Origin of the sequence: Paraburkholderia dioscoreae, assembly GCF_902459535.1 — a bacterium.
Taxonomy (GTDB): Bacteria; Pseudomonadota; Gammaproteobacteria; order Burkholderiales; family Burkholderiaceae; genus Paraburkholderia; species Paraburkholderia dioscoreae.
Genome location: NZ_LR699554.1, coordinates 1369892 through 2286908, shown reverse-complemented (window position 1 = coordinate 2286908; position 917017 = coordinate 1369892). Strand labels below are relative to the sequence as shown.

Annotated in this window: 809 protein-coding genes, 2 tRNA genes, 3 rRNA genes, 13 pseudogenes and 6 riboswitches (2 of these 833 cut by a window edge); of the genes and pseudogenes, 437 read left to right on the top strand and 390 right to left on the bottom strand. The window is 63.1% G+C overall.

Features of this window, described 5'->3' with window-relative positions:
- Positions 1-1250: the 5' portion of a putative bifunctional diguanylate cyclase/phosphodiesterase gene (locus PDMSB3_RS30445; protein ID WP_007177764.1), read on the bottom strand. Its footprint begins 724 nt before the window's first position; only the first 1250 of its 1974 coding nucleotides appear in the window; the start codon lies at positions 1248-1250; the stop codon falls past the left edge of the window.
- A gap of 181 nt (positions 1251-1431) precedes the next feature.
- Positions 1432-1815, bottom strand: a complete 384-nt coding sequence (locus PDMSB3_RS30440) for a hypothetical protein (RefSeq protein ID WP_197740291.1) — start codon at positions 1813-1815, stop codon at positions 1432-1434.
- Positions 1816-2165: 350 nt separating this feature from the next.
- Here PDMSB3_RS30440 and PDMSB3_RS30435 point away from each other — a divergent pair, with 350 nt between their 5' ends.
- On the top strand, positions 2166-2444 hold the full coding sequence (locus PDMSB3_RS30435) for an HU family DNA-binding protein (protein ID WP_006049832.1): 279 nt from the start codon (positions 2166-2168) through the stop codon (positions 2442-2444).
- 204 nt (positions 2445-2648) lie between these two features.
- Here PDMSB3_RS30435 and PDMSB3_RS30430 read toward each other — a convergent pair whose 3' ends face one another.
- The 3 genes from PDMSB3_RS30430 to PDMSB3_RS30420 form a co-directional block, all read right to left on the bottom strand.
- Positions 2649-3767, bottom strand: coding sequence for a 3-deoxy-7-phosphoheptulonate synthase (locus tag PDMSB3_RS30430; protein WP_007177762.1), 1119 nt, complete (start codon positions 3765-3767; stop codon positions 2649-2651).
- A gap of 128 nt (positions 3768-3895) precedes the next feature.
- Positions 3896-4726, bottom strand: a complete 831-nt coding sequence (locus PDMSB3_RS30425) for a DUF72 domain-containing protein (RefSeq protein WP_007177761.1) — start codon at positions 4724-4726, stop codon at positions 3896-3898.
- Positions 4727-4824: 98 nt separating this feature from the next.
- Positions 4825-5571, bottom strand: a complete 747-nt coding sequence (locus tag PDMSB3_RS30420) for a TetR/AcrR family transcriptional regulator (protein ID WP_007177760.1) — start codon at positions 5569-5571, stop codon at positions 4825-4827.
- A gap of 297 nt (positions 5572-5868) precedes the next feature.
- Between PDMSB3_RS30420 and PDMSB3_RS30415 the strand changes: the two genes are divergently transcribed.
- The 4 genes from PDMSB3_RS30415 (at position 5869) to PDMSB3_RS30400 (ending at position 11610) form a co-directional block, all read left to right on the top strand.
- Complete coding sequence (locus PDMSB3_RS30415; RefSeq protein ID WP_007177759.1) at positions 5869-7050, top strand: isovaleryl-CoA dehydrogenase; 1182 nt, start codon at positions 5869-5871, stop codon at positions 7048-7050.
- 14 nt (positions 7051-7064) lie between these two features.
- Positions 7065-8672 (top strand): carboxyl transferase domain-containing protein, encoded by a 1608-nt coding sequence (locus PDMSB3_RS30410; RefSeq protein WP_007177758.1) that lies wholly within the window; start codon positions 7065-7067, stop codon positions 8670-8672.
- A gap of 31 nt (positions 8673-8703) precedes the next feature.
- Entirely contained in the window at positions 8704-9489 is a 786-nt protein-coding gene (locus PDMSB3_RS30405) for an enoyl-CoA hydratase/isomerase family protein (RefSeq protein ID WP_007177757.1), read from the top strand.
- Between the two features lie 81 nt (positions 9490-9570).
- Positions 9571-11610 (top strand): acetyl/propionyl/methylcrotonyl-CoA carboxylase subunit alpha, encoded by a 2040-nt coding sequence (locus tag PDMSB3_RS30400; protein ID WP_007177756.1) that lies wholly within the window; start codon positions 9571-9573, stop codon positions 11608-11610.
- 15 nt (positions 11611-11625) lie between these two features.
- On the opposite strand, the gene PDMSB3_RS30395 is transcribed toward PDMSB3_RS30400, so the two are convergent.
- From PDMSB3_RS30395 to PDMSB3_RS30380, 4 genes are all read right to left on the bottom strand, one after another.
- On the bottom strand, positions 11626-12417 hold the full coding sequence (locus PDMSB3_RS30395) for a phosphate/phosphite/phosphonate ABC transporter substrate-binding protein (RefSeq protein WP_007177755.1): 792 nt from the start codon (positions 12415-12417) through the stop codon (positions 11626-11628).
- 25 nt (positions 12418-12442) lie between these two features.
- Positions 12443-12721, bottom strand: coding sequence for a DUF1488 family protein (locus PDMSB3_RS30390; protein WP_011492294.1), 279 nt, complete (start codon positions 12719-12721; stop codon positions 12443-12445).
- Positions 12722-12913: 192 nt separating this feature from the next.
- Positions 12914-16093 carry a bifunctional diguanylate cyclase/phosphodiesterase gene (locus tag PDMSB3_RS30385; protein ID WP_165188670.1) on the bottom strand — a complete coding sequence of 1060 codons (3180 nt, stop codon included), beginning with the start codon at positions 16091-16093 and terminating at the stop codon, positions 12914-12916.
- Between the two features lie 227 nt (positions 16094-16320).
- Positions 16321-17121, bottom strand: a complete 801-nt coding sequence (locus PDMSB3_RS30380; protein ID WP_011492292.1) for an N-acyl homoserine lactonase family protein — start codon at positions 17119-17121, stop codon at positions 16321-16323.
- 183 nt (positions 17122-17304) lie between these two features.
- On the opposite strand from PDMSB3_RS30380, the gene PDMSB3_RS30375 reads away from it, so the two are divergent.
- From PDMSB3_RS30375 to PDMSB3_RS30300, 16 genes are all read left to right on the top strand, one after another.
- A complete protein-coding gene (locus tag PDMSB3_RS30375) occupies positions 17305-18444 on the top strand; it encodes a LacI family DNA-binding transcriptional regulator (RefSeq protein ID WP_232064362.1) in 1140 nt (379 codons plus the stop codon).
- A gap of 278 nt (positions 18445-18722) precedes the next feature.
- Entirely contained in the window at positions 18723-19502 is a 780-nt protein-coding gene (locus tag PDMSB3_RS30370) for a 3-hydroxybutyrate dehydrogenase (protein ID WP_011492290.1), read from the top strand.
- Between the two features lie 352 nt (positions 19503-19854).
- Positions 19855-21267, top strand: coding sequence for an MFS transporter (locus PDMSB3_RS30365; protein WP_165188668.1), 1413 nt, complete (start codon positions 19855-19857; stop codon positions 21265-21267).
- Between the two features lie 81 nt (positions 21268-21348).
- Positions 21349-22764, top strand: coding sequence for an MmgE/PrpD family protein (locus tag PDMSB3_RS30360; protein ID WP_165188666.1), 1416 nt, complete (start codon positions 21349-21351; stop codon positions 22762-22764).
- On the top strand, positions 22761-23717 hold the full coding sequence (locus PDMSB3_RS30355) for an NAD(P)-dependent oxidoreductase (protein WP_268738030.1): 957 nt from the start codon (positions 22761-22763) through the stop codon (positions 23715-23717). Before PDMSB3_RS30360 ends, PDMSB3_RS30355 begins: the two co-directional genes overlap by 4 nt.
- Before the next feature lie 90 nt (positions 23718-23807).
- Positions 23808-24134, top strand: a complete 327-nt coding sequence (locus tag PDMSB3_RS30350; RefSeq protein ID WP_007177746.1) for an NIPSNAP family protein — start codon at positions 23808-23810, stop codon at positions 24132-24134.
- A 12-nt stretch (positions 24135-24146) separates the two neighbouring features.
- Positions 24147-25037 (top strand): NAD(P)-dependent oxidoreductase, encoded by an 891-nt coding sequence (locus PDMSB3_RS30345; protein ID WP_007177745.1) that lies wholly within the window; start codon positions 24147-24149, stop codon positions 25035-25037.
- 35 nt (positions 25038-25072) lie between these two features.
- Positions 25073-26503 (top strand): aldehyde dehydrogenase family protein, encoded by a 1431-nt coding sequence (locus PDMSB3_RS30340; protein ID WP_007177744.1) that lies wholly within the window; start codon positions 25073-25075, stop codon positions 26501-26503.
- Positions 26504-26621: 118 nt separating this feature from the next.
- The gene (locus PDMSB3_RS30335; RefSeq protein ID WP_007177743.1) at positions 26622-27017 is read left to right on the top strand and encodes a carboxymuconolactone decarboxylase family protein; all 396 of its coding nucleotides are present in this window, start codon (positions 26622-26624) and stop codon (positions 27015-27017) included.
- 98 nt (positions 27018-27115) lie between these two features.
- Positions 27116-28465: an MFS transporter gene (locus PDMSB3_RS30330; protein ID WP_165188663.1), complete on the top strand. Its 1350-nt coding sequence runs from the start codon at positions 27116-27118 to the stop codon at positions 28463-28465.
- A gap of 21 nt (positions 28466-28486) precedes the next feature.
- Positions 28487-29401 (top strand): NAD(P)-dependent oxidoreductase, encoded by a 915-nt coding sequence (locus PDMSB3_RS30325; protein WP_007177741.1) that lies wholly within the window; start codon positions 28487-28489, stop codon positions 29399-29401.
- On the top strand, positions 29398-29790 hold the full coding sequence (locus PDMSB3_RS30320; RefSeq protein ID WP_007177740.1) for a cupin domain-containing protein: 393 nt from the start codon (positions 29398-29400) through the stop codon (positions 29788-29790). Before PDMSB3_RS30325 ends, PDMSB3_RS30320 begins: the two co-directional genes overlap by 4 nt.
- Positions 29791-29885: 95 nt before the next feature.
- Entirely contained in the window at positions 29886-30674 is a 789-nt protein-coding gene (locus PDMSB3_RS30315) for a carboxymuconolactone decarboxylase family protein (RefSeq protein ID WP_035517296.1), read from the top strand.
- A gap of 29 nt (positions 30675-30703) precedes the next feature.
- The gene (locus tag PDMSB3_RS30310) at positions 30704-30901 is read left to right on the top strand and encodes a hypothetical protein (RefSeq protein WP_165188661.1); all 198 of its coding nucleotides are present in this window, start codon (positions 30704-30706) and stop codon (positions 30899-30901) included.
- Between the two features lie 14 nt (positions 30902-30915).
- Positions 30916-31638 carry a 2,3-bisphosphoglycerate-dependent phosphoglycerate mutase gene (locus tag PDMSB3_RS30305; RefSeq protein ID WP_165188659.1) on the top strand — a complete coding sequence of 241 codons (723 nt, stop codon included), beginning with the start codon at positions 30916-30918 and terminating at the stop codon, positions 31636-31638.
- Positions 31639-31746: 108 nt separating this feature from the next.
- Positions 31747-32415 (top strand): GntR family transcriptional regulator, encoded by a 669-nt coding sequence (locus PDMSB3_RS30300; RefSeq protein ID WP_007177736.1) that lies wholly within the window; start codon positions 31747-31749, stop codon positions 32413-32415.
- Between the two features lie 17 nt (positions 32416-32432).
- Here the strand turns inward: PDMSB3_RS30300 and PDMSB3_RS30295 are convergent, their stop codons facing one another.
- From PDMSB3_RS30295 to PDMSB3_RS30260, 8 genes are all read right to left on the bottom strand, one after another.
- Positions 32433-33404, bottom strand: coding sequence for a D-2-hydroxyacid dehydrogenase (locus PDMSB3_RS30295; RefSeq protein ID WP_007177735.1), 972 nt, complete (start codon positions 33402-33404; stop codon positions 32433-32435).
- 31 nt (positions 33405-33435) lie between these two features.
- A complete protein-coding gene (locus PDMSB3_RS30290) occupies positions 33436-33798 on the bottom strand; it encodes a DUF4387 domain-containing protein (protein ID WP_007177734.1) in 363 nt (120 codons plus the stop codon).
- A 4-nt stretch (positions 33799-33802) separates the two neighbouring features.
- Positions 33803-35161: an acyclic terpene utilization AtuA family protein gene (locus PDMSB3_RS30285; protein WP_007177733.1), complete on the bottom strand. Its 1359-nt coding sequence runs from the start codon at positions 35159-35161 to the stop codon at positions 33803-33805.
- 44 nt (positions 35162-35205) lie between these two features.
- On the bottom strand, positions 35206-36021 hold the full coding sequence (locus PDMSB3_RS30280) for an N-acyl homoserine lactonase family protein (protein WP_007177732.1): 816 nt from the start codon (positions 36019-36021) through the stop codon (positions 35206-35208).
- The gene (locus PDMSB3_RS30275; RefSeq protein WP_232064361.1) at positions 36022-37386 is read right to left on the bottom strand and encodes an MFS transporter; all 1365 of its coding nucleotides are present in this window, start codon (positions 37384-37386) and stop codon (positions 36022-36024) included.
- A 99-nt stretch (positions 37387-37485) separates the two neighbouring features.
- Positions 37486-38418 (bottom strand): LysR family transcriptional regulator, encoded by a 933-nt coding sequence (locus tag PDMSB3_RS30270; RefSeq protein ID WP_011492274.1) that lies wholly within the window; start codon positions 38416-38418, stop codon positions 37486-37488.
- A 61-nt stretch (positions 38419-38479) separates the two neighbouring features.
- Positions 38480-39304 carry an HpcH/HpaI aldolase/citrate lyase family protein gene (locus tag PDMSB3_RS30265; protein ID WP_007177729.1) on the bottom strand — a complete coding sequence of 275 codons (825 nt, stop codon included), beginning with the start codon at positions 39302-39304 and terminating at the stop codon, positions 38480-38482.
- A 36-nt stretch (positions 39305-39340) separates the two neighbouring features.
- Positions 39341-40531: a CaiB/BaiF CoA transferase family protein gene (locus tag PDMSB3_RS30260; RefSeq protein ID WP_007177728.1), complete on the bottom strand. Its 1191-nt coding sequence runs from the start codon at positions 40529-40531 to the stop codon at positions 39341-39343.
- A gap of 336 nt (positions 40532-40867) precedes the next feature.
- Between PDMSB3_RS30260 and PDMSB3_RS30255 the strand changes: the two genes are divergently transcribed.
- Both PDMSB3_RS30255 and PDMSB3_RS30250 read left to right on the top strand, forming a co-directional pair.
- The gene (locus tag PDMSB3_RS30255) at positions 40868-41644 is read left to right on the top strand and encodes a carboxymuconolactone decarboxylase family protein (protein ID WP_232064360.1); all 777 of its coding nucleotides are present in this window, start codon (positions 40868-40870) and stop codon (positions 41642-41644) included.
- A gap of 49 nt (positions 41645-41693) precedes the next feature.
- Entirely contained in the window at positions 41694-42983 is a 1290-nt protein-coding gene (locus PDMSB3_RS30250; protein WP_007177726.1) for an MFS transporter, read from the top strand.
- 71 nt (positions 42984-43054) lie between these two features.
- Here PDMSB3_RS30250 and PDMSB3_RS30245 read toward each other — a convergent pair whose 3' ends face one another.
- A complete protein-coding gene (locus tag PDMSB3_RS30245; protein WP_007177725.1) occupies positions 43055-44377 on the bottom strand; it encodes an MFS transporter in 1323 nt (440 codons plus the stop codon).
- A 94-nt stretch (positions 44378-44471) separates the two neighbouring features.
- The gene (locus tag PDMSB3_RS30240) at positions 44472-45650 is read right to left on the bottom strand and encodes a mandelate racemase/muconate lactonizing enzyme family protein (RefSeq protein ID WP_165188653.1); all 1179 of its coding nucleotides are present in this window, start codon (positions 45648-45650) and stop codon (positions 44472-44474) included.
- Positions 45651-45856: 206 nt separating this feature from the next.
- Between PDMSB3_RS30240 and PDMSB3_RS30235 the strand changes: the two genes are divergently transcribed.
- Positions 45857-46609, top strand: a complete 753-nt coding sequence (locus tag PDMSB3_RS30235; protein ID WP_007177723.1) for a GntR family transcriptional regulator — start codon at positions 45857-45859, stop codon at positions 46607-46609.
- A gap of 69 nt (positions 46610-46678) precedes the next feature.
- Here the strand turns inward: PDMSB3_RS30235 and PDMSB3_RS30230 are convergent, their stop codons facing one another.
- Genes PDMSB3_RS30230 through PDMSB3_RS30220 form a run of 3 tightly spaced genes read right to left on the bottom strand, consistent with a single transcriptional unit; the run spans position 46679 to position 49681 of the window.
- Positions 46679-47458: a class II aldolase/adducin family protein gene (locus PDMSB3_RS30230; RefSeq protein WP_007177722.1), complete on the bottom strand. Its 780-nt coding sequence runs from the start codon at positions 47456-47458 to the stop codon at positions 46679-46681.
- A gap of 50 nt (positions 47459-47508) precedes the next feature.
- Positions 47509-48372: an amidohydrolase family protein gene (locus PDMSB3_RS30225; RefSeq protein WP_007177721.1), complete on the bottom strand. Its 864-nt coding sequence runs from the start codon at positions 48370-48372 to the stop codon at positions 47509-47511.
- A gap of 19 nt (positions 48373-48391) precedes the next feature.
- The gene (locus tag PDMSB3_RS30220; protein WP_165188651.1) at positions 48392-49681 is read right to left on the bottom strand and encodes an MFS transporter; all 1290 of its coding nucleotides are present in this window, start codon (positions 49679-49681) and stop codon (positions 48392-48394) included.
- 362 nt (positions 49682-50043) lie between these two features.
- On the opposite strand from PDMSB3_RS30220, the gene PDMSB3_RS30215 reads away from it, so the two are divergent.
- From PDMSB3_RS30215 to PDMSB3_RS30175, 9 genes are all read left to right on the top strand, one after another.
- Complete coding sequence (locus PDMSB3_RS30215; protein ID WP_007177719.1) at positions 50044-50775, top strand: IclR family transcriptional regulator; 732 nt, start codon at positions 50044-50046, stop codon at positions 50773-50775.
- Between the two features lie 22 nt (positions 50776-50797).
- Positions 50798-51634 (top strand): enoyl-CoA hydratase/isomerase family protein, encoded by an 837-nt coding sequence (locus PDMSB3_RS30210; RefSeq protein WP_165188649.1) that lies wholly within the window; start codon positions 50798-50800, stop codon positions 51632-51634.
- Between the two features lie 67 nt (positions 51635-51701).
- Positions 51702-53327: an acyl-CoA mutase large subunit family protein gene (locus PDMSB3_RS30205; RefSeq protein WP_007177717.1), complete on the top strand. Its 1626-nt coding sequence runs from the start codon at positions 51702-51704 to the stop codon at positions 53325-53327.
- Positions 53324-53782: a cobalamin B12-binding domain-containing protein gene (locus PDMSB3_RS30200; protein WP_007177716.1), complete on the top strand. Its 459-nt coding sequence runs from the start codon at positions 53324-53326 to the stop codon at positions 53780-53782. The genes PDMSB3_RS30205 and PDMSB3_RS30200 overlap by 4 nt, the downstream gene beginning before the upstream one ends.
- Positions 53779-54954, top strand: a complete 1176-nt coding sequence (locus PDMSB3_RS30195; protein ID WP_165188647.1) for a CaiB/BaiF CoA transferase family protein — start codon at positions 53779-53781, stop codon at positions 54952-54954. The genes PDMSB3_RS30200 and PDMSB3_RS30195 overlap by 4 nt, the downstream gene beginning before the upstream one ends.
- A 104-nt stretch (positions 54955-55058) precedes the next feature.
- On the top strand, positions 55059-55886 hold the full coding sequence (locus PDMSB3_RS30190) for an ArgK/MeaB family GTPase (protein ID WP_232064359.1): 828 nt from the start codon (positions 55059-55061) through the stop codon (positions 55884-55886).
- Positions 55887-55944: 58 nt separating this feature from the next.
- On the top strand, positions 55945-56961 hold the full coding sequence (dctP, locus tag PDMSB3_RS30185; RefSeq protein ID WP_007177713.1) for a TRAP transporter substrate-binding protein DctP: 1017 nt from the start codon (positions 55945-55947) through the stop codon (positions 56959-56961).
- Positions 56962-56975: 14 nt separating this feature from the next.
- Positions 56976-57524: a TRAP transporter small permease gene (locus PDMSB3_RS30180; protein WP_007177712.1), complete on the top strand. Its 549-nt coding sequence runs from the start codon at positions 56976-56978 to the stop codon at positions 57522-57524.
- Positions 57521-58828, top strand: a complete 1308-nt coding sequence (locus tag PDMSB3_RS30175) for a TRAP transporter large permease (protein WP_007177711.1) — start codon at positions 57521-57523, stop codon at positions 58826-58828. Before PDMSB3_RS30180 ends, PDMSB3_RS30175 begins: the two co-directional genes overlap by 4 nt.
- A gap of 98 nt (positions 58829-58926) precedes the next feature.
- Here the strand turns inward: PDMSB3_RS30175 and PDMSB3_RS30170 are convergent, their stop codons facing one another.
- Positions 58927-59859: an AraC family transcriptional regulator gene (locus PDMSB3_RS30170; protein WP_007177710.1), complete on the bottom strand. Its 933-nt coding sequence runs from the start codon at positions 59857-59859 to the stop codon at positions 58927-58929.
- Between the two features lie 86 nt (positions 59860-59945).
- On the opposite strand from PDMSB3_RS30170, the gene PDMSB3_RS30165 reads away from it, so the two are divergent.
- Positions 59946-60935, top strand: a complete 990-nt coding sequence (locus PDMSB3_RS30165; RefSeq protein WP_007177709.1) for an SDR family NAD(P)-dependent oxidoreductase — start codon at positions 59946-59948, stop codon at positions 60933-60935.
- A gap of 164 nt (positions 60936-61099) precedes the next feature.
- Positions 61100-61336: pseudogene (locus PDMSB3_RS30160) on the top strand (autotransporter outer membrane beta-barrel domain-containing protein); the annotation flags it as partial.
- Positions 61337-61489: 153 nt separating this feature from the next.
- On the opposite strand, the gene PDMSB3_RS30155 reads toward PDMSB3_RS30160, so the two are convergent.
- The 15 genes and pseudogenes from PDMSB3_RS30155 to PDMSB3_RS30090 form a co-directional block, all read right to left on the bottom strand.
- On the bottom strand, positions 61490-62509 hold the full coding sequence (locus PDMSB3_RS30155; protein WP_007177708.1) for a response regulator: 1020 nt from the start codon (positions 62507-62509) through the stop codon (positions 61490-61492).
- Positions 62506-62694, bottom strand: a complete 189-nt coding sequence (locus PDMSB3_RS38475; protein ID WP_007177707.1) for an ATP-binding protein — start codon at positions 62692-62694, stop codon at positions 62506-62508. The genes PDMSB3_RS30155 and PDMSB3_RS38475 overlap by 4 nt, the downstream gene beginning before the upstream one ends.
- Positions 62695-62723: 29 nt before the next feature.
- A pseudogene (locus PDMSB3_RS30150) lies at positions 62724-63098 on the bottom strand (response regulator); the annotation flags it as partial.
- A gap of 7 nt (positions 63099-63105) precedes the next feature.
- The gene (locus PDMSB3_RS30145) at positions 63106-64443 is read right to left on the bottom strand and encodes a sensor histidine kinase (protein ID WP_007177705.1); all 1338 of its coding nucleotides are present in this window, start codon (positions 64441-64443) and stop codon (positions 63106-63108) included.
- A 1-nt stretch (position 64444) separates the two neighbouring features.
- On the bottom strand, positions 64445-65851 hold the full coding sequence (locus PDMSB3_RS30140) for a class I SAM-dependent methyltransferase (protein WP_035516709.1): 1407 nt from the start codon (positions 65849-65851) through the stop codon (positions 64445-64447).
- Positions 65852-66510: 659 nt separating this feature from the next.
- The gene (locus PDMSB3_RS30135) at positions 66511-67287 is read right to left on the bottom strand and encodes an amino acid ABC transporter ATP-binding protein (RefSeq protein WP_007177703.1); all 777 of its coding nucleotides are present in this window, start codon (positions 67285-67287) and stop codon (positions 66511-66513) included.
- A gap of 1 nt (position 67288) precedes the next feature.
- On the bottom strand, positions 67289-68284 hold the full coding sequence (locus tag PDMSB3_RS30130; RefSeq protein ID WP_007177702.1) for an amino acid ABC transporter permease: 996 nt from the start codon (positions 68282-68284) through the stop codon (positions 67289-67291).
- Positions 68277-69545: an aspartate aminotransferase family protein gene (locus PDMSB3_RS30125; RefSeq protein WP_165188643.1), complete on the bottom strand. Its 1269-nt coding sequence runs from the start codon at positions 69543-69545 to the stop codon at positions 68277-68279. The genes PDMSB3_RS30130 and PDMSB3_RS30125 overlap by 8 nt, the downstream gene beginning before the upstream one ends.
- A gap of 35 nt (positions 69546-69580) precedes the next feature.
- Positions 69581-70492, bottom strand: a complete 912-nt coding sequence (locus PDMSB3_RS30120; RefSeq protein ID WP_165188641.1) for an ABC transporter substrate-binding protein — start codon at positions 70490-70492, stop codon at positions 69581-69583.
- Between the two features lie 94 nt (positions 70493-70586).
- Positions 70587-71417, bottom strand: a complete 831-nt coding sequence (locus PDMSB3_RS30115; protein ID WP_007177699.1) for an ABC transporter permease — start codon at positions 71415-71417, stop codon at positions 70587-70589.
- Complete coding sequence (locus tag PDMSB3_RS30110) at positions 71414-72304, bottom strand: ABC transporter permease (RefSeq protein WP_007177698.1); 891 nt, start codon at positions 72302-72304, stop codon at positions 71414-71416. Before PDMSB3_RS30110 ends, PDMSB3_RS30115 begins: the two co-directional genes overlap by 4 nt.
- Positions 72301-73491: an ABC transporter ATP-binding protein gene (locus tag PDMSB3_RS30105; protein WP_232064358.1), complete on the bottom strand. Its 1191-nt coding sequence runs from the start codon at positions 73489-73491 to the stop codon at positions 72301-72303. The genes PDMSB3_RS30110 and PDMSB3_RS30105 overlap by 4 nt, the downstream gene beginning before the upstream one ends.
- Before the next feature lie 107 nt (positions 73492-73598).
- Positions 73599-75614, bottom strand: coding sequence for a hydantoinase B/oxoprolinase family protein (locus tag PDMSB3_RS30100; RefSeq protein ID WP_165188639.1), 2016 nt, complete (start codon positions 75612-75614; stop codon positions 73599-73601).
- A gap of 20 nt (positions 75615-75634) precedes the next feature.
- Positions 75635-77674, bottom strand: a complete 2040-nt coding sequence (locus PDMSB3_RS30095; protein WP_007177695.1) for a hydantoinase/oxoprolinase family protein — start codon at positions 77672-77674, stop codon at positions 75635-75637.
- Between the two features lie 63 nt (positions 77675-77737).
- Positions 77738-78787: an extracellular solute-binding protein gene (locus PDMSB3_RS30090; RefSeq protein WP_165188637.1), complete on the bottom strand. Its 1050-nt coding sequence runs from the start codon at positions 78785-78787 to the stop codon at positions 77738-77740.
- A 172-nt stretch (positions 78788-78959) separates the two neighbouring features.
- Between PDMSB3_RS30090 and PDMSB3_RS30085 the strand changes: the two genes are divergently transcribed.
- Positions 78960-79706 (top strand): IclR family transcriptional regulator, encoded by a 747-nt coding sequence (locus PDMSB3_RS30085; protein ID WP_007177693.1) that lies wholly within the window; start codon positions 78960-78962, stop codon positions 79704-79706.
- Here PDMSB3_RS30085 and PDMSB3_RS30080 read toward each other — a convergent pair.
- Entirely contained in the window at positions 79681-81099 is a 1419-nt protein-coding gene (locus PDMSB3_RS30080; protein WP_165188635.1) for an MmgE/PrpD family protein, read from the bottom strand. The two genes, PDMSB3_RS30085 and PDMSB3_RS30080, sit on opposite strands and share 26 nt — an antisense overlap.
- A gap of 132 nt (positions 81100-81231) precedes the next feature.
- Complete coding sequence (locus PDMSB3_RS30075) at positions 81232-82116, bottom strand: LysR substrate-binding domain-containing protein (RefSeq protein ID WP_007177691.1); 885 nt, start codon at positions 82114-82116, stop codon at positions 81232-81234.
- Between the two features lie 125 nt (positions 82117-82241).
- On the opposite strand from PDMSB3_RS30075, the gene PDMSB3_RS30070 reads away from it, so the two are divergent.
- From PDMSB3_RS30070 to PDMSB3_RS30045, 6 genes are all read left to right on the top strand, one after another.
- Positions 82242-83711, top strand: coding sequence for an aldehyde dehydrogenase family protein (locus PDMSB3_RS30070; protein WP_165188633.1), 1470 nt, complete (start codon positions 82242-82244; stop codon positions 83709-83711).
- A 56-nt stretch (positions 83712-83767) separates the two neighbouring features.
- The gene (locus PDMSB3_RS30065) at positions 83768-84436 is read left to right on the top strand and encodes a haloacid dehalogenase type II (RefSeq protein WP_007177689.1); all 669 of its coding nucleotides are present in this window, start codon (positions 83768-83770) and stop codon (positions 84434-84436) included.
- Positions 84433-85707 (top strand): NAD(P)/FAD-dependent oxidoreductase, encoded by a 1275-nt coding sequence (locus PDMSB3_RS30060; RefSeq protein WP_007177688.1) that lies wholly within the window; start codon positions 84433-84435, stop codon positions 85705-85707. The genes PDMSB3_RS30065 and PDMSB3_RS30060 overlap by 4 nt, the downstream gene beginning before the upstream one ends.
- Before the next feature lie 70 nt (positions 85708-85777).
- Entirely contained in the window at positions 85778-86728 is a 951-nt protein-coding gene (locus tag PDMSB3_RS30055) for an ABC transporter permease (RefSeq protein WP_007177687.1), read from the top strand.
- A gap of 3 nt (positions 86729-86731) precedes the next feature.
- Entirely contained in the window at positions 86732-87589 is an 858-nt protein-coding gene (locus PDMSB3_RS30050; RefSeq protein WP_165188631.1) for an ABC transporter permease, read from the top strand.
- Between the two features lie 8 nt (positions 87590-87597).
- Entirely contained in the window at positions 87598-89244 is a 1647-nt protein-coding gene (locus tag PDMSB3_RS30045; protein ID WP_007177685.1) for an ABC transporter ATP-binding protein, read from the top strand.
- 69 nt (positions 89245-89313) lie between these two features.
- Here the strand turns inward: PDMSB3_RS30045 and PDMSB3_RS30040 are convergent, their stop codons facing one another.
- The gene (locus PDMSB3_RS30040) at positions 89314-90846 is read right to left on the bottom strand and encodes an ABC transporter substrate-binding protein (protein ID WP_007177684.1); all 1533 of its coding nucleotides are present in this window, start codon (positions 90844-90846) and stop codon (positions 89314-89316) included.
- 368 nt (positions 90847-91214) lie between these two features.
- Between PDMSB3_RS30040 and PDMSB3_RS30035 the strand changes: the two genes are divergently transcribed.
- From PDMSB3_RS30035 to PDMSB3_RS29985, 13 genes are all read left to right on the top strand, one after another.
- Positions 91215-92546, top strand: a complete 1332-nt coding sequence (locus PDMSB3_RS30035) for an NAD(P)/FAD-dependent oxidoreductase (protein ID WP_007177683.1) — start codon at positions 91215-91217, stop codon at positions 92544-92546.
- Positions 92547-92559: 13 nt separating this feature from the next.
- The gene (locus tag PDMSB3_RS38240) at positions 92560-92691 is read left to right on the top strand and encodes a hypothetical protein (RefSeq protein WP_268738022.1); all 132 of its coding nucleotides are present in this window, start codon (positions 92560-92562) and stop codon (positions 92689-92691) included.
- Between the two features lie 16 nt (positions 92692-92707).
- Positions 92708-94072, top strand: coding sequence for an aminotransferase (locus tag PDMSB3_RS30030; RefSeq protein WP_165188629.1), 1365 nt, complete (start codon positions 92708-92710; stop codon positions 94070-94072).
- Between the two features lie 185 nt (positions 94073-94257).
- A complete protein-coding gene (locus PDMSB3_RS30025; protein ID WP_007177681.1) occupies positions 94258-95100 on the top strand; it encodes an aldo/keto reductase in 843 nt (280 codons plus the stop codon).
- A 278-nt stretch (positions 95101-95378) separates the two neighbouring features.
- Positions 95379-95507, top strand: coding sequence for a hypothetical protein (locus PDMSB3_RS38235; protein WP_268738021.1), 129 nt, complete (start codon positions 95379-95381; stop codon positions 95505-95507).
- Positions 95508-96057: 550 nt separating this feature from the next.
- Entirely contained in the window at positions 96058-97716 is a 1659-nt protein-coding gene (gene mdcA / locus PDMSB3_RS30020) for a malonate decarboxylase subunit alpha (protein WP_197740289.1), read from the top strand.
- A gap of 35 nt (positions 97717-97751) precedes the next feature.
- Positions 97752-98690, top strand: coding sequence for a triphosphoribosyl-dephospho-CoA synthase (locus PDMSB3_RS30015; protein ID WP_232064356.1), 939 nt, complete (start codon positions 97752-97754; stop codon positions 98688-98690).
- A 3-nt stretch (positions 98691-98693) separates the two neighbouring features.
- The gene (locus PDMSB3_RS30010) at positions 98694-98987 is read left to right on the top strand and encodes a malonate decarboxylase subunit delta (protein WP_007177678.1); all 294 of its coding nucleotides are present in this window, start codon (positions 98694-98696) and stop codon (positions 98985-98987) included.
- The gene (locus PDMSB3_RS30005; protein ID WP_165188627.1) at positions 98984-99850 is read left to right on the top strand and encodes a biotin-independent malonate decarboxylase subunit beta; all 867 of its coding nucleotides are present in this window, start codon (positions 98984-98986) and stop codon (positions 99848-99850) included. The genes PDMSB3_RS30010 and PDMSB3_RS30005 overlap by 4 nt, the downstream gene beginning before the upstream one ends.
- Positions 99847-100692, top strand: a complete 846-nt coding sequence (mdcE, locus tag PDMSB3_RS30000) for a biotin-independent malonate decarboxylase subunit gamma (protein ID WP_165188626.1) — start codon at positions 99847-99849, stop codon at positions 100690-100692. Before PDMSB3_RS30005 ends, mdcE begins: the two co-directional genes overlap by 4 nt.
- Positions 100693-100894: 202 nt before the next feature.
- The gene (locus tag PDMSB3_RS29995) at positions 100895-101851 is read left to right on the top strand and encodes an AEC family transporter (RefSeq protein WP_007177676.1); all 957 of its coding nucleotides are present in this window, start codon (positions 100895-100897) and stop codon (positions 101849-101851) included.
- A 77-nt stretch (positions 101852-101928) separates the two neighbouring features.
- On the top strand, positions 101929-102864 hold the full coding sequence (mdcH, locus tag PDMSB3_RS29990; protein WP_197740287.1) for a malonate decarboxylase subunit epsilon: 936 nt from the start codon (positions 101929-101931) through the stop codon (positions 102862-102864).
- A 76-nt stretch (positions 102865-102940) separates the two neighbouring features.
- A complete protein-coding gene (locus PDMSB3_RS29985; RefSeq protein WP_007177674.1) occupies positions 102941-103633 on the top strand; it encodes a malonate decarboxylase holo-ACP synthase in 693 nt (230 codons plus the stop codon).
- A gap of 132 nt (positions 103634-103765) precedes the next feature.
- On the opposite strand, the gene PDMSB3_RS38470 is transcribed toward PDMSB3_RS29985, so the two are convergent.
- From PDMSB3_RS38470 to PDMSB3_RS29950, 7 genes are all read right to left on the bottom strand, one after another.
- Positions 103766-104014: an Arm DNA-binding domain-containing protein gene (locus tag PDMSB3_RS38470; RefSeq protein WP_405044795.1), complete on the bottom strand. Its 249-nt coding sequence runs from the start codon at positions 104012-104014 to the stop codon at positions 103766-103768.
- A 19-nt stretch (positions 104015-104033) separates the two neighbouring features.
- Positions 104034-105122: a fatty acid desaturase gene (locus PDMSB3_RS29975; protein WP_007177673.1), complete on the bottom strand. Its 1089-nt coding sequence runs from the start codon at positions 105120-105122 to the stop codon at positions 104034-104036.
- A gap of 160 nt (positions 105123-105282) precedes the next feature.
- Complete coding sequence (locus tag PDMSB3_RS29970) at positions 105283-106071, bottom strand: CDP-diacylglycerol diphosphatase (protein WP_035516707.1); 789 nt, start codon at positions 106069-106071, stop codon at positions 105283-105285.
- Between the two features lie 48 nt (positions 106072-106119).
- A complete protein-coding gene (gene iaaH, locus PDMSB3_RS29965; protein WP_165188624.1) occupies positions 106120-107574 on the bottom strand; it encodes an indoleacetamide hydrolase in 1455 nt (484 codons plus the stop codon).
- Entirely contained in the window at positions 107555-108508 is a 954-nt protein-coding gene (locus tag PDMSB3_RS29960) for a hypothetical protein (RefSeq protein ID WP_007177670.1), read from the bottom strand. The genes iaaH and PDMSB3_RS29960 overlap by 20 nt, the downstream gene beginning before the upstream one ends.
- A 139-nt stretch (positions 108509-108647) precedes the next feature.
- A complete protein-coding gene (locus PDMSB3_RS29955; RefSeq protein WP_007177669.1) occupies positions 108648-108863 on the bottom strand; it encodes a hypothetical protein in 216 nt (71 codons plus the stop codon).
- A gap of 323 nt (positions 108864-109186) precedes the next feature.
- The gene (locus tag PDMSB3_RS29950; protein ID WP_007177668.1) at positions 109187-109846 is read right to left on the bottom strand and encodes an NADPH-dependent FMN reductase; all 660 of its coding nucleotides are present in this window, start codon (positions 109844-109846) and stop codon (positions 109187-109189) included.
- A gap of 436 nt (positions 109847-110282) precedes the next feature.
- On the opposite strand from PDMSB3_RS29950, the gene PDMSB3_RS29945 reads away from it, so the two are divergent.
- The 3 genes from PDMSB3_RS29945 (at position 110283) to PDMSB3_RS29935 (ending at position 112313) form a co-directional block, all read left to right on the top strand.
- Positions 110283-110990 (top strand): J domain-containing protein, encoded by a 708-nt coding sequence (locus PDMSB3_RS29945; protein WP_165188622.1) that lies wholly within the window; start codon positions 110283-110285, stop codon positions 110988-110990.
- Positions 110991-111318: 328 nt separating this feature from the next.
- On the top strand, positions 111319-111519 hold the full coding sequence (locus tag PDMSB3_RS29940) for a hypothetical protein (RefSeq protein WP_007177666.1): 201 nt from the start codon (positions 111319-111321) through the stop codon (positions 111517-111519).
- A 269-nt stretch (positions 111520-111788) separates the two neighbouring features.
- Entirely contained in the window at positions 111789-112313 is a 525-nt protein-coding gene (locus PDMSB3_RS29935) for an arsenate reductase/protein-tyrosine-phosphatase family protein (protein ID WP_035516705.1), read from the top strand.
- Between the two features lie 40 nt (positions 112314-112353).
- Here the strand turns inward: PDMSB3_RS29935 and PDMSB3_RS29930 are convergent, their stop codons facing one another.
- On the bottom strand, positions 112354-112686 hold the full coding sequence (locus PDMSB3_RS29930; RefSeq protein ID WP_007177663.1) for an H-NS histone family protein: 333 nt from the start codon (positions 112684-112686) through the stop codon (positions 112354-112356).
- Positions 112687-112786: 100 nt separating this feature from the next.
- Here PDMSB3_RS29930 and PDMSB3_RS29925 point away from each other — a divergent pair, with 100 nt between their 5' ends.
- Entirely contained in the window at positions 112787-113155 is a 369-nt protein-coding gene (locus tag PDMSB3_RS29925) for a hypothetical protein (protein ID WP_165188620.1), read from the top strand.
- 290 nt (positions 113156-113445) lie between these two features.
- A complete protein-coding gene (locus PDMSB3_RS29920) occupies positions 113446-113766 on the top strand; it encodes a hypothetical protein (protein ID WP_007177662.1) in 321 nt (106 codons plus the stop codon).
- Positions 113767-113857: 91 nt separating this feature from the next.
- Here PDMSB3_RS29920 and PDMSB3_RS29915 read toward each other — a convergent pair whose 3' ends face one another.
- Positions 113858-114130 carry a hypothetical protein gene (locus tag PDMSB3_RS29915; RefSeq protein WP_165188618.1) on the bottom strand — a complete coding sequence of 91 codons (273 nt, stop codon included), beginning with the start codon at positions 114128-114130 and terminating at the stop codon, positions 113858-113860.
- A 384-nt stretch (positions 114131-114514) separates the two neighbouring features.
- Between PDMSB3_RS29915 and PDMSB3_RS29910 the strand changes: the two genes are divergently transcribed.
- The 4 genes from PDMSB3_RS29910 to lhpH all read left to right on the top strand — a co-directional run bounded on the left by PDMSB3_RS29910 (position 114515) and on the right by lhpH (position 119060).
- Positions 114515-115762: an MFS transporter gene (locus PDMSB3_RS29910; RefSeq protein ID WP_007177660.1), complete on the top strand. Its 1248-nt coding sequence runs from the start codon at positions 114515-114517 to the stop codon at positions 115760-115762.
- 249 nt (positions 115763-116011) lie between these two features.
- Positions 116012-116722, top strand: coding sequence for a lysophospholipid acyltransferase family protein (locus PDMSB3_RS29905; RefSeq protein ID WP_007177659.1), 711 nt, complete (start codon positions 116012-116014; stop codon positions 116720-116722).
- 165 nt (positions 116723-116887) lie between these two features.
- On the top strand, positions 116888-118009 hold the full coding sequence (locus PDMSB3_RS29900; protein ID WP_007177658.1) for a branched-chain amino acid ABC transporter substrate-binding protein: 1122 nt from the start codon (positions 116888-116890) through the stop codon (positions 118007-118009).
- Between the two features lie 43 nt (positions 118010-118052).
- On the top strand, positions 118053-119060 hold the full coding sequence (gene lhpH / locus PDMSB3_RS29895) for a trans-3-hydroxy-L-proline dehydratase (protein WP_007177657.1): 1008 nt from the start codon (positions 118053-118055) through the stop codon (positions 119058-119060).
- A 127-nt stretch (positions 119061-119187) separates the two neighbouring features.
- On the opposite strand, the gene PDMSB3_RS29890 is transcribed toward lhpH, so the two are convergent.
- Positions 119188-119397: a hypothetical protein gene (locus tag PDMSB3_RS29890; protein WP_007177656.1), complete on the bottom strand. Its 210-nt coding sequence runs from the start codon at positions 119395-119397 to the stop codon at positions 119188-119190.
- A gap of 339 nt (positions 119398-119736) precedes the next feature.
- Between PDMSB3_RS29890 and PDMSB3_RS29885 the strand changes: the two genes are divergently transcribed.
- From PDMSB3_RS29885 to PDMSB3_RS29855, 7 genes are all read left to right on the top strand, one after another.
- Positions 119737-120054, top strand: a complete 318-nt coding sequence (locus PDMSB3_RS29885) for an ArsR/SmtB family transcription factor (RefSeq protein ID WP_007177655.1) — start codon at positions 119737-119739, stop codon at positions 120052-120054.
- Between the two features lie 15 nt (positions 120055-120069).
- Positions 120070-120504 (top strand): YeeE/YedE family protein, encoded by a 435-nt coding sequence (locus PDMSB3_RS29880; protein ID WP_165188616.1) that lies wholly within the window; start codon positions 120070-120072, stop codon positions 120502-120504.
- Between the two features lies 1 nt (position 120505).
- Positions 120506-120937 (top strand): YeeE/YedE family protein, encoded by a 432-nt coding sequence (locus tag PDMSB3_RS29875; RefSeq protein ID WP_011492236.1) that lies wholly within the window; start codon positions 120506-120508, stop codon positions 120935-120937.
- 197 nt (positions 120938-121134) lie between these two features.
- Positions 121135-121887, top strand: coding sequence for an SDR family NAD(P)-dependent oxidoreductase (locus PDMSB3_RS29870; RefSeq protein WP_007177652.1), 753 nt, complete (start codon positions 121135-121137; stop codon positions 121885-121887).
- A gap of 94 nt (positions 121888-121981) precedes the next feature.
- The gene (locus tag PDMSB3_RS29865) at positions 121982-123310 is read left to right on the top strand and encodes an MFS transporter (protein WP_165188614.1); all 1329 of its coding nucleotides are present in this window, start codon (positions 121982-121984) and stop codon (positions 123308-123310) included.
- 36 nt (positions 123311-123346) lie between these two features.
- A complete protein-coding gene (rhmD, locus tag PDMSB3_RS29860) occupies positions 123347-124525 on the top strand; it encodes an L-rhamnonate dehydratase (protein ID WP_007177650.1) in 1179 nt (392 codons plus the stop codon).
- Between the two features lie 84 nt (positions 124526-124609).
- On the top strand, positions 124610-125392 hold the full coding sequence (locus tag PDMSB3_RS29855) for an SDR family NAD(P)-dependent oxidoreductase (RefSeq protein ID WP_007177649.1): 783 nt from the start codon (positions 124610-124612) through the stop codon (positions 125390-125392).
- A 15-nt stretch (positions 125393-125407) separates the two neighbouring features.
- Here the strand turns inward: PDMSB3_RS29855 and PDMSB3_RS29850 are convergent, their stop codons facing one another.
- On the bottom strand, positions 125408-126409 hold the full coding sequence (locus tag PDMSB3_RS29850) for a LysR family transcriptional regulator (protein ID WP_007177648.1): 1002 nt from the start codon (positions 126407-126409) through the stop codon (positions 125408-125410).
- A gap of 130 nt (positions 126410-126539) precedes the next feature.
- On the opposite strand from PDMSB3_RS29850, the gene rhaM reads away from it, so the two are divergent.
- The 6 genes from rhaM to rhaS all read left to right on the top strand — a co-directional run bounded on the left by rhaM (position 126540) and on the right by rhaS (position 132570).
- Positions 126540-126863, top strand: a complete 324-nt coding sequence (gene rhaM / locus PDMSB3_RS29845) for an L-rhamnose mutarotase (RefSeq protein WP_007177647.1) — start codon at positions 126540-126542, stop codon at positions 126861-126863.
- Positions 126864-126898: 35 nt separating this feature from the next.
- The gene (locus tag PDMSB3_RS29840) at positions 126899-127792 is read left to right on the top strand and encodes an amidohydrolase family protein (RefSeq protein ID WP_007177646.1); all 894 of its coding nucleotides are present in this window, start codon (positions 126899-126901) and stop codon (positions 127790-127792) included.
- Positions 127793-127827: 35 nt separating this feature from the next.
- Entirely contained in the window at positions 127828-129396 is a 1569-nt protein-coding gene (locus tag PDMSB3_RS29835; protein ID WP_165188612.1) for a sugar ABC transporter ATP-binding protein, read from the top strand.
- Entirely contained in the window at positions 129393-130451 is a 1059-nt protein-coding gene (locus PDMSB3_RS29830; RefSeq protein ID WP_007177644.1) for an ABC transporter permease, read from the top strand. Before PDMSB3_RS29835 ends, PDMSB3_RS29830 begins: the two co-directional genes overlap by 4 nt.
- Positions 130444-131460, top strand: a complete 1017-nt coding sequence (locus tag PDMSB3_RS29825) for an ABC transporter permease (RefSeq protein ID WP_007177643.1) — start codon at positions 130444-130446, stop codon at positions 131458-131460. The genes PDMSB3_RS29830 and PDMSB3_RS29825 overlap by 8 nt, the downstream gene beginning before the upstream one ends.
- A gap of 102 nt (positions 131461-131562) precedes the next feature.
- Positions 131563-132570, top strand: coding sequence for a rhamnose ABC transporter substrate-binding protein (gene rhaS, locus PDMSB3_RS29820; protein WP_007177642.1), 1008 nt, complete (start codon positions 131563-131565; stop codon positions 132568-132570).
- Between the two features lie 75 nt (positions 132571-132645).
- Here rhaS and PDMSB3_RS38325 read toward each other — a convergent pair.
- The 5 genes and pseudogenes from PDMSB3_RS38325 to PDMSB3_RS29800 form a co-directional block, all read right to left on the bottom strand.
- Positions 132646-132861: pseudogene (locus PDMSB3_RS38325) on the bottom strand (STY0301 family protein); the annotation flags it as partial.
- A pseudogene (locus PDMSB3_RS29815) lies at positions 132830-133907 on the bottom strand (porin). The pseudogenes PDMSB3_RS38325 and PDMSB3_RS29815, both read right to left, overlap by 32 nt.
- Before the next feature lie 54 nt (positions 133908-133961).
- Positions 133962-135029 carry an ABC transporter ATP-binding protein gene (locus PDMSB3_RS29810; RefSeq protein ID WP_165188609.1) on the bottom strand — a complete coding sequence of 356 codons (1068 nt, stop codon included), beginning with the start codon at positions 135027-135029 and terminating at the stop codon, positions 133962-133964.
- On the bottom strand, positions 135022-136791 hold the full coding sequence (locus PDMSB3_RS29805; protein WP_007177638.1) for an ABC transporter permease: 1770 nt from the start codon (positions 136789-136791) through the stop codon (positions 135022-135024). Before PDMSB3_RS29805 ends, PDMSB3_RS29810 begins: the two co-directional genes overlap by 8 nt.
- Before the next feature lie 103 nt (positions 136792-136894).
- Positions 136895-137983 (bottom strand): ABC transporter substrate-binding protein, encoded by a 1089-nt coding sequence (locus tag PDMSB3_RS29800; RefSeq protein WP_007177637.1) that lies wholly within the window; start codon positions 137981-137983, stop codon positions 136895-136897.
- Between the two features lie 139 nt (positions 137984-138122).
- Between PDMSB3_RS29800 and PDMSB3_RS29795 the strand changes: the two genes are divergently transcribed.
- On the top strand, positions 138123-138794 hold the full coding sequence (locus PDMSB3_RS29795) for a response regulator (RefSeq protein ID WP_007177636.1): 672 nt from the start codon (positions 138123-138125) through the stop codon (positions 138792-138794).
- Positions 138791-140209 (top strand): sensor histidine kinase, encoded by a 1419-nt coding sequence (locus tag PDMSB3_RS29790; protein ID WP_007177635.1) that lies wholly within the window; start codon positions 138791-138793, stop codon positions 140207-140209. The genes PDMSB3_RS29795 and PDMSB3_RS29790 overlap by 4 nt, the downstream gene beginning before the upstream one ends.
- Positions 140210-140227: 18 nt before the next feature.
- Here the strand turns inward: PDMSB3_RS29790 and PDMSB3_RS29785 are convergent, their stop codons facing one another.
- From PDMSB3_RS29785 to PDMSB3_RS29775, 3 genes are all read right to left on the bottom strand, one after another.
- Positions 140228-141385, bottom strand: coding sequence for a CmpA/NrtA family ABC transporter substrate-binding protein (locus tag PDMSB3_RS29785; RefSeq protein ID WP_007177634.1), 1158 nt, complete (start codon positions 141383-141385; stop codon positions 140228-140230).
- A gap of 10 nt (positions 141386-141395) precedes the next feature.
- On the bottom strand, positions 141396-141971 hold the full coding sequence (locus tag PDMSB3_RS29780) for an ANTAR domain-containing response regulator (protein WP_007177633.1): 576 nt from the start codon (positions 141969-141971) through the stop codon (positions 141396-141398).
- Between the two features lie 179 nt (positions 141972-142150).
- Complete coding sequence (locus PDMSB3_RS29775; protein WP_035516700.1) at positions 142151-143392, bottom strand: cyanate transporter; 1242 nt, start codon at positions 143390-143392, stop codon at positions 142151-142153.
- Between the two features lie 391 nt (positions 143393-143783).
- Here PDMSB3_RS29775 and PDMSB3_RS29770 point away from each other — a divergent pair, with 391 nt between their 5' ends.
- The gene (locus PDMSB3_RS29770; RefSeq protein ID WP_232064355.1) at positions 143784-145952 is read left to right on the top strand and encodes a TonB-dependent siderophore receptor; all 2169 of its coding nucleotides are present in this window, start codon (positions 143784-143786) and stop codon (positions 145950-145952) included.
- 28 nt (positions 145953-145980) lie between these two features.
- Positions 145981-146679: a PepSY-associated TM helix domain-containing protein gene (locus tag PDMSB3_RS29765; protein WP_165188604.1), complete on the top strand. Its 699-nt coding sequence runs from the start codon at positions 145981-145983 to the stop codon at positions 146677-146679.
- A gap of 208 nt (positions 146680-146887) precedes the next feature.
- On the opposite strand, the gene oxlT is transcribed toward PDMSB3_RS29765, so the two are convergent.
- The 3 genes from oxlT to PDMSB3_RS29750 all read right to left on the bottom strand — a co-directional run bounded on the left by oxlT (position 146888) and on the right by PDMSB3_RS29750 (position 150575).
- The gene (oxlT, locus tag PDMSB3_RS29760; RefSeq protein ID WP_165188602.1) at positions 146888-148168 is read right to left on the bottom strand and encodes an oxalate/formate MFS antiporter; all 1281 of its coding nucleotides are present in this window, start codon (positions 148166-148168) and stop codon (positions 146888-146890) included.
- 32 nt (positions 148169-148200) lie between these two features.
- Positions 148201-149829 carry a gamma-glutamyltransferase family protein gene (locus PDMSB3_RS29755; protein ID WP_007177628.1) on the bottom strand — a complete coding sequence of 543 codons (1629 nt, stop codon included), beginning with the start codon at positions 149827-149829 and terminating at the stop codon, positions 148201-148203.
- Positions 149830-150008: 179 nt separating this feature from the next.
- Positions 150009-150575 carry a MarR family winged helix-turn-helix transcriptional regulator gene (locus PDMSB3_RS29750; RefSeq protein WP_007177627.1) on the bottom strand — a complete coding sequence of 189 codons (567 nt, stop codon included), beginning with the start codon at positions 150573-150575 and terminating at the stop codon, positions 150009-150011.
- A gap of 360 nt (positions 150576-150935) precedes the next feature.
- On the opposite strand from PDMSB3_RS29750, the gene PDMSB3_RS29745 reads away from it, so the two are divergent.
- The 9 genes from PDMSB3_RS29745 to PDMSB3_RS29705 all read left to right on the top strand — a co-directional run bounded on the left by PDMSB3_RS29745 (position 150936) and on the right by PDMSB3_RS29705 (position 160437).
- Positions 150936-152198, top strand: a complete 1263-nt coding sequence (locus tag PDMSB3_RS29745) for an amidohydrolase/deacetylase family metallohydrolase (RefSeq protein WP_007177626.1) — start codon at positions 150936-150938, stop codon at positions 152196-152198.
- A gap of 20 nt (positions 152199-152218) precedes the next feature.
- A complete protein-coding gene (locus PDMSB3_RS29740; RefSeq protein WP_165188600.1) occupies positions 152219-154627 on the top strand; it encodes a xanthine dehydrogenase family protein molybdopterin-binding subunit in 2409 nt (802 codons plus the stop codon).
- The gene (locus PDMSB3_RS29735) at positions 154624-155460 is read left to right on the top strand and encodes an FAD binding domain-containing protein (RefSeq protein WP_165188598.1); all 837 of its coding nucleotides are present in this window, start codon (positions 154624-154626) and stop codon (positions 155458-155460) included. The genes PDMSB3_RS29740 and PDMSB3_RS29735 overlap by 4 nt, the downstream gene beginning before the upstream one ends.
- Entirely contained in the window at positions 155457-155978 is a 522-nt protein-coding gene (locus PDMSB3_RS29730) for a (2Fe-2S)-binding protein (RefSeq protein WP_165188596.1), read from the top strand. Before PDMSB3_RS29735 ends, PDMSB3_RS29730 begins: the two co-directional genes overlap by 4 nt.
- Before the next feature lie 25 nt (positions 155979-156003).
- Positions 156004-156729, top strand: a complete 726-nt coding sequence (locus PDMSB3_RS29725) for an SRPBCC family protein (protein ID WP_165188593.1) — start codon at positions 156004-156006, stop codon at positions 156727-156729.
- A 3-nt stretch (positions 156730-156732) separates the two neighbouring features.
- Positions 156733-157932, top strand: coding sequence for a YlbE family protein (locus PDMSB3_RS29720; protein WP_165188591.1), 1200 nt, complete (start codon positions 156733-156735; stop codon positions 157930-157932).
- On the top strand, positions 157929-158318 hold the full coding sequence (gene hpxZ, locus PDMSB3_RS29715; protein WP_007177620.1) for an oxalurate catabolism protein HpxZ: 390 nt from the start codon (positions 157929-157931) through the stop codon (positions 158316-158318). The genes PDMSB3_RS29720 and hpxZ (PDMSB3_RS29715) overlap by 4 nt, the downstream gene beginning before the upstream one ends.
- Positions 158315-159532: an amidase gene (locus tag PDMSB3_RS29710; protein WP_007177619.1), complete on the top strand. Its 1218-nt coding sequence runs from the start codon at positions 158315-158317 to the stop codon at positions 159530-159532. The genes hpxZ (PDMSB3_RS29715) and PDMSB3_RS29710 overlap by 4 nt, the downstream gene beginning before the upstream one ends.
- Positions 159533-159606: 74 nt before the next feature.
- Positions 159607-160437, top strand: coding sequence for a phytanoyl-CoA dioxygenase family protein (locus PDMSB3_RS29705; protein WP_165188588.1), 831 nt, complete (start codon positions 159607-159609; stop codon positions 160435-160437).
- Between the two features lie 116 nt (positions 160438-160553).
- Here PDMSB3_RS29705 and PDMSB3_RS29700 read toward each other — a convergent pair whose 3' ends face one another.
- Genes PDMSB3_RS29700 through PDMSB3_RS29685 form a run of 4 tightly spaced genes read right to left on the bottom strand, consistent with a single transcriptional unit; the run spans position 160554 to position 163644 of the window.
- Positions 160554-161456: an amino acid ABC transporter ATP-binding protein gene (locus PDMSB3_RS29700; protein ID WP_007177617.1), complete on the bottom strand. Its 903-nt coding sequence runs from the start codon at positions 161454-161456 to the stop codon at positions 160554-160556.
- Positions 161453-162112: an amino acid ABC transporter permease gene (locus tag PDMSB3_RS29695; RefSeq protein WP_007177616.1), complete on the bottom strand. Its 660-nt coding sequence runs from the start codon at positions 162110-162112 to the stop codon at positions 161453-161455. The genes PDMSB3_RS29700 and PDMSB3_RS29695 overlap by 4 nt, the downstream gene beginning before the upstream one ends.
- Positions 162109-162753, bottom strand: coding sequence for an amino acid ABC transporter permease (locus PDMSB3_RS29690; RefSeq protein WP_007177615.1), 645 nt, complete (start codon positions 162751-162753; stop codon positions 162109-162111). Before PDMSB3_RS29690 ends, PDMSB3_RS29695 begins: the two co-directional genes overlap by 4 nt.
- Before the next feature lie 21 nt (positions 162754-162774).
- Positions 162775-163644, bottom strand: coding sequence for a transporter substrate-binding domain-containing protein (locus PDMSB3_RS29685; protein ID WP_007177614.1), 870 nt, complete (start codon positions 163642-163644; stop codon positions 162775-162777).
- A gap of 432 nt (positions 163645-164076) precedes the next feature.
- Between PDMSB3_RS29685 and PDMSB3_RS29680 the strand changes: the two genes are divergently transcribed.
- The 3 genes from PDMSB3_RS29680 (at position 164077) to PDMSB3_RS29670 (ending at position 166878) form a co-directional block, all read left to right on the top strand.
- Positions 164077-164646, top strand: a complete 570-nt coding sequence (locus PDMSB3_RS29680; RefSeq protein ID WP_007177613.1) for a MarR family winged helix-turn-helix transcriptional regulator — start codon at positions 164077-164079, stop codon at positions 164644-164646.
- Positions 164647-164938: 292 nt separating this feature from the next.
- A complete protein-coding gene (locus tag PDMSB3_RS29675; RefSeq protein ID WP_007177612.1) occupies positions 164939-165958 on the top strand; it encodes an alcohol dehydrogenase in 1020 nt (339 codons plus the stop codon).
- Between the two features lie 164 nt (positions 165959-166122).
- Positions 166123-166878 (top strand): GntR family transcriptional regulator, encoded by a 756-nt coding sequence (locus PDMSB3_RS29670; protein WP_197740286.1) that lies wholly within the window; start codon positions 166123-166125, stop codon positions 166876-166878.
- 222 nt (positions 166879-167100) lie between these two features.
- On the opposite strand, the gene infA is transcribed toward PDMSB3_RS29670, so the two are convergent.
- The 3 genes from infA to PDMSB3_RS29655 form a co-directional block, all read right to left on the bottom strand.
- Positions 167101-167373: a translation initiation factor IF-1 gene (infA, locus tag PDMSB3_RS29665; RefSeq protein WP_007177610.1), complete on the bottom strand. Its 273-nt coding sequence runs from the start codon at positions 167371-167373 to the stop codon at positions 167101-167103.
- Between the two features lie 131 nt (positions 167374-167504).
- Positions 167505-167786 (bottom strand): hypothetical protein, encoded by a 282-nt coding sequence (locus tag PDMSB3_RS29660; protein ID WP_007177609.1) that lies wholly within the window; start codon positions 167784-167786, stop codon positions 167505-167507.
- Positions 167787-168385: 599 nt separating this feature from the next.
- Positions 168386-168604 (bottom strand): hypothetical protein, encoded by a 219-nt coding sequence (locus tag PDMSB3_RS29655; RefSeq protein WP_007177608.1) that lies wholly within the window; start codon positions 168602-168604, stop codon positions 168386-168388.
- 199 nt (positions 168605-168803) lie between these two features.
- Here PDMSB3_RS29655 and PDMSB3_RS29650 point away from each other — a divergent pair, with 199 nt between their 5' ends.
- Genes PDMSB3_RS29650 through PDMSB3_RS29640 form a run of 3 tightly spaced genes read left to right on the top strand, consistent with a single transcriptional unit; the run spans position 168804 to position 169916 of the window.
- On the top strand, positions 168804-169448 hold the full coding sequence (locus PDMSB3_RS29650) for a helix-turn-helix transcriptional regulator (RefSeq protein WP_007177607.1): 645 nt from the start codon (positions 168804-168806) through the stop codon (positions 169446-169448).
- 54 nt (positions 169449-169502) lie between these two features.
- Positions 169503-169721 carry a DUF1653 domain-containing protein gene (locus PDMSB3_RS29645; RefSeq protein WP_007177606.1) on the top strand — a complete coding sequence of 73 codons (219 nt, stop codon included), beginning with the start codon at positions 169503-169505 and terminating at the stop codon, positions 169719-169721.
- Entirely contained in the window at positions 169722-169916 is a 195-nt protein-coding gene (locus tag PDMSB3_RS29640) for a YqaE/Pmp3 family membrane protein (protein WP_007177605.1), read from the top strand.
- 63 nt (positions 169917-169979) lie between these two features.
- On the opposite strand, the gene PDMSB3_RS29635 is transcribed toward PDMSB3_RS29640, so the two are convergent.
- Both PDMSB3_RS29635 and PDMSB3_RS29630 read right to left on the bottom strand, forming a co-directional pair.
- Positions 169980-170291 carry a 2Fe-2S iron-sulfur cluster-binding protein gene (locus PDMSB3_RS29635; RefSeq protein ID WP_007177604.1) on the bottom strand — a complete coding sequence of 104 codons (312 nt, stop codon included), beginning with the start codon at positions 170289-170291 and terminating at the stop codon, positions 169980-169982.
- Positions 170292-170337: 46 nt separating this feature from the next.
- Entirely contained in the window at positions 170338-172350 is a 2013-nt protein-coding gene (locus tag PDMSB3_RS29630) for a sigma-54-dependent Fis family transcriptional regulator (RefSeq protein ID WP_007177603.1), read from the bottom strand.
- Positions 172351-172750: 400 nt separating this feature from the next.
- On the opposite strand from PDMSB3_RS29630, the gene PDMSB3_RS29625 reads away from it, so the two are divergent.
- The gene (locus PDMSB3_RS29625) at positions 172751-173041 is read left to right on the top strand and encodes a DUF1488 family protein (RefSeq protein ID WP_007177602.1); all 291 of its coding nucleotides are present in this window, start codon (positions 172751-172753) and stop codon (positions 173039-173041) included.
- A 176-nt stretch (positions 173042-173217) separates the two neighbouring features.
- Here the strand turns inward: PDMSB3_RS29625 and PDMSB3_RS29620 are convergent, their stop codons facing one another.
- From PDMSB3_RS29620 to PDMSB3_RS29595, 6 genes are all read right to left on the bottom strand, one after another.
- Positions 173218-173748: a cytochrome b gene (locus tag PDMSB3_RS29620; RefSeq protein WP_165188586.1), complete on the bottom strand. Its 531-nt coding sequence runs from the start codon at positions 173746-173748 to the stop codon at positions 173218-173220.
- A gap of 148 nt (positions 173749-173896) precedes the next feature.
- Positions 173897-175198, bottom strand: a complete 1302-nt coding sequence (locus tag PDMSB3_RS29615; RefSeq protein ID WP_165188584.1) for an NCS2 family permease — start codon at positions 175196-175198, stop codon at positions 173897-173899.
- 439 nt (positions 175199-175637) lie between these two features.
- Positions 175638-175898 carry a DUF4148 domain-containing protein gene (locus PDMSB3_RS29610; protein ID WP_007177599.1) on the bottom strand — a complete coding sequence of 87 codons (261 nt, stop codon included), beginning with the start codon at positions 175896-175898 and terminating at the stop codon, positions 175638-175640.
- 128 nt (positions 175899-176026) lie between these two features.
- Positions 176027-176800, bottom strand: a complete 774-nt coding sequence (locus PDMSB3_RS29605) for a slipin family protein (protein WP_007177598.1) — start codon at positions 176798-176800, stop codon at positions 176027-176029.
- Complete coding sequence (locus PDMSB3_RS29600) at positions 176797-178401, bottom strand: NfeD family protein (RefSeq protein WP_165188582.1); 1605 nt, start codon at positions 178399-178401, stop codon at positions 176797-176799. The genes PDMSB3_RS29605 and PDMSB3_RS29600 overlap by 4 nt, the downstream gene beginning before the upstream one ends.
- Positions 178402-178484: 83 nt before the next feature.
- Positions 178485-179522 (bottom strand): AraC family transcriptional regulator, encoded by a 1038-nt coding sequence (locus PDMSB3_RS29595; protein WP_165188580.1) that lies wholly within the window; start codon positions 179520-179522, stop codon positions 178485-178487.
- Between the two features lie 270 nt (positions 179523-179792).
- On the opposite strand from PDMSB3_RS29595, the gene PDMSB3_RS29590 reads away from it, so the two are divergent.
- The 6 genes from PDMSB3_RS29590 to PDMSB3_RS29565 all read left to right on the top strand — a co-directional run bounded on the left by PDMSB3_RS29590 (position 179793) and on the right by PDMSB3_RS29565 (position 187193).
- Positions 179793-180926 carry an acyl-CoA dehydrogenase gene (locus PDMSB3_RS29590; protein ID WP_007177595.1) on the top strand — a complete coding sequence of 378 codons (1134 nt, stop codon included), beginning with the start codon at positions 179793-179795 and terminating at the stop codon, positions 180924-180926.
- 110 nt (positions 180927-181036) lie between these two features.
- The gene (locus PDMSB3_RS29585) at positions 181037-182728 is read left to right on the top strand and encodes an AMP-binding protein (protein ID WP_165188578.1); all 1692 of its coding nucleotides are present in this window, start codon (positions 181037-181039) and stop codon (positions 182726-182728) included.
- Between the two features lie 59 nt (positions 182729-182787).
- Positions 182788-184299: a CoA-acylating methylmalonate-semialdehyde dehydrogenase gene (locus PDMSB3_RS29580; RefSeq protein WP_007177593.1), complete on the top strand. Its 1512-nt coding sequence runs from the start codon at positions 182788-182790 to the stop codon at positions 184297-184299.
- Between the two features lie 37 nt (positions 184300-184336).
- On the top strand, positions 184337-185242 hold the full coding sequence (gene mmsB, locus PDMSB3_RS29575) for a 3-hydroxyisobutyrate dehydrogenase (RefSeq protein WP_007177592.1): 906 nt from the start codon (positions 184337-184339) through the stop codon (positions 185240-185242).
- Positions 185239-186045, top strand: coding sequence for an enoyl-CoA hydratase (locus PDMSB3_RS29570; protein ID WP_165188576.1), 807 nt, complete (start codon positions 185239-185241; stop codon positions 186043-186045). The genes mmsB and PDMSB3_RS29570 overlap by 4 nt, the downstream gene beginning before the upstream one ends.
- On the top strand, positions 186045-187193 hold the full coding sequence (locus PDMSB3_RS29565) for an enoyl-CoA hydratase/isomerase family protein (protein ID WP_165188574.1): 1149 nt from the start codon (positions 186045-186047) through the stop codon (positions 187191-187193). Before PDMSB3_RS29570 ends, PDMSB3_RS29565 begins: the two co-directional genes overlap by 1 nt.
- A 202-nt stretch (positions 187194-187395) precedes the next feature.
- On the opposite strand, the gene PDMSB3_RS29560 is transcribed toward PDMSB3_RS29565, so the two are convergent.
- From PDMSB3_RS29560 to PDMSB3_RS29510, 11 genes are all read right to left on the bottom strand, one after another.
- Positions 187396-188652, bottom strand: a complete 1257-nt coding sequence (locus PDMSB3_RS29560) for an MFS transporter (protein ID WP_007177589.1) — start codon at positions 188650-188652, stop codon at positions 187396-187398.
- Positions 188653-188754: 102 nt separating this feature from the next.
- Entirely contained in the window at positions 188755-189582 is an 828-nt protein-coding gene (locus PDMSB3_RS29555; protein ID WP_007177588.1) for a siderophore-interacting protein, read from the bottom strand.
- An 89-nt stretch (positions 189583-189671) separates the two neighbouring features.
- Positions 189672-190514, bottom strand: a complete 843-nt coding sequence (locus PDMSB3_RS29550) for a PadR family transcriptional regulator (protein ID WP_007177587.1) — start codon at positions 190512-190514, stop codon at positions 189672-189674.
- A 633-nt stretch (positions 190515-191147) separates the two neighbouring features.
- Positions 191148-191480, bottom strand: a complete 333-nt coding sequence (locus PDMSB3_RS29545) for a hypothetical protein (protein WP_007177586.1) — start codon at positions 191478-191480, stop codon at positions 191148-191150.
- A gap of 387 nt (positions 191481-191867) precedes the next feature.
- Positions 191868-193022, bottom strand: a complete 1155-nt coding sequence (argE, locus tag PDMSB3_RS29540; RefSeq protein ID WP_007177585.1) for an acetylornithine deacetylase — start codon at positions 193020-193022, stop codon at positions 191868-191870.
- Positions 193023-193024: 2 nt separating this feature from the next.
- Entirely contained in the window at positions 193025-193441 is a 417-nt protein-coding gene (locus PDMSB3_RS29535; RefSeq protein ID WP_007177584.1) for a RidA family protein, read from the bottom strand.
- A gap of 21 nt (positions 193442-193462) precedes the next feature.
- Positions 193463-194209, bottom strand: coding sequence for an amino acid ABC transporter ATP-binding protein (locus PDMSB3_RS29530; RefSeq protein ID WP_165188572.1), 747 nt, complete (start codon positions 194207-194209; stop codon positions 193463-193465).
- A complete protein-coding gene (locus tag PDMSB3_RS29525) occupies positions 194206-195165 on the bottom strand; it encodes an agmatinase (RefSeq protein ID WP_165188570.1) in 960 nt (319 codons plus the stop codon). Before PDMSB3_RS29525 ends, PDMSB3_RS29530 begins: the two co-directional genes overlap by 4 nt.
- Before the next feature lie 33 nt (positions 195166-195198).
- The gene (locus PDMSB3_RS29520; protein ID WP_007177581.1) at positions 195199-195861 is read right to left on the bottom strand and encodes an amino acid ABC transporter permease; all 663 of its coding nucleotides are present in this window, start codon (positions 195859-195861) and stop codon (positions 195199-195201) included.
- Positions 195851-196531: an amino acid ABC transporter permease gene (locus PDMSB3_RS29515; protein ID WP_007177580.1), complete on the bottom strand. Its 681-nt coding sequence runs from the start codon at positions 196529-196531 to the stop codon at positions 195851-195853. The genes PDMSB3_RS29520 and PDMSB3_RS29515 overlap by 11 nt, the downstream gene beginning before the upstream one ends.
- 9 nt (positions 196532-196540) lie before the next feature.
- Positions 196541-197392 (bottom strand): transporter substrate-binding domain-containing protein, encoded by an 852-nt coding sequence (locus PDMSB3_RS29510; RefSeq protein WP_165188568.1) that lies wholly within the window; start codon positions 197390-197392, stop codon positions 196541-196543.
- 206 nt (positions 197393-197598) lie between these two features.
- Between PDMSB3_RS29510 and PDMSB3_RS29505 the strand changes: the two genes are divergently transcribed.
- A complete protein-coding gene (locus tag PDMSB3_RS29505; RefSeq protein ID WP_007177578.1) occupies positions 197599-198471 on the top strand; it encodes a LysR family transcriptional regulator in 873 nt (290 codons plus the stop codon).
- Between the two features lie 70 nt (positions 198472-198541).
- On the opposite strand, the gene PDMSB3_RS29500 is transcribed toward PDMSB3_RS29505, so the two are convergent.
- Positions 198542-199477, bottom strand: coding sequence for a LysR family transcriptional regulator (locus PDMSB3_RS29500; RefSeq protein ID WP_165188566.1), 936 nt, complete (start codon positions 199475-199477; stop codon positions 198542-198544).
- A 174-nt stretch (positions 199478-199651) separates the two neighbouring features.
- Here PDMSB3_RS29500 and PDMSB3_RS29495 point away from each other — a divergent pair, with 174 nt between their 5' ends.
- The 9 genes from PDMSB3_RS29495 (at position 199652) to PDMSB3_RS29455 (ending at position 210153) form a co-directional block, all read left to right on the top strand.
- On the top strand, positions 199652-201694 hold the full coding sequence (locus PDMSB3_RS29495; RefSeq protein ID WP_165188563.1) for a hydantoinase/oxoprolinase family protein: 2043 nt from the start codon (positions 199652-199654) through the stop codon (positions 201692-201694).
- Positions 201695-201720: 26 nt separating this feature from the next.
- Positions 201721-203448, top strand: a complete 1728-nt coding sequence (locus PDMSB3_RS29490) for a hydantoinase B/oxoprolinase family protein (protein ID WP_007177575.1) — start codon at positions 201721-201723, stop codon at positions 203446-203448.
- Positions 203445-204584, top strand: a complete 1140-nt coding sequence (locus PDMSB3_RS29485; RefSeq protein WP_007177574.1) for an NAD(P)/FAD-dependent oxidoreductase — start codon at positions 203445-203447, stop codon at positions 204582-204584. The genes PDMSB3_RS29490 and PDMSB3_RS29485 overlap by 4 nt, the downstream gene beginning before the upstream one ends.
- Positions 204571-204915: a (2Fe-2S)-binding protein gene (locus tag PDMSB3_RS29480; protein WP_007177573.1), complete on the top strand. Its 345-nt coding sequence runs from the start codon at positions 204571-204573 to the stop codon at positions 204913-204915. The genes PDMSB3_RS29485 and PDMSB3_RS29480 overlap by 14 nt, the downstream gene beginning before the upstream one ends.
- Entirely contained in the window at positions 204905-206341 is a 1437-nt protein-coding gene (locus PDMSB3_RS29475) for an NAD(P)/FAD-dependent oxidoreductase (RefSeq protein WP_007177572.1), read from the top strand. Before PDMSB3_RS29480 ends, PDMSB3_RS29475 begins: the two co-directional genes overlap by 11 nt.
- Positions 206342-206446: 105 nt before the next feature.
- Positions 206447-207211 (top strand): DUF969 domain-containing protein, encoded by a 765-nt coding sequence (locus tag PDMSB3_RS29470; protein WP_007177571.1) that lies wholly within the window; start codon positions 206447-206449, stop codon positions 207209-207211.
- A gap of 1 nt (position 207212) precedes the next feature.
- Positions 207213-208163 (top strand): DUF979 domain-containing protein, encoded by a 951-nt coding sequence (locus PDMSB3_RS29465; RefSeq protein ID WP_007177570.1) that lies wholly within the window; start codon positions 207213-207215, stop codon positions 208161-208163.
- 156 nt (positions 208164-208319) lie between these two features.
- On the top strand, positions 208320-209525 hold the full coding sequence (locus PDMSB3_RS29460) for a porin (protein WP_165188561.1): 1206 nt from the start codon (positions 208320-208322) through the stop codon (positions 209523-209525).
- A 220-nt stretch (positions 209526-209745) separates the two neighbouring features.
- Positions 209746-210153 (top strand): GFA family protein, encoded by a 408-nt coding sequence (locus PDMSB3_RS29455; protein WP_007177568.1) that lies wholly within the window; start codon positions 209746-209748, stop codon positions 210151-210153.
- 65 nt (positions 210154-210218) lie between these two features.
- On the opposite strand, the gene PDMSB3_RS29450 is transcribed toward PDMSB3_RS29455, so the two are convergent.
- Complete coding sequence (locus PDMSB3_RS29450; protein ID WP_007177567.1) at positions 210219-211004, bottom strand: GntR family transcriptional regulator; 786 nt, start codon at positions 211002-211004, stop codon at positions 210219-210221.
- A gap of 164 nt (positions 211005-211168) precedes the next feature.
- Here PDMSB3_RS29450 and PDMSB3_RS29445 point away from each other — a divergent pair, with 164 nt between their 5' ends.
- From PDMSB3_RS29445 to PDMSB3_RS29405, 9 genes are read left to right on the top strand one after another with little or no spacing between them, the layout of a single operon-like run.
- Positions 211169-212014: an alpha/beta fold hydrolase gene (locus tag PDMSB3_RS29445; protein ID WP_007177566.1), complete on the top strand. Its 846-nt coding sequence runs from the start codon at positions 211169-211171 to the stop codon at positions 212012-212014.
- Between the two features lie 15 nt (positions 212015-212029).
- Positions 212030-213388 (top strand): metal-dependent hydrolase family protein, encoded by a 1359-nt coding sequence (locus PDMSB3_RS29440; protein ID WP_007177565.1) that lies wholly within the window; start codon positions 212030-212032, stop codon positions 213386-213388.
- Positions 213389-213428: 40 nt separating this feature from the next.
- The gene (locus PDMSB3_RS29435) at positions 213429-214511 is read left to right on the top strand and encodes a substrate-binding domain-containing protein (protein ID WP_007177564.1); all 1083 of its coding nucleotides are present in this window, start codon (positions 213429-213431) and stop codon (positions 214509-214511) included.
- Positions 214512-214554: 43 nt separating this feature from the next.
- Complete coding sequence (locus tag PDMSB3_RS29430; RefSeq protein WP_007177563.1) at positions 214555-216105, top strand: sugar ABC transporter ATP-binding protein; 1551 nt, start codon at positions 214555-214557, stop codon at positions 216103-216105.
- 15 nt (positions 216106-216120) lie between these two features.
- The gene (locus PDMSB3_RS29425) at positions 216121-217104 is read left to right on the top strand and encodes an ABC transporter permease (protein WP_007177562.1); all 984 of its coding nucleotides are present in this window, start codon (positions 216121-216123) and stop codon (positions 217102-217104) included.
- A 30-nt stretch (positions 217105-217134) separates the two neighbouring features.
- The gene (locus PDMSB3_RS29420; RefSeq protein WP_007177561.1) at positions 217135-218301 is read left to right on the top strand and encodes an FAD-dependent oxidoreductase; all 1167 of its coding nucleotides are present in this window, start codon (positions 217135-217137) and stop codon (positions 218299-218301) included.
- A 27-nt stretch (positions 218302-218328) separates the two neighbouring features.
- Positions 218329-218769 carry a RidA family protein gene (locus PDMSB3_RS29415; protein WP_007177560.1) on the top strand — a complete coding sequence of 147 codons (441 nt, stop codon included), beginning with the start codon at positions 218329-218331 and terminating at the stop codon, positions 218767-218769.
- On the top strand, positions 218766-219647 hold the full coding sequence (locus PDMSB3_RS29410) for a fumarylacetoacetate hydrolase family protein (protein WP_007177559.1): 882 nt from the start codon (positions 218766-218768) through the stop codon (positions 219645-219647). The genes PDMSB3_RS29415 and PDMSB3_RS29410 overlap by 4 nt, the downstream gene beginning before the upstream one ends.
- A 12-nt stretch (positions 219648-219659) precedes the next feature.
- Positions 219660-220067 carry a hypothetical protein gene (locus PDMSB3_RS29405; protein ID WP_165188560.1) on the top strand — a complete coding sequence of 136 codons (408 nt, stop codon included), beginning with the start codon at positions 219660-219662 and terminating at the stop codon, positions 220065-220067.
- Positions 220068-220089: 22 nt separating this feature from the next.
- Here PDMSB3_RS29405 and PDMSB3_RS29400 read toward each other — a convergent pair whose 3' ends face one another.
- Positions 220090-221076: a LysR substrate-binding domain-containing protein gene (locus tag PDMSB3_RS29400; protein WP_007177557.1), complete on the bottom strand. Its 987-nt coding sequence runs from the start codon at positions 221074-221076 to the stop codon at positions 220090-220092.
- Positions 221077-221315: 239 nt separating this feature from the next.
- Here PDMSB3_RS29400 and PDMSB3_RS29395 point away from each other — a divergent pair, with 239 nt between their 5' ends.
- The 3 genes from PDMSB3_RS29395 to PDMSB3_RS29385 all read left to right on the top strand — a co-directional run bounded on the left by PDMSB3_RS29395 (position 221316) and on the right by PDMSB3_RS29385 (position 224581).
- On the top strand, positions 221316-222596 hold the full coding sequence (locus PDMSB3_RS29395) for an aromatic ring-hydroxylating oxygenase subunit alpha (protein WP_007177556.1): 1281 nt from the start codon (positions 221316-221318) through the stop codon (positions 222594-222596).
- A gap of 17 nt (positions 222597-222613) precedes the next feature.
- On the top strand, positions 222614-223135 hold the full coding sequence (locus PDMSB3_RS29390; protein WP_165188558.1) for an aromatic-ring-hydroxylating dioxygenase subunit beta: 522 nt from the start codon (positions 222614-222616) through the stop codon (positions 223133-223135).
- 87 nt (positions 223136-223222) lie between these two features.
- A complete protein-coding gene (locus PDMSB3_RS29385; protein ID WP_165188556.1) occupies positions 223223-224581 on the top strand; it encodes an MFS transporter in 1359 nt (452 codons plus the stop codon).
- Positions 224582-224857: 276 nt separating this feature from the next.
- Here PDMSB3_RS29385 and PDMSB3_RS29380 read toward each other — a convergent pair.
- The 3 genes and pseudogenes from PDMSB3_RS29380 to PDMSB3_RS29370 all read right to left on the bottom strand — a co-directional run.
- Positions 224858-225017: pseudogene (locus tag PDMSB3_RS29380) on the bottom strand (transposase domain-containing protein); the annotation flags it as partial.
- A 94-nt stretch (positions 225018-225111) separates the two neighbouring features.
- On the bottom strand, positions 225112-226293 hold the full coding sequence (locus PDMSB3_RS29375) for a porin (protein WP_007177553.1): 1182 nt from the start codon (positions 226291-226293) through the stop codon (positions 225112-225114).
- 549 nt (positions 226294-226842) lie between these two features.
- Positions 226843-227487 (bottom strand): HAF repeat-containing protein, encoded by a 645-nt coding sequence (locus tag PDMSB3_RS29370; protein WP_007177552.1) that lies wholly within the window; start codon positions 227485-227487, stop codon positions 226843-226845.
- Between the two features lie 347 nt (positions 227488-227834).
- On the opposite strand from PDMSB3_RS29370, the gene PDMSB3_RS38230 reads away from it, so the two are divergent.
- On the top strand, positions 227835-228890 hold the full coding sequence (locus tag PDMSB3_RS38230; RefSeq protein ID WP_007177551.1) for a cache domain-containing protein: 1056 nt from the start codon (positions 227835-227837) through the stop codon (positions 228888-228890).
- Positions 228891-229105: 215 nt separating this feature from the next.
- Here PDMSB3_RS38230 and PDMSB3_RS38465 read toward each other — a convergent pair whose 3' ends face one another.
- Together PDMSB3_RS38465 and PDMSB3_RS38460 are read right to left on the bottom strand one after the other, a co-directional pair.
- Positions 229106-230248, bottom strand: coding sequence for a thiamine pyrophosphate-dependent enzyme (locus PDMSB3_RS38465; RefSeq protein WP_407670657.1), 1143 nt, complete (start codon positions 230246-230248; stop codon positions 229106-229108).
- A gap of 204 nt (positions 230249-230452) precedes the next feature.
- Positions 230453-230611 (bottom strand): annotated as a pseudogene (locus tag PDMSB3_RS38460) (thiamine pyrophosphate-binding protein); the annotation flags it as partial.
- On the opposite strand from PDMSB3_RS38460, the gene PDMSB3_RS29355 reads away from it, so the two are divergent.
- Positions 230570-230980 (top strand): LysR substrate-binding domain-containing protein, encoded by a 411-nt coding sequence (locus PDMSB3_RS29355; protein ID WP_268738020.1) that lies wholly within the window; start codon positions 230570-230572, stop codon positions 230978-230980. The pseudogene PDMSB3_RS38460 and the gene PDMSB3_RS29355 sit on opposite strands and share 42 nt — an antisense overlap.
- Before the next feature lie 205 nt (positions 230981-231185).
- Here the strand turns inward: PDMSB3_RS29355 and PDMSB3_RS29350 are convergent, their stop codons facing one another.
- On the bottom strand, positions 231186-232100 hold the full coding sequence (locus tag PDMSB3_RS29350; RefSeq protein ID WP_007177549.1) for a glutaminase: 915 nt from the start codon (positions 232098-232100) through the stop codon (positions 231186-231188).
- 183 nt (positions 232101-232283) lie between these two features.
- Between PDMSB3_RS29350 and PDMSB3_RS29345 the strand changes: the two genes are divergently transcribed.
- A complete protein-coding gene (locus tag PDMSB3_RS29345) occupies positions 232284-233036 on the top strand; it encodes an AraC family transcriptional regulator (RefSeq protein WP_165188552.1) in 753 nt (250 codons plus the stop codon).
- A gap of 22 nt (positions 233037-233058) precedes the next feature.
- Here the strand turns inward: PDMSB3_RS29345 and PDMSB3_RS29340 are convergent, their stop codons facing one another.
- Positions 233059-234636 (bottom strand): DHA2 family efflux MFS transporter permease subunit, encoded by a 1578-nt coding sequence (locus tag PDMSB3_RS29340; protein WP_165188550.1) that lies wholly within the window; start codon positions 234634-234636, stop codon positions 233059-233061.
- A 237-nt stretch (positions 234637-234873) separates the two neighbouring features.
- Between PDMSB3_RS29340 and PDMSB3_RS29335 the strand changes: the two genes are divergently transcribed.
- The 3 genes from PDMSB3_RS29335 to PDMSB3_RS29325 all read left to right on the top strand — a co-directional run bounded on the left by PDMSB3_RS29335 (position 234874) and on the right by PDMSB3_RS29325 (position 237860).
- Entirely contained in the window at positions 234874-235533 is a 660-nt protein-coding gene (locus PDMSB3_RS29335; RefSeq protein WP_165188549.1) for an alpha/beta hydrolase, read from the top strand.
- A 215-nt stretch (positions 235534-235748) separates the two neighbouring features.
- Entirely contained in the window at positions 235749-236801 is a 1053-nt protein-coding gene (mreB, locus tag PDMSB3_RS29330; protein WP_165188547.1) for a rod shape-determining protein, read from the top strand.
- Between the two features lie 273 nt (positions 236802-237074).
- A complete protein-coding gene (locus tag PDMSB3_RS29325; protein ID WP_165188545.1) occupies positions 237075-237860 on the top strand; it encodes an alpha/beta fold hydrolase in 786 nt (261 codons plus the stop codon).
- A gap of 124 nt (positions 237861-237984) precedes the next feature.
- Here the strand turns inward: PDMSB3_RS29325 and PDMSB3_RS29320 are convergent, their stop codons facing one another.
- Complete coding sequence (locus PDMSB3_RS29320) at positions 237985-238386, bottom strand: hypothetical protein (protein ID WP_007177543.1); 402 nt, start codon at positions 238384-238386, stop codon at positions 237985-237987.
- Positions 238387-238819: 433 nt separating this feature from the next.
- Between PDMSB3_RS29320 and gltA the strand changes: the two genes are divergently transcribed.
- The 5 genes from gltA (at position 238820) to PDMSB3_RS29295 (ending at position 245794) form a co-directional block, all read left to right on the top strand.
- Positions 238820-240118 (top strand): citrate synthase, encoded by a 1299-nt coding sequence (gene gltA / locus PDMSB3_RS29315; RefSeq protein ID WP_165188543.1) that lies wholly within the window; start codon positions 238820-238822, stop codon positions 240116-240118.
- 221 nt (positions 240119-240339) lie between these two features.
- Positions 240340-242613 (top strand): amylo-alpha-1,6-glucosidase, encoded by a 2274-nt coding sequence (locus PDMSB3_RS29310; RefSeq protein WP_007177541.1) that lies wholly within the window; start codon positions 240340-240342, stop codon positions 242611-242613.
- Between the two features lie 95 nt (positions 242614-242708).
- Positions 242709-243563 carry a MurR/RpiR family transcriptional regulator gene (locus PDMSB3_RS29305; RefSeq protein WP_007177540.1) on the top strand — a complete coding sequence of 285 codons (855 nt, stop codon included), beginning with the start codon at positions 242709-242711 and terminating at the stop codon, positions 243561-243563.
- 312 nt (positions 243564-243875) lie between these two features.
- Positions 243876-245204, top strand: coding sequence for an aspartate aminotransferase family protein (locus PDMSB3_RS29300; protein ID WP_165188541.1), 1329 nt, complete (start codon positions 243876-243878; stop codon positions 245202-245204).
- A gap of 35 nt (positions 245205-245239) precedes the next feature.
- Complete coding sequence (locus PDMSB3_RS29295; RefSeq protein ID WP_007177538.1) at positions 245240-245794, top strand: carboxymuconolactone decarboxylase family protein; 555 nt, start codon at positions 245240-245242, stop codon at positions 245792-245794.
- 250 nt (positions 245795-246044) lie between these two features.
- Here the strand turns inward: PDMSB3_RS29295 and PDMSB3_RS29290 are convergent, their stop codons facing one another.
- Entirely contained in the window at positions 246045-246353 is a 309-nt protein-coding gene (locus PDMSB3_RS29290) for a DUF4148 domain-containing protein (protein ID WP_007177537.1), read from the bottom strand.
- Between the two features lie 351 nt (positions 246354-246704).
- Here PDMSB3_RS29290 and PDMSB3_RS29285 point away from each other — a divergent pair, with 351 nt between their 5' ends.
- From PDMSB3_RS29285 to PDMSB3_RS29270, 4 genes are all read left to right on the top strand, one after another.
- Positions 246705-247130 carry an OsmC family protein gene (locus PDMSB3_RS29285; protein WP_132377422.1) on the top strand — a complete coding sequence of 142 codons (426 nt, stop codon included), beginning with the start codon at positions 246705-246707 and terminating at the stop codon, positions 247128-247130.
- A 163-nt stretch (positions 247131-247293) separates the two neighbouring features.
- Entirely contained in the window at positions 247294-247932 is a 639-nt protein-coding gene (locus tag PDMSB3_RS29280; protein ID WP_165188539.1) for a TetR/AcrR family transcriptional regulator, read from the top strand.
- A 31-nt stretch (positions 247933-247963) separates the two neighbouring features.
- Positions 247964-249514 (top strand): MFS transporter, encoded by a 1551-nt coding sequence (locus PDMSB3_RS29275; protein ID WP_165188537.1) that lies wholly within the window; start codon positions 247964-247966, stop codon positions 249512-249514.
- 493 nt (positions 249515-250007) lie between these two features.
- Positions 250008-250280 (top strand): YodC family protein, encoded by a 273-nt coding sequence (locus PDMSB3_RS29270; RefSeq protein WP_007177533.1) that lies wholly within the window; start codon positions 250008-250010, stop codon positions 250278-250280.
- Positions 250281-250430: 150 nt separating this feature from the next.
- Here the strand turns inward: PDMSB3_RS29270 and PDMSB3_RS29265 are convergent, their stop codons facing one another.
- Positions 250431-250739 carry a superinfection immunity protein gene (locus tag PDMSB3_RS29265; protein WP_165188535.1) on the bottom strand — a complete coding sequence of 103 codons (309 nt, stop codon included), beginning with the start codon at positions 250737-250739 and terminating at the stop codon, positions 250431-250433.
- A 228-nt stretch (positions 250740-250967) separates the two neighbouring features.
- On the opposite strand from PDMSB3_RS29265, the gene PDMSB3_RS29260 reads away from it, so the two are divergent.
- Both PDMSB3_RS29260 and PDMSB3_RS29255 read left to right on the top strand, forming a co-directional pair.
- Positions 250968-252431 (top strand): M20 family metallopeptidase, encoded by a 1464-nt coding sequence (locus tag PDMSB3_RS29260; protein WP_007177531.1) that lies wholly within the window; start codon positions 250968-250970, stop codon positions 252429-252431.
- A gap of 512 nt (positions 252432-252943) precedes the next feature.
- Positions 252944-253831, top strand: a complete 888-nt coding sequence (locus PDMSB3_RS29255) for a crotonase/enoyl-CoA hydratase family protein (RefSeq protein WP_007177530.1) — start codon at positions 252944-252946, stop codon at positions 253829-253831.
- Positions 253832-253907: 76 nt separating this feature from the next.
- Here the strand turns inward: PDMSB3_RS29255 and pdeR are convergent, their stop codons facing one another.
- Together pdeR and PDMSB3_RS29245 are read right to left on the bottom strand one after the other, a co-directional pair.
- Positions 253908-255911 (bottom strand): cyclic di-GMP phosphodiesterase, encoded by a 2004-nt coding sequence (pdeR, locus tag PDMSB3_RS29250; RefSeq protein ID WP_007177529.1) that lies wholly within the window; start codon positions 255909-255911, stop codon positions 253908-253910.
- A 205-nt stretch (positions 255912-256116) separates the two neighbouring features.
- Positions 256117-260634 (bottom strand): DEAD/DEAH box helicase, encoded by a 4518-nt coding sequence (locus PDMSB3_RS29245; RefSeq protein ID WP_197740285.1) that lies wholly within the window; start codon positions 260632-260634, stop codon positions 256117-256119.
- 338 nt (positions 260635-260972) lie between these two features.
- Here PDMSB3_RS29245 and PDMSB3_RS29240 point away from each other — a divergent pair, with 338 nt between their 5' ends.
- Complete coding sequence (locus tag PDMSB3_RS29240; RefSeq protein WP_007177527.1) at positions 260973-262022, top strand: aldo/keto reductase; 1050 nt, start codon at positions 260973-260975, stop codon at positions 262020-262022.
- Positions 262023-262156: 134 nt separating this feature from the next.
- Here PDMSB3_RS29240 and PDMSB3_RS29235 read toward each other — a convergent pair whose 3' ends face one another.
- Positions 262157-262525 carry a carboxymuconolactone decarboxylase family protein gene (locus tag PDMSB3_RS29235; protein WP_007177526.1) on the bottom strand — a complete coding sequence of 123 codons (369 nt, stop codon included), beginning with the start codon at positions 262523-262525 and terminating at the stop codon, positions 262157-262159.
- 116 nt (positions 262526-262641) lie between these two features.
- On the opposite strand from PDMSB3_RS29235, the gene PDMSB3_RS29230 reads away from it, so the two are divergent.
- Positions 262642-263592 carry an AraC family transcriptional regulator gene (locus PDMSB3_RS29230; protein WP_165188531.1) on the top strand — a complete coding sequence of 317 codons (951 nt, stop codon included), beginning with the start codon at positions 262642-262644 and terminating at the stop codon, positions 263590-263592.
- On the opposite strand, the gene PDMSB3_RS29225 is transcribed toward PDMSB3_RS29230, so the two are convergent.
- From PDMSB3_RS29225 to PDMSB3_RS29210, 4 genes are all read right to left on the bottom strand, one after another.
- Positions 263593-264162 carry an FUSC family protein gene (locus PDMSB3_RS29225; protein ID WP_007177524.1) on the bottom strand — a complete coding sequence of 190 codons (570 nt, stop codon included), beginning with the start codon at positions 264160-264162 and terminating at the stop codon, positions 263593-263595.
- Between the two features lie 132 nt (positions 264163-264294).
- The gene (locus PDMSB3_RS29220; protein ID WP_007177523.1) at positions 264295-265614 is read right to left on the bottom strand and encodes a cation:proton antiporter; all 1320 of its coding nucleotides are present in this window, start codon (positions 265612-265614) and stop codon (positions 264295-264297) included.
- Positions 265615-265701: 87 nt separating this feature from the next.
- Positions 265702-266091, bottom strand: a complete 390-nt coding sequence (locus PDMSB3_RS29215; protein ID WP_007177522.1) for a DUF3175 domain-containing protein — start codon at positions 266089-266091, stop codon at positions 265702-265704.
- A 174-nt stretch (positions 266092-266265) separates the two neighbouring features.
- Positions 266266-266793 carry a PRC-barrel domain-containing protein gene (locus PDMSB3_RS29210; protein ID WP_007177521.1) on the bottom strand — a complete coding sequence of 176 codons (528 nt, stop codon included), beginning with the start codon at positions 266791-266793 and terminating at the stop codon, positions 266266-266268.
- Between the two features lie 304 nt (positions 266794-267097).
- Between PDMSB3_RS29210 and PDMSB3_RS29205 the strand changes: the two genes are divergently transcribed.
- Positions 267098-267385, top strand: coding sequence for a hypothetical protein (locus PDMSB3_RS29205; protein ID WP_007177520.1), 288 nt, complete (start codon positions 267098-267100; stop codon positions 267383-267385).
- Between the two features lie 182 nt (positions 267386-267567).
- Here PDMSB3_RS29205 and PDMSB3_RS29200 read toward each other — a convergent pair whose 3' ends face one another.
- A complete protein-coding gene (locus tag PDMSB3_RS29200) occupies positions 267568-268830 on the bottom strand; it encodes a DNA topoisomerase IB (protein ID WP_007177519.1) in 1263 nt (420 codons plus the stop codon).
- A gap of 213 nt (positions 268831-269043) precedes the next feature.
- On the opposite strand from PDMSB3_RS29200, the gene PDMSB3_RS29195 reads away from it, so the two are divergent.
- The 5 genes from PDMSB3_RS29195 (at position 269044) to PDMSB3_RS29175 (ending at position 271795) form a co-directional block, all read left to right on the top strand.
- Positions 269044-269385: a hypothetical protein gene (locus PDMSB3_RS29195; RefSeq protein ID WP_007177518.1), complete on the top strand. Its 342-nt coding sequence runs from the start codon at positions 269044-269046 to the stop codon at positions 269383-269385.
- A 182-nt stretch (positions 269386-269567) separates the two neighbouring features.
- Positions 269568-270119, top strand: a complete 552-nt coding sequence (locus tag PDMSB3_RS29190) for a type 1 glutamine amidotransferase domain-containing protein (protein ID WP_007177517.1) — start codon at positions 269568-269570, stop codon at positions 270117-270119.
- Positions 270120-270214: 95 nt separating this feature from the next.
- Positions 270215-270778 carry a DUF4142 domain-containing protein gene (locus PDMSB3_RS29185; protein ID WP_007177516.1) on the top strand — a complete coding sequence of 188 codons (564 nt, stop codon included), beginning with the start codon at positions 270215-270217 and terminating at the stop codon, positions 270776-270778.
- The gene (locus tag PDMSB3_RS29180; RefSeq protein ID WP_007177515.1) at positions 270775-271119 is read left to right on the top strand and encodes a DUF1488 family protein; all 345 of its coding nucleotides are present in this window, start codon (positions 270775-270777) and stop codon (positions 271117-271119) included. Before PDMSB3_RS29185 ends, PDMSB3_RS29180 begins: the two co-directional genes overlap by 4 nt.
- Before the next feature lie 94 nt (positions 271120-271213).
- A complete protein-coding gene (locus PDMSB3_RS29175) occupies positions 271214-271795 on the top strand; it encodes a glycine zipper domain-containing protein (protein WP_007177514.1) in 582 nt (193 codons plus the stop codon).
- A gap of 154 nt (positions 271796-271949) precedes the next feature.
- Here the strand turns inward: PDMSB3_RS29175 and PDMSB3_RS29170 are convergent, their stop codons facing one another.
- Complete coding sequence (locus tag PDMSB3_RS29170; RefSeq protein WP_165188529.1) at positions 271950-272189, bottom strand: hypothetical protein; 240 nt, start codon at positions 272187-272189, stop codon at positions 271950-271952.
- 363 nt (positions 272190-272552) lie between these two features.
- Here PDMSB3_RS29170 and PDMSB3_RS29165 point away from each other — a divergent pair, with 363 nt between their 5' ends.
- On the top strand, positions 272553-273005 hold the full coding sequence (locus PDMSB3_RS29165; protein WP_007177511.1) for a PA2169 family four-helix-bundle protein: 453 nt from the start codon (positions 272553-272555) through the stop codon (positions 273003-273005).
- 209 nt (positions 273006-273214) lie between these two features.
- On the opposite strand, the gene PDMSB3_RS29160 is transcribed toward PDMSB3_RS29165, so the two are convergent.
- Entirely contained in the window at positions 273215-273553 is a 339-nt protein-coding gene (locus tag PDMSB3_RS29160) for a BON domain-containing protein (protein ID WP_007177510.1), read from the bottom strand.
- 500 nt (positions 273554-274053) lie between these two features.
- Here PDMSB3_RS29160 and PDMSB3_RS29155 point away from each other — a divergent pair, with 500 nt between their 5' ends.
- The 9 genes from PDMSB3_RS29155 to PDMSB3_RS29115 all read left to right on the top strand — a co-directional run bounded on the left by PDMSB3_RS29155 (position 274054) and on the right by PDMSB3_RS29115 (position 287060).
- On the top strand, positions 274054-275547 hold the full coding sequence (locus PDMSB3_RS29155; RefSeq protein ID WP_007177509.1) for an RNA polymerase factor sigma-54: 1494 nt from the start codon (positions 274054-274056) through the stop codon (positions 275545-275547).
- A 135-nt stretch (positions 275548-275682) separates the two neighbouring features.
- Entirely contained in the window at positions 275683-276861 is a 1179-nt protein-coding gene (locus tag PDMSB3_RS29150) for a pyridoxal phosphate-dependent aminotransferase (protein WP_007177508.1), read from the top strand.
- A gap of 190 nt (positions 276862-277051) precedes the next feature.
- The gene (locus PDMSB3_RS29145; protein ID WP_165188527.1) at positions 277052-278824 is read left to right on the top strand and encodes a S10 family peptidase; all 1773 of its coding nucleotides are present in this window, start codon (positions 277052-277054) and stop codon (positions 278822-278824) included.
- 190 nt (positions 278825-279014) lie between these two features.
- Complete coding sequence (locus tag PDMSB3_RS29140; RefSeq protein WP_007177506.1) at positions 279015-279761, top strand: FadR/GntR family transcriptional regulator; 747 nt, start codon at positions 279015-279017, stop codon at positions 279759-279761.
- A 199-nt stretch (positions 279762-279960) separates the two neighbouring features.
- A complete protein-coding gene (locus tag PDMSB3_RS29135) occupies positions 279961-280704 on the top strand; it encodes a (Fe-S)-binding protein (protein WP_007177505.1) in 744 nt (247 codons plus the stop codon).
- Positions 280701-282095 carry a lactate utilization protein B gene (locus PDMSB3_RS29130; RefSeq protein ID WP_165188525.1) on the top strand — a complete coding sequence of 465 codons (1395 nt, stop codon included), beginning with the start codon at positions 280701-280703 and terminating at the stop codon, positions 282093-282095. The genes PDMSB3_RS29135 and PDMSB3_RS29130 overlap by 4 nt, the downstream gene beginning before the upstream one ends.
- Positions 282082-282669 carry a LutC/YkgG family protein gene (locus PDMSB3_RS29125; protein ID WP_007177503.1) on the top strand — a complete coding sequence of 196 codons (588 nt, stop codon included), beginning with the start codon at positions 282082-282084 and terminating at the stop codon, positions 282667-282669. Before PDMSB3_RS29130 ends, PDMSB3_RS29125 begins: the two co-directional genes overlap by 14 nt.
- 114 nt (positions 282670-282783) lie before the next feature.
- A complete protein-coding gene (locus tag PDMSB3_RS29120; RefSeq protein ID WP_232064352.1) occupies positions 282784-284799 on the top strand; it encodes a VRR-NUC domain-containing protein in 2016 nt (671 codons plus the stop codon).
- Complete coding sequence (locus PDMSB3_RS29115) at positions 284796-287060, top strand: ATP-dependent DNA helicase (protein WP_165188523.1); 2265 nt, start codon at positions 284796-284798, stop codon at positions 287058-287060. Before PDMSB3_RS29120 ends, PDMSB3_RS29115 begins: the two co-directional genes overlap by 4 nt.
- 164 nt (positions 287061-287224) lie before the next feature.
- Here PDMSB3_RS29115 and PDMSB3_RS29110 read toward each other — a convergent pair whose 3' ends face one another.
- Complete coding sequence (locus PDMSB3_RS29110; protein WP_165188521.1) at positions 287225-289897, bottom strand: mechanosensitive ion channel family protein; 2673 nt, start codon at positions 289895-289897, stop codon at positions 287225-287227.
- Between the two features lie 563 nt (positions 289898-290460).
- Positions 290461-291900, bottom strand: coding sequence for a sigma-54-dependent transcriptional regulator (locus tag PDMSB3_RS29105; RefSeq protein ID WP_007177499.1), 1440 nt, complete (start codon positions 291898-291900; stop codon positions 290461-290463).
- A gap of 1465 nt (positions 291901-293365) precedes the next feature.
- On the opposite strand from PDMSB3_RS29105, the gene PDMSB3_RS38455 reads away from it, so the two are divergent.
- The 3 genes from PDMSB3_RS38455 to PDMSB3_RS29090 all read left to right on the top strand — a co-directional run bounded on the left by PDMSB3_RS38455 (position 293366) and on the right by PDMSB3_RS29090 (position 296354).
- Positions 293366-293518: a hypothetical protein gene (locus tag PDMSB3_RS38455; RefSeq protein ID WP_405044909.1), complete on the top strand. Its 153-nt coding sequence runs from the start codon at positions 293366-293368 to the stop codon at positions 293516-293518.
- Positions 293519-293585: 67 nt separating this feature from the next.
- On the top strand, positions 293586-294788 hold the full coding sequence (locus PDMSB3_RS29095; RefSeq protein ID WP_165188518.1) for an AAA family ATPase: 1203 nt from the start codon (positions 293586-293588) through the stop codon (positions 294786-294788).
- Between the two features lie 123 nt (positions 294789-294911).
- The gene (locus PDMSB3_RS29090) at positions 294912-296354 is read left to right on the top strand and encodes a nicotinate phosphoribosyltransferase (protein WP_165188516.1); all 1443 of its coding nucleotides are present in this window, start codon (positions 294912-294914) and stop codon (positions 296352-296354) included.
- Here PDMSB3_RS29090 and PDMSB3_RS29085 read toward each other — a convergent pair.
- The 3 genes from PDMSB3_RS29085 to PDMSB3_RS29075 form a co-directional block, all read right to left on the bottom strand.
- The gene (locus PDMSB3_RS29085; protein WP_007177495.1) at positions 296336-298198 is read right to left on the bottom strand and encodes an ABC transporter ATP-binding protein/permease; all 1863 of its coding nucleotides are present in this window, start codon (positions 298196-298198) and stop codon (positions 296336-296338) included. The genes PDMSB3_RS29090 and PDMSB3_RS29085 overlap by 19 nt on opposite strands.
- Before the next feature lie 5 nt (positions 298199-298203).
- Complete coding sequence (locus PDMSB3_RS29080) at positions 298204-299094, bottom strand: extracellular solute-binding protein (protein WP_197740284.1); 891 nt, start codon at positions 299092-299094, stop codon at positions 298204-298206.
- A gap of 80 nt (positions 299095-299174) precedes the next feature.
- Positions 299175-300101, bottom strand: a complete 927-nt coding sequence (locus PDMSB3_RS29075) for an NHL repeat-containing protein (protein WP_165188514.1) — start codon at positions 300099-300101, stop codon at positions 299175-299177.
- 224 nt (positions 300102-300325) lie between these two features.
- Between PDMSB3_RS29075 and PDMSB3_RS29070 the strand changes: the two genes are divergently transcribed.
- The gene (locus PDMSB3_RS29070; RefSeq protein ID WP_007177492.1) at positions 300326-300820 is read left to right on the top strand and encodes a molybdopterin-dependent oxidoreductase; all 495 of its coding nucleotides are present in this window, start codon (positions 300326-300328) and stop codon (positions 300818-300820) included.
- 115 nt (positions 300821-300935) lie between these two features.
- Positions 300936-301337 (top strand): winged helix-turn-helix domain-containing protein, encoded by a 402-nt coding sequence (locus tag PDMSB3_RS29065; RefSeq protein WP_007177491.1) that lies wholly within the window; start codon positions 300936-300938, stop codon positions 301335-301337.
- A gap of 23 nt (positions 301338-301360) precedes the next feature.
- Here PDMSB3_RS29065 and PDMSB3_RS29060 read toward each other — a convergent pair whose 3' ends face one another.
- From PDMSB3_RS29060 to PDMSB3_RS29050, 3 genes are all read right to left on the bottom strand, one after another.
- The gene (locus PDMSB3_RS29060; protein WP_165188512.1) at positions 301361-302713 is read right to left on the bottom strand and encodes a DUF2325 domain-containing protein; all 1353 of its coding nucleotides are present in this window, start codon (positions 302711-302713) and stop codon (positions 301361-301363) included.
- Between the two features lie 162 nt (positions 302714-302875).
- Complete coding sequence (locus tag PDMSB3_RS29055) at positions 302876-303424, bottom strand: hypothetical protein (protein WP_232064351.1); 549 nt, start codon at positions 303422-303424, stop codon at positions 302876-302878.
- A gap of 238 nt (positions 303425-303662) precedes the next feature.
- Entirely contained in the window at positions 303663-304538 is an 876-nt protein-coding gene (locus tag PDMSB3_RS29050; protein ID WP_007177488.1) for a LysR family transcriptional regulator, read from the bottom strand.
- A 107-nt stretch (positions 304539-304645) separates the two neighbouring features.
- On the opposite strand from PDMSB3_RS29050, the gene PDMSB3_RS29045 reads away from it, so the two are divergent.
- The 3 genes from PDMSB3_RS29045 to PDMSB3_RS29035 all read left to right on the top strand — a co-directional run bounded on the left by PDMSB3_RS29045 (position 304646) and on the right by PDMSB3_RS29035 (position 307830).
- Positions 304646-306235, top strand: coding sequence for an MFS transporter (locus PDMSB3_RS29045; protein WP_007177487.1), 1590 nt, complete (start codon positions 304646-304648; stop codon positions 306233-306235).
- 123 nt (positions 306236-306358) lie between these two features.
- A complete protein-coding gene (locus tag PDMSB3_RS29040; RefSeq protein ID WP_165188510.1) occupies positions 306359-306838 on the top strand; it encodes a nuclear transport factor 2 family protein in 480 nt (159 codons plus the stop codon).
- Between the two features lie 113 nt (positions 306839-306951).
- Entirely contained in the window at positions 306952-307830 is an 879-nt protein-coding gene (locus PDMSB3_RS29035) for a 2OG-Fe(II) oxygenase (RefSeq protein WP_165188508.1), read from the top strand.
- 19 nt (positions 307831-307849) lie between these two features.
- Here the strand turns inward: PDMSB3_RS29035 and PDMSB3_RS29030 are convergent, their stop codons facing one another.
- The 4 genes from PDMSB3_RS29030 to PDMSB3_RS29015 form a co-directional block, all read right to left on the bottom strand.
- Positions 307850-308506 carry a cation diffusion facilitator family transporter gene (locus tag PDMSB3_RS29030; RefSeq protein ID WP_007177484.1) on the bottom strand — a complete coding sequence of 219 codons (657 nt, stop codon included), beginning with the start codon at positions 308504-308506 and terminating at the stop codon, positions 307850-307852.
- A 154-nt stretch (positions 308507-308660) separates the two neighbouring features.
- Positions 308661-309095 (bottom strand): GNAT family N-acetyltransferase, encoded by a 435-nt coding sequence (locus tag PDMSB3_RS29025; RefSeq protein ID WP_007177483.1) that lies wholly within the window; start codon positions 309093-309095, stop codon positions 308661-308663.
- A gap of 39 nt (positions 309096-309134) precedes the next feature.
- Positions 309135-310574 carry an MFS transporter gene (locus PDMSB3_RS29020; RefSeq protein ID WP_165188506.1) on the bottom strand — a complete coding sequence of 480 codons (1440 nt, stop codon included), beginning with the start codon at positions 310572-310574 and terminating at the stop codon, positions 309135-309137.
- 387 nt (positions 310575-310961) lie between these two features.
- Positions 310962-311843, bottom strand: a complete 882-nt coding sequence (locus PDMSB3_RS29015) for an isocitrate lyase/PEP mutase family protein (RefSeq protein ID WP_007177481.1) — start codon at positions 311841-311843, stop codon at positions 310962-310964.
- A 168-nt stretch (positions 311844-312011) separates the two neighbouring features.
- Here PDMSB3_RS29015 and prpR point away from each other — a divergent pair, with 168 nt between their 5' ends.
- The 4 genes from prpR to PDMSB3_RS28995 all read left to right on the top strand — a co-directional run bounded on the left by prpR (position 312012) and on the right by PDMSB3_RS28995 (position 318151).
- Entirely contained in the window at positions 312012-314048 is a 2037-nt protein-coding gene (prpR, locus tag PDMSB3_RS29010; protein ID WP_007177480.1) for a propionate catabolism operon regulatory protein PrpR, read from the top strand.
- Positions 314049-314172: 124 nt separating this feature from the next.
- A complete protein-coding gene (gene ahpC, locus PDMSB3_RS29005) occupies positions 314173-314736 on the top strand; it encodes an alkyl hydroperoxide reductase subunit C (RefSeq protein WP_007177479.1) in 564 nt (187 codons plus the stop codon).
- Positions 314737-314888: 152 nt separating this feature from the next.
- Positions 314889-316481: an alkyl hydroperoxide reductase subunit F gene (ahpF, locus tag PDMSB3_RS29000; protein WP_007177478.1), complete on the top strand. Its 1593-nt coding sequence runs from the start codon at positions 314889-314891 to the stop codon at positions 316479-316481.
- A 515-nt stretch (positions 316482-316996) separates the two neighbouring features.
- The gene (locus PDMSB3_RS28995) at positions 316997-318151 is read left to right on the top strand and encodes an alkane 1-monooxygenase (RefSeq protein WP_007177477.1); all 1155 of its coding nucleotides are present in this window, start codon (positions 316997-316999) and stop codon (positions 318149-318151) included.
- An 81-nt stretch (positions 318152-318232) separates the two neighbouring features.
- On the opposite strand, the gene PDMSB3_RS28990 is transcribed toward PDMSB3_RS28995, so the two are convergent.
- Both PDMSB3_RS28990 and PDMSB3_RS28985 read right to left on the bottom strand, forming a co-directional pair.
- Positions 318233-318646, bottom strand: coding sequence for a DoxX family protein (locus PDMSB3_RS28990; RefSeq protein ID WP_165188504.1), 414 nt, complete (start codon positions 318644-318646; stop codon positions 318233-318235).
- A gap of 135 nt (positions 318647-318781) precedes the next feature.
- Positions 318782-319507, bottom strand: coding sequence for a pirin family protein (locus PDMSB3_RS28985; protein ID WP_165188502.1), 726 nt, complete (start codon positions 319505-319507; stop codon positions 318782-318784).
- Positions 319508-319637: 130 nt separating this feature from the next.
- Between PDMSB3_RS28985 and PDMSB3_RS28980 the strand changes: the two genes are divergently transcribed.
- Entirely contained in the window at positions 319638-320528 is an 891-nt protein-coding gene (locus PDMSB3_RS28980) for a LysR family transcriptional regulator (RefSeq protein ID WP_007177474.1), read from the top strand.
- Positions 320529-320644: 116 nt separating this feature from the next.
- Here PDMSB3_RS28980 and PDMSB3_RS28975 read toward each other — a convergent pair whose 3' ends face one another.
- A complete protein-coding gene (locus PDMSB3_RS28975; RefSeq protein WP_007177473.1) occupies positions 320645-321661 on the bottom strand; it encodes a 1-aminocyclopropane-1-carboxylate deaminase in 1017 nt (338 codons plus the stop codon).
- A gap of 163 nt (positions 321662-321824) precedes the next feature.
- Here PDMSB3_RS28975 and PDMSB3_RS28970 point away from each other — a divergent pair, with 163 nt between their 5' ends.
- From PDMSB3_RS28970 to katE, 3 genes are all read left to right on the top strand, one after another.
- Positions 321825-322355: an Lrp/AsnC family transcriptional regulator gene (locus tag PDMSB3_RS28970; protein WP_197740283.1), complete on the top strand. Its 531-nt coding sequence runs from the start codon at positions 321825-321827 to the stop codon at positions 322353-322355.
- 407 nt (positions 322356-322762) lie between these two features.
- Positions 322763-323659 (top strand): MipA/OmpV family protein, encoded by an 897-nt coding sequence (locus PDMSB3_RS28965; RefSeq protein ID WP_165188500.1) that lies wholly within the window; start codon positions 322763-322765, stop codon positions 323657-323659.
- A 192-nt stretch (positions 323660-323851) separates the two neighbouring features.
- Entirely contained in the window at positions 323852-325975 is a 2124-nt protein-coding gene (katE, locus tag PDMSB3_RS28960; protein WP_007177470.1) for a catalase HPII, read from the top strand.
- 61 nt (positions 325976-326036) lie between these two features.
- Here the strand turns inward: katE and treF are convergent, their stop codons facing one another.
- Positions 326037-327851, bottom strand: coding sequence for an alpha,alpha-trehalase TreF (gene treF / locus PDMSB3_RS28955; protein ID WP_165188498.1), 1815 nt, complete (start codon positions 327849-327851; stop codon positions 326037-326039).
- A 262-nt stretch (positions 327852-328113) separates the two neighbouring features.
- Between treF and PDMSB3_RS28950 the strand changes: the two genes are divergently transcribed.
- From PDMSB3_RS28950 to PDMSB3_RS28930, 5 genes are all read left to right on the top strand, one after another.
- Entirely contained in the window at positions 328114-331680 is a 3567-nt protein-coding gene (locus PDMSB3_RS28950; RefSeq protein ID WP_007177468.1) for a response regulator, read from the top strand.
- Positions 331681-331710: 30 nt separating this feature from the next.
- Positions 331711-332556, top strand: coding sequence for a CheR family methyltransferase (locus PDMSB3_RS28945; protein ID WP_165188496.1), 846 nt, complete (start codon positions 331711-331713; stop codon positions 332554-332556).
- 10 nt (positions 332557-332566) lie between these two features.
- A complete protein-coding gene (locus PDMSB3_RS28940) occupies positions 332567-333193 on the top strand; it encodes a chemotaxis protein CheB (RefSeq protein WP_165188495.1) in 627 nt (208 codons plus the stop codon).
- 9 nt (positions 333194-333202) lie between these two features.
- Positions 333203-334330 (top strand): hybrid sensor histidine kinase/response regulator, encoded by a 1128-nt coding sequence (locus PDMSB3_RS28935; RefSeq protein ID WP_007177465.1) that lies wholly within the window; start codon positions 333203-333205, stop codon positions 334328-334330.
- Positions 334331-334473: 143 nt separating this feature from the next.
- Positions 334474-335292 (top strand): helix-turn-helix transcriptional regulator, encoded by an 819-nt coding sequence (locus tag PDMSB3_RS28930; RefSeq protein ID WP_007177464.1) that lies wholly within the window; start codon positions 334474-334476, stop codon positions 335290-335292.
- Between the two features lie 24 nt (positions 335293-335316).
- On the opposite strand, the gene PDMSB3_RS28925 is transcribed toward PDMSB3_RS28930, so the two are convergent.
- Complete coding sequence (locus PDMSB3_RS28925) at positions 335317-336258, bottom strand: LysR family transcriptional regulator (protein WP_007177463.1); 942 nt, start codon at positions 336256-336258, stop codon at positions 335317-335319.
- Positions 336259-336496: 238 nt separating this feature from the next.
- Between PDMSB3_RS28925 and PDMSB3_RS28920 the strand changes: the two genes are divergently transcribed.
- The 3 genes from PDMSB3_RS28920 to PDMSB3_RS28910 are packed head-to-tail and all read left to right on the top strand — an operon-like array spanning position 336497 to position 339517.
- Positions 336497-337696, top strand: coding sequence for an amino acid aminotransferase (locus PDMSB3_RS28920; protein WP_165188493.1), 1200 nt, complete (start codon positions 336497-336499; stop codon positions 337694-337696).
- 41 nt (positions 337697-337737) lie between these two features.
- A complete protein-coding gene (locus tag PDMSB3_RS28915; RefSeq protein WP_165188491.1) occupies positions 337738-338529 on the top strand; it encodes a class II aldolase/adducin family protein in 792 nt (263 codons plus the stop codon).
- Positions 338530-338533: 4 nt separating this feature from the next.
- Positions 338534-339517, top strand: a complete 984-nt coding sequence (locus PDMSB3_RS28910) for a 2-dehydropantoate 2-reductase (RefSeq protein WP_007177460.1) — start codon at positions 338534-338536, stop codon at positions 339515-339517.
- Positions 339518-339577: 60 nt separating this feature from the next.
- Here the strand turns inward: PDMSB3_RS28910 and PDMSB3_RS28905 are convergent, their stop codons facing one another.
- From PDMSB3_RS28905 to PDMSB3_RS28895, 3 genes are all read right to left on the bottom strand, one after another.
- Positions 339578-339769 (bottom strand): hypothetical protein, encoded by a 192-nt coding sequence (locus PDMSB3_RS28905; RefSeq protein ID WP_007177459.1) that lies wholly within the window; start codon positions 339767-339769, stop codon positions 339578-339580.
- Between the two features lie 18 nt (positions 339770-339787).
- Positions 339788-341533 (bottom strand): FAD-dependent oxidoreductase, encoded by a 1746-nt coding sequence (locus PDMSB3_RS28900; protein ID WP_007177458.1) that lies wholly within the window; start codon positions 341531-341533, stop codon positions 339788-339790.
- A gap of 233 nt (positions 341534-341766) precedes the next feature.
- The gene (locus PDMSB3_RS28895; protein ID WP_268738028.1) at positions 341767-342684 is read right to left on the bottom strand and encodes a LysR family transcriptional regulator; all 918 of its coding nucleotides are present in this window, start codon (positions 342682-342684) and stop codon (positions 341767-341769) included.
- Between the two features lie 487 nt (positions 342685-343171).
- On the opposite strand from PDMSB3_RS28895, the gene PDMSB3_RS28890 reads away from it, so the two are divergent.
- From PDMSB3_RS28890 to PDMSB3_RS28870, 5 genes are all read left to right on the top strand, one after another.
- A complete protein-coding gene (locus tag PDMSB3_RS28890) occupies positions 343172-344335 on the top strand; it encodes a porin (protein ID WP_007177456.1) in 1164 nt (387 codons plus the stop codon).
- Between the two features lie 183 nt (positions 344336-344518).
- Positions 344519-345796, top strand: a complete 1278-nt coding sequence (locus PDMSB3_RS28885; protein ID WP_007177455.1) for an efflux RND transporter periplasmic adaptor subunit — start codon at positions 344519-344521, stop codon at positions 345794-345796.
- Positions 345797-345820: 24 nt separating this feature from the next.
- The gene (locus PDMSB3_RS28880; protein WP_007177454.1) at positions 345821-349051 is read left to right on the top strand and encodes an efflux RND transporter permease subunit; all 3231 of its coding nucleotides are present in this window, start codon (positions 345821-345823) and stop codon (positions 349049-349051) included.
- 1 nt (position 349052) lies between these two features.
- Entirely contained in the window at positions 349053-350513 is a 1461-nt protein-coding gene (locus PDMSB3_RS28875) for an efflux transporter outer membrane subunit (protein ID WP_007177453.1), read from the top strand.
- A gap of 101 nt (positions 350514-350614) precedes the next feature.
- Positions 350615-353014, top strand: a complete 2400-nt coding sequence (locus tag PDMSB3_RS28870) for a carbohydrate-binding family V/XII (RefSeq protein WP_165188489.1) — start codon at positions 350615-350617, stop codon at positions 353012-353014.
- Positions 353015-353132: 118 nt separating this feature from the next.
- Here the strand turns inward: PDMSB3_RS28870 and PDMSB3_RS28865 are convergent, their stop codons facing one another.
- Positions 353133-355085, bottom strand: coding sequence for an AI-2E family transporter (locus PDMSB3_RS28865; protein WP_007177451.1), 1953 nt, complete (start codon positions 355083-355085; stop codon positions 353133-353135).
- 137 nt (positions 355086-355222) lie between these two features.
- Positions 355223-356512, bottom strand: a complete 1290-nt coding sequence (locus PDMSB3_RS28860) for a DUF445 domain-containing protein (RefSeq protein ID WP_165188487.1) — start codon at positions 356510-356512, stop codon at positions 355223-355225.
- 211 nt (positions 356513-356723) lie between these two features.
- Between PDMSB3_RS28860 and PDMSB3_RS28855 the strand changes: the two genes are divergently transcribed.
- The 6 genes from PDMSB3_RS28855 (at position 356724) to PDMSB3_RS28830 (ending at position 362993) form a co-directional block, all read left to right on the top strand.
- Positions 356724-357866 (top strand): metallophosphoesterase family protein, encoded by a 1143-nt coding sequence (locus PDMSB3_RS28855; RefSeq protein WP_007177449.1) that lies wholly within the window; start codon positions 356724-356726, stop codon positions 357864-357866.
- A complete protein-coding gene (locus tag PDMSB3_RS28850; RefSeq protein WP_165188485.1) occupies positions 357863-360487 on the top strand; it encodes an AAA family ATPase in 2625 nt (874 codons plus the stop codon). Before PDMSB3_RS28855 ends, PDMSB3_RS28850 begins: the two co-directional genes overlap by 4 nt.
- Before the next feature lie 276 nt (positions 360488-360763).
- Positions 360764-361240 (top strand): Hcp family type VI secretion system effector, encoded by a 477-nt coding sequence (locus PDMSB3_RS28845; protein ID WP_007177447.1) that lies wholly within the window; start codon positions 360764-360766, stop codon positions 361238-361240.
- A 19-nt stretch (positions 361241-361259) separates the two neighbouring features.
- Positions 361260-361742 (top strand): DUF2778 domain-containing protein, encoded by a 483-nt coding sequence (locus PDMSB3_RS28840; protein ID WP_007177446.1) that lies wholly within the window; start codon positions 361260-361262, stop codon positions 361740-361742.
- Complete coding sequence (locus tag PDMSB3_RS28835; protein WP_007177445.1) at positions 361739-362356, top strand: hypothetical protein; 618 nt, start codon at positions 361739-361741, stop codon at positions 362354-362356. Before PDMSB3_RS28840 ends, PDMSB3_RS28835 begins: the two co-directional genes overlap by 4 nt.
- 25 nt (positions 362357-362381) lie before the next feature.
- On the top strand, positions 362382-362993 hold the full coding sequence (locus PDMSB3_RS28830) for a hypothetical protein (protein WP_007177444.1): 612 nt from the start codon (positions 362382-362384) through the stop codon (positions 362991-362993).
- A gap of 11 nt (positions 362994-363004) precedes the next feature.
- On the opposite strand, the gene cobJ is transcribed toward PDMSB3_RS28830, so the two are convergent.
- The 4 genes from cobJ to cobG are packed head-to-tail and all read right to left on the bottom strand — an operon-like array spanning position 363005 to position 367615.
- Positions 363005-364786, bottom strand: a complete 1782-nt coding sequence (gene cobJ, locus PDMSB3_RS28825) for a precorrin-3B C(17)-methyltransferase (RefSeq protein WP_197740309.1) — start codon at positions 364784-364786, stop codon at positions 363005-363007.
- Positions 364783-365514 carry a precorrin-2 C(20)-methyltransferase gene (locus PDMSB3_RS28820; RefSeq protein WP_165188481.1) on the bottom strand — a complete coding sequence of 244 codons (732 nt, stop codon included), beginning with the start codon at positions 365512-365514 and terminating at the stop codon, positions 364783-364785. The genes cobJ and PDMSB3_RS28820 overlap by 4 nt, the downstream gene beginning before the upstream one ends.
- Complete coding sequence (locus tag PDMSB3_RS28815; protein WP_165188479.1) at positions 365515-366141, bottom strand: precorrin-8X methylmutase; 627 nt, start codon at positions 366139-366141, stop codon at positions 365515-365517.
- Positions 366134-367615, bottom strand: coding sequence for a precorrin-3B synthase (cobG, locus tag PDMSB3_RS28810; RefSeq protein ID WP_407670656.1), 1482 nt, complete (start codon positions 367613-367615; stop codon positions 366134-366136). The genes PDMSB3_RS28815 and cobG overlap by 8 nt, the downstream gene beginning before the upstream one ends.
- A 53-nt stretch (positions 367616-367668) precedes the next feature.
- Positions 367669-367847, bottom strand: a riboswitch (cobalamin riboswitch).
- 84 nt (positions 367848-367931) lie between these two features.
- Between cobG and PDMSB3_RS28805 the strand changes: the two genes are divergently transcribed.
- Genes PDMSB3_RS28805 through cobM form a run of 4 tightly spaced genes read left to right on the top strand, consistent with a single transcriptional unit; the run spans position 367932 to position 371863 of the window.
- Complete coding sequence (locus tag PDMSB3_RS28805) at positions 367932-369248, top strand: bifunctional cobalt-precorrin-7 (C(5))-methyltransferase/cobalt-precorrin-6B (C(15))-methyltransferase (protein ID WP_007177439.1); 1317 nt, start codon at positions 367932-367934, stop codon at positions 369246-369248.
- Complete coding sequence (locus PDMSB3_RS28800) at positions 369248-370354, top strand: cobalt-precorrin-5B (C(1))-methyltransferase (RefSeq protein WP_007177438.1); 1107 nt, start codon at positions 369248-369250, stop codon at positions 370352-370354. Before PDMSB3_RS28805 ends, PDMSB3_RS28800 begins: the two co-directional genes overlap by 1 nt.
- Before the next feature lie 2 nt (positions 370355-370356).
- A complete protein-coding gene (locus tag PDMSB3_RS28795) occupies positions 370357-371079 on the top strand; it encodes a cobalt-precorrin-6A reductase (RefSeq protein WP_197740308.1) in 723 nt (240 codons plus the stop codon).
- Between the two features lie 58 nt (positions 371080-371137).
- Positions 371138-371863 (top strand): precorrin-4 C(11)-methyltransferase, encoded by a 726-nt coding sequence (cobM, locus tag PDMSB3_RS28790; RefSeq protein ID WP_007177436.1) that lies wholly within the window; start codon positions 371138-371140, stop codon positions 371861-371863.
- Positions 371864-371969: 106 nt separating this feature from the next.
- Here cobM and metE read toward each other — a convergent pair whose 3' ends face one another.
- Positions 371970-374264, bottom strand: a complete 2295-nt coding sequence (gene metE, locus PDMSB3_RS28785; protein ID WP_007177435.1) for a 5-methyltetrahydropteroyltriglutamate--homocysteine S-methyltransferase — start codon at positions 374262-374264, stop codon at positions 371970-371972.
- Positions 374265-374399: 135 nt separating this feature from the next.
- Here metE and PDMSB3_RS28780 point away from each other — a divergent pair, with 135 nt between their 5' ends.
- Positions 374400-375332 (top strand): LysR family transcriptional regulator, encoded by a 933-nt coding sequence (locus tag PDMSB3_RS28780; protein WP_007177434.1) that lies wholly within the window; start codon positions 374400-374402, stop codon positions 375330-375332.
- 89 nt (positions 375333-375421) lie between these two features.
- Here PDMSB3_RS28780 and PDMSB3_RS28775 read toward each other — a convergent pair whose 3' ends face one another.
- Positions 375422-376915, bottom strand: coding sequence for an MDR family MFS transporter (locus PDMSB3_RS28775; protein ID WP_165188475.1), 1494 nt, complete (start codon positions 376913-376915; stop codon positions 375422-375424).
- Between the two features lie 216 nt (positions 376916-377131).
- Here PDMSB3_RS28775 and PDMSB3_RS28770 point away from each other — a divergent pair, with 216 nt between their 5' ends.
- The 5 genes from PDMSB3_RS28770 (at position 377132) to PDMSB3_RS28750 (ending at position 381810) form a co-directional block, all read left to right on the top strand.
- Positions 377132-377392, top strand: coding sequence for a DUF1488 family protein (locus tag PDMSB3_RS28770; protein WP_007177432.1), 261 nt, complete (start codon positions 377132-377134; stop codon positions 377390-377392).
- 360 nt (positions 377393-377752) lie between these two features.
- Positions 377753-378904, top strand: coding sequence for a porin (locus PDMSB3_RS28765; RefSeq protein ID WP_007177431.1), 1152 nt, complete (start codon positions 377753-377755; stop codon positions 378902-378904).
- 204 nt (positions 378905-379108) lie between these two features.
- Entirely contained in the window at positions 379109-379417 is a 309-nt protein-coding gene (locus PDMSB3_RS28760) for a DUF4148 domain-containing protein (protein ID WP_007177430.1), read from the top strand.
- A gap of 443 nt (positions 379418-379860) precedes the next feature.
- Entirely contained in the window at positions 379861-380496 is a 636-nt protein-coding gene (locus PDMSB3_RS28755) for a carbonic anhydrase (protein WP_035517221.1), read from the top strand.
- 198 nt (positions 380497-380694) lie between these two features.
- Complete coding sequence (locus PDMSB3_RS28750; protein ID WP_007177428.1) at positions 380695-381810, top strand: alkene reductase; 1116 nt, start codon at positions 380695-380697, stop codon at positions 381808-381810.
- A gap of 18 nt (positions 381811-381828) precedes the next feature.
- Here the strand turns inward: PDMSB3_RS28750 and PDMSB3_RS28745 are convergent, their stop codons facing one another.
- The gene (locus PDMSB3_RS28745; protein WP_007177427.1) at positions 381829-382410 is read right to left on the bottom strand and encodes an alpha-ketoglutarate-dependent dioxygenase AlkB; all 582 of its coding nucleotides are present in this window, start codon (positions 382408-382410) and stop codon (positions 381829-381831) included.
- A gap of 272 nt (positions 382411-382682) precedes the next feature.
- Here PDMSB3_RS28745 and PDMSB3_RS28740 point away from each other — a divergent pair, with 272 nt between their 5' ends.
- From PDMSB3_RS28740 to PDMSB3_RS28730, 3 genes are all read left to right on the top strand, one after another.
- Positions 382683-383582, top strand: coding sequence for a DMT family transporter (locus tag PDMSB3_RS28740; RefSeq protein WP_007177426.1), 900 nt, complete (start codon positions 382683-382685; stop codon positions 383580-383582).
- A gap of 349 nt (positions 383583-383931) precedes the next feature.
- The gene (locus PDMSB3_RS28735) at positions 383932-385089 is read left to right on the top strand and encodes an epoxide hydrolase family protein (RefSeq protein WP_007177425.1); all 1158 of its coding nucleotides are present in this window, start codon (positions 383932-383934) and stop codon (positions 385087-385089) included.
- Between the two features lie 406 nt (positions 385090-385495).
- Complete coding sequence (locus PDMSB3_RS28730; protein WP_007177424.1) at positions 385496-386470, top strand: hypothetical protein; 975 nt, start codon at positions 385496-385498, stop codon at positions 386468-386470.
- Between the two features lie 45 nt (positions 386471-386515).
- Here the strand turns inward: PDMSB3_RS28730 and PDMSB3_RS28725 are convergent, their stop codons facing one another.
- Positions 386516-387601, bottom strand: coding sequence for a TIGR03118 family protein (locus tag PDMSB3_RS28725; protein WP_165188473.1), 1086 nt, complete (start codon positions 387599-387601; stop codon positions 386516-386518).
- A 226-nt stretch (positions 387602-387827) separates the two neighbouring features.
- On the opposite strand from PDMSB3_RS28725, the gene PDMSB3_RS28720 reads away from it, so the two are divergent.
- From PDMSB3_RS28720 to PDMSB3_RS28710, 3 genes are all read left to right on the top strand, one after another.
- Positions 387828-388442 (top strand): HAD family hydrolase, encoded by a 615-nt coding sequence (locus tag PDMSB3_RS28720; protein ID WP_007177422.1) that lies wholly within the window; start codon positions 387828-387830, stop codon positions 388440-388442.
- Positions 388443-388475: 33 nt separating this feature from the next.
- A complete protein-coding gene (locus PDMSB3_RS28715) occupies positions 388476-389465 on the top strand; it encodes an aldo/keto reductase (protein WP_165188471.1) in 990 nt (329 codons plus the stop codon).
- Between the two features lie 593 nt (positions 389466-390058).
- Positions 390059-392236, top strand: coding sequence for a M1 family metallopeptidase (locus PDMSB3_RS28710; RefSeq protein WP_165188469.1), 2178 nt, complete (start codon positions 390059-390061; stop codon positions 392234-392236).
- Positions 392237-392344: 108 nt separating this feature from the next.
- Here PDMSB3_RS28710 and PDMSB3_RS28705 read toward each other — a convergent pair whose 3' ends face one another.
- Entirely contained in the window at positions 392345-392992 is a 648-nt protein-coding gene (locus PDMSB3_RS28705; protein WP_007177419.1) for a glutathione S-transferase family protein, read from the bottom strand.
- A 74-nt stretch (positions 392993-393066) separates the two neighbouring features.
- The gene (locus PDMSB3_RS28700; protein ID WP_007177418.1) at positions 393067-393813 is read right to left on the bottom strand and encodes an SDR family NAD(P)-dependent oxidoreductase; all 747 of its coding nucleotides are present in this window, start codon (positions 393811-393813) and stop codon (positions 393067-393069) included.
- A 313-nt stretch (positions 393814-394126) separates the two neighbouring features.
- Here PDMSB3_RS28700 and PDMSB3_RS28695 point away from each other — a divergent pair, with 313 nt between their 5' ends.
- Both PDMSB3_RS28695 and PDMSB3_RS28690 read left to right on the top strand, forming a co-directional pair.
- Entirely contained in the window at positions 394127-395071 is a 945-nt protein-coding gene (locus tag PDMSB3_RS28695; RefSeq protein WP_007177417.1) for a metallophosphoesterase family protein, read from the top strand.
- 27 nt (positions 395072-395098) lie between these two features.
- Positions 395099-395443 carry a cupredoxin domain-containing protein gene (locus PDMSB3_RS28690; RefSeq protein ID WP_007177416.1) on the top strand — a complete coding sequence of 115 codons (345 nt, stop codon included), beginning with the start codon at positions 395099-395101 and terminating at the stop codon, positions 395441-395443.
- 18 nt (positions 395444-395461) lie between these two features.
- On the opposite strand, the gene PDMSB3_RS28685 is transcribed toward PDMSB3_RS28690, so the two are convergent.
- Positions 395462-395635 (bottom strand): hypothetical protein, encoded by a 174-nt coding sequence (locus PDMSB3_RS28685; protein WP_165188467.1) that lies wholly within the window; start codon positions 395633-395635, stop codon positions 395462-395464.
- Here PDMSB3_RS28685 and PDMSB3_RS28680 point away from each other — a divergent pair.
- Both PDMSB3_RS28680 and PDMSB3_RS38450 read left to right on the top strand, forming a co-directional pair.
- Positions 395634-396305 (top strand): LysR family transcriptional regulator, encoded by a 672-nt coding sequence (locus PDMSB3_RS28680; protein WP_407670591.1) that lies wholly within the window; start codon positions 395634-395636, stop codon positions 396303-396305. The genes PDMSB3_RS28685 and PDMSB3_RS28680 overlap by 2 nt on opposite strands.
- Complete coding sequence (locus tag PDMSB3_RS38450) at positions 396200-396502, top strand: LysR substrate-binding domain-containing protein (RefSeq protein ID WP_407670590.1); 303 nt, start codon at positions 396200-396202, stop codon at positions 396500-396502. Before PDMSB3_RS28680 ends, PDMSB3_RS38450 begins: the two co-directional genes overlap by 106 nt.
- Here PDMSB3_RS38450 and PDMSB3_RS28675 read toward each other — a convergent pair.
- The 3 genes from PDMSB3_RS28675 to PDMSB3_RS28665 form a co-directional block, all read right to left on the bottom strand.
- On the bottom strand, positions 396499-397488 hold the full coding sequence (locus PDMSB3_RS28675; protein ID WP_007177414.1) for a zinc-dependent alcohol dehydrogenase family protein: 990 nt from the start codon (positions 397486-397488) through the stop codon (positions 396499-396501). The two genes, PDMSB3_RS38450 and PDMSB3_RS28675, sit on opposite strands and share 4 nt — an antisense overlap.
- 68 nt (positions 397489-397556) lie before the next feature.
- The gene (locus PDMSB3_RS28670) at positions 397557-398684 is read right to left on the bottom strand and encodes an alkene reductase (RefSeq protein ID WP_007177413.1); all 1128 of its coding nucleotides are present in this window, start codon (positions 398682-398684) and stop codon (positions 397557-397559) included.
- A gap of 113 nt (positions 398685-398797) precedes the next feature.
- A complete protein-coding gene (locus PDMSB3_RS28665; RefSeq protein WP_157187707.1) occupies positions 398798-399007 on the bottom strand; it encodes a hypothetical protein in 210 nt (69 codons plus the stop codon).
- 337 nt (positions 399008-399344) lie between these two features.
- Between PDMSB3_RS28665 and PDMSB3_RS28660 the strand changes: the two genes are divergently transcribed.
- Both PDMSB3_RS28660 and PDMSB3_RS28655 read left to right on the top strand, forming a co-directional pair.
- Positions 399345-400052, top strand: a complete 708-nt coding sequence (locus tag PDMSB3_RS28660; protein WP_165188465.1) for a hypothetical protein — start codon at positions 399345-399347, stop codon at positions 400050-400052.
- 40 nt (positions 400053-400092) lie between these two features.
- Complete coding sequence (locus PDMSB3_RS28655) at positions 400093-401157, top strand: GGDEF domain-containing protein (protein WP_165188463.1); 1065 nt, start codon at positions 400093-400095, stop codon at positions 401155-401157.
- 53 nt (positions 401158-401210) lie between these two features.
- Here PDMSB3_RS28655 and PDMSB3_RS28650 read toward each other — a convergent pair whose 3' ends face one another.
- Positions 401211-401378 (bottom strand): hypothetical protein, encoded by a 168-nt coding sequence (locus tag PDMSB3_RS28650; RefSeq protein ID WP_157187706.1) that lies wholly within the window; start codon positions 401376-401378, stop codon positions 401211-401213.
- Between PDMSB3_RS28650 and PDMSB3_RS28645 the strand changes: the two genes are divergently transcribed.
- Complete coding sequence (locus PDMSB3_RS28645; protein ID WP_007177410.1) at positions 401377-402258, top strand: phytochelatin synthase family protein; 882 nt, start codon at positions 401377-401379, stop codon at positions 402256-402258. The two genes, PDMSB3_RS28650 and PDMSB3_RS28645, sit on opposite strands and share 2 nt — an antisense overlap.
- Before the next feature lie 74 nt (positions 402259-402332).
- Here PDMSB3_RS28645 and PDMSB3_RS28640 read toward each other — a convergent pair whose 3' ends face one another.
- A complete protein-coding gene (locus PDMSB3_RS28640; RefSeq protein ID WP_007177409.1) occupies positions 402333-402722 on the bottom strand; it encodes a VOC family protein in 390 nt (129 codons plus the stop codon).
- 94 nt (positions 402723-402816) lie between these two features.
- Positions 402817-404403: a glycogen synthase GlgA gene (gene glgA / locus PDMSB3_RS28635; protein WP_165188461.1), complete on the bottom strand. Its 1587-nt coding sequence runs from the start codon at positions 404401-404403 to the stop codon at positions 402817-402819.
- A gap of 264 nt (positions 404404-404667) precedes the next feature.
- Here glgA and PDMSB3_RS28630 point away from each other — a divergent pair, with 264 nt between their 5' ends.
- The gene (locus PDMSB3_RS28630) at positions 404668-404850 is read left to right on the top strand and encodes a PAAR domain-containing protein (RefSeq protein WP_084747671.1); all 183 of its coding nucleotides are present in this window, start codon (positions 404668-404670) and stop codon (positions 404848-404850) included.
- 213 nt (positions 404851-405063) lie between these two features.
- Here PDMSB3_RS28630 and PDMSB3_RS28625 read toward each other — a convergent pair whose 3' ends face one another.
- Both PDMSB3_RS28625 and PDMSB3_RS28620 read right to left on the bottom strand, forming a co-directional pair.
- Positions 405064-406536 (bottom strand): sodium:solute symporter family protein, encoded by a 1473-nt coding sequence (locus tag PDMSB3_RS28625; RefSeq protein WP_165188459.1) that lies wholly within the window; start codon positions 406534-406536, stop codon positions 405064-405066.
- Positions 406533-406748 carry a DUF3311 domain-containing protein gene (locus PDMSB3_RS28620; RefSeq protein ID WP_007177406.1) on the bottom strand — a complete coding sequence of 72 codons (216 nt, stop codon included), beginning with the start codon at positions 406746-406748 and terminating at the stop codon, positions 406533-406535. Before PDMSB3_RS28620 ends, PDMSB3_RS28625 begins: the two co-directional genes overlap by 4 nt.
- A 373-nt stretch (positions 406749-407121) precedes the next feature.
- Between PDMSB3_RS28620 and PDMSB3_RS28615 the strand changes: the two genes are divergently transcribed.
- From PDMSB3_RS28615 to PDMSB3_RS28605, 3 genes are all read left to right on the top strand, one after another.
- On the top strand, positions 407122-407799 hold the full coding sequence (locus tag PDMSB3_RS28615) for a MarC family protein (protein WP_035517217.1): 678 nt from the start codon (positions 407122-407124) through the stop codon (positions 407797-407799).
- Between the two features lie 70 nt (positions 407800-407869).
- Positions 407870-408703: a class II glutamine amidotransferase gene (locus tag PDMSB3_RS28610; protein ID WP_007177404.1), complete on the top strand. Its 834-nt coding sequence runs from the start codon at positions 407870-407872 to the stop codon at positions 408701-408703.
- Between the two features lie 15 nt (positions 408704-408718).
- Positions 408719-409579, top strand: a complete 861-nt coding sequence (locus tag PDMSB3_RS28605) for an MBL fold metallo-hydrolase (RefSeq protein WP_007177403.1) — start codon at positions 408719-408721, stop codon at positions 409577-409579.
- 18 nt (positions 409580-409597) lie between these two features.
- Here PDMSB3_RS28605 and PDMSB3_RS28600 read toward each other — a convergent pair whose 3' ends face one another.
- Together PDMSB3_RS28600 and PDMSB3_RS28595 are read right to left on the bottom strand one after the other, a co-directional pair.
- Positions 409598-411352: a cobaltochelatase CobT-related protein gene (locus PDMSB3_RS28600; RefSeq protein ID WP_165189655.1), complete on the bottom strand. Its 1755-nt coding sequence runs from the start codon at positions 411350-411352 to the stop codon at positions 409598-409600.
- Positions 411353-411357: 5 nt separating this feature from the next.
- The gene (locus PDMSB3_RS28595; RefSeq protein WP_165188457.1) at positions 411358-412587 is read right to left on the bottom strand and encodes an AAA family ATPase; all 1230 of its coding nucleotides are present in this window, start codon (positions 412585-412587) and stop codon (positions 411358-411360) included.
- Positions 412588-412983: 396 nt separating this feature from the next.
- Between PDMSB3_RS28595 and PDMSB3_RS28590 the strand changes: the two genes are divergently transcribed.
- Complete coding sequence (locus PDMSB3_RS28590) at positions 412984-414069, top strand: porin (protein ID WP_165188454.1); 1086 nt, start codon at positions 412984-412986, stop codon at positions 414067-414069.
- Between the two features lie 18 nt (positions 414070-414087).
- Here PDMSB3_RS28590 and PDMSB3_RS28585 read toward each other — a convergent pair whose 3' ends face one another.
- Positions 414088-416448, bottom strand: a complete 2361-nt coding sequence (locus PDMSB3_RS28585) for an FdhF/YdeP family oxidoreductase (RefSeq protein WP_007177399.1) — start codon at positions 416446-416448, stop codon at positions 414088-414090.
- Positions 416449-416979: 531 nt separating this feature from the next.
- Here PDMSB3_RS28585 and PDMSB3_RS28580 point away from each other — a divergent pair.
- Entirely contained in the window at positions 416980-417225 is a 246-nt protein-coding gene (locus PDMSB3_RS28580) for a DUF6723 family protein (protein WP_007177397.1), read from the top strand.
- A gap of 40 nt (positions 417226-417265) precedes the next feature.
- Here PDMSB3_RS28580 and PDMSB3_RS28575 read toward each other — a convergent pair whose 3' ends face one another.
- Entirely contained in the window at positions 417266-417502 is a 237-nt protein-coding gene (locus PDMSB3_RS28575) for a hypothetical protein (RefSeq protein ID WP_007177396.1), read from the bottom strand.
- A gap of 154 nt (positions 417503-417656) precedes the next feature.
- On the opposite strand from PDMSB3_RS28575, the gene PDMSB3_RS28570 reads away from it, so the two are divergent.
- From PDMSB3_RS28570 to tkt, 4 genes are all read left to right on the top strand, one after another.
- Positions 417657-417917, top strand: coding sequence for a hypothetical protein (locus tag PDMSB3_RS28570; protein WP_007177395.1), 261 nt, complete (start codon positions 417657-417659; stop codon positions 417915-417917).
- Between the two features lie 46 nt (positions 417918-417963).
- Entirely contained in the window at positions 417964-418134 is a 171-nt protein-coding gene (locus PDMSB3_RS28565; protein ID WP_007177394.1) for a hypothetical protein, read from the top strand.
- 278 nt (positions 418135-418412) lie between these two features.
- A complete protein-coding gene (locus PDMSB3_RS28560; RefSeq protein WP_007177393.1) occupies positions 418413-418958 on the top strand; it encodes a cupin domain-containing protein in 546 nt (181 codons plus the stop codon).
- A gap of 260 nt (positions 418959-419218) precedes the next feature.
- Entirely contained in the window at positions 419219-421303 is a 2085-nt protein-coding gene (gene tkt / locus PDMSB3_RS28555) for a transketolase (protein WP_165188452.1), read from the top strand.
- A gap of 162 nt (positions 421304-421465) precedes the next feature.
- Here the strand turns inward: tkt and PDMSB3_RS28550 are convergent, their stop codons facing one another.
- The 4 genes from PDMSB3_RS28550 to PDMSB3_RS28535 form a co-directional block, all read right to left on the bottom strand.
- Positions 421466-422551: a hypothetical protein gene (locus tag PDMSB3_RS28550; RefSeq protein WP_007177391.1), complete on the bottom strand. Its 1086-nt coding sequence runs from the start codon at positions 422549-422551 to the stop codon at positions 421466-421468.
- Between the two features lie 256 nt (positions 422552-422807).
- On the bottom strand, positions 422808-425138 hold the full coding sequence (locus tag PDMSB3_RS28545) for a hybrid sensor histidine kinase/response regulator (protein ID WP_007177390.1): 2331 nt from the start codon (positions 425136-425138) through the stop codon (positions 422808-422810).
- A gap of 4 nt (positions 425139-425142) precedes the next feature.
- Positions 425143-425373: an alpha/beta fold hydrolase gene (locus PDMSB3_RS28540; RefSeq protein ID WP_007177389.1), complete on the bottom strand. Its 231-nt coding sequence runs from the start codon at positions 425371-425373 to the stop codon at positions 425143-425145.
- A 304-nt stretch (positions 425374-425677) separates the two neighbouring features.
- Positions 425678-426580 carry a YihY/virulence factor BrkB family protein gene (locus tag PDMSB3_RS28535; RefSeq protein ID WP_165188450.1) on the bottom strand — a complete coding sequence of 301 codons (903 nt, stop codon included), beginning with the start codon at positions 426578-426580 and terminating at the stop codon, positions 425678-425680.
- 193 nt (positions 426581-426773) lie between these two features.
- Here PDMSB3_RS28535 and PDMSB3_RS28530 point away from each other — a divergent pair, with 193 nt between their 5' ends.
- The 7 genes from PDMSB3_RS28530 (at position 426774) to PDMSB3_RS28500 (ending at position 435472) form a co-directional block, all read left to right on the top strand.
- Complete coding sequence (locus PDMSB3_RS28530) at positions 426774-427925, top strand: ligase-associated DNA damage response exonuclease (RefSeq protein WP_165188448.1); 1152 nt, start codon at positions 426774-426776, stop codon at positions 427923-427925.
- Positions 427922-429598 (top strand): ATP-dependent DNA ligase, encoded by a 1677-nt coding sequence (locus PDMSB3_RS28525; RefSeq protein WP_165188446.1) that lies wholly within the window; start codon positions 427922-427924, stop codon positions 429596-429598. The genes PDMSB3_RS28530 and PDMSB3_RS28525 overlap by 4 nt, the downstream gene beginning before the upstream one ends.
- A gap of 349 nt (positions 429599-429947) precedes the next feature.
- A complete protein-coding gene (locus PDMSB3_RS28520) occupies positions 429948-430406 on the top strand; it encodes a response regulator (protein ID WP_007177385.1) in 459 nt (152 codons plus the stop codon).
- 224 nt (positions 430407-430630) lie between these two features.
- Positions 430631-431497, top strand: coding sequence for an SDR family oxidoreductase (locus PDMSB3_RS28515; protein WP_165188444.1), 867 nt, complete (start codon positions 430631-430633; stop codon positions 431495-431497).
- 179 nt (positions 431498-431676) lie between these two features.
- Positions 431677-432225 (top strand): (2Fe-2S)-binding protein, encoded by a 549-nt coding sequence (locus PDMSB3_RS28510; RefSeq protein ID WP_007177383.1) that lies wholly within the window; start codon positions 431677-431679, stop codon positions 432223-432225.
- A complete protein-coding gene (locus PDMSB3_RS28505; protein ID WP_165188442.1) occupies positions 432222-433226 on the top strand; it encodes an FAD binding domain-containing protein in 1005 nt (334 codons plus the stop codon). Before PDMSB3_RS28510 ends, PDMSB3_RS28505 begins: the two co-directional genes overlap by 4 nt.
- On the top strand, positions 433223-435472 hold the full coding sequence (locus PDMSB3_RS28500) for a xanthine dehydrogenase family protein molybdopterin-binding subunit (protein ID WP_007177381.1): 2250 nt from the start codon (positions 433223-433225) through the stop codon (positions 435470-435472). The genes PDMSB3_RS28505 and PDMSB3_RS28500 overlap by 4 nt, the downstream gene beginning before the upstream one ends.
- Before the next feature lie 51 nt (positions 435473-435523).
- Here the strand turns inward: PDMSB3_RS28500 and PDMSB3_RS28495 are convergent, their stop codons facing one another.
- A complete protein-coding gene (locus tag PDMSB3_RS28495; RefSeq protein ID WP_035517214.1) occupies positions 435524-435928 on the bottom strand; it encodes a PRC-barrel domain-containing protein in 405 nt (134 codons plus the stop codon).
- 212 nt (positions 435929-436140) lie between these two features.
- Between PDMSB3_RS28495 and glgX the strand changes: the two genes are divergently transcribed.
- The 3 genes from glgX to PDMSB3_RS28480 all read left to right on the top strand — a co-directional run bounded on the left by glgX (position 436141) and on the right by PDMSB3_RS28480 (position 440926).
- A complete protein-coding gene (gene glgX / locus PDMSB3_RS28490) occupies positions 436141-438357 on the top strand; it encodes a glycogen debranching protein GlgX (RefSeq protein WP_007177379.1) in 2217 nt (738 codons plus the stop codon).
- Positions 438358-438504: 147 nt separating this feature from the next.
- A complete protein-coding gene (locus tag PDMSB3_RS28485; RefSeq protein ID WP_007177378.1) occupies positions 438505-438684 on the top strand; it encodes a DUF2934 domain-containing protein in 180 nt (59 codons plus the stop codon).
- 205 nt (positions 438685-438889) lie between these two features.
- Entirely contained in the window at positions 438890-440926 is a 2037-nt protein-coding gene (locus PDMSB3_RS28480) for an AI-2E family transporter (RefSeq protein WP_007177377.1), read from the top strand.
- Between the two features lie 29 nt (positions 440927-440955).
- Here PDMSB3_RS28480 and PDMSB3_RS28475 read toward each other — a convergent pair whose 3' ends face one another.
- The 5 genes from PDMSB3_RS28475 to PDMSB3_RS28455 all read right to left on the bottom strand — a co-directional run bounded on the left by PDMSB3_RS28475 (position 440956) and on the right by PDMSB3_RS28455 (position 447425).
- On the bottom strand, positions 440956-442599 hold the full coding sequence (locus tag PDMSB3_RS28475; RefSeq protein WP_007177376.1) for an efflux transporter outer membrane subunit: 1644 nt from the start codon (positions 442597-442599) through the stop codon (positions 440956-440958).
- A gap of 1 nt (position 442600) precedes the next feature.
- On the bottom strand, positions 442601-444190 hold the full coding sequence (locus PDMSB3_RS28470; protein ID WP_165188440.1) for a DHA2 family efflux MFS transporter permease subunit: 1590 nt from the start codon (positions 444188-444190) through the stop codon (positions 442601-442603).
- 67 nt (positions 444191-444257) lie between these two features.
- Entirely contained in the window at positions 444258-445439 is a 1182-nt protein-coding gene (locus PDMSB3_RS28465; protein ID WP_007177374.1) for an HlyD family secretion protein, read from the bottom strand.
- Positions 445440-445541: 102 nt separating this feature from the next.
- On the bottom strand, positions 445542-445724 hold the full coding sequence (locus PDMSB3_RS28460; RefSeq protein ID WP_007177373.1) for a hypothetical protein: 183 nt from the start codon (positions 445722-445724) through the stop codon (positions 445542-445544).
- A 135-nt stretch (positions 445725-445859) separates the two neighbouring features.
- Positions 445860-447425, bottom strand: a complete 1566-nt coding sequence (locus PDMSB3_RS28455; protein WP_165188438.1) for an FAD-dependent oxidoreductase — start codon at positions 447423-447425, stop codon at positions 445860-445862.
- Between the two features lie 299 nt (positions 447426-447724).
- Here PDMSB3_RS28455 and PDMSB3_RS28450 point away from each other — a divergent pair, with 299 nt between their 5' ends.
- The 5 genes from PDMSB3_RS28450 to PDMSB3_RS28430 all read left to right on the top strand — a co-directional run bounded on the left by PDMSB3_RS28450 (position 447725) and on the right by PDMSB3_RS28430 (position 454932).
- Positions 447725-449878 (top strand): hybrid sensor histidine kinase/response regulator, encoded by a 2154-nt coding sequence (locus tag PDMSB3_RS28450; protein WP_007177371.1) that lies wholly within the window; start codon positions 447725-447727, stop codon positions 449876-449878.
- A 149-nt stretch (positions 449879-450027) separates the two neighbouring features.
- Positions 450028-450327: a hypothetical protein gene (locus tag PDMSB3_RS28445; protein ID WP_165188436.1), complete on the top strand. Its 300-nt coding sequence runs from the start codon at positions 450028-450030 to the stop codon at positions 450325-450327.
- 432 nt (positions 450328-450759) lie between these two features.
- Entirely contained in the window at positions 450760-452655 is a 1896-nt protein-coding gene (gene tssF / locus PDMSB3_RS28440) for a type VI secretion system baseplate subunit TssF (RefSeq protein ID WP_165188434.1), read from the top strand.
- The gene (gene tssG / locus PDMSB3_RS28435; RefSeq protein WP_407670655.1) at positions 452655-453743 is read left to right on the top strand and encodes a type VI secretion system baseplate subunit TssG; all 1089 of its coding nucleotides are present in this window, start codon (positions 452655-452657) and stop codon (positions 453741-453743) included. The genes tssF and tssG overlap by 1 nt, the downstream gene beginning before the upstream one ends.
- Before the next feature lie 166 nt (positions 453744-453909).
- Positions 453910-454932: an alpha/beta hydrolase gene (locus PDMSB3_RS28430; RefSeq protein WP_165188429.1), complete on the top strand. Its 1023-nt coding sequence runs from the start codon at positions 453910-453912 to the stop codon at positions 454930-454932.
- Between the two features lie 65 nt (positions 454933-454997).
- Here PDMSB3_RS28430 and PDMSB3_RS28425 read toward each other — a convergent pair whose 3' ends face one another.
- The 3 genes from PDMSB3_RS28425 to PDMSB3_RS28415 form a co-directional block, all read right to left on the bottom strand.
- A complete protein-coding gene (locus PDMSB3_RS28425; RefSeq protein ID WP_007177366.1) occupies positions 454998-456017 on the bottom strand; it encodes a class I fructose-bisphosphate aldolase in 1020 nt (339 codons plus the stop codon).
- Between the two features lie 97 nt (positions 456018-456114).
- Positions 456115-456534, bottom strand: a complete 420-nt coding sequence (locus tag PDMSB3_RS28420) for a secondary thiamine-phosphate synthase enzyme YjbQ (protein WP_007177365.1) — start codon at positions 456532-456534, stop codon at positions 456115-456117.
- A gap of 113 nt (positions 456535-456647) precedes the next feature.
- Positions 456648-456968 (bottom strand): thioredoxin family protein, encoded by a 321-nt coding sequence (locus PDMSB3_RS28415; protein ID WP_007177364.1) that lies wholly within the window; start codon positions 456966-456968, stop codon positions 456648-456650.
- A 244-nt stretch (positions 456969-457212) separates the two neighbouring features.
- Between PDMSB3_RS28415 and PDMSB3_RS28410 the strand changes: the two genes are divergently transcribed.
- From PDMSB3_RS28410 to PDMSB3_RS28390, 5 genes are all read left to right on the top strand, one after another.
- A complete protein-coding gene (locus PDMSB3_RS28410) occupies positions 457213-457509 on the top strand; it encodes a DUF2628 domain-containing protein (RefSeq protein WP_007177363.1) in 297 nt (98 codons plus the stop codon).
- Between the two features lie 146 nt (positions 457510-457655).
- Positions 457656-458261, top strand: coding sequence for a hypothetical protein (locus PDMSB3_RS37990; protein ID WP_165188426.1), 606 nt, complete (start codon positions 457656-457658; stop codon positions 458259-458261).
- Between the two features lie 172 nt (positions 458262-458433).
- Positions 458434-459756, top strand: coding sequence for a sugar efflux transporter (locus tag PDMSB3_RS28400; RefSeq protein ID WP_007177361.1), 1323 nt, complete (start codon positions 458434-458436; stop codon positions 459754-459756).
- A 347-nt stretch (positions 459757-460103) separates the two neighbouring features.
- Positions 460104-461201, top strand: a complete 1098-nt coding sequence (gnd, locus tag PDMSB3_RS28395) for a phosphogluconate dehydrogenase (NAD(+)-dependent, decarboxylating) (RefSeq protein ID WP_268738027.1) — start codon at positions 460104-460106, stop codon at positions 461199-461201.
- Positions 461202-461215: 14 nt separating this feature from the next.
- Positions 461216-461908, top strand: coding sequence for an HAD family hydrolase (locus tag PDMSB3_RS28390; protein WP_007177359.1), 693 nt, complete (start codon positions 461216-461218; stop codon positions 461906-461908).
- A 46-nt stretch (positions 461909-461954) separates the two neighbouring features.
- Here PDMSB3_RS28390 and PDMSB3_RS28385 read toward each other — a convergent pair whose 3' ends face one another.
- Together PDMSB3_RS28385 and PDMSB3_RS38215 are read right to left on the bottom strand one after the other, a co-directional pair.
- Complete coding sequence (locus tag PDMSB3_RS28385) at positions 461955-462491, bottom strand: ankyrin repeat domain-containing protein (RefSeq protein ID WP_007177358.1); 537 nt, start codon at positions 462489-462491, stop codon at positions 461955-461957.
- A 124-nt stretch (positions 462492-462615) separates the two neighbouring features.
- Positions 462616-462741, bottom strand: coding sequence for a hypothetical protein (locus PDMSB3_RS38215; protein WP_007177357.1), 126 nt, complete (start codon positions 462739-462741; stop codon positions 462616-462618).
- A gap of 401 nt (positions 462742-463142) precedes the next feature.
- On the opposite strand from PDMSB3_RS38215, the gene PDMSB3_RS28380 reads away from it, so the two are divergent.
- Positions 463143-465536 carry a phosphoketolase family protein gene (locus tag PDMSB3_RS28380; protein WP_007177356.1) on the top strand — a complete coding sequence of 798 codons (2394 nt, stop codon included), beginning with the start codon at positions 463143-463145 and terminating at the stop codon, positions 465534-465536.
- 13 nt (positions 465537-465549) lie between these two features.
- Positions 465550-466710: an acetate/propionate family kinase gene (locus PDMSB3_RS28375; protein ID WP_165188424.1), complete on the top strand. Its 1161-nt coding sequence runs from the start codon at positions 465550-465552 to the stop codon at positions 466708-466710.
- A gap of 2 nt (positions 466711-466712) precedes the next feature.
- Here the strand turns inward: PDMSB3_RS28375 and PDMSB3_RS28370 are convergent, their stop codons facing one another.
- Together PDMSB3_RS28370 and PDMSB3_RS28365 are read right to left on the bottom strand one after the other, a co-directional pair.
- Positions 466713-466973 carry a BON domain-containing protein gene (locus PDMSB3_RS28370; protein WP_165188422.1) on the bottom strand — a complete coding sequence of 87 codons (261 nt, stop codon included), beginning with the start codon at positions 466971-466973 and terminating at the stop codon, positions 466713-466715.
- A gap of 126 nt (positions 466974-467099) precedes the next feature.
- Positions 467100-468311: a D-amino acid dehydrogenase gene (locus tag PDMSB3_RS28365; protein WP_165188420.1), complete on the bottom strand. Its 1212-nt coding sequence runs from the start codon at positions 468309-468311 to the stop codon at positions 467100-467102.
- 183 nt (positions 468312-468494) lie between these two features.
- Positions 468495-468588: riboswitch (glycine riboswitch) on the bottom strand.
- Between the two features lie 209 nt (positions 468589-468797).
- Between PDMSB3_RS28365 and PDMSB3_RS28360 the strand changes: the two genes are divergently transcribed.
- Positions 468798-469430 (top strand): LysE family translocator, encoded by a 633-nt coding sequence (locus tag PDMSB3_RS28360; protein ID WP_165188418.1) that lies wholly within the window; start codon positions 468798-468800, stop codon positions 469428-469430.
- Positions 469431-469444: 14 nt separating this feature from the next.
- On the opposite strand, the gene PDMSB3_RS28355 is transcribed toward PDMSB3_RS28360, so the two are convergent.
- From PDMSB3_RS28355 to PDMSB3_RS28340, 4 genes are all read right to left on the bottom strand, one after another.
- Entirely contained in the window at positions 469445-470701 is a 1257-nt protein-coding gene (locus PDMSB3_RS28355; RefSeq protein ID WP_007177351.1) for an MFS transporter, read from the bottom strand.
- 263 nt (positions 470702-470964) lie between these two features.
- Complete coding sequence (locus PDMSB3_RS28350) at positions 470965-471492, bottom strand: GNAT family N-acetyltransferase (RefSeq protein WP_007177350.1); 528 nt, start codon at positions 471490-471492, stop codon at positions 470965-470967.
- 6 nt (positions 471493-471498) lie between these two features.
- Positions 471499-472071 (bottom strand): helix-turn-helix domain-containing protein, encoded by a 573-nt coding sequence (locus PDMSB3_RS28345; protein ID WP_007177349.1) that lies wholly within the window; start codon positions 472069-472071, stop codon positions 471499-471501.
- 102 nt (positions 472072-472173) lie between these two features.
- On the bottom strand, positions 472174-472746 hold the full coding sequence (locus PDMSB3_RS28340; protein ID WP_007177348.1) for a lipocalin family protein: 573 nt from the start codon (positions 472744-472746) through the stop codon (positions 472174-472176).
- A gap of 215 nt (positions 472747-472961) precedes the next feature.
- On the opposite strand from PDMSB3_RS28340, the gene PDMSB3_RS28335 reads away from it, so the two are divergent.
- Positions 472962-473672: a YceH family protein gene (locus tag PDMSB3_RS28335; RefSeq protein ID WP_007177347.1), complete on the top strand. Its 711-nt coding sequence runs from the start codon at positions 472962-472964 to the stop codon at positions 473670-473672.
- On the opposite strand, the gene PDMSB3_RS28330 is transcribed toward PDMSB3_RS28335, so the two are convergent.
- From PDMSB3_RS28330 to PDMSB3_RS28305, 6 genes are all read right to left on the bottom strand, one after another.
- Entirely contained in the window at positions 473669-474187 is a 519-nt protein-coding gene (locus tag PDMSB3_RS28330) for an SLATT domain-containing protein (RefSeq protein ID WP_007177346.1), read from the bottom strand. The two genes, PDMSB3_RS28335 and PDMSB3_RS28330, sit on opposite strands and share 4 nt — an antisense overlap.
- A gap of 115 nt (positions 474188-474302) precedes the next feature.
- Positions 474303-475583 carry an acyl-CoA dehydrogenase family protein gene (locus tag PDMSB3_RS28325; RefSeq protein ID WP_007177345.1) on the bottom strand — a complete coding sequence of 427 codons (1281 nt, stop codon included), beginning with the start codon at positions 475581-475583 and terminating at the stop codon, positions 474303-474305.
- A gap of 151 nt (positions 475584-475734) precedes the next feature.
- Complete coding sequence (locus PDMSB3_RS28320) at positions 475735-476640, bottom strand: ABC transporter permease (protein ID WP_165188416.1); 906 nt, start codon at positions 476638-476640, stop codon at positions 475735-475737.
- Between the two features lie 2 nt (positions 476641-476642).
- The gene (locus PDMSB3_RS28315; protein ID WP_007177343.1) at positions 476643-477557 is read right to left on the bottom strand and encodes an ABC transporter permease; all 915 of its coding nucleotides are present in this window, start codon (positions 477555-477557) and stop codon (positions 476643-476645) included.
- A gap of 115 nt (positions 477558-477672) precedes the next feature.
- Positions 477673-478968: an ABC transporter substrate-binding protein gene (locus PDMSB3_RS28310; RefSeq protein ID WP_007177342.1), complete on the bottom strand. Its 1296-nt coding sequence runs from the start codon at positions 478966-478968 to the stop codon at positions 477673-477675.
- 105 nt (positions 478969-479073) lie between these two features.
- Complete coding sequence (locus PDMSB3_RS28305) at positions 479074-480132, bottom strand: ABC transporter ATP-binding protein (RefSeq protein WP_007177341.1); 1059 nt, start codon at positions 480130-480132, stop codon at positions 479074-479076.
- Between the two features lie 315 nt (positions 480133-480447).
- On the opposite strand from PDMSB3_RS28305, the gene PDMSB3_RS28300 reads away from it, so the two are divergent.
- Genes PDMSB3_RS28300 through PDMSB3_RS28290 form a run of 3 tightly spaced genes read left to right on the top strand, consistent with a single transcriptional unit; the run spans position 480448 to position 482744 of the window.
- Entirely contained in the window at positions 480448-481413 is a 966-nt protein-coding gene (locus tag PDMSB3_RS28300) for a polysaccharide deacetylase family protein (RefSeq protein WP_007177340.1), read from the top strand.
- Positions 481410-482144 carry a GntR family transcriptional regulator gene (locus PDMSB3_RS28295; protein WP_007177339.1) on the top strand — a complete coding sequence of 245 codons (735 nt, stop codon included), beginning with the start codon at positions 481410-481412 and terminating at the stop codon, positions 482142-482144. Before PDMSB3_RS28300 ends, PDMSB3_RS28295 begins: the two co-directional genes overlap by 4 nt.
- A gap of 9 nt (positions 482145-482153) precedes the next feature.
- Positions 482154-482744 (top strand): flavin reductase family protein, encoded by a 591-nt coding sequence (locus PDMSB3_RS28290; protein ID WP_007177338.1) that lies wholly within the window; start codon positions 482154-482156, stop codon positions 482742-482744.
- 34 nt (positions 482745-482778) lie between these two features.
- Here the strand turns inward: PDMSB3_RS28290 and PDMSB3_RS28285 are convergent, their stop codons facing one another.
- The 3 genes from PDMSB3_RS28285 to PDMSB3_RS28275 are packed head-to-tail and all read right to left on the bottom strand — an operon-like array spanning position 482779 to position 486372.
- Entirely contained in the window at positions 482779-484365 is a 1587-nt protein-coding gene (locus tag PDMSB3_RS28285; RefSeq protein WP_007177337.1) for a gamma-glutamyltransferase family protein, read from the bottom strand.
- A gap of 10 nt (positions 484366-484375) precedes the next feature.
- On the bottom strand, positions 484376-485575 hold the full coding sequence (locus tag PDMSB3_RS28280; RefSeq protein ID WP_007177336.1) for an amidase: 1200 nt from the start codon (positions 485573-485575) through the stop codon (positions 484376-484378).
- Positions 485572-486372, bottom strand: a complete 801-nt coding sequence (locus PDMSB3_RS28275; protein ID WP_007177335.1) for a cysteine hydrolase — start codon at positions 486370-486372, stop codon at positions 485572-485574. The genes PDMSB3_RS28280 and PDMSB3_RS28275 overlap by 4 nt, the downstream gene beginning before the upstream one ends.
- A gap of 208 nt (positions 486373-486580) precedes the next feature.
- Here PDMSB3_RS28275 and PDMSB3_RS28270 point away from each other — a divergent pair, with 208 nt between their 5' ends.
- From PDMSB3_RS28270 to PDMSB3_RS28205, 14 genes are all read left to right on the top strand, one after another.
- Entirely contained in the window at positions 486581-487558 is a 978-nt protein-coding gene (locus tag PDMSB3_RS28270; RefSeq protein WP_165188413.1) for a BMP family protein, read from the top strand.
- A gap of 1 nt (position 487559) precedes the next feature.
- Positions 487560-489200 (top strand): ABC transporter ATP-binding protein, encoded by a 1641-nt coding sequence (locus tag PDMSB3_RS28265; protein ID WP_232064348.1) that lies wholly within the window; start codon positions 487560-487562, stop codon positions 489198-489200.
- Positions 489197-490297: an ABC transporter permease gene (locus PDMSB3_RS28260; protein ID WP_007177332.1), complete on the top strand. Its 1101-nt coding sequence runs from the start codon at positions 489197-489199 to the stop codon at positions 490295-490297. Before PDMSB3_RS28265 ends, PDMSB3_RS28260 begins: the two co-directional genes overlap by 4 nt.
- Positions 490294-491211, top strand: coding sequence for an ABC transporter permease (locus PDMSB3_RS28255; protein WP_165188411.1), 918 nt, complete (start codon positions 490294-490296; stop codon positions 491209-491211). Before PDMSB3_RS28260 ends, PDMSB3_RS28255 begins: the two co-directional genes overlap by 4 nt.
- 81 nt (positions 491212-491292) lie before the next feature.
- Positions 491293-492036, top strand: coding sequence for a TetR/AcrR family transcriptional regulator (locus PDMSB3_RS28250; protein WP_007177330.1), 744 nt, complete (start codon positions 491293-491295; stop codon positions 492034-492036).
- Positions 492037-492254: 218 nt separating this feature from the next.
- Positions 492255-494186: an allophanate hydrolase gene (gene atzF / locus PDMSB3_RS28245; protein WP_007177329.1), complete on the top strand. Its 1932-nt coding sequence runs from the start codon at positions 492255-492257 to the stop codon at positions 494184-494186.
- Positions 494187-494209: 23 nt separating this feature from the next.
- Positions 494210-495307, top strand: a complete 1098-nt coding sequence (locus tag PDMSB3_RS28240; protein ID WP_007177328.1) for a BMP family ABC transporter substrate-binding protein — start codon at positions 494210-494212, stop codon at positions 495305-495307.
- 48 nt (positions 495308-495355) lie between these two features.
- Positions 495356-496471, top strand: a complete 1116-nt coding sequence (locus PDMSB3_RS28235) for an ABC transporter permease (protein WP_007177327.1) — start codon at positions 495356-495358, stop codon at positions 496469-496471.
- A complete protein-coding gene (locus PDMSB3_RS28230) occupies positions 496464-497390 on the top strand; it encodes an ABC transporter permease (RefSeq protein WP_007177326.1) in 927 nt (308 codons plus the stop codon). The genes PDMSB3_RS28235 and PDMSB3_RS28230 overlap by 8 nt, the downstream gene beginning before the upstream one ends.
- A gap of 78 nt (positions 497391-497468) precedes the next feature.
- Positions 497469-498161 carry a biuret amidohydrolase gene (biuH, locus tag PDMSB3_RS28225; protein ID WP_007177325.1) on the top strand — a complete coding sequence of 231 codons (693 nt, stop codon included), beginning with the start codon at positions 497469-497471 and terminating at the stop codon, positions 498159-498161.
- Between the two features lie 2 nt (positions 498162-498163).
- The gene (locus tag PDMSB3_RS28220) at positions 498164-499777 is read left to right on the top strand and encodes an ABC transporter ATP-binding protein (RefSeq protein WP_007177324.1); all 1614 of its coding nucleotides are present in this window, start codon (positions 498164-498166) and stop codon (positions 499775-499777) included.
- Positions 499774-500469, top strand: coding sequence for a cysteine hydrolase family protein (locus tag PDMSB3_RS28215; RefSeq protein ID WP_007177323.1), 696 nt, complete (start codon positions 499774-499776; stop codon positions 500467-500469). The genes PDMSB3_RS28220 and PDMSB3_RS28215 overlap by 4 nt, the downstream gene beginning before the upstream one ends.
- A complete protein-coding gene (hpxZ, locus tag PDMSB3_RS28210; RefSeq protein ID WP_165188409.1) occupies positions 500460-500846 on the top strand; it encodes an oxalurate catabolism protein HpxZ in 387 nt (128 codons plus the stop codon). The genes PDMSB3_RS28215 and hpxZ (PDMSB3_RS28210) overlap by 10 nt, the downstream gene beginning before the upstream one ends.
- 33 nt (positions 500847-500879) lie before the next feature.
- The gene (locus PDMSB3_RS28205; RefSeq protein ID WP_007177321.1) at positions 500880-501638 is read left to right on the top strand and encodes a GntR family transcriptional regulator; all 759 of its coding nucleotides are present in this window, start codon (positions 500880-500882) and stop codon (positions 501636-501638) included.
- A 57-nt stretch (positions 501639-501695) separates the two neighbouring features.
- Here PDMSB3_RS28205 and PDMSB3_RS28200 read toward each other — a convergent pair whose 3' ends face one another.
- The 3 genes from PDMSB3_RS28200 to PDMSB3_RS28190 all read right to left on the bottom strand — a co-directional run bounded on the left by PDMSB3_RS28200 (position 501696) and on the right by PDMSB3_RS28190 (position 504737).
- Positions 501696-502739, bottom strand: a complete 1044-nt coding sequence (locus PDMSB3_RS28200; RefSeq protein WP_007177320.1) for a rod shape-determining protein — start codon at positions 502737-502739, stop codon at positions 501696-501698.
- Between the two features lie 159 nt (positions 502740-502898).
- On the bottom strand, positions 502899-503963 hold the full coding sequence (locus PDMSB3_RS28195; RefSeq protein ID WP_007177319.1) for an ABC transporter substrate-binding protein: 1065 nt from the start codon (positions 503961-503963) through the stop codon (positions 502899-502901).
- Positions 503964-504157: 194 nt separating this feature from the next.
- Positions 504158-504284, bottom strand: a riboswitch (guanidine-I (ykkC/yxkD leader).
- An 84-nt stretch (positions 504285-504368) separates the two neighbouring features.
- Positions 504369-504737, bottom strand: a complete 369-nt coding sequence (locus tag PDMSB3_RS28190) for a helix-turn-helix domain-containing protein (protein ID WP_007177318.1) — start codon at positions 504735-504737, stop codon at positions 504369-504371.
- A 157-nt stretch (positions 504738-504894) separates the two neighbouring features.
- Here PDMSB3_RS28190 and PDMSB3_RS28185 point away from each other — a divergent pair, with 157 nt between their 5' ends.
- The 11 genes from PDMSB3_RS28185 (at position 504895) to PDMSB3_RS28135 (ending at position 519584) form a co-directional block, all read left to right on the top strand.
- Entirely contained in the window at positions 504895-505800 is a 906-nt protein-coding gene (locus PDMSB3_RS28185; RefSeq protein WP_007177317.1) for a sugar phosphate isomerase/epimerase family protein, read from the top strand.
- Complete coding sequence (locus PDMSB3_RS28180) at positions 505797-506858, top strand: isopenicillin N synthase family dioxygenase (protein ID WP_007177316.1); 1062 nt, start codon at positions 505797-505799, stop codon at positions 506856-506858. The genes PDMSB3_RS28185 and PDMSB3_RS28180 overlap by 4 nt, the downstream gene beginning before the upstream one ends.
- Positions 506859-507314: 456 nt before the next feature.
- Positions 507315-507447: riboswitch (guanidine-I (ykkC/yxkD leader) on the top strand.
- 57 nt (positions 507448-507504) lie between these two features.
- Positions 507505-508260, top strand: coding sequence for an urea amidolyase associated protein UAAP1 (locus PDMSB3_RS28175; protein WP_007177315.1), 756 nt, complete (start codon positions 507505-507507; stop codon positions 508258-508260).
- An 11-nt stretch (positions 508261-508271) separates the two neighbouring features.
- Positions 508272-508928 (top strand): urea amidolyase associated protein UAAP2, encoded by a 657-nt coding sequence (locus PDMSB3_RS28170; RefSeq protein WP_007177314.1) that lies wholly within the window; start codon positions 508272-508274, stop codon positions 508926-508928.
- Positions 508925-512542 carry an urea carboxylase gene (gene uca, locus PDMSB3_RS28165; protein ID WP_165188407.1) on the top strand — a complete coding sequence of 1206 codons (3618 nt, stop codon included), beginning with the start codon at positions 508925-508927 and terminating at the stop codon, positions 512540-512542. The genes PDMSB3_RS28170 and uca overlap by 4 nt, the downstream gene beginning before the upstream one ends.
- On the top strand, positions 512533-513993 hold the full coding sequence (gene atzF, locus PDMSB3_RS28160) for an allophanate hydrolase (RefSeq protein ID WP_007177312.1): 1461 nt from the start codon (positions 512533-512535) through the stop codon (positions 513991-513993). The genes uca and atzF (PDMSB3_RS28160) overlap by 10 nt, the downstream gene beginning before the upstream one ends.
- Positions 513980-514951, top strand: a complete 972-nt coding sequence (locus PDMSB3_RS28155) for an ABC transporter permease (protein WP_007177311.1) — start codon at positions 513980-513982, stop codon at positions 514949-514951. The genes atzF (PDMSB3_RS28160) and PDMSB3_RS28155 overlap by 14 nt, the downstream gene beginning before the upstream one ends.
- Positions 514952-515010: 59 nt before the next feature.
- Complete coding sequence (locus PDMSB3_RS28150; RefSeq protein WP_007177310.1) at positions 515011-515925, top strand: ABC transporter ATP-binding protein; 915 nt, start codon at positions 515011-515013, stop codon at positions 515923-515925.
- 232 nt (positions 515926-516157) lie between these two features.
- Positions 516158-517363, top strand: a complete 1206-nt coding sequence (locus tag PDMSB3_RS28145; RefSeq protein WP_007177309.1) for a GNAT family N-acetyltransferase — start codon at positions 516158-516160, stop codon at positions 517361-517363.
- 83 nt (positions 517364-517446) lie between these two features.
- Positions 517447-518124, top strand: a complete 678-nt coding sequence (locus PDMSB3_RS28140; RefSeq protein WP_007177308.1) for a heavy metal response regulator transcription factor — start codon at positions 517447-517449, stop codon at positions 518122-518124.
- Positions 518124-519584, top strand: a complete 1461-nt coding sequence (locus tag PDMSB3_RS28135) for a heavy metal sensor histidine kinase (protein WP_165188405.1) — start codon at positions 518124-518126, stop codon at positions 519582-519584. The genes PDMSB3_RS28140 and PDMSB3_RS28135 overlap by 1 nt, the downstream gene beginning before the upstream one ends.
- Before the next feature lie 47 nt (positions 519585-519631).
- Here the strand turns inward: PDMSB3_RS28135 and PDMSB3_RS28130 are convergent, their stop codons facing one another.
- Genes PDMSB3_RS28130 through PDMSB3_RS28120 form a run of 3 tightly spaced genes read right to left on the bottom strand, consistent with a single transcriptional unit; the run spans position 519632 to position 525641 of the window.
- Positions 519632-521089: an efflux transporter outer membrane subunit gene (locus tag PDMSB3_RS28130; RefSeq protein WP_197740282.1), complete on the bottom strand. Its 1458-nt coding sequence runs from the start codon at positions 521087-521089 to the stop codon at positions 519632-519634.
- Between the two features lie 27 nt (positions 521090-521116).
- Positions 521117-522376, bottom strand: a complete 1260-nt coding sequence (locus PDMSB3_RS28125) for an efflux RND transporter periplasmic adaptor subunit (protein WP_007177305.1) — start codon at positions 522374-522376, stop codon at positions 521117-521119.
- A gap of 19 nt (positions 522377-522395) precedes the next feature.
- On the bottom strand, positions 522396-525641 hold the full coding sequence (locus tag PDMSB3_RS28120; protein WP_165188403.1) for an efflux RND transporter permease subunit: 3246 nt from the start codon (positions 525639-525641) through the stop codon (positions 522396-522398).
- A 311-nt stretch (positions 525642-525952) separates the two neighbouring features.
- Here PDMSB3_RS28120 and PDMSB3_RS28115 point away from each other — a divergent pair, with 311 nt between their 5' ends.
- Positions 525953-526225, top strand: coding sequence for a DUF4148 domain-containing protein (locus PDMSB3_RS28115; protein ID WP_007177303.1), 273 nt, complete (start codon positions 525953-525955; stop codon positions 526223-526225).
- Here the strand turns inward: PDMSB3_RS28115 and PDMSB3_RS28110 are convergent.
- The 4 genes from PDMSB3_RS28110 to PDMSB3_RS28095 all read right to left on the bottom strand — a co-directional run bounded on the left by PDMSB3_RS28110 (position 526220) and on the right by PDMSB3_RS28095 (position 530362).
- A complete protein-coding gene (locus PDMSB3_RS28110; protein ID WP_007177302.1) occupies positions 526220-526390 on the bottom strand; it encodes a hypothetical protein in 171 nt (56 codons plus the stop codon). The genes PDMSB3_RS28115 and PDMSB3_RS28110 overlap by 6 nt on opposite strands.
- Before the next feature lie 130 nt (positions 526391-526520).
- Positions 526521-527666, bottom strand: coding sequence for a substrate-binding domain-containing protein (locus PDMSB3_RS28105; protein WP_007177301.1), 1146 nt, complete (start codon positions 527664-527666; stop codon positions 526521-526523).
- A gap of 78 nt (positions 527667-527744) precedes the next feature.
- A complete protein-coding gene (locus PDMSB3_RS28100; RefSeq protein ID WP_007177300.1) occupies positions 527745-528746 on the bottom strand; it encodes an ABC transporter permease in 1002 nt (333 codons plus the stop codon).
- Entirely contained in the window at positions 528743-530362 is a 1620-nt protein-coding gene (locus tag PDMSB3_RS28095) for a sugar ABC transporter ATP-binding protein (protein ID WP_007177299.1), read from the bottom strand. Before PDMSB3_RS28095 ends, PDMSB3_RS28100 begins: the two co-directional genes overlap by 4 nt.
- Positions 530363-530613: 251 nt before the next feature.
- On the opposite strand from PDMSB3_RS28095, the gene deoC reads away from it, so the two are divergent.
- From deoC to PDMSB3_RS28060, 7 genes are all read left to right on the top strand, one after another.
- Positions 530614-531624 (top strand): deoxyribose-phosphate aldolase, encoded by a 1011-nt coding sequence (gene deoC / locus PDMSB3_RS28090; RefSeq protein WP_007177298.1) that lies wholly within the window; start codon positions 530614-530616, stop codon positions 531622-531624.
- A gap of 16 nt (positions 531625-531640) precedes the next feature.
- A complete protein-coding gene (locus PDMSB3_RS28085; RefSeq protein ID WP_007177297.1) occupies positions 531641-534031 on the top strand; it encodes an aldehyde dehydrogenase family protein in 2391 nt (796 codons plus the stop codon).
- A 196-nt stretch (positions 534032-534227) separates the two neighbouring features.
- Positions 534228-535199, top strand: a complete 972-nt coding sequence (rbsK, locus tag PDMSB3_RS28080; RefSeq protein ID WP_165188401.1) for a ribokinase — start codon at positions 534228-534230, stop codon at positions 535197-535199.
- 34 nt (positions 535200-535233) lie between these two features.
- Positions 535234-536280: an ABC transporter permease gene (locus PDMSB3_RS28075; RefSeq protein ID WP_007177295.1), complete on the top strand. Its 1047-nt coding sequence runs from the start codon at positions 535234-535236 to the stop codon at positions 536278-536280.
- Positions 536281-536376: 96 nt separating this feature from the next.
- Complete coding sequence (locus tag PDMSB3_RS28070; protein WP_007177294.1) at positions 536377-537381, top strand: autoinducer 2 ABC transporter substrate-binding protein; 1005 nt, start codon at positions 536377-536379, stop codon at positions 537379-537381.
- Positions 537382-537467: 86 nt separating this feature from the next.
- Positions 537468-539036 (top strand): sugar ABC transporter ATP-binding protein, encoded by a 1569-nt coding sequence (locus tag PDMSB3_RS28065; RefSeq protein ID WP_051058917.1) that lies wholly within the window; start codon positions 537468-537470, stop codon positions 539034-539036.
- 15 nt (positions 539037-539051) lie between these two features.
- A complete protein-coding gene (locus PDMSB3_RS28060; protein ID WP_007177292.1) occupies positions 539052-540110 on the top strand; it encodes an ABC transporter permease in 1059 nt (352 codons plus the stop codon).
- 81 nt (positions 540111-540191) lie between these two features.
- On the opposite strand, the gene PDMSB3_RS28055 is transcribed toward PDMSB3_RS28060, so the two are convergent.
- The 3 genes from PDMSB3_RS28055 to PDMSB3_RS28045 form a co-directional block, all read right to left on the bottom strand.
- Positions 540192-540917 carry a DeoR/GlpR family DNA-binding transcription regulator gene (locus PDMSB3_RS28055; RefSeq protein ID WP_007177291.1) on the bottom strand — a complete coding sequence of 242 codons (726 nt, stop codon included), beginning with the start codon at positions 540915-540917 and terminating at the stop codon, positions 540192-540194.
- A gap of 146 nt (positions 540918-541063) precedes the next feature.
- Positions 541064-542044 carry a hypothetical protein gene (locus tag PDMSB3_RS28050; RefSeq protein WP_007177290.1) on the bottom strand — a complete coding sequence of 327 codons (981 nt, stop codon included), beginning with the start codon at positions 542042-542044 and terminating at the stop codon, positions 541064-541066.
- A gap of 153 nt (positions 542045-542197) precedes the next feature.
- The gene (locus PDMSB3_RS28045; RefSeq protein WP_007177289.1) at positions 542198-543373 is read right to left on the bottom strand and encodes a serine hydrolase domain-containing protein; all 1176 of its coding nucleotides are present in this window, start codon (positions 543371-543373) and stop codon (positions 542198-542200) included.
- Positions 543374-543711: 338 nt separating this feature from the next.
- On the opposite strand from PDMSB3_RS28045, the gene PDMSB3_RS28040 reads away from it, so the two are divergent.
- Together PDMSB3_RS28040 and PDMSB3_RS28035 are read left to right on the top strand one after the other, a co-directional pair.
- Complete coding sequence (locus PDMSB3_RS28040) at positions 543712-544485, top strand: SDR family oxidoreductase (protein ID WP_007177287.1); 774 nt, start codon at positions 543712-543714, stop codon at positions 544483-544485.
- A 112-nt stretch (positions 544486-544597) separates the two neighbouring features.
- A complete protein-coding gene (locus tag PDMSB3_RS28035) occupies positions 544598-545503 on the top strand; it encodes a LysR family transcriptional regulator (RefSeq protein WP_007177286.1) in 906 nt (301 codons plus the stop codon).
- Here the strand turns inward: PDMSB3_RS28035 and PDMSB3_RS28030 are convergent.
- On the bottom strand, positions 545469-547472 hold the full coding sequence (locus PDMSB3_RS28030) for a putative bifunctional diguanylate cyclase/phosphodiesterase (RefSeq protein ID WP_007177285.1): 2004 nt from the start codon (positions 547470-547472) through the stop codon (positions 545469-545471). The two genes, PDMSB3_RS28035 and PDMSB3_RS28030, sit on opposite strands and share 35 nt — an antisense overlap.
- A 567-nt stretch (positions 547473-548039) precedes the next feature.
- Here PDMSB3_RS28030 and PDMSB3_RS28025 point away from each other — a divergent pair.
- The 9 genes from PDMSB3_RS28025 (at position 548040) to PDMSB3_RS27985 (ending at position 558665) form a co-directional block, all read left to right on the top strand.
- Positions 548040-549179, top strand: coding sequence for a porin (locus PDMSB3_RS28025; protein WP_007177284.1), 1140 nt, complete (start codon positions 548040-548042; stop codon positions 549177-549179).
- A 201-nt stretch (positions 549180-549380) separates the two neighbouring features.
- Positions 549381-550787: an MFS transporter gene (locus PDMSB3_RS28020; RefSeq protein ID WP_007177283.1), complete on the top strand. Its 1407-nt coding sequence runs from the start codon at positions 549381-549383 to the stop codon at positions 550785-550787.
- A gap of 14 nt (positions 550788-550801) precedes the next feature.
- Positions 550802-551347, top strand: a complete 546-nt coding sequence (locus PDMSB3_RS28015; RefSeq protein WP_165188399.1) for a GAF domain-containing protein — start codon at positions 550802-550804, stop codon at positions 551345-551347.
- A 260-nt stretch (positions 551348-551607) separates the two neighbouring features.
- The gene (locus PDMSB3_RS28010; protein WP_407670654.1) at positions 551608-552876 is read left to right on the top strand and encodes an NAD(P)/FAD-dependent oxidoreductase; all 1269 of its coding nucleotides are present in this window, start codon (positions 551608-551610) and stop codon (positions 552874-552876) included.
- A gap of 74 nt (positions 552877-552950) precedes the next feature.
- Positions 552951-553853, top strand: a complete 903-nt coding sequence (locus PDMSB3_RS28005) for a dihydrodipicolinate synthase family protein (RefSeq protein WP_007177280.1) — start codon at positions 552951-552953, stop codon at positions 553851-553853.
- Between the two features lie 185 nt (positions 553854-554038).
- On the top strand, positions 554039-555472 hold the full coding sequence (locus PDMSB3_RS28000; RefSeq protein ID WP_007177279.1) for an aldehyde dehydrogenase family protein: 1434 nt from the start codon (positions 554039-554041) through the stop codon (positions 555470-555472).
- Between the two features lie 31 nt (positions 555473-555503).
- Positions 555504-556553: a 4-hydroxyproline epimerase gene (locus PDMSB3_RS27995; protein WP_232064346.1), complete on the top strand. Its 1050-nt coding sequence runs from the start codon at positions 555504-555506 to the stop codon at positions 556551-556553.
- Positions 556554-556605: 52 nt separating this feature from the next.
- Positions 556606-557841 carry a metal-dependent hydrolase family protein gene (locus PDMSB3_RS27990; RefSeq protein ID WP_165188397.1) on the top strand — a complete coding sequence of 412 codons (1236 nt, stop codon included), beginning with the start codon at positions 556606-556608 and terminating at the stop codon, positions 557839-557841.
- A gap of 98 nt (positions 557842-557939) precedes the next feature.
- On the top strand, positions 557940-558665 hold the full coding sequence (locus PDMSB3_RS27985) for a GntR family transcriptional regulator (protein WP_007177276.1): 726 nt from the start codon (positions 557940-557942) through the stop codon (positions 558663-558665).
- An 81-nt stretch (positions 558666-558746) separates the two neighbouring features.
- Here the strand turns inward: PDMSB3_RS27985 and PDMSB3_RS27980 are convergent, their stop codons facing one another.
- From PDMSB3_RS27980 to PDMSB3_RS27955, 6 genes are all read right to left on the bottom strand, one after another.
- Positions 558747-559538 carry a pyrroline-5-carboxylate reductase gene (locus PDMSB3_RS27980; protein WP_165188395.1) on the bottom strand — a complete coding sequence of 264 codons (792 nt, stop codon included), beginning with the start codon at positions 559536-559538 and terminating at the stop codon, positions 558747-558749.
- Entirely contained in the window at positions 559535-559987 is a 453-nt protein-coding gene (locus PDMSB3_RS27975) for an aconitase X swivel domain-containing protein (RefSeq protein ID WP_405044809.1), read from the bottom strand. The genes PDMSB3_RS27980 and PDMSB3_RS27975 overlap by 4 nt, the downstream gene beginning before the upstream one ends.
- Positions 559988-560018: 31 nt before the next feature.
- Complete coding sequence (locus PDMSB3_RS27970; protein ID WP_007177273.1) at positions 560019-561275, bottom strand: aconitase X; 1257 nt, start codon at positions 561273-561275, stop codon at positions 560019-560021.
- Between the two features lie 211 nt (positions 561276-561486).
- Positions 561487-561918: a cupin domain-containing protein gene (locus PDMSB3_RS27965; RefSeq protein WP_165188390.1), complete on the bottom strand. Its 432-nt coding sequence runs from the start codon at positions 561916-561918 to the stop codon at positions 561487-561489.
- Between the two features lie 77 nt (positions 561919-561995).
- The gene (locus tag PDMSB3_RS27960) at positions 561996-562667 is read right to left on the bottom strand and encodes an FMN-dependent NADH-azoreductase (RefSeq protein ID WP_007177271.1); all 672 of its coding nucleotides are present in this window, start codon (positions 562665-562667) and stop codon (positions 561996-561998) included.
- A gap of 60 nt (positions 562668-562727) precedes the next feature.
- Positions 562728-563165: a carboxymuconolactone decarboxylase family protein gene (locus tag PDMSB3_RS27955; RefSeq protein ID WP_007177270.1), complete on the bottom strand. Its 438-nt coding sequence runs from the start codon at positions 563163-563165 to the stop codon at positions 562728-562730.
- 239 nt (positions 563166-563404) lie between these two features.
- Between PDMSB3_RS27955 and PDMSB3_RS27950 the strand changes: the two genes are divergently transcribed.
- The 4 genes from PDMSB3_RS27950 (at position 563405) to PDMSB3_RS27935 (ending at position 567219) form a co-directional block, all read left to right on the top strand.
- Positions 563405-564160 (top strand): SDR family NAD(P)-dependent oxidoreductase, encoded by a 756-nt coding sequence (locus tag PDMSB3_RS27950; RefSeq protein WP_007177269.1) that lies wholly within the window; start codon positions 563405-563407, stop codon positions 564158-564160.
- A gap of 18 nt (positions 564161-564178) precedes the next feature.
- Positions 564179-565018 carry a CmcJ/NvfI family oxidoreductase gene (locus PDMSB3_RS27945; protein ID WP_007177268.1) on the top strand — a complete coding sequence of 280 codons (840 nt, stop codon included), beginning with the start codon at positions 564179-564181 and terminating at the stop codon, positions 565016-565018.
- Between the two features lie 201 nt (positions 565019-565219).
- A complete protein-coding gene (locus PDMSB3_RS27940; protein WP_165188387.1) occupies positions 565220-566230 on the top strand; it encodes a zinc-dependent alcohol dehydrogenase family protein in 1011 nt (336 codons plus the stop codon).
- Between the two features lie 17 nt (positions 566231-566247).
- Positions 566248-567219 (top strand): D-2-hydroxyacid dehydrogenase family protein, encoded by a 972-nt coding sequence (locus tag PDMSB3_RS27935; RefSeq protein ID WP_007177266.1) that lies wholly within the window; start codon positions 566248-566250, stop codon positions 567217-567219.
- A 57-nt stretch (positions 567220-567276) separates the two neighbouring features.
- Here PDMSB3_RS27935 and PDMSB3_RS27930 read toward each other — a convergent pair whose 3' ends face one another.
- The 15 genes from PDMSB3_RS27930 to PDMSB3_RS27860 all read right to left on the bottom strand — a co-directional run bounded on the left by PDMSB3_RS27930 (position 567277) and on the right by PDMSB3_RS27860 (position 578561).
- Positions 567277-567756, bottom strand: a complete 480-nt coding sequence (locus tag PDMSB3_RS27930) for a hypothetical protein (protein ID WP_007177265.1) — start codon at positions 567754-567756, stop codon at positions 567277-567279.
- Positions 567753-568079, bottom strand: a complete 327-nt coding sequence (locus PDMSB3_RS27925) for a (2Fe-2S) ferredoxin domain-containing protein (RefSeq protein ID WP_007177264.1) — start codon at positions 568077-568079, stop codon at positions 567753-567755. The genes PDMSB3_RS27930 and PDMSB3_RS27925 overlap by 4 nt, the downstream gene beginning before the upstream one ends.
- Before the next feature lie 10 nt (positions 568080-568089).
- The gene (locus PDMSB3_RS27920; protein WP_007177263.1) at positions 568090-568389 is read right to left on the bottom strand and encodes a ferredoxin family protein; all 300 of its coding nucleotides are present in this window, start codon (positions 568387-568389) and stop codon (positions 568090-568092) included.
- Entirely contained in the window at positions 568386-569696 is a 1311-nt protein-coding gene (locus PDMSB3_RS27915) for an FAD-dependent monooxygenase (protein WP_007177262.1), read from the bottom strand. Before PDMSB3_RS27915 ends, PDMSB3_RS27920 begins: the two co-directional genes overlap by 4 nt.
- A gap of 11 nt (positions 569697-569707) precedes the next feature.
- Positions 569708-570811: an electron transfer flavoprotein subunit alpha/FixB family protein gene (locus PDMSB3_RS27910; RefSeq protein WP_007177261.1), complete on the bottom strand. Its 1104-nt coding sequence runs from the start codon at positions 570809-570811 to the stop codon at positions 569708-569710.
- Positions 570808-571656 (bottom strand): electron transfer flavoprotein subunit beta/FixA family protein, encoded by an 849-nt coding sequence (locus PDMSB3_RS27905; protein WP_007177260.1) that lies wholly within the window; start codon positions 571654-571656, stop codon positions 570808-570810. The genes PDMSB3_RS27910 and PDMSB3_RS27905 overlap by 4 nt, the downstream gene beginning before the upstream one ends.
- A gap of 16 nt (positions 571657-571672) precedes the next feature.
- A complete protein-coding gene (nifW, locus tag PDMSB3_RS27900; protein ID WP_007177259.1) occupies positions 571673-572011 on the bottom strand; it encodes a nitrogenase stabilizing/protective protein NifW in 339 nt (112 codons plus the stop codon).
- An 82-nt stretch (positions 572012-572093) separates the two neighbouring features.
- The gene (nifV, locus tag PDMSB3_RS27895; protein ID WP_007177258.1) at positions 572094-573230 is read right to left on the bottom strand and encodes a homocitrate synthase; all 1137 of its coding nucleotides are present in this window, start codon (positions 573228-573230) and stop codon (positions 572094-572096) included.
- A 225-nt stretch (positions 573231-573455) separates the two neighbouring features.
- Positions 573456-573788: a 2Fe-2S iron-sulfur cluster-binding protein gene (locus PDMSB3_RS27890; protein WP_007177257.1), complete on the bottom strand. Its 333-nt coding sequence runs from the start codon at positions 573786-573788 to the stop codon at positions 573456-573458.
- A gap of 57 nt (positions 573789-573845) precedes the next feature.
- On the bottom strand, positions 573846-575720 hold the full coding sequence (hscA, locus tag PDMSB3_RS27885) for a Fe-S protein assembly chaperone HscA (RefSeq protein ID WP_007177256.1): 1875 nt from the start codon (positions 575718-575720) through the stop codon (positions 573846-573848).
- Between the two features lie 23 nt (positions 575721-575743).
- Entirely contained in the window at positions 575744-576067 is a 324-nt protein-coding gene (gene iscA, locus PDMSB3_RS27880; RefSeq protein ID WP_007177255.1) for an iron-sulfur cluster assembly protein IscA, read from the bottom strand.
- 7 nt (positions 576068-576074) lie between these two features.
- The gene (gene erpA, locus PDMSB3_RS27875) at positions 576075-576449 is read right to left on the bottom strand and encodes an iron-sulfur cluster insertion protein ErpA (RefSeq protein WP_007177254.1); all 375 of its coding nucleotides are present in this window, start codon (positions 576447-576449) and stop codon (positions 576075-576077) included.
- Between the two features lie 27 nt (positions 576450-576476).
- On the bottom strand, positions 576477-576923 hold the full coding sequence (gene iscU / locus PDMSB3_RS27870) for a Fe-S cluster assembly scaffold IscU (RefSeq protein ID WP_007177253.1): 447 nt from the start codon (positions 576921-576923) through the stop codon (positions 576477-576479).
- A 62-nt stretch (positions 576924-576985) separates the two neighbouring features.
- Positions 576986-578239 carry an IscS subfamily cysteine desulfurase gene (locus tag PDMSB3_RS27865; RefSeq protein WP_165188385.1) on the bottom strand — a complete coding sequence of 418 codons (1254 nt, stop codon included), beginning with the start codon at positions 578237-578239 and terminating at the stop codon, positions 576986-576988.
- A 34-nt stretch (positions 578240-578273) separates the two neighbouring features.
- Positions 578274-578561, bottom strand: coding sequence for a hypothetical protein (locus tag PDMSB3_RS27860; RefSeq protein WP_157187703.1), 288 nt, complete (start codon positions 578559-578561; stop codon positions 578274-578276).
- Between PDMSB3_RS27860 and nifA the strand changes: the two genes are divergently transcribed.
- The 15 genes from nifA to PDMSB3_RS27785 all read left to right on the top strand — a co-directional run bounded on the left by nifA (position 578551) and on the right by PDMSB3_RS27785 (position 589351).
- Complete coding sequence (nifA, locus tag PDMSB3_RS27855; protein ID WP_007177251.1) at positions 578551-580263, top strand: nif-specific transcriptional activator NifA; 1713 nt, start codon at positions 578551-578553, stop codon at positions 580261-580263. The two genes, PDMSB3_RS27860 and nifA, sit on opposite strands and share 11 nt — an antisense overlap.
- Before the next feature lie 292 nt (positions 580264-580555).
- Positions 580556-582151 carry a nitrogenase cofactor biosynthesis protein NifB gene (gene nifB, locus PDMSB3_RS27850; protein WP_007177250.1) on the top strand — a complete coding sequence of 532 codons (1596 nt, stop codon included), beginning with the start codon at positions 580556-580558 and terminating at the stop codon, positions 582149-582151.
- Between the two features lie 40 nt (positions 582152-582191).
- Positions 582192-582386, top strand: coding sequence for a 4Fe-4S binding protein (locus PDMSB3_RS27845; protein WP_007177249.1), 195 nt, complete (start codon positions 582192-582194; stop codon positions 582384-582386).
- Between the two features lie 50 nt (positions 582387-582436).
- Positions 582437-582844 (top strand): HesB/IscA family protein, encoded by a 408-nt coding sequence (locus tag PDMSB3_RS27840; RefSeq protein WP_095422916.1) that lies wholly within the window; start codon positions 582437-582439, stop codon positions 582842-582844.
- Between the two features lie 15 nt (positions 582845-582859).
- Positions 582860-583435, top strand: coding sequence for a hypothetical protein (locus PDMSB3_RS27835; RefSeq protein WP_007177247.1), 576 nt, complete (start codon positions 582860-582862; stop codon positions 583433-583435).
- Positions 583432-584265 carry a 4Fe4S-binding leucine-rich repeat protein gene (locus PDMSB3_RS27830; RefSeq protein WP_007177246.1) on the top strand — a complete coding sequence of 278 codons (834 nt, stop codon included), beginning with the start codon at positions 583432-583434 and terminating at the stop codon, positions 584263-584265. Before PDMSB3_RS27835 ends, PDMSB3_RS27830 begins: the two co-directional genes overlap by 4 nt.
- Positions 584258-584638, top strand: coding sequence for a nitrogen fixation protein NifZ (locus tag PDMSB3_RS27825; RefSeq protein WP_165188383.1), 381 nt, complete (start codon positions 584258-584260; stop codon positions 584636-584638). Before PDMSB3_RS27830 ends, PDMSB3_RS27825 begins: the two co-directional genes overlap by 8 nt.
- Positions 584635-584910, top strand: coding sequence for a nitrogen fixation protein NifZ (locus PDMSB3_RS27820; protein WP_007177244.1), 276 nt, complete (start codon positions 584635-584637; stop codon positions 584908-584910). Before PDMSB3_RS27825 ends, PDMSB3_RS27820 begins: the two co-directional genes overlap by 4 nt.
- A complete protein-coding gene (locus PDMSB3_RS27815) occupies positions 584907-585278 on the top strand; it encodes a DUF3024 domain-containing protein (protein WP_007177243.1) in 372 nt (123 codons plus the stop codon). The genes PDMSB3_RS27820 and PDMSB3_RS27815 overlap by 4 nt, the downstream gene beginning before the upstream one ends.
- Before the next feature lie 22 nt (positions 585279-585300).
- The gene (locus PDMSB3_RS27810; RefSeq protein ID WP_165188381.1) at positions 585301-586446 is read left to right on the top strand and encodes a cysteine desulfurase family protein; all 1146 of its coding nucleotides are present in this window, start codon (positions 585301-585303) and stop codon (positions 586444-586446) included.
- Positions 586447-586487: 41 nt separating this feature from the next.
- The gene (nifT, locus tag PDMSB3_RS27805) at positions 586488-586706 is read left to right on the top strand and encodes a putative nitrogen fixation protein NifT (protein ID WP_007177241.1); all 219 of its coding nucleotides are present in this window, start codon (positions 586488-586490) and stop codon (positions 586704-586706) included.
- 1 nt (position 586707) lies between these two features.
- Entirely contained in the window at positions 586708-586986 is a 279-nt protein-coding gene (locus tag PDMSB3_RS27800) for a hypothetical protein (RefSeq protein ID WP_007177240.1), read from the top strand.
- Positions 586973-588136, top strand: coding sequence for a DegT/DnrJ/EryC1/StrS family aminotransferase (locus PDMSB3_RS27795; RefSeq protein WP_165188379.1), 1164 nt, complete (start codon positions 586973-586975; stop codon positions 588134-588136). Before PDMSB3_RS27800 ends, PDMSB3_RS27795 begins: the two co-directional genes overlap by 14 nt.
- Positions 588137-588146: 10 nt before the next feature.
- A complete protein-coding gene (locus tag PDMSB3_RS27790; protein WP_165188378.1) occupies positions 588147-588998 on the top strand; it encodes an SIR2 family protein in 852 nt (283 codons plus the stop codon).
- 56 nt (positions 588999-589054) lie between these two features.
- Entirely contained in the window at positions 589055-589351 is a 297-nt protein-coding gene (locus PDMSB3_RS27785) for a 2Fe-2S iron-sulfur cluster-binding protein (protein WP_007177237.1), read from the top strand.
- Between the two features lie 67 nt (positions 589352-589418).
- Here the strand turns inward: PDMSB3_RS27785 and PDMSB3_RS27780 are convergent, their stop codons facing one another.
- The 6 genes from PDMSB3_RS27780 to PDMSB3_RS27755 form a co-directional block, all read right to left on the bottom strand.
- Positions 589419-589655, bottom strand: coding sequence for an FmdB family zinc ribbon protein (locus PDMSB3_RS27780; protein WP_007177236.1), 237 nt, complete (start codon positions 589653-589655; stop codon positions 589419-589421).
- 18 nt (positions 589656-589673) lie between these two features.
- Positions 589674-590147 (bottom strand): ArsC/Spx/MgsR family protein, encoded by a 474-nt coding sequence (locus PDMSB3_RS27775; RefSeq protein WP_007177235.1) that lies wholly within the window; start codon positions 590145-590147, stop codon positions 589674-589676.
- Positions 590148-590149: 2 nt separating this feature from the next.
- A complete protein-coding gene (locus PDMSB3_RS27770; RefSeq protein WP_007177234.1) occupies positions 590150-590926 on the bottom strand; it encodes an ankyrin repeat domain-containing protein in 777 nt (258 codons plus the stop codon).
- A 75-nt stretch (positions 590927-591001) separates the two neighbouring features.
- Positions 591002-591583 carry an ankyrin repeat domain-containing protein gene (locus tag PDMSB3_RS27765; protein ID WP_165188376.1) on the bottom strand — a complete coding sequence of 194 codons (582 nt, stop codon included), beginning with the start codon at positions 591581-591583 and terminating at the stop codon, positions 591002-591004.
- Positions 591584-591658: 75 nt separating this feature from the next.
- Positions 591659-592267 carry a hypothetical protein gene (locus PDMSB3_RS27760; RefSeq protein WP_007177232.1) on the bottom strand — a complete coding sequence of 203 codons (609 nt, stop codon included), beginning with the start codon at positions 592265-592267 and terminating at the stop codon, positions 591659-591661.
- 42 nt (positions 592268-592309) lie between these two features.
- Complete coding sequence (locus PDMSB3_RS27755) at positions 592310-592723, bottom strand: group II truncated hemoglobin (protein WP_051058916.1); 414 nt, start codon at positions 592721-592723, stop codon at positions 592310-592312.
- A gap of 435 nt (positions 592724-593158) precedes the next feature.
- Here PDMSB3_RS27755 and nifH point away from each other — a divergent pair, with 435 nt between their 5' ends.
- The 18 genes from nifH (at position 593159) to PDMSB3_RS27665 (ending at position 608521) form a co-directional block, all read left to right on the top strand.
- Positions 593159-594040 (top strand): nitrogenase iron protein, encoded by an 882-nt coding sequence (gene nifH / locus PDMSB3_RS27750; protein WP_007177230.1) that lies wholly within the window; start codon positions 593159-593161, stop codon positions 594038-594040.
- A gap of 102 nt (positions 594041-594142) precedes the next feature.
- On the top strand, positions 594143-595606 hold the full coding sequence (gene nifD, locus PDMSB3_RS27745; RefSeq protein WP_007177229.1) for a nitrogenase molybdenum-iron protein alpha chain: 1464 nt from the start codon (positions 594143-594145) through the stop codon (positions 595604-595606).
- 55 nt (positions 595607-595661) lie between these two features.
- Positions 595662-597221: a nitrogenase molybdenum-iron protein subunit beta gene (nifK, locus tag PDMSB3_RS27740; RefSeq protein ID WP_165188374.1), complete on the top strand. Its 1560-nt coding sequence runs from the start codon at positions 595662-595664 to the stop codon at positions 597219-597221.
- Positions 597222-597236: 15 nt separating this feature from the next.
- The gene (locus PDMSB3_RS27735) at positions 597237-597584 is read left to right on the top strand and encodes a hypothetical protein (protein WP_007177227.1); all 348 of its coding nucleotides are present in this window, start codon (positions 597237-597239) and stop codon (positions 597582-597584) included.
- 55 nt (positions 597585-597639) lie between these two features.
- Complete coding sequence (locus PDMSB3_RS27730) at positions 597640-598152, top strand: hypothetical protein (RefSeq protein ID WP_232064344.1); 513 nt, start codon at positions 597640-597642, stop codon at positions 598150-598152.
- Between the two features lie 275 nt (positions 598153-598427).
- Entirely contained in the window at positions 598428-599909 is a 1482-nt protein-coding gene (nifE, locus tag PDMSB3_RS27725; protein WP_007177225.1) for a nitrogenase iron-molybdenum cofactor biosynthesis protein NifE, read from the top strand.
- A gap of 22 nt (positions 599910-599931) precedes the next feature.
- Positions 599932-601323 (top strand): nitrogenase iron-molybdenum cofactor biosynthesis protein NifN, encoded by a 1392-nt coding sequence (gene nifN, locus PDMSB3_RS27720; RefSeq protein WP_007177224.1) that lies wholly within the window; start codon positions 599932-599934, stop codon positions 601321-601323.
- A gap of 22 nt (positions 601324-601345) precedes the next feature.
- The gene (gene nifX, locus PDMSB3_RS27715) at positions 601346-601759 is read left to right on the top strand and encodes a nitrogen fixation protein NifX (protein WP_007177223.1); all 414 of its coding nucleotides are present in this window, start codon (positions 601346-601348) and stop codon (positions 601757-601759) included.
- Complete coding sequence (locus PDMSB3_RS27710; RefSeq protein WP_007177222.1) at positions 601752-602249, top strand: NifX-associated nitrogen fixation protein; 498 nt, start codon at positions 601752-601754, stop codon at positions 602247-602249. Before nifX ends, PDMSB3_RS27710 begins: the two co-directional genes overlap by 8 nt.
- Positions 602250-602273: 24 nt before the next feature.
- On the top strand, positions 602274-602501 hold the full coding sequence (locus PDMSB3_RS27705) for a CCE_0567 family metalloprotein (RefSeq protein ID WP_165188372.1): 228 nt from the start codon (positions 602274-602276) through the stop codon (positions 602499-602501).
- Positions 602502-602526: 25 nt separating this feature from the next.
- Positions 602527-602832, top strand: a complete 306-nt coding sequence (gene fdxB, locus PDMSB3_RS27700; protein ID WP_007177220.1) for a ferredoxin III, nif-specific — start codon at positions 602527-602529, stop codon at positions 602830-602832.
- Positions 602833-602843: 11 nt separating this feature from the next.
- Positions 602844-603422, top strand: coding sequence for a nitrogen fixation protein NifQ (locus tag PDMSB3_RS27695; RefSeq protein ID WP_007177219.1), 579 nt, complete (start codon positions 602844-602846; stop codon positions 603420-603422).
- 220 nt (positions 603423-603642) lie between these two features.
- Positions 603643-604272 carry a globin family protein gene (locus PDMSB3_RS27690; RefSeq protein WP_197740281.1) on the top strand — a complete coding sequence of 210 codons (630 nt, stop codon included), beginning with the start codon at positions 603643-603645 and terminating at the stop codon, positions 604270-604272.
- Positions 604273-604381: 109 nt separating this feature from the next.
- Entirely contained in the window at positions 604382-605374 is a 993-nt protein-coding gene (locus PDMSB3_RS27685; protein WP_165188370.1) for an LLM class flavin-dependent oxidoreductase, read from the top strand.
- A gap of 88 nt (positions 605375-605462) precedes the next feature.
- On the top strand, positions 605463-606137 hold the full coding sequence (gene modB, locus PDMSB3_RS27680) for a molybdate ABC transporter permease subunit (RefSeq protein WP_007177216.1): 675 nt from the start codon (positions 605463-605465) through the stop codon (positions 606135-606137).
- A 19-nt stretch (positions 606138-606156) separates the two neighbouring features.
- Positions 606157-606906 (top strand): molybdate ABC transporter substrate-binding protein, encoded by a 750-nt coding sequence (gene modA, locus PDMSB3_RS27675; protein ID WP_007177215.1) that lies wholly within the window; start codon positions 606157-606159, stop codon positions 606904-606906.
- Between the two features lie 12 nt (positions 606907-606918).
- Positions 606919-607710: an ATP-binding cassette domain-containing protein gene (locus PDMSB3_RS27670; RefSeq protein WP_165188368.1), complete on the top strand. Its 792-nt coding sequence runs from the start codon at positions 606919-606921 to the stop codon at positions 607708-607710.
- A 16-nt stretch (positions 607711-607726) separates the two neighbouring features.
- Positions 607727-608521, top strand: a complete 795-nt coding sequence (locus PDMSB3_RS27665; RefSeq protein WP_007177213.1) for a TOBE domain-containing protein — start codon at positions 607727-607729, stop codon at positions 608519-608521.
- Between the two features lie 126 nt (positions 608522-608647).
- On the opposite strand, the gene PDMSB3_RS27660 is transcribed toward PDMSB3_RS27665, so the two are convergent.
- The gene (locus PDMSB3_RS27660) at positions 608648-610120 is read right to left on the bottom strand and encodes an NAD-dependent succinate-semialdehyde dehydrogenase (protein ID WP_007177211.1); all 1473 of its coding nucleotides are present in this window, start codon (positions 610118-610120) and stop codon (positions 608648-608650) included.
- An 18-nt stretch (positions 610121-610138) separates the two neighbouring features.
- A complete protein-coding gene (locus PDMSB3_RS27655; protein WP_007177210.1) occupies positions 610139-611221 on the bottom strand; it encodes a tartrate dehydrogenase in 1083 nt (360 codons plus the stop codon).
- Between the two features lie 123 nt (positions 611222-611344).
- Here PDMSB3_RS27655 and PDMSB3_RS27650 point away from each other — a divergent pair, with 123 nt between their 5' ends.
- Positions 611345-612301, top strand: coding sequence for a LysR substrate-binding domain-containing protein (locus PDMSB3_RS27650; protein ID WP_165188366.1), 957 nt, complete (start codon positions 611345-611347; stop codon positions 612299-612301).
- A 46-nt stretch (positions 612302-612347) separates the two neighbouring features.
- Here the strand turns inward: PDMSB3_RS27650 and PDMSB3_RS27645 are convergent, their stop codons facing one another.
- The 4 genes from PDMSB3_RS27645 to PDMSB3_RS27630 all read right to left on the bottom strand — a co-directional run bounded on the left by PDMSB3_RS27645 (position 612348) and on the right by PDMSB3_RS27630 (position 616301).
- The gene (locus PDMSB3_RS27645; RefSeq protein WP_035517188.1) at positions 612348-612845 is read right to left on the bottom strand and encodes an Lrp/AsnC family transcriptional regulator; all 498 of its coding nucleotides are present in this window, start codon (positions 612843-612845) and stop codon (positions 612348-612350) included.
- A gap of 51 nt (positions 612846-612896) precedes the next feature.
- Positions 612897-614294 (bottom strand): aspartate aminotransferase family protein, encoded by a 1398-nt coding sequence (locus PDMSB3_RS27640; RefSeq protein WP_007177207.1) that lies wholly within the window; start codon positions 614292-614294, stop codon positions 612897-612899.
- A 202-nt stretch (positions 614295-614496) separates the two neighbouring features.
- Positions 614497-615423 carry a 2-hydroxyacid dehydrogenase gene (locus tag PDMSB3_RS27635; RefSeq protein WP_007177206.1) on the bottom strand — a complete coding sequence of 309 codons (927 nt, stop codon included), beginning with the start codon at positions 615421-615423 and terminating at the stop codon, positions 614497-614499.
- A 5-nt stretch (positions 615424-615428) separates the two neighbouring features.
- Positions 615429-616301: a GNAT family N-acetyltransferase gene (locus PDMSB3_RS27630; protein ID WP_165188364.1), complete on the bottom strand. Its 873-nt coding sequence runs from the start codon at positions 616299-616301 to the stop codon at positions 615429-615431.
- A 212-nt stretch (positions 616302-616513) separates the two neighbouring features.
- Here PDMSB3_RS27630 and PDMSB3_RS37985 point away from each other — a divergent pair, with 212 nt between their 5' ends.
- The 6 genes from PDMSB3_RS37985 (at position 616514) to PDMSB3_RS27605 (ending at position 621817) form a co-directional block, all read left to right on the top strand.
- A complete protein-coding gene (locus PDMSB3_RS37985) occupies positions 616514-616684 on the top strand; it encodes a hypothetical protein (RefSeq protein ID WP_157187702.1) in 171 nt (56 codons plus the stop codon).
- Entirely contained in the window at positions 616681-617073 is a 393-nt protein-coding gene (locus PDMSB3_RS27625) for a helix-turn-helix domain-containing protein (RefSeq protein WP_007177203.1), read from the top strand. The genes PDMSB3_RS37985 and PDMSB3_RS27625 overlap by 4 nt, the downstream gene beginning before the upstream one ends.
- Before the next feature lie 121 nt (positions 617074-617194).
- Positions 617195-618253, top strand: coding sequence for an ABC transporter substrate-binding protein (locus PDMSB3_RS27620; protein ID WP_197740280.1), 1059 nt, complete (start codon positions 617195-617197; stop codon positions 618251-618253).
- 117 nt (positions 618254-618370) lie between these two features.
- On the top strand, positions 618371-620068 hold the full coding sequence (locus tag PDMSB3_RS27615; RefSeq protein WP_165188362.1) for a GMC family oxidoreductase: 1698 nt from the start codon (positions 618371-618373) through the stop codon (positions 620066-620068).
- 133 nt (positions 620069-620201) lie between these two features.
- Entirely contained in the window at positions 620202-620465 is a 264-nt protein-coding gene (locus PDMSB3_RS27610) for a helix-turn-helix domain-containing protein (RefSeq protein ID WP_007177200.1), read from the top strand.
- Positions 620466-620467: 2 nt separating this feature from the next.
- On the top strand, positions 620468-621817 hold the full coding sequence (locus PDMSB3_RS27605) for a type II toxin-antitoxin system HipA family toxin (protein ID WP_007177199.1): 1350 nt from the start codon (positions 620468-620470) through the stop codon (positions 621815-621817).
- An 86-nt stretch (positions 621818-621903) separates the two neighbouring features.
- Here PDMSB3_RS27605 and PDMSB3_RS27600 read toward each other — a convergent pair whose 3' ends face one another.
- From PDMSB3_RS27600 to PDMSB3_RS27580, 5 genes are all read right to left on the bottom strand, one after another.
- Complete coding sequence (locus PDMSB3_RS27600) at positions 621904-622698, bottom strand: ABC transporter permease (protein WP_007177198.1); 795 nt, start codon at positions 622696-622698, stop codon at positions 621904-621906.
- The gene (locus PDMSB3_RS27595) at positions 622695-623600 is read right to left on the bottom strand and encodes an ABC transporter permease (RefSeq protein WP_007177197.1); all 906 of its coding nucleotides are present in this window, start codon (positions 623598-623600) and stop codon (positions 622695-622697) included. Before PDMSB3_RS27595 ends, PDMSB3_RS27600 begins: the two co-directional genes overlap by 4 nt.
- The gene (locus tag PDMSB3_RS27590; protein WP_007177196.1) at positions 623600-624937 is read right to left on the bottom strand and encodes an NAD(P)/FAD-dependent oxidoreductase; all 1338 of its coding nucleotides are present in this window, start codon (positions 624935-624937) and stop codon (positions 623600-623602) included. The genes PDMSB3_RS27595 and PDMSB3_RS27590 overlap by 1 nt, the downstream gene beginning before the upstream one ends.
- A gap of 4 nt (positions 624938-624941) precedes the next feature.
- A complete protein-coding gene (locus tag PDMSB3_RS27585; RefSeq protein ID WP_007177195.1) occupies positions 624942-625655 on the bottom strand; it encodes an HAD-IA family hydrolase in 714 nt (237 codons plus the stop codon).
- An 83-nt stretch (positions 625656-625738) separates the two neighbouring features.
- On the bottom strand, positions 625739-626815 hold the full coding sequence (locus PDMSB3_RS27580) for an ABC transporter ATP-binding protein (protein ID WP_007177194.1): 1077 nt from the start codon (positions 626813-626815) through the stop codon (positions 625739-625741).
- A gap of 101 nt (positions 626816-626916) precedes the next feature.
- Here PDMSB3_RS27580 and PDMSB3_RS27575 point away from each other — a divergent pair, with 101 nt between their 5' ends.
- Positions 626917-627948 (top strand): LysR family transcriptional regulator, encoded by a 1032-nt coding sequence (locus tag PDMSB3_RS27575; protein WP_007177193.1) that lies wholly within the window; start codon positions 626917-626919, stop codon positions 627946-627948.
- Between the two features lie 113 nt (positions 627949-628061).
- Here PDMSB3_RS27575 and PDMSB3_RS27570 read toward each other — a convergent pair whose 3' ends face one another.
- Positions 628062-630740 (bottom strand): bifunctional acetate--CoA ligase family protein/GNAT family N-acetyltransferase, encoded by a 2679-nt coding sequence (locus PDMSB3_RS27570; RefSeq protein ID WP_007177192.1) that lies wholly within the window; start codon positions 630738-630740, stop codon positions 628062-628064.
- A gap of 9 nt (positions 630741-630749) precedes the next feature.
- Complete coding sequence (locus tag PDMSB3_RS27565; protein WP_007177191.1) at positions 630750-631679, bottom strand: histone deacetylase family protein; 930 nt, start codon at positions 631677-631679, stop codon at positions 630750-630752.
- Positions 631680-631835: 156 nt separating this feature from the next.
- Here PDMSB3_RS27565 and PDMSB3_RS38210 point away from each other — a divergent pair, with 156 nt between their 5' ends.
- Both PDMSB3_RS38210 and PDMSB3_RS27560 read left to right on the top strand, forming a co-directional pair.
- Positions 631836-631970, top strand: a complete 135-nt coding sequence (locus tag PDMSB3_RS38210; RefSeq protein ID WP_268738019.1) for a hypothetical protein — start codon at positions 631836-631838, stop codon at positions 631968-631970.
- Between the two features lie 150 nt (positions 631971-632120).
- On the top strand, positions 632121-634472 hold the full coding sequence (locus PDMSB3_RS27560) for an HAD-IC family P-type ATPase (RefSeq protein WP_165188359.1): 2352 nt from the start codon (positions 632121-632123) through the stop codon (positions 634470-634472).
- Positions 634473-634554: 82 nt separating this feature from the next.
- On the opposite strand, the gene PDMSB3_RS27555 is transcribed toward PDMSB3_RS27560, so the two are convergent.
- The 5 genes from PDMSB3_RS27555 to PDMSB3_RS27535 all read right to left on the bottom strand — a co-directional run bounded on the left by PDMSB3_RS27555 (position 634555) and on the right by PDMSB3_RS27535 (position 648449).
- Positions 634555-636288 carry a Na+/H+ antiporter gene (locus tag PDMSB3_RS27555; RefSeq protein ID WP_007177189.1) on the bottom strand — a complete coding sequence of 578 codons (1734 nt, stop codon included), beginning with the start codon at positions 636286-636288 and terminating at the stop codon, positions 634555-634557.
- A gap of 173 nt (positions 636289-636461) precedes the next feature.
- Positions 636462-645167 carry a GH36-type glycosyl hydrolase domain-containing protein gene (locus PDMSB3_RS27550; protein WP_165188357.1) on the bottom strand — a complete coding sequence of 2902 codons (8706 nt, stop codon included), beginning with the start codon at positions 645165-645167 and terminating at the stop codon, positions 636462-636464.
- Positions 645168-645237: 70 nt separating this feature from the next.
- The gene (locus PDMSB3_RS27545) at positions 645238-645393 is read right to left on the bottom strand and encodes a hypothetical protein (protein WP_007177187.1); all 156 of its coding nucleotides are present in this window, start codon (positions 645391-645393) and stop codon (positions 645238-645240) included.
- Positions 645394-645620: 227 nt separating this feature from the next.
- A complete protein-coding gene (gene pgm / locus PDMSB3_RS27540) occupies positions 645621-647279 on the bottom strand; it encodes a phosphoglucomutase (alpha-D-glucose-1,6-bisphosphate-dependent) (RefSeq protein WP_007177186.1) in 1659 nt (552 codons plus the stop codon).
- Between the two features lie 450 nt (positions 647280-647729).
- Entirely contained in the window at positions 647730-648449 is a 720-nt protein-coding gene (locus tag PDMSB3_RS27535) for a Crp/Fnr family transcriptional regulator (RefSeq protein WP_007177184.1), read from the bottom strand.
- A gap of 262 nt (positions 648450-648711) precedes the next feature.
- On the opposite strand from PDMSB3_RS27535, the gene PDMSB3_RS27530 reads away from it, so the two are divergent.
- Positions 648712-652746, top strand: a complete 4035-nt coding sequence (locus PDMSB3_RS27530; protein ID WP_165188355.1) for a chemotaxis protein CheB — start codon at positions 648712-648714, stop codon at positions 652744-652746.
- A gap of 397 nt (positions 652747-653143) precedes the next feature.
- Here PDMSB3_RS27530 and PDMSB3_RS27525 read toward each other — a convergent pair whose 3' ends face one another.
- The 5 genes from PDMSB3_RS27525 to PDMSB3_RS27505 all read right to left on the bottom strand — a co-directional run bounded on the left by PDMSB3_RS27525 (position 653144) and on the right by PDMSB3_RS27505 (position 659469).
- Entirely contained in the window at positions 653144-654460 is a 1317-nt protein-coding gene (locus tag PDMSB3_RS27525; RefSeq protein ID WP_007177181.1) for an MFS transporter, read from the bottom strand.
- A gap of 90 nt (positions 654461-654550) precedes the next feature.
- Positions 654551-655444: an NAD(P)-dependent oxidoreductase gene (locus PDMSB3_RS27520; RefSeq protein ID WP_007177180.1), complete on the bottom strand. Its 894-nt coding sequence runs from the start codon at positions 655442-655444 to the stop codon at positions 654551-654553.
- Entirely contained in the window at positions 655441-657207 is a 1767-nt protein-coding gene (gene ilvD / locus PDMSB3_RS27515; RefSeq protein WP_165188353.1) for a dihydroxy-acid dehydratase, read from the bottom strand. Before ilvD ends, PDMSB3_RS27520 begins: the two co-directional genes overlap by 4 nt.
- A 103-nt stretch (positions 657208-657310) precedes the next feature.
- Positions 657311-658111 (bottom strand): SDR family NAD(P)-dependent oxidoreductase, encoded by an 801-nt coding sequence (locus PDMSB3_RS27510; protein ID WP_165188351.1) that lies wholly within the window; start codon positions 658109-658111, stop codon positions 657311-657313.
- Positions 658112-658113: 2 nt separating this feature from the next.
- On the bottom strand, positions 658114-659469 hold the full coding sequence (locus tag PDMSB3_RS27505; protein ID WP_165188349.1) for an MFS transporter: 1356 nt from the start codon (positions 659467-659469) through the stop codon (positions 658114-658116).
- 189 nt (positions 659470-659658) lie between these two features.
- On the opposite strand from PDMSB3_RS27505, the gene PDMSB3_RS27500 reads away from it, so the two are divergent.
- Complete coding sequence (locus tag PDMSB3_RS27500) at positions 659659-660639, top strand: LysR family transcriptional regulator (RefSeq protein WP_007177176.1); 981 nt, start codon at positions 659659-659661, stop codon at positions 660637-660639.
- 51 nt (positions 660640-660690) lie between these two features.
- Here PDMSB3_RS27500 and PDMSB3_RS27495 read toward each other — a convergent pair whose 3' ends face one another.
- Positions 660691-661347, bottom strand: a complete 657-nt coding sequence (locus PDMSB3_RS27495; RefSeq protein WP_165188347.1) for a hypothetical protein — start codon at positions 661345-661347, stop codon at positions 660691-660693.
- A gap of 135 nt (positions 661348-661482) precedes the next feature.
- Here PDMSB3_RS27495 and PDMSB3_RS27490 point away from each other — a divergent pair, with 135 nt between their 5' ends.
- The 3 genes from PDMSB3_RS27490 (at position 661483) to PDMSB3_RS27475 (ending at position 663015) form a co-directional block, all read left to right on the top strand.
- On the top strand, positions 661483-661755 hold the full coding sequence (locus PDMSB3_RS27490; RefSeq protein ID WP_007177174.1) for a hypothetical protein: 273 nt from the start codon (positions 661483-661485) through the stop codon (positions 661753-661755).
- Positions 661756-661837: 82 nt separating this feature from the next.
- Complete coding sequence (locus tag PDMSB3_RS27485) at positions 661838-662236, top strand: RcnB family protein (RefSeq protein ID WP_007177173.1); 399 nt, start codon at positions 661838-661840, stop codon at positions 662234-662236.
- A gap of 344 nt (positions 662237-662580) precedes the next feature.
- Positions 662581-663015, top strand: coding sequence for a hypothetical protein (locus PDMSB3_RS27475; protein ID WP_165187525.1), 435 nt, complete (start codon positions 662581-662583; stop codon positions 663013-663015).
- A 488-nt stretch (positions 663016-663503) separates the two neighbouring features.
- Here PDMSB3_RS27475 and PDMSB3_RS27470 read toward each other — a convergent pair whose 3' ends face one another.
- Positions 663504-663953: a ribonuclease gene (locus PDMSB3_RS27470; protein WP_007177171.1), complete on the bottom strand. Its 450-nt coding sequence runs from the start codon at positions 663951-663953 to the stop codon at positions 663504-663506.
- Positions 663954-664209: 256 nt separating this feature from the next.
- Here PDMSB3_RS27470 and acnB point away from each other — a divergent pair, with 256 nt between their 5' ends.
- A complete protein-coding gene (acnB, locus tag PDMSB3_RS27465) occupies positions 664210-666795 on the top strand; it encodes a bifunctional aconitate hydratase 2/2-methylisocitrate dehydratase (RefSeq protein ID WP_007177170.1) in 2586 nt (861 codons plus the stop codon).
- A gap of 388 nt (positions 666796-667183) precedes the next feature.
- Here the strand turns inward: acnB and PDMSB3_RS27460 are convergent, their stop codons facing one another.
- Positions 667184-667771 carry a TetR/AcrR family transcriptional regulator gene (locus tag PDMSB3_RS27460; RefSeq protein ID WP_007177169.1) on the bottom strand — a complete coding sequence of 196 codons (588 nt, stop codon included), beginning with the start codon at positions 667769-667771 and terminating at the stop codon, positions 667184-667186.
- A gap of 349 nt (positions 667772-668120) precedes the next feature.
- Between PDMSB3_RS27460 and PDMSB3_RS27455 the strand changes: the two genes are divergently transcribed.
- From PDMSB3_RS27455 to PDMSB3_RS27395, 13 genes are all read left to right on the top strand, one after another.
- A complete protein-coding gene (locus PDMSB3_RS27455) occupies positions 668121-668975 on the top strand; it encodes a type 1 glutamine amidotransferase domain-containing protein (RefSeq protein WP_007177168.1) in 855 nt (284 codons plus the stop codon).
- A gap of 47 nt (positions 668976-669022) precedes the next feature.
- On the top strand, positions 669023-669916 hold the full coding sequence (locus PDMSB3_RS27450; RefSeq protein ID WP_007177167.1) for an alpha/beta fold hydrolase: 894 nt from the start codon (positions 669023-669025) through the stop codon (positions 669914-669916).
- A 46-nt stretch (positions 669917-669962) separates the two neighbouring features.
- Positions 669963-670835 carry an SDR family oxidoreductase gene (locus PDMSB3_RS27445; protein WP_007177166.1) on the top strand — a complete coding sequence of 291 codons (873 nt, stop codon included), beginning with the start codon at positions 669963-669965 and terminating at the stop codon, positions 670833-670835.
- 372 nt (positions 670836-671207) lie between these two features.
- A complete protein-coding gene (locus PDMSB3_RS27440; protein WP_165188345.1) occupies positions 671208-672521 on the top strand; it encodes a sensor histidine kinase in 1314 nt (437 codons plus the stop codon).
- Between the two features lie 81 nt (positions 672522-672602).
- Positions 672603-673886, top strand: a complete 1284-nt coding sequence (locus PDMSB3_RS27435; protein ID WP_007177164.1) for an MFS transporter — start codon at positions 672603-672605, stop codon at positions 673884-673886.
- Positions 673887-674202: 316 nt separating this feature from the next.
- Positions 674203-675234, top strand: coding sequence for a DUF4331 family protein (locus PDMSB3_RS27430; protein WP_007177163.1), 1032 nt, complete (start codon positions 674203-674205; stop codon positions 675232-675234).
- A gap of 96 nt (positions 675235-675330) precedes the next feature.
- Positions 675331-676470: a Nickel transporter NicT gene (gene nicT / locus PDMSB3_RS27425; protein WP_197740279.1), complete on the top strand. Its 1140-nt coding sequence runs from the start codon at positions 675331-675333 to the stop codon at positions 676468-676470.
- Between the two features lie 182 nt (positions 676471-676652).
- Positions 676653-677036, top strand: coding sequence for a response regulator transcription factor (locus tag PDMSB3_RS27420; protein ID WP_007177161.1), 384 nt, complete (start codon positions 676653-676655; stop codon positions 677034-677036).
- Between the two features lie 220 nt (positions 677037-677256).
- Entirely contained in the window at positions 677257-679458 is a 2202-nt protein-coding gene (locus PDMSB3_RS27415; protein ID WP_165188343.1) for a PAS domain-containing sensor histidine kinase, read from the top strand.
- Positions 679433-680122 (top strand): response regulator transcription factor, encoded by a 690-nt coding sequence (locus tag PDMSB3_RS27410; RefSeq protein ID WP_405044805.1) that lies wholly within the window; start codon positions 679433-679435, stop codon positions 680120-680122. Before PDMSB3_RS27415 ends, PDMSB3_RS27410 begins: the two co-directional genes overlap by 26 nt.
- 288 nt (positions 680123-680410) lie before the next feature.
- Positions 680411-681367 (top strand): helix-turn-helix domain-containing protein, encoded by a 957-nt coding sequence (locus tag PDMSB3_RS27405; RefSeq protein WP_007177158.1) that lies wholly within the window; start codon positions 680411-680413, stop codon positions 681365-681367.
- Entirely contained in the window at positions 681354-681521 is a 168-nt protein-coding gene (locus tag PDMSB3_RS27400; protein ID WP_007177157.1) for a hypothetical protein, read from the top strand. Before PDMSB3_RS27405 ends, PDMSB3_RS27400 begins: the two co-directional genes overlap by 14 nt.
- Before the next feature lie 51 nt (positions 681522-681572).
- Positions 681573-681965: a DUF3331 domain-containing protein gene (locus PDMSB3_RS27395; RefSeq protein WP_007177156.1), complete on the top strand. Its 393-nt coding sequence runs from the start codon at positions 681573-681575 to the stop codon at positions 681963-681965.
- A 280-nt stretch (positions 681966-682245) separates the two neighbouring features.
- Here the strand turns inward: PDMSB3_RS27395 and PDMSB3_RS27390 are convergent, their stop codons facing one another.
- Positions 682246-683343 (bottom strand): alpha/beta hydrolase, encoded by a 1098-nt coding sequence (locus PDMSB3_RS27390; protein ID WP_157187699.1) that lies wholly within the window; start codon positions 683341-683343, stop codon positions 682246-682248.
- 337 nt (positions 683344-683680) lie between these two features.
- On the opposite strand from PDMSB3_RS27390, the gene PDMSB3_RS27385 reads away from it, so the two are divergent.
- A complete protein-coding gene (locus PDMSB3_RS27385) occupies positions 683681-683881 on the top strand; it encodes a hypothetical protein (protein ID WP_007177154.1) in 201 nt (66 codons plus the stop codon).
- Between the two features lie 229 nt (positions 683882-684110).
- On the opposite strand, the gene PDMSB3_RS27380 is transcribed toward PDMSB3_RS27385, so the two are convergent.
- The 5 genes from PDMSB3_RS27380 to PDMSB3_RS27360 all read right to left on the bottom strand — a co-directional run bounded on the left by PDMSB3_RS27380 (position 684111) and on the right by PDMSB3_RS27360 (position 690386).
- On the bottom strand, positions 684111-684611 hold the full coding sequence (locus PDMSB3_RS27380; RefSeq protein WP_165185985.1) for a hypothetical protein: 501 nt from the start codon (positions 684609-684611) through the stop codon (positions 684111-684113).
- A gap of 98 nt (positions 684612-684709) precedes the next feature.
- Positions 684710-685198: a hypothetical protein gene (locus tag PDMSB3_RS27375; protein WP_165185987.1), complete on the bottom strand. Its 489-nt coding sequence runs from the start codon at positions 685196-685198 to the stop codon at positions 684710-684712.
- Entirely contained in the window at positions 685191-687515 is a 2325-nt protein-coding gene (locus tag PDMSB3_RS27370) for a hypothetical protein (RefSeq protein WP_165185990.1), read from the bottom strand. The genes PDMSB3_RS27375 and PDMSB3_RS27370 overlap by 8 nt, the downstream gene beginning before the upstream one ends.
- Positions 687512-689059, bottom strand: a complete 1548-nt coding sequence (locus PDMSB3_RS27365; protein WP_165185992.1) for a site-specific integrase — start codon at positions 689057-689059, stop codon at positions 687512-687514. Before PDMSB3_RS27365 ends, PDMSB3_RS27370 begins: the two co-directional genes overlap by 4 nt.
- Position 689060: 1 nt before the next feature.
- The gene (locus PDMSB3_RS27360) at positions 689061-690386 is read right to left on the bottom strand and encodes a site-specific integrase (protein ID WP_232064159.1); all 1326 of its coding nucleotides are present in this window, start codon (positions 690384-690386) and stop codon (positions 689061-689063) included.
- Between the two features lie 167 nt (positions 690387-690553).
- Between PDMSB3_RS27360 and PDMSB3_RS27355 the strand changes: the two genes are divergently transcribed.
- The 6 genes from PDMSB3_RS27355 (at position 690554) to PDMSB3_RS27330 (ending at position 696196) form a co-directional block, all read left to right on the top strand.
- Complete coding sequence (locus tag PDMSB3_RS27355; RefSeq protein WP_035517178.1) at positions 690554-691573, top strand: AraC family transcriptional regulator; 1020 nt, start codon at positions 690554-690556, stop codon at positions 691571-691573.
- A 124-nt stretch (positions 691574-691697) separates the two neighbouring features.
- On the top strand, positions 691698-692267 hold the full coding sequence (locus PDMSB3_RS27350) for a carboxymuconolactone decarboxylase family protein (protein ID WP_007177152.1): 570 nt from the start codon (positions 691698-691700) through the stop codon (positions 692265-692267).
- Positions 692264-693367: an acyl-CoA dehydrogenase family protein gene (locus PDMSB3_RS27345; RefSeq protein WP_165188341.1), complete on the top strand. Its 1104-nt coding sequence runs from the start codon at positions 692264-692266 to the stop codon at positions 693365-693367. The genes PDMSB3_RS27350 and PDMSB3_RS27345 overlap by 4 nt, the downstream gene beginning before the upstream one ends.
- Entirely contained in the window at positions 693364-694158 is a 795-nt protein-coding gene (locus PDMSB3_RS27340) for an ABC transporter ATP-binding protein (protein ID WP_007177150.1), read from the top strand. The genes PDMSB3_RS27345 and PDMSB3_RS27340 overlap by 4 nt, the downstream gene beginning before the upstream one ends.
- Positions 694159-694176: 18 nt before the next feature.
- Positions 694177-695367: an ABC transporter substrate-binding protein gene (locus PDMSB3_RS27335; protein WP_007177149.1), complete on the top strand. Its 1191-nt coding sequence runs from the start codon at positions 694177-694179 to the stop codon at positions 695365-695367.
- A complete protein-coding gene (locus tag PDMSB3_RS27330) occupies positions 695360-696196 on the top strand; it encodes an ABC transporter permease (protein ID WP_007177148.1) in 837 nt (278 codons plus the stop codon). Before PDMSB3_RS27335 ends, PDMSB3_RS27330 begins: the two co-directional genes overlap by 8 nt.
- A gap of 167 nt (positions 696197-696363) precedes the next feature.
- Here PDMSB3_RS27330 and ssuD read toward each other — a convergent pair whose 3' ends face one another.
- From ssuD to PDMSB3_RS27290, 8 genes are all read right to left on the bottom strand, one after another.
- Positions 696364-697527 carry an FMNH2-dependent alkanesulfonate monooxygenase gene (ssuD, locus tag PDMSB3_RS27325; protein WP_007177147.1) on the bottom strand — a complete coding sequence of 388 codons (1164 nt, stop codon included), beginning with the start codon at positions 697525-697527 and terminating at the stop codon, positions 696364-696366.
- Between the two features lie 49 nt (positions 697528-697576).
- Positions 697577-698947 carry an LLM class flavin-dependent oxidoreductase gene (locus tag PDMSB3_RS27320; protein ID WP_007177146.1) on the bottom strand — a complete coding sequence of 457 codons (1371 nt, stop codon included), beginning with the start codon at positions 698945-698947 and terminating at the stop codon, positions 697577-697579.
- Positions 698947-700209 (bottom strand): SfnB family sulfur acquisition oxidoreductase, encoded by a 1263-nt coding sequence (locus tag PDMSB3_RS27315; RefSeq protein WP_165188339.1) that lies wholly within the window; start codon positions 700207-700209, stop codon positions 698947-698949. Before PDMSB3_RS27315 ends, PDMSB3_RS27320 begins: the two co-directional genes overlap by 1 nt.
- A 3-nt stretch (positions 700210-700212) precedes the next feature.
- The gene (locus tag PDMSB3_RS27310) at positions 700213-701463 is read right to left on the bottom strand and encodes an SfnB family sulfur acquisition oxidoreductase (RefSeq protein WP_007177144.1); all 1251 of its coding nucleotides are present in this window, start codon (positions 701461-701463) and stop codon (positions 700213-700215) included.
- Between the two features lie 204 nt (positions 701464-701667).
- The gene (locus PDMSB3_RS27305) at positions 701668-702411 is read right to left on the bottom strand and encodes an amino acid ABC transporter permease (protein WP_007177143.1); all 744 of its coding nucleotides are present in this window, start codon (positions 702409-702411) and stop codon (positions 701668-701670) included.
- Positions 702408-703148: an amino acid ABC transporter permease gene (locus tag PDMSB3_RS27300; protein WP_197740278.1), complete on the bottom strand. Its 741-nt coding sequence runs from the start codon at positions 703146-703148 to the stop codon at positions 702408-702410. Before PDMSB3_RS27300 ends, PDMSB3_RS27305 begins: the two co-directional genes overlap by 4 nt.
- A gap of 94 nt (positions 703149-703242) precedes the next feature.
- The gene (locus tag PDMSB3_RS27295) at positions 703243-704061 is read right to left on the bottom strand and encodes an ABC transporter substrate-binding protein (protein ID WP_165188335.1); all 819 of its coding nucleotides are present in this window, start codon (positions 704059-704061) and stop codon (positions 703243-703245) included.
- Positions 704062-704220: 159 nt separating this feature from the next.
- Positions 704221-704532 (bottom strand): hypothetical protein, encoded by a 312-nt coding sequence (locus PDMSB3_RS27290; protein ID WP_232064341.1) that lies wholly within the window; start codon positions 704530-704532, stop codon positions 704221-704223.
- Positions 704533-704869: 337 nt separating this feature from the next.
- Between PDMSB3_RS27290 and PDMSB3_RS27285 the strand changes: the two genes are divergently transcribed.
- On the top strand, positions 704870-706225 hold the full coding sequence (locus PDMSB3_RS27285) for an LLM class flavin-dependent oxidoreductase (protein WP_007177139.1): 1356 nt from the start codon (positions 704870-704872) through the stop codon (positions 706223-706225).
- A 155-nt stretch (positions 706226-706380) separates the two neighbouring features.
- Here PDMSB3_RS27285 and PDMSB3_RS27280 read toward each other — a convergent pair whose 3' ends face one another.
- From PDMSB3_RS27280 to PDMSB3_RS27250, 7 genes are all read right to left on the bottom strand, one after another.
- On the bottom strand, positions 706381-707205 hold the full coding sequence (locus tag PDMSB3_RS27280; RefSeq protein ID WP_007177138.1) for a MetQ/NlpA family ABC transporter substrate-binding protein: 825 nt from the start codon (positions 707203-707205) through the stop codon (positions 706381-706383).
- Between the two features lie 216 nt (positions 707206-707421).
- Entirely contained in the window at positions 707422-709500 is a 2079-nt protein-coding gene (locus PDMSB3_RS27275) for a family 2A encapsulin nanocompartment cargo protein cysteine desulfurase (RefSeq protein ID WP_165188333.1), read from the bottom strand.
- Positions 709475-710407, bottom strand: a complete 933-nt coding sequence (locus PDMSB3_RS27270; RefSeq protein WP_007177136.1) for a family 2A encapsulin nanocompartment shell protein — start codon at positions 710405-710407, stop codon at positions 709475-709477. The genes PDMSB3_RS27275 and PDMSB3_RS27270 overlap by 26 nt, the downstream gene beginning before the upstream one ends.
- A gap of 107 nt (positions 710408-710514) precedes the next feature.
- The gene (locus tag PDMSB3_RS27265) at positions 710515-710790 is read right to left on the bottom strand and encodes a helix-turn-helix domain-containing protein (protein WP_007177135.1); all 276 of its coding nucleotides are present in this window, start codon (positions 710788-710790) and stop codon (positions 710515-710517) included.
- Positions 710787-711773, bottom strand: coding sequence for a serine O-acetyltransferase EpsC (gene epsC, locus PDMSB3_RS27260; protein ID WP_007177134.1), 987 nt, complete (start codon positions 711771-711773; stop codon positions 710787-710789). The genes PDMSB3_RS27265 and epsC overlap by 4 nt, the downstream gene beginning before the upstream one ends.
- Positions 711774-711815: 42 nt before the next feature.
- Positions 711816-712283, bottom strand: a complete 468-nt coding sequence (locus PDMSB3_RS27255) for a rhodanese-like domain-containing protein (RefSeq protein WP_165188331.1) — start codon at positions 712281-712283, stop codon at positions 711816-711818.
- 231 nt (positions 712284-712514) lie between these two features.
- On the bottom strand, positions 712515-712763 hold the full coding sequence (locus tag PDMSB3_RS27250) for a hypothetical protein (RefSeq protein WP_007177132.1): 249 nt from the start codon (positions 712761-712763) through the stop codon (positions 712515-712517).
- 254 nt (positions 712764-713017) lie between these two features.
- Here PDMSB3_RS27250 and PDMSB3_RS27245 point away from each other — a divergent pair, with 254 nt between their 5' ends.
- Positions 713018-713614, top strand: coding sequence for a nitroreductase family protein (locus tag PDMSB3_RS27245; RefSeq protein ID WP_165188329.1), 597 nt, complete (start codon positions 713018-713020; stop codon positions 713612-713614).
- Between the two features lie 70 nt (positions 713615-713684).
- Here PDMSB3_RS27245 and PDMSB3_RS37975 read toward each other — a convergent pair whose 3' ends face one another.
- Positions 713685-713933: a hypothetical protein gene (locus PDMSB3_RS37975; RefSeq protein WP_035516613.1), complete on the bottom strand. Its 249-nt coding sequence runs from the start codon at positions 713931-713933 to the stop codon at positions 713685-713687.
- A 37-nt stretch (positions 713934-713970) separates the two neighbouring features.
- Between PDMSB3_RS37975 and PDMSB3_RS27235 the strand changes: the two genes are divergently transcribed.
- Entirely contained in the window at positions 713971-714237 is a 267-nt protein-coding gene (locus PDMSB3_RS27235) for a hypothetical protein (protein ID WP_035516612.1), read from the top strand.
- Positions 714238-714275: 38 nt separating this feature from the next.
- Positions 714276-715150, top strand: a pseudogene (locus PDMSB3_RS27230) (MetQ/NlpA family ABC transporter substrate-binding protein).
- Between the two features lie 53 nt (positions 715151-715203).
- On the opposite strand, the gene PDMSB3_RS27225 reads toward PDMSB3_RS27230, so the two are convergent.
- From PDMSB3_RS27225 to PDMSB3_RS27200, 6 genes are all read right to left on the bottom strand, one after another.
- The gene (locus tag PDMSB3_RS27225; RefSeq protein ID WP_007177129.1) at positions 715204-716919 is read right to left on the bottom strand and encodes an ABC transporter ATP-binding protein; all 1716 of its coding nucleotides are present in this window, start codon (positions 716917-716919) and stop codon (positions 715204-715206) included.
- 60 nt (positions 716920-716979) lie between these two features.
- Positions 716980-717951, bottom strand: a complete 972-nt coding sequence (locus PDMSB3_RS27220; RefSeq protein ID WP_007177128.1) for an ABC transporter permease — start codon at positions 717949-717951, stop codon at positions 716980-716982.
- A gap of 41 nt (positions 717952-717992) precedes the next feature.
- The gene (locus PDMSB3_RS27215; RefSeq protein WP_007177127.1) at positions 717993-718973 is read right to left on the bottom strand and encodes an ABC transporter permease; all 981 of its coding nucleotides are present in this window, start codon (positions 718971-718973) and stop codon (positions 717993-717995) included.
- A 13-nt stretch (positions 718974-718986) separates the two neighbouring features.
- Positions 718987-720591 (bottom strand): ABC transporter substrate-binding protein, encoded by a 1605-nt coding sequence (locus PDMSB3_RS27210; protein WP_165188327.1) that lies wholly within the window; start codon positions 720589-720591, stop codon positions 718987-718989.
- 311 nt (positions 720592-720902) lie between these two features.
- Complete coding sequence (locus tag PDMSB3_RS27205; RefSeq protein WP_007177125.1) at positions 720903-721247, bottom strand: DUF3088 domain-containing protein; 345 nt, start codon at positions 721245-721247, stop codon at positions 720903-720905.
- A 41-nt stretch (positions 721248-721288) separates the two neighbouring features.
- Positions 721289-722506 carry an acyl-CoA dehydrogenase family protein gene (locus PDMSB3_RS27200; protein WP_007177124.1) on the bottom strand — a complete coding sequence of 406 codons (1218 nt, stop codon included), beginning with the start codon at positions 722504-722506 and terminating at the stop codon, positions 721289-721291.
- A gap of 289 nt (positions 722507-722795) precedes the next feature.
- Between PDMSB3_RS27200 and PDMSB3_RS27195 the strand changes: the two genes are divergently transcribed.
- The 3 genes from PDMSB3_RS27195 (at position 722796) to PDMSB3_RS27185 (ending at position 725242) form a co-directional block, all read left to right on the top strand.
- A complete protein-coding gene (locus tag PDMSB3_RS27195; RefSeq protein ID WP_007177123.1) occupies positions 722796-723086 on the top strand; it encodes a co-chaperone GroES in 291 nt (96 codons plus the stop codon).
- An 18-nt stretch (positions 723087-723104) separates the two neighbouring features.
- Positions 723105-724745 carry a chaperonin GroEL gene (gene groL / locus PDMSB3_RS27190; protein ID WP_165188325.1) on the top strand — a complete coding sequence of 547 codons (1641 nt, stop codon included), beginning with the start codon at positions 723105-723107 and terminating at the stop codon, positions 724743-724745.
- A 260-nt stretch (positions 724746-725005) separates the two neighbouring features.
- Positions 725006-725242 carry a hypothetical protein gene (locus PDMSB3_RS27185; RefSeq protein ID WP_007177121.1) on the top strand — a complete coding sequence of 79 codons (237 nt, stop codon included), beginning with the start codon at positions 725006-725008 and terminating at the stop codon, positions 725240-725242.
- A gap of 105 nt (positions 725243-725347) precedes the next feature.
- On the opposite strand, the pseudogene PDMSB3_RS38445 reads toward PDMSB3_RS27185, so the two are convergent.
- The 4 genes and pseudogenes from PDMSB3_RS38445 to betC all read right to left on the bottom strand — a co-directional run.
- Positions 725348-725563 (bottom strand): annotated as a pseudogene (locus PDMSB3_RS38445) (pyridoxamine 5'-phosphate oxidase family protein); the annotation flags it as partial.
- A gap of 135 nt (positions 725564-725698) precedes the next feature.
- Positions 725699-726847: a porin gene (locus PDMSB3_RS27180; protein WP_007177120.1), complete on the bottom strand. Its 1149-nt coding sequence runs from the start codon at positions 726845-726847 to the stop codon at positions 725699-725701.
- Between the two features lie 267 nt (positions 726848-727114).
- On the bottom strand, positions 727115-728065 hold the full coding sequence (locus PDMSB3_RS27175; protein WP_007177119.1) for a choline ABC transporter substrate-binding protein: 951 nt from the start codon (positions 728063-728065) through the stop codon (positions 727115-727117).
- Positions 728066-728116: 51 nt separating this feature from the next.
- Positions 728117-729655, bottom strand: a complete 1539-nt coding sequence (gene betC / locus PDMSB3_RS27170) for a choline-sulfatase (RefSeq protein ID WP_007177118.1) — start codon at positions 729653-729655, stop codon at positions 728117-728119.
- 164 nt (positions 729656-729819) lie between these two features.
- On the opposite strand from betC, the gene PDMSB3_RS27165 reads away from it, so the two are divergent.
- Entirely contained in the window at positions 729820-730734 is a 915-nt protein-coding gene (locus PDMSB3_RS27165) for a choline sulfate utilization transcriptional regulator (protein WP_007177117.1), read from the top strand.
- A gap of 138 nt (positions 730735-730872) precedes the next feature.
- Positions 730873-731748, top strand: a complete 876-nt coding sequence (purU, locus tag PDMSB3_RS27160; protein ID WP_007177116.1) for a formyltetrahydrofolate deformylase — start codon at positions 730873-730875, stop codon at positions 731746-731748.
- Between the two features lie 84 nt (positions 731749-731832).
- On the opposite strand, the gene PDMSB3_RS27155 is transcribed toward purU, so the two are convergent.
- The 10 genes from PDMSB3_RS27155 to PDMSB3_RS27110 form a co-directional block, all read right to left on the bottom strand.
- The gene (locus PDMSB3_RS27155) at positions 731833-732690 is read right to left on the bottom strand and encodes a glycine betaine ABC transporter substrate-binding protein (protein WP_165188323.1); all 858 of its coding nucleotides are present in this window, start codon (positions 732688-732690) and stop codon (positions 731833-731835) included.
- A 135-nt stretch (positions 732691-732825) separates the two neighbouring features.
- Entirely contained in the window at positions 732826-734085 is a 1260-nt protein-coding gene (locus PDMSB3_RS27150) for a hybrid-cluster NAD(P)-dependent oxidoreductase (RefSeq protein ID WP_035516610.1), read from the bottom strand.
- Between the two features lie 32 nt (positions 734086-734117).
- Positions 734118-735431, bottom strand: coding sequence for an aromatic ring-hydroxylating oxygenase subunit alpha (locus PDMSB3_RS27145; RefSeq protein WP_007177113.1), 1314 nt, complete (start codon positions 735429-735431; stop codon positions 734118-734120).
- Between the two features lie 73 nt (positions 735432-735504).
- Positions 735505-736281 (bottom strand): drug:proton antiporter, encoded by a 777-nt coding sequence (locus PDMSB3_RS27140; protein ID WP_007177112.1) that lies wholly within the window; start codon positions 736279-736281, stop codon positions 735505-735507.
- Positions 736278-737450, bottom strand: a complete 1173-nt coding sequence (locus tag PDMSB3_RS27135; RefSeq protein WP_007177111.1) for an electron transfer flavoprotein subunit alpha/FixB family protein — start codon at positions 737448-737450, stop codon at positions 736278-736280. The genes PDMSB3_RS27140 and PDMSB3_RS27135 overlap by 4 nt, the downstream gene beginning before the upstream one ends.
- Before the next feature lie 4 nt (positions 737451-737454).
- On the bottom strand, positions 737455-739368 hold the full coding sequence (locus PDMSB3_RS27130) for a (Fe-S)-binding protein (protein ID WP_165188321.1): 1914 nt from the start codon (positions 739366-739368) through the stop codon (positions 737455-737457).
- Positions 739369-739370: 2 nt separating this feature from the next.
- The gene (locus PDMSB3_RS27125; RefSeq protein WP_165188319.1) at positions 739371-741434 is read right to left on the bottom strand and encodes an NADH:flavin oxidoreductase; all 2064 of its coding nucleotides are present in this window, start codon (positions 741432-741434) and stop codon (positions 739371-739373) included.
- A gap of 73 nt (positions 741435-741507) precedes the next feature.
- Positions 741508-742044 (bottom strand): DUF5943 domain-containing protein, encoded by a 537-nt coding sequence (locus PDMSB3_RS27120; RefSeq protein WP_007177108.1) that lies wholly within the window; start codon positions 742042-742044, stop codon positions 741508-741510.
- A 51-nt stretch (positions 742045-742095) separates the two neighbouring features.
- Positions 742096-743067 (bottom strand): dipeptidase, encoded by a 972-nt coding sequence (locus PDMSB3_RS27115; RefSeq protein WP_007177107.1) that lies wholly within the window; start codon positions 743065-743067, stop codon positions 742096-742098.
- Between the two features lie 18 nt (positions 743068-743085).
- Positions 743086-744360 (bottom strand): serine hydroxymethyltransferase, encoded by a 1275-nt coding sequence (locus PDMSB3_RS27110; protein WP_007177106.1) that lies wholly within the window; start codon positions 744358-744360, stop codon positions 743086-743088.
- Between the two features lie 442 nt (positions 744361-744802).
- On the opposite strand from PDMSB3_RS27110, the gene PDMSB3_RS27105 reads away from it, so the two are divergent.
- Positions 744803-745798 (top strand): GlxA family transcriptional regulator, encoded by a 996-nt coding sequence (locus PDMSB3_RS27105; protein ID WP_165188317.1) that lies wholly within the window; start codon positions 744803-744805, stop codon positions 745796-745798.
- Between the two features lie 177 nt (positions 745799-745975).
- Here PDMSB3_RS27105 and fdhA read toward each other — a convergent pair whose 3' ends face one another.
- Positions 745976-747175 carry a formaldehyde dehydrogenase, glutathione-independent gene (fdhA, locus tag PDMSB3_RS27100; RefSeq protein WP_165188314.1) on the bottom strand — a complete coding sequence of 400 codons (1200 nt, stop codon included), beginning with the start codon at positions 747173-747175 and terminating at the stop codon, positions 745976-745978.
- Between the two features lie 291 nt (positions 747176-747466).
- On the opposite strand from fdhA, the gene betI reads away from it, so the two are divergent.
- From betI to PDMSB3_RS27075, 5 genes are all read left to right on the top strand, one after another.
- Positions 747467-748054: a transcriptional regulator BetI gene (gene betI, locus PDMSB3_RS27095; protein WP_165188312.1), complete on the top strand. Its 588-nt coding sequence runs from the start codon at positions 747467-747469 to the stop codon at positions 748052-748054.
- A gap of 63 nt (positions 748055-748117) precedes the next feature.
- Complete coding sequence (betB, locus tag PDMSB3_RS27090; RefSeq protein WP_007177102.1) at positions 748118-749587, top strand: betaine-aldehyde dehydrogenase; 1470 nt, start codon at positions 748118-748120, stop codon at positions 749585-749587.
- 12 nt (positions 749588-749599) lie between these two features.
- The gene (gene betA, locus PDMSB3_RS27085; protein ID WP_007177101.1) at positions 749600-751285 is read left to right on the top strand and encodes a choline dehydrogenase; all 1686 of its coding nucleotides are present in this window, start codon (positions 749600-749602) and stop codon (positions 751283-751285) included.
- Positions 751286-751407: 122 nt separating this feature from the next.
- Complete coding sequence (ampC, locus tag PDMSB3_RS27080; protein WP_165188310.1) at positions 751408-752580, top strand: class C beta-lactamase; 1173 nt, start codon at positions 751408-751410, stop codon at positions 752578-752580.
- A gap of 196 nt (positions 752581-752776) precedes the next feature.
- Positions 752777-753220, top strand: coding sequence for a hypothetical protein (locus PDMSB3_RS27075; protein WP_007177099.1), 444 nt, complete (start codon positions 752777-752779; stop codon positions 753218-753220).
- A 4-nt stretch (positions 753221-753224) separates the two neighbouring features.
- Here PDMSB3_RS27075 and PDMSB3_RS27070 read toward each other — a convergent pair whose 3' ends face one another.
- The 7 genes from PDMSB3_RS27070 to PDMSB3_RS27040 form a co-directional block, all read right to left on the bottom strand.
- Positions 753225-754643, bottom strand: a complete 1419-nt coding sequence (locus PDMSB3_RS27070; RefSeq protein WP_007177098.1) for an MFS transporter — start codon at positions 754641-754643, stop codon at positions 753225-753227.
- A gap of 142 nt (positions 754644-754785) precedes the next feature.
- Positions 754786-755049 carry a hypothetical protein gene (locus PDMSB3_RS27065; protein ID WP_035516607.1) on the bottom strand — a complete coding sequence of 88 codons (264 nt, stop codon included), beginning with the start codon at positions 755047-755049 and terminating at the stop codon, positions 754786-754788.
- Positions 755050-755110: 61 nt separating this feature from the next.
- Positions 755111-755767, bottom strand: a complete 657-nt coding sequence (locus PDMSB3_RS27060) for a sarcosine oxidase subunit gamma (RefSeq protein WP_007177096.1) — start codon at positions 755765-755767, stop codon at positions 755111-755113.
- A complete protein-coding gene (locus PDMSB3_RS27055; RefSeq protein WP_165188308.1) occupies positions 755757-758759 on the bottom strand; it encodes a sarcosine oxidase subunit alpha family protein in 3003 nt (1000 codons plus the stop codon). Before PDMSB3_RS27055 ends, PDMSB3_RS27060 begins: the two co-directional genes overlap by 11 nt.
- Positions 758756-759130, bottom strand: coding sequence for a sarcosine oxidase subunit delta (locus tag PDMSB3_RS27050; RefSeq protein ID WP_165188306.1), 375 nt, complete (start codon positions 759128-759130; stop codon positions 758756-758758). The genes PDMSB3_RS27055 and PDMSB3_RS27050 overlap by 4 nt, the downstream gene beginning before the upstream one ends.
- A gap of 21 nt (positions 759131-759151) precedes the next feature.
- The gene (locus PDMSB3_RS27045; protein ID WP_165188304.1) at positions 759152-760396 is read right to left on the bottom strand and encodes a sarcosine oxidase subunit beta family protein; all 1245 of its coding nucleotides are present in this window, start codon (positions 760394-760396) and stop codon (positions 759152-759154) included.
- A gap of 43 nt (positions 760397-760439) precedes the next feature.
- Positions 760440-761834, bottom strand: coding sequence for an L-serine ammonia-lyase (locus PDMSB3_RS27040; RefSeq protein WP_165188302.1), 1395 nt, complete (start codon positions 761832-761834; stop codon positions 760440-760442).
- A gap of 283 nt (positions 761835-762117) precedes the next feature.
- On the opposite strand from PDMSB3_RS27040, the gene PDMSB3_RS27035 reads away from it, so the two are divergent.
- On the top strand, positions 762118-763200 hold the full coding sequence (locus tag PDMSB3_RS27035) for a GlxA family transcriptional regulator (RefSeq protein WP_007177091.1): 1083 nt from the start codon (positions 762118-762120) through the stop codon (positions 763198-763200).
- Positions 763201-763620: 420 nt separating this feature from the next.
- On the opposite strand, the gene PDMSB3_RS27030 is transcribed toward PDMSB3_RS27035, so the two are convergent.
- From PDMSB3_RS27030 to PDMSB3_RS26985, 10 genes are all read right to left on the bottom strand, one after another.
- The gene (locus PDMSB3_RS27030; RefSeq protein ID WP_165188300.1) at positions 763621-764556 is read right to left on the bottom strand and encodes a choline ABC transporter substrate-binding protein; all 936 of its coding nucleotides are present in this window, start codon (positions 764554-764556) and stop codon (positions 763621-763623) included.
- A 103-nt stretch (positions 764557-764659) separates the two neighbouring features.
- A complete protein-coding gene (locus PDMSB3_RS27025) occupies positions 764660-765658 on the bottom strand; it encodes a GlxA family transcriptional regulator (protein ID WP_165188298.1) in 999 nt (332 codons plus the stop codon).
- A gap of 7 nt (positions 765659-765665) precedes the next feature.
- The gene (gene choW / locus PDMSB3_RS27020; protein ID WP_165188296.1) at positions 765666-766568 is read right to left on the bottom strand and encodes a choline ABC transporter permease subunit; all 903 of its coding nucleotides are present in this window, start codon (positions 766566-766568) and stop codon (positions 765666-765668) included.
- Positions 766561-767739 carry a quaternary amine ABC transporter ATP-binding protein gene (locus PDMSB3_RS27015; RefSeq protein WP_165188294.1) on the bottom strand — a complete coding sequence of 393 codons (1179 nt, stop codon included), beginning with the start codon at positions 767737-767739 and terminating at the stop codon, positions 766561-766563. The genes choW and PDMSB3_RS27015 overlap by 8 nt, the downstream gene beginning before the upstream one ends.
- 506 nt (positions 767740-768245) lie before the next feature.
- Positions 768246-768566 (bottom strand): hypothetical protein, encoded by a 321-nt coding sequence (locus PDMSB3_RS27010; protein ID WP_165188292.1) that lies wholly within the window; start codon positions 768564-768566, stop codon positions 768246-768248.
- A 46-nt stretch (positions 768567-768612) separates the two neighbouring features.
- Positions 768613-769509 carry an aspartyl/asparaginyl beta-hydroxylase domain-containing protein gene (locus PDMSB3_RS27005; protein WP_165188290.1) on the bottom strand — a complete coding sequence of 299 codons (897 nt, stop codon included), beginning with the start codon at positions 769507-769509 and terminating at the stop codon, positions 768613-768615.
- 113 nt (positions 769510-769622) lie between these two features.
- Positions 769623-770861: a benzoate/H(+) symporter BenE family transporter gene (locus PDMSB3_RS27000; protein ID WP_232064336.1), complete on the bottom strand. Its 1239-nt coding sequence runs from the start codon at positions 770859-770861 to the stop codon at positions 769623-769625.
- 310 nt (positions 770862-771171) lie between these two features.
- Positions 771172-772299 (bottom strand): VIT1/CCC1 transporter family protein, encoded by a 1128-nt coding sequence (locus PDMSB3_RS26995; RefSeq protein ID WP_165188288.1) that lies wholly within the window; start codon positions 772297-772299, stop codon positions 771172-771174.
- 142 nt (positions 772300-772441) lie between these two features.
- Positions 772442-773737 (bottom strand): MFS transporter, encoded by a 1296-nt coding sequence (locus PDMSB3_RS26990; protein ID WP_165188287.1) that lies wholly within the window; start codon positions 773735-773737, stop codon positions 772442-772444.
- Positions 773738-773837: 100 nt separating this feature from the next.
- Positions 773838-774944 carry a tartrate dehydrogenase gene (locus PDMSB3_RS26985; RefSeq protein WP_007177077.1) on the bottom strand — a complete coding sequence of 369 codons (1107 nt, stop codon included), beginning with the start codon at positions 774942-774944 and terminating at the stop codon, positions 773838-773840.
- Between the two features lie 115 nt (positions 774945-775059).
- Between PDMSB3_RS26985 and PDMSB3_RS26980 the strand changes: the two genes are divergently transcribed.
- Positions 775060-775971 carry a LysR family transcriptional regulator gene (locus PDMSB3_RS26980; RefSeq protein WP_007177076.1) on the top strand — a complete coding sequence of 304 codons (912 nt, stop codon included), beginning with the start codon at positions 775060-775062 and terminating at the stop codon, positions 775969-775971.
- A 112-nt stretch (positions 775972-776083) separates the two neighbouring features.
- Here the strand turns inward: PDMSB3_RS26980 and PDMSB3_RS26975 are convergent, their stop codons facing one another.
- The 3 genes and pseudogenes from PDMSB3_RS26975 to PDMSB3_RS26965 form a co-directional block, all read right to left on the bottom strand.
- Positions 776084-776398 carry a DUF4148 domain-containing protein gene (locus PDMSB3_RS26975; protein WP_007177075.1) on the bottom strand — a complete coding sequence of 105 codons (315 nt, stop codon included), beginning with the start codon at positions 776396-776398 and terminating at the stop codon, positions 776084-776086.
- A gap of 179 nt (positions 776399-776577) precedes the next feature.
- Positions 776578-776961: pseudogene (locus PDMSB3_RS26970) on the bottom strand (AMP-binding enzyme); the annotation flags it as partial.
- Between the two features lie 101 nt (positions 776962-777062).
- Entirely contained in the window at positions 777063-777836 is a 774-nt protein-coding gene (locus PDMSB3_RS26965) for an SDR family oxidoreductase (protein WP_165188285.1), read from the bottom strand.
- Between the two features lie 561 nt (positions 777837-778397).
- Here PDMSB3_RS26965 and PDMSB3_RS26960 point away from each other — a divergent pair.
- The gene (locus PDMSB3_RS26960) at positions 778398-778757 is read left to right on the top strand and encodes a BON domain-containing protein (protein ID WP_165188283.1); all 360 of its coding nucleotides are present in this window, start codon (positions 778398-778400) and stop codon (positions 778755-778757) included.
- Between the two features lie 269 nt (positions 778758-779026).
- On the opposite strand, the gene PDMSB3_RS26955 is transcribed toward PDMSB3_RS26960, so the two are convergent.
- Positions 779027-779350: a YXWGXW repeat-containing protein gene (locus PDMSB3_RS26955; protein WP_165188281.1), complete on the bottom strand. Its 324-nt coding sequence runs from the start codon at positions 779348-779350 to the stop codon at positions 779027-779029.
- Here PDMSB3_RS26955 and PDMSB3_RS26950 point away from each other — a divergent pair.
- Together PDMSB3_RS26950 and PDMSB3_RS26945 are read left to right on the top strand one after the other, a co-directional pair.
- Complete coding sequence (locus PDMSB3_RS26950; RefSeq protein WP_035516596.1) at positions 779349-779558, top strand: hypothetical protein; 210 nt, start codon at positions 779349-779351, stop codon at positions 779556-779558. The two genes, PDMSB3_RS26955 and PDMSB3_RS26950, sit on opposite strands and share 2 nt — an antisense overlap.
- Before the next feature lie 106 nt (positions 779559-779664).
- Positions 779665-780357, top strand: coding sequence for an HAD family hydrolase (locus tag PDMSB3_RS26945; RefSeq protein WP_007177071.1), 693 nt, complete (start codon positions 779665-779667; stop codon positions 780355-780357).
- Between the two features lie 23 nt (positions 780358-780380).
- Here PDMSB3_RS26945 and PDMSB3_RS26940 read toward each other — a convergent pair whose 3' ends face one another.
- Positions 780381-780773: a carboxymuconolactone decarboxylase family protein gene (locus PDMSB3_RS26940; RefSeq protein ID WP_007177070.1), complete on the bottom strand. Its 393-nt coding sequence runs from the start codon at positions 780771-780773 to the stop codon at positions 780381-780383.
- A gap of 308 nt (positions 780774-781081) precedes the next feature.
- On the opposite strand from PDMSB3_RS26940, the gene PDMSB3_RS26935 reads away from it, so the two are divergent.
- Positions 781082-781330 carry a hypothetical protein gene (locus PDMSB3_RS26935; RefSeq protein ID WP_007177069.1) on the top strand — a complete coding sequence of 83 codons (249 nt, stop codon included), beginning with the start codon at positions 781082-781084 and terminating at the stop codon, positions 781328-781330.
- A gap of 84 nt (positions 781331-781414) precedes the next feature.
- On the opposite strand, the gene cyoD is transcribed toward PDMSB3_RS26935, so the two are convergent.
- The 5 genes from cyoD to PDMSB3_RS26910 form a co-directional block, all read right to left on the bottom strand.
- Positions 781415-781747 (bottom strand): cytochrome o ubiquinol oxidase subunit IV, encoded by a 333-nt coding sequence (gene cyoD / locus PDMSB3_RS26930; protein WP_007177068.1) that lies wholly within the window; start codon positions 781745-781747, stop codon positions 781415-781417.
- Positions 781748-782353, bottom strand: a complete 606-nt coding sequence (cyoC, locus tag PDMSB3_RS26925; RefSeq protein WP_007177067.1) for a cytochrome o ubiquinol oxidase subunit III — start codon at positions 782351-782353, stop codon at positions 781748-781750.
- Positions 782353-784341, bottom strand: coding sequence for a cytochrome o ubiquinol oxidase subunit I (gene cyoB, locus PDMSB3_RS26920; protein WP_007177066.1), 1989 nt, complete (start codon positions 784339-784341; stop codon positions 782353-782355). Before cyoB ends, cyoC begins: the two co-directional genes overlap by 1 nt.
- Positions 784342-784344: 3 nt before the next feature.
- Entirely contained in the window at positions 784345-785238 is an 894-nt protein-coding gene (cyoA, locus tag PDMSB3_RS26915; RefSeq protein ID WP_007177065.1) for a ubiquinol oxidase subunit II, read from the bottom strand.
- 370 nt (positions 785239-785608) lie between these two features.
- The gene (locus tag PDMSB3_RS26910; protein ID WP_007177064.1) at positions 785609-787165 is read right to left on the bottom strand and encodes an NADH-quinone oxidoreductase subunit M; all 1557 of its coding nucleotides are present in this window, start codon (positions 787163-787165) and stop codon (positions 785609-785611) included.
- Between the two features lie 686 nt (positions 787166-787851).
- Between PDMSB3_RS26910 and PDMSB3_RS26905 the strand changes: the two genes are divergently transcribed.
- The 3 genes from PDMSB3_RS26905 (at position 787852) to PDMSB3_RS26895 (ending at position 792486) form a co-directional block, all read left to right on the top strand.
- Positions 787852-788589, top strand: coding sequence for an ABC transporter ATP-binding protein (locus PDMSB3_RS26905; RefSeq protein WP_007177063.1), 738 nt, complete (start codon positions 787852-787854; stop codon positions 788587-788589).
- Positions 788579-791149, top strand: a complete 2571-nt coding sequence (locus PDMSB3_RS26900) for an FtsX-like permease family protein (RefSeq protein WP_165188279.1) — start codon at positions 788579-788581, stop codon at positions 791147-791149. Before PDMSB3_RS26905 ends, PDMSB3_RS26900 begins: the two co-directional genes overlap by 11 nt.
- A 167-nt stretch (positions 791150-791316) precedes the next feature.
- Positions 791317-792486: a lipocalin-like domain-containing protein gene (locus PDMSB3_RS26895; RefSeq protein WP_035517166.1), complete on the top strand. Its 1170-nt coding sequence runs from the start codon at positions 791317-791319 to the stop codon at positions 792484-792486.
- 129 nt (positions 792487-792615) lie between these two features.
- Here the strand turns inward: PDMSB3_RS26895 and rrf are convergent.
- The 5 genes from rrf to PDMSB3_RS26870 form a co-directional block, all read right to left on the bottom strand.
- A 5S ribosomal RNA gene (gene rrf, locus PDMSB3_RS26890) occupies positions 792616-792729 on the bottom strand.
- Between the two features lie 211 nt (positions 792730-792940).
- Positions 792941-795822 (bottom strand): 23S ribosomal RNA (locus PDMSB3_RS26885).
- 300 nt (positions 795823-796122) lie between these two features.
- Positions 796123-796198, bottom strand: a tRNA-Ala gene (locus tag PDMSB3_RS26880).
- A 65-nt stretch (positions 796199-796263) separates the two neighbouring features.
- Positions 796264-796340: transfer RNA gene (locus PDMSB3_RS26875), tRNA-Ile, on the bottom strand.
- 78 nt (positions 796341-796418) lie between these two features.
- Positions 796419-797949, bottom strand: a 16S ribosomal RNA gene (locus PDMSB3_RS26870).
- The 16S, 23S and 5S rRNA genes sit together here with 2 tRNA genes alongside, the layout of an rRNA operon.
- 643 nt (positions 797950-798592) lie before the next feature.
- On the opposite strand from PDMSB3_RS26870, the gene PDMSB3_RS26865 reads away from it, so the two are divergent.
- Positions 798593-799525, top strand: coding sequence for a flagellar brake protein (locus PDMSB3_RS26865; RefSeq protein WP_007177060.1), 933 nt, complete (start codon positions 798593-798595; stop codon positions 799523-799525).
- A gap of 39 nt (positions 799526-799564) precedes the next feature.
- Here PDMSB3_RS26865 and PDMSB3_RS26860 read toward each other — a convergent pair whose 3' ends face one another.
- The 4 genes from PDMSB3_RS26860 to cobW all read right to left on the bottom strand — a co-directional run bounded on the left by PDMSB3_RS26860 (position 799565) and on the right by cobW (position 806201).
- Positions 799565-800155, bottom strand: coding sequence for a vWA domain-containing protein (locus tag PDMSB3_RS26860; protein ID WP_007177059.1), 591 nt, complete (start codon positions 800153-800155; stop codon positions 799565-799567).
- 80 nt (positions 800156-800235) lie between these two features.
- Positions 800236-801303, bottom strand: coding sequence for an ATP-binding protein (locus PDMSB3_RS26855; protein WP_007177058.1), 1068 nt, complete (start codon positions 801301-801303; stop codon positions 800236-800238).
- Positions 801300-805103, bottom strand: a complete 3804-nt coding sequence (gene cobN / locus PDMSB3_RS26850) for a cobaltochelatase subunit CobN (protein ID WP_165188277.1) — start codon at positions 805101-805103, stop codon at positions 801300-801302. The genes PDMSB3_RS26855 and cobN overlap by 4 nt, the downstream gene beginning before the upstream one ends.
- A gap of 6 nt (positions 805104-805109) precedes the next feature.
- Positions 805110-806201, bottom strand: a complete 1092-nt coding sequence (cobW, locus tag PDMSB3_RS26845; protein WP_310699855.1) for a cobalamin biosynthesis protein CobW — start codon at positions 806199-806201, stop codon at positions 805110-805112.
- Between the two features lie 193 nt (positions 806202-806394).
- Positions 806395-806675: riboswitch (cobalamin riboswitch) on the bottom strand.
- A gap of 67 nt (positions 806676-806742) precedes the next feature.
- Positions 806743-806995, top strand: a riboswitch (cobalamin riboswitch).
- Between the two features lie 236 nt (positions 806996-807231).
- Between cobW and cobA the strand changes: the two genes are divergently transcribed.
- The 5 genes from cobA to bluB are packed head-to-tail and all read left to right on the top strand — an operon-like array spanning position 807232 to position 811067.
- Positions 807232-808002, top strand: a complete 771-nt coding sequence (gene cobA, locus PDMSB3_RS26840) for a uroporphyrinogen-III C-methyltransferase (protein ID WP_035517164.1) — start codon at positions 807232-807234, stop codon at positions 808000-808002.
- Positions 807999-808457: a cobalamin biosynthesis protein gene (locus tag PDMSB3_RS26835; protein ID WP_007177054.1), complete on the top strand. Its 459-nt coding sequence runs from the start codon at positions 807999-808001 to the stop codon at positions 808455-808457. The genes cobA and PDMSB3_RS26835 overlap by 4 nt, the downstream gene beginning before the upstream one ends.
- Complete coding sequence (gene cobO, locus PDMSB3_RS26830; protein WP_007177053.1) at positions 808454-809056, top strand: cob(I)yrinic acid a,c-diamide adenosyltransferase; 603 nt, start codon at positions 808454-808456, stop codon at positions 809054-809056. Before PDMSB3_RS26835 ends, cobO begins: the two co-directional genes overlap by 4 nt.
- A 3-nt stretch (positions 809057-809059) precedes the next feature.
- Positions 809060-810412, top strand: coding sequence for a cobyrinate a,c-diamide synthase (locus PDMSB3_RS26825; protein WP_165188276.1), 1353 nt, complete (start codon positions 809060-809062; stop codon positions 810410-810412).
- On the top strand, positions 810396-811067 hold the full coding sequence (bluB, locus tag PDMSB3_RS26820; RefSeq protein WP_007177051.1) for a 5,6-dimethylbenzimidazole synthase: 672 nt from the start codon (positions 810396-810398) through the stop codon (positions 811065-811067). Before PDMSB3_RS26825 ends, bluB begins: the two co-directional genes overlap by 17 nt.
- Positions 811068-811077: 10 nt before the next feature.
- Here the strand turns inward: bluB and PDMSB3_RS26815 are convergent, their stop codons facing one another.
- From PDMSB3_RS26815 to PDMSB3_RS26785, 7 genes are all read right to left on the bottom strand, one after another.
- Positions 811078-811722 carry a DUF4136 domain-containing protein gene (locus PDMSB3_RS26815; protein ID WP_007177050.1) on the bottom strand — a complete coding sequence of 215 codons (645 nt, stop codon included), beginning with the start codon at positions 811720-811722 and terminating at the stop codon, positions 811078-811080.
- Positions 811719-814211: a CHASE2 domain-containing protein gene (locus PDMSB3_RS26810; RefSeq protein ID WP_007177049.1), complete on the bottom strand. Its 2493-nt coding sequence runs from the start codon at positions 814209-814211 to the stop codon at positions 811719-811721. The genes PDMSB3_RS26815 and PDMSB3_RS26810 overlap by 4 nt, the downstream gene beginning before the upstream one ends.
- A 66-nt stretch (positions 814212-814277) precedes the next feature.
- The gene (locus tag PDMSB3_RS26805) at positions 814278-815732 is read right to left on the bottom strand and encodes a FecR domain-containing protein (protein WP_007177048.1); all 1455 of its coding nucleotides are present in this window, start codon (positions 815730-815732) and stop codon (positions 814278-814280) included.
- The gene (locus PDMSB3_RS26800; protein ID WP_007177047.1) at positions 815729-816466 is read right to left on the bottom strand and encodes a response regulator transcription factor; all 738 of its coding nucleotides are present in this window, start codon (positions 816464-816466) and stop codon (positions 815729-815731) included. Before PDMSB3_RS26800 ends, PDMSB3_RS26805 begins: the two co-directional genes overlap by 4 nt.
- A 961-nt stretch (positions 816467-817427) precedes the next feature.
- A complete protein-coding gene (locus tag PDMSB3_RS26795; RefSeq protein ID WP_007177046.1) occupies positions 817428-818216 on the bottom strand; it encodes a peptidoglycan DD-metalloendopeptidase family protein in 789 nt (262 codons plus the stop codon).
- A gap of 347 nt (positions 818217-818563) precedes the next feature.
- Positions 818564-822016: a DEAD/DEAH box helicase gene (locus PDMSB3_RS26790; RefSeq protein ID WP_165188274.1), complete on the bottom strand. Its 3453-nt coding sequence runs from the start codon at positions 822014-822016 to the stop codon at positions 818564-818566.
- Positions 822017-822142: 126 nt separating this feature from the next.
- A complete protein-coding gene (locus PDMSB3_RS26785; protein WP_007177044.1) occupies positions 822143-822925 on the bottom strand; it encodes a DeoR/GlpR family DNA-binding transcription regulator in 783 nt (260 codons plus the stop codon).
- 283 nt (positions 822926-823208) lie between these two features.
- On the opposite strand from PDMSB3_RS26785, the gene PDMSB3_RS26780 reads away from it, so the two are divergent.
- Positions 823209-825704 (top strand): GcvT family protein, encoded by a 2496-nt coding sequence (locus tag PDMSB3_RS26780; RefSeq protein WP_007177043.1) that lies wholly within the window; start codon positions 823209-823211, stop codon positions 825702-825704.
- A 26-nt stretch (positions 825705-825730) separates the two neighbouring features.
- Here PDMSB3_RS26780 and PDMSB3_RS26775 read toward each other — a convergent pair whose 3' ends face one another.
- The 3 genes from PDMSB3_RS26775 to PDMSB3_RS26765 form a co-directional block, all read right to left on the bottom strand.
- Complete coding sequence (locus PDMSB3_RS26775) at positions 825731-826270, bottom strand: cytochrome b (protein ID WP_007177042.1); 540 nt, start codon at positions 826268-826270, stop codon at positions 825731-825733.
- Positions 826267-827358: a catalase family peroxidase gene (locus tag PDMSB3_RS26770; protein ID WP_007177041.1), complete on the bottom strand. Its 1092-nt coding sequence runs from the start codon at positions 827356-827358 to the stop codon at positions 826267-826269. Before PDMSB3_RS26770 ends, PDMSB3_RS26775 begins: the two co-directional genes overlap by 4 nt.
- A 121-nt stretch (positions 827359-827479) precedes the next feature.
- On the bottom strand, positions 827480-827749 hold the full coding sequence (locus tag PDMSB3_RS26765; protein WP_007177040.1) for a DUF4148 domain-containing protein: 270 nt from the start codon (positions 827747-827749) through the stop codon (positions 827480-827482).
- A gap of 278 nt (positions 827750-828027) precedes the next feature.
- On the opposite strand from PDMSB3_RS26765, the gene PDMSB3_RS26760 reads away from it, so the two are divergent.
- From PDMSB3_RS26760 to PDMSB3_RS26750, 3 genes are all read left to right on the top strand, one after another.
- Positions 828028-828750, top strand: a complete 723-nt coding sequence (locus PDMSB3_RS26760; RefSeq protein ID WP_007177039.1) for an anti-sigma factor family protein — start codon at positions 828028-828030, stop codon at positions 828748-828750.
- Between the two features lie 137 nt (positions 828751-828887).
- A complete protein-coding gene (locus PDMSB3_RS26755) occupies positions 828888-829406 on the top strand; it encodes a sigma-70 family RNA polymerase sigma factor (RefSeq protein ID WP_007177038.1) in 519 nt (172 codons plus the stop codon).
- The gene (locus tag PDMSB3_RS26750; protein WP_007177037.1) at positions 829403-830230 is read left to right on the top strand and encodes an anti-sigma factor family protein; all 828 of its coding nucleotides are present in this window, start codon (positions 829403-829405) and stop codon (positions 830228-830230) included. Before PDMSB3_RS26755 ends, PDMSB3_RS26750 begins: the two co-directional genes overlap by 4 nt.
- A 19-nt stretch (positions 830231-830249) precedes the next feature.
- On the opposite strand, the gene PDMSB3_RS26745 is transcribed toward PDMSB3_RS26750, so the two are convergent.
- Positions 830250-831191: an AraC family transcriptional regulator gene (locus PDMSB3_RS26745; RefSeq protein ID WP_165188272.1), complete on the bottom strand. Its 942-nt coding sequence runs from the start codon at positions 831189-831191 to the stop codon at positions 830250-830252.
- A gap of 205 nt (positions 831192-831396) precedes the next feature.
- Between PDMSB3_RS26745 and PDMSB3_RS26740 the strand changes: the two genes are divergently transcribed.
- Positions 831397-832296: an NmrA family NAD(P)-binding protein gene (locus PDMSB3_RS26740; RefSeq protein ID WP_035517160.1), complete on the top strand. Its 900-nt coding sequence runs from the start codon at positions 831397-831399 to the stop codon at positions 832294-832296.
- A gap of 26 nt (positions 832297-832322) precedes the next feature.
- Positions 832323-832547, top strand: a complete 225-nt coding sequence (locus tag PDMSB3_RS26735) for a hypothetical protein (protein WP_007177034.1) — start codon at positions 832323-832325, stop codon at positions 832545-832547.
- A 146-nt stretch (positions 832548-832693) separates the two neighbouring features.
- On the opposite strand, the gene ribA is transcribed toward PDMSB3_RS26735, so the two are convergent.
- The gene (ribA, locus tag PDMSB3_RS26730) at positions 832694-833344 is read right to left on the bottom strand and encodes a GTP cyclohydrolase II (protein WP_035516591.1); all 651 of its coding nucleotides are present in this window, start codon (positions 833342-833344) and stop codon (positions 832694-832696) included.
- Between the two features lie 295 nt (positions 833345-833639).
- Between ribA and PDMSB3_RS26725 the strand changes: the two genes are divergently transcribed.
- On the top strand, positions 833640-834083 hold the full coding sequence (locus PDMSB3_RS26725) for a CBS domain-containing protein (RefSeq protein ID WP_007177032.1): 444 nt from the start codon (positions 833640-833642) through the stop codon (positions 834081-834083).
- A gap of 386 nt (positions 834084-834469) precedes the next feature.
- Here PDMSB3_RS26725 and PDMSB3_RS26720 read toward each other — a convergent pair whose 3' ends face one another.
- Positions 834470-834814, bottom strand: a complete 345-nt coding sequence (locus tag PDMSB3_RS26720) for a DUF4148 domain-containing protein (protein WP_165188270.1) — start codon at positions 834812-834814, stop codon at positions 834470-834472.
- A gap of 281 nt (positions 834815-835095) precedes the next feature.
- Entirely contained in the window at positions 835096-835755 is a 660-nt protein-coding gene (locus PDMSB3_RS26715; RefSeq protein ID WP_007177030.1) for a DNA-3-methyladenine glycosylase, read from the bottom strand.
- A gap of 419 nt (positions 835756-836174) precedes the next feature.
- On the opposite strand from PDMSB3_RS26715, the gene PDMSB3_RS26710 reads away from it, so the two are divergent.
- On the top strand, positions 836175-836531 hold the full coding sequence (locus tag PDMSB3_RS26710; RefSeq protein WP_007177029.1) for a BON domain-containing protein: 357 nt from the start codon (positions 836175-836177) through the stop codon (positions 836529-836531).
- A 466-nt stretch (positions 836532-836997) separates the two neighbouring features.
- The gene (locus PDMSB3_RS26705) at positions 836998-838080 is read left to right on the top strand and encodes a calcium:proton antiporter (protein ID WP_007177028.1); all 1083 of its coding nucleotides are present in this window, start codon (positions 836998-837000) and stop codon (positions 838078-838080) included.
- A gap of 9 nt (positions 838081-838089) precedes the next feature.
- On the opposite strand, the gene PDMSB3_RS26700 is transcribed toward PDMSB3_RS26705, so the two are convergent.
- Positions 838090-838983, bottom strand: coding sequence for a LysR substrate-binding domain-containing protein (locus tag PDMSB3_RS26700; protein WP_007177027.1), 894 nt, complete (start codon positions 838981-838983; stop codon positions 838090-838092).
- 525 nt (positions 838984-839508) lie between these two features.
- Here PDMSB3_RS26700 and PDMSB3_RS26695 point away from each other — a divergent pair.
- The 7 genes from PDMSB3_RS26695 to PDMSB3_RS26665 all read left to right on the top strand — a co-directional run bounded on the left by PDMSB3_RS26695 (position 839509) and on the right by PDMSB3_RS26665 (position 845936).
- Complete coding sequence (locus PDMSB3_RS26695) at positions 839509-840603, top strand: ABC transporter substrate-binding protein (RefSeq protein ID WP_007177026.1); 1095 nt, start codon at positions 839509-839511, stop codon at positions 840601-840603.
- A gap of 5 nt (positions 840604-840608) precedes the next feature.
- Positions 840609-841538: an ABC transporter permease gene (locus PDMSB3_RS26690; protein WP_407670652.1), complete on the top strand. Its 930-nt coding sequence runs from the start codon at positions 840609-840611 to the stop codon at positions 841536-841538.
- Positions 841535-842437, top strand: a complete 903-nt coding sequence (locus PDMSB3_RS26685) for an ABC transporter permease (protein ID WP_007177024.1) — start codon at positions 841535-841537, stop codon at positions 842435-842437. Before PDMSB3_RS26690 ends, PDMSB3_RS26685 begins: the two co-directional genes overlap by 4 nt.
- A 51-nt stretch (positions 842438-842488) precedes the next feature.
- Positions 842489-843562, top strand: a complete 1074-nt coding sequence (locus PDMSB3_RS26680) for an ABC transporter ATP-binding protein (protein WP_007177023.1) — start codon at positions 842489-842491, stop codon at positions 843560-843562.
- A gap of 76 nt (positions 843563-843638) precedes the next feature.
- Positions 843639-844463 carry a transporter substrate-binding domain-containing protein gene (locus tag PDMSB3_RS26675; RefSeq protein WP_007177022.1) on the top strand — a complete coding sequence of 275 codons (825 nt, stop codon included), beginning with the start codon at positions 843639-843641 and terminating at the stop codon, positions 844461-844463.
- Between the two features lie 67 nt (positions 844464-844530).
- Entirely contained in the window at positions 844531-845277 is a 747-nt protein-coding gene (locus PDMSB3_RS26670; RefSeq protein WP_007177021.1) for an amino acid ABC transporter permease, read from the top strand.
- Between the two features lie 2 nt (positions 845278-845279).
- Entirely contained in the window at positions 845280-845936 is a 657-nt protein-coding gene (locus PDMSB3_RS26665) for an amino acid ABC transporter permease (RefSeq protein WP_007177020.1), read from the top strand.
- A 90-nt stretch (positions 845937-846026) separates the two neighbouring features.
- On the opposite strand, the gene PDMSB3_RS26660 is transcribed toward PDMSB3_RS26665, so the two are convergent.
- From PDMSB3_RS26660 to PDMSB3_RS26650, 3 genes are read right to left on the bottom strand one after another with little or no spacing between them, the layout of a single operon-like run.
- On the bottom strand, positions 846027-847319 hold the full coding sequence (locus tag PDMSB3_RS26660; RefSeq protein WP_007177019.1) for a c-type cytochrome: 1293 nt from the start codon (positions 847317-847319) through the stop codon (positions 846027-846029).
- Positions 847320-847330: 11 nt separating this feature from the next.
- Positions 847331-849583, bottom strand: a complete 2253-nt coding sequence (locus PDMSB3_RS26655) for a xanthine dehydrogenase family protein molybdopterin-binding subunit (protein ID WP_007177018.1) — start codon at positions 849581-849583, stop codon at positions 847331-847333.
- 1 nt (position 849584) lies between these two features.
- Complete coding sequence (locus PDMSB3_RS26650) at positions 849585-850040, bottom strand: (2Fe-2S)-binding protein (protein ID WP_007177017.1); 456 nt, start codon at positions 850038-850040, stop codon at positions 849585-849587.
- A 404-nt stretch (positions 850041-850444) separates the two neighbouring features.
- On the opposite strand from PDMSB3_RS26650, the gene PDMSB3_RS26645 reads away from it, so the two are divergent.
- Both PDMSB3_RS26645 and PDMSB3_RS26640 read left to right on the top strand, forming a co-directional pair.
- Positions 850445-850843: a hypothetical protein gene (locus PDMSB3_RS26645; RefSeq protein WP_007177016.1), complete on the top strand. Its 399-nt coding sequence runs from the start codon at positions 850445-850447 to the stop codon at positions 850841-850843.
- A 375-nt stretch (positions 850844-851218) separates the two neighbouring features.
- Positions 851219-852039: pseudogene (locus PDMSB3_RS26640) on the top strand (alpha/beta fold hydrolase).
- 10 nt (positions 852040-852049) lie between these two features.
- On the opposite strand, the gene PDMSB3_RS26635 reads toward PDMSB3_RS26640, so the two are convergent.
- Positions 852050-853012: a M23 family metallopeptidase gene (locus PDMSB3_RS26635; protein ID WP_165188264.1), complete on the bottom strand. Its 963-nt coding sequence runs from the start codon at positions 853010-853012 to the stop codon at positions 852050-852052.
- A gap of 628 nt (positions 853013-853640) precedes the next feature.
- Positions 853641-854057 (bottom strand): hypothetical protein, encoded by a 417-nt coding sequence (locus tag PDMSB3_RS26630; RefSeq protein WP_007177013.1) that lies wholly within the window; start codon positions 854055-854057, stop codon positions 853641-853643.
- 644 nt (positions 854058-854701) lie between these two features.
- On the opposite strand from PDMSB3_RS26630, the gene PDMSB3_RS26625 reads away from it, so the two are divergent.
- Positions 854702-855001, top strand: coding sequence for a hypothetical protein (locus PDMSB3_RS26625; protein ID WP_007177011.1), 300 nt, complete (start codon positions 854702-854704; stop codon positions 854999-855001).
- Between the two features lie 108 nt (positions 855002-855109).
- Here the strand turns inward: PDMSB3_RS26625 and PDMSB3_RS26620 are convergent, their stop codons facing one another.
- Complete coding sequence (locus PDMSB3_RS26620; protein WP_165188262.1) at positions 855110-856270, bottom strand: porin; 1161 nt, start codon at positions 856268-856270, stop codon at positions 855110-855112.
- A gap of 544 nt (positions 856271-856814) precedes the next feature.
- Between PDMSB3_RS26620 and PDMSB3_RS26615 the strand changes: the two genes are divergently transcribed.
- Both PDMSB3_RS26615 and PDMSB3_RS26610 read left to right on the top strand, forming a co-directional pair.
- Positions 856815-857924, top strand: a complete 1110-nt coding sequence (locus tag PDMSB3_RS26615; RefSeq protein ID WP_165188260.1) for an OpgC domain-containing protein — start codon at positions 856815-856817, stop codon at positions 857922-857924.
- Positions 857925-858018: 94 nt separating this feature from the next.
- Complete coding sequence (locus tag PDMSB3_RS26610; protein ID WP_007177008.1) at positions 858019-858894, top strand: alpha/beta hydrolase; 876 nt, start codon at positions 858019-858021, stop codon at positions 858892-858894.
- A gap of 80 nt (positions 858895-858974) precedes the next feature.
- On the opposite strand, the gene PDMSB3_RS26605 is transcribed toward PDMSB3_RS26610, so the two are convergent.
- The gene (locus PDMSB3_RS26605) at positions 858975-860057 is read right to left on the bottom strand and encodes an AI-2E family transporter (RefSeq protein ID WP_165188258.1); all 1083 of its coding nucleotides are present in this window, start codon (positions 860055-860057) and stop codon (positions 858975-858977) included.
- Positions 860058-860430: 373 nt separating this feature from the next.
- Between PDMSB3_RS26605 and PDMSB3_RS26600 the strand changes: the two genes are divergently transcribed.
- Both PDMSB3_RS26600 and PDMSB3_RS26595 read left to right on the top strand, forming a co-directional pair.
- On the top strand, positions 860431-860712 hold the full coding sequence (locus PDMSB3_RS26600; RefSeq protein ID WP_007177006.1) for a DUF3331 domain-containing protein: 282 nt from the start codon (positions 860431-860433) through the stop codon (positions 860710-860712).
- Positions 860713-860975: 263 nt separating this feature from the next.
- Positions 860976-863552 carry an adenosylcobalamin-dependent ribonucleoside-diphosphate reductase gene (locus PDMSB3_RS26595; RefSeq protein ID WP_007177005.1) on the top strand — a complete coding sequence of 859 codons (2577 nt, stop codon included), beginning with the start codon at positions 860976-860978 and terminating at the stop codon, positions 863550-863552.
- A 19-nt stretch (positions 863553-863571) separates the two neighbouring features.
- Here the strand turns inward: PDMSB3_RS26595 and PDMSB3_RS26590 are convergent, their stop codons facing one another.
- From PDMSB3_RS26590 to urtA, 7 genes are all read right to left on the bottom strand, one after another.
- Positions 863572-863901, bottom strand: a complete 330-nt coding sequence (locus tag PDMSB3_RS26590) for a zinc ribbon domain-containing protein (RefSeq protein ID WP_165188256.1) — start codon at positions 863899-863901, stop codon at positions 863572-863574.
- A gap of 118 nt (positions 863902-864019) precedes the next feature.
- Complete coding sequence (gene fmdA / locus PDMSB3_RS26585; RefSeq protein WP_007177003.1) at positions 864020-865252, bottom strand: formamidase; 1233 nt, start codon at positions 865250-865252, stop codon at positions 864020-864022.
- 36 nt (positions 865253-865288) lie between these two features.
- On the bottom strand, positions 865289-865978 hold the full coding sequence (urtE, locus tag PDMSB3_RS26580) for an urea ABC transporter ATP-binding subunit UrtE (protein WP_007177002.1): 690 nt from the start codon (positions 865976-865978) through the stop codon (positions 865289-865291).
- Positions 865979-866051: 73 nt separating this feature from the next.
- The gene (gene urtD, locus PDMSB3_RS26575; RefSeq protein ID WP_007177001.1) at positions 866052-866795 is read right to left on the bottom strand and encodes an urea ABC transporter ATP-binding protein UrtD; all 744 of its coding nucleotides are present in this window, start codon (positions 866793-866795) and stop codon (positions 866052-866054) included.
- A complete protein-coding gene (gene urtC / locus PDMSB3_RS26570) occupies positions 866792-867955 on the bottom strand; it encodes an urea ABC transporter permease subunit UrtC (protein ID WP_007177000.1) in 1164 nt (387 codons plus the stop codon). Before urtC ends, urtD begins: the two co-directional genes overlap by 4 nt.
- Positions 867956-868015: 60 nt before the next feature.
- On the bottom strand, positions 868016-868933 hold the full coding sequence (gene urtB, locus PDMSB3_RS26565) for an urea ABC transporter permease subunit UrtB (protein WP_007176999.1): 918 nt from the start codon (positions 868931-868933) through the stop codon (positions 868016-868018).
- 74 nt (positions 868934-869007) lie between these two features.
- Positions 869008-870273, bottom strand: coding sequence for an urea ABC transporter substrate-binding protein (gene urtA, locus PDMSB3_RS26560; protein ID WP_007176998.1), 1266 nt, complete (start codon positions 870271-870273; stop codon positions 869008-869010).
- Positions 870274-870525: 252 nt separating this feature from the next.
- Between urtA and PDMSB3_RS26555 the strand changes: the two genes are divergently transcribed.
- From PDMSB3_RS26555 to PDMSB3_RS26545, 3 genes and pseudogenes are all read left to right on the top strand, one after another.
- The gene (locus tag PDMSB3_RS26555; RefSeq protein WP_407670582.1) at positions 870526-873990 is read left to right on the top strand and encodes a hybrid sensor histidine kinase/response regulator; all 3465 of its coding nucleotides are present in this window, start codon (positions 870526-870528) and stop codon (positions 873988-873990) included.
- A complete protein-coding gene (locus PDMSB3_RS26550; protein WP_165188254.1) occupies positions 873983-875077 on the top strand; it encodes a response regulator transcription factor in 1095 nt (364 codons plus the stop codon). The genes PDMSB3_RS26555 and PDMSB3_RS26550 overlap by 8 nt, the downstream gene beginning before the upstream one ends.
- 282 nt (positions 875078-875359) lie before the next feature.
- A pseudogene (locus PDMSB3_RS26545) lies at positions 875360-875577 on the top strand (DDE-type integrase/transposase/recombinase); the annotation flags it as partial.
- Between the two features lie 217 nt (positions 875578-875794).
- Here the strand turns inward: PDMSB3_RS26545 and PDMSB3_RS26540 are convergent.
- Positions 875795-876070 carry a porin family protein gene (locus PDMSB3_RS26540; RefSeq protein WP_165188252.1) on the bottom strand — a complete coding sequence of 92 codons (276 nt, stop codon included), beginning with the start codon at positions 876068-876070 and terminating at the stop codon, positions 875795-875797.
- On the bottom strand, positions 876070-876552 hold the full coding sequence (locus PDMSB3_RS26535) for a GDP-mannose mannosyl hydrolase (protein WP_165188250.1): 483 nt from the start codon (positions 876550-876552) through the stop codon (positions 876070-876072). Before PDMSB3_RS26535 ends, PDMSB3_RS26540 begins: the two co-directional genes overlap by 1 nt.
- 335 nt (positions 876553-876887) lie before the next feature.
- Between PDMSB3_RS26535 and PDMSB3_RS26530 the strand changes: the two genes are divergently transcribed.
- A complete protein-coding gene (locus PDMSB3_RS26530; protein ID WP_165188248.1) occupies positions 876888-878261 on the top strand; it encodes a UDP-glucose dehydrogenase family protein in 1374 nt (457 codons plus the stop codon).
- 861 nt (positions 878262-879122) lie between these two features.
- Positions 879123-880364 carry a hypothetical protein gene (locus PDMSB3_RS26525; RefSeq protein ID WP_165188246.1) on the top strand — a complete coding sequence of 414 codons (1242 nt, stop codon included), beginning with the start codon at positions 879123-879125 and terminating at the stop codon, positions 880362-880364.
- Here the strand turns inward: PDMSB3_RS26525 and PDMSB3_RS26520 are convergent.
- From PDMSB3_RS26520 to PDMSB3_RS26445, 16 genes are all read right to left on the bottom strand, one after another.
- A complete protein-coding gene (locus tag PDMSB3_RS26520) occupies positions 880354-881607 on the bottom strand; it encodes a hypothetical protein (protein ID WP_165188244.1) in 1254 nt (417 codons plus the stop codon). The genes PDMSB3_RS26525 and PDMSB3_RS26520 overlap by 11 nt on opposite strands.
- 174 nt (positions 881608-881781) lie before the next feature.
- Entirely contained in the window at positions 881782-883083 is a 1302-nt protein-coding gene (locus tag PDMSB3_RS26515; RefSeq protein ID WP_165188242.1) for a glycosyltransferase WbuB, read from the bottom strand.
- Positions 883080-883910, bottom strand: coding sequence for a glycosyltransferase family 2 protein (locus PDMSB3_RS26510; protein WP_165188240.1), 831 nt, complete (start codon positions 883908-883910; stop codon positions 883080-883082). Before PDMSB3_RS26510 ends, PDMSB3_RS26515 begins: the two co-directional genes overlap by 4 nt.
- The gene (locus tag PDMSB3_RS26505) at positions 883907-884470 is read right to left on the bottom strand and encodes an LbetaH domain-containing protein (protein ID WP_165188238.1); all 564 of its coding nucleotides are present in this window, start codon (positions 884468-884470) and stop codon (positions 883907-883909) included. Before PDMSB3_RS26505 ends, PDMSB3_RS26510 begins: the two co-directional genes overlap by 4 nt.
- Positions 884471-884473: 3 nt before the next feature.
- Positions 884474-885031, bottom strand: coding sequence for an acyltransferase (locus tag PDMSB3_RS26500; protein ID WP_232064332.1), 558 nt, complete (start codon positions 885029-885031; stop codon positions 884474-884476).
- Entirely contained in the window at positions 885015-886271 is a 1257-nt protein-coding gene (locus tag PDMSB3_RS26495; protein WP_165188236.1) for a glycosyltransferase, read from the bottom strand. Before PDMSB3_RS26495 ends, PDMSB3_RS26500 begins: the two co-directional genes overlap by 17 nt.
- Positions 886258-887502, bottom strand: coding sequence for a glycosyltransferase (locus tag PDMSB3_RS26490; RefSeq protein WP_165188234.1), 1245 nt, complete (start codon positions 887500-887502; stop codon positions 886258-886260). Before PDMSB3_RS26490 ends, PDMSB3_RS26495 begins: the two co-directional genes overlap by 14 nt.
- Before the next feature lies 1 nt (position 887503).
- Positions 887504-888652 (bottom strand): glycosyltransferase, encoded by a 1149-nt coding sequence (locus PDMSB3_RS26485; protein WP_165188232.1) that lies wholly within the window; start codon positions 888650-888652, stop codon positions 887504-887506.
- Between the two features lie 12 nt (positions 888653-888664).
- On the bottom strand, positions 888665-890068 hold the full coding sequence (locus tag PDMSB3_RS26480; protein WP_165188230.1) for an oligosaccharide flippase family protein: 1404 nt from the start codon (positions 890066-890068) through the stop codon (positions 888665-888667).
- Positions 890069-890084: 16 nt separating this feature from the next.
- Complete coding sequence (locus tag PDMSB3_RS26475) at positions 890085-891035, bottom strand: GDP-L-fucose synthase family protein (RefSeq protein WP_165188227.1); 951 nt, start codon at positions 891033-891035, stop codon at positions 890085-890087.
- Positions 891036-891040: 5 nt separating this feature from the next.
- On the bottom strand, positions 891041-892159 hold the full coding sequence (gene gmd, locus PDMSB3_RS26470; RefSeq protein ID WP_165188224.1) for a GDP-mannose 4,6-dehydratase: 1119 nt from the start codon (positions 892157-892159) through the stop codon (positions 891041-891043).
- A 66-nt stretch (positions 892160-892225) separates the two neighbouring features.
- Positions 892226-894430 carry a polysaccharide biosynthesis tyrosine autokinase gene (locus PDMSB3_RS26465; RefSeq protein ID WP_165188222.1) on the bottom strand — a complete coding sequence of 735 codons (2205 nt, stop codon included), beginning with the start codon at positions 894428-894430 and terminating at the stop codon, positions 892226-892228.
- A 3-nt stretch (positions 894431-894433) separates the two neighbouring features.
- Complete coding sequence (locus tag PDMSB3_RS26460; protein ID WP_165188221.1) at positions 894434-894874, bottom strand: low molecular weight protein-tyrosine-phosphatase; 441 nt, start codon at positions 894872-894874, stop codon at positions 894434-894436.
- Positions 894871-896040 carry a polysaccharide biosynthesis/export family protein gene (locus PDMSB3_RS26455; RefSeq protein WP_456093772.1) on the bottom strand — a complete coding sequence of 390 codons (1170 nt, stop codon included), beginning with the start codon at positions 896038-896040 and terminating at the stop codon, positions 894871-894873. The genes PDMSB3_RS26460 and PDMSB3_RS26455 overlap by 4 nt, the downstream gene beginning before the upstream one ends.
- Before the next feature lie 93 nt (positions 896041-896133).
- The gene (locus tag PDMSB3_RS26450) at positions 896134-897513 is read right to left on the bottom strand and encodes an undecaprenyl-phosphate glucose phosphotransferase (protein ID WP_165189633.1); all 1380 of its coding nucleotides are present in this window, start codon (positions 897511-897513) and stop codon (positions 896134-896136) included.
- 43 nt (positions 897514-897556) lie between these two features.
- Entirely contained in the window at positions 897557-899083 is a 1527-nt protein-coding gene (locus PDMSB3_RS26445; RefSeq protein ID WP_165188219.1) for a mannose-1-phosphate guanylyltransferase/mannose-6-phosphate isomerase, read from the bottom strand.
- Positions 899084-899727: 644 nt separating this feature from the next.
- Here PDMSB3_RS26445 and PDMSB3_RS26440 point away from each other — a divergent pair.
- Positions 899728-900227 (top strand): annotated as a pseudogene (locus PDMSB3_RS26440) (transposase); the annotation flags it as partial.
- Between the two features lie 633 nt (positions 900228-900860).
- A pseudogene (locus tag PDMSB3_RS26435) lies at positions 900861-901093 on the top strand (IS256 family transposase); the annotation flags it as partial.
- Between the two features lie 344 nt (positions 901094-901437).
- On the opposite strand, the gene PDMSB3_RS26430 reads toward PDMSB3_RS26435, so the two are convergent.
- Positions 901438-901815, bottom strand: coding sequence for a hypothetical protein (locus tag PDMSB3_RS26430; protein WP_165188217.1), 378 nt, complete (start codon positions 901813-901815; stop codon positions 901438-901440).
- 415 nt (positions 901816-902230) lie between these two features.
- On the opposite strand from PDMSB3_RS26430, the gene rfbC reads away from it, so the two are divergent.
- Positions 902231-902779 carry a dTDP-4-dehydrorhamnose 3,5-epimerase gene (gene rfbC / locus PDMSB3_RS26425; protein WP_165188215.1) on the top strand — a complete coding sequence of 183 codons (549 nt, stop codon included), beginning with the start codon at positions 902231-902233 and terminating at the stop codon, positions 902777-902779.
- An 88-nt stretch (positions 902780-902867) separates the two neighbouring features.
- On the opposite strand, the gene PDMSB3_RS26420 is transcribed toward rfbC, so the two are convergent.
- The 3 genes from PDMSB3_RS26420 to PDMSB3_RS26410 all read right to left on the bottom strand — a co-directional run bounded on the left by PDMSB3_RS26420 (position 902868) and on the right by PDMSB3_RS26410 (position 906673).
- A complete protein-coding gene (locus PDMSB3_RS26420) occupies positions 902868-903869 on the bottom strand; it encodes a GlxA family transcriptional regulator (RefSeq protein WP_165188213.1) in 1002 nt (333 codons plus the stop codon).
- Between the two features lie 248 nt (positions 903870-904117).
- Positions 904118-904999: a UTP--glucose-1-phosphate uridylyltransferase GalU gene (gene galU, locus PDMSB3_RS26415; protein ID WP_165188210.1), complete on the bottom strand. Its 882-nt coding sequence runs from the start codon at positions 904997-904999 to the stop codon at positions 904118-904120.
- Between the two features lie 684 nt (positions 905000-905683).
- Positions 905684-906673, bottom strand: a complete 990-nt coding sequence (locus tag PDMSB3_RS26410; RefSeq protein WP_165188208.1) for a GlxA family transcriptional regulator — start codon at positions 906671-906673, stop codon at positions 905684-905686.
- Positions 906674-906772: 99 nt separating this feature from the next.
- Here PDMSB3_RS26410 and PDMSB3_RS26405 point away from each other — a divergent pair, with 99 nt between their 5' ends.
- On the top strand, positions 906773-906916 hold the full coding sequence (locus PDMSB3_RS26405; protein ID WP_165188206.1) for a hypothetical protein: 144 nt from the start codon (positions 906773-906775) through the stop codon (positions 906914-906916).
- 1014 nt (positions 906917-907930) lie between these two features.
- Entirely contained in the window at positions 907931-908158 is a 228-nt protein-coding gene (locus tag PDMSB3_RS26400) for a hypothetical protein (RefSeq protein ID WP_007176971.1), read from the top strand.
- A 138-nt stretch (positions 908159-908296) separates the two neighbouring features.
- Here the strand turns inward: PDMSB3_RS26400 and PDMSB3_RS26395 are convergent, their stop codons facing one another.
- The 4 genes from PDMSB3_RS26395 to PDMSB3_RS26380 form a co-directional block, all read right to left on the bottom strand.
- Positions 908297-909247: a dimethyl sulfoxide reductase anchor subunit family protein gene (locus tag PDMSB3_RS26395; RefSeq protein ID WP_165188203.1), complete on the bottom strand. Its 951-nt coding sequence runs from the start codon at positions 909245-909247 to the stop codon at positions 908297-908299.
- Between the two features lie 18 nt (positions 909248-909265).
- On the bottom strand, positions 909266-910021 hold the full coding sequence (locus PDMSB3_RS26390) for a 4Fe-4S dicluster domain-containing protein (protein WP_007176969.1): 756 nt from the start codon (positions 910019-910021) through the stop codon (positions 909266-909268).
- A gap of 25 nt (positions 910022-910046) precedes the next feature.
- Complete coding sequence (locus PDMSB3_RS26385; protein ID WP_165188201.1) at positions 910047-912971, bottom strand: molybdopterin-dependent oxidoreductase; 2925 nt, start codon at positions 912969-912971, stop codon at positions 910047-910049.
- A gap of 267 nt (positions 912972-913238) precedes the next feature.
- Positions 913239-914171, bottom strand: coding sequence for a 2-hydroxyacid dehydrogenase (locus PDMSB3_RS26380; protein ID WP_007176967.1), 933 nt, complete (start codon positions 914169-914171; stop codon positions 913239-913241).
- A 278-nt stretch (positions 914172-914449) separates the two neighbouring features.
- Between PDMSB3_RS26380 and PDMSB3_RS26375 the strand changes: the two genes are divergently transcribed.
- The gene (locus PDMSB3_RS26375) at positions 914450-915937 is read left to right on the top strand and encodes a sensor domain-containing diguanylate cyclase (protein WP_007176966.1); all 1488 of its coding nucleotides are present in this window, start codon (positions 914450-914452) and stop codon (positions 915935-915937) included.
- Positions 915938-915964: 27 nt separating this feature from the next.
- Here the strand turns inward: PDMSB3_RS26375 and PDMSB3_RS26370 are convergent, their stop codons facing one another.
- A complete protein-coding gene (locus PDMSB3_RS26370; protein ID WP_007176965.1) occupies positions 915965-916267 on the bottom strand; it encodes a putative quinol monooxygenase in 303 nt (100 codons plus the stop codon).
- 268 nt (positions 916268-916535) lie between these two features.
- On the opposite strand from PDMSB3_RS26370, the gene PDMSB3_RS26365 reads away from it, so the two are divergent.
- Positions 916536-916877, top strand: a complete 342-nt coding sequence (locus PDMSB3_RS26365; RefSeq protein ID WP_007176964.1) for a zinc ribbon domain-containing protein YjdM — start codon at positions 916536-916538, stop codon at positions 916875-916877.
- A gap of 27 nt (positions 916878-916904) precedes the next feature.
- Here the strand turns inward: PDMSB3_RS26365 and PDMSB3_RS26360 are convergent, their stop codons facing one another.
- Positions 916905-917017 carry the 3' end of a heavy metal sensor histidine kinase gene (locus PDMSB3_RS26360; RefSeq protein ID WP_007176963.1) on the bottom strand. The gene runs 1288 nt beyond the window's last position, so only the last 113 of its 1401 coding nucleotides appear in the window; the start codon falls outside the window, past its right edge — the gene reads right to left on this strand; it ends in the stop codon at positions 916905-916907.

Genomic DNA, 917017 nt, shown 5'->3' with positions numbered 1-917017 from the left:
AACTCCAGGAACAGTTCCGACTCGAGGTCCGCATGGCGAAGCTCCTGAGTCACGAGACTCGAACGTCGGATCCGCGTTTCATGTTCGGTCGAGAAGATGACCGGCGTGCCGCGCCGGCTTTCCTTGCCGACATACAACGCCGTGTCGGCGCGTTCGAACACTTGCGCCATCGTCGTGCCGGCCTCGGGGAACGCGGCCCAGCCGATCGTGCCCGACAACTCGGCGATATTGCCCGCTACCCGGTAGGGCTGACTGAGCGCGCCGCAAATACGTTGGCCCAATTCGACGAGCGTCTCGTTCGCCAGTTGGTGCTGCGCGAGCACGCCGAATTCATCGCCGCCGAGGCGCGCGAAGAAAATGCCGGGCTCCGCAAGCGACAGCAGGCGCGAGCCGACCTCCTGAAGAACGAGATCGCCACTCGCATGGCCGTAGATATCGTTGACCTGTTTGAATCCATCGAGATCGATCAGTCCGACATTGAAGCCGCCGCCGCTGCTGAGCGCCTGTTCGGACAGCGCGCGCAACGAGGCGAAGAAACTGCGCCGGTTGGGCAGATCGGTCAGACTGTCGATGCTCGCGAGCCTGAAGTTGTCGTCGCTCAGGCGCTGCGTTTTCTGCTGGCTTGCCTGCAACTCGCGCTGCGCGTGCACCACGTCGGCGAAAGTCCGGCAATACAGCTGAATGATGAAGGCGAGCGCGACGCCGACCAGTGTCATGTCGACGGCCATCGCGATGAAGACCGGATAGCCGGTGAAAACCAGGAAGGTCGAAAAGCTTAGGATGACGATCGACAGCAGCAACATGGCTGCCGCACGCAGGTGCATCAGGCAGAACACGCAGCCGACAACCGTGGTCGCCATATAAAACGCGACTTGCGTCTGTTCGTACGCGGTACCGTACGGGAACAGCAACAGCGACCAGCTGCTGAATGCGATGGCGAAGAGGCCGGCAAGCCAGGTCAGCTTGCGCAGTTCGGGCACGGCCTGGTTGTCGGTCAGCACGCGGTGCCGGAGTTGCCACCATCTTACGCAGCGGACGACGCACAGGGCGCACAGCGCGGCCGGAAAGTAGATCGACAACCATGCCGGCGCGCAATTCACGTGCGTGATCGCGACGGCCGCCGTGTTGACCAGCAGGATGAAATAGAGAAGGGGAACCTGGTGGCCAAACGCATCGAGCTGCGAACGCACGAGTTCGGGGTCGCGTTCCGCGACCGACAGTGCATCCCTCAATTTGGCTATCAGAACCATTCCCTTCCCTTTAAGCGTTCGCGCTGCACACGCAGCTATATATCGGCAGCACGGGAGGGATCTTGAGGAGGCCTTAAGCAGAAGTCGATTCGGGGCGCGCAGGCGGTAAGTACGACCGGCCAGTGCAGCCGTGTATGTCATTTATGCCGTGTCGGGGCGACACGGATCACAGGTGGCCGTATCAAAGCGCCGGACATGAAAGCACGCGCTGAGGCTCCATGCTCGTGCCGGGCTGGCCGTTCTGTGCCGGTGTGCCTTGCGGTGGGGCGGAGATGAGGCGCACGGCATTCACGCCGGCATTCGCCAGCACATATTTTTCGGGGCTGTTGTCAGGCTGCCAGTAAGCCCGGAAAACACCGCTGTCGCCGAAAACCAGCAGTTTGCCGTGGATGGTTCGAGCGCCGCTAACCAAGTCGACGGGTTCGCCCTCACGCACCTGAAAGCCCTGGGAAGGCGTTGAATGTGTCGTGCCGACCAGGGTGGCGCAGGCATTTTCGTCGGCTGCGAGAGCAGTACAGGACATCGCGGCGAGCAGCGCGCATGTTGCAATATGGCGAAATTTCATTTTTTTATTCCTCCCGGGTTGCTGATTGCGGACGCCGCGGCCTAACAATTTCCGGAACTCTCCAATCCACCATAACATAGTAAAAAAGCCCTTCCGTCATGGTTTGCGCTGCGCTAAACCACTGAAATTGCAACGGATTGTGATAGCGCGAGAACACGTATCGAGCGGAAGAAACGCCTAAGCGCGCGATTCTTATGGCACTTTGCAGGAAAAAATCGTCAAATTCCCTGTGGGCGGGTGATACAAGCCTTACACCCAAGGTTTGCGTGAACCGGCGCCTATGCGTTAGTGTGTCGGTCCCGGCGCAACGGATGTGGCGCCGGTTCCATGATTACCATACGGGAAGTGCTATGAACAAACAGGAACTGATTGATGCAGTCGCCGCAGCGACGGGCGAAAGCAAAGCGGCCACCGGCCAAACCATCGACGCGATCGTCGAAGCGGTGACCAAGGCCGTGGTGGGTGGCGATACGGTGCAACTGGTCGGTTTCGGTTCTTTCTCGACCGGCGCGCGCGCAGCACGCGTGGGCCGCAATCCGTCGACGGGTGCCGAGATCCAGATCGCGGCTGCCAAGACGGTGAAGTTCACTGCCGGCAAGGCGTTCAAGGAAGCCGTCAACGCGTCGTAATGCAACGCGCTTCGCGCCGGAACATCCACGCGCGCTGCGTTGGCGCGCGGCGAGCGATGCATCGGGCGTGAGGAATCACGCGCTGCCCAACCCCGGTAAGACGGATCCATCGGCGGCTGGTGCGGCGCGTGTGTTTTTCGTGCTGTCCCCAACGGGACTTCCTGCAGGGCGTGCTCGACGTAGTGCCGGCAGCCCGGCGCGTGCTCAGCCCGCGCGGCGTTTGCGGGTGGCCTCGGCGAGTGTTTCGAGCACCGGCTCGGTCTGTGCCCAACTGACGCAGGCATCCGTGATCGATACGCCGTGACGCAACGGCACACCAGGCTTCAGATCCTGGCGGCCTTCTTCCAGATGACTTTCCAGCATGACGCCGATAATGCGGCGCTCGTGCTGCGACAATTGCTGCGCGATATCCTGCACCACTTCGAGTTGACGCAAATGCGATTTGCCCGAGTTCGCATGCGAACAGTCGATCATGACCTGCTCGCGCAGTCCCGCTGATTTCAGCGCGGCGCAAGTCGCCTCCACCGACGCGCTATCGTAGTTCGGCCCTTTCTTGCCGCCGCGCAGGATCACGTGCGCGTCGTCGTTGCCGCGCGTTTCGAAGATCGCGGCCAGGCCCATTTTCGTCATGCCCATGAACGCGTGGCTCGCGCGCGCGGCGACGATCGCGTCCGCGGCGATCTGTACGCCGCCGTCCGTGCCGTTCTTGAAACCGATCGGGCAGCTCAATCCCGAAGCGAGTTGACGATGGCTCTGGCTCTCCGTCGTGCGCGCGCCGATGGCGCCCCACGCGATCAGATCGGCGATGTACTGCGGGCTTAGCAGGTCGAGAAACTCGGTGGCCGTGGACAGGCCGAGACCGTTGATGTCGAGCAGCAGTTGCCGTGCAAGACGCAGACCTTCATTGATGCGGAAACTGCCGTCGAGACGCGGGTCGTTGATATAGCCTTTCCAGCCGACGGTAGTGCGCGGCTTCTCGAAGTAGACCCGCATCACGATCAGCAGATCGTCCCTGTAGGTGTCGGCGGCGACTTTCAGCTTGCGCGCATATTCGATCGCCTGGTCGCGGTCGTGAATCGAACACGGTCCGACGATCATCACGAGCCGGTCGTCGCGGCCATGCAGAATGTCGGCGATTTCCGCGCGGGTCTTCTCGACCAGCGTCTGCACCGAAGGCGGCGTGGGCAACTCGTCCTGCAATAGCGCAGGGGAAATCAGCGGACGTACCGCACCGATCCGAACGTCGTCGATGCGCGTGGTGTCCTGGGTGGCGTCGGCCGAGCCGACTTCCTGATCGTGCAAAGGATTGTCGATGGCGTTCAAAATGTTCTCCCGGACCTTGGTGATGAAGCGGCCTCGCGGCCTGACTGCGTGAGTGTGGGTGCGTTGATCGTGGCTGTCTTCGCTGCCGGGATTATGACACTCGCGTGCTTCGGCCGGGATGGCGCAGGTCAGAGACGTTTGATCAGCGCCATCGCGGCGGCCGGATTGCGCTCCTTGAAACCGCTGATGACGTACAGATAGACGTCGCGCGCGGCCGCTTTGGCAGGCGCTTGCGCAGAGGTCTCCAGGTCGGCCGGAGTCGTACCTGCCGCCAGTTGCCGCGCGCGTTCGGCCCATGCGTCGAGCGCTTTGGTCGAATAGCCGTTGGCCTGTTTATCCGTTGTGCCCATGATGCGGGCATAGACGAAGGGCGCCGTGATATCCGCGATCTGCGGGTAATCGCTGTCGCCGGCCAATACGACAGCGACTTTGTATTTGCGGGCGAGCGCGACGAATTCCGGCGTTTTGAAGGTGTCGTTGCGAACCTCGATCGCATGTCTGAGCTTCTGGCCTTCGATACTGGGCGGCAGCAATTTCAGAAAGGCTTCGAAGTCTTCGCTATCGAATTTCTTGGTGGGCGCGAACTGCCAGTTGATCGGACCGAGTTTCTGTTTGAGCAGCAGCACACCGCTTCCGAAGAAGCGTTCGATTGTTTCACCCGCGTCGGCGAGGACTTTTCTATTGGTCGAATAACGCGGCGCTTTCAGTGAAAAGACGAAATCGTCCGGGGTTTCCTGATACCACTTCTCGTAGCTCGCCGGTTTCTGCAAACCGTAAAACGTGCCGTTGATTTCAATCGACGTGAGGTTCCTGCTCGCGTATTCGAGTTCGCGGCTTTGCGTGAGGTCGGAGGGGTAGAAGGTGCCGCGCCAGGGCGCATAGGTCCAGCCGCCGATACCGATGCGGATGTTCGTCGTTCCGGCGGCCTTTGCGGTTTTCGCAGCGGGTTCTTTCGGCACTTGGGCTCTCCATCGGGCTTCGCAGGGAAGCTGTAGATTAGCCGTTTTTTCGCCCGACGACCCAACCTCGAAGAACCGGAAAAGCGGACCTGTGTCTGTTATTCGCCGCCGCGAGGCGTACCTGCCCCATGACGCGCGGCCTCTTCAAATCGCCGGTTCGCCTCCGCCACTTCGACTCTGAACTGTTGCAGGGCGCTCACCGCCAGGTCCGGCGGCGTGAGCGCGGCCCACAGCACGTCGATGAGCCGGTCCGCGGTCGCATCGATATCGATGTGCCGGTTCGCGAGCGTCGCATCCCATAGCACGTGCTCCATCGGCCCGAACACCATCGATCGCAACAGGCGCAAGGGCATGTCGCCGCGAATCTGCCCGCTCTCCTGGCCTTGCGCAAGCACGCGCATCAACGGGGCGGTATAGCGGCGCTGCAACTCCGTGAGTGCTTCGCTCAACTCGTGGTGGCGGGCCCGCCCTTCGGATAACACCAGTGCGCATAGATCGGTGCCGTTCACGAGCATCAGCCGCAAATGCGTGCGAACGATGAACGCGAACTGCTGCCGCACATTGCCGTCGCGCGGCAAGCCGGATTCGATCGCTTCGATAATCTCGTCGTACCAGTCGCCGATCACCCGCGCGCAGAGCTCGCGTTTGCCGCGGAAATAGCTGAACACGGTCGCCTCGGAAATGCCGAGACGCTGCGCGATCTCGGCGGTCGTCGCGCGCTCGTAGCCCTTTTCGGAGAACACGTCGCGCCCCGCCTGAAGGATCTCCTTCACACGTTGCTGCGACTTGCGCCCGGCCGGCTGGCGGCGCGAGGCGGGTAACTCGGCCTTCGTGGCAACCGTCATATGAGTCCAGTTCAGATTTGTTGGTTGGATTCGGTATGAAAGCGTGCCGAATGAACCCTTGATGACAATCCTATCACGTCATGGACGCTCTTTACACACTTGGACCAGTTTCTGAGTGACACTCAAAAATACCTATTGACGCTTACGTAAATCTGGCGTGAAATGCGGCTTGAACGTTGCGCCTCGGGTGGGACGACAGAGGTGGGTCAACAGTTCCGCCACCGTCCGCCGGGCCGCATTCGGACCAGTCGGCGCCTATATTCAGGCCGGCCGCCAACGAACTCTGGAGACACAGCAATGAGCAACCTGCCCGGTTTGCAATTCCCGCTCGGCGAAGAAATCGAAATGCTGCGCGACAGCATCGCGGGATTCGCTGCCAAAGAAATCGCTCCGCGCGCCGCGGAAATCGATCGCACGGATCAGTTTCCGATGGACCTGTGGCGCAAGTTCGGCGATCTGGGCGTGCTGGGCATGACGGTCTCGGAGGAATACGGCGGCGCGAACATGGGCTACACGGCGCACATGATCGCCATGGAAGAAATCTCGCGCGCGTCGGCATCGGTCGGTCTCTCGTACGGCGCGCATTCGAATCTGTGCGTCAACCAGATTCATCGCAACGGCACGGAAGCGCAAAAGCAGAAGTATTTGCCCAAGCTCGTGTCCGGCGAACACATCGGCGCGCTTGCCATGAGCGAGCCGAACGCGGGTTCGGACGTGGTCAGCATGAAGCTGCGCGCGGAGAAGAACGGCGATCACTATGTGCTCAACGGCACGAAGATGTGGATCACCAACGGCCCGGATTGCGACACGCTGGTCGTCTACGCCAAAACCGATCCCGAAGCGAGTTCACGCGGCATTACCGCGTTTATCGTCGAGAAGGGCATGAAGGGTTTCTCGGTTGCGCAGAAGCTCGACAAGCTCGGCATGCGCGGCTCGCATACCGGCGAACTGGTGTTCCAGGACGTGGAAGTGCCGGAAGAAAACATTCTCGGCCAGCTGAACGGCGGCGCGAAGGTGCTGATGAGCGGTCTCGACTACGAACGCGCCGTGCTCGCGGGCGGGCCCACGGGCATCATGGTCGCGGTCATGGACGCGGTCGTGCCGTATATCCACGACCGCAAGCAGTTCGGTCAGCCGATCGGCGAGTTCCAGCTCATTCAGGGCAAGGTGGCCGATCTCTACACCACATTGCAGGCATGCCGCGCGTATCTGTACGCGGTGGGCCGGCAACTCGATACGCTCGGCAAGGAACACGTGCGCCAGGTGCGCAAAGACTGCGCGGGCGTGATTCTCTACACCGCGGAAAAAGCCACGTGGATGGCGGGCGAGGCGATCCAGATTCTCGGCGGCAATGGCTATATCAACGAGTATCCGGTCGGCCGTTTGTGGCGCGACGCGAAGCTCTATGAAATCGGCGCCGGCACGAGCGAAATCCGGCGCATGCTGATCGGCCGCGAACTGTTCGCAGAGACGGTCTGAAGGAGAAGCCCGCCATGCCGATCATCGAATCAAAGCTCAATCCGCGCTCGGACGACTTCCGCGCCAACGCAGCCGCGCTCGAAGCGCTGGTCGCCGATCTTCGCGCGAAGATCGAAAAGCTCGCGCTGGGCGGCGGTCAGGCGGCGCGCGACAAACACACGGGCCGCGGCAAACTGCTGCCGCGCGACCGGATCGCGCAACTGCTCGATCCGGGCACGCCGTTTCTCGAGTTCTCGCAACTCGCGGCCTACGGCATGTATCACAACGATGCGCCCGGCGCGGGCGTCATCACCGGGATTGGCCGGATCGCGGGGCACGAGTGCGTGATCGTCTGCAACGATGCAACCGTCAAGGGCGGCACCTACTACCCGGTCACCGTGAAAAAGCACGTGCGGGCGCAGGAAATCGCCGCTGAAAATCACTTGCCGTGCGTCTATCTGGTCGACTCGGGCGGCGCGAATCTGCCGAATCAGGACGACGTGTTTCCGGACCGCGATCACTTCGGCCGCATCTTCTACAACCAGGCGAATCTGTCCGCCGCGGGTATTCCCCAGATCGCCGTCGTGATGGGTTCGTGTACCGCGGGCGGCGCGTATGTGCCGGCCATGAGCGACGAGTCGATCATCGTCAAGAATCAGGGGACGATTTTTCTCGGCGGCCCGCCTTTGGTGAAAGCCGCGACTGGCGAAGTGGTGAGCGCGGAAGACCTCGGCGGCGGCGACGTGCATACGCGTTTGTCCGGCGTGGTCGATCATCTCGCGCAGAACGATGCGCATGCGTTGGGGATTGCGCGCAGCATCGTCGGCAATCTGAATCGCAGCAAGCAGGTGCCGGTCGCGTTGCAGGAACCGAAGCCGCCGCGCTACGACGTAAAGAGCATGTACGGCGTGATTCCGGTGGATACCCGCAAGCCTTTCGATATCCGCGAGGTGATCGCGCGGATCGTCGACGACTCCGCGTTCGATGAATTCAAGGCGCGCTACGGCACCACGCTCGTCACCGGCTTTGCGCATATCTGGGGGCATCCGGTCGGCATCATCGCGAACAACGGCATTCTGTTTTCGGAGTCCGCGCTCAAGGGCGCGCACTTTATCGAGTTGTGCTGCCAGCGCAAGATTCCGCTGGTGTTCCTGCAGAACATCACCGGCTTCATGGTGGGCCGCAAATACGAGAACGAAGGCATCGCACGCAACGGCGCGAAGATGGTAACGGCGGTGGCCACGGCCAAGGTGCCGAAGTTCACGGTGATCATCGGCGGCTCGTTCGGCGCGGGCAACTACGGCATGTGCGGCCGTGCCTATTCGCCGCGCTTTCTGTGGATGTGGCCGAACGCGCGCATCTCGGTGATGGGCGGCGAGCAGGCGGCGTCGGTGCTGGCCACGGTGAAGCGCGACGGCATCGAAGGCAAGGGCGGCACGTGGAGCGCCGAAGAAGAAGAGGCGTTCAAGCAGCCGATCCGCGATCAATACGAACATCAGGGCCATCCGTACTATGCGAGCGCGCGGCTGTGGGACGACGGCGTGATCGATCCGGCGCAAACGCGCGACGTGCTCGGTCTCGGTTTGTCAGCCGCGATGAATGCGCCGATCGAAGACACGCGTTTCGGCGTGTTCAGAATGTGACGATGCGCGACGAAGCGCGGGAGCTGCGACGATGCAATACGAAACATTGACTGTCGAATTCGCCGGACAGATCGCCACGGTCACATTGAATCGCCCGGACGTGCGCAACGCGTTCAACGAAACGATGATCGCCGAAGTGACCTCTGCCTTCACGGCGCTCAACGATCGCGACGACGTGCGCGCGGTAGTGCTTGCCGCGAATGGCAAGGCCTTCTGCGCAGGCGCCGATCTGAACTGGATGAAGAAAATGGCTGGTTACTCGGACGACGAGAACCGGGCCGACGCGATGCTGCTGGCGAACATGCTGTCGTCGATCTATCGCTGCAACAAGCCGGTAGTCGCGCGCGTGAACGGCGACGCGTACGCTGGCGGCATGGGTTTGATCTCGGCGTGCGACATCGTGGTGGCCGTTGAAAGCGCGCGTTTCTGTCTTTCGGAGGCACGCCTCGGCCTGATTCCCGCCACCATCGCGCCATACGTGATTCGTGCGCTGGGCGAGCAGGCGTCGCGCCGCTATTTCATCACCGCCGAGCAGTTCGACTGTGCGACGGCGCTGCGTCTCGGGCTCGTCAGCGAAGCGGTGAGCATGGAGCAACTCGACGCCACTGTGCGGCAGATTGCGGAGACGCTCTGCGCAAACGGTCCGCTAGCCGTGCGCGCGTGCAAGCAGCTCGTGCAGGATATCGCGGGCCACGAGTTGAACGAGGCCTTGATCGCTGACACGGCGGCGCGCATCGCACGCACGCGTGCCGGCGCGGAAGGTCGCGAAGGCGTCGCGTCGTTCCTCGAAAAACGCGCGCCCGCCTGGCGCGACTGATGCATCACATTCCGGGGCGCTTGCCGCGCCCTGACCAGAACAACAGCCCCGATAAAACGGCACACTTCATCGAGACACTTCATGTTCAACAAGATCCTGATTGCCAACCGGGGCGAGATTGCGTGCCGCGTCGCCGCAACCTGCAAGCGGCTCGGCATCGCGAGCGTGGCCGTCTATTCCGATGCGGACGCCAACGCGAAACACGTGGCTGCCTGCGACGAGGCGGTGCATATCGGCGGGGCGAGCGCGGCGGAAAGTTATCTGCGCGTCGAACGCATTATCGAGGCCGCTCGCGCCACCGGCGCGCAAGCGGTACATCCGGGCTACGGCTTTCTGTCGGAGAACGAAGATTTCGCGCAAGCGTGCGAGGCGGCCGGCATCGTCTTTATCGGACCGCCGGTCGAAGCCATTGCGGCAATGGGTTCGAAGGCCGCCGCAAAGGCTTTGATGCATGCGGCCGCCGTGCCGCTCGTGCCGGGTTATCACGGCGACGATCAGGACGCGCAACTGCTGCACCGCGAGGCGAATGCGATCGGTTATCCGGTGCTGCTCAAAGCCAGTGCCGGCGGCGGCGGCAAGGGCATGCGCGTGGTGGAGCGCAGTGAGGATTTCGCGGCGGCGCTCGCTTCGTGCAAGCGGGAAGCCGCGAGCAGCTTCGGCAATGATCGCGTGCTGATCGAAAAGTACCTGACGCGGCCGCGTCACGTGGAAGTGCAGGTGTTCGCGGATCGTCACGGCGGTGCGGTCTATCTGTTCGACCGCGATTGTTCGGTGCAGCGGCGTCATCAGAAAGTGCTGGAAGAAGCGCCGGCGCCCGGATTGTCCGCTGAAATCAAGCGCGAAATGGGCGAGGCGGCCGTGGCCGCGGCGCGCGCGGTGAATTACGTCGGTGCGGGCACGGTCGAGTTCATCATGACCAGCACGGGCGAGTTCTACTTCATGGAAATGAACACGCGCCTGCAGGTCGAGCATCCGGTCACGGAAATGGTGACCGGCCAGGACCTGGTGGAATGGCAACTGCGCGTGGCCGCTGATCAACCGCTGCCGCTCACGCAGGAACAGTTGAAGATCGACGGGCACGCAATCGAAGCACGTATCTACGCAGAGCATCCGGCGCGCGGCTTCCTGCCGTCGACAGGCACGCTCAAACATCTGCGCATGCCGGAAGGCGTGGAATTCACGATCGATGCGTCGGGTCTCGGCGAGCCGGGACGTAAAGCGCCGGTGCGTATCGACAGCGGCGTGCGTGAAGGCGACACCATCACGCCGTTTTACGATCCGATGATCGCCAAGCTGATCGTGCACGGTGCCACGCGCGAAGAGGCGCTCGCGCGCCTGAGCCGCGCGCTGCATGCGTGCGAGGTGGTCGGCCCGCATACCAACGTCGAGTTTCTGCAGAGCATTGTTGCGAGCGAGCCGTTTGCAACGGGCGATCTCGACACGGGCCTGATCGAGCGCCATCACGACGCCCTGTTCGCGCCGCGCAAGAAGCCGTACAAGGAAGCGCTGGCGCTCGCCTGCGCGGCGCTGCTCACGCGCGAGGGCGGCACGGCGCACGGCGCGTCGCCGTGGGATGCGTTGTCGCACTGGCGTCTGAATGGCGGCTATACGCAGACGCTCGGCTGGCGCGACATAGACAGCGGCGGCGAGAGCGCCCGCCTGTTCACGGTCACGTTCGCGCGCGACGGCGGCACGCAAACGCTCGAACACGATGGCGTGCGTGAGGACTTCAAATGGTCGGACGGCAGCGGCCCGCATGAATTCCGCGCGACGATCGGCGACGCGCGCGCAACGGGCCGTGTGTTCGTCGACGGCGATACGTTCCATGTGTTCTGCCTCGGCGAAGCGCTGGCGTTCGAATGGCAAAACCTGCTAGCACACGCAGCGGACACCGAAGGCGGCGAAGGCCGTTTGACTGCGCCGATGCCGGGCAAGGTGATCGCCGTGCTGGTGGAACCGGGCACCGTGGTGGAGAAGGGCACGCCGCTCATCGTGATGGAAGCGATGAAAATGGAGCACACCATTGGTGCGCCGGCGGCGGGCACGGTCTCGGAGGTGCTGTATGCGGTTGGCGATCAGGTGGCCGACGGCGCGCAGCTTCTGGTGCTGGACGTGCAGTAGCCGTCAAGCCGCAGTTCAGGCGAGGCGCGTATAGCCGACGGCGCGCGCTTCGTTTTCGAGTTCCTCGATGCGCTCGTAGTCCGAGCTCGGCAACACGGAAAACCCCTGCAAACGCAGGCGTTTCGCACGTTCTGGCTGGGCGGCGAGCACCTCGTTCAACGCTTCGCGCAAGGCTTCGACCGTTGCCGGGGGCACCGTGCCGGAGGCGATCAGCGGCAGCCCCGGCGATGGCGCCGTCGTGCCGATCCGGCGAACCTGCCGCGCCAGTTCCGGCATTTCGTCGCACACGAAAGCGAAGGTCACGCAATCGATCGCCGCGATATCCGCGCGATTTTCCGCCACCGCGCGCAACGAGCCGAGATGCGAGCCGGTTCGCAACACCGCGCTGAAAAACAGGCCGGCGCGCGCGAGCGGCGCCACGGCGTGGCGAAACACGTTCATGCCGCTATTCGAATCGTCCTGGTTGTAGGCGGCACGTGCGCCGCGGCACGCCGCGAGCGTGTCGAACGGCGCATCCGCGCGCGTCACCAGTACGCTCGAATAATGTGCGCCCTCGCAACCGGGCGCGTCGAAGCGCGGCGTGGCGATCAACTGCACCTGTTCGTGCAGGCCGTGCATGAACGGGTAGCCGCAGGTCTGCGAGATCAGCAGATTGGGCCGCCGCCAGAAGCCATGCAATTCCTCGTCCGGTTCGACAATGCGGCACGCGGGCTTGACCATGCGCAGTACGTCGGCGAGCCACTCGCGCCACTCGAAGTCGAGCGCGGGCGTGACGTTATACATGGGCAGGGCGGCGATCCAGGTCATGGCGCTATTCTGGCATGCCTGCCGTCTAATGTCTGACCATACGGAATTCGTCGAGGCCGAGACGCACCGGCTCCGTCGGTCTGAATGTCCACTTCTGCGCGGCTACCGAAAGGATTTCCAGTTGCGCATCTTCGAATGCGACGAGCAGATCCTGTTTTCGCTTGCTCGCCGCACCGCAATAAGTCACGAGTGCTTCGGCGCTGACCTCGAAGATCTGCGCGCGATCGTCACAGCACACCCGGAACGCGACCGTCGCGCATTCCGTCACACAGGGCCTGAACCCTTCATCCACATAGACCGACATGGCAATCTCCCGCCGCACGTCCGAGTCATCAGGATGACAAGTCGTAAGCTGGCGGTATGTGGGAAAACCGGCATTTGCAGCGAAATGGGCGAGACTTTATCCGGTCGGGAGAGCGCGAGCGTTGGGCCCGCCGCCGTCACGCGTCTGCGCCGGCAGAAACAGCGCACGACCGTGAGAAAGGTGCCGTGCCGCTCACGCCACCTTGCGCGCGTTCGTCCATGACCACAAATCGGCCGGCGACAACGCTTTCGAGAACAGGAAGCCCTGCAGTTCGTCGCAACCGATCGTGCGCAGGATGCGCGCCTGATGTTCGCTCTCGACACCCTCGGCGACCACCCGCAGACCCAGTTCATGCCCCAGTTCGATGATCGCGCGGACGATGGCGAGGTCCGCGCGGGCATCGAGCATGTCGAGCACGAACGCCCGATCGATCTTGAGCCGGTCGAGGGGAAAACGGTTCAGATAGCTGAGGCTCGAGTAGCCGATGCCGAAATCGTCGAGCGAGAGCTTGACCCCGAGCGCGCGGATCGCGTTGATCATGGTGAGATAGTTCTCCGCGTTGTCCATCAGCACGGTTTCGGTGATCTCGAGTTCGAGCCGCCACGGGGCGACGCCATGCCGCGCGAGACTGTCCGCGAGCGTGCCGATCAGGTCCGGATCGCGCAACTGGATCGCCGACAGGTTGATCGAAACACGTAGCGGCGTCAGACCTTCGGCGTCCCACGCGGCGATCTGCTGGCAGGCTTCGTCTATCACCCACGCGCCGATCGGAATGATGAGGCGCGTATCTTCCGCGACCGGAATGAACTGCGCGGGCGAGACGATGCCGATCTGCGGGCTGTTCCAGCGCAGCAGGCCTTCTACGGCGACCAGTTCGCCCGTATGCGCATCGACGCACGGCTGGTATTCGAGCCGGAACTCGTGCATGGTGATCGCGCTGCGCAGGCAGGCTTCGAGCGTCAGCCGGTAGCGGGTGCGCTCGGCGATGTCGGGCGCGAAGAACTTGACGAGGTTGCGCCCGGCGCCCTTCGCCTGGTACATCGCGGCGTCGGCGTTCTGCATCAGCGTCTCGATGTCCTCGCCGTCGTCGGGGAACAGCGCCACGCCCACACTGCACGACACCTGCAGCGTGACGCCGCCGACCTCGTGCGGCTGGCGCACGAGCGGCAGCAAACGCTCCTCGATCGTGCGCGTGACGTCCGCCGCGTTGCTGACGCTGTTCAGGATCACCGTGAATTCGTCGCCGCCGAGCCGGCTTACGGTGTCGTTGGTGCGCACGGCCTGCAACAGGCGTCGCGAGACCGAGCGCAGAAGGCTGTCGCCGATGTGATGGCCCAGCGAATCGTTGATGTTCTTGAAGCGGTCGAGGTCGATGAACAGCACCGCGACGCGCTGCCCCGTGCGGCGCGCGTTGCCGAGCACGACGCCCAGTCGCTTCACGAACAGCTCGCGGTTCGGCAACTCCGTCAGCACGTCGTGTTCGGCGAGGAACTGGATGCGCGCCTCGCTCTTCTTGCGGTCCGTGATGTCGATCAGCGTGCAGATGTAGTGCGACAGGTTCGCGCGCCGGTCGCGCACCGCGCTCACCATCAGCCACGCCGGATAGTCGCTGCCCGCGCGCCGCCGTACGTGCGCTTCGCCATGCCATACGCTCAGGCGGTCGACGGAATCGATCACGGCCGGAAGAATGTCGTCGTGGTCCTGCGTGCCGAACAGGAAAGCGGGTTCCTTGCCCGTCACGTTGTCGGCGCGATAGCCGGTCGCGCGATAGAACGATGCGTTTGCGGTCACGAGCCGCCGTTGCGCGTCGAGAATCAGAATGGCTTCGGACGATGCCTCGAACACCTTGCCCCACAATTCGAGGCGCTGCTCCATCAGCTTGATCTGGTTGATCGGTGTGAAGGCGGTCAGCACGGCGTCGCGCCCCTGGAAGTCGAGACGCCGCGCCGACAGCATTGCCCAGGTGGATTCTTTGGCGGCCTTCCAGTGCACCTCGAATTCGTCGACCGCCTCGCGGTCGGAGAGCTGCTGGAAGAAGCGCGCGCGCACCTCCGAGTCGAGGCCGACGGCCCACGGATCGACCGTGCAGCCATTCAGCCAGTAAAGCGCGGGCTTGTTCGCGTGCAGCACTTCATGCCCCGGGATCGCCGTGACGACCATCGGCACCGGAGTCGCCTCGACCAGTGCGTACTGCGCGGCCGAGGCGCGCGCTGTCGCCGCGAGTTCCTTCTGCACGTCGCGCTCGCGATCGAGTTGCGCGAGCATGTCGTTGAAGCCTCGCACGAGCTGGCCGATCTCGTCCTGGCTATGCCACCTGGCGCGCAGCGAATGGTCGCCCGTACGCCGCACCGTGTCCATCACGCGCGCGAGCTGGCGCAGTGGCCGCGAAATCTGCTGCGCGACGAAATACACCATGCTGAGGATCGCGCACAGCAGGAACAACGCGGTGCCGAGGTGCAGCCACATCCGCTCGAAGAGGCCGCGCACGCGTTCATGCAACAGTCTTTCGAGCTGATTGCCGGTCGCGCTCCACGCGTCGCTCACGCTCATCACCACGCCCTGCTGCGCGGCATCGAGCGCCGTGAGCGTGGCGGCATCCGAGCCGGCATCGACCGCGGCGCCGGCCACGCGGCGATACGCGTCGATCGCGGCGAGCATATGCGTGATCGGTGGACCGATGGTTCTGGTCAGCGTGGCGTTGGTGGCCGCGGCTTCCGCATAGTCGGAGCGCAGCCCCTGCAATACCGCGTCGAGCTGTCCTTCCAGCACGAGGTAGCGGGTCCGCATCTCGTCGTGGCTCATCCGTGCGGTGCGAAGACTCGCGCCGGCATCGTGCAGATGGCGGCCGATCCGGTTGACGTCGCTGAGCAGCTCCGGATAGCGCAGGATCGACAGCGACATCGAGTAGTAGCTGTCGAGGTCCGGGTCCAGAATCAGGTTCGACTGGTTGCCGACCCGCGTCACCAGTTCGCGGGTTGCTTCGAGGCCGCCGTCCACGGTCGCGGCGCTCGCATGGGGCGCGGCGCTGGCCGTGAGGGCCGCTAGCACGCGCGCGTTGATTTCGGCGCTCTGCATGTTTGCGCCATAGCGGCGCTCCGCGTCGGCGAGCCAGCTCGCCGTGCGTTGCAATTGGGCCGGCGTCTGCGGTTTTCCGGCCCCGGCGAGCGCAAAGTCGACGAGCGCGTCGTGCACGGCCGCGACGTAGGCGTTGCCGACCAGCTCCTTGTCGGAGAAGTCGATCGCAATGTATTTCTCGTGGATCAGGATGCCGCTGATATACAGCACCGCGCTCAGGTCGAGCAGATAGATCAGCAGCAGCTTGCGGCCGACGCGCAGGCGCCCGAGAAACCGGAAGAACAGGTTGCGTTTCATGGGCGCCGCTCGAGCGCGGAGGCTTCACCGCGGGCGCCATAAGCCAGACGTTTCACTGCGTTTCTCCATGCGGGGAACGCCGGACCTGGGTCAGGTCCGGAAGCGGGAAAAACCCCTAATCATGGTATCGACCAGTTGGCGAACTTCTTTAGCCTTCGCTTAAAACTCACCAGGACGGTGCGGGAAACGCTGCATGACGGTGCGGATATCGGCCCGGCTGCACCCTCTCAACGCGGCGCCGCGTCGAGCCGCACGATCCAGCCTTCCGTTTCCCTGCTCTCGGCCGGGTAGCGCGTCAGCACGGCCGGGTCATGGCCGGGCACGACGTGTTGCGCGGAGTCCGCCAGTTCGTGCGCGCGACGATAGCCTTCGATCATGTCGCCCACGTTGTACACGGCGGGGAACGGGCGGTTCTGTTCCATGTTCGCGTACAGGTGCGATGCATCGGAAGCGAGCACCACCCAGCCACGCTCAGTATGCACACGCACCACCTGCAGGCCGTCGGTATGGCCGCCGACGCGGTGCACACTCAGTCCCGCGGTGAGGTTCGACGCGCCGTCGTGAAACGCCACCCGGCCGTCGAAAACGCGGCCGACCATGGATTTGACGTCTTCCGGATCGAACGGGTGGTTCAGTGCGCCATGACACATGCAGCGGCCCGTGCAATACGCCATTTCGCGGTCCTGCACGTGATAGCGCGCCTTCGGGAAGAGCGAACGGTTGCCGGCGTGGTCGTAGTGCATGTGCGTGATGATCACGTCTTCGACCGTGTCGGGGCGAATGCCGATCGCGCCGAGTCCCGCTTCGACGGAGTGCGTGATGGTGCGGCGGCGTTTCGTACCGCCTTCGACGTCGAAACCCGTGTCGACGAGGAAGGTGCGGCTCTCGCCGACCACCGCCCACACGAAATAGTCGAGCGGCATGTTCACATCGTGCGGATCGCCGCCAAGGAAGTTGTCGCGGGCGGGACGGTCGTGATGCGCATACTTGATGGCGTAAATCTTGTAGTTTTCCGGTGCGGCTGTCATGGCAGCTGTCTCCTGTTTCCCATATATGAGAGCGCTATCATAACAAGCAGCCGGCGGCTTGTGTTGTGTCGTTGCGGGCGCGGTTCGAGCGGTGCCCGGCTTGATCAGTCACGGCCAACCCGCGCGGAACGGCCCCTGGCATACGATACAATCGGCTATCAGATCAAAGAGCCGGATGGGCGAGTGAAAAAGCGTGTGACGGCCGTCGAGGACGGGAAGATCAGGTTGGCAGGCGGGCCGGGCGGGGAAGTGAAAACCGCATCGAAAGCCGCGCGAAAAACGGGCAAAAGCGCGGGCACGACCGCGGCCAGGACACGCCCGGGCGGGCAGGCGGTGCGCATGATCGACGTTGCGAAGGCGGCGAACGTGTCCCTGATGACAGTGTCGCGCGCGCTCAACGAACCTGAACGGCTCTCCAAGGAAACCCGCAAGCTGGTGCTCGATACGGTGCGCCGCATAGGCTATGTTCCGAATCACATCGCCTCGAATCTCGCGTCGGCGCGCTCGAATGTGGTCGGCCAGATTGTCCCGAGCATCCAGAATTCGCTGTACTCGCATAGCATCAAGGGTTGTGCCGACGTGTTGCGCTCCGCCGGCATGCAATTGTTGCTGGCCGACAGCGGCTACTCGCTCGAAGAAGAAGAGGCGCTGATCGACGCGTTCATCGCCCAGCGCGTGTCCGGGCTCGTGCTGCACGACACCGTGCATACGCCGCGCGCCGTCCAGTTGATCCGCGCCGCCGGCATTCCCATTGTCGAAACGGGCGACCTCGCGCGCACGCCGCTCGACATGGCCGTCAGCTACTCGAATTTCAACGCGGCCAAGGAAATGACGCTGTATCTGGCGGGGCGCGGCTACAAGTCGATCGGGTTCGTCTGCCTCACCACGAAGAACAACATGCGCGCCCGCGAGCGTCTGAAGGGCTACTACGCGGCGCTCGAGGCGCTCGGCCGCGAGCGCAACCCCGGGCTCGTGCGCGAAGTGGAGGGCGGCCTGACCTCCGGCGCACATGCGATGGTGGACATGATGCAGCGCGTGCCCGAAGTGGACGCGATCTTCTTCGCCGGCGACGTGCTCGCGGTCGGCGCGCTGTTCGAAGCGCAGCGGCGTAACTGGAAAGTGCCGGAGCGCGTCGCGATTGCCGGTTTCGACGATCTCGACATCTTGCGCCACACGGTGCCGCGCCTGACCTGTCTGAACCTGCCTCGTCTGGAGATCGGCCGGCGCAGCGCCGAAGCGCTGCTGCAAAGAATGCGCAACGAACCGATCGTGCCGGCCAGGCTCGATCTCGGTTTCGAAATTATCCAGCGCGAAAGCACCTGAAGCGGCGGTTTCATTGCTAGTGAACCTGGGGCGCACAATGCGCCCCTTTTCTTTTTGTGCCGTTCGAAAGGCTTGCTGCGTTGCCTTGTCATGCCCGTCCGCCGCTGCCGCGCCCGGTTCCGTCGTGCTCTCTTTTATCTGCTCCCGGGCAATTCCCCAGGTTGCAGCGCTGCGCCTTTTCGGTTAAGTTAGCGCTATCATTAAGAGATGGCGAACGTTTGTGTTTCGCCTGCGGCCTGGCAACGGCCATGCTTTCGACAGACAGGGAAAATCGCGGAATGAAGGGGAGAACTGCACTCGTAACAGGCTCGTCGCATGGGCTGGGTCTGGCTATGGCCGACGCACTGGCCGGCGCCGGCTGCCGGGTCGTGCTGCACGGCGTGGAAACGCCTGAGCAGGTCGAGCCCGCGCGCGCGGCCTTCGAGCAGAAACACGGTTATCGCGCGGATTATCTGCAGGTGGACCTCGGCGATGCGCGGGCCGTCGAGCGGATGATGTTCGAGACGATCGAGCGCGTCGGCGCGATCGACGTGCTGATCAACAATGCGGTGGTGCGCCATTTCGCGCCGATCGAAGCGTTTCCGGTCGACAAATGGGAGCAGGCGCTCTCCGTGAATCTGAGCGCGGCGTTTCACACCATCCGTCTGGCGCTGCCCGGCATGCGCGAGCGCGGTTGGGGCCGCATCTTCAATATGACCTCGGTGTACGGCATGCGCGGCACGGCCAATCGTGTCGATTACGTGACCACCAAATCCGCGCTGCTCGGTCTGACGCGCGCGGTGGCCGCCGAAACAATGGGGCAGGGCATTACCTGCAATGCGGTCTGTCCGGGCGCCGTGCATACGCCGACCAGCGAGAACCGCATTCAGGCGCTAATGGAAGAAGAGAGACTCGACCGCGAAACGGCAATCGAGCGCTTTCTGACCGGCAAACAGCCGACCGGCCATTTCGTGCAGGCGTCGCATGTCGCGGATCTGGTGGTGTTCATGTGCAGCGACGCGGCGGCGGAGATGACGGGCGCGATGCTGCCCGTAGATGGCGGCTGGCTGGCGACATAACCTGCCTATTCATGTGTTAGCGCTATCCGGAATTGTCCGGTCAGCGAGGATGCGCGAACCGGCCGCGCCGACGCAAAAATAGCGTTGGCAGCCTGTACGCCGCAGCCAGGCCCGATCAAGGCCAAACCCGGCTTAGCGGTGGGAAGACATGCCTGATCGTCATGCACTGCAACACAAAAAGAAGCTGCGGAACAGCCAATATCGCCTTGACCGATTGTATGACAGGAATATAATCCACTTTGATGTTACCGCTCACATCCGGCGATGAGAGCTACGACGAAAGCAGCGGCGCAAGGCAAGCGGTGTTGGAAGCTACGGAACCAGAACAAAGACATTCACGGAGACAGCATCCATGCAGAACGAAGCAACGATTGGATACCGGCTGGACAGCCTGCCGCTATCCGGTTATCACTGGCGGTTGCTCGGGCTGATTGCCGCGGGCATGTACTTCGACTCATTCGATATCTATATCGCCGGCACCGTGCTTGCCGCGATGATCCACAGCGGCGAATCCACGCTGAAGCTCAATGCGATGTTCGTGTCGGTCACGTTCGTCGGCATGATGTCGGGCGCCTGGCTTTCGGGCGTGCTCGGCGATCGCTTCGGCCGGCGCTTCTGCTACCAGTTCAACCTCGGCATCTACGGCTTCGCGTCGATCGCCGCGGCGCTCGCGCCTTCCATGTACTGGCTGATCTTCTTCCGCCTCGTGATGGGAATCGGCATGGGCGCGGAAATCGTGGTCGGCTACGGCACATTGAGCGAATTCATTCCGGCCGCGTGGCGTGGCCGCTTCGGCACGATCCTCAATCTGATCATCAACACCTCGCTGTTCCTGTCCACCTTCCTCGGCTGGCTGATCGTGCCGCATTACGGCTGGCGCTGGATGTTCGCGATCGCCGGTTGCGGTGCGCTTTTCGTGTGGTTCCTGCGCAAGTCGATGCCGGAGTCGCCGCGCTGGCTGGCTTCGCGCAACCGCACGGATGAAGCGGACCAGGTGGTGTCCACCATCGAAAAAGCCTGCGGCGTCGATTCCGCCACGGCGATCGCGGCGGCCGCCCAGCAGCCGCGTCGCGCGGCGCCGGGTAACGGCCGTCTCGGTGATCTGTTCACGCGCCGTCTGCTGACGCGCACCATTACCGGCATCACCGTGCTGGTCGCGCTCTTTATCGTCAACTACGCGTTCGTCAGCTGGATTCCGACCTTCCTCGTCAAGCAGGGCCACAGCGTGTCGAATTCGCTCGGCCTGACGAGCGTGATGTTCGCGGGCGGTCCGGTCGGCTCCCTGATCGCCTTTGCGCTCGCCGAGCGTGTCGGCCGTAAATGGGGCATCGTACTGTTTTCGCTGATCTGCGCGGCGTTCGGCGCGGCTTACCCGTTCGCGCAGTCGGAAGTGATGATTACCGCGCTCGGTTTTGCGATTACCTGCTGTATTTACGTGCTGTCGTCGTTCAGCGTCGCGACCTACGTGCCGGAACTGTTCCCGACCGAACTGCGTCTGCGCGGCTCGGGCGTGTCGAATACCGCCGGGCGCGCGGTCAGCATCGCCGTGCCGTACGTTGTAGCGTGGGCTTTCACGGGCTTCGGCATTGCCGGCGTCCTGACACTGATCGTCGGCACGTTGCTCGTGCAGGCATTGATCGTGGGTGTGCTCGGCACCGAGACCAGGAAGCGTTCGCTCGAATCGATCGCCGCCGAAGTCAGCGACACGACCGACGCGTCAGGCCAGTCGGTCAACGCCCGCGCGGCGTCGGCCACCGAACCGTAAGCGCGTCCTCGCGTGCGGTGAGTCCGCACGAGGCGTCGCAGTGAATCAAGAGAGACATCCGGTAGAGGACAACCTTTGCACATGGCAGCACAGTCAGACAGCAGTTCAGGCCAGGCCAGCACGAACAGTGACGCCGGTCACGTGACGCAGCGCGTCGCGCAGTGGGTGGCGGACACGACGTGGCAAGACGTGCCGGCCGCCGTGCGCCACGAAGCCAGGCGCTCGCTCGTCAACTATCTGGCGGTTGCGCTGGCCGGCTGCTCCGACCCGACGCTCGGCAAAGCCGTGCGCACCTATCAGCGCTTTAGCGCGGGCGAAGGTTCGAGTGTGATCGGGCGGCGCGAACGTTTCGACATGCTGAACGCCGCCGCGCTCAACGCCATGAGCGCGAACGTGTTCGACTTCGACGACACGCATATTCCGACCATCATCCATCCGACTGCACCTGTCGCCGCCGCGCTGTTCGCCTTCGCCGAGTCGCTTGCGGACTTTGCGCCTGGCGCCCGCCCGCTGACTGGCGAAGCGCTGCTGCTCGCATTCGTTGTCGGCGTGGAAGTGGAATGCCGGATCGGCAATGCGGTTTCGCCCGAGCACTATCGGCGTGGCTGGCATATCACGTCGACCTGCGGCGTGTTCGGCGCGGCTGCGGCGATCGCCAAAGCGCAAGGCCTGAGCGCGCAACAGATCGGGTGGGCACTGGGCAATGCGTCGGCACAGGCCGGCGGCCTGGTGGAGACGCTCGGCACCATGTCGAAGAGCATCAGCGTCGGTAACGCGGCGCGCAACGGCCTGCTATCCGCGCTGCTCGCCGCCGACGATTTCTCCGGTCCCGATGCGCCGCTCGAAGGCACGCGCGGTTTCCTGCGCGTCGCCGCAACGGAGCCGGATGTCGAGGCGTTGACGCGTGAACTCGGTCACGAATGGGCGCTGCTGTCGAACACCTATAAACCGTACCCGTGCGGCGTGGTGCTGAACCCCGTGATCGAAGCGTGTCTCGATCTGCGCCGCGATGCGAGCTGGACCGTGGACGACGTCGAGCGCGTCGAACTGACCGGGCACCCGTTGCTGCGCGAGCGCACCGACCGGCCGAACGTGCGCACCGGCCGCGAATCGCAGGTTAGCGCGCAACATGCGGTAGCGGTCGCGCTGGCTACGGGCAAAGCGGGCCTCGCCGAGTTCAGCGACAGCGCGGTCGCCACTCCGTCGCTGCGTGCGTTCGGCGCGCGTCTGCGTTTTATCGACGACGCATCGTGGCCGGTGGAGTCCGCCCAGGTGGCCGTCGTGCTGCGCTCGGGCGAAACCGTGTCGCGGCGTATTCATGCGGCGCGCGGCAGTCTCGCGGCGCCGCTCGCCGATGTCGAACTCGCGGCCAAACTGCGCGATCTCGCCGCATACGGCGGCTCGGGCGTAGCGCCGCAACCGCTGATCGATGCGCTGTGGCGTTTCGACAGCGAACCGGATGCCGCGTCGCTCATGCGGCTCGCGCGTGCGGCCTGAGCCGCGCAACGAAAACAGCTTCCCAACAGATGAGGACAGTCATGTCGAGCAGTGATCAAGGCAGCAACACGATCGGTTTTGTCGGAGTAGGCGTGATGGGGCGGCCTATGGCGCGCCGTCTCATCGAGGCGGGCCATACGCTCGTCGTGTTCGATCGCGATGAGCAGGCGGTCGCGGAATTGACGGCGATCGGCGCGCGCGCGGCGAAGTCCGTGAAGGATGTGGCGGACTCCGCGCGCATCGTATTCACGAGCCTGCCCACGCCGGCCATCTTCAGGCAGGTCGCGCTCGGCGAAGGCGGACTGATCGACGGCAGCGCGGTGAAGATTCTCGTCGATCTGTCCACGGTCGGATCGCGCATGGAAAAGGAAGTGGCGGACGGCCTGCTCGTGAAGGGCATCGATACCGTCGATGCGCCGGTGAGCGGAGGCGCCGCCGGAGCGAAGAAGGGCACGCTCGCGATCATGCTGGCCGGCAAGCCGGCTGTACTCGACCAGGTGCGCGGACTGTTCGAAGTGCTCGGCAAGGTGTTCGTGGTCGGCGACCAGCCGGGCCAGGGGCAGTTGCTCAAGCTGCTGAACAACATGCTGTCCTCCACCGCGTTTGCGATCACGTCGGAGGCGTTTGTCGCGGGCGTGCGCGGCGGCCTCGATCCGGAAGTGATGATGTCGGTGATCAATTCGGGCAGCGGCAAGAACGGCGCGACGATGGACAAGTTCCCGAAGCATGTGCTGCCGGGCAGCTTCGATTTCGGCTTTCCGGTCGGCAGTGTGTGCAAGGACATCGGCCTCGCGGTCGACGAATGCCAGGCGCTCGGCGTGCCGATGTGGGTCGGCAGCGTCGCCCGTCAGGTATGGAATTACGCGGCCATGCAGGACGGCTCGAAACGCGACATGACCGAACTGGTCAGGTATGTCGAACGCTGGTCGTCCGGCGAGGGACTGGCGGACTGAATCGGCCGCGAGCAAAACTCATTGGCTTTGGCTTTGGCTTTGGCTTTGGCTTTGGCTGCGGCCATCTGATCATCCCACAAGGAGATGTACATGATCGTTGAAATGCGTATCTACCACTGTGCGCCGACGCGCCTGCCGGCGTTGCTCGATCGCTTCACGTCGACCACGCTCGGCTTTTTCGAAAAGTACGGTATCGAACAGATCGGTTTCTGGACCACGCTGATCGGTCCGAGCAATCACGCGCTGACCTATATGCTGAAGTGGGAAAGCCTCGCGGAGCGCGAGCAGAAGTGGAACGCGTTCCAGGCCGACCCCGAGTGGATGGCCAAACGTGCGGCGACGGAAGCCGACAAGCCGATCGTCGAGCGCATCGAGAACCACTTCCTCGCGCCGACCGCCTTCTCGGCGCTGCGCTAGGAGAGCTTTCTCATGACACAAGCCAAACGGGTCGGTTTCATCGGCCTCGGCATGATGGGCGCGCCGATGGTGCAATGCCTTCGCAAGGCAGGCTTCGAACTGTTCATCGACGATGCCGACGCCGCACGCGCCGACGCGCTGGCAGAACAGAGCGGCTCGCACCGCCTGAACGCGGACAACGCGGCCTCGCTCGATGCGCTGATCACCATGCTGCCCAACTCGGCGATCGTCGAGGCCGTGGTGCTCGGCGACGGGAACAACAAGGGCTGGGCCGCGCGGCTCGCGAAAGGCGCCGTGGTTATCGACATGAGTTCGTCGGAACCGGAGCGTTCGCGCGAGCTCGGCAAGACGCTCGAAGCACAGGGGCTCGCGTATCTGGATGCGCCCGTGTCGGGCGGCGTCAAGCGCGCGAAGGAAGGCACGCTGGCGATTCTGGTCGGCGGCCATGCGGACGTGCTCGCGCGCTGCAAGCCGCTGCTCGACGCGATGGGCACGAACGTGCTGCATATCGGCACAGCGGGCGCCGGGCATGCGGCGAAGGCGCTCAATAACTACGTGTCGGCGGCGAGCGTGGCGGCCACGGTCGAGGCGCTGCAGATCGCAAGCCGCTTCGGTATCGACCCGCAGGTGATGACGGACGTGCTCAATGCGTCCACGGGCCGCAGCAATACGTCGGAAAACAAGGCTAAGCAGTTCATGCTGAGCGGCACTTTCGCTTCCGGCTTCGCGCTGCAGTTGATGAACAAGGATCTGAAGATCGCCCGAGCGCTCGCCCAGGCCGTGGGGCATCCCATGACGTTCGGCGCCACCTGTGTCGAGGTATGGGACGAAGCGGCGCAGCGCTCCACGCCCGCCACCGATCACACCGAGCTATACCGGCTCCTGCCCGGAGCCGCATCCTGAACCTGCATTCCGATTCATTGATTCCGGAGCCTGTCATGTCTCACGCAGCCCAGTTCTATATCGACGGACGTTGGGTCGAACCCGCGTCCGCCGTCTGGTTCGATATCGTCGATCCGTCGACGGAAACGCCCTTTGAAAAGCTCGCGTTGGGCAACGCGGAAGATGTCGATCGCGCCGTCGCCGCCGCGCGCCGCGCGTTTGCGACTTGGTCGGCGACGAGCGTGGCCGAACGCGTCGCGTTGCTCAAGCGCGTTCTCAGTATCTACGAGCGACGCTATGACGAATTCGCCGAGTTGATGCGCCGCGAGATGGGCGCACCGATCACGTTCGCGCGCAACGGTCAGGCGGCACGCGGTCCCGCGCATCTGAATGCGTTGATCGACGTGCTCGAACGCTTCGAATTCGAGGAACAGCGCGGCAGTACGCGCATCGTGCTCGAACCGATCGGCGTGTGCGGTCTGATCACGCCGTGGAACTGGCCGGTCAACCAGATCGTCGTCAAGATCGCGCCGGCACTCGCGGCCGGTTGCACGATGGTGCTCAAGCCGAGCGAGTATTCGCCGCTGAGCGCGCTGCTGTTTGCCGACGTGCTCGATGAAGCCGGCGTGCCGGCGGGCGTGTTCAATCTCGTCAACGGCGACGGGCCGGGCGTCGGTTCGGCAATCGCGAGCCATCCGGATATCGACATGGTGTCGTTCACCGGTTCGACCCGCGCCGGCGTGCTGGTCGCGCAGTCCGCTGCGGAAACGGTCAAACGCGTCGCTCAGGAACTGGGCGGCAAGTCGGCCAACATCCTGCTCGACGACGTCGATCTGGATCAGGCGGTGACGCGCGGCGTTGCCGCCTGCTTCACGAACTCGGGTCAGTCGTGCTCGATTCCGACCCGCATGCTGGTGCCGCGTCATCTGATGAACGACGCCGCGCAGATCGCGAAGCGTGCCGCGCAAGCATATCGGCTCGGACCGACCGACGACCCGGCCACGCAACTCGGCCCGCTCGTCAACGCGAACCAGTTCAAGCGGGTGCAGGCGTTGATCCAGATCGGCATCGACGAAGGCGCGCGTCTCGTCACGGGCGGCACGGGGCGGCCGGACGGCATCGACACGGGCTATTACGCACGCCCCACCGTATTCGCCGATGTCACGCCGCAAATGACGATCGCCCGCGAAGAAATTTTCGGACCGGTGCTGTCGATGATTCCGTACGACTCGGAAGAGCAGGCGATCGACATTGCCAACGGCACCGACTACGGCCTCGCGGCCTACGTGCAATCCGCAGACCTCGCACGGGCTCGCAAGGTCGGCCGCGCGTTGCGTGCGGGCGGCGTGCATCTGAACTACCCGCCTGCCGATTTCGGCGCGCCGTTCGGCGGCTACAAGCGTTCGGGCAATGGCCGCGAATGGGGCGAAGCGGGCCTGCGCGAGTATCTGGAAACCAAGGCGCTGGTCGGCTACGGCGTGGATTGACGCACGACGTAGCGCACGGGGGTTCGCGCGCTACGTCGAAAAAAATTTGTTCACCTGGCTTGTCGGACAATCATCCGGGCAGGCAATACGAATCCGTTTGAACTACAGAGGAAATACGATGGATACCAACGACCGCTTCAACAAGGGTTTTGAAAATCGCAAGGAAGTACTGGGTGCGGCTCACGTCGAAAAGTCGTGGGCCAATGCCGACGACTTCAACCGGCCGATGCAGAAGTTCGTCACCGAAAGTTGCTGGGGCGACATCTGGGGCGACCCGACGTTGCCGTTCAAGACGCGCAGCATGCTGAACCTCGGCATGCTCACGGCGATGAGCCAGCACCACGAATTGTCGGTGCACGTGAAGGGCGCGTTGCGCAACGGCGTGACCAGGGAAGAAATCCGCGCGGTGCTGATGCAGGCCGCCGTGTATTGCGGCGCGCCGCTCGCGCTCGCGGCTTTCCGCGTTGCGAGCGAGGCGATCAAGGCATACGAAGCGGAAACAGCGGCCGCCTGACGCGGCAAAACACCCGGACGGCCAGGGGCTGACAGCACACGGGGAAGCGCAAGGAGAATCGCACCGCCACACGGTGCGAATAACGAATGGAGACAGAGATGAAAGCGTTGACTGGGAATGACGTTGTAATGTCGGAGGGCGAGCAGTCGATCGAAACGAAGAGGCGCAACGCGATCAAGGGCGCGTTCTTCTCCGAGTTCATCGACATGTTCGACATCTATCTGCCGGTGGTGGTGCTCTCGCCGGTACTTGGATATTTCCAGCCGCCGCATCTGTCTACCGGCATGGAAACGATTCTTGCGTCGCTGGTATTCATCACGACGCTGCTGGGCCGTCCGGTCGGCTCGTTGCTGTTCGGCATGATTGCGGACCGCATTGGCCGGCGCATGGCGTCGATCTGGTCGGTATCGGGCTTCGGCGTGGTGACGCTGCTGATCGCGCTGCTGCCCGGCTATGAAAGCATCGGCATCGTGTCGTATTGGCTGCTGGTGCTGCTGCGCTTCGTCGACGGGATTTTTCTGGGCGGCGGCTACACAGGTGCGATGCCGCTCGCGATCGAGTACTCGAAGAAAGAGCAGCGCGGGTGTGTCGGCGGCTTCATCATTTCCGGCTTTCCGGCCGCATACGTGACGATCAACCTCGTCGCGATGCTCATGTTCGTGCTCTTTCCGCTGAACGGCATGCATTCGCCGTACGCGCAATGGGGCTGGCGCATTCCGTTCGTGCTCGGCGCGGCGCTCGCCGGCCTGCTGACCCTGTACTACGTGCGCAAGGTCGCCGAATCGGAGATCTGGAAGAGCGAAACCGCCGACAAGGCGGCCGTCGCCGAAAAGCTGCCGCTCTCCGACCTGCTGCGCGGCAAGAGCGGGCGCAACCTGCTGCAGGTGCTTCTGATGATGACGGGCTTCTGGCTCACGCAAAACATCATCACGATCTATCTGCCGACCGGCCTGCTGGTGAAGACGCTGCATCTGAGCGGCTTCCAGATGACCGCGACGCTCATGCTCACGTACTTCGTGCTGTTTTTCAGCTACATCGGCTCGGGACTGATCGCGCAGCGCATTGGCCGGCGCCGTTTCTTCGTGATCGTCGGCCCGCTGATCGCCACGGTTGGCGCGGCGCTGCTGTACGTGCTGGCGAACGTCGACGGACTGTCGCTGCCGGCCATCATGGCGCTGGTGTGTGTGCTCGCGGTGCTCGTCACGTCGCCGTGGGGCGTGATCGTTACGTACATCAACGAGCGCTTCGTGACGGATGTGCGCGCAACCGGCTTCGGCGTCGGCTTCAGTCTGTCGGTGATTATCCCTTCGTTCTACGCGTTCTATATGAACTGGCTCGGCGCGTTCATGCCGCTGCGGCTGACCTCGGTCGTGCTGCTGTGCGTGGGCGGCCTGATCGGCATGATCGGCGCGCTGATGGGCCCGGAAACGAAGGATGTCGATTTCTGATTTGAAGGAGGAGTGGAATTCATGAACAAGGAACGGGTCGGCTTTATCGGTCTCGGCAACATGGGCGGACGCATGACGCGGCGCCTCGTCGACGCGGGCATCGCGGTGCTCGGCTACGACACCGCGCGCGAACGTGTCGACGCGGCGGGCGCGAAGGCGGCGGGCACGGTGGGCGAAGTGCTCGCGTTCGCGGACGTCGTGATGATGTCGCTGCCGGACAGCAAGGTGGTCGAAGCGGTGGTGGAAGGCGAGGACGGCGTGCTCGCGCACTGCCGCGAAGGACAGATCGTGGTCGATCTGAGCACGGCGGCCGCCAGTTCGACGATCCGCCTCGCGAAACGCTTCGCCGAGCGCGGCGTGCGTTATGTCGATGCGGGTATTTCGGGTGGCGCCGCGGCCGCGGAGAAGGGCTCGCTGACGCTGATGGTGGGCGGTGCCGCCGATGCGGTCGCCGCGCTGCAATGGGCGTTCGCGCCGATCAGCTCGAAGGTCGCATACATGGGAGAGAGCGGCGCGGGCCACACCACCAAGCTGCTCAACAATTTTCTGAACGCCGTGAGCCTTGCCGCCAGCGCCGAAGTGATGGTGGCGGGCAAGAAGGCGGGGCTCGACCTGCATCTGCTGCTCGACGTGCTGAACAGCAGCAGCGGCGTCAACTTCGCCACGCTCAACCGGTTCCCGAAGATCGTCGACGGCGACTATCTGGAAGGCGGCCTGACCGGCAAGCTGATGACCAAGGACGTCGTGCTGTACGTCGACCGCATTCGCGAACTCGGCGTGATCTCGCTGAATTCGGCCGGCCCGCTGGCGAGCTTCGGCCTCGGCACCGCACTGGGTTATGGCGATGTGATCAGCAACCGTGTCGTCGATGCGATCGGCGACGTGTCGGGCGGCGTGCGGCTGTTCGACGGAGCAAACAAGGAGAAAAACGCATGAAGGTCTTTCACGGCAGAGCAGCAGGCGCGGTGTCCGAGCGCCGTAGCGACACGTTTACCGGCACCGTCTGGGCCGATCCGGTGATGCCGGCTACCAATGGCGTCACCATCAACACGGTGTTCTTCGCACCGGGCGGACGCACCTACTGGCACACGCACGAGTACGGCCAGGTCTTGCAGGTCACGGCCGGGCAGGGCTGGATCTGTCTGGACGGCGAAGAGCCGCAGCCGATCCGCCAGGGCGATATCGTATTCATCGGCCCGAACGAGCGGCACTGGCACGGTGCGAGCGAAGGCAGCTACATGGTCCACATTGCGACGTCGATCGGTAAGGGCACGTGGCAGGAAGAGGTTGCGGAGCAGGATTATCCGGCAACCGCCGCGCGCTAGCGCGAAGCAGTGACCGCGCGTGCGGGGCGTTCGCAGCAAACGCCTCGCACGCGCCGATGAATCACGCGCTGTATTGCAATGAGGGAATTCAGATCATGACCCAGACCACACCGCAGCCCGATTCGTCCCGTCTGCGTGACGAACTCGTCAGGCTGCACGGCAAGGCAAGTCCCGAGTGGGACAGCCTCGTGCGCCTCGATCCGCGTTTCGTCGACGCATACCTGAAATTCGCGGGCGTGCCGCAGCGCAGGAATCATCTCGACGACAAGACGCGCGCGTTCATCGCGCTCGCCGCCGATGCCTGCGCGACGCAGCTCTATGCGCCGGGTGTTGCGCGTCATATCGAACGGGCGCTGTCTTTCGGCGCGACGCGCGAAGAGCTGATCGAAGTGCTGGAGTTGATCAGCACGATTGGTATTCACACCAGCAACGTCGGCGTGCCGGTACTGCTCGAAGTGCTGGAGGAAGAGGGCTTGCGCAAGGGCGCGCCGCCGCTCGACGAACGCAGGCAGAAGCTGAAAGCCGAGTTCGAGACGAATCGCGGCTACTGGCATCCCACATGGGAAGGTCTGCTCGAACTCGACCCCGACCTGTTCGAAGCGTATGTCGAGTTTTCGTCGGTGCCGTGGCGCACCGGCGTGCTGAGCCCGAAAATCAAGGAATTCATGTACTGCGCGTTCGACGCCTCGGCCACGCACCTCTATGTGCCGGGCCTTAAGCTGCACATCCGCAACGCGCTGCGCTACGGCGCGACCGCCGAAGAACTGATGGAGTTGCTGGAGATCGTCAGCGTGACGGGGATCCACGGAGCGGAGCTAGGCGCGCCGCTGCTCGAAGCCGCGTTGAAACGCAGTGGCGCTGCAACGGGAGAGCCGCATGCGTAATCCGGCCGTGCGTGACATGCGTGACGTGCGTGAGCCCGTTTTTTTCCGTGGGGCCGGCGCCGCGCGAGCGAGGTGTGCCGCGTGTGTCGTCTTTGCCGGCCAACGCGAAGTCCGGGCCGGACTGGTCGGCATGGCGGGCAATGCAGAAGCCGCCGCTTTCGGTGCTCGCGTCGAACAGCAGCGAGCATGCGCACGTGTTGGCCGTCGCGATTCTCGGCTACAACTGAAGCCGGGCATCGAGATGACTCTTCAAACGGGCACTCTGGTCGTGCTGCGTCATGGCCAGTCGATATGGAATCGCGCCAACCGCTTTACCGGCTGGAGCGACGTCGGTCTGTCCGTGCAGGGCGTGGCCGATGCGCAGCGCGTCGGCGAACGGCTGCGCGAGGCGGGCTTTCGCTTCGATCTGGCGGTGACCTCGGCGTTGCTGCGCGCCACCGATACACTCGCGCACGTGCTGCGAACCCTCGATCAGCCGCCGCCCAGAACCGTGCGCTCGTGGCGGCTGAACGATCGCCACTACGGCATGCTGACAGGCATGGAAAAAGATGAGGCCGCGCTCGCCTATGGCGCGGAGCGGGTGCGGCAATGGCGGCGCGGTTTCGACCTGGCGCCGCCGGCGCTCGATACGGACCTGCACGCGGCACTGGTGCGCGCCTTGCACGACGACGCGATGCCCGAGGCCGCCGCGCTGCCCCGCACCGAAAGCCTGCGCGACACGTTGCGGCGCGTGCTGCCGCTGTGGGACGAATGCGTGGCACCCGCCCTGACGCGTGGGCAGTCGGTGCTGATGGTGGGACATGGCAACTCGTTGCGCGCGCTTTTCAAGCAACTCGACAACATCGGCGACGACGCGATCGCTTCGGTCGAGGTCGCGCATGCGGAACCGTTGGTCATGAAATTCGATGCGACGCTCTCGGTGATTTCGCGCACACCGCTCGCCGCGCTGGCAGTCAGCCGCTGAAACGCACGCCGACTTGCTGTTTTTCTGGCCTTTGCGCATCAAAGGCTGCCGGTGACGAAGCCGCTCACGTATCATGGAGGCTGAATCTTGTCGGACGGGAATACAATAATGTCAACGGACATGGGCTTGGTCAGACCCGAGACGCTGCGGCATCACGTAGAGAACGTGCTGCGCCAGGCAATCGTGAGCGGACGTTTCGCGCCGGGTGCGCGGCTGATTGAACGCGAACTGTGCGAATCGCTAGGCGTGAGCCGCACATCCGTGCGCGAGGCGCTGCGCAGGCTCGAGGCGGAGAAACTGGTGCGCAGCGTGCCGCACAAGGGCCCCATCGTTGCGGTGATGTCGAAAGAGGAGGCCGTCGAGCTATACGCGCTGCGCGGGCTGCTCGAAGGTTTCGCCGCCCACGAATTCGCACGCCTTGCAAACGACGACGCCATTGCGCGCTTTGGTGAAGTGGCGAAGGAACTGCGCGTCGAAGCCGCTGCGCAAAACCAGGCCGGCGTTCTGCGGGCCAAGACCGCGCTTTACGATCTGCTGCTGGAGAACTGCGGCAACGCGCTGGTGCGGGAAATCCTCAACAGTCTCTATTCGCGCATCAATCTGCTGCGCACCACCTCGCTAATGCATCCGGAGCGGCTGCCGGACAGCCTGCGCGAAATCGACCGGCTATACAAGGCATTGAAAGCGCGCGACGGCGAGGCCGCGCAGGAGATCGCGCGGCTGCACGTCGCCAATGCCGAGAAAGCCGCGCTGCGGATGCTGGAAAGCGCGGAATAAAGACCCGCGCGCTACATTCAGGCGCGGCCTGCTTGCCCCACCACATTGCGCGGCTTGCCCGCGACAAAAGCATCCACGTTATCGAGCAACTGATCGGTGAGTGCCTGGATTGCTTCATCGCTTGCCCAGGCGACGTGCGGTGTCAGCAGGAAATTGGGCATTCGGATCAGCTTCTGCCACGGATGCGACGCGGGCATGGGCTCTTCGGTCACGACGTCGAAGCCCGCGCCGGCAATCTGTCCGCTTTGCAATGCGGCGCCCAGCGCGCTCTCGCTGACGAGACCGCCGCGCGCGGTGTTGATCAGAAGCGGGCGCTTCGCCATCTTCGCGAACTCGGGCGTATCGATCATATTGCGCGTGGCCGGCGTCAGCGGGCAGTGCAGCGTGATGACGTCACTTTCGGCGAGCATTGTCTCGAACGGCGTGTAGAGCGGTCCCATGCCGTCGACACCCTTGTAGGCCGACATCAGCACGCGCATGCCGAGCGCGGTGCCGATGCGTGCCACCTCGCGGCCGAGCACGCCGTCGCCGATCACGCCCAGTGTCGAGCCCGACAGGTCGCGGATCGGATGATCGAAGAAGCAGAACTGTCCCGCTTCCTCCCAACGTCCCGCCAGCACCGATTCACGATACGCAACCAGCGAGCGCCGCAACGCGAAAATCAGCGCGAAGGTATGCTCGGGCACCGTATGCAGCGCGTAATTGCGGATATTCGACACGACGATGCCGCGCGCGTCGCAGGTCGCGATATCGATAACGTCGGTGCCGGTCGCGGCGACCGCGATCAGCTTCACGCGCGGCGCGTCGGCGAGTGCGGTCGCGTCGATCTTCACCTTGTTGGTGATGACGATGTCCGCGTCGGCAATGCGCGTGGCGACCTCGGCGGGCGAGGTCGAATCGAAGGTGACCAGTTCGTGTTCGAACGCGAGCGAGCGGAGTCGCGTGCGCGGCGAGATCGTGCCGCGGTCGAGAAAGACGATACGCTTCATGTCGTAACGGGCCCGCAAAAGGTGATGGACATCAGCGCGAACTCGCGGCCGGCGGAATGCGGATGCCGATCAGCGGTTCGTGCTGCTGCGCGCCGTACACGTCGCGGTCGCCGGGTGCGCCGGACGTGGGCCCGGTGCGCGGAATCGTGATCTTGATCGCGTTGGCCGCGTCGAACGCAACGATGCTGACATCGCTCTGCTCGACATGGTACAGCGCGCTCACCAGTTCCGGGGTCAGCACGCGGCTGTCGAGTACACGGCGGTACGCGGCGGCGTCCGGAAAGATCATGTCGAACGTCAGGTACAACGGGCCCGCGTTCTTGCTGCGCATCACTTCGGCGAGGTCGTAGAGGGTGTCGCCGCGGGAGGGGTCGAATACGTCGGACAGGTTCATTGCATCACCCGATCTGGGTCGTGGTTACGGGAAAGAGCGCGGCTGCGTCGGGAACCTGCATCACGTGATAGATCGTGAACTCGTACACCGGCCCGCCGACCAGGTCCGACGGCGAGAACGGAAACGCGAGATTGCCGGCGGTCGCCTTGCGGCCCTTGAAATAGCCGTGCAGGAACGAACTGCGCGCGAGCGAGAGCGCCATGTTCGCCAGCTCCTGGGTCGGCGCGATTGCCTCGATCACCATGCCGATCTCGTGCGCGAGATGCGGCACCCGCTGATCGACGCGCACGCCGTTGCGGCCGTAGTAGATGAAATTGAGCTCGTACTCGCCGGGCTTCATGTCGTGCGCGGTCAGGCGTGCCACGTCGTCGCGCACGCGAGCTTCGACCTGATCGACCGCCGCGAGCAGACGCGGATCGGTCATGCCGGCTATCGTGATGGTGCGGTAGCCGCGCAGCTTCACGCCTTCGAGCTTGATGCTCGGCGGCATCTCGACGAGCTTGCTGCCGCTCACCCGCACGCGCCGGTCGTCGAGTTTTTCGATGTGCGTGTGTTCGAGGTCCACGAGCCCTTCGGGTTCGTAGAAGTGATGGGGGTCGGGCTGCTCGTACATCATATGCGCGGCCACTGAAACCGGCGTCACGCCGCGCTCGGGGTTCATCGGTTCCAGTTCGAAATGATCGCGCCTTAGCGTGCCGAGCAGGCAGTCGTTCGCGGCGAGCGGCACCGCGCATTGCGCCCCGCATTCGAGGAGCTTTGCCATATGGAACGCGAGCCCCATATCGAAGCCGCGCCATGCAGCGAGGCTTGCATAGATCGCGGTATCGCACGCGCGGCCCGCGATGATCACATCGGCGCCCGATTCGAGCGCATTGACGAACGGATCGGTGCCCATCTGCGCGACGATGCGCGTTGCGTCGTCGACGTCCTGTTCGGTGAGTTCGGGCAGCACGCCCATCGACTTCACGCGGCCTTCGCGAATGGCCTGCTTGATCACGTTCCTGTCGATGTCGGCGGGGATCGTCGCGAGCTTGTAGCGCAGGCCGTCGCGGCGCGTGACTTCGTCGAGCACGTCGAGGAATTCTTCCAGATGCGGCTGGGCGCCGGCGGTGCCCGCCGTGCCGATCACGTAGGGCACGCCCGCATCGCGCGCGGCTTTCAGCGAGAGCCCCAGATCGCGGCGCAACTGCTCGCGCTTGATCAGCGACTTGCCGCTGCCGAGGTAATAAGGTCCCGGATCGGACGAGCCGTTGTCCGCGCCCACCAGATGCGGTTTGCGCGCGATACCGTTACGCAGCGATGCTTCGGGAAAGCCGTAACCGAGATTGCCGGCCACGGCCATGATGCGCAATTCGTCTTCCATAGCGAGTTATCTTCCTGGTCTAATGATGTTTCTTCAGGCGGGGTTCATTCGGCATGGCTGACTGGCGCCACGTCGAGCCGCGCGACGATCCCTTCGAGTTCGCGGGTCGGCGCCGGATAACGTTCCAGGACTTGCGGATCGTGGCCGGGAATCACGTGCTGCTTCGAATCGGCGAGCAGGTAGACGGTGTCGAACGCGTCGAGCATCTTGCACACGTCGCAGGCATTCGAAAAGGGCCGGCGTTTCTCGATGTTGTCGTAGAAGTGCGACGCATCCGATGCGACCACGACCCAGCCGCGCGCCGTTTTCACGCGCACGATCTGCAAACCGGGCGTGTGTCCGCCGACCGGTTGCAACTGGATGCCGGGCGCAAGTTCGGCGGGGCCGTTGTGCATCACCACGCGTTGCGCAAAGTTCATCTTCACCATCGCGGCAACATCTTCGGGCTCATAGTGATGGGCGAAATGCGCGTCCTTCATATGGCGCCCGGTCGCGAAATGCATCTCCGGTTCCTGCAGATGAAAACGCGCCGAAGGCAATAGCGTGAAGTTGCCGACGTGGTCGTAATGCAGATGCGTGATCACGGCGTCGCTGACAGAATCGGGATCGATACCGACGAGCCTTAACGAATCGATCGGACAGCGCAGCACGCCGCGCCCGCGTTTTGCCGCGACTTCGGCGTTGAAACCCGTGTCGATCAGCACCGCGCGTTCGCTATTGCGCGCGACCCACACGTAGTAGTCGAGCGGCATCGCACTACTGTGATCGTCGTCGCCGCCGATGAAGTTGTCGCTGCGCCAGCCGTCGCGGCGCGCGTACTTGATCGCAAAGAGTTCATAGGTGTCTGAAGCGCCTGTCATTTACATGCCTCCAATATTGAGGGGTTTCTTTACGTCGATGCCCGAGTCGGCGCCCGGCTGTGCCTGCACTTCCTCGAGTGTGCGTTGTTTGGTTTCGACGCCGAGCGTGATGAGAATCACGACGAGCAAGGCGAACAGCGCGGCGATGAACGACACCACGCCGAGCAGTCCCGCGAGTGCATACACGGCTGCCACCACGTACGGCACGCCGACGTTGACCGCGCGTCCCGCCGCGTTCGCGAGGCCGACACCGCGCAGCCGCAGCCGGGTTGGGAACAGCTCGGTCACGTAACACGCCACGCCGAGCGCGGAGGTGACATAGATGCACGTCGTCACGCCGAAGCCGACCAGCGCGATCGTCACCGCATGCGTGACGTACGGATACGCCATGCCGATCACCGCGCCGAGCGCGGAGAAGATCACAAGCCCCCATTTGCGGCCGATCCTGTCGGCGATCGCCATACTGATCAGCGAACCGGCAGGCCCGCCCGCGAACATGGCCGACGTGATCAGCAGGGAATGGGTAATGTCGAAGCCCTGCTTGACGAGAAAGGTCGGCACCCAGGCGACGAACGCATACATCGCCGTAAAGGAAATACAGATCACCGAGATGCCGACCAGCGTGCGCGATAGCTGCCGCGCGGCGAACAGATCGCGCAGACGGCCGGGCTCTTCTTCCTGCGGCGCGACCGGCAACGGCGCGTCGCGGCGCACGCTTTGCGCTTCGATCTTCTCGACCACTTCGCGCGCTTCCTGATGGCGTCCTACCGCCGCAAGCCAGCGGGGCGACTCCGGCATCTTCTTGCGCAGATACCAGATCACGAGGGCGCCGATACCGGGAATCGCGAACATCCAGCGCCACCCGAAATGCGGAATGATCAGGAAGCCGCACGCCGCCGAGACCAGTACCGACGAGTTGGTGATCAGGTTCAGCAGCGAAGCAAAGCGACCTCGCGCATGCGCGGGCATGAACTCGTTGAGCGTGCTATAGCCGACCACGATCTCCGCGCCGAGGCCGATGCCCATGATGAAGCGCAGCACGATCAGCCATGTCATGGACGGCGCGAAGGCGGCCGCGATCGAGGTGAGGCCAAAGATCAGCAGATTGAACTGATACGAAAAGCGCCGCCCGAAGCGATCGCCGATCACCCCCGCGCCCCATGCGCCAAGCGTCAGACCGGCAAAGCTCATCGAAATGAATAGCGCGTTCATGTGCATGTCCGACAGACCCTGCTGCACGAGCGCGCCGAGCACGCTGCCGGCAAGGAAATTGTCGAATGCGTCGAAGAACATGCCGCCGCCGATCAGGCCGAGCAGCCGCCAATGAAACGGTCCGGTCTCGAGCGAATCGAGCCGCTGTGCCACGTTTGCTCCATAAGCCGACATTGTCTGTCTCCCATGTTGTTGTCGTCGCAAGCACCTTTGGCTTCAAAGGCGCGGAACCGTGCATGCCGCGGAAGGCGTTCAGGAAAACGCCATTTGCGCGGCAAAAAACATTGCTTCGATCAACGGCTCTTCGCGGCGCCGCGCAAGGCTGATGAACGACAGCGGAATTTCGATCGGCACTTCGCGCGAGATCGCGGCGCCGTATTTCTGCGCTTCGTCGATCGCGACCGTCTCGCGCGCCAGCGACAAACCCACACCCGCACGCACCAGTTCGATCATCGAGGCTTCCAGATCGACCTCGGCCGCGACTCGCGGCTTCGCGCCGACCGATTCGAATGCGTGCGTCAGCAGCCGGTGATGCATCGACGTAGGCGGCGTCCAGATCCACGGCAACTCGGCCAGTTCCGCCCAGCCGCGTCCGTTGATACGTTCCTGCCAGCCTTTGGGTGCGATCACGTAATAGGTGATCGGCATCAAGGCAATGGCATGCAATTCGATGCCGTCGCTTTCCGCTGGCGTGCCGAGAAAGAAGCCAACGTCGAGCGCACCGCTCGCAAGCTGTTCGAGTATCTGCCCCGTCATTGAGTGACGCAGGCGCGTTCGCACTTCCGGATAGTGGTTCGCCATGTATTGCAGCACTGCGCCCAGCCGAATCGTCTGCGGATTGAGGATCGTGCCGATCGAGACGGTGCCCGACAGAATGCTGACGAGGTTGTCGGCGGCGACGTCGAAATTGCCGATCGCGTCGAGAATCTGTTCGGCGTAGGGCAATAGCTTGAGACCGTCGGCGGTCAGCGTGAGACCGCGCGGCGAGCGCGTCAGCAAACGCAGCTTCAGTTGATCCTGCAGGTTCTTCAGTTGCACGCTGACAGCGGGCTGCGTGAGATTGAGCAACCTGGCCGCCTTGGTCAGACTGCCCTCGCGCGCGACCGCGACGAACGCGCGAATGTGCTGCAGATCGTTGATGCTCCGGCTTGACGGTTTGCCGGAAAAGAGCTTCGAGAGAGTCATTGGCAGGGACGCGAATGGCCGCAAACGCGGCGCGGTCAACGCGCCAAGACCTGTCGGCAGCTCACGCATGGCCGGCCGCCGCGAGAATGCGGCGCGCTTGCGCGAGCACCGGCGCATCGACGAGCTTGCCGTCCACCGCGATCGCGGCACCGCTCCCCGCGACTTCGCATACGCGCGTCGCCCACTGCAGTTCGCGCGGCGTCGGGCCGAGCCCTGCCGTAACCGGCGCGATCTGCTTGGGGTGCACGCACAGCTTGGCGCCGAAACCGAAGGCTCGCGCGCGCCGCACTTCGTCGTCGAGCGCCGCGGGGTCGTCGAGCGTCGTGCAGACGCCGTCGACGGCCGGCAGCAATCCCGCCAGGCGCGTAAACAGCAGGATCTGCGAGCGATAGTAATGCAACGGCTCGCCGATTTCATTCGCGCCGATGTCGAGCGCGAGATCGACCGTGCCTAACATCAGACGTTCGACGTGCGGCGCACGCGCGAGCGCCGCCAGATTCGCGAACCCGGCTGCGGTTTCCATCAGCAGATGCAGCGCCCAGGCCGGCTTCAAAGACGCGATGCGCACGATTTCGTCCACATGCTCGGCTTTGGGAATCACGATGCCGTCAATGTCGAGCGCGGCGCAGGCGTCGAGATCCGCGTCGTACCACGGCGAGCCGTGGCTGTTGATGCGCACCAGCAGTTGCACGTTCAATGCGCGCGCGGTGGGGGCGAGGGCAGGCAGCGTGGTCGACAGCGAAGCGCGTGCGTGGTCCTTGCGTGCGTGTTCGACCGCGTCTTCGAGATCGACGATCACCGCGTCGGCACCGGCGCGCGCGGCCTTCTCGAAGCGCTCGGGGCGCGTTGCGGGTGCGAACAGATAAGTGCGTGGCGAAAGTGACATGGACGATGGTTAGAAATGGATAGTGATGTCGGTGGCTCAGATCACGCCTGCCGCGCGCAGCGCGGCGAGATCCGAACCGCTGCAGCCGAGCAGTTCGCCGAATACCTCCTCGTTGTGGCTGCCGAGCGTCGGTCCGAGCCATTCGATCGCGCCAGGCGTTTCCGACAGACGCGGAATCACGTTCGGCACCGCGACGTCGCCCGCGCGCGACGGCATGGTGCGGATATTGCCGCGCGCCTCATATTGCGGATCGTCGAAGATGTCGGCGACGCTGTACAGCAGGCTGGCGGGGACCGAGCCTTCGTCGCACAGACGCAGTACTTCGTCGTGGTCGCGCGCACCGATCCAGTCCTGCACCAAAGCGTTGACCGCGTCGATGGCGGCGATCCGCACGGATGCGCGACCCCACTGATCGTCGTCTGCCAGCTCGGGGCGTTGCATGACGTGCGCGAAGCGGCGGAATATCTTGTCGTTGGTGCAGGCGATCGCGATCCAGCGCTCGTCGCGAGTGCGGTAATGCGCATGCGGCGCGACGTTCACCGCGTTCGCGCCCATCCGTTCGCGCACCTTGCCGAACATGTGATAAGCCGGAACCATCTCGTCGAGCACGCGGAACATGGGCTCATAGAGCGCGAGATCGACGCATTGGCCGTGGCCGGTACGCTCGCGGGCCTGCAACGCGATCAGCGCACCGATCGTCGCGTACATGCCCGAACCATAATCCGCGAGCGAGGTGGAACCCGGCGTGACCGGCACGCGGCCGGGCTCGCCCGCGAGATAGGCAAGCCCCGAAAACGCGTGCGCAACGCGCGCAAAGCCCGGTTTGCCGCGATTCGGGCCATTCTGCCCATACGCGGAAATGCGGACGAGGATCGTGCGCGGATTGAGCTTGTGCAACGACTCGAAGTCGAGGCCCCATTTCTCGATCACGCCCGGCCGGAAATTTTCGACCACGATGTCGCAACTCGCTGCGAGATCGCGCAGCATCTGGCGGCCACGTTCGTGGGCGAGATTGAGCGTCACACATTTCTTGTTGCGGCTTTCGGTGAGCCACATCAGCGTGTCGCCGCATTCGGTCTCGGTGCCGAAGCGGCGCAGCGAATCCCCCGTTTGCGGCGGCTCCACCTTGATGACTTCCGCGCCGAACTCGGCGAAGATCGTCGTACAGAACGGACCGGCCACGAAGGTTCCCAGGTCGAGCACTCGCAAGCCTTCCAGCGCTTTCATGCGGATTCCTGTTGCAGTTGTCATGAGGGAGATGCTCGGCGCGACGAGCGCGAGCGTCCATTGAAATGTGCGAAAGGTCGATATAAGCAACGCTAAATAATGCGCTGCGTCACGCACGCACCCCCTCCCCGGAACCCTTTGTACATAGCGCATGAGGGCGTTTCGCGGCGCATGCGGCTGCTGCGGAGCAACAACGCGCCTCGCTGGGCATATCGGTTTGCGGTTTCGTAAGGTCGCTCATAAGATAAGTGTCACTCCCTCCGCGCGGTTCGCCGGTCGTTGGTTTGCATGCGAGGCAGCGCGCTTTCACTCCTGACTTGTCACTTTGGATGCCTAATGACTTCACTTACGCTCAAGGGCCGGATTTCGTCGTTCGTTGCTGCCGGCGGCTCGTGGCCCGCCTCGCTCGATCCGCTGATCGCGATTAGCCCGGAATTCGTCGAGGCTTACCTCGCATTCGCGGGATGCGCATATCGCAACGGTCCGCTCGAACCGAAGGTGAAGGCACTCGTGAGCTTCGCGCTCGAAGCGTCGGTCACACATCTCAATGCGGTTGCCGTGCGCCGCCATTGCCGCGAAGCGCTGCGCCTGGGCGCCACGCGCGACGAACTGCTCGAGACGCTCGAACTGATCAGCGTGATCGGCGTGCATGCTTGTGTGATCGGCATGCCGGTGCTCGAAGAGAAGGTTGCGAACGACCCGCGCAACGCGATCGACACAAGCCACGCCGATGCGCGCCGTCAGGCGATCAAGAGCGAATTTACGGAAAAGCGCGGCTACTGGAGCACGATCTGGGACGGCACGCTCGCGCTCGATCCTGACTTCTTCGAAGCGTTTACGACGTTCTCATCCGTGCCGTGGGTGCACGGCAAACTGCCGCCGAAAGTGAAAGAGTTCATGTACATCGCCGTGGACGTATCGGTCACGCATCAATACGTGCCCGGCACGCACGTGCATATCGAGAACGCGCTGAAGTACGGCGCAACGCCGGCGGAGATTCTCGAAGTCATGCAACTGGCAAGCACGATGGGGATAGCCAGCTTCGAGCTGGCGCTGCCTATCGTGCTCGACGAGATCGCCGCGCGCGAAGCGCAAGCGCTGGTCACTCCGTAATCTGCGCCAGCCGAGCGCCCATAACATCGAAAACGAAGGGAGACACGCAATGGACACCGCATACGACACGCAACGGATCGGCAAATCACGCTGGCTGCGGGTAGGTCTGATCGTTTTTGTCAGCTACCTCGTCGCGTTTGCCGATCGCACCAACATCGGCGTCGCGGCACCGCAGATGGCGCACGATCTGCAACTCGGCACGACGATCACCGGCGCGCTGCTGGGCGCATTCTTCTGGGGATATCTGGTCACCCAGATTCCCGGCGGCTGGATCTCGACGCGCATCGGGCCGCGCCGCGTGATCGCCGTCTCGATGTTCATCACCGGCTTGATGGCGTGCCTGACCGGCATGGTGCACACGCTGCCCGCACTGATCGCGGTGCGTGTGGTGATGGGACTCGCTGAAGGCGTGATCTGGCCGTCGTTTTCGGTGATCTTCGTGCGCTGGTTTCCGGCCCGCGAGCGTGCGCGCGGCATTGCGTTCGCGCAATATGCGCTGCCGTTGTCCTCAGTGCTGATGGCGCCGCTTGCGGGCTGGATGATCGACGTATTCCACTGGAAGACGATGTTCGTGCTGCAAGGCCTGCCTGCGATCTTCATGGCCGTGCTCGTGTGGATGTTCGTTTCCGACGATCCGACCACCGACCGCTGGCTGTCCAGCGCGGAGCGCGACTTCATCACGCAGCAGCGTCTCGCGGGAACCGGTGCGGACGGCAGCTTCGGCAGCGTGCTGAAGCGCTCGACGGTGTGGCTTCTCGCGATCGTCGCGCTGTCGTGGATCATGGTGATTTTCAGCTTCGGCCTGTGGATGCCGAGCCTCATCAAACAATATTTCCCGCACGGTTACGCCGCGGTCGGCTGGTTGACGGCGCTACCTTCGCTGTTTGGCGCATTGTCGATGTTCGTGAACTCGTGGCTGTCGGACAAGCCGTCTACCATTTCACGCGGCTGGTTCGTCGCCGTGCCGCTGGTGGTGGCCGGTGCGGCGCTGCTCGCGCAGCACTATATCGAAGGCGGCGTTGTGTTTACGATGGTGATGTTCTGTATCGCCGGCGCTGGGCTGTTTTCGCCGGCCGGCACGTGGTGGGCGTGGGTGATCAGCAAGGTGCCGCGCAATCAGGCGGCGCCGTCGGTCGCGATGATCAACATGTTTGCCAGCTTCGGCGGCGTGGTCGGGCCGCTGATCGTTGGCTTCTATGCGCGCGGCGGCAATCTGTCGAGCAGCTTCTACATTCTCGGCTACTTCCTCTTCGGCGCGGCCGCCGTGATTGCACTTCTGATTCATCGTACGCAGCAGCGGGATATCGAAGCGCCTACAGTACCGCTTGCGCTGCATTGAGATTTTCTAGCGCAGTTCACCCGCGATGTCCGCAGGACGGGGGGCGTAGGCCCCCCCGGCGCGACGTAGTTCTACTTCATCACCTCGGCATTACGCACCGCGTTGCGAGCCGTTCCAGACCGTTCGGCGGCCGACTTCGACAACGCGATCGCCACACCGCCCAGCAGCGCAGACGCGCCCAGTGCGAGCAGCGAGAGCTTGTAGTCGGACGAAGCCGCACGTACATAGCCAACCATCAGCGGCCCGAGGAACTGTCCGATCAGATTGCCCACACCGCTCACGAACGCTACGGCAGGCATGGCCTTCCTCATCGGCAGGATCTCGGTGAGCCGGGCGAAGACCAGCGGCATCAACATCTTCAGCGTGAAGCCGAGCGCAATGAACAGCGCAATCTGCAAATAGAACAGCGGAGCAGGGACGAACGCGGCCATTATCATTAGCACGCCGGTGAGCATGGTCGGAATCGCCGCATGCCAGCGGCGCTCCTGGCCATGCCGGTCCGAGCGGCGACTGATGTAGTAGATGCCGAACATCGACATCACGAATGGCGCGCCGGACAGAAAGCCGATCGTCGTTTCGCTCAGCTGTCCGTAGGACTTCATCACCGAAGGCAGCCATAGCGTCGTGCCGTACAGCAGGATCGTATTGAGCCCGAAGCCGAGCGTCAGCAGCCAGACGGCGGGTTCGTTGAAGATCGTCCACCACGGGTCGTGCTCGGGCTTCGTGTAGCCCGACTGTTCCGTGGCGAGATCGCGGCGCAGCACGTCACGGTCGGCGGCTGAGAGCCAGCCTGCCAGGTCGAGGCTTTGCGGGATTGCCTTGAACCACACAAGGCAGAAGATCCATGCGGGCAGGCCTTCGGCGATCAGCATCACACGCCAGTCGAAATGGGCGATCAGCGCACCGGAAATCGGGCCAGCAAGGAAACCGCCGAGCGGTGCGCCCAAATTCCAGATACCGAAGGCGCGCCCGCGTTCGGGCCTCGTGAACCATTGTGCGAGAAGCATCGAGGTCGCCGCGTAGATCGGACCTTCGGCGCAGCCGAGCAGAATGCGCACCGCGACGATCTGCCAGAAAGTCGTCGCCACGCCGGTCAGCATCGCCGCGCCGCCGAACAGCAGCAGACAGATCGCGACGAGCCGGCGCGGCCCGAACTTCAGCGACATATAACCGCCGAGCAGCTGCGTGAAAGCATAGCCCCACGCGAACGCGCCGCCGATCCAGCCTCCCTGCACGGACGTGAGGCCCAGCGCCTTCGTCATGTGCGGCAATGCCATCGCGATGTTCACGCGATCGAAATAGGACAGCATGTAGACCGCGAAAACGATCGGCAATACGATCGTCCATCGGCCGCGGCCGACGCCTTTGAAATTGTCCGGATCGGATGGGGTCACGGTAGTCTCCTTGTATGTTGTTCTGGTGATGCATCGCGCGAAGCGTGTTTGTGTTGATCGGGACGCTTCGCGTTGTCGCGTCCCGATGCCTGCTTCATTGATCGAGCGGTGCGCCGTCGATCGTGCTGCGCATCGACACCGGCCGGTGCAACGGCGCACGGCGATGCCCCACGTCGTCCACCAGTTCGACGCCGATACCCGGCGCGTCCGGCACCGTGATGAAGCCTTCCTTCGGCACCGGATGGTTCTTGACGAGATCCGAGCCGAGCAGATTCTGCCCGGACTTGAGCACGAGGTTCTCGAAGCCGGTCGGGTACTCCTGGATCGCGAAGTTGGGCACTGAAGCCGCCACCTGCATGCACGCCGCGAGGCTGATCGGCGACAAGGGGTTATGCGGCGCGATGTCGACGTTCTGCGCTTCCGCGAGTGCGGCGATCTTCTTCGCGCCGGTGATCCCGCCGCACACGCAGACCGACGTGCGCGCATAACGCACCCCGCCGCCCGCCAGTTGCAGATGGAATTCGGCCGGCGTGCTGAAGCGTTCGCCGGTCGCGACGGGCACGCGGATCGCGTGACCGACGGTCGTCATCTGCGTGTAGAACTCGGGGCGCAGCGGGTCTTCGAGCCACATCGGCGTGAGCGGTTCCAGCACCTGGCCGATCGCGATCGCTTCGGCGGGATTCAGACGACGGTGCATTTCGATCAGCAGATCGACGTCCGGTCCCACTGCCTCGCGAAAGGCCATTACCCGCTCCTTCGCGTCGCGCACCTTGCCGGCAAAGGAGCGGAAATAAACATCGCCTTCCGGCTCGTCGAGGAACGGGTTGATATGGCCTATGGCGGTGAAACCTTCGGCGCGCAGGCGTCGGCAATCCGCGAGCACTTCGTCGAGCGTTTCCGCGTAGACATGGCCATATACGCGCAACTTGTCGCGGTATGCGCCGCCGAGCAGTTGCCACACGGGCACCTGCAGCCGCTTGCCGAGCAGATCCCAGAGTGCGATGTCGATCGCCGACACGGCCGCGTTGACCGCGGTGCCGCGAAAATGCGAGAAGCGCTGCATCACGTTCCAGTGCCGTTCGATCTGATTGGCGTCCTTGCCGACCAGATATTCGCCGAACTTTTCGAGCGCGGCTTTCGCAGCCTCGATGTGTCCCCACGAGCCCGCCTCGCCGAAACCGGTTAGCCCGGCTTCCGTGCGGATGCGAGCGTAGAGAAACTGGCCGACGTGTAGCGCTTCGACAGAGGTGATGCGGTGAATACTCGATTTCATGGGTGGATCCAGCCAGCGGCCTTGATGAGGTAATGGGAAGTCGTTGTGCATGCACCGATACCGCGCCGGTCAATCGACGCAGGTGGACGTGGTGCCGGGTCGCAGCCCGTTGGCAGCGACACTCGTCAAGGCTTAACTCTAGGTAGCTGCCGATGCGTTGGGAATCAAATTCTGTAGTGTTATTTCTATATTCTCTATAGAATTAAATGATGACCCAACTTGATCTGAGTCCCGCTTTCGTCCGGCTTGCGCGCCACATGCGCGAACGGATCGTCGGCGGCGAATGGATGCCCGGACAGTTGCTGCCGGGCGAAGAAGCGCTTGCCAAAGAGCTAAAGGTGAGCGTCGGCACCGTGCGCAAAGCGTTCGACGTGTTGAGCGGCCAGGGCCTCGTCGTCCGTCAGCGAGGGCGGGGCACGTTTGTCGCGAGAGCCACCAATGAGCGCGCGTTCACGAGCTTCTACCGTCTCGTCGACCGGCGTGACGACATGCGCCGCCTGCCGGTCGATACGATTCTGCTGCGCGAGCGGGCCGCCGCCCGTGAGGACGAGCGTGCCGCGCTGCGTCTGGAACCAGGGGACCTCGTTTATCGGCTGCGCAGGCTCCGTTCGCTCGGCGAGACACCGCTGGTGCTGGAGTCGATCGCGTTCCCGTATGCACGGGTGGGCGGCAAGGAGTGGGGAAGCGACGATGCGCCCGCTCACCTCGTGTATTCGTTTCTCGAGCAGCAGTGCGGCGTGTCGGTGAGCCGGGTCGAAGATCGCCTGCAGGCCTGTGCGCTCCCCGAAGATATCGCCGTAGATTTCGGTCTTCCGGCTGGGCAGCCGGTGCTGTTGAGCATTCGCGTGGCGTTCGACCTGCAAGGCGCGCCGGTCGAGTTCCGGCGGTCATGGGCGTCGACTCAAACTCATGACTACCTGAGTGAATTACGCTGGATTGGTGCTAATGAGGATGCCTGAGGTTTTTGGCGGGACCGTACTCGATCCACGGTACGTAACAATGACAACGCGAAGTGCACAATCACGCGGCTAGGTACGGAACGACGGATCGCGCCGGTCCAGAAACCGCAGCATGGCCGGCCATTCCATTTCGCCGTACGGGCGGCGGGTTTCCGGCTTGTAGAGATGATTGGTCCTGTCGATCACCTCCTGCGGCGGGATTTTCAGGTCCGTGTTGCAGGCCATCGCGTCCACTTGCACGCGGCACGCGTTTTCGAGCCAGTAAATCGCATTGAACGCCTGCGCGATCGAAGCGCTCGCTACCAGTAGACCGTGATTGCGCAGGATCATGACCTCGGCATTGCCGAGATCTTCCGCTAGCGTCTTGCGTTCGTCGAGGTCGATCGCTACGCCCTGATAGTCGTGATAGGCGACCGGATGAAAGCGCATCGCCGTCTGCGTGAGCGGCAGCAGTCCGCATGCAAGCGCCGACACCGCCATGCCGCCGCGGCTATGCGTGTGAATCACGCACTTCACGTCGTGGCGCGCCGCATGCACCGCGCTATGAATCACGTAGCCCGCAGCATTCACGCCGTACGTGCCTTCATTCGGATTGAACAGCACATTTCCGTCGATATCGATCGTAATCAGGCTCGACGCCGTGACCTCCTCGTACATGAAGCCGTACGGGTTGATCAGGAGGCGCGTTTCGTCACCGGGAATACGGGCGGTAATGTGGTTGTAGACGAGGTCGCTCAGCCCGAAGTGAGGCATCAGGCGATAGCAGGCGGCGAGATCGACGCGCGTTTGCCACTCCGCGTCGGACACCATCGATTTCACGTGCGAAGGCTTTTGCTGTTCCATCAACATGGTCGTCTCCTGTTAGCTGACGCACGCTGCGAGCGGTCGTCACTGATTCATCATGCAAAGCCGTAGAGTCGGGCAGGGTTGTCCACCAGTATGCGTTGCTGCAACGCCGAAGTGGGCGCCCAGCGCATCAACGCATCCAACAGTTCGCCGTCATCAGGCAGGGTGGATTCAAAAGACGGATGCGGCCAGTCGGTTCCCCATATGCAGCGCTCGGGCGCGGCGTTCACCAGCCGCGTGGCGAGCGGGTCGACATCGGCGAACGGATAACCCGCGCTGGACGAGCGGTAGCCGCACAGCTTGACCCACGTGCGGCCGTTGTCGAGCAACGCGCACAGCGTGTCCACCGCCGGATGATCGACGCCCCAAGCGGTCGGAATATGCCCCATGTGGTCGATCACGACTTCCGTGGGCAGCCTGTGTAGAAGCAGCGCCAGTTCCGCCAGTTGCTCACCGTCCACATAGACCTGCGTATGCCAGCCAAGCGGCGCGATGCGCTCGGCCATTTTCGTCAGATGATCGACCGGAGGGCCACCGGCCGTCACGAGGTTGATGCGCACGCCGCGTATACCGGCCTCGTGCATGTTCTGAAGTTCTGCATCGCTAACCGTCGGCTCGATCACCGCGATGCCGCGGCTGCGCTGTAGTCCGAAATGCTTGAGCGCGTCGAGCGTGCAACGGTTGTCTGTGCCATAGAAGCTGGGCTGTACGATCACGACGCGCTCGGTGCCGAGTATCGTCTGAACGTGCTCGTACTGGCTGAGCGACGCTTCGGCCGGCGTGTACGCGCGCTGTTCGCTCAACGGGTAATGCTCGACCGGTCCGACGATGTGGATATGGCAGTCGCAGGCGTCTGGCGGCGCTTTTTTCTTCGGCGGGTGTACCGTCGTGCGGGCCGGCTGGCAGCGTTCGGGCATCGGTAGCGCTCTTCAGGATTTATGACGGAGTGTAGCCACTCGCGGCTGTGCCGTCGGGTAGCGTGGAGCGTTCGGTTTCTTCCTCGGGCAACGGCCGGCCGAGCGTTTCAGGCAGCAGCAGGACGGCGAGCAGCATGAGCGCGTAGGCGGCGATGCCGAATGTCGCGATCGCATTGCCGAGGCCCATTACGGCGGTCAGCTTGCCGACCATCGCAGGAAAAAGTGCGCCGATGCCGCGGCCGAAGTTGTAGCAGAAGCCCTGTCCCGCGCCGCGAATGCGCGTGGGGAACAGTTCGGTCATGTAAGGGCCCATCGGCGAAAACATCATGAACGCGCAAAGGCCGAGGGGAAAACCCAGAATGAGCATGGCCTGATTACTGATCGGCACCAGCATGTAGATGCCGAGCAGCGCCGCGGAGCCAAACGCACTGACCGCGAACGTCTTTTTGCGGCCAATGGCGTCGGCCAGATAGGCGCCAAGAATAAAGCCGACAAACGCGCCGAGAATCATCACGGTGGTGTAGCCGGTCGTGCCGATCACCGAGAGTCCCCGTGCACGTTTGAGGTAAGTGGGCAGCCAGATGAGGAACGTGTACGAGCCGCCGATCGAGCCCATTGCCAGCGCCGAAACCTTGAGTGTGGTGGCCAGATAATCGGCATGGAAGATTCCACCCAATTGACGCATCACGCCCGCAGCATGCCGTTCGCGCCGGACTTTCCTGAACACGCTGGACTCGGGCACGTGCCGGCGCACCCAGAATACCAGCAAGGCGGGGGCGAGCCCGATCCAGAAGAGGGCTCGCCATGCGAGATGCTCGGGCATGATCGAGAAGAAGAGGCCGAATAGCAGCGCGGCCAGTCCCCACCCCACCGCCCAGCCGCTTTGCACGACGCCTACCGCGCGCCCGCGGTAGGCGTCGCGAACGGTCTCGCCGATCAGCACCGCGCCGGCCGCCCATTCGCCGCCGAAACCGAAACCCTGCAGCGCGCGGCAGATGAACAGCTGCTCGTAGTTTTGCGTGAAGCCGCTCGCGAACGTGAACAGTGCGTACCAGAGGATCGTGGCTTGCAGCACGGCGACGCGCCCGTAGCGGTCGGCGGCGATGCCGCTCAACCAGCCGCCCACCGCCGACGCCAGCAAGGTCACGGTGCCGAGCATGCCCGCCTCGGTCGCGGAGATGCGCCAGCCGACCAGCAGCGTGGGAATCACGAAGCTGTACACCTGCACGTCCAGCGCGTCGAGCGTCCAGCCGAGGAAACAGCCGGCCATGGTGCGCCGCTCAGTCTTGTCGAGCTCCGTCATCCACATGTTTGTCTCCTGCCGCCCCGGTTATTCATGCAACGGAGCTTTCTTGACGTTTTGGTATCCGAACTGTCTGAATGAAACATCGTCGCGTCAAAACACGCGTCCGGATGGTCGGCGCGCTGCCAAGCCTGATGGGTCGGCTACTTTTCGCTATTTCGAAAAGATTTTCGAAAATGATGGATCGAATATAGGAGCCGTGTTTTGGCGTGTCAAGAATGCAATCGCGGGATCGCCCGCTCAGTCCCTTTCGACGGGCTTGTGGGCCTTCCTGGGGCTTTCCACTAGCTGAAACGCCTTGGATCCAGCGGTCTTTCTCGCCTAGACTGATTTCGAAATCGCAAATCAATTTTCGAAATGGCGAAAACATGAAACCGACAGATCGTGCCTTGGGTATCTTCGAAGCCTTCGAAACCGTTGGCCGTCCCATGACCCTCAGCGAGCTGGCCGAGGCCGCGGGGCTGCCGGTGAGTACGAGCCACGGCATCGTGCGCGTGCTGATGGAGCGCGGCTATCTCTATCTGACGAGCCGGCGCAAAGACCTCTTTCCCACGCGCCGTCTTTACGACATGGCGGCGAAGATCATCGCGAACGATCCGTATATCGAACGGCTCGAACCGTATCTGGGGGCGCTGCGCGATGCGACGCAGGAAACCGTGATCGTCGGCAAGCGGCAGCAGAACGAGATCATTTATCTGAGCGTGCTCGAAGGGCCGCAGACCATTCGTTACAGCGCGGCGGCGGGCGCGCTCAAGCCGCTTCACTCCACGTCGATCGGCAAGGCGATGCTGAGCCGCGCCGAAGCCGGCGAGTTGCGCCGTCTTCTTGCCGAATCGGCACTTGCTTCCGTGACGGATCACACGTTGACCTCGGCGCAGGCGCTTTTCGACGATATCGCGCAATCACGCGAGCGGGGCTATTTCGTCACGCGCGGCGAAAGCGTAAGCGATGTGTTCGCGGTGGCGGTGCCCGTCGACGTGAACCGCGACACACTCGGCATTGCCATTGCGGGTCCGCGTCACAGAATGGACGGGCAGATCGAGCGCATCGCAGCCGTGCTGCTCGATGCAAAGCGCGCGATCGAACAGTCGAAGCCATGAGCTTCATGCGGAAAGTCCATTCATGAGCCAACCGTCCAACCTTCCAACGAACGCCGCGGATAGCGCCGCTTCCGTATTGAGTGAAGCGCGCGACGGCATGCTGCATGTGACGATCAATCGCCCGGACAAGCGCAATGCGCTGAACCGCGCCACGCTCGACATGCTGCGCGGCGTGTTCAGCGATGCCGCACGCGACACGACGCTGCATGCCGTCGTGCTGACAGGCGCGGGCGACCGCAGCTTCGCGGCGGGTGGCGATCTGCGCGAGTTCGACGCGTTGCGCAGCGAGGCGGACGCGGGCGCGGGCGCGTTGTTCGATCATGCGGCCGCCACGCTCGATGCGATCCGGGCCACGCCGGTGCCAGTAATCGCGGCATTGAACGGCACGGCGCTCGGCGGCGGCGCTGAACTTGCGATTGCCTGTGATTACCGGCTTGCGGCGCCTCACGCCTGCTTCGGTTTCGTGCAGGCGACGCTGGCGATCACCACGGGTTTTAGCGGCGGCGCCGATCTGGTCGCGCTGCTCGGTCCCGCCCGCGCGATGCGCGTACTCGCGCAAGCCGCGGTGTTGGGCGCGCAAGAGGCGCGCGCGCTTGGTCTGGTCGACGGCGTGTGTGCCGACGGGCAATCGCTCGGCGAATACGTGGCGCAGTTCGCGCAACCGTTTGTCGACCGGCCGGCGCATGTCGTGCGCGCGGTGAAGCGGATCGCGGCGGCGCACCGCCGCGCTGCCGCGGCATCCACGCGTGACGAGGAGCGAGCGGCATTCGTTGCGACATGGACCGCGCCCGAGCACTGGGCGGAAGCGCAAAAGTTTCTGGACCGCCGACGCGCCGATACGCAGGCGCCGTCGAGTTGAACGACATCGGCGCACAACCAGGCCATACGCACACCGTACGCATACGCACCACAGGGAGCAATTGAGCATGAAGGCAAGTGCAGTCGAACTCGACGAAGCGATCAGCATGCCGCATCCGGACAGTACGCCGTCGGGACTGCATGTGCCGGTCGTGGTGGGCCCCGACGCTGCGCGAGGCGCCGAGGGCGTCGGCGCACCGGGCCAGTTTCCGTTCACGCGCGGTATTTTCGCGGATGGCTATCGCGGCCGGTTGTGGACGATGCGGCAATACTCCGGCTTCGGCACTGCGGAAGAATCGAACGAACGGTATCGTTTTCTGCTCGATCAGGGCCAGACGGGTCTTTCCGTCGCGCTCGATCTGCCCACCCAATGCGGGCTTGATCCGGACGATCCGATGGCGCGCTCGGAGATCGGCAAAGTGGGCGTTTCGCTGTCGAATCTCTCGGAGATGGAACTGCTTTTCCGGGGTATCGACCTTGGCAGGATTTCGACGTCGTTCACGATCAACGGCACGGCAGCGATGATCTACGCGATGTACGTGGCCTGCGCCGACAAACAGGGTGTGCCGCGCGACCGCCTCACCGGCACGATCCAGAACGATATTCTCAAGGAGTACGTGGCGCGCGGCACATGGATCTTTCCGGTGCGGCCCTCCATGCGGCTGATCGCCGACTCGATTCTCTACTCGAACGAAGTGTCGCCGCGCTTCAATCCGATTTCGATAGCGGGCGCGCATATGCGCGATGCCGGCTGTACCGCGGTCGAGGAAATGGCTTACACGCTCGCCAACGGTCTAGCATATGTGGACGCCGTGGTCGCGCGTGGCGGCGATGTGGCGAAGTTCGCACGGCGCCTGAGCTTTTTCTTCTACGTCCATATGGACCTGTTCGAAGAGGTCGCCAAATTCCGCGCGGGGCGGCGCGTATGGGCGCGCCTCATCAAGGAACGCTATGGCGTGGACGACGAAAAAGCGCAGATGTTCCGTTTCGGCGTGGTGTGCGGCGGCTCGTCGCTGACTTCGGCGCAACCGTATAACAACGTCGTGCGCGTCGCGATAGAAACCTGTGCGGCAGTGATGGGCGGTGCCCAGTCCGTCTTTACCTGCGCGTACGACGAGGCTTTTCAGATTCCCACGGAGTTCTCCGCGGAGCTCGCGCTGCGGACTCAACAGATCATCGGTTACGAAAGCGGCATTGCGCGCACGGTCGATCCGTTGGGCGGCTCGTACTTCGTCGAAGATCTGACCGACCGCACTGAAGCGCGGATCCGTGAGCTGATGACCGAGATCGACGCATACGGCGGCGCGGTTAAGGCGATTGAAGACGGCTGGCTGCAGTTGCGTATCGCAAAGAGCGCTTTGCAGCGCAAGCGTGATACCGACGGCCAGGAGCGGCTCGTCGTGGGGCAGAACTGTTTCCGGCGCGAGAACCAGACCGAGCAGCCGGGCGAACTGTTTCGTCTGAATCCGCAGGCAAGCGCGACGGTCGCCGAGCGCTTCGAGCGCCTGCGCGACACGCGAAATCAGTTAGACGTCCAGAAGTCGCTCGACGCATTGGGCGTCGCCGCCGCGCGTGACGAGGGCAACCTGATGCCGTATCTGGTCGACTGCTGTCATGCATATGCGACGGTCGGTGAAATGGTTGCGCGGCTAAAAGCGCAGTGGGGAGAATTCGAGGAGCCGGTCCATCTATGAACAGCTCAACGCAAATGGCTGACAGCACGTCCGCAAGCCCGGCGAGTCCAGCGTCCGGTACGCCGCTCAAGGGCAAGCGGATTCTCGTTGCGAAACCCGGTCTCGACGGTCACGACATCGGCGCCAAGGTGATCGCGCTGGCGCTGCGCGACGCCGGCGCGAGTGTGATCTACACGGGCCTGCGCAAGAGCCCGGAGTACATCGCGCGCATTGCGATCGACGAGGACGTCGACGCCGTCGGCCTGTCGATTCTTTCCGGCAGCCATAACGAACTGGTCGCGCGCACCGTGGCCTTGCTGGCGGAGCAGGGCGCGGGCGACATTCCGGTTTTCGTCGGCGGGACGATTCCGGCCGACGATCGCGCCGCGTTTCTCGCGGCCGGCATTCGCGGCGTTTTCACGAGCGACATGCCGCTCGATCATGTGATCGATGCCGTGGCCAGGGTGCTCGGATGAAAACGCCCTTCAGCGCCGAGGCAAGCGGTCCGTCAGCGGGTTCGTCGTCGGGCCCGTTGAGCGGCATCCGTGTGATCGAAATCGGCCACATGCTGATGGGGCCTTACTGCGGCATGCTGCTCGCCGATCTCGGCGCCGAGGTGATCAAGATCGAGCCGCCCGAGGGCGATATCGGCCGGTCGATCAGCCCGCACATGATCGGCCCGCACAATGCCTATTTCGCGAGCCTGAATCGCAGCAAGCAGAGCGTGGTGCTGGATCTCGCCAGCGAAGCGGGACGCCACGCGCTGGCGGCGCTGGTGCGCGACTCCCATGCGCTGATTACGAATCTGCGGCCGTCCGCGATTCAGAAACTCGGTCTCACGTACAACCGGTTGCGCGTGCATAACGAACGGATCGTCTGCGTCGCGATGACGGGTTTCGGGCTCGACAGCCCGCATGCTGAATTGCCCGCCTACGACTATGTGATCCAGGCGCTCACCGGCATCATGAACCTGACGGGCGATCCGGACGGCCCGCCGACCAAGGCGGGCTATTCCGCCGTCGACAACTCGACGGGCATGATGGGCGCCGTCGGCCTGCTCGCGAAAATCGTCGAAGGCCGTGGTGGCCAGGTGGATATCGCAATGTTCGACGTGATGGTGTCGCAACTGAACTACCTGGCGGGGGCCGCGCTGAACGGCGGTGAAACGGCCCGGCGCCATGCGCTCTCTTCGCATCCGTACATCGTGCCCGCGCAATTGTTCAGGACGCGCGACGACTGGTTGATGATCTTCATCACGCACGACAACTTCTGGCGTATTTTCGCGCAACGTGTCGGTCATCCCGAATGGATCACGCAGCCTGGCTTCGCGACGATGGCCGAGCGCCGCGTGCAACGCGCGATCGTGATCGACGCGCTGTCGGCCATGTTTGCGAGCGAGACCACGCAGCATTGGCTCGATCTGCTGGCGTCGTCCGGTGTCGTGGTGTCGCGGCTCGCTTCGATCGAGGAAGCGCTGGCGAGCGCCCAGGTGCAGGCGCGCGAGATGGTGGTGGAAATCCAGTCGGAGGCGGGACCGCTGAAAGTGGTCGGCAATCCGATTCGTATCGACGGTGTGCGCACGCGCTACGACGTGCCGCCGCTGCTCGGCGAGCACACGGCCGCATGGTGCAGCGAGGTGCCGACATGAGCGTTGCTGGCGAAACCAGTACACGTGACCCGGCTGATTCGCGCGTGGCCGCCTCGGCGCGCGGTGATCTGGCGCGCAGACTATCGCGAATTTCACGCGCGACGGTGTCTGAATCGCTTCGGGTGCTGCGCACGCAAGCCGAAGCGAGCGCACGCCGCATCGGCTTCACGGGACCACCGGGCGCAGGCAAGAGTACCTTGATCGCCCGCCTCGCGAAAGCGCGCGCTGCGCGCGGCGAGTCGCTCGCCATCATCGCGATCGATCCGAGCAGCCCGAAAACGTCCGGCGCGCTGCTCGGCGATCGCGTCAGGATGGACGCATTGCTGGCGGACACCGACGTCTATATCCGTTCGCTGCCGAGCGGCCGTTCCGCCGACGGACTTTCCGACAATCTCGCGGACGTGCTCGCCGCCGTGGAGGCCGAAGGCTTCGCGGAGATTCTCGTGGAGACGGTCGGCGTGGGGCAGGTGGAGTACGGCGCACGCACGCTCGTCGACACGCTGGTGCTGACAATGGGCCCGCATTCGGGCGATCAGGTGCAGGCGATGAAAGCGGGCGTGCTGGAAACCGCGGACATCGTCGTCGTCAATAAGGCCGATTTGCCGGGTGCGGAGCGCATGGCGCAGGACATCGGCAGTGTGCTCGAACGCAACCGGGCGAATGGACGTCGCGTCGCGCCCGTGTTGCTGGCCGCGGCGAACGACGCCGAATCAGTTGAGAGGTTGTCGCGTGCTATCGACGAGCACACTCAGTGGCGCGAACAGCACGTGAGCAGGCAGGAAACCGGTGAGGCGCGTGCGCTCTTTCACACACGCAGCCTGTTGAACCGGCGCATTGGGGAATTGATCGAAACGCTGCCCTCCAACACGCGCGGCGCTCCGGTCGCCGACATTTATTCCCACGTCGTGCGGCTGCTGAACGAGAGCGGGTGAGGTAGGCACGTGGGCGACATTCCGGAATAACAACAACGTGAGATGCAAGGAGACCCGGATGAAGATTCGTTATCTGTTGGCCGCGCTAGGTGCGGCTGTGGCCTGTTCGCTGGGAAGCGTGAGTATCGCGCAGGCGGACGACACGATCACGCTGAAAATGGCGCACCAGTGGCCCGACGATCCGAACGACTACGTGGTGTCGACCGGCAAGAAGTTCGCGCAGGAGGTGATGCAGCGCTCCGGCGGCAAGATCCACATCGACATCTTTCCGGCGGAGTCGCTCGTCAAGGCGCTGAATATGCACACCGCGCTGCGCAGCGGCAACGTCGACCTGGCGATTTATCCGTACATCTATGCAGCGGGCGCGATTCCGCAGATGAACCTGATTCTTCTGCCGGGACTCTGGAAAACACCGGACGACGTCTACCGTTTCCGCACCTCGGCGCCGTGGCGCGAACTCGAAGCAAAGATGGAAGCCTACGGCTTCAAGACGCTGTGCTGGATCCAGATCTCCGGCGGTATGGCGTCAAAGTCCAAACCGATCAATGTGCCCGGCGACCTCGCGAAACAGAAGGTGCGGGGCGCCGGCAAGATGATGGAGGCCGCATTGCAGAGCGCGGGCGCGAGCACGGTGTCGATGGCTTCGTCTGAAACCTATAGCGCGATGCAACTGGGGCTGCTCGACGGTTTGTGGACCTCGTCGGGCACGTTCGGCTCGTATCGCCTCTACGAGGTTGCCAGGTACTACAACTCGCCGGAACAGTACAGCATCTATTACACGATCGAGCCGATCGCGATCAGCATGAAGACGTGGAATCGCCTTACGCCCGCCCAGCAGAAGATCATGACCGACGTTGGCCAAAGTCTCGAACAGAGCGCGTTTGAAGGCGCGAAAGCGGATGACCGGCGCGTCGCGCAACTGTTCGCGAGTCACGGCGTGCAGATTCACAAGATGACGCTCGATGAATGGACACAATGGCAAAAGCTCTTCCAGCAAGTGAGCTTTCCCAAGTTCCGCAACGAGGTGCCTGACGGCGCGCATCTGCTCGATGAAAGCACGGCGTTATACAAGTAAGCAAGGAGGCGCTCATGCGGCAGCCACTCGATCGTTTCGCGCGGGGTCTCGACGTTTTCTGCAAGGGCGTCGCGCTATCGGTCGGCGTCGCGGTGATCGCGACGGTCGCGGTCATTTCGTACGGTGTGCTGGCGCGTGAAGCGCTGCATCTGTCCGATGTGTGGGTCACCGAGGTCACGACCTATCTGATGGCCTATATGACCTTCGTCGGCATGGCGGCGCTTGCGTGGCAATCCCGCCATCTGAAAGTCGACGTGTTGAGCCATCATCTCGGCGAACGCGGCAAGCGTGCGCTGGCCGTCGTTTCCACGCTGATCGTCACCGCCGTGGCCCTGGCGATCGCCGTGCTCGCCGTGCAATTCTGGTGGGACGCCTACACGAGCGGCGAGCGTTCATGGGGCATGTTTTCACTGCCGCTGTGGATTCCGTATTCCTGTCTCGCGGCCGGCGCGCTGATGCTCGCCTTCGTGCAACTGGTGAGGCTCGCCGTCATTGTGTGCGCGCGGCGTGAAGTGCTGCACGAGGTTTCCGTCGACGAACTGGTGCTGGGGAGAGACAAGTGAATCAGCTCTTTATCGGCGCCGGCATGTTCGGCGGGCTGCTGGCCGTACTGTCGCTCGGCGTGCCGATTGCGTTCGCGCTGCTGTTCGTCGCGCTCGCTTCGCTGTTTCTGACCGGCGGCGGCTGGGACGCGCTGAATCTCATTCCGAGCACCTACTGGGGATCGGTGGCGACGTTTACGCTGACCTCCGTGCCGATGTTCATGTTCATGGGCGCGATCGTGTCCGCGTCCGGTATGGGCGCACGTCTCTATGCCGCGCTCGCCACCATTCTCGACGGCGTGCCCGGCGGGCTGGCGGTCGCCACGACCCTGGCTTGCGGCGTGATGGCCGCGGTGTCGGGTTCGAGCGTGGCGACTGCGGCGGCGATCGGCGGCTTTGCAGTCTCCGAGATGCGCCGGCACGGTGTGCCGGCGGGGCAGGCATGCGGTTCCGTGGCGGCGGGCGGCACACTCGGCATTCTGCTGCCGCCGAGCATCCCGCTCATTGTGTATAGCGTGATCGCAGAGCAATCCATCGGCCGGCTGTTCGCGGCGACGCTCGTGCCGGGTGCGATCATGGCCGCCGCGTTTGCCGTCTTCCAGATGGGGCTCGCGTTGCGTCGGCGAGCGCAGGGCGAACGCCGCACACGGCCGCTGGCGTCGCTGAGGGCGCGCGTTTTCGCACTGAAGGATATCGGGCCGTTTGCGCTCCTGATCCTGATCATTCTGGGCTCGCTGTATCGCGGTCTGGCGACTCCGCAGGAGGCGGCATCGCTGGGTATCGTGGCGAGTCTGGTTCTTGCCGGCGCGGTGTACCGGGAACTGAACTGGCACAGCTTCCGCGAAATTCTCGTCAACGCGGCACAAAGCAGTGTGATGATCCTCGCCGTCATTTCATCGGCCATCGTGTTCGGCTACGTGATGACGACGAGCCAGGTGGCCGCTTCGCTCACGCAAACTGTCGCGCGCGCGCATCTCGAACCGTGGGTGCTGTTCATCAGCATCAATCTGTTGCTGATCTTTCTCGGCTGCTTCATGGAGACGATTGCGATCATCGTCGTCACGATGCCGGTGCTGGTGCCGGTCGTGCAGGCGTATCACTGGAACCTGATCTGGTTCGGTGTCGTGGTCGTGATCAATATGGAAATGGCGCTGATTCATCCGCCCGTGGGGCTGAACCTGTTTGTCGTTCAAAGCGTCGCGCCCGATGTGCCGTTGCGGCGCATCGTGCTGGGCACGCTGCCCTATGTGTTCATCATGGCGATGGTGCTGGGGTTGATCGGCGTTTTTCCGCAACTGACTACGATGCTGTTGGGGGCGTCATGACGAAGGCGGATCGGTTATCTGTCGATACGTGCATGCGCCATTTACAGCGGCGCCAGTTAACCGGGCGGACGATCCTTCGAATCCAGTGCCTCCGCGCTTCAAGCCGCCCACCCCGTCCGCCTGTATTCGCTCGGCGACACACTGGACATCCGCTTGAACGCGCTGCTGAATGCGCTTTCGGATGAGTAACCCAACCTTGCCGCGAGAACGGCAATCGGTATTTTCTCGTCGATCAACGCCTGCCTTGCCATACGCATGCGCCACTGCGTGAGCCATGTGAGCGGAGCCATGCCCGCGACAGACCTGAAATGCACGCAGAACGACGTGCGCGACATGGCCGCTGCGCTCGCGAGTTCGTCGAGCCGCCACGCCCGGCCGGGATCGGCATGCATCAGTCTTAGCGCGGGCGCAAGCCGTTTGTCGCCAATCGCGCGCAGCCATCCGTTGGGGATTTCCGCGCCGGAGTCGAGATGGACGCGCAGCATTTCGACGAACATCAGTTGCGCAAGGTACGTCGAAGCGAGGCCGCTGCCCGGCAAACCCGACGCGAATTCCTTGACGAGGCGGGCCAGCAGCCATTGAAGGACGGCCGCCTGCTCGCAGTCCGCACGGATGTGTATCAGCGACGGCAGGGCGTCGACCAGCAGCGTGTCGTTGGACGGCGCGAGTCTGACGTGTCCTCCGATCTGCGTGCAACCGTTGCCGTCGCCGATCGTCGCGCTCCGGGCCGCGTTGCCGGAGAATAGGGTGGCCGCGTCGACCGGTGCCGCGTCCGGGTCGCTCGCGAGGACAAAGGAGCGTTCGCCGGTCAGCAGAAACACGTCGCCTTCGCCGACCGCGACCGGCCCCGTTTGCGCGTCGACGGAAAGCCAGCAACTGCCCTTGACCAGCGCGAAGAACTTGATCTTTTTCGGTTGCGGAAAGCGGATCGCCCATGTGCCGCCGGCGGAGAAACCGCCTGCCACGACGGGCTGGGCACCGAGCAGCCGGAGGAAATCCGAAAGCGGGTCATCCTCGATTTTTGAACTCATGCGACAGTATTCCGGATTCTGGATTATTCATCGTACCGGAATTCACGCTCACACTGCGTACATCATTCTTCGTCTAGGGAAACGCCATGATGACGCCGCAAAAGCCGCTCGGTTCAGGTTTCGGAGCCGCCACCACCGCCGACGAGGTGATTGCCGGCATCGATCTTTCCGGCAAGACAGCGATCGTGACCGGGGGCTACTCCGGCCTCGGGCGCGAAACCGCGCGGGTGCTTCGCGCCGCCGGCGCGCGCGTGATCGTTCCCGCCCGCGACATGCACCGCGCCCGCGAGGCGCTGGTCGGCATCGACGTGGAAATCGCGCCGATGGACCTGCTCGATCCGGCTTCGATCGACGCTTTCGCAGCGTCGTTTCTCGAATCGACGCCGGTGCTGCACATGCTGATCAATAGCGCCGCCATCATGGCCGTGCCGGAATTGACGCGCGACCCGCGAGGGTACGAGTATCAGTTCGCGACCAACCATCTCGGCCACTTTCAGCTGACCATGCGGCTCCTGTCTGCGCTGCGCAATGCGGGGGGCGCTCGCGTGGTGTCGGTGTCGTCGATCGGTCATCGCTATTCGCCGGTGGTGTTCGACGATCCGAATTTCGAGCGTCGCCAGTACACGCCGTGGGCAGGGTATGGACAGTCGAAGACGGCCAACATCCTCTTTGCCGTCGCGCTCGACCAGCGCGAGAAGGCCCACGGGATCCGCGCGTTTTCGCTGCATCCGGGCGCTATTGCCGATACCGGCTTGGGGAAACACATTCCGCGCGAACAGCTGATCGCGGCAGGTGTCCTCGATGAACAAGGCAAGCCAGTGCGCGATCCGGCAAGGCATCTCAAGACCATCGGGCAGGGCGCGGCCACTCAGGTCTGGTGTGCGACGAGCCCGCAATTGAACGGCTTGGGCGGTGTGTATTGCGAAAACGTCGACGTGGCCGCGGTCATGGCGCAGCAGCCGGAAAAAATGGATATGGCGGATGCGATGAGGCTTACGGGCGTAGTGCCCTATGCCATCGACCCTGCATTCGCCGATGAGCTTTGGGGGCTCAGCGAGCGCCTTCTCAACTTCTAGTGGAAGCCGCTACTTGCCCGATTTCGGCGGCTGCGAAATTTACCGCCCGTTCGCCATAGAAGGCTGGATCTTTTTGTCAGAAGGGATGGCTGCCCGCGTGGCGCGCATAGGCGCTATACGGCAGTCGCGGCTTGGGACCGTTGAACCTGGGAGCAACGTTGGGCGTGGGGCTGGACTTCCTGTCCCGGAAGCGGCCGTTCGGATCGACGGGCACGGCCGAAGGTGATCACATGGGGCAGGAATTCAACCTGGGCGGCGAGGCATGCCTCCCGATGCTGTTCGGCGAAATGAGCGTCACGCCGCGTATCGGCCTGCGCTACGCGTACTTTCATGCGAACGGCTTCGGCGAAAGTGGCGCGGGCGGGCAGGATCTGAACCTCGGCACGGATAACGTGCGCAGTCTGCAGCCGTACGTGGGCGTGACGATCGACAGGGCATTCGGCGATGCACTGAAGCCTGTAAATGCGGAGCTTCGCATCCGGTTATGCGCCGTACGCGCAAGCTGGTCGAGCGCTTCTTCAATCGCATCAAGCATCACCCGTTTTGCGGATCGTCTACTTCGCCTGCTCGAACGCCGGCTCCGAGAAGCGCTCGATCCAGACTGCCAGGCGGTCGGCCGCAAAACTGGCTGCGCGTGTGCCGGCGCGGCAGACGATGGTGTCACCTTCACGCACAAACTGCAGCGCGCCGCCGGCTTCTTCCAGCCACAGTAGGCCAGCCAGCCAGCCAGCGTGCTCGGCCGATACGGCCTGCCCCACCGGCCGGGCAAGGAACTCGCTCAGCGTGGCCGGCGAAGTCCAGATCAGCGCATCGCCATCGCCGCGTACTGCGGCGCCGAGGACTTCAGTGAGAACCTGCACCGCATCAGCAGCGCTGCGCCCCGCATTCTGCGCACGCAGCTCCGCGAGGCGCGTGCCGACCGCGTGTCCGAAGCTGCCGCTGCATTCGCTCTCGGCATGCACCAGGTCGGCGTAGTCCATACGCTGCCAGTCAGGTTCCACATTGCGGGCACCCGCCAGTTCGGTGCCGGCCAGATAAGTTTCCACCGGCTGGAAGCGGCCGGGGCCGATCAGGCTGGCGCACAGCGTGTGCACTGTGCCAATGCGGGTGGCCACGGTCTGCGTCTGCAGCACCCCCAGCTTCTCGCGCACGAGTTGGTCGCGTTCCTTGCGCAGTCCCGCCAGCTCCAGCGCCTGCTTCATCTCCATGCGCAGCGCGCTGATGTCCCACGGCTTCTTGATATAGCGATGTATCTGGCCTTGATTGACGGCCTCGACGGTCTGGTCCAGCTCCGAATAGGCCGTCGTCAGGATCCGGACGATATGGGGATAGCGCTCGCGCGCGTAGCGCAGAAGTTCGTTGCCATATTCGCCCGGCATGCGCTGGTCGGACACCAGCACGGCCAGGCTGGCGGCGTGAGCATCCAGCATGGCCTTGCCTTCCTCCACGGAGGCGCCCGTCACCACCGGCGCGATCGCGCCGATGGCGCGTTCGAAGTATTTGGCCGCGGTGGCCTCGTCATCAACGAACAGAATCGCCGGGAGCGGTGTCTGGTTGGCAATCGTATTGCTCATTGGTAACTCCTGTGCATTCGATCCTTGAAATTTGGGAATTCCAGCGTCGCGGTCATGCCGGCGCCGGACGCGGATGAGATCCTGATACTGCCGCGAAAGAACTGCGTGACGCGGTTGCAGAAAATCATGCCGAAACCGCTAACGCCGGCGTGCGTGATGACCAGGGCAGCCAGCAAGCTCTGCATCACTTCGGGCGCAATACGGCGGCCGTGGTCGCTGATGCCAGCACCTCGCGGACCCTGCCGACGCCTAGCGGTTTCTCCAGGATTTGAAACACCTCGCCAGAATTGACGGCTTCCAGCAGCGCGTTTTTGTCCGCGTAGGCTGTCACCAGGATACGCACGATATGCGGATACTCCTGCGAGACCAGCCGCAGCAGGTCGCCGCCGTGCCGGCCCGGCATGCGGAAGTCGGTCACCAGGACCACCACCCGTGCACCTTCGCAGCGCAGGATCGTCATGGCCTCGTCCGCGCCGTCGGCGAGCAGCACTTCATAGTCGCTGCCGGCTGCGCGTGCAAAGTACTTGCGGGCCAGCTCCTCATCGTCCACATAGACGACAGTGTGCCGCGCTTGCTGGGTTTCTTTCATCTCGACATCACTCGACACGCGGCAGGTCAAAATTGAACGCGGTCCACTGGCCCAACTGGCTTTCCGCAAACAGTGTGCCGCCGTGCCGTTCGACCACTGCATAGCTGATGGACAGGCCGAGGCCAAGGCCCTGGCCGACGTCGCGGGTAGTAAAGAATGGTTCGAACACCCGCGCCAGATTCTCGGCGGCGATCCCCGGCCCGTTGTCGCGCACGGTCACGTGCAGCCGGTCATCGCGCCATTGCGCCGTGACATGGACCTGCGGCGAGACGGTGCCGGCCTTGTGCATGGCCAGAGCGGCATTCGAGAACAGGTTGATGAGCACGCCGATGATGGCGGCTTCGTCGCCCAGCACGAGCGTGTCGGTGGACAGCTCGCGCGTGACCTTCACGCCGCGCAGTTCATGCGCGCTCAGCCGGATCGATGCGTCAAGCGCCTTCTCGAACAGGAACGGCACGTTCTCTGCCGTCGCACCGGGTTTGCGGTAGGCAAAGGTCTTCAGGTCCGACACGATATGCTGTATGCGGAGCATGCCCTGCTTGACGTCCGTCAGGCACTCCTGCAGCGACGGGCTGTCCTTGGCCTGCGGTTCTTCCATCGCCACTTCGATGGCCATCAGGCAGAAGTTCACCGGGTTGTTGACCTCGTGGAGCAGCCCCGCGGACAACGTACCGATTGCAGCCATCTTCTCCTGCTGCAGCAACTGGCCCTTGATCTGCGCGAGGCTGTCATTGGTGCGCGCGAGCTGGTCGTTTTTGTGCGCCACCTCATCTTTTAGCCGGAAAAGCTGGAAGCGGCCCTTCTCGTTGAAGTAGGTGTAAATGGAGCTGGCCAGCGCGCAGAAGAAAATCAGGATTAGCTGGAATTGAAACTTGCTTGGGTTCTGTATGCCGCCCGGGTGTGCGGCGCAGGCAATGTAGTAGAGCAGAACCGTAACCAGGCCGAATGCCAGCGTCTGCCAGTAGCCCGAGGGAAACAGGATCCCGACCGCAAAGATTGTCAGCGTGAGCCCGGCATAGAACAGCGACTCCCCGCCCTGCGTGACATAAATCATCCAGGAGATCATTGCCTGCGGCAGCAGCAGCCAGAAAAAGGTGATGACCTGCACGTGGCGTTTGCCTGCTTCAGTGCAAAGCGAGAGCAAGGCGAGGCCGATGGCTGCGCTGGTCAGCACCCGAACGATAGCAAAGCGCTTCTGCTCGGCCGGATACACGACATAGTCCAGCGCCACGCCCATCAGCACCAGCACGATTACGGTCAGGCCGCCCGCCTTGCTGCACAGCAACCGGTAGTCGCGCAGCTCTTCACGATAGTTCGAATGCAGCCCAGCCAGGGACGTTGTCATCTCAGGCTACTTGCTGCTGGCCGATCATCACCTCGGCAAACACATTGACGCCGGTCGAGTCCGTGTACAGGCGCGGCTCGCCGCAACTGTCCGGCATGATTTCAGCCATCTGTGCCTCGTTGCGATAGATCAGGTACCACTCCAGCACGTGCTCCATGCTGAAGCGCTCCGGGTTGTCGGCGTGGACATTGGTCACCAGCAGACGGCCGCCCCGTCTGGTGCGGCTGGCGAAATGCTGGTTCAGCCGGGCACAGACCTTGTCCGACAGGTAGTCGAACAGGCCGGCGCAATAGACCGCGTCGAACTCGCGGACATCTGCTGCGTCGGCATCCATCCGGCGCTTGAGCAGGTGATGGACCGAATCATGCGTATAGCTGATGGTCATGCGCCTGCCCGTTTTCTGTGCGATGGATCCCAGGCGGTCGCGCGTCCAGTCCAGTGTCTCCTGGCTGAAGTCGAGCAGTTCGAACGTCAGCCACTCTGGTTCGTCGTATTCGTGCATGAAGCGCTGGATCTCCTGAGCGGGGCCGCAACCCACGTTCAGCACCCGGAACGGCCGCTGCGCGGCGCGCGCTTCATTGGCCAGCCGGGTCAGGTAGTCCACCAGCAGTTCGACGCGATTGCGGTGCGCGCGTGCCACGGCCGTCTGCAGGAAGGCCGCGTTGACGATCTGGAAATACGTGCTCGGACCCTGGCGGGGATCGTCGAGCATCTGGTTGACCATCTGGTAGTCACCGGCATAGCCCAGCGGCTTCGTGAAGGTGCGGAAGACGAAGGGCGAGCGCAGCAGCAGGGGATGTAGCGCGGCCTGGGCAAAGGCACGGTGTGCCGGCGCGAGTTCTTCGTCGACCAGCCGCGCCTCGCCTTCGAATTCGTCGAAGTAGACCTTGGTCCTTTCCATCAGCGGCGATGCCAGTTCGAGGAAGAAGTCCTGGCGCAGGGTTTTGCCTTCCTTCGGCATGGTGTCGACCAGGTCGGCCTGCTCGACCCAGCGCGACATGTCTGAGAGAAAAGCCCGGATCTGGTTGACCGCGATCTGGTAGTCGCGGCGGATCTTGAAACGCTCGGACCAGTCCTGCACGAACCGGCGGGCTTCTTCCCCCACCGCGGGGGCTTCCAGCGCGCCGCCGCTCAGTTCCAGCCACTCGGCGATCAGCGTCACGGAGACAATGGCGGTCAGGCCGGTATTGACCATGCTGATTACGACCGCCTTACCCGAATAGGCGTGTTCCGTGCCCATCTTGACCGACAGGTCGCTCAGCACCTCGCTGACCTGGACAATCGAGTACGGGTTATAGATCTCCATCACCAGGGACTTTCGCTGGAGATTGATGATCGTGCCCCGCACCTGCTCGCCCTGCGAGTTGCGGAAGCTCACTATCGGATCAATTTGTGTTTTGGAATACACAGTATTTCGGCTAGGTAAGTACCACGACAAGTTGGTTTGAAATCTGGTGCCATACCCGGGCCGGTAGGTCGGCCAGTTCAGCGTCGATGGGTTCCCCGGTGCAGGTGACGAAGCGTCGTCAACGGTATTCCAGTTGTCGCCACAGCAACCCGTTCTTTCCGGGCGGCATACCATTTCCTCCCGAACTGTATCGGCCAGACAGGTCATGCACTTGACTTAACCCCGTCATCTCGCGGCAGCACCTGTGCTAATGGCATCACGGTCTTAACGGGACTCCTTTAGCCTGCCGGGCCTGAAGACCGGTTCTGGAACAATCCGGACCTTTGCGATTGCAGCATTCTACTGATAAAAAATGAATGCTGTCGTTTCGCGCGAATTTCAGCAGTGAAACTGCCTGGAGTCACTCGACGAACGGGCACCAAAGAATGACGAGGGCTTGCCCGCTGAGCGCAGGTTCAATCGAGTTCTTTGATGTTGCAATGTGCAATGCCGCTCCCGTGCGTGCGAGGTGCACCGCCGTCCCGCATGGATCAGGCGCGCGAGGATGCCGATCAGGTTAAAGCGATGATGCCGCGCAAGCGGGTCGCCTTCCGACCACCACTTTCGGTAAGGCGCAATCCTCGCACATGATGGAGGCGCGAGCCGAGCGCTGGCGCCGGCTACTTGAGTAGTTTGCGGAAAAACTCCTGCGCCCGCAACGTTCCCGCGCGATCGATCACGTCAGCGGGCGCGCCGCTTTCGACGATCGCGCCGCGATCCATGAATACGAGCGTATCGGCGACTTCACGCGCGAAGCCGATTTCGTGCGTGACGATGATCATCGTTTGCCCTTCGCGAGCAAGCGTCTGCATCACGTCGAGCACCTCGCCGACGAGCTCGGGGTCGAGCGCGGAAGTCGGCTCGTCGAACAGCAGCAGCTTTGGGCGCATCGCGAGCGCACGCGCGATTGCCACGCGCTGCTTCTGGCCGCCCGACAGCTCGCGCGGATACGCCTGCAGCTTGTCGGCGAGGCTGATCCGCGTGAGCAGAGCGCGCGCATGGGCCTCCGCTTCCTTGCGCGACTCGCCGCGCACGTGCATCGGCGCTTCGATCAGGTTCTCCAGCACCGTCATGTGCGGGAACAGATTGAAGTGCTGGAACACCATTGCTGTGTCCGCGCGCGAGCGTCCGGCTTCGCGTTCGCTCAGTTCGTGCAGGCGTCCGTTGCGCAGACGGTAGCCGACGAGCTGACCGTTCACGCGAATGCTGCCGCCATCGATTTTCTCGAGATAGTTGATGCAGCGGATCAGCGTGCTCTTGCCCGCGCCGGACGGTCCGACGATGCAGCATACTTCGCCGGCGGCGACGTTCAGCGTGACGTCCGACAGCACCTCGTGCGCGCCGAAGCGCTTGCACACGGCGTCCATCTGCACCATCGGCTGGCTTGCCATGTCCATGTCATGCGCTCCGTGCCGAACGTGCGGAATCGCCGCGGCGTAGCAGAAACTGCGGTTTGAGCGTGGCGACGACGCGGCTCAGGCCGTCGGTAGGCGGCGCGGAATGCACGCGGCGCAGTTTGCGTTCAAGCGTCATCTGCAGCGCCGTCAGCAATGTCGATGCGAGCAGATACCAGAGACTCGCGACGATCAGAAGCGGAATCGTTTCAAACGTGCGGCTATAGATGCCCTGCGCCGAATACAGCAGATCGCCGATCGCGAGCGTGCTGACCAGCGACGTCGCCTTCAGCATTCCGACGATCTCGTTCCCGGTCGGCGGAACGATTACGCGTAGTGCCTGCGGAAGGATGATGCGGCGGATCGTGCGCGCCGGCGACAGCCCGAGTGAATACGCGGCTTCGCGCTGCCCCGGATCGACCGAAAGCAGCCCGCTGCGCACGATCTCGGCCATATACGCGCCTTCGTTAAGCCCGAGGCCGAGCAGCGCCGCGACGATCGGCGTGACGATCGAATTGGTCTGCAAACTCGCGATTGGCGCGAAGAACGGCAAGCCCAGGTCGATCTGCGGATATAGCGCGGCGAGGTTGTACCAGAAGATCAGTTGGACCAGCAGCGGCGTGCCACGAAAGATCCAGATGTACAGCGCGGCGAATGCGGACACGATCGGATTCGACGATTGCCGCATCAGCGCCGCGATTACGCCGAGAATCATGCCGATTGCCATCGACGCGGCGGTCAAACCGAGCGTCCACAGAAAGCCGGTGAGGATCGTCTGGAACGTCAGGTACTTCCACACGACCGGCCATCCGTAACCGGGATTGGTTGCGACCGAATGGCCGAACCATGCGAGGATCAGCACGCTGACCACCGCCAGCGCCCAGCGCCCCCGATGCCGCGCCTTGACGATCGGCAGCGCGGGCGTCAAGGCTTCGGCGTTCGCGCGAGTGTCATGCGCGTGGCTCAACGGATCCGGAAGGGCGCCGTGCGACTTAGCCATGTCGTTCTCCGTAGACTTCGTCGACGGATGCATTCCAGATTTCGAGCGCCTTGTCGATCTCGTCGCGGTTGATCGTCAACGCGGGGATCATCCGCACGATGTGTCCTTGCGGGCCGCAGGTCAGCAGGATCATTGCGCGGCGCAGCGCAGCGGCGACGACCGCTTTCGACGCGGCCGGGTCGGGCGCGCCGTCGGCGGTGACGAATTCACTCGCCTGCATGAGACCCAGACCGCGCACATTGCCGATGCCTGCATGACGCGACGCCGTGCGCTCCAGCCCGTCGCGCAGCCGTTGACCCATTTCGCGGGCGTTGGCGACGAGGCCTTCTTTTTCGATCACGTCGAGCGTTGCGACCGCCGCGGCGCACGCCACCGCGTTCGCCGAAAACGTGCCGCCCTGCGATCCCGGCGCGGCCTTCTGCATCAGTTCGCGGCACGCGGCGATGCCCGACAGCGGAAAGCCGCTCGCTATGCCCTTCGCGAACACGACGATATCCGGGCGCACGTCGAAGTGCTCGTGCGCCCAGAATTTGCCGGTGCGCGCGACGCCCGCCTGAACTTCGTCGGTGATGAGCAGGATGCCGTGCTCGTCGGCGCGTTTGCGCAGTCCCGCGAAGAATTCCGCCGACGCCGGCTGATAACCGGCTTCGCCTTGCACCGGCTCGATCAGGATCGCGGCGATCTCCGTCGGAGCGGAAAGCGTCGCAAGGATGTGATCGAGTTCGCGCAGACAGAAACGGTTAGTCGCCGCGAGATCCCAGCCGTAACGATACGGCGTCGGAAACGGCGCGACGACGACGCCTGGCGGCAACGGCCCCGACGCCGCCGCGCGAAATCGGGCGCCCGAGGTCGTCAACGCGGCCGCGCCAATCGTGCGCCCATGAAACGAGCCCTGAAATACCAGTACGTTCTGTCGTCCAGTGGCGTTGCGAGCGAGCCGCACCGATGCCTCGACTGCTTCGGCGCCGGAGTTCGCGAAGAAGAAGGCGTCCATGTCCGACGGCATGCGCGCGCCCAGCTTCTCCATCAATTCGAGCAGCGGCTCGTGTTTGACGATGCCGTATTGCCCGTGGATCAGCGTCTCCACCTGCTTGCGCGCGGCGGCGACGATGTCCGGATGACAATGTCCCGTCGAGGTCACGCCGATGCCGGATGTCAGATCGAGGTACGCGCGGCCATCGCGATCGTAAAGATAGAGCCCCTGGCCGCGCGTCGCGACGATCGGCGTAGCCTGGACGAGGGCGGGTGAGAGTTGTGCCATACCGCAAATGCCTCGCAAAAAAAAGAAGAAGCGCGTTACTGCTTGAGCGGCTGGTTTTTCAACGGTGCGTTGAGAGCGCCATCGCCGAGGCCGTATTTGTTCAGGATCTGCAGATAGACGCCCGAATCCATCACAACCTTCATCGCCTTCATCAGCGGATCGACGAGCGGCGAATTCTTCGGCACCGCGATGCCGTAATACGGGCGGTCGCCGTATACGGTCTGACCGCCGTTGACGATTTTCAGCGACGGATTGCTCGCCGAATAACCATTGGTCGCCGAATCGCCGGAGACAGACTGGATGCGCCCGGAGGTGAGCGCGAGAATCGCCGCGCTTTGCGTCGGATACGCGTTCACCGTGACAGCGGGCTTGCCGTGTAACGTGCAGTAGTCGCTCGTCGATTTCGCCTGCGTTTCCGACGACGTGCCCTTCAGCACGCCGACTATCGTGCCGCACACGTCGTCCATGCTCTTCGGGCCTTTGGCGCCCTGCTTCGTGAGGAAGGACGTGCCGCCCTGGTAGTAGTCGACGAAATCCATCGTCGACTCGCGCGACGTGTAATCACCGATCGACGAGATGCCGACGTCGAAACGTCCGGCCTGAATGCCCGGGATGATCGCGGAGAAGTCGGTGTTGACGTTCCTGATCGGCACGCCGAGCACCTGGCCGAGCGCGTGAGATAGTTCGATGTCGGCGCCGGTCAACTGGTTCTTGTCGTCGAGGAAATCGAACGGCGGGTAATCGGATTCGGTCGCGGCGTTGACGACGCCCGCGTCCTTGATCTTTTGCGGCAACGACGCGTAAATCGCGTCGTCTTTCTTCAATTTCGAAAAATCGATCGTGGCCGTTGCCGCGTGCGCGGATGTGGCGGTGAATGCAGCGGTGATCAGCGCGAGCTTGATCGATCGCGCGTGCTGCTTCAGGTGGTGAGATGCTAGCGTGTTCATGTTGGTTGTTCTCCGTATGACGTGCAATCGAAAAGCGACGAACTCAAAATAGCACCGCAAAAACACCAGCAAAATCATTTCGACGACCGATGTTTCAATTGTTGATCGCGCGTAGCCCGTAAATCTTTTCGACAACGACGAGCAGCACGATCGCGATCAGCATCTGCACGGTGCTGATTGCCGCGATCGACGGATCGAACTGGTTTTGCAGGTACGAAAGCATCACGACCGGCAGCGTCGTCGTGGTTGCGCTCCCGAAGAAATACGACACGCCGAGGTTGTCGAGCGATATCAGCACGGAGAACAGCGCGCCCGCGAAAACGCCCGGCGAGATCAGCGGCAACGTGACGTGCGCAAAGCGCTGCCATGCGCTCGCGCCGAGCACCGACGCCGCCTCGCCGAAGCGCGGATCGAGGTTGCGGCACGCGGCGATCGTCGTGCGTAGTACGTACGGCACCGACACGCATGTGTGCGTGATCAGCAGCGCGACGAACGAGTTACCGATGCCGAGTTCCGACAGGTAATACAGCGACGACAGCCCGACGACGAGCGGCGGCACCGCGATCGGCGAGAGCAGGAATGACGTGACCGCGTTGGCGAGGCGCGAGCGCGACGTCGCGATGCCGAGCGCCGCCGGCACGGCGAACAGGATCGCGAACACCGTCGCGAGCGCGGCGATCATGAGCGACGTGATCAGCGAATCGGTGAACGGCCGGTACTCGAGAAAGCGCCGATACCAGCGCAGCGACATGCCATCGAGCGACACGGCGACGGTCTCGCCCGGCGTGAACGATGTCATCACGACGATCACGATCGGCGCCAGCAGAAAGATCACGAAGAGCGCGATATAGACGGCGAGTGCGGCGTCGCTCACCCGTTCCGCCAGACGCGAGCCGCCTTCGGGCTCGTTGACGAGCGTGCTCATGCGCGTGTCTCCGCGTGGTGGCCGGTGAGGCGGCCTTGCACATACAGACAGATCAGCACGACGATCAGGAGCAGATTGCCCATCGCGCTCGCGAAGCCCATGTCCTGTGCCTGACTGAACTGCTGGAAGATCAGCAGCGGCAACGTGACGACGCTGCCGCCGCCGAGCAGCAGCGCGCCGATGAAACTGCCGTTGATGATCATGAACACGATCAGACAGCCGGTGATGATCCCATCGACTGACAGCGGCAAGGTCACCAGCAGGAACGCGCGCAATGCGCCCGCGCCGAGCGCGCGCGCCGATTCTTCGAGCCGTGGATCGACCGAGCGCAGCACCGGAATGATCGACAGCACCATGAACGACACCATCACGTGAACGTTGCCGACATAGACGATCGCCGGGCCTTGCGTCATGCGCAGCGGCTGTTCGATCGCGCCGAGCAGCATCAGCGCATTGTTGACGAGACCGTGACGGCCGAGCAGCACGCTCCAGCCGAACGTGCGCATGATGATCGATGTGAGGAGCGGCATGATGAGCACGAAGAGCAGCGGCCCGGCCATGCGTCCCGCGCGGCGCACCATGAAATACGCGACCGGATATCCGGCGATCAGACACCAGAACGTCGTCCAGATGCTCATTTTCAGCGTTTCGAAAATGATGCCGACGTAGTAGGGATCGGTGAACAGCTTGTGGTAGTACGAGAGCGTGAACGCCGAATGCGCGCCCGGGATCGCTGAAATGCCGACGCTGCGCAGCGCGTTCTCATACAGCGGCATGCCGAAGAACAGCGCCAGCACGATCAGCGCCGGTGCGCACAGCACGACGCGCGGCGAGATCCAGAAGCGCCGACGCGGCGCCGCGCGCAGCGGGTTCGCGAGCGTGTTCATCGCGTGGCTCCGTCGCGTTCGTTCGGCTCCGCTTCGAGTACGACCAGATCGTCCTGGCCGATCGACACGCTGACCGCGTGGCCGGGCTCGAAGGCCGCCGTCGAATTCGACTGTTCGTACACACTGAAGGTCTGCTTCAGCGACGGCACATCGACGCGGTACGCGTGCTGCGAGCCGCGAAACACACGCGCCTGGACCACGCCGTCGAATGCGATCTCGCCATCGCGTGGCGCGCCGAAGCGCAGTTTCTCCGGCCGGACCGCAAGCTCGCCCGACGCGCCCGCTCCGAGCGGCGCGGGCAGCGCATGCGCCACGCGGCAAGTCACGCGTGCGTCGCCATGAGGCGCACCGACCGCGATATCGAGCCAGCCCTGTTCGCCGCGCGCGACCGAAAACGGCAGGATGTTCGCCGCGCCGAGAAATTCCGCGACAAAGCGCGTGCGCGGCCGGTCGTAGACGTCGCGCGGGGTGCCCGATTGCAGGATGCGTCCTTGATTCATCACGACGACGCGATCGCTCATCGTCAGCGCTTCTTCCTGGTCGTGCGTCACCATCACGCTCGTGATGCCGAGCTTATGCTGCAGCGACTTCAACTCGAACTGCATGCCTTCGCGCAGATTCTTGTCGAGCGCGCCGAGCGGTTCGTCGAGCAGCAGCACAGACGGATTCGTGACGATCGCGCGCGCCAGCGCGACGCGCTGCTGCTGGCCGCCCGACATCTGCGCGATGCGGCGATCGCCGAAACCGGGCAGGCGGATCAGATCGAGCATGCGCGCCACGTGCGGTGCGCGGTCGCGCTTCGGCACGCCCGCCATGCGCAGCCCGAACGCGATGTTTTCCGCGACCGTCAGGTGCGGAAACAGGCTGTAGTTCTGGAATACCATGCCGAGCCCGCGCTTGTTCGACGGCACGTTCGTCACGTCGCGCCCGGCGATGCGGATCGCGCCGGTGTCGGGATAGTCGAATCCGGCGATCAGACGCAGCGTGGTGGTCTTGCCGCAACCCGACGGCCCGAGCAGCGCGACGAGTTCGCCGGCCCGCACGTCGAGCGACAGGCTTTCGAGCGCGGTGATGGTGCCGAAGCGTTTGCTGACGCCTTCGAGCGACAACGGTTGCGAGCGCAGCGGCGTGGCGGGCGCGTCGGCGCCGGCCGCCGCGCCGGAGATCGAATTCGCGGATTGGAACATCGCGTGCCTCTTCTTCCAGTTTGTGAGCTTGCCGAACTTCATTACCGATCCCACCGCGCCGACTTCAAATCGAGGCGCAGTGCTGGATGCCGTGCCTCGCGCCTTCGTCACGCGTGCGCCGCCCGCTGCGTATCGAGCAGCTGCGGATACTGCGTCACGACGGCATCGAAGATGTCGCGGATCGCTTTGCCGCCAGGCGCGAGGCGGTCTTCGGCTTCCCATGCGTCGAACGCATCGAAGATCTTGTGCTTCAGGAAGTGCCGCCACACCACCGGCGCATCGGTGAGAATCCGCGTCAGCACCTCATAGCGCTCGCGCGTCCAGCGCGCTTCGTACGCGGTGCGTGCGGCGCCGTAGTCGAAGTGCGGGGGGGGTGTGCCCGGTGCGTCGGCGCACAGTTCGGCACGCCGTACGCGGGTCGCGTTCACGTCGACTCCGCCATCGCGCAGCGCGACGCCGTACAGCGCGAGTGCATCGCTTTCGCTCAGGTAGCCGCGATGCACGTCGGTCGCGACCATCTGCGGATCGCGTTCGTACGGATTGCCATAGCCGCCGCCGCCGCAGCCTTCGAGACGGATCACGTCGCCGGGGCCGCAGACGACGAGATCGGTGACGCCGAGGTTTTCTTCGCTCGCCGTGCCCGGATTGCGCGTGAAGCGCGACACCGCGCCCGCCTTGCCGCCCAGCACGCCCCACGACGCGAAGCGCGAGCGGTCGCGGTTGCGCGCGGTGACGAGCGTCCCCGGCGAGAACACGCGGAACTCCATCACCGTGCCGAGGCCGCCGCGATAGCGACCGGCGCCCGCGCTGCCCGGCACCACGCCGTACTTGAGGATGCGGATCGGCACTTCGGCTTCGTTGATCTCGACCGGCGTGTTGCGCAGGAATGCGACGTTGGCGCCCGACGCGTCGGAGCCGTCGCCGTGCGGCATGCCGCCCGCACCGCCGCCGACCGGACCAATCGCCGCGATCACCGTGCGGCCGTCGCTATCGACGGTGCGCACGTTGAGGATCGACATGCCGCCGGCGGGACACGCGGGCAGGCGATCCGGACACACCATCGAGAACGCGCCGAACGTCACCATCTGCGCGACCTTGCACGTCAGGCTGCGCATGCCGACCGCTGCGGGCGGCACGCAGTTCATGATCGTGCCCTCGGGCAGAATGCAGCGCGCCACTTTCAGCATGCCGATGTTCAGCAGCAGATCGGGCTGCAGCGAATAGAGCACGTAGTTCAGCCCGACCAGCGCCAGCACGTGGCGCTCCTTGCCGCCGGTCGGCATGTTCAGCGACGAATTGAGCTGTGGATCGCTGCCGGTGAAATCGAGCACCAGCGATTCGCCTTCGACCTTCAGCGTCAGCGCGACGCGCAGCGGCTTGCCGTTGACTGAATCCTCGTCGGCGAATTCGGCGAAAAAATACTCGCCGTCGGGCATGCCCGCGACGATCGCGCGCGCCTGCTCTTCCGAGTAGTCAATCATCGCGTGCATGCCGGCCTTGAAGTCGTCGATGCCGAAGCGCTCGATGATCTCCAGCACACGGCGTTCGCCGGTCATCAGCATCGCGATCTGCGCTTTCAGGTCGCCGCGGTTCTGCTCGGCGGCGCGCACGTTGATCGCCATGTGATCGAGCAGCGCTTCGTCGAGCACGCCCGCGCGCACGATCTTGGTCGGCGCCCAGCGGATGCCTTCCTGATAGATCTCGGTCAACGAGCGCGACAGCGACGCCGGCACCGCGCCGCCCATGTCGGTGTTGTGAATGTGGCCGCCGACGTAGCAGACGATTTCGGTTTCGTAGAACACCGGCTTCCACATCATCACGTCGGGTGTGTGCGTGGCGACGTAGCCACTGTACGCGTCGTTGGTCATGCCGATGTCGCCGGGCTCGTAGTGATCGATCGCGCTGATCACCGAGCCGAAGTCGAGACCCGGATACCACGTGGCACCGAGTGTCTTCGGCGACGCGAACGTATGGCCCTCGGGCGTCATGATGGTGCAGGAGAAGTCTTCGGTTTCCTTCACGAACGCCGAATGGGCGGTGCGCACGAGCGTGTAGGCCATGCTCTCGGCGGCCGCGACACAGTAGTTCGCGAAGATTTGCAGAACGGATCGGTTGAAGCTCATGGATGCATGTCCTTGTGATGTCACTGCGCCGACAGCAGCAGGTTGCCGTATTCATCGACCACGGCTTCGAAGCCGGGCAGCACGCAGGTCGTCGTGTCGTCCTGCGTGACGATCGCCGGGCCGTCGAAACGCTGACCGGCCAGCAGCGCGACGCGGCGGTACATCGGCACGGTGCGCCAGGCGCCGTCCAGATACACGTCGATCATCGCCTCGACGGGCGGCGCGCCTTCGCCGCGTTCGATCTTCGGCATGTCGGGCTTCGGCGTCGGCAGACTGATGACCAGACGCAGGGCGACGACCTGCACGGACGAGCGCTCGTCGCTGTGCCCGTAAAGACGGTGATGCTCGCGATGGAACGCATCGGCGATCTTCGCGAGATCGCCCTGGAAAATCGATTGCGGGTCGAGCGGCGTGTCGACTTCGAACGACTGGCCGCGATAGCGCATGTCCGCGGACACCGTCATTTCCGCGCCCGTGTCCGAGCCGGTTTCGCTGACGATCCATTCGCGCGCCTGCTGTTCGAGCACCGACAGATCGCCTGCGAGCTTGGTGAGCGACGCGGCGTCGAGCGGGTAATACGTGGTGCGTACAAAATCGTTTTTCGTATCCGCGATCAAGCCGCCGAGCGCGCTCAGCACGCCCGGCGTCGTCGGCACGACGAGGTGCTTCATGTTCAGCGCGCGCGCGAGGAAGCCGCCGAGCATCGGCCCCGCGCCGCCGAACGGCATCAGCGAGAATGCGCGCGGATCGATGCCGAAGCGCGACACGATGCGGCTCACGCCACCGTACATGCCCGACACCGATACGTCGATGATCGCTGCCGCCGTCTGATGTACGTCCATGCCGAGGCGTTGCGCGAGCGGTTCGAGCGCACGGCGGCTCGCGTCCACGTCGACCTGCACCGCGTTGTAGCCGAGCGACGCGCGGCCGAGCACGCCGATCACCGCGAACGCATCGGTGATCGTCGGGCGCGTGCCGCCGCGGCCGTAGCACACCGGACCGGGATTCGAGCCCGCGCTTTCCGGGCCGACCTTCAACACGCCGAAATCGTCGACCCACGCGATCGAGCCGCCGCCGTCGCCGATCGACGAAACGGACACCGAAGGAATGTGGATCTGGAAGTCGCCGATATATTCGCCGGTCGCGTATTGCGGTTTGCCATCGACGATCAACGCGACGTCGGCGGTCGTGCCGCCGATGTCGAGGCTCATGCAGTCCTTGATGCCGCACATACCGGCGAGATACGACGCGCCGATCACACCCGCCGCCGTGCCCGACAGGATCATCTGTACGCAGTTGCTCTTGCCGTTTTCGGCGCTCATCACGCCGCCGTTCGACTTCGTCACCTTCAGGTCGGCGCCGACGCCGCTTTCGGCGAGCGCCGCCTGCAGGCGCGTCAGGTATTGCGACACGCGCGGCTGCACGTAACCGCCGATCGTCGCGGTCACGGTGCGTTCGTATTCGCGGATGATCGGCCACACTTCATGCGAACACGACACGAAGAAACCGGGCGCGGCTTTTTCGATGATCGCCTTGACGTGCTGTTCGTGCGCCGGGTTGCGATACGAATGCAGCAGCGAGATCACCACGCCTTCGCACTTCGCCGCCTGCAGCTCGCCGAGCGCGGCGAGTACGCTGGCTTCGTCGACCGGCGCTTCCTCGGTGCCGTCGGGACTCATGCGACCATCCACGCCGAACACGCGGTCGCGCGTGACGAGCGGTTCCGGGCGGCGCGACATCAGGTGATACATGTCGGGAATCTTAAGACGCGCTATGTCGAGCACATCCTCGAAGTTGCGCGTCGTGATCAGAGCGAGACGCAGCCCTTTGCGCTGCACGACCGAATTCACGCCGACCGTCGTGCCGTGCGTGAAATACACGACGTCGCGAGCATCGATGCCGAAGCGGTCGCGCAAGCCCTGCATCCCGTCGATCACTTCGCTGCCGGGGGAATCCGGCCGCGAAAATACCTTGAGTGTGCGGGTCGTCCGCGTCTCGTCGTCCAGCACGGCGAAGTCGGTGAACGACCCGCCGATATCCACTCCGATTCTCAGCCCCATTGCTTTTTTCCTGTCCGGTTGCGTCTGCGTTACTGCCGATCGGTCTTCAGTGCCTCACGGCGCTCACCGGCCGATCTGCTTGTTCCAGGCCTCGATCCACTGCGGCACGTACCTGCCGATGTCGTCGAAATTGACCCAGATCGATCCATCCACCGTCGCGATGCGTGGCTTCACTTTCGCGTTGTAGGCCACCTTCGTGTTCGACGCGGTGTACTGCATCGCGTTGGCGAAGCACGTCTGGCCTTCGCTCGACGCGAGCGTGTTGAGGAACTGCGTGCCTAGCGGCGAGCCGTTCTTTACTTTTACCGCCATGTTCGGAAAGGCGACCGAACCCGGCGACGGGTTGATCCACGCGATGTCCGGATTGGTCGTGTCGTGCTCGGCCCACGCGCGGCCGTCGTAATACATCGCGATGTCGATATCGCCGTTGCGCATCGCGTTGAGCGGCGCGTTCGGATCGCTGAAGAACGTCACGTTCTTGCTGTCGCGCATGCGCTTGACCTGGTCGAGCGCGGGCTGGATGTTGGTCGGCGAGCCGCCGTAGAGTTGATTGAACAGCGTGATCAGACCGGCCGGTGTCGCAACATAGTTGATGTCGGGAAGGCCCGCCTGATACTTGCCGGCGACCACGCCGTCGACGAATTCCTTCCATGACTTCGGCGGAATCTTCACGCGCTTGGTGCTGTACATCAGGCCGAAATCGCCGTACGTGATCGGAAAGCCGTAACCGTGACCGTACGCGACCAGACGCGGATCGAGTTGCGCGAGATTCGGCACTTCCTTCACAGTCACCGGATCGAGAAGCTTCCGTTCGATCGCGATATGCGTCGCCTCGGGTGTGCTCACCATCACGTCGATCGGCGGTCTGGCCGGATTCGCGGCAGCCTGATTCACCCATTGCAGCGGATTGCCGAGCGTCACATCGACGCTCTTGCCGGTCTGCTTCTCGAACGGTTCGACGAAGCATTTGCGATAGGCCTTTTCCCACGTGCCGCCGAACGCAGTCACAGTGAGATCGGCGGCATGCGCGGTGTGAGCGGCGCACAGCACGGAGAGCGTCAGGACGGCGGCGCGGCAGGACAGCGGAAAGCTTCGGGAGGCGAGTCGCTTCATTCTTTTCCTTTCGGTTGAACCATCGGAACACCGGACGCTGCCTTCCGGCAGCGCTGCCTGATCCACGAGTGCGGCTTGCGATCGTTCCTTATGTGTGCCACTATACGGAACGACGTGCTTCATCGTGGTACAAGGTAGCACGCGAGTTTTTTGATCGCAAGGCGCCAAAAAAATGAACAGTCTGCTAAAGAGCATTGAAATCATCGAAGCGGTGTCCGCGCATCAGCCCGTCGGCGTCGGCGAGTTGTCCAAGCTGTTGCAGATGCCCAAATCCAGCGTGCAGCGCGTGTTGCTGACCTTCCAGGAGGCCGGCTGGCTGCGTCAGGCGAGCGGCGAATTCACGCGTTGGGAAATCAGCCCGCGCGTGCTCGGCGTACGGCCGAACGCGTTGAAGGGCGGCGCGTTGCAACGCGCGGCGCGCGAGCCGATGCAGGACCTGTGCAACCTTGTCAACGAAACGGTTCATCTGTCGATTCCGGACGGCACCGATGCGATGGTTCTGGTCGAGGAAAGCGAGTGCAAACAGTTCGTACGCACCGCCTATTCGATCGGCAACGTGTCGCCGTTCCACGCTACCGCGAACGGACTCGCGCTGCTCGCGTTCATGAACGAACGGCAGATCGCGACGATCCTCGCGCGCGATCTGCCGAAGTACGGCGACCGCACCATCAACGATCCGGCGCTGATTCGCGAGGAAATCGCGCGCATTCGCGAGCGCGGCTACTCGATCAACCTCGGCCAGTACCGCCGCGCCATCTACGCGATCGGCGCGCCGATCTTCGACAGCAACGGCATTGCGGTCGCGAGCATCTGCATCTCGATGCCCGAGCAGCGCTTCACCGAAAGCCGTATCGACGAATGGGGGCGCGCGGTGATGGACACGGCGGCGCGAATCAGCACGGGCGGCGTTCAGGTGTAAGCGTTTCGGGCGAGGCGAACAGCGCGTTCATCAGATCGCGCGCCGGGTAAGTTTCGAGTTGCATGACGACGGCGAGAGCGCGTTCCGCCGCTGCCAAGCCGATCAACGGCGCGAGCGTGCTTCGATACTTCGAGACGGTGTCGTCGAACGTCGTTGGTTCCCGCCGTTGCGAACCCCGCGGCTCCGTGAGCACACGTTCTTGCGTCGAGCCGTCCTTCAGCATGACGGCGACGCGCGTCGGGATCGACATGTCTGCGCGGTGCTGCCGATCGAGCGCGGCGTCGTGATGAATGTCGATCTTCGCGAATAGCGCGCGGATGGCCGCGGATTCGAAATCGGGCGTGCGCAGCGCGGCGTTGAAGTCGTCGGCGACGCACGCCGACGCAATCAGAAAGCGCGCGTTGAACTGCGCATCGACGAGATTCGTCGGAAAGGGCGAATCGAGCGTACCGACGAACTCGCGGAACGAATGCACGTCGATGTGTTCGATCTGCGTGACGTCGAACGACGGCTTCATCTGCAGGATGGCTTCGAGCGCGGGATGGGCCCAGCGGCAGCACGCCCACGGCTTGAATTCGACGCGGCGGATCCACCAGTCGTCGCCGGGCATGGTTGAGAGACACTCGGGGCGCAGGCGATCGGAGCCGTAGGTTTTCCAGAAGCCGAAATTGCGCGAGAAGAAATGTTGATCGCCGATGAATCCCTCTTTCGCGAGACACGCCGACTGCACGCCCGCCGCGGCCGCCGCGCCGTAGCCGTTCTTCAGCCACGTGTAACCGCCGGCCGGATTCGCACGCACGATCGACGGCAGCGGCGCCTGCTGCGCGGCGAGTCCGAAGCCTTGCAGCCATTGGTCGCGGTTCAGACCGAAGAGTCGGCCCGCCGCGATGAATGCGCCGAACATCTGCCATGTCGCATAGCCGATGTCTTTCGACGGTGCCGCGTCGCTCGGGCACAGCATCGCGCCGATTCGCAGGGACGCCTCATATGCGATCACGACCGCGTGCAGCAGTTCGCATCCGCTGCGCGCGAGCAGATGCGCGCATGCGAGCGCCGGACCGATGATCGTCGCGCCAGGATGCGACGGCGCTTCTTCGCGGAAGCAGTCGTCGAAATCGAGGATGTTCGCGGCGTTTGCATACAGCGTCACCGCGTCGAAGAGGCCCGCCCGCCCGGCGTTGCCGACGGGAATCGGACGATCCCCCTGGCCGACGGAATTGACTGCGAGCACACGCGCAAAGGCGTCCATCTGTGCGGTCTGCAAACCCGCGCGGAAACACGCGATGCCGTCGAGCAGGCATTGCTTGCCTGCCTTCAGCGCATTGTCGGGAATGGCGTCGAAGCGGTGCGTGACCAGCCAGTCGACGAGACCGGTGAAGCCTTGAGCGGACATGATGTACAAGCGGGCGTGCCGATGAGGGCGCCCGGCGGATGTCACGGATGTCAAAGGCTAGGGGCGACGATATTGACCGTCAAATACGCTTTTGACTGACGGCGATTCGCTTTTGATATGCGGTGGTGCGAGTCAGTCCGTGCTTTCGCGCACCGCGTCGCCGAACGCCTTGGCCAGCATGTTCATCGGAAGATTGAGCGGATACACGAGATAGGTCGAGAACTCGATCTGCGGCAGGAACGGCAGGATCGCGAGCTCGCCGGCATATTCGCGCGCGACGACCGGATTCGATACGCTGACGCCCATGCCGCGCGACACCATCCGGCAGATCGCCGCGGCGAAATGCGATTCGTACGCGAGAATGCGTTTCTCCTCGCCGCCGATCTGGCAGGCGTCGTCAATGCGCTTGCGCATCACGTCGCTCGATTTCAGCGACAGGAAGCGCTCGCCGGCGAGATCGGCGGGCGTGACGGCGCCAGTGTGTTGCGCAAGCCGGTGATCGGGCGGCGTAATGCACACGCCGAGGCTGCGACGCGCGACCTCGTGCGCGACGCTCGTGCCGTTGAAAATTTCCGACGCGATGCCGACGTCCGCATAACCGGTGGCGAGCCACTGGCACACCGTCAGCGAATCGGCGACATGCAAGGTGACGTCGACATCCGGGAACCGCTTCGAGAAGAGATAGATCGCGTCCGGCACCGCGACGATCGCCATTGACGGCACTGCCGCGACCCGCAGCCGGCCGCTCCCCCGCTTGCGGATCTGATCCGCTTTTTCCTCGAGACCACGCAGGCTCGCGAACGTGTGCTCGACGTCCCGAAAGAACACCTGGCCTTCGAGCGTCGGCATCAGCTTGCCGATCTGCCGTTCGAACAGCTTGATGCCGATGCGCCGCTCAAGCTGCCCGATCACGCGGCTGATGTTCGACTGCGAAGTATGCAGATCCTTGGCCGCCTGCGTCATCGACCCCGACAGCATCACCGCGCGGAACGCCTGTACTTCACGAAAATTCAGCATCGGAGTCGGGACATATCAAAAAGGCATGGGCCACGATTATATGCGCATTTGTCAAAGAAATATGGCGTTCCTACACTCGCCGCAACCTGATCAATTGCTCGCTCACCCGTGCTCTGGAGCCCCCCATGCCGGACTTCGACCCGAAACAGATTGCCGCGCCGAGCGGCCACTTCATCGGTGGACGGCTCACGCCTGGAGAACCCGTGATCGACGTGTTGCGGCCGTCCGATTGTCAGCCGATGGGCGGCATTCCCGACGCGAGCGATGACCTCGTCGATCAGGCAGTCAACGACGCGCATAGCAGCTGGCGCGCGAGCGGCTGGGGCACGCGCTCGCCGCGCGAACGCGCGCGCGTGCTGCTGCGCTGGGCCGATCTGATCGATCGGCATGCCGACGAACTCGCGCGTCTCGAAGCGGTCAGTTCGACGCGTCCGATCAGCGAAGCGCGTACGTTCGACGTGCCGTTCACGTCCGACTGCATCCGCTTTTTCGCCGAATGCGCCGACAAGTTCGGCGGCGATGCGTTGCCGACGCGTCAGGACAGCCTCGGTTTCGTCGTGCCCGAGCCGTACGGCGTCGTCGCGGCAATCGCGCCGTGGAATTTCCCGCTGTCGATGGCGTCGTGGAAATGCGGGCCCGCGCTTGCGGCAGGCAACGCGCTGGTGCTTAAGCCGTCGGAGATGACGCCGTTCTCGATCCTGCGCGTCGCCGAACTGGCGATCGAAGCGGGCGTGCCCGCGGGCGTCTTCAACGTCGTGCAGGGACGTGGCCAGAGCGCGGGCGCGGCCCTCGTGCGGCATCCGCTGATCGGCAAAGTGTCGTTCACCGGCTCCACGCATACTGGCGCGGCGATCATGAGCAACGCGGCGCAGCATGGCACCAAGCCGGTCACTCTCGAACTCGGCGGCAAGAGCCCGCAAATCGTGTTCGACGATGCGGGCGACATCGACGCGCTCGCGCAACGGATCCTGCGCGGCTTCACGTCGAACGCGGGCCAGGCGTGCGTGTCGGGTACGCGGCTGATCGTGCAGCGCGGCATCGCCGATCGGCTGATCGATGCGGTGATCGCGAAGGCCGCCGCGCTCGAGCCGGGGCCGACGTGGCGCGAATCGACGCGCTTTGCGCCGATCATCAGCGAGGCGCAGGCGACGCGCATTGACGCGGCGGTGCAGGACAGCATCGCGAGCGGCGCGCATGCGCTTTGCGGCGGCGAGTACTTCGACACCGCGGGCAAGGGTTTCTATTATCGGCCTACGCTGCTCGCGGGAGTCGATCGCGACTCGCGCGCGGTGCGCGAGGAAATCTTCGGCCCGGTGCTGACCGTGCAGACCTTCGACGACGAAGACGAAGCGCTTTCCCTCGCCGATCACCCCACTTACGGTCTCGCCGCCGGCGTTCACACGCAGGACATTGGCCGCGCGTTGCGCGCGATGCGCCGCATTCAGGCCGGCACCGTGTGGATCAACCGTTTCGGCCGCACCTACGACTTCATCATCCCGACCGGCGGTTTCAAGGGCTCCGGCATCGGCAAGGATCTGGGCCGGGAGGCGTTCGAAGCGAACTTTCGCTACAAGGCGGTGCTGATCGATTTCTGAATCCGGGCGCACTTTTCAACCTGACGTGCCCATCTGCACATCACAAGGGACACACCATGTCGTTGTTCAAACCCAGGTACATCACCTTCGACTGCTACGGCACGCTGATCAATTTCGAAATGGCGAACGCCGCGCGCGCGCTTTACGCCGATCGCGTTGCCGCCGAAGACATGAAGGCGTTCACCGATGCGTTCGCCGCGTATCGGCTCGACGAAATCCTCGGCGCATGGAAGCCGTACGAGCAGGTCGTCGACAATGCGATTCGCCGCACCTGTAAGCGCTGCAACGTCGAATACCGGGAAGGCGACGGCAAGTCGATCTACGAACAGGTGCCGACATGGGGCCCGCACCCGGACACCAGCGCCGGCCTCGCGAAAGTCGCAAAGGAATTTCCGCTGGTCGGCCTGAGCAACGCGGCGACCGCGCAGATCCCCCACAACATCGAGCGCATCGGCGTGCCGTTCCATGCCGTCTACACCGCCGAACAGGCGCAGGCCTACAAGCCGCGCATGCAGGCGTTCGAATACATGCTCGATCAACTCGGCTGCGCGCCGCAGGACATTCTTCACGTGTCGTCGAGTTTCCGTTACGACCTGATGACCGCGCACGATCTCGGCATCAAGAACAAGGTGTGGGTCAACCGCGGTCACGAGCCGGCCAATCCGTACTATAACTACACCGAAATCAAGGACATCGGCGGCCTCGCGGCTGTCGTCGGGCTATGAAACTCGAACCGTTCTGGCTGGCCACCGCACCGGCGTTCACTGCGGGCATGAGCGGCGCATTGCCGGCGCGTGCGGACGTGGTCATCGTCGGCGGCGGGTTCACGGGGCTGTCGGCGGCGCTGTCGCTTGCGCGTAAGGGCGTCGACGTGGTGCTGGTCGAAGCGGGGCGCATTCACGGCGAGGCGTCGGGCCGCAATGGCGGGCACTGCAGTCCGGGCACGTCGCAGACGCTACCCGATCTGATCGAGCGTTACGGACTCGACGTCGCGAAGCGCCACTATCAGGTCTATACGGACGCGGTCGATTTTGTCGAAGAGCGGGTTCGCGCCGAACAGATCGATTGCGATTTCGAGCGGCGCGGCAAGCTGAAACTCGCGAGCAAGCCGACGCACGTCGCCGGCCTCCAGCGCAATTACGACGCGCTGAAGAAGCATCTGAGCGCCGACGTCGAGTTGCTGTCGGCGGCGGATGTGCGCAACGAGATCGCCTCGGATGCGTTTCATGGCGGTATGCTCGACGCGCGCGGCGGGCAGATGCACATGGGCAAGTTCGGCACCGGACTCGCGACGGCGGCGGCGCGCCGCGGTGCGCGCATCTTCGAACAGGCGGCGGTCACGCGGCTGACGAATCTCGGCGGCGACCGTCATCGCGTCAGCACCGCGAAAGGCGATATCGAAGCGGACCGCGTGCTGCTCGCGACCGGCTGCTCGAATCACGGACCGTTCGACTGGTGGCAACGGCGGATCGTGCCGGTCGGCAGTTTCGTGATCGTCACGGAGCCGATTCCCGCGCTGCTCGACAAGGCGTTGCCGAATCGCCGCAACTACGTGACAAGCCTGAACTTCGGCAACTACTTCCGCGCGACGGCCGATCACCGGCTCGTGTGGGGTGGCCGGGCGCGCTTCGCACGCAGCAATCCGGCTTCCGACCGGAAGAGCGGGCAGATCCTGAAGTCGATGCTCGACCAACTGATTCCGAGCCTGCGCGACGTGCGCATCGAGTACTGCTGGGGCGGGCTCGTCGAAGCGACGGCGGATCGCCTACCGGCGGCGGGCAAGCACGACGGGCTGTACTACTCGATGGCATACAGCGGCCACGGCACGCAGATGTCGACCTATATGGGCGACGTCATGGCGGATATCGTCACGGGCAACCCACGCGCGAATCCGTGGGCGCGCACCGACTGGAAATCGTTGCCGGGCTATGCGGGACGCGAATGGTTCCTGCCGGTAGTGGGCGCGTATTTCCGCTTCAAGGACGCGGTGTCCTGAGCGCTTCGCATCACGCGGTGCACGGCATTTGCATCAGGCATAGGAAGTTAGGCGAAAGCGAGGATTGCATATGAATCGCGTCGTTGTGCGCATGGTGGGACAGCGCGTCGCTAGCGGCGCGCTGACGCTGTTCCTGGTGTCGGCACTGGTGTTCTTCATGGCGAGCCTGTTGCCCGGCGACGCCGCGCAGATGGCGCTCGGCCAGTACGCGACGCCCGAAACCGTCGCGATGCTGAGAAAGCAGCTCGGCCTTGACGAACCGCTGGTGCTGCGCTTTTTCACGTGGCTCGGCAATCTGGTGAGCGGTGACTTCGGCGTGTCGTATGCGGCGAACGTGCCGGTCAGCAGCATCGTGCTGTCGCGCATTCCGAACACGCTGATGCTCGCGGCCGCCGCGACGGTGGCGTCGGTGCCGGTCGCGCTGGTGCTCGGCATCGTCGCGGCGATGGTGCGCGGCTCGCTGCTTGATCGCGTGATCGGCGTGCTGACGATGTCGGTGGTCGCAGTGCCGGAGTTTCTCCTCGCGACGCTCGCGGTGCTGCTGTTCGCCGTGAAGCTGCATTGGGTGTCGGCGGTGTCGGTGAATGCGGATACGTCGAGCGTCGGCGCGTTCCTGAAGTCGTACAGCCTGCCGGTGCTGGTGCTGTGCTGCGTGGTGGTCGCGCAGATGGCGCGCATGACGCGCGCCGCGCTGATCAACCAGCTCGACGCACCCTATGCGGAGATGGCGGTGCTCAAGGGCTTGCGGCCGTCGCGCACGGTGCTGCGTCACGCGTTGCCGAATGCGGTCGGCCCGATCGTCAACGCAATGGCGCTGAGCCTGTCGTATCTGCTGGGCGGCGTGATCATCGTCGAGGCGATTTTTTCCTATCCGGGCCTTGCGAGCACGCTCGTCGATGCGGTAAGCAATCGCGATCTGCCGATCGTGCAGTTCTGTGTGCTGTTTTTCAGCGCGTGCTACCTGCTGCTGCTCCTGGTCGCCGATATCGTGACGATCGTCTGCAATCCGAAACTGCGCTGATCTATGAAACACATTCTTTATTTTCTGCAGGCCGCCGTGCGATTCTTCGCGTCGCTGACCGTGCTCGGACGCATCGGCTTTTTCGTGTCGTTGCTGTGGATTCTCGTCGCGCTGTTCGGATCGTCGATAGCCCCGCACGCGATGACCGATATGAGCGCGAGCGGCAACGTGTTTGCGTCGGGCAGTCTCGCGTATCCGCTCGGCACCGATTTCCTCGGTCGCGATCTGCTGAGCCGCATTCTCTACGGCGCGCGCTACTCGATCGGCCTCGCGCTCGCCGCGACGCTGATCGCGAGCGTCGGCGGCACGCTGCTCGCGCTGGTGTCGACGGTGATCGGCACATGGTTCGACGAGATCGTGTGCCGCATCGTCGATGCGCTGCTCGTCACGCCGAGCAAGATTCTCGCGCTGCTGGTGATTGCGATCTACGGCTCGGATCTGCGCGTGCTGGTGCTGACTGCGGGCGTGATCTACATGCCGGGCGCGTTCCGCATAGCGCGTTCGCAGGCGGTCAATCTGAACGCGATGGAATACGTGACAGTCGCGCGGCTGAATGGCGAAAGCACGTTCCATATCGCGTGCCGCGAAATCCTGCCGAACATGATCCATCCGATGATGACCGACTTCGGGCTGCGCTTCGTCTACAACGTGCTGATGCTGAGCGGCCTGAGCTTTCTGGGCCTCGGCGTTCAGCCGCCATACGCGGATTGGGGCTCGCTCGTGCGCGAAAACCTGTCGGGGCTGTCGATGGGCGCGGCGGCGGTGATCATGCCGGCGCTCGCGATCGCCTCGCTGACGATCGGCGTGAATCTGCTGATCGACAGTCTTGCGATGCGCGGGCGCCCGCGCACCGGGAGGTAGCCGTGCAAATGAGACGTGTGGTGGAAGTATCGAATCTGAACGTGGTGGCACGCGGCGACGAAGGCGGCGAAGTGCCGATCGTCAAGGACGTCAGCTTCTCGATCGAACCCGGCGAAGTGCTCGCGTTGATCGGCGAATCCGGTTCGGGCAAGACGACGATCGCGCTGACGCTGCTCGGTTACGCGCGGCGCGGCTGCCGGATCGCGGGAGGCCGCGTGAGCGTCGGTGGAACGGACGTGCTGGCGGCATCGCCTGCGGCGTTGCGCGATCTGCGTGGGCGGCGCATCGCCTATGTCGCGCAGAGCGCATCGGCGTCGTTCAATCCTGCGCTGCGCATCATCGATCAGGTGATCGAAGGCGTCTGCGTGCGTCGGCTGATGAGCCGCAGGGACGCCCGCGCGAAGGCGCTCGGGCTGTTCCGTGCGCTCGCGCTGCCGGCGCCCGAGACGATCGGCGATCGCTATCCGCATCAGGTGTCGGGGGGGCAGTTGCAACGGCTGATGGCGGCGATGGCGCTCATGTCGGATCCGGAAGTGGTCGTGTTCGACGAACCGACCACCGCGCTCGACGTGACCACGCAGATCGAAGTGTTGCGCGCGTTCAAGCGCGCGATCAGCGAGTTCAACATCAGCGCGGTGTACGTGTCGCACGATCTCGCAGTGGTCGCGCAGATTGCGGATCGCGTGCTGGTGCTGCGTGACGGCGAGATGCAGGAAGAGGGTGCGCTTGCGCAGATCATCAGTGCGCCCGCGCATCCGTACACGAAGCGGTTGATGGTCGCCGCCGAGCCGGTCTCGCGCCTGACCGATCGCGACGCCGAACAGGCGCACCACCGGCCGCCGTTGCTCGAGATCAGCGATCTCACCGCCGGTTACGGCGACACCGGCCGCGACGGCATGCCCGCGACCCGTGTGCTCGAGGGCATCAATCTGGTGCTACGGCGCGGCACGACACTCGGCGTGATCGGCGAATCGGGGTCGGGCAAATCGACGCTCGCGTATGTGATCGCGGGCCTGCTCGCGCCGGCGCGCGGCAGCATCCGCTTCGCGGGCAAGCCGCTTGCGGGCGCACATGCGAAGCGCGATCGCGATCTGTACCGTCGCATCCAGTTGGTGTTCCAGAACGCTGACAAGGTGCTCAATCCCGCACACGACGTCCAGACCATCCTGTCGCGGCCGCTGAAGCTGTTCGCGCGCTGCGCGCCGAACGAAGTGCCCGCGCGGGTCGCGCGTCTGCTCGATCTCGTGAAGCTGCCGGCGTCGATCGCGCGGCGGCGTCCGCCGGAGCTGTCGGGCGGTCAGAAGCAGCGCATCAATCTCGCGCGCGCGCTCGCCGCTGAGCCGGAGCTGATCATCTGCGACGAAGTGACGTCGGCGCTCGATACAGTGGTCGGCGCGGCGATCCTCGATCTGCTCGTCGAACTGCGGCACGAACTCGATATGTCGTATCTGTTCATCAGCCACGATCTGTCTACCGTGCGAACGACCTGCGACGACATCGCCGTGCTGTTCAAAGGCCAGAAAGTCGATGCCTGCGATCGCGCCGCGCTGTTCAATCAGCCGCGCCACCCGTACACGTCGCTGCTGATCGATTCGGTGCCGGAGATGCGTGCGAACTGGCTGGAAGAGATGGCGTTGCGTCCGAAGGCGGATTGAAGCATTTCATGCGCAATAGGCGAAAAAACCACGATGCTCCGTGGTTTTTCTTGCGTGCGTCGATCGCGATCAGGCGCGCCAGACCGCTTCCGCGAAGCGATATCCCATATTCATGCCGGAAGGATTCGGCTTGTAGCCGCGTACGTTCTTCGACACGCCGTCGAGGATCACGTCGAACACCGGAACGATCGTGCCGGAACTGTCGTGTACGAGCGTCTGCATGTCGCCATAGATCGCCTTGCGCTTGTTGAAGTCGCCTTCCGCACGCGCCGATTCGAGCAACTGATCGAGCTTCGGATCTTTCCAGCGCGCTTCGTTGGTGGGCGACTTCGACGTGTAGAACAGCTCGAAGATCATGCCGACATTCGGCCGGTTCGAAATTGACCCATACGTGATCGGCCGCTTGGTCCAGTACGTCGACCAATAGCCGTCCGTCGGGACTTGCCGCACGACGAAATTGAAGCCCGCCTGCGCGCCGAAACTCTGCATGAACTGCGCGCCTTCGACGGATGTGGCGATGCCCGGCTGGCAAAAGATTTCGATCGACTGACCGGCGAGCCCGCTTTTCCTGACATGAAACTTCGCCTTGTCGAGATCGAATTCGCGTTGCGGCAGACCCGCGAGGAAGTATGGATCCCACGGCGCGACCGGATGATCGTTAGCGATCACGCCATACGTGCGCATCACGTCTTCGACCATGCGTTTGCGGTCCTGCATGTAGCGCACGGCGGCGACAAAATCCTTGTTGCCGGCGATCGGATTGTCCTGGCGCAGGATCAGGTCGGTGTAGATCGCGAGTTTGTTGACCACGAGCTGTACGTTTGCGTTGCCCTTTACCTGCGACGCGTAGGGGTGCTCGACCAGCGAACAGATGTCGACGTCGCCGGCCAGCACGGCGTTCACGCGCGCGGCGTTGTCCGGCACGCCGATGATTTCCACCGAGTCGAGATACGGCAGACCCGATTTCCAGTAGTTCGGATTGCGTTTCGCGGTGAACTTGCCGCCCGGCGTGAACGCACCGAGCATGAACGGGCCGGTGCCGATCGGTTTCAGGAAATCCTTCGCGCCGTTCTTCGTAATCAGGAAATAGCTGCTGCCAAGCACCGACGGCAAATCGAAGTTCGGTTTGTCGATCACGAGTGTCACTTCGTATTGGCCGTTTGCCTTGATTTCCTTGAAGCCGCTCGCGATCGCGAAGGCCTTCGACGTCGTCGCGGGATCCTTATGACGCGCGAGCGAATAGACGACGTCGTCGGCGACGAGTTCTGAGCCATCGTGAAAGTGCACGCCCCGGCGCACCGCGATGTGCCACGTGATGCCGTCGCTGCTCTCGAGCTTTTCCGCGAGCGCGGGGCTCGGCGACAACGAGTCGTTGAACTCCATCAGCGCGTTGAAGATGCAGAACTGCTTGGTCCAGTCGCCGGAATGCGCGCCCTTGGCCGGATCGAGCGTGTCGGATACCGAACCGTTCTGCACCGCCATGCGCACGCTGCCGCCTTTCTTCGGCGCCTCGTCCGCCAGCGCGACGCCCGGAAGGCCGCCAGCGAGGCCCGCTCCCGCGGCCGCGCACATCGAGAGGAAATCTCTTCTACTGGTTTTCATTACGTGTCCTCCGTTCTGTCTGTTGATCGGCGAGATGGCGCGCAGCGAAAAGGGTATCGACCTCGCACGATTCGCTGATGGTGCCGCTCGGCGATTCATTTTATTGACGCGCGTGCGTCCGACCTAATACGCCATTTTTGACTCCCAATCCGTTTTTGATATGAGGTGCGACAAAGCCGGAACGTGGCCAATGTATAGGCGGTTTCGCGCGGCCGGGCACCATATCAAAAAAGCATGTCCCCTCAATACTTGCGAATTTGTCAGCGCCTTTATTGCTTCCTACACTCCGACCTCACTTGCCTGGCCGAGCGGCCGGCGCCACGCGTTCTCATCCGCGTTCATTCTGTTTTCAATCTGGTAGCCCAAACGTGAGACATCCGCTACTCAAAATCGACACTGACGTGTTGCTGCCGACGCATCTCGACGTGGCGGTCATCGGCGGTGGCGCCGCGGGCGTGGCGACTGCCTACGAGCTGCATCGCTTAGGCAAGCGGGCCGCGGTGTTCGAGAAAGGTCGGGTCGCCGCTGAGCAGAGCAGCCGCAACTGGGGCTGGTGCCGCACACTCGGGCGCGATCTGCGCGAGCTCGGCATGGCGAAGCTGAGCGTCGAGAGATGGACGGCGATGTCGCAGGAAATCGGCGCGGATGTCGGCTTCCGTAAGACGGGGATCACGTTCGTCACGCGCAGCGAGGAAGAACTCGCGGGTTGGCAGGCGTGGTTCGACTTCGCGCGGCGTTCGGGCGTCGCGGCGGAAATGCTGTCGCGCGAACAGGCCAACGAGATCTACTCCGGGCAGGGCGCGCCGTGGATCGGCGGCGTGCGCACCGCCGACGATGGCTACGCCGATCCCTCCTGCGCGATTCCGCTGCTCGCGCGGCACGCCGCGTCGCAAGGCGTGCCGATCCTGCAGAACTGCGCAGTCAACGATCTGTACTTCGAAGCCGGCCGCTTCGCTGGCATCCAGACCGAGCGCGGCCTCGTGCGCGCCGACGCGGTGGTAATCGCGGCGGGCGCATGGTCGTCGCTGTTCTGTCTGAAGCAGAAGATCGTGCTGCCGACGCTGAACGTGTATTCGTCGGCGTCGAAAACGCGCAGTGAAATCCGCCTCACGTTCAGGGATCCGCTAAAAACGCCCGACTTCGCATTGCGCGAGCGCGCCGACGGCGGCTACACGCTCGCCAGGAGCGGGCGCGGCACCGTCCACGTGGTACCGAACAGTCTGCGCTACGGCATGCGTTTCAAGGGCCTGTACGCGAGCCGGCGCAACAGCATCAAGGTGCAATTCGGTGGCGAATTCTTCCGGCAGTGGTGGAGCGAATTCAGTTATCTGCATCTCGGGTGCTCGCCGTTCGAGCGCAATCGCATCCTCGATCCCGCGCCGGATCTGTCGCTCGTCCATTCTGCTTATGACGAAGCCGGTAAGATTTTTCCGGAGTTCGATCCATCGAAAGTGGATCTCGCGTGGGGCGGCGCGATCGACAATACGCCCGATGGCATTCCGGTCGTCTCCGAATGCAGTCAGCTGCCGGGCGTGTATCTGTGCACCGGCTTCAGCGGCCACGGTTTCAGCAGTTCGCTCGGCGCGGCACGCATGCTTGCCGAAGCGATCGCGACTGGCCGCACCTCGGACGATCTGAAGCATCTATCTCACCGGCGCTTCATGACCGGCGAAACACTGGCGCCGAACATCATCTATTGATTCGGGAAATGCCATGCAGCAAAGCGCCTTGATCGAAGTGGATCGTCAGCATCTGATCTATCCGGGAATCGGCTATCGCGCGCATGAAGCGTGCGGCGTGACGATCATCGAATCCGGTCATGGCGTGGACACGCCGCTGAAATGAGCAGGAGGATTGCACGATGACATTGCTGGAACAGTTGGATCGGCAGCACTTTTTTCATCCGGGCACGCATGCGTACGATCATGCGACCGGCACGCTGCCCGGCTTCATCATCGGCGAAGGACGTGGCATCCATCTGACCGACGTCGCCGGGCGTGAGTACATCGACGGTTTCTCTGGACTGTATTGCGTGAACGTCGGTTATGGCCGCGACGAAATCGCCGAACGCATGGCCGCGCAGTGCAAGCGGCTGTCGTATTACCACACGTATGTCGGCAGCGCAAACGAGCCTGTGATCGAACTGTCGCGACGGCTGATCGAGGACTGGGCGCCGCCGGGCATGGTGAAGGTGTTCTACGGCATGTCCGGCTCCGACGCGAACGAAACGCAGATCAAGCTCGTCTGGTACTACAACAACATTCTCGGCCGCAAGAACAAGAAGAAGATCATCGCGCGCGATCGCGCGTATCACGGCTCCGGCATCGTCACTGGCGCGCTGACCGGTCTGCCCGCGTATCACGCGAACTTCGATTCACCGTTCGATCGCGTGGTGCGCGCGATGTGTCCGGATTACTACCGGAACGCCGTGCCTGGCTCAAGCGAAGCGGACTTCACGGCGCACTGCGTCGCCGAACTCGAATCGCTGATCGAGCGCGAGGGCGCCGACACGATCGCCGCGTTCATTGCCGAACCGATGAACGGCACCGGCGGCATCGTTCCGCCGCCCGAAGGTTACTGGCCCGCGGTGCAGGCGCTGCTGCGCCGCCACGACATTCTGCTGATCGCCGACGAAGTCGTCTGCGGCTTTGGACGGCTTGGCGCGCGCACCGGTTGCGAGCGCTTCGGCATCGCGCCCGATCTGCTGACATTCGCCAAAGGGCTGACGAGCGCGTATGCGCCGCTGTCGGCGGTGGTGGTCGGCGAGGCGTTCTGGGACGTGCTGATGAGCGGATCGCGCGAGCACGGCGTGATGGGCCACGGCTGGACGTATTCGGGCCATCCGCTCGGCGCGATCGCCGGGCTCGCCAATCTCGACATCATGGAACGCGAGCGGCTCGTCGACAACGCGGACGACGTCGGTGGCTATCTGCTCGAACGGCTGCGCGCGGCGTTCGGCGCGCATCGCCTGGTCGGCGACATTCGCGGCGTCGGCATGCTGATGGCGATCCAACTGATGCAGGATCCGGCGACGCGCACGCCGTTCCCGCCCGAGCGCCGCATCAACGCGGGCGTGGTGGCGGCCGCGCGCGAGCACGGCTTGCTGATTCGCGCGCTCGGCGCCGACATTGTCGGATTCGCGCCGCCGCTGATCACGACGCGCGAACAGGCCGATGACATCGTCGCGCGTGTGCAGGCCGCTTTCGACGACGCGCTGTCGGGATGACTCTCGATCAGCCATCCGATCCATCGTGGCGGCACGGCGACGTAATTGCCCGCGAATATGCGACGCGGGCCGCGACGTATCCGCCGAGCCGGTCGCGAGGCCCGATGGACGTCTCGCGCGCGGGCGGCGGCGCCGCGAACCGCCGCGAACAATAGGTCTGCGCATCGGTACACGCTGAGGACATCATGAGTAAAACGTACAACGCGACGACGAAACCGCGACAACTCCATCTACCCGCGATCGGGCTGGGAACCTGGCAATCGCAGCACGATGACGGCGTACGCGCGGTGCGCACCGCGATCGAGCAGGGCTACCGGCACATCGACACGGCACCGCGCTATCAGAATGAAACGGCAGTGGGCGAGGGCATCCGCCAAAGCGGCATCGCACGCGACGCGCTGTTCGTGACGACGAAGGTCTGGTGGACTGAGCTACGTGCGCCCGCGTTCCGGCGATCGGTCGAGCGCAGCCTGTCCGACATGAAGCTCGACTACGTCGACCTGCTGCTGATTCACTGGCCAAACCCTGACATCCCTCTTGGAGAAACACTCGGCGCAATGGCGGATGCTCACCGGCAGGGCCTTGCGCGCAACATTGGCGTCGCCAACTTTCCGGTTGAGTGGCTGGAGTGTGCGGTTGCGTTGTCGCCGGTGCCGCTGTCGGTGAACCAATGCGAATACCATCCGTACCTGAACCAGCGGAAGGTGCTGGCGGCGTGCGCAAAGCACGGTCTGTCGTTCGTCGCCCATACGCCGCTTGGCAGCGGCCGGCTTCTCGCCGATCCATTGATCGCGCAGATCGCCGGACGGCACGGAAGGACGCCGTCGCAGGTCCTGTTGCGCTGGCTGATTCAGCAGCCAGGCGTCGCCGCCGTGCCGAAGTCGACCAACCCGCAACGGATAGGCGAGAACATCGACGTGTTCGATTTTTCACTGGATGACGAAGAGATGCGTCGCATCGCGGGGCTTGCAAGACCTGATGGGCGGATAAGCAGCGTCGCATGGGCCCCGGATTGGGATGCCGCGTAAGCGTTGCGATGGCAGCGCTCGAGCGGGATCGGATGCATCGCCCGTGCGTTTTCGGGTGACAAGCGCAGCGCACCCGGAGCTTCGCTTTGAACCTGATGACAGTATCCCCGCGGAAATCGCATCCAGATGCCCAGTTCATGCCGTCCCCGACCTCGACGTCGTGATGCACGGCCGGTCGCGCAAGTGATCACTGGACCGCCGGCTTCGCGGTTGACCAGCATCAACAGTAAGCAGGTACTCACGCCGCGTGCGGCGAAGGATGCAGTTCTTCGCTGCGGATGAGCCGGATCGGATTCTTTGGCGAGCTACGGCACGGCTGCCGCATCTATGCCATCGCCATCGCCATCGCCATCGCCATCGCCATCGCCATCGCCATCGCATGGCGTTCATTGCTAAAAATGAAATAAAAAAACACAAAATTAGAATGAATTAAATATCGAAGACGGCAGTGAAATTGTTTGCGAAAAAATAGAGATACAGATTGGGTCTTTATTGGTTTCCGGTAGAGCAGAGACTTCTCAATTTTTCTCGCGTTAGACGTCAAATTGACACGGAAGTCGGGGGAATTTCATGGGCAAGCCATGAGATTTCATTATGTAATCTGGTAATGGATTTCGATATTCATAACCTTTCTTTTCTTTCAATTATTGGGCTCGTAATAATTGAATTTCAAGAAAATATCCGGAATTGACTTGAGTCAATCTCCTGCGCGTCGGCGCGAATACATTCGTGACGAAGGGTGGAACGAAGTTGCACCTGTGTCGCCGGTGCCGACGACGGCAAGCCGGTCTGTTCGACTACAGGCAATCGCGTTTATTGCGCAACCCGCGGTACGGTTGCCGCAGCCGGGGCATCGTCCCCTGAACGTGCGCGTTGCCGGTGCGGCGCAACCGTTCTGTCCTGCACATCTCGCTGCGTGCCTTCGCGCCGGCGAAATCTCCCTTATGAGGATCGACAATGACGGCAAGTGAAGACTTATCCGCGCAGCCACATTCCTGGTTTAGGCTGAGGGACGGCAAGCTGGCTCGGCTCAAGGCGGCGCAGCCTTTCGCAAGTGGCAAGATGATCGATCGGAGCCGTATTGTCGAGGCCCTGCAAGCCATCATCAAACCCGGCGATCGCGTCGCCCTCGAAGGTGACAACCAGAAGCAGGCTGACTTTCTTTCCCGGGCGCTCGCCGAAGTGGATCCGTCGTTGATCCATGATATCCATCTGCTGATCTCGACCATTAGCCGTGCCGAGCATCTGGACATCTTCGAGAAGGGCATCGCACGCAAGCTCGACTTTTCATATGCAGGGCCGCAGAGCCTGCGCGTCGCGCAATTGCTGGAAGACGGCAAACTGGAGGTCGGCGCGATCTACACGTATATCGAACTCTATGCGCGGATGTTCGTTGATCTGACGCCGAACGTCGCACTCGTCTGCGCGGTCCAGGCCGATCACGAAGGCAATCTGTACACCGGGCCCAACACGGAGGACACACCGACGATCGTCGAGGCAGCCGCGTTCCGTCACGGCGTGGTGATCGCCCAGGTCAACGAGATCGTCGACACACTCCCGCGCGTCGACATCCCGGCGTCATGGGTCGATTTCGTCGTCGAGGCTGATCGGCCGTTCGCGATCGAACCGCTCTTCACGCGCGACCCACGGCATATCGACGAGCTGCAGATTCTGATGGCAATGATGGTGATTCGCGGAATCTACGAGCGGCACGGCGTGAGCGCATTGAATCACGGCATTGGCTTCGACACGGCCGCCGTCGAGCTTCTGTTGCCCACCTATGGAGAATCGCTCGGCCTGAAGGGAAAGATCTGCCGCAACTGGGCGCTCAATCCTCATCCGACGTTGATTCCCGCGATCGAAAGTGGCTGGGTTGAGAGCATCCATTCGTTTGGCAGCGAGGTCGGCATGGAGGAATACATTCGTGCCCGCTCCGATATCTACTTCGTGGGCCACGACGGCAGCCTGCGCTCGAACCGGGTGTTATGCCAGCTCGCCGGCCAGTACGGCGTAGACCTATTCATCGGCTCCACGCTGCAGATGGACGCCGACGCCAATTCGTCGACCGTCACGCTCGGGCGGCTTGCCGGGTTCGGCGGCGCGCCGAACATGGGACATGACCCCCACGGCCGACGTCATAGCAGCAAGCCGTGGCTCGACATGATCACCTCGCAGGCTCCGATCGTGCGCGGCCACAAGCTCGTCGTGCAGACGGTCGAAACGTTCAGACCCGGTGGAGTACCGTCGTTCGTCGAGCGCCTCGACGCGATCGAGGTGGGCAGGCGCAGCGGTATGGCCGTGGCGCCCGTGATGATCTACGGTGACGATGTTACGCATGTCGTGACCGAAGAGGGGATTGCTTACGTTTACAAGGTGCAGGGCGAGGAACGGCGCGCCGCCATCGCCGCCGTCGCCGGCGCGACGGATATCGGCCGCAGTGCCGAGCCGGGCCGCACTGCGGAGCTGCGCAGCCGCGGAATCGTCGCTTATCCGGAGGATCTCGGCGTCAGGCGCATTGATGCGAAGCGCTCGCTACTTGCCGCACGCAGCATCGAAGATCTGGTGGCCTGGTCCGGAGGGCTCTATGCTCCGCCCGCACGCTTTCGCAGCTGGTGATCGCCATGGACTTCGGCACTTACCAGCAGGAACCGATGACTGGCACCCACGCTTCAGGATACGAGGGACTTTCCGGTGCGGCGGGCCTTGCCCGCTTGCGGCGCCCACACGAGGAGGCGAATGTAGATCTGGCGTGTCAACTGGCCGATGCGGCCGTGCAGGCGCTGCTCGACGAAGCGGATCTGACACCCAAGCCAGCGCTCGTGGATCGCAGGGGCCGCGGCGCCCATGCCGACCTCGATCTCTCCGTCATGCGGCGCTCGGCTTGCTCGTTGCGCCCGGGCTTTACCGCAATGGCACACGCAGCGGCTTCGAGCCCGTCGAATCGCCATCTGCGTGAAACGCTCGGACGGATCGGCCGCGAGGCGGAACAGACGATGCTGACGGTCACGGACGGCAGCAATGCGCACCGCGGTGCGATCTGGGTGGTCGGGCTGCTAGTGGCGGGGACGGCGCGCGTGCGGGAGCGCAGTGCAGATGTCATTGCCGCGGAGGCTGCGGGCATCGCGCGCCATCGGGACCGTTTCGTGCCCGCAGTAGTGTCCAACGGCCAGCATGTCAGCCGCCGCTATGGCGTGCGAGGGGCGCGCGGCGAGGCCGAGGACGGTTTTCCGCACGTCGTTTCGGTCGCATTGCCGGCGCTTCGAGCAGCCCGGTGCGAGGGGCGCAGCGAAGACGCGGCGCGGCTCGATGCGCTCCTGTCGATCATGGCCTCGCTCGACGATACGTGCCTGTTGCATCGCGGCGGCATCGAGGCGCTGTCCGTCGCCAAGCGCGGTGCGAGTGAAGTCATGGCCGCTGGCGGCAGCGGAACGTCCGCCGGGCTGCGTCGGCTGGCGGCGCTCGATGCCGATCTGCTCACACGCAACGCGTCGCCTGGCGGAGCAGCCGATCTGCTCGCAGCCGCGCTGTTTCTTGACCATATCGAACGGGATGACCGCTTGTCAATTCCCGTTCAACCAAGGAGTCGATGATCAATGGAAACTCTTCGATATGAATATCCGGTTTCGAAGCCGGTCAAGCGTCGCGTCCACGTGGGCGTGGTCGGCTCGGGCGATCTTGAAGTGCTGATCGAGCCGGTAGACGGCGATACGGCGCAGGTGGTGATCAATACCAGCGTGGACGGATTCGGGCGGGTGTGGAAGACCGTCGTCGACCGTTTTTTCACGCGTTTTGATGGCCGTGTGGCGATTGAAATCAACGATTTCGGCGCGACACCGGGTGTCGTATTGCTGCGCCTGGAACAGGCTGTCGAGGAGTTGGGGCAATGAATGCACAGACTGATTGGAAAGGCTTTCTGGCGCGCAGAAGTTTCATCGAACTCGATGCGCGCGAGCGGACGATAGCGCTGCTGGACGCCGGCTCATTCCGGGAGATCGTCGGTCCGTTCGATCGGCTTAAATCGCCTTGGCTGCCGATGCAGGGCATCGTGGCACAGGCAGACGACGGCGTTGTGATTGCGCGCGGAACGATCGACGGCGAGCCGGCCGTGGTTGCCGCGATCGAGAGCGCATACCAGGGCGGCAGTATGGGCGAGGTGTCGGGCGCGAAGATCGCGGGGGCGCTGGAGCTGGCACTGCGCGATAACGAGAACGGCATCCGGACCCGTGCGGTGCTGCTGTTGGAAACCGGTGGCGTGCGTCTGCAGGAGGCCAACCTCGGACTTGCAGCCATCGCTGAAATTCACGCGGCGATCGTCGCGTTGCGGCGCCACGTGCCGGTGGTGGGCGTGATCGGCGGAATGGTCGGCTGTTTCGGCGGAATGTCGCTTGCCGCCGCGCTGTGCAGCTATCTGATCGTTACACGCGAGGCGCGTCTCGGCATGAACGGTCCCGAGGTGATCGAGCAGGAAGCGGGCATCGAGGAAATCGATTCGTCCGACAGGGCGTTGATCTGGAGTCTGATCGGCGGCGAGCAGCGGACTCGGCTCGGCATGGTCGATGCGCTCGTCGAAGACGATGCCACGCAGATAGCGAAGCAGGTCCGCACGACGTTCGCGTTAGGTATTCCCAAGGCGTATCGCTGCGAAGCACTGGATACCTACCTGACGCGCATCGGCGAAGTGGACACCAGCAAACAGCTTACAGGCGTCCAGCTTGCGACGCTTTGGGGAAACAAAGGAGATTCGAAATGAGCGATGCTCTCACGATACCCACCGGTCCTCATGCGAGCCGCGGGCGCGTATGGTTGCATGCGTTGACGGAGCGGGAGGGGCAGGGATTCGGCCAGAGCCAGTCGGTGTTGTTCGCCGATGCGCCGCTCGGCGATATTGACGCACGCTTTATCGCCGTGGTGCCTGACCCGGCTAACAGGTTTCCCCGTGCGCGCCAGGGTGAGGTCGGACTTGAGCAGGGCTGGGCGCTGGCAAACATCGTTCGGCAGACGATCGACGCGCATCGCGGCGGCGACGAGCGGCGCCGTCCCATCGTCGCAGTGGTCGATGTCGTCGGCCAGGCTTATGGGCGGCGTGAGGAACTGATGGGCATTCACCTGGCCTGTGCCGCGGCGGCCAACGCTTATGCGCAGGCCCGGCTGGCGGGTCACCCGGTCATCGCGCTGATTGTCGGGCACGCAATGTCGGGCGCCTTTCTCGCGCACGGCTACCAGGCGAACCGCATCGTCGCGCTGGATGCGCCCGACGTGCTGATCCACGCAATGGGACAGGCCGCTGCCGCGCGCATCACACGCCGCACGGTCGAACAGCTTGCCGAACTGGGTAATCGCATCCCGCCGATGTCGTACGACATCCGTAACTACGCGAAGCTTGGGCTGCTCGACAGCCTGATCGAGGGCGTCGATGCGGACGCGCCGGATGCTGCCGCTGTGCAACAGGTGCGCAAGGTGCTGGCCGGCACGCTTGACTCGATCCGGCAGGATGGCGTGCGCGATCTGTCGGCCCGCTACCGCTCGAAGGAGGCACAGACGACACGTGCGGCCTCGATCGAAGTACGCAAGCGCCTCGCGGAGCAATGGTAATGGCGACAAGGCAAGGACGCAGGCCAGGGGCCGGCTCGGGAGGCCGCAGGGGCGGCTTTTCCGCTTGAGCCCGGGTTTGCGGCCGGTTCCAGCCGATCAGCAATGCAGGCGTGGCCGGAGCACGAAGGTGGTGAGCGACGCCTGTCGGGGCATGCTGTTTTGAGTCTCGCCATATATAACCAGGATCCACCGAGAGAAGAGCATGTTCAACCTTATCGTTACCGCGCTGTTGCCGGTCTTTCTGGTACTCGCACTGGGCTATTTCGCCGGCAGGCGCAAGCTCGTCGACAACCAGAATGTGTCGAGTCTCAATGTCCTGCTCATGCAGTTCGCGTTGCCGCTCACCTTGTTCATCTCGATTGCGAAGACGCCGCAGTCGGTCATCATGCAGAATGGTCAACTGGCGCTTCTGCTCACGCTGGGCCTCGTCATCGTGTATGCGATCGTCGGGTGGATGCACCGGAAGATATTCGGCCTGTCGCTGTCCGACACGGCGGTGCAGACGCTGACGATCGCGTTCCCGAATTTCGCATCGATCGGCTTGCCGCTGGTGCTGCCCATCTTCGGGCAACAGGCGGCACTGTCGGTTGCAATCGCGATCGCAGTCGGCTCGGTCACCATTTCGCCAATGACGCTTGCGTTGCTCGATCTGGACAAGGCGCGCCAGACGGACGCTGGCCAGTCGGTATCTGCGGCACGCCAGTTCCTGATCGCGCTCGGGCATTCGGTGCGCAAGCCCATCTTCGTGGGGCCGATGCTGGGACTCATTGTCGCGCTGCTCGGTATCAAGCTCCCGGCGATCGTCGGCACGGCATTGGGGCCGATCACGGCGGCCACGGCCGGCATCGGCCTGTTCCTGACCGGCCTGATGCTGTCCGCCCAGGCGATCAAGATCGACGCCGATGTCACCTTCGGCACGGCGGTCAAGAACATCGTGCAGCCTCTGCTGGTTTTCGGACTGGCGAGACTCTTTCACTTTCCCGCAACGATTGCCGGTCAGGCAGCACTGTTGACCGCGATTCCGGCGGGATTCTTCGGACTGGTGTTCGGCGCGAGCAGTGGGGTCCGGCCGCCCGTCGCGGGCGCAACGTTGCTCGTTTCTTCGATCTCCAGCGTTGTCACGCTGTCGATTGCGATCTGGCTGCTTGCGCCGAAATAACCTTGAGGCATTCGTATGCAAGGGAACCCCCGGCAGGGATACTGGATGAGCAACGTCCGACCCAACAGGAACGAATCATGATGAACATTGCATTTCTCTTTCCTGGGCAAGGGGCGCAAACGCCGGGATTTCTGCACCGGTTGCCGACGCACCCCGCTATCGCAGCGACGCTTGACGAAGCAGGCGCCGTGCTCGGCATGGATGCGCGCACGCTGGATACCGAGGCGGCGCTCACTTCGACGGTCGCGGTTCAGCTGTCGGGGCTGATCTCGGGCATCGCGGTGATGCGTGCGCTGAATGCGGAGGGAGTCGAAGCCGATGCGGTCGCCGGGTTATCGAGCGGCGCCTACGCTGCTGCGGTCGCGTGCGGAGCGCTGGATTTCGCAACGGCGCTACCGCTTCTCAAGTTGCGAGCAGAATTGATGGAGAGCGCCTATCCGCATGGCTTCGGGCTGGCGGCACTGGTCGGGCTGGACGAAGCCCGCGTTGTACGCCTGATCGACGAAATCGACACCGGCGGACAGCCGCTCTATATCGCAAACCTGAATGCGCCGACACAGATCGTGCTGGCCGGCAGCGACGCGGCACTCGAAGTGGGTATCGAGGCGGCGAAGCACGCCGGGGCGAGAAAGGCCCAGAAAATGGCCGTCAGTGTGCCATCTCACTGCGCGCTGATGGACGATGTCGCGGCCAGGCTCAGCGAAGCGGTGGCCCGCGTCGAGATTGCGCGGCCGCGGATCCCCTACGTCGGGAATGTCGGTGCGCGCGTGTTGAGAGAGCCGCAGGACATCGGACGTGACCTGTCGACCAACGTGGCTCATACGGTGCGCTGGTACGATTCGATGACGGTTCTGTATGAAATGGGTGTGCGCTATTTCTTCGAATCGCCGCCGGGGACGGTGTTGACCGGGTTGATTCACGAGTCCTTCGACGACGTGAAGGCACGTAGCCTGACCGATACGCCCATCGAGACGATTGTCTATCTGGCAAGACGTGCCCGGTCGCAGGAATGATCGCAACCTTCCTCCCGAGACCGTATGACATTGGCATGATGGTACGCGGCGCCAGGCCGTCGGACAGAGCGTGGCAATGAGTAGATCCTTTCTCGTTCACGACCTCCTGCGGTTGCGTCTACCGGGGAAGTGGGAGGGGGCGCCGTCCTGGGTGGTGGAGTCTCTGGAACGGGCGCCATTTGCGGTCGTGCGTCGTGCATCACCGGAGGGCTGCAAGATACCGGTTGGGGTCCGGGGGCGCTCCCGCAACGAGCGTTATGCCATTTGGCTGGAGCACGATGCGATCATTGCGACGATCCGTCCAGAGTATCTTTTACGGGCTGCGCCGCTCGCGCGGATCACTTGCGTTCCTGCGTTCCAACTGCTCGACCGGCTCAAACCGGTTCTTGCTGGTCTGGGCCTGGATTGGGGGCCTACCGGCAGCGTGGGGTTCGAACTGGCAAGCGGCATCCCGACCGCGACAGCAAGTAGCGACCTTGACATCATGATTCGCAGCGACAGGCGATTACCCGTAGGGCTGGCGGTGGAGCTAGACCGTGCGATCGGGGAGCAGGCGCGCTGCGCGGGTTGTCGGATCGATGTCCTGGTCGAGGTTCCGCGCGGGGCGGTATCTCTCGCGGAATACGCGCGGCGCAAAGTCGTCATGTTACGAACTTCGGTCGGGCCGTGTCTGACACATGATCCGTGGGCGGTAACCATCGATGCCTGGTCCACCAGACCTCACCGAATGGTCGTCGGTCAGAATGAAATGAACGCGTCCCACCCGTGAACGAGCGAGCCGAGGACAGTGGATCCTCACGGGCCAACGGCATCGGTGTGCCAAGGTGGAAAATCACGTAGCGTGTAACGAACCGCGTGGCTTGACCGTGATAGCAGGCTGTCCACTTTGCGCGGTTGTCATTCAGCCATTCCTCACAGATAGGCCAAAGCGTGTTCTTGTGGTGGACGATGGTCTGTTGCTGGAGTTGTTTTTCATGCGCCCTCGGGTGGACTCCGACCTCACTAGCCTGGCGGCATTGCTTCGCAGTTCTCGTGCGTCATGAAGCGATAAGCCTGGGAAGCGCCCGAGAGTGTACGCACAGGTCTTGCCGTCAAGTCGGTAGTCGAATTTCCACGTCTTCGTACCCTTGATCGATACGAATAAATACATCGAATCGCGGTCGGTGAGCCTATAAGGCTTCGATTGCGGTTTCGCGTTCAGCAGGAGCGGATAGGTGAGCTTCATGGCGAGCTTCGTCACGGACAACTACCATGAAATTTACCTGCAATTTACCTGCAAAACCGACGGAAGCAGGCGGACTTTCCGGGAACTGGCCGGAGCCAGCATCGGCCGCCGGATGGGCAACAACAGCGATTCCATAGCGCCTGAACCATTCACCGTAACCCTTTACCAGAAAGCCTCCGGAGCGCTTGATGTATTGCTGGCGCGAGGTTACATAAACCTTCCGTAGTGCAAACCACGGGACATGAGGCAAGTCGTGATGAACGAGGTGATAGTTGTTGTTCAGAAACAGCAGGCGCCAGAACCACGCCGCTTCATTGATGACGCTGCGTTGCTCGTGCGCCTGCGCCGCGCGATGCTCCTGAAACGAGCGGACCGAACCCAGCGACAGCGAACCATAACCCACCCCGACAATAAAAACCCACGCCGGGATTGCGCAAACCTGTTGCAACCAGGCCGTAAGCGCGGCGAGTGCGGCAAAGTGCGCAAGCCACACCGGGACATCGCGCCAATTACCGTCTTTGATTCGACGCAGTGCATCCACTCCGGTCGCGGCAATCGCGAACGCCGGCCCGACCAGCAGGCGGCCCACAAACGTATTGCGGAAGATCAGCAGCGCGCGAATCGCCCAGCCCGCGCGTCGCCACGCGAACTCGCTGACGAAGTAACTCTCCGGGTCGCGCTCGGGATGCGTGAGATGCGGATCGTCGTGATGCTGAAGATGCGAATCGCGATAGACGCCGTACGGAAAGCACACGGCGAGCGGCGCGAAACCGAGCAGCGCGTTGATGAACGGCGAATGCGTAGGATGACCGTGCAGCAGTTCATGTTGCAGCGACATGTACCACGTCCCGAGCAAAGCCAGCAGAAGCATAGTGACGGGTAAACCCAGGCCGCGCGCATGCATCGCCACGCTGAACCATCCACCGTAGATCGCCGCTATTAGTGCCCAGGTTGGCCACTGCGTGCGCCATGTCCAGCTTGCGGCCAGGCGGGAGAGTGCGTTGCGTTGCGTGTCGTCGAGGTAAATCGCCATGAACGGGATCGGTCGGAATGCAGGTTCAGACCGATACTACGGACCCACGCGTCTTGCCAGAACCAATTTGTTCAGTAATGCATCTGCCAAAACGTGCATAGCCGGGCCAGCTTGCGCCGAAGCGCGGCGGCTGGCCTCGGCGGTCAGGCGTTCATTGTGCTCAATGTGTATCCGCCACGCGGCAGGCGTGATCGAGCAGGCCTTCTGCCGAGCCGCTGCCGTTGTCAACGTCGATCCCGCTGTTCACGACCAGCCAGCCGTCCTGTTCCGCTGACGGTCCCGCGCCCGTGACAAGAATAGTTTGCGTGGCCATTGTCCCTTCGCCCCGATTGTCCTGCGCGACGATGCGAAACGGATTGTCCGCCTGGGTGAGCGCGGTCACCCGCATGATGCGGTAACGGTTGCCGTCGAGCGTAGCCCAACGCCATTTGCCGGGTGTGTCTTTCGCGTGCTGCGCGAGTGCTTCACTGATATCGCCGCGCATGCAATCGATATGGATATGCAACTGGTTTTGCGAGCGGCGGTACTGCGAGTTGATCTCCAGGCCGAGTTGATTGTCCGGCAGCGTACGCTTGACCGATTTCTCGACGTAGGTCCGCGCGTTCCAGGCATCGACCCAGTAACCCTGCGCATGCGGTGCGAGCACGAGCGGGCTTTCGATTCCGGTGATGCGATCGGTCGGAATCAGCAGATGCTGCGACCGTCCGACGATATCCTTCAGGATAGCGTAGCGTTTATCGAGGTCGACGGTCGTGCATTGGCCCGGCGTGCCGGTGGCCTGTTGCGACGGCACACAGCGCAGGTCGACGATTTTCCACAGCGCATTCGAGTCGACCGTGGCGAGGCGCGCGCACGCACCGGCGGCCAACGCGATGGCTAACGTCACCGCGATTCGCGCGCCGCGACGCAGGAGGGCCCGCTGCGGGTAAGCGGGCATTGGTGTTTTCATCGGCGGCTGGGTTGGGTTTTTCAACGGAGTTATGAAGGCTGGCCGGTATCAGATCGAGGGTGCGGGCAGCGCGCCGAGGAGCTGCTCGAAGGCAACGCCGATTGCAAGAAGGCGCCGGTCTTCGCCGAGCGGGCCGTCCAGTTCCAGTCCGACCGGCAGGCCGCTTGCCGTCATGCCCGCCGGCAGCGAGAGCCCCGGAATGCCCGAGGTGCTGGCCGGATCGGTGTTGCGCAGGAACGCGTCCATTGTGTCGATCGGCTCCGAACCGTCGATGGAGACCGTCGACGAGCCGTTCACGTCGTCGATCGGCACGGCGGCAAGGCGCGTGGTTGGAAACAGCAGCGCGTCGAGGCGCTCGTCGGCGAACGTGGCGGCCATGTACCGCTGCAAGCGCGGCCGCCAATAATTCAGCGCCGCTTCGTAGCGCTCGCCGAGGATATCGTCGAGTACGCCGTCGTAGATCGCGCGTACGTCCGGGCTGGCGATACGGGCCGCCATCTCGACGACAGTTTTGACCGGCGCGTCGTTGGCGACGAGCCAGGCGAGTACGTCGTCGCGTGCCTCGTGGATCGCGATCGGGCCGCCCACCATGCCGTTCAGCTCGTCCAGTTCGTTCATCGCCACCGGTACGAGCACGACACCCGCCGCTTCGAGCGTCTTCAATGCGGCCTTCGTTACGTCCGCTACCTGCCGTTCGAGTCCTTCCCACAGCGGCGCGGGCAAGCCGATGCGCAAACCACGCAAGGTGATGGCGGGCAACGCGCCGGCGCCGGTAATCACGCCGTCGAGCAGCGCAATATCGGCGACGGTGCGCGCCATCGGCCCGACCGTGTCGCGCGTATGGCTGATCGGCACCACGGCGCCCGGATCGTGATAGCGCCGCTCGGCGCCGCCATTGCCGACCGACGGACGAAACCCCGCGGTGCCAGTCAATGCGGCAGGAATGCGGGTCGAGCCGCCGGTGTCGGTGCCCAGACCCGCCGGCGCGATGCGCGCGGCAATTGCCGCCGCCGTGCCGCCCGACGAGCCGCCTGGAATCAGAGTGGGATCGTAGGGATTGCGTACCGGTCCGGCGTGCGTGGCGAAGTTCGTACTCGTAATGCCGAATGCCAGTTCGTGCATATTGGCCTTGCCGAGCACGATCGCGCCGGCGTCGATGAGCCGCTGCACGGAGGGCGCATTGGTGTCGGGCACGAAGCCTTCGAGCGCCGGTGTGCCGGCTGAGGTTTGCAAGCCGGCCGTGTTGATGTTGTCCTTCACGACCACGGCGAGGCCGGCGAGCGGCAAGCGTGCCTTCTCGGCAGCGGGCAAGGCGTCGATACGCCGCGCGGCGGCGAGCGCACCGTCGAGGTCGAGCGTGGTGAGCGCATTGAGGCTAGCGAGCGCCGCCGCGCGCGCGAGCAGGGTGGCCACATAGTCGGCGGCGCTCAGGCGGCCCGACTGGATCGCGGCGACGGCTTGTGTGGCCGTCAACGCGAGCTGTTCATCGACGGTCCATGTCATGGCCGGCGTCTCCTTTTTCTGGTGTCGTTTTCCGGCGCGAGGGTTTCATGAAGCGTAGTGCGAAACGTGCCAGCGCAGGCACCAGCCTGGGACGCAACAGTCTTGCATCGTAGCCGCTCATACGCCGCTCGTTTTCCGCGAGGCACAGTGCGAACAGGTCGCGCGTATTCATGGCTTCACTGATTACACCACTGCTAGCGGGCAAAAAGTTCGAATCGTGCGCGACGCCTTCGGTGTCGATCCCTTTCGCGATCGCGAGGCGCTGCCAGACCAGCACCACCCAGATCGCGGCGACGCGCAGCGCATGCCACGGTCTGCGCCAGATCGGCATGGTGCGGCGATACCACGCGACCCAGTTGATGAAAAACAGAATGTGGCGCGCTTCTTCCTGAATCACCGGCTCGAAAGTCTCGACCAGCGCCTCGGGGAAAAAGCCCGACTGCTGCGCGGAGCGGAATAGCCCGAACGCAAAGAAACTGTCGATGCACTCGCTATAGCCCGTGCGCATCCATTCCCATTCGGCGTCGCGTGGCGCGGGATAGTCCGGCTCGGGCGCGATCTCGATACCGTATGCGGCGATCAGTTTGGAGAGCACGTGCTTGTGACGCGCTTCTTCGTCACCGTCCATGGTGATGGCTTCTCGCAACAGAGGATCGCTCAATTGCGCGGCATAGGTATGCACGGCGATCGACGCGCGGCCTTCGGTCTGCACGGCGATGTCCCAGATGGGCAGCGAACACAGCCGTTCGAGTGCATCTGGCGGCAACGCCGGCCATTCGATCACGGCCGGTTTATAGGGGTTGTGGGTTTCAAGCAGCATGCGGCAAAACATCTGCTTGTGCGCCTCGGAACCGATCTTCACGCGGGCGGGGCCGCGGAATGTCCAGTGGCGCAGGGTGCGGTCTTCGGCAACATCTGTCAGTGTGTCGGACATGGCAGCGTACAGAGGGCGAACTCGATGTGTCGCCTATTCTGGCACAACCGTTCAAATTCCGATGCCGGGCTGCACAAGTCCAGCGGCGCCGCGCGCTGGCGCGAATGGCGCGATTCAAGCGTATGACGCTTACTGCCGGTTACTGATGGTTATCGATCCACATGCGTCCCCAGCGGAATGCATAAGCCAGCGCGTGCTCTTCGTCGAAGAAGTAATCGAGCGCGTCGAATGAATAAGCCTGGCCGTGGTTCGCGGAAGTTTTCTCGATGGTCAGGTTGGCGGCGAACAGGCCGTTGGGCAACTGTTGTGCGGCCGGTGCAACTTCGTAACCCTTGTAGCGAATATGTGCGTTCATGATTTTTGGCAGTCAGTGTTCCCGCGTGCGGTGCAAAAGGCCGGCACGTCAGACGCAATCCGTAGCGTCACGCGGCCGGTAAATCAGCGGGCAGGGTCAAGCGTAGGCCGCGCTGCGCAGCGGGTGAACCAATCATTCGTCGAAAGCAAATCAGCGGGCAGGTGTACAGAAGCCCCGATCGGGTCATATGCGCTGTGTTCGAGCACACTATCCGGCGATGTGAATCACGGGTCTGTTATGTGCCGCACGGTTTGCACGAACGACACCACCGTGGGCCGCCCAGGCGGGTCCACGGTGGCGTAAGACGTATGGAGAGAGGGGAGTTAAACCGCGTGCAGCAGGCGAGCGGACGGCGAGTCCTTGAGCGCGCTGCCGAGCGGCGCCGCGTCCGGCGTGCGATGCGCGTTGAACGCCAGCGCGAATTGCGCGGCTTGCTGGCCGACCGTGGCGAGCTGATCGACCACCTTCGCGTCGGAACAGGTGTCGACGGTATCGAAGCGCGTTTCCAGCGTGTTGATTCCGGCACCGAAAGGCGTGGGCCAGCCGCGCAGCGCGTGAACGATCGAGCGCAACGAGGTCAGCACCGAGCCGGCGGCCTGCCAGCCATAGGCGGTGACGATACAGCCGACCGCGCGGCCGTCCAGATACGGGCGCTCGTCGGCGCGCAGTTCCTCGAGCGTGTCGAGCGCGTTCTTGACGAGACCGGATACGCCGCCGTGATAGCCGGGCGTGGCGATGATCAGGGCGTCCGCATGGCGCACGGCCTCGATCAGTTCGAGTTGCTCATCCGTGCGCTGCGGCTGTTCCGGGGCATAGTGAGGCAGGCTATGCAGGAAGGTGCCGCCGAACAGGCGGGTGTTCGCGCCCGCCGCTTGCGCGCCGCGCAGCGCGAAGCCGAGCGCGCGTTCGGTCGACGAAGCGGCGCGTGTCGTGCCGCCAATGCCGACGACGAGCGGCCGGCGAGGATGATCGAAACTGGTCAACGAAATGCTCCTTCGGTAGCGGCTCACGATGCGCCGGCGCGGGGCTGCGCGCAGCGGACCGGGGCGAACCGGACTTTGAAGTGTCATCTTAATGAGCGCCGGGCGCGGCACGAAGCGACTTTTTGTTCTAACGATATAACCGTGCAGGGTGTTGGCGACCGGCGGCGCCGAGTCGCATGGGCTGCAATGCACTTGAGACCGCGCCGGATAAGCATATGGCGAAGCATTGTTTGGGGGCGCGATAACCGGCGGCTATGATCGAATCGTCTCCTCCATGACATCTCCTTGACATGGGATTGGGCCTCGCCACGCTAGCGGCGAGGCCATTTTTTTGTCCGGCGAGCGAGCGTCGCAGGCGCGGGCCGCTTCACGATAAAGCCGTTTTTTGCATGCTACGATGGTCCGCGAAGCGAATCACGGCGAGGTCGAGCACGCAATGGCAACCCTTTATGACACCCTCGGCGTGCCCACGCACGCCACGGAAGAAGAGATCAAGCGCGCCTACCGGAAGGCCGCGATGAAGTGGCATCCCGACCGCAATGGCGGCGCCGAGGAAGTTGCGCGCGCCACCTTCCAGGAAATCAAGGACGCGTACGCGATTCTCTCCGACGCCGTGCAGCGCAAGGTGTACGACTCGGTCTATGCCGAGCAGATGCGCGGCTGGGAGGCGCAGCATGCGCGCCGGCAGCAGGCGCAAGCCGAGCGCGAAGCGGCCGCGCGTGCCACTGACGAGGCCGCGTATGCGGAGATGGTCTCGCTCGCCATGCGTTTCGCTGACGACGGCTACAACCGCGATGTGCTGTTCGGGGTGCTGCTTGGGCGTCGATGCGATGTGCGGCGAGCCGCGCAGATCGCCGATAGCGTGTCGGCGTTGCAGCCCGCGCGGCGTGAAGCCGCGAAGGCGGAAGCCGACGCAGCGAATGCTCACGATGCTTCCGATGCTCACGATGCTTCCGGTGTTCCAGATGCTTCGGCCGGGTCCGAAGCATCTTCAGTGAAACAGGACGCCGCCGTGCAGGACGTGCCGGCCAGACGCGCCAATCCGGAGAAGCAGGAGAAGCGTGCGGAACCCGCAGCCGCGACTCATCCGGCCGGCGCGCTCGAAGGTCTGTGGTTTCAGTTTCTCAACGGATTGCGGTTTTGACGTATCACACGCTGATTGGCCGGCGATTCACATCGGCCCGCAGGAGAGGCGACTCGCGAGTCGGCGGCGATCGTCGTGCTACAGACCGGATGCGCGATCACGGAATCTGCAGCCGTGTGAGGAATGGCGCCCTGGCCGGTAGACCATAGACGTAGACCGAATTGATATAGAGAGCGGACTTTAGCGCCGGAATCTACGCTTCTAGAATCAAACACATGGCTGTGACAAGCGTCGTTCGAACACGGCAAGCACGAGCGACGCCTGCTCAATGCCGCGCGAACCGCTTCGCTCGACTTCCACGCAATCGATTCCTGGAGGCTCGACGGCCATGTTCACTTTCATCGTAGTCGTTGCGGTGGCGGCGTTTATTCCCTACGTCGCGGCACCCGGCATTGCCAATGGCGTCAAGGCGATCAGCACACCGCCCGCGGCGATGCTGTTCGATACGCCCCCAGCGGCGGCGGCCGATAGAAGCGATGCGGCCAACCGGATCGTGTCAGGTCAACGCGAGACCGAAGCCTCTGTCTGAAGCTGAAACTGACGCGCCGTCCCTGGCCGAATCTCTCTCTTGTGAAGGCTTAATGAAAGCTTTGCGCTTGCGCTGATACACTTCGGGGCGAGCGTGAATGCACGACCAGGCGTACGGCCAGGCGCACCAACGTACCGCGTTTGCGAGCGAGAAACCCTGGTACAAATTCTCGTGGCGCAACAAATTTGATCATCGTAGTGTCACGAGGGCGCAAGACTGAGCCGGCAGAATGGCACACAGAAGCATAAAAACACGTGTACGGGGTAAGCGTGACCAGAAAATATAAGGTGCTGTTTCTCTGCCGCGAGAATTCAGCACGCAGCATCATTGCTGAAGCTTTATTGCGGGAACTGGCGGGACACCGGTTTGACGCGTTCAGCGCGGGGCCGGAGCCGGCCGCGCGGGTTCATCCATTTGCCGTCGCGCAATTGCGGCCCGGCATTTCGGATCTTGGCGTACTGAGCCCGAAAAGCTGGCTGGAATTTACCGGCGAATGGGCACCGCGCATGGACCTCGTGATCGCACTGGACGAATCCGTCGACGCACGGCATGCGCCCGCGTTTCCGGGCGAACCACCGTCGTGCGTCTGGAGCTTTGCCGATCCGCTCGCGGGGCACATGGCCGAGCCGGAGCGCGCACGCCTGTTCGATAAGGTGTTCTGGCAGATCGTGCGGCAGGTCAGCGCGTTTATCGAACTACCGCAATACGCCACGCCGGCAAGCACCACGGCAAGCGCGGCCGTGGTCTCCGCAGCCATTGCTTCGCCGCACCGCGCCACGACGTGCGACGCATGATCGCAGTCCGCACTTGCATGAGCCGCAATAGTGCGGCGGTCTAGCGGTTGTTCGAGCGTGCGAGCGGACTGCCTGCGAACGGGTCGTTTTGCCAGTCCACACGTTTCTTCTGCTGCGGGGCGGGCGCCGGCGCCGGTGCGGCCGACAACTCAAAGTGATCGATAGACTGGCCTGCGCTGATTGCCTGTTTCAGCCATTGGGGCATCTCACCCTGGCCATCCCAGCTATCTCCAGTTGCGCTACGGTAGCGTTCAGCCTTTTGCGCTGCCGGCTCGGACGCCAGCACTGCGGCAAGGTCTTCTGGTTTGATACCAAACTCTTCCATGCGGTGGCGGAGATACGCAATCATGCTATCTCGCTTCCTTTCGTCCATAAGATATTCGTCCTTCTAAAACGTCCAGCGTTCTGTCAATTACAGATTGCAAGGGAAAACCGCGTGAGCATCGAGCCCATGCAAATGGGGACGGCCCGCGGTGTGGTTATCGATTGAAGGAAATTCCAAAGGCAGCGTCAGAAAACGTCGTTCCTATATCGCGGCGCAGCATATCGCCGATCCGGCCGCCTATCAAACCAGGTTATCAATCAATGAATATTCAAGCGCTCCGCCGCGCGGCAGACAAGACCGGATAAGCCTCATGCCGACAAGGGAAAAAAACCGTATTGACGATGCATTGATTGCGGATGGCCGGTTTCATCTCCACGCTCCGTCTCTCGCCGGTGCCTCGCGCGGGGCCGATTATTTACGTTATGCCAGCATCATAACGCACTGTGTGGCCAAAGCACGCGCCGGTTCGGTTGATTTTGTTTCAAATGCCGTCTTTCGAACTTGCCGGCCGTGGTAAACCGGGCCGGGTGTTCAGCGATTGAATTCCTGAGTGGCCGAGCTATAAAGAAACAGCGGAGCCAAAATCCGCACCGCCAGCCTGTGGCGACTGATTCCGGCCAGTCGCGAGCACGCGTCCGACATCGGTTGCAGGTATGGCAAGTCTTTTGCCGTTTAGTTCGATGAATCGCCGCAGCAGTTCGCATCGACATCGACTCGTCCGTCAGCCCATCGCGCAGCCTGGCGTTTTTTCGCGGATCAATTGTTTGGAGGACGAGAACTGCTGCGCCGGATTCAAGGAGTCTGGACATGAAACTACGATTATTGATGGCGGTGGCCAGCGCCGTGCTCTTTCTCGCTCCGCGAACGGTGAGCGCGCAGGAGATCCAGGGCCAGCAGGGCGCCGGTGTGTCGGGCCACATGATGATGCAACAGAACGCGAACGAATCGGCGCAGGCCACGACCGATATGCCGTTCAGCGAATCGGGACAGGGCATGACGCCCGGCGCCCAGCCGGTACGGAGCGTGTCATATGGAGGCGTGGCAGCAGGGCAGTCGGACGCGGGAGGCCGGCAAAACCAGCCATGCACTTCTGCCGGCCCGTTATGCAGGATTTATTTCGGTCAGTGACAGATCTATCTTTGGGAGTGCGGCGCGCAATGCAGGCGCTGCATTCCCTTCACTTCCGCTGACTTTCCGCCGCGCCTTCCTTATGCCTGACTCATGCCAGCGCCATGCCGTGCTGTGAATGATCGGCGTGTTCGCCGAGATGCCCCATCATCGCGTCGAAATCGCGTCCTTGCACTGACGTGCGTTCAGTGAAACCACGGAATTCGTCCAGCAATGCGCGCCACGAGTCGTGCCAGCGCGTTTCCCGGATACACGTCCCCAACGGATCCGCAATGCGCAACACGCCGTTGTCCGGATAGAAGGTGACGGTGACCGGCATGCCGTCGATCACGCAAGTGGCGGTATAGGGGCGGGTGGTAAGCATGGGCGATGTCCTCGTTTTCGATAAGCGGTTGCCAGTGCGTTGAACGCTGAGGTGGGCTTTAGCAAACGCCGTGCCCAACTGACTCCTGCACTTGCCTGTGCCTTGCCGCGTCATTCTCACGCAGGGCTGCACGCGCGCGATCCGCATCGATAACCCTACCCCCGACCGCAATTTTTCGGACTCGTCAGCGGACGATCTATTACGATGTTATGGTGTAGTCCATTCGGGTTTTCACTCGCTAATTTCCAGACCGCACTCGCGTCGCTGCCGGCAAGCAGGCCAATATGGCCTGCTTTTTTAATCGTGCCTCGCGGTTTGCCAATGGATTAGCGCAGTGCGGCCGCTCCAATTCCATCTGTTGTTTAGAAACTCGCAAACAATACTATGTTGATCGAAGATAATCTCGCGGCGAGCAATGCCTCGCTGGACGACGGCACGCCGTCGTCCCTGCGGTCATGGCTCGCTGTTTTCGCGGTCGCCATCGGCGCTTTCGCTTTCGTGACGACGGAGTTTTTGCCGGTCGGACTCCTGCCGCGAGTCGCCGCGGATCTCGGCGTGTTGCCCGGCACGGCCGGATTGATGGTCACCGTGCCCGGCGTGATTGCGGCCATTTCCGCGCCGGGTCTGATGCTGGTGGCGGGGCGTATGGATCGGCGGCGGGTATTTCTTTTACTCACGGCTTTGCTGCTGGCTTCGAATCTGATTTCGGCCTTTGCGCCGAATTTTCTGGTTATGCTGCTCGGGCGCGCGCTGCTTGGCGCTGCATTGGGCGGCTTCTGGACGCTGGCTACGGCGGCGTCGGTGCGGCTCGTCAAGCCGAGAGATTCGGCGCGCGCGATGGCAACCATCCTCACCGGCGTGACGTGCGCCACGGTGATCGGCGTGCCGCTCGGCACGTTCATCGCCAGCTTCGCATCGTGGCGCCTGTCGTTCATGGCGACTGGCGTGCTGGTCGCTATCGCGCTGGTCGCGCAGTTTTTTTTCGTGCCGTCTTTGCCGTCGGACGCCGCGTTGCGCCTGCGCGATCTGGTGGCGTTGCTGCGCCGCCCGCATCCCCGCCGAAGCATGCTGATGGTCGGGCTCGTGTTCGGCGCGCATTTTTCGTCGTACACGTACATCACGCCTTTCCTGCTGCGCAATGCGAATCTGGACATGTCGACGATCACGTGGCTGCTGCTCGGATTCGGCGTAATCGGGTTCTTCTCGAACTTCGCCGTTTCGTCCACGGTGACGCGCAACCTGAAAGTCTCGGTAGCCGTCATGGTTTCGCTGCTGATGTTCGCGCTGGTTTCGCTGCCCCTGCTGCAGCATTCGACGGTCGGGGTCATGGCGCTGGTGCTCGCGTGGGGCATTTCGTTCGGCGCATTGCCGCTGTGCTTCAGCATCTGGATTCAGCGTGCTACGCCGGATTCGCCCGAAGCGGGTTCGGCCTTGTTCGTGAGCATCATTCAGGTGGCGATTGCGGTGGGGTCGCTGGTGGGCGGCGTGGTGGTCGACCATGTGGGTATTTCGGCCGACTTTCTGCTCGGCAGCGGTCTCGCGTTGCTGGGGCTCGCCGCGCTGGCGAGCTTCGGCCGCAGCGAGCAGCCTGTGGCGGCCGAGCCGTTGGCTTGCCCGGCATGCACGGATTAATGATCGGTTCAGAGGTTCAGCGACTCGGTGGTTCAGGTTCAGCCGGCGCTTCCGGCCATTCGATCAGAACCGTGAAGGACGATGCACCGACAACCCGATCACAGCGCGAACCTCGCTTGCAATGGGTGCTGTTTGCGAGTCTGGCCGGCCGCCGCCTTCGGGTTCGCGGCCTAACATAACACTCACGTCGCAGTCTCATAGGGTTACGGTGATATTCTTGCGCCGCTTACCAATCTGATCCAGGTCCCGATGCGCTCAACTTTCACCAAATGGCTGTTTATCGTCTACATGCTCGGTAGCGGGACGCTGTATTCCATCATCATTCTGCTTCTCTTTCCTTTTGTCGGACGGGCTGGACGATACTGGCTTGCGAAACAATGGTGCCGTGCGCTGGTTTTTGTCATGCGTTGGCTGCCCGGCGTGTCATGTTCGATAGACGGGCTTGAACACCTTCCTGACGGACCGGCGATCATTTTGTGCCGTCACGAATCGACCTGGGAAACGCTCGCTTTTCTAGCGCTTATTCCACGCCGAATCAGTTTTGTGTTCAAGGAAGATCTTCTGCGCATTCCGTTCTTTGGCTGGGTGCTGCGCGGACTCGATATGGTCAGCCTGAACCGCGGTTCCGCCCGGCAGGCTCACCAGGCTGTCACGAAGGAAAGCGCGGAGCGGCTGGCAAAGGGCGACGTCGTCGTCATTTTCCCGGAGGGAACCCGGGTGCGTCACGATGCCCCGTTGAGGATGACTTCGGGAGGCGTTCGGCTGGCGTGCGCGACCGGCGTGCCTGCCGTCCCGGTAGTCCTGAACGCGGGCAAGGTCTGGCCGACGAAAGGCTGGCCAGACCGCCCTGGGCATATTCGCGTGGTGGTCGGGCCGCCGTTTTCTCCTCGGGAGATGACACAGCAAGAGTTGAGTCATGCCGTTCACGAGTGGATGAAGAACGAACTGCAGCGGCTCTGACGCTTTTCGGGTTGACGCGCGACGAACCGGTACGCGCATGGTCGCGGTAGCATCCGGACGTTTCCCGCGACGTTATCCGGGGGCGGCCGCTGTTGTCGACGTTCGATTGAATTGGAGCCGAATTGAGCATAAGGTGTTTGCTCCCCAGTCCAATCGGAGTTCGGTATGCGACGTTTTGCAATGACTGCGGCCGCGTTGATGGCCGCCTGTTTCACCCTGTCCGCAACTGCCCAGGTCGTCGTCACCATCGGTCATTCGGCTCCGCTCACGGGCCCGCAGGCGCCCAACGGCAAGGACAACGAGAACGGGGCGCGGCTTGCCATCGACGAGCTGAACAAGGCGGGCGTTACCGTGGCGGGCCAAAAGGTCACGTTCAAACTGGACTCGGAAGACGACCAGGCCGATCCGAAGATCGGCGTGCAGGTTGCGCAGAAACTGGTCGATAGCGGCGTGGTCGCCGTTGTCGGACCATATAACTCTGGCGTGGCGATTCCCGCCTCGCGCGTCTACAACACCGGAAATGTGCCGATGCTGCCCGTCGCATCCAACCCGGCGCTGACCAAACAGGGCTTCAGGAACATCTTCCGTATTGGCGCGAGCGATGAACAGCTGGGCGGCACGATGGGACAATTCGCCGCGAAGACGTTGAAGGCCAAAACGGCCGCCGTTATCGACGATCGCACGGCATATGGTCAAGGCGTGGCGGAACAGTTCACGAAAGTCGCCAAGGCAAACGGCATTCAGATCATAGACCAGGAATTCACCAGCTCGTCGGCCACCGACTTCCTCGGCATTCTCACGAACATCAAGTCCAAAAATCCCGACGTGATCTTCTTTGGCGGCTACGCGGCGCAAGGCGCGCCGATGGCCAAACAGATGCGTCAGCGCGGGCTCAGAGCGAAACTGCTCGGCGGCGACGGCATCTGTTCGGCCGACATGGGCAAGGTTGCCGGCGACGCGGCATCGATCGTCTACTGCGCGCAGGGTGGTATTGCGCTCGAGAAAACAGCGGCCGGCCGCGAGTTCCTGGAAAAGTACAAGGCCGCGTACAACATCGATACCCAGGTCTACGCCGTGAGCTATTACGACGGTGTGAAGCTGCTCGCCGACGCAATGGTGAAAGCGGGCACGACAACGGACAAGGCAAAGCTGACCGCGCAACTCGCGAAGGAGAACTATAAGGGCGTTGCGGGCACCTATTCGTTCGACGAGTACGGCGACCTGAAGGGCGCCCCGACCACCGTGTACACCATCAAGAACGGCCTGCCGGTCCCCTACGGTCAGTAACTGTCACTAACGGCAGGCGACCCACCGACTTCACGAAGCAAACATGAAAATTTCACGCACTATCCAGACTGTCGAAGTCCACACCGGCGGAGAGGCATTCCGCATTGTCACCAGCGGTTTGCCGCGTCTGCCTGGCGACACGGTCGTCAAGCGGCGCGCGTGGCTGAAGGAAAACGCCGACGATATCCGCCGGGCTTTGATGTTCGAACCGCGCGGGCATGCCGATATGTACGGCGGGTATCTGACGGAACCGGTCACCCCGGGCGCCGATTTCGGCATCATCTTCCTTCACAACGAAGGTTATAGCGACCATTGCGGCCACGGCGTCATCGCGCTCGCGACGGCAGCGGTCGAACTGGGTTGGGTTCAGCGTGAGATACCCGAAACGCGCATCGGCATCGATGCGCCTTGCGGGTTCATCGAAGCATTCGTGAAGTGGGACGGCGAGCATGCCGGTAACGTTCGCTTCGTCAACGTGCCGTCGTTCATCTGGAAGCAGGACGTGACCGTGCAGACGCCGTCGTTCGGTTCGGTCACGGGCGATATCGCGTTCGGCGGCGCGTTCTACTTTTACACCGACGGAGCGCCGCACGGTCTCGAGGTGCGGGAATCGGCGGTGGAAGAACTCATCCGCTTCGGTGCCGAAGTGAAGGAGGCTGCAAACAGGGCGTTTCCTGTCGAGCATCCTTATATCCCCGAGATCAACCACATCTACGGCACCATCATTGCGAATGCACCGCGGCACGCGGAGTCGACGCAAGCCAACTGTTGCGTGTTTGCAGACCGCGAGGTGGACCGTTCACCGACCGGTTCCGGGACCGGCGGCCGGGTCGCGCAGCTTTATCTGCGCGGCAAGCTTGGCAAGGACGAGACCCTTGTGAACGAGTCCATTATCGGCACGGTGTTCAAAGGACGTGTCCTGAGCGAAACGACGGTGGGCGATTTCAAGGCCGTCATTCCGGAGGTCGAAGGCAACGCTTTTGTCTGCGGCTTCGCGACATGGCTAGTGGACGAGCGCGATCCGCTTACCTACGGGTTCCTTGTTCGATAGGGCCGACATTGTGCGGCCGGCGTGATTGGGCGAAGAAGTGAGCGGTCGAGGATCCGGCTGAATGCGAGGAACCGGACATTGCCGATAACGGTAGAGGTCTGTCCGGTCCGGACCGTTGCGCCGGTTCTCAATGTGCAGTTTCGATTACGCTCCAGATCCGTTCATCGGAGTCGCCCGTGAATTGTCTGGCGATAACCGCCCGGCATTTATCGCAGCGATAGTGTTCGAGGACGAGTGTGCCGTTGCATTCCGCCACACCGATCAGCGTGAGGTGTTCCTGCCGTTGAACATCGACAGGCCGGCCGTTGATGCCGGAGCATCCATCGCAGACTTCCATGGCGCCTCCCGACTTTTGCATCCATCGTTCAAAAGAAGCCCGCGCGGGGGCGGGCGAAGACTGATGCACCCGCTGAGGAGACAACGCGGGCCGGCTTAGTATCCGGCTCGACGGAGCATTTGTGCAAGTGCAAAAAAATAACGTGCAGCGTGTTGGGGCCGGTGTAGCGGACCGGCCGCACTGCGCAACCGCTCTCGCGCGCGTGAAGGGGGCAGACCAACGCCATCTTCCGAAGCCCGGCGGAAGCGAACGCCCTGAAACGGGGAGGATGTCGCTCATTCTATTCACAAACAATATATAAAAAAATATAATGTTGATCTGTGATGACAGGATGGTGTGATGCGAAAGAAATCCGCTCCAATCGACCTTTCGGTGATGCAGTCCTCGGCAGAGAAAGCCTGCGCGCTGCTGAAGGTGCTGGCAAATCCCGACCGGTTGCTGCTGATGTGTCAACTGTCGCAAGGCGAGGCGTGTGTGAGCGACCTGGAAGAACAGTTGGGCATACGTCAGCCCACGCTCTCCCAGCAACTCGGTGTGCTTCGCGATAACGAACTGGTCGAGACTCGCCGGGAAGGTAAGAGCATCTTTTATTCCGTCGCGAGCAAGGAAGCGATTGCGGTCATGACCGTGCTGTACGACCAGTTTTGCACCCAATGAAGATAAGGAGATGCGATGTCGATTGATCTCGCGAGTTTCACGCCCGGCCTGTCATTGACTGGCGGCCTGGTGATCGGGGCCGCGGCTGCCGCGCTTGTTTTGTTCAACGGACGTATAGCCGGCATCAGCGGCATAGTCGGCGGCCTGGTCGGCACGCCGCAGAAAGACGCGGGATGGCGTGTCGCTTTCCTTGCCGGGCTCATCGGAGCACCTGTGATGGCAGGCTTGCTGGGTAGCCGGATAGCGCCGGATATCGAGGCCGGGTGGGGCGAGATACTCGTCGCGGGCTTTCTGGTCGGCATCGGCACGCGTTACGCGGGCGGTTGCACGAGCGGCCACGGTGTTTGCGGCATCTCGCGAGGGTCCATCCGTTCGGTTGTTGCGACCGCAACGTTCATGGCAAGCGGCTTTCTGACCGTGTTCATTTCCAGACATCTGCTGGGAGGCTGAGATGAGTTTGCTCACCGCGTTACTTTCCGGGCTGCTGTTCGGCGTCGGTCTGATGGTGTCCGGCATGGCCAATCCGGCGAAGGTGCTGGGATTTCTGGACATCGCAGGGCGATGGGATCCGTCGCTGGCATTCGTTATGGCTGGTGCAATAGCCATCGGCTCTATCGCATTCCTGCTGGCAAAACGCCGCAAGCAATCCCTGCTGGGGTTGCCCATGCAACTTCCCGCCAGCACCCACATCACGCTGCGGCTCGTGCTGGGAAGCGCGGTATTCGGCGTGGGCTGGGGACTTGCCGGATTTTGTCCGGGCCCTGCGCTGGTCGCATTGGGCGCCGGTTTTCCCAAGGCCTGGGGATTCGTGGCCGCAATGCTCGCCGGCATGAGTGTGTTCGAGTTCTTCGAGCGCGCGAAACTGAGTCGGCAGCAGGCCTGAATGGCGGTGATGGGCCTGGACACCCTCGCAGGCAGCAAACCCTGTCGATACTCCCTTCGATCCACTTTTGTTATCACCCCCTCCAATACTCGAATTGTTAGCGCATCGCACCGCTCGTATATTGGCTGAACCAGCAGCACAGACAGCCGGATACAACACAAAGGCACGCCGCTCAGGCCTGCCACAGGAGCACAGCGATGAATCGGATCGATCTGGAGGGGCGCGTAGTCGCCATTACCGGCGGCGCGCGCGGCATCGGCTACGCGGTGGGGCAGCGGGCGTTGAACTCGGGCGCATCGGTCGCGCTATGGGACGTGGACGCCGAACGTCTCGCCCGCAGCCAGCGTGAGCTGAGCGAACTGGGCAAAGTCACGGCAGTCACCGTCGAGCTGACACAGGAAGCCGCCGTCGCGCAGGCCGTGGCGCAAACCGTCGCCGATCACGGTGCGATCGACGTGCTGATCAATTGCGCCGGCATCACCGGCGGCAACGGCACCACCTGGGAACTGGAACCCGATATCTGGCGTCGCGTGATCGACGTGAACCTGATCGGCCCCTATCTGACCTGCCGCGCGGTCGTGCCGCAAATGCTCAAGCAGGGCTATGGCCGGATCGTCAATATCGCGTCGGTGGCGGGCAAAGAGGGCAACCCGAACGCCTCGCACTACAGCGCCTCCAAGGCCGGCCTCATCGGCCTGACCAAATCGCTCGGAAAAGAACTCGCGACGAAGAACATTCTCGTCAATGCCGTCACACCCGCCGCGGCCAAAACCGAGATCTTCGATTCGATGTCGCAACAACACATCGACTACATGCTGTCGAAGATTCCCATGAACCGCTTCCTGTTACCCGAAGAAGCGGCATCGCTGATCCTGTGGCTCTCCTCTGAGGACTGCGCGTTCAGCACCGGTTCGGTTTTCGACCTGTCCGGCGGGCGCGCGACCTATTGAGTCGCCGCGCAATCACGCCGGCGTTACGTCTTTAGCGGTACATAAGACAGCAAAACGCAGAGCCGCCGCCCGCGCGCTTTGTGAAGGAGACGAGATGGACCCGCACGCGCCCGTTTCACTGGAGGCGATCAACAGCAAGGTAATGCGCCGGTTGCTGCCGTTTCTGCTGCTCATGTACGTGTTGGCGTTTCTCGATCGTGCCAACATCGGTTTCGCGCAAAAAGCCTTGCAGCACGATACGGGCTTGTCGAACGCGGCGTTTGCCTTCGGGGCGGGGGTGTTTTTCGTCGGCTATGCATTGTTCGAAGTCCCGAGCAATCTGCTGTTGCATCGGGTCGGTGCGCGCGCCTGGATGTGCCGGATCATGGTGACATGGGGGCTCGTCTCGGCCGCGATGTGCCTCGCGCATACGCCGACCGCGTTCTACACGTTGCGGTTTCTGCTCGGCGTCGCCGAGGCGGGTTTCTTTCCGGGCGTGATCTATTACCTTACGCGCTGGTTTCCGCAATCGGCCAGAGCGCGCGCGGTGGGCGTGTTTTATTTCGGCGCGCCGCTGGCGTTTATTTTCGGCAGTCCGTTGTCGGGTTCGCTGCTCGAATTGCACGGCGCGCTGGGTCTCGCCGGCTGGCAATGGCTCTTTCTGGTGGAAGGCGCGCTGGCTTCGGTGGTAGGCGTGTGGGCGTTCTGGTATCTCGACAATCGTCCCCAAGACGCGCGTTGGCTCGAACCGCAGGAGCGCGCGAGCTTGCGCAATGCGCTCGAAGACGACGCGCGTGCCGCGTCCGCGCACGGTCCGCATCGGATATTGGCCGCACTGGTGGATCGGCGCGTGCTGCTGCTGTCTGCGATCTATCTGCTGATCCAGATGAGCGTGTACGGCGTGATTTTCTATCTGCCGCAACAGGTGGCGGCTTTCCTTGGAACGACGGTCGGTTTGCGTGTGGGTCTGGTTGCCGCGCTGCCGTGGTTGTGCGCGCTCGCCGTGACCTGGTATGTGCCGCGCCGCGCGGATCGAACAGGCGGGCATCGGCGCTGGGCGGTGGCATTGCTGCTCGTCGCAGGCCTGGGCATCGGCTTGTCGGGACTCATGAATAGCCCCGCGATCGGCTTGCTTGCGCTGTGTTGTGCAGCGAGCGGTTTCATTGCCGCACAGCCGCTTTTCTGGACCTTTCCCACACGCCACCTCACAGGCGCCGCCGCGGCGGGCGGCATCGCGTTGATCAATTCGCTCGGCGGACTCGGCGGCTTCATTGCGCCGAGCTTGCGCACCGCGGCGGAACGCGCGTTTTCTTCGACGTCGGCAGGACTGGTCGTGCTGGGCGTGTCGAGTCTGCTCGCCGCGCTCATGATCGGCACGCTATTGCGCCGCGATCCCGCCCAGCCGGCCGCCGCTTTCGAAGCCTTACTGCATCGCGCCCGCTAGGCGCACGCTCGACGCACTCATAACGGAGTCCCATTCATGGCCATGCCTACCATCCGGCACGTGCGTGCCTTCATCGTCCGCGGCGGCGGTGCGGACTATCACGACCAACCCGGCGGACACTGGATCGACGATCACATTTCCACGCCGATGGCGCGTTATCCGGAGTACCGGCAGAGCCGCCAGTCGTTCGGTATCAATGTATTGGGCACGCTCGTGGTGGAGATCGAAGCAAGCGACGGCACCGTCGGATTCGCGGTGACGACGGGCGGCGAGATCGGTGCGTTCATCGTGGAGAAACATCTCGCGCGTTTTCTCGAAGGCCAGCTTGTCACCGACATCGAGAAAATGTGGGATCAGATGTACTTTTCCACGTTGTACTACGGTCGCAAAGGCGTGGTGCTGAATACGATTTCGGGCGTCGATCTCGCGTTGTGGGATCTGCTCGCGAAAGTGCGCAAGGAGCCGGTGTACCAACTATTGGGCGGTCCGGTGCGCGACGAACTCGTGTTCTACGCTACCGGCGCGCGGCCTGATCTGGCGAAGGAGATGGGTTTCATCGGCGGCAAGTTGCCGTTGCAGCATGGCCCGGCCGAAGGCGACGCCGGTCTCAGGCAGAATCTGGACAAGCTCGCGGAGATGCGCAGCCGCGTCGGCGACGACTTCTGGCTGATGTACGACTGCTGGATGAGCCTCGATGTGCCGTATGCCACACGGCTCGCGCAAGCGGCGCACGAATACGGCCTGAAATGGATCGAGGAATGTTTGCCGCCCGACGACTACTGGGGTTACGCCGAACTGCGCCGCAACGTGCCACGCGGCATGATGGTGTCGACCGGCGAACACGAAGCGACGCGCTGGGGCTTTCGCATGCTGCTGGAGATGCAATGCTGCGATCTGATTCAACCGGATGTCGGCTGGTGCGGCGGCATTACCGAATTGATCAAGATATCCGCGCTTGCCGATGCCCACAATGTGATGGTGGTGCCGCACGGTTCGTCGGTGTATAGCTATCACTTCGTGGTGACGCGGCACAACTCGCCGTTCGCCGAGTTTCTGATGATGGCGCCCAAGGCCGACGAGGTCGTGCCGATGTTCACGCCACTGCTGCTCGACGAGCCGGTGCCGGTGAGCGGACGCATGAAAGTGCCGGACGCGCCGGGCTTCGGCGTGAGGCTGAATCCGGAATGCGCACTGGTGCGGCCTTACGCGCGTTGATCATGCGCTGCGGTTCAGGCGCTTCTGGCGCCCGAACCTCGCAGTGTCGAACCAGGCAGTGTCGAATCAGGAAAGGAGAATGACGTGCTGCTCAAGGACAAGGTCGTGATCGTCACCGGCGGTTCGCGTGGCATCGGCCGCGCGATAGCCGTTGCGTGCGCAACCGAAGGCGCGGACGTGGCGATCAACTACTGGGGCGATAACGACGCATCGTACGGACGCCGTTCCGCCGTCGCTGAAGTGGTCGGCGAAATCGAGGCGCTGGGGCGGCGCGTGATTGCAATCGAAGGCAACGTCGCAGCGCGCGAAACCGGCCAGCAGTTGGTGCGCCATACGGTGGAAGCTTTCGGCAAAGTCGACGTGCTCGCCAGCAACGCGGGCATCTGCCCGTTCCATGCTTTTCTCGACATGCCGCCCGAAGTTCTGGAGTCGACAGTGGCGGTCAATCTGAATGGCGCGTTCTACGTGACGCAAGCCGCCGCGCAACAGATGAAAGCGCAAGGCACGGGCGGCGCGATCGTGGCGACGAGTTCGATCAGCGCGCTGGTGGGCGGCGGCATGCAGACGCATTACACACCGACCAAAGCGGGCGTGCATTCGCTGATGCAATCCTGCGCGGTCGCGTTGGGACCGTACGGCATTCGCTGCAACTCGGTCATGCCGGGCACCATCGCCACGGATCTGAACGCGGAGGATCTCGCCGACGAAGCCAAAAAAGCCTACTTCGAAAAACGTATTCCGCTCGGCAGGTTGGGTCGTCCGGAAGATGTAGCCGATTGCGTGACGTTCCTCGCCTCCGACCGCGCGCGCTATGTGACCGGCGCAGCGTTGCTGGTGGACGGCGGCCTCTTCGTCAACCTGCAGTAACGTGCAATGCCGATTTCAGTTCACCGGAACCGAAGCCGCGATCAGCGGACTGGATGCGGTCGCGGCCGTGTCGTCGCGCTTGAGCTTGTGCGAGAAACCGCGCAACAGATCGATGAAACGCAGCGCGGGTTCAGCCAGCGGTTCTTCCTTGCGCGTGAGAATGCCGAAGCCCGAAAGGCTCTTGCCGATTTCGAGCGGCAACGCAACCAGCAGTTTGCCGCGCAAATGATCGCGCACCACGGATTCGGGCAGCATTGCCACCGCATCGTAATTCTCGAGCAATTGCAGCGTTGCGAAGATCGACGCGCATTCGGTCAGGTTCACCGGCGTGGCCAGTCCCGCACGCGCGAGTTCCTCTTCGAAAAGCACACGCGCCGGACTGGTGACAGGCTGCGCCACCCACGGCCAGTCGATCAGCTCACGCAGGGTAAGGCGCGCGCGCTGCGCGAGCGGATGCACCGAACGCACGACCAGCAGCAGCGTCTCGCGTGCGAGCGGCTCGAAACTGAAATCGTTGTGTTGCAGCGGACTGGTGAGGCGCCCGAGCGCCAGATCGACTTCGCGGCGATGCAGCAATTGCACGACCTGATCGCTCGTTTCGCCCAGAATGCGCACATTCAGCAGCGGGCTTTCGGTTTTCAGCGCGGCGACTGCCATAGCCAGCAGATCGGGCGCGGCGCCCATGATCGCGCCGACCGTCAGTTGCCCGTGACCGCCGCGGCGCTTGACTTCGAGGTCTTCAGCGAAACGGGTCAGCTCGGCCAGCGCGCGCCGCGCGTAGGCCAGCGTGACGACGCCGAGCGGCGTGGGCGTCATACCGCGTGCGTTGCGCTCGAACAGCAGGAAGCCGAACGCTTCCTCGATATCGCCGAGCATGCGGCTCGCGCTCGGCTGGGCCACGTTGACGGCCTCGGCGGCCTGATGGAGATTGCGTGCGTCGTCGAGCGCGACGAGCAGCGCGAGGTGCTTGAACTTGAGCCGATTGACCAGTGCGATAGTTGCTGAATGTTGGCTCATGGGGCGGGTGCGATTCGGTTTGTGGATCGCCCAATCCCAACAACGGATTGAGATGCTATCGACGCAGGAATTATAGTCGCATCAGACGCTTCTCTGAGAAAGCGCCCGATACGACGGGAGACAGGCCGCAATGGAAACAATTGCTTTCCGGATGGTGCTCAACCCCGGCATGCGCGAGGAATACGAACGACGTCACGCGCAAATCTGGCCCGAACTGGTTGATGCATTGCACAACGCCGGCGTGCGCGATTACCGGATTTTCTTCGACCCGGACTCGCACCATCTATTCGCCATGCTGACGCGAAATAACCACCACACCATGAACGAGTTGCCGCAACTCGACGTAATGCGCAAATGGTGGGATTACATGGCCGACATCATGCGGACGGCACCGGATCACACGCCGCTTCAGCAGCCGCTCGAACCGGTCTTTCATCTGAATTCGCTGAGCTGACCTTGAAACGATCTTCACCGGACGGAGGGTGTCGCATGCAGGTGGTCGATTCGCATATCCATCTTTGGGATCTGAAAACGCATCGCTATCCATGGCTCGAAAACCCCGGCGTGTCGTTCGTGGGCGACGCGCGCGATCTGAAGCACGACTACCTGCTCGACGATCTGCTGGGCGAGGCGGGCGACATCGAGGTGCTGAAACTGGTGCACGTCGAAGCGAATCACGATCCTGCCGATCCGGTGGAAGAAACGCGCTGGCTGCAATCCATTGCGGATCGCAAGGAATCGGGCGGCATGCCGAACGCGCTTGTCGCCGCGGTGGATCTGTCCGCGCCGAATGCGCCGGCCGTGCTCGAAGCCCATGCGTCGCTCGCGAATACGCGCGGCATCCGGCAGATTCTGAACGTGCACGAGAACAGGCTGTTCGATTACGTCGGCCGTCATTTCATGCGCGAGCCGCAATGGCGCGAGCACTTCGCGCTGCTGCGCCGTTACGACATGTCGTTCGATCTTCAACTGTATCCGTCACAGATGGAAGAAGCGGCGGCGTTGGCGCGCTCGCATGGCGACACGCAGTTCGTGATCAACCACGCGGGCATGTTCGTGGATCGCAGCAGCGTGGCCGGTTATCGCGCATGGCGCGACGGCATGCGCCTGCTCGCGGGTTGCCCCAATGTCGCCGTGAAGATCAGCGGGCTCGCGATGTTCGATCACCGGTGGACCGTTGAAAGCCTGCGGCCGTACGTACTCGAAACGATCGATACGTTCGGTGTCGAGCGCGCGATGTTCGCCTCGAACTTTCCGGTCGACCGGCTGTTCGGCTCTTACGCGGATTTGTGGCATGCGTATGGATCGATCGTCGATGGCGCGAGCGTCGCCGAGAAAGAGGCGCTGTTTTGCCGGAATGCTGAACGTTGCTACCGCATCTGAAGTGCCCTGGAACGCGAAATAGAAGGAGACACGCAGTGCAGCAACCCACATCCCCGGTGCCGAGACTCGAATTGCGGCACGCGAGTAAATCATTCGGCCGGGTTCGCGCGCTATCCGACGGCGATCTCGCGCTATGGCCGGGCGAAGTGCATGCACTGCTCGGCGAAAACGGCGCGGGCAAATCGACGCTCGTGAAAATTCTCGCGGGCGTACATCAGCCGGACACCGGCGAGTTGCTGGTGGACGGCGTGGCGCGCCGCTTCGCGACACCCGCCGAGGCACGCGACGCCGGCCTCGCGGTTATCTATCAGGAACCGACGCTGTTCTTCGATCTGTCGATCGCGGAGAACATCTTCATGGGACGGCAGCCGGTCGACCGCATCGGCCGCATTCAGTACGACGTGATGCGCAGCGAGGTGGACGGCCTGCTGGCGTCGCTCGGCGTCGATCTGCGCGCCGATCAGCTGGTGCGCGGTTTGTCGATTGCCGATCAGCAGGTGATCGAAATTGCCAAGGCGCTGTCGCTGAATGCCAACGTACTCATCATGGACGAGCCCACCGCTGCATTGTCGCTACCCGAAGTGGAACGGCTCTTTGCGATCGTGCGCAAGCTGCGCGAGCGCGACGTGGCGATCCTGTTCATCACGCACCGGCTCGACGAAGTATTCGCGCTGACACAGCGCGTCACGATCATGCGCGACGGCGCAAAAGTTTTCGACGGTCTCACTGCCGATCTCAACACCGAATCGATCGTTGCAAAAATGGTTGGGCGCGATCTGGAAACCTTCTATCCCAAGGCCGAGCGGCCGCCGGGCGAAGTGCGCCTGTCGGTGCGCGGCCTCACGCGCATCGGCGTGTTCAAGGACATTTCCTTCGACGTGCGCGCGGGCGAGATCGTGGCGCTGGCAGGACTGGTCGGCGCGGGGCGCAGCGAAGTCGCGCGGGCGATCTTCGGCATCGATCCGCTCGACTCGGGCGAGATCTGGATTGCCGGCGAGCGTCTGACGGCGGGCCGGCCCGCCGCCGCAGTGCGTGCCGGACTGGCGCTGGTGCCGGAGGATCGCCGGCAGCAAGGGCTCGCACTGGAGTTGAGCATCGCGCGCAATGCGTCGATGACGGTGCTCGGGCGGCTGGTCAAACATGGCCTCATCTCGACGCGCAGCGAGACGCAGCTCGCCAGACAATGGGGCACGCGCCTGCACCTCAAGGCGGGCGATCCGAATGCACTGGTCGGCACGTTGTCGGGCGGCAATCAGCAGAAGGTCGTACTCGGCAAATGGCTGGCAACCGGGCCGAAAGTGCTGATCATCGACGAACCCACGCGTGGTATTGACGTGGGCGCCAAAGCGGAGGTGTATAGCGCGCTCGCAGAACTGGTGCGCGACGGCATGGCCGTGCTGATGATATCGAGCGAATTGCCGGAAGTGCTCGGCATGGCCGACCGCGTGCTGGTGATGCACGAGGGGCGTATCAGCGCGGATATAGCGCGTGCCGACGCCGACGAGGAACGCATCATGGCCGCCGCACTCGGCCAATCCGTCGGCTATCCAGGCCAACCTGGCCAACCCGGCCAAACGGTTCCACCATTGGGGCACGCCGCATGATGCGCCATTCTTCCACCCATCCCGCGCCGGTTCATGCACCGGTCGCGAAGCGCGCGGCGAGCTCGCCAGGCGGATTTGCCGCGAGCATCGCGAAGAGCCGCGAGACGACGCTCTTTGTCGTGCTGATTCTGCTGATCGTGGGTACAGGGCTCGCGAAACCCCAGTTTTTGAATCTGCAGAATCTGCGCGACGTGCTGCTGAACGTGTCGATCATCAGTCTGCTGACAGCCGGCATGACCGTGGTGATCCTGATGCGGCATATCGATCTCTCGGTCGGATCCACGGTCGGCGTCAGCGCGTATGCGGTCGGCGGTCTGTATGTCGCGTTTCCGCAGATGCCGGTGATCGTCGCATTGGCGGCGGGGCTCGCCATCGGGCTCGTGGCGGGCAGCATCAACGCGCTGCTCGTCGCGGTGGGGCGCGTACCGTCGCTCGTGGCGACGTTGTCCACGCTGTACATTTTTCGCGGCGCCGACTATGCATGGGTGCACGGCGGGCAGATCAATGCCACAAGTCTGCCCGATGCATTTTCACGCCTTGCCACCGGCACGCTGCTCGGCATTCCGACACTCGCGGTGATCGCCATCGTCGTGCTGGTCGGTCTCGCCGTCTATCTGAAGCAGTTTCGCGGTGGCCGTGAACACTACGCGATCGGCTCGAATCCAGAGGCCGCACGACTGGCCGGCGTGAACGTCGAGCGTCGCGTGATGTCGGGTTTTCTGCTGTCCGGCGCAATTGCCGGTTTTGCGGGTGCGTTGTGGCTGGCGCGCTTCGGCACCGTGGATGCCAGCACGGCGAAGGGCATCGAGTTGCAGGTGGTGGCTGCCGCCGTGGTGGGCAGTGTCGCGATCACAGGCGGCGTCGGCACCATTCTCGGCGCTACGCTCGGCGCGCTCGTGCTCGGCGTGATCAGCATTGCGCTGGTGGTGCTGCACGTGTCGCCCTTCTGGGAGCAGGCGATCGAAGGCGCGTTGATCGTCGCCGCGATTACCGCCGATACCTTGCTGGCCCGCTCCGTCGCCAAACGCATGATGAGGAAACGCGATCATGGCTAAACCCGATTCCGCGCTGCTCACGCGCAAACGCGAAACGCCGCTGCAATGGGAAGTGTTGCTGGTGATCGTACTGATTCTCTCGCTCGCGCTCGGCAGGTTGTTGTCGCCCGTGTTTCTCACCGGCGCGAATCTGAGCAACGTGCTGGCGGATCTGACCGAGATCGCCTTGATGGCGCTGCCGATGACGCTGATCATCGTTGCCGCCGAAATCGATCTGTCGGTGGCCTCGGTGCTCGGCGCATCCAGCGCGTTGATGGGCGTGCTGTGGCATATGGGCCTGCCGATGCCGGTCGTGATCGTGCTCGTGCTGATTGCCGGCGCGCTGGCCGGCCTGCTGAACGGCCTCGTGATCGTGAAGCTCAATCTGCCTTCGCTCGCGGTGACGATCGGCACGCTGGCGCTGTTTCGCGGTCTCGCCTATGTGCTGCTCGGCGACCAGGCGGTGGCGGATTTTCCGGCGGCTTATACGGCGTTTGGCATGAACACGCTAGGCGGGAGTTTCATCCCGTTGCCGTTTGTCATCGTGATTGTCGGCGCGGTGACATTCACTGTGCTGCTGCAATCCACGGCGTTCGGCCGCAGTCTCTACGCGATCGGCGCGAATCCGACCGCAGCGGCATTCTCGGGCATCGAAGTGGCGAAAATCCGCTTGCGTCTGTTCGTGCTGTCCGGCGCCATGAGCGCGCTGGCGGGCGTGGTCTATACGCTGCGCTTCACCAGCGCGCGCGGCGACAACGGCGAAGGTTTCGAGTTGTCGGTGATCGCGGCGGTGCTGTTCGGCGGCGTGAGTATTTTCGGCGGACGCGGTTCGATGATCGGTGTGCTGCTGTCGCTGCTGATTATCGGCGTGCTGAAAAACGCGCTGACGCTCGACGACGTGTCCAGCGAAACGCTCACCATCGTCACCGGCGTGCTGCTGCTGGCGTCGGTGCTGATACCGAATCTGGTTGCCCGCTGGCGCGCGGCGCGCGACCGGCGTTTCATCGCGAAGTCCACTGTTTCCCTGTAACGTTCTGGCAATGCCTGCGTCTCTCGAAGAGAAAGTCCAATAACCGATAACCCCGGATAACCCGGACAACACCACGTCCAACAACAAGGCAGGAGACACTTCATGTTTAAACCTCTACGTCACACCGGCACCGCTGCGCTGTGCGTCGCGTTGATAGCGATCAGTTGCGCCGCGTCCGCCGCAGGCCTGAAAAGCGGTCTGAAAATCGCCTTCGTGCCGAAGCAGATCAACAACCCCTATGAAGTGATCGCCGACGACGGCGGCATGGCCGCGATCAAGGAATTCGGCGGCGTGGGCAAAGCGGTGGGGCCGTCGGATGCAGGGGCTTCGTCGCAGGTGCAGTACATCAACACGCTGATCACGCAGCGGCAGGACGCTATCGTGATCGCCGCCAACGACGCCAATGCAGTGGTGCCATATCTGAAGAAAGCGATGTCGCAGGGCATCAAGGTTGTGACCTTCGACTCCGACACTGCGCCCGAGGGCCGTCAACTGTTCGTTAACCAGGCGAACGCGGAAGGGATCGGCCGTGGCCAGGTTCAACTGGTCGCGAAGCTGATGGGCGGCGAGGGCGAGTTCGCCGTGCTATCGGCCACGCCCAACGCGACTAATCAGAATACGTGGATCAAGTGGATGCAGGAGGAATTGAAGAAGCCCGAGTACTCGAAGATCAAGCTCGTGAAAATCGCCTACGGTAACGACGACGATCAGAAGTCGTTCACCGAAACGCAAGGCCTGTTGCAGGCATATCCGAACCTGAAGGCGATTGTCGCGCCGACCACGGTCGGCATTGCCGCAGCCGCGCGTTATATCTCGACTTCGTCGAGCAAGGGCAAAGTGGCGGTGACCGGTCTGGGCACGCCGAACCAGATGCGCGCGTTCGTGAAGAACGGCACTGTCAAGGCGTTCCAGTTGTGGGATCCGGGTCAACTCGGCTACCTGGCTGCTTATGCCGCGGCGGCGCTGGCGTCGGGCACGATCAGTGGTAAGGAAGGCGAGTCGTTCGATGCGGGCAAACTCGGCAAGCGCACCGTCGGACCGCAAGGCGAAATCATTCTCGGACCGCCGACTACGTTCGACTCGAGCAATATCGACAACTTCAATTTCTGAGCGGCAATGCAACGCCGCGCGACGTTGCGCGGCTGAGGCGTTCGGCAGTGCACGAAACGCGAGGCGCGTAATGGTCTTGGCTGTACCCTTGTATTTGCAGACGAGATACGGGTCAATCTTATCGGTGTCCCAGCGATCCACACGGCCGGCGGATACGGATGCAAGACCCACCATCCGGTCAGGCGGTCCGTCGTACAAAGCAGCGTTGTTCAAGAAGCGAGTCCGCCTCGTCGCCGAGCGACTCGCCGCGCAAAAAGCTTCAGAACCGATGCTGGATACCCGCCGTGACACCCGCTTGCGTATCCGCCGCGCCGGTCAGATCGCGTGACAGACTGACCGCATTGTCATGTTTGGCCATCGCATAACCGCCCGCCATATACAGCACCGTGCGCTTGGACAGTGCGTATTGCGCGCGCAGTGAGAACAGCGTCGGATCGGCGTCGCTCGCATCCTTGATGTCCTGATGGTAGACGGCCGCGAACAACGAGAAGAACGGCGTCACATCGTATTGGCCGCCGAGCCAGTACATGTCGCTGCGCTGCGTCGGCGCGGTGGTGTGGAACGTGCGCCGGTAGTTCCGATAACCGGCCATTGCCTTCACGGCGCCGAAGTCGTAGCTCACGCCGGCGTGAATGCCCTGAATATAGTTGGTGGTATCGGCGGGCGTGACGCTGTCGTTCGCGCCGTTCTGCCGGTCGAAGGTCGCGACCGCGGCGAACGGCCCGTTCTCGTAGCCGAAACCGAAGTCGTACTTGGAACTCGACTTCATGCTGCCGGGCACATTGCCGAAGCCATACATTGCGCCGAACTTGAAGCCGGAGAAGGTGCCGTCATAACGTACCGCGTTGGACGAGCGCGAGAACAGCCCGTCCTTGCGGCCGCCCGTCGCCGTGGATGACGTGGCCCACGAGTAGTTCGGCGCGTAACCCATCGGGTCGAACTGCAACATGTAGTCGTACGTGGTCGTGAAATTGCGGCCGAGCGTGATTTGCCCGAAGCGGTTTTTTCAGGCCAATGGTCGCACGGCGGTCGAAAATCGCGCCGGAGCTGTCGTCGAACTGGCCGTTGGCGATGTTGATGCCGCTTTCCAACTGGAACACCGCCTTCAGGCCGCCGCCGAGATCCTCCACGCCGCGCAAACCCCAGCGCGAGGTGTTCTTGCCGCCGGACACGAGGCGCGCGGCGCCGCCGTCCTTGCTTGCATGGTTCACGTATTCGACGCCCGCATCGACGATGCCGTACAAGGTCACGCTCGATTGCGCGTGCGCGCCCGCTGCAAAACCGGCGAGCCCGGCGCAAGTCACGCCGACGGTCGCCTTCTTCATGCTCAACTTCATCAACAGTCTCCTGTGGTTGGTCTTGTTACTTCGGTTGGGGATTGGGTGCGGTTCCTAGCTGGCCTGAGCGAAGGCCCAGCAGTCGTTGGCGGGGAATTCGATCCAGTGGCGGCCAGCCGCGCGCGGCACGTGGCCGAAGGCACGCAGGCGCAGTTCGCCGCAATGGAACAGGTATTCCCAGCGGTCGCCGAGATACATCGACGTGATGAGGTCGGCTTCGAGCCGGTTCGCGCCGGGACCGTCCGCGACCTGCACGCGCTCAAGCCGGATCACGGCTTGCGCGTGCTGTCCGGCGGTAAGCGCTTCGCGCGCTTGCGCCTGCAGTTGCCAGCCGTCACCGGCTAGCGTCACGCGTTCACCGTCGACCGCGGCAACGCGTGCGTCGATGCGGTTGTTGCTGCCCATGAATTCGGCGGTATAGAGCGAGCGCGGCGCGCCGTACAGCTCAGCGGGCGTGCCTTCCTGTTCGATGCGGCCGTTGCGCAGCAGCAGGATGCGGTCGGACATCGCCATCGCTTCGGTCTGGTCGTGCGTGACGCACAACGCGGAGAGGCCGAGTGACACGATCAGCTCGCGCAGCCAGGCGCGGGCTTCTTCGCGCAGCTTGGCGTCGAGATTCGAGAGCGGTTCGTCGAGCAGAATCACGGGCGGGTTATAGACCAGCGCCCGCGCAATCGCGACACGCTGTTGCTGGCCGCCGGAAAGCTGATACGGATAACGCGCGGCAAGGTGGCCGAGGCCGAGCTGATCGAGCGCGGCCTGTACCCTTTTTTTCAGCTCGGCGGGCGAGACGCGCCGCAGCTTCAATCCATAGCCGACGTTATCGGCCACCGTGCGATGCGGCCACAGCGCATACGACTGGAACACGAGCCCAAGCGAGCGCTGCTCGACCGGCAGATCGACCTGCGCGGCGCCGTCGAAAAACGTCTTGCCGTCCAGTTCGATGCGGCCCGACGACGGTTGTTCGAGACCGGCCACCGCGCGCAGCAGCGTGGTCTTGCCGCTGCCCGACGCGCCCAGCAGGCAGACTACTTCGCCGGGGTTCAGTTGGAACGACACGCCCTTGAGAATCGGGTTGTCGCCATAGCTGAGAAAGAGGTTGTCGACCGAAAGCTTATCCATGCAATTTCACTCCGAAGCGCAGCGCGACGCCGAGCCCGGCACCGACCATCGCGATGTTGATGACAGAAAGCGCCGCGACCTGATCGACCGCGCCGGTCGCCCACAGCGATACCAGCAGCGCGCCGATCACTTCCGTGCCGGGCGAAAGCAGATAGACGGCGGTCGAATACTCGCGCTCGAAAATCATGAAAATCAGCAGCCACGCCGCGAGCAAACCGAAGCGCACGAGCGGCAGCGTCACGTCGAGACTGACGCGCGAACGCGTGGCGCCGACGCTGCGTCCGGCTTCTTCGAGTTCGGGGCCGACCTGGAGCAGCGCGCTCTGAATCAGGCGCATGCCGTACGCGAGCCACACGACCGTGTAGGCGATCCAGATGCTCCACATGGAGTTCTTCAGTTCCTTCAGGCCGGGCACGAAGAGGAAGATCCACAGGAACGCGAGACCGGCGAGCAGCCCCGGCACCGCGCGCGGCAGCAACACGAGGTAATCGAGCAGACGCGTGGCCCAGTCGTTGCGGCGATGGCCGGCGAACGCCACCAGCGAATAGAAGCCCACCGCCAGCGCGCCGCCCAACACGCCGATACCGAGCGTGTTCAGAATCGCGCGCACCAGGTTGTCCTGCTCGAAGAGTTCGGTGAAGTTGGCGAGTGTGAGGACTTCGGCGAGATGCACGCCTTGCCCCCAGTTGGTGACGAACGCGCGCAGCGTGATGCCCGAAAGCGGCACGAATACCGTCAGCAGCAACCACAGCGCGACGATGCCGAGCGCGACCCAGCGCCACACGCCGAGCGGCAGCACGGTCTGACGTCCCGCCTTGCCCTTGACGGTGACGAAGCGGTTCGCGCTCTTCAGCAGCCCGCGTTGCAGCAGCACGAGCGGAAACGTAATCGCGACGATGCACATCGCGACCGCGGCCATCAGGTGATACGAGGGCACGCCGAGCTTGTTGGTGAGCTTGTAGAGATACGTGGCCAGTACCAGGTGTCCCTCGGGATCGCCGAGCACGAGCGGCAGGCCGAATACTTCGAAGCCGAGGAAGAACACCAGCACGCCGGCGAACAGCAACGCGGGCAGCGTCATCGGCAGGCTCACGTCGAGGGCGACGCGAAACGGCCGCGCGCCGGCCACACGCGCCGCTTCTTCGACGTCCGAGCCGAGATTGCGCAGCGCCGCCGACGAATACAGGTACACGTGCGGCACATGCGTGAGGCCGACGATCACCGTGATGGCGAACACCGAATAAACGGTCCACGGGGCTTCGGCGGTGCCGAACAGTTCCATCCACCAGACCGAGTAGAAACCCACCGGGCCGGCCGCGACTACATAGCCGAAGGCGAGCACCATCGGCGAAACGAACACGGGGGTGAGCAGCAGCGGTTCGAGCCAGCGGCGGCCGGGCAGATCGGTGCGCACCATCAGGAACGCGAGAATGCCGCCGAGCGGAATCGAGATGAACAGCATCCCCGCTGCGATGACGAACGAATTCTTTAGCGCGGACCAGAAGTCCGGGTCGCTGAAAATGAATTCGAAGCCGGCGAGGCCGAACGTGCGCTTCGCGTCGAAGAACGGCGCGTTCAGAACGCTCTGCAACAGGATGAAGCCGAGCGGCAGCGCGACCGCCACGGTCAGCACCGCGACGACGAGCCAGCGCAGCAGTCCCATGAACGGCTGCAGTCCGCCGCGCGGCAGCGCGCCGATCGAGCCGCCGTCTGCCGCGTGCGGCGATGCCGCGCGGCGTCCGGTTGCGCTAGTGGAAAGCATGAGTGTCCCCCTGCGGCATAAAAGCCGCATATCGACAGGTGTGGAAGGAAGGGCTGGCGGCCGCGTTTGTTAGTGCGGCCACCGGTGTGTCAAGCGCGAATGGCTAGCGCTTGATCGACTGTTGCCATTGCTTGAGGAATTCGAGGCGTTTGGACTGGTCCAGATAGACCAGCAGGCCTGCGCCGATCGGGATCGGTTTGAGCGAGTCGCCGAGCTGCTTCGTCAGACCTGCCATCGACGTTTCACCTTCCACGTCGCCGCGAATCGAGAACAGGCTCGCCTGATTGGCCAGCAAGGTCTGGCCGCGTTGCGAAAGCAGATAGTCGACCCACAGCCTGGCGGCGTTCGGGCTTTGTGCCTTCTTCGAAATCGTCACGAGCCGGCTTACCACCAATGTGTAGTCTTTTGGATAGACGTAGCCGATCGACGGATCTTTCTTCGCCTTGGTTAGCGCGTACGAGCCGAGAATGTTGTAGCCGATCAGGTTCTCGCCCGAGGAAATGCGCTCCATCATGGCGCCCGTACTCGATTGCAGCTTCGGTCCGGTGGCGCCCATCGCTTTCACCAGATCCCACGTGACCTGCGGGTTGACGCGCGCGTCCTGAGTCAGATAGTTGAAGCCGACGCCGGACTTTTCGATGTCGTAGGTCGTGACTTTGCCTTTGAACTGGTCGGGCTTGCCTTGCAGCAGTTTGATCAGATCGGCGCGCGTTTGCGGCACGTCGCCGGCCGGCACGAGGCGTTTGTTGTAGACGATCGCGAGCGGCTCATACGTGGTGCCGTAAGCCTGCTTCTGGTATTGCGCCCATTGCGGCAAGTGCCTCGCTTCCGGCGATTCGTAAGAGGCCATCAGGCCGTCGTTGACTAGCTTGACCTGCAGATCCATCGCCGAGCTCCACAGCACGTCGGCACTGGTGCTGCTCGCCGCGTTTTCGCTGATGTAGCGGTTGTACAGCTCGGTGCTGTTCATGTCGTTGTACTCGACCTTGACGCCGTACAGGCTTTCGAAGTCCTTGATGAGCGGGCGCACCAGCGCGGTGTCCGTGACCGAGTAGACAATCAGCTTGCCTTCCTTTCTAGCCCCGTCGACCGTGGCCTGGTAATCACCGGGATAACCGGCGGGAATGGCCGCCCATGCTGAATTTACGGCGAATGCGGCAGCTACTGCGAGTACCTTCAAAGCGTTTTGCACGTCTTCCTCCAGAAAACTTCGTGTTGGTTTTGTGTAGGCGAATGGTAAGAGGTCGACGCTTTCTGAATGCTTTCAATTTTCGAAGGAAATGCGTCACAATGGTCGAATTCGCCTCATGGATTTCCCTGGGATTCTGCTTATGCGCGTGCTGCTCGTCGAAGACAATCCAATCCTTTCCCGTTCGCTTACCGACGCGCTGACCAGCGCAAAACTCACGGTGGACTGCATGCACGACGGCGAGTCCGCCGACCACGTCTTACGCACTCAGGACTACGCACTGGTGATTCTCGATATCGGCTTGCCGAAGCTCGACGGCCTCGAAGTGCTGCGCCGTTTGCGCGCGCGCCGCAACGCCGTGCCGGTGCTGATGCTGACCGCGCACGGTTCGGTGGAGGAGCGCGTGCGCGGTCTCGATCTCGGCGCCGACGACTATCTCGCCAAGCCTTTCGCGCTCACCGAACTCGAAGCACGCGCGCGTGCGCTGTTACGCCGCAGTCACGGCCAGGAACCGCTCCATGCACAATGCGGCACGTTGCTTTACGACAGCGTGGATCGTGGCTTCACGCTCGACGGAGAAGCGCTCGCGCTGACGCCGCGCGAGCGTTCGGTGCTCGAAGTGCTGATTCTGCGTAACGGCCGCGCGATCAACAAAGACACGCTGTCGGAGAAAATCTTCGGGCTCGACGAATCGGTGAACGCGGACGCCATCGAAATCTATGTACACCGCTTGCGCAGGAAACTCGAACGCAGTTCGGTCGGCATCGTGACGCTGCGCGGGCTCGGCTATCTGCTGGAAGCAAAAAGCGCATGACGCAGCCGAACCTGCGCGTGCGGGTTGCGCTGTGGCTGCTAGTGCCGCTGCTTCTGCTGCTCGGGCTCGACGCGTGGCTCACGTATCAGCGCGCCATGAACGCGGCGCATGCGGCTTTTGACCGCACGCTCGAATTTTCGCTGCGCTCGATTCGCGACGGCATCCGCTTGCGCGACGGCGAGATCGAAGTCGATCTTCCCTATCTCGCGCTGGAGATGTTCGAATCGAACGGCGGCGGCAACATCTACTATCAGATTCGCGAGGAAGGCGGCCGTGTGGTGACCGGCTATCCTGACTTGCCGGACCCCGGAAAAATGCCGGGCGAGCCCTACAGCGTGCGTTTCTACGACGACGTGTTTCGCGGCCGTCCGCTGCGTATCGCCATGCTCAGGCTGCCCGTGCACGACGTGCCGAGCGCGCAGACGCGGGTGGTGCTGGTGAGGGTCGGCGAAACGATCGAGCAGCGTCAGGCGTTGGCGCGCGAGATTCTCACCGGCTCGCTGCAACAGGAAGGCCTGCTGGTGGTGCTCGCGCTCGGCATCGTGTGGCTGGGCGTGGCGCGCGGCTTGCGGCCGTTGAACCGTCTGTCGGCGAAAGTGGCGGCGCGCGCCGAGGACGATCCGACGCCGCTCGACACGGTCGGGCTGCCGAGCGAAGTGACGCCGCTGGTCGATTCGATCAATCAGTACATCGGCCGCACGCAACTGATGCAGTCATCGCGCAGGCGCTTTTTCAACGACGCCGCGCATCAGTTGAAAACACCGCTGGCGGTGATTCAGGCGGAGTCCGAACTGGCGCTGCGCGATATCGACGGTGTGGAGGAGAATTCGGGCGGGCATCGTCGGCAAGGGGTGCATTTGCGGCGGTTGAATCGCGCGGTGCAACACGCGGTGCATATTGTTCAGCAGTTGCTGTCGCTCTCGCGGCTCGATGCGCACAGTGGCTACACCGTCAAACATGCGGCACTGTCGTTGCATAAGGTGACGCGCAGCGTGACGCTCGACTGGTCGCCGGTGGCGCGCGCACGCGGCATCGATCTCGGCTTCGAACAGGACGCGCGTATCGACGTGATGGGGCAGGGCGATCTGCTCGCGGAGCTGGTCGGCAATCTGATCGACAACGCGATCCGTTATTCCGGCGACGGTGCGGTGATTACCGTGCGAGTTGCGCGCGAAGGGGCGCAGGCATTGCTGCAGGTGATCGACAATGGACCGGGCATTGCCGCGGGCGAACGCGAGGCGGTGTTCGAACGCTTCTATCGCAGCGAGGCGACGCAGGCGGTCGAGGGCAGTGGGCTGGGTTTGTCGATCGTGAGGGAAATCGCGCGCGTGCACGGTGCACTGGTTGCGCTCACCGATGCACACGGCGGCGGCTTAGTCGTCAGCGTGCTGTTTCCGCCGTTGAATACGGCGTGACCCGCGCGCGGCCGGGATCTAGCGGCGAATCGGAAAGCGCCGTGCATAACCGGTGGGCGACGTGCCGCTGCCCCATGTTTCGCCGTCGATCAATACCTGTGAAGCGCTTTCTTCCGGCACGGCCACGTTCATAGCGGCGGCTGCCTCGCGATACAACTGCGTCTGGTTGATCCGCGCGGCGATGTCCGCATAATCCGCGCGCGCGTCGATCATGCCCCAGCGCTCGAACTGCGTGAGAAACCATGCGCCTTCGAACGCCCGCGGATAATTCACCGCGCCGTTGTCGAAGAACCGCACGGGCAGGCCGCCCGGCGCGGAAGCCGCGATCGCGTTGCCGAGGCGCGCAGCAATCAACGTTGCATCGATGCCCACATAGTCTGGCCGCGCAAGCCAGCGCGCGATTTCCTCGCGATGTCCCGCGCCGTCGAGCCAGCGGCACGCTTCGAGCATGGTTTGCACCAGCGCGCGCGCGGCATTCGGATTCGCGCTGACAAAATCGCGCCGGCACGCCAGCACTTTCTCGGGATGATCGGGCCACACGTCGCTCGTATAAGCGATCGTTCTGCCCACGCCCTGCGCTTCGGCCTGCGTATTCCAGGGCTCGCCGACGCACAGGCCGTCGAGTTTGTCTTCGGCGAGCGCCGCGACCATTTGCGGCGGAGGGATCACCACGCTCTCGATATCGCGCAACGGATCCACACCTTGCGACGCCAGCCAGTAGTACAGCCACATGGCGTGCGTGCCGGTCGGGAAGGTCTGCGCGAAGACCGGCTTGCGGCCGAGCGTCGCGAGCGCCTTGGGCAGTGTGCCGTGCTTGGCGAGCGCATCGGCGAGACGGTTCGACAGCGTGATGGCCTGGCCGTTGCGGTTGAGTACCATCAGCACGGCCATATCCGTTTGTGGTCCGCCGAGACCCAACTGCACGCCGTAGACGAGTCCATAAAGGGCGTGCGCCGCGTCCAGATCGCCCGACAGCAGTTTGTCACGCACGGCGGCCCATGACGGCTGACGGCACAACTCCAGCGTCAGGCCGTGCGCGTGGCCGAATTCGAGCAGCTTGGCCGCGACGAGCGGCGCGGCATCCGAGAGCGCCACGAAACCGAGCCGCAAATGGGTCTTCTCGAGCTTTTCCAATGCGGACGACGCGGCGAGTGCGGTGGTGGTAGGAGAGTTCATGGACGGCGCTTCATTTGAGCGAGTCGGCCGACGCGAGAATGGCGCGCGCGACTTCGGCGAGTTTGACGCCCTGGTTCATCGCGCGTTTGCGCAGGTTGGCGTAGGCGGCGTGTTCGGTGATCTTTTGCTGATCCATCAGCAGACGTTTGGCGCGATCGATCAGCTTGCGCTCGGCGAGTTCGTTTTCGACTTGCGCGAGGCGTTCGCGCAATTGCGATTCCTGCGCAAAACGCGCGAGCGCGACTTCGAGAATCGGCGCGAGACGCTCGGTCGCCAGACCCTCGACGAGATAGGCCGTGACGCCCGCGCCGACGGCGTCGCGGATCAACTGCTGGTTGGCGTCGTGGCTGAACATTAGCACCGGGCGCGGCGCGGTGGCGTTCATCACGGCAAGCTGTTCGAGCGTATCGCGCGACGGCGATTCCGTATCGATGATGATGACATCGGGCCGTTCGCTCTGTACCACGCGATGTAATGCTTGCGGCGTGGCGGTGCCCGCCAGCATCTCGTAGCCGAGTCGGGCAAGGGCGTCGCGGAGATCGCCGATGGGCTTATCGGTGTCGGTTACGAGGAGAACACGCAGCATGGAGTGGGGCTTTATCGACGGCTGTGAGGAATAAAGCAACGGCTATGCCAGTCGATCCGTGCCGGCTTGAAACTAACGCAATCACGGACTTGCCGTTTGCGTGGGCCGCCGCCACTGCACCTGCGAGGGGCATGCGAGGTTCATGCACCGAAGCGGCGCATGACGGGCCGCTCAATCCTTCAGCGCCATTGGCCGCAACTGCGAGGCGAGAACAGAAAACTCAGCGCCATCATGGCTACGACGCAGCCGGCCAGCATGGTCCACGCGGCGTCGAAGCCGCCGCTCCAGCCGCGCACGAGGCCGGTGACGACCGGCGCGACGGCCGCTACGATGAAGCCCACGCCTTGGGTGAAGGCGACGAGTTCGCCGGCCACGCGGTGATCGGTTGAATGATCCAGGGCGGTGACGAGTGTCAGCGAGAAAGTCCCGCCCAGTCCTGCGCCTGCTACGGCGACCCACAGCAAGGGCGCGGCATCGGGCCAGGCAATCAAGCCAAGCAGTCCGAACAATTGCGCCGAGAGGCCGAGCATCAGCCACGGCCGGCGATCCCGGAACGACGCTGCGGCGAGCGGCAGCAGCAAGGCTGCCGTGGCCTGAAACACCGTCATGCCGGCCAGCAGCGAACCGCTCGCCGCCACGCTCGCGCCGCGCTGCTGGTAGAACGCCGGCAACCACGCGACAAGACTCGTATAGCCGCCGTTGACGATGCCGAAGTAAAGCCCGAGCGTCCACGCGCGGCGCGTGCGCCATAGGGAAAGAGTGGAGGCATGCGCCGGTGCAGGCTTTGCCGCGGCGCCGGTCCCGCAAGAGCGCCGCTGCAATGCCAACCAGCAGACCAGTGCGGCACAAGCCGGAATCGTCCATACCGCGAGCCCCGCTTGCCATGACTGCATCGCGTGGCTTACCCACGGGCTCAAACTGGCGCCCAGCCCGCCACCACCCATGATGGACGCGGAGAATACACCCATTGCGAGTGGCACGCGTGCATGGAAACGCTGCTTCATCACGGCGGGCAGCAATGCCTGGATCGCGGCGACGCCCGCGCCTGCCAGCAATGCCGTAGCCCATAGCGCCGCACCGCTCGATGCCGTCCACCGTGCCGCGCAGGCGAGCGCGATAGCCAGCAGGCCGAGCGCGACGCCGCGTGTCTCGCCGATTGTCCGCGCCAACGCGCCCGCACCGAATGCGCCGATGCCCATCGCGACGACCGGCAGACTGGTCAGCAACGACACGCCGTAGAAACTGAGGCCGGTTGCGTCGCGGATCGTCGTCATCAACGGGCTAATCGAGGTCAGCAGCGGGCGCAGGTTGATGCCGATCGCGATGATAGCGCCCAGCCACACGACGTCTTGCCACTTTAGCGCCACAGCGGCGTGGCGAGCGGAAGTGCGGGTCGGACTGGCGGTGGAGTGTGAATTCACAATGATCCTGGTCGCGAGAGGAAGGGGCGGTGAGTTGTAGGCGAACGCTGCTATGGAACGGGAGCGTGGCGACGGCATGGAAGGCGCGCGGTGTTTTGTATGGTCAACCATAATAACAAAAAATGGTTAACCATATCGGTAATGCCCGGTATAGCTCAGTGCCTGCAGAGAAAGACGTTCGTTCCTCCGGCAGACAGTTCAGCGAAAATCAACAAGAAAGCAAAATGTAATTTTAAAAAAGCCCTGCAAATGTGTCAGATTGACGAAAATTTGAATAAATGCAAACGGTAACGATTCGTATTACCATGCGCACTTTAAAAGACAACAGGCCGACACCCGGTGCCTCACCTTGATGGGTGAGAGGAGCGGTGTCCGCCTGATCGGGGGGTATATGTTTCGCCGCAGGAACGCGAGCAAGGTCGCTTTGCTCGACACAAGAAGTTTGCTGGTTAGCGCGCTGCTGGCCGCAGGGATCATCGGTGGCTCGCCAGCTTTTGCCGAGACCGCGGAAACGGGCGATACCGCCACCGACGCCTCCGCGGCATCCGATCCGCAGCAGCTCGCCCCGGTCCGCGTGACAGGCACGAAGGCGCAGGGCTTTGCTCCCACGACCGTGGAGACCGGCCCTTATCGCGGACTCGACGCACTCGATGTGCCGGCAACGGTGAACGTCGTCACGCGAGGCGTGATGGATGCGCAGGGCGACACCGGGCTTTACGACGCGCTGCGCAACGTTGCCGGTGTGACGCGTCAGCAGTTGAGCGGCCTCGCGTACGACAACATCTCGATCCGCGGCATTCCGCTCGATAACCGCTCGAGCTTCTACTTCAACGGCGTGCTTCCGATCGACAACAACATCTGGATGCCGATGGAGGACAAGGAGCGCGTCGAAGTATTGAAGGGTGCATCCGCGCTGTACTACGGCTTCACGGTTCCCGCCGGCATCGTCAACATGGTGACCAAACAGGCGGGCCCCGACCCCGTGACCAGCATTTCGCTTCTCGGCGATTCGCATGGATCGTATGGCGCTCACGCCGACATTGCGCGACGCTTCGGCCCGGACGACCAGTTCGGCATTCGCGTGAACGCAATGGACGAACACGTCGAGACGCCCATCGACGGTGACCACGGCTATCGCAAGTTCATCAGCGCGGCGTTCGACTGGCGCGTGAACAGCAAGCTCAAGTTCCAGTACGACTTCGAACATATCGAAACGAGCATCGTCGAGCAGGCGGGTATTGTTCCGCTGGCGCCGAAAAACGGCGTCATTTCGCTTCCGGCCCTGCCTGATCCGACAAAGCTCCTCGTCAGCGGCAGTCAGCCCACACTCGCGAGTGCCAATACGCAGCTGCTCCGCGCCGACTACGCGTTCTCCGATCACTGGAGCGCGACGTTTTCTCTCGGCCAGTCGATCACACGTCGCGACCGTTGGGCATGGGTCTTCCAGAAGTACAACGTCGCCACGGGGGCCGGCACTTTGCAGGCGAGCCAGCAGAATGGCCAGATGTACGAGAACAAGAATGTTCGGCTGGACGTCAACGGCGACTTCAAAACAGGATCGATCGGCCACACCCTGACAGTCGGCGTCACGCAGAACTGGCTGTTCCAGCCGGACTTCACGACGAATTTCTTCACGGCAAGCCAGAACCTCTACGATCCCGTTCCCGTAACGAAGCTCACGCCGAGCGGGACACCCAAGCAGTTTTTCGCGCAACATATCCGCAATAGCGGAGTGTACGCATTCGATCAGATCGACCTCACGTCGCGACTCCAGGTGGTGGCCGGCGTGCGTCGCTCGGAATACATCACGTCGCAGGCCGGTACGCCGAACTCGGACATCAGCCGGACTTCCCCTTCGGGCAGTGTGAGCTTCCGCCTGACGCCGAATACGAGCGTCTACGCGAGCTATGTCGAGGCGCTGGAATCGGCCGGCAGTGCGCCCGCCACGGCGAACAACGCCAACCAGATACTGCCGGCGGTCGTCAGCCGGCAGGAAGAGGTGGGCGTGCGCACGCGTCTTCCTGGCAATACGCTCGTATCTCTCGCGTTGTTCAATCTTCGGCAGCCCTCGGCGGAGGTCAACAGCGACAACGTCTATGTGATGGACGGTAACGCCCGCTATCGCGGTGTCGAGTTTTCTGTCCAGGGCGATGTGACACGGGACGTTTCATTGACTGCGTCCGCAGTGTATCTCGACGCCAAACAGGTCGATTCGTCCGACCCTACGCTGCTCGGCAAGACGCCAGAGAACACGCCGCACGTGACCGCCAGTCTCTTTGCCGAATACCGCGTTCCCGTGCTGGCCGGGCTGTCGGTCAACGCCGGTGTGTATTACATCGGTCCGCGACCGGTCAACAGTGCGGATCAGGCGAGCATTGGCGGCTACACGCTGTTGACGGCAGGCGCGCGCTATTCCACGCGCGTCTACGGCAAGCGTATCTCATTCCAGGCCAATCTCGAGAACGCCACGAACAAGCGGTACTGGAGCGCGGCCGGATCCAACCAGCTCGGTGTGGGACTCGGACGCACACTCGAATTGACGTCCACGCTCGATTTCTAGACTCCACCCATACAACGGCAACCCGACCATGAATAATCAGTTAACCGAAACAAACGAGGCACGCGCCTCAGCTACTGAGCCGCGCTCGCAACGCGGCAAGTCAGCGGGCCGTCGCGGTATCTTTCTCAAATGGTTGCGGCGGATTCACGGTTGGATAGGGCTGTGGGGTGCCGTTCTGGGCTTGCTCTTCGGCGTGACGGGTTTTCTGCAGAATCATCGCGCGACCATGAAGATTCGCGTTGGCGACGCGCCTGTCGTGTCGAAGATACACTTGCAGGTGCCCGATCCGGCTCCCCAGTCTCCTCGTGAGATGGCGAACTGGCTGCGCTCGGAACTCAAACTGGACCGTCCCGCGGAACGGGCGAATCGCGAACCCGCGCACGCCGTAACCTGGGGAGACCGGTCCGTGATGCAACCCGAGCGTTGGCAGATCCGGTTCATCGCGCCGAGCTACCTGCTCAGCGCCGAATACTGGAAGGGCGGCAACACAATCGACGTGGAACGCCGCGATCAAGGCATCATCAACACGCTGGAAGGTCTGCACCGGGCGGAAGGCGCGCGAGCAGGCTGGATACTGCTGGCGGATTCGATGGCGGGAAGCCTCGTGCTGCTTTCGCTCACGGGCGTGGTGCTCTGGACCGGGCTCAATCGTCGACGGACAAGCGGCGCGGCAATCTTTCTTATTGCGTTGGGTGCGGGCATCGTGCTCGCCTTGCAATCGCTTTGAGCAGGATAGGCGACCGCACTGGGTCGGGCGGGCGGCTTGTCGTGGAATGCTCTGCGCCGCCTTCTCCGTCGGTTTTCGACACGCTCGATCACGCGGGAGATGTCGCCGCTCGCGATCGGTCCGTATTACCAGCGTCATTTGCCGAAGACGCCGGTGCCTTAGCCGTATATGTCGACCGGCCGATCGACGTGCCGCTTCTCGACCATCGTTATCGAATCGCAGCCAGAAACCGCGCGCGCAGGGGCTTGAGCACGAGCAGCGCGAGTACGGCGGTAAGGATGTCGCACGCGATCGCTGCGCCGAACACCGGCGTCCAGCTGCCCGCGCGTTGATGCATGAGCGCGGCGAGCGGCCCGCCGAAGATCGACCCGATTCCTTGCGAGATATACAGCCAGCCGTAGTTCTCGGTGGCGTGGCGGGTGCCGAAAGTGTCGGTCAGTGTCGACGGAAACAGCGAGAAAATCTCGCCCCAGCCGAAGAACACGACGCCCGAGAGCAGCACGAACAGCACGGCGTTGTCGCGCGTGAGCAGCCATAGCGCCATCGCCACGCCTTCGAGCGCGAACGCGATGCACATCGTATTCTCGCGGCCGAACCGGTCCGACACCCAGCCGAACAGCGGACGCGTGACGCCGTTCGTGAAGCGGTCGATGGTCAGTGCGAGGGGCAGCGCCGCCATGCCGAACACGAGTATTTTCGTCACCCCGAAGTCGGCGGCGAAAGTCGCCATCTGCGAGGTCACCATGAGACCCGAGGTGGACATCATCGTCATCATCGCGAACATCAGCCAGAAGATCGGCGTCTTCAGAATCTGCGACGGGCGCAGGTTCGGCACGTGCGCGCGGCTCGATTCGCTCGACGCGGGCGCAACATTGCCCGGCGTGCGCAATCCTTGCGACGCGATGAAACCAACCACCGCAAAGGCGATGCCGAATATCCACAATGTGCCGTCGATGCCGCGCGTTGCGAGAGAAATCGAAATGGGGAACGTGGTCACGATCGCGCCCATGCCGTAGCCCGCCGCCACCGCGCCTGCCGCGAAGCCGCGCCGGTCGGGGAACCAGCGCACCATCAGACCGACCACGCCGACATAGACGATGCCCGTTCCCAGTCCGCCGACGAGGCCGTAGGTGAGATAGAGCATCGACGCGCTCGTCGCCATCGACGCAAGCACCCAGCTCAGGCCCGACATCACCGTTCCGAGCGAGATCAGCAGACGCGGACCGAAGCGGTCGATCAGCTTGCCCTGAAACGGCGAGAAGAACGTCTGCAGGATGATGAGCAGCGAGAACGTTATCTGCAATTCCGGCAGCGCAACGCCGAGCTTCGCCGCTAGCGGCCTGGTCAGGAGTGTCCACACGTATTGCGGGCTGGAGATCGCCATCATGCAGACGAGGCCGAGCACGAGCTGCAGCCAGCGGTTGTGCGCCGCGACGCTCGGGGCGCCTACGGTGGTCTCGTCGTGCAGCGTCTGTGTGCGTGTGTTCATGATCGGTCTCTCGAGTTTGAAAGGGGAACGCGTCACCAGCCCGCCGCTCCGCCGTCGCTGCGCGGGTCGCATCCGGCTTCGAGCAGGCCGTCGGCATGGCGGACGATCGCGCCGGCGTGACCCATCGCTTCGTCGTAGGCAGCGAGCACTTCGACGTCGTGGCCGAGCGCGCGCAATGCATCGATGGTCTGCGCGGAAAAGCGCGCTTCGAGCTTCAGCGAATCGGTCGACTGGCCCCAGGTGCGGCCGAGCAGCCAGCGCGGCGCGTCGATCGCGGCCTGCGGATTCCAGCCGAAGCGCGCGATGCGCGAGAACACCGCGCTCTGCGATTGCGGCTGACCGTCGCCGCCCATGTTTCCGTAGACCATCGTGCGGCCGTCGGCGAACTGGGCGAGCGCCGGGTTGAGCGTGTGGAACGGACGACGGCCCGGCATCAGCGGATTCGTCGCGGACGGATTCAGCGCGAAGCTGCATCCACGGTTCTGCCAGTTGACGCCCGATTCGCGCAGCACGATCCCGCTGCCGAACTCGTGATAGATGCTCTGAATGAAGCTGACCGCGACGCCATCCTTATCGATGACGCCCATCCACACGGTGTCGCCGGGGCCGCGTCCGTTGCCCCACGGCGCGGCTTGCGTCATCGAGATGCGTTGCGCCATTGCGTCGAGCGCCGCAGGTTCGAGCGTCGCTTGAGGATCGATGAGCATGTAGTCGGGATCGGTCACGTGCTCGTCGCGGATTCTGAACGCGAGCTTGGTCGACTCGACGCACGCATGCACGAACGCGGCGCCGAGCGGGTCCATGTCGCCGGTAAGCACACGGTCGAGTACGCCGAGAATCAGCAGCGATACCAGGCCCTGCGTCGGCGGCGGCATGTTGTAGACGGTGCCGAGCGAATGTTCGAGCGCGAGCGGCATGCGTTGGCGTGCACGATGACGTTCCAGGTCATCGAGCGTGAGCAGTGTTTCGAGCGACGCGAGATCGCTTGCGATACTGCGTGCGAGATCACCGCGATAGAAGTCGTCGAAGCCCGCGTCGGCGAGGCGTTGCAGCGTCGCGGCGAGGCGCGCGTTGACGAAGCGTTCGCCGGTTTGCGGCGAACGCTCGCCGGGAATGAATGTTTCCGCGAAACCCGGCACGTGCTCCAGCTCGCCGCGTTTTGCAGCGATGCATGCGGACTGGCTGCGCGTCACCGGAATGCCGTGCTTCGCGTAGTGAATGGCGTCTTCGAGTAGACGCGATACGGGTATGCGTCCACCGAGCGCGTCGTTGGAAAAGCGTCGCGCGAATTCCCAACCGGAGACGGTTCCCGCGACCGTGTTCGCCGCGAGCGGTCCGCGCGGCGGAATCGCGTCGTAGCCACGCGCGCGATAGGCGTCGATGCTCGCGCGCTGAGCCGCCGCGCCGCATGCCTCGATGCCGACCGGTGCATGGCCGGGCCGCGAGATCAGCCAGAAGCCGTCGCCGCCGATGCTGTTCATGTGCGGATAAACCACCGCGATGGTCGCGGCGGCGGCGATCATCGCCTCGACTGCGTTGCCGCCTTCGCGCAGCACGGCGAGCGCGCTTTGCGACGCGAGCGAATGAGGCGCCACGGCCATGCCGCGCGTCCCGCGTGAAGGGTTCAGCGGGTTGGCTACGGCGGAGAATTCAGATGGCATCGAACGGGTTCCAGGAATACGTGGAGGCGTTCAATGCGATATTCGTGCCAGTGTCCTTACGCCCGTTTCAAGCCGACCTCCGTGTCATACGGTGGTGCAATGCGTTCGATCTGGTGCGCCTGAAACCATCGATGGTGCACCATCTAAATTGGTTAGGCATCCGCAGCGAGGCGCCGATCTCAGGTTACATCGACCGAACTTTCGTCCTGCGCGAGCAACTGGCTGTCCGGCAGACGGAAGGGCACGAGGTTATCCGAGTTGTTCGCCTCGACGAGGCGGATCATTTGCAGCATGAACACATCGCGCTCGACGGGCGATAGATGCTCGATGGTGCGATCGTGCGCGCGCTGCACGGCCTGCGCCATTTTCTTCACGAGGCGCTTTCCTGCCGGCGTGAGCTTGACGAGCCTCAGTCGCTTGTCGTGCTCGGCCTGCGTACGGCTTACGAGACCGCGCGCTGTCAGGCGCGGAATCACTTCCGCGACGCTGGATCGCTCCAGCCCGACTTCGATCGCGAGTGTGTTCTGGTCCATCTCGCCCAACGAATCGAGCGCGGTGAGCAGGCTGTACTGCACGGGTGTGATGTTGAACTCGCTCGTTTCCTGCGCGAACAGAAAGGTGTGGATCTGATGCATGCGGCGAATGAGAAAACCCGGCCGCGAAAACAGAGGCGAGCGTGCCTGCCGTTCGGCGAGCTCTGCGCGGATACTTTGAATGTCGATATGTTCGGTAGTGGTGGTTCGCATATGAACGATCTCGGGTCAGAAAATAAACGAGCATGGGCGCGTGCGCGCATAACAATCGCGGCGCACTTTCTCTGCGCCATTCTAGGCCGAATCGATGACCCGTCGCAAATTAAGAGGTACACCAACAAATCACCATAACAAGGCATGATGGGTGTTCGAGGTGCGCGGCCTGGCGCCCGCTCTCCGAATTGGTGCGCATGCCTTTCTGGATTTGCGTGGTACGGCACGCATCGAGACAAAATCGAATTTGTAAATGGTTGTTCTAAAAAGGAAATTGTCTATTTGACCGGCTCGCCAAAAAACCGGCACACAATTTGCGGTACACCACGCATCTCCAACCGGACATTTATCGTACCGTATATGTCACAAGTTCTGCTCAAAGGGGGCCGCGTGATCGACCCCGCCCAGAAAATCGACGCAGCCCTCGACGTTCTCGTGGACAACGGCGTCATCGCCGCGATCGGCGCCGATCTCGCGAGCCTGGCGCCGCACGCCGAACAGATCGATTGCAGCGGCAAGCTGGTGCTGCCAGGCCTCATCGATACACATGGCCATGTGTATCAGTACGTCACCGGACGCTTTGGCCTGAACGCGGACCAGTGCGGCGTGCAGTCCGGCGTGACGACCATTGTCGATCAGGGCGGTCCAAGCTGCATCACGATTCCCGGGTTCCGGCACTACGTGGTGGAGCGCTCGGCCACGCGCGTGCTTGCTTATATCTCCGCTTATCTCGTCGGCGGTCTGGAAGGCCATTATTACCCGGACCTGTATCGTCCAGATTGCCTCGACGCCGACGCGACCATCAAGTCGATCCGCGCGAATCCCGATCTCGTGAAGGGCATCAAGGCGCATGCGGAAATCGGCGGCTTTGCGCGCTGGGGTCTCGACGTGATGAAGATCGCTGCGAAGATCGGCCGTGCGGCGGAATTGCCTTTGTATATCCACTTCGGCCAGTTGTGGCCAAAGCCCGAAAGCGGCGGCCTGCCTGTGCAAGCCGATTCGATCTTCAATCAGGTCGTGGAGACGCTCAAGCCCGGCGATATTCTCGCGCATCCGTTCAGCCGCCATCCGGGCGGTTTCGTCGAGGAGAACGGGAAACTGCATCCGCTGGTGCATGAAGCGGTTGCGCACGGTCTGAAGATCGACGTCGGTCACGGCTCGCACTTCAGCTTCAAAACGGCGCGCGTCGTGCTCGAAGAGGGCGTCGTGCCCGACACGCTCGGCGCCGACATGCACGGCTACAACACGCACGTTCCGGCACCCGCCGGCACGCCCGATAGCCATCCCGACGAGGAACATTCATTCCTCGGCCGCACCCAGTTCAGTCTCGTCAGCGCGATGACGAGCATGCTCGCGCTCGGCCTGCCGCTGAATCACGTCGTCGCGATGGCGACCTGTCATGCCGCGCAGATGGTCGGCATGGAGGACACCATCGGCACATTGCAGGTGGGACGCGGCGCCGACATCAGCGTGCTCGACGACCGGCGCGGCCGCTGGGTGCTGGAGGACAACGAAGGCACGCAAGTCATCACCGACCGCATGCTGTCGCCCCTGTTCTGCTTGCGAGACGGCGTGCGTCACGACGCCGTCTCGCCGACGCTGCCGCTCGCGCGCGCCGCGTGAATGACGCGAGGCCCAACACGATGATCAAACGTCCGCAGAAACGCAGCGACGTCAACAGGCCGCAAGGCATCGGCGCCTCGCTGGCGCGCAAGGAAGACGAGCGCTTCATGCACGGACGCGGCGAATACGTGCCCAACATCCGCATGGTCGGTATGGTCGATGTGGCGTTCGTGCGCAGCCCGATCGCGCATGGGCATATCGTCGGCATCGAGAAGCCGCAAGCGTTCGCAAACGCGATCTATACGCTCGCCGATCTCGAAGGCGTGCGGCCCATCGTCGCGAATTCGGGTCTGCCTGGCTTCAAGAGTTCGCAGCAGCCCGTGCTCGCGAGCGGCAAGGTGCGTCAGGTCGGCGAGCCGATCGCGATGTGCGTGGCCGCGACGCGCGCCGAAGCGGAAGACATCGCCGCGCAGGTGTTCGTCGATTTCGAGGAACTGCCCGCGGTGGTCGACATGCTCGATGCGCGCGGCAAAGGCTCCCCGCTGGTGCATGAACACTGGGGCGACAACGTCTTCCTGGAAACGTTCGTCGACGCGAAACCCGAGGTCGACCTCGAAGCGATTCGCCGCGATGCGCCGATCCGCGTGCATCGCAAGCTGCGCACCGCGCGTCAGAGCATGGCGCCGATGGAAGGGCGCGGCGTGGTCGCGCACTGGGATCGCAGGCTCTCGCAACTGATCGTGCACACGTCCGCGCAGATGCCGCACATTACGCGCACGGGTCTCGCGGAGTGTCTGGGCCTCGACGAAGGCCAGGTGCGCGTGATCGCGCCGGACGTCGGCGGCGGCTTCGGCTACAAGGGCATCCTGCTGCCCGAGGAAGTGTGCTGCGGCTGGCTCGCTATGCAACTGGAAAGGCCCGTGCGCTGGATCGAGGATCGGCGCGAGCAACTGACGGCGAACGCCAACTGCCGGGAACACGATTACGACATTGCCGGCTACGCGGATCGCGACGGCCGCCTGCTGGCGATCGATTGCGAGGCGCATGTGGATTCGGGCGCGTATTCGTCGTATCCGTTCTCCGCCTGTCTGGAGGCCGCGCAGGTCGGCAGCATTCTGCCGGGGCCGTACAAGATGGAGCGGTTTCGTTGCCGCACGTGGTCGGTCGCGACCAACAAGCCGCCGATCCTGCCGTATCGCGGCGTTGCGCGAACGGGCGTGTGCTATGCGATCGAAACCATCATGGACGCGATCGCGGTGGAAGCGGGCATCGAGCCATACGAAGTGCGCTTGCGCAGTCTCGTGGGGCCGCACGAAATGCCCTACGACAACATTACGAACAAGCACTTCGACAGCGGCGACTATCCCGAAGCGGTGCGCCGCGCAATGGCCGCGATCGATCTTCCCGCGGTGCGCGCGCGCCAGCGTCGCGGCGAGCCGGACGGACGGCGTGTCGGCTTCGGCATGTCGATTTTTTGCGAGCAGGGCGCGCACGGCACGTCGGTGTATCACGGCTGGGGCATTCCGATGGTGCCGGGCCATGAGCCCGCCGTGATTCGCCTCACGCCCGACGGCGTGCTCGAAGTACGTGCGGGCGTGCATTCGCACGGCCAGAGTATGGAGACGACGCTCGCGCAGATCGCGCACGAAGTGCTGGGCATCGATACGGACCGCGTGCGCATCGTGCTCGGCGATACGGGCATCACGCCGTATTCCACCGGCACGTGGGGCTCGCGTTCCATCGTGATGGCGGGCGGCGCGGTGGGCCGCGCGTCGAAAGAGCTGAAAGAGCGCCTGATGAAGATCGGCGCGCATCTGCTCGACGAGCCGTTGAACGAGGTGCGCTGGGAAAACGGCGCGGTCGTCGGCAAGGACGCGCGCCGCACGCTGAAGGAAATCGCGCGCACGTGGTATCTCGCGCCGCAACTGTTGCCGCACGATGTCGATCCGCGCGGGCTCGAAGTGTCGACGTCGTATCAGGCGAAACGCGATTCGGGCACCTTCAGCTACGCGTGTCACGCAGTGGTCGTCGCGGTCGATCCCGCGCTCGGTCAGACCGAGATTCTCGACTACGCGATCGTCGAGGACGGCGGCGTGCTGATCAATCCGATGGTTGTCGACGGTCAGGTGTATGGCGGCGCGGCGCAGGGCATCGGCACGGCGCTCTACGAGGCGATGCCGTATAGCGAGGACGGTCAGCCGCTCGCCTCGACGCTCGCGGACTACATTCTGCCCGGCGCGACCGAGGTGCCGGCAATCCGCATCGACCACATGGAAACGCCCGCGCCTTATACGGAGTTTGGGCAGAAGGGGATCGGCGAAAGCGGCGCGATCGGACCGCCCGCTGCGATCGCCAATGCCGTGAACGACGCGCTGCGTGGACTCGGCGTGCGCATCGATCAGTTGCCGATCACGCCGCGCCTGATTGTCGAAGCGCTCGCGAAGCAGCGTGAAACGCAAGCGAGCGCGCTCAAAGGAATGACCGCATGAAGGCCGCCACCTACGACTACGCAAAGCCGCTCGCCTGTGACGAAGCGATCGCGCTCGTCACGCCCAACGAGGGCATGGCCAAGTTCGTGTCCGGCAGCCAGTCGCTCGGGCCGATGATGAACCTGCGTCTCGCGCAGCCGGAGATGCTCGTGGATCTGCGCGGCATCGCGGCATTGCGCGCATGTGGGATCGAAGGCGATGTCGTCACGCTCGGCGCGTGCATCACGCACGCGGAAATCGAGGACGGCAAGATCGAAACCGGCACGCGCGGACTGATGCCATACGTCGCGCGCGGCATCGCGTATCGCGCGGTGCGCAATCGCGGCACGCTCGGCGGCAGTCTCGCGCATGCCGATCCCGCCGCCGACTGGATCAACACGATGCGCGCGCTCGATGCGGAGTTTCTTGTGGCGGGTGCGAACGGCGCGCGCGTCGTCGCCAGTCGCGATTGGATGTCGGGGGCGTTCACGACGTCGCTCGAACCCGACGAGATTCTCACCGGCGTGCGCTTCAAGCGTCTTTCGGCCAATGCGCGCTGGAGCTACTACAAGTTCAATCGCAAGCCGGGCGAGTTCGCGGAAGCGATCGCCGTGTTCGTCGACGACACGGCGCGAGGCGCGTGCCGCGCCGTGATCGGCGCAGTCGACGGGCCGCCGTATGCGATCGACGACGCCCGCGCGCTCATCGACGACGCCGATCCGGACACGCACGCCTACGACGCGCATCTCGAAGCAGCGGGCGTCGAAGCGGGGACTTACGAACATCAGGTGCATCGCGTCGCGCTCGTGCGCGCGGCGGCGATCATTCGCAATCAGGGCGGGAACGCATCATGAGCGACACATTCATCAAGACGATCGAATTGATCGTCAATCAATCGAAGGTCGTGGATCGCGTGGAGCCGCGCACGAGTCTCGCGGATTTTCTGCGCGAACAACGCATGCTGTGCGGGACCAACATTGGCTGCGAGCAGGGCGTGTGCGGCGCGTGCACGATCGACGTGGACGGCGTGCCGACGCGCTCGTGCACCACGTCCGCAATCAGTTGCGCGGGCAGCACGGTGCGCTCCATCGAAGGCTTCGACGACGACGCCACCATGAACGAGCTGCGCGCGGCCTTCACGGCGGAACACGCGCTGCAATGCGGCTACTGTACGCCGGGCATGCTGATGACGGCGCGCGACATCGTCACCCGCTTGCCCGATGCCGACGACGCGCGCGTGCGTCTCGAACTGTCCGGCAATCTGTGCCGTTGCACGGGCTATGTGGGCATCGTGCGCGCGATTCGACGCGTGCTCGATGCGCGACGCGCCCGTGCAACGGCGCCGCTCGCATCGGTTGCGGTGACGGCCTGAACCATCGAATACGGACCTATACGCAATGGAAGTCGAACAAAGTTTCGCCGTGCCGTATCCGCGCGACGCCGTGTGGGCGCGCTTTCACGATACGCCGGAGGTTGTCGCGTGCCTGCCGGGCGCGTCGCTCACGGCGCCGGTCGAGAACGGCCTGCTCAAGCTCGCCATGACGGTCAAGCTCGGGCCGATCGTCGCGTCCTTCGCGGGCGACGGCGAGATGAAGCTCGACGATGAGCAGTATCGCGGCAGCATTACGGGGACCGGTGTGGATCGCAAGAGTTCGTCGCGCGTGAAGGGCGTGGCATCGTTTTCGCTCGAAGCGGTGACGGCGAGCGAGACGCGCGTCGACGTGAAGGTGGATTACACGATTGGCGGCAGCCTCGCGCAATTCTCGCGCGGCGGCATCGTCAAGGAACTGGCGACGCGCATGACGGAAGCGTTCGCGGGGAATCTGCGGGCGAAGCTCGATGAAGCGTGGCCGGTGAGCGTCGCCGATACGGAACCGGCCGGGGCCGAGCCGACGCTTGAGCCTGCTGTCGCGACGCCGCCTGTCGTCGAAGTTGCGGCGGAATCCTTCGTGAGTAAGCAGCCTGTCGTCGAACCAGTGCCGACGCTCACGCCGCAGCCGCGCGTCGAACCGCGACCCGCGCTGCGTCCTCAACCGAAGAACGCACCGCTCGACGTGGGCAATCTGGTCTGGAAGATGCTGTGGTCGCGCTTGCGCGGCGTCTTCAGCTTCGGGAGCCGTTGAGCCATGCGCACGGATGCCAATGCGCGTGCGCTGAGCCGGATGCACGCGGTGCGTCCGCGATGGAGCGGCGTCGTCGCGGCGCGCGAAGCAGTGAAGCTGCCCGAATTCACGCTGCTTCATGCAGGACCGCCGTTCGACGATGCACGCGAGCCATCGGCGCCGGTGCTCTCGTCGGCGGTCTTGTGCTGCCTGTACGAAGGCTGGGCGAAAGATGAAGCGCACGCCGAACGTTTGATCGCGCAAGGCGAAGTGCGGCTCGAAAGCGCGCAATCGTACGGCGTGGTGACGCCGCTCGCCGCGGTGATCTCGCCGCGCACGATGCTGGTTGAAGTATCGGATGCGAGCGATCAAACGTCGCGCGCATGGTCGCTGCTCGGCAGCGGCGCGGGTCCGCAGATCCGCTTTGGCGGCCGCGATGGGCGCATCATCGAACGATTGAAGTGGCGTGACGAAGTGCTCGCGCCTGCTTTGAGCGGCGCGCTGGCGCAAGGCCCGATCGGACTCTTTCCACTGGCGCAAGCCGGCATCGAAGGCGGCGACGATTTGCATGCGCGCACGACGAGCGCAACCGCCGTGTTGCGCTCGTTGCTCGCGCCGCGAGTCGATCAGGCGGATATCGACGGGATGCTCGCGCAAACGCCGCTGTTCTTTCTTACGCTGTGGATGGCCGCTTGCAAGCTGATGCTTTCGGCGGCATCGGCATCGGCATCGGCATCGGCATCGGCATCGACGCTCGTGGTGGCGTTGGCGGGCAACGGCGAGCGCGTGGGCATCCGGCTTGCAGGTTCGCCTTCGCATTGGTTCACCGCTGAAGCAGACGCGCCACAAGGTCCGCGCCTCGATCCGCAACAGCATGCCATCGCAGCGCGGCTCACCGGCGACAGCGGTGTGATCGATGCGGCTGGCTTCGGCGCACAAGCGCTCGCATTCGCAGCGGAACCCGCGCAAGCCTTCGAAGCATATCTGCCCGCTGGCTGGCGCGAAAAGCAGCCGCGCATCCACACGGAACCGCATCCCTCATTTCAACGCTTGCCCGGTGTGCTCGATGCCGCGCGCGTCGTCGAGGAAGGCATTGCGCCGCTCGCCGCCATCGCGATGATCGGCGCCGACGGACGCACGGGCTTGCTCGGGCGCGGCCTTTACACTGCGCCGCGCGAACTGTTCGAGCGCGCGGTGAAGAATTTACCGGCCGACCCATCATGACTTCCGAAACGATCAACGATCCGGCGACGCTCGCTGCCGTCGAGGCCGGCTTCGACGAATACGAGCAGGCGCTCACGACCAACGACGTGCCCGTGCTCGACACGCTCTTCTGGAATAGCCCGCACACGCTGCGCTACGGCGCGACGGAAAATCTGCAAGGCTACGACGCGATCCGCGAGTTTCGCGCAATGCGTCCGGGCAAGGGCCTGATGCGCACGGTCATCGACCGCTCGGTGACGACGTTCGGCACGGACTTCGCCGTCGCCAACATCACATTCTCGCGCAAGGGTGAGGCGCGCGTCGGGCGTCAGTCGCAGACATGGGTGCGCCTCGACGGTCAATGGCGAGTCGTGGCCGCGCATGTGAGCTGGATGGACCCGTCATGACGAGAAACGGGTTGCTTCAACCGGGCCTGCACGGAGCATTCGTCGCCGACGGATTCGATGCGCTGCCCGCCGCCGCGTTGCCGCCGCGCACGGGCACAAAGCTCGTGGGCCGCAGCCTCGCCGTGAAGGATGTGTTCGATATCGCAGGGCTTCGCACAGGCAGCGGGAACCTCGCCTGGCGCGCCGCGCAGCCGGTTGCCGCGCGCACCGCGCTGGTGGTTCGGGCGTTGCTCGAAGAAGGCGTGCAATGGATCGGCAAGACGCTCACCGATGAACTGACCTACAGCCTCGCAGGCGTGAACGCGCATTACGGCACGCCCGTGAATCCCGCGGACGCGGCGCGCATTCCCGGAGGCTCGTCTTCTGGCTCGGCGGTGGCGGTCGCGGCGCAACACGCGGATATCGCGATGGGTACCGATTGCGGCGGCTCCGTGCGTTTGCCCGCGAGCTACTGCGGCATCTGGGGCATGCGCGCGACGCACGGCCGCATTGCGGGGGACGGCTGTCTCACGCTGGCGCACAGCTTCGATACGGTGGGCTGGTTTGCGCGCGATGCGCGCACGCTCGCAGACGTGTTCGAAGTTCTGGCGCGCAGTATCGTTACCTGGGATGGCGAACCGTTCACGCTGCACGTTCCGCGCAACCTGCTCGCGTGCGCTGATGCGGAAGTCGCGACGCGTTTCGAAGCATCGCTGCAAGCGCTCGGCGACAACGTGTCGTTCGTTTCGCCGGATGCGTCGCTCGCGCAATGGGCGCAAGCGTTTCGCGTGCTTCAGGCGGCGGAAATCGCGCAACGTTACGGACACTGGGCACGCGAGCATGCATCGAGCTTCGGCGCCGATGTGGGCGCGCGCTTCGCGGCGAGCCTGACCGTCACGCGCGAGCAGATCGCCGATGCGCAGCGCGTGCGGGTCGAAGCGAACCGCGCGATGGCCGAAGCGCTCGCGCCGGGTACCTACTGGCTCGTGCCGACGGTGCCCGGCGTCGCGCCGCGCGCCGATGCTTCGGCGCAAGCGGTCGATCACACGCGCGCCCGTTCGCAGCAGATGTTGTGTGTCGCGGGCCTCGCGGGTCTGCCGCAGGTGAGCATGCCGTGGACGACGTTCGACGGCGCGCCCGTCGGCATGTCGGTGATCGGCGGGCGCGGCACCGACGAAGGCGTGTTGCGCGTCGCGCGCATAGTGCATGAAGCGACGCGCAAGTCGCTTCGATGACGCGTTCGACGCGGCCTCATCAGGCGAATTGTTAGGAAACCACTCTCCGATCGAACCACTCCGAAGGAACGTTCATGACGAAGCACTTGACCGAAGACCAGGTAGCGCATTTCAAACAGCACGGCTACGTCTACCCGATGCGCGCGATCGACGCGGAGCAGGCGGCGGAGTATCGCCGCGTCATCGAGCACTATGAGGCGACCTCCGGCGAGGACGTCAACAGGACGCTGAAAATAAAGGGTCATCTCGCGTTGCCCGCGATCGTCGACCTTGGGCGCCATCCGGCCATTCTCGATGCGGTCGAGGATCTGATCGGACCGGACATCATGCTGTTCGGCGCGTCGATCTTCGCGAAGAACGGGCGCGATCCGCGCTATGTGTCGTGGCATCAGGACTCGACGTACTTCGGCCTCACGCCGCACGAGGAGGTGACCGTTTGGGTCGCGCTTACTCCCGCGAATTCGGTGAACGGCGTGCTGCGCGTGCTGCCCGGCTCGCACAGCGGCCCGGATCTCAAGCACGTGGAAACGTATGCGGCGGACAACATGCTCGCGAAGGGGCAGACGCTCGTGGGCATCGATGAGAACCTCGCGGTGGAAATGCCGCTGCAGCCCGGCGAATTCTCGATGCATCACGAACGCACCGCGCACAGTTCGCTGCCGAACCGTTCGGACGACCGGCGCATCGGCTTCGCGTTCTTCTATGTGCCGGCGCACGTCAAGTCGACCACGGGCCGCCGCCGCGCGACGCTGGTGCGCGGCGTCGACCGCTTCAATCACTGGGATCCGGACACGCTACCCGAATACGATTGCGATCCGCGCTCGATGAGCGAACTGGCGGCGACGTGGGGTAAGTATAAGGATGGCGAAGTAAAGCAGGCGGCGGACATGGTCGCGCCGCAATGAGAGACTATGCATGCGTCGGTTGCAGTGGCATGACGCATGAATCCTCCGAAAATCAGCCTGCATTGACGACGCCAGGAGGACGCTCATCAATGCGATGAGCGTCTTTGCCTCACGCGTCAATCGTGCAGCTTCGAAGCCTGATTCCACTCGTCGCCCGGCAGATGCGGTGCACGGAAGCGCGCGAGGAACTGCCGCGCGCGCGGAGTCTGCGGCGCGCTGAAGAACTGCTCGGGAGGTGCGGTCTCGATCACCTGGCCCGCATCCATGAATACGATGCGACTCGCCACCTGCCGCGCGAACTCCATTTCGTGCGTGACGATCACCATCGTCGCGCCTTCCTGGGCGAGCAGGCGCATCACGTTCAGCACTTCGCCGACGAGCATCGGATCGAGCGCGCTGGTCGGTTCGTCGAAGAGCAGGATATCCGGATTCATCGCGAGCGCGCGCGCAATGCCCACGCGCTGCTTCTGCCCGCCCGAGAGACGGGACGGAAACGCATCCATCTTGCCCGCCAGTCCGACGCGTTCGAGCAGACGCTCGGCTTGCGCGCGCACTTCGTCGCGCGGACGCTTCAGCACATACAACGGCGCTTCCATTACGTTCTGCAGCACGGTCAGATGCGGCCACAGCGCAAAGTGCTGAAACACCATGCCGATGCGCGCACGCGAACGGGCGAGCTCGGCATCGCGCAGCTTGATTGCCGAGCCTTCGCGCACGCCCATACGCTGATTCGACACGTAGACCGTGCCCGCATCGGGAATCTCGAGCCAGTTCACGCAGCGCAGGAGCGTGGACTTGCCGCAACCCGACGGCCCGAGCAGGCACACCGTTTCGCCCTTGTGCACCGTGAGCGACACATCGCGCAGCACGCAGTTCTCGCCGAACGACTTCGATATGCCGTTGAGTTGCAGGACGGTGTCCGCCGCGGAGCGCACCGCATTGCCGGCGACGCCGGCCGAAGGTGCGGCGGCATCGGCTGCGAGCCTGATGGCGGGCGGGACGTCATTCGAAAGATTCATGCTCTGCGTTCCTCGGCAAATCGCGACAGGAGTCCGCTTCCGCCTTCGATCACGAGGCAGATGGCCCAGTACAGCAGCACGGCCGTGGCGAACGCGGCGAACGGAATGAAATAGGTGGCCTGAATGCCGTTCATCTGATGCGTCAGTTCGCCGACCGCGATCACCGTGAGGAACGCGCTGTCCTTCACGATCTGCACGAGCTGGTTGCCGATCATCGGCAAGGCGACGGTAAAGACCTGCGGCAGGATGATGCGGCGAACCAGGCTGAACCCGTGAAAGCCGTAAGCGGACGCCGCTTCGATCATCGGCGTCGGCAAGCCGGCCCATGCGCCGCGTAACAACTCGGCCATGTAGGCGGTGTTGTAGAGAACCAGCGCGATTGCGCCGGCCCACCAGTTGGACAGGCGAATGCCAGCCGTGGGCAGGCCGAAGTAGATCAGATAAACGAACAGCAGAAACGGCGCACAGCGCATCGCATCGACATAAAGCGTTGCGATCCGCGCGATGGCGGGTCGCTTCGACATAAGCGCAGGCGCGAGCAATGCACCGAAGACGAGCGATGCGACGGCGGCGACCGCAAGCAGCCCGAGCGTGTCGAGCAGACCGGAAAGCACGTCCGCGCGTTGCTGCCAGACGATCGTAAAAGAGTCGATCATGGGCGTGCCTCCAGCGGCTGACGCCGTTCGATGATGCGCTGCGCCCGGATCAGCACGAACACGATCAGCCCATACAGTACGAGTGCGAAGATAAAAGGCGGCAGCGGATCATAGGTGCGCGCGCCGACGCGCAGCGCGGCACGCGTGATCTCGACAATGCCGATCACCGCGACGGCGGGCGTCGATTTGATCTGCAAGGTCATTTCGTTGACGAGCCCCGGCAGGCTCGCGCGCCAGATCTGCGGCAGCGCGATGCGGCGAAAGCGCAGCGCGCGCGGCATCGCGAAGGCGAGGGCGGCGTCGTATTGGTCGCGCGGAAAATTCATCAGCGCGGCACGCCAGATTTCGCAATTGAAGGCGGCGGTGCTGATGGTGAGCGCGAGAATCGCAGCGGGCGTCGGGTCCAGCGAGATGCCGAACTGCGGCAGTGCGAAGAAAATCAGCAAGGTGAGCGTCACCGCGGGACACGAGCGGATGAGGCTCACGTACGCGATCACGACACGGTTCAGAAACGGCACGCGCGCCCAGCGGATCAGCGCGAGGCCGAGGCCCAGCGGCACGCCGAGCACGATGCTGGAGACCGACAGAACCACGGTCGCCAGCGCGCCCTGAGTGATGCTCCAGTAATCGAAGGCGTTCATCGATGAGCGATCAGAAAGACATCAGTTGACCGACGGCGGCATGTCTTTGTAGGTCGCGCCCAGCCACTTCTGCTGGAGCTGGTACATCTCGCCGCTCTTACGCAGTTCGAGTAGCGCGGCATCGACCATTTTCAGCACGTCGCTGTTGCCCTTCTTTACCGCCCACGCGATATAGGTCGGTTTGCCGATTGCCTGGCCGACAACAAAGGTATCCGGCCGCGTCTTCACGAGCGAGTTCAGGCTGATCTGCGTGTTGGCCACGGCATCGACGCGTCCGAGACCCAGATCCTGATACGCCTCCGGATAAGACTGATACTCGACAATCTGCTTGAGGCCGTTGCCGCCATGCTTCTTCTTCAGTTCCTCGTTGAAGAGCTTGAGGTCCGCGAGCATCGCACTGCCGGTTTCCGCGCCGACCACCTTGCCGACGAGGTCGTCCGGACTCTTGATCGTCGAGCCCTTCTTCACCGCGTAGAACGTGACGGCTTCGCACGTCGGCGATGCGAAATCGAAAGTCTTCTTGCGTTCGTCCGTGACGAGCACGGCGGTCAGCGCCATGTCGTACTTGCCCGTCGTCACGCCGGGAAGAATGCCGGACCAGGGCATGACCTGCTGCTTCACGTCGACGCCGATTTTCTTGCGCACGAGCGCGAGCAGGTCGTTGTCGTAGCCGGTGTTCTTGCCGTCGGCGACGAATTCGAACGGGGTGTAGTCGTCCTCGGTCGCGACGCTCAGATAGCCGCGTGCCTTGATTTCCTCGGCGCTCGCCGCATGCGCGGCATGGCTTACGCTGACGGCGGCGACGAGCGCGAATGCGCACGTGCGCAGGAACGTGACGACGCCGCGCTGCTTCGACTGGCCCAAATCGCTGCGGTTGAGACGGACTGACATGAAAAGCCCCCCCTTCGTGGTGGTTACGTCGGCGCACAACGCTTCGAATGCGCGCGATCGATGGATGACGGTTGTCGAATCGAAAATTCGTTTGGGTACTGACGATTCGTCTTTCGAATACGCAAGGGGTATGCCAACGACCTGCGTGGTCGCAGGTCGTTGATTGATGGGAAGAGCAGAGCGCGGAATATCGGCGATAAAAAAGCGGGGTGCACCACATATGTTTTAAAAGCGATTGAATCGTGCATTGACGCACCGACTTGCGGCATACCTCGGAATTGTGCGCCGTGGCGATTGCCGGGTGCGTGGCCAGCGGGCCCGACCTTATTTCGGCGACGCTTCTAAGCGTCCGCATGAATACGCTGTATGCTGATGATCGTCGCGCGTGAGGCGTGAATCACCCGTATCTATCGCAAGAGGAACCCTTTGTTCATGGACGCGCCAACGACTCGCACAAGCGCAGACCAACCCGAACTCGTACCGGACCCGGTGCTCGCATGGCGCAACACAGCGCTCAATGAGCGGCCGGGTTTCCTCATACGGCGGTTGCATCAGATTCACGTTGCGCTGTTCATGGAGGAATGCGCACCCGAAGGCATCACGCCGGTGCAGTACAGCATTCTCACGGCGCTCGAACAACTGGGGCCTTCGGAGCAGGTTGTTCTTTCGCGGGCGGTGGGACTCGATCGCGCGAATACGGCCGACGTGATTACCCGTCTTGGGCAGCGGCGTTTTGTGCAGAGCCGCGTATCGCGCGCGGATCGGCGCAAGAAGGTCGCGGAATTGACGGAAGTCGGGCATGCGCTGCTGGGCCGTCTCGAATCGCGCGTGGCCCGTGCGCACGAACGAACCATTGCCGCGTTGCCGCCCGATGAGCGCGCGACATTCCTCCGGCATTTGCTGCTGCTGGTAGATACGAACAACGAACTCAGTCGCACTCCCGTAACGCGCACACTCAACGGTTCTGATGGAACGGTCAAGGACGGGGTGATTGAAGCGTAGGGTGGCCATCATCGCGAGCGCGTCATCGAAGGGTTCGATCATTGCGGCCATAGCGCGAAGCGGGTGGTAGGCCGGCCGCGCTGCCATGAGCGGCGTTGCAATGGCTTCAATGGATCGCGTGGGACCGTGCGCCGAAACAGAGTCGCCGTCCGTTGCCAGTTTGGCAGCCCGTCACATGCCATCAAAGAATATGGCGTAAGCTGAGCGCCTGACCGGTGGGTAGCGTGGGCGGCAAATCTGCGAACCGGGTTCGATCGACTCGCGTTCGTCTCTTTCACGGAGGAGCAAAGCAATGCGAACGATGAAGGCAGTGCAGGTGGCGCAGGCTGGCGGACCCCTGGAACTCGTCGAACGGGACGTGCCGGAACCGGGTGCCGGACAGGTGCTCATCAAGATCCAGGCGTGCGGTATCTGCCACAGTGACGTGTTGACAAAAGAAGGGCAGTGGCCGGGCCTGGAATATCCGCGGGTGCCCGGGCACGAAATTGCGGGCGTAATCGATACGGTCGGCGCGGGCGTCGAAGGATGGCAGGCGGGACAGCGCGTCGGCGTCGGCTGGCACGGCGGACATTGCGGGCACTGCGAGCATTGCCGCCGCGGCGATTTTGTTCTGTGCCAGCGCGCGCTCGTGCCCGGCATCAGCTACGACGGCGGCTATGCCGAGTTCATGCTGGCGCCCGTCGAAGCACTGGCGCGCATTCCCGACGATCTCGCCGATGTCGATGCCGCTCCGCTTCTATGCGCAGGCATCACGACATTCAACGCGCTGCGCAATAGCGGCGCGCGGGCCGGCGATGTGGTCGCCATTCTGGGCATTGGCGGGCTCGGCCATCTCGGCGTGCAGTTCGCGCGAAAGATGGGTTTCGTCACCGTAGCGATAGCGCGCGGGCAGGACAAGGCAAGTCTTGCGAAACAACTCGGCGCCCATCACTACATCGACAGCACGGCGGCGAACGTGGCGCAAGCGTTGCAGGCGCTCGGCGGCGCTCGCGTCATTCTCGCCACCGTCACCAGCGGCAAAGCGATGAGCGCCGTAGTGGGCGGCCTGGGGCTGAACGGCAAGCTGATCATGGTGGGACTCTCGGACGAGCCCGTCGAAGTGCCGATCGCGCAGTTCATCATGGGACGAAATTCGGTGCAGGGCTGGCCGTCGGGCACGTCGGCGGATTCTCAGGACACGCTCGCGTTCAGCGCGCTCTCGGGAATCAAACCGATGATCGAAGAATTCCCACTGACGAAAGCGGCCGAAGCCTACGACCGGATGATGAGCGGCGCCGCGCGGTTCAGGGTCGTGCTCAACACGGGGCGGTAAGAGTACGGCGGGCGACCGGACGGACCGAGGCCTTCACGTCGGCGCGCTCGACGCGCCGACTGTCCCGCGTCGTGTTGGAAAACCCGTGAGAAAGTCTGCGGCGAAGCGGGAAACATGCGGCTAGAATGCCTGCCGATACCGCTCCATTCCCGATTACCGAATCCATGTCCCCACGTCCCCGGCGTTCCTCGTCCCCTGCCTCCGAAACACCCATTCAACCCGCAAGCGAAGGCGATTCGATCAGCGTCGAAGAGCGTATCTATACGTCGATCACCACGGCGTTATTGCAGGGGCGGCTGCGGCCCGGCGCGCAACTGGTCGAGCGGGATCTCGCCGCCGCCTTCGGTTGCACGCGCGGCGCGCTGCGCAAGGTGCTGGCGCGGCTTGGCTTCGAAGGCAAGCTCGTGCTGGCGGCGAATCGCGGTGCGTTCGTGCCGTCGCCGTCGGAGGAGGACATTCGCCAGGTGTATCGCGCGCGGCAGATCGTCGAGGCGGGTATCGTCGCCGCCTTGTGCGGGGCGTTGAGCGCGCAGCACAAGCGGCGCCTGCGCGCGCACGTGCGCAGCGAAGAGAAGGCGTTAAGCGCGGGGGCGGTCGAAGATTCCGTGCGTCTTGCCGGCCAGTTTCATGTGCTGCTGACAGAGTTGGCGGGCGGCACGGAGTTGCTCGGGCTAGTCGGGCAACTGGTCGCCAAAACCGAGCTGTATAAAGCGTTGTTCGACCCGTCGAAGGGTTCCTCCTGCTCCGCGGACGAACACACGCATATCATCGACGCGCTGGACGCGGGCAACCTGGACGCGGCGTTGACGGCCATGCGTGAACATCTGGCGGAACTGGAGGAGCGGGTGGTCGAGCAGGTGCGCAAGAGCGCCGCCACAGAAGATCTCGGGGCGGTGTTCGGCCTTCATGCGCGTATGTAGAGGAAAACGAGAACGGCTGTGAAACGCCCGCCGGCAGCAGAAAGCGCCAGAGGCTGAAGAAAATGGGCAAAAACAGGCTGCAACGAAGCGACGCCGCAGCGCGCCGCTCAGGCTCGAGTCGACGAATCAAGCCGGAGAAGGCGCGCGAATGGCTTCGCGTACAACTCAATCGCAATGGAGCACGCCTCAACCGTGCGGAGCGCGGTCAGCGTGCCGCCGGCCTTAACGGCGGCGGAATTGCGAATTGCGAGCACCGCCGCCACCGGTGGCGCGCTCGTCTTTATGACGGAAATTGATCCGGCCTTTGGTCAGGTCGTAGACCGACAGTTCCAGCGTCACGCGGTCGCCCGCGAGAATACGGATATGGTTCTTGCGCATGCGCCCGGACGCGTAAGCGCCAACCACGACGCCGTTGTCGAGCGTCACGCGGTAACGGCTATCCGGAAGTACTTCGTCGACGATACCGTCAAGTTCAAGCAGTTCTTCTTTCGCCATGCATAACTCCTGGTCGATGGGATAAGGGGTGTTGGTCGCCCACGCCGGGCAGCACAACATCAGATTGGGGCGATAGCGGGTTTTTCGAGCCCACTGTCCTGCGGCATCAGCCTATGCGCTGATAGTACCGCTCAAAGATCGGCGACGGACTGGCCGTCTACACGGCCGTCGATCAATTGCTCGGCGTGGGCCATGCACGCAATGCGCGCCTTGCCCGTGCCGTCGAACGGAAACAGATACTGCAGGCGGAACACACGGCCGTCGGCGGCCGGATTGGCGCCCACGCGGCAGATGCGCACCGACGCGTCGTAGCCGGCGTCCGGATTGCGGCTCGTCTGACCGTCCGCCGGGCGGCGCGGATAGACGAGCGGGTGAATTTCGTAACCCTTGTACGTCTTGACAGCTGAATTCATGAAGCACGTGTCCTGTATTACGTGGCCGCCGTGTCACGCGTGTTACGCGCGGCAAGACGGGCCGGGTAGCGCAGCACCTTGGGGCGCGCCGCCATGGAAAAAGGTTGGCACAGGCCCGATGACAAGGACTTGAGCGCGGCCGCGTAAAATCGCGGATTCGATGGAGAGAAAACACGCTGACGTCGCGCGGACATCGGGCGGTAAATGAACCCTCAGCTGCACAACTCGCGACGGCGAATGCATGCGGCGCATTGCCGGAGTGACGGGACCGCCAACAGACGGCGGTCGAACAGCCGGGGGTGGTGCGAAGATGCCGGTTTGAGCCTGCCCGGTGTTACTTGCGGTTCTATCCGCAATGTTGCCTGATTGTTGCCCGGTAACGCCGGAACTACGAATGCGGGATACAGCTATTCCAATATGATGCACTAAATAGGGCTAATTGGATAGCAAAAAGTTCCGCGCAGGGCCGAACCGCCCAGCCGGCGGGGTTTCGCGCGCGACGCAGCGGTCGCGGACGGCGTGCCTCGCCACGAGCGGCACGCCGGGTGAGGGAGGGCGCCGTCGCGGCGCGGGCGCTGGACGATCAACCGGCTCGTGCTTCAGCGGGGCGTTTCGGCGACGCGCTTCTGCAACTCGCGCGATGCCGCGAGCGGAATGCGGGCGTCATCCCAGCCGGCCAGCCATTCGACTTCTTTCGACGTGAAAATCTGCCCGTGATTGCGCAGCGTGTACTGCAGCGAATCGATGATGTGATTGCGGATGATTTCGGGCGTGCCTTCGTCATCGAGCACGGCGCGAAACGCTTCGAGCGTAGCCATCTGTTGCTCCGTGAAATAGATGCTTCTTTTATCGCACGAAAAAAAATCTCTCGCCAAGCGGACAAAATTCGCCGTGCGATAAAGCGCCGGCGTGCGCCTATGGTTTTTTTGAGGGCGTGATCGGCGCCGTGATCGCCGCGGCCGGGCCGGGTGGCTACAATGGCGAGTTGCCGCGTCCTTCGATCACTGCGATTTCCCCATGCGCAACCCAAACGTGTCTCCCGTGAAAGACCTGCTGCTCGAGCGCTACGCTCCCATCGCCGACGGCATCGCGGCGCTGTTCTATCCGTGCGCCGAGGTGGTGATTCACGACCTGCGCGATCAAACCATCGCGTACCTCGTGAACAACCTGTCGAAGCTCGAAGTCGGCGGGCCGTCCGTGCTGGACGAAGTCCATTACGCGGCGCGCGGCCAGACCATCGGCCCGTACGAAAAGCTCAACTGGGACGGCCGGCGCATGCGTTGCGTGAGCAACATCCTGTTCGACGACGACGGCAAGCCGGCCGGCATGCTGTGCATCAACTTCAATATCGCGGTGTTCGAAGATGTGCGCTCCACACTCGATCTGTTCATCAAAGGCGGCAATCTGACGGACGCTCCCGCGGAGGATCTGTTCCGCGACGACTGGCAGGACCGCATCAATACGTATTTGCACACATGGCTGCGCGAACGGCAGATCGGCATCAATGCGCTCACGCGCGAACACAAGCGGGAGATCGTCGAGGCGCTGCACGCACAAGGCGCGTTTCGCGGCCGCAGTTCCGCGAACTACGTGGCCGCCGTGCTGACAATGGGACGCGCCACCGTCTACAAGATTTTGAAGCAGATGAAAGAGGGCGGTTGACGCTTCGACCGTTGCCGCGCGAAGGCACTGCGTTTTTCAATTCAGGGGATGCGAATGGTGCGCTACAGGCACTACAAAGGCGGGATTTACGAACTGGTTTGCGAGGCCACGCTCGAATCGGATCCGACCGTCACGATGATCGTGTACAAAGCCGGCAATGGTACGATCTGGACGCGTCCGGCTTCGGTGTTTTTCGAGCTGATCGAGGTGGACGGCGCCAAAGTGCCGCGCTTCGCACCGATCAACCAGGCACTACCAACAACAGGAATCTGAATGCGTCTACTGCTTGCCATCATTCTGCCGTGGTTTCAGTTTTTCACGATTGGCCGTCCGTTTGCCGGCATCATCTGCCTGATTCTGCAGATCACGCTGATCGGCTGGATTCCGGCCGCGATCTGGTCGGTGTACGCGCTGAGCCAGTACAACACCGACAGGAAAATCGCCCGGGCAATGGGTAACGGGCGTTAAGGCTCGCGATGAGCTGCGTGCGTGCGCCGTACGTGTGCCCCTGAGCCACGAGGGCGCCGCACTTCACATGGGCGGCGGCAGTTCGACCGCATCCGGTACTTCGATCACCACGTCGGATTCCGCGATCGCCACGCACGGCAGAATATAGCCTTCCTGTTTTTCTTCGCGGCTGAGCCCCGGCCACTCGATCGAGTAGCGCACGCGTCCCGCAGTCATTTTGCAGATACACGTGCGACACGTTCCATTACGGCACGAGCGCGGCAAGCGCAGATTCGCAAAGTCGGCGGCTTCGAGAATCGTGAGCGAATCGGGCGCTTCAAAGCTCCGGCCGAGTGGTTCGACGCGAACGAGAGGCGGGCGGATAGAGTCGGACATCGTGCAAGTCTGTGACGGGTTGCGCCACACTTTACACGTTGCCGCTTCAATGCGTCGTGCCGCCGCGTCGCAAGTACCGGTACACCGTGTTGCGCGCCAATCCCAACTCGCGCGCCGCCGCCGACACATTGCCGTCGAGTCGTTCGAGCGTTTGCGCAATCAACGTGGCCTGCCACGCCTCCATCTTGCCGGACGGCGGTTGCCCTTGCGGTTGCCTTGGAGTTTGCCCTTGCGTTTGGGCCGCGGCGCGGGTCTCGTCGTCCACTCCTGAACCTGCACGTGCCGACGGCGATTGCACGCTTTGCTCCGCCGCCGCGTCGACGCAATCCTGCAGGAAGTCGTCGGGTAAATCGTCGAGTTCGATCTGCTGCGCACCTTCGGCCATGATGCTCGCGGTGCGCAACACGTTGGCCAGCTGCCGCAGATTGCCCGGCCAGCGGCATTGCGCAAATCGTTCGAGCACCTCGGCCGATACGCGGCGCGGCAGTCGCTCGCCGTCGGGCTGCAATGCCAGCATGCGCGTGACGAGCGCGTGCAGATCGGTGCGCTCGCGCAGCGCCGGCAAGGTCACGACGAGTCCATTGATCCGGTAATACAGATCTTCGCGGAAGGTGCCGTCTTCGATCATCGCGCGCAGGTTGCGGTGGGTCGCGCAGACAATGCGCAGATCCACCGGGATCGCCCGGGTTGCGCCGAGCGGCACGACGGTGCGCTCCTGCAGAACGCGCATCAAACGCACCTGCTGGGCGAGCGGCATGTCGCCGATTTCGTCGAGGAACAGCGTGCCGCCGTCGGCTTGCACGATCTTGCCGACGCTGCCGCGTTTTTTTGCGCCGGTGAATGCGCCGTCTTCGTAACCGAACAACTCCGCTTCGATCAGCGTATCGGGCAACGAGGCGCAATTCAGCGCGATGAAAGGCGCGGCCCGTCGCGGCGAATCGTGATGGATGGCGCGCGCGAGCCACTCCTTGCCGGTGCCTGTCTTGCCGAGCACGAGAATCGGAATATCGCGGCCGCGCAGTTTGGCGACACGCCGCAGGATCGCGGCGACCTGCGCGTCGCCGGTGTCGAGCGTTTCAAGCGTGGCGAGCGGCGCAGGCTCGGCGGTGCGCGGCGTATGACGCGCGCCGCCCGACAGCGGCGCGCGCGACGTGTCGAGGCTTTCGGCCGGACCGACATATCGCGGCGCGGTGTATTCGCCGCGCGCCACCACGCGCACGCCGCTCGGCAGCGTCAGCAGAATGGTCTCGCCGGGCGCGCGCGCGATCTGCTGCAACACCTTGGCGAAGGCGATCCCGAACAGCGCATCGAAGGGTTGCCGTTGCAGTTCGGCCAGCGGCTGCCCGAATTGAAACAGCGCGCTGCGGTTGGCCGATAAAAACGTGCCGTCCGGCGCGAACGCCGCGAGCCCTTCGAACAGCGTGCCGATGAATTCGGAGCGCGCGTGAAAATGAACGCGAATCGCGTCGACGAATTGATTGGAGAACAGATGATTTTCGATCATCTGCGCCGACATCCTGACGAGCGCGAGCGTGTGCTTATGAAAGCCGCGCGTATCGCCGCTTACGTCGAGTGCGCCGACAGTGCGCCCGAACGGATCCGCAATTGGCGCGCACGAGCAGGTGAGAATACGGTTGGCGTGCAGGAAGTGTTCTCCCGCGTGCACGACGGTTGGCTGCCCGTCCACGAGCGCGGTGCCGATCGCGTTGGTGCCGCGATCCGCCTCGGCCCACGAAACGCCCGTACACAGCGCGACGCGATTGGCTTTTTCGACGAAGTCGCTGTCGCCGAGACTGTGCAGGATCACGCCGTGATTGTCGGTGAGCAGCACCATGCTTTGCGTATCGACGATCTGCGCATGCAGCGTTTCCATGACGGGAAGCGCATGCGTATAAAGCGACTGATTGCGATCGACGAGCTCACGCAGCGCGGGCCGGCGCAGCGGATGGAAGTCCGGCGTTTCCGACGCGCGCAGACCGAGCTCGAGCGAGCGGGCGTGAGCCTGCGCGATGACATCGGGCCGACCGACGGCGGGTGGCGTGGCAGAACGTTGGGTCAAGGCATGTCTCCGGTGAAACGGACACGGCGGGTACGTTGCCCTCCGCTCGATGCCGCAGCGCAACATGCGCGTACACGGCCAACACTGATATTACAGGACGAAACGCGCAGCGCACGGCAGGGAAAAAACGGAGGCGGCGCGCGCGGTGTGCCTCAAAAAACCGCGCAGGGCACCAAAATCAGGCAAACCAGAAGGAAAACTTGCGCCGCGCCCGAACTCGTCTAAAGTGAATCAAATCACCTCCGCGGGCTGCGAACTACAGCGTTGCCGCCGCGAGGTGACGAGCCCGCGTCGTCAGCATTGGACAAGGAGGTTGGCGCTAGAGACGCGACCAGACGCAACCGGCGTGCGCATTACCAGGCTACACCATGCGCAGCACCTACCTTCCAGGTGAACTCCCATGCAGATCCTTTTCCCGAATGAAACCCCTGAATATTCAGGTCGCGAACTTACCTTGGCGTTCCCGGCGATGGTCGATGGGCAGAGGGTGGAGTGCATGATCACCGCGGAGGCGCTGGAAGACCACTTCGGCGCCGCATCGCCGCGTCTGGAGGACATGGTGGGCGCATTCGATACCCACCGCGCCCGGATCGAAGCCGCCACGCGGCGTTTGCTATCGGAAACGCGGGCGCAATGTCTCGTGCTCAGAAGCGGCTATGTGCGCTTCTACGAGGCGAACTGGCGCAATTGACCGTGGGCGGGTCCGGCGCTAGCCAACGCCGGAGCAGGAAGCAGCAGGACTGCCGCGCAAGAATCAGAAACTGAGGAAACCCACGCGCGGCATCAATCGATCATTCAGACTGTCCGCGGCCATGCGTGCCGCAGGCGCAGAAACGCAAAACGCAAAGCGCGCGTATGCAGGCGCGCTCAAATCATCCGCTGCAGCGTCCGGTCCTTGAAGACCACGTGATGCGCGAGCGCCGCCAGCGCGTGCAGGCCGATCACCCAATAGAACGCATTGCCGAGCCATTCATGCGCGCTCTTGAGCAATGGCCGCGCGACTGGATCGGCGCCGACCAGCGTGTAATTGATGTTGGCCCACGCGAGCGTGACCGGATGGCCGCCGGTGTTGATCGTCAGGATGCCGAGCAACGGCTGCGCGAAGATGAAAACGTATAGGGCGAGATGCGCGGCGCGCGCGAGAAATGCGAGCAGCCGGTTGCCTTCGACTTCGGCGGGGGCGCCCGCCCACAATCGCCACAGCAGACGCAAACAGGCCAGCCCCAGCACCAGCGTGCCGCACCAGAAATGCACGCTACTCCAGAGCGCGCGGCTGTCGCTGCCTTTGGGCCCGCGAATCTCGATCGCCAGATAAGCGAGCGCGATCAGCAGAAAAATGGCCCAGTGGAAGAAAATGGCGGGCGGCGTGTAGCGCTCCGAGGCGCGGCTGTAAGGCATGTAGGGGGCTCCCGTGACCTGGTCGATCGTTTTTATCAATCGTCAGATGATAAACGGTGCCCGACCCGAATGGGCACCGTCAATAAATCGGGATTGATCCAGGGCCAGGCGCGTCCCATGAGCACCCGGCGCGGTGCCTCGCTGTGCCCTATTCGCTGCCGAGATAGAAATAGCGGAACAGGAAAATCGCCGCGATGATCCACACCACCAGCTTCACCTGGCGCGCCTGGCCGGTGAGCAGTTTCAGGCCCGCATATGAGATGAAGCCGAACGCGACGCCATTGGCAATCGAATAGGTAAAGGGCATCAGAAGCGCCGTAAGCGCGGCCGGCACCACTTCGGTGGCGTCGTCCCACGGCAGGTCGAGCATTTCGCGCAGCATCAGGCACGACACATACAGCAGCGCCGGTGCCGTCGCGTAGCCGGGCACCACGCCCGCCAGCGGCGCGAAAAAGAGCGCCGCGAGGAACAGCACGGCCACGGTGATGGCGGTCACGCCCGTGCGTCCGCCTGCCTGCACGCCCGACGCGCTTTCGATGTACGCGGTAGTCGACGAGGTTCCCAGCATCGAGCCGGCCAGAATGGCCGTGCTGTCGGCGAGCAGCGCGCGGTTCAGCCGGTGCATCTTGCCTTCCACCAGCAGTCCGGCGCGATGGGCCACGCCCATCAGCGTGCCGGTCGCGTCGAACAGTTCGACGAGGAAGAACACGAGGATCACGTTCAGCACACCGCCCGACAACGCGCCGCGAATGTCGAGCTGGAACAGCGTCGGCGCGATGGACGGCGGCGCGGAGACGATGCCGTGGAACTGATTGCCGCCGAAGAAAAAGCTCAGCACCGTTACGCCGACAATGCCGATCAGGATCGCGCCTCGCACCCGCAAATGGTCCAGCGTGACGATCGCGAAAAAGCCGATCACCGCGAGAACCACATGCGGGTTGTGCAGGTCGCCGAGCGTTACGAGCGTGGCCGGATTGCCGACCACCACGCCAGCCGACTTCAGCGAAATGATCGCGAGAAAAAGGCCGATACCGCCGGTGATGGCAATGCGTATCGAATGCGGAATGCCGTTGACGATCACTTCGCGCACGCGGAACAGCGTGACGATCAAAAACAGGCAGCCGGAGATGAACACCGCGCCGAGCGCGGCCTGCCAGGTGAAGCCCATGCCCTTGACGACGGTGTACGCGAAGTACGCGTTCAGGCCCATGCCCGGCGCGAGCGCGATCGGATAGTTCGCGTACAGGCCCATGATCAGCGAGGCCAGCGCGGCCACGATGCAGGTCGCGACGAACACCGCGTCCTTCGGCATGCCGGCGTCGCCCAGAATCGCCGGGTTGACGAAGATGATGTAAGCCATCGTCAGGAAGGTGGTCACCCCGGCGAGCACTTCGGTGCGCAGGTTGGTGCCGGCGGCTTCGAAGCCGAAGTAGCGTTTTATGGAGTCCATGAGGCGGGTCTCTCGTCGTTCAGAAAGCGTTCTTGTGGTTGGAGCGGTGCATGCGCCGCGTCGCCGGCGCTACGGCCGGATTGTAGTCAGGATTGGCGGTGGCGTGCCGCATTGTGTGGGCGAGCCGCTGCGTAAAGCTCATGCGACGGGCGGTTCGCCTGGGAGACTGTGGCGCCGGCGCATCAAACGGTGGCCATTGCCGCGCCGGCATGTCCTCGATCACGACCGGTCACGCGTCGGCGTCGAGCCGGGTTGGCGTGGTTCGGACGCCGGCTGCAGGGTTCATCGAATGAGCGGGACGACACCTTGCCAGCGCACGCGGTGGCGCAGCAAGCGAATTTACGAAGTGGGGGGCAAAGCGCGAAAGGCATGCGGGGCCAACCTCGCCCACGACCGTTGCAGTCGCGGGCGGCGCCGCATGCCGCGCGGCGGCTCGCGCTTACTGTGTCAGCGTGGCGCCCGACTGCTGCGCCCGCCGTGCCGCGACGATGCGGCCCGCATGCTGCGCATTGAACGGATAGTTGATCCAGTCGAGCGGATCGTAGCCGGCGGCACGCCATTCGGCCAGATCGGCCCTCACTTCGGCACGCGTTTTCGGCGCCGACGGGTCGTAAGGCCGCGCCGAAGTCTGCGCAAACGCGGTGCTCATGCTCACGGCGGCCAACAGCGCGCCAAGTCCAACTCTGGAAACGATTTTCATGACTGGCTCCTATGGAGCGGTTAAAAACGACCCCGGCATTCTAGTTTTCATATCTATTTCGAGTAAGGCTATTGAAGGCAATGCACCGTTTCGTCCGGTGAACCAAACTGAACCGGACGCCCTTCGGCTCAGGGCGCCGACGGCTTGCTGAAGCGGTCCAGCACGGCGCTCAGCAGGTCGATCGGTAGCGGGAAGACGATCGTCGAGTTCTTGTCGGCGGCAATCGTCGTGAGAGTTTGCAGGTAGCGCAACTGCATGGCCTGCGGCTGGCGCGACAACGTCTGCGCCGCTTCCAGCAAATGCTGCGAGGCCTGCAGTTCGCCCTCGGCGTGGATCACCTTGGCGCGCCGTTCGCGCTCGGCTTCGGCCTGACGGGCAATCGCGCGGATCATCGTTTCGTTGATATCCACATGCTTGATTTCCACGATCGACACCTTGATGCCCCACGCGTCGGTTTGCGCGTCCAGCACTTTCTGGATATCGGCGTTCAGTTGCTCGCGATCCGCCAGCAGTTCGTCGAGCTCGTGTTTGCCGAGCACCGCGCGCAAGGTCGTCTGCGAGAGCTGGCTGGTCGCCTCGAAGTAACGCGCCACCTGAATCACCGCTTTCTCCGGATCGACCACGCGGAAATACACCACGGCGTTGACCTTCACCGAGACGTTGTCGCGCGTGATCACGTCCTGCGGCGGCACGTCGAACACGACGGTGCGCAGATCCATGCGCACGGCCTGCTGCACGATCGGAATGATCAGCACGAGCCCCGGCCCCTTGACCTTCCAGAAGCGGCCGAGCATGAAGACGACGCCGCGTTCGTATTCCCGAAAAATCCGTATCGACGAAGCAACCAGCGCGGCCACCAGCAGAATCAGAATGCTGCTGAAGCCGAATGTGAAACCGATCATGAGCTTTCTCCTTGTTGTCGTGCTTCCGCGGGCACCACGGTCAACGTCAGGCCGCGCCGCGCGGTGACGCGCACCGCATGGCCGGCCGCGACCGGGGCCATGCTGGACACCCGCCAGCGTTCGCCGTGCACGCGCGCCCAGCCGGCCAGCGCGCCGTCTGCCGTGGCGTCAGAGGTGGCGTTCTCGGGCAGCAGGCCGCCGTCGAGCACCACGCCGACACTGCCGATCAGCGCTTCCGAGCCCGTTACCACCGGCTGGCGCCGCGCGCGCAGCGCGAGTCTCGACACGCCGAGCACGAACAGCACGCTGAAGACGGCCACGGCGGCGATCATCGGCAGGGGGATGCCGTAGCCGGGCACGTCGGTGTCGATCAGCATCAGCGCGCCGATCACGAACGCGACCACGCCGCCGAAGCCGAGCGAGCCGAAGGTCGGCAGAAACGCCTCGCCGATCAGAAACGCAATGCCGAGAAAGATCAGGCCGAGGCCGACGTAGTTGATGGGCATCATCTGCATGGCGAAGAGTCCGAGCAGCAGGCTGATCGCGCCGACCACGCCGGGCAGCACGAAGCCCGGATTGGCGAATTCGAAGAACAGGCCGTACATGCCGATCATCAGTAAAATCAGCGCGACGTTGGGATCGGTGATCACCGCGAGGAAATGGCTGCGCCAGTCGGCTTCGAGCGTGACGACGGGCACGTTGGCGGTGTTGAGGGTGACGTTGCCGGCGCTCGTGACGACCGTGCGGCCGTCCAGCTGGCGCAGCAGATCGGGCACGTCGCGCGCATTCAGATCGACGACGTGCTGCGCGAGCGCGTCCGCCGCCGACAGGCTCACGGCTTCGCGCACCGCGCGCTCGGCCCAGTCGGCATTGCGCCCGCGCATCTGCGCGAGGCCGCGGATATAGGCGGCCGCGTCGTGGACCTGCTTGCGCATTTCGGTCGATTGAGTGTCGAGCGGCAACGCGCTGGCGGAACCGGTAGACGCCGAGGCGGCTGAGGCCGAGGGCTTGGCCGGGCCGGCGCTGCCACCGCCACCACCGCCACCGCCACCAATACCCGGCAAGCCCGGCGCGCCGCCGCCCGCCGGCGGCTCGGCGCCGCCGATGCCCATCTGGATCGGCGTTGCCGCGCCGAGATTGGTGCCCGGCGCCATCGCCGCGATGTGGCTCGCATAAACGATATAAGTGCCGGCGCTTGCCGCGCGCGCGCCGCTCGGGGCGATGAAGGTGGCGACCGGCACGGGCGAGGCGAGAATCGCCTTGATGATCTGCCGCATCGACGTATCGAGTCCGCCCGGCGTGTCGAGTTGCAGCACGGCGAGTTGGGCACGCTCGTCGGCGGCACGCTGAAGACTGCGCACGATGAAGTCGGCACTCGCCGGACTGATTGCGCCATTCACCGGAATGACCACCACGCTGCTGGGCGCGACGGCGGCGCGAAGCGGGACATCGAGCCCAGTCGATTCGCACGACGCGAAGCCGAACGCCAAAAGCACGCCGAGCACGGTGATGCCGCGCATCAACCGGCCCACGACATCGCCACGGATAAGCGACATGCGCGAGCCAGACTGCCGGAACGGGAGACGCGGATACGTGCTCATCGCTGACGGCTGCCGCGCCGGCCGACGCGTATCGACCGGCGCGGGCCGATACCTCACAAGAAGGCTGGCCTGCTCCTTACAGCTTAGTCCGATTCCGCCCGGCGCGTGAAATCCGCGCGCGCCGGCCGGTAGTCGGTCGGCCGCATGCCGGTCCATTTGCGAAACGCGCGATGAAACGCACTCGGTTCGGCAAACCCCACTGAGGTGGCGATGTCGGCAATGGTGCGGTCGGTGTCCTGCAGTTCGCCGATCGCGATGTCGCGCCGCAGGTCGTCCTTGATCGACTGGTACGTATAGCCTTCCTGTTTCAAACGCCGCCGCATGGTTGCCTCGGCCACGTGCAGCCGTTCGGCCATCTGATCGGCGGCGGGCCAGCCGGCCATCGGCAGGGCGCGCAGCATCTTGCGTACACGCGCGGCGAGCGAGCCGGGATTGCGGTACTTGACGATGAAGCTGCCGGGCGCGTCGCGCAGGAAGGGCTTGACCGACTTCGTGGTCTGGACCACGGGGAGGTCGAGAAACACCGGTGCGAGATCGACGTACGACTCGGCCTGGTCGAAGCTCATGTGATCGCAGAACATCAGGCGGTATTCGTGCGCGGCGGGCGGCTCGGCGCAGCGAAAGCACGCTTCGAGCAACGGAATGCGCCGCCCGACCAGCCAGCACAACAGCCCGTACACGAGGATGAAGTAGGTTGCATACGCAAACATGGCCGGCGGCGGCGCGTTGGGGTTTTCCTCGAAGCGCAGCCTTACGTGCTGCGTGTCCGTTTCGATCTGCACGCCGAGATCGTCCAGCACGAGCCGCATGAAACCGATCGCGCGCGCCAGCGCCTGCGCGCCGTTGCGCGCGGTCAGCGCGGTTTGCGTCATGGCGATGAAGCTGCCGCTTTTCATGCGATGCGAATCCTGGCCGAAGAACTCGTCGTCCAGCGCGCGCGCAATCGCGGCCCACAGCGCGCCGTATTGCGCCGACGACACCCGGCTTTTCGGCGACGCCAGCATTGGCGCCGCGATGCCGGCGGCTTCGGCGAGCGGCAGCGCGTCGAGGCCGCGCGAGCGCGCCAGTGCGAGCGCTTCCTCGACCATGCTGACGGAAATCGTGCCTTTATCGTTCTTCATGCGTGTCCGGCTGATTGGCTCAAGCTGGCAAAAGCGCTCAGAATTTTGCCTGTGTCGATTCGCCAAGTCCTTGAGATTGCGGATGGAGTTGGCCTCGCATCGTACCAGTATGGCAAATGCGCTCAGTCAGAATGATCGGGCTGAGCATCGAACCTGTCCAGTGGCTTCCCTACACTGGGTCCGAACCGATCGCGCGCAGCTTGCCTTGGGAGACCCACTGCAAGGCGGCAAATCAGCCGCGATCAGACGTACAGGACAGGACCGCGCACTATGGACAGCTTCTACACCGACGAACAACGGATGATCCGCGACGCCGCGCGCGACTTTGCCACCGAGCGGCTTGCGCCCTACGCGGGTCAGTGGGACCGCGACGCGCAACTGCCCGCCGAGGTCGTCACGCAAATGGGCGAACTCGGTTTTCTCGGCATGATCGTGCCGGCGGAGTGGGGCGGCTCCTATACGGACTACGTGGCCTATGCGCTCGCGCTCGAAGAGATCGCCGCGGGCTGCGCCTCCTGCGCCACGCTGATGAGCGTGCATAACTCGGTCGGCTGCGGGCCGATCCTCAACTTCGGCAGCGACGCGCAAAAAGACCGCTATCTGCACGACCTCGCAACCGGCCGCAGCATCGGCGCGTTCTGCCTGACCGAGCCGCAGGCAGGCTCCGAGGCGAACAATCTGCGCACCCGTGCCGTGCTGCGCGACGGCAAGTGGATTCTCAACGGCAGCAAGCAGTTCGTGACCAACGGCGCTCGCGCCAATGTCGCGATCGTGTTCGCCGTCACCGATCCCGATCGCGGCAAGCGCGGTCTGTCGGCCTTCATCGTGCCTACCGATACGCCGGGCTTCAACGTCGGCAAGCCGGAACACAAGCTCGGCATTCGCGCGTCCGACACCTGCCCGATCTCGCTCGACGACTGCGCCGTGCCCGAAGCCAACCTGCTCGGCGAGCCGGGCGAGGGCTTGCGCATCGCGCTGTCGAATCTCGAAGGCGGCCGCATCGGCATTGCCGCGCAGGCGCTCGGCATTGCGCGGGCCGCGTTCGATGCCGCGCGGCTCTATGCGAACGAACGCATTCAGTTCGGCAAGGCGTTGAAGGAGCATCAGACCATCGCCAACATGCTCGCCGACATGGCCACGCGCCTGAACGCCGCGCGCCTGCTCGTGCATCACGCGGCGCGGCTGCGCACGGAAGGCAAGCCGTGTTTGTCGGAGGCTTCGCAGGCGAAGCTGTTCGCCTCGGAGCTGGCCGAGGAAATCTGCTCGAACGCGATTCAGATTCACGGCGGCTATGGCTACCTGGAAGACTACGCGGTGGAGCGCCACTACCGCGATGCGCGCATCACGCAGATTTACGAAGGAACCAGCGAGGTGCAACGCATGGTGATCGCGCGCCATGTGTAAATGCGAGCGAGGCTGCATTTGAGCGCAGAATAGCTTGCCCGGCGAGCAGAAAAGCAGTGCCGCAACGGACAAAAAGAGCGGAGAGCATACCGCGCTATAAGGAGACGACGATGACAGCAGCAAAAGCTTTTTTCGAAGCGCGCGACCTGCTATTGCGCCATCGAACCGACTACGACCGCGCGTACCGCGAATTCGCGTGGCCGGCACTGGGCGAGTTCAACTGGGCGCTCGACTACTTCGACGTGATCGCGCGTAATAACGACAATCCCGCGCTGTGGATCGTCGACGACCCCGCCGGCGACGGCCTGCGCCTGTCGTACGCGCAGATGTCGGAGCGTTCGGCGCGCATGGCGAATTTCCTGCGCGGTGTGGGCGTGGGCCGCGGCGACCGTCTGCTGCTGATGTTGCCGAACCGCGTCGAACTCTGGGACGTGATGCTCGCGGCCATGAAGCTCGGCGCGATCGTGCTGCCCGCCACCACCCAGCTTTCCGCCGACGACGTGCGCGACCGCGTGCAGATCGGCGGCGCGAAGTTCGTCGTGGTGGATAGCGCGGAGCTGGCTAAATTCGATACGCTCGAGACGCCGCTCACGCGTCTGTCGGTCGGCTCACCGCGCGAGGGCTGGATCGATCTGGCGGCGGCCTACGACGCGCCGCCGCAATTCACGCCGCAAGGCGTCACGCACGCCACCGACCCGATGCTGCTGTACTTCACGTCGGGTACGACCTCGAAGCCCAAACTCGTCGAACACACGCATCAAAGCTACCCGGTCGGCCATCTGTCGACGATGTACTGGATCGGCCTGCAACCGAACGACATTCATTGGAATATCAGCTCGCCGGGTTGGGCCAAGCACGCGTGGAGCTGTTTTTTCGCGCCGTGGAATGCACAGGCCTGCGTGTTCGTCTTCAACTTCCCGCGCTTCGTGGCGAAAGACACGCTGAACGTGCTGGTGCGTTGCAACGTCACCACGCTGTGCGCGCCGCCCACGGTGTGGCGCATGCTCGTGCAGGAGCATCTCACCGACTACCCGGTCAAGCTGCGCGAGATCGTCGGCGCTGGCGAGCCGTTGAATCCCGAGATCATCGAGCGGGTGAAACACGCGTGGGGCATTACGATTCGCGACGGCTTCGGTCAGACCGAGACCACCTGCCAGATCGGCAACTCGCCGGGGCAGCCTGTCGTGCCCGGTTCGATGGGACGTCCGCTGCCGGGCTACAGAATCGAGTTGCTCGATGCCGACGATCAGCCCGTTACCGAAGGCGAAATCGCGCTGCCGCTGGCCGAGCGGCCGCTCGGCCTGATGACCGGCTATGCGAACAATGCCAACGCCACCGCGCAGGCCATGCGCAACGGTTTCTACCGCACGTCCGACGTGGCGCTGCGCCGTGACGATGGCTATTACGTCTATGTGGGCCGCGCCGACGACGTGTTCAAGTCGTCTGATTACCGTCTGAGTCCGTTTGAACTCGAAAGCGTGCTGATCGAACACGAGGCGATCGGCGAAGCCGCCGTGGTGCCGAGCGCCGACGCGCTGCGTCTGTCGGTGCCCAAAGCGTTCGTCACCGTGCGCCAGGGCTACGAAGCCGGGCCCGAACTCGCGCGCGCCGTGTTCGCGTTTTCGCGCGAAAAACTCGCACCGTACAAGCGGATTCGCCGCCTGCAATTCAGCGAGCTGCCCAAGACCATCTCCGGCAAGATCCGCCGCGTCGAATTGCGGCGCCGCGAAATGGAGCGCGCGGCCGAACCCGCTCGCTTGCCCGGCGAGTATTGGGAAGAGGATTTCCCGGATCTGCGTTGATTCTTTTTATTACCCGTCACTGCCCGGCCGCCTCGCGGCCACTGCACAGGAGTTTCAGCATGAGCGCAACTGCGGCCATTGCCACTGTCAAACTGTTGATCAACGGCGAATTCGTCGAATCGAAGACTACCGAATGGCGCGATATCGTCAACCCCGCCACGCAGGAGGTCCTGGCGCGCGTACCGTTCGCCACCGCCGATGAGGTAAACGAAGCGATCCGTTCCGCGCACACCGCCTTCAAGACCTGGAAGGACACACCGATCGGCGCGCGCATGCGCATCATGCTGAAGTACCAGGCGTTGATTCGCGAGCATATGCCGCGGATCGCGAAGACCTTGAGTGCCGAGCAGGGCAAGACGATTCCCGACGCCGAAGGCGATATCTTCCGCGGCCTCGAAGTGGTCGAACATGCGTGTTCGATCGGCACGCTGCAGCAGGGCGAATTCGCCGAGAACGTGGCGGGCGGCGTGGACACGTACACGTTGCGTCAGCCGATCGGCGTGTGCGCCGGCATCACGCCGTTCAATTTCCCGGCGATGATCCCGCTGTGGATGTTCCCGATGGCGATCGTGTGCGGCAATACGTTCGTGCTCAAGCCTTCCGAGCAGGATCCGCTTTCGACCATGCAACTGGTCGAACTCGCGCTCGAAGCCGGTGTGCCCAAGGGCGTGCTGAACGTGGTGCACGGCGGCAAGGACGTGGTGGACGCGCTGTGCACGCACGAACTCGTCAAGGCCATTTCGTTCGTCGGCTCGACGGCGGTCGGCACGCATGTGTATCGCCTCGGCAGCGAACACGGCAAGCGCGTGCAATCGATGATGGGCGCGAAGAATCACGCGGTCGTGCTGCCCGATGCGAATCGTGAGCAGACGCTGAACGCTTTGGCCGGCGCGGGATTCGGTGCGGCCGGACAGCGCTGCATGGCGACTTCGGTGGTCGTGCTGGTGGGCGCCGCGCAGCAATGGTTGCCGGAGCTGGTGGTGAAGGCGAAGACGCTCAAGGTCAACGCGGGCAACGAACCGGGCACGGACATCGGCCCGGTCGTGTCGCGCGCGGCGAAGCAGCGCATTCTCGGTTTGATCGAAACGGGTGTGAAAGAAGGCGCCACGCTGGCGCTGGACGGCCGCGACGTGAAAGTGCCGGGCTACGAGCAAGGCAACTTCATCGGCCCGACGGTCTTTACCGACGTCACCACCGAAATGGAAATCTATCGCCAGGAAATCTTCGGCCCCGTGCTGCTGGTGTTGAGCGTCGCCACGCTCGACGACGCGATCGAACTCGTCAACCGCAATCCGTTCGGCAATGGCGTGGGCCTTTTCACGCAGAGCGGCGCGGCGGCGCGCAAGTTCCAGAGCGAGATCGATATCGGCCAGGTCGGCATCAACATTCCGATTCCGGTGCCGGTGCCGTTCTTCAGCTTCACCGGTTCGCGCGGCTCGAAGCTCGGCGACCTCGGCCCGTACGGTAAACAGGTCGTGCAGTTCTACACGCAGACCAAGACCGTCACCGCCCGCTGGTTCGACGACGACACCGTGAACGACGGTGTGAACACGACCATCAGCCTGCGCTGAGCGCGTGCCTGGCAAGCGGACACATGGAGACGACATCATGAAAATAGGCTTTATCGGACTCGGCAACATGGGTGCGCCAATGGCGCACAACCTGCTCAAGGCGGGTCACGCGGTCAACGTGTTCGACCTCAACGCGCAAGCCGTGCAGGCGCTCGTCGATGCCGGCGCGAAAGCCGCCGCTTCGCTGAAAGCGGCGGCGACCGACGTGGAATGCGTGATCACCATGCTGCCCGCCGCGGCGCATGTGCGCAGCGTGCTGACGGCAGACGACGGCATTTTTGCCGGCATCGCCAAAGGCGTGACCATCATCGATTCGAGCACGATCGATCCCGTGAGCGTCAAGGCGTTCGCCGAACTCGCGCAGCAGCACGGCAACAGTTTTGTCGATGCACCCGTCTCGGGCGGCACCGGCGGCGCTGCTGCGGGCACGCTGACCTTCATGGTCGGCGGCAGTGCGAGCGCGTATGAGCAGGTCAAGCCGGTGCTCTCCGCAATGGGCAAGAACATCGTGCATTGCGGTGATACCGGCACGGGCCAGGTCGCGAAGATCTGCAACAACCTCGTACTCGGTATCACGATGGCGGGCGTGGCGGAGGCGATGTCGCTCGGCGAGGCGCTCGGCATCGACGCAAAAGTGCTGGGCGGGATCATCAATACATCGACCGGGCGCTGCTGGAGTTCGGATACCTACAACCCGATGCCAGGCGTGATCGAGACGGCGCCCTCCACGCGCGGCTACACGGGCGGCTTCGGCACGGACCTGATGCTCAAGGATCTGGGCCTCGCCACCGACGCCGCGAAAGCCGCGCGTCAGCCGGTGTATCTCGGCGCGCTGGCGCAACAGCTTTACCAGACGATGAGCACGAAAGGTGCGGGACGTCTCGACTTTTCGGCGGTCATCAAGCTTTATCGGCAGGACGGCAAGGAAGGCGGCGCGTCATGATCGAACTCGACTATGCGCACGACGGCGCCGTTGCGCAACTCACGCTCAAGCGGCCGCCGGCCAACGCATTTACGCCGGAGGGCTTGTTGCAGTTGCAGCAGACCGTCGAGCGCCTGAACGGCGAAGCGCGCGTGCGGGCGATCGTGATTACCGGCGACGGCCCCAAGTTCTTCAGCGCGGGCGCCGACCTGAACACGTTCGCCGACGGCAACCGCGAAGTTGCGCGCACGGCGGCGGCGCGCTTCGGCGCGGCGTTCGAAACCTTGCAGAACGCGCGGCCCGTGGTGATCGCGGCGATCAACGGGTATGCGATGGGCGGCGGACTCGAATGCGCGCTGGCGTGCGATATCCGTATCGCGGAACAGCACGCATTGCTGGCGTTGCCCGAGACGGCGGTCGGCCTGCTGCCCTGCGGTTGCGGCACACAGACGCTGCCGTGGCTGGTCGGCGAAGGCTGGGCCAAGCGGATGATCCTCACCGGCGAGCGCGTCGACGCGGCGACGGCGCTGCGCATTGGTCTCGCCGAAGAAGTGGTGGAGAAGGGCGCGGCGCGCGAGGCCGCGCTGGCGATGGCCGCGCGTGTCGCTACGTTGAGCCCGCAGGCGGTCGGCTTCAGCAAGACGCTGATCCATCAGGCCCGCAACGGCGTGCCGCGCGCGGCGGCACTGGCGCTGGAACGCGAGCGCTTCGTCGATCTGTTCGACGGCGTCGATCAGCGTGAAGGCGTCAACGCGTTCCTCGAGAAACGCGCGCCGCGCTGGCAGGTGACACAGGCCGCGCCTGCCGACGAGGAGACGCATTGATGAGCGCCTTGCAAAGCGCCGTACCCGACACGAGTGTCGAAGCGGAACGCGAGATTCTGTTTCGCGTCGTCAACCGTGTGGCGATCATCACGCTGAACCGGCCGGCCGCGCTCAATGCGCTCTCGCACGCCATGGTGCGCGAGCTGGCCGTGCTGGTCGAACATTGCCGCACCAACGACGGTATCGTCGCGCTCGTGCTGAAAGGCGCGGGCACCAAGGGTTTCTGCGCCGGCGGCGACGTGCGCGAAGTGCAGCGGCTTGCAAAGAACGGCGACAGCCGGTGGCTCGCGTTCTTCGCCGACGAATACCGGCTCGACTACGCGCTGCATACGTTTCCGAAACCGGTGGTCGCGTTGCTCGACGGCATTGCGATGGGCGGCGGCATGGGGCTCGGGCAGGCGGCGCGGCTGCGCATCGTCACCGAGCGCAGCAAGATTGCCATGCCGGAGACGCGTATCGGCTTTCTGCCGGACGTCGGCGCGACGCGCTTTCTGAGCGTGATGCCGGCGGAGGTCGCGCTGTACGTCGGGCTGACCGGTGCAACCTTGTCCGGCGCCGATGCGTTGCGCCTGCAACTGGCGGACCTGTGCGTGCCGGCCGAATGGCTCGCCAGTTTCGAAGAGCGTTTGCAGCGCATGTCGTTCGAAGGCGATTTGATGGCCGCGTTGCGCGGGGTGTTCGAGCCGCCGTGCAATATCGTGCCGCACGCGGCGCTGGGGCCGTTTACGCAACTGATCTTGCGGCACTTCGACCGGCGCTCCAGTATCGAACGGATGGTCGCGACCGTGCGGCACGATCTGGAGCGCGAGCCGCCGCGTGAAGTGAAGCAATGGCTGCAGTCCAACTACGACGCGCTGACTGGGCATTCGCCCACCATGCTTTACGTCACGCGCGAGGCGCTTTTGCGCGGCCGGCAGATGAGCCTCGCGGAATGCTTCCGCATGGAGCTGGGCATCGTCAAACGTGTGATTGAAGAGGGCGACTTCTGTGAAGGCGTGCGGGCCCAGTTGATCGACAAGGATCGCAAAGCCAGGTGGGCGCCCGCCACGCTGGCCGAGGTGCGGCCCGAACGCGTCAGGCATTTCCTCGCTTCGCCGTGGAAGCGGGAGGCGCATCCGCTGGCCGCGTTGGGCGCGGGGCAGGAGTGATGAGGCGGAGGCAGTGAAGCAGCGGCGGTAAAGCAGCGACGGTGAAGCAGCGACGGTGAAGCAGCGACGGTGAAGCAGCGGCCGTGAAGCAGAAGCCGTGAAGCGCGGCACTGAAGCACCGCGAGCGTTCGCTCGCAAAACCGGCTGACGCGTGTGTCCGCACGGCGCCGCCATGCAAGCCAGCGCCGTGCGCGACACGCCATCAACTTTCGCCGATCGCCTCACCATGCAGCATTTCTGCCGAAGTCGTGTCGCCTTGCGCGCCGCATACCCGGGAAACCCAGAACACGCCGGCCAGCCCGACAGCAACCGAAACCCAGCCGACAGTCCCGTACCCCAGGATCTGCCCGTCAGGCGACGTGCTGAGCATCAAGCCACCGATCCACGCGCCGCATCCCGTGCCCAACGCCTGCAGCGCACTGTTCGCGCTGAGAAAAGCGCCGCGTCGGGCAGGTTCAGGGACTGTGGTTAGCAACGCCTGCATGGGCACCATGCGCGCGGACATCAGGACCATGAAGAACGGGAAAAACATCACCAGCGCGTAGAACGGCAGATTCGGCAGATGCGTGACGAACAGCACGGGCAGAAATGCGAGCACCGCCGCGATCCGGAATACGCGTCGCGTGCCGAACCGGTCCGCGAGCGCGCCCACGCGGCGCGACGTGAAGAACGTGGCCGCGCCGCCCGCCATATAGAGCCAGGATAGCTGCTCGGGCGCCACGCCGTGATTGGCGACCAGCACGGGCGAGATGAACGGAATCACCACCATGTGCGCGACCATCATCATGAAGGTCAGCGCAAACGCGTTCAGATGCCGCGGGTTGCGAAGGAGCCGCCACAAATCCGGCAGCACTTCCGCGAGCGGCGGCTGATGGCGGCTCAAATGTTCGGTCAGCGACGGCACCAGTTGCCAGCCCGCCGACCACACGAGCAACGACAGCGCCACCAGCAGGAAGAACGGTGCCGCCCAGCCGAAGTGCGCACCCAGCATCACCCCGGCCGGCACGCCCGCAATCGCCGCGAGGGAAAAGGCGGTCATGATCGTGCCCGTGGCGGCGCCGCGGCGTTGAACGGGGATCACGTCGCCGACGATCGCCATGATCACCGAGCCCAACACGCCGCCCGTGATGCCCGCGAAGGCACGCGCGGCCAGCAGCAGTGCGAAGCTGCCCGCCAGCGCGCACGCGAGGTTCGAGAGCGCGAACAGCGCATACATGGTCAGCAACAGACGGCGCCGGTCGAAGCGGTCGATATAGGTCGCTGCAAAGAGTCCCGACAGTCCCGAGCACCACGAGTACGCCGACACCGCCGTGGCAAACGCCGCCGGCGTGATGGCGAACGCGTGCATGATCTGCGGGCCGAGCGGCATCATCACCATGAAGTCCATGATGAGGGTGAACTGCGTCAGCGCGAGCAGCCACAGCAGGCGGCGTTCGTGCTTTTCGCTGATTGAGTACATCGATCGGTTCCTGGTGTTTGTTGTTGTTATTGGCGGCACGCCGCGGGTGCCGCTAAATTTGCCTGCGCCGGAGTATCGCGCGATGCCGCGGACGGCGCACGCTCAATCGTCGAGCGATTCGTGCACCGCCTCGGCCCCCTGTTTCCAATAGCTGGCCGCGCGAATGCGCGATTTGTCGACGCCGCGCTCCGTGCACAGGTGATAGCGCACCGCGCGCATGGTTGCGGATTCGCCGGCCGCCCACACGTAGCCTTCGCCGTCTTCTGGCAGGTAGAGATCGCGGACCGCTTGCAGCAAGGCTTCGCCGCGCATCCCACCGTCGTTGCGATAGCGCCAGACAAGGTGCAGTTCGGCCTGCGTCGCGAATTCGATCTGCGCCGACGGCTCGGCGACTTCGATCACCGCCGCGACGCGCGTGCCGGCCGGCAGTTCTTCCAGGCGGCGGGCGATGGCGGGCAGCGCGGTATCGTCGCCGATCAGCAGATGCCAGTCGAAGCCCCTGGGTATCACGAGCGAACCGCGCGGGCCGCCGATACCGAGGTACTGACCCACTTTGGCTTGCGCCGCCCATGTCGCCGCAGGGCCCGCTTCGTGCATGGCAAATTCGATGTCGAGCTCGCGCGCTTCGCGATCGAAGCGGCGCGGCGTGAAATCGCGGGCGACCGGGCGCGGCTGGCCGGCGGGAAACACCGGGCCGTCCGGGCCGGCTTGCGGCAGCGCCGGTCTGTCCGCGCCGGGTTCGGGGAAGAACACCTTGATGTGGTCGTCGAACGAAGCGGAGACGAAGTCGTGCAGCTCTTCGCCCGTGAAGGTGACGCGGATCAGGTGCGGCGTCAGCGCGCGCACCTGCTTGACCTGCAACAGACGGAACTTCAGCGGATGCCGCACGCGCTGGACTGCCAGATCGGTTTGTTTTTCTTTCATCAGCATAGGGGTGCTACTCCTGTTGGTTCGATGGACGTGCTCACGCGCTGGAGGCGCCGCCGTGCAAAGGCATGCGAGGCAAGGGCTGCCTGATCTCAAACAGCCGCTTCGCCGCCGTTGTCCGGTTTGACTTTGCCTTCAATTTCCTGGGCTGCGCGCATCAGAATTTCGGCGATGCGGCGCTGTTCGGCCGCTGGTGCGCTGTCGCGCAGCAGCAGCGCATGCTTCAACGCGCGGCGCGCTTCGTTCAGCTCGGGCAGCCAGCCGCCCTCGCTGATGTCGGCCGGCTCTTCGCCGGCAAACGCGCGGCGCACCGAATCCATCTTGCGGGCAATATGGCTGAGCTTGGCGAGCATCAATTCGACGCGCTCGCGGTTGACGGCCAGATAGTCGCGGCCCGTTTGCGACAATTCGTAGCGCTTACGGTTGCCTTCGAGTTGCACCGTCACGTAGCCGAGTTCTTCCAGATACGTGAGCGCCGGGTAGACCATGCCGGGACTCGGGCTGTAGAAGCCGTTCGAGCGCGTTTCCAGAGCCTTGATCAGCTCGTAGCCGTGGCTCGGTTGCGTGCCGATCATGGACAGGAGCAGCAGTTGCAGGTCGTCGGAGCTGAATTTGCGGCCGCGCGGAAAACCGTCGCCGTCGCCGCCGAAGCCGCCGGGGCCGCCGCCGAAGCGTCCGCCGCGACCGCCGCGATGCTCGTGATGACGGCCGATGGCGTGCCACAGCGCATGTAGCGAGAGGCGGTCGTAGCCGCGATCGCCCTGGCCGCGCGCGTCGCCGCGTCCGTCGCGTGCGCCGCGATTGTGATGATGATCGCGATACTCGTGATGGCGTGCGAATGCATGCCACAGCGAATGCAGCGATGGGCGTTCGTGGCCGATGGAGGGATTGTCGTCCGCCATGTGCGGGCGGGAAAAACGGTGGTGATGACGCATCTTGGGTACTCCCATTTATGTCTTAAGATGTGTCGTAAGATATATATCTAAAGATAGTTTGTCAAATTACTTTTTGCGGAGCTATTGGCGCACAACAAAGTCTGCTGGAACGTAAGGTTTGCCGTTCGGGTACAACAAAGTCTGCAGCATCGGGAAAACTCGGTGTGCGGCGCACAATTGCGAGTGCGTTATGGATCTCGTTGATGGGCTGTCAATAGTCGGCTGAGGCTGCTTGTTCCAACGTGGGCTGGCCGCCGTAAGCGCGAATTCCTTGCTTTGGCTCTGACCAACCCGGCCCGTTCAGGGGCATAGGGCGTCAAGGGACACGCCTAGGTGCGCGGACGTTCAGTTGTCGCTTTCGCCCGTTCTCTCGGACGTAGAAGTGTTGATTTGAGGTTGCCCGGTGGGGCTCAGCCCAGCTATGCGCCCCCCAACGGTGGCAACAAAACCTCCGGCGACCGGCACGGTCTCGACTTTGACGGGGCACGCGTGATTGAATGACGTTCCGTAGCACGTCCTGAAAGCGCTTGGCGTCCTCATCCGTGCTGTCGGCTGCCGGTCTGCATTCAAGAGCCCGGCGCTCGTCGTCTTCGTCGATGCCGTACACCGGATCGCCGCCAGATGCGGCGCGGTTCAGAGTCGGTCCGCCTTGACTAGCTCTGTCAGTTTTTCCCTTTCCGCAGCAACGTCTTCGTTGTCTCCCGATGGCCAGTCGAGAATAACTCCATCGTCGAGCGATTCCCGCACCAGCGACGAATAATCCCACTTGCTCAGCTTCCCCGATTGCAGCGCCTGTCCGATATCACGCCGGAGAGTCACCGGGAAGCTGGTATAAGCGCCCGACAGTGCCGCGTACTGTCGGGCGTCGATTTCGGCGGACGCGTGATGTAAGGCCCACGACACGACGGCGACGATCGCCATGAACGGCACAGCCGTGTAACGGAGAATGAACTTGAGGGGCGTCATTGCAGATTTTTTGAAAGACGCGCGAGCCGCGAATGTGCTCAGCCAACGTTGAGCTCGTGCGTGACATTGACAAGCCGCAGGCCGTGCGTCTGGTGTGCGTTGAGTTCACCGGGAACGATACCGGACGCCTGTCGAATATATCCGGCTTCGGTGAGGTCGGTCCACAGCACTTTGCCACAGAATCAGTTGATCTGCCCGGCTTCACAAAGTTGACTATCCTGAAAAGGCATCGCCCGGGCCGCGCGCCATTTGCCGGTTACTTCTTTTCCTGGCGTCGCTGCAGGAGAAGAACAATCAATGCGAAAGTTGCGACATTCGGTTGCGCGGCCACATTGGACTTCTATCTCGCTCCGGTCTTACATAGGTCGCGCGCCTGGAGATCGGGCACTACTGCAAGCAGTTCGTTAGCTGGGCCAGAAAGTTATCGCATGCATCAAGCTGCGCCAATGCGACGTATTCGTCCGGCTTGTGCGCGACGTCGATATCGCCCGGGCCGCACACGACGCTTGGCACGGACAGACGCGTCGAGAACAGTCCGCCTTCCGTGCCAAAAGCAACTTTGCGCTTCTGCGTATTCGGCGGTAGCAGCGTTTCGAGAAACTTTACGGCATGGCTCGCGACATGGGTGTCGAGACCGGGATAAGCGTTGACTTCCTCGACATCGGGCAGATGCGCTTTCCCTTGAAAAGCCGTGGCGCTTGCGATCGAGGCCCGCGAGCGGATGTCTCCGAGTATTGCGGCGGCGTTGTCGCTCGCGAGCGTGCGGATTTCGAATTCGAGCGTGCATTCGTTCGGCACGATGTTGAGCGCCTTGCCGCCGTGGATCGTCCCGACGTGAATCGTCGAATAGGGCACGTCGTAACCGTCGTCGTGCGCGCCGCTTTCGGCGAGATGCTGCTGCGCCGCGCGAATGCCCGCGATCCAGTCAGCGGCGACGTGGATTGCATTCAGATACTTCGGTGCGAGCGCCGAATGGCCTTCCTCTGCGCAACAGACCGCGCGATACGCAGCCTTGCCTTTGTGGCCGGTTGCGATCTGCATCATTGTCGGTTCGCCGATGATGCACAGTTCCGGCCGCACCGGGGCCGCCTCCAGCACATCGATCAACCGCCGCACGCCGACGCAGCCGATCTCCTCGTCATACGACAGCGCCAGTTGCAAGGGCTTCTTCAGTGTCCGCGCCGACGCATCGATCATTGCAACGACCGCGCAGGCGACGAAGCCCTTCATGTCGGCAGTACCACGTCCGTAAAGCCGCCCGTCACGTAGCGTGGCCTCGAAGGGCGGCATCGTCCACGGCTGTCCTTCGACAGGCACGACGTCCGTGTGTCCCGAGAGCATCACGCCGGGTACGTCCGCCGGCCCCGTGCTCGCGAACAGGTTCGCGCAGGTGCCGGCGTCGTTCCCGACAAGCGTGCTCCTGATGCCCGCCGCGCCCAGCAAACCGGCGACATGCTCGATCAGCGCGAGATTCGGCGTGCGCGAAATGGTTGGGAACGCGATCAGCGTTTTCAGCAGTTCGGCACTTCGACTGAGCGCCATGATTACGCGTCCGGTTTGACGGCGATGACGTCGATTTCGACTACCCATTCGGGGCGCGCCAACGCCTGCACGACGAGACCGGTCGACACCGGGAACACGCCCTTGAGCCAGTGGCCCATCACGTTGTAGACGGGTTCGCGATAGCGCGGGTCGATGATGTAGACCGTTACCTTGCAGATGTCCTCGAGCTTGCTTCCGCATTCGTCAAGCAACATCTTGATGTTCGACATGGCCTTTTCGGTTTGCGCGGCGACGTCGCCGATGCCGACCGATTCGCGCGTGTCGAGATCCTGGCCGATCTGGCCGCGCAGATACACCGTGTTGCCGGCTATCACCGCCTGGCACAGGTCGTTGTCCAGGCTCTGTTCCGGATATGTTTCGCGAGTGTTGAATTTGCGGATACGCGTATGAGTGGTCATGTCGTCGTGGGGTTCGAAAGTTCAGTGATGAAGGATCTTGGAAAGAAAGCGTTTTGCGGCGGCGCTGGCGGCGTTCTGGAAGAACACGTCGGTCGGACTGTCCTCGATGATCTCGCCGTCCTCCATGAAGACCACGCGATGCGCGACGCGCTTTGCGAAACCCATTTCGTGCGTGACCACCATCATGGTCATGCCTTCGCGCGCGAGTTCGACCATCACGTCGAGCACTTCGTTGACCATCTCCGGGTCGAGCGCAGAGGTCGGTTCGTCGAACAGCATCGCCAGTGGGTCCATCGACAACGCGCGCGCAATCGCCACGCGCTGTTGCTGGCCGCCCGACAACTGTGAGGGATACTTGTGCGCGTGCGCCGAGAGCCCGACGCGGTCGAGCAACTCACGCGCTTTCGTGCGTGCGCGGTCTTCGTCGCGGCCAAGCACGATGCGCTGCGCGAGGGTGAGATTGCGCATCAGGTCCAGATGCGCAAACAGTTCGAAGTGCTGGAACACCATGCCGACGCGACTGCGCAACCTCGACAGATTGGTCGACTTTGCGCCGAGCGACGTGCCGTCGACGACAATGTCGCCTTTCTGGAACGGCTCCAGCGCATTGACGGTCTTGATCAACGTCGATTTGCCCGACCCCGACGGACCGCACACGACGACGATTTCACCCTTGTTTACGTGCGTCGAGCATTGCTTGAGCACGTGATGACTGCCGTACCACTTGTGGACGCCTCGAATATCGATGACGGCTTGATCCGGGCTCATTTGTCGAAATATCCCGCGCGGATCGACGCGCCAATCAGGTTGAGAATCAGGCGCCCGGCGGTTATGCAGGAGATCAGATTCGCATCGTCCTTTTCCGGCTGGATTTCTACAATGTCCATGCCGACCACGCGGCCTTTCTTCACCAGCCCGTGGATCAGCTTGCGCGCTTGCAGGAAGGTCACGCCGCCTGGCGCCGGTCCCGCGACGGCCGGCATCACAGAAGGATCGAGGCCGTCGGCGTCGATCGTCAGATAGTAATTGCCGCCGTCGGGAATACGCGCGAGCACGGCGTCCATGCCGATGTCGTGCAGTTCGTATGCCGTAACGAGTTCCGAGCCATACGCGCGCGCGGCGACGAGTTCCTCGGGGCGCCCGCTGCCTTGCGCACGCAAACCGATCTGGATGATGCGATCGACGTGCGCCATTTCCGACGCGCGGCGGATCGGGCTCGACAGGCCTTCACGAACGCCATTGACTTCGTCGCGCCAGTCGAGATGTGCATCGATATGCACGAGCGTGATCGGGCCTTTGGCGTCGAGGCCGCGCAGGATCGGCGTCGTGATGCCGTGATCGCCGCCCAGTACGATCGGCATCGCGCCCCCGGCGACGATCCGGCGCACGGCCGCTTCGGCGCGCGCATAGTGCTCGCCAGGCCTCGTCAGATCGGGAATGATGTCGCCGCAATCGACGAAGCGCACATCGGTGCGACCTTGCAGCAGCGGGCCGTCGATATCGAAGTCGTAATGCCCCGGTTTGCGCACGACACGGTCGGTCGCCTGACGGATCGCCGACGGCGCGTTGGTCTGGTCATTGCTGAAATCGGACGGTGCGTACGGCGCGCCATACGGCATGCCGAGCACGGCGATATCGGCCTTCAGGTTGTCGATGTCGAGATCGAGTTCCGAGTAGAGCAGTGTCGGATGGCCGATGCGCGGCGCGACGGTGTATTGAGTCATGCGAGTATCTCCTGGGGAATGACGGGATCTGCGTCAGACGTGGCGCGCGCGTCGTCCGATCGCCGTTTCCAGACGGCGGCCGACGCTGGCCAGCAAAACACTGCAGATCCAGTAGATCAATGCCGTCGTGCCGAGCACTTCGACATACGCAAAGGTATTGGCGGTGAGCAGATTGCTCTGGTATGTCATCTCCGGCAGACTCATCACCGAGAAAATTGCCGAGTCCTTGAACATCATGATCACGAGGCTCGTGGTCGGCGGTGTGACGTACCCGAACAACTGCGGCGCGATCACGTGGCGCTGTGTCTGCCAGAACGTCATGCCGAGTGAAAGCGACGCCTGTGTCTGGCCACGCGGCACGCTGCGCAGCGCCGCGCGCAGGATTTCGCTGAAGTAGCCGCCCGTGTAAAAGACGGTGCAGCCAATCGCCACCGTCATTGCCGAAGCGCCTATGCCGAGCTTCGGCAGACCGAAGAACGACAGGTAGACGAGAATCAGATACGGAATGTTGCGCACCAGTTCGACGTAGGCGAGCGCGACCGGCTTGAGGAACGTGCGCGATTGCGCCGCGTACGCCGCGACGATTCCCGCCACGACACCGAGCGGAATGCCGATCGCGCTGACCAGTGCTGTGACGCGAAGGCCGTCGAGCAACACCGGCACCGCTTCGCGGACGATCGAAAAGTCAATGGCCATGGGGCAGCATCCTCGAGACGCGGCGCTCGCACACTCGCGAAACGGCCGAGATGCAGAACAGGATCAGGAAGTAGACCGCGGCGGTGATCGTGAAGACCTGCAGCGGCAAATCGGTTTGCAGCGTGGCGTTGCGAGCGACAGTCGCGAGTTCCGGCACCGCGATGATCGACATCAGCGAAGAGGCTTTCAGCAACAGCGTGAACTCGCTGGTGAGCGGCGGAATCGCACGATAGATCATCTGCGGCAGCAGCACGTGACGCCACACCTGTGCGGTACGCATACCCAATGCGTAACCTGCCGCGCGCTGTCCCCACGAGATCGTGCCGAGCGATCCGCGCAGGATTTCGACGATGTACGCACTGGTATTGCACGCGAGTGCGGCGATACCCGCGGTGACGGGCGAGATCGAAATGTTGAGCAGAGCCGGTACCATGTAGTACGCGATCAACATGTGAATCAGCGCCGGGGTGCCGCGAATCAGGCTCACCCACAGTACCACCAGCGCACGCAACGGACCGAACGGCGACATGCGTGCAAGCAGCAGAACGACGCCAAGCGCGAGTCCGATGACGAACGCACAGGCCGAAGCGGCCAGCGTCAGCGCTGTCCCCGACACGACCCCGTCGAGAAACGGCGCGATTACGCCGCCCTTGCCGAACCAGTTGAGCATGGCGGCGCGTCAGATGGCGCCGGCCGGCAGATAGTTCGCTCGCGGCGTGTCCATCGGCGTGCCGAACCACTTCGTCTGCAACGCGGCAAGCTTGCCGTTCGCGCGGAATTCTTCGAGCGAATCATTGATGAACTTGCGAATTTCGAGGTCGTTCGGATTTGCGACCCACGCGAGCAGCTTTGGCTGACCGATCGTGCCGGCAATGCGGAATGCGTTCGGCTGTCGCTTCATCTGCACGGCAGCGATGTTCGACGGCATCAACGCGACGTCGACGGTCCGGTTCGCCAGCGCGTTTGAAACGTCTGGATATGCCTGGAACAGCTTGGTGCCTGCGTAGCCCTTACCGGTCTTTTCCTTCAATTCCTTTTCGAACTCGTCGGCGACGGGTTGCGACGACGAACCCATCTGCGTGCCGATCGTCTTGCCGCCGATGTCGAGGTCGCGGTTGATCGATTTGTCGTCCGCGCGTACCAGCAGCACCGAGCGCACCACACCGACCGGCTCGCTGAACGCAAATCGCTTCGCGCGCTCCGGCGTGATGCCGACGCTGGTCGCGACGAAGTCGAACTTGTGCGTCATCAGGCCTGGAAGCAGGCCCTGAAACGGCAGATTCATCTGCTCGAGCTTCACGCCGAGCTTCGCCGCCATCAATTCCAGCACATCGTGACCGTACCCGACAATCTGGCCGTTTTCGACGAATTCGAACGGCTCGTACGCGGCTTCCGTGCCGACCGCCAGCTTGCCGCGCTGTTTGATGTCCGCAAGCGTGCCGCCTTCGGCCAGTGCGAGCTTCGGTAGTGCCAGTGCCACGCCCGAAGCGAGTGTGGTTTTCAGGAAGGATCGTCTGGTCAGTTGTTTCATTGCGCTCTCCGCGTGGTGGTCGTGTGGTCGTGTGGGTGACTGACCGGCACATTGCGGACTTCGCGATTTCGCGCAATTGGCCAGACGATTGAATGTATGCCGCCATAAAGAGAGTGAAAAATGATTTTTTTAGCGGTATGGTTCCAGAAAATGAAACCTTTCGGATGGGCCTGTTTGCCCATCTTCTCGACTTGGGAGTGGCTTGAGTGGCTAGATCCGATTTCACGGAGCGCGATTTGCGTTCGCTGCGCATTTTCTGCGCCGTCGCCCAGGCCAATGGCTTCGCCGCTGCGGAAAAGCAGTTGAATATGTCGAAGGCATCGATTAGCCGGCACATCCGCGAAGTCGAGGAGACGCTCGGCGCCCGGCTTTGCGAGCGAGGTCCTTCTGGATTCGAATTGACGCATGCGGGTAAGGTCGCACTCGATCTCGCACGCGACGCGCTTCGCTCGCTGGAGCGGATTCAGCCGGAAATCGACGCGCTGCGCGGCGTGCTGTCCGGCACGCTGTCGATCGGGATGGTCGAGCACATCACCGGCGACGATGGCTGTCATCTGCCTGAGGTGCTTGCCGCGCTGAAAGAACAGGCACCCGACGTAAGCGTCGAGTTGCGCGTCATGACCTTCAACGAACTCGACCTGGCGTTACGGGAGCGACGCGTGCAGGTTGCGATTCGGGGCATGTACCGGCGCGAGGCGGGTTTCCATTACCTCCCGCTTTTCATCGAGCGGCAGGCACTCTACGTGGCGCGCGGCAGGATGCGTGATGCGTCGACGCTGCCGCTCGTGTATCGCGAGCAGCCATTCGTGCACGAGGCGCTCCATATGTTGGGCATGGAGCGGGGACCGTCGGCGTCTGGGCTCGAGGCGGTCGCGATGCTGGTGCTGTCCGGGCACTACGCTGGTCTGCTGCCGCAGTTTTATGCGGCGTCGTTCGCGAAGCGGCACGCGCTCGCGAAAGTGTCGTCCGGCCCGGTCTATGAAAATACGATCAGCGCGATCATCGAAATTTCGCGGCCAAGAACTCGCGCTCTTGAGTTGTTCCTGGATATTCTTCAGCAACTCCATCACGTTGAATGAAGAGAGGGTTGCGAAGATGGGCGAAACGGTTGCGACGTAAGCTACGGTTTCAGAGCGCTCCGCACAAATTTCAGGAATCAGACATTCCTTCCTGGGCGTTTGGCGTCATTTCCTGCGCATGTCGCGTGACGTATTGACGAAACCACACGTGCCCGACGTCATGTTGATAGCGCTCGTGCCAATAGAGTGAAATCTGGATTGGCGGAATCGCAATGGGCACGGGCCTGAGAACGAAGCCCTGGCTGGCGAAATGCAGCGCTACCGTCCTCGGCAGATTCGCAATCAGATCTGAATGGGCGATAACGGAGGGCGCTGCGAGGTAGCTCGACATCGTCATACGCACACTGCGCTGCTTGCCCATCTGCCCCAGCCTTCGATCGAGCAGTTCACCCGCGTTGCGCGTGTGCGCGGCCAGATCGATATGGCCGTAATGCAACCACGCATCCAGATTCCAGTCCTGGTTGAGTGATGCATGTCCTTCGCGCACGATGCACACCACCTGATCCTCGAACAGCGGACGCGTGCGGAGCGTGCTGCCGGGCGTGGGGTAATAACCCGCGACAAACTCGACGTGATTCGATTCCAGCATCGCGAGTCCGTGATGCGGTTTGGCCGGCACCACGCTCAGTGCGATATTCGGCGCGTCTTCGGCGAGGGGCGCGGCGAGCGCCGGCAGGAGCGCGAACTGCACGTAGTCGCTCGCATACAGGGTGAAGATGCGCCGCGACTGCCTGGGATCGAACTGGCCACGCTCGAGCGTCACGTCCACCCATTGTTCGAGCAGCGGCTGGAACTGCGCGGCAAGCGCCATTGCGCGCTCGGTCAGCACGGCGGTATTGCCTTCGCGGATCAGCAGCGGGTCGTTGAAGACGCGGCGCAGACGTGACAGGGCTGCGCTCATCGCCGATTGCGTGATACCCAGATGCTCGGCCGCCCGTGAAACGTTGGCGCAGCGCACGAGCGCGTCTAGATGTAGCAGAAGGTTGAGGTCGGGAATTTTTTCCATTGTCTACAAATGCCGTCGATACCGGTATTTATGGCGTTTCTGCTGAGAGGATTCGTCCCGCCTTACCATCATTTCATCGTTTCAGCGGTGTGACAGCTTAGCGTAATCGCCAGGTTGTGACGTCTCTGACCATCCGCATGAACGACTTATTCCACGGCAAGGGCATCAAACACCATGTATCGAATCGGCATTGACGTCGGCGGCACCTTCACCGACTTTGTGATTACCGACGAACGCAACGGAGACACCTTCTTCCACAAGGTTCCGTCGACGCCGTCCGACCCATCTGAGGCGATCGGCAACGGCATCGAAGGACTTCTGACAATGCGCGGACTGTCGCCCGCCGATGTCTCGCACATCGGCCACGGCACGACTGTCGCGACCAATCTGATCATCGAGCGCAAGGGCGCGCTGACAGGGCTCATCACGACGGCGGGCTTTCGCGACGTGCTGGAGATTGGCCGCCAGACGCGTCCGCATCTCTACGACTACAGCGTCGGCAAGGCGCCGGCGCTCGTGGCACGCGAGCATCGCATCGAAGTGGCTGAGCGGATGGACGCGCAAGGCAACGTGCTCGTACCGCTGGACGAGGCCGCCGTGCGCGACGCGGCCCGCCGCCTGCGCGAAGCGGACATCAAGGCGGTGGCCATCTGTTTCCTGCATGCCTATCGCAACCCGATTCACGAGCGGCGTGCGCAAGAAATCGTCGCCGAAGAATTTCCGGAGGCGTATGTCAGCAGTTCGAGCGACGTACTGCCCGAATTCCGCGAATACGAGCGGCTGTCCACAACCGCGCTCAACGCGACGGTCGGCCCGAAGATGGCGCTCTATCTCGAACGCTTTCTTCGTCGCGTGAACGAGTTGGGCGTGGCGCGCGCGCCGTCAACGGTACATTCGAATGGCGGTCTGATGTCGATCGAAACCGTACGCCAGTTCCCGGTGCGCACGTGTCTGTCCGGCCCGGCAGCGGGCGTGGTGGGCGCGGCGGCCGTTGGACGCACGATCGGCTTTCGCAATCTCGTCACGTTCGACGTCGGCGGCACCAGCACCGACGTCTCGCTGATTCACGAGGGCGCGCCGCTCTTCACGTCGACGCGCGCAGTCGCCGGCTATCCCGTCAGGACGCCGATGGTCGATATCCACGTGATCGGCGCGGGCGGCGGCAGCATCGCCGCGATCGATGACGCCGGTTCGCTCAAAGTCGGGCCACACAGCGCGGGTGCGGTGCCGGGCCCCGTCGCGTACATGCGCGGCGGCGAACAGCCCACCATTACCGACGCCGAAGTCGCGCTGCAGCGGCTGAATCCCGTCGCGCTGCTCAAGGGCCGCATGCCCGTCGATGCCGACGGCGCGCGTCGGGTGATCGGCGAGCGCGTCGCAGCGCCGTTGAATCTGTCGGTCGAGGACGCGGCGGAGGGCATTATTCGCATCGCCAACGCCAACATGGCGCGCGCGATCCGGTCGGTGTCGACCGAGCGCGGCTACGACCTTGCAGAATTCGCGCTGTACGCATTCGGCGGCGCGGGTCCGCTGCATGCGCTGGAAGTGGCGCAGGAGTGCGGCATCGCGACCGTGATCGTGCCGCAGGAGCCGGGCACGATGTGCGCGCGCGGCATTCTGCTGTCGGACATTTCGTTCGACTTCGTGAAGAGCCAGATCGCGCTGATCGACGAGGCCGGCTGGGCCGCCATCGTCGATGCGTTTGCCGGTCTGCGCGAACAGGCCGACGCGTGGCTCGAACAGGAAGGCGTGTCAATGCCGCAGCGCAGCTACGTGTTGGCGATCGATGCCCGCTACGTCGGCCAGAACTTCGAGGTTCAGGTGGCGATGGATTCCGTTGCCGCGGGCGACTACGCCGCGTTCGAAGCGGGCTTCCGCGACGCGCATACGCGCGAATACGGATACGACGTGCCGGACCGCGCAATCGAAATCATCAACTGTCGGTTGAAGGCAGTGGGCGCCGTGCCCAAGGCACCGCTTTCGCCCGCGGCCGAAGGCGCCGATGCATCCGCCGCGCACGACGGCGAGCGCCGTGTCTATCACGGCAAGCAGCACGGCTGGCTGACGACGCCCGTCTACGACCGCGAGCGGCTCGCCGCCGGCGTCACGCTGCAGGGTCCGGCCGTCATCGAGGAAATGAGCTCGACCACCGTGCTCGCGCCGACGCACTCGCTGCGTGTGGATGCCTACGGCAACCTGATCGTGCGCGTCGCTTGAACAGTCAAGGAATACAAGGAACAACCATGAATGCCACCTGTCACGCAGCGCCCGACGACGTGCTCGCCGATCCCATCGAAATGGAAGTGTTCGCGAACCGGTTGCTGTCGATCAGCGAAGACATGAACAACACGCTAGTGCGCTCGTCGTTCTCGACCAACATCAAGGAGCGCAAGGACTGCTCGGTCGCGCTGTTCGATGCGCGCGGCCGTCTCGTCGTACAGGGCACACAGATTCCGCTGCATCTCGGTTCGCTGAACGGCGCGGTCGAATCGGTGCTGGCGCAGTATCCCGGCGATGCGATCTCGCCCGGCGACGTGTTCATCTGCAACGATCCGTATCTGTCGAACGGCAGCCATCTACCCGACATCAACATCGTCACGCCGGTGTTTTCCGATGGGGAGCTCGTGTTCTTCGCAGCGAATGTCGGCCATCACGCGGACGTCGGCGGCGCGGTGCCGGGTTCGATCGCTGGCGGTCTGCGCTCGATCTTCGAAGAAGGCATCCGCATTCCCGCCGTGCGCATTTCGCGTGGCGGCGCGCTCGACGAAGACATGCTGCGTCTACTGTGCAACAACACGCGCGATCCGGAAGAGCGCGCGCTTGATCTGCGCGTGCAGATCGCGACGAATGCGCGCGGCGCGCAGGCCGTCGAACATCTGATCGCGCAAATGGGCCTCGACGCGGTGCGCCGTTCTGTCGACGATGTGATCGGCTACACGCGCCGTCGTCTGCGTAATCGCATTGCGGAATTGCAGCAAGGCGAGTATCGCTTCGAGAGCTTTCTCGACGACGACGGCCTCGGCGGCGGCGAACCTGTGGCGATCGTGGTCGGCATCGAAGTGAAGGTGGGCACGCTGCATTTCGATTTCACCGGCTCGGGCAAGCAGGCGCGCGGCGCGATGAACCTGCCGTACAGCGCGCTCAAGGCCTGCGTCTACTACGCGGTGAAGGCGCTGCTCGATCCCGAACTGCCCGCCAACGCAGGCCTCTTCGAGCCCATCACCATTCACGCGCCGATCGGCACGATCACCAACCCGGCGCCGCCCGCTGCCGTCGGCGCGCGTTCCATCACGGCGCAGAAGGTTGCCGGTGCGATCTTCGGCGCGTTTCGCGGCGTGTTGCCCGACGAGCGGATCATGGCGTCGTCGAACGACTGCTGTCCCGCTATCGTGTTCTCGGGCCCGCTGCGCTCGCGCCCCGGCTCGTTTGTCTATCTCGAGACGCTCGGCGGCGGCAGCGGTGCGCGCTACGACGTCGACGGCATGGATGCCGTACATGTGCACATGACGAACACGTCCAACCTGCCCGTCGAAGCGCTGGAAAACGAATACCCGCTGCGCGTCGATGAATACGCGCTGATCGCGGATTCGGGCGGCGCGGGCCGCACACGCGGCGGTCTCGCCATCGCCAAGCAGATTTCGGCGCTGGGCGAGGGCATCGTTTTTTCGGCACGCTCGGACAGTCACGTGACGGGTGTGGCGGCGGGCGTCGCGGGCGGGCTCGACGGACGCCGCGCCCGGCTCGTGAAGGAAGCGGGCGGCGTCAGCACGGAGCTGTCGTCGAAGACGGCCAACATTGCGCTCGCCGACGGCGAGAGCGTGCGCCTCGAAACCTCAGGCGGCGGCGGCTACGGCGCGCCGCTCGAACGCCCGCGCGCGGCTATCGAGCGCGATCTGCGCGACGGCAAGGTGTCGGGCGCCGCGGCGCAGCAGGCGTACGCGTTCACGCGTGCGGCGCAGGAGGCGCGGTGAGCACCCCGCAGACCGCTCACACGCGCTTTGCCGTGATCGGCGGCGGGCTCGTCGGGTCGGCGATTGCCTATGGGCTGGCGCGGCAAAACGAGGAAGTTGCCGTGTTCGACGAGGGCGATCTCGCGTTCCGCGCCTCGCGGGCCAACTTCGGGCTGGTGTGGGTGCAGAGCAAAGGGCTCGGCATGCCTGAGTACGCTGAGTGGACGCTGCGTTCCGCAACCCTGTGGCGGGAGTTCGCCGCAGGGTTGATCGACAGCACGGGTGTCGATCCGCAACTCTCGCAGCCGGGTGGTTTGCACATTCTCCTGTCCGATGACGAGTGGGCACGCCGCAAGGCGTTCCTGGAAAAACTGCACGCGCAGCCGGGCTTTCCGAAGTATTCGTGGCGCCTGCTCGATCGCGTGGACCTGAAGTCGATGTATCCGGGCATCGGGCCGGAGGTGGTCGGCGCGAGTTTCACGCAGTACGACGGCCACGCCAATCCGCTGCGTTTGCTGCGCGCGCTGCACACTGCGTTCGCGCAGCAGGGCGTGGTGTATCGGCCACATCACGCGGTGGACCGCATCGAGCCGCTCGCGCAGGGCTTCGCGATTCACGCTGCGGGCAAGCGCTATACCTGCGAACGCGTGGTGATCGCCGCTGGACTCGCCAACGCACGGCTTGCGCCGATGGTCGGGCTGAACGTTCCCGTGCGTCCGCAGCGCGGCGAGATCATTGTGCTCGAACGGATGAAGCCGTTTCTGCGCCACCCGATCCTGACGCTGCGCCAGACGGGCGAGGGCACGGTGATGATCGCCGAAGCGAAGGTCGAAGCGGGTTTCGACAGGAGCACCGACATGGGCGTGCTGGGCGCGCTGGCGCGGCGCGCGGTGAAGACGTTTCCGGCGCTCGCCGAGGCGCGCGCGGTACGCATGTGGGGCGCGCTGCGGATTCTCTCGCCGGATGGCTTTCCGATCTATGCGCAGTCCGAACGACACCCCGGCGCGTTCGCTGCGACCTGTCACAGCGGCGTGACGCTGGCGGGCGCTCACGCGCTCGACCTCGCACCGCAACTCGCGGCGGCCGAACTCGATGCACGCATGCGGCCGTTTTCACCGCAGCGCTTCGTAGAAGGAGTGAACTATGTTCCGCATTAGTACGAAGGCGGTGGTGCCGCGCGAGCGTCGAACGCTGTCCTTCGTTTTCGAAAACACCACCGTCCGCGCATTCGAAGGACAAACCGTGGCGCAGGCGCTCGTCGCCGCCAACAGCGGACGCTGCCGCACGACACCGGTGAGCGGCAGCGCGCGCGCGCCGTATTGCCTGATGGGCGTGTGTTTCGATTGCCTCGTCGAGATCGACGGCAAGCAGAACCAGCAGAGTTGTCTCGTGCCTGTGCGCGAAGGCATGCAGGTCAAGGTTCAGCGCGGCGAGCGGCTGCTGTCGCCCGATGGCGTATCGGAATGGGAGAACGTCAGTGAAGACTGAACCGCACATCGAAACGCATTATGACGCGCTCGTCGTGGGCGCGGGGCCGGCCGGCATGAGCGCGGCGTCAGCACTCGCGGAGAACGGCCTGCGCGTCGGGGTGATCGACGAGCAGATCGCGCCGGGCGGGCAGATCTATCGCGCAGTTGGCGCGAGCCCGCTGCCGTCGCGCGCGATTCTCGGCGACGACTACTGGCATGGCGAAACACTGCTGCAGCGCTTTATCGCGAGCAAGGCCGGGTATCTCGCGCAGACGACGGTCTGGCAGATCGACCGCGTCGGCGAAAGCTGGCGCATGGCGGTGTCGGCGGCGGGCGAGTCGCGCTTGCTGTCGGCGGCGCATGTCGTCTTGGCGACAGGCGCGCAGGAGCGTCCCGTGCCCGTGCCCGGCTGGACGCTGCCGGGCGTCATGACGGTCGGCGCCACGCAGGTGCTGCTCAAGACGACGGGTGCCGTGCCGCAAGGCGCGACGGTGCTGGCAGGCTGCGGGCCGTTGCTGTGGCTCTATGCCGCGCAGGTGTTGCGCGCGGGAGGCCGGATCGACGCACTGCTCGACACGACGCCGCGCACGCAGCGCCGCGCGGCGATGAAGCATCTGTTCGATTTTCTGCGCAGCGACTACCTGGTGAAAGGCGTGTCGCTGCTGATGGAAGTGAAGCGCCGCATCAAGGTGATCAGCGGCGTGACGAGCTTTCGCGCGACGGGCATCGATGCGGCGGACGCCGTCGAATACACGCGAGATGACGGTACGCACGGCCGCCTGCCCGTCGATACCCTGCTGATCCATCAGGGCGTGGTGCCGAACGTGAATCTGTCGAACGCGCTGGGATGCGAGCACGAATGGAACGACGCGCAATGCTGCTGGCAGCCGAAGCTCGATGCATGGCTGCATTCGTCGCAGCCGGGCGTTTTCATCGCCGGGGACGGTAGCGGCATTGGCGGCGCGCGCGCCGCCGAGGCGCAGGGTGAACTGGCGGCATTGCAGATCGCCCATCTCGCGGGTGCGTCGGATGCGGCCGCGCGCGATGCCACCGCCAGCGCCGTGCGGGCCCGCATCGCGCGCGCGCTGCGGGGCCGCGCTTTCTTCGAAACGATGTACCGGCCCGCAGACGCCATGCGTATCCCAGGCGGTGACACGCTGGTGTGCCGATGCGAGGAAGTCACGGCACAGCAGATCGTCGATGCGGCGCAGCTCGGCTGCAGCGGGCCTAACCAGTTGAAGGCGTTCCTGCGCTGCGGCATGGGCCCGTGCCAGGGCCGCATGTGCGGGCTGACGGCCTGCGAACTGCTGGCACGGGAAAGCGGCACGCCGATGCGCGAGCTCGGCTACTACACGCTGCGTTTCCCGACCAAGCCGTTGACGCTTGCCGAGATCGCGGCGCTGCCCGCGACAGAGGAGGGCGAAAAGGCGATCGTCACCGCCTGACTTCTTCGTTGTGGTTGCGTTTTTTGTTTCATCCGGGCGACGGTACGCACGACGCCCGTTCTCATCAACCTGGTCGTCTCGAAGTGAATTGTTTGGGAGGTGCAGATGCACACAGCAGTGAATTTATGGCCGTTGGTGGGTGTCGCGGTCATCGTGATCGGATTTGCGTTGCGGATCAATCCGATGCTCGTCGTGGTGGGGGCGACGGTCGTGACAGGTGTGCTCGCTTCAATGCCGCTCATCGCCATCCTTACGCAGATAGGCACGGGCTTCGTCAAGACGCGCAATCTGCCGCTCATCATCATCCTGCCGCTGGCGGTGATCGGCCTGCTCGAACGATACGGCCTGCGCGAACAGGCACAGAACTGGATCTCCGGGGTGCGCGCCGCAACCGCGGGGCGTCTGCTGATCTGCTATCTGGCGGTGCGTGAGTTGTCGGCTGCGCTTGGGCTGGTGAGTCTGGGTGGACATGCGCAGATGGTTCGTCCTCTCATCGCTCCGATGGCCGAAGGCGCCGCGGTCAACCGCCACGGCCCGCTGTCCGACGAACTGCGCAACCGCGTGCGTGCCTTCGCGGCCGCCACCGACAACGTCGGCCTGTTTTTCGGCGAGGACATCTTCGTTGCGTTCGGCGGAATCATGCTGATGCACACGCTGCTCACGGAGATGAAAATCGACGTCTCACCCATCGCGATCGCGTTCTGGGGTTTGCCCACCGCGCTCGCCGCGTTCCTGATCCATGCGGTGCGGTTGTACCGTCTGGATGGTTACCTGGCCCGCGCGGTATCGCAGAGCCAGCCCACGACCAGGGCGGCCGCGCGCCTCGGCACACCGGTGACCACGACACCTTCCGAATCCAAGGGGCACTGAGATGATTTTGCGCAGCGAATACTTCTACTGGCTGGCCGGCGTCATCCTTGCGATCACGGGTGTGTTGATCCTGCTCGATCGCACACATACGCGGCGGCTCGGTAGCGGCATGTTCTGGCTGATCTTTTCGGCGCTGTTCCTGTTCAGCGACCGGCTTGCGCCGCCCGTGGTGGGTGCGGCGGTGGTGGTGGCCGCGCTGATCGCGGGCTTTGGCGGACTCGGGCGCGGCAAGCCTGCGCCGCTGCCCGATGCCGAGCGCAACGCGAGCGTGGCGCGCCTCGGCAACTGGCTATTCGTGCCCGCATTGCTGGTGCCGATCGGCACGCTGATCGGCTCGGTTGCGCTGCCGAAGCTCAAACTCGACGGACTGTTCGTGTTCGATCAGTCCAACCCGACGCTTGTCGCATTGGGCCTGAGCGTGATCGTCGCGGTGATGGTCGCGTGTCGCATCACGCGTGGGACGCCCGTCGAATCGATGAGGCAGTCGAGGCATCTGACGGAATCGCTTGGCTGGGCGTTGCTCCTGCCGCAGATGCTGGCGGTTCTCGGGCTGATGTTCGGCCGCGCGGGCGTCGGCGAGGCGGCGGCATGGCTCACGCATACTTATGTCAATACGGACTTCAAGCTGGTCGCGGTGATCGTCTACACGTTCGGCGCAGCGATCATGACGATGATCATGGGTGGCGCATTCGCGGCCTTCCCGGTGGCGATGATGGCTGTAGGCTTGCCCGTGTTGATCCATACGTATCACGGCAATCCTGCCGTGATCGCGGCGATCGGCATGTTCTCGGGCTATTGCGGCACGCTCGTCACGCCAATGGCGGCGCACTTCAACATCGTGCCCGCGGCGCTGCTCGAATTGCCCGACCGTTACGGCGTAATTCGCGTCCAGGCGATGACAGCGTTCCCATTGCTGCTCGCCAACGTGGTTCTGCTTTATCTGCTGATGTAACGCCCGGCTAGCGCTTCTCGCCGCTTCATCCGGCAATACATCCAGCTTTTCCCCCGCGCTCAACCAACCCATTGCACGGACGGCTCACCGTCTCGTGGCGGGTTTTGTCGCGCGTTTTTTTCGAAGTCTCACAACATCACACGTCGGGGTCTACTGATGAAAAAGCACATTTACGCGCAATCTTCGGCATTGGCATTCCTGCTCGCCGGAACGGGCGTGGCGCACGCGCAGAGCAGCGTCACGCTGTACGGCATCATCGATGAAGGGCTGAACTACATCAGCAATAGCGGCGGCGGCAAAGTGATCAGCGCGACGAGCGGCGTCATCCAGGGTAGCCGCTGGGGCATGCGCGGCACTGAGGATCTGGGCGGCGGCCTCAAGGCGGTCTTCGTCCTTGAAAACGGTTTTGATGCATCGAATGGCAAGCTTGGGCAGGGCGGGCTGGAATTCGGCCGACAGGCGTGGGTCGGTCTTTCGAGCGCACGGCTCGGCACGGTGACGCTCGGTCGCCAGTACGATCCCCGTGTCGACTTTGTCGGACCGCTGGTTTCCGCGACGCGCTGGAGCGGGGCGTTCGGTACGCATCCGGCCGATATCGACAACCTGAACAACTCGTTTCGCATCAACAACTCGGTGAAATACAGGAGCCCGTCTTTCGGCGGATTCGCGTTCAGCGCGCTGTATTCGATGGGTGGCGTGGCGGGCTCCGTGGGCCGCAACCAGATTTATAGCGTTGGCGGCGGCTACACATACGGGCCGTTCGTGCTCGGCGCGGCTTACCTGAACGCTCATAACCCGAACGTCTCGTACTTCGGCGCGACGGGCACGGTTGCCGCGACGACCAACGGCGTGCCGGGCTCGAACCTCGGCACAGCGCCGTCATTGTCTGGATTCGCATCAGCGTCGACGTATCAGTCAATTACGGCGGGCGGCGGGTTCCAGCTTGGCGCGGCGCACATTGGCGTCACGTACTCGAATACTGCGTTCAAGGGGCTGGGCGATACCACGTCGGGTCCGAATCCGAATGGCTTCATGGGCAGCACCCACTACAATAACGCGGAAATCAATGGCGAATATCGCGTCGGGCAGGCGCTGCTGCTCGGAGTCGCATACGATTATATGAAGGGCAGCAGCATCAGCTCGGCGCGCGGCAAGGTCGGTGGTGCAACGTATCATCAGATTTCGCTCGGCGCGGACTATTCGCTGTCCAAGCGCACGGATGTCTACCTGATGGGGATGTACCAGCACGCATCCGGAACTGACTCCACGGGCGGCGAGGCGCATGCCGCGATCTACACGATCACGCCATCAGACTCGGATCATCAAAGCCTCGTGCGAGTCGGCATTCGCCACCGCTTCTGATCATGATCGACGCGAGGACTATATTCGTAGTTCTCCAGAAACTCCCCCCGGCTGATTTGTGCGGCCGTGGGGAGTTTCGCTTATACCGAGGAGACGCCGGAGGCACGATACACCTGCTGGTTTCCGGTACTCACTTCCTCGACAAATAAAGTGGCATAAAATCAGTGCTCTGAAACGAGTTGTGCAGACCTTCCCTGGAAGGACAGTTCAGGAGAACAGGATGAAAGTCGAAGGCCGCTGCCACTGCGGTGCGATTGAATACGAAGCGGAGGTCGAGCCCGGGACGGTTTCGATCTGTCATTGCCAGGACTGTCAGACGCTTTCAGGGACGGTCTTTCGCGCGAACGTGCCCGCGTCGGCAGACCGGTTCCTCATCGTCAAAGGAAGTCCGCGGCAATACGTTAAAACGGGCACGAGCGGTGCGAAGCGGATTCATGCATTCTGCGAGAACTGCGGCGCTCCGGTCTATTCATGCGCGGCCGAGAATCCCGCAACCTACTCGCTGCGCATTGGCGCCTTGATGCAACGTTACGAACTGGGAAAACCGGTTCGCCAGATCTGGACAAAGCGCCGGTTCCCGTGGATGGATTGCCTTGATAGTGAAAAGGAGTTCGACGGTCAACCGTGAACGCTGAGCAGGCCGCCTGACTGACAGTGGCGGCTACCTGCGTGATTGACTGGCCGGCGTCGATCTTATTTTGCTACGGCGGCCTGTACCTTTCTTGAACCCGGAGGCCGTCCGCGGCGACGCTTTTCTTCAGGCGGCCGTACGTGGTCGGGCTCTGCGGCAATCTCCGTTGGAGCAAGTGTCTTCGCCAACATCGGCAGCATGAGGTCGCGCGTCTGCTCGAGATGTGTTGTCAGCACGCGTACTGCCAGGTCCGCATCACCCGCGAGTATGGCGTCGAGCAGCGCCGTGTGCTCGCTCTCCAACTCGCCTTCGGCGCTGACGGCCGGCAGCAGCGCGCGGTGATACATGGCACTGGCCTCGGCCAGTTGGCGCACGATCTGCACGAGCCGTGGACTGCCGCAAGCCTCCATCATGACGATGTTGAATTCCTCGTGGCGCGCGAGCCACTCCGGATTCACGCGCTCCGGCTCGGACTCGACGCCAACAGGCGTGCGGCTGAGCCGATGGTGTGCCGCGACGACTTTCGATTGCCATTCCACGTCGCCGCGCGCAATCGATTGACGCAGCGCAATTCCCTCGAAGATCGCCCGTTGACGCACGAGGTCGATCAGATCTTCCGCCGTTAGCGCGCGAACGCGAAAGCCGTGCTGCGGTTCGATCTCCACCCATTGTTCGCCGGCGAGGCGATTCAGCGCCTCCCGCACCACATTCAGACTGACGCCATGCGTCTGCGCCATCAGCGAGACCTTGAGCCGTTGTCCCGGCAGCAGCTTGCCCGTCAGTATTGCCTCCCGCAGCTGGTCGAACATTGCCGTATTCAACGTGCGGCCATCTTTTGTATTTCGCATGCCTTGCAGCCAATAGTCGTATCTGCGCGAGCATAGCACGGCATCCAAGCGAAAAACTATTCCGTACGTAGCAATCCATCAAAAAAATAATCATGGTTTTATTTTTGAAAAATGGATTGTGAGTCATAGAATTATTTCCACTGTACGGCTGCGAGGTTCCGACGATGTCCACGATCGAGATGCGCGAGGAGCAGTTCGCATTCGAAGATATGCCCGTGACGGTCTATCGCGGCGGCGCGGGCGCGCCGCTATTGATGATTCACGGCTCGGGGCCGGGCGCTTCCAGCATCGGCAACTGGCGCACGGTGCTGCCCGCGCTTGCTGCCCGGTACGACCTCTACGCGATGGACCTGATCGGCTTCGGCAAGAGTGCCCGCAAGCCGTCTGCGCCTTTTTTCGACTTCGACCTCTGGGTGCGTCAGGCAAAAGCGCTGCTCGAACGTGTACCCGGTGAGAAGGTCGGCGTGATTGGCCATTCGATCTCTGGCGCGATTGCGCTCACGCTTGCCGCCGCCTCGCCGCGCGTGGCGGCCGTGCTGACGACGGGCACGATGGGCGCGCCGTTCGAAGCGACCGACGCGACGCGCCGTTGCTGGCGTTGCCCGACTACCAGGGAAGAACTGGTGCTCGCGCTTCAGGGTTTGATTCACGACACCTCGGTTATCGACGAAGCGTATCTCGCCGCGCGCGAACCCGTGGTGTTCGCGCCGGGCTACGCCGAGTATTTCGACAGCATGTTCGCTGGCGAGCCATCGCAATACATCCGCGCCGCAACGCTCGACGACGCGACGCTCGCGCGCATTCTCTGTCCCGTTGCGCTGCTGCACGGTCGCGACGACATCGCCTTTGCGCCGTCCAGTTCGGTTCAGATCGCCCGGCGACTGCCGCATGCCGACCTCGCGCTGCTCTCCGACTGTTCGCACTCGGTCGCGTTCGAGCGCACCGACGTCTTTCTCGCCACGGCGCAGCGGCTCTTCGATGCGGCGCTCGGCTCCGTGAATCCGCAGTAAATGGATCTCTGTACCATGACAACTACCAACGGCTATCTGCTCAAAGGCAGGATCATCGATGGCACGCTGAACCCGCCAGTCGAGAACGGTGCGCTTGTAATCGAAGGCGAACGGATCGCGTGGCTCGGCGCGGCGCGCGATCTGCCTCCCCTCTATGCCGACCGTCGACTGGAAGTCATCGATCTGCCGGGGCGCACGCTAATGCCCGGCCTCGTCGATGGGCACACGCATATCTCGTTCGGCGAAGCGCGTTCGGAAGAAGAAAATGCCCTTTACACGCCCGTCGAATTCCGTACGGCGAAGGCGCTTTATTACGCGAAAAAGGTTTTGCAGGCGGGTGTGACCAGTGCATTCGATGCGGCCACGACGTACAACATCGCGCAGGCCGTACGGGACGCGATCGACACGGGCATGTTCGAGGGGCCGCGCTTCGCGGTTTCGGGTAAGCAGCTCACCAACCACCAGGGTCTCGAAGACTCGTTCCCGAACGAGATGCCGTTTCCCGTAGGGCAGAGCGCGGTGCTCGTGAAGACGCGCGAAGACCTGGTGGAGCAGATCCGTTTTCAGGTCAAGGACGAAATAGACGCGATCAAGGTGTCGGGCTCGAACGACAACCTGATTACGCCCGACGCGCTCGGCTCGTCGGCTTTCACGCTCGAGGAATTCCGCATCATTGCCGAAGAGACGCACCGGCTCGGCAAGCTCTGCAGCGTCCATGCGCGCTCGCGAGAGGCCGCGCTCTGGTCGGCGCAGGCAGGCTTCGACAATCTGTTCCACGCGTCCTACATCGATGACGAGGGCATTGAAGCCTGCCTGAAGAATCACTGCGTAATCACGCCGACGCTCACGCTGCTCGTCAATCTCGTCGAAGCGAAACAGGGCAACGCGGGTGCATCGGGTGCCGCGGCGTTCCGGGCGGAAATCGAAGCGGCGAGCGTCAATCTGCGGCGCGCTTACGAGGCCGGTGTGCCGCTCATCGCCGGCAGCGAGAGCGGTTGGTCACCCGTGCCGTATGGCCAATGGCATGCGCGCGAAATGGAGCTGTTCGTCGATCTGCTCGGGCTTACGCCGCTGCAGGCGATCCATGCGAACACGCTCGCCGCGACGCGTCTTTTGCATCGCTTCGGTCACGAGGTCGGCAAGCTCGAAGCGGGGCGTCTCGCGGACGTGCTGGTGGTACCCGGCAATCCTCTGGACGACATTCGCCTGCTGCAAAGGCCAAAGAGCTTCGACTACATTTTCAAGGGCGGACGGCCAGTCGATCGCACGCCGCCGCCGCCGCGGCAGCGCAAGTGGTACGAACGCACCAAGATCTTCCTGAACGGGCTGTACGAATACGATGAAACGAGCGGCAGCGGCCGGCTCGTGCAGTGATTCTTTCCACCACGCTACGAAGACCACGAAGAGGACTACCGTGCCGATTACCTCGTTCGCTCATAAGGCGCGCTGCACGTTGCGCAAATTGCCCACTGTCGTCGCGCTCGCCGCTCTGCTCGCGGCACCCGGCGCGCATGCCGAAACGGACCGTCTGCTCGGTCTCATCGCGCCGATGAAGGCGGCCACGCCGTTCAAGATCGGCGTGACTGTCGTTCATTTGAACGACGACTTCTACAAAGGCATTGTCTACGGTATCGAGGACGAAGCGAAACGATCGAACGTGCAGGTAGTGCAGGTGTCGATTGCGGGCGCGTATGGCAATGTCCGCGAGCAGTTCGCGCAACTCGACGCGTTCAAGACGCTCGGCGTGAACGTCGCTGTGTTGGCGCCCGCCGCTTACGACGGCTTCGATCCCATCATCCGTTCGTTGAAGAGTACTGGTATGAAGGTCGCGTCCGTCGGTATTCCCGTGAATAGCAAAAACGTCGATTTCGGCGTGCTGCAAGACGACAGCGCGATCGGCAAGGTGCTCGCCGACGCAGTGTGCAGGAGCGGCACCGGCGAAAAGACGGTCGTCTCCGTGCCGGGGCCCGCGGGCGCGGAATGGGTACGTTTGCGTTACGTGGGCTTCACCGACGAAGCGAAGAAATGCCCGTCGATGAAGGTGTTGCCCGGCGCGTTTGGCGGCGCGCTTGGTCTGCAGGAAGGTCTCGCGCAGACATCCGACCTGTTGCTGCGCAACCCCGATGCGAACTTCGTCTACACGCCGGAAGTCTCGCTGGGCATGGGTGCCGCGCAGGCGATCCGCCAGCAGAACCGCAAGGTTCAGGTCGTGACCAGTTCGATGGTGCGCGAAGCCGCACCGATGGTGAAAGATGGCCGCATGCTCGCCGTCGTGTCGGAGCCGGGCATCATCATGGGCCGTCTGATCGTCCAGTACGCGATTCGCGCAGAAGCGGGCCAGCCTTTGCCAAATCTGGCGCCGCCTTCGGCAAGCGGACTTGCCTATCCGCACTACGACGTGCCGTCCACCCTGATTACGAAGGCGAACGTCGATACGCATCCATTCGAGATCTACGAAATTCCGCCGAAGAACTGGCAGATGCCGGCCGTGCAATAGGCGGTTTCCCCCTTAACGAGTAAACGAGTAAAGGGCGGCCATCATGGCATCTGAACCGGTTTTGCAGGTGCGGGATCTGGGCAAGCGATTCGGTGCGACACGCGCACTTGCCGGTGTCACGCTCCAGTTCTGCGCGGGTGAGATTCACTGTGTGCTCGGCGAGAACGGCGCGGGCAAGTCCACGCTTGGCAAGATTGCGGGCGGCCTGTTTCCCGCGGACGAAGGCGAAGTCCTGCTGAACGGCAATTGCGTGCGTTTCGCGAGCCCGCGCGAAGCCCGTTCGGCGGGTGTCACGATGGTGTATCAGGAACTATCGCTCGCACCGCATCTTTCGGTTCGTGCCAATCTGTGGCTCGGTTTCGAAGGCAGGCGCTTTCCGTTGGCGCCCACGTTGCGCAAGGCCGAGCGTCAGCGTGCCGCGAGCGTGCTCTCGCAACTCGGGCTTGCGGGCATCGACATGGAGCAGCCGGTGAAGGCGTTGCCGGTTGCCGTCCAGCAGCTCATCGAAATAGGCAAGTCGCTGATGTTCAAGCCGAAGGCAGTGATCTTCGATGAACCGACCGCCATGCTTGGCGCCGTTGAAAAGGAGCGCTTTTTCGCGGTGCTGCGCACGTTGCGCGACAGCGGCATCGCCGCCGTCCTCGTGACGCACCATATTGAAGACGTGATGACCGTGGCGGACCGCGTCACCATCATGCGCAATGGCAGCGTGGTCGATTCATTTGCGCTGACGCCGGACATCGACGCGGACCAGGTGGTCGAGCGGCTGACGGGCAAACGGCAGCAGGCGGCCATGCGTCAAACCGGGCAGGGTTCCGCGCGCGCGCCCCTCGTCGATATTGAAGCCGTGCCTACTGCCGATGGTCCGCGCACGCTGACCATCGCGCGCGGCGAGATCGCCGGGTTTTACGGGGTGGTGGGCTGCGGCGCGGAGAAACTTGTTCGTGCCCTCACCGGGCAGGACGAGCCGGCGCATCCCGGCCCGCTCACATTGAGGCTCGACGGACGCCCGTATCGCCCGCGCGGCGCCGCGGACGCGTTGGCGCACGGCGTGGCCTGGCTACCCGCGGGGCGCGCGAGCCACGGTGTGCTGCCGGGCCGTTCGATCCGCGAAAACCTGCTGTTGACGCAACTGAAGGGGCTGTCGCGCTTTGGCTTCATCGGTCCCGCGCGCGAACGCACGCGTTGTGCCGAGTTGCTGGAGGCGTGCCAGGTGAAATTCGGCGACGCCGAGCACAGCATCATGACCTTGAGCGGCGGCAACCAGCAGAAGGTGCTGCTCGCGCGCGCGATGGCGGGTGCGAAGCGCGTGCTGGTGCTGGAAGAGCCGAGTGCGGGTGTCGACATCGACGCGAAGCGGCAGATCCATCAGCGTATCCGTGCGATTGCGCAAACCGGCATCGCCGTCGTCGTGCTGTCCAGCGATCTGCCCGAGACGCTGGCTTTGTGTGACACCGTCATCACGATGTATGCGGGCGCCGTCGCGAACATCTATCGACAGCCGACGGAAGCCGACCAACCGTCGATCATCGCCGACGTGCTGGGCCAGCACGAAGCGCAATCGGAAATTGCCGCCGCCGTGGCGGCCGTCTGACCGGAGAATCGCCCCATGAACACTAAATCCCTCAGCCCGGACACCGGCGACAGCATGCTCTCGCGGGGGCGGCGCGCGTCGTTTTCCGAGGCGATGCTGCCGCTGCTGATCGTCCTGATCGCGGTGGTCGCGGGCATCGTGCAGCCGCGCTTTTTCACCGCTGACAACATGCTGAACCTGGCGCGCCAGGCCGTTCCGCTGATGATTTTGTCGCTCGGCCAGGCCATTGCGATTCTGCGCGGCGGTCTCGACCTGTCGCTTGCATCCGTCATGTCGCTCGCCGGCGTCGCGGGCGTGCTGACGATGCAGCACATGGGCATCGGGCCGGGCCTCGCCGTGATGATTGCAACGGGCATCGTTACCGGGCTGGTGTCGGGTTTCATCATCGCGTGGTTCCGTACGACGCCCCTGGTCGTGACGCTCGGCATGCTGTCGGTCGCGCAGGCGATCGCGCTGATCCTGTCGGGAGGGGTGCCGATCTACGACGTGCCGGCCGACTACGCGCAGGCGGTCGGCTTTGGTAGCGCGTTCGGCGTGCCTGTCATGGTGTGGATCGCCGTTGTCCTGACGGCGGCGATGGCGGTGCTGCTGCGCTACACAGTGTTTGGCCGCTATGTCTACGCAATGGGCTCGAACCAGTCAGCGGCGGCAAAGTCCGGTGTGAATGTCCGCTTTTACACGATGCTTGTGTACGCAGTGAGTGGTTTTTGCGCATCCGTGGGCGCCGTTGTGCTGACCGCGTGGGTCAGTTCGGCACAGCCGATTGCCGCGCCGAACCTCACATTGCAATCGCTCGCGGCCGTGGTGCTGGGCGGCGTCGCGCTCACCGGCGGCGCGGGCGGCGTGCGTCAGGTGTTTCTCGGCGTACTGGTGCTCACGCTGCTCTCCAACGTGATGAACATGGTGGGTGTTTCGGCGTACTACCAGACGCTTGTGGTGGGCATCGTCATTATTCTCGCGGTGATCCTCGACCGGTATCGCCGCAAGGAACAGGATTGAACGTCACTGGATACATACAGGAAAGCCAACATGACGCAACGCACTGTCGAGATTATCGGCGCGGGCCTGGCAGGCCTCGTCGCTGCGAACCGCTTCGCGCAGCTTGGATGGAAGGTCCGGATCCACGAGCGCAACGCCGAATTGCGGATGTTCGGCGCCGGCATCTGGTTGTGGGAGAGCGGGCTGAAGACGCTGGAGACCATCTGCGCCTACGCGCAAGCCGTTGAACGCGCACGCGTGATCCGTGAGTGGCAGATCCGCGATCACCGGGGCTCGGTGCTGATGTCGCGCCTGGCGCACGCCGGCGACCGCCTGATGCTGCCGCCGCGTGCGGATCTCTATCAGGCGTTGATCGACCGCGCGGTGGCGCAGCGCGTCGAGATCTTCACCTCATCGCTCGCCGTTGCCGTGGCGCCTGACGGTACCACCACGTTCGAGAGTGGAGCGACAAGCCACGCCGATCTGGTGATCGTCGCTGACGGCGCCTACTCGCGCATTCGCGAATCGATTCTCGGAACGAAGTGGATCGACTTCGGCTCGGAAGTCGGCATCCGCATGCTCATCGACGAGGAACCGGGCGACATCCGCGACACGCTGATCGAATACTGGAACGGCCCGTGGCGCCTGCTTTACAACCCATGCACCGACGGGCGCAACTATATCTTCCTGAGCGCGCCTGTGGGCGACGAACGTGCCCGGAAGCTGCCCATCGACGTGGCCCTATGGACAGAAAAATTTCCGCATGCTGCTGATCTGATCCGGCGCTTCCAGGTCGACAGCCGCTGGGACCGGCTCGTCAACGTCAAATGCCGCAAGTGGTCCGAGGGACGCGTCGCAATCGTCGGCGACGCAGCGCACGCGATGCCGCCAAACCTCGGTCAGGCAGCCAACACGGCGTTCATCAACGTGATGGCGCTTGCCGAGCTGGCAAGCGGCCCGGCAGGCGAACACGATCTTCCCGCAACGCTGCGCGCGTGGGAAACACAGCAGCGCTCGATTACCGATCACGTGCAATGGTGGTCGTATCTGTATGGCTATGTGCTCGGCAAGTGGCCCGCGTCATTGCTTTCGTTACGCTCGGACGTGGTCCGCGCGATAGCGAAGACGGAATGGTTCGACGAAAGTCTGAATCGTGGTGCACGCCACGTGCCAGCAGGTTTCGAGCGGGCCGCGCCGCTTCCCATGTCTCTTTCCTGACTGATTCCAACCGAAAAGGATCCATTCATGAGCCAGTCCGTCAAGTATGTCAACCCTGAAGGCGCCTGCCCGGCGCAGGGCCTTTATTCCCATCTCGCGCGCGTCAAGGCGGGAGAGATGATCTTCGTTGCCGGACAGCTTGCGGTGGGAGCTGATGGCGGCGTTGTCGGCGTCGGCGACTTCGATGCGCAGTTCAAGCAGGTCTTCAAGAATCTCGGCGACGTGCTCAAAGGCGTCGGCTGCGACTTCAACGACGTTGCGAAGTTCACCACGTACCTCGTCGCGTCGCAGCACATTCCAGGCTTCATGCGCTGCCGGGCCGAGCTGTTCCCGTCGCTGTTCGCGACCGACATGTATGCACCCAACACGCTGCTTATCGTGGACCGACTCGTGAAAGAAGAGTTTCTGATCGAAGTCGAGGCGGTCGTGCGCGCCCGGGATCCGGATTCCGCTGGAGACAAGGCATGAAACTGGTCAGTTTTGAACACCGCGGCGAACGGCGGATTGGCGTATTGACGGGCGATGCCTGGGTCGTGGATGTCACCGGGGCCGTGGGCTCGTACGACATGAACGTGCTCATCGAACGATACGAAAGTCTGCGCGATGCGCTGGCGAGGGAAGTGGAGGCAGGTGCCGAACGTGTGCCTTTGTCCGACGTGACGCTGCTGGCGCCGATACCCGACGTACGCCGCAACATCTTTTGCGTGGGCAAGAACTACTATGATCACGCGCACGAGTTTGCCAATAGCGGCTTCGACTCGAGCGCCGCGCTTGGTGCCGTGCCGCCCGCGCCGATTATCTTTTCGAAGCCGCCGACCTCGGTCGTCGGCCCCGCCGCGGCCATAGACTCGTCGCTCGACCCCATGCAAAGCGTCGACTATGAAGCCGAACTCGCTGTCGTCATCGGCAAGGCGGGGCGTTGCGCGCAGACGGATGATCCGTGGTCGTTCGTCTTCGGCTACACGCTTCTGAACGATGTGACCTCGCGCGGATTGCAGAAGCATCACAGCCAGTGGCTGCTGGGCAAAGGCATCGATACCTTCTGCCCGATGGGCCCAGCCATCGTGACGGCCGATGCGGCAGGCGATGTCAACGCGTTCGAGATTCGCTGCGAAGTCAATGGCGAAGTGCGTCAGAAAGCACCGCTATCCGCGCTGATCTTCGATATCCCCACGCTGATTCGCACGATTGGCCGGTCGATTTCTTTCGTTCCCGGCGATGTCATTGCGACAGGCACGCCGGCGGGTGTCGGACTCGGCTTCAATCCGCCGCGCTATCTGAAACCGGGTGACAGCGTGCGTATTTCGGTCGCACAGATTGGCGCGCTCGAAAATCACGTTGCGTGAGGCGACATGGAGGTGCGCTGGATTTCTGTCCTTTACTGCATGCACCTCGCTTCGTTGGTCGTCGCGGTCGGAGTGTGCGCATGGCGCTTCGATACGGCCGGGACGATGCTGCTATGTGCCAGCGCATGGTTTCTGATTCTGGGTCGGGCAAGCGATCTCGGTGCGCCGTCCGATCCCGAAGCGGGCGGCCCGGAAACCCTCGCCCGTGACCTCGAAAAAGCGACGGCAACCCTCGTGTGTTTCGAGCGCCGCCAGGCGATGCTGAACGAACTGCTTGCCTATCCGGGGCTGACACGGCGCTGTGACGCGTTACACGAACTGCTGTTGATGTCATGGCGGCTGAACGCCGACGATCCGGACGTTGATCACGCCATCCATGACCTGCGCGAGCGTTTGCTCCAGAGTGAAACTCACGTGTAACCTGCGCGCGCCGCGCAGAGAGTCAGATGCTCTGTTCCGACAGTCGGGTCAGTGCATGTAGCTCGCGTTCGGCGCGCGCCTCCTCGAATGCCCACACCCGAAACGCTTCGACCGCCTCGCGTCGAGCCGCGACTTCATTTGAAATCAGGTCGTACCCATAGTGCAGTGGCACTTCGAGCGAAAACGGCTTAACGAGCTTACCGCTCGACAGCGCTTCGCGGGCGAGCGCGGGCGTGGTCACGGTTATACCGAGACCTTCGGCTGCGGCTTCGAGCGCCAGTATCGAATGCGAGAAATGCATGCCCGCCGCAGTGTCGATACCGGCGATCTGTTGCTCCCGCAGCCAGACATCCCAGTAAGAGTGGTGGTCGTACATCAAGCCGCGGTCATCGTGCAACAACGGAATACGCGCGAGTTCGGCGGGGCTCATGCCCGACGCGGGCACCTGCTGGGGCGCGCACAAGGGTGTAATGGTCACTGGAAATAGCGAGGTCACAGCAAATCCCGCGTAGTTTCCCGCGCCGAATGTAACCACGACGTCCAGTTCCTCGCACCACGACTGGAGCGTGCCTGAGTCGGTCGCGCGCGTTCCGCCGAGCGTGCGGTAGCCGAATTGGCGCATCCGGGTGGAGACGCGCACGTCGATATCGGGATGGCGGATCGCGAAGCGATGCAGGCGCGGCATCAGCCATCGCATCGCGAAAGACGGTGGCGCGAGCACCGTCAGCACGTCGCCCGCTCCCGCACTGCCGATCAGTTCGACAGCCTCCTTAAGCTTGCCGAAGCCGTCCTTCAGGCCAGGCAGCGCGACTTCGCCGGCACTCGTGAGCTCGAGGCCGCCCGGCAGCCGCCGGAACAGCTTCGTGCCGAGTGTCTCTTCCAGATTCTGAATCTGGTGGCTGACGGCTGTCGGCGTGACGTTCAATTCCTGAGCGGCACGCTTGAAGCTGAGCAGGCGTGCGGCAACCTCGAACGTCTTCAACGCAGTGAGCGGGACAGGGCGGCTCATGGCGGGGTGAATTTTTCTCAGTCAGTGGATGAAAAAACATCGGGTGACGCCATTTTATGGCGCCAATAATCTGGCGCTCAACAGTCGTCGCAGGCCATCGGAGGACGCATGCAGCCGTGTCACGAAGTCAGCCGCTCTGTGTCGTATGCATGACCCTTTTTCCGTGCATCCGGCATTGCGTCGACCCTGTTCTGCGCTTTCCCTCATAACTGGCGCCGTCCGCGCCAAAGGCACACCTGATGACCTACAGCAGTGACTACCTGCGTTCACTGGTACGGGAAGACCGCGTGCATCGCAAGATGTACGTCGATCCGGAAATCTTCGAACTGGAAAAGGAAAAAATCTTCAAGAAGGTCTGGATGTATGTCGGACATGAAAGCCTCGTCCCGGATCCCGGCGACTATTACTGCACGACGCTGGTCGGACAGGAAGTCGTATTGAGCCGCAGTCCGGACGGAAACATCAATGTCATTTTCAACCGCTGCGGTCATCGTGGCGCCAGGGTGTTGAACCGCAAGCGCGGCAACGCCAAGGTGTTCACGTGCATGTATCACGGCTGGGGGTTCAAACCCGACGGCACATTGGCCGGCGTTCCGATGAAGGCGGACTTCCCGGGCGGCGTGCTCGAAGAACGGGCGTCAGGTATGGTCGCGTTGCCGCGCGTGAAGAGCTATCGGGGTTTCGTGTTCGCATCGTTCAATGCGGATGTCGAGCCACTGGAAGAGTATCTCGGTGAAGCGCGCCGCGGCATTGACGAACTGACGGACCGGTCGCCCGTCGGCAAGATCGAGTTTGCCTTTGGCTGTCATCGCTACCACTTCGACGGCAACTGGAAGCTGCAACTCGAGAATCAGGCCGACATGTATCACCCGGCGGCATGTCATGCATCGACGGTCGGCCCCGACGGACGACAGTTCCAACGGCGCGCCGGCAAAGAGGGCGGGGACGCGGCATTCTTCACGGCCAACGGCGAAGCGGTTGTTGCGCAGACGGGTGTGCGGGGCTTTCTGAAGGGGCATAGCTCGGAAGCTTCGCTCTTCGACAAGGAACAGTCGGGCGGTGTCTGGGACGAATATCGGGCGATGATGGTCGATGCATACGGCGAAGAGCGCACCAGGGACATTCTGAAAAATCGCCGCCATTCGATGACATTGTTCCCGAGCGTCGACATCCTGATCGCGCAGACTTCGGTGCGGGTCATCCGCGCCGTCGCGGTGGACCGGACGGAGATCGAAATCTGGCCGGTCAGGCTCGTGGGTGCGCCGGATGTGATCTCCACGGATCTAGTCAAGTACGTGAACATCACGCATTCCGCTTCGTCGTTCATTCAGAGCGACGATCTGGAAGCATTTGAACGCTGCCAGGAAGGACTAAAGACGGAAGGGGCCGAGTGGTTCCTCGTGGCCAAGGGACTCGGCGACGAAGTCGACGAAGGCAAGGGCGTGCTGTTCGGGCCGAGGTCGAGTGAAGTGGGACAGCGCGCGCAGCATGTCGCATGGCGCGACCTGATGGGCGCATGAGAGGCGCAGGAGTCACTATGAAAAACGAAATCAGCACGCTTTCCAAAATGCACTTTCTGCATCCTCGCGCGGCGCATGTGCGCGCGTTCATCGAAGCCGAAGCGCAACTGCTCGACGATCGCGCATTCGACGAATGGTACAACCTGTTCGCGGACGAAGCGGTCTACTGGGTGCCCGCTGACCGCGCTCAGCAATCATGGCTCGATCATGTGTCGCTCTACTACGACGACAAACATACGCTGAAAACGCGCGTGCAGCGACTCAATCACACGATGACGCACTGTCAGGACCCTGAGTCGCGGTGTGTGCGTGTGGTGTCGAACGTCACCCTGCTCGACGTGCAGGAAGACGAGACATGCTTCTCCGTCCGCTCGAAGTTCATCATGCTGGAAGATCGCTACGGCAAGTCGCAGCGCGTTTTTGGCGGCACGTATTCGCACACGCTCAAGGTACAGGGGGAAAGCTTTCGGATCGTGCTTAAACGGGTGGACCTGACGAACAGCGACCAGAGCTTCCCGAATCTCACGCAGCCCTTTTAATTATCGAAGTGCGCCGGCATACGCAACGCCGGCTGCCAGCCCGGCGCCGGTGTTCGGCCCTGTCATCTTTCAATTACGGAGTGAACCATGCCATCTGTTGTGCAGGGAAATGCCGGCGACATAGCGCTAGTTAAACAAGGAATGGTTGCGGAACATGTCGAGACGGAATCTTTGTATCGCAAGCTGACGTTTCGCCTGATTCCTTTTCTTTTCGTCTGTTGGGTCATCAACTACATCGATCGTGTCAACATCGGTTTCGCGAAGATCCCGCTATCGAAGGATCTTGGTCTAAGCGACGCTGCATATGGTTTTGGCGTCGGAATTTTCTTTGTCGGCTATATTCTCTTCGAGGTTCCCAGTAATGTCCTGATGGAAAGGATTGGAGCCAGACAAACGATTACGCGGATCATGGTGCTTTGGGGCGTGATCTCATGCAGCCTGGCATTTATCACTTCGCCGATGCAGTTTTACATCGCCCGCATGCTTTTGGGGGCGGCCGAAGCCGGTTTCTACCCCGGCATCATTCTTTATCTGACTTACTGGTTTCCGTCAGGCCGACGGGCACGTATCACCTCGCGCTTCCTTCTCGCCATCGCCGTTTCCGGTATCGTCGGCGGTCCCGTTTCCGGGTGGATTCTCCACAACATGGTCGGCACTCTCGGGCTCAGAAACTGGCAATGGCTTTTCCTGCTCGAAGGCATGCCTGCCATCATCGCGGGAATCATTGCGTATTTCTATCTCGACAACGGGCCTGCGGATGCAAGGTGGCTAAGTGAGTACGAGCGTGAAATCATCACTCGTAATCTGATGATGGACGAGTCGGAAAAATCCCAAGGGCACGGACATCGCTTCGTTCACCTTTTGCGCGATCCTCGCGTGTACCTCGTGATCCTCGGATATACCACGGTCCCCTTGATTGGAACGGTTCTGAACTACTGGACAGCGACGATCATTCGCCAGTCTGGCATCGGAAACATATGGCATATCGGGCTTCTGTCCGCAATCCCGTTCGTCGTCGGCGCGACGGCAATGCTCATCAATGCGTGGCATTCGGACCGTACGCTGGAACGCAGATGGCATTATTTCTTCGCCACGTTTGTCGGTGCCGTGGGCTGCGTTCTGCTTACGTATTTCAGCGATCAGTGGGTTATGGCAATAGCGTGTTTATGCCTTATTGGAGTGGCGTATTTCTGCGGGACAGGTACATTCTGGACGATACCGCCCGCATACTTCAATGGGGCTGCCGCAGCAACCGGTATCGCGATGATCAGCAGCCTTGGACAATTTGGCTCGTTACTTGCGCCGATGCTACTCGGCTGGCTTAAGACACATACCAACAGTATCTCTGGGGGGCTGTATGTCATCGCAGCGATCAGCGTGCTTGGCGGCGCGGCTATTGCGCTGGGTGTCCCCAGGCATGCATTGAGAGAGCGCCGATTGGAATGAATGACGCGCTGACTCACGCGACGCGGCGCGCCAGGACATACTTCGAATGCTTTCAACAGGACCGGTACGCCGGAACCTGAAGGACGCAGCTTGCTCGCTATCATCACTTTAGCGGCGCCGAGGCTTGGAGTTGCCTGTTACGAGACAGCCTTCGTTGGCAACGAACTCGGGGAGTGATCCGTGAATGGTGGCGACCTCCGAGCAATCCACGCACACATAGACGTCGCGTACCGCGACGAATCGTAAGCGGCTAGGGAACGCGCCTTGACGGGTCTGCTAATCGTCGATCACAGCAGGTTGCCACGCGGTGTGGCAGTAGTGCCGCGATGTCACTGGCCTTGTGGGTCGGCACGCGCGTGAGGATGTCCTTCAGATAGGCATTCGGGTCGTGCCCGTTGAGTTGGGCCGAGCGTGTCAGGCTCATGATCGCGGCAGCGGCACCCGGCACGAGCTTTCGATTCGAACTGCCCGCATGAAAAAAAGCGGCACCGGAAAGGTGCCGCTTTGGAGCGCCCGCCGTTGCGCGCCGGCTAGAAACGGTGCCGCAAACCCAAAGCGGCGACGAACTGGTTTGCCCCGGATGCGCGCGAGAAGTTCGAGATCTGCGCACCCTGAATTCCGGTTCCTCCCAACTGGTTGGCGCGTTGATAGATGGCTTCCGCATAGACGTCGGTGCGGGGCGACAGGAAGTAGGTGTTGACGATGCCGGCCTGATGCCACTTTGGATAGCGCACGCCCGTCGGGGTGGCGAAGCGGCCGAGCGTGAACGTATAGCCTGCCGAAATATCCCACCGCGGGGTCACGGCGTAGCGCACGTTGACTTCGACGTTGTCGAAGCGCACGTCGTCGCCGGGAAGGCTGATGGCGGTATCAGCCACGTTGTTGATCGACGAAGCCTTGTCCAGCCGCGTTTCGCTCAGTATGAGACCGACCGCCACCTGGGTGAAGTGATAAAGGCCGCCCGCCGCCCAGGTGCGCTGCCGCGCCGCGTTGAACGGCGCGCCGGCCGGCTCGGCGCCGTTCGTATTGGCCGTCGCGAGGTTCGATGCGTTATTGAACTGGAAGTAGCCTGCGCCGAGGTCCAGATTGGTGTACTGATAGCCGAGACCGAAACTGTAGCCCCGGTTGTCCGCAAAGCCGCCCGCTTCGTTCGAGAAGCCGTACAGCGCCCCGAACTTTAGTCCGCCCAGCAGCGTCGGGCTCGTGTATTTGACTGAATTGTTCGTGCGTGTGTAGTTGTCGAGGTTGTCGTTGTCGAAAACGTGCGCGAAGGCTGTACCGCCGTATCGTGTTCCGCCCAGCGCGAATGGCTCGACGAACTGGACCACTTCGTCGAACTGACGACCGAATGTGAGCGTGCCTTTCGACTGGGAAGCAAGTCCCATCCACGACTGAAAACCAAACAGGCGGCCTTGTTGCGCGGCGGTGCCGTTCATCACGCTGAAACCGTTGGTCAGCGTGAAGACCGCGCTGAGATCGCTGGAGATCTGCTCGTTGCCCGACAAGGCCCAGCGGCTGATGTTGATGTCGCCGTTCTTCGCCTGCCAGGCACTTTGATGACCATTGGCGTTGCCGATGTCGCTGACGTAGGCGACGCCCGCGTCGATCGATCCTGACAGACGCACCGAGCTTTGTGCGTGCAGGGTCGGACTGATGAGCAAAAGCAAAACGGTTGTTGCCCGAATGTCTATTTTCAAATTTATTTTATTCATATATTAATATGAGGATTTGCGAGGGTTGCGATATATTTCGATGTGGCTACGCGGGGTTATTAATCCGAACATTCTATTTTATGGATTGCATTTTCTGTTTCCAGAAAATGCTTTCGTATATTTAGCTGCGGGCAGGATTTTGTGAGGTCTGGTCGTGTAAATGGCTGGTCGTCGGAATTGGGGACGTCCACGTTCCGGGGCAACGCATGACGTGGGCATATAGTCGACGTAGGCGCCGCGGCCGATAAAGCCTGTTTTCAGGAATAGTCTGTTATGGATTATTCAAATGCTGAGCCAGGCGCCCGGGCGTAGGGGGAATCGGTCTATCGCGGTAATCGCGATTACCAAATCGATATTTATTGGTTGACTGGTTTTTGCCGGATTGGTGCTGAAATAATAATTGAATTTCAATCCGCTGGATTGGAAAAACCGAAGTTGCGGCGCGCAATTAATATGCGATCACGTGAGGGCGTTGCCGATCGAAGAATGTGCGCGCGGGCGGCAGGAGCTTCGGTCATCAAGCGACCTGGGCTCTGACCGGCCAGGCCGTCACCGTTCTGGCCTCCAGAGAACAGCGTGCCACGGAGAGTAGGCTGTCGCGGAGTAACCGGCGATCTGACCGCGATTGTTGATCCCTTGAGCAATACTCTGGTTGCCGCCGGGGAGCATGCCGAGGTCTTTCATCACGCCGTGCTCGAACAGAAAGGCATGTGCGTACCCGCTCGCGGCAGTCGACGAGCCAACTATCTGGCCACGATCGTTGATCCCATAAGCGGCGCTGCTGCCACCGCCGGGGAGCGTACCCAGGTCTTTCATCACGCCGCGCTCGAACAGAAAGGCGTGCATGCTTCCGCTTGCGGTGGTCGACGAACCGACTATCTGGCCACGACTGTTGATCCCGTAAGCGGCGCCTACGGTGCCGCCGAGCGTACCCAGGTCGATTGCCTTGCCGTTCTCATACAGCGTGGCGTGCTGGTCGCCGCTCGCGAGGGTCGAATAACCGACAGCCTGGCCGCGCTCGTTGAGCGCGGGAGCCTGGCTGATATCGCCGCCTGGGAGCGTGCCGAGGTCGACGATGTGATGGCTTTGGGCTGCGGCCGGCTGGAATGCGGCGGCTGTAAACAGAGTGAAAACAGTTAGCGTGCGGCGAAGATGGTTTGCATTGCAAAATACATGGCGTATGGATCGGCTCATTGTCCGCTCCGCATGGTGGGAATGAAAACGTGCGCAGAAGTTGTTGATCAGTCTAGTCTAAGGAATGATTTGTTCAACGTTTATTAGTAAGGCAAATTAGTGACATGGAGGGCGGGGCAAGCTTTCGATATCGGGTGGCGGGGCTGCACGTCATGTCTCGGTCGGCACAATTGACGACAGAAAACGCACAGCATCGGTGCGCACGAAAATGGCGCATAAAATCTCCAGCTTATTAGTCTTTTTGTCCTTAAGAAATGCGTTTCGAATGCCGTTAATCCGGATTAACTCTCCGAACCGGCAGGGCAGCCACGAGCGCCCATGCCTCGCATGCAACTGGGATACATAAGATGTCCGTAGAGCAGGCCAAACCACGTCAATCGTCAGAAGGCGCGATCATCGCCGAACTGACCCGCGAAGTGCGCAAGATATCGAGGGATAAGATCGCCGATATCGACATGATCAACCGTGAGGCGACCTATCTGGCCATCAACGCCTTGATCGAAGCTGCTCGGGCCGGAGAAGCCGGGCGCGGCTTTGCGGTCGTCGCCAACCAGGTCAAGAACGTGTCCGGTCGGATCGGACAACTTACCGGCGAACTCGGTAAGGAATTGGCCGGCCTCAGTGAACGTATGGTGACGGAACTCGAGCGACAGCAGGGTCAACGCCTGACCGACCTTGCGTTGAACATGATAGACGTGATTGACCGCAACCTCTACGAACGCTCATGCGACGTGCGTTGGTGGGCAACCGATACAGCGGTTGTCGATTGCATGACAAGCGATTCGGAGTCGGCTGCCGCGCATGCGGCAGAGCGACTGTCGGTCATCCTGGATAGTTACACGGTTTACCTCGACATCTGGGTGTTGGATACCGAGGGTCGCGTCGTTGCAAACGGAAGACCTTCGCTATTTCCGGTCGTGGACACAGTGAACGCGGTCCAGCATGACTGGTTCGCTGCGGCGCTCGCCACGCGGTCCGGCGATGAGTACGCAACCGCCAACGTGGACATCGCCGCGGAATTGAGCGGCGCGCAGGTTGCCACCTACGCGACGGCGGTTCGGGAGGGCGGAGCGAGTAACGGAAAGGTCGTCGGCGTTCTGGCCGTGTTCTTCGATTGGGCCAAGCAGGCGTCGACTGTCGTCAATAGCGTCCGGTTGACCGCCGGGGAACGGGACCGGACGCGCTGCATGATCATTGACGCAAGCGGCCGGGTGATCGCTTCCTCCGCAACAGCGGGCCGCGAAAATATGCGTTTCGACCTGCCGCCGAATACCGCCGATATCGGAACTTACCGTACGGCTGCGGGATCGCTTGTCGGATATGCTCTGACGCCCGGCTATGAGACTTATCGCGGTATGGGCTGGTTTGGGGTAATCGAACAACGGCCGGATCAAACACTGTAACCATGTCGCCGGCATGAACGAACGCGGGGCAGGTCATCTGCGACGGCGGCCCGCGGCCAGTGTCCACTGCGGGCAAGTGCGAACTTCTGTTGAAGGCCGCTGCATGCCCATTCGATGACTTTCGGCGGGATGCGAAATTCGGCCGCTGCAGCCGATCGGTGTGACCGGCCGCGCTGGAAGGATCGTGCCGCAAGGGCAAAGTGCCATACTAAGCACTACGCGGAATAGAGCGTATCGACTGACTGGTGGAGCTTCATCGAAAGCGGCGACGCTTCATATCGGCCTGCGATTACCTCGATGTAGGCCCCGGTGCCGCATGATTCAGCCGTGGCGATAGCCTGATCGAGTTCTGCGCACGTTGTCACGCGTGCGGTGAACCAGCCATCACAACCCATTGCCTCCGGAAGTTTCGAGTAGTTCCATTGTGCCAGGTCGTTGTAGTACGACTCGGGGTTTTTGCAAAGCAGCTTCTCGACGAGGTAGCCATCGTTGTTCAATACAAAGATGATCGGTTTAAGACCGAATCGATGAAACTGGCTAACCTCTTGCGCGGTGAGTTGATGAGATCCTTCGCCGGTAATCAGAATGGTTCTGCGATGAGGGGCGGCGATCGCGGCGCCGAATGCCGCCGGCGTCGCCCACCCGATTGCACCCCATAGCGTCTGGTTCTGGAAGGTCGCTCCCTTGGGCATGTGAGCAAAACCGAGTCCCATCGATGTCGTTCCCGTCTCGGCGATCACAATATCGTTCGGCTTTAACATCTGTTGCCACCGCGGATAGAGATACCCGGCGGTGACCGGACCGTCAAGATTGCCGACGGGTGCTTCCAGTCCTTGCACTGCCGGCGCAGGCACCTCCTTGCGGGGAATTCTCCGGGCCAGTTCGGTCAGCACGTCTTCCATGCGCACATTGTCGTAGGACGCGTTGCCGACGCGAACCGCGCGGGGCATGATATTGATGCTCTTCGAGCGGTCGATCCGCGCGGTGAACGAACCGGAGTTGAAGTCGGTCAGCATGGCGCCGATGCCCATCACGCAATCGCATCCCTCCACAAAGGCGCACACCCGTTCGTTCATCAGCTTGCCGTCATACATGCCGATGTAGTTCGGGTGCGACTCGTCGAGGACGCATTTGTCCATGAACATCGTCGTGAAAGGGAGGTTGGAAGCGTTGACGACGGCCAGTGCCTTGTCTGCGAGTCCGGCCCGCGATACGAGAATCCCCGGGACAATGCACGCCGTCCTGCTTGAACCCAATGCATCGACGATCGCTGTAACCGCCGCATTCAGCAAGGCGGGATCGGTCGCGGGACTGGCCCGGTGATCGGCAGCGGGTACGACCGTATCGACGACCGGCATATTTGCGTAATCCGAAGGAAAGCCCAGGTAGACTGGTCGGCGCTCTTGCAGAGCGGCGGCGATCAGGCGCTCAGTTTCCGCGATACAGTTCTCGGGAGTCACAATGGCGCGCGCGCAAACAACCGGCGCGGCCATGTCATAGAAGATGTCGAATTCGCCGTTGCCCAGTGTATGGTGGACGAGTCGGCGCGCTTTCTGCACGTTGCTAGCCGGCATGCCGACCAGATGAAATACGGGCAGAAATTCTGCGAACGAGCCGGCGATTCCGTTGATTGCACTCAGTTCACCGACGCCGTAGGTGGTGCTGAGCGCCGCCACGCCGTGGATGCGCGCATATCCGTCCGCCGAATAAGCTGCGTTGAGTTCATTGCGGAATCATTTGTGACGTTCACGGAGGATTTCAGAATCAACGACCTGATCCGCAGCGCTTGCGGTGTTCATGGATTCGCACCAAGGACCGCAGGCCGCAGCAGTCACCTGGACCTCGTGATTGCAATGGTCCGCTCGGGGATGGGCGTGACTATCTTTCCACAAACGCTTTGGAACAGGATTGCGTCGTCGGAGCTGGTCGCGATCCCGCTCACCCATCCCAGGCTTTCCTACGAACTCGCACTCGTCCGGCGTTCCGGTAGCTACGTGAGTCGAAGCTGCCAGGCCTGGATCATGATCGCGTCGACGGCCCTCGGCTTCGATGTTGGCTCAGGCTTCATGAATCAGCCTGAATCGGCCTGAGATTGCGCGAGACCGCAACAGACGGCGTGCCGCCTGGCGGGATATTGCGTTCGCCAACGGCCTGCTGCACCATTGTGAATGGCCGTTGGCAAGACGACGCAATGAACGCCCTTATCAGATCGACTTCTGCCGCGGGAAAGATTCAGCGCCGGTTACCCCCGCGCCCGAGAGAAATAACCCGCGAAGCCGCCCGCATTGGCGGCAGTCAAAAAATCGACTGCCCCGTGCAGGTCGTCAACCACTCCAACGCCAGCACACCCGCCAGCGAATTACCATTGCCGTCCAGCCCCGGCGACCACACGCATACCGCCATCTCGCCCGGCAGCACGGCAACGATCCCGCCGCCCACGCCGCTCTTCGCCGGCAAGCCGACGCGGTAGACGAAATCGCCCGCCGCGTCATAGGTGCCGCAGGTCAGCATCAACGCGGAAAGACGCTTGGCCGAACTCGTGTCGAGAATCCGTTCTCCGGTGGCCGGTATCACGCCGTGATTGGTCAGGAACAGCGCCGCTTTCGCCAACTCGACACAGCTCATCGAGATCGCGCATTGACGGCAATAAGCGTCGACCACCACTTCCGGCGGCATCTCCATGTTGCCGAAGCTCGCCATGAAATGCGCCATTGCGCGGTTACGGTGCGCGTGCTGCAATTCAGATTGCGCGACGCGCGAGTCGTAGTCGATGCTTGCTTCGCCCGTGAGCCGTCGCATGAATTCGACCAGCGCCGTCTCCGCCTGCACGAAACGGCGGCACAGCACGTCGGTGACGACCAGCGCGCCCGCGTTGATGAACGGATTGCGCGGTTTGCCCTGTTCCGCCTCGAGCTGAACCAGCGAGTTGAAGGCATTGCCGGACGGCTCGCGCCCCACGCGCTGCCACAACGCGTCGCCGAGCAGGCGGAACGCCATCGTGCAGGCGAACAGCTTGGAAATGCTCTGAATGGAGAAGCGCGTGTCGGCCTCGCCGGTGCGGAACACCTCGCCCGATGCCGTGACGATCGCCATGCCGAAACTGTCGTCGGGCACTCTGGCGAGTTCGGGAATGTAATCGGCGACCTTGCCGGAGCCCAGATAAGGCTGGAGATCACCGTGGATCTGTTCGAGGATGGATGCGTAGTTCATTGAGGAGGCGCGGTCCGTTGAAGCCGGGATTTTAGCGGCAAGCCGAAGCGATTTGTTTATGCGCCACGTCGCAACGCGGCGTGTTCCGGCACGATCCTCCACGATCCGGTGCCCGGCCGGCGCCTCGTTCCGGCTATGCTAATCTTGCTGCCTTTCCGGCACCAACCGGGCAAAACGGACACCATGATGGAGACTGTCGATCCAGACGGCGTCGAGCAACCAGCCTTCGTGATCGGTGAGCACCACGAGACGCTGGACGAACCTTTGGGCGCCTATCGTCGCGCACGGCTGATCCACGCGAGCGCCGGCGTGCTGATCGTGCGCACGGAAACCGAGCGCTGGGTCGTGCCGCCGGGGCACGCGGTATGGATACCCGCCGGCACGCTGCACCGCTTGTCCGCAACCGGCCCCGTTCAGTTCTGCTCGCTTTATGCCGGCGTAGATGCCGTGCCGCTGCCGCTCCGCAGCATCGCCATCGTGCCGGATCGACTGGTGGCAGCTTTACTGAGCGCCGCGGCCGATCTGCCGCACGCCAAACCGTTCGGCGAACCGGCCGCGCGTCTCGTGCAGGTATTGCTGGACCGCCTGCCGGGTCTGCCTGTCGCGCCGCTAGGGCTGAACTGGCCGCGCGATCCGCGTGCCCTGCGCATCGCCGATGCGCTGAGCACGAACCCGCCGGACTCCGCAGTACTCGAAGACCTGGCTGCGGCCGCCGGCGTGACGGCTCGCACGGCGGCGCGCCTGTTCGTCAAGGAAACGGGACTCACCTTTGGGCAGTGGCGTCAGCAGCTTCGCCTGCTGGTCGCGGTGGAGCGCCTTGGAGCGGGCGCGAGCGTCACGCAGGTGGCGCCCGAGGTGGGATACAGCGACGTGTCTTCCTTTATCGCGGTGTTTCGGGACGCATTCGGCGACACGCCCGCCCGTTATTTCCGCTAACGCAATGCGATTGCCGCCGTTGTCAATGCGCGCCCGCTGCATCCGGGCCGCCGCCGCCCTTGGCCGGCCGCGTAATCCAGATAAGCGGAATGATCAGAATGAAGATGACCGCCGAGACGAAGAAAATATCGTTTAGACCCATCATGGCCGCCTGCGTGTTCACGGTGAAATCGAACAACGCATGTGCCGATTGCGGATTCAGATGCAGCAGCGACTGGGTCGAATCGATCTGCTGATTGAACGCGGGGTTGTTGATGGAGGCCTGCTCGGTGAGCCGTTCGTGATGCAGCACCGTGCGGTTGTTCCACTCGTTGCCGGCGATCGAGGTGCCCACCGCGCCGCAGAATACGCGGGCGAAATTGGACAGGCCCGCTGCGGCGGGAATCTTGCTCGGTGGCTGGCCGGACAAAATGATCGAAGTCAGCGGCACGAAGAACAGCGCCATCGGAATGCCTTGCAGCAGCGTGGGTAGCACCAGGTGCCACGTGTCGATTTCGATCACGTATTTCGAGCGCATGTAGAACACGATCGCAAAGCCGATGAACGCAAGCGTGGCGATCACGCGCGCATCCGAGCGCGGCAGCACGCGGCCCATGACCGGTGCGAGCAGCACCGCGAACACGCCGAGCGGCGCGGTCACGAGACCGGCATCGACGGAACGGTAGTTCAGGTACTCCTGCATCCATTGCGGCAGAAGCACGAGATTGCCGAAAAACACGCCATACGCGACTGAAATCGCAATCGTGCCGCCGAGAAAATTGCGCTGCTGGAAGAGCCGCAAGTCGACGATCGGATGTTCCTCGGTCAATTCCCACACGAGAAAGAACGAGAAGCTCACGAGCGCGGTGATGCCGAGAATCACGATCACAGGCGAGGCGAACCAGTCGAGGTCTTTGCCCTTGTCGAGCATGATCTGCAGCGAGGCGACCCACGTGATCAGCAGGCCGAGCCCGACCACGTCGATGGGCGGCTTGCGGGTTGGCGACTCGCGGGTGCGGTAGATCATCCATGTGACGCCGGCCGCGAAAATGCCGACGGGAATGTTGATGTAGAAGATCCACGACCAGCTGTAACTGTCGGTGATCCAGCCGCCGAGCGCCGGGCCCGCAATCGGGCCGACGGTTGCCGTCATCGCCCATAAGGCGAGCGCGGTGGAGGATTTTTCCTTCGGATACGAGCCGAGCAGAATGGCTTGCGACAGCGGAATCAGCGGGCCGGCCACGGCACCCTGGAAGATCCGCGCGAGCAGCAGGATCGGCAGTGTCGGCGCGATGCCGCATAACCAGGACGCCAGCACGAACATCAGAATCGCGCCGACAAAAAGCTTGATCTGGCCGATGCGTTGCGTGAGCCAGCCGGTGAGCGGAATCGACACGGCATTGGCCGCCGCGAATACCGTGATGACCCACGTGCCTTCGTCGACTGAAACGCCGAGGTTGCCCGAAATGGTTGGGATCGCAACGTTCGCGATCGACGTGTCGAGCACGTTCATGAAAGTGGCGAGCGCGACGGCAATCGTGGCCAGAACCAGTTGGCCGCCCTTCAGCGGCGGCGGTGGTGCGGGCGGCGCCGAAGCAGGCGCGGAGGTGGGCTGGCTCAAACGGTTCTCCGGATCGGTGTGCTGCGCATATGCTGCGTGGATGTTTATTCGCGCCCGCGCGATGCGTGCGGCCGCAGGTCCGATGAATGCTCGCAAAAGCATACCTGTATTCGCGTTTGGGCGTCATCGGTGCCGGTAAACCGCGGGGCGAAAACAAATCCGGCAGCGTATGCTCGCGGCTGAGGCCGCACGCAGGCGGAAATATCCACTACGAATCAACGAAGAGAAGGAAACGATATGGGTTGGGAACAATTCGAACACGGCTGGCGGCGCGCACCGGCGGCTGCGCCTGCCAAAGGTCTGGTGGTGCTGATGCACGGCGTCGGCAGCAATGCGCGCGATCTGATGCCGCTCGCGGACATCTGGAGCGAAAGCCTGCCGGACGTGGCGTTCACCTCGCTCGACGGCACCGATGCGTTCGACGGCGGCTTCGGCGGACGCCAGTGGTTCAGCCTGCGCGACGTCAACGAAGGCAATCGCGAGGCACGCGTGGCCGCGGCCTATCCGGCGTTGCGGCGCATGCTCGAAGTCGAGCTCGCGCACTGGCAGCTGCCTTTCGGGCGCCTTGCGCTGGTCGGTTTCTCGCAAGGTTCGATCATGGCGATGCACCACGCGGCGACCAGTGCGGAAGGCGCGGCCGGCGTGGTCGCGTACTCGGGGCGGCTTGCCTCGGTGATCGTCGCGCAGAACGGCACGCCGCTCACGCTGATCCACGGCGAAGACGACGAAGTGATTCCGGTGCAGGAACTCGAATACGCCGCCGACGCGTTCAGTAACGCGGGCTATACCGTGGACGCCTACGCACTGCCCGGCATTGGACATACCATCAACGCCGACGGCGTCGCACTCGGCCAGGAGGCGCTGGAACACGCGCTCGGCGCTTTGTCGCGCGGCTGACACGGCTCTGATTGAAAAGCGGCCCTAAAGAATTTGATCTGCTTGCCGTTAACTGCTCATTAGCATGAAAATCACCCCCGCCGCGCGGACCGCGCAGTGCCCGGCAGGCGTCCCAAGGGGACTGCCTGCGGGCGTGCCAAGCGGCTCGGGTGACCCGGGGGCGCATTTTCCAGACTGCCCGGTACGGGCGGATAACGACACATCAGAGCCTTCCTATGGCCAGACCGACGCCGTATTACCCGTTTTTCGATCGCTTGTTCCGCCAATCCGTGACGGTGGACCTCGGCACGGCCAATACGCTTATCTATACCGACGACGGCGGCATCGTGCTGAACCAGCCGTCCGTGGTGTGTTTCCAGAAAGAGGCCGCCGACCGGCCGAAGCGCGTCACGGCCGTGGGCACCCAGGCGCGCCAGCTTCTGGGCCGTGAGCCGGCCAACCTCGAAGCCGTGCGGCCCATGCGCCACGGCGTGATCGCCAACTTCTCCGCCGCCGAGCACATGATCCGGCAATTTGTCGACATGGCGCGGCCGCGGCCGTTCTTCAGCCGCCGCGCTGCGTTCACGTTGTGCGTGCCGGCGGGCGCGACCCAGGTCGAGCGTCGCGCGATCAAGGAAGCGGCCGTGGCGGCCGGCGCGTGGAAGGTGAGCCTGATCGGCGAGTCGCTGGCCTCGGCGGTCGGCGCGGGTCTGCCGGTGTCCGAGGCGATTGGTTCGATGGTGGTCGATATCGGCGGAGGCACGACGGAGGTCGGCGTGATCGCGCTCGGCGGCATGGCGTATAACGGCTCGATCCGCGTGGGCGGAGACAGCTTCGACATGGCGATTGTGAGCTACGTGCGCAATCTGTACGGCGTGCTGCTCGGCGAACAGACCGCTGAACACGTCAAGAAGAATATCGGCTCGGCCGTGCGCGACGTGCCGCGCGAGCATATGAACGCGACCGGCCGCAGCGTCGACGACGGTTTGCCGCGCACGGTTCAGCTGAGCAACCACGATATCGCCGATGCGATCGAAGGGCCGCTGCGCCAGGTGATCGGCGCGGTGAAGCGCGGGCTCGAGACGGCGCCGGCCGAACTGGTGACCGACATCGCCAATAACGGCATCGTGCTGACGGGAGGCGGTGCGCTGCTCGGCAACCTGAGCCGTCGCCTGACGAGCGAGATCGGCCTCGAAGTGGGCATTGCCGACGAACCGCTCACGTGCGCGGTGCGCGGCGCCGGCATGGCGGCCGCAGCCGGTCTGCTGGACGAACTCGCCTACGAATGATCCCGCGCGGGATCTGCCGCGCCGGTGCCACGGCAATGCACCGAGCCGGCCGTTGAACCGGGCGGCCACGCGGATCGAGCGGCTGTGTGACAATACGCCTCGCGTCCCAATCTTAGGGACGTTTGCGCACCTGTTTTCCCCATTTCATTTCGAGCCGGCGCCGCTGCAATCACGCGTTGCCGCGCTGTCCGTGAACCGTTCGTGAATCGATCCGTTTCCATTTCACCGCCGCCTTCATCATCGCGTTTCATTGAATTGCGAAGCGGCTTGCACATGCCCTACGTGGAAGCCGGCGAGGGCGAGCTGTTGCTGTTCGTGCATGGCTCGCTGTGCGACTACCGCTATTGGCAACCGCAACTCACGGGTTTGTCGAAGCATTACCGTTGTGTCGCTGTGAGTCTCACGCATTACTGGCCGGCGGCCGATACGGACTCCGGCTCGCCGTTCAGCTGGAGCGAGCATGCAGACGAAGTGGCTGAATTCATCGAGCGATTCGGCGCGGGACCGGCGCATGTAGTGGGGCACTCGCGCGGCGGTTGCGTGGCGTTTCATTTTGCGCGCCGCCATGCGCAACACGTGCGCACGTTGACGCTCGCCGATCCGGGCGGCCCGTTGCAGATTGCCGGCCGTCCGCCCGCGAGTCTGCCGGAGACGGTCAACGCGTTGCGCTCGAAAGCGGCGCAACTGATCGAAAGCGGCGAGGTGGAGGCCGGCCTGCAACTGTTCGTCGATTCGGTTAGCCGGCCCGGCTTCTGGGCAATGAGCACGCCGGGCTTTCGCAGAATGGCGACCGACAACGCGCACACGCTCGCGCGCCAGTTCCGCGATCCGTTGCCCGCGTATGTTCCCGAGGAAGCCGCCGAGGTGCGTTGCCCAGTTCTGCTGATCGATGGCGAAAAGAGTCCTGACATGTTTCGCCGTACCGCAGCCGCGCTGCAAACATGGCTGCCCGATGCGCGCCGCGAAACCGTGCGCGGTGCGTCGCACGGAATGAACCTCGCGCATCCGTCGGCGTTCAATCGCTACGTCGATGAGTTCATTCGCTCCGTGAGGGCGTAATGGCCGCGTAATGGCCGCGTAATGATCGTGCAATCACTGCACGATGAGTTTGTGCCAGGCGCCATGCGCTCGCGGCGATCTCCGCGCTCTGGCCCGGCACCGGCAACGAATCAGACGTTCGATCTCACGACTTGCGATGAGCGTCTTTGTCGAGCGCGTGTTCCGCCGCTTCGCCGACGAGGCCGTGGTAATACAGATGCACGCCGATCGCGAGCGAGTCGTTGCGAATTTCGTGGAAGGCTTTCCACGCTTTCACGGGGTCTTTGAACAGCAGATAGTGCGCTTCCTGCGCGATCAGATCCGCGACTTCATGCAGGCCGTGACCATGCAGCACGTTCACGAGCGTATCGAGGCTGCGGTGAGTGCGCGCGTCGGTACGCGGGTAGAGCATGTGCAATACCGCCACGTCTTGTGTTTTCAGCGCCGCCGACAGCGCGACGACGATATCCTGGTGATTCAACGCGGTGACGATGCTTTCGTCACTGTGGACGTGATCGGGAAATAGCGTTTCGAGAGAAGCGTTCATCAGGTCCTTCCGTTCTTCTGACTGATTAAAAAAGCCCGCCGCAGAGCGGCGGGCCAAAGACAGCGATGTGTTAGCAGGGGAAGCAAAACACGGATTCAGTATCGCAGATGCACCCACGACTTCGCAGCCCGGCTGCCGCAAAACATTGTTGCAGTAAGCGCTCCAGCTTTCATTTGGCTGGCGGGCTGCGAGCGGCGTGCGGCACATCGACTCGTACGACGTTTGGGCGCGTTTTGTGGCAACCTCTACCGCGTTCAGCGGGAAATCAGGCAACGAATGTTGCGTTGGTCGAGATGGATTGTTGCGGTCAATCGTCGCAATGCCGGGCTCTGTGGACTTTAAAATGCGGATCGGAGCCTGAGCATGCCAACACGTTCAACGACGATCGAGCATGCCGGCACGTGTGCGATGTGAAAGTAAAAGGAACAGTTAGATGAACTCGAAGACACACGCAACGCTGAGCTTTTCCGACAGCGACCAGACTATTGATCTGCCGATTTATCAGGGCACGCTCGGACCGGATGTGATCGACATCCGCAAGCTGTACGGCCAGACCGGCAAGTTCACGTACGACCCGGGTTTCATGTCCACGGCGGCATGCAATTCGGCGATCACCTATATCGACGGCGATAAGGGCGAACTGCTGTATCGCGGTTATCCGATCGACAACCTGGCACAGAACGCCGACTTTCTCGAAACCTGCTATCTGCTGCTCAAGGGCGAACTGCCGAACGCGCAGCAGAAGGAAGAGTTCGTCAAAACGGTCACGCAGCACACGATGGTGCACGACCAGATGCACTTCTTCTTCCGCGGTTTCCGTCGCGACGCGCACCCGATGGCGATTCTGGTTGCCGCAGTCGGCGCGTTGTCGGCGTTCTATCACGACTCGCTCGACATCAGCAATCCGGAGCACCGCGAAATTTCCGCGATCCGCATGATCGCGAAGCTGCCGACGCTGGTGGCGATGGCGTACAAGTACACCGTGGGTCAGCCGTTCGTTTATCCGAAGAACGACCTGTCGTACAGCGCGAATTTCATGCGCATGATGTTCGCCAATCCGACGGAAGAGTACAAGGTCAACGACGTGCTGGTGCGCGCGCTCGACCGCATCCTGATCCTGCACGCCGACCATGAACAGAATGCCTCGACCTCGACCGTGCGTCTCGCCGGTTCGTCGGGTGCCAATCCGTTCGCGTGTATCGCGGCCGGTATCGCGTGTCTGTGGGGTCCGGCGCACGGTGGCGCGAACGAAGCCGCACTGAACATGCTGGAAGAAATCGGCTCGGTCGACAACATTCCTGAGTTCATCGCGCAGGTGAAGGACAAGAATTCGGGCGTGAAGCTGATGGGCTTCGGTCACCGCGTCTACAAGAACTACGATCCGCGTGCGAAGCTGATGCGCGAAACCTGCCACGAAGTGCTGGAAGAACTGGGCCTGCACGACGACCCGCTGTTCAAGCTGGCAATGGCGCTGGAAAAGATCGCACTGGAAGACGAATACTTCGTGTCGCGCAAACTGTACCCGAACGTCGACTTCTACTCGGGCATCGTGCAGCGCGCACTGGGCATTCCGACCGCCATGTTCACGTGTATCTTCGCGATGGCACGTACGGTCGGCTGGATTGCACAGTGGAACGAAATGATCGCCGATCCGGAACAGAAGATCGGCCGTCCGCGTCAGCTCTTCGTGGGCGAGACGCAACGCGAAGCGAAGCCGCTCGCGAAGCGGTAAAGCGTCGCGGCTGACAGCCGCCTGACGCCCGCGCGGCGCTCTCACGAGGAGCGCCGCGCGATCCCCCTCTGCACGTCCTGTGCCACGGAAAAAACTGAAACTCCCATGTGATAAGTTCGTCTGACGCGGACAGACCCTCTACAATCGGAAGCGACCGGGCAGCACCCGCCACAACCGAATGTGACACTGAACGCAGAAGCGAACCCATAGGAGTGACACTGATGCAGCAGCCAGAAGCCCTCGGCGGCCTTTCGGGCGGAATCGACCACCGCGAACCCGAGCCGGACGGCGTATTCATCCCCACGGAAAACCTCAACGTCGCGAGCGCTACCCAGCACGTGCTGAAGTCGGGCGATACCTTCATCGTCAACGATCCGCTCGGCGATATCACCGGCCACGACGACGGCCTGTTCGTCAACGACACCCGTGTTCTCTCGCAACTGCGCCTCACCTTCGGCGGACGCGCGCCGTCGCTCCTGTCGGGCAGCGTCAGCAGCGACAACACCTCGTTCACCGCGCATCTGACCAATCGCCCGTTGCCGCCGCTCGGCGGCGACAGCACGCCCGAAGGCGTGATCCACGTCGAGCGTGTGCGGGTGCTGTCGGGCACCGTGCTCAACGAAGCCATCGAACTGACCAACTACGGCACGAGCGACGCGGTGGTGCCGCTCTCCATTTCGTTTGCCAGCGACTTTCGCGACATGTTCGAAGTGCGCGGCCTGAAGCGCGACAAGCAGGGCCGTGTCCAACCGGCGCGCGTCGAAAATCGGGAAGTACTGCTTGGCTATGTGGGCCTCGACGACGTGTCGCGCAATGTGCAGATCGCCTTCTCGCCGGAACCGGACAAACTCTTCGCCGACCGCGCCGACTACACCGTCAAGCTGCCGGCGCAGGCGTGCGTGTCGATTTATCTGTCGGTGTCCGTACAAGTGGTCGCGCGCGCGGACAACCCTGGCGCCGGTGTCTCGCAGCCCACGCATCCGTTGAGCGAAGCCCACCTGTCGCAGATCGACGCGGAGCGCCCGCGCGTCGGCCGCGCTGCCGTGCGCGCCGCGCTCGTCGACGCTCACCTGGTCATGCGCGAGCGCCGCCGCGCCACCGCGCGCGTGCGTTCGAGCAATCCGCTTTTCAATGCATGGATCGACCGCTCGCTCGCGGATCTGGGCCTGCTGACCACGGACCTCGTGACCGGCCCGTATCCCTACGCCGGCATTCCGTGGTTCTCGACGCCATTCGGCCGCGACGCGGTCATCACATCGCTGCAAACGCTGTGGTTGCAGCCGCAACTGGCGGCGGGCGTGTTGCGTTTTCTCGCGGAACATCAGGCGCGCGAGAACTCGCCGTTTCGCGACGCCGCGCCCGGCAAGATCATGCATGAGATGCGCAAGGGCGAAATGGCCGCCACCGGCGAGGTGCCGTTCGCGCTGTACTACGGCGGCGTCGACACCACGCCGCTGTTTATCGTGCTGGCCGGCGCGTATGCGGCACGTACGGGCGACAGCGCGTTGATCGACGAATTGTGGCCGGCGCTCGAGCGCGCGGCGCAGTGGGTTGCGGGCGTGTGCGACAAGAACCGCTACGGCCTGCTGGACTATCAGCGCGAGTCGGACGGCGGCCTGGCGAATCAAGGCTGGAAGGACAGCCACGATTCCGTATTCCACGCCGACGGCCGTTTCCCCGACGGCCCGATTGCGCTCGTCGAAGTGCAGGCCTATGCGAGCGCCGCTTTCGACACGATGGCTCACTTCGCGAAGGTGCGCGGCCTGCACGATTCGGCCGCGAAATACAGCGAGCGTGCGAAGAAGATCCGTCAGTGCGTCGAAGAAAAATACTGGATGCCTGAGTCCGGCTTCTACGGCATTGCGCTCGATGGCCACGGCGAACTGTGCCGCGTGATGGCTTCGAATGCCGGCCATCTGCTGGCGTTCGGGTTGCCCTCGCGCGAGCGCGGCGAATCGGTGGTGCGCGCGCTCGACTCCACGCTGTTCCACACCGGCTGGGGCGTGCGCACGCTGGCCGCGAGCCAGGCGCGCTTCAATCCGATGGCATATCACAACGGCTCGGTCTGGCCGCACGACAACGCGCTGTGCGCGCGCGGCCTGTCGCGTTACGGCGGCAAGGCCGCGGCGGTGCGGCTGCTGCAGGCGCTGTTCCAGGCGGCGGTCAACTTCGACATGCGTTTGCCTGAACTCTTCTGCGGGTTCCCGCGGCGGCGCGGCGAGCCGCCTACCGCCTATCCGGTCGCGTGTCTGCCGCAGGCGTGGGCCGCAGGTTCGCCGTTCATGATGCTCGAAGCGTGTCTCGGCATCACGATCGACGCCGAGCGGCGCGAAGTGCTGATCGAACAGCCGATGCTGCCCGAAGGCATCGACTGGCTCGAAGTGGGCGATATCCGGGTGGGAGACGCTTCGGTATCGATCACGTTCCGCCGGATCGGCGAGAAGGTTGTCGCCTCGGCGGAGCAGGGCGACGTGCGGGTGGTCGCGCTGCTTTGAGCATGCGGTAGCGCGCCGCAGCTCCTGCTGAACGCCATGTGCCGGGTGGTAACATTTGTTGTCATCCTTTCCGACCGCTCGCCCGGTACATCCGCATGCCAGACAGTTTCGACCAGCTCGCCGCCCTGATCCGGGCGCGCTTCTCAGAACTGAGTCCGCAGTTCCAGATGGGGGCGGCCTTCCTGCTCGATCATCCCGACGAGGTCGCGGTCTCGTCCATGCGCAAGGTGGCCGAACGGGCACAGGTGCAACCGGCCTCACTGGTGCGTCTGTCGCAGCAACTCGGCTTCCCCGGCTGGAACGAATTGCGCAACCTCTTCGTCGCGCGTGTGCGCACGCGGCCTGAGCCGCTCGCGAGCCGCGCCCGTTCGCTCGTCAAATCGAAAGACGCGCTGGCGAACGATCTGCTGGTCGCGCAACAGCACAATCTCGAGGTGACCGCCGCGCATAACGGCCGCGTGATCGTGGAAGCGGCGCGTCTGTTGCGGCGTGCGCCGCACGTGCATGTGGCCGGTTTCCGCTCCTGCTATGCGGTGGCGTTTGGCCTCGTCTACGGATACCGGCTGTTCCGTTCCTCGGTGTCCTTGCTCAACGGCGAGGCCGGAACGCTCGAGATGCAGTTGCGCACCGTCGAGCGCGATAGCGCCACCATCGTGATCAGCTTCGCGCCATATTCGGTGGAAGCCGCGCGCGTAGCCGAAGCCGCCCTGGAAAAGGGCAGCAAGCTGATCGCGATCACCGACAGCGCCGTGTCGCCGATCGCCTTGAATGCCGACAAGGTGCTGATCTTTTCACACGAAAGTCCTTCGTTTTTCCCTTCGCTGGTGGCGGCGACCGCGATCGCCGAATCGCTGGTCGCGCATCTGCTGGCGCTCGAGGGAGCGGGCGCGGTCGAACAGCTCGCCATTGCCGAGCAGTCGCTGCATGCGAAGGGCGCATACGTGCCTTGAATATTTCCTTCTGAATCGAGCCGGGGTCTTGTATGAAGCAGGACCGCTCCATCTGCATCGGCGTCGCGCTGTTTGACAACAATTGTTGTTGAGAGGTATAAATACATACCAATTGTTGAAGGGGCGCGAATGGTGGTGTCGAAGCAGGAGTTGGATCTGTTTTGCCACCGCGCTCTTCGAGATCGGCGGCGCGGGTGTGTCGATGAAGGTTCGCCGGCAAGGGCAGTGCGCATTCGGCGCTTTCATCGCCCGCATGGCTTGCGGACAGACCGGCGCCTGAACGGCTGCCGCAACCAACAGGAAACCGGATCCATGTCCACAGTGTTTCATCGTTCACCGAAGCAATTGCTGCCGGTAGCCGTCGCAGGCGAGGGCATCGAGATCATCGATTCCACGGGCAAGCGCTATATCGACGCATCCGGCGGCGCCGCCGTTTCGTGTCTCGGGCACAGCAACCAGCGCGTGATCGATGCGATCAAACGGCAGTCGCAGCAACTGCCGTATGCGCACACATCGTTCTTCACCACCGAGTCCGCCGAAGCGCTCGCCGACCGCCTGGTGGCGAGCGCCCCGCAAGGGCTCGAACATGTGTATTTCGTCTCGGGCGGTTCGGAGGCGATCGAGGCGGCGCTCAAACTCGCGCGCCAATATTTCGTGGAGAAGGGCGAACGGCAGCGGCGCCATTTCATCGCGCGTCGCCAGAGTTATCACGGCAACACGCTGGGTGCGCTGGCAATCGGCGGCAATGCGTGGCGCCGCGAGCCGTTCCTGCCGATCCTGATCGAGGCGCATCACGTGAGCCCGTGTTACGCGTATCGCGAGCAACGCGCGGACGAAACCGAAGAGGCCTTCGCGCAGCGTCTCGCCGACGAACTCGAGCGGAAGATTCTCGAACTCGGCGTGGACACGGTCGCCGCTTTCGTCGCCGAAACTGTGGTTGGCGCGACGGCCGGCGCCGTGCCGCCGGTGCGCGAGTACTTCCGCAAGATTCGCGCGGTGTGCGATCGCTACGGCGTGCTGCTGATTCTCGACGAGATCATGTCCGGCATGGGTCGCACCGGCTATCTTTACGCCTGCGAGGAAGACGGCGTGGCGCCCGATATCCTGACCATCGCCAAAGGGCTCGGCGCGGGTTATCAGCCGATCGGCGCGACGCTCGTGAGCGAGCGGATCTATCAGGCGATCGTCGGCGGATCGGGGTTCTTTCAGCATGGCCATACCTATATCGGCCATGCCACCGCCTGCGCCGGCGCGCTCGAAGTGCAACGCGTGATCGAGGAAGACAAACTGCTGCCCAATGTGCTGGCGCGCGGCGAACAGCTGCGCGGCCGGCTGCGCGAGCACTACGCGCAGCATCCGCATATCGGCGACGTGCGCGGACGCGGGCTGTTCGTCGGCGTAGAACTGGTCAGGGACCGCGCCGGCAAAACGCCGTTCGACGCCGGCCTCAAACTGCACGCGGCAATTCGGCGCGAAGCGTTCGCACGCGGTTTGATGGTGTATCCGATGGGCGGCACGGTCGACGGCAAGATCGGCGATCATGTGCTGCTGGCGCCGCCTTTTATCTGCACCGCGCGTGACATCGACGAAATCGTCAGCCGGCTTACCGATGCGATTAGCGGCGCGCTGGCCGCCGTCTGAAACCTTCTGCGCCACTACGACTTGCGAGAACGATGATGACCGAGCGTTTGCCTCACTTCGACCTGTCCGACGCCACGCCCGAACAGAAAGCGGTGCTGGACGAAATTCTGTCGGGCCCGCGCCGCAATCTGAACGGGCCGTTTCTCGGCTGGATTCATAGTCCGGAACTGGCGCAGCAGGCGCAGCGCCTGGGCGCGTTCTGCCGTTACCGGACCGGTTTGCCGCTGCGCCTCTCGGAACTGGCGATTCTGGTGACCGCGGCTCGCTGGCAGGCGCAGGCGGAGTGGTACATCCACCATCCGATCGCGCTGGAAGCCGGCGTGTGCGCAGCGGATGCCGAGGCGATTCGCGAGGGCCGGCGGCCGGATTTCGCGGAAGCCGACGACGCGTTGATTCACGATTTCGCGAGCGAACTGTATGACACCAAGCGCGTTTCGGACGCGACCTATGCGAAGGCTGTCGAGCGTTTCGGGCATCAGGTGGTGATCAACCTGGTGGGTCTGCTCGGCTACTACGCATTGGTCGCGATGACGCTGAACGTGTTCGGCATGCGTGCGGTCGGGCAGGATAGTTTGCCGTTCGCTGAGTAGCTGGAAGAGTACGGGCAAGGTAAAGTCGTCGGCAGACGCTTGGGCAGCGAGCCTTGCAGTGGCGATGGCCCACGCCCTCTATAACGTCATTGTTCAGCTTTTCCGACGCACAATGCAGAAGCGCCCCGGCTGCGAACTTCGCAACCGGGGCGCTTCCTTATTACCACTACGCCGTCCCCTGCCATGCACTCGCTATAACGCCAGCAACCGCATCGCGCGACCGCGCGGCTTGCCGACTGCCGCTTGCCGATTACTGGCCGCGATACGTCGAGAACAGGCGCTGCTGCACCGAGTTCGGCGCGCCTGCATCCGAGGAGCCTACCTTTGCGCCGCCGACGTCCTGCGAGCCCTGCGCAACGGCGGCCACTGCCGTACCGTTTTCCGGCACCGTCTTCGGATAGTCGACGTCGTTCTGATTCAGGAGGCCCGCTTTTTGCGCGGCCACCAGTTCGGCACGTACCTGCGCACGCGTCACCGGACCATTCTCCTGCTGGGCGAACGAGACAGCCGGAACGACGAGCGCGGATGCGATGACCACTGCGGAAATAAGCGATTTCATGATGACCTCCAGTATTCGATTGTTGGTGAGATCGGCTGAATGCTGTGTGCCAATCCATTGAATACAGTCTATTTCTTGCAGGGTCGGCGAAAAAGCGGCTTTCTGAGGAAAGATTATTGCGGTAATTGATACAGTTGTTGGGGCGGCTTCTGTTTTGACCGATTGTCGGCATCGTCACGACGCTGGCACACGGAAGCGCCTATGATGAAGTTCGGTCCCCGCCCGCGCCTGCAGCGCCGCGCGGCACTCGCGACCGATGCCGAAACCGCAGAACGTCCGGGCGGGGCCGTTGCGGCGGGCATCAGATTCGGTCGTGGAGCGCGCGAAGCAGGGCACAAACAGGAGAGAGCAATGAAGCGCAAGGCATCAGCAGTCTGGCAAGGCGGCCTGCAAGACGGCAAGGGCTCGATTTCCACCGACAGCGGCGTTCTCAAGGAGACTCAATACTCGTTTTCGACACGCTTCGCTGACGGCATCGGCACGAATCCGGAAGAGCTGATTGCGGCTGCGCATGCGGGATGTTTCTCGATGGCGCTGTCGGCGGAACTGGGCAAGGCCGGCATCACGCCCGAGCGTATCGGCACCACGGCGACCGTTACGCTCGACAAGGACGGTGGCGGTTTTGCCATAACCGCAGTCCATCTCGACGTGGCCGTGAAGATCCCCGGCGGCGACAAAGCGGCCTTTGAGAAGGCGACCGCCGACGCCAAAGCCGGTTGCCCAGTGTCGAAAGTGCTGAAGGCCACGATCACGATGGATGCGAAGCTCGAAACCTGAGTTCGCGTTTTTCTACGGTCGTCGCAGTCGTTCAAACGCGATGATGAAGCCGGTGCCCGGGCAAAACCGGGGCCGGTTTTTGTATGGTCTGACACCGGCTCCCTGCCGCACCCTACGGAAACTCGTCTTGCTTTCTTGAACGGTTAGTCATAATATCCGTTCCATGAAGCAATCTGCCGATTCGAAACATTCCGCGAAGAAAGCGGGCGAGGTCTGCCTGCGGGGCCGGCCGCGCGAATTCGACACGGACACCGTATTGGCGAGCGCGAGTCAGGTGTTCTGGAATCACGGCTACCACGCCACTTCGATCGACGACCTGTGCAAGGCCACCGGCCTGTTGCGCGGCAGTCTCTACGGCGTATTCGGCGACAAGCACGGCATCATGCTGGCCGCGCTCGATCACTACGCGGAAGGTTCGGTCGCGCGGCTCTCCGAGCGGCTCAACGCGCCGGTCCCGCCGGAAGAAGCGCTACGCAATGCCTTGCTGCACTATGCGCGGGTCGCGTGCGCGTTAACCGGCGGGCGCAGTTGCTTCATCACCAACACCACGCTGGAAATGCAGCCGGGTGACGAGGAACTGCGCACCCGCGTCGCCGCGATTCAGCGCCGCATGGCAACGCTGCTGGCGGCGTCGGTGATTCGCGGTCAGGCGAGCGGCGCCTTCAACTCCACGCTCGACGAAAAAGCCGTCGGCGATTTCCTGCTCTGCGTGATGCAAGGCTTGCGCGTGCTGGGGCGGGTCGCCCACAAAGAAGACGCGCTGACAGGAATAGTGGACGTCGCCATGCGCGCGCTCGTCTAAATTTTTTTGTCGAATTTTTGAATGATCAGTCATGAATAGCGAAGCGATCAAGTCCGCTCCGGCGGCATTCGTTGGATCCAGTGGCACGGGCGGCGCAGCCTGCGCGGCGACCTGTCCGGGCGCCGCGGCCGCGAGCGTGACGGCGTCCGTCGACAAGGCCCAGCCGCATTTTGAACGACAGGGGCTCGCGCTTGCCGTGCTGTTCGTCGGCGCCTTCCTCGCGCCGCTCGACTATTTCATCGTGAATCTCGCGCTGCCCTCAATCCACACCGGCCTGAACGCCGGCGACGCGCAATTGCAGCTCGTGGTCTCCGCCTATGCGTCGGCGTACGCGGTGCTGCTGATCACGGGCGGTCGGCTCGGCGACCTGTTCGGCCGCCGCCGCATGTTCATGACGGGCATGGCGGCGTTCGTGGTCGCTTCGGCGCTGTGCGGCTTTGCCACCAGCGGGCACATGCTGGTGATCTCGCGGATCGTGCAAGGCGTCGCCGCCGCCGTCATGGCGCCGCAAGTGCTTGCGACCATTCGCGCGGTCGTGCCGCTGCATCAGCAGACCAAAGTGATGAGCCTGTACGGCTTCGTGTTCGGGCTGTCGTCGATCGTCGGCCAGTTGGGCGGCGGCGCGCTGATTACGTATCACCCGTTCGGACTCGACTGGCGCATCATCTTTCTGATCAACATTCCGATCGGCATTGTGGCGTTTATCGGCACCTGGAAGTTCGTGCCGGAAAATCAGCCGGCCACGCGCACGGGCATCGACGTGAAGGGCGTGGCGCTGCTCTCCGCCGTGCTGTTGCTGGTCATTTACCCGATGACGCACGGCCGCGAAGCGGGCTGGCCGGCATGGACCTTCGCGATGTTCGCGCTTGCCGTGCCCGCGTTCGCGCTCTTCGTGGTGGCGGAGCGGCGCGTCGAGCGCGGCGGCGGCCATCCGCTGGTGGATCTGCAACTGTTCCGCAACCGGGCCTTCGCGTTGGGTCTCGTGCTCGCGTTCCTGTTCTACTGCAATAGCGCGTTTTTCCTGACCTACGGGATTTTCCTGCAAACCGGTTTGCACTGGACGCCGCTCGCCTCGGGCGTGGCGATCATGCCGTTCGCGATCGGTTTCGTGGTCGGGCCGCTGGCTTCGCCGGCTGTGGTCAGGCGCATAGGCGGCCATGTACTGACGCTCGGTTTTTCGATGATGACGCTCGGCTTCACGGTCACGGGCTGGTCCGCCACGCAGTCGGCGGCGCCGGATCTGCTGTTCTATTGCGGACTGGTGTGCGCGGGTGTCGGTCATGGCCTGCTGCTGCCGTCGATCATGCGCATCGTGTTGCTGGAGGTCGTGCCGGAGAAAGCCGGGCTCGCTTCGGGCGTGGTCTCGTCGACGTTGCAGATCGGCTCCGCGTTCGGCACGGCGGCCATCAGCGGCGCGTTCTTCGGCGCGATTGGTGGCCGCGCGGCTCCGGGTGCGTACGCGCACGCATTCCAGATCAGCCTCGCCATCAACGCGGTACTGATGTTCGTATGCATCGGTTTGAGCGTGCTGCTGGTGCGGCACCAGCAACTCGTACTGCGGCGTGCGGCGCAGCGGGTTTGAAAATCCGGCGGCCGCAACCGTTTTCAACAGAAGCGTCGGGAATTATTAGGTAATTTTTTAAACAATCCTATTTTAAGCATGCTGCATTTACCGATGACGTGATCGTTCACAGGTAATTGTGTTTTGCGCCAGATCAGAATAAACCCTGAATGTCCCGCAGCGCTTCATTACATATGACAAAACGGCTCCGCATTTTCTACTGCCTGTGCGAATCCGCCGCAGTAACACTTGCGATCGTGCAGCGCCGCATGGGCTCGCGGCCCGGCGGCGTATGGGATGGACATTGAAGGGTTTTCCCGGTTTTACCCAGGTATCGATCGGTACTGGAAGCCATTCCACTCCCGATGAAAACGGTATCAATAAAAAGCGCTTGCAGCGATTAATTTCGATTGTTAATCTTGGCAAACCTTTTAGAGTTTTCCTTCAGCAGGTCTAATGCCGAAAAATCCGCGCAACGATTTATTGCCGCTCAAAGGTTCCGTAGGGGGTAAATATGCTGACCGCTACCATTGACGCATTCCAGACACCGCCAGCCGCCCAGTTCAATGTCGGCGACGTGGTCACGCTGAAGGAAGGGGGTTCGCGCATGACAGTGACATATGCAGGGCCAGTGGCGCTCAATCCCGGCGACTGGCTGATTTGCGAATGGTTCGACGAACACGGCGAACTGCGCCGCGAGATGTTTGCACCCGCAAGCGTGCGGGCGGAGCCACGCTCTATTCCAGCCGGTTCCGTTCTGTGGAACCGCGTGGGCCGCGCGGCCTGAGCAAACCTGGCTGGGTTGGCCGGGGGCCGGTGTTTGGGCCGACCTGTGCTGCCTTACTTGCCTGACCTATTTGCCTGACTCGCTTTCCTGAGTCGCTTTCCTGAGTCGCTTTCCTAACTCGCTTTCCTAACCTACCAAGCCGCACCTGACTCAATTCTCAGAGCGATCCCGCGTGGTGCGACGTTGCACGCGCACCAGCAACGCGGACGAAAACGCTCGCATGCTCACGAGTTTGCGCGTCTCCACCACCTCGCCCGCGATGTTTTTCGGCGGGTTCGGTTGCAGCGCCCAATATAGCGCAAGCAGCCAGCCGAACACGGTCCAGCCGAGACAGGCATTGAAGAGCGCCAGCGTCAGCACGTCGTGCCGCTTGCGCCGGTCCGCCAGCACGGCCGGCAGAAAATAGAGCGCCAACGCCAGTACCGCGGCGATGGCCTGAACGAAGACATTGCCCGCCATGATCCGCCTCCCCACACGCGACGTATGTCTGATTGTCGCGCGATTGTTTTGTCCGCGTAAGCTCGCTGCAAACTGCTCGCGTTGCTAGCGAAACCGCCGGCGCGAACGGTGGCGGTCGTCACTCAGCCACCTCTAAGCAAGCCCGCTGCGCGACGAGGGGTTCAGCCGATCCCGCATCAGGACTATCATGGTCGTTTCGACTGAACAGACCCGCCACGGACAGCCATCATGATCTCCGACGACACGACCCAGCAGGCTCAACGCATCAACCCCGACACGCTACGTGAATTCGTGGAGCGCAAGTGGAACGACGAGATCGTGCCCGCGCTCACGGACTACATTGCGGTACCGGCCAAGAGTCCGGCGTTCGATCCCGAGTGGGTCAAGCACGGCTATCTGGAGCGCGTGATTACCGACGCCGCGCAATGGGCCGAACAGCAGGCGGTGCGCGGCCTGGAACTCGAAGTGATCCGCTTGCCGGGCCGCACGCCGGTGATCTTCTTCGAAACGCCGGCGACCCGTTCCGGCAGCGAAGAGACCATCGTGCTGTACGGCCACCTCGACAAGCAGCCCGAGTTCGACGGCTGGCGCAACGACCTCGGACCGTGGACGCCCAAGCTCGAGAACGACAGGCTGTACGGCCGCGGCGGCGCCGACGACGGCTATGCGATCTACGCGAGCATTACCGCACTCGCGGCGCTGGACGCGCAGGGCGTCGAACGTCCGCGTTGCGTCGGTCTGATCGAAACCTGCGAGGAGTCCGGCAGCTACGATCTGCTGCCGTATGTCGACGCGCTGCGCGAGCGGCTCGGCAAGGTCGGTCTCGTCGTGTGCCTGGATTCGGGCGCGGGCAACTACGATCAGTTGTGGCTCACCACGTCCTTGCGCGGACTGGTGGCGGGCGACCTCGAAGTGCAGGTGCTCGACGAAGGCATTCACTCGGGCGGCTACGGCGGAATCGCGCCGTCGAGCTTTCGCATCATGCGGCAACTGTTCGACCGTCTCGAAGACTCCGCCAACGGCACGTTGCTGCCAAAGGGTTTCCACGTCGAGATTCCGGCGGACCGTTTGCGTGAAGCGGAAGCCACCGCCCGGATTCTCGGCGACGACGTCTGGAAAAAGTTGCCGTGGGCGTGCGGCCAGGACGGCCGCCAGGTGCTGCCCACCACCACTGATCCCAAAGAGGCCTTGCTCAATTCGACGTGGCGTCCGTCGCTGTCCGTGACCGGCGCGGCCGGGCTGCCCGCGCTTGCCGATGCCGGCAACGTACTGCGTCCGCGCACGGCGTTCAAGCTGTCGCTGCGTCTGCCGCCGCTGATCGAGGCGGAAAAGGCCGTCGCCGAACTGAAGGCACTGCTCGAACTCGATCCGCCGTACAACGCCAAGGTGACTTTCAAGCCGGACGCGGGCGCGGCGAGCGGCTGGAGCGCGCCGGATCTCGCCCCGTGGCTTGCCACGGCGCTCAACGACGCGTCGCGTCGACACTACGGCGCCGATGTCGCCTACATGGGGCAGGGCGGCACCATTCCGCTCATGAACGTGCTGAAGGCGGGTTTCCCGAAATCGCAGTTCATGGTGTGCGGCGTGCTCGGGCCGAAATCGAACGCGCACGGACCGAACGAATTCCTGGACGTGCCGTACGGCAAGAAGCTCACGGCAGCGGTTGCGGAGGTGATCGCCGCCGCGCCTTGAACGTTCCAGGGCGCGCCGCCCGGTACGAACAACGCGGCCATCAATTGTATGAATGCGCGGCAAGCTTGTCTCTATGCCGCGCATCTGCGATAGAACCCAGATGAAAATGCGCGGACTGGGTGGCCGCGCGTTTGAATATGCGAAACGGATATTCCGTCTGTTATCCCGCACACCAGAAAAAATAAATTCGCCGCTGATATTTTCGATTGCATTTTCTAATCGAAGACTATTTCCTTATCTTTCCACTCCGGCAAGAAATTCAATCTCTGGCAGTCAGTAAATCGACAGGCGTCCCGCGCTTATTTATGGGCCATTTTCGCCCATCTTCGGTGCGCAAGCGTTTGCGTGCGCGCCACGCCTCACCGCATGTCCGTCTTTGCCCGAAACGCCTTCTGATGTGGCTTTGAACGCCGCTTGCATTCATCTGTTGGTTACCCCGCTCCCAACCGATTCCGGTCTGCTTTAGGCTCGCATTGCAATGCCAGTGTTTAACCTTAAAAGGACCGTTCAAAATGAATCTGCATAACCACCACGCCTGCCGCCCGTTCCTCGAAGCCGGCAATCTTTCGCAAATTTCCGCTTACTATGAAGAAGGCCGCAACGTCATGTGGATGATGTTGCGGGCGCAGCCGCGGCCCTGTTTCAATCTCGATCTGGTGCATGACATTCTGGAACTCGCACAGGCAGCGCGAGCGTCGGGATTGCCGATCGATTTCTGGGTCACCGGCTCGTTGATTCCGACCATGTACAACGTGGGCGGCGATCTGGATTTCTTCGCGGACGCGATCCGCAACGGCAAGCGTCAGGCGCTGATGGCGTACGCGCGGGCTTGTGTCGATTGTGTGCATGCGGCGTCGCGGGGGTTCGACACCGGGGCGATCTCGATTGCGATGGTGGAAGGCACGGCGCTCGGTGGGGGCTTCGAGGCCGCGCTCGCACATCATTTCCTGCTCGCGCAGAGCGACGCGCGCATGGGCTTCCCGGAGATCGCGTTCAATCTGTTCCCGGGCATGGGCGGTTATTCACTGGTGGCACGTAAAGTCGGCATGCGGCTCGCGGAGGAACTGATCGGCGTCGGAGAATCGCATACGGCCGAATGGCATTACGGCAAAGGTCTGGTCGATCAACTGTTCGAGCCGGGCGAGGCCTATATGGCGACCCGTACTTTCATCGACACGCTCAAACCGAAAATGAACGGCATCCGCGCGATGCTGCGGGCTCGCCAGCGCGTGCTGCAACTCTCGCGCGCCGAGCTGATGGAAATCACCGAGGATTGGGTCGAGGCCGCCTTCACGATCGAAGAAAAGGATCTGGCTTTCATGGAGCGGCTCGTGCAGTTGCAGAACCGTCGCACGGCGAACCTGCGTCAGACGGCGGCCAGCGCGGCTAATTTCGCCTGAACCAGCCCGGCTTCAAACACAAAAAGCCGCAAGGGGGGCGGCCCCCACGGGGACTTTACGTGGGGCGCACGGGAGCTCAGGCAATCAGTCTGAGCTTCTGTCTATCCTGCAACCAGCGCTCGAATTCAGCCGCCGGCATGGCCTGCCCGTACAGAAAACCCTGTACGTAATCGACGCCCAGGCCCTTCATGAACAATTCTTCCGACTCGGTTTCGATTCCTTCGGCAACCACCTTGAAGTTCAGCTCCTGCGCGACGACCACCATGGAGCGCACCAGCGCTTGCGCTTTGGGGTCGGCGTTGATCGAGCGCACGAAGCTGCGATCGAGCTTGATGACGTCGAGCGGAATACGGCCGAGTTGCGACAGCGACGAATAGCCCGTGCCGAAGTCATCCAGATGAACCTGCGCGCCGAGCTGCCGGAACTGCTTGATCAGATCGATCGCGGCCGTTTCGTCTTCGATCAGGCAGCTCTCGGTCAGTTCGAGATCGATCAGGCAGGGGTCGAGATTCGCGTGCTGGAGCGCCTCGCTGAAATGGCGGACCACCGCCGTATCCACCAGTTGCCGAGCGGACACGTTGATCGCGATGCGCAGGTTGTAGCCGTCCGCTTTCCATTTGGCGGCCTGTTTCGCGGCCGTTTCCATGACCCAGCGGCCCAGCACGCCGATCAGACCGGACTCTTCCGCATAACGGATGAACTCCGCCGGCATGATCTGCCCGCGCTCCGGCGAATTCCAGCGCACCAGTGCTTCGGCGCCCTGGACCGCTCCGGTGGCGAGCGATAGTTTCGGCTGGTAATGCAGTGTCAGCTGGCCTTCATCGATGCCGCGCCGCAGGTTGGTGTCGAGCCACATGTACTCGGCGACCTTGCGATTCATCTCCGGCGAGAACACGCGGTGCGTACGCTTGCCTTCGTCTTTGGCGACGTACATGGCGGTATCCGCTGAGCGGATCAGCGATTCGAGGCTATCGCCATGTTCCGGATACAGCGCGATGCCGATCGAGCAGCCCGTGTAGACCTCCACGAGCCCGAGGCTGAACGGCGTGCGCATGCGTTCGAGAATGCGCTGCGCGGTGACTTCGAGTTCATGCGCCGTGCCCTTGGCCGCGAGCACGATGAATTCGTCGCCGCCGAGTCGCGCGAGCGTATCGCCTTCGTTCAGACAGAGGCTGATGGCCGCCGATACGTCGCGAATCAGGCGGTCGCCGAAGACGTGGCCGTAGTGATCGTTGACCTTCTTGAAGTTGTCGAGGTCGAGGAACAGCACGCCGACCGCTTCGCCTGGCGCGGCGTCTTCAATGGCGGCGCGGATTCTGTCCTGGATCGCGTTGCGGTTCGCAAGGCCGGTGAGCGAGTCGGTGTTCGCGAGCTCGGTGAGGCGTTCCTGCGCGAGCCGTTCCTCGGTGATGTCCGTGCCCGAGCAGATCAGGAATTGTTCTTCGACGCCGCTGCCGCTGTGAACGAACTTGTTGCGAAACAGAAAGAGCCGTTCGCCGTGCACCGTTTTGACGCGCCGCTCGACTTCGTACGACACGCCGCGATTGAAGAAGCCCGCAATGTTCTGGCTGGATGCCGCGCCGTCTTCAGTAGACATGAACAGCGCCCACACGTTGCGGCCGATGATGTTCTCTTCCTTGACGCCGGTGAGCTCTTCCGCGAGCCGGTTGAAGCGCTGTATCCGGCCGTGCCGGTCGAGGATCACGACGACCGAATTCACTTCGGAGACAACCTGTTCGGCGAACGAAAGACCGTGGACCAGATCGCGCGCGACGGACTCGGTGTCGTCATAGGCCGAGGCGGTGCCGGCCCACGAGTTGCTGGTGAGCTTTTTACCGACCAGATGCAGACGCAACGGCTCGCCGAATAGCCGCACGTCGAGCACGAGATGCGAGGTGACGCCGGTGAGGCAGCGGATTTGCGAGGCTTGTTGAGGATTCAGCGGAATGGCGACATTGGCGGGCACGTCCCCGGTCACGGGCGTGAGTTCGAGCGCGTTGCTGTCGTTCGACAGACGCCAGCATGGGCTGCTTGTGCCGAACTGGGCATAAAGCACCTGGTCGTGTTGGTCGTCGTTCATGAGATCCCCGGGCGGTGTGTGCCGTTGGCCGCCTTGAAGGCGGAGTCGGCAAACAGTCTTCATCATACTTAAGACTGTCCCCATTGTAGCGAAGCGGCTGGCGTTCGGGCTTAGAAAGATTAACGGTAATCGCGACTGTCGCCTTTAGCGCTTTTTTGCATTGAAGTAGCAGCGATTTTCCAATAGTCGGCACGCACTTCAAGCCTCAAAACCGCCGCGCGAGCCATGCACGAGCCTGTTCCCTCGCGGAAGGAACCGCTTCCAGAGCAGGATCAAACCAGAAAGTCCCCGCCACGAGCGTGGCCACTACGATGCCGTCGCGATAGAGGATCCGGTTGCCCGCCACAGCGGGCACGCGTTCGCCGACGAGCAAAGTGCCCGCGAGATTTAACGGATCGGTGCCGGCGACACAAACAAAAGCACCATCGTTCGCATGTCGCCGCACTTCTCGCAGGACCGGAATCGCTTCGGGCAGTGCGAACTGTTCACCGGCGAGTCCGTTCACAAAACGACCGCCTCGAATCACTCCGCGCGCTTCGAGTCTTTGGAACACGCGCAGAAGATCTCGCCAGGGCGGCAGCCAATCCGCCTCGCGTTCGAGCAGACGCCAGAACACCACGCCATAACGGCGCAAGAGTGTCATCGCGACATGTTCCAGCACTTCGGGCGGCACTTGCCGGCGGCGCTCCGGCACAACTTCGGCTGCCGCAGTAGCGGGCCGGCTGACGAGTGCCCAGCGTCCCGCGTCGTCCATGCCGCCGATCAACGCACTCGAGCGCGCGCGCCGGCTGCCCGAAAACGCATTGCGCTTTGCAACCGGTTTCAGCAACGCACGCAAGCCCGCGAAACTGTCGGAATTCACGAGACCCGCGGCCACCAGTTCGCCTAATGCGTTCTCCAGTTCCATACGCAATACGCGAACCTCCGTCAGCAATTCGTCGAAGAACATCGCGCCGTGTTGCACCAGCGCGTCATACACGCTTTGCGCGCGCGCCGACAACTCCGGTTGCTTCGACGGATCGAGCAATGCGCTCCACACGCGTACCTGGGCGCGCGGCAGCAGCACGATCGGCGTACTGCGGACCGGTCCCGCGGTGCCACGCGGGCGCTCGGTCAGACGAGTCCAGACTATCTTGCCGGCCCGGCATAGTTCGTCGAGCGAAGTATTCGCATACGCTTTCACGCGTGCGGGCAGGATGTCTTCCTCCCACGCGCCCGCCGCGGCCTGGAAGCCTTCGAGTTGTTCGAGCACCGCGGCCAGCGCGTCGCGCCCCTCGCTGCGGGTGTCCGGCGTCAAGTGCTGCCACTCGAACAGAAAACGCATGAAGTCGTGCCGTTCCACCGGCTCGATTTCGCGTCGCAAGCGTTTCACGGTGTAACGGTGTATGCGGGCGAGAAGGTGGCGTTCGCACCACTCTTCTTCCGCGGCTTGCGGCGTAAAGCGCCCACGCATCACATAGCCTTCGGCTTCCAGGCGCGTGAGGGTCTGTTCGACCGATGTTGCCGGCAATTTCAGCGCCGCCGCGATCGCGCTGACCGGCAGCGGGCCGAAGCCCGTCAGACGCGCACGGAGCACGTCGAGCAGGGCGTCGTCGGCATTCCAGTTGCCCGTGTAGCCCTTCGGCGCGGCGAGCGGGGGTGAGAATTGGGCGTCGGGATAAAGCGACTCGAAGCAGGTGAGGCGCTCGATGGGCAGCCACATTCCGGCGTCGCCGGCGATCTGCAAGCGGGTGGCGCGGCCGGCTTCGGCCAGCGACGCGAGCCATGCCGGCCAGCCTTCGTGGTGGCGCGCTTCGGTATCGGTGATGCAGGCGAGGCCCGTCAGCGCTTCGTGCATTTCGTCGGCGTTGCACGCCTGCGGCCATGCTTCGTCGCGCACGCTTTCAATGGCGCCGGCATCCAGCGCGCCGAGATCGTCGGCACTCGACGGATCCGTCCAGCGGCGATTCAGCACGGCTTGCGTGCGGCGTTCCTCGATGGGGGCGTCGTCGAGATACGCGTACGGCTTTGCATTGAGGATTTCGGCGGCGAGCGGCGAGGGTGCCGGCAAATCGCGCGCGACCAGTTGCACGTCGCCCTGTTCGATACGACGCAGCAGCGCGAGCCAGCGTTCGCTGTCCATTGCCTCGTGCAGACAGTCGTCGACGGTTTGGTCCACTAACGGATGACGCGGCAGCTCGCGTTCGCCGACTACGTTCTCCAGGCACGCGGCCTGTTCGGGAAACACGCTCGCCAGCAGATCCTCGCTGCGCATACGCTGTAATTGCGGCGCGGTCTTGCGCCCGCCGGTATAACGCGGCAAGCCGAGCGCGGTGGTCGCGTTCCAGCGCCAGCGCACGCCGAACAGCGGCGCGTCGAGCAACGCCTGAATCAGGAGATGCTCCGCGCTGTTCGAATGCAGATAGCGCCACACGTCGTCGAGCACGAAGGAGTGGCTGCCGGTCAGCGACAGCACGATCGCGTCCTCGGTGGCGGCAGCCTGCAGTTCGAAGTTGAAGGTGCGGCAAAACCGCTTGCGCAGCGCGAGGCCCCAGGCGCGATTCACGCGGCTGCCGAACGGCGCGTGGATCACGAGTTGCGTGCCGCCGGATTCGTCGAAGAAACGCTCCATGACCAGCGTGTTCTGCGTGGGCAGCACACTGAGCGCGGCGCGCGCGCGGGCGAGATAGTCGACGATCTGGCGCGCGGCGGCTTCGTCGAGACCGAGGTTGTCGGTGAGCCAGTGGGTCGCGTGGTCCAAGCGGGCAGGGAGCGTTGTCACTTCGGTTGCAATCTCGGCTTCAACCTCGGTTCCGGTGCCGGTTCCGTTCGCAACGATAGCCGACACTACCGAATCCTTCCCATCGAGAAGGCGCCCGATCTGCTCACGCAAACGCGCAACGCCGAACGACAGTTCGTCGCTGCGCCCCGGCGCTTCTCCTAGCCAGAAAGGAATATTCGGCGGCTGGCCCTGTGCGTCCTCGACCCGCACGCGCCCGCTTTCGATCCGCAGAATCCGATATGAAGCATTGCCAAGCTGAAACACGTCGCCGGCCAGACTTTCGACGGCGAAATCCTCGTTCACGGTGCCGATATTGATCGCCTGCGGTTCGAGCACCACGGCATAGTCGGCGTTCTCGGGAATGGTACCGCCCGAAGTGACGGCCACCAGCTTGCCGCCGCGCCGGCCGCGCAGCGTGCCGCTCACCACGTCGCGGTGAATATAGGCGCCGCGCGGACCATTGCGGCTCGTATAGCCTTCAACGAGCATGCGCAGGACGGCGTCGTACTGTTCACGCGTCAGGTCCGCGTACGGCGCGGCACGCCGCATCATGTCGAACAGCGCGTCTTCGCTCCACTCGGCGCTCGACACTTCCGCAACGATCTGCTGCGCGAGCACATCGAGCGGCGCGCGCGGAATGCGCAGCGCGTCGAGTTCGCCGCGCCGCACGCAGTCGAGCAGCGCCGCGCATTCGATCAGATCGTCGCGCGAAGCCGGAAAAAGTCTGCCCTTGGGCATGCCGCCGACATGATGGCCCGAGCGTCCGACGCGTTGCAGGAACGGCGCGATCGCGCGTGGCGAACCCATCTGGCAGACCAGATCGACGTCGCCGATATCGATGCCGAGTTCCAGCGAAGCGGTGGCGATCAGCACGCGCAGTTCCCCGCGTTTCAGGCGCTGTTCGGCGTCGAACCGGTATTCCTTGGCGAGGCTGCCGTGGTGCGCGGCGACCGCCTCCTTGCCCAGCCGCTCGGTCAGATGACGCGCGGCGCGCTCGGCCATGCGGCGCGTGTTGACGAAGATCAGGGTGGTGCGGTGCATGGCCACGAGTTCGGCGAGGCGGTCGTAGACGCGCTCCCACACCTCGTTGGGCATCACGGCTTCGAGCGGCACGGGAGGAATTTCCAGCGCGAGATCGCGTTCGCGCACATGACCGACGTCGACGATCGCGCAATCGGCGGGAATGCCGCTGTCGATGCTCGCGCCGCCAACCAGAAAGCGCGCGACCGCGCTCACCGGCTTTTGCGTCGCGGACAGGCCGATTCGCGGCAGGCGCCGCTGACACAGCGCGTCCAGCCGCTCCAGGCTGAGCGCGAGATGACTGCCGCGCTTGCTGCCGGCGAGCGCGTGAATTTCGTCGACGATCACCGTGCGTACGGTCGAGAGCATGCGTCGGCCGGAGTCCGAACCGAGCAGCACGTAAAGCGATTCCGGCGTGGTCACGAGAATATGCGGCGCGCGCTTTTTCAACGCGTTGCGTTCCTGCTGCGTGGTGTCGCCGGTGCGCACGGCGGTACGGATGTCCGGCGCCGGCAAGCCGCGCAACGCGAGTTCCGCGGCGATGCCTTGCAACGGCAGTTGCAGATTGAGGCGAATGTCGTTGGACAGCGCTTTCAACGGCGAGACGTAGACGACCAGCGTTTCGTCGGGCAGTGCGCCGCCGGCAGCGAGTCCTTGCTGAACCAGATCGTCGAGCGCGGACAGGAAGGCGGTGAGCGTTTTGCCCGACCCCGTCGGCGCGGCCACCAGCGTGGAGCGGCCACGGCGAATCTGCGGCCACGCGGCGGCCTGAGCGTCGGTCGGCGCGGCGAACATCTTCAGGAACCAGCTTGCGACCGCGGGATGGAAATCATCCAGCGCGTGTGCGGTGGATCGCCCCGTCGCGGGCGTCGCGACAGGGCCGGATGCGTTGCCGGAAGCCGCGCCCAGGGCAGCGGAGGGGACGGTGGTGGCCGAAGTCATGCTTGTATAGATGGGGACGTGACGTGCCATATCCAGAGGGCGAAGAAATCTTGCCAGCTGCAGGGATCAGGAGTCAGTCTGGCAGGTTTGCGGGGGCTTTGCCGAACCTAACTTGCCGCCGGTAACGTTGCAATCGAAGCGCCTGTGTCACGGCAATTTTTGCCGTCCCGGCGATGCGCTACGGCCAGGCGCGCGGCCGAATGGATCGTAAGGAGTTTGGAATATACATCGGCCCGCTGGCCGGCAGGCGCACGCGCATTTCGCGCTCTGCCGGATTTTTCTAATTGCAGTACTCTCTACGCCTCACCCATCCACGAATCCATGATGGAGTCTCGACAATGCGATACAACCAGTTGGGCCGTACCGGTGTGTTCGTTTCAGAACTATGTCTGGGCACGATGACCTTCGGCGGTGGCGAGGGCATGTGGAAGCAGATCGGCGATCTGCAGCAGGGCGACGCGGAGCGGCTGGTTGGCCGGGCGCTCGACGCGGGCATTAATTTCATCGACACGGCCGATGTTTACGCGGAAGGTCTGTCAGAGCAGATCACGGGCCAGGCGCTGAAAAACCTCAAGGTGCCGCGCGACAAAGTGGTGGTGGCCACCAAAGTCTTCGGCCAGACGGGCGAGTTTCCCAACGCGCGCGGCGCCTCGCGCTACCACATCGTCGACGGCGTGAAGGCGAGTCTGAAGCGCCTGCAGCTCGATCACGTGGACCTGTATCAGATTCACGGCTTCGATCCGGCCACGCCGATCGAAGAAACCCTGCGCGCGCTCGATACGCTCGTGCAGCACGGCCATGTGCGCTATGTCGGCGTGTCGAACTGGGCCGCGTGGCAGATCGCGAAAGCGCTCGGCATCTCGGAGCGCCTGGGGCTCGCGCGCTTCGAAACGCTGCAGGCGTATTACACGCTGGCAGGCCGCGACCTCGAACGTGAACTTGCGCCGATGCTGCGCAGCGAGGGCCTCGGGCTGATGGTATGGAGTCCGCTCGCGGGCGGCCTGCTGAGCGGCAAATATGGACGCGAGCAGCAGGGCGAAGCGGGCAGCCGCCGCACGACCTTCGATTTTCCGCCGGTCAACCGTGAACGCGCCTACGACTGCATCGACGTGATGCGCGATATTGCCGAGACGAAGAAGGTATCGGTGGCGCAGATTGCGCTGGCCTGGCTGCTGCATCAGCGGGTGGTGACCTCGGTGATCGTCGGCGCAAAGAAGGTCGAGCAACTCGACGACAACATCGCGGCCACCGGCGTCTCGCTGACTGCGGACGAACTCGCGAAGCTCGATCAGGTCAGCACGCTGCCGGCGGAATACCCGGGCTGGATGCTGGATCGTCAGGGCGAGCCGCGCCGCAAGCAGCTGGAGGAGACGCGGCATCCGGCATAGTGCCGGGCGTAAGCGAAGGCAGCCGAGCGTGGGGTGGACGCAGCGTGTAGCGTGAAGTGAGCACAGCGTGTGAATGCTGTGCTCATTCAGTCTGCTCAGCCGGCGTACTCCGTCAGCGCGCCTGGTTAATGTGCTCAGCCAGCGGCCTGGGCTGCGTCCGCAGCTTCAGCCGCATAAGCGGCGGCGGCATCCATCGTGCGAGCCGAATACACCATCGCGGCGCCTGCATTGATGGCGACCGCTACGCCCAGCGCTTCGGCGATTTCGTCGCGCGTTGCGCCATGCTTGAGCGCTTCGGCCGTGTGCACGGTGATACAGCCGTCACAGCGCAGGCTGACCGCCACGGCGAGCGAAATCAGTTCGCGTGTTTTGGCGCCGAGCAGATCCTTCTTCTGACCGGCGCCCGATATCGCCTGATAGCCCCTGACGGTATCCGGCGACAGTTTGGCGATCTCGCCGATACGGCCCAACAGTTCTTTGCGGTAATCGATCCAGTTCAACATGGCAGTGCTCCTTGGTCTGTTGCGCGCCGGCAGGTGCCGGCGTCGTGAGACAAGTATTGCGCTGCGCCGCGATATCCTGAATACTCGATTCGCTCAACTTTTAGCGCGTGCGTCTCATGGATACGCTCAGCCGACTGATCGACCTCGCCCGGCCTCAAGCCAGTCTCGACCTGCGTTGCCTGCTTTCGGGCGCCTTCGACCTCGATCATGACCCGATGGAAGCCGGCATTGCGCCGTTCCACCTGGTGCTGGACGGCGCGTGCATCGTCGAAACCGCCGACGGCGCGCAGCACGCCCTGAGCGCGGGCGATTTCATGCTGTTTCCCCGCGGCGCGGCGCATCGCGTGCGCGACGTGAAGCGGTTGGCGGCCGCCGCGCCGTTGACGCTCGGCCACGACGGCATGCTGCCGTTGCGGCGCAATGACGGTCACGATGACGCACGCGTCTCCGCCGACGTCGATCTTCTGTGCGGCCGTTTCCTCTATGCACCGGGATCATCCGCCTTGCTGCTGAATGCGTTGCCCGATCCGTTTCATGTTTCGCTGAGCGGTATGCAAACGCTGGGCTCGCTGCAAACGGTAATCGCGCTGATGCGGACCGAGGCCGAACGACGCCAGGCGGGCGCTCTTGCGATCGTCACCGCATTGAGTCAGGCGCTCTTTGCGATGGCATTGCGCGCGCACGGCGAGCAGAACGCGTCGACGTCGGGCGTGCTCGCGCTACTTGCCGACGCGCGCCTCGGTGCTTCCGTGCAAGGCATGCTGGGCGCTCCCGAGCGGGCGTGGTCCATTGCGGAACTCGGCGAGCTCGCCGCCATGTCGCGCGCGACTTACGCGCGCCATTTCAACGAGCGCGCGGGCATGACGGTGATGGACTTTCTCACGCAGATCCGTATGACCATAGCGTGCGATCTGCTGCGACGCACGCAGCGCAGCGCGGCCGAGATCGGCGAAGCGGTGGGCTATCAATCGGAGGCGGCCTTCGGCAAGGCGTTTCAGCAAAGCGTGGGCGTGACACCGGGACGTTACCGGCGTCTTCCGCAGGAGAACGGTGCGGCGCAAAGCTAGCTAGGTTTTGTGCGGTTTGCCGAACCAGCGTTCCTCGATCCACGACATGAGAAAGGCAACGAGCAACGCGCAGACCGTGCCGAGCGTCACTTCGCCGAGGCGCATCAGGGCTTTGTCCCACGCCGGCCCCATGCCGGGCACCAGCAGCATGATCGTCGCGGTAATGCCGCCCAGACGCGCCGCACTGCCGACGTTCAGGATCCAGCACATGATGATCGCCACCCCTACTGTGGCCGCATAGGCCGCGAAATAGCCGGCGCCGAGCGTCGTGCCGACGAGCCCGCACAAGCCGCCGACCATCGCGCCGATGAATTGATCGCGCGACAGGTTGCGAGTGTCGATGTAGCTATGCTGGCTGACCGCGATCGCCGTGATGCAGGCCCAGAACGCCTGCTCGGTATGCAGCGCGCGGCCGATGGCGAAGGCGAGGCTCGCGCCCGCCACCGCTTGCACGGCCATGAAGCCGCCTTCGATCAGCCGCTCGCCGGGCGGCAACGACTTGAGAAAGGCAAACAGCGTGTTGGCGGCGCTTGCCCGCGCCGTACGTTGTGGATCGTCGCGTAAGGTCATTGAATGTGAGAAGCCTTGTTGCTGCAAGAGGGTTCCGTATTCTAGCGACTTCAATTTGCGCCGGGCAGAGGCAGGCTCGCCGGCCCGCGCGAATCAAAAAGCGTTGCATATCCATGCGTTTGACGCTCATGACTAACCCTCACGACTGCGTAGCCGGTGATACCAGTTCATCAACGGCGTCGCCGAAACACCGTGGACGACGACTGACGCCGCGATCACCGCCAGCGCGAGCGGCACGAGCGGGGCGACGTTGGCCTCGCTGCCGTTTTCGAGTGCGAATGCGAGGTAATAAAACGAACCGATGCCACGTATTCCGAACCAGCTCATGAGGCGCCGTTGCGTCGGTGTCGCGCTCGAGCCCAGCAGCGATAATTCCACCGATACGGGGCGCACCAGGACGAACAGCGCGGCGGTGAGCGCAACGGTCTGCCAGGTGAAGAGCGGCGCCTGCATCGTGGCGAGCACGTTGCCGACCATCGCCATGACGGCGACCTCGGCGATGCGTTCGAGCTCGATCGTGAAGCCGAGGACCGACTCGGTCATGAACGCATGCGCCTTGCTCGGATTTGCCGCGGTCGCTTCCACGTCTTCGGAGTCGACGGTGCCGATTGCCTTGCGAGCCGACATGCCGCCGCTCGCACGGTGTTCGACGCGGCGCATCGCGACACCGGCCGCGAACACGGCCAGAAAACCGTAGGTCTGAGCGAGTTGTGCGGCGCCGAAACAGAGTTCGATCAGGCCGAGCGCGAAGAAACCCTCGAGCCCGAGCGCCTGCGCATGGCGCGTGCGCAGCCATGCCACTGCGTGCGTCGTGGCCCAGCCGAGCCCGCCGCCGATAGCGAGCGCGCCCGCCACGCCCCATACGATGCTGCCCGCGAGCTTCAGGTTCAGCAGATCGCCGGCTTCGGCGGCGGGCGCGGCGCACAACGCCAGGCCCAGCATGGCGAAGGGCAGTGCGATGCCGTCGTTCAGGCCGCCTTCGCCGGAGAGCGCGAAGCGCAGCAGATCGTGATCGCCCGGGTTGTGCACTTGCACATCGTGGGCGAGCACCGGGTCCGTGGGCGCGAGAATCGCCGCCAGCAGCAATGCCGGCCCCCAGCCGAGATGCAGGACATATACGCCAAAGAGCGTCAGCAGTGGAATAGTCGCCAGCATGGCAAGAAAGCCGAGCCGCAGCGGCACGGTCCAGAGTTTCTCCAGCATGCCTAGCCGCAGGCGCAGACCGATGGCAAACAGCGAGACGAGCAGCGCGACTTCGGTGATGATGCGCAGCAGGTGCGCGTCGGCGATCATGTCGAGACGCAACAGGCCGATACAGGGCGGCCCGAGGGCATAGCCGATCGCGAGGTAGAACATGGCGGCGCTGACTGGCAGCCGCCGGAGTGTCGTTGCCGCGAGGCCCATGAAAACGAGCACGCCGCCAACGATGAGAAACCACAAAGTTTCGTGCATGAGCATCCGGTAAGGGCTCGCGGGCGCGCGCCGCATGCGTGGCCGGTTGAAGAATGCGCGGACGCGTCGGTCACTGACGCGCCTTTTTCAAGGCGTGCGTCCGAATGCTTCCCGCAGCTTGCGCTTGGCCTCTTGCAAGGTATCACGGCGCGCTTTCGGCAGGTTCCTTCCCGCGCGATTGATATAGAAGTTCAGCATCGACATGGCCGACTGGAACGGTGTGCCCTTGCGGCGGCGGCTTTTGGTGGACGACTGCTTGAGTGAGTGCGCGATCGACTCGGCGCTGCCGGTTTTGAAAATGTCGTGCTGGATATCCATCGCGTCACTGGTTTCCATCACGTGATGCGACCACTTTTTCGGACTCTTCGCGCGATGGGCGGCCTGTGCCTGCGCGTGCCGCTGGCGCGGCGGCCGTCCGGACTTGCCGCGCGCGACAGGGCGTTTCGATCGGGTGGTGGACTTTTTTCGGGTGGGCATGGTGCCGGCTCCTTATCGGAATGTGCCGCGCGCGCTTGCGCGGCTGTGATGTCTTGGAACGTCTTGCAACTCCCGCTCAAAGAGAAATGCGCCGGCTGCCGCGATGGCGGCATGCCGGCGCATCGGCTCGGGTGCGGCAACCGCATTGCCGCACGCGCTCGCCATGAGCGCCCTTTACAACTTCAATCCGCCAGCCTCGGGTGCATCCGACGATCCCGGCGGAATGTCGCCGACACCGTAGTCGTCGCGTCGATCGTACGGGTCGCGGCCCCAGTAAGGTTCGCTGCCGTAGTACTGATGCACGGAGGTCGCCCACGTCTGATCCGCCATCGCCGGCCAATGATCCTTGTCGAAGCCGGGTGCGTTCTTCACGCGTTCGGCGGTCATGTTCAGCACGAAGCACTTCTGCTCCGTATCCAGCGTCAACGCGTGCCAGGGAATGGCAAGCAGCTTGTCGCCAATGCCGAGAAAGCCGCCGCTCGAGAGCACGGCGTACGCGACGCGTCCCGAACTGACGTCGAGCATGATGTCCTTGATCTTGCCGATGTCCTCGCCGTCGCTGCTGAGCACCTTGTTGCCATCCAGCGTGGCGGCGGCCATCACGTTGGGACCGGGGCCATCGGCGGTGGCGCTGCCTTTGCCGACGATACGGGCGCCTTCGCCCTGGCGCATGCCGGCTTGCGTCTGTGTCTGGTTGAGCATGATGTGACTCCTCTACAGGTGGGTATGTGGAAGCTTGAGCAACCGGCGTTCCTTCATGTTCCGGGAGGCATGCACGAGGTGGAGCGGCGACAAGGGGTGTTCACGTGTGTGCGTTCGCGCTGAACGCTTGCGGTGGGCCGCACTGCACGCGTAAAGCGTGCTGGCGTGTTTGAAATTATTTCGCTCGCAGATCGGATGGATGAAGACGGCTGGCGCGACCTCCGTCCTAAGGCATAGCCCTTGCTCGTTGCTTCTGCAACAGCGCATGCAACCCACGCTGCTATCTACTCAGGGAGAGAACTCGATGAAATCTTCACAAGCATGGCTGGTATCGGCACTCGTCGTCGTGTCGGGCGCGGCGTTCGCGCAGGCGGGCGGTGGCAACGGCAATGGCGGCAACGGTGGCTCCGGCGGCTCGGGCAACGCGCACGGCGCCGCGACGGCGGCACCGACCACGAACGGACAACCCACGTCGGGCGCGATGAGTTCGAGCGGCTCGAAGTCGCATCACATGTCGAAGGCGAAGAAGCCGAAGACTGATTCGACCAATATGCCCGGCGCTGATGCGAGCAGTGACACGAAAGGGCAGTGAGAGCGAATTATCCAGGGGCGGGCCGTCTTTAGATTGAAGGACGGTCTGCTTTCTTCCAGCCAACGGCCCTGCTAAGCGGAATCTGCGGGAGCCGATTCACTTCACGGTCCGTCTCGGGAGATATGAGTGTGGCGAGTCAGGATTCCTGAACTGCGATTGAAGCGACTTAAGCCACAGCAAAGCTAGGCATGCGCTGCAGCGCGGGCGGTTTGCGCGCCGGCCTTCGAACCGGTCTTCGCAGCCGCTGCTTTGCGCACCCTCCGCGATTTTTTCAGCAAACTCGTGACCGACGTATCGATGCTTTCCGTCACCGCCGACTCACGCGCCTTGCGGCCTTTCGCGCCTGCCTGTCGCGCGAGCCTTCCCGCGCGTTTCCCGGCGTGCGCAAGCAACGCGGCAAACGCCACCTCGTCCACTCGCAGTCCACGACGCGACTGGCCCGGCGCCAGACGCTGCAATTCGTCCGCTTCGAACGCGCTGATCACCGCCGGGTGAATGTAGCAGCGCTTGCACACCGCCGGTGTATTGCGCAATAGCACGGCCACGTCCTTGACCGTCGCGACGATGTGCCGGCGCGCTTCCGCCGCGCTGCTGCAAATCAGCCGTCGCAGTGCGGCCAATGCATAGACGCTGCCGGCCCACGTTCGATAATCCTTGGCGGTGAAATCCGCGCCGCTCGCACGGCGCAGATAGTCGTTGATATCGGCGGAACCGACGGTGCGGCGCGTGCCGTCTTCGTCGAGATACTGGAACAGGTCGTGGCCCGGCAGTTCGGCGCAACGCCGCACAATGCGCCTGATGCGCGGATTGTTCACCGTCACGTCGTGTTCGATGCCGCTTTTGCCGCGAAACCTGAAACGCAACTGGCCCGCTTCGATCTTCACGTGCTTCTTGCGCAGCGTAGTCAATCCGTACGACTGATTATCGCGCGCGTATTCGACGCTGCCGATCCGGATCAACGTCGTGTCGAGCAACTGCACGATCGCGGCGATGACCTTGTCGCGTTGCATGCCCGGCAGATTCAGATCGCGCGCGACACGCGCGCGGATCTTCGGCAATGCGCGGCCGAATTCGGCCATGCGCTCGTATTTGTCGGCGTCGCGTGTCTCGCGCCAGCGCGGGTGATAGCGGTATTGCTTGCGGCCGCGCGCGTCGCGGCCTGTTGCCTGGATGTGGCCCCGCGCGTCCGGGCAGATCCACACATTTTCATAGGCGGGCGGGATGGCGAGCGCGTTGATGCGTTTGATTTCGTCTTCGTCGTCGATGCGTTTGCCCTCGACGTCGAAATAGACGAATTCGCCGTTTTCACGCTTGCGCGTGAAGCCGGGCTTCGTGTCGTCGGCGTGGCGCAAGCCCGGCGGCATGACGGCAGGGGCGGCGGGTTTCGCGCGGTCGTCGTCCGTACGTTCGGGGCGGCGTTGAGTCGGAGTCGTTGTGGCAGCCATCGTCGCAGGTAGAAGTTTCAAGCATGAGGCGCGCTTTGCGCCGATGGCTGGCGTCAAGCAAAGGCAGTGCCTGGCACCGGGCGCGGACTCTCGCGTGCTGCGCCGCCGCTGCGTTGCGGACTGCTTGGTGCGCTGTCTTGCGGACCAGCGGAACAGTCCTTGCGAACACTCGTTACGGGTAATCGATGAAACGAACGAACCAAGGAGAGCGTCATGAGCAGCACTCTTAATCCCGACGACGAGCCGCAACAGGTCGTCAAGCAAACCTCCGGCACGACGGGTGCACTCGGGCCAAGCGATTCGTCCGACAGCGGCAGCGATGTGGCCGGTGCGAAGCGCCACGAATTCGACGTGGATTCGGAACTGGACAACCACGCGCTCGAAACCGGCGACTCCGAACTCGGCAGCGACACGGATCGCGCCGGCACGGGCGAGCGTGCGGCCGCGGACGGCGATTCGACGCTCGTACCGGACAGCGATATCGAGCCTGACCACGTTATGGACCCGCTGGTCAACGACGACGACGGCCTTGATGACGATCCGCAAGGGCTTTAACGGGTGGCGGCCGGTACGCGGTGACGGACCGAACCGGACTGACGAAACGTCGCAGACCGGACGTTGCGGCGAGCGTGCCACATGGGCACATCTTTTGCTGACTGAGCGTTAACGACGATTAACGGCGGGATCAATCCGCGCAATATGCGGGGCCCCCAGCACTTACATGAAGGAGAGTACGCATGGCAAGCACATTGAATGGTCACAAGGTGGCAATACTCGCGCTGGACGGTTTCGAGCAGGCCGAACTGGTCGAGCCGAAACGCGCGCTCACTGAAGCAGGCGCGACGGTACAGATCATTTCAGCCAGGCCCGGCACGATCCAGGGTTTCAAGCACGTGGACAAAGGTGACGCCGTCGAAGTCGATCTGACTTTCGACAAGGCAAGCGCAAACGATTACGACGCCGTGGTGCTGCCGGGTGGCGTGGTGAACGGCGACGCCATCCGTTTGCTGCCGCAGGCACAAGCCTTCGTCAAGGCCGCCGACAGCGCAAAGAAGCCGATCGCGGTGATCTGTCATGGCACGTGGCTGCTGGTGTCCGCGGGAATCGTCAAGGGCCGCACGGTCACGAGCTGGCCGAGCCTGCAGGACGATATTCGCAACGCGGGCGGCACGTGGGTGGACAAGGAAGTAGTCGAAGACGGCAATCTGATCAGCAGCCGCAAGCCCGACGATCTGCCTGCCTTTAACAAGGCGCTGATTGCGCAATTGTCCACACGCAACGCGGCATAAACCGGCATGGCGAACGAGGGGCGAAGATTGAATGAATGCCGCGCCTCGTCCCGTCGGTTCAGTTTCGCTGTATCCGTCGAACAGGGAGAAAATGCATGAAATTCCGGTATCCCCTACAAGCGATGGCGGTCGCGCTGAGTTTGAGCGCGGCGTCCCTCGGCCCGGTGTTTGCGCAAGCCAGCGACGCGCCCGCCAGCGAGGCGCCTGTCAACGGCACGAAGCTCTCGCCCGCGGACCAGCAATTCGTGCAGGACGCCTCGAAATCCGACGCGACCGAGATCGCGGCCAGCAAGGTTGCGCTGAAGAATTCAAGCGATCCGCACGTGAAGAAATTCGCGCAGCAGATGATTACCGATCACACCAGACTCTCTCGCGGCATGGCCGCACTTGTGTCGAAGAAGGGCTTTACCGCGACACCGTCGGCGGATTCCGCGCTGGTCGGCAAGCTGCAAACGCTCAAGGGCAAGGAATTCGATCAGGCCTACGTGGAGCAGGTCGGCGTGGAAGCGCATCAGCGCGCGGTGGACCTGTTCCAGCAGGAGAGCACGAGCGGCACCGACGCGCAACTCAAGGCCGCGGCAACGCACGCGTTGCCGATCATCAAACATCATCTGGCGATGGCGCAGCAACTGGCCGGCGCCATGAAGGGTTCGTCATGAACGCGATCCTGCCGCGCCCGGCCTATGAGGATTCCCTTATGCAGATCACTTTTTCCGACGACAAGCCGGCCTTCGACGGAGCGAATCTGACCGTGTGCTTCATGGCGCGGGTGGACGGCGAAGCGGTGGTGTGCTCGATTACCGCCGAAGCGCTCGAAGACCATTTCGGCGCCGATTCCGCACTCGAAGCAACGCTCATGTCGGCCTTCGAGAAAGGCCGTCATCGCATCCGATCCGTCTGCGCGGAAGCGCTCGACCAGAACAACGGAGAAGGCGTAGTGTTGCATAGCGGACTGTTCCGAGTGGAAGGCATGGAACCGGATCGCGGCACGGCAGCGTAATGCCGCAGCGCGCCGCCGCCCGAACGCGCCGAATGGCACGGCGACATGCGGTGGCACGGTTCGCAATCGCCGTTCAACGATGCAAGGAGGTCTCATGTCACTCATCGTCGCAGCACGTTTTACGACTTTTCCCGCCGCTGAAGATGCGGCGCAAAAGCTCTTCAATGCAGGGTTCGTCGAAGAAGACGTGACGCTGTTTTTCGTCAATCCGCGCGGGCAGCACGCGCGTTTTCCGATTGGCGGCGATACCAGTACGGACGCTGGCGCAAAGGATGCGCCCAAAGGTGCCGGCATGGGCGTCACAATCGGCGCGGTTGCCGGTGCCGTGGTGGGCGTCGCGATTTTCGCCGCGTTCTCGGCGCCGGTTATCGTGTCATTGATCGCAGCGGGCGTCGGCGCTTATGTCGGCTCGCTGGTCGGCGCAATGTCGCACACGCGCGAGGGCGGCAAGGCGGGGCACCGAACACCGTTTCACGAGGAAACGCGTGATTCCGGCGTGCTGGTCGCCGTGCACGTCTCCCCGGACAATCAGTTCGACGCCGCGCGCGTTTTGCGCGAAGCAGGCGGCGTGGCGATCGAGCGGGCGAGCGGCCGCTGGCAGCAGGGACGCTGGGCTGACTTCGACCCTTTGAAAGAACCGGTGCCGCTCAACGAGTTCAGCGAGAATCGCGCGTGACGGCACGGGCTTTTGCGCATAACCACTCGAGTCGAAGTTCGAGGCGGTGGCGAGCAGGCAGCGGCCCGACGTACCGTCGGGCCGTTTTTATTGACACCCGGCGCTCAGTCTATCGTGACCGCGCAGGCGGCCAATCCCCACAGGAGCGGGATGCTCAAACCCAGATCTGTGGCGTGCTACGTTGCCGCAGCATCGCGGGGTCCTGACGTTCGTCGCGAGTCGGCTCGCACGCGGCCGGCACCAGTCCGCCGCGTGTCATGCCGCACGACGGCGACGCGGCTTGCGCGCTCGCGGATGGCGCTTCGCGCGCCGGCCTATGCTCGCGAATCTGCATCACTGTTGCCGAGGTGAGGATCGCGACGGCGGCCAGAAATTCTGTGCTCCTGATTTTCATGGTGAATGCTCCCTGTCGTTGTCGCCTGCCCATTGTTTTCAATTCATCGGCACGTCTTGCAGCGTGTCGTTGTTGCACGGCGTGCTGTGGGGCGAGCATATTAAGCAACCGCCGTGCCATTCAGCGCAGCCGCGCGGGGCGGCCTTCAGCGCATGTCGCGTGAGATCGCGACGGGAAAAATCTACGCGCGTTGGCAAGATCGAAAGTCCGGCGGCAGGCAGCCCGTGATACGTCCGTGGCGATGTACGCCGGGCACGCATCATGCGGATCGATGGGGAGGCCCGCAGTGGGTTGGAGCGCCGGCAAAGCCGCGACGCATCCGGCTGCGGACTCCATGATTGACGAAACCCCTGGAGGTATTGAATGGCTACGAACGTTGTTTCCGTGTTGAACGATCTGGTCGAGACGTCGAAGGACGGCGAGAAGGGCTTTCGCAAAGCGGCTGAAGATGCCCACGACGCACAACTGAAGACGCTGTTTCTATCGCGAGCCGAAGACTGCGCGCGTGGCGCACGCGAGTTGCAGGATGCGGTTGCGGCCCTCGGCGGCAAACCCGAAACGGGCGGCAGCATGAGCGGTGCGTTGCATCGCGGCTGGGTCGACGTGAAGTCGGCGGTGACCGATCGCAGCGATCACGAGATTCTGGCCGAGTGTGAAAAGGGCGAGGACGTCGCGAAGAAGCGCTACCACGACGCGTTGGAAAAGGAGTTGCCGGCGGACGTGCGAGTGATCGTCGAGCGGCAGTATCAAGGCGTGCTGCAGAACCATGACCGCGTGCGTGATCTGCGCGACCAATACGCGGCTGCGCGGCATTAAATTCGGGTGAGTGACCGGCGCTCTCCGTTGGAGGGGGCCGGTTTTTTTGCGTGTTGACGGCCCGCTGGCGTGCTTGCGCAAGCCAGATTCAGGTCGGCAAGCTCGCGTACAAAAAAGCCGTCGCATTCGCGAACGGCTTTCACATTTCCCGGAGCATCAGCGCCGGAAAGCACTAGCCGCAGCCAGCGCTTCCCGGTCGGATCACACGCTTATTGGGCGCTGACCTTCAGATGGTTCTTCACGCTCGATACGCCCTTCACGGCTTGCACGACTTCTTCAGCCGCCGACTTGTCGTCAGCCGAAGGCACCGTACCCGTGAGCCACACCACGCCCTTGCGCGTCTTCACGTGAATGTGCGTCGACTTGACGTTCTTCGCGGCCAGCAGGTCGGCCTTGGCCTTGGTGGTGATGGTGCCGTCGTCGACGTGCTCGCCGATGGTTTCGGACGAAGCCGACGGCGCCGAGGCGCTGGTCTGCGCCGTAGCGTTCAGTGCGAATGCGAGACAGGCAATGCTACCTGCGGTCTTCAGGAATTGGATCGTCTTCATGGTTTCTCCTTCGGGTGTTGATGAAAATTGCGGTCTTGTTGCCTGCGGTCGATCGCGGTCGAGGCCGCCGATGACACGCGTGGGGTCGTTGCCGCTACGGTTCCGTCAGGGCCCGTTATCGACACTGGGCGACAGCCTGTGCACGCGATTTCGCTGCCACGTTGCGCGTGCAAAGACCGGCGTCCGTCCACATAGTGCCAGGACGCAAGCGGTGTGCCCGATAGCTCGGGCGAATGAGGCGCTGGCGGGAAAGCCGTTACGGCACGTGGCTTTAGGCTGAAGAATGAGAGGCGGCGCCGAGCCGGGGAGGAGTGTGACCGCTTGCGCGCGCGGGGACCGGAATTTGCCGGGCACTTGTAAAAATGGCGCCCGGCGGCGTGCGCAAGTGATGGGCCTGAAAATGCAAAACATTGAAAAAACAGGAAGTTGCGCGACCTGGTACGGCAGTTGCTGTAAGCAGATCACTCACCATTTTCGGCTATTAAAGGGACCTCACTACAATGCCTTCCATTGAACTACGCACAAGGCAGTCTCTCGCACTTACGCCGCGTCTACAGCAATCGGTGCGTCTGTTGCAGTTGTCGTCTCTGGAGTTCCAGCAGGAGTTGCGCACGGCGCTCGACACTAATCCGTTCCTCGAGTACGACTCGTCGGATACGGAAGACGTCGCGCTCGCCACCACCGCGTCCGGCGAAGAGGCGGGCGCGCTGCCCGCCACCGACACGGCGGCCGCAGCCGAACCCGATGCGATGTCGTCCGACATGCCGTCTGAGTCGGGCGCGAACGACACGCTGGAAAGCGCGGGGCAGGACGACATGCCGGGCGATTTCTCGGGCGACTATAGCAGCCGCAGTTCGACGCGCCAGAACGGCGACTCGGACAGTAGCGATCCCGCCGAGTGGGCCCGTTCCCAGCCGACATTGCGCGAGCAGCTGCACGACTCGCTGCGCCTCTATCGACTCGACGACCGGGACCGCGCGGTGGCGCGCTTCATCATCGAGGCGCTCGACGACGACGGCTATCTGCGCCAGGATCTCGCCGATCTCGCGGACAGTGTCGATCTCGAACCCGAATTGACCGAAGACGAGTTGCTGGTGGCATTGCGTCTCGTGCAGTCGCTCGATCGACCGGGTCTGGGCGCCCGCACGCTGTCCGAGTGCCTGTCGCTGCAGGTCAACGCGTTGCCGGCCGACACGCCGGGGCGCGACGTGGCGCGGCAGATCGTCGAACATCATCTGGAACGGCTCGCACGCCGCGAACAGGCCGAACTGCAGAAGCAGATTGGCTGCAGCGCGGAAGAACTGCGGGTTGCCTGCGCTCTCGTGCGCAAGCTCGATCCGAAGCCGGGCAACTGCTATGGCCGCACCGAAGACAACTACGTGGTGCCGGACGTGATCGTGCGGCAGGTGCGTAACAAGTGGGTCGTGGCGATCAACCCGGCGGTGCAGCCGCGCGCGCGAATCCATCGCATGTATGCGGAGCTGTTCGCGCAGTCGGCCGGTGCGAGCCGCTCGCCGCTCGCGCAGCAGTTGCAGGAAGCGCGCTGGCTGATCCGCAACGCGCAACAACGCTTCGATACCATCCAGCGCGTGGCCGAGTGCATCGTCGCGCATCAGAAAGCCTTCTTCCAGTACGGCGAAATCGCGCTCAAGCCGATGGTGCTGCGCGATGTCGCCGACGAACTCGGCCTGCACGAATCCACTATCTCGCGAGCCACGGGCAACAAATATATGGCCACGCCGCGCGGTATTTTCGAATTCAAGCACTTCTTCCCGCGCGAGCTCGGCACTGAAAGCGGCGGCACCTGTTCGGCCGCTGCGGTGCGCGCGCTGCTCAAGGAAATGATCGCCGCGGAAAACACGCGTGATCCGCTCTCGGACGTGACGCTCGCGAAGATGCTCGCGGATCAGGGCGTGCTGGTGGCGCGTCGTACGGTGGCGAAGTACCGGCATCTGATGAAGGTGCCGCCGGCGGAATTGCGCCGCCAGATCTGAACGACGCAGCCCGCCGGAGCCAGGCTGCGTTGAAGCGCCACGCGAGACTGTCCGCTCGCGTGGCGCTTTTTCGTATCTGGACGTTTCGAGCGTGCCCCATTACATTGGCGAGTCCATGAGTAACGGGGTGGTTCAATGAAGTACTCGAATCTGGTCGAACGCCTGCAGGGCAGGCGCACGTCCGCGTGGGAAATCCATCGTGTCGCGCAACAGGCGGCGGCCAACGGTGAAGACGTTATCGTGCTGAGCGTCGGCGATCCCGATTTCGCGACGCCCGCGCCGATCGTCGAGCGCGCGGTCGAGGCCTTGCGCGGCGGCGATACGCACTATAGCGCCGTGTCCGGCCGGGAACCGGTGCGCGCGGCGATTGCCGAAGAGCATGCGCGCATGACCGGCTGTGCCGTCAGCGCCGCCAATGTGATCCTGACCGCGGGCGCGCAGAACGGCGTATTCGCTTCGTCGCTATGTCTGCTGGAAGCGGGCGACGAGGTGATCGTCCCCGAGCCCATGTACCTGACTTATGAGGCCTGCGTGCGCGCGGCCGGCGCCAGGCTCGTGGCGGTGCCGGTCGATCGGGCGCGGGCGTTTCACGTCGATTGCGACGCGCTGGAAGCGGCGGTCACTTCGCGCACAAAGGCCATTTTCTTCGCTACGCCGTGTAATCCGACCGGCGTGGTCATGCCGCGCGCCGATCTGGAACGGATCGCGCGGATCGCGTGCGAGCATGACCTGTGGGTGCTCTCCGACGAGGTCTACGCCGATCTGACTTTCGAGCGCGAGCACGTGAGCATTGCAGCGTTGCCCGGCATGGCGGAGCGCACCGTGACGCTCGGCAGTCTGTCGAAATCGCATGCTATGGCCGGTTGGCGCGTGGGTTGGGCGATCGGGCCGGCGGAGCTGATCGAGCACATGGGAAGGCTCGCCCTTGCGATGCTGTACGGCTTGCCCGGATTCATCCAGCAGGCCGCATTGACCGCTTTGCAGAACAAGGCGCGGATCGCCGCCGAAATGCGTGAGATTTACCGCCGTCGGCGCGACGTGGTGTTCGAGCGTTTGCAGCGCGTGCCGGGGCTGCGGTGCGTGTTACCAGAGGCCGGCATGTTCATGATGGTCGACGTGAGCGGCACGGGTCTCGACACGGTCGACTTCACCTGGCAGCTGTTTCGCGCGCAGGGCGTGTCGCTGCTCGACGCGAGCGCCTTCGGCGAGACGGCGAATGGTTTCGTGCGGCTGGGTTTCGTGGTCGACGAAGCGCGTCTGATCGACGCGTGCGAGCGGATTGCCGCATTTGTCCGCGCATTGCCGGCTCGCTGAGCCTTACTTTAGCGTTTCGTTTGCTTTGCGATTCGCGCAACGATGCGGCGCATGGTGGGAGGAATGCGTGTCCTCACCAGTTTTCGATTGACGCAACCAAAGCTTGCGTCAAAAATCGAGCGCCGGCCCCGTCTTTAAGCGTGGCCATTCCGGACACCGGCGCATATCGACACTCACTGTCGGGAACTCCATGACCCTTCGCTTCACCCTCTCGTTGCGCCGATCGCTGATGGCAGGATCGATGGCGGCCGCCCTCGTGGCGATGGCGCTCGTCCTTGCCTTGCTCGCCGCGTTCAGCACGACTTGCGCGGCTGCTGAACCGGACGACTCGTCGGATGCCGCCGCGAGCGCGGAAACCGCGGCTTCAGCGCCGGACGCACCGCGCGTTGTGAGCGGCAAGCCCCGTCAGCGCGCGGAGGCGAATGCCCAACCCGGCGAAGATCCGCACGCGGCCACGGCTCGTGCGCCGCGCCAGGCTGCCGCGGCGCCGAACGACGCGTCGGGCAGCACGGCGCAGCGCAACGCGAGACCGGAAACGGCGGCTATTCCTGTGCCGCCGGAAACGTCGTCGGTGACGCAGCATTCCATCCGGCTCGACAGCCGCAAGATCGACTACACGGCCACCGCCGGCAACCTGCTGCTGCGCGACAGGACAGGTGAGGCCAACGCGAGCGTTTTCTATGTCGCCTACACCGTCGCCAGCAAAACGCCGGCAACGCGGCCGGTCACGTTTCTCTTCAACGGCGGGCCGGGCGCCGGCAGCGTATTCCTGATGATCGGCTCGTTCGGGCCGAAGCGGGCGCGCACGGCGAGTCCCGCCATTACGCCGCCCGCGCCGTACACGCTCGCCGACAATCCCGACAGCCTGCTCGATACCACCGACCTCGTATTTATCGATGCGGTCGGCGCGGGTTTGTCGAGGGTGGTCGGCCATGGCACGGGCAAGGAGTTCTGGGGCGTCGATCAGGATCTCGATGCTTTCTCGCAGTTTATCGACCGCTACCTGACAGTGAACCAGCGCTGGAATTCGCCGAAGTATCTGCTCGGCGAATCGTATGGGACCGCGCGTGCCGCGATGCTCGCGTACCAGTTGGGGCAGGACAATATCGCGCTCAATGGTGTAATCCTGATGTCGTCGGTGCTCGATTCCGCCGCGTTTTCGGCGGGCTCGGATTTCAAAAGCGAAAGCTATCTGCCGAGCTTCGCGGCCATTGCCTGGTATCACGACAAGATCGTGCCGAAGCCGGCCAGCCTGCCGGCCTTTCTCGACGACGCCCGTGCATTCGCGCGCGGACCGTATGCGCAGGCGCTCGCCCAGGGCGACGCGCTGCCCGACGCCGAGCGCGACGCGATCGCCGCGCGCGTCGCGCACTTCACCGGGCTCGACGTCGGCTATGTGAAGCGCAGCCGCCTGCGTCTTTATCCGTCGCGTTATCGCAGCGAATTGCTGCGCGATCAGGCGCGCAGCGTCGGCCGTTACGATGCGCGCTTCGAAGGGATCGACTTTGACAGCGTGTCCGAGCGTCCTGATTACGACGCCTCGGTGAGCAGCGTGTCGAGCGCTTTCGACGCGGCCCTACATCAGCATTTCGCTCAGGATCTGCACTTTACGCCGGCCGACCGTTACCGCGTCTTCAACGACGAAGCGTTGACGCAATGGGACTGGAAGCATCGCGCATGGTGGGGCGAACGTCTGCCCGTGCCGTATGCGGTGGGCGATCTGGCCGAAGCAATGAGGCAGAATCCGCAGTTGCGCGTGATGTCGTTGAACGGCTATTTCGATCTGGCCACGCCGTTCTACGCAACCGAGTACGCGCTCGCCCACCTGGGCGTGGACGGGCCGCTGCGCGCCAACGTGCGAATCGCCTACTACCCGACCGGTCACATGATCTATCTCGACGACGCGGCATTGCACACGCTCAGGAGCGATCTGGCGAGTTTCTATGCGGCAGGGGCGCGCTAGGGTTCAGAAGAGCGCGCCGGGCGGTCCGAAAGCGGGTGCCGCGTCTTGCAACCGGGTCGGGCTTGAGCCGTTGAACGGTATAATTCGTTCGACGTCGCGCGGTGCTTCAGAGTCGCGTCGAACCGCGCTCAGGCGCCTCTCCGCTACCTGAAAATCCGCTTTATCAACCGGCTTTTTTTCACCGCTGCCCATGCCATTTCACCCGATCCAGTCCTTCACGCGCAAACGGCTGTCCGACGTGGTGTCCGACCAGATCAAGCAACTGATTTCGGACGGCACGCTGATGCCCGGCGACCGGCTGCCGGCCGAACGCGATCTGGCCACGCAGCTCGGCGTGTCGCGGCCTTCGCTGCGCGAAGCGCTGATCAGGCTGGAAGCGGACGGCTATATTGAAACCTCGGGGCGGGGCGGTTTTACGGTGGTCGATGTCACGGCGCCGATCATCTCCAAGCCGCTTGCGGAGTTGCTGCTGCAAAACCCGCGCACCAGTGCCGATATTCTGGAACTGCGCCAGGGGCTCGAATCGATTTCGACGGTCTATGCCGCGCAGCGCGCCACGGCCGCAGACCTGAAGAAGATCAGCGCGGCGTTCGAGGCATTGAAAGCCGGCTCGCAGTCGCAGGACCGTGTGAACCTCGCCGAACTGGACGCCGCGTTCCACCTCGCGATCGCGGACTCCACGCACAACATTGCGCTCGCGCATGTGATGCACGGCATCCATACGCTGATTCGCGAGGGTATGCGCCAGTACCATCGTTTGATCGATTACGACGACGCGATGGAAAAGCAGTTGATGGGCCAGCACCAGGCCATTTACGACGCCGTGATGTCGCGCGACGCGCAAAAGGCACGCAAGGCCGCCGAGCGGCATTTGACCTATGTGCGCGAGATGTACAAGGAAGACGCGGCCAGGCCTTCGTCGAGTACGGTTTCGTAAATACCCGCGATTGACACCTTGCCGCAACTTCCTTATATTCTTGGTCAGACCAACCATACCAGTCTTACTGGGGCGCCGGAATTCCTCGTTGCTCCATCCCGCTTGCATGCTGGCCGCCGCAATAACGCACTGGTTCACCGCCGCCATTCCGCAGTAGAGTAGGTGAATCGCCGACTGCCGCTTTTTCCCCAATGAGCTTATGAAAGTCGCCCTGTTTATCCCGTGCTTCATCGACGCGTTTTATCCCGAAGTGGGGATCGCCACGCTCGAATTGCTCGAACGCTTCGGCATCGAGGTCGACTATCCGCAGGAGCAAACCTGCTGCGGCCAGCCAATGGCCAACAGCGGCGCGCATGCCGAGGCAGCCGGCACCGAGCGTGTGTTCGCGCGCAACTTTGCCGGCTACGACTACATCGTCGGGCCGTCGGCGAGTTGCATTCACCACGTGCGCGAGCATCTCACCGCGCTGGAGCAGACCGACGAAGTGAAGAAGGTCCGCGCGAACGCCTACGAACTCGTCGAGTTTCTGCACGACGTGGTCGGCGCGCGTGAATTTCCGTGGGCCGAGTTTCCGCACCGCGTGGGCTTGCACAACAGTTGCAGCGCATTGCGGCATCTGAAGGAAGCATCGATTTCGGAAGTGGCCGGCACGCCGTTTTCGAAGCCGCGCACGTTGCTCGAAGGCGTGAAGGGCATTGAGTTCGTCAAACCGGCGCGGCCCGACGAATGCTGCGGTTTCGGCGGCACGTTCTCTGTCACAGAGGAGCCGGTCTCGGTGCGCATGGGCCAGGACAAGGTGCGCGATCACCTGAACGCGGGCGCCGAGTACATCGTATCGGGCGACATGTCGTGCCTGATGCATCAGCAAGGCTGCGCGGAACGCATGAAAGCCGACGCGCGCTTCATCCATATCGCGCAGGTTCTCAACGGAGCACGCGCATGAGCAACCGCATCGATCACGCGAAAGCCGCGGGCGCTTTCATCAGCAAGACAGAGCATGTCGCGTTTCACGACAAGCGCCTGTGGGATCTGCGCGAGAAGCGCGATGTGCAGGCGCACGGCATTGCCGAGTGGGAGACGATGCGCGAGCTGGCCTCGGGCATCAAGGAACACACGCTGTCGAATCTGTCCACGTATCTGGAACAGTTCGCGGCGGCCGCCGAGGCGAACGGCGTCACGGTGCATTGGGCCGCCACCGCCGAAGAGCACAACGCGCTCGTGCACCAGCTCATGTCGGAGCGCGGCATGACCACGCTCGTCAAAAGCAAGTCGATGCTGACCGACGAATGCAAGATGCGCGAGTATCTCGAACCGCGCGGCATTACGGTGATGGAAACGGATCTGGGCGAACGTATCCAGCAACTCGACCATCAGGATCCGAGCCACATGGTGGTGCCCGCGGTCCACAAACTGCGGGCCGACGTTGCCGAACTGTTCGGCCGCACTATCGGCACCGATCCGAAGAACAGCGATATTCATTACCTGGCGGAAAGCCAGCGGATGAACACGCGGCCGTACTTCGTGCGCGAGAAAACGGCCGGCATGACCGGTTGCAATTTCGCGGTGGCGGAGACGGGCACGGTCGTAGTGTGTACTAACGAAGGCAATGCGGATCTGTCGGCGAATGTGCCGCCGTTGCATATCGCGTCGATCGGTATCGAGAAGCTGATTCCGAAGGTCTCGGATCTCGGTGTGTTTATCCGCATGTTGTCGCGCAGCGCACTCGGCTCGCCGATCACGCAATACACGTCGCATTTCCGTGCGCCGCGCAAAGGCACGGAGATGCATTTCATTCTCGTCGATCACGGCCGCTCGGAGCGGCTCGCAATGGAGGACTTCTGGTATTCGCTCAAGTGCATTCGCTGCGGCGCCTGCATGAATACGTGTCCTGTTTACCGGCGCAGCGGCGGGCTGTCGTATGGCGGCACCTACTCGGGGCCGATCGGCGCGATCATCAATCCGACCTTCGATCTGAAGCGCTACAGTGCGTTGCCGTTTGCATCGACGCTCAATGGCAGTTGCACGAACGTGTGTCCGGTGAAGATCAATATTCACGAGCAGATCTACAAATGGCGCACGGTGATTGCGGAGCATCACGAGGTGCCGTTCGTGAAGCAGGAGGTGTTGAAGATGGCAGGGCGGTTGCTCGCGAGCCCGACCTTGTATCGCGCGACGGTGTCCTCGATGGGCAGCGCGCTGCGGCGGCTGCCGAATTTCGTGCTGTATAACCCGCTCAATATCTGGGGCAAACAGCGCGAGTTGCCGGAGGCGCCAAAACTGACCTTCCACGCCTGGTACAAAAAGAATCGTGGAGCCGATCATGACAACGCGTGAAGCTTTTCTGGCGAAAGTGCGGCAGGCGCAGCCGCCGGCGCGACCACGGCCCGACGTGCCGCTGTTCGATGCGGCGGGTGGCGATCTGCACGCGCGTTTTACGGCGGCGCTGCAGGCAATGGGTGGCACGTGCGTCGAAGTTACGGCTGCGAGCGACGTGGGCGGGCTGATTCGCGAGCGGTTCGGGGCTGAGGCATCCATCGCTTCGGCAACCGCGGAAGTGCCGGGCACGCGCGTGCTCACCGCCGACACGGAACCCGCGTCGCTGCAGGACATCGAGGTCGGTGTGGTGCGGGCGCGCTTCGGCGTGGCTGAGACCGGCTCGGTGTGGTTCAGCGAACGTGAGTATGTGGTCAACGCGCTGGGGTACATCGTGCAGCATCTGGTCGTGCTGCTCGATCCGTCGCAATTGCTCGACGGCTTGCAGGACGTATACCGGCGCGATGATTTCCGTGAAGCCCGTTATGCGGCGCTCGTCACCGGGCCTTCGGCGACGGCGGATATCGAGGGTGTGCTGATTCGCGGCGCGCAAGGCGTGCGTTCGTTGACGGTGGTGTGGCTGGCAGCGGAGTAAAAAAATTCCGGGTCGCCTGATTCGGGCGGCCCCCACGTCTTGCCGCGCTGTGCCTGCATCGCCACGGACTTTGCTATCATCACTGTATAAACATACAGGTTTCGTGAACGTGCCGTGGCAACACCCGCTTCTCCCTACGCTCTCTACTATCTGCTGAACTTCGAGCGCGCCCTCGCGTGGCTCGCGCAGCGTTACGACGACCTGTTCGACGCGCACGAACAGGCGTTTCTGCGCGATTTCGCCGCGTTGCCGCAGGCGTCACGCGCGCTGCTGGTTCGCATGCTGATGCGTAAAGGCACGCTATTTCGCGCAAGCCGCCTGTCTTACGAAGAGATCGGCTGCCCACTGCAGGCGGCCGCGCCGATCGCCGCGCTCGGCTGGGTCGATACCCAACCGGCCCTGACGCTCGACGATCTGTTCGCGCTCACCACGCGTGCCGAGTTGATGGAAATTTTCGCGGACGCCGTCGCGTTGATTCCCGGCACGAAGAGCTTGCGCAAACCGGAACTGCTGGAAACGCTGCGTCCGTTTTATGTCGGCGAGCCTGGCGAGCCCGCAGAAGAAGGCGTCGCGGCGCGCCCGCTCCGCGCATGGTACGGTCAATCAACGGATTGCGTGCTGCACGTTGCCATCGCACCGCTGTGCGAACGTCTGCGTTTGATGTTCTTCGGCAATTTGCAGCAGGCGTGGTCGGAGTTCGTGCTTGCCGACCTCGGTGTGTTCCAGTACGAGAAGGTGGCGTTCGCGCCTTCGTCGCGCGCGTTTCAGGCGCGTGCGGACGTGGACGTTTATCTCGCCTTGCACGCGTGCCGTGAAGCGCTCGAATGGCTACCCGGCGGCGACGCGGAAGCAGAGGCGATCAACGAACTGGTGGCAGCCGTCGGTGAAATAGAAACCTCGAACGCCTGGCTCGAAACGCGGCGCGCGAAACTGTTGTTTCGTATCGGCCACCTGTGCGAGCGTCGGGAGAACTGGCCGGCCGCGCTCGCCGTGTATGAGCGCTGCGCGTGGCCCGGTGCGCGCCATCGGCGCATGCGTGTGCTCGAACGCAGCGAACGTTTCGACGATGCGTTCGCGCTCGCCTCGCAAGCCGCCGCGGCGCCGGAGAGCGAAGAAGAAGCGCAACGCATCGCCCGCATGCTCGCACGGTTGCTGCGCAAGCGCGGCATGCCGGCCGCACGGGCGAGCGCGGCGCGTCCCGTCGAGCGCAGCACGCTGGTGGTGCCGCGGCCCAAGGAGCCGCTGCCGGTCGAATACGTCGTTCGCGATCATTTGACGTGCGGCGCCGCGCCGGTTCATTACGTCGAGAACGCGCTGATCAATTCGCTGTTCGGGCTGCTGTGCTGGGAGCCGGTCTTTGCGGCGTTGCCGGGCGCGTTTTTTCATCCGTTCCAGCGCGGTCCGGCCGATCTGCACGCGCCGGATTTTCATGCTCGCCGCGCGGAGCCGTTTGCCGCGTGTCTTGCGCAACTCGACAGCGGAGCTTATCGCGAGACGATCTGGCGGCATCTGGATAGCAAGGCGGGACTGCAATCGCCTTTCGTATTCTGGGGGCTGCTCTCGCCGGAACTCGTTGCATTGGCGCTCGACTGTCTGCCGGCCGCGCATCTGAAACTGTGGTTCGAGCGCTTGCTGCGCGATATACGAGGCAATTGTTCCGGCCTGCCGGATCTGATCCGCTTCTGGCCTGCCGAGCGCCGCTACGAATTGATCGAAGTGAAAGGCCCCGGCGACCGCTTGCAGGACAACCAGATCCGCTGGCTCGCGTACTGCGCGCAGCACGGCATGCCGGTGCGAGTGCTCGACGTGCGTTGGGCCGACGAGGTGCTCGTCGTGAATGGCGGCGCGGTTGACGCTGCTGCCGAGGCCGCCGCAGCGGTCGGACGCGCGATCGTCACGGAGGCCGGAACCGAGGGCGCGGTAGATGCCATCGCAGAGGTCAAACCGGAACCCACCACCGAACCCACCACCGAACCCACCACCGAACCCACCACCGAACCCACCACCGAACCCACCACCGAACCCACCACCGAACCCACCACCGAACCCACCACCGAACCCACCACCGAACCCACCACCGAACCCACCACCGAACCCACCACCGAACCCACCACCGAACCCACCGCATGACCTACGTGGTCGCCGTGCGAGCGATGTGCGAGTTCACCGCGAGGCGCGGCGATCTGGATCTGCGCTTCACGCCCGCGCCCACCTCGCTCGAAGGCATGGCGGGCCACGTCACGGTCGCCGGACGGCGCGCGAGCGGCTACGAAACCGAAATCACGCTGACGGGCACGCATCGCAGCCTGACCGTGCGCGGACGCGCCGACGGCTACGACCCGGCGGCGAACCGGCTGGAAGAGGTCAAGACGCATCGTGGCGATCTCGAACGGATGCCCGCCAATCACCGCACGTTGCATTGGGCGCAAGCGCTCGTCTATGGTCATCTGCTGTGCCGCACGCGCGAGCTTGCCGGGTTGACCGTAGCGTTGGTGTACTTCGATATCGGTACCCAGAAGGAAGTGCTGTTGACGCAAACGCATACCGCGCGCGACCTGGAGATTTTCTTCGTCGAGCAATGCGAGCGTTTTCTGGATTGGGCCGTACAGGAAGAGGCGCATCGGGCCGCGCGCAACTCGGCGCTGAGTGCGTTGCAGTTTCCGCATGGGCAGTTTCGCAGCGGCCAGCGCGAACTGGCGGTGTCGGTCTATCGTTCGGCGCGCGACGGCAAGCCTTTGATGGCCCAGGCGCCGACCGGCATCGGCAAGACGCTCGCGACGATTTTTCCGTTGCTCAAGGCGTGCGCGTCGGACCAGATCGACCGGGTGTTCTTTCTGACCGCCAAGACGCCGGGCCGCGCGCTGGCGCTGGATGCGATCGAAACACTGCATCGGGTCGACGCGCGCCTGCCGTTGAGAACCCTCGAACTGGTCGCACGCGATAAAGCCTGCGAGCATCCGGACAAAGCCTGCAACGGCGAGTCCTGTCCGCTCGCGCGCGGCTTCTACGACCGGCTCGACGCGGCCCGCAGCGCGGCGCTGGCAGGCCCGCGCCTGGACCGTGCGGCGGTGCGCGAAGCAGCGCTTGCGCACGACATCTGTCCGTACTATCTGGCGCAGGAACTGGCGCGCTGGGCCGACGTGGTGGTCGGCGATTACAACTACTACTACGACAGCAACGCCATGCTGTACGCGCTCACGCAGATCAACCAGTGGCGGGTGGGCGTGCTGGTGGACGAGGCGCACAATCTGCTCGATCGTGCCCGCCGCATGTACACCGCCTCGCTCGATCAGACGGCATTCCGGCTCGCGCGCAAAACGGCGCCGGCCGCGCTGCGCAAGCCGCTTGAACGGCTGCAACGCGAGTGGAACGCGCTCAAACGCGCTCAGACCGCGAGCTATCAGGTCTACGCCGGGATCCCCGGCAAACTGCTCTCCGCCGCGCAAAATCTGATCAGCGCCGTCACGGACCAACTGGCGGAAGCGCCACTTTCCATCGACGAAGCATCGCTGCGCTTCTTCTTCGACGCCATGCATTTCGTCGCGCTGGCCGAGCAGTTCGGCGAGCATTCGATTTTCGACATCACGCTCGCCACGGATCGTTACGCGCCACGCGACAAAACCACTGCCGCGCTTTGCGTGCGCACCGTGATTCCCGCGCCGTTTCTCACGCCGCGCTACGCGGCCGCGCGCACTACGGTGATGTTCTCCGGCACGCTCAACCCGCATCATTTCTATCGCGATACGCTGGGGTTGCCCGAAGCCACGCAATGGCTCGACGTGGAAGGGCCGTTTCGCGCGGAGCAGTTGCAGGTGCGCGTGGCCGGCAACGTGTCGACGCGTTGGCGTGACCGCGAGCGTTCGCTGATTCCGATCGTCGACCTGATCGCCCGGCAATACGCAACGCAGCCGGGCAATTATCTGGGCTTTCTGAGCAGCTTCGAGTACTTGCAGCGCGTGGTCGCGTTGATGCGCGAGCGGCACCCGGACTTGCCGGTCTGGGCGCAGGAGCCCGGCATGGACGAAGCCGCGCGCGACGCGTTTCTCGCGCGCTTCCGGACCATGAACGAGGGCGTGGGCTTCGCGGTGCTCGGCGGTGCGTTTTCGGAAGGTGTCGACCTGGTCGGTCAGCAGTTGATCGGCGCGTTCATCGCCACGCTCGGCTTGCCGCAGATGAACGAGATCAACGAGCAGATGCGCCGCACGATGGAAGTGAAGTTCGGCAACGGATACGACTACATGTATCTGTATCCCGGTCTACAGAAGGTGGTGCAGGCGGCAGGGCGTGTGATCCGCACGGAGCAGGACCAGGGTGTGGTGCATCTGATCGATGACCGGTATCGGCGGGCCGAAGTGCGGCGTTTGCTGCCGCGCTGGTGGGACGTGCAATAGCGCGTGCCGCAGCCGGCGGACCGGCGCTTCATAACCGCGCTTCTTTACCGCCGGCCGGCCGGGTAATCACTTTGCCCGCCGCCACTCGTCACAGTAGCGGCGTGGCATCACGATTCCCGCCCAAAGCGCAGCAGCCCACGAAGATGCCGGCCCCGGCTCTTACCTCACTCGTGCGGAGAGGTTGAACCAGGATTTGCCGGCGTTCCCGGACCGCCGGCCGGTTGGGGGTCGACGGGCAACTGGTCTTCCACTGGCGCATCGCCTTGCCGGGCTGCGGCGGAAGGTGCCGCAGCGGCAGGCGGCTCGTCGCTCGGCGCCTCTTCTTTGGCCGCCGTGCTGGACGCTTCATCGGCCTCGATCCTCGCCGGCGCGCTTTGCGGATCCCACGTCAGCAGATTGCGCTGCGGGTTCGCGATCTCGATGCCGCGCTCGCGGAACTGGTCGAGAATCCGGCGGTTGAATTCGCGCTGCACGCCCCAGCGCGCGCTGTCGCGGCACTGAATCTGGCCGGTCAGCGTGATGGCCGAGCCGTCCAGCGCATCGACGCCCCAGAAGCTGAAGTCCGACAGGATGCCGTCCTTGAAACTGTCGTCCTCGCGCAAGGCGGCGCCGATTTCCTTCAGTGTGCCGATGGCGAGATCGACGTCCTGGCCGAACACGATATTGACCTTCACCGCGGCATTGCCGATACCACGGTTCGTGTTGTTCACCGTCGATACCGAACTGAACGGCACGGTGTAGAGCGAACCGTCGCCGCCGCGCAGTCGCACGGTGCGGATCGACAGATACTCGACGGTGCCGGACACGCCCGCGAGCGTGACCCAGTCGCCCACCTGCATCGCGTTTTCCATCAACAGGAAAATGCCGGTGATGAAATCCTGCACCAGCTTTTGCGAGCCGAAACCGAGCGCCACGCCGAAGATACTCGCGCCCGCCAGCAGCGGCCCGATATTCACGCCGAGCTCGCTCAGGCCGGTGAGTACCACCACCAGCGCGATGGCGCAAAAGAGCGCGCTGCGCAGCATCGGCAGCAGGGTGCGCAAGCGCGCGGCGCGCACCAGATCGCCGCTCGTGGTCCAGCGGTCCAGCCGCTGTTCGACCGATACGTTCACGCTTTCCCACACCAGCAGCGCAATGACGGCCGCCACGCCGATCGTGACGATCGCCGACGCGAGCCGGTGGCCGATCGTGCCGGCGCGAAACAGGTCGGCCACATGCACGCCCCATACCTGCAACAGCGCGAGCGCGGTCACGATGCCGATGATCCACGCCACCACGCGGCGCACCAGCGGGTAATAGCGGTACGCGTGCTGATGCACGAGCGACTTCGCCGCGTCGTCCTGCGCATGGAAGAGCCGGGCCAGCGCGCCGAACAGCACGATCGACACGACCCGCGCGCCCACCAGCACCGCCAGCGAAATACCGCCGAGGTGCAGCAGCGTCTGATATCCGTTCTGCACGTCGAGCGCCCAGATGAACCACAGCGCCATCACGACGAACACCGCGAACCAGGCCCACACTTCGGCAAAGACATTGCCGGCCATTTCCAGCGATTTGCGCGTGGCAGCCCGCTTGCGGATCAATTCGCCGACTGGGTTCGCGCATTGCAGCAGCAGGATCGAGATCATGACGTGGCCGGCGAGCGCGACCACTTTCATCAGCGCCAGATGCGCCGCGTCGTTCAGACCGAGCGATTGGGCGATCTCCGCGACCGCCGAACCGGCGCCCACCACGCTGACGATCCGCACCATCCAGCGCTGCACGAAGGTGGCCCACGCGTCGCTCATGCGCAGCAGGCGCAGGCGCGGCGCGGCCGGTTGCAGGAAAAAGCCGCTGACGATCACGATCACCCGGCACAGCACGTAGATGTCGATGAGCGAGTCGAGTGCGCGGTCTTGCGGGGTGCCGTCGTCGGTGAAGATCGACATCAGCGCGCTCGCCGCGCCGACGAATACGACGAGCGGCAACAGTCGCAGCACCAGGCTCAGGAGCGCGCGCGGCAGGCGCTGCAGGAGTGTCCAGTGATGTCGGGCGTTCTGCTTGCCTTTGGCTTCGATGACCTTGCCGTTGGCCGACGTGGCCGCGCTTGTGCCGGACGGCACAGCCGCCGCTTTCGCCTGCGCCGCGGTCACGGGCGAGGCCGGCGACACGGGCAGGGGCGGCGCGGCGTTCGGCGCGTCGGAGGGTTGGGGCGCGACGTCCACAGGCAGATCGGCTGGCGGCACGCTGTCCCGATCGCCGGCTTCGCGGCGCGCGGCCAGCGCCTTGTAGGCACGGCGCAGCAGGCGGCGCGCGAGCCATTCGAGCGCGAGCGCGGGTATCAGCGCGGCCAGCAGCGACCACGCGACCTGGCCCAGCACGGCGCGTGCTTGCGGGTTGGTCGATTGCCAATACCACCAGGCGCGCACCGAGGAGACGTCGAGCAGCGCGCCGACCGAACTGCGCAGAGACTTGCCGAGGCGCACGGCCCAATGCGCGCCCTGGCGGGCCAGTTGCGAGGCGAGACCATTCGACTTGAACGCCGCCGGCACGAGGGCGGCGGCGCCGCTCGCCGCAGCGGCCGACGCTGCCGTGGGCGCGGAAGCGGGCGGCGCGCTGAGCGCGCCGGCAGCAGCAATGGCCTCCAAGGTGTCGGCCACTTGCGCGCGGCGCTTGGGGTCATTGAGGACGGCGAGCGCCTGGCGAGCCTGCTCGGGCGTCAGCGTCACCCCAGGACTGGAGGCCGCAGAGGCCGCAGAGGCCGAAGAGGCGGGGGCGGCTGGTGCTGCCGCGGCAAGGACCGGCGAGACGCCGAGAGCGAGAAGAATGAAACAACAGGCTTGAAATAATTTGCGCATAGGGTGTAAGGCGGGCTACGGAAGCGAACGGCTATGCCGAAACGCGTGGACGGGCTCGGCGGCGTGAACCTGAACCGACACCTATCTGGTCGTACAAGTTCCTCGAACGGCCGTTGCGCGTGGCGCCGCAGAGTCGGGCAGCCTGGCGCCGCGGCACTTTCCCCTAGCAAAAAACCGGCCCGTCGGTCAATGGCTACCCGTCGCATGGCGGCTACCGTGCGCAGGAATTGCGGCATCCGCCGCCTTGCGACCGCCATTGTGCGGCGCCGCTTGTGTGGAGCTCGGCGGCACGCCGAACGTGCCTTCCACGACTTTGGTGAGGGTGCGCTCCTCGCGTGGAATGAAGCGCCTCGTTCAGGCCAACTCGAAATTGGCGTATTGGCGTATTGGCGTATGGCAAGCGCCGGCCGGCGATGTTTCAGCGCGGTCCGACGTATCGATGGATGTCCGTGCGCGATCCGCCGGTGGGCTCGGTGCGTCGAAAGCGACGGTTGCGCGCGGCGTGGCTCCAGCCGGATCACACACGGCTGACCGGAGCAGAAGCGAGGGGGGAGCTTACCCGTTCACACCAGCGAAGCCGCCTTCCGCTCCGCCTCGCCGTCGGCGTCCGCGCCGCCGCTGGCGTTCGACGCGCGTCCGCCGGCTGCCGCGTCCTGGTGCAGCCGGTTGGCGTGCATCAGCCGATACAGCGTGGCCCGCGAAATGCCGAGTTCGGCCGCCGCCTCGGACAGCTTGTAGCCATGCCGCTGCAAAGCGTGCTCGATGGCGTCTTTTTCGGCCCGGCTGCGAATCTCCGCCAGCGTCACGGCCGGCCCGTTTTCGGCTTCCGGCAGGCCGAGATCGCTGGCGGTGATGAAACGGCCCTCGCTCATCACCACGGCACGCCGCACGCAGTTGATCAGTTCGCGCACATTGCCCGGCCACGGATAGTTGGACATGGCGACGATCGCGTCGCTCGACAGGCCGCGCAATTTGCGCGCGCCGTCCTGCTTGTACATGCTGAGCGCATAGTTGGCGAGCAGCTTGATGTCGCCGCCGCGCTCGCGCAACGGCGGCTCGACGAGGCGCAGCACGCACAGGCGGTGATACAGGTCGGAGCGGAAGCGACCGTCTTCGACGGCTTTGTCCAGATCGACGTGGGTCGCCGAAATGACCCGGACGTCGACCTTGATCGGCCCGTTGCCGCCCAGCCGCTCGATCGTGCCTTCCTGGAGGAAGCGCAACAGGACCGCCTGGCATTCATGCGGCATATCGCCGATTTCGTCGAGAAAGAGGGTGCCCTCGTGAGCGCTCTCGATCCGGCCAATCTTGCGCTGGAGCGCGCCGGTAAAGGCGCCGCGCTCGTGGCCGAACAATTCGGCTTGCAGCAGGCTCGGCGGAATCGCCGCGCAATTGATCGCGACGAAGGTGCGGCCGGCGCGCGGCGAACGTTCGTGAATCGCCTTGGCGGTCAGCTCCTTGCCGGTGCCCGACTCGCCTGCGACGAATACCGGCGCGTCCGTCACGCCGCATTTGTCGATGCGCCGGTACAACTGCTGCATGGCCTCGCATTGCCCGACCATGCCGTGGCGGCCGAGCGACGGCTCCGGCGCGACCTCCGCCTGCCGCAGGCTCGACAATCCATGCGCGTGGCCGAGCGCGAACACGAGCCGCTCGTTCAGCCACGGCCGTGTGACGAAATCGAAGCAATAGTCGAGGATGAAACGGCTGACCAGTTCGTTCGCCGCCTGCCCCGGCGCGATCTGGGCGACCCAGTTGGTTTCGACGCGCCGCATGCAGGACGCCAGCGCGGATAGATGTTGGGATGTGCAGTCGCCCGGCAGTTCGACGAGGCCGACCTTGATGTTGCCGCGCTCGATCATGCGTTCGGCGACAGCCGTGCTTTTGGCATGCACCGCTTGCCAGCCGGAAGCCGCCAGAAAAGCGGCGAGTTTCGGATCCGGAGAATTCGACACATAGAGAACGGTACGTTCCGTGTCGATAGGCGTGCAAGTCGTATTCATGTTACCCCCGTTTGATGCTGCTCTCAGGACTCTTCTCTGCGACGTACTCGACAGACCGGCAAGGTGCCGGGTTCCGGCCAACTGAGCCAACCGGTCCGTTCGCGCGGGCCCGGAAAGGGATTGCGCCACTGCCAGGGGATTCTGCTTCTCGCAGCCCGGCGGTGACGGATTCACGGTAACGGCAATCTCGGGGGCCTGGAGCAGGCGGCGCGAGCCGCAGGGTGCTACACATTGGACGGATGGCGCAACGGTGTTCACCGTTGCAACCGACAGACGATCCTTTCCCCGAATTACGCCGACCGTTTTTTACCTCGTTGGCCTGATACAGGCGCTCTATCTGGCGCTTGGCCTAACGATAAGCGAAACCGCTTTCGAGCGCCATACAAACAAGTCTGGATTCAGAAACGTTTTTCGCATCATGCCATGTGTCCTTGCCGTTCGAAAACGCACGGTCAAGGCCCTTTATGCGGGGTGTCCCACACAACGTTGCAATCCGTGTAGCGGCAAATGTGAAATCGGCGCCGCCGGTCGGGGTTTGCGTTGTCTCATGCTTGCGACACATCGGACAATGCGCGGTGGAGCACCAATAGGGTTCCGAAACATCGGCATATTTGACCGGCGTGTGATGCAACCCGCGGCCCTATACGGCGCGCGCGGCTACCTGACTGGCCGGCGGGCCGGTACAACTTTCCATGACGTGGCCGGTGGCCGGAGCGAGCACGTGTCGTATTCGAATCAACGCGTGATGCGAAGGATGCCGGGCGGAGGTCCGCCGCAGCAGAAATCACGGTGGCATAAGGGTTTGAAGGCGGCTGGCATAGGCGTTGCAATAAGCATTTCACAACGAATGCGTTGCCGCCGTTTCAATATGAAGCCCGGGGGAGAAAGAAGGCGGGCGGCAAACATACAGCCTTCGTAGGCGCGGCCGGGGAAGCCAATGCGTTTTGCGAGGTTGCGGCGGGGCCAACTGAAAAACGATTGTCAAAAAAGAACGGAGCGAATGATCGGTACACCCTACCGGCCATTCGCGACCGGATCAGGTAAAACGTTGCGCCCGCCATTTTTCCGTCTGTTTCCGCGGATTCGAAGGGGATGGCAAAAAACAACAGATACCGCCGTCGTGAGTTTGGCGAGCGATACCCATAACAACCAGGAGCAGCGGCGGGGCAGCGCACGGTCGAGGACCAACCGGGCGCGACGAGGCGGGGAGAAAAGGCCCGAGTCTCCACAGAGAGGCGCAGGTTACGAGGTGGACCGGGCGCCGTGTCCGCGAATTCGCGGACACGGCTGGCCTGGACACTGCCTTGAAAAAACACATCTTTCGGGGGTTGTCATGACCAGACATTTCAGGCCAGCCGGCGCAGCACAGTCGGAGCGTCAAACCACCGTGCATTCAGTCGGCGCCATTTATCGACGGCATAGCGCCGCTCCGCGCGCATTGTTTGCCGCGCCATCGGCAGATCTGTTGACGCTGGTGATCGCCGAGGCGCTCAAGCGGAAGGCGCAAGCGGAGATCCAGCGCGAGGCGTTACGCGAAGCGATGTATGAAATGCCGGTCTCTCCGGAACGACACCGCGATCGCGGGGCGGACATCCGACCTGTCAATTCTCGCGAATAACCAGAACATAGACCGCAATCGCGGTGGCGCCGGCAACCGGACGGCGCCAGAGCGGCGGAGAGCCGACATGATCGACATCTTCCTGATTACGTCCAGCACGGAGCGTGCGCCGCAAATCGTCGCGCGTCTCGATGCAAGCGGCGTGGCTTACCGGCTGCGCACGGCTCACGGCACGGCCCGGCAACTGCGCTCGCACACCCGTGCGATCCGCAGCACCGAGTTGCTGATCGTCGACGACGCCGATCTGAGCGCGCGCGACCTGGATGGCATCGAGGAAGCGCTTGCCTGTACACCGGCGCTGCATTGCGTCCTGATGACGCCGGCGCCATCCACTGCCTTGCTTGGTGTGGCGATGCGCGTCGGCGTGCGGCATGTGTTGTCGTGGCCGCTCGACGCGGACGAGATCACCACCATCCTGATCCAGATCGAAACGCGCAAACACGCGAATGGGCGCCGTGCCGGACGCGTCGTCTCGCTGGCTTCGAGCAAGGGCGGCAGCGGCACGACGCTGATCGCCGTGAATCTCGCGTATTCGCTCGCGGCGCTGAGCAACCGGCGTGTGCTGCTGATCGACCTGAGCCAGCAATTCGGCGACGCCAGCCTGCTTATGGCCGACAAACCGCCGCCCACCACGCTTGCCGATCTCTGCTCCCAGGTGGAGCGCCTCGACGCCGCGCTACTCGAATCATGCGTGATGCACGTTCACGCAAATCTCGATGTGCTGGCGGGTGCGGGCGATCCGCTCAAGGCCGCCGAATTGCTGCCGGCCCAACTGGAGCGCATTCTCGCGCTGGTGCGCGAGCGTTACGACGCGGTGTTGATCGACGTTGGACAGAGCCTCAATCCGCTCACGATTCATGCGCTCGATCACAGCGACGTGATCTGCATGGTGGTGCGCCAGAACCTGCTTTACCTGCACGGCGGGCGCCGCATGCTCGAAATTTTCAGGGAGCTGGGTTATCCGGCGAGCAAGGTGCGCGTAGTGGTGAATCAATACGACAAGAACGCGCAGATCAACCTCCCGAAGCTCGAACAGACGCTCGGCGTGAAGGTGGCGCATCAGCTTCCGCGCGACGAAAAGCACGCCAACGACGCGCTCAGCCGCGGCGTGCCGCTGGTGACGTCGGCGCGAGACAGTACGCTCGCGCAAGGCATCAGCCTGCTGGCGGACATGCTGTGGCCGTCCAGCGCCGAGCGCCGCAAAGGCGTGCTCGGCCGGCTGTTCGCGGCAGGGCCGAACGCGCCGCCGGAGCTCAAGCCGGGGCATTGAACTCAGCCGTTCAGGCGGGATCTGCTACGTTAGTAGGTAATCCGCACGCCCGTGGCATGATCTGGGTGAAAGTCCAACCCGCCCGATCACTTTCGAGAGCGCTCCGTCAGCGCCGCATCGCCCATGCAAAACGAGTCCAACGGTCTCAACGATATCGCGTCGATCCTCTCCAATCCGATTCTCAACACGGATTCGTACAAGGCATCGCACTACCTGCAATATCCACCCGAAGCGTCGGCGATGTTCTCGTACATCGAATCGCGCGGCGGGCGCTACGATCGCACGCTGTTCTTCGGCTTGCAGATGCTGATCAAGGAATATCTGTGCCGTCCGGTCACGCCGGCCATGATCGATCAGGCCAAAGCGTTTTTCACCGCGCACGGCGAGCCGTTCAACGAAGCCGGCTGGCGCCACGTCGTCGGGCAGTACGGCGGCTATCTGCCGGTGCGCATTCGCGCGGTGCCGGAAGGCTCGGTCGTGCCGACGCACAACGTGCTCGTCACGGTCGAATGCGACGATCCGCAGGTGTTCTGGCTGGCTTCGTATCTGGAAACCATGCTGCTGCGCGTGTGGTATCCGGTTACGGTGGCGACGCAAAGCTGGCATCTGCGCAATACGATCCGCAGCTATCTGCTGAAGAGCAGTGACGACCTCACGCAATTGCCGTTCAAGCTGCATGACTTCGGCGCGCGCGGGGTGTCGAGCGCGGAGTCGGCGGCGATCGGCGGCGCGGCGCATCTCGTCAGTTTCATGGGCTCGGATACCGTGCTCGGCGTGGCTGCGGCGAACCGCTACTACAACGAAACGATGGCGGCGTTTTCCGTGCCGGCAGCGGAGCACAGCACGATCACCTCATGGGGCCGCGAGCGCGAAACCGACGCGTTCCGCAACATGATTGCGCAGTTCGGCAAGCCCGGCGCGATCGTTTCGGTGGTGTCCGATTCCTACGATCTGTTCGCCGCGCTCCGCGTCTGGGGCACGGAGTTGAAGCAGGCGGTGCTCGATTCCGGCGGCATGCTCGTGATCCGGCCCGACTCCGGCGATCCGCGGACGATAGTACTGCAAACCATGCAGGCGCTAGAGGCGTCGTTCGGATCGGCGGTGAACGGCAAAGGGCGGCGCGTGCTCAACAACGTGCGCGTGATTCAGGGCGACGGCGTGAATCCCGATTCGATCGAAGCGATCCTCGCCGCCCTGGACCAGGCCGGTTTCGCGGCGGATAACATCGTGTTCGGCATGGGCGGCGCGCTGTTGCAGCAGATCAACCGCGACACGCAGCGCTTCGCGATGAAATGCTCGGCGATCCGTTTAGGCGACGAGTGGCACGACGTCCTCAAGGATCCGATTACGGACGCCGCAAAGCGCTCGATGAAAGGGCGGCTGACGTTGCTGGTGAATCGGCACACCGGCGAGTATCGAACCGCCACGCTGCCGGTTGCGTGGGACGCTCACACGGTCGAGGGCGATTGGGAAGAGGCGCTGGTGACGGTCTTCGATTCCGGCAAGCTGCTGGTGGATGTATCGCTTGCGGAGATCAGGCGCCGCGCTCACGCGCACGAAGCCTGATGAGGGGCACCCGCTTGCCAGACGGCCACGCCTGAAGCGCGGATATCGACCCGGCACGGCGCGCCTTCACGCAGCCGGGTATCTTCATCGGCAATGTCGAACCGCACTCCGGCGATATTCACCCGGACATAACGCTCGCCGCGCCGCAATTCGACCGCGTCGACCACGCCGGCATGCATGCCGCCCTCCGACACGACAATCGCATGCGACGAGACGCGCCACATGACGTGCTGGCCGGCGTCGGGAGCCAGCCCGCTGTCGGCCGTGCCGATCACGAAGCCCTGCGCGATCTCTACGTGTCCCGAAGCGCTCATCACCCCTTCGCCGACGTTGTGCAAGCCGAGCAGACCGGCCACCCGCATCGAAGCGGGCCGCTCGAACACAGCGTCGATAAAGCCCGCTTGCAGCACGCGGCCCTGTTCGACGACCAGTACTTCGTCGGCCAGCAAGGCGGCTTCATCCGGATCGTGCGTGACGATGATCGTCACCGCCGCGATCTCGCGCTGCAAGGCCCGCAGCGACTGCTGCAAGCGGCGCCGCCGCGGCGTATCCAGCGCCGCGAACGGCTCGTCGAACAGCAGCAGTTCGCTGTGGCGTGTTAGTGCTCGCGCCAGCGCCACCCGTTGGCGCTGGCCAAACGACAATTGATGCGGCAGGCGCGCGACCAGTTGCGCAAGGCCCAGATGGTCGAGCCAGTAGCGCGCGCTGGCAGGATCGGCATCGACCGGGAAAGCCAATTGCTGTGCCACCGTCATATGCGGAAACAGGCCGTAGTCTTGCGGCATATAGCCGATCTGCCTGCGCTCGGGCGGCAACGCGTCCAATCGCGTCGCACCGAGCGTCACACTGCTCGACGCGTTGGACTCGAGTCCCGCAATCAGACGCAGCGCCAGCGACTTGCCCGAGCCCGACGGCCCGATGATCGCAAGGCGCCGCGTGGCGGGCGTCCATGCGATGTCGAGCTCGAACGCGCCGAGCCGGCGCTGCAAATGGAAGGCGAGGCGAAGGTCGGCGGTTTCACTGCGGCTCGCCGTCAGGTCCGCGCCGGGTTCGAGCGTGTCGTCGCCGTTTTCTGTCTGTTCGAGCGCGCTCTTTTGCCGAAGGCTGTAGATCGACAGCGCCGCGCAGACGATCGCGATGGCGAGCGTAGGCAGGAGTAACGGCATCATCGCCGGAAGCCCCTGGCCGCCGAATACGACATACGTATAGACCGGTAACGAATACGGGTGATAGGCCACCATCACGGTCGCGCCGAATTCGCCGAACGCGCGCAGCCAGGCGAGCGCGAGTCCGGCGCGAATCGCCGGCCACGCAACCGGCAACATGACCCGGAAGAAGCGGCTGCCGGCGCGATGACCGAGCGTCGCGGCGACGTCGTCGAGCACCGGATCGACGGCGGCGAACGCGGACTTGGCGGCAATGATCAGAAAGGGTGCGGCGACGAATACTTCCGCGAGCACGATGCCGGCGAACGAATCCGTCAGCATGCCGCGACTCAACTGACCGACCCAGCTATACGGGCCGAGCAGAAACAGCAGCAGCACGCCGCTCGTGAGCGGCGGCAGCGCCAGCGGCAACTGCACGAAAAAGCCGAGCAGCGCCACTTTGCGCGAGGTCGAGCGCGCCAGAAAATAGCCGAGCGGCACGCCGCCCAGCAGAATCGCGAGCGAAGCTACGCTGGCGCTGGCCGCCGATACCCCGACCGCCGACCACGTCGCGCGCCAATCCACGTTCGCCCAGTCCGCGGCGCCGAGCTGCGGCACGCTCGCGACAAACGGCGCGCACAGATAGACGGCCAGCAGCGCCGCCAGCCACAAGAGCGGTCGCGCAGCGGTGCGTTTCACCGCGCTTACTGCGTGGCGGCGTCGATCACGGCTTGCAGCGAAGGCGGCATGGCTTGCACGTTGCCGCTCACGGTCGGTTTGACGACGTCCACGCCATGTTGCTTGAGCAGCTCGCGGCCTTTCGCGCTCAACAGGAAGTCGGCGAAGCTGCTCGCGCCTTCACGGTTTGGCGCATCGTTGAGAATCGTCAGCGTGTAGCTGGCCTTGGCCTGCAATTCGGGCGCCGGGCGGAGCGCCGGAATCTTCAGGTCGGATGTTTCGGTGGAATAGAAGAAGCCGGCGTCGAGCTGGCCGGATTGCAGGCGGCCAACCAGGGTTTCCTCGGGCAGCACCTGCTCAGGATTGTCCGCCGCGCCAAGCGTCTTTTCGACGAGATCCGGCTGATGGTAGAGCGCCGCCGCCTTGTTCATCATCTCGACGGTGAACGCGCCCTTGGGGTCGAGCTTCGGATCGGTGCGGCCAATCCGGATGCCCGGCTCCTGCAGCACCTGGTCCCAGCGCTTGCTCCTGAACTGCGCGGCGAATCTGCTTTGCGGGTTATAGCCGATCATCAGCGGCGATTCGGCGAAATTCACGTACCACGTGACGTGGTCGCCGTTCGCGGCCCCCATCAGGCTGTCGTTCACCTTGGGGCTCGCGCTGATGAATACGTCGCCGCGGCGCAGTTTGCCTTTGATCTCGTTGGCGATCTTGTTCGAGCCTGCCGCGTAGCCGCGGAAATGCTCGCCGGTAGCCTTCTCGAATGCCGGGCCGATGCTGCGCTCCATCAGATTGACGAGCGAGCCGGCATAGAGCACGTTGACGGTGTTGTCCTGCGCCAGGGCGGGCGTGGCCGTCACGATGCCGGTCACGGCCACGAGTGGAGCAACGAGAGAAGCGAGCAGCTTGCGAATCATGCGATAACCCCGATACGTTATTAAGAGCGCTATATTACGACGTCACCGCATTACGTTGTGTGACGGCGTTGCCTGCCGGATCAATTGAGCGGGAATGTCCGCACGTAGCTGGTGCCGTTCGCGCTGGCGGCGCGGTCGATCGCGTACAGCCGGCCGCGCGGCGCATCGACGGCCACGCCGCGGGCGTCCTGAAAGTCGTTTGCAAGCACGCTGATCGTGCCGTCCGGCGCGATCCGGCACAGGCCGGTGGCGTTGCATTTGGTGTACAGCGTGCCGCTTGCGTCGACGGCCATCAGGTCCGGGCTGTTGATCTGCGCGAACGTGCCGTTCGGCGCGACGGCCTGGGATCCGCCGAGCAGCGCGCTCAGACTCGCCTTGACGATGTCGTTGTTGGCCTGGTCCGAGACATAGAGCGCGTCGCCCGATACGGCGATCCCGACCGGCTTGCCCAAGCCGCTGAGCAGATCGCGTTCGACCGCCGTATGGGCGATGGGATCGTAAGTAATGAGGCTGAGGCCGCCTTGCGGAGGATTGCTGCCGTTCTTGATGAACCACGTCGAGAGCAGGCGGTTCGAGCCGATCGAGATCAGACCGAGGCGGCGTCGCGCCGGATCCGGACCGCTGAGTGCCGCGATCGTATCGGCGCCCGTAATGCTGAACACCGCGCTTGCGGTGCCCAAACCGAAGCGCTCGATCATCAGCGCGGAAGCGTCGGCGAAGCTCAACTGGCTCAGGCTGTTCGACTGGCCGGCCACCGCCGGCACGCTCGCATAGTGCGCGAATGTACGGCCATCGGGCGAGGAGAGCACGCTGCTGGTCTGGTCGTCGGTGATGAAGACGGCACCGTCCGCCGCGCGCACCGCAATGCCGTTCGGCGACGCGCCAACGGCGATCTTTTGCGGCACGACAGTGACCTCGTCGCCGCCGCAACCGGCGAGCGCTGCGATCAGGCCGAGGCTGACGAGAGCGAGGCGCGTGGTGCGTTGCCAGGCGGGTGAGAAGCGCATGTGATCTCCTGAACCGGCCCGCAGAACACTGGCCGCATGCCAGCGCGCCCACGCGTGCCGTGACTGTGATGAATCGGGATGAGGCCGGCCGATCAACCGATATGTCCGGCGATATAGTGCGTATCGGGGCGGTTTTGCGCGCAGGCAGCCATCGAAGCGTAATATACACACGGACATAACGAGTGAACAGGCCGCTCGGGCGTCGATGCTGGAGATAACCGCAGATGGATAGTGTAAATGTGAATGTGATTGCCGCGCCCGCCGTTGCAGGCGCGCTCGTGCTGAGCGGACGATTCCGGCGGCCGCTTTCGTTCGATCTTGATCAGCTCAGACGCTACGAAAGCGTGGTGGCCACGCCGTTCGATCTGCGTTGCTATACGACGAACCGCTTTATCCGCAGTGTCGAGCCGTATCGCGGCGTGCGTCTGACCACGCTCATCACGGAAGCGGGTCTGCCGGATAGCGTGCCGGGCGAATTCAAGCGCACGGTATTCGTCGCTGTGGGACATGACGGCTATGTCGTGACGTTTTCATGGCACGAACTCTTCAACACGCCCGTGGGCGAGAACGTGATGGTCGCCTACGAATGCGGCGGCCGTGCGCTCGACGCTGAAGAGGGCGCGCCGATTCTGTTTTCCGGATCGGACATCCTGCCCGCGCCGCGCCATGTCAAACGGCTCGCGCGAATCGAGGCACACGTGCTGGCATCTTTGGCGTAAGTGCACGCGAGCCGTAGCCGGCGCGTGTAATGTCGTGGTCCGCCGCATTCCAGGCCTTCGCTGATGGCGGTTCGGCCAGGTGGCAGCGCGAAGCGGTTCGTGTATGCTTTCGTGCATGGCTGACACCCCAAAAACCAAACCCGCACCCGCGGCAAAAAAAGCCGCGAAGGCGCGCCCCGAAGTGCGCTTCAGAATGCGCATTCGTAGCGCAGACGCGGTCGCTTTAGGGCCGGGCAAAGTCGAATTGCTCGAAGCCGTGCGCGAATTCGGTTCGATCTCGGCGGCGGCGCGCAGCCTCGATATGTCGTACCGGCGCGCATGGCTCCTGATCGACGAACTGAACCGTTCGCTCAAGTCGCCTGCCACGCATTCGGAGCAGGGCGGACAAAGCGGCGGCGGCTGCACGCTCACGCCGATCGGCGAGACCATCATTCGCCTGTATCGCGACGTCGAAGCCGAAGCACAGCGAAGTTGCGCCAAACAGATCGCTGAACTCACCAGGCTGATCCGCTCCTGAACCCTTGTTCTGGCAGGGCAGTCCTAGCCGTGTCGCAGGCAAAATGCCGAAGTCGGAGGATTGCCGAGTTGCGCAAGGTTTTCGGGGTGCAGGCGGGCCATCAATTCGACAAAGCTCGCCACGCTTGCCGTGCGCAGCGGGTGATAGTCGATCTGATGCCGCTCGCACACACGTTTGAGCGTGTTCATCGAATCGTGGTCGACGCAATCAACCGGAAACACCACGAGATCCGCACCCGGCAACGCTGCGGCAAGCAGGCCTTTGCGATCTTCCACGCCGCCGTCGTGCACGACCAGATCGCCGCCGGCCGCTTCCACGAGGCGCTTGAGCGCGGCGTTGGAGCCCGGCCTGCCGCCCACATACACGATCCGTTTGCCCCGCACACTGTCGAGGCTCGTCCGGCGCGCGCCCGCTCCGCTCGCTGCGTCCGCGGCGTGCAGCGTCGCGTGCTCGAGGGCATCGCATTCGCTTTGCACCAGCTTGAGCAGCGTCAGCGTCTGGTCGTAGCTCTTGCGTAGCGCGAGCGCCGCGTCCTGTTCATGGAACACACGCTGCTCCGCGGCTTCGCGGCGACTGGTATGCAGCGCGACGCGCTGATCGGCATCGGCCAGTTTGTCTCGTAGCCGTTGCACCTCGGCTTCGAGATTGGTGGCGTCGGCCGGTGTCTGACGGCTTGTCTGCGCAGTCAACTGGGCGGTCCGCTGGTCGAGCGCGGCGATCGACGCGTCGCGTTGCAGGCTGAGTTCCTGCAAACGGCTCTGCTGCCGTTCGATTTTTTCTTTCAGTACGGCGTTTTCCTCTTCCAGTGCGACCAACCGGCGAATGTCCGCGCGATTGGCGGCGCCCACCAGATGCGACAGCATGTGCAATTCGCCGAACGCTTTCTGGCGCACGGGCATGGTTGCATAGGGATGCGTCATCAAGGCCCAGTAGGCCGGCGGAATGTCGCCGCTTTTCAGCGCCTCGTCCCAAAGCTTGAGCAGATCGACGTCGTCGGCGGCTTTGTCGAAGCGGCGGATCGCGCCGGCATAACGTTCGTCGAGCAGCTTGTTCAGCGCTTTGGCGGCCGCGCCGCCTTCGATCGCGAGTTCGACTGCCGAGTGATGAATCTCGAGGTCGCTCGCGTCGTGCCGATCGAGTCCCGTGAATTTGGGCACCAGCTTGCGCAATTCGTGCGTGCCAAGACATGTGCCGATGATCGAGCAATGCAGATGGCTGTCGAGTTCGGCGAGGCGCGCGCGCCGTTTGGCGTTCGGGAACGACACCTTGGCGGGCGTGCAGCACGGATCGGCGGCGCGAATGCCGGTCACGGCAAGCTCGTCGCCGGACAGTTTCAGACGCGTGGGCTGGGCGAGACGGAACGGGGGCGTATGCATGGGAATCTCGAATCCGGTTCGGTGTCAGGCGGAACGAAAGTGCGTGCCGAGCGCGCCGCGCACTTCTGCCGCGCGAGCGTGGTCGGCGATATATTCGGAAAGATATAACGGTGGACGAGAGAAAGCGTTCATTTGAAGGCGTTCATTTGCGGCGGTCGCGAATCAGTCGTTGGAGCGGGCGAGGGCGGGCTCGGCGACGCGCGTCTTGCGCCGGAGCGCAGCGGTGTCCGTTCTGCTCGAAGCGTTGGCACGTTTGCCGCCGGCCGGCCCCGTTTCGTCCACCGTCCGCGCGTGCTGTTCGAGCACGTGGCCGACGCACAGGCCCACAAAGGCCGCATCGAGCCGTTCGAGTTCGGCGACCACCTTGCGCAGCGCCGCCAGATCGTTGCTGAACAGGTCCGAAAAAATCGCGTCGCGCAGTTGTTCAGCGGAGCGCGCTTCCTCGATCGCCGCTTTCAGATCGCGCAGACGCACGAAAGCGGCACCTCTTGCGTGCTCGGCGAGGATCGACAGCAACTGGTTCAGCGAGTGCGAGCCGGACGTGCCGACCGAGGCGAAATTCAACCGGTCGTCGGTCAGCATCAGCACGAAACGCTGCACGCTGCCGTAGAGACGCCGGTAGGCGTCGACCACATCGCGGATCGATTCGGCGCGGCCGCGCTCGGACGCCGACTTCACCGCGACGATGGTCGACGAAAGCTCGTTCGGCAAGCGCCCAAGGCGTCCTGCCGGGCGGGTTGAATTGGATCGGCTGCGCACCGCTGCTGGCTCCTGCTTTGCTGGTTTTGCCTCGTCGCGCGCGGCTGACAGACCGGCTGAATACGCTCCGGAAGACGCACGGCCACGCACCACGAAGGCTACCGTGATATTCCGCAGGATATAACGAAACGAGGCTGGCGTGTTGAACAGAAGCCGTTTGCCGGTGCGCTGCGCCGGTTTCAGACCGGCATCACTTGCGCCTGGCGAAGTCGAGAAATGCCTTCACGGCCGGGGCCCGTTCGTACTTCCGGAACGCAATCGCGATCTCCGACGCGATGGGTTGACCGGCGATAGCGCGGTACACCACACCCGGCAACGCGATGCAGTCGGCCAGCGTATGCGGCACGACGGCGACATAGCCGCCTAGCGACACACAGGCCAGCACCGACGCGAGCGTGCCGGGGCGCGGTCCGAGCCGCGCTGAGAAACGGCCGCGCCGTGCCACTTCGAAAGTGCCGGCTTCCTGTTCCGGCAGCACGAAGCACTGGTCGCGCAGTTGCGCCGGCCTGATGCTCGCCGAGGCCGCCAGCGCGCAGTCGGCCGGCAGCGCGAGGACGAACTGGTCGCGATGCACAGTCGTGGCCTGAATGCCGTCGGCGAGCGGCATGGGTGGGCGCACGTAGGCCGCGTCGAGCAGGCCGTCGCGCAGCATGGCGGCAACGTTGTCCATCGGCACCTCGCGGATCGAAATGTCGACGCCCGGATGCGAGCCTCGAAATCCGCCCACGTCCCGCTGCAACACGCCCGCATAAGCCGCCGACGCGACGTAGCCGACTTCGATCCGCCCGAGTTCGCCGCGCTCGGCCAGCACCGCGCGCTCTTCGCCGCGCGCGAGGTGATCGAGCGCGACGCGCGCCTCGGCGAGATACGCGCTGCCCGCCGCGCTCAGCGCCACCGAGCGCTTGGTGCGATGGAAGAGCCGCACGCCGAGCAGCCGTTCAGCCTCCTGAATCAGCTTGGTCAGCGACGGCGCGGCGATCCCCAATTCTTCGGCGGCGCGCGAGAAATGAAGCTGTTTCGCGACGCAGACGAAAGCATGGATATGGCGGAGTTCGAGTTGCCGCATGATTTCTGTATTTCCAATAAACTAATTATTCTGTGATTTTATGCCAATGACAGTTAATAGAGGCTTCGCTACTATCAGGTGACTTTCCACCCGTCATAGTTGTCTGTATGCCGCCTCTCTTCGCACGCCGCGCAGCGCCGCCGTCATCGCCACCATCGGCGCGAGCCGTCAATCCCGCCTTCGTGTTGGCCACGGCGTCGGCCACCTGCGCGCTGATCGTGCTGGACACCAATGTCGTGGCGGTCTCGCTGCCCTCGATCGCGCGCTCGTTCCACGCGAGTTTCGCCGACGTCGAATGGGTCGTCAGCGCGTATATGGTCGCGTTCGCGTCGTGCCTGCTGCCCGCGGGCGGTCTCGCCGACCGCGTCGGCCGCAAGAAAATGCTGCTGCTCGGGCTCGCGGTGTTTTTTCTGGCGTCGCTCGGTTGCGGCGTGGCGCCGACGGCAGCGGTGTTGAACGCCGCGCGCGCGGTCAAAGGCGTTGGCGCCGCGATGCTGCTCACCGCCGCGCTTGCCGTGATCGCGAACACGTTTCGCGAGGGCCCGTCCCGCGTGCGCGCGTGGGCCGTGTGGGGCACCTGCATGGGCCTCGCCACCACGGTCGCGCCGCTGGTGGGCGGCGTCATCACGCAATGGCTCGGCTGGCGCTGGATCTTTCTGCTGAATCTGCCGGTGTGCGCGGTGCTCGCGTGGTGCACCTCACGTGCGATCGGCGAGTCGCGCAATCCGAACCCCGGTCCGCTCGATATCGCCGGCAGCCTTCTGTTCGGCATTGCGCTGGCGCTCGGCATCTGGGCGTTGATCGAGGTGCCCGCCGACGGCCTCGCGAGTTGGCCCACCGCCACGCGGCTCGCGGCCTGCGCGCTGCTGTTCGGCGCCTTTGTCCAGGTGCAACGGTTGCGCGCCCATGCGATGGTCGATCTCGCGCTGTTCCGGCAGCCGCGCTTTGTCGCCGCGGTGCTCGCCATGTTCGGTTACGCCGCCTGCGCACAGGTGATGATGACGTTCTTGCCGCTGTATTTGCAGAACGCGTTCGGTCTGTCGGCCGTGGCCGCGGGTGTCGGCATGCTGCCGTTCGCGCTTTCGATGGTGCTCGGACCGTACATTGGCGCTGCGCTCGGCAAGCGTATGTCGAGCATGAGCTTGCTGTCCACGGGCCTGTTGCTGATCGCGCTCGGCAATCTGCTGACGGCGCTGACTGCGGACGGCGCGCGCTATCTGCTGGTCGCCTTCGGCATGATCGTGACGGGACTCGGCGCGGGGATTCTGAACGGCGACACGCAGAAGGCGATCATGGCCTGTGTGCCGCCGGATCGGACCGGCATGGCTTCCGGTATCAGCACGACGACGCGCTTCACGGCCATCGTCATGTCGGTCGGGGTGCTCGGCGCAGTGCTCGCGGCGCGCACCCGCACGGCGTTCGTCGCGGCTGTGCCGCTCACCGCCGAGGTGAAAGGCGCCCTCGATGCCGGCTTCATGTCGCGCGTGCTGGCCGGCGATGCCGCGCAGGCCACCGCGACGCTGCCGCCTGCTGTGCGGACCATGCTGCTGGGAGCGGCGCACGCGAGCTTTGCGAGCGGCTTTGCCGCCGCGCTGGGGCTTGCCGCGGCCGTCGCGGTGTCGATCGCGGCCGGTGTCTGGCTGCTGGCCGGCAGGGGCGAAGCCGCGCGGGCGCGTGGCGTGACGTCGAACGGATAGGACGCCGCGTCGCCCCCGTGGGCGTGGTTTTCCGATATCGTGTGCTGCGTGTCCGCCGTCTATTGTCTGGCGGGCCGCTTTCCGGATCGCCTTCATAACCGGGCAACGCACGATATCAAAACAATGAGCCATCCCAACACCGAACTGATCCAGCGTTTCTACAGGGCGTTTCAGCAACGCGACGCCGAAAACATGGTGGCCTGTTATGCCGACGACGTCGTCTTCAGCGACCCCGCCTTCGGCGAGTTGCACGGCGACGAAGCGCGCGACATGTGGCGCATGCTGGTGGCACGCGCGCAGGATTTCTCGCTGACGTTCGAGGGCGTCGAAGCGGACGACCGTAGCGGCCGCGCCCGCTGGGTCGCCAGTTATCTCTTCAGTCAGACGGGGCGCGCGGTGGTCAACCGCATCGACGCCCGCTTCGTGTTCCGCGACGGTCGCATCGTCGAACATCGCGACAGCTTCGATTTATGGAGCTGGACGCGTCAGGCATTGGGCCTCAAAGGAACGCTGCTCGGCTGGTCGCCGCTCGTGCAGCGCGCAATCCGCGCCCAGGCGCGAAAGGGCCTCGACATCTACCGGCGCCGGCAACCGCGCGCCTGAATGTCGGGCCGGGAGCCGAGAGCCAGGAGCCAAGACCCGCGTCCGCCAGCGCACGCTTGCTATCATTCAGCGAAGTGATGCTGTATTTCTTCAAGCGGACGAGCGAGGAAGTTATGCCAGTAGTAGATGCCGCATGGGAAGAGTGGCTGAGCAGCAACGTGGCGCGCGGCTGCAGTCCGGGTTCGATGATCGACGCGATGGTGCAGGCCGGTTTCGCCACCGACGCCGCGCGCGTGGCCGTGCATAAAACCTTCGGCCAGAACCCGGCGAATCCCGCCTTTGCCGCGGCGGCGGCGACCGAGGCTGCGCTTGCCAAAGCCGCGCCGCAAACCTATCAGTACGACGATCCGCCCGTTGCGCGCGGCAATCTGATCCGGGCGTACGATCGCGACGTGCGTGTGGTGATGCGCTGCGAGCGGCCGCAGATGATCGTGTTCGCCGATGTGCTGTCGCCCGACGAATGCGCGGAGATGATCGAACGCTCGCGGCATCGGTTGAAACGCTCCACCACGGTGAATCCGGCCACCGGCAAGGAAGACGTGATCCGCAATCGCACCAGCGAAGGGATCTGGTATCAGCGCGGCGAAGATCCGTTCATCGAGCGGATGGACCGGCGCATTTCGAGTCTGATGAACTGGCCGGTCGAAAACGGCGAAGGCTTGCAGATTCTGCGCTACGGCACGACCGGCGAATACCGCCCGCATTTCGACTACTTCCCGCCCGATCAACCCGGCAGCACGGTGCACACCGCGCAGGGCGGCCAGCGCGTGGCCACACTCGTGATCTATCTGAACGACGTGCCCGACGGCGGCGAAACGATTTTCCCGGAAGCGGGCATGTCGGTCGCGGCAAGCCAGGGCGGCGCGGTGTATTTCCGCTATATGAACGGCCGGCGTCAACTCGATCCGTTGACCTTGCACGGCGGTGCGCCGGTGCTCTCCGGCGACAAATGGATCATGACGAAGTGGATGCGCGAACGCGCTTACGGCTGACGCAAGCCGGTCCCAGGTTCTATTCAGCCGCCTGACCGGCGGGGGCGGTGCCCGGCGCGCTGGCGAACAGTTGTTTCAACGCGCCGCGGCCGCTTGTGTAGCCCATGCGCATGATCATCAGACCGATCGCCGCGCCGGCAATGTGATCCAGCATCGGCATGCCGGCCAGACTGCCGGCCAGGCCCAAGGTTGCGACCAACGCAGACACCGCGTCGACACGCGCATGCCACGCGCTTGCCAGCAGAATCGCCGAACCGGTGCGCGCGCCTTCGGCCCGCAAATAGCGAAACAGGGCTTCCTTTGCGAGCATCACGAAACCGCTGACCGCGAGCGCGCCGATATGCAACGCGGTGCCGCCGCTCAGTGTGGAGGTTTGTGCGATGCTGCTCCAGAGCATATCGACGGCGGTGATCGTCAGCACGGCGGCGATGAACAGCGCGGCCAGTGCCTGCTCGATGCCGCGGTCGGCGCTGTTGCCGACCATGCGCGGCTTCGCACGCTGGTGTCTGGTGGTGAGGTACAGCACGATCAGCACGACGCTATCGGCGGCGAGGTCGCTCAAGGTGTGGACGCCGTCGGCAAAGAGGCCGTCCGAATCCGCCATGAAGCCAATGGCGATCTGCATCGCCGAAAGGAAAGCATTGAGCAGCGCGCTGGCGGAAGCGGCCTTAAACAAGGCAGCCGCCGTTGAGGGAATCGCTGCGGCTGTCGCGCGCGGAATGCTGTGGCATGGGCTGGGGACGGTTTTTCTGCGGTTGCTATTCTCGCAGCAAATTAACCGTCCAACGTGGCATGCCGATGACAGCGCGGGGGCCTCGCTCGCGTCGCGCTCAGGCCGTCCTGTAGACGTCCGGGTTATGCAACTCCATATAGCGTTCCGGATTCGCGAGCCCCGTGAAGCCATGCGGCTCGTACACGTGATGCGCGTCTGTCGTCACCAGCACGATTCTTCGCAAACCCTGGAGCGACGGACTGGCGAACACGTGCTTCATCAATGTGGATGCGTATCCTTTGCCGCGATAATCCGGCAGCACGAACACATCGCACAGGTACGCGAAGGTCGCGCCGTCCGTAATCAGTCGCGCGAACGCGACCTGCCGGCCTTCGATATAGCCGCCGAAACATAGCGAGCCCGCGACGGCCCGCTCGAAAGTCTGGCGCGGCATGCCCTTGGCCCACGCGGTCTCTTGCGACAAAAACGTGTAGACCGTCTCCATCTCGAGATCTGCCTTGTTGCTCGAAATCGTCAGCTCGTGTGTTTGCACCGCGTATCTCCGCCTGTTCTGTCAAAGCGCGCGCCGACGTCAACCCTTCGCCGGATCCTCGCTGCCTCGCGACCCGCCGCCTATGCTCTGTCCGGCATCGCGTGCGAGGCCCATGTAACCCGTCACCGATACAAGCGTCACCACGCCCGCGAACAGAAACGCGAGGCGGAAATCGTCGAGCGTGAAAATGCGGCCCGTGGTCTCGCCGTTGAAGAAGGCCGCCGCGCGCAGCGACACGGCGCCGAACGCAATGCCGAGACCGATCGTCATCTGCGCCGCCGCGCTCCACAGCGTGCTGGCCGCGCTCATCTGCGGTTGCGCGACGTCGGCATAGGCCAGCGTGGCGAGCGTGGAGAATTGCATCGAACGCGCCACGCCGTAGACGAATACGACGAACAGCACCAGCATGAGCGGCACGTTCGGCGTGAGCAGTCCGCATGCGATGATGAACACGCCGGCCACCGTCACGTCGACGATCGACACCATGCGGAAACCGTAACGCTGCAGGATGCGCGTGGTCAGCGCCTTCATGCCGAGGTTGCCGAGCGCGCTCGCGAGCAGCAACAGCCCCGACTTGAACGCCGACAGGCCGAAGCCCACCTGGAAAAGCAGCGGCATCAGATAAGGCACCGCGCCGATGCCGATGCGCGTGAACGAACCCGTCACCACAGTGACCGAGAAGGTCGGGATCTTCAGCGTCGAGACGTCGACGAGCGGATGCGGATGACGCTTCGCATGCTGGAAGGCCACCACGCCCATCAGCAATCCGCCGAGAATAATCGCGCCGGCCACCCACGGATTTTCGCCGGGCTGGCTCGCCAGTTCCGCGCCGTACAGAATCGCCGTCAAGGTCGCGCCGCTCAGCAGCAGGCCGACCACGTCGAGCGGCTTGCGCTCGGTGCCGCGCAGGTTGGGCACCAGCGCGAGCGCAACGGCCATTGCCGCGAGGCCGAACGGCACGTTGAGCAGGAAGATCCAGCGCCACGACGCGTAAGTCGTGATGAAACCGCCGATCGGAGGCCCGACCACGGGCGCCGCAATCGCCGGCCACGTAATGGTGGAAATCGCCTGCATCATGCGGCTTTTTTCGGTGCTGCGGACCACGATCAGGCGGCCCACCGGCACCATCATCGCGCCGCCCATGCCTTGCAACAGACGGGCCGCGGTGAACTCCACGACGTTCTGCGAGAGACCGCATAGCACGGAGGCCACGGTGAACACGCCGATCGCGCTGAAGAACACGGTGCGCGAGCCGCAGCGGTCGGCGACCCAGCCGCTTGCCGGAATGAAGATCGCCAGCGCCAGCATGTAGGCCGTCATGCCGAGACTGAGACTGTTGGGACCGACGCCGAACGAATGCGCCATCTGCGGCAACGCGGTGGCGATCACGGTGGTGTCGAGGTACTCCATGAAGAAGGTGGCCGCGACGATATACGGCAGCCAGCCGACATGCGCGGTGCGTGTCTCGTTGCCGCTCATTGCGCTGTTCCCGCCGCGCTGCGTGCAGCGCCGTGCGAACCCGTGTGGGCGCCGGTGCCGTGGGCGTGCCGACGCGCTGGGCGCGGTGGTTTGGCCTTCATGTTCTTGCGACTACCTTTCGAAAACGTGTTTCCGGCATCCGGACGAAGTGGACGAAGTGGACGAGGCGGACGAGCGACCCGATCGCGCCCGCGGGTGACGCGCCGGCGACGCCATCCAGGTCGGCACGCGAGCGCTAGCCCTGAATCCTAACGCAATAAATGGCGCCATACCGCTGGCGGAGATCATTGTCGCCGCCGCGTGCAAGGCAGCGGGCGCACGCGGCGTGCCTGCAAGCCGGCCTGCCCGTGCGCCCGTTTACCGGAAATACTGTCTTCTATGCGCCGCTCAGTCTTTCGCGGCGTACTCGCGGTCCAGCTTGTCGTACAGCGGCTTGTTGACGAGGCGCTGGCGTTCGCTGAACGGCGCGACGAGCGTGGCGTCCTCGTCGAGGCGGCCATTGCTCTTCAGTGTGCCGAGTGCGCGCTGCATGCCGAGCACCGCGCCTTGCAGCGCCGCGTTCGCGTACAGCACGATGCCGTAACCGAGTTTGGCGAGTGCTTCGCGCGATTGCACCGGCGTCTTGCCGCCGATCACGATATTGATCAGTTGCGGCTTGTCGAACAGGCCCGGCAGACGTTCGATGTCCGCCAGCGATTCGGTCGCTTCGATAAACAGAATGTCGGCGCCGGCTTCGATAAACCGGTGGCCGCGCTCGATCGCGTCCTCGATGCCGTGGACCGCGGCCGCGTCGGTGCGCGCCATGATCTGCAGATTGCCGTCTTCGCGGGCGTCCACGGCCGCGCGGATCTTGCCGACCATCTCGCTTGCGCTTACCACTTCCTTGCCGGAGAAGTGGCCGCATTTCTTCGGCATGATCTGGTCTTCGAACTGGATCACGTCGGCGCCGCTGCGTTCGAGCACGCGCACCGTCTGGCGCACGTTCAGCGCGTTGCCGAAGCCGGTGTCGGCGTCGACGATCAGCGGCAGAGCAACCGCGTCGCGAATCCGCGCCGTGTGTTCAGCCACTTCGGCAAGGCCGATGAACCCGAGGTCCGGCAGGCCGAGCGACATGTTGGTGACGCCTGCACCTGTGATGTAGATCGCCTCGAAGCCGGCGTCCTCGATCACGCGCGCGCTCATCGCATTGAAGGCGCCGGGCACGAGCAGGCCCTGGCGTTCGTTGACTTTGGCGCGGAAGGCGGCGCGGCGGGTAGCGGAAGTGCTCATGACGGTGTGTCTCCAGAAGAAAAGGGCAGATATACGTAGGCGTTGTTTTGCAGGAAGCGTGCCATTTGGCGGCGTCGGCGATTTGTTTCGGACAATCAACAGGTTAGCGGGCAAGCAGCGGCACGGCGCTTCGTGGCACAATGGGCGTGGTGTTCCGTGGAACGTTTCATGGAACGTTCCAATGTAGAGCGGAGTGCCGCCGTGTCCACTTTCACGTCATCCTTTACGAATTCCGATCCGGGCCGCCCCGGCGTCGCACTGGTGAGTATCAGCCGGTTGCGGTCGCTTTGCGAGACCGTCGCGCCACGCTACGCCGGGCGCGCGAAATTCTTTTCGGTTCGGGAAGGCTACGGCGCCGCCGTCACCGCCTTGCAAGCCTACGTGGACGCCGGCTCGGTCGACGTGGTGCTGGCCGCCGGATCGAACGGCGCCTACCTGCGCGACAACCTGAACGTGCCGGTGGTGATGGTCAAGGTGAACGGCTTTGACGTGCTGGGCGCGATCACCCGCGCCACGACCACGTGGCCCAATGCGCAGATCGGCCTCGTGCTGCACGAAACGATCTCGCACGAACTGAGCGACCTGAGCGCCTGGCTAAAAGTCGGCCTGAAACAGCGCGCCTACCGCTCGATCGACGAAGTGCGGCTCGCGGTCGACAATCTCGCCGCCGAAGGCTGCAGCGTCATCATCGGGCCCGGCATGGCTTGCGATTTTGCCCAGCAGGCGGGCCTCGCGAGCGTTTTCCTGTATTCGCTCGGCGCGGTCGAAGAAGCGTTCGAACGCTCGGTCGAACTGGCGCGCGTGAGCCGCCAGAAGGAATCGAAGCGCGTGCGCCTGAACACGATCGTGGCGCATCTGCGCGACGGCGTCGCTGCTTTCGACGAAGCCGGCCAGGTCGAAGCCGTCAATCCGGCCATGCTCGATCTGCTCGGCCTCGACCGCGAGCGGGACGTGCCGGGGCAGGTGGAGCGCGCCGTCGGGCCGCTGCTGCGCGAGACGCTGGAGCACGATACGCCGATCGAAGAACGGATCGAGCAGATCGGCGGCCGCGCGCTGATCGTCAACTGCTTGCCGATCGTGGAGCAGGGCGTGCGCTCCGGGTCGGTCGTGACGCTGCAGGATGCTCTGGTTGCGCAGCGGATCGACCGCTCGCTGCGGACCAGCCAGCGGCCGAAGCATCTGGTCGCGCGGCATCAACTGGACGATCTGATCGGCAACTCGGCGGCGCTCGAGCGGGTGCGGCGTCTGGCGCGCGCGGGCGCGGCGCACGACGCCACCGTGCTCCTCACCGGCGAAAGCGGAACCGGCAAGGAACTGGTCGCGCAGGGCATCCACAATGCGAGCCCGCGGCGCGGCAATCCGTTCGTCGCGTTCAATTGCGCGGCGCTGCCCGAGGGGCTGATCGAAAGTGAACTGTTCGGCCACGAGGAAGGCGCGTTCACCGGCGCGCGGCGTGGCGGCAAGCCGGGGCTCTTCGAAATCGCGCACACAGGAACGATTTTCCTCGACGAAATCGGCGAGATGCCGGCGGCGCTGCAAAGCCGTCTGCTGCGGGTTCTGCAGGAGCGCGAGGTGATGAAGCTCGGCTCGGGACGGGCCACGCCGGTCGACGTGCGGGTAATCGCCGCCACGCACCGCGACCTGCACGCACTGGTCGAGCAGGGCGCGTTTCGTGCGGATTTGTATTTTCGTCTGAATCTGCTTCAGATAGAATTGCCGCCGCTACGCGAACGGCGTGAAGATGTTCCACAACTGGCGCGGCACTTGTTAAGCCGCGGCGCGCTCCAATATGGCTTGTCGGAGGCCGCGCTCGAGCGGGTGCTGGCGTTTCTCGCGCCGCTGTTCGCGCACTACGCGTGGCCCGGCAATGTGCGGGAGCTGGAAAATCTGCTGACGCGCGCTGCGATCTATCCCGGCGGCGAAGCCGGTCTGGATTGGCGGGCGGTGTTTCCAGAGTTCGGACGCATGGAGCAGCGGGCGGCCGCTAGGGAAAACGCAAGCGGCGCAGAGGGTCCAGGCGGGGCGAACGGGTCGAACGGTTCACATGCCACCGCCGAAACCACCCCGGCGCGCGTAAGCCCGACCCGTGAGGACGTTCTGCACGCCCTTGAGAAGGCCGGCGGCAACCGCGCTGCGGCAAGCCGGGCGCTGGGAATCGGCCGGACCACCCTCTGGCGTCTCATGAAAGACCCCTCCACCGGATGACCGCGATCGGGAATCTTCGGATAGCGTCAGACTATCGCTATGATTAATACAATCCGCTTTACCTATTAAGCGTCGTCTGACATACTGACTCCACTTCCAACCACTCCGAAAGAGGACTCAGCAAATGCCGATCATCAATAGTCAAGTCAAACCGTTCAAAGCACAGGCTTATCACAACGGCGAATTCGTGACCGTCACTGAAGAAAGCCTGAAGGGCAAGTGGTCGGTTTTCGTTTTCTATCCGGCTGACTTCACGTTTGTCTGCCCGACCGAACTGGGTGACCTGGCCGATCGCTACGCCGAATTCCAGAAGCTCGGCGTTGAAATCTACAGCGTCTCGACGGATACGCACTTCACCCACAAGGCATGGCACGACACGTCGGACACGATCCAGAAGATCAAGTACCCGATGGTCGCCGACCCGACGCTCGCCATCTCGCGCAACTTCGACGTGCTGATCGAAGAAGAAGGCCTGGCGCTGCGCGGCACGTTCGTGATCAACCCGGAAGGCGAGATCAAAGTGGCCGAAATTCACGACAACGGCATCGGCCGTGACGCGGGCGAACTGCTGCGCAAGGTGCAGGCGGCGCAATACATCGCGGCTCACCCGGGTGAAGTGTGCCCCGCCAAGTGGACGCCGGGCGCTGAAACGCTGACCCCGTCGCTGGACCTGATCGGCAAGATCTAAGGTCTCACGACCTGACGCAGTAGGCGCCTCGCGGCGCATCACCGTGCGGGCCGCTTCTTACAGTGGTTCGCACGTCCCCGGACCGCACCAGTTCTATCCGGACGCGTGCGGCGCCGGGAACCCAACACCCATCGTCACGGAATCGAATAGCCATGCTTGATGCCAATCTCAAGACTCAGTTGAAAACGTACCTCGAAAAGGTTAGCAGGCCTATTGAGATCGTCGCGTCGGTGGACGACAGCGCAAAATCGCAAGAGCTGCTGGCATTGCTGAACGATATCGCGACGTTGTCGGACCGCGTCACCGTGATCGAGCGTCGTGGCGACGCCGAGCGCAAGCCGTCGTTTTCGATCGGCGAGCCGGGCAAGGAAACGGGCATCCGTTTCGCCGGCATTCCCATGGGTCATGAATTCACGTCGCTCGTCCTCGCGCTGTTGCAGGTCGGCGGCCATCCGGTCAAACTCGAAGACGCCGTGATCGAACAGATCCGCAATCTCGACGGCGACTATCAATTCGAAACGTATTTTTCGCTGTCATGCCAGAACTGCCCGGAAGTCGTCCAGGCACTGAACGTGATGGCGCTGATCAACCCGCGCATCCGCCACGTGGCGATCGACGGCGCCCTGTTCCAGAATGAAGTCGAAGCGCGCCAGATCATGGCGGTACCGACCATGTTCCTGAACGGCGAAGTGTTCGGCCAGGGCCGCAGCGGCGTGAAGGAAATTCTCGCGAAGCTCGATACGAACGCCGGTGCGCGTGCCGCGAAGGAACTGGAAAAGAAGCCGGTGTTCGATACGCTGATCGTCGGCGGCGGTCCCGCGGGGGCGGCTGCGGCGATTTACTCGGCGCGCAAGGGTATCGCGACGGGCGTGGTGGCGGAGCGCTTTGGCGGTCAGGTGCTCGATACGCTGGCCATCGAGAACTTCGTCTCCGTGACGGAAACCGAAGGGCCGAAGTTCGCCGCGGCGCTCGAACAGCACGTGAAGAGCTACGAAGTCGACGTCATGGACGTGCAGCGCGCCGAAGCGCTGATTCCGGGCCGCATCAACGAAATTCGTCTCGCGAACGGCGCCGTGCTGAAGGCGAAGACGATCATTCTGGCAACGGGCGCGCGCTGGCGCGAAATCAATGTGCCGGGCGAGCGAGAGTATCGCAATCACGGCGTGGCGTATTGCCCGCACTGCGATGGTCCGCTGTTCAAAGGCAAACGCGTTGCGGTGATTGGCGGCGGCAATTCGGGCGTTGAAGCGGCCATCGACCTCGCGGGTATCGTGCGTGAAGTGACGCTGTTCGAGTTCGGCGCTACGTTGCGTGCCGACGAAGTGCTGCAACGCAAGCTGCGCAGCCTGGCTAACGTGACGATCGTCACGCAGGCGCAGACCACGGAAATCACCGGCGACGGCAAGAAGGTCAACGGTCTGGTCTACAAGGATCTGCGCTCGGGCGAAGTGAAGCAGGTCGAACTGGAAGGCGTATTCGTGCAGATCGGTCTCGTGCCGAACACCGAGTGGCTCAAGGGCACGGTCGAGTTGTCGAAGCACGGCGAGATCGTCGTCGATGCGCGCGGTGCGACTTCGGTGCCGGGTGTATTCGCCGCCGGCGACGTGACTACGGTTCCGTTCAAGCAGATCGTGATCGCCGTGGGAGAGGGCGCAAAGGCATCGCTCTCGGCATTCGATTACCTGATCCGTAATAGCGAAGAAGTGGAAGTGGTCAGTGAAACCGAGGCTGAAGTAGCGGTTTGATTTAGTGGTGGTGGGAAAAGTGGACGGCGGCCTTTGGGCCGCCGTTTTTGCTTGCCTTGGCGCCACTACAAAAACCGATGGCCGCCTTCCGGCAACCGTCGTATGCGGGGTTCTCCGTGTGCCTTCGCACAGTTTCCACTCCGGGTGGAACCCGATCTTACGGGCAGCGCTACGTTTTTCGCACCCGCTCGTACGTAGTCTTGATGCGTGATTGTATGAATTAGAAGCGCTGGAAGCGCTAGAAGCAAGCGACCGTACGTCCCGACCGCGGGAACGCGCAGATGAGGCGGGTCCGGCGCGCCTTTTCCAACACCCGTTTCATTCGCCCGCTCGTCTCCCACTCCGCACGCCTCTTCAACAACCCTTCTGTTTGGAGCCCCGCACCTAGGCCAATTCCTTGGCTATCCCGCTCGCCAGGCCATATAAATCTGGGAGTCGGCAGAAATCCCGCCGACCTGCGTGCGCGCCCTGCCGCCGCACACGGACACCGGGTACATAAAACAAGGAGGGAGACAATGGCAACATCGCAAGCGGCGCTCGCGCGGTGGGTCGACGGCAAGCGTTATTGGTGGCTGCTCGGCGCGCTCACGATCACCTTGCCGCTGCACGCCGCGAATCTGGCGCTGCACACCGGCTGGCATATCTTCTGGTGGTTCGGGCCGATTTTCGTGTTCGGCATCATTCCGGTGCTCGATTATCTGATCGGCGACGACCCTGGCAATCCGCCGGAAGACATCGTCCCGGCACTCGAAAAAGAGCGCTATTACCGCCGCGTCGTTTATCTCGCCACGTTCATCGAGTACGTGTCGTTTTTCGGCGCGTTATGGATCGTGGGCACGCATGCGCTCGCGTGGTATGACTACCTGGGCTTTGCGCTCTCGCTCGGTGCGGCGACCGGCGTATCGATCAACACGGCACACGAACTCGGCCACAAGACCGATCGCTTCGAGCGATGGCTCGCCAGAATCACACTGGCGCCGGTCGCTTATGGTCACTTCTTCGTCGAACACAATCGCGGGCACCATGTGCGCGTGGCGACGCCGCCCGACCCGGCCAGCGCGCGCTACGGCGAATCGTTCTGGGCCTTTCTGCCGCGCACGGTTCTGGGCAGCATCGCGTCGGCGTGGCGGCTCGAAAAACATCGCCTCGCGCGCCTCGGCAAGTCGCCGTGGACGTGGCGCAACGAGATTCTGCATTCGTGGGCAATGACGGTGGTGCTGTGGGGCGCGATGATCGCGCTATTCGGCAAAGCAGTGATTCCGTTCCTGCTGATTCAGGCAGTATACGGTGCGTCGCTGCTCGAAGTGGTCAACTATCTGGAGCACTACGGGCTCGGCCGCAAGCAACTCGCGAGCGGCCGTTATGAGCGTTGCCAGCCGCAGCACTCGTGGAACAGCAACCGCATCGTGACTAATCTTTTTCTGTATCAGTTGCAGCGTCACGCGGATCATCACGCGAATCCGACCCGTTCGTATCAGGCGCTGCGTCATTTCGACGGTGCGCCGCAATTGCCGTCGGGTTACGCCACGATGATCATGCTCGCCTACGTGCCGCCGCTGTGGTTTCGCGTGATGAATCCACGCGTGGTCAAGCACTATCGAGGCAACATGGCACAATCGAATATCCGCCCGGCCATTCGCGAGCGCGTGCTTGCGCAGTTTGTGGGCTAGTACGAACGGTTCAGAGCAGGCAAAAAACCGCCCGGCGTCGACCGGGCGGCTCTCTTTGCAACGTGCCATACCAGGGCAGTATCAACGCCGGTCGATGGAATACTTTCCGGCGCCGGTCACGCACAACAGCAGCAGTCCGCCAATGATGCTGATGTTCTTGTAGAAGTGAATCATATTGTTGTACTGCATTGCACCGGTCATGTTCCAGTAATGGTGGCCGATGATTGCGGTGCCGAGCGTGTAGACCGCGAGCAGCAATGCAAGTGGCCGCGTGAAGAAACCGACCAGCAGCGCAATGCCCACCACGAACTCCATCACTACGGCGATCACCGCCGACAACCCGGGCACCGGCGCGCCGCTCGAAGTCATATAAGCCACAGTGCCGGAAAAGTCGGTGAGCTTCGACCAGCCGAACATGATGAACAGCACCATCAACAGAATGCGGGCGACGAGAATGACCGCGTCTTTCTGATTGTCCAATAGCGTATAGCGCATGATTTTCTCTCACAGGATAGGATGAGTGAGGCTCGCCGGAGTTTTCCGGCGAGTCCCGCCCAGGTTCTGCACCCTCGGGTCTTCAGACCGTCAGGCCGCTCACGTCACGTGAAACACTCAACTCACTTGAGCCGCTCAGGCCCACAGATCCGACATCTCGATGGCGCGCAGGTCGAACACCAACACTTCCGCGTCACGGCCTTGCGTGAAGGTTAGCGCTTCCTCGCCGCGCACCCGCGCTCCGTCGCCTTCGTTGAACTCGACGCCGTTCACGATCACGCTGCCGCGCGCCACGTGCACATAAGCATAGCGATTGCCGGCCAGTTCGAGCCGCGCTGTTTCGTCACTGTCGAAGAGACCGGCATAGACCCGCGCGTCCTGCTGCAGCACCAGCGAGTCGTTCGCGCCATCGGGCGAGAGCACGAGGCGCAACACACCGCGTTTCTGGTCCGAGCCGAAGTGGCGCTGCTGATAACGCGGCGCCGTAGCCTTTTTGCCCGGCGCGATCCAGATTTGCAGAAAGTGCACGGGCTCGCTCTTCGAATGGTTGTATTCGCTGTGTGCAACGCCGGTTCCCGCGCTCATCAACTGGATGTCGCCTGGCACGATCACCGAGCCGGTGCCCATGGTGTCCTTGTGTTCCAGCGCACCTTCCAGCACGTACGAAAAGATTTCCATGTCGCGGTGCGGGTGCTTGCCGAAACCTTGGGCCGGTGCGACGCGGTCGTCGTTGATGACGAGCAGATCGGAGAAGCCGTTCTGTTTCGGATCGTGATAGTTCGCGAAGGAAAACGTGTGACGCGAGCTGAGCCAGCCGTGCTCCGCGCGGCCGCGTTGATTGGCATGTCTGATTTCAAGCATCTTCTTCTCCTTGAGTTGTGCGATCCGAGCAGATGTCTGTCCGCGACCCATGAAACGAAGTGTAGGTCAATTAATATGGCTATAATCGTCGTTAAAACGGAAACACTGTCACCAAAGAGTGGACAATAGAATGCAGCTCGACGACATGCGGATCTTCGTCGCCACGGTGGACGCTCATAACTTCACGGCGGCGGCCAACCGGCTGTCGCTGTCGAAACAGTTCGTCAGCCGGCGGGTCATGGCGCTGGAAGAAACACTCGGCGTGCAATTGCTGATTCGCAACACGCGCAAGCTGGCAGTGACGGACCTCGGGCAGGAGTTTTACGAGCGCGCCAAACGCATTCTCGGCGAGGTCGAAGACGCCGAGCAGGCCATGTCGCTGCGGCGTGCCGGGCTACGCGGACTGTTACGCGTGAGCGCGCCGATGTCGTTCGGGATGGCGCACCTGTCGCCGCTCGTGGCGATGTTCCTGCGCGAACACGGCGACGTGCGCTTCGAGATGGATTTGAGCGATCGCACCGTCGACGTGGTGGGCGAGGGCTTCGACATGGCAATCCGGATCGGCGCCTTGCCCGATTCCACGCTGATTGCGCAGAAGCTCGTGGATATCCGGGTGGTGGCATGCTGCAGTCCCGGCTACGTGCGGCGCCGTGGTACGCCTGCTGTACCCGCCGATCTGGAACGCCATTCCTGCCTGTTGTATGGACATGGCGGGGCCGTGAGCTGGGAGTTCGTCGTCGACGGCGTGACGAAAGGGGTCGAGGTACACGGCCCGCTGCGCGCCAACAATGGAGAGCTGGTGCGCGATGCCGCCATTGCGGGTTTGGGGATTGTTCGGCTTCCTGATTTTATCGTGGCGGACGCACTCAGGAGCGGCCAACTCGTGCCGGTGCTCGAAGATTTTCTCCCCACGGCGACGGGTGTTTACGCCGTTTATCCGCAGCACAGGCAAAGCTCCCTCACGATCCGGGCACTCGTGGAGTTCCTGAGGGAGCACTTGAGGAAGCGCATGAAGGCGTGAAGCCTGGGTTTGCTGCGCGAGAGTTTTTCAACCAGGCGGCGATGCCACCGTTGAAGCGGCGGTTGGCCTGACGGGCGCCGGCTGCTGCCTGGCATTGCCGGCCGCCTGTGCGGCCATTAGCCGTTGCGGAAAATAAAGCTGTAGCCGTTCAACGCAGGCACGCCGCCGAGGTGCGCATACAGCACGCGCGAGCCTTCCGGGAATTCGCCATTGCGCACCATGTCGAGCATGCCGTGCATGGATTTGCCTTCGTAGACCGGATCGGTCAGCATGCCCTCCATGCGCGCGCACAAGCGGATCGCCTCCAGCGTGCCTTCATTCGGCAAACCGTATTCCGGACCTGCGAAGCGCTCGTCGAGTACGACGTCACGGCTCGTGATATCGCGTCCCAGGCCGACTTTTTCCGCCGTGTGCTTCGCGATTCGGGTGATCTGCTCGCGCGTCTGCTCCGGCTTCGCTGAAGCGTCGATGCCGATCACGCGATCGGCACGGCCGTCAGCGGCGAAACCCACCACCATGCCGGCCTGCGTGCTGCCGGTCACCGAACACACCACGACGTAGTCGAACCTGAAGCCCAATTCGGCTTCCTGCGCGCGCACCTCCTGCGCGAACCCGGCGAAGCCGAGGCCGCCGAGCGGATGGTCCGAGCAGCCGGCGGGGATCGCGTACGGTTTGCCGCCGGCGGCTCGCACGCTTTCCAGTGCATCTTCCCAGCTCTTGCGAAAACCGATGTCGAAGCCGTCGGATACGAGGCGCACGTCGGCGCCGAGAATGCGCGACATCTGTATGTTGCCCACCCGGTCGTAGACCGCATCCGAATAGTTGACCCAGTTTTCCTGCACCAGCACGCACTTCATGCCCAGGTGGGCCGCCACGGCCGCCACCTGGCGCGTCTGGTTCGACTGAATGCCGCCGATCGACACGAGCGTGTCGCAACCTTGCGCGAGCGCTTCGGGGATCAGATATTCGAGCTTGCGTGTCTTGTTGCCACCGAACGCGAGGCCGCTATTGCAGTCCTCGCGTTTCGCATACAGATGCACTTTGCCGCCGAGGTGCCTGCTCAAACGGGTCAGCGGTTGAATCGGCGTCGGCCCGAAAGTCAGAGGGTAGCGAGGGAATCGTTGCAGGTTCATGGCAGCTCCGTGGTTTAGTCAGTGTGACGCGAACGTCGTTGCGTCGCGTTAATGAAATGGTAGGGAGAACCGCCAGAAATGTGCTTGCAAAAGAATTGTGCTCGTCATACTTTTAATAAAGTTTCGAGTGGAATGGATTAATAAAAATGAATAATTCGAGCCTATGAGCGCAACAAAACTTCGTAAGGACCAGAAGAGGGCCGTTGCGGTCGCGGCGGTTCGGGCCGATCCGCTGCAATCACTCGACCGCATCGATCGCGCGATTCTTCGGCAACTGCAAACCGACGCGTCGATTTCGAATGTCGCGCTTGCTGCCAGGGTCAAGCTGAGCGCGCCTGCATGCTTGCGGCGTGTGGAGCGGCTCAAGGAATCCGGGCTGATCCAGGCGGTCGTCGCGCTGATCGACCCGAAAGCGGCAGGGGCGGGAATGCTGGTGATGATCGGCGTGGTGCTGGATCGCTCCACGCCGGAATCGTTTGCCGAGTTCGAGAAGGCGGCGCAGAACGTGACCGGCTGCATGGAATGCCATGTCGTGACCGGTGAGTTCGACTATTTCATGACCATTCGCACGCGCGACAGCGACAGTTTCAATCGTCTGCACGCGGAGCAGTTGCTCTATTTGCCGGGAGTCCGGCAAATCCGCTCGTTCATGGTGCTTAAGGAAATTCTTTCGACCACCAAATTTCCGTTGTGATCGCCGTTCGGTCCGGCGGCCGTGGGTCTCATCGCCAAGCCGTTCATGCAGGAGCGCAGGCCGTCGGACCTACGGCCATGGTCGGGCCGTGCGCCCTTGACAGAGGGCCGAGGGTATTTCGTGCTTGTCTGGTGCTTGTCTGCGCTGGCCCGGGCCCGCTCGTGAACCACCAGGCCCGCATTTTGCAATGGTGCGTCCATCGGCAAATCTTTCGTAACGGTCTGCTTAGACAAATACCTGATTTACGGCTGTGATCGCTTGGGTTTGCCGGTAGTGCGCGTCGTTCGCTGAAAAAATTACATGCCGTGCGTAGTAACGCGGCGGCCGCCCGGGTGTTTTTTTATCCATTGCGGACCTTGGGCGAAACATAACCCTCTCTTCGCGATACGCGAGATCGGAGATTTGTGGTGTTCAACAGCCGTAGAAAGCGGGGCGGCAGGCTCCGCAATAATGCAGGCATCGCGGCAATTTCGCTGGTCGCCGCCGCGACCGTTGGCGGTATCGCTGTGTTCCCGGCTTCGGTCTCGGCCCAGACGCCTTCGCCGCTCGGCGAATGGCAATATTCGGTCGGTATTCCGCTGCAGAAGATGTGGCAGCCCAATATCCCGGACTGGCAGGTACGCCTTGGGCTGGCGACGTCGTTCCAGCCGCGCTACGAGGGCTCGGACCGGTATCACCTCATGACGGGCCCGAGCATCGACGTGCGCTACAAGGATCTGTTCTTCTTATCGAGCGGCGAGGGTTTCGGCGTCAACTTCGCGCAAGGCCAGAACTGGCGCGCCAGTGTGGCGGCCGTCTACGACCTCGGACGGCGCGGCCATGACGATCCGCAGGAACTGAACGGTCTCGGCAATATCAATCCGGCGCCGGGTATCAAACTGGCCGGCGAATACGTGCTGTCGAAAGACTTCCCGCTGGTGTTACGCGCCGACGTCAGACGCTATTTCGGCGGTTCGAACGGCTGGACTGGCGATTTCGGCGCATATATGCCGATGCCGGGCAGCACGAAGCAGTTCTTCTGGTTCGCCGGTCCGAATGTGACGCTGGCGGACTCCACTTACATGAATAGCTGGTTCGGCGTGAATCAGAGTCAGGCTGCGCACTCGCAGTTTTCGCAATACCACGCCAGTGCGGGCTTCAAGTCGGTGGGCTTTGGCATCAGCGCGGTGTGGCTGTTCGACAAGCATTGGTTCGCCACCGCGGACGGCGCATTCCAACAGTTGGTCGGCAGCGCGGGCAATAGTCCCGTCACGCATCGCAAGGCCAATGGCGTAGCCGATATTTCCATCAACTATCGCTTCTGATGCAGCGCTCTTGCGTATGAGTGTCATGGACAGCGGCGCGCAAATGCAGCGCGCCGCATTGCCAGTGATCGGCAACCCGGCAAACGGCACGTGCGATCGGGCCGTTTGCGGGTACATGGTTTGCTGCCTTCATTCGGCGCGTTAGACCGGATTTCCCCGCCGGCACGCCTCGAACGCAAGGAGCAGATTCTCATGGCAGGTAAAACGAATGCACAGAAGCCGGTAGCGAAAAACGCGCCGGCGAATGGGCCGCAACCGGATCCGAAATCGAAGGATCTCGAACAGTTTCGAGTTCATCCAGAAGGCGAGGCGCTGAGAACCAATCAGGGCGTCAAGATCGCCGACAATCAGAACACGCTGCGCGCTGGCCCGCGCGGCCCCTCCCTGCTTGAAGACTTCATCATGCGTGAGAAGATCACGCACTTCGACCATGAGCGTATTCCTGAGCGCATCGTGCACGCGCGCGGCTCGGCGGCGCACGGCGTGTTTCAGGTGTACGAATCGATGCAGGAATACACCAAGGCCGCGTTTCTGCAGGATCCCGCTGTGCAGACGCCGGTGTATGTGCGCTTTTCCACGGTACAGGGCCCGCGCGGTTCCGCCGACACGGTGCGCGACGTGCGCGGCTTCGCCGTGAAGTTCTATACGCAGGAAGGCAATTACGATCTGGTCGGCAACAACATGCCGGTGTTCTTCATTCAGGACGCCATCAAGTTTCCCGACTTCGTGCATGCGGTCAAGCCGGAAGCGCCGAACGAAATGCCGACTGGCGGTTCCGCGCACGACACCTTCTGGGATTTCGTCTCGCTGGTGCCCGAGTCCGCGCATATGGTGCTGTGGACCATGTCGGACCGTGCGATCCCGCGCAGCCTGCGCACCATGGAAGGCTTCGGCATTCACACGTTCCGTTTCGTGAATGCGCAAGGCAAGGGGCGCTTCGTCAAATTTCACTGGCGCCCGGTGCTGGGCTCGTACTCGCTGCTATGGGACGAAGCGCAGAAGCTGGCCGGTAAAGACCCGGATTTTCATCGGCGCGATTTGTGGGAGTCGATCGAACGGGGGGACTTCCCCGAGTTCGAGCTCGGCGTGCAGATCATCGAGGAAGCGGACGAACATAAGTTCGACTTCGACCTGCTCGATCCGACCAAGCTGATTCCGGAAGAACTGGTGCCGGTGAAGATCATCGGCAAAATGACGCTCAATCGCAATCCGGACAACTTCTTCGCCGAAACCGAACAGGTGGCGTTTCATCCGGGCCATGTCGTGCCTGGCATCGACTTTTCGAACGATCCGCTTCTGCAAGGTCGTCTGTTCTCGTACACGGATACGCAGATCAGCCGCCTGGGCGGCCCGAACTTTCACGAGATTCCAATCAACCGGCCCGTATGTCCGTTCAACAACAACCAGCGTGACGCAATGCACCGGCAGACCATCAACGTCGGCCAGGCCTCGTACGAGCCGAATTCGCTGAGCGGCGGCTGGCCGAAGGAAACCGATCCGGCGCCGTCCGACGGCGGCTTCGAAAGCTATCAGGAGCGCGTGGAAGGCACCAAGATTCGCGTGCGCAGCGAATCGTTCGCCGATCATTTCTCGCAGGCCGCGCTGTTTTACAACAGCATGTCCCAGCCCGAGAAAGACCATATCGCCGCGGCTTATCAGTTCGAACTCGGCAAGGTGACGAAGCCGGAGATTCGTGCACGCGTGGTGAACGAGATTCTCGCCAACTTCGATGCGGGGCTCGCGGCGCAGGTGGCCGACGGGCTGGGTTTGCCGACACCGAAGAAAGGCACGGCGAAGCTGTCCGGTCCCAAGGAATCACCGGCGCTGAGCCTGCTCAACCGCGTGAAGCCGGGCATCAAGACCCGCAAGATCGCGTTGCTGGCCGCGCCCGGTTCCGATGGCGCCGCCATCAGGAAGCTTCAGCAGGCGCTGCAAGGCGAGGGCGCAACGCCCATGTTGATCGCCCCGACGCTTGCCGCGATCGACGGCATGGCGCCGGACGCCACGATTGCCGGCTTGCCGTCGATCATGTTCGACGCGGTGATCGTGGTGGGTGGCGACCAGGGCGCGAAGACGCTGGCGCAATCGGGCGACGCGCGGCATTTCGTGCTCGAGGCGTTCAAGCATCTGAAGGCGATTGCGGCAATCGGCGCGGGGCGTGACGTGCTCGCCGCGGCGCACTTGCCGGACAATGCCGACGGCGTCGCAACCGGCGACGACAAGCAGGCCGCTGAAGTACTGAAGGCCTTCATCAAGGCAGCCGAGAAGCACCGCGTGTGGTCGCGTGCGCAGCAGGCCGAGACCGTGCCGGCGTAAGCGTCTGTCGAATCGTTTCGGAAGAAGCCTGGCAGGTGCAGACCCGCCAGGTTTTTTCATGCTACGGATTCACCCGCGTGCCATCCAGCCGATGCGTATTCTTCGGCGCGGCGGCAGCGGCGGCCGCGGCTGCCGACACACCCGCCGGACCTTCGGGGAGATCGCCGGGACGCGAGGCCTGCACCGCCTGCGGGTACAGCGCGAGCAACGCGCGCAGCACGCCGTTGGTCCAACCGAACCCGTCCTGCAACGGATATTCGCCGCCGCCCGCCGAGACGCCGGGTGTGGCGGCGTCGATATCGTATTTCTCGACGAGCTTGCCCGTGTGCTGGTAGTACGACACATTGGTTTTGATCCAGCGTGTCGCGATGGTTTGCGCGAGTGCCGGTTCGCTGTAACGGCGCAAGCCGATCACCGCCAGATACTGCAATGGTGCCCAGCCGTTCGGCGCATCCCACTGCTGGCCGCTCGCCACTTGCGTGGTGGCGAGCCCACCCGGGCGGAGCAACTCACGCTGCAACGTGGCGGCAACAGCCTTTGCCTGCTGACGGCTGGCTATGCCCGTATACAGCGGATACACTGTCGCGGCGGTGAGTCTGTGCGTCAGCGTGCGATGCACGAAGTCGTAATCGCCGAATGCCTGCAACTGCGGATCCCACAGCACGCGGCGAATGGCTTCGGCGCGGGCGGCGGTGCGCCGTTCCATATTTTCCGCATGCGTGACGTCGCCGCGCAGACGGTAGGCCTTCGCCAGCGTGCGCTCCATATCGGTCAGCAGGCAATTCAGATCGACGGGCACGAGCGAGGTCACGTCGACGGTGGCGAGCGTCTTGCCGTCCGCGAACCAGCGCGAGCTGAAATCCCAGCCGGTTTCGCCGCCGGCGCGCAGATTGCGCCAGAGATCCGCGGCGTCGCGTTGCGGGGTCTGCTGCGCGGTCAGCACGTCTTCGCGATACGACTCGTCGCGCGGGGCCGCGCGTTCGTCCCAATAGCGATTGAGCAGGGTGCCGTCCGGCAGGCGCACCACATGGCGGTTCGCGTGGCCTGCGGAGAGGCCTTCGCTGCCGTCCATCCAGTATGCGTACTCGCGCTGCAATTCGGGCAGATATTGCGCGTAGACGGCGTCGCCGTCTTTTTCGGCGACGAGCCGCACCATCTGCGCGAAGAACGGCGGTTGCGAGCGGCTCAGATAGTAGGTGCGATTGCCGTTCGGAATATGGCCGTAGCGGTCGATCAAGGTCGCGAAGTTCTTCAGTTCGTCGACGACCAGCGCATGCTGGCCGCTCTGTTCGAGGCCGAGCATGATGAAGTACGAGTCCCAGTAGTAGATCTCATCGAAGCGGTCGCCCGGCACGATATACGCATACGGCAGCGGCAGCAGCGAGGACCACGGGCTCGCGGTCGCGTCCGGCTCGCGGCGCAGTACGTTCCAGAGCGTATCGATATGGCCGGTCACGTCCTGATTCGGGTCGGAGACATAGGCATTCGCCGTGCGCGTGGGCAATGTGAAGTTGTGCTTCACGAAGTCGGCGAGACTGAAGCGGGGATGTTGCTTCGCGGCGTCGTACGCGGCGGCGATCTGAGCGGGCGCTCGAAGCGGCACCATGTCCGCGAACGTTTTGCTGTCCGGATAGAGATGCGCGAGTTGCACATAGCGATAGAGCGTGGGGTAATACTCAGACGGCGGAATGGGCACGACGGGCGAAGCCTGGGTGGGCGGTTCGACATGCACGGTGGCGGCCACGATGCCGCGAGGCGTCGAGGGCAAATCGCCAATCTGGGCTGCGCCGCTCAGTGAGGCATGCCATACGAACACTGCGGCGAGGAGCGTGCGAAGGGGGGCGCGAGTAAGTGTGGCGAAGGCGTGAGAAGGCATCGGCTACCGGATAAAAGTGGGGCGGCGATCGAATGATCGAACGGCGGATTGGTATTCCTCGCACGATTGACTCACGCAACCGGCGCAAAGTTGCGTGATCCGGCAGCAGCCCCGCCCAGCAAGCCTAAAACCGCACGCGGGCATCTCAAAAATAGACCCCATCCTGTATGATTACGCCCGTCGTATCGCGACAAAACGAATCAACCGAACTTCTGAAAAATATTCCGAATCGACCCGATTCGCCAAGCCGAAGACAGAAAAAATGACCGCATCCCAGGCCGTCGACCAGAATCGTTTTCGCAGCATCATTCGGCGCAACATCGCGTTGCCTTTGGGTGTCGGCCTCGTGACGATGGCTGTCTTCGTCGGACTGATTGCTTATCTGGTCTCGACCATGAATTGGGCCGAGCACTCCGAGCGCGTGATCGGCCAGGCCAATGAAATGCTGCGTCTCGCGGTCGACCGCGAATCCTCGATGCGAGGCTTCCTGATCACGGGCGACGAGAGTTTTCTCGCGCCTTATGAAGAAGGCGGCCCGCGCTTCAAGACCCAGATCGAAGCCTTGCAGGAACTGGTTTCCGACAACCCGCCACAGGTCGACAAGCTCAAACAGATCGAGGCGATCCAGCAGCGCTGGAACCGCTACGCTGAGGAGATGATCGACGCGCGCCGCCGTAATCAGAATTTCGAAAGCGCTGTGGCGAGCGGTCGCGGCAAGATCGAATTCGACGAGACGCGCCGTGAATTCGGCGATTTTCTCGATGTCGAATTACGCCTGCGCCAGGAACGCGCGGAGGCGACGCGCCGTGTCACCACCACGCTCGTGAGCGTGTTTCTGCTCTTTAGCCTGGGCGTGAGCGGACTGCTTGCGTGGATGGGGCGGCGCGAACTGATGAGCCTCTCGTCCACGTATGACGGCGTGCTACGTCAGCAGGCCGAACAGACCGAGATGTTGCAGGAGCAGGTATGGTTGCGCTCGGGGCAACGCCTGCTTGCCGAAAAGGTCGTTGGTCAAGCCACCCCGCCGCTGGTGGGCCGCGCAATGCTCGACTTCCTCGCGCAGTATCTCGACGCCGCCGTTGCCGCGCTCTATGTACGCGACAAACGGCATGGCGCGCTGCGCCGCATTGCGACGTACGGCTTCAGCCGTGAGAGCGAACAGGCCACCGCGCGCAATTTCGAAGAAGGCGAGACGCTGATCGGCCAGGCGGCCGCCGCACGCCGCACGCTGGTCTTGCGCGACGTGCCGGCAAATTATGTGCAGGTGGTGTCGGCGACCGGCAGGAGCGCGCCGAAGAACCTGCTCATCGTGCCGATCGAAAACGACGGCGAGGTCAACGGCGTGGTCGAACTGGGCTTTGTGCGCGAACTGGCGCCGCGCGACCAGGAGTTCATGGAACTGATCGCCAGCAGCATGGGCGATTTCGTCGAAGCAGCGCTGTATCGGGAGCGGTTGCAGGATGCGCTGGCAGAAACGCAGCAGTTGAATGAAGAGTTGCAGGTTCAGCAGGAAGAGTTGCGCGTCTCCAATGAAGGACTCGAAGAACGCGGCCGCGCGCTGATGGAATCGCAAACGCGACTGGAAGCGCAGCAGGCCGAACTCGAACAGACCAACGTGCAACTGGAAGAATATGCGCAGCGTCTCGAGCGGCAGAAGTCCGATTTGCTGCGTGCGCAGGACGACCTTGCGGCCAACGCGGCGCGCCTCGAACAGTCGAGCCGCTACAAGTCCGAATTTCTCGCCAACATGTCGCACGAACTGCGCACGCCGCTGAACAGTTCGCTGATTCTCGCGAAGCTGCTGCAGCAGAACCGCACCGGCAATCTGACCGAAGAACAGGTGCGCTACGCGGAGACGATTCACGCCTCCAACAGCGACCTGCTGGTGCTGATCAACGACATTCTCGATCTGTCGAAGGTCGAAGCCGGCCAGGTCACGGTCGAACTCGAAACGGTGTCGATCGACGCGACCTTGCAGGCGCTCGAGGAAATGTTCAAGCCAATGGCGGCCGCGAGGCATTTGCGGCTCGCCTTCGAGCGCTTGCCGGGCACGCCGGATACGTTCATCAGCGACGGCCAGCGCGTCACGCAGATTCTGCGCAACCTGCTTTCGAACGCGGTGAAATTCACCGAGCACGGCGAGGTGGCGCTCTCGGTTGCACCCACTGACGGCGGGATGCTGCGTATCGACGTGCGCGACTCCGGCATCGGCATCGCGCCCGACAAGCTGGACATGATCTTCGAGGCGTTCCAGCAGGCGGACGGTTCGACCAGTCGCCAATACGGCGGTAGCGGTCTGGGTCTGTCGATTTCGCGCGAGTTTTCGCGTCTGCTGGGCGGCCGGATCACGGTGGCGAGCGAAGTCGGCAAGGGCAGCGTGTTTACGCTGTGGCTGCCGCTCGATGCTGAAGCGGCCTTGAGCGCAAACGAGGGCGCCTGCGTGCCGGCGCCGGTGTCCGTATCGGTATCGGTATCGGCGCAGGGAAGTGCGCCGGCCGCGGCGGGATCGACGGCAGAACCGCTGCTGACGCGGCCGTCTTCGAGCGGCAGCACGACCACGGTGATTACGCCTGCCAACGGACTTACCACGGGCAACGCACCCGAAACCCCGATTGGCCCGATTGCCGACGACCGTGACAATCGTACGCGTGCGGGCCGCCTGATCGTGGCCGTGGAAGACGATCTCGCGTTCGCCGAAATCCTGCGCGATCTGACGCATGAACTCGATTTCGATTTCGTTCACGCGAGCGACGCCGCCAGCGGTCTCGCGCTGGTGCGCGACATGCGCCCGGCGGCGGTGCTGCTCGACGTCGGCTTGCCGGACCGGTCCGGCCTGACCGTGCTGGAGTGGCTGAAGAACGATCCGCTCACACGGCATATTCCGATTCATATCGTCTCGGCCACCGACCACGCCGACAAGGCGCTGCACCTCGGCGCCATCGGCTATACGCTCAAGCCGACCGCGCGCGGCACGATGGAAGCCGCGATCCGCCGCCTTGAGGCGCGTCTGCAACAGCGCCTCAAACGCGTGCTGGTGATCGAGGACGACGCGCCGATGCGCGAAAGCATCCGCGCGCTGCTGCAAAGCGAGAATACGGAAATCGTTGCGGTCGCAACCTTGGCCGAAGCGCTGGCGTATCTGGCAAAGGTCACGTTCGACTGCGTGGTGACCGATCTCGCGCTGCCCGACGGCACCGGCTACGATCTGCTGGAACGGCTCGCCACGAACACCGTGCATGTCTCGCTGCCGGTCATCGTGTACACCGGCCGCATGCTCTCCGACGACGAAGAGCACCGCCTGCGCCGCTATTCGAAGTCGATCATCATCAAGGGGGCGAAGTCGCCCGAGCGTCTGCTCGACGAAGTCACGCTATTCCTGCACAGCGTCGAATCGTCGCTCGCACCCGAGCAGCAGCGCATGCTGCGCACCGTGCGTCAGCGCGACAATGCCTTTGAAGGCCGCACGATCCTGCTGGCTGAGGACGACGTGCGCAATATTTTTGCGCTCTCGCACGTGCTGGAGCCGCTCGGTGCGAAACTGCAGATTGCGCGCAACGGCCGCGAAGCGCTCGAAGCGCTGGAAAACGGACCCGAAGTGCATCTGATCCTGATGGATATCATGATGCCGGAGATGGACGGCTTGACCGCGATGGGCGAGATTCGCCGCAATCCGCGTTTTGCGCATCTGCCGATCATCGCGCTGACCGCCAAGGCAATGGCGAACGACCGCACCCGTTGCCTCGAAGCCGGCGCGGACGATTACGTCTCCAAGCCGATCGACGTAGACAAACTGGTCGCGCTGTGCCGCGTGTGGTTGCGGCAACGCTAGCGGGGAACGGGAACACGTGAGCGAGTACGCATGAGCCAGTCCGAATTCGATGCGCCGCAACGCATCAGCGATTTCGACATCGAGTTGAAACTGCTGCTGGAGGCGATTTATCTCAAGTATCAGCACGACTTTCGCCACTATGCGATATCGTCGCTGCGGCGCCGCCTGTCGCAGGCGCTCGATGAGTTCGGGCTCAAGACGCTGTCGCAGTTGCAGGACCGCATCATGCGTCACGGCGACGAGTTCTCGCGGCTGTTCCAGTACCTCACGGTGCAGGTGAGCGACATGTTTCGCGATCCGGCGTATTTCCTTGCGCTGCGCGAGCATGTTCTGCCGCGTCTGCGTACTTATCCGTCGATCAAGGTGTGGGTGGCAGGATGCAGCACGGGCGAGGAACTCTGGTCGCTGAAAATCCTCTTCGACGAGGAGGGTCTGACCGAGCGCACGCTGTTCTACGCGACCGACATCAGTCCGGACGCACTGGCGCGGGCCGAGTCCGGCATCTACACGCTCGACCGGATTCAGGGCTTCACGCAGAACTATCTGGCCGCAGGCGGCAAGCGTTCGCTGTCGGATTACTATCACGCCGCGTATGGCGGCGCGCGTTTTGCCGGCTCGCTGAAAGAGCGCGTGGTGTTCGCCGACCACAGCCTCTCCACCGACGAAGTTTTTCTCGAAGCGCATCTGGTATCGTGCCGCAACGTGCTGATCTACTTCGATCGCGGTTTGCAGGATCGCGCGCTGGGTCTGTTTGAGAACGCGCTCGTGCGGCGCGGTTTTCTGGGTTTGGGCAGCAAGGAAAGTTTGCGTTTTTCCCGTCATTACGAAGCGTTCGACGAGTTTCGCCCAGGCGAACGCATTTATCAGAAGCGCTAGCACGTCCATCATGCCACGCCCAACTGTCCAGCCAGCCGCCGATCCTCAACCGCGCGCAGATGAAGCGCGCGGCTACGAGCTCGTCGTGATCGGCTGCTCGGCGGGTGGCATGGAAGTGCTGAGCGTGCTGCTCGGCGCGCTGCCCACGGATTTCGCACCGGCCGTGATGATTGTCACGCACCTCCCGCCCGATTCGCCGAGCTACCTTGTGGATGCTCTCGCGCACCGCTGCGCGTTGCCCGTGATCGAGCCCGATGCGGGCGAACGCATCATGCCGGGCCGTGTGCACATTGCGCCGCCGGGGTATCACATGCTGGTGGAGGTGGACCGCACCGTTGCGCTGTCCACCGACGCCGCCGTGCGTTTTTCGCGGCCCTCGATCGACGTGCTGTTCGACTCGGCGGCCGCCGTGTATGGCGAGCGCCTGCTGGCGATCCTGCTGTCCGGCGCCAACGACGACGGCGTGCAGGGACTGAAGCGCGTGCGCGCGTTGGGCGGCACCACCTGGGTGCAGGCGCCGGACACCGCCGGCTCCCCCGAGATGCCGCGTGCCGCGATCGAGCGCGGCGCAGCGGATTTTATTTACTCTCCTGAAACCTTAGGCCGGCGGCTTGCCGCATTGCCGGCCTCTTTCTGACCCGATGCCATGACGAATTCACCTGTGAACATTCTGATCGTCGACGACATCGTCCACAACATCACGGCGCTCGAGGCCTTGCTGGCGCGGCCGGATCTTGCCGTGCTGGTGGCCGATTCGGGCACTGCGGCGCTCGACCTGCTGCTCAAGCACGAAGTCGCGCTGGCGATTCTCGACGTCAACATGCCGGGCATGAACGGCTTCGAACTGGCCGCGCTGATGCGTGGCAGTCCGCGTACCTCGCACGTGCCGATCATCTTCCTGACGGCGACCGCGCAGGACGCTTCGCGTACCTTCCGCGGCTATGAAGCCGGCGCGGTCGACTTCCTGTACAAGCCGTTCGATCCGCGCATCCTGCAATCCAAGGTGGATGTGTTCGTGCAGCTCGAACAGCAGAAGCGTCAGCTCGCGGCGCAACTCGTCACCACGCGGCAGATGCTGGAGGCCAACGAAATGCTGATGGCGGTACTGAGTCACGATTTGCGCACGCCGCTGAGCGCGGTGCTGGCGTCGGCGGAATACCTGATGCGTACGGCGGCCGACGAACAATCGGTCACCGTGGCCGCGCGCGTGAAGAACAGTTCGCTGCGCATGGCGCGCATGGTCGATCAGTTGCTCAATCTCGCCCGCTTGCAGGGCGGGCGCCTGCCGTTGCAGCCGCGCTCGATCGAGTTGGCCACGCTGTGCCGGTCGGTGATCGACGAGTTCGCGTCGCGGGAGAACGGCAAGCAGATCGTGTTCGCGAGCCGCGGCAATACCGCGGGCGCGTGGGACACGGACCTCGTCTGGCAGGCCGTGTCGAACCTGGTGAGCAATGCGTTGCATCATGGCGCGCCGGGCGGCGATATCGGCGTCGAAGTGGATGGCGAAGCGGTCGATTCAGTGCGCCTGACGGTCGCCAATCGCGGGACCATTCCGCCCGAGGTGTTTCCGCATCTGTTCAAGGCTTTTGGGCCGAACAATAGCGGTGCCCGTTCGCGTGAAGGGCTGGGGCTCGGCCTGCATATCGTGCAGGAGATCGCGCGCATGCACGGCGGCAACGTCAGCGTGAATTCCGAGGAAGCCACGGGCACGATCTTTACGATCGAGCTGCCGAGAATGGTGACGTTCCAGCGCGGGTCGTTTACGCGGAAGTGAGCGCGTTTATCCGGGGCGTCTGTCTGACGCGCTGAACTGACGCGCTTATGCGACGCGCTGAACCGGTGGCAAAAAACCGGCCCCGCGTTCCGCTGTGCTACGCTTGCTGGAACCCACCCCAGCACGGCGAGCCGATTCCCATCATGCGTTCCTGGCGCATTTCTCCACCGCACCGCGGCGAACAGATCAGCACCTCGCGTGCGGCCGAGCTCGTCATGTCGATCTCGCATGCGGATGCCGACGCGCTTGCCGCAAGCATGCTGAAAACAGTCGGCGACACGCTGCCGGTTTCGCAATGCACCATCTTCGCTTATGAATTCGACGCGAGGCCGCGCACGGTTTCCGCGGCCGATCATCGCGGCGGCCGTTTTCTGCGCGACGTCGCCGATCGCTATGCCACGCATTTCTATGCGCTCGACGGCAACCGCGCGATCATCGGCCGCTCGCACGAAAGACCGGCTCGCGACGCATTGGTGCTGCACCAGCAGCAAAGCGACGAGATCGAAAACGAAGCCTATCGCGCGGCCTGCTACGCACAGCCGAACGTGTCCGACCGGTTATCGTTGCTCGTGCAGCCCGTGGAAAGCGTCTGGCTGTCGATCAATCTGTATCGCGACCGCGCCTATGGGGTATTTCAGCCGGGCGAACTGGAGCATGTGGAAAGCCTCGCGCACCTGTTCGCGCACACGGCCAAGGGCCATTACGCGCTCAACGGACAGCATCAGCAAGGTTCGGCCGCCGCGATGCTGGCGCGCGTCAGACGTGCTTGCCCGGCCCTCACGCCGCGCGAACTCGACGTGCTGCGCGGCACGCTGGAAGGCGCGAGCGCCGCTGAAATCGCACAGCGTATGGGCGTCAAGCCTGCCAGTGTAATTACCTATCAGAAGCGTGCTTACGCGCGCCTTGGGATATCGAGCCAGCGCCAGTTGTTCGCGTTGTGCATGGTGCCCGAGCGGACCTGAGCCGGCGGCTAGAGCCTCGGCCCGTCAGGCACGCCTTGACCGTGTCTCGGCCTGCGTTTCGCGATCCCAGCGTTTCAGCCACGGCATGATGAAATCCGCGAAACCGTCGGCGGGGGGCGACAGCGCGCGCTCGGTGGAGCGATACACGCACACTTCGCGGATCGTTTCGGGGTCGACAATACGCTTCATGATCAGCCCGAAGCTGCGCGCCAACGGCGCGACGTAGGCGGGCGCGAGCGTGACGGCGAGGCCCTGCGCGGCGAGGCCGAACGCCGTGGTGACGTTGTCCACCACGTCTACGGGAACGATGCGCGCCTCCACCGGCAGGTTGGCCAGCATTTGCCCGACCGCGCGCTCGTGGTCGCGGCCGGTGGCGATGATCGGCACGCCGCGCAAGTGCGGCCATTGCACACGGCGCCGCGCGCTCAACGGATGGCTCGGCGCGCACCACATCACCCAGGGACTCGCGAACGCCGGGTCGCAACGCACGCGCGTGCCGCTTGGGCGGTCGGGGCCAATGGCGAGATCCACGTCGCCGCTTTCCACGCGCTCCACCAGTTGTTCGACCACGGTGTCGCAAATGCGCACCACGACCTTGGGTTTGTCGTGCGCATAGTCGGCAATGGCCGCGGGCAGCGCGGTCGCCGCCAGCACCAGCGGCGCGCCGATCCGTACGATGCCGGCCGCGCGGTTGCGGATATCGTCGGCGGATTGCGCGGCGGCGCGCACGTGGCGCAACACCGATTCCGCCGACGACAGAAAATCCTGGCCCGCGCTCGACAGATTCACGCGACGCGTGGTCCGATCGAACAGGCGAAAGCCGAGTTCCGTTTCGAGGTCGCCCAGCAACTGGCTGACCGCCGACGAAGTCAGCCCGAGCCGCTCCGCCGCCGCGCCGATGCTATGCAAATCGACGATGGCGAGAAACGCTTCGAACTGACGGATGGTGACGCGCGTGAGTGGCATCAGGCGATTCTAAAGAAAAACTTACGAATCGTGAAAAATCGATTGATTGTGTCTCACGGGCCGTTCGGGGAGACTTGTCCCAATCGACGCGCCCGGCCAAACCCGCTTAGACTTCCGTCTCGCCCTGTTGTGAGCAGGCCGGCGCGTCAGCCGGAACATGCGGGGCCGTCGTTGCACAACACCAGCGCCAACCGGGGCCGAAGCGAAGCCACCACGGCGCCGTATTCAAGGATTGACCATGTTCGACCACATTCCCGCTTATCCAGGCGACCCGATTCTGAGCCTGAACGAAGACTTTCAACTCGACCCGCGCACCAACAAGGTCAATCTGAGCATCGGCATCTATTTCGACGACGCCGGCAGGCTGCCCGTGATGAACGCGGTGCGCCGGGCCGAAACCGCGCTGCTCGATTCGATCGGCCCGCGCTCATATCTGCCGATGGCCGGCCTACCGCTCTATCGCGATGCGGCGCAGGCGCTCGTATTCGGCGCGGACAGCGAGGCACGCAAGGCGGGCCGGATCGCGACGTTGCAAACCATCGGCGGATCGGGCGCGCTCAAGGTCGGCGCAGATTTCCTGAAGCACTATTTCCCGGGCTCGCAGCTCTGGATCAGCGACCCCAGCTGGGAAAACCATCGCGTCGTATTCGAGGGCGCGGGGCTGACGGTCAACACCTATCCGTACTACGACGAACACACGGGAGGCTTGCGTTTCGCCGACATGCTCGAAACGATCGGCCGCTTGCCGGAACAGAGCGTGGTGCTGTTGCACGCGTGCTGCCACAACCCGACCGGCGTCGATCTGAGCCCGGCGCAATGGGCCGAACTGGTGCCGGTATTGCAGCGCCGCAAGCTGATCGCGTTCGTCGATATGGCTTACCAGGGTTTTGGCGCGGGTCTGGAAGAAGACGCCGCCTGCGTGCGCCTGCTGGCCGACGCGGGCATTCCGTTGATCGCCGCGAATTCGTTTTCGAAGAATTTTTCGCTGTACGGCGAGCGTGTGGGTGCATTGAGCGTGGTCTGCAAAAGCGCGGAAGAGGCCGGCCGCGTGCTCGGTCAATTGATGTCGACGGTGCGCGCGAACTACAGCAATCCGCCCACGCATGGCGCGCGGCTCGTCGCCAACGTGCTGGCGGATGCGTCGTTGCGCGCTTCGTGGGAAGCGGAACTCGCCGCCATGCGCGAGCGGATTCTCGCCATGCGCGGCACGATCCACGCCGGACTCGCCGGCCGTGTGGACGAAGTGATGCGCGCGCGCTACGTCGCGCAGCGCGGCATGTTCACCTACACCGGCCTGAGCCAAAGCCAGGTGGCGCGTCTGCGCAGCGAATACGCGGTGTACGTGCTGCGCTCCGGGCGCATGTGCGTGGCCGGGTTGAACGCACGCAACGCGGGGTATGTGGCGGAGTCGATCGCGGCCGTGGTGTCGGGCGCCTAAGCACGATTTCTGGATCGACAGAACGATAACAGGAGACGCAAATGACCACACTTGAAATGCCGGCGCCGAGCGCGCCGAAAGCCCACACGATGCATCCGGACGAATGGCACGCGCGCGTGCATCTCGCGGCGTGCTATCGCATTTTCGACATGCTCGGCTGGACGGAGATGATCTATAACCACATCACGCTGCGCGTTCCCGCCAGCGTGAGCGGCGGCGAGCGGCACTTCCTGATCAATCCGTTCGGGCTGCACTATAGCGAGGTGACGGCGAGCAACCTCGTGAAGATTGACGCACGAGGGCGCGTGCTCGATCACTCGCCGTATCCGGTGAACCCGGCCGGCTTCGTCGTGCATGCGGCGATTCACGAGGGCCTGCCGGACGCGCACTGCGTGATGCACACGCACACTACGGCGGGCGTCGCCGTGGCCTGTCTGGAAGACGGTTTGCAGCAGACCAACTTCTACAGCGCGCAATTGCACGACCGCATTGCGTATCACGACTTCGAGGGCATCACGGTGCACGCGGAAGAAGGTCCGCGCCTGCTCGCGCATATCGGCGACAAACAGGCGGTGATCCTGCGCAATCATGGCCTGCTTGCGTGGGGCCACACCTTGCCGCAAACTTTCGCGGTCCTGTGGACGCTCAATCGCGCCTGCGAAATCCAGATGGCGACGTTCGCGATGGGCCGCGCGCGGCCGGTGCCGGAAGACGTTGCGATCCGCTGCTCGCGCGACGCGCTGCAGTTCGATCCGCGCCACGGCGCGGGGCAGGACGTGTTCGACGCGCTGGTGCGGCGAGTGGACCGCATCGACGCCAGTTACAAGGATTGAAACGATGAAAGTAGCTATCTACGGCGCGGGCGCGATCGGCGGCTGGATGGGTGTGAAGCTCGCGCAGGCCGGCCATGACGTGAGCGTGGTGGCGCGCGGCGAAACGCTTGCCGCGCTGCGCGAGCACGGCCTGCGTCTGATCGAGGGCGGCGTGACGCATGGCGTGAAGGTGAACGCGAGCGACAAGCCCGCCAATCTCGGCGTGCAGGATCTCGTCGTGGTCGCCGTCAAGGGACCGGCAATGGCGTCCGTGGCCGCGCAGATCGCGCCGCTGCTGAACCCGCAGACCATCGTGCTGACCGCGATGAACGGCGTGCCCTGGTGGTTTTGCGACGGGCTCGGGCGGGACTTTGCCGGCAAGCGCCTGAAGTCGATCGATCCCGACGGCGCGATCGCCGCTGCGATTCCGGTTGCGCAGACGGTGGGCTGCGTGGTGCACGCCAGTTGCCTCGTCGAAGCGCCGGGCGTCATCCGGCATCATCAGGGCAATGGGCTGATTATCGGCGAGGCGTCGGGGCGGTCGGGCGAGCGCGCCGCGGCGCTCACGGCCACGCTTGCGGCGGCCGGCTTCAATGCATCGACGTCGGCGCAGATTCAGCGCGACGTCTGGTACAAGCTGTGGGGCAACATGACGATGAATCCGATCAGCGCGATCACCGGCGCGACGACCGACCGGATTCTCAGCGACGAGTTGGCGCGCAACTTCGTGACGAGCATCATGCTGGAGGCGAGGGAGATTGGCGCGCGCTTCGGCATTCCGATCGAACAGGAACCGGCGGACCGCCACGCGATCACGCTCAAACTCGGCGCGATGAAAACCTCGATGCTGCAGGACGTGCAGGCGGGTAAAGCGGTCGAACTCGACGCGCTGGTGGGCGCGGTACGCGAGCTGGGACAACTGACGGGCGTTGCCACGCCGTACACGGATGCTCTGCTCGGACTCGCGCGGCTGCATGCGAGCACGCTGGGTTTGTATCCGAAGCAGTGATGCCTGTGTCTGAAGGAAAAGCCGCCGCGCCCATGCCAGGCGCGGCAGTTTTTTTACGCTTTATGCCGTCACCTCGGTCGAAGCCGGCAGCCGCGCCGCTTCGATCAACGACAAGGCCCGCTGCGGGTCGTCGAGTTCGGTCAGGCAGAGCATCGCAAGGCGGGCCAGATAGAGCGGCGCCTGCGGTTCGCCCTGGTTCGTGAGGGTCTTGCAGAGGGTCGTGTAGACCAGATCGAGATCGCTGTCCGTCATGATGTGAGTCTCCGTGAATCAGATCGTCAGCGCCGCGCTGATGGCGCGCTGCGTGGCTGCCGCGCTGCCGTTGCGCCAGCGGGCGAGTACGTGGCCGTCTGGCCGGATCAGATAGACCGTGCCGGGCGTGGCGTCGAACCGCTCGTGCAGGCTGTCGGCGTGGTCGATCAGGGTCGGGCTGGTGGCATGCGCGGTCTCATCCGTGACCAGTGTGACGGCTTTGAACGGAATCCCTTGCCCGGCCAGCGAGCGTTGCAACTCCTGCCATGCATGCTCTTGCGTCGAATCGCTGCTCGCGCCGAAGCGCAGCGCCGTGAAACAAGGCTCGAGCAGATCGGTGAGATGGATATCCACGCTCTCGCCGCCGTCCATGCGTTTGAGCCGGCATTCCGGCAGCACGCTGCCGGGCGCCGGGCCTCGGCTGAACGAGCCAGGCGCGTCGGCGGCGGCCTCGTTGAGCGGCGACTGCGTATAAGCGATTGCATGCGTCTGCCTCGGATTGATCAGCGGACGCACGGCGGCGTGCCGCTCGGCGAGACCGAGCACGGCCTCGCGCATCAGATTGAACGCGAACGAAGGCGGCGCCATGAATTCCGTGCTCTTCATGCCGTAGCTCAGATTCTCGCGCGCCGCGAACACGCGCTCGTCGTTGTAGGTGTCGAGCAGACGCGGCGAAGCCAGGCCGTTCACCACGCAAGCCAGTTTCCAGCCGAGGTTGTCCGCGTCGTCGATACCGGAATTGGCGCCGCGCACGCCGAAAATCGGCACGAGATGCGCGGCGTCGCCCGCGAACAGCACCGGGCCGTGCCGGTAGCGTTCGAGCGTCAGCGCGTTGGCTTTGTAGACGGTGATCCAGATCGGCGACCATTCGCCGGTTTCGCCCATCGAGTCGAGCACGCTCTGCACGCGCGGCAGGACGTTCGCGGGCTTCACGGCGGCTTCCGGGTCTTCGTCGTCGCGAAGCTGGTAGTCGATGCGCCAGACGTTGTCGGGCTGCTTGTGCACCAGTACCGTCGAACCGGGATTGGAGGGCGGATCGAAGTAGGCGAGGCGCTCGGCGGCGCGCTTGCTGTCCAGTTCGATGTCCACGATCACGTAGCGGCCTTCGTACGTGGTGCCGGTGAGCTTGAGGCCGAGCGCCTCGCGAATCGTGCTGCGGCCGCCGTCGCAGGCCACGACCCAGTCGGCGTGCATCTGCCACGCGGTGTCGCCGGTGCGCAGCGTGAGCGTTGCGCCGGAGGTGCTGGCCAGCTCGGCGCGGTCGTCTTTCGCCTGATCCGGTTCGATGCCGGTCACGCGGGTCTGCCAGCGGATCTCGATCAGCTCGGCATGCCGTTCCACTTCGTCCAGCAGCAACTGTTCGATCTGGTATTGCGCGATGTTGATCATCGGCGGCAGCGATTGTTCGTCGTCGTGATGCATGGCGAAGCGGAACACTTCGGCGTCGCGGTAGAAGCTGCGGCCGCCTGCCCACGGCAAGCCCTTTTGCAGGAAGCCTTGCACGACGCCGAGGCGCTTGAAAATCTCCAGACTGCGGCGCGAAATGCAGATGGCGCGGCTGCCGATGCATACGCTGTCGTCGGCTTCGATCAACACCGAGCGCACGCCCTGGCGAGCCAGCGCGAGCGCAAGCGTCATGCCGACCGGGCCGCCGCCGACGATCGCCACCGGCCGCCCGAGCGGGTCGCGCCCGTCGACTAGCGGTGGCACCACGCCCTCATGGCGGCGAGGCGAAAACGGATAGGGTTTGAAGGGGCGGTTCATGCGCGTCTCCTGGATCTTCGATACCGGGTGGATTGCCCGCCGGGGCTGGTTGGCTCTTCACAGGCGGAGCGAATCGGTAACGAAGTATGAAGGAGGGCGCGCGCGGCGCTGTCCTCATTTTGGGTACAGAAGCTCGGTACAGAAGCAGCGCATGGCAGGGCCGCGCCACTGAGCTGCCCACGCCGCCGCATGCGAGGAGGGCGGACCGTGACGCGGCATCTGTTTGCCGCAGGCTACCTGGTAACGGGCGCAGCGGAGGTCAGACGGTCCGCGTTGGTGCGAAACCATTCAACCGAAAAGTCGACGAATGACCGCGTCTTCGCGGAAATGTGGCGGCGATCCGCGTACACCAGCGCCAACTCCTTGTCGGCATTGGTGATGCGGAAGTCCGTCAGAACCTGCATGAGCGTGCCGCTGCGCAAATCGTTCAGCACATGGTTCTCAGGCAGCACCGCGATCCCCATGCCCGCGAGCGCGGCTTGCCGCAGCATCAGCGCATTGTTCACCATCAGCGCGGCGTCGAGCGTCACGCGTTTCTCGCGCCGGTCCGGCGCAGCGAAGATCCAGTCGCCGTCATGCGAGGCGGCAGTGAGGGCAAGAAAGGTGTGCGAGGTCAGATCCGCCGGCCGCGACGGAACCCCTTTGACGGCGAGGTAACTGGGCGACGCGACGGCAATGGGACGGACACTCAGCAGCGAGCGTTTGATCAACGTAGTGCCGCCGATCTGCTTGGGCAGCACGATGCCGACGTCAAAGCCTTCTTTCACGAAATCGACGTGCTGGTGCAACAGCGTGACCGAGAGTCTGACATTCGGATACTGCCGCAGATATTCCTGCAGCAGCGGCGTGAGGCTGGACAGTGAGAACGATGCGCCGGCCGCGATTCTCAGCGTGCCGGCCGGCTCGATCGTGCCGCGTATCGTGACGGTTTCGATCTCCTCGATTTCGTCGAGTACGTTGCGGCAACCCTTTGAGTAGATCTCCCCCTCTTCGGTCAGGGAGAGGCTGCGTGTATTGCGATTGACAAGTCTTGTGTTCAGGTGAGCTTCGAGTTGCTCGAGGTAGCGCGTGGCCATCGCATTCGAAATGCCGAGATTGGCTGCCGCCTGTCCGAATGACATGGTATCTGCGATGTTGATAAATACTCGCATTGCCTGAAGCTGATTCATGATATCACCAACGCTTTAACAGATATGTGCGGGAAAATTGAGATATTAGTTTTTAACAGATAATCAATGGTCTCCCTGTCTACGATATATAGGTGGGTTAAATATGATTTAATTTTTATTTACGGTATCGGTATTTCTTTCTCAAAAAAAGGCGGGGTTTTATTTTGTTGGGCTTGAGCAACGGTCAGGCCTGGCGGATCGTGACGCGATTATGGATGGGAATTATACGCATCCGGCACCACGCCGGGTTTGCCTGTCGTTTTCGAGATTATCTCAAATATAAGTTAAAAATACTTTTGCATTGTTTTGCATGATTGCGTTCGAGGCCGGCGTCTAGAATGCAAATTGCACGCAGAGTCTGTCTTCAATATGTATTCCAATGAAATTGGAGATGGGTGCATCCTGGTTGCGGCAGATTTAATCTCATGCCGGCAACCGAGTTTTAAGATAAAACGCCAAGGTATTCGAAATGAAAAAAATCATTACTGCGACCGCCGTCTCCGCCACTTTTGCGTGCGCGGCGCACGCCCAGAGCAGCGTCACGCTATACGGCATTGTCGATGCGGGCCTGACCTATGTGAGCAATGAAGTCAGCAAGGATTCCACCGTAACGTCCGACGGGCGCGTCACGGGTGGCAAGGCCATGTTCGGCATGACCGGCGGCAACATCCAGCCGAGCCGCTGGGGCCTGCGCGGGGTCGAAGATCTGGGTGGCGGGCTGAAAACGGTCTTCAACCTGGAAAGCGGATTCAACATTGCGAACGGCAACCAGGCTGTGTCCAACAAGCTGTTCAACCGCCAGGCGTATGTCGGCCTGTCCAATGAGTACGGTACGGTTTCGTTCGGCCGCCAGTACGACTCCGTGGTCGACTATCTCGCGCCGCTGACAGCGGCCGGCAGCTGGGGCGGCACGTACTTCGCGCATCCGGGCGACAACGACAACGCCAACTCGTCGATCAGCGTCAACAACTCGGTCAAGTTCCAGAGCGCGAACTACGCCGGCTTCTCGATGAGCGGCCTGTACGGCTTCTCGAACAATGCGGGCTTCGCCGACAACCGGGCGTACAGCATCGGCGCGGGTTACCGCAACGGTGGCTTGCAACTGGGCGCGGCCTATCTCCAGTACCAGGGCATGGACCTGAATCAGAGCAATGGCGCGATCAGCGGCGGCACCTTCGCGGCATCCGCTGTCAGCGGTGTTCAGAATCAGCGTACCTGGGGTCTCGGCGGAAGCTACACGTTCGGTCCGTTCATTCTCGGCACCGTCTTTACGCAGAGCCGCTTCCAGGACAAGTTCTCTGACATCTCGGTCCGTTACAACAACTACGAGGTCAATGCACGCTACAACCTGACGCCGGAACTGGGTTTGGGCGCGGCCTACACTTATACGCAGGCACTGCGCGCCACGCCGGGCACCAGCGACACGAACACCGGCGCGGCCCACTGGAATCAGTTCGGTCTGCAGGCTGACTACTCGCTGTCCAAGCGTACCGACGTTTACGCGGAAGCGGTCACGCAGCTCGGCGCGAACAACGGTCGCGGGCTGAATACCGTGCAAATCAACGGCACCTCCGCGCCGTCCACGGCGAGCAACCAGTTTCTCGTGACGACGGGCATCCGTCACCGGTTCTGATGTCACTGCTGTTGCCGTTTGCCGGGCTGATGCGGCCGACCATCCTTTAGGGGTTTGGCCGGTTTCCAGCCAGCGCAATTCATTCGCGAACAACTGACGGCCGCGCCTTCCGGCGCGGCCGGGCGCAATCAATTGCTTTGGCGCGGATTGCCCGGCTGTTGAACCATTTTTCACGGAACCTTCATGCCTGTTTTGCTGCTGGGATGCCTGATTCGCTCGTTGAATGCACCGAAGGGCCCGCCAGGCGAGGTGTGGAGACGGCCGGCGCTCGTATTGAGTCTGCTTGCTTTACTGACCGCATGCGGCAAACCCGCCGCTCCCGAATCGTCCCAGCCGGTCGACGTCACCGTCATGACCGTGACGCCGCGCGATACGCCCGTGGACTTCGAGTTTGTCGCCCAGACTCAAAGCTCGCGCGCCGTGGAAATTCGCGCGCGGGTAGACGGCTTTCTGGACAAGCGGACGTACACGGAGGGCCAGATGGTTCGTCAGGGGCAGACGCTTTTTCTGATGGACCCCAAGCCGTTCCAGGCCGCGTTGCAATCGGCGCAGGGCGCGCTGGCCCAGCAGCAGGCACGGCTCGGCGTCGCAAAAGCCAATCTCGCGCGCGTCGTGCCGCTCACCGCGCAGAACGCATTGAGCAAGAAAGATCTCGACGATGCAACCGGCAGCGAGCGCGAGGCCGAAGCCGCTGTCATCGCTGCAAAAGGTCAGGTCCAGGCTGCGCAGCTGAACCTCGGCTACACCACGATCAAGTCGCCGCTCGCCGGCTTGTCGAGTTATGCAAGGCAGCAGGAAGGCAGCTATGTCACGCCGGCTCAGTCCGGCCTGTTGACGTATGTCTACCAGATGGATCCTATGTGGGTCGAGTTCAGCATCTCCGAGAACGAGATGCTGCGGTATCGCGATCAGATCGCAAAAGGCCAGTTGCGCTTTCCGGCAAACAACCAGTTCGAAATCACGCTGCTGCTGGCCGACGGTTCGACGTTCCCCGCGCGTGGACATATCGATTTCGCCAATCCGGTATTCAGCGCGGAAACCGGCACCTTCCTCGTACGAGCCGTCTTTGCCAATGAAAAAGGCACGTTGCGTCCTGGGCAGTTCGTACGCGCGAGGGTGTCCGGCGCCGTGCGGCCGAATGCCGTTCTGCTTCCCCAGCGAGCCGTGCAGCAGGGCGCAAAAAGCCATTTCGTGTGGACCGTCGACAAAGATAACAAGCCCCGCCAACGGTTTGTCGAGATGGGCGAATGGCAGGGCGATGACTGCTTCATCAACGACGGCTTGCGCGCCGGCGAAAGAGTCGTTGTGGACGGGGCGGTGAGGCTGTCGCCCAACGCGACGATCAGCATAACGGGGAACGGTTCTTCCGCGGAGCATCGCGCAAAACTCACGGTGCCCGTCGTGCCGCCCGTCGCGCCCCCCGTTGCGCAAACGGAATCCGAACAAAACTCCGCGCATTAACTCTGCGCACCAGGCGGCAAACGGATGAAGCTCTCCCATTTCTGTATCGACAGGCCGATCTTCGCGTCGGTCATCTCCATCGTCATCGCGCTGGGCGGCGTGCTGGCCATGTTCGCGTTGCCGGTCGCCCAGTACCCGGACATCACGCCGCCGCAGATCACGATCACCGCCAGCTACCCGGGCGCGAGCGCCGACGTGGTGGCGAATAACGTCGCGGCGCCCATCGAGCAGCAGGTCAACGGCGCGGACAGCATGATCTACATGACCTCGTCGAGTTCGTCGACCGGCAGTCTGACGATCAACGTGTTCTTCCGCAACGGCACCAACCCGGATCTGGCCCAGGTGGACGTTCAGAACCGCGTCAACCTCGCATTGCCGCAACTGCCGCAGTCCGTGCAGTCGCAGGGCGTGCAGGTACAGAAAAAGTCGTCGGCGTTCATGATGGTTGTCGCGGTGTACTCACCCGATAACCGGTTCGATTCGACCTACGTCGCCAACTACGCAAACGTGTACGTGCTCGATGCGCTCAAACGGATTCCGGGCGCGAACCAGGCCAGCATCTTCGGCACGCCGGACTACGCCATGCGTATCTGGCTGCGCCCGGACCGCATGGCGCAGCTCGGCATTACGGCTACCGACGTGCAGAACGCGGTGGCGAACCAGAACCAGCAGTTCGCGGTCGGGCGCCTCGGCCAGGCGCCAACGGGTTTGCCGGTTGAACAGTCGTTCGCCGTGACGACGAGCGGGCGACTTTCCAGTCCCGCCGAATTCGACAACATCATTATTCGTGCGTCGAACAACGGCGCGGCGATCGTCCGCTTGAAAGACGTCGGCCGTGCCGAGCTCGGACAGAAAGATTATTCGATACGCAGCCGATTCCAGGGCAAGCCCGCTACGGTGATCGCCATCTACCAGCAGCCCGGCGCCAACGCGCTGGATGTCTCGATGCAGGTGCGCGCAACGCTGGCGGACATGAAACGCTCGTTCCCGGAGGGGATCGATTACAACATCGCAATGGATACCACCGACTTCACGCGCGCCTCCATTGCGGACGTGGTGAAGACGTTTTTCGAAGCCGTATTGCTGGTGGTGATTGTCGTATTCATGTTCTTGCAGAGCTGGCGCGCGACGCTGATTCCGGTGCTGGCGGTGCCGGTCTCCATTCTGGGGACGTTCATGGGCATGGCCACCCTTGGGTTTTCGATCAACATGCTGACCATGTTCGGTATGGTGCTGGCAATCGGCATCGTGGTGGACGATGCGATCGTCGTGATCGAGAACGTCGAGCGCAACATGCGTGAGTTCGGCCTCTCGCCGAATGCGGCGGCCAAGCGGGCTATGGATGAAGTGTCGGGCCCGGTCGTCACGATCGTGCTGGTCATGTGCGCGGTGTTCGTGCCGGTTGCATTTCTGGGCGGCATTACGGGGCAGATGTACAAACAGTTTGCCATCACCATTGCGATTTCTGTGGTCCTATCGGGCATCGTGGCCTTGACATTGTCGCCGGCGCTGGCGGCTGTATTGCTGAAACCGCAGGCGCATGCAAAGCATCGTTTTTTCCAGTGGTTCGATAACGCGTTCGCGCGCGTCACGGCGGGCTACGGCCGCGCCGTGACGCTTACGATCAGGCGGTTTGGCATCGCGCTGCTGCTGTTCGCCGGCATGGTCCTGCTGGCAGTCACGATGATGCGGTCCATTCCACATGCCTTCCTGCCGCCTGAAGATCAGGGCTACCTGCTTGGCGCGGTCATCATGCCCGATTCGGCAAGTCTCGATCGCACCGGCCGGGTGTCGTCGCGCGTGACCGACTACTTCGCGAAACAGGCCGGCGTAGGCAGCGTAACGGTGGTCGACGGCTACAGCCTGCTCGACAACCAGACAATGAACAACGCTTCAACGTTCTTTGTCGGACTGAAGGGATTCGACGAGCGGTATTCGTGGGCGAACATTCGCACGCAAAATGCGCATGCGTTGCTGCTTGGTGCCTACCGCGCACTGTCACGGATCAAGGAAGGCATTGTCGTACCGGTCAACCCGCCGTCGATCCCCGGGCTTGGCACGACGGGCGGCACCGAGATGTGGATTCAGAGCAAAGGCGACGGCACCACGGCGCAGCTTGCTCAGGTCGTGCAGAACTTTATCGCCAGGGCGAAGGCGCGGCCCGAGCTGGCGGCCGTCACGTCGACCTTCAACGCTTCTTCACAGCAGTTGCGTGTCGATGTCGATCGCGACAGGGCGGCCACACTCGGCGTGCCGATAGACGAGGTCTACAGTACGATGCAGACCATGTTCGGTTCGCTGTACGTCTCCCAGTTCAATCAGTCGAGCCGTCTGTGGCAGGTGATCCTTCAGGCGGAGCCGTCATACCGGTTAAAGCCCACGGACCTCGAGCAGGTATTCGTGCGCAGCGCCACGGGCACGATGGTGCCGCTCAAATCGATCGTGACGTATCAGTACGTAACCGGCCCGTCCCTGATGACGCGCTTCAACGACTTCCCGGCCGTGCTGATTACCGCCAATGCTGCGCCGGGCCACAGTTCGGGCGAAGTGATCGCCGTGCTGGAGGAACTGGCGCGAACCATGCCCGCAGGATACGGCGCGGGGTGGAGCGGAGAAGCGTACGAAGCCCGCCAGTCAGGTGGCACGTCAGGCCTCGTTTTCGTGTTCGGTCTGGTGATGGTGTTCCTGATTCTCGCCGCGCAATACGAACGCTGGAGCCTGCCTGTCGGCGTTCTGATGGCCGTGCCGTTCGCGCTGTTCGGTGCTTTGCTGGCCATCCTGTTGAGAGGCCTGAACAACGACGTCTATTTTCAGATCGGTCTCACCATGCTGGTCGCACTCGCGGCGAAAAATGCGATTCTCATTTTCGAGTTTGCGGTGCTGAATCGCGCACAAGGCGCATCCCCGTTCGACGCCGCGGTGACCGCCGCCCGAGACCGGTTGCGGCCAATCGTCATGACGTCGTTCGCCTTCATTCTCGGCTGCGTTCCGCTGGCCATCGCGACCGGCGCGTCGCAGAACAGCCGGCATTCTATCGGCACCGGGGTGATCGGCGGCATGTTGGGGGCGACCGGCGTCGCTGTCTTCTTCATTCCGATGTTCTTCTTCCTGCTCGAATCGGCGAACGAGCGGCGCGCCGGTAAGAAGAAGGGAGAGGCCGTGCCGGAGGGACAAGGCGAACGGGCGCTGTCCGGTTCGCGTCCGGTGACTAACAGTTCGACCGGTATGCATCCCGGCACGAAGCGGGATAATTGACATGCGTCCAGTCGGTTCAAGTTTTTCCTGGGTGTCGGCACTTGGGCTTTGCCTGTGTCTGAGCGGCTGCCTGATGGGCCCGGACTATGTCAGACCGTCTATCGAAACACCGGCCACGTTTCGCTTTTCGGATAGTACGCAGGCGCAAATCGTCGATACGGCGTGGTGGGCTCAGTTTGGCGATCCAGTGCTGAACGAACTCATTTCGACCGCGCTCGCGCAGAACAGGGATCTGAAAATCGCCGCGGCTCGAGTCGACGAGTTTCGCGGACAGTTCGTCACCACGCGTTCGCAACTGTTTCCGCAGATTAGCGCGGGTTTCAACGCGGGTCGCCAGCGTGTCTCGCCGCTTGCCCAAAGTTCGTTGCCGGCCGGCATTGGAACGGACTACACGTCGTTCAATGCCACGTTGCCTATCTCATGGGAAATCGACGCGTTCGGCCGCGTGCGGCGTCAGACCGAAGCCGCGCGCGCGAATCTGCTCGCCAGCGAGGAAGGGCAGCGGGCCACGCTCCTCACGCTCGTTGCATCGGTCGCCACGTCCTATATCAATCTGCGCAGTCTCGATCAGCAACTCGAGATTGCCAGGGCAACGGCGGCGAGCCGCGCCGGTTCGGTGAAGGTCTTCGAACTGCGCTTCAAGGGTGGGCAGATCTCGCAGGTCGAACTGGCCCAGAGCCAGTCGGAATACGAGGCGTCGCTCGCGGATATTCCCGCCATTGAAGCGCAGATCGGGCAGCAGGAAGACGCGCTGTCGGTATTGCTCGGCCGCAACCCCGGTCCCATTCTTCGTGGCCGCACGCTCGACGAACTCCAGTCTCCCAGTGTGCCGGCGGGCTTGCCTTCAGAATTGCTCGCGCGCCGTCCGGACGTGCTGCAGGCCGAACAGAACCTGGTTGCCGCCAATGCGTTGATCGGCGCGGCGCGTGCGCTTTATTTTCCGCAGATTTCGCTCACGGGATTGCTCGGCTCGTCGAGCACGCAGTTAAGCAGGCTCTTTAGCGGCCCGGCGAACACCTGGGCGTTTGCCGGAGCACTGACGCAACCGATTTTCTCGGCCGGCAACATTGCCGGACAGGTCGAGCAGGCCCAGGCACGCCAGCAACAAACGCTCTACGCGTATCAGAAGGCTGTGCAGTCGGCATTCCAGGAAGTCAGCGACGCGCTTCTCGGCGTCGGGAAGTCATGCGAACGTCTGGTCGCGCAAGAGCGCCAGGTCGATGCGCTGAACGCCTACGCAAGACTCGCGCGACAACGCTATGAAGGCGGCTACACGAGCTACATGGAAGTTCTCGACGCCGAGCGAAGTCTGTTCAGCGCGCAACTGGCTTATGCGCAAACCCGCGGCAATGAATACACGTCTCTCGTCACGCTTTACAAAGCGCTGGGCGGCGGTTGGGGCGCGGATGCACTTGCAGCATTGGAGCAAGGCGGGACCGGTGCGCAAGCCGAAACACGGTAGTACTCAAGCGACCCGGTATGCGTGGCCAATCGTGAAACAAAGGTTGGGCGAGGAGCGATGGATAGGGCAGCAGAACGTGAAAAAACAGGGAGAATGAAGCGATGTCCAGAATAAGTAAAAACCTGACCATGCTGTTTGCTACAACCTGCCTCGCCTGCTGGGGCATGCATGTAGAGGCGGCGAATCCTCCCCGCGCGGCAGCGCCGTCGGTTTGGCCTCGCAGTTTCGATGCCGACAGGCAGCACGTCGAACTTTATCAGCCGCAGATCGAGACATGGGAAGGCAACCGCATAGCGGGCCGTGCCGCGGTAGCCGTTGGCGCAAGCGACGGCACGCCGACCTACGGCGTGGCGCACTTCTCGGCGACCGTCGAGATCGACAAGGTGTCGGGACTCGCGCAACTCACTCATATCGAGATCGCGAGCGTGGATGTGCCGACCAACCCGGGCGTCGCGGATCAGACCAGGCAGGTGTTGCTGGCGCATTTGCCGTCGGCCGGACTGACCACGTCGCTGGACGAACTGCAGACGAGCTACGCTGCGTCGAAGCAACTCGCGGCCACGCAGCGCATGGCCGTCCAGAACGAGGCTCCGCGAATCGTCTTCGCGACGAGGGCGACGGTGCTGGTCCTCGTGGACGGTGCGCCGGTCTGGCGGCCGGTGAACGGGACGGGCTATCAACGGGCGCTGAACAGCCGGGCGTTGCTGCTGCAGGACGGGAGCGGCACGCTGTATCTGCATGCTGCGGGTTACTGGTATTCGGCCGCGTCGGCCGGCGGTCAATGGGGCGTGCGGACGGCGCCGCCGCAAGCCCTGCTGGCGGCGGCGCAACGTGCCGAGGCGAGCGGCAAGGCCGATCCTCTGTTGCCGGCCAATGGCCAGCGCCCGGCGCGAGCGCCGGTCGTGCTGATCGCCACGGAGCCGACGGAACTGATTGTGACCGACGGCCAGATGAAACTGACGCCGGTCGAGGGCGTCAGTCTGCTGACCGTCGCCAATAGCGACCATGCTGTCTTCGTGGACCCGGCCACGAATCAGTACTACGTGCTGCTCTCCGGGCGATGGTTCCGCGCCGCTTCGGAAGGCGGGCCCTGGCAGTATGTTTCAGGCAGCGAACTCCCCGCGGATTTCGCGAGGATTTCGCCGCACGACCCCAGGGCCAACGTCCTGGTCTCGATCCCGGGCACGCCGCAGGCGAGGGAGGCCGCCATCGCGGCCACCATTGCGCAGACGGCCACGGTCTCGCGCGCGAGCGCCACGCTGAGCGTTGCATACGACGGCGCACCGCGCTTCACGCCGATCGCAGGCACGGCGCTGAGTTATGCGGTCAATACCGGCACACCGGTGATCGCGGTGGACTCCACACACTATTACGCCGTGTCGAGCGGCATCTGGTTCACCGCGGCGGCGCCCGATGGCACATGGCGTGTAGCGACCGAAGTGCCCAGCGCGATCTACGCGATTCCGGCCAGTTCACCTCTGCATTACGTGGTGTACGTGCGTATCTACTCGGTGACGCCGGAAACCGTGGTCGTGGGTTATACGCCGGGTTACATGGGCGTCGTGGTGAATGCCGAGGGTACCGTGGTCTACGGCACAGGCTATGTCTATCCGCCGTACGTCGGCGCGGTCTACTACGGTTATCCGCCGACCTACGGTTACGACGCGGGCTTTGCCCTCAACGCGGCAGCGGGGTTCGCCTTCGGCTTCGCGGCGGGGGCGATCTGGGGCGCTGCCGAGCCGTACTGGGGCCCATACTGGGGCGGCGGTGGATGGAACAACGTCAACGTGAACCAGGCGAATTTCTATGGACGCTGGGGACAAGGCACCGTGACGCACGCCTCGGGCTGGAACCCGTGGACCGGTACGCAAGGGCGCGGCTCGGCGGCGGCCGGCTACAACCCGGCGACCGGGGCGCGCTTCCAGGGCAGTCGGGGCGCCGCGTTCAATCCCTACTCGGGGAACTACGCGGCCGGGCGGCAGGGTTCGTTTGCAAATCCGTCGACGGGGCGGGAAGGCGCGGCGCGCGGCGGCATTGCCGGCAACCAGTACAACGGCAACTTCGCGGGCGGGCGCCAGGTGGCCGGGTCTAACGCGCAGACAGGCCGGGCAGGCGCGGCCGAGTTCGGCGTGGCCGGCAACACGCAAACGGGCCAGTACACGAGCGCCGGCAAGGGCATCGTGACCAATCAGTCGAAAGGCAATGCCGTGGCATGGAACAACGGCGACGTCTATGCCGGCCACGACGGCAACGTCTATCAGCATACCCAGGGCGGCGGTTGGCAACAGCACACCGCCAACGGCTGGCAATCAGTCCAGCCGAAAGCGGACGTGAGCGGCGATCTGGAACAGCAACGCGAGGCGCGCGATGTCGGCCAGCAAAGGTTCGATCACTCGGCGAATCAATGGGGCGACGGCAGAGGGTCGCCAGGAGCGGGACGTTTCGGCGGCGAGGGGGGCTTTGCCGGCGGCGGCATGCGGCGAGGAGGATTTCGCCGCTAATCGTCCTTGAGACCCGATTATCTTCGCCGGTTCGCGAGCAGATCGCGAGAAAGGCTGGGCGGGCACATGTACCCACCTACGAACCTGTCTCGTCGCGCGACTCGTTGCAGAGGCGCGCTCAGTCGGCTCCGCCCACATGCGAAGGCTGGCGCGCATGCTGCACACTCGAAGCCGCGAGGCACTCCTCGATCATTGCGCGGAAGGTCGGGGCCGCATGCGAGGCACCGGTTGCGCCCATCTCCGGGCCGCCTTCCGGCGCGCCGCCCACGCCGACCACGAGCGTCGCTCGCGGTCGCCATTCCCGCGTACGCCGCAGCATGTTGCGTAGATACGGCGGCGAATCGGGCGCGTCGAGCGAGACGATGCAGATGATCGACGCGTCCTTGAAACCCGGTTCATCGGCGCGCGCGCTCCGGTAGCCCGAGTGCGTGGCCATCATCGGCGCGAGACCCTGGCGACCGAGCAGTTGCACGGCAATCGCGGTCGTGACTTCGTCGAACGAACCGCGTCCGGGCACGCATAGCACGGACGTTTTTTCGGCGGCGTCGCGCAGACGTGGGTGGGCCGAAATATGGCTGTCGTGCCGCTCGGAAAGATCGGCCGAGGCGGAGGCCAACAGCGCGCTCGCGGAGTCGGCGGGGTCGATGCGCGACAGGCGGTCCGGCAAGCCGTCCGCGATCTCCAGGTTTTCGACAATGTCCACCAGCGCGTCGTTGATACGCTGCAACTGATCGGGCATCAGCACGCCGCGCATGGCATCGTTGCGGGCGAGCTTGAGGCCTTCGAGGGCGACCTTGTCGTAGTAGTCGACCAGCGACATCTCGCGCAGCAGCCGCTCCGCCTGCACGATCGCCTCATGCGGATCGTCCGCGAGCAACCGCTGATAGAAGGTCTGCGCGGGTGTGAGAGCCGGCTGATCGCCGAGCAGCACGGTCAGAAAGTTCAGCCGGTCGGCGTAGCGCCCGAGCGTGACCACGCACAACGTGAGCGGCGTGGACAGAACGAGGCCGATCGGCCCCCACAGCCAGCTCCAGAAAATCGCCGCGACCACTACCGCGAGCGGCGACAGGCCAGAACGGTGGCCGTACAGCAGCGGCTCGGCGATCTGCCCGGCCACCAGGTCGACCACGATGAACAGGATCAGCGTATAGACCGCCATCGTCCATTGCGGCTGGATCGCGGCGGCAAGAAAGACCGCGAGAATCGCGGCGATCCAGATGCCGATATACGGTACGAAGCGCAGCAAGGCGGCAATCACGCCGAACAGCAGCGCACCGGGCACGCCGATGATGGCTAGCCCGATCGCGATCACGCCGCCCGCGCTGAGATTCACGCCCAACTGCGCGACGAAGTAGCGGCTCAGACGCACGGCGGCGTCGTTGATCGCGGTCGTGGTGCGGTGAAGATCGCGCGAACCGAACAGGCTGATCAAGCGGTCGCGCAAATCCTCGCGCTGCAGCAGGATGAAAATCGTCACGACCAGCACGATAAAGGTCGTTTCGATCGGCGCAATGGCCGGCGACAACGCACGCTGCGCAAGCTGCAACGGCGTGGGCGAGGGCTCGTGCACTTCGACCGGCTGCGGCACGGCGGGCGCGTTGCGCGCCGCGCGTCCGGTGGGGCGCGGCGGGTTCGGTCTGGAAGGCGCCACGCGTTGCAGGGCGACGGCGGCGCGGCTCATCAGCGAATCGGCGCGGCCAACGGTCTTTTCCTGAACCGTTTCGATCTTCTGTTCGATCGCCACCTGGTACTGCGGCAGGTCGCCCGCGAGCTGCACCAATTGCGCGCCGATCAGCGCGCCGACCGCGAGCAGGCTCGCCAGCGCGAACAGCACCGCAATGAAGATGGACGGCAATTGCCCCATATGCAAACGCCGCAACATCTGCACGAGCGGCGCGAGCAGGAAGCTGAGCAGCACCGATAGCGTAATCGGGATCAACACCGCGCGGCCGAAGTACAGCGCGCACACCACCACCACGCCGGTAATGACCGACGCGAGGCCATGCAGACTGGGCGTACCCGGCGGGTAAACGCGGTTCGGCCGCCCATGCGGCGGTAACGATATTTTCATGAGCACACGTTCCGAATGAGAAGCGCTGTCGTTCTTATGCTGGCCGCTCGCGAACAGGGAGAGGTTGTCCGGGCAATGCGCTTGAGCAAGTCGTATGCCCGGATTGTAGGCGCTTTGATGGAGCGCGGGGCTATCGCTTATCCCATGTATCCCATGTGCAGCCGCAGCAACTCGAACACCTGCGAACTCGCATACAGCAGCAGGCCGATAAAGCCGCCGACAATCGTCCCGTTGATGCGAATGTATTGCAGATCCTTACCGATGTTCAGCTCGATCTGCCGTGACATTTCGCGCGAGTCCCAGTTCTTGACGGTGTCGCTGATATGCCGCGTGAGGAACTGCGCAAAGTCCGGCGCCAGCGCGCGCGCCGCTTCTTCGAGATGGTCGTTGAGCGACTGGCGCAAGGCCGGATCGTTCGCGAGTTCGCGGCCGACCCATTCGCCCATCGCCATCACGCGCGCATGCAGGGCCGAGTCGCTGCTTTGCAGATCGCGTTTGAGCCACGCGCGCAATTCGCCCCACATGTCTTTCACATACGAACTGAGCGCCTCGCCTTCCACCAGATAGCGCTTCAGCTCGTCGCCTTTTTGCAGGAAGGCGGGATCGGTCTTGAGCTTGACGATCAGCTTGTGAGCGGCGTCGTCGAACTTCTGGCGAAGCTGATGCGTGGGGTTCTCGCTGACCTGTTCGAGCATGCGGTTCACCGCGTTGGCGAGCGCTTCGGCGCCTTTCTCGCCGAGCCATGCCGAAGGCAGAATTTTTTCCATCTTCGGATATTCGCTCTTCACCCAATCGACAATGCGCTCGGCGATAAACTCGCGCGCCTGCGGTTCGCGCAGCAGCGCGATGACCTGTTCGATGCCGGCGTCGAGCAGTTCCTGATGGCGGCCGTCTTTGGTGAGCGTGTCGAGAATCGCGCCCATCGATTGCGACAGATCCACCTTGGCCAGCACGTCGCGCAGCGCTCCCTTGATGAAGCTCTGAATGCGTACGTCGTCGGTCAATTCCAGAATGCCGCTGGTGAGCTTGACGACGTAATCGCCCAACCGCGCGGTGTTGGCCGGTTGCGTCAACCAGCCGGTGATGCTCTGCGCCGGGTTGTGTTTCTGGATCAGGCCGACCAGCGAAGGCACATCCAGAAACTTGTCCTGCACGAAAACCGCCAGGTTGTCGGCGATCTTGTGCTTGTTCCTCGGAATGATCGCAGTGTGCGCGGAAACGAGCGGGATCGGCACGCGGCGAAACAGGGCGGCCACGGCGAACCAGTCGGCCAGCGCGCCGACCATCGCGGCCTCGGCGATCGCCTTGATGCCGTCCACCCAGATGCCGCGCGGCATGAACGCGGTCACCACGAAAACGCAGGCGGCGGCCAGCAACAGCAGCAACGGCGTGCGCTTGGCCTTCTTCAGTTCGATTGCTTTGTTCATTGGCGGCGAGGCAGCGGGTCCAGGTCCAGGTCGATTGAAATGATGGGGCGCGCTCGACGCGCGTGCCGAAAACGCGAGTGTAGCGCCGCCCGCCGGGCCACGTGGCAACCGCCCGGGACTATCTTTGCCGCGCCGGCACGGTAACATCTGCGGTCAGACCGCGCGGGCTTGCCCGGCGAGGCAGATTGCAATTGAACGGAATGGAGGCACAGTGATCAGGTTTCTGCACACCGCGGACTGGCAGATAGGCACGCAATTCGGCCAGTTCGAACCGGACGAGGCGGCGCATCTTGCCGAAGCGCGCTTCGAGACCGTGCGCCGGATCGCCGGAGAAGCCGCCGCGCGCAAGGTCGACGCCGTGCTCGTGGCCGGCGACGTATTCGATCTGCAAACCGTCTCGGACACGGTGATCCGCCGTCTGTTCGGTGCGCTGCAAGCCTTTACCGGGCCGTGGATCATGTTGCCGGGCAATCACGACGCGGCGCTCGTCGAGAGCGTCTGGACGCGTGCCCAGCGCCTGAACTGCATCGCGCCGAATGTGCGCGTGGTGCTCGAACCCGGCGTGGTGCTGCTCGACGCCTGCCGTTGCGCGCTGCTGTGCGCGCCGCTCACGCAACGCATCACGTATGACGACACCACGGGGTTCTTCGATACCACGGAGACGCCGGCCGGCTATCACCGCGTCGGACTCGCGCACGGCAGCGTGAGCGGGATTCTGCAGGAAGGCATCGACTCGTCGAATCCGATCGCGCCCACGCGTGCCGCGAGCGCGCGTCTGGACTATCTGGCGCTCGGCGACTGGCACGGCCATCTGCGCGTCGACGAGCGCACCTGGTACGCCGGCACGCACGAGCAGGACCGCTTCCGTGCCAACGATCCGGGCTTCATGCTCGACGTCACGCTGCAGGAGCCGGGCGCGGCGCCGGTGGTCGAGCCGGTGCGGGTCGGTCAATATCAATGGCATCGCTGGGACGAAACCATTTCCGTGCCGACCGATGTGGATTCGCTCAAAGCGCGTCTCGCCACCTTGGGTAGCCACGACGTGCTGCGCGTCACCGTCGGCGGTACGGCGGCGCTCGCCGACGCCGAAGCGATCCACGTCGCGGTGGAAGAAGCCCGCGCCCGCGTGCGGGCCTTGCGCGTTGACCTGAGCGGCCTGCAAGTGCTGCCCACCGCCGACGATCTCGCCGAACTCGGCGCGCAAAGCGGCTATCTCGCGAAAGTGGTGGCGCGTCTGCGCGGCTTGCAGGAAGACCCGCAGTCCGACCCGCGGGAGGTTAGGCGCGCGGCGGAGGCGTTGTTGCTTCTGGCGCGTTTTCAACGTGAACTGCCGCGCGAAGCGAGGTCCGCATGAAGCTGCAAAGTATCGCAATCCAGGAGTTCAAACAGTTCACCGGACGGCTCGTCATCGACGATCTGCAGCCCGGTCTCAATCTTTTCGTCGGTCCGAACGAGGCCGGCAAGAGCACCATTGCCGAAGCCGTGCGCGCCGTGTTTCTCGAACGCTACAAGGCTTCGCATCTGAAAGACCTGTTGCCGTGGGGCAAGGCGAGCGGCCAGCCGTCGGTCGAAGTGAGCTTCGATCTGGACGGCACGCCGTGCCGGCTGTCGAAGCAGTTCGTCACGCGCCAGCGCTGCGAGTTGAAGATCGGCCAGAGCGTATTCGGCGAAGATGAAGCCGAAGACAAGCTCGCTGCGTTGCTCGGTTTTTCGCGTGCCGCGCGTGGGCCGTTGAGGGCCGAGAACGCGGGCGTTCCCGGCTTGTTGTGGGTGCAGCAAGGCGGCACGCAGGAAATGCGCGATTCCACCGGCCACGCGGCGCAGTATTTGCGCGATGCGTTGACGCAACTTTCGGGCGGCAGCGAATCGGCTGGCGAAGATGCGCTGATCGCGGCCGTGCAGCGGGAGCTTCGGCAACTGCTCACCGCGCGCACGCAGAAGTCTACCGGGCCGCTTGCCGAAGCCGAACAGACGCTCGCGCGGCTGATCGAAGAGCGCGATGAACTGGAACAGCAGCGTCGGCAGTTCGAGGAGAACATTGCGCGTCTCGCCGCGCAGCAGGAAGCATTCGACGACACGCAGCGCAAGCGTCCCTGGGAGCTTCACGAGCAGAAGGCCTTGCAGGCGCAATTACGCGCCGATGCCGTCGTACAACTCGAGGGCAGCCTCAAAGGACTCGAACAAGCGCTGAAGGCGAGTGAAGCCGAACTGGCGCTGCCATTGCAGCAGGAGCAGAACGCGCTCGAACTGGAAGCGGCCGTCGCGCGCGAGCGGCAGCAACTCGGCGCGCTGCGGGCGAACGTCGCCGCGGTGCAGGCCGAGCACGCGCAGGCCGCGGCCAGTGTGGCGCAATTCGAGCAGGCTTTCGCCGATGCCAACCGCGCGCTGGAACTGGCCAACGCGGCCGTGACCGCAGCCGATCTGCGCAGTCAGATTGGGCTCTATCGTGCCGAGAGCGAGCGGCTCGAAGCGTCGATCGCAGCCGCCAGCAAAGCGAACGACGCCGTGCTCGAAGCCGCGCGCGAGGCGGCCACGCTCGAAATCGACGAGGCGAAACTGAAACGGCTTGCCGCGCTCGGCGGCGAGCTGACTGTGCTGCGCGCGCGCACCGAAGCCGCGATGACGCGCATCGAATACCGCCTGAACGGCGCGATTACCGTCGACGATGAAACGGTGAGCGGTGAGGGCGTGCTGCGTCTGGATGGCGAGAAGCGGATCGGCCTCGGCACGCTCGGCGAATTGCGGGTGGTGCCGGGCGTCTCCGATCTGCCGGCGCGGCTGTCCGAACTCGCGTCGCTCGAAGCCCGGTATGCGCAGTTGTTGCAGGCGCTCGGCGTGGCGTCGCTCGGCGAGGGCGAGTCGAGGCACGAGCAGTGGAAGGCGCTGGTCGCCCAGCAGAAAAGCCAGGCGAAGATTCTCGAAGTGCATGCGCCGCAGGGCATCGAGGCGTTGCGCGCGGCGTCGGCCACGGCGGCGGCGCGCATGCAGGCGGCCAATGAGCGGCTCGCGGGTCTGCCCGACGTATCCACTGCCGCGCCGCTCGACGAAGCGCGTCGCAACGCGGAGATCGCGCGCGATGCGTTGGAGGCTGCGCGAAAAGTATTGACGCAGGCGGCCGATAAAAAATCCACCGGCATGGCGAATGAGGAAGCGCTCGCGGCTCAGTTGCAGCGCAAGGAAGCGCAATTGAGCGACGAAGCATTCTGCCGGAACCGCGCGCTGTGGCAGACGAAAATCGTCGAGCAACGCGTGCAGGTCGAGGCGTTGCGCAAACAGCGCGAAGGACGCGAGCGCGAACTGGAAGCGGCCCGCCTCGACGATCCGGCGGCCGAGGCGAAGCGCTATCGCGCGTCCGCGGAACTCGCGCGCAGCGAGCAGAACGAGCGGCAGGTGCGGATCGCGGGATTGCGCAGTCAACTGGAGACGGTCGGCGCGTCGGGGCTCGGCGAGCGTCTCGCGGCGCTCGAAGCCAGGGTCGAGCAGGCCACGCGGCGCAAGGACGAACTCAGCTTGCGTGCGAGCGCACTGAGCCTGCTCGACGAAGTGCTGGTCGACGAACGCGACGCCGCGGTGGCGCAGTTGCGCGCGCCTTTGACCGAACGGCTCGGCCATTATCTGAAGCGGATTTTCCCGCAGTCGACAATCGCGCTCGGCGACGATTTGAGTCCCGCTACGCTGGATCGCTATGGCCGCGCGGACACGCTCGACGCACTGAGCTTCGGCACGCGCGAACAACTCGGCATCCTGACGCGGCTTGCGTACGCGGATCTGCTGAAGGCGTCGGGCCGGCCGACCTTGCTCATGCTCGACGACGCGGCCGTGCATACCGATGCCGCGCGGCGCGATGCGATCAAGCGCGCATTGATCGATGCGGCCACGCGGCATCAGATCCTGGTGTTCACTTGCCACCCGGAACTGTGGGACGACCTCGGCGTGAGGCAGCGGGCGATCGAGGATCTGAAGGTGGCGGCTTAGGCGCCGGGCCGCGTGAGCGCACTGTCAGGGAGGCATGAGCCAGAGGCCGCATGAATCGAATTCCGACATGCGGCCGATGAATCAACGCAATTTCACGCGAATTTGCAGAAATATCGCATCTCCAAGGATCGATATTTCCCCGAGACTAGCAATTCGAGTCTTCGCCGCGGTCATGGTCTTCTATCGAAAGTAGTTCACTCTGCTTGTATCGAATGCCTGTGCATGCCCCGCGTGACGACCATCTGAACAGAGTCGCAAACGTCACGGGGCCGGTTGATGGCGCAGGATACTTTTATCAAGATTGGCGGTATCGACGGCGAGTCGCAGGACGCTTTGCACCTGAACGAAATCGATGTAATCGGTTGGCGCTGGAAAGTGTCGCAGCAATCAGCCATGATGTCGGGTTCCGGTGGCGGGGCGGGCAAGGCTACGGTTTCGGATCTGGAATTCACGCATCAGTTGGATCGTGCCAGTCCGAATCTGATCAGATATTGCTTCACGGGCAAGCATATCGACCAGGTGAAGCTGACCGTGCGCAAAGCCGGGGGACTGCCATTCGAATACCTGAAGATCACGATGTACGACGTGGTCATTACTCAGGTCGAGCCGATCGGGGGCGGCGAGGTGTGCCACGAAGAGGTGTGTCTTTCTTTTTCGACGATGAAGCAAGAGTACTTCGTGCAGAACGCGCTGGGGGGAAGCGGCGGTGCGGTGACCGCCACGCTGTATATCAAGAACAACACTACAAATTGACAGGGCAGGGGCAGAGGAAATGCCGGTCAAGTGTACTTTTGTTCTTAATAGGGAGGTCACCTCTTTTTTCATTTGCGACGGAACGGTGTCGGTCGCTGCGTTTTCTGGAACCGATCGGGGCCGGGATAATCCCGATGATACGGCTGTCGAAAATGTTGGGCCGATCCCGAAAGGGACCTATTATCTTGTCGATCGTCAGTCAGGCGGTTACATGGGTTTGATATACGACTGGTGGAATGCACAAGGCGTTAGCTCTACCGACCGTCGAAAGTGGTTCATGCTCTGGAATCCTGCAACGGGGGATACGACCAACATCAATGGCATCAAGCGCGGTAACTTCCGGCTGCATCCAGTCGGGCGCATTGGGCTGAGTCACGGATGTATCACGGTTGCGAATCCTAAAGAATTCGAACTACTTGAGAAATACATTCGTTCGCGAGGACAGACCTTACCCGTACCGGGGTCAACTTTGCGAGCCTATGGAACCGTTGACGTGAAATGAACAAGCGCCTGGTCATCAGCATTTCGACCTACACCGCTTTGATAGTGATATCCGTGATTGCTGGTTTGCGGACCACGTATCTTGTTGACATGCTCCCAATGGAAATGCCGGAGAGCGTGGAAGCATTTATCCGATTCTGGCTGTCATGCACCGGCACTGAATATCTGGGAAATCCCGACGATATGGAAGTGCTTGCGTTACTACTCTATTGGGCGGTCGCCACATTGCTGATTGCGGTGGCATTAATTGGATTCAAACGGTGGCTGCCTGGTTATCTCGTTGCCAGAAAAAGTGGTGAAGCGATACCCAGGATGCCTTTGCCCGTAACGCTCGTAGCATCTTTATTTGCGCTTCTCTTCATTAGCAATATTGGTTGGCAACTGGCGAGCCCGCTTACGAGATACCCACTTCATATACCGGGTCCAGTCAAGGCAGTAGTCAGATTCTACCTATCAGCTACAGGTCGAGGCGCCCGTTCAGATCTCGATGAGAATCTGATCTTGTACGTCATGGACCTTTATTGGGCGATCGCTACCCTGTGCATCGGCGTACCTGTCGTTCTTTGCTGTCTGGCGATACGTCGGTTTATGCGCAGAAAAATCAATCAGCCTTGAGAGGCGATGGAACCGTTGATGTGAAATGAACAAGCGCCTGATCATCAGCATCTCGATTTACACCGCTTTGATAGTGGTATCGGCGATTGAAGGTTGGCGCTCGACGTATCTTATCGACATGCTCCCAATGGGAATGCCAGAGAACGTGGAAGCCTTTATCCGATTCTGGCTATCCTGCACCGGTACTGAATATCTGGACAATCCTGACGATATGGCAGTGCTTGCGTTGCTGCTCCACTGGTTGATCGTCACCCTGATTTTTGCGCTCGCACTGCTTGGATTCAAACGGTGGCTGTCCCGCTATCTCAGCGCAAGGACAACCGGTGAACCGAGTCCCAGGTTACCTGTGTTGGTAACGCTTGTTATGTCGTTACTTGCATTTGTCGTCAGTTGTGATCTTGGCTGGTACCTTTCGCTTCTGTTCGCGAGATATACAGTCGATATCCCCATGCCTGTCAAAGCCGTCATCGGATCCTATCGATCAGTGACAGACCAAGGCAGTGGATCAGGTCCCGATGACGATATGACGTATTTCGCTATCGAACTTTATTGGGTCATAACAACGCTGTTTGTCGCCACGCTTATCTTTTTGACCTGCGTCGTCGTGTGCAGATCGCTGCGGAAGAAAACCTCGTAACCCACACCCACTCACTCATACCACCGCGGCGTATAAACCCACTCACCCCCTTCATCCCCATTGCCGAACCGCCGCGTCGTGGACGACCCCACGATCACCATCGTGCGCATATCCACATCGGACGAGCGCAATTCGCCCAGCGTGATCGTCCGCAGCGTGTTGCCGGGCCGGCCAATGTCCCGGCCCAGCACCACCTGCGTCTGCGCACCCCGATATTCCCGCACAATGTCCAGCGCTTTATCCAGTTGCCAGGGGCGCGCGCGCGAAATCGGGTTATAGAACGCCATCACCAGGTCCGCTTCGGCCGCATGCCTAAGGCGCTTTTCGATGATCGCCCAAGGCTTCAGATTGTCGGATAGCGACAGCATGCAGAAATCATGACCCAACGGCGCACCCGCTTGCGCCGCCGTCGCCATCGCCGCCGATACGCCGGGCACGATTTCCAGTTCAACCGCTGCCCAGTCCGTGTTCTGCGATGCCTCTAACACTTCGAGCACCGCCGCCGCCATCGCGAAAACGCCGGGATCGCCTGAGGACACCATCACCACGGCGCGTCCTTCGCTCGCCAGTTCGAACGCGTGCCGCGCGCGCTGCAGTTCCTCGCGATTGTCCGTGCCATGCACGCGCTGGTCGGCGCGCAACGGGCCGGCCATTTTCACGTAGGTGTCGTAGCCGAGGATATCGGTGGCGAGGTTCAGCGCCGTGCGCGCGGCAGGCACCATCAGATCGGCGCTGCCGGGGCCGAGGCCGATCACGGTCAGACGTCCGCGCGCACGGCCGATCGTGTCCGGATCGACGGCGAGCGGTGCCAATGCCAGCGCGACGCCAGCCGTCGCATCGTTATGCAGCGTCTCGTATGGAATGCGCAGCGCGGCATGCAGCAGATCAGCCGGCGGTTCGCCATCTTCGGGACGCGTCGGCGCGAAGCGCAGCGGCACTTTCAGATTCGCGGCGGCTTCGGCAAGCGCCGGATCGGCCATGTGTTCAGAGGAAGCGAGCAATGCCGCGAGCGAAAGCGGCGCGAGGCCATGCGCGTCCAGTGCGTCGCGTACGCGGGCCACAATCTGCGCACCAGCACCAGCACCAGCACCAGCACCAGCACCAGCACCGGCACCGGCACCAGCACCAGCACCAGCACCAGCACCGGCACCGGCACCCGTCACCGCTGCCACCACGCTGCGTGGATGAATCACCAGCTCATCCTCGCGTCCGTCCCACACACGCGGCGTCACGCGAATCGCCAGACGCGCCGACGCGGAGCGCGGCAGTTGCGCGCCGTCGAGCCACGGCGCTTCGCCTTCGACACGCGTGCTTTCGCCAGCCAGCAGATCCGACACGAAGCGTTTGCCTTGCCCGATATCGGCGAGCGTATAACCGTCGGGCGGATTGAGCACGCAGGTGCCGAAACGCAATTCGCCGCTCGTCGTGATGGCGGGCGGCACGGCCAGCATTGCGGCAATCTCTCGCGCCATCACGTTGACACCGGCAAGACCGCCGAGCAGCGGCACGACTGCGCTGCCGTCTTCGGCGACGGCCAGCACCGGCGGCTCGACGCCCTTGTTCGACAACGACGGCGCGACACAGCGAATCACGATGCCCGTCGCGCACAACGCGACGATCGGCGTGCCGCGCGCATACAGCTCCCGCAAATGCGCGCCGAGTTCGCGGTACGGCGCATCGGCCTCAACGCGTCCCTGCAACGCATGCACCTGGCTATCCGCATACAGCGCCTGAATGCGACGCGCCGTCGCCAACGCGCCCGCGCCAAGAATTACGATCGCGGGCGCGGTCATCCTTGCCATTTTTGCCCCGGCACGACAAGCAACGAAAAATACGGCGACGCCATCGGATCCACATCAGCGAGCGGCACGATGCGCTGATTGCCCATCGTCGCGCGTTCGACATAGAGCGCGCGGTCCGCGAGGCCGAGCTCGCCCAGCACGCGCCGCACCTTGTCGAAGTTGCGGCCGAGCTTCATCACGACGGCGGCGTCGGCATCGGCCAGGCGCCGGCGCAATTCGTCTTCGGGCAGGACGCCCGAGAGCACCGACAAACTCTGATTGCGATACACGAGCGGCGAACCGAGCACCGCGGCGCCGCCGAGCATCGCGCACACGCCGGGCACGACTTCGCTCTCGTAGCGCGCCGCAAGCCGGTCGTGCAGATACATGTACGAACCGTAGAAGAACGGATCGCCTTCGCAGATCACGGCGACGTCGCGGCCCGCGTCGAGGTGAGCGGCGACGACTTCCGCCGCAGTGTCGTAGAAATCGGCGATGATCGCTTCGTATGAAAGCGGCGGTTCGAGCGCTTCAGTGGTGACGGGATAGACGAGCGGCAGATGCTGCTGCGCGTCGTGCAAATGCGCCTCGATAATGCTGAACGCGTTGCCTTTCTTGCCCTTCGCGACGAAGTACGCGACGACCGCTGCCGACTTCAGCAAACGCAGCGCTTTCAGCGTGATGAGTTCCGGATCGCCGGGGCCGACGCCGAGTCCGAACAAACGTCCTTGCGCCGTCATTTATTCGACCTCCGTTGCGAGCGCGTTCACGGCGGCCGCCGCCATCGCGCTGCCGCCGCGCCGGCCATGTACCACCACGTAGGGCACGCCGCGGCTATCTTCGGCAAGCATGGCTTTCGATTCGGCGGCGCCGACAAAGCCCACGGGAAAGCCGAGTATCAACGCCGGCTTGGGCGCACCGGCGTCCAGCATATCGAGGAGATGAAACAGTGCGGTCGGCGCATTGCCGATCACGACGACGCTGCCCGCCAGATGCGGCCGCCACAATTCGAGCGCGGCCGCGGAGCGCGTATTGCCGAGTTCGCGCGCGAGCGACGGCACGTCCCGATGCGCGAGCGTGCAGATGACTTCGTTGTTCGCCGGCAGCCGGGCACGCGTGATGCCCTGCGCGACCATGCCGGCATCGCATAGGATCGGCGCACCTTGCGCGAGCGCCGAGCGGCCGGCCGCGCCCGCGCCTTCGGAGAACCGCAGAGCGTCGATCACATCGACCATGCCGCACGCGTGGATCACGCGCACCGCGAGTTTTTCGAGGTCGGGGGGAATGCGCGACAGGTCGGCTTCCGCGCGGATCGTCGCGAAAGATTGGCGATAGATCTCCTGACCGTCGCGAATGTAATCAAGCATTGGTGTTACTCCGGGCCAGGCGGTCGAGCATGTCGGCAGCCTGGTCGATCGTCAGTTGGCGCGCGACGCATTGGCCGAAACCGGGCCGGCCGTCGTGTCGATCGCGTCGATAAAGGTCGTAAAGGCCGGGCGCCGCGGCCAGCAGCGTGTACGGCGCGCAATGCGCGGCGGCGCACGAGCGCGCGCAGCCGCTCAGATGCACGTCGACGCCGGCCGGCAGGCGTCGGGCGAGGCGCAGCGCGTCGGTCTTGGTGTCGGCGAGGCTTTTCGCGCAGCCGCTCGATCCCGCGCACGCGATCAGACGGGTGATGGCTTGCGCGGAATCGCAGGCGAGATCGAGCGCGTTCAGGCTGGACAGCACAGGCGGGACGGCGTGCGTTGCGATATCGGGCAGCAGCACGCTTTGCCACGGTGTGACGCGCAGCGTGCCGTCGCCGTGCTGCTGCGAAAGCGCGGCGAGGGCGTGCAGGGTGTCGGCGTCGAGGCGGCCTGAAGCGGGTTGGCCGCCTACGTGCCAGGTTCCCGGTTGACGTTGAGCGTGAGCGCCGAGGCGCAGGCCGGCGTCGGCTGGCGTGCTGCGATGCCAGTTGGCTGGCGACACGTTTCGCGTCAGCGGGAAATCGACATACTGTTGAGCGTGATGCAATAGGGTGTCGGCGGAATGCAGGGTTAGCAGATGACGCATGCGTGTGGCGTCCGCTGCGGCGAGGTCGAGGAACGTGAGCAGCAGTGCGCGTACCAGAGCCGGAGCTTGCGAGGGGAGTATCGCGGCTAACGGGCCTGTGCCGTTTGCGTGGGACTCTGCCGTCGTGATGCACTCGCTTTGCGTTGGCGAGCCGGCAAACGCAGCCGCACTCGCACTCGCAGGCGGACAACCTGCCAGGCCGAATACGAAGCGCACGCCGTCCGCTTCTCGCGACGCCGCCAGCCAGAGATCGTGCGGATGATCTACTCTCGCGAGCCGTTCGCCACCGTCCAGCAGCAGTGCGAATTTCGGCGATAGCGCCGCGAAACGCGCTTCGCTTTGCAGCATCGCGAGTAGAGCGGCGCACAGCGGGCGGGTGTCGAGCAGGGCGGATGGATCGCGTCCGGCGGCGGGGCTGATCATCACGTTGCGCACGTCGTCGGCTGCGATCGACGTCGGCCCGAGACCGGCACCGACGAGCGCCGCGATCAACGCCGCTTCCTCGCCACGCTTCACCCCGCGCACCTGCACATTCGCACGATTGGTCAGCTCGATCACCCCGGCCGCATGCCGTGCGCTGGCCTCGGCGATTGCCCGCGCCTGCGCCGTGCTCAACTCACCGCCGGGCAGTTTGATGCGGCAAATCCCGCCGTCGCGCGCGGCGACGATGCGCAGCAGCCCCGGACACGCCGAAGGCCGCGGCGTTGGGGCCGCGTCGGACAAAACGGTGGAGGGCGTTGCTTGATTCAAGACGGACACCGGTTTAGCGTCGCGCGACGGCCCGAGCATGCCGTGAGGCGGGCATGGCTGCGGCATCGGTACACCCCGCCCGATGTAGGCTGGCACGAACAGTCTCGCCGGCAGGTCTCCTGGCTGGCAGGTCATGGTCCGCTGCGGCCTTCCCGGTCGAACCAGTGGCGTGAAGCGCAGGCGGACTCGCTGCATACAGTTGCGGGGGCAGCCACAGTGGCACTGTGTTCCCTCTTCGGCCCCGAAGGGCACCGGCGGCTGTATTATGCCTTTTTTCGAACAGCACAACGAGGCTGGGCGCTTTGATCGGCGCGGCACAGCGCATTATTTGAAGACACAGAATGAGGATGGATGCATGCCGGCCTGGCTGACGGTGGTGGGCATTGGCGACGACGGCTTCGCCGGCTTGGGGCGGCGCGCGCGGCGTGCTTTGCTGGAAGCATCGGTGGTGTACGGTGGCGAACGCCATCTGGCGATGTTGCCCGCGCGGCTCGCCGCGCGCCGTGCCGCGTGGCCGCGTCCGTTCGATCTTGCGCCTTTGCTGGCCGAGCGCAACGGCGCGGTGTGCGTGCTGGCGAGCGGCGACCCGATGCTGTTCGGCGTGGGCGCGACGCTCGCGCGGCAATTGCCGGCGGGAGAGTTGCGGGTGCTGCCCGCGCCGTCGTCGTTGTCGCTGGCGGCCGCGCGCCTCGGCTGGCCGTTGCAGGACGTCGCGACGGTGTCGCTGGTGGGCCGCCCGTTGCCCACGCTGAACGCGCATCTGCACGACGGCGCGCGCGTGTTCGTGTTGAGCGCGGACGGGCACACGCCCGCGGCGCTCGCGGAATTGCTGAACGCACGCGGATTCGGAGCGACCCGCATGAGCGTGCTGGAACATCTGGGCGGCGAGTTGGAGCGGCGCATCGACGGCCGCGCGGATCAGTGGTCGGCGGGTGAGGTGGCCGCGCTGAATCTGGTCGCCCTCGATTGCCGCGCCACCGAAGGCGCGCCACGTTTGCCGCTGACCTGCGGTTTGCCCGACGACGCCTTTCGCCACGACGGCCAACTGACCAAACGCGATGTGCGCGCGATCACGCTTGCGCGCCTCGCGCCGGCGCCCGGCGAACTGCTGTGGGACGTGGGCGCGGGCAGCGGCTCGATCGGCATCGAGTGGATGCGCGCGCATCCGACTTGCCGCGCGATCGCTATTGAAGGACACGCCGAGCGTCAGCGTTTCATCGAACACAATCGCGATGCGTTGGGTGTGCCGGGTCTGCAACTGGTCGCGGGCCGCGCGCCGGCTGCGCTGCAGGGGTTGCCGGTGCCGGATGCGGTGTTCATCGGCGGCGGCGCGACGGTGCCGGGCGTGCTGGAGGTGTGCTGGGCAAGTCTGCGCGAGGGCGGGCGACTGGTTGCCAACGCGGTCACGCTGCAAGGCGAAGCGGCGCTGGCCGCATGGCGCGAGCGGCACGGCGGTACGTTGACGCGGATCGCGCTCGCCGATGCACAACCGCTCGGCGGTTTCGACACGTGGCGGCAGGCGTTGCCGATCACGCTGCTGGATGTGACGAAGCCGGCCGAAGACTCGGCCGCGCATGTTGCTGGAGCCCTTGACGGCACGAACGGCACGAGTGTCACGGCTGCCGCGCGTGTCACGAACCCCGCCGTTGCCGACTCACCGCACGAACCCTGATGCGCGAAGAAACGCCCGAACAACCCGCGCCGCTGCGTAGCGGCTACACGACCGGCAGTTGCGCCACCGCGACGTCGTTGGCGGCGGCGCGTCTGTTGCTCACGGGGGTGGCCAGCGAAGTCGCGGAGATCGTGTTGCCCAAGGGCCAGCATGTGCCGATGCGCCTGGTCTTCTGCCGCCTGGTCGACAACGACAACGGCAGCAATAGCAGCGCCGAAGCCGGCACCATCAAGGACGCCGGCGACGATCCCGACGTCACGCACGGCGCGGTGGTATTCGCCCGCGTGCGCCTCGTCGCCGTGCCGGGTGTGACGTTTCGCGCGGGGCCGGGCGTCGGCACGGTGACACGCGCGGGACTCACGCTGCCGGTTGGCGAACCGGCGATCAACCCGGTACCGCGCCGAATGATGACCGAACACCTCGCCGAACTCGCGGCCGAGCATGCGTATGGCGGCGGATTCGAAGTGACGATCGGCGTGGAAGGCGGCGAAGCGCTCGCGCTGAAAACCATGAACCCGCGCCTCGGCATTCTCGGCGGCCTGTCGATTCTCGGCACCACCGGCATCGTGCGGCCGTTCTCGTGCTCGGCGTATATCGCGTCGATCCATCAGGGTATCGACGTCGCGCGCGCGAACGGCTACACGCATCTGGCCGCCTGCACCGGCAACGCCAGTGAAGACGCAATGCGTGCGCATTACGGCCTGCCGGATATCGCGCTGATCGAAATGGGCGACTTCGTCGGTGCGGTGCTCAAGCATATGAAGCGCGCGCCGGTCGAGCGTCTGAGCATATGCGGCGGCTTCGGCAAACTCAGCAAGCTGGCGGCGGGGCATCTCGACCTGCACAGCCGCAATTCGAGCATCGATCTCGAACAGCTCGCGCAATGGGCGGCCGGATACGGCGCCGACACCGCGCTTCAGGCGGCGATCCGCGCGGCCAATACGAGTCAGCAGGCGGTTGCGTTGGCGCGTGCGCAACAGGTGCCCCTCGGCGATATCGTCTGCCGGCATGCGCTGGCGGTGGCGCGCGCTATCGTGCCGCCACAGGTGAACGTGGAAATGTTCGCGATCGACCGCCAAGGCTTGCTGATCGGAGCCGCGCAATGAAAATGAAGCGGATTCTGCTGCTCGGCGGCACCGGCGACGCATTGCGGATTGCGCGGCAGCTCGGCGCTGAGCACGTGTACAGTCTCGCCGGCCTCGGCAAGGTGCCGGACGATCTGGCGTGCTCGGTGCGCGTGGGGGGCTTTGGCGGCAGCGAGGGCATGGCGCGCTACATCGAAGGAGAAGACATTGGACTCGTGCTCGATGCGACGCATCCGTATGCCGCGCAAATCAGCGCGAATGCGGCGCAAGCGAGCCGCGCGGCGCGTGTGCCGTATTGGGCGCTGCGCCGCCCGGCCTGGCAGCCGCAAGACGGCGACGATTGGCGCATGGTCGGCGACTGGACCGAGCTCACGGATGCGCTTGCGCCGTTCAGAAAGCCGCTTTTCACGCTCGGCCGCGAACCGCTCGCGCATCTCGACGAGATTCCGCCGCATCAGTTCTGGACCGTGCGTTGTCTCGATGCACACGAAGACACGCCGCGTGCACGGATTCTCGCGGCGCGCGGGCCGTTCACGCTCGAAGGCGAGCGCGCGCTGTTCGCCTTGCAAGCCTTCGACGTGGTGGTCAGTAAAAACAGCGGCGGCAACGCGACCGAAGCAAAACTCGAAGTCGCGCGTGAACGCGGTTTGCCGGTCGTGATGCTGCGCCGTCCTGAGCTGCCGGCGGCAGATCGGGAATTTGAACGTGTCGCCGACCTGCTCGAAGCGCTGCAAGCGGCAGATTGAGCGTGCGCCCGAATCGCGTGCGCGTGCTACGCCGTCCCAACGAATCATGGAGTATTAAATGACGGTGTTTTTTATCGGCGCCGGTCCTGGCGATCCGGAACTGATCACGGTGAAAGGGCAGCGCCTCGTGCGCAGTTGCCCGGTGATCCTGTACGCGGGTTCCCTCGTGCCGGCCGCGGTGCTCGAAGGTCATGCGGCCGCGCAAGTGGTGAATACCGCCGAGCTCGATCTCGATCAGATCATCGCGTTGCTCGAGGCCGCGCACGTCAAAGGGCAGGACGTGGCGCGCGTGCATTCCGGCGATCCGTCCTTGTATGGCGCGATCGGCGAACAGATCCGCAGACTGCGCGAGCTGAAGATTCCCTACGAGATCGTGCCGGGCGTTACCGCCACTGCGGCCTGCGCGGCGGCGCTGGGTTGCGAGCTCACGCTGCCCGATATCTCGCAGACGCTGATTCTCACGCGCTTCGCGAGCAAGACCAGCATGCCCGAAGGCGAACAGCTCGCCGACCTCGCGCGTCATCGCGCGACGATGGCGATTCACCTCGGCGTGCGGCATCTTGCGCGCATTGTCGATGAATTGCGGCCGCATTACGGCGGCGTCTGTCCGATCGCGGTGATCTATCGCGCGAGCTGGCCGGACGAGGAGAAGATTACCGGCACGCTCGACGATATCGTCAGCAAGGTGCAGTCCAGTTCCATCGAGCGGACCGCGCTGATTCTGGTCGGGCAGGTGCTCGCCGCCGAAGGTTTCGCGGATTCGACGCTGTACGCGAAAGACTGAACCTGCACGCGGCGCAAAGCCCATGCGCGTGGCGCCACGCCGACGCCACGCCAACGCCACGCCACGCGCAAATGGATTTTCAACGCCGGCTCAATGGCCCATCACATCACGCAGTCACTTCAGCCGGCTGCCTCGCCGCCAGCTTCGCGCGCAATGCTCTCGCGGCCCGCACCATGTTCGCGAGCGCTGCCTCCGTTTCCGGCCAGCCGCGCGTCTTCAACCCGCAATCCGGATTGACCCACAGGCGCTCGGCCGGAATCACTTCGCACGCGCGTTCCAGCAGACGTTGCATCGCGTCCGCGTCCGGCACGCGCGGCGAGTGGATATCGTAGACACCCGGGCCGATTTCGTTCGGATACGCGAAGGCGCCGAAGCCGTCGAGCAGTTCCATCGCCGAGCGCGAGGTCTCGATGGTGATCACGTCGGCATCCATCGCAGCGATCGACGGCAGAATGTCGTTGAACTCCGAATAACACATGTGCGTATGAATCTGCGTTTGATCGGCGACGCCCGCTGCCGAAATGCGGAACGCGCGCGTGGCCCATTCCAGATACGCGGGCCAGTCCGCGCGACGCAGCGGCAAGCCTTCGCGGAAAGCCGGTTCGTCGATCTGGATGATGCGAATGCCGGCCTTTTCCAGATCCACGACCTCGTCGCGGATCGCGAGCGCGAGTTGCAGCGCGGTGGTGGCGCGCGGCTGGTCGTCGCGCACGAACGACCATTGCAGCATCGTCACCGGCCCGGTCAGCATGCCTTTCATCAGACGCTGCGTGAGCGATTGCGCGTAACGCGTGGTCTCGACCGTCATCGGTTCGGGACGGTAGACATCGCCGTAGATGATCGGCGGTTTTACGCAACGCGAGCCGTAGCTCTGCACCCAGCCGTTTTCCGTGAACGCATAGCCCCACAACTGTTCGCCGAAATATTCGACCATGTCGTTGCGTTCGGCTTCGCCATGCACCAGCACGTCGAGCCCCAGCTCTTCCTGTTTGCGCACGGCGATTTCGATCTCGGCGCGCATGCGCTGCAGATAGTCGAGCGCGCGCAGTTCGCCACGTTTGTAGGCGGCGCGCGCCTGGCGGATCGCCGCCGTTTGCGGGAACGAACCGATCGTGGTGGTCGGCAGGAGCGGCAGGCCGAGCGTTTCGCGCTGCAGACGGTTGCGTTCGGCAAACGGGCTTTGCCGTTCCGCCATCGCGCTGCTTACCGCGGCCACGCGTTTTTGCACGAGCGCGTTGACCACCGCGCTGGAGTGGCGGCGTACTTCGAGCGCGCGGTCGGCGGCAGCGAGCGCCGGTTCGGCCGCGACGGGATCGCGCAAGGCGAGGGCGAGCGTGGCGACTTCAGCGAGTTTTTCGGTGGCGAACGCGAGCCAGGATTTCAGATCGGCGTCGAGTTTTTTCTCCGCGTCGAGCGAGACCGGCACATGCAGCAGCGAGCACGACGGCGCGATCCACAAGCGCTCGCCGAATTCGGCCTGCAAGCTCTGCAACGATTCGACGATCCCGCCGAGATCCGCGCGCCAGATATTGCGGCCGTCGATCACGCCGGCCGACAGCACCGCGTGCGCAGGCAACGCCGCGCGCCATGCGTCGAGCTGTTGCGGGGCGCGCACGAGGTCGAGATGCACACCGGCAACGGGCAGCGCGGCCACACGCGGCGCGTGTTCCGCTGCGCTTTCGAAGTACGTGGCGAGCAGCACCTTCACGCCCGACATGCCGAGCACGTCATACGCGGCGGAAAAAGCTTCGAGCCATTGCGCAGGCAGATCGACGCACAAAGCCGGCTCGTCGAGCTGCACCCATTCGATGCCGCGCTGCTTGAGCTTGTCCAGCAGACGGCTGTAGCGGATCACGAGATTCGGCAGCAACGACAAACGGTCGAAGCCGGCGACATGGCTCTTGGACAGCCACAGGTAAGTGATCGGCCCGATCAGCACCGGCTTGACCGGCAGATTCAGCGCGAGCGCTTCGTCGATCTCCTCGAACAGCCACTCGACGCCGCCGTCGAAACTCGTCTGCGGTCCCAGTTCGGGGACGAGGTAGTGGTAGTTGGTGTCGAACCATTTGGTCATTTCCATTGCCGGCTGCGCCGCGTTGCCACGCGCGAGTTCGTAGTACCGGGCGAGCGTCAGCGTCTTCGGTTCGAAGCCGAAACGCTGCGGCAATGCGCCGAGCAGCGCGCTCAGATTGAGCATCTGGTCGTAGTAGGCGAAATCGCCGACGGTGACGAAATCCAGCCCGGCGTCCTGCTGCAATTGCCAATGGCGGGCGCGCAATTCGCGCGCGACGCCACGCAGATGCTGCTCATCGGATTCGCCGCGCCAGAACGATTCCTGCGCGAATTTCAGTTCGCGCTGCGCGCCGATGCGTGGAAAGCCGGGAATGTGCGTGCGGGCCATGTGAAGTCCTGTTGTGCGTTGTATGAATTGGCGCCCAGTGTGGAAGTCGCGCTATGATTCATCAAGCGACATGTTTTCACCAATGTATGAGCCAGATTCATATTCACACTTGTGCGTTCAACGCGAGGCCATTCCATGCTTGAGCTTCGCCACTTGCGTTCGCTGATCGCCATTGCCGATTCGGGCAAGCTGGTGGCCGCCGCCGAGCGCGTGCATCTGAGCCAGTCCGCGCTGTCGCACCAGATTCGCGACATCGAGGCGCACTACGAGGTGTCGCTCTTCGAGCGCACCAGACAGGGTCTGCGCTTCACGGCCGCCGGCGAGCGGCTGCTGGCGCTCGGCCGCGAGACGATCGCGGCGGTGAGCGCGGCGGAGCGCGATCTCGTGCGGCTGAAGGGCGACACGCGCGGTGAGTTGCGCATCGTGCTGGAATGCCACACCTGCTTCGACTGGCTGATGCCGGTCATGGACGAGTTCCGCCGCCGCTGGCCGGAAGTCGAAGTGGATCTCGTCGCCGGTTTCCACGCGGACCCGCTGCGTTTGCTGAGCGACGGCAAGGCCGACGTGGTGATCGGCTCGAAACCGGCCAAGCGGCGCAACCTGCATATCGCGCCGCTGTTCCGCTTCGAGATTCTGGTGGTGATGGCCAACGAGCACCGGCTGCGCAACAAGCGCCGCGTGGCGGCGGACGATCTGCGCGACGAGACGCTGATCACCTATCCGGTGCCCGAGGCGCGCATCGATCTGATCCGCGAGGTGCTGGAGCCGGCCGGCATCAAACTCGAACGGCGCACGGCGGAACTGACCATCGCCGTCATGCAACTGGTGGCGAGTCGCCGCGGAATCGCGGCGCTGCCGAACTGGGGCGTGAAGAACTACGTCGATCACGATTACGTGCTGGCCAAACGGGTCGGCACGCAGGGGCTATGGAGCGAGTTGTACGCAGTGGCCGCGAAAGGTTTCGCGAGCCGGCCTTATTTCGACGATTTCGTCACGATCGTGCGCGATACCTGTGCGGCGCAACTGGACGGCATAGAGTTGCTGACGGCGCAAGGCGAGGCGGGCTGACGACTGCCTGCCCGCTTCGGCGCCGGGTCACGCATCCGATCCGGACGGGAATGCGCTGGAGCCGTGAGCCGCCGTGCCCGCCGTCCCTGTCAGTCCTCGATCGGCGACAACGTTTCGAGCGGCATTTTCTGCCCGGTCCCGATGCTGATCGCGGGCACGAGCGCCATCAGCACGACCGCGAAGATGCCGATGACGAAGATCGAGAGAAAGGTCAGATGCAGCGACTGATGCAGCACCATGCGGATCACTTCGCTGTCGCCGAGACTGGCGGCCTGATTCTGCAGCAACGCCCTCAACTGATCCGACGTGACCACGGCGACGCCCTTCGAGTGGCTGAGTCCGAAATTGAGCACCGCGCCGAACAGCGTCGCGCCCAGGGTGCTGCCGAGATTGCGCGAGAAAAGATTCGACGCGGTGGCGCTGCCGCGTTCGTCCATTCTGACGATTTCCTGAATCAGCACCAGCGAACTGATGCTCGAAGTGCCCATGCCGAAGCCCATGATGAGCGAACCAACCGCGGCGACGAGCGGCGAGCCGCCGGGCGACAGAAACAGCAACAGCACCGCGCCGACCGGAATGAACGCGCTGCCGCCGATCAGAATGCGCCGCAAGCCGAAGCGGTGGAACGACTTCGCCGCGAACGTGGCGCCGGCCGGCCAGCCCACCATCATCATGGTCAGCGCCAGGCCGGCGATCACCGGCGAGCGATGCAGCACGCCCTGCACGTACATCGGCAGAAACGTGGTGGCGCCCATCAGGATCATGCCGGCCAGCAAGGTCGCGCCATTGCAGGCGGCAATCGGCCGGCGGCTCCAGAGCGCGAAGGAGATCATCGGCTCGGCCGCGCGGCGCTCCTGCCAGACGAATGCCACCATGCACAACACGAACGCGCCGCCCGCGAGCAACGCTCGCGCGACCTCGTCGTCGCCCGCATAGGTCAGCGCCATCATGAGCGCGGCGATCGCGGCCATGAAGAGCGTCGCGCCGCCGAAATCGATCGACGGGCGCGCATGCCGTTCCGATTCGCGCAGGAACGCGATGAAGCCCGCCGCGGAGGCGAGCCCGATCGGCACGTTCATCCAGAAGATCCATGCCCACGACATGTTGTGAATGATGAAGCCGCCGACCATCGGACCTACCACCGCCGAAATGGCCCATACGCTCGCGAGGTAGCCTTGCACCTTGCCGCGTTCGTGGGCCGGATAGAGATCGGCGACGATGGTCAGCGTGACCGGCTGGATCGCACCCGCGCCGACGCCCTGGATCAGCCGGAAGGCGATCATTGCCGGCATCGACCAGGCGAAGCCCGCCAGCACCGAGCCGATCAGAAAGATCGCAATGCCGGCCAGCATGACCGGCTTGCGGCCATACAGATCGGCGAGTTTGCCAAAAACCACGGTCATCGCGGTCTGCGTGAGCAGGAACGACGAAAAGACCCAGCTATACAGATGCAGGTCGCCGAGTTGCGCGACGATCTGGGGCATGGCGGTGGAAACGATGGTGGCTTCGATGGCGACCATCGCCATGGACGCCATGACGGCGGCAATGACTAGAGGACGCGACGATTGCGGGTTGCGGGACATGAGCGAGGAGTTGGTAATAGGATGTAAGGCACGTCGGGTAGCGCGGCCGTGGGCGGGCACGCCGCGACGCATCAGCACGGCCGTACGAGGGCGGCCGGTGTCGAGTATGCACCCTGCCGGGAATGCGCGCTGAAGCCCGGCGGTCCGCGAAAGCCTCGCCGCCTTGGCACAGCGCTTGCGCGTTTGAAGCTTTCTTTCGACAAATGGAGGGTCATCATGAGGATCGAATTCACCGGGCGCCGCGAAGTGGTCGCTGCGGCACGCGTCGCCTTCGAAGCCAGTGTCGACGGGGCAGACGTCTGGTGCAGCGTGTCGCTGGACGCGCTGAACGACCATTTCGGCAACGACGGTCCGTCGGCCCACAACCTCGTCAATACCTTCGAGGCGAATCGCACGCGGATTGAAAACGCTACGCGGCGAGTTCTCGAAAAGAATGGCGGGCAGTCCGTGGAACTCGAGACCGGCGATTTCAACTGAGTCTTGCAGGTCGGGTTCCTGATCTGATGACGGCGAGTCCGGCGCCACCGCCGGACTCGCAAGCCGGATACACGGGCGGCAAAATCGCTCGCCCGCCATTCACACGATGGCCCGGCGAGCTTCAGATGCCTGTTGTTCACATGCAACCCTTTTATCCGGCGCACTCCCGCCTTGCGCGCGTTTTTACCTTTCCAACACCTCGTCCAGGCGCACCGCATCGCGATTGCTGCGTTTAGATGACGGATTCTTCCGGATTTCGCAAAGGACTGCTCCAAAGTCGGAACGTCAGGTTTTGCTGCTGGCGTTTCTATACTCGCGTCGCTGTTCAACATGACATTCCAGCTACGCAGGAGCATTGACGTGAAAAAGATTTCCGCCGCAGTCGCGGCATTCGTAGCCCTCGCTGCCACCTCGGCGCATGCGCAAAGTTCGGTCACGCTGTATGGCCTCATCGACGCCGGCCTGATGTACACCAACAACGTGAAGAAGGGCGGCTCGGAAGGCGCGCTGGTTCAGGCCACGAGCGGCAATATCAACGGCAGCCGCTTCGGCTTGCGCGGCGCCGAAGATCTCGGCGGCGGCCTGCAGGCGATCTTCGTGCTCGAGAACGGCTACAACGTGCAGAACGGCAAGCTCGGCCAGAACGGCCGTCTGTTCGGCCGTCAGGCGTTTGTCGGCTTGAGCAACAAGGAATACGGCGCAGTCACGCTCGGCCGGCAATACGACTCGCTGGTCGACTTCGTCGCGCCGCTGTCGGGCACGGCGGGCACGTTCGGCGATACCGGTTTCGCGCACCCGTTCGATAACGACAATCTGAACCACTCGGTGCGGATGAGCAATTCGGTTAAGTTCATGAGCTCCAACTATGCCGGCCTGAAGTTCGGCGGCTTGTACGCGTTCTCGAACAACACGGATTTCTCGATCAATCGTGCGTATAGCGCGGGCGTGAGCTATGCGAACGGTCCGTTCAAGGCGGCCGCGGGCTACCTGCAGATCAACGGTTCGAATTCGACCACCAACACGGGCGGCGCGGTCGATCTCGGCGAATCCACGGCGAACGGCACGGGCGGCTTCCAGCTTGGCGCCGATGTGCAGCGTACGGCCGGCGCCGGCTTGAGCTACGCCTTCGGCCCGGTGACGGCCGGCTTCGTCTACACGCACAGCCAGTTCCAGAACACCACTTCGTTCGGTGCCACGCACGGCTCGATGCGCTTCGATAACTACGAACTGAACGGCAAGTACGCCCTCACGCCGGCGGTGACGCTCGGTGCGGCTTACACGTACACGGACGCGCATGTGGGCGGCACGTCGACCTACGGTTCCGATCCGAAATGGAATCAGGTGAACCTGCAGGCCGTCTATGCGCTGTCGCTGCGCACCGACGTTTATGCCGAAGCGATGTACCAGCACGTGACCGGCAAGGGCTATACCGCGTTCATCAACACGGCTGGCGGCGCGTCTTCGACGGGCAATCAGGTGGTGGGCACCGTGGGCATCCGCACGCGCTTCTGAGCGTGACGATAATCCGGCTGCGCACTGCGTGATATCGGGTGATATCGCGCCGGGCGCGGCCGGCGACTTCTCCAGATTCAACAACAATCCCTTCGATGGGCAGCCGTTATTCTATGAGGATTCGGCTCCTATATTGAGTTCAGCGGTTGCGCGGAAAGTGATTCGAAGCGCCGCTTATCATCAATTATCGGAGGTAGTTTTATCATGAAGTCCCTGATCAAGACCGTTGTTGTCGTTGCTTCGCTGGCTGCTTCGGCCACGGTTTTTGCCCAATCGAATTCCGGCATCACACGCGCACAGGTGCGCGCCGAACTGGTTCAACTCGAACAGGTCGGCTATCACGTCGGCGACGGCGACCAAGCCCATTACCCTGATGCGATTCAGGCCGCGGAAGCCCGCGTCGCCGCACGCAACGGCGGCACCAGCGGTTACGGCGGCAGCGTGGCGGGTTCGTCGGAAAACGGCCGTCCGGCTGTGTCCCCGAGCGACTGGAACGCGATGTACAGCCGTTAATCCGGTGGGTTCAATGCAGTAAGGTGCAACGAGGCGCAATGCGACTGGCTGTGTTGCGCTGATGCATTGTCGAGTGGTGGGATGCGCGCGAGTCAGCCTGTGAGTCCGTGCATCAGCGCAACGCAGCGCGCGTCGCGCGCGGTTGGAAAGGACTCTTCCAGTGTGGCGTATATATCCGCTTCGTCGGCACCGGTAAAGTAATCATGCACGCACGGTTCCCGGTGTGCGAGCGAGAGAGTTTGCCCCGGCTGGAGACAGCTGGGGCTTTTTTATTTGGGGTGGCGGATGACGAAGGCGTGATGATGACGGCGCCGCACTGCCATTCACGCATGCATGGTCGCCGGGTCCGCGGCTGCGGTATAGTCGCGCGAATAGACCGCATGCATGCCCCGGACTATCGTGCGTGGGCACTGCAGGCTCATTCTTCGAATCTGGAGAACACCGTGCAGGAAATCATCGAAGGTTTTATCCGCTTTCAACGTGAAGTCTTTCCGCAGCAGAGCGGCTTGTTCAAGCGCCTGTCAACGGCGCAAAGTCCCAGCACGCTTTTCGTGACGTGTTCGGACAGCCGCGTCGTGCCGGAGTTGCTGACGCAGACCGAACCCGGTTCGCTGTTCGTGATCCGCAATGCCGGCAACATCGTGCCGTCTTATGGCCCGGAGCCGGGCGGCGTATCGGCAACCGTCGAATATGCGGTGGCCGTGTTGCACGTGCGCGATATCGTGATTTGCGGCCATTCGAATTGCGGCGCGATGACGGCGATCTCCACCTGCATGAACCTGGACCATCTGCCGGCGGTGGCGGGTTGGCTGCGTCACGCGGACGCGGCCAAGGCCATCAACGCATCGCGCACCTATCATTCGGACGCGGAGTGTCTCGAGGCGCTGGTCAAGGACAACGTGATCGCGCAACTCGCGAACATTCGCACGCACCCTTCGGTGGCAGTCGGGCTCGCGAACAAGACGCTGCAACTGCACGGCTGGATCTTCGACATTGAGAGCGGCGTGATGCTCGCGCTCGACGGGCGCACGGGCAAGTTTTTGCCGCTGGTGGACAACCCCGACATCTACGCCGTCTAGCTTGAAGTTTGAACATGCGAGGCGCGCAATGACGCTGCTCGTGCGCGGCCACGCTCTCACCGGTTGGGCCGCTCCGCATGGCAGCGCGGGGGCATCGGGTTGAACACCAACCGGCTGCCGGTGTCAAAACCGCTCGGCGGGCAATATGTGAAGGGCCGCCTTGTAATGCTTTGTCTCTCTCTTCTTTAAGGGAATGCCATGTCAACTGATTCCGCGCGTATCGATAGTTACCTGTTCGAACCCGTCAAGCTGGGACCGCTGCAATTGCCCAATCGCATCGTGATGGCGCCGCTCACGCGCAGCCGCGCGAAAGAGGGCGATGTGCCGGGGGAACTGGCCATCGAGTATTACGCGCAGCGTGCGTCGGCGGGTCTCATCATTGCCGAGGCGACGCAGATTTCGCCGCAAGGCAAAGGCTACGTGTTCACACCCGGCATTTACAACGACGCGCAGGTGCAGGCGTGGAAGCGCATTACCGACGCCGTGCACGAGAAGGGCGGACGTATCTTTTTGCAACTGTGGCATGTGGGCCGCATTTCCCACCCATCGCTGCAGCCGGGTAACGCGTTGCCGGTCGCGCCCTCGGCGATCAAGCCCGAAGGCCAGGCTTACACCGACGAGGGTTTTGTGCCGCTCGTCACACCTCGCGCGCTCGAAACTTCGGAAATGGCGGGTATTGTCGAGCAATACCGCGTTGCTGCGCAAAACGCGAAAGCAGCGGGTTTCGACGGCGTGGAGATCCACGCGGCCAATGGCTACCTGCTCGACCAGTTCCTGCGCGACAAGACCAATCGGCGCACCGATCAATATGGCGGCTCGATCGAGAATCGCGCGCGCCTCCTGCTCGAAGTGGCCGATGCCGTGACCAGCGTATGGGGCAGCGACCGGGTGGGCGTGCGGATTTCGCCGCTCAGCAGTTTCGGCGATATTGCCGATAGCAATCCCGAGCCGCTTTTCACGTATGTCGTGCAGCAGCTCAGCGCGCGCAAGCTGGTGTATCTGCATGTGATCGAGGGCGACACGGGCGGCCCGCGCGACGTGCCGGGCGGCTTCGATCTGCAGGTTTTGCGCGAGGCGTTCGACGGCCTGTTCATGGCCAACAACGGCTACGACATGGAACTCGCGCAACGAACGCTCAAGGCGAAGCGGGCTGATCTGATCGCCTTCGGCCGGCCCTTCATTTCCAATCCCGATCTGGTGGCGCGGCTCAGGAGCGGCGCACCGCTGAACGAGCCGGATAAAGACACGATGTACGGCGGCGGCGCCGAAGGGTATATCGATTACCCGACGATGGAGCAGGAGGCGCAACGCTAAGCGCCGGTGTGCTGTTCGTCAGCCGCTGAAGCAGCGAAACGCGAGGCTGATGCGCGGCCCGCTTACGTGCCCGAGTTTGGGAATGCCGTGCTCGTGAGTGAATTGCGACGCGTAGCTCATGACAAGGCAACTGCCCGGTTCCAGTTCGATATGCACGATCCGCCCGGAGCCGGCTTTCGGGCGGATCGACATGCGGCGGCTCGCGCCGAGTGAGACGATCGCAATCGGTTGAGCGGGCACGAGCTTGTCCGTCTTGTCGCTGTGAAGCGCAACGCTGTCACTGCCGTTGCGATAGAGATTGAGGCCGACGCGATTGAACGGCGCGCCCACCAGCGCGCGAACGGCCTCGAACGCTTCGCCCAATGGCGCGGGCAGGTCGCCGGCTTCGCGCGCGAACGTGGCGATAAGCCGTGGTACGGCAACCTCGCGGTCGTACATCATGCGCTGCCGGCTGAGCCAGCCGATATTCTTCAGCGACACCTCGAACCACTGCCGGGCCGTGGCAGCCGGAATCGACTCGGGCAAATAGCGGATTCCTCCTTCTCCGTCATGGAGAAGGGATACGGGCTCGGGCGCGAATAGGGCTTGCTGGGACACCATGTTTCCGACATTGGCTGGCAGCCGTCCGGTTGGCGAAAAGGGCGGCTCGGACAGGTCATTATACTGTGTTTTTGTACAGTGTTTCGGCTCGACGAGTCAGCTTCAGTTGACGGTCGTAATCAGCTTTGATTCTCGATAGCGTTGGCGCACGGGAAGTCGTCAGCTGTCTATCCTTCACGCTCCAGCAGGCATAATTCGTTTTCCATCGAAGCGGGCCGCGCAGCCGGCACGCCAAACCAGCGATGCGTCGTTGCGCGCTTCCAGGAAACTTCATGCCGCCCATCACCGCTGTCCGCACAACCGCCGTGCCAATGCGCAGCATTGTGCTGATCCTTGTGTCGATGTTCTGTTTCGCGCTGGTCGATGCGCTCGCCAAATCCGTGGCGCTCGCTTATCCGGCCAACGAAGTGACGTTCTTTCGCATGCTGTTCGGCCTCGTGCCGGCGGCGGCGATGTGCCTGCACGGCAAGCCGATCGTCGAGCGGATCAGACACCTGGACGTGCGTGGGCAGACCCTTCGCGCGCTGACGCTGCTCGGCGCCTCGGGGCTGTTCTTCGCCGGGCTGCCCTATATGCCGCTCGGCGAGGCGGTGGCGATCGTGTACTCGGAGACCTTGCTGGTGATCGTTCTCGCGCCGCTGTTGCTGAAGGAGTCCCTCAAGCCGCGCGATGCTCTCGCCGCGGCGGCCGGTTTTGTCGGCGTACTGTTCGTGGTGCGCCCGGACGGCTCGCATTCGAGCTGGCTCGGTCCGGTGCTGCTGATCGCGAGCGCCTTTTTCGGCGCGCTATCGATCATTCAGATCAAGCGCATTCGTGCGACCGACGATTCGCGCACCACTGTGCTGTATTTCACGGCGATCGGCACGATCGTCACCAGCGCTTCGCTGTTCTTCGCGTGGCGCACGCCTTCGCTGCAGGCGCTGGCGGTGATGGCCCTGCTGGGCGGTTTCGGCACGGCCGGGCAATTGCTGATGACTATGGCGTTCCGTCAGGCCGACGCCGGCGCGCTCGCGCCATACAACTACACGAGCATCGTGTGGGCGGCACTGTTCGGCTATGTGGCGTGGGGCGAGACGATCGGCGGCATGTCGCTGCTCGGCATTGCGTTGATTGTCGGCAGTTCGATCGCCGTTGCGATGCGCGGGAAGCAGGAAGAGGGGCCGCTTGTGTAGGCGAGGCTGGTTGTTTCGGCTGCCATGCCGGCAAGCGCTCCAGGCATGGCAGTCTCCTGGAGGCAAAACAGAAATTGCCCCGTTGTGTACCATGCAGATTGGCCTGCGCCTGCTCGCTGGCCCAGTGGCCTGATCTGGAGCCGGATTCAGCGGGCTGAATCAAGTGGGCTGACTCAGTGGGCTGACTCAGCGACCTGACTCAGCGACCTGACTCAGTGGGCAGAATCAGTGGGCAGAATCAGCGGCTTCCCCCAGCAGCCTGACTCAGTGACCTGACCGAGCGGCGTGCGCAAGCCGCTGTCGAGCGAGGCACACCCGTTAGCCATCCCGTTATGCCGGACGAGCCGCCATGCACATAGAACCGTTTCAGATCGCAATTGCCGATCATGACATCGACGATCTTCGCCGGCGTATTCGCGCGACCCGCTGGGCACCGGCGACGCCGTCGCCAGCCTGGCAGCAGGGCGTCGATGCCGCGTGGCTGCGCGAACTGGCCGCGTATTGGGCAGAGCGTTTCGACTGGCGCGCGGCCGAGCGCGGCCTGAACCGGCAGCCGCAATTTCTCGCCGACGTAGACGGGCAGCGCGTGCATTTCGTCCATCGGCGCGGCGTGGGTCCGGCGCCCTATCCGCTGGTGATCACGCACGGCTGGCCCGGATCGTTTTTCGAGTTCCACGCGTTGCTCGACCGATTGTGCGACCCGGCCGCCTTCGGTGGCGATTCCGTTGACGCCTTCCATGTCGTCGTGCCTTCGCTGCCCGGCTTCGCGTTTTCGCAGGCGCCCGCGCAAGCCGGCATGTCCGCATTTCAGGTGGCGGACCGGTGGGCGCCGCTGATGCGCGGCCTCGGCTACGAGCGCTTCGGCGCTCAAGGCGGCGATCTCGGCGCGGGGGTGTCGATCGCGCTCGCGACACGGCATCCGCAAGCGGTGGACGGCATTCATCTCAACTTCCTGCCGAGTTCGTATGAGCCGGCCATCGGCGCGGCGCAGAAACCGCTCACGCCCGCCGAGGAAAAATTCCTGCGCGAAAAAAACGAATGGGCCGTGCTCGAAGGCGGCTATGCGCACATGCACGCCACCAAACCGCTAACGCTGGCGGCCTCGCTCAACGATTCGCCGGTGGGACTGGCGGCATGGATCGGCGAGAAGTTTCGCGCATGGAGCGATTGCGAGGGCGAGGTCGAGCGCGTGTTTTCGAAAGACGACCTGCTCACCAACATTTCGCTCTACTGGCACACCCAGTGTATCGGCCCGGCAATCCAGATGTATTGGGAAAACCGCTTGCAGCCCATGCGCTTCGCCGAAGGACAACGCGTCGTGCCGCCCGTTGGCTTTGCGCACTTTCCGAGGGAGATCAATCATCCGCCGCGCAGTTGGCTCGAAAGAACTTTCAATGTCGTGCAATGGACCGACATGCCGCGCGGCGGACATTTCGCGGCGATGGAAAAGCCCGATTTGCTCGCCGCCGACATTCGCCGGTTCTTCCGGCCGATGCGGCAGCAGTAACGTTAGTTCGACCGCGACCGAATCGGAAAGGCGTCACGAATTCGCTGACGAGTAAGTTATTCACGAGCGCTCATAAGCACCCGCAATTATTGCGCGAAGCCGGAGTCCCACCTGAAGTTCGACGCGATCCGCGTCATGTCTCTCTGCGTTTTGGCGGAAAGGCAATGCAAGGACGTGAAACGATAGACCGAACGTGATATCTGCGCCCCGGTTCATCCGACTCCATCGCCGCAGATCAGCGTACCGCAGTTCGACTGTGACACCGTGATGGCACGAACCGCGGTTCCCAATACTGCGCACCTTGCGGGGGCTTCTTTGCCCCCAGTTAGAACACGTGAACCAACCTCCGACAGTAACGACAGCATGCTGAAAGGCGATCTGTCGCTCACGCGTGGTGAGGAGCGATGTGAATCTTTTTCCTTGCACTCTTGTTTATGTGGATGTCGATGCGAAGCCGGGGCCCAACTCGACGAATCGCGATCCTCTCTCGTACGTGAGTCAGGCTATCTGCCTGAATAACAGCTTGCGGCGCGTGGGCATGCCGACATTGACCATCATGACGAACGCGCCGGCCCTCGTCGCGCGTCGGCTTGAAAGCATGCCGACAGCAAACCGGCCGGCAGTGGCGACACTCGCCGCGACGATCGAACTGCCGAAGAACACGCCGTTTTACGCCGCGCATTTCAAGCTCGACCTGATGGACCAGGTGGCGGAGACCCTGCCGGCCGACACGATGATGCTGTTGCTCGATGCCGACGTGGTGGCGCTGCTTCCGCTCGACCACGACCTGATCGAGCGATGCGCGCAAGCGGGTCTCGGCGTATTCGATATTTCGGATCAGGTCTTTCCGGCATATGGCAGCGAACGCGTGGTCGCGGATCTGGAAATCGTCGCGGACCGGCGACTCAGGAATCCTCGCTGGTATGGCGGCGAGTTTCTGCTCGCGACGCCCGCCTCGCTGCGACGGCTCGTGCCGCGTGCTCGGGCCAGTTATGCGCGCTATCTCAGCGAAAGCGCGCGCCTGCGGCATCACGGCGACGAAGCGTTCATTTCGGCCGCGCTCAATGCACTCAGCGACGAAGGGCAGGTGCTGATCGAAGTCGGCGCGTACCAGGCCATAGGCCGTCATTGGCCCGGCAACAACTATCGCGACCTGCGGTGGTTTCGCTGCTGTTCGTTCGTCCATTTGCCGGGCGGCAAGGCACTGCTCGAAAAAGAAGCGCGTTTCGACGATTTCGCGCCGGACCGTTTCTGGCGCCACATGCGCACGGCGCATCTGCGTGGCCGCGTGCGTCACGCGGTGAAGCGAGTCGCGAGGATGCTGAGCGTGGAGCGGCTCGCCACGCTGTCCGCGTATGCGCTGCGCGGCGTGAAGAGCTGACCGCGCGCGTCACGTATGCGTCGCGGCGAACGCTTGCGCCGCTCGTCACATTTTCACGTCGATGCGTCCATAGGCTCCGTTCGCTTCGTCATTCGGCCCGGCGGCGAAAAACAGCGTATTGACCGGCTGATTGCTGAGCCCGTTACCGAACGCGATGCCCCACAAACCGTGCTGGACGAACGCCGAGCCGTCAGGCAGATTGATCGCGCCGAGAAACTGGCCGCTTGCCGGATTGAAAGCGTTGATCGTGCCGTCACCGAAGTTGCCCACTAGCACGTCGCCGCTGAACCGGCCAAAATTGGCCGGCGCCTGCGTGACACCCCAAGGCGCATTCAGCGCACCCGCCGAAGCAAAACGCTGCAACAGGTTGCCCGCCGTATCGAAGATATCGACGAAGCCGAGGCCGGCGCCGTCGACGTTGTCGTGCGCCGCCGCGTCCTGCTTCGCGTAGGTCACGAAAAGCTTCGCGCCGATCGCCTGAATGCCGAACGGCGCGAAGCCTGCCGGCATCGACGCATCCTGAAACTTGCCCGGCGTCGCGACCTTCGCGAAGCTCGTGTCGAATACGTCGACTCTGTTGTTGTGAAAGTCCGTGGCGTAGAGGAAGTTGGCGCCGCCGTTGCTGGCCAGCGCGAGTCCTTTGTAGACCGCGCCGCTGCTGCCGCTGTCGAATACGACGAATGCGTTAGTGGGGCCGACCGCCGGCGCCCACGCGGTGATCGTGCCGCCTTCGCCGGCAAAGATGAATGCGCCCACGCCGGACTTTCCGCCTTGCGTCACGACAAAGTCCGTCGTGCCGTTGAACACAATGCCGGTCGGATTCGCGGGGCCATTGGTTCCATTCGGAATACTGACCACCAAAGACTGTGGTGTGCCGTTGCCGTCGTAGAGCGTCGCGAGCGAAGTGGCGTTGTCCGCCACCCAGACGAAGCCTTTCGGATTGAACGCAACGCCCCACGCGTTTTTCAGGTTAGGGTCAGTGTGCGCCGCGGCGACGGCGCCGTCCGATACGAGCGCCGTCGACGTGTACGATTGCAGACTCACCGAATTGGAACCGCCACACGCCGCGACGAAACTCACCAACGCCGCGCCGCCCGCGACGGCGCCCAATGCCTTAAGCACAGATTTCATGGCCGCACCTCTCTGTCATGCACGATGGTCAATGCGCCTATTGAACGCGTGGCGTCGTGGTTTTATTCCTTTGGCGGGAAAGTTTTTTGATCGGCATGTAGCCGCCGCCGCTCATTGCACGCAAGCGCGGTTTTGTCGAGGCACAATAGAAACAGGCGACCGTGCGACGCCATCGTGCGATGTGGTTTTCCCCATTCCTGAAAGCTCCTGATGCGAGGTCGACAGCATGACTGCATCCATCACGCTGGTTCTGTTCGACATGGAAGGTGTTCTGTCCCACTACGACCGCGCCGTGCGGACCGGGCGTTTGGCCGCGCTCACGGGTTGCGCGCCGGAAACCGTGCGTCATGCAATCTGGGGATCGGGTCTCGAAGCGCGCGCGGATGCCGGCCAGATCAGCGACGACGAATATCTGCACGAGCTAGGCATTCTGTTGAACGCGCCGATCAGCCGCGACGACTGGCTGGCTGCCCGTCACGCTTCGATTACGCCGAACGGGGAAGCGCTCGCGCTTGCCGCCAGGGTCGCCGGGCGCCACCGTATTGCGGTGCTGACGAACAATTGCCGGTTGTTCACCGATCACATCGGTTATCTGAATCCGCCTGTCGCGCGGCTGTTCGGCTCGCATGTTTACTCATCGGCGTCATACGGTGCCGCGAAGCCCGCTGCGCAGACTTATCTGCGCTGCCTGGAACAACTCGGAGTGCCTGCGGCCGAAACGCTTTTCGTCGACGACACGGCCGCCAATGTGAGTGGTGCAATCGATGCAGGGCTGCAAGCGCACAGGTTTGTCAGTGTCGACGCTTTGTCGCACGAATTGCAATCTCGCGGATTGATCTAGTGCGATCCAGTGCGCGCGAAATGGGGGTACGTCATGGCATTTTCGTCGAAAAACGCTGTAAAGCTTTCCGGCCGACGCCGCTTTCTTCGCACAACAGGCGGCACCGCCATCGGCCTGTCGGCCTCGCTCGCCTTTCCGCGGCTGGCACCGTCTCAAACGCCGGGTCTATCACAAACCGAATCCGCCACGCCGCTGCCGCGCATGGCGCAACGCGTGATTCCCGCTACCGGCGAGCGGCTGCCTGTGGTCGGCTGCGGTACGTGGCGCACCTTCGACGTCGGCGACGATCCCGCCGCGCGCGCGCAACTCGCCGAAGTTCTGCGCATCCTGTTCGAAGCCGGCGGTTCGGTTATCGATTCGTCGCCGATGTACGGGTCGTCGGAAGCGGTCGCCGGTGCGTTGCTCACGCAACTCGACGCGCACAGGAAAGCCTTCGTCGCCACCAAAGTCTGGACCGAAGGACGCGAGGCGGGCATCGCGCAGATGGAAGAATCGCTGCGCCGCTTTCAGCAACCGCGCATCGACCTGATGCAGGTGCATAATCTGCTCGACTGGCGCACGCAACTCACCACACTGCGCGACTGGAAAGCACGCGGCCGGATTCGCTATATCGGCATTACGCACTACACGTCGAGTGCATTCGACGACGTCGCGGCTGTCATGCGCAGCGCAAAGCCCGACTTCGTGCAGATCAACTACGCAGCCGACGACCGCGCGGCCGAGGCGCGCATCTTGCCGCTCGCGGCGGAATTGGGTATTGGCGTCGTGATCAATCAGCCCTTCGGCGGCGGCGGGCTGCTTGCGCGCGTCGGTAAAACGCCGCTGCCTGCGTGGGCTGCGGAAATCGGCTGCGCGAGTTGGGCGCAGATTCTTCTGAAGTTCGTGCTCGCGCAACCGGCGGTGACGGTGGTGATTCCCGGCACGGGGCGTCCGCAGTACATGGCGGACAATGTCCGGGCCGGCTCCGGCCCATTACCCGACAAGGCGATGTGCGCACGAATCGTCGCGGCGGTGAACGGCTAGCTGATCGCTTGCGTATTTACTCGCACCAAATCCTTTGAACTCTCCAGATAGTTAAAATTAAAACCTCGTTCGAGGTTATTCGCTTGCGCGACGCGCCATAACATAATCCAATGCAAAGAAAAATAAGCTTTCCCGTAGTGGTGAGAGATATTGAGGATTGACTCGATCCGATTACCGGCGCCATTCGAATCGCATACATATGGCCCAATAAAAGAAAGTTTGTGAAAGGAAGTTGACACGGGAACGTTTGCCAAACTAGGCTACGCACTGTCGTCAAAAACTGATCGCGGTTTTCTTCACCTGCCCGGAGACGCAAGTAAGCCGCCGCTTTGCCGGTCAGTCAGGCGATCGCATCAAAGCCGGGAAAAAACGGCCAAGGCCAACGGCCAAGGCCGTTTGATGAAAGCATTGTAATAAAAGTGTATCGCATTTCTAAAATCAGCCCCAAGTGCTGAGGCGCCAACACGTCCATATATTCTCGCTAGCAATTCGGTGCTAGTGCGGGAGACCTTTTTCTCTAAAAAACAGAGAAAACCAGCTGAAGCACTCATCGCACTTTCTTTAATGCCGATATTGTCAGTCGAGGATTAATTATGCGTATAAATTTCCGATTGCAGATGCAGTGCCTCGCGCTAGCCGGAATCGCGGTTCTGGCGGGATGCGGCGGCAGCGACGGCTCGTCTTCCCTCACGAGCAAATCCGGGCAGGCGCCCGCAGCCGCGCCGGCTGCTTCCGAGGTGGCGTTGGCCCCGCCCTCTGCGCCAGTGGTTGCGGATACGTCGATCAACAAGACAGTGCCGCCGGTCGAATTGCCCGACACGGTCACCCCGATCAACTACAAGCTGTGGTTCCGGCCAAACCCCGCGCTGTCCTCGTTCGACGGCCGCGCCGACGTGCAGATCAAGGTGCAGAAGGCGGTCAACGCGATCACGATCGCCGGACACCGCATCAAGTTCACCAACGGCACGATCACGCTTCAGCCGGGCAACATTGCGTTGATCGTGACGCCTCAGGACGACGGCGATTTCTATCAACTGCGCCCGGTGAGCGGGCAGATCGCCGCAGGCAACTACTCGCTGCACATGGAGTGGAGCGGCATCATCAACTTCAAGACCTATGACGATCCGGTCGCGAAGACCGGCGGCAGTTGCGGCGACGATCCCTATCCGGGTTGCTCGGCGGCGGAAGGCGTGTTCCGCGTCGATCTGAAATCGACCGACGGCACGACGAGCGGCGCGATTCTCACGCAAGGCGAATCGAACCTCGCGCGCCAATGGTTCCCCGGTTGGGACGAGCCGGCTTTCCGGCCCACCTACGAGGTGAGCGCGGAGGTGCCGCAGAACTGGAACGTCGTCTCGAACGCGGCGGAGAAACCCGCGGTGAACGTGGATGCGGGCTACAAGCTGGTGTCGTTCGAAAAGACGCCGCCCATGCCTTCGTATCTGCTGTTCTTCGGCGGCGGCCAGTTCGACATTCTCGAAGACGACTTCTCGAGCCCGCTGCCCGACGGCAAGGGTTTGCATCTGCGCATCTTCACGCCGCCCGGCATGCGTGACTGGGCCAAACCGGCCATGCAGCAGACCAAGCAGGCGCTCGATTACTACTATCGCTATACCGGCATTCCGTTGCCGCTCACCAAGTTCGACACGATTGCGGCGAACGACGCGTTCAAGGAACAGAAAGACCTGAACTTCGGCGGCATGGAGAACTGGGGCGCGATTCTCGAATTCGCCGACGACATTTTGCCGCCGCCCGGCACGACCATGTCGGACTACGGCGTGACGGTGCTCACGCACGAAGCCGCGCACCAATGGTTCGGCGACCTCGTCACGCTCGACTGGTGGGACGACGTTTGGCTGAACGAATCGTTCGCGACGTTCTTCGAGAACAAGACCAAGGTGCGTTTCTTCCCGGACCGTTTCAGCTGGGTCGACGACGTGAAGAACAAATACGCCGTGATCAATGCGGATCTGAAGTCCACTGCGTTTCCGGTGCAGCCGAACTTCAACGGCTGGGCGTCGAACGACTTCGTGTTGAGTGCGAGCGCCTTCACATACGACAAGGGCGGTCACGTGCTGAAGATGCTGGAGAACTATCTCGGCGAAGAAGTCATGCGCAAGGGCCTGCAGTCGTATCTCGCCGACTATGCGCTCGGCAACGGTACGCCGAAACGCCTGTGGGACGAACTGGCCAAGGCGAGCGGCCAGCCGATGGTAGCGATAGGCGACAGCTTCGTGCGGCAAACGGGCGTACCGCTGATTTCGCTCGATACGCAATGCGATCTGACCACCAATCAGACCGTGGTCTCGCTGAAACAGTCGCCGTTTCCGAACCAGAATCAGTACCCGGGCACGCAGTGGACCATTCCGCTGACACTCGCGTACGGTGACGGACTGACTTCGCGCAAAACAGTCGCGCTGAAGGACACGCAAACCCAGGTGCGTCTGAACGGTTGTTCCGCGGTGCTCGCCGACCCGAGCGGTCTCGACTACTACGTGACCAACTACAGCAACACCGCGTGGAGCCAGTTGCTCGCGCAGGGCAATGCGCTGAAAGATCCGGTGTTGCTGACCGGTCTGCAACTCGAGGCGAAGCTGCTGGTGAACAATGGTCTGGCGGACCCGTCGCGTGCTACCAGTATCGGTTCGCTGAGTCCGGCGGCCGTACCGCTCGCGCGTCAGTTGCTGATGACGGCGCCGGCGACGCAATCGCTGCGTCCGACCATCCGCTATCAAGGCAAGTTCCGGCTCAAACAGCAGGCTCCGCAGTAGGGTCTGCAACAGGCTCAACAGGCGGTGTTATCGAGGAGCGCAGCGGCCCGCAATGTGATGCAGCGGTGCGGGCCGCTGTCGCAATGCGACTTCGCATGTCACTGCGAATCAAGCCGCCGCACTCGGCCGCGACGATACCGTGTCGTACCAGCGCTTGAGCGACTCCAACCCGGCCGGCACCTGCAGGTCGATTGCTTTCGCGGCGAAATCGATCGTGACCAGCGCGGTAATGTCCGCGACCGAAAAGCGTTCACCCGCCACAAACGCGGACTCTTTCAGCCGATCGTCGAGATCGGCCAGAAAATTGGCGGCGCGTTGCCGGCTGCGTTCGGCAAGTGCGGGAATCTGTTCGTAGTCGTGCGGCCCGGCAATCGCGCGGCCCTTCAAACCCGGCGCGATGTTGCGGATCGCTTCCATCACCGAGGCAAAGCCTTCCTGTTCCGCGCGCCGTTCCCACATCGTGATCAGCGCCTTGTCTCTCGGTGTGGTGCCGAATAGCGGTGCGTCGGGATGAATCTCTTCCACGTAGCGCTGGATTGCCGGCACTTCACTGATCGACGTGCCGTCTTCGAGCACCAGCGTCGGCACGACGCGCCGTGGATTGATCGCGCGATAGGCGTCGCCGTGTTGCTCGCCTTTGCCGAGATCGACCGCGACGATCGTTACCTGAACTCCCTTTTCGGCGAGAAAGATGCGCACGCGCCGTGAGTTCGGCGACGAAGCGGAGTGGTACAGCTTCAATGTTTCGGTAGTCATGTCCATGTTCCTTTGAATGATGCTGAAGAACGCGCGCTATGCGGCGGCGCCGGGCACTGCAAAGCGATACGCACTCAGCCTGCAGTCTTGCCGCCGTCGACAGTCACGATCTGCCCCGTGACGAACGACGCGGCATCCGACGCCAGGAACACGATGGCGCGCGCCACGTCGTCCGGTTTGCCGATACGGCCGAGCGGCACCTTCGCGGCGAGCGCGGCCTTGTTCTCCGGCGTGCCGGTGAAGCGGTCGAGCATGCCGGTGTCGGTCGGCCCCGGCGCAACGGCGTTGACCCGCACGCCGGTGGACGCCACTTCGAGCGCGGCCGACCTGGTCATGCCTTCCACTGCGTGCTTGCTGCCTGCGTACACGGAAGCGAAGGCCGCGCCTTCATGACCGTAAGTGGACGAAACGTTGACGACGCTGCCGCTCTTTTGTGCCGACATCACGCGCAGTTCGTGCTTCATGCTGAGCAGCGTGCCGAGCACGTTGGTGTCGAACGTCGCGCTGTAGCTCTCGACGGTCTGGCTGGTGATCGCGCCGGGTTGGCCTTCGGTGCCGGCGTTGTTCACGGCGGCGTCGATGCGGCCGAAGCGGGCAACCGTCTGATCGACGAGGCTCGCGACTTCTTCATCGCGGCGCACGTCGGCCTGGATGAAGTGGGCGTCCGCGCCGAGTTCGCGCAGTTCTGTTTCGAGCGCCTTGCCTTCGGCTTCACGACGGCCCGAGACCACGAGGCGAGCGCCGGTTTCAGCAAAAGCGACGGCGGTGGCGCGACCGATGCCGGTGAGTGCGCCGGTGATCAGAATGACGGGATGGCTCATTTTCAACTCCTGGAAGGTATGTATTTGCGGTATGGGACGAAGCGGATCGGGTGCGGAGGAATTCGTTGTGTTCCGCTTCAGTTCATTGCCTTGAGTGCAATTTAGTGGCTTACCGGGCAGATTTAAAAGACTTTATAAGCTGGACCGCATGCTTATCAGGCATGGGTGACGGGTGGGAGTGGAAGAATTCGCAAGGCCGATCGAGCGACTCTGGAATAAAACCGGTCACTCACCGGTCATGCCTGACGAACCGATTCGCGAGGGCCGCCGGATGATCCACGGTCCGCCTGCGACTCTTTATCGTGAGGTCAACATGTCGTCACATCATCCGTTCGACGCGTCGCGTCGCGGCGCACTGAAGTGTCTTGCATTCGGTGGTTTGGGCACCGTGTTCGTTCTGTCGGGCGGCATTCTCACGCCGGTGGAACTGGCGCTTGCCGCCGACCAGAAATCGTCCGCGGCAACGGCGGGCGTGCCGCTTTTCCTGCAGATCAGCGACTCGCACATCGGCTTTAACAAGGAAGCGAACCCGGACGTGGCCGGCACGCTGAAGCAGACCATCGAGTACGTCAATGCGATGCCGGTCAAGCCCGCGCTGACCATCCACACCGGCGACATCACGCACCTTTCCAAACCCGCGGAGTTCGATCTCGCGGCGCAGTTGATGTCCGGCCTGAAGATAACCGAGCTGCACACTGTGCCCGGCGAGCACGACGTGACGGACGGCCCCGGAACGGAATACTTCAGCCGCTTCGGCAAGGCTTCGGACAACAAGGGCTATTACAGCTTCGATCATCAGGGCGTGCATTTCGTCGGCCTTGTCAACGTGATGCACTTCAAGCCGAACGGTCTGGGCGGTCTCGGCGATGAACAGCTCGAATGGCTCGAAAACGATCTGAAAGGGCGCTCGTCCAGCACGCCGATCGTGGTGTTCGCGCATATGCCGATGTGGACGATCTACGAGCCTTGGGGCTGGGGCACCGGCGATGCCGGCCAGGCCATGAGTTATCTGAAACGCTTCGGCTCGGTGACCGTGCTGAACGGCCACATTCATCAGATCGTGTCGAAAGTGGAGGGCAACATTACCTTCCACACGGCGCGCTCGACGGCTTATCCGCAACCGACCGCCGGCAACGGCACCGGCCCCGGACCGTTGACGGTGGCCGGCGATCAACTGCCGAAAATGCTCGGTGTCACCAGCGTCAGGATCGCGCGGCATCCGCTCAAGGCGACGCTGGACGACACGACACTGGTTTGACAGTTTTTTTAACGCAGGAGATCAGTTATGCAAACTAAAAAGATTCGTCGCGTCTTTCTCGTGACGGCCGCAGGTTCGGCGTTGATTGCGGCAATGTCCGGGATTTCCGTGGCGCGGGCTGAAGCACCGAACGCGGTCGTGATCAAGAACTTCATGTTTTCGCCAATGGAACTCACGGTCAAAGCCGGCTCGACCGTGACCTGGAAAAATCTCGACGGCGAACCTCATACCGTCGTCAACGACGCGGGGATGTTTCGCTCCGCCGCGCTCGATCAGAACGATACGTATCAGTTCAAGTTCGACAGGCCGGGCGTCTACAAGGTGTTTTGCGGCATCCATCCGAATATGAAGGAGACCATTACCGTGCAGTAGACGCTGTGCAACGCGCATCTACGGACTGCGGCCGGGGCGCTCACGCAGCGCATGCAGCTTCGCTGCGTGCCTTGCCTGTAGCGCCTTCAGCGCGCGCAGCAGCGATTCGACGTCGAGCCGTTTGCGGTAGTCCACGTCGACGTGGGCCAGGGCAACGCTGCCGTCGCGATCGAGCAGAAACGTGGCGGGCATGGGAAGCGTCGGTCAGCCGGCGGTGTCGAAGGCCATCGCGCAACTCGAGGAGTGGTTGGGCGTGAAGCTGCTGCTTCGCACTACACGCACCCTCACGCCGACGGAAGCCGGCAACAGCTTCTATCAGCGCGCCAAACGCGCCGTCGAGGAAACCGACGAAGCCGTGCTCGCCGCGCGCGGCACCGCGGTGGGCCTTTCGGGCAAGCTGCGGGTGTCGGCCGCGGTGTGTTTTGCGCGGCTGCATATCGTGCCGCGTTTACCGGTTTTTCTCGATGAACATCCCAACCTCGAACTGGAGCTCGTTCTCGACGACAGGAACATCGACCTCGTCGAAGAAGGTATCGACGTGGCCTTGCGGATGGGCGTGCTCGCGGACTCCAACATGACCGCGCGCCGGATCGCCGAGGCTCGGCGCCGCGTGATCGCCACGCCGGCGTACTTCAGCCGTTACGGCATTCCCAAGGCGCCCGCGGATCTTCTCGCGCACAAGTGCCTGATTTACACACGTGACGGCGGCGGCGAAGACTGGAAGTTCCGCAAGAAACCGCCGAGGTCTCGGTCAGGATGCAAGGGCGGCTCAAGATCACGGCGACCGAAGGTCTGCGCGCAGCCGTTTTCGCCGATATGGGCGTCGCGGTCGCATCCGAATGGGCCTTTACGCCGGAGCTGAAGTCGGGCACGGTGGTGTCGGTGATGGACGACTGGCTGCTGCCGACCATCAGCCTGGCGGCCGTCTATCCGACCGGACGCCTCGCAAGCACCAAGGCGAGACAGTTCACCGCGTTCGTGGAAAACTGTCTCGCCGACGAAGCCGCTCCCGCTTCACGCACTACCGCGTCAACGCTCGAATCCGCAAAGCCCGCCTAGACCGTCACGACGATCTTGCCGAACTGGCCGTTGGTCTCCAGATAACGGTGAGCCTCCACCATATCGTCGAACGTGAAGGTGCGGTCGATCACCGGCTTGAGCGCGCCGCTCTCCAAACCCTTGAGCACGTAATCCACGGCAGCTTTCCGGCGCGCGGCATCGCCGCTTGTCAGCCAGATGTTGTGCGCCTTCACGGTCAACACCTTGGCGATCATCTCCAGTACCGGCAGTGGCGTGGCCTCTTCGCTCAGCGCGCCGTAGATATACGCAATGCCCTGAAACGAGATTGCCGCAAGCAGCTTCGTGAAGGTCGGGCCGCCGACCGGATCGAACGCCACGCGCGCGCCTTTGCCGTCCGTGATGCGCATGACTTCGGCTACCAGATCGGTTTCTGCAGTGGCGATCACATACGCGGCGCCGGCATCCAGCAGTTGCTGGCGTTTCGCCGACGTGCGCGTGAGCGCAATCGAAGTCGCGCCCGCATAGTTGGCGATCTGGATGGCCGCGAGCCCCACGCTGCTCGACGCGGCGGGCACGAGGACGAAATCGCCCCTGGTCACCTTTGCGTCTTCGATCAGCGCGCCATAGGCCGTGACGAACATCATCCACACCGACGCGGCCTCGGCGAACGAGAGCGACTCGGGATGCTTCACGACGGCGTAGTCCGGCGCAAGAATGACTTCCCCATACGTGAAGTACTGATTCATCGAGAACGACGGCATGACATTGACCTTGTCGCCGGGCGCAATGCCCGTGACCTCGGCGCCGACCGCATCGACGACGCCGGCGGCTTCGTAGCCCAATCCCGCAGGAAAGCTGACGGGCTCGATATAGGCGTCGTTGCGCCACATCGATTCGGCGCGATTCAGGCCGATCGCCTCGACCTTGATGCGAACTTCATGCGGGCCCGGCGCGGCCACCGGCGTCTCGATGAATTCGAGCACTTCGGGGCCACCGGCCTTTGCAAACTTGATGGTGCGTGACATGACAGTCTCCGGGTTCGGTAAGGGTGCAGTGAGCAGAACTGCCGCAGGCGAGGTGAGGGCGCCTCGGCTCATGCGGTTTCGCCGGTTTCTTCAGCGGTTTCTACAGTAGGCGAATATGCGGGGAAATCCGAGTAATGCTTTTCGTCGCCGCCCCAGAACGCCGCGCGCACATACGGCGTAAGCGGCAGCTTGTGCAGGAGCCGGTAGGGCAGGTCCGGATTCGACGAGAAGTGGCGGCCAAAGGCGACCAGGTCCGCGTCGCCCGATGCGACGATCGCTTCCGCGCTGTCGCCGTCGAATCCGCCGGCGGCGATGATCGGGCCGGAGAAATGTGGGCGCAGGTACTTCACGGCGACTGGCGGGTGGTCGTCGTGCAGCGTGTCGTCGCCCTTGATGCGTGGTTCGATCACGTGCAGATACGCAATGCCGTATCCGTCGAGCACGCTCGCGACGTGGCTGAAGGTGGCTTCGGGATTGCTGTCCGAGATGCCGCCCCATTCGCCGGATGGCGAGATGCGCACGCCGACCCGCTCCGCGCCCCACACGGAAATCAGCGCCTCGACCGTTTCGCGCAGAAAGCGCACGCGATTTTCGATCGGGCCGCCGTAGGCGTCGGTGCGCCGGTTGGTGCCGTCCTGGATGAACTGGTCCACGAGGTAGCCGTTCGCACCGTGCAGTTCGACGCCGTCGAAGCCCGCGTCGTGCGCACGCTGGGCCGCCACGCGAAACTCTTCGACGACGCCCGGAATTTCCTCGATACCGAGCGCCCGATGCGGCGAGGCCGGCACGAAGCCGTCTTTGGTGAGTGCCACGCCTTCGAACGGCACGACCGAAGGCGCGACCGGCGCGACACCGCCGGTCATTTCGACGTGGCTTTGACGGCCGCCGTGAATCAGTTGCATGAAGACGCGGCCGCCGCTGGCGTGAACCGCATTGGCAATCGCCTTCCAGCCTTCCACCTGGCCGTCGTGGTAGAAGCTCGCGGCGCCCAGATACGAGCGGGCCGGAACTGAAATGCTGACGCCTTCGACGATTTCCAGGCCGCCTTGCGAGGCGCGCTGGCCATAGAAGTCGGCCATCATCGGGCTGGGAATGTCGCCGGGCTGGATGGTGCGCAGACGGGTCATCGGGGCGAGCACGACGCGATGCGTGAGGGTGTAGGCGCCGACTTTCTTCGGGGTGAACAAGTGAGCCATGATCTTTCCTTTACCGGGTAGTGAGTTCGGAGACGCTCAGCCAGATGCCGATTCGTTGATGGGCAATTTATCCATTCCGGTATGCGCCGGGAAGGCGCGCCACGGCATATGAATCATTCCAGGCTGGGATCAATGACTGCGCGGTGCTCGTTGGAGAGGAAGAGAGAGGCAGGTGATGGCGTGCGCAGCACGCGTTGATGAAAGTAGCTGCGTGCCGACGAAATCGAGCTTCCGGGCGCCAGTGTGAATATGTCGAAGCGACCGGCGATACGGCTGCCGGCGAGCGGGAATGTCCCTTGCGTTTCCTCTTGCGTTTCAAGCACGAGTCGTAAAGCACGGGCAAGCCACCGCGCTTGAGCGTGGTTGTCGCATCACACCCAGCCGTGTGCTCAATGCGCCGTTGCGCGCGGCCTGTACGGCTTGCACGCGCGCCTCGCGATGCTTCCCGGCGCGGCGCGTGACGACCAGCGTCGTAAAACTTTTACCTGTTATTTTGACGCAACCCTGCCTCGCCAAGACGCCGTTTAAAGCGCAGCATTGCCGTATTGTTCTCATGCAATGAGGGGGCTAACTTCGTCGAGCGGCTTTGTATCGATCTGCCAAATCGTGTGAATAAAGTTCGCCGACGCACTAGACGTAAGGATTCCGGAGCGTATTGCGATGTTTAATGATCCCGACTTGCGAAACTCTCTGGCCGCTGGCTCTGATGCCCGCGCCCGGATGGACGGTTTGTCACTTTCCGCCGCCGCGCCGCCGAGGTTCGGACGCCTGGCCATGTGCGTGGCGGTGGCCAGCGCGCTCGCCATTGGCGTGCTCGGTACGGTGGCGTACGGTGTCTGGTTCAATCAAGATCAACAGGTATACGCCGAAGCGATGGCGGGTGCGCGCAAAGCGCTTGGCAACGGCGCGCCGGTGAACACGGCCCTGATCGCGAAGCCCGCGGGCGTGACGTCATCGACGTCATCGACCTCAGTGGCGACAACCGGCTCAACGGTGACGGCGTCGCCAACCGGCACCGATCCGGAGGCGGGCGGTCAGTGGGCCTCCTGGTCCGGTGAAGTCGCCCGACATTCGGGCTCCCGGCTGCCGGCAGCTTTCGTGGCCGAGGCCGCGCCGGCCGCCGCATCCGCACCTTCCGCGACTTCCTCCGCTCGCCGTTCGGCCGGCCTGGGCAATCCGCCGGCACAGCAACCGGTCTCGACGCGACCGGCCAAAGATAGTCGCGCCACGCCGCAAGAGCGCCGTGCGACCCCCAACAACGCGAGACACAAAGACAATCCGTTCACTCGTCTGGGGCTCTTTTTCCGTCGTGTGAATTATCGGCAGCATGGCAACGCGAATCGGCAAGACATCTATTCCCATCCCTGAGCCACGCCGTGCTGGGCGCGTCGATCCGGCGGATGCCTCCATGATCCGGTTCAGGAGAATGCCCGCCGTGCTGGCCGGCGCCTCTCTGGTCTGCCTGCTGGTCGGCCTTCTTTATCTCGCCTTGCAGATCAGAGCGATCTTCTCCGATCAGTTGAAGCAGGAATACGCGGGGCTCGTGCTCGAAGCGGCAGGACGTGCGGACCGTGCGCGCGCGATGGTCGACGCAGGGCGGCAAAGCTCGGGCGACCGTGAAGCGCAGGTGCGGAGTTACCGGCAAGCACGCGCGGAACTCGCCGGTCGCCTCGGGTCGCTCGCGGCATTGGTGAATGCCAGTCCGGCCGCTGCGCCGCACGTGCCCGCTTCGGCGCTGATGCCCGATGCCAGTCTGAGCGGCACCGACGCGCTGCTCGCCACGGTCTCGGCGTATTGGCGAGCGCAGCGCGATGCCGACGGCGCGGACGTACGCCTGCGGATTGCCCACGTCGCCAACGTATTGATCGCGCTGGCCGCGTTGCTGTTCTGTTTGCTGTTTACCGCGCTCGGCATGTACGCCAAACGCAATCGCCAGCTCGCTGGCGAGTCGCACGAATTCGAGTACGCCGCGTTGCACGATCCGATGACCGGTCTGCCGAACCGGCGCAAGCTGTTCGCGTCGCTTGACGAAGCCGCCGCGAAGTTGCAAGCCGGATCGGCGCACCGGAAGATCGCCGTACTGTATGTGGACCTGGATGGCTTCAAACAGGTCAACGACTCGCTCGGCCATCAAGCCGGCGATGAATTCCTGATCGCGGTATCGCGGCGCTTTCGCGAGTCGGTGCGCAAAGCGGATGTGGTCGCCCGCATTGGCGGCGACGAGTTCGCGGTGCTGATCCAGGAATTTTCCGCGGCTGACGAACTGGCCGAGATTGCTCGACGGCTCATTGCGTGTGTGGTTGCGACCGACAGGCAGATGGGGCTCGGACTGGTTCGAGCAAGCATTGGCATTGCCAGCTTTCCCGATCTCGTCGACGATTACCAGCGCCTCGTCGCCGCGGCGGACGACGCGATGTACCGCGTCAAGCGCGGCGGCAAGAACGGTTACGGGTTCGCGGCTCGAGCCAACTGAGCGTACGTTCGGCGTGTTTGCCCATCTTTCGTCGTGTGCATCGCTTCAGCCATTCAATTCCACTCCTGGGTCCGCCCGTTCATTGACGACCGTGCGATGGCCGCCGTCGCGCACGCCGGGTTTTGTTTCGTGTTACAAAATCGAAGCTCGCTGGCGCGTGCTGATTTCTGCATCGGCACGAGCGCGGTCAGTGTGAGTTCATCCCCGGCGGAAAGATCCATGTCCAGATATTCGTTGATGCGCGCCGTGCGGCGCCTGAGCCAACCCGAGTGGGTCGTCGCGGTTCTGATGGCGGCGCTGGCCGCGTGCGCACCGGTGCCGCGGGTTGCGAGTCAGCCCGGCGTACAAGCGGCCGTGGATCAGCCCGCGCTTGTTCGGCCCGCCGCTCAGACCGCGGTTCAGACCGCAACCCAGGCCGGCGCGCGCGCTGCCGCGCGCCCGGCCGACGGACCGCTTCCAGTTCCCACGAACCTCGTCGCGCTGGCACAGCCGGCCGGTCAGAAACGGTTGACGGGCTCCGCAGCCAACCAGTCGTACTGGCCGCTCTCGCAGTACTTCGAAACCCAGCGTAACGAAGCCTATTGCTCCGTCGCAACGTCGGTCATGGCGCTCAACGCATTGGGCATCCGCCGGCCCGAGTCGACGCAATACCCCGATTTCCCGTTCTTTTCGCAGGAAGATTTCTTTCGCGGGATCGATCCGCAGGTGGCCAACGCCGCGCAGGTATCGAGAGAGGGCATGACGCTCGACCAGCTCGGCACCGCCCTCAATGCATTTCCGGTCGGGGTAAGGAAGTATCACGCCGCGGACCTGTCGCTCGGCCAGTTCCGCGATCTCGTGCGTACCACCACGGGCCACAACGACCGCTTCGTGCTGTTGAATTTCAGACGGATGGAGATTGGCGAGACGGGCGGCGGACATTGGTCGCCGCTCGCCGCTTACGACTCGGCAAGCGACAGCGCATTGCTGCTCGACGTGGCGCGCTACAAGTATCCCGCTGTCTGGGTGCCGGTCGCGCAGTTGTACGCGGCGGCGCTGGCGGTGGACAGCGTGAGCGGACTTTCACGGGGGATTGTGATTGTGGGCAAGCAGATGAATTAGGAGCGTGGTGGCGAGGTGTCGGGACACCGCAAGGAAGTCCGCTGTGACGAGCTTGCCGCCGACCACACGCGCCGTTATCCCCAGGCCGTATTCTGCAAAACGATCCGATACCCATCGGGATCTTCGAACGTTTTACCTTGACGATCCCAGTACGGATTCTCTGATTCGCAGGCCGTCACGCCGAGCGCTTCGAGCCGTTCGACGGCCGCGCTCCATGCGTCGCGTTCGGGTAGATAGAGCACGAGAAGATGCTCGGTGGTCGGTGCCCGTTCCACTGTGACACCGTGTTGACGTGTGAACTCGATGTGCCAGGGACAGCCTCGCCGTCCGACAACGACCCCATCGAAGCCCTGGTGATTCTCGAAGCTCGCAAGGACGTCGAAGCCGAGCCCACGTGTATAGAAATCGGTGACTTTATGCAGGTTGTTAGTAGGGCGGGCGACCCGGAGAACGGGCGAATGCATGGGCGGCTCCATGAAACATGGGTGTATGCCGCGTAGCATAACGTGTCAGACGCGCCTCGAAGCCGTCGATCTCAGCCGGAGCGCCTCAACGCCATCACGCGCTGCGCGCCATCTCCCCGAGCCCCGTATTGAACTCATCCCTGCGGCTACCCGCAGCGGCGGCACGCGCCCGCACGGAAGTCTTGCGGACCCGCGTATCGGGCTGTGCCGGACGCGCATCCACCAGATCCGCGTACAGCGCGAGATAGTTCGAAGTCGATGCTCCCCAGCCGAAGTCGCGGCTCATCGCATTACGCTGCAACACATGCCACGACGACGGCTCCACGAACGCGTCCAGCGCGCGGCCAAGTGCATGCATCACGTCATCCGGGCTTTCGCCGTCGAACAGAAAGCCGGTCGCCTTTCTGTCGCCGCGCGGGTCGTGCGGCAGATAATCGACGATCGTATCGGCCAGCCCGCCCACGCGCGAGGCCACCGGAATCGTGCCATAGCGCATCGCGTAGAGCTGCGTGAGTCCGCAGGGTTCGAAGCGGCTGCCGTGCAGCAGAATGTCCGCGCCCGCATGCAGCATGTGCGCCCGCCGCTCGTCATAACCGATCTGCACGCCGACGCGTCCCGGCCAGGCGCCCGCGATGTCCTGTAGTGCCTGTTCGATGCCTTGCTCGCCCTGACCGAGAATCGCGAACTGCAGCCGCGGATGCCGTTCGAGCAATGCCGGCAGCGTATGCACGACGACATCGGCAAGTTTCTGTTCGGTAAGACGGCTGCCGATGGCGACGAGCGGTGCGAACGGATCGCGCGTCAGACCGAAGGCCTGCTGCAATTCGCGCTTGCAGGCCTGCTTGCCCGCCGTATCGTCGACGGAATAGGGGCGCGCGATATGTTTGTCGGTAGCCGGATTCCATACCGCCGTGTCGATGCCGTTGACGATGCCCGAGAGCTTGCCGGCCTGCGCCTGCAACACGCCTTCCATGCCGTGCCCGAAACGCGGCGTCAGGATTTCGCGTGCATAACGCCGGCTCACGGTCGTGACGCGATCCGCATGGACGATGCCGGCTTTCATCATGCTGAGCGAACCATAGAACTCGATGCTGCGTTCGTCGGAAAGCGCGGGCGCCAGCAATTCGGGCGGCACGCCGATCCAGCCGCCCATGGCGAGCGGATGGTTGCCCTGGAACGCCAGGTTGTGAATCGTGAAGACGCTTTTAGCGGCAACGCCCGCAAGCCGCAGATACAGCGACGTGAGTCCTGCATGCCAATCGTGCGCGTGCACGATGTCGGGGCGCTTCACGTTGCGCACGCCGCGCGCCACCCGCGCGGCCGCTGCCGCGAGCGATGCGAAACGCGTGAGATTGTCCAGATAGTCGCGTCCTTGCGGATCGCGGTAGAGGCCCTCGCGCGCGAACAGGTGATCCATCTGCAGAAGCAGCACTGTCACACCGGTATCGGGCATGTGGCCGCGCAGCAGCCGCGCGTCGCCGCCGGGCAGGCCGGTCATGCGCGCGACGGGCGCGACGTCGACGGCGCGTTCGAGCGCGGCCGGATACGCGGGCATCAGGATCGAGACAGCGGCGCCGGCATCGCGCAGAGCGGCGGCGTATGCGCTGACCATGTCGCCGAGGCCGCCGGATTTGGCGAGTGGCAGGGCTTCGGAAGCGACGAGAAGAACGTTGAGCGGCAAAGCGGCCCCCAAGGACGGGATTTGTGCACTCGCACAGTGCGGTGAGATGCGTAGACGCGTCTGTTCAGCAAGGGGTGTGCCTGATGTTTGAATTTCGGTTTGGCTCAGACAGAGGGTTTGTGTTGCAGTGCGGGCGGACGATTTTGTGGCGTGCACGGCCTATTTATTTGTATTGACAGCTCGTTGTCTGAAAAGCGGTTTTTCATTCGTGTGTAGATTTGACATTCAGGCGCAGAGATAGGATGCGTTTCCTGGCACTAGCCGATCGTTGCACATCTTGTTAACGGCCGCCTCGGTGCCCGCGTCGGCGACATGATCAGTTGCGGCGCAACTATCGTGAGCGGCTCATCGGCGAGGTCTGGCGACAAGGAGGTTGCCCGTCAGAGTGACGCTACCAGCCGCGGTGGCACGTTGGTCAACGGTGACTACCGCTGGCAGCCAGATTAGTCCATGCCGAATGCGCGACGGCACCTCACGGCACCTATATCCCGATGTGCTTTTCTAACTTTCCACGGCGCAGCAGCAAAGCAACGATGCAAAAAACACAACGGCACAGGTTGCCGGCCTGTGCCGTCCTTGAATGTCTGAAGCGTTCGCTATCCAGCCGATCGGCTTCTGAACGCTGGATCGCCCATCAACACCTTCCAGCCCGCTCGCAACTCAATGCACCGGCGCATGCGTCTGCTCGACCGGCCGCGGCTGCGTCACCGCGCTCACCGCCGCGAAGACGATGATATTCACCGCCAGCGCCAGGAACCCGATATTGACGTCCTTCAACGCGTCGGGCAGGAACGGCATCAACTGACCGATGCTCAGATGCATGGTCGTCGTCACGGCCACTACCGCCACGCCCGCTACAATCCCGCAAAACGCGCCTTGTTTGGTCGCGCGGTTATGCGGACGCAGGCTGCAGATCACCGCGGGAAAGAGCTGGGTCACAAAGCTGTAACCCATCAGCAGCAACGCGACAATGGTTTCGCCGCCTTGCAGCGTGAAGCCGACGGCCACCAGCGCCACGACCGGCACGAGCACACGCGCGAGCGTCGCCACCGTGGCGTCCGAAGCGTTGCGGCTCACCATGCCGCGATACACGTCGTTGGCGAGCAGCGTGGAAGCGGACGTGAGGATCATCGAGCCCGGCACCAGCGCGGTCAGAATCCCGGCCGCGCCGATCACGCCGACGAACCACGGGTCGAAGGTCTGCAACGAGAGGCGGAACAGCGACAGGTCGATGTCGCCGCCCTTCAGACCCGGCACCTTCAACGTCGCGGCAAAGCCCACGAAGAACACGAACAGCAGGATCAACTGATACAGCGGCAGCACCATCGCGTTACGGCGGAAAATGCGTTCGTCCTTCGCGGTGAAAATCGAACCGAACGTATGCGGCCACATGAAAAAGCCGAGCGCCGTCAGAAGCACCGTCGACTGGAACCAGGTCACGCTCGAACCCTTGGCCGGGAAGGTCAGGAAGCCGGGGCGGGCGGCGTCGATTGCGCGGAACATGTCGCTGAAGCCGCCGTAGTAGTGCAGCGGCAAATAGATGCCGAGGAACAGCACGATCGCCAGAATCAGCAGATCCTTCACCACCGAATTCCACGCCGAACCGCGCACGCCGGAGACGATCACATAAGCCGTCACCACACACGCGCCGATCCACACGGCCGCCGTCGACGAAATCGCGCCGTACGAGGCCGTTGCCACGATAATGCCGAGTCCCTTCAATTGCAGCACGAGGTACGGAATCAGCGCGGCCACGCCGACCAGTGCGACGAGCGTACCCAGCGCGGGGCTTTCGTATTTGCGCGTGAAGAAGTGCGGCTGCGAGACGAGCCGGTGTTTCTTCGCGTAACGCCAGATGGGCGGCAGCATCCAGTACGAGAGAATGTAGGCAAGCGTGCCGTACGCGAGAATGTAGTAGACCGGCGCACCCTTGCCGTAAGCAAAGCCGCTGCCGCCGAGGAACGTGAAGGTCGTATAGATTTCGCCGGCCATCAGCAGAAATACGAAGGCGGTGCCGAAGCTGCGGCCGCCCACGGTCCATTGTTCGAGACTCATGTCGTGGCCGCGCCTCGCGCGCACGCCCAGGTAAAGCGCAAATAGCGTAATCGCCGCAATGATGATGAGTGCGCTCATGAACTGGCCTCCTCGCCGTCCACGGCAAGCTGACGGTTGGACGGGTCGATCCGGTAGATGATCGCCATGATGATCGAACTGAGCACCACCCACATGACGATCCAGGCAAGCACGAACGGCATGCCGAGTATCAGCGGCTCGACACGATTCACAAACGGGACGCCGAGCAGAATGCCGATGAACGGCAGCGCGGCAAGGACACGAAGCAACATGGGGGCAACTCCTCGAACCGGTAAGTACGTCTCGTTGAAAGTGCGGCTTCGCTGGGGACTGTATGCCTGATGCTTTGGCCGCGTAAAGCAGGTCAAAAAAGTGTAGGCTTTCTGAAAGTTGCGGGCGCATCTTTATGGGGCCGGTTGCTGCGCTGCAAGGCGGCGCGCACAGCGTGGCGCGCTGCGGTACGCCCGGCGGCCTCCAGGCTTTTTTACGGTTGCGGATGGCGCGCCGCGATATCATCTCGCCACGCAACGAGAGCATCACCTGAATCACATGAATCGCCGGAGAGAGTCCGGTCTCATCAACATGGCGCGGCGTGCCGGGTGCGCAGACGAACTACCCGAGCCGCTGCTCGACACGGAAACGCATATGGTCGAAAGTCTGATCCCGGACATTCTGTTTGGCTTCACCGGGCTGATCAGCATCATCAATCCAATCGGCATTGCTTTCGTTTTTCTCGACCGGACGGCTTCGCTGAGCAAGGAAGAACGCACGCAGCTGGCTCGCAAAATCGCCATCAACGTGTTGTGCGTGCTGCTGGTGGCGTTCTTCATCGGTACGCCGATCCTGCATTTCTTCGGCATCTCCATGCAGGCGCTGCGCATCGGCGGTGGTCTCGCCGTGGCTGTGGGTGGCTGGCAGATGCTCAACGCGCCGGATACGCAACCGGGCGAGCAGCCGGCGGTCAAGCGGGTGGACGCGGACAATGCAATGTCGAAGGCATTTTTTCCTTTCACCATTCCGTTGACCACCGGGCCGGGGTCGATCGCCACGGCCATCGCACTGACCGCGAACCGCACGCATAAGCTCTCCGAGTTCGTGATTTCGAGCATCGCGTCGGTCGTGATCTCGGTGGCGGTGGCCGTCACGGTCTATCTGGTCTACAGCCGCGCGGTGATTTTCGCCAGGTATCTCGGCGTGGAAGGAACCAAGGTCGCCATGCGTGTATCTTCCTTTCTGCTGCTGTGCATCGGCGTGCAGATCATGCTGACCGGCTTCTCCGAATTCCTGATCCCGATTGCGACCATGCAACCGGTGGTCAAATAGACGCGTACCCGGCGGCCCACCGCACCATCCGGCGCCGGGGGCGCTCACGCACCCGACAGGAGAACACCTCATGTGCCGTTGGCTCGCATATACGGGCAACCCGCTCCAGCTCGAGACGGTGCTGTTCAACGCCAAACATTCCCTGATCGACCAGAGCCTGCATTCGCGGCTCGGCTACACCACGACCAACGGCGACGGCTTCGGCATCGGCTGGTATGGCGAACCGACCGATATTCCGTTTCGCTACCGCTGCATCCAGCCGGCGTGGAGCGACCGCAATCTGCGCGAAGCCGCGCGGGCGATTCGCGCGCCGCTGTTCGTCGCGCATGTTCGTTCGGCGACGGATACGCCCTCGCAGGAAACCAACTGTCATCCGTTTCGCCACGGCCGCTGGCTCTTCGCGCATAACGGCCTGATCCGCAACTATCCGGCCGTGCGCCGCGATCTGATGGTGATGATCGACCCCGATCTGTTTCCGTCCATCGAAGGTTCGACGGATTCCGAGGTGATGTTTTTTCTCGCGCTGACCTTCGGCCTGGAACTGGCGCCGGTCACCGCGCTCGAGCGGATGGTGGCATTCGTCGAGGAAACCGGCCGCAAGCACGGCGTGGATGAACCGCTGAACATGACGGTATGCGTCACCGACGGCGAGCAGATCGTAGCGGTGCGCTATTCGAGCGAAGGGCAGTCGCGCTCGCTGTTTCACAGCACCTCGTTCCATCATCTGCACGAGTTGTATCCGGACGATCCGCGCATCGCGGCGGCTGGCGAGAATGCGTTTCTGGTGTTGTCCGAGCCGCTTGCGGACCTGCCGGGCTGGTGGGAAGAGATTCCCGAGAGCACGGTGGTGGTGGCGCGCGGCGGCCAGATCGAACAGTATCCGTTCAGGCCGCAATCGGCGTAAGCGGGGGAGCCGACCATGACGCCTCAAATCGAAGCGTTTTACGATGACACCACCGGCACGTTCACGTACGTGGTCTATGCGGCCGAAGGTTCGCTGTGCGCGGTGATCGATCCGGTGCTGGACTATGATCCGAAGTCGGGCTGCACGTCGACGCAGTCGGCGCAGCGCGTCATCGCGTTCGTCAACGCGCATGGACTACGTGTGCAATGGGTGCTGGAAACGCATGCGCACGCCGATCACGTGTCGGCCGCGCAGTATCTGAAGGACACCCTGGGCGGCAGGATTGCGATCGGCGAGAGCATCCGCATCGTGCAGAGCACATTCAGGCGCATCTTCAATCTCGGCGCGGACATGCACACCGACGGTCGCCAGTTCGATCATCTGTTCGCGCCCGGCGAGACTTTCAGCATTGGCGAGTTGAGCGGCGAGGCGTTGCATGTGCCCGGCCATACACCGGCGGACATGGCGTACCGGATCGGCGACGCGGTGTTCGTCGGCGACACGCTGTTCATGCCGGACGTCGGCTCGGCACGCTGCGACTTTCCCGGCGGCGACGCGCATACCTTGTACGACTCCGTGCACACACTGCTCGCGCTGCCGCCCGACACGCGGCTGTGCATGTGTCACGACTATCCGCCGCCATCGCGCGGGCCGCAATGGCAAACCACGGTGGCCGAACAGCGGCGCGGCAATATTCATTTGCACGACGGCGTGAGCGCGGCGGAGTTCGTGGCGATGCGCACCGCGCGCGATCGCACGCTCGGCATGCCGACATTGATTCTGCCGGCCATTCAGATCAACATCCGCGCGGGCAGGTTTCCGGAGCCGGAAGACAACGGCGTGCGTTACCTGAAGATTCCGCTGAATGCATTTTGAGCGGCGTGAGCGCTGGTGTCAGCGTGCGAGCAGCATCGAACTCAACACGGAAAACACTGTCGCCGGCAGTTCGGCGAGGCGGCTCACTACCACGTTGTGCGGATAGAAGTCCTCCACCGCATCGGTCAGCACGCCGATTCCCACCAGTTCGATACCGCACTTGCCGATGGCCGCAATGCGCTCGCGCAGATCGCTGCGCAGCACCTGCGGATCGCCGTCGCCGGTGGACGGGTAGCCGTCGGAAAACATCATCAGAATGCGCCGTTCGGCCGGGTGATCGGCGAGCCGTGTCGCGGCCCAGGCCAGCGCCTCGCCGTCCGGATTCTCGTGTCCGCAGTCGATGGCGGCGATCCCGCTCAGATCGGTCGCGCCAAAGCGTTTGTAGACCTTCAGATCGAGCCGTTCGACGAAGCGGTTATAGCGCCGTAAATCCGCGCCGGCGGCGAGTTGCCGCGCGTAGAGCTGCTGCATGGGCAAGGATTCGACCGAGCAATAGCCGAGTACTTCGCAATCGAACGACAACTGCGTGAGCGCATCGCACAGGGCGGCCGCGCACTGGCGCGCGAGTTCGATCTTGCGGCCGGCCATCGAGCCGCTGCGGTCGATCAGCAGGGTCACGGCCACGTCGCGTCCTTTGGCGGGCCGCTGCGTGCGAAACGGCGTGCGATAGCCGGGCGAGGTCGCGAGTTTGGCCAGCGCAGTGCGATCGATCTCGCCGCGCTCCTGCTCACGGCGCCAGCGTGTGCGCTCGTCCGCGCTCAGTGCGCGTTCGAGCTTTTCCTTGAGCGGCGCGGTGTCCGCGCGAGCCTGAGCTCGCAGTTCGCGCCACGCGGCGCTGTCGCCCTGGCCCGTGAGATCGCGGATGTCGTCGAATTCGGTGGCGAGCGGAATCGACAGCCGGGCTCGCGATGCATCCGCCGCGGAGCTGGCTGCTTCGCCTTCGGAACGCTCGGACGGCTGTTGCGCGTCTGCCAGCGATCGACCCATGCCGACCGCGTTGTCCGCCTGCGCGCCGCCGCTTCGATCCGACGGCGGCGAGTTCGCGCTGTCCTGGTCGGGCAGCACGGTGTCGTCGTCATCGAGCGGCGTGGACGGTGACGCGGCCGTTTCGGTATCGATGTCTTCGAGCGCATCCGCTGTGAACGCCATGCTGTTCACTTCGCCTGCCGACAGCGCGCGTACGCGCGCCACGAGCGCCTGCGCCGACGCGATGCTCTGCGCGGTCGAGCGGCTCGCGCGAGCATCGTGCAGCAGATCCTGCGCGGCATGCAAGGCGGCGAGCAGCGAATGGCTGGCTTCGGTCCTGGTGGGCGCTTCGTCCCACAACGCGCGTTCCACCAGCCAGACCAGCCTCTCGCGCCAATGCAGCTTCGGCCAGCGTTGCCGCACACGCTCGGCGGCATGGAGGCGCAACTTGCCGATGAACCAGCGCGCACCCGGATATTCGTCGAGCAATTGCCCGCACACACGGCGGTCTTCGATCATCTGCGCGAGATTCGCGGCGACGCCCGAGGGCAGCGCGTCGAGTTGTGCGAGCGAAGCATGCTTGGCGCGCGCGACCAGCAGATCCAGATAGCCGATCAGCACGTCGCGGTCGATCCCGCCATTCAACTCGTAGTCGGGAATGACGATGCGGCCAGGTTCCACGCGCGGACCGTCCGGACTGAACGCGACCGTCACGCCATATTGCCCGGTCAGCACGCGGGCGACCTTGCTGAGCGTGGATTCGAACGCGAAGCCGCGCGTGTCACGCATGTCACGCGTGGCGTGCATGGCGTTCACGCGTCGGGAGCCGGCGCGATGTGATGGCGGATGATGCCGCGAATCAACGCGGCGTCTTCCGGGCTCACCTTCGCGTAGATGGCGGGGCCGGCGGCGCGTTCGGGGTCGCCGGTGCGCAGCATCAGTTCGGCCCAGTCGAGCAGGCGCCGCGTGGAGAATGCGCTGGAGAGGTCTTCGCGAGCGAACGCCGCGCGGCAGTCGGCGGCGATCGCGGCGAGCGTGGTGGCGAGCGTGCGTGTCATGTGCGGGGCGAGCGTGGCCATCAGCACATCGGCTTCTTCAGCGGGTGTCAGATAGTCGAGCAGATACACGCGCCAGCGATCCAGAAACGCCTCGTTCATCAGATTGGCGCCCTGATACAGATGCCGGAACTGACTCATCGCACCGACCGCGTTCGCCGTGGCGAACAGCCGGAAAGCCGGATGCGGCGCAACGATTTCGTTGCCTTTCTCTTTCAGCACGAGGCGGCCGTGCGGTTCGAGCACGGCGGTGAGGGCGGCGAGAATAGACGGCTCGGCAAAATCGATTTCGTCGACGATCAGCCAGAGACCTTCGCGCATGGCCGTGGGCAGCACGCCGTCGACCCAGATCGTCTCACCGCCCTTGACCGTCCAGAAGCCGACAAAGTCGCCGACGGTGGTCTGCCCGTTCATGTTCGAGCGCAGCACGCCGTGACGCGAACGCGCCGCCACCTGTTCGATCAGGCTGGTCTTGCCGGCGCCGGTGTGGCCGATCAGCATCACGCGCCGGTTTTCGACGATGTCCTCGATAATGTCGTTAAAGCGCTCGGAGAACAGATAGGCGCGGTTCAGACGCGGCACGAGCGGATTGTCGGCGCCGCAGGGCACATCCACATGGCCGACTCGCACGGTTTCGCCCGTGCCTTCCGCCTGCCTATGTTTCGCCGCCGTAGCCCGCGCCGCGGCGCGCAGCAGTTCCGGCATGAAGGCGACGCGTCCGGCCGCGGACTGCTCGCTGGCGGCGTCGTCCGTGTCGATTGCGAAGCCTTCGCGGCGCCATTTCTTGAGCTTCGCGCGCAGATTCTCCGCGTCCACCACGAGATCGATATCGACTGCGCCGGGTCCGCCGCCGTTGTCGACGCCATGTTCGAGGCGGTAGTTTTCCGGTCGGTCGGCCACACTCACGCGCCACCATTCCGCGCCGTTTTCCGTTGCGCGCTGGTAAAGGCCAAGGTTTTCGTCTTCGGTCAGTTCAGGCGCATTCATGGCAAAGGTTGAAGAGTCGATAACGAATAATGCGTTGCGATCTGGCTGATGCCGGATGACCGACTATCTTATCTTGAGCGGCTTTCGATCACCCATTTCGGGTCTTTGCCGTGCGTGTCGAGTGCGTGGGCCGCAAGAATTAATTGCGTGAACCGGATAGGCGGGCACGCGCGTATCGCCTATAGTTCGACGAACCGGCGATGTAGTTTCGCAACATCTCTCTCGCATTTCAGGCTGAGTTTCGCACTGGGCTTGCTTCACAGCGGTCTGCAGCCCGCGCATCATCGAAACTGGCAACGGCGTGTTCAAGTAGTTTTGAAACATTCGCAGTCTGCTTTGCCCTGCATCGCCATATAAAAAACTCACGGCAAAACAATGAGACTACGTACAAAATTAATGGCTGCTCTCGCAGTGGCAAGTCCGCTGGCATATGGTCAAACGAGCGTGACGTTATATGGCCGCCTCGACGCGGGCCTGGAATATCTGAATCACGTCAGCAATGGCGCAGGCGGCAGTTCAAGCCGTTGGAGCGCCGAGGGCGGCGATTGGGGCACCAGTATGCTGGGCCTCAAAGGCAATGAAGATCTGGGCGGCGGGCTCAATGCCATCTTCAACCTCGAAACCGGGTTGCAGGTCATGAACGGCACGACGAGCGGCGGGCGGCTGTGGTCGCGTCGCGCGTTCGCCGGTTTGAAAAGCGAGCAGTGGGGCACGTTGCAGGCCGGCCGTAATCTGTTTATCGACAGCGACGGCGTATGGGAATTCGACCCGTTCGTGCAGCAGGCGTTTTCGTCGGCCTCGCTCGTGCGCGGGCGCAACTGGCAGCAGACCAGCAACAACGTCGAGTATCACAGCCCGGTGTTCTGGGGTTTCGACGTGCAGGCACAATACGCGTTCGGCAATCAGCCAGGCGCCTTCAACAGCGGCGCGGCCGGCGAGTTCGGCCGCTCGGACGGCATCATGCTGACGTATCACTCGCCGCTCTTCGACGTGCGCGGCATCTACGACGAACTGCGCGACGCCAATGGCCGCTTCAGCAATATCTTCCAGGCGTCACGCGAATATTTCGTGGGCGCCAATGTGCGTCTGAACGCGGTCAAGATCCAGGGCGCCTATACGCACTACTCGGCGCCCGATTCGCCGGTCGGCGTGGCCGACACCGCCGATCACTACTGGCTCGGCGCTACCTACAGCTTCCTGCCGAGTTGGGCCGTGACGGCGGGCGGCTACTACGTGAAGGTAGGGGACGGCTCGGGCGATGCCGCGCACGACCCGTCCGGCCACGCGATGATGTACGTGCTCGGCACCACCTACAACCTGTCGAAGCGCACTTTCCTGTACGGCACGGTGGGCTATGTGCACAACGGCAGCAACTCGAACTTCTCGCTCGAAGCATCGCCGCGCGATGCGGCCGGCAACACGAGTCCGCTCGTCGGCGAATCGCAGACCGGCGCTTATGTCGGCATGCTGCATCAGTTCTGACTTGCGCTTTTTGCATCGTCAGGCGGCGGCCTGCCCGACCGCCGCCGATTTGCGCAGCCGCACCGGAATCGACTTCGAGGCCGGCACCTGACTCGATTTCGCGTGATGCGAGAGCGGAATCAACCGGTTGCATTCCGGGTAATAGCCCATGACGCAGCCAGGCGGAATGTCGAACGCGTGGACATGCATGCCGTCGACCTCGCGCGCGATGCCGTCGTTCGAGTCGGTGGAGATGCATACCGCGGCGCCTTCCGCCAGACCGAGCCGGGTCATGTCGTCCTGATGCATGAGCAGCACGTCGCGTGTGCCATGCACGCCGCGGAAGCGGTCGTCGGGACCGTAGACGGTGGTGTTGAACTGGCTGTCGCCGCGGGTCGTCATCAGGCGCAACACGTCGGGGCCGCGCGAGGGCATGTCCGCGTCCTCGTCGAGCGTATCGGGCACGATGAAATTCGCCTTGCCGCTTTCCGTGTTCCATTTGCGCTCGCACGCGGCGAGCGGCCGGTGGAACCCACCCGGCTGCCTGAAGCGCTGGTTGAAGTCCTTGAACTGATCCGGATAGGTGCGCTCGATCGCCTCGCGCACCAGCGCGTAATCGTTCACCCAGGCATCCCAGTCCACGTTTGGATTGCGCGGCAACAGCGCCTTCGCGATGCCCGCGACAATGGCCGGCTCGGATAGCAGCATATCGCCGGCCGGTTCGGCGAGTCCATGCGAACCGTGCACGCACGCCGTGCTGTCCTCCACACTCACCCATTGCTCGCCGCCCGCCTGGCGGTCGATCTCGATGCGCCCGAGGCACGGCAGCAGGTAGGCGACTTCGCCGTGCAATAGATGGCTGCGGTTAAGCTTGGTCGCGATCTGCACCGTGAGCCGCAGCCGCCGCCAGGCCGGATCCATCACATGATGATCGGGAATCGCCACCTGGAAATTGCCCCCCAGGCCGATGAAGGCTTTGACCTTGCCGTCGAGCACACCGCGGCAGGCTTCGACCGTGGTCAGGCCTTTGTCGCGCGGCGGCTCGAAGCCATACAGTTGCTTCAGCTTGTCGAGCGGCGCGAGTTCAGGCTTCTCCGTAATGCCAACCGTGCGCTGTCCCTGCACGTTCGAGTGGCCGCGAATCGGGCAGATACCCGCGCCCGGCCTGCCGATATTGCCGCGCAGAAGCAGCAGGTTCGACAGCATCTGCACGTTATGCACGCCGTTGCGATGCTGCGTGATGCCCATGCCGTACAACACCATTGCGGCGTTCGCTTGGGCATAGACCCGCGCGGCGTTTTCCAGCGCGGCGCGGCTGAGTTGCGAGTGCTCCTCGATTTCTTCCCATGAGGTAGCGCGCATGGCGTCTGCGAAGGCTTCGAAGCCGTGCGTGTGTTCGGCGATAAACGCCGCATCCAGCACACGCGGCGCGCCGTTGCGCTGCGCGTCGTCATCCCATTCGATCAGCAGCTTGCAGAGTCCGGCAATCGCGGCCGCGTCGCCGCCGATCTTCACCTGATGGTATTGCGTGCTGATCTGCGTTTCGGAGGGGGTGAGCATGTCGAGCGGCGACTGTGGATTCGCAAAGCTGACCAGTCCGCGCTCCTTGAGTGGATTGAAAGTGATGATCTCCGCCCCGCGTTTGCGCGCGTCCTGCAACTGATGCAGCATGCGCGGCGCGTTGGTGCCCGTGTTGTGGCCGAAGAACAGCATGCAGTCGGTGTGCGTGAAGTCTTCGAGTTGCACGGTCCCGACCGGCACGCCGATCGATTTAGGTAAGCCAACCGAAGTACTCTCGTGACACATGTTCGAACTGTCGGGCAGGTTGTTGGTGCCATACAGCCGGGCGAGCAGCGCATACATGTACGAGGTTTCGAGCGAGGCGCGGCCGGAGGCATAGAACACCGCCTCGTTCGGATCGATTGCTTGCAGTTCTTTCGCGATCCCGGCGAATGCATGTTCCCAGGTGGTTTGCACGTAACGGTCGGTCGCGGCATCCCAGCGCATCGGCGCGGTCAGACGGCCGCGCGATTCGAGCTCGAAGCCGCTCCATGAGCGCAATTCGCTCAGGGTGTGCGCGGCGAAAAAGTCGGCATTGATGCGTTTGTTGGTGATTTCCCACGCGGTCGCCTTCGCGCCGTTTTCGCAGAACTCGAAAAGGTGCGGGTCCGCGGGTTTGGCCCATGAGCAACTCACACAGGCGAAGCCGTCAGGCTTGTTCTGTTGCGACAGAATGCGGCTGCCGTTCAACGTGACGTGTTCCTGCACGAGAATCGACGCGACTGCTTTCACCGAACCCCAACCGCCCGCCGCGTTGCGGTATTCCTTGAGCGGGGCACTGGCGGGTGTGGCGTCTGTTGCGCCGTCTGTCGATGTTCCGGTGATCTGATCCGTACTCATTGTTCGCTCCTCGCGGGTTAGCCGGTGCTTGAATGCCGGCTCGCACGAAGGAGTCCGCAATTACCGGACCACCGGATTAATTTGCGCTTACAACCTTCGCCATTTTGGCAACGTTCGGCAGCAAGCGGCGCTGACGGGCGGCGGTTTGACAGGGGGATCGCCTTCGGGGACATGTGCCGGACCGCTCGGCGGCACGTCGTCAGGCGGAGGCGACGGGTCGGGATCGGTGGTCGGAGGCGGCGTGTCGGGATCGACCTCCGGCGGGGTCGGCGCATGCAGGCGAAGATTCGGCATGCGAGGTGCGCTCGTTATGTTCATCGTGTTCTCCGTGTGATGCGTGCCTGTCGGCGAGTCGGTTTGTCGATTGCAACCGGCATGCCACTCGCCTTTTATTTCGCGCAGATGCCGGTGCTGGCCGTGTGGAACGGCTATTGCTCGGTCACGGCATGCGCGTGGTGCCGAGCGGCGATACGCCCCCGCCATATCACTCCGAACATGACGCACTGAAGTGCAGGGACAAGGGAAAGACAAATGGCGCGACATAAGGCCGACGTTGCTGACGACGACTTCGAGATTTACGCCAGCTATCACGGGACAGGCGACGGCCGTTACGTAGGTGGACTGAAGGTTGTCAGGAAAGCGGACAGAAAAATTCTGTTTCCATTCGACGGCGCGCCCGAAATCGGGCCGTACGCAACTGCCGACGAGGCACGCCGTGCCGCGATCGAATATGGCCGGGAGATCGTCGCTGCAGATCGCGCGGCTCCTGAGAAATGACGATGGCGGCGCGTGCGCGCCGCCGCAATAACGGATTCTTTTATGGCATGCCGCCGAGCGACGGAGAAATCGTACTGCCGCGGCCCGGGTCGTCGGGATGTTCGTCGGGCACCCTCGGACGTACCGCCAGCGGCGGATGGGTGCGGTAGCAACTATCGATCGACGTATCGGCCAGGCAGCGTTGGAATGCGTCCGCGTCGTTCTTGTGCGCGAACAGGTACAGGGTCCGCTCAACCTGCACTTCGGTATCGGATACGCGAATCGTCGTCATCGTCATGATGTTCTCCTTTTTACAATGTTGAACCAGACCTCCGTACCGAATGCCGCAATGGCCGTGCCCAAGTCCCGCGCGCGGGCGATCCACATAATTGACGGAGAGGGACCGGATGTTGCTGCTGTGAACACCTACCCGACACCCGAAGGAGGTCGACATGCAGAATGACAAACCCCAGCAAAGTCCAGACGAACAGACAGCGGAGGCGGTAAAGCAGCGCAACCGGCCGAGCGGCACGCACTACGTGGAACCGAGCCCGCTCGGTATCGAGCCCGTAGAACAGACCGGCGTGGACAGGCAGACCAATCCGCCGCGTTCGAGCGAGCGCCCGGCGCAAACGGCCGAAGTACCGCTGGGCACAGGCGCGCATGCCGAGCCGCCGGGAGGCGGTGGACGCGAGTCACAGCGCAAGGACTGACGCGGCGTGTGCTGAACGGTACGCACCCAAACCAACGGAGAGACGCATGCAACACGACAATGAACCGCTGAATCCCGGCGACGAAGCTTCGGCCGATGCGCCCGGCGTCGGCGAAGATGTATGCCGTGCGTGCCACGGCACCGGCACGGTGGAAGGCGTGCAGTGCACGCTATGCGGCGGCACGGGAAAAGTGCTGCAAGGCATAGGCGGCGGCTGAGCGCAATGAGGCTGCGCCGCGATTGCGCCGCCGCGACTACGCGACCCGCGATCGCGCCAGCCAACGCCGCGCACATAGTGGCAGACACGGAGCATTAACTTCATATGTTTGCAAAATTCGTCCACCGACATAGCTCTGCGCGCACAGCGGCCTATAAGACCGTACGTGCCCAGGCAGGCGCGCTTTATGCGGCGCTGAATGGCCCACCGGGGCCGACGCATGCGCCGGCTTCGGGAGAGCACTGCGAGCGTCAGGATCAGGACGCAAAGGAGCAAACCATGTACAACGATTCGAAGCATGGATTCGATGTCGCTCAGACCGAGTACGAAGCCTTCATGCTGGAGCCGCACGACTGGGTGCCGAATAACCGCAAACTGCCGGTGGTGATTTACCGGCGCGCGCTCATGCCGGACAGCGGCGATCTGGCGGCGGCGTTCGAGATCCTGTTCGAGCGCAACGCGTGGCCGCCGCAATGGCGCGACGGCATCTTCGACTACCATCATTTCCACGCCACTGCGCACGAAATACTCGGTGTGACGGACGGTTCCGCGCAGGTGATCGTGGGCGGGCCAGGCGGCAGGGTGGTGACGCTGTCCGCCGGCGACGCGCTCCTGCTGCCGGCCGGCACCGGCCATTGTCTGCAATCGTTCGCGCGGCATTTTCAGGTGGTGGCCGGGTATCCGGAGGGCCAGCAGTGGGATATCCGCCGCGAAGCGCTCACGCCGGATGAACTCGCTACTATGGAGGCGTTGCCTTTCCCTTCGCTGGATCCGATCGACGGCAAGCATGGGCCACTGGTCGAACACTGGCTGCATGCGGCTTGAAACGCGTTTGCATCACTTTTCGCTTGTGCGGGCGCCGAACGGGTTCGCACCGCAAGCCCTCTGAAAGGCGGTTCGCTTCCAGGCGCGAGCCGTCTCATTCCGCATGACACGCGCCGTGCAGGTTTGCGCGCATCGGCGCATCATCGTTGAGCCTCGCAGCGGTTCCTCATGCGTTCTGCCCCGTCAACACGGTTCGCCGGGTGCGCCGAAGCACGCAGCGCGTCCCGGCCGTCTCTTCAACGCCGAACAAGGAGTGTCCCATGCAAAACGATCCCGCCCTCGACCAGCTGTGTATCAACACGATCCGCACGCTGTCGATGGACGCTGTGCAAAAGGCCAATTCCGGCCACCCCGGTACGCCGATGGCACTGGCACCCGTTGCCTATCACCTGTGGCAAAACCATCTGCGTTACGACCCCGACGAGCCGCTCTGGCCTAACCGCGACCGCTTCGTCTTATCGGTGGGGCACGCCTCGATGCTGCTGTATTCGCTGTTGCACCTTGCGAACGTGAAAGCCGTGGACGACGCCGGCAACCCGACCGACGGACCCGCGGTCTCGCTCGACGATATCGAACATTTCCGCCAGTTGGGCAGCAAGACACCGGGCCACCCGGAGTACCGGATGACCACAGGCGTCGAGACCACGACAGGCCCGCTTGGGCAAGGGCTCGGCAATAGCGTCGGCATGGCGATGGCGGCACGCTGGTACGAGAGCCATTTCAACAAGCCCGATGCGCCGCTGTTCGACTATCGGGTCTACGCGCTGTGCGGCGACGGCGACATGATGGAAGGCATCTCGCACGAGGCGGCTTCGCTCGCCGGTCACCTGAAGCTGTCCAATCTGATCTGGATCTACGACAGCAACCGCGTGACGATTGAAGGCCACACCGACCTCGCTTATAGCGACGACGTGGAAACCCGCTTTCGCGGCTACAACTGGCACACGCTGCATGTGAGCGACGCGAACGACGCCGCCGCGCTCGAAGCGGCATTCGTCGAAGCGAAAAGCATTACCGACAGGCCGACGCTGATCGTGGTGCACAGCATAATCGGCTGGGGTGCGCCGCATAAGCAGGACACCTCGGCGGCGCACGGCGAGCCGCTTGGCGTAGAAGAAGTGGCGCTCGCCAAGAAAGCGTACGGCTGGCCCGAGGATAAATTCTTCTATGTGCCCGACGGTGTGCGCGAACGCTTCGCGGCGGGCATCGGTGCGCGCGGCAAGGCGGCGCGCGAGGAATGGCAGGCGAAGTACGACGCCTACAACAAAAAGCACCCGGAACTCGCGCGTGAATTCGCGCAGATCGAAGCGCACGAATTACCGGCCGGTTGGGACAGCGACATTCCTACCTTCGACGCGGACCCGAAGGGCGTTGCCTCGCGCGAATCGTCGGGCAAGGTGCTCAATGCGATTGCCGCGCGCGTTCCGTGGATGATCGGCGGCGCGGCCGACCTTTCGCCGTCCACCAAAACCAATCTGAAATTCGAGGGCGCGGGCAGCTTCGAACACGATAACTATGGCGGCTGCAATCTGCATTTCGGCATTCGCGAACACGCGATGGGTGCGGCGGTAAACGGCCTCGCGCTGTCGAATCTGCGGCCGTTCGGCTCGACCTTCCTGATTTTCGGCGACTACATGAAGCCGCCTATCCGGCTCTCGGCGATCATGGAAGTGCCGGCCATTTACGTGTTCACGCACGATTCGATCGGCGTCGGCGAAGATGGTCCGACCCATCAGCCAATCGAGCAGCTCGCCTCGCTGCGCGGCGTGCCGGGACTGACCGTGCTGCGTCCGGGCGATGCCAACGAGGTGGCCGAGGCGTGGCGCGTGGCGCTTGCCGATCCGCGGCGGCCGTCGTGCATCGTCGTGTCGCGCCAGCCGTTGCCCACGCTGGACCGCAGCCGCTATGCGGCCGCGAAGGGCACGCAGAAGGGCGCCTACGTGCTGGCCGATGCAGCCGGCGGGCAGAAGCCGCAGGTGATCCTGATGGCGACGGGCAGCGAACTCTCGGTTTGTGTCGACGTGTACGAGAAACTCAAGGGCGAAGGCATTGCGGCGCGCGTGGTGTCGATGCCGTCATGGGATATCTTCGAGCGCCAGGACGAGGCGTATCAGGACTCGGTGCTGCCACCGGATGTGGACGCGCGCGTGGCGGTCGAGCAGGCAGCTTCGCTTGGCTGGGACCGCTATGTGGGGCGTCTCGGCGCGCAGGTGGTGATGCATACGTTCGGCGCGTCCGCGCCGCTTGCCGAGCTGAAGAAGAAGTTCGGCTTCACGCCGGAGCATGTATACGAAGCGGCAAAGCAGCAGATCGCGCGGGTGCAAGGCAAGCGCAGCCAGGAGTAGGGGAGTAGGGCACGCATAGCGTGCCTGGAAAAAAATCCGGCGGGTGTCATGAAATGACACCCGCCGGATTTTTATTTGCAGCCTGGATTCGTGCGACGTCAACGCTGCGGGATCGACTGTGGCCTCATCTGAGGCAAAGACCGTGCTAAAAAACCCGCGGCATCAATTCGCCGGAATCGTCACCACCGGCGCCTTGCTACTGGTGTCGGCCTCGGCAAGCGCCATCAGATTCTGCACCACCGTGAACGCGTATTTCGAATCGAAGTCGTTGCGATCGACCCAATATGTCGACGGACCGTACGCAATCATCACATACGCGTTATCGGGCGGTGTCTTGCCCGAGTGCACGATGATAGTCGGCCGCGTCTCGCCGCCGATCAGCCCGACGGTCGGCTTGGTCGATCCATCGCTGATACGCTCGACGGGCACCTGCACCTGGGCGCCGAGGTCGGACAGGATACCGAGCACGGAACGCGTCACCATCGGAATCTTGTCGCCCTTCTGTGAAGCCGACGACGGCCCATAGACGATTTCATAGGTCCGCGTAGTCGAAGACAGATGCAGCAGCTTGCGCACGCGCGCAAGATCGGCCGCCGTGGCTGCCGACTCGCCGCTTGTGGTCGCGCCCATCACCAGATACACGCCCATTGCGCCGTTTTTCCCGTCCGCCTGGCGCGACTCGACATTCAGCTCGCCCGCCAGTTGCAGGCGCCGCAACGCTTGCAGCAATTCGAAGAAACCCGGCGCGCCCGCGCTATTTTCGCCGCCGAGCGCATTGCCGTTCTGCAAGCCGCCCACCGATTGCGCGGTGATGCGCAACAGCAGATCGATCGGAATGCCGCCCTCGGCAAGCGGCAACACCAGCGCGGGCGCAAGCGGTCGGATATAGGCGGACGCAAATGCTTCGCCGGTGGTCGGCGTGAAGGTGAAGGTCGGATGATTCGAATAGGACACGCTGCCCGTCGCGAGCGCATAGCTCGGCTGGCTGCCCGAGCCGGCATTGGCGGTCGCGCCGCCGGTGGCGTCGAACGTATAGGCGGCGATGATGCTGCTGACCGTCAGGAAGGCCGGCGCGTCGCCGTAACGCAGGCCGACCACGGCAGCGAGAATCTCGCGTTTTTTCGCGTCGCCGAGGGCGCGCGCATAGTCCACCTGGTCGGCTTTCAGGCGGGACGGTCCGATGTGTACGCAGGCGGAAGCGAGGCAGGCCGCGCACAACGCCGCGGCAACGGAAGCGGTTCTGATCATAACGGCGAGGAGAGCGGAAGATTATCCGCTGAAGAATGGGCCCGCAACGGCGGTAGCAGAACCTATTCCCGAATGCGCGCGTAAAGGCGCCGATCTCCGTTTTCGTCCTATGAATTCGAGCTGTATCCGCCCGGATCTAACGGTGGAGGCAACGCGCAGGAATTGCTATTGCGTTGCAATATTTGCAGGAGCGCGCGCACCGGTTACGTGTGGATTGCGCGGATATCGCGTCTGTCCCGCAAGCCGCGCTCACCGCTCATACCCGCTGCCGGCTTAACACCCGTTGCAATTCCCGTGGGTCGACCGGTTTCGTGAAGTGGTGGTCGAACCCGGCGGCCACGGCGGTTTGCTTGTCCTGCTGCTGGCCCCAACCCGTGACGGCGATCAGCAGAATGCCCGCGTCCGGGTAATCGCGGCGAATCCGCCGCGCCATTTCGTAACCGTTCAGGAGCGGCAAGCCGATATCGAGAATCACCGCCTGCGGGGCAAATGCGTCGACCCGTTCGAGACCGGCAATGCCGTCGCCAGCGGTGCGCACTTCGTGGCCTTCGAGTTCGAGCACCATCGCGAGGCTCTCGGCGGCGTCCGCGTTATCGTCGACGACCAGCACGCGCAGGCCGGCCGCGCGCGGCGTTTCGGGCGGCGTGCTGTCGGACGGCTGCGAAGCGGTTTTTGTCAACGGCAGCCGGATCATGAACTCGCTGCCTTTGCCGGGGCCCTCGCTGAAGGCAGCGACCGTGCCGCCATGCAGTTCGGCGAGGCCGCGCACCAGCGCGAGACCAATGCCGAGGCCGCCCTGCGAGCGGTCGAGAGCCGGCGCGAGTTGCGAGAACATTTCGAATACGCTGTCCAGATGCTCGCCCGGAATGCCGATACCGGAATCGCGCACGACGATCACCGCTTCGTCGCCTTCGCGTTCCGCCGCGAGCGAGATGCTGCCGCCAGGCGGCGTGTACTTGGCGGCGTTGTTCAGCAGATTCAGGATCATCTGCGACAGGCGCGTGGGGTCTGCGATCAGATACAGCGGCTCGCGCGGCAGCGTCACGCTCAGATGGTGCGACGAGGCCTGCACGGTCGGCCGCGCCGCTTCCATTGCCGATTGCATCGCGCGCGCCAGTTCGAGCCGTTGCTTGCGCAACTCGAGTTTGCCTTGGGTGATGCGCGAGACCTCCAGCAGATCGTCGACCAGGTGGGTCATGTGTTGCAGTTGCCGGTCGAACACGTCGCGTGACCAGCTCAATTGCGGATCGGCGAACTCCTTCAAACGCAGAATTTCCAGCACGTTGCGCATCGGCGCAAGCGGATTGCGCAGTTCGTGCGCCAGCGTGGCGAGGAATTCGTCCTTGCGGCGGTCGGCTTTGGAGAGTTCGAGATTGAGCCGGGTGAGTTGCTGTTCGGCGCGCCTGCGCTCGGTAATGTCGCGATTGATGCTGACCGCGCCGTAGACATCGCCTCGCGCGTTTGCAAGCGGCTTGACCACCGTTTCGCAGACGCCGCGCGAACCGTCGCGCCGCACGAACGGCAACTCGCTGCGCCACGTGCCTTCGGCGGCGAGCGCCGCCAGCGCTTCCCGGCGAATGCCCAGCGCCTGTTCCGGCGGCAGGAACATCGCGACCGGCCTGCCGAGAATCTCCCGCATGCGATAACCGAGCATGCGTTCGCCGCCCACGTTGAAGTCGGTGATATTGCCGCGCAGATCGGTGATCACGATCGCGTCGCTCAAGTGCTCGAAGATCGCTGCCTGGCGCAGCAGCACCGTCTGCGCTTCCTTGCGTTCGGTGATGTCGATGCCGAGGCCGTAGATCATCAGCGGCACGCCGTGGCGGTCGTAGGCGGCGCGCCCGCGGCCTTCCATCCAGCACCAGTCGCCGCTCGCATGCAGAAAGCGGAACTCGGCGACATAGTCGTCACCGGTTTCCACCGCGTGATCCACCGCCTCGTTGAGCGCGATCAGGTCGCCCGGGTGAATCCGTTCGAAAAAACCGCCGGGCGTGTGCGCAAAGCGTCCCTCGGCGTAGCCCGCGAGCGCTTCCAGCTCGCGGCTCCACCAGAATCTGCCGGACTTCGGCTCGTGCGACCACGCGCCCATGCGCGCGCCGCGCATGGCGAGACTCAGCACGTCGCGGCTTTCCTGCAACTCTTTCTGCGCGAACTGATGCGCGGCCACGGACGCCTCGGCATTGCGCCGCGCGAGCAGCAGCTCCTGCTCGTACTTATGACGATCGGCGACGATCAGTACGGCCACTTCGAGGTAGGTGGCCTCGCCATGACGGCGGCGCACGGCATTGAGCAGCATCGGCAGCATATGGCCGTCCCGATGCATCAAGCTGAGCTTGACCTCGGCAACCGAACCCTGCATTTGCAGGAGCGGCGCCCAATGCGTCTGATAGAACACTTTGCCGCCGGCGCTCAGCAGATCCTGGATCTGCCTCGTCCCGGCGAGTTCAGCTGTCTGATAGCCGAGCCAGCCGCAGAAGGTTGCGTTCACGCGCAGGATACGGCCGTTGGTATCGGTGACGAGCAGGCCGCAGGCGGCATGCTCGAACAACGCATCGGCAGCGGGCAGCGGATAGTCCGTGCTGTGCATCGCGTTACGGGCTCACCGGCCCGGGAAAGGCGCTCATGGCAGCCGCGCTTGCGCGAGGCGAAATCAGGTGCGGACAATGGCCGACGTGATCGACCCGCACCATGCGGCATTCGCCATGAAACGACGGCGCGAGATAGCGCCGCATGCTCTGATCGCAACCGAAGCCGTGCACCAGCACTGTGGTACGTTTGCCGCTGCCGGAAATCTGTAGGTGGTTGCGCTGGGTGATGCTCATTGTCGGATCCTGAAGCCCGCCGGGGCGGAGCGGCGATTGCGCGCGATTACACGAAGCGTGCGCGCCGGCCAGTATTCAACAGAATGTTACCGCAGTCTCGCCGCCTGGCCGCGCACTTGCGTCGTTGCGCGCATGGCGCCTGCGCGCGGAACGAGGTGGCTCGCGTCTGACGGCGCTCGCATCGTTTGGTTCCGGATTGCACGCGATTCCTTGTTAGCCAGCCTGGGCGATGCAATTGGCATCAACTGTGACGCGAGGGGTTCATGGACGCGAAGACCCCGGCGGGTTCTTCGTTCAGGTCGCCTCAACCGGTCTCTATCTTCGGTTGCGGCGCCTCGCGCGGTTCGATTCCGAATCGTTCGTATTGCGAAATCACCTGGGCGCCGAATAGCAGCAACGTGGCGAGCCATTCCAGGCTGAACAGGATCACGATCGCCATGGTCAGCGAGCCGTATACCACGCTGACTTGCGAAAGGGTCGCGAAATACCAGACCAGCACGTGCCGGGTGATCTCCCACAGCACGGCGGCGACCACGCCGCCGAACAGGGCATGTTTGAGCGAAGGGCGCCCGACCGGCATCACCATATAGATCGAGGTCAGCACGAAGATTTCGCCCGCGAGGCCGAGCAGATACAGCACGGCACGTGAGAGGCCTTGCAACGAAACATGCAGGCCGAACAGGTCGATGCCTTCGGCGCCGATCGCCTCCAGGCCGCTCGATACGAAGGTGACGATCAGCAGGCCGACGCCGAGAAAAAGAATGTAGCAATACGGCAGCATGGCCGACAGCAGGAAGTGCCGCCGTCGCACCACCACGCGGTGGACGAAGATCAGCGACATCGCGTTCTCGAGCACGGTGAAGGCGAGCGAGCTGAAGAAGATCATGGTGAGCAGCAGAACCCAGCCGATGACTGCGCGATGTGCGAGAAAATTGGCCAGTTCGCGCACCAGCGCGTTGGACTGCCCCGGCACCAGCCATTGCAATAGATGCGCGAGCGCCGCCAGCAGAACATGTTGTGGCACGACGCGCGACAGGGCGATCACGATCAGGATCATCAGCGGCACGATCGAGAGCAATGCGTAATACGCGACTGCACCGGCTAGCAGCAAGCCCTGGTTCGCGCGGAATGCCTTCAGGGTTTGCAGCACGAATGTGCCGGGATGTTTCGCCACATACAACGCGTGATCGTCGATGATGGTTTGCATGGGGCCTCACGGCGCGTTGAGGAGTCTGAGGGAATACAGGGTAGGACGACGCGCTTGCCTTGTTACTTAAGCACGTATGCGGCCATACTGGGGCACACTGTTGTTCCTGCGCGTCGAATTGTTAAAGCGTGCCAGGAATGCAGTTTGCTTGGGGGCTGTGTCGCTGTTGCATCAACCTGCTTCAGGATCCTACTTGAATATAGCCTCTGACCAAGCGGACCTCGCGGACCTGGTGGTCGCACGGCCCGAGGGATTGTATTGCCCGGCGGGCGACTTCCATATCGATCCGTGGCGCCCTGTCGAACGGGCCGTGATTACGCATGCGCATTCCGATCACGCACGCTTCGGGCATCGGCACTATCTTGCGTCGCGAGCGGGGGCGAACGTGCTGTTGTCGCGTCTGCCCGGCATTTCGCTGCAAACTCTGGCGTATGGCGAGCGTATCGATCTCAACGGTACGACCGTGTCGCTGCATCCCGCCGGCCACGTGCTGGGCTCGGCGCAATTGCGGATCGAACACCGCGGGCGCGTCTGGGTTGCGTCGGGCGACTACAAGCTCGACCCCGACCCGACCTGTGACGCTTTCGAACCGGTGCGCTGCGATACCTTCATTACCGAGTCGACCTTCGGCCTGCCGATCTATCGATGGGACGCGCCGCAAACCGTGTTCGACGGCGTCGATTCCTGGTGGCGTCATAACGTTGCGCAAGGGCGCGCTTCCGTGTTGTTCTGCTATTCGTTCGGCAAGGCGCAGCGCGTGCTGGCAAGTGTCGATGCGGGCATTGGGCCGATCTTCTGTCACGGCGCCGTTGAGCCGCTCAATCGCGCGTATCGGGAGGCCGGCGTGCGCTTGCCGCCGGTGCGTCTCGTGAGCGAGATGCCGGCGATGGACAAGGCGGCTTTCCGTCAGGCATTGATCGTGGCGCCGCCTTCCGCGCAGGGCAGCGCATGGCTCAAGCGCTTCGGCGACTATAGCGACGCGTTCGCGTCGGGCTGGATGCGTCTGCGCGGCGCACGCCGCAGACGCGGCGTCGATCGTGGCTTCGTGCTGTCGGATCATGCTGACTGGCCGGGCCTGCAAACGGCCATTCACGCGACGGGAGCCGAACGCGTGATCGTCACCCACGGATCGGTCGAGCCGATGGTGCGCTGGTTACGCGAGCACGGCCTCGAAGCGGGCGCGTTTGAAACGCAATACGGCGACGATACGGTCGAAGCCGATGCCGCGGGTGCGGACGAAACGGCCGCCACGGGTAGCGTATCGTTCGAGCCCGAGTCGGTGGGCAAGCAGAACGAGTCTGCCGACAAAGACGTCACCCCGGTCGATCCCGCGAGTAGCGCATGAAACGCTTCGCCGCCCTTTACACCGCGCTCGACGCCACCACGTCCACGCACGACAAACTCGAAGCCCTTACCAGCTATTTTGCGGCGGCGGAGCCGGAAGATGCCGCTTGGGCGTCGTATTTTCTCGCCGGCGGCAAGCCTCGCCAATCGGTGCCCACGCGTCTTTTGAGCGAGATCGCGCGCGAGCGCGCCGGTCTGCCGGCGTGGTTGTTCGAGGAGTCTTATCATGCGGTGGGCGATCTGGCCGAGACCATCGCCCATATCCTGCCGCCCGCGCAGCGCAACTCCGAACTGGGTCTCACGCAGTGGATCGAGCACCGCGTATTGACCTTGCGCGGTGCGGCGCCGGAAGAGTTGCGCACGCGTCTCATCAACTATTGGGACGAACTCGATTGGGGTGGCCGTTTTCTGCTGACGAAACTGATCGGCGGCGGGTTTCGCGTGGGCGTAGCGCGGCAACTGGTGGTGCGGGCGCTTGCGGAAGTGGCGGGCGTCGATCATAAGCGGATCGCGCAACGCATGGTCGGCTGGACCGACTCGCGACAGAAGCCCGACGCGGTGCGCTACCTGCGTTTGATCGCACCTGAGGCGACCAGCGACGATGCGCAGTCCGGTGCGCCCCAGCATGACAGCGATCTCGGACTGCCCTATCCGTTCTTTCTCGCCCATCCATTGCAAGCCGATCCGGCAACGCTCGGCGACCCATCGCAATGGCAGATCGAATGGAAATGGGACGGCATTCGCGCGCAACTCGTCAAGCGCGGCGGGCGGGTGTGGCTGTGGTCGCGCGGCGAGGACCTGATCACGGACCGGTTTCCCGAAGTCGCGGCGCTAGGCGAAGCCTTGCCGGAAGGCTTCGTGATCGACGGCGAGATTCTCGCGTGGGAACCCGGCGCAAGCGCGCCATTGCCGTTCGCGCGTTTGCAACCGCGTATTGCGCGCAAAACGCTGACGAAAAAAATCCTCGCCGATTCGCCCGCCACGCTGCTTGCCTACGATCTGCTCGAAGCGCACGGCCAGGATCTGCGCATGACGCCGCTCGCCGAACGGCGCGCGCAACTGGATGCATTGGCAACTACCGTGGACAGCACGCTCGCACGCGATCTGCTGCGCGTATCGCCGCTGGTGAGTGCGCCCGATTGGCAAGCCCTCGCGGCGCTGCGCGACGAGAGCCGGGCGCGCGGCGTGGAAGGTCTGATGGTCAAGGAGCGCGAGTCGATGTATGGCGTGGGCCGCACCAAGGCCTCCGGCACGTGGTGGAAATGGAAGATCGATCCGTATGCGGTGGACGCGGTGCTGGTTTACGCGCAGCGCGGCCACGGCCGCCGTGCGAGTCTCTACACCGATTTCACATTTGCGGTGTGGGACGAAGCGGACGGTGTGCGCACGCTGGTGCCGTTCGCCAAGGCTTATTCCGGTCTCACTGACGAAGAAATGCGCCAGGTGGATGCGATCGTGCGCAAGACCACGATCGAAAAGTTCGGGCCGGTGCGCAGCGTAACGCCCACGCTCGTATTCGAAATCGGTTTCGAAGGCATTCAGGCGAGCCCGCGTCATAAGTCCGGCGTGGCGGTGCGGTTTCCGCGCATGCTGCGCTGGCGCACGGACAAACATATCGACGACGCCGACACGCTGGCAATGCTCAAAGGCTTCATCGACGACCGTGCGGGATAACCCGCTGAGTAGAAATCCCTAAAGCCTCGAATGCGGGCTGCCTGATGCACACGGCAAGCGCGATCTGCACAGCAGTTGTGCGTTTCACCGACGCGCAAACACTCGTTCGCGCGCACTTCGCAGTGCCTCCACGCCCTCAATCCACGGGCGATGATTTGTGACGTGAGCTATGGTTGTGAGGTAAAGCCTATGCGGTGGCGCGCTGGGCGCGGCCGACGCAATCCGCAACGCAAACCGAAGCCTTCGTCGGGTGCAGGATGAGTTTTGTCTGCACGTCGGGAGCGAATCTTGCGCGCGTGTTCCGAGGTGCCCGTGAGTGGCGCGCGTAAGAAAAGCCAGGGAGAAGAGGGTGACGTTCGACGACCAGATGGATGATAACGACGACGTCGTAGTGTGGCGGCCAATCCAGTATGCGATGGTGTCGCACCGGCGTGTGCTCGTGGTGGACGATTACCGGGAAGCGGCAGACGCATTGCAGGTATTGCTGAGTGCCGACGGCTTCGAGTGCCGCGCGCTCGAAGATCCGCTTGCAGTGTGCGACATGGCGCGCGAATGGCAACCGTTCGCGGTGGTACTGGACATCAAGATGCCGGGGCTGGACGGTCTGGAACTGGCGCGCCGCCTGCGCGCCCATGCTTCGACTTCCCATATGTTGCTGGTGGCATGCACCGCGTTTGCTTCGCGTGACGACCGGGTGCGCGCCAAAGCCGCCGGGTTCGACGCGCATTGCGCGAAGCCGCTGACGCCCGAGCGCCTGTTGCGCGTACTCGAATCGGCGGCGGCGCTGAACGTGGCCGGACCGCCGTAAAGGCTGCGTTCGCTTTGAAAAAAATTCTCCATATTGCCGCCCCCGATATTCATGGTGGATTGAAGCAGACGCATGAGATTCATCGAAGCTGCCGGTTCTCGTTCCACAGCACGACGAAGTTTTTCGGCCTGCGATAAACCGCGGGTCCACGGGTTGCTGAATACGTTGGCATGCGGTGTGTCTTTCGCACACCGCCCATGTCTATCGCACTCGGGAGATTCGTCATGAGCGACACGCAGCGTCCTACACCGCCGTTTCCGAAGCAGCAGCAAAACCACACGCCCGGGCACACGGCGGAAATGCAACCTCAACCCGATCACGGCGAGCGCTCCTATCGAGGTTCGGGACGGCTCGCGGGTAAAGCGGCGATCGTCACGGGCGGAGATAGCGGAATTGGCCGCGCCGTTGCCATTGCGTTCGCGCGTGAGGGCGCGGACGTACTGATTTCGTATCTGAACGAGGACGACGACGCGCGCGAGACCGCGCGCTGGATCGAGGAGGCAGGCCGCAAGGCGGTCCTGCTGCCTGGCGATATCACGAACCCCGCGCACTGCAATGCGATCGTCGACAGAGCTATCGAGGTTTTTGGCCGGCTCGACGTGCTGGTCAACAACGCCGCGTATCAAATGAGCTACCCCTCGCTCGAAGCGATCAGCGACGAAGAGTGGGACAAGACCTTCGATACGAACATTGGCGCGATGTTCAGGATCACCCGGGCCGCGGTCAAACATATGAAACCGGGTGCCGCGATCGTGAACACGACATCGATCAATGCGGATCACCCGAACCCCGGTTTGATCGCCTACGCGGCGACCAAGGGCGCGATTCAGAACTTCACCGGCGGCCTTGCGCAGTTGCTCGCGGAGAAAGGTATCCGTGCGAACTGCGTGGCGCCGGGGCCCATCTGGACGCCGCTGATTCCCTCCACCATGCCGCCGGAGAAAGTCGAGCAATTCGGCGCGCAGGTGCCGATGAAGCGCCCCGGCCAGCCGGCCGAACTGGCGGCCGCCTATGTGATGCTGGCATCCGACGAAGCCAGCTATATCTCCGGCGCGACTATTGCGGTGACGGGCGGATCGCCGATCATTTAGGTTTGTTGAATATCGGCAGGCTATCGGGAACCACCTGTTTTTTACCCGCTGTTCGACGATGTAGCCACGTGCACTCCGTCGCGGCCCGAGCGCGCGGCGGTGTGTGCTGCAGTGGCACGTCGCTTGCGCATTTCCGCTATATCGCGCTGCGACCCATCGTCAGGAGAAGGAGAATACCCATGAATACCCCCACCATAGAGACTCCGCTCGATCTCGCGCCGAGCGAAGCCGAGCGCATGGCCGTGACATTCGAAGTCAACGGTAAAACACGGCATTTCGAAGTGGAAGCATGGACCACGCTGCTCGACCTTCTGCGCGAACACTGTCAGTTGAGCGGCACCAAAAAAGGCTGCGATCATGGACAGTGCGGCGCCTGCACGGCAATCGTCGACGGCCGGCGGATCAACACGTGTCTCGCACTGGCGGTCGTGCACGACGGCGCAACGATCACGACGATCGAAGGCCTCGCCGACGGCGACACGCTGCATACCATGCAGCAGGCTTTCATCGACCACGATGCGTTCCAATGCGGTTACTGTACGCCGGGGCAGATCTGCTCCGCTGTCGCCATGCTCGACGAAGGCCACGTGAAGTGTGCCGACGACGTGCGCGAACTGATGAGCGGCAACCTCTGCCGCTGCGGTGCCTACACGAACATCGTGGCCGCGATTCTGGATGCCGCGGATCTGCCGGACCCGCAGCACGGCGATGAGGGAGCGCGCTCATGAACCGCTTCTCCTATACCCGCGCCAGTGCGGTGCCTCAGGCAATCGATCAGCATCGCGCCAATGGGACTGCTGCGTTCATTGCGGGCGGTACGAACCTCGTGGACCTGTTGCGCGAAGACGTGGCGCATCCGGCGGTGCTCGTCGATATCAACCGTTTGCCGCTGAGAAAGATCGAGGCGACTGATGCAGGCGGCCTGACGATCGGAGCGCTGGTGACCAACAGCGCGCTTGCGTATGACGACACGGTGGCCGCGCGCTACCCGTTGCTCGCCAAAGCGATTCTGGCCGGCGCGTCCGCGCAGATTCGCAATGTGGCGACAGTCGGCGGCAATCTGTTGCAACGCACCCGTTGCCATTATTTCTACGACGCCGGTACGCCCTGCAACAAGCGCGAGCCGGGAACGGGCTGCCCGGCGCTGGAAGGGGTGAACCGCATTCACGCGATACTCGGCGCAAGCGAGCAATGTATCGCCGTGCATCCGTCGGACATGTGCGTGGCACTGGCGGCGCTCGACGCCAAGGTTCATGTCGCCGGCGGGAACGGCACGCGCACGCTGCCGTTTGCCGACTTTCACCGCTTGCCCGGCGATACGCCGCACATCGACTCGAATCTGCGCGACGACGAATTGATCACGGCGATCGAATTGCCGAAAGAGGGTTTTGCCGCGCATCACGCTTACGTGAAAGTGCGAGACAGGGCTTCGTATGCGTTCGCGCTGGTGTCGGCGGCTGTGGGACTGGAACTCGAAGGCGACACGATCGTGAACGCGCGTTGCGCGCTCGGCGGCGTGGCGCACAAACCGTGGCGCGATGCTGAAGCCGAAGCCGTGTTGCGCGGCAAGCGTCTCGAAGCGGCCGCCGTGCGCGATTTCGCGGCCATGCTATTGCGCGGCGCTCACGGCCGCCGCGATAACGCGTTCAAGATCGAACTGGCGGCACGCGTCATCGCGCGCGCGTTCGAACTGGCGACGCAACGTTCGTTTGAGGAGACCGCATCATGAACCGCGCCGAAATGTTGCCGGCCGCGCGCGCTACCGGCGTGCCGCATAAGCGCGTGGACGGCAGGCAGAAAGTGACGGGCGCCGCACAATATTCCGCCGATTTCACGGCCGAGGGGCTCACCTATGGGTTCGTCATATCGAGCACGATGGCAACCGGCCGTATCGTATCGATCGATTCGTCCGCCGCGCTCGAACTGCCTGGCGTGCTGCTCGTGCTGACGCATCAGAATCGCCCGGAATTGCCGCTCGAAGACAAGCCTTACAAAGACATGGTCGCGCCAGGCGGAAGTCCATTCAGGCCGCTATGGGACGACCGCGTCTGGTATAGCGGACAACCGGTCGCTCTGGTAGTTGCTGAGTCGCTGGAATTGGCGCGCCATGCGGCAGCGCTCGTGAAAGTCCGTTACGAGGCCACGCCGCACCAGACCGATCTGAGCGAAGCGGTAATGAGCGCCGTTCCGCCTTCCACGGAAAAAGGCGGCTTCGAACCGCCGCCGCCCGCGCGTGGCGATGCGGATAGGGCGCTGGCGAGTGCTGTCGCGCGCGTCGATACTTTCTACAGCACGCCCGCGGAGTATCACAATCCGATGGAAATGCACGGCTGCACCGTGGTGCCGGACGCGCAAGGGCGTCTGACCGTGTATGAAAAGACCCAGGGTGTCGGCAATACCAAGTCGTATCTCACCAGCGTATTCGGTTTGCAGGACGACGAGGTACAAGTGATCGCGCCGTTTGTCGGCGGGGCGTTCGGCTCGGGCTTGCGGCCGCACTACCATCTCGCACTTGCGGTCATGGCCGCGCGCGAGCTGAAACGGCCCGTGCGGCTCACGTTGACACGGCAGCAGATGTTCACGTTTGCTCATCGCCCGCAATCTATCCAGCGTGTCGCATTGGGCGCGGGCGCCGACGGCAGATTGCAGGCGGTGATTCATGAAGCGGTGGCGGAAACCTCGCAATACGAAGATTACTGCGACGTAGTCGTCAATTGGGCGGGCCAACTGTATTGCTGCGACAACGTCAAGATGGGCTACAAGGTCGCGCGAATCGACGTGCCGACGCCTGCGGACACGCGCGCGCCGGGCGCGGCGCAAGGTCTCTTTCCGCTCGAAATGGCGATGGACGAACTTGCCGAAGCCTTGCAGATGGATCCGCTCGATCTGCGATTGATCAATTACGCCGAGCGCGACGCCAACAAGAATCTGCCTTTTTCGAGCAAGGCTTTGCGCGAATGCTATCGCGAGGGCGCGGCGCGCTTCGGCTGGGAGAGACGGCCGCTAGCGCCGCGCGCCCGGCGCGAAGGTCACGAACTGATCGGCTGGGGCATGGCGACCGGCGCATGGGACGCCATGCAGAACGAAGCGGCGGCGCGCGCGGTCATGACGCGTGACGGACGGGTGAAGGTTTCCAGTTCGACCGCGGATATCGGCACCGGCACCTACACTGCAATGAGCCAGATCGCAGCCGACGCGCTCGGCGTATCGATTCACGACGTTACTTTCGAACTCGGCGACACACGCTTGCCGAAGGCGCCGATTGAAGGCGGCTCGTGGACCGTATCGTCGGTGGGCAGTGCGGTCGATGTCGTCTGCAAACGGTTGCACAACCGCCTTGTCGATCTGGCGAGGCAATATGGCGGCGAACGCTTTTCAACCGTTGGGCGCGATAGCATCCGACGCTCGGGCGCGCGGCTCATTTGCGGCACGAGTGCGGACGACGCGATCGGCATCGACGCACTGTTCAGCCGCGCCGGAATCGATGAACTCGACGAGCAGGCGAGCGTCAAGCCGCATGAAAAACAGCAGGCGTATTCAATGGGCACGCATTCGGCCGTTTTCGCTGAAGTTCGCGTGGACGAAACGCTTGGCACCGTGCGGGTGACGCGCGTGGTCAGCGCGATCGCCGCGGGCCGCATCGTCAACCCGAAGACGGCGGCCAACCAGATCGCCGGCGGCGTGGTGTGGGGCATCAGCATGGCGCTGCACGAGCACGGCCAGTTCGACCATGCGCTCGGGCGGCAGATGAATCACAACTTCTCTGAATACCATGTGCCGGTGAATGCCGACATCCATGATATCGACGTGCTGTTCGTCGACGAGCACGACGACGTTGTCAATCCGTTGGGCGCGAAAGGCGTAGGCGAGATCGGCGTGGTGGGCGTGGCCGCCGCGGTGAGCAATGCGGTGTGGCATGCAACCGGCAAGCGGGTGAGGGCACTGCCGATCACGTTGGACAAGCTGCTCGGCTGAGGCGCGCTACGTCTGGAATTTTGTTCCTCGGGAACGCGCCGGTCCGTATCTTCAGTCCGGCGCGTACTTGAATTCGGGCAGCGCTTCGAGCGATTTTTTCGTAGCCTCAGGCAGCACCACGCGGCGATTGTTGATCTGGAGGTCATTGAACGGAACGGCGACAAGGTGTTTGCCCATGCCCAGAAAACCGCCTACCGAGAGGATCGCGTATGTGCCGCGGTCCGCCGTGGGCGACACGATCAGATCGTCCAGCGTGCCGATCGTGTCCTTGTTTTTGTTGTAGACATCGGCGCCACTCAGCTTCGACGCGCGATAGCCGCTGGCGAGCTGGACCACGTCCGTGCGTTTTTCCGTAATCGCCTGCGGAGCGCCTTGCGCGTAGGCATTGCCATACGACGCGAGCGTGACGAGCAGCAAGGCGGTGGCGGCCAGCGGTTTGATGTGTATTCTTTTCATGACGTTATTCTCCCTGATGTGGACATGGCGCTTTTCGCTGCGCGCTGCGTCGGCTTTGATTGAGCAGTTTCCCTTGACGGCTGCAAAAGTTGTGCCGCGCCGGCCGGCCATCAGGCCAATCCTGTCAGGTCCGGAATTTGCTGTCTCTGCGAGCTTGCCGTCCACTGCTTGAAACAAGCGCTTCAGTGCCTCTTGCTTCCACAGGAACCACTATGTCATCCCAAGCCAACTACTCGACGCGCATCGCGGAAGGCACGCCTTTTCCGCTCGGCGCGACATGGAACGGAAGCGGCGTCAACTTCGCGCTTTTCTCGGCGCACGCCACCAAGGTCGAACTGTGTCTGTTCGATGAAACCGGCGAAAACGAAATCGAGCGCATCGAACTGCCGGAATACACCGACGAGGTGTGGCACGTGTTCGTGCCGAATCTCAAACCGGGCGCGGTCTACGGTTATCGCGTGCACGGCCCTTACGAGCCCGAGAAAGGGCACCGCTTCAATCCGAACAAACTTCTGCTTGATCCGTATGCGAAAGCGCATATCGGCGAGCTCAAATGGGCGCCGGAAATTTTCGGCTATACGCTGGATTCCGAAGAGGGCGACCTGTCGTTCGACGAGCGCGACAGCGCGCCCTTCGTGCCGAAATGCAAGGTGGTCGACGCCAATTTTTCGTGGAGTCACCCCGAGCGCAATGCATTGCCGTGGGAACGCGTGATTTTTTATGAAGCCCATGTGCGCGGATTTACCAAACGGCATCCGGAAGTACCGGAAAATCTGCGCGGCACGTTCGCCGGACTCGGGCAGCGGGTCGTGCTCGACTACATCAAGAACCTCGGCGTGACGTCGGTGGAATTGATGCCGATCCAGACCTTCGTCAACGACAGCTATCTGCTCGATAAGGGTCTCACCAACTACTGGGGCTACAACACCATCGGTTTTTTCGCGGCCGATCCGCGTTTCTTCGCGTCGTCGATCGATTCGGTGGGCGAGTTCAAGGAGATGGTGGACCGCTTCCACAACGCCAATCTCGAAGTCATTCTCGACGTGGTCTACAACCACACGGCCGAAGGCAACGAACGCGGGCCGACCATCTCGTTCAAAGGTATCGACAACGCGTCGTATTATCGGCTGATGCCTGACGAGCCGCGCTACTACATCAACGACACCGGCACTGGCAACACGCTGAACCTGTCGCATCCGCGCGTATTGCAGATGGTGACCGACAGCCTGCGCTACTGGGTGACGGAAATGAAAGTGGACGGTTTCCGTTTCGACCTCGCCACGATTCTCGGCCGCGAACTGCACGGTTTCGACGAAGGCGGCGGCTTTCTCGACAGCTGCCGGCAGGACCCCGTGCTGTCCAGCGTGCGGCTGGTGGCCGAGCCGTGGGATTGCGGTCCCGGCGGCTATCAGGTGGGCGGCTTTCCGCCCGGCTGGGCGGAATGGAACGACCGCTTTCGCGATACCGTACGCGAATACTGGAAGGGCGACGAAGGCAAGGTTCCCGATCTCGCCACGCGGCTCACCGGTTCGGGCGACAAGTTCAACCATCGCGGCCGCCGCCCGTGGGCCAGCGTGAACTTCATTGCCGCGCACGACGGCTTCACGCTCAACGATCTGGTCTCGTACAACGACAAACACAACGAAGCCAACGGCGAGGACAACAAGGACGGCCACTCGGACAACAAATCCTGGAACATGGGCGTGGAGGGCCCGACCGACGATCCGGGCATTCGTCAGCAACGCGAGCGGCAGAAGCGCAATCTGCTCGCCACGCTGCTGCTTTCGCAAGGCTCGCCGATGATTCTCGCGGGCGACGAATTCGGCCGCACGCAGAAGGGCAACAACAACGCCTATTGTCAGGACAACGAGATCAGCTGGGTCGATTGGGAAGCGATCGACGACGATGGCCGCGCGCTCACCGAGTTCGTCAGGAATCTGACCACGCTGCGCCACCGTCTGCCGGTGCTGCGGCGCGGCCGTTTTCTGACCGGCGAATACAACGAGGCGCTCGACGTGACCGACGCCCGCTGGATCTCGCCGGAGGGCAAGGATCTCTCGCAGGAGCAGTGGGACGATGCTTCCATGCGCTGCTTTGGTCTCGTGATCGACGGCCGCGCGCAGGCGAGCGGCATTCGCCGTCCGGCGTCGGACGCGACTTTGCTGCTGGTGCTGAACGCGCATCACGACGTCGTCAATTTCACGCTGCCCGACATTCCCGAGGGGCAGCGCTGGACTTGTCTGCTCGACACCAACATGCCGGTGCGCTCCGAGTTGCCTCACTTCGCGGCCGGCGACGCGTATCAGGTGACCGCCCGCTCGCTGCTGCTGCTTGCGCTGGAAGCGCCGAGCCTCGCCACGCAGCGCGTATTCGACCGCCTCGAAGAACAGCTGACCACCGAGGATAGCGAACCGCCCGCAGAAGCCTGACGAACCGGTACGAAGATCCTCATTTGGCATGCGCCGCCAGGTATAGCGCTTGCTCGATTGCGAATGACTGCGCGCCGGCTGCATCCAGCGGCAGGTGCGCAGTACAGACGATAGCGGTCTTCGCCAGCTCTAACCAAGGGTGATCAAATGGAACAGGAACAAACCTCGCTAGAGGAACAGATTCGCACGCGCGCTTATTACCTGTGGGAGCAGGCAGGCGATCAGAAAGGCACGCCTGACGAGTATTGGGAGCAGGCACGCGCCGAGATAGAAAAGGAGGCGCCGCCCACGGAAAGCGGACCGGTGGGTAAGACGCCCGCCAGGTAGGTGCGCTGTTCCGGCAAAAGCCGGGCTACGGCAGCATCGAATGAAAGTGAACAGAAGGTTGAACGCGAAGTGAGGTGCAGCAGCGAGTTGCAACGTCGGCGCCCGCGCGGCACGCAGCCGCAACGCCGCCGACGTGCGCAACCCGTGTGACCTGTCACGCCTGACAAGAACGGGAACCGAACAGAACCGGACAGATCATTCGCCAATGAAGGACATACCCGACCCGCGCGGCGTGAGGCCAGCCGCCCGCATTCAAGCGCCGCCTACGGCTTTCGGTGTCGACGGTCTGATTGCGCTTGCCGTGGGCGTAACGGTAGTCGCGTGTCTGTACTTTGCGAGCGCCGTGCTGATTCCGATGACGCTCGCCATCCTGCTCAGTTTCCTCGTCGCACCGCTCGCCGATGCATTGACCCGCCTGCGGCTCGGCCACGTGGCGTCCGTATTCGCCGCGGTGGTGATTTCGGTGTCGGTGATCGGCATGCTCGGCGCGGTGATCGCCACCCAGCTGACCGATCTGGCCGCCGGCATGCCGCGTTACCAGGCGACCATAGAGCGAAAGATGGAAACCGCGCACAACCTGACCATCGGCAAGCTGAACCGTTTTGCCGACGCGGCCGGCCAGGCGCTGCAGCGCGCGACGATCGAGCCGCCGCAGCCCGCGCCGCAACGCGATTCCGCATCGCCCGGCAGCACGCGTTCCACGGCCAATGCACCCGCCGCCGTGCCGGTCGAGGTGCGCGAGCCGGTGCCGACGCCGTTCGAACTCGCGCGGCGTGTGTTGTCGCCGGCCATCAGTCCGCTCGAAACGGCGTTTATCGTGTTCGTCGTGATGGTGGTGATTCTGTTGCAACGCGACGATTTACGCGATCGCGCGATCCGCCTGTTCGGCTCGCGCGATCTGCACCGCACGACCACGGTGATGGACGAGGCCGCGCGGCGTCTGAGCCGCTATTTCGTTTCGCAGCTCGGGCTGAATGCGGGCGTGGGCGTGGTGATCGGCACGGGGCTTTTTCTGATCGGCGTACCGAGTCCGATTCTGTGGGGCATTCTCGCGGCGCTGCTGCGGCTCGTGCCGTACGTCGGCATCTGGATCTCCGCGACGCTGGCCACCGCGCTCGCCGCTGCCGTCAGTCCCGGATGGAGCATGGCGATCTGGTCGCTGGCGCTGTTCGTCACCGTCGAGTTGCTGGTGGGACAGGTTGTGGAACCGCTGCTGTATGGGCGCAGCACCGGTCTCTCGCCGTTCTCCGTGGTGGTCGCCGCGATTTTCTGGAGCTGGATCTGGGGGCCGATAGGACTGATTCTGTCGACACCGTTGACGCTATGCCTGCTCGTGCTCGGACGGCACGTCCGCCGTCTGGAGTTTCTCGACGTGCTGCTGGGCGACCAGCCGGCGTTGACGCCGATCGAGAACTTCTACCAGCGAGCGTTGGCCGGCGACCCCGATGAAGCGATCGAGCAGGCCGAGGCGCTGCTGCGTGACCGTTCATTGTCGACCTACTACGACGAGGTCGCGATCAAAGGCCTGCAACTCGCGGCGACCGACGTGGTGCGCGGCAGCGTAACCGCCGCACAGCTTGCACGAATCGAGGCGACGACCAACGACCTCGTGGATGGCCTCGACGGCTACGAGGATCGCGAGCCGCCGACGCTCGCGGCAGAGGAGAACTGGAGCGCGGTAGGACCGATGGCGCCTTCCGCTTCGGATGATGCGCAAGCCGAATCCGCGACTACGCGGACCGTTTCGCCAGCCTCTTCAGGCCGCGCGGAAGAAAGCACGTTGAACGAACAACAGCCGCCGCGCGCAGCCAGCAACCGGGTGCTGTGCATTCCCGGCCGCGGCCCGCTCGATCCGCTGGCGACGACGATCCTGCTGCAGTTGCTGGGCAAGCACGGCTTCACCTCGCGAGCGCTGCCGCATGAGGCCGCGTCGCGAGCATCGATTGACAGTCTCGATGCGGACGATGTCGGCATCGTCTGCATCCTGTACCTGCAGATCGACGGCATTCCGTCGCATTTGCGCTATCTGGTCAGACGTATTCGCGCGCGGCTCCCCAAGGTGTCGATCGTCGTCGGACTGTGGGATGCGCAGGATACGGAGAAGTGGAGCATCGATCTGCAAACCGCCCTCGGAGCGGAGTGTTACGCCACTTCTTTGCAGGAGATCGTGGCGGCTTGCCAGCGCGTCGAGACGGGCACGACCCAGGTCGAGGAAGCGTTGCCCGTGGTCGTCAACGGTTAGCACGGCGCGGCGCCGCTTCGCCTTGGGCGTCATCCGCCTTGACGGGCGGCAGGCGCGGCCGATGTATCCGCGTCACTCTGCCAGCCGCCGCCAAGCGCCTTGTACAAAGACACCAGGTCTGTGCTCACCTGCATGGTTCCCTGAGCATATTGCTGGCGGGCCTGCGCCAATTGCCGCTCTGCATCCAGCACATTGATGAAGCTCGTAATCCCCTTGCGATAACTGTCGCGTGCGAGATCGAAAGCCGCCTGTTCCGCGGCGACGCTCTCGCTGAGCGAGTCGCGCCGCGCCTGATCGGTGCGGTACACCGCGAGCGCATTGTCCACGTCGCGCAGCGCCATCAACACCGTTTTGCGGTAATCGAGCGCCGCTTCGGCTTCCTGCGCTTTCGACAGACGCAAATTGGAAACCAGCGCGCCACCCTGGAAAATCGGCAGCGAAATGCTCGGTCCGAACGAATAGAACAGATGCGACCAGCGCGACAGATCGCTCGCATTGGTGGCCCGGGTTCCCACCTGGCCGGTCAGGGACACGTCGGGATAGAACTGCGCCACGGCAACGCCGACATTGGCCGTCGCCGAATGCAGGCTCGCCTCCGCGCGGCGAACGTCGGGACGCCGGCGTGCCAGGGTGGACGGCAAACCCACCGGCACGACAGGCGGCACGGGCGGCACGGCGGCCGGCGCATCGAGTTCGGCTTCCAGTGCGCCGGGCGGTTCGCCCACCAGATACGCGAGTCCGTTCAACGCCTGGGCAATCTGCTGCTCGTATTGCGGCAACTGTGCCTGAGTTTGCGCCAGTTGCGCGGTCGCGCTCTTCACGTCGAGTTCGCTCGTCAGGCCGACTTTTGCCTGGCTTTGCGTCAACGTGACGATCTCGCGCTGTTCGTCGACGAGACTTGCCGTGATGGCGTGCAACGCCTGTGCGCCGCGTAATTGCATATACGTCTGCGCGACTTCGGCTTCGAGCGAGAGCAGCGCGTCGTTGCGGCTTTCCACGGCGGCTTCGGTTTGCGCATTGGCAGCCTCGACCGAGCGGCGCACGCGGCCGAACAGATCCAGTTCCCACGAGGCGTCGAAGCCGGCTTGCCAGAGATTGACCGGCGCGGTCAATTGATTCAGCAGGTTGTTCGCGCCGTTTTGCAAAGTAGCACCCGCACCCGGTGCGACTGCGTTGACCGGCGAGTTCGGCGCGCCGAGCTGATCGACCTTGTCGTATACGCCGTCGGATTCGAGGAAGCCTTTCACGCCGAGTTGTTCGCGCTGATAGCTGCCGGTTGCCCGCACGTTCGGCAAACCTTGGGCCGCCGCGCTTTGCACCTGAGTGCGCGCTTCGACAATGCGCAGCACAGCCTCCTGCAAGTCCAGGTTGCCGCGCGCGGCACGCCCGACCAGCGCGTCCAGCGTCGGGTCGTTGAAATTACGCCACCAGCGGGGATCGGGATCGGTATCGAGCGTGGGGACCGAGGCGACGTTCGCGGCAGAAGCACCCGTCGCCGTCGCGGTGCTACGCTGCGTGTCGTGCCATTGGTCAGGCACGTCCGCTTTCGGCGCGTGGAAGTCAGGGCCAACCGTGCACGCGGAGAGCAGCATTGCAACCGACAGCGCGGACAGCACGGGCAGCGCGGATAAACGCGGAGTCAACCACGGCGAATTTACAAGCGGGCGTCTCATATCAGTGTCCTCCCGCGCCGCCGGCCGCTTTGGCTGGAGAAAAGAACAACGTCATCGGAATGCATAGTGCGCAAAAGATCGCGAGGATCGCAAAAACGTCGACGTAGGCCAGAATCGTCGACTGGGAAATGAAAGTGGTGTACATGCGCCCCGTGGCGGTTTGCAGCGCTTGCGCAAACGGCACGCCGGTCATCTCGGCGATGGTTTGCGCGCTGCGCTGCACGGCGTCGTTGTAGTTTTGCGAAAGCGTGGACATGTGTTCGGACAGATGAGCCATGCGAGCCTGGGTGCGCTCGCGGATCAGCGCGGTCGACAGCGAAATGCCGATCGACCCCGCCACGTTGCGGAACATCGTGAAGAGGGCGGACGCGTCGTCGTTCAGGCGCGGCGGCACGGTAAGGTAAGCCAGCGTCGTGATCGGCACGAACAGGAAGCCGATGGCGAGCGATTGCGCGCTGCGCATCTTCACCAGCGTCGCGTAGTCGATATCCGGCACCAGCAGATGCGAATAGGCGAGCGCGCAGGCCAGCAACGCAAAGCCGGCCGCCACCAGAAACCGCGTCTGCACATACGGCATCAGCTTGCTGACGATCGGAATTTCCAAAGTGATGAGCACCGCGCCGGGCGAGAGCACGAGACCGGCGAGCATCGCCGTGTAGCCGAGCTGCTGCTGGGCGAGTTGCGGCACCAGCACTGCGCTGCCGTAGAGAACCGTGGCGAATGCACCGATCGTCAGGCAACCGAGCGCGAAATTGCGGTCTTTCAGGCAGCGCAGATCGACCACCGGCTTTCTGGTGTAAAGCAGCCACAGGGTCGCGCCGACTATGCCCGCCACGGCCAGCACCGCGAACAGGCGGATAAAGTTCGACGAGAACCAGTCGTCGTCTTCGCCGCGATCGAGCATCACTTGCAGGCAGCCTAGCCCGATCGCGATCAACGTGATGCCGATGTAGTCGATCGATACTTTCGTGTCGCCTTTCTTTTTCCACGGCGGGTCTTCCACCAGTTGCATCACGGCGAGCGTGGTCAGCACGCCGACCGGCACGTTGAGCAGAAATACCCAGCGCCACGAGAAGTTATCGGTGATCCAACCGCCGAGCGTCGGTCCGAGCACCGGCGCGACGACGATCGCCACCGCCGAAATCGAGAACGCCCGGCCGCGCTGTTCGGGCGGAAAGGTGTCGAGAATGATCGACTGCTGGTTCGGCTGCAGTCCGCCGCCGAAAAAACCCTGCAGGATGCGGAAAATGATCAGCTGCCAGAGATCCGTTGCAATCCCGCACAGGAACGAGCAGACGGTGAAAGCGACGATGCACACCAGAAAGTAGCGCTTGCGACCGAGCAGGCGGCCGAGAAAACCGGAGATCGGCAACACGATGCCGTTGGCCACCAGATACGACGTGAGCGTCCAGGTCGCTTCGTCGTAACTGGCCGACATGGTGCCGGCAATGTGCGGCAGTGCGACGTTCACGATGGTCGTGTCGAGCACCTCCATGAACGCCACCAGTGTCACCACAATGGCGATCAGCCACGGGTTCGCCGCCGGTTTCCAGTCCGACTGATTGCCGTTCGCGGTGTTGGCTGAACTCATGCCCGCACCGCTCAGAAGAGGGCGCGCGGCGAAGCGCGAAATACCGTCGCGGTAATGGTCTGCGCCGTCATTTCAGATACACCTTTGGCGTGACGGACAACCCGAGCCCCAGCGGTTGATCGCGCGGCAAGCCGTCGTCGATGACGATCTTCACCGGCACACGCTGCACGATTTTCACGAAGTTGCCGGTGGCGTTTTCCGCCGGGAAGGCCGAGAAGCGCGAACCGCTGCCGAGTTGAACGCTGTCCACGTGGCCGCGCAAATCGAGCTTGGGATAGGCGTCGACTTCGACTTTCACCTTGTCGCCGGGGCGCATGCGTTCGAGTTGCGACTCCTTGAAGTTCGCCGTCACCCACACCTGCGGCGTGACGATCGCAAAGAGCGAGACGCCTGCTTGCAGGAAGGTGCCGAGTTGCACGTTGCGCCGCGTGATCCAGCCGTCCGAAGGCGAGCGCACCTCGCAGTAGGAGAGGTTCAGTTGCGCCTGTTCCAGTTGCGCTTCGGCTTGCTGCACCTGTTGGCGACGCTCCTCGACGGTGGCTTCGGTCTGGCGGATCTGCTGCGGCACGAGGCTCGCGGTCTGCTGCTGCGCGCGCGCCTGTTCGACGCTCGCGCTGGCCGACTGCCGTTGGGCGTCGGCGGTATCGATGTTTTGCTGCGAGGTGGCGCGCTGATCCACGGCATGCTGACGCAGATAGGCGGCTTCGGCCTGGCGGAAGTTCGCCTCGGCCGACGACGTCTGCGCTTTCGCCTGACGGTATTGAGCCGGGTACTGAATGCGCGCGATGTCGAGTTGAACCAGCGCGGCATTCAACTGCGCTTTGGCGAGGCCCACCTGCGCTTCGGCCTGATCGACCTGCGCCTGATAGTCGCGCTTGTCGATCACGACCAGAAGGTCGCCCTTGTGCACGTAGACGTTGTCGTTGACCGCCAGTTGCACGACGTAGCCGGAGACCTTCGGCGCCATCGTAATAGCGTTGCCGTCGGTGTAGGCGTCGTCGGTCGTGATTTCGTTGCGCGTGGCAAACCACCAGACGAAAGCGACGATCGCTAGCAGGATCACCACCACTGCAAGAATGATCAGCGGCTTCTTGCCGGGTTTCTTGCGCGGCTTGTCGTCGCCGTTGTCCGCGTCCTTTTGGTTGCCGTCGTCCTTGTTGTTCTTTTTATCGTCGGACTGCCCGTCTTTGGTGTTCTTGCGGTCGTCCTGATCGTGCTCGTCGCGAGCGGAGCCGGTCTCGTCTGACATGGCGGTTCGTTCCCGTCGTCCAGAAGGGTTAGCGTTGCGTAGGGAGAGAAAAACCGCCCGAACCTAGTGCGTCCGGGCGATTCACATGCGCTTCAGCGGGGCTTAATGGCCGGCTGGTTTCTTGGTCGCCGACCTGTCTTGCGAAGCGGCGTCCTTGTCCGGGACGATCTTCGTGGTGCCGCCGGTGGAAGGCGGGTCGCTTGCGGGGAAGCTGTCTTCGACCTCCCGGTCGATCTGCTTTTCGCTCTTGTTCGAGTGCGGGTGCTTTTCCTTGTTATCTGTCATAACGTTTCTCCTTCAGGTCATTGAGTCATCATCGGGTCAGCGTGGTAAAGCACGCCGGCCGATCCGGGTGTTTCTTACATGGGGTGCTGTAGTTCTGCGCGGTTTTTTGCCGCGCTTCTCTTGCGTTCACCTCGATCATTGCGCGACGCACGATGCGTCGCTGATAATCGCCAGCGCATCCGCGCGCGACACGCCACGGCCCATCGCATCGATCAGGCGCGCGGTCTGCGCCTCGCGTTCGCAGGCCAGTACGGCGACCACCTTGTCGTCCTTGAGATAAAGCGCGACGAATTGCTGGCGATCCAGTTCGCCGTCCGTTACGATCTCGTCCCACTCGCTCGCATGGCCGAGATATTCGAAGCGTTTGCCGAAGTGATAGGTCCAGAAATAGGGCACGCCGCTGTAGCGATGGCGCGCGCCGCACATGTTTTCCGCGGCAACGCGCGCATGTTGCTGCGCGACGCGCCAGTGTTCGATACGCACCGGTTCCTGATCCTCGTGCAATGGAAACGCCGCGATGTCGCCCGCCGCATAGAGACCCGGCGCGGCCTGCATGCCTGCGTTGACGATCACGCCGCCGTCCTTTTGCAGCGGCAGTCCTTCCACAAAGCCGGTGGCCGGCGCGACGCCCGTGCCCAACAGAACGAGGTCGGCCTCGACATGCGCGCCGTTCTCGAGCATCACTTCGTGCACGTTGCCTTCGTCGCCTTCGAGCGAGGCGACCTTCGCCTCGAAACGGAACACCACGCCATTGCGTTCGTGAAGCTCACGGAACATGGCGCCGGCGCGTTCACCGAACTGCTTCGCGAACGGCACTTTTTCCGGCGATATCACGGTTACCGGCGTGCCGCGTTTGCGTAACGCGGAAGCCGTTTCGAGTCCGATAAAACTACTGCCGAGAATCGCCACCCGGGTTTGCCCGGCATCGTCGCCGATTGCGTCCACAAGGGCGGCGGCGTCGTCGAGGCTACGCAGCACGTGCACGCCGCCGAGTTCGACGCCCGGAATCGGCGGCTGCTTCGGCACGCTGCCGGTGGCGAGCAACGCGGTGTCGTAAGTCAGTTGGCCGCCGGTTTCGAAATGAATCGTGCGGGCGGGCACATCGAGTCGCGCGACTTTCGCGACGATCCGCTCGACGTCATGGCGCGCGAGCCAATCGGGCGCAAGAAGCGGCGGCACATCGTCGGCGGACATTTCACCGGGCGGGACGAATTTACTTAACGCGGTGCGGTCGTAGGGCGCATGCGGTTCCGCGCCGATCAGCGTGATGCGGCCGCCAAAACCGCACTCGCGCAAGGTCGCGCAAGCCGCCGCGCCTGCCGCGCCCGCGCCGATCACTACGTAATGCGGTTCCTGCGCACTCGCGTTGCGCACCGGTTGAGGCAGTTTTTCCGGCGTGACCATCACATCGTCGCCCGCGACGACTGCGGGGTAGCGGTCGAGCGCAACCAGTGCGGGCGGTTCGAGCACGTTGCCGGTAGAGACGTCGAACGTCCCTTTGTGCCACGGGCAGATGATCCGGCCGTGACACAGCGCGCCTTCTTCCAGCGGTGCGCCGGCATGCGGGCAGTCGGCGGAATAGGCGTGTACCGTGTCGCCGTCGCGTACCAGCAGAATGGGCTCGCCGTCCACCACGACGCGCTCGGCGCGGTCCGATCGCAATTGCGATAGCTGGGCGACGCGTCGGGCAATCGTGGGCATGGCGGGCTCCTCACGGACAATGAAAGGTGACGGCGCAGGCGGCATATCGCGCGCAACGGAGTGCGCATTGGCAGAACGCCTTTCAACCTGCTGAATTCCCGTGCTGCAGCAATCCATGTGCCCAAACGCAAGCGCCCGCAACAAGCGCGGTTTCTCCCGCCGCCGCTTGCCGGCCACGCTATGGAGAAGCGCTGAAGTGCGGTAAATTCCGGGATATGGAAATAGCGCACGACCGCGAGCGATACATCTCGTGACGTGCTATCCCTGAGCGATGTTGACCTTTCGTGGAGATCTTGACCGTGCAGCGTGCGGAACGAGTCGCAGTCGACGTCCCCATGCCGTCGCGCAATTTCGCGGCAACGCGGCGCATGCTTCTGATCGTGCTCGCGGTTTCGATTGTGTTTCCGCTGATCTGTCTCGCGGGCTACGGCTATTTCGATTACCAGCGCCGGATCGCCGATTCAGACGACATGATCGACCGGCTCGCGCGCGTCGCCGAGGAACAGGCCGTCAAGGTGCTGGACCTCAACCAGCAGATGTCATCGCGCATCGTGGAGTTGCTCGGCAACGAGGACGACGCACAGATTCGCGCACATGAAGCCACCTTGCATGAGCGTCTGCGCGAAATCGGCGGTGACTTTCCGCAGGTGTCGTCGATCTATCTGCTCGGGGCGAAAGGTGATCTGCTGGTGTCGAGCCGCGCTTTTCCCGCGCCTGCCATCTCGATCGGTCAGCGCGAAGACTTCGTCTCGGCTAAGGCGATGCGTCCGCAGCCGTATTTCTCGCTGCCCATGTTCGGGCCGCTGTCACAGACCAATGTGTTCACCACCGCGACAGGGCGCTCGGACGCCGGGGGTCAGTTTCTCGGCGTAGTCTCGGTGGCGCTGCGCCAAGCGTACTTTTCACGCTTCTATCGCGAACTGACGAACGGCGATTCGTCGTTGGTGCTCGGCCTGTATCGCCAGGACGGCAACCTGCTGGTGCGCTATCCACCTTGGCCGGCGGGCTCGAAGCCCAGTCCGCACAGCAAATTTGCTCAGGCGCTGCGTGACAGACAATTGGTCGGCCACGTTCGCCTGAATTCGACGGTGGATGGCGTGGAGCGCCTGCTGGCGTTCCGCCGCGTCGGCGACTATCCGCTCTATGTGATAAGCGCGTACGCGACTTCGTCGATTGGGACAGCGTGGCGGCGGCACTTCATGATGATCGCGGCACTGACGGCCGTGCCCTGTATCGCCATCTGGCTGCTGGTGCTCTACTCGCTGCGTCAGCTGGAAGGGGAGCGCCGCGCGTGGGAACGCTGGCAGGGCGAAGTGGCCATGCGTCTGTCGGCCGAAGCCGCCAGCCGGCAATTGCAACGCATGGGCGCGCTCGGCAATCTCGTCGCGAATGTCGCGCACGACTTCAACAATCTGCTGATGGTGGTGTCCGCCAACTCGGAGCTCGCGCGGCTCAAGCGTTTCAACAACGTGGAGAAGGAAGTGCTCGCGGTGGAGCGCGCCACCGCCACGGCTGAATCGCTCACGCGGCGCCTGCTGAGCGTGGCGCGCAAGCAGCCGCTCAAACAGCAGCCGCTCGATCTCGCCGCGTGGCTGCCCGCTGCTGCGCCGCTAATCGATGCGGCGCTCGGCGATAAGGTGGAACTGGCGCTGAACGTGGTCGACGACATCTGGCAGGTGCTGGCGGACCCGACCGACCTCGAATTCGCGATCGTGAACCTGGCCGTCAACGCGCGCGACGCGATGCCGTGCGGCGGGCGCTTCGTGATTCGTTGTCAGAACAACCGGCTGGTCGGTAGCGATACCTTGCTGCCCGACGGCGAATACGTACTGATTGCCTGTACCGACGACGGCGAAGGCATGCCTGAAGCCGTCGCGCGGCGTGCCTTCGAGCCGCTCTTCACCACCAAGCTGCGCGGCTCGGGCACGGGCCTCGGCCTCGCGCAGGTGCTCTCCATGTGCGAACAGGCTGGCGGCACGGCAAAGATCGAGAGCGTGCCCGGCAGCGGCACGACGGTCAGGCTGTATTTGCCGCGATATCACGAACGCAAGAAAGCGCCGGCGACGGCTGTCGAAATGGCGCAAGCGCCCACACCTGCTCCGAGCGGTGTCGTGCTGCTGGTGGAGGACAACGAGGAAGTGGCCGCGGGCGTCGCGGCGGTGCTGGAAACCTTCGGCTGCGAGGTGCGCCACGAGCCGACCGCCGATCAGGCGCTCGACGTGCTCGCGGCCGGCGCGCGCTTCGAACTCGTGCTCTCCGATATCCAGATGCCGGGCAAGCTCAACGGTATCGACCTCGCGGAGAAAGTGCGCAACGCGTGGCCGTCGCAGAGGATCGCATTGATGACCGGCTACGCCGACGAACTCGAACGCGCGCGGCGGCTAGGGGTGGCGATTCTCGCCAAGCCTTTCAATATCGACGAACTGCACGCATTGGTGGTTTGCGAACCGTAAGGCTCGCGGGCCGCGGCGTGCGGCGTCGCATGTTCGAAGCGTTTCATGACTCGCGGCACAGCGCTTGCTGAAAAGACGACGAGGTATGCGTGTCGGGCTGGCTGTTTAGTCGGCGCAACCCGCTTCTTTTTTTCGAACTGGAGAGAGTCATGAACATCAGAAACAGAACCCGGAACGTACTGCTCATCTCGACCTTGCTCGCCGCTTCCTCGCTCGCGATGGCTCAGGGCAGCGGCGGCGGTGGCGGCGGCCCGGCCGGCAGCGATCCGAACGGAGGTACCACGGTCGGTACAACTCGCGAAGGCGGCGACATGCAGGCCTCGGGTGCAATGGCGCATTCGAAGTCGACCAGAACGCACCATATGAAGAAGTCGAAGGCGACCAAGCCTGCTACCGACACCACCAATATGCCGGGCGCCGACGCCAGCAGCGACACGAAGGGACAATGACGGTAACACCTGACGCAGCGTAACCGCGCGCCGTGAGGCGTTTCCGGTTGAGGCCGCTACGTATGCCGGAGCTGCATGAAGCCTGGAGCGTTCCGCTCCGGGCGTTTTCGTTTTCATCCTGCTTGCAGCGCAATCGGTGCGTCAGCGCTCTCACGCTCGCATCGGTCAGACATCGACCTGTCGTTCGTTAATTTTCGAGAAAATTAACATTCCATAACAATTTCCATTATGAGGATGTGCCCGGCACACATGCTTTCTTCCACTAATCGATGATGGTTTCCGGCCCACGCAGATTGAATGCTTTCAGGCGCCAGGTAAGAATGCCGCAACGATTGATCGAACCGACATCACGCATTCGCATGCGGATAGACAATTCGCGCGACGCACAAGCCGTGTCCAGGCGTCCACCACGAGAACAACGCAAAACCGCCGATGGATTCCCGACTGCTCGACTACTACAACCAGGAGTTGGTCTATATGCGTGAACTCGCCGGCGAGTTCGCGCAGGCTCATCCCAGGATTGCCCGGCGCCTGGGCATGCAGGCGGGCGATGTGGCCGACCCGTACGTGGAGCGCCTGATCGAGTCGTTCTGTTTCATGGCGGCGCGCATGCAGATCAAGCTGGACGCGGAGTTTCCGCGCTTCACCGCGCGGCTGCTGGAAGTGCTGTATCCGAACTACGTCGCACCCACGCCGTCCATGGCGGTTGCGCGTTTCTTTCCTGGGCATAAAGAAGGCGATTCGGCGGAAGGCTTTCGGGTGCCTCGCGGTTCGACATTCACATCGCGGCTGGCGCATGGCGAAAACACGGCTTGCCGTTTTCAGAATGGCCAGGAAGTCATGCTCTATCCGCTCGAAATCGTCGAAGCGCGGCTAACCGATATTCCGCAGAACATGCCCGCGCTCGCTCGTTACGTGCCGGCGAGTACCGAGGTGCGCGGCGCGCTTCGGCTGCGGTTGCGCACGGTCAACGGAATGGACATTGCCGGGCTGCGGGGCCTGGACAGGCTGCCCATCTATTTGACGGGCGACGAGCAGATTGCATCGCATGTCTTCGAATTGCTGCACACGGCAAGCGTGGTGTCGATTACGGGTGCGCCCGGCGAATTCGAATCCGCCGGAGCCGGGGGAATGCTTTCGGTAGTGTCGGGCGACGCGGTGGCGCACGAAGGACTTGGCCCCGCTCAGGGACTGCTGCCGCTGGCGTGGTCCAGGTTTCACGGCCACAACCTGTTGCAGGAGTACTTTGCGTGTCCGGGCCGTTTCTACTTTTTTACGCTGACCGGGCTCGACGCGGGTTTTCGCCGCGTGAAGGGCCAGGAAGTCGAGATTGTCGTGCTGCTGGAGCGCGCACCTGGGCGGCTCGTGAATCTGGTGGACGCGTCGTGCTTCGCTCTGTTCTGCACGCCGTTGATCAATCTGTTTTCAATGCGCATGGACAGCATTGCGTTGAGCGGCGCGCAAACCGAGTTCAGGGTGATTCCGGATCGCACCGCTCCGTTGGACTACGAAGTTTTCTGCGTCGAGTCGCTCAAAGGGCAGACCTGCGCGGAATCCGGCGAGTTCGAATTCCGGCCGCTGTATCAGTCGCTCAACAATGACGAGGGTAATTACGGGCGCTACTTTTCCACGCGACGCGAACGCCGTTTGATCTCCGATTCGGCCCGCCGCCACGGTACGCGTACGCAGTACATCGGCACGGAGGTGTACGTGTCGCTCGTCGATCAGCATGACGCGCCGTATCGCGAAGAGCTTCGCTATCTCTCGGTTGCCGCGCTGGCCACCAACCGGGATTTGTCCAGTCTCGTGCCGCGCAACGGCATGAACGATCTGGAACTCGCCGGGAGCGGTCCGTTCGCGAGCATCGGGCTGGTTCGCGCGCCCACGGCTCCCAAAGCGCCCTACGCGGAGCGCGAGATGGCATGGCGGTTGATCCGCCAACTGAACTTCAACTACCTGCCGCTCGACGATCTCGATCACCGCGCCGGCGGTCAGGGGCTGCGCGATCTGTTGCGGCTGTTCCTGACGGACGACGCAACGGACCATCGCCGGCAGGCGGAAAGTCTCGTCGGCGTAAAAACGCGGCCTGTCACGCGCAAGCTGCCGGGCAGCGGCGTGCTCGTGTTCGGCCGCGGGGTGGAGTGCGTATTGACGGTGGACGAAACCGGATTTTCGGGGACCAGCCCTTATCTGTTCGGCCTGATTCTCGAACACTTTCTCGCACGCCACGCGTCCATCAATGCGTTCACGCAAACCGAATTGCATTCCATGCAGCGCGGTTGCGTCGCGCGCTGGCCGGTGCGTATGGGCACGCGCGGCGCGGCATGATGGAGCGCGACTCTTTCGAGGCGATGGCCCCTTGCGCGTCGCCATCGCTGCCGCTGTCATCGGCGCTGATCGAGCGCTTGCGGTCCGAGCCCTGGCGCTACGGGTTTTTTGCACTGCTGCGCCGCATCGGCGCCGACCGGCGGATCGATCCGGTTGGAACGGCGCCGCGTCCTCGGGCGGAGCCGTTCCGTCTCGGGCAGCAACCCAGCCTGTTTTTCGCGCCGCGCGAGATCGCGAGCGCGCACGACGCGGACGGACGGTTGAAGGTGCGCCTGTTCGGCCTCGGTATGCTCGGACCGAACGGACCGCTGCCGATTCACGTGACCGAAATCGCACGCGATCGCGAACAGAGCCGGCATGACAGCACGCTCGTCAATTTTCTCGATATCTTCCACCACCGTTATCTGACGCTGCTGTATCGGGCCTGGGCATCCGCGCAGGCTGCCGCGGGACTCGATCGGCCGGACGACGAGCGTTTTTCGTTTTACGTGGCGAGCCTCGCAGGCCTCGACATCAGTGAGATCGGCCACGGCCCTCTGCCGCCGCACGCGCGGCTATCCGCTTCGGCGCACCTCGTGCGGGAGGCGCGCAATCCAGACGGCCTGCGCATGACGCTTGAGCGTTACTTCGGCGTGCCGGTCGCAATCGACGAGTATGTCTTCAACTGGATCAGCGTCGATGGCGACGAGCGCAGTTATCTGGGCAAGCCGGGCGCCGCTTCGACCATGACGGTGGGCGCGCTGCTCGGTGAACAGGTGGCCGACCGTCAGCACACCTTCCGCGTTGTCGTCGGTCCGCTCGATATCGACGCGTACTTGCGCTTCACGCCGCAAGGCGCGGACTTGCCACGGCTGGTGGAGTGGGTGAGGACGTTCATGGGCTATGAGTTCGAGTGGGAACTGGAGTTGCGCCTCAAGCCGCAGAGCGCGCCGCCGGCCATTCTAGGCGGCGCGCAGCGACTTGGCTGGTCGGGTTGGCTTGGCCATGCGCCGCACGGCGACCGGATTACCGGCGTGCGTTTCAAACCGGAGTGCTACGCGGCACAATTCGCTCGCGATCAGGCGAGCACGGCGGTATCTCGCGAGTGATCCCCAAAAGCGCTGGATATTGATCCGACGTTTGCCGCATCGCCCGCTTGCATGCGGCCGTTCGACGGGTATAGCGCTTGCTCGACTCCGACGGCATGCACGGTCGTCGAACGAGGACTTCAAAAGCTTCGATGGAGCCGTGAATTCTTCCATCAGGAGCTTTGCCATGACACTCGGTGACACCATTAAAGGCATGGTCGGCATGGACCCCACGGGTCACGCCGATCCCGACATGAAAGCAGTGCTCGACGCGCTCAGGAGTCTCAACCCGAAGCCGATCGAGGATTGCACCGTGACCGAAGCAAGGCAGCAACCGACCCCCGCCGACGCCGTCCGCAAACTGATGAGCGATCCCGCGTTCAGCGCGCGTCCTTCGCTGGAGCTGGAGGCGGTGCGCACCGAGGACATCATGATTCCCGGCGCGGCGGGCAGTAATCCCGCGAGGGTCTATACGCCGCAAGGCGAAGGGCCGTTCCCGCTGATCCTGTATTTTCATGGCGGCGGCTGGGTGATCGCCGATCTCGACACCTACGACGCCACACCGCGTTCCATGGCCGCGCAGAGCCGGGCGATCGTGGTCTCCGCGCACTACCGGCAGGCGCCAGAGCACCGGTTGCCGGCGGCGCACGAAGACGCGTTTGCCGCGTGGCGCTGGGTGGTCGAGCAGGCGCCGAAGCTCTGCGGCGACGCCGGCAAGCTCGCGGTGATGGGCGAAAGCGCCGGCGCCAATCTGGCGATCAACGTGGCGATTCACGCCCGCGACACGGGCATGCGCATGCCGATGCACCAGGCGCTGATCTATCCGGTGGCGAGCAACAACATCGTGTCGATCTCTTATGAAGAGAATCGCAATGCCCGGCCCTTGAACAAGCCGATGATGATGTGGTTCTTGCATAACGTGATCAACAGCGAGAGCGACCTCACCAGTCCGTTGATCGACGTGGTGAGCGCCGATCTGTCACGGTTGCCGCCGGCTGTCGTCGTGACGGCGGGCATCGATCCGCTACGTTCGGACGGCGAGAAGCTCGCGCAGAAATTGCACGGCGCGGGCGTGCCCGTCGAGCATCGCAACTACCGTGGCGCGACGCACGAGTTCTTCGGCATGGCGGCCGTGGTGCAGGCGGCGCGCGATGCGCAGGCCTTCGTGTCGCTCGCGCAGCGCCAGGCGTTCGGCGGCGCGCCGCTCTGAGGCGGTTGAGCGGTCCGCTGCCCTCGATCGATCTCGAGACGCAACGGACCCGTGCCGCGCCAGGGCTAGCTCTTTTCCTGCGCCGCCTCGTACTTGCCCAGGGCCGCGGCGCTATTCAGACGCGCACGCTTGAGCAACGCCTGCTGGGCCTGCCCGACATGGCTCGCCTGGCCCTTCCACGCTTGCAGCGGCGGTTCCTGCAACGCGCGTCCATATGAAAAGCTCAGATTCCACGGCAACGCGCCGAGACGATTCATGGCGTCGAGATTCGCCGTCGCCTCTTCAGGCGATTGGCCACCGGACAGAAACACGATGCCCGGCACCGCCGAGGGCACCGTGCGCTTGAGCACCCGCACGGTATAAGCGGCAATGTCGGAAGTCGACGACTGTTGCGCATGTTCGGACCCGGCGATCACCATGCTCGGCTTCAGCAGAATATGTTCGAGGACTACGCGATGCCGGTGCAGTGCATGGAACACCTCGTGGAGAACGGCTTCGGTGACTTCGGCGCTGCGCTCGATGGTGTGCTCGCCGTCCATCAGCACTTCGGGTTCGACGATCGGCACGATGCCGGCTTCCTGCGAGATCGCGGCGTAGCGCGCCAGTGAATCGGCATTCGCCTCGACCGCGAGACGGCTCGGCAGGCTCGCCGTGATGTTGTAGACCGCGCGCCATTTGGCGAAGCGCGCGCCTTGCCGTTTGTAATCGACGAAACGGCGGGCGAGTCCGTCGAGACCTTCGGTGATCTCGTCGCCCGGCGCGAGCGCGAGCGCGATCTTGCCGAGATCTACCTTGATGCCGGGCACGATGCCGTTTTTCGCGGCGAGTTGCGGGAACGGCGTGCCGTCGTCCGCTTTCTGGCCCAGCGTTTCTTCGTACAGGATCACGCCGCTCACGAATTCGCCGAGTCCGGGCGTGGTGAGCAGCAGGTTACGATAGGCGCGGCGGTTTTCCTCGCTCGATTCGAGGCCGATCGTCTTGAAGCGTTTGGCAATGGTCGGGCCGCTTTCGTCGGCGGCGAGAAGACCCTTGCCGGGTTGAACCATTGCCTTGATGGTGGCTTGCAGCTCGCTACGGGTGTCCATGAGGTGTGCTCCCTTTAATCCGGTTTGCGGATGAAATCTTGCAGCGAATCTCTGTCAACAACGCAATTCGAAACGTACTCTGCCGCGCACCGCGCCGTCATTCTCCGATCAGATGCAGCACGATATCCCGCTGCTGCGTATGACGGCGATGTTCGAACAGATACAGGCCTTGCCAGGTGCCGAGCACCATTTTTCCGTGTTCGACCGGCACCGACAATTGCACCTGCGTGAGTGCGGTGCGCAAATGGGCCGGCATGTCGTCCGGGCCTTCGGCGTCATGTTCGTAGCGCTCGGCGTCTTCGGGCGCGAGGCTCGCGAAGTAGCGTTCCAGATCGCGCTGCACGGAAGGGTCCGCGTTTTCCTGAATCAGCAACGACGCGGACGTATGGCGGCAGAACAGCGTCAGCAGGCCGGTTTCGACGGCTTGCGCGGCGACGAAGCGGCGCACGTCGTCGGTGAACTCGACCAGCCCGCGAGTGCGGGCCTTGACGCTCAGGTGGTGGATGGCTTGTCGCATCGTCGGTGTTCGGTGGGTCTTGCCTGCTCCGGCGTGGGGCGGTGCGGCGGTGCGTATGCTGCGCCGCATGCAATTTGAAATCAGCGCGACATCGGCATGACGTCAGAGCGACGTCAGAGCGATGCGAAAGCCTCCGTGATCTGCGTCGCGTTGGCCGGGCGCACCACGCGCGCGACTTCGGCGCCGTCGCGGATCAGGATCAGCGTTGGCCAGAGCTTGACCTTGAACGAGCGGCCGAGCGAACGGCCCGGGCCGTCTTCGATTTTCAGGTGCCTGACGTCCGCATGCGGTTCGAGCGCATTGGCAATCGATGCTTGCGCACCCTGGCAGTAGCCGCACCAGTCCGTGCCGAATTCGACGACGGTGGTGCCCGGCAAGGCGTCGAGTTCGGCTCGCGAGGGGGCGGTGGAAGAATAGGCGGTCTGCGTGGCCATGCGTGCTCCGAAGCGGTTTAACCTGTGCGGGCAGGGGTTGCGCTGCGCTCGCGTTCCCTGCGCGCGGATTTGCTAAGAGTAGCAGCTATGCCCGGGATCGTCAGGCAGCGCCGCGTCGGCCCATGTGCGGCGAAGCACGCGGCGGCGCGAATTTCACGCGAACGCATACGCCTGACGCGGATGGCGTGGTAAACATGGTCGGGTGCCGCGAGGCGGCGGCAAATCATCGTGTTCAGGAAGGGAAATGGGCGAAAGGATTTATCTGCGGTGTCCAGACAAGGACGAAACCGTCGCGGTGGCCACGGGCTTCAGTTGGGGCGCGCTGCTGCTGGGCTTTGTCTGGGCGTTGTCGAAGAAAATGTGGTTCGCCGCGTTCGTCATGCTGGCGGTCAATCTGCTGCTGTTCTGCTCGGGCCTGTGGGGCGAAACCGCCGACGTGATCGGCCTGGTGATCTCCGTGCTGTTCGGCATGGCCTGCGGCATTTACGGCAATCAGTGGCACCGCTGGACGCTGGAAAAACGCGGCTACGTCGTGGTGTGAGCGGTGCGGCAATGCGCGGCAGGCGGCCGCGCAGGAGCGAATATTGCTGGGCACAGGCCGCGCCTACGCGCGCCGAAGCGAATCAAACGAAGCGCGCCGTTGAACGCGCCGTCGAACATCGTCCCAACGCGTCATGGAGGCATGCCATGCCAGATGCAGTCGCCGCACGCAGTTCAGCCACGTTTTCTCTTCAGCTTCGCCGTTGTTTGCGCGGCCTGCTCGCCGCGTCGCTGGCCGTGTCGCTCGGCATCGCGCCGCTGGCACATGGTGCGGACCAGAGCTCTAACCCAGGCACCAACCCAGGCACTAACCCAGGCACTAACCCAGGCACCAACCCGGGCACCAACCCGGCCACTGCACCGGACCCGGCCGCGACCCGCGCGCCAGGTGCAGTGGCGGCCACAGCCCCCACGCCGGCCAATGCCCCCACACCGACCACACCGTCCGACGACACGTTCCTCCTCACCATCTTCCTGCGTCACGACGAATCCAAACCGCTGCCGAAAATCAACGACCAGTTGCGCGCGCAAGGGTTCTTCAAGACCTTTCCTCCACCCGGCATCGAAGTCGTGTCGTGGTACGTGATGATGGGCATCGGCCAGGTGGTCACGCTGCGCGTGCCGGCAAACCGTCTGCGCGAAGTCAACCGGGCGATCGAAACGACCGCGTGGGGCGGCTATCGCACCGAGTTCTATCCGACCTACGACTACAAGGCGCAAGCGCAGCAAATGCGCGCAACGGACGGCAAGTAGCGCGGTGCATGCCAACTGTTGCTAGCCAACGCTGAGCCTCACAATTTTGGGATGCGATGCCGTGGGTTTACGCGCCCACAAGCTAAGCCGATAATGCCCCGGTCGTTCCGGCCACGAAGTTTGCGGTGCGCATTGCGCGTCACAGGCTCGCTTTCCCTGACCCACCGCCCCCGTGTTGAAAACCTCACGTTTTTTCGATCTCCTGCGCATTCCCGGCTTCAAGCCGCTCGCCGCTGCGACCCTGATGCTCGGTGTGGCGATGTCGTTCACCGCTCCCTATCTTTCGCTGTTCGGCGTCGAGCGCGCCGGCATGACACCGTTCAGACTCGGGGTCTTCATGACGCTGATCGCGGCGAGCGGGGTGCTCGCCAGCACCTTCGCGGGCCGCTGGAGCGACGCGAGCGGACGGCATCGGCCTTTGCTGCTGGCCGCGCTGGCGGCGGCGGCGCTCGGCTATCTGTGTTTATGCGTGGTGCGTGACTACCGGCTGCTGCTGGTGGTCGGGATCGTCTTTATCGGCGCGGGCGGCTCGGCTATTTCAATGGTGTTCTCGTTCAGCCGCGCGGCGTTGCCGGTCGCCGACCCGGCGGAGCGCGTGTTCGCCAGTGCGACTTTGCGCACCATTCTGTCGGCCGCCTGGGTGTTCGGGCCGTCGGTGGGCGCGCTGGTGCTCGCCGCCAGCAGCTTCTACGGACTCTTTCTGTTTGCCGCCGCCAGTTTCGGCGCGTGCGCGACCATTGTCTGGCGCATGCGGGAGCCGCAGGGTCACCTGGGCGATCACACGGTGGAAGACACGGCGGCCGAGCCGTCGGCTTCGATCACGGTGCCGCCGCTGACCACGCCCGGTGAAGACGCGCACGAGGACTTGCCCGGCGTCGCCTCGGCCAACGACATCGGCCGCGCGGTGGCCGCGCTGACCTTGCTCGGCCTCGCCGCGAACGCGACGATGATCGTGTTGCCGCTCTACATCGTGCACGGCCTGAAGGGCACGCATCTGGACGTGTCGGTCATGCTCGGCCTCGGCGCCCTGATGGAAATTCCGATGATGCTCGCGCTCGGCGCGAAGTCGTCGGCGCTGCACAAGCCGAACTGGCTGGGCGCGTGTGCGGCGGTGCACGCGGTGTATTTCGCCGGCATGGCGCTCGCGGGCAACGTCCACGTGCTGATTCCGATGCAGATGCTCAACGCGTTCGTGGTCGCCGTGACCTCGTGTCTCGGCATGACCTATGTGCAGGATCTGATGCCGCATGCGCCGGGCCGCGCCACCGCGCTCTTCTTCAACGCGGCGCGGGTCGGCTCGATTCTCTCGGGCGTGTTGTCGGGTTTGCTGGTGCAGGCGTTCGGCTATCGCGGCACGTTCATGTTCTGCGGCTTGCTTGCGTTGTGCGCGTTGGTGCTGTTCGCCGTGCCGGGCGATCGTTATCCATTGATGTGGCAGGCCGTGAAGCGTTTTGCGCGTTCGCGATACGGCAAGCTCCAGGCAGGTCGGCGCTAGCGGCATAGCCCTGACTGCGAGACCCAAGTCCAGGTCGAAGTGTAAGAAGGCCGTTAGCCGAATCGAAGCCTGCCCGAGTGCGATGCCGCGCAACCGCACATACCAGGAACTTTACGCCGCGCAAAACCTCTGCAAAGAAGCGTATCGTCTTTCCATGCACGTGGCGGTGCCGCTTCGCCGCGTGAGCGATCCAAGATGACCGCCGTGCGCCCGGAGCATGCGAGAAAGACGCAACGAAGACGCAACGAAGACGCAACGAAGACGCAACGAAAGACGCAGCTACAATAAAAATGCAGTGACGCGCGATCCACGGCGCCGCTACCGAAACACTCAGCAAAAACGCAAAGATTGCCGCAGTACAACGAAGCAAATCGAGCAGCGCAACGAGGCACTTTCCGGAGCGAGATATGCAGCTAGGCATGATTGGATTGGGACGCATGGGCGCCGACATGGTGCGGCGTCTGACGAAGGGCGGTCAGCAATGTATCGCTTACGACGTGCAGCCGGCGGCGGTGGAGAAGCTGAAGCAGGACGGTGTCGCGGGCGCGGCGTCGCTGGAAGAGCTGGTCGCGCAACTCGACAAGCCGCGCGCCGTGTGGCTGATGGTGCCGGCCGCGGTGGTCGATGTGACGCTGGAAAAACTCGTGCCCCTGCTCGCGCCCGGCGATATCGTGATCGACGGCGGCAATTCCTACTATCACGACGACATCCGCCGCGGCGCCGAGCTGGCGAAGCGCCAGCTTCACTATGTGGACGTCGGCACGAGCGGCGGCGTGGCGGGCCGCGAGCGCGGCTACTGTCTGATGATCGGCGGCGAGCCGGAGGTCGTGAAGCGGCTCGAACCGATTTTCTCGACGCTCGCGCCGGGCGCCGGCGCCGCGCCGGCCACGCCGGGCCGCGCCAGCGGCACTAGCACGGCGGATCAGGGCTTCCTGCACTGCGGGCCGCTGGGCGCGGGGCACTTCGTCAAGATGGTTCACAATGGCATCGAGTACGGCATGATGGCCGCGTACGCCGAAGGGCTGAACATTCTGCGCCACGCCAACGCCGGCAAGCACGCGCGCGAGGCCGACGCCGAGACAACGCCGCTGCGCCGCCCCGAGTTGTACCAGTACGAGCTGAATCTCGCCGACGTCACCGAGGTCTGGCGGCGCGGCAGCGTGATCGGATCGTGGCTGCTCGATCTGATTGCCGGCTCGCTCGTCAGCGACGCCGAGCTGAAGAACTACGCGGGGCGCGTATCCGACTCGGGCGAGGGGCGCTGGACCGTGGCCGCCGCCATCGACGAAGGTGTGCCCACGCCGGTGCTGAGCGCCGCGCTGTTTGCCCGCTTCAGTTCGCGCGGCGAGGCGGATTTTGCGAACCGGGTGCTGTCGGCCATGCGGCACGATTTCGGCGGCCATGTCGAAAAAGCGGCCACGCCGGCCGATGGACCGAAAGGCTGATTCAGGAGGCAGCGATGCAAGCCACTACCGCCACGCCGCATGACGTCGTGTTTCTGTTCGACTGCGACAACACCTTGCTGGACAACGACCATGTACTCGCGGATCTGCGAGCGCACATGATGCGCGAGTTCGGCGCGCAGAACAGCGCGCGGTATTGGGAAATCTTCGAGACCCTGCGCACGGAGCTCGGCTACGCCGACTACCTGGGCGCGCTGCAGCGGTATCGGCTGGAGCAGCCGCGCGATACGCGGCTGCTGTTGATGTCGTCGTTCCTGATCGATTATCCGTTTGCGAGCCGCCTGTATCCGGGCGCGCTGAATGCGTTGCGGCATCTGGGCGCGCGCGGTCCCACGGTCATCCTTTCGGACGGCGACGTGGTGTTCCAGCCGCGCAAGATTGCCCGCTCGGGGCTATGGGATGAAGTCGAAGGGCGGGTGCTGATCTACATCCACAAAGAACTGATGCTCGATCAGGTGATGGAGTGCTATCCCGCCCGCCACTATGTGATGGTGGACGACAAGCTGCGGATTCTTGCCGCCATGAAAAAAGCTTGGGGCGCCAGACTGACGACGGTGTTTCCCCGCCAGGGGCACTACGCGTTCGATCCGAAGGAGATCTCCAGCCATCCGCCGGCGGATGTGACAGTCGAGCGAATCGGCGATCTGGTGGAGATCGACGCGGAGTGGCTATTGGCGGAGAAACGCTAGGGTTGCTGGAAACGCCAGGGTTGCTGGCGGCGAGCCGCGCTCCGGTTCAGGAGCCGAGCTCCTTCAGGCGCGCTTGCGCATCGCCGGCGCCCATGCGGCCGGCTGCATCCATTGCCGTCACGCCGTTCGCGTCGCGGGCCTTCGGGTTCGCGCCGTGCGCGATCAGCAGTTCCATGATCGCCGTGCGATTGAACATGGCGGCGATCATCAACGCGGTGCGCCCGTCCGGCGACGCGCCTTCGACATCCGCACCATGCGCCAGCAAGGTTTCGATCACGGTATCGAAGCCCTTGAAGGCCGCGCCTGCAATCGGCGTCTGTCCGTTGTCGTTACGCAGATCAGGATCGGCGCCGCGTTCGAGCAGCGTGCGCACGGCGTCCGCGTGGCCGTGGTAGCTGGCCAGCATGACGAGACTGTCGCCCTTGTCGTTACGCAGATTCGGCGGCACGCCTTTTTCGATCACCGCCGCGAGCATGGCGGCATCGCCGCGCCGCGCGAGGTCGAAAACCTGCTGCGCCAGTTCGAGCAACTCCGGATCGATCGGCTGGCCGGAGGGCGGGGAAGTATCAGCGTGGTCCGTCAATGAAATCTCCTTGCAATCAACCCGTGCGCCTCACGTCTTGCAAAGGCGGGAGAAAACCCGCGAAGGCGCCGGCAAGATTGTTCAGGATACACAGTTTGCACCCGCCATGCCCGCCCGGCGGCGCTCAGCCGTGGCCGAACAGCTTGACCAGCAAGCCGAACACGCCGATCAGAACGGCGACACCCGCGAACAGCAGCACGAGTGCGATGACAAGGATCAACGGTGCTTTGAAGCGGCTGGGTGTCGGCATGATTCAACGGTAAGGGAGGGAGGCGGGCAGCGGAGGATACGCCGGATGCGGTCCGCCGTCGCGCATGCAGCGTGACGAGCTTAAACGCATTCACTTAATATGCGCATAAGTCTAGCGTATGCGGCGCGAGGCCGAGTGCCCGCGAACTGGCAGATACGGGGTTGGCTCAAGCCGTGGACGATTGCGTCGAACCATGCGGCACACTTCCTGTCACACTCCGTGACGAGCGCCGGGTAGCGGCGCGAAATCCCGCTGCAACGGGCCTTTGCCGCTACGCTTTCGTGATGTCATCCGCATGACAGGATGGCCGGCCGCGCTGATTTTTTTGCGCCGGCCGTGTCACGAACCACCGCCGCCGCACCCGCCAACCCGCCTGACAGTCCTTTCCAAGGAGTGACGCCATGGCTGAAGCAACCTCCCGTCCCACGCCGCCGCAAGTCCTGGATGCCGATACGTTGCGCAACATGGATCGCTACTGGCGCGCCTGCAACTACCTCTCGGCCGGGATGATCTATCTGCGCGACAATCCGCTGCTGCGCGAACCGCTGAAACCCGAACACATCAAGAACCGTCTGCTGGGCCATTGGGGCTCGGACCCGGGGCAGAGTTTCCTGCTCGTGCATCTGAACCGGCTGATCAAAAAGCTCGATCTGAATGTGATCTACGTAGCCGGTCCCGGTCATGGCGCACCGGCTACGCTGGCCAATTGTTATCTCGAAGGCCACTACTCGGAAATCTATCCCGACCGCAGCGAAGACGAAGCCGGCATGCAGCGCTTCTTCCGGCAGTTCTCGTTTCCGGGCGGCATCGGTTCGCATTGCACGCCCGAGACGCCGGGCTCGATTCATGAAGGCGGCGAGCTCGGCTATAGCCTCTCGCATGGCTACGGCGCCGCGTTCGACAACCCGGACCTGATCGTCACCGTGATGATCGGCGACGGCGAAGCGGAAACCGGTCCGCTCGCCACCTCGTGGCACTCGAACAAATTCCTCAATCCGATCCGCGATGGCGCGGTGTTGCCGGTGCTGCACCTGAACGGCTACAAGATCGCCAATCCGACCATTCTCGCGCGCATTCCCCGCGAGGAGCTCGAAGCCTTGCTGACCGGTTACGGCCACAAGGCGTATTTCGTCGAGGGCGACGACCCCGCCGTCATGCATCAACAGATGGCGGCGACGCTCGAACAATGCATCGGCGAAATCCGCGCGATCCAGCAGCATGCGCGCGCGAACAACGACGCGACGCGCCCACGCTGGCCGATGATCGTGCTGCGTTCGCCGAAAGGCTGGACCGGCCCGAAGGAAGTCGACGGCCACAAGGTGGAAGGCTCGTGGCGCGCGCATCAGGTGCCGGTGCTCGATCCGGTGACCAATGGCAAGAGCCTGAAGCTGGTGGAAAACTGGATGCGCAGTTACGAGCCCGAGTCGCTGTTCGACGAAGCCGGGCGTCTCGTCGAAGAACTGCGCGAGCTCGCGCCGAAGGGTGCGCGCCGCATCAGCGCCAATCCGCATGCGAACGGCGGCTTGCTTTGCAAGACGCTCGACATGCCGGCGTTTGGCGATTACGCGGTGGCGGTGAAGAAACCGGGCGGCACGTACACGTCGCCGACCGAGGTGCTCGGCAAATTCCTGTGCGACGTGATGCGCCGGAACATGACGAACTTCCGCGTATTCGGTCCTGACGAAACCGCAAGCAACAAGCTGACCGCGATCTATGAAGCGTCGGAAAAAACCTGGCTCGCGCAAACCGAGCCGAGCGACGCGGACGGCGGCGATCTCGCGGTGGACGGCCGCGTGATGGAAATGCTCAGCGAGCATACGCTCGAAGGCTGGTTCGAAGGCTACGTGCTGACCGGCCGCCACGGCCTGTTCGCCACGTACGAAGCGTTCGTCCACGTGATCGATTCCATGTTCAACCAGCACGCCAAGTGGCTGGAGAAAGCCAAACGCGATCTCGGCTGGCGGCAGCCGGTGCCGTCGATCAATCTGCTGATCACCTCGCTCGTGTGGCGGCAGGATCACAACGGTTTCACGCATCAGGATCCCGGCTTTCTCGATGTGGTCACGAATAAAAGCCCGGACGTGGTGCGCATTTATCTGCCGCCCGATGCGAATTGCCTGCTGAGCGTCGCCGATCATTGTTTGCGCTCGCGCGACTACGTCAACGTGATCGTCGCCGACAAGCAGCCGCATCTGCAGTATCTCGACATGGACGCGGCGCTCACGCATTGCACCAAGGGCATCGGCATCTGGGACTGGGCGTCGACGGATCAGGGCGTGGAGCCGGACGTGGTGATCGCCAGCGCGGGCGACATCGCCACGATGGAGGCGCTCGCCGCCGTGCAGATTCTGAAGGAGCGTTTCGCCGATCTGAAGATCCGCTTTGTCAACGTGGTCGACCTGTTCCGGCTGATGCCCGAGCACGCGCATCCGCACGGGCTGTCCAACCGCGATTTCGATTCGTTGTTTACCGCGACCAAGCCGGTGATTTTCAATTTCCACTCGTATGCGTCGCTGGTTCACAAGCTGACCTATAACCGCACCAACCACGACAACCTGCATGTGCACGGCTATCACGAGAAGGGCAATATCAATACGCCGCTCGAACTGGCGATCATCAACCAGGTCGACCGCTTCTCGCTGGCGATCGATGTGATCGATCGCGTGCCGAAACTGCGCGGTGTCGGCGACCATGCGAAGGAATGGCTGCGCGGCCAGGTTATCGAACATCTCGCTTATGCGCATGCCGAGGGCATCGACCGGGAAGAAATCCGCAACTGGACGTGGAAAGGCTGAGCGAGGCATGACCATGCGCACTCAAGACGGTGCAGAGGATCAAACGATTCTGGTGCTGAACAGCGGTTCGTCCTCGCTGAAGTTCGGGCTCTTCAGGCGCACGGGCGACGACGAATCCCTCCTGCTGGAAGGCAGCGCGGAAGGCATTGGACGCAGCGACGGCAGCTTGCGGATCAAGGCGCCCGATGGCCGCGTGCTGGTGCAGCAGGAGCACGAGCTGGAATCGCAGACCGATGCATTGCAAAAGCTCGCGCAGGTTCTCGCGCAACAGCACCATGCGCGGCCTTCGGCGGTGGGGCATCGGGTGGTGCACGGCGGACCGCGTCTGCGCGCGCATCAGCGGATTACCGCCGGGGTGCGCCGTCAGTTGCAGGACGCCGTGCACTTTGCGCCGCTGCATATTCCCCCCGCGCTTGCGCTGATCGACGAGGCAGAGACCATTTTCGCCGACGCGCCGCATTTTGCCTGCTTCGATACGGCGTTTCATGCCACGCTGCCGCCGCGTGCGGCGCAGCTTGCGTTGCCGCGCCGCTATGTGGAGGCCGGCGTGATGCGCTACGGTTTTCACGGGCTCTCATACGAATCGCTGGTGACGCGGCTCGGCGCCGACTTGCCGGCGCGCGCGGTGTTCGCGCACCTCGGCAACGGGTCGAGCGTATGCGCGCTACGCGACGGCCAATCGGTCGATACGTCGATGGGGCTGACCCCGACCGGCGGCGTGCCGATGGGCACACGCAGCGGCGATCTCGACCCCGGTGTGCTGCTGTATCTGATGCGCGTGGAAAAGCTCGATGCGGGCGCGTTGGAGACGCTGCTCAATCGCGAGAGCGGCCTCGCCGGCTACGCGGATGGCGAGAGCGATATGCAGGCGCTCGAAAAACGCGCCGCGGCGGGCGATACAAATGCGTCGCTGGCGCGCGATGCATTTGCCACAGCGGTGCGCAAGACGATCGGCGGCTATGCGGCGCTGCTGGGCGGAATCGATTTGCTGGTATTTACCGGCGGCATCGGCGAACACAGCCAGGAGATCCGGCGGCGCGTGTGCGACGGGCTCGCTTTCATGGGGCTAACGGAAGGCGATCCGGCGGGCAAGGTGAGGGCGATTCACACGGAAGAGGAAAAGCAGATCGCGAGGCATTGCCGCACGCTGTTGCGGCAAACGGATGCAGCCTGACTTCATTTGGGCTTGACGACGGTGTGATCCGAAACGCCGGTTACGCCGAACAGGCGGGTCACGTCTTCGAGTGCGGCGGTGCGTTGCTGATCGCGCTGCAGTTCGCCGCGTAGCGTGATGCGGCCGCGCGAGACGTGAACCTTTACGGCGTGTTCAGGGACCGCGGCGTCCCAGGCGAGACGCTGCGTCGCCTCCGCGGCGATCTGTGCATCGCTCAGGCGTGCTCTGTCCGCCTGGTGTTTCGCGGCGCGACCGTGTGGCATGCGTTCTCCACGGAAGTGATACGGATGGGAGAACACTAGCAGAAGTGGCGGATTTTGCTCGCATTGGATGACGGCGGTGAGATCAATACAATCCGCCGCCGTCGGCAAAAAAATCCCGCCGCAAGCCTACCGGATCGCGCCCGCCAGCGCCTGCGCCGTCGCGGCCGACAACGTCCAGCCCAGATGCCCATGCCCGGTGTTGTAGAACACGCCACGCCGCTTTCCTCGGCCTACCTTGGGCAACATGCTCGGCAGCATCGGCCGCAAGCCCGCCCAAGGGACCACGCGCGAGGTCGACACCTCGGGGAAATAACGCCGGGTCCAGTCCACTAGCGGCGCAATCCGGTCCGAACGGATATCGCGGTTGAAGCCGTTGATCTCGGCCGTGCCGGCCACGCGAAAGCGATCCATGCCCAACCGGCTCGTGACGATCTTCGCGCTATCGTCGAGCAGACTCACCCAGGGGGCACGCTGCTGGCTGATCTCGTCGTCGAGACAGACGGTGATCGAATAGCCTTTCACCGGGTAGATGTTCACGTGGTCGCCCAACATGGCCGCAAAATCTCGGCTCTTCACGCCGGCGCACACGACGACCCGCTCGAACGCAAACCGCTGCGATTCGCCTTCGAGATTGACCGCCAGCGAAAAGCGGCCCTCGCCAGGCTGCTCGATCGACGTGATCTCCGCGTCGTAGTGAAACTCGACGCCGTGCCGCACGCACGCCTGAGCGAGACCGCGCGTGAACTTGTGAATATCGCCGGTCGAATCGGACGGCGTGAAAAATCCGCCGTAGAAATCGCCATGCAGCGTGGGTTCGATGCCATGCAACTCGCCCGCCGTGACCGGGTTGCGGTCGAGTCCGCCTTCGCGCAACAGTTCGTTCACCTTGCTCGCAGCGTCGAATTCCTTGCGGGTCTTGTAGATGTGCAGAATGCCGCGCCGCTCCAGATCGAAGTCGATGCCCTCGGTCTCGGCAATCGAAAACAGATGCTCGCGCGCGGCAATCGCGAGCCGCACGGTTTCGACCGTGTTCGCCCGGTAGTGCGGAATCTGCCGCAGAAATTCGCCCATCCACGAGTATTTGTGCCAGGTGGGCGCGGGATTGAGCAGCAGCGGGGCGTCGCGCGTGAGCATCCAGCGCAGTCCTTTCATGACGGTGGCGGCGCTGTTCCAGACTTCGGCATTGCTGGCGGACAACTGGCCGCCGTTGGCGAACGAGGTCTCCATTGCCGCATAGCGATGGCGCTCGAAGACAGTAACGTGGTGGCCGCGCTGGGCGAGGGCGTGAGCGGTCGTGACGCCGGTAATGCCGGCGCCGATAATGGCGATTCGTGACATGACATGGTCCAGAGTAGTTGAGCATCACCGGTGTCGATTTCGTGTCGAAACCGGCGCTGATGCCCCATCTGTCCATGTACCTGAGAGTTTCTTCTCCGCAGCGGCCGGCCCGATGCGAGCCGTGTGCGGGGAATCCCCTTCGGTGGGCGCACAGGCTATGCCGATGCGCCGCTCTCCAGATGTTCCTGCTGCGCGGTCCTTTTGCCTGAGAGTTTCCGGGGCGGTTGCTCCGTCGGCGTCGTCACGAACATCTGACGATCTCTCCCGCGCTGCATTGCAGAACGGCTCGACAATACCGGTCAAAATAATTCGCCGCAAGTGTTTCCTGCAATGCACCGTGCGAGTAGCGGTCTGAAACGGCACGTCTGAAGATGAATGCGGTTTCTACTCCGATGCGAATCTTTCAAGCCGGCTGTGGGGCTGAAAGCGCCCGCATCGGCTATATTTGGCGGCACTATCCGACTTTCATTCGCAAAGGAGAATGCCGTGCCCGCCCTCACAACGTTGCTCGCCTTCGGTCTGGTCTCGCTCGGCATGGTGCTCACGCCCGGGCCGAACATGATCTATCTGATCTCGCGATCGCTCTGCCAGGGGCGCCGCGCGGGTCTCGTTTCGCTTGGCGGCGTCGCGCTCGGCTACGTGTTCTACATGTTCTGCGCCGCATTCGGCATTACCGCGCTGCTGTTGACTGTGCCGTACGCGTACGACGCATTGCGTTTCTGCGGCGCGCTCTATCTGCTGTATCTGGCATGGCAAGCGGTCAAGCCGGGTGGCCGCTCGCCGTTCCAGGTGCGCGACCTGCCGCACGACAGCCGCCGCAAGCTCTTCATGATGGGGCTCGTCACCAATCTCGCGAACCCGAAGATCGCGGTGATGTACCTGTCGCTGTTGCCGCAGTTCATTTCGCCGGGACACGGCAGCGTGCTTTCGCAATCGATCGCGCTGGGCTGCGTGCAGATCGTTATCAGCGTGACCGTCAATGCGTTGATCGCGAGCATGGCGGGCTCGATTGCCGTGTTTCTCGCCGGGCGCCCGGTGTGGCTGCTGGTGCAGCGCTGGTTGATGGGCACCGTGCTTGCCGGACTCGCGGTGCGCATTGCGCTCGATTCGCGCCGCTGATTTTTTGCGGCGCGTTATCCGCCGCGCGCCGAAGCGGAGCCCGAGCCCGAACCGGAACCCGAACCTCTGAACACCCAGCCGTTGAACAGCGCCCCGCATAGCATCAACGCGCTGGTGATGAGAAACACCGACTGCATGCCGAAGTGCGCCCCGACAAAGCCGCCCGCGAGCGGCCCTGTGACCTGTCCCGCGTAATTCGCCGAAGTCGCGTAGCCGAGGATATAGCCGGCGGAACGGTCGGGCACGTTATGGCGGATCACGCTCGTAATGCACGGCAACAGGCCGGCCAGCGCGAGCCCCATCAGAAAGCGCAGCACCACCAGTTGCAGGCCGCTCGTGACGAACGCCTGCGGCACGAGCAGCACCGCGCACACGCTGAGACACGTCACGATCACTTTCGGCGCGCCGATCCGGTCGGCGAGACGGCCCACGCGCGAAGCCGCCAGCACGCTGCCGAGCGCGGAGGCCGACATCACGAAGCCCGACACGAGCGTGACGTGCCTCGCGTCGTGCACCAGTTGGCCGACGTACACGGTGATGATCGGCTCGATCGACATGTTGGCGAACATCAGCAAGCCGGAGGTGAACAGCATCGCCAGCACGGGGCGCAGGTCCGGCACGGTGGCCCAGCCGGTGGCCGCCCGCTCCTCGTGCGATTTGCCGCGTGTGCGGTCCACCGGTTGTTCCTTGACGAGCAGCGTGGTCGCAATGAAAGCACAGAAGATCATCGCCCCCGCAATGAAAAACGTATTGCGGATGCCGATCAGCGGCGGCAGCGCGCCGCCTACCAGCGGGCCGACGAGACTGCCCGCCATCACGCCCGAGGCCAACGTGCCGAGCGCCCAGCCGGTGCGTCCGCGCGGCGTCTGCGTGGCGATCATGACGGTCGCGCCCGACGCATAGCCGCCGACGAGTCCCGCCAGAAAGCGCAGTCCCACCAGTTGCCAGACATTCTGCGCAAGCCCGAGCAGGGACATCACGACGGCCATGCCGAGACTCGCGCGAATCAGGATCAGCTTGCGTCCGTAGCGGTCGGCCATGCGTCCCCACAGCGGCGACACCAGCGCCGCGGCGAGGAACGTCGCGCCGAACGCGACGCCCGACCATTGCACGGCGGCCGCGGCCGGATGCACGCCGAGCTGCTGCACATAGAGCGGCAGGAACGGCAGCAGCAGGGTCATCGCGACGATGGTCGTGAACGAACCGAACAGACAGACATAGAGATTGCGCTGCCAGTGGGGCGCGCCGTCGGCGGGAGTGGCTGAACTCATCGAGGCAGGATGGGAAGCGAAACGCACAGGGTCGGGCCGCACGCGCGGCGAAAAGACGATTGTGCCTGAGCGCGGCCAATCGGGCTGCGGAGGCGGGCGAAGTATGGCCGATCGTGCTCATTCAGTGTCGTCCGGTGCCACTCGGTGTCACTCGGTGAAGCGGACGCAACGCGGCCGGGCAGACACGCGGATAGATGTTCAAGTATTCGAAGACGGCCTGACGTACAACGGCACAACGGCACAACGGCACATCCACGCCTCACTCATAGCGCCTTGTACATAATGGTGGTCGCGTCGAATTCATCGGAATGCGTGTCACGCGCGTATCCCGGGATCACGCCCGCCGTGCGATAACCCAGTGCGGTATAAAGCGGCTCGGCGTGGTCGCCGGTTCGGGTGTCGAGCGTGAGCAGTCTGCGCTGCAAGCCATGCGCATGGCGTTCGAGTTCCGTCATCAGCGCACGCGCAATGCCCTGGCGGCGCAAAGCCGGATGCACCAGCAGTTTGCGCACTTCGGCGCGATGCTGCTGATTCGGCATCGTGTCGTAATCCAGCTGTACTGTGCCCGCAATCGCTTCGCCGTGACGCGCAACCAGCAGCACCAGGCTGCCGGCACGCAACGAAGCCAGCACTTTGCCGCGCCAGAACGCCTCACATTCGTCGATGCCGCACGGCATCACAAAGCCGACGCTGGCGCCGTCATGCACACAGGCGCGCAGCAGTGCGCCGAGTTCGGGAAGCTGACGCACGAGGTCGTCGGCGGAGAAAGCGGTGAGGGTGGTCGCGCTCATGCTGGCTCACACGATGAAGAGAATGTAGCGGGCCCCGCTGTGCGCGGGCGTCACGAAAGCGCTTGCGCCGAACAGCTGATAGCGCAGGCAGTCGCCGGGTTGCAGGTTGTGGCTTTGGCCGTCGACGGTGATCTGCAGTTGCCCTTCGAGCAGGATCAGATGATGTTCGAGGCCGGGCCGCGGCGATGCGTCGTAGGTGATGCGCACGCCGGCATCGAGTTCGCATTCCAGCGCTTCGCCGCTCAACGCCTGCGCGGGCGGCGACACGGAGCGCCGCCGGAAGCCGACGCTGGCGTCGGTCCAGAGCGGCTGGGCGGCGCGCGGCACGTGCGGCGCGAAGTCTTCTTCGACCATGTGCATGAGGCGCGAGATTGGCAGGCCGTACGCCACGCAGAGCTTGCCGAGCACGCTCGCCGTGGGGCTCACGGCGGCGTTTTCGAGGCGAGAGAGCGTCGCGCGGCTGACGCTGCTGAGTCTCGCGAGATCGTCGAGCGACCAGTTGCGCTCGGCGCGCAGCGCCCGCAACCGCTGCGCGATGCGGCGGTCGATGGCGTTGTCGTCGGGGAGTGGGTTTTCCATATTCGGGAAATTATCTCGAATATGGAAAATGGTCAATCAGGAAAAAATGGGGCGGCCGGTGGGCGTGCTCCGATCGGTTCTCGCGCAGTCAAGGGACGCAGCTTACTCGTGCCTGGTCATGCGCAGCATTGAGGTGTCGTAACCCAGTGCGTGAACCCGCTCGATCAGCGCGTCTTTCACGCTTGCGGCAGGTGTCGCTTCGCGCGTCAGAATCCACAGATAACGTCCGCTCGGCTCGCCGACGATCGACCAGCTATAGTCGTCCGCGTGGTCCAGCACCCAGTAGTCGCCGAAGAAGAACGGGCCGAAGAACGACACCTTCAGCTTCGCAGTGCCCGAACCGGCGACGACTTTCGCGCGGCCCTTAGCCACGTCCGCCGGCCCGTTCACGGCGCCCTTGTGGCAACTGTTGATGACGTCGATCAGGCCGTCGTCGCGCGTGGCATAGTCGGCGGTGACGGCTTCGCAATCGCGCTCGAAGCCGTTTTCATAGCGCGCCAGTTCATACCATCGACCGAGATAGCGGCTCAGATCCACGGGTTTCGCCGGCTCGGGCACACGCGCGTTGCCGCTTTTGCCGGCCGGGCTGAACGCGCAGGCGCCGAGCAGGCACACTGCGCCGACCACGAGTGAAATGGCGCTCAGGCGCAGGACCGACTGGCGGCGTAAAGGCATCGAGCGACTCCATGAGTGAAGGACATCCGCTGGCAGCACGCCGCGTGCCAGATGGCCTCGCGTGCGCCATGCCGCAGCGGAGATTCGTACACCGCCACGACCTCGGCCGTTTATCATAGTGCCCACAAACCAGAACGCGTCGCCCGGCTGTGCAGCGGTAACGCACATCAGCACGTCATTCACGAGACCCGGCGGCTCATACCGCGACATCATCCATGAACTCCACTCCCGACACTTCCTCCCGTCCTTCGATCCGCGCGCTGACCTTGCTTGAAGGGCGCGTGCTCGGCGTGCTCGTCGAAAAGCAGCACACGGTGCCGGACAGCTATCCGCTTTCGCTCAACGCGCTGACCTTGGGCTGCAACCAGAAAACCGGCCGCGCGCCGGTCATGAACGCTACCGAAGCCGAGGTGCTGACCGCCGTCGACGGATTGAAACGCTTGAGCCTCGTAATGGAAGGCAGCAGCAGCCGCGTGCCGCGCTTCGAGCACAACATGAACCGGGTGCTGGGTTTGCCGAGCCAGTCGGCGGCGCTGCTTACCACCCTGTTGCTGCGCGGCTCGCAAACCGCCGCCGAATTGCGCCTGAACAGCGCGCGTTTGCATGGCTTTGCCGATATCTCGTCGGTCGAAGCGTTTCTCGATGAACTCGCGGCCAACGACCCGCCACGGGTCGTGAAACTCGCGCGCACGCCGGGCGAGCGCGAGAACCGCTGGACGCATCTGCTGTGCGGCGAGGTGAGTGCGAGCGAACTGGCGCAGCCGGGCGCCGAAGACGACGCGGTGCCGTTGTCCGCGTTCGAGGCGGTCAAGGCCGAACAGAAGCGCCTCGCCGATGAAGTGAGCCGGCTGCAGACCGTGGTCCGCCGCATGGCGGCAGAGCTGGGTATCGACGCCGGCGACCTTACTGCCGGCGAAGGCGCCTAAGCATCGCGGCTGCGCGGCGTATCCGCGGACAGCGTCCGCTGGGTGCGATGGAAAACGCGCGGCGGCACGTTGGGCGAATCTTCGGCCAGCCGGTCGAGCTCGTCGCGGATCGCGGTGAGATAGTGGCCGTCACGCGCATCGGCATCACCTGCAAAGACCGCTTCGAGCCGGCGACGCACCGCGCCATAGCGCGCACCGGCGGCGCGATGTTTTTCGGCGCGTTCGGCGTAGCGCAGGAAGGTCTGCAGCGCGGTGGAGACCGCGGCCGCCACGCTCACGAAGCCCACGAAGATCCTGAGCTCGGGCGAGACAGCGGTGGCATGCAGGGAAGCGAACACCGCCGTCCCCACGAAGGCGGTCAACGCGGTTGCGAGCCAGCCGACCTGGCGGTCGCGCGCCGATAGCAGGTCCGCCATGTCGTAATGGCTCATCTGGGATTCGCGCGCACGGCGGATCCACTTCAGCAGAAGCTGGTTCTCGTCGACCGGAGGCTCGTAGGCAGGCAGATTCTTCATGTCGCTCGTCAGGGCTGTTCGGTTGCGCAAGCTTAGCGCATGCGCCTGACAACACTGTGCCACATGAAGGCGGCGATCCGCATGCCGCCGCCGGTCTGCTGTCCTTATGCCGTCCTTATGCCGCCGCCGCTTGCGTTGCCGCAGCTATCTCCTGCTGCCGAGCCACCCCGAAGCGCTCGCTGTGCGCGTTGCCATTCAGGTAGAAGTCGCCGATCGCGGCCTCGCGAATGATCGCCGGATTGTGCGACGCCAGCACGCGCGCATTGCGCCAGTAGCGATCGAAGCGGCGCGCTTCGCTGGTGGCCGACGCGCCGCCGACTTCGAACAGCAGCGTCGCCGCCTGCAACGTCTGCTCGATGACGATCTGCTGTGCCTGGAAAGTCTGGATGTCCAGGTGGATGTAAGTCTGCTCGTCGGTGCGGCCTTCCTGGCGCGCGACGGAGACTTCATCGATGGCGCGCGCGAGTGACGTGCTGATGCTTTGCGTCGAATAAGCGAGGCTCGCGAGGCGCCCGACCACGCGATGCACGAGAGGATTGTCGCGCGGGCTCGAAGCACCCGGAACACCGAAGGTCCGGGTTCTGGCTTGCGTGAACGCGACCGCATCGCGCAACGCCGCGCGGCTGATCCCGGCGAGATTCGCGACATGTAGCGCCTGATAGTAGGCCGTGAGCAGGCTGTTGCGACGCGGCTCGGCAGCGTTATAGCGGCGGTAGAGGTTGTCGGGCGAGACCGGCACCCGCGTGAAGCGCGCCGTGCCGCTACCCGTGAGCCGTTGTCCGAAACCGTCCCAATCGTCGATACGTTCGAGGCCCGGCGTGCCGGTTTCGACCAGCACGCGCACGTCGCTCGTGCCGTCGTGCGCGGTGACGTCGACCCAATCCGCGTACAGCGTGCCCGTGGTGTAGTACTTTTCGCCGTCGAGATGCCATGCGCCATCCGTTTGCGTGAGACGCACGCTGTTGTTGGTGACGCCCGTGCGCTCGGACACCGCGCCGCCGACGATCTGGCCTTGCACGATCCTCGTGAACCAGCGCTCGCGCAACGATTCGTCGCCGTTTTCCAGCAGTGCCTCGATAAAGCCGCCATGTACGCGCAGGATTTGCGGCAGATTCGAGTCCGCTTCGCCGAGACGCGTGACCAGCGCGAAGAATTGCGTGAGCGAGATGCCTTCGCCGCCGTACTGTCTGGGTACGCGCAACCGGGTGTAGCCCGCCTCACGCAGCCATTCCACCGGCTCGTAAGCGAGTTCGCGCTGCTGCTCGCGTTCGACCGCGCCTTCAGCGATCCGGGCGAAAACAGGCGCGAAGCGGCGCGTCAGCGGATCGTCGCCGAAGAGTTGCGCGGCGTCGGCGATGCTGTGTTCTGGGCTGGTTGGCGATTGAACTGCGGACATGGGTTCTCCGAAACGGGGTGCGCGTGGGGCGCAATCAGAGAACGGTAAGGGACGGGAACGGGTCGAGCAACGAAGTATTTGGCCGATTCTTAGCAGCAGGAGTGAAATGCCTGCCGGAAAGCGCCGCGACCGCCGCGGCGCGGCAGAAGGCCTACTTCAATCCCGCCACCACGCGCCTGCGCGCCAGCCATCGCACGGCGAGCAGACATAGGCCCATCACCGTTAGCGACAACACCGTCGTCATGGTGCCGAGCGCGTAAATCACCGGCGTCGTCACCGACGTGGTGAGTCCCTGAAGCTCGAGCGGCAGCGTGTTCTGGTCGCCGATTGCCTGCGAGGTGCGGGCAATCTCGTCCCATGAGAGCGTGAAGCCGAACATGGCGACGCCCACCACCGAAGGACCGATGATCGGCAGCACCACATACCGGAAGCTCTGCCACGGCGTTGCGCCCAGATCGCGCGACGCTTCTTCGTAAGCCGGGTTGAAGCGGTTGAACACCGCGAACATGACCAGCAAACCGAACGGCAGTGTCCATGTGAGATGCGCGCCGAGCGCGGACGTGAAGAGACCCATCGAGGTGGTATAGGTATCGGCGAAAGACTGATGGCCCCACGCCGAGGCAAGGTACTTCACACCGTTATCCAGCAGGCGGAACGTCAGGCCGATGCCGAGCGAAACGATAATGGACGGCATGATCAGACTCGCAACGGAGACGTAGAACACCGCCGTATCGCCGCGAAACTTTCTGCGAAACGCGAGGCCCGCCGCGACGGAAAAGAGCACCGTAAGCACCGTAACGGCCACGGCGAGCCGCACGGAGCGGCCGAACGCGGCCCAGATATCGACGTCGCCCACCCCGTCGCGCAGTACCGAGAACCAGTGCAGCGACACACCGCGCATGGGAAACGTGAGGCCGCCTTCGGGGCCCTGAAACGACAGAATGAAAATGGTGATCACCGGTCCGTACAGAAACAGCACGAACAGGCCGAACAGCAGCGCGAGCCAGTAGAAACTCGCCGGGCGATGCTCGCGATGTTTGAGGCGAATGGCCTGCATCTTCACAGTTCCTTGCGAATGTCCACAACCCGCGTCAAACCCCACACGATCATCAGCACCACGGCGAGCAGAATGATCGCGTTGGCCGCTGCGGCGGGAAATTGCAGGTAGCCGGTTTGCACCTGAATGATCTTGCCCACCGACGCGATCTGTTGGCCGCCCATCACGCCGACCGTCAGGAAGTCGCCCATCACGATCGTGATGACGAAGATCGAGCCGATCACGATGCCGGTTTTCGACAGCGGCAGCACCACGTCGCGCACCACCTGCCAGCCGCTCGCGCCGGCGTCGCGCGCGGCTTCGAGCAGCGACCGGTCGATGCGCATCATCGCGTTGAAGATCGGCACGATCATGAAGAACGTGTAGAGGTGAACGAAGGCGAGCACCACCGAAAAGTTCGAATACAGCAGCCATTCCAGCGGCTGGTCGATCAGATGCGCGCCGAGCAGCGCCTGATTGACGAGACCGTTGCGGCCGAGCAGCGGCATCCACGAAATCATGCGGATCACGTTCGAAGTCCAGAACGGAATCGTGCAGACGAGGAACAGCACGGTCTGCATGCTCGTGGTGCGCACATGGAACGCGAGGAAGTAGGCGATCGAAAAACCCAGCAGCAAGGTCACCGCCCACACGATCGCGCAGAATTTGAGCGTCGACCAGTAGGTCTTGAAGGTGACGCAGATGTCCGTCATCGACGAACAGCCGTCGAAGATCGCCGCGTAGTTCTTCAGCGTGAACGCGGGGATGATCTGGTATTCGTTGAAGTCCCAGAAACTGACGATCAGCGTAATGACCAGCGGCACGATGAAAAACAGCAGGAAGGTCAGCGAGAGCGGCGTCGCCTGCAACCATGCCGGCGCGCGGCGGTGTTTGACGGGCTCGTCCTGCGCGTGCGAGGGAAGGTCGATCGTTGCCATAGGCGGATTTCTAAGGAATGACTTTGCGTTCAGACAGGCGGTGACAGCCGGCGCTCTGGGCGCCGGCTGTCACGTCGAACCGCGGCCTCGACTGCGGTATTGACCACGGTGTCCATCAGGCCGCGATGAACTCGTTCCACTTCTGGACCATGTAGATGTTCTCGTCCATCACCGCGTTCCAGCAGGCAATCGCGCCCATGCGCTGGTTGTACGAGCCGCCGTCGCGCACGGTGCCGGCTTTTTCGAGCAACTGGCCGTCCGGCGCCTTGATGTCCTGCGCGGCCGGCTTGCCTTCGATCCAGTAGTCCCACTCGTAGGGCTGCATGTGCGTCTTCGCGGTTTCGAGCACGCCCGAGTAATAGCCCTGACGCATCAGATATGCGCCCGCCCAGCCGTCCTGGAACCAGTTGACGAACTCATACGCCGCGTCGAGCTTCTTGCCTTGCAGCGAACGCGGGAAACCGAAGCCCGATGCCCACGAACGATAGCCTTCCTTGAGCGGCTGGAATTTGCAGGCGATCCCCATCGTGCGGACTTTCGTGACGGCGGGCGACCACATGGACTGGATCACCACTTCGCCCGAGGCCATCAGGTTCACGCTTTCGTTGAAGTCCTTCCAGAACGCGCGGAACTGGCCGGCGCGTTTCGCTTCGATCAGGATCTTGATGGTCTGATCGATCTCGGCCTTGGTCATGTTGCCCTTGTCGCCGTATTTCACGTGGCCCATCGCCTCGATCGCCATCGCCGAATCCATGATGCCGATCGCGGGAATGTTCAGCAGCGCCGCCTTGCCCTTGAACTGCGGATTGAGGAGTTCCGCCCAACTGTCGATGGGCCGCTTGATCAGGTCGGGCCGGATGCCGAGCGTATCCGCGTTGTAGGTGGTGGGAATCAGCGTCATCCACTCGGTGGGCGTGGCGGAGAATTGCGTGGAGCGCGGGCCGGTGAGGAACATCACTTTCTTCGGCGCGGTGCCTTGATCGCCGATCTTCTTGCCGTTGACTTCGCCGCGCGTGAGCACCGGCGTGATCTTGTCGGCGAGCTTGATGCGCTTCACGTCCATGCCTGCCAGCGTGCCGGCCGGAATCAGCTTCTTGAGCGCGAAGTATTCGGTGTCGACAATGTCGAACGAGTTGGGCTGCGTGATGATGCGTTTGGCGACGTCATCGGTCGTCACCGGCACGTATTGAATCTCGATGCCGGTGTCTTCCTTGAATTTCTTCGCGATGTCGGCGCTCTGATTGACCGCCGTGCCGAGGTAGCGCAACGTGATTTTTTCCTGCGCGTGCACGTACGGAAAACCGGCAATACCGGCTGCCGCGACCGCGCCCTTGATGAACGTGCGGCGCGACAGGCCTGTTTCCTTCCCATCCGTTGCGGCCGGTGCCGGGCTCTCGTTCGCTTCACTCATTGCTTTCTCCTCAGTTGACGTTCGATTGACGTTCGGTTTTTGCTTGCTGGAAGTCTCGTGCGCGGCGATGTCATACCGCTTCAATGCACAAAACTTCACCACTACTCAGGCCGCGAGCGGATGCGCGTCCTGTTCGTTCCACCAGACCACCACGCGAGCTTCGGGGCCGAGCCGTGCGGGGTCGTAATCGCCGTCGCTCACGAGCGAGATCAACTCAGGCGACCCGTCGAGCGGATCGAGCGTCATGCGCAGATGGGTGCCCTGGTATTCGGCTTCGCGCACTGTGCAAGGCACGCCGCCGATGCGCGTCATGCCGTTGTCGCCGCCGGCGTTCTGCACCGGCGTGATGCCATGCGGCACGATGCGCAGATGATCGGCGCGCACGGTAAACAAACGGCCATTGGTTTTGAAGACGTTATGACCGCCGAGAAAGCGCGCCACGAACTCGGTGCGCGGACGGTTGAAGACCTCGTGCGGCGTGCCGCTCTGTTCGATGCGGCCGTGGCTCATCACCACGACGAGATCGGCCAGCGCCATTGCTTCTTCCTGCGAATGCGTGACGTGCACGAAGGTAATGCCGAGTTCCTTCTGCCAGCGCTTGAGTTCGGCGCGCATCTGCACGCGCAGGAACGGGTCGAGCGCGGACAGCGGTTCGTCGAGCAACAGGCAGCCCGGCTGATTCAGCAATGCGCGCGCGAGCGCGACACGTTGCTGCTGGCCGCCGGAAAGCTGCGCCGGTTTGCGTTCGGCATACGCCGACATGGCGACCAGTTCCAGCAACTCGGCGGCGCGTTTGCGCCGCACATCTTTGGCGATGCCGCGCATCTTCAGGCTGAACGCGACGTTGTCGAGCGCGCTCAGATGCGGGAACAGCGCATAGTTCTGGAACACCATAGCCGTGCCGCGCGCGGCCGGCTCCGCGCGCGTGACGTTGCGGCCGGCGATCAGAATGTCGCCTTCGGTGACGGATTCATGCCCGGCGATCATGCGCAAGGTCGAGGTCTTGCCGCATCCCGACGGCCCGAGCAGACAGCAGTACTGGCCGCCGGCAATGCGCAGATCGATTGCGTCGACGGCAAGCGAGTCGCCGTATTGCTTCGACACGTGCACCAGTTCGATATCGGCGGCTTTGGTTTCGAGCACCGTTGAAACAGGCTGAATCATCAGGAGGTGTCCTCGTGAACGGCGAAGAGCGCGGCGCGCGAAAGCTGACGCTGCGCCCGAACGAAACCAGGCAAATGCAAGACATGTGCCATCCGTTGCATCGAACGGTGCGCCGATTGCCGACATACCGTTGTGCTTAACGTCTACGAGTTGGCTCATATTTTGCAAACGATCCGCAGCATCGATCGTTAGCGATTCAGGCGTTTCTTCTTGCGCGATCACGGTGCGTCTTCGGTCCGTCTCGGGGCATGATCCGGCCAATCCGGTTCATCTGTGACGCAACCCGTCGCGTTTCATCACCCATGGCTTCTTCAAATGAACGACACACTGAACATGCCCGCAGCAGCGAACCGCGCGCGCCAGTTGCTCGCCACGCACGGCCGCTTTGCGTACCGGCCGATCACCGACAGCGACGCATTCCGCTGGCCGGGCGATACCGGGCTCGCGGTCTATCTGGGCTTCAACATCGAACACTTTGCTTTCGGCGAAGGGCTGGGCGCGGCGCTCGGCCCGATCTCGCCGCAACCGGATGTACTCAACCACAGCTGGCGGGAGTATGGCAATCGGGTCGGCGCGTGGCGCTGCATCGAACTGTTCGATCAACTCGATCTGCCGGCCGGCGCGCTGATCAACACCGCGCTCTACGATCATTGTCCCGAACTGATCGAGGCCTGTGTGGCGCGCGGCGATGAACTGATCGGTCACGGCCACACGAATGCGCACCGGCAAAGCGATCTGGACGAAAGCGGCGAACGCGAGTTGCTTCTGCATTGCCGCGAGCGGATCGTCGAAGTGTCGGGCACGATACCGCACGGCTGGCTTTCGCCGTGGATTTCGGAGTCCCATCTGACGCCGGATCTGCTCGCCGAGACCGGCTATCGCTACACGCTGAACTGGTGTCACGACGACCGTCCCGTGCGGATGGCTACGCGCGGCGCGCCGCTGTGGTCGATACCATATCCGCAGGAACTCAACGATCTGCCGATGATGGTGGGCCGCCATATGGATGGCCGGGCCTTCGCCGATATGATCGTCGACCAGTTCGACGAGATGCTCGAACAGGCCAATCGCGGCACGCAGCCTCAGGCGCTCGTCATGGGCATTGCGTTGCATCCGTATCTGGTGGGGCAGCCTTATCGCTTACGGCATTTGCGCCGTGCGCTTCAGCATATCGCCGCGGCACGCGCCCGGGGCGACGTGTGGATCACCACGCCGGGCGCTATCGCGGACCATATGGACAAACTGGAGCGGGACGGCATCGTGCGCCCGCCCGTTGCATGAACGCGAAAGCCGGCGCGGCTACCGCAAAAAAAGCCCGCAAAGACGATGCGGATCTCGACGCGCGCATCTATCAGTCGATTTTCGACGGCGTGCTGAACCATCGTCTGACGCCGGGCACGAAGCTGCCGGAGCCCGAGTTGTGCCAACTGTTCGGCGTGGGCCGCGCGGTGGTGCGGCGCGTGCTGGAAAAGCTCGCGTATGACGGCATTGTCGTATTGCGGCCTAACAAGGGTGCGGTGATCGCCGAACCCACGCCCGAGGAAACGCGCGAGATCTTCGAAGCGCGCCGCTCCGTCGAGCGGATGCTGGTCGAGTTGGCGGTGCAGCGCGCGAATGCCGGGGATATCAAGGCGTTGCGTCAGCAACTCGCGAGCGAACATGACGCGATGCACCGCTTCGACCAGCCTTCGTGGGCGACGCTCGCCAGCGGCTTTCACATGCGCATCGCCGCGCTGGCGGGTAACTCGATCCTGCAAAACTATCTGAAGGAACTGGTCTCGCGCTGCTCGCTGATCGTGGGCGTGTATGAACCGCCGGGGCATGCACCGTGCGAACACGCGGAGCATGCGGCGATTGTCGATTGCATCGAGGCGCGCGACGCGGCCGGCGCGATGGCGCATATGGAAGCGCATCTGCGCGACCTCGAAGAACGGATCGAAACCTCGCGAATGCGCGGCGAAAAGAGCCTCGGCCAATTGCTCGGCATCACCGTATCCGCCACTTCCAACTAGGCAGCCGACATGGAAATCGATTTCGCAGCAATCACGGAATACCAGCGCTACAAGCTGATGGCGAGCCTGATCGTGCCGCGTCCTATCGCGCTCGTCACCACGCTCGGCGCCGACGGCACGATCAACGCCGCGCCGTTCTCGATGTTCAACATGCTCGGCGAGGAACCGCCGATCGTGATGATCAGCGTCAACCGCGTGGCCGACGGCACGCTCAAGGACACCGCGGTGAATATCGTGCGCACCGGCGAGTTCGTGGTGCATCTCGCCGACGAAGCTATCGCGGACAAAATGCATCGCTGTGGAGAACGGCTGCCGCCGAACGTGAGCGAACTCGCCGAAGTCGGCTTGACGCCCGTGCCGAGCTCGCACGTTGCGCCGCCGCGCATTGCCGAAGCGCCGGTCGCGTTCGAGTGCACGACATGGGAGACGCTGGAAACGACGAGCCGGCAGATTTTCATTGGACGTGTGCATCGGTTGCACGCGCGCGACGAGCTGATCGATACGGAAACGTGGCGCGTGCGCTTGCAACATTATTTTCCGGTGGGGCGCTTCGGCGCGAGCGACTATATAACCACGCGGGACCGGTTTACGCTTGGATGACGTGCCGGCTCGCATAACCCGGCATAACCGCCCATCAAACCGCCAGCGCACGCCCATCGCTGCGCGGATCATGCGCGCCCGAAGCCGACCCGTCCGGCTCGATGCGAATCACGCCGGGATGTCCCGCCAACGGACTCTGCGCCGCAATCGCGCTCACTTCATGGCCGCGCGCGGCGAGTGCCGCGAACACGTCGGCGCCGGCGTCCGCTTCGAGCTTCAACGCATCGCGCGTGTCGGAGAAGGTCTTGCCGAGCAGAAAACGCGGGCGGGCGAGGGCACTCAACGGATCCATGCCGTAGTCGATCAGCCGCGTGAGAATCGCGGCCAGCGTTTGCGGCTGACCGTCCGCGCCTTGCGTGCCGAACAGCAGTTGCGGGCGGCCGTCCTTCACATACATGCCGGGGTTCAGCGTATGGAAAGGCCGCTTGCAGGGCTGCACGGCGTTATGATGCGCGGGGTTCGTGCTGAACGACGCGCCGCGGTTGTGCCACAGAATGCCGGTCTCGCCCGCCACCACGCCGCTGCCCCAATCGAAGTACACCGTTTGCAGCACGCTCACGCTGCGGCCTTCACGATCCGTTGCGCCGACGAACACCGTATCGCCCGGCCGGAACACGTGCGGCCATGCACGCGCTTCGTGCAGGTCGATGGAACGTGCATGGGCGTCGAGCGTGGCAGGTGACAGCATGTCATTCACAGGCACGCTGTTGAACTCCGGATCGCAGACGAAGCGGTCACGCTCCACGAACGCGCGCTTTACCGCTTCCACCAGCAGGTGATAGTAGTCGGCGCTGCCTTCCGGAATCGACGCAAGGTCGAAGCGCTCCAGCGTGCCCATGATCTGCAAGGTCGTCACGCCTTGCGTGGGCGGCTGCAGGCTCACCAGTTCGCCGCCGCGATAGGCGACACGCAATGGCGGTTCGTTACGAGCGCGCGTGCGGGCGAGGTCGGTAGAGCTGAGCGGCGAACCCGCTTGCTGAAGACCATAGGCGATTCGCTCGGCCAGTTCGCCGTCGTAAAACTCGCGCGCGCCGAAACGCGCAATACGGTCGATGCTTTTGGCCAATGCCGGCTGCATGAAGCGCTCGTCAATCGCGGGAATGCGGCCGTGCGGCGCGAAGGTTGCCGCGAAACCGGGCAACGTGCGCAGTTCGTCGGCGCGCATGGTTTGCCAGAAGTGCTGCGACGGCGTCACGGGAAAACCGTCGGCGGCGAGTTCGAGCGCGCGGTCGAACAACGACGACCACGACTGCTTGCCGCCCCACGCGTTCTGGCTGATTTCGTAAGCCTGATGCCAGGTATCGACGGTCGCCGCAGTCGTGATTGCCGACGCCGCACCGCGCAACGGAATCGCGTCGCCGAACGCAGGCAATTGCGCCGCGGCCTGGCCGATGCCCGACACCGTGCGCAGCATTCCTTGCCGGTCGCCGATCACCCAGAAGGCGTCGCCGCCGAGTCCCGTGAAGTGCGGGTACGTCACGCATAGCGCGGCGCCGATCGCGATGGCGGCTTCGATGGCATTGCCGCCCGCGCGCAGGACGTCGCGGCCCGCTTCGCTCGCCAACGCGTGCGGGCTGGTGACCATGCCGCCGTGCGTGCCGGCGGGTTTCAGATTGTGCATCGAGGCTCCGCTACTGAGGGGTCGCCGAAGCGTGTCGCGAGTATAGATCGCGCGCGAGGCTCAGCAACGCGCGATCGCTGCCACGCGCGCCGATCAGCGAGAGCGCGAGCGGCCGGTCGAGTTCGTCGGCGAAAGGGAGTGTGATTTGCGGCAGGCCGCCGAACGCGGCGATCGAATTCATCGTGAGCGAGTCTTCGTAGAAGCGGCCGATCGTGTCGCCGCTGGCGTTTTTTGGTAGTAGCGCGACGGGCGTGGTTGGCATTACCAGCACGGTCCGATCGATTTCGAACAGCGTGTTCAGCGCGCTGCGCAGTTCGTGCAGAACCGTGCGCCATTGCGCGGCCTGCTGCCTGTCGAGCGTGTCCAGTCGTGCAAAACGCGGCGCAATACCTGGCCCGAAGCGCGGCTGTGCCGAGCGGATCCAGGCGCCGAGCGAGGCGTCGATTTCAAGGTCTTGCACAGCCTGATAGCACGCGAGCCAGCGAGCCTGGTTGCCGGCGAACACGTCGAGCGATGTCCGCGCGCCCAGCCTTTCGGCCAGTGCCGTGAGCCGCGCGGCGTCGTCGGCTTCGTTGCGCTCGCGCGCCGCGAAGGCTTCGGCAACGCGCGTGAGACGTACGGCGCGGCCCGAAGCGTAAGCAGTGGAAGCGGACGGCGCGACTGGCAACAACACATCGCCCACGGCAGCCAGCACGTCGATCGATCGCGCGAACCAGCCGACGGTATCGAAGCACGGCGCGAACGGCAGCACGCCGTCGAGCGGAATCGCATCATGGCTCGGCCGCATGCCGAACAGCCCGCAGAACGCGGCGGGCACGCGCACCGAGCCGCCGGTATCGGTGCCCAAGGCAAAGTCCACCTCACCGTTCGCCACCGCCGACGCCGATCCGCTCGACGATCCTCCCGGCAACGCATGCGGCCAACGCGGATTGAGCGGCGTGCCGTAATGATGGTTCTCGCCTTCGAGGCTATAGGCGAGTTCGTCGGTGATCGTTTTGCCGTCGAGCGCCGCGCCGGCCGCTAATAGCGTATCCACACAGCGCGCATGAGCACGAGCCGCCGCGTGGCTCGCGAGCCAGCCGGGATTGCCGCCGCCGGTCGTCACGCTGGCGACGTCGATCAGATCCTTCACCGCGAAGCGCAGGCCGTTCAGCGGCCCGCTCGCCGTCGCGGCAACCTGCACGCGAGGGCCGGGGATGAACGCGTTCATGCGGCGTCCGCCAGCGCAGCGACGATTCGCGCCGAGTCAGTGACGAAGCCGAAGCACTTCTTCACGTTCCAGATGGTCGCTTCCGTGCAGAAGGCCGGCGACGACGTCGCGCAGCAGTCCTCCACCAGCACGCAGCCATAGCCGAGAAAATTGGCGTCGGTGAGCGAATGCAGCACGCACTGATCGGTATTCACGCCCGCGAACATCACCGTGCGAATGCCGAGATTGCGCAGAATGCTGTCGAGCGGCGTGTCCCAGAACCCGCTGATCCGGTACTTGTCCACGCGGATATCTTCCGGCAGCGGCGCGAGTTCATCGACCACTGCCGCAGCCCACGAATCCTTTTCGAGCACGTGCGAGCCATTGCTCGCGAGCGGTTCGCCCAGGCCGGTTCCGGTGCCCGTCGGCTTATATAGATGCAACTGGTTCGGCGGCATGTTGGCGAGGTCGGGCCGGTTGCCCCAGTTCACCCATATCACCGGCACGCCGCTTTTGCGCAGCGCCGGCAGGAGGCGCTGCAATGGTGCAATCGGCGCGCGGTCGACCGAGAAATCGCCCCCAATCTGGGCAACCCATCCGCCGTTGGTGCAGAAGTCGTTCTGCATGTCGATCACGATAATCGCCGTGCTGCGCAGATCGACGCGGACATTTTGCGGCTCGCACGGCAGCGTCGCGACGACCGGTTCGGGCGCCGGCAACGACATGTCGACGAGCGTTTCGCCGGCTACCCAGCGAGGCCGGCCGTCGCGGCCCAACTGGCCGGAAACGCTTGTGCCGTATGCGTCGTGCTGTTTCATCGAAGGTTCTCCATCGGGTGTCGATTGCTATAAAAAAGATGTGGGGTGAAGCATGTCGCGCATTGCTTGCATGGTCTCCGGTTCGCGCTTTCGCGCAGGCCTGAACGAAGCCCGCATGCCGCGAAAACCATCGCATGGCATCGAAGTTGCATTGGTTTCGTTCATGAATAACCTACTTACCCAAACCAGACGCAAGAGGAATGCCAGAATGTCGATCATCAAGCTCAAAACCCTCGCCACCTGTGTCGTCGCGCTCGCCGCCTCCAGCAGTGCGATCCATGCGGTAGCGGCCGATCCGCTGCGGGTCGGCGTGCTGATTCCCGGTTCGAAGTCGGACAAAGGCTGGATGGAATCAGGCTACGACGGACTGGTTGCCGCGCAGAAGGAACTCGGCCCGAAGCTGAAGACGCAGATGATCGAGAACATCAACTACGCCGACATGGAACAGGCGTTGACCAACCTCGCTTCGAAGAACCAGTTGGTGATCGGCGTGGGCGGGCAAACGCAGGCCTCGGTGCTGAAGATCGCGAAGCGCTTTCCCAACGTGAAGTTCGCGATCGTGGGCGGCAACAAGGGGCAGGACATGCCGCCGAACGTGGCCGGCTATGACGTCAAGCAGGCGGAGATCGCCTATGTTGCCGGCGCGGCCGCGGCGATGCTGTCGAAGAACGGCGCGGTGAGTTACGTGGGCGGCATGGAGATTCCGTCGATCGTCAACGCCGGCAAGGAGTTCGGCAACGGCGCGCGCTCGATCAATCCGAAGATCAAATACTTCGAGAGCTATACCGGCGACTTCGACAACGTGTCGAAGGCCAAGGAAGCGACGCTCGCCGCGATCTCGCAAGGCGCGGACGTCCACTATCACATTCTCAACCTCGGCTTGCGCGGCATGGAGCAGGCGGCCAACGAAAAGCACACGCACGTGATCGGCAGCTATACCGACCGCTGCGGCACGGACCCGTTGTATATCGCGTATTCGATTACGGGTGTGGGCTATCAGGTGCAATACGCGATCGACCAGATGGCCGCCGGCACCTGGCAGCCGGGCTACAAGGCGTTTGGCCTGGCGATGGGACCGAAGGCGTCGGGCATGGTGGTGTGCAAGCCGACCCCGGAGATGTCGACGAAGATCAAGCAGATCGAACAGGACATCGAAAGCGGCAAGATCAAGGTCTCCGAAGGCTGACATGGACGCGACTTCCGCTTCTGCAGGCGCGGCTGCCGCCGTCAAAGCCGACGCGCCCATGACTGACGGCAAGCCGCGAACAGCGGTGCTGCGCATGGAAGGCATCGTCAAACGCTTCGGCGCGTTTCAGGCGCTGAGCGATGTCTCGCTCGAACTCTTCGCCGGCGAAGTGCATTGCCTGCTGGGCGAAAATGGCGCCGGCAAATCCACGCTGTGCAACGTGATGTTCGGCGTGCATCAACCCGACGCGGGCTCGATGTGGCTCGACGGCGCGCCGTATGAGCCGCATAGTCCGCGCGATGCGCTGACGCACGGCATCGCGATGGTGCATCAGCACTTCAGCCTGGTGGAAGACGTGAGCGTGCTCGATAACCTGTTGCTCGGGCAGGTGCGCGGCTGGCTCGATCGCAAGCGCGAGGCGCAGCGGGTGCGCGCGTTGGTGGCGGAACTCGGGCTCGCGCTCGATCCGGATGCGCGGGTCGCCGAACTCTCCGTGGGCGAAAAGCAGCGCGTCGAGATCGTCAAATGCCTGATTCGCGAGCCGCGTCTGCTGGTGCTCGATGAGCCGACCGCCGTGCTGCTGCCGGCCGAGATCGATGCGTTGCTCGATACGTGCGCGCGGGTGGTGGCGCGCGGCTGCGCGGTCGTGCTGGTGACACACAAGCTGGCCGAGATCCGCCGTATCGCGAACCGCGCGACGGTGCTGCAAAGCGGCCGCGTGGTGGCGCGTTCGAGCACGCCGTCGGCCGATGTCGACGCGCTGGTGAGAGCGATGATCCAGCGGCCGGGCAATGCGGAGCAGGAGGCGGTTTCGACTACAACTGCCACCGCCACGCCACGTTCAACAACCCGCAGCGCGTCCCCCTACGCCCGTCCGCTCGCCGACGAAGCCTTGCAGATCGACGGCCTCACCGTGCGCGACGCCGACGGCGTGACGCGTCTCGAAGACTGCACGCTGGTAGTCAACCGCGGCGAGATCGTCGGCATAGCGGGCGTGGAAGGCAATGGCCAGAGCGAACTCGGCGCGGTGCTGGCCGGCATGCAGAAGGCGAGTGCAGGGCGTTTCTTCGTGCAAGGCGCCGACTGTACGCAGGCCGCGCCGCAGACGTTGACGAAGGCCGGCGTCGGCGTGGTGCCGGAAGACCGGCACGCGGTCGGCTGCGTGCCCGACATGAGCCTGACCGAGAACCTCTTTCTCAACCGGCTCGACGACTACGCGCGGCACGGATTCATGCAGCGCCGCGCGATGCGCCGGGATGCGCGCGCGCTGATGCAGCGCTTCGACGTGCGCGCCGCGAGTCCCGACGTCGCGTTTCGCGGCCTCTCGGGCGGCAATCAGCAGAAAGCGGTACTGGCGCGCGAACTCACGCTCGACGGACTCGCGGTGCTGATCGCCGCGCAGCCTACGCGCGGGCTCGACGTCGGCGCAGTGGCCGCGGTCTACGACCACATTCGCGCTGCCCGCGACGAAGGCGTCGGCGTGCTGCTCATCTCGTCCGAGCTCGACGAACTGATGGCGGTGGCCGATCGCGTGCTCGTCATGTATCGCGGCCGCATCATGGGCACCTGTGTGCCGGATGCGTCGCAACTCAATCTTCAACGCGAGCGCATTGGCGCATGGATGGCAGGCCAGACAGCATGACTCCGACGACCTCATCGAGTTCTTTTCCTCGCGCCGAGTGGCGCGGTTCGCGGCGCGTGAGAACCGCCGCGGTGCTCGGCGGCGCTGCGCTCGTCGCGATTGCGGCGGCGCTGGCGCTGATCGCGATCGTCCACGTGCCGCTCGGCGACGCATTGGCCGCGTTCGCCGACGGCGCGTGGGGCTCACCCTACGCGATCGGCGCATCGATCAATCGCAGCCTCGTGTTCGCGCTGGTCGGCAGCGGCTTCGTGCTGGCTAACCGCGCGCAGTTGACCAACGTCGGCGGCGAAGGGCAGATCGCGATGGGCGGCATCGTCGCCACCGCGGTCAGTCTGTACGGCCATGTCGCGCACCTGCCGTTCGGTCTCGCGTTCATCGTGCCGATGCTGGCGGCCGCGCTGGCGGGCGCCGCGTGGGGCGCGCTGCCCGGCTGGCTGAAAGTGCGCGCCGGCACCAACGAGGTGATCAGCACGCTGCTGCTCACGTTCATCGCCGTGTGGTTTCTCTACTGGTGCGTGCAGTCGGAAGCGCTGCTGCGCCAGCCGATGAGCAACGCCGCCACGCTCCCCGAATCGCTGGAAATTCCCGATTCGACCAAACTGCCGTTGCTCGCGAGCGCAATCTCGACCGGGCTGCATATCGGCTTGCCCATCACGCTCGTGCTGTGTGTCGCGGTGGCGCTCGTGCTGACGTATAGCCGCTTCGGCATGCATCTGCGCGCGGTCGGCCTGAATGCGCTGGCCGCGCGCCGCGCCGGCATGCCGATCACCTCGACCATCGTCGGTGCATTGGCGCTGGCCGGCGCGCTCGGCGGTCTCGCTGGCGCGTTGATGTTGCAAGGCGAACAGTATTCGCTGAAGGCGGGCTTCTCGTCGGGTTACGGCTTCGACGGCCTCGTGGTCGGCTTGCTCGCGCGCAGTTCGATCACCGGCGTATGCGCGGCGGCGCTGCTGTTCGGCTTCATGCGCTCGGGCGGCATCAATATGGAAATGGTCGCATCGGTGCCGTCGGCGCTGGTGCTGGTGGCGCAGGGCATCGTGATCGTCGCGCTGGCGGGCGGTTCGTTGTGGCTCGAACCCAAGGGAGCTCGCTCATGAACGCGGAATTCGCGGCGGTTTTCGTGGGCTCGTCGATTCGCTTCGCGGCGCCGTTGATGCTCGCATCGACCGGCGAGCTGATCAGCGAGCGTGCCGGCGTGCTCAACATGAGCGTGGAGGGCATGATGCTCTCGGGTGCCTTTCTCGGCGCGGCGGGCGCATGGGCGACCGGCAACGCGGCGCTCGGGCTTGCCATCGGCATGCTCGGCGTGCTGCCGATCGCGTTGCTGCAGGCGTTTCTCAGCATGACGTTGCGCGCCAATCAGATCGTGACCGGCATCGGCATCAATATCCTTGCGCTCGGCGCGACGACGCTCGCGTACCGCGAGCTGTTCGGCGAGCGTTCGAGCGCGGTGATTCCCGGACTCGCGCGCTGGTCGCCGCCGGGACTCGGCGCGATTCCCGTGATCGGCGAGCCGGTGTTTCATCAGGTGTGGCTCGTCTATCTCGGCGTTGCGATTCTGCTCGCCACTTCGCTCGTCATGCGGCGCACCGCGCTCGGTGTCGCGCTGCACGCGGTCGGCGCGGCGCCTCGTTCGGTCGATCAGTCGGGGCTTTCGGTGACGCGGCTGCGCTATGGCGCGGTGCTGTTTTCCGGTGTCATGTCCGGCGCGGCGGGCTGTTTCATTTCGATCGGCGACATTCACACCTTCACCGAAGGAATGACGAGCGGCGCCGGTTATCTGGCGATCGCCGCGATCATTTTCGGCAACTGGAAGATTGGCCGCACGGTGGGCGCCTGTCTGCTGTTCGGCGCCGCGAGCGCGTTGCAGTTCCAGTTGCCGCTGATCGGCGTGCACGTGCCGACCGCGCTGCTGGTGATGCTGCCTTATCTGCTCGCGCTGATCGCGGTGGCGGGGCTGATCGGCCGGCAAACTGCGCCGCTCGCGCTCACCCAGCCGTTCCGTCGCTGAGGTCGCGCTTACAATGCGGGAGTCGCGCATTCCGACGCATCCTCTTGACGCAATCACGCCGCTGTCCGGCTTTCGACTCTTATGACACGTGCTTCAGCCCGATCGACTTCCGCTGTATCCGCCGCCGGTTCAACGGCACCCACGACCCAGCGTCAGAAGCTCGCGGCAGCGACCCGTCAGCGCATCTTCAGGATCGCGATCGCCGAGTTCTCGGACAAAGGCTTGAGCGGCGCGCGAGTGGAGACGATCGCGAGCCGCTCGAAGGTCAATATCAGGATGATCTATCACTACTTCGGCGGCAAGGAAGCGCTCTATCTGGAAGTGCTCGAATTCGTGCTGGCGCGGCTGCGCGAAGCCGAGCTCAAACTCAAACTGGATATCGACCGCATCGATCCGGTCACGGCCATCGTGCAGCTCTACGATTTCATCGAAGGACACTTTGCGGCGCATCCTGAGCTCGCGAAGCTGCTGTCGTTCGAAAATCTGAACCGTGCCCGCGTGATGAAGCGTTCGAGCGCGATTCCGGAAATGTCGTCGCCGGTGTTGACGCTGCTGCGCACGGTGATCGCGCGCGGCGAGGAAGACGGCTCGTTGCGCCGGGACATGGACCCGTTGCATCTGTATGTCGCGCTCGTCAGTCTGTGTTCGTTCCACAAGTCGAACGCTTATACGCTGTCGCGCATCTTCAATACCGACATGCTTGCCGCGCAGTGGCAGGAAGACCACAAAGCCCAGGCGCATGAAATGGTGCGCGCGTTCGTGATGGCCGGCGCGTCGCAGCCTGCGTTGCCGAAGCGGGCGCGAGCGCAAATCCAGGGCGCGTGAGCCCCGAGTTGGTGAGGGCTGCACCAACGGCAGTGCGGTCAACTGAGTTTTCGTGAGCGTCCCGGGCACTGTGGCCGGACGGGTGAAGCTCCGCCTGGCTTGGGTTTGAAGCGATTTCCCGCAGTGAAATAAGCGCTTGGCATAGCTCCTGCTAATTTGAGTCCAAACTTGTATTCAAGATTGCACTCAAGGATAAACAGGTGCCTATTTCTTCACCCATGACGGTCAAAGGCTTGCTCGCGGCCTATGCTGCGGGCAGCCTCACGCCGACTGAAGCCGTGACGGCGGCGTTGGCGCAGATCGACGCCATCGACCGGCCCGAAGTCTGGATTCTGCGCGTGCCGGCGGCCGACCTGCAGGCCCGCGCAAAAGCGCTCGAAGCGCTATACGAAGCGCAGGGCAGCGCCGTGTTCGAGCAGATGCCGCTGTTCGGCGTGCCGTTCGCGGTCAAGGACAATATCGACGTCGCCGGCTTGCCGACCACGGCCGCTTGCGAGCCGTTCGCCTATACGCCGGACGCGTCGGCGTTCGCCGTGCAGCGGCTTGTCGATGCCGGCGCGATTCTGATCGGCAAGACCAATCTCGACCAGTTCGCCACCGGCCTCGTCGGCACGCGTTCGCCGTATGGCGCCGTGCGGCATGCCGGGTCACCGCCGTACGTCTCGGGTGGTTCGAGTTCAGGCTCGGCCGTGGCGGTGGCGGCAGGTTGCGTGGCGTTTTCGCTCGGTACCGACACGGCCGGTTCGGGCCGCGTGCCTGCGGGATTCAACGGGCTCGTCGGACTCAAGCCGTCGTTGGGACTGGTCAGCAAACGTGGTGTGGTGCCCGCGTGCCGAAGCCTCGACACGATCTCCGTTTTCGCGCACGACGTGGACGACGCATGGCGTGTGCTCAGTGAAATCGCCTGCTTCGATTCGCTCGACGGTTACTCGCGCAAGGTGCCGGCACTTGGTCTGCTGCGTGCGGCACCCCGCATCGGCGTGCCGGAGCAACTGGAGTTTTACGGCGACACAGCAGCGAGCCAAGCGTTTTCATCGGCACTCGACACGCTCACCACGCACCTGCATCTGACCACACAATCAATCGACTTCGAGCCGCTCAAAGCCGTCTCGGCTCTGCTCTACGACGGCCCGTGGGTCGCCGAACGCCGTGCGGCGCTCGGCACGTTTTTCGAAACCCATCACGAAGCAATCGATCCGGTCGTGGCCAAAGTGATCGGCAAAGCAGAGCAGTTCAACGCCGCCGATGCCTTCAACGGCCAGTACGCGCTGGCCGATCTGAAGCGCCACGCCGAAGCGCTCTTTGAAGCGATCGACATTCTGATCGTGCCCACCACGCCGACGCATCCGTTGATCGCGGACGTGAAGGCCAATCCAGTCGAACTGAACAGCCAGCTCGGCTACTACACCAACTTCGTCAACCTGCTCGACCTGTGCGCGCTGGCGGTGCCGTGTCAGCGGCGCAGCGACGGCTTGCCCGCAGGCGTGACGCTGATCGCGCCGAGCGGCGCGGACCGGCGTCTCGCTGAACTCGGCGCGCGGATTCAGGCGCTGTTCGCGAGCGCGACGGAGGCCGCGAGTGCCGGCAATACCAGCGAAGCAGCGAACACCAACGAGGCCGTCAACAGCAACGACGTTGCCAACACCAACGAGGCCGCCAACACCGCAGCCGCATCAATCGCCGCACTCATTCAGCCGCTGCCATTCCAGGAGCCGACCGTCACCCTCGCGGTGGTCGGCGCGCATCTGCGCGGACAGCCGTTGAACTGGCAACTCCAGGAAGCCGGCGCGCGTTTCGTCGAAGCGGCACACACCGCGCCCGGCTACAAGCTCTACGCGCTCGCCAACACCCAGCCGCCGAAACCCGGCCTCGTGCGCGCCACGCTGCAGCAAGGCTGGCCGATTGCCGTGGAACTGTGGGAAGTGCCGCTGCGCACCTTCGGCAAATTCGTCGCCGACGTGCCCGCGCCGCTCGGCATCGGCACGTTGGAACTCGCCTCCGGCCACAGTGTGAAGGGCTTTATCTGCGAGCCGTCGGCCGTCAGCGACGACAGCGGCGCGCTCGATATCACGTCATTCGGCGGCTGGCTCGCGTATCTCGCCAGCCTGAAGGCAAACCCGCAGCCAACCCCGCAGGCCAACGCTCTTTAACCCTCCATCAGGAATTGGACACCATGACAAGCCGCCGCAATTTCATCAAGAGCGCCAGTCTGTTGACGCTCGGCAATATTCTGCCTATCCAGTCGGTGTTCGCCGCGCCGAAGACCACCGTCGGCGTGATCTACGTCGGCGCGCGCGGCGACTACGGCTACAACCAGGCGCAAGCGCAAGCCGCCGCGGTGATCAAGAAGATGCCCGACGTGAAGGTGGTGGAAGAAGAGAACGTGCCCGAGACCATCGCCGTGCAGAAGACGATGGAAGCGATGATCGAACAGGACGGCGCCACGCTCATTTTTGCGACTTCGTTCGGCTACTTCGATCCGCACGTGCTGAAGATGGCGGCGAAGTATCCGAAGGTGCGCTTCGCCCATTGCGGCGGTTTGTGGAAGCAGGGCAACCCGTCGAACATCACCAGCTATTTCGGCTATATCGACGAATGCCAGTACCTGAACGGCGTGGTGGCCGGTCATATGACGAAGAGCAGGAAGCTCGGTTTCGTCGCGGCCAAGCCGATTCCACAGGTGCTGCGCAATATCAATTCGTTCACGCTCGGCGCGCAGTCGGTCGATCCGTCGATCACCACGCAGGTGATTTTCACGGGCGACTGGTCGATGCCGGTGAAGGAAGCCGAAGCCACCAACAGTCTCGTCGATCAGGGTTGCGACGTGCTGACCTGTCACGTCGACGGTCCGAAGGTCGTGGTCGAGACCGCGGAAAAACGCGGCGCGATGAGCTGCGGCTACCACGCGAGCCAGGCCGCGCTCGCGCCCAAGGGTTATCTGACCGGCGCCGAGTGGGACTGGGCGACGCCATACAAGCAGTTGGTAACGGGCGCGCAAGCCGGCACGCCGCAGCCCAACGTGCTGCGCGGCGGTTTGAAAGAGGGCTTCGTGAAGATGTCGCCGTACGGTGCGAAAGTCACGGCCGCGGCGAAACAGAACGCCGACTCGATCAAGACCAGCATGGTGGCCGGCAACTTCGTGATCTTCAAAGGCCCGATGAAGGACAACAAGGGCGGCATGGCGATCGCCTCGGGCGCGAGCCACGCTCAGACCGACTACACGCTCGAAAGCATGAACTATCTGGTGGCGGGCGTCGTCGGCCAGATCTGATGACGGCGGTGTTTGCGTGACGATGTTGGCGTCGATCGAGGAGCCGTGATGCGCCCCAATGCCTCTGTTGCGAGAGTGATGCTCTCGTTCCTGCCCGCGCTGCCGACCGTGCTGGCGGTGCTCGGCACCTTGCTGCTGTTCTCGCTGTTCCTGCTGGTGCAGGGACAGCCCGCGCTCGACGCGATCGTGCTGATTTTCCAGGGCGCGTTCGGCTCCTCGTTCGCGTGGCAAAGCACGTTGCTGCGCGCGGCGCCGTTGATGCTGACCGCGTTGTGCGTGGCGTTGCCCGCGCAGGTCGGGCTGATCGTGATCGGCGGCGAGGGCGCGCTCGCACTGGGCGGCATGTGTGCCGCCATCGTTCCGCAGATCCTGCCGCACGGCACACCCTGGCTGATCGCCACGCCGTTGATGGCGCTCGCCGGCATGCTGGCGGGCGGCGTGTGGATCGGCGCGGTCGGCGCGTTGCGGCAGTGGCGCGGCGTCAACGAGACCATTAGCAGCCTGTTGATGTCATATATCGCGATCGCCGTGTTCAAGCATCTGGTGGAAGGGCCGCTGCGCGACCCCGCGAGCCTGAACAAACCGTCGACGCTGCCCGTGCCCGACGCAATGATGATCGGCTCGATCCCCGGACTCGATACGCATTGGGGCCTGTTCTGGGGCGTCGTCGCCTGCGTCGCGGCGTGGGTGTTCGTGAAGTTCAGCACCAAGGGCTTCGCGATGCGGGTGGTGGGCGGCAGTAATCGCGCGGCGCGTCTGGTCGGCTTGCCGGTCAATGTGCTTGCGCTCACAGCCTGCGTGCTGGGCGGCGCGGCGGCCGGGCTCGGCGGCATGTTCGAAGTCGCGGCGGTGCAGGGCAGCGCGAATGCGTCGCTGCTCGCAGGCTACGGTTACGCGGGCATTCTCGTCGCGTTCGCGGCGCGCCAGAATCCACTCGCGATCATTGCGTGCGCGCTGATGATCGGCGGCATCGAGGCGAGCGGCAGTCTGCTGCAACGCCGCCTCGATCTGCCCGACGCCACCACGCTCGTTCTGCAAGGCCTGCTGTTCGCCAACCTGCTTGCGTGGGAAGCGCTCGGCGGCCACATCGCCGCGTGGCGCGTGAAGTTGCAGGCCGCCGCGCAGACCGATCTCCCCGTGCAACTGGAGCAGACCCATGCCTGATATGCACTCGCCTGTCGTGATCCTGTTGTTGTCGCTGTTCGCCGGGGCGATTCGCGTCAGCACGCCTTATCTGTTCGTCAGTCTCGGCGAGTGTTTGACCGAGAAGGGCGGCCGCGTCAATCTCGGACTGGAAGGCATTCTCGTGTCCGGCGCGATGAGCGGTTATGCGGGCGCCTTTCTGAGCGGCTCGCCGTGGATCGGCGTGCTGGCCGCCGGCGCGGTCGGCTTGCTGCTCGGCTGCCTGCATGGTCTGGTGTGCTCGTTGCCGCGCGTGTCGGATATCGCTTTCGGCATCGCGTTGATGCTGCTCGGCACCGGACTCGCGTTCTATCTCGGCAAACCCTTTATCGAACCGCAGGCGCCGATGCTGCCGTTCATCGACCTCGGCGGGTGGAGTTCATCGCCGCAATTGCATAACGCGCTGCATCTGAACCTGCTGTTCGTGATCGGCGTGGTGCTCGCCTTCGTTCTGCAATGGGGCTTGCGCAATACGCGCTGGGGCATGGTGCTGCGGCTCGTCGGCGATCACGCGGAAACGGCGCGCGCGATGGGCTATCCGCTGACCCGCGTGCGGATTGCCGCGACGGCGGTGGGCGGCGTGTTCGCGGGCGTGGGCGGTGCGTATCTGTCGCTGGTTTATCCCGGTAGCTGGAATGAAGGACTCTCCAGCGGCCAGGGGCTGATGGCGGTCGCGCTGGTGATCTTCGCGCGCTGGCAGCCGTTGCGCTGTTTGTGGGCCGCGCTGCTGTTCGGCGCGGCGGGCGCGCTCGGACCGGCGTTGCAGGCGATCGGCGTGACGAGCGGCTATTACCTTTATAACGCGGCGCCGTATGTGTTGACGCTCGTGATCATGATCATCAATTGCCGTCCGGATCGCACGCTGGCGGGCGCGCCCGGCGAGCTGAGCCTGACTCGCTGACGTGCTGACGTGCTCGCGCATTCGCGGAGCTTGCCGACTCCGACGAACCTGACGAACCTAACCCAGGATACCCAGACCATGACCCGATTCATCGAAGCCAAACCGTACCCGTGGCCCTACGACGGCAACCTGCGCCCGGAAAACACCGCGCTCGTGATCATCGACATGCAGACGGATTTTTGCGGCCACGGCGGCTATGTCGACAAGATGGGCTACGACCTCTCGCTCACGCGCGCGCCGATCGAGCCGATCAAACGTGTGCTGAAGGCCATGCGCGAGCAGGGCTTCACGATCATCCACACGCGTGAAGGCCACCGGCCCGATCTCTCCGATCTGCCCGCCAACAAGCGCTGGCGCAGCCGCCGTGCCGGCACCGACGGCGTGGGCATCGGCGACGACGGCCCGTGCGGCAGGATCCTCGTGCGCGGCGAGGCGGGCTGGGAGATCATCGACGAACTGAAGCCGCTCGCGGGCGAGATCGTGATCGACAAGCCGGGCAAAGGCTCGTTCTGCGCGACGGATCTGGAACTGATCCTGCGCACGCGCGGCATCGAGAATCTGATTCTGACCGGCATCACGACCGATGTCTGCGTGCACACCACCATGCGCGAAGCCAACGACCGCGGTTTCGAATGCACGGTGCTCGCCGACTGTTGCGGCGCGACCGACAAAGGCAATCACGACGCCGCGCTGCACATGATCACGATGCAAGGCGGCGTGTTCGGCACGGTGTCGGACTCCGGCGCCTTGCTGCACACGCTGGGGGGATGATCATGTCGACGACGGTACGGCAGGCGCTCGGCGTGGAAGTGCTGAACGCGAGCAAGTCGTTCGGCGCGTTTCGCGCGCTGGACGGCGTTTCGATCAAGGTCAAGGCCGGCACGATTCACGCGCTGCTCGGCGAGAACGGCGCGGGCAAGAGCACGCTTGTGAAGGGACTGGTCGGCTACGGCGTGCTCGACGACGGCCAGATCGCCGCCGACGGCCGCGAAGTGCACATTCATTCGCCGCGTGATGCGCAAGCACTCGGCATCGGCATGGTGTATCAGCATTTCACGCTGGCCGCGGGCCTGTCCGTCGAAGAGAACCTGTTGCTCGCGCGTGGGCAGATGCCGTGGAAAATCGCCTGGAAAGCGGAGCGCGCGGCGCTCGCCGCGTTCATGCAGCGCATGCCGTTTCGCCTGCCGCTCGACGCGCCGGTCGCGGGACTCGCCGCCGGCGAAAAGCAGAAGCTCGAAATCCTCAAGCAGCTCTATCTGCAGCAGCGCTTCCTGATACTCGACGAACCGACTTCCGTGCTGACGCCGCAGGAAGCCGACGAAGTGCTCGGCCTGATGCGCGATCTGACCACGCGCGGCGAGCTGACCGTGCTGATGATCACGCACAAGTTCCGCGAAGTGATGGCCTACGCGGACGACGTCACGGTCTTGCGCAAGGGGCGCCAGGTCGGCACGAGCGCGGTCGCGAACACCACGCGCGACGAACTCGCCGCCTGGATGATGGGCACCGTGGCGACCGGCGACGCGCCTGTCATGGCGGCTGTGACCGAAGAGCGCGTGCAGCGCAAGCCGGTCGATGAATCCGCCCAGGTGCGCCTCGCGCTGCGCGATGTGTCCGTGGAAGACGACCGCGGACACACGGCCGTCAAGCACGCAACACTGTCCGTGCGCGCGGGCGAAATTCTCGGTCTCGCGGGCGTCTCCGGCAACGGCCAGAAGGAACTGGTGGAAGCGCTGGTCGGGCAGCGCCGCGTGAAGACCGGCGACATGCAGGTGGCCGGCAGGCCGTACCATGCAACGCGCGAACAGATGACGCAGCGGCGTGTGTTCGCGATCCCCGAAGAGCCGCTGAAGAACGCCTGCGTCGGCGGCATGAGCGTCGCGCAGAATCTCGCGCTGCGCGACTTCGATCGCGAGCCGTTGCGGCGCGGCGGCTGGTGGCTCGATCGCCGCGCCATGCGCGAGCGCGCCGCGCAGTTGATCGGCGAATTCAACGTGCGCCCGCCCGTACCGGAACGCGCGATCGGCACGCTCTCGGGCGGCAACGTGCAACGCGCGGTGCTGGCGCGCGAACTCGGGCAGCCGGTGGATGTGCTGATCGTCGCGAATCCGGTGTTCGGGCTCGACTTCGCGTCGGTGGCCGATATCCATGCGCGTCTGATGGCCGCGCGCGATGCGGGCGCGGCCGTGCTGCTCGTCAGCGAAGATCTCGACGAACTGCTCGAACTGGCGGACCGTATCATGGTGATCGCCGAGGGCGAGCTGGTGTTCGAAACACCGGCGGCGCGCGCGGATCGGACGGTGCTGGGCCAGCATATGGCCGGACACGGCGACACCGCCACGCCACACGCCGCACCGGCTGAAAAACTGAGGGAAACCATCGGATGACATCGACCCACCTGCTGAGCATCGCCGCCCAACCCGGACCGTTCAGCTTCGACCCCGCAAAGACCGCGCTGGTCGTGATCGACATGCAGCGCGACTTCATCGAGCCGGGCGGCTTCGGCGAATCGCTCGGCAACGACGTGTCGCTGCTCGCGGAGATCGTGCCGACCGTGGCCGCGCTGCTCGCGTTCGCGCGCCAACACCACTGGCTCGTCGTGCATACGCGTGAATCGCATGCGGCGGATCTGTCCGACTGTCCGCCGGCCAAGCGTCTGCGCGGCGCGCCGAATGCGCGTATCGGCGACGCGGGGCCGATGGGTCGCATCCTCGTTCGCGGCGAGCCCGGCAATGCGATCATCGAGCCGCTTGTGCCGCTGGCCGGCGAACTGGTAATCGACAAACCCGGCAAGGGCGCGTTTTACGCAACCCGGCTCGGCGAGGAACTGGCGATGCGCGGCATCACGCATCTGGTGTTTGCCGGCGTGACCACCGAGGTATGCGTGCAAACGTCGATGCGCGAAGCCAACGACCGTGGTTACGACAGCCTGCTGATCGAAGACGCCACCGCGAGCTATTTCCCCGCGTTCAAACAGGCGACGCTCGAGATGGTGCGCTCGCAAGGCGGCATTGTCGGCTGGACCGCACCTTTGTCCTCACTATTGAAAATCGACGGGACGATCCCAGCATGGAAGTAAATCAGCCCGACATCGTGGCACAGGTGCAGGCGGCGTTCGTCGAATACGAACGGGCGCTGGTGGAGAACGACATCGAGGCGATGAACGCGCTTTTCTGGCACACGCCGGAGACGGTGCGCTACGGCATTGCCGAGGTGCAGCACGGCGGCGAAGCGATCCGCGCATGGCGCGAGCGCTGCGAGCCGGTGCCGAAGTCTCGCAAGCTGCATCGAATCGTGGTGACGACCTTCGGCGCGGACTTCGCCACCGTCAGCACCGAATTCACGAGCGACGCCACGCCCTTGCTCGGTCGCCAGATGCAAACGTGGGCGAGGCTCAGTCCCGCCGATGGCTGGAAAATCGTCGCCGCGCATGTCAGCCTTATCGCCATGCCATGAAACGCCGATAATAAGAACAAAGGACCAGGCAACATGAACGACGACCCGACCAATCTGCTGGAGACGCCCGCTGCCTCAGGCGTGCAGGATGCGCCCGCGCAGCCTGCCGCGGCCAACCCGCTCGCCGAGCAGGTCTATCAGCAGCTCAAGAACGATATCTTCAGCTTTCGCCTCTTTCCCGGCGACCGTTTTTCGGAGAACGGCATTGCGCAGCACTACGGCGTGTCGCGCACGCCGATGCGCGACGGTCTGTTCCGGCTGCAACGCGAGGGCTATCTGGAAGTCGGCTTCCGGCGCGGCTGGAAAGTCTCGCCGATCAACTTCGATCAACTCGATCAGCTCTACGATTTGCGCATCGTGCTGGAAGTCGCGGCGGTGGAGCGGATAGGCACGGGCGGCGATAGCGCGCACGCCGCCGTCGAGGCATTGAAGGCCGTCTGGTGCGTCGAGCCCGAATTGCGCGAGAGCGACCCGGTGAAAATGTTCGGCATGGACGAAAATTTTCACCGACAACTGGTCGCCGCCACCGGCAACGCTGAAATGCTGCGCGTGCATAACGAAGTGACCGAGCGCATCCGCATCGTGCGGCGGCTCGATTTTCTGAAACCGCACCGCACCAGCGCAACGTACGACGAACATGCCACCATGCTCAATCTGATCGAACGCAACCGGCTGACCGAAGCGATCATTCTGCTGCGCGCGCATATCACGCAGAGCAAGCTGGAAGTGCGCAAGATCACACTGTCCATGCTTGCCGCGGCGCGCGACAGCAAGCTGCCGTTCGTGTCCTGAGCGGGTTGAGTTGCTTGAGCGGCTTGAGTGGTTCGAGCGTCCGCAGGCGCGCGAGGCTCATTCGTAAGAGAACGCGCCGCCGAATTTGTCGATCCGTTCGAGCGCCATGCCTGAACCGCGCACCACGCACGTCAGCGGCGCTTCGGCGACGAACACCGGCAAGCCCGTTTCTTCTGCCAGCAGACGGTCCAGATCGCGCAGCAGCGCGCCGCCGCCCGCCAGCATGATGCCGCGCTCGGCAATGTCCGCGCCCAGTTCCGGCGGCGTCTGCTCCAGCGCGATCTTCACGGCGGAGACGATCTGGTTGAGCGGATCGGTCAGCGCTTCGAGAATCTCGTTGCTGGACACCGTGAAGCTGCGCGGAATCCCTTCCGACATATTGCGGCCCTTGACTTCCATCTCCTTGACTTCGGAGCCCGGAAACGCGGAGCCGATTTCCTTCTTGATGGCTTCAGCCGTTTGCTCGCCGATCAGCATGCCGTAGTTGCGGCGAATGTAGTTGACGATCGCGTCGTCGAACTTGTCGCCGCCCACGCGCACCGAGCCTTTATAGACAATGCCGCCGAGCGAGATCACGCCCACTTCGGTGGTGCCGCCGCCAATGTCGACCACCATCGAGCCGGTCGCTTCCGACACCGGCAAGCCCGCGCCGGTGGCCGCGGCCATCGGCTCCTCGATCAGATAGACCTGCGAGGCGCCCGCGCTGTGCGCGGCTTCCTTGATCGCGCGGCGCTCCACCTGGGTAGAGCCGCACGGCACGCAGATGATGATGCGCGGCGACGGCGCGAACATACGCGACTCGTGCGCCATCTGGATGAAGCGCTTGATCATCTGCTGGGTAATGTTGAAGTCGGCGATCACGCCGTCTTTCATCGGGCGGATCGCCTCGATATTGCCCGGCACCTTGCCGAGCATCTGTTTTGCTTCCTTGCCGACGGCCAGAATGATCTTCTTGCCGTTCGGACCGCCTTCCTGACGAATCGAGACCACCGAAGGTTCGTCGAGCACGATACCCTTGCCACGCATGTAGATGAGCGTGTTCGACGTGCCGAGGTCGATTGCCAGGTCGTTGGAAAAATAGCCGCGCAGAAAACCGAACATGCAAATTCCTGTCTCTCGGAAGTCGGGCGCAGAAGCGCCGCTTGGGAGTTGCCGCCCGGAGGCAGCAGGCGACCTTGATGGTCGGGAGAGACGCAAGAATAACAGTTTCGGGTCCGCGGGCTATTTCGGCGGTTATAGCGGCAGCGCTTCGCGGGCTGCTTACTGCGCGTTGGCGAGCGAAGGGTCGATATAGGCGCTCACGTTTTGCGACTGCTTGTACACGGCGTTGCGCACGTTGAACCTGTCGGCGTTCACGCTCGAACCGTACACGGAGTCCAGTCCGTCGCCTTTGGTGAAGGCCTTCTTCGCCGCCGCGGAGTCGAGCAGGTGGGTGCCTTTGAGCAGGGGCAGGTACTGCGCCGGCGTGAGGCCGACCCGCGCGGACATGATCTTGACCGCGTCCGGCTGCGTCTTCGGATCGTTGATATAGGCCACGCAGCGATACCAGACCGTGATCACCTTGGCCCAGTCGGCCCTGCGCGATTGCAGGCTGACGGGGTTCACGGTGATCGCGTCGTAGATCAGGCCGGGGGCGTCGGCGGACGTGAAGATCGGCCGCGAGCCCGGTACGCGCTTGAGCGCTTCACCCGCGTTCGGTTGCCAGGCGCCGACCGCGGCGATGTCTTTGGACGACGCGAGCACTTGCGGCAATTCGTTGGTCTTCGCGTTGACGAGCGTGAGGTCCGATTCCTTCAGCGCGTGTTTTTCCAGCGCCGTGTCGAGCAGCAGGTGATCGACGAGGCCGATTTCAACGCCGACCTTCTTGCCCTTCAATCCTTCCACCGTGCGCACCGGCGGTTTGGCGACGATCATGTCGTTGCCGCTCGAATAGTCGGTCAGCAGGATCATCACGTTCTTGGCGCCGCTTGCGCCTGTCACCAGCGCGTCGCCGTTGGTTGCGCCGACCGCATCGAGTTTGCCGGCGGAAAACGCATCGAGCGAGGCCGAGTAGTCGAACCACTGGAAATTGACGTCCACGCCGGCTTCCTTGAACCAGCCTTTTTCGATCGCGATCTGAAAGGCGACGAAGCCGGGCCAGTCGCTATAGCCGATGGCGAGCGGCGTGGCCGCGTACGCCGGGGTCGCGGTAAAGCCCGCAGTCAGTCCGATACTGAGCGCGGCAGCGGCCACGGCGAGCACGCCACGCACGCGAAGGGCCGACGCGAAGCGCGCGGGCGAAGTGAGGGAAGGACGGGATGTGGGCAAAGATTCGAAGCGTTTCATCGTTTTCTCCAGGAGACCGGTCAATTGCGATTGTTGAGTTGGATCGCGCGGCGACTGCGCGATGAAACAACATGACCGGCTCCCGCGCGAGAGCGAACGACAAAGCGCGGAAACGCACGAGACACATGCACGAAACAAACGTGCACGAGACAAACGCCGGCCACGGAGAGGCACGATAGACATTGCTATCGCCAATCTCCCGGGCTTTTGTCCCGCCGTGTAGTGCCGCCAGCCGTTCGTGTCTGCAATCGAACCTGCCGGCGCACCGGGCTGCTCTCGGACCAGACGTTCTCTCGAACCGGAACCCTAGCATCCCTAAGATGCGACGCTGCCGCACCTCTCGGCGAATTATCTAGCGAGAAATATGCCAGTGGATTTCGCGCCAGGGTTTATGCGGACGCGCTGTCAATCCAGCGCCGCGAACCGTTGGTGCACGTAAGCCAGAAACTGCTCGAGCCGCTCCCCGATCGACGCCGCGAGGCTCACCTGCTTGATGCGGCGATCTTCGGCGGAACTCGTCTCCAGCAGCCAGCCGCGGTCGATCAGCTCCTGAACGTAACGCACGGCGGTACGGCGGCTCACGCCCGGCATGAACTCGTAGAGCGCGGTCTTGGCGAAGTAGTCTTCCGGGTCCACCCACATGCGGCAGAACAGATCGCTGTAGTTCAGATCGTTCAGGCCGAGATCGCCGAAATGCGCCGACCATTGCCAGTCCATGTCGAGAATGGCGCGCGCGACGGCCTGACCTTTGGCACGCGCAATTTTCTTCTTCATCGATTCACCACCAGGAGGAGGGCTGCACAGTTTAAGTGCTAATCGAGCCGCAAATCGGGCGTGCCCGGATTTTTGCACGGCCATGCACGGATAGTTTATTGACTCGCGAATTTAATATGTACTATTACATGCAATTTTGCATGTAAATGGAGAGGTGATGAAATTCGAATTGTTCAAGACGTTCTGGGGATTCGATGGCGGTCCGCGCGATGCCGCGCCGCTGGTGCGGGCCGCGGGCTTCGACGGTATCGAAGCGCCGGTGCCGCCCGGCGGCGCGGCGCGCGACGCTTTTGCGGAGGCGATCGCGGACGAAGGCCTCGGCTTCATCGCGGAGATCACGACGGCGGGCAGCTATGTGCCGGAGCGCTCGGCCACGTCGGCCGATCATCTGCGGGATCTGGAGGAGAAGATCGTCTGGGGCAAGCCGCTCGAACCGCGCTTCTTCAATGTGATGGCCGGTTGCGACGCATGGTCTGCCGCGACCCAAGTGGACTTCTTCACCCGCGCGGTGGAAATCGCCGCGAAGCACGACGTGATCTGCAGTTTCGAAACGCACCGCGGGCGTTCGTTCTTCAACCCGTGGATTACGCGGGATGTCGCGCGCGCCGTGCCCTCGCTCAAGCTGACCTGCGACTTCAGCCATTGGGTGTCCGTCTGCGAGCGGCTGCTCGACAGCGAGTGGGACACGATCCTCGAACTTGCGCCGCATGCGCATCATCTGCATGGCCGTGTCGGCTATCCGCAAGGTCCGCAGGTGCCGCACCCGGCAGCGCCGGAGTACGCGGATTGCCTCGCCTCGCATCAGCGGATCTGGGAAGCGCTGTGGACCGCGCAGATCGGGCAGGGCTACACGGTCACGACGATGACGCCGGAGTTCGGCCCTGACGGCTATCTGCACACGCTGCCGTTTACGAATGCGCCGGTGGCCGATCTATGGGAGATCAATACATGGATGGGCCGCGAGGAACGGCGCCATCTGGCCGCGTTTCTTGCCGGGCGCGGCGCGCAGCAAACGCAATCGCATTTCAACCCGCAGGCCGCCCAGGCGTCACTCCTCTCATGAGCTCAACCCATACCGGTTTTCAGCACTTGCCTATCGTCGATGTCAGCGGCCTCTTCAGCGACGACATAGAGCGCCGCCTCGTTACCGCGCGCGAACTGGATCGCGCTGCACGCGAAGCCGGTTTCTTTTACGTCACCGGCCATCAGGTGTCGCGCGAACAGCAGGGCGCGCTGATCGAGCAGGCCAAACGCTTCTTTGCCGCCGGGCACGACTGGAAGATGCACTATTACATCGGCAACTCGAGCGCGCATCGCGGCTATGTGCCCGAAGGCGAGGAAGTCTTCGCGGGCGGCAAGCGCGACAGGAAGGAAGCGTTCGACACAGGCCGCGAACTGCCCGCCGACGACCCCGACGTGATTGCCGGCACACCGATGCTCGGCCCGAATAGCTGGCCCGAACAACCGGGTTTTCGCGAGGCGGTGGGCGGCTACTATGAAGCGGCGTTCGAACTCGGCCGTGCGTTGTTTCGAGGCTTTTCGCTCGCGCTCGGCCTGCCCGAACAGCACTTCGAACGCTATCTGCGCAAGCCGCCGAGCCAGTTGCGCCTGATCCACTATCCGCTCGATCCGTCAGCCGAAGACCGGCCGGGCATCGGCGCGCATACCGACTACGAGTGCTTCACGATCCTGCTGCCGACCGCGCCAGGTCTCGAAGTCATGAACGGCAAGGGCGAGTGGATCGATGCGCCGCCGGTCGGGAACGCCTTCGTCGTGAACATCGGCGACATGCTGGAAGTGTGGACGGGCGGCACCTATGTCGCGACCTCGCATCGCGTGCGCAAGGTGAGGGAGGAGCGCTACTCGTTCCCGCTCTTTTTCGCCTGCGACTATCACACGGTGGTCGCACCGCTGCCGCAGTTCGCGACGCCCGAGGCGGTGGCGAAATATCCGCCGGTGTCGGCGGGCGACCATCTGTTCGCGCAGACGGCGCAGAGCTTTACCTATCTGAAGGCGCGTCTCGAACGGGGAGAACTCGTGTTGCCCGATGGATCGAAGGCGCTGGCGAGCTTCGGCCAGCAGGCGCGTTATGCAGGCGCGGAGCAGGATGCTGAAGGTTGAGAGAAGACGCGCGCGGAGCCGATAGCGGAGCTTGAATGCGCAGCGTCGCGACGATAGCGCCGCTTTGGGTTACGAGTGGCGCTGCTGCTTCTGCAGTTCGATGAAACGTGCCGACATGAGGGCGTAAAGCGCGCGGCGAATAGCGGCAAGGGTCGGCATGATCGTGTCAGAAAGGGAGTGGACGTGGCGCGTTGATATGCACACACCATGCCATCGCCCGGAGCCATCCCGAGCGTGACACGCACGGCCGTCCAGCCCAATCGTGGTGCCCGGCGCCTCCAACTGGTGCGAATCCACCAACGGCGCTGGTGCGTGAGCGATCCCTCCGCGCGCGGAGCGACGAGACCGCGTTCATATCCAATCCCTTGCCACGCCGCACTTGCCGCAATTGCGACGAGACACTGGCACACAACTCGCTTAGCTGTACACCGAGAGGTGCGAAGTAATTTGCATCATCTTCAGGATCGCTAGGGTTCCGGTCGGGCGCTTTCATGTGCACGATGCCTGGTCCGAGAGCAATCCGGTCTTGCCGTTCACCTTCTCTCAAGGCGCCGGCGAGGCTCCACGGAGGGATAAAAGCCCGGGAGGTCGCGATGTCGGTCAATCGCCCTCTCACGCTTATTCCCAACCGATACCTGGAGCCTCCATGTCGACGCAAATCCCAGTCGATCTCGCACCGATCCCGCATGTGGCGTGGGAAACGGTGATTCCCGCCGGCACGCACTGGTCCGGCGTGCTGCGCCGTGGCATGGCGTTGCGCGTCGTCGATAGCGAAGGCGGCGCGAATCTGGCCGCCGTGTTCCACCGGCACGACGAACCGCTCGAACGCTACAACATGGCCGATACGCTGAAGGCGCAGCACACCGCGCATCTGACGCGCGGCCACGTGCTCTACTCGGACATGGGTCGCGTGCTGGCTTCGATCACGGCCGATACGCTCGGCTGGCACGATCCGCTCGGCGGGGTCGGCGACGCGGAACTGTTCGCGAGCAAATACGGCGTGGCCCGTTATCAGCAGCATCGCAACGCGATGATCCGCAACGGCCGCGACAGCCTGCTGCTCGAACTGGCGAAGCACGGCCTCGGCGCACGCGATCTCGTCGCCAACATCAACTTCTTCAGCAAACTCGCGATCGGCGAGGACGGCGCGCTCGACTTCGTAGCAGGCCATTCGCCGGCCGGCGCGGCGTTCGACCTGCGCTTCGAAATGGACACGCTTGCCGCGTTCTCCACCGCGCCGCATCCGCTGAACCCTTCATCCGAATACGAACCGAGGCCCGTCAAGCTGATCGCCTACCGCGCGTATGCGGCCGACGCCTGCGTACCGGCCGACGATTTCTGCCGCTCGGCGTGTGCCGAGAATGAGCGCGGCTTCGTCAACACCGACCGTCTGTTCGTTTAAGGAGACCCGCTATGCCTATTATCGAAAGCAAGCTCGAACTCCGTCATGCGGTCTACGACCTGACGCTGCCTTCGGGCGAACCGTGGCTGCATGAAGTCAAGCGCGGACAGGTGTTCCGCATTCTCGACCTGGAAGGCAATCAGGCGGTCGACACGCTGTTCTACAACAGCGCCGATCCGCTCGAACGCTATAGCGCGCAGGACACGATCCGCGCGCAGCGCAATCTCTATCTCTCGGCCGGCAGCGTGCTGATGTCGAACCTCGGCAAGCCGATGCTGACGATCGTCGCCGACACATGCGGCAGGCACGATACGCTCGGCGGCGCGTGCGCGGCCGAAAGCAACACGGTGCGCTATGCACTCGACAAGCGTTACATGCACAACTGCCGCGACAGCTTCCTGCATGCGATCACGCATTGCACCTGCGGCGTGGGCACGCAACTCGGCAAGCGCGACATTGTGAGCAACATCAACTTTTTCATGAACGTGCCGGTCACGCCGCCCGGCAAACTGACTTTCGAGGACGGCATCTCCGCGCCGGGCAAGTACGTCGAAATGCGCGCCGACATGGATGTGACGGTGCTGATTTCGAACTGCCCTCAGTTGAACAATCCGTGCAACGGCTACAACCCGACGCCCGTGCGACTGACGATATGGGATGCGCAATGAGATTCCGCAAAGTCCTGATTGCCAATCGCGGCGAGATTGCCTGCCGCGTGATTCGTACGCTCAGGCGTCTGGGCATTGCGTCGGTCGCGGTGTATTCGGAGGCCGATCGCCACGCCATGCATGTGATGCTCGCCGATGAGGCGGTGTGCATCGGCCAGGCGCTCGCGGCGCAGAGCTATCTGAACAGCGCGGCGATTCTCGATGCCGCGCGCGCTTACGGCGCTGACGCCGTGCATCCCGGCTACGGTTTTCTGTCCGAGAACGCCGCTTTCGCGCAGGCTTGCGACGACGCGGGGATTCGCTTCATCGGCCCGACCCCGGCGCAGATGCGCGAGTTCGGCCTGAAGCATACGGCGCGTGAACTGGCGCAAGCCAACCACGTTGCGCTGCTGCCGGGCACCGGCTTGCTGCCCGACGTGAGCACGGCGTTGCGCGAGGCGGACTCGATCGGCTATCCCGTGATGCTGAAAAGCACCGCGGGCGGCGGCGGTATCGGCATGTCGCTGTGTCGCGACGCGGCGCAACTGGAGAGCGTGTTCGCCTCGGTCGCGCGGCTCGGCGAAGCCAACTTTGCCAACGCCGGCGTCTACCTCGAAAAGTTCGTCGAGAACGCGCGCCATATCGAAGTGCAGATTTTCGGCGACGGCCGCGGCAGCGTGATCGCCCTTGGCGAGCGCGACTGCTCGGTGCAGCGGCGCAACCAGAAGGTGATTGAAGAAACGCCCGCGCCCGGATTGACGCATGCGGAACGCAGCGCGCTGCATGCGAGCGCGGTGCGTCTTGCCCAGGCCGTGAAGTACAAATCCGCAGGCACGGTCGAGTTCGTTTTCGATGCCGACACGCGCCGTTTCTATTTCCTCGAAGTGAACACGCGGCTGCAAGTCGAGCATTGCGTGACGGAAGAGGTCACGGGTATCGATCTGGTGGAGTGGATGATTCGCGAGGCCGAGGGCGAACTCGCGCCGCTCGACACGCTCGCTCCCGTGCCGCATGGTGCAAGCATCCAGGTGCGTCTGTATGCGGAAGACCCGCACAAGCAGTTTCAACCGAGCGCGGGCGTGCTGACGCATGTCGCGTTCGCCGCCGCCGCGCGGGTCGACACCTGGGTCGATGCGGGCACGGAAGTCAGTGCTTTCTACGATCCGTTGCTCGCCAAGCTCATCGTCAAAGGCGAAACGCGCGAGGCCGCGCTCGCGGCACTGCGCGCCGCGCTGGAAGAAACGCAGCTCTACGGCATCGAGACCAATCTCGACTATCTGCGCGCGATTGCCGGCTCGGCGACGTTTGCACGCGGTGAGCAGACCACGGCGTTCCTGTCGCGCTTCATGTTCGCGCCGCACACCATCGACGTGCTCGACGGCGGCGTGCAGACAACCGTGCAGCAGACGCCCGGACGCACCGGCTATTGGGACATCGGCGTGCCGCCGTCGGGTCCGATGGACGATCTGTCGTTCCGCCTCGCCAACGAACTGCTCGGCAATCCCGCCGATGCCGCAGGGCTCGAATGCGCGATGGTCGGCGCCACGTTGCGCTTCAATACCGCGACGCTGTTCGTGCTGGGCGGCGCGCCGCTCGCTGCGACGCTGGACGGTGCGCCGGTTACGCTCTGGCAGGTCACGCGCGCGCCTGCGGGTTCGGTGCTCAAGCTCGGCGGCGTGACGGGCGCCGGCATGCGGGTGTGTCTCGCACTCAAGGGCGGCCTGCAAGTGCCGGATTATCTGGGCAGCAAGGCGACTTTCACGCTCGGCCAGTTCGGCGGCCATGCGGGGCGTGCGCTGCGCAAGGGTGACGTGCTGCATCTCGCGGACGGAGCGGGCCGTGGCGAAGCGGGCGCGCAACTGGACGCGGCACGCGTGCCGGAGATGACGCACGACTGGACGCTCGGCGTGCTCGACGGCCCGCATGGCGCGCCCGATTTCTTCACGGCCGACGACATCGCGATGCTCTACGGCACCCGCTGGACGGTGCACTACAACTCCAGCCGCACGGGGGTGCGCCTGATCGGCCCGAAGCCGCAATGGGCGCGCACGGACGGCGGCGAGGCGGGGCTGCATCCGTCGAATATTCACGACAACGCGTATGCGGTCGGCGCGGTGGATTTCACCGGCGACATGCCCGTGATTCTCGGCCCCGACGGTCCGAGTCTGGGCGGTTTCGTATGTCCGGTCACGGTGGTGGGCGAGGAGTTGTGGAAGCTCGGGCAACTGCGCCCCGGCGATACGGTGCGCTTCGAACGCATGCCGGTCAAAGCGGCGCTCGCCGCGCCGGAGCATGTGGCTCAGGCCGGCGACATTGGCCACGATTGCATCCTCTATCGCGATCCCACGGCAGGCGAGGGCACTGGCGTGGTGTATCGCCGCTCCGGCGACCAGAACGTGCTGATCGAATACGGCCCGCTCGTGCTCGACCTGAACCTGCGCTTTCGCGTGCATGCGTTGATGAACTGGCTCGACGCGCACCGGCTGCCGGGCATCATCGATCTGACGCCCGGCATCCGTTCGTTGCAGGTGCATTTCGACCATCGCATGCTGTCGCACGACACCTTGCTCGCGCATCTCCAGCAAGCCGAGCGCGAACTGCCCGCCGTCGACGAGATGCGCGTGCCGAACCGCATCGTGCATCTGCCGCTCTCCTGGGACGACCCGTCGACGCGAATCGCGATCGAGCGCTACATGCAGTCGGTGCGTCCCGATGCACCGTGGTGTCCGAGCAATATCGAGTTCATTCGCCGCATCAATGGGTTGAATAGCATCGACGACGTGAAGCGCATTGTGTTCGACGCGCGCTACCTCGTCATGGGCCTCGGCGACGTCTATCTCGGCGCACCGGTCGCGACGCCGCTCGATCCGCGCCACCGGCTCGTCACCACCAAATACAACCCGGCGCGCACGTGGACGCCGGAGAACGCGGTGGGCATCGGCGGTGCGTATCTGTGCGTGTATGGGATGGAAGGGCCGGGCGGCTATCAGTTCGTCGGCCGCACCGTGCAGATGTGGAACCGCTATCGCACCACGCGCGAGTTCGAAGCGGGCAAGCCCTGGCTGCTGCGCTTCTTCGACGAAATCCGCTTCTACGAAGTCAGCGAAGCGGAGCTGGCCGAGCTGCGCACGGATTTCATCGCGGGCCGCGCGAGCCTGAAGATCGAGGAGTCCGTGTTCGACCTCGGCGCGTACAACCGCTTCCTGAAAGACGAAGCCGGATCGATTGCCGCGTTCAAAAGCGCGCAGCAAGCCGCCTTCGACGCGGAGCGCGAGCGCTGGAACGCCGCCGGTCATGCCGAATACGTCGGCGAAACTGATGGCGAAACGGATGGCGATGCAGCCGCCGGCACTGCGGCGAACGACGCGCTTTCGGCCGGTCAGCAAGGCATCGTCGCCGACGTGTCGGGCAGCGTGTGGAAGCTGCTCGTGAGCGAAGGCGACCGCGTCAGCGACGGCCAGGCGGTTGCGATCGTCGAGTCGATGAAGATGGAAATATCCGTCACCGTGACTGGCGACGGCGTGATTGAAGCGATCGATTGCGCCCAGGGCGCGGCGGTCGTCGCGGGGCAACGTTTGATGGTGATGCGCGCCGGCATTGCAGCCGACGCCACCGAGGAGGCCACATGCAAATGAAATCACACGACGATCTGTTCCAGTCCATGTCGATCGCCGGACTACAGGCGCGCTACCGCGCCGGCAGCCTGACGCCCGCGCAACTGGTCGACGCGATCGCCGCGCGCACCTCGGGCGACGACCCGCATCATGCGTGGATCCGTCCTTTGAGCCGCGACGAGATGATGCGTTACGTCGACGCACTCGAAGGCCGCGACATGGGCACGTTGCCGCTCTACGGCATACCGTTCGCCATCAAGGACAATATCGACCTCGCCGGTATCCCGACCACGGCCGCGTGCCCTGCCTATGCGTACACGCCTACGGCGAGCGCTCCCGTTGTCGCGCGCCTGATCGCAGCCGGCGCGATTCCGATTGGCAAGACCAACCTCGATCAGTTCGCCACGGGTCTGTCCGGGCAGCGTTCGCCGCACGGCGCGTGCCGCAACGCGCTCGATCCACGTTATGCGTCGGGCGGTTCGAGTTCCGGCTCGGCGGTCTCGGTCGCGCTCGGACTGGCGGCGTTTGCACTGGGCACCGACACCGCAGGCTCGGGACGCGTGCCCGCGGCTTTTCACGGCCTGATCGGGTTGAAGCCGACCAAGGGTTTGTTGAGCACGGTAGGCGTAGTGCCCGCGTGTAAATCGCTCGATTGCGTGTCGATCTTCGCGCGCTCGGCGGACGACGCGCAGCGGGTGTTCGACGCCGCACGCGGCGTGACCGAAGGCGACCCGTATGCGCGTGAATTCCAGCCGCCGCAGGCCGTGACGCAACCCGGTGCGCAACGGTCGCTGCGTGGTGTGCGCTTCGGCGTGCCGCGTGCGAACCAGCTCGAATTTTTCGGCGACACCTCATACGCGCACGCTTTCGACGCCGCGCTGACGCGCTTGCGTGCAGCCGGTGCTGAACTGATCGAGATCGATTTCGAGCCGTTCCTCGCCACCGCGCGGCTGCTCTACGAAGGACCGTGGGTCGCGGAGCGGCTCGCCGCGATCCGCCAGTTCGTCGATACGCAGCCTGACGCGCTGCATCCGGTGATCCGCGAGATCATCGGCGGGGCGGCGCGCTGGAGCGCGGCCGATGCGTTCGCCGCCTTCGACCGCCTCGCGTTGCTGCGCATGCAGGCCGCCGAAGTCTGGCAGCGCATCGACGCGATCATCACGCCGACCTCGGCGACCACCGCCACCGTCGATGAACTGGAAGCGGACCCGATCCGCGTGAATTCGCGCTTCGGCTACTACACGAACTTCGTGAACCTGCTCGACCTGTCCGCGCTGGCGGTGCCGGCCGGCGTCTGTGCGATCGGCAGACACGCGGGTCTGCCGTTCGGTGTGACGTTCGTCGCGCGTGCGCATGAAGACGTGATGCTGCTCGATCTGGCGCGCGCGTGGCACGGCGAAACGGCCCCCGCCTCACCGTCCGCGGATGGCCCAACCGAAGTCTGCTCCGGAGAATCACATGGCCGTCATTGACAGAACCGAATGGTTCGCGGTGCGCCGCGAACTTTCCGTACGCGGCAAATGGCTGTTGGGCGCGGGCTCGTTCCTGTTGCCGCTCCTCGTGTGGTGTCTGGTCAGCTACGTGCCGTTCATCTGGCATCCGCAGGTGCTGATCGAGAGTCCCGGCAGCGTCGACTATTTCCAGCCGGGCATGCGTGTCGACAAGGACGTATTCGCCGACGAACTCAGCCACGCGCGCGAAGCCCATACGGCGTTGCCGGTGGGCGAGCCGGTCAACCCGGTGTATCTGCCCGCGCCCCATGAAGTGCTGCGCGCGTTCTACACCGCGTTCACCACGCCGCCCGCGTCGCGCGACGGCGCGTGGCTGCATCAAAGCCTGTGGCATAGCATTCAGGTGATTTTCTGGGGCTTCGTGCTGTCGTCCGTGATCGGCGTGCCGATCGGCATTGTGTGCGGCACGTATAGCGCGATTGCGCGTTTGCAGGAGCCGTTCTTCGAGTTCTTCCGCTATTTGCCGGCACCCGCGTTCGGCGCGCTGATGGTGGCGATCCTCGGCATTTACGACGGCCCGAAGATCGCGATCATCGTGATCGGCACGTTGTTCCAGCAGGTGCTGATCGTGGCGAACACCACCCGCAAGCTCGAATACGGCCTGTTCGAAGCCGCGATGACCCTCGGCACGAAGAAGTTCAAGCTCCTCACCCATGTGGTGATTCCCGGCATTCTGCCGGATCTGTATCGCGATCAGCGCATTCTGCTCGGCTGGGCGTGGACCTATCTGATCGTCGCGGAACTGGTCGGCACCAGTTCGGGCATCACCTGGTACATCACGCAGCAGGCGCGCTACGAGCATTTCGAGAACGTCTACGCGGCGATCATGATGATCGGCATCATCGGTCTGGGCACCGATCTCGTGCTGGCCTGGCTCGGCCGCAAGCTGTTTCCATGGGACCGCACGCTCAAGGCGTAGCGCAGGCCTTCGTGACACGGCTTATCGCATGTACTGCACCGCATTCAAGGGATTCCATCATGTTAAATCCGCAACCGATTCCGTCGTACCTGATCCAGTCCGAAGCGGTGCGCGAACGTTTCGACCGCCTGAAGTCGCGTGAGGTGATTCTGGAGGTGCGCGAGCTCGGCAAGCGCTTCGAGACGCCGCAGGGCGAGTGCACCGCGCTCGACGGCATCAGCTTCAAGACGCACCGGCGCGAGTTCGTCTGCGTGATCGGACCTTCGGGCTGCGGCAAGTCCACGCTGATCCGCATTCTCGCCGGACTGGAGCGGCAAACCGGCGGCAGCGTGCTGCTCGACGGCAAACCCGTGCAGGGGCCGGGCGCCGACCGCGGCATGGTGTTTCAGGGCTACACGCTGTTTCCGTGGCTGACGGTCAAGAAGAACGTCATGTTCGGTCTGAAGATGAACGGCCACGCCACCCTCCATGCGGAGCGCGAGGCGCTGCAGTGGCTGGATCTGGTCGGCCTGACGAAGTTCGCCAATGCCTATCCGCATCAATTGTCGGGCGGCATGAAGCAGCGTGTGGCGATTGCCCGCGCGCTCGCGAACCGGCCGCGCATTCTGCTGATGGACGAACCGTTCGGCGCACTCGACGCGCAAACGCGCGCGAAGATGCAGACGCATCTGCTCGATATCTGGCGCAACATCGACGTGACCGTGCTGTTCATCACGCACGATCTGGACGAGGCGATCTTTCTGGCCGACCGTATTCTGGTCCTGAAGGCGAATCCCGGCGAGGTGCAGGAGCTGATCGAAGTGCCGGTGCCCCGACCGCGCGATTACTCGCAGGTCACGTCGCCGGAGTTTCTGGCCACCAGGGCGCGGCTCGAAGCGTTGATCCATCCGCCCACGGAAAGCCACGACGACGAGGACGACGTCGTCAAGCCGCACATGATCCGCATGACCGATGTCGCGGACAACGTCGAGTAGCGTGCAACCCGCGCACCCCCCGGCGGCGCCGTCACGTGCGCCTTCCGGCGCTGCAATACCGGAACCGCCGTCACGCCGCATTGCAGCGTGCGGCGCCGCACACACCTTAAGCATGCGTCGGAGCATGCTCATGTCACCCGCTCCAGTCGGCGCCGGCGGGGTCCGGCGTCCGCGCTTTCCCCACTGACCGGCTCGGGAACAAAAAACACGACACGCTACGGTGTGAGGCGACATGGATGAGACAACCCGGACCACACGGCGCTACGACGTCATCAGCGACGAAGCTGAATTTCGCGCCCTGCAGCCCGAATGGGACGCGCTGTGGTCAAACGCGCAAGGCTATTGCTATCAGTCGTTCGCGTTTTGCTGGCTGGCATGGAAGCACGTGTCGAAGCCGCATGGCCGCAAGCTGAAATGCATTGTGTGCCGCGAAGACGGAAAGCTGGTGATGATCTGGCCGCTCGAAGCGGTCAAACGCTCGCTGTGGACCTATCTCGTGCCGCTCGGCCCGCAGGGCGGCGACTTCACGAGCGTGCTGGTCGAGGCCGGCGAAGCGGCCGCGGCGCGGGTGGCGGGCGCGTGGGACACGGCTCGCCGGCGTTGCGGCGCCGACTTCATCCACCTGCCGTACGTGCGTGAGCGGCTCGAACTGTACACGCTCGTTATGCGGGAACGCAGGATCCTGTTCAGCGAGGCGCACAACGCGTCCGTCGCCAGGTTGCGCGGGCACGGCAGTTGGGACGCGTATTGCCAGACGCTTGGCACTCTGTTCGGCAAGCGGCCCGGCGGCTTCGCGAAGAAGTTGTCGAAAGAAGGCACGGTCGCCGTGCGCACGTTCGATCCGGCGGAAGAAAGCGAAACGGCATCCATCATCGAGTGGATGTTCAAATGTAAACGGGCGTGGAGCGATCGCGTCGGCAAGCGCAGCGTATGGCTCGATCTGCCCGAGTTCGAGCGCTTCCTGGGCAAGCTGATCTATTCGGGCGAAGTGCCCTCGATGGCGCGCCTGATCGTGGTCACACTGGACGAAACGCCGGTGGCCGCGATCATCGCGAGCGTGGGCAATCCGTGGGCGAGCGCGATCTTCGCCGGCTTCGACCCGCACTACGGCAAGTTCTGCCCGGGCCTGATCGCCGTCGAGCAATGCGTGAAATGGGCCTTCGACAGCGGCTACGACCTCGATTTCGGCGTCGGCACCGAAGACTTCAAGGCGTACTGGTCGCGCGGCGAAGCGACCACCGCGTGGACCGTGCAGACCATCAATTCGAACTGGGGCCTCGCGGCGATTCGCGCGCGGCGTTTGACCCGCGAGCTGATCGGCAGGGCGAAGAAGCTGCGGCACGCCGGTGCTGCGGCGCCGCATGCGGGGGAAGATGGAGCGGCGCTGGCGCCCGCCATGCAGGCTTCTTCGGAAACGGGCCGCGCGCATGCGGAGTGAGCGCGCGAACATTACCGGATCGTAATCACGCGCCCGAGTGCTTGACGGTATGATTTCACCGTCAACGCAAAGCGGAGCAACCGATGCGAATCCTGGTAATCGAGGACGAGCTGAAAACAGCGGCCTATCTGAAGAAAGGCCTGGAAGAATCCGGCTACGCGGTCGACGTGGCGAACGACGGCCCGCAAGGGCTGATCCTCGCCCTCGAAGAAGAGTACGACGTGATCGTGCTCGACGTGATGTTGCCCGGCATGGACGGCTGGGGCGTCGTCAAGACCTTGCGCACCACGCGCACCACGCCCGTGCTGTTCCTCACCGCGCGCGACGACGTGGACGACCGCGTGCGCGGCCTCGAACTCGGCGCGGACGATTACCTCGTCAAACCTTTTGCCTTCGTCGAACTGCTGGCCCGCGTGCGCACGCTGGCCCGCCGCGGGCCGCCGCGCGAAAGCGAACTGATCAAGGTGGGCGACCTGGAAATGGACGTGAACCGCCGGCGCGTGAAGCGCGGCGGCACGCGCATCGATCTCACGCCGCGTGAATTCTCGCTGCTGCAACTGCTCGCGCGGCGTCAGGGCGAAGTGCTGAGCCGCACGCAGATCGCGTCGTACGTGTGGGATATGAATTTCGACAGCGACACCAATGTGGTCGAAGTCGCGATCCGCCGCTTGCGCACCAAGATCGACGATAACTTTCCCGTCAAGCTGATTCACACCGTGCGCGGCGTGGGCTATGTGCTCGAACTGAAGGACACGGCCTGATGCGCGGCCGCTCGCTCGCCGCGACGCTCGCGCTGGCGTTCGGCGCCACGACGCTGGCGGTTTTCGTGCTGGTCGGCAGTTTTCTGTATCTCGCGCTCGAAAAGCAGATCAAGGCGCAGGACAATCTCGACATCGTGCTCGCCGCGCGTCATGCACGGCGGCTCGCCGAGGAACTGGACACGGCGCAGGGCATTCGCGACCACAGTGAGCGCTTGACCAGCATCGTGCTGGGCAACGAAGCCATGTCGATGGAAGTGTTCGATCCCGACGGCGCGCGGGCGATCGAACACAACATCGCCGGCGTGCTCGCGGCGCCGGATGCGGCGAGCGGCGCCGCAACGCTGGCGGCGTTGCCGCCGCTCACGCGAGTGGCGGCAACCGAGCGCATTACGGAAGCCGATATCGGCGATTGGACCGGCCGCAACGGCGCGCCGATCCGCGGCATTCTCACCGACGCGCGGCTGCGCGACGGCGACACGGCAAGCGTGCTGGTGGCGCGCAACATGAGCGACCGCTGGCTCCTGCTGGACCGTTACCGCGACAAGCTCAACCTGGCGGGCGTGGCCGGCGTGCTGCTGGCCGTGCTGCTCGGCTACCTGCTGATTCGTGCCGCGCTGCGGCCGTTGCGCGATATCGCGGCGAGCGCGGGCCTCGTCACAGTGAATCGCCTGCATACGCGAATCGCGGTGGCGCGCGTGCCGAGCGAACTCGAAACGCTGGTGGCCGCGCTGAACGCGATGCTCGAGCGCGTCGAGCACGGTTTTCAGCGTCTGTCACGTTTCACCGCCGACCTTGCACACGACATGCGCACGCCGCTCAGCAACATGCGCGGCGCCGCTGAAGTCGCGCTGGCGCGGCCGCGTTCCGTCGACGAATACGAATCGGTGCTCGCGTCGAATCTGGAAGAGTGCGACCGGCTCTCGAAGATGATCGAGAACGTGCTGTTTCTGGCGCGCGCCGAGCATCCGCAGTTCGTCAAGCATATGCGTGCGTTCGATGTGGGGCAGGAGTTGGCGCATATCGCCGACTACTTCGAAGGGATTGCCGAGGACGCGAATGTGCGCGTGCGCGTCAGCGGCGCGGCCGGTCTGACCGCGGATCTCGAACTGTTCCGCCGCGCCGTGAGCAATCTGCTTGCCAACGCCATTCGCTATACGCCGCCGGGCGGCGAGATCGCGCTGGACGCTAGCGAGTCGGCCGACGCAGTGCGCGTGACCGTGGAGAACCAGGGGCAGCCGATTCCGGCCGAGCACATCGAACGGATTTTCGACCGCTTCTACCGGGTCGATCCGTCGCGCAGTGCGCTGCCGTCGGCGGGGTTGTCGCAAGGGTCTTCCGGCTCCACGGGGCTCGGGCTCGCTATCGTGCGCACGATCATGGAACTGCACGGCGGGTCCGTGCACGCGCAGAGCGATGCGCGGAGCACGCGGTTCGTGCTGACGTTCCGGCGCAGCGCGTGAACGCGCGAGGCGAGCCCAGCTTGACCCGAAGTTGACCCAAGTTGTCCCTAAGCCGCACCCGCCGCGCTCCTGCTTCCATTGCCCCACGTCCCGCCCAACGCCTCCAGCAGCAGCACACTCGACTCCAACTGCCGCGCGGCGATCTGATCCGCGATCCGCTGGTTCGAAAGCGCGATCGTCTGCGCCGTGACCACGTCGAGATAGCTGACTGCGCCGGCGTTGAAACGGTTCGTGGTGAGCTGCAACGACAGATCCGCGGCGGTGGTGGCGCGCTGCTGGCTGACGGCTTCGTCGGCGAGGGAGTGCAGCGCGGAGAGGTTGTCTTCGACCTGCTGGAACGCCACCAGCACCGACTGACGATAATCCGCCACGGCGCCGTCGTATTGCGCGGTGGCGCCGTGCAGGCTGGCCTTGCGTTTGCCGCCGTCGAACAGCGTGCCGGCCAGTTGCGGCCCGAGCGACCAGAACAGGCTCGGCGCGCTTAGCCACGGGGCGAAGAACGAGCTTTCGAGCCCGGCGCTCGCGGACAGCACGAGGTCCGGAAAAAACGCCGCATGCGCCACGCCGATCTGCGCGTTCGCCGACGCCACGCGCCGTTCAGCGGCGGCGATATCGGGGCGCCGTTCCAGCAGTTGCGACGGCAAGCCGGGCGGAATCGCGGGCGGCGTCACAGCGGAGCCGTTCGGCGGCAGCGTGAAGTTCGAAGCCGGCTCGCCGATCAACGTGGCGATCGCGTGCTGCATCTGCGAGCGTGTCACGTCGATGTCGGTGTCCTGGGTGCGCGTCGCTTCGAGTTGCGTCGTGGCCTGCGCCACGGCGGAGGCGTCGATCGCGCCGTTTTTCAACTGCTGCTGCAGGAGCTTCAGCGCGACGGCGTAGGCGCTCACGCTGTCGTCGAGCAGCTTCTTTTGCGTGTCGAGCGAGCGCAGCGAGAAATAGTCGATGGCCAGATCCGCGCTCATCGCGAGGCGCACGCCTTCGAGGTCCGCTTCGCTCGCCTGAGCGTCGGCCTGCGCACCGTTCACACTGTCGCGCACCCGACCGAACAGATCCGGCTCCCAGCTCGCCGCCACGCCCGCGGAATAATCCGGCACGGTCTTGCCCGCGAGCGACTTTCCTTCGACGTTCTGCGAGGTCCGGTAACGGTCCTGCGCGACACCGGCGGTGATCGTCGGGAAGAAGCCGGCGCGCTGATAGTCCACCATCGAGCGCGCTTGCTGAACCTGCGCGACCGCTTTGCGCACGGTCTGGTTCGATATGTCGATGCGCGCTTCGAGCTGATCGAGCACCGGATCGTTGAAGATCGTCCACCAGGGGCCGCGCGGTGCGGCGTCGCCTGGCGCGGCTTGCGCCCAGCCGGGCGCGGCGCCCGCGTAGTGCGCGGGGATCTCGGCGCTCGGGCGCTGATAGGGCGGCAGGGTCGAGCACGCGCTGAGCAGCGCGCCGATCAGCGTGGCCGCCAGCGCGCGGCGCGGCAGCGGTCGTGAAAGAGACAGGGAGAACATCGGCGGATCCTTTCTGTGATGAGGCGCTCAGCCGTGCATGGCCGGCATGATCTGAACCATCTGGCCGGTGCTCAGCGAATCGCTCGGGTTGTCGATCACGCGGTCGGTGGCGGCGAGTCCCGTCGTGATTTCCACGTGCGTGCCGAAATCGCGGCCGATATGCACGGTCTTCAGCACCGCGCGGCCATTGCTGTCCACCACCGCGACCGTCACGCCGTCCGGCCGGAACAGCAGGGCGCTGACGGGCACGTCGAGCGCCGGCGTGGCCGATTGCAGCTGCAGATGCACCTGCGTGTAAGCGCCGGGCATCAGCGCGCCGTCCTTGTTGTCGACGTCCACCTCGACGCGCAGCGTGCGGCTCGACGGATCGATCGAGCCGGTGCTGCGCGCCACCTTCGCGGGGATGCGGCGGCCCGGATACTGCTGGGCGCTCAGATAGACGCCGGTGGCCGGCGTGACGTAAGGCGCGTCGTTCTGCGGCACGTCGACGAACACTCGCAGCACGCCGTTCTGCTGGATATGGAACAGCTCGCCCGACATGCCCGCGGTGCCGGGCGTGCCGCCCGCCGTCACCAGTGCGCCGACGTCCACGTTGCGTGCGGTGATCACGCCGTCGAACGGCGCGGTGATTTTCTCGTACGAGACCAGTTCGGCCAGATGTGCGACATTGGCCTGCGCCGACGCCAGCATTGCGCGGCGCGCTTCCATGTCGCTGACCTTGGCGTCGGCGTCCTGCTGCGCGACCGACTGGGTCTTCAGCATGTCCTCCCAGCGCTGCGCGGTGGTCTTCGCGTAGTCGAAATTGGCCTGCGCGGTGGCTTCGTCGGCGCGGGCCTGGCGCAGTTGCGCGTCCAGATCGGGCGCTTCGATCGTCGCGAGAACCTGCCCGCTTTTCACCTGCGTGCCGATGTCGGTGTTCCAGTGCGCGAGATAGCCGCTCGTGCGCGCGTAGATCGAGGCTTCGGCGAACGGCATCACGGAGCCGGGCAGCAGCAGTTCATTCACGCTCGGCGCGGGGCGCGGCTTGACCACCGACACGACGAGCATGCTTTGCGCTTGTGTTTGCTCGGTGAGCGCGGCGCTGGCATGAAGGCGCGGCACGATGCCGGCGATCAGCAGCGCCACGGCGAGGCCGCCCAGTGCGAACGGCCACAGACGGCGGCGCGGTTTCGCGTGTGGGTCGGGCTCGGGCGCGGGGTGAGCGGCGCCGGCGTGAGCGGTGTGGGTGGTTTTCACGGCCTTGGGTGGCTGCTCACCAAGCCCCGGCTGAAGTGATGAATCGTTCATGGCATAGGTCTCGTCGAAATCAAAGGGTGCGGGCGGGGACGGCGGATTCGGCTTTTTCGCTGCGTGCCGCGCGGCGCTTGTCGAGCCACGCATGCACCATCCCGTAGACGACCGGGACGAACAGCAAGGTCGACATCGTGCCGAGCGCGAGGCCGCCGATCACGGCGCGGCCGAGCGGCGCGTTCTGTTCGCCGCCGTCGCCGAGGCCGAGCGCCATCGGCAGCATGCCGATCAGCATGGCGAGCGCGGTCATCAGCACTGGACGGAAGCGGCTGAAGCCGGCTTCGAGCGCGGCCGCGAGCGGCGGCTGGCCGGCCTGGTGGGCTTCGCGGGCGGTGTTGATGACGAGAATGCTGTTCGCCGTGGCAATGCCGATACACAGAATCGTGCCGGTGAGCGCCGGCACGCTCAGGCGGGTGCCGGTGCTGAACAGCATCCACGCAATCCCCGCGAGCGAACCCGGCAAGCCGCTGATGATGATGAACGGGTCGAGCCACGACTGGAAATTGACGACCATCAGCAGATAGACGAGGCCGATGGCGAACACGAGGCCGCTTGCGAGGCCGCTGAACGAATCGTGCATGGCCTGCACCTGGCCGCGTACCACGATGGACGCGCCCGGCGGCAGTTGCGGCCGGATCTGCTCGACGAGCCGGTTCACGTCCGCCGCCACGCCGCCGAGATCGCGCCCTTGCACCGACGCGAAAATATCGAGCACCGGCTGCACGTTGTAGTGCGAGACCACGGCTTGCTGCGTGCCGCGTGTCAGCGTGCTCAAGGCGCCGAGCAGGTTTTGCGGCGCGGGGCCCGCGCCGCTCGCCGAGAACGAGGCTGCCGCCGCGGGCGACGTCGCGCCGCCTTTCTGCGCGACCGGAATATTGGCGAGCGCTTGCAGTGAGTTGATGTCGTACTGCGGCATCATCGCCATGAGCGGATAGCTCACGCCGTTGTGCGGGTCGAGCCAGAAGTTCGGCGAGGTCTGCGAACTGCCGGACAGCGCGATCAGCAGGTTCTGCGACACGTCGCGTTGCAGCAGGCCGGCCTGAATCGCGCGGGTGCGATCCACGTTGACGTTGATCGCGGGCGCGTCGCCGGGCTGCTGGATGCGCGCGTCGACGAGGCCGCGCACGCCGCGCAGTTGCGCGAGCAGGCGGTTCGCCACAGCGCGGTTGGCGTCGAACTTGTTGCCGACAATCTGGATGTCGATCGGCGCGGGCAGGCCGAAGTTGAGAATCTGGCTGACGATATCCGCGGGCAGGAAGGCGAACGTCACGCCGGGGAAATCTTTGGTGAGCGTGGTGCGCAGCGTCGCCACGTATTGCGCGGTCGGCTTGTGTTTCGGCGCGAGCGTGATCATCACGTCGGCATCTTCGGGGCCGATCGGATCCGACGAGTCGTAGGTCAGATTGATACCGCTCACCGGCACGCCGATGTTGTCCAGAATCGCCGCGAGCTGCTGCTTCGGAATCACGTCGCGCACACGCGCTTCGACCTGGTCGGTGATGCTCGCGGTGTCCTCGATCCGCGTGCCGGTCGGCGCACGCAGATGCAGGCGGATCTCGCCGGTATCCACGGCCGGGAAGAAGTCGCGCCCCGCAAACGGCACCAGCGCGAGCGAGCCGAGGCAAAGCAGCAGAAAGATCGCGATAAAGCGCCGCGGACTCGCGATCGCCGCGGCGAGCACGCCGCGATAGCGTTCGCGCAGCAATTCGAAACGGTGCTCGAACCCGGCCTGAAAGCGGATCAGCCGCGCAATCGGGCCGTTGCCGGTGACGGGCGCATTGCTGCGCGCGCGCATCAGGTACATGGCGAGCGTCGGCACCAGCGTGCGCGAGAAGAAGTACGACGCGATCATCGCGAACACCACCGCTTCCGCGAGCGGTACGAACAGATAGCGCGCCACGCCTGAGAGCAGGAACATCGGCACGAACACGATACAGATCGACAGGGTCGAGACGAACGTCGGCACGGCGATTTCGCCCGAGCCGTTCAGGATCGCGTCGTATAGCGGCTCGCCGTTCTCCAGATGGTGCGTGATGTTTTCGATTGCGACCGTGGCGTCGTCGACGAGAATCCCCACCGCGAGCGCGAGGCCGCCGAGCGTCATGATGTTGATGGTCTGCCCGAGCGCGGACAGCGCGATCAGCGAGGTCAGCACGGCGAGCGGAATCGACACCGCGATGATCAGCGTGGCGCGCCAGCTGCCGAGAAACAGCAGGATCATCACGGCGGTGAGAGCGGCGGCGATCAAGGCCTCGCGCGCCACGCCCACCACCGCCGACTTCACGAACACGGACTGGTCCGAGAGCGCGGTGATGTGCAGCGCGCTCGGCAGGCCGGCGGCGATATGCGGCAGCATCGACTTGACCTGCTGGATGATGGTGAGCGTCGACGTACTGCCGGATTTTTCGATGGTGAGGAGCGCGGCGCGTTTGCCGTCGCTGCGCACGATGTTGGTCTGCGGCGCATAGCCGTCGCGCACGTGAGCGACGTCGCGCACATAGACCACGCCGCCGGCCACGGTCTTGATCGGCAGATCGTTGAGCGCCGCCACGGTGTCGGTGCTGCCGTTCATCTGCACGTTGTATTCCTTCGTGCCGATCTTCGCCGTGCCGCCCGGCAGGATCAGGTTCTGCGCGTTGACGGCGTTGACCACGTCGAGCGGCGCGAGGCCTTTGGCCTGCAAGGCGCGCGGATCGATATCCACCATGATCTGGCGGACCTTGCCGCCGAACGGCAGCGGCACCGACGCGCCTTGCACCGTTGCCAGTTGCGTGCGGATCTGGCTGTTGCCGAGGTCGTAGAGCTGCTGTTCCGAGAGCGTGTTGCTGGACAGGCCAAGCTGCAGGATCGGCACCGTCGACGCGTTATACGTAATGATGTTCGGCGGCAACGTGCCGGGCGGCAGCACGCGCAGGATCGACGCCGAATTGGACGCCGCTTCGGCAATCGCCCGATTGATATCCGCGCCCGGATGGAAAAAGATCTTCACTACAGAGACGCCGTTCAGCGATTGCGACTCGATATGCTCGATATCGTCGACGTCCGAGGTCAGCGCGCGCTCGTAGTTGGACGTGATGCGATTGGCCATGTCCTGGGCGGAGAAGCCATTATAGGTCCAGACAATGCTGACCACCGGGATATTGATGTTCGGAAAAATATCGGTCGGTGTGCGCAGTATCGCGAGCGGGCCGGCGATAAAAATCAGCACGGCGAGGACCACGAAGGTATAAGGGCGGCGCAGCGCGAGCCTGACGATCCACATGACGGGTTCCTGAAAAGAGGCCGATGGAGGTTCGCGTCGTTGCCATGCGGCGGGACTGGGTGACGCGGGCTTCATGAGTCAGGAGTGTGGCGTGGGGGCGCTGACGGGCCGCCGTCGCCTGGATTACGGTTCTGTTATGCGCGTGGCGATTCGAATGGGCGGCGCTATGGCGCGGCGACTCGCGGCGTTTCTTCAGGAAGGGAGAGATAACAGAACGGTAATCTGAAGGTCAGTGCCCGGACAGGCGAAATGACGAGAATGGGAAGCGTGGTCCATGCCACTCATTGATCGCAGCTACCCGGAGAGACATCATGAAATTGCTTGGCGCTATTGCCGTTACCGCACTCAGTCTGACGTTCGGCGCCAATGCCTTTGCGCAAACCAGCACGTCAGGGCTGACGCGCGCGGAGGTCATGGCTCAGTTGCAGCAGGCACAGGCCGAAGGCATCGTGCCGACACACGACAACGACTATCCGCCGACGGCAGCCGAAGTGGCGCGCAATCGCGAACTCTATGCGCTGGAGCACGGCACGCAGGATGCCGGCGCGGTTCGCACGGCGGGGACGCCGGCGCCGGCGCTATGAACGGTCGCGGCTGCGAGCGCGTGTCGCGCCAGTGATCACGGCCACGCCGAGCAGAATGACCGCCACGATGGCAATCGTATGTTGAGCGACGTGCATGGCCATCAATCCCCAGGACACGCCGCCGATCAGAATGATCCAGCCAACCAGATAAATGACCAGGGTCATCGTTTTCTCCTTTTCGAGTCGACGCGGCAGGTCTATCGAGTAGCAGATTTCGCGCCTGACGCCGGCTTGTGCCGCCGGCGTTCGGACGCTGAAGGAGAACGACGCGATGATGCGGTGCGGCTCGTTGCTGTCAACCGCAAGCCGGCTTGGCTTTCTTGCAGGCATCGGCAAGCTGCGGCGGCGGGTCTTTCTTGAACACCGTCTTATAAGACTCGAGCACGTTCGACTGAACCACCGGCAAGGACTGCACGCCGATCCACGCCGGCGGCGTCTGGCCGATGAGCGCTTTCATCATCGCCAGCGCCTCGGCGACGCCCTGGTCGTACGGACGCTGCGAGCCGGTGGCCTTCAGCGGCCCGCCCTTGGCGATTTCGATCGCGGATTGCAGGCCGAGGTCGACCGTCGTCACGGGAATCGTCACGCCTTGTGCGCGCATCGAAGTGAGCGTGTCCAGCGCCGGTTGATCCCATACGGCGAATAGACCCTTCACGTCCGGATTGCCGGTGAGGAAATCGCCCGCGATCTGCCCGACTTTCGACGGGTCCGTGAAGGCAACCTGTTTGATCTTGATGTCCGGGCGATTCTTCTTCAGCCAGTCGTTGACGGCCTTGGTGCGCTCCGTCGTGCTGAAGTAATCCACGCCGAAATTCACGAGCCCGACGGTCGCGCCTTGCGGCACGCACGAGGCTAGCACTTTCGCCGCGATCTGGCCGTTGCCTTCGCTGTCCGCCGAAATCATCGCGGCGTATTGTTCCGGATGCTTCAGGCCGGTCGGCACGTTGTCCATGAACACGAGCTTGATGCCGGCCGCCGACACTTTCTTGTAGGTGGCGGCCGTTGCCGTGCCGTCGACCGGAATCGAGATGATGCCGTCCGGATGACGCTGGATCGTGTTCTCGATATCGGCGATCTGCTTGTCGACCTGGTATTCAGCCGATGCCGTGCCGATCACTTCCACGCCGTACTTCTTCAGCGTATCGGTAATGCCTTGCACCTGCAGTTGCGACCAGTCGAGATTCATGGTCTGCATGGAAATGCCGACCTTGAATTTGCCGGCTTTGATTTTGGCGATGTCGGCGTCGGTCAGCTTCACGGCATCCACCGAGGCGGCTTTTTCGCCGTTCGGCCCTTGCCCGACAATCGTCTTCGGACCGATCGATCCCGCCGGCAGGCTGGTCACGCATTGCGCGTAAGCACCCGACGAAGCCAGGCATGCGACGGCGGCCGCCGCCATGACACCGGCTAACGCTGTTCTCGTACCACGATGCTGTTTCATGTCTCTCCTCCGTTGGTCTTCATCTCTGTGCGTCATGTCTTCAAGTCTTTACATCTTCACGTCCGAACCACTGCTTTGCTATTTCCTCGTAAAAGCGACCGCCGCGACGATGATCACGCCTTTGATCACCAACTGAAGCGACGAACTGACGCCGAGCAGCACCAGCCCGTTATTGAGCGTGCCGATGATCAGACTGCCGAGCAGCGTCCCCAGCACGAAGCCGCGGCCGCCGAACAGACTGCAGCCGCCGAGCGTGACGGAGGCGATCACATCCAGCTCCATGCCTTGCACGACGTCGGGCCGCGCCGCATGCGAGCGCGCCGACAGCACGAGCGCGGCGAGCCCGGCCAGCATGCCCGTGAGAATGAAGGCGAGGGTGGTCACGCGCCGCGTGTTGATGCCCGAGTACAGCGCCGCGGTCGGATTGCCGCCCGCCGCATAGATCTGCCTGCCGAACACGCTGTAGTGCAGCAGCAGAATGCCGGCGATCACGGCGAGCACCGTCCAGATGATCGGCACGGGCACGCCGAAAATATCGCCCTCGCCGAAGATCGCGATGAACGAGTCGTTGTCGATGATCACGGGCTTGGTGGTCGTGACCATCAGCGCGAGTCCGCGCGCGGCGCTCAGTGTGCCGAGCGTGACGAGAAACGAAGGAATGTTGACGCGGGTGGTCACGATCCCATTGATCGCGCCGACTATCGCGCCGGTGCCGATACCCGCAAGCGCGCCGATGACCCAGTTGTTGCCCAGATACGTCATGGCCAGCGCCGCGGACATGCCCGAGAGTGCCAACGTCGAGCCCACCGACAGATCGATCTGTCGCGCAATGATCACGAAGGTCATGCCGATCGCGATGATCGAGACGAGCGCGGTTTGCCGGCCGATATTCAGGAAGTTGTCGATGGATAGAAACCACGGCGACGCGAAGCTGAACACCACCAGCAGAATCGCGAACGCGCCATAAAGCGCATAGGGGCGGTCGCCTTGCAGCAGGGCGCGGGCGATGCGCCGCAACCGGCTTTTCTGCGGCGGCGAGGCCTGCCGTTCGGACGTCAGCGGCGAGACGGATTCGTTCATATTGCTTGCGCCTCGATGGAAGAACGGGAAAGTTGGATCAGGTGATGCAGCGCTTCGGCGTTGGCGAGTTCGGCGCGCTCGACGGTCTTGACGATCGATCCGTCCGCGACAATCGAAATCCGGTCGCACAGGCGCAGGAGTTCATCCAGGTCCGAAGACACGACGAGCACGCCGGTGCCCGCGTGGGCGGCGTGATTGACCACGCCGTAGATTTCCTCGCGGGCGCCGACGTCCACACCTACCGTCGGTTCGTCGAGCAGAAGAACCCGCGGACGTGGATGATTCCACTTCGCGAACACCACTTTCTGCTGGTTGCCGCCGGATAAAAACTTGACCGCCGTGGAAGGGCCGGGCGCCTTCACCGACAGTTCCTTCATTGAGCGCCTCGCCTGCTGAACGGCGGCCTGACTGCGCAGCCATCCCCAGCGGGAAAAATGCGCGAGGCGCGGCAGCGTCAGATTGCGTTCGATCGAATGATCGAGCACGAGTCCTTCGAGATGCCGGTCCTCCGGCACCAGCGCGACGCCGAGCTGAATGGCCTCGGCGGGCGTGATGCGGGCACGCGCTCGCCCGTCGATCTCGATGGCGCCGGCGTCGACCGAACGGAGGCCAAAGATGGTTTGCAGAATCTCGGTGCGGCCGCTGCCGATCAATCCCGCGAGTCCGTGGATTTCGCCGCGGCGAAGCAGGAGATCGACGTGACGCAGCCGGTCGTTGCTGACGTTCAATAACTTGAGCACGGGCGCAACCGTGGTGTCGGCCGCCGCTTCGGCGATCGCCGACGCGCTTGCCGGTTCTCGGGAAATCGCGCCGTCGCCCACGGCCGTTTTCTGCCGTGCCTGCAGCGCGGCATGACCGGAGCCGACGATCGCCGCCACCAGTTGCTTCATATCCGTCTTTGCTGTGTCGAACGTGCCGGCATTGGCGCCGTCGCGGAATACCGTGACGCGCTGCGAAATGCGGAACACCTCGTTTAACCGGTGCGTCACATAGATCACGCCCACGCCGCGAGCCGTGACCGCGCGAATCGCGTCGAACAGAATCTGCTCTTCGCCGCCCGTCAATGCGGAGGTAGGTTCATCGAGTATCAGCACCCGCACGTCGCCCATCAGGGCTTTGCAGATCTCGGTCATTTGACGGTAGGCGAAGGGCAGCGCGCCGACCGGCGTCTTCGGATCGAGCGGGATGCCATGCGAGCGCAAAAATTCGCCGACCGTGGCCATGAGCTGGCGGTTCTTCACGAAGCCCAGACGTGTCCGCGGCTCGCGGCCCAACATGAGATTGGCGCCGACCGACAGCGATTCGACGAGGCTCAAGTCCTGGTAGACCACGGCGACACCCGCGTCGCGCGATTGCGCTGGCGAGTCGAACGTGACTTTGTGGCCGGCGATTTCGATCACGCCGTCGTCATACGCATGCACGCCGCTGAGGATCTTGATCAGCGTGGATTTGCCCGCGCCGTTTTCGCCGAGCAGCGCATGGACTTCGCCGGGAAACACTTCAAGGTCGACGCCGCGCAGGGCTTGCACGCCGCCAAATCGTTTGGTGACGCCCGCAACACGGATCAACGGAACCTGAGGCGATGACGCGGCCGCGACCGCAACCGGCTCACTCATCTGGCATGTCTCCTTCGTCCACGCGACGACATTCTTTTCTTTGTACGACGCTGTCCGGCCGAAACCGTGTTGTGATCTTCGCATCATGAATATGGTGCGTCAATAACATTCACAGGCGTTCAGCGGGCTTCTGTGTGTGTTGATGTAACGATTGCTCGCAAAGCTTGTTATGATTCTATCAATCGTTGTAGCATAAGTGCGAACAAATCGTCGGCGGCTGTTGTGCGTCGCGTCATATTTCCGGATGTCTTATGCCAGAAGCCCCATTGCAGTCTTCATCGGTCGTCGCGCTGCGCGGCACACCGCTCGTTCATCCGGTGCGCAATCCCGGCATGCCGTTCGACGCCTCGTGGCTCGACGGCTTGCGCGTCAATCAGTCGGCGGTGGAGCGGCGCACCGCCACGCTCGGCACGCGCCGCAGCGTCAAGAAAGATGCGCAGGCCGCCTGGCTGCTGAAAGCCATTACCTGCATCGACCTCACCACGCTCAATGGCGACGACACGGAAGGCCGGGTGCGCCGGCTTTGCGCAAAGGCACGCCAACCGGTGCGCACCGATCTGCTCGAAGCGCTCGGCATCGCGCCGCAAGGCATCACGACGGGCGCGGTGTGTGTCTATCACCGCTTCGTCGCGGCGGCCGTCGATGCACTGCACGGCAGCGGCATTCCGGTCGCGGCGGTATCCACGGGTTTTCCCGCAGGGCTGATTCCACATCCGCTGAAGCTGAAAGAGATCGAAGCCTCGGTCGCAGACGGCGCGCAGGAAATCGACATTGTCGTTACGCGTGAATATGTGCTGACCGGCAACTGGCAGGCGCTCTACGACGAAGTGCGCGACTTCCGCGCGGCCTGCGGTCCGGCGCATCTGAAAACCATCCTCGCCACCGGCGATATCCGCACGCTCTCGAACGTGGCGCGCGCCTCGATGGTCTGCATGATGGCCGGCGCCGACTTCATCAAGACATCCACCGGCAAGGAGGGCGTCAATGCGACGCTGGACGTTTCGCTCGTGATGGTGCGCATGATTCGCGAATACCAGGAGCGCACCGGCGTGCTCATCGGCTTCAAGCCGGCGGGCGGCGTGTCGAGTGCGAAGTCGGTGCTGTCGTACCAGATCCTGATGAAAGAAGAACTCGGCCGCGCGTGGCTCGAACCCGAACTCTTCCGGATCGGTGCGTCGAGCCTGCTGGCCGATATCGAACGCCAGCTCGAACATTACGTGAGCGGCCGTTACTCCGCTTTCAACCGTCACCCCGTAGCCTGAACAGAAGACCGATCCCATGAGCGTAGCCGAGTATTTTTCATCGATGGAGTACGGTCCCGCACCCGAGGACGATCAACCCGCGCGCGCCTGGCTGGCGCAGCACGAGGAGCGCTTCGGGCATTTCATCGGCGGTGCGTGGCATGCGCCCGCGGCCGGCGAACGCTTTGCGTCGCATGCGCCCGCAACGGGCGAGCGGCTCGCGGATATCGCCCAGGGCGATGCTGCCGATATCGACGCCGCGGTGACCGCCGCGCGTGCCGCGCAGCCCGGCTGGTTCTCATTGGGCGGGGCGGGGCGGGCGCGGCATCTGTATGCGCTCGCGCGCATGGTTCAACGCCATAGCCGGCTCTTCGCCGTGCTCGAAGCGCTCGACAACGGCAAGCCGATCCGCGAGACGCGCGATATCGACGTGCCGCTCGTCGCGCGGCACTTCCTGCATCACGCGGGTTGGGCGCAGTTGCAGGAGAGTGAGTTTGCCGATTACGCGCCGCTCGGCGTGGTCGGTCAGATCGTGCCGTGGAATTTCCCGTTGCTGATGCTCGCGTGGAAGATCGCGCCGGCTATTGCCACGGGCAACTGCGTCGTGCTGAAGCCGGCCGAATACACGCCGCTCACCGCGTTGCTGTTCGCCGAACTCGCGCATCGCGCGGGTTTGCCGGCCGGCGTGCTGAACGTGGTCACCGGCGATGGACGCACCGGCGCGGCGTTGGTCGAGCATCCGCAGGTCGACAAGATCGCCTTCACCGGTTCGACGGAAGTCGGCCGGCTGATCCGCTCGGCCACGGCCGGTTCCGGCAAATCGCTAACGCTCGAACTCGGCGGCAAGTCACCCTTCATCGTGTTCGACGACGCGGATCTGGACGGCGCGGTGGAAGGCGTGGTCGACGCGATCTGGTTCAACCAGGGGCAGGTCTGCTGCGCGGGTTCGCGGCTGCTCGTGCAGGAAGGTGTCGAGGCGCGGTTTATCGCGAAACTGAAGCGGCGCATGGCGACGCTGCGCGTGGGCACCTCGCTCGACAAGAGCATCGACCTCGGCGCGATCGTCGATCCGGTACAACTCCAACGTATTCAGTCGCTGGTGGAAACCGGCCGGCGCGAAGGCTGCTCGGTCTGGCAGTCTCCTGAGACGACGCTGCCGAGCGGCGGCTGCTTCTATCCGCCGACGCTCGTGACCGGCGTGGCGCCGGCTTCCACGCTGGCGCAAGAAGAAATCTTCGGCCCGGTGCTGGTGACGATGAGCTTTCGCACCCCTGATGAAGCCATTGCGCTCGCCAACAACTCGCGTTACGGACTCGCTGCGAGCGTGTGGAGCGAGACTATCGGCCGCGCGCTCGATGTTGCGCCGCGTCTTGCATGCGGCGTCGTCTGGATCAATGCGACCAACCTGTTCGACGCGGCGGTCGGCTTCGGCGGCTATCGCGAATCGGGCTACGGCCGCGAAGGCGGGCGTGAGGGCATCTACGAATATCTGAAACCGCGGGCGTGGCTCAATCTTGCGGAGCGCCACACGGCGCGCAGCGCGAGCGGCAACACGGCCACGCTCGATCCGTTGTCCAACGTAACGTCGATTGACCGCACCGCGAAGCTCTTTATCGGCGGCAAGCAGGCGCGGCCGGACAGCGGCTATTCGCTGCCGGTTCACGCGCCGGATGGCACGCCTGTCGGCGAGGTGGCGGCGGGCAATCGCAAGGACATCCGTAACGCGGTCGAAGCGGCCCGCGCGGCGCAGAAGTGGTCGCAGGCAAGCACGCATAACCGTGCGCAGGTGCTGTTCTATCTGGCCGAAAACCTGGCCGTGCGTGCGGACGAATTCGTGCGCCAGCTCATGGTGCGAAACGGTGCGGCGGAAGCCGCGGCGCGCGCCGAAGTGGACGCCTCGGTGCAGCGTTTGTTCACGTACGCGGCGTGGGCCGACAAGTTCGACGGCGCCGTGCACACGCCGCCGCTGCGCGGTGTGGCGCTGGCCATGCATGAGCCGCTCGGCGTGATCGGCATCGCCTGTCCGGACGAAGCGCCGCTGCTCGGCTTCGTTTCGCTGGCCGCGCCGGCGCTGGCTATGGGCAATCGTGTGGTGGTGTTGCCGAGCGAGGCGTCGCCGCTCACGATCACCGACTTTTACCAGGTGGCCGAAACCTCGGACGTGCCCGGCGGCGTGCTGAACATCGTCACTGGCGAACACGGCGCGCTGCTGCCGGCGCTCGCAAAACACGACGACGTGGACGCAGTCTGGTGCTTCGGCAGCGCGGCGGATTCGACGCTGGTCGAACGCGAATCGGTCGGCAATCTGAAGCGGACGTTTGTCGATCACGGCCGCCAGTTCGACTGGTTCGACCGTTCGAGCGAAGGCCGGCCGTTCCTGCGCCAGGCGGTGCAGGTCAAGAACATCTGGATACCGTACGGCGATTGATGGACAACTGATGGGCGATTGATTGGCCACTGTACGGGACGTCTGAAAGACACGCACGCCAACCAGAAAATGGAGGAGACAACGTGCCGAAGAATCTGGATCTGCAGTTCAATGCCGAGGTGCCGTGCGCACTTCACGCATCGATGAACCTTCCCTTGAACCCGGCTGTTCAGGATCAGGGGGAACGCGCATGAACATGTCTACGCAACCAGGCGAAAAGGGACGCGTCGTCATTCTCGGCATCTACGTCACCGATCTGACGTTTCGCGCCGGTCGCATGCCGCAGATCGGCGAGACCATCGCGGGCTCGGCATTCGCGATGGGGCCGGGCGGCAAGGGCTCGAATCAGGCGGTGGCGGCCGCGCGCGCCGGCGCCGACGTGGTGTTCTGCACCCGCATCGGCAACGACGCGTTCGGCGCGATTGCGCGCGCCACGTGGGCCGCTGAAGGCATCACGGCGCGCGCCTCGGTGATCGAAGGCGTCTCGACGGGCGCGGCGCATATTTTCGTCGACGACAACAGCGGCATGAACGCGATCATCGTCGCCTCCGGCGCGGCTGGGACGATGGGGCCGGCGGACGTCGACGCAATCGAAGCCGACATCGCCGCCGCGCGGGTTTTCGTCACGCAACTCGAACAGCCGCTCGAGGCCGCGCGCCGCGGGCTCGAAGTGGCGCGCCGGCACGGCGTCATCACTGTGTTCAATCCGGCGCCGGCCTTGCCGCTCGACGACGGCATCTTCCCGCTGTGCGACTACATCACCCCGAATGAAACCGAAGCGACCGCGCTCACCGGCGTACCGATCGCGAACGCCGACGACGCCCGCCGCGCCGCCGACGTGCTGCTCGCCAAAGGCGTCGGCACGGTCATCGTCACGCTGGGCGAGGGCGGCGCGCTGCTGCATTCGGCGACGCAATCGGTTCTCGTGCCCGCTTATCACTGCGGCCGCGTGGTGGAAACCGCGGGCGCCGGCGACGGCTTCACGGGCGGCTTCGCGGCCGCGCTCGCACGCGGCGACGACGCCATGACCGCGTTGCGTTTCGGCTGCGCGCTCGCGGGCATTTCCGTGACACGTCCGGGCACGGCGCCTTCCATGCCGACGCTCGACGAAGTGAACCAGGTTCTGAAGCAGCCGAACCAGCCGGCGGGCGTGTCCCAGCCGTCCTGACCGATTGCGAAGCTTGAAGGAGGGTGTCATCACCATGAAGTCTTCGTTCACCGCTGGAAAACTGTTCGGCGACCGGCAACTGAATTTTCTGCTGATCGTCAACGTGCTCGTCGTGCTGGTCGCGACGTGGCTCTCGCATGGCCAGTTCGTCGATATCGACAATCTGCAGTCGATGGGCGGCCAGTTGCCCGAACTCGGCCTGCTCGCGCTCGGCATCATGCTTTCGATGGTGTCGGGCAACGGCGGGATCGATCTGTCCGGTGTCGGGCTCGCCAATCTGTCGGGCATGGTCGCGGCACTGCTCGTGCCGCGCTTCGTCAACGGCGACGATTCGCCCGCGCTCTACACGTCGCTCTTCTGCGTGATCGTGGTGGCAATGGGCTTGCTCGGCGGGCTGCTGAACGGCGTGGTGATCGCGCGCCTCAGACTCACGCCGATTCTCTGCACGCTCGGCACGCAGTTGCTGTTCACCGGTTTCGCGGTGGTGCTCAGCAACGGCGCTTCGGTGCATGTCGATTACGTGGACCCGTTGTCGAATATCGGTAACGGTACGGTGTTTCAGGTGCCGATCGCGTTCTGCATCTTTATCGCAGCCGTGATCGTGCTGGGGTGGCTGCTCAAACGCAGTCCATTCGGCCTGCGCCTCTATCTGATGGGCACCAATCCGAAGGCGGCGTTCTATGCCGGCATTCCGCGGGCGCGGATGCTGATCACGACGTATGCCATGTGCGGCGTGCTCGCTTCGCTGGCCGGCTTGATCAGTGCGACGCATACGTCCAGCGCGAAATGGGACTACGGCAACTCTTATCTGCTGATCGCGATCCTGATCGCCGTGATGGGCGGCGTGAATCCGGCGGGCGGGCATGGCCGCATCATCTGCGTGTTTTTTGCCGCGACGGTGCTGCAGTTTCTCTCCAGCCTGTTCAATCTGATGGGCGTGTCGCAGTTTTTCGGCGATTGCGCGTGGGGCTTTCTGTTGCTGCTGTCGCTTGCGTTCGCGGGCGGTGAACGGGTGCGCGCGATTTTCGGTTTCGGCGGCGGGACGGGCGGCAGTCGTTCGGGCGCGGCGCCTAAAAGTTAGCAGGCACGCGGCAAGGTTTTAGTACACGGCGGACAACGAGCCCTGGCTGTCCGTGACGATGAAATGGGCGACATCGAACCAAAAAGGAGACATCGCATGAAATTGACTCGACTGGGTGCCGCGCTCGCAGCAGGCGCGCTGACGGTGGGCGTGATCGCCGCCGCGCAGGCCGCCACGAACGAAACGATCGTCACGGTCGTCAAGGTGACCGGCATCAACTGGTTCAACCGCATGGACGACGGCGTCAAGCAGTTCGCGAAAGACAATCCCGGCGTCACCGCGTATCAGACCGGCCCCGGCCGCGCGGACGCGGCGCAGCAACTGAAGATCATCGAAGACCTGATCGCCAAGAAGGTCACCGCGATTGCCGTGGTGCCCTACGATCCGCCGACGCTCGAACCGGCGCTCAAGAAGGCGATGGATCGCGGCATCAAGGTCGTCACGCATGAGGCCGACAACGCGAAGAACACGATGGTGGATATCGAAGCATTCGACAACACCGCCTATGGCGCCGGCCTGAACGAACGGCTCGCCTCGTGCATGCACGACGACGGCAAGTGGGCCGTGCTGGTCGGCTCGCTCGGCAGCCGCTCCCAGGTGCAATGGGCGGACGGCGGCATCGGCAACGCCAAGGCCAAATATCCGAAGATGAACCTCGTCGAGCCGAAGCTGGAAACCAACAACGACGGCGAACGCGCCTATGAAGTCGCGAAAGAAGTGCTGCGCAAGCATCCGGACCTGAAGGGCTTCCAGGGCTCGTCGTCGCTCGATGTGATCGGCATTGGCCGCGCTGTCGAAGAGGCCGGCATGCAGGGCAAGATCTGCGTGTACGGCACGGGTCTGCCGACTGAAGCCGGCAAGTTCCTCGAAAGCGGCGCCATCAACGGCATCGCGTTCTGGGATCCGAAGCTCGCGGGCATTGCGATGAACAAGATCGCGCAAATGCTGATCGACGGCAAGACGGTGGAGAACGGCGCCGACCTCGGCATTCCCGGTTACACGAAGGTCACGGTCGCGAAAGGGCCGGGCAAGGGCATCATCGTGCGCGGGCAGGGCTGGGTGAACGTCGACAAGACGAACTACAAGCAGTATCCATTCTGATCTTCCGCCGCTTACGGTTTTTGTTTCATGTTGTTTCATGTGCCATGGCGTCCCCACGGGGACGCCTTAACTTGCGACTCGCCACCATGAATCAGGACGCAATTTCACCGGTTTCACCGAGTTCACCGCAGTCCGAAGCGTCGCAGCCGTTTCTGCAGGTTGTCGGCGTGCACAAGCGCTTCACCGGCGTGCATGCGTTGCGCGGCGTGAGTCTGTCATTCGAGCGCGGCCAGATCTATCACCTGCTCGGCGAAAACGGTTGTGGCAAGAGCACGCTCATCAAGATCATCTCCGGCGCGCAGCCGCCCGACGAAGGCGAGCTCGTGATCGAAGGCGTGCGGCATGCGCGGCTCTCCGCGCTCGAATCGCTCGCCGCGGGCATCGAAACCGTTTATCAGGATCTCTCGCTGCTGCCCAACATGAACGTGGCCGAAAACGTCGCGCTCACGTCCGAGCTGGCCACGCACGCGGGCAAGCTTGCCCGCACCTTCGACCGGCGCGAACTGGCGCGCACGGCCGCGCGCGCGCTCGAATCGGTCGGCCTGCCCGGCAACGCGGAGTTCCAGGCGACGCTGATCGAGCAATTGCCGCTCGCCACGCGGCAACTCGTGGCGATTGCCCGCGCGATTGCCAGCGAGGCGAAGTTCGTCATCATGGACGAGCCCACCACTTCGCTCACGCAGAAGGAGGTCGACAATCTGATTGCCGTGCTCGCCAATCTGCGCGCTCAGGGTGTCACCGTGCTGTTCGTGAGCCACAAGCTCGACGAGTGCTACGCGATCGGCGGCGAAGTAATCGTGCTGCGCGACGGACAGAAAATGGCGCAAGGACCGATCGCGCAATTCACCAAAGCGCAGATCAGCGAACTGATGACCGGCAGGCATCTGTCGAACGAACGCTATCGCGAGGGTGCATGCGAGCAGAACGTCGTGCTCGATGTGCGTGGTTATACGCGCGCCGGCCAGTTCAGCGATGTGTCGTTCGCGCTGCACGGCGGCGAGATTCTGGGCATTACGGGGCTGCTCGATTCGGGGCGCAACGAACTCGCGCGCGCGCTTGCCGGTGTCGCGCCCGCGCAATCCGGGCAGGTGATGCTCGACGGCAAGGCCGTTTCCTTGCGTACACCCTCGGACGCGAAGGAGCACCGCATCGGCTATGTGCCGGAAGACCGCCTGAATGAGGGGCTTTTTCTCGACAAGTCGATTCGCGACAACGTGATCACCGCGATGATCTCCAGTTTGCGCGACCGCTTCGGCCAGGTGGATCGCAGCCGCGCACAGGCACTCGCCGAGCAGACGGTGAAGGATTTGCAGATCGCCACGCCCGGTGTCGACAAACCCGTGCAATCGCTTTCGGGCGGCAACCAGCAGCGCGTGCTGATTGGCCGCTGGCTCGCGATCGACCCGCGCGTGCTGATTCTGCATGGACCGACGGTGGGCGTGGACGTAGGCTCGAAGGACATCATTTACCGCATCATGCAGCGCCTGTCGCAACGCGGCATCGGCATCATTCTGATCAGCGACGACTTGCCCGAACTGCTGCAGAACTGCGACCGCATTCTGATGATGAAGAAAGGGCGCGTGGCCGGCGAATACCAGGCCGCCACGTTGAGCGAAGCCGATCTGTATCACGCGCTGCTTTCGGAAGCCGCATAAAGGACGTATCCACTCATGAACTCGCGCATCGATTCGCGCCTGAACCAGACCATGACCACCCCGACCATCGTCGAAGTCGCTCCCGAGGTCAAGCCGCCGGGCTTGCGGGCCAGGCTCGCGCGCAATCCCGAATGGTTTACCGTCGCGTTGATCGCGGTGACGTGCCTGATTGTCGGCGCGATCAATCCGCGATTTTTCCAGCTCGCGACGCTATTCGACCTGTTGCACTCGGCCACCACGATGTCGCTTTTTGCGCTGGGCACGCTCGTGGTGCTGGCGTCCGGCGGGATCGACGTATCGTTCACCGCGATCGCCGCGCTGACGATGTACGGCATCACCAAGGCCGTGTTCGCCTGGTGGCCGGATGCGCCGTTCGCGCTGATTCTGCTGACGGGTGCGCTCGGCGGCGTCGTGCTCGGGGTTATCAACGGGCTGCTGGTGCATCGGCTGAAGGCGCCTTCGCTGATCGTGACGATCGGCACGCAGTATCTGTATCGCGGGTTGCTGCTGACGTTTATCGGCACGACGTTCTTCATGAACATTCCGCACAGCATGGATCGTTTCGGCCGCATTCCGCTGTTTTTCTATCACACCGCCGACGGCTTGCGCGCCGTTCTGCCGGTGTCGGTGGTGGCGCTGGTGGCGGCGGCGGTGCTCACCTGGTGGCTGTTGAACCGCACGATGATGGGGCGCGGCGTCTATGCAATGGGCGGCAGCCTGGCCATCGCCGAGCGGCTCGGCTACAACCTGCGCGCGATCCATCTGTTCGTGTTCGGCTATACGGGCATGCTCGCCGGCATTGCGGGCATTCTGCACGTCTCGAACAACCGGCTCGCGAATCCATTCGATCTGGTGGGCTCGGAGCTCGATGTGATCGCCGCGGTGATTCTGGGCGGCGCGCGCATTACGGGCGGCACGGGCACGGTGGCCGGCACATTGCTCGGCGTGGCGCTGGTCACGCTGATCAATAGCGTGCTGATTCTGGTGGGTGTGCCGAGCACCTGGCAGAAGGTGATTATCGGCGCGTTCATTCTGATTGCGGGCACGCTGTTCGCGTTGCAGCGCAAGAGTTGAAGACACAACGCACGGCTTCTGCATTGCGGGGTTGCGGGCCGTGCGTGATGCAGCAGGCGGCAAGCGAGGCCGCAAGCACGCTTACCGGCGCTTGCGGAACTGCTGGCCTTTCTCCGTAATGATGGAGTCGAAGTCGTCGACTTGCGAGAAACGCACCGCTTTGACCACGCCGAACTTGCTCTGGTCCACAACCAGATGCCGTTCTACCGCGCTCGCCATCGCCGCCTGCTTCAGCGCGACTTCATGAAAATTCCAGCACGTCACACCGCGCGCGGTGTCCACGCCGCCCGCGGAAATGAACGCCTTGTTGATTCCCATGCGGCGCAGCATCTCCAGACTTTCTTCGCCTGCGAACGAATCCGACGAGGGCACGTACACGCCGCCGAGCAGAATCATTCGCACATTCGGTTTGCGCCGCAGAATCTCGGCGACATTCAACGAATAGCACACCACCGTGACATGCCGTTCGACCGGAATCAACCGGGCCAGCGTGGTGAGCGTGGTGCCGCAATCGATGAACAGCGTTTCGTTGTCGCCGATGAGTCCCGCCGCGACCGCCGACGCTTCGGCCTTCGCCTGCGCGAAGTGGTCTTTTTCTTCTTCGAGTGAATAGCCGGCGTTATTGGGTACGTCGGTCGCGCTGACGATATAGCCGCCGAGATACGTGAATCGTTCGGGGCTGCCTGCAATGTCGCGCCGGACAGTCATTTCCGAAACGCCGAGCAGGCCGGCGGCGTCGCGCAGGCGCATCACGTTTTGCCTGGTCAACGCTTCGGCAAGGGCGCGGAGGCGGTCGGGTTTCAGCATGGAGATCCTGGCGCGCAGTGTGTGGATGGGCGTTATGTTTTGTTCGATTTGATGAAAGAATTATAACAAGAGGTGGTGCGCGCGGCGAGCGCGATATGAGTCGTATGGTCGGGCGGGTGACACACGTATGCCGATTCTGGCGCTGACTAGAACCGGTAACCAATGCCGCCGAGAATCACGTCCGTGTCGCGGCTATAGCGTGTGACCACACGGTTCCACGTTACGCGCGCTGCCCAGTGTCGCGTGACCCGATACGAAGCCGATACCGAAACGAGGCCGGACAGTATGCCGTCGCCCGTGTCGCGATTGTCGTTCGAATTGCCGTGGTGAATGGCGGCATACGCGCCGGCACCGATACCGAGTGTCAGGCGGTCGTCAAAAAAGGCCCGCGTGAGCCAGAGTTGCGCGGTGGCGCCGTCGCGCCGCGCGGTCAGGCCGTTGCCTTCATGCAGATAGCCCAGCGTCGCGTCGAGATAGTTGGTCAGCCCGCGCCTGTATTCGATCGCTTCCGCCGCCGATGTTTGCGACTCGAGGCTGTTCAGAATGGTTGTGCCGGCCATGAGGGTCACTTCGTTGTTCGTGACTTTTTGCGTGCGCGGCAGCGCAAAATCACGCGGGCCGGGAGTCTCGGGTGCGTCCAGTTGATAGCCGATGCCGAGCATGACCGCCGTGGTCGACGGTCCGTTCGTCACCCGTACGTGATTGAGTTGCAGATTGGCTGTCCAGCGCTGGGACGAATACCACGTGGCGCGCGCACTGTAGACAACGCCCCAGCCATGCGTATTCGAATAGCCTTTGCCTTCTTCCGCCGCTTCGGTGTCGAAATAACGATAGGGGCCGACGCCGAGTGCGACCACGAAACGCCGTTGTGCAAGGGGTAGCCGGCCCCACACCTGGACGAGTTGGCCATCGCGGTGATGATCGGGAATATGTCCTTCATTGAGCCAGGTAATGCTGCCCGCAAGGTACGGGCCGAACCCTTCCGTATAGTCCATCGACCACGCGTAGGAATGCGTGTGTTCGCCGGTCAACGGTCCCGTGTATAGCGCGAATTCCTGGGCTGATGTGGGGCAGGCCCACAGACATATCGCTCCGGCGGCAACGGCGAGAGTCCAGTTAACTTTCATCGTTACATGAGATCTTCGGTCATGACGGAAAGCGCGCCAGACTGACGATTCTGCATTCTGGCGGCTGTTTGCGGCCATTGTGGCAGGATTTCGCGGAAAACGACCCGCCTGGGACGAGCGGGTTTATTTCTCCAGGTTACGGCTGCTGACTAACTACTCTGCGCCCCCCGATGGCATCCCGGCAGCCGGCACGGCCGCTCCCACCTGCTGATAAACCGCCGCCTCAAAACCAATGAGCGTTTCGACGACCGGCATGTCGAAGAACGGGAGCATCTGGGTCATCAGCACACCGCCTATGTCTCTCGACCGGTCAAACCAATAGTACGAATTGAAGATGCCGGCCCAATCGGCAGAGCCACGGCTGCGCATGCCAGGCAGGTCGGCGAGCGTGAGGTGAAAGCCCAACCCCCAGCCCTGCGGCATCGGCATGGCGGGCACCTCGTTGGAAAGTTCCGGCACCGTGGGCTTCGCCGGGTCGGGAAGCGTGATCGAGCCGAGATGGTCCCTCAGTGCCATTTCGACGGTCGACGGTTGAAGGATACCGGCGCCATCATCGAGCCATGCCTGCAGGAAACGGCCGTAATCCTGCACCGTACCGTAAGAGCCGTGACCGGCGGCGTCCCATTCGGAGGTGGGAGACAGATCGGTTTTCGACGGCGCGAGCGTGCCGTCGGCCTGACGTTGCATCACGCGTAACAGGCGGCAGCGCTGCTCCGGATTCGGCGCGAACGTCGAGTCCTTCATTCCCAGCGGCCCATAAACATGCTGCTTGACGTAGCTGTCCAGACTTTGACCCGACAGCTTCTCGACGATCAGCCCTAGCCAGTCGCTGTTGGTTCCGTATTCCCATGCCGTACCGGGGTCGTTGACGAGCGGCACCGACAGACTGCGCTTCAGTCCGGTGAGAGGATGAGGCTCTCCGGTCAATTCGTGGTAGCGCTTCAACTTCTCGCTGAGGAAGAAGTAGCCGAGGCCGGCCGTGTGCGTCATCAACTGACGCACGGTGGCCTTGCTGACGGGCGGGCGCAAACGCGGCTGATTGCCGTCGAAGCCGTCGAGCACCTGCAATTGACCGAACGCGGGAAGTATCGATTCGACGGTCGCATCGAGGCTGAGGAGCCCTTGTTCCACCAACTGCAACGCCGCCGTCGTGGCGACGGCTTTCGTCATCGAGGCGTTGCGGAACAGGGTGTGTGGGCTCGCCTCGCCGGCGGCATGATGGAACAGGATGCCGTGGCGATTGACGACGACCGCCGCAATGCCATGAATAGCGCCTTTCGAAACCGCATTGTCCAGTAGCGCCGTGATAACCGAACCGTCGAAATTCATGCGTGGCTCCTTCGTTCGAGATTGGGAATTCGCTTGCGATTTCGTCGCTGTAACGGATGGCATATCGCATCAGGAAGTGCGATTTAACGATTTTCGCGTGGCCACGTTGGATGCGTCACAGTTCACCTGCTGCATAGGATAACGCGTACGAAGGAGTCCGGTACGCGAGGTGAATGCAAGTGAGCCGTCCATTGTCGGCCGCTCCTTGCGCCGATGATCGGAAATGACCATCTCACGCGATTGGACAGATTTTCTGGACAATCCATCCAGGGGGCGGCAGCTTATTTCGCGCCGGATGCTGCGTAGACTTGAATTCCCCGAACATTGAGGACATTCCCATGGCAGACCATTCCATCAAGGGCAAGGTTGTGCTCATAGCCGGTGGCGCGAAAAACCTGGGCGGCCTGATAGCCCATGATCTCGCTGCGCAGGGCGCCAAGGCTATTGCAATTCACTACAACAGTGCCGCGAGTCAGGCGCAAGCCGATGCCACGGTCGAAGCAATCCGCTCCGCGGGCGCCGAAGCGGTGGCGTTTCAGGCGGACCTGACCCGCGCCGGCGCGGTCGAGAAACTGTTCGCCGACGCGGTGGCCGCGATCGGCAAGCCTGACATTGCCATCAACACGGTCGGCAAGGTGCTGAAAAAACCCTTCGTCGAGATCAGCGAGGCCGAGTATGACGAGATGACCGCGGTCAATTCGAAGACTGCCTTCTTCTTTCTCAAGGAAGCGGGCAAGCACGTCAACGACAACGGCAAGATCGTCACGCTCGTCACGTCTCTGCTCGGTGCGTTCACGCCGTTCTACGCCGCGTATGCCGGCACCAAGGCGCCTGTCGAGCATTACACGCGCGCGGCCGCCAAGGAATATGGCACGCGCGGCATTTCGGTCACCGCTGTAGGCCCGGGACCGATGGACACGCCTTTTTTCTATCCTGCCGAAGGCGAAGACGCGGTCGCTTATCATAAGAGCGCTGCGGCGCTATCATCGTTTTCCAAAACGGGCCTGACCGACATTCAGGACGTGGTGCCGTTTATTCGTCATCTGGTCAGTGACGGATGGTGGATTACCGGCCAGACTATCCTCATCAACGGGGGCTATACGACGAAGTGATGGTGCTTGCGCGGCCGGCGGCATGCCGCCGGCCGGCCCGACAACCGCCGCCATGCGGCGCCTGCGACGAAGCACAAAAGTCGAAAGCGGCACATCAAGGTCATAACGTTCAATGGATAAACTTGATCAATACCGTGTCTTCATCCAGGTTGCCGATATGGGCAGCTTCATCAAAGCCGCGCACGCGCTGGAATTGCCGCGTGCGTCGGTGTCGGCGGCCGTCCAGCAACTGGAGGCGAGCGTCGGCGTGCGGCTACTGCATCGCACCACACGCCGCGTGCAACTCACGGCGGATGGTGCGCAATTGCGGGAACGAATCCGGGCGCTGCTGACCGACGTAGATGAGATCGATCAGTTATTTCAGGTCAGGCAGCGACAGGTCTCCGGTCAGTTGAAGGTTGACATGCCCAGCCGTATTGCTCGCCGTCTGGTCGTGCCGGCGTTGCCGGGTTTGCTGCGCAACCACCCGGCATTGCGGCTGGCGTTGAACTCGACCGATCGCGCCGTCGATCTCGTGCAGGAGGGCGTGGACTGCGCCGTTCGCGTGGGCACGCTGTACGACAGCAATCTGGTCGCACATTCGTTGGGCAACATCGCCATGATCAACTGCGCGAGTCCAGGCTATCTGCGCGAACATGGCGCGCCCGAACGCCCCGACGATCTGCTCGACGGGCATCTGTGCGTCGGATATGCATCTCCGACGACGGGCCGCGAGTTGCCGTGGGACTACCTCGCTGCCGGTCGCGAGGCGCAGATTTCAGTGGCCAGCCGGGTGATTGTCAATAACGCGGAGAATTACATTTCCTGCTGCTGCGAAGGGATTGGACTGATTCAGATTCCGCGTTTCGACGTGCAGCATCTGTTGAGCGCCGGTACATTGGTGGAAGTCATGCCCGAATTCAGGGCGGCGCCAATGGCGGTTTCGGCGCTTTATCCGCATAGGAGACAACGGTCGCGCCGGCTCGTGGCTTTCATCGAATGGTTCAAAGCGTTGATGCAGCCGCACTTCGAGCCGTGATAAAGCCGTTCGTCACGAACGACTCCAGTACGTCCTCCCCCGCGACCGGTCTGCCGAAGAAGTATCCCTGCATGACGGTGCAGCCCAATCCCAGCAGGACGTTAACCTGCGATGCGGTTTCGACGCCCTCTACGACGCAAGTGAGACCGAGGTTCTTGCTCAGGTCCACAATGCTCTTCACGACAGCGCGTGCCGCCGGATCGTCCACGATGTCCGCAATGAAACTGCGGTCGACCTTGAGCTTGTCGATCGGAAGCCGGTGAACATAGCTCAGGCTGGAGTATCCGGTACCGAAGTCGTCGAGAGAAACTTCCGCTCCGAGCTTTTTCAGGGCGCCGAGAGTTTCGCACGCACTCGAAACATTCTTGATGAGCGCCGTTTCAGTGACTTCGAAATTGATCCGTTCAGGGGCCACGCCGCTTGCTAGCGCGGTGCGGATCACACCGTCGATTGCCTCGGGGGAACTGACGTCGCGGGCCGAAAGATTAAACGCTATGCGCGTCTGCGGTGGCCACGCGGCCGCTGCCTCCAGTGCTTTGCGCAGCAAAACATGCGTCATTGAATGAATCATGTCGGTTTTCTCGGCCACTGCGAGAAAGTCCACCGGAGATATCGTGCCGAGTGAAGGACTCGTCCATCGCGCGAGTGCTTCAAAAGCCACTATTCCTTTGGAAGAGACATCGAAAATGGGTTGGAAGAAGACTGAAATCTCGCGCTCGAAGTCCGCCAGTTTCAGTGCCTGTTCGATTTCATTGCACCGCCTGATCTGCGTTTCGTGCTCACGGGAAAATATCGCCGTCGCGCCGCGGCGATGATTTTTCGCAAAAGACAACGCATAGTCCGCCCGCTCGGACAGCTCTATCGCTGTGGTGCCCGCCTCGGGGAAAACCGCGACGCCGAGCGATGCAGTCAAACGCGCAGTGACGTCCGTCAATTCATAGGGCCGCTGCAGCGTAGCGCAAATCGCGGCGCCCAGATCACATAGCCTCGCCTGACTGACGTCGCCGCTAAACAGGAGCCCGAATTCATCGCCACCTACGCGGGCGGCAATCAGACTGGGCGACGAAAGCGATGTCAGACGGCGCCCGACCTCTTCGAGCAACCGGTCACCGAAATGGTGGCCGTAGAGGTCGTTTATCGGTTTGAATCCGTCGAGGTCAACGACACCGACCGCGATACCCTGGCCGGTTGCACCGCCTGCCGTAAGCAGCTTATCGAGGTCGGAAAAAAAACGGCGGCGATTGGGGAGCCCTGTCAGCCCGTCGAGATTGGCGAGCCGGAGGTTTTCCACGCTGAGACGCTCGGTCTCCGCCTGCTTGATTAAAAGTTTGCGCTGCGATTCCACGAGATCCGCGAAATCGCGGTAATAAATCAGCAAGATGACAATCATCACGGCGGAAACGAGCACCATGTTGATCGAGATGGCGATCAGCACGGCATGTTGGCTCATCAGGAAGAACACGGCGAAAGGCGCGACCACGATGCATGTCATCAGTAGCGCGGCGGCGCGCATATGCATCAGGCAGAAGATGCAGCCGATCACCGTGATCGACATATAGAACGCCACATGGCATTGGGCATAGGCGTCGCCATAGGGAAACAGTAAAAGGCCCCAGACGGTGAAGGCGGCACCGAACCCAGCCGTGAGCCGCAAGGTAGTCCGCAGGCGGTGGGCGATTACATCGTCGGGCAGTTCAGTTTTGCGGGCTCTCAGCCACAGTACGACTCGCGCGGCGCAGGCCACGCAAAGGGCAAGCGGCAAATAAACCGCGAGCCAGCGCGGTGCTACCCGGAAATGAGTGAAGACTACCGCCGCCGTGTTGACGACAAGAAGCACATATAAAAGCGGAACCTGGCGCGAAAATGCTTTGTACTGGGACCGTCTTAATTCCGCGCTGGCAGGGGCGGCGATGATCGACTGGATCGCCTGAACGACCGCCCACGGCTTATCTTCCAGTAATTTTTTCATGTGCGTTCCCGTATCAACCGGCGATACAGCTAGCTCAATACCCGGTGTGAAGCTCCTGGCAGCATGAGGCTTGTCGACTTCGCTTCGACCGGTTCGCATCCAGATTCGACGCGGGACGGCCCGGATTGCATTTTGACGCAGCGATCTCCCATTTTCGCACTCCGGTGCGTTCATGGGGTCCGCGCAGGAAACATGCCTACAATTTCTTGACGAACTGCCTACTGGACCGGGTTGGCCTGTCTCCGGCAGGGCGACGGCCCTGACTCCATGGAAAATGCTTGACCAATTATATTGGATCCAAGATATTGTCTGCGAACCCGGCTCGGGTCATTCCTGTTGATACCCAGAGGGGATCCGTGAATCGCAAAACGGAACATGCAGGCTCTGACTTGACGCTTCCTGATTCGCGGATCGCTGCCGTTGGTCACTACCGCGCTGTTGCGTGATTGGGGTGGGGCGCTCATCGCGATCCGTATCGCTATCTGCACGCGCCTGCTGACAACCGATCCGATTGATTTCCCATCCATACACTCAGTATGACGAATTAATTAAAAAAGGAGATTCACGATGAAGAAGCAGCTTCTCGGCATGACCGCATTGATGGCGGCGACGCTATCGTGCCATGCACAAAGTTCGGTGACACTTTATGGCGCCCTGGACGATGGCCTGACCTTCACCAACAATCAGGGTGGTCATCACAACTACCAGGCGTCGAACGGCGCTCTGGGCAGCAGCAAGTGGGGCTTCCTGATCAACGAGGATCTGGGCGGCGGCTACAGTGCGATTGCGCGCCTCGAAAACGGGTTTGACATCAATACCGGCAAATTCAATAACGGCGGACGCCTGTTCGGCCGGCAATCCTACGTGGGTTTGGGCTCGCCATACGGGACGCTGCTGATGGGGCGTCAATATGATCTCGTCCTCGATTCGCTGCTGCCGCTCTCGGCGTCGAGCCGCTTTGGCGGCATTCTGGCCGCGCACGCCGGGGACGTGGACAACGTCTGGGGCGACTACTCTCTGAGCAACTCGATCAAGTATCTTTCGCCGACTTACGCCGGTTTCAAGCTGTCCGCTCTGTTCAGCCTCGGTGGCGTGGCCGGCGACTTTTCCAACGGCAAGAAAGAGTCGGTCAGCCTCGTCTATACGAACAGCGCGTTAAGCGCGAGCGCGGTGTTCTCGCGAATCAATAACCCGGCTACATCGATTTACGACGCGACTGCCAATCCCGTCGCGGGAACGACGTTCGCCAATCCGATCACGAATCCGACCTTTAGCGGCTACACATCGGCGCACACGTTGCAGGTTGCCGGCGCGGGCGTCAATTACCGCATCGGTGCCGCATTGCTGGGTTTCACCTACACCAATACCCGTTTCGAGGACGTGGTTCGGACTTCGTCGACGCCGTTTTCGGGGACGGCGACGTTCAACAATTTCGAAGCACTCGCCACGTACAACGTCACGCCGGCGTTGCTCTTCGGTGCGTCGTACGACTACACGAAGGCGGAATCCGCAAAATACGGGCAACTCAATCTGGGTACCCAGTATTCGCTCTCCAAACGAACGCTCGTCTATGCGACCACCTCGTGGGAGCACGCAACGGGGACCGACTCCACAGGCAAACAGGCGGTGGCCGCACTTTCTTTCCTGACGCCTTCTTCGACCGGAAATCAGGTCGCCGTGCGGGTGGGTGTACGCCACAGCTTCTGACGCGACTGGCTGCCACCGTTCCTTCCGGCCTCCGCCACAGTCGGATAGTACTCAATTAAAAAGGGTAAACCCTGATCAAAAATAGGCCGTCAGGGAAATTCTTCGTTGACACCGTATTTTGGATACAGGATATTGGTATCATAGATGCGGGATGTGGTCGAACGCCGCTTCCGCGTCACTTCTCTCCCACTGGAGGCTTACATGTCACCGATCGCAGCACGGCTTGAGCGCTTGCCGTTCTCCCGCTTCCATTTCAAGCTGCTCATCATGGGCGGACTTGGCTTCATGTTCGAAGCCATCGATGCGGCAATCATCGCCTTCATCCTGCCGGTGGTCCGTACGAAATGGCATCTGACCAGCTTCGAGACCGGCCTGCTCGGCAGCAGTACCTATGTCGGCTTTCTGGTCGGCGCACTTTTTGCCGGGTTGCTCGGCGACCGGTTCGGCCGTCGCGTCGTGATGATGTGGGCACTGACGTTCTTCTGCGTGCTGACGTTCGTGAACGCGTTTGTGAATGACTGGCACACGTTCGCGTTGTTGCGCGCGATTGCCGGCATTGGCATGGGCGCTGAAGGGGCGATCATTGCGCCGTTCCTCGTCGAATTCGTTAGCAATCGCTATCGTGGTGCCTTTACCGGTGCGCTCGCCGGCTTCTTCTCGTTCGGTTTCGTCGCGGCCGCGCTGATCGGCTACTTTGTCATTCCGCTGAACCCGGAAGGCTGGCGTATTGCGCTGGTGATCGTTTCGCTGCCGGTGATCGTTCTGCTCTGGTGGCGGCGCTCGCTTCACGAGTCGCCCCGCTGGCTGGAAACACGTGGGCGCCACGAAGAGGCTGCTGCGGTAGTAACGGACATCGAGCGGCAAATCGAGCGCTCGGGGGTGACGCTTCCGCCCGTCGTGCCCGTCGCGGGCGACGCGACGCTTCACGAATATTCGGGTTCGTTCTTCGGCAATCTGAAGCTTCTGTGGAAGCCGCCTCTCGCGAAAACGACGCTGATGACGTGGTGCCTCTGGCTCTCGGTGACTTTCTGCTCATACGCGTTCTTCGTCTGGATTCCCGGCCTGCTCGTGCAGCACGGCATGACGATTACAAAGAGCTTCTCCGTTTCGATCGCGATTTATCTCGCGCAGATTCCGGGTTACTACTCGTCGGCCTATTTCTGCGAAAAGCTCGGGCGCAAAACGACGATCGTCACCTACATGGGACTCGCCTGTGCTTCGGGAATCTGGCTTGCGTTTGCCGGTAGTGACCTGACAATCGTGCTTGCGTCGATCGCCATGTCGTTCTCGATGAACGGTGTCAACGCCGGCGAATACGCTTACACGCCCGAAGTGTTCCCCACGCATCTGCGTGCCACGGGTATGGGCACGGCGTCAGCGTTTGGCCGTATAGGTGCGATCTGTTCGCCAATGCTCGTGGGCTACATTTATCCGATCTGGGGGTTTGCCGGCGTATTCGGTATGACGACCGTCATCCTGCTTGTTGGTGCGCTTGCGGTGCTCATACTGGGTGTGTCCACCAGCGGAAAAACGCTGGAACAAATCACGGCGGACGAGTACAGCCTCACCGATGATCTGTCGGGCGCTTCCCTGAAAACGGCCAAATAGTTCACGGAGCCACCATGTCGAATAGTAATCCGAACGCTATGCTGCCCGCGCTGGCGAGCGTCGCTGGCGCATTGCAGGAAGGACAGCCGGCGGAGGTCGTTTGGGAAACGATCGAGCAGGCACTGACCCAGGTTTATGGCCAGCGCCTGTTCACGGTACTCGCGTATGACGAACAGTCCAGCCGGCTTGGGCGTCTGCATAGCAACCGGCCTGACATCAATCCGGTCGGCGGCTTCAAACGCGTGACTCAGAGCAGATGGGCGGATCACGTGCTGCACCGGGGCGAAATGTTCATTGGTTCGACCCGTGAAGATATCAAGGCAGTGTTCTCCGAGTACGAAGTGTTGTGGTCGATTGGTTGCGAGAGCGTTCTCAACATACCGGTGCGCAAGAACGGCGTGACGATCGGCACCATGAACCTGCTGGCCGGCGCGGGTCAGTACGACGACGTGGACGTGCGTCTGGCACTCGTATTTGCCCAGCTCGCCGTGGTGCCTCTCGAAGCCAGCCTTGACCGGTTGCGCGAGCTCGGCGAGCCGGATCATATGGAGCAGGTGTAAGAGCCCGGGTGGGACGGGTAGATGTTTCCGCCTCGTGTCATTGTTTAAAAGTTATCTGGCAGCGCGGCCTGGCGACGGTAAGCGTGATGGACAACTGCGCCGCCAGGTCAAAGACCGACGACTTCATCAAGATCGTCTGCACATGTAAGAAGGGGCAATGGAAGCCACTCGCGGTGTCTGGGTCGAAGTCATTCCCGGCCTGCCGCGGGCGTCCGATGGATAGCCCACGACGATTCAATCTTGAAGAACTGGAAATGCAAATTAACACTCATGCCTCGCGAGCGACACCTGACGTTGTGGTTATCGGCGGTGGCATCGTGGGTCTAGCCTGCGCGTGGTCGGTATTGAAAGACGGCGCCACCGTGGCAATAGTCGATCAGGATTTCGAAGGAGATCGCACGTCGCACGGAAATGCGGGCGGAATTGCGGTGACTGAAAGCACGCCGCTTTCGGTGCATGGACTGTTTTTCAAGGCAGCAAAGTGGCTATTCGATCCGCTCGGTCCGCTTTCGTTGGACTGGAAGCATGTTCCGGCCGCATTGCCCTGGTTCATCGAGTTCCAGAGAGTGAGCAACAAGGATCGGTTCCGTTCCATTTCCCACGCCCTCGCGAAAATCAATAATCGCGTGTATGACGACCTCGTGCCGATGTTCGAGGATATCGGCGCGATGAAAACTTTCTATCGCCGCGGTGCGCTGACCGTCTACGAAACCGATGAAGCGTTCAAGGCCGACGCCGCCGAATGGGCGTTCAAGCGGGAATTGGGCGTGCGCTGGAAGACGATGAGCGCCGCTGAAGTTCGCGATTGCGAGCCTTCGCTCGCGCCCGTTTTCAAACACGGCGTGTTTCTTGAAGACTGGTCGCATATTGGCGATCCGAAGCAACTCGTCACTCAATTGCGCAATCGTGTTCGCGAGCTTGGTGCGCAGTTCGTTATCGGCCGCGTGGCTGCGCTCGACCCTTCCAATGCTTTATTGCCCGCAGCGGTACTTGAGAACGGTGAGCGGGTGAGCGGCCGGCGCCTTGTCGTTGCCACGGGTGCATGGTCTGCCGGCCTGGCGAATTCCGTTGGCGATCGCGTGCTGCTCGACAGCGAGCGTGGCTACAACACCACATTGCCCGAGCATGGAATCAGCCTTTCGCGCGAAGTGATCTTTGCCGAGCGCAAGTTCGTGGCCACGCCACTCGACATCGGTTTGCGTATTGGCGGCGCGGCCGAGTTTGCCGGACTGAAAGCGCCGCCGAACTATCAGCGCAGCGACGCGCTTCTCACGCTCGGCAAGCGATTCCTGCCCGGCATCAACGATCAGGGCGCGCTCAGGTGGATGGGACACCGTCCGGCCACGCCCGATTCGCTGCCCGTTATCGGCCGCTCGCCCCGCGTGCCTTCCATTATTTATGCGTTTGGTCACGGGCATCTTGGCCTGACGCAATGTGCGACTACCGGCGCGCTTGTTGCCGATCTGCTTGCCAATCGCACGCCCGGAATCTCTCTCGACGATTACTCGATAGGACGGTTCAGAAAATAGCGAGGCCCCCGCGACCTCGATTTAAACCGCGGGACTGCCCGCTTGTGTTTCAATTTTCTTTTAAAGGTATAGCCATGCAAGTCAACTGGAAAGGTGTTTTCCCCGCTGTCACGACCAAACTGAAGGACGACGGTTCGCTCGATCACGAAGCGATCAAAAGCGGCTTGAACCGCCTGATCGAGAACGGTGTCGGCGGTGTCGTGATGATGGGCATGGTCGGTGAAAATGCCCAACTCACCGCGGACGAGAAGCGCACGGTGCTTAAGCTGGCCGTTGAAACCGTTGCTGGCCGCGTCCCCGTGATTTCGGGTCTCGCAGAAACGAGCACCGCGCTGGCTGTCCAGTTCGCTCAGGACGCCGAGGCAATCGGCGTGCAGGGCCTCATGGTGTTTCCGGGCCTGACGTACCGCTCGGATGACCGCGAAACCGTCGAGTTCTATCGCACGATCGCGCGGTCCACCAAGCTTGGCCTGATGATCTACAACAATCCGCGCGGCTACGGCGTGGACATGCGCCCCGATCTGATGGACCAGCTCAAGGACGAAGCGAACGTGGTCGCGATCAAGGAAGAAACGTACGACACAACCCGCGTGACGGACCTGTTGAAGCGCTTCGGCGACCGCTTTGCGGTGTTCTGCGGTGTCGACGACCTCGTGCTGGAATCGGCGGCACTGGGTGTAACGGGCTGGGTCTCGGGCATGGCGAACGCCATGCCGAAGGAGTCGGTCGAGTTGCTGAACCTGGCCGTGGCGGGTGATTTCGTCAAGGCGCGCGAGCTCTATCGCGCGCTGATCGACCTGTTCCACCTGGATGTGCATGTCAAGCTGGTTCAGTACATCAAGCTGGCGGAAAACATGACGGCCGGCTACCCGGAAAACGTCAAGGCGCCCCGCCTGAAGCTCGAAGGCGAGGAGCGTCAGAAGGTCGTGGCGATTGTCGAACAGGCTATCGCCAACGTACGCGCGCTGTCGAACTGATCTCAACTGCTCGCTAATCGCGCCGCGAGGCGCGGTTGCGGCGGGACTTCAGCAGCGAACGGCCAATCCATCCTGCTGGCAGCGCGAATCTCCGGATTCGCGCTGCCGCATCACTTGCAAACTCAGCGACGTGGGCATTGTGTGCCGGTCCATCAGAACGCCACTTCTCGCTGGGGGAAATCAGTATGTCGCAATATCGCAGCTTCATTAACGGAGAATGGCTTGGTACGACGAGCACATTGCCGAACCTCAACCCGTCGGATCTGTCCGACGTCGTGGGCGAGGCCCGGCTCGCCGACGATGCGCTGGTCGCCGACGCGATCGCCGCGGCGCGTCACGCATTCCGCTCCTGGTCGCTGACGACTCCGCAGCAGCGAGCCGACATTCTCGACGCCGCGGGAACCCGAATTCTTCAGCGCAAAGAAGAGTTGGGGACATTGCTCGCGCGCGAGGAGGGCAAGCGTCTTGCCGAGGCGATCGGGGAAGTGGGCCGCGCGGGCAACATCTTCAAGTTTTTTGCCGGCGAAGCGCTGCGCATCGGTGGCGAGGTGGTGTCGTCGGTGCGGCCGGGTATGACGGTCGAAGTGACGCGGGAACCGCTCGGTGTGATCGGCATGATTACGCCGTGGAATTTCCCGATCGCCATTCCCGCTTGGAAGATCGCGCCCGCGCTTGCTTATGGAAATACCGTTGTTATCAAGCCGGCCGAGGCGGTTCCGGCGTGCGCCACGGAACTCGTGAAGATTCTCGAAGAATCGGGTCTGCCGGCCGGTGTGGTCAATCTGTTGCTCGGACCGGGGCGCGTGGTCGGCGAAGCGTTGGTCGCGTCACCGGACATCGACGCAATCAGCTTCACAGGATCCGAGAGTACGGGACGGGCGATTGCGGTGAAGTGCGTGACAAGCGGCAAGAAAGTGCAGCTTGAAATGGGCGGCAAGAATCCGCTGGTGGTCATCGACGACGCGGACCTCGACGTCGCGGTGGAGGCGGCCCTTGACGGCTCATTCTTCTCGACGGGGCAGCGGTGCACGGCGTCGTCGCGTCTGATCGTCACGTCGGCCATTCACGGGCAATTTGTCGCCGCGCTGCAGCGCAAAGCGTCTGAACTGGTGGTGGGACATGCGCTGGACAAGGCGACACGGATCGGACCGGTGGTGGACGATCGCCAATTGCAACAGAACCTGAAGTATCTGAAGATTGCAGCAGAAGAGGGCGGCCAGGTGCTGGGCGGTGAGCGGGTCGAGCGTCCGACGCGGGGCTACTTCATGCGCCCGGCGCTCGTCATCGGGACCGACAATACGATGCGTATCAACCGGGAAGAAGTATTCGGCCCGGTCGCATCGGTCATCGAGGTCGCAGACTACGAAGAAGCGCTCGCAGTGGCCAACGATACCCCGTACGGGCTTGCCGCCGGCATCTGCACGACGTCGCTCAAATACGCGAGCCATTTCAGGCGGCATGCGGAAGCGGGAATGGTGATGGTCAATGCGCCGACTGCGGGCGTCGATTACCACGTGCCGTTCGGTGGTCGCAAGCGGTCGAGCTACGGTCCGCGAGAGCAGGGTACGTATGCGCGGGAGTTCTACACCGTCGTCAAAACCGCCTACGTGAAGGCGTAATGAGCCCCATCCGGTGTGTGCAGCAGATCAGGTGGCGGGGTCGTCCACCGGAAGCCGGAAAACATCATCCTGGAGCAGCAATATGAAATCGACTTTCTTCTGTATCGACGGCCACACATGCGGCAATCCGGTGCGTGTCGTCGCGGGCGGCGCGCCTCTGCTCGAAGGCGCGAACATGATCGAGAAGCGCGCCCACTTCGAGAGAGAGTTCGACTGGATCCGCACTTCCCTGATGTTCGAACCGCGCGGACACGAGGTGATGTCCGGCAGCATCCTTTATCCGCCGACCCGGCCCGACTGCGACGTGGCAATCCTGTTCATCGAGGTGAGCGGGTGTTTGCCAATGTGCGGCCACGGAACCATCGGCACTGTGACAACGGCGATCGAGAACGGTCTGGTACGTCCCAGGGAACCCGGCGTTTTGCGACTGGACACACCGGCAGGTCCGGTGCTTGCCAGATACAGGCTGGATGGCGAGCACGTCGATTCGGTCCAGCTCATCAACGTGCCGTCATTCCTTCATTCAACTGATCTCTCCGTCGAAGTTGAAGGACTGGGTGAGATTCGTTTTGACGTGGCTTACGGTGGAAACTTCTACGCCATCATCGAGCCGCAAGCCAACTACGCGGGCATGCATGCGCTGAAGCCGTCGGACATACAGCGGCTGAGTCCAATACTGCGGCAGAAGGCCAATCAGAAATACGATTTCACGCATCCGGAAAAAGCGGAAATTCGCGGCCTCAGCCATGTCATGTGGACCGGCGAACCGACCGTTGCGGGCGCAACCGCCCGCAACGCCGTGTTCTACGGAGACAAGGCGATCGACCGGTCGCCTTGCGGCACAGGCACCTCCGCTCGCATGGCGCAGCTTGTGGCTAAGGGCAAGCTTGCGATCGGCGAACGCTTCGTCCACGAAAGCATTATCGGCACGCTATTTGTGGGCGTGCCGGAAGAGGCGACTCGCGTCGGGAAATTCGACGCGATCATTCCGAGTATCGAAGGCTGGGCTCGCGTCACCGGCCATAACACTATTTTTGTCGACGACCGGGATCCGCTTGCGAAGGGCTTCCTGTTGAAATGAAGTTGCGAGCGAGGTCTCACGCAGCGAATGACTTCAATCTGAAGAGGGAATCATGCTTATTCTAAAGAACGCCCGTGTTCTCGATGTCAATCATGAGCACGACGACGCACGCTATTCGATCGTGATCGAAAACGACAGGATCCGCGAGGTGTCGCGCGAGCCTGTCTCGATCAACGGTGCCGACGTGATCGATGTCGCCGGTAAAACGGTGATGCCCGGTATGGTCGACTGCCACGCGCATGTGATTGCGTCGGTGGCGCATCTGGGTAACAACGGGCGCTTGCCCAACACTTTCGCGGTGCTGCGCGCCGTACCGATTCTGGCCGGCATGCTGCATCGCGGCTTCACGACCGTGCGCGATGCCGGCGGCGCCGACTATGCGTTGTCGCGAGCTATCGAAGAAGGCGTGATTGCGGGCCCGCGCCTGTTCGTTGCCGGCAAGGCGCTGTCGCAAACCGGCGGTCATGGCGATTTTCGCGAGCGCTTCGACAACTCGGATCCTGATCCGTGCGGCTGTCACCGGAACCTCGGCGCAATCGGCCGCATTGTCGACGGCGTGGACGAGGTTCGCAAGGCCGTTCGCGAAGAGATGCGTTCCGGCGCGCATCACATCAAGATCATGGCGTCGGGCGGCGTGGCGTCTCCGACCGATCCGATCGGCAATCTGCAGTTTTCGGTCGACGAGATTAAAGCCGTCGTGGAAGAAGCCGCGTCGCATCAGACCTATGTGATGGCCCACGCCTACACCGGCAAGGCGATCGCTCGGGTCGTCGAACTCGGCGTGCGCACGATCGAGCACGGCAACCTGATCGACGATGAAGCCGCCGCCGTCATGGCAAAACACGGCGCGTTTGCCGTACCTACGCTGGTGACCTATGACGCGATGAGCAAGGTGGGCATCAAGTCTGGGGTTGGGGAGAGCGCGCTCGCCAAGAACGAATCGGTCCGTATTCAGGGGCTGAAGGCATTGGAAATCCTGAAGCGTCACGGCGTGAAGATGGGTTTGGGAACCGATCTGCTCGGCGACATGCATCAGTATCAAAGCGACGAACTGTCGATTCGTGCCGACATTCTGGGCGCGTTCGAGACGATCTGTCAGGCTACTGCGATCGGTGCTGAAATCGTCGGCATGCAGGGGCGCCTCGGGGTGATTGCGGCAGACGCATTTGCGGATCTTCTCGTGGTCGACGGCGATCCTTCCACGGACATCCGCCTGCTGGGCGGCCAGGGCGAGCGGATTTCGGCGGTCATGAAAAATGGCGCCTGGGTTCGTCAAGCCCTGTCGTAAACCTGTCGTAAAGGGCAGGCGGATTATTGGATTTTGGATCCTAAAGCCGACATCGTGCTACGATGTCGGTAACGTCCTCACCCTATAGATCCGTTGCCATGCCCCCGGTTGCCGCCAAACAACGTCGCTCCGAAACGTCCCCGCCAGGCGAGGCTTCTGCCGCCGCGAACGTGACGAGGAAAATCGTTCGTCCCACCACGGTGGATCTCGTGTTGACCGCGATCCGCCAACGGATTCTGAGCGGCGAACTCGCGCCAGGCGAGGTGCTGCGACAGGAAGCGCTGGCCGAGGAACTGGGCGTGAGCCGCGTGCCGATTCGCGAAGCCATCACGCGCCTGACCGGTGAGGGTTTGCTGACCAGTGTCCCGCACAAAGGCGCTTACGTAGCGGAACTCTCGGTGGAAGAAGTCCAGGAAACGTTCGATATCCGCCTGCGTCTGGAACCGTGGCTTTTCGCCGAAGCGATTGCGCGCATTACGGATGCCGAGATCAACAAGGCGGAGCGCCTCGTCAAGGAAATGGACAAGGCTTCAGAGGGCCAGTGGGGACAACTGAACTGGCGATTCCACGAAACCCTTTATCTTCCTGCACAGCGGGATATCACACTGCAGATGCTCAGGGTGCTGCATGACCGTAGCGACCGGTATTTCCGGTTTCAGGTCGTTCAGGTGCCGATTCGCGAGCAGTCGCACGAAGAGCATATGGGCCTCGTCGAGGCATGCCGCCAGCGCGATCCGAAACTCGGAGCGAAGCTTCTGGAGCAGCACGTCAAGACGGCGGCCAAGCAGATTGTCAGCGTGGTCGAGGCGGTGATTTCGCGGTGAATCGCGCAATAGCGCGGCCAGTGAAGAATGCTCTGCCGGTCATATCGGGGAGAGGGTCATTGGCCCTCTTCGTTTGATGCGTTATTGATCGGGTCTAGATGTCCCGCCGATCCGGTGTAGAACCTGGTCGAAAGCTTCATCGAAAGCACTGAACACCTGATGGGCGCGAAGCGCGTCCAGTACCTGTTCGTTCAAACCGCCAGCTGTCGTGAACTCGCCGGAAAGCTCGTCGAAACGGCTCTGCGTTTTCCGTGCGACGCTAGCAAGGCCGAAGTGCAGGCTTGCAAGATAGTCGCGCGCTTCGCCGTAGCTCGAACCATGCTTCTCGAGCCAGCGAGCCTGGTTGTGCAACAGGGCGAAGTAGCTGCCCATCGTTGCTGTTGCTGAGAACAGGACGTCGAACGTTTCCTCGCTGCCGGCCTCGATTGCACCACCCAACTGTGTAAAAAGACTTCGGGCGATATCGTCCGCGGGAAACACGAGTGTGTTGCACAGGTGTTCCGCCACGGTTGGAAGCGGCGCTGCGCGGACAAGGGTTTTTGCCGGCCTAATGAGCGTTCTCAGTTTGTCGACCCCATATGTCGCTATAAAGCTGATCACGTGGTGCCGACCGGAAAATCGCAGGGCTTGCAATACACCTTCGGCTACCTGTGGTCGTACGGCGAGGCATACCACGTCGCAGCGATCCACCACTTCCTGGTTTCCGCCCGCCACGCGCACCATTGGGTACGCCTGCGCGAGCCTGCCTGCAACCCGCGCGTTGCGCGGCGATAGCCATACCTCGGTTGGTACATCAGCGCATGTCGCCAGTCCGGTGACGATGGCCTCGGTGATGCTCCCCGTGCCAATGAATCCGATTCTCCCGACGCTCATAGCGTGGTTCCAGACATGATTTCGATGCGGGCCTCGCCGCCCTCATGCGGCGCATCGATCTGAATGGGCTGTGTGCAGCGGTATAGTGTGTCGAAGACGTCGTCGTCCACCACCACGAGCGGAACGCTCACGCCGTAAAGTTCGTTCGCGACAATGACGCCGATAGAGATGATCAGATCCCGCTCGCGAAGCACAATGCCGCTCGGACCCGTGCCATTGCGGATCGCCTCGGCGAGCACGCTGCTGCTTGAACTGGAGCCCTTGGCGCGCGGCATCACCATGATCTTGCCGGCAAGGCTCCGCCCATGACACGGGTGAGATTTCTCAACGATCTTTCCGAGCGCGGCGTCGTAGCCGCCCCAGAAACTCAATGGTTCGAGCGCGAGTACGGCGCCGCGCGCGTGCCCGGCAGCCAGAGTGCTGGCGTGTGACCAGCCGCTCTGATCCATTCCATGATCCGCGTCACCGCGGCTGGTTTCGTTAGCTGCTCTGTTCATCGAAATACACCTTGCCTTCGAACGCGGAGCGCACGCATTCCTGCATGCTTCCATACGCCACCGAAACGCCGATATTCGCCGGCGCATAGTGTGCCCATTTGCCGGAGTTCGTCATGACGAGTCCGCTCAGTTTTTTCATCACGGGGGTGATATAAGTGCAGGTGTCGACTACGATCTGCACACCGCGTTTGGCGAGAACCTGAGCTATCCCCGTCGTTTCAAGCTGCCAGAGTACGAATCGGCTTGTGTTCACGTAAAAGTCGCATTTCAGAGGTCCGTCATGCAGCGCGAACAATTCGACGAGTTGCTCGAATTCTTCGACTGAAAAATGCGGTGTACCGAGGCTCACCGCGATAAGCGGATCTCCGGGGCGGCCCTGGTTCAACCGCCGCCGGACTGCGGCAAGTTGATCGATTGAAATGGAAATGGTCCGGGCTGGCGCTTGGCCCTGCAATGCGGCGTCGAGCGTCGGCGCCTCAGGTGTAATGCCAACCGCGTGAAAGAGCGCTACCGCGCCACTCGACGCGGCCGCGGCTCCCAGCGCCTTCAATTCGTCTTCGCTGCTATCGGGCGGCAAACCGACGATAGCGGCCACTGTCGCGCCGGCTTGCTCACCTAGCAGAAAGCCCAGCACGGCGAAGAAGACGTCCCGGCCAGGCAGCCTGGCGAAGTCAGGCGCTTCGACGACAATACGCGCGGCCCGATTTTCGGTGATATGAAGCCCGGCGTGCGGAGCACGGCCGGTAATGGCGGCGGCCAGATCGAGGAAGTCGCCATAGCGGCTGGTGCGTGCACCCAGTACTGAATTGGCAAAAACAATGGCATTCGATTCTGCCCACGCAATCTGATCGCCCGCTTTCGGGCGATGTTTCAGCTGATACGGCGCGCAAGTGAAGCTCGATTCGCAGCCAAGCGCGAGGTGCGCTTTCATCAGTCGTTCCGCCGCGCGCTCTGTCGTCTTGTCGCCGTGATACAGCTCTGGGTGGATCAGGTCGAGCGAGCCGACGTTCAGTGTGGTCGGAACAGCGACCCTCGTATCGCCCTGAACAAAACGTTCGACGAAATCGAGGCTGGCGGGACCGTGATAAAGGCACCCGTCGATGTGCGCCGAGCTGATATCGATAAGCTCGCGCGCGCCCATGACGTTTGCGGTGCGGGCGACAATGCGCATCGCAAGCGCGACGCCGCTTCCGAACGCGCCGTCCCGCATGGCCTGATCCTGTGCGTTCAATACCAGCATGACTATGGTGTTCCTTTGCAGTGTTTGCTTTTATGTATGCAGGATATGGGATCCAAAAGCTCAATGCAAGTCACGCGTTATTGCATGCGGCCAATCGCGCTACGTCGGAGGTGGCCTGAAGCGGGCCGGCCTTCGTCGTGTCCCGACTTTGCACCGCTTCGATGCGGCGGTGCCAAGAAAACATCGATTGCTCGAGCACAAGCGGCTCCGCTTACTTGCTGTCGAACGTGACGAGGTTTTTGTCTTTCGAATCAGCCACGAAGATAGCCAGTAATCTGGCGGGTTCCGTGGTGCTGGCATTTTCGCTCTCGGTGTGATGAACGCCGGGATTTTCGGTCCAATGTTCACCCGCGTGAAAAACCTTTTCCTCGCCATTGTTCACCTGGCTACGGATTGCGCCGGACAGCACATAACCGACCACGAAAGCCTGCCCGTGCCGATGCGCGGGCGATTTGCCGCCGGGCGCATAGTCGACGATCAGGGCGGTGATCTTCTTGCCGGGAACGTTGGCGATCGCTTCGGCGAATGTCGGCGTAATCGTTTCGCGCGTGGCGGCCGGTTCCCCGGCAAACAGGTTGCGCGATACGGCAGTGAGGGAAAGACCGGCGAGTGCGGCAGCGGCGATAAGTTTCCTGGTACGCATTTCAATACTCTGAGATGGTAGAAATTAGTATGCCGAATAGTTGTCGGCGGTTGATCAGCTTTCTGGCGCAGCGGAAATCAGGAGGTCACGACATCCCGCTCCATTTTCGGCGACATTGCCCGGTTCGCCCATGTCGCAGCCACCGCCGACAACTCGGCGCGTGCCCGTTCGATTGCTTCGACCCGCGCCTCCTGGTTGGAGAACTGCAGCGGCTGCGCATCGACGAAGGTAGGGTCCGCGACGCCAAGAAAGCCGAAGGCCGCTTTTAGCGCGGGCGTCAGCGCATCCATCGAAGAATAGGGTGAGCCGGGACGCAGATCCGCGCCGCGGCTCGTGATGAACAGAACCTTTTGCCGCCCGAGCTGGCCTTCGATGCGGCCGTCGGCGGTATTCACATAAGTCACGCCGGTTCGCGTGACGCTATCGACAAAGGCCTTGAACGCGGAGGGCATCGACCAGTTGTACATCGGCATCGCGAAGACCAGCGCATCGGCTTCGAGCAGGCGTCGGCACAATGCGTCGGAGTCTGCCAGCGTGGCGCGCATCGCAGCGGTGCGCTCGTGCTCCGGCGTGTAAGTGGCAATGGCGAACGCTTCGCTCACGTGGGGCGGCGTATCCACCGTCACATCCAGATAATCGACGTCAAGCTCCACCCCTTCGTCACGCAGACGCTCGATAAAGAACCGGCTCAACGCGCGGGAATTGGATCGCTCGCGCTTGGCGCTCGCATCGACATGCATAATTTTCATCAATACTTTCCGTGCCAGGATGACTCAAAATGGGTTGCGGCTTGCGCTGAGTGGCATCGCTTACGCCGGCAGCTTGCGGAAAGCAATCGCGAAGCGGTTCCATGCGTTGATCGCCGAAATCAGCAGGGTCAGGTCGACCAGTTCCGCCTCGTTGAAGTGAGGGCGCACGGCGGTCCACACGGCGTCGGGCACATGGTCGAGCGAGACCAGCGTCAACGCTTCCGTCCATTCGAGCGCCGCGCGTTCGCGGTCGGTAAAGAACGGCGTTTCGCGCCATACCACCACGGTCGCCAGGCGCCGTTCGGTTTCGCCGCCATTGCGAGCGTCGGTGGTATGCATGTCGACGCAGTACGCGCAGCCGTTGATCTGTGAGGCACGCAGGCGCACCAGTTCGGCCAGCGATTTTTCGAGCGCCGACTTGCCGATGCGCTCTTCGACGCCGAGCAGCGCCTTGATGGCGGCGGGGTTGGCTTTGTAGAAATCGAGACGTTGTTCCATGATTCACTCCTGAGTTGGATAGGGCGCATCCGGTGATGCGGTGAGTGAAGATTAGTCTTCAGAGTGGACTCTGAAAATGACCAGTTTTGAACAAATCAAGGTAACCACTTAGATCTGTGCGCGCTGATCCAGCAGCTGACCGAAAAGATCCGATTTTGCCGCTTAACTTTCCACAATTCGTTATTTCTATCGTTGGCAACGCTCGCCTACGCTGATGAATAGATGCAATGGAGAATCCAATGAGCGATGCTGTCCAGAACAACCTGACGAACACGCGTCTTGCGTGGATTGCCGGGGTAGGCGCGAGCGCAGGATTGGGAGCGGCGCTCGCGCGCCGTTTTGCGCGTGAGGGTTTGAGCGTCGTTGTAACAGGGCGCTCGCGCGAGCGGCTCGATACGGTGGTCGCCGAAATTCAGCGCGCCGGCGGGCAGGCCCTGGCTTTGCCCGGCGACGTCACGAGCGAGAGCGACCTCGCAGCCATTGCGCGGCAACTCGCGGAACGAGGCACGCTCGAAGTCGCGATCTTCAACGCCGCGGGCGCGACGCGCGCACCGACGCTCGATCTGAGCGCCGAGCAGTTCGAGGCGGCATGGCGCGTCACGACGCTCGGCGGCTTCCTGTTCGCCCGGGCGGCGTTGCCGCCGTTGCTGGTAGCCGGCCGCGGCTCGCTGCTGTTCACGGGCGCAACGGCTTCGCTGCGCGGCCGCCCGCCGTTTGCCGCGTTCGCTTCGGCCAAGGCCGGCCTGCGCTCGCTCACGCAGAGCCTCGCACGCGAGTTCGGGCCACAGAATATCCATGTTGCGCATGTGGTGGTGGATGGGGGCATCGACGGTGAGCGCCTGCGCACCTCCGCGCCGCAGCGGGCGGCCGAACGCGGCCCGGACGGCCTGCTCAATCCCGACGAGATCGCCGACTCGTACTGGCATCTCCATCAGCAAGGGCGCAGCGCATGGTCGCAGGAAATCGACCTGCGGCCGTTCAACGAATCGTTTTAACGTGATGAGGACGCGACCATGAGCGATATCGTCATCGACACACCGGCCTCTGCCGCATCGGTTCAGGCAGAGCTGAATTATCTCGAGTTCAGCGGCGAGAAACCGGTCGCGTATCAATACGAGCCGCCGCCCGGCGTGCCGAAGCGCAGCGGCGTGTACCGCCTGCATCGGGTGACGGTCTCGAACGCGCGCGTTGCGCCGCCGCCGGGTGCGTTGTCGCTCGACCGGAACGGTTTCGAACTGCATCGGCATGCCAGTGCATTGACCGACTTCTCCGACCCGGCGAAGATCGAATCCGTTTACTACCGGGAAAGCGAACAGCTATTGAAGCAGGCCACGGGCGCCCGCCGCGTCGTCGTGTTCGATCACACGCTGCGCGACGGCAACGCAGGGCGTGCCGAAGGTGTGAGGGAACCGGTCAAGTACATTCATAACGACCAGACCTTCGTGTCGGGGCCGCGGCGCGTGCGCGATCATCTGCCGGCGGAGGAAGCCGAGCAGTTGCTGCAAGGGCGTGTGGCGATCGTCAACCTGTGGCGACCGATCGGCGAAACGGTGCGGTCGTCGCCGCTCGCGCTGTGCGATTCGCGCAGTATCGCGCTCAACGATCTGGTGGCTTCGGATCTCGTCTATCCCGACAAAGTAGGCGAGACGTATGCGCTGGTCTTCAATCCGCGTCACCGTTGGTACTACTTCCCCAATATGGCGCCCGATGAATTCCTGTTGCTCAAGATCTACGATTCGGCGGGTGACGGCATTGCGCGGCTCACCGCGCACACGGCATTCGACGACCCCACGTCACCGGCCGACGCGCCGCCGCGACGCAGTATCGAACTGCGCACGCTGCTGTTTTTCTGAGCGGCCCGGTCTCGCTGCGCGGAGTCACTTCGCGTGACTGCGTGCCGCCGTTTACCTTACGACTGAAAGTCACGAAGGTGGAACGCCGCAGCGGCAAGCAGGCTCGCGAAGATCCCATTAGACTGACGACTCGCGCGATGACCTGGCTTCGCCATTCTCCGTCGAGGGGCCCGCATCGCGCGACTTCATGGGAGTCGTTCGATGAAAGTGTATCGCTTCGATCAAGCCGGCAGCCTCGACCATCTCACGCTTCATGACGAACCTACGCCCGAGCCGCAGCGCGGTGAAGTGCTGATCCGGGTGCGGGCGTCGTCGCTGAACTATCGCGACATCGCAATGGTTCACGGCACCTACCTGCGCGCGCAACAGGCCGGCCTGATTCCGCTCAGCGACGCTGCCGGCGAGATTGCGGCCGTGGGCGAGGACGTTGTCGACTTCAAGGTCGGCGACCGGGTCATCAATACGTTTCATGCGCGCTGGTATGGTGGCAATCCGCCGCCCACGCTCGGCTCGCAGAGCTATGGCTCGCATCGCGACGGCTGGCTGGCCGAGTACAAGGTTGTCAGCGAAGAGGCAATCGTCGCGGCGCCTCCCCACCTTACCTTCGAAGAGGCGGCCACGCTGCCTTGCGCGGCGCTGACCGCATGGACATCGCTATCCGGATTGCGACCGCTGCGTCCCGGACAAACGGTGTTGACCCAGGGCAGCGGCGGCGTCTCCGTATTCGCGGTCCAGCTCGCCAGACTGCTCGGCGCGCGCGTGATCGCCACGACTTCTTCGCCGGAAAAAGCAGCGCGCCTCAAGGCGCTCGGCGCCGACGAAGTCATCAATTACGTCGAGACCCCGGCATGGGGCGACCGGGTGCGCGAGCTGACCGACGGACGTGGCGTCGATCGGGTGCTCGAAGTTGGCGGCGCGGGCACGCTCGAACAGTCGATCAAGGCCGTGGCGAACCGCGGCGAAGTCGCGCTGATCGGCTTTCTCGCCTCCAGCCAGTCCAACCTCGATTTCAACGACCTGTTTCGCAGCGGCGGCGTGTTCTACCGGATCTCGGTCGGCGACCGCTCGGGGCTGCAGGACCTGGTGCGTGCGGTCGCGTCATCCGGCCTGAAGCCGGTGATCGACAGCGTGTTCCCGTTCGAGCGCGCCCTCGATGCCTGGCATCACTTCGACGACCGTGCCTTCTTCGGCAAGGTCGTCATCTCTCATTGACAACAGGAGTCGCCTACATGTCACATTTCGCTGTCGCGAGCATTGCGGTGCTCGACGACTATCAGCAGACGGCCCGCTCTTTCGCCGACTGGGCCAGTCTCGCGCCGCGCGCACAGGCGGTCTTCTTTCACGACCACGTCGCCGATCCCGACTCGCTCGCCGCGCGCCTCGCGCCGTTCGACGTGGTGGTGCTGATGCGCGAGCGCACCCGTCTCGACGCCGGGCTGCTCGCGCGTCTGCCGCGGCTCAAGCTGATCGTCACGGTCGGTATGTGGAACGCGGCAATCGATCTGCTCGCCGCGCGCGAACAGCGGATCGTCGTATCGGGCACGACCGGCGGCGACGCCGCGGCCACCCCGGCGCTCACCTGGGCGTTGATTCTTGCCGTCACGCGCAACCTGCATGCGGAGGCGACCTCGTTGCGCGCCGGCGGGTGGCAGGTGGGCCTGGGTGTGGATGTGAACGGCAAGACGCTGGGTTTGCTGGGACTTGGCCGTATCGGGCAGGCGGTCGCCCGCCTGGGGCAGGCATTCGGGATGCGCACGATCGCCTGGAGCCAGAACCTGACGGCCGAGCGGGCCGCCGAACACGGCGTGGAACGCGTCGACAAGGATCAGCTGTTTCGCGACGCGGACGTGCTCTCCGTTCATCTGAAACTGGGCGAGCGCACCTGCGGGATTGTCGGCGAGCGCGAACTGGCGCTGATGAAGCCGAGTGCCTATCTGGTCAACACGTCGCGTGGGCCGATCGTCTCCGAAGCGGCGCTGATCGCGGCACTGCAGGCACGGAGTATTGCCGGCGCGGCACTCGACGTATTCGACGAAGAACCGCTCGCGCCTCAGCATCCGTACCGGTTTCTACCCAACGTGCTGGCAACGCCGCATATCGGCTACGTTACCGAAAACACTTACCGTACCGCCTATCCGCAGATCGTCGAGGGGATTCAGGCCTGGCTCGACGGGGCGCCGGTTCGCGAATTGCAGCTCTGAATAGCCCGGATAGGGCCGGCGGAACGACGACGGTGCGTCTGGAAATTGCGTTTCGCCTCAAGCGGAGCGTTGCAGCAACGCTTCCACTACGCCGAAGCCGAGGTGGTCCGCCGGATCGAGCCGCCGCAACTGGGCGATCAGCTGTGCGGCTGTGTCGCGTTCGCCGCGCCGCAGGCCGATAAAGGCGAGCGCCTTCAGGGTGAAGAGCCAGAAGCGGGCAGGGCCGGGCGCGTCGAAGTTCGCGTCGCCGGCCCGCACCGTTTGCCAGTCTTCATTCAACCCGGCGGCATGCGCGGCCGCTTTCAGTCCTCGCAGCGCCGCGTGCTGTGCCTCGTCGAGCTCGCCGCGTCGGGCGTGGAACTTGTAGAGCAGATAGTAGACGGCAAGGCTTTGCGGCGAGGTCAGCGTGACGCTCCACAGCACCGCGACGACCTGCTCGGGCGGCGCGCCGTGCAAGCCTTCGATGAGGCGCCGCACGGCGGGCGACACGTCGCCGCCGAACAGTTCGGTCGATTCGACACCGGTCAGCAGGTTCACCAGACCTTCTCCGCCGCCATGAGGCGCTGCACCGGTTCACCGCCCTCCAGGTGGCGCGTGAAGATTTCCGGCACGTCGGCAACCGTCACGCCGCTGTAAAGCACCGCCTCCGGATAGACGAGTACGTTCACACCCTGATCGCACGGGCCGAGACAACCCGAATACGTGATCGCGACGGTGTCGTACGCCTGGCGTTTCTGCTGTTCCGCCCAGAACGCCTGCAGCAGTGCGGTGGAGTTTTTGCCACCTGCGCAGGAGCCGCGCGGATGCTGCGGGGGCCGGTTCTGGGTGCAGACAAACACATGTCGTTCGGGTCTGGCCATGACGTGTCCCTCAACCGAATTTGAACAGGATGCCGTGACCACCGCGCGGATAGTCCCACTCGATGTTCTGGTGGTCGGTGCAGAGAATGCGGCAGCTGCCGCATTCGAGGCAACCGTCGGTGATCAGCGTGACCGTGCCGTTGCCTTCGGCCTTGTAGCAGGACGCCGGGCAGACAAAGGTGCAACTCTTCGCGCTGCACTCGCTCAGGCACACGTCGGCGTCCTTGATGCGGATGTGCGGCCGCCCCGCATCCACGCGGTAACGGTTCTGGAACAGCTTTTCCTCTACGTTGACGGGTACGGTGCTCATCGGAAGGCCCTCAGGAGTTTGTAGGCGTCGCCCACCATGCCGGCAAGCGAACGGGCTTTGCGGAAGCTCGAAAAGATTTCGCGCTCCTTGCTTTTCTTGTCCTTGCCGTCGACCGTGAGCATCGTGCGCGCGGCGCGTGCCACGAGGTCGGGGTAGGTCGTGAAGAACTGCGGATTCTGGTGCAGCACGGCCGGCATGTCGCGGTACTTGTGCAGGTCTTTCATCACGAAGCTCTGGTCGAGCGCGGTCTTGTAGGCCTTGAGCGTGGCCGCGCGATAGCCGAGCCCCGCGGCTTTCGCGTGGATTACCGTTTCAGCGGCGAGGCGCCCGGTGGTCATCGCGAGATTCGAGCCCTCGCGGTGCGCAGCGTTCACGAAACCACCCGAGTCGCCGACGATCATCCAGCCGTTGCCGTAGACCCGCGGGATTGCGTGAAAGCCGCCTTCCGGAATCAGATGTGCGCAATATTCCTTCATCTCGCCGCCCGCGATCAGCGGTGCGATCGACGGGTGCTGCTTCATCTTTTCGAGCAGCACGTAGGGGCTCGTGCGGTTGGGGTTCTTCTTGAAGTCGCCCAGCATGCAGCCCACGCCGATGGTAAGCGATTCCTTGTTGGTATAAAGAAAGCCGGTGCCCGTCATGCCGTCGGTGATCCTGCCGACCATTTCGATCACCACGCCGTCGTCCTCGCCGATGTTAAAGCGCTGGCGGATCGTCTCCTCGGGCATGAAGAGAATCTCCTTGACCGCGAGCGCGACGTTGCCGGCTTCGATCTCTCCATGAAAGCCCGCCTTGCGCGCGAGCGTCGAATTCACGCCGTCGGCGAGCACCACCACGTCCGCATACACGTCGCCATGCTCGCGATCGCACTGCACGCCCACCACCTGATCGCCGTCCATGATGAGTTCCTTCACCGTGGTCTCGCAGATCAGCAAGGCGCCGGCTTCGCGCACTTTCGATGAAAACCACTTGTCGAACTGCGCGCGGATGATCGTGTAGCGGTTGTAGGGCGGCTTGTTGTATTCCTCGCTGCGCATATGCGTGCCGACGAACGAAGTGTCGTCGAGCATCCATATCCGCTGCTCGATGATGTGGCGCTCCAGCGGCGCGTCGTCGCGGAAGTCCGGGATGATTTCTTCGAGCGCCTTCGCGTACAGGATCGCGCCCTGCACGTTCTTGCTGCCGGGATATTCGCCGCGCTCGATCTGCAGCACTTTCAGGCCGGCCTTGGCCATCGTATAGGCGGCGGCATTGCCGGACGGACCGGCGCCGACCACGATCGCATCGAACTGTGAAGGCTTCTTCATGGTGATTCTCCTCAGGCAGCCTGTTTGCGGCGCCGCGACAGATGCTCCGCAAAAGCCTGCGTCAGCGCGGGCAACACCTGCAGCGCGTTGCCGACAATGCCGTAGTGCGCGAAGTCGAAGATCGGCGCGTTCGGGTCGGTGTTGATCGCCACGATCACGTCCGCGCTTTCCATACCCACGCGGTGCTGGATCGCCCCGGAAATGCCGGCGGCAATGTAGAGCTTGGGCCGTACCGTCTTGCCGGTCTGTCCCACCTGGCGCTCGGCTTCCACCCAGCCGGCCTGCACGCATGGCCGGGTCGCGCCGACTTCGCCGCCGAGCACGTTCGCCAGTTCGAACACCAGTCTGAAGTTCTCCGGGTTCTTCATGCCCTTGCCGCCGCTCACGATCACGTCGGCGTAAGGCAGGTTGATGCGGTTGCTGCTCGCGTCGGGGATAAAGTCGAGCAGCCTCGTGACGATGTCCGTCTCGATCATCCCCAGCGTTCCCTGGACGATGTTGCCGGTGCGCGCGGTGTCACGCGGCGGCATCTGCATCACGCGTGGGCGGACCGTCGCCATCTGCGGGCGGTACGCGAGCGTCATGATCGTGCACAGCAGCGAGCCGCCGAAGGTGGGGCGGGTTGCCGCCAGCGCGCGCGAGACGGGATCGATATTGAGTTCGGTGCAGTCGGCGGTCAGCCCGGTCAGGAGCGTGGTGGCGACGGAGCCGGCGAGGTCGCGGCCCGTCGACGTCGCGCCGAGCAGAAGGATCTCAGGCTGATGCCGGTTGACGAGATCGGTCAGCCCCTTGGTGAACGGCTCGTTGCGATAGCCGCGCAGGACCGGGTCGTGAACGATGTAAGCGTCGTCCGCGCCGTAAGCGAAGGCTTCCGCGGCGAACTGTTCGAGCGGCTCGTCCGCGCCGCCGAGCACGGCGACACCCACGCGGCTGCCGAGCGTATCGGCCAGCTTGCGGGCTTCGCCGAGCAGTTCCCACGAGACGCTGTGCACGTGTCCGCGGTCGTGCTCGATGAAGACCCATACGCCTTTATAGGCCTTCAGATGCTCCGGCAGTTCGAGGTTGCGGCCCGCGCGGCCGGCGGGTTTCTTCGCGGGAGCGGCGGGTGTGTTCATGATCCCTCCTTCATCAGCAGGTCGGCTTCCAGGGTGGGATGGCGCGTGAAAATCTTCTGCAGCAGGTTCATCGACACATCGCGCAGACTGGAGGCGTCGAGATCGAGCAGCTCCGCTTTCTCGCTGCGCGGTGTCGGGCCGAACACCTTGCTGACTACCGTCGGCGAACCCTTCAGGCCGATCTTGCTGACGTCTTCGATGCCGGCCTGTTCACGGTTCCATTTGCGCACCGGATAGCCGGCCGCGTGAATCATTGCGGGCAGCGTCGCGAAGCGCAGTTCGTTGGTGTTCTCCAGCATCGTGATCAGGCACGGCAGCGCGGTCCTGAGCACCTGCACGCCGCCCTCGGCGCGCCGCTCGACCGTGATCGTGCGTGCGTCGAGATCCGTCTCGACAATGCGCGACACGTAGGTCAGCAGTTGCAGCCCGAGGCGTTTGGCGATGCCGGGACCGACCTGCGCGGTATCGCCGTCGATCGTCTGCTTGCCGGTGAACACGATGTCGACTGCCTGCTCCTTCGCGATCTGCTGGACGCCTGCGGCCAGCGCATACGAGGTGGCCAGCGTATCCGCGCCCGCGAACGCGCGGTCGGTGACCAGCACGGCGTCGTCGGCGCCGAAGCTGATGCATTTGCGCAGCGCATCCTCGGCCTGCGGCGGCCCCATGCACAGCATCGTGACCTTGCCGCCGAAGCGGTCCTTCAGCCGTAGCGCTTCTTCGAGTGAAAACAGGTCGTACGGGTTGACGATCGCCGGGACGCCCTGGCGCATGATCGTGTTGGTCACCGGGTGAACGCGAATCTGCGCCGAGTCCGGAACCTGTTTGATGCAGACGACGATGTGCATGGTCTTGCTCCGCCTGTCAGGCAACGGTGCGCGCGGGCAGCGACGCGCGCAGACTGTCGAGGGAAACGTGCTGCCGCCCGGCGGTGTCCTGGAACACCTTGAACACTTTTTCCTGGGCTGGCGTCGAGACGACGAAGTCGCCGTAAGCCTTGAGAAGCAGCGCGTGATACGACGCGAACAGCGCGGCCTCCTCGCCTTCGGGGAGCACGTCCTGTTGCCGGATGTACTGGAAAAAGCGCTTCAGGATATGCAGCCGGCTCACGTTGACGACTTTCTGGTCGAACGGAATGCCGAAGAACTGCAGAAAGTCCTCGGCCGAGGATAGTGCCTTGAGTTGCTGGACAAAGCTTTCCATCGCGTTTACTCCTCGCGGGCGGATGAGGATGGGATTGGGCGGAACGCCGGCGGCGCGGCGCGGTATCTGTGGTTGGCGCCGCTCACGACAGCTCTCCGACGGTGTCGCGCACTTCGATCAGGAAGCGATACAGGTCGGCGGCGCTGGGCGCCTGCTTGTGATGGGTCGCATGGTGGCGGATACGCGTGAGCAGCAACGCGACAAGCGTGTCGTTGACCGGCAGGCCGAGCGCGTCATAAGCCTGGCGCACGCTTTGCGAACCCGAATGCTTGCCGAGCACGACTGAGCGCTCGCGGCCGAGCTCGGCGGGATCGAAGCTCTCGTAAGTCGAGGCGTTCTTCGCGAGCCCGTCCGTGTGGATGCCGGACTCGTGCGTGAATACGCCGCCGCCGACAATGCTCTTGTTCAACGCGACCGGGCGTCCCGAAGCCCGTTCGACGAGACGCGAGATGCTCAATAACGCGGTCGTGTCGACGGCCGTATCGCGGCCCATGATATGACGCACGCCCATCACGATTTCCTCCAGCGCCGCATTGCCGGCCCGTTCGCCCAGACCGTTGACGGTCGTGTTGGCGTGGGTTGCGCCGGCGCGCAGCGCGGCAAGGGTGTTCGCGGTCGCGAGTCCGAGATCGTTGTGCGCGTGGATTTCGATTTCCAGATCGACCGCGTCGCGCAATCGCGCTATCGCTTCATAGGTCGAAAACGGATCGAGAACGCCGAGCGTGTCCGCAAAACGGATGCGCTGCGCGCCGCACTGTTGCGCGCGCCGCGCCACGTCGGCGAGGAAAGCCGGGTCCGCGCGCGAGGCATCCTCCGCGCCCAGCGAGACCTTGCGCCCGCTCCTGACAGCGGCGCCGATCACGCGATTGACCTGCGCCAATACCCATGAGCGGGGCTGGCGCAGCTTGTGTTGAAGATGGATGTCGGAAACGGGAATCGACAGGTGGATGATGTCGGGATTGCAGCGCAGGGCCGAGGCCAGGTCCGCATCGGTGAGGCGGCCCCAGACCATCAGATCGGCGTCGAGATTCAGCGCGACGATGGTCTGGATGCAATCGATTTCCTCGTCACCCATCGCAGGGATGCCGATTTCGAGTTCGGGCACGCCAGCGCGTGCGAGCGCCTCGGCAATCGCGCATTTTTCGGCAATCGTGAAGGCGACGCCGGCCGTCTGCTCGCCGTCGCGCAGCGTGGTGTCGTTGATGATCGGATTCGACATGAGAAGTTGTCCTTTTGACCTTTGATCTCACTGTTTGCAAGTGCTGTGCCATGCGCGGTTGCGTTGCATCGACGCCTGTAGCGGGCGCTTTCCGGCATTCGTGGGTGTCTGGATGAAGCGGTCCCAACGAAGGCCTGTCGCGAATGTCCTGTTTCGGACAGCCAGGTGTAGTGATGAATGCAGCGTTGCGGAAAGCAGTTGCGATGTGCGATACGACGTGCGTGGTCAGCCGCGCGCGAGGTTGCGTGTGTGTGCCGGCAGTTCGATCGTCAGGTCGGCGTCGCGCAGCTTCACGCAGCATGCGAGACGCGATTGCGGGTCAAGGCCCCACGCATGGTCGAGCTGGTCGCTCTCTTCGTCGTCGGGAGGCGCCAGCGACGCACCGCCCTCGCGCACGTACACATGACAGGTGGCGCATGCAGCGACCATCTCGCAAGCGTGCTCGATCGCGACGCCGGACGCGAGCAGGCTCTCGCACAGCGAAGTGCCGCGCCGCACGTCGAGGTCGTGTCCGTGCGGACAGAGATCGGGGTGGGGAAGAATACGGATGCGCGGCATGAGGTGGGGCTCCCGGCTCGGGCGAGGTCACACAAGGTCAAATGAGGTAAGGCGAGTTCAGACGAGGGTATCGAGGTTACGTCCGGCGAGTGCGTTGCGGATCGACGCGTTCATGCGCCGCGCAGCGAAGGCTTCGGTCGCGCCCGCGAGATCCGTCGACGCAGCCTTGAGCAGATCGGCAGACGCATCGGTCTCCAGCGCCTCGCCCACCTGGAACATTGCGCGCCGCACGGCTGCCAGCTCGTCGGCGGACAGGAGCGCGGCGTCGCTGTCCAGCGCCGCTTCGGTTGCATCGAGCAGACGGCGTGCGTCGATTTGCGCCTCGCGCAACGTGCGCAACTGCATATCGGGCAGCGACGCGTCGATGGCCTGTTGCAGCATCGCCGCGATCTCGACATCGGTCAGTCCGTAGGACGGCTTGACCTCGACGTGCGTTGCGACGCCGGTGGTCTGCTCGCGCGCGGTGACCACGAGCAGGCCGTCCGTGTCGATCTGAAAACTCACGCGCACGCGCGCCGCACCGGCAACCGCCGGCGGGATACCGCGCAACTCCAGGCGGGCGAGCGAACGGCAATCCGCCACGCTCTCGCGTTCGCCCTGCACGATATGCAACGACATGGCCGTCTGGCCGTCCTTGAAGGTGGTGAATTCCTGGGCGCGCGCGGTCGGCAGCGTGGAATTGCGCGGGATGATTTTCTCGACCAGCCCGCCCATCGTTTCGATGCCGAGCGACAGAGGGCAGACGTCCAGCAGCAGCCAGCCGTCGCCATTGCGGTTGCCGGCCAGCACATCGGCCTGGATCGCCGCGCCGAGCGCGACCACCTGATCCGGATCGATATCGGCAAGCGGTTCGCGACCGAAAAATTCCTGCACGGCGTCCCGTACCAGCGGCATCCTGGTCGAACCGCCGACCAGCACCACGCCGTCGATATCGCCCGTGCCGAGCTTCGCGTCGCGCAACGCGCGCCGCGTGGCGGCGAGAGTTCGTGCGACGAGCGCGGCGCCGAGTTCGGCGAACTGCGCGCGCGACAGCGCCGCCTGCCAGATGCTGCGATCGGCGTGCGCGAGCGCGATGACCGCTGTCTCAGACTGCGATAAAGCTTCTTTAGCCACGCGGGCGGCCATCATCAGCCTGCGCTGTGCGGAAGGCGCCAGCATGGCGAGGCCTTCGACACCGTGCCGGTTGCAGAACCACTGCCCAATGGCGCGATCGAAGTCGTCGCCGCCGAGGGCCGAGTCGCCGCCGGTGGCCAGCACCTCGAACACGCCTTTCGACAACCGCAGGATCGAGATATCGAAAGTGCCGCCGCCCAGGTCGTAGATCGCGAAGACACCTTCGGCCGCGCGGTCCAGGCCGTACGCGATCGCGGCTGCCGTCGGTTCGTTGAGCAACCGCAGCACCGTCAGCCCGGCGAGGTGCGCCGCGTCCCTCGTTGCCTGGCGCTGCGCGTCGTCGAAATAGGCCGGCACCGTAATGACGACGCCCGCCAGTTCGCCGCCCAGAGAGGCCTCGGCGCGTACGCGCAAGGTCCGCAGAATGTCGGCCGAAACCTGCACGGGCGAGCGCTCGCCAGCGTCGGTAGCGAGTCCGACCATGCCTGTCTGGTCGATGAAGCGGTAGGGCAGCGAGGCGGCTTCCGGCAGATCGGCAAGGCGCCGTCCCATGAAGCGCTTGACCGACACGATCGTGTTGAGCGGATCCTCGGCCTGGCGCAACTGAGCCGGGTGGCCGACCTCCGGCTCGGCGGCGCGCGTATAACGCACGACCGACGGCAGCAGGCAGGCGCCGTCCTCGTCGGGTAATGCCCGGGCCACCGCGCTCTGCACCGTGGCAACCAGTGAGTTCGTGGTGCCGAGGTCGATTCCCGCCGCCAGCCGGTGCTGGTGCGGAGCGGCGCTTTGGCCGGGTTCGGCGATCTGCAGGAGGGCCATGTGCGCGTCCTTGAGTGGGTGTGTCAGACCGCGAAGCTTTCGCCGCAACCGCAGTTCGCCCTGGCATTCGGATTGTGAAATCTGAAGCCTTCGTTCAGTCCTTCACGCACGAAGTCGAGCTCCGTGCCGTCGAGCATGGTCAGGCTGCGCGGATCGACGACCACGGTCACGCCGTGCGCTTCGAAGCGTTGATCCTCGTCGTTGGCGGTATCGACGAATTCCAGCGCGTACGCGAAGCCCGAGCAACCGCTCGTCTTAACCGCGACGCGCAGCCCTATGCCGCTGCCGCGTTTGCGCAGCGATTTTTCGACATGCCTCGCGGCGGCGGGCGTCAGTGAGATTGCCATGATTGCCTCACACGGAAAACGAGCTGCCGCAACCGCAGGTGCTCTGCGCATTGGGGTTGTGAATGACGAAGCGCGAGCCTTCGAGGCCGTCTTCATAGTCGACGCGCGCGCCAGGCAGGTATTGCAGGCTCATGGAGTCGACCAGCAAGGTGACGCCGTCGGTGACGGTCTGCATGTCGTCGTCCGCCACCTGGTCGTCGAACGCGAAGCCGTACTGGAAACCCGAGCAGCCGCCGCCGGACACGTACAGCCGCAGCTTCAGGTTGGGGTTGCCTTCTTCCTCGATCAGCGAGGCCACTTTCGCGGCGGCTTGAGGTGTGAATTCGAGCAGAGCGGGCAGGGCGCCGGAAGTGGCGGCGGCCGGTTGGGCGAGCGTTTCCATGGTGGTTCCTCTCAGGCTTGAATGGACTCAGTTCGGATTGGACGAGCAGACCGGCTGGTCGGCGAGTTGCAGGCTGTCGGCGGCAGTGCCCTGATTCGCCTGGCGTGAACGGAAGTCGGCCACGGCGGCCTTGATCGCGTCTTCGGCGAGAATCGAGCAGTGGATCTTGACCGGCGGCAGCGCCAGTTCCTCGGCGATCTGCGTGTTCCTGATCGCGAGCGCTTCGTCGAGCGTGCGGCCGCGCACCCATTCGGTGACGAGCGAACTGGAGGCGATCGCCGAGCCGCAGCCGTAGGTCTTGAACTTCGCATCTTCGATGACGCCTTCGCGGTTGACGCGAATCTGCAGCCGCATCACGTCGCCGCATGCCGGCGCGCCGACCATGCCGGTGCCGACGTTCGCGGCGTCCGGATCGAACGCGCCGACGTTGCGGGGGTTCTCGTAGTGATCGATGACCTTGTCGCTGTATGCCATGAGGTGCTCCGCACAGGTGGTTGAATGCTCGCGTATTCGGGGGTTCGGCTGGAACGGGTATGTCAATGCTCTGCCCACTGGATCGTCTGCAGATCGACGCCGGCCTGCACCATGTCCCAGAGCGGGCTCATCGCGCGTAGCCGGGAGACGACCTGGGTGATCAGATCGATCGTGAAGTCGATCTCGTCGGCCGTGGTGAAGCGGCCAATCGAAAAGCGGATCGAACTGTGCGCGAGTTCGTCGTTGCGGCCCATTGCCCGCAGCACGTAACTGGGTTCGAGACTCGCGGACGTGCAGGCCGAGCCCGATGAAACTGCAACTTCCTTGATCCCCATCAACAACGATTCGCCTTCGACGTAGTTGAAGCTCGCGTTGAGATAGTGAGGCGCGCGGCGCCCGGCATCGCCGTTGAGTTCCACGGCATCGATCTTTTGCAGGCCGCTCCACAGCCGCTCGCGCAGCGTCTGAATGCGCGTGTTTTCGGACGCCATGTTCTCGCGCGCGAGCCAGAACGCTTCGCCCATGCCGACGATCTGATGCGTGGGCAACGTGCCGGAGCGCATGCCGCGTTCATGGCCGCCGCCGTGCATCTGCGACGCGATCCGCACGCGCGGCCGGCGTCCCACGTACAGCGCGCCGATACCTTTGGGGCCGTATATCTTGTGAGCCGAGAACGACATCAGATCGACCGGCAACACGGCGAGATCGATCGGCACCTTGCCGGCGCCCTGGGCGGCGTCCACGTGCAACAGGACGCCCCGCTCGCGGCAGAGCGTGCCGAGCGCGGCGATGTCCTGAATCACGCCGGTCTCGTTGTTGACGAGCATGACCGAAGCCAGCACGGTGCCGGGCCTGAGGGCCGCGGCGAACACGGCGAGGTCGACGAGGCCGCTTTCCTGCACCGGCAACACCGTGACCTCGAAGCCTTCGCGCTCGAGTTCGCGCATCGAGTCGAGCACCGACTTGTGCTCGGTCGCGAGCGTCACCAGGTGATTGCCTTTGCCGCGATGAAAGTGCGCCGCGCCCTTGATCGCGAGATTGTTCGATTCGGTCGCGCCCGAGGTCCAGACAATCTCGCGCGGGTCCGCGTTGACGAGCGAGCTGACCTGCTCGCGAGCCAGTTCGACCGCTTCCTCGGCGACCCAGCCATAAGCGTGCGAACGGCTGGCGGGATTGCCGTACATCTCGGTCAGATACGGCAGCATGCGTCTGACCACGCGCGGATCGACCGGCGTGGTGGCGGCATGATCCAGGTACACGGGGTTGGCGCCTCGCAGACGGGGACCGGTACTGACTACGCGTTGGAGATCCGACATCGCAGGCTCCTGAAGGCTGGTGGTAGTGCGACCTTCAGGGCAACTTCCATGCCACCGGACTTTCGCAGGTGAGCGGCCTGTTTCGGCGGGACACACGCGGTCTTGCTGTTGTCTTTGTCTCGATGCGTGCGACACGTGAGAATGTCCGCTGTTCTTTTTGTCGGCTTTGTCGTTCCGCAAGCGGGATCGACAGGCGCGAAGGCTGAATCGCCGGGCGTAGATATTGCTTGATTTCGAAGTTGTGCCTTTGGCGTCGAACTTGCGCCTTGCGCTGGTGCATCGAACGCGCGTGGCGCACGAAGGAGAAATCCATGGTGAACATTCAGGCAACCGTCGCCCGGCAAGCACTGGACTGCGTCTATGAGGTGAGCAAGACGCTGGTTTCGTCGCTCGATGTGGCGAAGACCTTCCGCGAGTCCCTGAACTACCTTCTGCACACGATGGAGTGGCGACGCGCCTTTGTGGTGCTGGCCGAATCCGACGGGCAGTTGCGCGGCCTGTGCGCCGCGGGTCTTTCGCGCGACGAACAGCAGCGTCTGCAGTTTCGTCCAGGGGAAGGCATTGTCGGCCGCGCGTTCAAAAGCGGCATCGGCGTGATCGTACCGGACGTGAACGATGAGCCAGTGTTCCTGAATCGCACCGGCGGCGCGGACCAGATGCCGGGTGCGTGCATCGCCATGCTCGCGACGCCGATCTATGCCGACCGGCGCACGCTGGGCGTGCTCGCCGTGGATTGCGTGAATCCCGGCGCGAGCCGGCTGTTCGCCGACGACCTGCATCTGATGAAGATCGTCGCCACGCTGATGGGGCAGGCGTTGCTGCTTCAGCGCAGCGTCAGCGCGGCGCACGACAGCATGCAGGATGAAGTCAGACGTATGCAGAAGGCGATCAAGCCGAGCCAGCAGATCGATCAGGTGGTCGGCGTCTCGGCGGCCATGCAGGCGGTGTTCGGCCAGGTGCGCCAGGTCGCGCCGGCGCGGACCACGGTGCTGTTGCGCGGTGAGAGCGGCACCGGCAAGGAAGTGATCGCGCGCGCGATCCACAATCTGTCGCCCCGCAGCGGCGATTCGTTCGTGCGGGTCAATTGCGCGGCGCTGACAGAATCTCTTCTGGAGAGCGAACTGTTCGGTCACGAGAAGGGCGCGTTTACCGGCGCGCAGGGACAGCGTAAGGGCCGTTTCGAACTGGCGCACGGCGGCACGCTGTTTCTCGATGAAATCGGCGACATCTCGCCGTCGTTCCAGGCCAAACTGCTGCGCGTGCTACAGGAGCGCGAGTTCGAACGCGTGGGCGGTACGACGCCGGTGAAGGTCGATGTGCGTCTGATTCTCGCCACCAACCGCAACCTCGAACGGATGGTAAAGGCCGGCGAATTTCGCGCGGATCTCTACTACCGCATCAACGTGGTCAGCATCGAATTGCCGCCGCTGCGCGAGCGGCGCGAAGATATTCCCGCGATGGCGCAGCACTTTCTCGCCCGTTTCAACCGCGAAAACTCGCAGTCGATCCGCTTCGACGCCGAAGCGATGCGGGTGCTGACGAACTGCTACTGGCCGGGCAACGTGCGTGAGCTGGAGAACTGCGTCGAGCGCACGGCGACCATGACGCGCGACGGCGTGATCGACCGGTTCAAGTTCCTGTGCCAGGAAGACCGCTGCCTGACGAAGGTGCTGCACTACATCGAGCGCGAAGATGCCGTGCGTCCCGCGCGCCTCGTCGACATTCCGATCGCCGAAGTGTCGTCGCCGCCGTACGGCCATCATGATCTGGACGTCCCGTCGGTGCCGGCTGCCTGGTCCGGCGGCACGGACATGGACGCCGAAACCGAACTGGATCCCGCGACCGACGAGCGCGCATTCGCGACATCGTCGGCCGGCAAGCCGGAAGGCGAACGCGAACGCTTGATCTGGGCGATGGAACGTTGCGGCTGGGTGCAGGCTAAAGCGGCGCGGCTGCTGGGCATCACGCCCCGGCAAATGGGCTACGCGCTGCATAAATACGCCATTGAGGTTCGCCGGTTCTGAGCGGAGTGGAAGGTTTCGCTCCACAACTACCGTCTTTTTCCCGCGTGCGGGGATAGATGCGTCTTTATTCCAGTCTGCATCAGACGTCGACCACCGCAAGCGTTTTGCGTTCATGTGAGATTTGTCGCAACACCGACACGACGCAACGAAATTGTGAGGATTGGTCGTTCGCCTGGATCATACAGAACTGCGAAATATCTCCTGATGCATTGAATTCAGGCCTTCTCGCCGAGTGGCATGGATCTGGCTTTATAGGCTTCGCGCGGCCGCCGTCGGTTGCGAGGAGATATCCATGCAAGCGAGTACAAATGCGAGCGACCTGCCCGCAGCGACCTATATCGGCATCGGCCAGATCAAACCCCTCGGTGTGAAGATCGACGTTCCCTCCGCCGGTGGCGGGTGCGGTACGCAAGGTGGCGAGGGCAAGGCCAGTTGCGGCTCGTCGGGCGGTCCCGACGACATGCCGGCGGAGATCTGGGAGAAGGTCAAGAATCATCCGTGCTACTCGGAAGAAGCCCACCATCACTATGCGCGCATGCATGTGGCGGTGGCGCCTGCCTGCAACATCCAGTGCAACTACTGCAACCGCAAATACGACTGCTCTAACGAGTCGCGCCCCGGCGTGGTCTCGCAGAAGCTCACGCCGGAACAGGCGGTCAAGAAAGTCGTTGCGGTCGCAAGCGAAATTCCGCAGATGACCGTGCTCGGCATTGCCGGCCCCGGCGATTCGCTGGCGAGCCCGAAGAAAACCTTCGAGACGTTCCGCATGCTGCAGGAGCAGGCGCCGGACATCAAGCTGTGCCTGTCGACCAACGGCCTCGCGCTGCCCGACCTCGTCGACGAAATCTGCAAGTACAACATCGACCACGTGACGATCACCATCAACATGGTCGACCCGGCGGTGGGCGCGAAAATCTATCCGTGGATTTTCTGGGAGCACAAGCGCGTGACCGGCTACGAGGCAGCCCGCATCCTTCATGAGCGGCAGATGAAGGGGCTCGAGATGCTCACCGCGCGCGGCGTGCTGACCAAGATCAACTCGGTGCTGATTCCCGGCATCAACGACGAGCACCTGTACGAGGTCAACCGCGAGGTCAAGAAGCGCGGCGCGTTCCTGCATAACATCATGCCGCTGATCTCGGAGCCCGAGCACGGCACGCACTTCGGCCTGAGCGGGCAGCGCGGACCGACCGCGCAGGAACTCAAGGCCGTGCAGGACGCCTGCATGGGCGGCGCCAATCTGATGCGCCATTGCCGCCAGTGCCGCGCGGACGCGGTCGGCCTGCTCGGCGAAGACCGCAGCGATGAATTCACGCTCGACAAGATCGATCAGATGGAAGTGGTCTACGACCTCGAACGCCGCCGTGAATATCAGCAGCGCGTGGAAGCCGAGCGCCAGGCGCAGCACGATGCGAAGCAGGAAGCGCTGGCGGTCTCGCGCGAGATCGACGTCGCCGACGACATGAAGGTGCTGGTTGCGGTCGCAACGAAAGGCGGCGGCCGCGTCAACGAACACTTCGGCCACGTCACCGAGTTTCAGATCTTCGAAGTCTCGGCTGCCGAAGCGCTGTTCGTCGGCCATCGCCGGGTGGATCTGTATTGCCAGGGCGGCTACGGCGACGACGAGCAACTGCCGTCGGTGGTGCGCGCGATCAACGACTGCCACGCGGTGCTGGTCGCGAAGATCGGCGCGTGCCCGAAGGACGAACTGGCGCAAGCCGGTATCGAACCGGTGGATCAGTACGTCGGCGAATTCATCGAAAAGGCGGCCCTCGCCTGGTTCAACGATTACCGCAGCCGCATCGGGAGCGGTGCCGTCGTGCATCGGGACCGCGGCGATGCATCGATTCGCCAGGGCGCTTACACGTCGTCAGCCTCGGCGGCATGACCCCCCACATTCTTAAAGACAGGACACCAGGAGAATTGTCATGGCCCTCAAGATTATTGCGTCCACCTGTACGGGCTGCTCGGCCTGCGAACCGGAATGTCCCAACGTCGCGATCAGCGAGAAAGGCGGCATCTTCGTGATCGACCCCAAGAAATGCACCGAATGCGAAGGCCATTTCGACGACCCGCAGTGCGTCGCGGTGTGTCCCGTGGACGGCTGCATCGTTCAGGTCTGAGTCCGGCTTCTCGCCGGGCCGGCCATTCATCTTTCAGGAGACTGCGCATCATGCTGTCCAACGTAACTGTCACAAGCGCTGCCGAGAAATTCATGCGCCGTATCGTGCGTTTTTCGGGCCTGCCAGCCGGCGCCGGCTTCCGGCTGGTGGTGAGCGCCGGCGGTTGTTCCGGCTATACGGCGGAATTCACCGTCGAGCCGGCGCTGCAAGCGGGCGAACAGGAACTCGACGTCAACGGTCTGCGGGTATTTCTGCCGGCCGAGAGCCGGTTGATGCTCGAAGGCGTGACGATCGATTTTGCCGATACGCCAACCCAATCCGGCTTGACCTTCTTCAATCCGAATCAGGCAGCTTGCGGTTGCAGCAGCAGTGGGGAGTCCACGCCGCCGGGCGTGGCGACCATCGAGATCGGCGCGATCGGCCGCGGGCGGCCGCCGCTGCCGCGTCAGGTCTCCTGAGGCGGAGCGATGGCAATGGATACCGGCGACCGTGCTCTCGACGATGCCATGACCGCGTTCGCGCAGAGCGCGGTCGGCGGCGGCCTGCCGTCCGGCGTCGATGCATTGATCGCCGAGGCGGGCCGGCTGCGCGAACGGCGCGACGAGGCGCTCGTGTTGCTGCAGCGCGCCCGCGCCGCGGCGCCGCGCCATCCGGTGCCGTTGATCGCGTTGTATCGCTTTTACTTCTACGGTCATCAACTGACGCAGGCGCGTGCAATCGGCGAAGACGCGCTGGCGATCGCGCGCACCGCGTTGGGCCCCGATTTCGGCGACGAGCCGCTGGCTCCCGCAATCACGCGTTACGACGCGGCCGCGCGCTTTTATCTGTTCACGCTGAAGGGGCTCGCATACCTCAACATGCGCCTGGGCGATTTCGACGAAGCGCGCATGCTGCTGCGCGAACTGCGCCGCCTCGATCCCGAAGACAGGGTGGGCGGCGCGCTGCTTTCGCAGATTCTGGCGCGTCATGAAAGCGGCGCCGGGTCCGACGACGCAATGGATGCGTTGAGCGCCTATCCGACGCGCGGCTGGACGGGGACGCAACCATGACCGTACAGAACGTGCGCGCGCCGGGTGGCGACATTGCGCCGCTTCACTGGCAAGGCGGCCCGCTCGACTGCGCCGGTTGCGAGTATGCGCGGTTGCGCGAACGGGCGGAGCAGGGCTGCGAACCCGGTCACGCGTGCATGCAGGATGCGTACGCACGCCGCATCGAGCGCTTCTTTCACTGGCATCCCGATCTGGCCAACCAGCAGCTCGCGCATCCGTACTTCGAGGTGCGCGCTATCGCCGCGCGTCACGCCGACGTGTTCCGCTTGCGCGCGTTGCTCGGCGACCCGGACGAGACGGTGCGGCTGCAACTCGCGTTGCGTCTGCCGCTGGGGCAACTGGGGCGCCTGATTCACGATCCGCATCGCGAGGTACGGATTCGCGTCGCGCAGCGCCTCGCGCCCGCCGCGCTCGGGGACATGCGCGCCGATGCCGATTACGGCGTGCGCGAATGGGTCGCCCGGCGTCTGCCGCTGGCGCTGCTGCCGCAGATGATTCGCGACCCCGATCGCGTAGTGAGGATGCGCGTCGCCGAACGCCTCGAAATGCCCGCGCTGTTGCGCCTCGCCGACGACAGCGACGCGGAGGTGCGCCGCATCGTCGCCGAGCGTCTGCCCGCGCCGCTGCTGTCGCGCCTCGCCTTCGATCCCGACTGGCGGGTGCGCTGGGAAGTCGCGCGGCGCGCGGCGGCGGGCATCGCGGCCTCGCTGGTGAACGACGCGGACGAAGAGGTGCGCGCGCTCGCGCGGCAGCGCCGGCAGTCGGACACGCTCAGGGGCATGACAACCGGCGGACAGATGCAACGCCCAGCAGGAGTGGATCATGGCTGACATCAACCGCGACGACGACCTGATCGAGGTCGCGTTTCCTCCGCGCTTCAACTACGGCGAGCGCGTGATCGCACGCTCGGTGATCCGCAACGACGGCACGTACAACGGCAAGGACATCGGCGAAGTGCTGGTGAACAAGGGCGAGATGGGCTACGTCACCAGCATCAACACGTTCCTGCAGCAGTTCTACATCTACGCGGTGGATTTCGTCGAGAGCGGCCACCGTGTCGGCATGCGCGCAAAAGAGCTGTGCACGCTCGACAACCTGCCCGATGACGTGCTGCAAGGTCTGGGCGAGCGCGCCGAAGCGCTGCGCAAGATCGGCACGCGGGTCCAGCCGGATACGTCGCAAGTCAAGGAGCCCTCGCCATGAGCATCGAACCGGTTCAGCCCGCATATCAATGGGGCATGCGCGTGATCGCGCTGGACGACCTGTGCAACGACGGCAGCTTCCCCGAGCGCGGCGCGGACGAATGTCTCGCGCAAGCGGGCACGGTCGGCGAAATCGTCAATGTGGGGCAAGTGGTGGAGAGCGGCGAGCCGGTCTATCTGGTGGAGTTCGGCAACTGCGTGGTCGGATGCACGGAAGACGAGATCGCGCCCGTTCCCGCCGGCGTGCTAGCCGAACCGGGTGGCCTGGCGTGACGGCGCGGGCTAACGCGCCAGCAGCGGCGACGCGACGCGGCGGCCTGCACGCGGGCTGCCTCGTCGACCTGACCCTGCGCCAGATCGAGCGGGCGTTGCGCGAGCGCACCCGCTACCGCTATGTGTCGCCGCGCGTGCTGCGCGAGGGGCAGGGGTTTCGTATCGAGAGCCCGTGCTGCTCGCGCAATGTCGACACGACCGGCGGGGTGATCGATATCGCCTGGCTCACGCGCGACGAAGACGGCGTGTGGCGCCTGAGCGCGCGCGATCACGCGCTGCACCGGTGGATGCTCCAGCACGAGAGTACCGATCTGGCCGAACTGCTCGACGCGCTGTGCATCGATCGCGAACGTGTGTTCTGGCCGTGAAGCCAATCAACGGAGCTGGGCGATGATTTATCTCGACCACAACGCAACCACGCCGCCGGCCCCCGCCGTCGTGCAGGCGATGCTGTCGATCCTGACCGATGTATGGGGCAACCCGTCGTCGCAGCATGCGCTCGGGCAGCAGGCGAAGGGGGCGCTCGCGGCGGCCCGCGCGACCATCGCGCGAACGCTCGCTTGCAAGCCGGCGGAACTGGTCTTCACCAGCGGCGCGACCGAAGCCAATCATCTGGCGGTGTGCGGCTTGCACGCGGCGGCGCCGCATGGCCGGCACCGTGTCGTATTCAGCGCGGTCGAGCATGCCGGGCATCTGAAGCTGGCGCGTGCGCTGGCGGCGCGCGGCATTGCGCTCGACTGCATTGCCGTGCGGCCCGACGGCTCGCTGGACCTCGACAGTGCCGCCGCGCTGATCGGACCCGACGTCGCCGTGGTCTCGCTGATGGCGGCCAACAACGAGACCGGCGTGGTGATGCCGGTCGCCGAAGTGCGCGATCTCGCGCATGCGGCCGGCGCGCGCCTGCATGTCGATGCGACGCAGTTCATCGGCAGGCTGCCGTTCGACTTCGCGCTGAGCGGGATCGATGCGGTGTCGCTGTCGGCTCACAAGCTGCGCGGGCCGAAAGGCATTGGCGCGCTGCTGGTGCGCCAGGGCGTGACGCTGATGCCGCAGGTACACGGCAGCCAGGAGCGGCATCGGCGCGGCGGCACCGAGAACCTGCCGGCCATTGCCGGCTTTGCGGCGGCGCTCGAACGTCTCGGCGACGTGGCGAGCGAAGCGGCGCGCATAGGCATGCTGCGCGACGCGCTGGAGCAAGGGTTGAAGCGTGCGCTGCCGGAGGTCCACGTTTTTTCTGCGCAGGCGGCGCGCCTGCCCGGCACCAGCTACCTGCGCTTCGGCTTGCTTCCCGCCGAGGTCGTGCTGCAGCGACTCGGGCGGCTAGGTGTTGCCGCGTCATCGGGCTCGGCCTGCTCGTCGGGCGGCAGCGAGCCTTCGCACGTGCTCACGGCGATGCGCGTGCCGCGCGACGAGGCGCTGGCGGCGGTGCGGCTGTCGCTCGGCGAAACCACCACCGCACAGGACATTCAGTATCTGCTCGCCCATTTGCCGCCGGTGTTGCGTCCGCTGCTGGAGCAACCCGCATGTTCCGCCTGAGCCTGGTTTGAATCTGTCGTCAATCTCCGGAGTCCGTCACCATGAAAGTCATGATCCGCAAGGACAGCAAGGGCGCGCTGAGCGCTTACGTGCCAAAGAAGGACCTGGAGGAGCCCATTGTCGCGATGGCTCAGCCCGGGATGTGGGGCGGTCTCGTCACGCTCGCCAACGGCTGGCAGCTCGAATTGCCCGCGATGGCCGACGACACGCCGCTACCCATCACCGTCGAAGCCCGGCGTATTGCCGGCGTGGAGGAGTGAGATGAGCCTGAACGCCGAACAGCTTGACGTCGCGGCTGACCTGCTGCGCACGGCACCGACGCTGCGCGAGGCCGCGCTGCAATGGCAGCAGCGTTATCCGGCGGTGCGCACGATGCGGGTCAACGCACTGGACATGCGCGATGAGACGGCGGCGCTGCGGCTCGGTGCGCGCAGCGTCTACTTCCTGATGTCGGATGGGCATTGCATGTCGATCACGCAGCGGCCTGAAGAGGCCGACGCGTTGATCCTGACCGAGGACGAGCCTCATGGAAATCGATGAGATCGCGCTGAGCGAACCGGCTTGCGCGGCGCGCGAGATCGATTTCGTCAACGCCGTGCTGCAATCGTCGCGCTGGAGCGACGGGCCGATGCTCGACTCGTTCGAGCGCGCGTTCGCCGGCTGGGTGGGCCGCACGCATGCGGTTGCGGTGGCGAGCGGCACGCTCGCCACCTGGATCGCGTTGCGCGCGATGGGGATCCGTGCGGGCGACGAGGTGATCTGCGCATCGCATACCTGGCACCAGGTGGCGCAGGCGATCACGCTGGCGGGAGCCGTGCCGGTGTTCGCCGACATCGACTACTGGAGCGGATGTCTGAGCGCCGAAAAAGCAGCGCAGAAGATCGGCCCTCGCACGCGTGCGATTCTCGCCGGCAATACGAACGGCCACCCGGCCGCCTGGGGCCCGCTGCGCGAACTGGCCGACGCGTATGGCGTGCGCCTGATCGAAGACAGTACCGAGGCGCTCGGCTCGCGCTACCGCGGCCGCAACACCGGCTGTTTCGGCGACGTCTCGGTGTTCGACTTCTCCGGCCCGTCCGCGCTGAGCACGGGAGCGGGCGGCATGCTCGTCACCGACGATGACGAACTCGTGCACGAACTGCGCTATCTGCGCGAGCGGCGCGTCACGGACCGCGCGTCGGTTTCGGTCGGCTCGTGGGTGCCGCTGCAAGCCGGCATCAGCGATCTGACCGCCGCGCTGGGCCTCGCGCAACTGGCCGAACTGGACATGCGCCTCGCCCAGCGCAAACAGGTCGAGAGCTGGTATCACGAAGAGATGCAGAGCTTCGAGGGAATCAAGCCGCCCTATGTGGCCGAGGACGTCGAGGAAGTGCACTGGATGCTCTATGTCGTCCACCTGGGCAAGCGTTTTACGCAGAGCGCGCGCGCCCAGATGATCGACGACATGAAATCCTGCGGCATCGAGACGGCGCCTTACAGCCATCCGCTGCATCAGCAGTTCCATTACATGAACACGGGCGATGCGATCGGCCGCAAGCGCGGTCTGCTGCCCGATACCGAGCGCATCGGCGACCGCGCGCTGGCGCTGCCGCTGCACACGCTGCTCGACGCCGATCAGGTCAGGTACATCGTCAAGACGCTGAAGGACACCGCGACCAACGTGGGCGCGGGTGCCGCCATTTATCTGTGAGGCTCACTCCATGACCGTTTCAGTCCAGACCATTGCCCGCCAGCTCCAGGGCGGCGGCGTGATTCCCTACCTCGGCCCGGGGCTGCTCGCGCTGTGTCCCGATTCGCCCGTGCCGGCCACGCCGGCCACGCCGGGCGCGCTGGCCGAGATCATGACCGCGAAAGTGAGCGTGCCGCACAAGATCCGCAAGCGGCTCACGCAGGCTGCGCAATTCATCGAGAACTTCAAGCATCGCAAGTCGGTGGTGAACCTGATGAACGGCGCGTTCGCCACCACGCCGGTGCCGTCGGCGCTGCACCGGGCGCTTGCGGCCAGCGGCGCGGGGCTGTATGTCGATTGCTGGTACGACGACACGTTTGCCGTCGCCCTCGACGAGGCGCGGCCACAAGGCGGCTGGTTTCAGGTGCAGGGTTTGTCGCAGTCGGAACATTTCGGCCAGTGGTTTGGCGCGTATGCGCCGGACGGCACTTTCCTGCACGCGGTGCCGGCCTCGGGCGCGCTGCTCTATAAGCCGATCGGCGGCCACGCGCCCGCGTCGAACTATCTGGTGTCCGACAGCGACTTCGTCGAAGTGCTGACCGAGATCGACATCCAGACGCCGATTCCGCCCGCGGTGCAGGCATGGCGCAGCGGCCGCAGCTTTCTGTTTCTGGGTTGCCGTTTCGACGACCAGCTCACGCGCAGCTTCGCGCGCCAGATCATGAAGCGCTCTTCCGACACGCATTGGGCCGTGCTGCCTGATGAGCCGACGCGGATGGAAGCGCGCTTTCTCGAAGAGCAGCGCATCAAGCGCATCGCGATGCCGCTGGCCGGTTTCGCCGACGCGTTGGTGGATGCGTTGCAACCCGCGTTGGCCGCGTGACGCGCGGCCGCCTATCCGTTGTTCTCTACCTGTCGCCTTCTATCAAGCTCACCATCATGACTACACTGACCGTATTGCCTTCAGGCAAGACCTATGACGTCGCCGCCGGCGCGACCCTGTTGCAGGCACTGCTCGCTGTGGGCGAGCACATCGCGCACAAGTGCGACGGCAAGGCCGATTGCGGATCGTGCCATCTGTTCGTGCAGGAAGGGCGCAAGAGCCTGTCGAAGATCCAGCGGCTCGAAAACGACAAGCTCGATACGCTTGTCGGCATCGGCTCCAAGTCGCGCCTCGCGTGTCAGGCCGTGCTCGGCGAAGAGCCGGTGACCGTCGAACTGCTGAGCTTCGTCTGAGCGGGAAGGCCGCCCTGCGTCATCAGGGCGGCCCGATCGACGGGATCCATGACCGCATCCGTGCGGCTCAGCGCAGCAGTTTGCCGCGCTCAGCCGGCGAAAAGTTGCTGAGGTGTCCTTCGCGCGCCGCCTGGCGCCGCGCCGAGGAGATGATCGCGCGGCTCTTGCCGGGCGCGACAGGGGCGCTCACCTGCCTCGCAAGCGCGGTACTGCCGCATTGCGGGCAGACCGGCGTATGGCCGCCGCGCACCAGCGTTTCGAATGTGTGGCCGCAGGCCGTGCAGTGGTAGTCGTAGAGGGGCATGGTGCTCGGATTTCCGTTTCAGGTGGAAGGGGTGCAGCGAGTTGTCCGTTGGTCGGTGCGCTGTTCTGTGCGTTGGTCCGCTCCGGGGGCCGCCGTTGCGGCGCAGCCTTCGAGCGGCGTGTCCGGGGCCGGAGGATGCGCACCGAGCCCGACCCACGCATGCACCTGGGCTGCATCGAAGCCGACCATGCGGCGCGCGTCGCACTGCATCAGCGGCCGGCGGATCAGCAGCGGCTCGGCTAGCAGCAGCGCCAAGGCGGTATCGGCGTCGAGCGTTTCCGGCACGATCTCGCCCGACTTGATGCGCGGCGCCGCGCGGTTGAACCACGCGTTGACCGGCAGCGGCGCGATGAATGCCAGCAGCGCGTCGGCGCTCCACGGCCAGCCCAGCAGGTCGCGCACCTCGAGCGTGTGACCGGCCGCGCGCAGCAGGGCTTTCTGGCGGGCATTGCCGGCGCAGCCGGGTTTTTCGTAGAAGACGAGGTGGGCCATTGTCAGGCTTCCCGGAGTTGACGCAGCAGTTGCAGGCAGTCGACGCTGGCCGCCATGTCGACGGCCGTGAAGCCGTCCTCGGAGCGCAGCGCCGGATCGGCGCCCAAAGCGAGCAGCGTGCGGAGCACCTCGGCCTTGCCTGACGAAGCCGCGAGCATCAGGCAGGTCGCGCCGTTCGCGTTGGCATGATCGATCGGCACGCCGGCCGCAACGAGACGCGTGACGAGCGACGGATTGCCGTTCACACAGGCGAACCACAGCGCGTTGTTGCCGTCCTCGTTGATGGCGTCGAGTGCGACGCCGCATGCGAGCAACTGTTCGACGACGGCCGGCGCGCCGCGCCATGCGGCGTTCATCAGCGGCGTGTTGCCGTGCGCGCTGCGTGCCTGCGTGCCGATGAAGCCTTCGCGCGCGAGCCACGCGGCGAGTTCCGGCGCAAGCGCCTCACCGGACGGATTCGAGCCATCGGCGCCCGCCATCCACGCGCGATGGCCGCCGACCAGGTCGCATACATCGGTAAACCCGAAGTCGGCGAACATTTGCGCACACACCTGGCTGGCGTTGCCCTTGTAGCAATAGATCAGCACGGGCCGCTGCCGATCGGTGCGCAGCAGCAGTGCGTCCTGGTTGTCGGCTGAGAGGCGCACGGCGCCGGGCCAGCCGTCGCGTGCGTAACTGGCGGCGTCGCGCGCGTCGAGCAGCAGCGCATCCGGCCGTCGTGCGAGCCATGCGCGGACCTCGTCGAACGTGAGGCGACGGAACACATGTCGGCCTTTCATCGTGCGAGCTCCCGCCGGCGACGTCGCTCGTACCGGTTTCGTCGACGCTGCGCATGTTGACGGATGGCCCGCATGTCAGACGAAGTCCGGCGTCGCGGCGATACGCTGCGTGCCGGCTTCTTCAATCTGGCCCATCTGGCCCATGTGGCGCGCCGCGCGCAGCAGTTGCAGACCGAGGTCGGCCGCCATGTCGAGCGCGCTGCGGCCGTCGGGCGCGCACAGTTCAGCGCTCGCGCCGTGCGCAAGCAACATTCGCAGGATGTCGAGGCGGCCGCTCGCGGCCGCTTGCATCAGGCAGGTGATGTCGTCGTCGTTCGCATGGTCGATGGGCGAGCCGGCTTCGATCAACCGCAGGATCGTCGCAGGCCCGCCGTGCAGGCACGCGAACCACAATGCATGGTTGCCGTCGTCGTCGAGCGCGCCGGCGCGCGCGCCGAATGCGAGCAACGCTTCGACCACCGCGTCTTCGCCGTGCTGCGCGGCGCGCATCAGCGGGGTCTCGCCGTTCACGCCGCGCGAATGCAGATCGGGAAAGCCGTGGTATACCAGCCAGGTGGAAAGTGCGGCGGGCGCGATCGTTTCGAGGCGTGCGTCGGCGCTCTGGGCCACTCGCCGCGGCAGGCGTTCGCGGACGGCGAGGGCAGTGTCGGTGTGCATGATCATGCTCGCGTTCAAGTGCAAGGGAATATCGGGCGACGCAGCCGCGCGGGCGGCTGCCATCGGCCCCGTGCTTCAGACCGGGCGGTTTTCGTTGGGGTTGCGCACCGGTCCCATCAGGTCAAGCCCTTCGCTGTAGGTGATCGTGTCGAAGGTCACGTCGAACCTGATAGCCGCGTCAGCTACCGCATCGAGCTTGCCGCCTGTGTCCTTCTTCTTCAGTTCGTTCTTTTCCAGGTACAGCAGCTCGAGCATTTCGTTGTACACGGTGGATTCGAGGATCGGCAGCACATAGAACATCGCGCCCTTGTACGGCACCTGATACCGCTTGCTCAGGTCGATGTTGTCGCAGAACAGAAAGTACTTGCCGCCCGCCGACAGCGTGTCGCCCAGCACCTCCGCCACATCCTTCAGATATTCGAAACTCAGCAGATACCCGGCGAAAAAGGGCAGGTGCTTTTCGCCGATCGTCGCGCAGGCCATCACCTGATCGCAGGTCAGCTCCGGCGGACGCGCCTCGTCGGCGAGCTTCGGCGCAAAGCGCAGCGCGAGTTCGCCGCGAAAGCCGACCCGGCCGAACTTGTTCGTCAGCCCCTTGAGTACCGGGTTGAGCAGACGGCCTTCGTGTTCGAGACGGGCGAACGCGGTGTCGTCGATCTCCTTGTGGGCGAGCGTTTCGGTCATCACAGATCCTTGGGTTGAACAGCGTTGAAGAGGAATTCACGTCTACGTGTTGCGCATCCAGTCGGCGGTTTTGAAAAACGACTGCATCAGTTCGTCGCGCAACACTGGATCGACTCCCGTTTCGTCGAGCGCGCCATGCATGCAGGCCAGCCAGGCGTCGCGTTCCGCGAGCCCGATGGCGAAAGCCGCATGACGCATGCGCAAGCGTGGATGGCCGCGCTGCGCCGAGTACTGCTTGTCGCCGCCGAGCCATTCGCACAGATACAGCACCAGTACCGCCTTCGTCGACGACAGGTCCGGGTGATGCATCGCACGAATGCGCTGTGCGTCGGGCCGCGTATCCATGAGCCGGTAGAACGCGTCGACCAGACGGATGACGGCGGGCTCGCCGCCCAGACGGTCGAAATGCGTCGCGCGCGGCATGTGTTGCGGAGAGGGGATGGCAGGTGTGTTCATGGCGCGATCAATGCAATAACCGAACCAGGCTGAGTCGAGTCGCTCACGAGGCCGCCGCCAGCCGCGCATGCGGCGACCGGACCGCACGCATGCGGACCAACGCGACAGAAATGGCCCGACAAATGACCCGACACACGGCCCGACAAACGCGCCCGAACGGTTTGATTCGCGACGAAGTTCGCGAGCTTTGTCGCGAAACCGACAAGACAGCACAGGAGTCCGGAAAGTCACGAACGTACCGCACAGTGCGGCAGCACGGACGCGACACGGCATCGCTGGCGACATGGCACGGAAGCTGCATTTGGGGTCCAGCGCGGACACAGGTCCGGCCGATGCGTGACTCGATATAAGAAGACCCATACAGGCACGACAGGCTGACATGGTCGCGGTTACGCAACCCTGGTTTCAACCCTCCTTCCTGAATGGAGAAATGCAATGTCCAAACTTCGGCAAATCGCGTTCTACGGCAAAGGTGGCATCGGCAAGTCGACCACCTCGCAGAACACCCTGGCAGCCCTGACCGAACTCGGCCAGAAGATCCTGATCGTCGGCTGCGATCCCAAGGCGGACTCGACCCGCCTGATCCTGCACGCCAAGGCGCAGGACACCATCCTGTCGCTGGCCGCCGAAGCCGGCTCGGTGGAAGACCTCGAACTCGAGGACGTGATGAAGATCGGTTACCGCGACATCCGTTGCGTGGAATCCGGTGGCCCGGAACCGGGCGTCGGCTGCGCGGGCCGCGGCGTGATCACGTCGATCAACTTCCTCGAAGAAAACGGCGCCTATGACGGCGTGGACTACGTCTCGTACGACGTGCTCGGCGACGTGGTGTGCGGCGGCTTCGCCATGCCGATTCGCGAAAACAAGGCCCAGGAAATCTACATCGTGATGTCCGGCGAAATGATGGCCATGTACGCCGCCAACAATATTTCGAAGGGCATTCTGAAGTACGCGAACAGCGGCGGTGTGCGCCTGGGCGGTCTGGTGTGCAACGAACGTCAGACCGACAAGGAGCTCGAGCTCGCCGAAGCACTGGCGAAGATGCTGGGTTCGCGGCTCATCCACTTCGTTCCGCGCGACAACATCGTGCAGCACGCCGAGCTGCGCCGCATGACGGTGATCGAATTCGCGCCGGAGTCGAAGCAGGCTGAAGAGTATCGCCAGCTCGCCACCAAGGTACACAACAACGCGGGCAACGGCACGATCCCGACGCCGATCACGATGGATCAGCTGGAAGACCTGCTGATGGAGCACGGCATCATGAAGTCCATCGACGAATCCGAAGTCGGCAAGACCGCAGCGGAGCTGACTGCCTGAGCGAGCGTTGCAGTGCGCGGCCCGGCGTTGTTCTTCACGCAATGACCGGGCCGTGCATGCAACCCGCCGCGAGGCCTGATATTCACCCAATGGAGCATTCCCATGAGCGTCACTGTTGAAGAGCGCAAGGCCGCGAACAAGGCCCTGATCGATGAAGTGCTGAAGGCCTATCCCGAGAAAATGGCCAAACGGCGCGCCAAGCATTTAGGCACCTTCGAGGACGGCAAGCCCGACTGTGGCGTGAAATCCAACATCAAGTCATTGCCGGGCGTGATGACCATTCGCGGTTGCGCGTACGCCGGCTCGAAGGGCGTCGTGTGGGGGCCGATCAAGGACATGATCCACATCAGCCACGGCCCGGTCGGTTGCGGCCAGTACTCGTGGGCGGCACGCCGCAACTACTACATCGGCACCACCGGCATCGACACCTTCGTGACGATGCAGTTCACCTCGGACTTCCAGGAAAAGGACATCGTTTTCGGCGGCGACAAGAAGCTCGACAAGATCATCGACGAGATTCAGGTGCTGTTTCCGCTGAACAAGGGCATCTCGATCCAGAGCGAATGCCCGATCGGGCTGATCGGCGACGACATCGAGGCCGTCTCGAAGAAAAAAAGTGCGCAGTATGAAGGGCACACCATCGTGCCGGTGCGTTGCGAAGGTTTTCGCGGTGTCAGCCAGTCGCTCGGCCACCATCTTGCCAACGATGCGATCCGCGACTGGGTGTTCGACAAGACCGATCCCGACAAGCGCCCCGATTTCGTGTCGACGCCGTACGACGTCGCGATTATCGGCGACTACAACATCGGCGGCGATGCCTGGTCGAGCCGGATTCTGCTCGAAGAAATCGGCCTGCGCGTGATCGCGCAATGGTCGGGCGACGGCTCGATCGCCGAGCTCGAGAACACGCCGAAGGCCAAGCTCAACGTGCTGCACTGCTATCGCTCGATGAACTACATCAGCCGGCACATGGAAGAGAAGTACGGCATTCCCTGGGTTGAATACAACTTCTTCGGCCCGACGATGATCGAGAAGAGCCTGCGCGAAATCGCCAGCCATTTCGACGACGCGATCAAGGCCAATGCGGAGAAGGTGATCGCGAAGTATCGTCCGCTCGTCGACGCGGTGAACGCGAAGTTCAGGCCGCGCCTGCAGGACAAGACGGTGATGCTGTTCGTCGGCGGGCTGCGTCCGCGCCACGTGATCGGTGCTTATGAAGACCTCGGCATGAACGTGGTGGGCACGGGCTACGAGTTCGGCCACAACGACGACTATCAGCGCACCACGCACTACGTGAAGGACGGCACGCTGATTTACGACGACGTGACCGGCTACGAGTTCGAGAAGTTCGTCGAACAGATCCAGCCCGACCTGGTCGGCTCCGGCATCAAGGAAAAGTACGTATTCCAGAAGATGGGCGTGCCATTTCGCCAGATGCACAGCTGGGATTATTCCGGCCCGTACCACGGCTACGACGGCTACGCCATTTTCGCGCGCGACATGGATATGGCCATTTCCAGCCCGGTTTGGGGGCTCGCCAGGGCGCCCTGGAAGAAAACCTCCTAAGCCCCGATGGCCGGCAGGCCATTGAAGCCATCGAACTGAATATCAGGAGCATCCCATGCCCCAATCCGCAGACAAGATTCTCGACCACGAACTGCTGTTCCGTGAGCCCGAGTACCAGGAAATTTTCCGCACGAAAAAGGAAAACTTCGAATTCAACCATCCCGACGAGCAGGTCAAGCAGATCGTCGAATGGACCAAAACCGAGGACTACAAGCAGAAGAACTTTGCGCGCGACTCGCTGACCGTCAACCCGGCCAAGGCTTGCCAGCCGCTCGGCGCGGTGTATGTCGCCAACGGTTTTCACAAGACGCTGAGCTTCGTGCACGGCTCGCAGGGTTGCGTCGCCTATTACCGCTCGCACTTCTCGCGTCACTTCAAGGAGCCGACCTCGTGCGTCAGTTCGTCGATGACCGAGGACGCGGCCGTGTTCGGCGGCATGAACAACATGATCGACGGTCTCGCCAACGCGTACAACCTGTACAAGCCCGAGATGATCGCGGTCTCGACGACCTGCATGGCGGAGGTGATCGGCGACGACCTCGACGCGTTCATCAAGAACAGCAAGCAGAAGGGCAGCGTGCCGGAAGACTACGATGTGCCGTTCGCGCACACGCCGGCCTTCGTGGGCAGCCATGTCACCGGCTACGACAACGCGCTTCTCGGCATCCTCAAGCACTTCTGGGACGGCAAGGCCGGCACGGCGGCGCCGCTCGACCGTGTGGCCGATGAGAGCGTCAACTTCATCGGCGGGTTCGACGGCTACGTGGTCGGCAACATGAAGGAAATCCGCCGCATCTTCGATCTGTTCGGCGTGCAGGTGAACATCCTCTGCGATCCGTCCGAAACGTGGAATACGCCGACGGACGGCGAGTTCCGCATGTACGAAGGCGGCACGACCAAGGAGGAGGTGGAGCGCGCATTGAACGCGAAGGCGACCTTCGTGTTCCAGGAATACTGCTGCGAGAAGACCAGCAAGTTCATCGCCGAGCACGGTCAGGAAGTCGTGGTGCTGAATGCGCCGGTCGGCGTGGCGGGCACCGATCAGTTCCTGATGGAAATCTCGCGCGTGACCGGCAAGCCGATTCCGGCGCAGCTGGAGAAGGAGCGCGGCCAGCTCGTCGACGCGATGGCCGATAGCCAGGCGCATCTGCACGGCAAGCGTTTCGCGCTCTACGGCGACCCGGACCAGATGCTCGGCTACACCCAGTTCCTGCTCGAACTGGGCGCCGAACCGGCGCACGTGCTGGCGACCAACGGCGGCGAAAGCTGGGCTGCGAAGGTGCGGGCGCTGTTCGACGCGTCGCCGTACGGCGCGGGCTGCAAGGTGTATCCGAAACGCGATCTGTGGCATATGCGCTCGCTGCTGTTCACGGAGCCGGTGGATTTCCTGATCGGCAACACCTACGGCAAATACCTCGAACGCGATACGAAAACGCCGCTGATACGCATGGTGTTCCCGATCTTCGATCGCCACCACTATCATCGCTTCCCGACGTGGGGCTACGAAGGCGCGTTGCGGGTGCTGGTTACGCTGCTGGACGAGTTCTTCGAGGCGCTCGACGCCAACACGATCGTCGCGGCGAAGACCGACTACAGCTACGACATCATCCGCTGACGGGAGCGCACGGCCATGACAGACATAGCAGATGCATCGGGTTCGGCAGATGCGGTTCTGGTCAGGATGACGCAGGACGGCCGCAAGGTCGAGGTCATCGACGGCTGGGTCTGTCTGGCCGGTGTGCGCGAGGCCGACCATCTCGTCGCGCTGGCTGAACACCCGAACCGGCAGATGATCGCCCGTTCGGTGCCGGGGGCCACGCATGTGGCTGGCCGGCTGCCGTTGACACACGAGGAAACGGCGATTGCCCAAGGGGCGATGTCGGCTGCTCAGCGTCAATTCGACGCGAGCCCAGCCGGCATCGCGCAGCGGCTGCGCCGCGCGGTGTGGGCGAAGACCGCCGCCGAGGGCGTCGAGTAGCCGGCACGGGAACACCGCTGAACAACAGGCTTGCTGCGCTATCCGGCGCCAGCCGATGCGACGACTCCCAGTGAAGGAGCACAACGTGATCTATGTTGTCGAGCAATCAGACTCAGCGCCGCCGCTCGCGTGGTTCGCCTACGATGACGACGACTTCGCGCGCAAGGTGGCGGCGTCCGATCCGTTGAGCGCTGCCGAGATCTACGACGAAGTCACGCCGCGCGAACTGCTCGCGCTGGTCGATCACCTTCCCGATGCGAGCGGACGGGCGGCGTATCCCGCGATCTGCGCGGTAGGTGACGAGCATGGTTGGGACACCTTGCTTTACCGCGCCGATTATCTGCTCGGCCGGGGCGTGTGCCGGCGCGAGCCGGTGTCCGAACGCGATGCGCAGGCGGCTGCGCTGGCCGCGCGCGGCGGGCGGTGCCTGATTTACTGGAACGACCGTGACGCAATCGGCGCGTTCGAAGGCGCCGACTCACGCCTTGCCGGCGAATCGAACTGGTCGGCGCGGCGCGCGCTGTACGGGCAACTGGTGGCGCTGGAAGTGCTGGCCGACGACAACTGAGTTGCGCACGAATCGCGCAAGAGTCGTGCAGCGTGAGGCAACCACCAGCACATGCCCGCTTGTCCGGACCCGACGTACTGTTTCACCCAGCGGTGCGGAGAACCCGCCGAGCCGCACGTTATATGTGTCGCAAACCGTCTGTCGCAAACCGTTCAAACCCGCCATGACGACGCCTGGGAGTGTCGTGATCGAAGGCCGGTTGAACCGCATTCACGGTATTCCCCGGTGGTATGGAACTTGCCACTAGAGAAACATCCATCCATCAGGAGCCTGTCATGTCCGCTTCGCTCAACGCCAAGATCGCCGAGGTATTCGACGAACCGGGTTGCGACAAGAATCAAGGCAAGAGCGAGAAGGAGCGCAAGAAAGGCTGTACGAAACAGCTTTCGCCGGGCGCCGCCGCAGGCGGGTGCGCATTCGACGGCGCGAAGATCGCCTTGCAGCCGGTGGTGGATGTCGCGCACCTCGTGCACGGACCGATTGCCTGCGAAGGCAATTCGTGGGACAACCGGCACGCTGCTTCGTCCGGTTCGCAACTCTATCGCACCGGCTTCACCACCGACATCAACGAACTCGACGTGGTGTACGGCGGCGAGAAGCGGCTTTTCAGAAGCGTGCGCGAGATCATCGAGAAATACGATCCGCCGGCCGTGTTCGTCTATCAGACCTGCGTGACCGCGCTGATCGGCGACGACATCGAGGCAGTCTGCAAGCGTGCCGCCGAAAAATTCGGCAAGCCGGTGATCCCGGTCAATTCGCCAGGCTTCGCCGGGCCGAAGAACCTCGGCAACAAGCTCGGCGGCGAGGCGCTTCTCGACTACGTGATCGGCACGCGCGAGCCCGAGTACACCACGCCGTACGACATCAACATTATCGGCGAATACAACCTGTCGGGCGAACTGTGGCAGACGAGGCCGCTGCTCGACGCGCTGGGCATCCGCATTCTCTCGTGCATCTCCGGCGACGGGCGCTACAACGAGATTGCGAGCTCGCATCGCGCCAAAGTCAACATGATGGTCTGCTCGAAGTCGATGATCAACATCGCGACGAAAATGCAGCAACGCTACGGCATTCCTTACTTCGAAGGCTCGTTCTACGGGATCGGCGACATGAGCGACACGCTGCGCCAGATCGCCGGCCTGCTGGTGCAGCAGGGCGCGCCGGACGATCTGCTCGAGCGCACCGAGCGTCTGATCGCCGCCGAGGAAGCCCGCGCCTGGGCGCGCATCGCGCACTACAAGGCGCGCCTCACCGGCAAGCGCGTGCTGCTGATCACCGGCGGCGTGAAGTCGTGGTCGGTGGTGGCCGCGCTTCAGGAAGCCGGGCTCGAAATCGTCGGCACCAGCGTCAAGAAAAGCACGAAGGAAGACAAGGACAAAATCAAGGAGATCATGGGCGACGACGCGCACATGATCGACGACATGACGCCGCGCGAGATGTACGCAATGCTCAGGGACGCAAAGGCCGACATCATGCTCTCGGGCGGCCGTTCGCAGTTCGTCGCGCTGAAAGCCCGCATGCCGTGGCTCGACATCAATCAGGAGCGCCACCACCCGTATGGCGGCTACGAAGGCATCGTGGAACTGGTGCATGAGATCGACCGCGCGATCTATAACCCGGTGTGGCAGCAGGTGCGCATCCCGGCGCCGTGGGGCGACGACGGCGAGACGCTGGGCGCAGTGCAAGCGCAGGCCCCGCGCCCTCTGGCGGGGGCCGCGGCGTGGGTGATGGGTCTGGAACTTGGCGTGCCGGGCTGACGCCCGACCTGGAGGAAATACCGTGGCCGACGTCGTCGAATCAAAGAAAGCCTGTGCGGTCAATCCGCTCAAGATGAGCCAGCCGCTGGGCGCGAGCTTCGCGTTCCTCGGGCTCGATGCCTGCATGCCGGTGATGCATGGCTCGCAGGGCTGCACGTCGTTCGGCCTCGTGCTGCTCGTGCGCCACTTCAAGGAAGCGATCCCGCTACAGACCACGGCGATGAACGAAGTCACCACCGTGCTCGGCGGCTACGAGAACATCGAAGCGGCGCTGCTCAACATCCGCAAGCGTGCCGCACCGAAGATCATCGCCATCTGTTCAACGGGCCTGACCGAAACCAAGGGCGACGACGTGGAGGGTTATCTCGTCACCGTGCGCAAGCGCAAGCCCGAACTCGACGACACCGAAATCGTCTACGTGTCGACCCCCGACTATGTCGGCGCATTCGAAGACGGCTACCGGCATGCCGTCGCCGGCATCGTCAAGGCGCTTGTCAAGCCGTTGCCCAAGGTGGCCAGTCAGGTCACGCTGCTGCCGGGCAGCCATCTGTCGCCCGGCGACATCGACGAACTGCGCGAAATCATCGAAGCGTTCGGCTTTGACGTCATCGTGCTGCCCGACATTTCCGGTTCGCTGGACGGCCACATCGCGCCGGACTGGCGCGGCACCACGCTGGGCGGCACCACGCTCGCGCAGATCCGGGCCGCCGGCGCGTCGGCGTTCACGATCGGCGTCGGCGAGCAGACGCGTGACGGCGCGCTGGCGTTGCAGGCGATCGCCGGCACACCGTTCGACATCTTCGAGCGGCTCACGGGACTCGAACCCAACGATCGTCTGCTGCAATTGCTGTCGCAGCGCTCCGGGCGGCCGGTTCCCGCGAAATACCGGCGGCAGCGCAGCCAGTTGCTCGACGCGATGCTCGACGGGCATTTCCACACCGGCGGCATCAAGGTCGCGATCGGCGCGGAGCCCGATCTGCTGCTTGCGCTCGGCTGCCTGCTGCACGAGATGGGCGCGCAATTGCACTGCTGCATCAGCACCACGCGCTCGCCCGCGCATGCGTTGCTGCCCGCCGAACGGGTCGTGATCGGCGATCTCGAAGACATGGAACAGGCCGCGACGGACTGCGACCTGTTGATTACCCATTCGCACGGCCGCCAGATGGCCGCGCATCTGCAAAAGCCGCTGCTGCGGATCGGCTTTCCCGTGTTCGACCGGGTCGGCAATGCGCATCGCCTCTACGTCGGCTACCGCGGCACGATGAACCTGATCTTCGAGATCGCCAATCTGATGATCGAGCAGATTGCGCATCACCATCCGGGCGACTGGCCGTTGCCGCAGGCCTCGATCGATCTGGCCGCGCGCGATCCGGCGCGGGAAGTGAACATTCCTGTCGTCGCGGCCGGCGCCTGATCCACCTCAAGGAGCACACAGCATGAAGATCGCATTCGCCACTCAGGACAGGCAGTACGTCGACGCGCATTTTGGCTGGGCGAAAAGCATCGTCACTTACGACGTCACGCCGGACGGCTACCGGTTCGTCGAGGCGTTCGACTTCGGCGGCAAGCTCGAAGAGGACGGCGACGAGGACAAGCTCGCGCCCAAACTCGAAGCCGTGAAGGACTGCGCGATCCTGTACGTCGCCGCGATCGGCGGTTCCGGCGCGGCCCGCGTGGTCGCGCTGAAGATTCATCCGATCAAGGTGCCGCAGCCCGAGTCCATCGAGGAAATTCTCGGCAAGTTGCAGCAGGTATTGAAGGGCACGCCGCCGCCGTGGCTGCGCAAGGCGCTCGCGAAAGACGGCGAACGCGTGTACGACTTTGAAGACGACGAGGTACCTCATGGCTGAAGCCACCGCTGAATCATCCGTAGTTCCGGGCACGGCCAGCGACGAAACGCTGCTGGCGGCGCCGTTCGTGCAACAACTGGTCAAGCAGTTACGCGCGCAGGACACGCACGGCGCATGGGACGGCAAGTCCGACCTGCAACTGCTCAAGCCGTACATTCACACGCCGGAGGAACGCCGCGCGATTCCGATCATGGGCGACCCCGATCCCGAAACGCTGTGGCGGCTCGAGATTTTCTACAACGCGATCGCGGTGGCGATCGAGCGTCAGACCGGCCAGATGGTCTCGCCGATGATGAAGATGAGCCACGAAGGGTTCGGCCGCATGGTGTTGATTGCCGGTCGGCTCATTGTCGTCAACAAGCAGCTGCGCGACGTGCATCGTTTTGGCTTTGCTTCGCTGCAGAAGCTCGCCGAGGCGGGCGGAAAGTTTCTCGACGAAGCGGTCGAGATGATCAGGACGTATCCCGCCGTCGCGCAGTACGGCGCCTGAAGTGATCATGAAGGGAGCATGACGATGAGTACCGATGCCGACGAACTGAAGGCGCGCCTGAAGAAGCTCAACGCGCAAGCGACGCAGGCAAAGATGGATCTGCACGACCTCTCCGAGGAACTGCCGACCAACTGGGAGAACATTCTTGCTGTCGCCCAGCGCTGCCATGACGCGCATGCCGCGCTAATGGCGGCTCGCGCGGCCGCGGCTGCTGCTGCTGCTGCTGCTGCGGCGGCGGCGGCCGCAGCCTGAAGCAGCGGAACCACGGAGGCAAACCATGAGCGATACCTTCAGCGTTACGCTGCCGAGCGGCGCCACCTGGACGCCGACCTTCGTCAACACGCTCGATGAAGAAAAATGCATTGGTTGCGGACGCTGTTTTCGCGTCTGCCCACGCGGCGTGCTGGAACTCGTCGGACTTGACGAGGAGGGCGCGCATATCGCGCTGGACGGCGAGGACGAAGACGACGAGTACGAAAAGAAAGTGATGACGATCGCGCATCGGGAGTTGTGCATCGGCTGCACCGCATGCGCGAAGATATGCCCGAAAAAGTGCTACACGCACGCGGCGGCCGTACTCTAGGCGGTGCCGGCATGGATACCTATGCAACCTTGATGGCGTGCGCGGCGGACGCAGACGATCCGACCGTCCTTGCACTGGCCGGCGTGATGTCCGGCGCGTTCGAGCGCCACGGTCTGGATGCGTTGCCGATGCCCGGCCTGGATGCCGACCAGACTCGCCGGATGTTCGCCCGCTGGTTCCCGGGCGCAGGGCCGGCGCTCGGCCTCGCGTGGCTTTCGTGGTCCGCGCCGGCGAGCAGGCGCCGCGAGGAACCGCGCGACGACGAGCTCGACGATCTGGTGGCGCTGCTCAATGACCACGCCGATCCGCACGCGGGTTCCCCGGAAGAAGCGAACTGCGTCGCGCACGCGCTGGCCTGTGCGAGCCTCGGACAGAACCACCTTTGGCAAGACCTGCTTCTGCCGTCGCGGCGTGAACTGTCGGCGTTGATCGGCCGCTGGTTTCCGCGGCTGGCGGCGAAGAATACGCACGACATGAAGTGGAAAAAGTTCTTCTACAAGCAGTTGTGTGAGCGGGAGGACTTGTTTATCTGCAAGGCGCCGAGTTGCGGTGTCTGTGCCGATCACGCGCTTTGCTTCGGAACGGAGTAGGCGCAATCGGCGCGAATGGGCGCGAATGGGCGCAAGTAGTCCGAGCAGGCACACCACCGGCCACGCACCGAACCCATCGCACAACTGCGTGACGCGGTTCACCGTGATCGGAGCCTTGAGGGGCTCCGCAGTGACGAAGGCGCGGGACTTGCTTAAGCATGCCTACCGTTATGTATTCAGGTACACAACCGACAAACCGAACCACCAACCCGACACACATATGGATTCGCTCCGATCTGCCGCGCCTCCGGCGCCCCGCGCCCGCTGGACACCCTGCACCCGGGCCTGCTATCTGACGCTGCAATGGCCGGTGGTGGACTCGCAGCAAGGGCCGCGGGCCCGGGCACTGCCGCCCGCCTGCGTGCCCGCGCTGCCGCAGCCGCCGCACCGGCTGTTGGCGATCTGCGATGAGGCGGGGTTGCGCGATCTGGTGCTGTGTCACATGCGGCGGCTCAGACTCACACCGCTGTTCGCGCGTGCCGGGCATTGCTTCGATTGCGTCGCTTCTCGCGTGGCCGACTTCGTGGTCGAGTCCTGCGGCGGTCCGCTGTACTACAGCGAGCGGCGTGCGCATCTGCAGGCGGGCTCCGGGCTGCCGTTGCTGCTCGACGAAGAGGGCCGCGAACTCTGGCTGGTACAGCTATGGCATGCGTTCGACGACGTCGGGTTTCCGCCCGCGCTGCGCGCCGATTTCTGGAGCTGGGCGGAGCCGTTGTCTGTGCATCTGCTCGCGCCGCACGCGCGCCATGCCGGCCTGACGCGCTATCCGTACGACACGGTGCGCAGCTGGTTTCTCGCGCCGGCAGCGGGAGAACCGCTTGCGGACCATGACACGCGGCGCTCACCATGACACCCATGCCGCCCGCCGATGCCGCAGCCGCAGCCGTGCGGCCCGAAGCTCAGCCCGTCATGAGCGCAAAACTTGCCTTTCACGATCTATTCCCACGAGAGAACCTGCCATGTCGGATTCCGCACAACGCTACGGTCTTTTCCTCAACGTCGAGAATCCCGACGGCGATGCGCGCGACGCGCTGATGCAAACCGTGAGCCATGCCGTCGCCGCCGAAGCCTTCGGCTACCACGACGTGTGGGTCGCGGAACACCACTACAGTTCGTACGCGATCGGCAGTGCGCTGACGGTGCTGCTCGCCCACATCGCGGCTCGCACCTCCACGATCCGTCTCGGCACCGGCGCCTCGCTGCTCCCGCTGAACGACCCGCTGCGCGTCGCGGAAGACGTCGCCACGCTCGATCTGCTGAGCGGAGGGCGCATTGAATTCGGCGTGGCGCGCGGCGGCCCGTTTCCGGTGCAGTACCGGGCTGCGGGAATCCCGTCGGCGGATGACGCCCGCGCGCGGATGCACGAGGCGCTCGCGTTGATCCAGCGTTTATGGAGTGATCCCACCACCAGCTTCGACGGGCGTTTCTACCATTGCAACGACATTGCGCTGCAGCCGCGCCCGCTGCAGCAGCCGGTGCCGGTCTGGCTGGCGAGCCTCAGCGACGATTCGCTGCGCCTCGCCGCCGCGCACGGCTATGGACTGATGGCGACGCCGTCGGCCGACCTCGCGCGCGTCGCCGACCAGGTGGCGACGCAGCGTGCGCAGCGCGGTGATTTTCCGTTTGCGATTGCGCGCTTTTTTCACTGCGAGCCTGACCACCGCAATGCGCTCGAACATGGCGTGGCCTGCGTGCGCTCTTATCCCCGACTCATGCAGGTGCGGTTCGCTACGGGTTCGTTGCCGCCAATGTTCGCAGCTGATGCGAGCGACGAGGTGATCCTCGCGAATGCAGTGATCGGCGACCCCGCGCATTGCGCGGCCCAGGTGCGTCTGTTGAACGAGCGGTTGGGACCGCACCGCCTGCTGCTCAAGCCCGCCACGCACGATCCGGTCAAGGCGCGCTCCGCATTGGCGCTGTTCGCGCAGGAACTGGGACTGAGCGGCAAGTAAGCCGTGCGCGCTCGAGCGCTCGGCGCACTGGCTTATAACTTGCGTTCACGGCGTTACGTCGTTCACTTCACAACGAACCGTGTCGCCAATGTCGGATTCCCTACAAAACATGGACTGGTCGCCGTTGCTGCTGTCGCTGAAAGTGGCAGGGGTCGCCACCGTGCTCGCGCTTGCCGCGGGCATTGCGCTCGGCTGGATCTTTGCGCGCCGGCGCTTTCCCGGCAGCGCGGTGCTGGAGGCCGTGTGCATGTTGCCGCTGGTGCTGCCGCCGACCGTGATCGGCTATGGCCTGCTGGTCGCGGCGGGCCGGCGCAGCGTGGTCGGCGCATGGCTTTACGAACACTTCGACTACACCATTGTGTTCAACTGGCACGGCGCGGTTGCGGCGGCAGCCGTGGTGGCACTGCCGCTGGTGCTGAAGTCGGCCAGCGCTTCGTTCGCCGGCGTCGACCCTACGCTCGAAGCGGCCGCGCGCACGCTTCGGCAGTCGCCGCTGTCCGTATTCGTCCGCATCACGTTGCCGCTCGCGTGGCCCGGCATTCTGGCCGGCACGCTGCTCGCGTTTGCCCGCGCCCTGGGCGAGTTCGGCGCGACCCTGATGGTGGCCGGCGATATTCCCCGGCAAACCCAGACCCTTTCGATGGCGATCTACGACGCGATGCAAAGCGGCCAGGACCACACCGCGCTGCTGCTCGTGCTGGTGACGTCCGGGTTGTCCATCGCGGTGATGCTGGTGTCGAACCGCTTCTTCTCCCTTCGCTGACCTTCGAGGAAATCTTCCGATGCGCTTTGTCCGTTCCCTTGCCGTCGCGCTGCTCGCGGCGCTGCCGCTGCTCGCTTCGGCCCAGCAACTTACCGTTTCCGCCGCCGCGAGCCTGACCGATGCGTTCAACGAGATCGGCGCGAAGTTCGCGGCGGTCCATCCGGGCGTGACCGTGCGCTTCAATTTCGCTGCGTCGGGGGTATTGCTTCAGCAGATCAGGCAAGGCGCGCCCGTCGATGTGTTCGCCAGCGCGGATCAGGAAACCGTCGCGCTCGGCATCGATGCCCAACTGCTCGACGCGGGCACGAAGCAGGACTTCGCCGCCAACTCGGTGGTGCTGATCGTACCGGCGGAGGGCGCGCCGCTGGTGAAGACGCTGGCCGATCTGTCGAATCCCGCGGTGAAGCGCATTGCGCTCGGCAAAGCGGCCACCGTGCCCGTTGGGCGCTACACGCAGCAGGCTCTGGAAAGTGCCGGGCAGTGGGGCGCGCTGCAGCTGAAATTCGTGCAGGCGGAGAGCGTGCGCCAGGTGCTCGACTACGTGTCGCGCGGCGAAGCGGAGGCCGGCTTCGTCTATCGCACGGACGCCCTGCTGGCGCCCGGCAAGGTGCGCATCGCGCTGACCGTGGAAGGCCACGAGCCGGTGACCTATCCGGTGATCGTGGTTAGCGCGAGCCGCCAGCAGCCGCTCGCGAGAGACTTCATCGCCTATCTGTCGACACCGGCAGCGCAGAACGTGCTGGCGCGCTACGGCTTCGTCAAATCCTGACGAGGCGCGCGAATGATCGACATCGATCTGACCGCCACCGTGTCGGATAACACGCGCCGCTTCACGCTGGCGACGCGCTTCGCATCCGAAGCGCCGGTGGTGGCGCTGTATGGCGCCTCGGGTGCCGGCAAGTCGCTCACGCTGCAGGCGATCGCGGGGCTGTTGCGGCCCGACCGGGGGCACGTGCGGGTCGGCGGGCGCGTGCTGTTCGATTCGGCACGCGGTGTCGACCTGCCGCCGGACCGGCGCGGTGTGGGCTATCTGTTCCAGCACTACGCGTTGTTTCCGCATCTGTCGGTGCGCGAGAACGTGGCCTTCGGATTGACCAACTGGTGGCGGCGCGGCCTGTCCGGCGATCGTGCCGTGCGGGTCGACGCGCTGCTGCACAGCTTCGATCTTACCGAACTCGCGCGCAGCCGTCCGGCGGGATTGTCGGGCGGACAGCAGCAGCGCGTGGCGTTGGCCCGCGCGCTTGCCTGCGGGCCGGAACTGTTGCTGCTGGATGAGCCCTTTGCCGCGCTGAACCCGCTGCTGCGCCACGATCTGCGCGGACAACTCGCCGAAGTGTTCAGGCGCTGGCAGATGCCCGTCGTCATGATCACGCACGACGTCGACGACGTGCTCGCGCTCGCCGACGTTGCATTCGTGGTCGAGCACGGCGAGGTGGTCCGCGAGGTCGACCTGCGAAGCGGCGAAGGGCGTGAGCTCACGCGCCGGGCACTGGTGCCGGACCTCGATGTCGCGCCGCTTACGGCGCGCGAACGGCGTGTGCGTGCGCTGCTCCACGTTCCCGCGGACGGTTGAAGCGAACGAGTCGATCATGGCCGATTCATCACTCTTGAGCAGCGAACTGAAACTGGCCGGCCGGCTCGACGCGCGCTTCTTCGCATTGCTCGAGGCAATCGACAACACGGGTTCCATCAATCGCGCCGCACGCACTGCGGGCTACAGCTACAAGGGAGCCTGGTTGCTGCTGGAGAACGCGGCCAATCTGGCCAATCAGCCGTTGATCGAAACGGCGACCGGCGGCAAGGGCGGCGGCGGGACCCGGCTTACGCCCGTTGCCGTGGATCTTCTGGGGGTTTGGCGCAAGCTCCGGACCAACAATCAGCATTTCCTGCGCGAGCAGGACGCGTGGCTCAACCAACTGCCGGCACTGGCCGGCCTTCTCAGGAGAATTGCAATGAAAACGACCGCACGCAACCAGTTTGTCGGCACCATTGACGCGATCGACAAGGGGCCGGTCACCACCCAGGTATCCGTGACGATTGCCGGCGGCCAGCAGATCGTCGCGACGATGACCACCTCCGCGGCCAATCGCCTCAAGCTCGCGGTAGGCAAGGAGGCCATTGCGCTGATCAAGTCGTCGGCCGTCGTGCTCGTGGTCGATTTTGCGGGTTACTTGTTGTCGGCGAGGAATCAGTTCGCCGGGACCATTTCGCGGCTCGAGCGTGGCGCGGTGTCGTCGCTGGTGGTCCTGACGCTTCCGGGGGGCGTGAATCTGACGGCCAGCGTGACGAACGACGCAGTCGACGCGCTCGCGCTGGCCGTCGGGCAACAGGCGACAGCGGTATTCAAGGCCTACTCGGTGATGGTGGCTGTCGCGGCGGCGTGACACAGGTGCCTTTATCCGGTCCGGGCAGGCCCGAGTCGAACGTATGCACGTACGCGATACCCGATGACGATTGCTCGTGCGTGGAAATATCGTCGATGGGATAGGCCTTCGTGTTCGCCTCCGCACTCATTCGAGGTTGCCCTGGCAGAGGTATTTGATCGACAGATAGTCGTCGAGACCGTACTTCGAGCCTTCGCGACCATAGCCCGATTCCTTTACGCCGCCGAACGGGGCGGCTTCGCTTGCGACCGCGCCTTCATTGATGCCGACAATGCCCGCTTCCAGCGCGCGCGCCACACGGTCGATCCGTTTCACGCCTTCACTGTAGAAATACGCGGCGAGGCCAAATGGCGTGTCGTTAGCGGCGTTGACCGCTTCGGCTTCGTCTTCGAAACGGAACAGCGGCACGATCGGGCCGAAGGTCTCTTCGCTATTCAACTGCATCGCGGCGGTGGCGTCGGCGAGGACCGTGGGCGCGTAATAGTGCGGGCCCAGTTCGGCAAGGCGCTTGCCGCCGGTCAGCACGCGCGCGCCGTGCGCAACGGCGTCGTCCACATGGCGGGCGATCTTGTCGAGCGCACGGCTGTTGATCATCGGGCCGATCTGCGCGGCCGGGTCGGTGGCGGGCGCGACCTTCAGCGCGCCGACCCGCTCGGCCAGCAACGCGCCGAACCGTTCGTAGACGCCGGCTTGCACATACACGCGGTTCGGGCACACACAGGTCTGCCCGCCGTTGCGGAATTTGGCCGCCATGAGTCCGGCGACGGCGGCGTCCAGGTCGGCGTCGTCGAATACGATGAAGGGGGCGTTGCCGCCCAATTCCAGCGACAGTTTCTTGAGTGTTTCCGCCGACTCGCGCGCCAGATATTTGCCGACCGGCGTGGAGCCGGTGAAGGTGATCTTGCGCACGCGCGCGTCATGCAGCCACTCGGCGACGGCGGCGACCGCGTGATCGCGCGAGGCCGTGATGAGGTTCAGTACGCCCGGCGGCACGCCGGCTTCGTGCGCGAGCAGGACCAGCGCCGAGGCGGTGAGCGGCGTATCTTCCGCCGGTTTGGCCACCACCGTGCAGCCGGCGGCGAGCGCCGGCGCGATCTTGCGCGCGATCATGGCGAGCGGGAAATTCCACGGCGTGATGGCGGCGACAATGCCGACCGGTTCCTTCACGGCCGTCATGCGCTTGCCGCGCTGCTGCTGCGGAATCAGATCGCCGTAGATGCGCGTGGCTTCTTCCGCGAACCACGCGACATACGACGCGCCGTAGGCGACTTCGCCTTTGCCTTCCACGAGCGGCTTGCCCTGTTCGAGCGAGATCAGCGCGCCGAGCGCATCCAGATTCGCCATGATCAGCGCGTGCCAGCGGTGCAGCACGGCAGCGCGTTCCTTCGGCAGGCGCGCGCGCCACGCGGGCAGGGCGCGCGCGGCGGCGTCGGTGGCGGCGCGGGCGTCGGCGGGGCTGCTGTCGGCCACTTCAGCGATGATCTCGCCGCTCGCGGGATTGGTGACGGCAAAGCGGACGTTGTCTTGCGCGGGCGCCCATGTGCCGTCGATGAAATTGTCGGAGCGGATCAGTTCGCCCAGTTCGAATGTGCGTGTCATGTGCGGAAATCCTTTGCTTTAAGCGAGTTTCTTCGCGATTGCCTGGCCGACCTCGGTCGTGTTCGCCTTGCCGCCCAGGTCGCCGGTATGCGGGCCTTCGATCAGCGTTGCTTCGATCGCGGCGAGAATCGCGTCGTGCGCCTCGCGCTCCTTGCCTGCGTGATTGCCGAGGAAGTCGAGCATCATCGCGGCCGACCAGATCATCGCGATCGGATTGGCGATGTTCTTGCCCGCGATGTCCGGCGCCGAGCCGTGCACCGGTTCGAACAGCGACGGAAACTTGCGGTCGGGATTCAGATTGCCCGACGGCGCGAGACCGATCGTGCCGGTGCAGGCGGGGCCGAGGTCGGACAGGATGTCGCCGAACAGATTGGTGGCCACCACCACGTCGAAGCGATCCGGGTTCAGCACGAAGCGCGCACAGAGAATGTCGATGTGCTGCTTGTCCCACGTCACGTCCGGATACTGCGCGGCGATGCCGGCCGCGACTTTGTCCCACCACGGCATGCTGATCGCGATGCCGTTGCTCTTGGTGGCCACCGTGATCTTCTTGCGCTCGCGCCGCTGCGCGAGGTCGAAGGCGAACTTCAGCACGCGCTCGCTGCCATGCCGCGTGAAAACGGATTCCTGCAGCACGAATTCGCGCTCCGTGCCTTCGAACATCACGCCGCCCACCGACGAGTATTCGCCCTCGGTGTTCTCGCGCACGATCCAGAAATCGATGTCGCCGGCCTTGCGGCCCGCGAGCGGCGAAGGCACGCCGGCAAAGAGGCGCGCGGGGCGCAGGTTGATGTACTGGTCGAATTCGCGGCGGAATTTCAGCAGCGACCCCCACAGGGAAATATGGTCGGGCACCGTGTCGGGCCAGCCCACCGCCCCGAACAGGATCGCGTCGGCGGACAGCAGTTGCGCTTTCCAGTCGTCCGGCATCATCTTGCCGTGCTTCGCGTAGTACTCGCAGCTCGCCCATTCGATGTGCTGATACTCCAGCTCGATGCCGAAGCGCGCTTTCACCGCTTCGAGCACGCGAATGGCTTCCGGCATGACTTCGACACCGATGCCGTCGCCGGGAATGACCGCGATCCGATATTTCTTCGACATGTTCCTGCTCCTCCGTGGGACTTTCGACGATTCAACGACGGTTATTTTATTCCTGCTGTTTGAGACTAAAATGATCGCTTTGGTTAAGCCACTGTGCACGATTCGTGTACAAAGAACCACTCTATGAACGCTCTCCCGTCACCGGATCTCGGCGATTTACGCGTGTTTTGCGAAGTGGCGCGCAAATCGAGTTTCAGCGCGGCTGCGGAGGCCCTGTCGGTATCCGCGGCGTATGTCAGCAAACGCATCAATGTGCTCGAGACTACGCTGGGTACGCGTTTATTGCACCGCTCCACGCGGCGGGTCGCGATCACCGAGGCGGGCGAGCGCGTCTACACGTGGGCCGAAAAGATCCTCGACGACGTCGATCAACTGGTGGAAGACGTGTCCACCACGCGCCGCATTCCCGGCGGCAAGCTGCGCATTTCCAGCAGCTTCGGCTTCGGCCGCCGTTTCGTCGCACCCGCGCTGGCGCGCTTTTCCGAGCGCTATCCGCAATTGAGCGTGCGGCTCGATCTGTTCGACCGTCTCGTCGATGTAGCGGGCGAAGGTTTCGACCTGGATGTGCGCATCGGCGACGAGATCGCGCCGCATCTGATCGCGCGGCGGCTCGCGTCGAATCATCGCGTGCTGTGCGCGTCGCCCGGCTATCTTGCGCGGCATGGCGCGCCACGCCAGCTTGCCGATCTGTCCTCGCATGCGTGTCTCGCGATCAAGGAGCGCGACCATCCGTTCGGTCTGTGGCGTTTGACGGTGCGCGGCGAGACGGCCTCGATCAAGGTCACGGGACCGTTGTCGACCAATCACGGCGAAGTGGCGGTGGAGTGGGCGCTGGCCGGACGCGGCATCGTGCTGCGTTCCATGTGGGACGTGCGGCCGCTGCTCGAAACCGGGCAGTTGCAGCAGGTGCTGCCCGAGGTCACGCAACCGGCGAATCTGTGGGCGGTGTATCCGGCACGGCTCGCGCAATCGGCCAAGGTGCGGGTGTGCGTCGATTTTCTGAGCGAGGAGTTCGCGCAGTGGAGCCCGCCGGCCGATGGTGCGGCAGCCGTGGACATGGCCGGAGTTACCGAACGTTGAAGGCCGAGCGCCGGTAAGACCCGGCGGATCGAACACCACGCAACGCCTAGTGATGGTTCTGCGAGAACAGCGTTTCGAGCGGATAGTGGCTCTTCACGATCGGCGATTTGATGATCACGTAGCTGAAGTACTTCTCGATGCCGATGTCGCGTTCGAGCAGACCTTCCACGATGCTCTGGTAATGGCTCACGCTGCGTGTGACGAACTTCAGCAGGTAATCGTAGCCGCCGCTCGCCAGATGGCACTCGACGATCTCGTCGACGTCGCGAATCGCATTCACGAACTTGATGAAGTCTTCCCGCCGATGATCGGCGAGCGTGACTTCGGTGAACACGATCTGCACGTCGCCGAGCTTTTCGAGCTGGATCTGCGCACCGTAGCCGATGATGTAGCCCGCTTTTTCCAGACGCTTGACACGGATCAGGCAAGGACTGGGCGACAGGCCGACCGCGTCGGCAAGCTCGACGTTGGTTATGCGGCCTTTCTTCTGCAATTGGGAAAGTATGCGCAGGTCAATCCGGTCTAGCTTGCAGTCGCTGCTCATCGTAACGTTGTCGCTCTGGCGGTGGGGCATGGGGCTGGGGGGCCCTCTACTCTAGCATGCAGCGGCGTGCGTTCCGAGCTTCAACGCGGCACGCACATCGGCTTGCGCCAGAACGTCGTCGAGGGTTTTTTCAAGCCGTTCGAACATCAGATCGAACTCGCCCTCGGTGTACGAGAGCGCCGGTGCGAAGCCGAGAATGTTGTCGCCGAAGGCGCGGAAAATCAGGCGGTTTTCATACGCGGCGGCGGCGATCCGTTCCGACAGTTTCAGCGCCGGGTCGAAGCGCGCCTTGCTGTCCTTGTCGGCGACGAGTTCGAGCGCGCCGAGCAGGCCGCGGTGGCGCGAGTCGCCCACCAGCGGATGCGCGAGCAACGCGTCGAGGCCGCGCGCGAAACGCGGCGCACGCGCCACGCCGTTCGCCAGCAGTCCGCCTTCGTGATAGAGGCGCAGCACTTCGAGGCCGATGGCCGCGCTCACCGGGTGCGCCGAATATGTGTGGCCGTGACCGACCACCGCTTCGGCGTCGCCGTCCGCAATGCCCTGATAGATTTCGTCCGACATCAGCACGGCGCCCATCGGCGCATAGCCTGCGGTCAACCCCTTCGCTACCGTCATCAGGTCCGGTTCGACGTTTTCGCCCTGGCAGGCGAACAGCGGACCGGTGCGGCCGAAACCCGTAATGACTTCGTCGGCGACGAACAGGATGCCCAGCTTGCGGCAACTTTCACGCATCGCCTTGAGCCAGCCGGCCGGCGGCACGATCACGCCGCCCGAGCCCTGGATCGGTTCGCAGAAAAACGCGGCGACGTTGTCGGCACCGAGTTCGGCCACCTTCGCTTCGAGCGCGGCCACCGAGGCGGCGATCAGCGCGGCGTCGTCGGCGAAATCGCTGCGGTACGCGTACGGCGAGGGCAGATGATGCTGGTTCGGCAGCGGCAGATCGAAGTTGCGGTGGAACGCGGGCAGCGCGGTGAGACCGGCGCCGGTCGTCGACGAGCCGTGGTAGCCGCGTTGCAGCGCGATCACGTGCTTCTTCGACGGCCGGCCCGTGGCGTTGAAGTAATGCGTGATGAAGCGTAGTGCCGAGTCCACCGCGTCGGAACCGCCGAGCGTGAAGTACACGTGTTGCAGCGAAGCGGGCGACACCTCCACCAGCTTTTGCGCGAGTTCGATGGCCGGTTCCGAGCCGAAATGGAAATAGCCGGTCGCATAGGGCAGTTTCTGCATCTGTGCGGTGGCGGCCTCGACAATGCTCTGCTGACCGTAGCCGACGTTCACGCACCAGAGTCCGGAAAACGCGTCGAGCAGTTCGTTGCCGGCCGCGTCGCGCAGAAACGCGCCGCTGGCGGATTCGATGACGGTGACGCCGCGTGCTTCGTGCGCGCGGTAGTTGATGACCGGGTGAATCAGATGCTTGCGGTCGGCTTCGATGAGCGATTGAATCGGCATGGTGGTTTCTCGTCGCGGGAAGGGGTGGTTGACCGTCACATACTACTGATCAGCGGCGATCGCCTGCTCACCTAAACAATTGCCGGAAAAGCGCGCGCGACTCGTTTTGATGCACGGTCTCGGCATTTTCTGCTGCGGGCGCTAAAAAACGGCGCCGCGCGGGCCTTTTCGTTCGGCACCGCGCCCGCTATGTTCAATACGCTCAATAGCCCTGAGCGCGGTCGATCTGGCCGAGCATCGGCAAGCCTTCGCGATGGCGGCGCAGATTCTCCAGCACCACTTCGACGGCGGTTTCCGGCCGCGTCGCACTGGCGATATGCGGCGTGATGCGCACGCGCGGATGCGTCCACAACGCATGACCGGCGGGCAACGGCTCGGGATCGGTGACGTCGAGAATGGCATTCTGCAATTGACCGCTTTCCAGCGCCGCGAGCAAATCCTGCTGATTCAGATGTGGCCCGCGGCCCGTTTGAATCAGCGACGCGCCGCGCGGCAACTTCGCGAACAACTGCGCGTCGAGCAGCCCGCGCGTGGCGGGCGTGAGCGGCAGCAGGCAGATCAGGATGTCGGTGCGCGCGAGAAACGCATCCCGTGCGCCTTCACCCGCATAACAGGCCACGCCTTCGATCTCGCGCGCCGAACGGCTCCATCCCGCACAGTCAAAGCCGAACAGGCGCAGCCTTTCCAGCACCGCGGTGCCCAATATACCGAGCCCAAGCACACCGACGCGACGCTGGCTGGCGGGCTTGAGCGGCAACTCGCGCCAGACCTGCCGCCGTTGCTGAAGCGCGTAATCGAACAGATCGCGATGAATGGTCAGCACAGTCTGCGTGACGTATTCGACCATTCCTTCGACAATCCCCGGCTCGATCATGCGCACTACAGGCACATGGTCCGGCACGCCCGACAGATCGAACTGATCGACGCCGGCGCCGACCGAGAACACGACTTCCAGATTGGGGAAGGTGCGCGTCGGATCTTCAGGCGGCTGCCAGGCGGCGAGGTAGCGGATCGCGGCCGGATCGCCGAGGTCGGGCCAGATATGAAACGGCAGTTCCGGCGCCTTCTGCGCGAAGAGTTTCGCCCACTGGGCGCCGCGCGCCGGGTCGGCTTTGTAGAGGAAGGCCATGATGGTCAGCAGATTGCCTGGTTGATGATGCCGTATTGCAGGTAATGAGTATCCTGTGCGCCGCTCGCGGGCTCGCCCGGTGTGGCAGGGCGGACCATTTTGACCACCGTATCCACGCGTGGCAACCCCAACTGTTCCAGCCACCCGGTCAGACCGCTTACGCCGGGTGTATCGATACGCACGAACACGCCTTCGTTCAGCGCCAGCCAGTGGCTGATGAGCGCCTTGGCGCGGCTCGAATCTTCCGAGGCGGGCGCGACCACCGGACCGATCGCAAAGCCGCGTCCGAAGCGGCGAAACAGCGCGAAGCCGATCAGTTCGCCGTCGCGGTCGAGCGCGATGCCGTCGGCGCTCTCCAGCAGCGCGGGCAACACCTTGCCGCGATCCAGACCGCTGGCTCGCGACGCCAGTTCGACCAGCCGCGCGGTATCGCTCGAACCGAGCGGACGCAAGCGCTCGCCGGGCGGCAACGACACGAGCGGCGGCTGGAACGCCGCGCCCCGATGCTGGTCGAGCGTGCCGGCCACGCGAAAGCCCAGCTTTTCATACAGCGGCTGGCCCGCGGTGGTGGCGTGCAGGAACGTGACCCGGCCGCCCAGTTCTTCCAGCACCAGTTCCATCAACTTTCTGCCGATGCCGCGCCCCTGGCTTGCCGGCGAGACGATCACCATGCCGAGCGAGGCGTGCCCGGCGCCGTATTTCCAGCACAGCGCGGTGCCGATCACGCCGCTTGCGTCTTCCGCGACGAAACCCTCGCCCAGAAGCGCCACGAATCTCCAGTCGTCCGTGCGATGCGGCCATTTGAGTTCGACCGTCAACGCGTGCGCGGCGGCGATGTCGTCGAGGGTGAAGCGTCTATAGGTAATCGAATCGGACACACCGTACTCCCTGATTGACTGAAGGCTGACGCCGTCACTGTGTCACCCGGTGGGCGGTGTGACTAGGACGATCTTTTTATCGCGGGCGCCGGAACGGGCCGCAGTGAAATTCGATGCAAAACGCCAGGTCTGGGCACGCATTACGGGTGAGTTCTGCTGCGCGGCGATTTTTGTCGGCGACATATGCCGCGGCCGCGCACTACGATTTTGTCATGGCGGCGGCGTTGCCGAAACGCGCCGTACGCGACCAACAGCCAGCCACACAGGAAACCTCTCTCATGGTGTTCAAATCGTCGATGGGCGTGTTCACGTCGATCAACGAAGAGAGCATTCGTTCCCGGCGGATTTCGCGCGGCGACATCGTCGCGGCTGGCGCGCCGTGAAACAGTCCATCAGCCTCAATGCCGCCAGGGCCTTCATTGAAGCCCATTTCGACGAACCCGTGACGCTCGCGCAACTCGCCGAGCTCTCCGCGCTCAGCGTGTCGCGCTTTGCCACGGTATTCCGGCAACAATACGGATCGTCGCCATACCGCTATCTGTGCGGCCTGCGGATTCAGCGCGCGCAAACGCTGTTGCTGGAAGGCGTTCCCGGATCGGTGGTTGCGACCGAGGTGGGTTTCTTCGATCAAAGCCATTTTGGCCGGCATTTCAAGAAGTGCTGTGGGATGACGCCCAGTATGTTCATACAGCGCGCGGCGGCGAATGCAGCCCATGCGGTCGAGCAGGGTAGTACCGCGCTCCCGGCACACAACGCGACATGTTGGCCATAACGTGATGTCATGGACCCCACAACAATTGCGGCGTTGTCGCCAATAAACAGATTCACTATATTGGGCTCAACGCGCATTACATCCACGATATCTTTCGCTTAACCGTTTCGAGGACATATTCGTGATCAAGAAGCCAACGTTGCGCCCGCTTGCCGCTGTTCTGATTCTTGGCGTCGCGGGTCTCGTGCCCGCATGTCTGACGCCTGCTTTTGCTGCCGGGAAGATTACCTTTGTCTCTCAAGGCGGGACGTATCAGGAAGCACAGACCAAAGCCATCCTCGATCCGGCTGCGAAGCTGCTGAACATCACCGTGAACCAGGACAGCATTCCGGACGCGTGGCCGCAGATCAAGGCGCAGGCCGCAACCGGCAAGCCGATCTGGGACGTGGTCGATACGCCCACGTCCAACTGCTTGCGCGGCGGACATGAAGGCCTGCTGGAGAAACTCGATTTTTCCAGAATGCCCAACGCGGCTGCGATGCCCGAGAAATACCGCACGCCGTATTCGGTTGCCTATGAGTTCTATTCGACGGTGATCGGCTATAACAAGAAAACATTGAAGAAGGTGCCGCAGAGCTGGGCCGATTTCTGGAACGTGAAGGCGTTTCCAGGCACGCGCGCGCTGCGCAACGATCCGCAGACCGTGCTCGAAGCCGCGCTGCTCGCCGACGGTGTGCCGCGCGACAAGCTCTATCCGCTCGACGTCGATCGTGCCTTCAGGAAGCTGCAGCAGATCAAGCCGGACGTGACGGTCTGGTGGACTTCGGGCGGCCAGTCTGCGCAACTGCTGCATGACGGCGAAGTCGACATGACGATGATCTGGAACGGCCGCGCGAGCGCCGTACGCAAGGACAATCCCGACGTCGACTTCACGTTCAACGACGGCATTTTGCAGAACACGCAACTCTGCGTGCTGAAGAACGCGCCGAACGTGCCTGATGCGATCAGGTTCGTCAACGCGGCCGTCTCGCCCGACCTGCAGGCCAACCTGCCGCTTTATATCGACTACGGTCCGGGCAATCCGGCCGCGTTCAAGACCGGCAAGATCGACGCCAAACGTGCGAGCGAGCTGCCGAGCTCGCCGGAGAATGCGTCGAAGCAGGTGTTGATGTCGGAGGAGTGGTGGGCATCGGACGCCGGCATTCAGGCTAAGGCGCGTTGGCTCAAGTTCATGCAGTAAGCGGAAGTCGTTTTTCCTGCGCGCGGGTTTGCGGGTAGTTGAACGCGAAACCCGCGCGCAAATCCCAGCGCTTTTTGCGCGTCCCGCACGGCGCATCGTCCGCGCCATTCATCGAACATGATCGACTATCTGATTCTCGGCGGCGGCTCGGCCGGCTGTGTGCTGGCCGCGCGCCTTTCCGAAGACGAGGGTAAGACCGTCTGCCTCGTCGAGGCCGGCCGCAATATCTCGCGAACGGACATGCCCGCCACGGTGCGCAGCCGCTATCCCGGCCGCGCCTATCTCGACACCTCGAACATCTGGCAGCGCCTGAAGGCACGCATGAGCACCCCGGCCGCGACACGCCGTTACGAACAGGCGCGCCTGCTCGGCGGCGGGTCGGCGATCAATGCGCTGATGGCGAACCGCGGCGCGCCGGCCGACTACGACGAATGGCACGCGCACGGCGCACACGGCTGGAACTGGGACGCGTGTCTGCCGTACTTCCGCAAGCTCGAAACCGATCACGACTTCGGCGGGGCGCTGCATGGCACGAGCGGACCGGTGCGCATCCAGCGCACGCCGTGGGCGCGTATCTCGCCATTCGTACGGGCGGTGCTCGCCACGCTCGACGCGCGCGGCCACACGCGGCGTGACGACCAGAACGGCGAATGGCAGGACGGCACGTTCATCGGCTCGATCGCGGTGAGCGAAGCGGGCGAGCGCATCCCGACTTCGGTCTGCTATCTCGACGACGCCGTGCGTGCCCGGCCGAATCTCACCATCCGTACGCAAACGCTCGTCGAACACCTGCTGTTCGACGGCAAGCGCGCGATCGGCGCGCGGGTTGTCGGCGAGGACGGTGCGAGTGAAACGTTGCACGCCGGACAGGTGATCGTTTGTGCGGGCGCGATTCACAGCCCCGCGCTTCTGATGCGAAGCGGCATCGGGCCGGCGTCCGAACTCGCCGCACTCGGTATCGAGGTGCTGGCGGATCGCGGCGGCGTGGGCGGCAATCTGATGGAGCATCCGTCGATCGCCGTGTCGGCGGTTCTGCCGCGCGCGGCCCGCGCGTTATATCCCGACGAGCATCACGAGCAGGCGATCGTGCGTTTTTCCTCGGGCGTGAGCGGAGCGGTGCCGGGCGACATGCACGGCGCGATCCTGTCGCGATCGGGCTGGCATTCAGTCGGCTACCGGCTCGGCACGCTGTTTTTCTGGGTGAACAAGTCGTACTCGCGCGGCCGCGTGAGCCTGACCTCGGCCAGTGCGCACGACGAACCCGCCGTCGACTTCAACATGCTGTCCGACGCGCGCGATCTCGAACGGCTGAAACTCGCGCTGCGCTTCGGCGCCCAGACGCTGGCCGATCCGATGATGGCGAAGCACCGCGCCACGCTGCTGCCTTCGAGCTATTCGCCGCGCGTCGCGAGCGTGGCCGTGCCGGGCGTGTGGAACGCGTTGCAACGCGGCCTGCTGAGCGCGCTGCTCGACATTGCCGGGCCGTTGCGCGGGTGGCTGGTGCGCCGCGTGGTCACGCAAGGCGTGACGCTCGACGAACTGCTCGCCGACGATCACGCGTTGACGCGTTTCGTGACGCGCTCGGTGGGCGGCACCTGGCATCCGTCCGGAACCTGTCGCATGGGTGCCGCCGACGATCCGCTCGCCGTCTGCGACGCGCGCGGCGCGGTATATGGCGTCAGCGGACTTTATGTAGGCGATGCGTCGTTGATGCCGTCGATCCCTTGCGCGAACACGAATGTGCCGACCATCATGATCGCGGAGCGGATCGCGGATATGCTGCGGGGACGGGCGGGCACTGCGGCGGCTCCTTGAACAAGCCCGGAGTGGCGATGCCTACCGTGAAATAGCCGTATATCGGATAAATCAAAAATATCCGTATATCAGCTAAATTGACTTTATCCGTATTTCGGCTAAAATGAATATAGCCGAATAACGGATATTTCTTATGCCCGCCGTTCTCTCCTCCCAAGCCCTCGTGACCGCGCCCCAGCTCGGTCAGTTGCTCGTTGCATCACGCAAGCGGCGCAAGCTCACGCAGGCGGAAGTAGCGCAGCGCGTCGGCTTGAGTCAGAACCGCATATCGTACCTGGAAAAGAACCCGGATGAGCTCAGCTTCAAGCAGTTGCTCAGCTGGTGCTCGGCCATCGGGCTTGAGTTGCGCCTCGGCGAGCGGGGCGGGGTCGAGTCGAAAAACATCTCGGAGTGGTGAGCATGGGGCGCCGCTCGCACAGCCAAACCCTCTCCCTTTGGGCCAACGGCGATTTCGTCGGGCGTTGGACGGTCAATGCCAATGGGGAGTCCGAGCTGCAGTACGACAAGGCGTGGTGCGAATCGGCGCGTGGGCGCCCGATATCCCTGTCGCTGCCATTCAACCTCCACAACGAGCCGCTGAAGGGAGACAGTGTCTCCCATTACTTCGACGGCCTGCTGCCGGATAGCGAGACTATCCGAAAGCGGGTGGCGGCGCGGTTCAAGACGGGCTCCATCGAAGCATTCGACCTCCTGGCCGCGATTGGCCGCGACTGCGTAGGGGCCATACAGCTCTTGCCGGACGAGGCTGTACCGGAAGGGATAGACACGGTCGAGGGTATCGTCGTCGACGAAGAGGCCATCGAGCGGCACCTGCTCGAAGTCGTCACTCCGGACCGTTTCGCTGCCGCGCGAGATCCCGATGACGACTTCCGCATCTCGCTGGCCGGCGCGCAGGAGAAGGACGCCTTTCTGAGGTGGAACGGTCAATGGATGAAGCCGCGCGGCACGACGCCGACAACGCACATCTTCAAGCTGCCTATCGGCACGGTGGGCGGGCGCAAGGCTGACTTCAGCACCTCGGTCGACAACGAGTGGCTGTGCCTGCGGTTGTTCAAGGAGTACGGGTTGCCCACGGCAGAGGCGCGCATCGAGACGTTTGGCTCACAGCGGGTGCTCGTCGTCGAGCGTTTCGACCGGGTGCTCTCGCGCAGTGGAAAGCAGTTGTTCCGGCTTATCCAGGAGGACTTCTGCCAGGCAACCGGCACGTCACCCCTGGTCAGGTACGAGAATGAGGGCGGCCCGGGACTCCAGCAGATGTTCACGCTTTTGCAGCAGTCGCAGCAGGCGGCGGAAGACATGCGCACGCTCATGGCCTCGCAGATCATTTTCTGGATGATGCGGGCGCCGGACGGTCATGCCAAAAATTTTAGTATCCAGCTGCTTGCCGGCGGCGCGGGACGCTTCAGGCTGACGCCAATGTATGACGTGATGTCCGCCTACCCGGTCGTCGGCGAGGGGCCGAGTCAGTGGGCGGACCAGGAAATCAAACTGGCGATGGCCTTGCTCGGCAAGAATAAGCACTATCAGGTGCATAAAATCGAGCGGCGGCACTTCAATAGCACGGCCAGGAAGGTCGGTTATGGCGACAATGCGGAGCCGCTCCTGCAGGAGATTATCGCCCGCACGCCCGAGGTCGTAGAGAAAGTCCGCGCCGAACTGCCCGCAGGGTTCCCGGAGCAGGTGGCAGACAAGATTCTGGGCGGCATGCTGGCGGCGGCGCGCGTGCTGGAGAGCCAGCCGGCGAGCTAATGCATCGACCCTCGAAAAGGTCGACTCTAACGAATCGGCCCGGTCGCCAAACCCGCAATACCCAATCGGTGTCTTGAGCGAAGAAATCAGGCGCGTGCCGCGCCCGAACGGCGGCTCACCACGACGATCATTACGAGGCAGAGCGTGAGCGCGGTCAACATGGTGCTGATCGCGGCAATGGTCGGGTCGATCTCGTCGCGCAGCGTGACGAACATGCGGCGTGTGAGTGTCTGGTTCGAGCCGCCCGACACGAACAGCGCGACCACCGTTTCATCGAGTGCCTGAATGAACACGAATACCGCGCCGGAAACCACGCTCGCCTTGATCTGCGGCAGCGTCACGGCCATGAAACTACGAAAGCGATTCATGCCGAGGCTGCGCGCGACCATCTCCTGAGTGCGGTCGAAGGTCCGCAGATCGGCGCCGACCGAGATCAGCACGTACGGCAGGCCGAGCATCGTGTCGGCGAGAATCAGGCCGCCGAGCGTGTTCACGTAGCCGGCCTGCGAGTACACGAAAAACACCCCCACCGCGACGATGATGATCGGCACCATCAGCGGCAACATCAGCAATGTGCGCAGATAGCGCATGATCCAGTGGGTGCCGTTCTGGATCGCGTACGCGGCGGCCACGCCGAGCGGCGTGGCGATCAGCGCGGCGCTGATCGAAGCGGTCAGCGTCGTGCGCGCGGCGTCGATCCACGCGGGGTTGTCGAAGAACGAGTGATACCAGCGCAGCGAGTAGGCCGGCGGCGGGAAGGTCATGAAGCGCGTATCGGAGAACGACAGCGGCACGACGATCAGCACCGGCACCATCAGGAACAGCAGGATCAGCACGACGACCGCGCCGAGGACGATCCGTCCGAACGGGAGTTTGCTCATTTCGCGCCCAGGGTCTTTTCGAGTGGCACCACGCGGCTCGCGGCATAGAAGATCGCGAACACGCAGATCAGCAGCACGACGCTCACCGCGCTCGCCGCGCCCCAGCTGTTGTAGATCTCGATGTTGCGGCTCACCACCATCGACACCATGATCGACTTGCCGCCGCCCATCAGTTCGGGCGTGATGTAGAAGCCGAGGCACAGCACGAACACGAGCGTCACGCCGGCGAAGACACCGCTCATCGAGAGCGGCAGGAACACGCGAAGGAATACGTGCAGCGGCGAGCCGCCCAGGCTCGCGCCGGCTTGCGAAAGATTCGACGGGATTTTCTGCATCGCCGAATAGAGCGGCAGCACCATGAACGGCAGCAGGATGTGAACCATCGCGATCACCGTGCCGAACTGGTTATAGGCGAGTTGCACCGGCCGGTCGATCAGGCCCGAAGCGATCAGCGCCTTGTTGACCAACCCCGTGCGCTGTAGCAGCACGAGCCATGCGTAGGTACGCACCAGGACGCTGGTCCAGAACGGCAGAATCACCATGCCGAGCACGAGCGCGCTCAGCCTGGGTGGCAACGACGCGGCGAAGTAGGCAACCGGATAGCCGAGCAGCAGCGTGACGACGGTCACGATGATGCTCAGCTTGAAGGTCAGCAGAAACGTTTCGAGGTACGCGCCCGTGAACATGCGCCGGTAGTTTTCGAACGTGAAGCCGTCGTGATAGATGGACTGCCACGACAGCCACGCGAGGGGCACGACCAGCAGCACGACGATCACGAGGAGCGCCGGCGCCATCAGCAGAAGCATCGTGCGGTCCTCGCGGCGCTGATAGCACGCGGCGGGATCGGACCCGGTGGCTTGCATCGAGGTGGTGCCCTGGAGCATCCGTTTGGCGGTTGTCATCATGCACCTACGGCGTCGAGAAACTGATACCACGCCGCAACGAGTCTCACACCCGGCGCGCGCAGCGAATGAAAGGGCACGGGCCGCAAGCCGGGTGCGCCGAGCAGCGAAAGCTCGGGTGTTTCGCCGAGCGCGAGCGCGGCGGCATGCTGGCCGAGCAGGCTCGCCATCGCAACGCCTGCTCCGTTATACCCCAGACAAAAGGTCGTGGCGTCGTCGCTGCGCCCAACGTGCGGCAACGAGTTGAACGTCATGCCCACATAGCCCGACCAGCGATATTCCACGCGCACGTCCGCGAGATCCGGAAAGAGCGCGACCATCGCACGCTGCAGCGCGTCGAAGCCGCTGGTTTGCCCTTCCTTGCCGAACGCGTCGCGTCCGCCAAACAGCATGCGGCCGTCCACCTTGCGGAACCACTTCATCATGCGCCGCGTTTCGGTGTAGCTGCGGCGCTCGACCATCAGGCGCGCATCGAGTTCGGCGGAAAGGCGCTCGGTGGCGATCATCGCACTGCGAAACGGTACGAGTTCGCGCTGATATGCCGAGGTCGCCGCCGTGAGATCCGAATACGCATTGGTCGCGACGACGACCTGCTTCGCGCGCACCGTGCCGCCGGGCGTGCGCAGCGTCACGCGCGTCTCGCCGGGTGCGCGATGCATCTGCTGCACCGGCGTCGATTCGTAGATCGGCACACCGCGCAGCGTAAGGCCGCGCGCGAGTCCGCGCACGTATTCGAGCGGCAGAATGGTGCCGGCGTCCGCGCTCAGCACGCCGCCGACAAAGCCCTTCGAACCGGTCTCGTGTTCGATCTCGGCGCGCGCTTGCACGGTCATCGAGGTATCGCCGAGATTCGCGCGAACCCAGTCGGCTTCGGCGCGAATCGCGGCGAACGCAGCCTCCGTGTGAGCGCAGCGCAGGCTGCCGGTCTGTTCGAAGCGGGCGCGCGTGAGTTGGAATTCATCGACCAGCGTCTCGACCACCCGCACGCCTTCGTGCGCGAGGCGGTGCATGCGTTTCGCGGTGTCGAGGCCATGCAGCCTGTCGATCGTGGGAAACGACAGTCTGAACTTGGACGACACCACGCCGCCGTTGCGCCCGCTCGCGCCCCAGCCCACCGGGTTCGCATCGAGCACCACACAGTCGACGCCGCGCTTTTGCAGCGCATACGCGGCGGCAAGGCCCGAATAGCCCGCGCCGATCACCGCGACCTCGACCTCGAGATCGCGCGCGAGCGGCACGCCGGTGCTGAGCGCCGCACCGGCGCCGGGCGAGGCGGCGAGGAGCGCCCGCCAGAGCGAATCAGGCGGGGGCGTGTGGGATGTCGGCGGCGCGAGCATCGGCTCAGGCGGCGAGGCGTGCTTCGGCTTCGACGGCGTCCGCGAGCGCGCCGAGCGTCGCAAACTTGAAAGTCGGCGTGGTGACGGCTTCCGGCACGGGCGTGCCGCCGAAGCCTTTCACGCCCTGGCGGCGTTCGATCCAGCAGGTCGCATAGCCAAGCCGGGTGGCGACGCCGATGTCGTGATACTGGCTCTGCGCGGTATGCAGGATTTCACCAAACTTGTAGCCGAACGCCGCCTGACGGCCGCGGTTGTACGCGAAGAATTGCGGATCGGGCTTGGCGACGCCGGTTTCGTCGCAGCAGACGGTGTCGTCGAACGGGTCGCCGAGCGTGTGCGCGTAGGCCGACAGCGCCACGCGGTCCGCATTGGTCATGGCAACCAGCCGGAAGTGTTTGCGCAGACGCTTGAGCGCCGCGACCGAATCCGCGAACGCCGGCCATTCGAGTACGTCGCGCTGAAAGGCGGCAGCCGATTGCGGGTCGTCGGGCAGACCGAGTTCCCTGGCCAGCGACAGATAGACGTTCGCCATTTCATGGCTCGAACGGCCCGGATGGGCCGCACGGCCGCGCAGGTACGGCTCGAAGATCTGGTCGTCGGTCAGGTCTTTCGCGGCCGGGCCGCCAAGGCGGCGCACGGAGCCGAGTACGCCGCGCTCGAAGTCGATGAGCGTGCCGACGACGTCGAACGTCAGGACCTTGAAATCGGTGAGGTTCATGAAATCATCCTTTTGCAGTGTGCTGTGAATAGTGAATCGGGAGAGGGTTTGCCCGGACGTGGGCAGGGACTATCGGAGCGGAATCAGGCGGGCACGACAATCGTGTCCTGCGGATCGAGTACGACGTTCATCGGCGCGCCGGGCTCGGGAATGCGGCGGCGCGCGTCGTGTCCGCCGGGCTGTCTGAGGCTGATGGCGGTGCCGTCGGCGAGGGTCGCGAACACGCGCAGGCTTTCGCCCTGATACAGCACCTCGGTGACCCGGCACGACAGACGGTTGACGCCCGCGTGCGGCTCGCCGCTATCGATCACGAGCTTCTCGGTCTGCACCGCGAGCAGCAGCCTGTCGCCGTGCGGCAGCGGGTGCGCGGTGCGCAGCACCGTATCGCCGAGACGCACGGCATCGTCGCCGGCGCGCGTTACGGCGAGCAGTGTCGCTTCGCCGATGAAGCTCGCCACGAACGCGTCGCAGGGGCGGTCGTAGAGCCGCTCGGGCGTATCGATCTGCACGAGCCGGCCGTTCTTCAGCACGGCCACGCGGTCGCTCATGGTGAGCGCCTCGCGCTGGTCGTGCGTCACATAGACGATCGTCGCGCCGAGCTTGCGATGCAACCGCCGCAACTCGATCTGCATGGTTTCGCGTAGCTGCTTGTCGAGCGCGGAGAGCGGCTCGTCCATCAGGATCAGTTGCGGCTCGAACACCATCGCGCGGGCGAGCGCCACGCGCTGGCGCTGGCCGCCCGACAACTGGCCGATACCGCGATTCTCGTAGCCGGGGAGCTCGACCATCGCGAGCGCGTCGGCAACCTTCCTGGCCCACGTCGCTTTCGGCTGACGCCGCGCGCGCAGCGGAAACGCCACGTTCTCGCCCACGCTCATATGCGGAAACAGCGCGTAGTTCTGAAACACGATGCCGATGTCCCGCTTGTGCGGCGGCGCAAATGTAATGTCGCGCTCGCCGACCCAGACCGCCCCCGAACTGGGCTGCACGAAGCCGCCGAGAATGCCGAGCAGGGTGGTCTTGCCCGACCCCGAGGGACCGAGCAGCGAGACGAATTCGCCGGGGGCGATGTCGAGCGAAACGTCGTCGAGGGCCACCACGTGGCCATAACGTTTCGCTGCCGATCGGATTGAAACACCTGTTTTCGCTCGTGCGTCCATTGCGTCCTGTCTCGCTGTAGAAGCCTGCGTTAGGGAAAATATAGGCCGTGCCATTTTTGGCGGCAATTCCCAAATTGTTGGATAGGGCATAACATCAGGTCATGCCCAACCTTCGCAAAAAACTGCCTAGCGCCAACGCGCTGTTCGTGTTCGAAGCGGCCGCGCGCTGCGGCAACTTCACGCGCGCGGCGCAGGAGTTATATGTCAGCCAGCCCGCGGTGAGCCGCATGCTCTCGCGCATGGAAGACCATCTCGGCGTGCGCCTGTTCGAGCGCGTGCGAGGTGGAATCGAACTGACCGAAAACGGCAGAATCCTCTACCGGAAGATATCCGAAGGCTTCAACGGCATAGAAAGCGCGATACGCGAGATCGAGGCGCGCGCAACCGGTGTCGAGTCGGTCACGCTGTCGGTGTCCACCGCGTTCACCACGCACTGGCTGATGCCGCGCATGAGCCGTCTGAACCAGGCGTTTCCGAATGTGGACTTGCGGTTTCAACTGATCTCGGGGCGAATCGGCGGCCCGCTCGTCGACGTGGATCTCGGCATGCGCTTTCTGCGCGAGGACGAGATCGGCGAGAACAGCATGCTCGTGATGCCGGAGACGCTGCTGCCGGTGTGCAACCGCCGCTATCACGAGACAGCGGCGACCGAGGCGGGCCGCAAGCACGGCGACACGGTGATCGTGATGGACGACGGCGAGCGCGGCTGGCATGACCGGTTCGCCGCGTTCGCGGCACAGGGGCGGCACGCCGCGAGCATGCTGAGTTTCAACGACTACGCCATCGTCGTGCAGGCGGCGTTGCTTGGGCAGGGCGTCGCGCTCGGCTGGCTCAACGTGGTGTCGCATTGGCTTCTCGAAGGCGCGCTGCTGCCGGCCGAAGAGGAACTGATCGTGACGAACCGGCGCTGCTGCCTGGTGTGGCCGGAGAGTCGGCCGTTGCGGCCCGTGGCTGCCGACGTGCGCGACTGGATTCTCGACGAGACGCGCGCCGACGTGCGCGCGGTGGACCGGCAGTATCCGAAGCTGGGGCTGCGGCGCGTGCTGGCGCAGGCGGGCCTCGCGATCGGTCCGGCCCGGGATGAAGCGCGAAGCGATGCGGCGGCCCGCTCAGTCACGCCGCCAGGCGCGTGAGATATGCCGACCCACGCCGACCCACGCCGACCGACGCCGACCGACGCCGACCCACGCCAACCGCTGCGGACGACTACCGGTCAACCGGGCACGAAGGCCCGCGCACGGATTCATTACAAGGTCTTGCTGCAGAGTTTGAAATCAGGATCTTCGGCGTAGGTCTGCACATGGAAGCCGAGGTTTTTCATCAGTTTCAGCATGTTGGTATTCTTGACCAGCACGAGGCCGTCGATTTCACTCAGGCCTTTGTGGCGCGCAACCTCCATGATCGACAGCATCAGACGCGAGCCAAGTCCCTGGCCGCTGAAGTCGTCATCCACGACTAGCGAAAACTCGCAACTCGTGAGGTCGGGGTTGGCAATGTAGCGTGAAACGCCGATCATGCGCTCGGTTTCGGTGAACTCGCCGTCGTCGGTCGCGGTACGCTCCTTGCAGACCGCCACCAGCGCCATTTCACGGTCGTAGTCGATCAGCGTGTAACGCGCCAGCATGGGCACGGAAAGTTCGCGCAGCGACGACACGAAGCGGTAATAGCGCGACCGGTCCGACAGCTTGCGCACGAAGGCCTGCAGCATTTCGGCGTCGTCCGGCTGGATCGGGCGCAACGTATATTGTCCGCCCCCGCGCATGGGCCATTCCTGCGTGTAGCTGGAAGGGTACGGCAGGATCGACAGATGGTCGTAGCTGTGCAGCAGCGGTTGCGCGTTGTCGATCACCACGCGCGCATCGACCGCCAGCGCGCCGGCTTCGTCCACGATCAGCGGATTGATGTCCATCTCGCGCAGTTGCGGCAGTGCGCACACCATCTCCGATACGCGCAACAGCACGTGCTCGATCGCCTCGCTGCGCACGGCCGGCGCGCCGCGCCACTCACCCAGCGTTTCAGCCGAACGCACCCGCTGGATCAGGCGTTGCGAGAGGAACTGGTTGAGCGGCGGCAATTCGACCGCGCGGTCGTTGATCAGCTCGATCATGGTGCCGCCCGCGCCGAACGTGATAACCGGACCGAACGGCTGATCCGTGACCACTCCGATATACAGCTCGCGCCCGTGCTTCTTGCCGGACATTTTCTGAATGGTCACGCCGTTGATCCGTGCGTCCGGCCTGAGCCGGCGCACGGTCGCGATCATGTCGTTGTAGATATCGCGCACGCTGGTGGCGTTGAGCACGTTGAGGACGACGCCCTGAACGTCGGATTTGTGCGCAATGTCGGGCGAGTCGATTTTCAGCGCGACCGGATAGCCGATCTGGCTGGCAATCAGCATCGCTTCGTTGGCGTTGTGGGCGAGGATGGTTTGCGTGATCGGAATATGGAAAGCCGCCAGCAGCGCTTTCGATTCCATTTCCGTCAGCACTTTGCGCCGTTCGGCCAGCACGCTTTCAATCAGGATGTGCGCGCCCGCCAGATCCGGTTTGGCCAGTTGCGACAGCGGAGGCGGAGTCTGCTGCAGCAGTTGCTGATTCTGATAGAAGGAGGCGATATTGCTGAAGGCATCGACAGCCGCTTCGGGTGAACGGAAGGTGGCGATGCCGGCGCCGTTGATGATTTCGCGCGCCTCGGCGACCTTCTGGTCGCCCATCCAGCAGGTCAGAAGCGGCTTGCCGATGTTGGCGCTGGCGAGCACCAGTTCCTGTGCCACCGCGGTCGGATCCACGCCCAGCTTGGGCGAATAGATCACCAGGATACCGTCCACCTCGCTATCCGCGGCGCAGGCAGCGGCGGCCGCGCGGTAGTGTTGCGGGCCGGCCTCTTCGGACAGATCGAGCAGGTTGGCAATGGTCGCGAGCCGCGGCAATTGCGGCGCGAGTGCCGCGCTCGTGTCGGGCGAGAGTCGCGCGAGGACGAGGCCCAGTTCGGTGAGCCAGTCGACGGCCAGCACGCCGGGCCCGCCGCCATTGGTCACGATCGCCAGCCGTGAGCCGACCGGACGATAGCGCGAGGCAAGACACTTCGCGGCGGAAAACAACTGGGCGAACGATCTCACGCGCACTGCGCCGGCGCGGCGCAAAGCCGCATCGAAGACCTCGTCGCTGCCGATGATGTTGCCCGAATGGGTGAGCGCCGCCTGCGACGCAGCGGCCTTGCGGCCAGCCTTGAGCACCACCACGGGCTTGGTAATGGCCGCCGCGCGCAGGGCGCTGAGAAACCGGCGCGCGTTCGTGATGCCTTCCATGTAGATCACGATGCTATGGGTGGCCGGGTCGGTTGCGAGGAAATCCAGGGTTTGCGCGAGATCCACGGCGGTATTCGGCCCGAGCGATACCACGGTCGAGAAGCCGACTGCATTCTTGTCGGCCCAGTCGAGTATCGAAGAGGTCAGCGCACCCGACTGCGAAACGAGGGCGAGCGGTCCCTGCTGCGCCAGCGGTCCCACGACGCCGACGTTGATGTTCAGCCGTGGGCGTTGATAGCCGAGACAGTTCGGCCCTAGCAACTGAATGCCGTGTTTGCGCGCAATGGCGTGCAGATCTTTGGCATGCGCCTGATCGACACCGGTTGAAATGATCAGTGCCGCCTGGCATTGAATACGCCCGGCGACTTCCAGAGCGGACGGCAACTCGTCGTCCGGCAGGGCGATGACCGCCAGATCCGCGCGCGAATGGGCCAGTTCGCCGAGCGTGCCGGTCATGCCCACGTCGAGAAACGTGACCGGTCCGGCGAAGCCGCTCTCCCGTATCAGGGCGCTCACGGCCCGGCCGTAATGGGTTTGACTGTCCGGTTCGTCGGCCTTGCCGACGAACACCACGATCGAGTTGGGGGAGAACAGCGGCGTCAGGTAATGTTTATCCATGAGATGCGCTCAGCAATCCATACCAATGAGTTCTCTCACATGCGCGGCCACGCCGCGTGCGAGCGACGAGAGTTCGTAGCCGCCTTCGAGGCAGGACACGATACGCCCCCTGGCGTGACGCCTGGCGACGTCGACAAGACGCTCGGTGACCCACGCATAATCCGCTTCGACGAGGCCGAGGTTGCCCATGTCGTCTTCACGATGACCGTCGAAGCCGGCTGAGATGAAAATCATCTCCGGCCTGAACGCTTCGAGCGCCGGCAGCCATTTCTCGGTGACGGCCGCGCGGAATACGTCGCCGTACGAGCGCGTGGGCAGCGGCACGTTCACCATATTGTCACCGCGAGGCTCGTTACCGCAGAACGGGTACAGCTTGTCCTCGAAGATCGAGCACATCAGAACCCGTGCGTCGGCGTGGAGAATGTCTTCGCTGCCATCGCCGTGATGAGCGTCGAAATCGATCAGCGCCACGCGCGCGAGTCCATGCACGTTCAGCGCATGCCGGATGCCGACCACGACGTTGTTGAAGAAGCAGAACCCACCCGCCGCCGCATATTTCGCATGGTGTCCCGGCGGCCTGATGTTGCAAAAGGCGCAACAGGCGTCGCCGGCAAGTACCAGATCGGTCGCCAGCACGGCCGCGCCGGCCGCACGCAAGGCCGCCTGGTACGTATAAGGGTTCATGCTGGTGTCGGGATCGACACGCACGTAGCCTTCCAGCGGAGCCATGTCGGCAATGCCGCGGATATACGGCAGGGAATGCGCCTGCGCGAGCTGCTCCTCCGTTGCCAGCGGTGCCTCGTACGTTTGCATGCAGTCGAGCAGGCCTTTGATCAGCAACATGTCGTGAATCGCGCCGATGCGATCGGGCGACTCGGGATGCATGTGTCCCATTTCGTGTTTGACGCAATCGCGATGCGATATATAGGCGGGTAGCATTCTGGTTCGACCGTGGTGACACTGGCTGCTGCCAATAGGCACCTGCACAGGCTGCCAGCAGCGTTCTTTCTGTACCCTCGCGTCACGCTGCTGTAAGGCCTCGCCGTGCGAGGGGAGATGGCTCTATCAGGCGCCGCACATCGCAGTGACGGATTGATGCAAATCAACGAACAAACGGGCCTGACGACGTTGATTGCAGCCTGGCGCGGCCGCGGATTGCGTTTAGTTCGTCATACCGATCCGGTGAGCATGCCTGAAAATATTCGCCGGAAGGGACGCGTTGCGGACTGACCTGTATCAACAGGACGCGCCCATGACCTCCTACGATTGTTCTGTCTTTGGCGCTGAACGGCGCGGTCCGGGCGCGGTCCGGTATGCAAGCTTCGTTGGCTGGAGGCGAGGGCGGCTGCCTCCTTTTCTACCAACCTCAACTGGTTTGCGATGAGTTCCTTACCTGAAACTTCTGAACACAGTGTCGAAGATCGGCCATCCGGCGGTTTGACAAGCGACGAAGCGCAGCGCCGGCTGAAAGTTTTCGGCCCGAACGGTGTGCCCGACACGGCGACGTCTCCGTGGAGCCGCGCATTGGGCAAGTTATGGGCGCCGGTGCCGTGGATGCTGGAAGCCGCAATCGTGCTGCAGCTCGTGCTGGGCGAGTACGTCGAAGCCGGCGTGATCGCCGCGCTCCTGATATTCAACGCCGCCTTGGGCTTCTTCCAGGAGAGCCGGGCGCAAGCAACGCTCGACGCGCTCAAGTCCCGCCTCGCTCTGGTCACACCGGTCCGACGCGACGGCGCATGGAAGACGGTGCCGGTCGGGCAACTGGTGCCGGGCGACATCGTGAAGCTTTCGCTTGGCTGCATTGTGGGCGCCGATGTCCGCCTGATCGAAGGCGAGGTGCTGCTCGATCAATCGACCCTCACGGGCGAGTCTCTGCCCGTCGAAGGCGGTCCTGGGTTGCAGACTTACGCCGGTGCGCTCGTGCGGCGCGGCGAAGCGGTTGCGGAAGTCACCGCAACGGGCAGCCGCACGAAATTCGGCCAAACCGCCGAGCTGGTTCGTATCGCCCGCGTTCCCAGCTCGCAGCAGCAGGCCGTGATGCGGGTGGTGCGAAATCTTGCCATGTTCAATGGCGTGATCGTTCTCGTGCAGATCGGCTATGCGGCCTCGCTGCGGATGCCGCTGGTCGAGATCGTGCCGCTCGCACTCACCGCTATCCTGGCAGCGATTCCCGTGGCGTTGCCGGCCACCTTCACGCTCGCGACCGCCTTGGGCGCCAGGGTACTCGCGAAGCTGGGCGTTCTTCCCACCCGCTTGTCCGCGATCGATGAAGCGGCCTCGATGGACGTTCTCTGCGCCGACAAGACGGGCACGTTGACGCGCAACGAACTGGCGGTGACCGCGGTGCACGCAATGCCGGGTTTCGATGAGCCGCATGTGCTCGCGCTTGCCGCGCTGGCCAGCTCCGAGGGCGGCCAGGACCCGGTCGATGCGGCGATCCGCAACGCGTCCCGGCCCGCTTGCGCGGCGGATTTGCCCAGGCTTGTCAGGTTCGTGCCGTTTGACCCGGCGGAAAAGATGTCCGAGGCGCTCGCAACGGATAAGGACGATCGCACAGTTCGCATTGTCAAAGGCGCGTTCGCGCGTGTAAGTGCCCTGACGCAATCGTCGCCGGAAGCGGCCGTCGCTGAGCAGGCTCTCGAAGCCAAAGGATTTCGCGTATTGGCGGTCGGAGTCGGCGCTCCGGATGAGCTCAAGGTGGCCGGCCTGATCGCGTTGAGCGATCCGCCCAGAGACGATTCCGCGAGGCTGATCACGGACCTGCTCGGAATGGGCGTGCACACCGTGATGGTGACCGGCGATGCCGTGGCGACCGCCGGCGTAGTAGCCCATACGGTCGGGCTCGATGGCGCGGTCTGTCCGCCGGGGCCGCTCCCCGAGCAATTGCGTCCGGAAGAGTTTGCCGTTTTCGCGGGCGTGTTCCCCGACGACAAGTTCCACATCGTCAAGGCGTTCCAGAGCGGCGGCCATATTGTCGGCATGTGTGGCGACGGCGCGAACGATGCCCCGGCGCTGCGTCAGGCGCAAATGGGAATTGCCGTCTCGACGGCCACCGATGTCGCCAAGTCGGCGGCCGGTATCGTGCTGACCGAGCCGGGCCTGGGCGGTGTCGTTGCCGCGGTGCGCGAGGGGCGGGTCACTTTCCAGCGCATCCTCACCTACACGTTGCGATCGGTGACGCGCAAAATCGATCAGATGCTGTTCCTGACGGTTGGCCTGATCATGACCGGCCATGCGGTCCTGACACCGATGCTGATGGTCGTGCTCATGACAACCGGCGATTTCCTCGCGATGTCGTCGACGACAGATAACGTGCGGCCGTCGTCCAGGCCCAATGCCTGGCGGATCAACAACCTGACGATCGCGGGCATTGTGCTGGCGTCCTGCAATCTGCTGTTTTGCAGCTCGATCCTCGCCCTCGGCAAGTTCTGGCTGCAGCTGGGCACCGGCCAGTTGCAAACGCTCGCGGCGGTCATTCTGGTGTTCAGCGGCCAGGCGGTCCTGTACGTGGTACGTGAACGCCGGCGTCTGTGGAGTTCCCGGCCGGGACGGTGGCTGATCGTGTCGTCGATTGCGGACGTGTCGATCATTGCGACCCTGGCAACACGGGGAATACTGATGTCGCCGATACCGCTGCAGTGGATCGGCGCCATGTTGGGCGCGGCCATCGTCTTCGCATTCGTCCTGGATTTCGTGAAGGTGGCCGCGTTTGCCCGTCTGAAGATGGTATAGGGCTTCGCGATCGCGTTTACGATGTAGGGCGGCCTCAAGAGTCGACTTCATTCATTGCGCCGGCATCGAAGCGTCGCAACCCTCACGTGTCCTGCTTCACGGAATCGCGTGCGCCTGTCAAGCCTGCCGCCCGGCGAGCCACATCGAGCCGTTTGCGCAGCGAGGCTTCGGCGAGGTCGAGTTCAGCGACCAGACTGCGCAGCGATTCGTCGTTGATACGCTGTTCATGCCTTTCCGCGTAAAGCGCATTGCGTTCGACGTGCAGCGACTTCAGGCGCAATTCGAGTTCCACCACATAGCGATGACGGCGCTGGCGAACCACGTCGGGGGCTTCCGCAAGTGCCTCGGGTGTAGCGGGCGGCGCAGGATCCTCCAGCAGATCGATGCGTTTGCGATACTCCTGGGTCAGGCGCCCAGCCGATTCCTGATACTGCGCGAGCCATTGCGGATCGACGGATTCCGCCTGTTCCTTGCCGAGCACCATGCTGGCGATCGCGGCTTTACAGGCGGCGACCCGCGCACGGCGTTCCTCCCGGGCCGATGCCGGCTCGCCACCCGCCGGCATGCGCTTGAGAACCAGCGGCAGACCGATGGTCCCGACCACCAGCGTGAAGAGAATCGTGCCCGTCGCGAGGAAAATCAGCAGGTCGCGGGCCGGAAAAGGTGCGCCGTCGTTGAGCAGCAGTGGCAGCGAGAGAGCGCCGGCGAGCGTCACCGCGCCGCGGATGCCGGCCAGCGTGCTTGCAAGCGTCAGCAGGTACGAGGGCTTCTCGACCAGTTTCCCTTCCGCATGCGCGCGCCACAGGCTGCCCTGGACGCCGAGCGTCAGCCAGATCCAGCGCAGCAACAATAGCGCCGACGAGATGGCGACCGCGTAACCCGCGAGAATCCACCATTGATGGCCGGCTTCCCGCAACGGTGTCCCGATGATGGACGGTAACTGCAGGCCGAGAAGCAGGAAGATCGCGCCGTTGAAGGCGGATTCGACCATGGTCCATGTGCCTTCCGTCTGCATGCGTTCCGCCACGAACTCGCTGCGATCGAGATCGGCGAAATTCGTCATGACGCCGGCGGCCACGGCAGCCAGAATGCCCGAGACGCCGAGCCGATCGCCCACGATATAGGCTGCGAAAGGCAGCAGCACCAGCAGGAGCGCCATCTGGGTGGCGGCCACGTCGCCCAGGCGCCGCGTCACGGTGTCGCGTGCCACGGAGAAGCCCCAGCCGATGAGCGCTCCCGCGCCGATTCCGCCGAAGGCGATCCAGATGAAGTCCCGCGCGACATGGGTCCACGAGAACAAGCCGGTGAGCGTGGCCGCAATGGCGAACTTCAAAGCCACCAGGCCCGATGCGTCGTTCAATAGCGACTCGCCTTCCAGCACGCGCATGGTCTGCGAAGGCATGCCCAGATTGCGCGTGATCGCCGAGACGGCGACCGCGTCCGTGGGGGACACCACGGCGGCGAGCGCGAACGCAACTGTCAGCGGCATCTCCGGGATCAGCCAGTGGATCAGATAGCCCAGGCCGACCACGGTGAACAGGACGAGGCCGAATGCGAGCTTTAGTATGGGCTTGTAAAGCGCGAAGAATTCGCGCTTCGGAATACGCCAGCCATCGGCGAATAGCAGTGGCGGGATGAACAGGAGCAGGAACAGATCCGGGTCGAATACGATGTGCAGACCCTGACGAGGCCAGGATAGCGCGGCCCCGAGAAGAATCTGGATCAACGGCAGGGGAATGGTGCGGATGTAGCGGGAAGCGACGCCGGTAAGCGCCCCTAACATCAGTACCAGGAGTACGGTTTCAACGGTGTGCATCGGCAGACTTTAGCAAGAATGGACTTCGTCTGTTTTCTGGACGCCTTCACTGCGCACCGGGACGTGCTAACGCAATGGGTCAGTCATGATACGGTGAAAAACATGCAATCCTGATTCGCCGGATGCTCGGGAGCCTCGTTGAGCATACGGCGACGTGAGATTTGCGGGCCTGGTCAGACCTTGAAAACCGACCCCGTGCGGCCGAGGGTGACGGTGACGGTATGCGTTGCACCGTCGTCGATGAGCCGCACGTCTACATTACCGGGTTGCCGCTGAGCGCCGTCCACCAGCACGTCAATCACACCGCGGCTCACCCCGTGCGGGTTTCGCACGGCAATGTCATAGCGGCTCGCGCCGTAATGCAGAACGGCGGTGAAGCCGGGCCATGCTCCCGGCACACACGGCTGAATCGACAATACGTCGCCGTGTCTGCGAATTCCCAGAATGCCCTCCATACCCGCGCGATACATCCATCCGGCCGATCCCGTGTACCAGGTCCATCCGCCGCGACCCACGTGCGGCGCGACTGAATACACGTCGGCGGCGACTACATAAGGTTCGACCTTGTAGCGGTTCACGGCACTCCGGGTGCGGCCGCGATTCACCGGATTCAGCAGCGCGAATAGCTCCGCGGCCCGGTCGCCGTCGCCCATCTGCGCGAACGCCAGCACCGACCACATTGCAGCATGAGTATATTGGCCGCCATTTTCACGCACGCCCGGCGGATAACCTTTGATATAGCCCGGGTCGAGCACCGTGCGGTCGAAGGGCGGCGTGAACAGCAGCGCGAGGCTCTCGTCGCGGCGGATCAGGCGGCGGTCGAGTTCCGCCATCGCCTGTTCGGCCCGCCCGGGACCGGCCGCGCCCGACAGGACACTCCACGATTGCGCGATGGCGTCGATCGAGCATTCGTCGTTGCTGCTCGAACCGAGCGGCGTGCCGTCGTCGAAATAGCCGCGCCGATACCATGCGCCGTCCCAGCCCGCGTTTTCCAGCGCGATCTTCAGTTCGGCGGCGCGCCCGGTCCAGCGATCCGCCCGCGCGTCGTCGTTTCGCTCGCGCGCCAGCGGCGCGAAATTCGTCAACGCCGCGATCAGAAACCAGCCGAGCCAGACACTTTCGCCGCGCCCGGCTTCGCCCACGCGGTTCATGCCGTCGTTCCAGTCGCCCGTGCCCATCAACGGCAGGCCGTGGGCGCCGAACAGTTCGAGACTCTGGTCAAGCGCCAGCGCGCAGTGCTCGAACAGCGTCGCGCCGAGGTCCGACACCGTCGGCACGAAGTAGGCATCGTATTCGTCCTGGCCGAGTGTGCGTCCTTCGAGAAAGGGCACGTCGACATCGAGAATCGCGCGGTCTCCGCTCACGTCGACGTATTGCGCTACTGAGTAGGCCAGCCACGCACGGTCGTCGGAAATGTGCGTGCGCACGCCGTCGCCGCCTTGCGGCAGCCACCAGTGCTGCACGTCGCCCTCGCGGAATTGCCGTCCCGCCGCTCGCAGCAGGTGCTCGCGAGTCAACTCGGGACGGACGGCGGCGAGCGCCATGCCGTCCTGCAACTGATCGCGAAAGCCGTAAGCGCCGCTTGCCTGATAGAAGCCCGCGCGCGCCCAGATGCGACAGGCGAGCGTCTGATACAACAGCCAGCGGTTGAGCATCAGATCCATCTCACGGTCGGGCGTTTTCACCTGCACGGTGCCGAGCGTGTCGTTCCAGAACGCCGTTACGGTGGCGAGCACGGCGTCCAGATCCGCTGCGCGATAGCGCTCGATCAACTGGCGCGCGGCGTCGGCCGAGTCCGATTCGCCCAGCAGAAACACCACCGACATCGCCTCGCCGGGTTCGAGTTCGATCGTGGTGAGGAGTGCCGCGCACGGATCGAGGCCCGCACCGATCTTGCCCGACAGTGTCGCGTGGCCCGCGCTGCCGGAAAGGGCAGCGGGCTCGCTCAGGTTGCCATTGCGACCGACGAATTCACGCCGGTCCGCGCTCCACGACGTCTGCACGCCGTTCATATCGGCGAAGGCCACGCGGCCGCGATAGGTTTGCGACCAGTCGTTGCGCGCGAACAGCGCGCCGGTGGCCGCGTCGATTTCGCTGACGGTATGCGGCGCGGCGATGCTGCGCGACGGCCCCAGCGCCCATTCCACATAGGCCGTCACCGAAAGCCGTCGGGTTCTGCTGGATAGATTGCGCAAGGTCATCCGGGAGATTTTCAGCGGGTCATCGAGCGGCACGAATTGCAGCAGTTCGAGTGCGATATCGTGAGCGGTGTGCGTGAAGCGGCTGAAGCCCTGACCGTGACGGGCGATATACGGCGCCGCGGCGGGCGAGTTGTCGCGCAAAGGGTTCGCAAGCGGGCCAAATAGCGCACCCGTGTCGTCGTCGCGAACATAGAACGCTTCCGAAGCCGGGTCGCTGACCGGGTCATTCGACCATGCCGTCAACTGGTGCTCGCGGCTATTCGACGCCCATGTGTAGCCGCTGCCTTCCGCCGACACAAGAAAGCCGCAGTGACGATTGGCAATTACGTTGACCCACGGCATTGGCGTGCACTGGCCAGGCCCCAGCACGACGACGTACTCGCGGCCGTCATCGGCAAAACCGCCCAGACCGTTGAAATAGTCGAGCCCGGCTTCCACGCGAACGGTTTTTTCCGGAATCTGCGTGAGCGTCGGCTCAGGTGTGCGTTTCGGTCGCGGCAAGGCGCTCGTGGGCGGCCTCGCGACACGCTTTAACTGATCCGCCAGACGGCCATTGCGCGCCGCCAGTACCGCGCGGGCGACAACCGGAAACAGCGCGCGGGAATCGGCCGACATCAGGTCTGCGCGCAGTACGAAGATTTCGCCGCGCGCGGTGCCGTCGGGTGCGGACCGCTGCCCCGAACGCACCAGCGTTTCCAGTGCGGTCTGCAAATCCTGCACGTATGAAGCGGCGCGCTCGTTGATGATGACGAGATCGACCGCGAACCGTTTCATGCGCCAATAGGCATGCGCATGCACCAGTTGCTGCACCAGCGCCATGTGCTCGATATCGTCGATACGCACCAGCAGGATCGGCAAATCGCCCGATACGCCATGCTTCCACAGCGGGACGGCGCCCGTACCGCCGGCCGCCGACACTTGCGCCGCGCCGCGCAGCAAGGCGGCCGAGGCCGGTCGCATCGACGGGTCGCTGTATAGCATGTAGCTGGCCATGCGCTGGAACTGTACGGCCTCGTCCGCCGTCACGCCGTTATGGCGCAGTTGCACCTGCGCCTGAGTCCACGCCAGCATGGTCGCCCGCGCATACGACGCATCGTCGCGATGCTTGTCGACCAGGTCCAGCAAACGGGCGCGGGAGTCGGCCACGATGGTCCAGAACGCGACACTCGCGGTGGCGCCCGGCGCGATGGTCAGCCGCCGGCGTATCGTGAATGCGGCATCGAGCACGACGCCCGCTGAATTGCTCAATGGCCGCGCCTCGACCAGGCCGCGCGGCGAACGAACCTGCCGGCCGCGGCCGACAAAGCGCGCGCGATCGGTCTCGATCTCGACGGCGCCGAGCGCATGTCCGTCGATCACCGCGAGATGAGCGGCCCACACTTCCGGCTCGTCGGGCGCGCGACGGCGCCGGGTCGCGAGAATGACATTGATCTCGGGGAGATACTCGGTTTCGACGAACAGTTTGCTGAACGCCGGGTGAGCCTGGTCGGCGGCCTGGGTCGCCAGCGCGAGTTCCGCATACGACGTGAATTCGATGGTGCGTGCGTGCACGCCACCGTTGGCCACCGACACACGGCGCACCTCGGCGTCGTCTTCGGCGGAGACCATCACGTCGAGCGAGGTGGTCAGCGTGCCGTCGAGCCGGACGAACTCGGCGCGGTCTTCCGTGAACGTCACGTCGTAGCTATCCGGGCTCATGCCAGCGGGTTGCCATGTGGCCGACCAGAATTTGCCGCTGTCGGTATCACGCAAATAGACGTAGCTGCCCCAGTCGTCGCGGGTGGCGTCCTCGCGCCAGCGCGTGATCGCCAGCTCGCCCCAGCGGCTGTAACCAGATCCGGCGGCGGTCAGCATGACCGCATAGCGTCCGTTGCTCAACAGATGGGTCGCCGGCGTGGGCGTGTCCGCGGACCGCAGATGCCGCGCCACCGCCGGTTCGACACCGCGCGGACGGCCGGCGCCGCGCTCTTCGTCGACACGCGAATGGGCCACCGCGACCCGTCCCGGCATGCGCTCCTGGAGCAGCAGCTCGGTCGCCTGAACGGCCGGTTCCGCATGGAAAAACTGGCGGATGCGGCCCGCCAGCAGCGCATTGGCGATCGACACGATCGACATGCCCTGATGGTGCGCCATGAAGGCGCGCACGATGGCGACCGGCTGTCCCTCCGGTACACGGGCGGGCGTATAGTCCAGCGCCTCGTAAAAGCCGTAGCGTCCGTTCGCGCCTGCGGTAGCCAGCCGCTCGAAATTGCGGCTGGCGGCCGCCGGCGAAACCATCGCGGCCAACGCAGTCGCATACGGCGCGATCACGGCATTGTTGCCGAGGCCGCGCTTGAGCCCGAGGTCCGGAATGCCGAAGCTGGAATACTGGTAAGTGAATTCGAGGTCGCGCGCGTTATACGCCGATTCGGAGATGCCCCACGGCGAGCCTAGCGTCGAGCCATAGGCGATCTGCCGCCGCACCACCAGCGCGTTGGTCCGCGCGATCAGGCTGTTGGCCGGCGCGCACATGACGAGCGACGGCATCAGGTATTCGAACATGGAGCCGGACCACGACACCAGCGCGGCGCCGCCGGCAACCGGCGTCGCCACGCGTCCGAGCCGGAACCAGTGGCGCGCGGGAATATCGCCTTTCGCAATGGCGACGAAGCTCGCGAGCCGCGCCTCCGACGCCAGCAGATCGTAGCTGCTCGGATCGAGCTTGCCGTCGGCGACCGCGTAGCCGATCGACAGCAAATTGCGCAGGGGGTCGAGCAGAAAGCCGAACTCCATTGCGTAGGCCATCTGCAACGTGGCGTCGATCAGTCGCGCGAAGCGCTCGCGCAACGCAACCGCTCCTTCGGACGCGCACGCCAGATCCCGGCAATGACCGCGAAGCGTGCGCTCCAATGCGTCCGACCAGAACAGCGTGTCCTGGTCATGGCCGCCCTGGTTGGGTTGACCGGATACGGCCGGCTTGATTCCGACGAGCGCGCGCGCGGCGTTCGTCACCGTGGCGGCGAGTAGTACCACGGTCGGCCAGACCGGCCCGGCGCCCAATGTGCCGTTGGCGGGCGCTGCGGTTTTCACGCCGTCGAGTGCCGTTCGCAGCGCTGCCGCCGCCTGTTCGAACTCGCGAAGCGTCGCGGCTCGCAGCGGATCGGCGCGCCCGCCGCATACGCTTTCGCTCAGTAGCGCAAGGCAGTCGTCGATGCCGGCGAACGCAACGGCGCTCTGTGCATCTGCAGGCTGGGCCGACCACGCACGGCATGCATTGCCCAGTGCGATCAGATGGCCGGCAAGGTTGCCGCTGTCGACGGAGGAAACGTACTTCGGGTCGAGCGGCCGCAAATCCTGGGTGTCGTACCAGTTGTAGAAATGCCCGCGATAACGCGGCATACGCTCCATCGTGGCGAGCGTCGCCTCGAGGCGTTCGACGGCGTCGAGCGTGCCGATCCAGCCGAACTCGCGGGCGCTCACCGTCGCGAGCAGATAGAGCCCGAGATTGGTGGGCGAGGTTCGATGAGCGATGACCGGTCGCGGGTCTTCCTGGAAATTGTCCGGCGGCAGCATCTGGTCGGCGGCCGTGACGAAGGTTTCGAAATAGCGCCACGTACGGCGTGCATGGCGGCGCAGTTGTTGCGCGTCCGCGGCGCTGACGTCGAGGTCGCTGGCCGGGTGCGGCGCCAGACTCGACCAGTAGGCCAGCAACGGCGAGGCGAGCCACAACAGGACGAAAGGCAGGCCGACCCATGCGCCGAGGTTACCGGTTTGCGTCGCCACGAGCAGGATCGCCAGACCTGCCGCGAGGGCCAGCGCAATCCCGCCGGACATCCGCGTATAGGTACTGGGCAGCGTCAGACGTCCGCGCGCGCTTGCCTCGGCGGCGGTGGTCCATTCCAGCAGATGGCGGCGCGTAACCAGCAGGCGGAACAGCGTGCGTCCGATCGCGTCGCTCATGGACCAGGTTTGCTGCGCGACAAAAGCGATCGACATGGCGCAGCGCGCCAATGCAAGCCGCAGGTCCGCCAGCCACACACCGAGCAGGCTGCGCGCGGTCATTTTCACATGTGCCCGCTGCCAGCGCGGCACCAGTGCGCTCAGCGTGGGCAGTAGCACGGGCACGGCAATGGTTGCGAGCACGAAGCACGTCCAGAGCAGCGCGTCGCTGAACGGCAGGGTCCACCCGGCGAGTAATGCAATGAAGGCCGCCGGCGCTATCAGCGTTCGGCGCAGATTGTCCAGCATCTTCCAGCGGCCGGTCGCCAGCAACGCCCGCGCGGGGAGCCGCCGCACACTGACGAGCCACGGCAGCAACTGCCAGTCGCCGCGCGCCCAGCGATGCTGCCGCGCTTCGGAGACGTCGTAACGCGCGGGGAATTCTTCAACCACTTCGATATCCGAAGCGAGTCCCGCCCGTGCAAAGATGCCTTCGAACAGATCATGGCTGAGCATCGTGTTTTCCGGCACGCGGCCCGCGAGCGAAATCTCGAAGGCGTCGATATCGTAGATGCCCTTGCCCGCGTACGACCCTTCGTCGAACAGATCCTGATAGACATCCGAAACCGCCGCGACGTACGGATCGATTCCGCTCGGACTCGACGACACCCGCTGGAACAGCGAGCCTTCCGCGCCGACCGGCAGCGAAGGCGTCACGCGCGGCTGCAGCACGCCATAGCCTTCGGCGATGCGCTGACTCGCGGGATCGAATACAGGACGATTGAGCGGATGAGCCATCTTGCCGATCAGGCGGCGCACCGTGTCGCGCGGCAGGCGCGTGTCGGCATCGAGCGTGATGACATAGCGCACGTTCGGCGGCGTCGCGAGCGTCTGTCCGGGCGGCGCGATGAACGACGTGTCCGGCGCGCCGCGCAGCAGCCGGTTCAACTCGTGCAGCTTGCCGCGTTTGCGTTCCCAACCCATCCACCGGTCCTCTTCGGCGTTCCATAGCCGCCGCCGGTGCAGCAGCATGAAACGCTCGTGTCCGTCGGTGCCGGGATGCCGGCGATTAAGCCCGGCGATGCCCGCGGCGGCCGCGGCCAGCAGTGCGTCGTCGCCTTCGGCATGCGCATGCGGCGCGTCGGTCCAGTCGGAAAGAAGCACGTAATAAAGCTCGCCGCCCGCGCTCGCCAGGTGATGAATCTCGAGCCGCTCGATCTGCGCCGCCAACGCGTCGGGCGTGGTCAGCAAGGTCGGTACGGCCACCACGGTGCGCAGGCTTGCCGGGATACCGTCGCGTAACGCGAGCCCTGGCAGGACGATTGCTCCGACGTTGCGCATCACGCTGCGATTGACGATTGCCACCGCGAGATCCACGGCGGGCAGCAGGCCGGCGAGCGCGAGCCAGATCCATATGCCTGGATAGCGCATCGGGCCGCCGAGCCATGTGACCATGCCGGCCAGCAATAGCGCGGCCAGCAACAGGATGCGGCCGAGATAGCCGGCAAGCCCGGCGCGGCGGGTGAAGCGGTGCAGCCATACGGACACGGGCGGCCGGTAGCCGATCGACGCTTCGAGCGCGTCACGTCCGCCCGCCAGCAGGTGGTAGCCCGGATCAGCCTCGCGAGGTGGCGCCTCGCTCGCGAGACCGGCCGCATTGCGTGCGGCGCGATCTGCGGCGATCTGGGCGGCCGCGACGGCACGCCGCGCGATGTCGAGTTCGGTGAAACGCGAGCCGCGCGCCAGTACCTCGATCGAACCGCGATAGAGGTTGCGCGTCGCGAAGTCCATCTGCACGAAGACGGGATGCGTGCGCAATACCTCGTCGACGGGACTGATCCGTTCGAACAGTTCGGTCCAGTCGACATCCGAGATCAGGCGCATGCTCGTGATCACGTTGCGCACGGTCACGCTGGCCGCGCCCTGTTGCTGATGTACGTCGGCCACGATCCGGTCGGGCGTGGTGTGCTGCCCGGCAAGGCGTTCATGCAGCCACACGACGGCCGGCGTCACGTCGGGGTCGTGATCGTGCAGGCGCTGGATCAATTGCACCGCAAAGTTATCGCTCAACGCCGAGCCGCCGAATTGCGCGAACAGTGCGGTCGCCGGTTCCGGCGCACGCCCGCCCACGCCGAGCAGACGATCGGCCATTGCATCGGCATCGAGACGCGCAGTGCGGCCATGATCGATCTGGTCCGCGAGGCGCCGAAGGTTTTCGATCAGCACGATGCGCAACGTGATCGCCACGGCCCACAGTTCGCCGATCGTCAACGGCTGAACCGTCTGATAGGCGTGCACGAAGCGGCACAACTGGTCGGGATCGAAGCGGCTGTCGGTGTGGGCAACGAACGCCCACGCGAGGCCGAATACGCGCGGGTAGCCTGCGAACGGCCCGCCGCTGAGCTTGGGCAATTGCCGGTAATAGCTCGGCGGCAGATCGTCGCGGATTTTACCGATCTGTTCGTCGACCAGGTAGTAGTTGTCGAGCAGCCATTCCGCCGCCGGCGTGATGGCCTCGTCGTTGGCCGCGGCGGCGAGCGTCGCCTTGTACGCCTGCATCAGGTAGTGGGCGTTGTCCTTCAGGCGGCTGGTCAGCGAACGGCCGCGCGGTGCGCCGGGCGAAATATTCTGTGCATCGGCGAGGCTGCGCGCATGTTGAGCGAGCCGTTCCTCGCCGAATAGTTCTTCACGGATCGGTTCGTGACTATCCCACGGGGAAGGCAGGTCGCGATTCCCTGGACGGCGTGAAAAAACAGACATCGAGAAGCCTTATTTTGAGCGTGCGGATACGATCGGACCATCGCGTGCCGCTCATCGGACTGCCTTCGGCCTATAAACCGTAGCGCTCGCGCAAGCGGTCCTGTGTCTGCTGCCGGATCGAGCCGCGAGGATGCGCGGCAGGCTGGCGCTGATGAGTGGACCGATAGAACGCAATGCCGAACATCAGCGCCATTGCGATCACGATGCCCCAGATTGCATTTGTCATAGTTCTCTCCCCGTCGAAGTCGGCCGCGACACGCGTGTCACCCGAAGTGTCGTCCGAAGCGTGATACGAGGTTTCGGCGACGATGCGAAGTGAGTGGGGGCGTACGCGGATAGTGCGGTCAAATGGAGGCGGGCGTCTGTACGCTGTCGTACCGCATTCCGGCGCGCCTGCGCTTACCCTCGCAAACGGCGCTGCTGCAGGCCGCGCGAAAAGGCGCTGATCGGCTGTCAGGCATCGCTGCCGGACGCCGCCAGCGCGTTGTCGACCATGGTCTGCGCTTCGCCGACAATGCGCGCCAGGTGGTCATCGCCAAGAAAACTCTCGGCGTAAATCTTGTAGATATTCTCGGTACCCGACGGTCGCGCAGCGAACCAGCCGCTCTTCGTACTCACCTTGATGCCGCCCAGCGGCGCCTGGTTGGCCGGTGCGCGGTCGAGCACGGAATCGATTTTTTCGCCGGCAAGCTCGGTCTGAGCGAACTGCGACGGCGACAATTGCCCGAGCAGCGCGCGTTGGGACGCACTCGCCGCTGCCTGCACGCGACGCTCGCGCGGCTCACCGAGGCATTCGGCGAGTGCACGGTAATGCTCCGCGACATCGCGGCCGGTGCGCGTTGCGATCTCCGCCGATAGCAGCGCGGGCACCATGCCGTCCTTGTCGGTCGTCCAGGCGCGGCCGTCGAGCCTCAGACAGGTCGCGCCCGCGCTTTCCTCGCCGGCAAAACCGAGCGAGCCGTCGAGCAGGCCGCCCACGAACCATTTGAAACCCACCGGCACTTCGTAGAGCGCGCGGCCATGCTTTGCCGCCACATGGTCGATCAGCCGGCTGCTGACCATTGTCTTGCCGATGGCGGCATGCGCGGGCCAATCCGGACGGTGCGCGCACAGATAGTCGATCATGACCGCGAGATAGTGATTCGGCGGCAATAGCCCGGCCGTGGGCGTGACGATGCCATGCCGGTCGTGATCGGTATCGCATGCAAACGCGGTATCGAAGCGATCCGCCTTGCCGATCAACGTCTGCATCGCATACGGCGACGACGGGTCCATGCGTATCTGCCCGTCCCAATCCGCGCTCATGAAGCGGAAAGTCGGATCGACGTCGTCGTCTATCACCGTGAGGTTCAGGCGATAGCGTTCCGCGATTGCGGCCCAATAGTGCACGCCTGCGCCGCCCAGCGGATCGACGCCGAGGCGGATTGGCGCACCGCGCAGCACGCTCATGTCGATGACGCTGTCGAGATCGGCGACGTAGATTCTGAGGAAGTCGTGATAGTGAGTGGTCGATGCACGCAGCGCCTTTGCGAGCGGCATGCGCACGACGCCGTCGAGCCGGTTCTCGAGCAGGCTGTTCGCCGCGGCTTCGATCCAGCCTGTCACCGTTTCGTCCGCGGGTCCGCCGTTGGGCGGGTTGTATTTGAAGCCGCCGTCACCCGGCGGATTGTGCGAAGGCGTGATGACGATACCGTCCGCCAGCCCTGACGAACGACCGCGGTTGTATGTCAGGATGGCATGCGACACGACCGGGGTGGGCGTATATTCGCCACCCGGCGCGATCATGACCTCCACGCCGTTGGCCGCCAGCACTTCGAGCGCACTGGTCGAGGCCGGCTCCGACAATGCATGTGTGTCGATACCGAGAAACAGCGGTCCGTCGATTCCCTGTGATTTCCGGTATCGGCAGATAGCTTGTGTAATCGCGAGCACATGCCACTCGTTGAAGCTGCGCTGGAACGAAGATCCGCGGTGTCCCGAAGTACCGAATTTAACGCGTTCGGCGGCGAGCGACGGGTCGGGCGTCCCGGTGTAATAGCTCGTGACGAGGCGCGGCACGTTGACCAGCATCGCCGGTGGGAGCGGCTTGCCGGCAAGAGAACTGATATTCATCGCGGTATCACCCTGATCGGCAAAGTCGAGACGCTTCGGAAAAGTTCGGTCCCGCGAAATTTGCGCCATCTGTCAGCGAAGAAGCCGCTCAAAACCGCAAAGGAAACCTCGACGCAGCGCGCACGCCGCGCGGAAAACTCGCCATGACGGGAACCGGGCGAGCCCTGGCTGCGTTCATGAACTCATTGAAGGCAAGGCCTGTCACGAAGAGCATGAAGTAAAACAAAGGGAAAACCGCATTCATGGAAGTGCCTCATCCGGATATTGATTTCGTCGCGGAAGTCCGTCAAGGATTGACGTTCCCGACGCATGTCAGAAAAGTTCGCGTAGACAGAACCATCGCATATGCACCACACGTTGCGCGCGACCGGCACGGAAGTCGGTACGGTGGCGTACCGCGGACGGTCCGCTCCCAAGGGCAGGGCGCTCGCCCACCAGCCTGCGATTCGCCTATGATGCCGGGATGTCGGGTAACAGCCGGTCGCATTCACGCTTCACGACGCCGTAGCATTCGCACACGCGTTTTTCGAGTCCTGCCCGATCCAGCACCTCGATATGCCCATAGCTGTAACGGATCAGCCCCGCGTCCTGCAGCTTGACCGCCGCTTCTGTGACGCCGGCCCGGCGTACGCCCAGCATGTTGGCGATCAGTTCCTGCGTCATGTTCAACTCGTTCGACGGCAGACGGTCGAGGCTGAGCAGCAGCCACCGGCACAGCTGCTGGTCGATCGAGTGGTGCCGGTTGCAAACCACGGTCTGGGCCATCTGCGTGATCAATGCCTGGGTGTAGCGCAGCAGCAGTCGCTGCACGGGGCCGGCGCGATGGAATTCCTCTTTCAGAAAACGGGCCTCCAGCCGGTACGCGCGCCCCGCGCTTTGTACGACCGCCCGGTTCGGCATGGTTTCGCCACCCATGAAAAGCGCAATGCCAACCAACCCTTCGTTGCCCACGATCGCAATCTCCGCGGACGCGCCGTCCTTCATCACATAGAGCAGCGAGACGATAGCGGTCGACGGAAAATAAACGTGATCGAGCCGGTCGCCCGACTCATACACGACCTGCCCCAACGCCAGATCTACCGGCACCAGGTGAGGGGCGAGGCGCGTCCACTCTGCCTGGGGCAACACCGCGAGAAGGTGATTGCTGCTCCGATGGTCTTCCTTCAACATTAAGGCATCCCCTGCGCAGGGCCTCGCGGCCACATCGCTTTTTCCGACCTGTTCATGTTGGTGATCCACGGCACAAAGCAGCCGAAGCATGCAACATGGTGCGTCGCGGGAATGGCGGCGGGTTTGACTTGCGTCAAGCCCGTTTTTTTCATGCGCCGGCCTTGTAAAAGCGTCCTGGCACGACGCCCGCGTGCCTGACTTTCTTCCAGCCGCCAGCCGTAACCGGCTACACTGACGCTTCAGCAGTCTAAAGCGACGTGTCATGAATGATGCCAATAATATTTCTCCGACACTTGGGGCTGCTACTGTTCCACGCATCGTCGCCATCGGCGCATCAGCCGGCGCTCTTCATGCGTTGAGCCTGTTTTTTCGTGCGGCGTCTACCATCCCTCACGATATTGCCTTCGCCATCGTGGTCCACCTCGCGCCCGGCGCCGAAAGCCACCTTCCGGAACTGCTGGCCAAAGACACCTCTCTGACCGTATCGGCCATCGAGGACGGCGTCACGCTGCGCGCGGGCCATGTCTATGTTATCCCGCCGAAAGTATCCGTCGTGATCGAGCAGGCCATGTTCAGGCTGCGGCCCGCGGTCGAGCGTCCCACCATTCCGATGCCGATCGACGAGTTCTTCACTTCGCTGGCTGCGGACCAACACGATCGCGCGATCGGGATCGTGCTCACGGGCGCGAACGCGGACGGTTCGGCAGGCCTGAGAGCCATCAAGGCCGCAGGCGGAATGGTGATGGCGCAGGCGCCCGATACGGCCGAACACGATTCGATGCCGGCGCATGCGGTCGCGACGGGACTGGTCGACTACGTGCTGCCGATCGAAAAAATGCCCGCTGTGCTGTTCGATTACATCGCGCGCTCCAGCGAGGGAATGTTGCCGGTGTCCGGCAAATCCGGGGCAATGGTCGACCTGGAGCCGGTGCTCAGGGCACTGGCCGCAGCCGGCTCCGATTTCAGGGGCTACAAACGGGGGACGCTCGAGCGCCGTATTGCCCGGCGCATGACGGTCAATCAGGTGGACAGCCTCGACGCGTATTGCGCAGTATTGAGAACCTCGGTCGAGGAAGCCCAGGCGCTGAGTCTTGACATGATGATCGGCGTGACGGAATTCTTTCGCGATCCGGAGGCTTGGCGTGCTCTTGCTGAACGCGTCCTCGGCCCGCTTCTCGACGAGCCGGGAGGCGATCAGCCCCTGCGGGTCTGGGTGCCCGGATGCGCGACGGGGGAAGAGGCCTATTCGATGGGCATGCTGCTCACGGAGCAGATCGAGAAACGTAAGCTCACCCGGTCATTCATGATTCTCGCGTCCGACGTGAACCGGGTAGCCCTCGCGCGTGCCCGCCAGGGAATCTATCCACCGGGTGTCGCGTTGCCTGTTGGTGAAGAACGGCTCGAGCGCTTTTTTCGCCCACACGGCAATGATTATCAGATCGACCAGGCGCTGCGCGAAACGATCCTGTTCACACCGCAGAACCTGATTGCCGATCCACCGTTTTCCCGGGTCGACCTGATCAGCTGCCGCAATCTGCTGATCTACCTCGAACCCGAGGCGCAGCAGCGCGTGTTCGAGGTGTTTCATTTTGCGCTCAACCCGAAGCGCTATCTGTTTCTGGGCCGATCGGAAAGTACCGATCCGGACTCCGGCCAGTTTCAGGAAGTCTCCAGGGCCTGGCGCATCTACCAGCGCAGTCCGGTCACCACCGCGGTCGTGTCCGGCTACCGGTTCTCCGCACCAGGGGGAAGGCGGGAGGAGTTCCCCTCCGCGAGTCGTGGCGGCAACCGTAGCAAGGGCTACGCGGAACTGGTCAACAACACGCTGCTCGAAGAGCACCACGCGGCATCAGTGCTGATCAATGCCGCGCACCAGGTGCTCTATGCGAGCGGTTCGACCGACGAGTACCTCAGACAACCCACTGGCGAGCCGACAGGCAACATTCTCGACATGGCGCGCGAAGGGCTGCGTCTGAAGCTGAGGATCGTGTTGCGCCGCGCGACCCAGGACGAGGCCGCCGCGCCGGTCAGTGAAGTCGTATCGGACGGTGGCGCGCCCGCGGTGAGGATCACGGTGACCCGGCCATTCGACACGGCGCACACGGGCAAGGCATTGCTCGTCATCTTCGCGCGGGCTCCGGTGGCCGAGCGGCCTGCCTCGCTGGCGCCAACCGGTGTGGACTCCGATCTCTGGCACTTGGAGAGCGAACTTCGCACCACGCAAGTCGAGCTTGGCAGCACGATCGAGGAACTGGAAGAAAGCAATAGCGAATTGCGGGTGTCGAACGAAGAAATCCTTTCAATGAACGAGGAACTGCGCTCGGCCAACGAGGAGCTCGAGACATCGAAAGAAGAACTGCAGGCGCTCAACGAGCAGTTGAATCTGGTCAACTCCCAACTCGGGCAGAAGGTCCGCCAGTTGGAGGTGCTCAGCGAAGACGTGACGAACCTTCTGGCCAGCACTGAAATCGCCACGTTGCTGCTCGACCGGCACGCGGTGATCAAACGTTTTACTCCGAGTGCGGCGCGGATCTTCGGTCTGGCGTTAGCCGACATTGACCGCCCGATCACGAATGTTCTCGGCAATCCGCTGGGCGACGCCCTGCTGGAGGATGTCCAGCGGGTAGTGTCGGCGCAGACCGGCCAGGCCGAAAAGGAAATCCAGACGTTGACGGGAGAGTGGTACGTTCGACGTATCACGCCGTATATCGCGGTTCAGGGAACACCGCCCGCGGGGGTGGTGGTGACGTGGAACGACATTACCCATGTGAAGGCCTCCGACGAACGGTCCCGGCGCCTCGCCGCGGTCGTCCAGGATTCGAACGACGCCATGACGGTGTTCGATCTGAGTGGCCGCCTGATTGCCTGGAACCGGGCCGCGACCGCGATTTACGGCTATACGGAGGCCGAAGCTTTATGCATGACGGTGTCCGATATGCTGCCGCCGGGCGCCAGACAGGATCACCTCGATTTCATCCGCTACGCCGAGCACAACGAGGCGCTGCATTCCTATGAAACCCAGCGGGTCACTAAAAGCGGTCGCGTGCTCGACATCTGGATCACTCTGTCGATTCTCTCGGACGATCAGGGTCACGCCGTGGCTATTGCCACGACCGAGCGCGAACTCACCGATCGCAGTCTGAGTAACACCCAGCTTCGGGAGCGCGCCGAACGTCTGGCACAGGCCGACCGGCGCAAGAACGAATTCCTGGCCATGCTTGGCCACGAACTGCGCAATCCGCTTGCCGCGCTGTGTTCAGCCGGCGACCTGCTCGCCTCGGAAACCGTCGATGTGCGCCAGAAAGCCTGGGCTGTCGGCGTCATACAGCGGCAAGGTCGGGCAATGACCCAACTGGTCAACGAAATGCTGGATCTCACGCGCATTACGAGCGGCAGCATCAAGCTGAATCGCCAGGCAGTGACGCTGGAAACGGTCGTCCAGAGCGCGCTCGAGGTTTGCCGGCCGATTGTCGAAGAACGGCATCACACCTTGTCGGTTGCGCTGCCGGAAGAGCCGGTGCTGATGTATGTCGACCCCACGAGGCTATCGCAGGTCATTGAGAACATCGTGATCAACGCGGCCAAGTACACGGAGCCTGGCGGGAAAATCGATCTCACCGCGACAAAAAACGGCCGTCGGCTTTCGCTTCGAGTCAAGGATAACGGCGCGGGGATCGCCCCTTCGATGCTCAACACGCTTTTTGACATGTTCGTCCAGGGTCCGTTGCCCTACGGCCAGCTTCATAACGGGCTCGGGGTAGGCCTGTCCGTGGTCCGGCGGCTGGTCGAGTTGCATGGCGGGTCGGTCGAGGCTGTCAGTGACGGCAAGACAGGCAGCGAGTTCATCGTCGATCTTCCGCTGGGCTTGATCCCGCCCGGCCCGGACCAGGCCGGTTCACCGCAGAATCCGGTCAAGGCGCTCCCCCGCAGGATCCTCATCATCGACGATAACGCCGACGCCAGCGAGGCGCTGGCCATGATTCTGGCGAGCGAAGGGCACGTGGTGGCGACACGGCTGGATGGCCAGCAGGGGCTCGAAGCCTCCGCCACTTTCAGGCCGGACGTCGTGCTCCTCGATATTGGATTGCCCGGAATGGACGGCTATGAGGTCGCGCAGAAATTACGCGGGTCTGCCGCGACGCGAGACACGCTGTTGATAGCCGTCACCGGCTACGGGCAGCCGGGCGACCAACTCAGATCCGCAGCGGCGGGATTTGATCACCACCTGGTCAAGCCGGTGGATATCGAGGCGTTGAAAGGTCTGCTCGCTGCGAAAATGAAACCCCGGGATGCGTAAATAAGAAGAGTCACGCAGCACTCCGCCTTGCGTGACCCCGGTGCGGGCCATCGCACACGACGACTTCGGAACACGCGTCGCCACGGACTGGTGCTGGGCGTGGCCTCGCATGCCTGAAAGCGTGCGAGAATTAGCGCGACTTCATCCTCGCAGGCAAGCAGACTGCGGAGATGAACGAACGGCGTGGATTTTTTGCACATGAACTGCGCAATCTGCCGGGCGCGGCAACGCTCGCGTTCACCGCCGTGAAAGCCGGAAATCTGGACCCGCGATGTGAAGGACAATTGCGGAGGGCTTGCGCCGGGCGACGCGCAAAGGATGTTTCCGCCTTAATTTGCCTCGCTATTCCATGACCGACGCATGAGAGCGCGAAGTCCCACCTGTTCGCCCTCAAAGCTCACGCCGCCGCGGGCAATGCCGCAATTTTCCCACTCAACGCTTTCAGACCGAAGGTGGCAACGAACGTCAACACCGCGCACGCGACCATGAAATAGCCGGGCGCCGCGAGATTGCCCGTGCGCGCGATCAACCATGTGCCGATCAGCGGCGCGGTGCCGCTGAAAATGGTAAAGCTCAGGTTGAACGCGAGCGCAACGCCGCTAAAGCGCACGCGCGTGGGAAACATATCCGCGATGATGCACGCAAAGGTGCCGTTGATCAGCGCCGCGCCCAAGCCGCCGAGCAGCATCAGCACGATCAGATCCATCCGGTGGCTGACCGCGGCGTGATAGAACGGCATTGTCAGCACGATCAGCAGCAGCGCGCCCGCGCGCATCAGATGACGGCGCGGCATGCTGTCGCCGATCCGACCGATGATCAGGATGCCGATCGATGCGGTGGCGAGCGCCACGTTCTGCCCGAGCGCGACCTCGTGCGGATCATAGTGCAGCACCTTGTCCAGATACGCAGGCATATGCGCGAACAGCAGACCGTTGTAGCCCGCTGTCGCGGCTGTCGTCAGAATGCCGAGCAATACCGGCCGCCAGTGCTCCTGCATCAGTTCGGCAAATGGATGCTTCGAGGCGATATGCTTCATATGCGCGAATTCCGGCGTCTCTTCGAGCTTGCGACGCAGCCAGAAACCGAGCAGCCCGATCACGCCGCCGAAGATAAACGCGAAGCGCCAGCCGTAAGCAGCGACGTCGTCCGGTGTCAGCACCGCGTGCACGCCGAGGTTCACCGCTGCGGCGAGCAGCACACCCGAGTTCACGCAGAAGAACACGATCCCGCAGACGAACCCCGCGCGACGCGGCACGGTTTCGACCACATAGGTGATCGAGCCGGGCAACTCGCCGCCCAAACAGAAGCCTTGCACCAACCGCAGCAGGATCATCGTGAAGGTCGCGGCGAGGCCCCAACTGGCGTAGGTCGGCACGAGCCCCATGCCGATCGTCGATAGCGATACGACGATCACCGAGACGATGAACACGCGGCGCCGCCCATAGCGATCGCCGAACCAGCTGAGCACCGCGCCGCCGAGCGGCCGGGACAGATAGCCGATTGCGAACACCGCGAACGACAGCACCAGCGCCATCATCGGATCGAGCATCGAAAAAAACGCGCGGCCGATGAATTGCGCGAACACGCCGTAGACAACGAAGTCGTAAAACTCCAGCGCGCCGCCGAGACTCGCCAGAATGATCAGCCGCCACTGGCTGCGGGTCAGGCTGTCGAACGACGCATCGCGCGCGTTCGCCGATTCGAGGTTTTGCATCATGTCTCCTGGCGCATGGCTTATCTGTCGTTCCGGCGCGTCCGCCATGCAGCGACGGCCGGTGTTCTTGCAAAATCGGGCTACGTTAGCTCATTCGACATCGGCCATGTGCATTTCGACCGTCACGATCTGCGAGATATCGGCGTCGCCGAGACCCTGCGCGACCGCCTCGCTCAACCAGCGCCGCACCAGCGACGCGACCGGCATCGCCGCACCGCTTTCTCGCGCGAGCGACTCGACCGCATCGAGGTCTTTGAGCATCGTGCGAATCGTGCCGGACGCGTGCGCGGGTGGCGCGATCATGCGCGGCATCAGCGTTTGCAGCAGCACGGAATCCGCCCAGCCGCCTTCGAGCGCCGCGGGAATCCGCGTCGCGTCGATCCCCGCGTGGCGTGCCAGCCGCGTCGCTTCGGCAAGCGCGGCAATGGTCGTCATCACGATGGTCTGGTTGGCGAGTTTGGTGGACTGCCCCGCACCGCTGTCGCCCATGCGCGTGACGCGCGCGGCGTACGCGCGTAGGACCGGCGTCAGCGTGTCGATCAGCGCCGCGTCGCCGCCCGCCATGATCGCAAGCGTGCCTGCCGCCGCGCCGGCCGTACCGCCCGACACCGGGGCGTCGATCCATCTGCCGCCGGTTCGCTCGTGCCAGCGTTGTGCGAACAATCGGGTTTGCGACGGCGCGAGGGTCGAATGATCGACCAGTGTGGTGCCTGGGCGCGCCAGGCGCGTGAGGCCGTCGGCACCGAACGCGACCGTTTCGACCGCCGCCGCATCCGCGAGACAGAGCATGACGATTTCGGCGCCGGCAGCGAGGTTCGCCGGCGAATCGCACGCAATGCAATTTCCCGCCGATGCCTGCAATGCCTCGGCCTTGTCGCCGGAACGATTCCATACCCGCAGCGGATGACCGGCATTGGCGAGACGTTGCGCCATCGGCGCGCCCATCTTGCCGAGTCCGCAAAAGCCGAGAAGGGCGCGCGTCATTCGGCGGCTCCGTCGTCGCCGGGCGTCGGCGCATCGTACGGCCATTCGACATTGCCCGAATGCGTGACCGCGCCGAGATGCGCGGGCCGCACCAGTGCTTCGTATTTTTCGAGCACGCCGGCGAGCCTGCGCGGCGGGCGCGCGGGCGCGCCGGCGCGGCGCCGGGCGAGTTCGTCGTCGGACAGATCGACGCGCAGAATGCCTTCGCGCGCGTCGATATGCACGCGATCACCGTTGCGCAACAGGCCGATCGGTCCGCCGGCTGCCGCCTCCGGCCCCACGTAGCCGATGCACATGCCGCGTGTCGCGCCCGAGAAACGGCCGTCGGTCAACAGCGCCACTTTTTCGCCCATGCCCTGACCGTAGATTGCCGCCGTGACGCTCAACATTTCGCGCATGCCGGGACCGCCTTTCGGGCCTTCGTTGCGGATCACCAATACGTCGCCCTCGCGATAATCGCCCGCCGCGACCACCGCCATGCAATCCTCTTCGCACTCGAAAATTCGCACCGCGCCCGTGAACGTCAGCGACTTCAATCCGGCGATCTTCAGGCATGCGCCGTCCGGCGCGAGATTGCCACGCAGGATCACGAGGCCGCCGTTCTCGCCGAGCGGTTCGCTGCACGGACGCACCACCGTACCGTCCGGTCCGTCGTACGCATTCAGTGCCTCGGCCAGCGTGCCGCCGCCGAGCGCGGGTGCGTCGCCATGCAGAAAACCGCCTTCCAGCAGCGCATTCAGCACGGCCGGCACGCCGCCCGCATGGTGCAGATCCTGTGCGAGATAGCGGCCGCCCGGTTGCAGATCGCCGATCAGCGGAATCTTCGCGAACACGCGCTGCACGTCGTCCAGCGTGAAACGGATGCCGGCTTCGTTCGCGATTGCCGGAATATGCAGCGCGGCGTTGGTCGAACCGCCGGTTGCCGCGACCGCCGCGCAGGCGTTTTCGAGGCTTTCCAGCGTGACGAGGTCGCGCGGCAACGGGCCGCCCTGTTTGAGGATGCGCATCACCGTTTCGCCCGCGCGACGCGCAATCGCAATCCGTTCGCTGTAGACGGCCGGCACCATCGCGGAGCCGAGCGGCGCGAGGCCGAGCGTTTCCGCGACCATCGCCATCGTATTCGCGGTGAACTGGCCGGGACACGAGCCGGCGGTCGGCGTGCATTGCTTTTCGATCGCGTCGAGTTGCGCGCGGCTAATGTCGCCGCGCTGCGCGGTGCCGACCGCTTCGATCGTGCTGAGAATCGTCGCCTGGCGGCGCAGGCCGTGACCTGCACCGCCGGGCAGTTGGCCGGGCGCGACGCCGGGCAGCATCGCGCCGCCGAACAGGAACACGCCGGGCACGTTGACGCGCACCATGCCCATCAGGATGCCGGGCAAGGTCTTGTCGCAACCGGCGACGCCGATCAACGCATCGTAGCTGTGCGCGCGCACGAACAGTTCGACGCTGTCCGCCACCACTTCGCGCGACACGAGGCTCATCCTCATGCCCGAATGATTCATCGACGTGCCGTCCGACACCGAGATCGCCGAACCGCGGATCGGCACGCCGCCGCCCGCGGCAATGCCGAGCCGCGCGTTGTCGGAGACCTGGTTCAGCGACATCGAACACGGCGTGTTCTCGCCGAACGTATCGACGATCGCGACGAACGGCTTTTGCATCGATTCGTCGTCGAGACCGGTGGCGCGCAGGAACGCGCGATGCGGCGCCCGCGTGACGCCGTCGGTCACCCTGCGCGAGCGATGTTTGTGCAGATTGGTCATGTGGGAAAGTCCGTTTTCTTTTGAAACTCATGCAGTGCCGCGGCGATGGTTTGGTCCACCGCGCGCGCCGTTGACTGCCGCTCAGCCGCCGCTCAGTCGTCGTTCAGCCGCCGTTCAGCAGCAAGCCGTTTTCCGCGGCGATCACCTGGCCGGTCATTGCCGGTGCCTGCGTCGACAGAAACCACGCGAGGTCGGCGACTTCGGCCGGCATCGACACCCGTTTGAGCGGCGCCTGTGCGGTCATTCTGGCGAGCACGCCGTCATAGGCTTGCGGGTCGAGCACGTGCAGCAGCAGCCCGTCGTCGACCATGCCGGGCGCGATCGCGTTGACGCGGACATGCGGCGCGAGACTGCGCGCGAGCGAGAGCGTCAGCGTATTCACCGCGCCCTTCGACGCCGCATATGCAATCGACGACCCGGTGCCGTTCAGGCCCGCCAGCGACGAAATATTGACCACGCTGGTACTGCGTTTCACCGTCGACATACCGGCCGATTCGCGCAGCAGCGGCACGGCTGCGCGGGTCATCTGATACAGCCCGATCAGGTTCACGCGGTACACGCGTTCGAACTCGACATCGTCGATTTCGTCGAAGGCGTTGTGCGCAATCACGCGGGTCGTGCCCGCGCAATTGATCAGCGCGTCGACGCGTTGCCAGCGGCTCGCCACGGTATCCATCGCGCGGCGGCAGTGCGCGTCGTTGCCGACATCCGCGTCGAATATCAGCGTGTGCGCGCCGGCGTCCCGGCAGGCCGCTTCGACTGCCAGCGCGGCTTCGCGCGTGCTGTCGTCGAAATTGCCTAGCGCCACCGACCAGCCCGCCTGCGCGAAGCGCAGCGCGGTCGCCGCGCCGATACCCGAAGCCGAGCCCGTCACCACGCAGACGGGGCTGCTCGATTGCGTCATATTCAAGTCCTCTGTGGAATGCTGGAGTTAGGCGCGCTCGCCGCAGAAGCGGAAGCGCGCCTGAGTGGCATGCGCAGCACGATCGCCGCGCCGATCAACAGCGCTACGGCGATGGCGAGCATGCCCGGCAACAGCTTGCCGCCGCTCAGATCGGACAGCCGCCCGACGATGAACGGACTCACGAAGCCGGCCAGGTTGCCGGTGCAATTGATCACGGCGATGCCCGCCGCCGCGCCCGCGCCGCCGAGCAGGGCGGTCGGAATGCCCCAGAACACCGGCGCGATCGAATTGATGCCGATAGCCGCGATGATCAGCGCCGCGATCGACACTGCGACGTTCGACGCAAACAGCACCGACGCCAGCAAACCGAGCGCGCCGATCGCGCAGCAGACCGCGACATGTACGCGGCGTTCGTCGTGACGGTCCGCGTGACGCGCGATCAGCACCATCGCGACCGCGCTGATCAGCGACGGCACCGCCGACAGCCAGCCAATGTTGCTCACGCTGGCAACGCCGCTCGCCTTGATGATGGTCGGCACCCAGAACGCGAGACCGTAATTGCCCATTGCGATGCAGAAGTACAGCAGCCCGAGCAACCACACGCGCTTGCTGGCGAAGGCGCCGCGCGCCGAGGTTTCGGTGCGCGTGCTCGCGTCGCGGGCGAGATCGGCGGCAAGGCGCGATTTTTCGTCGGCGTTCAGCCAGCGCACGTTGTCGATCCGGTCGTGCAGTACGAAGAATGCGGCAATGCCGACCGCTAGCGAACCGAGGCCTTCGACCACGAACAGCCAGCGCCATCCGGCAAGACCGTAGGTGCCCGCGAAATGCGCCATCAGCCAGCCCGACAACGGGCCGCCGATAGCGCCGGACACCGGAATCGCGGTCATGAAAAGCGCGATGATCTGCGAGCGCCGCGTCGACGGAAACCAGTTGGACAGGTACAGCAGAATGCCGGGGGAAAATCCCGCTTCGGCGACGCCGAGCAGAAAGCGCATGACGTAGAACGATGTCGGGCCGCTGACGAACATCGTCAGGGCCGACACGATCGCCCACGTGACCATGATCCGCGCGATCCAGCGGCGCGCGCCGACCCGGTTCAGGATCAGATTGCTCGGCACTTCGAAGAAGAAATAGCCGACGAAGAAAATCCCCGCGCCCGCGCCGTACACCGTTTCGCTCAGCGACAGGTCGCTCAGCATCTGCAGTTTTGCGAAGCTGACGTTCACGCGGTCGATATACGCGACGACGAATGCCAGAAACAGAAACGGCACGATGCGCCGCGTGAGTTTGGCGTAGAGCGCAGCGTTGTGAGGATCGGCCGCGCTGCCGGATTCGGGTCCGTATGAAGGGACGCTCATGGTCTGTCTCCAGTGCGCGCCGTCAGCGCGCTGTCTCATCGTTTGTGTTTGCCCGTGCTGCGGACCGCTGCCTTCTAGTGGCAGTGTCGAAAGGGTAGTCGCGTCGCGGGCGTTGCCGCAAATCACGATTTCGGCGAAAGTTATAACTGAATAGTTATGCCGATCCGTGTTTCCGGGAAAACCCTTGCCATGCAGAACAGTGATCCGATTGAGCGTTTCTTTCGCAGCGGACTCAAGCTGCCGCATCTGCGTATCCTCGTGGGCCTTGCTGAGCTTGGCCAGGTTACGCGTGTGGCGGCTGCGTTCCATGTCACGCAGCCGGCCATTTCGAAACAGATCGCGGAGATCGAAGATGCCCTCGGCGTGCCGGTGGTGAACCGGGTCGGTAATGCGCTGGAGTTGACCGGGATCGGCCAGGTGATCGTTGCATGCGGGCGCGAAGTGTTGCGCCATATCGAACTCGCGCGACGCGATGTCAGCGCGCTCGCGTCCGGCACCGGCGGTCATGTGCGGGTCGGCGCGGTGGTGACGATTCCCGAACCGCTGATCGCGAATTCGGTGCAACTGTTCATGCGTCGCGCGCCGTCGGCTTCGCTATCGTTCGCGGAGGCGACGCTCGACCGCCTGATCAAGATGCTCGATGACGGCGACCTCGATCTCGCTCTTGGCCGCAACCGCATTCCCGCAACGCAGACGACGCTACGGCAGGAGATCGTCCATCGCGAGCCTTTCGTGTTCGTGGTCGGTGCGCATCATCCGCTCGGCGATCCCGACCGTCAGGTGACGTGGGCCGATCTGCGCGCGTCCCGCTGGATCACGCCGATGCATGGCTCCCCCGCGTACGCGACGCTGATCGAGACGCTCGGCGCGAACGATATTGCGGTGGGCGGCGGGGCGGTCGAATCGAGTGCACTGGCGTTGAATATCGCGTTGATACGCAGCGGCGATTTCGTGTCGATCCTGCCGATGTCGATTGCCCGGCCTCACGTGATGCGCGGTGGCATGCGCGTGCTGCCGTTGCCGCCGCTGGAACCGTTGGGTGAGATTGTTGCGTATTGGCGCGGTGATTCGAGTTTGCCTGCGGCGCAGTTGTTCTATGCGTGTTTGCGGGAGGTAGCGGGGGAGTTGATGCATGATCAGACGGGGGCGGCGGGGCTGGATGGTTCCTAGACCTCTGTTATCTGGCGGCGGACCAGTCGGTGCGTTCCGATGCCGGCATCGCTAACCCGGAAAAGCTTGCGAAACAGGATCCTCGCGCTGTGGTTTGCTCATTTTCTGAAGGTCGTGACTGAGTTGCGCTATCTCCATCGACAAGGGCCAGCCAGTGTTGGTGCTGTGGCTGGTCCACGGATGGTGTTCTGCTTTGTTACCCCATGCGTTCAGGCTCCCGAGCCAATCCCACACGCCGAGAAATTGCTCATATCCGGCTGATGGCGTGCTTTCATCTACCGGACAGCCGAAAGTGACGACCTCGATGTTTCTCGTTTTCTCCGCAGGCAGATCGAGCATCGCGTTGCTGATCACCAATGCGCCCTTGCTGTGACCAAAAACGCGCTTGAAACTGTCCGACTCCTTGAGGATTGCGTGAAACACATCCGAGGAGCCGCTGCCGTGTCTGAAAACAGGTACGCCTGTGCTTGCTTCCGCGTGACCGGGCACGGTCTTCAGCAGGCCCCGCCCAATCGACGCAACGGCCGGCGCCGTGTGCGCCAGCCATTCCTGTATGGGCTGCTTCATTTCATAACTGTACATGCCGAATCCGAACCATCCGCCAAGAGCCTGGTAGATGACGTCGGCGACGCCGTATCCGGGCACTATGGCGGCTACCGGCCTGCCCAAAGCTGTCGACACGTTCCACGCGAAAGCGGCCGAACCCAAGGCCGAACTGCCGACCCAAACGCTTCGTTCTTGTGACCGCTGACGCACAAACATTATTTAACACACACCGCCATCGTATTTTGATAGTCTTTGCCGTGGCAGAGGAAGAGCATCCAACGAGAGGAGGACTTCGCTATGCTGAGATGGATCGCGAACTGGGCCGTGCACAACGCGCTCACGCCGGAGAAACAGGCCGAAAAAGCACTGCGCGAACTTCGTCTGGCGCTTTTCCAGGCGGAGCAACGAATCCTCGACGCGCAAATGCATGCAGATTACTACCGTGCACGTCTGGCGTTTTGCGAGGAGGTCATAAAAAACGGCATCGAGCAGGTAGCGGACCAGCGCAAAGGTCAACAGGAAACGTCACAAGGGTCGCGTCCGGGACTTAAGCTCACGGCCACGCAATAGCAAGCCGGTCAGAAGCACTCCAGGCCGCCAACCCCAACCCATATCCCAACCCATATCCCGCCGTTCTCTCTGGAATACAGACATGAAGTCGAGAGTCATCGTACCGTTTTTGATCGCTTCACTCTTTGGCACGTCGGCTGCCACTTTCGCACAATCACACCATGACGACCACGGCGGCGGCCAGCCTTCGCACAACAGGCCGAACCCTGGCCACGGGGCGCCGCATGGAAATGGTCACGGGCCTGCTTTCCACGACGCGTCGCGCGGAGGTCCAGGCGGCCCTATTCCGCATAACGACTGGCACAAGGGCGAGCGGCTTCCGGCGGAGTACCGCGATCGTAACTATGTCGTCGACGACTGGCACGGGCATGGACTGCAAGCGCCGCCGCGCGGATATCAGTGGGTGGGCGTGAACGGGGACTACGTACTCGCTGCCATCGCGACGGGCGTTATCGCGAACGTTCTGCTTTCCGGGCATTAACTGGCCGGGTTGGAATCAATCACATTCGGAACCGCCTGGCGTTATCCGTTCGGTGGATAAACAGGACCGTGCCCGGCGTTATTGCTCACGGTCTTGGCTGTGTCGTATCCGGTTCGACAGGCCCGAACATCGGATAGATCTTCCTGATATGGCAGGACGGCTTCTGTGAGGACGGTGGCGACCAGTTAGGCCTGATCCTCGGCTGAAATCGGCGCATGGCGTCCCATACCGTATGGCGGCGTGATCTTGCCGGCGGCGCCCAGTTGGCTATATCGCTTGTAACCGCTTGTTAAACCTGCGCTATACCACCATCGACAAACAACTCCGTGGCATGCGTGATTCCCGTGCGACTCACGGTGCTCGCGACCGCCGAGGTCACGCCCAAGGATCCGTTCGTCGTGCGCGCGCCGCTCACTGCCGTGATCGACCGCCTTTATGTGCAGCCGACCCCGCCGTCCGTGCGGGATGGCCAGAGTTGGCCGGTGATTCGTTCAGCAGGCGTTGTGCGTCGCTTCGCCGCCAACCAACCAACGTCAAGTTCAGGCGAATGTCAAAACCGTGCCAGTATGCACATCGGCTTTCGATTGGCCACGGGCCGAAACTATTTGATCGCCTTACGCCAGAAGAGCATGTATGCGAATGCACCGGATACGGCGAGCAAGATTGCCCACATCGGAGCCAGACTGATCAGAACAGCGCTAACGGGTAACATTTGGATTCCTAAAGGTTTGAATAACGGTTTTGAATACGCAGCCGCTTTACCCGGATGGATGATCTGACCAAACATTGGGGTTCCGCGTAGCAATGGGTTAATGCTACATCGCAACTTGGGGCAAATCTGTGGCGTCCTGTCGCATCCCCATTGACGCATGTCAAGAATGTGCTACCGCTGAATCTGACGGGCGTGAGGCGTCGGATGCAGGGACTCGCAGGCAGTGTCGGGGCGAAATCGGCGTAGCGCTCGCGGATCAGCGCCAGGGCCTGAGGGCGCAGATTGACCTGTAACTGATGATTGCCCGGGTGGCCACGTCGGCGTGAAATAAGTCAGTAAGACTCATTCATTGACTAAGAAGTGCTTCGCCGCCGCCAGTTTGCGAATAGCACTAAACCCACCTGCATCCGACGCACTGCCCCAATCGCCGAACGGCGGCAAAAGCCGATCGACTGCCGTATACCGAAGGTGACTGGAACACGGCGCATCGGCCTGAAAACACAACGCCCCTGCGTCTCCCATACAGGAGGCGCAGGGCGTTTTTAACCGGCTCAGCTATTCCGCAATGCGTTTGAAACTGGCGTAGTAATCGTCGGTGTAATAGCAGTTGCCGGTCTGCCTGCGCGGTCCACCACATACGATACGGCGCTGCCCGCGATCCGCCGAGCCAGGCGTGCGAACTGTATAGGCGTGGTAATAGCCGCGCGGATGCTGCGGCAGCAATGCCGCGCTGTTGCGGAACAGGACACCGTCCTCGCCGAAAGGGAAAGGGCCGCCCGCTTTGATCAGACGCAGTGTTTCGGCGGCTTCCCCCGGCAACTGCGCCTTGGTGACGGTAGCCTGCGCGCCCGATGCGGAGGGTGTCTCGCTCGCGGCCGGCGCAAGTTGGGCCTGACTCGCGGATGCGCCCGGCTCCTGAGTGGCATTTCGCGATCCGTCCTTGTCGCATCCGCCGAGGATCGCGCTTATGGCGACGATGCAGGAGAAAGCCCACGCTCGCTTCACGAAACGGTTGCCTCCGGGTTGACCAGCACTCGACGATCACGACCGATTCAAGGGTAGCGCTAATGGCGGGGTGAATCAATGTTCGGCCGCGTCCAGAGCAGCAATCGACACTTTTTGTATTTTTTACTCTTATATAAGACATAAGACATTTGACCTGCGTAGGGTGTTGCATCTAAAATCGGGGTGAGAGCAGTGCGCGGCACAGTCTCGGCGTGCCTTGCAAGCTGTCCCTGAAACGCAAATACAGCAGGTCCCCATGCTTGAAAACTATCGCATTCATGCGGCCGAACGCGCCGCACTCGGCATTCCTCCCCTGCCGCTGACGGCTCAGCAGACCGCCGAACTGGTGGAGCTCATGACGAATCCGCCGGCCGGCGAAGAGCAGACACTGCTCGACCTGATCACCAATCGCGTGCCTGCGGGCGTGGACGAAGCGGCCCGCGTGAAGGCAGGTTTCCTGGCCGCCGTGGCCAAAGGCGAGACCGCCTGCGCGCTGATCTCGCGCGCCCGCGCCACCGAACTGCTCGGTACGATGCTGGGCGGCTACAACATCCAGCCGCTGATCGAGTTGCTGTCCGACGCTGAAGTGGGCACCGTTGCCGCCGAAGCGCTGAAGAAAACCCTGCTGATGTTCGACCAGTTCCACGACGTCAAGGAACTGGCCGACAAGGGCAACGCCAATGCCCGCGCCGTGCTGCAAAGCTGGGCCGACGCCGAATGGTTCACCAGCCGTCCGGAAGTGCCGCAAAGCCTGACCATCACCGTCTTCAAGGTGACGGGCGAAACCAACACCGACGACCTGTCGCCGGCCCCGGATGCCACCACCCGCCCGGACATCCCGCTGCACGCGCTGGCGATGCTGAAGAACGCCCGTGCCGGTATTACCCCGGAAGAGGACGGCAAGCGTGGTCCGGTCAAGTTCATCGAGTCGTTGCGGGAAAAAGGCCACCTGGTCGCATACGTGGGCGACGTGGTCGGCACCGGCTCCTCGCGCAAGTCGGCCACCAATTCGGTGCTGTGGTTCACGGGTGAAGACATTCCCTTCATTCCGAACAAGCGCTTTGGCGGCGTGTGCCTCGGCAGCAAGATCGCCCCGATCTTCTACAACACGATGGAAGACGCCGGCGCCCTGCCGATCGAACTCGACGTGTCGAAGATGGAAATGGGCGACGTGGTCGAACTGCGCCCATACGAGGGCAAAGCCCTGAAGAACGGCGAGGTGATCGCCGAGTTTCAGGTCAAGTCCGAGGTGCTGTTCGACGAAGTGCGCGCCGGCGGCCGCATTCCGCTGATCATCGGCCGCGGATTAACTGCCAAGGCACGTGAAGCGCTGGGCTTGGCCCCGTCGACCCTGTTCCGCCTGCCGCAGTTGCCGGCCGACAGCGGCAAAGGCTTCTCGCTGGCCCAGAAGATGGTGGGCCGTGCTTGCGGCCTGCCGGAAGGCAAGGGCGTCCGGCCGGGCGCGTATTGCGAACCGAAAATGACCTCGGTCGGCTCGCAGGACACCACGGGCCCCATGACCCGCGACGAACTCAAAGACCTCGCGTGCCTGGGCTTTTCGGCCGACCTCGTCATGCAGTCGTTCTGCCACACCGCTGCCTATCCGAAGCCGGTGGACGTGAAGACCCACCAGACCCTGCCGAACTTCATCAGCACCCGTGGCGGCATCGCGCTGCGCCCGGGCGACGGCGTGATCCACTCGTGGCTGAACCGCATGCTGCTGCCCGACACCGTGGGCACCGGCGGCGACTCGCACACTCGCTTCCCGATCGGCATCAGCTTCCCGGCCGGTTCGGGTCTGGTCGCCTTTGCGGCCGCCACCGGCACGATGCCGCTGGACATGCCGGAGTCGGTGCTGGTCCGCTTCAAGGGCAAGATGCAGCCCGGTGTGACCCTGCGCGACCTGGTCAACGCGATTCCGCTGTATGCCATCAAGCAAGGCATGCTGACGGTGGCCAAGCAAGGCAAGAAGAACATCTTCTCGGGCCGCATTCTCGAAATCGAAGGCTTGCCCGAACTGAAGGTCGAGCAAGCGTTCGAATTGTCGGATGCTTCCGCCGAGCGCTCGGCCGCCGGTTGCACGGTCCACCTCAACAAGGAGCCGATCATTGAATACCTCAACAGCAACATCACGCTGCTGAAGTGGATGATCGCCCAGGGCTACCAGGATCCGCGCAGCCTGCAGCGCCGCATCAAGGCAATGGAGCAGTGGCTGGCCGACCCGCAACTGCTGTCGCCGGATGCCGATGCCGAATACGCAGCCGTCATCGAAATCGACCTGGCCGACATTCACGAGCCGATCGTGGCCTGCCCGAATGATCCAGACGACGTGAAGACGCTGTCGGACGTGGCCGGTGCGAAGATCGACGAAGTGTTCATCGGCTCGTGCATGACCAACATCGGTCACTTCCGTGCCGCGTCGAAGCTGCTGGAAGGCAAGCGCGATATCCCGGTCAAACTGTGGGTGGCCCCGCCGACCAAGATGGACCAGAAACAGTTGACCGAGGAGGGCCACTACGGCGTCTTCGGCACAGCCGGCGCCCGTACCGAAATGCCGGGCTGCTCGTTGTGCATGGGCAACCAGGCACAGGTGCGCGAAGGCGCGACGGTCATGTCGACCTCGACCCGCAACTTCCCGAATCGTCTGGGCAAGAACACGAACGTGTATCTCGGCTCGGCGGAACTGGCCGCAATCTGCTCGCGTCTGGGCAAGATTCCGAGCAAGGAAGAGTACATGGCTGACATGGGCGTGCTCACCGCCAACAGCGACAAGATCTACCAATACATGAACTTCGATCAGATCGAAGACTTCAAGGAAGTGGCGGACACTGTAGAGATGTAAGCGTGCTGTCGGGCTACGGCGTGTTGATCTGGTCGTAGCCGCTACAAGAATGGCGCTGCTGGCTGAATGCCGGCAGCGCCATTTTTTTTTCGACACAGAAATGGGACCATTGACAGCCGTTCGGAAAGGCACGGGTCTGCACATAAGTCTCGTGAAGCGATGGAGGAGTCCGTGCGAAAGAGAGCAGGGGAAATGAATCTGCTGGACCTGCTTGAACTGGCATTGGCGGGACGGCCGCCCGCACGTCAAGCTGATTGATTCGGAACCCGGAACACCCGAACAGAACTCGCGTCGAGTCCGATGATGCTCGCGTCAATCCCGAATTCTTCACCCTTTACGAGCCCTTCGGACACGCACCGACAGTCGGGCAGGCATTTGCCTGGAAAGCTTAAAGTGCAAGCTCCGAAAGCAATGCATCGAGCGGTTCGGTCACGAAGCCGTCAGCCTTCAGCATCACCAGCCCGTGCAACTGAGCCCACACCGCCGTGGCGGACCCATATGGCCCGCTCCGACCACGAGCCGAGATGCCCGCGAGGAGGAGGTCGTAGCTTTCCTTTGCCGCTTTGCTCAGCGGGCTATCCTGTAGAGCATCAGGAACCAGACGCGAGGCAAACATCAAGCGATAACGTTCCACGTTTCGTTCTCCGAACTGCAGATATGCTGCCGCCATGCGCCTTACGTAACCCTCTTCGCCTCCCGATTCCGCCGCGCTGCTCAGTGCCGCCGAAAGCTCCCTGAATCCCTCTTCCCCCACGGCAAACAGTAGGTCATCCCGGTCCGCAAAGTGACGGTACGGCGCCGACTGAGCAACGCCGGCACGCCGCGCAAGCGAAGCAAGGGTCAGACTTTGGGCGCCGTTCGCTGCGATCTCTTCCCGCGCGGCGTCGAGCAGCGCACGTCGTAAATCGCCGTGGTGATAGCTCTTCCGGCCGTGCGACTGCTTTCCGGGCGTCTTTATTGCCGTGCCTTTGCTCATCGATGTGTATCGAAGTGAATGTGACAGGTCATGACGTTTGCTTGGCTCCGGGTTTCACAGGTTAGTGAAATGATAGCTCATCACATTGCGGGCAATCAACAAAATGCCCAGTCAGCACCGGTTTGGCGGCGTGCGATCCGCACCAGCGTTCTCCGAAGATCGCCGTGATGCTCACCGGCCCGGTAGAGGTCTTTCCGTTTGAGTTCGCACCAATGTGATGACATATAACATTTTGCTTGACGGCTGATCAAAGCGCCTATATGTTATATGTCATCACATCGATAACGGGCCCAAACCTGATCGTCGGCGTAACCAAAGACAACCGTTTTCCATCAAAGTGACTCTCGCCATGAGCCTCGTTCTGTTACCGATCCCCAGTCGCGATTTCGATCCCTCCGAAGTCGCGGTGAGTTGGAAGATATTGACGCAGCGCGGTCATCGGGTCGTTTTTGCGACGCCCGACGGCAAGCAAGGCGCTTGCGACCCGATCATGCTCTCTGGCATTGGACTCGACCCTTGGAGCGGCATCCCGGTGCTTCGCAATGTCCGTGTCCTGGGCTTCCTGCTCAGCGCCAATACCGACGCCAGGAGCGCCTATGTCGAGATGCTGCGGGATCCGGCCTTTGCGAGCCCGCTGCGCTGGGACCGGATCGAGTCCACGGACTTCGACGGCCTGCTGTTAGGTGGTGGGCACTGGGCGCGCGGCATGCGCGAATATCTCGAAAGCACGGTTCTTCAGCGGATCACCGCCGAATTCTTCGCTGCGGAAAAGCCTGTGGCAGCGATCTGCCATGGCGTGCTGCTGGCCGCCCGCAGCACGCGTGCCGACGGCCTGTCCGTGCTGCATGGCCGGAAAACCACGGCGCTGACCTGGGCGCTGGAACGCAAGGCCAGCACGCTCGCTCATGTCGGGCGCTTTTGGGACCGCAACTATTACCGCACGTATACAGAGGCAGCGGACCAACCTACGGGATACATGTCCGTGCAGCAGGAGGTCACGCGCGCACTCGCCAGCTCTGCGGATTTCATCGACGTTCGCGAGAGCGATCCCGAATTCAGGCGCAAGACGAGCGGCACAGTGCGCGATACGGCGACGGATGATCGCCCCGCCTGGGTGGTGCGAGATGAGAATTACGTCTCGGCGCGCTGGCCCGGCGACGTCCATAGCTTTGCTCGCACATTCGCCGCGGTACTCGAGCAATGACGCAGCATCCTTCCGCTCAACTTCCAGACATAACGACCGAGGAAAACATGGTGAGTCAGAATGCAGTCAGCTATACGCACCGCTGGTGGCCCGATCAGAAGCCGGAGTTTCTGACGTTAGCCAACGGCGGTCCAAAGGTCCGCTATCTGCGGGCTGGCCACGGCCCGGCGCTGGTCCTGCTGCATAGCATCCGTACCCAACTGGACCTGTTTCAACGGGTGATCCCAAAACTCGTCGATCACTTTACCGTGTACGTGTTCGACTACCCGGGGTTTGGCTGGTCGGAAATCGTGCCAGGCGCCGATTATCGGGAGCCGGCGATGCGCGAGCATGTCGTCAATTTCATCAGACGACTGGATTTGCACGACATCACGCTGGCCGGCGAGTCGATGGGCGCCACCCTGGCATTGACTGCGGCAGCGGAGCTTGGCGATCGCGTGAAACAGGTCGTCGCCTTCAACACTTATGACTATTTGCCAGGTGTGGAGCGGGCGAACCTGCTCGCGTCGATCATTATCAAAAGCGTACGCGCGCCCATAATCGGGTCGACTTTCGCCGCCATGGAAAGCCGGGCCACGCTCGCCGGTATCTTGAGCGGCGGGCTGCGCGATCCGCGCAATTTGCCGCCGGACTTTATTGACGAACTGGTGAAAGGCGGGAAACGGCCGGGCTACTCAAACGTTGCGCGTGCCGTTTATCGAGCCCTTCCGAGCTACGTCGCGGCAAGACCGCATTACGCCCGGATCGACGCCCCGGTGACACTGGTCTATGGCGATCACGATTGGTCGCGGCCGGCCGAGCGCGAAGCGAACCGGGCTCTCATCAAGGATGCAAAGATGATCGTCCTCAACGATACAGGTCACATTTCTTCGCTGGAAAGCCCGGAAGAGTTCGCCCGCATTCTCACCGAGACCCAGTCAACAGCCCGCTTCGCCGCTTAAGGTAGAAGTGGACATTTATTCATGTCCTAACCCGGAGAAGTACCGCATGTCCAACACCATTCTCGTTACAGGCGCCACCGGCACGGTCGGCCGCGAACTCGTCAAAGCGCTCACAGTGGCCGGAGCCGACGTCATTGCCATGTCGTCCACAGGCAAGGTGGTCGAGGGCGTCGAAAGCCGGGTCGCCGATCTGGCTGACCCCGCGAGCCTCGCTGGCGCATTCCGCGGCATCGATACGCTGTTCCTGCTGCTCCCGCTGCAGGCCAACATGGTCGAGCTGGCCCGCAACGCCGTCGCCACGGCCAGGGCGGCCGGCGTCAGGCACATCGTTCGTTCGTCGGGAGCGGAAGCCGATCCGGCAAGCGCTTCCGCGATTGGTCGCGTCCAGGGCGAGATCGACCAGTTGGTGATGCAGTCCGGTGTGCCATACACGTTGACGCGGCCGAATTGCTTCATGCAGAACTATCTGACGTTCTATGGAGACATGATCCGCGCGGGCACGCTTTATCTTCCGCAGGGCGACGGAAAGGCATCGTTCGTCGACGTTCGCGATGTAGCGGCCGTCAACGCTTCGATCCTGCAGCACCCGGCCGCGCACGCCGGCAAGACGTATACGCTGACGGGCGGCAAGGCTCTTTCCAACACCGAGGTGACTCAATGCATCGGCGCGGCGCTGGGGCGCAACATCGGTTACGTGGCCGTCCCGGATGATGCGGCGGTCGCATCAATGCGGGAGGCGGGGATGGACGAGTGGTCGATCGAAACGGTCATGAGCCTGAACCGCGTGATCGCGGCCGGCCATCCGGCGGCGGTCAGCCCGGATGTGGAGAGGCTGCTTGGGCGAGCCCCCAACACCTTCGAGAAGTTCGCGGCGGACTATGCGGCGAGCTGGCGCCAGCAACCGTCAGGCCAACGCTAACCTATCCGCACAGTGCGCGTGCCAGCAGCGATGAAGGACAGGTTCGGGGCCGGTCATCGCCCCAAAAGCGCCGCGACGATGCAGTGATCGCCACACGGCGCATCGTTCCAACCTGGGCCGGCGGCGCTGTTCGCTCTATCGGCGTCAATGGTTCTGTCTGGTTGCTGGATGGCGTGGCGTTCGTGGAGGGAAGGCGGATTCTACTGGAAAGGCAAGGGCTGAACGTGGGCGCCGGATTGCACTCACCGAATGCGAGTTCAACGGCCCTCCTGGAAATTATTGTGCTTGTATAATCGTTCGGACGTTTTGCCGAGACTTCCTGTTGCCAGTAGCACGGGAGTCGCCCAACGCCCGCCTCACGGATCACTCACGATGAAAGATCGAAAAGCAACGCCGGAGGACTCTGCCGAAATAGATATAACCTCGGCTCACCTTCCCCGCAGCAATTTGACCTCGTGCCTTGACGAAACATTTCAGTCCGCGCCTATCCCCATCCTGATAGAAGATTGGTCCGGCATCAAGGAACGCATTGATTCCCTTAGGCAAAGCGGCGTAGAGGATCTCGAAACGTATCTCGACGAGCATCCTCATGTCATTGAGGAACTTCGTTCATTACATTCGTTCGTGGACGCGAACGAAGCGACTCTGGCGCTCTTCGGTGCGGAGTCGAAACAGACGTTCTTCTCGTGGGCGCGTGATCTGCTGCCGGCAAACAGGCTCAGCAATTCCAAAGTTCTTGGCGCGATGTTCGAGCAACGCACATCGTGCGAGGGCGAGCGTATCCTCACTACACTTAGTGGAATTAAGGTTCCTATTGTATGGAGATGTTCGCTTCCTGAAGAAAATCACAAATATCGCCGGCTTCGTTTCTTTGCGTTCGATGTCACGGAATACAAGGAGAATAGCAACAGGTTGCAAACCTTGCGTGCCCAGATGGCTCGCACCGCACGAGTCTCGATGGTCGGACAGCTCGCGGCATCCATCACACATGAAATAGGTCAGCCATTGGCGGCCGTGCGCACCGCCCTGGATGCAACCATACGCTGGCTGGATCGTCCGCAACCCGAGGTCGACGAGGCGCTTTCCTCGTTGCGGCACGCAATGCGGTGGACGTACGACATGTCAGAAATATGTCACCGGCTACGTAGTTTTCTCGTCAGCGCACCCATCCAGGCGACGGTACTCAATTGTGGTGACATCGTCGATTCCGCGGTGCTTTTGATCGCCCCGGAAGCGGATTCGAAACAGATCACGATCGTCAAAGAGGTCGAATCCGATGGCACGGCGTTTGCGGATCGCATTCAGTTGCAACAGGTTCTGACCAATCTGTTGATTAACGGCATACACGCAATAGATGCGACCACCTGCGAGGGGCGCGAGCGCATCCTGACCATTCGTGCTGGCGCGAGCGGTGATGAACACACTCTTTTCGAGGTGAGCGATACGGGTTGTGGCATCAAGGCGGCCGAGCCGGATACGATCTTTCAGCCTTTCGCCACGACAAAGGACGATGGCATGGGCATGGGCCTCCCCATCTCGAGAGCGATCGTGGAAGCACATGGCGGGAAGATATGGATCGCGGCGACGGGTAGCAAAGGCACCCGTTTCTGTTTCACATTGGCACGCTCCGCAATGGGGTGTTCAGCCAGTTCAAGTGCGGAGCGTACCCGGCAAAACCAGCTGTGAGTTAATGCCATCGCGTACCCGTGCACGAGGGCGTGAGCTCATGCCCGAAAATTCGAATCCTTAAGAGAAGCATCGGCCAGCATGCAGGTTCCATTCGACGAAGGTGAGACAGTTGTCCGCCAGTCTCACAAGTTGGAGGCGGGGACACTAGCGACTATCGTTCTCGCCAACGCACTGGAATTCTTCGATTTCTTCGCCTACGCGACCTTTAGCGCGTTCATCGCCCGCGCGTATTTTCCGCAAGAGGCGCATAAGCTCGGCCCGCTTCTGACGCTCGGCACCTTTGCGGCCGGCTTCCTTTCACGGCCAATCGGTGCCTGTTTCATTGGACGATATGCCGATCGTGTAGGGCGCAAACCCGCACTCCTGCTCACTTCGTCGTTGGTCACGGCCGGAACCCTCGGCGTGGCCATCATGCCGGGTTACGGTGTGCTCGGCGTCTACGCACCATTGTTGATCTTACTCTGCCGTGTTGCGCAAGGCGTGGCTATCGGAGGAGAAATAGGGTCGTCCGGTGCGTTGCTGCTTGAGCATGGCGACCGTGCGCGCAAGGGCTTTTATGCAGGTTGCCTGATGGCGGGGCAGGGGCTTGCGCTGATTGTGGCGGGCGGTTGCGGCATTGCGCTGTATCAGTTTTTGTCGCCCCTGCAGATCGAACAATGGGGCTGGCGACTGCCGTTCGCGCTCGCGAGTGCGCTGATCCCCGTGCAGATTTTCTTGCGCCGGCATATCCGCGAGACACGGCTCACGGCGGATCCCGGCCAGGCTCCGTATCGCGATGTGTTTTTCCGGCAGCGTCGCGATTGGGCGATGGCGATCGTGCTGATCTTCGGTGGCACGGTTCCTACCTACGTAGCGACCTACACCGCCACCTTCGGCGTCACGGGCTCGCGTCCAACTGCGTTCGCGGCGTTTGTGACGACCATCGCTGTCGGCGTCGTCACATTCATACTTTCAGTCTTCGGTGGCTGGCTTGCGGATCGCCTGGGTCGGCTGAAGATCATCGTCGTCTCGCGTGTTCTGACGATGGTCGTCGTTCTACCGGCCTTCCACCTCGCATCCGTTCACAACGATTCGACCACGCTGCTTTGTGTGGTCGCATTGTTTGCGGGTCTGTCCGCGCTCGGTGGCGGACCAGGCATCATCGCAATCCTCGAGATGTTTCCGGTTCGAGGGCGTGTTCTCGCGATGTCCCTGGTGTACGCGACCGGCGTTGCGCTTTTCGGCGGCACCGCGCCGCTCGTCGTTGCCTCATTTGACTTCTGGACGGGCGGACATCTCGCCGGCGCCTGGTATATCTTTTGTTCTTCGATGATCACGGTGCTGGCTATCCGGTTCATCGGCATTCGAACTTTCGCTCGTTGACCGGCAGGAACGTCAACCGTCCGGGTTCGCGACACATGCGGTAGCGAGCAACAGATCATCGCCTGACCATCGCCTGACTCGCGTCGCCACCCATCGCGCTGACCGGCTCTGCCACGCCCCCTTCGAGGCATGCGGACGGCGTATCCCACTCCCATCCCGCGCGCCTGCGCCATGATTTCACGGTGTGAAGAAACAAGGCGTGCGAATCAGAAATATTCCATTCGTTCTGGAAAGCGATTCATACGCGGCGGCTTCATGATCGTCTTACGGACCAACCGTCGCCCATTGATAGCTACATCAACGAAAGGAGCAACTCATGTCCCACCATCTTGATTCGCCGCTCGCACGACAGGATATCCGGCTCGACATCACCGATCTGTATTGCTTCCGGGGAGAAACGGGTACGGTTTTCGTCATCAACGTCTGTCATTCCATCGCCGGTGAGATACCCGCTCCAGGCTATCACCCCGAAGGCATGTACGAATTCAAGATCGATATCGACGGAAATGCCGTGGAGGAACTGACCTATCGCATCTCATTCGACGAGCGCGACCTGCAAGGCAAGCAGCGTTTCGTTGTGCGCCGCATTGCAGGCGCCGATGCGACGGATCCGCATGCGCAAGGGGAACAGATTGCCGAAGGCAGCACGGATGAAATCGTCATGACGCCCTCCGGCGTGCGCGTATGGGCCGGCAAGGCGGGCGATCCGTTCTGGATCGAGCCCGATGTCCTGCACGCGGTTGGCCACGTCTTTCAGGACGGCACGCCGCTCGATCTGGCAGGCTGGGATCCGAAGCAGGCTCGTAACCTTTTTGCCGGCCACACGGTCTATTCCATCGTATTGGAGGTGCCCGACGCACATCTGCTGGCAGACGCCGGCCACAACCGTCGCGTCGGCGTGTGGGCTGTCGCGACGCTGGCCACGGACGCTGGAGACTGGAGATCGATCAACCGGGTCGGACTTCCAATGATCCATCCGCTGTTCACGCAGTACAACGAGGATCTCGGCAATCGCCTGAATGCAGGACGCCCGGCCGACGATTTCGACACATACGGTCCGACTATCATCGGGGCGGTCGCAGGCGCTATAAAAGCCAACGGCACGGCGGAAGATCCTGAGGGCTATGCGACGCTCGTGGCACATCGCTTTCTGCCCAACATGCTTCCCTACACGATTGGCACGCAAGCCGTATTCGGCATGGCAGGGTGGAACGGACGGTCGCTGACCGACAACGTGGCGGACGTGATGTTCACGATTGCCGCGAACACGCCGATCGCGCTCGGCATCGGCAAAGAGTCGGTCACGTCGAAGCCTTCGTCGACTTTTCCGTACGTGCCGAAGGTCTAGCCGTCTGTCTGCTCGCCGACAGATATGCCGCCCGTGCAGACATAGCCCTGGCGAGCTGTGTCTGCCCATCCGATGTCGTCATTAACAGAGACCACTATGCCTTTACGTTCCGGTCACCGTCACCTGTCGGTCAAGACACCCTTATTCTCGCGGCCGTTGCATTTCGATACCACCGCGATCGCCATGATAGTGGTCATTGCCTTGTTGCATATCGTCGGATGGACTACGTTGATCGCCATTGTCGTACCGCTGCATTTGAGCGTGGACTCCAGAGTGTTTGGAGTCGGCATCGGCGTGACGGCATACGCACTCGGCATGCGCCATGCGTTCGATGCGGACCATATCGCCGCCATCGACAATACGACGCGCAAGCTGGTCGGAGAAGGCAAACCGGCTCATTCGATCGGCTTCTGGTTTTCTTTCGGTCACTCGACCATCGTGTTCGGACTCACCCTTCTCGTCGCACTGGGCGTGCGTTCGCTCTCGGGTCATGTGGCGAACGCCGGTTCGGGCTTTCACGCAGTCGCGGGACTCATCGGCACCTGTATCTCCAGCGGCTTTCTCTATCTGATTGCGGCGTTGAACATCGTCTCGTTCTTCGCGATCTACAAGGTGTTCCGGCGCATGAAGTCCGGGCGCTATGACGAGGCTTATCTGGAGCATCGGCTTGAGAACCGTGGCGTGGTGAATCGTCTTCTCGCGCCTCTGATGAGGATCGTGCGCAAGCCTGGACAAATGTACTTTGTCGGACTGCTGTTCGGCATGGGCTTCGACACGGCAACCGAGATCGCGCTGCTGGTCCTGACAGGGTCCGGTGCTGCTGCGGGGCTGCCGTGGTACGCAACACTCTGCCTCCCCGTGTTATTTGCGGCGGGCATGCTGCTGTTCGACACGATCGACGGTTCGTTCATGAACGTCGCGTATGGGTGGGCATTGGCGAAGCCAGTGCGCAAAATTTACTACAACCTGGTGGTGACCGGCCTGTCTGTCGCAGTCGGAGTGGTGATCGGCACCATTGAGATCCTCGGACTGTTCAGCAATGCACTGAATGCACACGGCGCATTCTGGTCGTGGGCATCCGGCATCGATCTGAACAGTCTCGGCTTCGCAATCGTCGGACTCTTCGTCGCGACATGGCTCGTCTCCGTGGCAATCTGGAAGTTCGGTCGGATCGAGGAAAAATGGGCGCCTGTTCGCAGCCATTCGGGCATCATCAAGCAGCAGATGGGGGAGTGACAGGAGGGGGCCTGTCTTTGTGCGGGCCGCTTTCCAGCCTGTCTTTCCGGTTTCCCCGGCCGGCCCCTATACACACATATGATTTTCACGGTAGGGATTTTTCCATAACATGGGGATATCCGGGCGGCGAGCCAAACAGCATCGTGCCGTCGTAACCGAATGTATGGCAGAGGATAAGTCGCTTGCATACCCATCCGATAGTTTCCATCATCGATGACGACGAATCCGTCCGCATCGCCACATCAATGCTCGTTCGTTCACTGGGTTGGGGCGTGCGGCTTTATGCGTCCGCCGAAGATTTCCTCGCCTCCGGCCAGATCGGTGACGTCGCGTGCATCATCTCCGACGTGCAGATGCCCGGCATGAGCGGGCTCGAGATGCAGCGGCACCTGCTCGACGGCGGAATTACGCTGCCGATCATCTTTATCTCCGCTTTCGCATCGGAAGTGGTGCGCCGCCAGGCGCTGGACAACGGAGCGATGTGCGTGCTCAGCAAACCTGTCGATGGCGCAGTCGTGTCGCGTTGCCTCGAAACGCTCCAGGCAAGAGGCGGCGAAATTCATTAAGCCCGCTCGCGGCGGGCCTTGATTGTTTAATATTGAACGACTCGGATACTATGTACCGGATTGAATGGGCCGGAGTCCTGCGTGTCTTCCTTCGGTGTGCCGTTCTTGCGGCACCACACAGGCTTCCGGTACTCGTCAACGAACGTTTGCCTCGAATGCCTATGCCAACATCGCGCCGTTTCGTCTGCCCCGTTCCCGCGCGGCGCGCTCAATCGACATCATGATATTCCGCTCACGCGCCGACCAACCAATGCGGCATGACGCGCGCGTGCTGTTCGCTCTCGCGGGTGCCATCGCGCTGATCGTATTCCTGATCGACGCGTTCACGCCACTCGATATCGCCATTGCAGTGCTGTATGTCGTCGTGGTGCTGCTTGTCTCATCGACAACGTCGCGGCTCGCTACGATCCTCACCGCATGGAGCTGCGTGGCGCTCACGGTGATCGCGTTTTTTATGTCGCATGACGAGCATTACTCGGTCGGCGCGATTGCGCGCTGTGCCGTCAGCCTGCTCGCCATCGCCACGACGTCGGTGCTGGCGTCGCGCAATCAGAAGAACACCGCGACGCTGCGAGAGCAGGTGCAGTTGCTTGATCTGACGCACGACGCAATCGTCGTGTACGACATGAATGATCTGATCACGTTCTGGAATCACGGCGCGGAAGAGGTCTACGGATGGACCGCGCAGCAGGCGATCGGCCAGTCGATTCATGAGTTGACGCAAACACACTCGTCTGTTCCGCTCGACGAGATTCGTATCGAGATGTTGCGTTCTGGCCGTTGGCATGGCGAATTGCAGCGCGTGCGCAATGACGGCACCGCCGTCGTCATTTCGAGCCGCATGGCGCTGTGGCGCGATGCGAAGGGCAAACCGCGCGCCGTGCTCGCCACTAACAACGACGTCACCGTCCGCAAGCAGATGGAAGGCGAGTTGCAGCGCCAGAAGGACGAATTGCGCGCGACCATCGATACGATTCCGGGCATGGTCTGGAGTTCGTCGAGCGACGGGCGCCTGAGCTTCATCAACCGGCGCTGGAACGAACTGGGCGTGACGCTTGCCGAAAATGGCGGCGACATCTGGCGCTCGATCGTTCATCCCGACGACTACGCCGCCGTACAGCACGCCTGGCACGAAGCCATTGCAACGGGCGCGCCGTTCGAAAACGTCTCGCGCATCCGGCGCAGCGACGGGGTGTACCGATGGATGCATATCGGCGCGGAACCGCTGCGCGATAAGGGCGACAATATTTTGCGCTGGTACGGCGTGAACACGGATATCGAAGAACGCAAGCAGGCGGAGCAGGCGCTCGCGCGCAGCGAAGCGTTCCTGTCCGACGCACAGCGCCTGAGCCGCACCGGCACCATTGCGACGAAACTGCCAGAGGGCGAGATGTGGTGGTCTGACGAAACGTATCAGATCTTCGGCTATTCGAAGCTCGTCACACCCGGTTTCCACCTGATCCTCGAGCGCTCGCATCCCGAAGACATCGCGCTCGTCAGGCACGCTTATCATCAGAGCCTCGCGGGTGCGCCCATCGTCGATGTCGAACATCGTCTCGCGATGCCCGATGGACGCATCAAATACGTGCATTACGTCGCGCGTCTTGCAGCACCGCAGTCGGCCCATCCCGAGTACGTCGGCGCGCTGATGGACGTGACGGAACGGCGGGTGTCGCAGGAAGCACTCGACCGCTCGACAGCCGAACTCGCGCGCGTGACGCGCGTGACGATGCTCGGCGAACTGGCGGCGACGATCGCGCACGAGGTAACGCAGCCGCTTGCGGCGATCGTCACGTGCGGCGACGCTGCCCAGCGCTGGCTGAACCGTCCGCAGCCCGACCTGAAGGAAGTCGGGCAGTCGATTAACCAGATGATCCGCGACGCCAGGCACGCGAGCGATGTGATTCGCCAGATACGCTCGATGGCGCAAAAGCGCGATCCGAGTCATACTATGCTCGATCTGAACGGCATAGTAAGAGACTCCATCGAACTGGTGCGCCGCGAACTGGATGGGCACCGCGTCGAAGTGGATGCCGACTACGCATGTCCGCCACTGCAAGTGTGTGCCGACCGTGTGCAGTTGCAGCAGGTCATCATCAACCTGATAATGAACGGCATGCAGGCGATGTCGGGCATCACGGGGCGGCCGCGGAAACTGTGGATCCGCACGCACCGCTTCGATGCGCGACATGCGCAAGTCCTCGTAGAAGACTCCGGCACCGGCATCAGCGCAGAGAACGCCGGGCGGCTTTTCAACGCATTCTTTACGACCAAGGCGGAAGGCATGGGAATGGGATTGTCGATCTGCCGCTCGATTGTCGAGGCGCACGGTGGCCGGATCTGGGCGGAATCGGAAGAGGGAAGGGGGGCTGTGCTGCAGTTCACTCTGCCGCTCGATGAGGAAATCTGCCGTGAGCAGTGAACCGGGCAACGCGGCGAGTCACTCGATCGTCTATATCATCGACGACGATGAGTCGATGCGTGAAGCGGTCAGCATGTTGCTACGCTCGGTCGGCTTGCGGGTTGAAGCGTTCGCGGCCGCACAGGAATTTCTTGCGTTCCAGAAGCCGGATGTGCCGAGCTGTCTGATTCTGGATGTGCGGCTCAAAGGGCAGAGCGGTCTTGCCGTGCAGGAACAGATTGCGGCAGGCGAATTGCGCGTGCCGATTATTTTCATGACCGCGCATGGCGACATTGCCATGACGGTCAAGGCGATGAAGGCCGGCGCGACGGACTTTCTCTCCAAGCCGTTTCGCGACCAGGACATGCTGGACGCCGTGGCGACTGCTCTCGGCAAGGACGAAGAACGGCGCGAAGTGGATCGCTCGGTCGCGGATCTGCGCCGCCGCTACGGGTCGCTCACGCCGCGCGAGCGCGAAGTGATGGCCTTTGTCGCGGGAGGCTTGATGAACAAGCAGATTGCCGGCGAAATGAACCTGAGCGAAATCACGGTGAAGATTCACCGCGGACAGGCAATGAAGAAGATGGAGTCGCGCTCGCTTGCCGACTTCGTGCTAAAGGCGGAAGCGCTCGGCGTCAAATCGCCAAAAAGCACCCCTACGCCACCGCGCGTTCAGCACGACTGAACCCGCACGGGTATCTTTACCCCCGAACGGCGACAATCACATCGCCGTTCGCTTTTCCCTGCAATCCCTCGAATCCCTCGCAATTTGACGCCCCCCGTGGGCCGTCGCGCGTTTTTGCACCTGCGCATTCTCGTCCGCATTAAACCTTCATATAGGTTGACCCACCCATTCGACGCCGTAGGCAACCGTCTGTACGGCTAGGCACGTGGGCTCCGTTTGATTAACTTTGAGTCATCGCGGTGCCGGTGTTTTGACCGCAGGAAGATCACTCTATCGGACGGACATATCATGCGCTCGCTGCTCTCGTATCCTGAAACCGGTGCCGACATCGCTTCGCCAGGCATCGCCGGCCCAATCGACGCCGAGCATCAATGGCGCAGCCCACGCGCGCATCACGCGCAGCCGCACCGGCAGCACGACAATGTGCTGGTGTCGCGCTGGACGCGCAACATCACCACACCGGTCGAAGTGGTCAATCACGGCAACGAGTCCGATCACTGCATCGGCCTGGCTCTGAAATGCGTGTCGCTGACCTTCAATCACGCGGGCCGCAGGCTCACGCAAGGGCGGCTGACTGCGGGTGTGGTCCAGGTTACAGCGCCCGCCGTACCCGTCAGTGCCGTCTTCGAATCGTCCGTCGATGTGCTGCATCTGTTCGCGTCGCAGCAAGTTCTCGCGGAGTGCTACGAAGACCTGTTTCAGCATCCACATGCGGGCGACATCGTGCTTGGCGACCCGAAGCTCGTGCGTGATCCCACACTCGACCGGCTTGGTCAGGCGCTGGCCGTTTCACAGACCAGCGACGCCGCGTTGGGCAAGGTTTTTACTGAAAGTGTCAGTCTCGCCATCGTGTCGCGCATTGTCGCGCGTCAATTCACTGTATCGAACGCGCAGAACCGCGAAGGGGCGGCGCTGCCGCAGTGGCGCATGAACCGTGTGGTCGAGTACATCGACGCGCATCTGTCCGAGACGATCGGCCTTGCCGACATTGCCGCGAGTGCCGGCCTCACCCGCATGCATTTCGCCGCACAGTTCCGGCGCGCGACGGGCTTGCGTCCGCATGAATACCTGCTGCGCCGCCGGATCGAACACGCACAGCATCTGTTGCTGAGCTCGAAGCACAACGTCGTCGATGTCGCGCTGAGCTGCGGCTTTCGCTCGCAAGCGCATTTCACGACTGTGTTCAAGCGCTTTGTCGGCGAGACCCCTTGCTGCTGGAGGATGAAAGCGAATGCCGCTCGATGAGCACGTCCATTCATTTCTCGCGATCAGCAAGGCGTTTCTGACGCATGCCGGCGATTCATTGTCTATCGACGACTGCCGCGAAGCCGACGAACCCCTTGTGATGGCCCATGTACACGGCGAAGTAGTCGATGAATGCCGCGACTCGCGGCGCTAGACCGAATAGAAAAGCCGTTCGATCAGGTAACGCTTCAACAGGAGTCGCGCCATGCTGGCAAACGCAAACATCATCGATCCGTGGATGCAAACCATTGGCTTGTTGTCCGCGCCTGCGGGCGGGCCGAAAGGCCGTGATAGTTGGCTGAATGGAGGCAACGGGGCGCGCCATGTTTACGGCACGTCGCTTCACACCGTCACGGTAAGCCTGATCGACCGGCCGTCGCCGACGACGGCGACGATCTCCTGGCGCGACTCGACCCGCTGTTGCTATGGCGACCAGGTCTGGTGCGCGTCGCGGGCCTACACCGAGGGCGTCTGCGCGATGAGCAGGCAGCCGATTCGTCGCGGCGACGCGGTGTACAAGCCACGCGCCTGCGGCCGGGCGCCGCGCAATGCCGACGCAATGATCCTGGCGTCCGTTCTCGACGACGGGTGTGGTTGATGGGTGTGGTTAATACGCCGGCTGCATCAGCGTTCGTTCGGGTAGTCGAGATCGATGCTCGCGAGCCTGATTGATTGCGCAACACTTTGCAGTCTGAAAAACGCTGCGCTACCCGCAGGGTCAATGGCTAAAGCTTGTTCGCTACATCGGGAACGGCGCATGGCCGCTCTCGAACTTCCCGGCATCACCGCTTATTTGCCCCCTGGCATGCCCGTCTTTGCGGGCCGTGCTGGCGATAAGCGATGTGAAGGCGGGCAAGCCCGCCTTCAGCAGCCGTTCCTTACTTGCCAATGTGTTCGCGGATGCCATCCGCGATCTGCCGGATAGCAGCCTTGGTGGCTGGCAGATCCCTCAGCCCATTGAGCAGGGCGAAATCGTGAATGGTTCCGTTATAGCGCACGAACACCGTTGACACGCCCGCGTCCTGGAGGCGATGCGCGTAAGCTTCGCCTTCGTCCCGGAGCACGTCATTTTCCTCGGTGATGACCAGGGTTGGCGGAAGTCCCTGCAACTCAGCCGTACTGGCGCGCAAAGGTGAGACGTACGGGTTCTCCCGTTCTTTCTCGGTCGGCGCATAGTGATCCCAGCCGTACTGCATAAAAGATCTGCTCAAGAAACGGTTATTCGCATATTCCTGGTAAGAGCAAGTATCGACTCCCGCATTGGTTGCCGGCCAAAGCAACACTTGATAGCTGATCTTTGGTCCGTTTCGGTCCTTGTCCATCAGGTTTAGGGCTGCGGTCATATTACCGCCAACCGAGTTGCCGGCCACCGCGATACGCCGTGGATCAGCGCCGAACTCGGATGCATGTGAGCTTACCCACTCGAGTGTCGCGTAAGCCTGGTTCAGTGGCACCGGAAACTTTCCTTCCGGGAGATTTGTAATTTCCGGGAACACGGCCGGCTGGCCGGATTCAACGACGAGGTCGCGCACCAGCCGCTTATGATTCTCGAAGTTGCCGGCAAGCCAGACAGCACCGTGGAGAAAGAGGATGACGCCGGGATGCGCAGCCATATGGTTGGGTTTCATGATGAACAACTTTATGGTGCGTCCGTCGACGGTCAGCGATTTCTCCGAGATCGTCACGCCCGACATATCGACGGGAGTCTTATTCTGCAGGCCGGTAAGTACCTCCTGGGGTTTGGGTTGAGGCTGTTCCCAGAACGGGCTTGGATCTTTATTAAGTGGCAACAGGAACTGGCGGACTGCCGGATCAATATTTTGATCGTCTGCGACGTTCGAAGGCGCTTCGGTGACATGCGCAGAACATGCTGTTGGCACGTACGGCGCGTCGTTGTCCTTGACGTCCTGTGCATGAGCCGTCGTGAGACTCAGGGCGGACCCCACGAAGACGGCTCCCGCTAAGACATTTTTCATTTCATGCATCATTCAGCTCCCGGTGAAAGAGGTGGCCCCGTTCGGTCAGACAGTCGGATCGAGTTAATAAGTGGCAGCGTCCGGGGTCATCAAGCTGCCGATTTAATCGCTGGCAGTGTCGCGAAGTACGCCTCATCCGGTGCCTGATCGGACAGACTCGAATGGGGCTGTTTCTGGTTGCAACGGTTCAGATAGTCGCCAATGAAACGCTTGCCACGGTTGACCGATTCACAGGTTTTCAGACACGTCCCAGTCCGTCCAAGATATCAATCCACGATGCGCGCATCTTTAGTGATACAGGTGCGGTTTCACAATCGCACGATCACCGGATCGACACATGGCTGGCCACTTCACCGGGCCACTTTTGCTTTGGTATAAGACCTTCAAAGCGTGTGCGCCGAGTTCACACAAGGTCGAGTTCGCGCATGCCGTTTCCGGGCTGGCTGGGTTGCTGCTGCATGCGCCGCAGCAGCCGGCCCGGAGCAGGAAACTGGACATTTCTAATGAGCCAGAACCAGACATTACTAAAAAGCTCTGACAGACAATTTGTTGATTCTTGGCACCTCGGGCATCGTGTTGCGAAGGTTTGTTCTTCAACTCTTCCCTTTATTTATAGCGGGGAAGTTATCCACAGGCGCCGCTATTCGCTGAAGGGCTGTTGCATCACCGACGTGCACCGTCTGTTGCGCGGTTGGGCGTGCGACTGCGCAACAACGGCGGCCGGTCGTGGCATCGCATGATCGGATGTTGTTGCGAATCCGTGCTGCCTAGGCAGGAAGGGTAGACCGCGTTCCGAGCTGCCACAGCATGTCGATGTTCTTCAGATAGGTCGCGACGTTTTCAGCAGGCGCCTGGATGATCGAATGCTGTGTGCTATCCATGCTATTGATTTCTGCTGTCCACGGATCATCAAGATGGGCGCATACGTCGGCGACGTCCTCGCAATATCGCTGGAACGTGTCATCGTCCCAAGTCTTGACGGTTGCGGGTGCAAGCAGCACTGAGAGCACGCCTTTGCGTTCGCCGATGAATCGCACCGGTGCAAGCAGGCCAGTGAGGTACATGATCAGAATCGCGTCGAGCACCCGGTCGTCGTGATCTTCGTCCCAGATAATTGCGAAGTCGAGGAACCTGCCGTACTGAATCTGGTTCATCAGGTCGTCGTGCCACGTCGGTACGCGTAAAACAGAATAATGCGTACCTCGCCCGAGGTATCCGACGGGGCCGGGCTCATCGTGTAATGTCTGGAAGCAGGGTGGGTAAGACATTTCGTGCTCCTTTCGGGAGAGAGGCGGCTTCCGCCGCCGAACCGCAGCCATTTCGTGGCTGTAGCGATCATGCAAACACTATCACGTCACCCAGACAGTCAACGCCGCCGTCTATCTCCACGGCGCTTCGGGCTTTCTTCCGGCATTGGAGATATTGCCGCCTCCGGTATCGCGCCAAGCTTCGCAAGTTTGTCGCGTGCATCGCGATACTGTTCATAGAATCTGGCCCATTTGCTGAAGCCACCCAGTTCGCCGACCGCGCGCAACATTGCAAGGTGTGAAGCCGTCAGCAGTTGCACAGTGGCTTCGAGTTCTGCAATCCGGATGTCCTTGTCGGTGAGCGACGCTGCGGTGTCGGCGCCAGACCGTTTACCAACGCGGCCGCGCCAGCGGCGGTATGCGGCCTGCCGCTGCCGATATTCAGCGAGCAACGTGCTCCGCGCTTCGCTGCGCGTAATTGACGATGCTGCGTTGATGGACGGGTGCAGGCGCGCGACAGCGCGAGCTGTAATGTCTTCATCATCGGCGAGCAACGCTTCGAGAATCTCGCGCATTGCGTCGTTGCCGGACCCGTTCGGTTCAGTCATCAAGTACTCCACGTTGCCGCGGCAGTGACAGGTCAACGCCGTCAGGGAAGGGACGTTTGCCCGATGGTGTTGCAAGAAACTTCTGGACGCCGGCAAGCCGCTTTTCCGCGTGATCAAGCTGGTTCTTCCAGCCAATGCTAGTCGATGGCCTGGCCTTGATCGTTTCCAGCGCGAGCTTGAACTTGCCCTCGAGCTGGATCAGGTTCTGCCGGTTCTCCGGCAGATCGGTCGCCGAGAGGTGGCGGCAATCCGCGAAGCATTCGAGGTGTTTGGGGCAGGGGTCAACCGTGAACGAATTCAGGCAGTGCCCGTACGGCGTGGCATGGAAGCCGTCCGCTTCGGCGCGAAGGTAATCGTACGCGGCGGCGTCGCCCTCCGTTGCCTGAATGCGCCGGAACGCATCAACGATCGGGCCGTTGGCCTTGCCGCCCTTGATGAGCCGGGCAACCGTGCTGGCCTTCTCGCCGAGCATGACCTCGATGTCCTGCGGGATTTGGATCTGGTCGAGGTCTTCTGCAAGACTGCGATGGTCGTACTCGTAACTCTGTGCGATGCTGCGCCGGTTGAAGCGCTTCGAGATGATCGTATCGGCCACGCCCAGGCGGAACAGTTCGGTGTTTTGCAGATGGCGCAGCATGTGTGGCTCCAATTTCAAAGCCCTGTCTTCGGCGGTCTCTCCATACTTCTCGAACAACGATGGCACTCCCTTGTCGTAACCAAGGCCGACGCCAATAAAGCGCGGATCCGGGCGGCTGACCGCCATGAAGCGGTTCACGTCGCAGAGCCCGTCGTTCCGTTCTTCAGCAAGCGAGCGCTTCGGCTGAACGAACAGAAACTCCCATGGTTGAACCACCCCGACTGCAAGTGGCAGCGGCGTTGTATCGGAGACCTTGGTCGGCGTCGTGGAGCGGACATGACTTTCAAGTTCGCCGACGTGCAGATAGGTGTTATGCCAGCCCATGCGCTCCCGGACTCCGATGACCTTGCCATCAGCACGTCGGAAGCGCAATGCGATCTGTTCGCTACGCATTTTGTCCAGCAGGCGCTTGCCGAACTGATATACCGCCATGTCAAGCGTAAGCGCACCTGACTGCTGTTTCCACCTTTGATGGATGTGCAGATCGATCAGTACCGATGGGTCGAAGCTATCCCGGTAGCGTTCGATGAACGGCTCCCGTTCAATTTCCAGCCAGAACGGGTTGCCCATCAGATGTGTATATACCTCGGTGAAGGGCACCAGGTCATGGGCCTCATACCACGGAAGTAGCCGACCGGCTTCGCACTGGAGCTTCAGCGTCGCACGTAGCGGCTCCGTGAGCTTTGCGACATGGTCAAGCGTCTCAGTCAACAGGCCACGGAACATATCTGGCACAGGTTGTGTTTCTTCGCGCAGGAAGCGACTGGCCGACTCGTCCTCCTGCTGCTTTTCCGCAAAGTGGCGAACCATCAGCGACGTAGAGATGCCACCGGATTCGCCCGCAGGCCGCCCCTTCGCGTCCAGATAGGATCGTTCCCGCCTCCAGTCAACCGGTAGCAGGGCAGCTTCACCAATGCGGAATCCAGTCACGATCATCGCGCGTACTGCGGCGAACCGCAGATCGTCCATGAACGTACGCGGCTTTTCGGTCATCACGATACGGGTCAGCTCCCAGAACGCCCGACGCTCCGGCAACCGCTCCTCACGCTTGCGGGCCTCCAGATCGGTGAGTAACTCGTCCTGCGACCAGGTGTGCTTTGCCTTGATCGCGCTTTTCATTTTCATGCGGGGAATGGCGAGCGACGAGTACATCTGTCCGGCATCGCAGATGTGCCGGGCGTCGAACACTACCTTGACGATGCCGGCCACCAGGTCCCCCAGCTTTCCCGTGGCCTGGATCGCCTTGCCGACATGGACCGCCAGACGCAGATCGTCCGCGATCAGTTGCCACGGTTCCTTGTCCACGCATGTAGCGATCACACGCAGCGGCCGGGCGATGCTTTGCGAGACATACCCTGCGGTGTGCCGTTTGAACAGCAACTGCTCGACGACCGCGGCCTTGATGAGGTCCTGCCAGGCGGCAGATAGCGGGCGCTTGCCGAGAGGCGTCAGGTCACGCTCGACACGCTCGGCATTGACGATCGCCAGCGCCTTCGCGTCACACCCGAGGTCACGCAGATAATGTAGCGGCGGTGGAACATCGCCAGCCATGGCGGTAAGGTTCCAGCCAACACTGTCGCGCGCGACGCCTTGTTCGTCGAGAAGCATGTTCCATGACAGGCCTTTCTCGCGGACCAGCGTTTTACCCAGCTCGATGAACGCGGAGTAGTGTGGGTTCATCGGTCGTTGCCTTCCAGTTCTTCGATGACCGTCTGTATCTCAGCGATCGTGCGCTGCAACTGCAGATAGGCCGGCGACCTGGTATTGCCGCGCGAACTCTGGTCGAAGAACGTCACCACTTCACGCATCGCAGCCAGCACACACTCATGCATTACCTTGTCGTGCAAGGGCATGAACTTCCCGCATCCATAGCACGACGTGACCGGGTTATAGGGGCAGGCCGGCTGGCCAGATGTGCAGCCACCAATTCCGGCAATCGGAATGCCGTGAGGCACACCGGCGATCTGTTGTTCACCTTTAAGAAGGGTGAGCTCTTCCGGGAGGATGAACCGGTCGTGGGCAATTTTCGCCACGCGCCGGTATATATCCGACGCGCCGAGCGCCCGGTTCACCCGTTCCGCATGAGTGGCCGATGTCTCGTAGTACACCAGCCCCGTCTGTATATGCGAATGGCCCAGAAACTCGGCTAGCTCTTCGTGACTCGCGCCGGCGTCGACGAGTCGTTGGGCCGCCGTATGCCGCAGATCCGTGGCCGTACCGAGGTCATCAGAGCCGATCAGTTTTCTGACGAGCACGGCAATTCGTGATCCCGCTTCGTAGCTCGATCCGACCGTAAAGAATCGAGCGGCACCCGTGACACCCTCCGTCTTTCGTTGCGCATGGAGCGAGGCGAAGAGCGGAGCCCACTCACGTTTGACCCGACGTGTGAGCGGTTTTCTTTTCGAGTTGCTTTGCTGCTTGGCCATGTGGAAGGTCAGATGAACCGTCGGCGGTCCATCCGGTGTGTCCTGCCAGATGCGAACATTTCGCATGCCCAGCATTGCAATCTGGATCGGGCGCATGGCGAACTGGTAGGCGCACAGCAACATCCCTGCGTCGCAAATATCCTCGTTCGATGGGGCCGTGGCCACCATGGACGCAAGGGCCACAACCATTTCATCCAGATGACGCACAACGGCTGCTTCTTCTTCCGCGCCCAGGAACACATCACCCGAGCGCACGCCCGCGTAAGCGTCGCGGGCAGGCAAGGGAAGGGCGGTGGTAATGTAGGCGTCGTAGGTATCAGACCAGCCTCGCAATCGATGGCGACACAGGAGTCGCAACAGCGCTTTCACCAGGATATAAGCCGACAGGGTCATCTCGCGCACCCGTAGTCTGGTCCAGACAGCCGTAATGCCGATGGGACCAGCGCGAACAATGTCAATGACATCGCCGAGCGCCAGATGGGGAGCTGCAATCAGGTAGTTTGCCGCGGTCGATACGTTTAGATTTTCACCGAGCAGGAACAGGAAGACGTGCTTCAACAGCAGGGCGTGAGTGTCCGCAAAGCGCGTAAAGTCGATCCTGATTATCCTGCCGTTGATTGCCAGTTCAAAGACCGCTCGACCAGCTGGATCCCGGATCGAATGCTGCACATCATCGAAGTCATCGTAATAGCGGATGACCGGTGGCAGCATTGGTAGCGCCGCCACAATCTGACCAATAACGTCATCGGCAGGAAACCGCTCGGGGAACAGGTCCGACTGGATTGGTGACTTGCCCATATCAGATGCTCCTGGGCAAGGCACGAAGAAGTGCGACCCGGTCGTCGAAGGCGTCATTCCATACACCCGTCAATCGATCCTCAAACACAGCCCGCGCATACCGGGACGGCATGGTCGATGCCTTGGACCAGCCGAAGAACGTCCGTAGCTTCTGGAGGGCTTCATCCATCGCGTCGCCTTGCTCCAGCAATTGACGGAGCCGGACTACGGCACACGTGTGGCGCAGATCGTGAGGCGTCACTGCGTCCTTGCCAGTTCGGTCCTTCAGTTCTGTCAGCACCTCGACCGGCAAGCAGCGCGACATCTGCGCAAATACTTTGGTCAGTGTCTCGGTCGACAACGGTGCATCGGTCTGTGAGTTCAACAGGAACGAGTGATCGGGTCGACCCCGATAGTTTTCGACATAGCGTTGCACCAGGCTGGCAGTCAGTTCGCTGACTGGCACCTGCCGAATCGAATGCACATTTTTGATGCTGGGCTTCGAATAGCGGGAGTCGCCCTCCGTGGTTGCATACTCGTTTTCCTGCACATTGAGCCAGTACCGCGTTCGCAGTTGCTTGTGGTCGTAGGCGCTTTTCACGGCATCGGCCGCAAGCAGCAGCACTTCGCCGCGTCGCAAACCCTGGTGCAGCATCAACACAAATGCGACGAAGACGCGCCAGCGTGTCTTGTCACGTTCAAAAGGATTTTGAGGAGATTCCGGGTCAAGCAGCGCATACAGCGCCTCGACGGTACTCGCCGGCAACGAGCGAACCGTCTCCACCGAATTGTCCCTGCGAACGTGGAGCTGGCTGTAAAGCGTGGAAAGCCTGTGCAGTCGCTGTTCGATGCGCTGCAGCCGTTCGTCGGCGACCTGACTCTTTGACAACCAGGTCACGACCGTCGTCACGAAGCCAAGCCCGGCTTGCCAGCGCTTTTCGTCGGCGCCGGTCACCGCCGGCTGATTTCGGATGGAGACGAACCACGATTCGAGAATCTGGGCCAGCGCGCCGTCGTCGAGTTCAGCCAGCGCATCATCCAGCGCATTCGGGCCAAGGAGACGGTCTGCATGTTGATAAAGATCCTCCAGATATCGCAGCTTCTTTGTGTGGGTGGAATCCGCCAGTTGCGAAGCCGTCATTGCCGACCAGACTGCAGCCCAATAACGCGGCAGCCCAACATCGTCGACCAGCACCGGACCACGAAGCGCCGACGGAACCGCGGCGCCGAGTAATTGCTGAAACACTGGGATCACCCGCAAAAATACGCAACGGGCGAAGTTACCATTAATGGGGACAGATTTTGCTCGGAAAACCGCCAGAAACTTGACCGAGCGCAACAGTTCCAAACATACCAGTTCTGTTGATAATTTATCTTATGTCAAATCAAACATCCACACGCCCGGCCACCACCCCATAAGCTAAGAACAAAATATTGGTTGCCCCCACGCGCGAGTCCGCTAACGTAATGAGCCAGCGTGCAGCCCCACGCATCCGCCATTACCCTTTGGAAGTCATGCCGCAAAATCCCGACAAGCTAGCCGACTGGCTGCTCTCCAGCCTCGAACTGAAGAGCACGGTTTTTCACGTCGGCCAGTATTGCGGAACATGGCAGGCGTCCACGGCCGGACGTCGGCGCGCGAGCTTCCACGTCGTGCTGCACGGTGAATGCTGGCTGCATCTTCCCGCCAGCGCGGAACGCGAAGCACACAGCCTGCGCCTATCCAGCGGTGACGCCGTGTTCCTGCTGCGCGACATGCCGCATTGTCTTTCCCCCGACTCCCGTCCGCCCGCGAGCGGCCACGAGAGCGCACGTTTCGGCACCATGTCGCCGCTGGCTCCGTCGCCCGCTGCGCCAACAACTTCGCCAACCGCGCCAGCTACGGCGACCGGCAGCGTCGGCATTGCATGCGGATTCTTCGAGTTCAACTCGGCGCTCGACGACATGCTGCTCAGCCTGCTGCCCGACCATATCGTCGCGCGGCGCAACAACCCGTCCCTCGACGGCGCGCGCGCCATTTTCGACCTGATCCGCGTCGAAGCGCTGCGCGATGCGCAAACGCCCTCGCCGCTCATCGCGCGTCTCACCGATCTGCTGTTCGTCTACGCGCTGCGGGCGTTGGGCGCCCGGGACGAAATCGTCCCGTGTTTCTGGTCGCTGATGCGCCGGGCGGAATTCGCGCCGCTCGTAACCGCGATTATCGAATCACCGGGCGAACGCTGGACAACCGGGACAATGGCGCAGTTCGTCCACATGTCGCGGGCGCGCTTCTGCAAGCAGTTCGTCGACATTGCCGGGCAACCGCCCGCGCAATTCGTCACGCTGATCCGGATGAAGCTGGCCGCGGCGATGCTCAGAAGCGGCGCGCGTACGCCGGACGCGGCCGAGCGGGTCGGCTACCAGTCCGAGTCTGCCTTCTCCCAGGCATTCAAGCGTGTGACGGGCGTTCAACCCGGCGCATGGCGACGCGCCTGCACCGCGCACGATTCCATCGAGACGCACGCATCAGCCGCCGGCGCCGCCGCGCTGCATTAAGCGCGACACTCTGCCGCACTCCGTCATCGGCAAGACAAACTCGCAGAAATCGCAGACAGCCGCGCATTGTGCGGACACAATCCCGCAGCCACAATGAACGCCTATCTGTGAGGAATGAATCGACATGAGCCGTCTACCGCTGCATACCCTCGAAAGCGCGCCCGAAGCGAGCCGCCCTTACCTCGAACGCGCACAGGCGGCCAACGGCTTCCTGCCGAACCTCGTCGCTTCGCTGGCGAATGCGCCGACCGCGCTCGAAACATACCTGACGGTCGCCGAAATCAACGGCCGCAGCGGCCTTACGCTCGCCGAACGCGAGACAGTGCAGATCACGGCGGCCGGCATACACGGCTGCGGGTTCTGTGTTGCAGGGCATACGGCTGTTGCATTGAAAAAAGCTCAACTCGATCCGCAACTGGTCGAAGCGATCCGCGAGCAGCAACAACCGCTGCCCGACCCTCGTCTGAATGCAGTCGCGATCTTCACGCGCGCGGTGATCGCCACACGCGGCGCCGTGCCCGACGACGCACTCGCCGCGTTCCGCGCAGCGGGATTCAGCGACGCGAACGCACTCGAAGTCGTGCTCGGCGTGAGTCTTGCCACGCTGTGCAATTTCGCCAACAATCTCGCGCAGAACGAACTCAATCCACAACTAGCCGCCTATCGCTGGGAAGCGGGCGCGCACGCCGCATGAAACCACAGCCGCTGACTACCACAGCACCGGATCTCGCAACATGGCTCGACGCTAACGCCGAGGCTATCGACACCAGGCAAGATCTGGCGCACGAGATCCTGCCGCGGCTCGGGCGCGCGGATCTTTTCCGGATCGGCGTGCCGGCGCATGAAGGCGGTCTGGACGGCACGGCGGTCGACGCGATCGAAGCCATCACCAGCGTTGCCGCCCATTCGCTGACGGCGGCATTCGTGTTCTGGGGTCAGCGCACGTTCATCGAATATCTGCTGCAGAGCCCGAACGAAGCGCTGCGCGCGCGCTGGCTGCCCGCGTTGTTGCGCGGCGAACTGGCCGGCGCAACGGGCCTCTCGAACGCGATGAAGTATCTGTCGAACATCGAGCCTCTGCAGATGAATGCGACACCCCGCTCCATCCACGGAGTCGCCGCGGGCTGGACGCTCAACGGCAAGCTGCCGTGGATCACGAACCTGCGCCGCGAGGGTTTCCTTGCCGCCGCCGCGTTCGATCACAGCGACGGCGCACCGCCTTCGATCTTCGCGATTCCCCACGACGCAGCGGGTGTCGTACGCAGCGACGATCTCGACCTGATTGCCCTGCGTTCGAGCAACACAGCAGCCCTCACGGTGGAGCGCGCCGCGCTCGACGCAAGCTGGCAGATCACCGCCGACGCGCCCGCCTTTCTTGCGCGCGTGCGCCCGGCGTTTCTGGGTTTTCAATGCGGATTGTCGATCGGTCTCGCCCGCCGTGCGCTTGCCGCAATCAATGAAAGCAGCGCGCCGGCCCGCGCGGCCGTGGAGGACGAAGTCGCCCCGCTCGCACACGAACTCGACGCGCTGACAAACCGGCTATTCGACGGTGTTCAACACGGCACCTTCGTTTCGGCGCCTGCCGCGCTGTTCGAAGTGCGGATCGGCCTCGCGGCCGCGGTCGATCGCGCCGTGCGCCTCGAAGTCGTGACCGCGGGCGGACGCGGCTATCTGCGAGAACAGGGCGGCACCGCACGGCGCACGCGTGAAGCGGCCTTCGTGCCGATCGTCACGCCGAGCATCGTGCAGCTGAAAAACCAGTTGGCACAGCATCAACGGACCAGGGCCGCATGAGCAACGCCATCAGCACGAGCGCGGCGCGCGTGGAGGTGCGCGAAGTCGGACTCAGCTACGCGGGGCGTCGCGTGCTGGACGGTATCGATCTCAGCGTGCGCGCCGGAGAACTCGTTTCCGTGCTGGGACCGAGCGGCTGCGGAAAGTCGACGTTGCTGCGTATCGTCGCCGGACTGCAGCAAGCCGAATCCGGCTACGTCGCGGTGGACGGAGTCGCCCTGCGCGGTCCGCGGCCCGACGTCGCGCTGGCGTTTCAGGATCCGTGTCTGCTGCCGTGGCTGTCGGTCGAAAAGAACGTGGCGTTCGGGCTCGGCTTTTCACGTCAGCCGGAATTGTCGCGTGGCACGCGGCGCGAGCGCGTCACCACGGCTTTGAACCAGGTTGGGCTGGCGCATGCCCGTCACTACGCGCCGCGCCAGTTGTCCGGCGGCATGGCGCAGCGCGCGGCGCTCGCGCGCTGCCTGGCCCGCAAACCGCGCACGCTGCTGCTGGACGAACCATTCGGCGCGCTCGACGAAGTCACGCGTGCCGAGATGCAACAGCTACTCGTGGACGTGGTACGCGAGACGGACGCCGCGACCCTCCTCGTCACACACGATATCGACGAGGCGTTGCTCGTCTCCAATCGCATCGTGGTGCTGGGCAATCGCGGCAAGCTGATCCTGCAACTGACCGTGGATGTCCCGTCGCCGCGCGAGATGCACCTCGAGGCGCTCGGCGCGTTGCGCATCCGGATTCTTCAGGCGCTGCGCGATTCGATGTCGCGCGCGGCCCTCACCGCCCCCATATAGAAAGAAGGCAAAAAACGCATGTGCCAGCTTCCGATGTCCCGCCGCGAGTGGCTCAAGCTCGCTTCGATGTTCACCGTCGCCGGCGCCGCGCCGTTGCTTGGCGCGCTCAACGCGCGAGCCGCCACGGACCCGAACGCACCCGTGCGCATCGGCTATCTGCCGATCACCGACGCCACGCCTTTACTGGTCGCCCATAACAACGGCTATTTCGAAGCGGCCGGCCTGGCCGTCGAGAAGCCGACGCTGCTGCGCAGCTGGGCGCAACTGGTCGAAGCGTTTCTGTCGGGTCAGGTCAACGTAGTGCACCTGCTCGCGCCGATGACGATCTGGGCGCGCTACGGCAGCCAGGCGCCGGCGAAGGTGGTCGCGTGGAATCACGTCAATGGCTCGGCGCTGACCGTGTCGCCCGACATCGACAAGGTCGCGGACCTCGGCGGAAAAACAGTGGCGGTGCCCTTCTGGTACTCGATCCATAACGTCGTCGTACAGGACATGTTGCGCACGCAGGGACTCGTGCCCGTCTTGAAGAAAGACGGCGAGCTCAAGCCGAACGAAGTGAGACTCATCGTCATGGCGCCGTCGGACATGCCGCCGGCGCTGGCGTCGAAACAGATCGCCGGGTTTATCGTCGCCGAGCCGTTCAATGCGGCGGCCGAAGGGCTAAAAATCGGCAAGGTGCTGCGCTTTACCGGCGACGTCTGGAAGAACCATGCATGCTGCGTCGTGTTCATGCACGAGCGGGATCTGACCGAACGCGCCGCGTGGTCGCAGAAGGTGGTCGATTCGGTGGTGAAGGCGCAGTTGTGGACGCGCGCTCATCCGCAAGAGGCCGCGCAGCTGCTGTCGAAAACCGGCCAGAACCATTACACGCCGCACACGGCCGCCGTATTGACCGAAGTGCTGGCCCCTGCGCCCGGCGATCAGGGCCGCTATCTGGCCGATCGCGCGATCATCCATGCGGACTGGCACGCGAAGCGGATCGATTTCCAGCCATATCCCTATCCTGCCTATACGGAAGAGCTGGTTCGCCGCCTGAAAACGACCCAGCTCGAAGGCAATGCGCAGTTCCTGGGTCAACTCGATCCGGCATTCGTCGCGCGCGACCTGGTGGACGACCGTTTCGTGAAAAACAGCATCAAGTCAGTTGGCGGGATGCAGGCGTTTGGTTTGCCGGAAGGGTTTTCGCGCACGGAGACGATCGTTGTCTAGCCTGTCGACGCGCCCTGCTCCCGCGCCTGCCGTCAACCCAGCCGCGCGCGCGAACGGCGCCGTATCGTCGGGCTGGCTGGGTCGCGCCGCACTCGGGCTGGGAGGCCTCGTGGGCATCGTCGCGATATGGTGGCTGGCGGTCGCCGTTTTCGCCGCGCCCGGCACGCTCGCCGCGCAGTTTTCGCCGGCCCGCGCGTTCGAAACGCTGCCGGCGCTGATCACCGACGATCGTCTCGCCGTCCACATCGTCACGAGCCTGCGGCGCATCGCCATCGGTCTGCTGTGGGCGTTGCTGGTCGGCGTGCCGCTCGGTTTTCTGATCGGCCGCGTGAAAGCGCTCGATACGGCCTTGTCGCCCACGCTTCAATTTTTGCGCATGATCTCGCCGCTGTCGTGGATGCCGATCGCCGTGATGTCGCTCGGCGTCGGCGACCGCGCGGTGTATTTCCTGCTGGCGTTCGCCGCCGTGTGGCCACTGATGATGAGCACCGCCGCCGGCGTCGCGCACATCGACAAGCGCTGGTTGCAGCTCGGCGAAAGTCTCGCGGCCACGCGCGGCGAAATGCTCTGGCATGTGTATGTGCCCGGCATCGCCGCGCATGTGCTGACCGGCGTGCGGCTTGCCATCGGTATTCTGTGGATCGTGCTGGTGCCGGCGGAAATGCTCGGCGTGAGCTCAGGCCTGGGCTATCTGATTCTCGATACCCGCGACCGCCTCGCGTATTCCGAGCTGACTGCGGTGATTCTGGTTATCGGTGCGCTCGGGTTTCTGCTCGACTTCGCCGCGCGCCTGGCTTATCGCCGTTTCGGCCTCGGCCGGGTCGAGTAGGAGCGATAGCGCGGTTGCTATATGCGGTTGCTATATGCGGTTGCTATATGCGGTTGCTATATGCGGTTGCTATATGCGGTTGCTATATGCGGCTGCTTGATGCGGTTGCCGGAATCCCGCGCCTTCGCGGGATTCCGGTGCACTAACTCACGCCCTCTTCGACTGCTTTACACGTGCGCCTTGGGTCGAGCTTCACTTTCTTTGCTCGCGCCGGCGTTTGCCCGCACATCGAAGGCGCCGCCCGTCAGAACCTGATCGCGCAAGGTGACCGGTTTCTTGCCGGGCAACAGCGGGAACACGAGTTCCGCAAAACGGATCGACTCCTCGAGATGCGGATAGCCGGACAGCACGAAGCTATCCGCGCCCGCGTCGACGTATTCCTGCAGCCGCGCGGCGACCGTCTGCGCATCGCCGACCAGAGCCGTGCCGGCCCCGCCGCGCACCAGACCGACGCCGGCCCACAGGTTCGGGCTGATCTCCAGCTTGTCGCGGCGCCCGCCGTGCAGTTCCGCCATCCGGCGCTGTCCGACCGAATCCATGCGCGCATAGTTCTCCTGCGCACGGCGGATGTCATCGTCGTCGAGCTTGCTGATGAGGCGGTCGGCTTCGGCCCATGCTTCCTCATTGGTCTCGCGCACGATCACATGCAGACGCACCCCGAGTCGCAGCTTGCGGCCGTGGGCGGCCGCGCGCCGCTGCACATCGGCGAATTTTTCGGCTACGGCGGCGGGCGGTTCGCCCCACGTCAGATAGGCGTCCACATGCTTGGCCGCCAGCTCATGCGCGGCCGGCGACGACCCGCCGAAATACAGCGCCGGCGCGGGCTGCTGCACAGGCGGATGAAAGTTGCGCGCCTGCTCCACGTGAACGTATTTGCCCTTGAAGTCCACCGTCTCGCCGGCAAGCAGATCGCGCCAGACGGTGAGGAACTCATCGGCTGCCGCATAGCGCTCGTCGTGCGGGAGAAATACGCCGTCGGCGGCAAGTTCGGTGGCGTCGCCGCCTGGCACCACGTTGAGCAGCAGGCGTCCATGCAACGCCTGGTCGAGCGTGGCGGCCTGGCGGGCGGCGGCGGTCGGGCCGCTGACCGAGGTGCGCAACGCGACCAGAAGTTTGATGCGCTGTGTCACCGGCACGAGGCTCGCGGCGGTCACCCACGGATCCTGACAGCTGCTGCCGGTCGGAATCAGCAAACCGTCATAGCCCAGATTCTCGGCCGTGACCGCGATCTGACGCATATATTCGTTGGTGGGCGGCCGGCCGAAATCGGACTTGCCGAGATAGCGCGTATCGCCCGAGGTCGGCAAAAACCAGAAGATATCGAGACTCATACGTGCTGCTCCTGTGACGAACGTTGGGCCATGCTGATGGTGTGTGTGTTCATACCGCCTCCGCGGTGTGCTGTCTGAAGCTTGCTGCCGCATGCCGTGCCGGTAACTGATCGCCCTGCCCGAACAGCTTGTGGCGCAGCGTACCGTCGGCATAAGCAGTCTTGTAGAGGCCGCGATTCTGCAATTCCGGCACGACCAGATCGATGAAATCCTCGTAGCTTTCCGGGACCACCGTGCGGCTCAGATTGAAGCCGTCGACGCCCGTTTCCTCGATCCATGCCTGCAGTTCGTCGGCCACCTGAGCCGCGCTGCCGACAATGGCCGGATAGCGGCCGCCGAGTTCGAACATCTCCAGCAGCTTGCGGCGTGTCCAGCCGTGCTGTTTGGCCGTGCGCGTGGCCGATTCGATTGCGTTGCCGGGCGCGTAGTCCACGGGGGCGTCGAGATCGTATTGCGAGTAATCGATGCCCGTGCTGGCCGCGAAGTGCGCGAGGCCCGCTTCGCGGCTCGCGTATTGCAGATAGTCCGCGTATTTCTCGCGGGCCTGTTGTTCGGTTGCGCCCGCAACCACCGCCGCGCCGACGAATACCTTGACGTCGTCGGGCTGGCGGCCGGCCTGCACCAGTTGCTCGCGCAACGTGCGCACGGTCTCGCGCGCGACCTGCCGGTTCGGCGGCGAGATGAACACGCACTCGGCATGACGCGCCCCAAAACGCTGGCCGCGCCCGGAACTGCCGGCCTGGAACAGCACCGGCGTGCGTTGCGGCGACGGCTCGGCGAGGTGATAGCCTTCGACGTTGTAGTACCGGCCCGCGTGCCGCACCTGATGAACCTTAGCCGGGTCCGCATAGACGCGCCCCGCCTTGTCGCGCAGCACCGCGCCCTGCTCCCAGCTGCCTTCCCACAGCTTGTAGAGAACCTCCAGGTATTCGTCCGCGCGGTCGTATCGTTCGTCGTGCGGGAGTTGCTCGCTGAGCCCCATTGCGCGTGCCGCGCTGTCGAGGTATCCCGTGACGATATTCCAGCCCACACGGCCTTGCGTCAGATGATCCAGCGTCGAAAAGCGGCGCGCGAGAAGATACGGCTGCTCGTAGGTGAGATTGACCGTCACGCCGAAACCAAGGTGCTCGGTCACGGCGGCCATTGCCGACACCAGCAGCGTGGGATCGTTGACGGGCAGTTGGATCGACTCGCGCAACGTCACGTCCACGTTGTGCTGATAGACGTCGTACACGCCGACGATATCGGCGAGAAAGAGCCCGTCGAACAGTCCGCGCTCCAGCGTACGCGCGAGATTGGTCCAGTACGGCAGCAGCCGATAGTCGCTCGAACGGTCGCGCGGATGCGTCCACAAACCGTGGTTGATGTGGCCCACGCAGTTCATGTTGAACGCGTTGAGCAGGATCTGTTTTTTCGCCATCACAAGGCTCCATGCCGCGGCGGCAGCTTGTCGTTGAGGTAGAAGTTGCCCACGGCGTGATACTTCCAGCGCACCGGGTCATGCAGCGTATGAGTGCGGGCATTGCGCCAGAAGCGGTCGAGGCCGAGACCGTCGAGCGTCGCGGCGGTGCCGGCGAGTTCGAACAGACGCGAGCCGGCATCCAGCGACGCGGTGGTGGTGAGCGCGCGCGCCTCGGCCACGGCGATCGACGCCTGCGCCACCGATTGCTCGGTGAGCTGCGCCTGCGCCGCGTCGACGAAGCGGCCCGCGCGGCGCAGCAACGCTTCTGCCGCGCGCAGCCGCACCGAAATGTCGCCGAACTGCGCAATGGTCAGCGGATCGTCGGCGGCACGTTCCACCTTCGCGTCGATCCACGGGCGCGAGCGCTCCCGCACGAACTTCAGGCCGGCTTCGAACGCGCCACGCGCCTGACCCAGATCGATCGCCGCGTGAATGATCTGCGCAAGCGGTCCGATCGTCGTGGGGCGCTCGAACGACGCCTGAAACGGCACGATCCATTCGGGCTCGACCCGCACGTGATCGAACTGCACCGAACCGCTGCCGGTGACGCGCTGGCCGAAACCATCCCAGTCGTCCGTTACGGTAACGCCCGGCGTGTCGCGCGGCACGAACGCCAGATAGGTGACGTCGCGGCCCTGCTCTTCGGCCACGACCAGCGTGGGAATCCAGTGGGCGTAAAGCGCGCCCGTGCAATAGAACTTCCGGCCGTCGATATGCCAGCCGGCCGCCTCGCGCGTGAGCCGTGTGCGGCGTTTGAAATCCTTGTGGCCGATTTCGGCGAGCGCGTTGCCGAAACGCTCGCCGGCGAGTACGCGTCCGTAGAAAAAGCGCTGCTGTTCAACACTGCCGCCGACGCGCAACACCTCCAGTGCATAGAAATGGTTTTGCGGGATCTGGCCGAGCGAGCCGTCGGCCACGGCGATCGTCGCGGTGACTTCGGCGAGCGTGCCGTTGCTCACACCCGCGCCGCCGAATTCGCGCGGCACGGTGATGCCCCACAGGCCGCTCGCCACGAACGCGTCGAGCTCGGCCCACGGAAGCCGCCGTTCGCGATCGCGCAGCGCGGCGTCTGGTGCAAACGCCTCGGCGAGACGCCGTGCGGCGAGAAGCGCCTGCGCGTCGTCTGCGATCAGATCGGGGGTGGGTAGCGAACGCAGTTCGCGAGGCAGCGCGGCCGGCGCGGCGCTGCCGCTAGCTGCGGGAGAAAGATCGATAGTCATGTTTCAGTTCCACGAGTGCCGCGCGGGAAGCACCTGATTCAGGTGATAGTTGCCAAGCAGATGCAGTTTCCAGCGCACCGGGTCATGCAGTGTATGGGTGCGGGCGTTGCGCCAATGGCGGTCGAGATTGTGGACGGCGCGAGTCGACGCGGAACCGGCCAGCTCGAACAGCTTTTCGCTTGCTTCGAGCGCGATGCGCGTGGTCAGCACCTTTGCCTCGGCAACGGCGACGGAAGCTCGTGCGCTGGCCTCGGCATCGATCGGCTGGGCCGCGATGGCATCCAGCGTACGGCCGGTTTCCAGCAGCACTTCATGCGCTGCATGCAGGTCGATCTCCAGACGGCCGACATCGGCGATGATGTACGGGTCGTCGGTTGCGTGTTCGAGGCCCGAATCGACCCACGGCCGCGCGCGTTCGCGCACGAAGGCGAGCGCGTCGGCGACGGCGGCCTGCGCAATACCCTGGTCGATCGCCGCCTGGAGCAGTTGCGAGACCGGGCCGAACAGACCGGGACGGTCGGCCAGTTGCCAGATCGGCAGCACGTCCTGCGGATCGACCGGCACGTTCTCGAAGGTCACGGTGCCGCTCGCCGTGGTGCGCTGGCCGAAGGAGCTCCAGTCGTCGACCACGGTGAGGCCCGGCGCATCGCGCGGCACCCAGACCTGCACGGCGCGTCCTTCGTCGTCGGCTGCGCGCGTCGGGACACGGTGTGCGAACAGTGCGCCGGTCGAGTAGAACCGCTTGCCGTCCAGACGCAAGCCGTCCGGCGTGGTGCGCAGACGCGTCGAGCCCTGCAGGATCGTTGCGGCCGCGGCCGAGCGACGTTCCGGGCCGGCATTGCCAAGCCGGTGGCCCGCCAGCACTTCGCCGTACAGGCGCTCTTTCTGCGCCGGGGTGCCGACTTCGCGCAGCACGCCCAGCACGCCGAAATGGTTCTGCGGAATCTGCCCCAGCGCCGGATCGGCCGCGCAGAGATTCACGAAGACTTCGGCGAGCGTCGCGAACGACACGCCGGCGCCGCCATATTCGCGCGGCACGGTAATCGCGCCGAGACCGCTTTGCGACCATAGATCGAGTTCGGTCCACGGCAACACGCGATTGCGGTCACGTTCGGCTGCGCCCGACGCGAACACGCCGGCAAGTGTGCGGGAGGCTGCGAGCGCCTGTGCGTCATCGGCGATCCGCGTGACGCGTGCGGAATCGGGACGCGTCGGCAGTCGCGACACGGCAGGGTTGGATGTGGGGCTGGACATGATGGTTCATACAGACAGTGGAGACCCGTCCGCTCGCGGCGTTTCGGCCTGTGCCAGAGGGCAGCGGCACGCACCCGGCTCGCCACGGAAGGGCTAATCATCTATTGGACCAGTACCCGCGCGCCACGCCTACTATCGAATTGGAACTTGCTTATGACGCGTTCCGATTTGCCGATATTGCCCGCCGGATTGCCACGCGGTTTTTCATTCGCCGAATTCGCCGAGCGGCAGTGGTGTCACCTGTTTCTCATCCTGCGGCTGCGTCGCGCGAGTGGACGGTGCGCGCAGCAGGACGCGATAAGCGAACCATTGCAACGCGGAGCACAAAAGCAGATAGACGATGCCGACGAATACGAAAATCTGCGCGGGGTAAATCATCAGGCGGCTGTTGACCTGATTGGCGAGAAACGTGAATTCCGGCACGCCGACGATATACGCGAGCGACGTATCCTTGACCAGCGACACCCATTGATTGACGAACGACGGCATCATGATGCGCACCGCTTGCGGCAGCACCACATAACGCAACGCCTGCCAGCGCGTCAGCCCGAGCGACAGCGCGGCCTGCTGCTGGGCCGCGCCGACCGAGGCGATGCCCGCATGCACGGCATGCGACAGATACGCGCCGCCGATCAGCGACAGCGCGCACACCACCGCCGCCAGACCCGGCACGTCGATATGCAGCAGGATCGGCATCAGGAAGAACGTCCAGAAGATCAGCATCAGCACCGGAATCGCCCTGAAAAACGCGACGATTCCGATCAGCAGCAGACGCGCGCCGCCGCGTGTCAGCGAGAGCGCCACGCCGCCCGCCAGACCCACGGCCGCGGACAGCAACGCCGACACCACCGACAGCACGACAGTCAGCGCCGCGCCGCCAAGCGGTCCATTGGGGAATGAACCGAGCAGCAGATAGCGCAGTGTCGGCAGCCACTCGGGCACGGTCATGCCTGCCCCCGCTGCAACGCGCGCACACCGGTGTTCTGCCAGATCACCAGGGCGATTTCGATCAACGCGATGGTGCCGATATACAGCACCGTAGCCGTGCCGAACGCCTGAAACGTCCGGAAACTTTCCGTGTCGACCTGACGCGACATGTAGGACAGTTCGGCCACGCCGATCGCCATCGTCAGCGACGAATTCTTCACGATATTCATGTATTGCCCCGCAAGCGGCGGCGTGGCGATACGCACCGCTTGCGGCAGGATGACGTGCCGCAAGGCGGTGTAACGCGTCATCCCCAATGCGGCGCCCGCCTGATATTGCGCGATGCCCACGCCGCGAATCCCGGCGCGAAACTCTTCCGCGATAAAAGCCGTGCTGTAGCAGGTCAGGCCAAGCCAGCCGGCGAACAGTTCGAAGCTCGGCCAGTGCAGCGCAAAGGGCCCGGCGCTCAGGACATGCGGCGTGTTCAGCCATGTCATCCACGGCTGCGGCAGCAGCGTCGCCGCGCCGAAGTACCAGAACAGCAATTGCACCAGCAGCGGAGAATTGCGGAACACGAGGACATAGAGTCTTGCCGCCGCAGCAACGCTGCGCTGCTGGGCGATCTGGGCCATTGCCAGCCCGAATCCGAGCAGCGTCGCGCATACGCTCACGCACGCCGAAAGGACCAGCGTGATGAGAAAGCCGTGCGCGAGCCAGCCGAGATATCGAGGGTCCAGCCAGAAGTTCATGAGATGCATTCGAGAAAACGCGGTGCTGTATCAGCAGGAAGGCCCGGTCGCTCGTTTCGAGCAATGACCGGGCCATATCGAGGCGACGGTGAAGCGACGCGCGTCAGCTCTTCTGCGGGTCGCCGATCCTGAACAGACGCGGCAGCGGCGCGGCGCTCTTCGGACCGAACCACGTGTCGTAGATCTGGCCTGCGGTGCCTTTGGCCTCGAGATCCTTCAAGGTGTCGTTGACGACATTCAGCAGACGTGTCTCGCCCTTCGGCACGCCCACGCCTTCGTAGTCGTTGGAGATCGTGAACGGCGGGATCTCGTAGTTCGCCTTGTCCGGCACTTTCGCCAGCAACGCGACGAGCTTCGGTCCGTCCTGCGTGATCGCCTGCACGTTGCCCGTGCGCAGCGCGGCGAATGCGAACGGCGTATCGTCGTAAGCAATGATCGTGGCGCCCGGGAATTGCGCACGCACCTGCTGCTCATTGGTCGTGCCTTTGTCCGCGCCGATCCGCAAGCCGTTCAATTGCTGCGGCGAGGTAAGCGTGCCCTTCTTCGCGATGAATTGCGTGCCCGACCCAAAATAGGGAATGCTGAAATCCACTTCCTTCTTGCGATCGTCGGTAATCGTAAAGTTGGCGAACACCAGATCCACCTTGCCCGACTTCAGGAAAGCAATGCGGTTGGCCGGATTGGTCGGCTGGATCTCGAGCTTGACGCCAAGGCGGTTCGCGACCGCGCGCGCATAGTCGATGTCGAGTCCGACAATCTGGTTGCTCTTCGGATCGACGAAGCCGAACGGCGGATTGCTGTCGAATGCCGCCACGCGCAGCACGCCTGCTTTCTTGATGTCGTCGAGGCGATCCGCATGCGCGGCAGCGGACATGACAAGCAGACTGCCGGCAATGACGGCGCCGAGTACTCTGAGGTTCATAGCGGTGGTTCCTGTTGTTTTGATGGGCTGCGCACGGCGCTGAGCGGCGCTTGCCCTGAGCGTGAGCCGCCGACTCTACCAACGCTCGCGCAGGCCGCAAACCAAGCAATTCTCAGGTGCTAAGCTGCCTTGCTGATAATGCCCGGCACCGTGAAAACGTCAGCGGCGCACCAGCATGGCGAGCGAGCGGTGCGCGTCGAGCTGCCTGTCGTAGCCCGCCAGCGCGCCATCGACGCGGCGCGTCAAAGGCGGCGTGGCAACGGTGGTGGCATCCGCCAGCAGCGGCGCACCGGAGATCGGCGTGGCACCGGATAAGCAATAGCCGACATCGCGCCGCGCGTTGATACACGTGCGCACCTTGCCGCTTGCGATCAGCGTGGCGAGTGCGGCTTCGACGGCCTTCTCCGATACGCCGAACAGACGGGCGAAAGTCACAGCCGTGTAGACGCGGTTGTGCCTCATTTTCAGCATCAGACTCTCGATCAGCGGATCCATACTCGATAAAGGTTGGTCACTACGGTTATGAAATTAAACGTCGCGCGGCGAACTCGCGCACAGCCTGAGTGAAAGCATGGCAGCGTTCGCAGAAATTTGGAAAGACCGTGTTCCGATATGGTTATGAATGGCACGGCACATCCCGAACGGTGGCTGCTGTCAGCCAACCTTAGTCTTTGCCGACATATCGATGCCAGAATTCATTAGTGGTCTCGAACGGCCGGTCAATCGACAATTGAAGCGCCGGCCAGATGCTTTTGCCCCTTCGTTGCCGGCCCCTCCTGCATTCGAAACTCCTGCATCCGAAAAGACCATGAGAACCGACCCGCCGCGCCAGCTCCATCTGAACGTCAATATCCTTCACTCGGGCTTTGTCCCATCCGCATGGCGCACCGAGGACGCGGATCCCCGCGCTTTCGTCGATATCGCCCACTACGTGCGCGTCGCGCGGATCGCCGAGGCGGCGAAGTTCGACGCGGTGTTTCTCGCCGACAATGCGTCGATCGCCGATCAGATCGACTTCCGGCCAATCACGGCGCTGGAGCCGACCGTGCTGCTCGCGGGCATTGCGTCGGCCACTACGCATATCGGCGTGATCGGCACGGCGTCGACGAGTTACAACGAGCCGTATAACATCGCGCGGCGCTTTGCCACGCTCGATCACCTCAGTGCGGGCCGCGCAGGCTGGAACATCGTGACGACCGCCGATCTCGGCTCGGCGCGCAATTTCGGCCGCGAGGCGGTGCCCAATCATGCCGAGCGCTATGAGCGCGCCACCGAATTCACGGACGTCGTGAAGGCGCTGTGGGATAGCTGGGAAGACGACGCATTTATCGGCGACAAGGTGGGCGGGCGTTTCGTCGACCCGGCGAAGGTGCATCGCATCGACCATCGCGGCAAATACTTCAGCGTGGACGGCCCGTTCAATCTGCCGCGCAGTGCTCAGGGTCAGCCGGTGCTGGTTCAGGCCGGCGGCTCGGCGGACGGGCGCGAACTCGCGTCACGCCACGCGGAAGCGGTATTCTCCGCGTCCCAGTCGTTCGACGAAGCGGCCTCTTATGCTCGCGAACTCAAGTCGCGCGCCGCGGCGTTGGGACGTGGCGACGATGCGATCCGCGTGCTGCCCGGTCTGACCACCATCATCGGTGCAACGGAGGCAGAAGCCCTGCGCCGTCGCGATGAACTGGTCGATCTGATTCCGTGGACTTACAGCCTCACCCGGCTGGCAGGCATATTGGGCGTGAGCGTCGACCGGCTGAAGCTCGACGAGCGCCTGCCGGAAGATCTCTCATTGCCCGGCGGCGGCAACGGCAACCACACGTTTTTCCACGCCACACTGGCGCAAGCACGCACCAATGGATATACGGCGCGGCAGTTGATCCGGGCGCTCGCCGGCGGTGGCGGACACCGGGTGATCGTCGGCACGCCGGAGCAGATTGCGGACGATATCGAACACTGGTTCAAAGGCGGCGCGGCCGATGGTTTCAACCTCATGCCGGATGTGCTGCCGGGCGGCTTGCAGGACTTTGCGGACGGCGTGGTGCCGCTTCTGCAAAAGCGCGGCATTTTCCGCACCGACTACGAAGGTCGCACGCTGCGCGAGCATTTCGGGCTGCAACGGCCGGTGAGCCGCCACCTCGAAACACGCGAGGCGGCAGCGGCCCTATGATGGTTAGCGGTAACCACCCGTCAGAGAGCGCGACGATCCTGCCTGTCTTCACGAAACGCGGACAAGCAGGCCGATTCGCAATCGACTCGCCTGCTCGCTAGTCGAGCCGATACCGTGCCCGTGCGCCTCGGGATCACTGAGGCGCACCACCGCATTCAATGCCAGTCCGCCGGTTTGGAGAACCCGGGGAAACGCTCGTCGATCACACGCTTGAACTCGGCCGACCGATACGCATTGGCAATATCGATCACATACGGCTTGTGAAGATCCGCGGTACGCACCGCCACCAGGTTCAGGTAATAAGGCGGAATCTTTTCCAGCAGCAGCGCGTCGGTCAGTTTAAGCCCCGCAGCCAGCGCGAAGTTGCCGTTGACGAACGCATAGTCGACATCGTCCAGCGAGCGCGGCAATTGTGCGGCTTCGAGCGGCAGCAGTTTCAGTTTGTGCGGATTGCCGGCGATATCGCGCTCCGACGATTTCACCGGGTCGACGCCCGGCTTGAGCGTCACCCAGCCGAGTTGCTGCAACAGGATGATCGCGCGGGCCTGATTGGTTGCGTCGTTGGGCAAGGAAACGGTTGCGCCGTCCTTCACTTCGTCGAGGCTCTTGTGTTTGCGGCTATAAATGCCGATCGGCGCGGTCGGCACCTTGACCAGCTCGGATAGTTTTAGGTTACGGTCTTCGGCGAATTTGTGCAGATAGACCTCATGCTGGAAGGCATTCGCGTCGAGCACGCCGTCCGCCAGCGCAAGATTCGGTTGCACATAGTCGGTGAATTCGACAATCGTCACTTTATAGCCCTGCTTTTCCAGCACGGGTTTGATGCCATAGCGGATCTGGTCGGAATACGGCCCCGCGGTCGCACCGAAACGGATTTCCTGTTTGTCCGGATCGGCGGCATGAGCCGTTACGCTCGCCGCAAGCAGAGCGCCCAAAGTAACGGCAGCCAACGTGGACCATGCACGGCGGAAAGTTTTCATCTGGTTCTCCTCATCGCCGTTGCCCATTCTGGTATGGCGGCGGTTTGTCGGTTGTAGGCATGGGAGCTTACAAAAACGACAGCGCAAGCCAAACCAAGAAATCAATCTTTGGTTTCTTGGCGGGAGCGAATGCAGGCCGAGGTTGGCCGTGAAGTGGCGCGGAGCGCGTGGCGTAGGTAAAAAGGCGGCGGCCCCGTGACCGGCCACCGCCTGTCTTCAGCGGCGTGAAGACAATCGTCGCACTACGGACACCAGCGCGTCGACTTCATCGCAGGTGTTATAGAACGCGAGCGACGGCCTCACGGTCGCTTCGAGGCCAAAGCGCCGCAAGATCGGCTGCGCACAGTGATGCCCCGAGCGCACGGCAATGCCCTCTTCGTTGAGCGCCTGACCGACTTCCTCGGTCTCGTAGCCCTTCAGCACGAAGGACAGGACGCTCGCCTTGTCGCGCGCCGTGCCGATCAGACGCACACCGGGCACCGGTTGCAGCACGCTCGTCGCATACGCGAGCAGATCGTGCTCGTAGCGCGCGATATTCTCGATGCCGATCCGTTGGACGTAATCGATGGCCGCGCCAAGACCCACTGCATCGGCGATATTGCCGGTACCGGCTTCGAAACGACTCGGCGGCGGCTGGAAAAGCGTGCGCTCGAAAGTGACGTCCACGATCATGTTGCCGCCACCCTGCCACGGCGGCATGTCCTCCAGAATCGCGCGCTTGCCGTAGACCACGCCGATGCCGGTCGGACCGAACACCTTGTGACCCGAGAACACGAAGAAGTCCGCGTCGAGCGCCTGGACGTCCACCCGCATGTGCGACACCGACTGCGCCCCGTCGACCAGCGCCTTCGCACCCGCGCGATGCGCCAGTTCGACGATCTCCTTGACTGGCACCACCGTCCCGAGCGCGTTCGACACCTGCGTGACGGAGACGATCTTCGTGCGGTCATTCAGAAGCTTCCGGTATTCTTCGAGCAGCACCTGGCCGCTGTCGTCGACCGGAATCACCCGCAGCTTCGCGCCGGTTTGCGCGGCAAGCTGCTGCCACGGCACGATGTTGGCGTGATGTTCGAGGTGCGAGACGATGATCTCGTCACCCTCGCCGACATGCTTCACGCCCCACGTCTTCGCGATCAGGTTGATCGCTTCGGTGGTGCCGCGCACGAAGATGATTTCCTCCGGCGAGCCCGCGCCGATGAAACGCTGCACCTTGCTGCGCGCGGCTTCGTACGCATCAGTGGCGCGGCCGGCCAGCGCATGAGCCGCCCGATGAATGTTCGAGTTTTCATGCGCGTAGAAATACGCCAGCCGGTCGATCACCGCCTGCGGTTTTTGCGTGGTCGCGGCATTGTCGAACCACACCAGCTGACGGCCGTTGACACGCTGCTGCAGAATCGGGAAGTCGCGGCGAATCGCATTCACATCGAACGGCGGATGCGCGGACGGGCCGGCATGCGGCACGCCGTGCGCGTGGCCCGGGGAACGTGACGGCTCGCCCAGATTCAGGAAATAGTGCGAGCTGCCCGTGTGTTCCGCCGGCTTCGACAGCGGTGCCGCGTGCGAGGCAACGGGACGGTCATAGGGGAAACGTTGCTCGGCAAGAGGCTGATCGACGCCCGGCAGACCGAACGATTGCGCACTCACCTCGCTCCAGACCGGCACGACGATATCCGGTGACGCGGTTGTCGCGGAGTGAGGCTGGCCCGATTCGCCCAGGAAATAGAACGGCGATGCGGATGCCGATGATACCGGCGAAGCGGGCGCAAGCGGCGCAGCACCACCGGTGGACGGACGCTGCGCGCCGTGTGCCTCCGGCACACCCAACGCGGCTCCGCCAAAGCGCGGATCGAGTGCGGGCGCGATGGTCACGACGCTATCGGGCAAGCCGTTCTGCGCTGTTGCATGCGGCGCGAGCGCAGGCGCGCGGTTGCCCAGCGCGAGAACATGCGTCGGCGACGAAGGCAGCAGGTTGGCACCGGGCACATGCCCTTGCGGCAACGCCGCGCCGGGCACGCCGGTGCCCGTGCCGCCAGGGCCCGCGAGCGGCGAACCCGCCGGCGCCGGATTGCTGATCTCGCTGGTCACCGGCGCCGTGAACGGCAGCGTGCCGGCCAGTCCGGGCGTCGCGCCTGACTGCGGCGCATTGCCCGGCAGCGCCGAGAAGAATGCATTCGCCAGCGAAGCCAGCGTTGCGGGATCAGGCAATCCCGCAGGCACGCCTCCAGGCGGAGCGGTCGGCACATCGTGCGGCAGCACGCTTTCCACGGGCTTACTTGTAGGTGTCTGCGTAGTCATGGTACTTGCCGATCTCCACGTCATCGAGAACTGCCAGCGCGTCCGGCGAATGCACGGCGAGCGAGCAATAGAGCGAGATCAGATACGACGCGATCGCGTGATTGTTGATGCCCATGAAGCGAACCGACAGCCCCGGGCCCTGCTCGCCGGCCACGCCCGGCTGGAACAGGCCGACCACGCCCTGGCGCTTGTCGCCCACGCGCAGCAGCAAAATCTTGGTCTTGCCGTCGGCAACCGGCACCTTGTCCGACGGAATCAGCGGAATGCCGCGCCACGTGATGAACTGCGAGCCGAACAGGCTGACGGTCGGCGGCGGCACACCGCGGCGCGTGCATTCGCGGCCGAAGGCGGCGATCGCGAGCGGATGCGTCAGGAAGAACGCCGGCTCTTTCCAGACCTTGGTCAGGAGTTCGTCGAGGTCGTCGGGCGTCGGCGCGCCGGTCAGCGGAAACACGCGCTGCTCTTCCGCCACGTTGGCGAGCAGGCCGTAGTCCGGGTTGTTGATCAGCTGGCTTTCCTGCAATTCCTTGATCGTCTCGATCGTGAGGCGCAACTGTTCCTTGATCTGGTCGTGCGGGCTGCTGTACAGATCCGAGATTCGCGTGTGCACGTCGAGCACCGTGCTGACGGCATTCAGGAAGTACTCGCGCGGTTGCTCTTCGTAGGGCACGAAGGTGCGCGGCAGGATGCTTTCGTCTTCGCGCGCGGTGCAGGCGGCCACCACGGCTTCCGGATTCTTCACCTGGTTCAGACGATAGATGCCTGCCTCGACCGGCAGCCATTGCAGCAGATGCGTGAGCCAGCGCGGCGTGATCGTGGCAAGTTGCGGAACGGTTTTGGTGGCATTGGCTAGTTGCCGTGCTGCGTTATCGCCGAGCGCCGTCAGGCCGCCCACTGTTGCTGTCATCTGAAGCTCCGGGGTTGATAGAAGAAAAGCGGGAAAGCTTATGAGTAAAAGTGATTATCGAGAGGCCACCCCGGCCCTTCAACATGCTATAGACGGCAAGCGTTGATCTAGCTCACCGACGGCGGATCGACGAACGCAGCGTGCGCGAGCACGGCAATGCCCGAGGCATTGGACGATGGGGTAAGCAGGTGTTCGATCGGCACCTGGAATGCGCGGGCCAGTTTGTCGACCGTGACGATCGACGCGATCGCCGAGCCGCGCTCGACCTCGCCGACATATGAGCGGTTGAGTCCGGCGTACTCGGCCAATTGCTCCTGAGACCACCCGCGTGCTTCGCGAAGGCGCCGCACCGCGGCGCCGAACTCCCTGACGAGTCCGCTCATCGCGCCGCTCCCGCCGCCGCGACTGGGACAGCGACAGGGTCTGTTTGATCGCGCGGCGTGCGCCCGGCGCTCACGGAAGTGCCGGAGCCTTCGCTGCGCGACACGGCCTGCGTGACATGCGAGCCCGGCGCGACGTCCTGCGTCAGCCAGACATTGCCGCCGATCACCGAACCCTGTCCAAGCGTGACGCGCCCGAGAATGGTCGCGCCCGCGTAGATCACCACGTCGTCCTCGACGATCGGATGGCGCGCGTGGCCCTTTTCCAGATGGCCCTGTGCATCGCGTGGAAAGCGCTTCGCGCCCAGCGTGACGGCCTGATAAAGACGCACGCGCTCGCCGATGACCGCTGTTTCGCCGATCACCACGCCCGTGCCGTGATCGATGAAGAATCCCGCACCGATCTTCGCACCCGGATGGATGTCGATACCGGTTTGCGCATGCGCGAGCTCAGCGACAATGCGGGCCAGCAGCGGCAAGCCCAGTCCGTAAAGCTCGTGTGCCAGCCGGTGATGAATCATCGCCAGCACGCCTGGATAACACAGCAGCACTTCGTCCACGCTGCCGGCCGCGGGATCGCCGTGAAACGCCGCCAATACGTCGCTGTCGAGCAAGCTGCGGATCGCCGGCAGGCGCGCTGCGAACGCGCGCACCGCAATGCCCGCCTGAGCCTCGATCGTGGCGGCCGGCGGCGGCTGATGCCGGCTGCGGTAATGCAGTTCCAGCCGCGCCTGGCTCAACAGCGCATGCAGTGCGGCATCGAGCGCGTGCCCGACATAGAAGTTTTCGCTTTCCTGACGCAGATCGGGCGGTCCAAGCCGCATCGGAAAGAGCACGCCCTTGAGCGTATCGACAATCTCCGCGAGCGCCTCGCGCCCCGGCAATTCGCGCCCGCCCGGTTCGAGCGAGCGCTTCTGCACTTCGCGCCATTGCTGGCGGACCGTCTGAAGCGCCGCCACGATTTCATCGACATCGAACACAGCCACAGCGGTGACTCCCCTAAAGTGCAGCGCAGACGATCGGGCGCTTCAGTCCTGAATCCACGGCAGCCCGTGAAAGCGCCAACCATTGCTGGCGCCGCGCCGTTGCGCGTCGTCCAGCTCTCCTTCAAAACCTTCCAGCACGTTGAAAACCTGCGTGAAGCCGGCTTTCGCAGCGGCTTCCGCGGCCAGCGCCGAGCGGTTGCCGCTGCGGCACAGCAGCAGCACCACGGCGTCTTTGCCGGTCTTCGCTTCCAGTTCGCGCACGAAGCGCGGATTGCGCGTCAGGCTCGTGCCGGTTGCCCACGCGACATGCAGGCTGCCAGGCACGAGTCCAACAAATTTGCGTTCTTCGGCGGTGCGCACGTCCACGAGGACCGCGTCGCCTGCCTGAACGAGTTCCCATGCATCCTGCGGCGAGACCCCGCCCGCGTAGGACAGTCCGGCTTCAGCCGCGCGGGAGCGGGCGGCTTCGAGCAGCACGTGGGTGGGTCGTTCTACGAGTTCAAGCGTCATGACGTCTCCTTCGATATCGCGCGCATCCTTACGCGCCGGTTCAAGGCAACGGCGAAATCAACCGCCTATAGCCATCAGGAGACACTATGAAAGATTTGCGGCCGAAGTCGAACCAATTAATTGTGATTTCTAAAGAAGCACCGGTTTGGTCGCTTCCGCCCAAAACCGCCCGGCATCACGGCTGCCTGTGCGCAATGCTTCCGCTCCCGCTTGCCACCACCGGCCGCGCCGTCATTCCGGCGGCATCTCGATCGGCACAACGAACATGCCCGCGGTGTATTCCGTATGGAAGTAGCCGGAGCGTGCGTAAGCCGCAATGCGTTCGAGCCGCTCGGGCGATTGGGCACCATAAGCGGGACCAAACGTCTCGCTGCCGGATTGATCAGACGCAATCGGCGCGCGCCTTGACAGGCGCTTTTTCAGGGCGCGCACAGAATGCAGGAGTCCGACCCGGAAGAATGTCGCTGAAAGCGTGGCCATATGGCCTCCGTCGATTCATTGCCATACGAACGAATCTAGCGGCCTGAAAAAAGAAGCGCAAACAAGGTTTTGTGGATTGGTTTTCGTGGAATGGATCAAACGCTAATCACGCCGGGCGTGTGGGATGGCGGAATAACGTTGCGAGAATAAATCGGTTCGGTCGCGCAGTACCTGCGGATAAAGTGATCCGGCATCGCCTCGGGCCGCGTGCCCCGCAGGCTCGAACGTCGAACCTTTCTTTTCAGGAGCAGCCCATGACAACATCGAACTCACGAACCGCCGAACACGCCATTGACCGGCAATTCCTGGAGCGCTGGTCGCCGCGCGCATTCAGTTCCGATCCGATCCCCGAAGCAACACTGCTGACGCTGCTCGAAGCGGCCCGCTGGGCGCCCTCTTCCTATAACTCGCAGCCCTGGCGATTCGTCTATGCACGACGCGATACGCCGCATTGGGAACAGTTTCTCGGCTTCCTCAACGAATTCAACCGGAGCTGGGCGAAACACGCCGCAGCCATTGTGATCGTGCTGTCGAAGAGCACGTTCACGCCGCCCGGCGGCGCGGCGGAAGTGCCCGCGCCGACCCATTCGTTCGATACCGGCGCCGCGTGGGGCTATCTGGCCCTGCAGGCGAGTCTCTCCGGATGGCACGCGCACGGGCTTGCCGGCATTGAACGCGAGACGATCCGCCGCGAGCTCGCCGTGCCGGACGCCTACTCGATAGAGGCCGGTATCGCGCTTGGCCGGGCGGGCGACAAGGCCTCGCTGCCGGAAGCGTTGCAGGCGCGTGAAGTACAGAGCCAGCGCAATCCACTGTCCGTGATCGCGGCGGAAGGGCGACTCGCGTTCTGACGCGAACTCATCGTCCCTTAACCGACGGCTCAAGCCTGCATTTCCCGCAAGGGACGCTATAGCGTTCCTTTCACGACGCAGTTTCCGCCGCAAGCGATCCGCCGAGATAAGCATTGCGAATCCGTTGATCGCGGAGCAGTTCGCCTGCGGTGTCCGCTCTTTTCGCCCTTGACCTCATTCCGAAGAAGGTCAATGTGCGCGACATCGTCTGGAAGGCCCAATCCTGATTCGCGCCGGCATACGCAGTATCTCCGCTATAACAGCACGGCTGTGCTGCATCGGGTACTTCAATTGAAAAGCAGAATTCATTGTTTTGCATTCCAAACCTTGCATGATCTACTGCATTGACGCGAGCATTGCCCCGCCCCACTCCGTTCACCACCGGCTCCCATTACAGCAATCCGGAAATCGATCAACTGTTCTCGCAGGTCGCCGAAGAAACCGACGAGGCAAAGCGCAAGCAGCTCTTTTCGCAGATTCAGCGCATTCTCGAACGCGATCTGCCGGACATCAATCTGGTGTCGCCGCAATACCTGACGGTCTATTCGCGCGCGGTGCATAACCATACGATCTCGCCGGACGGCGTCTCGGCCAGTTTCGCCGACGTGTGGCTGCAACGCTGAACTTCTTCCGATTCACTCTCCCAAGGAAATCCGCCTACATGGAATACAGACAATCCGGCAGCGTCGGCATCAAGTTTTCGACGCGTCGACGCATCACAGCGCTCTACTGCTGGCCGCCACGCTTGCAGGCTTCACCGCCCCAACCGCTTACGCCGCCGATAGCGGCGCCCCTTCACAGGAGTTGCGCGTCGGGTTCGTGCCCGGCCCCTACGCCGACGAATTCAAGGCGGGTGTCGAACCGCAACTGCGCAAGAAAGGCTACGCGGTCAGGTACGTCGAGTTCAGCACCGGCCTCGAAGCGAACCAGGCCGTGTACCGAGGCGAGATAATCGCCGACGTGATGCAGCACGAGGTCTATCTGAAGTCCTACAACGACCGTAACGGGACCGATCTGGTTGGCGTGGTGCAGGTGCCCACGCCGCCAATGGGACTCTATTCGAGCAAGCACCATTCGCTCGCGGAGGTCAAACCCGGCACCCGCGTCGCGGTGCCGAACGATCCGGTCAATCTCGAACGCGCGCTGAAGATATTGCAGCGTATCGGCTGGATCAGGATCAAACCGAACCCCAATCCCGTGGACGTCACCGAGCGGGACGTGATCGCCAATCCGGCCGGCATCAAGATCGTGCCGCTCGAATCGGCGCAGGCGCCGCGCGCCCTCGAAGATGTCGATTACGCCGCGATTCAGGGCAATTTCGCGATCTTCAGCGGTCACAAGCTGACCGATGCGCTCGCGCTCGAAGAGATGACGCCGCCGTATATCAACCAGGTTGTCGTGAAGGCTTCCAACCGCAATGCACGCGCGACTCAGGACATCGTGCAGGCGTATCAGTCAGCGGACTTCCAGCGCGCGATTCGCAGCAATCGCTTTTACGACGGCTTTCGCTTGCCGGCGTATTTCAGCAACGAGTGAGAAGGTTTGAATACGGTAGGGGCGGTGCTAGCCGCCCTTGTCAGCCGCGCGGACTATGCTGCCTGCGCGTCGAAAGTCCGGCCCGGAATCGCTTCGAGTAACGTGCGTGTGTACGGATGCTGCGGCGCTCGCCAGATATCCCGATGGTGCCCGCTTTCGACAATGCGCCCCGCCTGCATCACGTGCACGCGATCGGCGATATAACGCACCACCGAGAGATCATGCGAGATGAACAGATACGCGAGCCCTAGGTCGCGTTTCAGGTCGACCAGCAGATTGAGAATCTGTGCCTGAATCGACACGTCGAGCGCGGATACCGGTTCATCGCAGATCAGCAGATCTGGTTCGAGCACCAATGCCCGCGCAATCCCGATACGTTGCCGTTGGCCACCCGAGAACTCATGCGGAAAGCGGCCGAGTGCCGAACCCGGCAAACCCACGCGATCGAGCATGGCGGCGATCCGCGCGCGGCGCTGCTGCGCATTGCCAATACCGTTCACCACCAGCACCGTATCGAGAATCTCCGCGACCGTGCGGCGCGGATTGAGCGATGCATAAGGATCCTGAAACACCATCTGCACATGGCGCCGCAACGGCCGCAACTCGCGCTCGCCGAGCGGCACGAGATCGGTGCCGCGCAAACGGATGGCGCCGCTCGCGGTCGGCACGAGCCGCAGGATCGCCTTGGAGAGTGTCGATTTCCCACACCCCGATTCGCCGACGAGTCCGACCGTCTCGCCGCGAGCGATCTGCAACGAGACGCCGTCCACTGCATGCAGCGTGCTTTTGCGATGCCGTTGCGGGTAGTCGATCCGCAGGTCCTGCAGTTCGAGCAACGGCGCTTCGCTGGCCGACGCACCACGCGCGGCGGGGTCCACATCCGCCACATAGTTTCCGGTGCGCACCGAACGCGGCACCACGGCGAAGCTCGGCTTGCCGTCGTCGTCGATACCGTGGCGGATTTCCGGCAGTTTCCAGCCGCGATAGTGCAGATCGTCTGCGAGATTCAGCGAGGCGCCGAGCAGGCCGCGCGTGTACGGATGTTGCGGTTGCGTGAAGAGCCGCGCAACCGGCGCCTCCTCGACCTTCTCACCCGCCAGCATGACCGCGACGCGGTCCGCATGCTTCGCGACGATGCCGAGGTCGTGCGTGATCAGCAGCAACGACATCGACAACTCGCGCCGCAACCCATCGAGCAGGTCGAGAATGTGCGCCTGAATCGTGACGTCGAGCGCCGTGGTCGGCTCGTCCGCGATCAACAGGCGCGGCCGGCAGGCCACCGCCATTGCGATCATCACCCGTTGACGCTGGCCGCCGGAAAGCTCGTGCGGAAAATCGAATACGCGCCGCTGCGGGTCGGGAATCTGCACCAGTTCGAGCAATTCGACCGCGCGCTTCCATGCCGCCGCTTTGGAGAGACTTTCGTGTTGGCGCAACGTTTCGACGATCTGCGCGCCGATCGAAAGCACCGGATTGAGCGACGTCATCGGCTCCTGGAAGATCATCGAGATCTGGCGACCGCGAATGTCGCGGATTTCGCGTGCCGGCAGATCGAGCAACTCGCGGCCGTCGAATCGCAGGCTGCCCGTCACGCGTCCCGGCGTCGGCACGAGCCGCATCAACGAAAGCGCCGTCGCGGATTTGCCGCAACCCGATTCGCCGACCAGCGCCAGCGTCTCTCCTTGCGCGATATCGAAACTCAGGCCGCGCACGGCCTGGTGCGCGCCGAAACTGACGCGCAGGTCGCGTACTTCAAGCAGGTTTGCCACGGTGCATCCTCGGATAGGTTGTCGGTCGCGCTGTCGGCCCGGTAATCGGCCAAGGCATTGTCAAACGCGTTCGCGCAGGCGCGGATTGAGTGCGTCGTTCAGGCCGTCGCCGAGCAGGTTCAGCGCAAGTACCGCGAGCACGATTGCCGCGCCGGGAACGGCGGTCAGATACCATGCGGTGCGCAGCGAATCGCGGCCCGCGCCGATCATGCCTCCCCAACTGACCACGTTGGGATCGCCCATGCCGAGAAACGATAGCGACGACTCGATCAGAATCGCGCTCGCCACCATCACCGAGGCGGTCACGATCACCGGCGGCAACGCGTTCGGCAAAATTTCGCCGAAAATAATGCGCGCGTTGCTGAACCCCTGGCTGCGCGCGGCGAGCACGAAGTCCGACTGGCGCAGCGAGCGGAATTCCGCACGCACGATCCGCGCGACGGTCGGCCATGACGCGATCCCGATCGCGAATGCGATGATCGTCACGCTCGGCCGGCCGATCGCGACGATCACGATCACCAGCAGGAACGACGGCACGGTCTGGAACAATTCGGTGATACGTACCAGCACGTCATCGATCAGACCGCCGAAGAAGCCGCCCGCGGCGCCGACCAGCGTGCCGATCACGAGCCCGATCCCGGCCGACACCGCGCCGATCAGCAGCGATACGCGTGTGCCATGCGCAATGCCGGCGGCCACGTCGCGTCCGAGCGAATCGGTGCCGAGCCGGTATTGCGGGTCCGTGCCCGGCCATTCGAATGGCGCCGCCACCATATCGAGCGGATCGCCGGGAAACAGATGCCCCGCGCTCAGCGCCAGCGCGATGAATGCCGCGAGCAGCACGAGGCCGGCGAGCGCCGACGGATTGCGCAGCAGTGCGCGCCAGACTCCGCGCCCCGCTGCATCACGGTCAGCCACAACGGGCGTATTGCTGCGGCGCAGGCCGAACAGCGCACCGGCCAACTGGCGCCGCCACGGCGACACCGCAGGTTCGGGCGGCGTGGAAATCAGATTGGAAGAATCGGAAGGCATGTCATCCCTCTGGGAAAAACGGGTGGCGTCAGCGTGATCCGTCACGCGACGCGGGGGTCGAGCCATGCCTGCAGCAGATCGACCAGCACGTTGGCGATGATCACGAGCAGCGACGACAACAGCAGCACGCCGAGCAGCACGCTGAAATCGCGCGCCATCACGGCGTCGAGCGCGAGCCGCCCGAGGCCGGGCCAGCTGAACACCGTCTCGGTCACCGCGGCGCCGCCCAGCAAGGTGCCGAAATGAATCCCAACGATGGTCGTGAGCGGCATCAGCGCATTGCGCAAGACATGGCGCACCGTGACGCGCCACGGGTGCAAGCCCTTGGCCTGCGCGGTGCGCACGAAGTCCTGACGCTGCACTTCCAGCATCGCGGCTCGCGTCAGCCGTGCGTAGATCGCGACGAAAAACGTCGCCAGCGTGGCGGCCGGCAGCAGCACGTGCCGGGCGGCATCGGCGAAATAGGCGAAGCCGTGCAGTTGCACGCCGAGCGTCAGATTGCCGCCGCTCGGCAGCCAGCCGAGGTGCACCGAGAACAGCACGATTGCGAGCAGCCCGATCCAGAAACCCGGCGTCGAATAGAACAGCAAGGCCAGTACCGAGAGCACACGGTCCGGCCACTTGCCGGCCCAATGCGCCATCACCGCGCCGAGCAGCACGCCCGTCACGATCGCGAACGACAACGCCACGCCCATCAGCAACAGCGTATTGGGCAAACGCGAGAGGATCAACTGCATCACCGGCATGTCGTAGCGCGGCGAATAACCGAGACTGAAGTGCGACAGATGCGCGAGGTACGACCACAATTGATGCAGCACCGGCTGATCGAGCCCGAACTTCGCGCGCAGCACCTGCATGGTTTCCACGGTCGCCGAACCGGACTCGCCGGCAAGCACGTCGGCGGCGTCGCCCGGCATCAGCTTCAGCAGGAAGAAGTTCAGGATCACAATGCCGATCACCGTCGGCAGCGCCTGCCATGCGGTACGCCGGAGAATCGCACCGAAACGCAAACCTCGACTCATCGTGCCGCTCCTGTCATGCACTCAGATAAACATCCGCGAGATTGCCTTCTAGGCCTTGCGCGGACACCGTGTGGTTGTGAACACGACGGTTCGCGAGCGTGACCATGCGCGGCGCGACCAGGTTGAGGATCGGCAGATCGCGGTAAACGATCTGCTGGAACTGCTGGTACAGCACCACGCGTTTGCTCTCGTCGGTTTCGACCGCGGCGCTTTCCAGCAGCCGGTCCACTTCCGCATTGCTGTAATGCGGCGCATTCGAAAACGGCACACCGGGGCGGATATTCTTCGACCAGTACAGACGCTGAACGCCCACGCTCGGATCGAATAGCGTATTGACGCCGATGCTCGTGAAATCGAACTGGCGATCGGCATACACACGCTTCAGGAATGCAGGCAGGTCCTGCGAACGCACCGTGACGTCGATGCCGACGCGCCCCAGCGCCGATTTGACATAGTCGGCCTGGCGCCGGTACATGTCGCCGTACGGCAGAAAGTCGTGCGTCAGACGGAAGCGCACGCCGCCGTCCTTGCGCGGATAGCCCGCGGCGTCGAGCAGTTTCTCCGCTTCGGCGGTATCGAACGCATACGGTACGAGTTTTGCGTCGTGATAGGGCGAGCCCGGCGTAATCGGCGTGGGCGACAGATCGGCATAGCCATAGGCCACGGTGCGCTGCACGACCTGCGGGTTGACCGCATGCGCGATGGCCTGGCGCACGCGCAGATCCTTGAGGATCGGATGATCGAGATTGAAGTCGATCTCGGAGAGCGGCTCAAGAAAGCGGTAGCCGCGCGTTTCGACCGCCAGTTGCGGCAGTTGCGTGAGGCGCGGCAGATCCGTGAGCGGCACCGGATTCTCGCCGCCCAGATCGAGCGCGCCGGTTTCGAACGCGGCGGAACGGGCGGCCGCATCGGGAATCACTTTGAAAACCAGGCTGTCGATGTACGGTTTGCCGGCGTCCCAGTAGTCCGGGTTGCGCTCATAGACGATATTGGCACCACGCGTCCATGATTTGAAACGGAACGGCCCGGTGCCAATCGGCGCGTTGTTGTGGGGATTGGACAGCGGATCGCCCTGCGCGTACAGGTGCTTTGGCACGATTGGCGATTCGCCGGCCGAGAGTGCTTTCAACAGATACGGCGCCGGCTTCGACAATTCGATCACCGCGGTGCGGGCGTCGGGCGTGGCGACGCCCGTTACATTCGCGAAAGTACTGCGGCCCCGTGGATGCACTGATTTGAGCAGATCGATCGAGAAAGCGACGTCGGCCGACGTGAACGGCTGGCCGTCGTGCCATTTCACGTTTTGCCGCAAGGTAAAGGTGTACTTCAGTCCGTCGGGGCTGACGGTCCACGCGGTGGCCAATTGCGGTTTCGGGCGCAGGTCGAAGTCATAAGCCAGCAAGCCTTCCAGCACCTTGGAACTCGCGACGAGCGCGGGCCCGGTGGTCTGGAAGATCGACACGAGTACGGGCGGTTCCGGATTGATCAGCATGTTCAGCGTGCCGCCCCGTTTCGGTGCGCCCGCCTCGCCCTGGGCAAGCGCCAGGGCCGGCATGCCGGCCGCCGCGAGCGCCGCGCCCGATGAAATAAGAAATTCGCGTCGATTCAACCGTGCCATGTAATCGAGATCCTTTGCCGATGCTTCGGCCCCTGTCGGCCGAAATGAAATGTCGTGGTGTCGGCAATGCTGCTGCCGCAGCGCTTACGATAAAGCCGCAGCGGCGGTAAAAGAACCAATCGTTATGTATATGCAAAGCACGGTGGGGAGGAAAGGCGCGCCGGATATCGTCGCCGGGTGGCGGGTGAGAATAAGGATTCCGTATCTATGGTCGACAGGTGGCGGTTTCGGCCGGGGTCATGTATCTGCTCCGATGTTCTGACGTCCAGAAGCAAAGCAGAAGACCCCGAACCGTCACCGGGCCGACTACATCAATGCACTTTAGGAAAACCGTGGCGCTGCGCGAGCAGATCGAGAATACGGCGCGTGTCGGTCACGAAGCGCTTGTTGCCGAGCGTCTGGGCATCGGCAGGCGCCGGTTGCTCGTCGCCGAGAATCAGCACTGGCAGACCCTGGTGCTCGGCGTCCAGTGCCTCGATCACCGCGGTGCGAGGACGCGGGAACGGCAGCCGGCGAATGTCGAGGCGGGCGTTGCGCTCGGGATCGCCCGCCAGCAAACCTTCAATGGGCGCTCCGTCCGGGCAGATAAAGCGCTCGCCCGGATGGTTCGGATCGGTGAAGCCCGGTTCCAGCAGTAACAGCAGATCTCGGCTCATGATGTGCAATGCTCGAAAAGGTGTGAATGGATGGCCGTGCGTTAGAACACACGTCCTTCGGTCAGATGCGTGGTCACGCCGTTCAGCTCGTAATCGCCGATCACGCGCGCCTTGTGCAGCAAAGGGTTATGACTGAAGATCGTGCGCAGATTGCGCCAATGGCGGTCGAAATTGTGCGCGCGGCCGGTGGCCGATGCACCGCCAATCTCGAACAGACGCTCGCCCGCATACAGCGCCAGCTTGCTGACCACGAGTTGCGTCTTGGCGGTGGCTAGCGCCCCTTCCAGCACCAGCTCTTCCGCGTTCGCCGCGCCGCTGTGGATCGCATTCGCCGAGCGGTCGAGCGTGCGTGCGTTTGCCGCGATCAGTGCATCGATGGAAAGGCTGTGCGCCGCGAGATCGCCCACCACCTGCTGCACGAAACCGTCCTCGCGTGCCGACGGTGCCGGGCTGTGCAGCACAGGCCGGCCGTATTGCGTCACGTAGCGCCGGGCGTCAGCAACAATGTTCCGCACAATGCCTGCCGCGACCGACACCAGATGCAACTGCCGCAACGCGCTACCGTGCCGGCCGGCGAGCGTCGTATAGCCGCGCGTCGCGACCTCGTGAGAAAAGACCTGCACGTTGTCTAGCACGAGGCTGCCGCTTGCCGTCATGCGTTGCCCCATGCCGTCCCAGTCGTCGAGTACCTGCAACCCTTCGCGCGACACGGGAATCACAATCGACACCTTCTCGTCGTTTTCGTCCTGCACGTTGATCCGCGCGTAGTCGGCAAACGCGGTGCCGGTCGAGTAATACTTTCTGCCCGTCACGCGAAAATGCTCGCCGTCGCGCACCAGCTTCGTGACGATTTCGCCGGGCCGCGCCGTGCCCAACTCGGTAGACGCACCGCCGAAGATCGCCCCTTCCCGTATGCGCTCGATCTGCGTGTCGTTGAAGGCGGAACGCGGCGACAGCAGCAATTGCTCGGTCTGGTCGAAATGAATCCGCAGTGCATGCGCGACATTCGACTCATGCGCGGCCAGCGTGGCGATTACATGAAAGAGATCTTCCAGCGATCCGCCCAGACCGCCCCACTCGGCCGGAAAGCGGAGTACGCCGAGACCGGATTCACGAAACAACGCGAAGCGGTCGAATGGCAACTCGCGCCGCAATTCACGTTGCGCGGCGTCTTCGCCGATCGCCTGAGCCAGTGCCGGCAACCCGGCGAGTGCCGCTTCAAGCCTGGCGCGCGCCGTGGTGTCCTGTGAGACCTGCATGCCTTGATTCCTTGTAAAAGCCCACGGATCGCGTGCGATCCGACTGTTGAGTTGGGAGAGTGATCCGGCGCCCCAATAGGACATGCCGATGCAACGGACCAGTATAGGGACGTGGCTCCCCGCGCAAAACCAGCGAATCGAGCTATGAATATTCGCGATTGTGAAATGCGAATTGCGGATAAGGATCGATGAATCCGTTATTGGAGCAACGCGCGACTCATTTCTATACTCGATCCCGGTCAGCACTCACCAACGACGAGTGCCAGAAATTAACCGTGGAAATCGAATCATGAGCCTACGTCCCTTGCATGACCGCCTGATCGTCAAGCGTCTCGACCAGGAGACCAAAACCGCTTCAGGCATCGTCATTCCCGAAAGCGCCGCGGAAAAGCCCGACCAGGGCGAAGTGATCGCCATTGGTCCGGGCAAGCGCGATAGCGACGGCAAACGCATCGAGCCCGATCTGAAAGTCGGTGAACGCGTGCTGTTCGGCAAATACGCCGGGCAGTCGGTCAAAGTCGACGGCAACGAACTGCTCGTGCTGCGCGAAGAAGATGTGGTCGCAGTCGTCACTCAATAACGAACGGAGCGTCAAATCATGGCAGCAAAAGAAATTATTTTCAGCGATGTCGCCCGCTCGCGGCTGGTCGAAGGCGTCAACATTCTGGCCAATGCGGTGAAGGTCACGCTGGGTCCGAAAGGCCGCAACGTGGTGCTGGAACGCAGCTTCGGCTCGCCCGTCGTGACCAAGGACGGTGTTTCGGTGGCCAAGGAAATCGAACTGTCGGACCGCGTGCAGAACATCGGCGCGCAACTCGTCAAGGAAGTCGCTTCGCGCACCAGCGACGCCGCGGGCGACGGCACCACGACGGCGACCGTGCTCGCTCAGGCCATCGTGCGCGAAGGTCAGAAATACGTAGCGGCGGGCCTCAACCCGCTGGATCTGAAGCGCGGCATCGACAAGGCGGTGATCGCCGCGATCGACGAGCTGAAGAAGATCAGCAAGCCGACCACCACCAGCAAGGAAATCGCCCAGGTCGCGACGATTTCGGCCAACGGCGAAGAGTCGATCGGCCAGCGTATCGCGGAAGCGATCGACCGCGTCGGCAAGGAAGGCGTCATTACCGTGGAAGACGGCAAGTCGCTCGACGACGAACTCGACGTGGTGGAAGGTCTGCAGTTCGACCGTGGCTACCTGTCGCCGTATTTCATCAACGATCAGGATAAACAGGTCGCCGTACTCGATAACCCGTTTGTGCTGCTGCACGACAAGAAGGTGTCGAACATTCGCGATCTGCTGCCGATCCTGGAACAGGTCGCGAAAGCCGGTCGTCCGCTTCTGATCATTGCGGAAGACGTGGAAGGCGAAGCGCTCGCCACGCTGGTCGTGAACAACATTCGCGGCATTCTGAAGACCGTTGCGGTGAAGGCGCCCGGTTTCGGCGATCGTCGCAAGGCGCTGCTCGAAGACATCGCTATCCTGACCGGCGGCCAGGTGATCGCCGAGGAAACCGGCCTGTCGCTCGAAAAAGCGACGCTCGCCGAACTGGGTCAGGCCAAGCGCATCGAAGTCGGCAAGGAAAACACCACCGTGATCGACGGCGCGGGCGACAGTAAAAACATCGAAGCGCGCGTGAAGCAGATCCGCACGCAGATCGAGGAAGCGACCTCCGACTACGACCGCGAAAAGCTGCAGGAACGCGTCGCGAAGCTCGCAGGCGGCGTGGCGGTGATCAAGGTGGGCGGCGCAACCGAAATCGAAGTCAAGGAAAAGAAAGACCGTGTCGACGATGCACTGCACGCAACGCGCGCCGCGGTAGAAGAAGGCATCGTGCCTGGCGGCGGTGTCGCGCTGATTCGCGTGAAGCAGGCGATCAGCGGGCTCAAGGGCGCGAATGCCGATCAGGACGCCGGCATCAAGATCGTGCTGCGGGCGCTCGAAGAACCGTTGCGCCAGATTGTCACGAATGCCGGCGAGGAAGCGAGCGTGGTGGTCGCGAAGGTGGCGCAAGGCACGGGTAATTTCGGCTACAACGCTCAGACCGGCGAATATGGCGATCTGGTCGAGTCGGGCGTACTCGATCCGACCAAGGTCACGCGCACCGCGCTGCAGAACGCGTCTTCGGTAGCCGGCTTGCTGCTGACCACCGACGCCACCGTCCACGAGGCACCGAAAGATACACCGGCCGCGGGTCAGCCGGGCGGCCCTGGCGCAGGAGGCCCGGGACTCGATTTCTGACAACCCTCCTCTCCCGCCAGACACCAGGCGGTTAACGCAGGCAACACGGGCCGGCATTCGCTTTACAGCGGAGCCGGCCCGTGCCGTTTGTGCTTTTCCCACGGGTTTGGTGCGCGCCCATCCCCGCCGGCTAGGGCTCCGCAGACTAATTCAACGTTTCTACAACAAACTAAATATTGCGGTGCAGCAAAATGCGACTAAACTCGAATCAGGAGTCTGCAATTTGCACTCACGGTCGTGCTGTGACGGAGGAATGTGCCATGACGACTTATGAGGCTTTACACGTGCCGAACACGGCTGTTCTGCATGTATTCGAGCAGGATGGCGGCTGGCATTGGGGTATCACCACGCCGCGCGCGGCGGGATCCGGATTCAAGGTGGTTGCATTCAGCAAGGAAACCTTCCCGGTCGAGGCGGCGGCCCGTAGCGATGGCGATCGCGCGTTGCGCTGCCTGTCGAGCGCTTCGGGCGCCGAGGTCCGCGAGTCGGCTCACTGACGCCGCGCGCGACGTCGGCCACGCTATCGTTCGCCTCCCCCGGAGATCCAGCGTTACGCCCGCACCCGCGCCGGGATCCCCGGCAACCGGATGCGCCATGCAAATTAGCGCCGCACCGGGTTCGATCTGCACTTCGACGACAGTCGTGCGCTTCACACTCGCCGGACCGAAGGCCTCGAAACGGATACGCTCATCCGCCACATTCAGTCCGCGCAACCCTTCGTACAGGTCACGCATGAACTGTCCGGGTCCGCACAGATAACAGTCGTAGTCGGCGAAAGGCAGGACGCGTTTCAATGCGTCCATGTCGATACGTCCTCCCGATACGCCGTCCGCCGGCAAAGGTGCGTGCGCTGATCGAGACGTTCAGGAAGCAGCTCGAACGCACATCGTGATGGCGCGGGCGGTCCCCGTCACATGGAACACCGCCCTGTTGTTGCGCGTTAGAAATACCCGTCAGAACGAATGCCGCATGCCGATCCGCACATCGGTCTGCGTGTTCGAGGTGGACGGTGTGAAGCTATAGCCGATCACCGCGTTCACGCCATCTGAAGCTCGCAGATAGTCGCCGGAAATATAGACGTCCGTGCGCTTGGACAGCAGGTAATGCAGCCCGAGCGAACCCTGATTCCAGTGGTTCCCTTCGAATCGCGTGTGCTGATAACCGCCGTACAGCATCAACGCCGGAGTGAAGGTATAAGAAGCGCCCGCTTCATAGACTTGCATATGCGAGGTCTCGCCGAGGCCCTTGATCGTCGTGTAGGTGAAGTCACCGCTCAACATGACTTTGCCGATCGTGTAGGCCGCGCCCACTGCAAACGCCCCTTGCTCGTCGACCGGGAACGACGACGAGCTATACAGATCCGTCACCGCGCCGGTTGCCGGATCGACAGAAACGGTCGGTTTGCCGAGGAACGTGCGCGTGCCGATCATCGCGTACGGGTCGAATGCGTAGATGCCGTACGGATTGTTCAACTGCGTATAGGCGGCGCCCATGTTGAACGCGCTGTGCTCGTAACGTGCGCCCACGCTCCAGGCGCTCTTGTTATGAAAGTCGCCGGCCGTATTGCCGAACGAATACATGCCGCCGAACGAAAAGCCGGCATAGTCGTTGGAGAGAAACTTGACCGAATTCGGCAGCCGGTCGCCATTCATCCGGTCGAAGTCGCCCTGATGGATCGCGTAGCCGCTCGCCCATGCCGAGATGTTATACAGGTAGACAAATTCTTCGGTCATATCGAGCTGGTTACCTAGCGAGAGCGTACCCCAGTTGTTCTTCAGGCCGACATAAGCCTGGCGGCCGAACTCGGCGCCGCCGAATGCATATTGCCCGTTACCCACGTGAAAACCCGACTCGAGTACGAACACGGCCTGCAAGCCGCCGCCGAGATCTTCCACGCCCTTGAAGCCGATCCGGTTGCCGTATGAAATACCGTCGTCGAATTTGAACTGGTGGGCACCACCGGCATTGTTCACGTAGGTGATACCGGCATCCAGAATGCCGTACAGTGTGACGCTGCTTTGCGCATGGGCCGCTGTCGGCGCGAATACGGCGCTTGCCGCGATAGCGAGTCCCGAAAGGCTGACGGCATTGCTCTTCTTCATCTAATTCTCCCCTGCTCTTTGCCTGCGTATTTCGTTGGATAAAGCGATCCCTGCTGCGCGCTGTTGACCAACGCGCGGCGCTTCTCGCATGACGGGCAGTTCGAAACCGGCTGAGGCCGAGTAAAACGGATTGAAGCTATTCGCGATGCATGCAATGACCAGTCGCCCTACATCGCCGGATCAAGAATACGAGTCCAGATTCACAGGGATTCGACCGGATGCGACATAAATCTGTCGCCCGGCGACCTCATTGTTAGGAATACGCTGTTATTTCACGCCGAGTGCGGTCTGCACGGCTTGCAAGCCATTGGCGCCGCCGGCCGTGTTCACGCCGTCGAGCCACGACTTCAGCAATTCGGGGTGACGCTTGAGCGCTTGCGTCGCGGCTGCATCCACGGTGGACTTCTTTTCGAGTACTTCGGTGATCACGCCGTTTTCCAGATCGACATTGAAGGTAAGTTGCCTGAAGAGCCGCCCGACATTCGGACACTGCTCGGCATAGCCGCTGCGCGCCACCGTATTGACCGTGGCACCGCCGTAATTGGGCCCGAAGTACTTGTCACCGCCGTCGAGATAGGTGAGCTTGAACTTCGTGTTCATCAGATGCGGTTCCCACGCGAGAAAGACTATCCACTTCTTCTCGCGCACGGCGCGCTCTACCTGCGTGAGCATGCCGGTCTCGCTCGACTCGACGAGCTTCCAGTTGCCGAGGCCGAACGCCTTGTCGTCGACCATCTTCTTGATGTTCTGATTGGCCGGCGCGCCAGGCTCGATGCCATAGATCTTGCTGTCGAATTTGTCCGCGTTCTTTGCCAGATCCGCGAAAGAATGAATGCCGGCGGCGGCCACATAGTCGGGCACAGCCAGTGTGAACTTGGCGTTGGTCAGATTCGGATGCACGACCTCGATCGACTTTTCTTCCTCGAACGGCTTGACGACTGGTGCCTGCGCCGGCATCCAGTTGCCGAGAAACACGTCGATCTGACCTTTCTTCAAGCCCTGGTAGGTGATCGGCACCGACAGGTTCGCCACGTTCTGCTTATAGCCGAGCGCTTTCAACAGTACGCCGGTCATCGCATTGGTGGCGTCGATGTCGGTCCATCCCGGCCCCGCCATGTTGACCTGCGCACACGACTGCGGCTCGGCGGCGTATGCGAAAGTGCCCGACGCGCAAAGCAGCACAGCGCCAATTACCGCCTGTTTGAAGAGCTTTTTCATTATGTCGGCTTCCTGTTCGTGAGGTGGGTTGCATGGTTAGCAGTGCGATGGTCAACGCACGACGGCGGGAAAGCGCGCCATCGCTTCGAGCGAATCCAGATCGATGTGATTGCGCATATAACGCTGGCTCGCATCCACGTGCGGCTGCCAGTCCCATGACGCGACCACGCCCTGCGTCGTGGAGGCGAAATGAAAATGACGGCGCCGCTGACTTTGCAGCACTTCGTTGTGCAGCGCGGCGAGATCCCAGCGTTGCGCGATCTCCTCACGAAAAGCCGCGACCCGTGACGCGTATTCGCTGCGCGTGGCAAGGTTCTCGCGCTCCAGCGGGTCTGCGGCGACGTCGTAGAGTTGATCCGGATCGACGGGCGTGTGAATGAACTTGAAGCGGCCGCGCCGCAACATCACGATCGGTGCAACGGCTCCCTCGGCCAGATATTCGCCGATCGCTTCGTCATGGCCGCCTTGCCTGCCCAGCAGATGCGGAACGAGGCTTTGTCCATCGAGCGAATCGGGCCACGCGGCTGGTTGTTCGCCGCGCGCCAGCTCGACCAGTGTGGGCAGCAGATCGAGATGCGAGACGCTCGCCTCTACGCGATGCGCGTCGAATTGCTGCGGTGCGTGCACGATCAGCGGAACGCGGCAACCGCCTTCGAAGAAGGTCATCTTGTACCAGAGCCCACGCTCGCCCAGCATCTCGCCGTGATCGGAAGTCACCACGATCACCGTGTCTTTCGCGAGTCCCGATTGTTCCAGCGTTTCGAGGATCGCGCCGAACTGATCGTCGACGTAAGAGATCGCGCCGTAATAGGCGCGGCGCGCATTGCGGATCTGCTGGTCGGTGGGCGGTGTGCGGTCGGTTTCGCAGACACGGCGCAGGCGCTTCGAGTGCGGGTCGGCGTCTTCGAACGAATCGCGAAAGGCGGGCATGTCGATTTCTTCGTCGCAATACATGTCCCAGTACTTTTGCGGAATCGCGTAGGGATCGTGCGGATGCGTCAGCGAGGCGACCAGGCAGAACGGCCGCGCATCTTTGCCGGCATGACGTTCGCGTGCGATATCGAAGAGTTTCTGGCGAGTCGTGAACGTGACTTCGTCGTCGAAGTCGAGTTGGTTGGTGCGCACGCACGGGCCGGCGTCGATCACGGAACTCATGTTGTGATACCACGTGGGGCGCATTTCGAAATGCTCCCAGTCAGGTGTCCAGCCGAAGTCGGCCGGATAGATGTCCGTGGTGAGCCGCTCTTCGAAACCATGCAACTGATCGGCACCGCAGAAATGCATCTTGCCCGAGAGAATGGTGCGATACCCTTCGGCGCGAAGATAATGTGCGAAAGTCAGCGTTTGCGACGGAAACTCCGCTGCATTGTCATAGGCACCGATTGCCGAAGGCAACTTGCCCGACAGAAAAGAAAACCGCGAAGGCGCACACAGCGGGCTCGCGCAATAGGCCGATTCGAATACCACGCCTTGCTTTGCGAGGCGATCGAGATTGGGGGTTTTCGTCAGACGGTGTCCGTATGCGGCTAGTGCGAACGGCGTCATCTGGTCTGCCATCAGAATAAGAATATTCTTTTTGGTCTCAAGCATGAGTGCGTGCCTCGAATAGAATCGCAAGTGTCGGTGCAGATGGTGTTATGAGTTGCAGCGGCGAACGGGCGACCGGCATGCCGGGCCCGTCATGCGCACCACTATTGCCGTTCAATTCGCCACTGTGAAGACGGCAATTCGTTATGTGCCTATAAGGGGGTGTTATGTCGAGGCAGGATCGCTTGCCGCCGATGCAGGCGCTGACCATGTTCGAATCCGCGGCGCGTCTGGCCAGCTTCACAGCAGCCGCGCGCGAATTGGGCTCGACGCAGCCTGCTGTCAGTCAGCGCGTCGTGCAGCTTGAAGAAGCGCTGGGCACTCCGCTTTTCGAGCGCGGCCATCGCGGCGTCACGCTCACGGAAGACGGCCTGCGTCTGTTCGAAGCGGTCCGCCATGCGCTCGACACGATTCGCCTCGCCACCACCGAAATCCGCGCGCGACGCACGCCGCAAACCCTCACGCTCTCCACGGATTTCGGCTTTGCGACCTATTGGCTGATGCCGCGCCTGTCGCAGTTCAAGGCGCTGATGCCGGACGTCGACGTGAAGATCATCACGTCGCAAAACGTATTCGATCCGTCGCACGATCAAACGGACATCGCCATTGCATTCGGCGACGAACACGCGGACTGGAGCGCGCGCGGCGCGGTCAAGCTGTTTCCCGAACGCGTCACGCCGGTGTGCAGCCCCGCTTTTATCGCTGCGCGTCCGTCATTGCGCACACCGTCCGACCTGTTGCACCTGCCGCTGCTGCATCTCGAACCAACCCAGCCGGCGCGCTGGCTCTCGTGGGCCGACTGGTTCGCCGCGCACGCACTGGACGCTCCCGCCGCGCATCGCGGCATCACGTTCAACAGCTTTACGCTCGTCGCCCATGCGGCGATCATGGGCCAGGGCGTCGCGCTCGGCTGGGCGCCGCTCGTCGACGAACTGCTTGCCACGGGGCAGCTCGTCGAACTGTTCGATCCGCCGGTCGTCACGGAACGCGGCTATATGCTCGTCACACAGCGGGCGGCAACACCCGCGGTCAGCGCCTTTCGTCAATGGTTGCTCGATGAATGCGGGCTCGACGCCGAATGAGCACCGCTCGGCGCATCTGGCGTTCCCGTTCCAGCGCGACGGCGTTTAGCTTCTATCCGCGCACTCGCCTGATTTGCTCTACTGCGATGATGCATGCCGCGCCCTGCGGCATCGCCCTATCGTCCAAGTGGAGAGTGCATGTCCGCCGATTCCCGTCCCGATCAACTGGTTCTCACCGTCGCGTGTCCGAGCGCGGCGGGCCAGGTTGCCGCCGTCGTCGGCTTTCTCGACCGGCATCATTGCTATATCGACGAGCTGACTGTTTTCGACGACGACCTCAGTGAGCGCTTCTTCGTGCGTTGCGTGTTCCACGGCGTCAACAGTAACGAGACGCTGCACGCCGCGGCCCTCAAGCGCGAATTCGAGCCGATTGCCGAGCGTTTCCGCATGACGTGGGCGATGCATGACGTCGACACGCGGCCGAAGGTTCTGATCATGGTGTCGAAACTCGAGCACTGTCTGGCCGATCTCTTGTTCCGCTGGCGCATGGGCGAGCTGAAAATGGATATCGTCGGTATCGGCTCGAATCATCGCGATCTCGAACCGCTGGCGCAGCAGCACGGCCTGCCCTTCCACCATCTGCCGATCACGGCCGATACGAAGCCGCAACAGGAAGCGCGCCTGCTCGATCTGTTCGAGACGTCGGGTGCGGAGTTGATGATTCTCGCGCGCTATATGCAGATTCTGTCGGGTGAAACGAGCCGTGCACTCGCGGCTAGCGCGATCAATATCCACCATTCGTTTCTACCCGGCTTCAAGGGCGCGAAACCGTACCACCAGGCGCACGCGCGCGGCGTCAAACTGATCGGCGCGACCGCGCACTTCGTGACCGACGATCTCGACGAAGGTCCGATCATCGAGCAGGTGGTAGAGCGTGTCGATCATTCGTATAGCCCGGAGCGTCTGCTTGCCACCGGGCGCGACGTCGAATGCATCACCCTCGCGCGCGCGGTCAAAGCGTTTATCGAGCGGCGGGTGTTCATCAATGGCGATCGGACCGTTGTGCTGCAATAAACGAAAACGCCGCTTTTTAGCGGCGTTTTCTTCGGAGCGTTGCCGCTTTATCGAAGCGGCAACCCATTCACAGTAACAACAGAATCACTTCACCCAGCTATCCACGCGATCACCATGCGCGCTGATCCACGCATCAGCGGCGGCAGTCGGCTTCTCACCGTTTTGCGTCGCCAGCATCACGCTGTCGATTTCGCCCGGCTTCCATTGGAATTTCTTGAGGAACGCGACGACCGGCGGCGCCTTCTTCTCGAGTTCGGGGTTCACCACGCTATCCACATGCTCTGCATCGCCGAACACCTTCTTCGGATCGTCGAGGAATTTGAGCTTGTACTTCGCGAACATCCAGTGCGGCTTCCAGCCGGTTACGATAATCGGCTTGCTCGCCGCTTCCGAACGCGCCAGTTCAGCGGTCATCGCGCTGCCCGAGCTCGGCATCAGCGTGTAGTCGAGTCCATAAGCCTTGATTGCCTCGCTGGTTTTCTGCATCACGCCGGCACCAGCGTCGATACCGACAATACGGCCGCCGAACTCGGCCTTCTTCGCCTCCAGATCGCCCACGCCCTTCACGTCGGCGTTATCCGGCACGATCAGGCCGATCTTTGCATCGTTGAAGTTCGGACCGAGGTCGACCACCTTGTCCTTGAAGTTGTTCCAGTACGCGCCGTGCGTGACCGGCAGCCACGCGGACAGCGTCGCGTCGAGGTCGCCGCGCGCCACGCCCTGCCACATCACGCCGGCCGCGACCGGCACGAGTTGCACCTGGTAGCCAAGGCGTTTTTCGATCACGCGCGCGGCCACATTCGAGGTCGCGACGCTATCGTCCCAGCCTTCCACGTAACCGATCTTGATGGTCGGCTTGGTATCAGCCGACACGCTCACGCTGCTTGCCGCCAGCGCCGCGCTCAAAGCGCTCAACACGAATATCTTTCTGATCAGTCTCATCGCCGTTCTCCCGTTTGCCGTCAAAACAACCTAATGAGCATTTAGAATCGCCAGCCAGAATTGCCGGGTAGCGTTGTTTTCCGACATCCAGTTGTCCGCAGGCGACTTCGGCCACTGGAGGCCGTGCGTCTCGTCTTACTTATCCACGACCAGATCGGTCAACGGCTTGCTGCAGCATAGCAGCACCATGCCCTGATCGATCTCACGCTGGCGAATGCCGCCGGCGTGTTTCATCGCGACTTCACCCGACACCAGCTTGACCTTGCAGGTGCCGCACATACCCTGGGTACACGACGCGGGTAGCCGTACGCCCGCTTTCTTCGCCGCCTCGAGCACGTTCTGGCCGGAGCCGCATTCGATCTCGCGATTGCTTTTCGCGAAACTCACCTTGAAGCGGGTTTCCGTTTCGCCGGCAGCGGGCGCCGGTGCGGATGCGGGCGTGAAGCCCGGCGCTTCTTCGCGCGCCTCGATAAAGCTCTCGGCAGTCACCTGTGCGCTCGCGCTCTGCAATGCGTCCGCGACATGCGCGGTAGTCAATTGCGCGGCCACTTCGCTGACCGTCTCGAACGAAAAACTTTCCTCGTGATAGTGGCTGCGATCGAAACCACCCTCGTCCAGCAATTTGCGCACCGCCTGCATGTACGGCGCGGGCCCGCAGGTGAAAATCTCGCGCTCCAGAAAGTCCGGCGCAATGAGCTTGAGCAGCGGCAACGTCAGAAAACCGGTCACACCAGGCCAGTTCGTGCGCGCACCGAGCCGTTCGCAAACAAACGCAGTGCGGAAATGCGCCTGATTCGACGCGATCAGATCGAGCTCGCGTGCGAAGATGATGTCGTCCGGTGTGCGGGCGCTATGCACGAATACGATGTCACTATCTTCACCGAGTTCATGATGCGCGCGGCTCATCGACATCAGCGGCGTGATACCCGAGCCCGCCGACAGGAATAGAAACTTGCGCGCCGGGTGGCGCGCGCAGGTGAACTCGCCCGCCGGTCCAAGCACACGAACCTCGGCGCCCGCGTGCAAATTGTCGTGCAGCCAGTTCGAAACCTTGCCGCCCGGCACGCGCTTGACCGTAATCGAGATCGTATGCGGACGCGTGGGCGGCGAAGAAATCGTATAGCAGCGATTGATCGACTCGCCGTCTATCTCCAGTTCCAGCGTGATGAACTGCCCCGGCTCGAACACGAATGCTCGTCCGGACGGTGCGCGAAAGAAAAAACTCTTTACGTCGTGCGTTTCCTGGCGAACCTGGCAGCACACCAGCGTGTCGTCGGTATCGCTGTTCCAGCGCGCCGGCAACGTCTCCCAGAAACGCGGCTGCGTGACGCGGCTGGCAGCGTGGTCTGGAGCCGGCTCGGGGCTGAGCTGAAGCGTCGCCTGATCGCGCATCATTGTTTTCTCCGACTCCTGTTGCGGCGCCGCGCTTAGCGCATGAAGGACACGACTTTCTCGCCGTGCAAAGCCGGCGCGGTATCGCCGGCGTCGTGGGTTTGGGGCGCATTGCTGTAATCCGCCATGCGGCCGATGTACCACTCGCAGAACTTCTCGACAAGGCCTTCCGTGAACGGCGAATACGGACCCGGCTCGTACGCGCTGCTCGTCGCGCCGCGTTGCGAGTATTCGACGAGCGCGCGATCCTGGTCGTTCGTTGCGCGCCACACGGCCGTGAGGTTGTCCACGTCGTAGTCGATGCCTTCACGCGCGTCCTTGTGAACGAGCCACTTGGTGCGCACCAGCGTCTTGCCTGCGGAGAGCGGAATCACCGAGAAGCTGACAATGTGGTCGCTCATGAAGTGGTGCCACGAGTTGGGTTGCGTCCAGAACGAGAGTCCGCCGAGATCGGCCCGCGCGAAACCGCCGAGCAGTTTCTTCGAGGCCACTTTCGCGTCGAGCGTCTGCGATTCGCCGTCGCGATCGAGCGGCAGGCGTTGCGTGCGAAAACCCGTGACCAGATCGGCAAGCCGTTCGATTTCCGCGGACGGCAACTGCATGGCTTCCCATTGCGCGGTGCGGCGAGCCACCGTCTCTTCGAAGGCGGCCATGCCTTCTTCGTTGGCCGGCGTGCGCTGATAGCCAAAGCCGTATTCGTACAGCGAAATGGTCAGTTCGGGATGGTTCGCGACGCAGTGATAGCATTCGCGATTGTTTTCCATCGTGAGCTTCCAGTTGCCCTCTTCGATAATGTCGATCGAGGCGGCGATCTTGCAGCTAGCCAGATCGTGCGGCAGCATGTACGGCTCCATTGCCGCGCGCACCACGGCGAAGTCGGCAGGCGGATTGTCCGCGAGGCAAATGAAAATAAGGCCCGCGAGATTCTCGACATGCACGGCCTTCAGGCTATGTTTGCAGCGGTCGAACTGTTCGCCCATGTGTTCGGCGAACATCAGATCGCCGTTCAGGTTATACGTCCAGCTGTGATACGGACAGACGATATTGCCGAGCGAGCCTTTGTCGGTATTGCACAGGCGCGCGCCGCGATGCCGGCACACGTTGTGAAACGCTCTCACCTGCATGTCGTCGTCGCGCACGATCAGGATCGAATCGTTGCCGATATCCACGGTGATGTAGTCACCCGGTTCCGGCACGTCCGGTTCCACCGCAACCTGAATCCAGTGTTGCCGGAAGATCGCCTCCATGTCGAGCGCGAAAATCTCCTCGCTCGTATAGAAAGGCGCTTCCAGCGAGTAATTTTTCTTACGGCGTTCGATCATTGCGCGAACGTCTGCCGAAACTTTCATTGTGTGCTCCGTTGCATGTCACGTCTGGCGCCGCGCCAGGCCCTCCTGGTCGCATGCTCGCCCGAACCGGAAATCAGTAATCCACGAGTTGATGCTCGCGCAAATACGCGAGAATCACTTGTGCTTTTTCGACGGAACTCCCTTCAATTACGACGCTGCCGCCGCGGCTCTCGGTCGTCGTGGCCGACAGCATGCGGGCGTGGCCGGAACGCTTCTCGGCGGCGGCAAGACGCACCGGTTTCGCGGTTGCCGGGCGGACAGTCCAGGCGAGGTCGCCGGGGTTGGCGGCGGCGCGCGTGGCGACCGGGCGGATCGTGCCTTCACGCAACCGCGCGTAGGCGTATCTGGGAGCGGCATTGGCCAGCGGATGCACGGCGATCAGCGCGGGCAGTTGCACTTCCACGCGGCGGCGCAAACCCTTCGGCATGAACTGACGGACTTCCGCGCAGCCGTCGCGCAACTTGATGTCTACAGCGGCGACGACGAGCGGAAGCTCCAGTGCGTTGGCGACGCGATACGGCAGCATGCCGGTGTCGAATGCGCCTTCAGCGCGCGTGCCGGTCAGAACGAGGTCGTAGCCGCGCAGGCGGGCCGCCAGCGGAGCGGCTGCGTCGGCCTGCAATTCAGACGTTGCGGCTATCTCAAGCACTTCGACCGAGCGCGCGCCGAGCGCCAGGTACTCCTTCAGCGCAGGATTGGACGGATTGCCCGCATGCAATACATCGAGCGTCGCGTTGTGCGTTCTGGCGAGCGCTAGCGCCATTGTCAGCGCGGCGGCATCGTTGCGACTGTAGCGCGCGATGCCGCTCACCGGATGACGGCCGACGGAAACGAGTACGGCGATCTTCATGCGAGCGCTCCTTCTGCCACAGCCGTTGAATTCAGCAGCGCCGCACCGGTTCCGCGTGCCGTGCGCGCTGCGGCCGCCGCTTCGTTGAGCGCCGCGATGGTTTCCTGTGCGTCCGCGATTACCGTCAGATTCGCGCGCCTGGCGATCGGCGCGCTGGCATCGAGGTTCACCGCGATCACATGGCGGCAATCCTTGATCCCTTGCAGATGCTGCACCGCGCCGGAAATGCCGAAAGCGATATAAACGCTCGCTTCGACGGTCTTGCCGGTCGCGCCGATCTGTTTGTCGCGGGTGAACTTGCCGTCGTCCACGGCCACGCGGCTCGCGCCGATTGCGGCGCCCAAGGTGGCCGCCAGACACTCGAACGCCGGCACGTCGCTCACGCCATTGCCCGCCGAGACGATGAAATCGGCTTCTTCTAGCGCCAGTTGCGCGGCGTCGATTTCCTCGATGCCGAGATCGCGCACCGCGCCGCCCGCCGAAACCGCTGCGCCGTCGAAGCGCCACATGACCCGTTCGCCCGCCCCGACGAACGGCAGCTTCGGATCGACCGCGTTGGGTGCGAGCAGAACGACCTCAGGCAACGCACGCACGGCGAACGCTGTATTCGCCTGAACATAGGCCGCCACATGCGCGGCGTCGATCTCGACAACGTGCGTCGCGACGCTTGCATTGGCGGCGGCTGCGTAACGGCGGCCAAGATCGCCGTCGCCGGTTGCGTTATCGGGCAGGAAAACATGCACCGGCGCGTAGGCCGCAACGCACGCGGCCAGCGCGTGCAACTCGTCGGTTGGGGCGAAGGTGCGGCGGCCGAACATCGGCAATTCGATCAGTTTGTCGGCGCCGAGCGCGGCAGCGTCGCCGCTGAATTCGCCGAATACCAACAGCACTACTTCGGTCGTTGCGTCCGCAATCAGGGCGGCGCCGGCCAACGTTTGGCGTGCGTGATCGTCCAGCGCGCCGCGGTCCGCATGCGCGGCGACCAGCATCACGCGCTGAGGCGTTGCCGTGGTGCGGCGCGGTTTGGCCTGCTCACGATGCGACGCGCCGCCGTGCGTGGCAAATTCTGGTGCAGCCGCCACACCCGTCACGCCGAGTGTGATACGCCTGAGTCCTTCCGCCGTGATCGTGAACGGACGGCGCGGATCGATTCGTTTGAGAGTGTTCATCGCGTTACTCCAGCGCCGCTGCAACCAGTTCGGCAACGTCCAGGACTTCCGGACGCGGCCCGACCACGCCTTCGAGCATCGCGGTGCAATTCGGGCAGCCCACCGCGACGATCTCCGCGCCGATTGTTTTCGCGTCGTCGATACGAATATCGGGGATTCGCCGCTTGCCCGGAATATCGGTCAAGGGCGCACCGCCGCCACCGCCGCAGCAGCGTCCGCGCATACCGTTGCGCTCCATCTCCACGACCTTGATGCCTATCGTCTTCAGCAAGCGGCGCGGTGCCTCCGTCTCACCGTTATAGCGGCCCAGATAGCACGGGTCGTGATACGTGATCTTGCGATCCGCGAAGGCCGCCACCGCGCGCGGCGTCAGCTTGCCGCTTGCGACCAGTTGCTCGATCAGCGCCGTGTGATGCTGCACCTCGTAGAAACCGCCCAGCGCGCGATATTCATTGCGCAGGCTATGCAGCACGTGCGGGTCCGCAGTGACGATCTTGCGGAACGAGTACTGCGAAAGCGTGCCGATCAGTTTGTGCGCGAGCTGCTGGAAAGTTGCTTCGTCGCCGAGACGCCGCGCCGTGTCGCCGGTATCGGTTTCCACGCCGCCCAACACCGCATAGTCGATACCCGCGCGATTCAGCACCTTCACAAGCGCGCGCAGTGTGCGCTGATAGCGCATGTCGAACGCGCCTTCGCCGGCGATCAGCAACACGTCCACGGGACGCCCCGGCTGCGCGACCTGTACTTGCAGATCCACCGCCCAGTCGTACCGCGCGCCGATGTCGTAACCGTTCGAGCTGCCCGTCTCGCGCAGATTCGCGAGCGTGATCGGCCCCTTGCCCGGCACGCTGCCCTCAACCAGCGTCTGGTTGCGACGCATATCGACAATCGCGTCCACATGCTCGATCAGCATCGGACACTCCTGCACGCAGGCGCGGCAGGTCGTGCAGGACCACAACGTGTCCGCTTCGATCAGGTTGGAAATCAACGGCTTACCCGGCGCACCGCCATGCTTGCCGACCGGAATGCCCGGTGTGGGACTGCCCGCATATTCGGCGTCGGTGCCGCCCACCATGCCGGTGACCAGATCCTGAATCAGCTTCTTCGGATTGAGCGGCTGGCCGGCTGCGAACGCGGGACAGGCCGCTTCACACTTGCCGCACTGCACGCATGCATCGAAACTGAGCAACTGGTTCCAGCGGAATTCGACCGGCTTGCCGACGCCGTATTCCTTCGCGTCGAGCAACGGCGCTTTCAATGCGGTAGGCGGTACTACGTCGTTGTCGTGGCGTTCGGCAAAGCGCTCCTGGCGCGGATGAAATGCGAGGTGCAGCAAACCCGCCAGCGCATGCTTCATCGGACCGCCGCGCGCCGCGCCGAATGTCATCGCAAACGCGCCCGCCGCGATCAGCAGCGCAACGATGACGGCGAGCGCACCGGACATCGCGGAAGCCGGCAGCGCGACGAAGAGCACGAGACCGAGCGCGAACGACCCGAGCAATAGCGGCAGATGATCCCACGGCCCGCGCGAGAGCCGCGCCGGCACGGCTTTCGCGCCGTGGCGGCGGCGCCAGACGAACACCGCGCCGACCAGCATCACGAGTGCGGCGAGAAAGATCAGCTTGTCGAGCCACGGCGAGTAGATCGCCAGACCGTAGTTGACGAACACCAGCGCCATCGCGAGAATCGCACCGCCCGCGGTCGCCACGTGCGTTTTGGCGATGTACGGATCGCGCGCCACCACATGATGCAGATCGACGAAGTAACGCTTGGGAATCGCCAGCAGATTGGTCCAGCCGTAGGCGCCCGCCGCCGTGGCGCGGCCTTCGCGCCAGTATGCCGCGCGCTTGACGAGCGCGAACGCCAGACCCGCCACCGACAACCACAGCAGGACGGTGATGACAAACACGGGGCTCATCGTCAGAAATCCTTGCAAAGGCGCAGCGCGTCGTAGATCGCGCCGTGAATGTTGTGCATGGAAATGCAGTCGCCGACGCGAAACAGCAGGAAGCGGCCATTGCCGAGTTCTTCGCTCAAAGACGGCTGCGGCTCGGACGCGAACAGCTTATGCACGTCGACCTGACCGCGATTGACCGACTCCGGCTTGAGCTTCCAGTACAACTCGTCGTTCGGCGTGCTGCCGTTTTCGATCACCACCTGATCGACCGCGCGCTCTTCCTGCTCTTCGGTGTACTCGTTGCGGAGCACGGCGATTTTCTTGCCGTCTTCTTCGTAGACCTTGTCGAGCCAGTAGTTCGGCGTATGGATCGCGCCTTGCGCATAGAGCCGGCGGTAGAAAATCGGGAACGTGGTGCCGCCTACGTCGTCGGCCACTTTCACATCCGGCGTCACGATCTCGACATTCGAACCGCGGCTCGACATGAAATCGGCCACGCCCGCGCCGGCATGCGTGCTGACGCCGTCGTACACCAGCACGTTCTTGCCCGGCTCGACCTTGCCCGACAGGACGTCCCACGAACTCACGGCGAGGCCTTCCTCGACACCCCATGCCGCGACTTGCGACGTGAACGACGATCCGCCCGTGGCGAGCACGACGATGTCCGGCTTCTCGGCCATGATGGTTTTCTCGTCGGCGGCGACACCAAGGCGCCGCTCCACGCCGAGGCGCTTCGTCTCCATGTCGAACCAGCGCACGATGCCCGCCATCTGTTCACGCTGCGGCGCTTTCGCGGCCAGCATGATCTGGCCGCCCACGTAGTCGTTCTTCTCGAACAGCACCACGTCGTGACCGCGCGACTTCGCCACACGCGCCGCTTCTAGCCCCGCCGGGCCTGCGCCGACCACGACCACCTTGCGCTTCGGCCCGCGCGTTCTGGCGATCACATGCGGCATGGTCGCTTCGCGCGAGGTCGCGGCGTTCTGCACGCACAGCACGTCGAGCCCGTTGTACTGGCGGTCGATGCAGTAATTCGCGCCTACGCACTGCTTGATTTCGTCCTCGCGGCCGTCGCGGATCTTGATGACCATATGCGGATCGGCAATCTGCGCGCGCGTCATGCCGACCAGATCGACCATGCCGCTGGCAAGCAGACGCTCGGCCTGGCCCGCGTCGCGAATGCTTTGCGCGTGCATGACCGGCAACTTCACCACCGACTTGATACCGGCCGCGAGATGCACGAACGGCTCGGGCGGCAGCGCCATCGGCGGCATGCAGTTGGCCAGCGTGTTATGTGTGTCCGCACCCGAACCGATCACACCAAGGTAATCGATCAGGCCGGTTTCGCTCATGGCCTGAGCGATCTCTTTCAGTTGTTCGTGATCGAGCCCGTCTTCATGGAACTCGTCGCCGCACATGCGCAAGCCGACGCAGAAGTCCGCGCCCACCGCTTCACGCACGGCCTTCAATACTTCCGTGCCGAAACGCAGACGGTTTTCCAGCGAGCCGCCCCATTCGTCGGTGCGGAAGTTGGTGCGCGGGCTCCAGAACTGGTCGATCAGATGCTGGTGCGCCGCCGAGATTTCGACACCGTCCATGCCCGCATCTTTCACCCGCTTTGCCGCGGCCGCGAAGTCGCTGATGATGCGGCGAATTTCCTCGACCTCGATGATCTTCGCATTGCCGCGATGCACGGGCTCCCGCACGCCGGAAGGCGACATCAGATGTGGCCAATGCTCGCCATGAAACGCCGAGCGGCGTCCCATATGCGTGGCCTGAATCATGATCTTCGCGCCATGCGTGTGCATTGCTTCGGCAAGGCGTGCGAGCGGATCGATGATCTTATCGGTCGCGAGGTTCACCGACTTCCACCAGCCTTGCGGGCTGTCGATCGACACCGGGCTCGAACCGCCGCACACGGCGAGGCCTACGCCACCCTTGGCCTTCTCTTCGTAGTAACGGATATAGCGGTCGCCGGGCAGCCCGCCCGGTTCCGCATAGACCTCCGCGTGCGCGGTGCTGACAATGCGGTTACGCAAGGTCAGCTTGTTCAGCGTGAGAGGCTTGAAAAGGTTCGGGTAACGCATCGCGATCGACCTCGGAATGGATTGCTTGTTGCGCTGTGCCGTGCGCCGTGATGGAAGCCGTTGACAGGTACGCTTACGACGCGAGCGGTGACACTTCGAATACGCAGTGGTCGTGGCCTTCAGCCGCGCATTGCGCTTCTCTCGAATGGGACGGCGGTCCCTTGCGCGAAGCGTCCGGCACGGTATCGTTGACCCAGTCCATCGCGCCCGCGAACCAGCCGGCGAACATGTAGCAAAGCTTGCCCACCTTGCCCGGTTGCGCCAGCACGAACGACGAGTGATGCAGCTCGATGCGCGCGTGCGAGCTCGACGGATCGGCTTCGGTGATCGTGAAGATGCCCCAGCCGCGTTGCGACAGACGCTTCAGGTAGTGCTCGAATACGGCCATGCCGGCAATACCGTGCTGCTTCGCTTCCTTGTCGCACCAGAAATACGCGGACTTGTAGCCGGCCTTGTAAAGAATCTCGGCATATGTATCGAGGCCGAGTGCTTCTTCCACGGCGGTGTGGTTGTTCGTGAAGAAGTGACGCGGCACGTACAGCATCGGCAGCGCGTCGGTGATCCAGACGCCGGTGTTCGCATCGACGTCGATAGGCAGTTGGGGTTGCATGTGGAGGCTCCGTTTTTATCTGTGGGATGGTTTTTTCGTTTCAGGAAGACGTCAAACCTTCCAGACTTCGCCGAACACCCGTACCCAGTTTTCGCCCATGATCTTCTTGATGCGCGTCTCGCTCCAGCCGGCACGTTCCATCGCGGCCGTCAGATTCGGAAACTCGCCGATCGTGCGGATGCCTTCCGGATTCACGACCTTGCCGAAGTTCGTCAACTGGCGATAGCGGCCCTTGTCATGCGTGATCCAGTCGAAGAACTCCGTGCTGTAGCCTTGCGTGAAGTCCGTGCCGATACCGACCTGGTCTTCACCGATCAGATTCACCACGTACTCGATCGCTTCGATATAGTCTTCGACGGTCGCGTCGGGACCGCGCTTGAGGAACGGCGCGAACATCGTCACACCAACGAATCCGCCCGCGTCCGCGATCTCCTTCAGTTGCTCGTCGCTCTTGTTGCGCGGGTGCTCCTTGAGGCCCGACGGGCAGCAATGCGAGTAGCACACGGGCTTGTTCGAAGCCGCAATCGCTTCGGAAGAAGTCTTGCCGCCCACGTGCGAGAGATCGACCATGATGCCGACACGGTTCATCTCCTGGATCACTTCGCGGCCATAGCCCGACAGGCCGCCGTCGCGTTCATAGCAGCCGGTGCCCACCAGGTTCTGCGTGTTGTAGCAAAGCTGCACCACGTTCACGCCGAGATCCTTGAACGCCTCGATATAGCCGAGGTTGTCTTCGAAAGCATGCGCATTCTGGAAGCCGAAAATAATGCCCGTCTTGTTCTCTTTCTTCGCGCGCAAGATATCGTCCGTGGTGCGCACCAGCGTGAGGATCTCGCCGTACTCGCGGATCTGCTGCTTCATCTCGGCAATGTTGTCGACGGTCTTCTGGAAACTCTCCCAGACCGAGACCGTGCAGTTCACGGCGGTGACGCCGCCCTTGCGCATGTCCTCGAACACCGAGCGCTCGAACTTCGAAATGTTCAGACCGTCGATGATGATGCTGTTGTCGTGCAAAGTGCTCATCGTTTGCTCCAGGCGTGCTTAGTAGATGGGAAAGCGTTCGCACAGCGCGAAAATCTCGCGGCGCACGCGTTGTTCTGTGGCGGCGTGGCCTTCCGGGTGGTCGCGCAATGCATCGAGCACCTCGACGATCAGCCGGCCGACTTCGCGGAATTCGCTCACGCCGAAGCCGCGCGTCGTGCCCGCAGGTGTGCCGAGGCGAATGCCGGAGGTGATCGTGGGCTTTTCGGTGTCGAACGGAATGCCATTCTTGTTGCAGGTAATGCCAGCGCGTTCCAGCGCCTGCTCGACCTGATTGCCCTTGAGGCTCTTGGGCCGCAGATCGACCAGCAGCAGATGGTTGTCCGTGCCACCTGTCACCAGATCCACGCCGCCGGCCTTCAGCACCTCGCCGAGCGCTTGCGCATTGGCGAGCACGCTGTCGATATAAGTCTTGAAACCGGGTTGCAGCGCCTCGCCGAACGCGACCGCCTTGCCGGCGATCACATGCATCAGCGGGCCGCCCTGCAAGCCGGGAAATACCGCCGAATTGATCTTCTTCGCGATGTCTTCGTCATTCGTCAGCACAAAGCCGCCGCGCGGGCCGCGCAATGTCTTGTGCGTGGTCGACGTAACCACATGCGCATGCTCGACCGGATTCTGATGGCGCCCCGCCGCGATCACGCCAGCAATATGCGCCATATCCACCATCAGTTTGGCGCCGACGCTGTCGGCAATCGCCCGCAGCCTTGGGAAATCCAGCGCACGCGGATAAGCCGAAAAGCCGGCGATCAGCAGCGCGGGCTTATGCTGTTGCGCGAGTTCCTCGATCTGCTCGTAGTCGATCAGCATCGTGTCGCGATTGACGCCGTATTGCACCGCGTTGAACCATTTGCCCGACATGGCCGGCTTCGCGCCGTGCGTGAGGTGGCCGCCCGCGTCGAGCGACATGCCGAGCACCGTGTCGCCCGGCTTGACCAGCGCGAGCATCACGGCGCCATTCGCCTGCGCGCCGGAATGCGGCTGCACGTTGGCGAACTTCGCGTTGAAGAGCTGCTTGATGCGATCGAGCGCCAGCGTTTCGATCACGTCCGCGTATTCGCAACCGCCGTAGTAACGCTTGCCCGGATAACCTTCCGCATACTTGTTGGTCAACACCGAGCCCTGCGCTTCGAGCACCGCGCGCGACACGATGTTTTCCGACGCGATCAGTTCGACTTGCGACTGCTGGCGCTCGAGCTCTTTCAAAATAGCGCCGCGCACCGCCGCATCGCGCGTGGCCAGCGATTCTTCGAAGAAAGGATTCGGGTTCGACATGGAAGGTCCGTGGAGTCGTTGACGGAAGGCCGGAAGCCGCGCCTGGGCCTCGCTTCGCCCCCGCTGCCGCCGGTCTGCATTGCGTCTATTCTTGACGCTCGACCCGCGCGTCAATTTATGAATTCAGACGCGTTCTTTGCCTTTTCCGCCATGAGCGTCCTTTTTCCACAAGTCGACGCTCGCGGCTCACCACGGATTGCAGAACCAGCGTGCTGCGCCGGCTCGCATGTTGCACTGCACCTGAACGTCGTGCGCAGTTCAGGTGCGTGGACAAATGCCGGTAGCTCCGTTCTGGTGCTGTTTGTTTAGCTATCCGACTGGAACAACACCCAACCAGGGGTTTAGCCTGATGGCACGGTAGTTGCCATAGTCCTCAGAATTAGAGAAGTCGCTGCTCCCCACGGCGACGCGAAATTACAGATTCGAAGGAATCATTCCTCCCATGTCCACCGATCGCACGGCGTCGCTGTCGCATTTCGCATTCATGCCGGTTCCCAACTTCACCATGATTGCGTTCACCAACGCGATCGAAGTCCTGCGCATGGCGAACTATCTGACGGGCCAGACGCTTTACCGCTGGTCGATCGTGAGTCCCGAGGGCGGGCCGGTCATGGCCAGCAACGGCTTGTCGGTGGATACGGGGCCGGTGGAATGCGTCGGTCGGCCGGATATCGTGTTCGTGGTCGGCGGCATCGACGTGCAGCGCGCGACCACCCCCGCGCACCTTTCCGCACTGCGCCGCTTCGCCCGCATGGGCAGCGTGCTCGGCAGCCTGTGCACCGGCACCTATGCACTGGCGCGCGCCGGTTTGCTGGCCGGTTATGCGTGCGCGATTCACTGGGAGAACATGTCGGCGCTCAAGGAAGAGTTTCCCGACACGCGCTTTCTGAAAGAACTGTTCGTGATCGATCGCGATCGTGTTACGTGCACCGGCGGCGTGGCGCCGCTCGACATGATGCTGAACCTGATCACACCGCGCGTCGGCACCGCACGCGTCACGCAGATTGCCGAGCAGTTCATCGTCGAACATGTGCGCGACACCAGCGCGCAACAGAAAATGCCGCTCGTGGCGCGGCTCGGCTCGGCCAACAAGTCGCTCTTCGAAGTGATCGCGCTGATGGAGAACAACATCGAGGAGCCGCTCTCACGCGAAGAACTCGCGCGGCTCGCCGGCATGTCGCAACGGCAATTGCAGCGCCTGTTCCGCGAACATCTGGGTATGACGCCCACGCATTACTATCTGACGCTGCGGTTGCGGCGCGCGCGCGAACTGCTGTTGCAAACCGACATGTCGATCATGCACATCACGATGGCGTGCGGCTTCCAGTCGGCCTGCCACTTCTCCAAGAGCTATCGCGACGCATTCGGCACGGCGCCGACGCGCGAACGACGCAAGCAGGCGCCGTCGCTGGCTGCGGTGCCGGTGCTGGCGGCTTGATTGCCGGTTGACCGACATCCCCGCTCGCCTTTGCTGTCCAGTTGCAGAAACGCACTGAACGCAACCTGCTCAACGCTTTTTGCCGGACCACACCTTACCGTTTCCGGCTATCCATATTCCGCATGACAGCGCGGTGCGAGACCGCGCATGCAGTCCCGCGTACGTCTCATATCGCCATCAAGCCGCTTTCAGCAGCCCGTGCGGGTCGATCACGAACTTCTTCGGCGCACCGCCATCGAACTGGCGGTAACCATCAGGCGCCTGATCGAGCGACACCACCGTCACGTTGACGATATCCGCGATCGGCAAGCGGTCCCACAAGATTGCCTGCATCAGGTTCTGGTTGTACTTCATCACCGGCGTCTGTCCGGTATGGAACGAGTGCGACTTGGCCCAACCCAGACCGAAACGGATGCTCAGGCTGCCTTTGCGCGCGGCGGCATCGGCGGCGCCGGGGTCGTCCGTCACGTAAAGGCCCGGAATGCCGATCGCGCCCGCGGCACGCGTGATCTCCATCAGCGAATTGAGCACGGTGGCCGGCGCCTCCTCGTGCGAACCGCTGCTGCCGTGGCCATGTGCTTCGAAGCCGACACAGTCCACCGCGCAATCCACTTCCGGCTTGCCGAGAATCTGTTCGATCTGCTCGCCGAGCGTAGCGTCTTTCGACAGATCCACGGTCTGGAAACCCATCTTGCGCGCGTGCGCGAGACGCTCCTCGTTCATATCGCCGACGATCGTGCAAGCCGCGCCCAGCAGGCGCGCCGACGCGGCGGCCGCCATGCCCACTGGCCCCGCGCCCGCGATATATACGGTCGCGCCCGGCTTCACGCCGGCCATTACCGCGCCGTGATAGCCGGTCGGCAGAATGTCCGAGAGGCACGTGAGATCGCGGATTTTCGACAGCGCCTGCGCGCGGTCGGGGAACTTCAGCAGATTGAAGTCGGCGTACGGCACCATCACGTACTCAGCCTGACCGCCGATCCAGCCGCCCATGTCCACGTAGCCATAAGCGCCGCCGGCACGCGACGGATTCACGTTCAGGCACACGCCGGTATGCTGCGCCTTGCAGGTCGGGCAGCGCCCGCAGGCCACGTTGAACGGCACCGAGACGAGATCGCCGATCTTCAGCGTTTCGACGTCGCGACCTATCGCGATCACCTCGCCGGTAATTTCATGGCCGAGCACGAGCCCGACCTCGGCGGTCGTGCGGCCACGCACCATGTGCTGATCGGAGCCGCAAATATTGGTGCTCACCACTTTCAGGATCACGCCATGACCGATCGAACGGCCACGCGGATCGACCATCTTCGGATAGTCGATCGACTGCACTTCCACCTTGCCCTGCCCTAGATACACGACGCCGCGATTGCTGCTCATTTGTCTGTCTCCATGTCTTGTGAGCGGCGCGCCCAACTCGCCGAGTTGCCTGCAGCACGCCGTTCAACGAGCGTAGCGCCCGCTGAATGAAGCGCATGGTCCGAACGCGACATGAGTTTGGCCGGAACCGACACGTGAGGTGCAACGTGTGTTCGAGGCGCGGCAATCCGGTTTTTATTGATTGACCGTTCAATATAAAAAACCTACTATGGCCACTCGAATCCACCCGGGCGGATTGTTTTCGTCTTGCGCAGGCCGCCCGACTCTCATGCCAGCAACCGCGCCAGCACCATGCCAAAACTCGGAATGCGCGAAATCCGCCGCGCGCAACTGATCGACGCCACGCTTCTCACGATCGACCAGACCGGTCTCGCGGGGACCACGCTGGCTTCGGTCGCGCAGCGCGCGAGCATTTCCACCGGCATCGTCAGCCACTATTTCGGCGACAAGGACGGTTTGCTCGAAGCCACCATGCGTCACATGCTGCGCGATCTGTGGCAGGCCACCTCGCGCCGGCGCCGGGCGGCCAGAGCGGACCCGCGTTCGAAATTGCGCGCGGTGGTCGCCGCGAATTTCGACGCCGGGCAGATCAGCGGCCCGGCCATGAAAACCTGGCTCGCGTTCTGGTCCGAGAGCATGCACAAGCCGCAATTGCGGCGGCTGCAACATGTCAACACGCGCCGGCTGTATTCGAACCTGTGCGCGGATTTTTCCAAAGCCATGCCGCGTGCGGCAGCGCGCCGCGCGGCAAGCGGCCTCGCGGCGCTGATCGACGGACTGTGGTTGCGCGGTGCGCTGTCGGGCGAACCGTTCAACGCCAAAGCGGCGCTGCGCACGGCCAACGACTATATCGATCTGGTCCTCGCATCGCGCGAGTAAGGCCCCAGGCACGATCAGGCACGACACAGGCAGAACGCCGGCATCTTCAGAAAGGAGCAGATCATGGCGGTATTCGCAACACAACGCCTCTACATCGGCGGCGCGTACGTCGACGCAACCAGCGGCGAAACCTTCGATACGCTCGACCCCGCCACCGGCGAGACGCTCGCGAGCGTGCAGCAGGCTTCGGCGGCGGACGTCGATCGCGCAGTGCAATCTGCGCGGGAAGGCCAATACGAATGGGCCGCGCTCACGGCCATGCAGCGTTCGCGCGTTCTGCGCCGCGCGGTCGAGATTCTGCGCGAGCGCAACGACGAACTCGCCGCGCTCGAAACTCGCGACACCGGCAAGCCGATTGCGGAAACGCTCGCGGTGGATATCGTCACCGGCGCGGACGTGATCGAGTATTACGCGGGACTCGCCACTGCCATTGAAGGGCAACAGATTCCATTGCGGCCCACGTCGTTCGTTTATACGCGGCGTGAGCCGCTTGGCGTGTGCGCGGGCATCGGCGCATGGAACTATCCGATCCAGATCGCCTGCTGGAAGTCGGCTCCCGCGCTCGCGGCCGGCAACGCGATGATCTTCAAGCCGAGCGAAATCACACCGTTGTCGGCGTTGAAGCTCGCCGAAATCTATACCGAAGCCGGCGTTCCCGCAGGCGTGTTCAATGTCGTGCAAGGCGACGGACGTGTCGGCGCGATGCTGGCCGCGCATCCGGACATCGAGAAAATTTCGTTTACCGGCGGCGTGGAAACGGGCAAGAAGGTGATGTCGCTGGCGGGCGCCTCGTCGCTGAAAGAAGTGACGATGGAGCTCGGCGGCAAGTCCCCCCTCCTCGTATTCGACGACGCCAACCTCGAACGCGCCGCCGACATTGCGATGAGCGCCAACTTCTTCAGTTCCGGCCAGGTTTGCACCAACGGCACGCGCGTGTTCGTGCAACGTAGCGTGCTGGAACGCTTCGAGACGCTGGTGCTGGAACGCGTCAAGCGCATTCGCGTGGGCGCGCCTACCCATGCCGATACCAACTTCGGTCCACTGGTGAGTGCCGCGCAATTGCAGAAAGTGCTGGGATACATCGAAAGCGGCAAGCAGGAAGGCGCGCGACTCATAGCGGGCGGCAAGCGCCTCACCGAAGGTCACTTCGGCAACGGCCAGTACGTCGAGCCGACCGTATTCACCGGCTGCCATGACGACATGCGCATCGTGCGCGAGGAGATCTTCGGCCCGCTCATGAGCATTCTCGTGTTCGACGACGAAGACGAAACCATCGCGCGCGCGAACCGCACCGCTTATGGGCTCGCCGCGGGCGTCGTGACCGAGAACCTGGCGCGCGCGCATCGTGTGATTCATCGTCTGGAAGCGGGCATCTGCTGGATCAACACGTGGGGCGAGTCGCCCGCGGAAATGCCGGTGGGCGGCTACAAGCAATCGGGCGTGGGCCGCGAAAACGGCCTCACCACGCTCGAGCATTACACCCGCATCAAGTCCGTGCAGGTCGAACTCGGCCCGTATCAACCGGTGTTCTAAGGAGGCAGGGCGATGGCTGCGAACGAATACGACTACATCATCGTGGGCGCAGGTTCGGCGGGCAATGTGCTCGCCTCGCGCCTCACCGAAGACGCGGACGTGACCGTGCTGCTGCTCGAAGCGGGCGGCCCCGACTACCGTTTCGACTTCCGCACGCAGATGCCGGCCGCGCTCGCCTATCCGCTGCAAGGACGCCGCTACAACTGGGCGTACGAAACAGACCCCGAGCCGCATATGAACAACCGGCGCATGGAGTGCGGGCGCGGCAAGGGGCTCGGTGGCTCGTCGCTGATCAACGGCATGTGCTATATCCGCGGCAATGCGCTCGATTACGACGGCTGGGCCGCGCACGCGGGCCTGGAAAACTGGACCTATCTGGATTGCCTGCCGTATTTCCGCAAGGCCGAGACGCGCGACGTGGGCGCGAACGCGTACCACGGCGGCGACGGTCCGGTGCACGTCACCACGAGCAAGCCCGGCAACAACCCGCTCTTTGCCGCGATGGTCGAAGCCGGTGTGCAGGCGGGCTTTCCGCGCACCGACGATCTGAACGGCTATCAGCAGGAAGGCTTCGGCCCGATGGATCGCACGGTCACGGCGAACGGCCGGCGCGCCAGCACGGCGCGCGGCTATCTGGATCGCGCGAAGGCGCGGCCCAATCTGACCATCGTCACGCATGCCGTGACGGATCGCGTGCTGTTCTCCGGCAAGCGCGCGGTCGGCGTTGCGTATCTGCATCATGGCAATGCGCTGAATGCGCAGGCACGCCGCGAGGTGATGGTGTGCAGCGGCGCGATTGCTTCGCCGCAATTGCTGCAGCGCTCGGGCGTGGGCCGTTCCACGTGGCTGCGCGAACTGGACGTTCCGCTCGTTCACGATCTGCCGGGTGTGGGCGAGAACCTGCAAGACCATCTGGAGATGTATATCCAGTACGAGTGCAAGGAGCCGGTTTCGCTTTATCCGGCTTTACAGTGGTGGAATCAGCCGGCCATTGGACTCGAATGGATGCTGAACGGAACCGGCATCGGCGCGAGCAACCAGTTTGAAGCAGGCGGCTTTATCCGCACGCGCGACGAGGATCTGTGGCCGAACATCCAGTATCACTTCCTGCCGGTCGCGATCAATTACAACGGTTCGAACGCGATCAGGATGCACGGCTTCCAGGCGCACGTCGGTTCGATGCGCTCGCCGAGCCGTGGCCGCGTGAAGCTCACCTCACGCGATCCGAACGCGCATCCGGGCATCCTGTTCAACTATATGGCTGATCCGCTCGACTGGCGCGAGTTCCGCGACGGCATTCGCATCACGCGCGAAATCATGCGGCAACCGGCGCTCGACCGTTATCGCGGCCGCGAACTGAATCCCGGCGCCGATCTGACTACCGACGAACAACTCGACAGCTTCGTGCGCATGCGGGCGGAGACAGCGTTTCATCCGTCCTGTTCCTGCAAGATGGGCTACGACGACATGGCCGTGGTCGACAACGAAGGCCGCGTGCACGGCATGCAAGGACTGCGTGTGGTGGATGCTTCGATCATGCCGCGCATCACCACCGGCAATCTGAACGCGCCGACCATCATGCTGGCGGAGAAGATAGCCGACCGCATTCGCGGACGCGAGGCGCTGGCGCGGGTGGATACGCCCTATTTCGTGGCGAATGGCATGGCATCGCGCAAACGGGAGAGCGCGACGGTGTGACGCTGGTCCTTGTGCACAAGATTTTCTTTACCCTCGCGCAACTTATCCTCGATTGTCAGCGCTGCGCAAAAGCCGGATAGTGCGGGCTCATTCGTAGACACACAATCAAGGAACCGCGAGCAATGAAGTTCAAAGCCCTCAGCCTTACGGCGACCGTCGTCTTTGCATTGTGCGCCACCGCTTCGATGAGCCGCGCAGCCGACGTCACGCAAGACAGCATCCAACGCACGGTCGATGCGGCGATCCGCCCGCTCATGGCGAAAGACGGTATTCACGGCATGGCGGTCGGCATCGTCGCGGGGGGCAAGGCTTATGTGTACAACTACGGCGTGGCGTCGACGGAAACCGGCAAGCCCGTGACCGGCGACACGCTTTTCGAGCTCGGCTCGATCAGCAAGACTTTCACGGCAACGCTGGCTTCGTATGCGCAAGTCAGCGGCAATCTCTCGCTGTCGGATACGACAGGCAAGTATCTGCCTGTGCTTCAGGGCAGCCAGTTCGGCAACGTGAAGCTGATCAATCTGGGCACGCACACGCCGGGCGGGCTTCCGTTACAAGTGCCCGACGAGATCCACGACAACGACGAACTCATGCAGTATTTCAAGGCATGGCGGCCCAGTTGCGCGCCGGGCACGTGCCGGACTTATGCCAATCCCGGCATCGGCACGCTCGGTCTGATCACGGCGAAAAGCATGGGCCAGGATTTCACGCTGCTGATGGAACAGCGCATGTTTCCCGCGCTGGGATTAAAGAACAGCTACATCGACGTCCCAGAAGCGCGGATGCCGGATTACGCGCAAGGCTATAAAAAGGATGGCGCGCCGATCCGAATGGCGCCCGGTGTGCTATCCGACGAAGCCTACGGCGTCAAGTCCACCGCCGCAGATATGACGCGCTTCATGCAGGCCAACATGAATCTGCTCCCGCTCGACGCGAAGTTGCAGCGCGCGATCACGCAGACGCACACCGGTTACTTCAAGGCAGGCGTGTTGACCCAGGATCTGATCTGGGAGCAATACGCGTATCCGGTAGCGTTGAAGACGTTGCTGGCGGGCAATTCGTCCACGATGGCTTTAAAGGCAACGCCCGCAGTCGAGATCAAGCCACCGCTCGCGCCTCGGCAGGATGTCTGGATCAACAAGACCGGTTCGACCAATGGGTTCGGCGCGTATGTGGCGTTCGTCCCGGAGAAGCAATTGGGCATCGTCATGCTCGCCAACAAGAACTTTCCGAATGATGATCGGGTGAGCGTGGCTTATAAGATTCTGACGGCGCTTGCCGACGCCGCGCGTTGAATAGGATGGGGCATGAGCCCGCAGTTCAGATGTGCCGTTCGCGTACAACTCATGAAGACCCTCGTTTCCCGGACGATGAATAACGTATTGATCACCCCGCTCAGATCGAGTCGCAGTCCAGCCGGACCCGCGCAGCGCGGCCGAGGACTGTAAATCGCCGCATGCGCGAGTCCGCTCCTTTCCGGCAACCCGACCAATGAGCATCCGTCGGTTGAGCGCGACCGTTGCATTCATCTTCGCGACCGGACTCGCTAACGCGCAGCAGGCTGCCTCCGCGCCGGTACCATCGGCGGCTGGATTCGCCGGCAAATGGGTGGTGACTGATGTCGTGTCGTACGCCCCCATCTCAACGGGCATTCCTGGGGCAAAACAGATCCTCGGCAAGGTTCTGGCCATCTCACCGACACGTATCGAATTCAATCACCAGGCCTGCACGCCGCATGACGGCTTCGTGGTCAGCGAGGTGGACAGCGCCATCAAGCTGAAAGAGCTTTACAACGTCTATCCACCGGATGTCGGCTTGCCCGCCCGCACCACGTTGCTCGACAGCGCGAACTGTACGGCCGTTTTCCGCATGGCCGACAACCGCGTCGCGTTCGCGTGGAACGGCGTGATGGTGCGCGCTATCCACAAGCCGTGAACCTTCAATCCCGCACCGGACTCAACACCCCACGCGCATCGGTCTCAACCGCCTCCGACACCAGCGTCTCCAGCGCCAACCCACGCGTCTCGATACCAAGAATCCACACCGCCGCCGCAGCGATCACAAAACACATCGCGCCGAGCGAGAACACACCGCCCTGACCGAACACCGGTAGCACCACGCCCACCACATAAGGTCCGATCAACGAACCCACGCGGCCAATCGCCGACGCGAAACCCGAACCCGTCGCCCGCGCGCCAGTCCCGTACAACTCCGGCGTGTAGGTGTACAACACCGCCCACATCGCAAACAGGAAGAACTGCATCGCGAGCCCGGCGCAGATCAGCAAGGTCGGCGTCTGCGCGTGCAGCGCGGTTTGTCCATACACGTAAGCCATCACCGCACTGCCCGCAAGCGACGCAATGCAAGTCGGCTTACGTCCCCAGCGTTCGACCAGCCAGGCCGCACAGATAAACCCCGGAATACCGCCGAGCGAAATCAGCACCGTGTACAGCACCGACTTCGTCACGGCGAAGCCGGCCTGCTGCATCAACGCGCCGAGCCACGACGTGAGCCCATAGAAACCGAGCAGCGCGAAGAACCACAGGGTCCACACCATGATCGTCCGACGCCGGTACGCTATGCTCCAGATCTCGCGGAACGCGCCCGTGCCCTGAGCGGCCGGCGGCTCGGCGAGCATCGCTGGCGCGCGCAACTGGCTCAGCCCGGCCGCTTTCATCACTTTCACTTCAACTTCCGCGAGAATCTTGTCGGCTTCGCCGAAACGTCCGCGATGTTCGAGCCAACGTGGGGACTCCGGCACCACGCGGCGCACGATCAGCACGAACACCGCGGGAATCGCGAGCAGCGCGAACTCCGTGCGCCAGCCGAACGTCGGCAGCACGAAGTACGACACCACGCCCGAAGCAATGAAACCGAGCGGCCAGAATCCGTCCATCAGCGCAATCAGACGGCCGCGCGACGCTGCCGGCACGAACTCCGACAGCAATGTCTGCGCAATCGGAAATTCCATGCCCATGCCGAAACCGAGCAGCACGCGATAAAAGATCAACGCTTCGACGCTCTGCGCCGTCGAACACAAATACGACGCGAGCCCCCACAACACCATGCTCCACTGAAACACCGGCCGGCGTCCGAAGCGATCCGCCAGCAATCCGGCAATCGCCGCGCCGATCACCATGCCGAAGAAGCTCGCGCTGGCCACCAGACCCGCCGTCGCGGTGGATAAGCCGAATTCCGTCCTGATCGAGCCGAGCACGAAGGTCATCGTGCCGAGATCGACGGAATCGAAAAAGAACGCGATCGCGATGATGATGAAAATGGTCCGGTGGTAACCGGAGAACGGCAGTCGTTCGAGTCGGGCGGCTGCGCTCGCGCGAGGCTGATAAGCAGTAGACATGTCATCCCCTGGTTGGTGCGGCGGCTGCCGCGTGGGTACTCCGGCGAGTTTTCAGTAGACGCCGACATAAATCGGCCACATAGAAGAAATACGTCATCGGGATGGAACGGGGGCGTCGTTCCGCACACGCGCGTTTCGTGAGTTACGTTCGCAGACGTGCGCGCGCGGCGCCGGCAATGCGCGCGAGCGTATCCGCACTCAGCCGTGCGGCGATTTTTTCGACGTATTCATGGTGACGCGCCTGCAGCGGCGCACCGAGTTGTTGCGCGAGCAGATAACGGATCAGCGCGATGCGCCGGTGCCGCAGCACGATGCTCTGGTCGAGCAACGCCAGCGCGGCATGGGCATCGCCCTCGTGGCACGCGCGCTCGGTGAGACGCGCGGTGGCTAGACGTGTCGACGTCATGTCGGTCATTCAGCGCGAAAGGCGCGAGCGGTCCGGTTTGGCAACCGCCGCTCGCCGCGCCTTACGACATCAGCGGCTCGGCCGCGTCGAGCATGATCTTTACGAAGTAGTCCGCAAAGCTGCGGCGCACGACAATGTCGAAACTGTTCGCGCCGGTTGGCAGCAACGTGATCGATGCCTTGAAATAGTGGCTCTGCGCACACAGCCCTTCGCCGAACAGTTTGGGATGCAGATCGAGCGGGCAACCGCGCGACAGCACTTCGCGCGTGCGCGTGCCGCTGATTTCGAGCACCGTATAGCCGCTGCCGATATCCACCGCCGACGCGAACACACCCGCGAACGCGGCGCCGAGTTTCGCCTGCAACGGAGCGGTACGCGTCGCGTCGTGTGCGACGGCCGAGCGCGCCAGCCACTCGTCCGGGCCGAGCCACAGCACGTCGTAGCCGTTGCCGCGCGCCACCGTGTTCGCCTTCTCAGGCGGACGGCAGCCGATCACGCTCTCTACTGCGCGCACGAATGCGGCATCACGTGTATCGCCGCGCACGTTCACCAGTTCCAGAAACGGCCGCTCGCCCAGCCTGAACGCCGCGGATGCCGTCGCCTGATGTTTTTTCAGCAGCGCGTCCGCGCCCACCAGCGGCGACTCCTGCCACACGCCAGTCTGTTTGCCGACCGCGCGATCCACGACCGACGCCGTCCCTCTTGTTTCATTCCACATGTTGACGTGCTCCTTCGCTGTCGTAGAACACCGAACTGGTAACCTTCGCTGCAATCTGTTTGCCGCTCGCAAGCGGAATCGTGACCGTCTCGCCGATCTTGTCGAGACCGCCCTTCACGACCGCCATCGCGATCGAGCGCTTCAGGATCGGACTGTAGTAGCTCGACGTGACGTGGCCGAGCATCGGCGCCGTGTCGCCCTGGAACGGTCCGGCGACGATCTGCGACCCTTCGGGTATCACGAACGACGGGTCGTCCGAAAGCAAGCCGACCAGTTGCTTGCGCCCGGCCTTCGCCGTGTCCGAACGGGTCAGCGAACGCTTGCCGAGAAAGTCCTTCGACTTGGCGACGAGCCCGCCCATGCCGAGGTCGTACGGCGTCATCGAACCGTCCGTATCCTGGCCGACGATGATGTAGCCCTTCTCCGCACGCAGCACGTGCATCGTTTCGGTGCCATACGGCGTGATGTCGAATTCCGCGCCCGCGGCCATCAGCGCTTCCCATACCGCGCGTCCGACGTTGGCCGGCACGTTCACTTCATAAGCGAGTTCGCCCGAGAAGCTGATGCGCATCACGCGCGACGCGGCGCCCGCCACGGTGCCTTCGCGATAGCTCATGAACGGGAACGCCGCGTTGGCGAAGTCGATGTCCTGGCAGACCTTCTGCAGCACCTTGCGGCTGTTCGGACCGACCACGGCGAAGGTGGCCCAATGGTCCGTGACCGACGCGAGCCGCACGCGCATGTCCGGCCACTCCGTCTGCAGCCAGCGTTCGAGCCACGTGAGCACGCGTGCCGCGCCGCCGGTGGTGGTCGTCATCATGTAGTGCTGGTCGGCGAGGCGCACGGTCACGCCGTCGTCGAAGACCATGCCGTTTTCGTCGAGCATCAGGCCATAGCGGCACTTGCCGACTTCCAGCTTGCTCCACGGATTCGTATAGACCCAGTTCAGCAGCTTCGCCGAATCGGGGCCCTGAATGTCGATCTTGCCGAGCGTCGAGGCGTCGAGAATGCCAACGCTCGTGCGTACCGCGAGCGACTCGCGCGCCACTGCCGCGGGCAGATCCTCGCCGGCTTTCGGGTAGTACCACGGACGCTTCCAGTTGCCCACGTCCTCGAAGGCAGCGCCGTTTTCCACGTGCCACTCGTGCACCGCCGTCTTGCGCACCGGATCGAGAAACTCGCCCAGCTCGCGGCCGGCAAACGTGCCGAAGGTGACCGGCGTGTAGTTCGGCCGGAACGTGGTCGTGCCGGTCTCGGGAATCGTCTTGCCGAGCGCCTGCGCGAGAATCGCCATGCCGTTGATATTGCCGAGCTTGCCCTGGTCGGTGCCGAAACCCATCGCCGTATAGCGTTTGACGTGTTCGACCGATTCGAAGCCTTCACGCGCCGCAAGGAAAATATCCGCAGCGGAGACGTCGTTCTGGAAGTCGATGAACTGCTTCGGCCCACGCGTAGCCAGTTCGCGTCCGCCGACCAGCCACAGCGGCTGCATCTTCGCTTCCGTGATCTCGGCCACCTGCACCGGATTCGGGCGTGCAACGATGAAGCCCGCCGCGCGCGCCGCCTCGACGCCCGCATCCACCGCGAAGCGGATGCCCTGGCCGAGCGTGAAGTCGCCGGCACAGGCACCGATGCTCGTTTCCGCCTGCATCGCCTTGCCCGGCACGAAGCAGGCCTTCCCGTCATGCCAGTGCGCCTTGCCGCCCGATTGCGCGAACAGATGCAGCACCGGGCTCCAGCCGCCGGACATGGCGAGCAGGTCGCACGACAACTCGCCTTGCTTCGCACCGACCTGTCCGTTCGGATACGACGCCAGTTCGACCGAAGCCACGCGCAGTTTGCCGTGTGCCGCAGTGATCACCGTGCCGCTCATCACCTTGACGCCATAGCGCCTTGCGAGCGCCGGCAGCGTGCCCTTCGATTCGCCCGCGCGCGGATCGACCACCGTCACCTGGGCGCCGGCCGCTTTCAGATCGAGCGCGCACTGGTAGCCGTCGTCGTTGTTCGTGAAGACCACCGCGTTGCGGCCCGGCAGCACCGCATAGCGATGCAGATAGGTCGACACGGCCGACGCCAGCATCACGCCCGGCAGATCGTTGTTGCCGAACACGATGGGCCGTTCATGCGCGCCGGTCGCGAGAATCACCCGTTTCGCGCGGATCTTCCACATCAGTTCGCGCGTGCCCTTGCGCTGCGATACCGGCAGATGCTCGGTGAGCCGCTGCGTGACCGTCACGAGGTTGTGGTCCTGATAGCCGAACGCCGTGCTGCGGCACAGGATTTTCACGTCGGGCATTTGCCGCAGTTCGTCTTCGATCTTGTGCACCCAGTTCAGCGCGGGCTTGCCGTCGATCTCCGCGCGGCACGACAGCAGCGAGCCGCCGAGTTCCGGCTGATCGTCGACCAGCGTCACGCGCGCGCCGGACAACGCGGCTGCGTGCGCGGCCGCGAGGCCGGTCGGGCCGCCGCCCACCACCAGTACGTCGCAATGCGCAAAGCACTTGTCGTAGCGGTCCGCGTCGGTGTGTTCCGGCGCCTTGCCGAGACCGGCCGCGTCGCGGATCACTTCTTCGTACTTCGGCCAGAATTTGCGCGGCCACATGAAGGTCTTGTAATAGAAGCCCGCCGGAATGAAGCGCGCGATCTTCTGGTTGACCGCCATGCGGTCTTTCTCGATGCTCGGCTTCGCGTTCACACTGGTGGCGACGAGTCCCTGGTACAGCTCGACTTCGGTGGCGCGCGCATTCGGCACCGTGTATGCGCCGGTTTCGAGTTGCACCACGGCATTCGGCTCTTCCACACCCGCCGTGACGATGCCGCGCGGTCGGTGATACTTCCAGCTACGCGCCACGAAATGCTCGCCGTTCGCGAGCAGCGCGGAGGCCAGCGTGTCGCCCTGATAACCCTGGTACTGGCGGCCGTTGAACGTGAAGGTCAGTGGCATCGCGCGATTGATGCGCCCGCCGTTGGGGAGTCGGTCTTTCTGGCTCATGGTGCCTTGCCCTCTTGTGCCTGGTTCGGTGCCTGGTTCGGTGCCTGGTTCGGTGCCTTGTTTTGTGCCTTGTTTTGTTCGTTAGGCTCGTTGCTGTCCATCGCGAGCAGCGGTCGCTCGAACGTCTCGTAGCCCTGGATCTCGTAGCTCACGGTGTCGCGCTGCGCTTTGAACCAGCGGCGGCAGCCTTGCGTGTGCAGCCATTGCTCGCGATGCACGCCGCGCGGGTTTTTGCGCATGAACAGGTAGTCACCCCATTCCTTGTCGCTGAGTTTGTCGGTGTCGAGCGGACGGGCAATGTCCGCTTCGCCGCCGCAGGAAAATTCGGTTTCGGCGCGTGGCCCGCACCAGGGGCATTCGATCAACAGCATTGGGTTCTCCAGTGCGTGGCGTTAATGGGCGACGGCGGCGGCGCCGTGCTCGTCGATCAGGTGGCCGGTATAGAAACGGTCCAGCGAGAACGGCGCGTTCAGCGGATGCGGCTCGTCCTTCGCGATGGTGTGTGCGTAGGCCCATCCCGAACCCGGCGTTGCCTTGAAGCCGCCCGTGCCCCAGCCGCAATTGAAATACAGGCCCTTCACATCGGTCTTGCTGATGATCGGGCAGGCGTCCGGCGACACATCCACAATGCCGCCCCACTGCCGGTTCATCCGCACCCGCGAGAACACCGGGAACATTTCGACGATCGCTTCGAGCGTGCCTTCGATAATCTGGAAACTGCCGCGCTGACCAAAACCCGTGTACTGGTCCACGCCCGCGCCGATCACCAGATCGCCCTTGTCGGACTGGCTGATATACGCATGCACCGCATTCGACATCACCACCGTATTGACCACCGGCTTGATCGGCTCCGACACCAGCGCCTGCAACGGGTGGCTCTCCAGCGGCAGCCGCACGCCGGCCATGTCGGCGAGTGTCGACGTATTGCCCGCCGCCACCACCGCGACTTTCTTCGCCTTGATGAAACCCTTCGTGGTGTCCACGCCGACCACCTGGCTGCCGTTGCGGCGAATACCCGTGACCTGGCAGTTCTGCACGATATCGACACCGGCCTGATCCGCGCCGCGCGCGAAACCCCAGGCCACCGCATCGTGACGCGCCACGCCGCCGCGGCGCTGGATCGACGCGCCGAGCACCGGGTAGCGGCTGTTCAGATTGATGGTCGGCTCGATTTCCTTGATCTGCGCGGGCGTGAGGAATTCGGCGTCCACGCCGTTCAGCCGGTTCGCATTCACGCGGCGCTCGGTGTCGCGCACGTCCTGCAACGTATGCGCGAGATTCATCACGCCGCGCTGGCTGAACATGACGTTGTAGTTCAAGTCTTGCGACAACCCTTCCCACAACTGCATGGCTTTCTCGTAAAGCGCGGCCGACTCGTCCCACAGGTAATTCGAGCGCACGATGGTCGTATTGCGCGCCGTATTGCCGCCGCCGATCCAGCCCTTCTCCAGCACGGCGACATTGCGCACGCCGTGCTCTTTCGCCAGGTAATACGCGGTGGCGAGACCATGCCCGCCGCCGCCGACGATCACGACGTCGTATTCACGTTTGGGCTCGGGGCTCTTCCACTGTCGCTCCCAGTTCTCGTGATACGACATCCCGTTGCGCAACAGGCTGAATATCGAATAGCGGCTCATCGTCGGTCCTTGTGGATACTCGTGCTTAATGCTTCGTTACTGTTCAACACTCGATGACGTTCACGGCCAACCCGCCGCGCGACGTCTCCTTGTATTTCGTCTTCATGTCGGCGCCGGTTTCGCGCATCGTCTTGATCACATTGTCGAGCGATACGTAATGCTGGCCGTCGCCCTTCATCGCCATGCGCGCGGCGTTCAGCGCCTTGATCGCGCCCATTGCGTTGCGTTCGATGCACGGAATCTGCACGAGCCCGCCGACCGGGTCACAGGTCATGCCGAGGTTGTGTTCCATGCCGATTTCGGCAGCGTTTTCCACTTGCGTCGGCGTGCCGCCCATCACGGCGGCGAGCGCCGCGGCGGCCATCGAGCACGCCACGCCCACTTCGCCCTGGCAGCCCACTTCGGCGCCGGAGATCGACGCCGTTTCCTTGTAGATGATGCCGATCGCCGCGGCCGTCAGCAGGAAGTTGACGATGCCTTCGTCGTTCGACGCGTGCATGAACTTCACGTAGTAGTGCAGCACGGCGGGAATCACGCCGGCCGCGCCGTTGGTCGGCGCCGTGACGACGCGCCCGCCCGCCGCGTTTTCTTCGTTGACGGCCATTGCGTACAGGTTGACCCAGTCGAGCATGGAGAGCGGATCGCGCAACGACTCTTCCGACCGCGAGCGCAGTTGCGCGCACAGATCGGCGGCCCGGCGCTTCACGTGCATCGGGCCGGGCAATTCGCCGCGCACCTTGCAGCCGCGTTCGACGCAAGCGGACATGGCGCGCCAGATGGCCAGCAGCCCTTCGCGTACTTCCTGCTCGGGACGCGCCGCGCACTCGTTGCGCAGCGTGATCTGCGCGATCGACAGGCCCGTTTCGCGGCAGACGCGCATCAGATCGTCGCCGGTACGGAACGGATACGGCACCTGGGCGCCGGCGCGCACGCCGTTCACGCGATCGCCTTCGCGATTCACCACGAAGCCGCCGCCGATCGAGTAATACTCCTTCTCCACCAGCAGTTGACCGTTTTCGTCGAAGGCCTGAAAGCGCATGCCGTTCGGATGCACGATGCCCGAACCCGGCGCGCCCGGCATCAGCTTGCGGAAGAAGCCGAGATGCTCGCGTTCGTCGAATTTCACGGCATGCTTGCCGAGCAGAACCAGTTGTCTGGTCGCGCGGATGGTCTGCAGGCGTGGCTCGATCAGGTCCGGGTCGATAGAATCGGGCAGATTGCCTTCGAGTCCCAGCAGCACCGCCTTGTCCGTGCCGTGCCCTTTGCCGGTTGCGCCGAGCGAGCCGAACAGATCGACCTTCACGCTGCGCACGAAGCCGAGCAGATTGGCGTCTTCGATATGCGAGGCGAAGCGGCATGCAGCGATCATCGGCCCGACCGTGTGCGAGCTGGAAGGACCGATGCCGATCTTGAACAGATCGAAGACGCTGACGTTCATGGCGTGCCTTGTGCGTTGCGATGCCGTGGGTGGATTTGCCCCTATTGCACCGCACGTCAATTTGAATCGATAGAATAAAAACGGCATGACCGTGGGATAGTGGCGTCAAGCGGGCCGCCGGCAAAGCGCCGCGGCGCATTTACGAAGACTTCTGACGCATTTGCGACAGGCGCCGGGCTTGCGGCTGGCGATGCTGGCGGCACGGCGCCGCCCGGCACGCGCGCGGCGCCCCTCATTCCCGGTGCTATGCTTGATCCAACCCTTTCCCTTGCTGGCTGCGTGCATGAATTCCGCTGAACCGCTTCCCCTTCAATCGATAGACGGCACTTCGAAGCAGCGCATCCGCTTCGGCATCATCCTGTTGCCGAATTTCACGCTGACGGCGTTCTCGGGTTTCGTCGACCTGCTGCGCCTGTCCGCGGACGAAGGCGACTTCAGCAAGCCGGTGCGCTGTTCGTGGAGCGTGATAGGGGAAACCCTCGCTCCGGTGCGAGCGAGCTGCGGCATTCAGATCACGCCGTGGGAAACGTTCGACACCGCCGAACCGTTCGATTACGTGGTGGTGGTAGGCGGCCTGCTGCATTCCGGGCCCGCCGCGAATGACGCGACGCTTGCCTTCATCCGCCGCGCCGCCGCTGCCGATGCGACGCTCGTCGGCATGTGCACGGGGGTGTTCTCGCTGATGCGCGCGGGCGTGCTGGACGGCCACCGTATCTGCGTGAGCTGGTTTCACTACTGGGATTTCATCGAACGCTTTCCGTCGGTCAACGAGGAGGCGCTGGTCGCCGACAGGCTGTTCGTGATCGACCGCCGGCGTATTACGTGTTCAGGCGGACGCGCGTCGATCGATGTGGCTGCTGCGATATTGTTGCGCCATTTCGAAACCGCCACGGTGCAGAAGGCGTTGCGTATTCTGCTTGTCGACGACATGCAGAAAGGCAATGCGCCGCAGCCGCATCCACCGGGACTCGCGCCGGCCGCGCATCCGAAGGTGAAGCGCGCGATTCTGCTGATGGAACAGCACGTGGGTCGTTCTTTATCGCTCGATGAACTCGCGCGCAAGCTGGATCTTTCGCCGCGTCAGTTGGAGCGGCTTTTCAAAGCGCAGACGGGGAAGGCGCCGCAGGCTTACGCGAAGCAGGTGCGTTTGCGCACCGCCGCGTGGTTGCTTACGAGTTCGGATAAGACGGTGGCCGACATTGCGTCGAGCTGCGGGTTTTCGGATGCTTCGCATTTGGGCCGTGAATTCCGCAAGCAATTCGGTTTGCCGCCGATGATGTATCGCGAGCAGCGCGGCACCGCGGCGGAGGCGGAAGATAGCGGGGATTATGATGAGACGTTTCCGGGGCGGGCGCGGGCGATTTGAGGTTGCTTAGGGACACGACTTTGCCAGGCACTCCCCCGGTGTAAGCGCGCGGCCAACAGGCGGCCGGCCACTCCGCCCGGACTCTCTTTAATTCTGTTTCTTATCATCGTCGTCCCTATTGGTTGTACTTGGATCTAGCCCAAGCACCCTATAAGGACTGCAACAAACGAAAAATCCGACAACTCCTAAAAATACGGCATCCATTCCCCGAATCCAACGCGAGTCGACAAACATCGACAAACCCCGTAGGAACACTGAACCGCAACCGTCAGACGACAAGGAACCGCAACGCGGAAATGACTGATCCGCCAGCAACCCACGAAACCGCCGGTCAAGGCCTGAATAGACAGCGGAGAAAAAAGGGCGACGTAAAAAGCATCCCAACGAATGCCCATCCGTCGCCCCATCCTCAACCCAACCTCACTTCCCCGCTACATAAGCCTTAACAGCCGGCAACCCATCCTTCCCGTCATAAGTCTTCACCCCCGCCAGCCACTTGTCGAGCACTGCCGGATTCGCCTTCAACCATTCGCGCGCGGCCTTATTCGGGTCGGTCTTGTTCATGATAGGCAGCATCACGTGATTCTCGATATCGGTCGTGAACTGCAGGTTCGACACCAGCTTCGCAACATTCGGACAGCGCGCCGAATAGTCGCTCGGCGTGACCGTCAGCACTTTGGCTTCGCCATAATTCGGCCCGAACACGTCGTCACCGCCGGACAGATAATCGAGCTTCATCTGCACGTTCATCGGATGCGGCTCCCAGCCGAGAAACACAATCGGTTTCTTCGCGCGAATCGCGCGGTTCACCTCAACCAGCATGCCCGCCTCGCTCGACTCCACCAGCTTGAATTTGCCGAGCCCGTACTGATTGGTGTCGATCATCTTCTTGATCAACGCATTGCCGTCGTTGCCCGGCTCGATTCCATAGATCTTGCCGTCGAGCTTGTCGTAGTTTTTAGCGATGTCGGAGAACGTCTTGATGCCGGACTGATACGCGTAATCCGGCACCGCCAGCGTGTATTTCGCGCCGGTCAGATTCGGCGTGGGCAGTACCGTGAGCTGGCCGGACTTCCTGAACGGATCGATCATCGGGTCCATGGTCGGCGACCAGTAGCCGAGGAACACGTCGATCTGCTTGCTCTTCACGCCCGCGAAGGTAATCGGCACCGAAGCGATCGTCTTGGTCGGCTTGTAGCCGAGCCCTTCGAGCACGGTCGACGCGAGCCCGGTGGTCGCCGCGATATCGGTCCAGCCCACATCGGCGAAGCGGACGTCGCGGCAGGCAGCAGGTTCCGCAGCGAAGACAGACGACACAGACAGCGCGCACAACGACGCAGCCCACAAACGTTTCATGGCGTTCCCTCAGGGTGATTGATGCTTGACTGGTGTTGATGAAGCGATTTGTTTTACGCCGCCCGGTTCGGGCGGCTTTTTATGCATTGCATGACACAGCGCATTACGCGGACAAACGCCGCTCGACGCTCGGCGCATGACCGAATTGCGCACGATAAGCCTTGCTGAAATGACACGGCGAATGAAAACCGCACACCGCCGTCACGCGCGCAATTGACGCATCCGTGTTGCGCAGCAGTTCGCGCGCGCGCCGCAAACGCAGCGTCAGGTAATAATGCGTCGGCGACACGTTCAGGAACATCTTGAACATGCGCTGTAAATGACGCTGCGACAGATGCACGAGCCGCGCGAGTTCATCGAGCGACAAAGGCTCCTCGATATTCGCTTCCATCAGCCGCACTACTTCGATCAACTCCGCGCGCGAGAAACCGACCCGTGCGTCGACGGGAATGTGCTGATAGTCAGTCGAACTACGGATCCGCTCGACGATAAACTGCTCGGACACCTGCGCTGCAACCGCATGGCCCAGCCGCAGGGCGACCAGGTTGAGCATCAGATCGAGCGGCGCGGTGCCTCCCGTGCAGGTCATGCGATCGCGGTCGATCACGAATAGTTCGTCGGCAAAACGCACATGCGGGTAGGTCTTGTGCAACGGCGACATGTCTTCCCAGTGCACGGTGCAGCGATAACCGTCGAGCAATCCAGCCGCCAGCAACGCGTACGGCCCCGTGCAGATACCACCGAGCGGAATGCCTTTTGCGGCGATGTCGCGCAGCAACGCAATCACCGTGTCGTCCACGTAATCGCGCACATGCCAGCCGGCGCAGACGATCAGCACGTCCGGCGTGCCGGCTTCGGCCAGCGTCGTGGTGGGTTTCACCGTGATACCGTTGCTCGCTCGCGCCGGCTCGCCGTCCGGCGTGATCACCGACCACCTGTAGTGCTGCGCGCGGCCCACGTAGTTGGCCATGCGCAGAACCTCGACCGCGCTGGTGAACGCGATCATCGAAAAGTTCGGCAGCGTGAGGAAGCCGAAGTGCGCGAGCCCGGACAGCGGCGAATCGGCTTGGGGCTCGACCGGCGTGATCGCGTCGCGCTTCATAGGCGGCTCAGCCGTGTTGCGCCGCCGGCTCGCGGCGCACTTTCATGATGCTGCGCAAGCCGGACAGCAACGGCGCGCGCGCCATGCCCGGCGACCGGCCGAAGCTCTCCGTGATGCGGTCCAGAATGATCGCGAGCATCACGACCGAAAGACCGCTCTCGAAGCCGAGCCCGATATCGAGCCGCTGAATACTCGCCAGCACGTCGTTGCCGAGACCGCCCGCGCCCACCATCGAAGCGATGATCACCATGGAAAGCGCCATCATGATGGTCTGGTTCACGCCGGTCATGATGGAAGGCAGCGCGTTCGGAAACTGCACCTTGTAGAGCAATTGCCACGGCGTGCAGCCAAATGCCTGCCCTGCTTCGACGATTTCCCGGTTCACGTGCTTGATACCGAGCGACGTGAGACGCACCGCCGGCGGCATGGCGAAAATCACGGTGGAAAGAATCCCCGGCACGCGGCCCAGCCCGAACAGCATGGCGGCCGGGATCAGATAGACAAACGCCGGCATGGTCTGCATCAGGTCGAGCACGGGGCGCACGATCATCTCGACGGTGCGGCTCTTCGCGGTCCAGATGCCGAGCGGCACGCCGAGCAGCAGGCTGATCAACGTGGAAGACAAGGTCAGGCCGAGCGTGATCACCATCTGATCCCAGAACCCGGTGCCGTAAATCAGCAGCATGGCGAGCAGCGTGAACAGCGCGAAACGCCAGCCCACCCGCCACAGCCCGATGCCGACAAAAAACGCCATGAGCGCCCACATCGGCACGGCCTGCAAACCGTGTTCGATCACCGCGGCAAAGCTCTCGATGACCTTACCGATGGAATCGAAAGTTTTTGCGTCGTGGTCGAGCAGGTAATGAACGCCGTGATCGACCCAGGCGCCAAGTGGAATGACTTCAGACATGGGAACTCCGATGGCGCGTAAGAACGTTCAGCACGTTCGTCTTGTTGACCGAACCACAGTAGGAGCCGTCGGCCTCGACAACCGGCAGCGGCGCGCGGCTCGCCACCACTCGTTCGACGACGTCGTCGAGCGGTGTGGTGCGGCGAATGCATTCGATCTGATTGAGCTGCGGCGAAGCGCTGCCCATTGCGTCGCGGCACACGAAACCGCGAATCTTGCGTTCGCTGTCGAGCACGAATGCGTAGTCGGCACTGCCGTTGAGCGTGGCGGCCACGCTCGACGCGTCGATCTGCGGCGAGTGCTGCATGAGCGGCACGGCGTCGGTCTGCATCAGATCGCTGGCGGTCAGATAGCGGCTCGTGTCGATGCCTTCGAAGAACGCGCGCACATAATCGTCGGCGGGATTGGTGATGATCTGCTGCGGCGTGCCGACCTGCACGACCCGGCCGCCTTCCATGATCGCGATACGGGTGCCGATGCGCATCGCCTCCTCCAGATCGTGCGACACGAACAGGATGGTGCGCTGCTGCTCGCGTTGCAGATCGAGCAGAACGTTCTGCATTTCCTTGCGCTTGAGCGGATCGAGTGCGGAGAACGCCTCGTCCATGATCATCAGCGACGGGTTGACCGCCAGCGCCCGTGCAAGACCCACGCGCTGCTGCATGCCGCCGGAGAGCTGCGCGGGCAGTTTCTCCGCGAACGGCGCGAGACCGACCTGTTCGAGCACCGTCATTGCGCGTTTTTCGCGTTCCTTGCGGCCTACGCCTGCCACTTCGAGGCCGAATGCCGCGTTGGACAGCACGGTTCGCTGCGGCATCAGCGCGAAGGACTGGAACACCATGCTCATGTCCTTACGGCGCAACGCCGTCAGTTCGGAGCGCGGTACGCTGGCCACGTCGCGGCCGTCGATCAGCACCTTGCCGGCCGTCGGTTCGACCAGCCGGTTGATCAGACGGATCAGCGTCGACTTGCCGGAACCCGACAGGCCCATCAAGACGAAGATCTCGCCTTCCTTGACTTCGAACGATACGTTGTGAACGCCGACAATCTGACCGGTGCGCGCAAACACTTCCTCTTTCGTTGCGCCACCAGCTAGCATGCCGATCGCCTGCTTCGGGTTGGTGCCGAACACTTTGCACAGCCCTTCGACCACGACCTTGGGGGAATTCATTGAATGCTCTCCTATGTCGACCGGAGTTGACGCTTTAGTTGTCGGCCGGAGTTCGCGCTTTAGCTGTCAATGCAAAACTCGCTACTCCGATCCCATGCAAAGCACTTACTCCAGTCCCATGCAAGATAGTTGCTGCGGTGGCGGACCTCCGTCCGCGCTGTGCATACATAGTTGCCAGAAAAAAGTACGCCTAGCCGACTATTTGCGACAAGCACATGAGGAAATACGACACCCGTCTCGGGCGGGCACCGGGCGGCTGCGGTCGGAGCCTTGCTGGGAAAGGGTTTGGAGGGTGTTCGGGAGTGGATTGACGCGTGTCGCGCCAGAGCAAGTAGAAGCGGCGCGGGGCGAAAAAAGTGTTCAGCGAGGCCGGCGACGGGAGTTGCGGCGGCGCACCAGACGCTGGCACCTCAACCGGTTAGCGTAAACCCCGAATCCGCACGATGGTCGGAAGGATAGTACGCCGCCCTTCCTTGGAGAACCAGGGTGTAACCGCCTGTGCAGCGCTAGTCGCCGTAGGGAACCGACCGGCGCTGTTCCCACCGCGACGATCTCGCGATGCTGAGTAACCAGTCAAGCGCCGCATAGCCGCGTTCCGTAACGGAGAGGGTTAGCCAGGCGCCCCCGGCGCATTGAACAGCCGGTTTGCGGACAGTATATTGCCGGCGCTCACATTGAATGAGTTCACGACGTAGCAACTCGGAAAATACTCCGGGCTGAAATGACACGTCCATATGGCGGCCGCAGGCCATGTGAAGACCTTCAAGCATATCCGCGTTGGTCGGGACAATGCGCCCTACGCTGCCTTGACTGGAGAGATTGAACATGGACAACTCAATGAAGATCGAGCGCCGGTTGCACAGACGCAAATACTTAGAACAGTTCCTTGCGAAGCGGAAAACGCTCGTTCATCACGCGCGAGCCAATATAGAACCTTTGCATCTCTTCACAATGCTCGACGAGTTCCTGCCGTCGAGTTAGTCGGGCGACCTTGGTCAGATTTTTATAGATATCACTGACCGGCGACTCGAAGCGCAGCTGAACCTTCGACAGATTGACCAGAATCTGCTCTGCGTCGTCTTTGTGATTGAAACGCTCCGCCAGCAGTTCGAGATGGTCATGCAAGTCCTCAGGGTCCAGCCTGGTACGTGCAACCAGTGCCGGCGCAACTGTTACGTCGTGGATCGAGAGATCCTTGAAGATCAACGAATAATGTGGATTTGGAATGTCCGCGTACTGAAAATCGAGGCTTAGAATCCGGCGATTGTTTGAGGTCAGATTTAACGCCGCATGAGGAACCGTCGATTCCAGAATCCAGATGTCACCTCTTCGCATCCGGAAGACCCCAAACTTTTCCTCGGTATGGTAGGAATCGATACAGGTTTCAAGGGGAATCAGAATGCGGACATAGCGGTCTTTCTCTTCTGACAGCTCCAGAAAATCGGTGTGCGGAATGACAAGACCATTGACGAGATTGCGTACGCGCGCCATTCGCATGTGTTCCACATCGAAATAGTTTTCGATGATCTGGCTGATGTACGAGGTCGCGGTTCCCACCTGGGTTCGAATGGCCGGATGGTCATAATCGGAATATTGGGTGTCGGTCCACTCGCCAGTTCTGTTCCAAAGCGAATGGTTGATCCATGTGCCCGAACTGAATTCATCGTACTGCTCCTTGATGACCGGCAACTCGGACAGTACTTTCAGATCCTTCTTGAGCAAAGCATTGTCGAACTGGATGCGACCCACAAGGCGAGTTTTTGTCACCATGTCTACAGCTCCTTTCGTAAAGTTCCAACACAATGTTCGTGTGATGTACCCGTTCCGTGATGCATTGATCAATTCGGCGGATTCGCCTCGCGTTGATAGTCTGGAAGACGCGTTCAGCAGATGTCCCGAAACCGGCTCAACTGGTTCTCGGCTCGTTGCCATCGGCCCGCTTCGCAGGCCTCCAGAGTGGCTTCTTCGACAAGACGAGCGAAAAAAACGACACCGGCGACGAGTCCCCACAAGGCCGACCCCAAGCCGAAGAACGACATGCCGGAAACCGTGACCACGAACGTAATGACAGAGGATTCGCGATCGGCCTCGGCAGCGACCGACGATGAGAGACTTGTGACGAGCGTTCCGAGCAGCGCCAGACCCGCCAGGGTACTGGTGAGCCCCTCGGGCAGCCGCGCGAAGAGCGCGATGACGGAAGCCCCAAACGTGCCGACGCAGAGGTAACCGACGCCACAGACCACACCGGAGATATATCTGCGCTGGGGATTCTCGTGGCATTCCGGGCTCGCGCACATGGCCCCGACGATTGCCGCAGGGTTGATGCCGGAGTTGCCGAACAAGGCAAGAGGAATGGACATCAGTCCGCTGGCGCCGACGACCGATTTGGGCGATATGTCATAACCCGCGTTACGAAGAATATGGATCGAGGTTGCGTATTGGGTCAGGGCGAGCAGAAGCAACGGCAGGCCGAGTCCGACGAGTGCCTCGACAGAAAAGCTTGGGAGGGTGAATTCGGGCTTGACGATGGTCAGGTCGAGCCCTTGGGCGGTGAAGTTCGTGCCCGGCAGAGCCAGGATGACGCCTGTCAGCAGCGCAAGCGCGACGGCGTAACGCGGGATGAAGCGCCGACAGGCGACGTACGCGACTACCACAGGCAGCACAACGGCGGGCGTGGATTGGAGCGAGCGGAAGATCCCCGCGCAAAACTCGAAGAGCACGCCAGCAATCATGGCAGACAGAAGATGTGCGGGCAGATGCTGGATCAGTCTGCCGAACAGACCCGACAAGCCAAGAATTGCGATGATGACTGTCACTACCAGATAACAGCCGATCACCTCGCTGAATGGATAGTGAGCAAGTCCGGTAATCAGCAGTGCCACGCCGGGTGTGGACCACGCGCCGATGACCGGCATTCTGTGCCGCAGGCTAAGCCAGAGACCTAATAAGCCGGCACCGATGGAAACCGCCCAGATCCAGGTTGACAGCAGACTGTGCGAGAGATGCCCGGCCTGCGCCGCTTGCACGACGATCAACACCGGCCCGCTGTATGTTGCTACGAGCGCGATGCCCCCTGCGATGGCGGCGGACGCGGAGAAATCCGCGCGCATTCTGGAAAACATCGTGTGTATCTCCGATGGACCGGGAGAACTCGGTCGGCTAGGTCGCAAGATCAGCGTGTTCGAGACGCTGAGAGCACTCTTGGACGTATGCTATTCGCACGGCCAACGGAAGGGATTGGGATTGGTCTATTTATGCGGGAGGAAACTTCCGATGCGCGAACGTGGCGAACGGATAGAGGCTTCCGGTTAGAACGCCCGATGCAGGCTCGCCGGAAAAAAGCTGACTGTTACCCTGGGTGTTACCTTTGTAGAAGGGTTCAGGAAAGACCTCGAAACGGCCGTGCCGCACGCGCGAAGCAGCGTTCGGCCGTCACGAAACCGACACCCCCAACAGACGCCCCACGCCGAACGTAAACGCAGCCGCGATCAATCCGATCACGACTTGCCGCAACGCTGAAAATGCGGCGCTGCGTCCGTTAAAGAGCGACGTGAACACGCCGATCGACGCAAGCGCCAGCATGCTGAGCACCACGCATTGCACGATCGCGTTGTAGTCGCGAGTCCACAGAAACGGCATCACCGGGAAAATCGCGCCCAGCGAAAAGAGGCAGAACGACACGCCCGCAGCGGACCAGGGATTGCCGCCCAGTTCCGCGGGATCGAGTCCGAGTTCTTCGCGCGTCAGGGTGTCGAGCGCTTTATTCGGGTCGCGCATCATTTGCGAGGCGACCCGCTTGGCCTCGTTCGCGTCGAGACCCTTGGCGCGATAGATCAGCGCGAGTTCGTGCTCTTCGGCCTCCGGCGTCTCTTCGATCTCCTGGGCCTCTTTTGCGATCTGCGTGCGGGCGAGTTCGCGGGCGTTGGTCACCGAGAGCCATTCGCCCAGCGCCATCGAGCACGCGCCGGCAATGAGCCCCGCAAGGCCCGTCAGCAGAATCGCCTTGTTGCCGGTTCCCGCGCCGGCCACGCCCATGATCAGACAGAAGTTCGAGACGAGGCCGTCGTTGGCGCCGAGCACGGCGGCGCGCAGATCGTTGCCCGCCCCCACGCCCTTGTGCCACTGCTCGGCGGCGGCGATGCGCGCGCCTTGCGACAGGTTCGCGTCGCCGCCATGCGCCAGCGTGCGGACAATGGCGGCGTGATGCTGCTCGTCGGCCGACATGCGGCCTGCGTCCGGCTGCCCCTCGTATTTGTTGCGATCGGCGTATTCCGCCGCAGCGAGCGTGGGCAGCACGAAACTCGCGCCGAACAGGCGGACCAGGGCTTTCATGAGGCGCGTTTTTACGGCGTGACCGGCGCCCTTCGGCTCAAGCCCATTGGCCCGCAGTTTGTCGGCCCAGACCTGCGCATGATCGCGCTCGGACCTTGCGAGGTCGCCGTACACCTGCTTGCGCGTGTCGTCTTTCTCGGCCTCGGCGAGTGTTTCGTATAACGCGGCGCTGTGCAGTTCATCGGAGAGATTGGTTTTATATCGTTTTATTTCCTGTCGGGATGCCATGATCGTGTGCCTGGGTTTCGAGTCGCTGGCGAAAGCGTAATCGATTCAGGCACGAAAAACATCAAAGCCCTAAAGCCTGTCTTGAGCGAGAACAGCAACGCTTCTCATCAACATTCGATCATCAACGTTCGAGCATGCCGGATCATTGCGCCGCGGGCGCGGTCCGATACCCTCGCCGCCCCACTGCCAACGCCAGCACAGCCGAAACCGCGAGGCTCGCCGCCACCACATAGAGCCCGGCGGCATATCCGCCCGTCACGCTCTTCAGCCAGCCGATCGCGAACGGGCCGACGAAGCCGCCCAGATTGCCGAGCGAGTTGATCATGGCAATGCCGGCAGCGGCCCCCGCGCCCGACAGAAAGGTGCTCGGCATCGCCCACAACGGCGCCTTGGCCGCGCTGATGCCCACGTTCACCACGACCAGCGCCAGCACGACGCCAACCGCCGTGTCCGCGACACCAGCCCAGCCGAGCCCGAGTGCCGCCGCCACGCACGGAATCACCACATGCCAGGTGCGCTCGCCGCGACGGTCCGAATGACGCGCCCACACCACCATGCCGATGACCGCCAGCACGCTCGGAATGGCGTTCAACGCACCGGTGCCGAGCGCGCTGAAACCGTACTGGCGAATGATGAGCGGCGCCCACAAGCCAAGCGTGTAGAGTCCCGCGGATGTGCCGAAATAGATCATCGACATGATCCAGATACGCGGGTCGCGCAACGCGGCGAGCGCGCCGGCGGCATGGCCCGCGTGCGCTTCGCGCCCCATCCGTTCTTCGCGCAAGGTGGCGATGAGCCAGGCCTTTTCATCGGCGGCAAGCCAGGTGGCTTTGTCCGGGGAATCGGTGAGCGCCTTCAATACCGCAAAGCCGAGCAGGACGGCGGGAATCGCCTCGACGATGAAAAGCCACTGCCAGTCCTTCAAGCCGAACAAGGCGGGCATCTGCATGATCGCGCCGGAAATGGGCGAGCCGATCGCCGTCGACAAAGGCGCGGCCGCCATGAACGCGGCGGCCGCGACGGCGCGCTGGCGGGCGGGAAACCACTGGCTCAGGTAAAGGATGATGCCGGGGAAGAACCCGGCTTCGGCTACGCCCAGCAGAAAGCGCAGCGTATAGAACGAGGTCGGCCCGGAAACGAATGCCGAGGCCGCCGATACCAGGCCCCATGTCACCATCACGCGCGCAATCCAGATGCGCGCGCCGACCTTGTTGAGGATGAGATTCGACGGCACCTCGAACAGAAAATAGCCGAGGAAGAAAATGCCGCCGCCGAGCCCGAACATGGTCGGCGTGAGGCCGAGATCCTTGTTCATGGTGATGGCCGCAAAGCCGACGTTCACGCGGTCGAGAAAGCTGACGAAGTAAAGCAGCATCACAAAAGGCAAAATGCGCCAGGTCAGCTTGCGAACCACACGGGCCTGCAATTCATCGTTCATACCTGTCTCCACTCGATCTCTGCAAGATGCAGTGACATCGCCCGTGACGTATCGGTCCGGGCGTTATGTTTATGTTTCTGTGCGATGGAGGCGAGCCGCCTCAGGCAGCCTTGACGCTGGCTACCGGTACGGCCGGCGAGCCGGCCGCGAGGAGCGCGCAAACGGCGTCAGTCACCTGCGCGGTCGTGGCCGTGCCGCCCAGGTCGCCCGTATGCAGCGACGGGTCCGCGGTAACGCGCTCGATGGCCGCCATCAGTTGCCGCGCGGCGGCGGGCTCGCCGAGGTGGTCCAGCATCATCACCACCGACCAGAAGGTGCCGACCGGATTCGCGAGGCCTTTGCCCATGATGTCGAAGGCGGAGCCGTGAATCGGCTCGAACATGGACGGATAGCGGCGCTCGGGGTCGAGATTGGCGGTCGGCGCAATGCCGAGACTGCCGGCCAGCGCCGCGGCCAGATCGCTGAGGATGTCGGCGTGCAGGTTGGTCGCGACGATCGTGTCGAGCGTGGCGGGCCGGTTGACCATGCGTGCGGTGGCGGCGTCGACCAGTTCCTTGTCCCAACGAACGTCCGGAAACTCCTTCGAGACCTGCACCGCGATCTCGTCCCACATGACCATGGCGTGGCGCTGCGCGTTGCTCTTGGTGATCACGGTCAGCAGTTTGCGCGGCCGCGACTGCGCAAGCCGGAACGCAAAACGCAGAATGCGCTCGACACCGGCGCGCGTCATCATCGAGACGTCGGTGGCGACTTCGATCGGATGGCCCTGGTGAACGCGGCCGCCCACCCCGGCATATTCGCCCTCCGAGTTTTCGCGCACGATCACCCAGTCGAGATCCTGCGGTCCGCAGCGCTTCAACGGCGCGTCGATGCCCGGCAGGATGCGCGTGGGCCGCACGTTCGCATACTGATCGAAGCCCTGGCAGATTTTCAGGCGCAATCCCCACAGCGTGACGTGATCGGGAATATGCGGGTCGCCCGCCGAGCCGAACAGGATTGCGTCCTGATGGCGAATCGCGTCCAATCCGTCGGCCGGCATCATCACGCCGTGCTCGCGGTAATAGTCGCCGCCCCAATCGAAATTCTCGAACTCGAAGCCGAAGGCGTCGCTGCGCGCGGCGATGGCTTCCAGCACGCGCCGGCCTGCGGGCACGACTTCCTTGCCGATGCCGTCGCCGGGAATGGTTGCGATGCGATAGGTCTTCATTGAGCGTCTCCATGATGTTGTGAAAGCATGGATCGCATCGTAGAACGGCCACGGCCCGTCAATACGCTGCTAGACTCAAAGCATCCTTAACTCAAGGTTAACAATAAGCCGCTTCATGACCGCGTCGATACAGCCGGACGACTTCGCCTTTTTCTCCACGCTTGCCGCGAGCGGCAGCCTGACAGCGGCCGCGCGCGAACTCGGCCTGAGCACGGCGGCCGTAAGCAAACATCTGGCGCAGATGGAATCGCGCGCGGGCGTCTCGCTCGTCAACCGCACGACGCGGCGCATGAGCCTCACGCCCGAAGGCGATCTGTATCTGACGCGCGCGCGGCGCATCCTGAACGACATGGACGACCTCGCCCAGTTGCTCGGCGGCTCGCAGGCGGCACCCAAAGGCCTGCTGCGCGTCAACGCGACACTCGGTTTCGGGCGCAGCCACGTGGCGCCGCTGATCTCGACATTCGTGCGGCGCTTTCCCGAAGTCGACGTGCAATTGCAACTGTCAGTCGACCCGCCGCCGCTCAGCGACGACGCCTTCGACGTGTGCGTGCGTTTCGGCGAGCCGCCGGATGCCCGCGTGATCGCGCGCCGGGTCGCGTCGAACCGGCGCCTGCTGTGCGCCTCGCCGCGGTATCTCGCGCAGCGGCGCGCGCCGCGCAGCCCGGCGGAATTGGCGCAACACAACTGCATCGGCATTCGCCAGGGCGGCGACGGTTACGGCCTCTGGCGTCTGACGAGCGGACGCGGCGCGGCGGAAAAGACCGAGACCGTGCGCGTGCGGGGCAACCTGACCACCAATGACGGCGAAATCGCGGTGAAATGGGCTCTGGACGGCCACGGCATTCTGATGCGCGCCGAATGGGATATCGCGGAGTATCTCGCCGATGGCCGGCTCGTCCACGTCATGCCCGACTACCGCACGCCGGGTGCGGATATCTACGCAGTGTACCCGCAGCAGTTACAGATGACCGCGCGCGTCAAGGCGTTCGTCGATATGCTGATCGAGACGCTTGGCGGGCGTTGAATGGGTTTGGCTGAGTCGCGCTGCAACGTTCACGGACGCGAGTGCGCGCGGCCCGGCGATGCGTACCGGTAGCCGCGCGAAGCTCAGTCACGCCGAGCGGCATTCCTCACGATTACTGGCTCGCACCTGCTCCAACGCCGGCCTTCTTCTCCGCTTTCTGCAACTTGTCCGGATAGTTCGGGTCGTTCTGGCCCGGCTGATAACCTGCGTCTTCGAGCTTCTTCAGTTCGGCATTCTTTTTGGCGCGCGCTTGCTTGCGTGCCGCTTTGCGCTCGGCTTTGGTGGGTTTTGCGCCGCTCGCCGCGGCGGGCGCCGCCGTAGCCGCGGCGCCGCTGGCGTCCTGGGCCGCGGCAAGCGGAATGCTGCCTGCCACCAGGGCGGTGACGGCGAGTCCGAGCATGATCTGTTTAATGGCAAAGCTCTTCATTTTCAAAATCCCCTCTCGAAAGTTGGCAATAGCCTCGAAGCCTGTCTGCAAGCCTTTGTTCACGACAGCGAGCCGCACAGTATTCAGTGCGGACTCGCGGGTAGAGCTTACATGCAAACGATTAAAAGAGTATTTTCAGCGCCCCGAACGGGTGTGTTACGTTGTCGAGCAGACGAACGTCACGAACCGGCCGTGCGCGCCGCGTACTCTTCCTGCAATTTCCGCCACAAAATCTTGCCGCTGCCCGACTTCGGCAGCGACTCGACAAACTCGACGATGCGCGGCGCCTTGTACGACGCCATCTGCTCATGCGCCCCGTCGACGATCTCCTTCGCAGTAATCGTGCCTGCGTGCGCCGCAGCGGGCACCACCAGCGCCTTCACGGTCTCGCCGCGCTTCCCGTCCTTCACGCCGATCACGCACACTTCATGGATAGCCGGATGCCGGTACATCAGCGCTTCGACTTCGGCCAGCCACACCTTGTAGCCGGACGCGTTGATCATGCGTTTCAGGCGATCGGTCATGAAAAAATAACCGTCTTCGTCGATATGTCCCAGATCGCCGGGGCCGGATGTAACGGCCCAGGCGCGGGCGCCGCCCGATCACATCCTGCCACGGCGTAACGCCGGCAATCCTGAACGTCTTGCGCGGGGACGCGACGAATTCAGGCGATGATTGCGCCGCCATCCACGGCGAAATCCTGACCGGTGACGTGGCGCGACGCCTCGCTCGCAAGAAACACGATCGGGCCTTTGAGATCTTCGTCACCACCGAGACGCTGCAACGGCGTGCGCGAGACGATCGCATCTTCGAGTTTGCCGAGCAGACCGGCCGACATCTTCGAAGGGAAAAAGCCCGGGCAGATTGCATTGACGTTGATGTTGTACTTGCCCCATTCCGCGGCCAGCGCGCGCGTGAAATTGATCGCGGCGGCCTTCGACGTGTTGTACGCAATCGTGTTCATGCCGGGCGGCGATCCCTTCAACCCCGCCACCGAAGCGATATTCACGATCTTGCCCGCGCGCCGCGGGATCATGCTGCGCTTGCCGACTTCGCGAGCGAGAAAGAACGGTGCGTTGACGTTCAGGTTCATGACCTTGTGCCACGCTTCGTCGGGATAGTCTTCGGCGGGTGCGCCCCACGTCGCGCCCGCGTTGTTGACCAGAATATCGATGTGCTCATGGGCACCCAGCACTTCATCCACGAGGCCGGGAATGCCCTCGAAGCGCTGCAGGTCGTTGACCACCGTTTGCACTTCAATGCCGCGTTGTTGCAGATGCGTTTTCGCTTCAGCGAGTTCGTCGACCTTGCGCGCGGTAATGGCGACGCGACAGCCCATTTCGCCGAGAGCCTCGGCCATTTGCAGACCGAGTCCGCGCGAGCCTCCGGTGATAAGTGCAACCTTGCCGTCCAGTTGAAACAGATCCTTCACAGACATTGTCTCGCTCCTCCAGATTGTTCTGCTGTGCAGATTTGTAGACCACCTTGGGCACCCATCATACGTGCCGGAATTCAGCCTGTAAATAAAAGCACGATCATTCGTTTTCGTTATAAACTGGCACGTATCGTCGTCAGGCGAAGCATGGGGAATTACCCGGATGCCACGCTTTTCAGCCACGTCGTGCTGATGCGTTGAGTCGTGTTTTTCCCCTAAGCATCGAGCGATTCGACGCATTGCGCTCGATATCGTGATTGCGTGAATGCGGTCGCGGCAAAAGCTATCGTGCGCGGATCTGCAGCGCGAAACGCGGAACATCCTTGATGCACGTGATTGACGGCAGAGCCGCAACGGTTATCGGATCCGCTGCTAACGCGGCGCTCCAGCCAGTTTTTCCAACATGAGCCCGTGCGCTGGAGTATTGTTTAAGCGCGCCGGGAGCGTCGCAGCATGACTCTTCTACAAGACAGGGGTGCTCCTCGTGGGCGGAAAGTGCTCGCAAGCGCGTGGGTCTTTTTGCATGCAACGAAGCGACATCAACTTTTCGAGGATGGAGAAAACGTGAAAACAGTCAATCTTTTAAAGGCGCTCGGCATCGCATTGTATGTAGCAACCGCGTCCAGCGTCTATGCGCAGTCGAGCGACGCGACGACGTCCGGCGGCACGTCGGCGCCCAGTGCCAAAACAGTAAAAAAAGCGGACCGCTCGCTGGGTTTGCAAGTGCGCAAGGCTCTGTCGAAAGCGCAGGGTTTTGACGTGTCGAACGTGTTTGTCCGGGCTCGCGGCGGCGTGGTAACGCTGAGTGGATCGGTGCCCGACGGCGCGCAGATTCCGCAGGCGGAGGAAGTGGCGAAGAACGTGACCGGCGTGAAGTCGGTGAATAACAAACTGACGATTGGGACGCAAGGCGGCGGAGGTTAGGCGCCTGCGCTTTCACCGGCGACTGACCGGGTGACGACAGGCGGCGCCGCTCGTCGCTCAATGAGAGCGTGAGGTGCTGCCTGTCGTCCTGGCATTTGAAACTCGCCGCTTCATTTCATCCCGTGCGAAGCGGGTTCATCCACGGCATCTGCCCGATACCCGATGCGCAATGGCCGTTCATCGCCGGCAGCATTATCACAGGCGTTTAGCGATCCGCCTCAGTGTGAAGCGCAACGCGTCGAAGAACGTTGGGCACAGCAGCGTTCAGGTCATGCCCAATGGCCGTCGATCCAACGCCAGTTGGGCCCGATCTGCATCCAGTGTCCAGGCACCCAGTGATACCCGGCGCGCATCGGCATCCAGTGGCCGCCCACCCAGACATAATGGCCTTGATCCCAATGCCAGCGGCCTTGGTCCCACACATAGCCGACGCGCGGGGCCGGCACGACTTCGACGCGCGACGGCGGCGGCGCCATCGGCGCGACGATCACCGCCTGCGCGAAAGCCGGCGCAGCCGTGAGCGTGGCGGCGGCGCACGTCAGCGCGACGGCCAGCGTGGAAGTGAGAAGGCGAACTGGTTTGGTGAATGTCATGCTGGTTTCTCCCATCAAAAGCCGAAGCCAGAAGCGGCTTCGTTTCTTCTTGAACGCAGCGGCGGGAAAAATCCGTCGCTACGCGTTGTTGAAAAATTCGAAAGGGAAGAAGGATGCGCGAAAAACCGCGCTGAGACGCGAGACGCAGGGTCGCAGCCGTTCGCGCGTTGCCATGCGGCGTCAGCAGAATGACGGGTACGAGAGCTGAGATTGCGGCATTGGCGCGAGGGTCACCAACACTGTCCTTGCGCTACGGCGCACTAGCCGGTGAGGTATCCTTGCCGGTTTCCCGACCTCTATCCGCACCTGCCCCGATGGCCGATTTCCCCTTCGACGCCGTACTCTTCGACTGCGACGGCGTGCTCGTCGACTCCGAACCCATCACCAACCGCGTGCTCACTGAAATGCTCGGCGAGCTCGGCTGGCAGTTGAACGTGGCGGAGACGATGCGTATTTTCGTCGGCAAGGCCGTCAGGGACGAAGCCGCGCTGATCGAAGCACGCACCGGTTTCGCCATCACGACAGATTGGCTCATGCAGTTTCGCGCGCGCCGGAATGCGGCGCTGGATGTCGAGCTGAGTGCGATTTCCGGCGCGCCGTCGGCAGTGCGCGAGTTGCATGCGTTGCTCAACGGACGCATCGCGGTCGCATCCGGCGCCGACCGCATCAAGGTCGAATTGCAGCTCGTGAAAGCCGGGATTTTCGACTGCTTCGAAGGACGTATCTTCAGCGGCCACGAAATGCCCCGCAGCAAACCCTATCCCGATGTCTACCTCGCCGCGGCCGCAGGTCTTGGTGTGGACCCGGCACGCTGTGCCGTGGTCGAGGATACCGTCACCGGCGCAACGGCGGGCGTTGCCGCGGGCGCCACGGTGTTCGGCTATTGCCCGGTCGAGCTCGGCCACAGCAGCACGACCGCGTTGCACGGCGCGGGTGTCGTGCATGTGTTCAGGGACATGGCCGAGCTACCCGCCCTGCTCGCGGAATGGCGCGGTGTGTCGACCTGACCGCGCGAGCTGACTGCGTGCGGCTACTCGAAAGCCGGATCGATCGGCACGCGGTAGCCGACCGCGAGCCGGTTTGTTTCGTTGGCCATGCCCACTACCGCGAGCAATTCGCCGAACATCTCGTCGGTCATGCCGGCGCGGCGTGCCGCCGCCGTATGGCTGGCCACACAGTACCCGCAGTTGTTCGTCACGCTTACCGCAACATAGAGCAACTCCTTGACGAGCGGATCGAGCGCGCCAGGCGCCATCACATCTTTCAGACTGTCCCACGTGCGCGCAAGTGTGGGCGGATGCTGGGCAATGTACTTCCAGAAGTTGTTGACGTCGTCGACCTGACGGGTCTGCTTGATATCGTCGTATACGGCTTTGACTTCCGGCGACGCCGCGGAATACTCGACGGCTTTGAGCTGGCTCATGGGTTCTCCTTACCTTGCAGACGGGAATCGGCGAACTGTGCGCGCGGAGCGCACGGTTCATGGTGGCGGTCTATTGTGCCGTGATTTTCAGCGCGCTTCACGCCTGCATGACGGGCTAGAGAATGTCGGTGATTTGCCGACACCGGCCTGCGGCCAGTTGGCCGGCCTCCATCACACTTGTCGGTCGATTCCGCGGAGAAGCATGCGCCACGCAGCTTTACGGCCGGTGGCATGGTGTGTGCAATCGATCGGTTTGAGTGCGGCAATCTCCGCTCTCCTCGATCCACTCACTCCGTTGGAGATCCACCATGAAAACGCTCGTCCTCAAAGACCTGGCCCGTATCGACGAACTCGACCGTGCGGCGTCGCTATCCATTCGCGGCGGCATTGCCTGCCTGACACGCGAAACGCCTTCCGCCTGCCCTGGCGGACTGGAGCCCGTGCTCGTGCGGCGCGGCTGGAATCCTTGTCCGCCGGTTCATTCCGGTTGCGGACCGGTCTACTTCCCGTTCGGCAAGCTGCCGTCGCACGCGGAGCCGACCGTGGTGCCGCTGTAATGCGCCGGCACGACCAGCAAAAAGCAGGAAGCCCCGCAAGACTTCGCCTTGCGGGGCTTCGTTACGACCGCTCAGGTTGCCGGTCTAGCGGGACATCATGTGCATGCTGACGTTGTGCATGACCCACAACGTGCCGCCGATCACGATGATCGCGGTCAGCAGCGTGAAGGCAAACGCCATCACATTCCAGCGCTGCTCGGACGACGTATTCATGTGCAGGAAGAAAACCAGGTGCACGACGATCTGTACGAGCGCGAGGCCCGCAATCGCGAACAACGCGTGCTCGCCCGTCAACTTCCCTGTCATGACGAGGCCGAAAGCCGCCACGGTCAGAACGACGGAGAGAATGAAACCCACCGTATAGCTGCCGAGACTGCCGTGACTTTCGCCTGCGTGTGCGTTATGGCTATGGTCCATTTAGATTACGCTCGCAAGATAGACGAAGGTGAAGACGCCGATCCACACGACGTCCAGAAAATGCCAGAAAAGGCTCAGGCACGTCAGGCGAATCATGTCGCGTTCGGTCAGATCGCGATGACGCATCACCTGGACGGCGAGCACCACCATCCAGATCAGGCCGCACGTAACGTGCAAACCGTGCGTGCCGACCAGCGTGAAGAACGACGACAGGAACGCGCTACGGCCAGGGCCGGCACCTTCGGCGATAAGGTGCGAGAACTCGCGCATTTCCAGCGTCAGAAACGCGAGGCCGAGCAGGAACGTCACGGCGAGCCAGAACAGCAGCACGCCCTTCCTGTTCTTGTGCGCGCCCAGCATCGCGAAACCGTACGTAATGCTGCTCAGCAGCAGCATCGTCGTTTCGAGCGCGACGCCGGGAATCTCGAAGAGATCCTTACCGCTCGGGCCCCCGGCGAACTGGTGGCCCATCACCGCGAACACGGCGAACAGCGCTGCGAAGATGACGCAATCGGTCATCAGATACAGCCAGAAACCGAATACCGAATGCGACGGCACGTGATCCGGCGCGAGATGCGGCTGGACCGCAATAGTCTTCTGTAACATCAGTCCACCTCCAACGCGACCTGGGCACCCGTGCCGCTGTGCTTCTCTTCAATCAGCGCGACCGTGTCGGCCGGGATGTAATAGCCCTCGTTTTTCATGAAGCTATAAACGATCACCGTGCCGATCGCACCGACGAGACCGACGATGGCCAGCCACCAGATGTGCCAGACACCGGCAAAGCCGAGCACCAGCGAGAACAGACCCACCAGCAGACCCGCCGACGTGTTCGACGGCATGTGAATGTCGCGATACACCGGTTGTGCCGGCTTATCCTTGCGCGACTTCATATCGCCGAACGCATCCAGCTTGCGCACCGTCGGGATGATCGCGAAGTTGTACACCGGCGGCGGCGAACTCGTCGCCCATTCCAGCGTATTAGCATTCCACGGGTCGCCCGTGAGGTCGCGATTCTGCGGCAGATTGCGGTCACGGATACTCACGTACAGCTGCGCCAGCTGGCAGGCGATACCGATAGCGATCAGGACTGCGCCGACCGCGGCGAAGACCAGCCACGGATGCCATGCCGGATTGTCGTAGTGATTCAGACGGCGCGTCATGCCCATGAAGCCGAGCACATACAGCGGCACGAACGCGACATAGAAGCCGATCTGCCAGAACCAGAACGCCGCCTTGCCGAGTTTTTCATTCAGCTTGAAACCGAACACCTTCGGGAACCAGTAGTTGAAGCCGGCCAGATAGCCGAACAGCACACCACCAATGATCACGTTGTGGAAGTGGGCGATCAGGAACAGGCTGTTGTGCAGCACGAAGTCCGCGCCTGGAATCGCCATCATCACGCCGGTCATGCCGCCGATCGTGAACGTGATCATGAAACCGATCGTCCACAGGATCGGCGTGGTGAATTCCAGACGGCCCTTGTAGATCGTAAACAGCCAGTTGAACACTTTCACGCCGGTCGGAATCGCAATCACCATCGTCGCGATGCCGAAGAACGCATTCACATCCGCGCCCGAACCCATCGTGAAGAAGTGATGCAGCCAGACGAGGAACGACAGCACCATGATCGCGCAGGTCGCCCACACCATCGTCTTGTAGCCGAACAGCGGCTTTTTGGCGAAGGTCGCCACGACTTCCGAGAAGATACCGAACGCCGGCAGGATCAGGATGTACACCTCGGGGTGACCCCATGCCCAGATCAGGTTCAAGTACAGCATGGCGTTGCCGCCGGCGTCGTTCGTGAAGAAGTGCATGCCCAGATAGCGGTCCAGACCCAACAGCGCAAGCGTGACGGTCAGGATCGGGAACGACGCCATGATCAGCACGTTGGTGCACAGCGTGGTCCACGTGAACACCGGCATCTTCATGAACGTCATGCCCGGCGCGCGCATCTTCACGATCGTCACGAAGAAGTTCACACCCGTCAGCAAGGTGCCGATACCGGAGAGTTGCAGACTCCACAGGTAATAGTCGACCCCGACGCCCGGACTGAACTGCAGTTCGGAGAGCGGCGGATAAGCCAGCCAGCCGGTTTGCGCGAATTCACCGATCACCAGCGAAACGTTGATCAGGATCGCGCTGACCGCGGTCATCCAGAAGCTCAACGAGTTGATGAACGGGAACGCGACGTCACGTGCGCCGATCTGCAGCGGCACGATGATGTTCATCAGGCCGATCATGAAGGTCATCGCCATGAAGAAAATCATGATGACGCCGTGTGCCGTAAACACCTGATCGTAATGATGCGGCGGCAGATAGCCCGGGTTGATATAGGCCAGCGCCAGTTGCAGGCGCATCATGATCGCATCGGAGAAGCCGCGCAGCAGCATGATCAGCGCCACGATGATGTACATGATGCCGAGCCGCTTGTGGTCGACGGAAGTCAGCCACTCCGTCCACAGATAGCGCCATTTGCCGAGATAGGTGACCGTGCCGAGCACGGCCAGCCCGACGAGCGCCATGAAGATGCCCGCGCCCACGATGATTGGCTCGTGATACGGAATCGCATCGAGCGTAAGTTTTCCGAACATGCGTTACCCCTTAGGCCCACAGTTAGCGTCCTTCATGTTGTCGAGGACGTTACCGTTGTTATATCGGGCAATGATGTTGTGAAAGAGCTTCGGATCGACCGTCGAGAAGTAGCGCACCGGCTCCTTCTCGGTCGGCGCGGATACCGTGTGGTAACGGTCCATGCTGAGGTTGTCCGACGAAGCGCGCACTTTCGCAACCCACGCGTTGAACTCTTCCGGCGAAGTGGCGAGCGCGCGGAACTTCATGTCCGAGAAACCCTTGCCGCTGAAATTCGCCGCAGTGCCCGCGTAGTCACCGGCTTCGTCCGCGATCAGATGCAGACGCGTCTGCATGCCTGCCATCGCGTAGATCTGGCCGCCGAGTTGCGGGATGAAGAACGAGTTCATCACCGTGTCCGACGTGATCACGAAGTTCACCGGCGTGCCGACCGGGAACGCCAGTTGGTTCACCGACGCAATGCCGAGGTCCGGATAGATGAAGAGCCATTTCCAGTCGAGCGCGACGACTTCGACGTTGATCGGCTTCACCTGCGACTCGAGCGGCTTGTACGGATCGAGCTCGTGCGTGGTTTTCCACGTCAGCACGGCAAGGAACAGAATGATCAGCGTCGGAATCGTCCAGATGGCGATTTCGACACCGGTCGAATGCACCCAGCCCGGACGGTACTCCGCGCTTTTGTTCGACGCGCGGTAACGCCACGCGAACAGCAGCGTGAGCGCGATCACCGGAACGACCACGATCAGCATGGCCCAGGTGGACGTGGCAATCAGCTCACGTTCCGCCAGACCCACACTCCCCTTCGGATTCAGAATATCGAGGTTGCTGCAACCCGAGAGCAGCAACGCGAGGCTGGCGGAAAGGAAACTTGTCGACCCTCGCAGAGTCTTTCCTTTCATAACCATTGCCTCTCATTTACGACTTCAACAAACGTCATTCGACCGGTCTCCCAATAGTAAGCGCTCGCATAATAGTGGGACGATTTGCCGCGATAAACCCTCGTTTCTGCAACGATCTATTGCGCCGCAATACAGTGCGACACGTTGCCGCACGCCTGCGCGCAGATGCGCGCCTGCCATGCTCCATTGCGGAGCATCGGGGGAATCGGAAAATCACAACGTCCCTTCAAACAGGCACTAAAATGCGGCGCGACCTGAGTGATCGCGCCGCATCGGGTGCATGCAAAGAGACTTGAACGCGGAAGAAAAAACGTGTTGGCGAAGCAGCATTCGCGAGGCGAATGCTGCAACTGCGCAGTATCCCGTTCGATCAGCCCGGCGAGCGGGTTCTCACGGCCACGAGCGCGGGCGCCGCGGCCTGCAGATGTTCGCCGCCTTCGGCCGGTGCAGTGTCAGAAGGATGAACCGGGCGCTCCGATTGAGCCAGCAGCGTGCCGACCGACGGATCGATCGCATCGGTGAACGGCTTCGGATCGATGCCGATGGCGAGCACCAGCAACGCCATCGCGCCGAGCAGCACGAACTCACGCTTGCCGAGATCCTTGAGGTTCGCCACGCGCGCGTTCGCAATCGCACCGAAGATCACGCGCTTGTACATCCACAACGTGTAGGCCGCGCTCAGAATCAAGGTGGAAGCGGCGATTGCGCCGATCCAGAAATTGAAGCGGATCGTGCCCATCAGCACCATGAATTCACCGACAAAACCCGAGGTGCCAGGCAGGCCGATGTTGGCCATGGAGAACAGCATCACGAACGCGGCGAAACGCGGCATGGTGTTGGCAACGCCGCCGTATTCGGCGATCGATGCAGTCTTCGTGCGGTCGTAGAGCATACCCGTGCACAGCAGCATGGCGCCGGACACCACGCCGTACGACAGCATCTGCACGATCGCGCCGGCCTGGCCGATACGGTTGAAGACGAACAGGCCGAGCGTCACGAGACCCATGTGCGCGACCGTCGAATACGCGAGCAGGCGGCGCATGTCGGTCTGCACGAGTGCCAGCAGGCTCGCGTAGATCACCGCGACCAGCGAGAGCGTGATCATCATCGGCGCGAAGAAGTGGCTTGCCTGCGGCGCGATCGGCAACGCGAAACGCAGCAGACCGTAGCCGCCCAGCTTCAGCATGCCGATCATCACGGCAGCCCCGGTCGGGCCGTCGAGGTGAACGTCGGGCAGCCACGTGTGCAGCGGCCACATCGGCACCTTCACGCCGAAGGCCGCGAGGAAACCGAGGAAGATCAGAACCTGCGGCCAGGTGCCGAGGTGCGTCTCACGCCACAGCGCGAGGTCGAAGCTGTGCGTCTGGCTGTACAGGTACAGCATGGACATCAGCATCATCAGCGAGCCGAGGAACGACACGAAGAAGAACTTCACCGCCGCATACGTGCGGTTCGTTTGCCCCCAGGTCCCGATCAACAGATAGAGCGGAATCAACGTCGCTTCGAACGAGATGAAGAACAGCATGCCGTCGAGCGACGCGAAAACGCCCTGCATGAAGCCCGACAGCATCAGGAACGCGCCGAAGTACTGCGCGGTCCGCTCCGTGATCGACTCCCACGAGGCCACCACGATGATGATCGTGGTGAGCGCGGTCAACGCGACGAGCCACAGTGAGATCCCATCCACGCCCACATGCCAGGCGATATCGAACGTGGGCGACCACCTGACGTTCTCGACGAACTGCATCGACGTGACGTCGTTGCGGAAATTCGACACCAGCGGAATCACCGGCAGGAAACCCGCAACCGCGCCGGCCAGCGCGAGCCACCGGGTGCGGCTACGTGCCGCGTCGGATCCGGCGCGCAAAACAACCAGGCCGGCGACAATGGGAATCCAGATAAGAAGGCTAAGAAGAGGCAATGGCATGTGCTCTGTCAAAAACTTGAAGTACAAAACGCCGCGTCAACGCCTTCAGAATGCAAGGCATTGAAATGGATATGTAGGCTTGGTTTCGCTGAAATGGACGTCGAAGCGGTGGTGTCCGCTACACGTTTACCCGCAGTCGAATGACCGAGGGTGGGAGATTACCAAGATAAGAATACTTTTGCAGCGCAACACTGCTGAAACGCCGTTGACAACGCAGTATTGCCGCGCGCGGCCTTGCGAAATGAATAAAAATGTGCAGATGCACAAAGCCATTGACGCGCCTGGCCGAAGGCGAATTTGCGCGAAAAAGCATGCAATTGAGATGCTGTTATTGAATTTTGCGTGAGCACTTCAGGACGCGTTTCAAGCCGGGGTAGAAAATGCCGAAGCGCGGAACGTCGAGGGTATGAATTTCGAAGGTTCAGCGAAAATTTTTACCCGTTCGCGGACAAAAAAATTTTTGATCGGCCGCGCCGATTTCAATCCCGCACACGGCGCCAGAGAAGACCGGCGACCGAATGGCCGCGTCATTTCACGCCGGTTGCATACGTGCTCCGAGCTTCTGCGAGCCTTACAGAAGCCGCATATACTTCGGCGATTCAAGCCAATGTTCGTGCATGCGTGCGTCGCATCATTCGCCCGTCTGAACGCCCCGCCGCTTATCCGCCACACTTTTCGGAAACCGCATGCTGCTTCGTGAGGAAAGTGTCGTTCCCGCGCTCGAGTGCCGTGGACTGAGCAAGACATACGGCGCGGGCCGTATCGTGCTGGCGTACCTCGATTTCACACTCGCGCCCGGCGAGTTCGTCGCGATCATGGGTGATTCCGGCGTCGGCAAATCGACGCTGCTCAATCTGGTGGCCGGCCTCGACAGTGCGGATAGCGGCGACGTGATCATCGACGGCAGCGCCGTTTCGCGTCTGGACGACAACGCGGCGACCCGCTTGCGCCGGCAGAAACTCGGCTTCGTCTTTCAGGCGTTTCACGTGCTGCCTCACCTGACGCTCGCGCAGAACGTGACGCTGCCCTTGTTGCTGAACGATCTGCCCACTGTCGCCGCGCTCGATATGCTTGCGGCCGTCGGTCTGAGCGGACGCGGCGACGACTTTCCGCGCCAACTCTCGGGCGGCGAACTGCAGCGGGTCGCGATCGCGCGAGCCCTCGTGCATCGCCCGAAACTGATTCTCGCCGACGAACCCACGGGCAACCTCGACCCCGACACCGCCCACGACGTGCTCGCCCTGTTCCGCGCGCAAAGCAAGGCGACCGGCGCGGCCACGATCATGGTGACGCACTCGGAGGCCGCCGCGGCCGTTGCCGACCGCATCCTGATTCTGAGCGACGGCGGTCTGCACGCCTCGTCCCGGACCTCCGCGCCTTTCGGTTCACGGTCCCCCGCAGCTTCCGCCGACGATGTCCACTGATTCACGCTCGCGGCCACGCGTGCAAGGGCATCGCGTCCTCGCGCGCTGGCTGCTGGGCGCCGAGTGGCGCAGTCACCGCGGACGTGCGCTAGTTGCGATTGCAACGATCGCGCTCGGCGTCGCGCTCGGTTACGCCGTGCAGTTGATCAATAGCGCGGCCTTCAACGAATTCTCCGCAGCGGCGCGCAGCCTGTCGGGCGAGGCCGATCTGCAGGTGCGCGGCGCCCAACCTCTGGCCGACGAGGCCATCTATCCGCAACTCGCGAACGCGCCCGGTGTTGCGCTGGCCAGCCCCGTGCTCGCGCTCGATGTGACCGTGCCCGAGCGGAGCACGGCACTGCCGGTGCTCGGCATCGACGTGTTCAAGGCAAGCCGTATTGCACCCGACCTGACAGGCGTGCCCTCACCGGACCGGCCGCTCGATACACTCGCAGCGGATACCGTGTTTCTCTCGTCGGCAGCCCAGCAATGGCTCAACGTGAAAGTCGGCGACGACGTGGCGTTGCGAAGCGGCACCTCGATCGTGCATTTGCGCGTGGCCGGCGGCATTGTCAGAACGCGGCCCGGTCAGCGGCTCGCAGTCATGGATATCGCCGCCGCGCAGTGGAAGTTCGGCGGAATCGGCAAGCTGTCGCGCGTCGATGTACAACTCGAACGCGGTGTCGACAGGGAACGCTTCAGGCGCGATCTGCAAGCGCGGCTCGGCAACCAGTGGGTCGTTTCCGAAACCCGCGATGCCGAAAGCCGCACCGATCGCCTCTCCCGCGCGTACCGGATCAATATGAATGTTCTCGCGCTGGTGGCGTTATTCACCGGTGCGTTTCTCGTGTTTTCGACGCAGGCGCTAAGCGTCGTGCGACGCCGCGCGCAATTCGCCATGCTGCGTGTGCTCGGATTGACGCGTGGCCAGCTGCTGCGCCAGATTCTGCTGGAAGGCGCGCTGTTGGGCCTGCTCGGTTCACTCGCGGGACTCGCGCTCGGCTATGCGATGGCGAGCGGCGCGCTGCATTTTTTTGGCAGCGACCTGGGTGGCGGCTACTTTCCCGGCGTGCAGCCGCAAGTGGGCTTCGAACCGCTGGCGAGCGCGTTGTTCCTGACACTCGGACTCGCCGTTTCGATATTGGGCAGTCTTGCTCCCGCGCTGGAAGCCGTACGTGCCCGGCCCGCCGCGGCGCTCAAGGCAGGCGCCGAAGAAGCTGCGTTGGCGCGGCTCGCCACACCGTGGCCGGCGCTGCTGTGCCTGCTGGCCGCCGCCATCCTCACGCAGTTGCCGCCGCTGTTCGATGCGCCGATTGGCGGCTACGTGGCCGTTGCGTTGCTGCTGGTCGGCGGGATCGCGCTGATGCCGCGCGTGACCGCGCTCATCTTCGGCGCGGCGAGCCGTGCGGCTGCAACGCGGCGGCGCACCGGCGCGGTCGGCACGCTGGCGCTCGCGCGTCTTGCGAACGCGCCGGGGCATGCTTCGATCGCAATGGGCGGCGTGCTGTCGAGCTTCGCGCTGATCGTTGCGATGGCAATCATGGTGGCCAGCTTCAAGGTTTCCGTCGAAGACTGGCTGGTGCATCTGCTCTCCGCCGATCTCTATGTACGCGTCGCGCCAAACGGCGATACCGGCGGTCTGCGGCCCGACGAACAATCCCGGCTGGCCGCCGTGCCCGGCATCAGGACAGCCGCATTTACGCGCATCTCGCGTCTCGCACTCGACCCTGCGCGGCCCGACGTCGCCTTGCTCGCGCGTGAAATCGATGCTGCCGGCCCAGGCGCGAATCTGCAGATGACCGGACCGGCGCTGCCGCCTTCCGGACTTCGCGCGGATGAAACACCTGTTTGGGTATCCGAAGCAATCGTCGATCTGTATGGATACAGGCCGGGCCAACGTGTGCAATTGCCGCTTGGCGAGCGCGGTCACGTGTTCGTGGTGGCCGGCGTATGGCGTGATTATGCGCGGCAGACTGGCGCGATCCAGATACGGCTCGCGGATTACCGGCGCTTGACCGGCGACACGAGCGCGACGGATGTGGCCGTCACCATTGAACCGGGGACGAGCGTCGAGCGGGTCGTCGCGGGGCTGCGCGCGCTGCCCTTTGGAGCATCGCTGGATCTGTCGCTGCCGGGCGAGATTCGTGCGCGCACGCTGGTGATCTTCGATCGCAGTTTTGCGGTCACCTATCTGCTCGAGGCGGTCGCGATCGTGATCGGCCTGTTCGGCGTGGCAGCGACGTTCTCCGCGCAAACGCTCGCGCGAGCCCGTGAGTTCGGCATGCTGCGGCACGTCGGCGTGACGCGCTCGCAAGTGCTCGCTATCCTGGCGCTCGAAGGCGGCATGCTCACCGCGTGCGGGATTGCAATGGGCTTCGTGCTCGGGTTCGCGATCAGTCTGATCCTGGTGTTCGTCGTCAATCCGCAGTCGTTTCACTGGAGCATGTCGCTGCACGTGCCGTGGACGGCGTTAGGCAGCGTCGCGTTGGTGATGCTGGCTTCGTCGTGTTCGACGGCGGTGATAGCCGGACGCGGCGCCGTGTCGGTGGATGCGGTGCGCGCAGTGAAGGAGGATTGGTGATACGGGCTCTCTCGCATGAGTTGGCACGACGGATTGTGCGTGTCGCGATAGCGCGTGTTGATCTCGCCGGCGATAGTTTTCGGCTCGCCTTGCGGCCGTGCGCGCTGCGAGCGGCGCTCGTGGTTTTGAGTGAGACCGCGTCGATCGGCATGTCGATTGCGCGCGAGATGTCATGCCGGATGTCTGGCGAAATGCCGCCTGTTGAGTCTGCGTGTACGGTCCGTCCGCGCATAGGTCGTCGGGTTCGCGGCTGGCTATCTATCGGAATGCTGACTGCGTCGACCGCATTCGCCGTCCCCTCCGAATTCGCCGCGGTCACACCTGACCATGCAATCGCCCTCCCGCAAGACAGCGGCGCGCACGCGGCGTTTCGCACCGAGTGGTGGTACGCGACAGGTTGGCTCACTACGCCTGACAATCGGCCGCTCGGTTTTCAGATCACCTTCTTTCGCTCCGCAACGGGCCATGACGCCGCAGACCCGAGCGCTTTCGCTCCTTCGCAATTGATCATTGCCCATGCCGCGTTGAGCGATCCTGCACTCGGCCATCTTGCGCACGATCAGCGCATTGCTCGCCAGGGTTTCGGACTCGCCTATGCGAAGCCAGCGAATACCGATGTCAAACTCGATGCATGGAAGATGGTCCGGAACGCCGACGGTCGCTACGACGTCACTGTCGACGCGGACGGCTTTTCTTTGCATCTCATGTTGACGCCGACTCAAGCACCTTTAATTCAGGGCGAACGCGGCTATTCACGCAAAGGTCCGCGCCCCGAGCAGGCGAGCTATTACTACAGTGAGCCGCAACTGCGCGTGACTGGTAGCGTGGTTCGACCGGCGGCGGCGGGCGGTCCGTCGCGTGGCGAGACTGCTGTGACGGGTATGGCGTGGCTCGATCACGAGTGGTCGAGCACGTTGCTCGACGCCGATGCCGTGGGATGGGATTGGTTGGGCGCCAATCTCAATGACGGTTCTGCGCTGATGGCATTCAAGGTTCGCGGTCGCGATGGACGCGCCGTGTGGGCGCACGCGGCATTTCGCCAACCCGATGGCGAAGTCACGACGTTCGGTGCCGATCAGGTTGACTTTACGCCGCGGCGCATATGGCGCTCGCCGCGAACGGACACGTCCTATCCGGTGTCGATGACGGTCAAAACCGGCACGCTGACATGGCAACTCGACCCGCTGATGGACGATCAGGAACTCGATTCGCGGCAATCGACCGGCGCGGTGTATTGGGAAGGTGCGGTGCGGGTGAAACGCGAAGGCGTGCAGGTGGGGCGGGCGTATCTTGAGCTGACGGGCTACGCGAAGGCGGTGCGACTGGGGAAGGAGTGAAGGGGGTTGTTCGTGTCGGATTCGTGTCGGGTTTTCGCGCTGATCCGGTTCTGTAAGGGCGGTGTGGAGGGGTTGGTAAACGCAGAAACCCCACCTTTTTGGGGTGGGGTTTCTGTCTGCTGCGGGGGAGCCTGACGATGACCTACTTTCACACGGGTAATCCGCACTATCATCGGCGTGGCGTCGTTTCACGGTCCTGTTCGGGATGGGAAGGGGTGGGACCGACTCACTATGGTCATCAGGCATGACTTGTTGCCGTACTGCCCATGGGGCAATACCGCCAATCGGGAAGAAGTAGTTTCTGGTGATGCTCACCAGAGGGAGATTCGGGGGGTTGTGTTGTTTCTGGCACAACACTGATCTCAACCGTGCGTGGTGTCCTGCCCCCTTCGGGGGTGGGGTCCTGGTAAATGCTGAAGCATCCGCCATGACCGGCACAAAACACACCTGTTATAGGATCAAGCCTTACGGGCAATTAGTATCAGTTAGCTTAACGCATTACTGCGCTTCCACACCTGACCTATCAACGTCCTGGTCTTGAACGACCCTTCAAGGGGCTCGAAGCCCCGGGGATATCTCATCTTAAGGCGAGTTTCCCGCTTAGATGCTTTCAGCGGTTATCTCTTCCGAACATAGCTACCCGGCGATGCCACTGGCGTGACAACCGGTACACCAGAGGTTCGTCCACTCCGGTCCTCTCGTACTAGGAGCAGCCCCCTTCAAATATCCAGCGCCCACGGCAGATAGGGACCAAACTGTCTCACGACGTTTTAAACCCAGCTCACGTACCTCTTTAAATGGCGAACAGCCATACCCTTGGGACCGGCTACAGCCCCAGGATGAGATGAGCCGACATCGAGGTGCCAAACACCGCCGTCGATATGAACTCTTGGGCGGTATCAGCCTGTTATCCCCAGAGTACCTTTTATCCGTTGAGCGATGGCCCTTCCATACAGAACCACCGGATCACTATGACCTGCTTTCGCACCTGCTCGACTTGTCGGTCTCGCAGTTAAGCACGCTTATGCCATTGCACTATCAGCACGATTTCCGACCGTACCTAGCGTACCTTCGTACTCCTCCGTTACACTTTGGGAGGAGACCGCCCCAGTCAAACTGCCTACCATGCACTGTCCCCAGTCCGGATAACGGACCAAGGTTAGAACCTCAAACAAACCAGGGTGGTATTTCAAGGGCGGCTCCACGCAGACTGGCGTCCACGCTTCAAAGCCTCCCACCTATCCTACACAGACCGGTTCAAAGTCCAATGCAAAGCTACAGTAAAGGTTCATGGGGTCTTTCCGTCTAGCCGCGGGGAGATTGCATCATCACAAACACTTCAACTTCGCTGAGTCTCGGGAGGAGACAGTGTGGCCATCGTTACGCCATTCGTGCAGGTCGGAACTTACCCGACAAGGAATTTCGCTACCTTAGGACCGTTATAGTTACGGCCGCCGTTTACCGGGACTTCAATCAAGAGCTTGCACCCCATCATTTAATCTTCCGGCACCGGGCAGGCGTCACACCCTATACGTCCACTTTCGTGTTTGCAGAGTGCTGTGTTTTTATTAAACAGTCGCAGCCACCAGTTTATTGCAACCCCTTCACCCTTCTGGCGCAGGCCAGTCAGGCTACAGGGGCGTACCTTATCCCGAAGTTACGGTACCAATTTGCCGAGTTCCTTCTCCCGAGTTCTCTCAAGCGCCTTAGAATACTCATCTCGCCCACCTGTGTCGGTTTGCGGTACGGTCCTGTTAAACTGAAGCTTAGAGGCTTTTCTTGGAACCACTTCCGATTGCTTCTTCACCTAAGTGAATGGCCTCGCACCCTTGAATTCCGCGCCCGGATTTGCCAAAGCGCCTTCTCCAATGCAAGGACCGGGACTTCCAACACCCGGACAACCTTCCGCGATCCGTCCCCCCATCGCATTTAACAATGGTGCAGGAATATTAACCTGCTTCCCATCAGCTACGCATTTCTGCCTCGCCTTAGGGGCCGACTCACCCTACGCCGATGAACGTTGCGTAGGAAACCTTGGGCTTACGGCGAGGGGGCCTTTCACCCCCTTTATCGCTACTCATGTCAGCATTCGCACTTCCGATACCTCCAGCACACTTTTCAATGCACCTTCGCAGGCTTACGGAACGCTCTCCTACCATGCACATAAATGTGCATCCGCAGCTTCGGTATATTGCTTAGCCCCGTTACATCTTCCGCGCAGGACGACTCGATCAGTGAGCTATTACGCTTTCTTTAAAGGATGGCTGCTTCTAAGCCAACCTCCTGACTGTTTTAGCCTTCCCACTTCGTTTCCCACTTAGCAATATTTGGGGACCTTAGCTGGCGGTCTGGGTTGTTTCCCTCTTGACACCGGACGTTAGCACCCGATGTCTGTCTCCCGTGATTGCACTCTTCGGTATTCGGAGTTTGCTATGGCGTAGTAATCCGCAATGGACCCCACAACCATGACAGTGCTCTACCCCCGAAGGTGATACACGAGGCACTACCTAAATAGTTTTCGGAGAGAACCAGCTATTTCCAGGTTTGTTTAGCCTTTCACCCCTATCCACAGCTCATCCCCTAACTTTTCAACGTTAGTGGGTTCGGACCTCCAGTACGTGTTACCGCACCTTCATCCTGGCCATGGATAGATCACCTGGTTTCGGGTCTACACCCAGCGACTGAATCGCCCTGTTCGGACTCGCTTTCGCTACGCCTGCCCTAATCGGTTAAGCTTGCCACTGAATGTAAGTCGCTGACCCATTATACAAAAGGTACGCCGTCACCCCCTTGCGAAGGCTCCGACTGTTTGTATGCATGCGGTTTCAGGATCTGTTTCACTCCCCTCCCGGGGTTCTTTTCGCCTTTCCCTCACGGTACTGGTTCACTATCGGTCGATCACGAGTATTTAGCCTTGGAGGATGGTCCCCCCATCTTCAGACAGGATTTCACGTGTCCCGCCCTACTTCTCGTACACCCAGTTCTTCCTCGCTGTTTTCGTCTACAGGGCTATCACCTGCTATGGCGGCACTTTCCAGAGCCTTCGACTAACAATGAAGATAAAGAGTACAGGCTGGTCCCATTTCGCTCGCCACTACTCTGGGAATCTCGGTTGATTTCTTTTCCTGCGGTTACTTAGATGTTTCAGTTCACCGCGTTCGCTTCACGTAGCCTATGTATTCAGCTACGGATGACCCATACGGGCCGGGTTTCCCCATTCGGATATCGGTGGATCAAAGCTCGTTTGCCAGCTCCCCACCGCTTTTCGCAGGCTACCGCGTCCTTCATCGCCTGTGATCGCCAAGGCATCCACCACATGCACTTGTTCGCTTGACCCTATAACGGGTGTGTCTCTCTCGAGTCACATGCCGCTACAGGTTGAGTATTCGTGTTGCGCCGTATTCCAAAGCAATCTTTCGATCACCTTTAAAATACATTGATACAATCACAACCCTGATTCACCTACTCAATCACCCATCTCTAAGTGACCTTTCGTGAATCTCTTTACTACTTCTTCCTGATTGTTAAAGAACGACAGCCGATATCGCGATTGCCATAACCGCGTATCACTCTGACTGGCTCAATCGCCAATGCACAACGCTCTGCTTCTCTCGCAGAACGCTACGCATTGAGGATTGGTGGAGGATGACGGGATCGAACCGACGACCCCCTGCTTGCAAAGCAGGTGCTCTCCCAGCTGAGCTAATCCCCCAGTCATGCACAGATCAGATCTGCTTTCATCCCAAGGGGTTCACCGGTCAGCCACCGCAGAATCAGTGGTGGGTCTGGATGGATTCGAACCATCGACCCCCGCCTTATCAAGACGGTGCTCTAACCGACTGAGCTACAGACCCCTGAGTCTGTCTGCGTATCTGTCTTCAATTTCACAGCCGATAAGCGTGAGCGCTCAACGTTTGACACGTCAGCTCGGGAAAGGAGGTGATCCAGCCGCACCTTCCGATACGGCTACCTTGTTACGACTTCACCCCAGTCATGAATCCTACCGTGGTGACCGTCCTCCTTGCGGTTAGACTAGCCACTTCTGGTAAAACCCACTCCCATGGTGTGACGGGCGGTGTGTACAAGACCCGGGAACGTATTCACCGCGGCATGCTGATCCGCGATTACTAGCGATTCCAGCTTCACGCACTCGAGTTGCAGAGTGCGATCCGGACTACGATCGGTTTTCTGGGATTGGCTCCCCCTCGCGGGTTGGCGACCCTCTGTTCCGACCATTGTATGACGTGTGAAGCCCTACCCATAAGGGCCATGAGGACTTGACGTCATCCCCACCTTCCTCCGGTTTGTCACCGGCAGTCTCCCTGGAGTGCTCTTGCGTAGCAACTAGGGACAAGGGTTGCGCTCGTTGCGGGACTTAACCCAACATCTCACGACACGAGCTGACGACAGCCATGCAGCACCTGTGTTATGGCTCCCTTTCGGGCACGTCCACCTCTCAGCGGACTTCCATACATGTCAAGGGTAGGTAAGGTTTTTCGCGTTGCATCGAATTAATCCACATCATCCACCGCTTGTGCGGGTCCCCGTCAATTCCTTTGAGTTTTAATCTTGCGACCGTACTCCCCAGGCGGTCAACTTCACGCGTTAGCTACGTTACCAAGTCAATGAAGACCCGACAACTAGTTGACATCGTTTAGGGCGTGGACTACCAGGGTATCTAATCCTGTTTGCTCCCCACGCTTTCGTGCATGAGCGTCAGTATTGGCCCAGGGGGCTGCCTTCGCCATCGGTATTCCTCCACATCTCTACGCATTTCACTGCTACACGTGGAATTCTACCCCCCTCTGCCATACTCTAGCCCGCCAGTCACAAATGCAGTTCCCAGGTTAAGCCCGGGGATTTCACATCTGTCTTAGCGAACCGCCTGCGCACGCTTTACGCCCAGTAATTCCGATTAACGCTTGCACCCTACGTATTACCGCGGCTGCTGGCACGTAGTTAGCCGGTGCTTATTCTTCCGGTACCGTCATCCCCCCGCCATATTAGGGCAGAGGATTTCTTTCCGGACAAAAGTGCTTTACAACCCGAAGGCCTTCTTCACACACGCGGCATTGCTGGATCAGGGTTGCCCCCATTGTCCAAAATTCCCCACTGCTGCCTCCCGTAGGAGTCTGGGCCGTGTCTCAGTCCCAGTGTGGCTGGTCGTCCTCTCAGACCAGCTACAGATCGTCGCCTTGGTAGGCCTTTACCCCACCAACTAGCTAATCTGCCATCGGCCGCCCCTGTAGCGCGAGGTCCTAAGATCCCCCGCTTTCCTCCGCAGAGCGTATGCGGTATTAATCCGGCTTTCGCCGGGCTATCCCCCACTACAGGACACGTTCCGATGTATTACTCACCCGTTCGCCACTCGCCACCAGGGTTGCCCCCGTGCTGCCGTTCGACTTGCATGTGTAAGGCATGCCGCCAGCGTTCAATCTGAGCCAGGATCAAACTCTTCAGTTCAAACCTGTTACTGTTTTTTCGGTCTCTTCCGAGACCGGTCGCTCACTCAACGTACTGACGAATGATCCAACCATCTTGCGACAGTCAAACCTTCCTTTCATTACTGTGTGAGACTTGATACTTTCGCTTCTCGGCAGACCCCGAAGGATCCGCCTCGCATCGCGCATCAAGCGCCCACACTTATCGGCTGTTAATTTTTAAAGATCGGTACGCATTCACTACCGAACCGCCACCACCGCAATTGCCAACCTCACAACCACCCGGCACCGCTTCGTTCTGCGTCGCTGCATCAGCAGCAGAGAAACGAGATTATGGAGAGCGAGCGACAGGTCGTCAACCCCCTTCGCGGAATATTTTTCAGAAAGTCGAGAGTAACGAAATGAGTCATCATCACTACACCATCAAATTAGTTAGCCATCCGATTTAATTGTGAGCCAGCGAGGCAATCACACTTCCGACGACCTGACCATGATCGGCGAATGCACCTCTCGCTAACCGACCAGGCAATGAGCGCCCTCACTCCAATATAGTCCCCACCACACAACAAAGAAGCGGCGAAAGAAACGAAAGCCCCCGCGAAACTAAAGTTTCCCTCCTGACAGCCGTCAACCGAGATATCCCGCCACTCAAATAGCCGCCGACCATGGACAATCCAGTCGAGGAACACTCCCCCGCCGGACAAACGTCAACTCTGAATCTGGATAACGTTCCGGTAGGCATCCCCCTCGAGTGGCCGATCGTCGACGCCGACGGCACGCTCCTGTTCGCCGCTAGCACCATTCTCGCGACCACGGACGAGCGCAACTTCCTGTTCGGCCACTTCCACCCGCAACGCGGCGACTTGCTGGACGCGGCCACGCAACCGACGCGCGAATCAGACGCCCACGCGGACCCCGGCAGTCCACTGACGCTCAAGGACATGCATCTGGAAATCGGTGCCTTGATCGGTGTGCGCCCGCAGGTCGGCAGCGGCGCGCCGATGCATCCGTGCCGCATCATCGGCTTCGCACCGAACCATGCGCTCTTCGTCACGCCGCCAATGCACGACGGCCGCATGCTTCCACTGGGTCTCGGCGAAAACATTGAAATCGTCGCGATAGCCAGCCATGCCGTGTTCCGTTTCGTCTGCACGATCGAGGCGATCTGCCGCTCACCGTTCGATTACGTCGTGTTATCGAAGCCCGGCGTGATCCGTCGCCTGCGCGAACGCAAGTCGATCCGCGTCCGCACGCATCTCGCGGTGCGTTTCGGCATCGGTCAAAGCGGCGAGTCGTATGAAGGACTCGGACTCGCGAAAGGCGTCAGCGCGCTCGGCATGTCGCTGGCCGCCTCGTGGACCCTGGGCGCCGTCGGCGACCGGTTGCGACTCGCGTTCCGTCTGAAATCGAAAGATCGCGATACGGAGATCGAAACCACAGCCGTGATCCGTAATGTGCAGCAAGGCAGCGGGCCGGGCACGCCTTCGACTCATGGACTCGAACTCGATCAACTCGACGCGACCCAGCAAATGGCGATGAAAGTCTTCGTGTTCGACCGCCAGGACGACGTGGTGTATTGGTCGAGCGGCTTGAAATAAATCCGCGCGGGACAGTGAGCGGTACAGCGCACCCGTCGCTCAGCTCATTAATTCTTCCGGCGTAAAGCGCCGCGCGCCCCACGCGTCGGCGAGCAATTCGCAACGGCCGAGCCGTATCGCCTCACGCTCGAAATCGACGACCACGACTTCGTCCGCGTCGAGCGGGCGCGCGGGCATGTCACGCGTACGGCCATCGGTCAGGATCCATAGCCAGCGTTGCTGCGCGGGCTTGCTGCGCGCACTGCGCTCCAGCAGTTGACCCGCTTGCCGAACGCCCGCCGTCAGAGGCGTGCCGCCACCGCCTCCCACAGGACTCAGCCACCGCTCGTTCCACCAGCGCGGCACCGCGGGACCGAATCGCACATCCGCCCCCGCACCGCCGAAACAGACCAGGGCGGCCTCGGCACGCGCGGCGCTCGCGTGGTCGAACAGGGCGATCAACAATCCCTTGGCGAGCGCGAGGCGCTGTCCGGCCAGCATGGAGCCCGAGCAATCGAGTACGAAACAATGAAGCACGCCGCCGCGCGGCGCCTCGCGCATGAAGCGCAAATGCTCGGTCCGCAACGCGTCCTGCCGCTTCGCGGCGAGTGTCCGGGGCCAGGCGATGCGCTTGCCCGGCGCCGCACCCAAGTGGCTGCGCGCACCCGCACCCGCACCTTGCTGCCATCGAAAACCGCTGCGCGAGTCAGCGGCGGTGCCTTTCCGATGGCTCAGCGTTTTTTTACGTTGAGCGGTATGACGCCTTTGACATGCGTGGTCGCGCTCGGCTCGGGCGCCAGGTAGCCCCAATCGCTATCGCCGGAAGCGTCAGCCGACAGCGCTTCCCCTTGCACAGATGAAGATGAAGACGCAGACGACCGCTCCAAAGCACCAGCGGAAGCGTCATCCTCACGCGCATCACGATCCGCTTGCGACTCGCGAGAATGCCGCCGATGAACCAGCACCGCCTCCGCAACCCGATCGACATGCGCCGCCGTCACCGTTGCAGCCTGTTCGAACGCCGCCAACGCACGCGCCGCGCGCAGCATCACGAGATCGGCGCGTAAGCCGTCCACGGCGGCATCGATACACAACGCGCTGACACGCGCATGCACGGCTTCGTCGAATGCGAGTTGCGGCAGTGCGGCGCGCGCCGCATGAATCTGCTGCACATAAGCCGCCTGTTGTTGCGCGTAACCCGCCCGGAAACCCTGCGGATCGAGATCGAACGCCAAGCGTGCCTTCACGATCGCCTGACGCACGCGCGGCTCGAAACAGTTCTGCAACTCGACCATCAGCCCGAAACGGTCGATCAATTGCGGCCGCAATTCACCCTCTTCAGGATTCATCGTGCCGATCAGCACGAAGCTCGCGTCGTGGCTATGCGACACGCCATCGCGTTCGACGGTATTCACGCCACTCGACGCCGCATCGAGCAAGGCATCGACGAGCACGTCGGGCAGCAGGTTGACTTCGTCCACATACAGCACGCCGCGGTGCGCCTTCGCGAGCAGACCAGGCGAGAAATGCACCGAGCCGTCGCGCAGCACGGCTTCGATATCGAGCGTGCCGATCAAACGATCTTCGCTCGCGCCAAGCGGCAGATTCACCAGTTGCCCTTCCGGCAACAACTCGGCCAGCGCCCGCGCCGCGGTCGACTTGGCCGTACCGCGCGGCCCCGTGACCAGCACGCCGCTCAGCGCCGGATCGATGGCAGCCAGCAACAGCGCCTGTTGCAAGGGCGCCTGGCCGATCAGCGCGGCAAATGGAAAAACGGGCCGCTGGGCTGCTGAATTCATGGGTGCATTCCTTCAATCTGCTGCTCGCTCGCGAGCAGATGCTGTTCGACCTGCGCGCGATAGTCGCCCGGCGCCTGCCACAATCCGCGCTGCATGGCTTCGAGCAAACGCTCGCAAATCGAATGCAACGCGTGCGGGTTGTGCCGCTGCAAGAACTCGCGGGTGTCAGCGTCGTTCAGATACGCATCGGTCACGAGCGCATATTGATGATCCGCGATCACGCGCGCGGTCGCATCGTAACCGTACAGATAGTCGACGGTCGCGGCGATTTCGGCCGCGCCCTTATAACCGTGGCGCTTCACGCCATCGAGCCATTTCGGATTGACCACGCGCGAGCGGATCACGCGCGCGATCTCCTCGTGTAGCGTGCGCACGCGCGGCGCGGCGGGATTGCTGTGATCGGCGTGGTACACGCTCGGCTGATTGCCGGCCAGATGCCGCACCGCGGCGACCATGCCGCCCTGGAACTGGTAGTAGTCGTTCGAATCGAGCAGGTCGTGCTCGCGGTTGTCCTGGTTCTGCAGCACCACATCCAGCGCGGCGAGGCGCGCACTGAACGCATGACGTGCTTCTTCGCCCGCGCTCTTTTGCGTGTACGCGTAACCGCCCCATGCCTGATAGGCGTTCGCCAGATCCGCGTCGGTCTGCCATTGCTGCGAGTCGATCATGTCCTGCAAACCCGCGCCGTAAGCGCCGGGCCGCGCGCTGAACACACGCCACCCGGCGCGCTTGCGCGCTTCGCCGGCGTCCATGCCGCGCGCGATGAGCGCGTCGCGTTCGCGCAGCACGCGCGCGCGAATCGGGTTCAGGTCTTCGGGCTCGTCGAGTTCCGCTACTGCCTGCACGGCGGCGTCGAACAGATGCATGACGTTGGCGAAAGCGTCGCGGAAGAAACCGGAAACACGCAAGGTGACGTCGATACGCGGCCGGTCGAACACCTCGATCGGCATGATTTCGAAATCGGTCACACGGTGACTGCCGGGCGCCCATTTCGGCCGCACGCCGAGCAACGCGAGCGCCTGGGCGATATCGTCTCCGCCCGTGCGCATGGTCGCGGTGCCCCACACGGAGAGGCCGATGGCGCGCGGATAATCGCCCTTCTCCTGCAAATGCCGTTCGATCAGTTGCTGCGCGGATTTCAATCCGAGCGACCAGGCAGCTTGCGTGGGAATGGCGCGCGTGTCGACCGAATAGAAGTTGCGGCCGGTGGGCAGCACATCGGGCCGTCCACGCGAGGGCGAACCGCTCGGCCCAGGCGGCACGAAACGCCCTTCGAGGCCGCGCTTCAGCTGAAGCATTTCCTGCGGGCCGCAAGCATCGAGCCTCGGCAACACGTCGGCACGCAATCGCTCGATTACGCGCTCCGCCTGCGGCAAGCCGTCGACGAACAACGCCGCCGAAGCGTCCGGTTGATCACCGCACACGCCGCGCAACAGCGACGCCGCCAGCAACTCCAGCCGTTCACGCGTATCGCCGCAGTGCCGCCACGGCGCATCGCTCACACGCTGCAATACATCCGGACGCGGGCCGTCCCACACCGCCGACCAATCCACCGACAACGGATCGAACAGATGGTCCATCTGCAGATCGCGCGCCAGCGCATCGATCAAGCCAGCCTTGCCACCCTGCCCGTCGCCAACAGGAAAACGCCCCAGCGCCAGCAACGTATCGCGCCGTTGCACACCGCCAGGCGATTGACCGAACGTATGCAAGCCATCGCGAATCTGCGCTTCCTTCAACTCGCACAGCCATGCATCGACACGCGTGAGCAGCGCATCCTCATCGTTTTGCCCGTTCGGTTCCGCGAGACTCAGTTCCTCATGCAACCGGTGTTCGACAATGGTCGCCAGAATCGTACGCCGCAACAGCTTCGAGCGGCGCGGGTCGACCATCAGCGCTTCATAGTATTCGTCGACCTGACGCTCCAGATCCTGCAGCGGCCCATAACTTTCGGCGCGCGTGAGCGGCGGCATCAGGTGATCGATGATGACCGCCTGCGCGCGGCGTTTCGCCTGGCTGCCCTCGCCCGGATCGTTGACGATGAACGGATACAGATGCGGCATCGGCCCGAGAATGAGATCGGGCCAGCACGCGTCGCTCAACGCGACGCTCTTGCCGGGCAGCCATTCGAGATTGCCGTGCTTGCCGACATGCACGATTGCGTCGATACCGAACTGGTGACGCAACCAGAAATAGAACGCCAGATAGGCATGCGGCGGCACGAGGTCGGCGTCGTGATAGCTGGCGTAATCGCCCTCCTCGCGCGAACGCAACGGTTGAATGCCGACGAACACCTGCCCGCAACGCAAGCCCGCGATCATGAAGCGGCCGCGCCGCAGCGTCGGATCCTGTTCGGGCGTGCCCCAACGCGCGTTCAATGCCTGCCGCGCCTCAGCGGGTAAAGCGTTGAAATGCACGAGATAGTCGTCGAGCGCGAGGCTTTGCAGCGCGGGACGCAGATCACGTACCCCCGGATCGTTGGTCACGCCTTCGGTGAGCTTTTTCAGCAGCGCGTCGCCGTTCGCGGGCAAGTCGGCAAGACGATAGCCTTCGTCGCGCAGCATCGACAGAATGCCGACTACCGAAGCCGGCGTATCGAGTCCCACGCCGTTGCCAATGCGCCCTTCGCTCATCGGATAGTTGGCGAGGATTAGCGCGAGCTTTTTGTCCGCGTTATCCAGTGAACGCAGACGGCACCAGCGCCGGCTCAGTTCGGCAAGAAAACCCACGCGCTCGACGTCCGGCTGATAACGCACCACGTCGACCTGGGTGTGCGGACAACGGTATGCGAGCCCCTTGAAACTGATCGCGCGCGTAATGATGCGGCCGTCCACTTCCGGCAGCGCGATATGCATGGCGATATCGCGCGAATTGAGGCCTTGATTGTCCTTCACCCAATCCTCGCGATTACCGCCGCTCAGGATCACCTGGAACACGGGGGCGTCGCCGGCGAGCGCGAGCGGCTCGGGGTCGTCGATCGCGGACGCGGCGAAGGCGGTCGTATTCAGCACCAGCGCGACATTGTGCTCAGCGCACAGCGATTGCACCACTTCGCGGCTCAGCGCATCTTTGAGCGAGGTGATCGCAATCGGCAGCGGATTCAGACCTTGCGACTCGAGCGCGTCGATCAACGCGTCGAACACGGCCGTATTGGCTGCCTGCAGATGCGCCTTGTAGAACAGGATCGCCGCGACCGGCGCGTTCCGTTGCCAGCGCGCCTGCCAGTCGGCGATAGTCGGTGTGTCGCGGCCGGGATGATAGAGCGTCGCGGCAGGCAACGCGTGCGGCGGCGCAGGCTCGCGCCCCCAGCCGAATGCGCGATGCGCGATACAGCGCAGGAACGCTTCGGCATTCTGCGGGCCGCCTTCGCGCAGATAGCGCCAGAGCTGATGGCACAGATCGGCGCTGGCGGTGCTGCGCGCAAGCAGGTTCGGATCTTCCTGCAGATCGCCGGAGAACATCGCGAGCGTCTGCTGTTTGCGCTCGGCGAGCGCCACCACCTGCTCGATGCCGTAAGGCCAATACGCTTCGCCGCCGAGGTGATCGACCACCACCACACGCGCATGCTGCAAGACGTCTTCGACGTAGAAATCGACCGAGGCCGGTTGCCGCAAATACGTGACGTTCGCGAGCCGCACGCTAGGAAAACCCTCGCCCAGACGCGGAAAAACACTCGCGAGCAGCGACAGCGTGGTATCGGCGGAACTCAGCACCACGATATCGGCGGGCTGCTGATCGATGCGGATCACGCCTTGCGTATCGTCGACAAAACCGCCCGGCGTGGTGCGCAACAGATGCATGAGCGCTTACGCCTGTTGTGTTTCGACGCCCGAAGGCACGCCGAGCGCCGTGTCGAACGCACGCTGCAACGCGGCCTGATCGAGATCCTCGCCAATCAGCACGAAGCGGCTCGGGCCGCTTTCACCGGCCTGCCAGCGTCGATCGAAATAGCTGTCGAAGCGGCGGCCCACGCCCTGAATCACCAGGCGCATCGCCGCGCCCGGCAGCGCCGCGAAACCTTTGACGCGGTAGATCGTGTTCGTTTCGACGAGCCCTTGCAGCGCGGCGATCACCGCCTCGCGCGACGGTGCATTCGCGTGCACGACCACCGAATCGAATTCGTCGTGGTGGTGGTCGGCGTCCTCGGCGGAACCGTGGTGATCGTGGCGCAGGTGGATCGTATCTTCCGAAGCCGCTTCGAGGCCCAGCAACGCGTGCAGATCGAGCTGGCCCATCTGCGCGCGCACGATCTTCACTTGCGGCGGAATTTCTTCCCGGATCGAAAGTTCGACCGCGCTTTGCTGCGCGTCGTCGAGCAAATCCGTTTTGTTCAGAATCACCAGATCGGCGGCGGACAACTGATCCTCGAACAACTCGTGCAACGGCGATTCGTGATCGAGATTCGGATCGGCCTTGCGTTGCGCATCCACGGCAAGCGGATTGTCGGCGAACTGGCCGCTCGCCGCAGCCGGTCCGTCCACCACGGTGACCACGGCGTCCACGGTAAAACTGTTCTTGATCTGCGGCCAGTTGAACGCCTGCACCAGCGGCTTCGGCAACGCGAGACCCGACGTTTCGATCAGCACGTGATCGATCTGATCGCGGCGCTCGACCAGTTTCTCCATCACCGGAAAAAACTCTTCCTGCACGGTGCAGCACAAACACCCGTTTGCCAGTTCATACAACTGGCCTTCGGTTTCGACGCCGTTTTCATCGCAACCGATTCCGCAACCCTTGAGAATTTCCCCGTCGATGCCCAGCTCGCCGAACTCGTTGACGATCACCGCAATGCGCTTGCCGCCCGCATGCTGAAGAATATGCCGCAGCAGCGTGGTCTTGCCGCTGCCGAGAAAGCCTGTGACGATGGTGACGGGGATCTTGCGCATTTGAGTTTGCATCGTGAGGTCCATCCGTAGGAGTTGCACGTGCACGCCGGGCGTTTGTGTGTCTGTCCGCATGAGCCGGGTAAACGGCGCGTAAGTCCAGCGAGCCAGGACGACAACACAACACGGGGACGAACGACGGGTTGCCGCGACAACAAAAACAGAAAGCGGAAGTGAGGTCATGAACGCGCTACCGCATCCCCGCGGTGTTCGTCCTTCGTATCTGGCCGGTATCCGGGCTGGCGAAAGCGCCGCTTCCCCTTCCCGGGCGAGTGATTTCTCGCCCAGTGGTGATATGTCTACGCGGCCTTGCGCGTGGACATCGAAGCCGGCTCCGCGGCGCTAAAGAACTGACCTTAGCACCACATTTCGCTTACCGTTGCGGGGGCAGCACAGGTTGACCCGTTCCATGACAGGCGGGCACCCTGTTTCCCGTTTAACTGCATGCGCACGAGCGCGCATGCGAGCACCAAAGTGCGTGCGAGTGTAGGCCCGCAGCCCGCGGCAGTCAAGAAAACGCCGGCCGCAAGCGCTTATCGGACGGGACGCCATGTGCTATCGTATGCGCGCGTTTGGTGCCCGCACATGCATTCGCGTGTGCAGTTAAACGGGAAACAGGCCGCGCTTCATGCGCTCAACCTGTGCTGTCCCCGCAACGGTAAGCGACCTGCGGCGCAATGTTGAGTTGTCTTGCGCCGCGCATGCGTTTTTTTCGATGCCACTGTCCTGCACATTCCAGCGAATGCGGACGGGAAGGCAAAGCGCATGAGGCCGCCAGCCCGGATACCGGCCAGACGCGGAGGCGGCGAACCTCAGGGCAACATCGCGCCGCCGGCCGCCGGAATCCGCGAGGGACGGATGTGAAGGCGCTGAAGCACGACGTGGTGCGTCCGTATGCGGGTTCCCGGAGGAACCGTTGCGAGCCGCGCATTGCGCCGTGCCTGAATCCGTAGCAGTGCATGCCCCAAAAGTCCGCTCTCCGGTGCTCGTTCGCGCCTGCCCCTGATCCGCTCGTCACTACATGGCGCCCGCCATGCACGTCGCGATGACCCGCGCCTGGCTGATCGGCGCCGGTCCCGGCGACGTCGAACTCATGACGCTCAAGGCCACCCGTGCATTGGCACAAGCCGATGTAGTGCTGGTCGACGATCTGGTGAATCCCGACGTACTCCAGTTCGCGCGCGCCGACGCACGCGTCGTCCATGTCGGCAAACGCGGCGGACATCCGTCCACACCGCAGGAAGGCATCGTCGCGCAATTGCTCGAGCACGTGCGGGCCGGGCGCAGCGTCGCGCGCCTGAAAGGCGGCGATCCGTTCGTGTTCGGCCGGGGCGGCGAAGAACAGCAGGCGCTGCATGCGGCGGGCATCGAGGTGGAAGTCATCAACGGCATTACGGCGGGAATCGCGGCACCTGCGGCAATCGGCATTCCGGTCACGCATCGCGACCACGCGCAAGGCGTGGTGTTCGTCACCGGGCACGGCGCGGGCAGCGCTGAGCCGGACTGGGCCGCGCTGGTGGCCACGCGCATGACACTCGTGATCTACATGGGCATGCGGCGCCTGAGCGAAATCGTCGACGCGTTGCTCGCGGCCGGCATGAGCGCCGAAATGCCGTGCGCGGCGATCGAATCGGCGACCCGTCCCGAGCAACGCCATGTGCTCGCGCGGCTCGGTGAGTTTGCCGGGCGCGTCTCGCGTGCGGGACTCGGCTCGCCGGCGATCGTGGTAATTGGCGGTGTGGCGTCGCTCGCGTTGGCGCGCGACGCTGCGTATGCCAAGACTGCAACGTTGCCGGCGAACGGAGACGTACCATGAAAACGCTGAGCGTAGGCATTGGTTGTCGCTTGCACAGCGCGGCTGGGCAGATCGAAGCAGCGGTGCGCGCCGCGCTCGGCCCGCATTCCTTCGACGAAATCGCCACCGTGGCCTCGATCGATACCAAAGCCCACGAAGCCGGCCTGCTCGAATTCTGCGCTCGCCATGCACTGCCGCTGACATTCTTCAGCAGTGAGCAGATCGCGGCGCTGCCCATAGCGGAGCCGTCAAGCGCGGTGCGCGAGCATCTCGGCGTGGACGGCGTCTGCGAGCCGTGCGCCTTGCTTGCAGCAACGACCAGACGCGGCGAAACCGCCGCTTTTCATGCGCATCGAGCACGGCTTCTCGTGCGCAAAACCGTCCATGCCGGCGTTACCGTGGCGATCGCCTCGAGCGCCGCCCACGCTGAACGCGACCACCCTAACAACGACACTCAGGAACAGAACCTGCCATGAAGACCGATCCCGAATCGCATCAACGCATGACCGAGCGCCGACGCGAGGGCCATGAGAAAAAGCAGGCCAACGCCACGGTCGAAAAAGGTCTGCTGATCGTCAATACCGGCACGGGCAAGGGCAAAACCACCGCCGCGTTCGGCATGGCCGTGCGCGTGCTGGGTCACGGCATGCGCCTCGGCGTCGTGCAGTTCATCAAGGGCGCGCTGCACACGTCAGAGCGCGACTTTCTCGGCGCGATCGCCAACTGCGATTTCGTCACGATGGGCGACGGCTACACCTGGAACACGCAGAACCGCGACGCCGACATCGCGACGGCGCGCAAAGGCTGGGACGAAGCGCGCCGCATGATCGAAAGCGGCGACTACCAGATGGTGATCCTCGACGAACTGAACACGGTGCTCAAGTACGAATATCTGCCGCTCGACGAAGTCCTGTCGGTGCTCACCGCACGCGCGCCAATGCTGCATGTGGTGGTGACCGGCCGTCACGCGCCTGATGCGCTGATCGAAGCCGCCGATCTCGTCACCGAAATGCGCATCGTCAAGCATCCGTATCGCGAGCAGGGCGTGAAAGCGCAGCGCGGCGTGGAGTTCTGACGCATGTCCGCGCCTCCCAAGGGCACGTCCCCCGAAGCGTCTCCCGAGGAGACGTCCCTTGGAGCGTGCCCCGCCCTCTTTATCAGCGCGCCCGCATCCGGCCAGGGCAAGACCACGATCACCGCGGGTCTGGCGCGCTATCACCGGCGGCTGGGGCGACGCGTGCGCGTCTTCAAGACCGGACCGGACTTTCTCGATCCGATGATTCTGGCGCGCGCAAGCGGCGCGCCCGTCTTCTCGCTCGATCTGTGGATGGTGGGCGAAGCCGCCTGCCGCACGCTGCTCGCGCAAGCGGCGGCGCAAGCCGATCTGATCCTGATCGAAGGCGTAATGGGCCTGTTCGACGGCACGCCGAGCAGCGCCGATCTCGCCACCACGTTCGGCGTGCCGGTGCTCGCGGTGATTTCAGCGAAGGCGATGGCGCAGACCTTCGGCGCGGTCGCTTTCGGTCTCGCGCAATTCCGGCCGCAGGTGCCGTTTTACGGCGTGCTCGCCAATCGCGTCGGCTCCACGCGACATGCGCAGATGCTTCAGGAAGCGTTGCCGCCGGGACTGCGCTGGTGCGGGCACATTGCCGCCGGCGACGAAATCGGGTTGCCCGATCGTCACCTGGGCTTGCACCAGGCAGACGAAATCGACGACCTCGACGCGCGTCTCGATCACGTCGCCGACACGCTCGGCGGCACCGCGCTCTGCGAACTGCCGCCGCCGGTCGAATTCGGCATGCCAGCCCGGCAGAGCTTGCCGCGCCTGCTGGAAGGCAAAACGATCGCCATCGCGCGCGACGCCGCGTTCTCGTTCATCTATCCGGCCAACGTCGCGCTGCTGGAATCCCTTGGCGCGCGGATCGGCTACTTCTCGCCGCTCGCCGACGAAGCCCCGCCCGAACACGCCGACGCGCTGTATCTGCCAGGCGGCTACCCCGAACTGCACGCCGCGGCGCTCGCGGCCAACACCCGCAGCGCCGCCGGCATTCGTGCGCACGCGAGCGCCGGCAAGCCGCTCGTCGCCGAATGCGGCGGCATGCTCTATCTGCTCGACCGGCTCACCGACACGCAAGGCGTGAGCACGCCGATGCTCGGCCTGCTGCCCGGCCACGCGACAATGCAAACGCGCTTCACCGCGCTCGGCATGCAGCAGATCGACAGCCGGCACGGGCCGATGACCGGCCACACGTTTCACTACTCGAAGCTGAACACCCCGCTCACGCCGCTTTGTTCGGCCACCCGGCCGCAAAGCGACGCACCCGGCGAGGCCGTCTACCGTGCCGGCTCGATCGTGGCGAGCTATATGCACGCTTATTGGCCCTCCAACCCGGCCTTTGCGGCCGCCCTGTTCCATGGCGAAGCCTTTTGACGAATCGGAGCGCGACGCCGTCTACCGCGCGATTTACGAACGCCGCGACATGCGTCATTTCGTGCGCGATCCGGTCGATCCGGCCGTGCTGCAACGCCTGCTCGGCGCGGCGCATCACGCGCCGAGCGTCGGCTTCATGCAGCCGTGGCGGATCGCGCGGATCACCGACCCCGTTTTGCGCAAGGCCTTGCACGACGCCGTGGAAACCGAACGCCTCGCCACCGCCGACGCGCTCGGCAAACGCCGCGAAGAGTTCATGAAGCTGAAAGTGGAAGGCATGCTGGACTGCGGCGAGCTGCTGGTGATGGCGCTGATGGACGGGCGCGAGCGGCACATATTCGGCCGCCGGACCTTGCCGGAGATGGACCTCGCGTCGGTGGCGTGCGCGATCCAGAACATGTGGCTCGCGGCACGCGCGGAAGGTCTGGGTATGGGCTGGGTGTCGCTATTCGACCTCGACGCGGTGCGCCGGTTGCTGCGCATGCCCGAAGGCGCGCGGCCCGTGGCGATTCTGTGTCTGGGCCATGTCGACCAGTTCTATAGCGAGCCGATGCTGGAAACCGAACGCTGGGCGAGCCGTTTGCCGCTCGCCGACTGCGTATTCGAAAACCGCTGGCCGGAAGCGGACAACGAACCGCGCAACGAGCCCGGATGATGCGCGCGAGTCACGGCTGAAGCGGCTTCACCGACACGACCTTCGGCACGCCACTCGTCTCGTCTGTGCGCAGTTTCACCCGCCAGTCGGGCGGTGCGTCGAAGGGAAATCTGGCCAGCGCGCTTTTGACGAGCGCCGGCATGGCATGCTGCGGATCCGCATCGCGATCGCTGCTGGACGCACTGACTTTATAAACCTCCTGCCCGCTCACGCGCTCGAAAAACCGCAACGTGAGCGCGTGCCGGTAGGCCGGCCCGCCCAACAGCGAGAACGGCGCGTCGGGCGCGCGCCCGCAGTCGCTCGCCATGCAGCCTTTTTCGCCGACGCCGATCGTCGCCGGGCGCGTGTCGTAAGCAATCGAGAGCAGATAACGCGCGGACTGCCCCGTCGTTGCGGCAAAACCCTGCTTTGCAAGCTCATCCGCCAGCAGGCTTTCGAATCGCGGATGCTCCGCGCTGGCCTCCTGCGACGGCATGCGCGCGATCGCGTAGGTCCGTTCGCCTTGCAGCGCGGCGGCGGCATGGGTGGCGTCGGCGGTATGCACGTCGGCACTCAGGCCTGCGCAGCCGGTGAGACTCGCCGCGGCCAGCGCGGCACAGATCAGGATCGCTTTCACCATCTTCTCGCTTCGATAAGGTGCGTGTTCATGCGTCATGTCCGCTCCGTGACGGAGGCGCCCGACTGCGCGTCTTCGAGCACCGGCAGGCGGATCGTAAATGCCGTGCCGCGGCCGGGTTCGCTGGCCACTTCGACATCGCCGCCGTGACGCGTGACGACCGTCTTGACGAACGCCATGCCGAGCCCCGCGCCGCCCACTTCCGGCCGCTCGGTTTCGTGAAAGCGCCGGAAACGCTCGAACAGACCCGCCTGCCGATCCTTCGGAATGCCGTAGCCCTGGTCGCGAATCGTGCACGACACGCGCCTCGTCGCGCCCGGCCCGGCCTTCGGCGTCAGGCTCGCAAGACTGCAGACGATCCGCGTATCCGGCGGACTGTACTTCACCGCGTTGTTCAGAATGTTGACGAGCGCGCGCGTCATCAGCGAACGGTCGGCGTAGATCCAGTGACCGTCGTCGGCAGCGTCGGCGGTTGCCGTTTCCGTGTGCAGCGTGATGCGCTTGGCGTGCGCCTGCGGCCAGACTTCGTCGCTGGCGTCGATCAGCAACTCGGTCAGACTCACCGGTTCCAGCATATAGGTTTGCGATTCGGCACGCGCCAGTTGCACGAAGTCGTCGGCCAGCGTGAGGGCACGCTGCGCGTAGCGTTCGATGCGCTCCAGCAAGGCGCGCGCGAGCACCGGCTCGCTGCGGGCGCGCTCGATCTCCACCAGCGCCAGAATCGACGCCTGCGGCGAGCGCATGTCGTGCGACAGGAGCCGCAGCGCGTCTTCCCGCTGACGCTCGGCCGCATGCAGGGCCGACACGTCGACGAGGCCCGCGATCCAGCCGGTGGTCTCGCCCTGCTCGTTGGTGCAGTTCGCGTAGCGCAGCAAATGGTCGCGCTCGCGGGCGTCGCGCACCTCGACGCCGTGCGCCATCAACGCGGCGAATTCGCGGCGCGCCGGATCGAGCGGCGCCGGCCAGTGCGCGCGGGCGAGCAGATTGTTTTCGGCGTCCGACGCCGCGTCGCTGTCGATCGTCTTCACGAGCGTCAGGCCGCCCAGCACGGCCTGCATCGGACGGCCTTCGAGCGGCGCGCCGAGGTGCGCGAAATGCGCCTTGGCGGCGTGGTTCGCGATCAGCACGACGCCGCGCACGTCGCTAACGAGGATCGGCTCCGGCATGCTGTCGAGGCTGTCCCACACGAAACGCTTCATGTCCTGCACGCGCTGCGCGGCCTGCGCCATCAGCGCCATGTGCTGCTCCAGCACGTCGCCGCCGAACTCGCGGCGGCGCTGCGGCGTTTCCGGCAGCAGGTGGGGTTCGTCGGCGAGACGTTGCAGTTCTTCGCGCAGATACGCCATTGTCATTTCCAGGCGCCGCCAGTTCCAGATCGGATAAACCGCCACCACGCCGACGATCGCCGGCACCGGCGACATCCAGAGCCGCGCACCGTAGAGCAAGACGGCGCTGCCGGACGCCGCAAGCAGGCACAGCGCGCCGGTCAGCAGCAGCGAACGGCGCGGCGACAACACCAGAAAACCGGCCAGCAGCGCGGCAAGCGGCAGCAGCGACACCGCGAACAGCGCCCACCGCGCGGCCGGCTCGATCTCGCGGCCGGTAAGCAGCGTGTCGAGCACGTTTGCATGGATATACACGCCGGGCAGCGGCCCGAGTTCGCCGGACACCGGCGTCGCAAAGCGGTCGTACAAACCGGACGCGGTCACGCCGATCAGCACGATGCGGCCGCGCAACTGGTCCGGCGTCACGTCGCCGGCGAGCACGCTGGCGAAACTCAGCTTCGGGTAGCTCTGCGCATTCCGGCCGAATGGGATCAGGAAGCGGCTTTCGCCGCCGTCGTCGGGCGCGGCCACGGTCGTGGTCGTGGTCGAAGCATGGCGGGGCTGCCCGCCATTCAGGTGCAGCGCGCCATGCTCGACCGCCTGGGCGACCGGCACCATCAATTGCGGCCAGCGTGAATCGGCGTCGCCCTCGTATTGCGCGACGCTGCGCACAATGCCGTCGCTGTCGACTTCGAGATTGATATGGCCCAGCCCCGCCGCCGCTTGCGCGAACGGCGCCACCGGCTCGACCACGGCCCGGCGCCCGCCGCTGTCAGGCGCGGTGAGCAGCACCGGCAGATAGGTCGGACTCAGCGCGATAGCGCGGGCCAGCTCGGCGTCCTGCGGATTGGCCTCGGTGAACAGCACGTCGTAGATCACCGCGGCGGGCTTCGCTTTCGCGATCTGTTCGAGCAGCTTCGCGTGGACACTGCGCGGCCACGGCCAGCGGCCAAGTTGCGCGATGCTCGCGTTGTCGATTTCGAGCACGACGATGTCGCGCAGCAAAGGCTGTGCGTGCAGGCTCAGAAAGCGGTCGTAGACCAGATGATCGACGCTCGCGCTCAGGCGGCCGAGCGAACTGAGCAGAATCACCACGATGCCGAGACAGCCGATGCCCACCCATTCGATCAGGAAGCGGCGGCCGGCGCGCCGTCCGAGACGGGCGCGCGGGTCGAGGCTCAGGCGCGTAGAGGTGGTCGGCAAAGCTTTGCTTGGTTCAGGGCCAGGAAGCGGGCTGATGAATCGCTCAGCCCTGTGAATCTACCAGCGTCAGCGCGCAAGCGTAAACGAGCGCACCGCGCTGCTCTTCTCGTAGAAGCGGCCGTTCTCGAACTGCTCGGCGACGATCGTCCAGTAATAAACGCCGGCCGGCAGATCGCTCACCACCAGTTGGCCGCCCGACAGATCGGTGCGGTCCACGAGCGGATGGCGCAGATCGTCGGTCGTCGCCAGCACGAAACGGAAGCGTGTCTCGACCGTGGCGCGGCTGACAAACCAGCGGAACTCATAGTCGCGGCTGCCGGCCCGCTGGGTGGCCGAAGCGGCCAACCCGAACTGGCGGCGTTCGAACGCATACACCTGCGGCAATCCTTCGAGCCCGTTGCTGTCGATCGCGGCGATTCGCACGAAATAGGTGCCGTCGGCCAGGTCGCCGAAATCCGCATGCGGCGCGCTCACGCGCAGCTCGCGGATCAGATCGAGCTGGTCGGCGTCGCGCGCGATCTGCACACGGTAGGCCATGGCGTGTTCGGACGGAACGAGGTCGAACGCGACCGTCTTGCCGTCCTGCACTTTAGCCGGCTGCGCGAGCGCGGGCGCGGGCAGCAACTCGATCGGGCCGCCAATCGCTCCGCCTGCCCGCGTCACGCTGCCGAAGCGCGCCGGCACGAGCTGAGCGGAGGCCTGCAGCGGCGCACCGGGCGGCGGCGCCGAGGCACGTCCGGCGAGCACGGCCGGGTCGACGCCGACCGAGCCGTCCAGCACTTCTACCGCGGTGGTTCGCGCGTCGCCATCGTAGGCGACCTTGAAGCGCGTTCCACGCACGCCCGCCACCACTGACGGCGAGCGGATCTGGAAGCGGTCGTCCTTTTTCGTGGCGTGCGTGACCTGGCTCTCGACTTCGCCGCTGCGCAGTTCGAGCAAGCGGTCGCCGGCGCCGGTCAGCGTGGTGCGCCGCAGTGTGCCGATATCCAGCAGGCCGTTCTGCGCCATCGTGACGTGCGAGCCGTCGGGCAATTCCAACGTCACAAAACCGTTTTCCCCGGTGCGGATGCGATCGCCCTCGCCGAGCGTCGCGCCTTCCGCGAGCGGCACGTAGGGGTTCGTGCCGAACGCGTGCTCAGCCGGGCCGCTCGTCGCGATCACACGGGCCGATTCCTGTTCCTGTTTGAGCCTGTCGGCGGGCAAACGCAAGACAATGCCGGCCGGCATGCGGCGTGGCGCGGGCACATGATTCAGGCGGCTCAGCGCGGCCCAATCGCTCGGGTCGCGCATATAGTTGCCGGCGATGTCGTACAGCGTGTCGCCTTCGTGGGTCACGTACGAGACGTACACCGGCGCCGCGGCTTTCGCACGCGGCTTCAGCACACGCGACGATTGCGCATACGCGGATACAGGCGCAAAGCAGGCCATCGCGAGCAGGCCGGCTGCCGCGAGCAACGCGCCGCTGCGGCGGCCCGGCGAAACCGCGCTGCCGCGCGGCGCCACACCGGCGGAAAACGTCACGCCTCCCCCGCTTCGGGGCGCTCATCGAGCGCGGGCGGCGGCGTGGCGGATTCGATCCGCTCCAGCCGGTAGCCATAGCCGTAAATCGGCGTCAGCCGGTAGCCGCGCTCCGGGCGCAGACCGAGCTTGCTGCGCAGCATCGACACGTGAGTGTCCATCGTGCGCGACGGAATGTCGGTCGCCTGTTTCCAGATCACGTCGAGAATATGCGCGCGCGACAGCGGCCGGCTCAGATGCTGGAACAGCAACAGCGCGAGCTCGAATTCCTTTTGCGTGACGGCAACCGTCGTGCCGCGCACCACCACGTGCTTGGCGCTCAGGTCGAATTCGAATTCGCCGAACACTTCCTTCACTGCGGCCGGCTTGAGGTGATAGGCGCGGCGCAGCAGCGAGCCGACGCGCGCCAGCAGGACCGCGGCGGAAACCGGCTTGACGACATAGTCGTCCGCACCCGTGTTGAGAATCGACGTGATGTCGCTTTCACGGCCGCGGCTCGTCATGAACAGCACCGGCAGGCGCTCGGAAAGACTTTCCCGAACCCAGCGCAGCACCTCTTCACCCGACATGTCGGGCACGTTCCAGTCGAGCACCAGCAGATCGAAGGTCTGGCGGCGCAACTGCCTCACCAGTTCTCGGCCCGCACCGTATGCGTGACAGATATGGCCCGCCGCCGACAGCGTTTGGCAAACCAGATCGGCCTGAGCCGAATCGTCATCCAGGACAGCAATTCTCATAAAACCCCGCAACGCGACATCGTCGTTCGTAACTGGTGGCCGGCTTACCGGCAGACGACCGGGATGACGGCGCTCACACCGACGATCCGATCCGGCTTCCCATTTCATCTTCGGCGGCACATTTTTCGACTAATGGTCCTTTGCCTTGCGCCCTGCTCAGTTCCGCCCCGTCTCAAAATTGGCGCGCATTGTTCGCTTTATCGCGCCGGGTATCGAGGGGCAGGTCATCATAATCGAAAAAACGGCCGTTCTTTTCCCGGATGCGATCAGGCGCTTATCCGGTTCGGCTATGTGATTCTCTAGCCTTTTGCGGCATTTTCAGCAGGGTACTTATCGGCCCGGCTGGTTATGCACATCGACCGCAAGGGTCGTCGTTTCAGCGGCTGGTCTCGCTCGCACGGTAATTGGCCCCGTTCGCCGTTGTCTTTTTCAGGCTGCGTCCCGCATTCGGGAAACGGCGATTTGACAATTTGCGAGTCAGTATAGAAACAGTCTCAAAATAAATCGTTTAAAGATTGTTAAGTCAAAGGCAGGAAGAGGACGAAGCCGTACGGAGCGGGCAAAAAAATGCGGCACCGCCTCCGTCCAGAGGCCGACGCCGCTCAACACACTACACGCTCGCGGGGGTCTAACCACACAAGTGCCATCAAATTAGCCGCTCCGAAATTCCAACTCAAGATGAAAGAACTGCTTTTGTAACTGGAAGCGCGGTAGTTATTACTTCGGCGGTAATGCGTTACGGATAGAACCGTTGTGGCTTCTGGCGTCGAAAATGGTATGAATTGAAGCGGCAGCAACTGTCGATTTACAGACGCAGAAGGTTTGTTACAGATGGATCGGCTCGGCGGAATATCGAAGCCACGTCCGATCAATCATGCGATGGCGGGACGTCGCGCTTCTTTCGTCCGTGCCTCATCGTTCGTTATGTGCGAGTGAATGGCGAGCCCGCCGCTGCGCCGCGTCACTGGCGCTTTGGAAGGTACTTGAGCGGATCGGCCGGTTTGCCGTCCACTCGCACTTCGAAGCGCAACGACGCCTCGCCTTTATCGTCCGTGCCCATTTCGGCGATCGGATCGCCCGCCTTGACGGAGGTGCCTTCCTTGACGAGCAGCGCGCGGTTGTTGCCGTATGCCGTCAACAGATGCGCGTCGTGCTTGATGATGACCAGTTTGCCGTACGCCGCGATCCGGCCGCCCGAGTACACGACACGACCGCCCGACGCCGCCCTCACGGTTTCGCCGATGTGCCCGCCCATCACGATCCCCTTTGTGCTGCCCGACACGAATCGCTCGGTCAGTGGACCGCCGGCCGGCCAGGCAAGTCGCGCCTTTGCGGGCGGGGGTTCGTTCAAGCTATCCGCGAAGATCGCGCGCGCTTGCGCAAGCGAGTCCGATGGCGCGTTCGACGCCGGCGCACCGCCGTCGACGATCGGCGGCGCGACGCGCAGCACCTGGCCGATGCGCAGGCCGTCGTCAGCCGACAGGTGGTTCCATTGCGCAATCGCCGCAGGCTCGCGACCGAACGCCTTGGCAACGCCGGTCTGCGTGTCGCCCGGATTGACGCGGTAGAAGCCGGCAGGCACCGTTGGGGCAGGTTCAGATGCGGACGTCGGCGCGCCTGCAACATTGGCCAAAGCAGCCGGCACCGTGCCAGGCCTGAACTGCGCGCAGCCAGCGAACAACCCAACCAGCGACAAAGCAAACCGCGCGGAAAAGCCCGACCTGAGGTATCGGGACAAACAGGATTTCATCGAGAGGAATTCGGTAAAGTGCGCGAGTAAATCGCGCGGGTGGCTTGGCCGCGGTTGTCGCGACCGCCGCTAACCGGAAGCAGTGTCGAAGCGGATTGCCATTGCGTGCGGCAATTCATCCGGCCGCGTGTACGGCGGCAACGGCAACAATCTGCTTCTTCATGAGCGACGTGTCCTCAACGTACTGCGTTGAATGACCTTTTCACGGTCGCGTGTTCAACGAGTGTCAGGAGAAAGCGTTGACGGCGTCGCCGGGAGCGCGGCGCGCATTGACCATTTGTCACGCTTTTGGGCTACGCAGCGGCAAAACTGAGGATATTTGAAAGCCGCCGCGACCATGCCGCGCATCATCTGCCGCTTTCAATTTCCGGCATCGGTGCGAACAGCGCATCGAGATCGTCGTCCGAGAACTTGGCGGCGCCCGCGGCGTCTTCAGAAAGAATGCTGTCGGCGAGTCCCGCCTTCTGCTCCTGCAACTCCACGATCTTTTCTTCGATGCTGCCCGCCGCGATCAGCTTGTACACGAACACGGGCTTGTCCTGTCCCAGCCGATGCGCGCGGTCCGTCGCCTGATTCTCGGCAGCCGGGTTCCACCACGGGTCGTAGTGGATCACGGTGTCGGCGGCGGTCAGGTTCAGGCCCACGCCGCCCGCCTTCAGGCTGATCAGGAAGAGCGGCACCTCGCCTTGCTGGAAACGCTCGACCGGCGTAACGCGATCCGCCGTGTCGCCGGTGAGAATGACATAGGGAATCGCGGCTTCTTCGAGCGCTTCGGCAATCAGCGACAACATGCCGGTGAACTGCGAGAACAACAGCACGCGGCGTCCTTCCTCGATCAGTTCCGGCAACATCGACAGAAGCAGGTCGAGCTTGGCTGATCGCATGGCGCGCGCGCCCTTCTCGATTCTGTCCGTCCTGTCGTGCGTCTCATGCGCATCGCCCGCCGCCTTGAGCGTGCGGACCAAGCGCGGGTCGCAGCACACCTGGCGCAGCTTCAGCAAGGCATCGAGCACGATGATATGGCTGCGCGCGAGCCCTTGCGCGCTGACCGCGGCGCGCACTTTCTCCTGCATCGCCGTGCGCACGGTTTCGTACAGATCGCGCTGCGCCCCTTCCAGGTCCACGGAGCACAGGATCGTCGTCTTGGCCGGCAACTCCCTGGCGACCTCGTCCTTGCGCCGGCGCAGCATGAACGGCCGGATGCGGCGCGCCAGCAACGCGCGGCGCACGCCGTCGCCGTTCTTCTCGATCGGATTGCGCCAGCGTTTGGTGAAGTCTTTCTGGCTTCCGAGAAACCCCGGCAACAGAAAATCGAACTGCGACCACAGCTCGCCGAGATGATTCTCCAGCGGCGTGCCCGTCAGACACAGCCGATGCCGCGCGCGCAGCCCACGTATCGCCTGGGCGGCTTTGGTGGTGGCGTTCTTCACGTACTGCGCCTCGTCGAGAATCAGCAGGTGATAGTCATGCCCGGCGAGCACCTTCTGATCGCGCCACAGCAGCGCGTACGTGGTCAGAATCAGCTCGTGTTCGCCGATCTGCTCGAAGCGCTCCTTGCGCTGCGGGCCGTTCAGCACCAGCACTTTCAGTTCGGGCGCGAAGCGGCGCGCTTCCTCGCGCCAGTTGTGCACGAGCGTGGTCGGCACAACGATCAGCGCGGGCCGGTCGAGACGCCCCGCTTCTTTCTCCGCGAGGATATGCGCGAGCGTCTGCACGGTCTTGCCCAGACCCATGTCGTCGGCGAGCACGCCGGCCAGATCCTGTTCGCGCAGAAACTGCATCCAGTTCAGGCCTTCTTGCTGATAAGTCCGCAATTCAGCCTTCAGGCCGCGCGGCACCGGCACCTCGCGCAGCCCCGGACCGGCTTGCAGACGCTGCGCCAGTTGGCGGATCGAATCTTCACCGCGAAATTGCCAGCGGCCGGTGCCGTTCAACGCTTCGAGCCGGCCCGCGTCGACGGACGCCACGCGCAGCGGCGCGCCTTCGGCAAGCGAACCGCCCAGCGCGTCGAACAGATCGACGAGCACGCGCACCACCGGTTTCAGGCGGTCGGCGCGCAGGCGCAGGCGTTTGTTCTCCTCGGTCTTCAGCTCGATCGGCTCGTCGTCGGCGATGGTTTCGAGCGCGCCGCTCAGCCAGCGCCGGTCGCGCCTGAACAGGTCGGCGAGCAGCGGTTCGAGCCGCACGTTGCGCTCGCCGATGCGAATGCCCATCTCCAGATCGAACCAGCCGTCGCCGGCCTGATGCGCAGTACCTTCGATCGCGTCGATCTCGATCACGTTGTAGCGGAACTCGGGCGCCATCGTGACGCGCCAGCCTTTGCTCACGAGATCCGGCACCGAGTCGTTGACGAATGCGGACCACGCCTCGGCATCGGCCAGGCCGAGCATGGTGTCGGGCAGCAGGCGCGACGCATGGACCCGGCTGGTCGGCACCTTCTGCAAACCGGTCTTGCGCAGTTCGAGCAGACGCTTTTTCTCAGCCTCGTAGCGGCGGCGGATATGAATGACGTCGCCGCCCGGCATCGGCACGAGCGTCACGCTGCTATCCACATTGATGCTCACGCCTTCGTAATCGAAACTGACGCCGGCCAGTTCGACCGCCGCGGAATGCCGCAAACCCGCCTTGCTCGTCGCCGACGGCAACGCGTGACTGTTGAGCGTGAGCACCGGCACGGGATCGACGTCGATCACCCGAATCGCGGACGCGTCGTGCGTGGGCGGCAGCGGCAACTCGGGCGCGATCTCGCGCAGCACCGAGGCGACCAGCGGCGCTTCGGCGAGCGAGATGGGCGGCATGGCGAGGTAATCGGGCAACTGCTGGAACGGCAGCGACGACTGGACGATGCCCGCCTCATTCGCGACGCCGTCCACATACCAGACCGGCTCGGTCGGCAGCACCATGCTGGCGCGCGGCTCGGTGCAGAGCACGGGCCGCAGGCGCTCGTCGGCGAGCGGCTCCCATTCGATCCGGCCGGGCCGGTCGGTGCCGCGCGACAGCGGGATCGGCCCGTCGCGGCCGGAGCCATGCGTGAAATCGACGAACAGCCGGCCCGTCGCGATGAGTTTCTGCAGCATCTCCGCGCCGCTCGTGCCGCGCAGGATGAACTGCCCGAAATCCTCGCGGGAGCGGCCGAGCCACAGACCGCGCAGGATCGACAGGTCTTCGTCGGAAACGAATTTGGGCTGCTTGAGGAGCGCCGCTTCCACATTGCCCCAGGGCTCGGCCACTTCGACTATCGCACCGTCCGGATTGCAGCGCGCGCGGTACAGCACGACCTCGTGGCGCATGTGGAATCTGGACCAGGTCAACCGGTAGGCGAGCGTCTGGGTGCGTGGGGCGCTCGCCTTCTGGGCGTCGGCGTCCGCAGCTTCGGCGCGGGCGCGAAAACGCTCGAGCCAGCTGACCAGTTCGGGCCGCACGCCAGCGGCCGATCCGGGGTTCGCCACGGGCTCGCGCGCCAGGTCGCGCGCGGTCTCGCCCTCGTCGTCCAGGTGGACGTGGGTGACATGGTCCATCTCGTCGTGATAGTCGAGCTCGGCGAACAGCAGCGCGGCAACGTGCTTGCAGTTGCGGCCGACCGGACAGCTGCATTCGCCCTGCGCCCAGGGCGCACCGCCGTCGGTACGAAACCGCACGCGCGTCTTGTACGGAAGCGGCTGCGTGCCCTGCACCTCGCCGCTGAGCGTGGAGCCGTGCCACTGCACATGAGTGACGGGGCCGACCGAGCGCGCCTTGGCGACGGTGTGTTCGCCGAGCCACTCTGCAATGCGATCCCGATCGAAGAAAACTGACGACATCAGCGTCCATTCCTATTCAAGCCGGCAAAGGCAGGCGCGCGCGGACAGAATCAGCCCGACGGCGCGCGGGTGGCGCCGGCCGGCGAGTTTCCGCGCGGCATCGATTGCCTGTGGTAACCGGCCATTTTACGCGTTGGACGAACCTGGCTGTGTGGCGACCTCCACATCCAGCCCGGCCGCCGCGAACACCTGAGCCAATGCGGGCGCGGGCGCTTCGTCCGTCACCAGCAGATTGACGGCGTCCGCGCCGAAAGCGTGCACCAGCGCGCTATGGCCGAATTTCGCGTGATCCGCCGCCACCACCCGCCGCTCGGCCTGAGCAAAGGCGGCCAGCGAAAACGCTACGTCGGCAGGCAGCGCGTCCATGAAACGCCCCTGCATATCGATCGCGGTGACCGAGACGATCGCGTAGCGCACGTGGAACTGGCGCAGGAAAGCCTGCGCGCTGTCTCCCACCGCGGCGCAGTCGTCGGGGCGCAACTCGCCGCCCGCGATGAACACGCGGTTGCCGTTGCGCGGCGCGAGCACACGGGCGACTTCGGTGGAATTGGTCACGACCGTGAGCCGCGAGCGGGCGGCAAGCGCGTGCGCAATATGCAGACAGGTCGTGCCGCCCTCGAGAATCAGCGAATCGCCGTCTCGCACCAGTTCGCCGATGCGCGCGCCGATCGCCCGCTTGCCTTCGGCGCTCGCCGCCATGCGCCGCTGGAACGGCGGTTCGTCCAGACGCTCGGGCAGCATGATGCCGCCGTGGACCTTGGTCAGCAGGCCGCCGGCGATCAACGGCTTGATATTGCGGCGGATGGTTTCGTCGGACACGTCGAAGCGGCCGGCAAGATCGGTGATCGTACAGGTGCGCTGCTCGCGGACGAGTCGCAGGATTTCGGCTTGGCGCTGGTTGGAGAACATGGGAATTGGGCGGTGAGTGTCTGCTGGAGTCTAGCAAAAGTCACGCTTCGGTGTGGTTAATGGCCACACGTTTCCAAGCAAAACCACACTTCAGCGACGGCTGGCCGCGTGCGGGTTGCGGGGCTGCGTTGCCGTGCGTCAAACCCCGCCTAGCGGTGGCGTCGGCAACTTGATAGCCCGACGAGCGTATGGCACAGCAGGTTTCCCGGTAACGTCAGATGCCCGTTGCATTTCGTGTCTTTTTGCGGCAATCTATTCCGACATAATCAACAACTTTCCACATATGTCAACATCGGTTCCTACCCACACTCGCGTCGTCATCATCGGCGGCGGGATCATCGGCTGTTCGGTCGCCTATCACCTGACCAAATTGGGCTGGACCGATGTGGTGCTGCTCGAACAGGGCCAACTGTCGTGCGGCACGACCTGGCATGCAGCCGGACTCGTCGGCCAGTTGCGCGCCCAGGAGAGCATGACCCGGCTGATCCGCTATTCGACCGCGCTCTACGCCGAACTCGAAGCCGCCACCGGCCTCGCCACCGGCTGGAAGCAATGCGGCTCGCTTTCGGTGGCCCGCACGGCCGAGCGGATGACGCAACTCAAACGCACCGCAGCCGTCGCGCGCGCCTATGGCGTGGCCTGCGAGGTGATCAGCCCGCAGGAAGCCGGCGACCTGTGGCCGGTCATGCACACCGACGACCTGCTCGGCGCCGTCTGGCTGCCCGGCGACGGCAAGGCGAATCCGACCGACCTGACCCAGGCCTTGGCCCGCGGCGCCCGGATGCGCGGCGCGCGCATCGTCGAAAACACCCGCGTCACGGCGATCCACACGCGCACCGCGCAAGACGGCAAGGCAAGCGGCGCACGCGAAGTCAGCGGCCTCGCATGGCGCAACAAGGACGGCGAAACCGGCACGATCGGCGCGGACATCGTCGTGAATTGCGCGGGTCAATGGGCCAAGGCGGTCGGCCGGCTGTGCGGCGTGACCGTGCCGCTGCATTCGGCCGAGCATTACTACATCGTCACGGAACGCATTGCGGGCGTGCATCCGGATCTGCCGGTCATGCGCGATCCGGACGGCTTCATCTACTTCAAGGAGGAAGTGGGCGGCCTCGTGATGGGCGGCTTCGAACCGGATGCGAAACCGTGGGGCATGAACGGCATTCCCGAGAATTTCGAATTCCAGCTGCTGCCGGACGATTGGGATCAGTTCGAAATCCTGATGAAAAACGCGCTGCAGCGCGTGCCCGCCCTCGAAACAGCTCAGGTGCGGCAGTTCTATAACGGCCCCGAATCGTTCACGCCGGACAACAACTTCATGCTGGGCGAAGCGCCCGAACTGCGGCGCTTTTTCGTCGGCGCGGGTTTCAATTCTATGGGAATCGCCTCGGCGGGCGGCGCGGGCATGGCGCTCGCGGAATGGATCGTGGCGGGCGAACCGACCATGGACTTGTGGCCCGTGGATATTCGCCGCTTCGCGCGCTTTAACGGCAACGACACGTGGCTTCACGATCGCGTGAAGGAAACGCTCGGCCTGCATTACGCGATGCCGTGGCCGAATCGCGAACTCGACAGCGCGCGGCCGTTTCGCCGCTCGCCGCTGTATTCGCTGCTGCGTGACGAGGGCGCGTGTTTCGGCAGCAAGATGGGTTGGGAGCGCGCCAACTTTTTCGCGCCCTCACCCGCTGAAGCGAGAATCGACTACGCGTTCGGCCAGCAGAACTGGCTGCCCTGGAGCGGCGCCGAACATCGCGCGTGCCGCGAAGGCGTCGCGCTGTTCGACATGACGTCGTTCTCCAAATTTCTGGTCAAGGGCCGCGACGCGCAAAGCGTGCTGCAAGGCATCGTCGCCAACGACGTGGACGTGCCGACCGGCGCCACGGTCTACACCGGCATGCTCAACGAGCGCGGCGGCTACGAATCGGATTTCACGCTCACGCGCCTCGCCGACGATCAATACCTGCTCGTCACCGGCAGCGCGCAAACCACGCGCGACTTCGACACCATTGAGCGGGCGATTCCACACGATAAACACTGCACGCTAGTCGACGTCACCGGACAGTACGCGGTGCTCGCCGTGATGGGTCCACGCTCGCGCGAGTTGCTGCAAAGCGTCTCCAAAGCGGACTGGAGCAATGAAGCATTCGCTTTTGGCCAAAGCCGCGAGGTGGATCTCGGCTACGCCACGGTGCGCGCCACGCGCCTCACCTATGTCGGCGAACTGGGCTGGGAACTGTATGTGCCGGTCGAATTCGCCGTGGGCGTGTACGAAACGTTGCATGCAGCGGGCAAAGCGTTCGGCCTCGTCAACGCGGGCTACTATGCGATCGACTCGTTGCGCATCGAGAAAGGCTATCGCGCGTGGGGCCGTGAACTCACGCCGGACACCAATCCGTTCGAAGCGGGCTTGTCGTTCGCGTGCAAGCTCGGCAAGGACATTGCGTTTCGCGGTCGCGACGCGCTGCTGAAACTGCGCGCCGAGCCGCTGCGCCGCCGCATGGTCGTGCTGACGGCCGACGGTGCCGCGCAACGCATGCTATGGGGCGGCGAAGCGATCCTGCGCGACGGCAAGCCGGTCGGCTTCGTCAGTTCGGCGGCATTCGGGCACACGCTCGGCTGTCCGGTCGCGATGGGCTATGTGAACAACCCCGACGGCGCGGCGGATGCCGCGTATCTGAACAGCGGCCGCTATGCAATCGATGTCGCCGGCGAACTGCTGCCGGCCACCGTGCATCTGAAAGCGCCTTATGATCCGCGTTCAGAACGCGTGAAGAACTGAAGCATTAACAACTCGTTAACAAAGCATCAACGCTCGCCGCGAGCCATACTCGAAAACACACCGTCGCGGCGAATCAGCCCATGCAGCAACGCCGCAGCGAGATGCAACAGCACCGTGGCGAACAGGGCAAATGCGAGCCACGTGTGCAACGCGCGCAGCAACGCGAACAGCTCGACGTTATGCGGCGCGATCGGCGGCAGATGCAGCGGACCATATAGCGTGACCGGATAGCCCGCAGCCGACAGCATCGCCCAGCCGATCAACGGCATTGCCGCCATCAACACATACAGCACGAGGTGCGAGGCCTTCGCTGCGAACCGCTGCGGCGTGGGCATGGTGTCGGGCAACGGCGGGCTGCCGCGCGTGAGGCGCACGCCCACGCGCAGCACCACCAGCAGCAGCAACGCGATACCGAGCGGCTTGTGAATCGCAATCAGCGTGTCGTGCGCGCGCGAGACGGTGGCGACCATGCCTACGCCGATGAACAGCATCGCGATGATCAACGGCGCCATGGTCCAGTGCAATAGCCGCGCGAGCGGGCTGAAATGGGTGCGCGTCGGCCTCATGAGTGCTCTCCGTTTGTCTGGGCTTGATGAACCGCCGGATGCAGCGCTTCCTCGCGTGTGCGGCGTTTGTACGACAGCGCATACGCGGCCGAGCGCGCGGCGAGCAAGGGATCGTCCGACGGCTCGATGCCGGCCGGCAGAATCGTCGGATCGAAGTTGACGTCGCGGCATGCGCCGTTTTCCTGCGACGTCGTGTGATCGATCACCAGCGTGCCCGCGTCGATGTGCTGACGATCGTCGGGCCATTGCAATGTGGCGTCGTTAGTGGGGTCGCCGGGTTTGGCGACGGTCAGGATCAGATGCCAGCGCAGAGGGCCGTTTTCCAGGCGCTGATCGAGGTCCGCTTCGAGGAAATTCTTTTCGGCTTTTTCCGCATCGGTGATCGGCGCATACGGCGTCTCGGGCACCATCGCCCAGCGCACGGCGCGCGTGTTGCCGGCGCTGTCGGTGAAACGGAACGCGTTGATGCCGTAGTACGCGGCATTCGCCAGACTCGACGAAGGCGGATGCGCCTTCACCCACGCCTGAAACGGCTGCGTCTCGGGATTGGCGGCGTAAAACGCCTTCAGTCTCGCGGGGTCCGGTTTGCCGGTCGCCGGGTCGGGCTTCGCGGCGACCAGTTGCTGATAGAACTGCTCCGGCGTGTGCACGGCGAAAACAGGCGTCGAGTTCATCCCCGTGCGCCACTGCTCGCCGTTCTGCAACAGGAACTGCAACGCGAGGCTGCGCACGGGCGAACTGGTGTCGGGCGCGGACGGGTTGCCGCCGGGCACTGCGAAGCGGCCCGTCACCGGCGTGCGGCCGGGCGCGAATACGGCAGCGCGGGACAGCACCGCGCCGTCGCCGTTGCTATCGAAATAGCCCTCGATGCACAGACCCTTCGCGTGGTTGCGCCGGTAGCCGGGATGCGGCTGGCCGGCCACGGTCTCGAAGGTGTCGATGAGACGCGGCGCGGTGAGACGCGAAGGCGTCAGCCAGCCCGCCGTGTAGGCAAAGCCGCCGGCGAGAACCAGCACGGCCGCGCCGATCACGGCCAGTCTGCAAGGCACACAGACAGGCCCGGAGTTGGGAACGGATGGTTTTGCCACGGAAACTCCTCTGTTGGATAGATGCGCTTACCGGGCTAACACGCGATGCCGCGATCTATTCCAAACGATGCCAATCGATACCGGCGCGCCCGTTCCATTCGCGCGCCGGGTATCGTCAGCTTCAATTGACGCTGCCCGCCTGCGCGCTTTGACTCGCGGCATGGGTGGCGGCCGCCGCTTGCGCGGCGAGTGCTTCCTTGTGCTGTTCGACCTGCTGAGCGAACACGGGGCTGACGTCGGGATACGATGCATCGGTGACGTAATTCAGGCCGTTCTGCTGTGCCTGAATCAATTCCTGGTACACCTCAGCACGTGTCTTGCCTTGCGCAAAAGCGCTCGACGAAGCGGCGAGAACGGCAACGGACAAGGCGGCAAAAGCGAGCTTCTTCATGATGAACTCCAGTGAGTTTTGTGCGGGTTCGCATCAGGGAGAACCACGGGTTCGCGGCTTTTATTCCTGTATCGAAGGCTCGAAAAAAACATATCCGGAAGTGGGAATAAAGCGGCGCACCAAGGGGTTAGCACGCAACGCGGCAGCGCACCGAAGGCCGTCTGAAAGTGCGGCCGCGGCCGCCCTGCGGCGTCGAAACCGGCATGTGAACATATGGAATAAACTTGGCCGTGTGGGTGTTCGCCCTCGATAGCTGAACTCCAACGCACGCCGACATCATGACCACTAACGCCCCTTCCGATTCGCCGCTTTCCGAAGCGGACATTCAGGCCTACGCCGACGGTACGTTGACGCCGGAGCGCGCCGCGTTTCTGCGGGACTATCTGGGCAAGGATCCGGCGGAGGCGCGCCGGGTGGCGTTTTACGGCAGGCTGAACACGCAGATCCAGCGGGCCTTTCAAACGACTGACGAACCCGTGCCAGGCCGCGCGACAGGATGGCGCCGTGCATTCGGGCGCATGAATGCGTCAAAACGCGCTCGCAGGATACTCAACGCGCTGGCGGCGCTCGCGCTGACGCTGGCGGTGGCGAGCGGCTGGCTTGCCGCCACTCAGGTGTCCGCTCAGGCGCTGAACAATGCGGCCGTCATGGCGCTGGCCGAAAGCGCCGCGGGGCAATTTTCCGCCGCGTCGCCGACTCGCGCCGATCCGTCCGCGCCGAACCTCTCGGCGATCGGTTTGCGCCTCGTCGACCAAAGGGTGATCGCGCTGGGCCCGTTTCAGCGCGTCAGCGAATTCATCTATCTGAACGGCGACAATCAACCAGTGGTGCTGCTCTCGGCATTGGCGCTGCTCGCGCCGGCGCAGCCGCAGTGGTCCGCGCGGCGTATCGGCGACATTCGTCTGTTGCTCTGGACCGCTCAGCGGCAACGTTTCGTGGTCGCCGGCAACGCCCGCACCCACGGCCTGATGCGCGCCGCCGACGCAATGACCATGCGATGACCGCCGAACGCAATCCGCGATCTCATGTAAAGCAGGGGAATAAAGTGCACGCACGTGTGTTCGCACCTCGAATGCGTCTTTTCGCGCGACTGCAGGACGCCTCCCTGCCCGCGAAAAGCCCACGATTGGGATAGAAAATGGATGTCCGTGACGAGCTGATGGAGCATGTGCCGCGTTTGCGGCGCTATGCACGAGCGCTGATCAACAACCGCGACCTCGCCGACGATCTGGTGCAGGACACGCTGGAGCGCGCGCTCGGCCGCACCGGCATGTTCCAGCCGGGCACCGACCTGCGTGCGTGGCTGTTTACGATCATGCACAACGTGTTCGCCAACCAGGCGCGCAAGGCTTCGGCGCGCGCCGTCCACGTAGCGGTGGACGACGAAAGCGTGTCCGAGAGCGAATTCGCCGTGCCCTCCGAGCAGACCCGCTCGCTGGAAATGCGCGACCTCGACTACGCGTTGCAGCGCCTGCCGATGGAGCAGCGCGAAGTCGTGCTGCTGGTAGGCCTCGAGGAAATGAGCTATGCCGACGTGGCGCTCGCGCTGAACATTCCGATCGGCACGGTGATGTCGCGGCTCTCGCGCGGACGCGAACGGTTACGGGCACTGATGGCGGGCGCGCAGCCCGGTGCGAAATTACAGGTGGTGCGATGAGCGACCAGACTATGCCGATCGGCGAAGAAGACCTGCACGCGTACGTGGACGGCACGCTGTCCGACGAACGCCGTGCCGACGTGGAGCGCGCGCTCGAACAGAATCCCGAACTGGCCGCGCGCGTCAGCGATTATTTTTCGCTGAACAGCATGTTCCACGAGCGCTACGACCGCGTGCTGAGCGAGCCGGTGCCGAAGCGCCTGCAAGCGCCCGCGCCGCGTCGCTGGAGGATTGCCGCCAACTGGCCGCAATTCGCCGGCATGGCGGCGGCGCTGGTGTTGGGTGTGGGCATCGGCGTGGGCACGCATATGGGGCAGGACGTCATCGCGCCGGTGGCCGGCGGCCACTCCGACACGCGCCCTGTCAGCGCGGACAGCTCTGAAATGTTCGCGCGGCAAGCGGCGGTGGCGCACGTGGTCTACATGCCCGCCATCGACCGGCCGACCGAGATGAGCACCGACGGTCACGAACAGGATTTCGTGCAGTGGCTCGCCAACCGGCTCGGCACCAACGTGCATCCGCCGATTCTCTCGAAGAGCGGCTTCAACCTTTCGGGTGGACGCCTGTTGCCCGGCGCCGACGGACCGACTGCGCAGTTCATGTATCGCGGGCCGAACGGCGAACGCGTCACGCTGTGCATTTCTCGTCGCCAGCAGAATTCGAACACGACCGCGTTCAAGCTGTATCAGGACGGCCCGGTGAACGTGTTCTACTGGATCGACGGCGACTTCGGCTATGCGGTGTCAGGCGGAATCGACCGCAAGCAGTTGCTGCAACTGTCGCATGATGTCTATGCGCAGTTGACGGGTGCGACGCCGGGCTGATCGCAACGCTGCCGCGTCTTTATCGTGGTGCTGCAATGCGGCGGCCATCTTGCGGATCGAACGCAACAAGGCTGCCCGCGTTCGCGCCTGACCTGGTCAGCTCGCGCGGCGTTACGCCCAGCAGCCGGCCCATCCAGTGCGCCATATGGCTCTGATGCGCGAAGCCGGTATCGAGCGCGATCTGACTCGCGTTGAGTTTGCCTTGCAGCAGCAGCGTTCGCGCGCGCTCCACGCGCCGCTGTACCACGTACTGATGCACCGGCATGCCGAGCGTCTCGCGAAACAGCACCTTGAAATGCGGCACACTCAACCCGGCGAGCGCGGCCAGTTCGCTCAGCGTGAGACGCTGGTCCAGATGCGCTTCGATAAATTCGATCACGCGTGCGGCCGTTCTGGGCACGAGCGTGCGCCGCTGCTTGTTTCCGGGCGTCGGCGCGGCGCCGATCAATCGCACCACCATCGCCGTGCACAAGCTTTCGGCGTACAGAGGATCGGATGCCTCGTCGGCTTCCAGCTCGGCGCGTAAGGCCCACGCGAGATACTGAAAGCGCGGATCGCGCAGCTGGAATTGCGGGCGCAGTTGCGCGTCGGCCGTTTTCAACGACAGTTGCTCGACGGTGCGCCGCGCGAACGCCTCGCCGATCCACACGCTGAAAATCGTGCAGGCGGCTTCGTCGCTCCACTGCCCGTCGAGTCCCGCGGGAATCACGTCGGCGTCGCCATGCGCCTGGATTCGCGAGTGGCGGCGCTCGTTGCACATGCAGCGCGCCCTGACCGGCGCGCCGACGTGCACGCCCACCCGGTGATACCTGAACGCGGGCATGCGGTGCAGCCCGGCCGACACGTTGACCAGCTCCGCGCCGAAGTCCTGCCAGCCGAGCAGCCTGCTCGAGCGCAACACGACGCGGGAACCACTGTGCGGCTGCGGCTGCGGCTGTGTTAACGGTGTCACTGCATTCATCGCTTCCCTCGTGGATGGCGGCTCATGTATCTGCATTGTGCGGCGTTTTTTGCGGCTTCGCTCAACTCTACGTGATTCAACGTTCCTGCTGCCGCGCCGCGGATAAAACCGTCATCCGAATCTGCGCAAAGCGATCCTTGCCCGCGCGTTTCCCGAGCGCCGCGCTCCTAAGATGGCGCCATACCAGGTCAACAAGGAGCGCAACGTGTTCGTGATTTTTGGAGCCGCCGGCAAGGTCGGCAAAGTGAGCGCGGCGGCATTGCGCCGTGCGGGTCGCATCGTGCGTGCGGTGGTCCGCGACAAAGCGCAGGGCGAATTCCTCGCGAAGATCGGTTGCGAGATCGTCGTCGCCGATCTGCTGGAAACCACGACCGTGGCCCGCGCTATTGAAGGCGCGCACGCCGTGCAACTACTGTGTCCGGTGCCGCACGCGCACGCCGATCCCGCGCAGGCGATGCGGCGCATGATCGACGCGAGCGTTGCGGCATTGCGTGGCGATCCGCCGCCACGCCTTCTCGCGCTCTCCGACTACGGCGCGCAACATCCGGCCGGCACGGGCATTACCACACTGTTTCACGAGCTTGAAACGCAACTGCGAACCGTCGACTCGCAATTGACGTTTCTGCGCGCCGCCGAACACATGCACAACTGGGCCCGCGTACTGCCGGTCGCACTCGCGAAAGGCGCGCTGCCGAGTCTGCATCATCCGTTGAGCAAGCGTTTTCCGAGCGTCGCCGCACAGGACGTGGGCACGCTGGCCGCCGAACTGTTGCTCGACGATCGAGCGCAGCCGGTCTCGCCGCGGGTCGTGAGCATCGAAAGCGATGAGCGTGTCAGCGCATTGGATGTGGCGCGCACGATCGGCGAACTGGCGGGCCGCGCGGTGGTGGCACGCGCAGTGCCGCGCGGCGAATGGGACGCAATGCTTCAAGGCGCGGGACTCGGTGAACGCCATGCGCGTCTGATTACCGATCTCTACGATGCGCACAACGCCGGTCGCATCGATGTCGAAGCGGATATCAGCGAGCGGCGCTTCGGCGCGACGACGTTAGCGGAAGTATTGGCGGCGATTGTGCCGCGTGTGGCTGCGGCAACCGCTCGTTGAACGGCACCTGGATCAGGAGAGACAGCATGCGTACCTGCCCCTGGTTATACGCCTCGATCGAAGCGCGGAAGGTCACGACGGCCTGTCGTCGGACGCCCGCGACGCGCACGGGCACGAACGCGGGCACCAACGCGGACACGCCGCGCCGGCCGGCGATTGCGGCAACTCCTGCTGGCTGGTTCGGTTGGCGCGCGCTGCGGGACTTGCTCAACGCGATTCCCGACAGCAACGACGACTTCGGCATGTTCTGATCCGCGGCGCTTCGATGCAACGAAGACCCACAGCAAAGTGGAAACGCAAAGCAAAGCGGCCGGGAATCCGGCCGCAAGATATTGACGAACCCACCGCTACAGCGCCGGCCGCCATTCACACACGGCAGCCGATGCCTGCGTATCGCTCATTCGTTTTCGTCGAAGTAATGTCCGAACTTGACCTGCTTGGTGCGGATATAACGCTCGTTTTCCTCGCGCATCGGGATCGCCAGCGCGACCCGTTCGCACACCGGAATGCCGTGCTTGGACAGCGTGTCGAACTTCTCCGGATTGTTGCTCATGAGCCGCACCGACGTGACCTTCAGCGTGCGCAGAATGCCCGCGGCGGAATCGTATTCGCGCGAGTCGTCCGGCAAACCCAGATCGAGATTGGCCTCGACGGTGTCGCGCCCCTGCTCCTGCAGCGCATACGCGCGAATCTTGTTCGACAGTCCGATGCCGCGCCCTTCGTGGCCGCGCAGATACAGCAGCACGCCGCAGCCTTCCGCCGCGATATAGCGCAGCGCAAGGTCGAGCTGCTCGCCGCAGTCGCAGCGGTACGAGCCGAGCACGTCGCCGGTCAGGCACTCCGAATGCAGGCGCGTCAACACGGACGACTTGTTGGCGACGTCGCCCATCACGAGCGCAAGATGTTCGGCGCCGCTCTCGCACACGCGGAACACGTAGGAAGTGAACGTGCCGTAGCGCGTGGGAAGCGTGGCGGTGGCGTCGAGAACGACGCATTCGCCGTTGAGTGCGCCGTCTGCTGCGGGCGACGGATCGTGAGACGTGAGCATGGCGTTATACAGTGGTGCTGACATGAACCCGATCAAACCGGGGATAAGGTACGGACTGGGGAGTTTACCGCTAATCGGCGTCCCGCACCCGTATGCCCTTGTGTATGCCGGTGCGTATGCCCTTGCGCGCGACACAAAACCGCCGCCGCCGCGCAGCGCTACCCGAGTTGAACGTTACGCGCGCCACAGTTATTCCCTGGGTACTGCAGCGGCGCGTCGCGCCTATACTGGAATCGCCTGTCCCTCACGACAGCGCGCCGCGCCGGCGTGCTGCACTGCGAAACGGAGCCGCTCCATGACAAGCGTTGCACAGCTTCTTAAAACGAAACCGAACAACACCACGGTTTTCACCGTCGGGGCCGACGATTCCGTCTACGACGCGATCAAGCTGATGGCCGAAAAAGGCATCGGTGCGCTGGTCGTCACGGACGGCGACAGCATCGCGGGAATCGTCACGGAGCGCGATTATGCGCGCAAGGTCGTATTGCTGGACCGGTCTTCGAAGGCCACGCCGGTGCGCGACATCATGAGCAAGGCCGTGCGCTTCGTGCGCCCCGACCAGACCACCGACGACTGTATGGCCCTGATGACCGAACGGCGCATGCGCCACCTGCCGGTGATCGAGAATGACCGGCTGGTCGGCATGGTATCGATCGGCGATCTGGTGAAGAACATCATTGCCGAACAGCAGTTCACCATTCAGCAGCTCGAGTTCTATATTCACGGCGAGCGGCCCTGACGCCCGGCGCACGCCGCGGCAAGGGTGCGCGAAAAAAGCCCAATCCGTGAAACGGTTGGGCGAAGCTACCTTGCGGCAGCGGAGGTTTCTTGAATTGTGGGCCGCGCGATTCGCGCGGCGCAGAGGTACTGAGACGCGCGCGATGCTGCCGAGGCACGTCGCGTTCATCTTGACCTGCTGGCTGAGTCCGTGCCTGCCACGCCTGCCGGCGCGCATGCAACGCCAGCTTCACTTCATACGACTTACGGCTCTAACTGCGAGCGACCGCGAGGCGCGCTTCTAGCAATCCGTGTCCGCCTCGCCCCGATCAGAGTCCCGTCGAGCAGACAGCCCGCTCAGGCCCGCCACGGGCCTGAATGAGCCAGCCTTGAAAAGCCCGGCTTGGCTTAGTTACCGAAATACACCGAGCGCGGGCCCGACATCGGCTGAACCACGCCGCCGGCTTGCGACGAACCGCTCTTCGCGCCACCGTAACCGCTGGTGTCGGCGACCGGTTCCTGGGTTTGCGCGACGGCCGGGTTCTGCGCCTGCACACGGCTTTCTGCAGCCTGAATGTCGGCCGGATACGTCGGGTCGTTGGACGCTGCCGGGTTATAGCCGGCCTGTTCCAACTGGATCAACTCCTGGCGAACTTCCGCGCGGGTGACCGGTTGTTGGCTCGACTGAGCAAAAGAAGCAATAGGAGCGGCGAGAACAGCTGCAATAGCGACTGCCTTAATGAGCGATTTCATGATGACTTACCTCCATACTGGTTTTATTTGCTTCGCTTATCACACCGTGTGAGAAGCGAGTGATTTCAGTCTAGTCACCAGATCGCCAAGGGAAAACCCTTGATTTCGAGATACATAATTGTCGTAATCGCAAGAATGGTCCGCTAATTACCGTAAGATTTTATTCAAGCAGCATCACTAGCGTAATAATTGTCGGGATCGTAACGTTTTGTGTCTGACGTTTCAAAAACACGTCGGAACCGGGTGCTTTTTGCCGCCGGCTGAACCGCCGCTGGTTAAATTTACGTCCGCTTGTGCGCACCCTGCGCACCCTGCGCACCCAATTGGGGCGGCAGCAGGAGCTTTCTCGGTCCGCTGACAAAAGCGCTGCCGGGCTCGAAAAACCGCAGCGGCCGGTGCATCTCGCGGGACAGGCCAATGCGTGTCGTGACGCCCACCGTCGTTTCGCCCCGCTCCAGAACGCCGATCCACAAATCGCGCCCCGCGCACAGATCGAGGCCGTCGAACGCCTGGCCGATGCCGAGTGCCGTGGTGAGCCGGCCGGGCCCGCGCGCGAGATCTCGCAGCGGCACGCCGGGCCGCCGCGCTTCCATCAGCGGCAAGCCTTCGAGCGGCTCGATCGCGCGAAACAGAATGCCGGCGCCGACGTCCTCCGCCTCGGCGGACATATTGAGCATGTACGAGAGTCCGTAAGTCAGTCGCACATACGCATGGCCGCGAGCGAGAAACAATGATCCGTTATACGGACGCCGGCCAATAAATGCATGGCTCGTCGAATCGCCGACGGGATACGCCTCGGTTTCCACAATCCGTCCGCTCATGCGCCCTTCCGGCAAATCGTGCACGAGGTATTTGCCGATCATGAAACGCGCGAGTTCGACGGTGTCGAGCGGTAATTCGTCACGAAGCAATGGCACGATAGGGAGTGGCTGATTCCGCATGCGTCAGACCTTATCTTTAAAGCACATGGGACGGCGAATTGAAAAATCCGGAAAACGCGATGCAATGCGCCCGACAATCCGATAGACCGGCCGTTATCCGCGAATAAAGCAATGCGCGCCTGATATCAAGCGATACGACGCCATCGGCCTGTTTTCATCGGCCCATTCGTTGTACCAAAACCTCACTTGCGCTGTGCTGCCATCACCATGGCACTAATTGGAGTATCGTGTGTTTCCGGCCTGCAGCACAGCCTTTGCCGGCTCACGTGTGTTTCGGCCCGCCCGAATCAGCGTATAGATTGAAAGCATTCGCACGATCCGCAGCACCGTTCCATTCAGATTTGATCCCGATGTACCTGCTGGTGTAGCGCACCGCCCCATCCCGGGGGCGTGTACCCATGACAATAGGAGAGAGTTGAATGAAAGCATTTCCGGCAATCAAGATGATCGGCAGCGCGCTGATCGTTCTCGCGTCCCTCAACGCGTATGCACAAAGCAGCGACGCCGCAGCCCCGGCCGCCGCATCGGCTACGCCGTCGGCCAAACAGACCAAGGCGGCCAACCGCGCGCTGGGACGCAAAGTCCGCAGCGCATTGTCGAAGACCAAAGGTCTGAGCGTGTCGAACATCACCGTGCGTGCGCGTGGCGGCGCGGTGACGCTGGCCGGCAGCGTGCCCGAACAGGAGCAGATCGACCTGGCCACCCAGGCGGCGCAAGGCGTGGCCGGCGTGACCTCGGTCAAGAACGCGCTGACCATTCGTCCGGTCGGCCAGTAAGCGAATGAACCGGGTGTAACGACATAGCCGGGCGCCAGCGGTCCTGTCATGGCACGCTGGCGCCTTGGCCGCTCCGGCGGGCGGTTCCGCCGGGCGCCGCGCACCGCAAGTTGCCGCACACCGAGATGATCTGCCCAGCCGGTCGCGCGTCGGGCCAAAGTATCCCCCGCCCCTCAATTGCCTTGTATTCGCGACGCGCGAGTCGCTTGCCACCCGCGCAATTCCGCGTGACCCGATCCGTCGCACAAGCTGTCGCCGTTTGCGCTCACAGGATGCCGGACGCGCTGGCTCACCTTCGTCAAGCCCCCAGAATCGATACCTGCCCGACATCGATTATCCTTTATAATTTAATGTGTTAAAGCATACTCCTCATAAGTTACCTGAATATTCAGCCACGCTTCAGACCAGGACGGAGGTCGTCCGGGCCTGCCGCACTACCCAATACAAGCATTAGAAGGACGCCCGAATGACCACGCCCGTGACCGTTCTGCCCCGCTGGACCATTGCCGTGCCGTTCGTCGCGTGGATCGTACTCGGCATCGCTTATGCCATGCCGGGCAACGTTCTGCTGCTCGCGCTGGTCGGCGCGGCGCTGTGCGCTGCGGTTTTCACCGCGGTGCACCACGCGGAAGTGGTCGCGCATCGCGTCGGCGAGCCGTTCGGCACGCTGGTGCTGGCGGTGGCGGTCACCGTGATCGAAGTCGCGCTGATCGTCTCGGTCATGCTCACGTCCGGCCCGGAGAAAGCCGGTCTGGCGCGCGACACCGTATTCGCCGCAGTGATGATCGTCTGCAACGGCATTGTGGGCCTTTGCCTGCTGGTGGGCGGCCTCCGGCATCGCGAGCAGGATTTTCAGAGCCGTGGCGCTTCGGCGGCGCTGGCTGTGCTCGCCTCCCTGTCCGTGCTGACGCTCGTCATGCCGAACTACACAACGACCAGTGTGGGTCCGGTCCTGTCGTCTTCGCAGTTGGCGTTCGCCGGAGTGTCGTCGCTGGTGCTGTACGGCGTATTCGTGTTCGTGCAGACCGTGCGCCATCGCGATTACTTTCTCGCCGCCACGCCGGATGAAAGCGTCCACGCCGCGCCGCCAACCGCCGGCGAGGCGCTGGCGGCCGCCGGCTTGCTGCTGGTGTGTCTCGTCGCGGTGGTCTTGCTCGCCAAGGTGCTCTCGCCGGTGGTCGAAACCGCGGTCCAGAATGCGGGCGCGCCAGCGGCCGTGGTCGGCATCGTGATCGCCGCACTGGTGCTGCTGCCCGAAGGGCTTGCCGCCGTGCGCGCGGCGCGCGCCGATCGGTTGCAGAACAGTCTGAATCTGGCGCTTGGCTCGGCGCTTGCCAGTATCGGCCTGACTATTCCGACGGTCGCCGGGGTGTTTCTGTACACCGGTCAGCCGCTCGTGCTCGGGATCGACGGCAAGGAAACCGTGCTGCTCGTTCTCACGCTGATTATCGGCACACTCACGCTCAGCAGCGGCCGCACGACGATTCTGCAAGGCGCCGTGCATCTGTCGCTGTTCGCGGCGTACCTGTTTCTCTCGTTCGCGCCCTGAGCCAGCAGACTACTCCTCCCAGTGCGCCGCGATCCAGTCGCGAAACAGGTTCAGCTTCTGCTGGTGCGCGACCGAGTCCGGGTAGACGAAGTAATAACGCCAGCCGGTCTTGAGTACCGTATCGAACGGCCGCACGAGGCGCTTGGCCGCCACGTCCTCGTCGATCAACGCAAGGTCGCTGATCGCGACGCCGAAACCCTGCAGCGCGGCGTTGGTCGCCATGTCGAGCGTGTCGAAGCTCGGGCCGTGCTCGGCGTCGATGACCGGCGCGTTCGCGGCGTCCACCTCGGTCACCTTGGCAAGCCACATTTTCCAGTCGCGATGGTCGCGCGTGGGATGCAGCAGCGTATGGCGCGCAAGGTCGGCCAGTTCGGCAAGCGGCTTGTCCTTCAGCAGATCGGGCGCGCATACGGGCGTCAGACGCTCCTCGAACAACGACACGGCCTGCACGTCCGCGCCAGGCGAGGAGCCGTAGATGATCGCAGCGTCGAACGGTTCGAGCTGGAAATCCACGTCGTGCTGCCACGTGGTCGTGATCTGCACATGCAACTCGGGATACTCGGCCTGGAAGCGCATGATCTTCGGCAGCATCCAGCGCATCACGCAGGTCGGCACTTTCAGTGCGAGATCGGTGCGCTGCCGTGTCAGGCGCAGCGAAATTTCCTCGATGCGCGCAAAGCTCTCCTTCACGGCCGGCAGCAGCAATTCCCCTTCGGCGGTGAGCGTCAGGCCTTTCGCATGGCGTTTGAAGAGCGGAAACTTGTAGTAGTCCTCGAGCGCGATGATTTGCCGGCTGACCGCGCCTTGCGTGAGGCACAAGTGGTCGGCGGCGCGCGTGAAACTGCGATGTCGCGCCACGGTTTCGAAAATCTGCAGCGCATTGAGCGGCGGTAGGCGTCGCATCGGCGTATCCGGGATCAGAAAAAATCATTGGTGGACGTGACGGCATGGATCGTCGTAAGCCGCCGAAATGCCGCCAGAGCCCACAGGATACGCGATCACAAATTGCCTTAGGGCAAGCCGGCAGCGGAGCGCCCATGCATTCGGCTCATGCTGCCGCCGAAACTTAAGGCTCGCGAGGCCGCCATGCACCGATACAGGGCGAAACCTGTTCGAAACCGCACCAGAACCGAGCTTTCCTCATACCTCCGCGTGAACGCGAAACGCCGGTAAAAGATGGACGTTAACCCGCATGCGCTACTGCCTCGGCGCTCCCGCCACCTGAGCGGCGTGCGCCACCGCGGTCGCGCGACGGCGTGCGCATGAGATTACGTCATGCGCTCCATGCGCATATTTCGTTTGTTGAGGGATTTTGACAAACCTAGAGTGCATCCACACGCAGCGCAAGCAGGCAACGCAAACACGCGATGCAACGGCAGCGGTCACACGATTCCATCAGGCAACAGGCGTTCAACACAGGAGACCGCCATGCAAGAGATCAAACGGGGTAGAAGGCAGGCCATCAAGACGATCGGCGCGGCACTCGCGGCATCCACCTTGCCGATGCCGTTCATCAACCTGCGCGCGCAGGAACACAATTTCAGCGGCAAGACGCTGCGTCTGCTGACCTGGTCGGACGATACCGGCGCCGCCGCTTTGCGCAACATCGCCGCCACGTTCACGGCGAAAACCGGTGCCAAAGTGATCGCCGACCGCGCCGACGGCACCTCCGGCATGGTCGCCAAGGTGAAGGCCGCGGGCGACCGCCCCACCTACGACGTCATCACGTTAGCCGGCGTCGGTGCGTCCGGTCTCGGCGACGCCGGCCTGCTGATGAAGCCCGAGCTGGACAAACTGCCGAATCTGAAGGACGTCGCGCCGCAGTACCGCACGGGCGCGAACGGCTTCGGCGTCGGCTATCTGCTGTGGTCGGACGGGCTGATCTACAACACCTCGACGGTCAAGACCGCGCCGGCTTCGTACGAAGCACTGTGGGATCCCAAGTACGCCGGCCGCCTGTTCCTGCCGCCGCCCGAATGGGCCGAAGCGGTCGACCTCGCGATCATCGCGGCGAAGATGAACGGCGGCTCGCAACAGAACATCGAACCGGGCTTCAAGAAGCTGATGCAGCTGAAAGATCGCGTGATGACGCTCGGCGAGAACCCGAACCAGGTGGCCGATCTGTTCCGCACCGGCTCGCTCGATATCGGCGGCATCTATTCGCCGGCGTTTTTCCCCGACCAGATCCGCAAGCCCGAGTACAAGATGGGTGTGACCTACGGCATGAAGGAAGGCTTCGCCACGCAGTTGATGTTCACCGTGATCCCCAAGTCGCATCCGGGCGACAGCGATCTGATCCACGCCTTCATCAACCATTCGCTCGACGCGGGCGTGCAAGGCCGCATGGCCGCCGACGTGCTGAACGGCCCGGTCAATTCGAAAGCGGTGATTCCCGCCGAGAGCCGCGCGTTCGTGCCGAGCCCGCAGCAGATCGCAGAAAAGGCCGTGTTGCATGACGACAAGGCGCTCGCCGTCGTGCAACCGGCGTGGATCAAGCGTTACACCGAAATCTTCTCGGCATGACAGCGATGCTCGCGCGCTTTTCGCGGCGTGCCTCATCGGCGTCCGGCGCAGTGCCGGACGTGCCTGACGCGCCTGCCGCCACCGCGATGGAAAAAGCGCGGCCGTGGCTGCTGCTCGCGCCGATCCTGCTGTTTCTCGCCGTGCTCGGCGCCGCGGCGCTGGTCGTGCTGCGCATGAGCTTCGGCACGCAAGACAACGAGTGGCGCGGCTTCACGCTGCAAAACTACGCGGACCTGCTCGACGGCTACTTCATGAAGTCGTTGTGGCTGACATTGAAGCTCGCATTTCAAAGCATGATCTGCGCAGTGCTGCTGGCGATTCCCGTCGCCCTGGCGATGGCGCGCACGAAGTCGCGGCTCGCCCGGCGCCTCCTGCTGGCCGGTGTGCTGCTACCGCTGCTCGTCAATCTGCTGCTGCAGGGCTATGGCTGGCTGATCATTCTCGGGCCGGCCGGGCTGCTCAATCACGCACTGCTCGGCAGCGGCCTCGTGCAACGTCCGTTGATGTGGCTGTACCGCGAAAACGGCGTGCTGCTCGGCCTGATCCAGACCGCGTTTCCGCTCGCCGTGCTGCCGCTTTCGAGCGCGATGCGCGCGGTCTCGAGCACTTACGAAGAAGCCGCCGCCACGCTCGGCGCAACGCGCTGGCAAACGCTGCGTCACGTGCTGTTGCCGCTCGCCATGCCCGGCCTCGTGTCCGGCGCGCTGCTCGTGTTCGCGTACAACGCGAGCGCGTTCGCCGTGCCGCTGCTGCTCGGCGGACGACGCGTGCCGATGCTCGCCGTGCTGGTCCACGATCAGGTCGCGCCGCTGCTGAACTGGCCGGCGGCGTCCGCGTCGGGCGTGGTGCTGATGGTCGCCACGCTGACCGTGATGGCGCTGTCGCAGCGCCTCGTGCGCCGCACGCAACGTCTTGCCGAGGAGCCGCACACATGAGCACGCCGATTCAGACGGCGCAAGCCGCGCGCTTGCAGCCGCGCCCGCCCCGCACTCCCCGCACGCCGCGTCTGGCGGCCACCATGCCCGGCCAGCTCGGCAAGGCCACCGCCCTGCTCGCGGCGATCGTTCTGTTTCTCGCCGCGCTGCCGATCCTCACGATGATCACCATGTCGTTCAGCGCGGCCGACACGCTCGAATTCCCGCCGCACGCGTACGGCCTGCACTGGTATCGCGCCGCGTGGCACAGCTTCGTGTCGCCGGACGCGAGCGACTCGCTGTCGATGGGCGCCGCATTGACCACGAGCCTGATCGTCGCGATTTCGACGATGGTGATCGCCACGCTCGTCTCGGTGCCTGCCGCTTACGCGTTGAGCCGCTACCGTTTTCGCGGCAAGCCCGCGGTGGAACAACTGGTCGCGCTGCCGCTCGTGTACCCGCTCGTGATGCTCGGCCTGTCGCTGCTGCTGGTGTTCAACGTGCTGCCCGTCGAGCTCGGCGTGTTCCGCCTGATCATCGCGCACGTGATTCTGGCGCTGCCGTTTACCGTGAAGAACTGCGCGGCGTCGGTCGCCGCGATCGGCCCGGAGTTCGAAGAGGCCGCCTGCGTGATGGGCGCGAGTCCAGGCCGCGCGCTCGTCGACGTGATCCTGCCGCTGATGCGCCCCGGCATTCTCGCCGGCATGCTGTTCGCGTTCATCGTCTCGTTCAACGAATTCACGGTGACGTTCTTCCTCTACGGCATCGACACGATGACGCTGCCGGTGTGGCTCTACAGCCGCACGGTGTCGTCGCTCGATCCGACCGTGTTCTGTTTCGCCGTGTTCATCGTCGCGATCGACTTCGCGCTGATCTGGCTGCTCGAAAAACTGATCGGCGACGAAGGCGTTGCGCTGTGACCGCATCCCGTGAACCCGCGCGCTCATGACGACCCCTTGCTGGAGCATCCGATGACCCATTTAACGTTGCAGGCCGTGACCCGGCGCTTCGGCGCGGCCCATGCCGTGGACAGCGTCGATCTGAGCGTGCCCGACGGCAAGCTGGTGTGCTTTCTCGGCCCGTCAGGCTGCGGCAAGACCACGCTGCTGCGGATGATCGCCGGCCTCGAAACGCCGACCTCGGGCAGCATCCATTTCGCCGGACGCGACATCACGCGGTTGCCCGCGAATCAGCGCGACTTCGGCATGGTGTTCCAGTCGCTCGCGCTGTTTCCGCATATGACGGTCGCGCAAAACGTCGCTTATCCGCTGAAGCTGCGCAAGACCACGAAGGAGCAGCAGACGCGGCGCGTAGCCGAACTGCTGGAACTGATCCAGTTGCCGCACATGGCCAACCGCCCCGTCACGCAACTCTCCGGCGGCCAGCGCCAGCGCGTGGCGATTGCGCGCGCGATCGCGTCGCAGCCGAAACTGCTGCTGCTCGACGAACCGCTTTCCGCGCTCGACGCCAAGCTGCGCGAAGCGATGCAGGTGGAAATCCGCCTGCTGCAACAGCGTCTGGGCATCACGACGATCATGGTCACGCACGATCAGCGCGAAGCCATGACGATGGCCGACGAGATCGTCGTGATGGAGAAAGGCCGCATCGCCCAGGTGGGCAAGCCGCTCGACATCTATCGCGATCCGGTCAGCGAATTCGTCGCCGACTTCATCGGTCTGGGCAATATCCTGCCGGTCACGTACGATGGCGCGGGCGGCGTGAGCCTGCCCGGCGGCCGGCGTATCAGCGTCGTGCAGCCGGCGCGCGTGCCGGCCTCCAGTAGCGATATCCGTCTGCTGATCCGCCCGGAAGACGTGTGCGTGAAAGCCGCGTCCGACGCGGCGGGCCCGAACCGGCTGGCAGGCACCGTCACGTTCATCCGCGACGTGGGCGCATCGCTCGAAGCGACCATCGACTGTGCCGGCTTCACGCTGACCGCCGCCACCACGCCGCGCGAAACGCCGGGGATCGCGCTCGGCATGGCGGTGCTCGCGGAACTGCCGCCGCATGCGTGCAAGCTGATCGCCGCACGCGCCGCACATTGAATCAAGGCACTGAAGCATCGCTGTATCACTCAGATTTGCCCATTCCAATACCGACATTTTCGACAGAGGACAGACCATGAACCAGCGCCCCACTGCCCAATCCCGCACCCGCCGGGTGTTCGCCACGCTCGCAGCGACGCTTGCCTTCACCGGCCTCGGCGCGCTGTGCGCGTTGCCGTCGGCCGCGCATGCGGACGCGCTCGACACCATCGCCAAGTCGGGCACGGTACGCATCGGCGTATTCGAGGACTATCCGCCGTTCGGCTCGATCGGCCCGGATATGAAGCCGATGGGCTACGACATCGATGTCGCCAACCTGATCGGCAGGGCGCTCAACGCCAAGGTCGAACTCGTGCAGGTGACGGGCGACAACCGCATGGCCTACCTCGCCGATCACAAGGCCGACATGCTGCTGTCGGTCGGCCAGACACCCGAGCGCGAAAAGGTGATCGATTTCTCGCAACCTTATGCGCCCTACTACCTCGCGGTGTTCGGCCCCAAAGCCTTGCCCGTGAAGAACGCCGCCGACCTCGCCGGCAAGTCGATTTCGGTCGCGCGCGGCACGCTGGAAGACCTGAGCGTGACCAAGATCGCGCCGCCCACCGCGAACATCAAACGCTTCGACGATCCTAACGGCGCAATTTCGGCGTTTCTTTCTGGTCAGGTACAGTTGATGGTAGTCGGCAACGACGTCGGCGCCACGATTCTCGCGCGTCATCCGGCCAACGATCCCGAGCAGAAATTCTCGCTGTTCAGCTCGCCCGATCACGTCGGTTTGAACAAGAACGAGCCGCGTCTGAAGCAGAAGGTCGACGAAACGATTGCCAAGGCCCGCAAGGACGGCACCATGAACGCGATTTCGCAGAAGTGGCTGCGGGCGCCGCTGCCGGCCGACCTCTGAACCTTTTTTGCGCGGACCGCGAGGCGTGGTCCGCGGCGGAGTCTGACCTCACGATGAGCGCCACGCCATGACCTATGCGTTCGATTTCAGCGGCTTCGGCCTCTATGCGGGGATGCTCGCGCGCGGCGTGGCCGTCACCCTGGGGCTGACGGCCGTTTCCACCGTGCTCGGCGCGATTGTCGGTATTGCCGGTGCGAGCGTGGCGGTGGCCGGACCGAAATGGGCGCGCTGGGTGGTGGCGAGTTATGTGGAACTGATCCGCAACACGCCGTTCATCGTGCAGTTGTTTTTCGTATTCTTCGGCTTGCCGAGCCTCGGTATCCATATCGACGAAGTGCAGGCCGCGATTCTGGCCATGACCGTCAATCTCGGCGCTTACGCGATCGAGATCGTACGCGCCGGCATCGACTCGATTTCGCGCGGCCAGGTGCAGGCGGCGCAGGCGCTCGGTCTGCACGGGCGGCAGGTGTTTCGCTATGTCGTGCTGCCGCAGGCCATCGCCAACGTGTTTCCCGCGCTGCTGAGCCAGGTGCTGATCGTGATGCTCGGCTCGGCGGTGGTCTCGCAGATCTCCGTGCCCGATCTCACGTATGCGGCCAACTTCATCCAGTCGCGCAACTTCCGTTCGTTCGAAAGCTACCTGATCATCACCGCGACCTATCTGTTGCTGTCGATCGTATTGCGGCAAATCCTCAACCGGCTCGGCCGCGGTCTGTTCGCGGGCCGTGCGGCGCGCGGCAACGACAGCGCGCCGCGTAACTGGCGCAACCGCCTGATGTGGCGCGGCGCCCGCACTCTGCCCACGGAGCGTTGATCATGGTCGAATTCACGCTGTGGGACATTGCCCGCAATCTGTTGCTCGCCGCCCGCTGGACCGTGCTGCTTTCGCTGATCGCGTTTGTGGGCGGCGGCATCGTCGGGCTGATTCTGCTCGCCATGCGCGTGTCGCCGATCGCCTGGCTGCGCCGTATCGTCGTGGTGTACGTGGAAGTGTTTCAGGGCACACCGCTGCTGATGCAGCTCTTCCTGGCGTTTTTCGGTTTGCCGCTGCTCGGTGTCGATGTATCGCCGTGGGTCGCGGCCACCGTCACCCTGACGCTCTATACCAGCGCGTATCTGGTCGACATCTGGCGCGGCTGCGTCGAAGCCGTGCCGCGCGGTCAGTGGGCCGCGGGCGCGAGTCTCGGCATGACGTTCGGCCAGCAGTTGCGCTATATCGTGTGGCCGCAGGCGCTGAAAATCGCCGTGGCGCCGACAGTCGGTTTTCTCGTGCAGGTGGTGAAAAGCACGGCGCTTGCGTCGATCATCGGTTTCACGGAATTGACCAAGACCGGCACCATGATTACCAACGCCGCGTTCCGCCCGTTTCCGATCTACGGCATGGTCGCGATGATCTACTTCGCGATGTGTTTCCCGCTGACGTGGTACGCGCGTGTGCTGGAGAAAAGACAGAAGGTCGGCCAGCATCGCTGAGACTCGCAGCGGCGATTGAATAAAAAAAGCGGCAACCGTGCACAACGGTTGCCGCTTTTCTTTGCATGCCGCCTGACAGAACTTGCGGAACTAGCGCGCTGCGTGCGTCGACTTGCGCAACTTGGCGACGTCTCCGGCCGTGACCGCCGGCGCACCGTTGTTCCACCCGGCCCGCACGAAGGTCAGCACGTCGGCGATCTGCTGGTCGTTGAGCACCGGCGCGTACTTCGGCATCGGATACGGCGCGGGAATGCCGCCGATCACCAGGTCTTCAGTACCGTTGAGCGTCACGTTGATCAGCGACGACGGATCCTTCTCCAGCACGTTCGGATTGCCGGACAACGGCGCCAGCATCGGCGCGAAGCCGCGCCCGTCGACGCCGTGACAGTGCATGCAATACGCCGTGTAGACGCGCGCGCCTTCATTGTTCGCCGGCCGGTTGAGCGACACCTTCGTCGCCTGCGGATCGTACTTGTATGGCGCCGCACCGCTGCCGCCTGCCGGCGGGAGCGACTTCAGGTACGTCGACATGGCCGCGATGTCCGTGTCGTTCATGCCCTGCGTGCTGTTGTTGATCACGCTGGTCATCGAACCGAACGCAGAGGCATGGCGATTCGCGCCGGTCTTCAGGAACGCCTGCAGGTCCTGATCGTTCCAGCGGCCCAGACCGACGTTGTGCTCGCCGGTCAAGTTTGCCGCGAACCAGCCGTCGAGCAGGCCGCCGGTCAGGAACGCGCTGCCGCTTTCATCCAGCGCCTTCTCCTGGAACGCGATGCCGCGCGGCGTATGGCACGAGCCGCAGTGCCCGAGTCCCTGGATCAGATACGCGCCGCGATTCCATGCCACGTCTTTGCCCGACTTGTCCTGGTAGACGCCCTTTTCGAGGAACACCATGTTCCAGAACTTCAACGGCCAGCGCATGTTCAACGGCCACTTGATGTCCGGCTCGCGGTTCGCCTGCTGCACGGGCGCCACGCCGCTCATGAAATACGCGTACAGCGCTTTCATATCGTCGTCGTTGACCTTGGCGTACGACGGGTACGGCATGGCCGGATAAAGATTGTGGCCGTCTTTGGCGACGCCTTCGCGCATGGCCCGTGCAAAGTCCTCTTCCGTGTAACCGCCAATGCCGGTCTGCTGGTCGGGCGTGATATTGGTGGTGTAGATCTGGCCCATTGGCGTGGTCATCGGCAGGCCGCCCGCGAACGGCTTGCCCTTCGGCGCCGTATGACAGGCGACACAATCGCCGACCTTGGCCAGATAGGCGCCGCGTTGCACCAGGGCTGGATCGGCCGATTGCGCGGCCGCCTGCGCCGGCGTCTGCGCGAGCAACGGCAGCGTCACGCACAACGCCGCACCGAAACCCTTCAGTGTATTTTTCATGTCGGGCTCCGTTAAGCGGTCTGCAACTGGCTGCCGACCGGCAATTGCCGCAGCCGCTTGCCGGTGGCCGCGAAAATCGCATTGGTCAGCGCTGGCGCGAGCGCCGCCGTGCCGGGTTCGCCGATACCGCCGGGCGCCTCGCTGCTCTTCACGATATGCACCTCGATAGGCGGCGTCTGATCGATCCGCAGCATCCGGTAGTCGGTGAAATTGTTCTGCTCCACGCGGCCGTCCTTGATCGTGATCTCGCTATAGAGCGCCGCCGTGATACCGAAGATGATGCCGCCCTGCACCTGCGCCTCCACCGTGTTCGGATTGACCACCATGCCGCAATCGACCGCGCACACCACCCGCTTGACCGCCACCTCGCCCTGATCCACCGCGACGTCGACGACAATCCCGAAGAAGCTGCCGAACGCATGCATGACCGACACGCCGCGCCCTTGCCCCTTCGGCACCGCGCTGCCCCAGTTCGCCGCCTGGGTGGCGACGTTGAGCACGTTCAGCGCGCGCGGCGTCTTGCCGAGCAGATCCTGACGGTATTTGACGGGATCGACTTTGGCCTGGGCCGCGAGTTCGTCGATGAAACTCTCCACCACGAAAGTGCTGCGTGTCGGTCCCACGCCGCGCCAGAATGCGGTGGGCACCGCATGCGGCTCCTGGCGAACGTAATCGACCAACTGGTTAGGCAAGTCATACGGCAGGTCCGAAGCGACTTCAACCGCGTCGGGATCGACGCCGTTCTTGAACGCGGGCGGCGCGAAGCGCGCGATCACCGACGAACCGACTATCCGGTGCTGCCACGCAATCGGCTTGCTGTTCGAATCCAGTCCCGCGGAGATCTTGTCGTAGTAATACGGCCGGTACATGTCGTGCTGAATGTCTTCTTCGCGCGTCCAGACCACTTTCACCGGCGTGGACACCTGTTTGCCGACCTTGACGGCCTGCGTGACCATGTCGAATTCCAGCCGCCGCCCGAAGCCGCCGCCGATCAGATGGTTGTGCACGACAATCTTGTCGGCGGGCAAGCCTGTGACCGCCACGGCGGCGTCCACTACCCGGGTCGGCACTTGCGAGCCGAGCCAGACATCGCAGCCGTCGGGGCGCACATGCACCGTGCAGTTGATCGGCTCCATCGTGGCGTGCGCGAGGAACGGCTGCTGATACACGGCGTCGACGCGCGTCTTCGCGTTGCTGAACGCATTGGCGACGTCGCCGTCTTTACGCGCCACCGCGCCGTTGCGCTGCGAGGCGTTGGCGAGATCGTCGACGATCTGCTTCATCGACAGATTCGCGCCCGAGCCTTCGTTCCACTTGATGACGAGCGCCTGCACGCCGCGCTTGGCTGCCCAGGTGTGGTCGCCGATCACCGCGACCGCGTTATCGATCTTGATGACCTGGCGCACGCCGGGAATCTTTTTCGCATTGGTGTCGTCGACGCTGGCGAGCGTGCCGCCGAACACCGGACAGTTCGCGATCGCCGCATAGACCATGTCGGGCACGCGCACGTCGAGCCCGAACAGCGCGGTGCCGTCCACTTTCTCCGGCGAATCGAGACGCTTGACCGCCGTGCCGATCAGCTTGAAGTCTTTCGGGTCCTTGAGCTTGACATTCTGCGGCGCGGGCAGACTGGCGGCCGCGGTCACCAGCTGGCCATAGCCGATGCTGCGCTTGCTGGCCGCGTGAATCACCTGCCCGGCCTGCGCATGGCAACTGGCCGGGTCGACCTGCCATTGCTGCGCGGCCGCGCTGATCAGGACCGTGCGCGCGGTGGCGCCGGCTTTACGCATCGGCTCCCATGCATAGCGGATCGAGGTCGAACCTCCCGTGAGCTGGCCGCCGAGCAGCGGGTCCATGAAGAGCTTTTCGTTCGGCGGTGCGTGGTCGACGGTGACCGTGTCGAGCGGCACTTCGAGTTCTTCGGCGATCAGCATCGGAATCGACGTATAGACGCCCTGGCCCATCTCCACCTTCGGAATCACCAGCGTGACCTTGCCCGCGGTATCGATCTGGATGAACGCGTTCGGCGCGAACACGCCGCTTTGCGGCGTTTCCACACCGTCGCCGCCAATCACCGATTTGCCGGCCTTCTGATCCTGGCTGGCGGCCGGCATGCTGAAGCCGAGCAGCAGGCCGCCGCCCGCCGCCGCGCCCACCGTCACGCCGAATTTCAGAAAGGTGCGGCGCGACAATCCACCTGCGGCGCGCGCGCCGGCTTTCGACGGCTCTGCGCCGTTCTGTGCATCGAGCAATCCCTGGGACATGTCAGGCTCCCTTCGCGGCTTGCTTGATCGCCGCGCGGATGCGGTTATACGTTCCGCAGCGGCAGATATTGCCGGCCATTGCGGCGTCGATGTCCGCATCGGTAGGATTGGGGTTGCTCGCGAGCAGCGAAGCGGCCGACATCACCTGCCCCGACTGACAGTAGCCGCATTGCACCACGTCGAGTTGACGCCATGCCTGCTGAACTTTCTGGCCGGCCGGCGTGCTGCCCACCGCTTCGATGGTGGTGATCTTGCGGTCGCCGACCGCGGCGGCCGGCAATACGCACGAGCGCACCGCCACGCCGTCGAGGTGCACGGTGCAGGCGCCGCATTGAGCGATGCCGCAACCGAACTTCGTGCCGGTCAGACCGACCAGATCGCGCAAGACCCACAGGAGGGGCATGTCGGGCGGCGCGTCGACGGTGTGCGTCTGGCCGTTGATATTGAGCGTTGTCATGGGGCGGCTCCGAGTGGGGCTTATTGTTTATGAGGCTGTTTAGAGAGAGACGTCGAACCAAACTGTAAAGACCTGCCGTTTTTATTCGACAAGCCGGACTAATACGCAATGCGGCTTTCGGTTAGTTAGAAACGGCAGTTAATACACGGCGCGAACTCGCCGGGACTGACCGGTAAATTGTAGCCGCGCATCAAGAAGTTCGCCGCCTGGCTGCACGCCGCCTGCCGGCCGAAACCGTCTCGCCGGGCATATTGCACCGCTGAAAGCAGATTCGAATCAACGCGTTACCCTTCACACACCGGCCTCACCAGAGAGCCGCTGCGCGATCAGTTAATCTTGTTGAATCAATGCCGTGCGATTTTGTTAGCATGGATCCGGTCTGACTATCCGAAGGAGCAGCACACATGAACGACTCGCAATGCACCCAATTCCTCTCGGAGATTCGCCGGCCGCTATTGGCGCTGCACAAAGCCATTCTCGATCACGAGCGCGCAGCGTACGAAAAGGAATTCGGCCCGGTAACGCCCGCGGCTTTCCTGCAGGTGCTGATCAACGGTTCGGGGTTTCGCTGGCTCACGCCGCTCTCGACGGTGATTGCGAATGTCGACGAAACTCTCGACGACAAGGAGGCCGATGCCACCGACCGGATCGCGGCGGCCGAAGCAGTGGCGGGACTCTTCTCGCCCGACATGCCGAACAATGCTTTCCTGCCGCGCTACCTGCCGCTGCTGCATGCCGATCCGGCGATCCTGCATCATCACGGCCAGGTGACGCAGTTGTTGCGTGGGATCGAATCGAAGTAGTCGGCTCCCGAATTCCCTCACCATTGAGAGCGGGCGTTTCGATCCATCCCGAGGTGCTCGCTCGATGGCCCCATATGCATGCCATTGCCGGATTACCAGGCATTTTCGAATGCGGCCAATCCGGTGAGGCCTATTTTCAAGACAATTTATGCGCGATTCGTAAGAGTATGGCTCGCCTGCATGGCTCGTTTGCTGCTGAAACGAGTGCGAGATGAAGCGCCGTTTGAATTTGCCTGGTTTTGCTGAATAAAACAAAGGTGAGCTTCTGCGGGAGTCGCTACGAGCACACTACGAAGAGCATGCTACGAAAAGGCGGCCAGCATGCGTTACGAAGCCCTGCTAAGGTAAGCAGACCTCCTTGCGACGCTCACCGCTATGCAAAATTGGCCGCTCCCCGAAAGCTATACCTTTAACGATCAATCCGTACGCTTTAACGTGACCGGCAACGGTCCGCCGCTGGTGCTGGTTCACGGCACGCCGTTTTCTTCTTACGTGTGGCACCGCATTGCCCCGCATCTCGCGCAGACGCGCACGGTCTACTACTACGATCTGCTCGGCTACGGGCAATCCGAACAGCGCGATGCTCAGGACGTTTCGCTCGGCGTGCAGAATGGCTTGCTGGCGGAATTGCTGGCGCACTGGCAACTGAAAAACCCGGACGTCATCGCGCACGATTTCGGCGGCGCGACTTCATTGCGCGCGCATCTGATCGACGGCTGCGACTATCGCAGCCTCACGCTGATCGATCCGGTGGCGGTGGCGCCGTGGGGTTCGCCCTTCGTACGGCATGTGCGCGAACACGGTGACGCGTTCGCCGGACTGCCGCCTTACATCCACGAGGCAGTGGTGTGAAGGCGTATGTGCGCGGCGCGATCGCGCGCGAGATTCCGGATCACGAACTCGCGCCTTATGTGACGCCCTGGCTCGGCGCAACCGGCCAAGCCGCGTTCTACCGCCATATCGCGCAGATGCATCAGCGCTACACCGACGAGGTCGAAGCACGCTATCCGCAACTGCGCTGTCCGGTGCAGATTCTGTGGGGCGAAGAGGATCAGTGGATTCCGCTGGCGCGCGGCCGTCAACTGGCCGCGGCCATGCCGGAAGCACGGTTTCAGCCGGTACCGAAGGCCGGTCACCTGATGCAGGAAGACGCGCCGGAAGCGATCGTCGCCGCGGCGCTGCGATGGCTGGACTAGGCGCGCGTGCCTAGCCGCGTCCTTGCGGCAGGTACGGCATGGGATCGATCGGCTTGCCGTCGCGGCGCAACTCGAAGCCCAACGACACCCGTGAGTTGTTCTCGTCGCCCATCTCGGCGATCTGCTGTCCCTGCACGACGATATCGCCGGTTTTGACCAGCAGCTTGCGATTGTGCGAGTAAGCCGTCAGAAAGTCCTTGTTGTGCTGGACGATGATCAGGCTGCCGTAGCTGTTCAGGCCCGTGCCGGCGTACATCACCTTGCCGCCGGCCGCCGCCCGTACGGGATCGCCCGGCTTGCCGCTGATTTCGATGCCCCGCGTTTCTCCCGGCTGGAAGGCCTCAACCACGCTCCCGCCCGCAGGCCAGGCCAGCGACACGCCATTCGCGTGACGCGCGGTTTGCTGCGCCACTTCGCGTGCTTCGGCGGCGCTGGGCGCGGGCGACTGTGCGGGCTGCGGTTGCGCCGCGCCTGCTGATCCTGCTGATCCAGCCGATGCCGCCACGGTTTGCCGCGCCGCGCCCGAAGCCGCGGATCCGGAAGCCGCAGCGGCCTTTGCTGCCGCATTGGCTGCATTCACCGCCCGCACGGTTTCCGGCGACGCGACGCGCAACACCTGCCCGCGCTTCAGCCGCGAGGACGCCTTCAATCCATTCCAGGCCTGCAACTGCCCGACACTGCAATGATGACGCTGCGCGATGCGCGCGAGGGTGTCGCCGCGCTTGACGCGATACACCAGCGGCGGCGATTTCTTGAGTGGCGCGCTCTGGTCGGCGCCGGTCACGACCGGCGTTGCCGCCGCCGCGTCCGATGCCGGCACGCTTGCGGCCGGCACCGCTGAAGCAACCGTTGCGCCTGATGCCGCGCCGGTCTGCGCACCCTGCTGCCCCACACTCGCACACCCACTGACCGCCAGCGCAACCCATACGCCGGCCAGACTGGCCATCATCGTTCTGTCGAAACGCTTTCCCATCTTGTTCGACTCCTGCCTCATTCATTGTCGAGCCGGATGCCGGCTTGTAGCGGCGATGCGCACGCCCGAACGGCGCGCTGCTCTCCCTGCTACACAACCACGCCGCCTCGTGCGGCGCTCATCCATAGGCTGCCGGCAACCCAACTCTTCGCGTTCACAGCCTGCCGGATAGCCAGGACGCGCACCTACTGCCCGTCAAAACAGCCGATCTTCTGCGAAAAGGGTCAGATTACCGATTAAAATTCAAGCGGAATTGTAAAGTGCGTTTTATAAAAAACGCGTCAACTCACACACTCTGATACAAACCTTACCCACGGTATTGCCGACTTCGTTGCACTCGCAACGTGTCGGGCGGTAGCGGCTGGTCGCTGAAAGTCCGGCTCCACGCCCGCCTGCCCGCTTGTTGCCGGACTGCGCTTCATACGCCGCACACGGACAAGCGGCCGCATCCGCGAGACACGCAGGACGTACCAACGGCTACGCCTCGGCAACCGCACGATAACGTTTGCTTAACGGCAAAGTGAGGCAAAAACTTGAATCTTCTGTGAAGCGGTGGTGACAGCGGCGAGACAATCGTGACAGCACGAGGACGAATTTACGTCCGTCCCGCACGATGGGACGAGCACGGCTAGCTGTAGTACTCGCCTCGGTACTTCACGTAGCCGACCGGATGATGCGTAAAGTGCAGAACCGGCAGAACAGGGTTGCTATTGTCTTCGGTGGGATAGGCGCTGGCGTCGGGGATGTACTCGCCTTGTGCTTCGATCGGCTGCCCAGCCTCCAAGCCGGGAATTTCATGCGCGAGGCCCTCGTTGTCGCCGAAACGCACGGCGACGAACACCTCGGTGCCCAGCAGATTTTCCGTACCGCCTTCGAACTTCACGACCGTGTCGATCCTGATGATGAAGTGCTGGTGATTGGCGCCGTTGTGATTCTCCGGGCTGGCGAACACCTTGCTGATCGTGCCTTGTACGCAGGCCAGCGGCGCGCCCAGCGAATGAACGTAACTATGATGAGGAAGAATCTGCGTCGCTCGATTGCTCATGAAGTCTCCGCGAAAGGAATCAGCCTTGCTTACAGCGAATCGTAAGGCGCGCCGCAAGCGGGCAGCGGCGCGATACCGTTTGAGCCGGGCATGGCGCGTGAGTTCAGCGCACCGTTCATGGGAAACACGATGACCGTGAACTTCTCTGCGCACTTATGCCGCAAAGGATTGCTTTGCCACCGTGTGGAACAGCACGCCGACCCCGCTCGTGAAATACCGGTCGGCGCGAACGTGGCTGAGGGCTTCGATAGCCGCGGCCCCGACGTCGACCATCGAACCCCTGAACAGTCGGCGCCGATCATGACGATCTCGAGTTCCGCATGGTCGGCGAGTTCGAAGGAAGAGCCAGCATGCTATTGCAGTACGCCACGCTGAATCTGTTCGGCACCTGGCTGGAACGCGGCGAGTTTCCGTGTTTTTCGGACTAATCCTATCTGCCATTAGGAAAAGGACGATAGGTTGGAGAAGGCAATAAAAATATTCTTACGCATCCCATTGAAGTCGACGGGCACCGCGGTCAACCCGGCGCCGGTTTATCAAATGGAAAACCATTTCCGTCAGAATATTTTAAGTTCGCCGCCTTGACCGAGGCAGTGAATAAAGCCGAGGTTCAAGTGGATTCTCTCAGTTCAGCAAACCGGTTCATGAGCGGTTTTTTCTTCGGCACGCTGATTGCCGCCGTCGTCATGGTGCTGTTGTGCAATGCTGGCGAATTTTCGCCGTTTATGGCCAAACTGCATGCGCTGGAACAGGTTATCGTAACCGCGCTGATTTCGATCGTGATTGTCGACGCCAAACCATTGGCCTACAAAACCGTCTGGCGCGAGCGCCGCTGCAGCTTCGTACTCGATGAAGACATTAGCGCGACCCTGCGCGGCCGAACCTTCGGCATTCCGTTCGGCGTGATAGTCGGCATTCTGATTCAGAATTACGTGATCACCTGAGCGTTAATCCGTTCAGTACGCCGCCCGATATTCACGATTTTCGATTCTCACGCCACCGGATATTCGGTCGCGCGGCGCGGCGATGAAACGAAATCGGATATATCGCGCCTAGAACTTATGCCGGATCGCCGCCCGCACCACGACCTGCTTCGACGTCGATGAAGGAGACTGCGTGCCGGGCGTGAAGGCCTCGTCCAGAATCGAATAGGTCGAGTCGCCGGTCACCTGCTGATACTCGCCCTGAATGTAGACGTCGGTGCGCTTGGACAGGTTGTAGTCCGCCATCAGGCCGAACGAATGGATTTTCGGCTTCACACCGCCGGTCGAGGCGTCGTAGGTTTCCATCGTGTACACATACTGCGCGCCGACGAACAGCATTGGTGAGATCTGATACTTGCCGTTCAGCTCGAAGTTCTGATACTTCAGCGAATTCAGCAGTACGCCGGGCGGCACGAGCGGCGTCACGCCGAGATACCCGTTGCCGGTCGGATCCAGATAGTTCGAGTTGGTGTAGACGAAACCGGCCGTCGCCGGGCCGAACGTATAGGTAATGCCGCCGCCGAACACGCGCATGCGGGCAGCGATGAAGCTGGCGTCGTTCGCCGTGATCGCGCCGTTCGCGCCATTGCCGGGATTGTCGGCCTGCAGGTACGCCGCCGCCACCAGCAAGCCGCCATACGCATACTGGCCGCCGAAACTGTACGCGCGATTGTTGGCGAAACCGGTGTCGTTGCTGAAGCTGTAGACACCGCCGAACTGGAAGCCGGAAAGCGACGGACTGGTGTACTTGACCGCGTTGTCGAGGCGAAACGTGTTGTCCGTGTTGTCGTTATCGTACGGGTGCGAAAACAGCAAGCCGCCCCAATTGCCGTTGGCCGTGGTCTGGGCCAGATAGTCGACCACCGAGTCGTACTGGCGGCCGAACGTCAGCGTGCCGTATCGCTGCGCGCTCATACCCACGAAGGCCTGGCGGCCGAACATCCGGCCGCTCTGGTTGAACCGCCCGGAGCTTACGTCGAAACCGTTTTCCAGCTGGAAAATGGCCTTCAGTCCGCCGCCCAGTTCCTCGGCGCCTTTCAGCCCCCAGCGGCTACCCTGCGCATCGCCGCTCGCCAGTTCATAGACATGGCCGCGGCCGACATTGTTGGTGTAGTTGATGCCTTCGTCGAGCACGCCGTAAAGCGTCACGCTCGTCTGCGCCGAGGCGGACGCGGCAAAAGCGACAGACACAGCGGCAGAGACAGCTAGCGCGAACACTTGCCTGTTCATGAAGATCTCCCTGCACTCGAGCAATGGGACAACTCGACCCGGCCGCTGTTGTTCTGGCGCTTCGCCCAGGTGCTGACCGACCCTGACGCGCGCTTTACAGAAATCCTCACACGCCGTTAGCTCGCCGTCCATTGGGTGTGGTGTCGATATCTCAAATTGTTGCGAAATCTCCACTTGGTGCGGCAGCCCCTTTTACCTCGGCCCCCATTGAGGTAAACGAAGCAACGTCGCCTGGACTCGATCCGGACAACGGCTGACGCACCATGGACTTGCGGCGTGGCTGCGCAGTCGCGAGCGGATTTGTCACGGAAAGAAATATAATCGAAAGCTTTTTTGCGGCGCCGCAGCGGAACTCCGCCCCCGTCATGGGGTCATCTTTTACGCCTCCTGCAATCGCGCCGCGCCCGGCCCGGCCGGTTGAAAGCGGCGACGGGGATCGCGTATCCGCCGCTGTACCCCAATCCAATTTCCAGAAAGCCTTGTGAGACGCCTGCCGCGCTGGACTAGCGCGCCGTCGCACGGGGCCTGCTTTGGGCACCATACAATGCAAAAGTCGCAACCCCGCCTGATAGAGCTCGATTTTTTTCGCGGGCTGGTTCTTCTGATCATCGTCGTCGACCACATCGGCGGCAGCATTCTGTCGCGCGTCACGCTGCACGCCTATGCGTTGTGCGACGCCGCCGAGGTCTTCGTGTTCCTCGGCGGCTTCGCCACCGCCACGGCCTATGCCGCGCTCGCCGAACGGCGCAACGAGACGATCGCGCGCGGCCGCTTCCTGCGGCGCTCGCTGGAAATCTATCGGGCGTTTCTCGTCACCGCCGCGTTGATGCTGCTGGTCAGCGCCGCGCTTACCGCGTTGAGCATCGACGGGCCGAATCTCGCCACCACGGATCTCGACGACCTGATCGACACCCCGCTCGCCGCGCTGCGCGACATCCTGCTTTTCCGCCGTCAGCCCTATCTGGCCTCCGTGCTGCCCATGTACGCGTTTTTCGCCCTGCTCGTGCCCATGATCCTGCCGCTCGCGCGCAGCAAGCCGTGGCTGCTGCTGGCAGGCAGCGTCGCGCTGTGGGCCGGCGCGCCGGCGATCGACGCCTACCTGCCCGCCGCGCCGGACATGCACTGGGATTTCAACCCGTTCGCCTGGCAATTGCTGTTCGTGCTCGGCGTGCTGGCCCGTTGCCAGCCGGTCTATCAGTGCGCCAGCACGCACCGGCTGGGGTGGGTCGTCAGCCTGCTGGCGCTCGCCGTGGTCGCGGCCGCGGCGTATTACAAGCTATTTATCGAGCGCGAGCCGCTCGATGGCAGCCTCAAACAGAACCTCTCCTACCTGCGAGCCGTCAATTTTCTCGCCATTGCCTGGCTCGTCGCGAATCTGATCCAGCTAGGCTGGGCGAAGAAGCTCGCGCAATGGATGCCGTGGGTCGGCGTGATCGGCCGCAAAGGGCTGCTGTGCTTTGTCGCCGGTGCCGTGATCTCGCTGGTGGTCGACTCCGTGCTGTACGCGGCGACGGACGGCTATCTGAACTATCCGCTCGGCCTGCTCGCCGACGCGGTCGCGGTCGCCGCGCTGTTCGCGGTGGCGCTGGGCGCGGAGCCGCTCAAGCGTCTGGCTGGCCGCCTGTATGGCGGGCGGCTTGGAACGCAGCCCTGAGCGGCACACGTGGGCCAACGCTCGAGATTCCACAGCCGATCCTGATAAGCACGGTGGCCGCGCGCAACCTGCGCGGCACGCCTTCTGACCCGACATGCGTCAATTCCTACTGTCCGCACTCGTTGCGCTTTACACCGCGGCCACCAGCGCGCCGACGCTCGCCAGCACCGTCATCAGCCGAAGCTTCTATTCGGACGCGCTCGGCCGCGACTGGTCCTACACGATCTATCTGCCTACCGGCTACCGCCACGACGCCAGCCGCATTCCCGTGCTCTATCTCCTGCACGGCAACAATGGCGATGCCAACGACTGGATCACGCAAGGCCATCTGCAAACCACGGCCGACGCGTTGATCGACCACAAGGAGATGCCGCCGGTCGTGATCGTGATGCCGCAAGGCGGCACGGACTGGTACGTCGATCGCAAGGAGAAGATGGAGACCGCGTTCTTCGACAATCTGTTGCCCGAGATTGAAACGCGCTACGCGGTCTCGACACAGCGCGGCGGGCGGATGATCGGCGGCGTTTCGATGGGCGGCTTCGGCGCGCTGCGTTATGCGATGACGCAGCCGGAGCGCTTTTGCGGCGCGCTGCTGCTGAGTCCCGCGATTTATGCGAACGAGCCGCCGCGCGCGTCGGCGGCACGCCGCGTGGGTGTGTTCGGCGAGCACGAATTCGACGCGCGCATCTGGCACGAGCTCAACTATCCGGCGCAATGGGAGCGCTACATGAGCCGGCCCTACCGTCTGCCCATGTTCATCGCCGCCGGCGACGACGATCTCGCGATCCAGGCCGAAGCGTCGTCGCTCTATACGCACCTGAGGCTGGCGGGGAATCCGGCGGCGCTGCGCATCATCGACGGCGGCCACACCTGGGACGTCTGGAGCGCGCTGCTGGCCGCCGCGCTGAAATACACGCTCGGCTGCGTGAAGCCGCCGCCGCAGGAACATCCGTCGAATCAGCGGCCTTGAAGGTCAGGGGTCCAAAGGGTCCGTGGGTCCAGGCGTGTCTATCCGGCGTTCGTCCGGATGCGTGGGCAAGTACCGTGCAACTATTGCACGAGGTCGGTCCACAACACCATCAGCACGGTCATCAGCGCGGGGCCGATGAAGATACCGAGCAGCCCGAACGTTTCCGCACCGCCAAGAATGCCGAACAGCACGAGCAGGAACGGCAAGCGCGTGGAGTTGCCGATCAGCACCGGCCGCACGAAATGCTCGGCGATGAACACCACGACGGAGCCGAACACGGCAAGGCCGATCGCCGCCGCCACCGAGCCTTGCAACAACAGCCACAAAGCCGCGATGCCGAAGGTGAGCGGCGCGCAGAACGGCAGCATCGCGGCGATCGCGGTGACGAACGCGAGCAGCGCAACGTGCGGCAAGCCCGTCACGAAGTAGGCGACGCCCAGCAGCGCGCCCTCGCCGAGCCCGACCACGACCAGCCCCGACACCGTGCCGCGCACCGCTGCCGCCATGCGCTGCAGAAGCTGCGCGCCGTCGTCGCCGAAACCGCGCCGCATGCCTTTGAGCAGCGCCCCCGACAAACGCGGACCCGCCTGGAAGATCACGAACAGCGTGACCAGCATGAACGCGAACACCGTCACGGCATGCACCGCACGCGCGCCGAAGTGCCGGCCGAGCGTCACCACGGCGGGGCTGTGCAGTCCCTTCATCGCGGCCGACTCGCGCAGCGGCTGAGTCAGGTTGGCCTGCCACCACGCGGAAATCTGTTGCACGCCGAACGGCAGACGCTGGATGAAATCCGGCAACGGAATGCCGTTTTCCTGCACGGTCTTGAACCACTCGTTCAGGTCATGCGCTTCGCGTAGCGCCTGAGCAATGCCGATGCCCACCGGCAGCACGACCAGCAGCGCGATCAGCAACGTCAGCACGGCGGCGATCAGCGTCGTGCGGCCGGTGAACCAGCGATTGCCCTCGACCTTGCGCAACAGCGGCCACAGCGCAATGGCGATCACGCCGGCCCACGCCACCACCGCGATGAAATCGCGTACCACCCACAGCGCCAGCAGCACCAATCCGATGTACAGCGCGAGCGAGGCCGTTTTCTGCTTTTTCAGACGGTCTGGCGCATCCGGCGGTTCAGGAGGTGCAACAGGCGGGGATGAAATCATGTGAGCTCTTATGGTTCTGGAAAGACGTCCCTTATGAGGACTTCCTTCGGGCGTGTGCGAGCCGACCGGAAAAATGCAAAACCGCTACACTGGCGTTGCACGGTCGCTCATCAATAACCACATATTAAAGGAAGCGCCGGCGCCCTTTGCTGGCAACGCCCTTGTATCACTGGGTACAACACTGCGTTGCAGAAATCCGGCCTATTATCCTTTGCCCGTTTTTGTGACCCGCAAAGCCCCGTCTTATCGGCATGGGTCGAATGTCAAGTTTAATTGTTGCTGTTTCAAGAACAGTGTTTCAACGACGACACAATGGCTATCCGGGGCGCGCAGGACTACATTCGGCACACCACACAATACGGAGCCGACGACGATGACTTTAGAGTCCATCCCCCTGGACGGTGCCAATGGCGTACGCATCGAAATTCTCGAGCGCTCCGACACGACGCTGGTGATTCGCTGGGTCGAGCCGGGACGATGTCACTACGGTGAACAACGGTGGCGGCGCAGGTCGGCACACACATCCGGTACCTGCGCGGTATCGCGCCGCAAGATTCGCCGCGGCGACGCGGTGTTCAAACCGGCGGAACGGCCGGCACCCTCGAATGCTTCCGCCATGATTTGCGCTGAACTTCTGGAGTGCGTCGAGGACTGACGCCTCAATGCCCCTGCCGGCGCCGTGCACGCTGATCCACCGTGCCCGAGCCGCCCGGCGGAACAACCCACATAGCGGCAAGCGCATCATGCGACCCGTGTCGCACCGTGGGTAACACACCCTTTGATTGCGGCTCTTCGCCACGTGCGTTAAGGTGGACCACATTGCGCCGTGTCACCCTGCCGTGCCACGCACGGCGGTATAGTGACGCGCATTTCCACCCACCGCGCCGCGCCCCTCGCGGCGCCGTTTGAGGGCATATCATGGCCGAAGACACGCCGGAGACCCGCGCCCAGATCGCGCCCCCCGCGCCTCCCGCACCGCTCGTCGCACCGCAACAATTCTCCCTCGACGTTCTGCTGGAAAAATACGCGAAAGGCGATGAGCAATCGGCTGACGACGTATTCAAACGCGTCGCGCGCGGCGTCGCCGAGGCCGAACCGCCGGCGCTGCGCGAGTCGGTCGAGGCGCTGTTCGTCGACAATCTGCGGCACGGCGCGCTCGGCGCCGGCCGCATCATGAGCGCGGCGGGCACCGGCATTGCGGCCACACTGATCAATTGCTTCGTGCAGCCCGTGGGCGACGCGATTCAAGGCGTCGACGAAGAAGGCCTGCCCGGCATTTACGTCGCCTTGCTGCAGGCGGCCGAAACCATGCGCCGCGGCGGCGGGGTCGGCTACAACTTCTCGGCGATCCGGCCCAAGGGCGCGCGGGTTCATACCACCAGTTCGTCGGCCTCGGGACCGTGCAGCTATATGGACGTGTTCGACGCGTCGTGCCGCACCGTCGAGAGCGCCGGTTCGCGGCGCGGCGCGCAGATGGCCGTGCTCGACTGCAATCACCCCGACCTGCTGGAGTTCATCGAGGCCAAGCATTCGAAGGGCCGCTGGAACAACTTCAACGTCTCGGTCGGTGTGACCGATGATTTCATGCGCGCGGTCGAAGAAGATCAGCCCTGGCAACTCGTGCATCGCGCCGAACCGTCGCCGGCACAGCGTGCGGCAGACGACGTGCGGCAACGCGAAGACGGCCTGTGGGTCTACAGCGAACGTCCCGCGCGCGCGATCTGGGATCGCATCATGCGCTCCACTTACGACATCGCGGAACCCGGCATCGTGTTCATCTCGCGCATGAACGAGGACAACAATCTGCGCGCGGTCGAAACCATTCGCGCGACCAATCCGTGCGGCGAACAACCGTTACCGGCGTACGGCTGCTGCAATCTCGGCCCGCTGAACCTCACGCGTTTCGTGATCGATCCGTTCGCGCAGATCAAAGGCCGCAAGCCGTCGTTCGACTGGGATGGCCTCGCGAAACGCACGCGCACCCAGGTGCGCTTTCTCGACAACGTGCTCGACGTCACGCTCTGGCCGCTGCCGCAGCAGTACGAAGAGTCGCGCGCCAAACGGCGCATCGGCGTAGGCTTTACCGGTCTCGGCGATACGCTCGTCATGCTCGGCTTGCGCTACGACTCGCAGGAAGGCCGCGATTTCGCCGTGGGCATCGCGCAGCTGATGCGCGACGAGGCGTATCGCGCATCCGTCGAACTGGCGCGCGAGCGCGGCGCGTTTCCGCTCTTCGACGCCGCGCGCTATCTGGAAACCGGCACGTTCGCTTCGCGCCTGCCCGAGGACATCAAGCAGGCCATTCGCCGCGACGGTATCCGTAACAGCCATCTGCTCTCGATCGCGCCGACCGGAACCGTGAGCCTTGCCTTTGCGGATAACGCCTCGAACGGCATCGAGCCGGCCTTCTCGTGGACTTACACGCGCATGAAGGTGATGGCCGACGGCAGCCGCGAATCGTTCGACGTGGAAGACTACGCGTATCGTCTTTATCGCGAGCTCGGCGGCGACGTCGACCGGCTGCCGGACTATTTCGTCAGCGCGCTGGAAATGTCGGCGCGCGACCATCTCGACATGATGGCGGCCGTGCAACCGTATGTGGACACGTCGATCTCGAAGACCGTGAACGTGCCCGCCGACTATCCGTTCGAAGCGTTCGAAAGCCTCTACTTCGACGCATGGAAAAACGGCCTCAAGGGTCTCGCCACCTACCGGCCCAACGAGACGCTCGGCGCGGTGCTCAGCGTGAGCCCGCCGCAAGCCGACGACACGCTGACCGAGAGCGATCTCGATCCGCTGCGTATCGCAATCGATCATCGGCCCAAGGGCGAGCTGCCCGCGATCATCGAGAAGGTCGAGTATCTGACGCAGGCGGGCAAGAAGTCGCTCTATGTGGCGGTATCGTTTATCGAGGTCACGGGCCGGCTGGGCGGTGAGGACGTCACCATCGAACGGCCTATCGAGTTCTTCATTCCGACCGGTCAGCGCGACGAATCGCAGCAATGGATCACGGCGACGATGCGTTCGCTATCGCTCGCGGCGCGTGGCGGTTTTGTCGCGCGCAACCTGCAGGATATGCGCAAGGTCTCATGGGATCGCGGCCAGGTACGGCTCGGCGAGGTGCAGCGGCTGGACGGGCACCGCACGCCGCGCTGGCACGATTCGGAAGTGGCCGCCCTCGCCTTTGCGATCCAGCAGATTCTGCATCGGCGCGGCTTTCTCGACGCTGAAGGCAATCAGGTGCCCTCGCGCATGCTGGCGCGTCTATCGCGCGGGCAGATGCGGGCCGAAACCGCGCTACCGGCGGATTTCGGCATTCGCCCGCATCCCGTCGAAACCAATGCCGACGCCCTCGTGTTGACGCAGCCAGGCGGCGCGCAAGGGCTGCATACGATGCTCGGGCGCAAGTGCGGGTCGTGCGGAGCGAACGCGGTGATTCGCAAGGATGGCTGCGACTTCTGCACCGCATGCGGTGAAGTGGGCGCGTGCGGGTAAAGTCCGCGCGTGGTCGCGGTTAATGGCTGATCATCCACGGCCTGCCTGCGGGATTGGTCTTCAGGCCGCCCGCGCTCGTCGCGCCCTTTGTACTGCTCGATCCGCATCCACACCCCGGCCCATGCCGGTGTTTGTATTCGCCCGACCGTTGCGGCGCATGCGCCGAACGCTCATTGATCTGATGTCCGGTGCGCGCGCCTGCCGCCATCAACGACAACGAAGGCAGGCTCAACGTACGTTGCGCCTGCGACTCGCAGGTGGGACATGTGCAAGGCATGTCGCGCTCGGCAACGCGGCGGATCGCAGCGAATGGGCCGCAGTTTTCGCAACGGTAATCGTAAGTCGGCATGGTGTGCTCCTTTGGTGCCTCAAGTCGTTCCATCTCCGGTGACCGCCGCGCCATTGCCCGACTCGGCACGGCGGTCTTCCGGGCACGGCCCTCTCAGGTGTTTCGGCAAACCTCTACGTCAGACCAGATCCGGTGACAAAGGCAGATCCACGCCGCCGGTAATATGCTTGACCGGTCCCGCGGAATTCGGCCGGATATCGAAGTCGAAAATCTGCGTCGGCAACCAGAGCGTCGCGCATGCGTTCGGCACATCCACGACGCCGCTGATATGCCCCTGCACCGGTGCCGTGCCCAGAATCGAGTAAGCCTGCGCGCCCGAATAGCCAAACTTCTTCAGATATTCAATCGCATTCAGGCATGCCTGGCGGTAGGCGATATGCACGTCCAGGTAGTGCTGCTTGCCTTGTTCATCGACGGAGATGCCTTCGAAGATCAGGTAGTCGTTGTAGTGAGGCGTGATCGGGCTCGGCTTGAAAATCGGGTTCTTGATGCCGTATTTCTCCATGCCGCCCTTGATCAACTCGACCTTCATGTGCACCCAGCCGGCCATTTCAATGGCGCCGCAGAAGGTGATTTCGCCGTCGCCCTGGCTGAAGTGCAGATCGCCGACGGAAAGGCCCGCGCCATCCACGTACACCGGGAAATACACCTTCGAGCCGCGCGACAGATCCTTGATGTCGCAGTTGCCGCCATGCTCGCGCGGCGGCACCGTGCGCGCCCCTTCGGCGGCGGCTTTGGCGTGCTCGTCGCCGGCGAGACGCCCCATGTGCGCAGTGGCGGCGAACGGCGGATTGGCGAGGCCGGGCACGCGTTGCGGGTCCGTGGCGATCAGCGCGGCTTCGCGCTCGTTCCAGGTGGCCAGCATCTTCGGATCAGGCAGGCAGCCGATCAGCCCCGGGTGGATCAGTCCCGCGAAGTTCACGCCGGGAATATGGCGCGAACTGGTGTAGAGACCATGAAAATCCCAGATCGACTTTTGCGCTTGCGGGAAATGATCGGTCAGGAAACCACCGCCGTTCTTCTTCGAGAAGAAGCCGTTAAAGCCCCATTGGCTCTCCTGCTTCGCGCCGATGTCGAGCAGATCCACCACCAGCAGATCGCCCGGCTCCGCGCCCTTCACGCCCACCGGTCCGGACAGGAAGTGCACGATGGAGAGATCGATATCGCGCACGTCGTCGGCACTGTCGTTGTTCTTGACGAAGCCACCGGTCCAGTCGTAAGTCTCCAGAATGAAATCGTCGCCCGGATTGACCCAGCAGGCCATCGGAATATCCGGGTGCCAGCGGTTGTGGACGTTCTCGTTGTCGTAGGCCGACTGGTTCAGATCGACCTTGATTAGCGTTTCAGCCATTGCAAACTCTCCTCTTGGAAATTGCAGACAGTCGGCTCACACCGACAGGTACTCGCGGATCTTCGCGGTGTCGGCGTCGCTGCGCGTGCTCTCATGCACGAGGCGCCCGCCTTCGATGACGAAGAGCCGGTCGGCCACATCGAGCGCAAAACTCAGCACCTGCTCGGACACGACGATCGTGATGTCGCGCAGCTTGCGGATCTCGTTCAACGCCCGCGCGATGTCCTTGATGATGGACGGCTGAATGCCTTCGGTGGGCTCGTCGAGCAGCAGCACCTTGGGCTCCGTAACCAACGCGCGGGCGATCGCCAGTTGTTGCTGCTGACCGCCGGACAGGTTGCCGCCCTTGCGTGAGCGCATCTCGTAGAGCACCGGAAAGAGCGCATAGATTTCGTCGGGCACGCGCCTCGTGGGTGAGTTCTCCAGACCGGTCTGGATGTTCTCCTCCACGCTCAACGTGGCGAAAATTTGCCGGCCCTGCGGCACATACGCGATACCTTTGGCGACGCGCCGGAAACTTTCGTCGCGCGACACCTCTTCGCCATCCAGTTTCACCGAGCCCGCTTTCAGCGGCAGAATACCGATCAGCGACTTGAACAGCGTGGTCTTGCCCATGCCGTTGCGCCCCATGATCGCCACGGTCTCGTTGCGGGCGGCGTTGAAGCTGATGCCATGCAAGGCCTCGCTTTGGCCATAACTGACGAATACGTCGTCGACATTCAACATGCTGGGCTCCTCGTTGCTCGCTTCATGATCGCCTCCCGTTCGACTCGTGGTCGATTCAACTTCCGTTCCCCACTCAGTGGCCCAGGTAGACGTCAATCACGCGCGGGTCGTTCTGCACCTGTTCCATCGCGCCTTCGGCGAGAATCTTTCCCTGGTGCATCACCGTGACCTTGTGGGCGATCTGTTCGACGAACGCCATGTCATGTTCGATGACGATCATCGAACGGTTCTGGCAGATCCGTTTGAGCAGCTCCGCCGTGATCTCGCGCTCGCGCACGCTCATGCCGGCGATCGGCTCGTCGAGCATCAACAGTTCCGGCTCCTGCATCAGCAACATGCCGATTTCGAGCCACTGTTTCTGGCCGTGCGAGAGCAAACCCGCTTCGAGATCCAGTTGATTCGCGAGGCCGATCTCACCGGCCACGCTGCGCACGCGGTCCATCACGTCGTCAGTGCGGCGAAACGCCAGTGCGCCGAACACGCCACGTCCGCGAGGAAACGACACTTCGAGGTTCTGGAACACGGAGAGGTTTTCGTAAATCGACGGCGTCTGGAACTTGCGGCCTATCCCTTTGCGCACGCGACGAAACTCCGGCAACTGCGTCATCTCCTCGTTGCGGAACTTGATGCTGCCGTGGGTCGCGCGCGTCTTGCCGCAGATGAGATCGAGCAGCGTCGTCTTGCCCGCGCCGTTCGGTCCGATCACCACGCGCAACTCGCCGCGATCCACATACAGGTTGAGCGAATCGATCGCCTTGAAGCCGTCGAACGACACGCTCAGTTCTTCCACGGCCAGCACGAAATCGGTATTGCTCATGAGGCGCTCCTTGCGCCGCGGCGCGCGAGCCACGGCTTCACATGACTGTCGTAAAGACCGGCGAGGCCGTTCGGAAACGCCATCACCACGCCAATAAAGAGTGCCGCCATCAGGAACAGCCACAGGTTCGGAAAGCTCTCGGAAAACCACGTCTTGCCGAGATTGACGAGCACCGCGCCGTAGACCGCGCCGACCAGCGACATGCGCCCGCCCACCGCGGCATAGATCACCATTTCAATGGAAGGCACGATCCCGACGAACGACGGCGACATGAAGCCCACCTGCAACGTGAACATCGCCCCGCCGATCGCGGCCAGCACCGCGGCGACACAGAACGCGAACACCTTGAACATGGCCACGTCATAGCCCGAGAAACGCACGCGGTCTTCCTTGTCGCGCATGGCGAGCAGCAGCGTGCCGAGCTTGCTGCGCTGGATTTGCCGGCAACAGAGAATCGCCACCAGCAGCAGAACCGCATTGACGAAGTACAGGATCAGCTTCGCACCGTCGCCGCGAATGTCCCAGCCAAGCAGGGTGCGCAAATCCGTGATGCCGTTCACGCCGCCCGTATAGCCTTGCTGGCCGATGATCAGCACCGAAAGAATCAGCGCCACCGCCTGCGTGATGATGGCGAAGTACACGCCGCCCACGCGCCGCTTGAACATGGCGAAGCCCACCACGAACGCCAGCGCGCACGGCACGACCACCACCGCCGCAAGCGCGAACGGCAGTGAATGAAACGGCTTCCACCAGAACGGCAGCGCGGTGAGCTGGTTCCAGTCCATGAAGTCGGGAATGCCCGGCGTCGACTGGATCTTCGTGCTGACCGGGTCCGAGGCTTCGAGCTTCAGGAACATGGCCATGCAGTAGCCGCCGAGGCCGAAAAACACGCCTTGCCCGAGACTCAGCACGCCGCCGTAGCCCCACGCCATCACGAGGCCGACGGCGACGAACGCGTAGGTCAGATACTTGCCCATCAGGTTCAGACGGAACACGTCGAGCGCGAGCGGAAACACGACGAGAATCAGCACCGCCAGCACCACGATGCTGCCGTAGCCGTCGGTGGTGAGCCAGCGCCGCAGCGCGGGCCGCAAGCCGGCGCGGGCGGCTGCATGACCCGGCGAAGCGGGCGCGCCGGCGGAAGGGTTCAGCGGGTCCATATGCGTTTCTCCGGGCTGAAGCAATTGATGGAACGGTTCAGAGGCGCACTCGATGAAAAATTACGCACGGCGTACCTTCGACGCGAAGAGTCCTTGCGGCCGCAACATCAGCACGATCACGATGGTCAACAGCGTCACCACGCGCGCCGACGAACCCGTCATGAAGAACTCGCTGATCGACTGCATCTGCGCAATGCCGAAGGCGGACGCCACCGTGCCGAGCAGGCTCGCGGCGCCGCCGAACGTCACCACGAGGAACGAATCGACGATGTAGAGCGAGCCGCTGGTCGGCCCGGTGGAGCCGATCGCGGTGAACGCCGCGCCCGCGACGCCGGCCATGCCGCAGCCGATCGCAAAGGTCAGCCGGTCGGTCTTGCGGGTATCGATGCCCGCCGCGTTCGCCATCTGACGGTTCGCCACCGTGGCCCGCACACGCAAGCCCCAGCGCGAGCGGTACAGCGCCAGCAGCACACCGCCCGTCATCACCACGGCGAGGCTCATCACGAAGAGGCCGTTGATCGGAATGTCGAGCCCCGGCTTAGGCGACCAGGAGCCCATCAGCCAGTCCGGCAAGGTCGGGCTCACTTCTTTCGGGCCGAACACCGAGCGGAATACCTGCTGCATGCCGAGGCTGAGGCCCCAGGTCGCCAGCAGGGTGTCGAGCGGACGCCGGTAAAGATGACGGATCAGCGCCCACTCCGCGACCCAACCCGCCGCGAACGCCAGCGCGAAAGCCGCGCAGATGGCGAGCGGGAAATACACCGGCGCGAAGCCGTGCCAATAGTTGTCGGCCAGTTGGGAAAACATGTAGATCGTGTAAGCGCCGATCGTCATGAATTCGCCGTGCGCCATATTGATGACGCCCATCTGGCCGAAGATCACCGCCAGCCCCAGCCCCATCAGCAGCAGCACGCTGAAAAGGCTCAAGCCCGCGAAACCCTGCATCAGCGTGATGTTAAGAATGTCCGAAGCCGACATGTCGCTCTCCTCGAATTGATCGGCGCGCGCCCGCACAGCGGCGAGCGCGCTTCACGCGTGGCTTGCCGCTGTGATTACTGGTAGCCCTTCGGGAACGGATTAGGCTCGATCAGATCCGGCGATTCCGCGACCACCTTGAACTGGCCGTCCACCTGCGCCTGTCCGATCCGCGTGCGGCTCCACAAGTGATGGTTCGCGTGAATCTTCACGTAGCCCTCCGGCGCGGTCTTCAATTCGATGCCCGGCGAGGCCGCCACCACCTTGTCGACGTCGAAGCTGCCGGCCTTCTCCACCGCGGCTTTCCAGAGCCACGGCCCGAGGTAGGCCGCCTGGGTCACGTCGCCGATCACGGATTTCGGCCCGTATTTCGCCTTGAATGCCGCGACGAATTTCTTGTTGTTGTCGTTATCGAGCGATTCGAAATACTTCATGGCCGAGTAGAAGCCCGCGAAGTTTTCGCCGCCAATGCCGAGCACCTCGTCTTCCGTCACCGAGATGGTCAGCAGGAACTGCTTGTCCGCGGTGATGCCGGCCGCTTTGAGCTGCTTGTAAAACGCCACGTTCGAACCGCCGACGATGATCGCGTAGATGCAATCCGGCTTGGCGATCTTGATCTTGTTGATCAGCGAGTTGAAGTTGGTGGTGCCGAGCGGGTAATACTCTTCGCCCACCACCTTGCAGCCGGTCAGATGCTGCTCGATATGCTTGCGCGCAATCTTGTTCGAGGTGCGCGGCCAGATATAGTCCGAGCCGATCAGGAAGAAGCTCTTCGCCTTCTTGGTCTGGTTCGCCCAGTTCAGCCCCCAGAGAATCTGCTGGGTCGCTTCCTGGCCGGTGTAGAACACGTTGTGCGACTGCTCCAGGCCTTCGTAGAAGGTCGGGTAGTACAGCAGGCCGTTGTCGCGTTCGAAAATCGGCAGCACGGCCTTGCGCGAGGCCGACGTCCAGCAGCCGAACACGGCGGCGACGTGATCGTTCTCCAGCAGCTTCTTCGACTTCTCGGCGAACGTCGGCCAGTCGGATGCACCGTCTTCCTGAATGATCTTGATCTTGCGGCCAAGAATGCCGCCTGCCGAATTGATCTGTTCGATCGCAAGCCGCTCGGCCTGAATCGAGCCGGTTTCGGAGATCGCCATCGTGCCGGTCGCCGAGTGCAACTGGCCCACCGTCACTTCCGTGTCGGTGACGGCAAGGTGCGTGGTGTTGACCTTGGCGGTCGGAAACTGCTGGGCCCGCGCGATGCCGGACATGGCCAGCGCGGGAGCGGCAGCGAGCCCCATCAACAGTTTGCGGCGCAGCGCCGAGGGCATGCCGGACTCGTTCTGATCATCGTGTGACATCGAATTCTCCTTGTAGTCGTGGTCGGGCGACCCGCGCTGGGAACCGGATGGCGGTGTCGACGCCACGAAAGGTAGGTAGCCAATTTGCGCGGCCCAATACGTCAGTTGACGTAGGGCGCGACAAAAATCCGCTCCCTATAATCGCGTCGGCGTAGTAGCCGCACTGGCATGCGGGTAAGGAGGCAAGCGCGAATGGAATGCAATTTGCATGGCCGCACCGCTAGTCACGCAACCCGCCGACGAAAGGCCTCGATGCACCAAACGCAACCACAGACCCCTCTGCCCGCCGGTCCCGCCACCCAAGGTGGGGCATCGCGCCCGCCGGCCGGCGGCACGCAGCGCATCGTCAAGATCCGCCGCGACTACAACGCGTGGGTCGGCGACGAGACGCTCGAGGACTACGCGCTGCGTTTCACGCCGCGCGCGTTCCGGCGCTGGTCGGAATTCCGCGTCGCCAATACGGCGATCGGCGCGGTGTCGTTTCTGGTACTCGAAGCGATTGGCGGCGCGCTGGTCGTGAACTACGGCTTTACCAACGCGATCTGCGCCATCCTCGCCGTCTCCCTGCTGATCTTTCTGACGGGCATCCCGATCAGCTACTACGCCGCACGCAACGGCGTCGACATGGACCTGCTCACGCGCGGCGCGGGTTTCGGCTACCTGGGCTCGACGCTCACTTCGCTGATCTATGCGGTCTTCACCTTCGTTTTCTTCGCGCTGGAAGCGGCCATCATGTCGCTCGCGCTGGAGCTGTATCTGAAGGTGCCGCTTTCCGTGGCCTACGTGATCAGCGCGCTCGTGATCATTCCGGTCGTGACCTTCGGCATTACCTTCATCAATCGCCTTCAGGGCTGGACCCAGCCATTGTGGCTCGTGCTGCTGGTCGTGCCGTACGTCGTGGTGTTGTGGCGTGAACCGCACGTGCTCGCGGAATGGGTGACGTTTAGTGGCGTTTCAGGCAACGGCCACGAATTCAACCTCGTCGCTTTCGGCGCGGGCTGCACCGTGGTGTTTTCGCTGATCGTGCAGATTGGCGAGCAGGTCGACTATCTGCGCTTTCTGCCGCCGCGCACGCGCGCCAACCGGTTTCGCTGGTGGGCCGCGCTGATCGCGGCCGGCCCTGGCTGGATCGTGCCGGGCGCGATGAAAATGCTGGGCGGCGCGTTTCTCGCCTTCCTCGCCATCCAGCACGAGATCGATCCGGTCAAGGCCGTCGAGCCCACGCAGATGTATCTGGTCGCGTATCACTACGTGTTCCATTCGCCTGAAGGCGCGCTTGCTGCGATGACGCTGTTCGTCATCGTGTCGCAACTGAAGATCAACGTGACCAACGCGTATGCCGGCTCGCTCGCGTGGTCGAATTTCTTTGCGCGGCTCACGCATAGCCATCCGGGGCGCGTGGTGTGGCTCGTGTTCAACGTGCTGATTGCACTGCTGCTCGTCGAGATGGGCGTGTTCGAAGCCATCAGCAAGGTGCTTGCGCTGTATGCGAACGTGGCGATTGCCTGGATTGGCGCGGTGGTGGGCGACCTCGTCATCAACAAGCCGCTCGGGTATAGCCCGCGCCATGTCGAGTTCAAACGCGCGCATCTGTACGACGTCAATCCGGTCGGCGTGGGCGCGATGCTGATCGCCTCCGTGATTGCCGCGCTCTCGCATGCGGGTGTGTTCGGCACCACGGCCGAGGCGCTGTCGTCGTTCATTGCGTTGCTGGTGGCGTTCATCTGCGCACCGCTGCTGGCCATCGCCACACGCGGACGCTTCTATCTGGCGCGCGACGGCCGCGACCTCGAAGAAGGCGCGATACTGCGCTGCGTGATCTGCGAAAACACCTTCGAACGCGAGGACATGGCGCACTGCCCGGCTTACGCCGGTTCGATCTGTTCGCTGTGCTGCTCGCTCGATTCGCGCTGCAACGACTCCTGCAAGCCGCACGCGCGACTGCCCGCGCAATTCGGCAAGTCGATGCGCACACTCTTTCCCAGGCTCACGCTTGGGCCGGCGGGTTTGCGGCTCGCACAGTACGCCGGCTTGCTGATCGCCGTGGTGACGTTGCTCGGCGGGGTGCTGGCGGTGCAGTGGTATCAGAGCGTACGCACCCTGCCCAATCTCGACACGACCGTTCACGACGTGCTGCTGCAGGGCTATCTGAAGGCGTTTTTTGCGCTGGCGCTGGTCGGATGTATTGCCGCCTGGTGGCTCGTGCTCGCCAACGAAAACCGCAAGGTCACCCAGGAAGAATCGCAGCGGCAAGCCGAATTGCTGATGCAGGAGATCGAGGCGCACCGCAAGACCGACGCCGCGCTTCAGCGCGCGAGCGCCGCAGCCGAGTCCGCCAATCGTGCCAAGAGCCGCTATGTGACGGGCCTGAGTCACGAACTGCGCACGCCGCTCAACAGCATTCTCGGTTACGCACAACTACTGCTGCAAGGCACCGACGAACTGCCGCCGGCGCGGCGCAACGCCGTGGCGACCATCTATCGCAGCGGCGAGCATCTGCTGGCGCTGGTGGACGGCCTGCTCGACGTCGCACGGATCGAGGCCGGCAAGCTGCAGTTGAACGTGACGGAGATTTCGCTGCCGGACTTCGTCGCGCAACTCGCTGCCATGCTCGAACCGCAGGCCACCGACAAAGGACTGCAGTTCGAATTCCAGACGAGCGGCCGCATGGCGGACGTGGTGCGCATCGACGAAAAACGCGTGCGGCAGATTCTCATCAACCTGATCGGCAACGCGATCCGCTTCACCTCGCACGGTTCGGTGAAGGTGCGCGCGAGCTATGCGTGGGAAGCCATTACCTTTGAAATCGCCGATACCGGGCCCGGCATGCCGGCCAGCGAACTGGAGCGGCTATTCCTGCCATTCGAGCGCGGCGCGGCGGCGCGCGAACACGATCATGGCGCGGGGCTGGGACTGACCATCTGCCGCCTGCTCACGGAACTGATGGGCGGCAACCTGGAAGTGCAAAGCGAAGTGGGCAAAGGCACGCGCTTTATCGTCAAACTGTTCGCGCCTGAAGTGCGCGCGCCGCAGTTGCTCGCGAGCGGCCCGCTCAACGTGAAGGGTTACGACGGGCCGCGCCGCACCGTGCTCGTGGTGGACGATCTCGCCGAGCAACGCCGCATCGTCGTGCAGACGCTGGCGCCGCTGGGCTTCAACGTGGTGGAAGCCGCCAGCGGACCGGAGGCGCTGCAATGGCTCGGGACCGCGTCGGCGGATCTGATCGTGATGGACGTGTCGATGCCGGACATGGACGGCTTCGAGGCGAGCCGGCTGATTCGCGACAATCATCTGTCGTCGGCGCCGGTTCTGATCCTGTCCGCCAACGCATTCGCGGACGATCGCGACAAAGGCGCCGCAGCCGGTTGCGACGACTACCTCGCCAAGCCGCTCTACATTCCGCTGCTGCTCGACAAACTGGCCGCGCTGCTGCAACTGCACTGGATCGTCGAGCCGACCGAAGCGGTAGCGGCCGCCTCCGCCGTTGCACGTGTCGACGTGACGGCGAGCCTGCCCGCCTCGTTGCGCGAAAAGCTGCATGCGCAACTGGAAATGGGTTACGTGCAGGGCTTTATCGAACAACTCGACTCCGCCGAGCATGGCGCACCGGAACTCGCCGCCGTGCTCGAACCATTGCGCGCGCTTGCGCGCCGCTTCCGGTTGACTGAACTCGCGCATCTGCTCGCGCCTACCCAGCAGGTCCATCCCGATGCATGACGAAACTTTGCTTTTGCCGCCCGACACGCAACCGGACTTGCCCGATGGCAAACCGGTCGTGCTGATCGTCGACGACACGCCCGACAATCTCGCGCTGCTTTCCGATACGCTGCAGGCGGCCGGTTACGCGGTACTGGTGGCGCTCGATGGCCAGTCCGCGCTGCAACGCCTCGCGCGCATCACGCCTGACGCCGTTCTGCTCGACGCGCTGATGCCCGGCCTCGACGGCTTCGAGACGTGCCGGCGGATCAAGGCCGATCCGCGCAACCGGCATCTACCCGTGATCTTCATGACCGCACTGACCGATAGCGAGCATGTGGTGCAGGGCTTCCGCGTGGGCGGCATTGATTACGTCACCAAACCCGTCAAGCCAAGCGAGGTCAGCGCGCGGATTGCCGCGCACGTGCAGCGCTCGCGTCAGCAGCGTCAGGCGGACAGGGTGCTGGAGATCGGTATGCGCGCGGCGCTGATTGCGGCCGCGAGCGGTGAGATCAGGTGGCAGAGCGACCTGGCGCGGCAACGGCTGGCGTGGTATGGGTCGGGGCGTGGGCTGATGGATGAGGCAAATGAAGCGGGAAATCAAGCGGCAAATGAACAGGCAAATGAAGACGGCGGCTGTCTGGCTTCGACTTCGTTCACACCTCGACGTGTTGACGAAGCCGCGCTATTGCATCACCCGCTGAGCGAAGCTGGCCTGCGTCTGCCGATGGTGCTGGAGCAATGGTTCGTGCGCTGGATCGAAGCCGGTTGCGACCTGCAAGCCGCCTTCGAGACCGCCGCCGACGGCGTGCGCCGCGTTGTACGCGTATTGGGACCGGCGACGCGCGGCGAATGGGTGATCCTGCTGGAAGAGTTCGACGATGCCACTCACACCAGCGCGCTCGCCGCGCAATTCAGCCTGACCGCACGCGAAGCGGAAGTGCTGCTGTGGCTGTCGCGCGGCAAGACGAACCGGGATATCGGCGACATTCTTGGAATGGCGCCACGCACGGTCAACAAGCACCTCGAACATGTGTTCGGCAAACTGCATGTCGAAACGCGCGCTGCTGCCGCAGCGATTGCGGCGAAGGCGAGCACGCGGTATTGAGGTTTAGCGTGCCCGGGTAGGAGCGGTTCGTCGTCTCAGGGGAATTGCTCTTTCAGCACCCTTTGTCCATCGTCGCAATTATCTGGTCAATTTCTGCCACTTTCGCCTACAACAGTCGGCGTTCGACAATCATTCGTAAATGATGATTGAGCAGGCACGCGCCCGCTCCGTTCATATGCGTCCTGCCGCCCTGCCGACAGGGCGGTAATTCTCATAGTCAGATCCTGAACGTGCCGATTTGCCGATTCTCGAAACCGGTGATATTGGAATCTCGACCAAGACATCAACGTTCGTCAGATCAAGTATTTGAAGAACATCGTGGAGCAAGACCATCGGGCCATCAAACGCCGAACCCGAGCGACGCTCGGATTCAAGGATTTCAACTGTGCGCATGCCATCTGAATGGCATCGAATTAATGCACATGATCAAGAAAGGACAGCCACAATGTTCCGGCAACAGCCGGCTGTCTACCGCCCAGCAATTTTGCCCGTTTGTTTAATAGACTATTCTCGCATATCGCCCTGGCTTGTCCTGCCCGTCTTAATGCGACGAATCCGTCTTGAGCCACGAAGGAAAATTGAAATGCGTGACGCGGCGCCTTCTGCGGAATCTTCACGGCGCTGACCAAAATCTATTTTAAATGCGGTCCATTATATCCAGATTACCGCACAGCGGAATGCCCATGACGGAATGGACTAACATGTTGGCGGAATGCACTATTTTTCAGCGGACCACGTTAATTCGTCATTGATTAGCGTCACGCTCAGCGTGCACGGTTGACCCGGCTCGTCGGCTGCAATAGTTGCTGCATACTCGTGCGCCATCTTGGCATTGCCGCCTTCCACTGCGGCCCGAAACGCTTCAAAGCGAGCATCGAGTTGGATATGCATCTCTATGTCCGGAAGATTCGTCTCGATGAGATCAATCGCTTCCTGATATTTTCCCTGACCGCGTAGCGCAGCCGACTTCTGGATGATTTCATTCCCCGTCATCAACCATTCCTTGCTTGGTGGTTCTCGCGATCACTGAAATAGGCCTGGGTGTTCAGATGAACTTCCGCGTCTGCCGTGATCTCTTCTTTTGTGGCCCATCGGTACGCCGCGTGCTGCAGATCAGGAAGGCGTTCGAGTTCAATCGCGCCGCGCAGCTTGTACCCGAGCACCACATAATGAGTCGAGATACCCGACCGTCCACTAAAATTGTCTTCGTATAGATGTTCGTAGATGCCAAGGAGATCGGCGTCGGCACGTTTAAGATCGGTGAGACCCAGTTCTTCCCTCGCAATCCGGCGAAATGCGTCGTCAAGATGTTCGTTCTTGCGAATGCGCCCGCCGGGCACAAACCAGAAGCCTTGCGCGGGTCTGTTGACGCGGCGCCCGAGAAGATAACTGCCTTCGTCGTTCTCAATGACAAGATCGATGGCAACCAGCGGCGTCGCATCGACGACATTCAAGAACATATCAGTTGGAAGCATAGAAATTCAGCAGAAATTAATCGATAAAGAATGGTGTGTCGATGCCTTCTGCCGGGAAGCATACGTTGGATGATTGAGCCCAATCCGACAATTGCGGGACCTTATCCGCCGCCTTCTGCATTTCTATTTCCGCGCTTCCGTCAAACCCATCATGCCGATCAAATCTTGACAGAAAAAGAAATTACCTTGTCGGCTAACGCCATAAATTCCCAAAAACGTGTCTGCCGAGTAAAGATGCAAGCTCGTCGGACCCTTACGCCTTCGGACCAGTCGATCAAGCGGGCGTTTGCATGACGGCCCACAGATATTTCTACCTTCAACGCGCGCGAGAATCCATGAAAGTCACTATCGTCGGAACCGGTTATGTCGGTCTTGTCACCGGAGCTTGCCTCGCGGAATTGGGTAACGATGTGCTGTGTCTTGATGTCGATGCAACGAAGATTGATGAGCTTAACAATGGTGGTGTGCCAATTTACGAACCTGGTCTAGCGGACGTAATCGCGCGCAATCGCGACGCAGGCCGACTGACGTTCTCCACCGATGTCGCGAAGGGCGTAGCACACGGCGAAATTCAGTTCATCGCAGTGGGAACGCCCCCTGACGAGGACGGCTCCGCAGACTTGAAGTACGTGCTCGCTGCCGCGCGCAGCATCGGCAAGTACATGCACTCTTTCAAGGTAGTTGTAGATAAATCGACCGTACCCGTGGGTACCGCCGACAAAGTGCGCGAGGCTATCGCTGAAGAACTGGCGCTGCGCGGCCATGATGCGGAATTCGCTGTGGTCTCGAACCCCGAATTTCTTAAGGAAGGCGCTGCTGTCGAGGATTTCATGCGTCCAGATCGTATTGTGTTGGGATACGACTCCGATGTTCCGGGACTACGTGCGAAGAGCCTGATGGAACAGCTTTACGCACCGTTTAACCGCAATCATCAGCGCACCCTGTGTATGGACGTGCGATCGGCCGAGTTCACCAAATACGCGGCCAATGCAATGCTTGCCACACGAATCTCCTTCATCAATGAGCTCGCCAATTTGGCGGATCGCGTTGGGGCTGATATCGAACATGTGCGGCGCGGGATTGGTTCTGATCCGCGCATCGGCTACAGTTTTCTGTATGCCGGCTGCGGCTACGGCGGTTCCTGTTTTCCAAAAGACGTGCAGGCATTGATGCATACCGCTAACGAATACGGCGCGGAGCTGAATGTTCTGGCTTCAGTCGAGTATGTGAACTCCCTGCAAAAAACGGTGCTGCTCGACAAGATCAAGCGGCATTTCAGTAACGCGCTCGAAGGCAAACACTTTGCCATCTGGGGCCTTGCTTTCAAACCGAACACCGACGATATGCGGGCGGCAACTAGCCGGCAACTGATTGCTGCGTTGATTAGCAGTAAAGCGTCGGTCAGCGTGTACGACCCCGTTGCGCTTGACGAAGCACGGCGGCTTCTGGCGGATGATCTCGGCCCCGACGACTTTGAGTATGTGACGTTTGCAAAAGAGCGTGACGTTGCGCTTCGGAACGCGGATGCGCTGGTGATTCTGACCGAGTGGAAGGAATTTCGCAGCCCCGATTTCGGCCAGGTAAAAGAGGCACTCAGTGACGCGGTCATATTCGACGGACGCAACCTGTATGACCCCAACGTGATGCGCGATAGCGGTTGGACGTACTACACGATTGGGCGCGATGCGGCTCACTCGATTCCCCGGTAACAGATAAGCCCTGATTCGGGTGAGGATCAGGACCATTACGTCTGTGCTGCTGGGCAACGTCGGCACCAGGCCCTCATATGAATACCTGTTTTGTAAAAGTTCTTCGGATTGCCGCGATCGCAGTTACCGCGGTTGTTGTCATGTGTTCACCGGCAGGTGCGCAAAGTAGCCTGAGCTCGATGCGTGCTCAATATTTACACGGCAGTTCGCAGCGCGGTGCGCAATCGAATTCAGATACATATTTGAATCCTTTGCTCGGGTCGCCACCGGACTACAACGCGACCTACTCGTCGGATGACGACACTGCGGGCTCGAACCGAGGTCACGCGTCTGCGTATGGAGACCAGGCGCGCAATGCAAAGCCTTCCCAAAGCATGCGGATGACTTCGCTGTACGGAGCGCCACAGGATTACGGGGATTCGTATTCGGCTCACTTTGAGAGTCAGCCTCGCAAGACGGATGAGGCGCATCAGACGAAGGGTTTTGGGCTCGCGGCGATGGAGGGGTTGTCGTTGCCGGGGTCGGGGGGGAGAGGCGGAATATCGCCGGGGAAGCTGACATCGCGGCGCAGTAGTGAATTGGGAAAAATCGGGCAGCCTGGCAACGGCAGCGTGTCTGGATCTTCGGTAGCGGGTTTCGAGGAGGATCTTGCCGCACGGCAAGATTCTGGGGTCGGTGGGAATGCGGCTGCGAAATTGTATAGAGCGCCGTGGTAGTTGTTTAACACCCAGATCCCGTCAACTGCCCGCTACGAGGACGTCATACGGGCAAAAAATAGACTGTTTTCTACACCAGCGTCGGATACTTGGCCAGATTATGAAAAAAATTTCACTCATGACGTTGTTCAGCACAGCACTAGTCATGAATACGTTCCTGATGCGCCCCGCAGCACTCGGCCAAGAATACGCCCCTATTGCGATGATTCTGAGCGTCGCGCTTGTGGGAGGGTATCTGGCATTGAGAGGATGCCATGAACGTATAATTTTGGAAGCCAACCGCCGGGATATCCTGTTTACTGTATCAATCATTGTTCTATATTGGCTCTACGAATTGCCATTGGGAATTGTTCAAGGGTCCGATACTATGCTTTTGGCGAAAGACTTTTTGTCAAGCGTGACGATTACCATCTGCTATGCAGTATTCTTGATCGAAGAAAATGAAAACAGAACGTTTTTTCGAATTTTTACTATGATTTTAGCTCTGCTTGGCTGGTCAAGTATTATTACCTTTACCCTCTCGCAAATTTTTGGACTAGACCCACTGTTGCTCTTCTCTCTCCGGGTCAAGGGTTATGACGCAGCAACTATTTCGGCAACAGGGGGGCAGCAAGTGACCACCGGCGCCGTATATTTTCCGTTTTCGATGATGTACAGCGTCTTTACTTCAGCTGGTGGATCAGTATTAAATCGGTATTCGAATTTTTTCCGGGAAGCTGGCATATATCAAGCGGTTTCAGTACTATGTTTTGCATATGAGTGTTTCACACGACGTTCAAAATTCGTCTTGATCGGTTTAACCGCAGGTACAGTGGCCAGTCTTTCTACCCTTGGACTTGTTCTCTTGCCACTTACCGCGGGACTCGTGTACATCACCCAACGTCGCGTAAGCATCGCGCGTCTCATCCTTTTCGGCGGCTTTGCAATAGTCGCGGCGGCAGCACTGGTGTTCACACCGGCCGTGGGCCTCGCCGACAAGCTGGAGACGCACGGTTCATCTGTCACGGATCGCTCCGATGCCATAGACAGAGGCATTGAATCCATTTGGATCAACCCCGTGGGCACAGGTCTATTCAGTGAGAAGCGTGCCGGAGATAGCATATGCTTGCTAGCTGCAATCACGGCGATCGGAGTAATCGGGTTTGCATGTCAAGCATTAGTTCTTTCGGGTATCCGTCCAGCCGCACGAGCGTTCAACCCGAAGGTTGTCATATGCTTTCCGCTTCTCGTGACAGCACTTTTCTCTCAGCCAATCGGAGGTTCTGGCATGACTGGAGTGTTAACTATGGCGTTCGTGTCCGCAACAACGCGCCGGCGCGCTGAGGCACCCGCCGCGTTGTCGCGGGCCCGACACGCCGTCGCTAAACCAACTATCGCTATTCGCTGACCATATTTGGATAAAGTGGACTCTTCGCACCTGCGATAGGAGTGACGCAGTGGGCTAGTGTGTTCCCACTGATATTTGAAACATCAACGGAATCGACGCATCGTGCAAAATTGGCAACGTAGTTACCCGAAATAGTAGTGTTTACGGTGCCCCTATCCGGCAAGAGAATTCCAACCGTTTCAACAGCATCAGCTCCGGGCCCTGCTACATGATTCCCGGTGATGGTCATCCGGTTTGATTGTTCAACGTCATGACTGACACTCGGCCGGACACCAACCTCAATCCCATTGTTTTTTCCCTTCACTGTGATCACGTTTCCCGTTATGGTCACGGCACCACTCGCATCTTCAACATGAAGCGTTCCATTGGCACTCGATGCATTTGAGGTCACCACGTTACCCGAAATGGAGAGCCGGCTGACATGAGCTACGTTGAGTGGAAGGTCAAGACGAAGATTTTTCGGCTCGATCGTGTTATCAGCGATCACAACGTCCGACACAAAAATATGCGGAGTATTGATACCCAGCGTCGCGTCGATGAACGTATTATTTGAAATATTAATGTGCGATGACGGCTTGCCCAATGGGTTGGTGCGAACGCTTTGCGACATACCATTCTGGTTATTGATTTGAGCACCGTATGTACAATTCTCGAATCGATTATCGCTGATGGACACGCCGTCGAGTCCCGTCCCTGTCATCCATAATCCGTAGATGTTCGACTTAACCCCGGACTTGTCCGTCGCAGCACACACGACACGATTGCGATAGAAGCGTTGATTGGTAACGTCATTTACCGAATTTAAAACGCCTTGCATCGCCGCCGCCCCGCTGTTCGAAAGTTGAAAATTTACCTCTGTCACAAAAGAATCTGTTCCGCCCCAAAAAAAAGCCATCGGAGTTTTCGAACTATTGAGCGCAAAACTGAGCGTCGCACCTTCCCCCAATGTGGACACACCGCGCGCGTCGATCTGACCCGTTACATGGTATTCGCGGCCGCGGAGAAAAACGCTCTGATGCGCTTTCCGTGCCGCGGCATACATTCGGTTCAGGGCTGCAGTGTCATCATTGGAGCCATCTCCCAGTGCACCAAATCTCATCGGTGTCATCAATGTAAATTCTGAATTTACGAGTGAATCTGCGCGGAACATGCCAATCGGCTCGGATTGCGAGGACGCATATGTAGCCATAGCGACTGAAATCGACGCCCCGGCAGCAATAGCACTTAGGATGGGATACCGCATAATGCTCCCTGAGCAGGTCGAAGAGAAGGCGCAGTTGAAGAGAGATGGGCGCCACTGTCCCGTTGACAGTGGCCTCCCGAGCACATCGTGTTTACCAATCTTTGATGACCGACAGATAAATTAAGAGGTCAGATTTATTGTGCGAATAGCCCCCGAGGCGGTAATCGGACATCTTCAAGTAAAAACCGATCCCTCCCTCACCCGATCACACAGCACCTGAAACCTGCCATCAAGACGCTCAATCACAGCACGCCGCGACAGTTCCGTCTCAGCATAAAAGCGCGCAGCAGCACCCAGCCTACGCCGCATACCCTCATCATCCGCAAGCTTCTCGATCGCCACCACCAGCGCCTCGACATCCTCTGGTGGCACCGTCACGCCACGCGCGGAAACCACATCAAAGAGTTCAGTTCCCGCACGCGCCATAGCGATGATCGCGCGCCCGCTCGCGAGCATGCCCGTCAATTTTGAAGGCATAACCAGATCAGCCGCATCCGCGCGCTGCGGCAGAACGTGAATATCCGCCACATTGAGCAAATCATTCAGTTTTTCCAAAGGCTGTAGCGAAAGAAACGTGCAGTTAGCCAGATGCGCGCATTGCTCAACCAGACTGGCCTTGCATGGTCCATCCCCGCAAAGCACGAAATGGATGTCCAGTCGATATGCAAGCGCCGCCGCTGCCTGAGCCAGCACTTCGATACCCTGCTTTGCGCCCATATTCCCCGAATACAGAACAACGATCGATTCCTTGGGAATATTCAACGCTGCGCGATACGAACTGGGACGCTCCAACGGAAAGATGATGTTCACATCAACCCAATTGGGCAGCGCAAACAATCGCGGCGTAGCCACGCCTTTCCTGCGCCCGTGCTCGATCATTTTTGCGGAAATGGTCGACACCACATCGAAGCGCCGCATCAGCCAACTTTCCACACCTAGAGCAAGCTTTCTCAAGCGCTTACCCTTCAGCAGCCCGAGTTCGAAAGCGGCGTCGACTTCATAGTCCTGAATGTGCAGCCACGTGCGCGCTCTCGCCAACTTGCCGAACATCAACGCAGCCGGGATGTTCATCAAGCTCGGTGCAACCGCGATCACAATGTCGGGGCGCCAGAACAACTGCGCAAATACGGTCGGCATACTCGCAATTGCAAAGCTGGCGAGATGCAGAAGGCGCTTCAACCCACCGGGACGACTAGGCACCCATACTGGCGCACGCTGGATACGCACAGCCGCAAGTTCTTCAGTGCGATAACGCCAAGCCGAATGACCGGCGCCAATCCGCCACTCCGGATAGTAGGGCGGTGCACAGACCACGCGCACCTGGTACCCCGCATCGGCCAAAGATTCCGCCATCTCGGCACTGTACTTTCCGATGCCAGTAAGTTCGGGCGCATAGTTAAGACCATAGATCAGAACCTTTCTGGAGGGCCGCCGATCGGCAGTGGCTGGACTGGACTGGACAAGTGCACGTTTCATGCTTTCGGAGCCTTCAAACGCTCCTGCACCTTCAATACGATGAAGTACTCGTAGATGGATTGCAGCACGGCATAAACGAATCCAGGCCGCCCGTCCAGAAACCCCCTTCGAACGCCGTACAACACAAAGAATTTGACAAGCGGACGCAGCGGAACCTTGTAGAACAAGCCCTTCTGATGATAGCGACGCACCTGAAAATCCTCGGCCAGCAACGCTTTCGACAATTTAAATTTCTCGCCCTTGCTCGCGTTCAGCAGAAACTGATCCGCCTCTAGCGAGCTATACGAATTGTGCCGCGCCAACCAATGCGAAACGCCCTTGCTGAATGGATGATGGTCGAGATACCCGCCAATCCTGCCCGTCTTGCCATTGACCACGGTGACAGGATTCACCATTCGCTCGTACCGAATGTAGGCCGGCTTGAACAGGCGAACATAGTAAGGCGACACCTGAACGTGTTTTAGCCAGCGCTCGCTAAAGAAATCGCGACGCTGTACCTCGAAGGCAACGCAATCGGTAGCGCTCGACACCAACTCGCGGACCGCTCGGGCCAGATCCTCAGTTACACGTTCGTCTGCGTCGACATAAAGCACCCAGTCGTGCTTGAATTTGATGTTGGCCAAGCCCCAATTCTGGTGACTGGCCCAGTTATCAAACTCTCTCGATGTAATCTGCGCACCCAGCAGCTTGGCAAGCTCAACCGTACGATCGGTGCTGTGAGAATCGTATACGTGAATGTCATCGCACCATTCAATGACACTCTCCAGGCAGCCTGGAAGATCCTTTTCTTCGTTCTTTGTCAGAATGAGAACCGAGACACCGCTCATTGCATTTCTCCAGATCGAGTTCGAGTGGCGATCTTTTTCGCAGGCATGCCTGCGTATACCGTCCAGCTCTCGCGAAGACTACGGGTGACCACCGACCGCGCACCCACCACCACACCGTCGGCAACCGCCACGCCCGGACACACAAACGCCTCAGCGCAAATCCACGCGTCGCGCCCGATGGAAATCGGCTCCGCCGTGAGTTGAAACATAGGGTCATTGAAATCGTGACTGCCGGTGCACAGATGTGCACCCTGAGAAATCACGCAGCGTTCCCCCAAAACAATCCTTTCCATCGAGTAGAGCGTGACACCATTTGCAACGCCGGCCAGTGCCCCAACCGAAAGGTTCCAGGGCGCCCAGATCCTGACCCTCGGATAAATGTGTGCGCCCGTGCCGACTTGCGCACCGAAGGCTCTCAAAACAACTCGCCGCCAAGCATGACAAGGCCGCGGCGTAGGCAGAAAAAGCAGCACGTAGGCGACGCCCCACAGTACGCGTGCCAGGCGATTTTTCAGCGAGAAGGAAGGAGCAACCTTGGAGTCCACACGTTGCAGTATCATCGTTCAGGCCTCTTGCTGAACTGCAACGGGTGCACAATAACTCCCGCCGGCAACGGGTGCTTCGAGCATTTTTTTGTGTATCGACTCATCCCTCGAAATTGCAAAGCGACGCTTGATCAGACGAGCCGGGACGCCACCCACCACGGTGAACGGTTCGATATCTCGAGTAACAACCGCGCCGGATGCGACAACCGCACCATCGCCAATGGTGATTCCACAAAGAATGGTCGCACCGGCGCCAATCCAGACATCCTTGCCGATATGCGTCGGGCGAAAGGGAGGTCTGCCGCTGAAAATGATCGGAACGCCAGGAAGATCGAAGATATGGTCGTTGCCCACAATCTGCACGTTAGGCCCCAACATCGAATAACTACCTACACGAACCCCTGGGTTGATCCGGCAGCCAGGCCCTACGTAAACATATTCGCCTGCATGGAAATCCCGGCTGATATCGCCATATCCGCCGAATAGCACCGTGGAGTGAACGTCGTTGAGCCTGAGCATTTTCCGCCAGAACAGTCTTCTGGCGCTACGCATGGCGGCCCTAAGATCGGCCTTCATACCCATCTCCATAGAGGACCTGCATGTCATTGCCGGGGCCGGCCGCTTTTCCGCGAATTGCATCCGAAAGCACTTCACATTGCCTATGTGGGTTGTATATTTCGTCGACAACCCTGAAGCAGTTCTTCCGAGTCTGGCGCCGGTCGCAGAATACGTTAGGAATTGAAATCAGGCACTGCGATAACTCGGCTACGTCGCCGTGTTGAAACAACATGCCTGAGAATCCGGGTGCGACTGCCTCCGCCTCGGGCATTTGGCGATCCATGTCCGAGTGGCTGATAACCGGTGTCCCGAACATGAGCGCATGCATGGCGGTCAAGCCAACTTTTCCAGGCGAGACCACAACGTCGGCATAGAATATATAAGCGGCTACGGCCTCTTCGTCATACAACTCGCCGACGAAATCGATGTCCAGCTTCAACTGCGCAGCAAGCGCTCTAAGCCCACTCTCAGCCGGGCCTCCCCCGATCAACGTCAGCTTGAATTGCAGTTCCGACGTTTCTAGCGCCAGCGACACCGCACGCATCAAAACGTCGTATTCGCATTTGTCCGTCAGTCTGGAAACGCCGAGAATGCGGATTTCCGAGGGCTGCCGACCCTTCTCCGGACGTTCCAGTAATGCGCGGCGGGTACGCAACTGTGACTGATAATCCAGACTGTTGAACCCCACGTAGAGGTTCCTGGAACGAAATCCAAAATTCTCCGCAATGCATTTTGCCCGGTAGCCATACAGATACTGCGCATGCCCGAGCGAAAAGAACACACGCCTGATGTGGTTCTTCAAGGATCGGTCCGCCGAGAGAAAGCCATGCCCCCAAAAAAGTACACGCTTGCCGGTCATACGTCCGATTGCTGCGGCCAGCCAGGTAGTCAGGAAATTCGGATTGGCAAGCAGCACCAACACGTCGAACTCTCTCGATAGCGCGGCGCGTACCGCGGCCCACTGAAACGAGATGTTATTGACGACCTTGACCGCTGCGGGTCTGAAATCCGTATTGGCGTCGAAACGCAATGACGGGATACCCTGATAGCACACCACTGGGTCGCCGAAAAACGTCAGGTTAAAGTCGTCCCGGCCGATCGCATCGAGAATACCCTTACGGTAGTGGGGGAAAAAGTGGTACACGATAGCGACCCGGGGGCGCTTGTTCGAGCCACCGCTCTCGCCCGATTGAAGCATGGCAGGTGATGACCCACCGCGTGTGCCGTGCTTTACGCGTGTCAAGTTAACGATAGTCATGAGTGTCCCGTACTTGATGAACGTGCTCGATGGCATCCATTACATTGCATCCGAAATTTTTTGGACTGTGCTGAAGTGCAAATTGGCCCAGCGAAGACGATCCCTTGATTGAATGCACCATCGCTTCCAGTTTTGCCCAATCAAAGCGCGGCGCCGGCGGCGGTGCGAGAAGAAAGTCATCCCACCGAAGGCCAAGCGAATGTTTTTGTCGATTGTGTTCGATGAGGCCGTAATTCGAGGTGATCACCGGCACACCGGCTTGGGCCGACTGAATCAATACGCCACTCATGCCACTAAAGTTCTCGTAGCATAGCCACATTGCGTCGGCTGCGGCGAATGCCCAGCCCTCTTCCTGCTCCGTACAGAATCTGTTCAGTTCCACCACCTGCGACCAGCGCGCCCCAATTTCCGACTTGAAAGTCTGGATAAGACGCGCGGCTTCAGCATCTTGTGCACCGGCAAGCACAAGCCTGAAGTGCGCGGGGATGTCCACCGCGGAAAACATACTCAGCAGCCGGGCGAGGCCTTTGCGGGGGCTGAGCGACCCGTAGGAGGCGATCACAAAGTGGTCATCTTCCAGCCCCAAAGCCTGCCGGGCAGCCTGCCTTTGTGCAGGTTTGCCGATGAACGACACGTCCGGCACATATCTGAGCCTCGGCGCCAATGCCGGCATGTTCTGTGCCACGTATTTCTGCAACGGCTCATCTATCGTCGTCGCGACCGCCATCGCCCGAACGCTCAGCAATCTCCGGAACAACATTCGATTGACAACATCCATCTTGTCGCGCGATCCGGCTATACCGCATGCATGATGATGAAACTTCGCGGCGAGAATCATGCCACCGAACGGTGTCGCCCCAAACGGCGACCCGCGCAATCCGACAATCTTGTCGATATAATTGAAGTAAGGGACGTACACAAAATCAACTGCATTCGTCTTGCTATACGTTTGATAGGCCTGCTCAAAAGCCCGCAGGTAAGCGTGCTGACCACGCAATAATTTCAGCTTTCCATATCGGTTTTCCCGCGGAATTTCCGGCATTTTTATAACGCCCAGCCCCGATGCCGACGCCGACATCACGGCTTGTGTCGCAGAATGCGCAAGTGCTGACTCCGTCGTCGTTAGCGTAACTTTCCATCCCCGCCGCAGCGCCTCTTGAGCTATCAGGCGGACATACAGCACCATACGGTGCCCCGTTGCCTCGGGTTCGACCAGCAGCAACCGCGCCATGTCACACCCTCCCGGGCCGAGCCGGGCCGGCGCTCAATCGCGGACGCAATATGACCTCACCAAATAACGTGGCATAACGTTGAGCCACATGCACAATCGAATAGGCACTCAAATCACGCGAGTGGCGATTCCGCGCTTGCGTGAGCAACGAGGTGATTGACGCCGCATAATCTTTGTGATTTGCCGGATCGACTGTCACGACGCCGGAGAAACGTGCAGCAAACTCAAATACGGGAAGGGTCGACGCGACAATGGGCACGCCGCTCGCGAGCGCCTCGATCATCGCGACACTGTGGGCCTCGCGCTCGGAAGGCATGACGTACACATCCGCTGCGCAAAGCAACGCTGGAACGTCCGCGCGGCTGCCCAGAAACCGCACCTTGTCCGTCAAATGGTGTTGCTCTACCCATCGTTTCAGCATGTCGCCGTAAGCGGGATCTTCGGTCAATCCAGCCAGCCATAGTTCGGCTGTCCGACCAGCGTGAAGCATATCCTTCAACGCCAGTATGCTAGCGGCCTGGTTCTTCACCGACGACAGACGCCCCACCTGAAGCACCACGGACACATTGTCGTCGACCTTGAATTCGGCCCGCAACCGTCGCCTCGTCTCGGCATCGAAAGCGAAACGATCGAGCTGCGTGCCGTTCGGGATTGTCAACAACCGGCTCGGCGAACCACATCGCAAGCGATAATTGTATGCAGCGGTCTCGGTGACGGTGACCACGGCCGCGGCATCCTGCTTAAGAATGCGTTCACTCAGTCGGAGAAGACCGCCCGCGTAGTCGTCATTGGTAGCTGCGTGCATGACAGTGATGACCGGAATGGCCGACGCGGTCAGTTTCGTCGCAAGGCGAGCGTATGCCGCCGGGATAACCGAGTGCGCGACAACGACGTCAGGACAAAAATCGCGTAGTGCAGCGCGAATGAAGCGAAGCCGTCCCACACGCCCGAGCAATCGTTCAGGTGCTGCGCACCAGACGCCCACTGCTTCCAGTTTGGACCAGACCTGCTCAAAGGGCTCCTCGCACGGGTTGATCCCGATGACGCCGGTTGCACCGACTTTCGCGGCCGTGTGTACTTCCGCCAACGTAGCAGCAAGCATTTCGGCTCCGGAATGCCGCGGCGTCAACACCACGTGCATGATGCGCATAACAATCTCTCTCTAGACGGACAGTAAAATTCCAGCACGCAGCCGCTGAAATGGCAGCACCAATGCAATCGCGCAAACGAGCGCAAGTCCCACCGCATGATACGGAAGCGTCGCGAGCACCCGGTCCAGAACCACGATCAGGACAGCCACCGGCATCCCCTCCGTAACGAGCGGCAATAGCTCCCGGATCTGGTCTCGGTCATCCGCAAGAACGTCCCAGAGCATCAACGCGGTGCAGGCGAAAACCGAGATCGTCGCGGCAAATGCAACACCAATTGCCCCGAGCCAAGGCACCAGAATCGCCGACGAAACCAACAGGCACACCAACTGCACGAGCGTTCCGCGAGTGACCCGGCTCGGCCTTCCTGTACCGCGCAAATAGGAAGTCAGCAAGCCGACCAGAACACCGGCCGCCATCAGATAAACAAAAATACGGAAAAACGGGACCGCGCCGCTCCATTGCCCCCCCAGAGTCAGATGGATAATGTCGCGCGCGGCCACGCAGAGAAATGTTGCGACCACGAGCGCGATCGTTCCCAACTGACTAAACAGTGCCAATGCGTAGTGCGCCGCGCGGCTTTTGTCCTGACGCGCTAACTCGGAAAAGTTCGGGAAAAGGTACTGACTCATCGCGATGCCGAAATCAGCCACACCAAATTGTGCGAGACGGCTTGCTGTCTGGTACAACCCCAGAACCTGTACGCCAAATGTCTTGACCGTAATAATCCGGTCCAACTGATTCACAATGATGGTGAGCAAGCTGCTCGCCCAAACCCAGCGGCCGAATTCCATCACCTCGCCCAGCGGCTTGGCGTCAAAATTCAATCGAGGTCTGGACTTGAACACAATGTGTGAGGCGATAGCCTTCAGAAACTCCGATAACGGCAAGGCCGCGAGAACCCACACCACCTCGCGATAAGCCAGCGCGGCGACGGCGGACATAACGAAATCGGCCATCACAAAGCTACTCGTCAACAAAGCGACCGTACGGAACCGCCGGTCCCGCTGCGCGATGACGACACGCACGCTGGCTATGCACCTGGCGAATGGCACCAGTGCGACCATCTGCAAAACGGTGGTGCCCTCCGGGATATTCATCAACCGTCCAATCAGACCGGATGAAGCAAACAGCACAACGCTCAGAAAAAAGCCTCGCAGTGCGGTTGCCGTCCACAGTGCGTCAAGGCCGCGTTGATCCAGTAGCTCCCGCCGCTGGATCAACGCATGGCTCATTCCCATCTCGGTCAACGACTCAGCTATCGACAAGGCCATCAGGCACGCTGCGATCAGGCCGATCGAATGGGGTCCCAGCAAGCGCGCCAGCAGGAAGAACTTGAACGCCACCAGCAGGCGCGACACACCCTGCTGCGCAAAGACCCACGTCACGCTGCTTTCATCGAATCGCATCAGTTTCATTGAGTAGCGGACACGCCTAGGCCCGTTCCAGAACTTGCGTTTCGTGACATAGCAAGAAGTCTTCGTATGTCGCGGCAAGTCCTTCCTGCAAACCGATCTTTGCGCACCAGCCAAGCTCGGCCAGCTTGCTCACGTCAAGTAGCTTTTGCGGCGTACCGTCAGGCTTGCTTATGTCGAACTCGATGCCGCCGTCAAAGCCAACCGCGTGCATCGCCGCACGGGCGAGTTCCTCAATCGTGACATCCGTGCCACAGCCTACGTTGTACCAACCGCCCTCGATTCCACGCTCTAGCATGAATACCGCTGCATCGGCCATATCGTCAACGTGCAGAAACTCCCGGCGTGCGCGACCGGTTCCCCATACCGCGAGATTGCTCGCACCGTTCACTTTCGCTTCATGGGCCTTACGCAGCAGCGCCGGCAGCACGTGGCTCGTTTTCAGGTCGTAGTTGTCGTTCGGTCCATAGAGATTCGTTGGCATCAGCGAGATGTACCGTGTGCCGAACTGCCTGTTGAACGCCTCGCAAAGCTTGATACCCGCAATCTTTGCAATTGCGTAAGGTTCATTAGTGCGTTCCAACGGACCATCCAGCAGGTATTCTTCCTTGATGGGTTGCCCGGCTTCACGCGGATAAATACAGGAAGAGCCGAGAAACAACAGCCGCTGAACGCCCGCTCGAAACGCCGAATGAATCACGTTGGCTTGGATGATCAGATTCAGATACAGGAAGTCCGCGGGATACGTATCGTTAGCCAGGATCCCGCCCACTTTCGCGGCAGCGAGTATGACCACATCGATCGCCTCCTCGCGGAAGAATTGCTCAACGCCCGCCTGGTCGGTCAAGTCGAGATCAGCGCGGTTGCGCGTCACCACATTGCCGTAGCCGCGTGAAGCGAGATTGCGCAGCAGTGCCGAGCCGGCCATTCCGCGGTGGCCGGCGACGAAGATTCGAGCGCTCTTATCCATGGTGTTTACTCGTTATACTCAAACGTTTTGAAACCCGCGAGAGTGACCAACGCATCCCGCTTCGCAACCTGGTAGTCGGAACGCACCATTTCCTTCACCAGCGATTCGAACGACGTAGTCGGCTTCCAACCCAACTTTTCGTGTGCCTTGGTGGGATCGCCCAGCAACGTTTCCACTTCGGCCGGACGGAAATAACGCGGATCGACACGCACAATCACATCACCGCGCGACACTTTCGCCTCATTGCCCTCCATGCGCTCGACAATACCCACCTCGTCGACGCCCGTACCTTCAAAGCGCAGATGGATGCCCAGTTCGGCAGCAGCCTGCTCGACGAACTGACGCACGCTATATTGCACCCCCGTAGCAATCACGAAGTCTTCGGGCTGCTCCTGTTGCAGCATCATCCATTGCATTTCGACGTAATCGCGCGCATGCCCCCAGTCGCGTAGCGCGGACATGTTGCCGAGGTACAGACACTCCTGCAGGCCCGTTGCAATGCGCGAAATCGCCCGCGTGATCTTGCGCGTCACGAACGTTTCGCCGCGCACCGGCGACTCGTGATTGAACAGAATGCCGTTGCAGGCATAGATGCCGTAAGCTTCACGATAGTTGACCGTCATCCAGTAGGCGTACAGCTTGGCCACTGCGTAGGGGCTTCTCGGATAGAACGGCGTGGTTTCCTTTTGCGGGATTTCCTGCACCAGCCCGTAGAGTTCGGATGTCGAAGCCTGATAGAAGCGCGCCTTCTTTTCAAGCCCGAGAATCCTGATTGCTTCAAGAATGCGCAATGCGCCAATGCCGTCGGCATTCGCCGTGTACTCTGGCTCCTCGAACGAAACCGCAACGTGGCTCTGCGCACCAAGGTTATAAATCTCATCAGGCTGCGCACTTTGAATGATCCGCACCAGACTAGTCGAATCGGTCAGATCCCCATGATGCAGAATGAAGCGGCGATCGGACGCATGCGGATCCTGGTACAGGTGATCAATCCGCTCCGTGTTGAACAACGATGAACGGCGTTTAATGCCGTGAACTTCATAACCCTTATTCAACAGCAACTCGGCGAGGTATGAACCGTCCTGACCTGTAATGCCCGTAATCAACGCAACTTTATGACTCATGGTGTGATACTCCTCGTAATCGATCTACCGGAGCCGCTCTCGCGCCTTGCTTCGGTTTTGCGACGGCTAATCCGTGCTGCTTTCATAACCGTAGTAATACGTGCCATAGCCAAGACGTCTCTGCGGCACATCGGTAAACAACACCCCCTTCAGCTCGACGCCGGCATTGCGCAGCCGGTTGACGCATTCAACAATCTCCGCCAAGGGGTGGCGCCCGTGACGAACCACCAGCAAGGTCGTACCGGCGTTCTTGGCGATCAGCGCCGCATCGGTTACCGCCAGCAGCGGCGGCGTGTCCACAATAACGATGTCGTAGAGACTCGAAACGTGTTCGAGCATCGCTTTAAAGCGATCACTCATTAGCAGTTCGGCGGGATTTGGCGGTAGTAGCCCCTTCGGCAGAACATCCAGATTCGGTAACACTTCGTGCAGGACCGCACTGCTAATATCCAGTCCGGCGATGACGTCTGAAAGCCCCGGTTCTCTGGCCACGCCGAAATAGGTATGCAGGTCGCCACGTCGCATATCGCCGTCGATCACCAGCACACGCTTGCCACCGCTGGCGAGCACCACGGCAAGATTCACCGACATAAAGGATTTCCCAACCCCCGGGCGCGGGCCGGCAACCACAATGACGTTATTGGCAGCGTCTAGCAGGCCGAACTGCAGCGCAGTACGGAGACTCCGGATTCCCTCAATCGCAACATCCTCCGAGGCGAGCGAAGCAAGTACGTGATGACCCGGGCGGCCACGTCGCATGGTTTGATACAAACGCATCTGCGTATCGCTGTGCGGCACGGCCGCGTAGACCGGCAAGCCCAGCGCGTGTTCGATTTCATCGCTGTTTTCCACACCGCCGAACAACGCGTTCCTGACAAACGCCGCAGCCGTCCCTGCGATGAGACCCAGTACGGCTGCGAGCACGATAACGAGCGCCCGTTTCGGCCTGACTGGCACCTCGCCGGCCACCGCGTAATCCACCACGCGAACATTGCCGACCTGGCCCGCCTTGACGATCTTCAACTGCTGGGCGCTGTCCAGCAGATTTGTATAAAGCTCAGTATTGACACGCACGTCGCGCAACAGGCGTAGAGCAGATTGCTCCGTGTCTGGCAAAGTAGAAACGCGTCTGTTCAACTGATCCTGCTGCGCCTGGAGCGACGCGATCTGCGCATTCAGTGCCACAACCCCCGGGTGCGTTGCGGTAAAACGCTGCACCATTTCAATCTGCTGTTGCTGCAGATCGACCAACTTGGTCTTACTGTCGACAATCTGTTGCAGCAGCAATCGGCTTTCCTCGGTCAGATCGACCGTCCCCTTCTGGTTGCGAAAGGCGTTATAGCGATCCTCTGCCTGATCGAGCTGCTTGCGCAGTTGCGGCAATTGCTGATCCAGAAAGCTGAGGGTGTGCTCCGCTTCGGCGGACTTCCGGTCGATATTCTGCTGAACATAGGCCGCGGCTATCGTATTAATGATCTCGGCAGTGCGCTTGCTGTCCGCGCCGTCGAGCGAAACGCCGATCACACCGGACTGCTTGGTCTTCTCTGCGATAACGAGGGAGCTCTGCAACTGGTCGATCGTGAGGAGGGTAGAGGTGCGAGTGACATAGAACTCGGTGCCTGGCCGCGCCTCAAGATGCGATACCTGCAGCTCGATCTGATCGGCCGATTCGCCGCCATGCACGACATCGCCCACATGTCCGTGAAGAACAATGTCGCCGTCAGGATCGACCAGGTCGAATTTGTTTTCGCCGCGCGCTATCAGTTTGTACCTCACGTCGTATCGGGCGTGCGGCACATTGAATAGCGATACTTCGATCTTCTCTCCACCCCATGCAAAGCGCGTAACACCAAACATGGGCACTGCCAGTTCGTTAGTCGCAGCGTGTCGCGCGAACACCGCGCCGATCAGCGGAAAATAATGCGGCTGAGCGCTGATATCGAGATGCAGCGATTTCACGGTTTGGCCAACCACGAGCCGCGATCGGATCAACTCGATCTCGGCATCGGCGGTCTGCTTGGTATCGAAGATCGAAGCCAACTCGCCTAATGCATCTTTGGTTGAATTAGCACTGTCTTCCACCTGGATCATTGCGTCAGCGCGATACACTGGCCTTGCGGCAAACGCATAGACCGTACCGATTACTAGCACGGCAGCCGTTACGGCAACAATCAGCCTCCAGCCCTCTGTGATGACGGAAAGATAGGCGGAGAGATTTATCTCGTCGCTACTCGACGATTCGAGGAATCGATTTTGTTTTCCGGTTGCCATAAATTAGTGAGTCAATCGAACCATTGCATCGGACCAGTGCGCCACCCCACGCTCGATTTGCGCCACGGCTATTTCGAAAACCGCGCGTCCTTTGCGGTACGGGTCTAATACGTCTATTCCTTCACGCTCACCAAGGCGATAGACCTTTCCCTTCGCGAACGGATAATTCGTTTCGATTCCTTTGCGCTGCTCCTGCGTCATCGAAAGAACGAGGTCAGCCGAGCGCACGTGGAACAAGCTCAGGTCCGCAGCAATATGGCTTCCAATATCGATGTCGCGCTCCGCCATTAATTCGATGGCGACCGGATCCGCGCTGCGGCCAACGAGCGCGGCCAAGCCGGCGGACATCACGCGCACGCCTGGGAATTGCCTGGCGAGCAGCCCTTGCGCCATCGGGCTCCGGCAGACGTTCCCTTCACACACAACAAGGATGCAGTCGATCATTTCGTCACGACCGCGCCGGTCAGGCCAGCGTTGATCGCGGGCAGCAGCAGATTGAGCACGCGGCTGAAGCGGACCAGTCCGTTCCCATCCACGTAGACAATGTCTTTCGGCTGTAGATCAAATTCATTGGCCAATACCATTGCAACCGGCGAATGCGCATCGAGATGGAATATCTGCGGTGTCGAACCGGATGACCCGCGAATCACATAGAGTTGCGCCGCGTCCGCACTCGCGGTATTCATGCTGCCCGCTTGCGATAGCGCGTCGCTCAAGGTCAGTTTGCCGCTCTTCATAGGAATCGCTGTGATCGGCTTGTTCACCTCGCCCATCACATACGCACCGTTGTCGTCACGCGAAACGACTCGCAACAAGTCGCCGTTCTTCAAGAGAATCTTTGAAGGGTTCTGGTCGCTCGATAACATGCTCGATAGATTCAACCGGTACGACACGCCGTTGCGCACGAGAATCATGCGGCTTTGATCGGCCGTGGTACTAAAGTCGCCGGCTCGGTTGATCGCTTCGAATAGCGTGAGCGGCACATCGTTAATCGGCACCACTCCCGGCGTACGCACCTCGCCGTCCACATATGCCTGCTTGGCGCGGAACGAAGCCACTCTGACCGTCACCTGCGGACGCACGAACACCTTGCTGATTGCTGTGTACACAGCCTGCTGACTCTGGTCGACACGCAAGCCGGCAACATGCACGTTGCCCGCATAGGGCACCTGTATATTGCCGTTGTTGTCGACCACGAAGCCCTGGGCGGGATCATAGGGACGATTGTTCGTTTGCGTTTGCGCGCCCAATGCCGCCGTCAACTCGGGGTGGTCCCATACCGTGATCTGCAGCACGTCGCCTACACCTAGTGTGTATGGCTCCGGCTTTCCCATCAATTCATACAATTGCGTGTTCGCCTGCAGATCGGACTCGCGCATTTTTTCCGTCAATGCAATGTTGATATCGGTGATCGGAATCTGTACGTTGGTTGGCGGCGTATCTGAACTTGCGCTGGCAAGCGGCAAGGTTGCCGGTGTTACCATCCGCATGCCAGGCGCCACGGAACAAGCCGACAGAACGCCGCTCACCGCGAGGCTCACCAGCACACGAGTACAGCGACGAACATGAGACCTCGCTCTGTCTGCACCCCACTTCCCCAAAAATCCCATCAGGTATTCCTTAAATTTCGTCTAACTCTACTTCGCTTCGCGATCGACTTTTCTGCCTGGAACAACAGAAAACTCCGTGGTTTGCCAGCGTGACTAGTACGCGTTGCTACTTACTAGTCCCTTGACCACAGTGGTCATGACAATCCGCATGTCCAACGCAAACGACCAGTTACGCAAGTAGTAAAGGTCGTGCTCCACCCGCATCTGCATCTTCTCGACCCGATCCGTCTCGCCACGAAATCCATTCACCTGCGCCCACCCGGTAATGCCCGGTTTGATCCGGTAACGATGGATGTAGCCATTGATGACTTTCTGATAAAACTCATCGTGCTCGATTGCATGCGGGCGAGGACCGACTACCGACATTTCACCGCGCAGCACATTAAAAAACTGCGGTAGTTCGTCGAGACTGGTTCGCCGTAACAACGCGCCCACACGCGTAATTCTTGGGTCACCTTTGGTAGCTTGAGTAACCACGCCGGTTTTTTCGGCGTGCGGACGCATGGTGCGGAACTTATAGATCTTGAATACCCGGCCATCGGCGCCTTTCCGGTATTGCGTAAAAAATACCGGGCCGCGTGAAGAACACTTCACCATTACCGCAATCATCACCAGCAATGGCAGCAACGCAATCAAGGCGAGCGCGGCAAATACGCGATCGAAAATTTCTTTCTGCAGAATTGCGCGTGCCGGCAAAGGCGATGCGACGAGACTGATTGCCGGTGCGCCGATCAGGTCGATCACGCTGCATTCGAATAGCGCCATGCTGCGCACGTCGGGAATGAAGCGGATGTTCACAAGATCGTTACGGAACTCATCGACGAAGTGCAGCGTGGTCGACGCTTCCGACAAGGGTAAAGCCAGCCAGATTTCCCGCACGCCGTTGCCCCGAATATGCTCGGCGAACTCGCCAAAGTCGTCGAACAGCGGCACGCCGTTCGGCGCGGCGCCGCCATCGGGCTGGGTGTCAAATATCGCGGATGCGCGGAACCCACTGGCCGGCGCCGCCATGAGCTTGTTTACAACTTCACGGCAATGAACCCCGACGCCGAGCACCGCCACATTGCGCAAGTTCAGGCCGGCATAGCGCACGCTGCGCAGCACCGCATGGACCAATAAGCGCGACGTAATCAACGCGCCGCCCGCTGTCGCGGTCCAATAGGCAAACCACAGCCGCGAAATAAAATCCGTGCGATGCAGCGAGAACATCAGCACCAGACCGCTCGCCTGCACGACCAGCCACGCGATCGAAACCTGCCCGGCTAGTCGAAGCAGAGACCGGCCACGCCATGACTCGTACAAGCCAAATGCCGGAAATGCCACCAATGCGAAAGCGACGGAAAAGGTAATGAATGCGCCGTCTCCCCGGATCTGCGTCAGATCCTCAAAGCGGATATGCGACGCCGCGATGGCGCCCCCCACAATGAGAACAATATCCACAAGCCGCGCCAAGAACCCCCGTATCCCCCGCATCTCGCGATTCCCCGTTAAAGTTGGACTGCTTTCCACCTACGCACTACGCGCGGCCGTATGTGTCATCAAAACGAACGATGTCGTCTTCGCCGAGATAGGATCCGGACTGCACTTCGATGAGCTCTAGCGGCAACTTTCCGGGGTTCTCCAGGCGATGTGTCACGCCCAGCGGAATGAAGGCCGACTGGTTCTCGCTGAGCATGAATTCCTCATTGCCGCGAGTGATGAGCGCAGTGCCGCTCACTACGATCCAGTGTTCAGCGCGGTGGTGATGCAGTTGCAACGACAAACGGCCGCCCGGATTAACGACGATCCGCTTGACCTGAAACCGCTCACCGCGGTCGATCGAATCGTAATAACCCCATGGGCGCCGCACCTTTCGGTGCGCATCGGCCTCGGGCGCCTGCAGCGCTCTCATTCGGCTGACCACGTCCTTTACTTCCTGCACGCGCGAGCGGTCGGCGACGAGCACCGCGTCATCGGTCTCCACCACCACCACGTTGGTCACGCCGACGCATGCAATGAGACGCCCTTGCGAGTGCGCAAAGCTGGACGTGGCGCCTTCGAACACGACCCGGCCGCGCGCGGCATTGCCGTCTGCGTCTTTATCGAGCGCTTCCCATACCGCGTCCCACGAACCGAGATCCGACCAGCCCGCGTCAAGCGGGACCACCACGCCGTGCGCGAACCGCTCGTCAGTGCCGAGACGTTCCATCACTGCGTAATCGATCGAGTCCGACGGCGCCGACTTGAAGGCGTTCGCGTCGGGACGGAAATACACGCCGTCGCTAGTACCCTGCGTATGAGCCAATACACACGCGTCATGCATGGCAGGCCGCATGACCTTGAGCGTAGCAAGCCACACACTCGCACGTACCACAAAAATTCCACTATTCCACCAGTACTCCCCGGAGGCGAGATACTGCTCGGCCTGTTCGGCGGCGGGCTTTTCGACGAACCGTGCAATACGATGTGCGCCGTCGCCAAGCCCGGAACCCAGACGGATATAGCCAAAGCCCGTGTCAGCGCGAGTCGGCGGCACACCGAGCGTGACAATCGCACCGCGCTGCGCATGCTGCACCGCCAACGAGATCGCTGACTGAAACGCAGCAACGTCCTCGATCGCGTGATCTGCCGGCATGGCGACAATGACGGCGTCGTCACCATTCACGCACACATCCGCAGCGGCTATCGTCAGTGCGGGCGCCGTGTCGCGCCGCGCCGGCTCGACCACGATCCGTGCGTCGATACCTCTCGCGCGCAGCTGCTCCGCGGTAATGAAGCGGTGCTCGTCCCCGCACACGATGATGGGCGCGCCTACCGTGCCTTCGGTGGCATGGAACCCCTTCATCCGCTGCGCGGTGGCCTGCAATAGCGAATCAGGTCCCAACAGATCAATCAGTTGCTTTGGAAATTGTTCGCGTGACATGGGCCAAAGTCGCGATCCTGCGCCACCGGCCAGCACCACAGGAACGAGACGCACAGCCGAAGCAGCGATGTGCTTTGGCGTCTGACCTGCCTTGTTTTCACTGTCTGCAACATCCGCCTCACCCAACAACGTGTCATTCATATCGACTCCTGTTTGCAGCGCGAATAGAACCACCAATACCGCCTTTTTTGAATTGCTTATTAAACGATTTGGATGGCGTAATTGCGATGAAGGCCGCTCGATCATTTCGAATTTATCGACGAATAAAGCGTACATCTTTAATAAGGAGCGCTATTACTGTTACTGGCCTTTAAAAACCTTCTCGACTTCGGTTGCAGTGCATCATACTTGTGGCTACTTCCGAGGTAATGCGACTGACGGATAATGCCAACATGTTGGCGCTTTGGCCCATGCGTCGCCAGATTGCCGAAATGGCCTGTCATGCGCCCGCCATGTCAGGTGCACTTACGCCCAACTGCGTGAGGGGCGTCCGACAGGCAAATATCAGCAAGCTTCCGTGGCAACTTACGCCAACAACCTTGGCTGCTCGCGTCCATTTTTATAGGCACGTAGCGCCACTCTATGAACTTGCGCAGGGCAACGGCGACGCTGCGGCCTCAAAAACCGACATCTCGTGTCGGTTAAATGACCTTTGGCGATTTCTCAGGAACGCCGCCGAAAGCCGGAAAAGTTTAGACAGGTATGTGAAACTACTGGCATTGACGCTGCGATCAGCTATCCTGGAAACTGGGCCAATTAGAACTGCTTTGGTCGTTGGGCGGTGGGGGCGCGAGCCGGCTCCCGATGGCACGACGCCGTTGAAGTTTCGCCGGCTGCTGGAGTGCAACAAACTCCGCGAGCAGTTGTTCGCCAAGGTCGGCGAGGTCCGGCAAGGGCGAGGGCTGAAAGTAGACACCGGCAACATCGTGGATGTCACCATCATCGGTGTGCCTAGTTCCACGAAGAACGCGGACAAGGCGCGGAACCCCGAAATGGATCAGACGAAGAAAAGTGAGCGGTGGCACTTCGGGATGAAGCTGCACATCGATGCGGATAGCCAGACGGGACTGACACACAGCGCGGTAGTGGCGGCGGCGAACGTGCATGACAAGCATCTGATGCCGGCTTTGCCGCATAGCGCCGAAAGAAGGACTTTACCAATCAGCGCGTGCGCAAGCGCAGTGATGAAGTCGATAACGCCAGACGCTCGAAGAACTGCAATAAGTCGAAGATACGTGCGCGGGTCGAGCACGTCTTTGCGGTGGTCAAGCAGCTGTGGGGTTTCGGTGCTAACTGAGAAATCCCTCCAAGAGGTCCGAAACCGAGCGCAGTCTAACGTGATGCATCGAAGGAAGGCGGAGGTTTCCGTCTGAGACCAGCTGTTGTCGGAATAGACCCAGAGAATAGAGCCTCAAAATTAATGGGCCAAGACGCCAGGGGATCAGCCCGCCGGAGCCAGTGGCGATTTTGAATCGCTGAGAAGTACATCAAATGGTGCGCAATCTATAAGGCGGCATAACGCAAATGCTCTTCCTTGAACAGGTTGCGAATCACGTGAGGCTGCTGCTGCCGACGATGCAGACGACAGCGTACGGTGTCGCTCATTTGTGCTTCTCTGGTCGGCCGACTCCTGCCGAGCGCATTGTTCACGACCCATCCGGCGAGATGACTTATGTGGCGGATTTCGCCAACATAATTTTCGTAGATCGCAAAACCTCTCCCTCGAACTGCCACGCCCCCGCGCCAGTGGTCCCGTACCCATGACGTGCGCAAACGTTGCTTGCCTCATCTCCAGTGTGAGATAAGCTCGATTCTGGTGTACGGGGAAGTTTGGGCGCGGGAGATTGAAGGCGGTGGAAGCTTCAACTGAGAATTCGATTGTCGCAGTGGAAAACTAGCAAACAGCAAACCATCCACCATGAGCAAGTTTACAGAAAATGAAGTCGTTGGGCTATCAGGGGTCTATTGGGGCTGGACGATTTGGTTCGGCACGGAGTCGGGCAGGTGATTAAGCAGGAAATCGAGGCGGAGTTGTCGTCGCTGCTGGAGCGGTTCGAGAACGTCAAGACATTGCACGGGCAGCGCGCCGCAGTGCGCAACGGTCACTTGCCGGAACGCGAAGTGTTGATAGCCGCCGGACCGGTCGCGGTCGACAAACGCGGCCGCCGGAGTCTTTGCGTCGAATCGCTGTTTCGACATGCGCAGCGTTTGCGCCGCGAGCGCTTGCGCATGGCTCGCCAACGATACGCGCGCCAGCAGATCGAGCGGGTCACTCACATCCAATCAGAGATGCGTGAATTCGACGGCATGCTCGGGCGTCAGCCACTTTCCGGTTAGGCAATGGCCTTAGCAGTTGCGACATGACGAGATAGGTCGAAAGGTCGGTGCATGCATGAGTGCCGGCGTAGTTTGCAGGACATGTCGAGTCGGTGAGACTAGCGGGGTCGCAAATAGAGCGTAACGAGTCACTCCATTTGCGCAGCTTCGCCTCCCTATCAGCCGCCTTGCTTACGGAAGACAATCTCCCCCGGCAGATTGGCCACACATGCGACGAAGATTTCCATCACCGCCCGGGAACCCAAGTCCAACCTCACACCGCCAAAGAACATGCGCGCCAGACTGCGTGCGTCGCATGTTTCCCGCGAGCTTCGCTCGAGTTGCTCAGCCAACCGTTGCGCGCGGCATGCCAGCGTCACGCGCTGCAGCCAGTCGGCGCGACGGCCATTCAGGCGCAGCCAGAGTCGGGTGGATTCGACCAGTTGCTCGGGCCTCAACCAATGGCCGGTTCTCTGGCGTAGAACCAGTTGCGACGCAACCAGATAGGCGAGCAGTTCCGTACGCGCCTGAAGATCAAATTCGAGGAGCCGGTTCATTATTGGTAGCTTGAGTGGACGCGGCCATGCAGTCGCGTGTCTTTGGAAATAAGCAGGGCGCCCCCGCCATGCAGCAGGTGAAGCCGACGCAACGCGCCGCCAACAGGTACATGTCTAACGCCACGCTGGAACTGCAATCACGCGACGCATAGTCCTATACCCAATCTGATCGGGTCCGCCAAAACATTGAAGGATTCCGCCGCCCCTCGAAATCCGTAGATGAGGACTATGGCCTCCGCCACCGTCACGACCTTGTATGACATGCATCGAACAGCCGCCTCCGCCAAAATACGCAAATGGCGTATCACACCAATCTTTTGGCGCTCAGGGATAAACGGTCGCTTGTAATATGAATAGCATGGCTCCCGCAGCACACCGTGCAGGGTGTCCGCAATCCCTCATCCTATTCGTCACAATGGCAATCCAGGTCAAGCACACGGCAATTCGCGACGTCAAACTGATCGAGCCACGCATTGTTTCGGACACGCACGGCGTTTCGTTTGACAGCTTCGATCAGGAGGACTTCGAGGAGAACGTTGCGCGTGGCTATCGCTTCCTGCAGGAGCGCCATACGGTTTACCCCCACAACGTATTGTGCGGACTGCATTATCAGATTGAGCGGCCGCAGGGAAAGCTCGTGCGTGTCGTCAACGGAGAAGTCGTGAACGTAGCGGTCGATTTGCGCCGCTGGTCGCCCGCGTTCGGCCGCTATATCAGCACGCGGCTTTCGGCGGTCAACTGTCGTCAGCTATGGATTCCGCCCGGTTTCGCGCACGGCTTTCTGGTGCTGTCGGACGTTGCGGAAGTTTTGTGCAAGACTACCGAGCGCGGCTCGGCGGAGCACGAACGCACCCTGCAGTGGGACGACCCGGATATCGCCATCGAGTGGGATCTGAACACGGCGCCGATCACGTCGAAGCGCGATTCCGTAGGCACCCGCTTCAGCGTGGCCGAAGTGTACTGAGGAGAACCGCCATTCGCAGCGAGGGCCTTCTTCGTTGACGATTAAAGGTTCTCCAACCACAGCCCTTGCGAACGGCGGCATGATCTCTTCAAGCCGGGTTGGAAGAGCGCTTGCTAGTGCGATATTCGGTGGGCGTGACGCCCAGATACCGGCGAAACACTTTCGACAGTTGGCCGCCGCTGCCCATACCGCAGCGCCGTGCGATCTTGTCGACAGGCAGGTCTGTTTCAGACAGAAGATGGCAGCACTTGTCGATGCGAACGTACAGAAGATAGTCTGACGGCGTCACGCCCATTTCCATCTTGAAGCGACGCAGGAAATTACGTTCGCTCATCGCGGCGAACTGCGCTGCTTCTTCAATCCTGATCGCCCTGCCACAATTCATCTCCAGCCACTGTGCCGAAGACTGAATCTTCTCGCTTACCACACCGAATGCGCTCCTGTTCGGCGTGGCGGTGAACTGCGCCTCGAAACGCATTCTGACCACCCCCGTGATCTCGCGCGCGACTTCGGCTCCGAGATCCTCTTCGACTATCGCCAGTGCCGCACGCAGCGGAGTACCGGATCGTTGTGAAGTCGACACTTTCAAACCGCTCCGGGCAACAGTATGATCGCCCTCGCGACGGCGCAATGTAGAGGATTTGTCCGGGAATTCGGCGGCATCCAGAAGCAACTGTCCTTCGGCGATAGGAAAAATCTTTTCGCTTCGAAAATCGAGCCAACGCAGCCATGCAATGAGACGCTCCTCGCTCAGCATGTTGTGAACGCCTGCGCCGCCAGCAATGAAGAGTGCGTGAAAATCGTCCGCGTAACCGCGTGATTCGATACTATCAGTCCAGACGAATACCGACGACGAACTCGCTATTCTTCCACCGCCAACCGACAGCAAGTAAACATCGTAGAGCGGGCCGCCAATGCGCATTGACGTACAGAACGCATTGGCCGACTGAAAAACTTCCACTACCGTGGCGGCCTCCGGTAGCGCGAATCCATTGAAAAGGGCTATCCCGATGCGTTTCAGCGCACGAACGTCATGTAACGCCTGAGCCTGAGTCGCATGGCGACTAGTACGGGAAAAGAATCCTGCCATCCAGCCATCCCCCGAAGATAAGTGGCCTCCTACGGCTGCATATGGGCCGTTTTGGGAAATCGTACACAAGCGATCCGCATAAAACTGGTGGCTGGCCGAATTGGATAATAGGTTGGCGGTCACGGACGACCGCCCCACGGGATCGAAATGGCGGATTCGTGCCAGTTCACCTAATCGCGACTACTCTATGGATTCCGAACGACTACTCAACTATTACCAGCTGTATGGATATGCGCGTTCATTCCCGTTCACATCGGCAGCAGAGACAGATATTCCTCGAGGTACTCACGAAACTCGGCACCTACCTCGGGATGCCGCACCGCGAATTCCACCGTGGCCTTCAGATAGCCGATTTTGCTGCCGCAGTCAAAGCGCGTACCGCGATACTTGTATGCCAGTACCTGTTCATCGGCAAGCAACGACTCGATTGCATCCGTCAGCTGGAGTTCACCGCCGGCGCCCGGTTTGATTGCGCGCAGATGTTTGAAAATGCGCGGCTTCAGCACGTATCGACCCACAACACCGAGGTTTGAGGGAGCCGTGCTTGGCTCAGGCTTTTCAACGATGCCTGACATCTTGATGATGGACTGCTCCCACTCCTTGCCGTCGACGATGCCATACGATTTGGTGTCCTGCGCCGGAATTTCCTCAACGCCGATCACTGAGCTATGGTAGTGATCGAATACTTCGATCATTTGCGTCATGACAGGAGGAGTGCCGTATAGCAGGTCATCCGCGAGAATCACGGCGAACGGGCTATCACCAACCAGCTTCTCCGCGCACAGTACCGCATGCCCGAGGCCGAGCGCCTCCGGTTGGCGTACGTAAAAACAGTCGACATGGCTCGGCTTGATGCTGCGTACCAGTTGCAGCAGCTTGTCCTTGCCGCGCGCTTCCAGTTCCGCCTCGACCTCATACGACTTGTCGAAATGATCTTCGATCGCGCGCTTGCTGCGGCCCGTCACGAAAATCATTTCTGTGATACCGACGGCCATAGCCTCCTCGACCGCGTATTGAATCAGCGGCTTATCCACAATTGGCAGCATTTCCTTTGGGCTCGCCTTCGTGGCAGGGAGAAATCGCGTGCCAAGACCCGCTACCGGAAATACTGCCTTTGTAACTTTCAGCATGAGAGACTCCGAGTGTCATTAATATGGTCGAATCGTGTTGGGTCATCCCGGCCCCACTGGCAGGCACGCAACGCCCTGCCCGGTCGATTGAACACGTCAGGGCACAATACGCGAAGGTCAGCGCCTTCCATTCAGACCGGTAGTTCGGCAGTGACCGCCGATTCAGCGGATGTTGTCGCTCACGCGAACAGAAACGACGAGGCGGGAGCATAAAGCCTTAGTTGGTCACGCAGTCGTGCCTGGCGTAAGCGACTCGAATTTTGGCCGCAGCGGCCCTACTCAATGCGATTTCTCTCGCTCGGTTTGTCGTCGCCCCGATCTTTCCTTCGTCTCCGAGCCGTTAATCCAGCTCGAATTCGGGGGAATTTTTCAGATAATTGCTGGTGCCGCGCACCTGGTCTGAATATGCGCCCATTGATCAATTTTCCCGTCCTGGGGTAACGAATCTCGCAGGATTATCATGGAAAAAATATAATCCGGTTCGGACAATGCGGATGGCGACCGGTTAATTTCCACGAGGTCATGGCCATTAAAAATAGCCCCCGCGACCCGAATTTCCAGCACTGTCACCAATAAAATACAGATATAGAAAAATAAATTAAATTCCATGAAATAAACGATACGAATTTCGTCATTACATTATGAACCAGCCAATTTCGAGCTAGACAGAAACGCAATTCCCGTTCAAACCCGCTTGCTCATACGATACTCGGTGGGCGTTGTCGTCAGATGCTTGCGAAAGAGCTTTGCCAACCGACCGCCACATCCAATTCCGCAATGGCGTGCGACCTTATCGACAGGTAGATCGGTTTCGACAAGGAGGCGACAACTCATATCAAGCCGTACGTACAGCAGGTAATCTGACGGCGTCACACCCATTTCAATCTTGAAACGCCTGAGGAAATTACGCTCGCTCATGCCCGCAATCTGCGCCGCCTCGTCGATCGAAATATGGCGGTGCCCGTTCGCTTCGAGCCATTTTGCCGACGCCTTGATTTTCTCGCTCACGCCAACCGAAGCATTCTTGCGCACAATCGCCGTAAATCGGGTATCCGTGGATGGCGCGACCCAGTCAGCAATCTGCCGCGCAATTTCGGCGCCGAAATCTCCTTCGATCACCGCAATGGCGGTTCGAAACGGACTGACAGAAGCGCTCGAAGAGCCAATACCGGCGCCAGTCCGCACGATTTCGCCCGCGCGTTCGCCGTAGCGCCTGATACCGGCCGCCTGTCCGAAGCCGGCGGCGTCGAGCAGCGCCCTCCCTTCACCGATCGGGAATACCAATTCCCCGCGCCGATACGTCCGCCGAAGCCACGCAATCAACTGTTCATCGCGTAGCGCATCAATTACGCCTCCGCCGCCCGCTACAAACAAGGCGTGAAAGCGCTCCGAGTCGCGCTGGCCTCCGATACTCTCCGTCCAGACGAACACGGATGAAGAACTCGCGACCCTGCCCCCGGCGGCCGATAACAAACTGACGTCGTAACGCGTCCTGCCATATTGCTCGCCCTCTGTGAGCGCATTCGCCGACTGAAATACCTCGGCGATCTCCGCCGCCTCAGGAAGGGCAAAGCCGCTAAACAAAACTATACCAATACGTTTCGCAGTACCGGCTTCTGGCAAAACTTGAGGTACCATTGCGCTGTTGCGGTAAGCGACTGAAGACCACCCCATCAGATTTTCCCCGGAAATTGGTTGTCCGTTCCGACTTGCTTTGATTCTGATTATTTATCCGGATTGATCGTACATAAGGATGGTCTACGGAGTATTTTTATGGCCGAATCGACCAATATGTTGGCGGATATGATCAATCCTTTAGACGAAATACAAGGTCACGTACGGAAGAGCAAGGAAATCCCGGTTTTAGTAACGACATTCCTTAAGGCTGGGCATCTGAACAAACCGTTTATTCAATAGCCATATTCATATCCGATATTTGCAAATCACAAACGTACATAATTTCATCATCGAAATATAGTAGTGCTCGATGATGCCAGGACAGGCGGACGTTCATTGCCCATATGTAAAGCCACATCAAATTAAATTAAAATTGATCAGTTGAAACTGAATGAATACGTGAAGTCGGCCTGCGGACGTCCGCTCGCAACGAGCCAGGCATGTGTTCTCCGCCTGCCTGTCGTGCCGGTTGTCGCCAATCAGGTATAGGACGTCGTCGATGCAGCCGGAGCCGAAATGGCAGGACTCCCTGGAATGGACCCGCCGTGCCACGAATGCGGTTCCCGCAAGCGGATATGCCGACAATCTGCGTCAGCGACAGGCGGTGAGCCATCTACGGTTAGTGACCGGTATCATAGTCCTACGTGTTAGTCGTTGCTACCCGGATGGTTCTTTCTCATGTCCCGTTCAGTCAACATTTTGACTCAATCCGCCACGCACGTCCGCCGTCTGCTTCGGCCGATTAAACTCTGCTTCGGTCTTTCGAGGGGGCGCTTCTCTGAAGCAACCCCGCCCCTCGATTTCGCCTGGCGCCCCTCGGGCGGCAGGCATTTTTTCCTGAACCGCCAGATTCGATTTCCCACGACAGAGTCAACGATGCATAAGCCAACATTGCGTACGCATGCATCCGGGCTCTCAATTCACGCCTCCGATATAGAAATCGCCGACGCTCAAATCGAGGTCGAGGTGAAAACGTATCTATTGTGGACAGCCGCCGAAGCTATGACCGCGGCCGGCATGCGCATCGCGCGGCTCGAGCGGACGTGCGCAGTTCGGCACGCTGGCCGATATCGCTGTTCAGTACGGTAATCCCCGCCTGACTCATCTGCAGATGAGGCTTATGTTTTTTTGCCAATGCCTCATTGGATCGCGGCGAGACGATCGCTGCCAGCCTTCAATTGACCAGATCAGACGTGGCGGTAGCTCGCGAGACGATCGCGGAGCGCAAATTTCATGCACGCAAACGGGACATGTATGGACGAGAAAGTGACGTATGTGTACGAGTACACGGGCGGTTTTGGTACATACCGCACCACCGGGTCGCAGATGGTACATCTGCTTCCTCTCGTTGGAGACAACGTGACCATGAGGGTCGACGAACCCGGCTTCGACGGCGTTCTGAAGGTGAAGTCGCGGCTCTTTGAGTACGACAGGACGGGCTCATTGACTATTATTTTCAGTCTCTCCCATACCATCGCTTAAGATTCCAGATTATCAGGCCGTCTGTGGCAGAGAAGCGCCGCAGCAACACGTGTAGAGTCCACGCGCCGTGTCATCCCAGCCTGATTCACGGTGTCACGCCATCGCATAACCAATTGCTTCTATCGAATCAGGCATTCCTCAGCCGACTCTCGCGTAATAGAGATTCTGTGGATGCTTCGCTTCGGCAAAGAAAAACCAGCGTTCCGCGACCAGGCCCACGTATTGCACAAGACACGCCGCGCCCAGTAAGCCGAGCGACACGCCGATCGAATGCAGGTTCGCCCCCAACACCATCAACACGATCGGCGCGACAAAGGCCGTGGTGAGGAAACCCCATTTGACGCCGCGCAAGGTGCCCGCCGATTTGCCATGAAAGAACTCCCGCAGATTGAACGCGCCGGCGGTAAAGCCGCGCGACACCTGCACCAGCTTCGGATTGCGAATGCCGGTGGCGCTCTGCACTGTCGACTTCGGCCGCAAGCGCGCATTGCGCACGAGCGATGCCGAGCGGCTCGCGCAGCCGGCGAGCGTCAACCCGCATGCGCAGACGGCGAGCCACGCGGTCAGCGCATGCGCGAGCCATGCGCTCAACGCTGTCGCCAGCGTCAAGCCTGAGGCGCAACCGAGCAGCGCGAAGTTGACCAGCGTGAGCGGCGTGGCCCACTCCTGCAAAAAACGCAGACACGCGTAGATCATCGCCGTGCAGACGAACAGCACAGCGCTCGCCAATACGCCGAGCCAGCCAATCGCGAGCGACCAGGGCGAACCGAACCAGTGCGCGACGCCATAGAAAAACGCGCAGGCAAGGAACGCCGGGAGGCACAGACATTCTCGCGACAGCCACGAAGTGCGCCACATAGCGATCGCGCGCCATGCGCGTTCGGGATGGCCGAGATGGAAGAACGACGCGAGCAGCCCGAGTCCGCCCAATATCACCGACACGGCCGCGCCGGCGATATAGAACGTATCGGCGGGCGACATTGGCAGGCCGAGATGTCCAGCGGTTTCCACGCCGACGAGCGCGATCAGCAGGCCCTGTGCCGCGCCGCTCAAGGTGGTCAGAAAAACCACGGAGAATGCGGGATTCATCGTGAAGTCCTATGGTTTTTAGATGCGCGTCGCCATCGACGCAAGACGCAGTTCACCGCGCTCGAGTTGCGCGTCGAGCGATTCCGGCGACTGGGCCGGCTCCGACATCGAGCCGGACGATTTGCACGAGCACGAACCGCTACCGCATCCCGCAGCCTCGGTGGGTACACGCGGCAGATAGTGATTCGCCGGCCGCGTATTCCACTCAGGCATCAACTGGTAGCCGCCGCGCTCTTCGATAGCCTTCGACACCACCGACTCCGGATCGTGAATATCGCCGAACAGCCGCGCCGAGGTCGGGCATGCGAGCACACAGGCAGGCTGCCGGTCTCGCTCGGACAGGTTTTCATCGTGAATACGATCCACACATAGGGTGCACTTCGTCATCTCCTTGCGGCTTTCGTCGAGTTCGCGCGCGCCGTAGGGACATGCCCACGCGCAGTACTTGCAGCCGATGCAGCGGTCGAAGTCCACCAGCACGAGCCCGTCTTCCTTGCGCTTGTAGCTCGCACCGGTCGGACAGACCGGTACGCAGGGCGGATCCTCGCAGTGCAGACACGACTTCGGAAAATGGATCGTCTCTGCGTTGGGGAAACTGCCGGCCTCGAAGCTCTGCACCCGGTTGAAAAAGGTACCGGAGGGATCCGCGTCGTACGGATTCAGATCGGCGAGACTGCCCGATTCGCCCGACGTATTCCACTCCTTGCAACTCGTCACGCACGCATGGCACCCCACGCATACGTTCAGATCGATCACCAATGCCATCTGCGTCATCAAATGCTCCTTGCGGCTCTCTGTGCTATTTGCGTCCCGTCGCGCCGCGCAGCCGCGCCGCGAATTCCCCTCGTCCCGCGAAGTAGGTTTGCACGATGCGCGAGATCACACCGTTTTCACCCGGCACGGCGGGCATTGCAGCGAACTGCGGCAGCGTGTGCCGCGCGTCGGCTTCCGCCGGATAGATGCGCACGCGCACGTCGTACCAGGCGGCCTGGCCCGTCACCGGATCGGAATTCGACATGCGGCTCGCCACATCGTGATCGCGGCCGGGCAACTCGTCGGTGATCAGGTGATTGAGCAGGAAACCACGTTGCGATTCATTCGCGCCGGGGCCGAGATTCCACGCGCCCGATGCCTTGCCGATCGCATTCCACGTCCATACGGTGCCCGGCTCGACGGTTTCACTGAAGCGCGCCATGCAACGCACGCGGCCCCATTGCGATTCGGCGTAGATCCAGCTGCCGTCGGCAATACCGTTCTCGGCCGCCATCAGCGGATTCATGTAGAGATAGTTCTCGCCATGAATCTGCCGCAGCCATGCGTTCTGCGAGTCCCACGAGTGGTACATCGCCATCGGCCGTTGCGTCACGGCGGCGAGCGGAAAGCGCGCGAGGTCCGTGGCCGCGCTTTCGAGCGGCGCGTACCAGAACGGCAGCGGATCGAAGTACTTTTCAACGCGCGCGCGCAGGTGATCCGGCGGCTGACTGCCGCTCGTGCGCCCTTGCGCGGCGAGTCTGAACTTCTGCATCACATCGGAATAGAGCTGGATCAGGATCGGCTCGCCGAACTTGCGAAAACCGTTCCTGACCGCCCACTCGAGATACGGTCCGTTGCAGTTGCGCATGTATTGCAGCGTCTCGGGCAGCGGGTAATGGAACACGCAGTTGTTCTTCGCGTACTGCTCCCATTGCTTCGGATTAGGCTCGCCCACTAGCGCCTTGCCGCCGTCCTTGCCGCGCCAGCCGATCAGGAAACCCACGCCGGAATCCGGTGAGGTCGTGAAATTGACGACAAAGTCGGGATAGTCGCGAAAGCGCCGCGCGCCATCGGCGGTCGTGAAGGCCGGCAACTTCAGACGCGACGCCAGTTCGATCAGCACTTCCTGGAACGGCTTGCATTCGCCGGTGGGCGGCACGACCGGCACCCGCACCGAATCCACCGGTCCGTCGAATTCGGAGATCGGTCGGTCGAGCATGGACATCGCGTCGTGCCTTTCCAGATAGGTCGTGTCGGGCAGGATCAGATCGGCGAATGCCGTCATCTCCGACTGGAAAGCGTCGCACACCACCAGAAACGGAATCTTGTACTCGCCGCTCTCGTGCCTGTCGGCGAGCATCTCGCGCACTTTCATCGTGTTCATCGACGAATTCCACGCCATGTTGGCCATGAAGATCATCAGCGTATCGATCGGATACGGGTCGCCGCGCCACGCGTTGGTAATCACGCTGTGCATCACGCCATGAACGGCGAGCGGGTATTCCCACGAGAAAGCCTTATCGATCCGCACCGGGCCGCCCTGATCGTCGATGAACAGATCCTCGGGTGCTGCGGGCCAGCCGAGCGGACCGGTGGCGAGCGGCGTGTTCGGCTTGACGGCGTCGGGGCTGTTCGGCGGTTTCGCCGACGGCGGCACCGCACGCGGAAACGGCGACTTGTGACGAAAGCCGCCGGGGCGGTCGATCGTGCCGAGCAGCGACATCAGAACGGCGAGCGCGCGGATCGACTGGAAGCCGTTGGAGTGCGCCGCGAGGCCGCGCATGGCATGAAAGGCGACCGGGTTGCCGGTGACCGTTTCGTGCGTCTCGCCCCACGCGTCGGTCCAGCGGATCGGCAACGTGATGCGGTGGTCGCGGCTCGTCTGGATCATTTCACCCGCGAGGCGGCGAATCGTGTCCGCCGGAATGCCGGTGATCGCGGCGGCCCACTCGGGCGTGCAATCGGCCACGCGTTCGCGCAGCAAGGCGAACGACGGCGTGACCGGCGTACCGTCGTCGAGCGTAAAGCGTCCGTCTAGCGCCGGATTGACGCCCGGCGTGTGATGCGGCACGGCGCGCGCGGCGTCCGCGTCCCACCAGAGATGATTCTGCGGAAACAGCGGATTGCCGACCGGCCGCTCGGGATCGCGCACGAACAGGCCGAAGTTCTCACTCGCTTCGTCAAGATCGACCAGTTCCGCCGCGTTGGTATAGCGGCGCACGAACTCGTGATCCCACGCGTCCGCGGCAATCAGTTCGTGCAAAAACGCCATGAACAGCGCGCCGTCCGTGCCGGGTTTGATCGGCACCCATTCGTCGGCGATCGCGGCGTAGCCGGTGCGGATCGGATTGATTGCAATGAAGCGGCCGCCCGCTCGCTTGAACTTCGAAATAGCGATCTTCAGCGGATTCGAATGATGGTCTTCCGCCGTACCGATCATGAAGAAGAGCTTCGCGCTGTCGAGATCCGGGCCGCCGAATTCCCAGAACGATCCGCCGATCGTATAGATCATGCCGGCCGCCATATTGGCCGAGCAAAAGCCGCCGTGCGCCGCATAATTAGGTGTACCGAACTGTTTGGCGAAGAGCCCGGTCAGCGCCTGCATCTGATCGCGGCCGGTAAAGAGCGCGAATTTCTTCGGGTCCGAGGCGCGAATCGCGCCAAGGCGCTTTTCGAGCACGTCGAACGCGTATTCCCACGACACCGGCTCGAACTGCGCGCTGCCCCGCTCCGCGTCCGGCTTGCGCATCAACGGCTGGGTCAGGCGCGCAGGTGAGTACTGCTTCATGATGCCGGACGCGCCCTTCGCGCAGATCACCCCCTGATTGAGCGGATGCTCCGGATTGCCGTCGATGTAGCGCACCTCGCCTTCCCGCAGATGGACACGGATACCGCAACGGCAGGCGCACATGTAGCAGGTGGTTGTCTTGACATCGAGCCGTTCGTTCTGTGTGCGGGCGTGGTGTTCCATGCGGGATCTCCGTCGCTGCTCCGGTGTGTCGAAGCGATGATGATGCGGTATCGCCCATCCTATTCGCCGCAGCCTCGCAATGGAAATCGCCATTCTCGACAGAAAGTATCCGCCGTGCCGATAGTTTCGGTTGCCTTTCAGTGGAGTGTCGGCCCGCGCTTCGCGCGAGGCAGCGGCTGCGCCCGGCGTGGAAGCCGGCGCGTTCCCGTTCGTCAACGAGCTGGCGCTACATGGCAAAACGCATGAACGCGTGAGCGCCGGTTGACGTCAGATCGGCGTCAACACCGCTTCACCCGCAAAATACCGGCTGGCATTGCAGAGGAAATTGTCGACCGAGGCCGTGATCGCTTCCGGTGAACGGCCGCCCACATGCGGGGTCAACACCACGTTGCGCAGTTTCAGCAACGCCTCGGGAGGATTCGGCTCGCCCTCGTAGACGTCGAGCCCCGCGCCGGCAATCGTGCCCGCCGTGAGCGCCTGCGCGAGCGCCGCCGTGTCGAGCACGCTGCCGCGCGAAACGTTGACCACGAAGCCCTGCGAACCGAGCGCCTCGAACACTGCCTGGCCGATCAGGTGACGCGTACTCGCACCGCCCGGCGTTGCCACCATCAGAAAGTCGCTCCAGCGCGCGAGCGCTTCCACGTTGTCGAAGTACTTGTGCGGCGAGCCTTCACGCGGCTTACGGTTGTGATAGCCGATCTCCATGTCGAAACCGGCGCCGCGGCGCGCGACCTTGGTGCCGATATTGCCGAGCCCGACAATGCCGAGACGCTTGCCGGACACGTTCGGGCGCATGGGCAGCGTATCTCGCCAGACGCCTTCGCGGGTGGCCTGATCGAGTTGCGGCACGTCGCGCACCACTGCGAGCAGCAAGGCGAACGCATGGTCGGCGACGCAATCGTCGTTGGTGCCCGCGCCGTTGACGAGCACGATATCGCGCGAACGGGCGTGGTCGACGGCGAGGTTTTCATAGCCGGCGCCTAGTGCGCTGACCAGTCCCAACTGCGGCATGCGGTCGATTTCCGCCGCGGTAAGTCCGGTCGTGCCGTTGGTCAGCACCGCGCGAATCGTCTGGCCGTGTGCATCGATCGCGGCGGATCGCTGGGCGGCATCGGGGGCGTAGATGACCTCGAACGCCGCCTCGATACTGGCGCGGCTTGCATCGTTCAAATGGATCAGGACCAGAAGGGATGGCTTCATGATGGCGCTTTTATCGGCAACGTGAATGGACGGGGCGGGTTTCAGGCCAGTGTAGCAAGGCTCGCAAAGGCGTGCTGGCGGCCGTCCGGAGGGCTCGGACGCCCAGTCTCGCAGGTTCCGGAACAGGCCTGGCGAAGGCCCGACGCGCCTCAAGTCCGTCGAAAGCTTGCCGTTATCTTGCTGAATGGCCGCAGCGAAAATGAGGCGTAGCCGGTCTTTCTTTTCAGCCGTGGCCCAACCCGCTTTAAAATAGCGGCACTTCCGATTTCGAGAACTCCATGCTGGACATCCTCCCGCGCGGCCCCGCGCCCGCCAACGACGATTCCGAGATGTTCGAACTGGCGCCCGTCTCGCTCTGGCTCGAAGACTTCAGCGGCGTGCGCGCACTGTTCGAGGCATGGCGGGCCAACGGCGTGACCGATCTGCGCGCGCATTTCGCCGCCAATCCGGACTGCGTCGCGCAATGCGCGCATAGCATTCGCGTCATCAAGGTCAATCAGAAGACCCTGACGCAATTCGAGGCGGCCGATTTCGAGGCGCTCAACGGCAATCTCGCCTCGGTATTCCGCGACGACATGCTCAAGACCCACCTCGAAGAGCTATGCCAGTTGTGGGCCGGGCAATCGCAGTTCACCAGCCAGACGGTCAACTACACGCTCGGCGGAAGGCGTCTCGATGTGCTCCTCAAGGGCGCCGTGCTGCCCGGCCACGAGGCGCGCTGGGACCGCGTACTGGTATCGGTCGAAGACATCACCGAGCTGGAAGGCGCACGGCACCGCGTGACGCTCGCCGAGCAGTATGTGCGCGGTCTGTTCGAGTATTCGCCGGTCTCGCTCTGGGTGGAGGATTTCAGCGCGGTCAAGCGTCTGCTCGACGACGCGCGCGCAGCCGGCATCAACGATTTCCGCGTGTTCACCGACGTGCATCCCGAGTTCGTCGAGCGCTGCATGCAGGAAATCCACGTGCTCGACGTGAATCAGCACACGCTCGACATGTTCGCGGCCAAAGACAAGAAAACGCTGCTGGCGCGCCTGACCGATGTGTTCCGCGACGACATGCGGCCGCATTTCCGCGAGCAGTTGATCGATCTGTGGGACGGCAAGCTGTTCCAGCAGCGCGAAGTGCTCAACTATTCGCTCGACGGCAGCGAGGTGCACGTGCACCTGCAATTCTCGGTGCTGCCGGGCCATGAAAAGAACTGGGATCTGGTGCTGGTGGCGCTCACGGACATCACGGCGCGCAAGAAGGCCGAAGCCTACCTCGAGTTCCTCGGCAAGCATGACGTGCTGACCAAGCTGCGCAACCGCTCCTTCTACGTGGACGAACTGAACCGGCTCGAGCGCAAGGGTCCGTGGCCCGTCACGATCATCATGGCGGACCTGAACGGTTTGAAACGCGTGAACGATCAACTCGGCCACGCCGCGGGCGACGCGCTGTTGCGGCGCGCCGGCGAGGTGCTCGCCAAAGCGACCGAGGCGCCGTTTCACGCAGCGCGTATTGGCGGAGACGAATTCGCGATCCTGATGCCGGACACGGACGAGCGCGGCGGCGTCGCAATGGTCGATGCGATCAGGCAACTGATCGAGCTGAACAATCAGTTCTATCCCGGCTCACCGCTCAGCTTCTCGATGGGCGCGGCGACCTGCCAGCGCGGCGACCGGCTCGAAGCCGGCGTGCAGCGCGCCGATCTGCTCATGTACGAGGAAAAGCGCGCAACCTACGCGAGCCAGCCGGCTACCGACGCGGGCGAAGCGGCAGGCGGCTGACAAATCGACGCGCCGCTAGCCGCGCGTTCAACCCGGCAATTTGGCCGCCAGCACATCGATTTTTTCGATGCTCGGCGGCGAGGCGAACAGTTCGCCGGCCTTCGCCATCAAGGCGGCTGCCACCTTGCCGTTCAGGTGCGCGTCACGGCCGCCTTCGTCCGCAAACGCATCGAAAATGCCGAACGTGGACGGTCCTAGCTTCAACCCGAACCACGCCACGGTGCCGGGCTCATCCTCGACGAGCGGCAAGCCGCCGAGCAGAAACGCTTCGACCTCCTGTTCCTTGCCGGGCCGGGCTTCAAGACGAACGTACAGGGCGAGTTTGACCATGACAGACTCCTGCTGTGAGATTCGGGCAATAGGTGCTTTGCAAGGCCTCGCAAAGCATGACGAAACATGCGGGACCGCCGGGCTGCTGGAAAAGTATAGTCCGCCTCCCGTTGAGCGTCGCCACGCGCCTTTCGGGCCAGAATCGCGGCCCACAGGTTTGCGCTCGCGCAGCATCCCGCATGCCGGACAGTGGTAGTCCGGCGCGCGTCCGCTATACTCGCCAACCCCGAAGTTATCCGCGGCGGCGCCGCGGCCTGGAAAGAAAATCATGTCGACAATTCCCGCCTGCCCGCAATGCGCAATGGAAAACACCTACCCCGACGGCGACAACTACGTCTGCCCGGATTGCGCACATGAATGGCCGATGAACGCCGCCGCATCCACCGACGACGCCGACGAACGCGTGGTCAAGGACGCCAACGGCAACCCGCTGGCCGATGGCGACGCCGTCGTGCTGATCAAGGATCTGAAAGTGAAAGGTTCGTCGATCACGCTGAAAATGGGCACCAAGGTGAAGAGCATTCGCCTCGTGGGCGGCGACCATGAAGTGGACTGCAAGATGGACGCCGGCAGCTTCATGCTGAAGGCCGCGTATCTGAAGAAGGTCTGAGCGAACGGCGCCGGCCGGCGGCGTCGCTCAAACGCCCGGGAAGCGCAATTCGAAACGCACCACGCCCGGTGCCGGGCACACCACACGCGCCGTGCCGCCATGCAGATGCATGATCGCCTTGACGATCGCAAGGCCCAGAC

What these genes read in the sequence shown, in the direction of transcription:
- PDMSB3_RS30440 (WP_197740291.1), bottom strand. Translation starts at nt 1,815, where the DNA reads ATGAAATTTCGCCATATTGCAACATGCGCGCTGCTCGCCGCGATGTCC.
- PDMSB3_RS30435 (WP_006049832.1), top strand. Translation starts at nt 2,166, where the DNA reads ATGAACAAACAGGAACTGATTGATGCAGTCGCCGCAGCGACGGGCGAA.
- PDMSB3_RS30420 (WP_007177760.1), bottom strand. Translation starts at nt 5,571, where the DNA reads ATGACGGTTGCCACGAAGGCCGAGTTACCCGCCTCGCGCCGCCAGCCG.
- PDMSB3_RS30415 (WP_007177759.1), top strand. Translation starts at nt 5,869, where the DNA reads ATGAGCAACCTGCCCGGTTTGCAATTCCCGCTCGGCGAAGAAATCGAA.
- PDMSB3_RS30410 (WP_007177758.1), top strand. Translation starts at nt 7,065, where the DNA reads ATGCCGATCATCGAATCAAAGCTCAATCCGCGCTCGGACGACTTCCGC.
- PDMSB3_RS30405 (WP_007177757.1), top strand. Translation starts at nt 8,704, where the DNA reads ATGCAATACGAAACATTGACTGTCGAATTCGCCGGACAGATCGCCACG.
- PDMSB3_RS30400 (WP_007177756.1), top strand. Translation starts at nt 9,571, where the DNA reads ATGTTCAACAAGATCCTGATTGCCAACCGGGGCGAGATTGCGTGCCGC.
- PDMSB3_RS30395 (WP_007177755.1), bottom strand. Translation starts at nt 12,417, where the DNA reads ATGACCTGGATCGCCGCCCTGCCCATGTATAACGTCACGCCCGCGCTC.
- PDMSB3_RS30390 (WP_011492294.1), bottom strand. Translation starts at nt 12,721, where the DNA reads ATGTCGGTCTATGTGGATGAAGGGTTCAGGCCCTGTGTGACGGAATGC.
- PDMSB3_RS30385 (WP_165188670.1), bottom strand. Translation starts at nt 16,093, where the DNA reads ATGAAACGCAACCTGTTCTTCCGGTTTCTCGGGCGCCTGCGCGTCGGC.
- PDMSB3_RS30380 (WP_011492292.1), bottom strand. Translation starts at nt 17,121, where the DNA reads ATGACAGCCGCACCGGAAAACTACAAGATTTACGCCATCAAGTATGCG.
- PDMSB3_RS30370 (WP_011492290.1), top strand. Translation starts at nt 18,723, where the DNA reads ATGAAGGGGAGAACTGCACTCGTAACAGGCTCGTCGCATGGGCTGGGT.
- PDMSB3_RS30365 (WP_165188668.1), top strand. Translation starts at nt 19,855, where the DNA reads ATGCAGAACGAAGCAACGATTGGATACCGGCTGGACAGCCTGCCGCTA.
- PDMSB3_RS30360 (WP_165188666.1), top strand. Translation starts at nt 21,349, where the DNA reads ATGGCAGCACAGTCAGACAGCAGTTCAGGCCAGGCCAGCACGAACAGT.
- PDMSB3_RS30350 (WP_007177746.1), top strand. Translation starts at nt 23,808, where the DNA reads ATGATCGTTGAAATGCGTATCTACCACTGTGCGCCGACGCGCCTGCCG.
- PDMSB3_RS30345 (WP_007177745.1), top strand. Translation starts at nt 24,147, where the DNA reads ATGACACAAGCCAAACGGGTCGGTTTCATCGGCCTCGGCATGATGGGC.
- PDMSB3_RS30340 (WP_007177744.1), top strand. Translation starts at nt 25,073, where the DNA reads ATGTCTCACGCAGCCCAGTTCTATATCGACGGACGTTGGGTCGAACCC.
- PDMSB3_RS30335 (WP_007177743.1), top strand. Translation starts at nt 26,622, where the DNA reads ATGGATACCAACGACCGCTTCAACAAGGGTTTTGAAAATCGCAAGGAA.
- PDMSB3_RS30330 (WP_165188663.1), top strand. Translation starts at nt 27,116, where the DNA reads ATGAAAGCGTTGACTGGGAATGACGTTGTAATGTCGGAGGGCGAGCAG.
- PDMSB3_RS30325 (WP_007177741.1), top strand. Translation starts at nt 28,487, where the DNA reads ATGAACAAGGAACGGGTCGGCTTTATCGGTCTCGGCAACATGGGCGGA.
- PDMSB3_RS30320 (WP_007177740.1), top strand. Translation starts at nt 29,398, where the DNA reads ATGAAGGTCTTTCACGGCAGAGCAGCAGGCGCGGTGTCCGAGCGCCGT.
- PDMSB3_RS30315 (WP_035517296.1), top strand. Translation starts at nt 29,886, where the DNA reads ATGACCCAGACCACACCGCAGCCCGATTCGTCCCGTCTGCGTGACGAA.
- PDMSB3_RS30305 (WP_165188659.1), top strand. Translation starts at nt 30,916, where the DNA reads ATGACTCTTCAAACGGGCACTCTGGTCGTGCTGCGTCATGGCCAGTCG.
- PDMSB3_RS30300 (WP_007177736.1), top strand. Translation starts at nt 31,747, where the DNA reads ATGTCAACGGACATGGGCTTGGTCAGACCCGAGACGCTGCGGCATCAC.
- PDMSB3_RS30295 (WP_007177735.1), bottom strand. Translation starts at nt 33,404, where the DNA reads ATGAAGCGTATCGTCTTTCTCGACCGCGGCACGATCTCGCCGCGCACG.
- PDMSB3_RS30290 (WP_007177734.1), bottom strand. Translation starts at nt 33,798, where the DNA reads ATGAACCTGTCCGACGTATTCGACCCCTCCCGCGGCGACACCCTCTAC.
- PDMSB3_RS30285 (WP_007177733.1), bottom strand. Translation starts at nt 35,161, where the DNA reads ATGGAAGACGAATTGCGCATCATGGCCGTGGCCGGCAATCTCGGTTAC.
- PDMSB3_RS30280 (WP_007177732.1), bottom strand. Translation starts at nt 36,021, where the DNA reads ATGACAGGCGCTTCAGACACCTATGAACTCTTTGCGATCAAGTACGCG.
- PDMSB3_RS30270 (WP_011492274.1), bottom strand. Translation starts at nt 38,418, where the DNA reads ATGACTCTCTCGAAGCTCTTTTCCGGCAAACCGTCAAGCCGGAGCATC.
- PDMSB3_RS30265 (WP_007177729.1), bottom strand. Translation starts at nt 39,304, where the DNA reads ATGTCACTTTCGCCACGCACTTATCTGTTCGCACCCGCAACGCGCCCC.
- PDMSB3_RS30260 (WP_007177728.1), bottom strand. Translation starts at nt 40,531, where the DNA reads ATGAAAGCGCTGGAAGGCTTGCGAGTGCTCGACCTGGGAACCTTCGTG.
- PDMSB3_RS30255 (WP_232064360.1), top strand. Translation starts at nt 40,868, where the DNA reads ATGACTTCACTTACGCTCAAGGGCCGGATTTCGTCGTTCGTTGCTGCC.
- PDMSB3_RS30250 (WP_007177726.1), top strand. Translation starts at nt 41,694, where the DNA reads ATGGACACCGCATACGACACGCAACGGATCGGCAAATCACGCTGGCTG.
- PDMSB3_RS30240 (WP_165188653.1), bottom strand. Translation starts at nt 45,650, where the DNA reads ATGAAATCGAGTATTCACCGCATCACCTCTGTCGAAGCGCTACACGTC.
- PDMSB3_RS30235 (WP_007177723.1), top strand. Translation starts at nt 45,857, where the DNA reads ATGATGACCCAACTTGATCTGAGTCCCGCTTTCGTCCGGCTTGCGCGC.
- PDMSB3_RS30230 (WP_007177722.1), bottom strand. Translation starts at nt 47,458, where the DNA reads ATGTTGATGGAACAGCAAAAGCCTTCGCACGTGAAATCGATGGTGTCC.
- PDMSB3_RS30225 (WP_007177721.1), bottom strand. Translation starts at nt 48,372, where the DNA reads ATGCCCGAACGCTGCCAGCCGGCCCGCACGACGGTACACCCGCCGAAG.
- PDMSB3_RS30220 (WP_165188651.1), bottom strand. Translation starts at nt 49,681, where the DNA reads ATGTGGATGACGGAGCTCGACAAGACTGAGCGGCGCACCATGGCCGGC.
- PDMSB3_RS30215 (WP_007177719.1), top strand. Translation starts at nt 50,044, where the DNA reads ATGAAACCGACAGATCGTGCCTTGGGTATCTTCGAAGCCTTCGAAACC.
- PDMSB3_RS30210 (WP_165188649.1), top strand. Translation starts at nt 50,798, where the DNA reads ATGAGCCAACCGTCCAACCTTCCAACGAACGCCGCGGATAGCGCCGCT.
- PDMSB3_RS30205 (WP_007177717.1), top strand. Translation starts at nt 51,702, where the DNA reads ATGAAGGCAAGTGCAGTCGAACTCGACGAAGCGATCAGCATGCCGCAT.
- PDMSB3_RS30200 (WP_007177716.1), top strand. Translation starts at nt 53,324, where the DNA reads ATGAACAGCTCAACGCAAATGGCTGACAGCACGTCCGCAAGCCCGGCG.
- PDMSB3_RS30195 (WP_165188647.1), top strand. Translation starts at nt 53,779, where the DNA reads ATGAAAACGCCCTTCAGCGCCGAGGCAAGCGGTCCGTCAGCGGGTTCG.
- dctP (WP_007177713.1), top strand. Translation starts at nt 55,945, where the DNA reads ATGAAGATTCGTTATCTGTTGGCCGCGCTAGGTGCGGCTGTGGCCTGT.
- PDMSB3_RS30180 (WP_007177712.1), top strand. Translation starts at nt 56,976, where the DNA reads ATGCGGCAGCCACTCGATCGTTTCGCGCGGGGTCTCGACGTTTTCTGC.
- PDMSB3_RS30170 (WP_007177710.1), bottom strand. Translation starts at nt 59,859, where the DNA reads ATGAGTTCAAAAATCGAGGATGACCCGCTTTCGGATTTCCTCCGGCTG.
- PDMSB3_RS30165 (WP_007177709.1), top strand. Translation starts at nt 59,946, where the DNA reads ATGATGACGCCGCAAAAGCCGCTCGGTTCAGGTTTCGGAGCCGCCACC.
- PDMSB3_RS30155 (WP_007177708.1), bottom strand. Translation starts at nt 62,509, where the DNA reads ATGAGCAATACGATTGCCAACCAGACACCGCTCCCGGCGATTCTGTTC.
- PDMSB3_RS38475 (WP_007177707.1), bottom strand. Translation starts at nt 62,694, where the DNA reads ATGCAGAGCTTGCTGGCTGCCCTGGTCATCACGCACGCCGGCGTTAGC.
- PDMSB3_RS30145 (WP_007177705.1), bottom strand. Translation starts at nt 64,443, where the DNA reads ATGACAACGTCCCTGGCTGGGCTGCATTCGAACTATCGTGAAGAGCTG.
- PDMSB3_RS30135 (WP_007177703.1), bottom strand. Translation starts at nt 67,287, where the DNA reads ATGGACATGGCAAGCCAGCCGATGGTGCAGATGGACGCCGTGTGCAAG.
- PDMSB3_RS30130 (WP_007177702.1), bottom strand. Translation starts at nt 68,284, where the DNA reads ATGGCTAAGTCGCACGGCGCCCTTCCGGATCCGTTGAGCCACGCGCAT.
- PDMSB3_RS30125 (WP_165188643.1), bottom strand. Translation starts at nt 69,545, where the DNA reads ATGGCACAACTCTCACCCGCCCTCGTCCAGGCTACGCCGATCGTCGCG.
- PDMSB3_RS30120 (WP_165188641.1), bottom strand. Translation starts at nt 70,492, where the DNA reads ATGAACACGCTAGCATCTCACCACCTGAAGCAGCACGCGCGATCGATC.
- PDMSB3_RS30115 (WP_007177699.1), bottom strand. Translation starts at nt 71,417, where the DNA reads ATGAGCACGCTCGTCAACGAGCCCGAAGGCGGCTCGCGTCTGGCGGAA.
- PDMSB3_RS30110 (WP_007177698.1), bottom strand. Translation starts at nt 72,304, where the DNA reads ATGAACACGCTCGCGAACCCGCTGCGCGCGGCGCCGCGTCGGCGCTTC.
- PDMSB3_RS30105 (WP_232064358.1), bottom strand. Translation starts at nt 73,491, where the DNA reads ATGTTCCAATCCGCGAATTCGATCTCCGGCGCGGCGGCCGGCGCCGAC.
- PDMSB3_RS30100 (WP_165188639.1), bottom strand. Translation starts at nt 75,614, where the DNA reads ATGAGCTTCAACCGATCCGTTCTGCAAATCTTCGCGAACTACTGTGTC.
- PDMSB3_RS30095 (WP_007177695.1), bottom strand. Translation starts at nt 77,674, where the DNA reads ATGGGGCTGAGAATCGGAGTGGATATCGGCGGGTCGTTCACCGACTTC.
- PDMSB3_RS30090 (WP_165188637.1), bottom strand. Translation starts at nt 78,787, where the DNA reads ATGAAGCGACTCGCCTCCCGAAGCTTTCCGCTGTCCTGCCGCGCCGCC.
- PDMSB3_RS30085 (WP_007177693.1), top strand. Translation starts at nt 78,960, where the DNA reads ATGAACAGTCTGCTAAAGAGCATTGAAATCATCGAAGCGGTGTCCGCG.
- PDMSB3_RS30080 (WP_165188635.1), bottom strand. Translation starts at nt 81,099, where the DNA reads ATGTCCGCTCAAGGCTTCACCGGTCTCGTCGACTGGCTGGTCACGCAC.
- PDMSB3_RS30075 (WP_007177691.1), bottom strand. Translation starts at nt 82,116, where the DNA reads ATGCTGAATTTTCGTGAAGTACAGGCGTTCCGCGCGGTGATGCTGTCG.
- PDMSB3_RS30070 (WP_165188633.1), top strand. Translation starts at nt 82,242, where the DNA reads ATGCCGGACTTCGACCCGAAACAGATTGCCGCGCCGAGCGGCCACTTC.
- PDMSB3_RS30065 (WP_007177689.1), top strand. Translation starts at nt 83,768, where the DNA reads ATGTCGTTGTTCAAACCCAGGTACATCACCTTCGACTGCTACGGCACG.
- PDMSB3_RS30060 (WP_007177688.1), top strand. Translation starts at nt 84,433, where the DNA reads ATGAAACTCGAACCGTTCTGGCTGGCCACCGCACCGGCGTTCACTGCG.
- PDMSB3_RS30055 (WP_007177687.1), top strand. Translation starts at nt 85,778, where the DNA reads ATGAATCGCGTCGTTGTGCGCATGGTGGGACAGCGCGTCGCTAGCGGC.
- PDMSB3_RS30050 (WP_165188631.1), top strand. Translation starts at nt 86,732, where the DNA reads ATGAAACACATTCTTTATTTTCTGCAGGCCGCCGTGCGATTCTTCGCG.
- PDMSB3_RS30045 (WP_007177685.1), top strand. Translation starts at nt 87,598, where the DNA reads ATGAGACGTGTGGTGGAAGTATCGAATCTGAACGTGGTGGCACGCGGC.
- PDMSB3_RS30040 (WP_007177684.1), bottom strand. Translation starts at nt 90,846, where the DNA reads ATGAAAACCAGTAGAAGAGATTTCCTCTCGATGTGCGCGGCCGCGGGA.
- PDMSB3_RS38240 (WP_268738022.1), top strand. Translation starts at nt 92,560, where the DNA reads ATGCAGCAAAGCGCCTTGATCGAAGTGGATCGTCAGCATCTGATCTAT.
- PDMSB3_RS30030 (WP_165188629.1), top strand. Translation starts at nt 92,708, where the DNA reads ATGACATTGCTGGAACAGTTGGATCGGCAGCACTTTTTTCATCCGGGC.
- PDMSB3_RS30025 (WP_007177681.1), top strand. Translation starts at nt 94,258, where the DNA reads ATGAGTAAAACGTACAACGCGACGACGAAACCGCGACAACTCCATCTA.
- PDMSB3_RS38235 (WP_268738021.1), top strand. Translation starts at nt 95,379, where the DNA reads ATGAGCCGGATCGGATTCTTTGGCGAGCTACGGCACGGCTGCCGCATC.
- mdcA (WP_197740289.1), top strand. Translation starts at nt 96,058, where the DNA reads ATGACGGCAAGTGAAGACTTATCCGCGCAGCCACATTCCTGGTTTAGG.
- PDMSB3_RS30015 (WP_232064356.1), top strand. Translation starts at nt 97,752, where the DNA reads ATGACTGGCACCCACGCTTCAGGATACGAGGGACTTTCCGGTGCGGCG.
- PDMSB3_RS30010 (WP_007177678.1), top strand. Translation starts at nt 98,694, where the DNA reads ATGGAAACTCTTCGATATGAATATCCGGTTTCGAAGCCGGTCAAGCGT.
- PDMSB3_RS30005 (WP_165188627.1), top strand. Translation starts at nt 98,984, where the DNA reads ATGAATGCACAGACTGATTGGAAAGGCTTTCTGGCGCGCAGAAGTTTC.
- mdcE (WP_165188626.1), top strand. Translation starts at nt 99,847, where the DNA reads ATGAGCGATGCTCTCACGATACCCACCGGTCCTCATGCGAGCCGCGGG.
- PDMSB3_RS29995 (WP_007177676.1), top strand. Translation starts at nt 100,895, where the DNA reads ATGTTCAACCTTATCGTTACCGCGCTGTTGCCGGTCTTTCTGGTACTC.
- mdcH (WP_197740287.1), top strand. Translation starts at nt 101,929, where the DNA reads ATGATGAACATTGCATTTCTCTTTCCTGGGCAAGGGGCGCAAACGCCG.
- PDMSB3_RS29985 (WP_007177674.1), top strand. Translation starts at nt 102,941, where the DNA reads ATGAGTAGATCCTTTCTCGTTCACGACCTCCTGCGGTTGCGTCTACCG.
- PDMSB3_RS38470 (WP_405044795.1), bottom strand. Translation starts at nt 104,014, where the DNA reads ATGTATTTATTCGTATCGATCAAGGGTACGAAGACGTGGAAATTCGAC.
- PDMSB3_RS29975 (WP_007177673.1), bottom strand. Translation starts at nt 105,122, where the DNA reads ATGGCGATTTACCTCGACGACACGCAACGCAACGCACTCTCCCGCCTG.
- PDMSB3_RS29970 (WP_035516707.1), bottom strand. Translation starts at nt 106,071, where the DNA reads ATGAAAACACCAATGCCCGCTTACCCGCAGCGGGCCCTCCTGCGTCGC.
- iaaH (WP_165188624.1), bottom strand. Translation starts at nt 107,574, where the DNA reads ATGACATGGACCGTCGATGAACAGCTCGCGTTGACGGCCACACAAGCC.
- PDMSB3_RS29960 (WP_007177670.1), bottom strand. Translation starts at nt 108,508, where the DNA reads ATGTCCGACACACTGACAGATGTTGCCGAAGACCGCACCCTGCGCCAC.
- PDMSB3_RS29955 (WP_007177669.1), bottom strand. Translation starts at nt 108,863, where the DNA reads ATGAACGCACATATTCGCTACAAGGGTTACGAAGTTGCACCGGCCGCA.
- PDMSB3_RS29945 (WP_165188622.1), top strand. Translation starts at nt 110,283, where the DNA reads ATGGCAACCCTTTATGACACCCTCGGCGTGCCCACGCACGCCACGGAA.
- PDMSB3_RS29940 (WP_007177666.1), top strand. Translation starts at nt 111,319, where the DNA reads ATGTTCACTTTCATCGTAGTCGTTGCGGTGGCGGCGTTTATTCCCTAC.
- PDMSB3_RS29930 (WP_007177663.1), bottom strand. Translation starts at nt 112,686, where the DNA reads ATGGACGAAAGGAAGCGAGATAGCATGATTGCGTATCTCCGCCACCGC.
- PDMSB3_RS29920 (WP_007177662.1), top strand. Translation starts at nt 113,446, where the DNA reads ATGAAACTACGATTATTGATGGCGGTGGCCAGCGCCGTGCTCTTTCTC.
- PDMSB3_RS29915 (WP_165188618.1), bottom strand. Translation starts at nt 114,130, where the DNA reads ATGCTTACCACCCGCCCCTATACCGCCACTTGCGTGATCGACGGCATG.
- PDMSB3_RS29910 (WP_007177660.1), top strand. Translation starts at nt 114,515, where the DNA reads ATGTTGATCGAAGATAATCTCGCGGCGAGCAATGCCTCGCTGGACGAC.
- PDMSB3_RS29905 (WP_007177659.1), top strand. Translation starts at nt 116,012, where the DNA reads ATGCGCTCAACTTTCACCAAATGGCTGTTTATCGTCTACATGCTCGGT.
- PDMSB3_RS29900 (WP_007177658.1), top strand. Translation starts at nt 116,888, where the DNA reads ATGCGACGTTTTGCAATGACTGCGGCCGCGTTGATGGCCGCCTGTTTC.
- lhpH (WP_007177657.1), top strand. Translation starts at nt 118,053, where the DNA reads ATGAAAATTTCACGCACTATCCAGACTGTCGAAGTCCACACCGGCGGA.
- PDMSB3_RS29890 (WP_007177656.1), bottom strand. Translation starts at nt 119,397, where the DNA reads ATGGAAGTCTGCGATGGATGCTCCGGCATCAACGGCCGGCCTGTCGAT.
- PDMSB3_RS29885 (WP_007177655.1), top strand. Translation starts at nt 119,737, where the DNA reads ATGCGAAAGAAATCCGCTCCAATCGACCTTTCGGTGATGCAGTCCTCG.
- PDMSB3_RS29880 (WP_165188616.1), top strand. Translation starts at nt 120,070, where the DNA reads ATGTCGATTGATCTCGCGAGTTTCACGCCCGGCCTGTCATTGACTGGC.
- PDMSB3_RS29875 (WP_011492236.1), top strand. Translation starts at nt 120,506, where the DNA reads ATGAGTTTGCTCACCGCGTTACTTTCCGGGCTGCTGTTCGGCGTCGGT.
- PDMSB3_RS29870 (WP_007177652.1), top strand. Translation starts at nt 121,135, where the DNA reads ATGAATCGGATCGATCTGGAGGGGCGCGTAGTCGCCATTACCGGCGGC.
- PDMSB3_RS29865 (WP_165188614.1), top strand. Translation starts at nt 121,982, where the DNA reads ATGGACCCGCACGCGCCCGTTTCACTGGAGGCGATCAACAGCAAGGTA.
- rhmD (WP_007177650.1), top strand. Translation starts at nt 123,347, where the DNA reads ATGGCCATGCCTACCATCCGGCACGTGCGTGCCTTCATCGTCCGCGGC.
- PDMSB3_RS29850 (WP_007177648.1), bottom strand. Translation starts at nt 126,409, where the DNA reads ATGAGCCAACATTCAGCAACTATCGCACTGGTCAATCGGCTCAAGTTC.
- rhaM (WP_007177647.1), top strand. Translation starts at nt 126,540, where the DNA reads ATGGAAACAATTGCTTTCCGGATGGTGCTCAACCCCGGCATGCGCGAG.
- PDMSB3_RS29840 (WP_007177646.1), top strand. Translation starts at nt 126,899, where the DNA reads ATGCAGGTGGTCGATTCGCATATCCATCTTTGGGATCTGAAAACGCAT.
- PDMSB3_RS29830 (WP_007177644.1), top strand. Translation starts at nt 129,393, where the DNA reads ATGATGCGCCATTCTTCCACCCATCCCGCGCCGGTTCATGCACCGGTC.
- PDMSB3_RS29825 (WP_007177643.1), top strand. Translation starts at nt 130,444, where the DNA reads ATGGCTAAACCCGATTCCGCGCTGCTCACGCGCAAACGCGAAACGCCG.
- rhaS (WP_007177642.1), top strand. Translation starts at nt 131,563, where the DNA reads ATGTTTAAACCTCTACGTCACACCGGCACCGCTGCGCTGTGCGTCGCG.
- PDMSB3_RS29810 (WP_165188609.1), bottom strand. Translation starts at nt 135,029, where the DNA reads ATGGATAAGCTTTCGGTCGACAACCTCTTTCTCAGCTATGGCGACAAC.
- PDMSB3_RS29805 (WP_007177638.1), bottom strand. Translation starts at nt 136,791, where the DNA reads ATGCTTTCCACTAGCGCAACCGGACGCCGCGCGGCATCGCCGCACGCG.
- PDMSB3_RS29795 (WP_007177636.1), top strand. Translation starts at nt 138,123, where the DNA reads ATGCGCGTGCTGCTCGTCGAAGACAATCCAATCCTTTCCCGTTCGCTT.
- PDMSB3_RS29790 (WP_007177635.1), top strand. Translation starts at nt 138,791, where the DNA reads ATGACGCAGCCGAACCTGCGCGTGCGGGTTGCGCTGTGGCTGCTAGTG.
- PDMSB3_RS29785 (WP_007177634.1), bottom strand. Translation starts at nt 141,385, where the DNA reads ATGAACTCTCCTACCACCACCGCACTCGCCGCGTCGTCCGCATTGGAA.
- PDMSB3_RS29780 (WP_007177633.1), bottom strand. Translation starts at nt 141,971, where the DNA reads ATGCTGCGTGTTCTCCTCGTAACCGACACCGATAAGCCCATCGGCGAT.
- PDMSB3_RS29770 (WP_232064355.1), top strand. Translation starts at nt 143,784, where the DNA reads ATGTTTCGCCGCAGGAACGCGAGCAAGGTCGCTTTGCTCGACACAAGA.
- PDMSB3_RS29765 (WP_165188604.1), top strand. Translation starts at nt 145,981, where the DNA reads ATGAATAATCAGTTAACCGAAACAAACGAGGCACGCGCCTCAGCTACT.
- oxlT (WP_165188602.1), bottom strand. Translation starts at nt 148,168, where the DNA reads ATGAACACACGCACACAGACGCTGCACGACGAGACCACCGTAGGCGCC.
- PDMSB3_RS29755 (WP_007177628.1), bottom strand. Translation starts at nt 149,829, where the DNA reads ATGCCATCTGAATTCTCCGCCGTAGCCAACCCGCTGAACCCTTCACGC.
- PDMSB3_RS29750 (WP_007177627.1), bottom strand. Translation starts at nt 150,575, where the DNA reads ATGCGAACCACCACTACCGAACATATCGACATTCAAAGTATCCGCGCA.
- PDMSB3_RS29745 (WP_007177626.1), top strand. Translation starts at nt 150,936, where the DNA reads ATGTCACAAGTTCTGCTCAAAGGGGGCCGCGTGATCGACCCCGCCCAG.
- PDMSB3_RS29740 (WP_165188600.1), top strand. Translation starts at nt 152,219, where the DNA reads ATGATCAAACGTCCGCAGAAACGCAGCGACGTCAACAGGCCGCAAGGC.
- PDMSB3_RS29735 (WP_165188598.1), top strand. Translation starts at nt 154,624, where the DNA reads ATGAAGGCCGCCACCTACGACTACGCAAAGCCGCTCGCCTGTGACGAA.
- PDMSB3_RS29730 (WP_165188596.1), top strand. Translation starts at nt 155,457, where the DNA reads ATGAGCGACACATTCATCAAGACGATCGAATTGATCGTCAATCAATCG.
- PDMSB3_RS29725 (WP_165188593.1), top strand. Translation starts at nt 156,004, where the DNA reads ATGGAAGTCGAACAAAGTTTCGCCGTGCCGTATCCGCGCGACGCCGTG.
- PDMSB3_RS29720 (WP_165188591.1), top strand. Translation starts at nt 156,733, where the DNA reads ATGCGCACGGATGCCAATGCGCGTGCGCTGAGCCGGATGCACGCGGTG.
- hpxZ (WP_007177620.1), top strand. Translation starts at nt 157,929, where the DNA reads ATGACTTCCGAAACGATCAACGATCCGGCGACGCTCGCTGCCGTCGAG.
- PDMSB3_RS29710 (WP_007177619.1), top strand. Translation starts at nt 158,315, where the DNA reads ATGACGAGAAACGGGTTGCTTCAACCGGGCCTGCACGGAGCATTCGTC.
- PDMSB3_RS29705 (WP_165188588.1), top strand. Translation starts at nt 159,607, where the DNA reads ATGACGAAGCACTTGACCGAAGACCAGGTAGCGCATTTCAAACAGCAC.
- PDMSB3_RS29700 (WP_007177617.1), bottom strand. Translation starts at nt 161,456, where the DNA reads ATGAATCTTTCGAATGACGTCCCGCCCGCCATCAGGCTCGCAGCCGAT.
- PDMSB3_RS29695 (WP_007177616.1), bottom strand. Translation starts at nt 162,112, where the DNA reads ATGATCGACTCTTTTACGATCGTCTGGCAGCAACGCGCGGACGTGCTT.
- PDMSB3_RS29690 (WP_007177615.1), bottom strand. Translation starts at nt 162,753, where the DNA reads ATGAACGCCTTCGATTACTGGAGCATCACTCAGGGCGCGCTGGCGACC.
- PDMSB3_RS29685 (WP_007177614.1), bottom strand. Translation starts at nt 163,644, where the DNA reads ATGTCAGTCCGTCTCAACCGCAGCGATTTGGGCCAGTCGAAGCAGCGC.
- PDMSB3_RS29680 (WP_007177613.1), top strand. Translation starts at nt 164,077, where the DNA reads ATGGACGCGCCAACGACTCGCACAAGCGCAGACCAACCCGAACTCGTA.
- PDMSB3_RS29675 (WP_007177612.1), top strand. Translation starts at nt 164,939, where the DNA reads ATGCGAACGATGAAGGCAGTGCAGGTGGCGCAGGCTGGCGGACCCCTG.
- PDMSB3_RS29670 (WP_197740286.1), top strand. Translation starts at nt 166,123, where the DNA reads ATGTCCCCACGTCCCCGGCGTTCCTCGTCCCCTGCCTCCGAAACACCC.
- infA (WP_007177610.1), bottom strand. Translation starts at nt 167,373, where the DNA reads ATGGCGAAAGAAGAACTGCTTGAACTTGACGGTATCGTCGACGAAGTA.
- PDMSB3_RS29660 (WP_007177609.1), bottom strand. Translation starts at nt 167,786, where the DNA reads ATGAATTCAGCTGTCAAGACGTACAAGGGTTACGAAATTCACCCGCTC.
- PDMSB3_RS29655 (WP_007177608.1), bottom strand. Translation starts at nt 168,604, where the DNA reads ATGGCTACGCTCGAAGCGTTTCGCGCCGTGCTCGATGACGAAGGCACG.
- PDMSB3_RS29650 (WP_007177607.1), top strand. Translation starts at nt 168,804, where the DNA reads ATGCGCAACCCAAACGTGTCTCCCGTGAAAGACCTGCTGCTCGAGCGC.
- PDMSB3_RS29645 (WP_007177606.1), top strand. Translation starts at nt 169,503, where the DNA reads ATGGTGCGCTACAGGCACTACAAAGGCGGGATTTACGAACTGGTTTGC.
- PDMSB3_RS29640 (WP_007177605.1), top strand. Translation starts at nt 169,722, where the DNA reads ATGCGTCTACTGCTTGCCATCATTCTGCCGTGGTTTCAGTTTTTCACG.
- PDMSB3_RS29635 (WP_007177604.1), bottom strand. Translation starts at nt 170,291, where the DNA reads ATGTCCGACTCTATCCGCCCGCCTCTCGTTCGCGTCGAACCACTCGGC.
- PDMSB3_RS29625 (WP_007177602.1), top strand. Translation starts at nt 172,751, where the DNA reads ATGCAGATCCTTTTCCCGAATGAAACCCCTGAATATTCAGGTCGCGAA.
- PDMSB3_RS29620 (WP_165188586.1), bottom strand. Translation starts at nt 173,748, where the DNA reads ATGCCTTACAGCCGCGCCTCGGAGCGCTACACGCCGCCCGCCATTTTC.
- PDMSB3_RS29615 (WP_165188584.1), bottom strand. Translation starts at nt 175,198, where the DNA reads ATGGACTCCATAAAACGCTACTTCGGCTTCGAAGCCGCCGGCACCAAC.
- PDMSB3_RS29610 (WP_007177599.1), bottom strand. Translation starts at nt 175,898, where the DNA reads ATGAAAATCGTTTCCAGAGTTGGACTTGGCGCGCTGTTGGCCGCCGTG.
- PDMSB3_RS29605 (WP_007177598.1), bottom strand. Translation starts at nt 176,800, where the DNA reads ATGATCGGTTTCACATTCGGCTTCAGCAGCATTCTGATTCTGCTGGTG.
- PDMSB3_RS29600 (WP_165188582.1), bottom strand. Translation starts at nt 178,401, where the DNA reads ATGAGCACGTATCCGCGTCTCCCGTTCCGGCAGTCTGGCTCGCGCATG.
- PDMSB3_RS29595 (WP_165188580.1), bottom strand. Translation starts at nt 179,522, where the DNA reads ATGAAGAACGATAAAGGCACGATTTCCGTCAGCATGGTCGAGGAAGCG.
- PDMSB3_RS29590 (WP_007177595.1), top strand. Translation starts at nt 179,793, where the DNA reads ATGGACAGCTTCTACACCGACGAACAACGGATGATCCGCGACGCCGCG.
- PDMSB3_RS29585 (WP_165188578.1), top strand. Translation starts at nt 181,037, where the DNA reads ATGACAGCAGCAAAAGCTTTTTTCGAAGCGCGCGACCTGCTATTGCGC.
- PDMSB3_RS29580 (WP_007177593.1), top strand. Translation starts at nt 182,788, where the DNA reads ATGAGCGCAACTGCGGCCATTGCCACTGTCAAACTGTTGATCAACGGC.
- mmsB (WP_007177592.1), top strand. Translation starts at nt 184,337, where the DNA reads ATGAAAATAGGCTTTATCGGACTCGGCAACATGGGTGCGCCAATGGCG.
- PDMSB3_RS29570 (WP_165188576.1), top strand. Translation starts at nt 185,239, where the DNA reads ATGATCGAACTCGACTATGCGCACGACGGCGCCGTTGCGCAACTCACG.
- PDMSB3_RS29565 (WP_165188574.1), top strand. Translation starts at nt 186,045, where the DNA reads ATGAGCGCCTTGCAAAGCGCCGTACCCGACACGAGTGTCGAAGCGGAA.
- PDMSB3_RS29560 (WP_007177589.1), bottom strand. Translation starts at nt 188,652, where the DNA reads ATGTACTCAATCAGCGAAAAGCACGAACGCCGCCTGCTGTGGCTGCTC.
- PDMSB3_RS29555 (WP_007177588.1), bottom strand. Translation starts at nt 189,582, where the DNA reads ATGCTGATGAAAGAAAAACAAACCGATCTGGCAGTCCAGCGCGTGCGG.
- PDMSB3_RS29550 (WP_007177587.1), bottom strand. Translation starts at nt 190,514, where the DNA reads ATGCGTCATCACCACCGTTTTTCCCGCCCGCACATGGCGGACGACAAT.
- PDMSB3_RS29545 (WP_007177586.1), bottom strand. Translation starts at nt 191,480, where the DNA reads ATGACGCCCCTCAAGTTCATTCTCCGTTACACGGCTGTGCCGTTCATG.
- argE (WP_007177585.1), bottom strand. Translation starts at nt 193,022, where the DNA reads ATGGCGCTCAGTCGAAGTGCCGAACTGCTGAAAACGCTGATCGCGTTC.
- PDMSB3_RS29535 (WP_007177584.1), bottom strand. Translation starts at nt 193,441, where the DNA reads ATGACCACTCATACGCGTATCCGCAAATTCAACACTCGCGAAACATAT.
- PDMSB3_RS29530 (WP_165188572.1), bottom strand. Translation starts at nt 194,209, where the DNA reads ATGAGCCCGGATCAAGCCGTCATCGATATTCGAGGCGTCCACAAGTGG.
- PDMSB3_RS29525 (WP_165188570.1), bottom strand. Translation starts at nt 195,165, where the DNA reads ATGACTCAATACACCGTCGCGCCGCGCATCGGCCATCCGACACTGCTC.
- PDMSB3_RS29520 (WP_007177581.1), bottom strand. Translation starts at nt 195,861, where the DNA reads ATGGCCATTGACTTTTCGATCGTCCGCGAAGCGGTGCCGGTGTTGCTC.
- PDMSB3_RS29515 (WP_007177580.1), bottom strand. Translation starts at nt 196,531, where the DNA reads ATGCTCAACTGGTTCGGCAAGGGCGGCGTAATCGCGCCGTTTCTCGAC.
- PDMSB3_RS29510 (WP_165188568.1), bottom strand. Translation starts at nt 197,392, where the DNA reads ATGAAACAACTGACCAGACGATCCTTCCTGAAAACCACACTCGCTTCG.
- PDMSB3_RS29500 (WP_165188566.1), bottom strand. Translation starts at nt 199,477, where the DNA reads ATGGAAAAAATTCCCGACCTCAACCTTCTGCTACATCTAGACGCGCTC.
- PDMSB3_RS29495 (WP_165188563.1), top strand. Translation starts at nt 199,652, where the DNA reads ATGTATCGAATCGGCATTGACGTCGGCGGCACCTTCACCGACTTTGTG.
- PDMSB3_RS29490 (WP_007177575.1), top strand. Translation starts at nt 201,721, where the DNA reads ATGAATGCCACCTGTCACGCAGCGCCCGACGACGTGCTCGCCGATCCC.
- PDMSB3_RS29480 (WP_007177573.1), top strand. Translation starts at nt 204,571, where the DNA reads ATGTTCCGCATTAGTACGAAGGCGGTGGTGCCGCGCGAGCGTCGAACG.
- PDMSB3_RS29470 (WP_007177571.1), top strand. Translation starts at nt 206,447, where the DNA reads ATGCACACAGCAGTGAATTTATGGCCGTTGGTGGGTGTCGCGGTCATC.
- PDMSB3_RS29465 (WP_007177570.1), top strand. Translation starts at nt 207,213, where the DNA reads ATGATTTTGCGCAGCGAATACTTCTACTGGCTGGCCGGCGTCATCCTT.
- PDMSB3_RS29460 (WP_165188561.1), top strand. Translation starts at nt 208,320, where the DNA reads ATGAAAAAGCACATTTACGCGCAATCTTCGGCATTGGCATTCCTGCTC.
- PDMSB3_RS29455 (WP_007177568.1), top strand. Translation starts at nt 209,746, where the DNA reads ATGAAAGTCGAAGGCCGCTGCCACTGCGGTGCGATTGAATACGAAGCG.
- PDMSB3_RS29450 (WP_007177567.1), bottom strand. Translation starts at nt 211,004, where the DNA reads ATGCGAAATACAAAAGATGGCCGCACGTTGAATACGGCAATGTTCGAC.
- PDMSB3_RS29445 (WP_007177566.1), top strand. Translation starts at nt 211,169, where the DNA reads ATGTCCACGATCGAGATGCGCGAGGAGCAGTTCGCATTCGAAGATATG.
- PDMSB3_RS29440 (WP_007177565.1), top strand. Translation starts at nt 212,030, where the DNA reads ATGACAACTACCAACGGCTATCTGCTCAAAGGCAGGATCATCGATGGC.
- PDMSB3_RS29430 (WP_007177563.1), top strand. Translation starts at nt 214,555, where the DNA reads ATGGCATCTGAACCGGTTTTGCAGGTGCGGGATCTGGGCAAGCGATTC.
- PDMSB3_RS29425 (WP_007177562.1), top strand. Translation starts at nt 216,121, where the DNA reads ATGAACACTAAATCCCTCAGCCCGGACACCGGCGACAGCATGCTCTCG.
- PDMSB3_RS29420 (WP_007177561.1), top strand. Translation starts at nt 217,135, where the DNA reads ATGACGCAACGCACTGTCGAGATTATCGGCGCGGGCCTGGCAGGCCTC.
- PDMSB3_RS29415 (WP_007177560.1), top strand. Translation starts at nt 218,329, where the DNA reads ATGAGCCAGTCCGTCAAGTATGTCAACCCTGAAGGCGCCTGCCCGGCG.
- PDMSB3_RS29410 (WP_007177559.1), top strand. Translation starts at nt 218,766, where the DNA reads ATGAAACTGGTCAGTTTTGAACACCGCGGCGAACGGCGGATTGGCGTA.
- PDMSB3_RS29400 (WP_007177557.1), bottom strand. Translation starts at nt 221,076, where the DNA reads ATGAGCCGCCCTGTCCCGCTCACTGCGTTGAAGACGTTCGAGGTTGCC.
- PDMSB3_RS29395 (WP_007177556.1), top strand. Translation starts at nt 221,316, where the DNA reads ATGACCTACAGCAGTGACTACCTGCGTTCACTGGTACGGGAAGACCGC.
- PDMSB3_RS29390 (WP_165188558.1), top strand. Translation starts at nt 222,614, where the DNA reads ATGAAAAACGAAATCAGCACGCTTTCCAAAATGCACTTTCTGCATCCT.
- PDMSB3_RS29385 (WP_165188556.1), top strand. Translation starts at nt 223,223, where the DNA reads ATGCCATCTGTTGTGCAGGGAAATGCCGGCGACATAGCGCTAGTTAAA.
- PDMSB3_RS29375 (WP_007177553.1), bottom strand. Translation starts at nt 226,293, where the DNA reads ATGAATAAAATAAATTTGAAAATAGACATTCGGGCAACAACCGTTTTG.
- PDMSB3_RS29370 (WP_007177552.1), bottom strand. Translation starts at nt 227,487, where the DNA reads ATGAGCCGATCCATACGCCATGTATTTTGCAATGCAAACCATCTTCGC.
- PDMSB3_RS38230 (WP_007177551.1), top strand. Translation starts at nt 227,835, where the DNA reads ATGTCCGTAGAGCAGGCCAAACCACGTCAATCGTCAGAAGGCGCGATC.
- PDMSB3_RS38465 (WP_407670657.1), bottom strand. Translation starts at nt 230,248, where the DNA reads ATGCCGGTCGTCGATACGGTCGTACCCGCTGCCGATCACCGGGCCAGT.
- PDMSB3_RS29350 (WP_007177549.1), bottom strand. Translation starts at nt 232,100, where the DNA reads ATGAACTACGCATCCATCCTCGAACAGATCCACGGTGATCTCCAGCCT.
- PDMSB3_RS29345 (WP_165188552.1), top strand. Translation starts at nt 232,284, where the DNA reads ATGATGGAGACTGTCGATCCAGACGGCGTCGAGCAACCAGCCTTCGTG.
- PDMSB3_RS29335 (WP_165188549.1), top strand. Translation starts at nt 234,874, where the DNA reads ATGGGTTGGGAACAATTCGAACACGGCTGGCGGCGCGCACCGGCGGCT.
- mreB (WP_165188547.1), top strand. Translation starts at nt 235,749, where the DNA reads ATGGCCAGACCGACGCCGTATTACCCGTTTTTCGATCGCTTGTTCCGC.
- PDMSB3_RS29325 (WP_165188545.1), top strand. Translation starts at nt 237,075, where the DNA reads ATGCCCTACGTGGAAGCCGGCGAGGGCGAGCTGTTGCTGTTCGTGCAT.
- PDMSB3_RS29320 (WP_007177543.1), bottom strand. Translation starts at nt 238,386, where the DNA reads ATGAACGCTTCTCTCGAAACGCTATTTCCCGATCACGTCCACAGTGAC.
- gltA (WP_165188543.1), top strand. Translation starts at nt 238,820, where the DNA reads ATGAACTCGAAGACACACGCAACGCTGAGCTTTTCCGACAGCGACCAG.
- PDMSB3_RS29310 (WP_007177541.1), top strand. Translation starts at nt 240,340, where the DNA reads ATGCAGCAGCCAGAAGCCCTCGGCGGCCTTTCGGGCGGAATCGACCAC.
- PDMSB3_RS29305 (WP_007177540.1), top strand. Translation starts at nt 242,709, where the DNA reads ATGCCAGACAGTTTCGACCAGCTCGCCGCCCTGATCCGGGCGCGCTTC.
- PDMSB3_RS29300 (WP_165188541.1), top strand. Translation starts at nt 243,876, where the DNA reads ATGTCCACAGTGTTTCATCGTTCACCGAAGCAATTGCTGCCGGTAGCC.
- PDMSB3_RS29295 (WP_007177538.1), top strand. Translation starts at nt 245,240, where the DNA reads ATGACCGAGCGTTTGCCTCACTTCGACCTGTCCGACGCCACGCCCGAA.
- PDMSB3_RS29290 (WP_007177537.1), bottom strand. Translation starts at nt 246,353, where the DNA reads ATGAAATCGCTTATTTCCGCAGTGGTCATCGCATCCGCGCTCGTCGTT.
- PDMSB3_RS29285 (WP_132377422.1), top strand. Translation starts at nt 246,705, where the DNA reads ATGAAGCGCAAGGCATCAGCAGTCTGGCAAGGCGGCCTGCAAGACGGC.
- PDMSB3_RS29280 (WP_165188539.1), top strand. Translation starts at nt 247,294, where the DNA reads ATGAAGCAATCTGCCGATTCGAAACATTCCGCGAAGAAAGCGGGCGAG.
- PDMSB3_RS29275 (WP_165188537.1), top strand. Translation starts at nt 247,964, where the DNA reads ATGAATAGCGAAGCGATCAAGTCCGCTCCGGCGGCATTCGTTGGATCC.
- PDMSB3_RS29270 (WP_007177533.1), top strand. Translation starts at nt 250,008, where the DNA reads ATGCTGACCGCTACCATTGACGCATTCCAGACACCGCCAGCCGCCCAG.
- PDMSB3_RS29265 (WP_165188535.1), bottom strand. Translation starts at nt 250,739, where the DNA reads ATGGCGGGCAATGTCTTCGTTCAGGCCATCGCCGCGGTACTGGCGTTG.
- PDMSB3_RS29260 (WP_007177531.1), top strand. Translation starts at nt 250,968, where the DNA reads ATGATCTCCGACGACACGACCCAGCAGGCTCAACGCATCAACCCCGAC.
- PDMSB3_RS29255 (WP_007177530.1), top strand. Translation starts at nt 252,944, where the DNA reads ATGAATCTGCATAACCACCACGCCTGCCGCCCGTTCCTCGAAGCCGGC.
- pdeR (WP_007177529.1), bottom strand. Translation starts at nt 255,911, where the DNA reads ATGAACGACGACCAACACGACCAGGTGCTTTATGCCCAGTTCGGCACA.
- PDMSB3_RS29245 (WP_197740285.1), bottom strand. Translation starts at nt 260,634, where the DNA reads ATGACTTCGGCCACCACCGTCCCCTCCGCTGCCCTGGGCGCGGCTTCC.
- PDMSB3_RS29240 (WP_007177527.1), top strand. Translation starts at nt 260,973, where the DNA reads ATGCGATACAACCAGTTGGGCCGTACCGGTGTGTTCGTTTCAGAACTA.
- PDMSB3_RS29235 (WP_007177526.1), bottom strand. Translation starts at nt 262,525, where the DNA reads ATGTTGAACTGGATCGATTACCGCAAAGAACTGTTGGGCCGTATCGGC.
- PDMSB3_RS29230 (WP_165188531.1), top strand. Translation starts at nt 262,642, where the DNA reads ATGGATACGCTCAGCCGACTGATCGACCTCGCCCGGCCTCAAGCCAGT.
- PDMSB3_RS29225 (WP_007177524.1), bottom strand. Translation starts at nt 264,162, where the DNA reads ATGACCTTACGCGACGATCCACAACGTACGGCGCGGGCAAGCGCCGCC.
- PDMSB3_RS29220 (WP_007177523.1), bottom strand. Translation starts at nt 265,614, where the DNA reads ATGCACGAAACTTTGTGGTTTCTCATCGTTGGCGGCGTGCTCGTTTTC.
- PDMSB3_RS29215 (WP_007177522.1), bottom strand. Translation starts at nt 266,091, where the DNA reads ATGCCCACCCGAAAAAAGTCCACCACCCGATCGAAACGCCCTGTCGCG.
- PDMSB3_RS29210 (WP_007177521.1), bottom strand. Translation starts at nt 266,793, where the DNA reads ATGCTCAACCAGACACAGACGCAAGCCGGCATGCGCCAGGGCGAAGGC.
- PDMSB3_RS29205 (WP_007177520.1), top strand. Translation starts at nt 267,098, where the DNA reads ATGAAATCTTCACAAGCATGGCTGGTATCGGCACTCGTCGTCGTGTCG.
- PDMSB3_RS29200 (WP_007177519.1), bottom strand. Translation starts at nt 268,830, where the DNA reads ATGGCTGCCACAACGACTCCGACTCAACGCCGCCCCGAACGTACGGAC.
- PDMSB3_RS29195 (WP_007177518.1), top strand. Translation starts at nt 269,044, where the DNA reads ATGAGCAGCACTCTTAATCCCGACGACGAGCCGCAACAGGTCGTCAAG.
- PDMSB3_RS29190 (WP_007177517.1), top strand. Translation starts at nt 269,568, where the DNA reads ATGGCAAGCACATTGAATGGTCACAAGGTGGCAATACTCGCGCTGGAC.
- PDMSB3_RS29185 (WP_007177516.1), top strand. Translation starts at nt 270,215, where the DNA reads ATGAAATTCCGGTATCCCCTACAAGCGATGGCGGTCGCGCTGAGTTTG.
- PDMSB3_RS29180 (WP_007177515.1), top strand. Translation starts at nt 270,775, where the DNA reads ATGAACGCGATCCTGCCGCGCCCGGCCTATGAGGATTCCCTTATGCAG.
- PDMSB3_RS29175 (WP_007177514.1), top strand. Translation starts at nt 271,214, where the DNA reads ATGTCACTCATCGTCGCAGCACGTTTTACGACTTTTCCCGCCGCTGAA.
- PDMSB3_RS29170 (WP_165188529.1), bottom strand. Translation starts at nt 272,189, where the DNA reads ATGAAAATCAGGAGCACAGAATTTCTGGCCGCCGTCGCGATCCTCACC.
- PDMSB3_RS29165 (WP_007177511.1), top strand. Translation starts at nt 272,553, where the DNA reads ATGGCTACGAACGTTGTTTCCGTGTTGAACGATCTGGTCGAGACGTCG.
- PDMSB3_RS29160 (WP_007177510.1), bottom strand. Translation starts at nt 273,553, where the DNA reads ATGAAGACGATCCAATTCCTGAAGACCGCAGGTAGCATTGCCTGTCTC.
- PDMSB3_RS29155 (WP_007177509.1), top strand. Translation starts at nt 274,054, where the DNA reads ATGCCTTCCATTGAACTACGCACAAGGCAGTCTCTCGCACTTACGCCG.
- PDMSB3_RS29150 (WP_007177508.1), top strand. Translation starts at nt 275,683, where the DNA reads ATGAAGTACTCGAATCTGGTCGAACGCCTGCAGGGCAGGCGCACGTCC.
- PDMSB3_RS29145 (WP_165188527.1), top strand. Translation starts at nt 277,052, where the DNA reads ATGACCCTTCGCTTCACCCTCTCGTTGCGCCGATCGCTGATGGCAGGA.
- PDMSB3_RS29140 (WP_007177506.1), top strand. Translation starts at nt 279,015, where the DNA reads ATGCCATTTCACCCGATCCAGTCCTTCACGCGCAAACGGCTGTCCGAC.
- PDMSB3_RS29135 (WP_007177505.1), top strand. Translation starts at nt 279,961, where the DNA reads ATGAAAGTCGCCCTGTTTATCCCGTGCTTCATCGACGCGTTTTATCCC.
- PDMSB3_RS29130 (WP_165188525.1), top strand. Translation starts at nt 280,701, where the DNA reads ATGAGCAACCGCATCGATCACGCGAAAGCCGCGGGCGCTTTCATCAGC.
- PDMSB3_RS29125 (WP_007177503.1), top strand. Translation starts at nt 282,082, where the DNA reads ATGACAACGCGTGAAGCTTTTCTGGCGAAAGTGCGGCAGGCGCAGCCG.
- PDMSB3_RS29115 (WP_165188523.1), top strand. Translation starts at nt 284,796, where the DNA reads ATGACCTACGTGGTCGCCGTGCGAGCGATGTGCGAGTTCACCGCGAGG.
- PDMSB3_RS29110 (WP_165188521.1), bottom strand. Translation starts at nt 289,897, where the DNA reads ATGCGCAAATTATTTCAAGCCTGTTGTTTCATTCTTCTCGCTCTCGGC.
- PDMSB3_RS29105 (WP_007177499.1), bottom strand. Translation starts at nt 291,900, where the DNA reads ATGAATACGACTTGCACGCCTATCGACACGGAACGTACCGTTCTCTAT.
- PDMSB3_RS29095 (WP_165188518.1), top strand. Translation starts at nt 293,586, where the DNA reads ATGATCGACATCTTCCTGATTACGTCCAGCACGGAGCGTGCGCCGCAA.
- PDMSB3_RS29090 (WP_165188516.1), top strand. Translation starts at nt 294,912, where the DNA reads ATGCAAAACGAGTCCAACGGTCTCAACGATATCGCGTCGATCCTCTCC.
- PDMSB3_RS29080 (WP_197740284.1), bottom strand. Translation starts at nt 299,094, where the DNA reads ATGATTCGCAAGCTGCTCGCTTCTCTCGTTGCTCCACTCGTGGCCGTG.
- PDMSB3_RS29075 (WP_165188514.1), bottom strand. Translation starts at nt 300,101, where the DNA reads ATGCGCTTCTCACCCGCCTGGCAACGCACCACGCGCCTCGCTCTCGTC.
- PDMSB3_RS29070 (WP_007177492.1), top strand. Translation starts at nt 300,326, where the DNA reads ATGGATAGTGTAAATGTGAATGTGATTGCCGCGCCCGCCGTTGCAGGC.
- PDMSB3_RS29065 (WP_007177491.1), top strand. Translation starts at nt 300,936, where the DNA reads ATGGCTGACACCCCAAAAACCAAACCCGCACCCGCGGCAAAAAAAGCC.
- PDMSB3_RS29060 (WP_165188512.1), bottom strand. Translation starts at nt 302,713, where the DNA reads ATGCATACGCCCCCGTTCCGTCTCGCCCAGCCCACGCGTCTGAAACTG.
- PDMSB3_RS29050 (WP_007177488.1), bottom strand. Translation starts at nt 304,538, where the DNA reads ATGCGGCAACTCGAACTCCGCCATATCCATGCTTTCGTCTGCGTCGCG.
- PDMSB3_RS29045 (WP_007177487.1), top strand. Translation starts at nt 304,646, where the DNA reads ATGCCGCCTCTCTTCGCACGCCGCGCAGCGCCGCCGTCATCGCCACCA.
- PDMSB3_RS29040 (WP_165188510.1), top strand. Translation starts at nt 306,359, where the DNA reads ATGAGCCATCCCAACACCGAACTGATCCAGCGTTTCTACAGGGCGTTT.
- PDMSB3_RS29035 (WP_165188508.1), top strand. Translation starts at nt 306,952, where the DNA reads ATGCCAGTAGTAGATGCCGCATGGGAAGAGTGGCTGAGCAGCAACGTG.
- PDMSB3_RS29020 (WP_165188506.1), bottom strand. Translation starts at nt 310,574, where the DNA reads ATGAGCGGCAACGAGACACGCACCGCGCATGTCGGCTGGCTGCCGTAT.
- PDMSB3_RS29015 (WP_007177481.1), bottom strand. Translation starts at nt 311,843, where the DNA reads ATGAGCACTTCCGCTACCCGCCGCGCCGCCTTCCGCGCCAAAGTCAAC.
- prpR (WP_007177480.1), top strand. Translation starts at nt 312,012, where the DNA reads ATGGAACGTTCCAATGTAGAGCGGAGTGCCGCCGTGTCCACTTTCACG.
- ahpC (WP_007177479.1), top strand. Translation starts at nt 314,173, where the DNA reads ATGCCGATCATCAATAGTCAAGTCAAACCGTTCAAAGCACAGGCTTAT.
- ahpF (WP_007177478.1), top strand. Translation starts at nt 314,889, where the DNA reads ATGCTTGATGCCAATCTCAAGACTCAGTTGAAAACGTACCTCGAAAAG.
- PDMSB3_RS28995 (WP_007177477.1), top strand. Translation starts at nt 316,997, where the DNA reads ATGGCAACATCGCAAGCGGCGCTCGCGCGGTGGGTCGACGGCAAGCGT.
- PDMSB3_RS28990 (WP_165188504.1), bottom strand. Translation starts at nt 318,646, where the DNA reads ATGCGCTATACGCTATTGGACAATCAGAAAGACGCGGTCATTCTCGTC.
- PDMSB3_RS28985 (WP_165188502.1), bottom strand. Translation starts at nt 319,507, where the DNA reads ATGCTTGAAATCAGACATGCCAATCAACGCGGCCGCGCGGAGCACGGC.
- PDMSB3_RS28980 (WP_007177474.1), top strand. Translation starts at nt 319,638, where the DNA reads ATGCAGCTCGACGACATGCGGATCTTCGTCGCCACGGTGGACGCTCAT.
- PDMSB3_RS28975 (WP_007177473.1), bottom strand. Translation starts at nt 321,661, where the DNA reads ATGAACCTGCAACGATTCCCTCGCTACCCTCTGACTTTCGGGCCGACG.
- PDMSB3_RS28970 (WP_197740283.1), top strand. Translation starts at nt 321,825, where the DNA reads ATGAGCGCAACAAAACTTCGTAAGGACCAGAAGAGGGCCGTTGCGGTC.
- katE (WP_007177470.1), top strand. Translation starts at nt 323,852, where the DNA reads ATGGCAGGTAAAACGAATGCACAGAAGCCGGTAGCGAAAAACGCGCCG.
- treF (WP_165188498.1), bottom strand. Translation starts at nt 327,851, where the DNA reads ATGCCTTCTCACGCCTTCGCCACACTTACTCGCGCCCCCCTTCGCACG.
- PDMSB3_RS28950 (WP_007177468.1), top strand. Translation starts at nt 328,114, where the DNA reads ATGACCGCATCCCAGGCCGTCGACCAGAATCGTTTTCGCAGCATCATT.
- PDMSB3_RS28945 (WP_165188496.1), top strand. Translation starts at nt 331,711, where the DNA reads ATGAGCCAGTCCGAATTCGATGCGCCGCAACGCATCAGCGATTTCGAC.
- PDMSB3_RS28940 (WP_165188495.1), top strand. Translation starts at nt 332,567, where the DNA reads ATGCCACGCCCAACTGTCCAGCCAGCCGCCGATCCTCAACCGCGCGCA.
- PDMSB3_RS28935 (WP_007177465.1), top strand. Translation starts at nt 333,203, where the DNA reads ATGACGAATTCACCTGTGAACATTCTGATCGTCGACGACATCGTCCAC.
- PDMSB3_RS28930 (WP_007177464.1), top strand. Translation starts at nt 334,474, where the DNA reads ATGCGTTCCTGGCGCATTTCTCCACCGCACCGCGGCGAACAGATCAGC.
- PDMSB3_RS28925 (WP_007177463.1), bottom strand. Translation starts at nt 336,258, where the DNA reads ATGCCACTCACGCGCGTCACCATCCGTCAGTTCGAAGCGTTTCTCGCC.
- PDMSB3_RS28920 (WP_165188493.1), top strand. Translation starts at nt 336,497, where the DNA reads ATGTTCGACCACATTCCCGCTTATCCAGGCGACCCGATTCTGAGCCTG.
- PDMSB3_RS28915 (WP_165188491.1), top strand. Translation starts at nt 337,738, where the DNA reads ATGACCACACTTGAAATGCCGGCGCCGAGCGCGCCGAAAGCCCACACG.
- PDMSB3_RS28910 (WP_007177460.1), top strand. Translation starts at nt 338,534, where the DNA reads ATGAAAGTAGCTATCTACGGCGCGGGCGCGATCGGCGGCTGGATGGGT.
- PDMSB3_RS28905 (WP_007177459.1), bottom strand. Translation starts at nt 339,769, where the DNA reads ATGACGGACAGCGATCTCGATCTGGTCTACACGACCCTCTGCAAGACC.
- PDMSB3_RS28900 (WP_007177458.1), bottom strand. Translation starts at nt 341,533, where the DNA reads ATGAACCGCCCCTTCAAACCCTATCCGTTTTCGCCTCGCCGCCATGAG.
- PDMSB3_RS28895 (WP_268738028.1), bottom strand. Translation starts at nt 342,684, where the DNA reads ATGCGAGTATTTATCAACATCGCAGATACCATGTCATTCGGACAGGCG.
- PDMSB3_RS28890 (WP_007177456.1), top strand. Translation starts at nt 343,172, where the DNA reads ATGAAAAAAATCATTACTGCGACCGCCGTCTCCGCCACTTTTGCGTGC.
- PDMSB3_RS28885 (WP_007177455.1), top strand. Translation starts at nt 344,519, where the DNA reads ATGCCTGTTTTGCTGCTGGGATGCCTGATTCGCTCGTTGAATGCACCG.
- PDMSB3_RS28880 (WP_007177454.1), top strand. Translation starts at nt 345,821, where the DNA reads ATGAAGCTCTCCCATTTCTGTATCGACAGGCCGATCTTCGCGTCGGTC.
- PDMSB3_RS28875 (WP_007177453.1), top strand. Translation starts at nt 349,053, where the DNA reads ATGCGTCCAGTCGGTTCAAGTTTTTCCTGGGTGTCGGCACTTGGGCTT.
- PDMSB3_RS28870 (WP_165188489.1), top strand. Translation starts at nt 350,615, where the DNA reads ATGTCCAGAATAAGTAAAAACCTGACCATGCTGTTTGCTACAACCTGC.
- PDMSB3_RS28865 (WP_007177451.1), bottom strand. Translation starts at nt 355,085, where the DNA reads ATGAAAATATCGTTACCGCCGCATGGGCGGCCGAACCGCGTTTACCCG.
- PDMSB3_RS28860 (WP_165188487.1), bottom strand. Translation starts at nt 356,512, where the DNA reads ATGAACAAAGCAATCGAACTGAAGAAGGCCAAGCGCACGCCGTTGCTG.
- PDMSB3_RS28850 (WP_165188485.1), top strand. Translation starts at nt 357,863, where the DNA reads ATGAAGCTGCAAAGTATCGCAATCCAGGAGTTCAAACAGTTCACCGGA.
- PDMSB3_RS28845 (WP_007177447.1), top strand. Translation starts at nt 360,764, where the DNA reads ATGGCGCAGGATACTTTTATCAAGATTGGCGGTATCGACGGCGAGTCG.
- PDMSB3_RS28840 (WP_007177446.1), top strand. Translation starts at nt 361,260, where the DNA reads ATGCCGGTCAAGTGTACTTTTGTTCTTAATAGGGAGGTCACCTCTTTT.
- PDMSB3_RS28835 (WP_007177445.1), top strand. Translation starts at nt 361,739, where the DNA reads ATGAACAAGCGCCTGGTCATCAGCATTTCGACCTACACCGCTTTGATA.
- PDMSB3_RS28830 (WP_007177444.1), top strand. Translation starts at nt 362,382, where the DNA reads ATGAACAAGCGCCTGATCATCAGCATCTCGATTTACACCGCTTTGATA.
- cobJ (WP_197740309.1), bottom strand. Translation starts at nt 364,786, where the DNA reads ATGACCGCGCCCGCGATCGTAATTCTTGGCGCGGGCGCGTTGGCGACG.
- PDMSB3_RS28820 (WP_165188481.1), bottom strand. Translation starts at nt 365,514, where the DNA reads ATGACGGCGCAAGGACGTTTGTTCGGACTCGGCGTCGGCCCCGGCGAT.
- PDMSB3_RS28815 (WP_165188479.1), bottom strand. Translation starts at nt 366,141, where the DNA reads ATGCTTGATTACATTCGCGACGGTCAGGAGATCTATCGCCAATCTTTC.
- cobG (WP_407670656.1), bottom strand. Translation starts at nt 367,615, where the DNA reads ATGCTCGGGCCGTCGCGCGACGCTAAACCGGTGTCCGTCTTGAATCAA.
- PDMSB3_RS28805 (WP_007177439.1), top strand. Translation starts at nt 367,932, where the DNA reads ATGCCGGCCTGGCTGACGGTGGTGGGCATTGGCGACGACGGCTTCGCC.
- PDMSB3_RS28800 (WP_007177438.1), top strand. Translation starts at nt 369,248, where the DNA reads ATGCGCGAAGAAACGCCCGAACAACCCGCGCCGCTGCGTAGCGGCTAC.
- PDMSB3_RS28795 (WP_197740308.1), top strand. Translation starts at nt 370,357, where the DNA reads ATGAAGCGGATTCTGCTGCTCGGCGGCACCGGCGACGCATTGCGGATT.
- cobM (WP_007177436.1), top strand. Translation starts at nt 371,138, where the DNA reads ATGACGGTGTTTTTTATCGGCGCCGGTCCTGGCGATCCGGAACTGATC.
- metE (WP_007177435.1), bottom strand. Translation starts at nt 374,264, where the DNA reads ATGGCCCGCACGCACATTCCCGGCTTTCCACGCATCGGCGCGCAGCGC.
- PDMSB3_RS28780 (WP_007177434.1), top strand. Translation starts at nt 374,400, where the DNA reads ATGCTTGAGCTTCGCCACTTGCGTTCGCTGATCGCCATTGCCGATTCG.
- PDMSB3_RS28775 (WP_165188475.1), bottom strand. Translation starts at nt 376,915, where the DNA reads ATGTCCCGCAACCCGCAATCGTCGCGTCCTCTAGTCATTGCCGCCGTC.
- PDMSB3_RS28770 (WP_007177432.1), top strand. Translation starts at nt 377,132, where the DNA reads ATGAGGATCGAATTCACCGGGCGCCGCGAAGTGGTCGCTGCGGCACGC.
- PDMSB3_RS28760 (WP_007177430.1), top strand. Translation starts at nt 379,109, where the DNA reads ATGAAGTCCCTGATCAAGACCGTTGTTGTCGTTGCTTCGCTGGCTGCT.
- PDMSB3_RS28750 (WP_007177428.1), top strand. Translation starts at nt 380,695, where the DNA reads ATGTCAACTGATTCCGCGCGTATCGATAGTTACCTGTTCGAACCCGTC.
- PDMSB3_RS28745 (WP_007177427.1), bottom strand. Translation starts at nt 382,410, where the DNA reads ATGGTGTCCCAGCAAGCCCTATTCGCGCCCGAGCCCGTATCCCTTCTC.
- PDMSB3_RS28740 (WP_007177426.1), top strand. Translation starts at nt 382,683, where the DNA reads ATGCCGCCCATCACCGCTGTCCGCACAACCGCCGTGCCAATGCGCAGC.
- PDMSB3_RS28735 (WP_007177425.1), top strand. Translation starts at nt 383,932, where the DNA reads ATGCACATAGAACCGTTTCAGATCGCAATTGCCGATCATGACATCGAC.
- PDMSB3_RS28725 (WP_165188473.1), bottom strand. Translation starts at nt 387,601, where the DNA reads ATGAAATCTGTGCTTAAGGCATTGGGCGCCGTCGCGGGCGGCGCGGCG.
- PDMSB3_RS28720 (WP_007177422.1), top strand. Translation starts at nt 387,828, where the DNA reads ATGACTGCATCCATCACGCTGGTTCTGTTCGACATGGAAGGTGTTCTG.
- PDMSB3_RS28715 (WP_165188471.1), top strand. Translation starts at nt 388,476, where the DNA reads ATGGCATTTTCGTCGAAAAACGCTGTAAAGCTTTCCGGCCGACGCCGC.
- PDMSB3_RS28710 (WP_165188469.1), top strand. Translation starts at nt 390,059, where the DNA reads ATGCGTATAAATTTCCGATTGCAGATGCAGTGCCTCGCGCTAGCCGGA.
- PDMSB3_RS28705 (WP_007177419.1), bottom strand. Translation starts at nt 392,992, where the DNA reads ATGACTACCGAAACATTGAAGCTGTACCACTCCGCTTCGTCGCCGAAC.
- PDMSB3_RS28700 (WP_007177418.1), bottom strand. Translation starts at nt 393,813, where the DNA reads ATGAGCCATCCCGTCATTCTGATCACCGGCGCACTCACCGGCATCGGT.
- PDMSB3_RS28695 (WP_007177417.1), top strand. Translation starts at nt 394,127, where the DNA reads ATGTCGTCACATCATCCGTTCGACGCGTCGCGTCGCGGCGCACTGAAG.
- PDMSB3_RS28690 (WP_007177416.1), top strand. Translation starts at nt 395,099, where the DNA reads ATGCAAACTAAAAAGATTCGTCGCGTCTTTCTCGTGACGGCCGCAGGT.
- PDMSB3_RS28680 (WP_407670591.1), top strand. Translation starts at nt 395,634, where the DNA reads ATGGGAAGCGTCGGTCAGCCGGCGGTGTCGAAGGCCATCGCGCAACTC.
- PDMSB3_RS28685 (WP_165188467.1), bottom strand. Translation starts at nt 395,635, where the DNA reads ATGCCCGCCACGTTTCTGCTCGATCGCGACGGCAGCGTTGCCCTGGCC.
- PDMSB3_RS38450 (WP_407670590.1), top strand. Translation starts at nt 396,200, where the DNA reads ATGCAAGGGCGGCTCAAGATCACGGCGACCGAAGGTCTGCGCGCAGCC.
- PDMSB3_RS28675 (WP_007177414.1), bottom strand. Translation starts at nt 397,488, where the DNA reads ATGTCACGCACCATCAAGTTTGCAAAGGCCGGTGGCCCCGAAGTGCTC.
- PDMSB3_RS28670 (WP_007177413.1), bottom strand. Translation starts at nt 398,684, where the DNA reads ATGGCTCACTTGTTCACCCCGAAGAAAGTCGGCGCCTACACCCTCACG.
- PDMSB3_RS28660 (WP_165188465.1), top strand. Translation starts at nt 399,345, where the DNA reads ATGTTTAATGATCCCGACTTGCGAAACTCTCTGGCCGCTGGCTCTGAT.
- PDMSB3_RS28655 (WP_165188463.1), top strand. Translation starts at nt 400,093, where the DNA reads ATGATCCGGTTCAGGAGAATGCCCGCCGTGCTGGCCGGCGCCTCTCTG.
- PDMSB3_RS28645 (WP_007177410.1), top strand. Translation starts at nt 401,377, where the DNA reads ATGTCCAGATATTCGTTGATGCGCGCCGTGCGGCGCCTGAGCCAACCC.
- PDMSB3_RS28650 (WP_157187706.1), bottom strand. Translation starts at nt 401,378, where the DNA reads ATGGATCTTTCCGCCGGGGATGAACTCACACTGACCGCGCTCGTGCCG.
- PDMSB3_RS28640 (WP_007177409.1), bottom strand. Translation starts at nt 402,722, where the DNA reads ATGCATTCGCCCGTTCTCCGGGTCGCCCGCCCTACTAACAACCTGCAT.
- PDMSB3_RS28625 (WP_165188459.1), bottom strand. Translation starts at nt 406,536, where the DNA reads ATGAGCGCACTCATCATCATTGCGGCGATTACGCTATTTGCGCTTTAC.
- PDMSB3_RS28620 (WP_007177406.1), bottom strand. Translation starts at nt 406,748, where the DNA reads ATGTTGCTTCGTGTCCTTGCCGCGCTGCCGTTCATCGGCATTCTGCTC.
- PDMSB3_RS28615 (WP_035517217.1), top strand. Translation starts at nt 407,122, where the DNA reads ATGGTCGAAAGTCTGATCCCGGACATTCTGTTTGGCTTCACCGGGCTG.
- PDMSB3_RS28610 (WP_007177404.1), top strand. Translation starts at nt 407,870, where the DNA reads ATGTGCCGTTGGCTCGCATATACGGGCAACCCGCTCCAGCTCGAGACG.
- PDMSB3_RS28605 (WP_007177403.1), top strand. Translation starts at nt 408,719, where the DNA reads ATGACGCCTCAAATCGAAGCGTTTTACGATGACACCACCGGCACGTTC.
- PDMSB3_RS28600 (WP_165189655.1), bottom strand. Translation starts at nt 411,352, where the DNA reads ATGCACGCCACGCGTGACATGCGTGACACGCGCGGCTTCGCGTTCGAA.
- PDMSB3_RS28595 (WP_165188457.1), bottom strand. Translation starts at nt 412,587, where the DNA reads ATGAATGCGCCTGAACTGACCGAAGACGAAAACCTTGGCCTTTACCAG.
- PDMSB3_RS28590 (WP_165188454.1), top strand. Translation starts at nt 412,984, where the DNA reads ATGGCTGCTCTCGCAGTGGCAAGTCCGCTGGCATATGGTCAAACGAGC.
- PDMSB3_RS28585 (WP_007177399.1), bottom strand. Translation starts at nt 416,448, where the DNA reads ATGAGTACGGATCAGATCACCGGAACATCGACAGACGGCGCAACAGAC.
- PDMSB3_RS28580 (WP_007177397.1), top strand. Translation starts at nt 416,980, where the DNA reads ATGGCGCGACATAAGGCCGACGTTGCTGACGACGACTTCGAGATTTAC.
- PDMSB3_RS28575 (WP_007177396.1), bottom strand. Translation starts at nt 417,502, where the DNA reads ATGACGATGACGACGATTCGCGTATCCGATACCGAAGTGCAGGTTGAG.
- PDMSB3_RS28570 (WP_007177395.1), top strand. Translation starts at nt 417,657, where the DNA reads ATGCAGAATGACAAACCCCAGCAAAGTCCAGACGAACAGACAGCGGAG.
- PDMSB3_RS28565 (WP_007177394.1), top strand. Translation starts at nt 417,964, where the DNA reads ATGCAACACGACAATGAACCGCTGAATCCCGGCGACGAAGCTTCGGCC.
- PDMSB3_RS28560 (WP_007177393.1), top strand. Translation starts at nt 418,413, where the DNA reads ATGTACAACGATTCGAAGCATGGATTCGATGTCGCTCAGACCGAGTAC.
- tkt (WP_165188452.1), top strand. Translation starts at nt 419,219, where the DNA reads ATGCAAAACGATCCCGCCCTCGACCAGCTGTGTATCAACACGATCCGC.
- PDMSB3_RS28550 (WP_007177391.1), bottom strand. Translation starts at nt 422,551, where the DNA reads ATGATCAGAACCGCTTCCGTTGCCGCGGCGTTGTGCGCGGCCTGCCTC.
- PDMSB3_RS28545 (WP_007177390.1), bottom strand. Translation starts at nt 425,138, where the DNA reads ATGCACAGCACGGACTATCCGCTGCCCGCTGCCGATGCGTTGTTCGAG.
- PDMSB3_RS28540 (WP_007177389.1), bottom strand. Translation starts at nt 425,373, where the DNA reads ATGAGCATCACCCAGCGCAACCACCTACAGATTTCCGGCAGCGGCAAA.
- PDMSB3_RS28535 (WP_165188450.1), bottom strand. Translation starts at nt 426,580, where the DNA reads ATGCAAACCATCATCGACGATCACGCGTTGTATGTGGCGAAACATCCC.
- PDMSB3_RS28525 (WP_165188446.1), top strand. Translation starts at nt 427,922, where the DNA reads ATGAAACGCTTCGCCGCCCTTTACACCGCGCTCGACGCCACCACGTCC.
- PDMSB3_RS28515 (WP_165188444.1), top strand. Translation starts at nt 430,631, where the DNA reads ATGAGCGACACGCAGCGTCCTACACCGCCGTTTCCGAAGCAGCAGCAA.
- PDMSB3_RS28510 (WP_007177383.1), top strand. Translation starts at nt 431,677, where the DNA reads ATGAATACCCCCACCATAGAGACTCCGCTCGATCTCGCGCCGAGCGAA.
- PDMSB3_RS28505 (WP_165188442.1), top strand. Translation starts at nt 432,222, where the DNA reads ATGAACCGCTTCTCCTATACCCGCGCCAGTGCGGTGCCTCAGGCAATC.
- PDMSB3_RS28500 (WP_007177381.1), top strand. Translation starts at nt 433,223, where the DNA reads ATGAACCGCGCCGAAATGTTGCCGGCCGCGCGCGCTACCGGCGTGCCG.
- PDMSB3_RS28495 (WP_035517214.1), bottom strand. Translation starts at nt 435,928, where the DNA reads ATGAAAAGAATACACATCAAACCGCTGGCCGCCACCGCCTTGCTGCTC.
- glgX (WP_007177379.1), top strand. Translation starts at nt 436,141, where the DNA reads ATGTCATCCCAAGCCAACTACTCGACGCGCATCGCGGAAGGCACGCCT.
- PDMSB3_RS28485 (WP_007177378.1), top strand. Translation starts at nt 438,505, where the DNA reads ATGGAACAGGAACAAACCTCGCTAGAGGAACAGATTCGCACGCGCGCT.
- PDMSB3_RS28480 (WP_007177377.1), top strand. Translation starts at nt 438,890, where the DNA reads ATGAAGGACATACCCGACCCGCGCGGCGTGAGGCCAGCCGCCCGCATT.
- PDMSB3_RS28475 (WP_007177376.1), bottom strand. Translation starts at nt 442,599, where the DNA reads ATGAGACGCCCGCTTGTAAATTCGCCGTGGTTGACTCCGCGTTTATCC.
- PDMSB3_RS28470 (WP_165188440.1), bottom strand. Translation starts at nt 444,190, where the DNA reads ATGAGTTCAGCCAACACCGCGAACGGCAATCAGTCGGACTGGAAACCG.
- PDMSB3_RS28465 (WP_007177374.1), bottom strand. Translation starts at nt 445,439, where the DNA reads ATGTCAGACGAGACCGGCTCCGCTCGCGACGAGCACGATCAGGACGAC.
- PDMSB3_RS28460 (WP_007177373.1), bottom strand. Translation starts at nt 445,724, where the DNA reads ATGACAGATAACAAGGAAAAGCACCCGCACTCGAACAAGAGCGAAAAG.
- PDMSB3_RS28455 (WP_165188438.1), bottom strand. Translation starts at nt 447,425, where the DNA reads ATGCCCACGATTGCCCGACGCGTCGCCCAGCTATCGCAATTGCGATCG.
- PDMSB3_RS28445 (WP_165188436.1), top strand. Translation starts at nt 450,028, where the DNA reads ATGAACATCAGAAACAGAACCCGGAACGTACTGCTCATCTCGACCTTG.
- tssF (WP_165188434.1), top strand. Translation starts at nt 450,760, where the DNA reads ATGGATTCCCGACTGCTCGACTACTACAACCAGGAGTTGGTCTATATG.
- tssG (WP_407670655.1), top strand. Translation starts at nt 452,655, where the DNA reads ATGGAGCGCGACTCTTTCGAGGCGATGGCCCCTTGCGCGTCGCCATCG.
- PDMSB3_RS28430 (WP_165188429.1), top strand. Translation starts at nt 453,910, where the DNA reads ATGACACTCGGTGACACCATTAAAGGCATGGTCGGCATGGACCCCACG.
- PDMSB3_RS28425 (WP_007177366.1), bottom strand. Translation starts at nt 456,017, where the DNA reads ATGGACACCCGTAGCGAGCTGCAAGCCACCATCAAGGCAATGGTTCAA.
- PDMSB3_RS28420 (WP_007177365.1), bottom strand. Translation starts at nt 456,534, where the DNA reads ATGCGACAAGCCATCCACCACCTGAGCGTCAAGGCCCGCACTCGCGGG.
- PDMSB3_RS28415 (WP_007177364.1), bottom strand. Translation starts at nt 456,968, where the DNA reads ATGGCCACGCAGACCGCCTATTCTTCCACCGCCCCCTCGCGAGCCGAA.
- PDMSB3_RS28410 (WP_007177363.1), top strand. Translation starts at nt 457,213, where the DNA reads ATGGGCGAAAGGATTTATCTGCGGTGTCCAGACAAGGACGAAACCGTC.
- PDMSB3_RS37990 (WP_165188426.1), top strand. Translation starts at nt 457,656, where the DNA reads ATGCCAGATGCAGTCGCCGCACGCAGTTCAGCCACGTTTTCTCTTCAG.
- PDMSB3_RS28390 (WP_007177359.1), top strand. Translation starts at nt 461,216, where the DNA reads ATGCAAGCCACTACCGCCACGCCGCATGACGTCGTGTTTCTGTTCGAC.
- PDMSB3_RS38215 (WP_007177357.1), bottom strand. Translation starts at nt 462,741, where the DNA reads ATGCCGACACCCAGCCGCTTCAAAGCACCGTTGATCCTTGTCATCGCA.
- PDMSB3_RS28380 (WP_007177356.1), top strand. Translation starts at nt 463,143, where the DNA reads ATGGCTGAAGCAACCTCCCGTCCCACGCCGCCGCAAGTCCTGGATGCC.
- PDMSB3_RS28375 (WP_165188424.1), top strand. Translation starts at nt 465,550, where the DNA reads ATGCGCACTCAAGACGGTGCAGAGGATCAAACGATTCTGGTGCTGAAC.
- PDMSB3_RS28370 (WP_165188422.1), bottom strand. Translation starts at nt 466,973, where the DNA reads ATGCCACACGGTCGCGCCGCGAAACACCAGGCGGACAGAGCACGCCTG.
- PDMSB3_RS28365 (WP_165188420.1), bottom strand. Translation starts at nt 468,311, where the DNA reads ATGTCACGAATCGCCATTATCGGCGCCGGCATTACCGGCGTCACGACC.
- PDMSB3_RS28355 (WP_007177351.1), bottom strand. Translation starts at nt 470,701, where the DNA reads ATGAGTTCAGCCACTCCCGCCGACGGCGCGCCCCACTGGCAGCGCAAT.
- PDMSB3_RS28350 (WP_007177350.1), bottom strand. Translation starts at nt 471,492, where the DNA reads ATGAGCGCGACCACCCTCACCGCTTTCTCCGCCGACGACCTCGTGCGT.
- PDMSB3_RS28345 (WP_007177349.1), bottom strand. Translation starts at nt 472,071, where the DNA reads ATGGAAAACCCACTCCCCGACGACAACGCCATCGACCGCCGCATCGCG.
- PDMSB3_RS28340 (WP_007177348.1), bottom strand. Translation starts at nt 472,746, where the DNA reads ATGCCTTTACGCCGCCAGTCGGTCCTGCGCCTGAGCGCCATTTCACTC.
- PDMSB3_RS28335 (WP_007177347.1), top strand. Translation starts at nt 472,962, where the DNA reads ATGAACTCCACTCCCGACACTTCCTCCCGTCCTTCGATCCGCGCGCTG.
- PDMSB3_RS28330 (WP_007177346.1), bottom strand. Translation starts at nt 474,187, where the DNA reads ATGAAGAATCTGCCTGCCTACGAGCCTCCGGTCGACGAGAACCAGCTT.
- PDMSB3_RS28325 (WP_007177345.1), bottom strand. Translation starts at nt 475,583, where the DNA reads ATGTCCGCAGTTCAATCGCCAACCAGCCCAGAACACAGCATCGCCGAC.
- PDMSB3_RS28320 (WP_165188416.1), bottom strand. Translation starts at nt 476,640, where the DNA reads ATGCAGGCCATTCGCCTCAAACATCGCGAGCATCGCCCGGCGAGTTTC.
- PDMSB3_RS28315 (WP_007177343.1), bottom strand. Translation starts at nt 477,557, where the DNA reads ATGGCAACGATCGACCTTCCCTCGCACGCGCAGGACGAGCCCGTCAAA.
- PDMSB3_RS28310 (WP_007177342.1), bottom strand. Translation starts at nt 478,968, where the DNA reads ATGAGTGAAGCGAACGAGAGCCCGGCACCGGCCGCAACGGATGGGAAG.
- PDMSB3_RS28305 (WP_007177341.1), bottom strand. Translation starts at nt 480,132, where the DNA reads ATGATTCAGCCTGTTTCAACGGTGCTCGAAACCAAAGCCGCCGATATC.
- PDMSB3_RS28300 (WP_007177340.1), top strand. Translation starts at nt 480,448, where the DNA reads ATGAACGACACACTGAACATGCCCGCAGCAGCGAACCGCGCGCGCCAG.
- PDMSB3_RS28295 (WP_007177339.1), top strand. Translation starts at nt 481,410, where the DNA reads ATGAACGCGAAAGCCGGCGCGGCTACCGCAAAAAAAGCCCGCAAAGAC.
- PDMSB3_RS28290 (WP_007177338.1), top strand. Translation starts at nt 482,154, where the DNA reads ATGGAAATCGATTTCGCAGCAATCACGGAATACCAGCGCTACAAGCTG.
- PDMSB3_RS28285 (WP_007177337.1), bottom strand. Translation starts at nt 484,365, where the DNA reads ATGCACAATCTGAAACCCGCCGGCACGCACGGCGGCATGGTCACCAGC.
- PDMSB3_RS28280 (WP_007177336.1), bottom strand. Translation starts at nt 485,575, where the DNA reads ATGAACGCGTTCATCCCCGGCCCTCGCGTGCAGGTTGCCGCGACGGCG.
- PDMSB3_RS28275 (WP_007177335.1), bottom strand. Translation starts at nt 486,372, where the DNA reads ATGAAACAGCACGACGCATACGGCACAAGCGTTTCCGGCCAGTTGGGC.
- PDMSB3_RS28270 (WP_165188413.1), top strand. Translation starts at nt 486,581, where the DNA reads ATGTCGATCATCAAGCTCAAAACCCTCGCCACCTGTGTCGTCGCGCTC.
- PDMSB3_RS28265 (WP_232064348.1), top strand. Translation starts at nt 487,560, where the DNA reads ATGGACGCGACTTCCGCTTCTGCAGGCGCGGCTGCCGCCGTCAAAGCC.
- PDMSB3_RS28260 (WP_007177332.1), top strand. Translation starts at nt 489,197, where the DNA reads ATGACTCCGACGACCTCATCGAGTTCTTTTCCTCGCGCCGAGTGGCGC.
- PDMSB3_RS28255 (WP_165188411.1), top strand. Translation starts at nt 490,294, where the DNA reads ATGAACGCGGAATTCGCGGCGGTTTTCGTGGGCTCGTCGATTCGCTTC.
- PDMSB3_RS28250 (WP_007177330.1), top strand. Translation starts at nt 491,293, where the DNA reads ATGACACGTGCTTCAGCCCGATCGACTTCCGCTGTATCCGCCGCCGGT.
- atzF (WP_007177329.1), top strand. Translation starts at nt 492,255, where the DNA reads ATGACGGTCAAAGGCTTGCTCGCGGCCTATGCTGCGGGCAGCCTCACG.
- PDMSB3_RS28240 (WP_007177328.1), top strand. Translation starts at nt 494,210, where the DNA reads ATGACAAGCCGCCGCAATTTCATCAAGAGCGCCAGTCTGTTGACGCTC.
- PDMSB3_RS28235 (WP_007177327.1), top strand. Translation starts at nt 495,356, where the DNA reads ATGCGCCCCAATGCCTCTGTTGCGAGAGTGATGCTCTCGTTCCTGCCC.
- PDMSB3_RS28230 (WP_007177326.1), top strand. Translation starts at nt 496,464, where the DNA reads ATGCCTGATATGCACTCGCCTGTCGTGATCCTGTTGTTGTCGCTGTTC.
- biuH (WP_007177325.1), top strand. Translation starts at nt 497,469, where the DNA reads ATGACCCGATTCATCGAAGCCAAACCGTACCCGTGGCCCTACGACGGC.
- PDMSB3_RS28220 (WP_007177324.1), top strand. Translation starts at nt 498,164, where the DNA reads ATGTCGACGACGGTACGGCAGGCGCTCGGCGTGGAAGTGCTGAACGCG.
- PDMSB3_RS28215 (WP_007177323.1), top strand. Translation starts at nt 499,774, where the DNA reads ATGACATCGACCCACCTGCTGAGCATCGCCGCCCAACCCGGACCGTTC.
- hpxZ (WP_165188409.1), top strand. Translation starts at nt 500,460, where the DNA reads ATGGAAGTAAATCAGCCCGACATCGTGGCACAGGTGCAGGCGGCGTTC.
- PDMSB3_RS28205 (WP_007177321.1), top strand. Translation starts at nt 500,880, where the DNA reads ATGAACGACGACCCGACCAATCTGCTGGAGACGCCCGCTGCCTCAGGC.
- PDMSB3_RS28200 (WP_007177320.1), bottom strand. Translation starts at nt 502,739, where the DNA reads ATGTTCGGTTTTCTGCGCGGCTATTTTTCCAACGACCTGGCAATCGAC.
- PDMSB3_RS28195 (WP_007177319.1), bottom strand. Translation starts at nt 503,963, where the DNA reads ATGAAACGCTTCGAATCTTTGCCCACATCCCGTCCTTCCCTCACTTCG.
- PDMSB3_RS28190 (WP_007177318.1), bottom strand. Translation starts at nt 504,737, where the DNA reads ATGAAGAAGAAAATTGCGCGTGCCAAAGGTCAGGCCGTCGCGCGCGCC.
- PDMSB3_RS28185 (WP_007177317.1), top strand. Translation starts at nt 504,895, where the DNA reads ATGAAATTCGAATTGTTCAAGACGTTCTGGGGATTCGATGGCGGTCCG.
- PDMSB3_RS28180 (WP_007177316.1), top strand. Translation starts at nt 505,797, where the DNA reads ATGAGCTCAACCCATACCGGTTTTCAGCACTTGCCTATCGTCGATGTC.
- PDMSB3_RS28175 (WP_007177315.1), top strand. Translation starts at nt 507,505, where the DNA reads ATGTCGACGCAAATCCCAGTCGATCTCGCACCGATCCCGCATGTGGCG.
- PDMSB3_RS28170 (WP_007177314.1), top strand. Translation starts at nt 508,272, where the DNA reads ATGCCTATTATCGAAAGCAAGCTCGAACTCCGTCATGCGGTCTACGAC.
- uca (WP_165188407.1), top strand. Translation starts at nt 508,925, where the DNA reads ATGAGATTCCGCAAAGTCCTGATTGCCAATCGCGGCGAGATTGCCTGC.
- atzF (WP_007177312.1), top strand. Translation starts at nt 512,533, where the DNA reads ATGCAAATGAAATCACACGACGATCTGTTCCAGTCCATGTCGATCGCC.
- PDMSB3_RS28155 (WP_007177311.1), top strand. Translation starts at nt 513,980, where the DNA reads ATGGCCGTCATTGACAGAACCGAATGGTTCGCGGTGCGCCGCGAACTT.
- PDMSB3_RS28150 (WP_007177310.1), top strand. Translation starts at nt 515,011, where the DNA reads ATGTTAAATCCGCAACCGATTCCGTCGTACCTGATCCAGTCCGAAGCG.
- PDMSB3_RS28145 (WP_007177309.1), top strand. Translation starts at nt 516,158, where the DNA reads ATGGATGAGACAACCCGGACCACACGGCGCTACGACGTCATCAGCGAC.
- PDMSB3_RS28140 (WP_007177308.1), top strand. Translation starts at nt 517,447, where the DNA reads ATGCGAATCCTGGTAATCGAGGACGAGCTGAAAACAGCGGCCTATCTG.
- PDMSB3_RS28135 (WP_165188405.1), top strand. Translation starts at nt 518,124, where the DNA reads ATGCGCGGCCGCTCGCTCGCCGCGACGCTCGCGCTGGCGTTCGGCGCC.
- PDMSB3_RS28130 (WP_197740282.1), bottom strand. Translation starts at nt 521,089, where the DNA reads ATGTTCTCCCTGTCTCTTTCACGACCGCTGCCGCGCCGCGCGCTGGCG.
- PDMSB3_RS28125 (WP_007177305.1), bottom strand. Translation starts at nt 522,376, where the DNA reads ATGAACGATTCATCACTTCAGCCGGGGCTTGGTGAGCAGCCACCCAAG.
- PDMSB3_RS28120 (WP_165188403.1), bottom strand. Translation starts at nt 525,641, where the DNA reads ATGTGGATCGTCAGGCTCGCGCTGCGCCGCCCTTATACCTTCGTGGTC.
- PDMSB3_RS28115 (WP_007177303.1), top strand. Translation starts at nt 525,953, where the DNA reads ATGAAATTGCTTGGCGCTATTGCCGTTACCGCACTCAGTCTGACGTTC.
- PDMSB3_RS28110 (WP_007177302.1), bottom strand. Translation starts at nt 526,390, where the DNA reads ATGACCCTGGTCATTTATCTGGTTGGCTGGATCATTCTGATCGGCGGC.
- PDMSB3_RS28105 (WP_007177301.1), bottom strand. Translation starts at nt 527,666, where the DNA reads ATGAAACAGCATCGTGGTACGAGAACAGCGTTAGCCGGTGTCATGGCG.
- PDMSB3_RS28100 (WP_007177300.1), bottom strand. Translation starts at nt 528,746, where the DNA reads ATGAACGAATCCGTCTCGCCGCTGACGTCCGAACGGCAGGCCTCGCCG.
- PDMSB3_RS28095 (WP_007177299.1), bottom strand. Translation starts at nt 530,362, where the DNA reads ATGAGTGAGCCGGTTGCGGTCGCGGCCGCGTCATCGCCTCAGGTTCCG.
- deoC (WP_007177298.1), top strand. Translation starts at nt 530,614, where the DNA reads ATGCCAGAAGCCCCATTGCAGTCTTCATCGGTCGTCGCGCTGCGCGGC.
- PDMSB3_RS28085 (WP_007177297.1), top strand. Translation starts at nt 531,641, where the DNA reads ATGAGCGTAGCCGAGTATTTTTCATCGATGGAGTACGGTCCCGCACCC.
- rbsK (WP_165188401.1), top strand. Translation starts at nt 534,228, where the DNA reads ATGTCTACGCAACCAGGCGAAAAGGGACGCGTCGTCATTCTCGGCATC.
- PDMSB3_RS28075 (WP_007177295.1), top strand. Translation starts at nt 535,234, where the DNA reads ATGAAGTCTTCGTTCACCGCTGGAAAACTGTTCGGCGACCGGCAACTG.
- PDMSB3_RS28070 (WP_007177294.1), top strand. Translation starts at nt 536,377, where the DNA reads ATGAAATTGACTCGACTGGGTGCCGCGCTCGCAGCAGGCGCGCTGACG.
- PDMSB3_RS28065 (WP_051058917.1), top strand. Translation starts at nt 537,468, where the DNA reads ATGAATCAGGACGCAATTTCACCGGTTTCACCGAGTTCACCGCAGTCC.
- PDMSB3_RS28060 (WP_007177292.1), top strand. Translation starts at nt 539,052, where the DNA reads ATGAACTCGCGCATCGATTCGCGCCTGAACCAGACCATGACCACCCCG.
- PDMSB3_RS28055 (WP_007177291.1), bottom strand. Translation starts at nt 540,917, where the DNA reads ATGCTGAAACCCGACCGCCTCCGCGCCCTTGCCGAAGCGTTGACCAGG.
- PDMSB3_RS28050 (WP_007177290.1), bottom strand. Translation starts at nt 542,044, where the DNA reads ATGAAAGTTAACTGGACTCTCGCCGTTGCCGCCGGAGCGATATGTCTG.
- PDMSB3_RS28045 (WP_007177289.1), bottom strand. Translation starts at nt 543,373, where the DNA reads ATGAATTTCGACGGTTCGGTTATCACGGCGCTACTGGACAATGCGGTT.
- PDMSB3_RS28040 (WP_007177287.1), top strand. Translation starts at nt 543,712, where the DNA reads ATGGCAGACCATTCCATCAAGGGCAAGGTTGTGCTCATAGCCGGTGGC.
- PDMSB3_RS28035 (WP_007177286.1), top strand. Translation starts at nt 544,598, where the DNA reads ATGGATAAACTTGATCAATACCGTGTCTTCATCCAGGTTGCCGATATG.
- PDMSB3_RS28030 (WP_007177285.1), bottom strand. Translation starts at nt 547,472, where the DNA reads ATGAAAAAATTACTGGAAGATAAGCCGTGGGCGGTCGTTCAGGCGATC.
- PDMSB3_RS28025 (WP_007177284.1), top strand. Translation starts at nt 548,040, where the DNA reads ATGAAGAAGCAGCTTCTCGGCATGACCGCATTGATGGCGGCGACGCTA.
- PDMSB3_RS28020 (WP_007177283.1), top strand. Translation starts at nt 549,381, where the DNA reads ATGTCACCGATCGCAGCACGGCTTGAGCGCTTGCCGTTCTCCCGCTTC.
- PDMSB3_RS28015 (WP_165188399.1), top strand. Translation starts at nt 550,802, where the DNA reads ATGTCGAATAGTAATCCGAACGCTATGCTGCCCGCGCTGGCGAGCGTC.
- PDMSB3_RS28005 (WP_007177280.1), top strand. Translation starts at nt 552,951, where the DNA reads ATGCAAGTCAACTGGAAAGGTGTTTTCCCCGCTGTCACGACCAAACTG.
- PDMSB3_RS28000 (WP_007177279.1), top strand. Translation starts at nt 554,039, where the DNA reads ATGTCGCAATATCGCAGCTTCATTAACGGAGAATGGCTTGGTACGACG.
- PDMSB3_RS27990 (WP_165188397.1), top strand. Translation starts at nt 556,606, where the DNA reads ATGCTTATTCTAAAGAACGCCCGTGTTCTCGATGTCAATCATGAGCAC.
- PDMSB3_RS27985 (WP_007177276.1), top strand. Translation starts at nt 557,940, where the DNA reads ATGCCCCCGGTTGCCGCCAAACAACGTCGCTCCGAAACGTCCCCGCCA.
- PDMSB3_RS27980 (WP_165188395.1), bottom strand. Translation starts at nt 559,538, where the DNA reads ATGAGCGTCGGGAGAATCGGATTCATTGGCACGGGGAGCATCACCGAG.
- PDMSB3_RS27975 (WP_405044809.1), bottom strand. Translation starts at nt 559,987, where the DNA reads ATGGATCAGAGCGGCTGGTCACACGCCAGCACTCTGGCTGCCGGGCAC.
- PDMSB3_RS27970 (WP_007177273.1), bottom strand. Translation starts at nt 561,275, where the DNA reads ATGCTGGTATTGAACGCACAGGATCAGGCCATGCGGGACGGCGCGTTC.
- PDMSB3_RS27965 (WP_165188390.1), bottom strand. Translation starts at nt 561,918, where the DNA reads ATGCGTACCAGGAAACTTATCGCCGCTGCCGCACTCGCCGGTCTTTCC.
- PDMSB3_RS27960 (WP_007177271.1), bottom strand. Translation starts at nt 562,667, where the DNA reads ATGAAAATTATGCATGTCGATGCGAGCGCCAAGCGCGAGCGATCCAAT.
- PDMSB3_RS27955 (WP_007177270.1), bottom strand. Translation starts at nt 563,165, where the DNA reads ATGGAACAACGTCTCGATTTCTACAAAGCCAACCCCGCCGCCATCAAG.
- PDMSB3_RS27950 (WP_007177269.1), top strand. Translation starts at nt 563,405, where the DNA reads ATGAGCGATGCTGTCCAGAACAACCTGACGAACACGCGTCTTGCGTGG.
- PDMSB3_RS27945 (WP_007177268.1), top strand. Translation starts at nt 564,179, where the DNA reads ATGAGCGATATCGTCATCGACACACCGGCCTCTGCCGCATCGGTTCAG.
- PDMSB3_RS27940 (WP_165188387.1), top strand. Translation starts at nt 565,220, where the DNA reads ATGAAAGTGTATCGCTTCGATCAAGCCGGCAGCCTCGACCATCTCACG.
- PDMSB3_RS27935 (WP_007177266.1), top strand. Translation starts at nt 566,248, where the DNA reads ATGTCACATTTCGCTGTCGCGAGCATTGCGGTGCTCGACGACTATCAG.
- PDMSB3_RS27925 (WP_007177264.1), bottom strand. Translation starts at nt 568,079, where the DNA reads ATGGCCAGACCCGAACGACATGTGTTTGTCTGCACCCAGAACCGGCCC.
- PDMSB3_RS27920 (WP_007177263.1), bottom strand. Translation starts at nt 568,389, where the DNA reads ATGAGCACCGTACCCGTCAACGTAGAGGAAAAGCTGTTCCAGAACCGT.
- PDMSB3_RS27915 (WP_007177262.1), bottom strand. Translation starts at nt 569,696, where the DNA reads ATGAAGAAGCCTTCACAGTTCGATGCGATCGTGGTCGGCGCCGGTCCG.
- PDMSB3_RS27910 (WP_007177261.1), bottom strand. Translation starts at nt 570,811, where the DNA reads ATGAACACACCCGCCGCTCCCGCGAAGAAACCCGCCGGCCGCGCGGGC.
- PDMSB3_RS27905 (WP_007177260.1), bottom strand. Translation starts at nt 571,656, where the DNA reads ATGCACATCGTCGTCTGCATCAAACAGGTTCCGGACTCGGCGCAGATT.
- nifW (WP_007177259.1), bottom strand. Translation starts at nt 572,011, where the DNA reads ATGGAAAGCTTTGTCCAGCAACTCAAGGCACTATCCTCGGCCGAGGAC.
- nifV (WP_007177258.1), bottom strand. Translation starts at nt 573,230, where the DNA reads ATGTCGAATCCGATCATCAACGACACCACGCTGCGCGACGGCGAGCAG.
- PDMSB3_RS27890 (WP_007177257.1), bottom strand. Translation starts at nt 573,788, where the DNA reads ATGCCGCGCATCCGTATTCTTCCCCACCCCGATCTCTGTCCGCACGGA.
- hscA (WP_007177256.1), bottom strand. Translation starts at nt 575,720, where the DNA reads ATGGCCCTCCTGCAGATCGCCGAACCCGGCCAAAGCGCCGCTCCGCAC.
- iscA (WP_007177255.1), bottom strand. Translation starts at nt 576,067, where the DNA reads ATGGCAATCTCACTGACGCCCGCCGCCGCGAGGCATGTCGAAAAATCG.
- erpA (WP_007177254.1), bottom strand. Translation starts at nt 576,449, where the DNA reads ATGGAAACGCTCGCCCAACCGGCCGCCGCCACTTCCGGCGCCCTGCCC.
- iscU (WP_007177253.1), bottom strand. Translation starts at nt 576,923, where the DNA reads ATGGCATACAGCGACAAGGTCATCGATCACTACGAGAACCCCCGCAAC.
- PDMSB3_RS27865 (WP_165188385.1), bottom strand. Translation starts at nt 578,239, where the DNA reads ATGTCGGATCTCCAACGCGTAGTCAGTACCGGTCCCCGTCTGCGAGGC.
- nifA (WP_007177251.1), top strand. Translation starts at nt 578,551, where the DNA reads ATGGTGAACATTCAGGCAACCGTCGCCCGGCAAGCACTGGACTGCGTC.
- PDMSB3_RS27860 (WP_157187703.1), bottom strand. Translation starts at nt 578,561, where the DNA reads ATGTTCACCATGGATTTCTCCTTCGTGCGCCACGCGCGTTCGATGCAC.
- nifB (WP_007177250.1), top strand. Translation starts at nt 580,556, where the DNA reads ATGCAAGCGAGTACAAATGCGAGCGACCTGCCCGCAGCGACCTATATC.
- PDMSB3_RS27845 (WP_007177249.1), top strand. Translation starts at nt 582,192, where the DNA reads ATGGCCCTCAAGATTATTGCGTCCACCTGTACGGGCTGCTCGGCCTGC.
- PDMSB3_RS27840 (WP_095422916.1), top strand. Translation starts at nt 582,437, where the DNA reads ATGCTGTCCAACGTAACTGTCACAAGCGCTGCCGAGAAATTCATGCGC.
- PDMSB3_RS27835 (WP_007177247.1), top strand. Translation starts at nt 582,860, where the DNA reads ATGGATACCGGCGACCGTGCTCTCGACGATGCCATGACCGCGTTCGCG.
- PDMSB3_RS27830 (WP_007177246.1), top strand. Translation starts at nt 583,432, where the DNA reads ATGACCGTACAGAACGTGCGCGCGCCGGGTGGCGACATTGCGCCGCTT.
- PDMSB3_RS27825 (WP_165188383.1), top strand. Translation starts at nt 584,258, where the DNA reads ATGGCTGACATCAACCGCGACGACGACCTGATCGAGGTCGCGTTTCCT.
- PDMSB3_RS27820 (WP_007177244.1), top strand. Translation starts at nt 584,635, where the DNA reads ATGAGCATCGAACCGGTTCAGCCCGCATATCAATGGGGCATGCGCGTG.
- PDMSB3_RS27810 (WP_165188381.1), top strand. Translation starts at nt 585,301, where the DNA reads ATGATTTATCTCGACCACAACGCAACCACGCCGCCGGCCCCCGCCGTC.
- nifT (WP_007177241.1), top strand. Translation starts at nt 586,488, where the DNA reads ATGAAAGTCATGATCCGCAAGGACAGCAAGGGCGCGCTGAGCGCTTAC.
- PDMSB3_RS27800 (WP_007177240.1), top strand. Translation starts at nt 586,708, where the DNA reads ATGAGCCTGAACGCCGAACAGCTTGACGTCGCGGCTGACCTGCTGCGC.
- PDMSB3_RS27795 (WP_165188379.1), top strand. Translation starts at nt 586,973, where the DNA reads ATGGAAATCGATGAGATCGCGCTGAGCGAACCGGCTTGCGCGGCGCGC.
- PDMSB3_RS27790 (WP_165188378.1), top strand. Translation starts at nt 588,147, where the DNA reads ATGACCGTTTCAGTCCAGACCATTGCCCGCCAGCTCCAGGGCGGCGGC.
- PDMSB3_RS27785 (WP_007177237.1), top strand. Translation starts at nt 589,055, where the DNA reads ATGACTACACTGACCGTATTGCCTTCAGGCAAGACCTATGACGTCGCC.
- PDMSB3_RS27780 (WP_007177236.1), bottom strand. Translation starts at nt 589,655, where the DNA reads ATGCCCCTCTACGACTACCACTGCACGGCCTGCGGCCACACATTCGAA.
- PDMSB3_RS27775 (WP_007177235.1), bottom strand. Translation starts at nt 590,147, where the DNA reads ATGGCCCACCTCGTCTTCTACGAAAAACCCGGCTGCGCCGGCAATGCC.
- PDMSB3_RS27770 (WP_007177234.1), bottom strand. Translation starts at nt 590,926, where the DNA reads ATGAAAGGCCGACATGTGTTCCGTCGCCTCACGTTCGACGAGGTCCGC.
- PDMSB3_RS27765 (WP_165188376.1), bottom strand. Translation starts at nt 591,583, where the DNA reads ATGCACACCGACACTGCCCTCGCCGTCCGCGAACGCCTGCCGCGGCGA.
- PDMSB3_RS27760 (WP_007177232.1), bottom strand. Translation starts at nt 592,267, where the DNA reads ATGACCGAAACGCTCGCCCACAAGGAGATCGACGACACCGCGTTCGCC.
- PDMSB3_RS27755 (WP_051058916.1), bottom strand. Translation starts at nt 592,723, where the DNA reads ATGAACACACCTGCCATCCCCTCTCCGCAACACATGCCGCGCGCGACG.
- nifH (WP_007177230.1), top strand. Translation starts at nt 593,159, where the DNA reads ATGTCCAAACTTCGGCAAATCGCGTTCTACGGCAAAGGTGGCATCGGC.
- nifD (WP_007177229.1), top strand. Translation starts at nt 594,143, where the DNA reads ATGAGCGTCACTGTTGAAGAGCGCAAGGCCGCGAACAAGGCCCTGATC.
- nifK (WP_165188374.1), top strand. Translation starts at nt 595,662, where the DNA reads ATGCCCCAATCCGCAGACAAGATTCTCGACCACGAACTGCTGTTCCGT.
- PDMSB3_RS27735 (WP_007177227.1), top strand. Translation starts at nt 597,237, where the DNA reads ATGACAGACATAGCAGATGCATCGGGTTCGGCAGATGCGGTTCTGGTC.
- PDMSB3_RS27730 (WP_232064344.1), top strand. Translation starts at nt 597,640, where the DNA reads ATGCGACGACTCCCAGTGAAGGAGCACAACGTGATCTATGTTGTCGAG.
- nifE (WP_007177225.1), top strand. Translation starts at nt 598,428, where the DNA reads ATGTCCGCTTCGCTCAACGCCAAGATCGCCGAGGTATTCGACGAACCG.
- nifX (WP_007177223.1), top strand. Translation starts at nt 601,346, where the DNA reads ATGAAGATCGCATTCGCCACTCAGGACAGGCAGTACGTCGACGCGCAT.
- PDMSB3_RS27710 (WP_007177222.1), top strand. Translation starts at nt 601,752, where the DNA reads ATGGCTGAAGCCACCGCTGAATCATCCGTAGTTCCGGGCACGGCCAGC.
- PDMSB3_RS27705 (WP_165188372.1), top strand. Translation starts at nt 602,274, where the DNA reads ATGAGTACCGATGCCGACGAACTGAAGGCGCGCCTGAAGAAGCTCAAC.
- fdxB (WP_007177220.1), top strand. Translation starts at nt 602,527, where the DNA reads ATGAGCGATACCTTCAGCGTTACGCTGCCGAGCGGCGCCACCTGGACG.
- PDMSB3_RS27695 (WP_007177219.1), top strand. Translation starts at nt 602,844, where the DNA reads ATGGATACCTATGCAACCTTGATGGCGTGCGCGGCGGACGCAGACGAT.
- PDMSB3_RS27690 (WP_197740281.1), top strand. Translation starts at nt 603,643, where the DNA reads ATGGATTCGCTCCGATCTGCCGCGCCTCCGGCGCCCCGCGCCCGCTGG.
- PDMSB3_RS27685 (WP_165188370.1), top strand. Translation starts at nt 604,382, where the DNA reads ATGTCGGATTCCGCACAACGCTACGGTCTTTTCCTCAACGTCGAGAAT.
- modB (WP_007177216.1), top strand. Translation starts at nt 605,463, where the DNA reads ATGTCGGATTCCCTACAAAACATGGACTGGTCGCCGTTGCTGCTGTCG.
- modA (WP_007177215.1), top strand. Translation starts at nt 606,157, where the DNA reads ATGCGCTTTGTCCGTTCCCTTGCCGTCGCGCTGCTCGCGGCGCTGCCG.
- PDMSB3_RS27670 (WP_165188368.1), top strand. Translation starts at nt 606,919, where the DNA reads ATGATCGACATCGATCTGACCGCCACCGTGTCGGATAACACGCGCCGC.
- PDMSB3_RS27665 (WP_007177213.1), top strand. Translation starts at nt 607,727, where the DNA reads ATGGCCGATTCATCACTCTTGAGCAGCGAACTGAAACTGGCCGGCCGG.
- PDMSB3_RS27660 (WP_007177211.1), bottom strand. Translation starts at nt 610,120, where the DNA reads ATGACACGCACATTCGAACTGGGCGAACTGATCCGCTCCGACAATTTC.
- PDMSB3_RS27655 (WP_007177210.1), bottom strand. Translation starts at nt 611,221, where the DNA reads ATGTCGAAGAAATATCGGATCGCGGTCATTCCCGGCGACGGCATCGGT.
- PDMSB3_RS27650 (WP_165188366.1), top strand. Translation starts at nt 611,345, where the DNA reads ATGAACGCTCTCCCGTCACCGGATCTCGGCGATTTACGCGTGTTTTGC.
- PDMSB3_RS27645 (WP_035517188.1), bottom strand. Translation starts at nt 612,845, where the DNA reads ATGAGCAGCGACTGCAAGCTAGACCGGATTGACCTGCGCATACTTTCC.
- PDMSB3_RS27640 (WP_007177207.1), bottom strand. Translation starts at nt 614,294, where the DNA reads ATGCCGATTCAATCGCTCATCGAAGCCGACCGCAAGCATCTGATTCAC.
- PDMSB3_RS27635 (WP_007177206.1), bottom strand. Translation starts at nt 615,423, where the DNA reads ATGGCCTTCCTCTACAAAGCCGACCCGGCGCGCGGCGCCCAGTGGGCG.
- PDMSB3_RS37985 (WP_157187702.1), top strand. Translation starts at nt 616,514, where the DNA reads ATGGCGGCGGCGTTGCCGAAACGCGCCGTACGCGACCAACAGCCAGCC.
- PDMSB3_RS27615 (WP_165188362.1), top strand. Translation starts at nt 618,371, where the DNA reads ATGATCGACTATCTGATTCTCGGCGGCGGCTCGGCCGGCTGTGTGCTG.
- PDMSB3_RS27610 (WP_007177200.1), top strand. Translation starts at nt 620,202, where the DNA reads ATGCCCGCCGTTCTCTCCTCCCAAGCCCTCGTGACCGCGCCCCAGCTC.
- PDMSB3_RS27605 (WP_007177199.1), top strand. Translation starts at nt 620,468, where the DNA reads ATGGGGCGCCGCTCGCACAGCCAAACCCTCTCCCTTTGGGCCAACGGC.
- PDMSB3_RS27600 (WP_007177198.1), bottom strand. Translation starts at nt 622,698, where the DNA reads ATGAGCAAACTCCCGTTCGGACGGATCGTCCTCGGCGCGGTCGTCGTG.
- PDMSB3_RS27595 (WP_007177197.1), bottom strand. Translation starts at nt 623,600, where the DNA reads ATGACAACCGCCAAACGGATGCTCCAGGGCACCACCTCGATGCAAGCC.
- PDMSB3_RS27590 (WP_007177196.1), bottom strand. Translation starts at nt 624,937, where the DNA reads ATGCTCGCGCCGCCGACATCCCACACGCCCCCGCCTGATTCGCTCTGG.
- PDMSB3_RS27585 (WP_007177195.1), bottom strand. Translation starts at nt 625,655, where the DNA reads ATGAACCTCACCGATTTCAAGGTCCTGACGTTCGACGTCGTCGGCACG.
- PDMSB3_RS27580 (WP_007177194.1), bottom strand. Translation starts at nt 626,815, where the DNA reads ATGGACGCACGAGCGAAAACAGGTGTTTCAATCCGATCGGCAGCGAAA.
- PDMSB3_RS27575 (WP_007177193.1), top strand. Translation starts at nt 626,917, where the DNA reads ATGCCCAACCTTCGCAAAAAACTGCCTAGCGCCAACGCGCTGTTCGTG.
- PDMSB3_RS27570 (WP_007177192.1), bottom strand. Translation starts at nt 630,740, where the DNA reads ATGGATAAACATTACCTGACGCCGCTGTTCTCCCCCAACTCGATCGTG.
- PDMSB3_RS27565 (WP_007177191.1), bottom strand. Translation starts at nt 631,679, where the DNA reads ATGCTACCCGCCTATATATCGCATCGCGATTGCGTCAAACACGAAATG.
- PDMSB3_RS38210 (WP_268738019.1), top strand. Translation starts at nt 631,836, where the DNA reads ATGCAAATCAACGAACAAACGGGCCTGACGACGTTGATTGCAGCCTGG.
- PDMSB3_RS27560 (WP_165188359.1), top strand. Translation starts at nt 632,121, where the DNA reads ATGAGTTCCTTACCTGAAACTTCTGAACACAGTGTCGAAGATCGGCCA.
- PDMSB3_RS27555 (WP_007177189.1), bottom strand. Translation starts at nt 636,288, where the DNA reads ATGCACACCGTTGAAACCGTACTCCTGGTACTGATGTTAGGGGCGCTT.
- PDMSB3_RS27550 (WP_165188357.1), bottom strand. Translation starts at nt 645,167, where the DNA reads ATGTCTGTTTTTTCACGCCGTCCAGGGAATCGCGACCTGCCTTCCCCG.
- PDMSB3_RS27545 (WP_007177187.1), bottom strand. Translation starts at nt 645,393, where the DNA reads ATGACAAATGCAATCTGGGGCATCGTGATCGCAATGGCGCTGATGTTC.
- pgm (WP_007177186.1), bottom strand. Translation starts at nt 647,279, where the DNA reads ATGAATATCAGTTCTCTTGCCGGCAAGCCGCTCCCACCGGCGATGCTG.
- PDMSB3_RS27535 (WP_007177184.1), bottom strand. Translation starts at nt 648,449, where the DNA reads ATGTTGAAGGAAGACCATCGGAGCAGCAATCACCTTCTCGCGGTGTTG.
- PDMSB3_RS27530 (WP_165188355.1), top strand. Translation starts at nt 648,712, where the DNA reads ATGAATGATGCCAATAATATTTCTCCGACACTTGGGGCTGCTACTGTT.
- PDMSB3_RS27525 (WP_007177181.1), bottom strand. Translation starts at nt 654,460, where the DNA reads ATGCAAAACCTCGAATCGGCGAACGCGCGCGATGCGTCGTTCGACAGC.
- PDMSB3_RS27520 (WP_007177180.1), bottom strand. Translation starts at nt 655,444, where the DNA reads ATGACGCGCGCCCTTCTCGGCTTTTGCGGACTCGGCAAGATGGGCGCG.
- ilvD (WP_165188353.1), bottom strand. Translation starts at nt 657,207, where the DNA reads ATGACCAATCTGCACAAACATCGCTCGCGCAGGGTGACCGACGGCGTC.
- PDMSB3_RS27510 (WP_165188351.1), bottom strand. Translation starts at nt 658,111, where the DNA reads ATGACGCAATCGAGCAGCCCCGTCTGCGTGGTGACGGGCTCGGCTTCG.
- PDMSB3_RS27505 (WP_165188349.1), bottom strand. Translation starts at nt 659,469, where the DNA reads ATGAGCGTCCCTTCATACGGACCCGAATCCGGCAGCGCGGCCGATCCT.
- PDMSB3_RS27500 (WP_007177176.1), top strand. Translation starts at nt 659,659, where the DNA reads ATGCAGAACAGTGATCCGATTGAGCGTTTCTTTCGCAGCGGACTCAAG.
- PDMSB3_RS27490 (WP_007177174.1), top strand. Translation starts at nt 661,483, where the DNA reads ATGCTGAGATGGATCGCGAACTGGGCCGTGCACAACGCGCTCACGCCG.
- PDMSB3_RS27485 (WP_007177173.1), top strand. Translation starts at nt 661,838, where the DNA reads ATGAAGTCGAGAGTCATCGTACCGTTTTTGATCGCTTCACTCTTTGGC.
- acnB (WP_007177170.1), top strand. Translation starts at nt 664,210, where the DNA reads ATGCTTGAAAACTATCGCATTCATGCGGCCGAACGCGCCGCACTCGGC.
- PDMSB3_RS27460 (WP_007177169.1), bottom strand. Translation starts at nt 667,771, where the DNA reads ATGAGCAAAGGCACGGCAATAAAGACGCCCGGAAAGCAGTCGCACGGC.
- PDMSB3_RS27455 (WP_007177168.1), top strand. Translation starts at nt 668,121, where the DNA reads ATGAGCCTCGTTCTGTTACCGATCCCCAGTCGCGATTTCGATCCCTCC.
- PDMSB3_RS27450 (WP_007177167.1), top strand. Translation starts at nt 669,023, where the DNA reads ATGGTGAGTCAGAATGCAGTCAGCTATACGCACCGCTGGTGGCCCGAT.
- PDMSB3_RS27445 (WP_007177166.1), top strand. Translation starts at nt 669,963, where the DNA reads ATGTCCAACACCATTCTCGTTACAGGCGCCACCGGCACGGTCGGCCGC.
- PDMSB3_RS27440 (WP_165188345.1), top strand. Translation starts at nt 671,208, where the DNA reads ATGAAAGATCGAAAAGCAACGCCGGAGGACTCTGCCGAAATAGATATA.
- PDMSB3_RS27435 (WP_007177164.1), top strand. Translation starts at nt 672,603, where the DNA reads ATGCAGGTTCCATTCGACGAAGGTGAGACAGTTGTCCGCCAGTCTCAC.
- PDMSB3_RS27430 (WP_007177163.1), top strand. Translation starts at nt 674,203, where the DNA reads ATGTCCCACCATCTTGATTCGCCGCTCGCACGACAGGATATCCGGCTC.
- nicT (WP_197740279.1), top strand. Translation starts at nt 675,331, where the DNA reads ATGCCTTTACGTTCCGGTCACCGTCACCTGTCGGTCAAGACACCCTTA.
- PDMSB3_RS27415 (WP_165188343.1), top strand. Translation starts at nt 677,257, where the DNA reads ATGATATTCCGCTCACGCGCCGACCAACCAATGCGGCATGACGCGCGC.
- PDMSB3_RS27410 (WP_405044805.1), top strand. Translation starts at nt 679,433, where the DNA reads ATGAGGAAATCTGCCGTGAGCAGTGAACCGGGCAACGCGGCGAGTCAC.
- PDMSB3_RS27405 (WP_007177158.1), top strand. Translation starts at nt 680,411, where the DNA reads ATGCGCTCGCTGCTCTCGTATCCTGAAACCGGTGCCGACATCGCTTCG.
- PDMSB3_RS27400 (WP_007177157.1), top strand. Translation starts at nt 681,354, where the DNA reads ATGCCGCTCGATGAGCACGTCCATTCATTTCTCGCGATCAGCAAGGCG.
- PDMSB3_RS27395 (WP_007177156.1), top strand. Translation starts at nt 681,573, where the DNA reads ATGCTGGCAAACGCAAACATCATCGATCCGTGGATGCAAACCATTGGC.
- PDMSB3_RS27390 (WP_157187699.1), bottom strand. Translation starts at nt 683,343, where the DNA reads ATGAAAAATGTCTTAGCGGGAGCCGTCTTCGTGGGGTCCGCCCTGAGT.
- PDMSB3_RS27385 (WP_007177154.1), top strand. Translation starts at nt 683,681, where the DNA reads ATGGCTGGCCACTTCACCGGGCCACTTTTGCTTTGGTATAAGACCTTC.
- PDMSB3_RS27380 (WP_165185985.1), bottom strand. Translation starts at nt 684,611, where the DNA reads ATGTCTTACCCACCCTGCTTCCAGACATTACACGATGAGCCCGGCCCC.
- PDMSB3_RS27375 (WP_165185987.1), bottom strand. Translation starts at nt 685,198, where the DNA reads ATGACTGAACCGAACGGGTCCGGCAACGACGCAATGCGCGAGATTCTC.
- PDMSB3_RS27370 (WP_165185990.1), bottom strand. Translation starts at nt 687,515, where the DNA reads ATGAACCCACACTACTCCGCGTTCATCGAGCTGGGTAAAACGCTGGTC.
- PDMSB3_RS27365 (WP_165185992.1), bottom strand. Translation starts at nt 689,059, where the DNA reads ATGGGCAAGTCACCAATCCAGTCGGACCTGTTCCCCGAGCGGTTTCCT.
- PDMSB3_RS27355 (WP_035517178.1), top strand. Translation starts at nt 690,554, where the DNA reads ATGCCGCAAAATCCCGACAAGCTAGCCGACTGGCTGCTCTCCAGCCTC.
- PDMSB3_RS27350 (WP_007177152.1), top strand. Translation starts at nt 691,698, where the DNA reads ATGAGCCGTCTACCGCTGCATACCCTCGAAAGCGCGCCCGAAGCGAGC.
- PDMSB3_RS27345 (WP_165188341.1), top strand. Translation starts at nt 692,264, where the DNA reads ATGAAACCACAGCCGCTGACTACCACAGCACCGGATCTCGCAACATGG.
- PDMSB3_RS27340 (WP_007177150.1), top strand. Translation starts at nt 693,364, where the DNA reads ATGAGCAACGCCATCAGCACGAGCGCGGCGCGCGTGGAGGTGCGCGAA.
- PDMSB3_RS27335 (WP_007177149.1), top strand. Translation starts at nt 694,177, where the DNA reads ATGTGCCAGCTTCCGATGTCCCGCCGCGAGTGGCTCAAGCTCGCTTCG.
- ssuD (WP_007177147.1), bottom strand. Translation starts at nt 697,527, where the DNA reads ATGAGTCTCGATATCTTCTGGTTTTTGCCGACCTCGGGCGATACGCGC.
- PDMSB3_RS27320 (WP_007177146.1), bottom strand. Translation starts at nt 698,947, where the DNA reads ATGGCGAAAAAACAGATCCTGCTCAACGCGTTCAACATGAACTGCGTG.
- PDMSB3_RS27315 (WP_165188339.1), bottom strand. Translation starts at nt 700,209, where the DNA reads ATGACTATCGATCTTTCTCCCGCAGCTAGCGGCAGCGCCGCGCCGGCC.
- PDMSB3_RS27310 (WP_007177144.1), bottom strand. Translation starts at nt 701,463, where the DNA reads ATGTCCAGCCCCACATCCAACCCTGCCGTGTCGCGACTGCCGACGCGT.
- PDMSB3_RS27305 (WP_007177143.1), bottom strand. Translation starts at nt 702,411, where the DNA reads ATGACCGTGCCCGAGTGGCTGCCGACACTGCGCTATCTGCTGCTCGGT.
- PDMSB3_RS27300 (WP_197740278.1), bottom strand. Translation starts at nt 703,148, where the DNA reads ATGCATCTCATGAACTTCTGGCTGGACCCTCGATATCTCGGCTGGCTC.
- PDMSB3_RS27295 (WP_165188335.1), bottom strand. Translation starts at nt 704,061, where the DNA reads ATGAACCTCAGAGTACTCGGCGCCGTCATTGCCGGCAGTCTGCTTGTC.
- PDMSB3_RS27290 (WP_232064341.1), bottom strand. Translation starts at nt 704,532, where the DNA reads ATGCTGAAAATGAGGCACAACCGCGTCTACACGGCTGTGACTTTCGCC.
- PDMSB3_RS27285 (WP_007177139.1), top strand. Translation starts at nt 704,870, where the DNA reads ATGAGAACCGACCCGCCGCGCCAGCTCCATCTGAACGTCAATATCCTT.
- PDMSB3_RS27280 (WP_007177138.1), bottom strand. Translation starts at nt 707,205, where the DNA reads ATGAAAACTTTCCGCCGTGCATGGTCCACGTTGGCTGCCGTTACTTTG.
- PDMSB3_RS27275 (WP_165188333.1), bottom strand. Translation starts at nt 709,500, where the DNA reads ATGACTACGCAGACACCTACAAGTAAGCCCGTGGAAAGCGTGCTGCCG.
- PDMSB3_RS27270 (WP_007177136.1), bottom strand. Translation starts at nt 710,407, where the DNA reads ATGACAGCAACAGTGGGCGGCCTGACGGCGCTCGGCGATAACGCAGCA.
- PDMSB3_RS27265 (WP_007177135.1), bottom strand. Translation starts at nt 710,790, where the DNA reads ATGAGCGGACTCGTCAGGGAGTTCGGCGCCGCGGTGCGGCGCCTTCGC.
- PDMSB3_RS27255 (WP_165188331.1), bottom strand. Translation starts at nt 712,283, where the DNA reads ATGACGCTTGAACTCGTAGAACGACCCACCCACGTGCTGCTCGAAGCC.
- PDMSB3_RS27250 (WP_007177132.1), bottom strand. Translation starts at nt 712,763, where the DNA reads ATGGCCACGCTTTCAGCGACATTCTTCCGGGTCGGACTCCTGCATTCT.
- PDMSB3_RS27245 (WP_165188329.1), top strand. Translation starts at nt 713,018, where the DNA reads ATGACAACATCGAACTCACGAACCGCCGAACACGCCATTGACCGGCAA.
- PDMSB3_RS37975 (WP_035516613.1), bottom strand. Translation starts at nt 713,933, where the DNA reads ATGCAAAACAATGAATTCTGCTTTTCAATTGAAGTACCCGATGCAGCA.
- PDMSB3_RS27220 (WP_007177128.1), bottom strand. Translation starts at nt 717,951, where the DNA reads ATGCCTTCCGATTCTTCCAATCTGATTTCCACGCCGCCCGAACCTGCG.
- PDMSB3_RS27215 (WP_007177127.1), bottom strand. Translation starts at nt 718,973, where the DNA reads ATGAGTCGAGGTTTGCGTTTCGGTGCGATTCTCCGGCGTACCGCATGG.
- PDMSB3_RS27210 (WP_165188327.1), bottom strand. Translation starts at nt 720,591, where the DNA reads ATGGCACGGTTGAATCGACGCGAATTTCTTATTTCATCGGGCGCGGCG.
- PDMSB3_RS27205 (WP_007177125.1), bottom strand. Translation starts at nt 721,247, where the DNA reads ATGAGCCGAGATCTGCTGTTACTGCTGGAACCGGGCTTCACCGATCCG.
- PDMSB3_RS27200 (WP_007177124.1), bottom strand. Translation starts at nt 722,506, where the DNA reads ATGCAGGTCTCACAGGACACCACGGCGCGCGCCAGGCTTGAAGCGGCA.
- PDMSB3_RS27195 (WP_007177123.1), top strand. Translation starts at nt 722,796, where the DNA reads ATGAGCCTACGTCCCTTGCATGACCGCCTGATCGTCAAGCGTCTCGAC.
- groL (WP_165188325.1), top strand. Translation starts at nt 723,105, where the DNA reads ATGGCAGCAAAAGAAATTATTTTCAGCGATGTCGCCCGCTCGCGGCTG.
- PDMSB3_RS27185 (WP_007177121.1), top strand. Translation starts at nt 725,006, where the DNA reads ATGACGACTTATGAGGCTTTACACGTGCCGAACACGGCTGTTCTGCAT.
- PDMSB3_RS27180 (WP_007177120.1), bottom strand. Translation starts at nt 726,847, where the DNA reads ATGAAGAAGAGCAATGCCGTCAGCCTTTCGGGACTCGCTATCGCGGCA.
- PDMSB3_RS27175 (WP_007177119.1), bottom strand. Translation starts at nt 728,065, where the DNA reads ATGAAAAAGCTCTTCAAACAGGCGGTAATTGGCGCTGTGCTGCTTTGC.
- betC (WP_007177118.1), bottom strand. Translation starts at nt 729,655, where the DNA reads ATGCTTGAGACCAAAAAGAATATTCTTATTCTGATGGCAGACCAGATG.
- PDMSB3_RS27165 (WP_007177117.1), top strand. Translation starts at nt 729,820, where the DNA reads ATGTCGAGGCAGGATCGCTTGCCGCCGATGCAGGCGCTGACCATGTTC.
- purU (WP_007177116.1), top strand. Translation starts at nt 730,873, where the DNA reads ATGTCCGCCGATTCCCGTCCCGATCAACTGGTTCTCACCGTCGCGTGT.
- PDMSB3_RS27155 (WP_165188323.1), bottom strand. Translation starts at nt 732,690, where the DNA reads ATGAGACTGATCAGAAAGATATTCGTGTTGAGCGCTTTGAGCGCGGCG.
- PDMSB3_RS27150 (WP_035516610.1), bottom strand. Translation starts at nt 734,085, where the DNA reads ATGATGCGCGATCAGGCGACGCTTCAGCTCAGCCCCGAGCCGGCTCCA.
- PDMSB3_RS27145 (WP_007177113.1), bottom strand. Translation starts at nt 735,431, where the DNA reads ATGAAAGTTTCGGCAGACGTTCGCGCAATGATCGAACGCCGTAAGAAA.
- PDMSB3_RS27140 (WP_007177112.1), bottom strand. Translation starts at nt 736,281, where the DNA reads ATGAAGATCGCCGTACTCGTTTCCGTCGGCCGTCATCCGGTGAGCGGC.
- PDMSB3_RS27135 (WP_007177111.1), bottom strand. Translation starts at nt 737,450, where the DNA reads ATGAACACTCTCAAACGAATCGATCCGCGCCGTCCGTTCACGATCACG.
- PDMSB3_RS27130 (WP_165188321.1), bottom strand. Translation starts at nt 739,368, where the DNA reads ATGAGCCCCGTGTTTGTCATCACCGTCCTGCTGTGGTTGTCGGTGGCG.
- PDMSB3_RS27125 (WP_165188319.1), bottom strand. Translation starts at nt 741,434, where the DNA reads ATGCGTTACCCGAACCTTTTCAAGCCTCTCACGCTGAACAAGCTGACC.
- PDMSB3_RS27120 (WP_007177108.1), bottom strand. Translation starts at nt 742,044, where the DNA reads ATGCAACCCCAACTGCCTATCGACGTCGATGCGAACACCGGCGTCTGG.
- PDMSB3_RS27115 (WP_007177107.1), bottom strand. Translation starts at nt 743,067, where the DNA reads ATGAGCACTTTGCACGACAACAGCATCATCATCGACGGTCTGAACATT.
- PDMSB3_RS27110 (WP_007177106.1), bottom strand. Translation starts at nt 744,360, where the DNA reads ATGTCGAACCCGAATCCTTTCTTCGAAGAATCGCTGGCCACGCGCGAT.
- PDMSB3_RS27105 (WP_165188317.1), top strand. Translation starts at nt 744,803, where the DNA reads ATGTCCACCGATCGCACGGCGTCGCTGTCGCATTTCGCATTCATGCCG.
- fdhA (WP_165188314.1), bottom strand. Translation starts at nt 747,175, where the DNA reads ATGAGCAGCAATCGCGGCGTCGTGTATCTAGGGCAGGGCAAGGTGGAA.
- betI (WP_165188312.1), top strand. Translation starts at nt 747,467, where the DNA reads ATGCCAAAACTCGGAATGCGCGAAATCCGCCGCGCGCAACTGATCGAC.
- betB (WP_007177102.1), top strand. Translation starts at nt 748,118, where the DNA reads ATGGCGGTATTCGCAACACAACGCCTCTACATCGGCGGCGCGTACGTC.
- betA (WP_007177101.1), top strand. Translation starts at nt 749,600, where the DNA reads ATGGCTGCGAACGAATACGACTACATCATCGTGGGCGCAGGTTCGGCG.
- ampC (WP_165188310.1), top strand. Translation starts at nt 751,408, where the DNA reads ATGAAGTTCAAAGCCCTCAGCCTTACGGCGACCGTCGTCTTTGCATTG.
- PDMSB3_RS27075 (WP_007177099.1), top strand. Translation starts at nt 752,777, where the DNA reads ATGAGCATCCGTCGGTTGAGCGCGACCGTTGCATTCATCTTCGCGACC.
- PDMSB3_RS27070 (WP_007177098.1), bottom strand. Translation starts at nt 754,643, where the DNA reads ATGTCTACTGCTTATCAGCCTCGCGCGAGCGCAGCCGCCCGACTCGAA.
- PDMSB3_RS27065 (WP_035516607.1), bottom strand. Translation starts at nt 755,049, where the DNA reads ATGACGTCGACACGTCTAGCCACCGCGCGTCTCACCGAGCGCGCGTGC.
- PDMSB3_RS27060 (WP_007177096.1), bottom strand. Translation starts at nt 755,767, where the DNA reads ATGTGGAATGAAACAAGAGGGACGGCGTCGGTCGTGGATCGCGCGGTC.
- PDMSB3_RS27055 (WP_165188308.1), bottom strand. Translation starts at nt 758,759, where the DNA reads ATGAGCCAGAAAGACCGACTCCCCAACGGCGGGCGCATCAATCGCGCG.
- PDMSB3_RS27050 (WP_165188306.1), bottom strand. Translation starts at nt 759,130, where the DNA reads ATGCTGTTGATCGAATGCCCCTGGTGCGGGCCACGCGCCGAAACCGAA.
- PDMSB3_RS27045 (WP_165188304.1), bottom strand. Translation starts at nt 760,396, where the DNA reads ATGAGCCGCTATTCGATATTCAGCCTGTTGCGCAACGGGATGTCGTAT.
- PDMSB3_RS27040 (WP_165188302.1), bottom strand. Translation starts at nt 761,834, where the DNA reads ATGAACGTCAGCGTCTTCGATCTGTTCAAGATCGGCATCGGTCCTTCC.
- PDMSB3_RS27035 (WP_007177091.1), top strand. Translation starts at nt 762,118, where the DNA reads ATGAATTCCGCTGAACCGCTTCCCCTTCAATCGATAGACGGCACTTCG.
- PDMSB3_RS27030 (WP_165188300.1), bottom strand. Translation starts at nt 764,556, where the DNA reads ATGAAACGTTTGTGGGCTGCGTCGTTGTGCGCGCTGTCTGTGTCGTCT.
- PDMSB3_RS27025 (WP_165188298.1), bottom strand. Translation starts at nt 765,658, where the DNA reads ATGAAGCGCGACGCGATCACGCCGGTCGAGCCCCAAGCCGATTCGCCG.
- choW (WP_165188296.1), bottom strand. Translation starts at nt 766,568, where the DNA reads ATGTCTGAAGTCATTCCACTTGGCGCCTGGGTCGATCACGGCGTTCAT.
- PDMSB3_RS27015 (WP_165188294.1), bottom strand. Translation starts at nt 767,739, where the DNA reads ATGAATTCCCCCAAGGTCGTGGTCGAAGGGCTGTGCAAAGTGTTCGGC.
- PDMSB3_RS27010 (WP_165188292.1), bottom strand. Translation starts at nt 768,566, where the DNA reads ATGTTCAATCTCTCCAGTCAAGGCAGCGTAGGGCGCATTGTCCCGACC.
- PDMSB3_RS27005 (WP_165188290.1), bottom strand. Translation starts at nt 769,509, where the DNA reads ATGGTGACAAAAACTCGCCTTGTGGGTCGCATCCAGTTCGACAATGCT.
- PDMSB3_RS27000 (WP_232064336.1), bottom strand. Translation starts at nt 770,861, where the DNA reads ATGTTTTCCAGAATGCGCGCGGATTTCTCCGCGTCCGCCGCCATCGCA.
- PDMSB3_RS26995 (WP_165188288.1), bottom strand. Translation starts at nt 772,299, where the DNA reads ATGGCATCCCGACAGGAAATAAAACGATATAAAACCAATCTCTCCGAT.
- PDMSB3_RS26990 (WP_165188287.1), bottom strand. Translation starts at nt 773,737, where the DNA reads ATGAACGATGAATTGCAGGCCCGTGTGGTTCGCAAGCTGACCTGGCGC.
- PDMSB3_RS26985 (WP_007177077.1), bottom strand. Translation starts at nt 774,944, where the DNA reads ATGAAGACCTATCGCATCGCAACCATTCCCGGCGACGGCATCGGCAAG.
- PDMSB3_RS26980 (WP_007177076.1), top strand. Translation starts at nt 775,060, where the DNA reads ATGACCGCGTCGATACAGCCGGACGACTTCGCCTTTTTCTCCACGCTT.
- PDMSB3_RS26975 (WP_007177075.1), bottom strand. Translation starts at nt 776,398, where the DNA reads ATGAAGAGCTTTGCCATTAAACAGATCATGCTCGGACTCGCCGTCACC.
- PDMSB3_RS26965 (WP_165188285.1), bottom strand. Translation starts at nt 777,836, where the DNA reads ATGTCTGTGAAGGATCTGTTTCAACTGGACGGCAAGGTTGCACTTATC.
- PDMSB3_RS26950 (WP_035516596.1), top strand. Translation starts at nt 779,349, where the DNA reads ATGCTGGTTTCTCCCATCAAAAGCCGAAGCCAGAAGCGGCTTCGTTTC.
- PDMSB3_RS26955 (WP_165188281.1), bottom strand. Translation starts at nt 779,350, where the DNA reads ATGACATTCACCAAACCAGTTCGCCTTCTCACTTCCACGCTGGCCGTC.
- PDMSB3_RS26945 (WP_007177071.1), top strand. Translation starts at nt 779,665, where the DNA reads ATGGCCGATTTCCCCTTCGACGCCGTACTCTTCGACTGCGACGGCGTG.
- PDMSB3_RS26940 (WP_007177070.1), bottom strand. Translation starts at nt 780,773, where the DNA reads ATGAGCCAGCTCAAAGCCGTCGAGTATTCCGCGGCGTCGCCGGAAGTC.
- PDMSB3_RS26935 (WP_007177069.1), top strand. Translation starts at nt 781,082, where the DNA reads ATGAAAACGCTCGTCCTCAAAGACCTGGCCCGTATCGACGAACTCGAC.
- cyoD (WP_007177068.1), bottom strand. Translation starts at nt 781,747, where the DNA reads ATGGACCATAGCCATAACGCACACGCAGGCGAAAGTCACGGCAGTCTC.
- cyoC (WP_007177067.1), bottom strand. Translation starts at nt 782,353, where the DNA reads ATGTTACAGAAGACTATTGCGGTCCAGCCGCATCTCGCGCCGGATCAC.
- cyoB (WP_007177066.1), bottom strand. Translation starts at nt 784,341, where the DNA reads ATGTTCGGAAAACTTACGCTCGATGCGATTCCGTATCACGAGCCAATC.
- cyoA (WP_007177065.1), bottom strand. Translation starts at nt 785,238, where the DNA reads ATGAAAGGAAAGACTCTGCGAGGGTCGACAAGTTTCCTTTCCGCCAGC.
- PDMSB3_RS26910 (WP_007177064.1), bottom strand. Translation starts at nt 787,165, where the DNA reads ATGCCATTGCCTCTTCTTAGCCTTCTTATCTGGATTCCCATTGTCGCC.
- PDMSB3_RS26905 (WP_007177063.1), top strand. Translation starts at nt 787,852, where the DNA reads ATGCTGCTTCGTGAGGAAAGTGTCGTTCCCGCGCTCGAGTGCCGTGGA.
- PDMSB3_RS26900 (WP_165188279.1), top strand. Translation starts at nt 788,579, where the DNA reads ATGTCCACTGATTCACGCTCGCGGCCACGCGTGCAAGGGCATCGCGTC.
- PDMSB3_RS26895 (WP_035517166.1), top strand. Translation starts at nt 791,317, where the DNA reads ATGTCATGCCGGATGTCTGGCGAAATGCCGCCTGTTGAGTCTGCGTGT.
- PDMSB3_RS26865 (WP_007177060.1), top strand. Translation starts at nt 798,593, where the DNA reads ATGGACAATCCAGTCGAGGAACACTCCCCCGCCGGACAAACGTCAACT.
- PDMSB3_RS26855 (WP_007177058.1), bottom strand. Translation starts at nt 801,303, where the DNA reads ATGAATTCAGCAGCCCAGCGGCCCGTTTTTCCATTTGCCGCGCTGATC.
- cobN (WP_165188277.1), bottom strand. Translation starts at nt 805,103, where the DNA reads ATGCATCTGTTGCGCACCACGCCGGGCGGTTTTGTCGACGATACGCAA.
- cobW (WP_310699855.1), bottom strand. Translation starts at nt 806,201, where the DNA reads ATGCAAACTCAAATGCGCAAGATCCCCGTCACCATCGTCACAGGCTTT.
- cobA (WP_035517164.1), top strand. Translation starts at nt 807,232, where the DNA reads ATGACCCGCGCCTGGCTGATCGGCGCCGGTCCCGGCGACGTCGAACTC.
- PDMSB3_RS26835 (WP_007177054.1), top strand. Translation starts at nt 807,999, where the DNA reads ATGAAAACGCTGAGCGTAGGCATTGGTTGTCGCTTGCACAGCGCGGCT.
- cobO (WP_007177053.1), top strand. Translation starts at nt 808,454, where the DNA reads ATGAAGACCGATCCCGAATCGCATCAACGCATGACCGAGCGCCGACGC.
- PDMSB3_RS26825 (WP_165188276.1), top strand. Translation starts at nt 809,060, where the DNA reads ATGTCCGCGCCTCCCAAGGGCACGTCCCCCGAAGCGTCTCCCGAGGAG.
- bluB (WP_007177051.1), top strand. Translation starts at nt 810,396, where the DNA reads ATGGCGAAGCCTTTTGACGAATCGGAGCGCGACGCCGTCTACCGCGCG.
- PDMSB3_RS26815 (WP_007177050.1), bottom strand. Translation starts at nt 811,722, where the DNA reads ATGACGCATGAACACGCACCTTATCGAAGCGAGAAGATGGTGAAAGCG.
- PDMSB3_RS26800 (WP_007177047.1), bottom strand. Translation starts at nt 816,466, where the DNA reads ATGAGAATTGCTGTCCTGGATGACGATTCGGCTCAGGCCGATCTGGTT.
- PDMSB3_RS26795 (WP_007177046.1), bottom strand. Translation starts at nt 818,216, where the DNA reads ATGAAATCCTGTTTGTCCCGATACCTCAGGTCGGGCTTTTCCGCGCGG.
- PDMSB3_RS26790 (WP_165188274.1), bottom strand. Translation starts at nt 822,016, where the DNA reads ATGTCGTCAGTTTTCTTCGATCGGGATCGCATTGCAGAGTGGCTCGGC.
- PDMSB3_RS26785 (WP_007177044.1), bottom strand. Translation starts at nt 822,925, where the DNA reads ATGTTCTCCAACCAGCGCCAAGCCGAAATCCTGCGACTCGTCCGCGAG.
- PDMSB3_RS26780 (WP_007177043.1), top strand. Translation starts at nt 823,209, where the DNA reads ATGTCAACATCGGTTCCTACCCACACTCGCGTCGTCATCATCGGCGGC.
- PDMSB3_RS26775 (WP_007177042.1), bottom strand. Translation starts at nt 826,270, where the DNA reads ATGAGGCCGACGCGCACCCATTTCAGCCCGCTCGCGCGGCTATTGCAC.
- PDMSB3_RS26765 (WP_007177040.1), bottom strand. Translation starts at nt 827,749, where the DNA reads ATGAAGAAGCTCGCTTTTGCCGCCTTGTCCGTTGCCGTTCTCGCCGCT.
- PDMSB3_RS26760 (WP_007177039.1), top strand. Translation starts at nt 828,028, where the DNA reads ATGACCACTAACGCCCCTTCCGATTCGCCGCTTTCCGAAGCGGACATT.
- PDMSB3_RS26755 (WP_007177038.1), top strand. Translation starts at nt 828,888, where the DNA reads ATGGATGTCCGTGACGAGCTGATGGAGCATGTGCCGCGTTTGCGGCGC.
- PDMSB3_RS26750 (WP_007177037.1), top strand. Translation starts at nt 829,403, where the DNA reads ATGAGCGACCAGACTATGCCGATCGGCGAAGAAGACCTGCACGCGTAC.
- PDMSB3_RS26745 (WP_165188272.1), bottom strand. Translation starts at nt 831,191, where the DNA reads ATGAATGCAGTGACACCGTTAACACAGCCGCAGCCGCAGCCGCACAGT.
- PDMSB3_RS26735 (WP_007177034.1), top strand. Translation starts at nt 832,323, where the DNA reads ATGCGTACCTGCCCCTGGTTATACGCCTCGATCGAAGCGCGGAAGGTC.
- ribA (WP_035516591.1), bottom strand. Translation starts at nt 833,344, where the DNA reads ATGCTCACGTCTCACGATCCGTCGCCCGCAGCAGACGGCGCACTCAAC.
- PDMSB3_RS26725 (WP_007177032.1), top strand. Translation starts at nt 833,640, where the DNA reads ATGACAAGCGTTGCACAGCTTCTTAAAACGAAACCGAACAACACCACG.
- PDMSB3_RS26720 (WP_165188270.1), bottom strand. Translation starts at nt 834,814, where the DNA reads ATGAAATCGCTCATTAAGGCAGTCGCTATTGCAGCTGTTCTCGCCGCT.
- PDMSB3_RS26715 (WP_007177030.1), bottom strand. Translation starts at nt 835,755, where the DNA reads ATGCGGAATCAGCCACTCCCTATCGTGCCATTGCTTCGTGACGAATTA.
- PDMSB3_RS26710 (WP_007177029.1), top strand. Translation starts at nt 836,175, where the DNA reads ATGAAAGCATTTCCGGCAATCAAGATGATCGGCAGCGCGCTGATCGTT.
- PDMSB3_RS26705 (WP_007177028.1), top strand. Translation starts at nt 836,998, where the DNA reads ATGACCACGCCCGTGACCGTTCTGCCCCGCTGGACCATTGCCGTGCCG.
- PDMSB3_RS26700 (WP_007177027.1), bottom strand. Translation starts at nt 838,983, where the DNA reads ATGCGACGCCTACCGCCGCTCAATGCGCTGCAGATTTTCGAAACCGTG.
- PDMSB3_RS26695 (WP_007177026.1), top strand. Translation starts at nt 839,509, where the DNA reads ATGCAAGAGATCAAACGGGGTAGAAGGCAGGCCATCAAGACGATCGGC.
- PDMSB3_RS26690 (WP_407670652.1), top strand. Translation starts at nt 840,609, where the DNA reads ATGCTCGCGCGCTTTTCGCGGCGTGCCTCATCGGCGTCCGGCGCAGTG.
- PDMSB3_RS26685 (WP_007177024.1), top strand. Translation starts at nt 841,535, where the DNA reads ATGAGCACGCCGATTCAGACGGCGCAAGCCGCGCGCTTGCAGCCGCGC.
- PDMSB3_RS26680 (WP_007177023.1), top strand. Translation starts at nt 842,489, where the DNA reads ATGACCCATTTAACGTTGCAGGCCGTGACCCGGCGCTTCGGCGCGGCC.
- PDMSB3_RS26675 (WP_007177022.1), top strand. Translation starts at nt 843,639, where the DNA reads ATGAACCAGCGCCCCACTGCCCAATCCCGCACCCGCCGGGTGTTCGCC.
- PDMSB3_RS26670 (WP_007177021.1), top strand. Translation starts at nt 844,531, where the DNA reads ATGACCTATGCGTTCGATTTCAGCGGCTTCGGCCTCTATGCGGGGATG.
- PDMSB3_RS26665 (WP_007177020.1), top strand. Translation starts at nt 845,280, where the DNA reads ATGGTCGAATTCACGCTGTGGGACATTGCCCGCAATCTGTTGCTCGCC.
- PDMSB3_RS26660 (WP_007177019.1), bottom strand. Translation starts at nt 847,319, where the DNA reads ATGAAAAATACACTGAAGGGTTTCGGTGCGGCGTTGTGCGTGACGCTG.
- PDMSB3_RS26655 (WP_007177018.1), bottom strand. Translation starts at nt 849,583, where the DNA reads ATGTCCCAGGGATTGCTCGATGCACAGAACGGCGCAGAGCCGTCGAAA.
- PDMSB3_RS26650 (WP_007177017.1), bottom strand. Translation starts at nt 850,040, where the DNA reads ATGACAACGCTCAATATCAACGGCCAGACGCACACCGTCGACGCGCCG.
- PDMSB3_RS26645 (WP_007177016.1), top strand. Translation starts at nt 850,445, where the DNA reads ATGAACGACTCGCAATGCACCCAATTCCTCTCGGAGATTCGCCGGCCG.
- PDMSB3_RS26635 (WP_165188264.1), bottom strand. Translation starts at nt 853,012, where the DNA reads ATGGGAAAGCGTTTCGACAGAACGATGATGGCCAGTCTGGCCGGCGTA.
- PDMSB3_RS26630 (WP_007177013.1), bottom strand. Translation starts at nt 854,057, where the DNA reads ATGAGCAATCGAGCGACGCAGATTCTTCCTCATCATAGTTACGTTCAT.
- PDMSB3_RS26625 (WP_007177011.1), top strand. Translation starts at nt 854,702, where the DNA reads ATGAGCGGTTTTTTCTTCGGCACGCTGATTGCCGCCGTCGTCATGGTG.
- PDMSB3_RS26620 (WP_165188262.1), bottom strand. Translation starts at nt 856,270, where the DNA reads ATGAACAGGCAAGTGTTCGCGCTAGCTGTCTCTGCCGCTGTGTCTGTC.
- PDMSB3_RS26615 (WP_165188260.1), top strand. Translation starts at nt 856,815, where the DNA reads ATGCAAAAGTCGCAACCCCGCCTGATAGAGCTCGATTTTTTTCGCGGG.
- PDMSB3_RS26610 (WP_007177008.1), top strand. Translation starts at nt 858,019, where the DNA reads ATGCGTCAATTCCTACTGTCCGCACTCGTTGCGCTTTACACCGCGGCC.
- PDMSB3_RS26605 (WP_165188258.1), bottom strand. Translation starts at nt 860,057, where the DNA reads ATGATTTCATCCCCGCCTGTTGCACCTCCTGAACCGCCGGATGCGCCA.
- PDMSB3_RS26600 (WP_007177006.1), top strand. Translation starts at nt 860,431, where the DNA reads ATGACTTTAGAGTCCATCCCCCTGGACGGTGCCAATGGCGTACGCATC.
- PDMSB3_RS26595 (WP_007177005.1), top strand. Translation starts at nt 860,976, where the DNA reads ATGGCCGAAGACACGCCGGAGACCCGCGCCCAGATCGCGCCCCCCGCG.
- PDMSB3_RS26590 (WP_165188256.1), bottom strand. Translation starts at nt 863,901, where the DNA reads ATGCCGACTTACGATTACCGTTGCGAAAACTGCGGCCCATTCGCTGCG.
- fmdA (WP_007177003.1), bottom strand. Translation starts at nt 865,252, where the DNA reads ATGGCTGAAACGCTAATCAAGGTCGATCTGAACCAGTCGGCCTACGAC.
- urtE (WP_007177002.1), bottom strand. Translation starts at nt 865,978, where the DNA reads ATGTTGAATGTCGACGACGTATTCGTCAGTTATGGCCAAAGCGAGGCC.
- urtD (WP_007177001.1), bottom strand. Translation starts at nt 866,795, where the DNA reads ATGAGCAATACCGATTTCGTGCTGGCCGTGGAAGAACTGAGCGTGTCG.
- urtC (WP_007177000.1), bottom strand. Translation starts at nt 867,955, where the DNA reads ATGGACCCGCTGAACCCTTCCGCCGGCGCGCCCGCTTCGCCGGGTCAT.
- urtB (WP_007176999.1), bottom strand. Translation starts at nt 868,933, where the DNA reads ATGTCGGCTTCGGACATTCTTAACATCACGCTGATGCAGGGTTTCGCG.
- urtA (WP_007176998.1), bottom strand. Translation starts at nt 870,273, where the DNA reads ATGTCACACGATGATCAGAACGAGTCCGGCATGCCCTCGGCGCTGCGC.
- PDMSB3_RS26555 (WP_407670582.1), top strand. Translation starts at nt 870,526, where the DNA reads ATGCACCAAACGCAACCACAGACCCCTCTGCCCGCCGGTCCCGCCACC.
- PDMSB3_RS26550 (WP_165188254.1), top strand. Translation starts at nt 873,983, where the DNA reads ATGCATGACGAAACTTTGCTTTTGCCGCCCGACACGCAACCGGACTTG.
- PDMSB3_RS26540 (WP_165188252.1), bottom strand. Translation starts at nt 876,070, where the DNA reads ATGACGGGGAATGAAATCATCCAGAAGTCGGCTGCGCTACGCGGTCAG.
- PDMSB3_RS26535 (WP_165188250.1), bottom strand. Translation starts at nt 876,552, where the DNA reads ATGCTTCCAACTGATATGTTCTTGAATGTCGTCGATGCGACGCCGCTG.
- PDMSB3_RS26530 (WP_165188248.1), top strand. Translation starts at nt 876,888, where the DNA reads ATGAAAGTCACTATCGTCGGAACCGGTTATGTCGGTCTTGTCACCGGA.
- PDMSB3_RS26525 (WP_165188246.1), top strand. Translation starts at nt 879,123, where the DNA reads ATGAATACGTTCCTGATGCGCCCCGCAGCACTCGGCCAAGAATACGCC.
- PDMSB3_RS26520 (WP_165188244.1), bottom strand. Translation starts at nt 881,607, where the DNA reads ATGCGGTATCCCATCCTAAGTGCTATTGCTGCCGGGGCGTCGATTTCA.
- PDMSB3_RS26515 (WP_165188242.1), bottom strand. Translation starts at nt 883,083, where the DNA reads ATGAAACGTGCACTTGTCCAGTCCAGTCCAGCCACTGCCGATCGGCGG.
- PDMSB3_RS26510 (WP_165188240.1), bottom strand. Translation starts at nt 883,910, where the DNA reads ATGAGCGGTGTCTCGGTTCTCATTCTGACAAAGAACGAAGAAAAGGAT.
- PDMSB3_RS26505 (WP_165188238.1), bottom strand. Translation starts at nt 884,470, where the DNA reads ATGATACTGCAACGTGTGGACTCCAAGGTTGCTCCTTCCTTCTCGCTG.
- PDMSB3_RS26500 (WP_232064332.1), bottom strand. Translation starts at nt 885,031, where the DNA reads ATGAAGGCCGATCTTAGGGCCGCCATGCGTAGCGCCAGAAGACTGTTC.
- PDMSB3_RS26495 (WP_165188236.1), bottom strand. Translation starts at nt 886,271, where the DNA reads ATGACTATCGTTAACTTGACACGCGTAAAGCACGGCACACGCGGTGGG.
- PDMSB3_RS26490 (WP_165188234.1), bottom strand. Translation starts at nt 887,502, where the DNA reads ATGGCGCGGTTGCTGCTGGTCGAACCCGAGGCAACGGGGCACCGTATG.
- PDMSB3_RS26485 (WP_165188232.1), bottom strand. Translation starts at nt 888,652, where the DNA reads ATGCGCATCATGCACGTGGTGTTGACGCCGCGGCATTCCGGAGCCGAA.
- PDMSB3_RS26480 (WP_165188230.1), bottom strand. Translation starts at nt 890,068, where the DNA reads ATGAAACTGATGCGATTCGATGAAAGCAGCGTGACGTGGGTCTTTGCG.
- PDMSB3_RS26475 (WP_165188227.1), bottom strand. Translation starts at nt 891,035, where the DNA reads ATGGATAAGAGCGCTCGAATCTTCGTCGCCGGCCACCGCGGAATGGCC.
- gmd (WP_165188224.1), bottom strand. Translation starts at nt 892,159, where the DNA reads ATGAGTCATAAAGTTGCGTTGATTACGGGCATTACAGGTCAGGACGGT.
- PDMSB3_RS26465 (WP_165188222.1), bottom strand. Translation starts at nt 894,430, where the DNA reads ATGGCAACCGGAAAACAAAATCGATTCCTCGAATCGTCGAGTAGCGAC.
- PDMSB3_RS26460 (WP_165188221.1), bottom strand. Translation starts at nt 894,874, where the DNA reads ATGATCGACTGCATCCTTGTTGTGTGTGAAGGGAACGTCTGCCGGAGC.
- PDMSB3_RS26455 (WP_456093772.1), bottom strand. Translation starts at nt 896,040, where the DNA reads ATGGGATTTTTGGGGAAGTGGGGTGCAGACAGAGCGAGGTCTCATGTT.
- PDMSB3_RS26450 (WP_165189633.1), bottom strand. Translation starts at nt 897,513, where the DNA reads ATGCGGGGGATACGGGGGTTCTTGGCGCGGCTTGTGGATATTGTTCTC.
- PDMSB3_RS26445 (WP_165188219.1), bottom strand. Translation starts at nt 899,083, where the DNA reads ATGAATGACACGTTGTTGGGTGAGGCGGATGTTGCAGACAGTGAAAAC.
- PDMSB3_RS26430 (WP_165188217.1), bottom strand. Translation starts at nt 901,815, where the DNA reads ATGAACCGGCTCCTCGAATTTGATCTTCAGGCGCGTACGGAACTGCTC.
- rfbC (WP_165188215.1), top strand. Translation starts at nt 902,231, where the DNA reads ATGGCAATCCAGGTCAAGCACACGGCAATTCGCGACGTCAAACTGATC.
- PDMSB3_RS26420 (WP_165188213.1), bottom strand. Translation starts at nt 903,869, where the DNA reads ATGGCAGGATTCTTTTCCCGTACTAGTCGCCATGCGACTCAGGCTCAG.
- galU (WP_165188210.1), bottom strand. Translation starts at nt 904,999, where the DNA reads ATGCTGAAAGTTACAAAGGCAGTATTTCCGGTAGCGGGTCTTGGCACG.
- PDMSB3_RS26410 (WP_165188208.1), bottom strand. Translation starts at nt 906,673, where the DNA reads ATGGGGTGGTCTTCAGTCGCTTACCGCAACAGCGCAATGGTACCTCAA.
- PDMSB3_RS26405 (WP_165188206.1), top strand. Translation starts at nt 906,773, where the DNA reads ATGGCCGAATCGACCAATATGTTGGCGGATATGATCAATCCTTTAGAC.
- PDMSB3_RS26400 (WP_007176971.1), top strand. Translation starts at nt 907,931, where the DNA reads ATGGACGAGAAAGTGACGTATGTGTACGAGTACACGGGCGGTTTTGGT.
- PDMSB3_RS26395 (WP_165188203.1), bottom strand. Translation starts at nt 909,247, where the DNA reads ATGAATCCCGCATTCTCCGTGGTTTTTCTGACCACCTTGAGCGGCGCG.
- PDMSB3_RS26390 (WP_007176969.1), bottom strand. Translation starts at nt 910,021, where the DNA reads ATGACGCAGATGGCATTGGTGATCGATCTGAACGTATGCGTGGGGTGC.
- PDMSB3_RS26385 (WP_165188201.1), bottom strand. Translation starts at nt 912,971, where the DNA reads ATGGAACACCACGCCCGCACACAGAACGAACGGCTCGATGTCAAGACA.
- PDMSB3_RS26380 (WP_007176967.1), bottom strand. Translation starts at nt 914,171, where the DNA reads ATGAAGCCATCCCTTCTGGTCCTGATCCATTTGAACGATGCAAGCCGC.
- PDMSB3_RS26375 (WP_007176966.1), top strand. Translation starts at nt 914,450, where the DNA reads ATGCTGGACATCCTCCCGCGCGGCCCCGCGCCCGCCAACGACGATTCC.
- PDMSB3_RS26370 (WP_007176965.1), bottom strand. Translation starts at nt 916,267, where the DNA reads ATGGTCAAACTCGCCCTGTACGTTCGTCTTGAAGCCCGGCCCGGCAAG.
- PDMSB3_RS26365 (WP_007176964.1), top strand. Translation starts at nt 916,536, where the DNA reads ATGTCGACAATTCCCGCCTGCCCGCAATGCGCAATGGAAAACACCTAC.